This is a genomic window from Nocardiopsis dassonvillei (assembly GCF_964273065.1).
Taxonomy (GTDB): Bacteria; Actinomycetota; Actinomycetes; order Streptosporangiales; family Streptosporangiaceae; genus Nocardiopsis; species Nocardiopsis dassonvillei_B.
The window spans coordinates 4,950,357-5,870,920 of the sequence record NZ_OZ186815.1 but is presented as its reverse complement, the minus strand read 5'-3'; the positions used below and the strand labels follow the sequence as shown (position 1 = coordinate 5,870,920).

Sequence of the window (920,564 nt, the reverse complement as noted above, 5' to 3'; positions counted from 1 at the left end):
AGCCGGAGGATGGAGAGGACCAGCAGGGCGCACAGCGCGTAGGAGAGGGCGGTCCCGGCCACCGGCAGCAGGGCGGCGACCGCGAACAGCAGTCCGGCCACCGGTTTGGCCACGCAGTCCTGGGCCACCAGGTGCATCCCCTCCTGTCTGCCGTTGGCCCGGTCCAGGAGCCGGCCCGGTACCAGCCGGGCCACGCTGATCCTGGCCGCCGGGTCCGAGACGGTCTCGCAGGTGACCACCAGGAACAGGACCGCGTACAGGATCCACATCTCGGCGCGGCCCAGGGAGACGACCACGGCCAGGACGGCGACGGCCGCGGCGGCGACCGCGTTGGCCGACGCCATGGCGCGCAGCCGGTCGACCCGGTCCAGCAGCACCCCGGACAGGGGCGCGACCAGCAGCCAGGGCAGGAACCGGGCGGCCAGCAGCCCGGAGACGGCCAGCGGGTCGTGGGTGAGGGCGGCGGCGATCAGCGGCAGCGCGGTGGCGAGCATGCCGTCGCCGAGGTTGGTCAGCCCGGAGGCGGCCAGCAGGCGGTGGAACGCGCCGCCGAGGCGCTCGGCGCGGGCGGGGGTGTCGGGGGGTGCGGGGCTCATCGGGGCTCCTTTCGGCGGTACCCCCGACGCTATCCCAAAGATTCCTTTGCAAAGGGAATGATGCAAAGGAATCTCTGCACGGCTTTCCGAGGCCGCGCCGCCACCCCCGCCCGGGAACCTCCGGGAGGCATCCGCCGTCCCACAGGGCGATGGGCGACAATGGGACCGGGGCCCTGTGCACGGGGCCCCGGGTCGAGGGAAGGGATGGCGGCGGATGGATCCGTTCTCCATGGTGTTCGGTGCGGCGATAGCCCTGGGCGGTTTCGTGGTGGGCCGCTTCGTCACGAGGCGCCAGACCAGGGAGGCCCTCGCCCAGCAGCACAAACAGGAACAGGCCCGGGCCCTGAACCCGGGCGAGCGCACCCCCCAGCCCCTGTGCGGCTGCGGCCACCACCTCGTCTTCCACGACCAGCAGACCAAGAAGTGCCAGACCCAGGTCGTCATCCCGGGGCGCTGGACCGGCTCGCAGAGCTCCACCTACCGCCAGTGCATGTGCCAGGGCTACCGGGGACCGGTGCCCCTCGACGAGTACTACGCCCCCGACTACCTCGGCGGCGAGGGCTGACCGCCCGGATCCTGCGCCCCGGGGGCCCCGCGGCGGCCCCGGTCTTTGCATCCGGCCCCCGCCGCACGGCCCGGATCCGGCGCCCCGCACCCCCCGCGTGCCTCGTTCACCCGCCTTCGCCCCGCCTTGCCCGCACCCGGGCCCCGAACCCTCTCCACAGCGGGCGCGGCCGGGATGACAATGTCCGGCCGCGACAGCAGAATGGGCCCGCACCGAACATCCGACGAGTGGACACACACCAGTGACGACCCCTGCGACACCCACGATCGACCAGCGCATCGCCGAAGAACTCGGCGTCGGCGCACACCAGGTCAAGGCCGCCGTCGACCTCCTCGACGGGGGGTCGACCGTGCCCTTCATCGCCCGCTACCGCAAGGAGGCCACCGGAGCCCTGGACGACGCCCAGCTGCGCGCCCTGGAAGAGCGCCTGCGCTACCTGCGGGAGCTCGACGAACGCAAGGCCGCCGTCCTGGAGTCGATCCGCTCCCAGGGCAAGCTGAACGAGGACCTGGAGCGGAGCATCCTGGAGGCCGACTCCAAGGCCCGCGTCGAGGACATCTACCTCCCCTACAAGCCCAAGCGCCGCACCAAGGCCCAGATCGCCCGCGAGGCCGGGCTCGAACCGCTGGCCGAGGCGCTGATCGGCGACCCGGGCCTGGACCCGCAGGAGACCGCCGCCCCCTACGTCGACGCCGACCGGGGCGTCGCCGACACCAAGGCCGCCCTGGACGGGGCCCGCGCCATCCTCGTGGAGCGCTTCGCCGAGGACGCCGACCTCACCGGCCTGCTGCGCGAACGCCTGTGGGAGAAGGGCCGCCTGGTCTCCACCGTCCGCGAGGGCAGGGAGGAGTCCGGCGCCAAGTTCTCCGACTACTTCGACTTCTCCGAGCCCCTCACCGCACTCCCCTCCCACCGGGTCCTGGCCATGTACCGGGGCGAGAAGGAGGAGGTCCTCTCCCTCACCCTGGAGCCGGAGGAGGCCCCCGCCGAGAACCCCGACGGCACCGTCCCGCGCTCCTCCTACGAGAACGCCATCGCCCACCACTTCGGCATCGTGGACCGCGGGCGCCCCGCCGACCGCTGGCTCCAGGAGACCGTCCGCTGGGCCTGGCGCACCCGCATCCTGGTCCGGCTCGACATCGACGTCCGGATGCGCCTGTGGCAGCGGGCCGAGGACGACGGCGTGGCCGTGTTCGCCGCCAACCTGCGCGACCTGCTGCTGGCCGCCCCCGCCGGGACCCGCACCACCCTGGGCCTGGACCCGGGCCTGCGCACCGGCGTGAAGGTCGCCGTCTGCGATCCCACCGGCAAGGTCGTCGCCACCGACACCGTCTACCCGCACGCGCCCCGCAACGACTGGGACGGCTCCATCGACCGCCTGGCCCGGCTGTGCGGGGCCCACGGGGTCGAGCTGATCGCCATCGGCAACGGCACCGCCTCCCGGGAGACCGACCGCCTGGCCGCCGACCTGCTCAAGCGCCACCCCGAGCTGCCCCTGACCAAGGTGATGGTCTCGGAGGCGGGCGCATCGGTGTACTCGGCCTCCGCCTACGCCTCCGAGGAGCTGCCCGACCTGGACGTGTCCCTGCGCGGCGCCGCCTCCATCGCCCGCCGCCTGCAGGACCCGCTGGCCGAACTGGTCAAGATCGACCCCAAGTCGATCGGCGTCGGCCAGTACCAGCACGACCTGGCCGAGGCGAAGCTGTCGCGCTCCCTGGACGCCGTGGTCGAGGACTGTGTGAACGGCGTCGGCGTGGACGTCAACACCGCCTCCGTGCCGCTGCTGACCCGGGTGTCGGGCGTGACCTCCACCCTGGCCCGCAACATCGTCTCCCACCGCGACGCCAACGGCCCCTTCCGCAGCCGCGAGCAGCTGCGGTCGGTGCCGCGCCTGGGCCCCAAGGCGTTCGAGCAGTGCGCGGGCTTCCTGCGGGTGCCCGGCGGCGACGACCCGCTGGACGCCTCCGCCGTGCACCCCGAGGCCTACCCCGTGGTGCGCCGCATCCTGGACCGCACGGGGGTCGACCTGCCCTCGCTCATCGGCAACAAGGGCGTGCTCTCCAAGGTGCGCCCGCAGGAGTTCGTGGACGAGACCTTCGGCCTTCCCACGGTCACCGACATCCTCGCCGAGCTGGACAAGCCGGGCCGCGACCCCCGTCCGGCCTTCACCACCGCCACCTTCAAGGAGGGCGTGGAGACGCTGGGCGACCTGGCCCCGGGGATGATCCTGGAGGGCGTGGTCACCAACGTGGCGGCGTTCGGCGCGTTCGTCGACGTGGGCGTCCACCAGGACGGCCTGGTGCACGTGTCGGCCATGTCGGACAAGTTCGTGCAGGATCCGCGCGAGGTGGTCAAGCCCGGCGACATCGTCAAGGTCAGGGTGCAGGACGTCGACATCCCGCGCAAGCGGATCTCGCTGACCATGCGGCTCGACGACGACGCTCCGGCGGGCGGCGGCCGGGACCGCCGCGGGGACCGCGGGGAGCGGGGCGGCGGCCAGGGCGACCGGCGCCGCGGCAACGGCGACCGCAACCGCGGCGCCCGCGGCGGCGACCGGGGCGGCAACGGCGGCCGCCAGGCCGCCCCGCAGGGGGCGATGGCCGACGCGCTGCGCCGCGCTGGGCTCGGCGGCCGGTCCTGACACGTGCCGGGCGCCCGGCGGGAGACCGCCGGGCGCCCGGCACGGGCCGGTCCGGCTCCGGCCGTCGGAAGACGGGCGGGGCGGCCGGGAGACGGGACAGGAGGCGATGCCCCGCCTCGGGAGCCGGACCGGGCCCCCGGGCGGGGCGCCGCCGTGTCCGGCCGGGCCGCGGGGTCCTCCCCCACGGCCCGCCCCGCCCGCCGGCAGGGCGGCCGCGCACCGCGGGAGGGGTCTACCTGGGCGCCAGGGGCACGTCCGCCCACACCTGCCGCGCCGGGGCCACGAGCTCCGGGTGCAGGACGTCGGGGGTGTTCCACTCCTTGACCGGCGTCGCCCCGGCGGTGACCGCCGGCCAGCCCGGGTCCCCGGTGGCCGCGAAGTCGCGCCAGGCGGCGACCATCCGCGCCGACAGCTCGTGGTGGGCCTCGCCGGGGGAGCCGTCGAGCAGGAACATCCCGAAGTCCCCGTCGAGGTTGCCGAACGCGAACGGCAGGTCGAGCCCGTGGCAGGCGCCGAGGCGGCCCTCCATCACGGTGCTCTCGGCGGCGAACCGGAAGAGGAACGCGCGACCGCCGCCGCGGGCGTGCGACTCCGCGAACCGGGCGGTGTACTCGCAGAACAGCGCGTCGCCCTGGATCACGTTGAACAGCTCGCGCACCGGGGCCCCGGGATAGGCGGCCCGGTAGACGTCCAGGGCGTCCTCGCGCAGACCGAGCCGCTCCACCAGCCGGTGCAGGACCTCCTCCTCGTCGATCCGCACCTCCTGGCCCAGCTCGGTGAACAGCCGGAACTCGTGGGCGTTGTGCCCGACGAGCAGGTCGACCCCGGACGCCCCGCCGCGGGCCACCGCCTCCAGGGGCTCCTCCGGCAGCTCGGGGCCGCCGACCACGGGGGCGAAGCAGGTGAAGGGCTTGAATCCGGTGGAGGGCGTGTCGCTCAGGACCGCGTCGACCGCGTCCAGGAGCTTCTCGGGCGCCAGCGCGGCCAGGCTCTCGGCCTCGTAGGGGACACCCGCGGCCCGGGCGATGCGCTCACCGACGGCGCGCGCGGTGGCGGTGCCGAGCGTGTCCCCGGGCACGCTGTGGGCGATGGCGCGGCGGAACAGGCCCCGCGCGTGGGGGGAGGCCATGAGGCAGGCCACCGCGCCGGCGCCGGCCGACTCGCCGGCGACGGTGACGTTGCCGGGGTCACCGCCGAAACCCTCGATGTTGTCGCGCACCCAGCGCAGGGCGGCGGCCTGGTCCAGGATGCCGCGGTTGTCGGGGCGGCCGGGGACGTGCCCGAACCCCTCGAAGCCGACGCGGTAGTTGACGCCGACCACGACCAGCCCGCTCTCGGCCAGCCGGGTCCCGTCGTACGGCCCCTCGGAGGCGGCGCCGACGATGTAGGCGCCGCCGTGGATCCACACCAGGACGGGGGCGCGGTCGCCGGGGAGGGCCCCGCTCCAGACGGTGAGGGTGAGGCAGTCCCCGGACATGTCGGGCGACCAGGCTGCGGCGCCGACGAGGTAGGGGCGCTGCGGGGAGGGCGGCCCGTAGGCGGTGCAGTCGCGTACGCCCTCCCAGGGGGCGGCGGGCGCGGGGGCGGCGAACCGGTGCTCCCCAAAGGGGGCCGCCGCGTAGGGGATGCTCCGGTGGACGGTGACGCTCCCGTCCGCGGAGCGGGGCGAGGCCGTGCCGCGGACCCTGCCGCCGGTCGTCGTCACCACGTTCTCAGTCACTGCCGCACTCTCCTCGTCTCGTGACACACACCACACCTAACAACGTTAGGTAACCCGGCGCAAGCCCTCGGGGGCCGGGGGAGGACAACGGCGCAACTCGCAGGTAACATACCACCCGGTCGGTATGACACGGACGAACGGAGAGCCGCCATGCGCGCCATTCAGATCACGGAGTTCGGCGGACCCGAGGTCCTCACCCCCACCGAACTCCCCGACCCCGAGCCCGGGCCCGGCGGGCTCCTCGTCGAGGTGACCCGGGCCGGGATCAACTACGCCGACACCCACCAGGCCGAGAACAGCTACCTGGCCCCCGCCACCCTGCCCCTGGTGCCGGGCTCGGAGGTCGCCGGGCGCACCGCGGACGGCCGCCGGATCGTCGCCCTGACCGGCGGTGGCGGCTACGCGGAGAAGGCCGTGGTCGACCCGAACATGGCCTACGACATCCCGGAGGGCGTCTCCGACGAGGCCGCCCTGGCCCTCATCGTCCAGGGCGCCACCGCCTGGGTCCTGCTGCGCAAGAGCACCCGCATGGAACCCGGCGAGTCCGTGGTGGTGCACGCCGCCGCCGGCGGCGTGGGCACCCTGGCCGTCCAGCTGGCCAGGCTGTTCGGCGCGGGCCGGGTCATCGCGGTGGCGAGCAGCGCCGAGAAGCGCGACCTGGCCCTGGAGCTGGGCGCGGACGCCGTCGTGGACTCCGCGGCCCCCGACATGACCGGGGCACTGGTCGAGGCCAACGGCGGACGCCGGGTGGACGTCGTCCTGGACATGGTGGGGGGCCGGGTCACCGACGAGAGCGTCCGGGCCCTGGCGCCGTTCGGGCGGCTGGCCTTCTACGGCATGGCCTCGCGCACGCTCCCCTCCCCGGTCAAGCTCCCCAACCTCATGCGCTTCTCCACCACGGTGGCCGGGATGTGGCTGCCGCACGTGTGGATGCTGCCGGGGGACGTCATGGGCCGGGCGATGGCGGAGATGTTCGCCCTGGTGGCCGACGGCGACCTGAGGACGATCACGGGCGGCGTCCACCCGCTGGCCGGTGCCCGCGAGGCGCACGAGGCACTGCGCTCGAGGGGGACGATCGGCAAGCTCGTACTCGACCCCACGGCCTGATCCTCCCGTTCCGGGGGTTCACGACGGCCGGAATCCGCGCCTTGACGACGTAGATCATGAAATGTCCGACCTGCCGGAAGCATGAAGCCCGGGGCGAGGGGCGTCCGCGCACCGCCGCGCGGACGCCCCGGGCGGCCTCACCCCTTCCCGGCCCCGTAGACGAGGTCGGTGTAGTCGGGATGGCGCTGGATCCAGCCCTTGACGAACGGGCACAGCGGGAGCACGTCCAGACCGCGGCCGCGCACGTGGTCCAGGGCGCCGCGGACCAGGGTGCCGCCCAGCCCCCGGCCCTCGTGGGCGGGATCGATCTCGGTGTGGGTGAAGGTGATGAGACCCTCGGTGAGGATGTACTCGGCGAAGCCGGCCACCTCGCCGTCGACGCGGATCTCGTAGCGCTTGTTCTCGGGGACGTCGGCCACTTCGGTCGCCATGGCGGGAGCCTTTCGTGTTTCGCAGCGGCGGCCCTGCGCGGACCGCAGGGGCCATTGTGCCCTCCCCCGGCGCCGCGCACCCCTTGCGGCGCACCTCGGCCTGGGCATAGAGTCCACAGGAACATACCGACCAGTCGGTCTAAGGAGAATGAGATGACTTCCCGGTTCGGCGGCCGGACCGCCATCGTCACCGGTGCCAGTCGGGGCATCGGCCTGGCCATCGCGCAGCGCCTCGTCGACGAGGGCGCCCGCGTGTGCATCACCGCGCGCAGGCCGGAACCCCTCCAGGAGGCCGTCGAGTCCCTGGGCGGCCCCGAGCACGCCATCGGGGTCGCGGGCCGCGCCGACGACCCCGAGCACCAGGACGCGGCCGTCGCCGCCACCCTCGAAGCCTTCGGGAGCGTCGACCTCTTCGTCAACAACACCGGCATCAACCCGGTGTACGGCCGCATGGTCGACCTCGACCTCGACGCCGCCCGCAAGATCGTCGAGGTCAACGCCCTCTCCGCGATCTCCTGGGTGCAGAAGGCGTACAAGGCCTGGATGGCCGAGCACGGCGGCGCCATCGTCAACGTCTCCTCGGTCGCCGGGCTCAAGCCCGCCCCCGGCATCGGCTTCTACGGCGCCACCAAGGCGATGCTCATCCACATCACCGAGGAGCTCGCCGTGGAACTGGCCCCGAGCGTGCGGGTCAACGGCGTGGCACCGGCCGTGGTCAAGACCAGGTTCGCCGCCGCCCTCTACGAGGGGCGCGAGGAGAAGGTCGCCGCCCAGTACCCCCTGGGCCGCCTGGGCGCCCCCGAGGACGTCGCCGGCGCCGTCGCCTTCCTGCTGTCCGACGACGCCTCCTGGGTCACCGGGCGCACCCTGGTCCTGGACGGCGGCACCACCCTGACCGGAGGCGTGTGATGGATCTCAACGGTATCGGCGCCGTCGTCACCGGCGCCGGGAACGGCATCGGCGCGGCCCTGGCCCGCCGCCTGGCCTCCGCCGGCGCGCGGGTCGTCGTCAACGACCTCGACGCGAACGCCGCCTCCGCCGTGGCCGCCGAGATCGGCGGAGTGGCCGTTCCCGGCGACGCCGCGAGCGAGGCCGGGGTCACGTCCCTGATCGCCGAGGCCGCGGCCCACCTGGACGGCATCGACCTGTACGTCGCCAACGCCGGCGTCGGCGTCGGCGGCGGTCCCGAGGCCCCCGAGTCCGACTGGGACCTGGCCTGGCAGGTCAACGTGATGGCGCACGTGCGCGCCGCCCGGGAGCTGCTGCCCGGCTGGCTGGAGCGCGGCCGCGGGCACTTCGTCAGCACCGTGTCGGCGGCCGGGCTGCTCACCATGCTGGGCAGCGCCCCGTACTCGGTGACCAAGCACGCCGCCCTCTCCTTCGGCGAGTGGATGTCGGCCACCTACGGGGACCGCGGCGTCACCGTCCAGTGCGTGTGCCCGCTGGGCGTGCGCACCAACCTCCTGGAGGGCAGCGGGCCGCAGGGCAAGGCGATCCTGTCGGGGGACGCGATCACCCCCGAGGAGGTCGCCGACGCCGTCCTGGAGGGGATGGCCGACGGCCGCTTCCTGATCCTGCCCCACCCGCAGGTCGCCGACTACTACGCGGGCCGCGCCGCCGACCCCGACCGCTGGCTGGCGGGGATGAGGCGGCTGCAGGCCAAGGTGTTCGACAACGAGGGAACACATGACTGAGGAACTGCCCGGGCTGGACCTCGAACGGCTGCGCGCCCACCTGGACCGCGCGGCCCCCGGCATGGCCGCCGGGCCGTTGAGCGGCCGGGTGGTCACGGGCGGCAAGTCCAACCTCACCTATGTCGTCACCGACGGCACCGGCTCCTGGGTGGTGCGCCGGCCGCCCCTGGGCCACGTGCTCGCCACCGCCCACGACATGGCCCGCGAGTACCGGGTGATGACGGCGCTGCGCGACACCGCCGTCCCGGTGCCGCGCACGCACCTGCTGTGCGAGGACACCGAGGTGCTCGGCGCCCCGTTCTACGTCATGGAGTACGTGGAGGGGACCCCGATACGCACCCACGACCAGATCGCCCCGCTGGGCGCCGAGGGGACCCGCGCGGTCGCGGAGGGCCTCATCACCACGCTGGGCGACCTGCACGCGGTCGACCCCGCAGGAGTCGGCCTGGGCGACTTCGGCCGGCCCGAGGGGTTCCTGGAGCGGCAGGTGCGGCGCTGGCGCAAGCAGCTGGACGCCTCCCGCAGCCGCGACATCCCCGGCATCGACGAACTGCACGAGAAACTGGCCCGGACGCTGCCCGAGCAGTCGGCCCCCGCCATCGTGCACGGCGACTACCGGCTCGACAACGTGCTGGTCACCGACAAGGGCGGCATCTCCGCCGTCCTGGACTGGGAGATGGCCACCCTGGGCGACCCGCTGGTCGACCTGGGACTGATGCTCGTCTACCAGAGGCAGCCGGTCGAGAGCGGCGGGCGGGCGGCCACCACCGCCGAGGGCTACCCCTCCCCCGAGGAGATGGTGGCGATGTACGCCCGCTCCACCGGGCGGGACGTGTCCCGGCTGGGCTGGTACGTGGCCCTCGGCTGCTTCAAGCTCGCGGTGATCGCCGAGGGCATCCACTTCCGGCACGCCCAGGGCCTGACCGTGGGCGCCGGATTCGACCGGATCGGCGAGGTGGTCGCCCCCCTGGTGGCCTCCGCCCACTCCATGCTCAAGGAGGACTGACGATGGACTTCGCCTTCGACAAGGACACCGAGGAGCTGCGCGGACGCCTGCTCGCGTTCATGGACGAGTACGTGTACCCGGCCGAGCCCGTGTTCGAGGAGCAGCTGGCCGCGCGCGAGAACCCCTGGTCCACCGCGCCGGTGGTGCGCGAGCTCCAGGCCCGGGCGCGCGAGCGCGGCCTGTGGAACCTCTTCCTGGCCGGGCACCCCGAACACGGCGGGCTGTCCAACCTCGCCTACGCGCCGCTGGCGGAGATCACCGGCCGCAGCTCCCGGCTGGCCCCGATCGCGCTCAACTGCGCCGCCCCCGACACCGGGAACATGGAGGTGCTGACGATGTTCGGCACCCCCGAGCAGAAGAAGAAGTGGCTGGAGCCGCTGCTGAACGCCGAGATCCGCTCGGCGTTCGCGATGACCGAGCCCGCGGTGGCCTCCTCCGACGCCACCAACATCGGCACGAGGATCGTCCGCGACGGGGACGAGTACGTGATCAACGGGCGCAAGTGGTTCATCACCGGCGCGCTCAACCCCGAGTGCTCGGTCTTCATCGTCATGGGCAAGACCGACCCGGACGCCGACCGGCACCGCCAGCAGAGCATGGTCCTGGTCCCCCGCGACACCCCGGGGCTGACGGTCGTGCGCGGCATGACGGTGTACGGCTACCCCGACGGCGACCACGGCGGCCACGCCGAGGTGCTCTTCGAGGACGTGCGGGTGCCCGCGGAGAACCTCATCGGCGGAGAGGGCGAGGGCTTCGCGATCGCCCAGGCCCGCCTGGGGCCGGGCCGCATCCACCACTGCATGCGGCTGATCGGCATGGCCGAGCGGGCCCTGGAGCTGACCTGCCGCCGGGTGCTGGAGCGCACCGCCTTCGGACGGCCGCTGGCCGCCCAGGGCGTGGTCCGCGAGTGGATCGCCGAGTCGCGGGTGGAGATCGAGCAGCTGCGGCTGCTGGTGCTCAAGACCGCGTGGCTGATGGACACGGTGGGCAACAAGGGCGCGCACACCGAGATCCAGGCGATCAAGATCGCCACCCCGCGCACGGTGGAGAGGATCCTGGACCGGGCCATCCAGGCGCACGGCGCCGCCGGGGTCAGCCAGGACCTGCCGCTGGCGGGGTGGCTGGCCGGGGCGCGCTCGCTGCGGCTCGCGGACGGGCCCGACGAGGTGCACCTGCGCTCGCTGGGCCGCGCCGAGCTGCGCAAGTACGCCTGACCGCGGGAACGCGGAAGGGGCCGGGGGCTCTCCCCCGGCCCCTTCGCCGTGTGCGGGCCCCCGCGCCTATTCCTGCGGACGCAGCCCGGCGACGAGCAGGTCGGCGAAGTGGCGGCCGACGTCCTCGCCGGTGAGCGCGCCGCCCGGGTGGTACCAGGTGCTCAGGTGGTGGACCGAGCCGAAGAAGTAGTTGACCACCAGGTCCGCGGAGACGTCGCCGCGGAAGACGCCCTCGTCCTGGCCCTCCAGGACCATGTCGCGGAAGATCTCGTGGTAGCGGCGGCGCTCGCCGCGCACCTCTCGCTGCTTGTCCTCGCTGAGCTGGTGCATGGAGCGGAAGAAGATGACGGTGTCGTCGAGGTTGGCGATGCTGGTGACGATGACGTCGGCGGCGGCCGCGTGCACGCGCTCGGCGACGGGGGCCTCGCGCCGGGAGATGCGCACCAGGTGCTCGGTCTGCATGCGCAGGACCCGGGCGTAGACCTCGTAGAGGAGGTCGTCCTTGGATCCGAAGTAGTGGTACATGGCGCCCTTGGTGACCCCGGCGGCGGCCACGATCTCCTGGACGGAGGTGCTCTCGTAGCCGCGTTCGGCGAACAGGCGTGTCGCGGCGCCCAGCAGGCGTTCGGGCACCGCTCCGCGTCCGGTGCCCGCCTCGGCCGTGTGCCGTGCCATCGCCATGTCCCGCCTCACCTCGTCGCCCCCGCACCCGGAGGCGCCCCTGTACGTCCGACCCAGCATACCGACCGGATGGTATCGGTGCACGTGCACCAGGAGTCGCCCCGGTCACTCCACCAGGACGTCGACCGGCCTTCCGTCGGGGTCGGTGAACGTGTACCGGCCCGGGGCCAGGGCCGGGTCGGTGCGGCGCGCCGGGACCGCGAAGCCCAGCCGCAGCGCGCCGGTGGTCCGCTTCTCCGTGGCCGGGTACAGCTCCAGGACCAGGCCGCCGGCCAGGACGGCCGCGTGGTGCTCCGGCCCCGAGCCGTGCCGTTCACGGACGAACCGCAGGCCCAGCCCCTCGTAGAAGGCACGGCACGCGTCCGGGTCGGGGGTGAACACGACCACCAGCGAACCGCGGCTCTCGGCGCCCTCCAGCACGGCGCGGGCCCGCGCGTACTTGGCGCGCAGCCGCTCCGCCTGCGCGGCGGGCAGGGCCGCCAGCCTGGCCTCGTCGGAGTTGTGGGCGTTGTCGGCGAGTTTGACCAGGCGTCCGAGCGGGTCGGCGGCGGCGCGCGCGATGAGGTCGTCGTAGGCCTCGCCCGGGCGGCGGCTGACCGCCAGGACGGCGCGCACCGCCTCCTCCGGGCAGCCGCGGGCGCGCAGGTCGTCGGCGGTGATGCCGGTGTCCTCCAGCACGTCGTGCAGCACTCCCGCGATCTGCGCGTGCTCGCCCCGGCCTACGAGCAGGTCGCGGACCGCGAAGACGTGCTCCGTGTAGGGGCGGCCGGCCCGGTCGACCTGTCCGGCGTGGGCCCGGGCGGCCAGTTCCGATGCCTGGTCCAGGGTCAGTGCCACTGCGTCGCCTCCGCGGGGGTGTGGGGGCAGGGGGTCGACACCAGGGTAGGCGGGGCGGCGGGTCAGTGCTCCCGGAAGTTCGCGGCGTAGGCCTCGCCGGGCGGGATCTCGGTGATGACGTCGACGAGGATCCCGCCCGGGTCGGCCAGGATGAAGTGCCGCTGCCCGAACTCCTCGGTGCGGATCTCCCGTTCGGGGCGCAGGCCGCCGCGCACCACCAGGCGCTCCCACTCGGCGTCGACGTCCGCCACCTCGAAGTTGAGCAGGAGCCCCTGGGCGGGCCGGCGGAAGCCTTCGGGGACGGTGGGGTGGTCCGGGTCCAGCAGGGCCAGCTCGACGTCGGGCGGGCCGGGCCGGCGCAGGCTGATGTACCAGTCGGCGGCGAAGGTCTCCTCGAAGCCGAACCACGTGACGTAGAAGTCGCGTGACTCGCGCAGGCGGGTGGTGCCCAGGACCGGATAGAAGGAGTTCAGCCTCATAACGCTTCCTTTCACATACCTTCGGTATGCGAAGTAGAGTATTCGCGTACCGTCGGTATGTCAATGATCGGAGACCCCACCATGCCCGAGGCCACCGGGGCCCGCGCCCGGCAGCGCGAACAGACCCGCCGCACCCTGCTGCGCGAAGGCCGCCGCCTGTTCGCCGAACACGGCTACGCGGACGTGAGCCTCACCGGGATCACCACCGCCGCGAAGGTCACCAAGGGCGCGCTCTACCACCACTTCGACGGCAAGTCCGACCTGTTCGGAGCGGTCCTGGACCAGGTCCAGGAGGAGGTCGCCGCCGCGGTCGCGGCCACCGCCGACGCCGAGCCGGACCCCTGGGACCGGCTCACCGCGGGCTGCCGGGCCTTCCTGGCCGCGGCGACCGCTCCCGACGTGCGCCGGATCATGCTCGTCGACGGCCCGGCCGTACTGGGCTGGAGCGCCTGGCGGGAGATGGACGAGGCGAACTCCGCCCGCCACCTCACCGAGGCGCTCGCCGACCTGGCGGCGGCGGGCGTCCTGGCGCCCCGGCCGGTCGAGCCCGCGGCCCGCCTGCTGTCAGGGGCGATGAACGAGGCCGCGCTGTGGCTGGCCGACCCCGCCGGTCCCGGCGACCTGGACGCCGTGTGGGAGGCTCTGGAGCCCATGCTGGAGTCCCTGCGCGCGTCCCGCGGCCCGGACCGCGACCGGTAGGGTCGTGCCCATGCCGGAAGAGCGGGAGAACCAGGCGGGACAGGGGTTCCGGGACGACTTCATCCGACGCTTCGCGGAGCACTGGCAGGCCCAGGGCGGGCCCCGCTCCGAGGGGCGCGTCCTGGGCTACCTGCTGGTGGCCGACGACGAGGCGGTCAGCGCGGAGCAGATCGCGGAGGGGGCGGGGGTGAGCCGCGGTTCGGTGTCGCAGGCGGTGCGCCGCCTCCACAGGGCCGGGTTCGTGGACCTGGTCGAGACCCCCGGCGAGCGGACCCGCCGCGTCACCGTGGACGAGGACGTCTGGGGCGGCTTCCTGCGCAGCGAGCGCGCCTACCTGCAGCGGCAGCGGTCACTGGCGGCCGACGCGCTCGAGCGGCTCCCGGGGCTCAGGCCCCACGCCCGTGCCCGGCTGCGCAACATGTACGACTACATGACCTGGCTGGACGGCCACCACGACACGCTGCTCTCCCGGTGGGAGGAGTACAAGGCCGCCCGGAAGCGGTAGCCCCGGGCTCCCCCGCACCCGGACGGCTCCGGTGCGCCGGTCAGGCGCGCTCGTGCGGGATGACCAGCGGGGTGCGGGTGCGCGGGTCGGGCACCACGTCGCAGGGCAGGCCGAAGACCTCCTCCACCCGGTCGGCCGTGATGACCTCCTCCGGTGGCCCGTCGGCGACCACGCTCCCCCGGTTCATGAGCACCAGGCGGGTGGCGAACCGGGCGGCCTGGGCCAGGTCGTGCAGGACGGCGACGACCGTGCGGCCACGGCGGTGCAGGTCGGCGAACAGCTCCAGCAGGTCGTACTGGTGGGCGATGTCCAGGTAGGTGGTGGGCTCGTCGAGCAGCAGCAGCCCGGTGTCCTGGGCCAGGACCATCGCCACCCACGCCCGCTGGCGCTGGCCGCCCGACAGCGCCCCCACCCGGGCGTCGGCCAGGTCGGTGAGCCCGGTCAGCCCCAGGGCCCGGTCCACCGCCTCGTCGTCGGCCGGACTCCACTGGCGCAGCAGGGTGTGGTGCGGGAACCGGCCGCGGGCGGCCAGTCCGCGCACCGTGATGCCCTCGGGGGCGGTGGGGCTCTGCGGCAGCATCGCCATCCGGCGGGCCACCGCCTTGGCACGCTGGGCGCGGATGTCCGCGCCGTGCAGCAGGACCCGTCCTCCGACCGGCCTGTTGATCCGCCCCAGGGCCTTGAGCAGGGTCGACTTGCCGCAGCCGTTGGGGCCGACGATGACGGTGAACTCGCCCTCGGCGATGCTCAGGTCCAGGTCGCGCACGACCGGTTCGGCGCCGTACCCCAGGGTGAGGCCCTCGGCGGACAGTACCGGGTTCACAGGACTCCCTTTCGCCATTCGCGGATGAGCAGGTGGCCCAGGTAGACGCCGCCCAGGGCCATCGTGAACAGGCCGACGGGCAGCCCCTCGCCCACGGGCGACTGCTGCACGCCCAGGTCCGCGGCGGCCAGCAGGAAGGCGCCGGTGACCGCGGACAGGGCCAGGTGGGGGCCCGCCGCGCCGGTGAGGCGGCGGGCGATCTGCGGGGCGGTCAGCGCCACGAAGGCGATCGGCCCGGCCACGGCCACGGCCGCCGCCGACAGCACCACCGACAGGCCGATGGCCAGGGTGCGGGTGCGGGCCGCGGCGGCTCCCAGGGCGTCGGAGAGCTCGTCGCCCATCTCGTTGACGGCCACCGGGCCGGCCAGGTACAGCAGCAGCGGCAGCGCGAGCAGGACCGCGCCCCAGATGGTCGCGGCGTGGCCCCAGTCGCGGGCGCCCAGGCTGCCGTTGATGTAGGCCGACAGCACGCCGGCCTGGTCGCGGGCCATGACCGACACCACGAAGTGGGTGAACGCCTGGGCCATGGCGGCCACCCCGATACCGGCGACGATGAGCCGCCCGGGGTGGCGCAGCCCGGTTCCGGTGGCGGCCGCCACGAGGGCCATGGCCAGGACGGCGCCGGCCAGGGCGCCCGCGGGGACCGGGACGACGCCGGGCAGCAGCAGGGCGGCACAGGCCGCGCCCGCCCCGGCGCCTGCACCGAGTCCGATGACGTCGGGGCTGCCCAGCGGGTTGCGGGTGACGGACTGGAAGAGCGCTCCGGACAGGGCCAGTGCGGCGCCGGTGCCCAGTGCCACGGCCAGCCGGGGCCCGCGCAGGCGCTCGAACACGAACGCCTCGGTGCCCTCGCCACCGCCGGCGACGACGGCGGGGATCCGGGCCGGGGGGATGCCCAGGCGCCCCAGGGAGAGGGTGGCGACCGCGACGGCGAGCACCGCGAGCACCAGCAGCGCGCACCACAGGACGGAGCGGGGGTGGACGGGCAGGGCCACGGCCCGGCCCAGCCGCAGCACGGGCTCGCGGCGGGTGCGGGCGGGGGTGTCCGGGGTCCGCCCGGTGAGGGTCCGGTTCATGAGGTCGTCCGCATCTTCCGGACCGCGTACAGCAGCACTGGCGCGCCGACGAACGCGGTGACGACGCCGACCATGAGCTCGATGGGCCGTACCACCGTGCGCCCCGCCACGTCGGCGAGCAGCAGCAGGACCGGGCCGACCAGCAGCGCGAAGGGCACCTGGAGGCGGAAGTCGACGCCGACCAGGGCCCGCACGACGTGCGGGACGGCCAGGCCGACGAACGCGATGGGTCCGGCCGCGGCGGTCGCCCCGGCGGCGAGCAGCACGCCCGCGACCAGTCCGGCCGACCGGGTCCAGGCGGTGTTCGCCCCGGTGGCGGTGGCCGCCTCCTCGCCCAGGGCGAGGGCGTTGAGGCCGCTCATGGTGAGCAGGGCGAGCAGGGTCCCGGCGCCGATGACGGGCAGCACCGAGGCGATGACGTCGAAGCCGCGGCCGGCGAGGGACCCCACCACCCAGTAGCGGTAGCTGTCGAAGGTGTCGGGCATGCTGAGCGCGACCGCCTGGACGTAGGCCATGAGCACGGCGGAGACCACCGCCCCGGCCAGGACCAGGCGGACCAGGCCCGCGTCGCCGCCGCGGCTGCCGACGGCGTAGGCGGCCAGGCCGGCCAGCAGGGCGCCGGGCAGCGCCCACCACACGGTGGCGGTGACCGAGGTGGGGCCGAACAGGGCGGTGGCGGTGACCACGGCCGCGGCCGCACCGGCGTTGACCCCGAGCAGTCCGGGATCGGCCAGGGGGTTGCGGGTGACGCCCTGCATGAGGGTGCCCGCCAGGGCCAGGGCGGCCCCCACCAGGACGCCGAGGACGGTGCGGGGGACGCGGCTCTGCACCACGGTGGCGATGTAGGGGTCGGCCCCGCCGGTGAGCACCCGCCACACCTCCGGGACCGGGGTGGGCTTGCCCCCCGCGACGAGGCTGAGCAGGACCGCCCCGGCCAGCGCGGCAGCGCCCGCGCCGAGCATGAGCGCGGCGCGGGCGGAGCCGGACCGGGACGGCGTCGTGCGTGTCTTCACGGTCGCCTCACCGGTGCGGGTCAGTCGTCGATCTTCGCGGCGGCCTCTTCGATGAGGGGCACGTAGCGCTCCAGCGCCCACGGGACGGTGAGCGGGTTGATGATGGAGGAGCCGGTGACGAAGGGCTGGTCCTCGGGGGCGACGATGGAGCCGCGACCGACGGCGGGGATGGCCTGGTACAGCTCCTGGGCCTCGATCTCCTCGCGGTTCTCGGGGCTGCTGTAGAATGTGAAGACCAGGTCGCTGTCGGCGAGCTCGTCGGCGTTCTCCAGGCCGATGACGGCGGAGTCGGTGCCCTCGGTCTCGGGGAAGGTCTCGACGACCGGGTCGACGGTCAGGCCCAGGCCGCGGACCATCGCGACGCGCTGCTCGTCGGGGAGGAAGACGCCGAGGGTGCCGGGACCGGTGTTGTAGACGTAGGAGAAGGTCAGGTCCGCGAACTCGGGGTGGGCGGCGGCGGCCTCCTCGAACTGCGCCTCGATGCCGTCGATGAGGTCCCGGGCCTCGTCGGGCCGGCCGAGCGCCTCGCCGATGATCTCGATCTGCTGGTCCCAGTCGGTGCTCCAGGGCAGGTCGGGGTAGGCGACCGTGGGGGCGATGTCGGTGAGGATGTCGTACTGCTCCTGCGTGACACCGGACCAGGGGGCGAGGATGACGTCGGGCTCCAGCTCGATGATCGCCTCGAAGTCGATGTCCTCGGCACCGGCGAACTGGGTGGGGAGCTCGGCCCCGGCCTCGGTGACGGCCTCGTGGATCCAGGGGAGGTAGCCGGTCTCGTCGCTGCCCCACTCGTAGCTCTCGATACCGACGGGGACGGTGCCCAGGGCGATGGCGGTCTCGGCGGAGCCCTGGCCGAGCGTGACGATCCGCTCGGGCTCGGCGGGGATCTCGGCGGTGCCCAGGGCGCTCTCGATGCTGACGGGGAAGGCCCCGTCGGCCGTGCCGGCGGCGGGGGCCTCCTCCTCGGCGGGGTTCCCGCAGGCGGCGAGGCCCAGGGCCAGCAGGGCCGCGATTCCGATGCCGCCGGCGCGGCGCAGGGTGGAGTCCATGTGCACAGGTGCTTTCTCTGTGGGGATCGGCCGCACGGTGGGCAGGCGGCCGCTGCGCACGGGTCGGAAGACCCGGGGGTGGCGCAATGGGGCGGAGCGGGATGATCCCGGCAAACGAAGGTTAGTCTAACCTCACTTCCCCCGCATTTCAAAAAAGTTGAAATCACACCCCGGGCGGGCTCCCGCAGGTCATCGGCACGTCCGCCGGACTCACCGGGTCGACAGCACGCGCGACTCCCAGGGGCGCAGCGGGGCGAACAGCCCCTCCGGCTCCGGGTGGGTGCCCAGCAGGAGCTCCGGCCGGGGCCCGGCGACGGCCGGGTCCAGGTCCACGCCCACCGTGTCCCCGCTCCAGTTGGCGAGCACCGTCAGCACCGTCCCGCCCAGGGTGCGGGTGTAGGCGTACAGGGCCGGGTGGTCGGGCAGCAGCGGGGCGTAGGCCCCGTGCACGACCACCGGGCGCTCCTTGCGCAGCGCGATGAGACGCCGGTAGTGGTGGAACACCGAATCAGGGTCGGCCAGCGCCGCCTCGGCGTTGATCTCCGTGTGGTTCGGGTTGACCGCGATCCACGGGGTGCCGGTGGTGAACCCGGCGTGGGGCGAGGCGTCCCACTGCATCGGGGTGCGCGCGTTGTCCCTGCTCATCCGGGCGAACCCCGCCATCAGCCGCGCCTCGTCGGCTCCGGCCGCCAGCGCCCGGCGGTGGTGGTTGAGGGTCTCCACGTCGCGGTGGTCGGAGATGTCGGCGAAGGGGGCGTTGGTCATCCCCAGCTCCTCGCCCTGGTAGATGTACGGGGTCCCCTTCATCATGTGCAGCGTGGTGGCCAGGGTCTTGGCCGAGGCGACCCGGTGCTCCCCGTCGTCACCGAAACGGGAGACCGCCCGGGGCTGGTCGTGGTTGTTCCAGTACAGGCTGTTCCAGCCCCGGTCGGCCAGCCCGAGCTGCCAGCGGTCCATGGAGTCCTTGAGGCGGCGCAGGTCCAGCGGCACCGGGTCGAACTTGCCGCCGGGCCCGTGGTCGAGGTCCACGTGCTCGAACTGGAAGACCATGGACACCTCGCCGCCCACCGGGTCGGTGTGCTCCCGGGCCTGCTCCACCCCCACCCCCGGCATCTCCCCCACCGTCAGCACGTCCCGCCCGGCGAAGGCGGCGTCGCGCAGCTCACCGAGGAACTCGTGCAGCCGGGGCCCGTTGATGGAGTGCTCCGCGAACAGGCCGTACCCGCTCCCGGGCAGGACGGGGCCGTCGGGCAGTCCGGGGGCCTTGGACACGAAGTTGATCACGTCCATCCGGAACCCGTCGGCCCCCCGGTCCAGCCACCAGCGGGCGATGTCGTGCACCTGCTCGCGGACCTTCGGGTTCTCCCAGTTCAGGTCGGGCTGGCGGCGGCTGAACAGGTGCAGGTAGTACTCCCCGGTGGCGTCGTCACGGGTCCAGGCGGGACCGGAGAACACCGAGCCCCAGTTGTTGGGCGGGCCGCCGTCGCGGCCCGGGCGCCAGAAGTAGAAGTCGCGGTAGGGCGAGTCCGCCGACGCGCGGGCGTCGGCGAACCAGGGGTGCTCGTCGCTGGTGTGGTTGACGACCAGGTCCATGACGAGCCGCATGCCGCGCTCGTGCAGGCCGTCGCGCAGCCGGTCCCAGTCGGCCAGGGTCCCGAACCTGGGGTGGATGCCGCGGTGGTCGCTGATGTCGTACCCGTTGTCGTCCCAGGGCGAGGGGTACACCGGCGACAGCCACACCACGTCCACCCCGAGGGTGTGCAGGTGGTCGAGCCGGGCGATGATGCCCGGCAGGTCGCCCACGCCGTCACCGTCCCCGTCCTGGAAGCTGCTCGGGTAGATCTGGTAGACGACGGCGGACTTCCACCAGGGGTCGGCGGGGGGCTGGGGCATCGGGGTCTCCGGACGCTCGCAGGGGTGTTCGCCCCTGCTTCCTCCCCCGCCGCGTGCTCCGTCGAACCCCGGTTCCGCGGCCGGGGCGGGCCCGGACCCGCCCCGGTAGGGTGGCAGCGCCCGCGGATCGGGTGTACCGCGGCGGGACCGAGCACGAGGGGTGGCGCATGTGTCTGCACGGAACCGGTGAGACCGTCCGGGCCCGGACGGCCGGGCGGGCCGCGTCCGGGGGCGACCGGCCCCCGGTGGAGCGGACCGCGTGGCCGCGGAGCCACGGGAACGTCGCCGACCTCAGCCACGTGATCACACCGGCCCTGCCGGGGTGGGACGACGAGAAGCCGCGGCGGGAGACGGTCTGCGGACCCGCCCCCGACGGAGAGTTCGGGTTCTACGTGCAGCGGTGGACGCTGGGCGAGCACACCGGCACCCACCTGGACGCGCCCGGCCACGTGATCGGCGGGGGCCGCATGGTGCCCGACATCCGCCCGGAGGAACTGGTGGCCCCGGCCGCGGTCATCGACATCTCCGCCCGGGCCGCCGGGGATCCCGACACCGCCGTCACGGTGGACGACGTGCTGGCGTTCGAACGCGCGCACGGGGAGATCCCGCGCGGCGCGGCGGTGCTCATGCACTCAGGCTGGAGTGCCCGCTGGGAGCGGGGCGACGCGGCGGTGCGCGGCATGGACGCGGACGGGTCCTGGCACTTCCCGGGGTTCTCGGCGGAGGCGTGCGAGTTCCTCGTCTCCCGGCGGGGGATCGTCGGCACGGGGGTGGACACGCTCAGCACCGACCCGGCGGTCTCCACCGGGTTCGAGGCCCACGAGGTGCTGGGCCGCGCCGACCGGTGGGGCCTGGAGGCGCTGCGCGGCCTGGACCGGCTGCCGCCCGCCGGCGCCCTGCTCACGGTCGGCGTGCTGCCGGGCGCGGACGCCTCGGGCGGGCCCAGCCGGGTCCTCGCCCTGTGGTGAGCGGGCTCCTCACTCCCGCGGGGCCCGGTGGGCGGCGGGCCCGTCGGGGGTCCACTCCAGCAGCATGATGGTGGCGTCGTCGCTGAAGCTTCCGTGCTGGTGGTCGTGGATGGAGTGGATGAGGCGCCGCAGCGTCTCGGGAGCGGGCTCCTCGGCGGAGGTGGCGCGGATGATGAAGTCGGCGAACCCCTCCAGGCCGAACATGCGCCCCTCCCCGTCATGGGCCTCCGTCACCCCGTCGGTGTAGAGCAGGATCCGGTCGCCCGGCTCGAGCCGGGCCTCGTGCACGGTGCGCGCGCCGGTGTGCCCGTCGACCTCGGCCATGCCCAGCGGGAGCTCGGGAACGCGTTCCAGGGCGCCCGGGGACAGCCGTCCCCCGCGGATGAGGAGCGGGGCGGGATGGGCGCAGTTGACCCAGGAGAACAGGCCGCTGCCCAGGTTCAGGGTGGCGAAGACCCCGGTGCAGAAGTGCTCGGGCAGCCAGGAGCTCAGCGCCTCCTCCACCTCGGCGGTGAGGTCGCGCAGCCCCGCTCCGTTGCGGCGGGCGCTGCGGGCCCCCGCCATGGCCACCGACGCGGTCAGGCCGGAGGCGAGGTCGTGGCCCATCGCGTCGAGGATGGCCACGTGCAGGACGTCCTTGGTGATGGAGTGGTCGAAGGCGTCGCCGCCCAGCTCGTAGGCGGGCTCCAGGACGGCGGTGGAGACGCCGCGCGGGGTGCCCAGGGTGCGGGGCGGGAGGAAGGCGCGCAGCATCTCGGTGCGCAGGTGGACCGGGCGGGCCCGGGTGTGGCGGACGTAGGTGTCGCTGTAGGCGCGCTTGGACGTGATGACCAGGCCCAGCAGGGAGGCCAGGGTCTGGCAGCGGCGCAGCGTGGGCTCGTCGAGGTGGGCGGCCGACACGTACACGACGCCCATGCGGTCGGCGCCGTCGCGCAGCGGGAGCCACAGCTCGAGCAGGCCGTCGCCCTCGACCAGGCGCAGGGTCTCGGAGCGGTAGGCGCTGCCCGCGATGGTTCCGTCCACCTCGAGGGGCTGCCCCCCGGTGAGCGGGACGAGCATGCGCTGCTGGAGGTCGACCAGGTAGACGTTGACGCGGCCCAGGCCGATGACCGAGGCGTAGGCCTCGACCGCCTCCAGGACCTCCATCGGTCCGCGGTCGTGCACGGACCGGATCAATTCGCTGAAAAGGTACTCGCCCTGCGTGTCCGCCGGCACCATCGTGCGCCACCCCCTGACGCCATCTCACACCACGGACCCGGCGAAAGGGGTGGTGGCGGGACCGCGTGTCCCGGCGCGGCGCGCGGAGCGGCCCGAATTCTCTCCGCACCGCCAAGGCGAAAACCTTTCACGTACTGGCCGACACCGGACACCCCCGCCGGGCTTCGAAATCCCGTGAGAGCTGCGGGGAGCAGGGAATATCACCGCCGGGAAAACGTTCGGAGAAAAACCTCACACAAGGTTCTTTCTCCGGCCCGGGAGGCTCACAATGCTAAAGTCCCTCCGCGATACAACGTGGTTCGCGTTCCCCACAAAGAATCCCCCCTATCAAAAAGAGTGACCGAATGGACACGATCAGTATCGTCCTGGCCGACGACCACACGCTGCTCCGGGAGGCACTGCGCGAGATTCTGCACACGGAGGAGAAACTGTCGATCATCGCGGAGGCGTCCGACGGGGAATCGGCCATCGAATGCGTCACCCGGCTGACCCCCGACGTCCTGCTCCTGGACGTCGGCATGCCCGACCACGTACCGGTGGAGACCGCACGGCGCGTCCTGGCCGCCTCGCCCCGGACCTCCATCATCGTCCTGACCATGTACGACGACCCCTCCCTGGTCAAGGAGATGCTCAACGTGGGCGTCAGCGGCTACCTGCACAAGGACATCGGCCGCCGGGACCTGGTGGCGGCCATCCACCGGGCCGCCCACCTGCCCCGCCAGATCACCATGTCGGTGTCGCGCGAGAGCATCGTGTCGATGGACTCCCCCGGCGGCAACCCCCTGTCGGCGCGCGAACAGGAGGTGCTCGCACTGGTGGCGGAAGCGCTGAGCAACCGGCAGATCGCCTCCCGGATGTCCATCACCGAGGGGACCGTCAAACGGCACCTGCGCAACATCTTCGACAAGCTCGGCGCCGAGTCGCGCCTGGACGCCGTCAACAAGAGCCAGGCCCACGGGCACCACCGCTTCCCGCGCCCGCGCTGACGCCGCCCGCGCCGGGGCCCCGGCGCGGGCGGCCGGCGACCACCGCACCGTGCTAGACTATAGATAGCTTTGGTATCTATTGGGTGTGAGGCGACCGGCGCCCGGACACCGGAGAGGAACACGGTTCATGCGGGTCGGGGAGTTGAGCCGGACCACCGGGGTACCGGTGCCGACGATCAAGTACTACGTGCGCGAAGGACTCCTCCCCCCGGGCGAACGCACCAGCCCCAACCAGGCGCAGTACGGCGAGCACCATGTGCGGCGCATCCGCCTGGTCCGGGCCCTGGTCGAGGTGGGCGGCCTGTCCATCACCACCGCCCGCGACGTCCTCTCCAAGATCGACGCCCCCGAGCACGGCATGCTCGAGTCGGTGGGCAAGGCCCAGTTCGCGATGTCCAAGGCACCGCCGCGCCAGCCGGGGGACGAACAGGCATGGGAGGAGGCGGCCGGGCACGTCGACGGCCTCATCGCCCGGCGCGGCTGGCGGTCGGTGCCCACCAACCCCGCCCGACAGGTCCTCACCTCCGCCCTGGCCACCCTCATCAGGCTCGGCCAGGAGGACAAGCTCGCCCTGCTCGACGACTACGCCGCGGCCGCCGAGGACCTCGTCGAGGCCGAGATCGGGCTCCTGCTGAGCCGCCCCGACGTGGACAGCATGGCCGAGGGCCTGGTGGTGTGGACGGCCGTCGGCGACGCCGTCCTGAGCGCCCTGCGCCGTCTGGCACAGGAGAACGCCGCCACCCCCAGGCTGGAGGGCGTTCCGGCCGTCCACGCCGAGGAGGGCGGCGGCGCCTGAGTCGGCTCAGGCCGGCCGTTCCGCCAGCAGCCCCTCCAGACCGGCGACGGCCGCGGCCGTGTCGGTGAAGTGGAGGGCCCGCCACCCCGCCGCCTCCGCCCCCTCGCAGTTGGCCGCGAGGTCGTCCACCAGCAGGCACTCCCCCGGTTCGACGCCCGCCTCCGCGGCGGCCAGCTCGAAGATGCGCGGCTCGGGCTTGCGGGTGCCGACCTCGAAGGACATCACCACTCCGTCGAAGAAGGAGTACGGCACCATGCGTCGCCAGTGCCCGTCCCACGCGGGCGGCATGTTGGAGAGCATGCCCAGGTAGACGCCCCGCTCCCGGGCCCGGACCAGGGCCTGCTCCCACCCGGTGTTGGTCTCCCGCTCGTCGAACCACACGTCGGCCAGGCTGGTGATCCCGGCCCGCACCCCGTGCTCGCTCTCCATGACCTCGGCGACCTGGGCCAGCCACTCCTCCTCGGTCACCAGGGGCGTGTCCAGGGGCAGCATCATGTCGTCGGTGCCGTACCGGGCGGTCACCTTCAGCACGGCCTCCAGCAGCGGACCGGGCTCCAGGGCGTATTTCTCGCACAGTGCCGCGAAGGTGTCCTGCGGGGGCGGGGTGAGCACCCCGCCGAAATCGGTCCACACGGCCCGCACGCCATGTTCCTTCACCATCGTGATCCCCTCACTCGCCGTCCCGTCGAAATCCGACCCGATTCCAGGTCGGCGACACATTCTGGCGCCCCCGCGCGATCTCCCCGTCGAAGCCGCGTCAAAGCAATGTCCAGGGGGTGTGGAAAAGCCCTGGTCAGGAACTCAATTCCCTTGCCCCGGCCAATGGCGCGACCGGACCATGGAGCACGTCGGTACACGATCCCTCCGACGGCGGACAACGGACCTTCCGGTACCCGGTCCGCAGTTTCGGGGATTCCAGAAACCAGGGATGGAAAATGGCCGCTCTGCCGCTGACCGCAACTCTCCCCGAAGCGCTCGCCGAACAGGTCGGGGCGCGGGGCTCCAAGATCGCCTACCGGTACCTGCCCAACGGCAGGGACGAGGCGCACGCCCCGACCTTCGCCGAGCTGGAGCTGCGCGTACGCGCCGTCGCGGCGAGGATCCAGGAGGTCGCGCGCCCGGGCGACCGGGTGATCGTCATGGTCCCGGACGCGATCGAGTTCGTGCACTCGTTCCTGGCCTGCCAGTACGCGGGGGTGATCGCCGTCCCGGTGTACCCGCCCTTCCCCGTGAACTCCCAGCGCAAGATCGACACCCTGCGCGCGATCGCGGCCGACTGCTCTCCGGTCTGCATCCTGTCCACCCTCGCGGTCGACTACCGGCCGCACTTCGCCGGGTCGGCCCCCGAGCTGGCGGCCCTGGAGTGGGTGATGGTCGACGAGGTCGCCACCTACGACGCCACCCGGTACAGCCCCGTACGGGCCTCCCCCGACGACGTCTCCTTCCTCCAGTACACCTCCGGATCCACGGGGAACCCCAAGGGCGTGGTGGTCAGCCACCGGTCGCTGACCCACAACGAGGAGTACATCCGGCGGGCGGGCCGCTACACGCCCGACACCGTGATCGTCAGCTGGCTCCCGCTCTTCCACGACATGGGGCTGATCGGCACCCTGCTGCCCGCCGTGTTCGTGGGGCTGGAGGCGGTCCTGATGCCGCCGATGGCGTTCATCCAGGACCCCGGACGGTGGCTGCGCGCGATCCAGCACTACGGCGCCAGGGTCTCCGGTGCGCCGAACTCCGGTTACGAGCTGTGCCTGCGCCGCATCCCCGAGGCGGCTCGCGAGGGTCTGGACCTGAGCGGGTGGGAGATCGCCTTCAACGGAGCCGAGCCCGTCCGGGCGTCGACCCTCGCGGCCTTCACCGAGGCGTTCGCGCCGCACGGCTTCCGCCCCGAGTCCTTCTACCCCTGCTACGGCCTGGCGGAGAACACCCTGATGGTCACCGGGTCCCGTATCGGGGAACCGGTCAGGACGGTCTCGGTGGACCTTCCCGCCCTCCAGCGCGAGCGGCGCCTGGTGCCCGGCGGCGACCACGTGCTCGTCGGCTCCGGGGAGCCCCTGGAGGGGCGCAGGCTGGAGATCGTCGACCCCGACACCCGGCTGCGGGTGGAACCGGGCGCGGTGGGCGAGATCTGGTCGGCCGGCCCCGACGTCGCCGAGGGCTACTGGGAGGCGCCCGAGGCGACGGAGGAGACGTTCCGGGCCCGCCTCGCCGACACCGGCGAGGGCCCCTTTCTGCGCACCGGGGACCTGGGGGTGGTGCTCGACGGCGAGCTCTACGTGTGCGGCCGGCTGAAGGACGTCATCATCGTCGACGGCCGCAACCACTACCCGCAGGACATCGAGTCGACGGCCGAGGCCGCCCACCCGGCCGTCCGGCGCAACTGCCTGGCCGCCTTCGCCGTCGAGGGCCGGGGGCGGGAGGAACTCGTGGTGGTCGTCGAGTTCAACCCGGCCCACAAGGACACCCACCCGGACGACGTGGCCCGCGCCATCGGCGCCGCCGTCGCCACGGCCCACGGCGTACGCCCGGACACCGTGCTGGTGGTCGCCCCCGGGGCGGTGCCCAAGACCACCAGCGGCAAGATCCAGCGGCGCGCCTGCCGGGCCGCCTACGAGGCAGGGACCCTGCCCCCCGCGCGTTCGCGCGCCACCGCGATGGAGGCCGCCAAGTGAACCACTCCCCCGACACCGTGCTGGGCTGGATGACCGACGCCATAGCCCGCACCCTGGAGATCCCCGCCTCCGCCGTGGCACCCGACGCCCTGTTCACCGAGGTCGGCCTGTCCTCGGTGCAGGCGGTGGAGCTGAGCGAGGAGCTCTCCCGGCGAACCGGCCTGGCCCTGCCCCCGACCCTGGCCTACGATCACCCCACCCTGCGCGGAGCCGCCGCGTTCATCGCCGCGGGCGGCCGCGACCCCGAGCCGCGGGCGCCGTCCCGGACGGCGCCCGCCGACCCCGCCGAACCGATCGCCATCGTGGGCGTGGGCTGCCGGGTCCCCGGCGCACAGGGACCGCGGGACTACTGGAAGTCGCTGGTGGAGGGCCGCGACTCCGTCGGGGAGGTGCCCGCCGACCGGTGGGACGCCGAGGCGCTGTACGACCCGGATCCGACGGTTCCGGGCCGGATGAACACGCGCTGGGGCGGCTTCCTCGACGGTGCGACCGCGTTCGACTCCGACTTCTTCGGGCTGACCGCGAGCGAGGCCGAGCGGATGGACCCCCAGCAGCGGTTGACCCTGGAGGTGGCCTGGGAGGCCCTGGAGGACGCGGGGATCGGCGCGTCCTCGCTGTCCGGGTCCGCCGCCGGGGTGTTCATGGGCGTGTCCACCTACGACCACGGGGCCGCCCTGTTCACCTCCGGGGACGACCCCCGGCGCCACGACGGTACGGGCGGGGCGCTCAGCGTGGTCGCCAACCGGCTGTCCTACCTGTTGGACGTGCGCGGACCGAGCATGGTGGTGGACACCGCGTGCTCCTCCTCCCTCGTCGCGGTGCACCTGGCCTGCCGCTCCCTGTCCTCGGGCGAGTCCGAGCTGGCCCTGGCCGGCGGGGTCAACATCATCTCCGGTCCGCAGATCGGCATGGGGTTCAGCCGCGGCGGCCTCATGGCGGCCGACGGCCGCTGCAAGACCTTCGACCACCGTGCCGACGGGTACGTGCGCGGCGAGGGCGTGGGCGTGGTCGTGCTCAAGCCCCTGTCCCGGGCGCTGGCCGACGGCGACCGGGTGTACGCGGTGGTGCGCGGAGGGGCGGTCAACCAGGACGGCCGCACCAACGGCCTGGTCGCGCCCAACCGGTTGTCCCAGGAGCGGGTGCTGCGCGCCGCCTACGCCTCGGCGGGCGTCGACCCGGCCGAGGTGGAGTTCGTGGAGGCGCACGGGACCGGGACCGCCGTGGGCGACCCCGTGGAGGTGGGCGCCCTGGGCGCGGTCCTGGGCGCGGGCCGTTCCCCGGAGCGGCCGCTGCGGGTGGGGTCGGTCAAGTCGAACGTGGGCCACCTGGAGGCGGCCGCGGGCGTCACCGGCCTGATCAAGACGGCGCTGGCCCTGCACCACCGGCTGCTGCCGCCGACGATCCACTTCGAGCGGGCCAACCCCCTGCTGGGGCTGGAGCGGATTCCCGTGCACGTCCAGGACGAGGCGCACCCCCTCCCGGAGGAGGCCCCCGTCATCGCGGGCGTCAGCTCCTTCGGCTTCGGCGGCACCAACGCGCACCTGGTCGTGGCGACCGCTCCGGCCGCCCCGGCGGCGGAGCGGGACGAGCGGCCGGAGTCCGCCGTGCCGCGCGCCCACGTGGTCCCGGTCTCGGGGCGCACGGCCGCCGCTCTGGAGCGCCGCGCGCTCCGCTGGGCCGAGGAGGCCGAGCGGCACCTCGAAGACCCCGGCTGGCTGGCGCGCGCGGCGGCCGCCGCGGCGCTGCGTGCCGACCACCACCCGCACCGGGCCGCCGTGGTCGCCACGGACGCCCGTGCGCTGTCCAACGGGATGCGGGCCCTGGCCGCGGGGCGCTCCCACCCGGACGTGTGCGGTCCGGGTATCGCCGGCCGCACCCCCCGCCGGCCGGTGATGGTCTTCCCCGGCCAGGGGTCGCAGTGGGACGGCATGGGGCGCGGGGCGGCCGCCGTGATCCCGGAGTTCCGGGACGCCGTCCGCGAGTGCGACGTGGAGATCTCCCGGTGGCTGGGCCGTTCCCTGTGGAGCGACGAGGAGGGCCTGGTGGCCCGCGGGACCGCGGAGGTGCAGCCCGCCCTGTTCGCCATGGAGGTGGCGCTGGCCCGCACCTGGCGGGCCTGGGGTGTGGACCCGGTGGCGGTGGTCGGGCACAGCATGGGCGAGATCGCGGCGGCCCACGTGTCGGGGGCCCTGTCGCTCACGGACGCGGCCCGCATCGTGGTGCGGCGCAGCTCCCTGCTGACCGAGCTGTCCGGCGCCGGCGGGCTGGCCCTGGTCGAGGCGACCGCCGAGGAGGCCGAGGAGCTCATCCGCGGCCGGGAGGACGTCCTCTCCGTGGCGGCGCTCAACGGCCCCCGGTCGACGGTCCTGTCCGGCACACCCGAGGCCCTGGACGAGGTGGTCGCCGAGCTGGAGGGGCAGGGGGTCTTCTCCCGGCGGGTGCCCGTGGAGTTCGCCGCGCACAGCCCCCAGGTGGAGCCGGTCCGGGCCCGCCTGCGCGAGGCGCTGAACGGCATCTCCCCCGGCCCCGCCGACACCGTCCTCTACTCGACGGTGACCGGCGCCCCCGAGGACGGACGCGCCCTGGGCCCCGGGTACTGGGAGCGCAACGTGCGCGCCACGGTGCGCTTCGCCCCCGCGGTGGAGCGGCTGCTCGCCGACGGCCACGACACCTTCGTGGAGGTGTCCCCGCACCCGGTCCTGATCCGGGCGATCGACGACGTCGCGGCGGAGTCCGAGGGGACCGTCACCGTGTCCTCCGCGCACCGCGACGCCGAGGGCGCGGCCGGGATGCTGCGCGCCCTGGGGCAGCTGTACGCGATGGGGGTCGAGATCGACTGGGCGGCGCACCACGGGGTGCACCCCGGCCACGTGGACCTGCCCGCACACGGGTGGGACCACCGCGACTTCCCGCTGATCCGGCCGGGCCGGGGGGCCGGGGCTCCGGCCGCGCCGGCACCGCGGGGCCTGCTCGGCGAGCGGTTGCGCGTCGGTGCCGTCCCCGACCTGCTCCTGTGGCGGCTGCCCTGGGACGTGTCGACCCTGCCCGAGCTGGCCGACCACGTCGTGGACGGCGTCCCGCTCGTTCCGGGGGCGTACTGGCTGGCCGCCGCCGCGGCCGCGGCGGCGGCCGGGGCCGACCACGAGGGGGGCCCGGTGCTCCTGGACGAGGTGGAACTGGTCCGCCCCGCGCCCGCGGAGGGCCCGGTCGACCTCCAGCTGGCGCTGACACCGCTGGAGGAGGGGAGATCGCGGCTGACGATCACTTCCTCCGGCGCCCGGCACGCCGTCGTCCACGTCCGCGGCGAGGTGGCCGTGGGCGGGGCGGACCCCTCCGCCGTGTTCCCGCTGGAGCAGGCCGGACGGGACTGCGCCGACGAGGTGGACGTCGACGGGCTGTACGAGCGGCTGGCCGGGGCGGGGCTCCGCTACGGTCCGCGCTTCCGGGCGCTGACCGGCCTGTGGACCGGTGACGGCCGGGCCCTGGGGCGCGTGGAGCTCCCCGAGGGCCTGCCCTCGGACGTCGGGCCCGTGCACCCCGCGCTGCTCGACTCCTGCCTGCACGTGGTGGCCGCCGTCGCGGACCACCGGGGCGGGCTGCCGCTGCCCTCCGGCGCCCGGGGCGTGCGGGTGCGGCCCGGTGCCGGCGCGCTGCGCCGGGGCTGGTGCCACGTCCGCATGCTCGACCCGGTCGGGCGGGCCCTGTACGCCGAGGTCACCGTCATGGACGACGAGGGAACGGTGGTGTGGTCGGCCGAACGGTTCGAGGTCACACCGACCCCGGTCCGCCACGGTGTCGAGGAGGGGCGCCTCTACGGTCTGCGCTGGGAGGAGATCGAACCGGTCCCGGCCGCGGCCCCCGGGGCGAGCTGGCTGCTCCTGGCCGACGCGGGCGGTCTCGCGCAGCGGCTGGCCGAGCACCTCACCGACGCCGGGGACCGGGTGACCGTGCTCGCTCCCCCGCACACCGCGGGTGATGACCCCCGGGTCCTCGCGGCGATGGACACCGCGCCGACGGGCATCGTGGACCTGCGTGCCCTCGACGCCCCCACCGGGGACTCCGAACCCGCCCGTACGATCCTGGCCACGGCCGATCTGCTGCGCTCGGTGGCCGGCCGGGACTGGCCCGAGGGCCCGCCCCGCCTGTGCCTGGTGAGTTCGGGTTCGCAGTCCCCGACCGCCTCACCGGAGCACCCCGGACGGGGCGCCGGCCTGTGGGGGCTGGGCAGGGTGGCCGCCAACGAGCACCCCGACCTGGAGGTGGTCTTGGCGGATCTGACCGCCCCTGTGACGTCCGGAGCCCTGTCCGCCATGACCCGGGCCCTGCGCTCGCCCGGCCTGCCCCGCCAGGTGGCGGTGGCCGGGGGCGTGCGGACCCCGAAGCTGGCCCCGCTGCCCGTCACGACCGGCGCCGGGACGGCCCTGCGCGGTGACCGGACGTACCTGGTCACGGGCGGGCTGGGGGCTCTCGGCCTGCACACCGCCCGCCGGTTGGCGGAGCACGGCGCCCGGCACCTGCTCCTGCTGGGCCGGGGAGGACCCGGACCCGAGGCGGAGAAGGCACTGGCCGCGCTGGGGGACGGGGGTGTGTCCGTCCGGACCGGACGCGCCGACGTCTCCGACCGGGACGACCTGCGACGTGCGCTGGACGGTCTGGGCACGCGCTTCCCGGCCCTGGGCGGGGTGTTCCACCTGGCCGGTGTCCTGGAGGACGCCCTGGTGGCCGACCTGGACGGGGACCTCGTCTCCCGGGCGGCCGCGGGGAAGGCAGTCGGCGCCCACCACCTGCACGAACTCACCCTGGACGACCCGGTGGAGCACTTCGTGCTGTTCTCCTCCATGGCCGGCGTCCTGGGGTCGCCCGGCCAGGGCGCCTACGCCGCGGCCAACGCCGAGCTCGACGCGCTGGCCGAACACCGCGCGGCCGCGGGCCTGCCCGCGGTGAGCATCGCCTGGGGCCCCTGGGCCGACGCGGGTCTGGCGGTCTCCAGCGGGGGCGCGGACCGGCTGGCGGCGCTGGGCGTCCCGCCGCTGAGGCCGGAGATCGCCGGCGACCTGCTGGAGGAGGCCCTGCGCGCCGGCGTCCCCCACGTGGTCGCCGCGGCCTTCCGGTGGGAGGACATGGCGCTCTCCTCCGGGCTGCCGGTCGTCGGGGAGCTGACGTCCGGCCTGCGCTCCCGGGACGGCACCGCGACGCCGCGCGGCGGGGGCCGGGAGCGCGTGCTCTCGGCCGGGTCGGGCGAGGAGCGCGAGCGCGAGGCCCGGGCGTTCCTGCGGGAACAGGTCGCGGCGATCGTCGGCCTGGCACCCGAGGCCGTCGACGAGGACGTGCCCTTCCAGGAGATGGGCTTCGACTCGATGACCGCGGTGGAACTGCGCAACCGGCTGGAGTCCGCCCTGGAACTGCGGCTGTCGGCGGCGCTGGTCTTCGCCCACCCGACCGTGGCGGACCTGGCGGCCGGACTGGTCGCCCGGTTGGCGCCGGAGGACGGCCCGGAGCCCGCGGCGGAGGCGGCGGGCGGACCGGGCGACGACGTACCAGGGGACGACGGCTCGCTCGCGGATCTCGACGACGACGCGCTGGCGGCGCTCGTGGCCGAGGAACTGGACGGGCGACGATGACGGGAGGACCGGTGAAGGACACGATGGACCAGAGGGAACTGCTCGAACGGGCACTGCTCCAGCTCCGTGACACGCGCCGCCGCCTGGCGGAGGCCACCCGGGCCCGGCACGAGCCGATCGCGGTCCTGGGCGTGGGCCTGCGCATGCCGGGCGGTGTGGAGGACACCGCCGCGTTCTGGGACCTGCTGCGGTCGGGCACCGACGCGGTGGCACCGCTGAGCGACTCCGCCGACGGGCACCGCCCCCGAAGGACGCCTTCGGCGCAGCCTCCCCTGTCGGCGTCCGAACGCCCGGACGGTGGGCGGTGGGCCGGCCAGCTGGACCGGATCGACGCCTTCGACGCCGACTTCTTCGGGATCTCCGCCTCCGAGGCGGCCAGGATGGATCCGCAGCAGCGCCTGGTACTGGAGGCCGCGTGGGAGGCCCTGGAGGACGCGGGGCTGCCCCCCGAGCGGCTCCGGCAGCGCACCACCGGCGTTTTCATGGGCGTGTACGGCAGCGACTACCTGACGATGCAGCTCGGCTCGGGGGACCCGGTCAACGCCTACACCGCGCCGGGCGGGGCGCACAGCATCCTCGCCAACCGCCTCTCCTACCTGATGGACCTGCGGGGTCCGAGCATGGCGGTGGACACCGCCTGCTCCTCCTCCCTGATCGCCGTGCACCTGGCCGTGCGCGCCCTGCGCCAGGGCGACTGCGACCTGGCGCTGGTCGGCGGGGTCAACGTGCTGTTGTCCCCGGTCTCCAGCGAGATCACCGGGAAGGTCCTGCCGCTCGCCCCGGGCGGGCGGTGCCGGCCCTTCGACTCCGCGGCCGACGGCATCGTGCGCGGTGAGGGGTGCGGTGTGCTGGTGCTGGCCCGGGCCTCGGAGGTTCCCGAGGGCGGTGCGCGCGGGCTCATCCTGGGCACGGCGGCCAACCACGACGGCCGTACCAACGGGCTGACCGCGCCCAATCCCCGGGCGCAGGCCCGGCTGCTGCGCGACGCCCTGGCCGACGCGCGGGCCGACGCCGGTGACGTGGTGTACGTGGAGGCGCACGGCACCGGTACGCCCCTGGGCGACCCGATCGAGGTGGAGGGGATCCGGGAGGTCTACGGGGCCGGGGACCGGGCGTGCGCGCTCGGCTCGGTCAAGGCCAACCTGGGCCACCAGGAGGCCGCGGCCGGGATCAGCGGCCTGGTGAAGGCGCTCCTCGTCCTGGAGCACGGGGAGGCACCGCCGCTGGTGCACCTGCGCGAGGTCAACCCGGAGATCGACCTGTCGGGCACCCGCCTCACCCTGCCGACCTCCCCTGTCCCGCTGCCGGCCGGGGAGCGCCGCCTGGCCGGGGTCAGCTCCTTCGGGTTCGGCGGGGCGAACGCGCACGTGGTGCTGGCCGGTCCCGACGAGGTTCCGGACGGCGGGGCCGCCGGGGGCGGGCCGCTGCCCGGGCGCCTGCTCCTGCCCCTGTCGGCGCGGTCGCCCGAGGCCCTGGCCGAACTGGCTGGGCGCTACGCCGAGCGCCTGCGCGGGGCCGGGAGGGCCGAGGCGGAGCGGGTGTGCGCCGCGGCCGCACGGCGGCGCGAGCACCACCCCGTCCGGCTGGGCCTGAGCGCACAGGACCCGGAGGAGCTGGTGCAGCGGGCCCGGGAGGCGGCCGCCCGCCCCGCGGTCGCACGCCCCTCCTCCGGAGGGAGGACGGCGTTCGTCTTCAGCGGGCAGGGCGCCCAGTGGGCGGCCATGGGCGCGGAGCTGCTCGACCGGGAACCGGTCGCCCGCGCCGAGGTCGAGGCGTGGGACGCCCTGGTGCGCGAGGCCGCGGGCTGGTCGGTCCTGGAGCGGCTGCGCGCCCCCGCGGAGACCGCACGCATGAACGAGACCGAGACGGTGCAGATCACCACGGCCGCCCTGCAGCTGGGGCTGGCCGCGCTGTGGAGGTCGTGGGGCGTCGTCCCCCACGCGGTCACGGGGCACAGCATGGGCGAGATCGCGGCGGCGACCGACGCGGGCATGCTCACCCGTGAGCAGGCGGTGGAACTGCTGGTGGCCCGGGCCCGGGTGACGGAGGAGGGCGCCCGCGGGGGCGCCATGGCCGGGCTGGCCCTCCCCCTGGACCGGGTGGAGGCCCTGATCGAGGACGTGGTGGGGGTGGGGGTCGGCGCGGTCAACGGACCCCGTTCGACCGTGGTGTCCGGAACCGCCGAGGGTGTGGCGGCCGTGGTCGCGGCCGCCGCCGACCGGGGCGTCCCGACCCGGATGCTGCCGGTGGAGTACGGGTTCCACAGCCCCCTGCTGGAGGGGCGCGACGTCCTCCTCGCGGAACGCGTCGCCCATCTGACCGCGGTGGGGGGACGGGCGGAGCTGTACTCCACCGTCACCGGCACCCGGGTCACGGCCGGGAGCCTGGACGGCGGGCACTGGGGGCGCAACCTGCGCGACGCCGTCTTCTTCGCACCGGCCCTCACCGCCCTGGTCGAGAGCGGTGTCACCGCGATCGTCGAGGTGGGGCCGCACCCGGTCCTGCTCAGGGACATCGGGACGCTGGTGGAGGAGGCCGGGGCGCGGGCCGTCTCCGTGGGGAGCCTGCGCAGGGAGCAGCCCCTGGCCGTGTCCCTGGACGCGTCCCTGGGCCGGCTGTACGCCGAGGGCCACCGGATCGCGTGGGAGCACGTGCACCCCGACCCCGGGGAGCGCGTGGAGCTGCCGGGACACCCGTGGCGGCGGCGCCGCCACTGGCTCGCGGGCGGGGCCCCCGCCGCCCCGGCCGGCACCGCGGCGGCCGGTTCCGGGTCGGCGGTCGCCGACCCGGGACCGGCCGGGCCGGACACCGCCGTCCCCGCAGTGCAACCGCTGGACCTGTTCGTCCGCGAGCGCATCGCCCGGGCCCTGGAGCTGCCCGGGGCGGGCTCCGTGCCCGCTGACACCCGGCTCACCGACCTGGACCTGGACTCGCTGATGATCGTGGAACTGAAGAACCAGGTGGAGACGGAGCGGGGGGCGCGGGTGCGCCTCCAACTCCTCCTGGAGGTACTGGAGACCGGGACCGTCGGAGACCTGGCGGACGCCATCGCCTCCGACAACGCGGGGGCCGACGGGGCCGTCGCGGTGCGGGGTGGCCGGTGATGGCCCCTCCCGCCGCCTCTCCCGCCGTCCTCCCCCGCGGGCGCCGTTCCCCCGCGCCCATGCGGGCGCTGGTCCCCCAGCCCGCCGCGCTCACCCGGCTCGTGTGCTTCCCCCACTCGGGGGCAGGCCCCTCGGTGTTCCAGCGCTGGGGCACCGGCCTGGCACCCGACATCGAGGTGTGGCCGGTCACCCTCCCCGGCCGGGGGTCCCGGTCCCGGGAGCCCTTCGCCCGCGCCTGGGCGCCCCTGGTCGCGGAGATGGCCTCCGCGGTCCTGGACGGGGGCACCGGGCCGGTGGCCCTGTTCGGCCACAGCATGGGCGCGCTGCTGGCCTTCGAGGTGGCGCGCGCCCTGACCCGGGCGGGCAGCCCGCCCCTGCACCTGGTGGTGTCCGGGCGGGCGGCGCCGACGGGCGCCGCCCGGCGGCCGGACCTGCCCGCCGACGACCTCGCCCTGATCGACGCCGTCGACCGGATCTACCAGGGGGTCCCCGCGGCGGTGCGCGAGTCCCCCGAGCTGATCGCCCACTTCGCCCCCGTGCTCCGCGCCGACCTGGAACTGGTCGCCTCCCACTCCTACGTGCCCGGCCCTGCCCTGACCTGCCCGGTGACCGCGATGGGCGGGGTGGACGACCCGACCGTCACCGAGGAGGAGCTGCAGGGATGGGCGGAGCACACCCGGGGCGGGTTCGCCCGGACGATGTTCCCCGGCGGCCACTTCTACCTGGGCGAGGCGGAGCGCCCGGTACTCGACGTCCTCTGGTCGCGCCTGACGGCCCCGCCCCTCGTACAGACCCACCCATGAGCAGGAAGGCTGGAACCATGACCGGCTCCTCCCCCACCACCACGGCCCCCGTCCGGCCGCTGACCTTCGACGCGACCGTGCCCCGGCAGATCGCCCACCGCCGTGCGGTGGGCGAGGTGTTCGTGACCGACTCGGTGCGGCTGGACGGCGGCGACGTGCTCCTCGCCCTGCAACTGCCCCGCGGCCACAGCCTGTGGTTCGACCGGGACGTGCCCTGGCACGACACCTTCTCCATCGCCGAGGCGGCCCGCCAGGCCTCGTTCGTGGTGGTCCACCGCCACCTGGGGGTGCCCGTCGGCCTGCCGTTCACCCTGCAGAACTTCGCGTTCCGGGTGCCGGAGACGACCGCCTACGCCGACGACTCCACCACTCCCCTGGAGGGGGTGCTGCGCTACCGGGTGGTCGAGGAGCGCAGGCGGGGCGCGGACTTCGCGGAGCTGACCCTGCGCGGGGACGTGACCGTGAACGGCGTGCCGGCGATGTCCCTCACTGCGGACATGGTGTTCATGGACCCCGAGGACTACCGGGCGCTGCGGTCCTTCCAGCTGGCGCGCAGGCCGGCCGCCGCCGGGCCGGCCCCGGTGACTCCCCTGGCCCCGGAGCAGGTGGGGCGGCGGGACCCGCGCAACGTCGTGATCGGCGACCGGCCCGGCAACGGCATCGACGAGAGCGTGTTCCTCTACGCGATCGACCGGACCCACCCGTCCTTCTTCGACCACGACTACGACCACGTGCCCGGGCCGTTCCTCGTGGAGGGGTTCCGGCAGGCCGCCGTCGTGACCTGCCACCGGGCCGGCCTGCTGCCCTCGCCCCGGGCCGCCGTGGTGGGGTGTTCCACCCTGTTCACCGGTTTCGGTGAGTTCGGCGCCCCGCTGGAGTGCGCGGTGGGCCGCCCCCGCCGCGCCTCCGGCGGACGGGTCGTGGTGGAGGTGGCGCTGCGCCAGTACGGCTCCCGGGCCGCCACCGGACAGATCGAGCTGGTCGCCCTGTCCTCCTGATCCCCGTGCCGGCCGAAGGCGCCCGGCACGGTCACCGCCCCGTCCCGCCCCGTTCCCCGGGCGGGACGGGGGCTTCCGCGTGCGCGGCCCCGCGGCGCGGGTCCGCGGGAGCGGGGTACGAGGAGCGCGGGAACCGCACGCGGGCCCCCGCCCGGACCGTACCGGGCCGGTCCCTTCGCCGCCGCTCACCGCCGGGGTCGCACCGGACGACGGCGGCCCTTCCGCCGGCGGTCGCCACCAGGATCGCCTCGGGCCCGGGCGAGCCCTTCGTCCCCGGCCACAGCGGGCCATGGGCGGCCCTTCGGTCCGCCGTCACCAGCGGTGCCGCACCGGGCCTGCTGCCCGCAGCCACCACCGGGGCCGCGTCAGGCCGGGACGTCCCCTCCACCATCGGACACCGCCCGACCACAGCGGGTCTTCTGTCCGCAGCGCTGTTCGCAGGCCCCGGGAACACGCAGGGGTCCGCCGCCCGGGAACAGGTCCCGGGCGGCGGACCGCGGTGCGGCGGCGGGGCTCAGAGCCCGCTGGAGTGTCCCGCGAGGGAGCCGGGACGGTTCGGCTCCGGTGCGGGGTCGTCGTCGCCGCTCTCCTCGGGGAAGCCGTACCTGTCCCACCAGCGGGCCAGCGGGGCGGGGGACCACCAGGCCCACCGGCCCAGCAGGCGCATGGTCGCCGGCAGGAGGAGCCCCCGGACGATGGTGGCGTCCACGGCCAGGGCGATCACCAGGCCGACGCCGATCATCATCAGGACGCTGATCCGGGTGAACACGAAGGCCGCCACGACCACGCCCAGGAGCAGTGCGGCGGCCGTGATGATCCGGGCGGTGTGCTGGACCCCGTAGGCCACCGACTCGGTGGTGTCGCCGGTGCGCAGGTAGTGCTCGCGGATCCGGGCCAGGACGAACACCTCGTAGTCCATGGCCAGTCCGAACGCGATGGCGGCCACGAGCAGGGGCATGTTCGCGTCGATGTAGCCGGGCGAGTCGAACCCGAACACGTCCGACAGGAACCCGTACTGGAAGATCAGCACCATGGCCCCGTAGGCCGCCGACAACGACAGCACGTTGAGCAGTAGGGTCTTGATGGGCATGATCACCGAGCCGAAGGCCATGAAGAGGACCACGAAGGTCACCGCGGTGACGATGACGCCCATCCAGACCAGCCGCTCGCCGATCATGTCGAGCATGTCGACCACGCCGAAGGGCCGGTTGGTGAACATGACCTCGGCCGCCCCCTCGGGCTGCTCGACGGCGCGCAGCTCCTCGGTCATCGGCCGGGCCTCGGGGCCCATCGGGTCCATGATGTAGTTGAGCGTGATGCGGGCCAGGTCGCCCTGGGTCTCGGTGACCTCGCCGCGGGTGATCCCGTCGACCGCCCGGAGGCGTTCGGTGAAGGCCTCGAGCTGCGTGCCCGACTCCACGGTCTCGGCGGAGCCCTCCATGCGCACCACGACGGTGACGATCTTGGAGGGGTCGAAGCCGAAGTCGGTGACGAGCTCCTCGGTGACGACCCTGCTGTCCGTCCCCGCGGGCAGCGCCCAGTCGGCGGGGCGGGCGAAGTTGGCGCCCAGCAGCGGGAGCCCCAGGACCACGAGCGCCGTACCGATTCCCACGGTCCACAGGAGGGGCCTGCGCATGACGGCGTGGGCGGTGCGGTACCAGCGGTCCCTGGAGGGGTCGGCCGCCGCCTCGGCCGCGCGGCGCGCGCCCGGGAAGGGGATGCGCAGCGCGTTGACGCGGTGCCCGACCAGGTACAGCAGCGCCGGGAGCAGGGTGACGGCGGCGATGACCGCGAACAGGACGACGCTCACCCCGGACCAGGCCAGCGAGGTCAGGAATCGCGACGGGAAGACGAGCAGGCCGCCCAGGGTGGCGGCGATGGTGAGCCCGGAGATGACGACCGTGCGCCCGGCGGTGGACATGGTGAGCACGAGCGCGTCACCGACGTCCTGGCCCTTGGCCAGCTGTTCGCGGAACCGGGTGACGATGAGCAGCGCGTAGTCGGTGGCCAGGCCCAGGCCCAGCACGATGACCACGTTGATCGCGATGGTGGACAGGTCCACGAACCCGCCGACCAGGCGGAGCACCCCCAGGGAGCCGACCGCCACGAAGACGGCGATGGACAGGGGCAGCAGGGCCGCGATGACGCTGCGGAAGACGAACAGCAGCATGACCAGCAGCAGCGGCGTCGCGATCATCTCGATGGTGAGCAGGTCCTCGGAGCTCATCGAGTTGAACTGGTCGTTGACCGCGATGAGTCCGCCGAAGCGGACGTCCAGCTCCGGGACGTCGAGCAGCGCGGGGAAGTCGTACTCGTGGTAGGCGTCGACGCGCTCCTCCTCCGAGTACCCGTGGAGCTGGAAGGACACGTAGGTCTTGTTCCGGTCCTCGCTGACGAAGTCCTCCGAGCCGGTGGACCAGTAGTCCTCCTGCCACTCGTAGGCCTCGGCGGGGACCCGGGCGACGGCCTGCTCCACGAGTTCCCGGAACTCGGGGTCGTCGACGGTGAGCTCGTCGCTCTCGTAGACCACGATCACGTCGGCGACATAGCGGCCGAGGCTGTCCTCCAGGATGTGGTCGGCCCTGGTCGACTCGGAGTGGGGGTCGTCCAGGCCGCCGCCGCCTCCGAGGGTCCCGCCCGCTCCGGCCCCCCAGACGCCGCCCAGGATGATGAACAGGACGGCGCACAGGAGGACCCACCATCGGCGACGGATCGTGAATCTGGCCAGTGAGGAAAACATGGAGGTGGTCCTTGCCTCTTGTCTCAGGGGGGAGCATGGCAAATCAGTAGTGACACTACCCGCTACTGATACTGACAATATCTATATTTGCGCTTCGAGTGGTGCCTGTCGAGGGATCCGAGGTGAAATCTCGGTACCGCGCGGACCGGCTCAGAGGATCGCGATCGCCCGCACGGGTGCGCCGAACCCCCCGCGCAGCTTGGGCAGGCCCACGAGGAGCGTGGCCCCGGTGTCGGGGACCTCGTCCAGCGCGGCCAGGTTCTCCAGGCCGTAGCGACCCGTGGTCAGGAGAGTCCGGTGGGTGACCGGCTCCACCCGGGTGCCCACGTCCAGGCTGCTGGTGTCGGTCCCGAAGCCGACGATGTCGCGCTCGGCGACGAGGAACTCCGCCGCCTCGGGGCTCACGCCGGGAAAGCGCATGACCTCCGCCGCGCGGTCGAACTGGAGGAAGGCCTCGGCGTCGCCCACCCGGCGGTACCAGCCGCTGTCCATGGCCACGAAGGCCCCCGCGGGCAGCCGCCCGTGCTCCTTCTCCCAGTCCAGGACGTCCTCCACCGTCAGCTCCGTGGTGTTCTCCCGCTCGGCGCGCTCGGCGACGCGCACCACGGCCAGCGGGGCGATGAGGTCCTCCAGGGCGATCTCGTCGGCCGTGGCCAGGCCCTCGTCCGCGTGCGCCGGGACGTCCATGTGCGTCCCCGCGTGCTCGTTGAACGTCCACTCGGCGGAGTTGAAGCCGACCACGTCGGAGAACATGACCTGCCGCTGCTCGGGGCGGCGCACGTAGAACTCGAACACGGGGAAGTCCGCGTCGAGGGGGTGGGTGAGGTCGACGATCCTGCGCCGGTCCCGGCGCAGGATGTCGGCGAGGGAGTCGGCGGGGGGACCCGGGGCCGCCGCCGCGGCGGCGGGCAGCGCGACCGCGCCGGCCAGGCCGAGCGCGCCGACGACGGCCGCGCGCAGCGCGTCACGGCGGCCGGGGCCCGGGACCGCCGCCCCGCGGCCGCCGCGCCCGTCCGTTCCGGGGGCGGGGTGGTGGCCGTCCGGCCCGTGGCCGTGGCCGCAGGTGCACTGGGCGGGCGCGCCGATCGCTGCCAGGACGACGCTGGGTGAGCACATGGTGGACTCCTGGGAAGGGGAGGGTGCGTTGGGCGGGATACGGGGCGGCCGGGGCCGCCGGGATCAGATCCGGTCCGGCAGGGGCTCGCGGTCCCGTCCGGCGGGTTCCTGTTCCGGAGCGGCGTCCCGGGGCGTCCCGTCGGGGGGCGCGGCCGCGGCCGGGGGACCCTCGCGGAAGCCGAACCGCCGCTGGAACCGGCGCAGCGGACCGGGGGCCCACCAGGTGGCGCGGCCGCCCAGCAGGGCCATGACCGCCGGCAGGAGGAGCCCGCGGACCACGGTGGCGTCGAGGAGGATCGCCAGCGCCACGCCGATGCCGAGCATCTGCATGTTGGTGATCTGGGAGGAGCCGATCCCGAACAGCACCACCGCCAGGATCAGGGCCGCCGCCGTGACCAGGCCGCCGGTGCGCTGGAGGCCGACGGCGATCGACTCCCGGTGGTCGCCGAGGCGCTCGTACTCCTCCTTGATCCGGGACAGGACGATGATGTTGTAGTCCATGGACAGGCCGAAGGCCAGGCAGAACATGAGGATCGGCAGCGTGGTCTCGATCGACCCGATGGGGTCGAAGCCGAGCAGGGCGCCGCCGTTGCCGTCCTGCCAGATCCACACCACCGCCCCGAACATGACCGTGAGACTCAGGGTGTTGAGCAGCAGTGTCTGGAGGGAGACGGCCACGCTGCCGGTGAACAGGAACATCAGGACCAGCGAGGCGACGACGATGAGCGCCAGGGCGTACGGCAGCCGTTCGGCGAGCGCGTCCTGCGAGTCGAAGAAGACGGCGGGGCCCCCGCTGACCCGGACGTCGGGGATCTCCCTGATCTCGGCGAGCAGCGCCCGGCTCTCGGGGGAGACCGCCTCGACCGCCCTCTCCGGGACGACGGTGAACACCATGTGGCCGTCGCCGATGCGTTCGACGTCCACGGGGGTGGGCGCGTAGGCCAGGGCCCCGTCCTGGTACACGCCCAGGGGGGTGACCACCGACTCGACCCCGTCCAGCCCTCCGAGCTCGGCGGCCCGGCGCGGGATGAGCAGGGGGTCGTCGGCCGCGTCGCCCTCCACCGGGATCAGCACCTCGAGGGTGCCGTCGGTGCGTCCGGGCATGTTCTCCTCCGCGAACTCGGCGACCTGGCGGGCCTCGGAGTCGGCGGGCATCTGGCGGTGGTCGGGCGGGCCGAGCGACACGCGCAGGAACGGCGTCGCGAGCAGCACCAGCAGCACGGTGACGCCGACCGCGAAGAACGGCGCACCGCGCATCACCACCCGGGCCGTGCGGTACCAGCCCCTCCCCGGCTCGCGCCGCGGGGCGCCGCGGCGGCGCCACAGGCGGGTCGGGTCGAGGGCGTCGACGCGCTCTCCCAGCAGGACGAGCAGGGAGGGCACCAGGACCAGGACCGTCACCACGCAGAACAGGACCACGGGGATGCCGGCGTAGGCGAAGGAGCGCAGGAAGTACTGGGGGAACACGAGCATGGAGGAGAGCGCGACGGCGACGGTGAGGCCGGAGAAGAACACCGTGCGGCCGGCCGTGTCCAGGGTGCGGGCCAGGGCCGCCCGCACGCCGTCGCCGGCCTCGCGCTCCTCCCGGTAGCGGCGCAGGAAGAGCAGGGCGTAGTCGATGGACAGGCCCAGCCCCAGGCCCACCGCGAGGTTCTGGGCGAAGACGGACACGTCGGTGGAGACCGCGATGGTGCGCAGGACCCCGTTGGTGATGAGGATGGTGGCCACGCCGGCGACGAGCGGAACGAGGGCGGCCACGGCGCTGCGGAACACGAACACGAGGATGAGCAGGGTGATGGGCAGGGCGATCAGCTCCCCGCGCACCAGGTCCTCCTCGACGGTGGCCTGGGTCTCCACGCTCACTGCGGCCTCGCCGCCCAGGCGCACCGTGACGTCGCCCCACTCCCCCCGGTACCCGGGGGCGATCCGCTCGAAGGTCGCGGCCCTCTCGTCGTCGTCGCCCAGGAGGCGGGCGGTGACCAGGGCGTGGCCGCCGTCCTCCGAGCGCAGGGCCAGGGCCCCGTCGGTCCAGTAGGACGTCACCCCGGTGACGCCCTCCTCGTTCTCCAGGTGCGCGACCAGGTCCTCGGCCGAGTGCACCACGTCGGGGTGCTCCACCGGCATGTCGCCGTCCACCGGGGTGACCTGGAGGACCAGGTCGGCACGGCTGCCGGGGAAGTCCTCGTCGAGGGTCTCGGCGGTCTCCACCGATTCCGAGCCGGGATCCTCCGTACCGCCCAGGCGCAGGTGGGAGGCGACGTCGGAGCCCAGGACCGCCATCGACACGGTGAAGGCCAGGGACACGACCAGGACGAGGAGGGGGCGGGCGGTGAGCCCGTGCAGTCTGTCGAACATCGGGGAACGCTCCGGGTCGGAGTCGGCTACGGGCGGGTGGTCCGGGGGTCAGGGGCCGTGCGTGGCGGAGTGCTCCAGGGCCCTGCCGGGCGCTCCGCCCAGCGGGCGGAGCAGCGGGCCCGCGTCCAGGTCGGCGGCGGTGCCCGCCACGTATCCGTCGGGCCGGACGAGGATCAGCCGCTTCCCGGCCATCGGCCCCCGGGGGCCTCGGTGGCCGCGGGGCAGCAGGTAGGTGTCGGCCCGGGGCGCCCCCGGGGGGGCCTCCCGCCCGTCCGGGAGCAGGAACACCGTGCGCACGCGCCCGTCCAGGGGGGCCGCGGCGCGCAGAACGCCGGCCGTCCCCTCGGGGTCGTCGCCACCGGGCAGGACCACGAGCACGTGTCGCGGATCGGACAGGAGGTCGCGGAGGGTGGTGGCCGCGCCGCCGTCGGCGGCGGTCAGCGGGGTGTCGGGGAGGCCGTGGAGCAGGAGCCGGCGCCCGCCGCCCGGCCCCACCACGGGGCTGGCGGTGTAGTCGAGGTCGAGCTGGGCCATGGCGGGGACCATGCGGCGTTCGAGGAGTCCGCTGCCGGCGGCGACGCCCATGAGCGTGTCCCGCAGGAGCCGGCCCAGGGGGGAGCCGACCGTCCACAGGCGGGTCTGCTGGTGGGAGGACCGCATGACGTCGGCCGCGACCGGTTCGCGCTCGGCCTGGTAGCTGTCGAGGAACGCCTCGGCGCCGGGGACCCCGTCCAGGGCCAGTGCGAGTTTCCAGGCCAGGTTCGCCGCGTCCTGGATCCCGGTGTTGATGCCCTGCCCCCCGGCGGGGCTGTGCACGTGGGCGGCGTCCCCGGCGACCAGGCAGCGGCCGGAGCGGTACCGGGTGGCCTGGCGCAGGTGCACCTGGAAGCGGGTGCTCCACTGCAGGTCGCGCACGACCAGGGCGAAGGGGGAGCGTTCGTCGGCGATCCGCTGGACGTCGGCGATCCCGGGGGCCCGCCCCGCGTCGCCCACACCGGTGGCGTCGGCGAACACGCGCAGCTTCCCGTCCGGCAGGGGGACCATGACGAGGACCCCGTCCGGGTGCAGGACGTAGTGGGCCTCCCCCGGTGTGATGGGGTGGTCCATCTCGCCGTCGCCGAGCATGAAGTCGCGCCCGTAGGTACTGCCGCCGAAGGTGATGCCGGACGCCTCGCGTACCGTGCTGTGCACCCCGTCGCAGCCGACCACCCACCGGGCGGCCACCTCCTCGGCGCCGCCGGGCCCCTCCAGGACCGCCTCGACGCGGTCCCCGTGGTCGGTGAGCCCGGTGAGGCGGGTCCCCCACTCCACGCGGGCGCCGGCCTCCTCCAGGCGCGCCACCATGACCTCTTCCACGGCGGGCTGGGTGGTGATCAACGGGGAGGCGTCCCCGCGGGACTCCCCGCCGAAGCGGACGTTGGCGATGTTGCGCCCGCGCGACCAGTAGCGGGCCGCGGTCATGGGCAGCCCGCGGGCGACCACGGTGTCGGCGATACCGTGGCGGCGCAGGACGTCGAGGGCGCCGTCCCACATCGTGAGGGCGCGGGCCTGGTGGGCGGGGCGGTGGTCGGCCTTGTCGATGATCCGGCAGTCGACGCCCTGCCGCAGCAGTTCGCAGGCGAGTGCGAGCCCGGTGGGCCCGGCTCCGACCACCAGCACCGGTACGGAGGTCTTCACGGAATCGGCTCCATTCACGGCTGTGCGCACCCCCTGGTGACCGGATGCGACCTGCGCACCCAGCATCGGGCCCCGGTGGCCGCGGGCTCATCGCCCCGTGGTGACATTCCCGGTGCCTCCTCGGACACCCGGACTACTCCTTTCGACACATCCGGCTCCCACCTTGGGAGGGTTCGCACTGTTCACGGCGCCTCCCGGGTTGTTAAGTGGGGAAGGTCCGGGAGCCGTGCGCGGCGACGAGCGCTCCCCGTTCACGAGGACAGTGAGGGCAGGCCCCATGATCAACTTCAGCGTTCTCGGTTCCCTCGAACTGAGGACCGAGACCGAGGTGCGCGTCCCCGCGGGGACGAAGGTGCGCAAGTTGCTGGCGCTGCTCCTGCTGCGCTCCGGCCAGGTCGTCGGCACCGACACCGTGGCCGAGGAACTGTGGGAGGGCTCGCCTCCCGAAGGGGGCGCGGCCACCCTCCGGACCCACCTGTACCACCTGCGGCGGGTCCTGAACGGGACCGAGGGGATCCGCCGGAGCGGGGTCTCGGTGACCACCGAGCCCACCGGCTACCTCCTGTCCCTGCGGCCCGGCCGGCTGGACTCGGAGGTGTTCGCGCGCTCCGTGGAGGAGGGGCGCCGGCTGATGGAGGCCGGGGCGTTCGCCGAGGCCGCGCCCCTGCTGCGCGAGGCCCTGGGGATGTGGCGCGGGAGGGCGCTGGCCAACATCTCCGTGGGCACGGTACTCGGCCGCCACGTGACCTACCTGAACGAGGTCCGCCGCCACGCGCTGGAGCTGCGGGTGGAGGCGGACATGCACCTGGGCCGCCACCGCCAGCTCGTCCCCGAGCTGCGCTCCCTGATCGCCGCCGACCCGCTCAACGAGTGGTACCACGACCAGCTCATCACGGCGCTGCACCGCTCGGGGCGGCGCGGCGAGGCCCTCGCCGCCTACCACCACCTGCACCGGGTGCTGGACGAGGAGCTGGGGCTGCACCCCTCGGAGGGGACCAGGCGGCTCCAGCACGAGATCCTCATGTCCGACGACCCCCGCGGGAACCGCCGCTTCCGAGCGGTCTCCTGACCCGGCGGAGCCGTCCTCCTCCGGCGCGGGCGGGCCCGGGGTCCCTGCGGACCCCGGGCCCGCTCCCATGAGAACCGCCAAGAGAAAGTGCCGCACATCACAAGCGCGCGACCGACGCCGCGCCGGGCTCCGCGGGCCGCTCCCGCCCGCCCGCAGCCCACGGACCGCGAGGGGGCTTCCGAACTGTGCGAACACCGCCGGAGGCGGCGGGTGGGCGGGTTCACCGCACCATCCCCTGTCGCCCGATTAATACATATTCGCGATTTTTATAGGCATATGTCTGTTAAGCGGGCCCTGTCGTATCATGCAATCGCGCCATGACGGAGCGCCGCACGACCGAAATTCCGTTCGATGTCCCGACCCTCCGTGGCCGGGCGTGCTCCCCGCCCCGAGTCGTTCAGACGGACCTGGTGATCACTGCATAGTTCGGATGGGGGCTTTGTGAACACCGCATCGACCATCGGCAACCCTCACACCGCGGAACCGCACGCGGACGAGCAGAGCAGTACACCGGTGGTACGCCGGATCCTGCACGACTTCCTCTCCCGGGTGGGCGCCGCGGTGGGCGAGCCCGTCTCCGACGCCCGAACCGCCGAAGAACTGCTGCGCCAGGCCGAGGCCGCGCTGCACGACGGCTTCGCCAGCCTGCGGGCGCGCGAGGTGGTCGTCGACACCACCAGCCTCCCGCGCCGGACCATCGCCCACGACCGGGCCGACTGCGGCGAGATCGAACCCGCCGTGGTGCAGCGCGTGACCGGCCTGCTCTTCGAGGTCGGCGCGGAGGCGGTCGCCCGGCTCTACGCCCACCACCCGGAGGCCGCGGCGATGGTCGCCCTGTGGCTGCGGGCCCTGCACGAGAGCGTGGGGCAGCGGGTCACGGCGCTGATCGAGGGCCACGACGGGGGTGTGCACCAGCCGCTGCGCGATCTCCTGGAGACCGACCAGCGCAGGCTGGCCCGCGACGTCCACGACTGGATCGGCAGCGGGCTGAGCATGGTGGACCGCAACCTGGAGCTGTACGAGATGTACCGCGGCCGCGGGGTCTCCGAGGCCGAGGAGCGGCTCCAGATCGCCCGGAAGGGCCTGCGCCTCCTGATGGACGACACCCGCAAGCTCGTGTCCGCGCTGCGCCCCACGAGGTTCGAGGGCGACATCCGCGGCCGGCTGGAGCGGTTCGCGCACCACGCGATCCCCGGAGTCGAGGTGCAGGTGCACGTGCGGGGCGAGCAGGAGAGGGTCCCGGACCACCAGCGGGAGGAGCTGTTCGTCATCATCCGCGAATGCCTGCGCAACATCGACAAGCACGCACGGGCCCGGCTGGCCCGCGTGGACATCGCGGTGTCGGAGCGGGTGGCGCGGATCGGGATCGAGGACGACGGGATCGGGTTCGACGTGGAGGCGGCCAGAGCCGACCGCGACGGCGGCCACGGCCTGTCGTCGGTGGTGGAGCGGGCCCGGAACATGGGCGGCACCGCCCATGTGGACAGCACGCCCGGTCAGGGCACCAGGGTGCGGATCGCCATCCCGCTGCCCGGCATACCGCTCTGAGCGGACCCGGGCGCGGGGCGTCCGGTCAGGCGGACTTCTTACGGCGCTGCGGCTCCACCTGCGCCCGCGGCACGATCGTCGGATTCACGTTGTCGATCACCGTCTCCCGCGAAATGATCACCCGACCCACATCCTCACGAGAGGGCACCTCGTACATCACCGACAACAACACCTCCTCGATGATCGCCCGCAACCCACGCGCACCCGTCCCCCGAATGATCCCCTGCTCAGCGATCGCCTCCAACGCGTCCGGCGTGAACTCCAACCCCACACCGTCCAACTCGAACAACCGCTGATACTGCTTCACCAACGCATTACGCGGCTCCGTCAGAATCCGGATCAACGCCCCACGATCCAGATCGTGCACACTCGTGATCACCGGCAACCGACCGATGAACTCCGGGATCATCCCGAACTTCAACAGATCCTCCGGCATCACCTCACCGAACCCACCCCCGGCGAGCTCCTCCTTCGACCGCAACACCGCATTGAACCCCATCCCCTGCCGCCCCGTACGCGACTCGATGATCTTGTCCAACCCGGCGAAAGCCCCACCACAGATGAACAACACATTCGTCGTATCGATCTGGATGAACTCCTGGTGCGGATGCTTACGACCCCCCTGCGGAGGCACACTCGCCGTCGTCCCCTCCAAGATCTTCAACAACGCCTGCTGCACCCCCTCACCCGACACATCCCGCGTGATCGAGGGATTCTCACTCTTACGAGCGACCTTGTCCACCTCGTCGATGTAGATGATCCCCGTCTCGGCCTTCTTCACGTCGTAATCGGCCGCCTGGATCAACTTCAACAGGATGTTCTCCACATCCTCACCGACATACCCCGCCTCCGTCAGCGCCGTCGCATCGGCGATCGCGAACGGCACGTTCAGAATCCGCGCCAACGTCTGCGCCAGCAACGTCTTACCCGACCCCGTCGGACCCAGCAGCAGAATGTTCGACTTCGCGATCTCCACATCCTCACCACCCGGGCGCTCCCCCTCGGAACGCACCCGCTTGTAGTGGTTGTAGACCGCCACCGACAACGCCTTCTTCGCCTGGTCCTGCCCGATCACATACGAATCCAGGAACTCGTAGATCTCCCGCGGCTTGGGCAACGCATCCCAGGAGTCCTCGGCGGGGAGGACGCCGTCCTCCTCCTCCATGATCTCGTTGCAGAGCCCGACGCACTCATCGCAGATGCAGATGTGGCCGGGTCCGGCGATCAGCCTGCGGACCTCACTCTGGTCCTTGCCGCAGAACGAGCACTTGAGCAGGGGCCCGCCGGCACCGGTGCGTGTCACTGAACGTCTCCTCACGGGCTGGGGCGCCGGCCCCGTCGCAGGGGACGCCTCCGCCCTCCACGCTACCCCGGTTCGGAGACCGCGCAATCCAGCCGGCGCGACCGCGGACTGGGGACGCGCCCACTCCCGGAGAGTCAACCGGGGTTGACTTCGCCGGGGAGTCAACTTAGGTTGACTCATGTCGGCGCGGCCCTTCCCCGGGCCGGACCGGCGCACCCGCGACCCGACCCCGGGAGGACCCTGTGAAGGACACCGCGCCCATCCGCACCGCGCTCGCCCTGGCCGTGCGCGCGAACCTGCCGGTCCTGCTGTGGGGCGCGCCCGGCACCGGCAAGACCGCGTCCGTCCTGGCCCTGGGGCGCGAGCTGGACCTGCCCGTGGAGGTGGTCGTCGGCTCCGTCCGGGAACCCGGGGACTTCTCCGGCCTGCCCGTCGTGCACGAAGGCGGCACCCGGTTCGCCCCGCCCCGCTGGGCCGAGCGTCTGGCCGAGGCCGACGGGGGCCTGCTGTTCCTGGACGAGCTGACCACCGCCCCGCCCGCCGTGCAGGCGGCGATGCTGCGCGTCCTGCTGGAGCGCACCGTGGGAGACCTGGTGCTGCCCGGGGGTGTGCGGATCGTGGCGGCGGCCAACCCGCCGGGGCTGGCCGCCGACGGCTGGGAGCTGTCGGCCCCGCTGGCCAACCGGCTGGTCCACCTGGACCGGGAGGTCTCGGCCGCCGATGTCGCCGCGGGGTTCGCGCACGGGTTCCCCGCCTCCGGCGCCGGGAGCGCGGCCGCCCCCTCCACGGAGCAGGTCGCGGCGGCCCGCTCCGCCGTCGGGGCGTTCCTGCGGGTACGCCCCGAGCTGGTGCTCGCCGTGCCCGACGATCCGGCCCGGGCGGGCCGGGGGTGGCCCAGCCCGCGCAGCTGGGAGGCGGCCGCGGTGGCGCTGGCCGCCGGGCGGGCCAATCCCGGCGCACCGGAGTGCGAGGCGGCGGTGGCGGCCCTGGTGGTGGGCGCCGTGGGCGAGGCGGCCGGGTTCGAGGCGCTCTCCTGGCTGCGCACCCTGGACCTGCCCGCCCCCGAGGAGCTGCTCGCCGACCCCGGACTGCCGCTGCCGGACCGGGCCGACCGGCTGCACGCCCTGCTGGGCGCGCTGGTCGCCCATGTGGCGGCCGACGGCGGCGCCGCGTCCTGGGAACGGGCCTGGGAGGTGGTCGCCCGGGTCTCCCGGACCCTGCCGGACGTGGCGGCGGCCTCCGCACGCGACCTGGCGGCCCGCCGTCCGGCCGGGGCGACCCCGCCCCCGGCGCTGCTGGAGCTGGCACCGGTGCTGCGGGCGGCCGGGCTGATGCCCGGGGGGCCGGCGTGAGCCCCGGGGAGGAGGCACGGGTGGCGGCCGTGTTCTCGGCGGCCCGCCTGTGGGCGGTCTCCCGGGCGCCCTACCTGGCGCACGCCCTGTTCTCTCTCACCCCGGTCGTGCTGGAGCCGCGCCGCGACGAGGCGACCGGCGAACCCGTCCCCGACCCGGACCTCCGCGCCTTCCCGGCCGACCCCGGCTGGCGGGTGCACATCGACCCGGGGACCGCGCTGGCCGTGCCGACGGCGGAGTTCGGGTGGTGGCTGCTGCACGGCGTCGGCCACCTGGTACGCCGCCACGCCGACCGGGCCCCGGCGGGGGCCGCGGACCCCGGCGACCCGGTGGCCCGGCGGTGGAACCTGGCCGCAGACGCCGAGGTCAACGACGATCTGGAGGCGGCCGGTACGGACGCCCCCGCGGGCGTGGTCTCGCCCCGCCTCCTGGGCATGCCCCCGGGGCGGCTGGCCGAGGAGTACCTGTCGGAGATCGAGGTCCTGGAGGAGGCCGGGGGCGGCCGGCCGGTGGCCGACCCGGTGGACTGCGGCCGCTCCGCGGACGGTCTGGGCCGGTCCTACGAGCGGCCCGGAGCCGACGCCCTGTCCGCGGTGGAGCGGGCGGTGCTGGAGGCGGCGCTGGCCCGCGACGTCCTCGCCCGGGCCGCGGCGCGCTCGGACGTGCCCGGCGGCTGGGAGCGCTGGGCGCGGGAGCGGCTGATGCCCGCGGTGGACTGGCGGGCCCGGCTGGGAGCGGTGCTGCGGCGCGGGGTGCGCCCGGGCGCCGGGCGGACGGACTTCACCTACCGCAGGCCCTCGCGCCGCCAGGGCCCGCCGGGGCCGCACGGCCGGGTGCTGCTGCCCGCGACGGCCGCACCGGTCCCCGATGTGGCGGTGGTGGTGGACACCTCCGGCAGCGTCGCCGACGGGGTGCTGCGCCTGCTGCTCGCAGAGGTCGCGGGTGTGCTGGAGCGCGCCTGCGGTCCCCGGCGGCGGCTGCGGGTGGTCTGCTGCGACCGGACCGCCCACCCCGCGCAGACGGTGCGCCGGGCGGAGGAGGTGCACCTGGTCGGCGGGGGCGGTACCGACCTGCGCGAGGGGATCGCCGCGGCGGCGCGGCTGCGCCCCGACCTGGTGCTGGTGCTCACCGACGGACACACTCCGTGGCCGGACGCACCGCCCCGGACACCGGTGGTCATCGGCCTGGTGGCCGGGACCGCGGCGCCGGAGCCGCCCGCGTGGGCGCACGTGGTCCCGCTGCCCGCCGCTCCCCGGGCCCGGGGCCGGGCGGCCGGTGCTCCCGGGCCGCCCGGGGCGGCGCCCCCGTCGGCCGTCCCCGGCCTCCCCCGCCCGAAGCCCGGTCCCGAAGACCCCCGGCCCCGAGGAGCATGACATGGAGACGCTGTTCGACCCCGACGGCCCGGAGCGGCCGGAGGACCTGCACGAGTGGACCGCGCGCGGCTTCGAGGTCGGTGAGGCCCGGCGGTGGATCGGCGCCGGGTTCGCGCTGGCGGCCGCCGAGCGGTGGCGGGCCTCGGGCGTGTACCGGCCGGGACCCGCACTGGCCTGGCGGACCGCCGGGCTGACGCCCCACACCGTGCGACCGCTGCTGCGGGCGGGGATGACCCCGCAGGAGGCGGTGCGCTGGCACGAACTGGGATACACGCACGCGGAGGCCGCCGACCGGCACCTGGCGGGCGAGCGGCCGCGTCCGCGGGGCGTGCTGCACCGCCTGCTGCGCCGGCGCCGGTCCCCGGACGCCGTACCGGAGGACGGGCGCGGGGACGGGATGGGCGCGCTGCTGGCCGCCGGGGTCCCGGCGGCCGCGGCCCGCCCCTTCGCGGACACCGGCTGGTCGGGGCCGGAGGCGGTGCCGTGGGCCCGGGCCGGGATCGACCCGGCGCGGGCGCTGATCCTGTGCACGCTGGGGTTCACCGCCGCCGAGGCGCGGTCCCTGGACACCGACGCGGTGGACCTGCTGCGCGCCTGGTGGGACGCGGGCGTGCCGCGCGGAGAGGTCGCCGCCTGGGCGGTGGCGGGGTTCTCCCCGGCCGAGGCGGTGCGGCTGCGCGGACAGGGGGTGGACGCGGAGCGGGCCCGCGTGCTGCGCGCCCTGGGCGGGGGCGGCTGAGCACGCCTGCGGAGCGGCGCTCCCGGGGCCGGGCCGCGGGCGGCGACGGCGTGTGCCGCACACCGTCCGGTGCTGCGGGCGGTGGTCGCCGCCCGGGCGGGCCGGGGCCCCGAGGCGGGATCCGCCGCGCCGGGGCTTGACCTGGAGTGCGCTCCAGGTCGCAGACTCCTGTTCCAGGGCCCGCGCGGAGTGGGCCGCGAACGGGAGGAACCCATGCGCCAGCGCACCATCGGAAACGACCCCGCGACCCGGCGCGAGGTGAGCGCCCTCGCCCTGGGCACGATGAACATGGGCACGAAGACCGACGAGAAGACGTCCTTCGCGATCCTGGACCGCTACGTCGAGGCCGGCGGTGACTTCCTCGACACCTCCAACAACTACGCCTTCTGGGCGGACGGCGGCCAGGGCGGGCAGAGCGAGGAGCTGATCGGCCGCTGGCGGCGCAGCCGCGGCGTCGGAGACGAGATCTTCGTCGCCACCAAGCTCGGCGCCCGCCCGCTCGCCCCGGGGACGAGCTACACCGACAACGCCGAGGGCCTGTCGGCCCGGACCATCCGGGAGTCCTCCGAGGCCAGCCGCGAGCGCCTGGGCCTGGAGCGGATCGACCTGCTGTACGCGCACATCGAGGACCAGGGGGACGTTCCCCTGGAGGAGACGGTCGAGGGCTTCGCCGACCTGGTGAAGGAGGGTTCGGTGGGGCTGCTGGGGGTGAGCAACCACTCCGTCTGGCGGGTGGAGCGCTCCCGCGCCCTGGCCGCCGCCGCGGGCCTGCCCGGTTACGAGGTACTCCAGTACCAGCACAGCTATCTGCGGCCGCGCACCGACATCGGGGACCCGCTGTGCCGGGACGGCAACATCGGCGGGGCGGGTCCGGACCTGCTGACCTACCTGCGCGCCGAGCCGGGGCTGACCCTGGTGGCCTACACCCCGCTGCTGAGCGGCGCCTACACCCGCACCGACAAGCCGCTGCCCCGCGACTACGACCACCCCGGCAACACCGCCCGCACGGCCGCCCTGGAGAAGGTCGCCGCCGAGACCGGCGCCACCCCCAACCAGGTGGTCCTGGCCTGGCAGATGGGCCACGAACTGCCCATCATCCCGCTGGTGGGCGCCTCCACGGTGGAGCAGCTGGAGGAGAGCCTGGGCGCCCTCGACCTGGAACTCACCGAGGAGCAGCGCGCCCGTCTCGACGCCGCCTCCTGATCACCGCCGTCGGGAGCACCAGCCATATTGCTTGCGGGAAATATTTCCCACAAGTAATATCAGGTGCATGACCGGTGTGCTCGAAGTCGTCGCCGAACCCCACCGCCGCCGCATCCTCGACCTCCTCCTGGAGGGGGAGAAGTCGGCCGGGGAGATCGTCCGCGCCCTGCCGCTGTCCCAGCCCGGCGTCTCCAAGCACCTCAGGGTGCTCAAGGACGCCGGGCTGGTCACCGTCCGGCAGCACGCCCGACAGCGCGTGTACCGGCTGCGTCCGGATCCGCTGCGCGAGATCGACGTGTGGCTCGGCCCGTTCCGGGAGGCCTGGGACGAGCGGCTGGACGCACTCGAAGCGCATCTCGACACCATGGAGGAAGCATGAGCACCGACGAGCGGACCGCCGCCGTGCGCCGCACGGACGGCGGCTGGGAGCTGCGCTTCCGGCGCAGGCTCGCCCACGGCCGGGAGAAGGTCTGGCGGGCGCTCACCGAGTCCGCGCACCTCGCCCACTGGCTGCCCTGCGACATCGTGGGCGAGCGCCGCGCGGGGGCCGCGATCGAGCTGCCCTTCTGGCCGTCGGACACCGGGCCGGACGGGGACGGGGAACCCCCGCTGCACGGCCGGATCCGGGTCTGGGACCCGCCGTCGGTGTTCGAGTGGACGTGGGACGGCGACGTCCTGCGCTGGGAGCTGGAGGAGGCCGACGGCGGGACCCTGCTGACGTTCACCACCCTGACCGTCCCCGACCCGGAGGGGGCGGCGGGCACCGCCGCCGGGTTCCACGTGTGCCTGGAGTACCTGGAGGCGCTCCTGGACACCGGTACCGCCGACCACCTGGCCGAACCCGACCCCGCGCCGCTGCAGGAGCTCTACGGGAAGCTGATCGCCGCCTCCTGAACCCGGCCGGGGGCGGACGTGCGGCGCCCCCGGCGGGCCGCGGGGCGGTTCAGGAGGCGTGCGCGTCCAGGTGGGCGCGCAGGGCCCGGGCGATCTCCCCCGCGGCGGCGACCTGTTCCGGGGTGAGGGCGTCCACGAAGAGTTCGCGGACGGCGGTCAGGTGCGGAACGGTCGCGCCGTGGAAGGCCGCGGACCCCTCCCCCTCCAGGACGATCTCGGCGCCCCGGCTGTCGGCGGCGCAGTCCTCTCGGCGGATCAGCCCGCGCCGCTCCATGCGCTTGATGTGGTGGGAGAGACGGCTGCGCTCCCAGCCGACGGCGTCGGCGAGCTCGGAGGAGCGCAGCCGCTCCCCCTCCGCCTCGGACAGGGCGAGCAGAACCCTGTAGTCGGACGGGGAGAGCCCGGTCTCGTTCTGCAGGCGCGCGGCGAGCTCGGCGCGCAGCGCGTCCGAGGTCTCGGTGAACACCCGCCAGTCGCGCAGCTCCTCCCGGGTGGGCAGGCGCCTGCCCCGCCGGACCGGTGTGTCCTCGCTCATCCGCGGCCTCCTCATTGACATGTCAATCATATGATCGCATAATTGACGCGTCAACCACTATGCGGACGGGGCCGACGCCTCCCCGCCAAGGAGGATCCCCATGTCCGACCTGCTGTTCGGGCTCGACACCTTCGGCGACGTCCCCGAGGGCGAGGGCGGAGAGCTCCTCTCCTACGGCGCGGCCATCCGCCAGGTCGTCGACGAGGCCGTCCTGGCCGACGAGGTCGGCGTCGACGCCGTCGCCCTGGGCGAGCACCACCGCCCCGAGTACGCGATCTCCAGCCCCGAGACCGTGCTGGCCGGGATCGCCGGGCGCACCTCGCGCATCAGGCTCGGGTCGGGCGTGACCGTGCTCAGCTCCGACGACCCGGTACGGGTCTTCCAGCGCTTCGCCACCGTGGACGCGCTGTCCGGCGGACGGGCCGAGGTCATCCTGGGCCGCGGCTCGTTCACCGAGTCCTTTCCGCTGTTCGGCTACGACCTGGCCGACTACGAGGTGCTGTTCGAGGAGAAGATCGACCTCTTCGTCAAGCTGCTCGACGAGAAGCCGGTGACGTGGAGCGGCACGGTGCGCGCGCCGCTGGACAACGCCGACGTGTTCCCCAAGACCGACTCCGGGCGGCTGAACACGTGGGTCGGGGTCGGCGGGTCCCCCCAGTCGGTGATCCGCACCGCGCGCCACGGGCTGCCGCTGATGCTGGCCGTCATCGGCGGGTCCCCGGCCCGGTTCAAGCCGTACACCGAGCTGTACGAGCGGGCCGCCGCGCAGTTCGGCACGGTCGCGCATCCCGTGGGCATGCACTCGCCCGGATTCATCGCCGACACCGACGAACAGGCCAGGGAGATCTTCTACCCCCGGTACAAGGTCATCCGCGACCGGATCGGCGCCCAGCGCGGCTGGCCGCCGCTGCGCCCGGAGGAGTTCGCGTCCGAGATCGCCCACGGGTCGATGTACGTCGGCTCTCCCGAGACCGTGGCACGCAAGGTGGCCGCGTCCGTCCGGACCCTGGGATTGGGCAGGTTCGACCTGATCTACTCCTCCGGGTCGACCCCGGCGAAGGACCGCATGCGCGCGGTCGAACTGTACGGGACCCGGGTCATCCCGATGGTCCGTGACATCCTCGCAGGCCGAGAGGCGGGGAACCCGTGAATGAGGCGGAACGGGGGGACGCGCTCACCCTGGGCGTGCTGGGCGCGGGCAAGATCGGCACGGTGCTGGCCCGGCTGGCGCTGGCGGCCGGGTACCAGGTGCTGGTGGCCGGTTCCGGCGACCCCGCCGAGATCGAACTGACGGTGTCGGTGCTCGCCCCGGGTGCCGAGGCGGTGACCAAGGAGGAGGCCGCGGCCAAGGCCGACGTGGCGGTGCTGGCGCTGCCGCTCGGCAGGTATCGGACGATCCCGGCCGAGGCCCTGGCCGGCCGGACCGTCATCGACGCCATGAACCACTGGTGGGAGGTGGACGGGGTCCGCGAGGACCTGGTGGACCCGCGCACCTCCTCCAGCGAGATCGTCCAGGCCTTCCTGGCGGGGGCCCGGGTGGTCAAGGCCTTCAACCACATGGGCTACCACGACCTGGAGGACGGCGCCCGGCCCGCCGGGTCCCCGGACCGACGGGCGATCGCGGTCGCCGGCGACGATCCGGCCGACCTGGACCTGGTGGCGGGCATCGTGGACGCACTCGGGTTCGACCCGGTGGTGGCGGGCCCGCTGGCCGCGGGGGTGCGCCTGGAGCCGGGCACCCCGCCCTTCGGCGCGAACACGAACGCCGACGGGCTGCGCGCGATGATCGCGCGCTTCCCCGAATCCGAGCGGGGGCGCGCGGTGATCGCCGCGCGCGGGGGCGCCCCGGCCTGAAAGCCGCCGGGCACCGGGCGCGGCCGGGGATCCGGCGGCCCGGGAGCCCGGGCACCGTCAGGAGGCGGGGGCCTCGGGACCGCCCCCCGCCGCCAGGATGCCGCGCGCGAAGTGCTGGAAGCGCTCGTTGTCGACCAGGGCGATGCCCTGCTCGGTGTCCACCAGCACCAGCAGCGTGTCCCCCGGCGACAGCCCCAGCAGGTCACGCGCGTCCTTGGGGATCACGATCTGCCCCTTCTCGCCGACCTTGACCGTACCGACGATGTACCGGCCGTCGGGCCCCTGGATCATGCCCTGCATCCGCGCTCGCCCTCCACTCTTCCCACTGGTACTACTTGTTACACTAGTGCGAAAAGTGAGAATACTCCATAACCGCGGAGGGGCCATGGCACGGACCGGGGAACGGATACGGCGGGGACTCGGCGCCCTCGGCGTCACCGGGCGCGAGGCCGTCGTCGACGGAACACGCCTCTCCTACGGGGAGGGACCCGCCTCCGGCCCGCCCCTGCTGCTGGTCCACGGGCAGGGCAGCCGGTGGCAGGACCACCGCCGGGTACTGCCCGGGCTGGTCCGCGACCACCGCGTGTACGCCGTCGACGTCCCCGGCCACGGCCGCTCCGACCGGCTGCCCGCCGGCGCGTACACCAACGCTCACCTGGCCGACCTGCTCGCCGGGTTCGTCGAGCAGGTCGCCGACGGACCGGTCCTGGTCTCCGGGCACTCCTCCGGGGGGCTGCTCGCCCTCGGCCTGGCCGCCCGGCACCCCGGCCTCGTGCGCGGGCTCCTGCTGGAGGACCCGCCGCTGTTCTCGTCGGTCGCCCCCCGCATCGCCGACACCATCGGCGGCGTGCTGCCCCGGCTCGCCACCGCCTACCTGCGCGACCGGCCGGCCCACGACTTCCAGCGGTACTTCGTCGAGCACGGCGACTACTTCGCGTTCTTCGGCCCGTTGGCCCGGCCGCTCACCCGGTACGCGCTGCGGTGGATCGACCGGCACCCCGGGCGGGCCCTGCGCATCGGCTTCCTGCCCGAACTCGTCAACGTGTACTTCGAGGGCATGGCCGAGTACGACCCGGCCTTCGGAACGGCCTGGGACGACGGGGCCTGGTACCGGGGCTTCGACACCGAGGAGGCGCTGCGGTCCGTCTCCGCCCCCGCCGTGCTCGTCCACACCACCTGGTGGCACGACACCCACGGCACCTCCTACTCCGACGGGGGCGTCCTCATGGCCGCGATGGACACCGGCGACGCCGCCCGCGCCGCGCGGCTGCTCGGCGGCGCCGACACCGTCACCGTCGGATCCGGGCACCTGGTGCACTTCGAACGGCCGAAGGAGTACCTGGCGGCGCTGGCCCGGCTGACCGCGCGCCTGCCCTGAGCGGCCGGCCGCCCGCGAACACACACCCGGGTGGGATCGGTCACGTGAAGCGGGGTGACCGGAGTGCCTTTTGTGGAGTTCCCACAAGGTTCGGCTCCAGCTGTGGGCGATTCGGAATATCGCGTGCCCGTGAGCGATCCAGGAGAGTAGAGGCACAAGCAGGGAAAGGCGACCTCCACACCCCGGAGGTCGCCTTCTGTCGTCAAACAATCGGGGAGGTCGGCCGGTGTTCGGTCGTGTCGCCATCGTCAACCGTGGAGAGGCCGCGATGCGGCTCATCCACGCCGTCCGGGAACTTTCCGCCGAAACGGGGGCCCGGATCGAAACGGTCGCCCTGTACACCGATGCCGACCGCAACGCCACCTTCGTGCGCGAGGCCGACATCGCCTACTCCCTGGGCCCGGCCGCGGCCCGGCCCTACCTCGACCACGCCGTCCTGGAACGCGCCCTGGTCGAGACCCGCGCCGACGCCGCCTGGGTCGGCTGGGGCTTCGTCGCCGAGGACCCCGCCTTCGCCGAGCTGTGCGAGAAGATCGGCGTCACCTTCATCGGCCCCAGCGGGGAGGCGATGCGCCGCCTGGGCGACAAGATCGGCGCCAAGCTGATCGCCGAGGAGGTGGGCGTCCCGGTCGCCCCCTGGAGCCGCGGCGAGGTCGCCACCCTGGAGGACGCGCTGCGCGCGGGCGAGGAGATCGGCTACCCGCTGATGCTCAAGGCCACCGCGGGCGGCGGCGGGCGCGGCATCCGCAAGGTGTCCTCCCCCGAGGAGCTGGCCGAGGCCTACGAGCGCACCGGCCAGGAGGCGCTGCGCGCGTTCGGCTCCGGCGTCGTCTTCCTGGAGCGCCTGGTCACCGGCGCCCGCCACGTCGAGGTCCAGGTCATCGCCGACGGCCAGGGCACCGCCTGGGCCCTGGGCGTGCGCGACTGCTCCGTGCAGCGCCGCAACCAGAAGATCATCGAGGAGTCCTCCTCCCCCGTCCTGTCCCCCGGCCAGGTCGCCGAGCTCAAGGCCTCGGCCGAGCGGCTCGCCGTCGCCGTCGGCTACCGCGGCGCCTGCACCGTCGAGTTCCTCTACCACCCCGGCGAGAAGCTGTTCGCGTTCCTGGAGGTCAACACCCGCCTCCAGGTCGAGCACCCCATCACCGAGGTCACCACCGACACCGACCTGGTCCGGCTCCAGCTGCACGTGGCCTCCGGCGGCCGCCTCGAGGGCGCCCAGCCCCGCGAGGAGGGCCACGCCGTCGAGGCCCGCCTCAACGCCGAGGACCCCGACCGCGACTTCGCCCCCTCCCCCGGCCGCATCACCCACCTGCGCTTCCCCGTGGGCCCCGGCATCCGCGTGGACACCGGCGTGCGCGAGGGCGACGAGATCCCCGCCGACTTCGACTCGATGATCGCCAAGGTCATCGCCTACGGCAGCGACCGCGAGCAGGCGCTGGCCCGGCTGCGCCGCGCGATGGCCGAGACCACCGTCGTCATCGAGGGCGGGGCCACCAACAAGGGCTTCGTTCTCGAACTCCTCGAACAGCCCGAGGTCATCGACGCGACCGCCGACACCGGCTGGATCGACCGCGTGCGCGCCCAGGGCCGCCTGGTCGACCACCGGCACTCCGCGGTCGCCCTGGCCGCCGCGGCCATCGAGGCCTACCTGGACACCGAGGAGGTGAGCCGCCGCCGCCTGCTGTCCACCGCGCACGGCGGCCGCCCGCAGGTGCAGCACGACCCGGGCCGCCCGCTGGAGCTCAAGCTCCGCGGGGTCGGCTACCGGGTGCACGTCGCCCGGACCGGGCCGGACCGCTTCCGCGTCGGCGTCTCCGGCGGCGGCGACGTCCACCCCGCCGACGTCTCGGTGGAGCGCTTCGACCGGTACAGCGGCCGGATCACGGTCAACGGCCGCCGGTACCGGATGGTGTCGGCCGTGCACGGTCCGGTCCACCTGGTGGAGATCGACGGCGTCACCCACCGGATCAGCCTCGACGAGGGCGGCGTGGTCCGCTCCCCCGCCCCCGCGCTGGTGGTCGCCACCCCCCTGGCGGTCGGCGACGAGGTCGAGGCGGGCGCGCCGATCCTGGTGCTGGAGAGCATGAAGATGGAGACGGTGCTGCGCGCGCCGTTCCGCGCCCGCGTCCGCGAGTGCCCGGTGTCCGTGGGCGGCCAGGTGGAGACCGGCGCCCCGCTGATGCGTCTGGAGCCGCTGGCCGACGAGGACGCCGGCGCCGCGCGGGAGACCGCGGCCGCCGTCGAGATCGACCTGCCCGCACCGGCCGCCGCCCCCACCGCCGCCGAACGCGCCGAGCGCGGCCTGCGGGACCTGCGCGCCGCGCTGCTCGGCTACGACTTCGACCGCGCCGGGGTCGAGCGGGTGCTGACGGACTACCTGAAGGCGCGCGCCGAACTGGGCGACCGGCCCTCCGAGGGCGAGCTGGAGCTGGTCTCCCTGTTCGCCGACCTGTCCGAGCTGAGCCGCAACCGGCCCGCCGGGACGTCCGACGCCGAGCAGGACGGCCAGGTGCACAGCCCCCGCGAGCTCTTCCACGGCTACCTGCAGAGCCTGGACGTGGAGCGCGCCGGGGTCCCCGCCGCCTTCCGGACCAGGCTCACGGAGGTCCTGGCCCACTACGGCGTCACCGGCCTGGACCGCACCCCCGAGCTGGAGGACGCGGTCTTCCGGATCTTCCTCACCCAGCAGCGGATGGGCACCCACGTGGAGGCCGTGTCCCGACTGCTGCGCGCCTGGCTGTCCGGGGCCGTGCCCGCCCGGTCCCTCACCGAGCGCGCCGGGCTCACCCTGGAGCACCTGGTGGCCGCCACCCAGGTCCGCTTCCCCGCCGTGTCCGACCTGGCCCGCGGCACCGTGTTCCGCTGGTTCACCCAGCCCCTGCTGCGGCGCAACCGAGCCAGGGTGTACGCGGCGGTCCGCGACGACCTGCGCTACCTGGACCGCAACCCCGACGCCCCGGACCGCGCCGAGCGCATCCAGGCCATGGTGGCCGGGTCCGAGCCGCTGGTCCGGCTCATCGGGCAGCGGATCGGGCGGCCCGGCCGCGACCACGCGCCGCTGCTGGAGGTGCTGACCCGCCGCTACTACGGCAACCGCGGCCTGTCCGCGGTCTCCGTCGGGGAGAGCGCGGGCTGCCGGACGGTCACCGCCGACCACGCCGACCCCCGGGGCACCACCCGGCTGTTCACCACCGCGGTGGACATCTCCGCGCTGCCCGCCGCACTGGACGCCGTCGCCGCGGCCGCGGACGGGGCGCCCGAGCGGGGCCTGGCCGCCGACCTCTACATCGGCTGGGAGGACCAGCCCGACGTGGACGCGATGGCGGTGCGCCTGGGCGAGCTGCTCGCCGCCCAGGAGTTCCCGGCGTCCGTGCGCCGCATCACCACCACCGTGGCCGGCGCGGGCGGCAGCGTGATGCACCACCACTTCACGTTCCGCCCCTCCGGGGACGGCCTGGCCGAGGACCGGCTCATCCGCGGCCTGCACCCGCAGCTGGCCCGGCGGCTCCAGCTGCAGCGGCTCCAGGAGTTCGACCTCACCCGGCTGCCCTCCGCCGACGAGGAGATCTATCTGTTCAAGGCCGCGGCCCGCAGCAACCCGGCCGACGAGCGGCTCATCGCGATGAGCCAGGTCCGCGACCTCACCCCGCTGCGCGACTCCGAGGGCCGACTCATCGCGCTGCCCGCCGTGGAGGACACCCTCAGCGGCTGCCTGGAGGCGATCCGCAACGTCCAGGCGCAGCGGCCGCAGAACAAGCGGTTCGACACCAACCGCATCCTCATGTACGTCTGGCCGTCGACCGAGCTCGACCTGGAGGAGCTCGACACCCTCGTGCAGCGCATCCTGCCCACCACCGAGGGCGCCGGACTGGAGGAGGTCCAGTTCGTGGCCCGCCAGCGCAACGCCGAGGGCGAGCTGACCGAGGTCGCCGTGCGGATCACCCTCGACCCCGCCCGGGGTCCGCAGGTGCACATCGACCGCCCCTCGACGGAGCCGGTACCGGTCCTGGACGACTACCGCCAGAAGGTGCTGCGCGCGGCCCGCCGCGGGACCGTCTACCCCTACGAGCTGACCGGCATGCTCGCCGGGCCCGAGGGGTCCTTCGTCGAGCACGACCTCGACGGGAACGGGGCCCTGGTGCCGGTGGACCGCCCCAGGGGCGGCAACACCGCGGCGATCGTGGCGGGCGTCGTCACCACGCCCACCGCACTGCACCCGCAGGGCGTCACGCGGGTGGTGCTGTTCGGCGACCCGACCAAGGCCCTGGGCGCCCTGTCCGAGCCCGAGTGCTCGCGGGTGATCGCCGCCCTGGACCTGGCCGAGCGGATGGGGGTGCCGCTGGAGTGGTTCGCCCTGTCGGCGGGCGCCCGGATCTCGATGTCCTCCGGCACCGAGAACATGGACTGGGTGGCGGCCGCGCTCCGGCGCATCGTCGAGTTCACCCAGGCCGGGGGCGAGATCAACATCGTGGTCGCGGGTATCAACGTCGGCGCCCAGCCGTACTGGAACGCCGAGGCGACGATGCTCATGCACACCAAGGGCATCCTGGTGATGACGCCGGACTCGGCGATGGTGCTGACGGGCAAGCAGTCGCTGGACTTCTCCGGCGGCGTGTCCGCCGAGGACAACTTCGGCATCGGCGGCCACGACCGGGTCATGGGCCCCAACGGCCAGGCCCAGTACTGGGCGCCCGACCTGGCCGGCGCCCGCGACGTGCTGATGGCGCACTACGACCACACCTACGTCGCCGCGGGCGAGGACGCGCCGCGCCGGGCGCGGACGAACGACCCCGTCGACCGCGACGTGTCCTCCTACCCGCACCGGGTCGAGGGCAGCGACTTCGGCACCGTCGGGGAGATCTTCTCCACCGAGCACAACCCGGACCGCAAGAAGCCCTTCGACATCCGCACGGTGATGCGCGCCCTGTCCGACCTGGACCACCCGGCGCTGGAGCGCTGGGCGGGCATGGCCGACGCCGACACGGCGGTGGTCCAGGACGTGCACCTGGGCGGCCACCCGGTCTGCCTGGTGGGCATCGAGTCGCGGTCGGTGCCGCGGCGCGGCTTCCCGCCCGCGGACGGCCCGGACACCTACACCGCGGGCACGCTGTTCCCGAAGTCGTCCAAGAAGGTCGCCCGGGCGATCAACGCGGCGTCGGGGAACCGGCCTCTGGTGGTGCTGGCGAACCTCTCCGGGTTCGACGGCTCCCCGGAGTCGATGCGCGCCCTCCAGCTGGAGTACGGCGCGGAGATCGGCCGGGCGATCGTCAACTTCGACGGCCCCATCGTGTTCTGCGTGATCTCCCGCTACCACGGCGGCGCGTTCGTGGTGTTCTCCAAGGCCCTGAACCCGAACATGACGGTGCTGGCCCTGGAGGGGTCGTTCGCGTCGGTGCTCGGCGGCGCCCCGGCGGCGGCCGTGGTGTTCTCCGGCGAGGTGGACAACCGCACCGCGCGCGACCCGCGCGTGGTGGAGCTGCAGAACCGGGTGGCCGAGACCAGCGGTGCCGAGCGGGCCGAGCTCAACACCCGCCTGGCCGAGGTCCGGTCCTCGGTGCGGGCCGAGAAGCTCGGCGAGGTCGCCGCGGAGTTCGACCGGGTGCACAGCATCCAGCGCGCGGTCGAGGTGGGCTCGGTGGACGCGATCATCGGCGCCGCGGAGCTGCGGCCGCGGATCATCGAGGCCATCGAGCACGGCCTCGAGCGCTGACCGGCGCCCGAGAGGGACCCGGAGGGGCCCGGCGGATCTCCGCCGGGCCCCTTTCGCGCACCCGGAGGCCCAGACGGGGGCCGGGTCCGCGCGGCACCGGATCGGCGTCGCGCCGGGGTCCCCCGGAGGCGGGGTTCCCGGAGGGGCCACAATACGGTGCGGGTGCCGGGAACGGACCGCACCCGCACGCGGGAGGAGTCGTCGGGGTGTACGTGGGGAAGTTCGGGCCGGAGGGGGCCCCGACCGTGCTGCTGCTGCACGGCGGGGGTGTCGCCGGGTGGATGTGGGAACCGCTGCGGGTACGGCTCGGGGACGGGCTGCGGCTGGTCGTCCCCGACCTCCCCGGACACGACCGCAGTGCCGACGAACCGTACCGTTCGCACGAACGGACCGTGCGGGAGCTGGCCGGCGTCCTCGCGCAGGAGCGGTCGGACGGCCCCGCGGCGGTGGTCGGCTTCTCCCTCGGCGCCCAGCTCGCGGTGCTCCTGGCCGCGCACCGGCCCGACCTCGTCGACCGGGCCGTGGTGGTGAGCGCGCAGGCAGTGCCCACGCCGTTCCCCTCGTTCACGGTCGGCCTGGTCGGCGCGACCTCGGGGCTCGCGCGCCGCAGGTGGTTCGCCCGGCTCCAGGCCCGGGAGCTGTTCGTCCCCGAGGCCCTGATGGAGGACTACCTCCGCACCTCGGCGACGATCTCCCGGCCGACCCTGACGGCTGTCGTCGGCGAGAACATCCGCTTCACCGTGCCCGGAGGCTGGCCTCGCTTCCCCGGCCGGGCCCTCGTGCTCGCGGGCGCCCGGGAGCGAGGGCTCATGCGGGACTCCGCCCGCGCCCTCCACGAGGCGCTCCCCGGCAGCGGTCTCGCCGTCGTCGGGGAGTGCGGGCACGGCATCCCCCTGCAACGGCCGGAATGGCTCGCGGAGCGGCTGCGGGAGTGGCTGTAGCCGCGCACACCTCCGCCCCGGGCGGCACGGGTTCCGGGCGGCACGGAACGGGAGCGCGCGGTCGGCGCCGGTCACCGTGGACGTCCGGGCCGTGACCGCGCGGGCGGCCGCCGGTGGGCCCGCGGTCACTCCGCCACATTTTCCGCCTTACCGTCCTTGACGCGCCCCCGGCGCCACGAAAGCCTCTGAGCGACAGCCGATTCGGGTGAGCGACGGCGGCCGCGCCGTCCACCCGGGCGCCTCCCCCACGTCCCCCGTCCCCCACCCCCGTCGCCGAGCACGTCGACCTCCCCCGGTGTGAGTGCCGTCCCGTGGTCCCGCGGCCGATCCGATCGAACCCGTCCGCCCCCGCCCGAACGGCGGTGGCGCCACTTGCCGTGGACGCAGGGCCATCCGCCCGCTCCGCGCCGAGCGAGAAGGACGCGATGGGACACAGGACATGGAACGGGTCGCGGCGCGCACGCCGCACCGGGCTCGCCGTCGGGGCCGCCGCCGCGCTGCTGCTTCCGACGGCGGTGCCCGCGGCCGCCGGGTCCGGGGCGGCGACACTGGAACTCGACGAGCCGTCGGTGGTGGAGGTCTTCCTGGACGACCGGGACGAGCTCGACCGCCTCGTGGAACTGGGCGGCGACATCGCCCGGCTGGACGCGGCGGACGGGCACGGGTTCGTCGCCCAGGCCGTGGTCGGCCCCTTCGACCTGGAGGCGTACAACGAGGCCGGGTTCACCTTCGGCGAGGTGCTCTACACCGCGTCCGACGCCGAGGACCGCATCGAGGAGCGCGAGGAGACCATCGCCCGGCTCCAGGCCGAGAACGGACCCCACGACACGGCCAGGGCGCTGTCGGCCACCGACGGGCTCGAGGTCCTGCGGGCGGACTACTTCGAGGGCCGCAACGGCGCCTACCTGTCCGTGGAGGTCCGCTCCGACTTCGGACAGGCCGAGAACTTCCAGCTGACCGTGGAACGCGACGCCGGGCCCGGCACGGAGTTCGGCGACGGCGGCACCCAGACCCTGAACCGCTTCGTCGACGTCGGGGTGTACATGTACCACCGCGGCCAGGCCCCGGTGGAGGAGAGGCCCGAGCGCATCCGGGTGACCGGCCCGCACGGCGGCAGCGCCGTCGCGGAGGTCACCGAGTGGCTGCCGGACCCCGGCGGACCCGGGGACCCGCTTCCCTACACCGACTTCCTCAACGCCTACATGACCCCGGCCGAGCTCTACGACCGGATCCACCAGATCGCCGAGGAGTACCCGGACATCGCGGAGGTCATCGAGCTCCCCCACACCACCAACGGCTACCGACGCCACGCCCAGGCGATCCTCGGCGTGGGCGTCGACGGGCGGGACGCGGCCCGCGGCGTGGTCGTGGAGACGCTCGCCTACGGCCACGAGGGCGGCAACGACATCGTCGTGGACCTGGTCGACCCCGCGGCGCCCGACTCGGAGCTGTCGGCCGGGGTGGCGGGCGACGTGATCACCGTCAGCCTGGCCACCGACGGCGACGGTGCGATCACCACGACCGCGGCGCAGGTCGTGGCGGCGGTCAACGCCGAGGCCGGCCACCTGGTCCGCGCCTTCACCTTCCGGGGCAACGCCGGGGACGGGGTGGTGCGGGCCGAGAGGGTCGGGGCCGACGACTTCCTCAACGCGCCCGACGACGTGTCCCGCGAACCGGCTCCGGTCTACGCCCTGCGCATCGGCGCCACCCGGGACGGCTCCAAGACCGGTGTGCTGGGGTACGCCCAGGAGCACGCCCGCGAGTGGCAGACGCCGCTGGTGACCATCGAGACCGCCGAACGCCTGGTGCGCAACTACGGCATCCACGACACCACCACCGAGCTGGTGGACGAGCTGGACATCTTCCTGATGCCCTCGTTCAACCCCGACGGAGCGAACTACTCCTTCTACGACGTCCCGCTGCACCGCAAGAACATGACCAACTACTGCGGCACCGACGGCGCCCGCGACCAGTGGGCCGTGGCCCAGGGGGCGCAGTGGGGCGTGGACAACAACCGCAACTACGGCGCTTACACCCTCTGGGACGGCTACTCCGGGGCCTCCTTCAGCTGCACCGGCGGCACCTTCGCCGGACCCGAGGAGCTGGGCCCTCTCTCACAGCCGGAGAACCGGAACCTGGTGTGGCTGGTCGACACCCACGACAACATCGACTTCTCCATGAACATCCACTCCTCGGGCGACTACTTCATGTGGTCCCCGGGCGCCTACATCGCCGACGGGCGCGTCTCCACCCCCCGCCCGACGGCGATGCAGGAGGCCTACTTCTGGGAGTCGTCGGCGAGCATCCTGGGCGCGATCAAGGAGCACCGCGGCACCGTGGTGACCCCGGCCCGCACGGGTCCGATCATCGACGTGCTGTACTCCGCGGCGGGCAACTCCGGTGACCACCTCTGGTACGAGAACGGGATCTTCGCCTGGAACTTCGAGCTGGGCCAGGCGGGGTTCCAGCCGCCGTGGGAGGAGGCCCACGCCCAGGGCATGGAGTACGCCAACGGCCTGTACGACATGCTGGAGGTGGCCCTGGCCCACCAGAACGACCGGTACCGGCCGCGCTCGGGCGTCTCTCCGCGCCCCGGCGGGCACTCCGGCCCGGTGGAGGTCGCCTTCGAGACCAGCGAACCCGCGGAGATCTACTACACCCTCGACGGCAGCCGTCCGGACTTCGACTCCCCCAGGCTGGAGCTGACCGGGGTGCGCGGGGGCCTGGAGACCCTGCGGATCGAGGAGACGACCACCGTCCACTGGTTCGCGGTCGACGTCGCGGGCAACGTCGAGGGGGGCTACGACCCCGAAGGCAGGGCCCGGAACCACCGCAGGGGCACCTGGGTCATCAGGCCCTGACCCCCGGCGGGGCACCGGGCGGCCCGGCGGGACCCCCGTCCCGGCCGGGCCGCTCCGCACCGGGGCGCGGCGGCCCGGAGAAGTCGGCCTCCGTCATCCCGGCGGGGTGGCCGGGCGGCCACCGCACCAGCTCGACGCGGTGGCCGTCCGGGTCGGTGACCCAGGCCGTCCACATGCCCGGGCCGAGCTCCGCCGGGGGATCCGCCGCGATCCCCCGCGCGGCGAGGACGGCGACCAGCGCGTCGAGGTCGTCCACCTGGACGACGAGGTGGTCGACGGCGCCGGTGTCCCGGACCGGCCGAGCGGGGTCGTGGACGAGTTCGAGGCTGACGAACGGGTCGTCGGGCAGCCGGAGCATGGTCAGGCTCCCGAGCTCCGTCTCGGGGACGCGGCCGACCTCGAGGTAGCCGAGTGCCGTGTAGAAGGCGAGCGAGCGGTCCAGGTCGGTGACCCGCAGCCCCAGGTGCAGCATCCTCATACCCGGCACGGTAGGCGCCCCCGGGCCCGGACACCACCCCCGCGCCGGGGCGCGGGCGCACCGGCGAAGACCCGGGGGCGGCCCGCCCCTGGAATTCCGGCAGGGCCGGCACCCGGGCGGGAGTGCGGCGGCGCGGCCGAACGCAGAGCCTCTCCGGCGGCCTCGGCCCGCCGCCCGGCATGGCCGCCCCGGACCCGGGAGGACCGCGGACCACCGCGTGGCGACGGCCGCCGGGCCCCGGTCACGGTGCTCCGGGCGTCGGGACACGACCGGACGTCCGCTCGGCCGGGCTCCGCCGCCCGGCCCCGACGGGCCGCCGCCGGGCGGCCCGTCGAACGTGTGGCACGCGCCACCGCACGAAGACCCCAGGAGCCGAACAGGGTTCGGCGAAACCCCTGATCCTCCGCACGGAGAGCAGTACCTGTTGCGTCGGACCGTCGATGTGTCGACCATTGCCCACCAGCGGAAGCACGCTCCGACCACCGGTCGTGGAGCCATGTCGTGCCGGCGAGACGGATCCGGCATCCCCCGCGTGCCCGCACACGACAAGGAGCGAACATATGGATGCGCTGAACAGCGCCATCGTGGGCCTGAACGATGTCCTGTGGGCCTATCTGGTCATCCCCCTGCTGGCCATCGTCGGCGTCTACTTCACGGTGCGCTCCGGCGCGGTCCAGATCCGGCTGCTGCCCGAGATGCTGCGCTCCCTGCGCAGCGACCCGGAGACGGCCCCGGACGGGCGCAGGGCCATCTCGGCGTTCCAGGCGTTCTCGATCTCGGCGGCCTCCCGGATCGGGACGGGCAACATCGTCGGGGTGGCGGTCGCGATCGCCCTCGGCGGTCCCGGCGCGGTGCTCTGGATGTGGCTGATGGGCATCGTCATGGGTTCGGCCGCGTTCGTCGAGTCCACCCTCGCCCAGCTGTTCAAGGTCAGGGACAGGGCCGGGTTCCGCGGCGGCCCGGCGTACTACATGACGCTCGGGCTCAAGGCGAGGTGGATGGGAGTGCTGTTCGCCGTCGCCATCATCTTCACCTTCGGGTTCGCGTTCAACGCGGTTCAGGCCAACAGCATCGCCGGCGCCGTGAGCGGGTCGGTGTCGACCGCCACCGGCGCCCAGGCCCCCGGGTGGATCGCGCCCGCCGTGGGCGCCGCCCTGGCCGTCCTCGCCGCGCTCGTGATCTTCGGCGGTGTGCGCCGCATCGCCCACGTCGCGCAGACCCTGGTGCCGTTCATGGCGCTGACCTACCTCGTCATCGGCGTGGTCGTGGTCGCGATGAACATCGACCAGGTCCCCGCGGTGCTCTCCGACATCGTGGCCTCCGCGTTCGGCCTGCGCGAGTTCGGCGCCGCGGGCGTCGGCACGGCGATCATGATGGGCATCCGCCGCGGCCTGTTCTCCAACGAGGCGGGCATGGGCTCGGCCCCCAACGCGGGGGCGACCGCCTCGGTCAGCCACCCGGTCAAGCAGGGCCTGGTGCAGACGCTCGGCGTGTACTTCGACACCCTCGTCATCTGCTCGGTGACCGCCTTCATCATCCTGGTGTCCGACCCCGTGTACGGCGAGGAGGTCGGCGCCGAGCTCACCCAGCGGGCACTGGAGGCCAACCTCGGCTCCTGGGCCCTGCACCTGCTCACCGTGATCATCTTCCTGCTGGCGTTCACGTCGCTGGTCGGCAACTACTACTACGGCGAGTCCAACCTGCGGTTCCTGACCGGCCTCCCGGCGGCCCTGCCGGTGTACCGGGCGGCCGTGGTCGCCATGGTGTTCCTGGGCGCCGTCGCCTCGCTGGACCTGGTGTGGAGCTTCGCCGACGTCACCATGGGGCTCATGGCCGTGATCAACCTGGTCGCGATCGCCCCGCTCGGTGCGCTCGCCCTGCGCCTGCTCGCGGACTACCGGGAGCAGCGCAGGCGGGGCCTGGACCCGGTCTTCACCCGGGACCGGATGCCCGACGTGACCGGTATCGAGTGCTGGGAGGCCGCCCCGGCCGACGAGCGCTCCGTCCCGGACGCCCGCTGACCCCGGCGGACCACGCCGACCGCTCCACGGGTGCGGCCCGGCCCCGCCGCGGGACCGGGCCGCACCCCGACCCAGGACCCTCCGAGACGAGAAGGACACAATGCGCCAGGTCGTGCTGATCAGCACCGGCGGAACGATCGCCAGCCGCAGGATCGGGGACGGATACGCCGCCACGCTGACCGGACCGCAGATCCTCGAGGGCAGCGGTGTCTCCGACGGCCCGCGGGTGCGGGTCCGGGACCTGTTCACGGTGAACAGCTCGGCGCTCACCACGGCCCAGCAGCTGACCCTGCTGGGCGCCGTGCACGAGGCGCTGGCCGACGACGGGGTCGACGGGGTCGTGGTGACCCACGGCACCGACACGCTGGAGGAGTCGGCGTTCCTGGTCGACCTGCACCACGGCGACGACCGGCCGGTGGTGTTCACCGGTGCGCAGCGGCCGCCGGACCACGTCGACAGCGACGCCCCGGCCAACCTCCGCGACGCCCTGGCCGTCGCCGCCGACGGACGCGGCCTGGGCGCGCTGGTGGTGTTCGACGGCCTGGTGCACGCCGCACGCGGCACCATGAAAGGGCACACGCTCGCCGTCGACGGGTTCGGCGACCCGTCCGGCCCGCGGGTCGGCGAGGTCGCCGGGGGCCGGGTGCTCGTCCGGCACCGGCCTCCGCGGCCGGAGCCGCTCCCGCCGCCGGTCCCCAGCGCTCCCGCTCCCCGGGTCGACATCGTCATGCACCACGCGGGCGCCGATCCGCTGCTGCTGCGGGCCGCCGTCGCGGCCGGGGCCCAGGGCGTCGTGCTGGCCGGCGCGGGCGCAGGCAACGCCGCCCCGTCGTTCGTCGACGCCGTCGCCGAGGCGGTCTCCGCCGGAGTGCTGGTCGCGCTCACCACCCGGGTGCCCGCGGGGCCGGTCACCGGGATGTACTCCGGTGGCGGCGGGGTCGACCTGATCGCGGCCGGGGCGGTGCCGAGCGGAACCCTGCGCGCGCCGCAGACCCGGATGGCCGTGCTCTCCGCCCTGCTGCACCACACCGACCCGGCGGAGCGCACCGCGACGCTGCGTCGGCTGCTCGCCGCCGCCCCCTGAGCCGGATTCCTCCCCGTATGCGGTCCGTATCATGGGGAGCTATGGCCGCCGCAATCGAACTCGACGCGATCGACTGGGCCATCCTCGAACAGCTCCAGAAGGACGCCACGATCCCCAACAAGCAGCTGGCGGAGCAGTTGGGGATCGCCCCGTCGACCTGTCTGCTGCGCGTCCGCAGGCTGCGCGAGAGGGGCGTCATCACCGGGATCCACGCGCACGTGTCGTCGACGGCCATCGGGCTGGCGATGAACGCGATCCTGGCGGTGCAGGTGCGCCCGCACACCCGCGAGGTCTTCACCCGGTTCGTCGACTTCGCCATCGCCCTCCCGGAGACCCGCTCGCTCTACCACGTCAGCGGCGCCGAGGACTTCCTGGTCCACGTGGTGGTGGGCGACGCCGAACACCTCCAGCAGCTCGTGCTCGACGTGATGTCGCAGCGCTCCGAGGTGACCCGGGTGCAGAGCTCGGTCGTGTACGAGCAGACGGAGTTCCACGCCCTGCGCTCGCCCGACTCGCGCCAGCGCCGCCCGCCCCTGATCGCGCCCCGCCTGCGCGCCCGCACCGCCACCCGCCAGGACGCCCCGCCGAAGTAGCCCCGCCCGGGGCGGCCGAAGACCCCGGCGGGGACGCCCCGCGGGCGAAGCCCGCGCATGGGGCGGGACGACCCGCCTCCGGGGAGCCCGAGGCCGCGACACCGCCGCGTGGGGCGGCTCGGATCGTCCCCGGAGGAACCGGCCACGCCCCGCGAGGCGCGGCCCCGCGTTGCGGGAGAGGACCTCACCCACCCCGCCGGTCTGCACGGCCTCGGACACAGGGGGTGCCTCGGGGGACTCGGGGGTCTCCCCCGGGAAGCACGAAGGACGACCCTGCGAGGCGGCCGAAGGCCCCCGAGCAGGATCCTCCCGGAGTGGAGTGGACCCTGCGCAGGCCGACCACAACCCTGCCCACTTCGTCGCCAAGCTCGAAGCCCTCCTCCGCGAGCTGCCCGCACCGACAGCGCCCCTCCCCCAGCACAAGAAACCCACGAAGAAGCCGGGCACCGCGAAGCGCCTCAAGCCCCACGAGGCAGACGAGCTGATCACCGCCTACCGAGCAGGCATGAACGTCTGCACACTGGGGGAGCGCCTCGGCATCACCCGGCAGACGGTGAATGCCGTCCTCGAACGCCACCGCGTTCGGACGCGATGGAACTGCCGATCCACGAAGCGGATTCGATGATCGCCCACCGGACTTGTGGTCCATGCCTGGGCGTGAGACCCGATCCTTGTACACCAGCACCGCCAGGAGGTTACACTTATTACAGTTAATGAGGAGGGCGACATGGCCACAACACTGAACAGAGTGGTGGAGGACCTCGCTCCGCCGGCGTCGGAAGAGCAGCGGGAAGCCACCCGAGCAGCGATCAGCCAGATCCTCAGCGACACAGCACAGGTGGCACTGAGTCTGCCCGGCGGAGAAGAGTACCGACTCGACAGAGACGAACTGCGAGTTCTCCTGGCGATCGCCCTTGCCAGGGCGAACGGCCAACGCGTCTCCGTCATCAGCCACGACGTGATGCTCAGCCCACAGCAGGCGGCCGAACTGCTCGGTGTGTCCCGGCCTATGGTGTACCGCTTCATCGAGCGCGGCGATCTGGCCGCAACACGGGTGGGCACGCACTGGAGGCTTCTGACCGCGGACGTACTCACGCTTGCGGAGCGTCGAACGCGACTCGCCGACGGTGTTGACACCGGACTCGACCACGTTGCCCGGGCAATGGCTTCCTCGCGCCGAGGAACCGCAGCCAAGGATGGAGCGAAGGAGAGTTGGCGTGCAGCGACTCCCGAGCAGAAGGAAGCATCTTTGGAGCGGGTACGTCGCAGGACGAGGAGCCGGCGTCAGTGAACGAGGGAGGTTCCCTTCTGGGTGTCGTACTGGACGCAAACGTCTACATCGACGCTGTCAGTGGCGACAACCTGGAGGTTCTCGGTGACCCGCTGGAGTTCGACGGCATACCGTCACTTCCTCCCCGGCGGGTGCATCCAAGCCTGCACGTCCTCGGAGTTATCCGTGATGGCGGGATCCTGGGACGGGGATATGCCTTGGAGGTCAGCGAGCACATCCTCGCCATGGTCGATCACAGGCTGATCGACGCAGGATGGATGGAATCGGATGTGGACGCCTACATCGATCTCATCTGCGATCTGGCCGAGCTGTCCGGAGGCGGCTACTACAGGGACGTTCCGCAGACGCAACATGACTGCGAGGACCCCGAGGACAATCTCATTCTCGACCTGGCTGCCTTCACCGATGCATCTCTGATCGTCAGCAACGACAGTGACCTGCTCGTTCTCGGTCGTCCGAACGGGTGGAAAGGTCGGGGCATCGTTTCTCCCGCCGACTTCACCAAGCGAGCCGAAGCCGCGATGCGTTACAGGTGAGACGGTCACGCCGAAGGCACTGGCGGTCGCCCGCACCGGGGCGATCGGAAGTTCCCTGGAGGGAGAACGAGACGACCCTGCGAGGCGGCCGAAGGCCCCCGAGCAGGATCGTCCCGAGTCCGTGGGCGCGAAGGGACTCGAACCCCTGACCTATTGCTTGTAAGGCAATTGCTCTGACCAGCTGAGCTACGCGCCCTTGCGTCGCAGGCGATCATACCGCTTCGCGGAGGCGGCCCGCGCGCGGTCGTCCGCGCCCCGGTTCAGGCCAGGGCGCGCAGTTGTTCGAGGTAGTCCTCGGTGTCGCGGGGCTCGGAGATCGGCGCGAGCACGGTCCAGCGGACGACGCCCTCGGCGTCGATGAGGAAGGTGCCCCGGCGGGCGGTGCCCCGCCCGGGGTCGAGGACGCCGTAGGCGTCGGCGACGGCACCGTGCGGCCAGAAGTCGGAGAGCAGCGCGAACGGGAACGCCTCCCGGTCCGACCAGGTGCGCAGGGCGAAGACCGAGTCCACCGAGATGGCCAGGACCGTGCCCAGTTCGGCGAGCTCGGTGTGGCGTGCGGCGAGCTCGGCGAGCTCGGCGGAGCACACCCCGGAGAACGCCAGCGGGTAGAACACCGCCAGGACCGGCCGGCCGCGCAGCGCGGACAGGGTGGTGTCCCGTCCGTACTGGTCCTGGAGGGTGAAGTCGGGGGCGACGGCCCCCGGTGAGATGTCCGTCATGCTTCGTTCGTTCGGTCGTGTGCGGGCGTCCCTCAGCGCCGCGCGCCCGCAGGCGGGACGCGCGGCACCGGATTCCTCACCCCGTACGGGTGACGTCCGTCACCGCTTGGGCACGACCAGGCGCGTTCCCGACCAGTCCGCCCCGACGCTCACCGCACTGGTCTGGGACAGACCGGAGGTGCTGGCCGCCTCGGCGACGTCGTTGGGGGACACGTGCAGTTCACGGCCCGCTTTGGGAGTCAGGACCAGGATCGTGCCGCCGTCCGCGATGGTGGTCACCACGTCGACGAGGGCGTCGGTCAGGTCGTCCTCCTCATCGGATCGCCACCACAGCAGCGCCGCATCGACGTCACCGTCGTAATCCTCGTCGACCAGCTCCTCACCGGTGAGCTCGGCGATGGATGCGCGCAGGCCCTCGTCGACGTCGTCGTCGAACCCGAATTCCTGCACCACCTGACCCGGCTTGAATCCGAGTCGGTCAGCCAAGCCACGCTCGCTCTGTGCCTGGCCCGCGGTCGCGCTCACGAAAGTTCTCCTCCACAGATGGTTTTTCTCAATCTTGCCTGCACGAAGCAGTTGTCACAACGATGCCGGGCCTTTTCCGCCACCCGTCACATGCACCCGCGACCATCGCTGATGGCCTAGTTCACACGCTAGCGGGCCCCTCCGTCAACGTATCCCCCTCGCAGGGCCGCCCTCACGGCTCACCCGGAGGAGAGGAAGGACAGCCGTACCGTGCGGTCGGGGTTGTCCACGTTGAGGTCGACCACGGCGATGGACTGCCATGTTCCCAGTCCGAGACGGCCCGAGAACACCGGAACGGTGGTCTGCGGCGCGATGTAGGCGGGCATGACGTGCGACCTGCCGTGTCCCCGCGACCCGTGCCGGTGCCGCCACCGGTCGTCGGCGGGCAGCAGGTCGTCGAGGTTGGCCAGGAGGTCGTCGTCGGAGCCCGCGCCGAGTTCGATGATCGCCACACCCGCGGTGGAGTGCGGGACGAAGACGTTGAGCAGTCCGTCCCCTCCGCTCTGGGCGACGAATTCGTCGCACCGGCCGGTGATGTCGGTGATGCTCTCCGATCCGCCGGTGTGCAGCTCCAGGATCTGTGTCCGCATAGCGCCACCTTCGCGCAGGCCGGGCTCTCGTGCAACCATCCCGTTTTCGGCCTGTGGATGGCGATACGGTCCGGGAGGGGCCATACTCGTCCACTACGTGAGCCGACCCGGCCGAAACGAGGGAGAACGGTGACCGCCTCTTTACCGCTGGGGCCCGTGCTGCGGCATGTCGGCCCGACCAGCGCCACCGTGTGGGTGCAGGCGTCCGCGCCCGGCCGGGTCCGGGTGGTGGCGGACGGCGGTGTGACGGCGGTCGCGGACACGTTCACCGTGCACGGCCACCACTATGCGGTGTGCGAGGTCACAGGTCTGGAGCCGGGGTCGGTGCTGCCCTACGAGGTGTTCCTGGACGAGGAGCGGGTGTGGCCGGAACCGGGGTCGGCGCTGCCGCCGAGCACGCTGCGCACCCTCGCCCCGGACGCACCGACCCGGCTGCTGTACGGCTCGTGCCGCACCCCCACCGGCGACGCCCCCGAGGGGGTGGTCGGCTACGGGCCCGACCTGCTGCGCGCGACGGCCCGGCGGCTGGCCCGGGAGCCGGTGGAGGGGAACCTGGTGCTGCTCCTCATCGGCGACCAGGTGTACGCCGACGAGGTCCAGGAGCCGATGCGCGCGTTCCTGCGCGGGCACCGGGAGGGCACCGGCGCCGACGGCCCCGCGGACGAGGTCGTCCACTTCGACGAGTACGCCGAGCTGTACCGGCAGGCGTGGAGCGACCCGCAGGTGCGGTGGCTGCTGTCGACGGTGCCGACCCTGATGGTGTTCGACGACCACGACATCCGCGACGACTGGAACACCTCGGCGGCCTGGCGGCGCGACATGGACGCCCGCCCCTGGTGGCGTACCCGGATCACGGCCGGGCTGGGCGCCTACTGGGTGTACCAGCATGTGGGCAACCTCTCCCCCGAGGCCCGGGACAAGGACCCGTTGTGGGTGCGGGTACGGGCCGCCCGCGTCGACGCCGGGGACGAGGTGGACGCGTTCGCCCTGCGGGCCCACGAGGAGCCGGAGTCCTACCGGTGGAGCCACCGCCACGACATCGGCGGGGTGCGGGTGCTGATGCTGGACACCCGGTGCGGCCGCGCCCTGGGCGAGGGCGACCCCTCGGACGGCTCCCGGTCCATCCTGGGCCCGTCCGGGCACGCCTGGCTGGACGACCACCTGACCGGGGGCCCCGACCACGTGGTGGTGGCCTCGACGGTGCCGGTGCTGCTGCCGCCCGCGGTGCACCACCTGGAGGCGTGGAACGAGGCGGTGTGCGCGGGCGCATGGGGAGGATGGCTGCGCGGGCCCGCCGAACGGCTGCGCCAGGCCCTGGACCTGGAGCACTGGGGCGCCTTCCGGTACTCGTTCGGGCGGCTGGCGGACACGGTGGGCCGGGTGGCGCGCGGCGAGCGCGGTCCGGCCCCGGCGTCGGTGCTGCTGCTCAGCGGAGACGTCCACTTCTCCTACACCGCCCCGGTCCGGCACCGCGACGTCGGCGAGGGCGGTTCGGCGATCCTCCAGCTGGTGTCCTCCCCCCTGTGCAACCGGCTGCCGGCGAACTTCCGCCGGATGGCGCGGCTGTCGGCGAGCGCGCCGGTGCACCTGGCGGGGCGGATCATGACGTGGCTGGCACGGGTGCCGCCCTCCCCGCTGCGCTGGCGGCTGTCCTCGGGGCTCTACTTCGGCAACACCATCGGCGAGGTGTCCTTCACCGGCCGCACCGCGCAGGCCCGCTGGTACCACATGGCCGAGGGCGGGCCTGACGCCCTGCCCGAGGTGCACTCCACCGTCGACGTGTGAGCCCCGAGAGGGTCCGGGGCGCCCCACGGCCCCGCCCGTGCCACTCGGACCGCGGACCGCGGGCACACCCCCTGCCCGTGCCCGCGGAGCGGACCGACCGGCCCTCCCGTGCCCACAGGGCCGCTCGGGCGCGCTCCGCCTTCCACGGCCCGGCGCGGCCGCTGGGCGGGGCCCACGAGGTGTGGGCGCCCGGGGCCCGGAACGCGGCCCGGCCGTCCTGCGGGCAGGGTGGCGCCGGTGTCTCGCCCGGGCCGGTCGAAAAGCGCCGCCCCCGGGCCGAGCGGACCGGGGGCGGGGGGTGCGGCCCGGAGCCGGCCGCGGGGTCGGGGCGGCGGCTCCGGAACCGGTCAGGGCTTGTGCGGGTGGGGCCGGGTGGTGGAGTGGCCGCGGCGGTTCCTGCGCACGGCCAGGCCCAGGGCCCCGCTGCCGCGCTCGATGATCTGCCGGGCGGCCCGGTTGACGGTGGCGCGCGGCCCGGACTCCTCGCGCTTCTTCTGCGCCGCGTCCTCCGACGTTCCGTCGGACGCCCCGTCCCCGTCGGCGGCCTCGCCGCCCAGGTGCGGGAGCACCGCGGTGGGCTTCACCTCGGTCAGGTGCGGCAGGACCGCGGTGGGCTCCTCGCCGTCCTCGTTCCCCCCGGTGCCGCGCGGCGCGTCCCCCGCCGGGTCGGCGCCCAGGTGCGGGACGACCTCGGTGGGCTCGTCCGCCCCGGCGGCCGGCGGGGCCACCGGGCGGAGCAGGTCGGTGCGCTCGTTGGCGGACACCGCCTCCTCACCGCCGTGCTCGGCCTCCTCGCGGACGGCCCTGCGCCAGGCCCGCTCGGCGAGCTTCTGCCGCATGGACTCGCGGGAGCGCTCGATGCGGTGGGACCGCCAGGCCCTGACCGCCGGGGTGACGATCGGCCAGGTCACCTTGGCCGGGCGGGAGAGCGCGTGCCACAGGTACGCGGTGGTGCCCCACGCCTCCATGGCGCGGCGGGCCCGGGTGATGGTGAAGAAGGTCGGCATCGCCAGCAGCAGCTGCGGCACGGCCAGCGCCAGGGCCGCCAGCAGCGGGTACAGCCCGCCGCCCACCAGCGCCGCCGCGGCCCCGATCACCATCGTGGTCAGGGCCAGGGCGATGCGCAGCCCGGTGAACTGGCGGAACCGGTGCAGCGCCCGGCGGGCGGACACCGGCGGGGCCAGCCCCTCGGGCAGGGGGGTGGGCTGGACGATGAGCGACATCAGCAGCGTGCCCACACCCACACACGTCGCCAGCAGGATCGTCCACCCCGCCGCCGACAGGGAGCCGCCCACGAGCAGGGCGACCAGCCCGACCACGGGAAGCGGCGCGGGCAACCAGAACAGCACCCGTCTGCGCAGCTCGCCCTCCTGCGTCGGCTGGAGAACGAACTCGGCCACCGGATTGTCGGTCCAGGACCATTTCCTCGGTCGTTCGACCACTGCCTTGACCCCCAAGAACGTCGTGACCCGACGGTGCGCGAAAGCCCCCGCCCGGGAGTGTCCTCGAACCGGGCGGACCTCGCGCTTCACCGTTACAAAGCTATCCCTTTTCATGCGGTCCCCGGTCGCACACGGGCAGTGATACACATACCCGGCGCAGGTGAAACTCGGATAAGGGCGCACGCATGGTGGGCTAACGATCAGGTTACGGCCCGGGTTCCGGGTTAGACAGGGTCCGGGCCGCTCAGCGACGAACGACACATTCCGCGTCAGCCCTCCCCGGCCCCCGCGAGCCGTCCCAGCGCGACGGCGATCCGCAGCACGAACGATCCCCGCCCGTCGGAGGGCGTGTGCCCGGTCAGCTCGGCGATCCGGCTCAGCCGGTAGCGCACCGTGTTGGGGTGGACGAACAGCATGCGGGCCGTCGCCTCCAGCGACGACGCGTGCTCCAGGTACACCGACAGGGTGTCCAGCAGCGGTGACCCGGCGCCCGCCAGCGGCAGGTACACCTCCCGCACCAGCTGGGCGCGCGCCTCGGCCTCTCCCTGGAGCGCCCGCTCCGGCAGCAGGTCGGCGGCCGACACCGGACGCGGCGCGTCCGGCCAGGCCACCGCGGCCCGCAGCCCGCTGACGGCGGCCCGCGCCGACGCCCCGGCCGACCGCAGGTCGGGCACGACCGGTCCGACCACCACCGGCCCCGGGCCGAACAGCCCGGTCAGGGGCTCGGCGGCGGCGCCGGGCAGGTCCTGGGCGGGGTAGCGCTCGCCCACCCCCACCACGACGACCACGCGCCGCCCCTGGGTCCCGGCCAGGACGTCGTGGCCCAGGCGGCGCGCGGCGGCGCGCAGGTCGTCCAGGACCTTGGCCTCGTCGTCGCCCTCGGCGATCTCCCCGGCCAGCGTGATCACCGGGGTGAGCGACCAGCCCAGCGCCGACCCCCAGGTCTGGAGCCCGTCCTCCCGGTCGCCGTGCAGGAGGGCGTCGACGATGAGCGCCTCCAGCCGGGCGTCCCAGGCCCCGCGCGCCTCGGCGGCGCGCGCGTAGACCTTGGCGGAGCTGAACGCCACCTCGCGCGTGTAGCGCAGCACCGCCTCGCGCAGCTGCTGGGCGCCGCCGGGCGCGGCCAGCTCGTCGACCTGGCCCTCGACGACCTCGATGACGACGCGGATCATGTCGACGGTCTGCTGGAGGGAGACCGACCGGGTCAGCTCGCGCGGGGCGGTGCCGAAGACCTCGACGGTGATGGCGGGGCGGCCGCGCCTGGGATTGCGGAACCAGTCGACGAAGGCCGCCACGCCCGACTGCGCGACCAGGCCCACCCAGGAGCGGTCCTGGGCCGACATGCGGCGGAACCAGCCCAGGCGTTCCTCCATGCGGACGACGGCGGCGGTGCCCAGCGCGCCCATGGAGCGCTCCAGGCGGCGTACCGTTTCGGCGCGGACGCGCTCCTGCTCGTCGGTCCCGTCGTTCTCATCGGTGTTCACCCCTCTAGGTTCGCATCCCCCGGGCCCGGCGGCCGCGGCCCGCCCCGCCCCGCCGCTCCACGGGACGCCGCGCGGGCGCGGGCGGGCTCCCGGAGTGCGGGGATGTAACGTCGGAGGGTGACCCCTCTCACGGGCCCGCGGGCTTGCGGACACACGCCGAAGACGGGTTTGTGGGGTTCCCACAAGCACCACCGAGTGAAGTTCGTGTGCCTCCCCCTCCAACCGGTGATCTCCTACAGGGCAAGGTGGATGTCGTGCTTGTAATCGTTGCTCCCGGCCAAGGTGCCCAGGTTCCCGGATTCCTCTCCCCGTGGCTCGAACTGCCCGGCGTCGCCGCCCAGCTCGCCGCGTGGTCGGAGGTCGTCGGGCTCGACCTGGTGCGCTACGGCACCACCGCGGACGCCGACGAGATCCGCGACACGGCCGTCGCCCAGCCGCTGTTGGTCGGCGCGGGCCTGATCGCGGCCTCCGCGATCCTGGAGCCGCTCGCCTCGCCCTCCCCGGCCCTGCCGGCGGAGGCCGCCCTGGTGGACGCGGTCGCCGGACACAGCGTCGGCGAGTTCACCGCCGCCGCGGTGGCCGGTGTGCTGTCCCCCAAGGACGCGCTGGCCCTGGTCGCCGAGCGCGGCCGCGGCATGGCCGACGCCGCCGCCCGCACCGAGACCGGCATGACCGCCGTCCTGGGCGGCGACCGCGAGCAGGTCCTGGCGGCCATCGCCGCCGCGGGCCTCACCCCGGCCAACGACAACGGCTCGGGCCAGATCGTCGCCGCGGGCACCACCGCACAGCTGGCGGCGTTCGCCGGGAACCCGCCGGAGAAGGCCAGGCTGCGGCCGCTGTCGGTGGCGGGCGCCTTCCACACCGAGCACATGGCCCCGGCCGTGGAGCGGGTGCGGGCGGCGGCCGGCACGCTGTCGCCCTCCGACCCGGTGGTGCCGATCCTGTCCAACGCCGACGGCGCGGTGGTCGAGAGCGGCAGGGAGTACCTGGACCGGCTGGTCTCCCAGATCTCCTCCCCGGTGCGCTGGGACGCCTGCACGCAGACCCTGGCGGATCGGGGTGTCACCGCCCTCATCGAGCTGGCCCCGGCGGGCACGCTCACCGGTCTGGCCAAACGCGCCCTGCGCGGCATCGACCTCCTCGCGGTCAAGACCCCCGAGGACGTCGAGCGCGCCGGAGCCCTCATCAAGGAGCACGCGGGGACCTCCGCCGCGGGCACCGACCAGGAAGGCTGACCCCATGTTCCCCACCCCGAGCATCCCCGGCGGCGCGGCCATCCGCTCCTTCGGCGAGTACCAGCCGTCGCAGGTCGTCACCAACGCCGACCTGGAGGCGCGGGTCGACACCAGCGACGAGTGGATCCAGAGCCGCGTCGGCATCAAGGAGCGGCGCGTCGCCGGCCCCGAGGACACCGTGGCGAGCATGGCCGTGGCCGCGGGCGGCAAGGCCCTGGCCGCGGGCGGGCTGTCCCCGGAGGACATCGACCTGGTCATCGTGGCCACCTGCACCCCCCAGGACCAGATCCCCAACACGGCGGCCACCGTCGCTGCCCGGCTGGGCATCTTCGCCCCGGGCGCGTTCGACCTCAACGCCGCCTGTGCCGGGTTCTGCTACGCCCTGGGCGTGGCCGCCGACATGGTGCGCGCCGGGAGCTCCCGCAACGTCCTGGTCATCGGCTCGGAGAAGCTCACCGACTGGGTGGACTGGGACGACCGCTCCACCTGTGTGATCTTCGCCGACGGCGCCGGTGCCGCCGTGGTCTCCGCCTCGGAGGACAACGGTATCGGCCCGGTCGTGTGGGGTTCCTCCGGCGAGCGCGCCGACAAGATCTACCTGCGCGACCACAAGTACCTCTGGCAGGAGGGGCAGGCGGTCTTCCGCTGGACCACCACCGAGCTGTACAAGACCGCGCTGGAGGCCCTGGAGCGGGCGGGTGTGGCTCCCGAGGAGCTCACCGCCTTCGTCCCGCACCAGGCCAACCTGCGGATCATCGAGTCCATCGCCAAGAAGCTGGGCGCGCCCCGGGCACTCGTGGCCCGCGATATCGTCACCGCTGGCAACACCTCCTCCGCGTCCATCCCGCTCGCGCTCTCGCGCATGATCGGGCGCGGGGAGCTCCCGTCGGGGAGCACCGTCCTCACCCTGGGCTTCGGCGCGGGGCTGGTCTATGCCGCACAGGTGATCCGCATCCCCTGAACCGCGGCCGGTGATCCGGACCGCTTTCCCGTTCAACGAACACACGCAAGGAGAAGAACGACATGGCTCACAGCGAGCAGGAGATCCTGAAGGGCCTCGGCGAGATCATCGAGGAGATCGTCGGCACCGACCCCGCCGAGGTCACCCCGGAGAAGAGCTTCGTGGACGACCTCGACATCGACTCGCTGTCCATGGTGGAGATCGCCGTCGCCGCCCAGGACAAGTTCGGCGTGGAGATCCCCGACGAGCAGCTCAAGGACCTCAAGACGGTCCAGGACGTCATCACCTTCATCCAGAAGTGACGCGTCCGGGCCGCCGGGGACCGACACCCCCCACCCGGCGGCCCGTCCGGCCGACCCCGCCGGAACCCTCCCAGTCATTCGCCACGCCCGGCCCCGCAGCCGGGACCGACCCACGAGAAGGGCGATCGGATCATGGCAAAGACCGATGTCGTCGTCACCGGCCTCGGCGCCACCACCCCGCTCGGGGGGGACGTCGCGACCACATGGTCCGCGCTCCTCGACGGCCGTTCCGGCATCACCTCGCTGCCCGAGGAGTGGCACGAGAGCCTCCCGGTGCACTTCGCCGGGCGCATCGCGCAGGAACCCTCGGAGAAGCTCCCCAAGCCGCGGCTGCGCCGCCTGGACCGCACACAGCAGTTCGCGCTCATCGCCGCCCAGGAGGCCTGGGCCGACGCCGGGGCCCCGGAGGTGGACCCGCTGCGCCTGGGCGTGGTGGTCTCCAGCGGCATCGGCGGCATCCTGACCATCCTGGAGCAGTACGACACCTTCCGTGAGAAGGGCTGGCGACGGGTCTCGCCGTTCACCGTGCCCATGCTCATGCCCAACAGCCCGGCCGCCGCCATCAGCCTGGAGTTCACCGCCCGCGCCGGTTCGCACGTTCCGGTCAGCGCCTGCGCCTCCAGCGCCGAGGCGATCGCCAACGGCGTCGACATGATCCGCGCCGGCCGCGCCGACGTGGTCATCGCGGGCGGTACCGAGGCCGCGATCCACCCGCTCAACATCGCGTCGTTCGCGTCGATGCGCGCCCTGTCGACCCGCAACGACGACCCGCAGACGGCGTCGCGCCCCTGGGACAAGGACCGCGACGGCTTCGTCATGGGCGAGGGCGCCGGCATCGTCATCCTGGAGTCGGCCGAGCACGCCGCCGCGCGCGGCGCCCGGGTGTACGCGCACGCCTCCGGTGTCGGCTACACCAACGACGCCTACGACATCGTCCAGCCCGACCCGGAGGGCGCCGGCCAGGCCCGCGCCATCACCCAGGCGCTCAACGACGCCGACCTGACCCCGCAGGACATCGTGCACGTCAACGCGCACGCCACCTCCACCCCGGCGGGCGACGTCGGCGAGACCCGCGCCATCCGCACGGCGCTGGGCGACGCCGCCGCCGACCGGGTCGCGGTGACCTCCACCAAGTCCATGACCGGCCACCTGCTGGGCGGCGCGGGCGCGGTGGAGTCGATCGCCACGGTCCTGGCCCTGCACGACGGCCGCATCCCGCCGACCATCAACATCCAGGAGCTGGACCCGGACGTGGCGGTGGACATCGTCCGCGACAAGCCCCGGGACATGCCCTCGGGTGACGTCGCCGCGGTCAACGAGTCCTTCGGGTTCGGCGGCCACAACATCGCCCTGGTGTTCCGCCGCGCCTGACCCGGTCGGCGCAGCCGAAGTCCCCGAGGGGCCCCGCCGTGACGGCGGGGCCCCTCTCCGTTCCCGGGGAGGGCGGGCGGACGGGGGCACCAACGGCCCGTGAAGGTGAGCTGAACAGCGGCGAAAACACCTTCAGGTCAGAGGGGTGTGTCGTCACCATGGAGAAGTGACCACAGCGCACTCGCACCGGCCCCCCACGGTGCCCGTCCCCCGACCGGTCGGACCGGCGCCCCGTCCCGACCGGCCGCCCCTGGGCTTCCAGCCGATCGTGGACCTGGACTCGGGCGCCGTCGTGGCGGTCGAGATCATCTCCCCGGCCCCGGCCACCGAGCTGAGCGGGTCCATGGAGATGCCCCCGCAGGAGCTGGAGGCGATCGCGGAGTGGCTGCTGGCCCTGGTGCGCGAATCCGCCGGGACCGAGAGCCTGCTACCGCTGGTGCTGCCGCTGCCCGCGCGGACCCTGATGGCCCGCAACGGTTTCGTGGACCTGGTGGACGGCCTGCTGCGCCGGGCCGGGCGGCGGCCGCGCGACATCACGTTCATGCTCGGAGCCGAACTGGCCGACCTGCCCCGCAAGATCGTGGTGTCGGGGGTGGCCCGGCTGCGCAGCGCGGGTTTCCGGTGCGGTTTCGGCACCGCGATGGTGCGTCCCGACCTGGTGGTGGAGGCGTCGCCCTTCCTGATGCGCCTGGACCCGGGCGTCGTCGCCGGGGTGGCCACCGACCAGCGGCACGCCACCGTGGTCGAGGGCCTGGCCCGGATCGGCCGCGGCAGCGGCGTGTACGCCATGGCGTCCGGTGTGGACAGCGCCGACGACGTGGTGCGGCTGCGCCGCTGCGGGGTGAAGGTGGGCACCGGCCCGTTCTTCGCCGACGCCGCCTGGCGGCCCGGCGAGCGGGTGAACCCGGTGCCCGAGCCGACCGCCGGCCAGGACCAGGCGGGGGACGACGGCCCGCGGGTCACCGAGTTCATGGTCCCGCCGGTGGGCTTCGACGCCGACACCACCACCGAGCAGGTGCTGGAGGCGTTCACCGGCGACACCGCGCTCAACAGCGCGATCCTCATCGACCACCGGGAACGGCCTGTGGGCGTGATCGACCGGACCCGGTTCCTGCTGTCGGTGACCGGCCGCTACGGGCACGCCCTGCACGCCAAGCGCCCCGCGATCCGGCTGGCCGAGTCGCCGCGCACGGTCCCGGCGTGGATGTCGGCGATCGCCGCGCTGCGCGTCGCGGGCCAGGACACCGAGCGCGTCTACGACGACCTCGTGGTGGTCAACACCTACGGCCAGTGCCTGGGCATGGTGCACATCAGCGACCTCATCCAGTCCCTGTCCCGCAGCTGAGCCGTTCGGGCCCCCGCTCCGGCCCGCCCGCCGCCCTCCGCGGGCCCCCACGGACCGCCCGCGGCAGCGGCCCCCTCCCCGAGGACGCCTCCTGCGGACCTCCGGGACCCCGCCCGCCCTCCGGCACGCGGTCGGGCCGCCGGGGACGACGACGCCCCGCGGCCCGGGCAGGGCGGGGCGGGGCGTTGCGACCGGTGTCAGCGCCGGGGTTCGGGCCCCTTGACGCCGGACGGGCTGTTGGTGGGCTGCTCGGCGGCGTCCTCCACCGGGGGCAGCGGGGAGCGGCCCTCGGCGATCGCCCGGGCGATCCGGGCGCGGGTCTCGTCGTCGTTGAGGTAGTCCAGTTCGGGGCGCTTGGGCAGCAGGCCGTCGCCGGAGGATCGGCCCATGGCGCGGCGGCGCAGCCAGGGCACCAGGTACTGGCGGGCCCAGCGGCGGTTCTCCCGGCGGCGGAGGATGGCGGGCAGCTGCCGGGGAGGGGTGGTCCACGGGTCGGCCCAGGACTCGCGCGGCCCCATCGGGAAGCCCAGGAGGTCGGCGATGCGGGCCGCCACGATCTGGTGGCCGGTGCCGTTGAGGTGGAGCCGGTCCTCGCTCCAGGCACGGGGGTCGGTGAGCGCGTTGAGCGCCCACATGTCGACGATCTCGGTCCCGGTACGCTCGGCGATCGCGCGCATGTGCATGCTGAACACGGCGATGCGGCCGCGGTAGTAGCGCAGGACGGGGATCCAGCCGGTGTCGTGCCCGGAGAGGATGACGGTGCGGATGCCCGCGTCGCGCAGGCGGCGGATGCCCTGTTCGAACTCCTCGGCCAGCTCGTCCAGGCGGGTGCCGGGGCGCAGGACGTCGTTGCCGCCCGCCAGCACGGTGACCAGGTCGGGCTTCCACTCCAGGGTCCGGTCGAGCTGCTCGCCGAAGATGTGCTTCATCCGGCGGCCGCGCACGCCCAGGTTGGCGTAGCGGAAGTCTGCGGTCACCTGGCCGAGGTGTTCGGCGAGCCGGTCCGCGAAACCGCGGTACTGGCCGCCGGGGCCGCTGTCGTCTTCCATCCCCTCGGTGATGCTGTCACCGATCGCCACATAGGACCGGATGGGCTCCGGTCTGCGCGCGGGAGCGGTCACGGGGGGATTCATCTCAAGGTCTGTCACGTCAACCAATCATCCGGCTCGACCGTCCCACGCCGACTGGGCGCCGTAGGGTGCGCGGGTACGGAATCCTGGTACGGGTCGCGGTGGATCGCCCCCCGTCTCCGAAACACCGTCGACCCCTGCGGCCGCCGGGCGGCCACCCGGCTCGAAGGTCGTTCGGGCGAGGACAGTGCCCGTCCAGCATACCCGGGACGCCAACTTCCCGCCGGAGCCCGAACGCACCGCGCAGGCGCGCCTGCGTCCTCCGCCCTCCGTCGCTCCCCTCCGTTGCGGGGACGGGGAGCGGACGTGAAGACACCGTGAACGACAACGGCCGCGGAGCGGGGGAAGAGCCGAACGTCCCTTATGAGGTGGATCACATATTCTTGCAGCCCCGTGTGGTGAAAGTCCCCAGCGGGGGTGACGGGTGCCCCGCGGGCGGGACGTCCTCCGCGAGGACCGGGACGGCCTGGGGGTACCCATGTGGCGCCGGGGGACGTACGATCTCGGGAAGTGCTCACGGCACCCCTGTCCCCCGGCCCGCCGTGCCCGTCCTCGGCACCCCCGCCCGTTGCGCGAGCGGGCTCCCCGGCGGGCGAAGGGCGCGTACTGTGGTGCATCGAACCGAAGGCCCGTGCGGTTCCTCCCCAATTCACGTGCAGACACCAGGAGGTCGAGGTCCCCAGCGGATGAACGCCGTCTCTCCGATCTGCCTCGTCGACCTCGCACCCGCCCTGCGCTGGTCGAGGTCGCCGGACGTGGCTCCCCTGCTCCACCATGACCGGCTGATCGACGGCTGGTGGCACTCCCTCCCGATCGCCAGGGTCCTGGAGATCGCCGGTCCGCCCTGGCTGGCGCACGGGATCGCACGTCTGGCCGTGGAGCAGTGGGGACATGTGCCCCTCGCCGAGTTCCTGCCGAACCTGCGCACCCAGGAGGTGCGCTGCGAGGACCTGGCCGAGCCGGTGCGCAGCGCGGTGCTGGCGACGGCCGGCGACTGGGAGCACCTCGTCTCCAGCCCGCCGCAGGAGATCGCCGGCTGGGCGCTGGGCGACTGCCGGCTGCTGGACGTGGTGAGCACGGTGGCCTGGCGGGCCCTGCAGCCCTGCGGCGACCTGCCCGGCGGCCCCACGCCCTCCCCCGCGCTGATGCTGGAGGCGGTGCGCACCATCGCGCACTGGCTGCCCGACAGCGCCCCCGAGCACGTGCACAGCGCGCTGGAGTACCTGACCACCGCCACCGGCTCCGACCAGGCCGCGGCCTCCGGGGGCGCCGGAAGTGATCCGGCGCCGCCGCAGACCCCGGCCACCAGGGCCATCCGCACCCTGCGGGCACTGCGCGCCCAGCGCGACGAGGAGCAGGAGCCCGTGGAGGCCGTCGCCGCGGGCGGGCACGATCCGGTGCCCCTGGGCATGGTCAGCTCCGCCGCGATGATCCCCGGGTCGGCGCTGGAGACCGAGGCCCCGGCGGAGAACGGCGTGGGCGACCTGCGCTCGCAGTTCCGCAGCTCGCTGCTGGGCCCCGGCCGGACCCTGCGCAGACCCAGCTTCGGGCCGCCCAAGCACCGCACCGAGCAGGAGGAGCGTCCGCCCGCACCCGCACTGGGCGAGCACCCCCTGGTGGACATGGTCGAGGAGATGTTCCGCTCCTGGCCCGAACTGGAGCGCACGGTGGCCGCCGAGAGGCTGTTCGCCACGGACCCCATCAGCATCCGGGTGCTGTCCGAGCAGATCGCCGTGGACGTCACCGACATCCGGTCCGCCCAGCGCAGGGTCGAGGAGCGGCTGCTGCGCTGGCTGAACTCGCCCGAGGGCGCGCCCATCACCAAGCACCTGCGCGACCTGTCGGAGCAGTTGGGCACGGCCACCACGATCGACCGGCTGATCAACGCCCACCCCGACCACCCGGTGGAGGTGCCCACCCTGCACACGCCGCTGTGGCGGGTGGTCATCACCCTGTTCACCGACCGGCGCATGCACAACGGCTGGCTCATCGCCGACGACCCGGGCCGCCTCCGCTGGCAGACCCGCGAGATGCTGGCCGACGGTCCCGGCCTGACCGAGGCGGGTATCCGGCTGGGCCGGATCGGCATCCGACAGCAGGAGCTGCGCGCCTGGCTGCTCAGCACCCCCGGGGTGAGCCTGCAGGACGGGCGCGTGCTCGTGGACCCCTCGGTGCCGATGGAGGCGCCCGGCGGCCAGCCCGGGCACACCACCGCGGAGAGCTCGGGAGCGACCACCGAGAACGGGCTGCCCATCCGCCGACGGCTCGACGGCCCGGCCCCCGAGCCGGTGCGGCCCGCCGCCGTCCCGTTCCCGCCCGCCGCCGACCTGCGGATGACCGTCCCGCCGGCGCCGGTCGCCCCGGCCCCGATGGCGCCGCCGGCCGCCCAGGCGCGGCCGGTGCCGGGCGGCCCGGCCATGGCCGCCCGCTGCTTCCGGGCACCGGACGGGCGCTGGTGGCACCGCATCGACATCACGGCCGACCACCTCAACGGCGCCCCGGTGGCGGTGCCCCCCGGGTACGCCACCCACCTGGGCCTGCAACCCGGTCGGCTGCTGTGCCTGACGGCGCCCGGCGCGGACCTGCTGGTCCTGGTCTGGCGCGACCAGCCCGCGTTCGACTCGCTGCGGCCGCTGCTGCGCCGCCAGGCCGCCCAGCCCGGCGACCGCGTCTTCATCACCGTGTCGGGTGACCGGCTGGACGCGCGCAAGCTGCCCGCGACGGACCTGAGCAACTACTCGCCGACGGCGCGGGCGCTGCACCTGAGCGGGTACACGGCCCCGGCGTCCACCGAGGAGGCGCTGCAGATCCTGTCCCGCCGGATCACCGACAGCGACGACCGGGCGCCCTCCGATCCGCCGTCGCTGGTCGACCTGCTCACCCGCAGGGGCGACAACGACATCGCGGGCGAACTGCGCGCCGGCCTGTTCGCCGCGCACTAGCGCACCCCGCTCCCAGGCCCCCGGTCCCGCGACCGGGGGCCTGTTTTTTACCCGCGGGGACTTTTCCTCCACCTCACCATTCTTGTAGGTTAGCCTTACCTAAGCATAGTTGAGGTGGTTCCCCTGTACACTTCCCGGCACCTGGCCCCCTCCCCGGCCGAACGCGCCCGCGCGGTCCTGGCCCGCCCCAATCCGGCCACGGTCACGACCCAGAGCGGCACCCTCCACCTCGTCGCCCCTGCCTGCCACGTACACCCCGGCGGCACGGTGAGCCTGCTGCTGCCCGACCGCCACCACCTGCTGGACGAGATGTCGCGCGGACGCACCGCGGCCACCGTCGAGTTCACCGACACCAGCGCGGTGTCCCTGCGCGACCCCACGCGCTCCCTGCTGTGGATCAGCGGCACCCTCACCGCCCTGGACGAGGCGACGGCGCGCATGCGGGCCCTGCGGGTGGTCCGCGACGACCCGGACGAGCGCCTGCTCGACATCGGCCACGGCCACACCATGGTCGCCCTGGACCCCTACCTGGTGGTGCACTCCGACGCCGAGGGCTGCCACCTGCTCGGCAACGACGAGTTCCTCCGCGCCCGGCCGGACCCCCTGGGCCGCTGGGAGGGCCCCTGGCTGCGCCACCTGGAGGAGGACCACGGGGACCTGCTCGCCGCGCTGGCCCGGGCCTGCCCCGGGGATGTCCCCCCGGTCCGCCCCCGCCCCCTGGGGGTCGACCGCTACGGCATGGTCCTGCGCTTCGAGGGCCCCGACGGCGACCACGACGTCCGGCTGCCCTTCACCCGTACCGTCGAGGGCCCCGAGGAGGTCGCCGCCGAGGTGCACGCCCTGGCCGGAGTGGCCGACACCTGCGGCCCCCTCTAGAGCGGTCCGGGGGTGTCGGCCAGGGCCGCCGCGAGCCGGGCCACCCCCTCGGCGGCCTCCCGCGGGCCCGACGTGTTCGCGTAGGCCAGCCTCAGGTACGGCGCGGGCGGCTCCCCGGGGAAGAACGGCCGCCCGGCCGCCACCTTCACCCCCGCCCGCAGGGCCGCCGCCGCGACCCCCTCCTCATCGGTGCCGTCGGGCAGGCGCGCCCACACCTGGTACCCGCCCGGACCGGACACCGGGGCGACCAGCGGCGCCCGTTCCAGGAGGGCGGCCGCCACCGCGGTGCGCCGCCGGGTGAGCCCCTCGGCCAGCACCCGCAGGTGCCTCCCCCAGGCCGGGGAGCCCACCAGCTCCAGGACCGTCTCCTGCAGGACCCGGGGAACGAAGAGGGAGTCCACCACCTGCACGGCGCGCAGCCGCCGCAGCACCGGCCCGCGCGCCGCCAGGGCACCCACCCGGAGCCCCGGCGAGGCGGCCTTGGTCAGCGAGTGGACGTGCACCACCGTCCCGTGCCGGTCGTCGGCGATCAGCGGCGGCGGCGGGGCCGGAGCATCGGTGTGCGCCAGCCTCCGGGCGTAGTCGTCCTCCAAGACGAACGCGCCCGCCTCCCGGGCCGCACGCAGCACCCCGGCCCGGCGCTCCTGTGCCAGCACCGCTCCGGTCGGGTTGTGGAACAGGGGCTGGCACACCAGTACCCGGGCGCCGGTGGCGGCGAACGCCTCGACCAGCAGCTCCACCCGCAGCCCGTCACCGTCCACCGGCACCGGGACCGGACGCATGCCCAGGGCTCGGGCGATCGCCAGGAGCCCGGGATAGGTCGGCGACTCCACCAGGACCGGGGAGCCGGGCGGGGCCAGCGCCCGCAGCGCGGTGGCCAGGGCGCTCTGCCCGCCCGCCGTGACCAGCACGTGCGAGCCGTCCAGCGATGCCCCGTCGATCTCGCGGGCGAACCAGTCGCGCAGCTCGGGAACACCCTCCAGCGGCGGGCTCCCCCACACCCCCGGGCGGCGGGCGGCCCGGGCCGCGGCCGAGGCCAGCTCCCGGTCCGGACGCAGCGAGGCGTGGGGATAGCCACCGTGCAGGGAGAGCACCCCGGCCGGGGCGGGGGCGAGGGTGGCGATGAACCCGGAGTCGTCCACGCTGCGCGGGATCCCGCCCGTCTCGGGCACCGCGTCCAGGGCGAGCTCCTGCCAGGAGGTGTCGCGCGCGGGCCGACGCACCGGCTCCCCGGCCCGGAAGGAGCCGGCGCCGGGACGGGTGACCACGAGCCCCTCGGCGACCAGGCGGGCCATCGCGCGGGAGAGGGTCACCGGCCCCACCCCGTGCCGCTCCACCAGGGCCCGGCTGGAGGGCAGCCGCTCCCCCGGCGCGTAGCGCTCGAACTCCCGGCGCAGGGCATCGGCCAGATCACGGCCACTGCTACCCTTGTTCATGAGAGCACACGATAGCGCTACCGGTAGATCTTCGGTAGCGGTTCCGCACGGCGCCGCCCTCGCCCTCCTCGGAGTGGCCGCCTTCTCCTTCACCCTCCCCGCCACCGCGCTGGCCCTCGAGGGCTTCGGCCCCTGGACCACCGCCGTGCTGCGGGCCTCCCTGGCCGGCCTGGTCGCCGCCGGATGCCTGGCCGCCGTCCGCGCCCCGCTGCCCGCCCGGGCCCGGCTGCCCGCCCTGGCGGCGGTCGGCGCGGGCTGCGTGGTGGGCTTCCCGCTGCTGACCTCGCTGGCGCTGGGGAGCACCGGGGCGGGCGACGCCGCCGTCGTCGTGGGCCTGCTCCCGCTCACCACGGCCGTCGTGGCCACCGTCCGCGGCGGGGTCCGCCACTCCCCCGCGTTCTGGGCCGCCGCCGGGATCGGCGCCGCGGCCGTCGCCGCGTTCACCCTCGCCCGGACCGGCGGCTCCCCCGGGCCCGCGGACCTCCTCCTGCTGGGCGCCCTGCTCGCCTGCGCCTACGGGTACGCCGAGGGCGGCCGCCTGTCCGCCTCGATGCCCGGCTGGCGGGTGATCGCCTGGGGCCTGGTCCTGTCCCTGCCCCTCACCCTCCCCGTCAGCGTCCTCGCCCTGGTCCTGGAACCGGCCGCACCCACCCCCTCGGCGCTGGCCGGCCTGGCCTACCTCACCCTGGTGAGCCAGTTCGGCGGGTTCGTGCCGTGGTACCGCGGCATGGGCCTGATCGGTGTGGCCCGGGCCGGACAGATCCAGCTCGCCCAGCCCCTGCTCACCCTGCTGTGGGCGGTCCTGCTGCTGGGCGAACGCCCCGACGCGGCCGCCCTGCCCACCGCCCTGGTCGTCCTGGGCTGTGTCGCCGTCACCCAGAAGGTGCGCTGACACGGCGACGGGCCGGTCACCCCGTGCGGGGTGGCCGGCCCGTCGGCCGTCGGACGACTCAGACGTTGAAGCCCAGCATGCGCAGCTGGTCGCGCCCGTCGTCGGTGATCTTGTCCGGACCCCACGGCGGCATCCAGACCCAGTTGATCTTGACCTCGCGCTCGAACTCCTCCAGCGCGCTGGTGGCCTGGTCCTCGATCACGTCGGTGAGCGGGCAGGCGGCACTGGTCAGGGTCATGTCCAGGGTGATCACCGAGTCGTCGGCGTTCACCCCGTACAGCAGCCCGAGGTCGACGACGTTGACGCCGAGCTCGGGGTCGATGACGTCCTTGAGTGCCTCGCTGATCTCCTCGACGAGCGCCTCGGCCTCGGGGGACAGCGGGACCTCGGCCGGGGCGGCCTCGGTCGTCGGGGTCTCGTTCTCGCTCACTGTCAGACGCCTTCCTTCTCCAGGGACTGCGCTACCGCGTCCTTCCACGCCATCCACCCGAGGAGGGCGCACTTGATCCGGGCCGGGTACTTGGACACCCCGGCGAACGCCACAGCGTCCTCCAGGACCTCCTCGTCGGGTTCACCCTTGCCCTTGGAGTGCATCAGCTCGTTGAAGGCCTCCAGGGTCCGCAGCCCCTCGGCCACCGTGCGCCCGATCAGCAGGTCGGTCAGCACCGAGGTGCTGGCCTGGCTGATCGAGCAGCCCATGCCCTCGTAGGAGACGTCGCTGACGACCGCGTGGTCGTCCAGCGGCCCGCCCTCTCCCTGCGCCGGGGTCAGCGCCACCCGGAGCGTCACCTCGTCCCCGCAGGTGGGGTTGATGTGGTGCGCCTCGGCGTTGTGCGGATCCCGCAGCCCCTTGTGGTGCGGGTTCCGGTAGTGGTCCAGGATGATCTCCTGGTACATCGCGTCCAGCTGCATGTGCGGATTTTCCTCGTCATTCTTCTGGCCTGCGCTCCGCTCCGGCCGGGTCCGGGCCCCGGAGAACGGGAACCTCCGATCGCCTCGCGGACGTCCCCGTTCCTCGGACGTCCGCTCCGCCGGCGTCCCGGACCCCGCGGGCTCCCACACCCCGGGCCCGCCCGTGGTCGCGGGCCCTAGCCCCGGATTCCGAAGAACTCCTGAGCGGCCCTGACGGCCGCCACGAGCGCGTCCACGTCCTCCGTGGTGTTGTAGAGGTAGAACGACGCGCGCGTGGTCGCGACCACGCCCAGCCTGCGGTGCAGCGGCCAGGCGCAGTGGTGGCCCACCCGGACCTCCACTCCGCGGTCGTCGAGTACCTGCCCGAGGTCGTGCGGGTGGATGCCCTCCACCTCGAACGACACCGCGCCGCCGCGGTCCACGGCCTGCTCCGGGCCGATGATCCGCAGCCCCTCCACCCCGGAGAGCGCCTTGAGCGCGTACTCCACGAGCGCGTGCTCGTGGGCGGCGATCCGGTCCATGCCGACGGCGGAGAGGTAGTCGCAGGCCGCGGCCAGGGCCACCGCCTGCGGCGCCATCGGCACCCCCGCCTCGAACCGCTGCGGCGGCTCGGCCCAGGTGGAGTACTCCATGTGGACCACGCCGATCATGGACCCGCCGGTGATGAACGGCGGCATGGCCTCCAGCAGCTCCCGGCGCCCCCACAGGACTCCGATGCCGTTGGGTCCGAGCATCTTGTGCCCGGAGAAGGCCAGGAAGTCCACACCCAGCTCCGCCACGTCCACCGGCATGTGCGGCACCGACTGGCAGGCGTCCAGCACCGTCAGGGCGCCGACCTCGCGGGCCCGTGCGGCGATGTCGGCCACCGGGTTGACGGTGCCCAGCACGTTGGACTGGTGGGTGAAGGCGACCACCCGGGTGCGCTCGTTGACGAGCCCGTCGAGGTCCGAGAGGTCCAGCCGTCCCTGCTCCGTCACCGGGAACCACCGCAGGGTGGCCCCGGTGCGACGGCACAGTTCCTGCCAGGGCACCAGGTTGGCGTGGTGCTCCATCTCGGTCACGACGATCTCGTCGCCGGGCCCCACCTGGAAGCGGCGCAGCCCCTCGTCCGCCGTGGCGGCGTTGCCCATCGCGTACGCGACGAGGTTGATCGCCTCGGTGGCGTTCTTGGTGAACACCACCTCGCCGACGTCGCCGCCGACGAAGCGGGCGATGGTCTCCCGCGCCGCCTCGTAGGCGTCGGTCGCCTCCTCCGCGAGCTGGTGGGCACCGCGGTGCACCGCCGCGTTGTGGCGTTCGTAGAACTCACGCTCGGCGTCCAGCACCTGCCGGGGCTTCTGCGAGGTCGCCCCGGAGTCCAGGTACACCATCGGACGCCCGTCGCGGACGGTCCGGGACAGGATCGGGAAATCCTTCCGGATCGCGGCGACGTCGAGCGGGGCCGTGGCCCCACCGAACTCGCGGACCGTGGTCATGGGTTATGCGCCCGCCTTCACGAAACGCTCGTAGCCCTCGGCCTCCAGCGTGTCGGCCAGCTCGGGCCCGCCGGACTCCGCGATGCGCCCGTGCGCGAAGACGTGCACGTGGTCGGGCTTCACGTAGTTGAGGATCCGGGTGTAGTGCGTGATGAGCATGACGCCCAGGTCGTTGTTCTCCTTGGCGCGGTTGACGCCCTCGGAGACGACCTTGAGCGCGTCGACGTCCAGACCGGAGTCGGTCTCGTCCAGGATCGCGATCCTCGGCTTGAGCAGCTCCAGCTGGAGGATCTCGTGGCGCTTCTTCTCACCGCCGGAGAAGCCCTCGTTGACGCCGCGGGCGGCGAAACCGGAGTCGATGGAGAGGTCCTTCATCGCACCCTGGAGCTCCTTGGAGAACTGCCGGAGCTTGGGGGCCTCGCCGCGCACCGCGGTCACGGAGCTGCGCAGGAAGTTGGACATGGACACGCCCGGGACCTCGACCGGGTACTGCATGGCCAGGAAGACGCCGGCGCGGGCGCGCTCGTCCACGCTCATGTCGAGGATGTTCTCGCCGTCGAGCAGGACCTCGCCGTCGGTGATCTCGTAGCGGGGGTGCCCGGCGATGGCGTAGGCCAGGGTGGACTTGCCCGAGCCGTTGGGGCCCATGATGGCGTGGGTCTCACCGGAGTTGATGGTGAGGTCGACGCCCTTGAGGATCTCGCGGCGCTCGTCCTCACCGATGAGGACGTCGGCGCGCAGACCGCGGATTTCGAACTTCGTCATATCAGCCTCAGGAATTCTTCTCATCCAGCGACACGAGCACGTCGTCGCCGTCGATCTTCACGTCGTAGGTGGGGACCGGCCGGGTGGCGGGCGGGTTGACGGGCGCCCCCGAGCGCAGGTCGAAGCACGAACCGTGCAGCCAGCACTCGATGGTGCCGTCCTCGACCTCGCCCTCGGACAGGCGCACCTCCGCGTGCGAGCACACGTCCCGCAGCGCGAACACCTCGCCCTCGGTCCGGACCAGTGCGATGGGCGTCTCGTCGTCGGTCTCGATCCCGAGGACGCCGTCCTCGGGGATCTCGTCCAGCTCGGCGACCTTGACCCAGCGACCGGCGTCACTCATGTGCGGCCAGCTTCCGCTCGACCTTGGCCATGATCTCCTCGGCGAGCCCCTCGACCGGGATGCGGTTGATGAGCTCCAGGAAGTAGCCGCGGATGACCAGGCGGCGCGCCTCGTCCTCCGGGATACCGCGCGAACGCAGGTAGAACAGGTGGATGTCGTCGAGGCGACCGCTGGCGGCGGCGTGGCCGGCGCCCTCCACCTCACCGGTGAAGATCTCCAGGTTGGGCACCGAGTCCACGCGGGTGTCGTCGGTGAGCTGGAGGTTGCGGTTGTGCTCGTAGGAGTCCGTGCCGGTGGTGCCCTCGCCGATGATGACGTCGCCGATCCACACGCCGTGGGCGCCCTCGCCGCTCAGCGCCCCCTTGTACTCCACCCGGGAGCGGGTGTTGGAGACGTTGTGGTCGATGAGCGAGCGGTGCTCGTGGTGCTGGCCGTCGCCGGTGAAGTACAGGCCGTGCAGCTCGGCGTTGCCGCCGCGCCCCTTGTAGGCCACCTTCGGGGAGAGCCGGACCAGGTCGCCGCCGAGCGTGACGACGATCGACTTGAACGTGGCGTCCTTGTCGACCTGGGTGTTGTGCTGGGTGACGTCGACGGCGTCGCGGTCCCAGTCCTGGAGGCTGACCAGGGTCAGCCGGGCGCCCTCGCCGACGTGGACGTCCACGCTGCCGGCGCGCACGCCGCCGCCGGTCTGGTTGAGGACGATGATCGCCTCGGCCAGCGGCTGGACGTCGATGACGAACTGGTCGTAGCGGGTGCCCCCCTGCGCCTGCCGGTCGATCGTGACCGGGCGCTCCAGGGCGGCGCCGCGGGCGACGGTGATCACGGTGGCCTGCTCGAAGGACGAGTAGGCCTGGGCGATGACGCGGTCGGCGGGCGTGCCGGCGGTGCCCAGACGGGAGTCGTCACGGCCGACGGTCTCGACGGTGACGCCCTCGGGGGCGTCGATGTCGAGCTTGTCGGTGCCGTCGGCGACGGCGCTGCCGTCGTGCAGGCCCTTGAGGCGGCGCAGCGGGGTGAACCGCCACTCCTCCTCGCGGCCGTTGGGGACGGGGAAGTCGTTCACGTCGAAGGACCCGTGGGTCGCGAGCTTGGAGAACGGGATGTCCCCGAGGCCGTGGCTGTGGGCCTTGGGTTCGATGCTCGGGCCGGTCAACTTAACCAACCGCTCCTTCCATCTGAAGCTCGATCAGCCGGTTCAGTTCCAGCGCGTACTCCATGGGCAGCTCGCGCGCGATGGGCTCGACGAACCCGCGCACGATCATCGCCATGGCCTCGTCCTCGTCCAGCCCCCGGCTCATCAGGTAGAAGAGCTGGTCCTCGCTGACCTTGGAGACGGTCGCCTCGTGCGCGAGCTCGGCGTCGTCCTCGCGCAGGTCGTTGTAGGGGTAGGTGTCCGAGCGGCTGATGGTGTCGATCAGCAGCGCGTCGCACTTGACGGAGGACTTGGCGTTGTGGGCGCCCTCCTGCACCTGCACCAGGCCCCGGTAGGAGGCGCGGCCGCCGCCGCGGGCCACCGACTTGGAGATGATGGTGGAGGAGGTGTTGGGCGCGCAGTGCACCATCTTGGAACCGGTGTCCTGGTGCTGGCCCTCGCCCGCGAAGGCGATGGACAGGGTCTCGCCCTTGGCGTGCTCGCCCATCAGGTAGACGGCCGGGTACTTCATGGTCACCTGGGAGCCGATGTTGCCGTCGATCCACTCCATGGTGGCGCCCTCTTCGGCGACGGCGCGCTTGGTGACCAGGTTGAAGACGTTGTTCGACCAGTTCTGGATGGTCGTGTACCGGCAGCGGGCGTTCTTCTTGACGATGATCTCGACGACCGCGGAGTGCAGCGAGTCCGACTTGTAGATCGGCGCGGTGCAGCCCTCGACGTAGTGGACGTAGGCGCCCTCGTCGACGATGATCAGCGTCCGCTCGAACTGGCCCATGTTCTCGGTGTTGATCCGGAAGTAGGCCTGGAGCGGGATCTCCACGTGCACGTTCTTGGGAACGTAGATGAAGGAGCCGCCGCTCCACACGGCGGTGTTCAGCGCGGCGAACTTGTTGTCGCCGGCCGGGATGACCGAGCCGAAGTACTCCTGGAACAGCTCCGGGTGCTCCTTGAGCGCGGTGTCGGTGTCCAGGAAGATGACGCCCTGCTCCTCCAGGTCCTCGCGGATCTGGTGGTAGACGACCTCGGACTCGTACTGCGCGGCGACACCGGCGACCAGGCGCTGCTTCTCCGCCTCGGGGATGCCCAGCTTGTCGTAGGTGTTCTTGATGTCCTCGGGCAGTTCCTCCCAGGAGGTGGCCTGCTTCTCCGTGGACCGCACGAAGTACTTGATGTTGTCGAAGTCGATCTTGGACAGGTCCGCGCCCCAGTTGGGCATGGGCTTCTTGTCGAAGAGCCGCAGCGACTTGAGACGGAGCTTGGTCATCCACTCCGGCTCGTTCTTCTTGCCGGAGATGTCGCGGACGACCTCTTCGTTCAGGCCGCGGCGGGCCGAGGCACCGGCCTGGTCCGAGTCGGCCCAGCCGTACTCATAGTTGCCGATCCCTTCGAGTTCGGGATGCGCGATAGACGTCATGCGCGGACTCCTCCTGGACTCAGACGTCCTAGTGGTGTTGCGGTCCTCCGCCCGCCGTGCGGCGGGCGCTGGCGGTGGCGGGGGCGTGGTCGTCCCCGCCGGCCCCGTCGTCACCCCGGGGGGTGACGTGCGTGGTGCACACACCGTCGCCGTGGGCGATGGTGGCCAACCTGCGCACCGGGGTGCCCAGAAGCCTGGCGAAGGCCTCGATCTCGGCCTCGCAGAGTTGCGGGAACTCTGCCGCCACGTGGGCGACGGGGCAGTGGTGCTGGCACAGCTGGTCGCCGCCTCCGGGGGCCGGCGCCCGGCCCGCGGTGGCGGCGTAGCCGTCGTTGGACAGGGCCTCGGCCAGCAGCCGGACGCGCTGTTCGGGTGGAACGGCGTCGAGCAGCGGCTTGTAGCGCCTCTCCAGGTCGGCGACCTGACTGCGGGCGAACTCGCCGACCGCGGCGGGACCGGCGGTCTCCGCCAGGAAGCGGAGCGCGCTGGTGGCGAGGTCGTCGTAGGCGTGGACGAAGGCGTCGCGGCCGGCCTCGGTGATGGCGAAGACGCGGGCGGGACGGCCGCGGCCGCGCCGGCCGCCCGGGGGGCGGGCGTCGCGGGCCTCGACCATGCCCTCGTCGGTCAGGTTGTCGAGGTGGCGGCGGATCGCCGCCGGTGTCAGGCCGAGCCGCTCGCCCAGGGCGGAGGCGGTGATCGGCCCCTGCTCCAGGATGAGCCGGGCCACGCGCGCGCGTGTGCCGGTCTCGGCTCCGCGCTCGGGCCCGGACAGGGGTCGGGGTACGTTGGTGGCGTCGGGCATGACGGTCCCCTCCCCTTCCGACAACGGCTCCTGTTTTTGACAACATCAGTGTGGCGTAAATCAGTCCACCCTGGCAAACCCGGTTTCATGCCTTTCATCACGAAGGTCAGGCTTGCCTAACTGGGAGTTCATTCCGGGGCCACCCCGCCCGGATACGCGCAGGCCGCCTCCCCCCGATCGCTCGTCCCACATCGCGAGACAAGAGTCCCGGGATGCGGACGGCACACCGTCCTCGCCCCGCCGGGCCCGCCACCGCGCCCGGCCTCCCGTGCGCGCGGGGCGGTGAAGGGCCCCGCGCGGGCGCACGTAGACTCTGGGCCCATGGACACAGCCGCCGTCGAGGTCGTCGACCTGGTCAAGCGCTACGGCGCCACCACCGCCGTCTCCGGCCTCACCTTCCGGGCGCGCCGGGGCGCGGTGACCGCCCTGCTCGGACCCAACGGTGCGGGCAAGACCAGCACCATCGAGATCTGCGAGGGCTTCCGCCGCGCCGACGGCGGCAGCGTGCGGGTGCTGGGCCTGGACCCCGTCTCCGACGCTGGCGCCCTCAAACCCCGGGTGGGGGTCATGCCCCAGTCCGGAGGCGTGCCCACCGGGGCCCGCGCCGCCGAGTGGCTGCGGCTGATGGCCTCCTTCCACGCCTCCCCGGTACCGCCCGACCTGCTGCTGGAGCGCCTGGGCCTGGGCTCGGTGTCGCGCACCCCGTTCCGCCGCCTGTCCGGCGGGCAGCAGCAGCGCCTGTCGCTGGCCTGCGCCGTGGTCGGCCGCCCCGAGCTGGTCTTCCTCGACGAACCCACCGCCGGGCTGGACCCCCAGGCCCGGATGGCCACCTGGGACCTGGTCGCCGAACTGCGGGAGGCGGGCGTGGCCGTCATCCTCACGACGCACCACATGGAGGAGGCCGAGCGCCTCGCCGACCACGTGGTGATCATCGACCGCGGGACCGTCGTGGCCGAGGGGACCCCCGCCGAGCTGGCCGGGGGCCGCCGAGAGGTCTGCTTCTCCACCGACGCCGCCGTGGACACCGACGTCCTGCGCAACGCCCTGCCCGCCGGCAGCAGGATCGCCTCCGCGCGCGGCGCCGGGGGCCGCCGCGAGTACGTGATCGGCACCGACGACCCCGGCGCGCTGGGCCCGGAGTTCCTCGCCACGGTGACCGCCTGGTGCGCGTCCGCCGGCGTCCTGGCCGAGGACCTGCGCGTGCGACGGCGTACCCTCGAAGACGTCTTCCTCGAACTCACCGGCCGGGAACTGCGCGAATCATGAGCGAGCACATCTCCAGCACCACGGCGCCCGCCTCGTCCGCCGCGCGCCCGGCGGACGGCGGCGCCTCCCCGTTCTCGCCCGCCCCCGGCGCCGCGCCGATGCGGCGGATGGTCGCCGCGCAGGCCGCGATGGAGCTGCGGGTCATGCTGCGCCACGGCGAGCAGTTCCTGCTGACCATGGTCATCCCCGTCCTGCTGCTGGTCGGGTTCAGCCTCACCTCGGTCCTGGACGTCGGCGAGGGCCCCCGGGTGGACGCGCTCGCCCCGGGCGTGATCGCGCTGGCGATCATGTCGACGTCGTTCACCGGGCTGGCCATCGGCACCGGCTTCGAGCGCCGCTACGGGGTGCTCAAGCGGCTGGGCTCCACCCCGCTGTCCCGGTTCGGGCTGCTGGCCGCCAAGACCCTGGCGGTGCTGGGCGTGCAGGCGATCCAGGTCGCGGTGCTGTGCGCCGTGGCGCTGGCCCTGGGCTGGAGCCCGGAGCCCTCGCCCGGCGGTGCGGTGGCGGCGGCCGCCCTGGTGCTGCTGGCGACCGCCGCGTTCAGCTCGCTGGCGCTGCTGATGGCCGGGACACTGCGCGCCGAGGCCACGCTGGCCGCCGCCAACCTGGTCTACATCCTGCTGCTGGGCCTGGGCGGGGTTCTCTTCCCGGTCAGCGCGTTCCCCGGCCCGCTGGAGGCGGTGTCCTCGGTGCTGCCGATCACCGCGCTGGGCGAGGGTCTTCGGGCGGTGCTGGCGGACGGCTCCCTTCCTTCCCCGGGCGCGTTCGCGGTGCTGCTGGTGTGGGCGGTCGTCGGCGGAGCGCTGGCCGCCCGCCTCTTCCGCTGGGAGTGAGCGCCACCGCCCCGACGGCGAGCAGGGGCACCACCACCAGGGGCAGGGCGGCGATCAGGTAGCCCTGTGCGGGTGCGACCAGGGTGAGGAGCAGGCCCGCCGCCGCCCCTCCCGACGACGCTCCGGCGTTGAAGGCGGTGTTGGCCCAGGTGCCCGCCCGGACCGCCCACCCGGGGCCCGCCGCCCCGTCGGCCGCCAGGTAGGCGGTGGTGATCGCCGGGGTGGCCAGGACGCTCGCGGCGAAGAGCAGGGCGCACAGCGCGAGCGGCCCGGGCGCGGCCGAGGCGAGGGCCGTCGCCGCCCCGACGCCCAGGCCGAGCGCGACGAGGCGGGTGCGGGGGCTCCGCCGCCACACCACCGCGCCGTAGATCAGACCGCCGACGACCCCGCCCGCGGTCTGGGCCACCTCGAACCACACGAGCAGGGCGGCGCCGCCGTGCCGTTCGGCGAAGGCGACGTGGACCAGGCCGGCCGCGCCCAGGGTCAGGCCCAGCGCCGCCGACAGCGACATCACGGGCAGCAGGGCCCGCAGAGGCGCGGGGCCTGCCTCCGAGGAGGCGGACCGGTCCCCGGGCGGCCGGTGCCGGGCCAGGGGCGCGCCCGCCAGCAGCAGGGACCCGGCCACCAGCAGGACGGCGGCCCCGGCCAGGCCGGCCGCGGGCGGCGCGAACGGCAGCAGGGCGCCCAGCAGCAGCGGACCGGCGAGGAAGGCCGCCTCCTCCACGACCGCGTCCAGACTGTAGGCCCGTCGTCGCAGGTCGTCGCGGTCGTGGAAAAGACGGCTCCACAGGGTGCGGGTGACCGGGCCCAGCGGCGGGATCACCGCCCCGATGAGGGCGGGCGGCACGACGAGGGACCAGGCGGGGGCGCCCGGCCGCCAGGTCAGCCACGCCAGGGCGAGCAGCCCGGCGGCGGCCAGGACCGCCATCGGGACCAGGGTGCGGGGCATGCCGCGGCGGTCGATGAGGCGGGCGCGGGCCGGTGCCAGGGCGGTGGCGGTGGCGCCGTAGGCGGCGGTGGCCGCACCGACCACAGCGTAGGAGTCGGCGGCCGCGGTGACGGCCAGGACCAGGCCCAGGCCCAGCAGGCCGAAGGACAGGCGCCCGAGCATGGCGGGCGCGAAGAAGCGGACCGCTCCGGGCGTGCGCAGGACGGCACGGTAGGAGTCGGCCCCGCGGGGCGATGGCATGGGGTGTGTTCCCTCAGGGGGCGGCGGCGCGCGGGCGCCGCGGACGTGCACGGACACCGGAGGAGCCGTCGGCGCGGGAGGCGCGGCGGCGTCGGTGCCGGTCTACGCACGGGGGTGGAACACGGGGTCAGGGTATCAGGCGCGTCGGGGCCCGGTCCTAGGATGGCGTGCATGATCGACATGGACGCGGTGGCCGGAATCCTGCGCGACGTGGCCCGAGAGGTGATCCTGCCCCGGGCCCGTTCGCTGTCCGAGGGCGAGGTCATGGAGAAGACCCCGGGCGAGCTGGTCACCGTCGTCGATCAGGAGGCCGAGCGGGTCATCACGGCCCGGCTGCGGGAGCTCCTGGACGCCCCGGTGGTCGGCGAGGAGGCCGCGGCCTCCGATTCCGCACTGGTGGAGACGCTGCGCAGCGAGCCGGTGGCGTGGCTGGTGGACCCGCTGGACGGGACCCGCAACTTCGTCGAGGGCCGCCGGGAGTACGGGGTGATGGCGGCGCTGGTGCGCGGCGGGGAGACCGTCGCGGCGTGGATCGTGCAGCCCGAGCAGGACCGGGTGTACTCCGCCGAGCGCGGGTCGGGCGCCTGGCGCGACGGGGTGCGGCTGCGCCGGGAGCCGGCGCCGACCGACCCCGGCAGGCTGCGCGGCGCGGTGCTCTCCCGTTTCCTGGCCCCGGAGGCGCGGCGGCGCGTGGAGGCGGCCCTGCCGCGGTTCGCGGAGGTGGGGTCCGGGTCGCACTGCTCCGCCTTCGACTACCCGCTGCTGTGCGAGGGTGCGCAGGACTTCCTGCTGTTCCACCGGACCCTGCCCTGGGACCACGCCCCCGGCACCCTGCTGCTGGCCGAGGCGGGCGGCGTGTCGCGGCGGCCGGACGGGACGCCCTACCGGCCCGACCAGGCCCGGGACGCGCTGGGCCTGCTGAACGCCGCCGACGAGACCTGCTGGAAGACGGTGCGCGAACTGCTGTCCTGAGCGCGGCCGGGCGGAGCTCAGCCCAGGGGGACGAGCCGCCACTGCTGGAAGGCGTGCCCGCCGTCGGGGGCCTGGACCACGGCGGTCCCGTTGTCGGGGGCGCCGCCCTGCCCCTCCAGGGCCTGCCCGGTGGCCCGGTTGACCAGCCGAACGACGCCGCCGCCCACGTCCACGACGGTCCAGTGCTGGTTGCTCGCCCCGGTACTGGTGAGCAGGGTGGCCGCGGGAGGCGCGGCGGCGTCGGTGGGGACCTCCAGGACCTTGCCGCTGCCCACGTTCTCGACGGCGTAGAAGCCGCCCTCCACGGGGACGAACCGCCACTGCTGGTTGCCCTGGTCGTGGCGGTCCCACAGGTGGACCGCGGCGCCGTTGTGGGTGGCGGCCTGGACGACGTCCAGAACGCGGTCGCCCTGCACGTTCTGCAGGATGTAGACGGTCCCGGGGTCGATGCCGGCGGGGTGGGCGGGTTCCGGTGAGGGCTCCGGCGAGGGGTCGGGGGACTCCTCCGGCGCCGCGGGCTGGACCAGGACGCCCGAGACCGCGACCACGCTCTCGTCGGCCCGGGCGCCGCTGGTGGTGAACACGCCGCCCACGTAGCCGAGGATGGCGGCGACGAGCACGAGTGCGGCGGCGCCGGCGAGGACGGGCCACTGGGGTATGTACCGTTCCGTTGCGGCTGGGGGGGTGGCGCGGCGGCGGGATCGGGACATGGGAACAGGGCTCCAGGGGCTTACGGGGTACGGTCCACCCAGGAAGCATGCCATACCGTTTCGTACCTTTTGATCGCGTTCCCCCTGGAATTCAGGGGACACCGGACGCCCTCGATAGGGTCCCCGCATGGAAGCCATCGGAGTGCCCTGGTTCATGGCCGTGCGTCTGCTCGGCCCTCCCGTGTTCCTGCTCGTGGTCGGCGGGGCGCTGCTGCTGTGGCGGCGGCCGGGCCGCTCCGGGCTGGTCTGGGCCGCGCTGGCGGTGAACCTGCTGGCGGCGGCGCTCCCCTTCCTGTGGATCGGGGCGCAGGCCATCACCGACCAGGCGGAGCGGACGGTGTACGGGCTGGTGATGACACTGCTCCAGCCGTCGGTGTCCCTGGCCGCCTGGGGCCTGCTGCTGTGGGCGGCGCTCTTCCCCGCACCGGTTCGGGGCGGCGTCCGGCTCGCGGAGGGGGACGGGCGGCCCGAGCGCGAGCCGCAAAACGTAGGATGAATGGCCATGGGCATCCCGACCACACCGAAGGCACCGTTCTCCCTGCGCACCGCGGCGGACGCGGTACCGCCCGTGTGGCTGGTGCTCATCGGCATCGTCTCGGTGCAGACCGGTGCCGGGGTCGCCAAGAACCTCTTCGACGTGCTCCCGCCCGCGGCCGTGGTCTGGCTGCGGCTGCTGACCGCCGCCCTGCTGCTCGGCCTGGTGGTGCGCCCCGCCTGGAAGGCGTACACGCGCGGCGACTGGCTGGTGGTGGTCGGCTACGGCGTGGCCCTGGCGCTGATGAACTTCTTCATCTACCAGGCGTTCGCCCGCATCCCCCTGGGCATCGCCGTCACCATCGAGTACCTGGGCCCCCTGGCCATCGCCGTGCTGGGCTCGCGCCGCCGGGTGGACCTGCTGTGGGCCGGCCTGGCCGGGCTGGGCGTGGCGGCCCTGGGCCTGGAGTCGGGGTCCCTGGACCCGCTCGGCATCCTGTTCGCGGTGCTGGCCGCGGTGTCCTGGGCCGGGTACATCCTGCTGAGCGCCGCCACCGGACAGCGGTTCGAGGGCGCCTCGGGCCTGGCGATCGCCGGTGTGGTGGGCGCCCTGCTCATGGCCCCGGCGGGCATCGTCCAGGGCGGGGCCGCGCTGCTGGACTGGCGGGTGCTGCTGTTCGGCCTCGCGGTGGGCGTGCTGTCGTCGGTGGTCCCCTACACGCTGGAGCTGAACGCACTGCGCCGGATGCCGCCGCGGGTGTTCGGGGTGCTGATGAGCCTGCAGCCGGCCGCCGCGGCCCTGGTCGGCCTGGTCCTGCTCGGCGAACTGCTCACCGTCTGGCAGTGGCTGGCGGTGGGCTGCGTCATCCTGGCCAGCGCGGGGTCGACCCGCACCTCCTCCGGCGGCTCGGAGCGCTCCTCCTAGACGCGGACCGCCCCGGCAGGGCGCAACGGCGCCCGGCCGGGGGCGCGGCCTCGGGGGACCCGAGGGTGGACCGGGCGGGCGCGGTTCCGGCTCGCGGGAACAGGACACGGCGGAGCCGCACCCCCGTCCCGGACGTCCTCGAACGCCCCCCGTCGACGCAGGTCGCGGCGGTCGGCGGGGGCGCGTCACGACCACCGGACCCGTGTACTACGCTCTGTCGTATGTCTGATTCCCCGGCCTCCGCGGCGTCCGCCGCGATCACCCCTCCCCAGCTCGCGGCGGAGGACATCGTCCTGCTCGGCGTCCCGCTGTGGGGATGGCAGATCGCCGTCGCGGCCGCCGGTGTGCTGGCCCTGGTCCTGCTGTCCCGCACCATCTGGAACCCCACGCCCAGGTCGCTGCGCCTGTGGTCGCTGGGCAACATCGCCGTCAACGCGGGCATCGCCGTCACCGGCGCCACCGTGCGCGTGACCTCCTCGGGGCTGGGCTGCTCGGAGTGGCCCAAGTGCACGCCCGACAGCTTCGTGCCCATCGACACCGGGCACGCCGCCCTCAACGCCGCCATCGAGTTCGGCAACCGGACGCTGACCTTCGTCGTGCTGGCGGTGGCCGTCATCACGTTCGTGGCGTTCCTGCGGGCCCGGCCCCGCCGACGCGACCTGGTGCGCCTGGCCGCGATCATCCCCTTCGGCGTTCTGGGCCAGGGCGTGGTCGGCGGCATCACCGTGTGGACCGACCTGCACCCCGCCTCCGTGGCCGCCCACTTCCTGCTCTCCATGGTGATGGTGTTCATCACGGTGGCGCTGTACGTGCGCTCCCGCGAACCCCAGGGCACCCCGCGGGTCTGCGTGAACCCGATGCTGCACACCCTGAGCATCGCCCTGGTCGTCATCGGCTTCCTGCTGCTGGTCGCCGGGACCGTGGTCACCGGCACCGGTCCGCACGGCGGCGACGCCGCCGCGCCGCGCTGGGGCTTCGCCCTGGAGACCGTCACCAAGCTCCACTCGGCCCTGGCCTGGCTCACGCTGGCCTGCGCGGTCCTGGCCGCCGTGCTGGCGTTCCGCACCGGCGCGGGCCGCCCCGCCAGGACCGGCTCGCTGCTGCTGGTCGCCGTGGTGGTCGGCCAGGGCGTCGTGGGCTACGTGCAGTACGCGCTGGCCCTGCCCGAGGGCCTGGTCGTCCTGCACGTGCTGGGTTCGGCCCTGACCTGGATCGCGATCTCCCGGCTGTACTTCGCCACCACCCGCCTGGTCCCCGCCGGCGAGGACCCCGTCCTCACCGGCCGTGCCGCGGAGAGTACTCCTGCTGAGCCCGCGCCTGGGCGATGACGTGCGCGAAGTCCGCACGGCGCAGGAAGCCCGAGTCCGTGGGCCGCTCCGCCCAGCCCGGGGCCACCGGCTGGGGGACGCGGCCCAGGAACGCGTCCCTGGACACGTGCATCAGGGCCAGGAACGCGTCGCGGCGCACCTTCCAGTCCTCCCGGCGCAGCCCGTTGTCGAGCTTCTGGTGCAGTAGCGCCAGCTCGGTCGCCGCGAGCTGGTACTCGCGCATCGCCTCGCGGCCCTTGGCGCCCGCGTTGCGCGCCGCCCACTCGCGGGCCTGGCGGCGCCCCTTGAGGGTGCTGAGCATGGCGATGTCGGCCGGGGTGACCAGCCCGGTGGAGATGTAGGGCGGCAGGTGGTGGGCGATCGCGCGCACCTGGCCGCGGCGGTCGTGGGCGGCCAGCAGCAGGACGCCCACCAGCACGACGAACAGCACGAGGTAGGCCAGGCCCAGCCCGGTCCAGCCGAAGTAGGTGGAGGCGTTCCACATGCCGTGCAGCAGGACCGCGAACACCCAGCCCACGACCGGGGCGAACACGCGCAGGAACCCCGGCCGCATGGCCGCGTAGGCGACGCCGATGCCGATCATCGCCGTGTAGAGCGGGTGCCCGAACGGGGCGACGATCCCGCGGATCGCGAACGTGGCGACCAGGGTCCCGTCGAAGAAGGCGCTGAGGAAGTACAGGATGTTCTCGGTGAAGGCGAAACCGGTCGCCACCATGCCCGCGTAGACGACACCGTCGGTGAACGTGTCGATCTCGTTGCGGCGCCGCCACAGCAGGATGAGCAGCACCAGGCCCTTGGCGCTCTCCTCGACCAGGGGCGCCACCACCGAGGTGCCCAGGAAGTCGCCGACCTCCTGCCCGAACAGCGGGACGGTGATCGCCGCGAACCCCCAGCTGTTGAGCAGCAGCGCCGCCACCACGGCCACGCCTGCGCCCCACACGAACGCGAAGAAGAGCACCCAGCCGGGTTCGGGCTCCAGGCGGTCGAGCATGAGGATGAGCGGAACCAGGATTCCGGCCGGGATGACCGCGGCGACGAGCGCGACGACGAACCCGGTGGCGCCGTCGATCCCCGCGGCCGCACCGCCGGCCAGGGCCAGGAGCCACAGGTAGACGAGCATGCCCGCCATGCAGACGAGGCTGACGGTGATCCCCAGGATCAGGGTCATCGAATGGCGGGAGCGGCGGCCCTGGAGCACGGCCTTGCTGTCGAGACGGGACATGGGCAAAGATCGTAGCGGGATTCCCGGCCGGGCAAGGGCCCGGACGTGACCGCCGGTCCGCGGCGGCCCTCCCTCCCGCCGGTGCACAATGGCCGGGTCGGCTTTTCCGCGCAGGCGAACGTAGACGAAGAGGCCCGCCATGGACAGGACAACCCCGCCCCGCCCGGTGACGACCCCGCTGTGGGCGGTGCGCGTGGCCGTGCTCGCCCACCTGGCCGCGATCCTGTGGGAGGGGGCCACCGCGGGCCAGCTGGTGACGTTCAACACCGCGGCCCTGCCGCTGCACTACTTCGGGGCGTTCGGGGTGCACGCGATGGCGGCGCTCCAGCTGCTGGCGGCGCTCTGGTACTGGAAGTCGGCGGGCCGGGGAAGCGCCGCCCGGACGCTGCTGCTGGTCAGCGGGCTGGCGTTCCTGCTGGGCTTCCCGCAGGCGGCGCTGGGCACCTACGGCCCGCTCCAGGCGCACGTGCCGCTGGCCCTGGTCCTGACCGGCGCCGCGGTGTGGGCGGCGGCGCTCGCCTGGCGCCGCCCCTGACCCCGCGGCGGCCCGGCGCCCACCCGCCGGGCCGTCCGGTGCCGGTCACACGCCCCAGGCGAGGGTGTGCAGGCGGTGGCGGACCGCGGTGAGGTAGGTCGAGGCGGCCAGCCAGGCCAGGGCGAGCCGGTCCGGAGGCGGCGCCGCCGACTCCCCCGTCGCCGTGCGCACTCGTTCGCGTGCGGCCTCCGTCAGTGCGGCGAGCAGGTCGGCTCCGGTGGGCAGGTGGCGGTCGCGCATCCGGGCCCCGGGGCCGCCCGGGTCGGCGGGTGCCGCCTCCCGGCCCGCCTCGGCCAGTCGGCCCAGCACGCGGGCGAGCACCGCGGTCCCGGGGTCGGCGGCGGGCGGCGGCACGGGTTCCGGCCGGGGCGGCGGGGCCGCCGCGACGGGGTCCGCCCAGCGCAGGGTGTCCAGGGACAGGTCGGCGCGGCCGCGCCGGGCCGGGGGCAGGTCCGGCAGGCCGTCGGCGGTGATCGGCACCAGGCGCCCGGGGCGTTCCAGGACCGGACGGGCCATGACCCGCAGCACCGACCCCGGCTCCCGGGCGATCCGGGCCAGGTTGCGGGCGCGCAGCGGGTCCCGGGCGCCGTCGGCGGCCAGGACGAGGTGACGGCCGCCGGCCGTCGCCTCGGCGCCCTCCGGATGGGGCCCGGTCACGGTGCACTCGGCGAAGACCAGGTCGGCGCCGCTGCGGCGGGCGGGTGCGCCCTGGGCCACCAGGGCGTCGGCGATCTGCTCCGCGACCGGGCGCTCCCAGAGCACCGCCAGGGGTCCCTCGTCCCAGGCCGGGGCCTGGGCGGTGGCGGCCGTGGTGGCCGACATGCCGCTGAGCCGCCCGTCGGCGGCGGCCCCGACGCGCTGGGCGACCAGGGCCGCGCGCCCCAGGTCGCGGTGGCTCAGCGCGGTCCCCCCGAAGGAGACCCGGGCGCCGTGCGCGGCGGCCGCCCGCTCGGGCCCGCCCGGCGCGATATTGGCGACGCTCCACCGCCGGGGCACCCCGTCCGCGACCGACACCAGGTGGGTGACCACGCCCGCGTACCCGGAGGCGGTGACCACGCGTTCACAGCCCAGCCCGTACAGGCGCAGCGACCCGATCTCGGTGTAGGCGCGCCGCCCCACGCCGACGTCGGCCCGGGTGGGGGCCGGGCGGTCGCCCGCGGGACCGCCGCCCAGCCGCCAGGCCAGGTCGAGCAGGGCGCCGAGGTCGGCGGTGTAGGCGGACAGGTCGAAGTCGGCGGTGGGGTGGTCGCGCGGCCCGGCCGCCACCGCGACGCAGAGGGCGGACAGGCGGGGCAGGCGGGCGGCGCGGGCCAGGGCCGAGGCGCGCAGCAGTTCGGCGCGCCCGGAGGACCCCGCGGCGCGGACCCCGGAGGCCAGGGCGCGGGCGGCGGCGTTCCACGCGGCGCGGGCCGCGGCGCGGGCGGCGTCGTCCGGGCCGACGGGCTCGGACAGGGGGTCGGGCGTGCGGTCCTCCTGCGGGGCGTTCGCGGTGCCGGGGGTGTCGGGCGCGGCCGGGTCCTCCGCGGGGCCGTCGTCGGGCGTGGTGTCCAGCAGGGACACCGCCGACAGCAGGTGCAGGCAGCGCGGGGAGAGCAGGCAGGTGCACGCGGCCTGGCCGGGGTCGGTGAGCTCGGCGCCGGTGAGGGTGACGGTCTCGCCGCCCGCGGCGACGGTCCACGTTCCGCCGTCCGGGGTCCACGTCCACTCCCGGGCGGCACCGGGCGCGGCGTCGAGTTTGCGGCGCACCCGGGCGGGGGCCGCCTCCACCAGGGCGGCGAGCAGCTCGGGGGCGATGCGGGGCCGGTCGGTCATCGGGGGTCCTTCCAGGGTGGTCAACCGCGCACCTTCTCGCCGATCCACGCCGCCAGCTCCTCCGGTCCCAGCGCCGCCACCGGCATCCCGGCGTCGGCGAAGGAGGAGGCGATGGCGCGGTTGTACACGGGTGCGCCGCCGTGGTCGAGGGCGGCCAGGCCGAGGAGGTGGACGCCGCCGGAGGCCAGGGCCCGCACCTCGGCCAGGGTGCGGGCGAGGCTGCCGCCCTCCTCGAAGTCGGTGATGAGGGCGACGATGGTGCGGCCCGGCACGCGGACGGCGGAGCGGGTGTGCGCCAGGGCCGCGCCGATGTCGGTGCCGCCGCCCACCGAGACCTCCAGCAGCAGGGCCAGGGGGTCGTGGACCCGGTCGGTGAAGTCGACGACCTCGGTGGAGAAGGCGGTCAGGGAGACGCTCAGCGCGGGCAGGCCGTGCAGGATCGCGGCGACCAGGGCGGCGTGGATCGTGGAGCGCTCCATGGACCCGGAGACGTCCACGACGATGTGCACGTGCCAGTCGGCGCTGCGCCGGGCGCGGGTGGCGAACACCGGCCGCTCTGGGAGCAGCAGCGGCCCGTCCGGGCCGGGGCGGACGGTGTGCAGGTTGGCGCGGACGGTGCGGCCCAGGTCCAGGCGGCCTCCCCGGCGGCGGGTGGGGCGGGGCACGGACAGGCCGGTCAGGGCGGGGCGCAGGCGGCGGGCCAGTTCGGCGGTGAGCCGGTCGGTGATGCGCCTGACCAGGGGCCGCAGCCGGGCCAGTCGGGCCTCGGGCAGGGCGCCGGCCAGGGAGAGGACCTGTTCGAGGAGGTCGACCGAGGGGGTGACGGTCTCGGGGTCCAGGTGCTCGAGGACGTCGCCGCGGCCGCGTTCGGCGGCCCGGCCCAGGACCTCCTCGCGCACGGTGGCGCCGAAGAGCGCCTCGAGTTCGTCGGACCATTCCCGGGGCGCGGGTTCGGGGCGGCCCCGGCCCCCGGTGGGGTCCTGGGAGCCTTCACCGTGGCCGCGCCCGTAGAGCTCGTCCAGGGCGAGGGCCGCGCGCCGCGCGGGGGCGGACCCTCCCCGCGGTTCGCGGCCGAGCACGAGCCGCCAGCGGTCGGCGGCACCGATGGCGCGGTGCGCGGGGCCGGCTCCCCCCTCCGGCGGGGTGTCCGGGACCGCGCCGGGTCCTCCTCCCGCCGGGGCGGCGGTGCCTCGGCGCGGGTCCGTGCCGGGGCGCTCGGAGGTGGTGGCGGTGGCGAGGAAAGCGGGCAGGAGGGTGCTCACGGCGGTGCGGGCGGTGGTGTCGGCGTCGGCGAGGGCGGCGGCCAGGGCCGCGGGGACGTCGAGGTCCGCGTCCACCTCGCCGAGGCGTTCGGCGACCGCGTCCAGAAAACGGCCGCGGGCCGCGGCGGACAGCGCGTCGAACCCCTCGCGCAGCGCGGGCAGCCGGGCGAGGAACCCGGCGTCGTCCCAGCCCTCCACGCGCTCGGTGAGGGTGTCCAGCAGCGCCGGATCGGCCTCCAGCACCGGGGCGGCCACCACCAGGGCGCCGGTGAGGCGGCGGGCCGACGCGACGCCGTCGGAGGCGTCGTCCGCCCAGCCGGCCAGGCGGGCGGCGGCCTCCCCGGGCCGGGCGGCGTCGAGGAGGAGCAGTGCGGCCAGGGCCGCGCCCTGGGCGAGCGGCCCGCCGCCGGTGAGCAGGGAGCGCAGCTGCCACAGCAGCCGCTGGGGTCCGACCGCGCCGGGCAGGGAGGCCTGGTCCTGGACCATGCGCACCACACGCAGCAGCGACTCGGCGTCGGCGCGGCCGGTGGCGCCGGCCATGCCCGGTACGGACGCGACGGCGGCCTCGGCGAGCCGGGAGCGCAGCCGTACCAGGGACCCGGGCGCCTCGGGCAGACCGGGGACCCGCCCGGCGACGATCCGCTGGAGGCGGTCGTGGAGGGTGACGGCGTCGGTCAGACCGGCCCGGGGCAGCACCTCGTCGAGGATCCGGGCGCCCAGTTCGGCGGCCAGGTCCGGCAGTGCGCACTCGGCGGCCCGGGTGAGCAGGTCGCCGGCGGTTCCGGGGGCGAGGTCCCCCTCCTGGTCGCGCAGCCGGGCGGCGAGGCGGCCGCGTGCGGCCTGTTCCAGGGTGGTGCCGTAACAGGAGGCCAGTTCCAGCGTGGCCCCGGTGGAGGGGGTCCAGCGGACCCGCCAGGTGCGCCCCAGGGTCTCGCCGTCGGTGGTGGGGCCCGCGGACTCCACGGGTTCGGCGTAGGCGATGCCCGCGGCGGACGCGCGTTGCAGGGCGATGTGCCGTTCGCGGTCCAGCGGGGAGCGTTCGGGGTCCAGGCGCAGCTCGCGCGGGTCGTCGTCGGGGCCCGGCAGCCGCAGCCGGGCCGCCAGGGCGGCGACGTGCACGCCCAGGCCGGAGGCGGGGGCGTCCGGGGCGGGGCGTCCGCGGCGGGAGCCGATGAGTTCGCGCCGGGCGGCGCGGGCCAGGGCCCGGGCGCGCCCCAGCGGTTCGCCCTGGGCCAGCGCCGTGGTGAGCGCCTCGACGAGCTCGCGGCGGCCCGGTGCGGGCAGTCCGCGCAGGGCGGCCAGGTCTCGGGCCAGGCGGTAGGCGGCCGCGGTGTCGGGCACGCCGCACACGTGGCCGTCGGCGCGCAGCCCGGCGCCGATCCCCGCCAGTCGGCGGATCGCGGCCTCCTCCACCGCGTGGGGGACGCCGCCCGCCGTGTGCACGTCCTGCTGCCACTCGGGGTCGCGGATCCCCGCGGGGTAGCCCGACCGGGAGTCCAGGAGGGCGAAGGTGTAGGGGATGAGGGCGCTGACCACACCGTCGGTGTGCTCCCCGGGTGCGGGCACGGGTACCTCTGCGGCGGCGGGGAGGTCGATCGGGCTCTCCGGTACCGCGAGCCAGGCGGCCCCGGTGGGCGGGGCGGAGGGCGGCGCGGCCGGGCCGCGCGCCTGCGGGGCGCCGGCACCGGCGGGTCCGGCGGCGGTGTCGACGGGGTCGGCGGCGAGGAGGTGGCGCAGGGCCGCGCGGTCGGGGTCGGGCAGCAGGGCGGCGGCGTGGTAGGCACCCACCACGGCCGCCGGCCGGGCCGCCCCGACCTCGGCGATGCGGCGGCGCATCCACGCCTCGCGGGCGCGGTCGCGCGGGCCCGGCCCCCCGGCGTCGGCGGCGCGGTGGGCCCAGCCCAGGGCCAGGGCGGCGCGGCGGACGCGCTCGGGGTCGGCGCCGTAGGAGCGGGCCTCCACCAGGCGGTCCCACAGTTCCTCGCCGTCCTCCACCCCGGCGGCGCGCAGCAGCGCCCGCGACAGGCCCGGGTCCGCGTCCGGGGCCTCCCCCGGGACCGCGACCGCGACCGGCAGGTCGACGGCGTGCACCGGGACACCGCGGGCCCGGGCCCAGCGCAGCGCCGCCAGCTCCGGCGAGAAGTCCGCGAACGGGTAGAAGGCGTGGCCGCCCCCGTCGGGGTCGCCGAACACCAGGGCGACGGGGGCCTCGGTGGCCGGGTGGGCGAGCCAGTCCAGCCACGGTCCGGCCTCCCAGGGGAGCTCGACGAACAGGGCGTCCGGATCGGCGGCGTCCAGCAGCGCGGGCACCGCCGCGGCCAGCACCGGCGAGTGGTGGCGCACCCCCACCAGGTAGGGGGCGGCGCACCCGGCCAGCGCCTCGAGCACGGCCTCGGGGGCCTCGGGGGCGGTGGTCAACTCACTCCCCCAGCACGTGGCGCAGCTCGTACAGGCGGCGCCACATGCGCGCGCCGTTCTCGGCGCGGTGGCGGATGGTGGAGTCCCAGTAGGCGAGCAGCCGTCCCTGGTCCTCCGGGTCGTCCTTGCGGACCGCGCCCAGCAGGTACCCGGGCAGCAGCGACAGCGGGTCGGTCACCCCCAGGTAGGCGCTCTGCAGCCCGAGGGAGGTGGTGACGCCGACGGCCTCGGCGGTGCTCATCACCGTGGTGGGCCGCTCCACCGGCCAGCCCTCCGCCGATGTCCCCGAGCGCAGGTCCCGGAACGCGGTGACCAGGGCCTCCAGGACGGCGTCGTCCACGGGCAGCGCGTGCCCGTGGCGGGCCAGGGCGGCACCGGCCCGCTCCCGGACCAGCGCCACCTCGGCGGCCGGGTCCGCGATGGGCGGCACCACCTCGAAGTTGAAGCGGCGCTTGAGCGCGGCGCTCATCTCCGACACCCCGCGGTCGCGCAGGTTCGCGGTGGCGATGACGTTGAACCCGGGCCGGGCGTGGAAGGTGCCCTCGTCGCCGAGCTCGGGGACGGACATCCGCCGGTCGGACAGGATCGACACCAGGGCGTCCTGCACCTCCGGCAGGCACCGGGTGACCTCCTCGACCCGGGCGAGGCGGCCGGTGCGCATCGCGGTGAGCACCGGGGAGGGGGCCAGGGCCTCGGGGACGGGGCCCTTGGCGAGCAGCAGCGCGTAGTTCCAGCCGTAGCGCAGGTGCTCCTCGCTGGTGCCCGCGGTGCCCTGCACGGTGAGCGCGCCGGTGCCGCAGACCGCGGCGGCCAGCAGCTCGGACAGCATGGACTTGGCGGTGCCGGGTTCGCCGACCAGGAGCAGGCCGCGCTCCCCGGCCAGGGTGACGACGCAGCGCTCCACCAGGGAGCGGTCGCCGACGAACTTGGCGGGGATCTCCAGGGCGTCGGGCAGCCCGTCGACGGGGGCGGGCAGCCGCAGCCGCTCCCCGCCGCTCCCGGCGATGAAGGTCACGACGGCGCGGGGGGTGAGCGCCCAGCCGGGCGGGCGCGGTCCGGTGTCGTGGGCGGCCAGGAAGGCCAGTTCCCCGGCATGGTGCCGCTCGGCGGGTTCGATCTGCACGTCGGTGGCGGGTTCGGGCACCGCGGGCTCCTCGGAGGTGTCGGTTCGGGGCAGGGGGTCGGGGCCCGGCCCCGGCGGGTCGCACCGGGGCCGGGGCGGGGGCTCACATGCCGGGGGCGTCGCCTTCACGGGTACGCCGCCAGGCCTCGGTGAAGATCTCCGGGACCGGGCGTACGGGCAGGTGGCGGCCGGAGAGGGGCCCGGAGACACCGCCGCCGACCCGGGTGAGGCCGTACAGCGGCGCCTTCCATGTCTCGAAGGGCAGGTCGGGCCCCTGCTTGATGTCGGTCCACTCGCCGGGCAGGAAGACCGTGCGTCCGGCCCGCGCCCGCTTGGCGGTCATGACCAGGTCGCGTTCGAGCAGTTCGACCTGGGCCCTCCTGTGCCGGGCGAGGGTCCACCCGTTGAGGGCACGGACCTTCTTGTCGGTCGGCTCCAGGACCGCGAGCAGCTGGAGGTAGAGCCGGGCGGCGTCCTCGGACAGCCCGTGCACACCCGCGGCCTCGGTGAGCAGGTCCGGCACGGAGGCGGCCGGGTCGTACTCGCGGGAGCCCGCGGGCAGTCCCCCGGAGGCGATGCGCTCGGCGATCGCGGTGAACCCGGGGCTGCGCAGCAGGTCCACCACCTTGACCGCGGAGTGGCGGTAGGAGGGGTGCTCGCCCTCCTGGAGCAGGGCCCGCAGCGCGCGGGCCTCCACCTCGTCGCCGAAGCGGGCGGGGCGGAACCACAGGTGCAGCGAGTAGTCCGACACGACCGCGACCACGGTCCCGTTGTCGGTACCCTCGGCGGCGGCGCCGTCCCTGCCGGACACCGGATGGGGCTCCCCGCCGATCCGCTCGAGGAGGCCCCCGTGGTCCTCCCGCCAGAGGGTGGTGGCGTGCAGCAGCAGGTCGGGGGCGTCCAGGCGGGCGCGCACGGTCCTCAGCAGTCCGGGGACGGCCTCGCGGACCGGGTCTCCCGCGGGGAGTTCGGTGTACGCCCAGGGGATCAGCAGGGCGAACTCCTGGAGCAGTCCTGCCAGGTCCCGTCCCTGCTCGGGCTCGAACTCCAGCCCGATGACGGTCCGCCCGTGCCTCTCCTGGACCGTGAGGCGGCTGCGGACGTCCCCGGCCAGGGCGGGGTGGACGGAGGGGTCCGCCAGCAGGCGCACCGCGCCGGGTCCGGCGGGCCGCCAGGGGGCGTCGAGGGCGTCCAGCACGGTCTCCGGCAGCGGTGGGCGCGGACCCCGGAGTCGGTTCCAGGCGTCGGCGATCCGCTCGGCGGCGGCGCGCGTCCCGGCCGGGGACCACAGCTCGGCGAGCCCTTCCGGGCCGGGCAGGGCGTCGCGGTACAGCGCCGACCACAGTCCGCGGTCCGGACGGCCCGCGCCGAGCTCCTCGACGCCGATATCGACCCGGGCCTCGTTCAGGCCCAGCGACCTGCGGTCCTGAGTGGAGACCGCGTGCGCGTCGAAGCGCTGGTGCAGGAGCAGGACCGCGGCCTCGGAGGGCAGGCCGGTGCGCTCGGAGAGCACCCCGATCGCCTCGTCGTCCCAGGTCAGAGGCCCGTTCTCGGCCAGGGCGGACAGGAACGCAGTGATCGTCCCGGCGGTGCCCCAGCCGGGGGCGACCCGGGTGCGGTCCACCTCGCGCAGCCCCCCGGGCAGGGGGAGGGGGTCTGCGGACCTGACCTCGGCGAACCACTGGGAGCGCTTCTCGTCCTTGCTCCCAGGCCGGCCGGAGAGGTCCGGGACCAGGCCGAGCCCGGCCCTGCGGCCGCCGCCGGTACCCACCGCGGCCGGGTCGTGCTCCTCCGCGGAGACCACGGCCCCCAGGTCCAGCTCGACGTCGGGGTCGGCGAACACGGTGCCGGCCCAGCGGGTGAGGAAGTCGGTCAGTGCGGCGCGCTCCTCCTCACCGGTCAGCGGGGAGGCCGCCGACCAGGCCAGCTGTCCGACCGCCCCGGGGAGCCCGGACCAGTCGAGGGTGGCGCGCGGCCGCCCGGCCAGCAGTTCGGTGCCGCCCTCCCCGCGCAGGAAGCGCGACGTGGCCTCGATGTGGCCGCGCACGTCCCCGTTCCCGGTCGCCCGCAGGGGCAGGAAGCGGCCGAGTGCGGTGAGCAGCGCCTCGGCCTCGGGCCCGGAGTCGACGGTCTCCCCCGCCTTCCCCACGGCCTCGAGGTACTCGTCCAGCTCGCGGCGGAGCAGCACGGCGGAGCAGGCCAGGCCCACGACGCCGTCGGCCACTCCGGTGTCGCACGTCCCACCGCCGCCGGAGAGTGCGGCCTGCGCCGCCTCCCGGCTGCGGGGCATCTTCTCCTCCACGGTGAACGCGGTCACCGGACCCGCGGAGGGGTTCCCGGCCCCGGCGGTGCGCCGCCCCCGGACGGGGGCTCTGCGGACGGCCTCGTGCTCGGAGGCGACGGCGGCGAGCAGGTCCTTGAGGTCGGGGCCCCGCAGGGTGCGCAGACGCGCGGAGGCCTCGGTGTCGCGCGGGGCCATGAAGTACCAGAACTGCGTCGGCGGCAGGTAGGGCGTGCCCCACTTGGCGGTGCAGTCGCAGGAGCCGCCGGTGTGGCAGTTCCACATCCGGCGGCCCTGAGCGTCCAGGAGGGTCACGCCGTTGTCGACCGCCAGGGCGCGGGTGCGGCCGCCGGGCGGTGTGAACAGGCCGATCGGCGAGGGAAGGCGGTTCCTCGACTCCCCGGTGGGCCGGATCTCGAGTGCGCGGCCGTCGGTGGCGACGATCCGGCGGGCGTCGTCGCCGAACAGCACCGCGAACCCGGCGGGGCCCTCGGCGTCGCCCAGCGGACCGCCGGAGACGGGCCCGGGCAGCGGCACCAGGCTGGACAGTGTCTCCTTCAACTGCTCCCCCGGACCCGGCGACAGGTCCTCCAGGAAGGCCGGCAGGCTCTCCCGGCCCCGCTCGCCCGTGGCGGGGTCGACCTCGACCAGGCCGTTCCCGCCGTCCCGGACGGTCCAGTAGGTGTGCCCGTCGGAGAGCACGTGCCGGTCGCGGGGGCCGCCGGGGTCTCCGGCGCGCAGCGCGCGTTCGCCGTTCATCCGGGCGCCGTCGGCGGTGAGCAGGGCGCCACCGGGCAGGTCGTTGCGCCACCGGCTGCCGTAGACCACCGACGAGTAGTCGAAGGAGAGCCGCTCGCCGGGGGCGTCGGACCAGTAGCCGTACCAGTCGTGGTCGAGGGAGTAACCCACCAGGAACCGGTCCTGGACGTAGAGCGCGACGGGGTCGTCCGCCCCCCGGGGCAGGGAGAGCACGTGCTCGGCCACGCGGCCCTGCGGCCCCACCGCGATGGCCCGCTCCTCGGAGGTGAGGGTGTAGTACGGCCAGCTCGCGGTGCCCAGCAGGCGGGTCCCCCCGCCGCCGCGGGCGCCCAGGTCGCGGGCGGCCTCCTCCAGTGCGGGCCAGCTGAACTCGTCGATGATCCCGGCGCTGAGGGTGGCGGCCAGCAGGTCGGCGACGTCCAGGGCGGCCAGGCGCTCCAGGTGCTCGGGGAAGGTCCGGAACACCTCGCCCGTGACGGCGCCGCGCAGGGCCTCCAGGCCCTCGCGGACCTGGAGGAGCCCGCCGCCCAGGGCGCCGGTGAGCGCGTCCAGCCGCCGTTCGACGTAGGGGTGCAGGTACTCGTGGGGCAGCAGGTCCTCCAGTACCCGCTGCGCGCGGCGGCGCCCGCCGTACCCCCCGGCGTAGGAGGCGACGGCCTCCCCGACCAGGGGTTCCCAGGCGGGGTCGGAGCGCAGGAACCGCAGGTCGCGGCGGGGTCCGCCGCGCGGGTGGTCCACCCAGGCCTCCAGGTCGAGACGGCGGCGCCCGGCCTGGCAGACGACGGGGACGCCCAGTTCCAGGCACAGGTCGAGCAGGTCGGCGGGGATGTTCGCCGAGTAGGAGGCACGGGAGCCGGCGATGTCGACGGGGGCCCCGTCGGCGCGCAGCCGGTCGGCGATGCGGACGGTCAGGTCCAGGAATCCGGAGGGCAGAGCCCGGTGCCAGCCGCGGGTGTGCCCGATCATCCGGCTCAGCCATCCGGCCGCACCGCCGGGCACGGCCTGGGCGGGGTCGGCGAGCAGGTCGACGGACCCGGCGTCGGACAGCAGCTCCAGCCACCAGGAGTGGAAGCCGGTGTCCTCGTAGCCCCTGGCGTCGACGAACATGCCCAGCAGGGCGCGGGCCACCTCGGTGTCCTCCCGGCCCAGGGCGACCAGGGAGGCGCGGGCGGCCTTCCAGAACCCCTCGGGGGCGGAGGAGGTGGCGGGGACGGACAGCAGCTCGCGCAGCAGCTCCCGCTCCTGCCCGGCCTGGTCGATCCCGGCGGCCCTGGCCAGGGAGCGCATCTGCTTGAGCAGGCCGGTCCACGGCGGCAGCCCGCCCAGGGTGCGGCGCACGGCCAGCTCGCGGAACTCGGTGTAGGCGCGCTCGGCGGCGTAGCGGCCGGACAGTTCGGCGGCGTGGGCGGTCAGGGCCTTGACGGTGAGGGCCCCGGCGAACGCGAACTCCAGGAACGACTCGCGCCGGGTGGCCTCGTCCACGGGCAGGCTGTACACCTGCTCGGCCTCGCGCGCCCGGCCGAACATGACGGCGGCGGTGCGGGCGTTCCCGGCGGCCAGGAAGGACCGTCCGGCCTGCTCCCAGAAGGCGGGCAGGTGCGGGATGGGCACCTCGGCGGCGATGCGCGCGAACTCGTCCGCGGCGGGGCCGGGGCGGGTGGCGGCCAGCCGGGCGGCCTTCTCCATGGGGCGGACCAGGGCCAGCGCCCGGACGCGCCGGTCGGGGTCGTGGACGAGCGCCCACTCGGGGTAGCCCAGGCCGCGCGGACGCGTCAGGGCCAGGGGCTCGGAGGATTCCCCCTCGGCGAACCCGAGGAAGTCCATGGCGGAGTCCTCGGCGGGGGCCAGCGCGTCGGGGAGCAGTCGCACGACCGCGCGGCCGCCCAGGGCGGGATGGGTGTAGACGCGGGCGGACACGGTGTCGGTGTGCCCGTCGACGGAGGCGTCCAGGGGGGCCAGGCCGGCGTCGAGGAGGGCTTCGCTGGGGGTGGTCACTTCTTCTCCTCGGTGTTCTTGCGGCCCGCGTGGACGAGCTCGGCCATGCGCACGCCCTCGGACCAGGCGACGGGGCCAACGTCGGAGAGCCTCAGGACGTGTTCGTCGTCGTCCACCCACACCAGGGGGCCGGTCTCGGTCTCCCAGTCGGGGGCGTCGGAGCCGATCCAGTAGCGGGCCTGCACCGGCCGCCCTCCCTCGACGACGCGGCAGGTGGCGTAGCCGCCGCGGACGGGGAAGCCGTGGCGCTGGGCCAGGCCGGCGGCGTGGCGCAGCTCCTCGAAGCGCCCGCCCGCGTAGTCGTCCACCCGGGTGGCGTCGGCGTCGAGGCTGTCGGGGAGTCGGTGGATCTGGCGGGTGAGCTGGGGCAGCCGCTGGGTGATGCCCAGTTCGAGGGCGAACTCGCGCACGTCGTCCAGGTCCTCGACGAGGACGGGGTGCAGGGGGACGACCCGGTCCGCCTCCAGCCAGGTGGTCTCGGCGTCCAGGTCCAGGACGCCGGCGCGTCCCCGTTCGTCGACGCCGCGCAGGAAACCGCCCTCGCCGCCGCCCTCGGGCGCGACGTACAGGTCGGTGAGCAGGACCCGCCAGGCGGGGTCGGGCCACACGCGGGCCAGCACGGAGGCCGGGACGGGGAGGGACCCCAGCAGCCAGGACTCGACGCGGGCGGCGCAGTCGCGCTCGTGGCGCTCCAGCCACAGCAGCACGTCGGCCAGGTGCCGGGCCTGCTCGGACTCGCGCACCTTCCTGGGAACCGTCTTGAGCCGCTTGCCCTTGGCGTTGCGGCAGGCGAGGGTGTCGCCCTCGATGGCCAGGGAGTAGCCGTCGGGACCCTCGGTCCAGATCGGTTCCGTGACATGTGGGGAGGTCGTGGACATGTCTGAGGTTATAGCGGGCTCCTGTGACAGGAGTGCGGCCCGGCGGGAACACGGCGGGAATGAGATGTCCGATGACCGCCGGTACCGCGGTCCCGGTCGGGCGATGCTCTGGTCATGAGCACGATGAACCCGATGACACCGACCGTTCCGACGACCGCGGCACACGAGACCCGGGCGATCGCCCCGCACGTCCTGGAGCGGCTGCGCGCCGGCGACGACGCCGGACGCGTCCCGGAGGCCTTCACCGACCAGGAGGGCGGATCCCCGCTGCGCTGCTGCCTGCGGCACAGCCGGGCCGGGGAGCGCGTCATGCTCGTCTCCTACGCACCGCTGCGGGGCTGGGCCCGCGAGCGCGGCGTGGACCCCGGCCCCTACGACGAGGTCGGGCCGGTCTTCGTGCACGGGGAGCCGTGCGGCGGGCCGGAGGGCACCGCGTATCCGGTCGCGCTGCACGGGTCCCCGCGGGTGCTGCGCGCCTACGACGCCCGGGGGCGCATCCGGGGCGGCCGGCTGGTGGACCTGCCCGCCGAGCGGGCGGCTGAGGTCGACGGGCTGCTGGCGGAGCTGTTCGCCGACCCCGGGGTGGCGCTGGTGCACGTGCGCGCGGTGGTGTTCGGCTGCTTCCTCGCCGAGGTCCGCCCGCTCCGCTGAGGGCCCCGGTCGCAACGGTGCGGCGGCGCCCCCGGGGGGCGCCGCCGCACGGTGTCCGGGGGCCGGTCAGGCCAGCAGGTTCGCGATCAGCGGGTCGACCGTCACGGCCGCGAACAGCAGCGCCAGGTAGGCGTTGGAGAGGTGGAAGAAGCCCATCGTCTTGAGCTTGGCCCCGCTCACCCCGGCGCGGGAGCGCTGGAGCAGCCGGTGGGCCTGGACGACCAGCAGCAGGCCGAGCACGAGCGCCACGGCGCCGTAGAACCAGGTGGTCCCGGCGACGGGCCAGAAGACCAGCGACACGATCACGGTGGCCCAGCTGTACAGGACGCACTCCAGCAGCACGCGGCGGTCGCCGGCGACCACCGGCAGCATCGGCACCTTGGCCTGCGCGTAGTCCTCCCGGTAGCGCATGGCCAGCGTCCACGTGTGCGGCGGCGTCCAGAAGAACACCACCAGGAAGAGCACGAACGGCGCCCAGTCCAGGCTGTTGGTGACGGCCGACCAGCCGATGAGGACCGGCATGCACCCGGCGATGCCGCCCCACACCACGTTCTGGGCGGTGCGGCGCTTGAGCAGCAGGGTGTAGACGAAGATGTAGAACGCGATGGCGAAGACCGACAGGAGCGCCGACAGCAGGTTCACCAGCACGGCGAAGCCGACGGTGGAGCCGACCGCCAGGACCAGGCCGTAGACGAGGGCGCCCCGCGGCGTCACCAGGGCCATCGCCCCCGGCCGCTGGCGGGTGCGACGCATCTCACGGTCGATGTCGCGGTCGATGTAGCAGTTCATCGCGTTGGCGCTGGCCGCCGACATGGTGCCGAACAGCAGCGTGTACACGGCGGTCCACAGCGGGGGGACGCCGCCGGCGGCGACGAACATCACCGGGATGGTCGTGATGAGCAGAAGCTCGATGACGCGGGGCTTGGAGAGCGCGACATAGGCACGCACGTACCCGCCGAGGGAGGCCTTGCGGGGGGCCTCGGGGGCGGCGTCGGACGTGGTGCGGGGCGCGGGGTCAGCGAGGGCCATGGGTCACCGCGTCCTCACGGCCGGACGGCTCGCTCGCGTTGCCACGGGGGGCACCGGCTCGGTTTCAGACACGCGGATACCTCGACAAGTCTAGGGACTTCGACACTGCTCGCCACGCGGGGTCGGGCGGACCGACGAAAGCGTCAGGATCGGCGGAAACCCCGTCAACGACATACTGTAGTACTTGTTCGCGGGGGCCGATGACCAGCCCCCTCTGATGCGAAAGTCCCAGGTCCTCCGGTACCTCGCGGCGGTCGGCGGCGGCGCCGGGTGACAGCAGGGTCGCACACGCCCCCGCCCCCCGCCAGTCGCCACGCGCCCTCCCCGACCGCCCCACCGGCCCCGATGTGCGGTGTCGGGCAACGACATCCCCGGGTACGGGCGATAGGCTCGAAGTCGGCCGAACCGGTCAGCGGCACCGCACGGCCCGGCGCATCTCCGCCGGAGTCTCCGGCACCGCGGTCCGGCGGCCGCGCACAACCGCAGGTCACCCCGCCCTCCCCCTGACGCTCCCGCCCCGGTGGCGGTCGTCGGGGGTGCCCGGCGGCGGTGCCGACGACCGATGCGACACCGATCGCGCGCCCGAGCCCGAGGGACGCGCCCGAGAAGGAGAAACGAGAGTCCGTGAACGCCCACACCCCGCAGGCCCTGGAGTGGTCGGACCTCGACCGCCGCGCCGTCGACACGGTCCGCGCCCTGGCGATGGACGCCGTAGAGAAGTCGGGTAACGGACACCCCGGCACCGCGATGAGCCTGGCCCCCGCCGCCTACCTGCTGTTCCAGAAGGTCATGCGGCACGACCCGGCCGCCCCCGAGTGGGTGGGCCGCGACCGCTTCGTGCTCTCCGCCGGCCACTCCAGCCTGACCCTGTACATCCAGCTCTACCTGGCCGGGTACGGCCTGGGCCTGGACGACCTCAAGTCGCTGCGCCAGTGGGACAGCCGCACCCCGGGTCACCCCGAGTTCAGCCACACCCCGGGCGTGGAGACCACCACCGGACCCCTCGGACAGGGCGTCGGCAACGCCGTCGGCATGGCCATGGCGGCCCGTCGCGAGCGCGGCCTGTTCAACCCCGACGCCGGCCCCGGGACCAGCCCCTTCGACCACCACGTCTACGCCATCTGCTCCGACGGGGACGTGCAGGAGGGCGTGAGCCACGAGGCCAGCGCCCTGGCCGGGACCCAGAACCTGGGCAACCTCACCCTCATCTGGGACGACAACCGGATCTCCATCGAGGACGACACCCGCGTCGCCCACTCCGAGGACGTGGCCGAGCGCTACCGCGCCTACGGCTGGCACGTCGAGGAGGTCGACTGGAGCGCCACCGGCGAGTACGTCGAGGACGTCGAGGCCCTGTTCGAGGCGATCCGGCGCGGCAACGCGGACACCGAGCGCCCCACGTTCATCCGCCTGCGCACCGTCATCGGCTGGCCCGCGCCCAACAAGCAGAACACCGGCGCCATCCACGGCGCGGCCATCGGCGCCGACGAGATCAGCGCCACCAAGGCGATCCTGGGCCTGCCCGACGAGCCGTTCCACGTCGAGGAGGCGGTCCTCGAGCACACCCGCGCGGCGCTGGAGCGCGGCCGCACCGCCCGCGCCGAGTGGGAGGAGCACTTCCAGGCGTGGCGGCGCGGCGCCGGCGAGCGGGGCGAGCTGTTCGACCGGCTCCAGTCCGGCAAGCTGCCCGAGGGCTGGGAGAAGGCGCTGCCCACCTGGGAGCCCAGCGAGAAGGGCGTGGCCACCCGCAGCGCCAGCGGCGCGGTCCTCACCGCCGTCGCGCCCCTGCTGCCCGAGCTGTGGGGCGGCTCCGCCGACCTGGCCGGGTCCAACAACACCACGCCCAAGGGCGAGCCGTCGTTCCTGCCCTTCGACAGGGCCAGCTCGATGTTCCCGGGCAACCCGTACGGCCGGGTGCTGCACTTCGGCGTCCGCGAGCACGGCATGGGCTCGATCCTCAACGGCATCGCCCTGCACGGCCCCACCCGCCCCTACGGCGGCACCTTCCTGGTGTTCAGCGACTACATGCGCCCGTCGGTGCGCCTGGCCGCGATCATGAAGCTGCCGGTCACCTACGTGTGGACGCACGACTCCATCGGCCTGGGCGAGGACGGCCCCACCCACCAGCCGGTCGAGCACCTGTGGTCGCTGCGCGCCATCCCGGGGCTGGACGTGATCCGCCCGGCCGACGCCAACGAGACCGCCGTGGTCTGGCGCCGCGTCCTGGAGTCCTCCGAAGGCCCGGCCGCCCTGGCGCTGACCCGCCAGAACGTCCCGGTGCTGGACCGCTCCGAGTACGCCCCGGCCGAGGGCGCCGCCAGGGGCGGCTACATCCTCGCCGAGGCGACCGGCGGCACCCCCGCGGCGATCATCATCGCCACCGGCAGCGAGGTGCAGCTGGCCCTGGCCGCCCGCACCGAGCTGGAGGCGGACGGAACGCCCACCCGCGTGGTGTCCATGCCGTGCGTGGAGTGGTTCGAGGCCCAGGACGACGAGTACCGCGAGGAGGTCCTGCCGTCGTCGGTGCGCACCCGCGTGTCCGTCGAGGCCGGGATCGCCATGGGCTGGCGCTCCTACGTCGGCGACGCGGGCGAGTCGGTGTCCCTGGAGCACTTCGGGGCCTCCGCGCCCTACCAGACCCTGTACGAGAAGTTCGGCATCACCGCCGAGGCCGTCGTCGCCGCTGTCCGCACCAGCGCCGCCAAGGCCGGCCGCTGACGTCGCGGGTCCCGCCGGGCGCGTCCGGCGGGACCCGCACTCCCCGCGAGAGGAAAGGCGCACACACCATGAGCAAGCCGCTTGAGGCCCTGGCCGACGCGGGCGTTTCCGTATGGCTGGACGACATCAGCCGCGAACGCCTTCGCACCGGCAACCTGGCCGACCTGATGTCCACGCACAAGGTGACCGGGGTCACCTCCAACCCGACCATCTTCGACAAGGCCCTCGCCGAAGGCGACGCCTACGACGAGCAGGTCCGCGAACTGGCCCGCCGCGGCGTCTCCGTGGACGAGGCCGTCCGCCTGCTCACCGCCTACGACATCCGGTGGGCCGCCGACACCCTGCGCCCCGTCTACGACGCCACCGACCGCGTCGACGGCCGGGTCTCCCTGGAGGTCGACCCGCGCCTGGCCCGCGACACCGAGCGCACGGTCGCCGAGGCCAAGGCGCTGTGGTGGCTGGTGGACCGGCCCAACCTGATGATCAAGATCCCGGCGACCGCCGAGGGGCTGCCCGCCATCACCCGCGTGCTGGGGGCGGGCATCAGCGTCAACGTCACGCTGATCTTCTCCCTGGCCCGCTACCGCCAGGTGATGGACGCCTTCCTGGAGGGCATGGAGCTGGCCCGGGCCAACGGCCACGACCTGTCCCGCATCCAGTCGGTGGCCTCCTTCTTCGTCAGCCGGGTGGACAGCGAGGTCGACAAGCGCCTCAAGGCCATCGGCACCGACGAGGCGAAGGCCCTGCTGGGCAAGGCGGCGATCGCCAACGCCCGGCTCGCCTACCAGGCCTACGAGGAGGTGTTCTCCAGCGCCGAGTGGAAGGCCCTGGAGGCGCGGGGCGCCACCCCGCAGCGTCCGCTGTGGGCGTCCACCGGCGTCAAGGACCCCGCCTACCCGGACACCGCCTACGTCACCGAACTGGTGGCGCGCGGCACCGTGAACACGATGCCGCAGGCGACCCTCGACGCGACCGCCGACCACGCCGAGGTCACCGGCAACACCGTCCTGGGCACCTACGAGCGCGCCCACGCGGACTTCGCCGCCCTGGAGGACGCCGGGGTGAACCTCACCGAGGTGTTCGGCCTCCTGGAGCAGGAGGGCGTGACCAAGTTCATCGACTCCTGGGAGAGCCTTCTGGAGGGGCTTTCCGCCAAGCTGAAGTCGGCCGCCTGACCCGTACGGCCACCGGCATCCCGCCCGCGCCCCGGCTCGGGGCGCGGGCGGTACGCATCACGACCCACCGGCCACTCTCGACAGGAAGAGCGAGAACCGTGAAAGAACCGGTGATGCCGGGAGCGGTGCCCAACCCGCTCCGCAGCGTCCTCGACCGAAGACTGCCGCGCATCGCCGGGCCCAGCGTCCTGGTGCTGTTCGGCGTCACGGGCGACCTGGCCCGCAAGAAACTCCTCCCGGCCATCTACGACCTCGCCAACCGCGGGATGCTGCCGCCGGGCTTCGGCCTGGTCGGGTTCGCCCGCCGCGACTGGGAGGACCAGGACTTCGCCGCCCAGGCGCACGAGGCCGTCCGCGAGCACGCGCGCACCCCGTTCCGCGAGGACGTGTGGCGCCAGCTCAGCGAGGGCGTCCGGTTCGTGCAGGGCGAACTGGACGACGACGAGTCCTTCGACCGGCTCGCGGACACCGTCCGCGAGCTGGACGCCGCCCGCGGCACCGGCGGGAACTACGCGTTCTACCTGTCCCTGCCGCCCAAGCTGTTCCCGACCGTGGTCAAGCAGCTCAAGCGGTCCGGGCTGGCGGAGCCGCCCGAGGCGGGCCCGGAGGGGGTCCGGCCCTGGCGCCGGGTCGTCATCGAGAAGCCCTTCGGCCACGACCTGGCCAGCGCCCAGGAGCTCAACGCGGTGGTGGACGACGTGTTCCCGCCGTCGTCGGTGTTCCGCATCGACCACTACCTGGGCAAGGAGACCGTCCAGAACATCCTGGCGCTGCGGTTCGCCAACACCCTGTTCGAACCGCTGTGGAACCGCGGCTACGTCGACCACGTGCAGATCACCATGGCCGAGGACATCGGCGTGGGCGGCCGCGCGGGCTACTACGACGGCATCGGCGCGGCCCGCGACGTCATCCAGAACCACCTGCTCCAGCTGCTGGCGCTGGTGGCGATGGAGGAGCCCATCTCCTACGACGCCGACGCCATCCGCGCCGAGAAGGAGAAGGTGCTGGCGGCGGTGTCGCTGCCCGACGACCTGGAGACCGGGACCGCGCGCGGCCAGTACGCGACCGGCTGGCAGGGCGGCGCCGCCGTGCGCGGCTACCTCGAGGAGGAGGGCATCCCGGCCGACTCCGTCACCGAGACCTACGCCGCGCTGAAGCTGGCGGTCAACACCCGCCGCTGGGCGGGGGTACCGTTCTACCTGCGCACCGGCAAGCGGCTGGGGCGCCGGGTCACCGAGGTGGCCCTGGTGTTCCAGGGCGCGCCCCAGCAGCTGTTCCCGCGCACCGACGTCAGCGAACTGGGCCAGAACGCCCTGGTGCTGCGCATCCAGCCCGACGAGGGCGTGACGCTGCGGTTCGGCTCCAAGGTGCCCGGAGCCAGCATGGAGGTGCGCGACGTCAGCATGGACTTCGCGTACGGCCAGTCCTTCACCGAGGCCAGCCCGGAGGCGTACGAGCGGCTCATCCTGGACGTGCTCATCGGCGACCCGCCGCTGTTCCCGCGCCAGGAGGAGGTGGAGCTGTCCTGGCGGATCCTCGACCCGGTCGAGGAGTACTGGGCCAAGGCGGGCCGCCCGGAGCAGTACGGGTCGGGCACCTGGGGTCCGGAGTCGGCGGAGCGGCTCCTGGCCCGCGACGGCCGCCAGTGGCGGCGCCCGTGACCGGCAACGACCACGTCGGGAGGAACCGATGACGCTCTACCTGCCGCGCACCACCACCGCCCAGATCACCGAAGCGCTCATGGCCGAGCGGCTCAGCGTCGGCGGCGGTGCGATGAACATGGTGCTCACCCTGATCATCGTCACCGACGAGGCCGACCACTACGACGCGGTGCGCGCCGCCACCGAGGCCGGGCTCGAACACCCCTCGCGGGTGATCGCGCTGATCCGCCGCGACCCGGACGCCGAACCCGCCATCGACGCCGAGATCCGCCGCCCGGGCACCTCCGGGCCCGGGGAGGCGCTGCTGCTGCGGCTGTACGGCCCGCTGGGCGAGCACCCCGACTCGGTGGTCACCCCGCTCCTGGTGCCGGACGCGCCCGTGGTCGTGTGGTGGCCGGGCGCCGGTCCGCTCGACCCGGCGCAGGACCCGGTCGGCCGACTGGCCCAGAGAAGGATCACCGACGCTCTGCGCGCACCGGACCCGCTGGGGGACCTGGTCGAGCGGGTGTCCCACTACAGTCCGGGTGACACGGACCTGACCTGGACGCGGCTGACCCCGTGGCGCTCGCTGCTGGCCAGCGCGATGGACCAGCCCTGCGGCTGGGTCACCTCGGCCAGGGTGACGGCCGAGTCGCACTACCCGAGCGCCGAACTGCTGGCGGCGTGGCTCTCGGACCGGCTGGAGGTGCCCGTGGAGCGCGAGGTCTCACACGGGCCCGGGCTGACCGAGGTACGGCTGGTCACCGACCAGGGGGACATCGCGATCTCCCGGGCCGACGGCCGCACCGCCACCCTGTCGCGGTTCGGCCAGCCGGACCAGACGGTGGCTCTGGCCCGGCGCGGCGCGGCCCAGGCCCTGGCCGAGGAGCTGCGCCGCCTGGACGCCGACGAGATCTACGAGAGCGCGGCCCGCCACCTGGGGTCGCTGCCCACGGGGAGCACAGTATGAGCACACCGCGGATCGTCCGGCACGCCGACGCCACGTCGCTCGCCGAGGACGTGGCCCTGCGGCTGGTCGACGAGATCGTGCGCGCCGAGGCCGACAAGCGCACGTTCCACCTGGTCCTGACCGGGGGCGGGATCGGCATCGCCACCCTCGAGGCCGTCCGGGACCACTCCGCCGAGGCGGGCATCGGCTGGTCCCACGTCCACCTCTGGTGGGGGGACGAGCGGTTCCTGCCGGACAAGCACCCGGACCGCAACGAGACGCAGGCGTGCGCGGCGCTGATCGACGCGATCGGCATCCCGGCCAAGCAGGTGCATCCGATGCCCGCCTCCGACGGCATGGACGGCGACCACGCCGCCCACGCGGCGACCCGCTACTCGCGGGAGCTGGCCGTGGCGGCGCGCGGTGAGGGACCGGTCCCGGCCTTCGACGTGTGCCTCCTGGGCGTGGGCCCGGACGCGCACATCGCCTCGCTGTTCCCGGGGCTGCCGCAGGTCAACGAGGACGAGGCCGCGGTGGCGCCGGTGCACGGCTCGCCCAAGCCGCCGCCGACCCGCATCACGCTGACCCTGCCCTCGATCAACTCCTCACGCCAGGTCTGGATCCTGGCCTCGGGCGAGTCCAAGGCCGAGGCCGTGCGCCTGGGCCTTGACGGCACCGACCGGAACAAGGCCCCGGTCGCCGCCGCCCGCGGCACCGACTCGACCGTCTTCTGGCTCGACGAGGCGGCCGCCTCCAGGCTGTAGGGCGCATCCGGAGGGCCGGTGACCGCGGGGCCACCGGCCCTCCCGCATGTCGCGCGCCCCCGGATCCGCCCGGGGCGGGCCCGTGCTCAGGCGGTCGGCGAGGTCTTCCAGAAGACCGGGATGACGATCGCCGCGACCACCACGTGCGAGGCGACCAGGACGGCCTCCGTGGCGGCCGTCGCGTTCACCGACAGCGACGGCAGGAACGACACCAGGGTGAAGAGCACCGCGACGACGGTCCACGCGATCAGGCCCCGGCGGCCCAGCAAGCGCTCGGCCAGGGCCAGCGCGCCCCACCCGATGAGCGCGAAGACGACGCTGAACAGGATCAGCGGGACGGCGTTGAGCGTCATGGGTTCGGCCCCCTCCGGGGCCGTCACCATGTCCGCGCCCAGCAGGGGCGCGACCAGGCCCAGGAGGGCGTTGAGGAGCGCGGCGGCGCCGACCGCGATGAGGCGCGGACGCCAGGGGGAGCGCGGGCGGGCCTCGGCGGGTGCGGCGGGTGCGGCGGGTGCGGCGGGTGCGGCGGGTGCGGCGGTCATGGGAACTCCTTCGTCGTCGGGACTCGAACGCAACGCTAAGGGTTTCGGAAGAGACTTCCCATGCTCGAAAAGCTTGTTCCGATACTCCATCGTCCACCGGGAGAAGCCCCGAGGATACGATGGCGCCATGGACGTGCTCAGCGACGTGATCAGCACCGTGCGGACCGGCCGCCCCAACGCCTCCCGGGTCGAATGGCACTCGCCCTGGGGTATGCGCTTCCCCGCGGTGTCCGGTGTCGGCTTCCAGGTGGTCCTCCAGGGATCCTGCGTCCTCACCCTCGAAGGCGAGGAACCCCTGCACCTGGGCGTGGGCGACATCGCGTTCCTGCCCAACGGCCAGGGCCACGTGCTGTCGGAGGAGGCGGCCTCGCCCGTGCAGGACCTGTGCGACGTCCTCCCCCGCGCCCTCCGGGACGCGGAGGCCTCCGGTGGCCCGGTGACCGAGCTGGTGTGCGGGCCGCGGGGTTCCGGACCGCGCTTCGGGGCGGCCGCGGTCGGGAAGAGCGGGCACGGGGGACCCTCGTGCGTCACCCTGGGCGGGTCCTACTCCACCTGTACGGCGCGACCGCACCCGATGCTGGCCGAACTGCCCCGGCTGGTCCACCTGCCCGCCAGGGTGGGTGCCCGCACCGAACTGGGTGCGGCGGTGGAGCTCCTGGGCGCGGAACTGGACCGCACCCGCCCCGGAACGGACGCGATCGTCCCCTCCCTGCTGGAGATGCTGCTGGTCTACATCCTGCGCACCTACATCGAGGAGAACCGGCACGCGGCGTCCCGCGGCTGGCTGGGTGTGATGCGCGACCCGGCCGTGTACGCCGCGGTGCAGGCCGTGCACAACGATCCCGCCCACCCCTGGACGGTGGCGGAACTGGGCGAGCGGGCGGGCCTGTCCCGGGCCGCGTTCGCCAGGCGGTTCACCGCGATGGCGGGTATGCCTCCGCTGGGGTACGTGACCTGGTGGAGGCTGACCGCGGCGGGGCGGATGCTCCAGGAGGACGACGCCCCCATCTCCGCCGTCGCCGCCCGCGTCGGCTACTCCTCGCAGTTCGCGTTCGCCAACGCCTTCAAGCGCGAGTTCGGACTGTCCCCGGGGCGCTACCGCTCCGGCGCCCTGGGGCCGGAAGCGTCCGCCAACGGGGTGTCGGCGGGCTGAGCCCTCCGGGCCGGCGGTCGAACACGTCGGCTCGCGGCGCACTCTCGGCGGTGGGGCGGAGCATCGCCCCGTCGATCCCTCCGGCGGCGGCCTCCGGTGCCGACGCCGCCGGAAGCCCCGCACCCGGGAACACCGGGGTGAACGGTGCGGTCGCAGCCCGCGGCCGCCCTCGTCGAGGTGGTGGCGGGCCGTGCCGGTGACCCGGGCGCCGTCGGCGTCCGCCTCGGCACCGGCGACGACCAGGCCGAACACCCCCGCCCTGCTGGCGTACGGCGCCACCGGGCCGTCACCGTGCACCACCGGCGCGTCCGGTCCTTCCAGCGCCGGATCGGCCGGTTCCGCCACGGGCACCGCCGCCACCGGGCCCCGGAGGGCCCGGTGGCGGGCCGGTCCGGCGGGGCCGTCAGGCGGGACAGTCGGTGAGCGTGCTCTGTCCGGGCCGGCGGTCCGACAGCGCGAACCCCTCGTTGCCCTGGTTGACGTCGTCCCGCCAGGCGGTGGTGCCGTCCACGTCGTAGCAGTGGCCGCCGACGTCGTGCACCAGCATCCCGAACAGCGCCGAGGGCCGGTAGGCGATGCCGCCGCGCTCGGGCGCGCCGGGCAGGAGCACGGTGACCTCCCGGACCGGGTTCTCCGGGTCCAGGGTCGCCACCGGGGTGACCGGCCCGCTCCAGTCCTCGTTGACCCCGCCGTGCACGACGGCCTTGTCCCGCCCCTCGGGGTCGGTGGCCGGGTCCAGCGGAGCCAGGGACATGAAGTCCTCGGCGTGCACCGTGTAGGAGCCCAGGTCCGGGTGGTAGGTGAACCGCGCCGTGACCTCGATCCCCTCGGCGACGGCCTCGACCGAGGACCAGCACACGGTGGCCACCGGGAACCCGTCGACCGCCCCGCCCAGGCCGAAGTCGGCGGTGTCGTGGTCCAGGGGGACGACGAACGGCCGCACCCCGGCGCTCGCGTCGGAGGCGAACAGCGAGTCGGGGTCGTCGGCCGCCTCCAGCAGCGCCTCGTACTGCTCGGCCGGGACGGCGCCGGGGTCGAACGGCCGCCAGGTCGCCACCGCCTCCTGGGCCGCCGTCCGCTCCCCGTCCGGCTCGCACGGGACCGGCTCCGCCGCGCCCCCGGCCCCCTCTTCCCGCACCCCGGCGTCCGGCGGGGCCGTGGCGGCCGGAGCGCCCCAGGTGGCCTGGCGCAGCGGGGGGACGATCGCGGTGAGCAGCCCGGCGACGAGCACCAGGACCGCCAGCCCCGCACCCACCAGGGGCCAGGTGCGCCTTCTGCGCCGGGACGGCACCCAGGGAGCGGGATCGACGGGGGCGTCGATCCGCCAACCGGTGGCCAGCAGCCGCGCGAGGGTCTCCCGTTCGTGCCCCGCATCGCCGCCGGCCCCTCCCCCGCCGGCCGCCCCCGGTCCGCGCAGCAGGGCCGTCATCACCTGGGCGGCGGTGGGCCGGACCCCGGGGCTGCGGTCCAGGGCGCCGCGGACCAGCGGCAGCAGCCGCGGCGGCACCCCCTCCAGATCGGGGGCCTCCCGGCGGGTGCGGTGGACCAGGGTGTCGACCGGCCCGGTGCCGAACGGTTCGCGGCCGGTGGCGGCGTAGGCGATCAGGGCGCCCCAGGAGAACATGTCGGCGGCGGGCGCGGGCACCGCCCCGTCGTACTGCTCGGGGGCCAGCCAGCCGGGGGTGCCCACGACACCGCCGGTACGGGTGAGCGCCGTCTCGTCCGGGGCGCGGGCGATGCCGAAGTCCAGTACGCGCGGCCCGTCCGGGGACAGCACCACGTTGTCGGGTCCGAGGTCGCGGTGGACGATTCCGGCGGAGTGGATGGAGTGCAGCGCCTCCGCGGTCCCGGCGGCCAGGGCCGTCAGGGTGTCGCCGCAGAGGGGGCCGCGGACGGCCACGTGCTCGCGCAGGGTGGGGCCGGGGACGTACTCGGTGGCCAGCCAGGGGCGGGCCCCGGTGGTGTCGGCGGCCAGGACGCGGACGGCGCAGGCGGAGCGGACCCGGGTGAGCAGGTCCACCTCGCGGGTGAACCGGTCCCTGAATTCGGGGTCGGCGGTGTGGTGGCGGTGCAGCGCCTTGACCGCGATCCTCGCGCCGTCGGGGGTCAGGGCCGCGTAGACGGTGCCCGTGCCGCCCGCTCCGAGCCGGCCCGCCAGGCGGTAGGGGCCCAAGCGGTAGGGGTCCCCCTCCAGGAGGGGGAGGAGACCGGTGGAGGGCGTGGTCATCGGCGCTCCGGGATGCTGTGGGACGGAGATCTGGAAGGACGTTCGTCCTTCTCGGACATTAGCGTTCCCGCACTTGGGATTTCCTGCTTTCACCTCCCGGATTCCCACCGGACGGCCCCTGGATCGTCGGTGGCGGGTGTGAGACTGGGGTCACAGTCGATGGGGCCGGGGGCTCTCCCCGGCGACTCCCACAGCCTTCTCCCGACGGGGGGCGACACCGTCATGCGCGCGAACACGCGGAACCCGCGGCGGACCGCGGTCCGGCCGGAGCGCACCGGGGACCGGCCCGGGGCCGTCCTTTCCCCGCTGCTGTGCGGCGTGGCCGCGGACCCCCTGCAGCTGCTCTCCTCCCTGGCCCGGCTGCCCTGGGGCGGCCCGGACTCCGCGGCCCCGACCGCGGACCCGTCCGTCGCCTCCGTCGACGGCTGGGCGCAGGCCCTGCCGGTGTGCGGGGTCCCGGCGCCGCGCGGCCGGGCGCCGCGGCGGTCCGTCCCGCTGCCGGCCGCCGTCCACGGGGTCTGCGTGCTGCTGAGCGGGCTGTGGTCGGTGGACCCGGTCGCGGCACCGCTGCCGGACGCGGCCGAGGTGGCGGCCCTGGCACTGAACGCGCTGGTGCGCATCGCCCTGGGGTCGGCGGCGTCGGTCGCCGCGGCCCGCGCCGTCCCGGGCGCGGGCGCTCCGGGGCGGCCCTGCTCCAGCGGCCGGGGCGGCGCGCTCCCCTGTCCGTGGGGGTGCGTTCCGGCCGTCACGGCGGCGGCCCGGACCGCCGTCCGGGTGCCGCGGGCGCGGCCGCCGGTGCCGTTCGTCCCGGTCCCGGGGGAGCCGACCGCCCCCGACCGCAGGCCCGGTGGACGGCCCCGGCGCCGAGGCCTCCCCCGACCGCCCCTCTCCCCGGTCCGGGGGACCCCGTCGCGCGGAGCGGCCGCACGGCGGGGTCCCCTCCATCTCCGCCTCCCGCGCCGGCTCGGACCTCCGGGCAGCTCGACCCTTCCGGCGCCGCCGCCGACCGCGCACGCACCGACCGCACCATCGACAGGGCTCCGTTCAGGGCCCCGGGACCGGGGAGGACACGACCCGGTGCCCCGGTCTCAGAGCCTGCTGACGTCGGTGTCCCACACGGCGGGCGGCGCGCCGGGGTCGGCCACCACGAGCACCGGCCGCTGCGGTTCGCCGAAGCCCCATCCCGGGCCGTCCTCCCCGGCGCCCTCTCCGGCCGACCCGCCCGGCTCCTCCTGGATGATCCAGGCGACCAGCTCGGCCGCGCGCCCCACGTCCCCGCCCGGCCGGGTCAGCGCCATCACCTTCCCGGCCACGTCGCAGCGCAGGTTGAGGTGACCGGTGGCGGCGGAGACGCTCTGCGCCCAGGCCCCCCGGCTCACCCTGCGGACCGCGCCCGAGCGGACGGGCCTGGTCCAGGAGGGGGCGGCCAGGCCCAGGGCCCGGTCGTCGAAGGTGAGCACCAGCGCCGGGCGCTCCCGGGCGGTGCCGGCGGTCGCCGGGTCGGCCAGGGACCGGTCGACCCACATCCCCACCGGGCCGCTCGCCGCGCGGACCAGGTGCCCGGCGGCGGCCGCGACCAGGGGCACGTCCACCTGCGCGGCACCCTGCGGGCACACCGCGTCGGCCAGGGGCCCGGCCAGCGGGGCGTACCCGTCCAGGACCAGGGACCAGGCCACCACCGCCCGCTCCTGGGCGGCGGCACCGCCGTGGGTCATGCACACCACCTTCCGGTCGCGCACCACCTGGCAGGCGACGCACGCACCGGAGCGGCGGGCGGCCAGGGCCAGGCCCAGGCTCATCGCCTTGGTCCCGGTGGTGACGTCCACGACCACGGGCCGCCCGGGGTCCTCGACGCGCTCCCTCCCGATCCAGGCGTGCGCGGCCTCGGCGACCGCTCCGGCGTCGGAGCCGTCCACCGGGTCGGCGGCGAACCGGACGCGGTCGCGGTGCCCCGAGGCGCGCAGCCCCTCGGCGTCGGGAAGCGGGGCGCCGGGGTGCTCGGCGGCGTACAGGGCGCGGGCCGCCGCTTCGCGCACGCCCGCGCGCATCCCCTGGCGGGAGGAGAGCAGCAGCGCCCGTTCGGGCCGGTGTGCGTGCACGGCCGACAGCAGGCCCAGGCGGCTGCTGCCCAGTGCGGTGACCAGGATGGGGGCCGCCGGGGCGGCCGTCACCGCGCAGACAGGGGCGGGCGGCGGGACCGGTACCGCGGTCCGGGCCCGGGGCCGTGCCCCCGGTCCGGCGCCGGGCGGCGCCCCTGACCGTGCGCTGTCCGGTGCCGGCGCCTGCCCGGGGAAGAACGCCTTGCGCAGCGCCTCGCCGTCGGTCAGGCGGGCGCGCAGGTCGTCCAGGCTCCACACCTGCACCTGCGAGGAGTTCAGGGCCGGGTTGTGCGCGGCGACGCGCTCGCGCAGCCCGGGCGCGGCGGGGCCGGTGTGCACGAACAGGACCTTGGCCACGTTGCCGAACACCCGCCTGGCCTTGGCGACGGTCCACCCGGCGCGGGACACCACCTCCTCCGGGCCGCTCTTGACCTCCACGCACAGCACCCGGTGCCGGAAGCGGACCAGGGCGTCGAAGTCGGCGATGGAGTCGGCGGGGTGCCCCGGGTCGGAGACCCGGCGCGGCCCCAGCACCTCGGCCCCGTCCCGGCCCCGGGTGATGCGCCGCAGGTGGCGCAGGACGTCGGCCTCGCCGACGACCCCGCGCACCTCGGTGGGGTGCAGGCCCGGGAAGGCCTCGCGCAGGGCGCGGGCTCCGCCCCGCAGGGCGGCGCGCACGGTGTCCGGGTCCCGGTCGGAGAGCCAGCGGGCGCCGTGGATCCCGGCGAGCACGCCCAGGTCGATCCCGGCGTCGGCGACCGGCAGCGGCGGCTCGGCGGGGTCGACCGGGCGCAGCAGGTCGGTGGCGGGGTCGAGGTAGTGGCAGCGGGGCGCCGCGCCCTCCGGGTCGGGGGCGCGGCGGTCCCGGTACAGGGCGGCGGCCACGCTCATGACCTTGGTGCCACCGGTGTAGTCGAGGTGGCCGGGGGCGGCGCCGTGGTCGCGGTGGACGCGTTCCAGCGCGGCGGCGACCCCGGCCGGGTCGTGCGGGTCGGGCCCCACCCCCTCCACCCGCACGGTGCGGTCGGGGGCCAGCCCGGCCAGGGCTCCGGCCACGCGTTCGGCCGGGGAGCGGGTGCCGTCGCTGCACAGCAGGACGATCCGGTCGGCCGGCAGGGTGAGCGAGGACAGCAGGGCCGGGGTGGGGTTGCGGCCGACCAGCACGACGGCGACGCGGGGAGTGTCCACGGCGTCCTTTTCCACACGGGGGCGTTGTTCGTTTCGTGGGGGACAACGCTATCCCGCGGGCGAAGGTGGCGGTTCGGACCGGTCACGCCCGTTTCGTCGTTCCGTCGAGTCGGTCGACCCCTTTCCTCTTGGGCGACTTCTGCGGCCGCCGCCCGCTGACCACGAACGACCGGCAGGCGGTGACCACGCCCCTGTTGTCCCTGACCAGGTCGGAGGGGATGAGCAGGTCGTCGCGCTCGGGGTGGGCGAAGCCGACCACGGACGAGACGATGAGCCACACCCCCGGCTCGGGCTCGGGGAGGTTGGCCCTGGTGCGCCGTTCGGCGATCAGGGGCACCGGGCCCGGGCAGGTGGAGTCGTCCAGGTGTCCCATGGGCACCCGCTCGGCCTCGACCCTGGCGGGTTCGTCCGCGCCGGGCCAGGTGCCGATGACCTTCGCCTCGTCGTCCACGACTGTCACCACATGCGGCGTCAGGTTGACCACCGGCATCCGGCGACCTCCGTTCCTCTCTCGCGGCGCGCCCCCCGCGGCCGCACCCGCCCCCTTCCGGGGTCTCATCGCAGTCTCTCGGACAGCGGCGGCCCGGGACCGGAAGCGACATCCCGTCGATTTCCCTGTTACCGCAGTGACCATTGTTTTCAATGTCTGCTTGATAGTCGCCTCAAAGGATTTATATGGCTTCGGGACCATGGCCGAGAATTGACAGTTCAGTCGCGTCGGTCATAGTTTGTTATACGGTCTCCCGTTGACTCGGGAGTGCCGACCGAAGGCTCACGTACTCGCACACGCTTCTCCGGAGGGCTGGGGAAGCGACCCGGCCCCGGAACACCCGGGGAGAAGAGTTCGTGAGCACGCACCACTGCTCCGCCTGGGAGCTGTTCGGCTCCGCCGCCTTCCTGCGCGTCTTCACGCGCGTCCTGGGATGCGGACCCTGCTCCGCGGACGGAACCGCGCAGGGCTGCTCGGGCCACTCCGAGCAGTTCGGCGACTACGTCGACCTGTGCGCCGAGCACTGCCCGTGCCCGGAGCACGGCGGCGATCCCGACGGTGTCATCGCCGTGCGCATGGGCCGCGCCGCGCCCGTCGGGGGGGCGGTCGACCGGACCGCCGCGCACCGGCTCCGCGACGCCCTGGACGACGTGCGCCGGGACCGCTCCTACAAGAACCTGCGCCACGTCTACCCGCAGCCGACCGCCGACGGCGGGGTGCGCTGCGCGTTCTCCGAGCGCCCCCGCCGCTGGGCCCAGCGTCGCGACGTCGCCCGGGTGGCCACGGACGTCGTCGAGCAGGAGGCGCTGGCCATGCTCGTGCTCACCGCGGGCTGGGGCAACCCCGCGGCCGACCTGCCCGAGGACATCGCGCCCGGCGAGGCCGTCTCCTTCACCGAGGACGGCAGCGCGGTGCCCGTCGCCGACCTGTACGGCCGCGGCCTGGGCGGGAACAGGGAGGCCCCGATGGTCTCCACCGCCACCGGCGACTACCTCCTGCGCAAGCTCGCCGAGCTGGCCGCCGGCCGCGACGCCGACCCCGGCCGCACCCCCGACCAGCGGCGCCGCCTGCTGCTGCGCCGTCTGCTCCCCGCCCTGAACGGCGAGGACGTCGCCCGCCGGCTCACGGGGGTCCTGGGCCGAATGGCGGTGGACATGCCCACGCACTTCGCCCTGGTCCAACAGGCCCGGGGCCGGGCCCGCAGCGCCCCCTACGCCCCCGTGCCGGACGCCCCCGTGCTCGCGGCCGCGGACGATTCCGAGCGTCGCGAGGTGCTCAGCGAGGAGGAGAAGATGTGGCTGGAGCGGACCGCCCTGGAGCTGTCCGCCCGTGCACAGGAGCGGCGGGCCGCCCTGGAGGCCGACCCCCAGGGCACCCTGGACGCCCTGCTGTGCGCGATCCTGGAGGAGGGCCGGGGTGTACCCGTCCGCTGGGCGGCCGCCCAGGACGACCCGGACCGGCGGGCCGACCTCATCGACGCGCTGACCGAGGTCATCGCCGGGTGAGCAGCCCGGCCGCCGCGTAGCGGTCGACCAACGGCGGCAGGACCGGGTACTCGGCGAACGCGCGCAGCGGCATCACGGCGGTGTCCTCCCAGGGCAGCCGGTGGCGCCAGCGCGCGGCCAGCAGCACGTCCACCGCCTGGTCCGTCTCCCGCCACCGGGACGGGTCCGCGCTCCCGGGGAGCCGGCGTGCCGTCAGCGCCCCGTCGAAGGAATCCAGGAACTCCCGTACCCGCCCGGCGTCCGCGCGCTCCACCCCGGCCGCCGGGTCCGGCGACAGCGCCCGGGCCCGCCGGTCCACCAGGTACAGCCGCGGCCGCAGGTGGACGCTGCCCATGCCCAGCGACTTGCCCATACCGATCTTGTGCGCGTACTCCGGGCCGGCCGCGTCGCCGCCGTCCACGGGGTTGTCCAGCAGCAGGGCCCGCATCAGGGCGCCCAGTTCCCCCCGGGTGAGGTTCGTGAAGGTGATCCGCGACCGGAACACCAGGCCGTCGCGCAGCGGGACGATGTCCCGGCGCGTGTCGGGGGGCGGCCCGTGGTCGCCGCCCGCTTCCAGTACCTCCAGGTCCAGGTCCTCGCGGGCCCGGGCGTCGTAGCGCACCGGAGAGCCCAGCTCGTCGCGGTGGCGGTGCAGGTAGGCCTTGTAGCCGTTGAGCCGCACCTGCCCCTCGTGCGCCCAGGTGATGATGTCCGGACGGCCGCCCCGGGCCGCGTCCGGGCCCTGGAGCAGGTAGTTGGCGAAGCACCCGCGCTGGGGGGAGAGCAGCCGCACGCGAAGCGCCGCCCCGTCGGGGTAGTCGGGTTCGGGGTCGGTGCACACCGCACCGCCGAAGAACACCCGCCCCTTGGAGGCGGGCGCCTCGCCCGCGAAGGTGTCCACGTCCCCGAACAGGGCGCGGCACACGTCCACCGGGCGGCCCGCCCGTTCGGCCCGGTCGGCGTCCCCGTGCTGGGGGCTCAGCAGCGCCTCCGGAACCGCCCTGCGGACGGGGTCGTCGTCGCTGACCGCGATCCGGTAGCCGCCCGAGCGGCCGAAGGACACCACCGACCCCTTGGAGTCCACGTCGAACCAGACCGGTTCCAGGCCCCGGCGGGGCAGCCCGCCGCCCCCGGCGCCGGCGACCTGCTCGCGTTCGGGGTCGCCCTCCCCGGTGCCGAGTCCGTCGGGGAACGCGGCCCGCTGGTACCCGGTGATCTGCTCGGCCGACTCGAACATCTCCACCAGGGAGTCGGGGACGCGCAGCCGACCGGTGCGCAGGTCCGGCGGCCGGGGGAACAGGTAGGCGTTGCGGCGCTCGCCCCCGGCCGCGCCGGTGAGCACCACGAGCGCCTGGACCACCCCGCCCCGGCCCAGGTCGCGGGTGTCGAAGCGGTGCTCGGCCAGGTGGGCGCGGGCCTCCTCCTCGGTCGGTGCGACCGCGGAGACGCGCCGCTCCCCCGGCAGGCGCACCGCGAACACCCAGCGGTACTGCAACCGGCCGTGCTGCTCGTGGGCGGTGGGCACGTAGAGGGTGCCCCGGGGGGTGTCGGGGAAGTCGTCCACCCCGAAGTCCCACCGCTTCATGCTCTCCCGCAGCACCGCGAACGGCACCTTCAGCGCCTGGCCGCTCTCCCCTCCGGGGCGGGCGGCGGGAACCTCGGTGATGTACCAGCGGTTCCGGGAGCGCTCGTGGAACAGGAAGCCCTGCCGGGTGCGCGCCCCCGACCGCCGCCTGCGGTACTGGGAGTGGCGCAGCGCCATCACCGAGCGGACCCGGGGTGACAGGGCGCTGTCGGCCGAGGCGGGGTCGATGCGCACCGGTGCCCGGAAGAACAGCATCGGCGTGTTGACCGGGCCCGTCTCCCCGCTGGTGAGCATGCGCAGGGTGTTGCGCACCAGGCCGCGCAGCCCCGACCCCGGCAGCACCGGCAGCGGGACCTCCCCGTGCGGCAGCCGCAGGGACCGGTTCACCCCGCCCCGGTCCGGGGTCCGGCCCACGAAGGTCGGGGTGAGGGTGGTCAGCGTCAGGTCGATCCACCCCGAATAGGTGCCGCGCACCGTGCGGTCGTGGCTGCGCAGCAGGTCGCCGGTGTCGTGACCGCCGTGCAGGTCGGCGGCGGGCATCGGTTCCGCGGCCATGCGGACGGCACCGTAGGGGGCGGTGGCGCGCTCGGGCGCCTTCGGCCCGGCGGGGCGGGGGCGCGCGGCGCCGCCCAGCCGGGACGCCACGTCGCGGGGGTTCACCACGGCGGCCCCCCGGCGGGTTCGTCGCCGGTGCCCGGGTCGAACACCGGGCCGGTGGGCTTGGGTCCGGTGCACACCCCGGTCAGCCGGTGGAAGGCCACCCCCACGGTCCCGGTCCCGGGGTCCTGTGCCCAGTACTCGCGAACGGTGAGCCAGCTTCCCGTCCCCTCCACGACCGCGCCGCCGCCCCGGGTGCGGCGCACCCGCGCGGAGAAGTCGGCCCAGACCACCGGCAGGACCGCCCGCGCCCCGGAGGGTTCGGCGGTCACGGTCAGCGGCACCCCCTCGCCCGGGGAGCGCCCGTGCCCGGGCCCGGTCCAGCCCTGGAGCAGGAAGGAGCGGTCGCGCGGGCGCAGCCAGGGGGACACCTCGCCGGGGGCGTCGGCGCTGATCCACCCGGAGCGGGCGCCCTCGCCGATCCGGATCTGGGCGTGGGCGGCGAACACCAGGACCTCCAGGACGCGCACCCGGTCGGCGGCGGTGACCGGCGGCCGCGCCGACAGGTCGGCGGTGTCGGACCCGTCCGAGCGGTACCAGCGCTCCCGCGGACAGGCGCCGGTGACGCGGCCGTCGCCGAGCTCGGCCAGCAGCCACTGGGGGGCGCCCGCGGCACCGCCCGGATCGGGCGGGCCGGGCGGGCCGGTGTCGAGCAGGCGGCACCGGGTGCCGCGCACGAAGACGTCGTCGAAGACCGCGTCGATCTCCGCGGCGTCCAGACGGCGCACGGCCACCCCCGCCGGCTCGAAACCCTCGGTCACGGTCCTCCTCCTTCCCTCCGGGGCGTACCGCCCCCCGTCCCGGGGCCGCCGGAGAGCAGGGGGCGCAGGGCCGCCACCCACTCCCGGACGGCGGCCGCGTCCGGACCGCCGGGCGAGAACACCGCCGCGACCAGGTCGACCCGCCGCGGCGGGCCCCCGCCGTGGGCCACCAGTTCCGCGCCGACCGCGCTCACCCGGCCGTGGCCCACCCCAGACCCGGACCCCAGGGTGTCGAAGGGCACCGTCGCCAGGTCGCGGACCACGAGCGCGCACAGGCCGAGGACCGCGTCGTCGGGGTCCTCGATGTCGAACACCGCCTCGGCGGTCCCCCCGCACTGGAGGTCGTCGGTGAACAGGTGGCCGTCCACCGCGTCCCCGAACAGGGGGTCCACGGTCATCCGGGTGGCGGTCACCACCGCCCCGCCGGTGATCACCGGCACCTCGCGCAGCCGAACCCGGGAGGGGCGGGGCGGAGCGCCCCTCCCCGGGGTGTCGGCGCCCCACCAGTGGTCGAACCAGTCCCACGGCCCCGGACCGCCCGGCGCCGGGGCGGCGTCCCGCAGCGTCCGCGCCGCGATCCGCTTCACCAGTGCGAACAGGGCGGTGTCGCCGAGTACCGGCGCGACACGCACCTCGCCCTTGTCCGGTTCGTCGACCACGGGGCGCGACCGGTGGGCCCGGTCCACCTCGCCGAGCCGGTCGCCGGCCGGCGTGTCCCCGACCGAGAGCAGGCCGGGCCGCAGGTCCCCCGGCGGTGCCGACAGCGGGTCCTCGCGCTCGGCCACCGCCAGGGTCAGGCGCAGCTCGGCCCGCCGGCGGCGGTCGGGGACGGCGGCGCGCGCCGCCACGTGGGCGGCCGTCCCGGTGCGGCCCGCGGCGCGCAGTTCCCGGCCCAGCGCGTCCGCCAGGTCGGCGGGTGCGTCGGCCAGGGCGTCCTCGCCCGCCCGCCACCGCTCCCGCCAGGACACTCCGTGGTGGGCGAACCAGTCGTGCTCGTCCCCCAGGTCCAGGCGCCGGGCGGCCCAGTGCGTGGCGCGCACCGCCCCGTGCCCGCGGCCGGTGCGCCCGCCCAGCCGGGCGCCGGGCCCGCCGATCCCCTCGGCGGCCAGCGCCAGCAGGGTCAGCAGCCGGGCCTCGTCGGCCGGTGCGGGTACCCGCAGCCGCAGGTGGACGACGAACACCGTGCCCGCCGGGAGCACCTCCCACTGCCACAGCAGGCCCGGCCGGACCGTCCCGGCGGCGGGGTCCACCCGGGTCCCGGTGCGCACCGCCACCCCGAAGCCCTCGGGGAGGCGGGCGAACGCGTCGTCGGCCTCCAGCGCGCTGTCGCGCGGTGCCGCTCCCCCGTCCTCGGCGGCGCCGAACAGCTCGCCGACCCGCCCGGGGTCGCCCACCCGCCGGGCCAGGGCGTGCCGCAGCAGCCCGGCCAGGGTGGTGGCGCGCAGCCGGGGCGTGCCGGTGCGCGGGTCCCGGTCCAGGCGCAGGTCCACATCGCTCTGGGCGGCGTGCCGGGGCACCGCCTGGGCGGCGCCGACATGGGTGTCGGAAAGCAGGCACCAGCGTCCGGCGACCTCCCACAGCACCCCGGGTGCGACGGCGTTCACCGGCGTCCCCCCTGCGTGTGCGCCGCGTCGCGGGTGCGCAGCACCCGGGCGGTCTCGGCCAGCCACGAGGAGACCAGTGCCAGGCACAGCCGGGAGGCCGTCCGGCGCTCCCAGTCCCGGGCCCGTTCCGAGAGGCCGGCCGGGTCGTCCCGCGGCGGCAGCCCGTCGGCCAGGGAGAGGTCCACGGCGGCGATCGCCGCCGCGTAGGCGGGGCTGTGGGCGTGCCGGGGGCGGTTGGCCTCCCACCAGTCGACCGCGGCCGCTCCCCCGCCGACCCCGGACAGCCATCCGCGCACCGGGACCGGGGGGCCGCCGGGCGGTACCACCCGGGCCCGGGCCAGCGCCCGCACGGCCCGTTCGTGCAGGCTCTTGGGCGCGCCGCCGCCGGAGGGGCCGCCGGTGACGACCCCCGCCAGCACGTCCAGGGCGGTGTCCTCGTCGTGGTGCGGGTGGGTGACCGCCTCCCGCAGCCGCCCCACCAGGCTGGGGGTGAGGGGTTCCAGGCGGCGGGCGGACCGGCGGGCCAGCATCCGGGCGTGGTCGCGGACGGGACCCGCGGCGGCGTTCCACAGCAGTTCGTCGTACAGGGCGGCCAGGCCCGGGTCGTCCCAGTCCAGGGGCCCGCGTGCGGGGACGGTGCCCCCGCCGGGCAGGGCGACCGTCCCGGCGGACCCGCCCACCAGGGGCACCGTCTCGACGGCGGGCGGCAGCGGACCCGGCGGGGGCGGGTCCAGCAGCACGAACTGGCCGTGGCCGTCGACCGAGCGGTCGCCCAGCGGCTCGGCCTCGATCCTGCGGACCAGGTCGGCGGGCAGGTCGCGGTCCAGCCGCAGCCGTACCACCGCCCCCGGTGCGGCGGCCCGCCGCTGGGCCATCGGCCCGTGGTAGCCGCGGTGGTAGGCGCCGACCACGGTCGACTCCACGTGGGAGGCGACCACCCGGGCACCGGCCCCGGGCAGGTGCCGTCCCAGGAGCGCCAGGACCTCCCCGACCAGGGCGCCGGGGGCGTACTGGCCGTGGGCGCCCACCACCAGCGCGGGGGACAGCAGCAGCAGGTCGACGGGCTCACCCGCCGCCCAGGCGCGCCGCCCCGCCGGGTCGGCACGGTCCGGGGACACCGGGGTGTGCGGATCGACCGGGGCCACGCGCACCCCGCCGTGGGCCCGGGTGCCGCCCGACCCCAGGGTGAGGGTCCCCCGTGCGGCGTCCAGCACCTCGACGATCCGCCCGGCCAGCTCCGCGAGCCCGGCGGGGTCGTCGGCCAGCAGCTGCCAGCGCGCCTCGAAGACCTGGCCCGAGTCCAGGGCCGTGGTGAAGAACGGCACCCCCCGGTCGGGGTCCCCGCCGCGCGCCCGCCCCAGGTAGCGCTCGGTGGTGGTGCGCACCCGCGCCCGCAGCGACCGGTCCAGGGTGATGGGGTCGCGCACCGCCCGGTAGGGCACGGACGGGTCGGGGCCGGCGAAGACGTCCGCCATCGTGTCGCTGTTCTTGCCCAGGGTGTACAGGTGCGCGGGCGGGGGGTAGGCCGTCCGGGCCCGGTCCAGGTCCGGCAGGTCGGGGTCGGCCCCCGGCTCCAGCCTGGGGTGGGCGGCGGCGAACCGGACACGGCCGCCGTCGGCCACCCACTCCCGCTCCTCCCGGTCCAGTCCGGCCCGGCGCAGGGCCGCGGCGAGCATCCCGCGCTGGGCCCGGCCGCCGATGACGTGCTCGGAGTCGATGCGCAGCGGGTCGAAGGAGGTGCGCACCACCAGGGTGTCCGCCAGGACGTAGCGCAGCGGCAGGTAGCCGCTCACCCCGTTCACCGCGCCACCCGTGCGGGCGGGGCCGCCAGCCGCAGGGTCAGCGCGTCCGGGTCCCCGTCCGGCGTTCCGGCCAGGCGTACGTCGACCCGGCCCCGGCCCCGCGTGCCCTTGAGTCCGATCCCGGTGGTGGCCAGGCAGGCGCGGGCCAGCAGCCGCCAGTGCTCGGGCCCCGGTTCCTGCGCCCAGGTCAGCGCCGAGGTCAGGACCAGTCCGGGCAGCAGCGCCCTGTGGGTGCGCAGCCGCCCGGGTTCGGCGGCCCCGTGCGGGCCCACCTCGATCCCCGTCTCCAGCACGGTGTGGGCATCGGTGACCGCGCGCCGGAGCACCGCCCGCGCCGACTCCGACCGGCCCGCCAGCGCCCGGGCGACCGCCGTGCGCACCGCCTCCCCGGCGACGGCGTGCCCCACCCGCAGCATGCGGTCGGGGCCGTGCGAGCGGCCGCGGCCGAACACCTCGCCCACCGTGCCCTCCAGGCCCGGGGAGACCGCCAGGGCCCGCTGCGCGCCCGCGCGCAGCCGCGCCGCCAGCCGGTGGCGCGGCAGGTAGGGCAGCCCGTGGTCGTCGGTGACCACGTCGGTGTCGGCACCGGTCCCGTCGGCGCTGGCCCCCACGAACAGGGCGGGCGAGGCCAGCCGCACGACGATGCGGTCGGGTGCGCTCACCGGGGACCACCCCCGGGACCGCCGCGGGCCGCCGAGAGTCGGGGGTCCAGGGCGCGGGACAGCCCCGGGTCCAGGTACAGGTCCATCATCTCGACGGCGTCGAGCAGGCCCGCGGGCGTCCAGTCCCGGGGCAGGTCCACCGGGCCCCCGGTGACCCGGGCCCGCCGGGTGATCTCCGGGGCCGGGTCGGCACCCGACTCCAGCAGCGGCACCAGGGACGAGATCAGCCAGCCCCGCCGCCGTGCGTCGCCCTCGGCGGTCAGGCTCCCCGGCGCCTCCGGGTCCAGGTACCGGTCCAGGAAGCCGGTGAACCCGGTGCCGGTCAGCGGCAGGCCGGTGCGCGGCACCCGGCCGCGCCGGGCCGCCTCCCACCGCGCGAGCACCCGGTCCACCCCGTCCACCCGGGTCGTCCACGCCACCACGTGCTCGTCGGGGGAACCGCCCTCCACCGCCGCCACCCGGTGCCGCTTGGCGGTGCGGCACATCGCCTCGCACAGCTCGTGGCCCAGCGACAGGGGGGCGCCCACCGGCTGTACCGCGACGCCCACCCCCACGGTCGGCACGAACGTGGTGTACGCCTGCCCTCCCGGGCCCGCCACGGTGCGGCCGCCGCCGGGCCGGTCGCCGTGCGCGGCGGCCAGCGCGCCGTGCAGGGCCGCGCGGGGGTCGGCCGGATCGCCCACCCCCTCCGGGTCCGCGTCCAGCCACTCCAGGGCGTACCGGACCAGGGGCAGGGCCAGCCGCGCGTCGCACAGGACGGTGAGGTCGTCCCCGGCCACCACGATCGGCCGCACCGGGAGCCGGACCGTCCCCGGGGGCTCGTGGTCCAGGGTGATCGAGCGCGTCCCGCCCGGGATGACCGGCTCCCGGCCCGGGTCGGCGCGCACCGTCGCCGCCACCGCCCGCACCAGCACCCGCGCCAGGGCCCCGGTCAGGTCCTCGATGCGCTGCGACAGCCGTCGCTGCGCCAGGGCGCCGGAGCCGGGCACGCGCCGGTCGCCCGCCCGCTCCCGGTACTCGCCCAGGATCGCCCCGAGCCCGTTGACGTCCAGGTGCACCACCGCGATCCGGCTGACACCGCCCGGTTCCCGGCCCAGCCGGTCCACCTCCATCGGCAGCGCCAGCCGCGGCGAACCGGTGGCGGTGGCGGCGCCGGAACCCCAGGCGGCGCTGTGCGCCCGGTGCCAGCGGCGGCCGATCCCCCGGGCCCGCGCCACATCGGCGCTCACCCGTTCGGGGACACCGGGACGGTCGTCCTGGTCTCGGCTGGGGTCGAGCACCTCGGCCGGGCCTCCGCCCACGGCGCACACCGCGGTGATCCCGTACCCGTGGGCGGGGTCGTGCAGGGTGGACATGTGGCCGCGCGCCCTGCGCAGCCGGTCCGGCAGCAGCGCCAGCGCCTCGTCCACGTCGCGGGCCCGCGCCGGCTCCTCCGCGGGATCAGGCGGGCCGTAGGGGACGTGCGCCACCACCGGGGTGAGGTCTCCCGCGCGCTCGCGCAGCAGCCGGGTGTAGAGGGCGGTGAAGTGCCGGGCCGCCGCGGCGTCGGGCAGCACCACGGTGAGCGCCCCGCCCGCGTCGCGCAGCACCGTGCAGTCGTCCGGGACCAGGGCGGCGATCCCCCGCACCGGGTCGGAGGTGTCGGTGAGCTCCGCGACCAGCGCGGCCCGGCCCACCGCGTCCAGGATCCGCCGCCCGCTGTAGACGTACGCCTGGATACCGCGCAGGTCCACGCCGACCAGCACACCGCGCGCCGGCGGCGCGCCGGGCACGCCGACGGCGGACCGGTGCTGCTCGGAGGCGGAGGTCACCGTGTCGAGACTCCTCGTCGCGGGGCAGGGCGTGGACAGGGCGTGGGCCCGTGGGGGCGGGGCCCCGTCCACCACTCTCGGACGGTGGGCCCCACCGACGGCCACGGGCCACAACCCTTACCAGCCGGAAGGGATCGGAGCATACCCGGGGGGAGCGGGTCGGCCCGAACCGGCCACCCCTGGAACGGCACGGACTCGTCACTCTCCGTGCCTGTCCGAGAGGGTTCCATGCACGAACCGCCCACGGCACGGAGGTTCCCCGGTGTCCACGCACACACCCGAGACGGTCGCCCCGCACGAACCCGGACCGGGCGTCCCGCCCGTCACCCACCACCACCCCCAAAGGACACCTCCGGCGCAGACCGGCCCGCCCGTCACCCACCACCACCCCCAAAGGACACCTCCGGCGCAGACCGGCCCGCCCGTCACCCACCACCACCCCCAAAGGACGCCTCCGGCGCAGACCGGCCCGCCCGTCACCCACCACCACCCCCAAAGGACACCTCCGGCGCAGACCGGCCCGCCCGTCACCCACCACCACCCTCAAAGGACGCCTCCGGCGCAGACCGGTTTTTTTGCGTCGGCGGCGCTCACCCCGCAGGAGCTGGTACCGCACCTGCGCGACCTCGCCCGCTCCCTGCGCGAGCGGGCCGCCGAGCGCCGCTCCCGCTGAACCGGGCGCCGTCGCCGAACGCCCCGGAACGCTCCGACCCGAGCCGTTCCGCCCCGGCTCCCCGGCCCCACCCCGCCGGGATCCGTAAGGCGACGCATCCCGCCGCATCCCGGCGGTGACGACGGTCGGCCCCGCGCCCCCGACCCCGCGCGCGTGAACGGACGGCCGCCCCGCCTCCGGACCCGCCCGTCGCCGGCCCCCGACGGACCCCTCCGGCGCGGCAGCCCCCGTCAGTCGAAGAGCAGTCCGTCGAACTCCTCCGGCCCGGCCAGGGCCGCCGGTGTCTCGCGCGGGAGCGGCCCGGACCGCGCGGGCAGGCCCGGGGGAGCGCGGCGGATCCGCTGGGCCGCGGCCCCGGCGGCCGCGGCGTCCCTGGTCACCGTGTCCACCAGCACCGACCCGAAGCCCTGCGCGGTGTACTTGCCCACCCCGGTCAGCTCCACCAGTTCGAGCAGCGCGGTGAAGACCTCGGCGTGCCTGCGGTCCCCGCCGACCAGCTCCAGGCGCAGCGCACCCTGCCAGCCCAGGACCGTGCGCCCCTCGGCCTGGTGGTGCTCGGCCAGCCGCACCTCCTCGCCGGGCACCGGAAGGCGGCGCACCAGGTCCAGGCCCTCGAACGCCGACTCCAGCCAGGGGCCGGCCAGGGCGGGCGGCGCGAACCGGGCGACCGCGCCCATCGCCCCGCTGCCGCCGACGATCCCGCCGCCGGAGCGGTGCACGGCGCCGAAGATCCGGCGCGGGCCCGGCCACACGTGCGGGATCCGCTCACCCGCGGCGTCCCGGGTCGCGGTGACCACGGGGGTGCGGCTGCGCAGCTCGGCCGAACGCACCGGCACCGGCCCCTGCGGTCCGGCCAGGAGTTCGCCGTAACCGCGGTCGAAGGTCGGTGTCACCGAGAGGGGCTCGAGCAGGTGGTCGCCGATCCGCTGGGTCCGGCCCACCGCCTCCTCCGGGGGCAGGGGCGGCGGCACCGCGTCGTCCAGCCAGGTCAGCGTCCAGTGGTACAGCCGGTCGCCGAGCGGGGCGGGCCAGCCGTTCATCGCCCACCGCTTGGCCATCGCGTGTTCTTCGGGGGGGTGCGGCCACCACCGGTTGAGCAGCCCGTGGCAGTCCTCGGGGCGGATCGGGCGCGCCGTGTCGGCCTGGTCTCGCAGGATCACGGTCCATCGTCTCGGCACCGGCACCACCGTCCCTTCGAGGTTCGCGCCGTGGACTTCTCTCGGACGGATGTTCCCTCCCGGACGAGTGTTCCGGCCAGGGGTCAGACCCCGGCCATGTCCGCGAGCCTCAGCACCGTCCGCCAGTTGCGCCCGGTGACGAACCCGTCGGTGTGCCGGGCCACCACGTCGGGGAGCCGTGCGAAGCGCAGGCCCTCCTCGTGCGCGGTGTAGGCCTCGGTCGCGGTCACCGCGATGCGCTCGCGCGGGTACTCCGCCGGGTCCAGGCCGGACAGCGCAGCGGTGTCCAGCGTCCCGGAGCAGAACAGGACGAGGAAGCGGGAGGCGTCGCCGACCTCCAGCGGGTTGGCCGCCACCGCCGCCGCGAATTCCCCGGCTGTGCGCGCCAGCACCGGCACCTGCGCTCCGAACCGCTCGCGCAGCCCCGCCGACACCGCCGCCGCGAGCGCCTCCGGCCCCTCCTCGCCCGAGGTCACCACGGCGTTGCCGCTCTGCAGGTGGGTGGCGACGTCCCGGTACCCCAGGTCCGCGAGCAGGCTCCGGAGGTCGGCCATCGCGATCCGGTTGCTCCTGCCGACGTTGATCCCCCGCAGCAACACCACATAGACGCTCATACGGACCATTCTGCCGACCGGCGGTGACGGTCGAACCCGTACGCTGGTGGACGCCGCGCTGCCGCACCGACCCCGGAGACGCCGTGACCCGCCTGCGCCACACGTTCGACCTCGCCCCCGCCGACCGGGAGACCGTGGACCGGATCGTCGCGGGCCTGTACGAGGTGGCCGCGGCCTGCCGGTTCGACGGCCGCGGCTGGCTGCTGCCGCCCGACGAGGAGGCCCTGGCTCCGCTCGTCGCGCGCGCGGGCGAACTCGGACTGATCGACGTGCGGGAGCGGGCCGGACGGCTGGCCGAGCGGGAGGCGGCCGTCACCGAGCTGCGTGAGGGCTCGCCCGACCCCGAGCGGCGGGAGGTGCTCGAGATCCTCGCCTCCCGGCTGGGGCTCCAGCTCCAGACCGGCCGCCACCTCCAGGAGCGCGCCCACTACCTGGTCGCCGAGCTCTCCCCCGACGGGGTCCCCATCGAACCCGGCGACGACGAGTCCAAGGGGTGGAGCAGCACCGGCGTCACCGTCACCTCCTGGGATCCCTGGGGCCGGGCCGCCGTGGAGTACGCCATGCCCGACACGGTCGGAACCGGCGACGCACCGGTGACCTGGGGGTCGGTGTCCCACGACGGGGCGGCCGGAACCCTGGACTGGACCCTGGAGATGCGGCTGCCCGGCCGGGGCGCCCGGCTGCGTTCGGCCTCGGCCGTCCTGCACCTGGACCTGGACGCCTGGTACGCGGCGCTGCACAACGGACCGGTGCCGCCGGTGCACCTGACCGCCACCCACGCCATGGTCCGGGTGGAGGGGTGGGCGACGCCCGTGCTCACCCCGCAGGGCCGCTGGTCGGTGGAGGCCGTCCTGGACGTGCGCGGCCGGGGCCTGTACAAGCCGTTCGTGGCGGCGGCCCTGTGGGCCACCCGGACCTCCTTCCGCAGGCGGGACGCCCGCCTGCGGAAGGAGGGCGGCGGCGAGCCGACCGTGGCCGACCGGCTGGAGCAGGCCGCCCGGGCCTGGGACGCAGCGGTGCGCTCGGCCCCGGAGATCCCGGACCTGCTGGCCGAGCTGGCCCGGATCATGTCGCAGGCCCGGCGGGGCGGCTGATCCCGCCGCCCGGAGCGTCGGCTCTCAGTCCTGGTCGGCGCCCCAGCCGGTGAGGGAGCGCACCCGCAGCTCGGTGAACCGGGCGCTGTTGCGCTCGGGCGAGAGCAGGCTGCCCACCACCGCGCAGGCGAAGCCGACGGGCACCGCCAGCAGCGCCGGGTTCTCCATGGGGAAGAAGCCGATGTCGATCCAGGCCGGCAGCACCGACAGGTTCTCTCCGGTGACCGGGTCGGTCCTGCCCGACATCACCGGGGAGAACAGCATGAGCAGCAGCGTCGCCGACAGCCCGCCGTAGATGCCCCACTCGACGCCCCTGGTGTTGAACCGGCGCCAGAACATGGTGAGCACGATGACCGGCAGGTTGGCCGCGGCCGCGATGGCGAAGGCCAGGCCCACCAGGAACGCCACGTTCTGCCCCTGGGCCTGTACGGCCAGCACGATGGCCACCGCGCCGATCAGGCAGGCGGAGAACCGGGCCACCGCCACCTCCTGCGACTCGCGCGGGCGACCCCACATGAGGATGTGCCCGAACAGGTCGTGGGCGATGGAGGAGGACGAGGCGAGGGTGAGGCTGGCGATGACCGCCAGGATGGTGGCCAGCGCCACCGCCGAGATCAGCGCGAGCAGCACCGCGGCGCCGACCGGCCCGGCGGTGAGCCGGCCCAGCTCCTCGGCGAGCATCGGCACCGCGCTGTTGCCGGAGGGGTCCATCGCCAGGATGCGCTCGGAGCCCACCAGCGCGGCGGCTCCGAAACCCAGGGCGAGCGTCATCAGGTAGAAGGCCCCGACCATGACGATGGTGCGGTTGACCGAGGCGCGCGCCGAGCGCCCGTCGGGCACCGTGTAGAAGCGGATGAGGATGTGCGGCAGGGCGACCGTGCCCAGCACCAGGGCCAGACCCAGGCTGATCAGGTCGAGCTTGTTGAACAGCGTGGCCGCGGCGTCCCCCGGTACGTCCACCCCCAGGCGCAGTCCCGGCTCCAGGAACGCCGTCCCGTGGCCGCCGGCGTCCGCGGCCGCGCCGAGCAGGGCGCGCGGGTCGAACGAGAACATCGCCAGGACCAGCACGGTGAGCAGGCCGGTGGCGCCCAGCAGGACGACCGCCTTGATGATCTGCAGCCAGGTGGCGGCCTTCATCCCGCCGTACATGACGTAGACGATCATCAGCACGCCGACCAGCACGATCGCCACGGTGCGGGCCTGGGCGGCGTCCACGCCCAGGAAGGTGCCGCCGTCGTGCAGCCCGAGCAGGACCGACACCAGCGCTCCGGCGCCGACCATCTGGGCCACCAGGTAGAACACGCACACGGTGACGGTGGAGACCGTGCAGGCCAGCCGCACCCGCATCCGGCGCATCCGGAACGCGGGCAGGTCGGCCATGGTGAAGCGGCCGGTGTTGCGCATCAGCTGGGCCATCGGCAGCACCAGCAGCCACGCCACCAGGAAGCCGATGGAGTACAGGAACCCGTCGTAGCCCTGGAGGGCGATCATTCCGGCGATGCCCAGGAACGAGGCCGCGGACAGGTAGTCGCCGGTCAGCGCCAGCCCGTTCTGGGTGCTGGAGAAGCCGCGCCCGCCCGCGTAGAAGTCGACGGCGCCCCGGGTGGTGCGCCGGGCCCGGATGGTGATCGCCAGGGTGACCAGGACGAACAGGGCGCACAGGCCGATGGTCCAGGCGTGCGCGACGCCGAACCGGCCCTCCAGTGCGGTGGACGCGGCGAGGACGTGGGCGGCGCCGCCCCCCGTGGCGGCGCCGATCACGCCCGTCGCGGCGGCCACGGTCATCGGTCCACCGCCGTTCCGCCGGCTCCGGGCCGCGGGCCGGCGCCCTCGGCGGCCCGGGACCGGACCTGCTCGGCCAGGGGGTCGATCGACCGCGCGGAGGAACGGCCGAACGCCCAGGCGAGCACGAAGGTGACCAGGAACTGTCCTATTCCCATGAGCAGGGCGACATTGACGGAATCGACGATCTGCACACTCATGAAATCGCGTGCGAAAGCCGACAGCAGCAGATAGGACATGTAACTGCCGAAGAAGGCGGCGACCAGCAGGCCCGCCCGAACCGCGAATCTCCTTCGTAGTTTCACGAAGTCCGGATCGACGGACACGCGTTCGCAGGCGTGTGCGATATCGGCCTGGGCGCGCCGCCGCGCGGCCGCCGACCTGCCCGGGGACGGCCGGGGACCGGACTCCGGCTCCGGCACGCGCCTTCTGTAGGCGCCCTCCATGTAATCGACCACGGCCCTCCCCCTGAATTCACCTTCTTCCGGGCACCGCTCCCCCGCGGACCCCGTACCGCTCGGCGCGCCCGCCGCGGCGGGGGCGCGCGCCCCCGCACCGCACCGCGGGCCCTCCCCCCGTTTCCGGGCGGTACGGGGAACACCCTAGCCACGGCTCCCGGACCGTGTTCGCCAAATACACAAATCGGCTGGAGAAAAACGACGCCGCCCACTCCGGGAACGGACGAAGAAGAAGTGACGGCAACAGTCGGTGTGAAATCGGCGCGCACCGCGCGACCCGGATCACGGGGCCGTCGGGAGGCCGGGAAGGACCTGTTCGGCCGGTACGCCCGCGAGCCGTCGGGCCGCAACGGTCCCCGGTCTTCGCTAGGCTTCGGGGCGACCCCGAACCCTTGCACGGCGAACCCGGTGAACATCCGGTCGTTTCGTTCGTACAGGTGTATGATCAGGGGGTCCTGCACTGTTCACGCGATACCGAAGGGAAATCCCCGCCGTGGTCACCGAGGTCTTCACGCGCAAGTACTGCGATCCCCACGCCGTCCGCGAGGAGAAGGTCGAGGCGACTGAGGTCATCCAGTTCGCCTGGGAGGGCACCGTCCGCGAGGTCGACGCCTGCGCCGACTGCTTCAAGGAGCACGAGGCCCGCTTCGAGCCGCTCGCCGACTACTCGCGCCCCGTCAAGAAGCGCCGCGCCACCAAGAAGTCCGCCGGGTCCGCGGACACCGCGAGCGCCGCCGAGAGCGACGACTAGAACCCGCGCCCGGTCCGGCACCGCCCGCGACCGCCGCGCACCCGAGCACTCCTCCCCGAGGGACGAGGGCTCCCGTGCCCCAGGAGACGGCCTCGACGCGTCGAGCACGAACGGGGGCCGGCGACACCCCGGTGCCCGTCGGCCCCCGTTCCCCGTTCTCCCCGGGGATCAGCCGCGGCCCATGAGCCGGGCCAGGCGGCCCTCGCGCTCACCGGCGGAGCCGCCCTGGACCGCCTCGGCGACCGGGAGGCGGGCCTGCACGTACGATCCCCCCTGCACCCGCACCGCGGCGCCGAAGCGGCGCATGATCCGCAGCATCGGGGTGTTGGACAGCGTCGTCTCCGCGCGCACCTCGGCCAGCCCCCAGTCGGCGGCGACGACGGTCAGCGCCCGGGCCAGCGCGGTGCCCACGCCGCGCCCCTGCCAGGCGTCCTCCACCAGGAACGCGATCTCCCCGACCCCCGGGTCCAGGGTGTACATGAGGTGGCCCAGGGCCACCGGCGCCTCCCGGTCCTGGGGCCGGACCGCCAGGGTCAGCCCGCGGTCCGGATCGCAGAACACCCGGAGCATCTGCGGGGTCGGCTCCCTCATCCCCGCCATGTAGCGCCCCCGCACCGTCTCGGGCGCGCAGCGGTGGTGCAGGTCCACCACGGCGGGCGCGTCCGCCTCGCGCACCTGGCGCAGCGACAGCGGCACCCCCTCGCCGGTGCGCACGACCCGGTCGGTGGGCACCGGACCCGCGGAGGGCATCACCGAGCGCACCAGGGCGTCGGCGCGGCTGGACTCCGTCCAGGTGAAGGGGCGCGACGCGCGGCGCACCAGCACCCCGCGCAGCGGTCCGACCGGCACCAGCATCGACGTGCCCGGCCCCGGCTCGTCGGAGCCCTCGGCCCGGGTCAGGTTGGTCCAACGGGCCTCGTCGGCCGCCAGGAGCTCGGCGAGCGCGGCGGGCAGCCGGTTGGGGTGGGCGCGCAGCCGCGCGGTGAGCAGCAGCGCCCGCGTCACGTCGTCGCCGACCTCGCGCCGGTGGGCCGGGACCGCCGTCACCGTCCCGGTGGGGCAGTGCTCCTGGAGAGCGCGCAGCACGGGGCCCGGATCACCGGGGACGTCCACCACGAACTCGTCCACCACGCCCGAGACGTCGGTGTGGATCGACAGCCCCACGATGTTCCCGCCGCGGCCCGCGAGGGCGTCGACGAGTCCCGCCAGACCGCCGGGCCGGTCCTCGACCGCGGTCCTGATACGCCACAGGCCCACTGCGCCCCCTGGAGAGAAGATGCACCCGCCGCCGCGGGACGACGCTGTCGCCGCGGCGGCGGGACGCGCACCGACGTGATCCCAGAGTGGGGTGGGGAGGTTTCCGGCACGTTAGGCGCCCGTTGAGTTCTCCGTCCGCTGTGCCCGCCCCGGCCCGTGCGAGGGCGCACGGGGAACGGTGACCTTCGGCCGCCACGCCCGCCTCCCCGCCCCCGGACGTTCGCTCCGGACCTGCGGAACCCCGTGGGCGCCCCCGCCGACCGTGCCCTCAGGGGCGCCCGTGGGCGAGGACGCCGTCCTTCCACACCGCCGCGACCTGGGGGACGCCCGGCCGGTAGGCGAGGTAGAGGTGGTTGGGGGCGTCCAGCAGCACCAAGTCGGCGCGGGCCCCCGGGGACAGCCGGCCCACGTCGGTGCGGCGCAGCGCCAGCGCCCCGCCCGCGGTGGCCGCCCACACCGCCTCGTCCGGGGTCATCCCCATGTCGCGCACCGCGACCGCGATGCAGAACGCCAGGCTGGAGGTGAAGCACGACCCCGGGTTGCAGTCGCTGGCCAGGGCCACGACCGCGCCCGCGTCGATGAGCGCCCGGGCGTCCGGATAGCTCTGCCGGGTGGAGAAGTCCACCCCCGGCAGCAGGGTCGCCACCGTGGGCTCGGGACGCTTCGCCGCCTGCGCCAGGGCGTCGACGTCCTCGGCCGACAGGTAGGTGCAGTGGTCCACCGACGCCGCGCCGACCTCCACGGCCAGCCGCACCCCCGGCCCCCGGCCCAGCTGGTTGCCGTGCACCCGGGGCAGCAGCCCGCGCTCCCTCCCGGCGGCCAGCACCCGGCGCGACGCCTCCTCGTCGAACGCGCCGCGCTCGCAGAACACGTCGATCCACCGCGCGTACGGGGCGCACGCGTCCATCATGGGGCCGGTGACCAGGTCCACGTACCCCTGCGGGTCGTCGGCGTACTCGGGGGCCACCACGTGCGCCCCCAGGAAGGTGACCTCGTCGGTCACCCGGCCGGCCACCGCCAGGGAGCGCGCCTCGTCGGCGACGGTCAGCCCGTACCCGGACTTGACCTCCAGGGTGGTCGTGCCCTGGGCGCGCGCCTCGGCGGCGAACCCGCGCGCCCGGGCCAGCAGCTCGGCGTCCGAGGCCGCCCGGGTGGCCGCCACGGTGGTGCGGATGCCCCCCGCGGAGTAGGGGGTCCCGCTCATCCGGGCGGCGAACTCCCGGCTGCGGTCCCCCGCGAACACGATGTGGGAGTGGGAGTCGACGAACCCGGGGATGACGCACCGCCCCGCGGCGTCCACCCGCGCGTCGGCCGCCGGGGCCCGGCCCCGCGGCCCCGCCCAGGCCACCGCCCCGTCCTCGATGACCAGGGCGGCGTCCTCGACGGCGCCGACCCGGCCCTCCCCCAGCCCGGGGTCGTTGGTGACCAGGGTCGCGATGTCGTCGATGAGGATGCTCACGGGCACGTCGTTCACTCGAGGATCTCCTTGATCACCGTGTCGAGGTCGCGGGCGAGGTCGGGCATCCGGGTGTGGACGCCGTCGCGGACGGTCCAGCGGCCGTCGGCCATCACATGCCGCACGTCGCAGGCGTCGGCGGCGAACACCACCGCGTCCGTCCCGCGCGCCGGGTCGGCCCCGGCCAGCCGCACCCCCTCAAGGGGCACGTTGACCAGGTCGGCGCGGGCCCCGGGGGCCAGCGAGCCCGCGTCGGCCCAGCCCAGGGAGTCGTGGGCGGTGGCGGCGCGCAGCAGGTCGCCCGCGCCCAGGGTGCCCCGCCGGTGGGTGCGCAGCCGCTCGTGCAGCTCCACGGCGCGCGCCTCCTCGAACATGTCGATCCGGGCGTGCTGGTCGCTGCCCAGGCTCAGCCTGCGGACGTCCAGGTCGCCGGTGCGGGGCAGGCCGTCGGCCAGGTCGCGTTCGGTGGTGGGGCACAGGCACACCACCGAACGGGCGCCGCGGATCGCGGCGACGTCGCCGTCGGTGAGGTGGGTGGCGTGCACCAGGCTCGTGCCCTCCCCCAGCAGCCCGGCGTCGGCGAGCACCGCGGTGGGAGTGCGGCCGTGGGCGGCCAGGCACACCGTGTTCTCGGCCGGCTGCTCCGACAGGTGGGCGTGCAGCGGACCGCCCACGCCCGCGGCGGCGGCCGCCACCTCGGGCAGCTCCGCCACGGGGACGGCGCGCACCGAATGGGCGGCCGTGCCCAGCAGCACGTGGCCGGGCAGCGGCCCGAACGAGCGGACCCGCTCGGCCCACCCCGCCGCGTCGCCGTCACCGAAGCGCGCCTGCGGCCCGGCCAGCGGCCGGTACGACCCGTCCGGTTCCAGCCCGCCCGCCAGGTAGCACACGTCGAGCAGGGTCAGCCGCACCCCGGCGTCGGCGGCCGCCGCCACCAGCGCCCGCCCCATCTCGTTGGGGTCGGCGTAGCGGACCCCGCCCGGGGCGTGGTGCAGGTAGTGGAACTCGCCCACGCACGTCACCCCGGCCAGGGCCATCTCCGCGTAGACCGCCCGGGCCAGGCGCAGGTAGGAGTCCGGGTCGAGCCGGTCGGCCACCCGGTACATCACCTCGCGCCAGGTCCAGAACGAGCCGCCGCCCGCGTGGGTGCGCCCGCGCAGCGCCCGGTGGAAGGCGTGCGAGTGCGCGTCGGCCAGCCCCGGCAGGGTCACCCCGGGCAGCACCTCCGCGTCGGCGGGGGCCTCGGTCCCGGCCGTGACCGAGGTGAACCGGCCGTCGGCGGCCTCCAGCAGCACCCCCGGCTCGGGGGTCCCGTCGGCGGACCCGGTCCAGGCCCACTCGCACCACACCCGGGTCGGGGCGCTCATCGCACGGCCTCCCCGGTGAGCAGGTCGGCCAGCACGTCGGCCAGGGCGGCCACCCCGGCGTGGCAGTCCTGCGGGCGCGCCCACTCGTGCGGGGAGTGCGACACGCCCGTGGGGTTGCGCACGTACAGCATCGCGGTGGGCACGTGGGCGGCCAGCACCCCGGCGTCGTGCCCGGCTCCGGTGGGCAGCACCGGCACCGCCGGCCCGCCGCCGGCGAGCACCGCGCCGAGCCGGTCGCGCAGTGCTTCGGTGAAGGACACCAGCGGGGTGCGGGACTCGGCGGTCACCGCCACCCCGACCCCGTGCTCGCGGGCGGTGCGCTCGGCGGTCTCGCGCACGCCGGCCACGACGGCCTCCAGCACGGCCTCGTCGGCGGCCCGCGCGTCCAGCCAGGCGTTGACCAGCGAGGGGATCGCGTTGGTGCCGTTGGGGTCGACCCGGACCTTGGCGACGGTGGCGCGGGCACCGTGTCCGGCCGCCACCGCCCGCGCCGCCAGGACGGTGTGCGCGAACGGCAGCATGGGGTCGCCGCGGTCCTCCAGCCGGGTGGTCCCGGCGTGGTCGGCGCGACCGGTGAAGTCCAGCCGCCACCGCCCGTGCGGCCAGATGGAGGAGCCCACCCCCACCGCGTGCGGGGTGTCCTCCAGCGCACGGCCCTGCTCCACGTGCAGCTCGACGAACACGCCGAGCAGCCCCAGCGTCGCGGGGTCGGGGCCGATGCCCGCCGGGTCCAGCCCGGCCCGCTCCATCGCCGCCGCCCAGGTCGTCCCGTCGGCGTCGGTGAGGCCCAGGGCCCGCTCCGGGGAGATCTCGCCGGTGCTCAGCCGGCTGCCCAGGCAGGGGACGCCGAACCGGCCGCCCTCCTCCTCCACGAACACCACCACGGCCAGCGGCCGTGCCGGGCGCACCCCGCGCCGGCGCAGTTCGTCAACCGCGGCCAGCGCGCCGACCACCCCCAGCGGGCCGTCGAAGGCCCCGCCCGAGGGCACCGAGTCCAGGTGCGAGCCGGTTGCGACGGCCCCCGGCCCGGGGGTCCCCCACCAGGCCCACAGGTTGCCGTTGCGGTCGGTCCGCACGTCCAGCCCGCGGGCCTTCGCCTCCTGGACGAACCAGGCCCGGGCGTCGGTGTCGGCCCCCTCCCAGCTGAACCGGCGGTACCCGCCGTCGGCGCCCCGGCCCACCGGGGCCAGGTCCGCCCACATCCGATCGAACGCCCCCGCGTCGGGGACCGTGCCGTTGCCCGCCACCGGAACCTACTCCCCCTCGCGCATGGGAACGCGGATGCCGTGGGCCCCGGCGACCCGCTCGGCCTCCTCGTAGCCGGCGTCCACGTGGCGGATCACACCCATGGCCGGGTCGTTGGTGAGCACCCGCTCCAGCTTGGCCGCGGCCAGATCGGTGCCGTCGGCGACGCTGACCTGCCCGGCGTGGACGGACCGGCCCATGCCCACGCCGCCGCCGTGGTGGATGGACACCCAGGAGGCGCCCGAGGCGGTGTTGACCAGCGCGTTCAGCAGCGGCCAGTCGGCGATGGCGTCCGAGCCGTCCTTCATGCCCTCGGTCTCCCGGTAGGGGGAGGCCACCGAGCCGGTGTCCAGGTGGTCCCGGCCGATCGCCAGCGGAGCGGAGATCTCCCCGGCCGCCACCAGCTCGTTGAAGCGCTGCCCGGCCGCGGCGCGCTCGCCCTGGCCCAGCCAGCAGATGCGGGCGGGCAGGCCCTGGAACGCCACCCGCTCCCCGGCCATGCGGATCCAGCGGGCCAGGTGCTCGTTCTCGGGGAACAGGTCCAGGACCGCCCGGTCGGTGCGCGCGATGTCGGCGGGGTCGCCCGACAGCGCCGCCCACCGGAACGGACCCCTGCCCTCGCAGAACAGCGGCCGGATGTAGGCGGGCACGAACCCGGGGAAGTCGAACGCGCGGGTGAACCCGCCCGCGCGGGCCTCGTCGCGGATGGAGTTGCCGTAGTCGAACACCTCGGCGCCCGCGTCCAGGAAACCGACCATCGCCTCCACGTGCGCGGCCATCGACTCGCGGGCCCGCAGCGTGAACTCCTCGGGCTTGGCCGCGGCCAGGCCCTTCCAGTCCTCGAACGCCACTCCGGCGGGGAGGTAGGCCAGCGGGTCGTGGGCGGAGGTCTGGTCGGTGACGATGTCGACGGGCGCCCCGCGCGAGAGCAGCTCGGGGAACACCTCGGCGGCGTTGCCCAGCACGCCGACGGACAGCGGGCGGCGGGCGTCGCGGGCGGCCACGGCCAGCTCCAGGGCGTGGTCCAGGCTCTCGGCACGCACGTCCAGGTAGCGGTGCTCGATGCGGCGGTCGATGCGGCTGGAGTCGCACTCCACCACGATCGCCACACCGTCGTTCATGGTCACCGCGAGCGGTTGGGCGCCGCCCATGCCGCCCAGTCCGGCGGTCAGGGTGATGGTCCCGGCCAGCGTTCCGTCGAAGCGCTTGGCGGCCACCGCCGCGAACGTCTCGTAGGTGCCCTGGAGGATGCCCTGGGTTCCGATGTAGATCCACGAACCGGCGGTCATCTGCCCGTACATGGTCAGGCCCTGGGCCTCCAGGCGGCGGAACTCCGGCCAGTTCGCCCAGTCGCCCACCAGGTTGGAGTTGGCGATGAGGACCCGGGGCGCCCACTCGTGGGTGCGCATGATGCCGACCGGGCGGCCGGACTGCACCAGCAGGGTCTCGTCGCCCTCCAGGTCGCGCAGGGACGCGGTGATGCGGTCGAAGCTGCGCCAGTCGCGGGCGGCCTTGCCGGTGCCGCCGTAGACCACCAGCTCCTCGGGGTGCTCGGCGACCTCGGGGTCGAGGTTGTTGTGGAACATGCGCAGGGCGGCCTCCTGCTGCCAGCCCTTGGCCGACAGGGTGGTGCCGCGGGCGGCGCGGACGGTGCGCGGGGTGCTCATTGCGGTGTCCTCCAGGGGGTCTACTGCAGCGGGGCGACGGAAGCGGCGGCCTCGAGGACCGAGCCGTCGGTGATGAGGTCGGCGACCCGGGCGATCTCGGGTGCCAGGTGGCGGTCGGGGCCGGGGCCCGAGACGTGCTCGCGCAGGGTGCGTACGACGGCGCCGGTGGCCGGACCGGGCTCCAGCGGCGAGCGCAGGTCCAGGGCGCGGGCGGCGGTCAGCAGCTCCACCGCCAGCACGCCGGTCAGGCCGTCGACGGCGCGGCGCAGCTTGCGGGCGGCCGACCAGCCCATGGACACGTGGTCCTCCTGCATCGCCGAGCTCGGGATGGAGTCGACGCTGGCGGGCACCGCCAGGCGCTTGAGCTCGGAGACGATGGCGGCCTGGGTGTACTGGGCGATCATGTGGCCGGAGTCGACGCCGGGGTCGTCGGCCAGGAACGCGGGCAGCCCGTGGGAGCGCGACACGTCGAGCATGCGGTCGGTGCGCCGCTCCGCGATGGAGGCCACGTCGGCGACGGCGATGGCCAGGAAGTCGAGCACGTACGCCACCGGAGCGCCGTGGAAGTTGCCGTTGGACTCCACCCGGCCGTCGTCGAGCACCACCGGGTTGTCGATGATGCTGTCCAGTTCCCGGCCGGCGACGGTCAGCGCGTGGGCGAGGGTGTCGCGGGCGGCGCCGGCGACCTGGGGGGCGCAGCGCAGCGAGTAGGCGTCCTGGACCCGGTTGCAGTCGGGGCCCCGGTGGGAGGCGACGATCGGCGAGTCGGCGAGCAGGGCGCGCAGGTTGGCGGCGGAGGCGGCCTGCCCGGGGTGGGGGCGCAGCCGCTGGAGGTCCTGTGCGAACACCCGGTCGGTGCCCAGCAGGGCCTCCACGCTCATGGCTGCGGTGATGTCGGCGACCTTGAGCAGCCGCTCCAGGTCCATGCAGGCCAGGACCAGCATGCCGAGCATGCCGTCGGTGCCGTTGATGAGCGCCAGGCCCTCCTTGGCGCCCAGTTCGACCGGCGCGATCCCGGCCTCGTGCAGGGCGGTGTAGGCGGGCTTGAGCTCTCCGGCGGCGTCGCGCACCTCTCCCTCGCCCATCAGGGCCAGCGCGACGTGGGACAGCGGGGCCAGGTCGCCCGAGCAGCCCAGGCTGCCGTACTCGTGCACGACGGGGGTGATCCCGGCGTTGAGCAGGGCGGCCAGGGTCTCGACGGTGGCGACCTCCACCCCGGTGTTGCCCGAGGCCAGGGTGCGCAGGCGCAGCAGCATCAGCGCGCGCACCACCTCGCGCTCCACCTCGGGCCCGGCGCCCGCGGCGTGGGAGCGGATGAGCGAGCGCTGCAGCCGGGCCCGCAGGTCGGGGGCGATGTGGCGGGTGGCCAGGGCGCCGAACCCGGTGCTGACACCGTAGGCGGGGACCTCCCCGCGGGCCAGGGTCTCGACCCGCTCGCGGCCGTGCCGGACGGCCTTGCGGGTCTCCTCGGTGAGGGTGACGTGGGCGCCGTGGCGGGCGACGGCCAGGACTTGGGCCGGGGTGAGCGGGGCGCCGCCGACGGCGACGGGAGCAACTGCTGTGGACATGCCACCATTCGACACCCCGGGCCACCCCGGTCACAGGCCCGACACGGTCATTGTGTCTGACATATCGGACAACCGCCCCGAGGCCGTGGGAGACTGGGGGTATGAGCATCGTGCCGGCGGCGACCCGCGCCCTGCGGCTGCTGCGGTTCCTGGCGACGCGTTCGGGGCCGGTGTCGGCGGCGGCGGTCGCGGCCGAGCTGGGCATCCCGCGCTCCAGCGTCTACCAGCTCCTGGAGGCGATGGCCGAGGAGGGCTTCGTGACCCACCTGCCGGAGGAGCGGCGGTGGGGGCTGGGCGTGGCCGCCTTCGAGATCGGTTCGGCCTACCTGCGCCACGACGGCATGGAACGGCTGGCCCGGCCGCTGCTGGTCCGCCTCACCGAGAGCACCGGTGCCACCTCCCACCTGGGGGTGCTGCACGGCGCCGACACCCTCTACCTGCTCAAGGAGCAGCCGCCGCACGCGCCGTCCCTGATCACCGGGGTGGGGGTGCGCCTGCCCGCCCACCTGACCGCGTCCGGGCGGGCCATGCTGGCCCTGCTGCCGCGCGCCCAGGTGCGCGCCCTGTACCCCGGGCAGGCGGCGTTCACCGACCGCACCGGGCGCGGCCCGGCCGCCCCCGCCGAGCTGCGGCGGCTGCTGGCCGAGGAGGCGCGGCAGGGCTGGTCCATGGAGGACGGCCAGGTGACGGAGGGGTTCGTGTCGGTGGCCGCCGCGGCGCTGGACCACAACGGCCGCCCGGCCGCGGCGATCAGCCTGACCGTGCCCAGCGCCCGCCCGGTCACCCCGCAGGCGCTGGCCGGGCGCGTGCGCGACGCGGCCGCCGAGCTGACCCGCAGGCTCGGCGGCCGCACCGGCTAGGGTCTGTTTTTCAAGTGCCGTCCTGTTCCGCGGGGGTGTGTGAGGCGCCGGCGGGGTTCGGCAGGCCCGGAGGGGATGTCCGGGGAACGAGGACGTTCCCGTAGGGCCGAGGGTTCCCGCCTTCCGGGGGCGCCGAACGCGAACCGGAGCGGAGCGGAGGTTCGAAAAAACACGGCCTAGGCCGCCTTGGGGCGTACCCGCTGGACGATCTCGGGGAAGGGCGCCGTGCGCTCGATCATGGTCAGGATCTTCTCTTTGAGGTCCTTGGGGACCTGGACGTAGAACTGGGTGGCCGCGTCCGGGTCCTTCTCCAGGCCCAGGGCGCCGGCGTCCTCGGCCCAGGAGGGCAGTTCGGGGTCGGTGCGGTGGGTGTCCAGCGCGAACTCGATGAAGTAGGTGGTCCGGTGGGCCACCACGGTCTCCTCGCGGATGCGCCGGATCTCCGGCCAGGCGATGAAGGTGCCCTCTCCCGGGAACCACCACTTGCGCTCCTGGAGCACCGTGACGCCGTCGCTGTCGGCGCTGATCCCCTGGCGGGTGATCCGCTGGGGCAGTCCGCGCAGGACGAACACGTTGCTCACCGGGCCGATGAACATCATCGTCAGCGAGGCCGAGACCCACAGGGCCACCGATCCGACCGTCGTCTCGTCGTTGAGCACGTGCAGGAAGGTGGAGACCAGGACGACGAGGAAGCCGGCCGTCAGGGTGGCCGAGAAGTAGCCCACGGCGATCCACATCCGGGCGTTGGGCCCGCGCAGGCTGACGTACCTGCGCAGGTGGGAGACTCCGGCGGGCGGATGGGTCAGGTCCGAGGGGACGCCCCGTGTCACAGGGACGTCCGAGGGGTCGGGGGAAGCCATGGGTCCATTGTCCCCCTCGCCCACCGTACTCGGTGCGCCCGACATGCCCGCTTTTGCTGATATGTAGGCGGTTTGGTGCTGAACGGCCCGGAACGATGCGGCGAAATCCCGGGTGGGGAGAAGGACCGGCCGTTAGAGTCCGATCCATGAATCCCAACACGAGACCGGGCGTGAGCGAGTACGACACCGAACTGAGGGCCGGTGGCGAGGTCATCGTCCTGGACGGGATGGCCTACCAGGGGCGCACCGTCCTGGTGGAGGGCCCGGAGATGTTCGAGCCCCTGGAGCGCTGGGCCAAGGGGGTGGCCGAGGCGCTGGGCGAGCCGGTGACCTGGCGGGCCACGGACCGCAAGGGAGACCTCGCCGGACGCGGCACCGTCCAGCCGGGCCCGGCGGCTCAGAACCTGCGCGCGCTCTGAGCACCGCACTTGGCGCACTGGAACTTGCGGTCGTCGCCGAGAATCCAGTCGTGGTCCCCGCCGGTAGGGCATGCGGACATGGACACCAACTCCTTGGGAGGGGGCTGCGAGGGGTCTGCGCTGCTCACTGTACGTCCCACGCACCACACCAGTCCCGAGAATGAGGAAATTCCCCCTTCGCTCTCCTTTGCACCCCGAACGCCGACGGGGCCCGTCGCGCGAGCGACGGGCCCCGGGCAGGTTCGGATCGAGGGGGGCTCAGTTCCGGGCGGCACGCATGTGGGCCTCCACCGCGGCGCGGTCGGCGCGCAGCTTGGCCAGGGCCTCGTCCAGGATGAGCTTGCCCTCCTCGGCGCTGCGCCGCTCCTTCACGTACGCCAGGTGGGTCTTGTAGGGCTCGGTGCGCGGCGGCGACGGGGGGTTCGCCTTGTCCTTGCCCGCGGGGAACCCGCAGCGGGGGCAGTCCCACTCGTCGGGGACGAGCGCCTCACTGGCGAAACTCGGCACGACCTCGTGCAGGTTCGCGCAGTAGAACGGGACCCGGATACGGGGGGCGGCCTCGCCCCGCTCCGCCTCGCCCATAGGACCGGCTCCGACCCGGCTGCCACGGATGGCACTGCCACTACCCACGAAAAACTCCTTCGGCGAACACGCTCACCGGCGACTCTGGCGAGCTTGACTGTGGAGGGTGAGCACCCGCTGGACGGCGGGTCACATCCCCCGGTTGATCAGCAGGCCGAGGACGACGCCGGCGATGATCCAGACGACGGCGACGATGATGGTCATGCGGTCGAGGTTGCGCTCGACCACCGACGACCCACCGAGCGAGGATGTGACACCGCCGCCGAACATGTCGGAGAGGCCGCCGCCCTTGCCCTTGTGCAGCAGCACCAGGAGGACCAGCAGCACGCTGAGAAGCATCACGAAGATGGACAGACCGAGGATCACACGCTCACCCGTAGCTCGACCCCGCAGCGGGGGGATGGACACCTCGATCCCCTGGTTCCCTCCCGGCCCGCCGGTGCCGTCGAGGCGCCGGGCCGGTTCGGGGGGGAGGAGGAGATCGGGGACGATTTCGGATTTTACCGTGTCCTGAGTGACACGGGTGGGGAAACGGCGAGGGACGCAGGAACCCCACAGCGAAGTGTAGCCCGACCAGGGGACCCGTCGGGCGCCCCGCCCGTCACCGTTGCACAACGGAGTGCGACCGCCGTGCCCGCTCCGCGCCTCCGTTGCGCCCGCCCCTCCCCGCCCCGACGGACGTCCGCTGATCCCCCTCCCGGGCGGGGGCGCCTGGGAGGGGGACCTTCGACCCTCCGTGGACGCCCCCGTCCGCGGCCGCCCGCCGCGGACGGCCTGCGGCCGGGGGTCCTTCAGCGAGGACGTCCGCTCCGGGCCTCCGGAACCCGTGGGCGCCCTCGCCGCAGCTCGGGAGCGGGAGGGGTCCGGGAGGGGTCAGCCGTTCTCGGAGAACCGGATGATCTTGACGAACTCCTCGGCCTTCAGGCAGGCTCCGCCGACCAGGGCACCGTCCACGTCCTTCTCGGCCATGATGCCGGGGGCGTTGTCGCCCTTGACCGAACCGCCGTAGAGCACCCGCACCTTGTCGGCGACGTCGGCCGAGTACAGCTCGGCCAGCCGGCCGCGGATCGCCGAGCACACCTCCTGGGCGTCGGCCGGGGTGGCGACCTCGCCGGTGCCGATGGCCCACACCGGCTCGTAGGCGATCACGAGGCGCTCGGCCTGCTCGACCGGGATCTCCTTGAGGGCGCCGTCCACCTGGGACAGCACGTGCTCGACCTGGCCGCCGGCCTTGCGCACGTCCAGGCCCTCGCCCACGCACAGCAGCGGCACGATGTCGTTCTTGAAGGCGGCCTTGATCTTGGCGTTGACCAGCGCGTCGTCCTCGTTGTGGTACTCGCGGCGCTCGGAGTGGCCCACCAGGACGTAGGTGCAGTCCAGCTTGGCCAGCATGGAGCCGGAGATCTCACCGGTGTAGGCGCCCTTGTCGTGGGCGGAGATGTCCTGCGCCCCGTATCCGATGCGCAGCTTGTCGCCGTCCACCAGCGTCTGCACGCTGCGGATGTCGGTGAACGGGGGCAGGACGACGACCTCGGCGGCCTCGTAGTCCTTGTCCTCCAGCGAGAACGCCAGCTTCTGGACGAGCGCGATGGCCTCCAGGTGGTTGTTGTTCATCTTCCAGTTGCCCGCGATGAGCGGCAGCCGCTGGGTCATGTGGATCACTTCCTCGTGATGTCTCGGGGGTTCGCGTCAGCGCAGGGCGTCGATGCCGGGCAGGTCCTTGCCCTCCAGGTACTCCAGGCTGGCACCGCCGCCGGTGGAGATGTGGCCGAAGGCCGCCTCGTCGAAGCCGAGGGCGCGCACGGCCGCGGCCGAGTCGCCGCCGCCGACCACGGTGAAGGCGTCGGAGTCGATGAGGGCCTGGGCCAGGGCGCGGGTGCCCCCGGCGTAGGGCTCCATCTCGAACACGCCCATGGGGCCGTTCCAGAACACGGTCCGGGCGTCGGCGAGCTTCTCCGCGAACAGGGCGCGGCTGCGGGGGCCGATGTCCAGGCCCATGCGGTCGGCCGGGATCGCGTCCACGGCCACGTCGGCGTGCGGGGCGTCGGCGGCGAACTTCTCGGCCGCCACGACGTCCACCGGCAGGACGATCTCCACGCCCTCGCGCTCGGCCCGCTCCAGGTAGCCCCGGACGGTGTCGAGCTGGTCGGTCTCCAGCAGGCTGGCCCCGACCTCGTGGCCCTGGGCCTTGAGGAAGGTGAAGACCATGCCGCCGCCGATGAGGATGCGGTCGGCTGTGCCCAGGAGGTTGTCGATGACGCCGAGCTTGTCGGACACCTTGGAGCCGCCCAGGACCACGGCGTAGGGGCGCTGCGGGTCGGTGGTGAGCTTCTTGAGGACCTCGACCTCGGTCAGCACCAGGCCGCCCACGGCGTGCGGGAGCCGGCCGGGCAGGTCGTAGACGCTGGCGTGCCTGCGGTGCACAGCGCCGAACGCGTCGCCCACGTAGAGGTCCGCGAGCTGCGCGAACCGGTCGGCCAGCTCACCGCGCTCGGCGTCGTCCTTGCTGGTCTCGCCGGGCTCGAAGCGCACGTTCTCCAGCAGCGCCACCCCGCCGTCGGCCAGCCCGGCGCAGACGGCGCGGGCGGACTCGCCGGCGGTGTCGGCGGCGAACGCCACCTCGGTGCCGAGCAGCTCACCCAGGCGGGCGGCCACCGGGCGCAGGGAGTAGCGGGGGTCGGGGGCGCCCTTGGGGCGGCCCAGGTGGGCGGCGACGATGACGCGGGCGCCGCGCTCCCGGAGCGCGGTGATGGTCGGCAGGGCCGCACGGATGCGCCCGTCGTCGGTGATCCGGTCGCCGTCCAGGGGCACGTTCAGGTCGGCCCGGACGAACACGCGCTTGCCGGAGACGTCGAGGTCGTCGATCGTCCGCATGCTGGTCTCCTCGTGACGAATATCGGGTCTTGCCGCCCCTGCTCGCAGGGGTCGGAGGGGGGCGCTCACGACGGCACCCCTCCGCGCGCTGTGCGGGCGGAGGGGTGCCGTGTCACGCGCCGGGAGGCCGCGGGGGCCGGGCGCCCTACAGGCCGGAGCCGACCAGCTTGGCCAGGTCGACCAGGCGGTTGGAGTAGCCCCACTCGTTGTCGTACCAGCCGACGATCTTGACCTGCTTGCCGAAGGCCATGGTCAGGCTGGAGTCGAAGGTGCAGGAGGGCGAGGTGCCGACGATGTCGGAGGAGACGATGGCGTCCTCGGTGTAGACCAGCACGTCCTTGAGCGGGCCGTCGGCCGCGGCCTTGAACGCGGCGTTGACCTCTTCCTTGGTGACCTCGCGGCCCAGGGTGACGACGAGGTCGGTGACGGAGCCGTCCGGCACCGGGACACGCATGGCCATGCCGTCCAGCTTGCCCTTGAGCTCGGGGATGACCAGGGCGGTGGCCTTGGCGGCACCGGTGGTGGTCGGGATGATGTTCTGCGCGGCGGCGCGGGCGCGGCGCAGGTCCGAGTGCGGGAAGTCCAGGATGACCTGGTCGTTGGTGTACGCGTGCACGGTGGTCATCAGGCCCTGCTCGATGCCGAAGGCGTCCAGCAGCACCTTCGCCATCGGCGCCACGCAGTTGGTGGTGCAGGAGGCGTTGGAGATGACGTGGTGGGCGTCCGCGTCGTACTTGTCGTCGTTGACGCCCATGACGACGGTGATGTCCTCGCCCTTGGCCGGGGCGGAGATGATGACCTTCTTGGCGCCGGCGGCCAGGTGCTTCTTGGCGTCCTCGGCCTTGGTGAAGCGGCCGGTCGACTCGATGACGACGTCGACGTTCAGCTCGCCCCAGGGCAGCTCGGCCGGGTCGCGCTGGGCCAGGACCTTGATGTTCTTGTCGCCGACGCGGATGAAGTCCTCGCCCACCTCGACGTCGCCCTCGAGGGTGCCGAGCACGGTGTCGTACTTGAGCAGGTGCGCGAGCGTCTTGGTGTCGGTGAGGTCGTTGACCGCCACGATTTCGATGTCGCTGCCGCCGGCGGCGACCGCGCGCCAGAAATTGCGGCCGATCCGACCGAAGCCGTTGACGCCTACACGGATGGTCACGGAACCAATCCCCTCATATATCGCACTTCATTTACACCCGGCATTGCGACCGGTTCTCGCCAGGACCGCGGTGTACACCGCACGGGCGGCTGTGAACAGGTGTTACGCCGCATCGGGTGTTCACAAAGAGCCTAGCGGAGGACGTGCGGGGGTCGGTTGCCGACCCATGCCCACCGTGCTCCGAACGGCTCGTGGATTCGCGACCATCCTGACACCGCAAAGCGAAGAGGTCTATACCATTTGCCGAAGTTATCGGCGAGTTCTCGCAGTTAACAAAGCCGAACATCGGTGTTACGCGCGCGTCGCGGCCCCGGACGCGCAGCCCCAGGTCAGGGCACCAGCATGTCCGGAGTGAGGTTCGCCTCGGTCCCCTCGATTCCCAGATCGGCCGCCCGCTTGTCCGCCATGGCCAGCAGCCTGCGGATGCGCCCGGCGATGGCGTCCTTGGTCAGCGGGGGCACCGACAGCTGGCCCAGCTCCTCCAGCGACGCCTGCTTGTGGGCCAGCCGCAGCTTGCCCGCCGCCACCAGGTGCTCGGGGGCGTCCTCGCCCAGGATCTCCAGCGCCCGCTCCACCCGCGCACCGGCCGCCACCGCCGCCCGCGCACTGCGCCGCAGGTTCGCGTCGTCGAAGTTCGCCAGCCGGTTCGCGGTCGCCCGCACCTCCCGGCGCATCCGGCGCTCCTCCCACGCCAGCACGCTCTGGTGGGCGCCCAGCAGGGTCAGCAGCGCCCCGATGGAGTCGCCGTCGCGCACCACCACCCGGTCCACCCCGCGCACCTCGCGCGCCTTGGCGTGCACCTTCAGCCGCCGCGCCGCGCCCACCAGCGCCAGCGCCGCCTCCGGCCCCGGGCAGGTCACCTCCAGCGACATCGACCGGCCCGGCTCCGTCAGCGAACCGTGCGCGATGAACGCGCCCCGCCACGCCGACTCCGCGTCGCAGGCCCCGCCCGCCACCACGTGCCGCGGCAGTCCGCGCACCGGGCGGCCGTTGTTGTCGACCAGCCCCGTCTGCCGGGCCAGCGACTCGCCGTCCTTGATCACCCGCACCACGTACCGGTTGCCCTTGCGCAGGCCGCTCGGGGAGAGCACGACCACCTCGGACTCGTGCCCGAACACCTCGGAGATGTCCTTGCGCAGGCGGCGCGCGGCGGCACCCGTGTCCAGCTCGGCCTCGATCACGATCCGGCCGCCCACCAGGTGGAGTCCGCCGGTGAACCGCAGGATGGTGGACACCTCCGCTTTGCGGCAGCATGGCTTGAGAATGGCCAGACGGCTCAGTTCATCCTTCACCACGCCGGTCATCGCCATCGCTGCGATCCTCCCCTTGAAACGACCTTGACCGGTGCCGCGCACCCGGGCACCGGTGGCGCCGCCGCGGCCCCGCCACGAGCGACTTTCTTCGAGGCAGACTACGTTACGAGACGCTCGGTGCCGACCCTGGGACCGCGTGTTGCCGACGTCCCGAGACCTCCTCGGACGCGGGTCACGGCGTTCGTGCCGGTGTGCGGTCAATTGCCCCCGACCTGCGCCGACAGCAGCTCCAGCAGGTGGTCGCGCAACACCACCGCCTGGTTGTGCTCCTCGTCGCGGGCCGAGTACAGCAGCGTCACCGGACCGCGGCGCGCAGCCTCCAGGATCGGCTCCAGCGCCTGCCGGCGCCCGGCCAGCTCCGCCCGGTAGCGGCGGGCGAACTCCTCGAACCTCTGCGGGTCGTGGCCGAACCAGGAGCGCAGCTCCGTGCCGGGGGCCGCCTCCTTGATCCAGGGGACGCCCTCCAGCGCGCTCTTGCGGACCCCGCGCGGCCACAGCCGGTCCACCAGGAACAGCGCACCCGGCGGCGGATCCCCGCGCACCTCGTCGTAGACCCGCTCCACTCTGATGTCGTAGCCCATGGCGCCGGTCTTCCCCCGGTTCCGCCCGGGGGAACCCGTCAGTCGTTCAGGACCCTCTCCAGGGCCCGCGCCAGCAGCTCGGGGTCGTGCCGGGGGCTGCCGTCGCCCATCGCCAGGTCGGCCAGCTCCAGCCGGCCGCCCAGGTCCCGCGCGGCCGCCGCCAGGGGCTCGGGCTCCTCCACCATCCCCCGGTCGGCCAGCACCACGTCCACGCCCAGCTTGGGCGCGTGCTCGCGCAGCACCTCCAGGTACGTCTCGGGCCGGAAGTCGTCGGTCTCCCCCCTCTGGGGGGACAGGTTGAGCGCCACCAGCCTCCTGGCCCGCGTGGTCACCAGGGCGTGCGCCAGGTCCGGCACCAGCAGGTGCGGCAGCACGCTGGTGAACCACGACCCCGGGCCGAACACCACCCAGTCCGCCTCCCGGACCGCCTTGACCGCCTGCGGCCCCGCCGGGGGCTCCTCCGGGATCAGCGAGATCGACCGCACCCGGCCGCCCGTGCTCGCACAGGCCACCTGGCCCCGGATCGTGGTCACCTCGTCGGGGTGCGCGGGGTCGGCGCCCACCACCTCCGCGGAGATGTCCAGCGGCACCGACGACATCGGCAGGACCCGGCCGTGCGCGCCCAGCAGCTGCCCCACCCAGTCCAGTCCCGCCACCGAGTCGCCCAGCAGCTCCCACAGCGCCACGATGAGCAGGTTGCCCACGGCGTGGCCGTGCAGCTCCCCCTCCGAGCGGAACCGGTGCTGGAGCACCTGGCTCCAGGTGTGCCCCCACTCGTCGTCACCGCACAGGGCGGCCAGCGCCATCCGCAGGTCCCCCGGCGGCAGCACCCCGAGCTCGCGGCGCAGCCGACCGCTGGACCCGCCGTCGTCGGCGACCGTCACCACGGCGGTGACGTCGGTGGTCACCCGCCGCAGGGCCGACAGGGAGGCGTACAGGCCGTGCCCGCCCCCCAACGCGACCACCCGGGGCGGACGCGGTCCGTCCCCGTCCGGTGCGGTGCTCTTCGCCATGGTCGTGGCCTGCCCCTCGTACCCGTGTGCAGCGGCGGGCCGCACCGCCGAGCACGGCGGGTGCGCCCGACGCCCCCGAACCGCCGGAGCCCCCGCCCCACGGGGTATCGGCACCGACGGTGACCGAGTCAATGTAAGGGAAGACGGCCCGCTTGGCGATTCGGTTCACCCGACCCGGCGGGGCGGGCGCGGCCGGGCCGCGCCCGGGCCCGGGCACCTCACTCCCGGCCCACGTCCCGGTGCACCACGTGGACCTCCACCCCCTGGGCCCGCAGCCGCTCCGCGAACTGCTCGGCCATGGCCACGCTGCGGTGCTTGCCGCCCGTACAGCCCACCGCCAGCGTCATGTAGTGCTTGCCCTCGCGCTGGTAGCCCTCGATGGTGAGCTTGAGGACCTCGCTGTAGGCCTCCAGCATCTCCTTGGCCCCGTCCTGGGACAGCACGTAGTCGCGCACCGGCTCGTCGCGGCCGTTCATCGGCCGCAGCTCCGGGATCCAGTGGGGGTTGGGCAGGAAGCGGCAGTCCAGCACCAGGTCGGCGTCGACCGGCAGCCCGTGCTTGAAGCCGAAGGAGACCACGTTGGCGCGCGGGCGCGCCTCGTCGCTCTCCCCGAAGAACCCGATCACCCGCGCCTTGAGCTGGTGGACGTTGAGCTGGGAGGTGTCGATGACCAGGTCGGCCTCGCCGCGGATCGCGCGCAGGGTCTCGCGCTCGCGGGCGATGCCGTCGGTCAGCCTGCCGTCCCCCTGCAGCGGGTGGGGCCTGCGCACGCCCTCGAACCGGCGCACCAGCGCGTCGTCGCCCGCCTCCAGGTACAGCACCCGCGCCGTGATGTCGCGCTTGCGCAGCTCCTCCACCGTGGACAGCAGGTCCTCGGTGAACGCCAGCGACCGCACGTCCACGACCACCGCGACCCGCGGCACCGCGCCGTGGGTGCGCCCCGCCAGCTCGATCATCGTCGGCAGCAGGCCCGGCGGCAGGTTGTCCACCACGAACCAGTCCAGGTCCTCCAGGGCCCTGGCCGCCGTACTCCGGCCCGCACCGGACATCCCGGTGACGATGACCACCTCGGGCGGCAGCTCCCCGCCCAGTTCGACCGTCATGTGTCTCCTCCCCCGTCAATGCTGTTCGGTACCGGTGCCCCGTCGGTCTCCCGTGCCGAAGGGCCCCCGGACAGGTGCTCGTGCACGGACTCGGCCAGCTTGGGGCCGATGCCCGGCACCGCGGCGATCTCCTCGGCCGTGGCCGCCGCCAGCCGCTTGACCGACCCGAACGCCTTGATCAGGGCGGTGCGGCGGGCCGGGCCCAGGCCGGGCAGCTCGTCCAGGGCGCTCCCGGTGAGCGCCCTGGCCCGCTTCTGGCGGTGGTAGGCGATGGCGAAGCGGTGCGCCTCGTCGCGCACCCGCTGCAGCAGGTACAGGCCCTCGCTGGTGCGGGGCAGGATGACCGGGTCCTCGTCGTCGGGCAACCACACCTCCTCCAGGCGCTTGGCCAGGCCGCACACGGCGATGTCGTCGATGCCCAGCTCGTCCAGGGCACGGCGCGCGGCCTGGGCCTGGGGGCGCGCCCCGTCCACCACCACCAGGTTAGGGGGGTAGGCGAACTTCCCGGGTTTCGCCTCGTCGTCGATCGGGTGACCGTCCCGCGCCGCGGAGTCCCCGCCGGTCCCACCCATCCGGGCGACCTCGCCGCTGCGCGCGCTCTCCTCCAGGTAGCGGCGGAACCGGCGCCTGACCACCTCGTACATGGCCGCGACATCGTCCTGCCCGGCGCCGCCCTCACCGCTGCCGCGCACCGAGAAGCGCCGGTACTCCGACTTGCGGGCCAGCCCGTCCTCGAACACGACCATGGACGCCACCACGTGCTCGCCCTGGAGGTTGGAGATGTCGAAGCACTCGATGCGCAGCGGGGCCTCCCCCAGTTCCAGTGCCTCCTGGAGCTCGTTGAGGGCGCGGCTGCGCGTGCTCAGGTCCCCGGCCCGGTGGGTCTTGTGCCGGGCCAGCGCCTCCCGGGCGTTCTTCTCCACGGTCTCCATCAGCGCGCGCTTGTCCCCGCGCTGCGGGACCCTCAGGTCCACGTTGGCGCCCCGGTGCCCGGCCAGCCAGCCGGCCACCGCCCCCGGGTCGGCCGGCTCGTGGGAGACCAGCACCTCGCGCGGCACCGAGGTGCCGGTCCCCTCGTTCTCCCGGGCGCCCTCGGTGGAGCCGTAGAGCTGGCCCAGGAACGTCGCCATGAGCTCGGCGGGCCCGGCGTCGTCCACCCGGTCGACCACGTAGCCGCGCTGGCCGCGGATACGGCCGCCGCGCACGTAGAAGATCTGCACGGCCGCCTCCAGCTGGTCCTCGGCCAGGGCGATCACGTCGCAGTCGGTGGAGTCGGGCAGCACCACCGCCTGCTTCTCCAGTGCGGCGCGCAGGGCCTCGATGTCGTCGCGCAGCCGGGCCGCGCGCTCGTACTCCATCTCCTGGGCCGCCTCCTTCATCTCGCCCTCCAGCCGGCGGATGAACCGGCCGGTGTCCCCGGCCAGGAAGGAGCAGAAGTCGTCGGCCAGGGCGCGGTGGCCCTCCGGGGAGATCTTTCCGGTGCACGGCGCCGAGCACTTGCCGATGTAGCCCAGCAGGCAGGGGCGGCCGCTGGTGCGGGCCCCCCGGAACACCCCGGCGGAGCAGGTGCGCACGGGGAACACCCGCAGCAGCAGGTCGACGGTCTCGCGGATCGCCCAGGCGTGCGAGTACGGGCCGAAGTAGCGCACCCCCTTGCGCCTGGCGCCCCGCATCACCTGCACCCGCGGGAACTCCTCGTCGAGGGTCACCGCCAGGTAGGGGTAGCTCTTGTCGTCCCGGTACCTGACGTTGAACCGGGGGTCGTACTCCTTGATCCAGGAGTACTCCAGCTGGAGCGCCTCCACCTCGGTGCCCACGATCGTCCAGTCGACGTCGGCGGCGGTGGAGACCATCTGCTGGGTGCGCGGGTGCAGTCCGGCGAAGTCGCGGAAGTACGACGACAGCCGCGAGCGCAGGTTCTTGGCCTTGCCGACGTAGATGACCCGGCCCGACCCGTCCCGGAACCGGTAGACCCCCGGGGAGGTCGGGATGGAACCGGGCGCGGGACGCAGGTGAGGTGTCGCAGGCATACCCCCATTCTGGTGGGTGCCGGTGACATCCGGCCACTCGTGTCCCCGCCCACCCCGGACGGTGGTCGCAGGCACGCCCCGACCACCACGATCAGGTCGCCCGAACGTCACGAAAGGGTATCCGCATGCTCTAGGTTGGGCGGGTACACGACCCTTTCCGACATGAACGACAAGGGGGCCTTGCGCCGTGGACCTCGACGGATATTGGGCCTGGATCGTCCTCGGCATCGCCGTGGCCATCTCCGTGGCCCTGGTGTTCGCCGCGCGCTGGGTGCTCAAGCACAAGCTCGCCAAGGTGTGGAGCATCGCCAACCACCTCGTGCTCAGGACCCGGTACTCCGGGTACGCGGCCGGTGCCGTGGTGGGCGCCAACCTCGGGCTGCCCAGTGTCTCCGACGTGGGCTGGGACACCTACGGCACCCTGCGGCACGCGATGGTGATCCTGATGATCGGGTCGCTGACCGCCCTGGGCATCAGCCTCGCCTACGCCGTCACCGACACCATCCTGGCCCGCCTGTCCCACGCCAACGGAGACGCCGACCGCAAGGCCCGCCGCCTGCAGACCCAGATGCGGCTGCTGCGCCGGGTCATCACCTCCGTCATCGTGGTCCTGGCGATCTCCGCGATCCTGTTCACCTTCCCGCAGGTACAGGCGCTGGGGGCCGGGCTGCTGGCCTCGGCGGGCATCATCGGCATCGTCGCCGGTGTGGCCGCCCAGTCCACCCTGGGCAACCTGTTCGCCGGCCTGCAGCTGGCGTTCAGCGACGCCCTGCGCATCGGCGACGTCGTCGTGGTCGAGGGCGAGTGGGGCCGGGTCGAGGAGCTGACCCTGGTCAACGTCACCATCAAGATCTGGGACGAGCGCCGCCTCGTGGTCCCGGTCGCGAACTTCACCACGACCAGCTTCGAGAACTGGACCAAGCAGGGCACGGCGATCACCGCCAAGGTGATGATGCCGCTGGACTGGGAGGTGCCGATCGCCGAGCTGCGCGAGGAGGCGGGCCGCCTCATCACCTCCAGCGACAACTGGGACGGCCGCAGCTGGTCCTGCCAGGTGGTGGACATCACCGAGAACGGCGAGGTGATGGTGCGCGTCGTGGCCACCGCCGCCGACACCGGCGCCCAGTGGAACATCGCCTGCGAGATCCGCGAGCACCTCATCGGCTGGCTGGTCGAGCACTACCCGCAGTCGCTGCCGCGCAACCGCACCGAGGTGGTGGCCGCGGAGGAGGAGATGCTGACCCGGGCCGCCGTCGCCTCGGCAGCCCGGCGCGCCGAGCACAACGGCCGCCGCGAGGACGAGGCCGGGGAGTCCTGACCCCCGCCGCGCACGCGAGCGCCCCGGGACCGTCGCGGTCCCGGGGCGCTGTGCGTACGGGGGCTCCCGGGCGGAGGCCCGGCGGAGTCAGTCCAGGATGATGTCGGTGCCCTCGATGGTGAGCGAGAACTCCTCCAGCGCCTCCTGCGCCGGGCCCACCACGACCTCGCCCGTGGTGTAGTCGAACTCGCTGCCGTGGCACAGGCAGCGGATGACCCCGCCCTCCACCTCCTGGACGGTGCAGCCGCCGTGGGTGCAGGAGGCGGCGAAGGCCCGGTAGTCACCGCTCTCGGGCTGGGTGACGACCAGCTTGCTGTGGCTGAAGACGGTGCCGCCGCCCTCGGGGACGTCGGTGGTCTGCCCGATCACGTGGCCCCGCCGGACGTCCTGCGGCTTGGGGGGCTCCCCGCCGCAGGCGCTCACCGCGGTGACGGCACCGGCGGCGGCGACCGCCCCGGCCGTCCCGAGCAGGCGACGCCTGCTCACCCCGCACCCGCACGACTTCTCGACCGACACGACCGCTCCTCACCTGCACGTCCAAACCTACGACGCACTGTAGTAGGCGCTGCGGAGTGCTTCGTTCCGGGTCCCGGGAAAGCCCGGTCCGCTCCGCGCCCCCAAACCCGGGGCCCGGGGGCGGCGGTCCCGGCCTGCCGCCCGGCGGCCGTTCTCCCGCACCGGACCGGGCGGCCCCGGCCCGGTAGGCGGATCCGGGCACCGCCCTCCCCGTCCGGGCCAAGCCCGGCACGGCGGCGACCCGCCCCCGGAGAAGAGGTGCGGGGGCGGGCCGCCGCCCGTGCACCCGCGGCTCTAGAGCATCTTGGCCAGGAACCGCCCGGTGTAGGACTCGGCGACGGCCGCGACCTCCTCAGGTGTGCCCTGGGCGATCACCGTGCCGCCGCCGGAGCCGCCCTCGGGACCCATGTCGATGAGGTGGTCGGCGGTCTTGATGACGTCCAGGTTGTGCTCGATGACGATCACCGTGTTCCCGGTGTCGGCCAGCCGGTTGAGCACTCCCAGCAGCTTGCGGATGTCCTCGAAGTGCAGGCCCGTGGTGGGTTCGTCCAGCACGTACACGGTGCGTCCGGTGGAGCGGCGCTGCAGCTCGGCGGCGAGCTTGACACGCTGGGCCTCCCCGCCCGACAGCGTCGTGGCGGGCTGGCCCAGCCGCACGTACCCCAGCCCCACGTCGGTGAGGGTCTGCAGGTGGCGGCGGATCGCGTTGACCGGCTCGAAGAACTCCAGCGCCTCCGAGATCGGCATGTCCAGGACCTCGGAGATGTTCTTGCCCTTGTACTTGACCTGGAGCGTCTCCCGGTTGTACCGGGCGCCGTGGCACACCTCGCAGGGCACGTACACGTCCGGCAGGAACTGCATCTCGATCTTGAGCGTGCCGTCGCCGGAGCAGGCCTCGCAGCGCCCGCCCTTGACGTTGAACGAGAACCGGCCCGGCTGGTAGCCGCGCGTCTTGGCGTCGGTGGTCTGCGCGAACAGCTTGCGGATGTGGTCGAACACACCCGAGTAGGTCGCCGGGTTGGAACGCGGGGTGCGCCCGATCGGGCTCTGGTCGACGTGGACGACCTTGTCGACCTTGTTCAGCCCGTTGACCCGCAGGTGGCGGCCGGGGACGTCGCGCGCCCCGTTGAGCTCCTTGGCCAGCGCCTTGTACAGGATCTCGTTGACCAGGGTGGACTTGCCCGAGCCCGACACCCCGGTGACCGCGGTGAACACCCCCAGCGGGAAGGCGACGTCGACGTCGCGCAGGTTGTTCTCGCGCGCTCCCCTGACGACCAGCTCGTGCCCCTTGGTGAGCGGTCGGCGCACCTGGGGCACCTCGATGGCGCGGCGCCCGGCCAGGTAGTCGCCGGTGAGCGAGTCCTCGCTGGTGAGCAGCTCGTCCACGATGCCCGACACCACGACGTGGCCGCCGTGCTCACCCGCGCCGGGGCCGATGTCGACCACCCAGTCGGCGGCGCGGATCGTGTCCTCGTCGTGCTCCACGACGATGAGCGTGTTGCCGATGTCGCGCAGCCGCTGGAGGGTCTCCAGCAGGCGGGCGTTGTCGCGCTGGTGCAGGCCGATGGACGGCTCGTCCAGCACGTAGAGCACGCCCACCAGGCCCGAGCCGATCTGGGTGGCCAGCCGGATGCGCTGGGCCTCGCCGCCGGAGAGCGACCCGGAGGAGCGGGCCAGGGTGAGGTAGTCCAGGCCCACGTCCAGCAGGAAGCCCAGACGGGCGTTGATCTCCTTGAGGACCTGGGCGGCGATGACCATGTCGCGGTCCGAGAGCCGCAGGTCGGCCAGGAAGCGCGCGCTGTCGGCCAGCGACATCGACGCCACCTCGGCGATGGACCGCCCGCCCACGGTCACCGCGAGCACGACCGGGCGCAGCCGGGTCCCCTCGCAGGCGGGGCAGGGCACGGTGCGCATGTAGCCCTCGAGGCGCTCGCGGCCGTAGTCGCTCTCGGTCTCGGTGTAGCGGCGCTTGACCCAGGGGATGACGCCCTCGAAGTCGGTGTAGTAGGACCGCTCGCGGTTGTACCTGGTGCGGTAGCTGACATGGACCTGGGTCTCGTGCCCCTCCAGGATCGCCTTGCGGGCGCGCCTGGGCAGCTTCTCCCAGGGGGTGTCCAGGTCGAAGCCCACGGCCTCGCCCAGGGCGACGAGCAGCCGCTCCCAGTACCCGCCGTTCTGGCCGCCCGACCAGGGGGCCAGGGCTCCCTCGGCCAGTGTCCTGTCCGGGTCGGGGACGATCAGCTCGGGGTCGACCTCCATGCGGGTGCCCAGGCCGGAGCAGTCCGGGCAGGCGCCGTAGGGGGCGTTGAAGGAGAAGGAGCGCGGCTCCAGCTGCTCGAAGGACAGGTCGTCGTAGGGGCAGTACAGGTGCTCGGAGAACACCTTCTCGCGCTCGGGGTCGTCCTGGGGCAGGTCGACGAAGTCCAGCACGATGGTGCCGCCGGCCAGCTTGAGCGCGGTCTCCACCGAGTCGTTGAGCCGCCCGCGGGAGCTCTCCTTGACCGAGAGCCGGTCCACGATCACCGAGATGTCGTGCTTGTCGTAGCGCCCCAGCTTGGGCGCCTCGTCCAGGCGCACCGACTCGCCGTCCACGACGGCCCGCGTGTACCCCTTGGACTGCAGGTCCTTGAACAGCTCGAGGTACTCGCCCTTGCGGCCGCGCACGACCGGGGCCAGCACCTGGAAGCGGGTGCCCTCGGCCATCTCCAGGACCCGGTCGACGATCTGCTGCGGGCTCTGCCGGGAGATCTCCCGGCGGCACTCGGGACAGTGCGGGATGCCGACTCGGGCCCACAGCAGCCGCAGGTAGTCGTACACCTCGGTGATGGTGCCGACGGTGGAGCGGGGGTTGCGGCTGGTGGACTTCTGGTCGATGGACACCGCCGGGGACAGCCCCTCGATGAAGTCCACGTCGGGCTTGTCCATCTGACCCAGGAACTGGCGGGCGTACGCCGACAGCGACTCGACGTAGCGGCGCTGGCCCTCGGCGAAGATCGTGTCGAAGGCCAGCGAGGACTTGCCCGAACCGGACAGGCCGGTGAACACGATCATGGAGTCGCGGGGCAGGTCCAGCGACACGTCCTTGAGGTTGTGCTCCCGGGCGCCCCGGACTACCAGTTGTTCGACCATCGAGTGAGACATCCTTCGGCTGTGGCGCACAGGGCACCGGCCGGCTCCGGCCTGCCCGTGTGTGGTTCGTGGTGCGGCGATCGGGACCCCCCGGACGACCGCCCGGCCCCGGATCCGGGCCGCTGAAGGGGGCGGGAAGGGTACGGGCCCTCCCGTCCGACAAGCCTAACGACCGCCGCCGACGGTTTCTTCCGCAACGGAGGAGTGCCGCGCACTGACGCTGCGGCACCGCCGCGAAGCCCACTATAGACGAACGCGTGTTCGATATCAGGGTTTTCGCGCGACCCGCGGAAAAGAGAACCGGGGGCGGCCCCGGCGCGCGGGACCGCCCCCGGAGGAGCGTGCGGGAGGGGCTCAGGAGCGCTCGCCCGCGGAGTCCTTCTCGTCCCGCCCCTCGACGGCGGGGGGCGCCTTGCGGTCGTCGGACGCCGACTTGACCAGGCTGCCGAGGATGGTGACCACCATGACGCCGATGATCACGGTCAGGGAGAGGGAGGTGCTGATCTCCGGGACGTGCACGCCGTTCTCGTGCAGCGCGTGCAGGATCATCTTCACGCCGATGAACACCATGATCGCCGACAGGCCCCAGCTGATGTAGGCCAGGCGGTCCATCAGGCCGGCCAGCAGGAAGTACAGCTGGCGCAGGCCCAGCAGGGCGAACGCGTTGGCGGTGAAGACGATGTAGGCGTCCTGGGTGAGGCCGAAGATCGCCGGGATGGAGTCGACCGCGAAGACCAGGTCGATGACGCCGATGGCCAGGATGACCAGCAGCATCGGGGTGATGTGGCGCCTGCCGTCGAGCTTCACCGTCAGGTGCGCGCCGTGGTAGCCCTCGGTGACCGGCCAGAACCGCTTGACCAGGCGCACGACCGGCGTCTGGGTGAAGTCCTTCTCGTCCTCGTCGCCCTTCATGTGGTCCCGGACGATCTTGTACCCGGTGTAGATGAGGAAGGCGCCGAACAGGTAGAAGACCTCGCTCCAGGCGTTGATGACCTGGGCTCCGAGGACGATGAAGATGCCGCGCATGACCAGCGCGATGACGATGCCGACGAGCAGCACCTCGTGCTGGTACTTCTTGGGCACCGCGAAGGAGCCCATCAGCAGGTAGAACACGAAGAGGTTGTCGACGCTCAGGCTCTTCTCGGTGACGAACCCGGCGAAGTACTCGGCACCGGCGGTCGCGCCGCCGTAGTACCACACACCGAAGCCGAAGATGATGGCGATGCCGATGTAGAAGACGGCCCACCAGGCGGCCTGCTTGACCCCGAACTCCTGGGGGCCCTTCTTCTTGCTCCAGGGGTGGTCCACGATGGCCAGGTCGATGACCAGGATCGCGACCATGGCCCCGATCGTGGCGATCCAGACCCACAGGGGCACGTTCACTGTCGTTCACTCCTCCGGTCAGTGCGCGCGAGCTGTTTGCACGCACGTCGAACTGCCGGAGGTCTCTCCCGCTCGCACCCCGTGGGGTGCGAACCGACGGAACCGGGAACACGTCCTTGTGCTCCGTGATGACGGCACCGCCGCGACAGGGATACTCCCCTCACATGCCAGGCAAGGATACCGGCCGCACGAGGTGATCTCGCATGCCCGGCCGGTGACCACGATGCCATATCCGCCCTCTCCGCAGAAGTGGCGCGGAGGATGAAGTCGAACGGCCCCGGGGACACATCATCCGTCCCCGCGGGACACACCGCGGCCGGTTCGGATATCCGTGTATATAAGGCACAGACCCCCCGGGGCATTCCCCCGTCCCCGTCACCGGCCCAGCACCGACTTGTACACGGCGCACGCCGCCGCCACCGCGTCCTCCTCCCCGGGCAGCGACCGCGCCGCCGACACGGACCGCTCCCGCAGGTCCGCGGCGAGCCCCGGATCGTCCAGGACCCGCCCCACGGCCGCCGCGAACGCCTCCGGGTCGCCCGGCGGCACCATGAGCACCGTCCCCGCGTACAGGTCCGGGATGCCGCCCACCCGGGTGGACACCACCGGCAGCCCCGCCCGCAGCGCCTCCATGATCACCAGCGACGGCCCCTCCCACTGGCTGGTCAGGCAGAACACGTCGGCGGCCGCCAGCAGGTCGGCCACGTCCGTACGGTGACCCAGCATGCGCACGTCGGCCGTCAGCTCCGCGGCGGTGTCGTGCAGGGCGCCCCACAGCGGCCCGTCGCCCGCGATCGCGATGACCGGCTCCGGGCTCCGGTCGGCGATCCGCGGGGCCGCCGCCAGCAGCATGTCCAGCCCCTTCTGCTCCGCGAGCCGGGCGACGGTCAGCAGCAGCGGGCGCTCGGGCAGCACCGCCAGGTCCGAGCGGGTCGCCTCGCGCCCCTTGAGCGGCGGCCCCGTGTCGGGAGCCGCCACCACCGCGGGGCGGGCGTCGCGCGCCCCCGCCCGCTCCAGCCTGCGCACCAGGTCACCCGACACCCCCAGCACCACGTCGGCGCGCAGCGCCACGATCCTCTCCAGCACCGGGTAGGCCGCCGCCAGCGGGCCGTCCACCGGCGGCGGGGCGTTGTGCGCCGTCACCACCAGCGGGCGCACCCCCGCCAGCGCGCACAGCGCACCGGCCCGCATCCCGTGCGCGTGCACCATGTCGGCGCCCCCGAGCAGCGAACGCAGCCGCAGCACCGTCGCCGGGTCCGCGACCGACGGGACCGCCCCGATCCGCACCGGAGCGAACCGCATCCCGGCATCGGTGAAGGCGAACTCCCGCTCGGCGGCGGCCGGGCCCACCACCGCCACCCGGTACCCCCGCCGCACCAGCCCCTCCCCCAGGGACAGCACATGCCTGCCCGCCCCACCGGTACTGGTCCCCAACACCAACGCGATCCTGCCGTTCACCGGCTCCCCCTCCTGCGTTCGAACACGCTCCGGACCCGATCCAGGGCCGCCCTCGCCGCCGAGCGGTCCACCACGGCCGCCACCAGGGCGAACACCGCCACCGCCAGTGCGCCCGAGAGCAGGGCCGCCCCCACCGAGGGCCATACCCCGCCGCCCGACAGCGACCCGGCCACCGGACGGGCCGCCGCCCAGCCCAGCGCCCCGCCCGCCACCACCGCGGCGGCCGACCGGCCCGCCCCGGCCAGCGCCGCCGCCCCGTGCACCCGCCGCACCGCCGCCGCGCACGCCAGCGCCGCGCACGTCAGCCCCAGTGTCGTCGACCAGCCCAGCGCCGCGATCGTCCACCCGGCGGGCACCAGCGCCACCGACACCGCCGAACCCGCCATCACCAGCAGCCAGCCCAGGGTCTGGGCGGCCGCGGCCGGCCTGCCGTGGTGGGACGCGTACAGCGCACGGCTGTACAGCGCCACCAGCCCGAACCCCACCACACCCGGGGCGTAGGCCACCAGGGCCCGTTCCAGCGCCACCGGGTCGTGCCGGGCGAACACCTGCGCCACCGGGTCCGCCGCGGCGGCCAGAGCGGCGCCCACCGCGGCCGTCAGCACCGCGCACGCCCGGGCGGGCCGGGCCACCAGCTCCGCGTACACGCCTCTGTCCCGGTCGGCGTGGGCCACCGCCAGCGCCGTGAACGCACTGGTCGCGATCGGCACCGCGATCACCCCGTAGGGCAGGGTGAACAGCGCCCACGCGTAGGTGTACAGCACCGACGCACCCGCCCCGCCGCCCCGGTTGGCCAGCGCCACCGACAGCAGCAGGCACGCCTGCATCGCCACGAGCGGCACCAGGGACGCCGCCGCCAGCGAGCGCACCCGCCTGCCCACCCCGGGCGGGAAGGTCAGCCGGGGGCGCCAGCGCAGCCCCAGGCGCACCGCCGGCCCCAGCACCGTCAAAAACAGCGCGACCACCCCGGCCGTCGTCCCCAGCGACAGCAGCAGCTCGGCCGGCATCGGCAGCCCGGCCGGGTCGTCCCGGTAGGCCCCTCCCAGCGGAACGAACAGCAGGTAGGAGGAGACCAGCACCACGCTCGACACCAGCGGGGCGACCGCCGGGGACACGAACCTGCGGTGCGACTGCAGCACCCCGTACAGCACCGCCGCCAGACCGTAGAACACCACCTGCGGGGCGAACACCAGCAGCATCCGCACCGACAGCGCCGCCAGCGCCCGCGGGTCGCAGCCCGCACCCGCGCCCAGCATCAGCGCCATCGTGTACGGGGCGGACAGCGCGATGAGCCCCGCCAGCGGCACCGACAGCAGCAGCACCCAGGTGAGCAGCGCCGACGCCGTGCGCTCCACCCGCTCCCGCTCACCGCGCTCGGCGGCGGCCGCCAGCACCGGGACCACCACCGCTGTCAGCGCCCCGCCGATGACGATCTCGAACAGCACCGCGGGCAGCTGGTTGGCGGTGATGTAGGCGGTCCCCAGACAGGTGTCCCCCACCGTCTGGGAGAACACCACCGTGCGCCCGAACCCGGCCACCCGGGCGCCCACCGTGACCGCCGCGATGAGCAGCGCGGCCCGGCCGACCCCGTGCGTCACCCCGGCGGAGATACGGGACACCCCGGGCCCCTCACCCGCACCGCCCCCACCGGTCCAGGGCCCGCAGCGGCGCCACCCGGTCGATGACCCGGGAGAAGCTCGTGACCTCCCCGGCCAGGGTCAGGGCGACCACCGCGCCCAGCAGCGCCCACCGCACCGGCCGGGGTGCGCGGGCCGCCGCGGCCGCACCCAGGGCCGCACCCAGGGCGTTGGCCCCCGCGTCGCCGAGCATGGAACGCTCGGCCAGGTCGTCGGGGAGCAGGGCGGCGCAGGCGCCGACGGCGGGGGCCAGCGCCGGTGCCGCCGGGGAGGCCAGCCCGGGCAGGGCGGCCAGCAGCCCGAGCTTGACGGCGCGCCCCGGGCGCAGGTCGAACAGGTTCACCAGGTTGGCCCCGGCGGCGATGAGCGCCCCGTCCACCAGGGTGTCCAGGGGGCCGCGGCGCAGCAGGGCGGCGGCGGCCAGACCGGTGGCGCCGATACCCGCCATCTTGACCGCCCCGGTGGTCACCCGCCCCCGGGCCAGGGCGCCCAGGTGGCCGCGCAGCCCGCGGTCGTCGGCCGTCCCGGCCAGGTCGTCGTAGGCGCCGAACCCGGCCGCCCCGGCGGCGGCCAGCGCCGTCGCCGCCCGGACCCGGGGGTCCAGGCCGGGCGTGAGCAGGCTCGCCGCGCACACCCCCGAGGCCAGCGCGGGCCCCTCCTGGAGGGTGACCCTCCGCCCCCGGAAGTTGGTCCGCCACCACGCCCCCGCCCGCCGCGGGTCCGACACCGGCGCGGCGGCCGGGGCGGGCGGAACCGGAGCGGCCCCGGACGGGACCGCCGCGGACACGGCGGTGGCCGGCGCGGGTCCGGACCGCGGTCCACCGGGCGCGGCGGTGGCCGACACGGCTCCGGACCCCGGACCCCCGGGCACGGCGGTGGCCGGCGCGGGCACCGGCACCCGCGCCGCGGCGCCCCCCGGCCGCGGACGGGAGGGCGCGGGGACGGCCGCCGCCACCGGGCCGGACACCCGGGCACCGGGCTCGGAGCGCGGGACGGGGACGCGGGCGGGTTCGGCGTCGGGGGTGGCGCGGGTGAGCAGGGCGTAGGCGGCGCGTGCGGCCACCACCGCCACCGCGGCCCCCACCAGTCCCTGTACGGCGGGGGCGGCCGCACCGCGGCCGACGGAGGGGAACCGGCGCAAGGGGCCCATCACTCCCCCTCCCGGACGACCCGGCGCGCCTCGTCCCCGCCCGGGGACGGAGACGGGGACGGCGAGGCCGACGCCCGGGGCTCGGGCAGCGGATCCGGCATGAACGCGCGCGCCCCCTCGCCCACCCCGTAGGCACCGCCGTCGCCGTCGAGGTCCTCGGCCAGCGCCAGCACCGCCACGATGTCGCCCATCGGGCGCCCCGCCATGTCCACGGTCGCGAAACCGGACCCCTCCGCGCGGGCCCGGGCGAGCATCCCGTGCCCGCGCGAGGACGGCACGTCCCCCGCCAGCACCAGCCCCTCGACCCGGTCGTGCAGGGCCGAGGTGAACGCCGCCAGCACCGTGTTCACCGCCTCCCGGTCGTCCTGCCCGGCCTGCTCGGCCGAGGACGGCGCGACGACCACGACCGCGTCGGCCGCACCCGCCGGGTCCCCGTGCACCGACAGCAGCCCGCCCTCGACGAACGTCGCCAGCACCGAGGCCGGATCGTGCCCGTCCTCCTCCTCGCCGTCGTCGCGCTCGGCCCCCCGTGCCAGGGCCCGGCCGATCTCCGTGCCCGCCTTCTCATAGGTCCCCACCCCCTCCAGGTCCCCCGGATCGGCGGAGACCTGCAGGGCCAGCTCGTCGACGAACGCCGTGTTGCCCGGGTCGACGAACTCCGCCCGGACCTCGACCCGTCCGGCGACCGAGCCGCCCGCCTCCTCCACCCGCTCGCCCAGCGAGGCCGCCGTGTCGGCGTCGGCGCCCGGCGCCTGCACCAGCACCACGTCCAGGTCCCGGAGCCGGTCCTCCAGCAGATCGCCCGCCGCGGCGTCGGCGAGCTCGTCGGCCCCGGCGTTGACCCGGTCGGCGACGTCGCGCTCGGCGCGCAGGTTCTCGGTCTCCCCCCTCAGGTCGGCGGTCTCGTCCTGCAGCGTGTTGAGGAGCGGGTCCTGCAGCATGGTGGTGCCCAGGACGAGCCCCACCGTCAACGCCAGGAACACCGCGATGATGGACACCAGGTGGTAGCGGAAATCGATCACGTGAACAGCCCCGTCAGCCAGTAGGTGAAGGCGTCCCAGCGCGCCGCGAGGAACGTGAGGTAGACCTGCCCGGCCGGTGAACTGTAGGCGGCGACCACGATCGTGAGCAGGCAGGCCGCGACCAGCCCGAGCAGCGCCCACGGGGAGATCCGAGAACGGTACAGGCGGCTCACGCCCTTGGCGTCCACGAGTTTGCCGCCCACCCGGAGCCGGGTGAGGAAGGTACTGGCCATCCCCGAGCGCCCCTTGTCGAGGAACTCCTCCAGGGTGGCGTGCGTGCCCACCGCAACGATGAGGGAGGCGCCGGACCCGTCGGCGAGCATCATCGCCACGTCCTCGCTGGTGCCGGTCGCGGGGAACACCACGGCCGGGTACCCCAGGTCGGTCAGGCGCTGCAGGCCGGGGGCGCGCCCGTCCCGGTAGGCGTGCACGACCAGCTCGGCGCCGCTGGCCAGCGCCCCGTCCGACACCGAGTCGAAGTCCCCGACGATGATGTCGGGCCGGTACCCCGCCTCCATGACCGCGTCGGCACCGCCGTCCACGGCGATGATCACCGGCCGGAACTCGCGGATGTAGGGCCGCAGCGCGGCGATGTCCTCCCGGTAGTGGTAGCCGCGCACGACGATCAGGACGTGGCGGCCCTCCATCTCCGTGGCGATCTCGGGGATGCCGATGCCGTCCAGCAGCAGGTCCCGCTCGTGCTGCAGGTACGCCATGGTGTTGGCCGCGAACGCCTCCAGCTGGGTGGCCAGCCCGGCCCGGGCCTCGGCCATGGCGGCGGCGACCGTCTCCGGGGTCTGCTCCACGCCCCGGGCCACCGCTTCCCCGCCCCGGTACAGCACCCCGCCCTCCAGGCGCAGCCGCTCGCCGTCGCGGACGCGGGTGAACACCTCGGGGTCGACGTCGTCGACCAGCGGGATGCCCGCGCCCGTGATCAGCTCCGGGCCCTGGTTGGGGTAGCGGCCCGAGATGCTCCGGGCGACGTTGAGGACCGCCGAGACCCCGCACTCCACCAGCGCCTCGGCGCTGACGCGGTCCAGGTCGACATGGTCGATGACCGCGATGTCGCCCGGGCGCAGTCGCTTGGTCAGGTTCTTGGTGCGCCGGTCCGAGCGCACGGGGGCGACCAGCCCGAGGGGGGAGTCCGCCCGGGTCCGGCGGAACCGCATGACTGTCGCGCTGAGCGCGTCCGATACCTTCATCGCTGGCATACTGTCAGAAGTCGCCTACGCAGAGTTATAACAGCGTGGCGGTCGGCGTGTTCGGGTCACGGGCGCCCCACGGCGCTCCGTCCCGCCCCCTACCCGTCCCGGAGCGTCTCACCCCTCCCACGGCGCGGCCGGCCCGCCGGCGACCCCCTCACGCCGCCGGGTACGCGCGCTCCGGATCGGCGTTGACCAGCAGTTCCTCGGCGTGCGCCCGACCCAGCTCGGAATCCTCCAGACCCGCGAGCATCCGCGACAGCTCACGCACCCGGCCGGCCCGGTCCAGACGCACCACACCGCTCTCGGTGACCAGCCCGTCGGTGGACTTCTCCACCACCAGGTGCGCGTCGGCGAACGCCGCCACCTGCGGCAGGTGGGTGACCACGATGACCTGGGACCGCCGCGCCAACCGCGCCAACCTGCGGCCGATCTCCACCGCGGCCTTACCGCCCACACCCGCGTCGACCTCGTCGAACACGAACGTCGGCACCGGGTCGGCGCCCGCGAACACCACCTCGATCGCCAGCATCACCCGCGACAGCTCACCGCCCGAGGCGCCCTTGTGCAGCGGCAGCGGCCGGGCGCTGGGATGGGGCGCCAGCAGCAGTTCCACATCGTCGCGCCCGTGGGAGCCGAACTCCTCCCCCGTGGTGATCCGCACGCTCACCCGGGCGTGCGGCATCGCCAGCGCCGTCAGCTCCTCGGTCACCGCCGCACCGAACCGCTCGGCCGCCTCGGTGCGGATCCGGGTGAGCTCCCCCGCCCAGTGGTCCATCCGGGCGTACAGCTCCTCGGCCTCGGCCCGCAGCTCCTCGATGCGCTCGTCGTCGCCCTCCAGGGACGCCAGCCGCTTGGCCGCGTCCTCGGCCCACGCCAGGATGTCGTCGGCGGTCTCGCCGTACTTGCGCGACAGCGACGTCAGCAGCGCCCGCCGCTCCTGCACGTGCGCCAGCCGGGCCGGGTCGGCGTCCACCGACTCGGCGTAGGAGGCCAGCTCCGTGGCGGCGTCGGTCAGGATGTAGGACGCCTCGTCCAGCCGGTCCCCGATCGCCGCCAGCACCGGATCGTGCTCGCGCACCGACGCCACCGCCTGGCGGGCCGCCGACAGCAGCGCCGCCACGTCCACCTCCACGTCGGAGGCCGGGTCGCCGGCGAGCGCCTCGTGCGCGGTGGTCGCCGCCACCCGCAGCCCGTCGGCGTGCGCCAGCCGGGTCTCCTCCGCCAAGAGCTCGGCGTCCTCGCCCGACACCGGTGCGGCGGCGGCGATCTCCTCCACACCGAACCGGAGCATGTCGGCCTCCTGGGCGCGCTCACGCGCCCGCTCGGTCAGCTCCGCCAGCTCCTCCGACACCTCGCGGTACCGCCGGTGCGCCGCCGTGTACTGCTTCAGCGCCTTCGCCAGCTCCTCCCCCGCGAACCGGTCCAGCGACCCGCGCTGGCGGTCGGTGCGCAGCAGCCGCTGCTGGTCGGACTGCCCGTGCACGGCCACCAGGTCGTCGGCCAGGTACGCCAGCAGGCTCACCGGCGCCGACCGGCCGCCCAGGGTCGCCCGGGAGCGGCCCTCGGCCGACACCGTGCGCGCCACGATCAGCACGTCGTCGTCCAGCTCACCGCCGGCCTCGGCGACCCGCTCGGCCACCCGGCCCTCGCGGGGGACCGACATCCGGCCCTCCACCAGCGCACGGTCGGCCCCGGGGCGGACCCGCTGGGGGTCGGCGCGACCGCCGAAGAGCAGCCCCAGCCCGGTGACGACCATGGTCTTACCGGCGCCGGTCTCACCGGTGACGACGGTCAACCCCGGTGACAGTTCCAACACGGCGTCGTCGATGACCCCGAGTCCCTGGATGCGGACTTCTTCGAGCACCGAACCCTCTCCTGATCGTCGGCCCCACTTGTCTTGACGTTCTCCTGCGCGCCCCGTTGCGGGGCGGCGCACCCGCGGACACGGGTGCGGTCAGCGGCCCTGCTCCCGGCGTCCGCGCCAGCCCGCCACGGGGAGCCCGAACTTGGCCACCAGCCGGTCGGTGAAGGGCGCCCGGTGCAACCGGGCCAACCGGACCGGCGTATCGGCACGGGTGATCTCGATCCGTGCCCCGGCGGGCAATTCGACCATACGTCGTCCATCGCACCAGAGCACGCCCGGCGCCGTGTCCGGCAGCACCTCCAGCGCCACCGTCGCCTGCGGGCCCACCACCAGCGGCCGGGCGAACAGCGCGTGCGCGCTCAACGGCACCACCAGCAGGGCCTCCACCTCCGGCCACACCACCGGGCCGCCCGCGGAGAAGGCGTGCGCGGTCGACCCCGTCGGAGTGGCGCACACCACCCCGTCGCACGCCCACCGGGACAGCGGCCGGCCGTCGATCTCCAGGACCGCCTCCACGATCCGCCGCGACTCGCCCTTCTCCAGCGTGGCGTCGTTGAGCGCCCACGTGCGCACCGTGGGGACCCCGTCGGCGCGGCCGCCGTTGAACACGGCCACGTCCAGGGTCATCCGCTCCTCGACGTCGTAGTTGTGCTCCACGACGCTGCGCACGGTCGCGCCCAGGTCCTCGCGCTCGGCCTCGGCCAGGAAACCCACATGCCCCAGGTTCACCCCCAGCAGCGGGGCACCCGCCGGCCGGGCCAGCTCGGCCGCCCGCAACAGGGTGCCGTCACCGCCCAGCACCATGACCAGCTCCACGCCGTGGGCCGCCGTCTCCGGTTCGGCGACCTCGATCGGGGACAGGACGCAGCCCTCCTCGGCGAGCTCGTCCACCTCCCCCTTGAGCATGCGCACGGTCAGCCCGGCGCGGCTGAGGCTCTCGTGGACCAGGCGCGCGCTGCGCACCGCGGCGGGCCGACCGGTGTGGGCCAGCAGGAGAACACTGCGTCCGCTGGTCCTGGTCATCGTCGTCCCCTTACGTCCACCACCCCCGAAGGGGAGCTCGAATGCGGGCCGGGGAGCGGGTGCGCCCACCCGGCCGGGTCACGTTACCGGACTCCTGCGACAGGGTGCCACGCCCTAACGGGGCCCCTCCGCCACCGCCCGCTCCAGGCGTGCCGGGTCCAGGGCCGGGGCCCCCGCGCGCAGCCACAGGAAGTACTCGACGTTGCCCGAGGGACCGGGCAGGGGGCTGGCCGCCACGTCCACGGTGCCCAGCCCCAGGGTGAGGGCGTGGGCGGCCACGTCGGCCACCGCCCCGGCGCGCAGCTCGGGCTCGCGCACCACACCGCCCGCACCGACCCGGTCCTTGCCCACCTCGAACTGGGGCTTGACCATCATGACGAAGTCCGCCTCCGGCGCGACCACGCCCTGCAGCGGCCCCAGCACCAGCTTCAGGGAGATGAACGACAGGTCGCCCACCACCAGGTCCGGGCGCGGCTCCCCGATCATCTCCGGGGTGAGCTCCCGGACGTTGACCCGCTCCATGACCCGCACCCGGTCGTTGCTGCGCAGCGGCCACGCCAGCTGCCCGTAGCCCACGTCCACGGCGGTGACGTGGGCCGCGCCGCGGCGCAGCAGCACGTCGGTGAACCCGCCGGTGGAGGCGCCCGCGTCCAGCGCACGCCGGTCGGCGACGTCCAGGGCGAAGGCGTCCAGGGCCCCGATGAGCTTGTGCGCCCCGCGGGACACATAGGGCGGCTCGTCGGAGGGTGTGCGCACCACGATGGGCTGGTCCTGTCCGACCTGGGTGGCGGCCTTGGAGGCCACCATCCCCGCCACCTTCACGAGGCCGCCCTCGATGATCTCGGCCGCGTGGCCGCGTGAGCGTGCGTGCCCGCGACGGACCAGTTCCGCGTCGAGCCGAGTACGTTTCGCCATGATCACCTAGGATACCGGCGGCCGCTGCGCCGGGTCCTGGTCCAGGGCGCCCAGCACCGCCGACAGCTCGCGGTGCAGGGAGTCGAACACCTCGACGTGCTCGGCGGTCGGCAGGCCCCCCAGGCCCGCCAGCCTCTCCCGGGTGCCCTCCAGGGTCCGCGCGGCCAGCTCCTCGGCCTGCTCCTTGGGATTCATCGCCCCTCCCGATGTCGACTCTCCGCGACGACCCTACTTCTTGGTGGTGCCGCGGGACTTGGTGGTGCGCTTGGCCGTGCCCGCACGCGCCCGGGCGCCCTTGGCGGCGGGCTTGGCCGCCCCAGCCCTGGCCTCGGGCTTCCCCCGGGCCGCCCCGGACTGCTCCCCGACCTCCCCGGACTGCTCCCCGGCCGCCTCCGCGGCGGTGTCGCCCGCGGGCCCGGCCACAGGCTCCTTGGAAACCCCCGGTCCTTCCGCGCTGGCCCCGGCGGCAGGGGGCCCCTCGGAGACCGCGGCGGTATCCGCCGGGGCCGCGGCGACGGCCACGGCCGCCGGCACCTCCTCGACCTCCACGGCCCGCACCTCCACCGCCGGGACCGCGGCCGGCCACTCGCGGCCCAGCCGGGCCGCCAGCCGCCGCTCCAGCTCCGCCACCCGGCGCACCAGCCGCTCGTGCTCGGAGCGCGGCACCACGTCCATCCGCTCCAGGCGGCGCTCCACCTCCGACCGCACCAGCTCCGCCAGCGCCTCCCGGTTGGCCCGGCTGGTCTCCAGCAGCTCCCCGGCCAGCGCCTGGATGGACGGCCCCACCCTCGGCGGGGTGCCGCCCGGCTCGGGCTCCGCCGCCGGCGCGCCCGGGCCACCCGCCCGCAGCAGCACCTTGGCCGCGGCCACCGCCTCCTTGCGGGACAGCTCGGTGAGACCACTGGCGGCATCGAGATACGTGCGCACCGCGTCGACGACCATGATTCGCGTACTCCTTGACGGACCAGAACACCAGAAGGGAAAACGGCACCGGAAAGCGGGAGGGGCGCCGTGCGACGGGGGGTTGCGCGCACAACGCTACCCGGGACGCGCGGCCCCCGGCACGCGAAACCGGGAGGTCGTCCCCTTCGTCCCTTTGGCCGAACGGCACCGCCGCCGCATACGGCACCAGGTGGCCCCGGCCTCCTGTCGGCCGTGAACAGCCGGGATTCCGCAACCGCCCACCGGTGGTCCGGGGCCTGCGCCCCGCCGCGGGCCTCCCCGCGGCCTCCCCGCTCCGGCACCGACCGCCCCGCCCGGGAAGGCTCCCGTCGAGTCCCGGCGCCGGTACCACGCCTCGGTGCGGGCCGCCGAAGCCTTGATGTGGACGAGGCGGACGCACCCGAACGTGCGCGACAACCCCGCCGCCTGCGCACCGGTGGGGCGGAAGCGGTACCCGAACGCCCCCTCCACGGTCCTCCCCGCCGCGGTTCACGTCGTAGAGTCTTGTCCGTAAGCATGTGACGGGAAGGAGAGGGCGTCCCCCTCCCGCCTCAAGGCGGGGGATCCACGCCCGACAACCTGATGAACAGCATCGACGCATGCCTGGACGGCATCGCGAAGCTCAACGAGCGCATCCTCTCCGAACCCGAGGCCGAAAGGCGCAAGATCATCGTCGAGCGCTCCGTCAGCGTGCTCGTCCCCGACCTGGCCACCGTGTTCGACATGCGCCTGACCGTCGACGGCCTCAGCGACGTCGCCCACCGCCCCGAGGACGCCCCCGCACCCCCGGCCCAGGTGCGCATCACCGTGAACAGCGACGACCTCGTCGACCTCGCAGAGGAACGCCTGGACGCGACCCGCGCCCTGCTCACCCGCCGCGTCAGGGTGGACGCCAGCGTGGGGGACCTGCTGCGCATGCGCAAGCTCCTCTGACCGGGCGGTACCTTGCTGGGATGCCACGCCAACCTCTGGAACTGGAGCCCTTCCGCGGTCTGCGCTACACCCACGGAGACCTCGACCGGTTCATCGACGGGGGATTCGACCTCGCCCGTCTGCTGGCTCCGCCCTACGACGTCCCCGACGCCGAGGAGGCGCGGGCCCTGCAGCGGTCCGACCCGCACAACGCCGCCCGGGTCACCCTGCCCTTCGAACTCAGCCGCCACAGCACCGACCCCGCCGGAGGGGCCGTCCCCCGCCGCTACCGCGCCGCCTCCGCACTCCTGCACGACTGGGTCGCCGACGGTGTGCTCGCCCGCGACCCCCGACCCGCCCTGTACGTGTACGAGCAGGTCACCGCGGACGGCCGCCGCCAGCGCGGCCTGATCGGCAACCTGCGCCTGCCCGAGGACGGCCGCGAACCCGCCGTCCTGCCCCACGAGGACGTGGCCGACGCCCCGGTCCGCGACCGGTTCACCCTCATGGGGGTCGCCCGGGCCAACCTCGAACCCATCTTCCTGCTCTACCGCGGCGGAGGCGGCACCGCCTCCGCCGCCACCGAGGCCGCCGCCGGCCCGCCCCTGGTGGAGGCACGCACCCGCGACGGCGCCGAACACCGCCTCTGGGCGCTCACCGACCCCGCCGTCCACGCCCGCGTCGCCGCCGACCTGGCCGAACGGTCCGCCCTCATCGCCGACGGCCACCACCGCTACGCCGCCTACCGCCGCCTGCACGCCGCCCACGGCGACCCCGGCTGGCGGTACGGGCTGGCCCTGCTCGTGGACAGCGACACCCACCCGCCACGGCTGGGCGCCATCCACCGCGTCCTGCCGGGCCTGCGCACCGAGGACGCCGTCGCCGCCGCCCGCTCCGTCGCCGCGGTCCGGCCCCTGGACGGGGCGCCCGGACACGTCTTCGACACCGTGCGGGGCCCCGCCCTGCTGCTGGCCTCCCCCGACGGGGAGGCCCACCTGGTGCACGGCTTCGACGAGGACACCCTGGCCCGGGCCATGCCCGGCCGCTCCCCCCAGTGGCGGCACCTGCCCACCGCGGCCCTGCACGAGGTGCTGCTGCCGCTGTGGGGCGTCTCCGAGGAAGCGGTGCGCATGGTCCACGACGACCCCGCCGAGGCCGTGGCCGCCGCCCACCACGAGAAGGGCACCGCCGTCATCGTGCCCGCCCTGGACGTGCACCTGGTGTACGAGATCGCCGGGCAGGGCGAGCTGACCCCGCGCAAGTCCACCTCGTTCGGCCCCAAGCCGCGCACCGGGCTGGTCATGCGCCTGCTGGACCCGCCCCGGCACCGCTGACCGCCCGCGCCGGGCCCTGGCCGCGCACCGCCGCCAGGGCCCGCAGTCGCACCGCCCACACCACGGCGAGCGCCGCGGCCGCCACCACCAGCAGCACCGTCACCGACGGCAGCGTGTACAGGGTCTGCACCCAGGTGGCGTCACGGCCGCCCGCCAGCGGCGCGACCAACCGGTTCGGGAACAGCGCCGCGACCACCACCGCCGCGGACCCCGCGGCCCCGGCCGCGCGCCGCCACCGGCGCCCGCCCCGCGCCCACACCCCGGCGCGGCGCACCCCCCGCACCGCCCCGGCGGCCACCGCCGCCACCGCGGCGACACAGGCCAGGTCCAGCGCCAGCAGCCACGGCGCCGGGGAGCCCGCCGCCCCCTCCCCCTCGGCCAGGGCCACCAGGTCCCACAGCAGGGCGGAGGCGTCACCCGCGCCCAGGCCCGTGTTGGCCATCACCGCGATCCCCACCCCGCTCCGCGGCAGCAGCGCCTGGTGGGCGGTGAAGGTGAACTGGATACCGCCGTGCACCAGCAGGGGCGCGCCCCCACCGGTCTCCTGCACCCGCCACCCCAGACCGGAGCCGGCCGCCGGACCGTCGCCGCCCGAGGGGGCGTGCGTCAGCGCCACCGCGCCCCCCGACACCCCCGCGCCGCCGTCGGCGGTACGCCCCCCGGAGTTCTGGGCGACCAGCCACCGCGCCATGTCACCGGCCGTGGACACCATGCCGCCCGCACCGTTGTAGTACCCCTCCGGCTCCGGCAGCGACCACGCCCGGCCCAGCACCGCCACGTGCCCGGGCGCGACCCCGGCCGCGAACACGTCCGCCGCGGTGTCCACCGTGACCGTGTCCGCCATCCCCAGCGGATCGAGCACCCGCTCGCGCAGCACCTCCGCGAACGGCCGCCCCTCCACCACCTCCACCAGGCGGGCCGCGACCTGGTAGTTCGGGTTGTGGTAGTGCTCCTCGGCGCCGGGGTCGGCCACCATACGGGCGTCGGCCAGCCGCGCCACCGCCCCCTCCAGGTCCTCCGGGGTCGGCTCGCTCTTCTCCCTGAAACCCCGGTCGGACATGCCGGAGGTGTGCGTGAGCAGCTGCCGCACGGTGATCCGCGCACCGCGCGGATCGTCCACCACGAACTCCGGCAGGTGCCCGGCGACCGGGTCGTCCAGGCCCAGCCCGCCCTCCTCCACCAGGGACGCCACCACCAGGGCCGTGAACGCCTTGCTCACCGACGCCACCCCCATCGGGGTGTCGGCGCCCACCGGCTCCCCCCGGGAGTCGACCCCGTACCCGGCCGCCCGCACCACCTCGCTCCCCCGCGTCACGGCCACCGCCACCCCGGGCAGCGGAGCCCCCTCCAGATAGGCCTCCACCCGCGCGTCCACCGCCGCGGCCGTGAGACCGTCCGCGGACACGTCGGCAGCGGCCGGCCCGGCCAGGAGCGGCAGCGCCACCGCGAGGACCGCCGCCACCGACACCGTCTTCATCACCATGGCCCCATACTCGCGGCCCGACCCGCGGCGGACCACGGTGCCGACCGCACGGCCACCCTGCGGTCCACCCCACCCCGGGCCGGGAGACCCGCCGCAGGACCACCGCACCGGACGGCGCACGGCCCCGCGCCGCCACCGCCACGCATCGCCACCGCCGTGCGGGTCCCGTCCGTCCCGGTGGCGCGCCGGCGGACGCACCGGGCACCGCCCGCAACGGCACCCCCGGGAGGGGCCCGCGGTCGCCCCCGGGCACCTCGACCCGGCCACGGCGGCCGGGCCCTCCCGAAGGCCGGCCGGCCCCGGGTGCTGCGACGCACCGCACACCCGGCGGGGGCGGCCCGCGCCCCCGCCGGCCGCGGGGCCCGGCATACCCTGGGAGGCGTCCACCGCAGCCGCATGAAACGGGTCCGCCATGTCCCTGCTCGCCGCCGAGCGCCCCCTGAGCACGATCCACGACGCGATGCTCCTGGACCTGGACGGAGTCGTCTACATCGGCCCGGACGCCGTGCCCACCGCCCCGGAGGCCATCGACAAGGCACGGGCCGCGGGGGCACGGGTGGCGTTCGTGACCAACAACGCCGGCCGCACCCCGGCCCGCATCGCCGAGCACCTCACCGCCCTGGGCGTGGCCGCCGCCCCACAGGACGTGGTGACCTCCGCCGAGGCCGCCGCCCGCCTCGTCGCGCAGCACCACCCGGCCGGCTCGGAGGTCCTGGTGGTCGGCGACACCGGACTGCGCCAGGCCGTGCGCCGGATGGGGCTCACACCGGTCACCATCGCCACCGAATCCGTGGTCGCCGTGGTGCAGGGCTACTCCCGCGCGATGACCCGCGACCTCCTCGACCAGGGCACCCTGGCGGTGTCGCGCGGCGCCCTCTACGTCGCCAGCAACGCCGACGCCACCGCCCCCACCGAATGGGGCACCACCCCGGCCAACGGCGCCTTCGTCCGGGTGATCGCGCACGCCACCGGCGTGGAGCCCATCATCGCGGGCAAGCCCATGCGGCCCCTGCACGAGGAGGGCATGCGGCGCACCGGCGCGCGCGACCCGCTCATCGTCGGCGACCGGCTGGACACCGACATCGAGGGCGCCATCGTGCACGGCGCCGCCGGGCTGCTGGTGCTGTCGGGGGTGACCACCCCGCTGGACCTGCTCGCCGCACCCGAGCACCAGCGCCCCAACTACCTGTCGTGGGACCTGTCGGGCATGAACGACACCCACCCCGGGGTCGACCGGACCGACGGCGGCACCCGCTGCGGCGGCTGGTCGGTGACCCGCACCGCCCAGGGCCCGGTCATGGAGGGCTCCGGTGACCGCCTCGACGGCCTGCGCGCCCTGTGCACGGCCGTGTGGGAGGACCCGTCGGTGGACCCGGCCGGCCCGGCCGCACGCGCCGCCCTGGCCGCCCTGGGCTGGTGAACCGGGCCCGGGCACCGCCCACCCGGGCCTGAACGCCTCCCCGTGCGGCGACACCCGCCGCACCCTCGTACACCCGCGCCCGCCCACCGCGCCACGGCCCCCGGAACCGAACCCCGCCGACCGCCGACCCGCCGCGACACCCGCGGTCCGCACCGCGCCCGTGCCGCCCGCCGCCGGCGACCCGGCGCCGCCGACCGCACCCCGAACACCCGCGCCGACCGGTCCCCGCACGCCCAAGAGGCGGAGAAGCAGGCGCACCAGAACGGCCGCGGCCCGCACCGGACACCACCGCCCACCGCGCCACGGCCCCCGGAACACGGTCACCGCCCGGCCTCCGGCGGTGCCGGACGCGGGCAGGGCACCGCCGGAGCGTCACCGGTCCCCGGACGGGCACGGCGCACCAGGGCCACGGTCCGCGCCTCCACCTCGTACATGCTGCGCACGTCCGCCCGCCCGTGCCAGACCCGGCGCCCCGTCACCCGGACGGCACCGCCCGACCGCCACTCCCCGACCCGCGGATGCAGCCCCGGGTCGAAGCCGACGCAGTAGATCGCGTCGGACCGGCGCCCCGACACCCCCTGCCCCGCGGGCCTGCCCACGCACATCCGCCAACCGGCCGGCCGGTCCCCTCTCGCCGTCTTCCGGAACACCGGCTCGGCGGTGATCCGGCCCACCAGCAGCACCTCGTTGCGGTGCCCCTCCTCCCCCTCCCGACCGGACCGCCCGCCCCGGGCCCCCTCCCCGGCGACCCCGGGTATCTCCGGCCTCCCCCCGCCCCCCGTGTCCGCCGCCGCGCCCGGCACACCGTCCTCGCGCATGCCCCGCCCCTTCCGAAAACCCAGTGGTACCGGCCTGGACACCCGGGCTGCACGACGGCCGGCGCACGTGCCCCCGCCTCCAGGATCACCGGCCCCGACCGGCGGCGGAAGGGACCGGCCCGACCTGTGGAAAACCCTCCCGGCGAGGCACCGCCGGGTGTTGCCGCCCCCGACCCCGACCCGGACCGCCCCCGTGTCCTAGAGTCGGATTCGGATGCGGTTCCTCCCGGAACCCACGACGACCAGAGGGAACAGGGGTGCCTACCGTGCACGACGACGTGGACGTGAGCCGCCTGCCCGAGGGGATCACCCCCCTGGGCAACGACATCTTCGCCATCGACACGATGCTCGCCGGATATCCGGGCATCGTCTCCAGCTACCTCATCCGCACCGAACGCCCCTGCATCGTGGAGGTCGGCACCGCAGGTTCGGCGCGGGTCCTGCACGACGCGGTCGTCGCCCTGGGCCTGGCCCCCGCCGACCTGGCCACCATCGTCGTCACCCACATCCACCTCGACCACGCGGGCGGCACCGGCGACATGGCCGCCCTCTTCCCCAACGCCGAGATCGTCGTCCACGAGCGCGGCGCCCGCCACCTCGCCGACCCCAGCCGCCTCATGCGCAGCGCGGCCATGGTCTGGGGCGACCGCCTCGACACCCTCTTCGGACGGATGAACCCCACCGAGGCACAGCGCATCCGCTCCGTCGCCGAGAGCGGCGAGATCGACCTGGGCGGCGGCCGCCGGCTCGTCACCCACTACGCCCCCGGACACGCCAAGCACCACATGGGCCTGGTCGACTCCCTCACCGGCGACCTCTACGTCGGCGACGCCCTGGGCGTCTACAACCAGCTCACCGGGGACGTCCGCCCGGCCACCCCGCCGCCGGACTTCGACCTCCACGCATGCCTTCGCACCCTGCGGCTGTTCTCCGACATCGGCGCCCAGCGCCTGATGTTCTCCCATTTCGGGGCGGTCGAGACGGTCGACGAGACCATCGACCGCGCCGAGGCCGAACTGCACCTTTGGGTCGACACGGTCCGCGAGGCGCACGGCTCCGCCGGCGACCTCGACCACGCCATCGCCATGGTCCGCGACAAGGTCATCAGCCGCTACAAGCCGCTGCCCCCGGACGCCTCCCCCGAGGCCGCCGCCGTCCTGGACACCCTCAGCGGCGCCGAGGCCAACGTGTCGGGCATCGTCCACTGGCTCGACCGGCTCGAACAGGAGCGCGCCGAGGCCGCGCACAGGGAGCGCGAGGAGCGGGGCTGACGGACGCCCCGGGCGCCTGGGCCGCCCCGGCGCCCGACCCGAAGGCGGTGCCCGCGGCGCCGGAACCGCACAGGAGTACGACACCGGAAAAGCACGTGCGGAGGCGCCCCCGGCCACCTAGGCTCACCGCATGACGATCGAGATCCGGCCGCTGGAGAAGGCGGACGCCCCCGCGGTCCTCCCCTTCCTGCGCGCCCACCACCCGTACCGGGTCCTCACCGAGGAGGCCGTGCGCTGGCGGATGGACCACCCCACCCCGCACACGACGGACCGCCCGCTCATCGCGACGGACGCCGGGGGCGCGGTCGTGGGCTTCACCCGGTCCCTGCTCACCCGCCCCCGGGGCCGGGACCCGCACGGCCTGACCTTCCTCATGACCGTCGCGGAGCACCACCGCGGGGACGGCGGGCTGGCCGCCCGCCTCCTCACCGCCTCCGAGGAGGCCCTGACGGAGCAGGGCGCCCGGACCCTGCGCGCCGAAGCCGCCGACGAACCCGTCCAGGCGGGCGGCACGGCGCTCCGCCGGGTCGCCCTGTCCCACGGGTACGAGGTCGAGGACACCCACCACATCCTGGGTCTGGACCTGTCCCTGCTGCCCCCGGCCCCGGAACCGCCCCCCGGCGTCGAACTCCGGCCCTTCAGCGACTACGCCGACGACCCCCGCCCGGTCTACGAACTCGACCGGTCCGTCAGCGCCGACGAACCGGGAGCCGCCCCGGGCGTCGGCTTCATGTCGTTCGAGGACTGGGTGGGCGGGCCGTGGAGCCACACGCTCAGCGACCTCGACCTGAGCCTGGTCTTCCTGCACGAGGGCACCCCGGCGGGCATCACCTGCTACGGCTCCGACCGCGAGACCCGCATGGAGTCGTCGATGACGGGGACCCTGCGCGAATACCGCGGGCGCGGGCTGGCGGGCTACGCCAAGCACACGGCCCTGCTGCGGGCGCGCGAACGGGGGTTCGCCTACGCCACCACCGGCAACCACCAGGACAACGCGCCCATGCTGGCCATCAACACCCGCCTCGGCTACTCGCTCGTGGGCAAGGAGACCACCTACGTCAAGCAGGTCGGCTGACCGCACTCAGGGCCGGGCGCCGGGCAGGCCCAGGACCCGCAGCAGGTGGGCGTAGAGGCCGTCGGACCACGACAGGCTCTCCTCGGGGGGCAGGACGTCGAACTCCCGCACCTCCACCGTCTCGAACTCCCCGCTGAGAGGTACCGAATCCAGGACGGGGGCGTGCGTGACGACCGTGACGTGCCCGTCGGCGAGCACGTAGTACCCGGCGACCTCCACCTCGCCCAGGGTCGCCCCGGCCTCCTCGGCGGCCTCCCGCCGCGCGGTGTCCACCACGCCCTCCCCGGGCTCGGCGTGCCCGCCGGGGAACTCCCAGGCGCGCCGCCGGTTGCGCACCATCAGCGCCCGGCCGCCCCGGCGGGTCAGGCACACCACGGAGTCGTACACGGGGGGAAGGACCCCCAGACGCACAACGGCACCGCCGAGCGGTTCACGCCCGCCCGGCGGTGCCACGGAATCCGGGGTCAGTCGCGCTCCCGGTCCTCGGAGCCGCCGGTCCCCCCGGCCTTCCCGGGACCCTCCACGGCCTCGGGCTCGCCGCCCTCCGGCTCGCCGTCCCGGACCGGCTCCCGGGCCTCGTCGTCCCGGGGGCCGTCCTCTTCGTCCTCGACGACATCCCCGGTGTCGACGCCGCCCCCTTCGCGGACGGACCCGACCGGACCGGCCTCCGGCGCGTCCTCGGGCTCCGGGTGGTCCTGCTCCTCGGCGTCGGTCCAGACGATGCCGTCCTCCAGGTCGACATCGACCAGTTCCACACCCTCCAGGACGGCCAGGCGCTCGTCGGCGTCGGTCACCCCTTCGGTGTCCACGGCGGACGCGCGAGAGAAGTACTCGCGGGCGTCCTCCTCGCGGCCCAGCTCCTCCAGGACGTCGGCGTAGGCGTAGAAGAGGCGCGCGATCCACGGCCGGGCCCGGCGCTCCTTCAGCTCCGGGACCTGGAGCTCGGCCAGTGCGCCCTTGATGTCGCCCATGTCCCGGCGGGCACCGGCGGCCACGATGCGCAGCTCGATGCGCTCGGCCGCGTCCAGCTGCTCGGCGGCGGGGTCCCCGGTGATCTCCAGGGCCCGCTCGGGGCGGCCCAGGCCGCGCTCGCAGTCGGCCATGATCGCCAGGAAGTTGTCACGACCGCTCATCCGCCGCGCGGCGCGCAGGTCGGAGAGCGCCTCCTGCCACTTGCCGACCGTGTAGGCGGCGACACCGGAGGCCTCCCGCACGCCGGGGACCCGGGACGCCTTGCGCCGGGCGTAGGCGGCGTGGGTGTAGGCCCGCTCGGGGTCCTCGTCGACGAACAGGCCGGCGGCCACGATGTGCTTGCCGACCAGCTCCGCCAGGGACTTGGGCAGCGAGCTGAGGTCGCGCCTGGTGTCGGCGTCGAGCTGGTCGTAGGTCGCCTCCTCGGGAAGCTGGGGAGCGATGTCGGCGGGGTCGCGGTCCTCCCGGGGAGCCCGCCGGTCGTCGCGCCCGCGGTACCCGCCGCGGTCGTCACGGCCCCGGTACCCGCCCCGGTCGCGGTCGCCACCGCGGTAGCCGCCCTCGCGACGGTCGCCGCCACGGTCGTCACGGCCCCGGTACCCACCACGGTCATCACGACGGTCCCGATCCCCACCACGGAAACCACCACGGTCCCGATCCCCACCACGGAAACCACCACGGTCCCGGTCCCCACCGCGGTAGCCGCCCTCACGACGGTCACCACCACGGTCATCACGACGGTCCCGATCGCCACCACGGAAACCGCCACGGTCACGGTCACCACCGCGGTACCCACCACGGTCACGGTCACCACCGCGGTACCCACCACGGTCACGGTCACCACCGCGGTACCCACCACGGTCGTCCCGACCCTGGTATCCACCGCGGTCATTTCCGCCCCGGTCATCGCGCCGGTCGCGGTCGCCGCCGCGGAAACCGCCCTCGCGGCGGTCGCCGCCGCGGTCGTCACGGCCCCGGTACCCACCGCGGTAGCCGCCCTCACGACGGTCACCACCACGGTCATCACGACGGTCCCGATCGCCACCACGGAAACCGCCCTCACGACGGTCACCACCACGGTCGTCACGGCCCCGGTACCCACCGCGATCATCACGACGGTCCCGGTCCCCACCACGGAAACCACCACGGTCCCGATCGCCGCCGCGGTAGCCGCCCTCACGACGGTCACCACCACGGTCATCACGGTAACCGCCCTCACGACGGTCACCACCGCGGTACCCACCACGGTCGTCCCGACCCTGGTATCCACCGCGGTCATTTCCGCCCCGGTCATCGCGCCGGTCGCGGTCGCCTCTGAACCCGCCGCGGTCATCGCGGCCCCGGTAACCGCCACGGTCCTGGTCCCCACCGCGGAAACCACCGCGACGGTCGTCGCGGCCGCGGTCATCCCGGTAGCCGGAACGGGAGCGGGAGTCGTCACCGCGTCCCCGACCGTAAGACGCGCCTGAGCGGTCACCGCTGTGCTCGTTGGCTCCGGAGTCCTGGCGGTCTCCCGATCGGCTGTCCTCAGTCATCCAACCCGTCCGTCAACAGTCAAAAGCGCTGCCACTGAGCAGTAGCAGCGCGTCAAGTACTCGTGCCCTCCAGCTTACGTCATGGAGCAGATGGTGCCCGCCAAGGTCCAAGTGCTCAAAGTCCCAGCCCAGCAGGAAATAGCAGCTGCTACGGGCAGGCGTCGCGAGCGCTGAGGGCTTCGACTACACCGGGCAGATGAACCTCGGCTCGCGGGGGTGGGGAGGTGGTTCCTCTGCCGACCATCGTGTGTCTGTCTTTTCAGGGCTTTCAACGCTGTCCTGGGCGGGGGCTCGCTGTCCGGGGTTCAGGGCGCCTCCGGAGGGCGGATCGTCTCTTTCGACTCCAGGGGGTGAGGGTGGGCGTTCCCCAGGTCCCGGGCACAGGGGTGGTGAGGGCTGCGGATGGGTTTCCCGGCCCGCCCCAAGGGGTCGAGGGAAAGAACTGCGGTTGGTACTCCTGGGGGTTTCTCGCTGGACTGGAGGCCTTGGCCCCAGGCCCTGAACCCTTGTGGGCGCCTCCGCCGCGGGGGTGAAGGCCGCGGGTGGGTTTCCCGGCCCGGGCACAGGGGGGTTGAGGAAGAAGGAAACCGGGGTCTGTGCCGCAGGGGGTTGTTGTCTTTTCCTGGGGCCCTCGGCCACAGCCGGAGGGCATCGCTCGGACCTCCGCCACAGGGGGTGAAGGCCGCAGGAGGGTTTCCCGCCCCAGGCACAGGGGGGTTGAGGGAGGGAGAACCGGGGCCTCTGCTCCAGGGGGTGAGGGGGAGGGAGAACCTCGGCCCCGGCCCCAGGGGGGTAGGCGGACTTGGAGGTTTCCAGGAGGGTCACCATCTGGGGTGGGCGGTCTGTGGGGGCGCCCGGCAGCAAGCGTTGGTCTCCAAAAGCCCGGCCGCTTGGGAAGGTACAGACTGCGGAGCGTGGGCCCGTCCCGCCGCAGTCGGCGTGCGGCAGACCACCAGGCCTGGGCGTTCGACGGGCGTGCGGGGTGGTGGGGGTTTACGGGGCGGGTGCGCGCGAGGCCTGCCCCGCCCGGCCACACAGGTCCACGGAGGAAGGGTCCGCCTGCAAACCCGCCGGTCGCACCCGACCTCGCTTGTAACACCAGCCCCCGCTGGGGTGACCCTAGCTAGGTGTGTCCTCCGGCACCACAGGGGGGTGAACCCGAGCGAACACTCCCACCCCGACCCCAGGGGTGAAAGCCGCGGAGAACCTCCCACCTCAGCCCCAGGGGTGAAGGTCGCAGAAGACCTCTCCCCGATTGGGAACGGCCGGCACCGAACACCCGCCCTGGGCCTGACTGGGCAGTCCCGGACCGGTGGCGAGGGCCAGCGGTCCCTCCTCCCTCCACCCCCCTTGGGGTCGGGGCGGGAAGGTGCCTGCGGTTTCCACCCCCTGTGGTGCCCGGGGGGGGACTGTAAAGATAAGGGTGTAACTCCAAGGGGGTAGGAGTTCACCATGAGTGACAAGGCGCAGGTCAAGAAGGATACTGGCAGGTCGGACGAAGAGCTGGTCGCGGAACTGGTCGCCAAGGCCAAGGCCGAGGGCATCGACCTGGTCGGCGAGAACGGGCTGCTGTCCCGCCTGACCAAGACCACCCTGGAGAACGTCCTGCAAGCGGAGATGGACGCCCACCTGGGCTACGCCAAACACGAACGCTCCGCGCCCGGCAACGGCAGCGGCAGCGGCAACGCCCGTAACGGCACCCGCTCCAAGACCGTCACCACCGAGGCCGGCCCCGTCGAGCTCGACGTGCCCCGCGACCGCGACGGCTCCTTCGAGCCGCAGATCGTCAAGAAGCGCCAGCGCCGCCTGAACGGCGTCAACGGCATCGTGCTCTCACTCTCGGCCCGCGGCCTGACCCACGGCGAGATCTGCGCCCACCTGGCCGAGGTCTACGGGGCGAACGTGTCCAAGCAGACCATCTCCACGATCACCGACGGTGCGATGGACCGGATGGCCGAGTGGCAGAACCGGCCCCTGGACCCCGTCTACCCGGTGCTGTTCGTGGACGCCATCAACGTCAAGATCCGCGACGGCCAGGTCACCAACCGGCCCGTCTACGTCGTGCTCGGGGTGACGGCCGAGGGCGAGCGCGACATCCTGGGTCTGTGGGCGGGCGAGGGCGGTGAGGGTGCCAAGTACTGGGCGCACGTGTTCACCGAGCTGCGCAACCGCGGGGTGGCCGATGTGCTCATGCTGGTGGCCGACGGGGTCAAGGGCATGGGCGAGGCGGTCGAGGCCGTGTGGCCGCGCACGGTGCTGCAGACCTGCATCGTGCACCTGCTGCGCAACAGCTTCCGCTACGCCTCGGTCGCCGATCGGCAGAAGGTCGCCGGCGCGCTGCGGCCGGTCTACTCCGCGGCGACCGAGGAGGCCGCCCGGGAGCGGTTCGCCGAGTTCTGTTCGGTGTGGGGTGAGCGGTATCCGGCGATCGTGCGGTTGTGGGAGCAGGCGTGGGCGGAGATGGTGCCGTTCCTGGCCTTCGATGTGGAGATCCGGCGGGTCATCTGCACCACGAACGCGGTCGAGTCGATCAACGCCCGGATCCGGCGTGCGGTCAAGGCCCGGGGACACTTCCCCAACGAGCAGGCCGCGCTCAAGTGCGTGTATCTGGCGTTGATGGCGTTGGATCCGACCGGGGCGGGTGCGGTGAAGTGGGCCGGCCGGTGGAAGCGAGCGCTGAACGCGTTCGATCTGGCCTTCGACGGGCGGTTGACCGCGACACGCCAGTGACCAAGAAAAACAGTTACACCCTTAACTTGACACACCCGCCCGGGGCGGTTCGGGTGCGGGTCGCCCCGGCTGTGGTTGGTGTTACAAGCGAGGTCGGACAGGCCCGTCCCTTTCCAGGCGGACCCTTCCTCCGTGGACCTGTGTGGCCGGGCGGGGCAGGCCTCGCGCGCACCCGCCCCGTAAACCCCCACCACCCCGCACGCCCGTCGAACGCCCAGCCCTGGTGGTCTGCCGCACGCCGACTGCGGCGGGACGGGCCCACGCTCCGCAGTCTGTACCTTCCCAAGCGGCCAGCGTTTTGGAAACCAACGCTTGCTGTCGGGAGCGACCACAGACCGCCCTTTCCAACGGGTGACCCTTTTGGAAACCTCCAAGTCCGTCCACCCCCCTGGGGTGCGGGCCGAGGTTCTTCCCCGCTTTCACCCCCTGCGGTGCAGGTCCCGGTTCTCCCTCCCCCAACCCCCCCTGGGGCTGGGACCCGGGAAACACCCACCCCCACCACCCACCCACACCCAAAACAAAAAAAGAGGGGCCACCCCCAGGCGACCCCCACCAACACAAACAAAAAAGAGGGGCCGCCCCCAGGCAACCCCCCACAACACACCCCACAAACAGGGAAAGCCCCCTCAACCGAGGGGGCTCTCAACCCGACAAAAAACCGTGGCAGCAACCTACTCTCCCACCCCACCACAGGGCAGTACCATCAGCGCAAGGAGACTTAACGACCGGGTTCGGAATGTAACCGGGTGTGACCCTCCCACCATAACCACCACGGAAACCAACACCCACACCCCGAAACCCCAACAAAGAGCCCCGAAGCCGGGAAACATTTCCACCAGCTATGTGAAACGTATGCGCGAGCACCCAATTATCTGCAGCGGACAAGCCCTCGGCCTATTAGTACCGGTCAGCTCCACCCCTCACAAGGCTTCCACACCCGGCCTATCAACCCCATCGTCTATAGGGAGCCTTACCCTCTCAAAGGAGGCAGGAGACCTCATCTCGAAGCAAGCTTCCCGCTTAGATGCTTTCAGCGGTTATCCCTCCCGAACGTAGCCAACCAGCCATGCCCTTGGCAGGACAACTGGCACACCAGAGGTTCGTCCGTCCCGGTCCTCTCGTACTAGGGACAGCCCTTCTCAAGTCTCCAACGCGCACAGCGGATAGGGACCGAACTGTCTCACGACGTTCTAAACCCAGCTCGCGTGCCGCTTTAATGGGCGAACAGCCCAACCCTTGGGACCAACTCCAGCCCCAGGATGCGACGAGCCGACATCGAGGTGCCAAACCATCCCGTCGATATGGACTCTTGGGGAAGATCAGCCTGTTATCCCCGGGGTACCTTTTAGCCGTTGAGCGACACCGCTTCCACACGCCGGTGCCGGATCACTAGTCCCAGCTTTCGCTCCTGCTCGACACGTCCGTCTCACAGTCAAGCTCCCTTGTGCACTTACACTCAACACCTGATTACCAACCAGGCTGAGGGAACCTTTGGGCGCCTCCGTTACTCTTTGGGAGGCAACCGCCCCAGTTAAACTACCCACCAGACACTGTCCCCGAACCGGATCACGGCCCAAGGTTAGATGCCCGAAACAGTCAGAGTGGTATTTCACCAACGCCTCCACCACCACTAGCGTGATAGCTTCACCGGCTCCCACCTATCCTACACAAACCATCCCAAACACCAATGTCAAGCTATAGTGAAGGTCCCGGGGTCTTTCCGTCCTGCTGCGCGAAACGAGCATCTTTACTCGTAGTGCAATTTCACCGGGCCCATGGTTGAGACAGTGGGGAAGTCGTTACGCCATTCGTGCAGGTCGGAACTTACCCGACAAGGAATTTCGCTACCTTAGGATGGTTATAGTTACCACCGCCGTTTACTGGCGCTTAGATTCCCAGCTTCACAGGGGCGAACCCCCATTGACCGGTCCTCTTAACGTTCCAGCACCGGGCAGGCGTCAGTCCGTATACAGCGTCTTACGACTTCGCACGGACCTGTGTTTTTAATAAACAGTCGCTTCCCCCCGCTATCTGCGACCCCACCCAGCTCCAGCCGCGAAGGCCTTCACCAGACAGGGCTCCCCTTCTCCCAAAGTTACGGGGACAATTTGCCGAGTTCCTTAACCATGGTTCACCCGAACGCCTCGGTATTCTCTACCTGACCACCTGCGTCGGTTTAGGGTACTGGCCGCTCACGAACTCGCTAGAGGCTTTTCTCGACAGCATGGGATCACTCACTTCGCCTAAAACGGCTCCGCATCACGTCTCAGCCTTCACGGGAGGCGGATTTACCAACCCCCCAGCCTACACGCTTACCCCCGGACAACCACCGCCGGGTAGAGCTACCCTCCTGCGTCACCCCATCACTTACCTACTACAAGCTCGGATCCCAGACCGGTAAAGCAACCAGTCCCGAAGGACCGGAAACCCACCAGCGTGGTTAGCATCACCTGATTCGATACTGGGCGCTCGTGCACGGGTACGGGAATATCAACCCGTTATCCATCGACTACGCCTGTCGGCCTCGCCTTAGGTCCAGACTCACCCTGGGCGGATTAACCTGCCCCAGGAACCCTTAGTCAATCGGCGGCAACGTTTCTCACGTTGCTTTCGCTACTCATGCCTGCATTCTCACTCGCACGCCCTCCACCACACGATCACTCGGCGGCTTCACCGAACGCACGACGCTCCCCTACCAACCCGGCAAAAACCGGGCTCCACAGCTTCGGCGGTGTGCTTAAGCCCCGCTACATTATCGGCGCAGAACCACTTGACCAGTGAGCTATTACGCACTCTTTAAAGGATGGCTGCTTCTAAGCCAACCTCCTGGTTGTCTCAGCAACTCCACAACCTTTCCCACTTAGCACACGCTTAGGGGCCTTAGCTGATGATCTGGGCTGTTTCCCTCTCGACTACGAAGCTTATCCCCCGCAGTCTCACTGCCACGCTTCACTTAACCGGCATTCGGAGTTTGTCTGACGTCAGTAACCTTGTCGGGCCCATCAGCCAAACAGTAGCTCTACCTCCGGCAAGAAACACGCAACGCTGCACCTAAATGCATTTCGGGGAGAACCAGCTATCACGGAGTTTGATTGGCCTTTCACCCCTACCCACACCTCATCCCCCAGGTTTTCAACCCTGGTGGGTTCGGGCCTCCACGAGGTCTTACCCCCGCTTCACCCTGGACATGGGTAGATCACTCCGCTTCGGGTCCACAGCATGCGACTCAAACGCCCTATTCAGACTCGGTTTCCCTACGGCTACCCCACCCGGGTTAACCTCGCCACACACCATGACTCGCAGGCTCATTCTTCAAAAGGCACGCCATCACCAGACACAAGATCCAGCTCTGACGGCTTGACAGCACACGGTTTCAGGTACTATTTCACGACCCCTCACCGGGGCACTTTTCACCTTTCCCTCACGGTACTAGTGCACTATCGGTCACCAGGACGTATTTTGGCTTAGCAGGTGGTCCTGCCAGATTCACACGGAATTCCTCGGGCTCCGCGCTACTCGGGGACAGCGTCAACACCTGATCAGAACCTTCACCTACGGGACTCTCACCCACTCCGGTACCGCTTCCCAACGGATTCAGCTAGCTCTGACCACTAGTGCTCCGGGCCGGCAGACCCGAAAAGACACGCCCCACAACCCCGCACACGCAACGACTGCCGTCTATCACACGCGCACGGTTTAGCCTCTTCCCCGTTCGCTCACCACTACTAGGAGAATCACTGTTGTTTACTCTTCCTACGGGTACTGAGATGTTTCACTTCCCCGCGTCACCACCAACCGCCCTATACATTCAGGCGGCGGCAACCCGATACAACTCGGGCTAGGTTTCCCCATTCGGACACCCACGGATCAAAGCTCGGTTGACAGCTCCCCGTGGCCTATCGCGGCCTCCCACGTCCTTCATCGGCGCCTGGTGCCAAGGCATCCACCGTATGCCACTATCACTTGGCCACTACAGATAACAAGATGCTCGCGCACACTATTCACAAATCAAAACACCAACCGCATACCCTGCTACCACTCACCCACCCGGACAACCGAGAACCCCCACCCCCGCACACAGCGGAGACAAGGGAACCAGGCCCACAGGCTTCTGAGAGTTCTCAGAGGCGGTCCGCGGGAACCAACCACAAGGGTTGCTTCCTCAGACACCCAACAACGCGCCCTCCAAGGCTTCTAGGACCCTTGGAGGTGAAGTCCGACCAATCCATTACAACCAATCCCACCGGAACACCACAGATCAACCATGGGTTCAGCAGGTCCACTTTCGAGTCCGGCCAACCATAGGAAAAGTGTTGGCCTGAAAAGACTCCTTAGAAAGGAGGTGATCCAGCCGCACCTTCCGGTACGGCTACCTTGTTACGACTTCGTCCCAATCGCCAGCCCCACCTTCACTCACTCCCTCCCCGAAGGGTTAGGCCACAAGTTTCGGGTGTTGCCGACTTTCATGACGTGACGGGCGGTGTGTACAAGGCCCGGGAACGTATTCACCGCGGCGTTGCTGATCCGCGATTACTAGCGACTCCACCTTCATGGGGTCGAGTTGCAGACCCCAATCCGAACTGAGACCGGCTTTTAGGGATTCGCTCCACCTCACGGTATCGCACGCCCATTGTACCGGCCATTGTAGCATGTTTGCAGCCCAAGACATAAGGGGCATGATGACTTGACGTCGTCCCCACCTTCCTCCGAGTTGACCCCGGCAGTCTCCCATGAGTCCCCACCATTACGTGCTGGCAACATGGAACAAGGGTTGCGCTCGTTGCGGGACTTAACCCAACATCTCACGACACGAGCTGACGACAGCCATGCACCACCTGTCACCCGCCAACTAAATGACCCCACATCTCTGCAGGTCCACGGGTGATGTCAAACCTTGGTAAGGTTCTTCGCGTTGCGTCGAATTAAGCAACATGCTCCGCCGCTTGTGCGGGCCCCCGTCAATTCCTTTGAGTTTTAGCCTTGCGGCCGTACTCCCCAGGCGGGGCGCTTAATGCGTTAGCTACGGCGCGGAAACCGTGGAAAGTCCCCACACCTAGCGCCCAACGTTTACGGCATGGACTACCAGGGTATCTAATCCTGTTCGCTCCCCATGCTTTCGCTCCTCAGCGTCAGGTAAGGCCCAGAGACCCGCCTTCGCCACCGGTGTTCCTCCTGATATCTGCGCATTTCACCGCTACACCAGGAATTCCAGTCTCCCCTACCTACCTCTAGCATGCCCGTATCCACTGCAGAACCGGGGTTAAGCCCCGGTCTTTCACAGCAGACGCGACACGCCGCCTACGAGCTCTTTACGCCCAATAATTCCGGACAACGCTCGGACCCTACGTATTACCGCGGCTGCTGGCACGTAGTTAGCCGGTCCTTATTCCCCACCTACCGTCAACCCCGCGAGAACGCGGAGCCTGCGTGAGTGGTAAAAGAGGTTTACAACCCGAAGGCCGTCATCCCCCACGCGGCGTCGCTGCGTCAGGCTTTCGCCCATTGCGCAATATTCCCCACTGCTGCCTCCCGCAGGAGTCTGGGCCGTGTCTCAGTCCCAGTGTGGCCGGTCGCCCTCTCAGGCCGGCTACCCGTAATCGCCTTGGTAGGCCGTTACCCCACCAACAAGCTGATAGGCCGCGAGCCCATCCCCGACCGAAAAACTTTCCACCCTCGACCATGCGGAGGAGGGTCGTATCCGGTATTAGACGGCGTTTCCACCGCTTATCCCGGAGTCAGGGGCAGGTTGCTCACGTGTTACTCACCCGTTCGCCGCTCGTGTACCCCGAAGGGCCTTACCGCTCGACTTGCATGTGTTAAGCACGCCGCCAGCGTTCGTCCTGAGCCAGGATCAAACTCTCCATAAAGGTCTTGCACCGCCACCCCGAAAGGGGTGCGGAAACCTAGAAGAAAATCCTGACCGAACCGTCTGGCTCAATGTCCTTCTGGTCCAATCAAAGGAACCTCGCACACTCCGATCTCACTGATCGTCGTGTGACGGGGCCAAAACAAACTTGGCTGTAAAAATCGAACACGCGCTGTTGAGTTCTCAAGAAGCAACCGCTCTTCCCGTACAAGCCCCGGGTACGTGTTTCTGTTCCCGGCCGCTCTTCCGTGGAAGGCGTCTGCGTTTCCGCTTTGTTGTGTCTTCACTTTATCAGTGTTTCCGTGTCCCGCCAAACCGGCGTTTTCTCGGAATCAACCGACCAGGAGTGAAGAATTCCTGTTCTCTTCTTCGCCGTTCCCGTTTCCGGTGCGGCCCTCCGACCTTACCGCCTCCGGGCGCATGCCCGTGACGCTCTGGCTGGAGTCGAAGAAAGAAGGGTTGTCGCGAGTGCGCGGTCCGGGGCCGAACACGCCCTCAGGGCGCTCGCCGTCCCGCAGCGACTTTCCCGAGTATAGGGAGATGTGTAGGAGACGTCAAACCAGGGCCCGGGTCGTGTGTCGAACCGGGAACCTGGCGCCCTCGCGGGCCGCGTCTTCGGGTCCTGGGGGGCCTCGTGACCGGGCGCTCCCCATACCGGGAGTCGCGTGTGCACGTGGGCCTTTGTAGTTGGACAACGGTCATCCTGCCCCGGTGATTCCCCCTCGAAACCCTCAGAGTGGGACGAATTCTCCGTCCCGGCAGCACGAAGGGCCGGCGCCCGTGGGCGCCGGCCCCCGCGGGGACTCCCCCGTCAGCCGGTCAGGACGACTCCGCCGATGTTGCGCTTGCCCTTGCGCAGCACCACGAACCGCCCCTGGAGGACGTCGTCCTCGGTGAGGCGCGCCTCCACGTCGGTGACCTTCGTGTTGTTCACGTAGGCACCGCCCTCCTGGATGGCCCGGCGGGCCGCCGACTTGCTCGGGGTCAGGCCGCTCTGGGCGAACAGGTCCGCGACCGCGGGCAGCTCGGCCACCGGGCCGGAGACCTCGGCCTTGGGCACCTCGGCCAGGGCCGCCTCCAGGGTGCGTCCGTCGAGCTCGGAGAGCTCGGCGCGGCCGAAGAGGGCCAGGCTGGCGTCCATGACCTTGCGGCACTCGTCCGCACCGTGCACCAGCGTGGTCAGCTCCTCGGCCAGGGCGCGCTGGGCCACACGGGCCTGCGGGCGCTCCGCGGTCTGGCGCTCGAGCTCGGCGATCTCCTCCCGGGAACGGAAGCTGAACACCTTCAGGTAGCGGACGACATCGCGGTCGTCGGCGTTGAACCAGAACTGGTAGAACGCGTACGGCGAGGTCAGCTCCGGGTCCAGCCACACCGTGCCGGTCTCGGTCTTGCCGAACTTGGTCCCGTCGGCCTTGGTGAGCAGGTTGGTGGTCAGCGCGTGCGCCTGGCCGTGCGGCTCGTTGCCGTCGATACGGCGGATGAGGTCCAGGCCGGCGGTGATGTTGCCCCACTGGTCGGAGCCGCCGGTCTGGAGCGTGCACCCGTAGCGCCGGTACAGCTGCACGAAGTCGTAGGACTGCAGCAGCACGTAGCTGAACTCGGTGTAGCTCATGCCCTCACCGTCGAGGCGGCTCCTGACGGTCTCGCGGGCGAGCATCTGGTTGATGCTGAAGTGCTTGCCCACGTCGCGCAGGAACTCGATGGCGTTGATCCCCGACAGCCACTCGCCGTTGTTCGCCAGGATCGCGTCGGTCGGCTGCGGAGTCTCCCCGGGCGGGGTGAACCGCAGGAACGCCGACAGCTGGCCGCGCAGCGCCTCCACCCAGCCCAGCACGGTCTCCACCGAGTTGAGCTGGCGCTCGGCGCTCGGCTTGGGGTCCCCGATGAGGCCGGTCCCGCCGCCGACCAGGGCGATGGGCCGGTGCCCCGCCTGCTGGAAGCGGGCCAGAGTGAGGATCTGGGTGAGGTGGCCGACGTGCAGGCTCCCCGCCGTCGGGTCGAAGCCGCAATACAGGGTGATCGGACCATCGGCGATCGCCTTGCGCAGCGCGTCAAGGTCGGTCGTCTGCGCGATGAGATCGCGCCACTGGAGTTCGTCGATGATGTCGGTCACTGTGCTTGCTCTCTGGTTCGTAGGCGGGCCGGGGCCCGATCTGCCTTGCAGTGTAGGCCGCACGCGGCGGGGACTCACCCGCTTTTCCCTGTCGGCCGCTGACCTGCGGTCCACCGCCACGCTACCGGTTCGGCGGCGGGGCGCGTCGGCACGGCTCCGGAGATCCCCGGCCCACAGGGCCTTGACGCCCTCGGCTAATGCTCTTAGCTTTATGGCTATGGAGATGAGCTTGAGTGGTGGAGAACAGACCCTGCGATACCTCACGCGCCCCCGGGGGCGGATCGCCTACGACCTGTACGGAGCGGAGAACACCGACGGGACCCTGGTGGTGTGCGTGCCGGGCATGTTCGACCACCGGGCGTCCTTCAGGTTCGTGGGCCGGGCCCTGGCCCGGGCCGGACACCGGGTCGCCGCCATGGACCTGCGGGGCCACGGGGACAGCGACACCACGTTCGACGATCACACCAGCCGGGCCGCGGCCACCGACGCCATCGCCCTGGCCGAGGAGCTGGGCGGTGGGGGCGTCGTCATGGCCGGCACCTCGCTGGGCGGCGCCGCCGTGACCATCGCCGCACTGGAGCGACCCGACCTGGTGGCCGGCATCGCCCCCATGGCCGCCTTCCTGCGAAAGCCGGCGCCGGGCCCCGCCACACGGATCGCCCAGCGGCTGATGCTGCTGCGCCCCTGGGGCCCGCGCTTCCTGACCGGCTTCTACGACAGCCTGCACAGGGGCCGCACACCGCAGGGGCACGAGGAGCAGCTGGAGCGCATCCTGGCCATGCTGCGCCCCGCGGACCGCTACCGGGCGGTGCACGAGACCATCTACGCGCCGAGCGAGGAGGTCCTGAGCGCACCGGGCCTGCGGGCCCGCGCCGTGGTGGTCGGCGGCGAGCTGGACCCCGACTGGAAGGACCCGGCCGCGGAGGCCGCCTGGGTGGGCTCGGTCGTCGGCGGACGGGTGGTGATGCTGCCCGAGACCGGCCACTACCCCCAGAGCCAGCGCCCCGACCTGGTCGTGCCGGTGCTGGAGGAGCTGATCGCGCAGGTGCGCGCCGATGCCTAGGGTCGGCCTCACCCCGGAGCTGGTGGTGGCCGAGGCGGCCCGGGTCGTGGACGAGGAGGGCTGGGAGGCGCTGTCCCTGGCCGCGGTGGCCAAGCGGTTCGGTGTGGCCGTGCCCAGCCTGTACAAGCACGTCGACGGTCTGGCCGGGCTGCGTCGCGCCATCGCCGTGCTGGGCGCGAACGAGCTCGGCGCGGTGATCCGGAACGCGGCGGTCGGGCGTTCCGGGGCGGAGGCGCTGCGGTCCGTGGCCGACGCCTACCGGGCCTACGCCCATGCCCACCCCGGACGCTACGCGGCCCTGCAGCGGCTGCCCCGGCTGGCCTCCCCCGACGTGGGGCTGGACAACGACCCGGTGGCCGTACTGGCCGCGGTGCTGAACGGTTTCGGGATCGGCGAGGAGCGGTCGGTGCACGCGATCCGGGCGCTGCGCAGCGCGCTGCACGGTTTCGTGGACCTGGAGGTACGGGGAGGGTTCGGCCTGCCCCAGGACGTGGACGAGAGTTTCGGGCTGCTGGTGGAGGGGTTCGTGCGCGCCTACCGGGACTGGCCCGGAGGCGGCGGTGACGGCGGGGCGACCCGCGGAGGGGGGACCGACTGATGCTGGCCGGACATTTCGGAGTGGCGGGGATCGTCAAGGCGTGGCGGCCGGAGATACCGATGGCCGCACTCCTGGTGGCCTCGCAGGTGCCCGACCTCGTCTTCCTCCCGCTGTCCGCGGCGGGCGTGGAGTCCATGGCCCCCGCGGCCCCGGGGCTGAGCGGTTACGGGTCGCTGCTCATCACCGCCCCGTTCTCGCATGCCCTGGTGTCGAACCTGGTGCTGGCGGTGGCCGTCGGGCTGCTGACGCACGTGTTCCTGCGCGACCGCTGGGGCGTCCACGCCGGGTGGGTGCTGGGCGGGGTGGTGTTCTCGCACTGGCTGCTCGACCTGTTGGTGCACCGGCCCGACATGCCGCTGCTGCCCGGCGGCTCGGGCCCGCCGCTGCTGGGCCTGGGCCTGTGGGAGACGCCCGTGGCGGCGGCGGTCGTCGAGGGCGCGCTGGTGGCGGCCGGGGTGCTGCTGTACGGGTGGCGCACGCTGCGGGACGTGCCGGACCGGCGGCGGGCGTGGGCGTACAGCGTCGGTGTGGGGGCCCTGCCGGCCGGGTCGTTCCTGTTCGACCTCCTCGCCTCCTGATCCCCTCCCGCCCCCGTTCCGGTCGGTCCGCCGAGACGAACACGACCCCGCCCGGTGTTCCCCGACGGCCGTGGCATGCGCCAAGCTGGGGAACGGCGCCGTCCCCTGGCGGTGCGCCCCGTTCGCCAGCTCGTGGAGTTCCCTCATGGCCGATAAGAAGTCGTCGTCGAAGTCGGGCGGGATCATCTCCGCCATCGTCGGCGCGATCATCGTCGCAGCGTTCGTCCTCTACCAGCTCGGGATCATCGACCTGGGCACGGACGGGGACGCCGGCGGTCCGCAGGACGGCGGCACCTCGGCCCCTGACACGTCCGTCGAGCAGGCCCGGACCATGCTGGACGAGCTGCGCGTGGAGGCGGAGGAGGACCCGCCCGGGTACGACCGCGCGCTGTTCCCCCACTGGAGCCGCCAGGACGGGTGCGACACCCGGCAGACGGTGCTGTCCCGTGCCGGGGAGAACGTGGAGATGAACGAGGACTGCCGGGCCGTTTCCGGCTCCTGGTACAGCGCCTACGACGGCGAGACCTTCACCGACCCCCAGGACCTCGACATCGACCACATGGTGCCGCTGAAGGAGGGCTGGCGGTCCGGGGCCCACGCGTGGACGACCGAGGAGCGGGAGCGGTTCGCCAACGACCTGGAGTCCTCGCCGCAGCTGTGGGCGGTCAGCGCCTCGAGCAACCGGTCCAAGGGCGATGCCGACCCCTCCGACTGGATGCCTCCGCTGGAGTCGCTGCACTGCGAGTACGCCGCCGCGTGGATCGAGGTCAAGCACGTCTGGGACCTGAGCGTGGATCCCGACGAGGAGGCCGCGCTGCGCGGGGTGCTGGACGGCTGCTGAGCCGCCGGGCCCGGGGCCGACCCGGGGCCGACCCGGGGACGGCGCCGTCGCCGGGGCGGCCCGGCGCACCGGATCCGGTCCGGTGCGCCGTGCGGGCGCCCGGCGGCCGGCGCGGCAGTGCCGCGCCGGCACGCCGTCCCGTCGGCGGGTCGGCCCGTCGGCGGGTCGGCCTCCGACCGTCAGGGGCGCGGTCCGACCTCGGGACCCGGCGGTCCCGGCCGGCGGTGCCCAACGGCGACCGCCGGGCCGGCCCACGTCAGAGTGCGTCCGCGGGGACGATCCCCCGGGCGGTGGCCAGCAGTTCGTCCGGCCCCAGGATCCCGAAGGCGTCGCGCACCTCCACCGCGGCCCCCGGCGCGGGTGTCCAGAAGGCCTCCGTCTCGCCGTGCAGTGCCGGGACCCCTCCGTTGTCGAACGGCGTGAGGACCCACTCGTCCGGGGAGCGCTCGTGGTACTCGGCGAGGAAGGCGCGCAGGGCGTCCAGGTCGGTGAGCGTGTCGCCGCGCAGGACGAGGATCTGCAGCACCACCTCGACGCCGCCCCCCTCCCTGGGCCGCTCCCACACCCTGCTCGTGAAGCCGACGTCGCCCCACTCGTACTCGAAATCGGAGACCGAGGCCTCCTCGTCGATGGCTGCGGGCAGATGTCCGATGCTGAAGCCGTCCAACTCTCCCCCTCGTAGGTCGGTGACGGCGGCGGCCGTCGTGAGCGCGAGCGTGAGGACCACGGCGAGGAACGCCGCGACCGGGCGGGACAGGGACATGGGGGCCTCCGGCCGGTGCAGCGCGGGACCTTCCCGGGCCGGCCGGCTGCTTCCATGCTGGGCCGCGCCCGGGGCCCAGACCAGCGTGCTCCGGAACCTGTGGATAACTCCGCTCCGACACGCGTGACCCGTCCGGTCCGGTCACATTCCCGCTCACGCCCGGACCAATCCGGCGGGGCGGGGGACGGTGGAGGACATCCGCGTGACGTGCGGGGAACGGATCCGGGCCGGGGGCCGCAAGGGGGCCCGTCGCACGAAGCCCCGGCGGGGACCGCGGAGAGGGCGCGCACGGGCGGTGGCCCGGTGCGGGCGGCGGGGTGCTACAGGGAGCGGAGGCCGACGAGGACGGCGTGCAGGATGTCCTTGCGGGCCAGCGGGCGGGAGGGACCGCAGCGCTGGAGGGAGCCGTCCGCGATCATCCGGGCGGTGATCGCCCTGACCTGGCCGACGGGGAGGTTGACCTCGGCGGCCAGCTCGACGACGGTCCGGGCCCGCAGGGCATGGCGGAGGATGGCCTCGCGCTCCGGACGCAGCCATTCGGGCCGTCCGGGGGTGCGCGCGGCGACCACGAGGGTGAGCAGGTCGAGCGTCCCGGGCCCCGGTCCGGGGGCGGCTCCCTCCGGGTCGCCCGCGGCCACGGCGAACGGGCGCAGGAACCGCTCCTCGGCCCGGTCCGGTTCCGCCTCGTCGCGGGGGGCGCGGTCCGCGCCCCCCCTTTCGTGCCGGGCCGGGGCCCGGCGTCTTTCATGGCTCACTGTGTCCTCCCGGAGGTGTGGGGGCCGGTACTCGGAAGGCGTCCCGTTCATGGGACACGGGGCGCTTGGGCAGGGGCATCCGCTCCGGGTCCGGGAGGCCGCCCGCGGGGCTCCTGCCGGGGCGGGGTTCCCGGGAGGGCTCTTCCGGGGTGGCGTACGGGTACTCGTCGACGGGGTCGGGCGGCCCGTCCGGGCGCGGAGCGTCCGGGGCGGGGAAGGGCGAGGTGGGCGCATCATCGGCCCACGGCCCGGGGGGTGCCCCCGGCCGGCCCCGGTCGGGGGCGACCGGGCGGGGCCCGGTGAACCCCGGGGGGAGGTCTCGGCGGTGCGCCGGGCGGCCGCCCTCCCGGGCGGCGGGCGGGTGCTGCGGGCCGGGGTCGGGTCGGCGCCGGTCCGCCGCCAGGTGGGGCAGGGGCTCGGTGGGATCGCCCGGGCGCCCGTTCTCGAGCGGCCGGTCCCCGGGCGGCCGGCCGCCCGTCACCGGTCGGGGGCCGGTGCCGGGTCCGGCGGGGAGGGGCTCGCCGCGGCGCGGTTCGGTCGGGTGCCGCCCGGCGGCACCGAGCACCTCCTGCGGACCGGTGTGCCCCCAGCGCACGTCCCACGGCTGCTCGGCGGGCGGGCCGGAGCGCGGGCCGGCCTGGGCGTCAACGGGGTTCCGGGGCCGCCGCCCCTCGTCGGAGGGCCGCTCCTCGGGTGGGCGGTCGTCGAAGGCCGGCGGGTCCGCGAAGAGGTCGATCTCGCCGAGGGCGGTCTGCGGCCCGGTCCCGTGGGGCCGCCCCGGGCCGGGCGCCGCACCGGCGCGGGGGTCCAGCGCCACGAGGTCGCCGAAACCGGTCTGCGGGCCCGTGATCCGGTCGTGCCCGGGGCGGAGGTCCATCGCGTCGGTGTCGGGGGCGGGCCGCAGGCCGCCGTCCGGAGCGGGCTGCGGACCCGTGGTGCGGCCGGGGCGGGGATCCGCACGTCCGGTGTCGGGGAGGGGCCGCGGCACGGTGGCCGGGTCGGGTCCGGCGCCGTCGAAGGCCGGACCCGGGCCCCCGGCGGCGGTCACCGGGCGCAGGTCGGGGCCGGCCTGCGCGTCGGCACTCCTCTGCACCTGTTCGGTGCGCGCGCCCGCGGGGACGGACTCGGGCGGGGTCTCCGGCACTCCGAAGGCCTGGCGCACGTCCTCCTCGGGGGCGGTCTCCTCCCGGGGCGGTACCGCGGGCGGGACGACGCCGCGCGGTCCGGCCACCGCCGGTACGTCGGCCGGCTCCAGCAGGGCCCTGGGGATGAGCGTGATCGCCCGGGTGCCCCCGTAGGGCGAGGGCTCCAGCCATACCCGCACACCGTGGCGCTCGGCCAGGCGGGCCACCACGAACAGCCCCAGCCGCGGGTCGTCGGGCAGTGCCATCACGTCGAACTCCGGCGGCCGTGCCAGGGTGCGGCGGGCCTGCTCGTAGCCGTGCTCGGACATGCCCAGGCCGCGGTCCTCGACCTCCACCAGCAGTCCCTCCGGGCAGGGGCCGCAGCCCACGTCCACCGGCGTGCCCGCCGGGGAGAACTGGGTGGCGTTCTCGATCAGCTCCGCCAGCAGGTGCACGATGTCGGCGACGGCCTGGCCGTGCATGAGCAGGCGGGGCGCCGAGGTCAGCCGTACCCGCTCGAAGTCCTCGGTCTCGGCGATGGCGGCGCGCAGCACGTCCACCAGGGGGCGGGGCTGGCGCCAGCGGCGGGCGGACTGGCCGCCGCCCAGGATGATGAGGTTGTCGGCGTACCGGCGGGCCCGGGTGGTGAGGTGGTCGAGCCGGAACAGGCGCCCCAGCGCCTCGGGGTCCTGCTCGTCGTACTCGATCTCGTCGAGCAGCCGCAGCTGGCGCTGGACGAGGTTCTGGTTGCGGAAGGCGATGCCCAGGAACGCCTTGTTGGCGCCGCGGCGGATCTCCGCCTGGCGCACGGCCGCCTCGACCGCGGTGAGCTGGGCGCTGTCGAACGCCTCGGCCACCTGGCCGATCTCGTCGTCGCCGAACTCGTCCAGCGGGGGCAGCTCCTCCTGGGCGTCCACCCGGTCCCCGCGCTGGGCCCGGTCGACGAGGTCGGGCAGGTCGTCGTCGCGCTCCATCACGCGTTCGCGCAGGAGGGTGAGCCGGTCGGTGAGGCGCCGGGAGGAGCGGCCGACGGTGGCCAGGGCGATGGCGCCGCCGGCGAGGCAGACCAGGGCCGCGCCGACCGCGAGGGACACCTGGGTCAGGGCGGCGCCCCAGGCCAGGTCCACCGTCCGGTCGGCCTGGGCGCGGGCCAGTCCGTCGATCAGGGCTACGGAGGCGCCGGAGGAGTCGTCCCAGTCGGCGGCCCCGACGTCGAGGGGGGTGCTCCGTGCCGGCGGGGCCTGCTCGTCGGCGGTCGCCGGCGGGCGGGTGACGACCGCGCGGCTGAGGTCCTCGGCGCGGATCCAGGCCGGGTCGGCGACCATCTCCTGGTAGCGGGCGTTCACGGACGGGGACAGCAGGTCGGCGGCCTCGCCGAGGGTGTCCCGGTAGGAGGCGGTGAGGTACGTGAAGTGTGCGGTCTCCTCGTAGCCGATCCCGCCGCGGGCGGCGACCCCGGCCAGCAGGGCGTCGGCGGTGGAGTACTCGGCCGCGGCGCCGATGAGCTCGCTGGTGAGGACGGCGTCGGTGAGGTTCTCGCCGCCGTCGGTGGTGTGCACCAGGGCGGTGGTGACGGCGGCGGCGCCGTCGAGGACCTCTCCGTAGCCGACGAGGATCTGCTCCTGGACCGTGGAGCCGTCGTCCAGGGCGGTGCGCAGGGCGGGCAGTTCGCCGGTGGCCTCCACGAACTCCCCGGCGCTGCGCCGGACCTCGTCGTCGCGGGTGGCCCGCAGCTGCTCGGCGAGCCCGACCGCGTCGGCGACGGCGGTGTCGGTGCGGGCGCGCTGTTCGCGCAGGGCGTCGGTGTCGACGGTGTCCCCCGCTTCGAGGCGGCCCAGGTGGACCAGGCTCAGGCGGCGCTCGGAGCGCAGTTCGAGGACGGCCGCGGAGAAGGCCTCGGTGCCCTCGCGGGCCTGGACCACGGATCCCATGAGGCGGACGGCCTGCACCGTGCCCACGGCGGCGACGATGAGCCACAGGGCCAGGAAGCACAGGCTCGGTACGAGCACGATGCGGTTGAGCTGCCCACGGATCGTGGACGCTTTGACGCGGGTTCTGCGCATGGCCCCTCCAGCCGGTGCGGGTGCCGGGCCACATGGCCTCGGCGGCTTTCGGTCGTGCCGAGGCTATCGAAAAATCATGGCGGAACGCGGTCAAACAATTACTACGAGTTGCCTTAGGAGGCGCGCGGCACCCTTGCGAACCCTCGGGAGGGCCTCCGAAGTTCCAGGTCGAAGCGCCCGTGAACAGCGAAGGGGCCGCCCGCCGAAGCGGACGGCCCCGTGAACACGCCCCATCCCACGGCGTGTCGCCGCGTTCAGTCCTGCCGGCGGTGGCGCGAACCCACCGGGGCGGGCAGCTGGTCGGCGGTCGGCGGCTGCTCGACGCCCAGCGAGTTGAGGATCTCGGCGTAGCGCAGCGCGGCGATCTTGCCGAGCAGGCCGTCGGCGCCCAGCGGGGCGCCCAGTCGGGCGCCGAACCGCTCCGCGGTGGCCGACAGGTCGGTGTGCAGCTCCGGGCCCAGTGCGCTGGGCGCGATGACCGGGCGGTGGCAGCCGCCCTGGCGCAGCTGGGAGACGGCCAGCTCCAGGGCCGCCTCGTTCTCCAGGTCCGCGGGCAGCACGGTCAGCCCCAGGCGGGCGGCGAGCAGGACCGCGGTCACCCCGGCCGCGGCCACGGCGGACTCCCCTCCGACCGCGCCCACCACCACGCCGTCGGCCATGCCGGTGTCCCGGGCCACGACGCTGATCAGGCGCATGCGGTCGGCGCGCACGTAGCCGCTCTCGGCCAGCCGCAGGTGCAGCACCTCGGCGAGCATCGGGTGCGGGCCCAGGCCCTCGCTGACGCGCACGTCCGCACCGGAGGCGCGCACGGCGGCGTCGATGGCGGACGAGACACCCGCGTGCGGAGCGGTGACCAGGGGCACGACCACGCCGGTCAGCGGCCGCTCGCCGTCGCCCTCCAGGCCGGCGAGCGCCTCGGTGAGGGTCTGCTCTTCTCCGTCGATGTGCCCGTGGCGGATGGTGACCTCGGGCCGGTAGGCGCGCACCAGGTCGGCCATCCGGGCGCCGATGGACTCACCGTCGACACCCCTGGCCTGCTCGGCCGTGCCCGGGACCGCCATGATCAGGGTCGGGGTCCCGAACCAGTCGTCGAAGGACAGCGGGTTCCGATGGCGGCCGGACCTCCGCTTGGGCAGTTCGCGTGGGGGGAGTCGATCAGAGTTTCGCATACCAGGATTCAGGATGAGAGGCGGACGGGGTGCCCGGTCGGAGCGGTGTCACTGACGCGCCATTGTAGCGTTCCAGGGCATATCCACGGGCGTGTCTCCCGAACGTACACCGGATCGCTCCCCCACCGGTGGGGCGGGGTACCACCCCGGCGGGCTCACCCGCTCAGAGCCGGGCTGCGGCCGCGGATCACGTGGGTGACCAGGGCGACCAGCACGTCCCGGCAGGAGACGCGGTCCCGGGCGTCGGCGAGGAGGATGGGCACCGCGGCGTCCACGTCCAGGGCCCGGCGCACCTCCTCGGTGTCGTAGTCGTCGGCTCCCTCGAAGCGGTTGACCGCGACCACGAAGGGCACCCCGCGCCGCTCGAAGAAGTCCACCGCGTGGAAGCAGGTCTCCAGACGGCGGGTGTCGGCCAGGACCACCGCCCCCAGTGCGCCCTCGGCGAGCTCGTCCCACATGAACCAGAAGCGGTTCTGGCCCGGCGTGCCGAACAGGTAGAGGACCACGTCGGAGTTGACGGTGATACGGCCGAAGTCGAGGGCGACGGTGGTGGTGGTCTTGTCCTCCACTCCCCCGAGGTCGTCGATCCCGTAGCTGGCCTCGGTCATCACCTCCTCGGTGCTCAACGGGGTGATCTCGCTGACCGAGGCCACCATGGTGGTCTTCCCGGCGCCGAAGCCGCCGGCGATGATGATCTTGACCGCCTGGGGGATCGCCTCGGGCTCCCCCGGCCTGGTCTCAGAGTCTGCGGATGCCATCGAGTACCGCCTGAAGCACTTTCTTCTCGGGAAGCCGGGCGACGGGCGTCGCCGCCCGGGTGCGGATGTCCCCGTCGGCGAGCAGGTCGCCCAGGAGCACCCTGACCACGGTGAGGGGGATGTCGAGCCGGGCGGAGACCTCCGCCACCGAGATGGGCCTCCGACACAGGTCGAGGATGGCCCGGCACTCCGGCTCCAGTGGTCGCTCGCGCCGGTCGCGGGCGGCCACCACGATCGTGATGAGGTCCAGCCGGGGCCCCGTTCCGCTGGGCCGGACCCGGCCCCGGGTCAGCGTGTAGGGGCGGACCAGGGAGCCCTCGGGGGCGCCGCCGGGGGACAGTCCGGCGGCGGGCCCCTCCGAGGTGGGGTGGCCGCGCCCGGCGTGCCAGGGTGCGGCGGGGCGGCGGGAGACGCCGCCCTGTCGTTCCTCCTGGGCCGTCATGAGCCCACACCCCCGGTGGCGGTGAGCTCGCCGGGGCGGCGGGGCGCGGCGGTGAGGAACTGGCCCACCCGCTTGACCCGCAGGTTCATCTCGTAGGCGACCAGGCCCACGTCCGCGTCCTCGGTGGCCAGCACCGCCAGGCAGGCGCCGGCCCCCGCGGCGGTGACGAAGAGGTAGGAGTGCTCCATCTCCACCACGGTCTGTCGGACGTCGCCGCCGCCGAAGTGCCGCCCGGTGCCGCGGGCCAGGCTCTGGAAGGCGGAGGCCAGGGCCGACAGGTGTTCGGCGTCCTCGGGAGGCAGCTCGCGGGAGCGGCCCAGGAGGAGCCCGTCGGCCGATAGCACGATCGCGTGCACGGCTCCGACGACGCGATCGGCCAGGTCGTCCAGGAGCCAGTCGAGGTTGTCCGCGGCGTTGCTGTTGCCCACCATCTCAGTCGTTCTCTCCCGTGTGGTCGTCGGTGCTGCCACCGACCCGGTGGCTGTCGTACTGCCGCCCGCCCCCGTCCTGGTCGATGTCCGCGGCGCGGCCCTTGCGGGTCCCGGCGCTGAAGGCGTCCATCATCCGGCGGGCCTGTTCCGGGCTGCGGGAGGACGGCTGCTCGGCAGCCCCTTCCTCCCCTTCCGGCCCGGGCGGGCGTCTGAGCTGGGGGGCGAGGCTGGCCTGTCGCCTGCGCCGGGGCAGGCCGGGGCGCTCCCCGTCGGCCGCGGGGCGGGCGGGGACGCTGCGCAGCAGGGGGGCGCGGCGCTCCGGGGTGTCCCGGGGCTCCTCGGCCGGGGGCACCGGGCGCAGCAGGGGCCGGGAGAGGAGGGCGTCGCCCTCGGTGACCAGGACCCCGACCGCGCCCGCGGCGTCCGGGGCGTCCGGCGGCGGGGTGCGCGGAACACGGCGGGCGGCGGACCGGGGCCTCTCGGGCGCCTGGCCCGCACCGGCGGAGCTGAACAGCGTGCCGGGGACCAGCACCACCGCGCGTGTGCCGCCGTAGGGCGAGGGGCGCAGCTCGACCTGGATGTCGTGCTTGGCCGCCAGGCGGGCGACGACGAACAGGCCCAGGCGGGCGTCGGTGCCCGGTGCCATGACGTCGAACTCGGGTGCCTCGCTCAGGGTGGTGTTGGCCCGGGCCAGGGCGTCCTCGGTCATGCCCAGCCCGCGGTCCTCGACCTCGATCGCCACGCCCTTGGGCACGGGCTCGGCGGAGATGGAGACGTCGGTGTGCGGGGGCGAGTAGGCGGTGGCGTTCTCCACCAGCTCGGCCAGCAGGTGGATGACGTCGGCGACGGCGGAACCGGCCAGGGAGAGCTCGGGTACGGCGGTGACGTGGACCCGGGCGTACTCCTCGGTCTCCGAGACGGCCCCGCGCAGGATGTCGATGAGCGGGATCGGCCGGCGCCAGCGGCGCCCGGGCCGGGAGCCGCCGAGGATGATGAGGTTCTCGGCGTGGCGGCGGCCCCGGGTGGCCAGGTGGTCGAGCTGGAAGATGCTCTCCAGCAGGTCGGGGTCGTCCTCCTCCCACTCGATGCGGTCCAGCAGCTGGAGCTGGCGCTGCACCAGGGACTGGTTGCGGTGGGCGATGCCGAGGAAGACCCGGTTGACCCCCGAGCGCAGCTCGGCCTGCTTGACGGCGGCGGCGATCGCGGTGCGCTGGGCGATGTTGAAGGCGTCGGCGACCTGGCCGACCTCGTCGTCGCCGTGGTCGAGCTGCTTCACCTCGGTGTCGGGGTCGACGCTCTCCCCGGCCTCCAGGCGTCGCACGATGCGGGGCAGGTCGACGCGGGCGGTACCCAGGGTCTCGGCGCGCAGCCGGGCCAGCCGGTTGGTGAGGCGACCGGCGGAGCGGGCGGCGACCCCGTAGGCGACGGTGCCCGCGAACAAGGAGGTGATGCCGCCGCCGACGGAGAGGCTGAGCATCCAGGCGCTGGCGGCCTCGGTGGCGGTGACCACGTCCCCCGCCCGGCGGGCGGCGAGGTCGGCCAGTTCGGCGTTGACCGGGTCGGCGGCGGAGCGCCAGTCGGCCAGCCCCGCGGGCGGGGAGGCGTCCCGGACGATCTCGGCGGTGACCGGGTCCAGGGCGGCGGGGGCCTCGTGGGTGCCGACGGCGTCGCCGATCTCCATGAGGCGCCGCCACCCGCCGCTCTCGGCGAGGGTCGCGGCGGTGGCGCCCCGGGGGTCGTCGCCGGAGTGGACGGTGTCGAGCCGCAGGCGGGCGTCGTGGAGCAGCGCGGTGATCTCGGTCTGCTCGCCGCGGGTGAGATCGCCGCGGGCCGTGACCGCGGTGACCAGTGCGTCGGCGTGGCTGAAGGACTCCTGGGCCCAGAGCAGGTCGGTCGTGGCGGCGGCCTCGGCGGCGGCGTGCCCGTCGTCGAGGGAGCGGGTGGTGCCGGAGTAGAGGCGGATGCCCCGGTGGATCGCGTCGGTGTAGGCCTGCAGGGTGTCGGGGTCGGCGGCGGCGGGGTCGGTGAGGGCCGCGGTGCGGACCGCGGCGACGGTGTCGAAGGAGGTCAGGAGGTCGTCGGTGAGGGCGGGGGTGTCGGGGTCGCCCCGGTCCCCGAGGGATCCGTCCAGGTCGCGGACGGTGTCGACGGCGCCGTCGGTGAGGCGGGCGTGGTCGGCCAGGTCCTGGCGGGTCCCGGCCCCGGGGTCGGCCAGGTACCCGGCGGCCAGCCGGCGCTCCTCCTGCAGACGGGTGAGGGCGGTGACCAGGTGGATGCCCGCCCTGCCCTCGGCCATGGCCGAGCGCAGGGAGACGGCCTGGGCCAGGGTCGCCATGCTGAGCACGACGAACAGGGCCAGGAAGGTGATACTCGGGATCAGCACGATCCTGTTGAGCTGCGCCCGGATGCCGCGGCGTTGGGCTCCCGGTCTTCCCATTGCGCTCCTCCAGCGGACTGACCGCGGGCGCCGGCGGTGTGGCTCCGACGCGGACCATCACCGTGTGCACAGGGGAGAGCACTCAGCGGCACCCGCAGACTCAGGACGCTACCGCACCCGTGGGCGGGCCGCCGGGAGAACGGCGAAATACACCCGGGGCCGTGCACCCGCTGCGCGATCGGTGCGCGCGGGCGCCCGGGGCGCCCGTCCGGGGAGGGCCGGAGAGCACGGCAGGGCGCCCCCGGCGGTCGGGGGCGCCCTATCGGGACCGGTCCGGAACCGGCTAGGCGAAGGCCTTGCGGTTCTCCTCGACGGCGGCGCGCAGCCGGTCGAGCTGCTCGGCGACGCGTACGGGCGCGGTGCCGCCCCGGCCCGCGCGCGAGGCCAACGAGCCCTCCACCGTCAGCACCTCGCGCACGGCGGGGGTCAGGTGCGGGGAGATCGCCGCGAAGTCCTCGTCGGACAGGTCGGGCAGGTCGATCCCGCGCTCCTCGCACACCCGCACGCAGGTACCGGCGATCTCGTGCGCGTCGCGGAACGGGACCCGCTCGCGCACCAGCCACTCGGCGATGTCGGTGGCCAGCGAGAAGCCCTGGGGGGCCAGTTCGGCCATGCGGCCGGTGTGGAAGGTCAGGGTCGCGACCATGCCGGTCATCGCGGGCAGCAGCAGGTGGAGGGTGTCGACGGCGTCGAACACCGGCTCCTTGTCCTCCTGCAGGTCGCGGTTGTAGGCGAGGGGCAGTCCCTTGAGGGTGGTGAGCAGCCCGGCCAGGTCGCCGACCAGGCGCCCCGCCTTGCCGCGGGCCAGCTCGGCCACGTCGGGGTTCTTCTTCTGGGGCATGATCGAAGACCCGGTGGAGAAGGCGTCGTCGAGGGTGACGAAGGAGAACTCCTTGGTCGCCCAGAGGATGACCTCCTCCGAGAGGCGGGACAGGTCCACACCGATCATCGCGGTGACGAACGAGAACTCGGCGACGACGTCGCGGGCGGCGGTGCCGTCGATGGAGTTCTCCACCGAGGCGGGGAAGCCCAGTTCGGCGGCGACGGCCTCGGGGTCCAGGCCCAGGGAGGACCCGGCCAGCGCACCGGAGCCGTAGGCGGACACGGCGGCGCGGCGGTCCCAGTCCCGCAGGCGCTCGACGTCGCGGACCAGCGGCCAGGCGTGCGCCATGAGGTGGTGGGCCAGGAGCACCGGCTGGGCGTGCTGGAGGTGGGTGCGGCCGGGCATGGCGGCGCCGGGGTGGGCGGCGGCCTGGTCGGCCAGGGCGCCCACCAGGTCCAGCAGCCCGGCGGCGATCGCCCGGGCCTCCTCGCGCAGGTACATGCGGATGAGGGTGGCGATCTGGTCGTTGCGGGAGCGCCCGGCGCGCAGGCGCCCGCCCAGTTCGGCGCCGACCCGCTCGATGAAGCCGCGCTCCAGGGCGGTGTGCACGTCCTCGTCCTCCAGGACGGGGGTGAAGGCGCCCGAGGCGACGTCGGCCTCCAGCCGGTCGAGCCCCTCGATCATGCGGTCGAGCTCGTCGCCGGTGAGCAGCCCCGCGCGGTGCAGCGCCCGGGCGTGGGCGCGGGATCCGGCGATGTCGTGGCGGGCCAGCCGCCAGTCGAAGTGGGTGCTCAGCGACAGCCGGGCCAGGGCCTGGTCCGGTCCGCCCTCGAAGCGGCCTCCCCACAGGCGCAGCGCCTCGGGCTGGTCGGCCATGGTGTGGTTCTCCTCAAACGTGGATTCGGGTGCGGGCCTGCCCGCCCCGCTACGGCTTGCGGTCGGCGAGCCGCAGCAGTGCGGCGGCCAGTTCCTCTCCGCCCCGGGGGTCGCGGGAGATGACCAGGATGGTGTCGTCCCCGGCGATCGTACCCAGGATGGCGTGGAAGTCGGTGTGGTCGATGGCCGAGGCCAGGTACTGCGCGGCGCCCGGCGGGGTGCGGACGATGACCATGTTGGCGGACGCCTCCGCCGACACCAGCAGGTCCTCGGCCAGGCGGGTGAGCCTGGCACCGGAGGCCTCGGCGAGGTCGAGGGTGTCGGGACGGGTGCGCTGGAGGCGTTCGCCGCCCTCCCCCGGCAGGACGTAGGCCAGGTGCCCGGCGGCGGTGCGGAGCTTGACCGCGCCGAGTTCGTCCAGGTCGCGGGAGAGGGTGGCCTGGGTGACCTGGACGCCCGTCTCGGCGAGCCGTTTGGCCAGCTCTCCCTGGGAGCGGATGTCCTCGCGGGTGAGGACCTCGGTGATGCGGGCGTGCCGCGCCGCCTTGGTCATCGGTGCGGTGGCGCCCCCGTCGAGGGTCATCGTCGGCCGCCCTCCTCGCCGCCGGTGTGCTCCAGCAGGAAGGCCAGCAGGGCCTTCTGGGCGTGGCGGCGGTTCTCGGCCTCGTCCCAGACGACGCTCTGGGGGCCGTCGATGACGCCCGCGGAGATCTCCTTGCCCCGGTAGGCGGGCAGGCAGTGCAGGACGATCGCGCCGGGGTCGGCGGCGGCCATGAGGGCCTCGTCGACGATGTAGGCGCGGAAGGGCGCCTCGCGGTCGGCCGCCTCGGACTCCTGGCCCATGGACACCCAGGTGTCGGTGGCGACGACGTCGGCCCCGGCGGCGGCCTCGCGGGGGTCGGCGGTGACGGCCACCGATCCGCCGGTGGTGCGGGCGATCTCGGCGGCGCGCTCCAGGACCTCCGGGTCGGGCCGGTAGCCCTCGGGGGCGCCGACGCGGACGTGGAGTCCGGCGGTGGCGCCGCCCAGCAGGTAGGAGTGCGCCATGTTGTTGGCGCCGTCGCCCAGGTAGGCGAGGGTGAGCCCGGCCAGGGCGCCCTTGTGCTCGCGGATCGTCTGGAGGTCGGCGAGGATCTGGCAGGGGTGGAACCCGTCGGTGAGGGCGTTGACCACCGGGACGGTGATGTCGGCGGCCAGCGCCTCCAGGTCGGTCTGGGCGAAGGTGCGCCAGACGACGGCGGCGACCTGGCGCTCCAGGACGCGGGCGGTGTCGGCGAGGGGTTCACCGCGCCCCATCTGGGTGCTGCCCGAGTCCAGGACCAGCGGGGTGCCGCCGAGGTCGGCGACGCCGACGCAGAACGACAGACGGGTGCGGGTGGAGGGCTTGTCGAAGAGGAGGGCGACGGTGCGCGGCCCGGCCAGGGGCCGTTGGGCGAAGCGGTCCTTCTTCATGGCGTCGGCGAGGTCGAGGACGCGGGCCTGCTCGTCCGGAGTGAGGTCGTCGTCGCGCAGGAAGTGCCGGGTCATGACTGGTTCTCCTTGGTGGCGGCGGCCTCGGCCGCGTCGAGGATCGTGGGCAGGGCCTCGATGAACACCCCGATCTGCTCGGGGGTGATGACCAGGGGCGGGGCGAGCCGGATGGCGTCGGGTGCGACGGCGTTCACCAGGAAGCCGCGGACGGCCGCCTGCTCCTGGACGTGGGCGGAGTGCGGACCGGTCAGGGACAGCGCCCGCCACAGCCCCGAGCCGCGCTGACCGGCCAGCAGGGGGTGGTCGATCGCGTCGAGCTGTTCGGCGAGCAGGTCGCCCATGACGGCGGTGTGGGCGAGCAGGCCCTCCTGCTCGATGGTGTCCAGCACGGCGAGGGCCGCGGCGCAGGCGACGGGGTTGCCGCCGAAGGTGGAGCCGTGGTCGCCCTTGTGGAAGGCGTCGGCGTAGCGGCCGAACCCGACGCAGGCGCCGATGGGCAGGCCGCCGCCCAGGCCCTTGGCGAGGGTCAGGACGTCGGGCCGCACCCCGGCGTCCTGGTGCGCGAACCAGGAGCCGGTGCGGCCGATTCCGCTCTGGATCTCGTCCAGGACGAACGCGGCGCCGGTGGCGTCGCAGATCTCGCGGACCCCGGCGAGGTAGCCCTCGGGGGCGGGGACGACACCGGCCTCGCCCAGGGTGGGTTCGACGAACACGGCGGTGCAGCCGGTGTCGACCGCCTCGCGCAGGGCCTCGAGGTCGCCGTGGGGGACGAAGCGCACGTCCATGCCGAAGGGCCCGAAGGGCTCGCGGATGGAGTCCTTGCCGGTGAGGGCCAGGGAGCCGGAGGTGCGGCCGTGGAAGCCCTGCCCGGCGGCGACGAAGTAGTGGCGGCCGGGCCCGGCGGCGCGCTTGACCAGTTTGAGGGCGGCCTCGTTGGCCTCGGTGCCGGAGTTGGAGAAGAACACCTTGGCGTCGCCGCCGAGCAGGGAGACGAGCCGCTCGGCGAGCTCGATCTCGCGTTCGTTGAGGAAGAGGTTGCTGGTGTGGGCGATGGTCGCGGCCTGGTGGGCGACGGCCTTGACCAGGGCGGGGTGGCCGTGTCCGAGGGAGGAGACGGCGATGCCCGCGATGAGGTCGAGGTACTGGCGCCCGTCGGCGTCGTAGACCTCGCAGCCGCGCCCCAGGGTGAGGGCGATCTGCGGTACGCCGTAGTTGGGCATGAGTGAGGCCGCGAAGCGTTCGCGCAGTTCAGAGCCGGTCATGGCCTGCCTCCGTCGGTGTGTCGGTGCGGATGTCGTGGGGTCGCCGGGAGCGCGGGCGGTCTCCGGCGAGCAGGGCCGCCTCCAGTTCCTCGTCGGCGACCATGGTGCCGACGCCCTGGTCGGTGAAGACCTCCAGCAGGAGGGAGTGCGGCACCCGGCCGTCGATGATGTGGGCCTGGGGCACGCCGCCCCGGACGGCCGCGAGGCAGGCCTCCATCTTGGGGAGCATTCCGGCGGAGAGGCCGGGCAGCAGGGCGGCGAGCTCGTCGACGGTGAGGCGGCTGATCAGCTCGGTGTTGGCCGGGTAGTCGGCGTAGAGGCCTTCGACGTCGGTGAGCATGATGAGCTTGCTGGCGCCCAGGGCGACGGCGAGCGCGGAGGCCGCGGTGTCGGCGTTGACGTTGTAGACGCCGCCGTCGTCGGCGCGGGCGACGCTGGAGATGACGGGGATGCGGCCGTCGGCCAGCAGGGCGGCGACGGCACCGGGGTCGACCTCGGCGACCTCGCCGACGCGGCCGAGGTCGACGGACTCGCCGTCCACCTGGACGCTCTTGCGGGTGGCGACCAGCAGGTCGGCGTCCTCGCCGGACATGCCGACGGCGAAGGGGCCGTGCCGGTTGATCAGGCCGACGATCTCGCGGTTGACCTGGCCGGTGAGGACCATGCGGACGATGTCCATGGCCTCGTCGGTGGTGACGCGCAGCCCGGCGGTGAAGGTGGACTCCACTCCGGAGCGGTCGAGCATGGCGCTGATCTGGGGGCCGCCGCCGTGGACGACGACGGGGCGCAGTCCGGCGTAGTAGAGGAAGACGACCGATTCGGCGAAGCGGACGCGCAGTTCCTCGCTGATCATGGCGTTGCCGCCGTACTTGACCACGACGGTGCGGCCGTGGAAGCGGGACAGCCAGGGCAGCGCCTCGATGAGGTTGGCGGCCTTGTCGATGGCTTGGGCCCGGTCGTTGCCCGTGGCGGTGCTATCGGTGGATCGGGAGATCATGTCCGGTTCTCGTGCTCCGTGGTCGCGGGGTCGGCGTCGATCTGGGCGGCGAGGTCGGCGCACACGTCGGCGAGCAGGGCCGCGAAGGCCTCCTCGCCGGGGGTGGTGCCGGCGGCGCCGCTGGCCATGAGCAGGACGGTGTCGGCCGGCCCGGTGAGCGGCGGCAGGGTCTTGGCGGCGGCGTCGGCGATGAGTCCGCCGCACCGGTCGGCGTCCAGGTCGGCGTCGGTGGTGATGATGTACAGGCCGCCGGACAGGGAGGCGTCGGGGCCCTTGGCCATACCGCCGACGGTGTAGCCGTCGCCGCGCCGGAAGACGATCTTGACGACGGTGTCGGTGGTGCGGACGGCGTCGGCCGCGGTCAGCCCGCCGGAGCGGGAGAGCTCGGCGACGGCGGCGGTGACGCCGCCGGTGAGCCGGTCCAGGGGCGGGCGGACCCCGACGGGGCCGGCGGCGCACAGGGCGATCTCGGCCGCGGAGTCGTCGAGGGCGGCCGCGGTGTGCTCGGCCAGGGCGTGGACGTCCTGGAAGCCGGGGGGGACGGTGTCGGCGTTGGCGCAGCCGGAGTTGAGGACGACGGCGCGGACCCGGCCGCCGACCAGGACCTGGCGGGACCACAGGGCCGGCGCGGAGCGGTCGGCGCCGGTGCCGAACACGGCCCCGGCGGCCCGGGAGGGCCCGTCGTTGACGAGGACGGCGACGTCGCGTACGCCGGGGCCGGCGATGCCCGCGCTGACGCCCGCGGCCCGGAAGCCCAGGGGTGCGGTGACGCTCACGTTGTGCCTTTCCAGCCGGCCGGTGTCAGGGGGCCACGGCGGCGAGCGGGAGACCGGTGGTCTCGGGCAGGCCCAGGGCGAGGTTGGCGCTCTGGACCGCGCCGCCCGCGGTGCCCTTGGTGAGGTTGTCCAGGGCGGCGACGGCGACCATGCGCCCGGCGTCGGGGTCCACGGTGACCTGGACGAGGGTGGTGTTGGCGGCGAGCGTCATGGCGGTGCTGGGCCAGGTGCCCTCGGGCAGGAGGTGGACGAAGGGCTCGTCGGCGTAGGCGGTCGTGTAGGCGGCGCGCACCTGGTCGGCGGTGACGCCGGGCCTGAGGGGGGCGGTGCAGGTGGCGAGGATGCCGCGGGGCAGGGGGGCCAGGACCGGGGTGAAGGACAGCCTGACGGGTTCGCCGGTGACCGCGGTGAGGTTCTGGACGATCTCGGGGTTGTGGCGGTGGACGCCGCCGACGCCGTAGGGGGTGAGGGCCCCCATGACCTCGCTGCCGATGAGCTCGGGTTTGGCGGCCTTGCCCGCTCCGGAGGTGCCGGTGACGGCGACGACGGTGAGGTCCGGCTCGACGAGCTGCTCGGCCAGGCCGGGGAAGAGCGCGAGGGTGGCGACGGTGACGTGGCAGCCGGGGACGGCGACGCGCCTGGCGCCGGTGAGGCGCTCGCGCTGGCCGGGGAGCTCGGGCAGGCCGTAGGGCCAGGTGCCGGCGTGGGGGGTGCCGTAGAAGCGTTCCCAGGAGGAGGAGTCGACGAGGCGGAAGTCGGCGCCGCAGTCGATGACGAGGACGTCGTCGCCGAGCTGCCGGGCGATGTCGGCGGACTGGCCGTGCGGCAGGGCCAGGAACACGAGGTCGTGGCCGCGCAGGGAGTCGACGTCGGTGGGGGCGAGGACCCGGTCCGCCAGCGGCAGCAGGTGCGGCTGGTGGCGGATGAGGGGGGTCCCGGCGTTCTTGGCCGCGGTGACGGCGCCGATCTCGATGTCGGGGTGGCCGAGCAGCAGGCGGAGCACCTCGCCTCCGGCGTATCCACTGGCCCCGGCGACCGCCGCGTTGTAACCCATGGTGCTCCCCTCGCTCTCGATGACTGAACTATCATGCACACAGCTGCAAATTTATGCAAGCGAAATCAGGAGAAGGCCGGTGCGAGCGCGCTCACACCGGCCCGGTGCGGGTGTCGCTGTCGGGTCAGCGGCCGGCGATGCGGGTGGCGATGCCCGCGAGGCGGGAGGTGTGCGCCTTCTCCTCCGGGGTCCTGGACTCGCGGCGGTCGGCGCCGCGGTACAGGCCGTAGATGACCTGGGTGCCGACCCAGCGCAGCGGCTCGGGCTCCCAGCCGCGCACCTGGTGGCCCACCCAGGGCAGGCGGGTGAGCTCGGTGTCCCGGCCCAGGATGAGGTCGCGCAGGGTGCGGCCGGCCAGGTTGCTGGTGGCCACGCCGCTGCCCACGTACCCCCCGGCCCAGCCGACACCGGTCTCGGAGTCCATGTGGACGCTGGGGCACCAGTCGCGGGGCACGCCCAGGACGCCGGACCAGGCGTGCTCCACGGGGACCTCCGCCACGTCCGGGAACATGCGGGTGAGCGCGCGCCACAGCTCGGCGATGGCCTGGGGCTGGGTGGCGCCGTCCTTGTCCTGGGCCGAGCCGAAGCGGTAGGGCACGCCCCGGCCGCCGATGGCTATGCGGTCGTCGGCGGTGCGCTGGGCGTAGACGTAGGCGTGCGCGGTGTCGCCCAGGACCTCGCGCCCCTCCCAGCCGATCTTGTCCCACACCTGGGCGGGGACCGGCTCGGTGACGATCATCGAGGAGTTCATCGGCAGCCACTCGCGGCGCTGGCCGCGCAGGGTGGAGGTGAAGCCCTCGGTGGCGCGCACGACGTGGTCGGCGTAGACGGTGCCGTGGTCGGTGACCACGGCCGGGCGGGCCGCGCCCCGGCGGGGCCGGATCTCCTCGACGGCGGTGCCCTCGAAGATGGTCACCCCCAGCGCCTCGACCGCCGCGGCCAGGCCGGTGACCAGTTTGGCGGGCTGCACGCGGGCGGCGTGCGGGGAGTAGGCGCAGGCCACCGCGTCGGCGACGGCCAGGGAGGGGGTGTGGCCCTCGGGGAGCATGTGGATGTCGTCGGGCCAGTACCCCCATTCCTGGAGGTATTCGATGTCCTCGGCCAGCCGGTCGCGCTGGGCGGCGTTGGTGGCGACCAGGCGCATGCCGCCCTTGACGATGTCGGCGTCGATGCCCTCGTCCGCGGCGACGGAGATGACCTCGTCGACGGTGCTCATCATGGCGCGCTGCAGTGCGATGAACGCGCTCTTCCCGTGTGACTCCGCGTAGCGCTCGCGGGAGCCCGCGAACTCGGCCGACAGCCACCCTCCGTTACGGCCGGAGGCGCCGAACCCGGCGAACTCCCGCTCGACCACCGCGATGCGCAGGTCGGGCGCGGCCTTCCTGAGGTAGTAGGCGGTCCACAGTCCCGTGTAGCCGGCCCCGACGATGCAGACGTCGTAGTCGGCGGCGCCCGGAAGCGGGTCCCGGCGCTCGGGAAGGCCCAGGTCGCGGAACCAGAAGGAGACGGAACCGTTGGCGAAGCGGGTGGACCGGGGAATCGGCCTCAGCTGCGCGGCAGTGGTGAACAGTCCCATGAATCCCCCCGGGCCTTCCGTTGGGACCCCACCCCACGGGGTCCTCGAACATCCGCCAACCTACACGGGAACGACGGTCGACGGGACGTTTTCCGTACTTTCGTACGGGAGCAACGGCTCCCGGACGCGGAAATCGACTACGGAGCGTTTCGAGCGGATCGTGGCGCGTCAGCAGTTCGCGCTGTCGCGGAGCGTGCGCGCCACCGCGGACAGGGTCCGCACGCCCTCCTCGCCCAGCGGCCCCAGGACGTGTTCGCGCAGCCGCTCGACGTGCTTGACGCGGACCTTCCCGATGAACTCCAGGCCTTCGGGGGTGAGGGTCGCGTAGACCACGCGCCGGTCGGAGGCGCAGTTCTCGCGCTGGAGGTAGCCCTCGCGCTCGAGGCGGTCGGCGAGTTTGGTGAAGCCGCCGGTGCTGAGGCTGACCTCGCGGGCCAGGCGGCTCATGGGGAGCCGGTGGCCCGGGGTGCGCTGCAGTCGTATGAGCACCTCGAACCAGGGTCCGGCCATGTCGTTGCCGTCGGGGGTGATCCCGCGCAGCAACCGGGGGTGCACGCCGTTCATCGCCTCGTGCAGCAGTCCCCAGGCGGTGATGAGGTCGTCGTCGGTGAGTCCCGCGGTGTCCGGGCTCTGCTGTGCGGTCATGGTCCGCTCCCTCGAGAAGTATCTTCCCAAGAAACAATACCCGATGATGGTTACACGAGAAAGAGTTTTCCAAGGAAAATACTTCTCCCGGTCAACGACGCGGCGGCCGGGGGCGAGTCCCCGGCCGCCGCGCACAGCGCCGCTCAGTGGCGGGCGGACACCGCGTCCAGGGCCCCCGCCAGGGTCGAGACCAGGTGGTCGACCTGCTCCCAGGTAATGATCAGCGGCGGCGAGACGAGCAGCCCCGTCGGGACCGGCCGCACGATCACCCCGCGCGCCCTGGCCTGGGCGAACACCTCCGCCGTGGTGATCCCCCGTTCGGTCAGCGCCTCCTCGGTGAGCTCCACCGCGCCCATCACCCCTGTCCCGGCGCGGACCTGCGCCACCAGGGGGTGGTCGGCCAGGGTGCGCAGCGCCCCGTCGAGCTGCCGCTCCACCTCCAGGGAGACCGTGAACAGGTCCTCCCGCTCCAGGATGTCCAGGTTGGCCAGGGCCGCCGCGCAGGCGGTCGGGTGGCCCGCGTAGGTGGTCCCGTGCAGGAAGGGGTGGTCGTCCTGGTACCAGAACGGATCGGCCACCCGGCCGCTCACCACCACGCCGCCCAGCGGCAGGTAGCCGCTGGAGACACCCTTGGCGAAGACGATCATGTCGGGCCGCACGCCGAACCGCTCGATCCCGAACCAGTCGCCCAGCCGGGCGAACCCGCAGATGACGCTGTCCACGATGAACAGCACGCCGTACCGCTCACAGATGCGGGCCACCTCGGCGAAGTAGCCCGGCGGCGGCGCGTACACCCCGCCCGCCCCGATCACGGGCTCGGCGAAGAACGCGGCCACCCGCCCGGGGCCCACCCGGAGGATCTCCGCCTCCAGGGCGGCCGCGGAGTCGTGCGGGACCACCGACACGTCCTCGACCAGCGGCCCGTACCCGGTGCGGAACCGCTCCATGCCGATGGCGCTGGTGCCGAACCCGTGCAGGCCGTGGTAGCCGCCGGTGCGGCTGATCAGGTGGACCCTCTCCGGGGACCCGGTGACGGCGTGGTAGCGGCGGGCCAGCTTGGCCGCGGTCTCGATGGACTCCCCTCCCCCGCAGGTGAGGATCACCCGGGGGTCGGAGACCGGGGCGTGCGCCGCCAGCCGCTCGCTGAGCAGCGCCGCGGGGGCGTTGGAGAAGTCACCGTAGACGGTGTAGGCGTCCAGGGTGAGCATCTGCCGGTGGACGGCCTCGGCGATCTCGGGCCGGCCGTGGCCGACGTTGCAGTACCAGAGGCTGGCGGTGCCGTCGAGGTACCGATCACCCGCCTCGTCCCAGAGCCACACGCCCTCGGCGCGTGCCACCGTGAACGAGGGGCCCTTGCGGACCGTGTTCATGTCGCAGAAGGTGTGCCAGAGGCGACCGGGCTCCCGCGTCTGCGGAGTGGCGGGAGCGGACGGGACAACCGTTTCGGTCATAGGGCGACCTCCGAGCCGTGGACGTGCGCGAAGAACGACGCGCTGCCGGAAATGCTGCGGTCCCCGCCTCCGGGCGCCCTTGGAGGGGCGGGTGCTTGCAGGCTAAATGCGAGAGGCATCTCACAGCAAGAGACGAAACGAACTTTCATGCCCCGAAACACCGGGGTCATTCCGGCTACCCCGGAGCATGCTCCCGAAAACCCATGACACGCTGGGAGAACAGGGCTGAAAAAAGTTCTTCAGACCCCTTCCCGCGGGCGTCGTTCCGACCCGCGGCGGCCATCTGCGGGAAACACGGGAGGGGCCGCCCCGGCGGGGCGGCCCCTCCCTGCGGCGCGGGTGCGTCAGGCGCGCAGCACGGCGCCGGTGCGCTCTGCGGCGGCGGCCACGGCGGCGTCGCGGGCGGCGCCCGCCTCCTCCGCCGTCAGCGTGCGGTCGGCGGCGCGGAAGCGCAGGGTGAAGGCCACCGACTTGCGGCCCTCGCCCACCTGCTCGCCGGTGTAGACGTCGAACAGGCGCACGCTCTCCAGGAGCTCGCCCGCGCCCGCCACCAGGGCGTCGCGCAGGGTGCCCACCGCGACGGACTCGTCCACGACCAGGGCGACGTCCTGGACGGCCACCGGGTAGGTGGACACCTCCGGGGCGACGACCGGGGTGCGGGCCCGCTCGACGCGGTCCAGCTCCAGCTCCATCGCCGCGGTGCGCTCGGGCAGCCCGAACGCCTTGACGGTGCGCGGGTGCAGCTCGCCGGCGTGGCCGACGAGGAGCCGCTCGCCCGCCACCCGCACGTACAGGGCGGCGCAGCGGCCGGGGTGCCAGGGGGCGTGGACGTCGGCCTCGGCCTCCAGCTCCACACCGGCGACCCGGGCGACCTCGCGGGCGGCCTGGATCGCGTCGGCCCACGTGGCCGGGCGGCCCCGGCCCCACCATCCCGCGCGCTCGGCGTCACCGGTGATGACGACGCCGATCCGGCGCGGCTGAGCCGGCAGGGCGGCGTCGATGCGCGCCAGCTCCTCGGCGCTCGGCCCCCGGTCGACCGGCAGCAGCGGGGCACGGGTCGCGTCCGGGCCGGGCCGGTACACCAGGCCCGTCTCGAACAGGGCGACGTCGGTGAACCCGCGCCCGGTGTTGCGTGCCAGCGCCTTGAACAGGCCCGGCAGCAGCGTGGTCCGCAGCAGCGGTTCCTCTTCGTTGAGCGGGTTGGCCAGGCGCAGGGCGGTCCGGCGGGCGTCGTCGGCGGGCAGCTGGAGCCCGTCGAGGTCGCGCTGCCCGGTGAACGGGTACGACAGCACCTCGTTGTACCCGGCGTCGGCCAGGGCCCGGCCGACGGCGCGGCGCAGCCGCTGGCTCCCGGTGAGCCCGCGGCCCGAGCCGCGCGGCCGGATCGAGGGGATGTTCTCGTAGCCCTCGAACCGGATGACCTCTTCGGCCAGGTCGTTGGGGTCGGTGAGGTCGGGCCGCCAGGACGGCGGGGTGACCGTCAGCACGTCCCCGTCGGTGGAGACCTCGCAGCCGACGGCGGTCAGCCACTTCTCGGTGGTGCCCGCCGGGTAGTCGACCCCGGAGACCGAGGCGGCGTGCCCGGCCTTGACCGTGACGGGCGTGCGTGCGGCGACCCGGTCCAGGTGGGTGTAGGCGTCCTCCACGGTCGCCCCGCCCAGCTCCGCGAGCAGCCCGACGGCGCGGGTGGCGGCGGCGAGCTGGAGGTCGGAGTCCACACCGCGCTCGAAGCGGCGGGATGCCTCCGAGGAGAGCTGGTGGCGGCGCGAGGCCCGGGCGATGTGCATCGCGTCGAAGTGGGCGGCCTCGATGAGGACCGCGGTGGAGGACAGGCCGATCTCGGTGTCCACCCCGCCCATGACGCCCGCGATCGCCTGGGCGCCGGACCCGTCGGCGATGACGATGTCGTCGGCGTCCAGGGAGCGCTGGACGTGGTCCAGGGTCTCCAGCTTCTCCCCCGCCTCGGCGGCGCGCACGGTGACGGTGCCGGTGAGGCGGTCCCGGTCCCAGGCGTGCAGCGGCTGGCCGAGCTCGAGCATCACGTAGTTGGTGACGTCGACGGCCAGGGAGACGGGGCGCACCCCGCACTGGTGCAGGCGGCGCTTCATCCACAGCGGGCTGGGCGCGTCGGGGTCGAAGCCGGTGGCCCCGCGCAGCACGAGGCGGTCGCACAGGGACTCGTCGGCGATGGCGGCCGGGTGGCCCTCGCCGGCGGGCGCGGGAACGGCGATGTCGGCGGGGTCGCGGAAGGCGACGCCGTACAGGGAGGCGGCGTCGCGGGCCACGCCGCGGATCGACAGCGCGTAGCCGCGGTCGGGCGTCACGGCGATGTCGATGACGTCCTCGCGCAGCCCGAGCGGGCCGATGGCGTCCTCGCCGACCTCGCCGAAGCCCTCGGGGAGGACCACGATGCCGCTGTGGTCCTCCCACAGGCCCAGCTCGGTGGCCGAGCAGATCATGCCCTCGGACATACGGCCGTAGGTCTTGCGGGCGCCGATCCTGAAACCGCCGGGCAGTTCCGCGCCGGGCAGTGAGACGACGACGAGGTCGCCCTCCGAGAAGTTGCGGGCGCCGCAGATGATCTGCTGGGGCTCGCCGGTGCCGTTGGCCGGGCCGACGTCCACCCGGCAGTAGCGGATGGGCTTCTTGAACTCGGTGAGCTCTTCGATCTCCAGGACGCGCCCGTAGACGATGGGGCCGGTCAGGTCCGAGCCCAGGGCGTCGACGGTCTCGACCTCGAGCCCGGCCAGGGTGAGCCGGGAGGCCAGGTCGCGTGCGGTGACGTCGGCCGGAAGGTCGACGTACTCCCGCAGCCAGGAAAGGGGGACGCGCATCAGTTCTCACTCCCGAACGCCGAGGTGAAGCGGATGTCGCCCTCGACCATGTCGTGCATGTCGCGCACGCCGTGCGCGAACATCAGTGTCCGTTCGATTCCCAGGCCGAAGGCCCAGCCGCTGTACACCTCGGGGTCGACCCCGGCGGCGACGAGTACGCGCGGGTTGACCACGCCGCAGCCGCCGAGTTCGATCCAGCCCTCGCTGGAGCAGGTGCGGCACGGGTTGTCCGGGTCGCCCACCGAGGCGCCGCGGCACACGAAGCACTCCATGTCCACCTCGGCCGACGGCTCGGTGAAGGGGAAGTAGGAGGCGCGGAAGCGGGTGCGCAGGCCCTCGCCGAACATGGACCCGACGAAGGCGTCGATGGCGCCGCGCAGGTGGGCCATCGTGATGCCCCTGTCCACGACCAGGCCCTCCAGCTGGTGGAAGACCGGGCTGTGGGTGGCGTCCAGCTCGTCGGTGCGGAAGGTCTTGCCGGGCGCGACCACGTAGACGGGCAGCTCGCGGGAGAGCAGCGCGCGGACCTGCACCGGCGAGGTGTGGGTGCGCATGACCATGCCGGAGTCCCCGCCGTCGGGGCCCTCCACGAAGTAGGTGTCCTGCATGGTGCGGGCCGGGTGGTCGGGCTGGAAGTTGAGGGCGTCGAAGTTGAACCACTCCGCCTCGACCTCGGGGCCCTCCGCGATCTCGAAGCCCATGCCGACGAACACGTCGGCCATGCGCTCGGCGACGGTGGTCAGCGGGTGGCGGGCGCCGCGCGGGGCCCGGTCCCAGGGCAGGGTGACGTCGACCCGCTCCTCGACGAGGACGCGCTCGTCGCGTTCGGCCTCCAGGACGGCCTGGCGCTCCTTGACGGCCTGGCCCACGTCGCGGCGGGCACCGCCGACGCGCTTGCCCGCCTCGGCCTTGGCGGCAGGGGGCAGCGCCCCGATCTCCCGGTTGGCCAGGGCCAGCGGGGACCGGTCGCCGGCGTGGGCGAGGCGGACCTCCTTGAGTTCGGCGAGGTCCTTTGCCGCGGCGATGGCGGCCAGTGCCTCCTCGCGCATGCGGGCGACCTCGTCGGGGTGCAGGGGGGTCACCTCGACCGGGTCGAAGGAATTGTTCGGTGCAGACATGGTTGGTCACCTCACCGTCGCGTCCCCGTGCAGGGAGGGGCGCGCGGTGGTCACGGTCCGCCGTGGGGCGGACGAGGCCGACAGGGAAGGCACAGGGATGTCGGGCGCGCACGCGGAGCGGTCCACTCACCGATCCCGGGCACGCCGTGGAGCCCACCGGGGACGTGGAGGGTCTGAGGGGCTCAGACGAACTCGGGCGTCCCGGCGGGCATGGTAAATCGGAACTCGGCGCCGCCGCTGGGGGCGCGTCCGACGGTGATCGTGCCGCCGTGGGCCTCGACGAGGCCCTTGACGATGAACAGCCCGAGGCCGGTCCCGCTCCGGCGCTTGCTGCGCCAGAACTGGCGGAAGACGCGCGGAATGGTCTCGGGCGCTATGCCCTGGCCTTCGTCGCGCACCGACACCGCTGCTCCTCCTTCACACGGCTCGATCACGATACTGACAGTACCAGCGCCGTGCCGCACCCCGTTTTCGACGAGGTTGGAGAGGATCTGCTGGATCTTGTCGGGGTCCAGCCACATCTGCGGGAGCCCCTCGCGCGTCTCGACCCGGAAGCGCTCCTCGGACTCCCCCGCGGCGACGCGCCCGGCGACGACCCGGCGCACCACCTCGGTGACGTCGACGACCTGGCGGCGCACCTCGATGCGCCCGGACTCTATGCGGGAGACGTCGAGCAGGTCGTGGATGAGCCGGGTGACGCGGTCGGCGTCCGCGTTGACGGTCTCCAGCATGAACAGCTTCTGCTTGTCGGTGAGCCGTTCCCACTTGGTGAGCAGGGTGGAGGTGAAGCCTTTGACGCTGGTCAGCGGGGAGCGCAGCTCGTGGGCGACCTCCGAGACGAGGTCGGCGCGGCTGCGCTCGGCGCGGGTGGAGGCGTCGCGCAGGGTGACGACCAGGCGGACGAGGTCGCCGCCGGGGCGGGCGCGCACGTAGCGGGCGGCGACGAGGATCTCGCGGTCGTCGGGCAGGTACAGGGCGCGCTCGGTCTGGCGGGTGCGGCCGCGGTCGCCCCCGTAGGGGTCGCTGGCCTCCCACCAGTCGTTGCCGTCGGCGCCGACCAGGGGCAGGGCGGCGCGGAAGTCGCGGCCCAGGGCCGCGGCGGCGGGGATACCGGTGAGCTGGGCGGCCTGGGCGTTGCAGAGGACGACACGGCCGCGGGCGTCGGCGACGACGACGCCGTCGGGCAGGTCGTCCACGTGCAGGGAGCTGCTTCCGGGCACGGTGTCGCCCGCGTCCCACAGCGGTGCGGGGGTCCTGTCGCCTCCGGTGCCGTCGTCCGGGGGGGTGTCGGAACGGTGTGCGCTCCCTCCGCCCTCCACCGGGTGATCCACCTGTCGGCCGCTGCCCACGACTCTCCCCGCTCCCCTTGTAGGTCCGCGGACGCAGGGCCTCTGCACCCGCGCGCCGCCGACCGATGGCGCCGGCATCCGCGACCACCACCGCAGATCTACCCGGCACCTCTGTCCGGTACGCCTCTTGAACAGGGATCTCCGCCCACGTCGGGGGCGGGGGGCGCATCGGGGGGCGCCACCGTGATCCCGCTCAGACCCTATCGGCACCGGGGCCCCGTGCACGTGCATTTGCCAATGCGGACGGCGGGTCCGTGTCGGAAATCCCCGCGCGGGCCCCTCAGGCGCGCCGCTGCTGGCGCGCGGTGGTGTACAGGCACACCGCCGCGGCCGTCGCCAGGTTCAGGCTCTCGGCCCCGCCGTAGATGGGGACGCTGACCGCGCCGTCCGTCAGGCGGACGGTCTCCTCCGGCAGGCCCCAGGCCTCGTTGCCGAAGACCCAGCCGACCGGGCCGTCCAGGTCCCCGCCGTCGGCGACCCCGTGCAGGTCCCGCGGCCCGCCGCCGTCGGCGGCCCAGACCCGGGCGCCGCGCCCGCGCAGGAAGTCGATCGCGCCCGCCACCGGGACGCCCACCACGATCGGCAGGTGGAACAGGCTTCCGGCGGACGCCCGCACGCACTTGCCGTTGTAGGGGTCCACCGAGGCGTCGGTGAAGATGACCACGTCGGCTCCGGCGGCGTCGGCGGTGCGCAGTACCGTCCCTGCGTTGCCCGGATCGCGGACGTGGGACAGGACCGCCGCCAACCGGACGTCCCCGACCCTGTCCAGGGGGACGTCGACGAACTCGCAGACGGCGATGACGCCCTGCGGGGTGACGGTCTGGGCCAGCTCGGTCATGACGTCGAGGCTGACCCGGTGGACCGGGACGCCCGCCGTCTGGGCGGCGTCCATCAGGTCCAGGTGGCGCTGCATGGCCTCGGTCGTGGCGTACACCTCGACGACGCCGGGGGCGGTCCCGCCGTAGGGGGACCGCCCGGCACCGCCCGCGGCGGCCAGTGCTTCGCGCACGGCCTGCGGCCCCTCGGCGAGGAAGCGCCGCTCGCGTTGGCGGAAGGTGCGTTTGGCGAGCCGCCGAACCCCCTTGATCCTGGGTGACCGGACACTCGTGAACTCGTGGCTCGCCATCGCTCTACCCGTCAGACTCCGTGTGGAACCGGTCAGGCCGCGGCCTCGGCCGGCAGGGCCTTCTTGGCGGTCTCCACCAGGGCCGCGAAGGCGGCCTCGTCGTTGACGGCCAGCTCGGCCAGCATGCGGCGGTCGACCTCGATACCGGCCAGCTTCAGGCCCTGCATGAAGCGGTTGTAGGTGAGGCCGTTGGCGCGGGAGGCGGCGTTGATCCGCTGGATCCACAGACGACGGAACTGGCCCTTGCGGTCCTTGCGGTCGCGGTAGGCGTAGGTCATCGAGTGGAGCATCTGCTCCTTGGCCTTGCGGTACAGGCGCGAACGCTGACCGCGGTAGCCGCTCGCCCGGTCGAGAACGACCTTGCGCTTCTTCTTGGCGTTGAGAGCCCGCTTCACGCGTGCCACTGTGACTCCCTCTTGTGTGTTCCGGCGCGCGGGGCGCGCCGACCGGCCCGGCTCCCAGGAGCCCGGCGACCGGATTCGCTTCTGAATGGTCCCGCCCGGCGGCCGTCACCCCGCCCGTGGGCGCGGGGGCTCTTCCGGTGGGAGGGGAAGGTTCGCGGACTACTTGCCGAGAAGCTTCTTGATGAACTTCGCGTCCGCGGGGGCGAGCACGGCCTCGTTGCTCAGCTTGCGCTTGCGCTTGGAGGTCTTGTGCTCGAGGATGTGGTTCTTGTTGGCACGGCGGCGCATGATCTTGCCAGAGCCGGTGACCTTGAAGCGGTCCTTGGCCCCACTGTGGGTCTTGTTCTTCGGCATGTCGCCGTCGTCTCCTACTCCGTCGGCGTGTCGGTCCGCGCACGGGGCGAGGACGACACGGTTCTTCCGCCGCTACGGCGGGATCCCTGAGCGCCGGAACGCAACGCTTCCGGGGTGTTCGAGCACAGCCCACCCCACCACCCGGTCCCTTCCGGTGGCCGGGCGGTGGGGGACTTCCCCGAAGCCGCTAAGCCTGTTCGGCGGACTCCTGCGGGCGGCGGGCCTTGTCCCCCGCCGCGGCCGCGCGGGCCTCGGCCTTGTGCTCGGACCGCCGCTTGTGCGGGCCGATCACCATGACCATGTTGCGGCCGTCCTGCTTGGGCTGCGACTCCACGGTGCCAAGATCCTGGACGTCCTCGGCGAGCCGCGCCAGCAGGCGGCGGCCCAGCTCCGGACGGGACTGCTCGCGGCCACGGAACATGATCGTCACCTTGACCTTGTCCCCGCTCTTGAGGAACCGCACCACGTGACCCTTCTTGGTCTCGTAGTCGTGCGGGTCGATCTTCGGGCGGAGCTTGATCTCCTTGATGATCGTGTTCGACTGGTTCTTACGGGCTTCGCGGGCCTTGACCGCTGACTCGTACTTGAACTTGCCGTAGTCCATCAGCTTGGCGACCGGCGGGCGCGCGGTCGGCGCGACCTCGACGAGGTCGAGGTCCGACTCCTGGGCGAGGCGCAGGGCGTCCTGCACGGAGACGATTCCGACCTGCTCGCCGTTGGGTCCGACCAGGCGGACCTCTGGCACCCGGATGCGGTCATTGATGCGGGGCTCGGCGCTGATGAGACCCCTCCCTAGCTTTCTCGGATTACCTGGGACCGGCCGCCCCTGATTGGAACGGCCTGCTGGGTCGGCCCGCCCGTCTCCAGCGGTTGGACCGACCGCGTCGGGGTCCTCCTGGAAAAGCGAAAACCCCGCCAGCGTGTGCAAGCGGGGTAGATCCGGCGGACGGCACGACGATCCGGGTGCAGGTCAGGGCCGTGTACACGGCGTCCCGTCGCTGTCGCACCGGACCGGGCCGACTCGGTGAACCCGCCCGGGCGTGGCCCGACGGGTGGGAGGATCATCTCCGCTTGCGGTTCCAGTGTGACAGGCACACCGGACCAAGTCGATATCTCATGTTACCAGCCGGGCGGACCGGCCGGGTCCGCCCCGTTCAGGCGGCGGCGCGTCGGACCAGCTCGGCCTCGCCCGCGGCGCGCATCGCCTCCACCGGCACCCGCTCCCGCCCCGTCATCAGGCGGACCTGGGCCACGGCCTGGTGCAGCAGCATGGGGAAGCCGCCCACGACCCGGCCGCCGGCCTCGGCGACCCGCCGGGCGGCGGTGGTGGGCCAGGGGGCGTAGACCACGTCGAACAGGTCGGCGCCGCTCTCGGCCAGCGGTTCGGCCAGTCCGTCGGCCGCCCCCGGGGGCAGGGAGGAGACGACGAGGTCGACGCCGAGGTGGGGTTCCGCCTCGGCCAGCGGGGCCACCTCGATCCGGTGCCCCAGCCGCTCTGCGGCGGCGGCCACCGGACCGGCCCGGGAGGCGTCCCGGACCAGGACCGTGACCGGGTCGGTGAGCCCGAGTGCGCGCAGGGCGGCCAGGGCCGAGGCCGCGGTGGCGCCCGCGCCCAGGATGGCCGCGCTGCGGGGGGCGTCCACCCCCGCCTCGGCCAGGGCTGCGACGATGCCCTCGACGTCGGTGTTGTGGGCGGTCCAGCCCGCCTCCCCGCGCACCAGGGTGTTGGCACCGCCGACGCGGACGGCCAGGTCCTGGACGCGGTCGGCGAGCTCCAGCGCCCGCCGCTTGAGGGGCATGGTCAGGGACAGCCCGGCCCATTCCGGGCCGAGCCCGGCGAGGAAGGGCTCCAGCCCCTCCTCGCCGCACTCGTGCAGCCCGTAGGACCAGTCGTCCAGGCCCATCGCGGCGTAGGCGGCGGTGTGCAGGACCGGCGAGAGCGAGTGGGCGATCGGCGAGCCCAGCACCGCGGCACGCATCAGCCGCCGCTCCAGTTCTCCATGAACTCCTGCTTGAGCAACTCGAACTCGGCCTCGCTGTCGGTGAACTCGGTGACGCCGTTCTCCGGGTCGGTGGCCACGAAGTACAGCCAGGGGCCCTCCGCGGGCTCCAGCGCGGCCTCGATGGCGTCCTCCCCCGGTGCGACGAACGGTCCCGGCGGCAGACCCGGCTTGTGGTAGGTGTCGAACCCGCTGGTGTCGGCGGCGCAGGCGGCGAGCTGGTCGTTGTTGAGCGCGATGCCGTACTCGCCGATGGCGTAGAAGCAGGTGCTGTCCATGCCGAGGTTCATGTCGATGTCGAGGCGGTTGTAGATCACCCGGGAGACCTTGGGCATGTCCTCCTCGCCGCCGCTCTCGGCCTGGACGATGGAGGCGACGGCCATGATCTCGTCGGGGGTGAACCCCATCTCCTCGGCGCGCTCCTCCAGACGGAGTTCCTCGGCCGTCGTGTTGAACTGCCCGACCATGGTCCTGAGCATGGTCAGCGCGTCGGTGTCGGGGTCGAACATGTAGGTGGAGGGGAACAGGTACCCCGCGGCCTCGCCCTCGGCGTACTCGGGCAGGCCGAGTTCGTCGGGACGGGAGTGGGCCTCCTCCAGCTCCTCGTAGGGGACCCCGGTCTCCTCCGAGAGCTTCTCCAGGGCCTGCTCGTTGCGCAGCCCCTCGGCGATGGTGACGCGGCCTCCCAGACGGTTGGCGGGGTCCAGCAGGGCGCGCACGGCGTTGTCGGCGCTCATGCCCAGGGCCAGGGAGTAGCTGCCCGGGACCAGGCCCTGGCCCAGCTCGTCCTCCGGCAGGTCCTCCAGGGCGTTGGTGAACGCCCTGGGGCTGGCCACCACGCCCAGGTCGGTCAGGCCCTGGCCGACGCTGAGCCCGCTCTGGTTCTCCTGGATGACGTAGACGACCTCGCCGCTGCCCTCACCGTTGAAGTCGGGGGGGAAGACGTAGGTGCGCATCACGAAGAACCCGCCGCCGCCGACGGTGGCGATGAGTGCCAGGACGAGCAGGATCATCATGCCCTTGCCGCGCCGCTTGGCCCGGCGGCCCTCCGGCGTGCGCTGCTGCTGGGCCAGGCGGGCGCGTTTGAGCTCCTTGGCCTTCTTCCGACTGCTGCGGCCGCCGCCGTAGGCTTCGGCGATGTCGGACAGGGCCGGTTCTTCGTAGTCGTAGTCGTCGTCCGCGGGCTCCGCCTCGGCGGCCTCCCGGGGTTCCTCCTCGGGCTCCTCCTCGCGGCGTCCGCGCTTGCGGCCCCCGCGCCGGGTGCCGCCGGCACGGCGGCCGCGGCCCCGACCGCGGCGGCCGGCGGGCTCCTCGTCGTCGGCCCCGTCGGTGAACCCGGTGTCCTCGGCTTCGGGCACATCCTCGGGCTCCTCGTCCGCGGCGGCACCGCGGCGGCGCCGGGAACGGGGGGCCTCGTCCGGTTCGCCTCCTCTGCGGGAGCGCCGGGAGCGCGGGCGCGCCTCCTCCTCGGCCGGAGCGGCGAAGGTGTCGGCCGGCCCGTCGGCGAACGCATCGGTCTCGTAGGAGCCGGTGTCGTAGGAGCCCGCGTCGTGGGATCCGGTGTCGCGGGCGCTCCCCCCGAACGATCCCGTGTCGTAGGAGCCCGTGTCGTAGGAGCCGGTGTCGCGGGCGCTCCCCCCGAACGATCCCGTGTCGTAGGAGCCCGCGTCCTGGGGCGGGGCCTGGGCCCGGCGGGCGCGGCGGCCCCGGGGCGGGGCGTCCGCGATGAAGGCGCCGCCTTCCGCGGGGGGCTCCTCCACCGGGCCGCGTCGGCGGCGGCCGGAACGGCGGGGCTCCTCGACGGGCTCGGACGCCTCCTCGGCGGCGCCGCCGCGGTGGCGGCGGCCCCGGCGCGGGGTGGAGTCGAAGGCGCCGGTGTCGGAGTCGTCCCCGCCGCGGGCGCGGCGCGGCCGCGTGTCCTCGTCACTCAGGGCGGCGAACGCGCCGGTGTCGGCGGAGCTGTTCACGCCGGGGAAGGCGACGGCGTCGAACGCGCCGGTGTCCGCGGGCAGGTCGTCCAGGAAGCCGGGCTCCTCGTCGCGGCGTCCTCGCTTGCGGCCGCGCCCGCGGCGCTGGGGTTCCTCGGTGCCGCCACGGCGGGCGCGGCGGCCCGCACGCGGTTCGTCCTCGGCGGGAGCGGGCGGCTCGGGGTCGGGTTCGGGCCGCGTGCGCCCACGGCGGGCGCGGCGCGGCTCGTCCTCGGCGGAGGGGCCGGGAGCCGCGGGCGAGCCCAGCCCGGCCAGGGCCGCCAGCGCGTCCTGGGTGGGGTCGGCGGCGGGCGGCCGCTCGGGACCCCCGGGGCCGCCCGGGCCGGCGTCCCGCGAGCGCCCGGCGCCGGAGCGCGCCGCGCGGCCGCCGCGCAGCGCGTCGGCGGCACCGCCGCGGCGCGGCGGTCCGGCGGGGGGCTCCTGGCCGCGGGCCGAGGCGCCCGGGCTCAGCGGGTCGTACTCCTGGTCGGGGCGGGGGGCGTAGCGGGGGGTTCGGAACTCACCGGTCGGGGGGCCCGGGCGCCGGGGGCCGGCCTCTCCGGGCTCGGCCCACGGGGAGCCCTCCTGCCGGGCGCGTCGGCCGCGCGCGGGGGCGGGGCCGCCCAGCGGGTCGTAGTCGCGACCGCTGTCGCGGTCGGCACGTCCACGAGAGGGATCGTCGGGGTAGTCATCCCTGTCGTTCATGATTCTCCCTGGCTGGAGCGGACGATCTCGCCCGGGGGCCGGCCTGTCGACCGTTCCTGGTCCAAGGCGCTCTGGAGGAGGACCGTGGCCGCCGCCTGGTCGATGACCGTTCGACGGGCGCGACCGCCCTTGGCGCCCTTCTTACTGAAGGAGGCTCCGGAGAGCAGGTGTCCCTGCGCGGTCACCGTGGTGAGGCGTTCGTCGACCAAGCGGACGGGGACGGGGTGCAGGAGCCCGGCGAGCGCCGTCGCGAACTCCCGGGCCGACCGGGCCGCCGGCCCCTCCTCTCCTGACAGAGAGGCAGGGTAACCCACGACGACCTCCCGCGCCTCCCGCTCCAGGACCAGCAGGGCGATCCTGTTCTTGTCGCCCCTGCCGCGCGGGATCGTCTCCAGCGGGCTGGCGAGCGTGCCGGAGGGGTCGCTGACGGCCACGCCGATACGGGCGTTGCCCGGGTCGACGGCCAGGCGCACACCGTTCCTCACGAGGAGCGCCCCCCTGCTCGGGGGAGGCGGCACGGGCGGGCCGTCCCGGTACGGGTACGGCACCGCGATGGGAAAATCCTCGACACGGTGGTCCTGTTCGTCAGGTGGATCGCGGGAACTCCGCGCAGACAGCCGTGCGATCGGCTGTGACGCGCCACAGTATGCCCGATTCGATGACTGTACGCAGCCTGGGTCACCCGGAGCGGTCGTAGGGCCGCGGTCCGGACGGCCGGTCCGCCGCCGCACGGGGCGCGGGGCGGTCGTGGGGGCCGAATCCGAGTGTAAGTCACCCGAATCCCCCGTCACGGCGGTGAACGTCCGGGCACGGCCTGGGCCGGGTGCGCGGACGACCGCATCTGTCCGGATCGTCACAGGTCGTGATGTTACCCGGCAATGTACACCACGCTGAGTAACCACGCCCGTGTTGTGAAGGCCACGCCGGGGACGGCGGCCGGATGGGGGCGCCGCCCCGGCGGTGTCCTCGGCGGATCCCCGCGACGGCCGGCGGGGGCACGGCGGGTCCTCGGGCCCACGGCCTCGGACCCGCCGTCCCGCGCGAAGGTTCGGCGGGGACCCGGTGTCAGGCGTCAGGCACCCGCGACGCGGGCCTCCACCGCCCGCAGGGCCTCGTCGACCCTGGCGGCGTCGGTGCCGCCGCCCTGGGCGATGTCGGGCTTGCCGCCGCCACCGCCGCCGAGCGCGCGGGCCGCCACGCCCACCAGGTCGCCGGCCTTGATCCCGGCCTTCTGCGCCGCCTTGTTGACCGCGATGACCACGACCGGGCGGTCCTTGGGCACGGAGGTCAGCGCCACCACGGCGGGCTCGGCCTCGCCCAGGCGGCCGCGCACGTCGGCGGCCAGGGCGCGCAGCTCGTCGCCGCCGGTGCCCTCGGGGGCCTGCTCGGCCACGACCAGCGCGGGGCCGTGGCGGCGGGCCTTCTCCGCGATGGAGCCCGCGGCCTGCAGGACCTGCGCGGCGCGCATCTTCTCGATCTCCTTCTCGGCGGCGCGCAGCCGGGAGATGATCGAGTCGATGCGCTCGGGCAGTTCCTCGCGCGGGGCCTTGAGCTGGTCGGACAGGCGGCCGACCAGCGCCGACTCCTTGGACAGGCGCTTGAATGCGTCCACGCCGACCGCCGCCTCGACCCGGCGCACACCGGAGCCGATGGAGGACTCGCCCAGGAGCTTGACGATGCCCAGCCGCGCCGTGGAGGACACGTGGGTGCCGCCGCACAGCTCGACGGAGTAGTCGCTCATCTCCACGACGCGGACGCGGTCGCCGTACTTCTCGCCGAACATGGCCAGGGCGCCCATCTTGAGGGCCTCGTCGAGGCTCTTCTCCTCGGTGCGCACCGCGATGTCGCCGGACAGGACGGTGTTGACCTCCTCCTCGACCTCGGACAGCCGGGACTCGCCCAGGGCGTTGTCGGCGGTGAAGTCGAAGCGCAGGCGGCCCGGGCTGTTCTCCGAACCGGCCTGGCCCGCCGACGGGCCCAGCGAGTTTCGCAGCGCCGAGTGGATGAGGTGGGTCGCCGAGTGGGAGCGCTCGATGGCGTGGCGGCGGCCGGTGTCGATCGCGGCGTGCACGGTGTCGTCCACGGTGATCTCGCCCGCGCGGACGGTGCCCCGGTGGACGAACAGGCCCGGCAGGGGCTTCTGCACGTCCTCGACGTCGACGATCGCACGCCCGTCGACGGTGAGGGTGCCGGTGTCGGCCAGCTGGCCGCCGCTCTCGGCGTAGAACGGGGTGCGGTCCAGGACGATCTCGACCTTCTCGCCCTGGCGCGCGGCGGGCGAGGAGACCCCGCCGACCACGATGCCGCGGACCGCCGACTCGCTCTGGACGTCGGTGTATCCGAGGAAGTCGGTGGCGCCCGCGCCCTCCAGCAGCTGCGCGTACAGGGAGATGTCCGCGTTGCCGAGCTTCTTGGCCTTGGCGTCGGCCTTGGCGGTGTCCTTCTGCCGCTGCATCAGCTCGCGGAAGGCCGTCTCGTCCACGGTCAGGCCCTGCTCGGCCGCCATCTCCAGGGTGAGGTCGATGGGGAAGCCGTAGGTGTCGTGGAGCTGGAAGGCGTCGGAACCGGAGAAGACGGTGCCGCCCGCGTGGCGGGTGCGCTCGGCCGCGCGGGTGAACAGGGCGGTGCCCGAGCGCAGGGTGTCGGCGAAGTTCGCCTCCTCGGTGTCGATGACACCGTGGATGACGTCGGCCTTGTCGAGCAGGTCGGGGTAGATGTCCTTCATCGCGTCGATGCTGACCGCGGTGAGGTCGTGCATGTACGCGGTGTCGGTGCCCGAGAGCAGGCGCATGTTGCGGATGGAGCGGCGCAGGATGCGGCGCAGGACGTAGCCCGCCTTCTCGTTGCCCGGCTTGACGCCGTCGCCGACCAGCATGACGGCGCTGCGGACGTGGTCGGCGACCACGCGCAGCAGGACGTCCTGCTCGTGGCCGTCGCCGTAGCGGACCCCGGCCAGCTCGGCGGCGCGCTGCAGGACGCGGCCGATGATGTCGGTCTCGTAGATGTTGTCGACGCCCTGCAGGACGGCGGCCAGCCGCTCCAGGCCCATGCCGGTGTCGATGTTCTTCTTGGGCAGCTCGCCGAGGATCGGGAAGCCGGACTTGTCGCCGCCCTCGCCCCGCTCGTACTGCATGAAGACGAGGTTCCAGATCTCGATGTAGCGGTTCTCGTCCGCCTCGGGGCCGCCCTCGGCTCCGTACTCGGGGCCGCGGTCGTAGAAGATCTCGGAGCAGGGGCCGCAGGGTCCGGGGACGCCCATCGACCAGTAGTTCTCCTCCATCCCCATCCGCTGGATGCGCTCGGGGCGCACGCCCACCTTGTCGCGCCAGATCGCCGCGGCCTCGTCGTCGTCGAGGTAGACGGTGACCCAGAGCTTCTCCGGGTCGATGCCGAAGCCGCCCTGCTCGACGGGGGTGGTGACCAGCTCCCACGCCAGCGGGATCGCCTGCTCCTTGAAGTAGGCGCCGAAGGAGAAGTTGCCGAGCATCTGGAAGAAGGTGGCGTGCCGGGAGGTCTTGCCCACCTCCTCGATGTCCTTGGTGCGGATGCACTTCTGGACGCTGGTGGCGGTCTCGTACGGCGGAGTGCGCTGGCCCAGGAAGTAGGGCTTGAAGGGGACCATGCCTGCGGGCACCAGCAGCAGCGTGGGGTCTTCGGCGATGAGGCTTGCCGAGGGCACCACGGTGTGTCCGTTCTTCTCGAAGAAACTGAGGAAGCGGCGCGCGATCTCTGCCGTCTCCATTGATGCCCTCCTGTGCTCGGCTCCGCCGCCCTCGGCGGGCCCGTCCCTGCCCGGGACCTGGTTGCGGGTGGTCGTTCGGTGGCCCAATGGTAGGGGGACGACCACGCGGGTGCTTGCGGTTCTGTCCTCGGCACCGCCCCCGGCGGGGACGGCCGACCCGGTCCCGCCCTGTTCACGACAACGCCGGGACCTCTGTTGTTCCAAGGCTATCGCCGTCGGGCACCGGGAGGCGCCGCGGCGGCCGGACCCGGGCGGCGGCGGTGGGGACGGCGGCGGACGGCGGGCCGACCGCGGCACGGGTGAACATCGGCGCCCGGACGGTGGTGTCCGTGCCGGGCGTGCGCGGGACGCCGGAACCGGACGCGGGCGGGGAGCCGGAGCCGCTCCCCGGAGAGGGTTCCCGGGAGGTCGTGGGACGCCCGGGCGGAGACGGTCGCACCCGGTCCGCCGATCCGGCTCAGGCTTCGGGGAGGGCGTCCCGGCCGCCGGGCGGCAGGGAGCGGGAGCGGCGGGGCGCGTAGACGCGCAGCAGCTCCTCCTCCTGGTCGCGGACGGCCGCGGCCAGGTCCTCGTTCAGCTCGCGCAGCGCACCCTTGTACTCGCCGACCCGGCCCTCCACGCGCTCGGCGATGCCGCCCGGCGTGAGGGCCCGGCGGGCCTGGTGGACGCGGTGCACGGCGTAGCCGCCCAAGGCGGCGCCGGCGGCGAGGTAGAGCAGTCTCCTGATCACCGGTTCTCCTTCCGGCGGCGGCCGCGCACGACCGCCAGGGCCCGGCGCTGTCCCAGCACCCGGCGGACCCCGTAGGACAGCGAGGCGGCCTTCACGAGCGGGCCGGTGACCACCGAGCGGGTCAGCGCGGTCATGGTGGCCACGTCCTCGCTGGTGGCCTGGGCGTTGGCGGTGATCTCCTCCACCCGCTCCAGGGAGGTGTTGGCGCGTTCGACCGTGGCGGCGACGTCGTCCATCAGGGGCGGGGTGCGGTCGCCCAGCTCCGAGACGACCGCTGTCGCGGCGTTGATGAGCTTGATCAGTTTGACGAGCGCCACGCAGATGAACGTGGCCAGCACCGCCCAGACCACCGCGGCGACGAGCGCGGCGACCTCTCCTCCGGTAAGCATGCGGGCTCCGTAAAGCGGATAGGGGTTACTTCGAGGGCCTGTGTGCGACGCGGTCCCCCGCGCGTGCGCCGGAGTGCGCCGGGGGCCGCCCGCCGTCGGCCGCGCTCCGGGGTGGGGGCGTCCGAACCGACGGGTTCCGGCCGACCATATCGCGTCAGGCCGACGGACGTGCGCGGGCCTCGCCGTGCGCGGCTCCGCGGTCGGCGGCCCGCGGCCGATGGCCGATGGAGGACGCGGGCGTCGACTCCGCCCCCCGGATTCGGGAGAATGACCCTGCAGCGGGATCTTCACTACGATGTCGGGACACTCCACCGCCACGTCGGCCCAGAAGCATCGCGACAGGACAACCATGAGCCCTCGTTCTCCTCGAGAGATCTCCGTACTGGTACCGGAACACCTCCCCCCGCTGTATCCGGACGACCCGGCACGGATAGGCCCCTACCTCGTCCTGGGGCGGCTGGGGCAGGGGGCGTCCGGGACGGTCTACGCCGCGGTCGACCCGGCGTCGCCCACCGCGGGCGAGCGGCTGGTCGCCGTGAAGGTCCTCAGGAGCCCGGTCGGGGACCGCGAGGCGCTGGTGCGGCGGTTGACCGCACTGGCACAGGTGGACCCGGCGCGCGTGGTGGTCCCCTCCGCGTTCGACGCCCGGGCCGACCGGCCCTGGCTGGCCATGCCGTACATGGAGGGGGAACGGCTCTCCCACCTGGTGACCAAGCGCGGCGGCCTGGGTACCGGCAAGCTCCTGGCGCTGGCCGTGGGCCTGGCCGAGGGCCTGTCCGCACTGCACGCCCGGGGCGTGGCGCACGGGTCGCTGAACCACGAACGGGTGCTGCTGGAGTCGCACGGCCCGCACATCATGGACTGCGCCGTCACCGACGCCGACGGGACGGGCGCGACCTGGCTGAGCCCGGAGCGGTTCGCCGGCGGGGAGGCCTCCCCTGCCGGCGACGTGTTCTCCTGGGGCGCGGTCACCGCCTACGCGGGCACGGGGCGGCTGCCCTTCGGCCCCGGCGAGCCCGGGGAGATCGCCGCGCGCGCCGCGGCGGGCGAGCACAACCTGACCGGGCTGCCCAAGGGGCTGGTGCCGGTGGTGTCCCGGGCCCTGGACCCCGAGCCGGGGGCGCGGCCCAGCCTGCACGAGGTGATCGGGTCGGTGCTGGCCGTCTGGCAGCGGGAGAACGGCCGGGAGGGCGCGGGGCCGCCGGACCGGGAGGAGCTGGCCGCCCTGATGGAACGGGAGTGGCGGGCGGTCGAACCGGCCCAGCGCGTGCCCCGGGTGATCCGCCTGGAGGGCCGCCCGTCCCGGGAGCGGTCCCCGAGGGTGCCGGTCGTGGTGGGCGCGGGGGTGCTCGCCGTGGCCCTGGTGGGCGCGGGCGTGTGGGGGGTCTCCCGGCTGGCGGGGACCTCCGACGACGAGGCCCTGGTGGCCGACACCGGGCTGGAGGAGGCCTCCCCCAGTCCCTCTCCGCAGGAGGAGCCCCGGACGCTGGTGGTCCGGTTCGACCCCGCCGAGCAGGAGAACGTCGTGGAGGGGCCGTGGGTGTTCACCCCGGTGGACCGCGACGACGAGCCGGTCCGGGGCCAGGGCGTGCCCACCCACCAGGACTGGGCGGCTCAGTGGGAGGAGGCCGGGGAGCCCGGGACCGCGGTGATCGACCCCGAGGCCGAGGTCCTGTGCGCCAAGTTCTGCGCCGCCCCCGACCACGTCTTCCTGGACGAGGAGGGGCGCGGCACCTGGGAGCTGACCGGCCGCGACTTCATCGACTACCTGTCCTGGGGCCCGGTGGTGATCGTGGAGGTGACCTTCTCCGAGGAGGAGGCCGCCGAGGGCGAGCCCCGGGAGATCGTCCAGGTCACCGAGCTGTTCACCGACTAGGCCCTGTTTTTTGGACCTCCGCTCCGCTCCGGTCCGCGTTCGGCGCCCCGGGGGGCGGGGACCCTCGGCCCCACGGGGACATCCCCGTTCCCCGGACACCCCCTCGGGGCCGGCAGAACCCCGCCGGCGCCTCACACCCCCGCGGGGCGGGTGGGGCGCCGGAGCCGGATCAGGGGTCCTGCGGGGCGGTGCGGCCGCCGCGCAGGACCTCCTTGATACGGCGCAGCACCTCGGAGACGCGGCGTTCGGCGCCGTGCTCGGTGGGGCGGTAGTACTCGCGGCCCACCAGGCCCTCGGGGGCGTGCACCTGGGGTGCGACGCCGCCGGGGTGGTCGTGGGCGTAGAGGTAGCCCCTGCCGTGGCCCAGCTCCTTGGCGCCCCTGGAGTGTCCGTCGCGCAGGTGGCGCGGGACCGGCCCGGCGTGCCCGGCGCGGACGTCGGCGATGGCCTCGCCGATGGCGGTGATCACCGCGTTGGACTTGGGCGCCACGCTGATGTGGATGACGGCCTGGGCGAGGTTGATGCGCGCCTCGGGCATGCCGACGAGTTCGACCGCCTGGGCGGCGGCCACGGCCGTCTGGAGCGCGGTGGGGTCGGCCATGCCGACGTCCTCGCTGGCGTGGACGACGAGGCGGCGGGCGATGAACCGGGGGTCCTCCCCCGCCTCGATCATGCGGGCCAGGTAGTGCAGGGCTGCGTCGGGGTCGCTGCCGCGCATGCTCTTGATGAACGCGCTGACGACGTCGTAGTGCTGGTCGCCGGAGCGGTCGTAGCGCACGGCGTGGCGGTCGACGGCCCGCTCGAGGTGGGCGGCGGTGATCTCGACCGGTTCGGCGGCGGGCGGCCCGGCCACCAGGGCCGCGGCCTCGAGGTAGGTGAGGGAGCGGCGGCCGTCTCCCCCGGCCAGCCGGACCAGGTCGGCGGCGGCCTCTCCGCTGAGGGTGTAGCGCCCGTCCAGTCCGCGCTCGTCGGTCAGGGCGCGCTCCAGCAGCCCCTGCACGTCGGCGTCGTCCAGGGGTTCCAGGGTGAGCAGCAGGGAGCGCGACAGCAGCGGACCGACCACGGAGAAGAAGGGGTTCTCGGTGGTGGCGCCGATGAAGCTGACCCAGCGGTTCTCCACCGCGGGCAGCAGGGCGTCCTGCTGGGTCTTGTTGAAGCGGTGGACCTCGTCGACGAACAGCAGCGTCCGGGTGCCGTGCATGCCCATCCGGCGGCGGGCCTCCTCGATGACCGCGCGCACGTCCTTGACCCCGGCGCTGACCGCGGACAGCTCCACGAACCGGCGCTTGGTCGCCCTGCTGACCACGGTGGCCAGGGTGGTCTTGCCGGTACCGGGCGGGCCCCACAGGAACACGGACATGGGCGCGTCGTCCTCGACCAGGCGGCGCAGCGGGCTGCCCTCGCCCAGCAGGTGGCGCTGGCCCATCACCTCGTCGAGGGTACGCGGCCGCATGCGCACGGCCAGCGGCTCCTGGCCTCTGGCGGCCTCGGAACCGGCATCGTCGAACAGCGTTGCGGACACCCGTCCAGGGTAGGCGGTGGCGCCGACCGCCGGGGCCGGTACGCGGGAGCGGCGGCCCCTCAGGCGGCCGGGCGGCGCATCCGGGCGATGAGGAGGGCGATGTCGTCGCCGCGCCCGGCGGGGGCCATCTCGGCCAGTGCGTGCGCGGCCCCCTCGGGGTCCTCGCAGTGCTCGGCGAGGGCGGCGCCGACCTTGTCCAGGCCGTCCTCCATGAGCACCTCGGAGCTCTCCACCAGCCCGTCGGAGCAGAGCAGCAGGGTGGAGCGCGGCTCCAGGACGCGGTCGGTCACGGGGTACACGGTGTCGGGGAGCACGCCCAGCGGCGGTCCGGTCTCGGGCTCCCACACCTCGAAGCCGTCGGGGCCGGCCAGGACGACGGGCGGCTGCCCGGCCCAGGCGGCCTGCATGGCGCCGGTGGACCGCTCCAGGACCAGGTAGCCGCAGGTGGCGAACACGATCTCGCCGGTGTCGCTGAGCAGCCGGTTGGTCTCGCCCAGGACGACGCCCGGGTCGGACTGGTTGCTGGCGTAGGCGCGGAAAGCGGCGCGGATCTGCCCCATCGCGGCGGCCGCCTCGACACCGTGGCCCTGCACGTCGCCGACCAGCAGGCCGACCCGGCCCCCGGGCAGTTCGACGACGTCGTAGAAGTCGCCGCAGATGCGCCAGTCGGCCCGGGAGGGCAGGTACTTGGTGGCGATGTCCAGGTCGGGGAAGCTGGCCACCTGGCGGGGCAGCATGCGCCGCTGCACGGCGTCGGCCAGTTCCAGCTCCGCCTGCTGGGCCTTGATGCGCTGGAGGGCCTGGCCGGCCAGTCCGGCGAAGGTGAGCATGAGCGCGCGCTCGTCCCGGCTGGCGTGGTGGGGGCGGTCCCACACCATCTGCCACACGCCCAGGGCGACCTTGCTGTCGCCGAAGATGGGCACGGTCGCCCAGGCCTGGGCCTTGGAGTCGTTGTGGCGCATGAGGTCGACGGCGGCGGGGAAGCGGCTGACGACCTCGGCGCGGCTCTCGAAGAAGCGGGGCTGGCGGTCCTGGATGACCGCTCCCATGGGGTAGTTGGTGTCACTGGCGCTGCGGCCGTCGATGAGGTCGGTGTTGCCTCGCCCCCGGGCCCCGGGCGAGGCGCGCAGCAGGCCGTCCTCCACGTACATGGCCGCGGCCGTGTGGCCGCCGAAGATCGGCAGGAACTCCTCGCTGAGCAGGTCCATGACCTTGTCCACGGTGGTGGCCGAGACGAGCTTGGAGGACAGCTCGGTGACCAGGCGGCCGTGCTCGGCCTCGGTGCGGCGGCGGTCGGCCAGGCGGCGGACCAGCTGGACGTGCTCGGTGACGTCGTCGACGATGCCGACGAGGCGGTCGGGGTCGCCGGGCACGAACCGGGCGCGCACGTGCAGGGAGCGCTCGTCGCCGAGGCGGTCGAAGACCCGGAAGCGCTGCTCGTAGTCGCGTCCGGCGAAGGAGGCCGACATGGCGTCGCGGACCCGGGCGATGTCGTCGGGGTGGACGCGCTCCAGGATGCGGTCCAGTTCGCGGTCCTCCCCGGCCAGCAGCGAGCCGAGCGGGGTGGGGCCGAAGAGCTCGCGCAGTCGGCCGCTGCCCAGGTCCAGGCTCCACAGGACGGAGTCGGAGTTGTCGGTGCGCAGCTCGCCGATGACCCGCAGGTCGGCCTCTTCGGTGGACAGGACGTGCACGAGGACGACGGCGGTGTCCTCGTCCACCGGCCGTACCTCGGCCTCGGCCAGGCAGGAGGCCTTGGCGGTGACGCGGAGCCGCAGGCGGCGGCGCGGGCGGCCGTTCGGGGACTCCCGGCGGGCCAGGGCCTCGCGGTGGAAACGGGCGGCGCGGCCGTCGTCCCCGTCGAGCAGTTCGTGCCAGCGGCGGCCCGCCAGGTCGTCGGCCGCGCGGTCCACGAGTGCCCGGAAGGCGAGGTTGGCGTGGCGGATCGAGCCGTCGGCCGCGGTGAGCACCATGGGCTCGGGCGCGTGGAGGAACGCCCCGGCGAGCACGCCCTCCGAAGCACCGCCTACAGCACGTTCTTCGTTCACGGACTCAATCCTCATGTCGTCTCGGACGTCGCATCCGTGCCCGGGCACGGTCACCCCTGCGAACATTCCGATTCGGCTCATTCTAATGTCGGGGGCGGTGCGGTCTCCGGGGGGCGCCTTCGGGCGGCCGGTGCCACCGCCCGCCCGGATCACCCGTGCGACCTCGTGCGACACGGGTCGGCGGGGTCCACCGGTGTGGGGATGCTCGGCACACGGGGCCTACGGGCCGTCGGGGGCCGGGGTCCCGGGACACGAATCGTTACGTTCGCGTGACTCGATGGCACAGAAGGCACTCCACCACCATTTCCGCCCACCGGTCCGACGAGGCCCCCGTCGTGCCGCGCGACCACTCCCGAGGATGCGGGCACCTGGTGGGGAAGGGTGATTCGCCCCCAACGGTAGGGGATGCGGGGGCCGGGCGCATCCACAGGGGTCACACGAGGCCATGTTCGGCCAGGTTTTTCCGAAAAAGCCGAGAGATTCCCTCCCCCGGGTCCCCTATGACCGTTTCCTGATGAATTCGAAACCGAAAGAAGGAATCCACCGGACCGCGGGAGATCACCCGCTTCCGGCGCCGGGCTCCCGGGACGGGCGAATCCGCTGGTCCGCCCTGTGGGCCGACGCCTCCCTGGGCGCCGGCGGAGGCGATCCGCGCCGGAAGCCGTACCCGGCGCGGGGGCGGTTCCTCTCGGGGCCCTGGCGCCCGAGTCCCCCGGGCCCGGCGGGGGAGAGGCCGTGGCGGTCGTGTACCGGCCACGGCCTCCGGGTCCGGGGAGGCGGGCGGTGGCGGACCCGCGGCGGGCTCCTGGATCCGGTCCGCGGCCGCCCCGGAGGGTCGGCCGCCGCCCCCGCCGGCCGCCCGCGTTCCGCCGCTCCGGCACCTCCCCCGGGAGGGCGCGGGCCCCGGAGCGCCCCCGCGTGCCGCTCCGCCGGGGAGGGCGTCCCGGTGGGAGGCCGCGCGGATCCGGGGCGGGGCGGCGGGCCGGGGCCGCGCCTCCTACTTCTTCTGCTCCCCCGGGGGCACGACCGACCGGATGTGGACGTCGCGCAGCTGCTTGTCGGAGACCGCGGAGGGCGCGCCCATCATCAGGTCCTGGGCGTTCTGGTTGAGCGGGAACGCGATGGTCTCGCGGATGTTGGGCTCGTCCGCCAGGAGCATGACGATGCGGTCCACACCCGGGGCGATGCCGCCGTGCGGCGGGGCGCCGAACTTCAGGGCCTTGAGCATGCCGCCGAACTCGGCCTCGACGGCGTCCCTGTCGTACCCGGCGATGTCGAAGGCCTTGTACATGATCTCGGGCGAGTGGTTCCGGATCGCACCCGAGGACAGCTCCACACCGTTGCAGACGATGTCGTACTGCCAGGCGAGGATGTCCAGCGGGTCCTGGTTCTCCAGGGCCTCCAGGCCGCCCTGCGGCATCGAGAACGGGTTGTGGCTGAACTCGATCGTGCCCTCGTCCGAGCGCTCGAACATCGGGAAGTCCACGATCCAGCAGAACCGGTAGGCCTTCTCCTCGAAGTGCCCGGCGCGCTTGCCCGCCTCGACCCGGACCGGGGCCATGATGCGGTTGATCTCCGCCTCGTCCTCGCTCGCGCAGAAGAACAGGCCGTGGCCCGGTCCGGCGCCCAGAGCGGACAGCAGCTCGTCGGAGACCTCCGTGACGAACTTGGCGATGGGGCCGGTCAGCTCGCCGTTCTCCCCGACCTTCAGCCAGGCCAGGCCCTTGGCCCCCTGCTCGACCGCGAAGTCGCCGATGCCGTCGAAGAACTTGCGCGGCTGGCCGCCGACCCCGGGCACCGCCAGGGCGCGCACCTTCTTGCCGGCGAAGGCCCGGAAGTCGGTCTTGCCGAACAGCTCGGTGACGTCCTGCATCTTCATCGGCACCCGCAGGTCCGGCTTGTCGGTGCCGTACCACCGGAGGGCGTCCCGGTAGGCGATGCGCGGGTACGGGGAGGTGATCTCCCAGCCCTGGGAGAACTCGCGGAAGACGTCGGTCATGACCTTCTCGATGACCTCGAAGACGTCCTCCTGCTCGACGAAGCTCATCTCGACGTCGAGCTGGTAGAACTCGCCCGGGGAGCGGTCGGCGCGGCTGTCCTCGTCGCGGAAGCAGGGCGCGATCTGGAAGTAGCGGTCGAACCCGGCGATCATCAGCAGCTGCTTGAACTGCTGCGGCGCCTGCGGCAGGGCGAAGAACCTGCCCGGGTGCAGGCGGGAGGGCACCAGGAAGTCGCGGGCGCCCTCGGGGCTGGAGCTGGTGAGGATCGGGGTCTGGAACTCGTTGAATCCCAGCGCCGTCATCTTCTGGCGGATCGAGGCGATCACGCGCGAGCGCAGCATGATGTTCTCGTGCATCCGCTCCCGGCGCAGGTCCAGGAAGCGGTAGGTGAGGCGGCGCTCCTCGGAGGTGTTGTCCTCCGGGAAGACGGTGAGCGGGAGCTCCTCGGTGGTGCCGAGCACCTCCAGCTCGGCGGCGTCGATCTCGATCTCGCCCGTGGGCAGGTTCGGGTTGACGTTCTCGGCGCTGCGGGCCGTCACCTCGCCGGAGACGCGGATGACCGTCTCCTTGGAGACCCGGCTGAGCTGCTCGAAGACGGGGGACTCAGGGCGGGCCGTGAGCTGGGTGATGCCGTAGTGGTCACGCAGGTCGACGAAGAGCAGACCGCCCAGATCGCGGCGGTTGTGCACCCAACCGGAGAGGTTCACCTGCTCCCCGACATGCTCCTTGCGGAGCTGACCACACGTATGAGTCCTGTAACGATGCATGAGTTACCAAGTCCACTAGCTACACGGCTGGGTGAGGGTGCCGGGAGACCGCTTCAGGTCCCGGACGAGGGCACGGCATGGCCCTGAACATCTGGAATCCTACCGTCAACGCCGCCGCCCGACCTCCTGAATACGACCTCGGCGGACCGCCGCGGGGAGCGCCGGGAGACCGCGGCTCCGGTGTCCGCTCCCGGTCAGCCGGCGAGGTCGCGCAGGTAGGGGTTGGTGGCACGCTCGCGGCCCACGGTGGTGGCCGGGCCGTGGCCCGGCAGGACACGGGTGTCGTCGTGGGCGCCCAGGACCGCGGTGGCGAGGCTGCGCGCCATCGCGGCCGGGTCCCCTCCGGGGAAGTCGGTGCGGCCGATGGATCCGGCGAAGACCAGGTCGCCGGCGAACATCACCGGGACGCCGTCGTCGCTGCGGGTGGTGTAGACGACCGACCCGGGGGTGTGGCCCGGGGTGTGGGCGACCGTGTACTCCGCTCCGGCCAGGGACAGGACGTCGCCGTCGGCGACCTCCACGACGCGGGCGGGCTCGCGGTGGGGGCCCGGGCCCAGCAGGGCGGCCAGCTGCGCGGCGAAGGCCGCGTCCACTCCCCTGCCGGGGTCGGTGAACAGGGCCCGGTCGGCCGCGTGCACGTACACCGGGATGTCGTGGGTGTCGGCGATCTCGGCCGCCGACCACACGTGGTCGAAGTGCCCGTGGGTGAGCAGGACCGCGACGGGGGCCAGCCGGTGCTCGGCCAGGACCTTGGCGACCGGCTCGGCGGCGTCCTGCCCCGGGTCGACGATGACGCACTCACCGTTCGGGGCCGCCGCGGGCACGTAGCAGTTCGCGGCGAGGGGTCCGGTGGGAAGCGCGGCGATGAGCACGGCGGATGACGTCCTGTCCTCGGTCGGTGGCGGGGGCCGCGGACCGGCTCGCGGCCCGCGGGTGGGTACCGAGCCTACCGACGCGGCCGGGGCGGGGGCGACCGGAAGAACACACCCGTGCGCTCTTTTGATCACCATTCGATCACCGCACACGCCCGGACTCTTTGCCAAAGCGCGTGGTAATGCCATATTGGGCACCGTCCCATGTGCTCCGGGCCCCGACCTGCGCCTCTTCCAGAAAAGCGGGCCGTCGGTTCTCGGCCCCGGCCGGCACGACAGGGGACGCCCACGGCGGGCGACGGAAAAGCCCGCCCGCATGGATGAGACACGGCGCGCCGTCATCATCGAATCGGATGGATACCGTGTTCAGCACAGTGGTTTCCATCACGGATCGGCGAGGGACACCGCGACGACCAGAACCCGCTCTCGCGGGTTCATGACAGCAGGAGGACACGGTGACCACGGACCCTTGGGGCCGCGTAGACGACGAGGGCACGGTCTACGTGCGCACGAGCGAAGGCGAGCGGGTCGTCGGATCGTGGCAGGCCGGGGAGCCGGAGGAGGCCCTGGCCTTCTTCCGCCGCAAGTACGACTCCCTGGTCACCGAGGTTGAGCTGCTGGAGAAGCGGCTCAACACCACCGACCTGTCCGCCGCCGCCGCGATGTCGAACATCGACAAGCTGCGTTCGGCCGTGCAGGAGGCCCACGCCGTCGGTGACCTGGACGCCCTCACCCGCCGCCTGGACGCGCTGGCCGAGCGCGCCGAGACCCGCAAGGCCGAGCAGAAGCAGGCCCAGGAGCGGGCCCGCGGCGAGGCCCGCGAGGTCAAGGAGCGCATCGTCGCCGAGGCGGAGCGGGTCGCCGCCGAGACCACGCACTGGAAGTCCGGCGGCGAGCGGATGCTCCAGCTGATCGAGGAGTGGAAGAAGGCCCCCCGGACCGACCGCCCCACCGAGCAGGCGCTGTGGAAGCGCATGTCGGCGGCGCGCAACTCCTTCTCCAAGCGCCGCAAGGCCTACTTCGCCAACCTGGACCAGGAGCGGGAGTCGGTGCGGTCCGAGAAGGAGCGCATCGTCGCCGAGGCCGAGGCCCTGTCCTCCTCCACCGAGTGGGGTGAGACCGCCCGCGCCTACCGCGACCTGATGCAGCAGTGGAAGCGGACCGGCCGCGCCGACCGGGCCAGCGAGGACCGCCTGTGGGCCCGGTTCAAGGCCGCCCAGGACGCGTTCTTCGACGCCCGCAACGCGGTCTTCGCCGAGCGCGACGCCGAACTGCGGGTCAACGCCGACGCCAAGGAGAAGATCCTGGCCGAGGCGCAGGCGGAGATCCGCGGCCTGATCTCGGACCCGCGCCGGGCCCGCGCCCGGCTGCGCGACTTCCAGGAGGCCTGGGAGGAGGCGGGGGAGCTGCCGCGCGACACGCGCGACCGGCTCGAGGGCGCCTTCCGCCAGGTCGAGGACGAGGTGCGCCGCGCCGAGGAGACCGAGTGGGAGCGCAAGAACCCCGAGGCCCGGGCGCGCGCCGAGGCCACGGTGGCGCAGCTGTCCACGGCGATCGCCGACCTGGAGAAGAAGCTGGAGAAGGCGCGGGCGAACAACGACGCCCGTCGCGTCAAGGAGGCCGAGGAGTCGCTGGAGGCCCGCCGTGCGTGGCTGGCCGAGGCGGAGAGGGCGCTCGGCGACCTGAGCTGAGGCTCCTTCCCGGATCGTGCGGGGCGGGTCCGTGTCCGCGGGGACACGGGCCCGCCCCTCCGTGTCGGGGCGGGGGTTCGCCGGCGGGGGCCCGCGCCCGGCGCCGGAGGAGCGGAAGCCGCCGGTCCGGTCCCGGACGTCACCGGTGCGGTCGCGCTCTTCCGCGGGCTCCGCGACCGCCGCGGCCGTCCCCGCGGGGGTGCCCCGAAGCCGTGGAGGGGGACCGCCCGGTCCCCCTCCGGCTCAGGCCGCCCCGGTCAGCGGTGCGCGTCCAGGTGGTGGACGGTCGCTCCGGGGAAGGTGCGGATGTTGGGCACCGAACCGGGCGTGTGGTTGCTGGGCTCGGGCGGTGCGGGCCTGGTCCCGCGGGTGCGCAGGTACAGCGCGGTCCCCCCGCCCGCCAGGGCGAGCAGCACCGCCAGCGCGGCGGTCGCCGCAGCCCACAGCGGGACCGCCGGCCTGAGCACCGCGTGCTCCTGCGAGGCGCAGGAGGCGAGCACCCCGTCGGCGCCGGACCGCAGGCAGACCGTGGAGACGGGGCGCCCCGAACCCGCGGGGAGGGCGGTCAGCTCCCCGGTGACGTCGAACGTCGCCCGCTCCCCCGCCTCCAGCGGCCGGGTCCAGACGACGCGGCCGCCGTCCACCTCGGCACCCTCCGTCCCGGTGACGTAGCGCATCGTCGGCGGCAGGATGTGGACGACCTCGGCCGCGGGCACCGGCCCGGGGCCGGAGTTGCGGACGCCGATGGTGTACCGCACCCGGTCCCCCGGGGCCAGCCTCTCCGGTTCGGCCCTCCCGGTCAGGGTCACGTGCAGCGTCTCGGCCCCGGGAACCAGCTCACGGGTCTCCGGGGGGTCCGGGGCCTGGATTCCCGGCAGGGCGACGAGGGCCGCCAGGCCCAGGGTCGACATCACCGCGGCTACGCCCATGGTGCTTCCTCCGTGTACAGCACATAACCATATGTATTTACTTGATAACACGGAGTGTTCTCTTGGGGTGTCCGCCATGCGGTGAGGGGGCGGACGACCCGTCGGTCGTCCGCCCCCTCACCGTCGGTGCGTCGGGGCTCAGGCCCCCACGAACGAGCGCAGGGCCGCGGCGCGGTCGGTGCGCTCCCAGGTGAACTCCGGCAGCTCGCGGCCGAAGTGGCCGTAGGCGGCGGTCTTGGAGTAGATCGGGCGCAGCAGGTCGAGGTCGCGCACGATCGCGGCCGGACGCAGGTCGAAGACCTCCTTGACGGCCTTCTCGATCAGGTCCGGGGCGACCTTCTCGGTGCCGAAGGTCTCGATGAACACGCCGACCGGGTGCGCCTTGCCGATGGCGTAGGCGACCTGGACCTCGGCGCGCTCGGCCAGCTCGGCGGCGACGATGTTCTTGGCGACCCAGCGCATGGCGTAGGCGGCCGAGCGGTCGACCTTCGACGGGTCCTTGCCCGAGAAGGCTCCGCCGCCGTGGCGGGCGTAGCCGCCGTAGGTGTCGACGATGATCTTGCGGCCGGTGAGGCCGGCGTCGCCCATCGGGCCGCCGATCTCGAAGCGGCCGGTCGGGTTGACCAGCAGGCGGTAGTCGTCCGCCGCCAGGCCGAAGGCCTCCACCACCGGCTCGATGACGTGCTCGCGGATGTCCGGGGCGAGCAGCTCCTCGAGGCTGATGTCGGCGGAGTGCTGGCTGGAGACCACGACCGTGTCCAGGCGCACCGGGGTCTGGCCGTCGTACTCGACGGTGACCTGGGTCTTGCCGTCCGGGCGCAGGTAGGGCACGGTGCCGTTGCGGCGGACCTCGGACAGGCGCTCGGCGAGCGAGTGCGCCAGCTTGATCGGCAGCGGCATCAGCTCCGGGGTCTCCCGGTTGGCGTAGCCGAACATCAGGCCCTGGTCGCCCGCGCCCTGGCGGTTGAGGGCGTCGTCCTCGTGCTCGACGCGCGCCTCGTAGGCGGTGTCGACGCCCTGGGCGATGTCGGGGGACTGGGCGTCGATGGAGACGTTGACCCCGCAGGAGTCACCGTCGAACCCCTTGGCGGACGAGTCGTACCCGATCCGGAGGATGGTCTCGCGCACGATGGCGGGGATGTCGACGTAGGTCTGGGTGGTGACCTCACCCGCGATGTGGACCTGACCGGTGGTGATCAGCGTCTCGACGGCGACCCGGCTGGCGGGGTCGTGGGCGAGCATCGCGTCGAGGATCGCGTCACTGATCTGGTCGGCCATCTTGTCGGGATGGCCTTCGGTGACCGACTCGGAGGTGAAAAGGCGGCGGGACACGGTTGCGTGACTCCTTGCAGCGGCTGCTGGCTGACATGTGGCGGCGGGCACGACGCGGCCCGACTGCCTGCCGGGACGGTCAATACCGACCGATGCGGTTGGTTATCGGTCCACTGTAACGGGATCGGCGGGGACGGAGATCCCCGGCCGACCTCGTCGGTCGCGGACGCCCGAACGAAGTGTGGCGTACGCGGCGGTGGGAAATCCAGTCCTGTGATGCGCGGGTCACCGGGGCAGGCGTTCTCCGACCAGGTCCCACACCCGGTCGGCGAGGTCCTCCTTGGGCCCGTGCGGGATCTCCACGGCGCTGCCGTCGGCCCCCAGGACCACGGCCTGGTTGTCCTCCGTGCCGAAGGCGCGACCGCCGCCGACCTGGTTGACCACGAGCAGGTCGCAGCCCTTCCTGGCCAGTTTGGCACGGCCGTTGGCGATGACGTCGTCGGTCTCGGCGGCGAAGCCCACGATGACCTGGCCGGTGCCCTCCCGGGCGCGGGAGGCCACCAGGCCCGCCAGCACGTCGGGGTTCTCCACCAGCTCGATGGGGGCGGGCGCCGCACCGGACTTCTTGATCTTGGAGGCGACGCTGGTCGCGGGCCGGAAGTCGGCGACGGCGGCGCTCATCACGATGACGTCGGCGCGGGCGCGCTCGGCCTCCACCGCCCCGGCCAGCTCCACCGCCGAGGACACCGGCACCACGCGCACCCCGGCCGGGTCGGGCAGGGCGACGTTGGCGGCGACCAGGGTGACCTCGGCACCCCGCGCTGCGGCGGTGCGGGCCAGGGCGTAGCCCTGCTTGCCGGAGGAGTGGTTGCCGATGAACCGGACCGGGTCGATGGCCTCGCGGGTGCCCCCCGCGGAGATCACGACGCGCAGGCCCGAGAGGTCGGGCTCGGTCCGCCCGCGGCGCAGCACCCGCCGTGCGGCCTCGAAGAGCTCGGCCGGATCGGGCAGCCGCCCGCGGCCGGTGTCGGCACCGGTGAGGCGGCCCACCGCCGGGTCCAGGACGACGGCGCCGCGTGAGCGCAGGGTGGCCACGTTGGCCCGGGTCGCGGGGTGCTCCCACATCTCGGTGTGCATCGCGGGGGCGAAGACCACCGGACACCTGGCGGTCAGCAGGGTGTTCGTCAGCAGGTCGTCGGCCAGGCCGGCGGCCGCCTTCGCCAGGATGTTGGCGGTGGCCGGGGCGACGAGGACGAGGTCCGCGGACTGCCCGATGCGCACGTGCGGGACCTCGTGGACGGCGTCCCAGACACCGGTCGCCACGGGGTTGCCGGACAGGGCGGCCCAGGTGGGCTCACCGACGAAGCGCAGGGCCTCGTCCGTGGGCACGACCCGGACCCGGTGCCCGGACTCGGTCAGTCGGCGGAGCAGCTCGCACACCTTGTAGGCGGCGATGCCGCCGCCGACGCCGAGGACGACCTGGGGTTCACTTCCTGTGTCAGTCACAGACAGGATTTCTACCAGGTCGGGATCAGGTGCCCTCGTAGGGCTCCGCCGTGAGGAGCCCGGACTTGATCTCGCGCAGGGCGATGGACAGGGACTTCTCCTGCACCTGGGTCTCCACGAGGGGGCCCACGTACTCCAGCAGGCCCTCGCCCAGCTGGGCGTAGTACGCGTTGATCTGGCGGGCCCGCTTGGAGGCCATGGTGACCAGGCTGTACTTGCTGTCCACCAGATCGAGCAGATCGTCGATCGGCGGGTTGGTGATGCCTTCGGCGACGGGCTCGGTTCCAGCCACTTTCGATTACCCCCAGGGAACGGTCGGTTGTGCGGCGCGGTGCGCCACGGTGTACAGAGTACGCGGCACCGGCGGTCCCGGTGCCGTTCCGGCGTGCCCCTCCCCGCGAACGGGGAGGGCCGCGGCCGGGTCCGGCGGCACGGCGGCGCCGCGCGGCCGGTCCGCGGGTCAGAGCCTGCCGGGCTCGGCGGCGGTGATCAGCGCCAGCAGTTCGCCGCACACGTCCCGGACGGACGTGTTGACGAGTGTGGTGTCGAACTCCTTCTCGGCGGCGAGTTCGACCTTGGCGACCTCCAGCCTGCGCCGGATGACCTCGTCGGACTCGGTGCCGCGCCCGGTGAGGCGGCGCACCAGCTCCTCCCAGGAGGGCGGGGCCAGGAACACGTGCAGGGCCTCGGGCATGGTCTCACGGATCTGGCGGGCGCCCTGGAGCTCGATCTCCAGCAGGACCGGCAGTCCGGCGGCCAGGCGCTCCTCGACGGGGCGGCGCGGGGTGCCGTAGCGGTTGCCCGCGAACTGCGCCCACTCCAGGAGCTCGCCGTCGGCGACGAGGCGGTCGAACTCGGCGTCGTCGACGAAGCGGTACTGGACGCCGTCGACCTCGCCCGGGCGCGGCTTGCGCGTGGTGGCCGACACGGAGAGCCAGACGTCGGGGTGGGCCCGGCGCAGCTCGGCCACGACCGTGCTCTTGCCCACACCCGAGGGTCCGGACAGGACGATCAGCCGTTGTTCTCCTGGGTTGGGCATGGCTCTCGCGGGCTTCCCTTCGGGCCTCGGGCGACCGCCCGCGGCGCGCTCTGGGCGCTCGGGCGACGGGGGCCGTTCCGGGCCGGATCGCCCACCGCGCGGGCGGCGGGTGCGTGCGGGGTTCATCCTCGCGTTCGGGCGCGGGAAGCTTCATTTATACCACCGGGCCGTGACGCACGGTGCGGCCCCGGGAGGGGTCGACCGTGGTCACGGCCCGGTGCGGGTCCACCTGGGGGGTGGCTTCCGCGGGCGGTCCGAACCGCCGCGTCTGTGGGGGACGCGGCGGCCCGGGGGTCGCGGCCGCGGTGTTACTTGGTGAGGTCGCCGAACTCGGCCTCGAGGGCCGCGCGCTGGTTGGTGCCCAGGCCGCGGACGCGGCGGGACTCGGCGATGTTGAGCCGCTCCATGATCTGCTTGGCGCGGACCTTGCCGACGCCGGGGAGGGACTCGAGCAGGGCGGAGACCTTCATCTTGCCGATGACGTCGTCCTTGAGCCCGTCGGCGAGCACCTTGGACAGCGAGATACCGCCGTTCTTCAGCTTGTTCTTGACCTCAGCGCGCTCTTTTCTGGCCTTGGCGGCCTTCTCGAGAGCCGCGCTGCGCTGCTCGGGTGTGAGGGGAGGAAGGGCCACGCCGGGTCACCTCGGATTTCTACTCGTTTGTAGAGGGCGGACGCCTGCGCAAGTTAGTAGGTCTGACCCCTGTTAGGCAACGTAAAGTGCCCTTTCAGCGGCTATTTCATCGAACTAACTACTTAGCGTAGTCATTCAATTGCACTAAGAGATGAAAATCGGGACTTTAGTCCCGATTGGATGACCTGCAAAGCATGTCACCTGCGCAGGTCACAGAGGGGTGAGCCGGGTCACTCTCAGCTGCGGATCCCGCATTTAGGACATACCGAATCAGTGACCCTCAGTGACCGAATCCGCTCCCCTCCCCGCCTCGGACACGGGCCCCGGCACGCCGTACGGCCTCCGCGATGGCGGCCGCCGCCGCACCGGGATCCGGTGCCCGGGTGATGGGGCGGCCGATGACCAGAAGGTCCGCCCCCGCCGCGATGGCCTCCTCCGGGGTCGCCACCCGGGACTGGTCACCCCTGTCCGCCCCCGCCGGGCGCACGCCCGGCGTGATGAGGGTGATGTCCGGGCCCACTTCGGCGCGCACGAGGGCCACCTCCTGGGGCGAGCAGACCAGGGCACGGGCCCCGGCGCCCACCGCCAGCACCGCCAGCCGGCGCACCGCGTCGCGAGCCGGCCCGAGCAGCCCCACCTGCTCCAGGTCCTTCTCGTCCATCGAGGTGAGCACCGTCACGGCGGCGATCTCGGTGTCCGGAGCCGCCTCCACCGCGGCCCGGACCATGTCCGCCCCTCCCCCGGCGTGCACGGTGAGGATGGCGGGCCCGAGCCCGGCGACGCTGCGCGCCGCCCCCGCCACCGTCGCCGGGATGTCGTGGAGCTTGAGGTCGAGGAACACCCCGACCCGGTTGGCGCCGCGCACGGCGCTGACGACCTCGGGGCCGTAGCGCAGGTAGAGCTCCAGCCCCACCTTGACGGTGCTGACATGGGGGGCGACCGCAGAGGCCCAGGTCGCCGCGGTCTCGATCTCGTCGGCATCGATCGCGACTGCGATGGGCGCGGAAGGCGCGGTCATCGGTTACTCCCTTTCGTGTGCCATCGACCCGTTGGCCGATGCGTTCCATTCGCTCGCGTTCTTACGAACGTGATTACGAATGCACGTTCACTGTCCTGTGCACACCGCCAAGGTGTGCGGTTCCCAGAACCGGGCGCTTCATGCGCCCGATGAGGGTCACTTCGTCGTAACGACCGCCCACGCGGCCGCAGGCGGCCTTTGCCCGGCTTCGGGTCGATCCGTACCCGGACGGCCACGTTCGGTCGCACAGCGCCGCCTCAGCGCCGTTCAGGCCGGTCAGAGCACGCGCGGGCGGATCGGGGGCCGTCGCGGGCCGGCCGGGGCCCTCACACCCCGGTGCCGGGCCGGTGGGCGGCGCCCACGAGGTCCGCGGCCCGGGCGACGCCGCGGGCCTCCAGCGCCTCGGTGAACTCGCGCAGCACCCGCACGCACGCCGAGGGGTCGGAGAAGTTGATCGTGCCCAGCGCGACCGCGGTGGCCCCGGCCGCCATGAACTCCACCACGTCGGCCCCGGTGCGCACCCCGCCCATGCCGATGATCGGCACGTCCGGCAGCGCCTCGCGGACCCGGTACACGCAGCCCACCGCCAGCGGCCGGATCGCCGGGCCCGACAGCCCGCCCATGCCCCCGGCCACCGCGGGGCGCAGCGTCCGCGGGTCCACGGCCATGCCGCGCACGGTGTTGATCATCGACAGGCCGTCCGCACGGGCCTGAACGCACGCGGTCGCCAGCGCCACCACGTCGGGCACGTCCGCCGTCAGCTTGGCCAGCACCGGCAGGTCCGACCGGGCGTGCGAGCGCACGGTGCTCACCACGGCGGCCGCCCGCGCGGCGTCGTCGGCGAACCGGCGCCCGTCCGGGTCGGCCGGGTCCGGACACGACAGGTTGACCTCGATCGCGTCCACCCCCGGCTCGGCGGAGAGCCGACGGGCCAGCTCGCCGAACTCGGCGGTGCCCGAACCCGCGACGGACACGATGGCCCGCCCGCCCCGGGACAGCAGCCACGGCAGGTCCCGCTGGAGGAACACGTCCACCCCCGGTCCCTGCATGCCGGTGGTGCTGAGCATGCCGCTGGGCGTCTCGGCCATGCGCGGGGCGGGGCGCCCGGCGTGCGGCTCCAGCATCACGGACTTGGTGGTGACCGCGCCGATCTCGGCGATGTCGAAGAACTGGGCCAGCTCCCGGCCCGAACCGGCGCACCCGGCGGCGGTCACCACCGGGTTGGGCAGCTCCAGGGCTCCCAACCGGACTCTCAGGTCTGTGTTCACCGTGTCTTTCCCGGTCGGTGGTCGGATGCGGCGGGCGCACCCTCGCGGTCAGGCGATGTCGCGGGCCGACTCGGCGGGCCGGGAGGACCCGGCGCCCTTCCAGCCGGGCGCGCCCAGCGCGTCGAAGGGGATCGTGCCCACGTCGTCGAAGCGCACCTGCTCGCCCCGGAACACCGGGCCGTCGACGCAGGAGCGGACCATGCGGGTGATGCCGTCCTCCCCCACCACCGGGATCACGCAGGTCATGCAGATCCCGGTGCCGCAGGCCATGGTCTCCTCCACCGACACCTGCACGGGGATCCCGTGGCTGCCGGCCACGGCGGTGACCGCGCGCAGCATGGGCATGGGGCCGCAGGCGTAGACCACGTCGGAGCGGCACTCCTCGATGACCCGGCCCAGGACGTCGGTGACCCGGCCGCGGGTCCCGAAGGAGCCGTCGTCGGTGGTGAAGACGGCGGTCTCGGCGATCCGACGGGCCGTGATGGCGCTGAACACCCGGTCGGCGGAGGCCCCGCCCAGCACGAAGTCCACCCGGCAGCCCCGGCGGCGCAGCGACTGCGCCAGCGGGAAGAGCGGGGCGCTGCCCGAGCCGCCGCCGACCAGGACGCAGTTGACCGGGTCGCGGGGCAGCGGGAAGGGCCGCCCCAGCGGCCCGACCACGTCCAGCAGGTCGCGGGAGCGCCGCTCGGCCAGCCAGGCCGTGCCGGTGCCGCGCACCGCGAACAGGAACTCGACGGTGCCGCCGTAGTCGGGCTTGACGTCGTGGATGGCGAAGGGGCGCCGCAGCAGCGTGCTGGAGTGGTCGCCGCCCACCGCCACCGACACGAACTGGCCCGAGCGGAACCGCTCGGCGATCCCGGGGGCGACGACGGTGATGGCGTAGTAGGCGTCCACCCGGCGCACGTTCAGCACGGGGCACCTGACCTGCACCGGTCCGTAGTCGCTCATCGTCTGGGTGTGGCCTCTCTCGCGCCGTGTGCCTGGGGGCGCCGCGGTGGGTCCACCGCGGCGCCCGTGCCGTCCGGTTCCCTACAGCCTAGGGCGGTACCGGAGCGCGACCGTCGGCCCTTGGGCGAGGGGGCCGGGCGTCACTCCCGGCGGGCGACGAGCGCCTGCGCGTGCTCCTGGAGGGAGCGCACGCCGACGTCGCCGCGCACCCGGGCCTCGATCGCCTGGACCGCGGCGGCCAGCCCCTGCACCGTGGTGACGCTGGGGACGGCGCGCACCACGGCCGCGGTGCGGATCTCGTACCCGTCCAGGCGCGGCCCGGCCTGCCCCGCCCCGCCGAACGGGGTGTTGACGATGAGGTCGACCTCCCCGTCGTGGATGAGCTGGACGATGGTCTTCTCGCCGTCGGGACCGGGGCCCTCGCTGTGCTTGCGCACCACGGTGGCGCGCACGCCGTTGCGGCGCAGGACGACGGCGGTGCCCTCGGTGGCGAGGATCTCGAAGCCGAGGTCGGCCAGGCGCTTGACCGGGAAGATCATCGAGCGCTTGTCGCGGTTGGCCACCGACACGAACACCCGGCCGCTGACCGGCAGGTCGCCGGTGACGGCCAGCTGCGACTTGGCGTAGGCGGCGCCGAACTCCACGTCCAGGCCCATGACCTCGCCGGTGGAGCGCATCTCCGGGCCCAGGATCGTGTCGACGCCCTCGCCCTTCCTGTCGATGAACCGGTTGAAGGGCAGCACCGCCTCCTTGACCGACACCGGGGCGTCGGCGGGCAGGTCGCCGCCGTCGCCGGTGGCGGGCAGCATGCCCTCGGCGCGCAGCTCGGCGACGGTGGCCCCGGCCATGATGCGGGCGGCGGCCTTGGCCAGCGGCACCGCGGTGGCCTTGGACACGAACGGCACGGTCCGCGAGGCGCGCGGGTTGGCCTCCAGGACGTTGAGCACGCCGGAGGCGAGTGCGTACTGGACGTTGATCAGGCCGCGCACCCCGGTTCCGCGGGCGATGGCCTCGGTGGAGTGGCGGATCCGGTCGATGTCCTCCTTGCCCAGGGTGATCGAGGGCAGGGAGCAGGCCGAGTCGCCGGAGTGGATGCCGGCCTCCTCGATGTGCTCCATGACGCCGCCGAGGTACAGGTCGGTGCCGTCGTAGAGGGCGTCGACGTCGATCTCGATGGCGTCGTCGAGGAAGCGGTCCACCAGCACCGGGTGCTCGGGGCTGACCTCGGCGTTGCGCTCGATGTAGTCGGCGAGCATCGCCTCGCTGTAGACGATCTCCATGCCGCGGCCGCCCAGCACGTAGGAGGGGCGGACCATGACCGGGTAGCCGATCTCGTCGGCGACGGCCTTGGCCTCGGCGAAGGAGTAGGCGGTGCCGTACTTGGGCGCGGGCAGCCCGGCGTCGGCCAGGACCTTGCCGAACTCGCCGCGGTCCTCGGCCAGGTCGATGGCCTCGGGGCTGGTGCCGATGATGGGCACCCCGGCGTCCTTGAGGCGGCGGGCCAGGCCCAGCGGGGTCTGGCCGCCGAGCTGGACGATGACCCCGGCGACGGGGCCGGTGAGCTGCTCGGCCCGGACGACCTCCAGGACGTCCTCCAGGGTGAGCGGCTCGAAGTAGAGCCGGTCGCTGGTGTCGTAGTCGGTGGAGACGGTCTCGGGGTTGCAGTTGACCATGACGGTCTCGTAGCCGGCCTCGGCCAGCGCGAAGGACGCGTGGACGCAGGAGTAGTCGAACTCCACGCCCTGGCCGATGCGGTTGGGGCCCGAGCCCAGGATGATGATCTTGGGCTTGTCGCCGGCGGGTACCTCGGTCTCCTCGTCGTAGCTGGAGTACAGGTACGGCGTGGCGGCCTCGAACTCGGCGGCGCAGGTGTCCACGGTCAGGTAGACGGGGTGGATGCCCAGGGCGTGGCGCAGCTCGCGGACCACGTCCTCGCTCTTGCCGGTGATCTCGCCGATCTGGAGGTCGGAGAAGCCCAGCCCCTTGGCGGCGCGCAGCAGGTCGGCGTCGAGCTTGGGCGCGGCGGCCAGGGTGCGGGCGGTCTCCTCCAGGCGCAGCATCTGGTCCAGGAACCAGGGGTCGATGCGCGTGGACTCGTACAGCTCCTCGACGGTGGCGCCGGCGCGGAAGGCCTGCTGGACCTGGCGCAGCCGGAACTCGGTCGGGGTGGCGGCGGCGCGGACCAGTTCGTCCTTGTCCCCGGGCCGGCCCGCCCAGGTGAAGCCGACGTCGGCCTTCTCCAGGGAGCGCATGGCCTTCTGGAGGGCCTCGGGGAAGGAGCGGCCGATGGCCATGGCCTCGCCCACCGACTTCATGGTGGTGGTGAGCGTCGGGTCGGCGCCGGGGAACTTCTCGAACGCGAACCGGGGGGCCTTGACGACCACGTAGTCGAGCGTGGGCTCGAAGCTGGCCGGGGTCTCCTTGGTGATGTCGTTGGGGATCTCGTCGAGGGTGTAGCCCACGGCGAGCTTGGCGGCGATCTTGGCGATCGGGAAGCCGGTGGCCTTGGAGGCCAGCGCCGAGGAGCGCGAGACGCGGGGGTTCATCTCGATGACGATGACCCGGCCGGTGGCGGGGTGGACGGCGAACTGGATGTTGCAGCCGCCGGTGTCCACGCCGACCTCGCGGATGACCGCGATGCCGATGTCGCGGAGCTTCTGGTACTCGCGGTCGGTGAGGGTCATGGCGGGGGCGACGGTGATGGAGTCGCCGGTGTGCACGCCCATGGGGTCGAGGTTCTCGATGGAGCAGACGACCACGACGTTGTCGTTGGTGTCGCGCATCAGCTCGAGCTCGTACTCCTTCCAGCCGAGGATGGACTCCTCCAGGAGCACCTCGGTGGTCGGGGACAGCGCCAGCCCCTGGCCCGCGATGCGGCGCAGCTCGGTCTCGTCGTGGGCGAACCCGGAGCCGGCTCCGCCCATGGTGAAGGACGGGCGCACGACGACGGGGTAGCCCAGCTCGCCCGCGGCGTCGAGGCACTCGGCGAGGGTGTGGCAGATGCGGGAGCGGGCGGACTCGCCGCCGATGCGCTCGACGATGCGCTTGAAGCTCTCCCGGTCCTCGCCGGACTGGATGGCGTCGATGTTGGCGCCGATGAGCTCGACGCCGTACTTGTCGAGGATCCCGGCCTCGTGCAGGGCGACGGCGGCGTTGAGCGCGGTCTGCCCGCCCAGGGTGGGCAGCAGGGCGTCGGGGCGCTCCTTGGCGATGATCTTCTCGATCATCTCGGTGGTGATCGGCTCGACGTAGGTGGCGTCGGCGATCTCCGGGTCGGTCATGATCGTGGCCGGGTTGGAGTTGACCAGGATGACCCGCAGGCCCTCGGCCCGCAGGATCCGGCAGGCCTGGGTGCCCGAGTAGTCGAACTCGGCCGCCTGCCCGATGACGATGGGACCGGATCCGACCACGAGGACGGAGGAGAGGTCACTACGGCGCGGCATGCTCTTGGTTCCTTACTTCTCGGCAGCCGCGGTGGGCTGGGCGGCGGACATCAGGTCGACGAACTCGTCGAAGAGCCCGGCGGCGTCGTGGGGGCCCGCGGCGGCCTCCGGGTGGAACTGGACGCTGAACACGGGGCGGTCCAGCAGCCGCAGTCCCTCGACCACCTGGTCGTTGAGGCCGATGTGGCTGACCCGGGCGCGGCCGTAGGGGGTCTCGAAGGTGCCCTCTAGCGGTGCCTCGACGGCGAACCCGTGGTTCTGGCTGGTGATGGCGACCCTGCCGGTGGCGGTGTCGATGACCGGCTGGTTCACGCCGCGGTGGCCGAAGGGCAGCTTGTAGGTGCCCAGGCCCAGGGCGCGGCCGAGGATCTGGTTGCCGAAGCAGATCCCGAACAGGGGCCTGCCGGCGTCGAGGATCCCGCGCATGGCGGCGACGGGGCCGTCTGCGGTGGCGGGGTCGCCGGGGCCGTTGCTGAAGAACACGCCGTCCGGGTCCAGGGCGAGCAGGTCCTCGGCGGTGGCGGAGGAGGGCAGGACGGTGACCCTGCAGCCGCGCTCGGCGAGCCGCTGGGGCGTCATGGCCTTGATGCCCAGGTCGACGGCGGCCACGTGGAAGCGGGTCTCGACGCCCTCGGGCGGCAGGACCTCGTAGGGCGCCTCGGTGCTGACCTCGCCGGCCAGGTCGGCCCCGGACATGCGGGGCTGCTCCAGGACGCGGGCCAGCAGGGCCTTCGGGTCGGTCTCGACGCTGCTGACGGCGGCCCGCATGGCGCCCTTGTCGCGCAGGTGGCGGGTGAGGGCGCGGGTGCCGGTCATGGCGATGCCGACGACGTTCTGGCGGCGCAGCTCCTCGTCGAGGGTGCGCTGCGCGCGCCAGTTGGAGGGGATGCGCGCGGGTTCGCGGACGACGTACCCGGCGACCCAGATGCGGCCGGACTCGGGGTCGTCGTCGTTGACGCCGGTGTTGCCGATGTGCGGCGCGGTCATCGCGACGATCTGGCGGTGGTACGAGGGGTCGGTGAGGGTCTCCTGGTAGCCGGTCATGCCGGTGTTGAAGACGATCTCCCCGAAGGTCTCGCCGGTCGCACCGAAGGAGCGCCCGTGGAAGACCCGGCCGTCCTCCAGGACCAGGATCGCCGGTGCGGCGGTTGCCTCTGACACGTTTCCCCCCTCTGCGGGACCAGGTGCTGCCTGGGCGCCGCTCACTGCGTTCTTCACTTGATCTGCCCCTCCAGGACGGTGGGGGCGCCGCGCAGGAACGTGGCGCGCACCCGGCCGGGCAGGGTCATGCCCCGGAAGGGCGTGTTGCTGCTCTTGGTGACCATGGCCGCGCCGTCGGCCTCGTAGGGCGCGGCGGGGTCGTAGAGGACGACGTTGGCGGGTCCGCCGACCGCCAGGCCGCGGCCGTGGTCGGCGACCCGGCCGATGCGGGCGGGCGCCGCGGACATGCGGTCGGCGACGTCGGCCCAGGTGAGCAGGCCGGTGTCGACCATCGTCTTCTGCACGACCGCCAGGGCGGTCTCCAGGCCGACCATACCCATGGCGGCCGTGGACCACTCGGTCTCCTTGGCCTCCTTGGGATGGGGTGCGTGGTCGGTGGCGACGACGTCGATGGTGCCGTCGGCCAGGCCCTCCCGCAGTGCCTGCACGTCCTCGGCGGTGCGCAGCGGCGGGTTGACCTTGTAGATCGGGTCGTAGTTCTCCACCAGGTCCTCGGTGAGGAGCAGGTGGTGCGGGGTGACCTCGGCGGTGACGTCGCAGCCGCGGGCCTTGGCCCAGCGGATGATGTCGACCGAGCCCTTGGTGGAGACGTGGCACACGTGCAGGCGCGAGCCGACGTGCTGGGCGAGCAGGCAGTCGCGGGCGATGATCGCCTCCTCCGCGACGGCGGGCCAGCCGGGCAGGCCGAGGCGGTCGGAGACGCAGCCCTCGTTCATCTGGGCGCCCTCGGTCAGGCGCGGTTCCTGGGCGTGCTGGGCGACGACGCCGTCGAACGCCTTGACGTACTCCAGGGCTCGGCGCATGAGCAGGGCGTCGGAGACGCAGATGCCGTCGTCGGAGAAGACCCGGACGGCGGCGGCCGACTTGGCCATGGCGCCGATCTCGGAGAGTCGCTCCCCGGCCAGGCCGACGGTGACGGCGCCGACGGGGCGGACGTCGCAGTACCCGGCCTCGCGGCCCAGCCGCCAGACCTGCTCGACGACGCCGGCGGTGTCGGCGACGGGGTCGGTGTTGGCCATGGCGTGCACGGCGGTGTAGCCGCCCATGGCGGCGGAGCGGGAGCCGGTCTCGACGGTCTCGGCGTCCTCGCGTCCGGGCTCGCGCAGGTGGGTGTGCAGGTCCACCAGGCCGGGCAGGGCGACCAGGCCGGTGCCGTCCACGACCTCGGTGCCCTCGGGGGCGGCCGGGTCGGTTCCGATCTCGGCGATCCGGCCGTCGACGAGCAGGATGTCGACGGGGTCCCCGCCGAGCGGGCGGGCTCCGCGGATCAGGTGCGGTCCGTGGGTGTCGGGCATCGCGGTTTCGTTCCTCAGTGGTCGTTCGTGGAGAGGTGCGTCGGGGCGGGCGCCGGTGGTCGGCACGGCGTCGCGCCGGGCGCGCCGCGTGCGGGCGCGCCGGGTGGTTCAGGAGCCGCCGAGCAGCAGGTAGAGCACGGCCATGCGCAGGCTGACGCCGTTGGCGACCTGCTCGACGACGGTGCAGCGCGGGGAGTCGGCGACCTCGGCGGAGATCTCCATGCCGCGGACCATCGGGCCGGGGTGCATGACGATGGCGTCCTCGGGCATGCGGGCCAGGCGGGCGCCGTCGATGCCGTAGCCCCGGCTGTACTCGCGCACGGAGGGGAAGAAGGAGGCGTGCATGCGCTCGGCCTGCACCCGCAGCATCATGACGACGTCGGACTTGGGCAGCACCTCGTCGAGGTCGTAGGAGACCTCGCAGGGCCAGGTGTGCACCGAGACGGGCAGCAGGGTGGGCGGGGCGACGAGCGTGACGTGGGCGCCCAGGGTGGTGAGCAGCAGCACGTTGGAGCGGGCCACCCGGCTGTGCAGGATGTCGCCGACCACGGCGACGCGCAGGCCCTCCAGGCGGCCCATGCGGTCGCGCATGGTGTAGGCGTCGAGCAGTGCCTGGGTGGGGTGCTCGTGGGTGCCGTCGCCGGCGTTGAGGACGGAGCCGTCCACCCAGTTCGCCAGGCGGTGCGCGGCACCGGAGGCGCTGTGGCGGATGACGACGCCGTCGGCGCCCATGGCCTGGAGGGTGAGGGCGGTGTCCTTGAGGCTCTCGCCCTTGGAGACGCTGGAGCCCTTGGCGGAGAAGTTGACGACGTCGGCCGACAGGCGCTTGGCGGCGATCTCGAAGGAGGTGCGGGTGCGGGTGGAGTCCTCGTAGAAGAGGTTGACCACGGTGCGGCCGCGCAGGGTGGGGAGCTTCTTGACGGAGCGGTCGCCGACCCGGGCGAGCTCGGCGGCGGTGTCCAGGATGAGGACGGCCTCGTCCCGGGTGAGGTCCCCGGTGGAGAGCAGGTGGCGCATCAGGAGTCCTTCCCCTCGGTGCCGGAGGTCCTCTTCGGGCTGTCGGGGCCGGGCCGCAGTCCGCGGTCGAGGGTGGTGGAGGGCGACGGGCGGGACGGTCCGAGGAGGACGGCGTCGTGGCCGTCGGTCTCGGTGAGCCGGACGGTGACGCTCTCGCGCAGCGAGGTGGGCAGGTTCTTGCCCACGTAGTCGGCGCGGATCGGCAGCTCGCGGTGGCCGCGGTCGACGAGGACGGCGAGCTGGACGGCGCGGGGGCGGCCCAGGTCGTTGAGGGCGTCCAGGGCGGCGCGGACGGTGCGGCCGGAGAAGAGGACGTCGTCGACGAGGACGACGACGCGGTCGTCGAGCCCGCCGGCCGGGATCTCGGTGCGGCCCAGGGCCCGGGGCGGGGCGGTCCGCAGGTCGTCGCGGTACATGGTGATGTCGAGGGAGCCGTGGGGGACGGCGAGGTTCTCGACGCGTTCGATGCGTCCGGCCAGGCGGGCGGCCAGGGGCACGCCGCGCGAGGGGATTCCGAGGAGGGTGACCCCGTGTCCGCCCTTGGTGCGTTCCAGCACCTCGTGGGCGATGCGGGTCAGTGCGCGGTCGATCTCGCTGCCGTCGAGGACGGCCCGGGTGCCCTCGGGCGCCTCCGGCGGCTCCGCGCCGCCGCTCGTGTCACCTGTCGTGGGTTTTTGCGCACGCAAAGTAGTGACCCCCTTCCCTGCCTCACAGAACAGGTCGTTAAAGGATGTCGATCGGGCTCACGCTACCAGCGGGGGCGGCGGCGACCGGGGGCGGGTTCGGGGGCGGCGCACCCAAATGTGACTCTCGTCACACAGACAAACGGGATGGCGAGCTCGACGAGCGATGTGACGACTACCCTCCGCACACACCTGACATGCTCGACAAATGCGAAACTCCCTGAAAGATCGGGCTTTTCGCACTGCCGTGATGCACTTCTCATCACGATCAGTCCTGACATGAGAGGTCTCTCACTTACGCACGGTTTGGCCACCGATTAGTCGCGTTTCACACCAACGGCTTGACCTGGGGGGCAGACCCCCCTACCGTCACTGTCTGTAACCATTACCGGGTGGGGTTGCACCCCGTGACCTCCGGCGGCGCCGGACCGGCCCGCGGACGCCCCCCACCACGCCAGCCACTGTCACGGCCGGGAGCGACAAAAGATGCCATCCGAATACGCCAAGTCCCTCGGTGCGCGACTGCGTGCCATCCGTACCCAGCAGGGCCTGTCCCTCCACGGAGTGGAGGAGAAGTCCCACGGACGCTGGAAGGCCGTCGTGGTGGGCTCCTACGAGCGCGGCGACCGCGCCGTCACCGTGCAGAAGCTGGCCGAGCTGGCCGACTTCTACGGGGTGCCCATGTCGGAGCTGCTGCCCGGCGGCGCCGCACCCGCGCCCCTGGGCCCGACGCCCAAGCTGGTCATCGACCTGGAGCGCATGCAGCAGCTGCCCCAGGAGAAGGCCGGCCCGCTGTCCCGCTACGTGGCCACCATCCAGAGCCAGCGCGGCGACTACAACGGCCGCGTGCTGTCCATCCGCCACGAGGACCTGCGCTCGCTCGCCGTCATCTACGACAAGTCGCCCGGCGACCTGACCGAGGAGCTCATCAACTGGGGCATCCTCGACCCGGAGGCCCGCCGCGCCGTCGACTCCTTCTGACCGCTCCGGCCCGGATCGCATCCGCTCGCCACAGGACCGGCACGCCCCGAGGGGCGGGCCGGTCCTCGCCGTTTCCAGGAGGCCGCGCAACGGCGAACGGCGCGGCCGGACACGGGGCTTCCCCTCCCCGATCCGGCCGCGCCGCCGCCACCGGGTCGCCCCGGCGGCACTGGTCGAACTCCTGTTCGACGAAGTCCAGTCAACCCCAACCCCGAGGGCCCGTCAAGGACCCCCGCGGGGACACGCCGCACGCCGTCCGCGGGCGCCCCGGAGCGCCGGGATGCCGGTATCGGCCACACCGAAACCCGGCGCAGGAGGGCCCCGGGAGACTAGGGTGAAGCCGTGGTAGCCGATGTCGAGCTGCGCGAGCTGGCCCCCGCCGCCTTCGCGCACGCCGTTCCCGCCCTCCTCCAGGTGTACGAGGCGGCCATGGAACCCCCGCCCGAGCAGCTCCCGGGGCGGGCCTCGGTCATGAACGCCCACACCCACTACCCGGGCTTCCGGTCCGTGGTCGCGCTGTCGGAGGGCCGACCGGTCGGCTTCGCCTACGCCTTCCACGGTGTGCGCGGCCAGTGGTGGCACGACACCGTCGCCTCGGGGCTGCGCGCGGCCCGGGGCCGGGCCGGGGTGCGCCGGTGGCTGTCCGACCCCTTCGAGATCGCCGAGGTGCACGTCCGCCCCGAAGCGCAGAACCGCGGTATCGGCCGGGCCGTCCTGCACTCCCTGTGCGAAGGACGGCCCGAGCGCACCGCGGTGCTGTCCACCCGGAGCGGACCCACGGCGGCGCGCCACCTCTACCGCTCCTGCGGGTTCGCCGAGGTGCTGGAGGACTTCTCGTTCCCCGGCAGCCCCGACCGCCCCTTCTCGATCATGGCGGCCGACCTGCCGCTCACCGGCTCCGGCGCCCCGACACCTCCCGGTAGATCTCCCTGGTGGCGGTGGACTGGTTCGAGGTGATGAAGTGGATGCCGGGCGCGCCCTCGTCCAGCAGCCGCTCGCACATCTTCTGGGCGTGCTCGATCCCGAACGCGCGGACCGCCTCGGCGTCGTCGCCGAAGGAGTGGAACCTCTCGGCCAGGTCGGCCGGGAAGGGGGCGCCGGAGAGCTTCTCCGAGCGCGGGATGAACGAGGTGCGCACCACCGGGAACACCTCGGGGATGATCGGGACGTCGCAGCCGCGGGCCGCCACCCGGTCGCGCAGGCGCAGGTAGTCCTCGGGGTCGAAGAACATCTGCGTGATGGCGTAGTCGGCGCCCGCCTCGCACTTGCGCACGAAGTGGTCGGTGTCGGTCTCGACGTCGGCCGAGCGCGGGTGCTTGTAGGGGAACGCCGCCACACCCACGCAGAAGTCGCCGCTCTCCTTGATGAGCCGGACCAGCTGCTCGGAGTACGTCAGGCCCTCGGGGTGGTCGACCCAGGGGCCGGAGGGGTCGCCGGGCGGGTCGCCGCGCACCGCGAGCATGTTGGACACCCCGGCGTCGGCCAGGCGGCCGATGAGGTGGCGCAGCTCGGCGACGGAGTGGTCGACCAGGGTCATGTGGGCCACCGGGAGCAGGGTGGTGTCGGCGGCGATGCGCTCGGTGGTCTCCACCGTCATCCCGCGGGTGCTGCCCCCCGCGCCGTAGGTGACCGAGACGAAGTCGGGGCCCAGGGCCTCGAGCTGGCGGATGGCCAGCCAGAGCTTCTCCTGGGCCGCGGGGGTCCGGGGTGGGAAGAACTCGAAGGAGAACATCGGCTCGCCCGCGTGGAGCAGGTCACGGATGTGCCGCGCCCGGGGGGCGGGGGTTCGGGGCGCCACGGGGCGCGTCGGTGCTGCCAGCATGCCTTCCACCTTATGCAACCACCCTCCGCCGCACGGAAGACACGTCCCACGGAGTGAGACCCGGAGCGGGATCACGGCGGGGGCGGTTGCACGGGATCGGGGCGGCCGGGCCGGGGCGAGCCGCTAATGTGCTGTTCATGGCCGCTTTCTCATCTTCCTCCGCCTCTCCCGTGTCCGTGATCCGCGCCGACGCCGACCGGGAGCTGGCGGCGTTCTGCGCCGACCACCGCACCGCCCTGCTGGAGATCGGGGAGGAGCTGGCCCCGGCCGCGGACGCGCTGGAGGCGATGCTCGCCGGGGGCAAGCGCCTGCGCCCCACCTTCTGCTACTGGGGCTGGCGCGGCGCGGGCGGCGCGGCGGGCGACGGTCGGATCGTGCGGGCCGCGGCGTCGCTGGAGTTCCTCCAGGCGTGCGCGCTCATCCACGACGACGTCATCGACAACAGCGACACCCGGCGCGGCCTGCCCGCCACCCACAAGCGGCTGGCCAAGCTGCACGCCGACCACGGCTGGAGCGGCGACAGCGAGGGCTTCGGCCGGGGGGCCGCCATCCTCATCGGCGACCTGTGCCTGGCCTGGTCCGACGAGATGTACCAGGCCAGCGGGTTCGGCCAGGACACCCTGGCGCTGGGCCGCCGCCCCTTCGACGCGATGCGCACCGAGGTCATGGCCGGGCAGTACCTGGACACCCTGGAGCAGGTGCGCGGCACCGGCACCCGCGAGGCCGCCCTGCGGGTGATGCGCTACAAGTCCGCCAAGTACACCATCGAGCGTCCGCTGCACCTGGGTGCCGCACTGGCCGGGCGGCTGCCCGAGCTGGAGGTCGTCTACACCGCCTACGGCCTGCCGCTGGGCGTGGCCTTCCAGCTGCGCGACGACGTGCTGGGGGTGTTCGGCGACCCCTCCACCACCGGCAAGCCGGCCGGGGACGACCTGCGCGAGGGCAAGCGGACCCTGGTGGTCGCCGAGACGCTGGCCCGTGCCGGGGCCGCCGACGGCGCGCGGTTCACCGCCCTGCTGGGGGCGCCGGACCTGTCGGTGGAGTCCGTGGAGTGGATGTGCGGGCTCATCGAGTCGTCCGGGGCGCTCGCCGCCTGCGAGGAGCTCGTCGAGCGCTACGCCGGGGAGGCCCTCGCCGCCCTGGAGAGCCCGGAACTGGACGCCTCCGCGCGCGAGCCGCTGCGTGCGCTGGTGGCGGCCGCCACCCGCCGCACGCACTGACGCCGGGGCTCGGGTATCCCCCTAGGGGGGATTTCAGGGCTGTTCGTACAACGAAAGTGCATTGTGCCCGAGTTGCCCCTCCGGTTGAATCGACAGGAGATATATCTCGACCAGAGGGGCGTCCCCATGTCTCGGCACACCGCCGCGCGCGGTCCGGTCGGAGCGGGCGAGCGCGCGCTCGCCCCCGACCTGGCACGCGGGTTCATGCTTCTGTTCATCGCCCTGGCGAACACCGTCTGGTACCTCTGGGCGGTCCCCATGGGCGGTCTGAATGCGCACCCCGAGCCCCAGGGCGCGCTCGACGCGGTGGCGCAGTTCTTCACCATCGTGGTGGTGGACGGCCGCAGCTACCCGATGTTCGCCTTCCTCTTCGGGTACGGCATGGTGCAGCTGGCGATGCGCCAGGAGGCCGCCGGCGCCTCCCCCGCGGACGTGAACGCCCTGCTGCGGCGGCGCAACCTGTGGCTCCTGGTGTTCGGGTTCTTCCACGCGCTGCTGCTGTGGTTCGGCGACGTGCTGGGCGCCTACGGCCTGGCCGGACTGCTGCTGGGCTGGCTGTTCCTGCGCCGCAGGGACACCACCCTGCTGGTGTGGGCCGGCGTGTTCACCGGGCTGCTCGCCGCGCTGACCGCGGTCAGCGTCCTGGCGATGGCCTTCGCCCCGGCGGGGGATGTGGGAGCGGGCTCCCCGATGGACGGCATGGCCGACAGCATGGCCCAGACCTCGATCCTGGGCGCGGCCGTCGGCCGCGTGCTCGTCTGGCCCCTGCTCAGCGTGGTCCAGGGGCTCGTGGGCCTGGTCGTCCCGACCATGATCCTGCTGGCTTTCTGGGCCGCCCGCCGCCGGATCCTGGAGGAGCCGGGCCGCCACCTGGCGCTGCTGCGGTGGACCGCCGGACTCGGCCTCCCGGTCGCCTGGCTGGGTGCGCTTCCCGACGCGCTGGCGCAGGTCGGCGTGTGGGAACCGAACGCCGCCCAGGCCTCGATGCTGGCGGTGCCGCACATGTTCACCGGACTGTTCGGCGGGCTGGGCTACGTCGCGCTCATCGCCCTGGTCGCGCACGCGATCCAGCGGCGCGGCCGCGAGCCCGGCGTCGTGCTGACCGCGATCACGGCCACCGGCAAGCGGTCGCTGTCGTCCTATCTGGCCCAGTCGGTGCTGTGCGCCCCGGTGCTGACCGCCTGGGGCCTGGGCCTGGCCGCGCACCTGACCTCGTGGACGATGTTCCTGTACGCGGTCGGGGTGTGGCTGGTCACGGTGGTGGCCGCCTACCTGATGGAGCGGACGGGCGTGCGGGGCCCGGCCGAGGTGCTGCTGCGCAGGCTCGCCTACCGGCGCACCGCCCGGGAGGCCGTGCGGGCGTCCGGGGGCACGGGCCAAGAGCGCACCACTCCCTGATCCGGGGGTGCAAAAACGGGCGTGCCGCTGAGTGCCCGGCACGCCCTCGTGATTCAGGATGGGGTGTCATGGGCGACGATCACATGACAAACCACACCATAGGGGTGACCGGGGCGACGGGGGCGGTGGGCGGGCGGGTGGCCGCGCGTCTCGCGCGGCTGGGGAGGGCTCAGCGGCTCATCGTACGCGACATCAACCGCGCGCCCGAGTACCCCGGCAGCAGCGCGGCCATGGCGGCCTACGAGGACACCGGCGGCTTCGAGCGGGCCTGCCGGGGGGTGGACACGCTGTTCCTGGTCTCGGCGACGGAGACCCAGGACCGGATGGACGTCCACCTGAGCGCGGTGGACGCGGCGGTCGAGGCCGGGGTCTCGCGCATCGTCTACCTGTCGTTCCTGCGGGCCGGGCCCGCCTCGACGTTCACGTTCGCGCGGACGCACTTCTTCACCGAGGCGCACATCCGGGCGACGGGGGTGGCGTACACGTTCCTGAGACCCTCGCTGTACCTGGACCTGCTGCCGCACTGGGTGGACGACGGCGGGGTGGTGCGCGGCCCCGCCGGGGACGGGCGGGTGGCGTGGGTGGCCCGCGACGACATCGCCGACGTGGCGGCGGCGGTACTGACCGACCCGGCGGCCATCGAGGTGTGCGAGAACACGTCCTGCGACCTGACCGGCCCGGAGGCGCTGTCCCTGGGGGCCACCGTGGAGAGGTTGAGCATGCTGACCGGTCGGACCATCCGGTACGTGCCCGAGACCCGGGAGGAGGCGCTGCTGTCCCGCAAGGCCTCCGGCGCGCCCGACTGGGAGGTGGAGGGATGGGTGTCCTCCTACGAGGCGATCGCGGCCGGGGAGCTGGACGTGGTGTCGTCCGCGGTCCGGAACCTGACCGGGCACCCGGCCCGGTCGATCGAGGGCTTCCTGCGCCGCCATCCGAGCGCTCTGTCGCACGTGTCGGTGTGAGCCGGTCGGGACACCCTCCCCCGGATCCGTCCCTTCCCGTCCGCTCTCTCTTCAGGCGGACTTGACCTCAATATTGGTTGAGGTCAGAGAGTGGGCGGTGCCGCGGAGAACGCGGCGGACGACCACGGAGGGAAGAGATATGCGCGCGGTACGGGTGGACCGGTTCGGCGGCCCCGAGGTCCTGGTGGCCCGGGAGGTCCCCGAGCCGGAGGTCGGGCCCGGCACGGTCGAGATCGCGGTCGAGGCCGCCAACGTGATGTACCTGGAGGTGCTGGTCCGCTCGGGCTGGGGACGCGACTTCTTCCCCGTGATCCCCCCCTACGTCCCCGGCACCGGGGTCGCCGGGACGGTGGCCCGGGTCGGAGCGGGGGTGGACCCCTCCTGGACCGGGGCCCGGGTGGTGGCGGACACCGGTGAGGGGGACGACGGCGGACCGCAGCTCCCCGTCGGCGGGTACGCCGAGCGCGCGGTGGTCCCGGCGGCCGACCTGGTCCGGATCCCCGAGGGGGTCGACCCGCGGCACGCGCTGGCCCTGCTGCACGACGGGCCCACCGCGCTGGCACTCGCCCGGACCGCCGAGTACGGGCCCGGGCGGACGGTGCTGGTGGCCGCGGCGACCGGGGGTGCCGGGAGCCTGTCGGTGCAGCTGGCCCGCCGGGCGGGAGCGCGGGTGATCGCCGCCGCCCGGGGCGGGGCCAAGCTCGACCTGGCCCGGAGCCTGGGCGCGCACGAGACGGTCGACTACTCCCTGCCCGGATGGACCGACCGGGTCCTGGAGCTGACCGGCGGCACCGGCGTGGACACCGCGCTGGACGGGGCCGGCTCCTCGCTCGGCGAGGCGGCCTTCACCACCGTGGCCGAGGGCGGCCGGTTCATCGGCTACGGATCGGCCGGGGGCCGGTTCGCCGAGATCGAGCCCGCCCGCGCCCGCGAGCACAAGGTCCGGGCCTTCGGCCTGTTCGACATCAGCGAGGGGACCGAGGGGAGGGCCGCGGCCCTGAAGGAGGCCCTGGAGCTGCTCCGCTCAGGCGACCTGCGCCCGCACATCGGCCTCACCCTGCCCCTGGAGCAGGCGGAGGAGGCCCACCGGGCCCTGGAGGAGCGCCGGGTCCTGGGCAAGGTGCTGCTGGTCCCCTGAGCCCGGTCCACCCGCGGGAGCGGATGGCTTTTCCGGCGGGCCGCCGGGCGGCGCCGGACCCCGGACGCGGAACGGCCCCGGACACGGTACCGGGGCCGTCGCGGCCCTCAGCCCCGCCGGTCGGCCACCCGGGCGCGCAGCGCGGCGGCCGCCGCACGGGGGTCCTCGGCCTCGGTGATGGCGCGCACCACCACGATCCGGCGGGCCCCGGCGTCCAGGACGCGGTCCACGGAGTCGAGGTCGATGCCGCCGATCGCGAACCAGGGCCGGTCGGTGTCCAGCGCGGCCGCGCGCTCCACCAGCTCGGTCCCGGCGGCCGGACGACCCGGCTTGGTGGGCGTGGCATAGACCGGACCCACGCAGAAGTAGTCGCTGCCCGGCTCCTCGGCGGAGGCCAGTGCGGCGTCGATGTCGTTGTTGGAGCGCCCGATCAGCGGGTCGGACCCGATGATGTCGCGGGCCATGGGCACCGGAAGGTCGCGCTGACCCAGGTGGAGCACGTCGGCGCGCACGGCGCGGGCGATGTCGGCGCGGTCGTTGACCGCGAGCAGGGTTCCGTGGCGTTCGCACGCCTCCCGCAGCACCTCCAGGGCGGCGATCTCCTCGCGCGCCTCCAGGCCCTTGTCCCGGAGCTGGACGATGTCCACTCCCCCGGACAGGGCGGCGTCGGCGAACTCCGCGAGATCACCGCGCTCGCGGCGGGCGTCCGTGCACAGGTACAGAAGGGATGCGTCCAGGCGCTTGCGCAGGCTGGTTCCGTGGCTGGTCCTCACGCTCCCAGCCTAGGCGCTGGCCCCGGCGGACCCAAGGGGGCGGGCGACGCGGGCGCGCCCGCCCCCCGGGAAGGGCCCGTCGGAGACGGTCAGAAGGCCAGGCTCTGGGCGCGTCGGCGCACCTCGGTGCCCCGGTTCTCGCGCATCGCCTGGATCGGGGTGCCGGGCAGGGAGTCGTCCGGCGTGAAGAGCCAGCGCAGCGCCTCCTCCGTGGAGTAGCCCGCGTCGGTGAGCAGGACCAGCGTGCCGGGCAGCCCCTTGACGAGGTCGTCGCCGTCGATGAACGCGGCCGGGATCGAGAGCTCGCCGCCGCGGACCACGCCCATGAGGCGGTTCTCGCGGATGAGCGTCTTGATGCGGTTCGGGCTCACGCCCAGCGGCGCGGCCGCCTCCCGGAGGGTCAGCCACTCGCCGACCAGCGTGTCGAGGTTGGAATCACTAGATGTCACCCCACCAATCTGCCACAAGCGCGGTCTCCCCGGGCACCCCGCGCGCCGTGGGCTCCGGCTCGGACGCCCCGGCCCGGGGGCCGTAGTATGTGGGGCGAACACAGACGTCCCGCGGGAGCCGGGTGGACCCGGCTGAGAGGGGGGCTGCCGCCCCCGACCGCACGAACCTGATCCGGATCATGCCGGCGAAGGGAGCGGAGGCAGCACCGTGCGCACCGAGCACCACCCCGGAACGATTCGTCCTACCTCTGACGCACCGGGCGGGGACCACGGCGTGGTCGTGGTCGGCGGCGGCCTGGCCGGGCGGGTCACCGCCTGGCGGGCGGCGCAGGCCGGGCTGCGGGTCACCCTGGTCGAACCCGACCCCGTCACCGACCCGGCCGGGGCCCGGGCCGCCTCCGCCGTCGCGGCGGGCATGCTCACCCCCGCCACCGAGGCCGTGTTCGGCGAAGAGCCCCTCATGGAGTTCGGCATCCGCTCGGCCGCCCTGTACCCGGGCTTCGTCGCCGAGCTGGAGGAGGCGAGCGGTGTCGCCACCGGCTACCGCACCACCGGCACCCTGCTGGTCGCCTTCGACGCCGACGACATGGCGGTACTGGACCGCCTGCACGACCTACAGAAGCGCCTGGGCGTGGCCGCGGAGCGGCTGACCGGCCGCGAGTGCCGCCGCCTGGAGCCGATGCTGGCCCCCGCGGTGCGCGGCGGCGTGCTGGCCCCCGAGGACCACTCGGTGGACCCGCGCCTGCTGCTGCGCGCCCTGGCGGTGGCGGGGGGCCGCGCCGGGGTCGCCGAGGTCCGCTCCCGCGTCACCGCCGTGCGTTCGCCCGGCCCCGGGGGCGCCCGCCTGGAGGCGGTCCTGGCCGACGGCCGGGTGCTGCCCGCCGACCAGGCGGTGATCGCCGCCGGGTGCTGGAGCGACCGGATCGACCTGCCCGAGGCCGTGGTGCCGCCGCTGCGCCCGGTCAAGGGGCAGCTGCTGCGCGCCCGGGTGCCCGCCGGGGAGCCGCCCCTGGTGGAGCGGACGGTGCGCGGCCTGGTCCGGGGGTTCCCGGTCTACCTGGTGCCGCGCGCCGACGGCGAGGTCGTCATCGGCGCCACCCAGGAGGAGCTGGGCCACGACACCTCCCTGACCCTCGGCGGGCTGTGGCAGGTGCTCCGGGACGCCCGCGAGCTGGTCCCCGGGGTGACCGAGCTGGAGGTCACCGAGACGTGCGTGGGCCTGCGCCCGGGCTCCCCCGACAACGAACCCCTGCTGGGTCCCACCCGGGTCCCCGGCCTGCACCTGGCCGGCGGGCACTTCCGGCACGGGGTGCTGCTGACCCCGGTCACCGGCGAGGTCATGGTCCGCGCCCTGACCACCGGGACCCTGCCCGAGTACGCGGAGCGGTTCGCCGCCGACCGCACCGGCGAGACCACCTGGAAGTGAGAGTTGTGGAGCTGATCGTCAACGGCGACCGCCGTGAGGCCGCCGACACCGTCACGGTCGAGGAGATCGTGCGCGACCTGACCGCCGCCGGGGGCGGCGCGATCCCCGGCGGGATCGCCGTCGCAGTCAACGACGAGGTGGTGCGCCGCACCGCCTGGGCCGACACCCGGCTGGGCGCGGGCGACCGCGTCGACGTCCTCACCGCCGTGCAGGGAGGCTGACCGTGACCGAGCACATCGACGACCCCCTGGTCATCGCCGGGGTCCCCTTCGGGTCCCGGCTCATCACCGGCACCGGCGGGGCGCCCTCGCTGGAGGTCCTGGAGGAGGCGCTGGCCGCCTCCGGCACCGAGCTGACCACCGTGGCCATGCGCCGGGTCACCCCGGGCTCCCGCGGTTCGGTGTGGGACGTGTTGGAGCGCAACAAGATCCGCCCGCTGCCCAACACCGCCGGGTGCTTCACCGCCGCCGACGCGGTGCGCACGGCACGGCTGGGCCGGGAGGCGCTGGGCACCGACTGGGTGAAGCTGGAGGTCGTGGCGGACGAGCACACGCTGCTGCCCGACCCGGTGGAGCTGCTGGACGCCGCCGAGCGGCTGGTGGACGAGGGGTTCACCGTGCTGCCCTACACCAACGACGACCCGGTGCTCGCCCGCCGCCTGGAACAGGTCGGCTGCGCGGCGGTGATGCCGCTGGCCGCGCCGATCGGCTCGGGCCTGGGCATCCGCAACCCGCACAACCTCGAGTTGATCGTCGAGCAGGCCGCGGTCCCGGTGATCGTGGACGCCGGGATCGGCACCGCCAGCGACGCCGCCCTCGCGATGGAGCTGGGCTGCGACGCGGTGCTGCTGGCCAGCGCGGTGACCCGCGCCGAGGACCCGGTGCTCATGGCCGCGGCGATGCGCGACGCGGTGCGGGCCGGCCGGGCCGCCCGCCTGGCCGGACGCATCCCGGTGCGGCGCCACGCCCGCGCCTCCTCCCCCGCCGCCGACTGAGCGGGGCCCGCGCGCCGGCCCGCCCCGAGCCCCGGGGCGGGCCGGCCGGGAAAGAGACCTCGAACACGTGCGAACCGCGTCTCTTCCGTGATCACGCGAGCGATCCGGAACCGAAAGCGCTCAGCGTGCGACGAAGGTACTGGGGATGCGGCCGCCGGGCCGGTGGAGCGGCCCGCACCGGGCCGCACCGCGACACCCCGGGCGACCGCGGCGTTCTGGCTGTTCAGAGCGCCGGACGGGGGGCTCCGGGGCGGGCTTCGGTGCGGCGGCGCCGCGGCGTTGCCCCCATCCCCTACCGTGAAGAGGGGTGCGCACCGTCCGGAAGGGACGCCGCGCACCCGAGGACGACCCAGGACCGCGCGTCCCACCCCCCGTGGAGCAGGGGCTGCGCGGCCGTGAACCGCGGGGCAGACCCGGGGCGGGCTTCCGCTATCGTGTCGGTTCGACACCCGGTGTCGGGTACGCGCCAACGACCGCGACAGCCCGCGCTCCCCGCAGCAAGGACACTACTCCGCCGTGGACATGACGACTTCCGACCCGCTCGTGGGCGCCACCCTGGACCAACGCTACTTCGTGGAGTCCAGGATCGCCGGAGGCGGGATGGCGACCGTCTACGTCGCCCACGACCTGAGGCTGGACCGACGGCTGGCGCTGAAGGTGATGCACCCCTCGCTGGCCCAGGACCCGACCTTCGTCCAGCGCTTCATCAACGAGGCGCACTCCGTCGCCAAGCTCTCCCACCCCAACGTCGTCCAGGTCTTCGACCAGGGCGAGGACCGGGGGCACGTGTTCCTGGCGATGGAGTACGTGCCGGGGCGCACCCTGCGCGCCCTGCTCAAGGAGCGCGGTCGGCTGTCCGCCCGCGACGCCCTCCAGGTGATGGCCCCGGTGCTCGCCGCGCTGGGCGCCGCCCACCAGGCCGGCATGGTGCACCGCGACATCAAGCCGGAGAACGTGCTCATCACCGAGGACGGTCGGATCAAGGTCGCCGACTTCGGCCTGGCCCGCGCGGTCGAGCAGTCCACCCAGGGGCTGACCCGCACCGGCACCCTCATGGGCACCGCCGCCTACCTGGCGCCCGAGCAGATCGAGCGGGGCGCCGCGGACGCGCGCACCGACGTGTACGCGGCCGGGATCATGCTCTACGAGCTGCTCACGGGCAGCCAGCCGCACACCGGCGAGACGCCCATCGCGATCGCCTACCAGCACGTCAACGAGGACGTTCCGCGCCCCTCGCACTTCCTGCCGGGGCTGCCGCCGGAGGTGGACGCGCTGGTCACCAAGGCCACCGAGCGCGACCCCCGCTACCGGCCGGGCAACGCGGGGCAGTTCCTGGCCAAGGTGCTGGAGGTGCTGCACCGGCTGCCGGAGGCGCCGCCCGGGGGCGGCGCCCCGCTGCCCCCGGTCGCCCCGGCGGCCGCGGCGACGGCCTCCGTCACCGCCCCCCAGCTCATCGCCGGAGGGGCGGGGCCGGGCACCGAGAACGCGACCATGATCGTGGAGATGGGGCCGGCCGACCCCTACGACGATGACGACGGCTACCGGGACGACTACCCCGACGACGGCGCCCCGGCGCGGCGCGGCCGCGGCGTGCTGCTGGGGGCGGGTGCCGCGGTGCTGGCCCTGGCCGTGTTCGTCGCCGGGTGGTGGTTCCTCGTCGGCCGGTACGAGGAGGTGCCCGAGATCGTGGGCGCCGAGCAGGAGACCGCATGCGCCGCCGTGCGCGACGCGGGCCTGAAGTGCCTGGTCGCCGACGAGCGCATCTACAGCGAGGAGGCGGCGGGCACCGTCGGCGAGGTGGAGCCCGCGGCCGGTGAGCGGCTGCTCCCCGGCGAGGAGGTGACCCTCCACCTGTCCCAGGGCCCTCGCGAGGTCGAGATGCCCGACTTCGAGGGCGAGGACATCGCCAACGCGCTCAAGGAGATGGAGGACCTGGGCTTCTCCCCGGAGAACCTGGCGCAGAACGCCGTCGACGCCGAGGGCGTCCCCCCGGGCCAGGTCATCTCCACCGACCCGGCGGCCGGCGAGGCCGCCGACCGGGAGTCGACCGTCACCTTCGAGGTGAGCCGCGGCATCGACGTCCCGCCCCTGGCCGGGCAGAAGGCCGAGGACGCCACCCGGACCCTGGAGGAGCTGGGCCTGACGGTGAAGATCGTCGAGGCCGAGAGCGACAACGTGGAGAAGGGCCTGGTCATCAGCCAGAACCCCGACAGCGGCACCACCCTGAGCGCGGGCGGCGAGGTCGAGCTGACCGTTTCCACCGGCCCGCCGGGCGTGGAGATCCCCGACGTCGTGGGCATGAGGGTCCAGGACGCCCGCAAGGAGCTCGAGGAGGCCGGGTTCAAGGTGAAGGTGGAGCGCATCCTGGGCGGCCGGATCGTCTCGGACCAGTCGCTCACCGGCGAGGCGCCCGAGGGCACCGAGATCACGATCACCGCGACGCCCTTCGCCTTCGAGGAGGATGACGACGACGACTGATCCTCCGTGTGGACGAGGGGGCGTGCCGTGCGGCACGCCCCCTCGGCGTCGCGGCCGGGAGCGGACGGAGGAGGCGCCCCGCGGAGCGGATCGGTATAAGGTCCCGGCATGGAGAGCAGTGAGGGGATCCGGGTCCTGGTCGTGGACGACCACCCCATGTGGCGCGACGCGGTCGCGCGCGACCTCGACGAGGCCGGTGTGACCGTGGTCGGGACCGCCGGGGACGGGGCCAAGGCGCTGCGGATCGCCCCGGCGGTCCGGCCCACCCTGGCCATCGTCGACCTGCACCTGCCGGACATGACGGGGGTGGAGCTGACGGCGGGCCTGACGGCGCTGGCCGAGCCTCCCCGGGTGCTGGTGCTGTCGGCCAGCGGCGCCGGGGACGACGTGCTGGCCGCCGTGAAGGCCGGGGCCACCGGCTACCTGGTCAAGTCCGCGGGCCGCGACGAACTCCTGGACGCGGTGCGGCGGGTGAACCGCGGCGAGGCCGTGTACACGGCGGGCCTGGCCGGACTGGTGCTGGGCGAGTACCGCAGGCTCTCGTCCTCCCGAGGCAGCGGCGACGACGGCTCCCCCGCGCTGACCCCGCGCGAGACCGAGGTGCTGCGCCTGGTCGCCAAGGGCCTGGCCTACAAGCAGATCGCGGAGCGGCTGTCGATCGCCCACCGCACGGTGCAGAACCACGTGCAGAACACCCTCACCAAGCTGCACCTGCACAACAGGGTCGAGTTGGTGCGCTACGCCATCGACCGGGGCCTCGACGACTGACCGCGCCACGGCCCGGGGCGGGGGCCGCGCGGACGCCCCGCGGAGGGCCGGAACCGGTACAGAGAGCCCGTTCCGGGCGTACCGGAGGGTAGTTCGAGTGGTGTTCACCGGCCCGGGTTGGCCTGGGATCGCCCGGACCACTATGGTCTAGACCATATGGCGCCATGCGCCGTGGAACCCACAACGTCGAGGAGATTCGTATGCGCGTCGGGGTGCTGACCGGTGGCGGCGACTGCCCTGGTCTGAACGCGGTCATCCGGGCCGTGGTCCGCAAGGGCATCAAGGACTACGGCTACGAGTTCATCGGTTTCCGGGACGGCTGGCGCGGCCCCCTGGAGGGCGACACCATGCCCCTGGACGTCGAGGCGGTGCGCGGCATCCTCCCGCGCGGCGGCACCATCCTGGGCTCCTCCCGCACCAACCTCATGAAGATCGAGGGCGGCGTCGAGCGCGTCAAGGACAACATGGCCGGCCTGGGCGTCGACGCCCTGGTCGCCATCGGCGGTGAGGACACCCTGGGCGTGGCCCGCCAGCTCCACGACCGCGGCGTCAACGTGGTGGGCGTGCCCAAGACCATCGACAACGACCTCAACGCCACGGACTACACGTTCGGGTTCGACACGGCCGTGAACATCGCCATGGAGGCGATCGACCGCCTGCACACCACCGCGGAGTCGCACCACCGCGCCCTGGTCGTGGAGGTCATGGGCCGCCACGCCGGGTGGATCGCCCTGCACTCGGGCATGGCCGCGGGCGCCAACGTCATCCTCATCCCCGAGCGCCCCTTCGACATCGACGAGGTCGTCGCGCACGTCGAGAGCCGCTTCCGCACCCAGTACGCGCCGATCATCGTGGTCGCCGAGGGCGCGCACCCCAAGGAGGGGCAGATGGCGCTGGCCACCGGCGAGAAGGACTCCTTCGGCCACGTGCGCCTGGGCGGCATCGGCCAGACCCTGGCCGACGAGATCGAGCGGCGCACCGGTAAGGAGGCCCGCTCGGTGGTCCTGGGCCACGTGCAGCGCGGCGGCACCCCGACCGCGTTCGACCGGGTACTCGCCACCCGCCTGGGCGTCAACGCCATCGAGGCCGTGCACGACAAGGCGTTCGGCAAGATGGTCGGCCTCCAGGGCACCGCCATCGTCCGGGTGGACCTGGCCGAGGCGACCGACACCCTCAAGACGGTCCCGGCCGAGCGCTTCGCCGAGGCCGAGGTCTTCTTCGGCTGATCCCGAACCGGTCGGCCGTCGTCCATCGCCGATGGGCGGCGGGTGACGGGGCGGCGGAACACGCCCCATTCCCGGACCCCGCCGGGGTCCGCGGAGGGCCGCCTCCTCCCGAGCTCCCGGGGAGGGGGCGGCCGTGTTCCCGGATGCGCCCGCCGTCAGGAGAGGGCGGGTTCGCCGATCCGGGGCACGCAGGGGCGGTCGAAGGCCCCCTCCGGATGCCGGCCCGCGTCCGGGGCCACTCCGCGCACCCGGTGGATCTCACGCACCGTGACCGTACGGGGGATGAAGACCTCCCAGCCCCGCGGATCCGGCAGGGCCCGCACGATCCGCACCGCCTCCCCGGCGGTGACGCGCAGCGGCCGGTCCGCGTGGTGTCCGACGGTCACCGGCTGGGCGTCGTCCAGGCGGATGTGCACCGCGACGAACCGGCGGTGATCGTCCTCACGCGCCAGTTCCCGCAGCCACTGGTGGGTGGTCGTGTAGCAGGGCAGTACCGGGAAGCAGTACACGCCGCGTTCCCCGCTGCGGCCGCGGCCGGCCGCGCGGACCCCCGAGCGGCGCAGGCGCACGGTGTTCGCGGCGGGGGTGAGGTGGACGAACAAGGCCATGCCGCGATCCTAGGTTTTACCGCGGTGAATACGCACGGTGTCCATTCGGATGCGCCGTCTTCCGTCCGGACCGAAATGTGGATGGAGCGGTGGGCAGGATGTTCGATACTGGTAGAAGTACGGCGATGGGCGATCCCGGTTTCCCGCCACCGCCGGTCCCACTGCGAGCAACCGGGCACCCACGCATGTCTATCCGGAGGTAGCACCCATGTCCGCGTCGCTTGAGTCCGCACCGGTCCCCGTCGGCGGCACCGGAGACGGGCTGGGCGAGCTCTGCGTGCTCATGAAGCTCGGCGAGATCGTCCTCAAGGGCTCCAACCGCAAGCTGTTCGAGCGCCGCCTGCACAACAACATCCGCTCGTCCGTGCGCGACCTGGGCGAGGTCCGCATCTCCCAGCGCGGGTCCGGCGTGATCATCGTGCGCAGGCCCGGCGCCTCCGACCTGGAGGTCGCCGAGATCGCCGACCGCATGGCGAACGTCATGGGCGTGGTCTGGGTGCACCTGGTGCGCCGGGTGCCCAAGGACCTGGCCACCGTCACCGACGTCGCCGTGCGCTCCATGGAGGGGCGCGAGGGCGCCTTCGCGGTGCGCGCCCGCCGCCGCGACAAGCGCTTCGAGATGACCTCCTCCGAGCTGGCCGGGTACCTCGGCTCGGAGATCATCAAGGCGCACGGCTACCCGGTGAACCTCAAGCGCCCGGACAACACCCTGTTCGTCGAGGTGGACAAGGACGAGGCGTTCGTCTTCACCGACGGCATCCCCGGCCAGGGCGGGCTGCCCGCCGGGATGAGCGGCCGCGGACTGGTGCTGATGTCGGGCGGCATCGACTCGCCGGTGGCCGCGCACCGGATGATCCGGCGCGGGCTGAAGGTGGACTTCCTGCACTTCTCCGGTATGCCGTTCACCGGCCCGGAGTCGATCTACAAGGCGTACAGCCTGGTCCGCCAGCTGGACCGCTACCAGGTGGGGTCGCGCCTGTTCGTGATCCCCTTCGGCAAGGCGCAGCAGCAGCTGAAGAGCTCGGGCATCGAGCGGCTGCAGATCGTCGCCCAGCGGCGGCTCATGCTCAAGACCGCCGAGGTGCTGGCCGACGACCTGAAGGCCGAGTGCCTGATCACCGGTGACGCGCTGGGACAGGTCTCCAGCCAGACCATGACCAACCTGACGGCGCTGGACGACGCGGTGGACCTGCCGATCCTGCGCCCGCTCATCGGCATGGACAAGACCGAGATCATGGACCAGGCCCGCCGGATCGGGACCCTGGCCATCTCGGAGCTGCCCGACGAGGACTGCTGCACCATGCTGACCCCGCGCCAGGTGGAGACCGCGGCCAAGATCCCCGACCTGCGCCAGATCGAGAAGCGCCTGGACGCCGAGGAGCTCGCCGAGTACCTGGTGACCACCGCCCAGGTGCACAAGCCCAGCTTCCTGGGCGAGGCCGCCCCGGCCCGGCTGGACACCGCCCGGGCCGCCACCGCCCGCGCCTAGGCTGTGGGCTCCGTTCTCTGAACCTCCGCTCCGGCCCGCCCGCCGCCCGGCACCGCCCGTGGCGGGCGGCCCGGCGGCCGCGGCCCTCAGCGGGGCCGCGCGCCTCCGGAGGGCGGGAACGGGCTCTGGGAGGCACGGCGGCCCCGCGGGGCGGACCGGCGTTCGGGAACAGGCCCCGGCCCCCGGGAGGTCTCCGGAGCGGTGGGCCACGGCGGTTCCGCGACGACGGGGCCCGCGCGCAGATCCTGCGCGCGGGCCCCGTCGTCGCGGACGCGGAGGTCAGATGCCGGCGAGCTCGTGGCCGGGCGCCTGGGCGAGGGTGCGCCCGGAGAGCGCGGCCAGGGTCTCGGCGAGGTCGCGCAGTTCGGCCAGGTCCTCCTGCACCAGGGCCTGCGGGCCGTCGCACAGGGCGGTCTCCGGGTGCGGGTGGACGTCGACGATGACGCCGTCGGCGCCGACCGCGACGGCGGCCCGCGACAGCGGCAGCACCAGCGAGCGCTTGCCGCCGGAGTGCGACGGGTCCACGATCACCGGCAGGTGGGACAGGTTCTGGGCGACCGGGACGGCACTGATGTCCAGGGTGTTGCGGGTGGCCTTCTCGAAGGTGCGGATGCCGCGCTCGCACAGGACGATGTCCAGGTTGCCCTGCTGGGCGATGTACTCGGCGGCCATCAGCCACTCCTCGATGGTGGCGCTCATGCCGCGCTTGAGCAGCACCGGCTTGCCCGCGGCGCCCGCCGCCTGGAGCAGGGCGAAGTTCTGCATGTTGCGGGTGCCGATCTGGAGCATGTCGGCGTAGGAGGCGACGAGCTCGACGTCGGCGGCGTCCACGACCTCGGTGACGATCGGCATCCCGGTCTCCTCGCGGACGTCGGCGAGGATCCTCAGGCCGGCCTCGCCCAGCCCCTGGAAGGCGTACGGCGAGGTGCGGGGCTTGTAGGCGCCGCCGCGCAGCAGGGACGCACCGGCGGTCAGGGCCATCCGGGCCGCGGCCAGGGTCTGCTCGGGGGTCTCCACCGCGCAGGGGCCCGCGATGACGGTGACGTTGTCGCCGCCGATCGGCACCCCGCCGACCCGGACGACGCTGCGGCTGTCGTGGTTCTCCCGGCTCACCAGCTTGTAGGGGGCGGAGATGCGCAGGACGTCGGCGACACCGGGCTTGGCGGCCAGACCCAGGCCCTGGAAGTGCTCCACGTCGCCGACGAGGCCGATGATGGTGCGGCTGACGCCGCGGGTGACGTAGGCCTCGCCGCCGGAGGAGGCGACCAGTTCGACGATCGAGTCGATATCGTCCGAGGTGGCGTCCGGTGCCATCACGATGACCATGTGGGTTTCCCTGCCTGTCGTTGGGTGCGGTGCGGGAGAGCCGTGGCCCGGTGCGCGGTGGCCGGGACGCGAAGAGCCCCGGGCCGCTACCGGCCCGGGGCTCCTGTCGTCTGTGTCAGCGCAGCGCTTTACAGGCGACCGGGGTGTGGGGCCGGTAGCCATAAAAGCGCCAGAAGTTCCGCTGCATGGCTGTGACTATAGCGCACGGTCGCGGCGGCGCCGCACAGGAGGGGCGAGTGACCTACCTCTCGTTGACGCCTGGCAGGATGGCCGTTGGACGAGAGGAACGGGAGGCCGAGTGTCCGAGTCAGCGGAGGGCCCCGACGATCGCGGCGGCCGGCGGCTGCCGCCCGGGCAGGCCGTGCGCACCGCCCGGCACCGCGCCCTGCACTACGGTCCGGTGCCCGCCTTCCGCCCGGAGAAGTGGGACTTCCGGGTCATGGGGGCGACCGAGGACCTGGGGTCGTACCGGTGGACCTGGGAGGAGTTCGCCGGGCTGCCCCGCACCGACGCCGTGAGCGACTTCCACTGCGTGATGCGGTTCAGCGTTCCCGGTGTGCGCTGGTCGGGCGTGCGCGCCGCGGACCTGGTGGCGGTGGCGCCGCCCGCCCCCGAGGTGACGCACGTGATGGCGTGGGGCGAGTACGGGTACAGCGCGAACCTGCGCCTAGACGACTTCCTGGACGAGGGCGTGCTGCTGGCCACCCACCGGGACGGCGCGCCGCTGCCCGCGGAGAACGGCCACCCGCTGCGGCTGGTGGTACCGCACCTGTACGGGTGGAAGAGCGTGAAGTGGCTGCGGGCGGTGGAGTACATGACCGCCGACCGGCGCGGCTTCTGGGAGGAGCGCGGCTACCACAACCGGGCCGAGGCCTGGCGCGAGCAGCGGTTCTCCCACCAGGAGGAGCCGGGGCAGGGGCCCCCGCTCTAGCTTGGCGTTTAAGCTCAAGCCCGTGACCGGACAACGTCTCGGTCACGGGCTTCGCTGTTCTGCGGACAGCACAACGGCCTTCGCGTGATCATGTGCAGCGACCAAGCAAACACATCAACACCACGAAGGCCGTCACCTGTGAGTCTGCCCCACCAGAGGCCCCCCGTCGAGTCACTGTCGGAGTTGTCCCGGTTCCGCACCGACCTGCACGCCTGCCTCACCGGCCGCCGTGACGCCCTGTTCGAGGTGTGCGAGGCCCTGGTGTGCGCCCCCGGACCCGTCCACCACCTGGCCCAACTCTCCCTGGAACCCGAACACCACCGCGGCCACGGCTCGGCCTACGCCGCCCTCAACCACGGCCGCCTCGACACCGACCGGTTGCGCCAGAGCCTGACCGCACCGCCCCCACCCCGCTTCCACGGCCGCCTGGTCCTGGCCTGCGACGTCTCCCCGTGGCTGCGCCCGGACGCCTGGACCAGCCCCGATCGCTCCTGGTGCCACACCTACGGGCGCGGCACCGGCCAGGCCGAGATGGTCCCGGGCTGGCCCTACTCGATGATCGCCGCCCTGGAAGAGGGCTCCACCTCCTGGACCGCGCCGCTGGACCTGCTGCGTCTGCTCCCGGGCCAGGACCCGATCACCGCCACCGCCGACCAGGTCCGCGGCCTCCTCCAGCGGCTGATCGCCGCCGGGCACCACCGGCCCGCCGACCCGGACGTACTGGTGGTGGTCGACGCCGGTTACGACGCGGTCCGTCTGGCCTTCCTGCTGGCCGGCCTGCCCGTGCAGGTGCTGGGCCGGTTGCGCTCGGACCGGGTGCTCTACGGACCCGCCGAGCACCTGCCGCCTTCCGCGGCCGGGCGCCCGGCCAAGCACGGCGCCCCGCTGCGCATGGCCGCCCCGGCCACCTGGCCCGCACCGGAGCAGGAGACCTCGACGGCGACCCGCCGCTACGGAACCGCGACCGCCCGGGCCTGGAATCGGATGCACCCCCGGCTGACGCACCGGTCGGCGTGGGCCGACCACCCCGGGGAGCTGCCGGTGATCGAGGGCACCCTGGTCCGGTTGGAGGTGGAGGCGCTGCCTTCCCGCAGGTCTCCCGCGCCGTTGTGGTTGTGGTCCTCGGCCACCGGTCTGGGCGCGGAGGGGGTGGACGGGTTGTGGTGGGCCTACCTGCGCCGGTTCGATATCGAGCACACCTTCCGGTTCCTCAAGCAGCAGTTGGGGTGGGACGCACCGCGGTTGCGGGACCCGGAGGCGGCGGACCGGTGGTCCTGGATCGTGATCGCGGCCTACACCCAGCTGCGGTTGGCGCGGCGTTCGGTGGGTGATGTGCGTTTGCCCTGGCAGAGGCGGGTGGAGCAGCACCGGTTGAGTCCGGGCAGGGTGCGGCGGGGGTTTCGGTACCTGCGTGCGGGTCTGCCCGGGCTCGTGGGTGTTCCACGGCCCTCGCGGCCGGGTCCGGGGCGCCCGCCGGGGAGCCGGAACCGGTGTCCGGCTCCCCGTTACGGGGTCGCGAGGAAGAACAAGAAGAACAAAACGGGCACTGCGAGTCGTCCCGCAGACAAGCAACCAGCTTAAACGCCAAGCTAGGCTGTGTTTTTTTGAACCTCCGCTCCGCTGCGGCCCTCCCGGTGAGGGACGGAAGGCCCTCGGCGGCCGCGGCCCCCACCCGGTCCGGCGCCCCGGCCGGCGGTCAGCGGGGCAGGCGCATCTCCACCTCGGTGCCCTGGCCGGGGGCGGAGAAGACCTCGACCCCGCCGCCCAGGTCGCGGAGCCGTCCGCGGATGGACTGGGAGACGCCCAGGCGCCCCTGGGCTCCCGCCTCCTCCAGCCGGCCGGGAGGGATGCCGGGGCCCTCGTCGCGCACCGTGACGGTGACGGCGTCCCCCTCGTCCTCCACCAGGATCCAGGCGCGGGTCCCCGGGGGGCAGTGGAGACCGACGTTGGCCAGTGCCGCCTCGACCGCCGCGAGCAGTTCGGCGGCGGCGCGCCCGGGCAGCGGCACCGGGGTGGCCGGGGCCGACAGCGACACCAGCACCGACTCCAGGCGGCGCAGGGGGTCGCGCAGGTCGACCTCCGGGTCGGGCGCGGAAGGGTCGGCCGGGCCCCTCGCCGCGGCGGCCGGAGCCGCTCCGGCGCCGGCCGGCCCGTCGGCGGGCTCGGGGAGCCCACCGGTGATCAGGGACCGCAGCCGGATCTCCTGCTCCCCCGCCAGGCGCCCCAGCTCGGCGGCCTCTCCCCCGGCCTCGGCGCCGCGGCGGCTCACCAGCGACAGCACCTGCAGCACCGAGTCGTGGATGGAGCGGGCCAGCTGCTCGCGCTCGCGCAGGCGCGCCTCCAGCGCCACCGCCCGGGCGAACCGCTCCTCGGCCTGCCCGGCCACCCGCGCCATGTAGGCGACCGCCAGGCCGGCCAGCAGGAGCAGGACCACGCCCCGGGCCGTGGCCGGCGTGATGGCGGCGCCCATGACCACGCGCAGGGTGAGGTCGGCGACGCCGTAGAGCACGGCGACGGCGGCCGCGCCCCGGCGCCCCCAGGCCACCCCCGCCGCCAGGGCCGCACCGGCGAACCAGTAGCCGCTCAGCGGCGGCGCCTGGGTGAGGTAGAAGGGCGTGGCGGCCGCGGCGGTGGCGAACAGGCAGGCGAAGGCCACCGCCAGGTCGGCGCAGACCAGCCGCCGGGTGCGCAGTTCGGGACGGGCGTAGGCGGAGGTCGCCACCACCGTCCAGGCCGCCATCGCGACCAGGACCGTCCAGCCCAGCCAGGGGCGGGTGAGGTGCTCCTGGTGCTGGACGAGCAGCAGCAGGGAGTAGACGAGGGCCGCGGCGCGGAACAGGGAGATGCCGCGCCACAGGGGGATGTCGAAGCCCAGGGGTCAGACCACCGCTCCGTTGTCGGGACCGCTGTCGCCCGGAGGCCTGCCGTCGGTCATGCGCAGGATGAGGATGACGAACCCGGCCAGGAACGCCACCACCGCCATGAACATCAGCCAGTTGGGCAGGGTCAGCCCCAGGAAGGCGGCGCCGAACACCAGGACCGGCCCGCCCAGCAGGCCGAACCAGGCTGCGATGCCCAGGCGGTCGCCCTGGAGCAGCGGCGGCGGGGGCGGCGGCTCGTAGTGGCCCTCCAGCTCGTCCTCGGCGCGGCGCAGCGCCTCCTCGTCCTCGTCATCGTCGTCGGGGTCCCCGGCGAGGATGTCCCCGAGCGCGGGAGTCTCCGACCCGCCCCGGGGCGCGGAGGGGCCGACGTTCTCGGCGTCGGGCCACCGGGCGCCGCGGGGGGCGGGGGAGTCGTCGTCGTAGAAGCGGGCGACGAGGTCGTTCCAGACCTCGTCCTCGTCGGAGGACTGCGCCGGGGGCGCGTCCGGGTCGACGTTCTCCGGCGGGCCGTCCAGCAGGTCCCCGCCGACGGCGGCGTCCTGGCGGTCGGACTCCCCGTCCTCGCGCCGCTCCTCCGTCTCCGGGACCGAGCGCACGCCCAGTTCGGGCAGTTCCGTGCCCAGGACCCGCTCAGCCTCGACCCGCTCGTCGGCGTCCACGTACAGGTGGTCGGTGGGCGGGTCGTCCTCCCCTCCCCCGGGAGGCTCCAGCACGTCCTCCGCCAGCGGCACCGCGTAGGCCGCGATGCCGCTGCGCCGCAGCGCCTCCAGCATCAGGTCGGCGTGCGAGGGCGCCAGCAGGATCAAGGGCACGTAGGCGTCGGCGAGCAGGCCGTTACCCCGACGTTCCGTCATCGGTCGGCTCCTTCCCCGCTTCTGGCGTGGGCCCGCACGAAGGCGAGGCTTCCGTCGAAGATGTCGGCGGCGTCATGGTCGAGGGTCGCCACGTGGTAGCTGTCGTGGAGCAGGTGGATCGTCAGCCTGGTGTTGACCGCTCTCTTAGCGAGGATACGCAGACTGCGCGGTCCCACAACGTGGTCCTGGGGACTCCGGTAGGCCAGAATCGGCACACGCAAACCGGACATGCCCTCCTGAACTGCGCGCCACAGCTTCGGGAGTGTCGCGGCGGCCGCGGTGGGGACGCGGTCGTAGCCCCCCTCTCCCCGGTCGTCGACCTTCATGGCGATGTCGCTCTCCACCCCGGGCGTGTAGGGCAGGACGCGGGCCGCCAGGGCGCGGAAGGGGGCGATGAACGGCAGCCGCAGGTCCTCGACCGCCAGCGAGGGGTTGACCAGGACGAGGCCGCGCACCAGCTCCGGATGCTCCTGGGCCAGGCGCAGGGAGAGGGCGCCGCCCATGGACAGGCCCATGACGAAGACCTCGGAGCAGCGGGAGGAGAGTTCCAGCAGCGCCCGCTCGACCTCCGCGTACCAGTCGTCGCTGGTGGTGAGGGCCATGTCGGTCCAGCTGGTGCCGTGGCCCGGCAGCCGGGGCAGCTCCACGCTGAGGCCGGCCGCGGCCAGGTGGTCGGCCCAGGGGCGCATGGAGCGGGGGGAGCCGGTGAATCCGTGGCACAGCAGGACGCCCACGTCGGAGCCGCGGTGGCTGAAGGGCTCCGCCCCGGGGATCAGCGCGGTGTCGTCGGTCGGTCTCACGGGACTGCCCCCAGGAATGCGTACGGCGCCGCGGTGTTCGCGGCAGGACGGCGGTGCCGCGGTGGACACCCCGGCTTCACAGCCGTGAGGCTAACCGTTCCACGGACCGTTTGTCATGGGTGCGCACCCATGTTCCGGTCTCGTCCCCAAAGAGGGGTGTCGCGCATCACGTGGCACGAACTGAGTATCCTCGTCGCAGTGCTGGCCGAGCGGGACAGCGGATCGCGGCAGACCCTGCCCGGAGCTCCCCGCGTGTGCAGGGGTGATCCGAAGAGATGTTCTACTGGGTGGTCAAGGCGATTCTGGGGCCGATCCTGGCCGTGCTGTGGCAGCCCCGCGCCGAGGGCGTGGAAAACGTACCGCGCCGGGGACCGGCCCTGATGGTGGGCAACCACCTGTCGTTCTCCGACCACTTCTTCGGGCCGCTGCCGCTGCCGCGCAAGATCACGTTCCTGGCCAAGGCGGAGTACTTCACCGGCACCGGGGTCAAGGGGCTGGCCAGCCGCGCGTTCTTCTCCGGGGTGGGCCAGATCCCCATCGACCGCTCCGGCGGCAAGGCCAGCGAGGCGGCGCTGCGCACCGGGCTGAGGGTGCTCAAGCGCGGCGACCTGCTCGGCATCTACCCCGAGGGCACCCGCTCCCCCGACGGCCGCCTGTACCGCGGCCGCACCGGCGTGGCGCGCATCGCGCTGGAGGCGCGGGTCCCGGTGGTGCCGATGGCGATGATCAACGCCGAGAAGATCATGCCCCCGGGGCGGACCGTCCCCAAGCTGGGCATCCGCCCGGTCGTGAAGTTCGGCAAGCCGCTCGACTTCTCCCGGTACTACGGCATGGAGAAGGACCAGCGGGTCCTGCGCGCCGTCACCGACGAGATCATGTACGCGCTCATGGAGCTGTCCGGCCAGGAGTACGTGGACCGCTACGCGCAGGCGGTCAAGGCGGAGCTGGAGGAGGAGGCCCGCGAGGCCCGCAAGGAGCAGAACGCGGACAGCAAGGAGCGCCGCCGGGCCGAGAAGGCGCGCCGCAAGGAGGAGCGCCGGGCCCGCCGGGCGGCGAAGAAGAGCGACGGGGCGGACTCCCCCGCCGCCGAGTAGGCCACGGGAAAGGCCCCGGTGCGCGCACCGGGGCCTTCGCCGTCTCCGGGGGTCAGTGGCGGGCCAGGTCGCCCGCGCCGACGATGCCGGCCTCGCCGCCCAGCTCGGCCAGGCGCACCTCGGCCAGGCGGCGGCCGGGCCGCCCCGAGACGTGGCGGGCGTAGGAGTCGCGGATCGGCCCCAGGATGAACTCCCCGGCGTCGGAGACGCCCCCGCCCAGCACGAAGCACTCCGGGTCCAGGATGGCCGCCAGGTCGGCCAGGCCCACGCCCGCCCACTCGCCGATGGTGCGGAAGCAGGAGAGGGCGCCCTCGTCTCCCTCGGTGGCGGCCTCGGTGATGACGTGGCCCTCGATGTGCTCCACGACGCCGCCCGCGAGTTCGAGCATCCGCTTGGCGGTCGCCGGGTCGGTGCGGGCCAGGTCCTGCCCGGCGGCGACCAGTGCGCGGCCGCTGGCGTACTGCTCCCAGCAGCCGTGGTTGCCGCAGGCGCAGCGGCGCCCGTGCGGGACGACGCGGTAGTGGCCGACCTCGGCCGCCACGCCGAAGCGACCCCGGTGCAGCCGGCCGCCGATGACCAGGCCGCCGCCGATGCCGGTGCCCAGGGTGACGCAGACGATGTGGTCGCTGCCGCGGCCCGCGCCGAAGCGGGCCTCGGCCCAGGCCGCGGCGTTGGCGTCGTTCTCGATGACGACGGGCAGGCCCGCGCGCTCCTGGACGCGCTCCTTGAGGGGGTCGTCGCGCAGACCCAGGTTGACGGCGACCTGCACGGTGGCCCGGTCCTCGTCGACGAACCCGGCCACGCCCACGCCGACGGCCTGCACCTCTCCGTGGCGGCCGCGCAGCTCGTCGACGGCCTTGGCCACGACGTCGGCCAGGCCGCGGGGGTCGTTGGCGGGGGTGGGGTACTTGACGCGGTCCAGGATCCGCCCGTCGTGGTCGACCACCCCGGCGGCGACCTTGGTCCCGCCGATGTCCACTCCGATGGTCAGCATGAGGGGCGGCTCCTTCTCACTTACGCCCGAACTCTGACATAAGTAGCCAGGCCCATGGCATGGGTCTTTTCAAATGGTGTAAACCATTCGATTAAACCAGGCTCGGGCCGTGCTGGACACCCCGGGTGTGCTACGAGGTGACCTGGCGTTCCTCCGTCGCGGTGCGCCAGGGCGCGGAGGTGTCCGGGGTGTGCTCGGAGGCCCGCCTCTCCCGCTCCAGGGAACGCTCCAGGACGCCCAGCGTCCGCCCCAGGGCGCCCACCACTCCCAGGCCCGCACGCCCCAGGTGGCCGGCGATCTCCGGAGCCGTGTCCCGCACGATGCCCAGGACCTCCTCCAGGACGGGCCGCGGCTCGGGCCCGGTCTCCAGGCGGATGGCCTCCTCCCACACGTCGCCCTTGGGCGGCGGGGCGGTGACCGCGCCGACACCGCGCTTGACGCCCTCGATCAGCAGTTTGCGCTGGAGGCCGTCGACCAGCCTCAGGGCCTCATCGATGATGTCGCCGCTGTTCTCCGCCATCAGATCCTCCTTGGACAAGCCGGTTCTGGTTTCACGTTAACCGCCCCGCGGGCCCGACAGCAGGGCGCCGGGAGAGGATCAGGGAAGGATCAGGGGAGCCCGGATGTTGCACGCCGTGAAATGAAAAGGACACACGACGCGAACGGCGCCTGATGTGCACAAAGCACAGCCCGGGCGTATAGTTCGCGTGCGTAAACGGGTTCCTGACCTGCACGCTCATCGGACGTCACAGGCCGCACCCGCATACATACGACCCGGTGAACAGGGGTCACTGTTGGATACCGAACGGCAACTCGTTCTACTCACGAGTAGCATGAGGTTGTTACGGTCGTCACGTCCTTGAACATCCAGAACCCGTACACGTCCAGGAGCATCACGTGCGCGAATACAGCTCTCCCGCGAAAGCCGAGATCTCCGACGACGCGCGGCTGACCGACACGCTCTACGCACGCGCGGCCGACGAGCCGAACGCCGTCGCCGCCCGCCGCCAGGAGTCCGGACAGTGGCGCGACGTCACCGCCGCGGAGCTGCACGGCGACATCGCCGCCTACGCCAAGGCCCTGATCAACGCCGGAATCGAGCACGGTGACCGGGTCGCCCTGCTGTCGCGCACCCGCTACGAGTGGACCGTCGTCGACTACGCGATCTGGTCCGTGGGCGCGGTCACCGTCCCCGTCTACGAGACCTCCTCCGCCGAGCAGATCGAGTGGATCCTCTCCGACTCCGGGGCCAAGGCGGTCTTCGTCGAGACCGAGGCCCACGCCGAGCGCATCGAGTCCGTCCGCGCGAAGACCCCCGAGCTCAAGGAGATCTGGCGCTTCGACGGCCCGGAGTTCGCCGAGCTGCGCGAGTCCGGCGCCGCCGTCTCCGACGAGGACCTGGAGAAGCGCCGCACCGCGGCCAAGGCCGACGACATCGCCACCCTCATCTACACCTCCGGGACCACCGGGCGCCCCAAGGGCTGCCAGCTGACGCACCGGAACTTCCTCTTCATCGCGCACAGCGCCCTCGAGGGCCCCGCCAAGCAGGTCCTGCGCGGCCGGGAGAACCCCTCGACCCTGCTCTTCCTGCCGCTGGCGCACGTGTTCGCCCGCTTCGTGCAGGTCATGGTCATCGAGGCCAAGGCCACCCTGGGCCACTTCCCCTCCACCGGCCCCGACCTCATCGAGCAGTTCTCGGTGTTCAAGCCGACGTTCCTGCTCGCCGTGCCGCGCGTGTTCGAGAAGGTGTACACCAAGGCCGAGCAGAAGGCGACGGCCGAGGGCAAGGGCAAGATCTTCGCCGCGGCCGCCGACACGGCCATCGCCTACAGCCAGGCGCTGGCCACCGGCCGCATCCCCCTCACCCTCAAGCTCAAGCACGCCCTGTTCAGCAGGCTGGTGTACGGCAAGCTGCTGGCGGCGCTGGGCGGCAACGCCGAGTACGCGGTCTCCGGCGGCTCCGCGCTGGGCGCGCGCCTGGGCCACTTCTTCCGCGGCATCGGGTTCACCATCATCGAGGGCTACGGCCTGACCGAGACCACCGCCCCGACCTCCGTGAACAGCCCGGAGTTCAACAAGATCGGCACCGTTGGGCAGCCGATGCCGGGCACCTCCATCCGGATCGCCGAGGACGGGGAGATCCTCCTCAAGGGCGACCACATCATGGTGGGCTACTGGAACAACGACAAGGCCACCAAGGAGGCGTTCACCGAGGACGGCTTCTACCGCAGCGGCGACCTGGGCTCCCTGGACGACGACGGCTTCCTCAGCATCACCGGGCGCAAGAAGGAGATCATCGTCACCGCGGGCGGCAAGAACGTGGCCCCGGCGGTGCTGGAGGACCGCATCCGGGCGCACGCCCTGGTCAGCCAGTGCATGGTGGTCGGTGACAACCGCAAGTTCATCGCGGCGCTGGTGACAATCGACCCCGAGTCCTTCGAGCAGTGGAAGAACGCGAACAAGAAGACCGGCGAGCTCCCGGAGCTGACCGAGGACCCGGACCTGGTCGCGGCCATCCAGGAGGCGGTCGACCACGCCAACCAGGCGGTGTCCAAGGCCGAGGCGATCAAGAAGTTCAAGATCCTGCCCTCCGACTTCACCGAGGAGAGCGGGCAGATGACCGCCTCCCTGAAGGTGAAGCGCCACGTGGTGAACAAGGAGTGGAGCAAGGAGATCGAGGAGATCTACGCGGGCTGATAACGGGTGGAACCCGTACGCCTGAGCCGGTCCCCCTTTTTCAGGGGGACCGGCTTTTTCGGTCCCGCCGAAACCACCGACATACCGGACACCACTCACCAGGAGCACCACCCGCCCCAGCCCGAGGGGGCGAGGGGGGAAGAACCGGGGCCTCCGCTCCAGGGGGTTCTTCACCGAACCGGGCCCGACCACAGCCAGAGGAAGGACCTCGGCCTCTGTCGCAGGAGGGTTCTTCTCTTCCCTGGAGCCCTCGGCCACAGCCAGAGGACGTCCCTGGGGCCTCCGCCGCAGGGGGCAAGAGCCGCAGGAGGTCCTCCCACCCCAGTCCCAGGGGGCGGGGAGGGGGAACCGGGAGCTGCGCTGCAGGGGGTTGTTGTCTTTTCCTGGAGTCCCCGGCCACAGCCGTAGGGCTTCGCTCAGACCTCCGCTCCAGGGGGTGAAGGCCGCAGGAGGGTTTCCCGCCCCGGACACAGGGGGGCGGGGAGGGGGAACCGGGAGCTGCACCCCAGGGGGGTCGTTCTCTCCCCTGGAGCCCTCGGCCACAGCCGAAGGACATCGCTCGGACCTCCGCCACAGGGGGTGAAGGCCGCAGGAGGGTTTCCCGCCCCAGGCACAGGGGGGTTGAGGGAGGGGGAACCGAGACCTCCGCTCCAGGGGGTGAAAGCGGGGAAGAACCTCGGCCCCGGCCCCAGGGGGGTGGACGGACTTGGAGGTTTCCAGGAGGGTCACCCGTTGGGAAGGGCGGTCTGTGGGGGCTCCCGGCAGCAAGCGTTGGTTTCCAAAGGCTCAGCCGCTTGGAAGGTACAGACTGCGGAGCGTGGGCCCGTCCCGCCGCAGTCGGCGTGCGGCAGACCACCAGACCTGGGCGTTCGACGGACGTCCCGGGTGGTGGGGGCTTGCGGGGCGGGTGCGCGCGAGGCCTGCCCCGCCCGGCCACACAGGTCCACGGAGGAAGGGTCCGCCTGGAAAGGGACGGGCCTGTCCGACCTCGCTTGTAACACCAGCCCCCGCTGGGGTAACCCCAGCCATGAGCGCCCTCCGGCACCACAGGGGGGTGAACCCGAGCGAACACTCCCACCCCCGGCCCCAGGGGGTGAAAGCCGCGGAGAACCTCCCACCCCTGGACCCCGGGGTGAAGGCCGTGAAGGACCTCTCCCACTTGGGAACGGCCGGCACCGAACACCCGCACCGGGCCTGGCTGGGCAGTCCCGGGCCGGTGGCGAGGGCCAGCGCTCCCTCCTCCCTCCACCCCCCTTGGGGTCGGGGCGGGAAGATGCCTGCGGCTTTCACCCCCTGTGGTGCGGGAGGGCGCTCATGGCTGGGGTTACCCCGGCTGTGGTTGGTGTTACAAGCGAGGTCGGGTGCGACCGGCGGGTTCGCAGGCGGACCCTTCCTCCGTGGACCTGTGTGGCCGGGCGGGGCAGGCCTCGGGCGGGGCAGGCCTCGCGCGCACCCGCCCCGTAAACCCCCACCACAGTCGATGTGAGCCCAACGCCCCGGCCTGGTGGTCTGCCGCACGCCGACTGGGGACTGTAAAGATAAGGGTGTAACTCCAAGGGGGTAGGAGTTCACCATGAGTGACAAGGCGCAGGTCAAGAAGGATACTGGCAGGTCGGACGAAGAGCTGGTCGCGGAACTGGTCGCCAAGGCCAAGGCCGAGGGCATCGACCTGGTCGGCGAGAACGGGCTGCTGTCCCGCCTGACCAAGACCACCCTGGAGAACGTCCTGCAAGCGGAGATGGACGCCCACCTGGGCTACGCCAAACACGAACGCTCCGCGCCCGGCAACGGCAGCGGCAGCGGCAACGCCCGTAACGGCACCCGCTCCAAGACCGTCACCACCGAGGCCGGCCCCGTCGAGCTCGACGTGCCCCGCGACCGCGACGGCTCCTTCGAGCCGCAGATCGTCAAGAAGCGCCAGCGCCGCCTGAACGGCGTCAACGGCATCGTGCTCTCACTCTCGGCCCGCGGCCTGACCCACGGCGAGATCTGCGCCCACCTGGCCGAGGTCTACGGGGCGAACGTGTCCAAGCAGACCATCTCCACGATCACCGACGGTGCGATGGACCGGATGGCCGAGTGGCAGAACCGGCCCCTGGACCCCGTCTACCCGGTGCTGTTCGTGGACGCCATCAACGTCAAGATCCGCGACGGCCAGGTCACCAACCGGCCCGTCTACGTCGTGCTCGGGGTGACGGCCGAGGGCGAGCGCGACATCCTGGGTCTGTGGGCGGGCGAGGGCGGTGAGGGTGCCAAGTACTGGGCGCACGTGTTCACCGAGCTGCGCAACCGCGGGGTGGCCGATGTGCTCATGCTGGTGGCCGACGGGGTCAAGGGCATGGGCGAGGCGGTCGAGGCCGTGTGGCCGCGCACGGTGCTGCAGACCTGCATCGTGCACCTGCTGCGCAACAGCTTCCGCTACGCCTCGGTCGCCGATCGGCAGAAGGTCGCCGGCGCGCTGCGGCCGGTCTACTCCGCGGCGACCGAGGAGGCCGCCCGGGAGCGGTTCGCCGAGTTCTGTTCGGTGTGGGGTGAGCGGTATCCGGCGATCGTGCGGTTGTGGGAGCAGGCGTGGGCGGAGATGGTGCCGTTCCTGGCCTTCGATGTGGAGATCCGGCGGGTCATCTGCACCACGAACGCGGTCGAGTCGATCAACGCCCGGATCCGGCGTGCGGTCAAGGCCCGGGGACACTTCCCCAACGAGCAGGCCGCGCTCAAGTGCGTGTATCTGGCGTTGATGGCGTTGGATCCGACCGGGGCGGGTGCGGTGAAGTGGGCCGGCCGGTGGAAGCGAGCGCTGAACGCGTTCGATCTGGCCTTCGACGGGCGGTTGACCGCGACACGCCAGTGACCAAGAAAAACAGTTACACCCTTAACTTGACACACCCGCCGACTGCGACGGGACGGGCCCACGCTCCGCAGTCTGTACCTTCCCAAGCGGCCGGGCTTTTGGAAACCAACGCTTGCTGCCGGGCGCCCCCACAGACCGCCCTTCCCAACGGGTGACCCTCCTGGAAACCTCCAAGTCCGTCCACCCCCCTGAGGCCGGGGCCGAGGTTCTTCCCCGCTTTCACCCCCTGCGGTGCAGGTCCCGGTTCTCCTCCCCTCAACCCCCCTGTGCCTGGGGCGGGGAGCCCTCCCGCGGCTTTCACCCCCTGGACCGGAGCTCCCGGGTCTCCCCCCTTAACCCCCCTGTGCCTGGGGCGGCAAACCCGCCAGCGACCCTCACCCCCGCGGCGGAGGCACCCACAAGGGTTCACGCCTGTGGCCAAGGCCCCCGGTCCGACGAGCCCCCCCCGGGGCGCCAGCACAACCCCCTCCCCCACCCCCTGAGCCCGGGCCGGGAAACCCACCCGCGGCCCTCACCACCCCTGTGTCCGGGACCTGGGGAACGCCCGCCCTCACCCCCTGGAGTCGGAGACGACCCGCCCTCCGGAGGCGCCCTGAACCCCGGACAGCGAACCCCCGCCCAGGACAGCGTTGAAAGCCCTGAAAAGACAGACACACGATGGTCGGCAGAGGAACCACCTCCCCCCCTCAGACGGGGCGGGAATTCCGGGTCACCCCCCCCGAAAAACGCAGGGACCCGGCCCAAGGCCGGGTCCCTGCGGGGCTTCTCACCGTCAGTGGGAAGCGTGCTCCTTCATGACCTCGTCCGAGTGGTGGAGGTGGTGACCCGTGTGCGGGTCCACCCCGTCGAAGGACACGTTGTCCTTCGTGTACCACTCCGCGAGGGCCCGGCGGAAGCGGCCCATGGGCTTGCGCGACGCGGGGTTCCTGACGCCCTTGTCGTCCTCCTCCGGCTCGGTGAGGGCCGTGGAGGTGATCACCGGCTTGCTGGCCAGCACCTCCGTGGTCTCCTCCGAGTTGCGCTTGTGCACCTCGATGAACTCACCGCTGGGCAGCTGCTGGATGATGCCGCTCTCGTACCCGTGCTCCAGGGTCTCCCGGTCACGGCGCTGCAGGCCCAGGCAGATGCGCTTGGCGACGTAGAACGCGATGACCGGCCCGACGATGGCCAGTACACGGAAGATGTACGTGGTCAGGTACAGGTTGATCGAGAACGTCTCCGACAGGATGTCGTTCGACCCGGCGAGCCACAGGACCCCGTAGAACGTGATGCCCGCGGCGCCCACACCGGTGCGGACCGGGGCGTTGCGCGGCCGGTCGGCCACGTTGTGCGCCCGCTTGTCACCGGTGATCCACTGCTCCAGGAACGGCCACGCGGCCAGTCCGCCGAAGATGATGCCCGGAATGATCAGACCCGGCACCAGCACGGCGGTCGGCATCGCGTACCCGAAGATCTGGAAGTCGAACCAGTTCGGGAAGATGCGCAGCGAACCCTCCATGAAGCCCATGTACCAGTCGGGCTGGAGCCCGGAGGTGATGGACGTCGGGGTGAAGGGCCCGAACAGGTGGATCGGGTTGACCTGCACGAACGCACTCAGACCCGCGATCACGGCGAACGTGAAGAAGAAGAACCCGCCGGCCTTGACCGCGAAGCCGGGGAACATCGGGGTTCCCACCACGGTCTTGTCCGTCTTCCCCGGTCCGGGGTACTGGGTGTGCTTCTGGTGCCACAGGATCATGAAGTGCGCCACGATGAGGCCCAGCAGGATCGCCGGGATCAGCAGCACGTGCAGCATGTACAGGCGCGTGATGATGTCCTCGCCGGGGAACTCCCCGCCGAACAGGAACATCGAGACGTACGTGCCGACCAGCGGCAGCGCGAGCATCACGCCCTGGAGGATGCGGACGCCCATGCCGGAGGGCAGGTCGTCCGGCAGCGAGTAGCCGAAGAGGCCCTCGACCATGGCCAGGGCGAAGATCGCGACGCCGATGAGCCAGTTGATCTCACGCGGCTTGCGGAACGCCCCGGTGAAGAAGACGCGGAGCATGTGCACCACGAGCGCCGCGACGAAGATCAGCGCGGCCCAGTGGTGGATCTGGCGGACCAGGAATCCACCGCGCACCGCGAAGTCGATGTGCAGCGTCGAGGCGTACGCCTCCGACATGACGACGCCGTTGAGGCGCTCGTAGGGCCCGTCGTAGACGACCTCCATCATGCTCGGCTTGAACCAGAGCGTGAGGAAGACACCCGTGAGGAGCAGGATGATGAACGAGTACAGCGCGATCTCGCCCAGCATGAACGACCAGTGGTTCGGGAAGACCTTGCGCAGGTTCTTCTCGCCCATCTTGGCGGCGTGGAAGCGGTCGTCGATGAAATTGCCGACGCCGCGCAGCGCCTTGGGTGCTTGCGTGGTCTTGCTCATCGACTAGTCCTTCGCGTAATCCCAGAACGTCGGACCGGGCGGCTCCGTGAAGTCGCCCCTGGCGATGAGGTAGCCCTCATCGTCGACGCCGATGGGCAGCTGCGGCAGCGGCCGGTGGGCCGGGCCGAAGACGACCTTGGCGGCGTCCGACGCGTCGAACGTGGACTGGTGGCACGGGCACAGGATGCGGTGCGTCGTGCGCTCGTAGAGTGCCGCGGGGCAGCCCACGTGGGTGCAGATCTTGGAGTAGGCGATGATCCCGTTGTGCGTCCAGTTCAGACGCGACGCGGACTCACCGTCGACCTCGATCTCCTCCTCCATGCCCGACTTCCAGTCCTCGGCCGGCATCTTGATGAGCAGGATGACGGACTTGGCGGCGTCGTTGAGGCTGATCCCGTGCGGGTAGTGCTCGTCGTCGACGGCGGGGAGGGCGGAGATCATCCCGTACGGGTCGTTCTCCAGGTCCTCGGCGCGCACGTAGCGGTGCGTGCCCTCGACGTACATGCGGCGGCCGTTCTCCCACGGCGTGTTCTTCAGCTTGTCGCCGGGCAGGGGGCCCATGTCGCGCAGCAGCACGACCGGGGCCAGGCCCAGCGGCACCATCGCCAGGATGAGGGTGCGGCGCATGAGCGGGCGCTTGGTGAACCCGCTCTCGTCGGCGCCCTGCATGAAGAAGTCGCTGAAGGACCCCTTCTCCTTGTCGCTGGAGGGCAGCTCGTCGTAGGGCGAGGAGACCTCGTAGTGCGGCATGACCTTGCGGGCCCAGACCGTCATGCCCGCGCCGATACCGAACAGCGAGAGGGTGAGCGAACCACCCAGGAGCGCGTTCGAGTACTGGCCGAGCTGCGGGTCGGCGATGTCGCCCGGGGTGAAGACGAAGTAGGCGACCAGGAACCCGATCCCGCCCAGGAAGGCGAGGACGAACCAGAGGGAGGCGACCTTCTCGCCGCGCCGCTGGACCTCTTCGGACATGAAGTGGGTCTCGGAGGCCGGGTAGGGGCCGCCGTGGTCGCTCTCGGACCGGGCCGTGTCGGTCACGACGGGCTTCTCGTCCGTGGGGGTGCCGACGACGCGCTCGGGCGTCTCGTCACCGGTGCGGTTGGTGTTGTTCTCAGTCATGGGCACGCTGCTTCGCGGTGATCCAGATCGCGCAGGCGATGATCAGGGCGAGGCCGACGACCCACCCGATCAGGCCTTCGGCGACCTGGCCGACCCGCTGGAGGTCGAAGATGCCACCGGCGTTCGGCTCGGCCTGGAGGGTCTTGACGTAGGAGATGAGCTCCTGCTTCTCCTCCGGCTCGAGGACGCCGTCGCTGAACATCGGCATGGCGCCGGGGCCGCTGACCATGGCCTCGTAGATCTCACGCGGAGTCGAGTCGTGGATCTCGGGAGCCCACCGGCCGTCGGTGAGCGCGCCGCCGCCGCCGGACCAGCCGTGGCAGTGGGCGCAGTTGGTCAGGTAGAGGCGCATGCCCATCTCGGTGTCGTCGGCACCGGAGATGTAGGAGTCGTATTCGGCCTGGTACTCCTCGAGGGCGGCCTCGTACTCGGCCTCGGCCTCCTCGACGGCCTCGTGGTAGGCCTCTTCGCTGTCGAAGTCGCTGCGGAGAGGCTTGAAGTCGTCGAAGCTCGGCGCGGCGTCCGGAACGTCGTAGGGGACGTCGGCGCCGCTACCGTCGTTGCGGATCGACTCGTTGTAGTAGGCGATCAGGTTGGCCAGTTCCTGCTCGGTCATGACCATCGGCTTGCGCGGCATCTGCGCGTCCGGGTTCATGGACGGCATGCGGCCGGTGCTGACCTGGAAGTCGATCGCCGCGGGACCGACGTCGCGCAGGTCCGGGCCGGTCTGGCCGCCCGACCCGTCCAGACCGTGGCACGAGGCGCAGGTCTGGTCGAAGATGGTCTTGCCCTCGGCGACGTCCACGTCCTCCGGGGACGGGACGTCAGCGGCGAGGGTCTGCGCCTGCGCCTGGTCGGAGGTGGGCGCCACTGCGGCGTACCCCACCCCGAACAGGGCAAGCGCGAGGATGACGACGACATACCCCGCAAGGGGATGCCGTCGCCGCGCGGTAATCCATTTCACGGTTTCCCCGTTTCGGGTTACTGGATGAAGTAGATGGTTGCGAACAAAGCGATCCAGACCACGTCGACGAAGTGCCAGTAGTAGGACACGACGATCGCACTGGTCGCCTGCTGGTGAGTGAAGCGCTTCGCTGCGTACGTGCGTCCCAGCATGATGAGGAACGCGATCAGACCACCGATGACGTGGAGTCCGTGGAAGCCCGTGGTCAGGTAGAACATCGACCCGTAGGGGCTGGACTGGAGGGTCAGGCCCTCGTGCGCGATGAGTTCGTAGTACTCGTACGCCTGTCCCAGAACGAAGAACAGGCCCATGAAGAACGTGATGAAGAACCACATGCGCAGCTTCTTCACGTCACCGCGCTCGGCGGCCCAGACGCCTGCCTGAGCGGTGAAGCTGGAAGCCACGAGGACCACGGTGATCGTCGACGCCCACGGCACGTTGAGGTGCGTGTCGGGCCATGCCCCGAGGTCGGGGTTGCCGTTGATCACCGATCGGATGGTGAAGTACATCGCGAACAGCGCAGCGAAGAACATGAGCTCGTTGGCCAGCCAAACGATGGTGCCAACGCTCACCAGGTCAGGACGCTTTGCCGCACCATGTGCCGGTGTCGGTGCTGTTTTTGGGTTCGCGGTTGCTGTCGCCACGGGAGCATTATTACGGCATCTCACGGAGGTCCGTACTCGACCCCCCGTAAGGCGGCCGATCAGTGCCGGTACGGACCGTCCCGGGGCCCGGGGGCAGGGCTTTCTCCGTGACTCGGGCGTTACTGTACCGTCCCGGCCGACCGGAGGCCCGGTCCGACGCGCCGGTGGACGGCCCCGCGCGCGTTCTCCGCGCGGCTGAGGCGATCCGTACCCGCCTCGAAACCCCTTCAATCCCCTTCGGCCAACGGCGGGGCAACGAAACGGTCACCGTTGCACAACGCCCGTCCCGGGGCCGGTTAGCGCAGCCCGGGGCGGTACTGGCATCCTGTGGTGTCGAAGGTCTCAGCCCCGCACCGGCGGATCCGGAACTCCTGGGCACCGGGACCGCAAGGCAATAGAGTCAGAGGCATACAGCCAACGAACGCCTCGGCCGCACCCCCCACGGCGGCGGCCCTGGTCCGAAGCGATGGGACGGTTGCGCGATGGTGGACAGCGGTACGGACACGGGTGCCCGGATGCGCGTGCTGGTCTACAGCGACAAGGCCGACACCCGCGAGCAGGTGCGCCTGGCGATCGGCCGCCGCCCGGCCGCGGACGTGCCCAGGGTGGAGATCGTCGAGTGCGCCACGGCGCCGATGGTGCTGCGCAGGCTGGAGGAGACCGACCCCTCCCTGCGCATCGACGTGGCGATCTTCGACGGGGAGGCCGCCCCGGTCGGCGGCATGGGCCTGTGCCGCCAGGTCAAGGACGAGATCTACCAGTGCCCCCCGGTGCTGCTGCTGGTGGGCCGCCGCGACGACGGCTGGCTGGCGACCTGGTCGCAGGCCGAGCAGGTGGTCAGCCACCCGATCGACCCGGTGGCGCTGGCCGGTTCCCTGGCGGAGCTGATGCGCCGCCGGCTCACCGCGCTCAGCGGGTGACCCGGGTGGCGAGTGACAACGGCGAGAGGGACATGCGCCGTCGCCGCGTGGTGGGCGGGGCCCTGAACCACGGCGCCGACACCGGGCGATGGCGCGGGGGTCCCCCGTCCCGTCCCCGGTCGCGCTGAGTTCCCCGACGGCACAGCGCGGCCCCATGCCCTTGTCACCCATGGAGTCCGAATGAACGTCCCCGCCCCCGAGCCCCGAGAGAGTTCCGCCGTCGCCGAGCGGACCTGGGCCAACCTCATCACCGCCCTGCTGGGCGGGACCACCCTCAGCTCCGCCGACACGGCGTGGGCGATGAACGAGATCATGTCCGGTTCGGCGACCGACGCACAGATCGCGGGCTTCGCGATCGCGCTGCGCGCCAAGGGCGAGAGCGTGTCGGAGGTGACCGGCCTGGCCCGCGGCATGCTCGACAACGCGATCCGCATCGAGGTGCCCGGTCCCACCCTGGACATCGTCGGTACCGGCGGCGACCGGGCTCACACGGTCAACGTGTCGACGATGGCGGCGATCGTCGCCTCGGCGGCCGGGGCCCGCGTGGTCAAGCACGGCAACCGGGCGGCGTCCTCCTCCTGCGGCACGGCGGACGTGCTGGAGCGGCTGGGCGTGGTCCTGGACCTGCCGCCGGAGCTGACGGTGCGGGTGGCCCGGGAGGCGGGCATCGCCTTCTGCTTCGCGCCGGTCTTCCACCCCTCGTTCCGGTTCACCGCCAAGCCGCGCCGCGAGCTGGCGGTGCCGACGGTGTTCAACTTCCTGGGACCGCTCACCAACCCGGCGCAGACCACGGCGGCCGCCATCGGCGTGTTCGACGAGCGCATGTGCGAGGTGATGGCCGGGGTGTTCGCCGACCGGGGCGCGTCGGCGCTGGTGTTCCGCGGCGACGACGGCCTGGACGAGCTGACCACCACGACGACCTCGACGGTGTGGGTGGTGCGCGGCGGCGAGGCCCGGCGCGAGTCGCTGGACCCGGCCGACCTGGGGATCGGGCGGTCCGAGCCGGACGCGCTGCGCGGCGGCGACGTGGAGTTCAACGCCCGGGCGGTGCGGGACCTGCTGGCGGGCCGGACGGGTCCGGTGCGCGACGCGGTGCTGCTGAACGCGGGTGCGGCGCTGGCGGCCGTCGACGGGGTCGAGGGGTCGCTGGTGGACGCGGTGCGCGCCGGGTACGAGCGGGCGGTGGCCGCGGTCGACAGCGGTGCCGCCGAGCGGACCCTGGCGGCCTGGGTGGAGACCAGCCAGGAGCTGGCCAAGAGCGCCTAGACCGTTGGCGGGAAAGGCGGGGCGGGCACCGGCGCGGTGCCCGCCCCCTGGCGTGTGCGGCTACCAGCCGATGGCGAAGGCCGACTCCAGGTCGTGCTTGGAGTAGGCCTGGAAGGAGATGTGGGTGTCGGAGGAGATCACGCCGGGCACCTTGTTGACGCGTCCCGGGATGACCTCGGCCAGGTCCTCGTGGCGGCGCACCCGCACCATGGCGATGAGGTCGACCCCGCCGGTGACCGAGTAGACCTCGCTCACGCCGTCGATCTCGGCGATGGCCTCGGCGACCTCGGGGATGCGGTGGACGTCGGCCTTGATCATGACGATCGCGGTGATCACTGTGCCTCCTGGGCGGTGTCGGCGCGGGCGGAGGTCCTGCGGGCCGCGCGCGGCTAGTAGACGTCGGAGAGACGCGTCCCGGAGCGCCATCGCAGCCGGTAGACCACCCATCCCACGACCACCCCGGCGACGAATCCGTACACGTGCGCCGCGTAGGCGACGCCGGAGCCCGCACCGGGGGCGTTCGATGTGGTGACGTAGAGAAGATACTGAAGGACGAAGTAGCTGCCCACCAGGGCCCATCCGGGCAGGCGCATGGGGACCATGCCGAACACCAGGGTGGTGACCCGGCTGCGGAACTGCACGACCAGGTACGCGCCGAGCACCCCGGAGATCGCACCGGAGGCGCCGACCATGGGGATCTGGCCCTGCGGGTCGCCCAGGGCGAACCCGTAGGCGGCGGCCAGGCCGGTGAGCACGTACAGCGCGAGGAACCGCAGCCGCCCGATCCGGTCCTCCACCACCGGGCCGAACACGAACAGGTAGACCATGTTGCCCGCCAGGTGGGCGGCGCCGGAGTGGACGAACATGGAGGCGAACACCGACAGCCACACCTGCTTGCCCGTGATGCTCCCGCACTGGGGGACGACCGGCTCGGCCAGGGCGGTGTGCCCGAACATCTCGGCGGGGACGGCCCCCCAGCGCATGAAGTAGTCCTGGATGGCGCAGAACCGCTCCACCATGTCGGACGGGTACCAGACGGCGGTGGTGGCCTGCGGCGACATCAGGTAGGCCAGGACGTTGGCCGCGATCAGCAGGTAGGCGACGACGGGGGTGCGGCGGACCGGGTGGTCGTCATTGAGCGGTAGCGCGGCCATGCGCCCAGTGTGTCATCTCCGTGTGGGCCTCGGCGGCCCGCAGCGGGCATGTCCACTCGCCGTCGATCTCCACCAGGCGGGTGGCGGGGTGGTCCAGCCAGGCCAGGATCAGCTCGGTCTCCCCGGGCAGGGCGGCGGGCAGCGGGGGGACCGCCGGTTCGACGGTCTCCGCGGTGGCGGTCAGGGCGCCCAGGAACGCGGCGGGGTCGGTGCCGGGCTCCAGGACGGCGCTGGCGGCCAGTCTGCCGTGGCGGACCACGCAGGTGTCCCAGCCGGTGGGGCCGCGCCGGGTGGCGACCAGGTGGGGGACGGCGGCGAGGGCGCCCATGCGCTGGGCGCGGCGGGCGCCGCGCAGGAACGCGGCGAGGCGGTCGCGCAGGGCCGCGGCCTCCTCGTAGCGCAGGGCCGCGGAGAGTTCGGCGATGCGCCCGGTGTGGGCGGCCACGACGGCGTCGGGGTCGCCGGTCATGGCGGTCCGGGCCGCGTCGGCGTGTCCGAGGTAGGCGGCCAGGGGTTCGGTGCCGTCGCAGGGCGCGCCGCAGCGGCCCATCTGGGCGAGCACGCAGGGGGCGACGCCGGCGGTGCCGCCGGGGGTGAGCCGGTGCGTGCACTGCCGCAGCGGCAGGGCGTGCAGCAGCGCCTCCTTGGCCTGCTCGGCCTCGGCGGCCGAGGTGTAGGGGCCGATGTAGGGGGCTCCGTCGTCCTTGACCGTGGTGACCACGGACAGGCGCGGGTAGGCCTCGGCGGTGAGGGTGACCCAGCGGACCCGCTCGGGGTTGCGCGAGCGCCGGTTGTAGGGGGGTTTGCGTTCGGCGATGATGCGCAACTCGCGCACCGAGGCCTCCAGGTCGGTGGCGCACACGATGGGGGTGACGCCCGCGACCACGCCCGCCATCTCCCGGATGCGCTGCCGGTTCTCGGCGGCGGTGAAGTAGGAGGCGACCCGGCGGCGCAGGTTGTTGCTCTTGCCCACGTACAGGTCGGCGCCGCGCGCGTCGGTGAACACGTAGACGCCGGGGCGTTCGGGCAGCCCCTCGGCCAGGTGCCGCTTGGCGCGCTGCGCCTTGGTGGGCGGTTTGGTGACCGCGCGCAGCTCTTCGAGGCTGCCCACCCCCAGCCGGGTGAGGCGGTCGACGAGCCCGGTGAGGACGGTGACGGTGGCGCGCGCGTCGTCCAGGGCCCGGTGGTTGGGCGTGACCGGTGAGCCGAAGAAGGCGGCCAGGGTGCCCAGCCGGTGGTTGCGGGTCTGGCCCTGGGGCAGGACGGCGCGGGCCAGGCGCAGGGTGTCCACCACCGGCGGGTCCGGCCAGGCCAGTCCGTGGCGCTCACAGGCGGCCTTGAGGAACCCGACGTCGAAGGGGGCGTTGTGGGCGACCAGGGCGGTGTTCTCGCGGGCGGTGAGGAAGTCCAGCACCCGGGGCAGCACCTCCTCCACGGGCGGGGCGGTGGCCACCATGGACTGGGTGATGCCGGTCAGCAGGGTGATCTCGGCGGGGATGAGCACTCCGGGGTCCACGAGCGAGGTGAACTCCTCCTCGACCCGTCCGCCGCGCACGCGCACCGCTCCGACCTCGGTGATCCGGGAGTTGGTGGCGCTGGTGCCGGTGGTCTCCAGGTCGAGCACGACGAAGGACACGGCGCCCAGCGGGGTGCCGATGTCACCGATGTCGAGTTGCACGCCTTCGGGCGCCGCGGACCGTCGAACCACCCGGTCAGGGTATTCGGAGGTGACGACCGAACACGGCCGCCCTCCGGTCCCGGCCACCCGACGTGGAAAGATGTGGGTGGTGGGGCGCGTGCCCCGTGCCGTACACGACCAAGAGGAGGAACCGTGGGGATCGCGATGCCGGGTGACAATGAGCGGTGGCGGTGCACCGGATGCGGCAACCTCACGCGGTTCGACGTGACGCGCACGGTCCGGTCCCGGGACTTCGTGCACCTGGACCTGTCGGGTGAGGGCCGGGTCGAGGAGCGCAGCGTGCTGTCCGAGACGATCGAGCAGGTCACGTGCCGCTGGTGCGGGGCCGCGGACCGCATCGAGACCATCGCCCGCCCCGACGCCGACCGGTCGGTCTCCGACACTTCGGCTGAGAGCCCGACGGGTCGGGCATGAGCACCCGCCCGGAGGCCGGTGACTCCGGGAGCGGGGCGGTGCCCGCGCACGGCCGGGAGGAGGACGGGGAACGGCTGCTGCGCCCCCTGCCCGAGCCCGTGCGCTCCCGCGTCGTCGACTACGGGGCCGACGTGCTGGGCGGCATGCGCGCCTCCGAGCTGCCGGCCCCGCTGCGGCGGGTGGCCCGGTTCGAGCCGCGCCGCCGGGCCCGGCTCGCCGGGCCGCAGATCGCCGCCCAGCTGGAGAACGACCCGGCGTTCCGGTCCCTGGTGGCCGAGCGGGTCGAGCAGGTGTGGCCCGAGTTGGCCGAGGGGCTGCGTTCGGGCGTGGTCCCCCCGGCCGCCGACCCCGTGGCGGTGGGGGCCTGCGCCTACCTGCTGCGTCCGCGCGGGTGGGCCGACATCGTCGAGGGCGTCCACCGCGAGCTGGAGCGGGAGGCCGGGGCCAAGGAGGCCGACGAGGCCGCGGAGGCCCTGGAGGAGGCGAACCGCCGCCTGGCCCGGGTCCAGGAGGAGCACCGGGTCGAGATGGAGCGGCTGCGCACCCGGCTCAAGGAGCACAAGGCCGAGATCTCCGAGCTGCGCCAGAAGGTGCACACGGAGCGGCGCCGTGCCCGGGAGGCGGCGGCGCACGCCGAGGAGGTGGCGCTGCAGGCCGACGAGCGCGCTGCGGAGGCCACCGGCCGGGTCGGTTCGCTGGAGTCGGAGAACCGGCGGCTGAAGTCGCGGCTGGCGGCCGCCGAGGCCCAGGTGGAGAACGCCCGGCGGGCCGTGCGGGCGGGCCGCAACGCCGACGAGGCGCGGCTGCGCGTCCTGCTGGACGTGCTGGTCGACGCCTCCCACGGGCTGCGCCGCGAGCTGGCGCTGCCGGCGGCGGTGGACTCCCCCGCGGACCTGGTGGCGGCCGAGTCCGACGAGCGCCGCCGGGTGTCGCTGGGCGGGCTGCCCGACGACGACCCCGGCCTGCTGGAGCACCTGCTGACGGTGCCGCGCGTACACCTGCTGGTGGACGGCTACAACGTCACCAAGACCGGCTACGGGACCCTGCCGCTGGCCGACCAGCGCACCCGGCTGCTGTCCTCCCTGGAGGGGCTGGCCAGCCGGACCAAGGCGGAGATCACCTGTGTGTTCGACGGCGCCGACGTGGACGCCCCGCCTGCGGTGGCGCAGACGCGGCGGGTGCGGCTGCTGTTCAGCGCCCCCGGCGAGACCGCCGACGAGCTGATCGTGCGCCTGGTGCGTGCCGAGCCGCCCGGGCGACCGATCGCCGTGGTCACCTCCGACCGGGAGATCGTGGGCGCGGTGCGCCGGGCCGGGGCGCGGGCGATCTCCTCGCCCATCTTCCTGCGCAGGCTGGAGTCGCACGGGTGACCCGGGGGCGGTGTCCGGCACCGCACCCGGCCCCCCGCCCCGCTGAGATCCGTGCCATGTGACCGGCCGCGTGGTTGAGCCGTGCCGTACGGTCCGCTAGGTTCTAGCGGGAACGTGAGTGCTCTACCGGATAGAACACCACCCGTGTGCCTCCGGTTGAGTCCCGCCGCTCACCAGCGGTGCCCGTGTCCCGGACGCGGGTGCCTCCCCTGTACCCGTCTCCCCAGCACCCCCGTGCGGATTTTCACACCCCAAGGAGCGTGGCCCGCCATGAAGAACACCGGTGGTCGGCGTACGGCTCGCCGCCTCGCTGCCTCGACCGGAATCGGAGCGGTCGTCGCAAGCTCTCTCCTCGTCCCCGGCACCGCCCACGCGGAACCCACCCGCGAGGAGGTGGAGGAGGAGATCGAGCGCCTCAACGAGGAGGCCTCCGCCGCGGTCGAGGCCTACAACCAGGCCAAGGAGGACCACGAGGTCGCCGAGGCCCGGTACGAGGAGCTCGACGAGCAGGTCGGGGACGAGCAGGAGAACTACGAGGCCCTCAAGGAGAAGGTCCAGAAGCTCGCCAACGCGACCTACCAGTCCGGCGACATGGACTCGCTCACCAACATCCTCACCTCCGACGGCCCCGAGGGGCTGCTGGAGCAGAACGCCGACCTCACCTACCTGTCCGAGACGCAGCAGGCGCAGCTCGAGGAGTTCGGCGAGTCCGCCGAGCGGCTGTTCTCCCTCAAGGACGAGTCCGAGGAGGCCCTGAAGGAGGCCGAGGACGCGCTGGAGGAGGCCGAGGAGGCCAAGGACGAGGTCGAGGCGAAGATCGAGGCGCAGGAGGAGCTGCTCGCCGAGTTCCCCGACGCCGACGTCGCCAGCACCGGCGCCAACGACTCCGGCGGCCAGTCCTACACCGGCGGGGCCTCGGGCAGCGCCGGCGCGGCGCTGGACTTCGCCTACGCCCAGATCGGCAAGCCCTACATCTACGGCGGCACGGGCCCCAACGGCTACGACTGCTCCGGCCTGGTGCAGGCGTCCTGGCGGGCCGGCGGCGTGGACCTGCCCCGGACCACGTACTCGCAGGCCGAGGTGGGCAACCGCATCTACGACATCAACGCCCTCCAGCCGGGCGACATCATGTTCTTCACCGGGCTGAGCCACAACGGCCTGTACGCGGGCGGCGGGCAGATGGTCCACGCCCCCCGCACCGGCCGCAACATCGAGGTGGTCGGGCTGGCCGCCTACTGGGGCGGCGTGTTCGAGTTCGCCGTGCGCCCCTGACGCACCCCGGTTCCGCCGAGGCCGTCCCCTTCGGGGGCGGCCTCGCGGCGTTCGCGGGGGTCTCACCGCGATTCTTACACCCCCTTTTCGGCCATATCCGGCCATGGTTCTGAACATCACGAAAAGGTTGAGAGCGCCCGGGGGATGCACTAGTGTTCAACGCCGAACGTGTTTCGGCCCCTTCACCGCGCCGGTCCGGTCCCCCGCTCCACACCCCGGAAGCCCCTGTTCCGGTCGGCGCCTCCCTCGAGGAAGGTGTTTCCCACCGTGTCCGTATCGCGCCGTTTGACGGTCGTGTCCGCCCTGGCCTGCGGGGCGTTCCTGCTGCCCGCGGCGGTCGCGTACGCCGAGCCGACCGCCGACGAGGTCCGCGAGGAGATCGAACGCCTCGAAGAGGAGTTCACCGAGCTCAACGCGACCTACAACGAGGCCAAGGAGGCCCACGAGGTCGCCGAGGAGAAGCTCGAGGACATCCTGGAGGACCTCGAGAAGGCCGAGGAGCGGGTGGAGACGCTGAGCCGGGGCGTGCGCACCCTGGCCAACCTCGCCTACACCGGCACCGACTTCACCTCCCCCACCCAGCTCATCGGCGCGGGCGGCCCCGAGGAGGCGATGTTCCACCAGGCCGACCTGAGCTACCTCTCCGAGCAGCACAACACCAGCCTCGAGCAGTACATGGAGGAGCTGGAGGAGCTGGAGACCCTGGAGGCCGAGGCCGCCGAGACGGAGGAGGAGGCCGCCGAGGCGCTCAAGGAGGCCGAGGAGGCCACGGAGGCGGCCGAGGAGAAGATGGAGGAGCAGGAGGCCCTGCTCGCCGACCTGACCGAGGAGGAGCGGGCCGCGGCCACCACCAACACCGCCAACACCGGAGCCGGCAGCACCGGGGGCGGGGGCGGCGGCGGGGGCGGCGCCAGCTACACCGGCCCGGCCTCGGGCAACGCCCGGGTCGCCCTGGACTTCGCCTACGCCCAGATCGGCAAGCCCTACGTGTGGGGCGGCACCGGCCCCAACGGCTACGACTGCTCCGGCCTGACCCAGGCGGCCTGGGCCCAGGCGGGTGTGAGCCTGCCGCGCACCACCTACGACCAGGTCAACGCGGGCCAGCGGGTCTCCTGGGAGAACAAGCAGCCCGGCGACCTGCTGTTCTTCTACGGCTCCAGCCCCAGCCACGTGGGCCTGTACGCGGGCGACGGCATCATGGTCCACGCCTCGACCTCGGGCAAGCCGATCGGCACCGTGGCCCTGAGCGACTACTACCGCGCCAACTTCGTCGCGGCCGTGCGCCCCTAGATCGTTGACGGGGAAATGTGCCCTGGTCGGTGGTCGTAGGCGACCAGCGACCGCTTGACCGGGGCACCCACCAGCCGGTTGTGCCAGATCGCGGCGTCGAGCGCCGCGATGCGCCGGCGCACACGCGCCCACAGCCCCTCGGTGGTGCGAGCGGCGTGGCGCTCCAGACCGAGCCGGTTCCCCAACGTCCGGATCACCGCTTCGATCCGCTGGCGCAGCCGGCCCGGGAACCGGCCGTCGTCGGGCTCGCTCCTCAGCGCCGGGCGCACCAGGGAGAACCCGGACCGGCGGCCGCCGTCTCGATGCCGACCCCGGAGCACACGTTCGGACGTGCAACAGGTGCAGGGCCTGTCTGCGTTCGTCCAGCTCCTCGGGGTGGGCCGGGGAGAACGCGCACACCGACCCCTCCGGAGTGGTGATGAGCATGAGCCCGGCACCCCGGTAGAACGCGTGATGGGACACATCCCGCCCGTACCCGCACACCTCGCCCAGGCCGGAGCGATCCACCGTGACCTTGGAGGCCCCGACCGCACCGGGTGCCGTCCATCGACCTCAGGTGCTCCCACGCGGCGACGGCCGTCCGCCCTTCTCCGGCCGCGAGGACTACAAGGCCCGGTACCCGGTCGGATACGGGACCAGCCGTCTCAAGCGGCACCGGGCCGTGGCGACCCGGTCCGATGAACTTGCGATCCGGTTCGAGGCGACGGTTCAGGTCGCGGCGATTCGTCAGCGGTTGTGAACCCTCTGCCGCCGTGCGGATGTCCCGGCAGGAAAGGACAGGCCTGCGGTCGTTACGGAGGAGGGGCACGTTTCCTGGTGTCGGCGCGGGCGGCGTGTATCGAGTTGCACCTGCCGTAACGGCATGTGGTCTCGTGGACTTGCGTCCCGGTCCCTTGAGGAGAGGTCCCTGCTCTTGCATTCGTCTTTCATGCCACCCCGCCAGGTCAAGATCGGTGACGCGGCGGCCTTCGCCGGCACCACGCCGCGGGCGATTCGCCACTACCACGAGATCGGGCTGCTCCCCGAGCCTGAGCGGGGCGGTGATGACCGCCGCCGCTACGGGTACGAGGACATGATCCGTCTGCTGTGGATCCGCAAGATGGCTGACGCCGGGATCGCCCTGGACGACATCCGTGACGCCTTCACCACCGGCACGGCTTCCGCCGGTGCGGACGGCGGAGACGGTGTCGCGGGCACCCTGGAGCGGTTGGAGCAGACCCTCGCCGAGCAGGAGGCGGAGTTGGGGCGGCAACGGGTCGCCGTGCGGCGGATGCGCACCGAGGGCAGCCGGATGGGCCTGCTCTCCGACTTCGTCACCGACCGTCTCAAGGGCCTGCCCGAGGGTTCCCTGCGTCAGGCGGATCTGGACACTCTGCTGGTCACTGAGCGGATCTTGGGCCCGCTCGGCGCGGCCGTCCAGGCCACCCGCTTCATCGCCTTGGCCAGGCATCCCGATCTGCGGGAGCATTCCGACCGCATCGATGACGCCGAGGAGTCACTCGATGACAGTGTCGCCGCCGATGATCCACGGGTGGCCCGAGTGGCCGCCGAGCGGCACGCCTTCGAAAGCGCCCTGCAGGCCGTCATCGAGGAGTCCGGCCTGGACAAGGACGACGATGCCCTCTTCGATGCCTGGGACACTTTGCATCCCGCTCCCGCCGATGACGGCGAGGACGGGGCCGGCCCCGGCTCTGGCAGGCGGGAGGCTGACTCCATGAGCGCGTTCGAAGCCATCGGCAAGATGCCCTACGACGTCTCCCCGGCCCGATGGCGCTGTATGGAACTGGCCATAGAACTGTCCGCCCAAGACCCACCCGCTACCTGAAACACGGCCTAGGTCGTCGATGGGAAATCCCTGAAACGCCTGCGCTCAAGGCGAAGGGCGTCAAGAGTCGGTGTGTGGAGGCTGACCTTGACGCCCTTCTGACAGCGCTCTACGTCCATCTGGACGACGACGTGATCCCTTCGGCCGAACAGCGCACCGGCCCCGGGCGCCCGCCCCTGCTCACCGACGCCGAACTCCTCTGCGCCGCCGTCGCCCGGGTACTCCTGCGCTGCGGCGACGAACGCCGCTGGCCGCGCCCGGCCCCCGAGCCCATCGGTCATCTCTTCGGCCGCCTGCCCGGCCAGTCCGGGCACACCGGGCACCTGACCCGCCTGGCCCCGGGGACGAGGGCGGGGCCGGGCCGGTGGTGGCGGTCTGCGACAGGGGGTTCGCCGGGGCCGGCCATGTGCTGGTGCGCCCGGCCCGCAGGGACGAGCCGTCCCGCCCGTTCCCGGGACGGCTGCGCCAGCGGGTGGAGGCGATCATCCGGACGTTGAAGAACCAGCTCGGCCTGGAGCGCCGCGGTGCCCACCGCTGAGGGGCCGTGGGCCAGGGTGTGCCAGCGCATCCGGGCGCTCAACGCCGCGATCCGGCACAACTGGTTGATCGGTGCCCCGGTCAAGCGATCGCTGGTCGCGTACGACCACTGACCAGGACACATTTTCCCATCAACGATCTAGGCGTTCGGCCCGTGCACGCGGCCCCGCACCGGTTCCGGTGCGGGGCCGCGGCGCGTCCGGGCCCCTCCGGGCGGCCCCGGGGCCCCTCCCCCGGCACGCGCGCACCGCGGTGGCCCCGCCGGGCGGCCCCGCGCCGCTACGCTCGTGGCGTGCCGCGAACGCTGATCATCACCAACGATTTCCCGCCCCGGGCCGGGGGCATCGAGGCCTTCGTCCACGAGGTGGCGCTGCGTCTGCCCGACGTCGTCGTGTACACCTCCTCCCCCTCCGCCGCCGACGCCGCCGCCGATCCCCACTTCGACCTGCGGCTGCCGTTCCCCGTGGTGCGCGACTCCGCCAGGGTGCTGCTGCCCTCGCCCCGGGTGGCGCGCCGGGCGGCCGCCATCGCCCGCCTGGAGGGCTGCGACTCCGTGCTGTACGGGGCCGCCGCGCCGCTGGGCCTGGCCGCCGCGTCCCTGGCGGACACCGTGGGACGCCAGGTGGCGCTGACCCACGGGCACGAGACGGGGTGGGCGCTGCTGCCGGGTGCGCGCGAGGCGCTGCGCCGCATCGGGGACACCACCGACACCGTCACCTACCTGGGCGAGTACTCCCGGCGCCGCCTGGCCCGGGCGCTGTCCGCGTCGGCGGCGGCGCGGATGCGGCGGGTCGCGCCGGGGGTGGACACCGCCCGGTTCCGCCCCGGGGCCGGCGGCGGGGAGGTGCGTGGGAGGTACGGGCTGGGCGGTCGGCCGGTGGTGGTGTGCGTCTCCCGGCTGGTACCCCGCAAGGGCCAGGACACGCTGCTGCGCGCCTGGCCCCGGGTACTGGCCGACGTGCCCGGCGCGGCCCTGCTCATCGTCGGGGACGGCCCCGCCGCCGGGCGGCTGCGGGCGGCGGCCGCCGGCATGGACTCGGTGGTGTTCACCGGCCCGGTCGCGGCGGCCGAGCTGCCCGCCCACTACGACGCCGGGGACGTGTTCGCGATGCCCTGCCGCACCCGGCGGGGCGGCCTGGACGTGGAGGGACTGGGGATCGTCTACCTGGAGGCGTCGGCCGCGGGGCTGCCGGTGGTGGCGGGCGACTCCGGGGGCGCCCCGGACGCGGTCCTGCCCGGGGAGACGGGGCTCGTCGTCGACGGCTCCCTGCCCGGGCCGACGGCCCGGGCGGTCATCGGGCTCCTGAAGGACCCCGACCGCGCCGCCCGGATGGGCGGACGCGGCCGGGAGTGGGTCGAGCGGGAGTGGACCTGGGACCGGGCCTGCGAACGGCTCACCGGCCTGCTGACGCCCTAGGGGGCCTTCCGTGGGCGGTCGGCGCCCCCGGGCGGACGCTCACAGGCCGTCGCCGTGGACGCTGCCGGGCGTGGCGGCGGCGTCGGTGGCCTGGGGCTCACCGGTCTCGCTGTGCTCCAGCCACTCCTCCCATGAGCGCTGGTAGAACCCCCAGCCGTTGTCCCACTCCAGCTTCCGCGCCGTGCCGGTGGTCTTCAGCACGTCGCCCATCAGGGTGTTGTCGTGGAACCAGCGGGCGTCGGAGACCGACATGTTGGTGCAGCCGTTGGACCGGTTGGCGTGGCCGATACTCCCGTTCCAGGGCGCGGCGTGGGTGAACTCGCCGCTGTTGGACGTGCGCACCGCCCAGTCCACGTCGAGCCGGTAGTAGCCGGGCGACCCCGGCGGGATGCCGACGGTCGCCGAGTCCATCACGAGCCTGCTGTACTTCTCCATGAGGACGTGGATCCCGGACGTGGTGGTGTTGAAGTGCCGCTCCGCCCTGCCGTTGCTGACGGGGATGGAGCGTACGCGCTCGCCGTCCACCTCCACGTGCATCCGGTGGTCGGGGACGTGCATGGTGGCGACGAGCTCGCGGCCGACCTCGAACTCGATGCGCCGGTCGGAGGTGCCGAACACCCCGTCGGAGGCCTCGACACCGGTCAGCCGCAGGTCGACGGCGACCTTCTGGTGCGGTTCCCAGTACTTCTCCGGCCGGAACACGGCGGTGGTCCCGTTCACCCAGTTCCAGGCGCCCTCGGTGGCCTTCTCCGAGGTGACGTGCATGGAGTTCTCGACCTGTTCCCTGTGCTCCACCGGCTCCTCGAAGGTGACGACGACGGGCATGCCGACCCCGACGGTCTGCCCGTCCTGCGGTAGCACGAAGGGTTCGGCCAGGCGGGCGTCCTTCGCCACCCCGTGGGTGGTGAAGGCGGAGACCACCTCGGTGTGCCCGCCGCCGGCGCCCTCGGCGGTGGCGTAGACCGCCACCCGGCCGCCGGGGGCGAGGTTCCAGTCGCTGACCCAGGAGGAGCCGTCCTCGGCGAGGGTGCCGGTGACCGGCGCCCGCTCGGGGCCCTCCTCCGCCCCGGCCCACTGCTTCCGGCCGATCTGCTCGACGGTGACGTCCGTGAGGACGCCGTCCTCGACGGAGACCCGCACCGGCGTGTTGGGCGCGGTCCCGGTCTCCCCCGGTCCCGGGGTGATGGAGATCCGCGGCCGGGGCGCCTCCCGCGGCTCCTCCTCGGCGGCCGTGCAGGCCGTGGCCAGCAGGGCCGCCGCCACGGCGCCGGTGGCCAGACGCCCGGCGAGCCGGACTCGTCGGTTCATGACAGAACCCCCATATGTCACGTTAAGTGATCAATACACTACAACTGACATGGGGGAAATCCCGGCATTGGCGGCTCCCGTACCCTCGGCGCCCTCCGCACCCGGACGAGAGAAGGCCCCGGCGGCGACCGTGTGGTCGCCGCCGGGGCCCGTGCCCGGTGTTCCGGCTAGTGCTGGAACTCCTTGCGGTAGTACTCGAAGATCCAGCCGATGGCGGTGAGGATGATCGCGAACGCGCCGATGATCACCATCCACCAGCCGATGGCCACGCCCACCGCGGTGAACGCCACGGCCATGGCCACGAACAGCGGCCACCAGCTGTGCGGGCTGAAGAACCCGTACTCGCCGGCGTTCTCGGCGATCTCGCCGTCGAGCCGCTCCTCCGCGGGAAGCCCGTGGAAGTGCTCGCTGCGGCGGGCCGCCTGCCAGAGCCAGTAGCCGATCATCCAGCCGAAGCCGATGGAGACGACCAGCGCCGTGGTGCCGGTCCACTCGATGGTGCCGGTGTCCTGCCAGGACCAGTAGATGTACAGCAGGGCCGCAAGACCGAAGAAGGTCGAGACGCCCATGAACAGATAGGCCTGCGTCTTCATGCGCCCCTACTCCTTCGTGGCACCGACGGGGACCGCGCCGGGGGCGGCGGCGTGCGGGTGGTTGAGGTCGAACGCGGGACGCTCGGACCGGATCCGCGGCAGCGACGTGAAGTTGTGCCGCGGCGGCGGGCAGGACGTCGCCCACTCCAGGGAGCAGCCGTAGCCCCACGGGTCGTCCACCTCGACCTTGGGCGCCTTCTTCGCGGTGATGTACATGTTCCAGAAGAAGATCAGCGTCGAGGCGCCCAGCACGAACGACGACACCGACGAGATCTGGTTCAGCTCGGTGAAGCCGTCGCCGGGCAGGTAGTCGGCGTAGCGGCGCGGGAAGCCCATGGCGCCCAGCCAGTGCTGGACCAGGAACGTGCCGTGGAAGCCCAGGAACAGCAGCCAGAAGTGGAACTTGCCCAGGGGCTCGTTGAGCATCTTGCCGGTGAACTTGGGCCACCAGAAGTAGAAGCCCGCGAACATCGCGAACACCACGGTGCCGAACACCACGTAGTGGAAGTGCGCCACCACGAAGTAGGAGTCCGTGACGTGGAAGTCGATCGGCGGGGAGGCCAGCAGCACACCGGTGAGGCCGCCGAAGAGGAAGGTCACCAGGAAGCCGATGGTGAAGAGCATCGGCGTCTCGAAGGTGAGCTGGCCGCGCCACATCGTGCCGATCCAGTTGAAGAACTTCACACCGGTCGGGACCGCGATGAGGAACGTCATGAACGAGAAGAACGGCAGCAGCACCGCGCCCGTCGGGAACATGTGGTGGGCCCACACGGTCACGGACAGGCCGGCGATGGCGATCGTCGCGGCCACCAGGCTCTTGTAGCCGAAGATCGGCTTGCGGCTGAACACCGGGAGGATCTCCGTCGCGATGCCGAAGAACGGCAGCGCGATGATGTACACCTCGGGGTGGCCGAAGAACCAGAACAGGTGCTGCCACAGGATGGCGCCGCCGTGCTCGGCGTTGTAGACCTGCGTGCCGACCATGCGGTCGGCGCCCAGGGCGATCAGGGCCGCGGTCAGCACCGGGAACGCGATGAGCACCAGGACGCTGGTGAGCAGGGTGTTCCAGGTGAAGATCGGCATGCGGAACATCGTCATGCCGGGCGCGCGCATGCACAGGCCGGTGGTGATGAAGTTGACCGCGCTGAGGATGGTGCCCAGACCGGAGACGGCCAGGCCCAGGATCCACAGGTCGCCGCCCAGGCCCGGCGAGCGGACCGCGTCGGACAGCGGGGTGTAGGCGAACCAGCCGAAGCTGGCCGCGCCGCCCGGGGTGATGAACCCGCTGATGGCGATGAGGCTGCCGAACAGGAACAGGTAGTACCCGAACAGGTTCATCCGGGGGAACGCCACGTCGGGGGCGCCGATCTGCAGCGGCATGATGATGTTGGAGAACCCGACGAACAGCGGGGTCGCGAACATCAGCAGCATGATCGTGCCGTGCATGGTGAACAGCTGGTTGAACTGCTCGTTGGACATCACCTGCATGCCCGGGAAGAACAGCTCGGCGCGCATGAGGAGCGCCAGGAGGCCGCCGAACAGGAAGAACGCGAACGACGTGATCAGGTACATGTACCCGATGATCTTGTGGTCGGTCGACGTCATCCAGTTCACGATGACCGAGCCCTTGCGGCCCGGCACCCCCTGGGACGCCACGGTGTGCGTCGGGGTCGTGGTGGTGCTCATTACTCGTTGGTCTCCTCGGCCTCGTCGGCGCCGGAGCCGGTGCCCTCGGCGTCGGAGCCCTCGGCACCGGTCTCCTCGCCGGAGTCCGGGGTGTCGGGGGTGTCGGCGGCCTCGGTCTGCTCGGCGGCGGTCTCCTGCTCCCGCTCGGCGGCCCAGGCCTCGTACTCGTCCTCGGGCATGACCTCGACGTTGAAGAGCATGCGGGTGTGGTCCACACCGCACAGTTCGGCGCAGCGGCCGATGTACTCGCCGGCGGTGCCCTCGTTGAGGTTCACCTGGAACGCGTTGTCGCGCCCGGGGACGACGTCCATCTTGAAGCCGAACGCCGGGATCCAGAAGGAGTGGATGACGTCCGGGGAGTACAGGTCGAAGTGCACGACCGCGTTCTCCGGCAGCACCAGCGTGGACTGGGTCGACGGGTCTGCGGTGCCGTCCGGGTTGGGCATGCCCACCTCGGAGAACAGCACCTCGCCGCCCTCTTCCTTGGGGGCGTCCAGGTAGTTGAACTGCCAGGCCCACTGGAAGGCGACGACCTCGACGTGGACGTCGGCCTCCTGCTCGGTGTCCAGCAGGTAGTTCTGATCGCGCGCGGTGAAGTAGAAAAGCACCGCGATGACGACGATGGGCAGAACGGTGTAGAGCGCCTCGATGGGCATGTTGTAGCGCACCTGGGGCGGCAGCTGCTCAGAGCGCTTGCGGTGGAAGATGATCGACCAGATGATCAGTCCCCACACGAGAATGCCGACCGCGAAAGCCGCCACCCAGGAACCCTGCCAGAGCGAGAGAACACGCTCGGCCTGCTCGGTGATCGGCTCCGGCATGCCCAAACGAGTGAGCTCGTTCGACGCGCAGCCGGTCGCGGCCAGCCCCAGCACGGCGAGCGCGGCGCCGCGTGGTGCCCATCGGCGCGCAGTGGAGCGCCGATTTTCTTGGCGGGTCGGACTCACGGATTGCCTTCCCAGCGGTGTAGCCCGTGGACTTCCACGGGCGGCCTAAGTATCCAAAGCTTGTCAAGGGGAAACATTATCGCGAACCGCCCAGGGTCCCGTTCACGGGCTTGCCTGGTCAGCGTGTTGCCGAAGGCCCGTGATACGGGACGCTCGGTGGTCCGTGGGGCCGGACCCGTCGGCCCGCGGGGGGTGACCCTCCCGGCGGTCGGCGGGGCTCGGCCCGGCGTTCCCCCGGCCCCCTCCCGGTGGGGCGGCCGGGGCACCCGTCCGGGTGTCGGGCGGCGCCCGCGTCCACAGCGGGTGCGTCCGAGGTCCGGCGTCCCACAGGGAGAGAACAAGGTGAGAGTATCGCTGGGTTTACGACACCCTTAACCGGGTTCGCCTTACCGGGCGGGAGGGGTCAAGATTGGGACACGGAACGACAACGCACAGGGGGTTCCCGTGTCCGAGGGACGGCCGCCGGCCGGGGCGGCGGCACCGTGGGTGATCGTGGAGGCGGTGGGGCGCAAATGCCCCATCCCGATCATCTGGGTGGCCCAGCGGCTGCACGAAGTGCCCATCGGCGGGGTCATAGCGGTCACCGCGGACGACCCCGCGGCCAAGGCGGACATTCCCGCCTGGTGCCGGATGAAGATGCACGAATTCGTCGCGGAGGTGCCCCTGGAGCGGGGTAGCGCGTTTCACATCCGGCGCATGTACTGAGCCGCTCCCCGTTACGGCCTTCATCGCCGTAACGATTCGGGCACACCCGTACCCCGGGCGCCGGGGCACCCCGGACCGCACGCGAAAGGCCGCACGGACCCGGGGGTCCGTGCGGCCTGCGGCTCGCGTGCCGAGCGCCCTCGGGCGCGCGGAACTAGCGGGCGTAGAACTCGACGACGAGCTGCTCGTCGAAGGGCACCGGGATCTGCTCACGCTTGGGGCGGTCGACGACCGCGATGCGCAGGTCCTTGTGGCTGACCGCCAGGAACCCGGCGATCTTGTCGTCGGCGTGGACGCCCTCGGCGGCCTCGACGAACGGCACCATCGAGCGGGACTTCTCCCGAACCTCGATGATCTGGCCCGGCTTGACCTGGTACGACGGGATGTCGACCTTCTTGCCGTCCACGGTGATGTGGCCGTGGTTGATGAACTGGCGGGCGGCGTAGATCGACGCGGCGAAGCCGGCGCGCAGCACGACCGTGGCCAGGCGCAGCTCCAGCTCGGCGAGCATCTCCTCACCGGTGCGGCCGGAGCGCTTCTTGGCGTTCTCGTAGATCCTGACCAGCTGCTTCTCGGTCAGGTCGTAGTACCAGCGCACCTTCTGCTTCTCGGCCTGGCGGACGGCGAAGTCGCTGCTGTTGCGGCGAACGCGACGACCGTGCTCACCGGGCGGGTAGGGGCGCTTCTCGAAGTAGCTGACCGCCTTACGGGTCAGCGGCATTCCGGCGCGCCGCGACAACCGCACCTTGGGTCCGGTGTAGCGCATGCAATGTCCTTTCACATGGAATGCGGGGAATCCCAGGTAAGGCTGGCCTAGAACTGGGAGGCGTGCGGGCACGCCCGGGCCCCGTGCGCGCCCTGCGGACGCGGTCGGAGCGGGTTCCCCACCGTCGCGGTGACCCTGCGCGAACGGTTCGGGCTTCTACGCACCGGCACGCGTTTCAGCGCACCGGCGGGCACGGGCGACCCGCCGAAGAAGGACGGCGGGATCCGTGCGGGTCGCGTCCCGGGCGCACGGGGGCACGGGACGCGGGGTCACGACTGTCTACTCTACGGGGTCCGGGGACCCTGGACGAACGGGCGGACCTCGGCGGCGACCTCCGCGCCGTAGGAGCGCTCCAGGCGGTCCAGCAGCGAGGCGCCGGTGAGCGTGTACTCCTGGGGGCCGTCGACCTCCAGGCAGTGCACGGCGGTGGCGTTGCCCACCTGGGCGGCGCGCTCCAGGGACAGGCCCCAGGAGTGGGCGGCCAGGAAGCCGGCGCGGAAGGCGTCGCCCATGCCGGTGGGGTCGACCAGGTCGCCGACGGCGGCGGCGGGCACGTGGACGCTCGGCTCGCCGGCCCGGTCGATCCGGGCGCCCTTGGCTCCCAGGGTGGTGATGCGGGTGCCGACCCGGGACAGGATCTCGGTGTCGGACCAGCCGGTCTTCTGCTCGGCGAGGGCCTTCTCGTACTCGTTGGTGAACAGGAAGGCCGCACCCTCGATGAGGCTGCGCACCTGCGGGCCCTCCATGCGGGCGAGCTGCTGGGAGGGGTCGGCGGCGAAGGCGATGCCCCGGGTGCGGCACTCCTCGCTGTGGCGGACCATGGCGGCCGGGTCGTCGGCGCCGACCAGGACCAGGTCCAGCCCGCCCAGGCGGTCGGCGATCGGCTGGAGCTCGATGTTGCGGGCCTCGGCCATGGCCCCGGCGTAGAACGACGCGATCTGGTTCTGGTCGCGGTCGGTGGTGCAGATGAACCGGGCGGTGTGCCGCAGCTCGGAGATGTAGACGTGGGAGGTGTCCACACCGTGGCGGTCCAGCCAGGCGCGGTAGTCCTCGAAGTCGGCGCCGGCCGCGCCGACCAGGACGGGGGACAGGCCGAAGCCGCCCAGCCCGAAGCAGATGTTGGCGGCGACGCCGCCGCGCCGCACGTCCAGCTCGTCGATGAGGAAGGAGAGGGACAACTGCTGGATCTGTTCGGGGATGATCTGCTCCGCGAACCGCCCCTCGAAGGACATCAGGTGATCGGTGGCGATGGATCCGGCAACCGCGATACGCACGGGACGAGGTCTCCTTGGTCGGGGCGCGCCGGCCCGGGGCCGGACACTGCTCCGGGCGCGTTCACGGCGCGCCCGTTCGGACTGACCCAGGGTACAGACCCGCCGGTAGCCCTCGCCCGGCTCCCCGGAAACGGCGGAGGGAGGGCGGACAGGGTCCGCCCTCCCCCGAGGCGTGCCACGCCTGGTGGCCCTCGGCGTCCCCCGGGGCGCCCCGGGGCCGCGCGTCCTAGTTGAAGGAGTCGCCGCAGGCGCAGGAGCCGGTGGCGTTGGGGTTGTCGATGGTGAAGCCCTGCTTCTCGATGGTGTCGACGAAGTCGATCGTGGCACCGACGAGGTAGGGGGAGCTCATCCGGTCGGTGACGACCTCGACGCCGCCGAAGTCGGTGACGATGTCGCCGTCGAGCTCGCGCTCGTCGAAGTAGAGCTGGTAGCGAAGTCCGGAGCAGCCGCCCGGCTGGACCGCCACGCGAAGGCGCAGGTCGTCCCGGCCCTCCTGCTCGAGGAGCGCCCGGACCTTGCTGGACGCGTCCTCCGTGAGGATGATCCCCTCGGTGGTCTCGCTCTGAACCGTCATCGTGTAAAGCTCCTCATGGAAAGGGGTTGCGGCCCGCTTGCGCCCGCGGCCCCGGTCTGACGCCCGCCGCCGGGACGGATGTCCTCTTCAACGGGTGCCAACACCCGGACCCGGCGCCGCATTCCTCACGCACCGCCGCCGTGTCCGTCCGCCCTCCCGGCCCCTCCGACGGGGTCCGGTACGGGCCGACTTGCGCGTGTTCCACCAGGGTACCCACCCGGCCCGGCCGTCACACCGGGCCGCGGGTCAGCGGCTCCAGCGGCGGGCGACGGCGGCGGCAAGGCCGCGCAGTTCTTCGGCGGGGCGCTCCATCGCGGCGGCCACCGACCCGGCGGACTCCGCCAGGGAGTAGGTCTCGGTGACGCCCGCGGCGGCGGCCTCGGCACGGCCCACCGCGACCCGGCCCGCGGTGACCACGCAGGGGACGGCGTGCTCCCCCGCCAGCCGGGCGACGCCGTGGGGCAGCTTGCCTCGCAGGGACTGGGAGTCGAAGGACCCCTCCCCCGTGATGACGAGGTCGGCGCCGGACAGGCGTTCGGCCAGGCCGACGGCGTCCAGGACCAGGCCGATACCGGACTCGACGGTACCGCCGAGCAGCAGCAGGGCGAAGCCCAGGCCCCCGGCCGCTCCGGAGCCGGGGGCGGCCCGGACGGCGCCGCCGGGGTCGGTCCGGTCGGCGAAGGCGGTGAGGGCCAGGTCCAGGCGCTGGACCCCGGCGGGGTCGGCTCCCTTCTGGGGGCCGAAGACCGCACTGGCCCCGTGCAGGCCGAGCAGGGGGTTGTCGACGTCGGTGGCGGCGACCAGGCGCACACCCTCCACCGCCTTGCGGGCGGGGGCGAGGTCGATCCCGCCGGTGTCGGCGAGCGCACCTCCGCCGCGGGCCAGGGCGTCGGCGGGGGTCGCGCCCAGGGCGGCCAGCAGCCCGGCACCGGCGTCGTTGGTGGAGCTGCCGCCCAGGCCGACGACGACCGTGCGGGCGCCGTCGGCGACGGCGCGGGCGAGCAGCTCTCCGACCCCGAGGCTGGTGGTGCGGGAGGGGTCGCGCCGCCCGGCGGGGACCAGGTGCAGGCCGCAGGCCTGGGCGCTCTCCACGTAGGCGGTGTCGCCGGCGAGCAGGTAGCGGGCGGTGACCGGCTCGCCGAGGGGGCCGGTGACGGAGGCCTCGCGCAGGGTGCCGCCCAGGGCGGTGTGCAGGACCTCGACGAAGCCGGGGCCCCCGTCGGAGAGGGGGAGGAGGTCGATACGGGCCCGGGGGTCGACGGACCGCCAGCCGTCGGCGACGGCGCGGGCGGCGTCCAGGGCGCTGAGGGTTCCGGCGAACTTGTCCGGTGCGATCACGATGTGCACGTGTTCAGTGTGCTGGCTCACGCGGAGCGGCGCCAGGGTTCGGCGCCAAAAAGTTCATATAACGGATTTTATTTTCCGTACTGCGAAATTCATAGGCCGGGTGCGCCGTAGACCGGGAACCAGCGCGACTTGTCGGCCTCCATCGGCAGGTCCCCGCCGATGGCCGCCTCGGCCTGGAGCTCCAGGGCGTTGTCCCGGCGCTGCCCCGGCAGGGGCGCGAACGGGTAGAAGGTGCCGCGCTTGTAGAGGTACACCAGGCCCAGCGAGCGCTCACCGTCGGTGAAGCCCACCAGCGAGCACAGCAGGGAGGGCCCGTACCCGTTCTCCTCCAGGGTGGAGTTGACCGCGTGCAGCGAGGTGACCAGGCCCGTGATGTCGGGATCGGTGACGTCGTCCTGCCCGGCCGCCGGGTGGTCGGACCGCACCACCAGCCACGTGTAGCCGTACTCGTCGGCCACCTGGCCGACCGGGGGCCCGTCCCCGGCCTCCAGCAGTGCGGTGATGTCCCTCTCCAGGTCCGCGAAGGCCGCGCCCTCGGTGGGCCGGAAGGCCACCGACCCCGTCCCGGTGGGGCGGAACCCCGCCGCCGCCCGCAGGGTGACCGCCGCCGACGGCAGCCCGAACAGGGCGTCCAGGTCGGGACGGACGGGCTTGGAGCGGCCCAGCAGGGCCCGCCAGAAACTCACGCTGCCTCCTTGCGGCGAACGGTCGCGGTACTCAGGCCCCCCGGCCCAGCTGCCGGGAGATGTCGGAGAGCTGCGCCAGGCGCCGCTCGACCGGCGGGTGGGTGGCGATCAGGCTGTTCAGGCTGAAGCCCTTGGTGAAGGCCGGGGCGAAGAAGAAGGCGTTGAACGGCTCCACCTGGCGCAGGTCACGGCTGGGGATGCGGGACATGTCCCCGGTGATCTTGGTCAGGGCGCTGCCCAGAGCCGAGGGGCGGCCGGTGAGGTAGGCGGCGGCGCGGTCGGCCGCCAGTTCCCGGTAGCGCGACAGCGCCCGGGTCAGCAGGAAGCTCAGCGCCCACGCGATGGCGCTGACCAGCACCACCAGCAGGGCGACCACCGCCGGGGCCGGGCCGTTGTTGTTGCCTCCCCGGGTCGCCCCGGAGAAGGCCGCGAAGCGCAGTCCCGCCTGGGTGAGGAACCCGGCGACGATGCCCAGGAACCCGGCCACGGTCATGACCGTGACGTCGCGGTGGGCGACGTGGGACAGCTCGTGGGCCAGCACGGCCTCCAGTTCCGCCCCGTCCAGGCGGCGCAGCAGCCCGGTGGTGACGCAGACGACGGCGGCCTTCTGGCTGTGCCCGGTGGCGAAGGCGTTGGGCACGTCGGTGTCGGCGATCCCGACCCGGGGCTTGGGCATGTCGGCCAGGGCGCACAGCCGGTCGACGAGGGCGTGCAGCTCGGGCGCCTGCTGGGGGGAGACCTCCTTGGCGCCCATCGCGAACATGGCGATCCGGTCGGAGGAGAAGTAGCTGAACAGCGCGAACGCCAGCACGAGGACCAGTACCAGCCAGATGTTCAGCCCGACGGCGACCAGCCCGACGACGAAGGCCACGTACACCAGGACGAGCAGGAACATGGTGAGGGCCATCCGGCCGGTCAGACCTCGGTCGGGAGTGAACTTGGAACCCGCCATGCGTCGCACCCTTCCCGAATTCTCGGACATCTCGGAGTCTAGTTCGCGAGGGTGAGAAGAGGGTGAGAAGCGCACGTGAACACGCCGGGACCGCCGCGACCGGGAGGTCGCGGCGGCCCCGAAGAACATGCGTGCAGGCACCGAGCCGGTCCCGCCGAGGACGGTGGTGGCGGATCCGGTCGAGACGGCCCTCGCAGGGCCTGCCTCCTGATGCCCTCCCGTCTCCGCGGGGGATGTGCGAGGCGCCGGCGGGGTTCCGGAGGCCCCGTGGTGAAGCCCGAGGAACGGGGACTTCACCCGAGGGGCCGGAGGTCCACCCTCCAGGGGCGTCGGGCACGAACCGAAGCGGAGCGGATGACCAGGAGGCGCCCTAGCCCGGGATCAGGCCGTCGTCCTGCAGCATCTGGCGCACCTCGTCCATGCTGGCGTCGGCGTGCGGCAGGATGAACTGGGAGGGCTCCAGCGCGTCCGCCTCCAGCGGCGTGCCGTGCTCGCGCACCTTGTCGAGCAGGTCGTGCAGCGCCTGGCGGAATGCGGCCTCGTCACCCTTCTCGATCGCCGACTCCAGCGCGGAGTCGAACGAGTTGAGCAGGTCGAGGTCGGCGTCGGTGAGGTCGACCTGCCCCTCACCCATGATGCGGACGATCACGCGCCCTCCCCACGACCGGAGGTGCCGCCGCCTTCGATCTGCGGGGTGGAGGAGGAACCGCCGCCGCCCAGCTCGAGCTTCATCCGCTCCAGCTCGGCCTCGACACCGCTGGTGCTGGCCATGCGGTCCAGCTCGGCCTGGATGTCGTCGCGCGGACCGGAACCGGTGACGTCGTCGAGCGCGCCGGAGGCGAGCAGTTCGTCGACGGCCCCGGCACGGGCCTGCATCTGGGCGGTCTTGTCCTCGGCCCGCTGGATCGCCAGGCCGACGTCGCCCATCTCCTCGGAGATGCCGGTGAAGGCCTCGCTGATCTGCGTCTGGGCCTGGGCCGCGGTGTAGGTCGCCTTGATCGTCTCCTTGCGGGTCCGGAAGGCGTCCACCTTGGCCTGGAGACGCTGGGCCGCCAGGGTGAGCTTCTGCTCCTCGCCCTGGAGGTTGGCGTGCTGCTCGCGCAGGGAGTCGATCTGCTGCGTGAGACCGGAGCGACGGGTGAGGGCCTCGCGGGCGAGGTCCTCCCGGCCCTGGGTGAGGGCCGCGCGGCCCTGGGTCTCCAGCTTGGAGGACTGCTGTTCGAGCTGCTGGATCTGGAGCTCGACCCGCTTGCGGGAGGTCGCGACGTCGGCCACGCCGCGTCGGACCTTCTGCAGGAGTTCGAGCTGCTTCTGGTACGAGTAGTCGAGTGTCTCCCTGGGATCCTCGACCGAGTCCAGGGCCTTGTTGGCCTTGGACTTGAAGATCATGGAAAGTCGCTGAAACACGCTCATCAGCGTGGCCGTCCCCTTCTCGGTGCGTACATCGGCTGTTCCCAGCGGGCGCTTTGCCCAACCCTACGCGGTCTGACCCGCGGTCGCCATAAAGCTGTGACCGGCTACCCTGAGGGTGTGTTCCGACGTCGCTCCGCTTCCGCAGACACGGATTCGAAGACCACCGAATCCGCCAGCCCTGAGGCCACTGAGGCCACCCAACCTAAGGGATATACCCCTAAGAAGGGTGTCCCCACCCCCAAGCGCAAGGAATCCGAGCCGAACCCGCGCAAGCTGGTCAAGGCCCCGGAGACCCGCAAGGAGGCCTACGAGATCCACCGCGCCCGCCTCGAACGTCAACGAGGCGTCAGCAGGGTGAGTTCCGGCGGCCTCAAAGGCGTTCCCGCCGACGAGGCCCGGTACTACCGCCCGGCCGACATGGGCCCGGCCCGCCGCTACGCCCGTGACCTGGTGGACTCCCGCCGCACGCTCAGCGAGTTCTTCCTCCCGCTGTCGATCATCGTCATCCTGCTGATCATGGTGCCCAGCCCCCTGTTCCAGGTGGGCGTGGCGTACGTGGCCTGGCCGCTGATGATGGTGTCGCTGGTGATCGAGGGCGTCTTCACCTCGCGCCGGGTCAAGCGCGAGGCCGCCGAGCACTACCCCGACGACGACCTGCTGCGCGGGATCGGCTGGTACGCCGTCATGCGCCAGATCCAGTTCCGCCGGCTGCGGCTGCCCAAGCCGAAGGTCAAGGTCGGCGAGGTGCCCGTCCCGCACTAGGGCGGCGACCAGGCAGGGGAGCCCGCATCCCCCACGGACACCCGGGGCCGGTGCGCGAACGCGCACCGGCCCCCGATCTTTCCCGGACTTCGCCCCGGGGCCTTCCCCGATCTTTCCCGGGGACTCCGCGGCGGGCCGGTGGGAGCGTTCCCGGTTCCCCGGGGACCGCCCTCGCGGGGGGAGCGGGTCCCCCACTAAAGTTCCCGTCATGGAATTCCGCCATCTCGGCAAGAGCGGTCTCGTCGTCAGCGAGATCGCCTACGGCAACTGGATCACCCACGGCTCCCAGGTCGAGGAGGACGCGGCCGTCGCCTGCGTCCGCGCCGCCCTGGAGGCCGGCATCACCACGTTCGACACCGCGGACGTCTACGCCCGCGGCAAGGCCGAGGAGGTCCTCGGCCGGGCGCTCAAGGGCGAGCGCCGCGACGGCCTGGAGATCTTCTCGAAGGTCTACTGGCCGATGGGCTCGGGCAAGAACGACCGCGGCCTGTCCCGCAAGCACATCATCCGCGGCGTGGAGGACACCCTGCGCCGCCTGGGCACCGACTACCTGGACCTGTACCAGGCCCACCGGTTCGACCACGGGGCTCCGCTGGAGGAGACCCTGCGGGCCTTCGAGGACCTGGTCCGCCAGGGCAAGGTCCTGTACGTGGGCGTCTCCGAGTGGAACGCCGAGCAGATCGAGCGGGCCCTGAAGATCGCCGACGAGTCCGGTTTCGACCGCATCGTCTCCAACCAGCCGCAGTACAACATGCTGTGGCGGGTCATCGAGTCCGAGGTCGTCCCCGTGTCCCGCCGCGAGGGGCTGGGCCAGGTCGTGTGGTCGCCCATCGCGGGCGGCATCCTCACCGGCAAGTACAGGCCGGGCGCGCCGCTGCCCGAGAACACCCGGGCCACCGACCCCAACAGCAAGCACTTCATCGCCGACCGGGTCGGCGACCAGGAGCTGCTGGAGCGGGTGCAGAAGCTGGCGCCGCTGGCAGCCGAGGCGGGGCTGACCCTGCCGCAGCTGGCCGTGGCCTGGGTCCTGCAGAACGACAACGTCTCCACAGCCATCGTCGGCGCCAGCCGGCCCGAGCAGGTGAAGGACAACGTCCAGGCCGCCGGGGTGAAGCTGGACGCGGAGCTGCTGGCCCGGATCGACGAGATCCTGGGCGACAGCGTCGACCGCGACCCGGCGCTCACGCGCAGCCCGGAGGACATCCGCGCCTGACGGGGCCCCGGGGACGCCGCCCGCCACCGCCTTCCGAGCGCGTCGGCGGGCGACGCAGAGGAAGGACCGTCGGCCGCAGGCCGCCCGTCGAGGGCGGTGGCGGGTGAGGGCCCCGGTATCCCGAGGGGTACCGGGGCCCCTCGCCGTCCCCGGCTATTCGGCGGGTTCCAGGGACATCGTGTAGACCTCCTTGCCGTCCTCCAGCAGGACGACCCGGTCCACTCCGCCCTCGGTGAGCTCACCCCAGTTCTCGCCCAGCCAGCTCTCCGCGTCGCCGCGCGAGGTGAACGACTCCGCGGGCAGGTCCCCTTCCAGCGGGTCCGCCCCGTCGGCCTCGTGGTACCGCCAGGTCCACGCCATCGTCGACCGCCCTTTCCGTCGGAGAGGTCGCGGTTCACGGGTCACCGCGATCCGGTCCCGAGCTTAACCAACGCTTGGTGGAGCATGCGGTTTACTTCTTCAGGTGCGAATCCGATTCCCGGGGACGGCGGGCAACGCCGGCTGGCCCGCCCCGCAGTGCACCTGCGCCTCGTGCAACCAGGCCCAGGCCGACCGCCGCCTGCCCCTGCGAGTGACCGTCGACGACCGGTTCCGGCTCCGCGAGAGCGGGGCGGTGGGCCCGGTGCCCGCGGACTACTCGGTGACTCCCACACCCGACGGCACCAGGGTGGAGAGCCCCGGCGGCGGACGCCTGCTCTACGCCCGCTCCGGGCCCGCGCCGATGCCCGCCGGCCCCCCTGTGGAGGCGCTCGTCCCCGGTTCGGGGTTCGCCTCGGCCCCGCCCCAGCAGGTCGACATGGTCATCGTGGACGCCGCCCAGCGGCCGGAGACCATCGGTGAGCTGCGGCGCAGCGGGGTGATCGGGGTGACCACGGCGGTCGTCGCGGTCGGTGGCGACCACCGGGTCCGCTCCCCGCAGGAGTTCGCCCGCCGGGCCCGGCTGTGGGGCGCGTTCGCCCCCGGCGACGGCCATGTCATGTCGTGTCCGCCCGCGGTCTGGCCGGAGTCGCGGCCGCACGGCCCGCACCGGGTGCTCATCACCGGCGGGGCACGGTCGGGCAAGTCCACCGAGGCCGAACTGCGGCTGCTCGCCGAGCCGAAGGTGTCCTACGTGGCCACCGGGGAGCCCGCCGACCCCGCGCGCGACCCGGAGTGGGCCGAGCGGGTGGCCCTGCACACCGCCCGCCGCCCCTGGTGGTGGGAGACCGAGGAGACCCGCGAGCTGTCGTCGCTGCTCAAGCGGACGCGGGGGGCGGTGCTCATCGACTGCCTGGGCACCTGGCTGACGGCGGTCATGGACGAGCACGGCCTGTGGGACGAGGAGCCGCCGCCGGACGCCGACGAGCGCGTCGAGGCCGAGGTGCACGCCCTGCTCGAGGCGTGGCGGTCCACCCAGGCCTACGTGGTGGCGGTGACCAACGAGGTGGGCTCGGGGGTGGTGCCCGCGACCCGGTCGGGGAGGCTGTTCCGCGACCACCTGGGGCGGTTGAACCAGTGGGTGGCCGCCGAGTCGGAGCAGGTCGTCCTGGTGACGGCCGGACGCGTGCTGGAGCTGCCGTGAGCGGTGCCGCCGGCGCGGGGGCGCGCCTGGCGGTGGGGACGTTCACCGTGCTCCCGGTGCGGGTGGAGCGGGTGGACCGGGCCGCGGCCCGGTGGGCGATGCTGTGGGCTCCGGCGCTGGGCGCGCTGGCGGGGGCCCTGACCGGTGCGGTGGCCGCGGCGGGGACCGCGGCGGGCCTGCCCGCGGTGCTGGCGGCGCTGCTGGGGGTGGGTGCGGCGGCGCTGTTCACCCGGGGCCTGCACCTGGACGGGCTGGCGGACCTGGCCGACGGGCTGGGCAGCGCCCGCCCGGCCGCGGGGGCGCTGGAGGTGATGCGCCGCTCCGACATCGGGCCCTTCGGTGTGGTCACCCTCGTCCTCGTGCTGGGCGCGCAGGTGCTGGCGCTGGGCCGGCTGGCGGAGGTGTCGCCGTGGGCGGCGCTGGCCGGTGCGGTCGCGGCGGGCGCCGCGGGGCGGACGGCGATCACGTGGGCGTGCACTCCGGGGGTGCCCGCGGCCCGGCCGGAGGGACTGGGCGCGCTGGTGGCCGGGACCGTCCCGGTGGCGGGCGCGGTGGCGGCGACCGCGGGGGCACTGGCCCTGTGCGCCCCGGCCCTGGCCCACTCGCCGGGGTTCGCCGCGGCGGCCGCGGCGGCGCTGGTGGCGGGCCTGGCGGGGGCGGCCCTGCTGCGGCGGCGGGCGGTGCGCCGCCTGGGCGGTGTCACCGGGGACGTGCTGGGCGCGCTGTCGGAGACGGCGGCGACGGTGGCACTGGTGGTGCTCACCGCGGCGGTCGCGTGGCTGTGAACCCGGGAGCCGGTGCCCACCAGGCGTTTTCTACCGCCCGGTAATGTCGGGGTGCTCCCGATGTAGCCAGCATCACATTTTTTCACACGGTGTCGCGCCGGCGCACGCGCCGACCAGCGGCCCCTCCCCCCGGCGCTCCCCTGCGACGCACCCCGTCGGCGACCAGGGACCCCCTCCCCGTCCGGTCGGCCCGGAGGCGACCCCCGACCGGCCCGGCCGCCCGCACCGCCGCGCAGCGCCCCCTCAGGCGCTGGAGTGCCACGTCACCGACCGGAGCACGGGGCGACTAGCATCGTGGATGTGAGCACGACGTTGTCAGTACACACGGAGTCCCCCAGTTCGCTCGACGCCGGCGCCCTCGTCGTCGGTTACCACTCCGGGGGCGACGCCCCGGAGCCCGCGTCGGGCGCTCATGACGTCGACGCCGCCTTCTCCGGCGGCCTCGCCCAGACCCTGTCGCTCCTGGGAGCGAGCGGCGCCGCAGAGGAGGTGCACACCCTTCCCTCCCTCGGGGCCGTCGCCGCCCCGGTGATCGTCGCCGTCGGCCTCGGTGACAGGCCCGCCGACGGCCCGGTCGACACCGACGTCCTCGCCCGCGCCGCGGGCGCCGCGCTGCGCACCCTGGTCGGCCGCCCCGAGGGCGCCGGCCGCGTGGCGCTGGCCCTGCCGGCCGACACCGCCGAGGAGGCCGGGGCCGTCGCCCTGGGCGCCCGCCTGGGCGCGTACTCCTTCGACCGCTACCGCACCGGCGAGAAGGCCGAGAAGAAGTCCGAGGACCTGGCGCTGCTCCTGGTGAGCGGCGCACCGGAGGCGCAGGCCGCGGCCGAGCGCGCCGCCGTCCTGGCCGAGGCCGTCGAGCTGACCCGGGACCTGGTCAACACCGCGCCCTCGGACCTGGTCCCCGAGGACCTGGCCGCGGTCGCGCAGGAGATCGCCGAGCAGGCCGGCCTGGACATCGAGGTGCTGGACGAGCAGGCCCTGGCCGAGGGCGGCTACGGCGGCCTGACCGGCGTCGGCCAGGGCTCGGCCAACCCGCCGCGCCTGGTCCGCCTGGCGCACACCCACCCGGAGGCCACCCGCACGGTCGCCTTCATCGGCAAGGGCATCACCTTCGACTCCGGCGGCCTGTCCCTCAAGCCCGCCGGCGCCATGGACTGGATGAAGTCCGACATGGCCGGCGCCGCCTCCGTGCTCGCCGCCCTGCGGGCCGTCTCCGCCCTGGGGCTGAAGGTCAACGTCATCGGCTACCTGGCCGTGGCCGAGAACATGCCCAGCGGCACCGCCCAGCGCCCCTCCGACGTCCTGAGCATCTACGGCGGCAAGACCGTCGAGGTCCTCAACACCGACGCCGAGGGCCGCCTGGTCATGGCCGACGCCCTGGTCCGCGCCCAGGAGGACGAGCCCGACCTGGTCCTGGACATCGCCACGCTGACCGGCGCCCAGCTGGTCGCGCTCGGCACCCGCGTGTTCGCGGTCATGGCCAACGACGACGGGGTGCGCGAGCAGGTCGTCGCCGCGGCCGGGGCCGAGGGCGAGGCCGCCTGGCCGATGCCGCTGCCCGCCGAGCTGCGCGGGGGCCTCGACTCCGCGGTCGCCGACATCGCCAACGTGGCGGGCGAGCGCTGGGGCGGCATGCTCTCCGCCGGCGTCTTCCTCAAGGAGTTCATCGGCGAGGGCGTCAAGTGGGCCCACCTCGACATCGCGGGCCCCTCCTTCAACCAGGGCGGCCCGCACGGGTACACGCCCAAGGGCGGCACCGGCGCCGGCACCCGGACGCTGGTCCGCATCGCGGAGTCCTACGCCGGGTAGGCACGCCCCGGGGCGGCGGCGCTCCCTGAGCCCGCGCCGACCGCCCCGACCGCGGCCCCCTCCCCCCGAGCCGCGGACCCACCAGAATCACCAGCCACCACAACAAGGAGTTCGTTCCCGTGAGTGAGAGCGGCGGCACCTTCGACCTCGTCGTCCTTGGCGGCGGCAGCGGCGGATACGCGGCGGCACTGCGCGCCGCGGAGCTCGACATGAGCGTCGTGCTGATCGAGAAGGACAAGCTCGGTGGCACCTGCCTGCACCGCGGCTGCATCCCCACCAAGGCCCTCCTGCACTCGGCCGAGGTCGCCGACTCCGCCAAGGAGAGCGAGAACTTCGGTGTCAGGGCCACCTTCGAGGGCATCGACATCGAGGCCGTGCACAAGTACAAGGACAAGGTGGTCAACGGCCTGCACAAGGGCCTCACCGGTCTGGTCAAGTCCCGCAAGATCACCGTCGTCGAGGGCGAGGGCCGCCTCACCGGCAAGGACGAGGTCACCGTCGGCGACGCTGTCTACAAGGGCGCGAACATCCTCCTGGCCACCGGCTCCAAGCCCAAGACCCTGGGCCTGGAGATCGACGGCGAGAAGGTCATGACCAGCGACCAGGCCCTGGGCCTGGACCGCGTCCCCTCCTCGGTGATCGTCCTGGGCGGCGGCGTGATCGGCGTGGAGTTCGCCAGCGTGTGGCGCTCCTACGGCGCCGAGGTCACCATCGTCGAGGCCCTCCCGCACCTGGTGCCGGTCGAGGAGGAGTCCAGCTCCAAGCTGCTGGAGCGCGCCTTCCGCAAGCGCGGCATCAAGTACGAGCTGGGCACCCCCTTCGAGTCGGTCAAGACCACCGACTCCGGTGTCACCGTCACCCTCCAGGGCGGCAAGACCCTGGAGGCCGAGGTGCTGCTGGTCGCGATCGGCCGCGGCCCCGTCTCCGAGGGCCTGGGCTACGAGGAGCAGGGCGTCTCCCTGGACCGCGGCTTCGTCACCGTCGACGAGAACCTGCACACCGGCGTCGGGAACATCTACGCGGTCGGCGACCTGATCCCGACCCTGCAGCTGGCCCACGTCGGCTTCGCCGAGGGCATCTTCGTCGCCGAGCACATCGCGGGCCTCAACCCGGCCCCGATCGACTACGACGGCGTCCCCCGGGTCACCTACTGCGAGCCCGAGGTCGCCTCCGTCGGCCTGACCACCAAGGCCGCCCGGGAGCGCGGACTGGAGGTCGTCGAGGTGAACTACAACCTGGCCGGCAACGGCAAGAGCCAGATCCTCCAGACCCAGGGCGCCGTCAAGGTCATCGCCGAGAAGGACGGTCCCGTGCTGGGCGTCCACATGGTGGGCAGCCGCGTCGGCGAGCTGATCGCCGAGGGCCAGCTCATCTACAACTGGGAGGCGCTGCCCTCCGAGGTGGCCCAGCTGATCCACCCGCACCCGAGCCAGTCGGAGGCACTGGGCGAGGCGCACCTCGCGCTGGCGGGCAAGCCGCTCCACGTCCACGACTGACCGCACCGGCGGGGGCGGGCCCACGGCCCGCCCCCGCCGCCGTACATCCGCGCTGCCCATCACCGGGATCGGGCAGGACACCGCGCCCATATCCAACGAGGAACCCATGCCGACATCCGTTTCCATGCCCGCCCTGGGTGAGAGCGTCACCGAGGGAACCGTGACCCAGTGGCTGAAGAACGTGGGCGACACCGTCGAGGTCGACGAGCCGCTCCTTGAGGTCTCCACCGACAAGGTGGACACCGAGATCCCCTCCCCGGTCGCGGGCGTGCTCACCAAGATCCTCGTCCAGGAGGACGAGACCGTGGAGATCGGCGCGAAGATCGCCGTCATCGGCGGTGAGGGCGAGGACGCCGCCACCGCTCCGGCTCCCGCCGCCGAAGAGGAGCAGGAGGAGCCGCAGCGGAAGGAAGAAGAGCCGCAGGAGCCGGAGGAGCCGCAGACCGCGCCGGCACCGGAGCCCGGGGCCGGGCAAGCGGCCGGAGCGCCGGAAACACCGACCGCCGCGGGCCCCGAGACGTCGGTGACCATGCCGGCCCTGGGTGAGAGTGTCACGGAGGGCACTGTCACACAGTGGCTGAAGAACGTGGGCGACAGCGTCGAGGTCGACGAGCCGCTCCTTGAGGTCTCCACCGACAAGGTGGACACCGAGATCCCCTCCCCGGTCGCGGGCGTGCTCACCCAGGTCCTCGTCCAGGAGGACGAGACCGTGGAGATCGGCGCGCGGATCGCCGTCATCGGCGGTGAGGGCGGCGAGGGCGCAGCCCCCTCCGAGACCCCTGCCGCCACACCGGAACCGGCGGCCACGGCCAAGGCCGCCGAATCCGAGCCGAGGCAGGAGAGCAAGCCGGAACCCGAGCCCGAGAGCAGGCCGGAGCCGAAGTTCGAGCGCAAGGCCGAGCCCGTAGCGGAGAACGAGTCACCGTCGGTGGACATCGGCACCCTGAACGGCACCGGCCCGTCGGGCACCGACACCGGCACCGAGGGCTACGTGACCCCGCTGGTGCGCAAGCTCGCCGCCGAGCACCGCGTGGACCTGAGCCGCGTCCGGGGCACCGGCGTGGGCGGCCGTATCCGCAAGCAGGACGTGCTCAAGGCGGCCGAGGAGCAGAAGGCCGCCGCCGCGCGCGCCGCCTCCCCGACCGCGCCGTCCTCGGCCCCGCGCAAGCAGTCCGACGACTCGGCGCTGCGCGGCCGCACCGAGAAGCTCACCCGCCTGCGCAAGTACATCGCCGACAGCATGGTGGAGTCCCTGCACGTCTCGGCGACGACCACCCAGGTCCTGGAGGTGGACGTCACCAAGATCGCGCGGCTGCGCGAGCGGGCCGCCGAGCAGGGCGGGACGGCGCCGGACTTCTTCGCCTTCTTCGCCCTGGCCACCGTGGAGGCGCTGCGCGCCCACCCCAAGCTCAACGCGTTCATCGACGCGGAGAAGCAGGAGGTGACCTACCACGACGTCGAGAACCTGGGCGTGTCGGTGGACACCGAGCGCGGCCTGCTGGTCCCGGTCGTCAAGGACGCGGGCAAGCTCGGCCTGAGCGCTCTGGCCGGCACCATCGCGGACCTGAGCGAGCGGGCCCACACCGGTCGGCTGGGCCCGGACGAGCTGGGCGGCGGCACGTTCACCATCGCCGAGACCGGTGGCACCGGGGCGCTGTTCGGCACCCCGATCATCAACCAGCCGCAGGTTGCGATCCTGGGCACCGGCGCCGTCGTCAAGCGCCCCGTCGTGGTCGAGGACCCGGCCTCGGGCGGCGAGGTCATCGCGGTGCGCTCGATGGTGTACCTCTCGCTGGGCTTCGACCACCGCCTCATCGACGGTGCCGACGCCGGCCGCTTCCTGAAGGCGGTCGGGGACCGTCTGGAGGAGGGCCGCTTCGAGGGCGAGCTGGGCCTGGCCTAGCGGTCCGCCGCTCCACGCCGGGGGCCGGGTACCGCACGGTGCCCGGCCTCCGGCGTGAAAGCTCACATTCACTTGACCTCTACAGCTGTTGAGGTTTTAGCGTTGGTGCACCGACAGCACGGCACAAGGACCTCACACATGGACAACCTGCGGATCGCGGTGATCCTGGGCGCGAACCGGAACGGACGCACGGGGCCGGCGGTCTCCCGCTGGTTCGTGGACCTGGCCCGGAGCCGGGCGGACCTGGACATCGACGTCCTGGACGTGGCGGACCTGCCCGTCGACGAGCGCTACGGGCACGGGCACGGCACACCGGTGGCGGACTTCGGCCCCCGGGTGGCGGCCGCCGACGGGTTCGTGGTGGTCACCCCCGAGTACAACCACGGCTATCCGGGCCCGCTCAAGAGCGCCATCGACTCGGCACGCCGCGAGTGGTTCGGCAAGGCTGCGGGGTTCGTCTCCTACGGCGGGATGTCCGGCGGCCTGCGCGCGATCGAGCAGCTGCGCACGGTCTTCTCCGAGCTGCACGTGGCGACGATCCGCGACACGGTGAGCCTGCACAACGCGGGCTCGCTGTTCGAGGCGGACGGGCGGCCCTCCCCCGGGATGGCGGGCGCCGACGCCGCGGCCGGGCTCCTGCTGGACGAGCTCGCCTGGTGGGCGCTCGCCCTGCGCGAGGCCCGTGACCGCCGCCCCTACCCCGCCTGAGACCGGAGCGGGGCCGTGGAGTACCCGCCGGGGGCTGCCGGTTCCCGACCGGCGGCGGAGCGCGGACCCGGGACGGGAACAGTGGACGGGGCGGCGCCTTGCGGCGCCGCCCCGTCTTTCTACCCCACCAATCACCATCCCCTGATGATCCCCATCATCAAAGGTCTTCGGGGTGGACGCGACAGCCAGCCCGACGACGCGTCGCCCACGGTGACTCCGCATTGACGCGGAGTTCCATGTCCCACGTTCAAAGTAGAAGACCGCGGGGCCGCTCCGCAGGACTTTGGCGAAACTCCCCGAGAAAAAATCCAGCCGACCGGGCAAAGGCACCCCCGCCCGCCGGTACTCGCTCCCGTGCCGGGTAGACACCTGAGCATGAAAGTGGCGATCACGGGCACTTCTGGACTCGTCGGAGCGGTACTGGTCGAGGCGCTGCTCGCCGACGGACACCACGTGGTCCGCATGGTGCGGCGCGCTCCCCGGCCGGTCTACCGGTCGCGGCTGGAGGAGGCCGAGTGGCGCCCCGAACAGGGGCGGGTGGACACGGTGGCGCTGCACGGCGCCGACGCCGTGGTGCACCTGTCCGGGGCCCCGCTGCCGCACACGCCGTGGCAGCGGGGGAGGCAGGAGGCGATCCGGCGGGCCCGGGTGCGCGGGACCCGGACGCTGGTGCGGGCGATGGCGGGCATGGACGCCCCTCCCCCGCGGCTGCTGGCCGCCTCCGGCATGCAGTTCTACGGGGACACCGGGGGGCGGGTGGTCTCCGAGGCGGACCCGGCCGGCACCGGTTTCCTGGCGCGGGTCTGCGAGGACTGGGAGGAGGCCGCCGCCGAGGCCGCGGACCCGTCGGTGGGGATATCCACCGTCCACCTGCGGATGGCGGTGGTCCTGGACCGCTCCGGCGGTTACCTGCGGTCGGTGCTGCCGCTGTACCGGGCCGGCCTGGGCGGCCGGATCGGCTCGGGCGCCCAGTACATGACGTGGATCGCGACGCGCGACGCCGTCGACGCGATCCGCTTCCTGCTGGACCGCCCGGACATCACCGGGCCGGTCAACCTGTGCGCCCCCGAGCCGGTGAGCAACGCCGCGTTCACCGAGGCCCTGGCCCGCGCCCTGGACCGCCCGGCGGTCCTGCGGGTCCCCGCGACCGCGCTGCGGGCCACCCTGGGGGACTACGCGGAGGAGACCGCCCTGCTGGACCTCCGGGGGCGTCCCGAACGCCTGATCAAGGAAGGTTATTCCTTCACACTTCCCACCATCGACAGTGCGCTATCCGACATCCTGGCCAGACCGCTGCCCTCCGCCGGGGCGTAGAGTGAATGTGTGAGTGATCTCGTTTACGCATGGCTCGGCGACACCCCCGTCCCCTACCAGGAGGGCTGGGACCTGCAGAAGCGGCTCCACGAACGCCGCGTCGCCGGCGAGGTGCCCGACACCGTCCTCTTCCTGGAGCACGAACCCGTGTACACGGCGGGCAAGCGCACCGGGAGGTGGGATCGTCCCATCACCGACCCGGGCGCACCGGTCGTGGACATCGACCGTGGCGGCAAGATCACCTGGCACGGCCCCGGCCAGCTCACGGTGTACCCCATCGTGCGGCTGAAGGACCCCATCGACGTGATCGCCTACGTCCGCATGCTGGAGGAGGCCATCATCCGCACCATCGCGGAGTACGGCCTCACCGGCGAGCGGGTGGAGGGGCGCACGGGGGTGTGGCTGGACGCCGATCCCGGTCGCGGGCTCATCGAGCGCAAGATCGCGGCGATCGGCTGCCGCATCGCCCGCGGGGTCGGCATGCACGGGCTCGCCCTGAACTGCAACAATGACATGTCGTGGTTCGACCGGATCGTCCCCTGCGGCATCTCCGACGCCGGGGTCACCTCGCTCACCGCCGAACTGGGGCGCGACGTCCCGGTCGCCGAGGTGCGGCCGCTGATGGAACGCCACCTGGCGGACGTCCTGGGCGCACAGCAGTACAGCCACACCGACGGCGCCGGACTCCTGTCCGGCCCCGTCGCCGCCCGGGGATGACACACCACACCATGAGCCGGTCCCCGCACGACCCGGCCCCCACGAGGGTCAGCCGGTCCGCGGGGCACAGAAGGGAACGGGTTCACGTTGACCATCGCTCCTGAGGGCCGCCGCCTGCTGCGCGTGGAGGCGCGCAACAGCGAGACCCCCATCGAGAAGAAGCCGCCGTGGATCAAGATCAAGGCGCACATGGGGCCCGAGTACTCCGAGCTGCGCTCCCTGGTCAAGTCCGAGGGCCTGCACACGGTGTGCCAGGAGGCGGGCTGCCCCAACATCTACGAGTGCTGGGAGGACCGCGAGGCCACCTTCCTCATCGGCGGTGACCAGTGCACCCGCCGCTGCGACTTCTGCCAGATCGCCACCGGCAAGCCCACCGCGCTGGACCGCATGGAGCCGACCAAGGTCGCCGAGTCGGTCAGGACGATGGAGCTGCGCTACGCCACCATCACCGGTGTGGCCCGTGACGACCTGGAGGACGGCGGCGCCTGGCTCTACGCCGAGACGGTGCGCAAGATCCACGAGCTGAACCCGGGCACCGGCGTCGAGCTGCTCATCCCGGACTTCAACGCCGACCCCGACCAGCTGGCCGAGGTCTTCGGGTCCCGCCCCGAGGTGCTCGCGCACAACGTGGAGACGGTGCCGCGGATCTTCAAGCGCATCCGCCCGGGCTTCCGCTACGAGCGCTCGCTGGAGGTCATCACCAAGGCGCGCGAGGACGGCCTGGTCACCAAGTCGAACCTCATCCTGGGCATGGGCGAGACCCGGGAGGAGATCAGCGAGGCCATGCGCGACCTGCACGAGGCGGGCTGCGACCTGCTGACCATCACCCAGTACCTGCGCCCCTCCAAGCTGCACCACCCGATCGACCGGTGGGTGAAGCCCCAGGAGTTCGTGGAGCTGGGCGAGGAGGCCGAGGAGATCGGCTTCGCCGGTGTCATGTCGGGTCCGCTGGTGCGTTCGTCCTACCGGGCCGGGCGCCTGTACCAGCAGGCGCGCGAGAAGCGTGACGCCGAGGCCGCAGCACTGACGAAGTAGCACATAACGGGTGTTCAACCCGAGTCGTGACCAAGCTGGAACGGTGGCCCCAGGGCCACCGTTCCGCGCATCCGGGTCCGGCCGCATATCCTGGGGGTCCGACAGGGCGCCCCGCCAGGTGGCGCCGAAGGGCGCCGCACGAGTCGACCGCGTAGGTAGAAGGAGGCAAGGCAGCTTCGGGATCTCCCTCCCCGCCGACGGTCCGTCGGTGCGCGCTGCCTGAGAGCACGATGGCGAAAAAGGGTTCCGAGAGCACAGCACCCGCCCAGGGCAAGGACAAGAAGGAGCCCGGCCGGCTCAAGCAGATCGGCATGGTCGCCAAGGTCGTCCACCGCCAGAGCCCGCGGAGCATCCCGCTGGCCGTCGGCGTCGCGGTGCTCGTCCTCGCCGTGTTCGTCGTCATCGGCGTCGTGACCGGCTCGTGGATCCTGTGGCCGCTGACCGGTCTGCCGATCGCGCTGCTCACCGGCTTCATCATCTTCACCCGCTCGGCGCAGCGCGTGCAGTACCAGATCCTGGACGGCCAGATCGGCGCGGGCGCGGCGATCCTGGACAACATGCGCGGCAACTGGTCGACCGAGTTCGCGGTCAACGCCAACCGCCAGCAGGACGTGGTCCACCGCGTGGTGGGCCGCCCCGGGGTCGTACTGGTCGGCGAGGGCGACCCGAACCGCCTGAAGTCGCTCATCGCCGCGGAGAAGAAGCGCGTCTCCCGGGTGGCCCTGGACACCCCCATCTACGACTACAAGGTGGGCAACGGCGAGGACCAGGTCCCGCTGTCCAAGCTCCAGCGCACGCTGGTCAAGCTGCCGCGCACCCTCGACAAGAAGGACGTCGCCCAGCTCAACTACCGGCTGCGCGCGCTGCCCGCCAAGATGCAGATGCCCAAGGGCCCGCTGCCCCGCAACGCCAAGATGCCCAAGGGCATGCGGGGCCAGGGCGGCGGCTGACCCGCACCGGCACCTCCTGCGCCGCGGAAGGGGGCGCGCACCGGCGATGGTCCGGTGCGCGCCCCCTTCGCCGTGCGCGGGATGACCGCTCAGGCCCGGTCAGAGGCCGGGGCGTAGTCGATGATGTCCCCGGGACGGCAGTCCAGCTCCCGGCACAGCGCGGCCAGGGTGCTGAACCGGATGGCCCGGGCCCGGCCGTTCTTGAGCACCGACAGGTTGACCACGGTGATCCCGACCCGGGCGGCCAGCTCGGTGAGGGTGATCCCGCGCGCGGCGAGCACCTCGTCCAGCCGGACGACGATGTCCGCGCCCTCGTCCTCCTCGGGGGGCATCAGACCAGCCCCCGCACGTCGTCGCGCATCCGCGTGCCGCGCCGGAACACCTCGGCCAGACCCACCAGCAGGAATCCGGCGAGGAGCAGTGCCCCGGTGGCCCCTCCGAAGGTCACCTCGAAAGCGAACAGGACCGGCGCCTCCGACTCCACCACCCGGTCCTGGAGGAGCATTCCGGCGAACGCCTTCGCGAAGGGGACGGAGAGGGCACCGGTGATCACGGTCAGGGCGATCGCGTACAGCCGGCGGACGTTGGCCGGGACGAAGGGGTCGCCCGCGCTCAGGGTTCCGGCCATGCGCAGCAGGAGGAAGGCCACCAGGACCATCGCCGCCACTCCGAGCAGGTCGGGCACGGCGAGCAGGAGACGCTCGGCCGGCGTGGGGTCGTGGAACACCAGGACCAGGTCCTGCCCGGTGTGCGCGCTCGCCTCGCCCGTGACGGTGACCGGCGCCGGAAGCGGGTCGGTGTCGGCCGGGAGCCAGTGCCGCAGGGCGTTGAGCCCCAGCGTCCCGGCGGGCAGGGCCCCCGGGATCCAGAGCAGCAGGACGATCGCGCGGACCGCCTGGAACGCGAGGAAGCCGCCGAGCAGCACCCGCAGGACGAGCGAGTCGGCACGGCTCCAGCGGAAGGGGGACTTCGTCGTCACGTTCTCCTCCATCTTATCGTTTTTCGATACTAACGATAAACGATAAGCCTTCCTCTGCCAAAGGGGGGGTACGACGAGGGCCCCGGGCGCGCCGTGCGGCGCAGCCGGGGCCCTGCGGTGCCGGTACCGCTACCCGCAGTCGACGGCCTGGTCGGCGGAGGTGCCCGACAGCCCCGCCAGCGGGTCGTCCGCGGACTCCCCGTCACCGCCGTCACCGCGGTCGGCTCCGTCGGCGCCGTCCAGCCGTACGCCCTGCCAGTCGGTGCCCATGACCAGCTCCACCGGGCCGGACAGGTCCGCCGCCTCCTCGGTCTGCGCTCCGCCGACCAGGGCGTCGGCCACCGCCTGCGCCTGCGCCTCCTGGCCGGGGGCGTGGTAGACCGTGGTCTGCTGCGGGGCCCGGGTGGTGGGGTTGCCCGACCCGGTGACGGTGAAGCCCAGCCCGGCCAGCAGCGGCTCGACCTGCGCGGCCAGGCCCTGGGTGCCCTGGTTGTTGACGATGTACACCGAGACGTCGGCCGGGGAGACGGACTCCCCGGGGTCCTCCTCGGACTCCTCCGGGGCCTCGTCCTCCTTCTCCTCCGCCCTGGTGGCCTCGCCCGCGGCGACAGCCGCGAACAGCTCGGACGCCTGGGGCTCCTGGAGCTGGACCTTGGCGTCGTTGTAGTCCTCGACCGGGACCGTCACCATGTTCATCCGCCCCAGGTCCACCTCCCGCATGGAGATGGCGAGCTCGGCCATCTGGTCGACGCCGAACTCGCTGTCGGTGGTCATGCTGTCGGTGACCGAGCCGAAGAAGTCGTAGAGCGTGGCCGGGCTGGACATGACCTCGCCGGTGGTGACCTTGCGCAGGATCGCGCCGATCATCTGCTGCTGGCGCTTGATCCGGTCCAGGTCGCTGCCGTTCTCCGTGGTCTCCCGGGAGCGGGCCAGGGCCAGGGCCTGGGTGCCGTCCAGTGTCTGCTCCCCGGCGGGCAGGTCGAGCTTGGCCTTGGGGTCCACCAGCGGTTCGGGGATGCACATGTCGATCCCGTCGATGGAGTCCACGATGGCCTGGAACCCCGCGAAGTCGACGAGCACCATGTGGTCCAGGTGGACGCCGGTGATGTTCTCGATGGTCTTGCCCTGGCAGTCCATGCCCCCGTAGAACATGGCGTGGTTCAGCTGGTCCACCGTGCCCGCGGCGATACCGGGCTTGTCCTCGACCGGGTCGCAGCCGGGCATGGTGACCATGAGGTCGCGGGGCAGGTTGACCATGGTCACCCCGCCCTTGTCCACGTCGATGTTGACCAGGACCAGCACGTCCGGCCGGACACCGTTGGCGACGCTGTACTCGGCGTCCTCGCCCGCGCGCTCGTCGGTGGCCAGCAGGAGGATGTTGTGGATGCCCTCCACCTGCGCCGGGCGGTCGCCCCAGGCGTCGGTGTCGATGTCCTCCGTCTGCACCGCCAGGGCGTCGCGGTAGCCGGCGTAGCCGACGAGGCTGGCGGCGATGACGACGCCGGTCAGTCCGCAGGCCGCCCACTGGCCCGGGGACATCCACGCCTTCGCCGTGGACCTCGCGGTTCTGGACACGTGTCTGGGAGCCAACAGGGCACCTGCGATCCGTTCAGGGACAAGGGAGGGGGGAGCGGACCGGCCCCGGGTGCACGAGGGTCACGCGGGGATCACGGCCGAGCGCTACCGCACGGTACGCCGAAGCCCCGGTTTCGGTCAAGTAAGGGTAACGAACCCCCTGGACCGGAATGCCCCTCCCTTGTCAGCAGGCGCTCTCGGGCTCCTCCTCCGCGGTGATCCCGCCCAGGTCCTCGGTGACCGAGATCTCCGGCTCGTCGGCCTCGTCGCCCTTGAACCCGGTCCAGTCCGAGCCGATGACCAGTTCCAGGGTGCCGGTGAGCCCGGCGGCCTCCTCGGTCACCGCTGTCTCCAGCGACTTCACCAGCAGGTCGGCGGCGGCCTGCTGGCCGGGCGCGTAGTAGACCGTGGTGACCGAGGGGATGCGGGCCTGCGGGTTGCCGGTGCCGGTGACCACGTACCCGTCGGTGGTCAGCCGCTCGGCGACCTGACCGGCCAGGCCCTCGATCCCGGTGCCGTTGAGCACCTCCAGGGAGATCTCGGAGGGCGAGGGCGCCGCGGGCGCGTCATCGGCCCCCTCCTCCTTCTCCTCCTTCTCCTCGCCGTCGCCCCCGGACAGGTCGGCGCCGGAGTTGATGGCCGTGAAGAGCTCGGAGGCGGCGGGCTGGCTCAGCGCCAGCCGGTTGGGGTCGGCCGGGTGCTGGCCGTTGGGCACGGTGACGAACTGGATCTTCTTCAGGTCGACCTCGCGCATGGAGATCGCGATGTCGGTCATCGTGTCGACGGTGAACTCGTCGTCGGCGGTGACCGACTCGGTGACGGCGTTGAGGAAGTTGGTGATGGCCAGCGGGCTGGTCATCACCTCGCTGCTGAGGACCTGGCGCAGCATGGCGCCCATGAACTGCTGCTGGCGCTCGATGCGGGACAGGTCGCTGCCGTCGCCCTGGCCGTAGCGGGAGCGCACGTACCCGAGGGACTGCTCGCCGTCCAGGGTCTGCTCGCCGGCCGCCAGGGTCAGGTGGGCCTTGGGGTCGTCGATCGCCGCGGGAATGCACATCCGCACGCCGCCGACGGCGTCCACCATGTCCTTGAACCCGGTGAAGTCCATCATGACGAAGTGGTCCAGGTGGACCCCGGTGACCTGCTCGACGGTGTTCCACTGGCAGCCCACGCCGCCGAAGGTCATCGCCGAGTTGATCATGCCGCTCTGGGCGGCCATCCCGGGATAGCCCTCGACGGCCTCGCAGGCGGGCAGGTCCACGACCAGGTCGCGGGGCAGGTTGACCATGGTGACGGTGCCGCTGTCGACGTTGATGCTGGCGATGAGCATCATGTCGGGGCGCTCGCCCTCGGCCTCGCCGTAGTTCGCGTTCTCCCCCGAGCGCACGTCCGAGCCGATCACCAGCAGGTTCATGACGCCCTCGACGCTGGTGGGCCGGTCCCACGCGTCGGTGTCGACCTGCGCCGTCGTGATGTTGTTCGCGATGCCCTGGTACCAGAGGTAGCCGCCCAGGGTCCCCGCGATCGACAGCGCGGTGACCGCACAGGCGACCCACTGCCCCACGGACAGGCGCACGGCGTCCAGGACACCTGCGGGGCGTGGGGCGGAGCGTTTTCCAGCCATGCGAACCTTCGAGGGGTGCGGTGAGGCCCGGGAGGGAGGGGGACGCGCGGCGTCCGATGAGGGGATCACACCGTCCCGGGACGATGTGACCGAGAATCGGATGTTAACAGCACAGGGAACGGCGTGAATCCACCCGTGACCTGGCCGGGTGGCTCAGAGTCGGACGGCCACGGTCCCGGCGGCGCGATCGTGCAGGCCACGGGTGTCCCGGTCGTAGATGACGGCCGGGACGACCAGGCACAGCAGCAGGGTGCGCACGGCCATCGAGGCGAACCACGGCCAGGGGCGCTCCCCGGTGGCCTTGATCCCGACACCGACCAGGCGGCGGCCGACCGAGGTGCCGAACAGGGTGAGCAGCACGATGTTCATGGCGGCGAACACCACCAGCGCGGTGTTGCTCAGCAGGCTGGTCACCTGCTGCTCGTCGGTGACCCCGGCGCCGACCACGCCCGCCGAGTACAGTCCCCCGGCGATGAGGAGCGCCAGCAGCCAGTCCAGCAGGAGCCCCGCCAGGCGGCGGCCCACACCGGGCACCGACCCGGGGCCGTGCTCGGGCAGGCCGAGCCGGTTGCCGCGGTATCGGAAGTCGTCGGTCGCGGCCGCTCCGCGCCTGTCCTCGCTCATGCCCTCCACGGTATCCACCGCCGGGCGCGGTCCCGTACCGGGGACCGCCCGGCGGGGTGGCGCAGACCACACCGAACGCGCCGCATGCCCTGTTTTCGCCCGGTACACGCCGGAATCACCGGCTCGGACAGGGTGGTCTGCGGAAACACCGGGGTCCGTAACATGCAGGAAACAATGGAGACACGGCGTGGAAACCCCGCGCTCCTAGCTTCGTCAGCGAAGCCGGGAGACGCCGCGATGATCCGCCACGTCCGCGATGGAGCGGCCCGCAGATCCCGTCGTCTCAGCCACCTGCACGGAGGTTCGTTTTGTTCAGCAGCGTCGACGAGGTGCTCGCTTTCATCCGGGACGAGGACGTCAAGTTCCTCGACGTCCGTTTCACGGACCTGTTCGGGGGAGTGAACCACGTTACCCTCCCGACCGAGAACGTCGACGCCTCGACGTTCACCGACGGTCAGATGTTCGACGGCTCGTCGATCCGCGGCTTCCAGGCCATCCACGAGTCCGACATGCTGCTGCTCCCCGACCTGAGCACCGGCGTCCTGGACCCGTTCCGCAAGTACAAGACGCTGAACATGACGTTCTTCGTCCACGACCCCCTCACCCTGGAGTCGTACAGCCGCGACCCGCGCAACGTCGCCCGCAAGGCCGAGGCGTTCCTGCGCGGCTCCGGCGTCGCCGACACCGCCTTCTTCGGCCCCGAGGCCGAGTTCTACATCTTCGACGACGTCAAGTTCGAGACCCGGTCCAACACCGGCTTCTACGAGATCGACTCCATCGAGGGCGCCTGGAACACCGGTTCGGCCCTCGAGGGCGGCAACCGCGGCTACCGTCCCCGCTACAAGGGCGGCTACTTCCCCGTCGAGCCGGTCGACCACTACAGCGACCTGCGCTCGGACATGGTCCGCACCCTCATCGAGGCGGGCATCGAGGTCGAGCTCCAGCACCACGAGGTCGGCACCGCCGGCCAGGCCGAGATCGGCATCAAGTTCGGCACCCTGCTCCAGCAGGCCGACCGCGTGCAGCTGTACAAGTACATCGTCAAGAACGTCGCCAACAACGCGGGCAAGACGGCGACCTTCATGCCCAAGCCCCTGTTCGGCGACAACGGCTCCGGCATGCACTGCCACCAGAGCCTGTGGAAGGACGGCGAGCCGCTGTTCTTCGACGAGTCCGGCTACGGCCAGCTGTCCGACACCGCCCGCTACTACATCGGCGGCCTGCTCAAGCACGCCCCGGCGCTGCTCGCCTTCACCAACCCGACGGTGAACTCCTACCACCGCCTGGTGCCGGGCTACGAGGCCCCGATCAACCTGGTCTACAGCCAGCGCAACCGCTCCGCGTGCATCCGCCTGCCGCTGACCGGCTCCAACCCCAAGGCCAAGCGCATCGAGTTCCGCGTGCCGGACCCGTCGGCCAACCCGTACCTGGCCTTCTCCGCCATGCTCATGGCCGGCGTCGACGGCATCAAGAACAAGATCGAGCCGCCGGAGCCCGTGGACAAGGACCTCTACGAGCTGCCCCCGGCCGAAGCCAAGGCCATCAAGACCGTCCCGGCCTCGCTGGACGACGCGCTCAACGCGGTGGAGGAGGACCACGAGTTCCTCCTGGAGGGCGGTGTGTTCACCAAGGACCTCCTGGAGACCTACGTGGACTTCAAGCGCACCGAGGAGATCGACTCCCTGCGCCTGCGCCCCCACCCGCGCGAGTTCGAGCTCTACTACGACATCTAGGCCGTAGCAACAGCTCCTCGGAGCGGCGCGCCCGGTGGCGCGTCCTCCTCTCCGGGGCCGGTATCCGTTCGGATACCGGCCCCGACCCGGTTCCGGACCATTCCCGGGCGAACCCGGTGACGGGAGCGCGTGGAGGTGTTCCGGCCCCGCGCCGTGCGGCCCGTCGGCGGCCGTGCGGCTACCGTTGACGCGTGGCAAGGGACGGAAAGAACACCATGACGGCAGGCGCGCTCGCTCGGCGCGGCTTCAGCGACAGCCCGCGGGCCCTGCGGCTGGTGACGGAGGCGGGGCTGGGCTCCCCCTCCGACGCGGTCGTGATCGACTCCCTGGCGGCGGCCCCCGACCCCGACCAGGCGCTGCTGGGACTCCTCCGGGTCCTGGAGAGCGACCCCGACCCGGACACCCTGCGCGACGCCCTGCGCGAGGACCCCGCCCTGCGGGAGCGCCTGTGCCGGGTGCTGGGCACCGGCACCGCCCTCTCCGACCACCTGGTGCGCCACCCCGGCGACTGGCGGGAGCTGCGCGGCGCCGACGCCGCCCGCACCCCCGACCCGGAGGAGCTGCGCCGGGGCCTGCTGCACACCGTGGGCGCCGACCCCCACTCCCCCGCCCCGGCCGCCGACCTGTCCGGGACCCGCTCCGCCGCCGAACTGCGCCACGCCCTGCGCGTCGCCTACCGCCGCCGGGTGCTGCGGCTGGCGGGCCGCGACCTGACCGGCCTGGTCACCGTGGACGCGGTCGCCGCCGAGCTGGCCGACCTGGCCGCGGCGCTGCTGGACGGCGCGCTGGCGGTGGCCCGCGCCGAGCACCCCGAGGACGCGGCCCGCTGCCGCCTGGCCGTCATCGGCATGGGCAAGTGCGGGGGCCGCGAGCTCAACTACGTCAGCGACGTGGACGTCGTCTTCGTGGCCGAACCCGCCGCGGCCCCGGAGGGCGGGGAGCCGGTGGACGACCAGGCGGCGATGCGCTCGGCGACCCGGCTGGCCACCGCCATGATGCGGGTCCCCGTGGAGACCGACGCCGAGGGCAGCCTGTGGGAGGTGGACCCGGCGCTGCGCCCGGAGGGGAAGAACGGGCCGCTGGTGCGCCCGCTGTCGGGGCACCGCGCCTACTACGAGCGCTGGGCCAAGACCTGGGAGTTCCAGGCCCTGCTCAAGGCGCGGCCCATCGCCGGGGACATGGAGCTGGGCCGCGCCTACATGGACGTCATCACGCCCATGGTGTGGCAGGCGTCGTCGCGCAAGGACTTCGTCGAGGACGTGCAGGCGATGCGCCGCCGGGTGCTGGAGCACATCCCCGCCGGGCAGGCCGACCGGGAGCTCAAACTGGGCCCGGGCGGGCTGCGCGACATCGAGTTCTCCGTGCAGCTCCTCCAGCTGGTGCACGGGCGCGCCGACGACCGGCTGCGGTCGGGTACCACCCTGGTGGCCCTGGCCTCGCTGTCCGAGCACGGGTACGTGGGCCGCCAGGACGCGACCGGGCTCGCCGACGCCTACCGGTTCCTGCGCCGCCTGGAGCACCTGCTGCAGCTGGAGCGGCTGCGCCGCACCCACCTGATGCCCGACGGCGGGACCGCCGACGGGCAGGCGGAGCTGCGCCTGCTGGGCCGGGCCCTGGGCTTCACCGCAGACCCGGTGCGGGAGCTGACCGAGGCCCGCCGCAAGGTCGCCGCCGAGGTGCGCCGCCTGCACGAGAAGCTGTTCTACCGGCCGCTGCTGAACGCCGTCGCCAAACTGCCCGGTGAGGAGGTCCGCCTGTCCCCGGAGCAGGCCCGCGACCGCCTGGAGGCGCTGGGGTTCGCCGACCCCGCCGGGGCGCTGCGCCACCTGGAGTCGCTGACCTCGGGGGTGTCCCGGCGCGCGTCCATACAGCGCACCCTGCTGCCGGTGATGCTGGGCTGGTTCTCCGACGCCCCCGACCCCGACGCCGGACTGCTGGGGTTCAGGCAGGTCAGCGACTCCCTGGGCACCACCCCGTGGTACCTGCGGCTGCTGCGCGACGACGTGCGGGTCGCCGAGCGGATGGCGTGGCTGCTGGGCACCAGCCGCTACGTCACCGAGCTGCTGCTGCGCGCCCCCGAGGCGATCCGGGTGCTCGCCGACGACGCCGACCTGGTGCGCCGCGACGCCGGGGTGCTGGCCGCCGAGGCCGACGCGGCGCTGCGCCGCTACGACACCGCCGAGGAGTCGGTGTCGGCCGTGCGCGCCCTGCGCCGCCGCGAGCTGCTGCGCACCGCCGCCGCCGACCTGCTGGAGGTCTCGGACGTCCGGGAGGTCGGCGCGGCCCTCACCGACATCGCCGCGGTGACCATCGACGCCGCCCTGCGGGTGGCCACCGCCCGGGTCCTGGAGGCCGACGGCGAGGAGCTGACCCGCGTGTGCGTGATCGCGATGGGCCGGTTCGGCGGCGGCGAGCTGACCTACGCCAGCGACGCCGACGTGATGTACGTGCACGACCCGCTGCCGGGGGCGGACCCCACCGCGGCCACCCGGCAGGCGATGGCGGTCGTGCGGGAGCTGGCGCGGCTGCTGGAGATGCCCGCGGCCGAGCCGCCGCTGAAGGTCGACACCGACCTGCGGCCGGAGGGCCGCAGCGGCCCGGTGGTGCGCACCCTGGACTCCTACGCCGCGTACTACGGCCGCTGGGCGCAGGTGTGGGAGAGCCAGGCGCTGCTGCGGGCCCGGCCGGTGGCGGGGGACCCTCGGCTGCGGTCCGCCTTCACCGAGCTCATCGACCCGATCCGCTATCCGGCGGGCGGTATCGACTCGTCGGCGGTGTTGGAGATCCGCAAGCTCAAGGCGCGCATGGAGTCCGAGCGGCTGCCCCGGGGCGCCGACCCGACCCTGCACACCAAGCTGGGCCGGGGCGGCCTGTCGGACGTGGAGTGGGTGGCCCAGCTGGTACAGCTGCGCCACGCCCGTGAACACCCGGACCTGCGCACCACCGGCACCCTGGAGGCGCTGGAGGTGGCGGTCGCCCACGGATTCCTGACCGCCGACGACGGCGCGGTCCTCGAGCAGGCCTGGCGGCTGGCCTCGCGGGTGCGCGGCATGGTGATGCTGGTGCGCGGCCGGGGCGGGGACTCCCTGCCCACCGACCTGCGGGTGCGGGCGGCGCTGGCCACGGCGATGGGCTGCCGCAGCGCCCAGGACGAGGAGGGCCTGTGGGAGGGGCCCTCCGAGCAGCTGACGGAGACCTACCTGCGGACGACCCGCCGGGCGCGGGCCGTGATGGAGCGGGTGTTCTACGACGACTAGGGGCGGCCGGGGAGGACGGCGGTGACGGCCAGGCCTCCCCCGGGGCGCGGGACGAGGTCCAGGGTGCCGCCGTGGACGTCCACGACCCGGGAGACCAGGGCCAGGCCCAGTCCGTGGCCCCCTCCGCCGCGGCGGGTGCGGCCCTCGCCGCGCAGGAACGGCTCGGTGAGCCGGGCGACGGTCTCCGGGGCCAGGACGGGCCCGGTGTTCTCGGTGCGCAGCACGGCGGACCCGTCCGGGGCGCGGCCGACGGAGACGGCCGCGGTACCGCCCGCGGTGTTGTGGCGCAGGGTGTTGCGTACGAGGTTGTCGGCCAGCCGCAGCAGCAGCTCGGCGTCCCCCGTCACCGGCGCCGCCGAGGCGTCCAGGCGCAGGTCGACACCGCGCCGCCGGGCCTCCTCGCGGGCGTCGGCGACGGCGCGCCGGACGGGTTCGGCCAGGTCCAGGGGTTCGGCGGCGGCGGTGACGGCGTCGACGTCGGCGAGCCGAAGCAGCGCCTCGGTGAGGCCGACCGCGCGGGCGTTGACCTCGCTCAGCCGGTCGATCAGGGGGTCGTGGCCGGGTTCGCGGCGGGCCACGTCGAGCATGGTGGCCGTGACGGCCAGCGGGGTGCGCAGCTCGTGGGAGGCGTTGGCGGCGAACCTCTCCTGGACGGCGAAGGCGTCCTGGAGCCGGTCGAGCATGTGGTCGAAGGCGTCGGCCAGCCGCCGGAACTCGTCGTCGGGCCCGGTCAGGCGGATGCGGTGGTCCAGGCGGCCGGTGGCGACGGTGCGGACCGCCGCGTCGATGCGGTGCAGGGGTCTGAGCACCCACCCGGCCAGGAGCCAGCCGCCGGCCAGGCCGATGACGGCCAGCGCCAGCAGCACCCACAGGGTCACGTCCACCAGGGCGTCCAGGATCTGGCCCCGGGAGGTGATGTTGACGTGGGCCACGCTGGGGTCGGCGGTGGTCAGCGGGTAGTCGGGGATGTAGCGGACGACGACGTACACCCCGGCCAGGACCGCCATCCCTGAGACGACCAGGAAGGCGGCATATCCCAGGGTGAGGCGCAGGCGGGCGCTGACCGGCAGTCCCGGGCGCCGCTGCGGGGCCCGGTTCACCGTTCCCGCCCGGGGTCGACCAGCCGGTAGCCGACGCCGGGGACGGTGACGACGGGGTCGGGTCCGCCCAGGGCCTTGCGCAGGTGGGAGACGGCGACCCGGGGCGCGCTGGTGAAGGGGTCGGCGTGCTCGTCCCACACCTTCTCCAGCAGGGTCTCCGCGGTGACCACGGCCCCGTCGGCGCGCATGAGCAGTTCGAGGACGGCGAACTGCTTGCGGGGCAGCCGCAGCGGGCGGGCGCCCCGGTGGGCCTCCCGCCGGTAGGGGTCCAGGCGCAGGTCGCCGACCCGCAGCACCGGGCCGACGGCGGCGGTCGGGCGGCGGGCCAGGGCGCGCAGGCGCACCACCAGCTCTTCGAGGGCGAACGGCTTGGTGAGGTAGTCGTCGGCGCCCAGGGAGAACCCGTCGACCTTGTCGCGCAGCCGCCCGGCGGCGGTGAGCATGAGGACCCGGGTGCCGGGGTGGTCGCGGACCAGGACGGCGCACACCTCGTCGCCGTGCACGCCGGGGATGTCGCGGTCCAGGACGACGGCGTCGTAGTCGTTGACGGCGATGCGCTCCAGCGCCCGGTCGCCGTCCGGGGCGACGTCGGCGGCGATCGCCTCCTGGCGCAGGCCCGCCTGGAGTGCCTCGGCCATGTAGGGCTCGTCCTCGACGACCAGTACGCGCATGCTCTCCCCCTGTCGCGGCGGCCCCCGGGCCGTCCGGTTCCGAGTCTAGAAGCGCGCCCTGTTGCGGAAGTGTTGCGTGTTCACCCGACACGGGCGCAACACCCGCCCTGGTGGTGTGGCTCCCGAGCGCCGGGCGAGGGGTCCGGCCCGGGACGAGGGGGATCCGTGGGTGGACCGCAACGCTGGGCGGTGTCCGCGGCCGTGGCGGCCGTGCTGGTGTCGGGGGGCTGTGCGGTCCCGGAGACCGGCGGGGGCGCCCCGATGCGGCTGCCGGGGCCGCCCGGCTCCTCGGAGCCGCTGACCGAGGAGGACGGGTACGTTCCGGTGGGCGAGGGGCTGGCGGTCGACGCCGACGTCCCCGCGCTGGACAACCTCGACCCGGAGCTGCTGGCGGCGGTGCGCGAGGCCGCCGCGGCGGCGCTGGACGCCGGGATCGACGAGGTGGTCGTGACCGGCGGCTGGCGCAGCGAGCGCTACCAGGAGCACCTGTGGGAGGAGGCACTGCGCGAGCACGGCGACGAGGAGGAGGCGCGCCGGTGGGTGGCCCCGCCCACCGGGTCGGCCCATGTGAGCGGGGACGCGGTGGACATCGGGTACACGAACGCCGCGGACTGGTTCTCGCGGTTCGGGCACGAGTACGGGCTGTGCCAGACCTACGCCAACGAGCTGTGGCACTACGAGCTGGCCGTGGAGCCGGGCGAGCCGTGTCCGCACCCGGTCACCGACGCCTCCGAGAAGCGCTGAGGCGCCCCCGTGCCGGAGGAGTCGTGGCACGGGGGCGCCGGCCGGGCGGGGCCGTCCGTCAGCGCCGGTTCCAGGTGACGGTGGCGGCGGGGCCGGTCCGGTTGGACCCCGTCTCCCACTCGACGTTCCCGGAGCCGTCGATCTTGACGAGCTTCCATTCGGTGCCGGTGCCGATGGTCACGGCCCCGGTCCAGGTGGGGTAGGTGGCGGCGTCGGTGGACAGCTTCACGCCCCGGGCCGGGTCCCAGGAGCCGAGGGCCGGGGTGGAGCCGACCACGTACACCTCCTGGCCCCAGTTCGTGTGGACGACGGCGTTGAGCGTGCCGCCGGGGGTGCCCGGGTCGGCGCCGCCGCCGCAGTCGTCCTCGCACTCGCCGTCGACGTGCAGGGCCACGGCGCCGTCGGCGGGCACCTGGACGGTGACCCGGCCGCCGGAGACGGTGGCGGTGCCGCCGCCCGCGGCGTTGTCGTAGGTGCCGTCGGGCAGGGAGGTGTCGGTGGTGAGCTGCCAGGTGCCGCCGGTGGCGTTGAAGGCGGCGAAGCCGCGCGAGCCGCGGTCGAAGGCGAGGCGGCCGCTGCCGTCGGTGGCCCGCGGGGTCAGCCCGGCGCTCCCGGTGGAGGCCCGGAAGGCGGCCATGCCCGCGACGGTGGGGTGCCGGTGGGAGCAGACCCAGGCACCGGAGGAGCAGTCGGTGTCCTCGGTGATCCAGCCCGCCGGGTCACCGGAGACGTACCCGATGCTGGGCGGGCCCTCGGTGACGTTGTCGCCGAAGTCGTAGCCGGAGGTCACCACCGGGGTGCCGTAGGGGTGGGCGAGCATGAAGGCGGTCGCCAGGTGGTAGCGGTCGCCGTCCTTGTAGGTGAGGGTGGGGTGGTAGCGCTGGGTGTCGTGGTTGTCGATGAAGACGGTGGCCTGGTCGGAGGTCAGCCCGCCGTAGTCCGGCAGCTGCGCCAGCCCGGCGATGTTCCCGTCCTTGAACTTGCCCGCGACGTCGCGCTGGTAGTCGAAGTTGGTCACCTCGCCGTAGGGGGCGTAGGCGGTGTAGGGGACGGTGGCGTCGCCGTAGACCTCGTGGAAGACGCGGGGGGTGCCGCCGAAGCCGGGCACGGTGTTCAGGTTCCCGAAGATGTCGGCGATGTGCGCCTCGGGGACGTGCTTGGCGGCGTCCACGCGGAAGCCGCCCACGCCCAGGTCGATGAGGCCGTTGAGGTAGCGCTTGATGTGGCCGCGCACCTGCGGGTCGGCGGTGTCGAGGTCGGCCAGGCCCACCAGCTGGCAGTTCTGGACCTCCTCCTTGTCGTTCCAGTTCGCGATCTCCTCGTAGCAGGGCCCGAAGTCGTCGCGGTCGTAGGAGGCGGTGCCGTCCCCGAAGAGGTCGGGGTGGTCGTACTTGGCCCAGGCGGTGCCCGCGCTGCCGACGCCGTCGCCGTCGCCGGTCATGTGGTTGACGACGGCGTCGACGTAGATGCGAACCCCGTTGTCGCGGCAGGTGGCGACCATGGCGGCGAACTCCTCGGCGGTGCCCCGCCGGGTGTTGTCGAGCCGGTAGGAGACGGGCTGGTAGTCCTGCCACCAGGGGTGGTTCCCGCCTTCGGCGAAGGGGATGACCACGTGCTCCTGGGGCGGGGAGACCTGGACTCCGGAGAAGCCGCGGGGGCCGAGGAAGTTCTCGCACTCGGCCGCGACGGAGTCCCAGTTCCACTGGAAGAGCTGGACGAGGGTCTCGCCGTCGGGGGTGGTGGGGGCGCTCGCCGCGGCGGCGGGCAGGGGCGCCGCGGAGGCGGGGGGTGCGGTCAGGGGGATGAGGAGCAGGGCTGCGGCGGCGGCCGCTTTCAGGGGGGTGCGTCGGTGCATCGGCGCTCCAGGGTCGCTTGCGGGGGGTCACGAATTCTCTTGCGTTAACCGCAAGAATTTGCGTGATGCCGAGCACACTACCGGCCCGTTAAGGCTTTGTGAATAGACCCGAACCCGCGCGTCAAAAAGGGACCCAGTCCCCGAGCGCCTCGGACCGGCCCCGATCGCACCCCGTCGCGGCCGGTCACGGTGGGCATCCGCGCAAGAAATTGCGCCCCTGACGAAAAAGGGCCGGCGCCGGTGCGGACCACGGGCTCCGCTCCGGCGCCGGCCCGGGGCCGGCCGGGGTTCACCCCCAGAAGACGGCGACGCCGATGTTGACGATGGCGAGCACGCCGGCGGTGACCGCCAGGTTCCTGGCGGGCCTGCGCAGGTTCAGCACGCCCAGCACCACCACGGCCAGGGAGATGACCAGCTTGACGCCGATCTTGATGTGGTTCAGCTCGCCCAGGTCGGCCATCTCGGCCACGCCGACCAGGAGCAGGCCGGTGACGAGCTGGAGCAGGGAGCTGTGCAGCAGGACCTTGGTCGACTTGGGGTTGTCGGTCATGAGCTGCATGAGGAAGCCCGCGATGATGCCGGCGAGGCCGATCATGTGCAGGAAGACGAGCGCGGAGTAGAGGATGTCCATGACGCTAGGCTACTACGCGGCGTAGTACACAGTGGATTTTTCCTGACACTCTGACGTAACGATCGGGTGGACTTCACGCCACCCGGCGCCGCCATACCAGCCACCCCAGCCCCACCAGCAGGGCCGCCCCCGCCATCCGGCCCAGCAGCCCGCCGTCCACGGCCTCCGCCGCCCGTGACAGCACCGTCGGCGAGGCCACCACGACCGTGTCGCTGGCGCAGGACGCCGGGTCGGCCTCCCGCTCCAGCAGCAGGCAGGCCGTGCTCATCAACCGCTCCGTCCCCTCGGCGTCCTCCCGCACCCGGACACGGACCGTGTAGTCCCGCTCCTCCCCGGCGGGCACGTCCACCCGCCAGTTCACGATGCCGTCCTCCAGTTCACCCCCGCCGCCCACCTCCACGATCTCCAGGGCCTCGGGGACGTGCTGGGCCAGGTGCGCGCCGCTCACCCCCTCGCTCGCGTCGCCGTTGGCCACCGTCGTCCGCAGCACCGTCTCGTGCCCGGGCAGCGGCGCCGCCTCCTCCACCACCAGGGACAGCCCCACGAAGGCCTCCGGGGACGGCGGGGCCGAGGGGGCCGAGGGGGCCCGCCCGTCCGGGTCGACGGCCGCCGCCGCCGGGGTCGCGGCCATCAGGACCGCTCCCGTCGCGGCGGCCACCCCGGCCGCCCGCCACCGGCCGCGCCGGCCGTCCCCGCCCATACCCATGCCCATGATGCGTGCCTTCCGTCCGCTCGGTCACGACCCACCCAAGACAACTATGAGTACTCACGTGATTGCTATGTGTGACACGCCGGGAGGGGCGACCCTGTCGGGCGCATCCGGCACCGGACCCGGATAAGTCCCCACACCGCACCTAAGAGCCCCACGAACACCGCGAACAGGGATTTCTCCCGATGCACCGGGCCGTGCCTCAGAACGATCGTGGAACCGGCGGGGCGGACGGCCCCGCACCGAGGAGGAGACCGTGTACCACGACGCCCTGTTCCTGGCCCACAACCCGCCCCTGACCGAGGAGGACATCCGCCGCATGGGGCACCGCGCCGCGGCGCGGCGGCGGGCCCGCGCCCGCCGCCGCGCCCGCCTCCGGGCCTGGTGGCCCCGCCGCGACGACGGCCCCCGCGCCTACGGCCGTGCCGCCTGAGCCCGGCGCCGCGGACGCCGTACCGGCACGGATGGGCATAATGGCGCCCATGCCCCTACTCCCAGGTACCGCCCCGGCGCTCGTCGGCCGGGCCGCTCCCCTGGCGGCGCTCGCCGAGCACGCCCGCCTCTGCCGCACCGAGCGGTCCGGGGCGCTGCTGCTCGCCGGGGACGCCGGGATCGGCAAGACCCGGCTGGTGGCCGAGTTCGCCCGGACCCAGGGGTCCGTACTCGTCGGCGGCTGCCTGGAACTGGGCGTGGACGGCCTGGCCTACGCGCCCTTCACCGCGGCTCTGCGCCAGCTCCTGCGAGAAAGCGGACCGGAGCCCTTCGCCGTCGGGGAGCAGGCGGGCGAGCTCGCCCGCCTGCTCCCCGAGCTGGGCCCGGTCCCCGAGGGAGGGCACCGGGACCGGGGCGTGCTGTTCGGGCTGGTCCTGCACGTGCTGCGGACCGCCGCGGGCACGGACGGCCTGACCCTGGTCCTGGAGGACCTGCACTGGGCCGACGGCGCCACCCGCGACCTGCTCGTCTTCCTCATCCGCAACCTCGAACTCCCCGGCGTGCAGATCATCGCCACCTACCGCAGCGACGACCTGCACCGCGCCCACCCCCTGCGCCGCCTGCTGCCCGAGCTGGAGCGCCTGCCCTCGGTGACCCGCCTGGACCTGGAACCGCTCAGCCGCGCCGAGGTGGACGAGCACGTCCGCGCCCTGACCGGACGTGCCCGCACCCCCGCCGAACTCGACGACCTGTACCGGCGCAGCGACGGCATCCCGCTGTACGTGGAGGCACTGGCCGCCGCCGGCCCGCACCGGCCCGGCGGAGTGCCCGACGCCTTCCGCGACCTGCTGCTGGCCCCCGTGGACCGGCTGGACGACACCGCGCTGTCGGTGCTGCGCCTGTCCGCCGTCGGCGCGGTCTCCGGCACCGTCTCCCACGAAGCGCTGCGCCGCGTCTGCGACCTGGGCGACCGGGACCTGGAGATCGCCCTGCACACCCTGATCGACGGCCGGCTGCTGCACGTGGACGGCGAGGGCTACCGGTTCCGGCACGCCCTGCTGCGCGAGGCCGTCCACGAGTCCCTGCTGCCCGGTACCCGCACCCGCCTGCACCTGCGCTTCGCCGAGGCCGTCCGGGAGCACCCCGGCACCGTCCCCGGGGAGCGCCGCGCCGCCGAGCTGGCCCACCACTTCCAGGCCGCCCACGACCTGCCCCGGGCGGTGTCCGCCGCCTGGGACGCCGCCGAGCGTGCCGGGGAGTCCCTGGCCCACGGGGAGCGGCTGGCGATGCTCCGCCGCGTCCTGGAACTGTGGGACCGGGTACCCGGGGTGTCCGGGCTGCTGGGCGGTCGCGGGCGGCCCGAGGTGCTGGCCGAGGCGGCCCTGGCCGCGCTGGAGGGCGGACACCCCCGCACCGCCTGGGAACTGTGCGACGAGGCCCTGGCCGGGCTGCCCGCCGAGTCCGCCGACGACTCCGGCCGGGCCCTGCGGGCGAAGGTGCTGCGCTGCCGCGGGCAGGCCCGCACCCACTGCGTGGACGCGGGCGCCGAGCACGACCTCGCCGAGGCGCTGCGCCTGCACCCGCCGCACATGCCCGGGTACGCGCGCATGCTGTCGATCCTGGCCCGCGAGACCATGTTCCGCACCGAGGGGGCCGGCCCGCTGGACCGCTCCTCGGAGGAACTGGCCCGGGAGGCCATCGCCGCCGCCGAGCGCTCCGGTGACGACAGCGCCCTGGCCGCCGCCCTGGTCACCCTGGGCTCGGTGCTCATGGGCCGGGGGCTCCAGGACCTGGGCCGCCCCCACCTGGAGCGGTCCATCGAGCTGAGCCGCCGCATCGGCGACCCGATGATGGAGGCCCGCGGCGTCAACAACCTCTCCCACTACCTGCGCGAGCAGGGGCACCACGCCCGCGCCCTGGAACTCCTGGAGGCCTTCCTGGCGGCCCCCGGCAGAAGGGACTCCGGGTGGGTGCACGGCGGCTTCACCTCCCAGAACCTCGCCGAGCTCCACTACGAGACGGGGGACCTGGCCGGAGCACGCGCCATCGCCGCCCGGGCTCTGGGCCACAGCCCCTCCCCCATGCACCGGGTGTTCCTGCTGGTCCCGGCGGCCCGGGCGGCCATCGCCCAGGGAGACCTGGCCGCCGCGCGCTCCGGGACGGCCCGGGGAGAACTGAGGGAGGCGGGCATCGCCTCGCTCGACCGCGCCTCCGTACTGAGCCTGGAACGCCTGGACCAGGCACAGCAGGCGGCCTCCGCCTGGCTGGACCTGCTCCTGGCCGAGGGCGACGCCGAGACCGCCCGCACCTACGCGGTGCAGATCCTGGAACGCCCCGGGTTCACCGGGTCCGCCGGGTACGGGTGGGTGGTCGCCGAGCTGGCCGCCGAAGCGGTGCGCCGCACCGGCGCCGGACCCGGCGACCCCGCGCACGCCCTGGTGTCGGGCCTCCTGGACATGCCCGCGCGCGGCCCCGTCCAGGAGGCGTTCCGGGCCGCGACCGCCGCCAGGCTGGCCGAGGGGACCGCCGGCCCGCGGGAGGTCCTGGAGCGGTGGGCGGCGGCGGTGGCCGCCTGGGAGTCCACCCCCATGGTCCTGCACCTGGCCGCGGCCCGCCTGCGAGCCGCCCTGGCCGCCCTGGCCGTGCGCGACCAGGCGCGGGCCCGCGCCTGGTGGGAGCCGGTGGGGCCGGCCGCCGCGGCGAGCGGCGCGGTGCCCATGGAGCGGGAGGCCGCCGCGCTGGGCCGCCGCGCCGGGTTCACCGCCCCCGACCGGGCCGCGCCCGCCGGGCTGACCCCGCGTGAGGTCGAGGTGCTGCGGCTGCTGGCCGCCGGGAGCACCAACGCGCAGATCGCCGCGGAGCTGTTCATCTCGCCCAAGACGGCGAGCGTGCACGTCTCCAACATCCTCGCCAAGCTGGACGCCCCCAACCGGGCCTCCGCGGGGGCGCGCGCCCGGGACCTGGGGCTGGCCTGACACCGGTCCCAGGTGGTCCCGGCCGCAGGTGGGCCCGGTCCGGCGCCGCTCCCAGGTGACACCGGCCTCAGGTGGGCCCGGTCCGGCACGGTCCCAGGTGGACCCGGCCCGGCGCCGGTCTCGGACGGATCCGGTCCGGCGCCGCTCCCAGGTGACACCGGCCTCGGGCGGACCCGGTCCGGCGCCGGTCTCAGGCCGGGGCGGGGACGTCTCAGGCCGGGCCCGCCGGTTCCCCGATCCTGGACCCGATGTCTTAGCCCGGTCCCGCGGTGCCTCCCAGGAGGGGGTCCGGGACCGGGATTTCTCCCGATGCGGGGGCGGGGGTCTCAGCGGGATCGTGGAGTCGTCGGTGAGGGACACCGGCACCGCGACACCGCGGCACCGCTTCGAGGAGCACCCTGATGAACCCCGAACTGCTCAACGCCACCGCCCGCGCCATCGCCGAGGAACGCCTGCGCGCCGCGCAGCTGCGCCAGGAGGCCCTGCTGCGCCGGGCCGAGGCGCGCCGGCGCGAGCGGGGGGAACGCAAGGCCGGCCGCTTCGGTCGGGCCGCCTGATCAGGCGGCCCGACCGGGGCCCGGCCCCGGCCCGCGTCCGAAAATCACCCGCGTTCCGTCACCCGAGGTCGGCATAATGAGCGGTATGCCCCTTCTTGTCGACAATGGTCCCGTGTTCATCGGTCGCAGGGCCGAACTCGACGCCCTGTGCGACCACGCCCGACGCACCCGCACCACCGGCCCCGGCATGATCCTCCTGGGCGGCGACGCGGGAGTCGGCAAGAGCCGGCTCATCAGCGAGTTCGCCGCCACCCTCCCCCCGGGCGCGGTGTACGTCGGCGCCTGTCTGCAACTCGGCGGCGACGGCCTCTCCTACGCGCCCTTCACCGCGATCCTGCGCCAGCTCCTGCGCGAGCGCGGCCCCGAGCTGTTCGCGGCGGCCGCCCCGGGCGGCACCCGCGAGCTGGCCCGCCTGCTGCCCGAACTGCCGGAACCGGGCGGTCCGTCCACCGACCGCGTCGGGACCCGCGGGCTGCACTTCGAGCCCGAGAACCGCGGCATCCTCTTCGAGCAGGTGCTGCGCCTGCTCTACCAGAGCGCCGGGGACGAGGGGGTCACGTTCGTCCTGGAGGACCTGCACTGGGCCGACGGCGCCACCCGCGACCTGCTCGTCTTCCTCATCCGCAACCTCGAACTCCCCGGCGTGCAGATCATCGCCACCTACCGCAGCGACGACCTGCACCGCGCCCACCCCCTGCGCCGCCTGCTGCCCGAACTCGAACGCGTCCCGGGCGTGGAGTCGCTGCGCCTGGCCCCGCTCACCCTCACCGAGACCGGGGAGCACGCCGCCGCCCTGCGCGGGGGCGACGCGCTGGCCCCGCACGAGCTCGACGAGCTCTACCGCCGCACCGAGGGCGTCCCCCTGTTCGTGGAGACCCTGGCCGACTCCCCCACCGGCCACGGCGACGTTCCCGACCGGTTCCGCGACCTGCTCCTGGAACCCCTCCAGCGCTTCGACCACACCGCCTGGACCGTCCTGCGCACGGCCTCGGTGGGCGCCGTCTCCGGCGGTATCGACCACGAGGTGCTGCGCCAGGCCGCCGACCTGCCCGACCCCGACCTCGAGGCCGCCCTGCACGCCCTGGTCGACGCCAACGTCCTCAAGGTCCACGGCGAGGGCTACCGGTTCCGGCACGCCCTGCTGCGCGACGCGGTGCACGGCGAGCTCCTGCCCGGCCCGCACACCCGCCTGCACATGCGCTTCGCCCGCCTCATCGACGAGCGCCCCGACCTGTTCCCCTACGAGAGGCGCGCCTCCGAGGAGGCCCACCACTACATGGCCGCCCGCGAGCTGCCCGAGGCTCTGCAGGCCGCCTGGTGGGCCGCCGTCCGCGCCTCGGACACCCTCGCCTACAGCGAGGCGCTCGACATGCTGGAACGGGTCCTGTCCCTGTGGGACCGGGTGCCCGACGCCCGCGACCGCGTCCAGGGCCACAGCTGGGCCGAGGTCGTCTCCCGCGCCGCCGGCGCCGCCGTCGAGGCCGGACGCGGCGGCCGCGCCCTCGAACTCGCCGACGAGGCCCTGGCCACCCTGCCCGAGGACCCCGCCGACGACGAGACCCGCACCGTCAAGGCCACCCTCCTGCGCCGCCGCGGCCTGGCCCGCTCCCTGACCACCTGCGGCGGCGGCATCACCGACCTGGTCGCCGCCCTGGACCTGCACCCGCCCCACATGCCGGGTTACGCCTCCCTGCTGTCCATCCTGGCCCGCGAGAGCCTGCGCCACCGCGCCGACCGCGTCGTCCCGCCCGACCAGGAGCAGCTGCGCGACCTGCGCGAGGCCGGGCACTCGGCGCGCGCGCTCGCCGAGCGGGCCATCGCCCTGGCCGAGAGCTCCGACGCCGCAGACCGGTGCGCGGCCGCCGACGCCCGCATCACCCTGGGCAGCCTCCACATCGGCGAGGGCGACCTGGAGCGCGGCCGCCCGCTCATCGAGGAGGCGATGGGGATCGCCGCCGAGGTCTCCGAGCCCTCCCTGGAGGCGCGCGGCGCCGGGAACCTCGGGCACTTCCTCCGCGAACTGGGCCGCCACGAGGAGGGGCTGCGGGTCCTGGAGGAGTCCCTGGACCGCCACAAGGAGATGGGCTGGGCGTCGGTCCACGAGACGTTCAACCACCAGAACCGCGCCGAGATCCACTTCGAGCTGGGCCACCTGGCCGAGGCCCGCGCCATCTGCGAGAAGATCCTGCGCACCCGCGGCCCCCTCAAGGACCGCTCCTACGTGGACGCCGTCCTGGCCCGCAGCGCCGCCGCCATGGGCGACCTGGACACCGCTCTCACGGTCTCCGGCTGGTCCCGCAGCGGCCGGCTGACCGACGCCCAGCGCATGAACATCGTCCAGCTCGACCTGCTGGCCAAACTGGAGACCGGTCTGGCCGAGGGCTCCGTGGACGCCGTCCTGGCCCTGTCCGAACGGGCCCTGGAGCAGCTGGAGCTGGAGGCCTCGCGCGGCTACACCTGGCCCCTGGTCGACGTGATGGCCCAGGCCGCCGCACGCGGCGCCGAGGCCGGTCGGGGCGAGGGCGGCCGGAGCGGGGTCGCCGCGGCCCACCGCGTCATGGCCCTGGCAGTGAAGGTCGCCGAGGCCATGGCCGTCACCGGCACGCCCCAGCGCGCCCACCGCGCCCGGGTCCTGGCCTACGCCGCCGAACTCGACGGCACCGGCCCCGCGGACCGCCTCGACCTGTGGGAGCGCGCGGTGGCCGCATGGGAGGACACCCCCATGCCGCTGCACCTGGCCGCCGCCCGTCTGCGCGCCGCCCGCGCCGCCGTGGCCGCCGGGGAGCGCGACCGGGCCCGCGAGCTGGTGCGCGCCGCCCACGCGGCCGCCGACCGGCACGAGGCCGTCCCGCTGGCCGCATCCGCCGCCGACCTGGCCCGCCGCATCGGCGTCGGCCTCACCGACGAGGCGTCCGCCCCTGCCGCGCCCGCCGGGCTCACCGCCCGCGAGCTGGAGGTCGCCCGTCTGCTCGCCGTCGGGAGCACCAACGCCCGCATCGCCCAGGAGCTGTTCATCTCCGCCAAGACCGCCAGCGTCCACGTGTCCAACATCCTGGCCAAACTCGGCGTGCCCAACCGCGCCACCGCCGGGGCCCGCCTGCGTGAACTCGGCCTGGGCTGAGGAAGCCGCCCCGGCCGGGGGCCGACCGTCCGGGCTGTCTAGGGTTGAGGGGACCGCCCCCGGGTCGTTCCGGGTCGTTCCCGGGTCGCCCTCGGGTCGTTCCCGGACTGCCCCCGAACCGCCCCCCACGGACGAGGTACCCCCATGCCCCCATCGCCCGTATCCACCCGACGTACCCGCATCCGGATCGCCGTGGCGGCGTCCGCCGCCGTGGCCCTGGCCACAGGCGCCGCCCTCATCCTCGTCTCGGGCCCCGACCCGGCGCCCGGCACCCCGACCGGTGCCGACCGGGGCGGCCCCTCCTCCGGGCCGGTCGGATCCGCCGACCTCCTGGCCTACACGGGGCCGGAGGAGGACACCCGGATCGACCTCGGCCCGGGACCGTACACCCTTCCCGACGACCCGTGCGCGGTGCCGACCGCGGAGACCCTGGCCGGTCTCGGCCACACAGCGGACTCCGGCGTCCCCGGCGACCACGGCTGCTCGTGGAGCACCGAGAGCGCGGACGGGGGCCTGCACGGCCTCTCCCTGACATACACCTCCTGGGAGGACGCCGAACAGGCCCGGCTCCGCTTCGACGAGGAGTTCGACCGGGTCCGCGACGGAGGCGGCACCCCGCACTGGGACCAGGCCTCCAACGCCGGCGAGCAGAGCCGCCTGGCCCTGGCGTCGCGGGACGGCACCCACCTGGCGACCCTGCTGGCCCGCCACGGGGAGGTGCACGTGACCGTGGCGCGCACCTACACCCCCGGCACCGGGGGCGGCGCCGCCCCGGAGCGGAGCGCGGAGGTGCGGCTCATGCCGGAGCTGGGCCGCCAGGCCCTCAACGGCCTGGGGTGACGTTCGGAACGGTCCGGGGTCGCCCGGAACGGTCCGGGGCGAAGCGCCCTGCGGCCTGGGACGGCGCCCGGAACGGTCCGGGGCCGCCCTGAACAGCCTGGGGTGAAGCGCCCGGCGGCCTGGGACGGCCCCGCCGCGGGCCGGCGGTACGGGCGTCTCAGACCGTCCAGCGGTTGGAGATCGGCAGCCGCCGGTCCCGGCCCAGGTTGCGGGCGCTGATCTTGGTGCCCGGCGCCGACTGGCGGCGCTTGTACTCGGCCCGGTCCACCAGCCGGATCACCCGGCGCACCAGGTCGGGGTCGTATCCGGCGAAGACCAGCTCCGCCTCCCCCTTGTCGGTACCGATGTAGGCGTCCAGCACCGCGTCCAGCTCGGCGTAGTCGGGCAGCGAGTCGGTGTCGAGCTGGTCCGGGCTCAGCTCGGCGCTGGGCGGCTTCTCGATCGAGTTCTCCGGGATCGGGGGGATCGCCCCCTCCCGGGCGGCCTCGGCGTTGCGCCAGCGCGCCAGCTTCCACACCAGCGTCTTCCAGCAGTCCTTGATGGGGGCGAACCCGCCCACCGAGTCGCCGTACAGCGTCGAGTAGCCGGTGGCCGCCTCGCTCTTGTTGCCGGTGGCCAGCACCAGGTGGCCCTCCTGGTTGGACAGCGCCATCACCAGGGTGCCGCGCACCCGCGCCTGGAGGTTCTCCGCCGCCAGCCCGTCCAGCCGGGCGTCCGCTGCGGCCACGGCCGACTCGAAGGCCTCCACCACCGGGGCGATCGCGATCGTACGGGCCGCGAACCCCTGTCGCCGGGCCAGCTCCTCGGCGTCGGAGACCGAATGGCCGCTGGAGTGCCCGCTGGGCAGCAGCACCCCGTGCACCCGTCCGGCTCCCACGGCGTCCACGGCGATCGTCGCGGTGAGCGCCGAGTCGATCCCGCCGGAGATCGCCACCAGCACCGACTCGAACCCGTTCTTGGCCACGTAGTCGCGCAGCCCCGTGACCAGCGCCCGGTACACCTCGCCCACGTCCGACAGCGGGTCCGGCCGCGGGGTGACCGTGTTCTCCTGGGGCGTGTAGGGCTCCACCGGGTCCGCGGACACGGTGCGCCGGACCACCGTCAGGCCGTCCGCGAGCCCGCCGTCGGGCACGCCCGACGCCCCGCCCGCGGGCAGGTCCAGGTCGGCCACCAGCAGCGTCTCCGTGAACTGGGGGGCGCGGGCCACCAGCTCGCCCTCGGCGTCCACCACCAGCGAGTCGCCCTCGAAGACCAGCTCGTCCTGGCCGCCCACCATGTTCACGTACGCCAGCGCCGCCCCGATCTCCCGGGCCCGGCGCTGGCACAGCTCCAGGCGCACGTCGTCCTTGTGCCGCTCGTAGGGCGACCCGTTGAGCGACAGCAGCAGCCCCACCCTGGCCGCGCGGGCCGCCGTGACCGGCCCGCCCTCCTGCCACAGGTCCTCGCACACCGCGATCCCCACGTCCACCCCGCGTACCCGCACCACCGGCAGCGTGTCTCCCGGCACGAAGTTGCGGAACTCGTCGAACACGCCGTAGTTGGGGAGGTGGTGTTTGGCGGAGGTGACCGCCACCGTCCCCTCGTGCAGGACCGCCACCGCGTTCTGCGGGGCGCCCGCGGGCTGCCCGTACCGGGCGCCCGGCCCCTCCCTGCGCGACAGGAAGCCCACCACCACCGGCAGGTCCCCCAGCCCCTCGCGTGCCAGCTCACCGGCCAGGCGGCGGACCGCCTTCACCGAGGCGGAGACGAAGGAGTTGCGCAGGGCCAGGTCCTCCACCGGGTAGCCGGTGACCACCATCTCCGGCAGGGCGAGCAGGTGCGCCCCCCGCTCCCGGGCCTGCCGGGCGGAGTCCACGACGATCCTCAGATTGCCCTCCAGGTCACCGACCGTGGGGTTGACCTGGGCGAGTGCGATTCTCAGCTGTGCCACGGGCACGAGCCTAACCGGGTGGGTGGGGGCGGCGCGGACTCGGGGGCTTCCGGGTGCGGCGGAGGGAGGGATGGGGGGTGGGGGCGGGGGGAGGTGGAGGGAGGGGTGGGGATGGGGGGAGGTGGAGGGAGGGGTGGGGATGGGGGGAGGGATGGGGGAGGTGGGGGAGGTGGAGGGGGAGAGATGGCGGGTGGAGGGAGGGGAGGGAGGAAGGGTTGACGGGCGCGTCCGGGCGGGTAGGCCCCGGGGCGCACCGCCACCGGCCATAATGCGAGTACGAGGGGACGAACCGGACGGCCCGAGCGGCGGGCGCGGAAATACCCCGGAAATATGCGCACGGCAGACTGGGACCGGGACAGCGGCCCCGGGCCGACCGTCATCGAGGAAGGTTGATCGTGAATCGACAGCAGGAATTCGTGCTCCGCACGTTGGAGGAGCGCGACATCCGGTTCGTGCGGCTGTGGTTCACCGACGTGCTCGGGTACCTCAAGTCGGTGGCGGTGGCCCCCGCCGAACTCGAAGCGGCCTTCTCCGAGGGCATCGGGTTCGACGGCTCGGCCATCGAGGGCTTCGCCCGCGTGTACGAGGCCGACATGCTGGCCCAGCCCGACCCGTCCACGTTCCAGGTGCTGCCCTGGCGCAACGAGCCGCACGGCACCGCGCGCATGTACTGCGACATCCTCATGCCCGACGGCTCGCCGTCCTTCGCCGACCCCCGGCACGTCCTCAAGCGCCAGCTGGGCAAGGCCTCCGACCTCGGGTTCACGTTCTACACGCATCCCGAGATCGAGTTCTACCTGCTCAAGAAGATGCCCGAGCTGGGCGAGCTGCCCGAGCCCAACGACTCCGGCGGCTACTTCGACCACACCCCGCACAACAGCGCGCACGACTTCCGGCGCAACGCCATCAACATGCTGGAGGCCATGGGCATCTCCGTGGAGTTCAGCCACCACGAGGGCGGCCCGGGCCAGCAGGAGATCGACCTGCGGTACGCGGACGCGCTGACCACCGCCGACAACATCATGACCTTCCGGCTCGTGATGAAGGAGGTGGCGATGGAGCAGGGCGTGTACGCGACGTTCATGCCCAAGCCCTTCACCCAGTACCCCGGGTCGGGCATGCACACCCACCTGTCGCTGTTCGAGGGCGACCGCAACGCCTTCTACGAGCCCGGCGCCGAGTACCAGCTCTCCAAGATCGGGCGCGGGTTCATCGCGGGCCTGCTGCGCCACGCCGACGAGATCACCGCGGTCACCAACCAGTGGGTGAACTCCTACAAGCGGCTGTGGGACGACCCCGCCGCGTCCGCGGGCATGGGCGGTGAGGCCCCGGCGTACATCTGCTGGGGGCACAACAACCGGTCGGCGCTGGTGCGGGTGCCGATGTACAAGCCCGGCAAGTCCAACTCCAGCCGGATCGAGATCCGCTCCATGGACACCGCCTGCAACCCGTACCTGGCGTACGCGGTGATCCTGGCCGCGGGTCTGAAGGGCATCGAGGAGGGCTACGAGCTGCCGCCGGGCGCCGAGGACGACGTGTGGGCGCTCACGGACTCCGAGCGCCGGGCGCTGGGCATCCGCCCGCTGCCGCAGAGCCTGGACGAGGCACTGCGGTTGATGGAGAACAGCGAGCTGGTAGCCGAGACGCTCGGTGAGCACGTGTTCGACTTCTTCCTGCGCAACAAGAAGGCCGAGTGGGAGGACTACCGGCGCCAGGTGACGCCGTACGAGCTGCAGAGGTACCTGCCGACGCTCTGAGGTGGGGTGGAGGGCCCTGGGTCCCGGGGGGTGATGAGGCCGGGGGCTGTGGGTTCCGTGGGGCCTGGGGTCCTTGGGGTCCTTGGGGTTGTGGGTCCCGGCCGTATGGCCGGGGCCCGTTCTGCGTTGGGGGCGGGGGTGGGCGCGCTTGTTCGGGTTCGTCCCTCTGTGGTGCGGGGGGGCACGTACGGCTGGGGCCACCCCGGCGGGGGCTGGTGTTACAAGCGGGGTCGGACAGGCCCGTCCGTTTGCAGGCGGACCCTTCCTCCGTGGTCCTGTGGTCGGGCGGGGCAGGCCTCGCGCGCACCCGCCCCGTAAGCCCCCACCACCCCGCACGCCCGTCGAACGCCCAGGTCCGGTGGTCTGCCGGGCGCCGACTGCGACGGGGCGGGCCCGCGCTCCGCGGTCTGTGCCTTTCCAGGCGGCTGGGCTTTTGGAGACCAACGCCTGCTGTCGGGAGCGACCACAGACCGCCCTTTCCAGGTGGTGCACGTTTTGGAGACCTCCAAGTCCGCCTACCCCCCTGGGGTACGGGCCGAGGTTCTCCCCCGCTTTCACCCCCTGGGGCGGGGTTCCGGTTCTTCCTTGGTCAACCCCCTGGGGGTGGGGTGGGAAACCCGCCTGCGGCTTTCACCCCCGGGGCGGGGGTTCCGGTTCTTTCTTGGTCAACCCCGTGGGGTTGAGGCGGGAGCCCTCCCACGGTCTTCACCGTCGGGGGTGTGTCCGGTTGTGGTGGAGGGCTCCGGGTGCTTTCACCTCTTGGGGCGGTGGGAGAGGAGGGCGGTGAGGGCGGCGCCGAGGGCGCCCAGGAGGAAGACGAGGGCGAGCGGGCCTCCGACGATGACCACCAGGCCCAGGCCGATGTTGGCGCCGATGGTGGGAGCGGTGGCGACCGCCCACCACAGGCCGGCGAACAGGGCCGCCGGTACGGCGAGGAAGGCCGCCAGGCCCCAGGCGAAGGCCGCCCGCCTCGCCCGCAGTTCGCGGACCAGCAGCGCCGCGCCGGCCAGGGCGAGCAGCAGGCCGCCGATCCCGAGGACGGGCACGGCCCACTCCGGCACCGGCGGCGGCGCGATCGCGTAGTCCGCCTCCTCCGGGGTGATCCCCCAGGCGCGGGCCTCCTCCGGGGAGCTGCGGGCCGCCCACCACGCGGCCAGCGCCGCACCGGCCAGTAGCAGGGCGGTGTACAGCGCGAGAACCGGGCGGGGAGGACGGGTCACGGTCGTGTTCATACCTCAGATCCTGGCGCCTGCGGCGCCGCGGGCGCATGAGTGCGGGTACTCACGAACAGCGGCAGGGGGGTGAGGAGCAGCAGCACCCCCGCGGCGCCGATCGCGAACCGGGCGTCCGTCGCCGCCGCGAGCAAGCCCCACAGGGCCGTCAGGAGCGCGGTGGCCGCGGTCCCCGTCACGTTCCAGGCCACCAGGACCCGTCCCGTCCGGTCGCCGGGGACCAGCCGCAGGCGCTCGGCGGCGAACAGCGGGGTGAACACCCCCGTGCAGGTGACCAGGGCCAGCTCCACCGCGATGACCGGCACCGCGCCCGCCGTCCCCGGTCCCGCCAGGACCAGCCCGACGGGCCACAGCACCCGCAGCGCACCCGCTGCGAGCAGGACCCGCCGCCTCCCGAACCGCGCCTCCAGCACCGGGGCCAGCCGCGCCCCCAGCAGCCCGCCGACGCAGGGCGGTCCGAAGGCCAGCCCGTACAGCCAGGCCGGCCACCCCAGCTCGCCCAGCAGCAGCACGGCCAGTAGGGGCACGGTGGCGGTGATCAGCGCGTTCACCGCCACGGTGTTCAGGAACAGCGGCCGCAGCCCGCGGTCGGCCCAGATGAACCGCCACCCCCGGACCAGGTCGGCCCGCGCGGGAGCCGGGCGCGCGGGCGGCTCCTCCCGCTCCCTGACCGCCGTGATCGCCAGCCCCGACGCCAGGAACCCGAACGCGTTGGCGGCCACGGTGGCCACCGGTCCCAGCAGTGCGACGGCCGCCCCGCCCGCCGGCGGGCCGACCGCGGCCGCGGTCCAGAGCGTCGACTCGAACCGGCCGTGCGCGACCACCAGCAGATCGGGCGGCACGATCCGCTTGAGGTAGGCGCCGCCGGCCGCGCGGAACGCGATGTCGGCCGCGACCCCGACCACGGACACCGCCACCAGCTGCGGGTACGTCAGCAGTCCCGCGAAGTGGGCGGCCGGGACCGTCAGCAGCGCGGCGCAGCGCACGGCGTCGGCCCCGACCATGACCGGCCGCTTGCGCCGCCGGTCCACCCACGGCCCCAGCGGCACCGCCGCAAGCGCGCCCACCACCGGTCCGACGGCCGCGAGCGCCGACACCTGGGCCGGACCCGCCCCCAGCACGGTGACCGCGATCAGGGAGAACGCCCCGAACCCCAGCCAGGTCCCGGCCGCGGACGCGGCGTACCCCGCCCACAGCCACCCGAACGCACTGCCCAACCTGTGCCGCGACACCCTGCCTCCTACCGCCGCGGAGAATCAGAGCAGACGGACCCGCCCGTGATCCAACAACCGCGGGCCCGGGCCCCACAACCGCGGGTTGTGGCCGCCTACGATGCCGGTCATGGACATCGAGGCCGTGCGCACCTTCGTCGCCGTCGCCGAGGCCGGGCGCTTCCAGGACGCCGCCGCCGACCTGCGCGTCAGCCAGCAGGCCGTCTCCAAGCGCATCGCCGGCCTCGAACGATCCCTGGGGGCCGTCCTGTTCACCCGCACGGCGCGCGGGGCCCGGCTCACCCCCGAGGGCGGCGCCTTCCTCCCGCACGCCCGCGAGGTCCTGCGCGCCGTGGACCGGGCCGCGTCCTCCGTGCGCCCCGGGGCGCGGCCCCTGCGGGTGGACGTGCTGAGCCGGCGCATCGCCCCGGCCGCCGCCCTGCACCGGTTCCACCGCGCACACCCGGGCGCCGGCCTGGACGTGGTCGCGCTCCCGGACGCCGACGCCGGGACCGCGGCCGCGGAACTCCTGGCCGGGCGGATCGACGCGACGTTCCGCGCGGCCGCCGACCCGCCCGCGGGGGTCACCGCCGAACGCGTCCTGGACGACCCCCTCCAGTTGCTGGCGGGTCCGCGCCACCCGCTCGCCCGGGCGGCCTCACTGCGCCCGTCGGAACTGGCGGGGCACCGCATCTGGATCCCCGGCATCCGTCCGGGCACCGAGTGGTCCGACTTCTACGACGCCCTGGCGCGGGCGTTCGACCTGGGCATCGACGCGGCCGGACCGAACTTCGGCAGCGACGCCATGCTGGACACCATCGCGGAGTCGGCGACCGTGGCGACGCTGGTGTGCGCCGGGGACCGGTACGTGTGGCCCGAGTCCCCCGGCCTGCGCCGGATCCCGCTGACCGACCCGGTTCCGGTGTACCCCCACTCCCTGCTGTTCCGCACCGGGGACCCGCACCCGGTCCTGGCCCTGCTCCGCCGCCACCTCGCCGCCCACCGGCCGCCCGTTTCCGGCCCGGTCTGGGAACCCTGGGCCTGAGGGCTTGCGCCCCGGGTCCGGGTAGTCTTATCTTCCATGTGTAAGAACTTTCTTACATGTATAGGAAAGACATGACACAGCGCGAACCCACCGGTGACGAGCTCGTCGAGCTGTTCGCCGCGCTCGCCAACCCGGTGCGCCTGCGGATCATCGCGACGCTCCGGGACGGCCGCGACTACGTCAGCAACCTCGCGCGCGTCATCGGCGTCAGCCGCCCCCTGCTCCACATGCACCTCCAGCGCCTGGAGGCGGCCGGGCTGGTCGTCGGCAGCCTCGAACTGTCCGAGGACGGCAAGGCCATGAAGTACTTCGAGCTCGCCGCCCTCGACCTGCGCCTCACCCCGGAACTCATCGCCACCGCGGCCGCGAGCCTCACCGACAAGGAGAAGAAGTGATGGACTGGCCCACCGTGATCCTCATCCTCGGCCTGTGCGCGATCGCCACCTTCATCGGCATCGCGATCGAGTCCAGCCGCCAGGAATCCCGCAAGCTCACCATCGGCGCCGCCCGCGCCGACGAACTCCAGCGCCTCGTGGCCCGCTACGAGGAGCTGTCCGCCACCACCCTGGACGCCCAGCAGCGCACCGCCGCGGACGTCGCCGAGCTGCGCGCCCGCGCAGCCTCGATCGAGCAGATCCTGCGAACGGTGGAATGACCGTGGCCACGATGCGCGCGCTCCTGCAGAGCGCCTACGGCGAGGCCCGCGACGTCCTCGCGTTCGACGAGGTGCCCGTCCCCGAGCCGGGAGCGGGCGAGGTCCGGGTCCGGGTCCACGCCGCGACTCTGAACGCCGCCGACGTGTACATCATGCGCGGCGAGCCCACCGTGGGCCGCCTCGCCTTCGGCCTGCCCCGGCCCCGGCAGCGGATCCGCGGCCGGGACCTGGCGGGCGTCGTCGACGCCGTCGGCCCCGGCGTGACCGGCCTGGCCGCGGGCGACCGGGTCGCCGCCGAGGGCGAGGCCGCCCTGGCCGGGTACACCTGCCTGAAGGCGTCCCTGGCGGTGCGGATACCCGACGGGCTGCCGATGGACCGGGCCGCCGCCGTGCCGCTGGCCGGGGTGACGGCGCTCCAGGCGGTGCGCACCGGCGGGGTGGGGCCCGGACACCGGGTGCTCGTCAACGGCGCCTCCGGCGGCGTGGGCACCTTCGCCGTGCAGCTCGCCGCCGCGGCCGGGGCCGGGGTCACCGGCGTGTGCAGCGCCCGGAACGGTGAACTCGTGCAGTCGCTCAGCGCCCGCGCCCTCGACTACGCGGCCGAGGACTTCACCCGCACCGGACCCTACGACGTCGTCATCGACCTGGCCGGGAACCGGACCCTGCGCGAGCTGCGGTCCGCACTCGCCCCGACCGGGACCCTGGTCCTCTCCTCGGGCCACGGGAGCCGGGCCATGGGACCGCTGTGGCGCAACGCCGCCGCCTCGCTGGCCTCGCCGTTCTCCCGGCAGGACCTGCGCCCCTTCCTGGCCCGGACGGACCCGGACGACGTCGGCGAGCTGCTCTCCCGGGTCGCGGCCGGAACCCTGCACCCCGTCATCGGCCGGACCTACCCGTTCGAACGGGCCGTGGACGCGCTCGCCCACGTCTCGGAGGGCCACGCCCGCGGCAAGGTGGTGGTCACCCGGGAGTGATCCCCAGCTCCCGGGCCCGCACCGCCGCGGCGTGGCGGTTGGTCACCCCGAGCTTGCCCATGAGGTTGGACATGTGCACGCTCACCGTCTTGGCCGAGATGAACAGCTCCTCCCCGATCTCGGTGTTGGTACGCCCCGCGGCCGCGTGCGCCAGGACCTGCGCCTCGCGGGGCGTCAGCCCCGCCGGAAGCCCCGCCGTCCCGGCCACCGCACGCAGCGGCTCCACGTACCGCTCCCGCACCGGCGCACCGGTGTCGAGCAGGGAGACCGCCCTCTCCAGCTCCCCGAACAGCTCGCCCGCCCGGCCGTGCTCCCCCGCCCCCGCAGCGGCGCGGCAGGCCTCGTCCAGCATCAGGAGCTCCTCCGTGCGCAGCCCCCTGCCGCGCACCATCCCCAGCGCCCGCTCCCACCCCGCCAGGGCCGCCGCGGGTCCGGCCTCCCCCAGCGCCCGGGCCTGGAGGCGCCGCAGCTCCCCGAACGGGGTGGTCCACCACTGCGACGGGCGCAGGAACACCTCGGCCGCCCGTGCCGCCTCCTCGGCCCGGGCCGGGAGCCCGGCCCGCCGCAGGGCGCGCACCAGGCCGGCCACCGGGACCGGCCCGCCCAGCGACGACTGCGTCGGCGGCCTCCCGCGCTCGCGCGCGGCCATCCGGCGCACCGTCTCCAGGGCCTCCTCCAGCTCCCCCTCCGCGGTCAGCACCCGGACTCCCAGCTGGTCCACCGCCGCGCACACCTCCGCCTCGGCGTCCCGCCGCCGGACCTCCCGGGCGACCCGCTCCCAGTGCTCCCGGGCCCCCGCCGGGTCCCGTTCCGCCAGGCGGATCTCGGCGAGCACGATCCGGCGGCTCTCCCCGTGGGGCCCGTCCCCGTGGAGACCGGACAGGGCCTCCTCCGCCTCGCGCATCCGACCCAGGTCCAGGAGCACCCCCGCCATCTCCGTTACCAGGTGGGGTCCGCGGGTCCGGGTGAGCCCCAGCTCCGCGCACCGGTCCAGGGCGGCCCGCTCCGCCCGCAGGGCGTCGTGCCACTCCAACCGGTACATGTGGTGGACGACGATGTTGTTGCGCGCCCGCAGTTCCGCGTCGGCCATGCCCAGTTCCCGCGCCCGTTCCAGCCCCTCGGTGAGCAGGCTCGGGGGACCGTCCGCGCGCCCCACCTCCAGCGCGCTGCCCAGGGTGACGAGGGCGTCGGCCTCGCTGTGCCGGTCCCCGGCCGCGCGGGCCCGGTCCAGGACCTCCCCGGCCGCCCGGGCCGCCTCCTCCTCCCGGCCGATCGGGTAGAGGAGCGCAGCGCGGGCACCGTGGACCGCGATGAGGCCGGGGTGCCCCTCCGGCAGCAGCTCGGCCGCCCCGTCCAGCGCCTCCAGTCCCTCGGCGCGGCGGCCCAGCGCCCTGAGCGCCTGGGAGCGCAGCAGCAGGAACCGGGCCCGGGCGGGGGGATCCGTCTCCGCGGCCGCGCCCTCCTCCGCGTAGCGCAGCGCCTCGGAGGAGGAACCACCGGTCTGCACGGCCGCCCGGGCCGCGTCCGCGAGCAGCCGCCCGCGCGTGACGCCCAGCGGTGCGGCCACGGCCTCCGGGTCCGGCAGCAGCTCCCACAGTTCCAGCAGCCGCTCCAGCGCCGCCAGGTGCTCGGGGTGGGCGAACGCGCCCGCCGCGTGCCCGGCCGCCGCCCACCGGGCGGCGAAGGCGCGGGCGTGGTCGTGCACGGCGTCGGCGTGGTGGGCCAGGCGCAGCACCCGCTCCGCTTCGGCCAGGCCCGGCACCCCCGCCTCCAGGGCGGACACGTACCGGCGGTGGCCGCGCACCCGCTGTCCGGGGAGCAGGTCCTCGCGCACGGCCTCGGCCAGCAGCGCGTGCCGGAACCCGTAGTACTCCCCCTCCACACGCAGCACCCGGGCGTCGACGGCCCGGCGCAGCACCCCGTCCAGCTCGTCCTCGGAGAGGTCGGCGGCGACGGCCGCCAGCAGCGCGTGGGGCACGCGGACGCCCGCCAGGGCCGCCAGGCCCAGGACCGCGCGGTCGGTGTCGGGGAGGCGGTCGACTGCGCGCAGCAGCACGTCGCGGGAGGTGTCGGGGAGGGTGTCGTCCGGGGAGGACACCAGGGCCTCCACGAACAGGGGGTTGCCGCCGCTGCGCTCGCAGAGCAGGTCCAGCGCGCGGGGGCCGGGGCGCTCCCCGTCCCGCAGCGCCGCCGCCTGGGCGGCGACCTCCTCCCGGTCGAAGGGGGCCAGGTCCAGCCGGGTGGCCCGGGCCGGGCGCTCCAGGTCGGGGAGGAGGCGGCGCAGGGGGTGGGTGCGGTGCAGGTCGTCGGTGCGGACGGTCACGAGCAGGTGGACCGGGGCGGGGCCGAGGTTGCGCACCAGGAAGAGGAGGAGGTCGCGGGTGGAGGCGTCGGCCCAGTGCAGGTCCTCGACCGCCAGGGCCAGGCCGCCGTCGGCGGCGGTGTCCTCCAGGTAGGACAGGACGGCCTCGAACAGCCGGGCGCGGTCCTCGTCGGGTGCGGCGGCGGTCCCGAGTTCGGGCAGCAGCCGGGCGAGCGCTCCCGCCCGGGCCGGGGCGGGCGGGACCCGGCGGGTCAGGTGGCGCAGGGCGGCGGTGAAGGGGGCGAGGGCGACGGTCTCGCCGCTGGTCTCCAGGCAGGCGCCGACCGCCGTGCGGGCCAGCGGCGTGCGCCGCAGGTACTCCTCCAGCAGACGGGTCTTGCCGACCCCGGCGTCACCGAGGATCAGGGTGGTCCGCGCGTCCCCGCGGGCGCTGAGGTCCGTTTCGGCCAGCAGGTGGGCCAGGGCGGGTCCGCGTCCGATGAACGGCGTAGGGGTGGACATGCGGTCAGTATGCCTGGGCGGCGCGACAGGCCCACCTTTACGACATAGATCACAAATCGGACATAGGGTGATCAGTCCAGGCCCAGTTCACGGGCCCGGACGGCGGCCGCGTTGCGGTTGGTGACCCCCAGCTTGCCCATGAGGTTGGACATGTGCACGCTCACCGTCTTGGCCGAGATGAACAGCTCCTCCCCGACCTCCCGGTTGGTCATCCCCCGCGCCGCCAGCCGCAGCACCTCCGCCTCCCGCCGCGTCAGCCCCGCCGGGGCCTCCCCCGCCGCCGGCGTGCGCGGCCGGGACAGTCCGTGCCTGCGGCGGATCCGGTCGGACAGCTCGGCGAACAGGGTCAGGCCGCTCTCCCGGGCGGCCTCCTCCACCTCGGCCAGGTGTGCGGCGGCCCGCTCCGTCGATCCCGCCCTGGCGGCGGCACGGGCGGCGGCCAGCAGCAGGTACATGCGGTGGAAGCGGTGCTCGCGCACCTGCGGCAGCAGCCCCTCCAGGGTCCGCGAGGCCGCCTGGGCGTCCTCACCGGCCTGGGCCGCGGCCTGGTCGCGGACCAGCCGGTTCATCGGATGCGCGATGTCCCCGGGCAGCGCGGCGACGGCCTTGCGCAGCTCGTCGGCCAGCCCGGCCGCGGGGACCTCCCACCCCGGCTCGTCGCGCATCGTGTCCACGACCTCCGCCACGTAGGCGAGGTTGCCCATGTACAGGTTGTCGAGGTGGGGGTTCTCCGGGTCGCCGCCCTCCAGCAGCCGCCGGGCGGTGTCGGCCGCCGCGTCGAACCGCCCCTCGACGGCCGCGCGCATCATCGCGGTGAAGCGGACCGGCGTGTACTCCGACGGGGAGCTGCTCTGCTCGGGCAGCAGGCGGCGGAACTCCTCGAGCGCGGATTCCATGGCCGCGGCGTCCTGCCGGTAGAAGGCGAGCTGCTGGACCATCGTCCACGCCCGGGCCCGGACCAGCCGGTCGCCCGCGGCCGGGTCCAGCAGCCTCTCCCCCTCCTCCACCCGCAGCCGGTAGAAGAGGTCCACGGCCATGCTCAGGCGGAACACCGGGCCCTGGGTGCGCGCCAGCCCCAGCTCCCCGGCGCGCCCCAGCCCGCGCCGCGCGGTCTCGTGGGCCTCCTCCACGCGCCCCGCCCCCGAGAGGGCCCCGGAGAGGTTGGTCCACCCCCGCAGCTCCGCCTGCACGTACCCCCGCTCCCGGGCGAGGGCGATGCCCTCCCCCAGCAGCCGCAGGGCTTCGGCCGGATCCTCCGCGGCGGTCAGGCTGCCCAGGGTGATGAGGGCGTCGGCCTCGCTGTCGCGGTCGCCGAGTTCGCGGGCCGTCCGCAGCGCCTTCTCCGCGGCGCGCCGCGCCCGGCTGGGGTGGTTGCGCACCATGAACGTGGACGCCAGCAGCGCCCCGGCCGCCGCGGCGTGGGGGTCGCCCCTGTCCATCACCACGAACGCGTCCGCCAGGTCCTCCAGCCCGCCGTCGCTGCCCAGCTCCTTGTAGGCGTAGGCACGGACGTAGCGCAGGCCCGCGATGAGCCGGGCGTGCGGCGGGGGCTCCCCGCCCGCCGGGTCGTGGTAGCCGGTGACCCCCAGCTCCTCCAGGCCCTCGGTGGCGTAGTCCACCGCACGGCGCAGCGAACCGGCCAGCAGGCACACGGCCGCCGCCAGGCGCAGCACCTCGGCGCGGGGCTCGCCCACCCGCTCGGCGGCGTCGGGGACCAGCTCCCACAGCTCCAGTACCCGTTCGAGCAGGACCAGCCGCTCGGGGTGGGCGGCGGCCTCGGCGGCGCGCCGGGCGGCCTCCCAGGCGGCGGACAGGGCCAGCGGCCGGTCCCCCGCGGCGTGGGCGTGGTGGGCCAGTTGCAGGACGGTGTCGGCCTCCGACAGCCCCGGCACCCCGCGCCGGAGCGCCTCGGCGTAGCGCCGGTGCACGCGGATGCGCTCCCCGGGCAGCAGGTCGGTGTAGACGGCCTCGGCGAGCAGCGCGTGCCGGAACACGTACCCGTCCGCGGTGACCCGCAGCACCCGCGCGTCCACGGCCGAGCGCAGGGCGGTGTCCAGGGCCTCCTCGGTGATCCCCGCCCGGCGGGCCACCGCCGCCAGCAGGGTGTGGCCGATCCGGTCCCCGGCGGCGGCGACCAGCCCCACCGCCCTGCGGGCGTCGTCGGGCAGCCGGTCGACGGCGGCCGACAGCAGCTCGCGGGGCCCGTCGGGCAGCGGTCCGCCCGGCCCGTCCAGGAACGCCTCCACGAAGAGGGGGTTGCCGCCGCTGCGCTCGTGCAGCAGGTCGGGGTCGGCGTGGGGGCCGCCGCGCAGGGCGGCGGCCTGGGCGGCGACCTCGTCGCGGCTGAACGGTTCGACGTCCAGGCGGGAGACCCGGGGCAGCCGCTCGATCTCGGGCAGCAGGCGGCGCAGCGGGTGGGTGCGGTGCAGGTCGTCGGTGCGCACGCTCACCACCAGGTGGACGGGGGCCTCGCCCAGGTTGCGCAGCAGGAACACGAGCAGGTCGCGGGTGGAGGCGTCGGCCCAGTGCAGGTCCTCCACGACCGCGAGGAGCCCGGTGGGGCGGGCGCACTCCTCCAGGTGGGTGAGGACGGACTCGAACAGCCGGGCGCGGCCGGTGTCGTCGGTGCCGGTGGCCGGGACGGTCCCGGCGACCGGCCCGGCGCCGCCGTCGCGGGACAGGTCCCGCAGCAGCGCGGTGAAGGGGGCGAAGGGGATGCCGTCGCCGCCGAGTTCGAGGCAGCCGCCGACGGCGCTGCGGCCCAGCGGAGTGCGGGCCCGGTACTCGTCGATCAGCCGGGTCTTGCCGATCCCGGCGTCACCGCAGACCAGCACGGCCCGGGCGCCCCCGTCGAGGACGCGGCGGCCGTCCTCGACGAGCATGGCGAGGCGGCTCTCGCGGCCGATGAACACGGGGCGGGGGGAGTCGTCCTGCATGCCGTCACAGTACGGCGTCCCGCCCGCCCGGTGGTCGGCGGCGGTCAGTCGGTGCCCGCCCACAGGTCGGGGCCGAACACCTCGTAGCGGATCCGGCGGGCGGGGACCCCGGCGTCCAGCAGGTGCGTGCGCACCCCGCGCATGAACGGCAGGGGGCCGCACAGGAAGGCCTCGGTCCCCTCGGGGACGTCCACCCCGGTGAGGTCCATGCGGCCGGTGCGGTCGCCGCCGCCGGTCTCGTACCAGGTGAGGGCGCGGGCACCGGGCAGCCCGTCCACGAGGGCGGCGATCTCTCCGCGGTGGGCGTGGTCCCCGGGCGAGCGGTCGGCGTGCAGGACCAGGACGGTCCGGGTGTCGCCGCGTTCGGCCAGGCCGCGCAGCAGGGCGACCATGGGCGTGCAGCCGATCCCGGCGGAGGCGAGCAGCAGCGGGTGGTCGCCTCCGGGCAGGACCACGTCCCCGGCCGGGGCGGACACCATGAGGGTGCTGCCGGGGCGGGCGGTCCCGTGCAGGAGGGTGGAGACCTCCCCGGCGGGGGTCGCCCCGGCGCGCAGGCGCTTGACGGTGATGCGGCGGCGGGTGCCGTCCCAGCCGGTGAGGGAGTACTGCCGGGCCTGGCGGACGCCGTCGGGCATGCACACCCGGACGCTGACGTACTGGCCGGGGAGGGGGTCGGGCGCCGCTCCCCCGTCGGGTTCGAGGGTGAGGCTGACGGTGTCGGGGGTCTGCTCACTGCGTTCGACGACGGTCCAGGGGCGCCACACGTCGCGGCCGCCGGCGTGGCCGGTGGCGGCGTACAGGCGGGCCTCCATGGCGATGAGGGCGCCGGCCATCAGCCAGTAGACCTCGTCCCAGGCGGCCACGACCTCGGGGGTGGCGGCGTCGCCGAGCACGTGGGCGATGGCGCCGAAGAGGTACTTGTGGACGACGGTGTACTGGTCCTCGGTGACGCCGAGGGAGGCGTGCTTGTGCGCGATCCGGGCGAGCAGGGCGTCGGGGCGCTCGTCGGGGTGGGCCAGCAGGGCGGAGGCGAAGGCTGCGACGGCCCCGGCCAGGGCGCGGCGCTGCTCGCCGGAGGCCTGGTTGCCGCGGTTGAAGAGGCCGTCCAGGAGTTCGGGGTGTTCGCCCAGCATGGTGTCGTAGAAGCGGGCGGTGACGGCGTCGAGGTGCTCGGCGACGACCGGAAGGGTGGCCCGGACCGTGGCGGCGGACTCGGCGGAGAGCATGCGACCTCCTCGCACTCGATAATTTGCATCTGAGATGCACATTAAGAGCGGGCTCCGGACCCCCTTCCCCGGGCCCCGCCGAGGGGGGACCTCCCCGGGGCGCGGGTGCCGGACCGGGGGCGCGCCGGCCAGGGTCCTCCGGCCCCCGCACCCCGGGGCGCGGGACCCCGTTCGCGGCGGGGAAGGTCCGCCCGGGGGCCGCCGGGAGAACTCGGTCACATTCCGGCCGGGTGCCTACCGCGGCTTTTCCGGAAGCAGGGTGAGCGCCTCCCGGGCCGGGGAGGAGACCAGGGACTCCACCGTCACCTCGTCGAGGGAGGCGTAGAACGCCTCGCGGGCCCGCTGCAGGGCGCCGCGCAGGCGGCAGGCGGCGCGCAGCGGGCAGGGCGGGGCGTCCTCGCACCCGGCCAGGTCGCCGCCGCCCTCGAGTTCGCGGACGATCGACCCCACCGGGGTCCGCCGCCCCCGCCCGGTCAGCCGCAGGCCTCCGCCCCGGCCGCGGCGGGCCTCCACGACGCCCAGCTCGGACAGGCGCGCCACCGCCTTGGCCATGTGGGTGTAGGGCACCGCGGTCATCTCCGCGACGGCGCGCGTGGTGAGGAGTTCGTCCTCCCCGGCCACGGCGAGCCGCATGACCAGGCGCAGGGACACGTCGGTGAAGGCGGTCAGGCGCATGCCCGCGAGCGTAGCCGCCCCGGGTGGTCGCACCGCCCCGCACCCGGGACCGGGTGCGGGGCGGTGCGACGGTCAGAAGCGCAGGACCAGCTCGGCGGCGACCCAGAGGTCGACCACCCCGCACCACTCGGCGAAGGAGCGGGACACCACGCGGTCCTTCCACAGGTGGTAGAAGTCCCAGGCCCCATGCAGGAACCAGCCCGCCGCCACCAGGTACCGGGCGAGCTCGGGGTCGACGGCCAGGCCGAGCAGCCCGAGCCCGCCGAAGACCAGCATGCCCAGCGCCTGGAGGCGGAGCGTGCCCGAGCGGAACAGGTGCCCGTCCAGCACCGACCAGACCAGGACCAGCAGGGCGAGGCCGGTGAAGACCGTGGAGGGCGCGGCGAGGCCGGTCGCCCCCAAGCCCGTGACCGCGGCGAAGGAGGCCAGGACCAGCGGCCAGGTGAGGTACCGGTACCGCTCACCCACCTTGGCCATGACCAGGTAGACCAGGGGCAGCAGCGGGAGGATGTCGGCGAAGGTGTGGGCGGGGTCCTCCGAACCGCCGCCCCCGGCGGTGGCGGCCGCGGCGAGCAGCGCCAGCGCCGTGGGCCAGCGGGCGAGCAGGAAGCGGCCGGCCCGCCGCCACCCGCCCTCTCCCGCCCCGGCTCCCCCGTGGCCCGTTCCGGCGGCGGGTGCGCCGGTCGGCTCGGTCGCGGTCTCGTGTGCGTTCACGTGGGTCTCCTCGGTGTCGCCTCCGTACCCGGAGGGGGTATCCGCCGTCGTGTCTCCAGGCTCCTCCCGAGGGCCGGGGCCCGGTAGTGCCGGACCACCGGGATCGGCGTGCGCGTGTCACGTCCCCGCATGACATCCGTCATGCGGCTCCCCTGTCGCGGCCCGCCGCCCACTGCGACAATGGCCCGGTGAGCCCTGCCGACCCCGACGAGCCGACCGGCCCCGACGACGTTCCGCAGACGGGGGGCCTGCGCCGTTTCACCTGGTGGAGCCTGGCCGGGGTCACCGTGGCCTTCATGGTCCCGGTGCTGGCACCGCGCCTGTGGGCTCCGGCCGCGCACCCGTGGGCGGGTGCGGTCGGGCTGCTGGGGCTGGCCGCCGCCTCGGTCTGCCTGGTGGCGCTGTTCGGCCGCCGCCTGGCCCGCGGGACCGACGGCCCCTTCCCCACCGCGTGGGTCTGCGCGGGGTGCGCGGGCGCGGCGGCCACCGCGCTGGTGCTGTGGCCCCGCGGCGACGGGCTGTGGGCGGTGGCCCCGGCGACGATGGCGGCCCCCGTGGCGATGTTCCTGAGTCCGCGCCGGGGCTGGGCATTCGTCGTGGCGGCGGCGCTCGCCCTGGCCGTCCCCGGCCTGCTGCACGGGTCGGACGCGTTCGGGGTGCTGTTCCCTCCCGGACTCGCCCTGGTCGTGGCGTGGACGGTGCTGGGCCTGCTGTGGACCTGGGACGTCGCCGCGCGCCTGGACGAGTCCCGCCGCCTGGCCGCCCGGCTGGCGATCGCCCGGGAGCGGCTGCGGTTCACCGCCGAGCTGCACGACGTGCAGGGCCACCACCTCCAGGTGATCTCCCTCAAGGCCCAGCTGGCCGCCCGACTGGCCGAGGCCGACCCGGTCCGGGCCGCCGGGGAGATGCGCGAGGTCGCCGGGCTGGCCTCCGAGGCGCTGCGCGACACCCGGGCCGTGGTCCGGGGCTACCGGCGCACCTCGCCGGAGCGGGAGGCCGCCAACGCCGCCGGGGTCCTGGAGTCCGCCGGGATCCGGGTGCGCTCGGCGGTGGAGGCGGTCGACGGCGGCACCGGGCGGGCGCGGGAACTGCTGGGGCTGGCGGTGCGGGAGGCCACCACCAACGTACTCCGGCACAGCCGGGCGGGTGAGGTGGAGATCGACCTGCGCCCCGACGGCGGCGTCGTCCGGCTCCGGGTCGCCAACGACGGTGCCGCCCCCGCCACGGGGGGCGACGGCACCGGGCTGCGCTCCCTGGCAGAGCGGATAGGGGCCGCCGGGGGCACACTGGCGTGGGAGAACGAGGACGGCCGGTTCACCGTGACCGTCACCCTGCCCTGGGAAGGGGACCGATGAGCATCCGCCTGCTGGTCGCCGACGACGAGGACCTGCTGCGCGGCGCCCTGGCCGCCCTGCTCGGCCTGGAGCCGGACCTGGAGGTCGTGGCGCAGGCCGCCACCTCCACCGACGCGGTGCGCCTGGCCCGCGCGCACCGCCCCGACATCGCGGTCCTGGACCTGGAGATGCCCCCGGCGGACGGGCTGCGGGCGGCCGAGGAGATCCGTGAGGACCCCGGCTGCCGGGTCGTGCTGGTGACCCGGCACGCGCGGCCGGGTGTCCTGCGCCGGGCCCTGCGGGCCGGGGTGAGCGGGTTCGTGCCCAAGACCACCCCGGCGGAGAGGCTCGCCGAGATCCTGCGGGAGGTCGCGGCGGGCCGCCGGTACGTGGACCCCGACATCGCCGCCTCGGCGCTCACCGAGGACGACTGCCCGCTCGGGGAGCGGGAACTGGAGGTGCTGCGGCTCTCCCGGACCGGCGCGTCGGTCAACGAGATCGCCGCCCGGATCCACCTGGCGCCCGGGACGGTGCGCAACTACCTGTCGTCGGCGATGGGCAAGCTCGGTGCGGCGTCCCGGCACGCGGCCGCGCACCGGGCGTGGGAGGAGGGCTGGATCTGACCGGCCCGGCTCAGTCCCGGCCCTCCGGTTCCGGGGAGGGCGTGAGGGGGTCGGCCCCGGTGCGGTGGGCCCCCGCGTCGCGCGGCATCCACAGCAGCACGATGACCACTCCGGCGAGCCCGCAGCACACCGACACGAGCACCGCCGTGTGCAGCCCGGACAGGAACGCCTCCTTGGCCGGGGCCACCAGGGCCTGCCCCGCCCCGCCCAGGCGGCGGGCCACCGCCAGGGTGGCCTCGATCGACTCGCCCGCCGCGTGCAGCCCCGGGCCGCTCAGGTGCGCGGCGGCACCCTCCGCGGCGGCGGCCTCCTCCAGGGCCGGGGTGATGTCCGCCCGGTACCGGAAGGAGATGACCGCGCCCAGCACCGCGACGCCCATGGCGGTGGCCACCTGGCGGACGGTGTTCTGCATGGCGGAGGCCGCCCCGGCCTTGCCGGGCGGCACCGACGAGACGATGGCGTCGGTCGACGGGGTGAGGACCACCGCCATGGCGCTCGCCTGGGTGAAGAAGAAGACCAGGATGAGCCAGACCGGGGTGTCGACCCGCAGCAGTGTGAAGAACGCCAGGCTGGCGCACACGACGAGGATGCCGGTGGCGGCGACCGCCCGCGGTCCGAAGCGGCGCACCAGGTTGGGGCTGAGCGGGGCCAGGAGCATCTGCCCGACCGCCGCCGGGAGCACCAGCAGCCCTGCGACGAACGGGGTGAACTCGCGCACGCTCTGCCAGTAGAAGCTGAGGAAGAAGATCAGCCCGGACATGCTGAAGAACATCAGCATGATGGTGGCCATGGCGACGCTGAACCGCGGGTCCCTGAAGAAGCGCACGTCCAGCGACGGGTTCGGGGTGCGCGACTCGTGGACCAGGAACAGGGCGATGACCGCCAGGCCGCCGAGCAGCGCTCCCCACACGTCGGCGCCGCTCACGGACGAGCGCTCCCCCGCCGTGATGATCGCGTAGATGAGCAGCACCAGGCCCGGGACGGACAGCAGCACGCCGGGCACGTCGAGGCGGCCGGGGTCGGTGTCCCTGGACTCCGGGACGAGGAAGAACATCAGCGCCAGGCCCAGCAGCACGAAGGGCACGTTGACGAGGAAGATCGACCCCCACCAGAAGTTCTCCAGCAGCAGGCCGCCCGCCGAGGGCCCGATCGCCATGGCCAGGCCCACCGCCCCCGACCACAGGCCGATGGCACGGCCGCGCTCCTCGGGCGGGAAGACGGCGGTGATGATCGACAGGGTCTGCGGGGAGACCATGGCGGCGCCCAAGCCCATGACGGCGCGGGCGGCGATGAGCTGCTCGGGGGTCTGGGAGTAGGCGGACAGGGCCGAGGCCGTGCCGAACACCACGAGCCCCGCGGTGAGCATCCGCCGCCGCCCCCACCGGTCGCCCAGGACGCCGAAGGTGAACAGCAGCCCCGCGAAGACCAGGGTGTAGGAGTTGATCGCCCAGGCCAGCTGGGACTGGCTGGCGCCGACCCCGCGCTCGGGGTCGGACAGGGTGCGCAGCGCCACGTTGAGGATCGTGTTGTCGGCGACGATCACCAGCAGGCAGATGATGAGGACCGCGAGTCCGCCCCACCGCCGTCGATAAGCCGTCCCAGCGTCCACGTGAGCACCTTCGTTCTCCGTCGGCCGGCCCGCGCCCCGGGGCGGCCGACCCGCCCGACCGGAACCGCCATGGTAGCCGTCGGGGATCCCGCGCCCGTCGGCCGCTCCCGGTGATCGGACGTGCCGTGCCGGGACGGGTCGGGCGGCGTGACGCACGACCGTCCGAGAGAGGGGGTACGGGGGAAGTTCCCGGCGGGCGCCCCGGTTGTATCCCGAAGGGAGCGGGCGCCCGCGGCTGTGCGAAGATGCACACACGGCACGCGGGCCCGGCCCTCCCGCCGCCCGCGGCGGCGGCCGGATCCGACCGCCACGGCCCCGCGGGGCCGCACATCCGTCGCGTTCGCGCGGCGCACATCTATTTCGTCCACACGTCCGGGGACACCCACGCGGTGCTTCGAGACAACGGAGGAAGACATCATGAGCACCACTGACAAGACCCCCTCCGCCGGGTCCGCCCTCTACGGCGGGGTCACCAACCGGCGCGTCACCATCCGCGACCTGGCCGCCGCCAAGCGGCGCGGCGAGCGCTGGCCGATGCTGACCGCCTACGACGCGCTCACCGCGCGGGTGTTCGACGAGGCGGGCATCCCCGTCCTCCTCGTCGGCGACTCCGCCGCCAACGTCGTGTACGGCTACGACACCACCGTTCCGGTCACCGTGGACGAGCTGGTGCCGCTGACCGCCGCGGTGGCCCGCTCCACCAGGCGCTCCCTGGTGGTGGCCGACCTGCCGTTCGGCTCCTACCAGGCCTCCCCCGAGCAGGCCCTGGCGACCGCCTCCCGGTTCATGAAGGAGGGCGGCGCCCAGGCGGTGAAGCTGGAGGGCGGCCACGCCGTCGCCCGGCAGGTGGAGCTGCTGGTGTCGGCGGGCATCCCGGTCATGGCTCACCTGGGCCTGACCCCCCAGTCGGTGAACACGCTGGGCGGGTACCGGGTCCAGGGCCGCGGCGAGGCCGCCGCCGAGCTGCTCAAGGACGCCAAGGAGCTGGAGCGGGCGGGCGCGTTCTCGGTCGTGCTGGAGTGCGTGCCCAGCGACCTGGCCGCGCAGGTCACCGAACAGCTGGACATCCCGACGATCGGCATCGGGGCGGGCGGGGCCACCGACGCCCAGGTGCTGGTGTGGCAGGACATGGCCGGGCTGAGCCCGCGGGTGGCCAAGTTCGTCAAGACCTACGCCAACCTGAACGAGACGCTGCGCGACGCGGCGTCGGCGTTCGCGGACGAGGTGGTGGGCGGGGCCTTCCCCGACGCCGAGCACTCGTACGCGAGCTGATCCCTCCCGGATCACCCTGACGGACGCCGGCCGGGGCTCCCGCCCCGGTCGGCGTCCGCCTTTCCGGGCCGGAGCCGGACCGCCTCCGCGCACATCGCCCGGCAGGGGGTCCGGAAGGGGGCCCGGACTCCGCGGTACGGGCGGCGCGTGGGATCGCCCGGGGCGGCCCGCCGGCATCCGCCGGGGTGGCTCCGGGGCACGGCGCAAAAGGGCGCCGGGCGGACGCGCCCGGGGAGCCGGAGCGCACACGGCCCCGGTGGCGGGCCCGGCGGGGACTCATGTGAGGCGGGCCACGGACCGAATCGTACTCGGGAGTAGAGTCGCCTCATATCCCAGCACCTACGCGGGCCGGGGCACCCGGCCCTTGGGAGGACGCATGCGCATCTCGATGCCGCTCCAGTACGCGGGCGAGCCCAAGGCCGCGGTCGACCGGATCGTCGAACTGGAGAAGGCCGGGCTGGACACCGTCTGGGTCGCGGAGGCCTACGGCTTCGACGCCCCCACCCTCATGGGCTACATCGCCGCCCGTACCGAGACCGTGAACATCGGCTCGGCGATCCTGCCCCTGTACACCCGCACCCCCACCCTCATCGCGATGACCGCCGCCGGGCTCGACGACCTGTCCGGCGGCCGGGCGATCCTGGGCCTGGGCGCCAGCGGGCCGCAGGTCATCGAGGGCTTCCACGGCGTCCCCTACGCCAAGCCGCTGGCCCGCACCCGCGACACCATCGAGATCTGCCGCAAGGTGTGGAAGCGCGAGGAGCGCCTCACCCACGACGGCTCCGTGTTCCGGCTGCCGCTGCCGCCCGAACAGGGCACCGGCCTGGGCAAGCCGCTCAAGATCATCAACCACCCGGTGCGCTCGGAGATCCCGATCTACGTGGCCTCCCTGGGCGTCAAGAACGTGGAGATGACCGCCGAGATCGCCGACGGCTGGCTCCCCCACCTGTTCATCCCCGAGAAGGCGCAGAGCGTGTGGGGCGAGGCGCTGGCCGCGGGCCGGGCCGCGCGCGACGCGTCGCTGGGCGGGCTGGAGATCGCCGCCGGCGGCCTGCTCGCCATCGGCGAGGGCGAGGACACCAAGAAGCTGCTCGACTTCGTGCGGCCGATGATCGCCCTCTACGTGGGCGGCATGGGCGCCAGGGGCAAGAACTTCTACAACACCGTCGCCCGCCGCTACGGGTACGAGGAGGCGGCCGAGAAGATCCAGGACCTGTACCTGGCCGGGAAGAAGGACGAGGCGGCCGCCGCCGTCCCCGAGGAGTTCGTGGAGCTCACCAACATGGTCGGCCCCGAGTCCTACGTCCGCGAGCGCGTGGAGGCGTTCCGCGCCGCCGGGGTCACCAGCCTCAACGTCATCCCGATGGGCGACGACCCCGCCGCCCTCATCGAGAAGGTCAAGGGCTGGGTGTCCTGAGGGGCCGGTCGCCCCGGGACGGCGCGGGGCCGGGGGACGCCCCCGGCCCCGCCGCCGCGTTCACAGCCCGGTGATGCGGATGCCCGCGTGGGTCTTGTAGCGCCGGTTGACCGCGATGAGGTTCGCGGTGAGCGCCTCCACCTGGTGGGCGTTGCGCAGCCTTCCACCGAACACCCCGCGCACACCCGGGATGCGCTCGGCCAGGGCCCGCACCGTGTCGGTGGCGGCGCGGTCCTCGCCCAGCACCAGCACGTCCAGGTCGACGCTCTCCACCTCCGGGTCCAGCAGGACCACGGCGGACACGTGGTGGAAGGCGGCCGTGACGGTGCTGTCCGGCAGGACGGCGGCGGCCTGCTCCGCGGCGCTGCCCTCGGGCACGTCCAGCGCGAACGGGCCGCGCTCGTCGAAGCCGAGCGGGTTGACGCAGTCCACGACGATCTTGCCCGCCAGGGGTCCGGCCAGGGACTCCAGCAGCTCCCTGTGCCCCTCCCAGGGGACGGCGACGATGACGATGTCGCCCTCGGCGGCGGCGGAGGTGTTGTCCAGCCCGCGGACGTCGATCGGGGAGGACTCGGCCTCCACCAGTTCGCGGGCGGCCTTCTCGGCACGCTCGGCACTGCGCGACCCCAGGTACACGGTGTGCCCGGCCAGGGCGAACCGGCGGGCCAGCCCGCGCCCCTGGTCGCCCGTGCCGCCCAGCACGGAGACGGTCCGCCCGGTGATACCGGTGCTCTCGGGTGTGTTCGATTCGGTCATGCGCCGATCCTGCCAGAACGGGATTCGGAACCTGCGCCCCGGCCCTTCACCAACGGTCCCCGTCCTCCTCGTCCTCCCATTCGCTGTTGCGCTCGGCCGCGATGGTCAGTGCCCGGGACGCCGTCGCCTCGTCCGGGTAGGGCCCCAGCCGCTCCCGGTTGGGGCAGCCGGCCCCGTGCTCGACGGTGTCGTGCTTGAGGCAGTACCACCAGCGGTCACCCTGTACGTCGTCCACCGCGCCCGTCCTTTCGCTCCGTTCGCTCCCCGGTCGTCACCTACCCGGGCCGGGGTGTTCCTCACACCTCCGGGACCCCGGCGGGTCGCCGCCACGAACTACAATCCGTGTCCATGACTACTCCGCTGGTTCCCGGGCGCATATCGCCGCAACGTTCGGTCCCCTCCCACATCGTCCGCCCCGAGTACGTCGGGCGGAAGCACCCCGTGGAAGGCGTCCTGGGCGACGTGCAGACCCCGGAGACCATCGAGAAGATGCGCGTCGCCGGCCGGATCGCCGCGCAGGCGCTGGAGGAGGTCGGCAAGCACATCGTGCCGGGGGTGACCACCGACGAACTGGACCGGGTCGGCCACGAGTTCCTGCTGGACCACGGCGCCTACCCGAGCACCCTGGGTTACAAGGGTTACCCCAAGTCGCTGTGCTCCTCGCTCAACGAGGTCATCTGCCACGGCATCCCCGACGACACGGTGGTCTCCGACGGCGACATCGTCAACATCGACATCACCGCGTACAAGGACGGCGTGCACGGCGACACCAACGCCACGTTCCTGGCCGGGAACGTGTCCGAGGAGCACCGCCTGCTGGTGGAGCGCACCCGCGAGGCCACCATGCGCGCCATCAAGGCGTGCCGTCCGGGCCGACGGATCAACGTGATCGGCCGGGTCATCGAGTCGTACGCCAAGCGGTTCGGCTACGGGGTCGTCCGCGACTTCACCGGGCACGGCGTGGGGCCGGAGTTCCACTCCGGCCTGGTGGTGCCGCACTACGACGACCCGCGGGCGGACACCGTGATGGTGCCCGGGATGACGTTCACGATCGAGCCGATGATCACCCTCGGCGGGATCGACTACGACATGTGGGACGACGGGTGGACGGCCGTGACGGCCGACCGCAGGTGGACCGCCCAGTTCGAGCACACCCTGGTCATCACCGACACCGGCGCGGAGATCCTCACCCTCCCGTAGCCGCCGTCCCCGGCTCCCCTCCCCGCGCGCCCCCGGAGGTCCCATGGCGCGGTTCGTCCACCTGGCGCCCACCGCGGCCGCCCGGCGCGCGGTGCGGTCCGGGCTGCGCGCGAACCCCGGGCGCGACGGGGAGCGCGGGGTGTACTGCTTCCCGGTGCTGCCCTCCTACACGCTCACCCACCAGTGGCTGCGCGAGCTGGCCCGCTGGAAGGACGCCCGGGGCATGGCCGCCGTGCACCTGCTGCTGCCCGACGGCGAACCCGTCCTGGTCGGGCACTACGGCGGCCCCGGGCGCCGGACGACCGCGGCCGGGGCTGTGGGCGCCGTCGCCGCGCTGGAGGACCCGCGCGGCTGGGAGGTGTTCGTGCCCCGGGCGGTGACCGCCCGGGAGGTGCGCGCGGTCCGGGCCGTGCGCCGCGGGGTCGGCTGGCGCTACCTGCCCGGGGCCCACGGGCGGCCGCCGTGCACGTGCGCCGGCTGCCGGGTGCGCGGTGCGTACGGATCGCGGAGGCTGCTCGAACGCAGGCCCCATCCGGCGGACGGCCCCTGGCCGCCGCCCCGGGTGCTGCTGGAGCGCATCGACCGGGCGTCGGCCGACGGCGACGCGGCGGCGCTGTGCGCAGCGCTGGAGGGGTTCGGCCACCGGCGGCGCGGTCCCGTGGACCGGCTGCTCCCGCTGGCCGGCCACCCCGACCCGCGGGTGCGCTCCGCCCTGGTGTGGGCGGTGTGCGGGTGGTCCACCCCCGGCACCGGCGATCTGCTCGCCCGGCTGGCCGCCGACCCCGACCCCGGGGTGCGGGAGGCCGCCGGGGACGTCCGGGAGATCCGCGGGGACCGGTAGTCCGGTCCTGTTCCGGCCACGTCTGGCGCGGTCAGGGCGGTGGAAGCTAGGGTCGGGCGGGTGAAGATCCTCATCTCCGCGGACATGGAGGGCGCCACCGGCGTCACCTGGCCCGCCGACTGCGAGCCCGGGACCGAGCAGTGGCAGCGCTGCCGCGCGATGTTCACGAGCGACGTCAACGCCGCGATCGCGGGGCTGTTCGACGGCGGCGCGACCGAGGTCCTGGTCAACGAGGCCCACGCCACCATGCGCAACCTCCTGCTGGAGGAGCTGGACGAGCGCGCCACCATGATCACCGGCCGCCACAAGGAGCTGTCGATGGTGGAGGGCGTCCAGCACGGCGACTGCGACGGCGTCGTGTTCCTGGGCTACCACTGCGGGGCCGGCGAGGAGGGCGTGCTCGCCCACACCTACCTGCCCAACGCCGTCACCGGCGTGTGGCTGGACGGGGAGCCCGCGAGCGAGGGGCGGCTCAACGCCGCCGTGGCCGCCGCCTACGGAACCCCCGTCATCCTGGTCACCGGCGACGACCGGACCTGCGAGGACGCCGGGGCCTACGCGCCGTCCGCCCGCACCGTCGCGGTCAAGGAGTACGTGAGCCGGTACGCGGCCCGCTGCCGCCCGCCCGCGCGCACCGCCGAGGACATCCGGCTGGCCGCGGCCGAGGCGGCGCTGCTCGCCGGGCGCCTGGCCCCGGCCGAGCCCTCGCCCCTGGCCGTGGAGGTCGAGGTGGACGCCGCCCACCTGGCCCAGGACGCCGCCATCGTCCCGGGGGTGACCCGGATCGGGCCGCGCCGCGTCCGCTACACCTCGCCGGACGCCTACGAGATGATCCGCTGCTTCAAGGCCGTGACGACGATGATCGCCCGGGCGATGGAGAAGGACTACGGCTGACCGGCGGCCGCCGTCCGCCCCCGCACACCGACCCGCACCGCAGAACCGCAGAACCGCAGAAAGGCCGCGCCGTGGCCCCCACCTCCTTCGCGTCCGCCACCGACACCGCCCGGGCCGGTGAGGACGCCGTCGCCCTCACCCGGGAGCTGATCCGCCGGGACTCCACCAACCGGGGCGGGGGTGACGGGGACGAGCGGGCCGCCGCCGAGTACGCGGCCGAGGCCCTGACCGACGCCGGGCTCGCCCCGGTGGTGCTGGAGTCGGAGCCGCGCCGGGCCAACGTGGTGGCCCGGGTCCCCGGCACCGACCCGGCCGCGCCCGCCCTGCTCGTCCACGGCCACCTGGACGTGGTGCCCGCCGACGCCGCCGCCTGGACGGTGCCCCCGTTCTCCGGGGAGATCGCCGACTGCCCCGTCACCGGGCTGCCCGCCCTGTGGGGGCGCGGCGCGGTGGACATGAAGAACACCGTCGGCATGGTCGCCGCCGTCGTCCGGGAGTGGGCGCGCGCCGGGGTCCGGCCGCGCCGCGACATCGTGCTGGCGTTCGTCGCCGACGAGGAGGACAGCGCCGAGCACGGGGCCGAGTTCCTGGTCCGGCGGCACGCCGAGCTCTTCGAGGGCTGCACCGAGGCGATCGGCGAGGGCGGCGGCGAGACCGTGTACGCCCGCGGCGCCGACGGGCGGACCGTGCGGCTGTACCCCGTGGGGGCGGCCGAGCGGGGCAGCGCCTGGCTGACGCTGCGCGCCCGGGGCACCGCCGGGCACGGGTCGCGCTCGCCCGCGGACAACGCCGTGGCGGCCCTGGCCGGGGCGGTCTCGCGGATCTCCGGGCACCGCTGGCCCCTGTACCCGACCCCGGTGGTGCGGGCCGCCCTGGACGGGATCGCCGCCGCCCTCGGGGTGGCGCGCACCCCCGGGGACGCCGACACCGACGAGGCGCTGGAGGCGCTGCTGGCCCGCCTGGGCACGGCGGCCGGCCTGGTCGCCCCGACGGTGCGCAACAGCGCCGCGCCCACGATGCTGTCCGCCGGGTACAAGGTCAACGTCGTCCCGGGCGAGGCCACCGCGGGGGTGGACGGCCGGGTGCTGCCGGGGGCCGAGTCCGACTTCGAGCGCACCATGGACGCGCTCACCGGGGACCGTGTGGCGTGGGAGTACGCGCACTCCTCTCCGCCGGTGTCTGCGCCGGTGGACTCGCCGCTGTTCGCGGCGCTGCGCGCCGCGCTGCTGGCGCAGGACCCGGGGGCGCACGTGGTGCCGGTGTGCCTGTCCGGCGGGACGGACGCCAAGGTGTTCGCGCGCCTGGGGATCGACTGCTACGGCTTCTCGCCGACCTGGCAGCCGGAGGGGCTGGACTACACGGGGCTGCTGCACGGGGTGGACGAGCGGGTGCCGCTGGAGGGGCTGCGGTTCGGGGTGCGGGCCCTGGACGGGTTCCTGCGCGCCTGAGCGGCCGAGCGTAATGGGTGGGCGCACGCCGGACCGGCGGGCGCCGCGATACCGATGTCCGGAGGGGGACGTGTGACGGAACCGATGACAGCGACCGACCAGGGCGTGTCGGCGGGGGTCCGGCCGCCGCGGCTGCGCGCGGGCGACCGGGTGCGGCTGGTGGCGCCGTGCAGCCCGGTGCCGGGGCCGATGCTGGAGTCGGCCGCCGCGGAGCTGCGCCGCTGGGGGCTGGTCGTGGAGTTCGGGGCGCACGTGCGCGACCGGCACCCGGTACTGCCGTACCTGGCGGGCCGGGACGCCGACCGGGCCGCCGACCTCCAGCAGGCGTGGTGCGACCCGGGGGTCGCCGCGGTGTTCTGCGTGCGGGGCGGGGACGGGGCGCACCGGACCCTGGACCTGCTCGACTTCGCGGCGCTGCGGGCGGCCGCACCCAAGGCGCTGATCGGGTTCAGCGACGTCACGGCACTGCACGAGGCGTTCGCCGTGGAGCTGGGCGTGGCGACGGTGCACGGGCCGGTGATCGGCACCAAGTACTTCGTGGGCGACCCGGTGGCGCAGGAGGAGCTGCGCCTGACCCTGTTCGAGCCGGAGCGGCGGACGGTGCTGACCTCGCCGGGGGCGCACGCCCTGGTGCCCGGCCGGGCCGAGGGCGTGGTGTTCGGCGGGAACCTGAGCCTGCTCAACGACGGGCTGGGGACGCCGCACAGCCGGGCCTCGGCCGCCGGGGGGATCCTCATGCTGGAGGACGTCGGCGAGGACGTGGCGCGGATCGACCGGATGCTCACCCACCTGCTGCGGACCGGGTGGGCGGACGGCCTGGCGGGGGTGGTGTCGGGCACGTGGACGGACTGCCCTCCCGACCCGGGGGTGATCGCCGACCTGCTGCGCGACCGGCTCGCCCCGCTGGGGGTCCCGGTGCTGTGGGGGCTGGAGACGGGGCACTGCCCCGCCCAGCTGACCGTGCCGCTGGGCGTCCCGGCCCTCCTGGACGCCGGGAACGGCACCCTGGAACTCGCCGTCCCCGGCCTCGCCTGACCGGTCCCGCCGGGCCCCGGCGCCCGCTTCGGCGGAGCGGGCGCCGCCCGGCCGCGGCGCAGCGCCCGCGGGCCGGGGCGCACGGCGGCGGACCGGAGCGGGACGTCCGCGGACCCGAGCGGCCGGCGGCGGGAGTCTAGACTCGGGGCCATGGTGAGAGAGCCGCTGACCCAGACCCAGATCGAACGCGGGCGCCTGCTCGGCGGGCTGCTGCGCAGCGCCCGCGCCGACCGCACCATGGTGGACGTGGCCCGCCAGGCCGGGATCTCCGTGGAGACACTGCGCAAGATCGAGGGCGGGCGCATCCCCACCCCCGCCTTCTTCACCGTCGCCGCCATCGCCGCCGCCCTCGACCTGTCGCTGGACGACCTCCTGCGCCGTGTGGACGACGCCGCCGCGACCCCCGTGAGCGCCTGGGGTTAGGTTGGGACCGCACGCCCTCCGGGCGTGTTCCCACCCCCTCCGGCCGCACGGGTGGTAGGCACGAGGGGGCCGCGTCGACGAGGACCAGCAGGGGGAGAACATGAGCGAACAGGCGTTGCGGGTGGACGAGGCCGAACTCCGCGGGCTCCTGGACGGCCGGTGGGCGCACGTGCGCGAACGCGCGCGGGACCTCCTGCGGGGGGAGCTGTACGCCCCCGTGTACGGCCTGTCCGTGGAGGAGCACCGCGAACGCACCCTCCGGCAGCTGCTCGCGCTGGCCGAGACGGAGCTGCCCGCGTACGGGTTCCCCGCCTCGGTCGGCGGCGAGGACGACATCGGCGCCTCCGTGGTGGCCTTCGAGATGCTCGTCTCCGACCTGTCGCTCATGGTGAAGATGGGCGTGCAGTGGGGCCTGTTCGGCGGGGCGATCCGCGCCCTGGGCACCGAGCGCCACCACACCGAGTACCTGCCCCGGGTCATGTCGGTGGAGCTGCCCGGCTGCTTCGCGATGACCGAGACCGGCCACGGCTCGGACGTGCAGCGTCTGCGGACCACCGCCACCTACCACCCGGTCACCGAAGAGTTCGTGATCGACACCCCCGACGAGGCGGCGCGCAAGGACTACATCGGCAACGCCGCCCGGGACGGCCGGATGGCGGTCGTGTTCGCCCAGCTGCGCGCCGACGGCGAGGAGCACGGGGTGCACGCACTGCTCGTGCCGATCCGCGACGAGGCCGGCGACCCCCTGCCCGGGGTGCGGATCGAGGACTGCGGCACCAAGGCCGGGCTCAACGGGGTGGACAACGGCCGGCTGTCCTTCGACGGTGTGCGGGTGCCCCGTACCAACCTGCTCAACCGGTACGGCACCGTGGCGCCCGACGGCACCTATTCCAGCCCCATCCAGAACCCCGGCCGGCGGTTCTTCACCATGCTCGGCACGCTCGTCCGGGGCCGCATCAGCGTGGCCGGGGGCGCGGGCAGCGCCGCCAAGGCCGCGCTGACCATCGCGCTGCGCTACGCCGACACCCGGCGCCAGTTCACCCGGCCCGGCACCGACGGCGCGCCCGAGCAGGAGGTGCGCATCCTCGACTACCTGGCGCACCAGCGCAAGCTGCTGCCCGCACTGGCCCGCACCTACGCCCTGCACTTCGCGCAGGAGGAGCTGGTGACGCGGCTGCACGAGCTGTCGCGGGCGCCGCGCCGCGACGAGCACGCCCAGCGCGAGCTGGAGTCGCGGGCGGCCGGGCTGAAGGCCGTCGCCACCTGGCACGCGACCTCCGTCATCCAGACCTGCCGGGAGGCGTGCGGCGGCGCCGGGTACCTGGCGCAGAACCGCATCCCGCAGCTGAAGGCCGACTCGGACATCTTCACCACGTTCGAGGGCGACAACACGGTCCTGATGCAGCAGCTCACCAAGGGCCTGCTCACCAACTTCCAGGACACGTTCGGCGACCTGGACACGATGGGGCTGGTCCGGTTCATGGCGGGCAAGGTGTTCGAGACGGTGATCGAGCGGACCGCGGCGATCCCGCTGATCGACCGGCTCATCGCGGCCTCCCCCGGGCGCGGGGACGAGTCCGACCTGTACAACCGGGGCTGGCACCTGGAGCTGTTCGAGGACCGGGAGAAGCACATCATCGAGGGGCTCGCCGGCCGGCTGCGCCGCTCCGGGAGGGACGGCGACGCGTTCGAGGTGTTCAACCGCGCCCAGGACCACGTGCTGGCCGCCGGGCGGGCGCACATGGACCGGGTGGTGCTGGAGGCGTTCGTGGCCGGGATCGACCGGTGCGGCGACAAGTCCACGGCCAAGCTGCTGAACCGGGTGTGCGACCTGTACGTGATGTCGGTGATCGAGGAGGACCGGGCCTGGTTCCTGGAGCACGAGCGGCTGTCGACGGGGCGGACCAAGGCGGTCACGCGCGCGGTGGACGACCTGTGCCGGGGGCTGCGGCCGTACGCGGTGCAGCTGGTCAACGCGTTCGGGCTGCGCGACGAGTGGCTGGGGGCGCCGATCGCGCTGGGTGCGGAGCACGCGCGTCAGGGCGACCCGGTCCCGGCCCGCGGATGAGCCCCCGGGGGCGGTCCCGGACGCCGGGGCCGCTCCCGTCGTATAGTAGTCAAAGTTGATCAGCGATCCGGTGCGGAACGGGAAGGGTGTGGCATGTCGGCCATCCGGCTGCTGGTCCTGGGGGCGGTCCGCCTGCACGGGCGGGCGCACGGCTACCAGGTGCGCAACGACCTGGAGTTCTGGGGCGCGCACGAGTGGTCGAACGCCAAGCCGGGCTCGATCTACCACGCGCTGAAGCAGCTGGCCAAGCAGGGCCTGCTCCTCGCACACGAGACGGCCCCCTCGACGGCGGGCGGGCCGCCCCGCACCGAGTACGAGATCACGCCGGCGGGCACCGAGGAGTACTTCTCGCTGCTGCGGCGGGCGCTGTCGTCGCACGACGAGCGCCGGGACATGCTCTCGGCCGGGCTCGGGTTCATGGTGGACCTGCCCCGGCAGGAGGTGGTCGAGCTGCTGGGCGTCCGCGAGGAGGGGCTGAAGAACTGGCAGGACTCGGTCAGCACCCACTACATCCCCGAGGAGCACGCCGACAGCATGGGGCACATCGGCGAGATCATGGACATGTGGCTGGCCGTGGGCCGCGCGGAGTCGGCGTGGACGCGGCGGCTGGTGGAGCGCATCGAGGCGGGCGCGCACTCGTTCGCGGGCGAGGGCGGGAACCCGTACGAGGGCGTGTTCGCCGAGGACCACCCGGAGCTGATGGAGGCCTGGCGCATCGGCGGGTCCTGAGCCCGGCCTGGCGCACCCCGGTCCCCGAGCACGGCGGGGCCCGGCCGGTCCGGAACCGGCCGGGCCGCGCGGGTCCGCGGCGGCCGGGGTCAGCGGGACAGGGACCGGAAGCGCAGCGCGGCCATGGGACAGGCGACCAGGAGCAGCAGCACCGGCCACAGGACCGCCAGGAACAGGGAGTTCTCCGCCGCCCAGGAGGTGCCCGCCGCCCCGGGGTTGCCGAACAGGTCGCGGACCGCGGTGGCGGTCGCCGACATCGGGTTCCACTCGGCGACCGCGCCCAGCCAGCCCGGCATCGCCTCGGGCGAGGCGAAGGCGCTGGAGGTGAAGGCCACCGGCCACACCAGGATCTGCACCGCCATCACCAGTTCCGGCCGCCCCACGACCAGCCCCAGCCAGACGCCGCAGGCCAGCATCGCGGCGCGCAGCAGGAGCAGCAGCCCCACCGCGGCCAGCGCCGCGCCCAGGCTGCCGTGCCAGCGCCAGCCGAGGGCGAACCCGGCGACGAGCACGATGAGCAGGCCCGCGACGGACTCGACGAGGTCGGCGACGCCGCGGCCCACCAGGACGGCGGTGGAGGCCATGGGCAGGGACCGGAACCGGTCCAGCACGCCGCGCTCGAGGTCGCGGGTGACGGCGGTCATGGTGCCCTCCAGGCCGAACGCCATGGTGAGCACCAGCAGGCCCGGGACCAGGAACTCGGTGTAGTCGCCGCCCCCGGCGACGGTCATGCTCCCGCCGAGGAAGAGCGCGAACAGCACCAGCATCATCACCGGGAAGAGCAGTGAGATCACCGGCCCCAGCGGGTTGCGGGCCCAGCGGGCGAACTCCCGGCGGGTCATGGTCCAGGAGTCGGCCGCCCAGCGGGCGGCGTCGCCGAGGCCCTCCTCGCGCATGCGGGCCTCGTGCGGGTCGGTCGTCGTCATGTCCTTCTCCGATCCTCGTCTGCTCCCCGGGCGCGACCCGGGTGTCCGTCCTGCCCGCCGCTCCCCGCCCCGGCCCGCGCGGGCCGGGGCGGGACGGGGGCGGTCACGCGCCGCCCCCGGGTGCGCCGGAGGCGGCGGGAGCGCCCCCGGCCCCCGGAGCGCCGCCCGGGCTCCGGGGGACGGCGGGGTCCCCCGCGGGGGCGGCGGGGGAACCGGTCAGGTGGAGGAAGACCTCGTCCAGCGTGGGACGGCGGATCGCCAGGTCCTCCGCCTCGATCCCCGCGGCGTCCAGCGCCCGGACGGCGCGGGCCAGGGCCCCGCGCCGGTCGGCGACCGGGACGCTGACGCGGCGCGTCCCCTCCCCCGACCCGGCCGACTGGTCAAATTTGACCAGTTGGTCATGGCCGATCACCCCCGCACCCCCGAAGAGACCGCCCAGGACCGCGGCCGCCTCGGCCCGCCGCCCGGGCTCGGCGACCACCACGTCGAGCCGGTCGCCGCCGACCGTCTCCTTGAGCCGGTCGGCGGTCCCCTCGGCGATCACCCGGCCGCCGTCGATCACGCTGATGCGGTCGGCCAGCCGGTCCGCCTCCTCCAGGTACTGGGTGGTGAGCAGGACGGTGGTGCCGCCGCCCACCAGGGAGCGCACCGACTCCCACACCTCGGTGCGCCCGCGCGGGTCCAGGCCGGTGGTCGGCTCGTCCAGGAACAGCACCTCGGGATCGACGATGAGCGAAGCGGCGAGGTCCAGGCGGCGGCGCATACCGCCGCTGTAGGCGGACACCGGGCGCCGCCCGGTGTCCGCCAGGCCGAACCGCTCCAGCAGCGCGCCGGCGCGGGCGGCGGCCCGACGGCCGCCCAGGTGGTACAGGCGGCCGAACAGTTCGAGGTTCTGCCGTCCGGACAGCTCCTCGTCCAGTGCCGCGTGCTGGCCGAGCAGGCCGATCCGGCGGCGGACGTCGCGCGGCCGGGCGGAGACGTCGAGGCCGTCCACCTCCACCCGCCCCTCCTGCACGCGCAGCAGGGTGGCCAGGGTGCGCACCAGGGTGGTCTTGCCCGCCCCGTTGGGTCCGAGGATGGCGTGCACCGTCCCCCGCCCCACGGTCATGTCGAGGCCGTCCAGCGCACGGGTGCCGCCGTAGGTCTTGCGCAGCCCCGCCACCAGAACGGCGGGTTCGCGGTCCTCCATGGTCCCTCCCGGAACGACTGATCAAGTTTGACTACTCGGAGGAGGGTACTTCCCTGCGCACGTCTAGTCAAACTTGATTACAAGAATTCTCCCCCGACCCCCGGCCGGGACCCTCGCCGCCTCAGCCGGACAGCCAGCCCTGGAGGTCCTCCGCGTTGCGGAGCACCTCCCCGACACGGACCCGCTCCTGCTCCGTGAGCCCGATCCCCCGGAGCTCCTCGATCCACCCGCCCATCCGCTCCCGCTCACCGATCGCCACGGACAGCTCGACCAGCGAGGCCAGCGCCATCGCCCGCTCCACGGGCACGGCCTCGGCCCCGTGCCTGCGCAGTCCCGACTTGAGGAAGCGCCAGGCCGCCCGCTCGTCGAGCTTGAAGTCGCGCAGGATGCGGGCCCCGTCCAGCACCTTGGCCAGCCCCTGCAGCGACTCGGAGCCGCCGTACTCCAGCTCCTCGGGTTCGTCGCGCTGGATGAAGATGATCATGTTGCCCGAGGGGTCCATCACCGTGAACCGGCTCGCACCGGGCCGGTAGCGGGTGATCCTGGGCAGTCCGCGGACCGGCACCCTCCCCCTGGCCGCACGCGCGGACGCCACCAGCGCCGCGTGGTAGGCGGCGATGTCGTCGACCATGACCAGGCAGCCGCCGCTCTCCTCCCGGGCGGGGTCGAGCCCCCCGGGCGCCCGGCCGTAGTGCAGGTGGACGCCCGACCAGCGGAAGGCGAGGTAGAGATAGGGCCGGGTCTGCCGGTAGGTCACCTCGAATCCGAGGGAGAGGAAGAAGTCCAGCGTCTCCTCCGCCGAGGCGCACGGCAGCACCGGCACCACCGCCTCGTTGGCCCGCACCCCCGGCGGTGCGCCCGGCGGCCGCGCCGCGCCCCCGTCCGCGCCCCGCTCGCCCCCGCCGACCCCTGCACCCACGGCCCCTCCTTCGCCACACCGCCGACCGGGGGCCTGCAGCCCTCCGGCCCCGGACCCCGATGGAGTGGTCAAGTTTGACCAGTGGGACGACCCTAGCCCGCCCGCGGCCACTGATCAAGTTTGACCAGCGCGCCCCTGGACTCCGCCGCGCCCCACCCGCCCGGCCCGAACCCCGCTTCCGCACTTCCCCCGGCACCTGTGACCCACCTAACATGAAGAGCATTCATGTTAGGCAGGTGATCCGTGCGCACACCCCCCGCGCCTCCGCCCCCCGAACCCCCCGGGCCGCCTCCCGGCCCCACCGCCCCGGCCCCCACCCTCCCCGAAGCCCTCGCCGAGCCCACCGCCCCCGTCGGCGCGCTCTGGGTGGCCGGGATCAGCCTGGCCAACCTCGGCATGTGGATGGCGTTCTTCGGGCCCCTCCAGGTGCTCCTCCCCGAGCAGGTCGGCGCCATCGCCCCTGAGGGCAAGGAGAGCGCCCTGGCCTGGGTCACCGGTGTCGGCGCCCTCGTGGCCACCCTCGGCACCCCGCTGGCCGGGGCCCTGTCCGACCGCACCACCGGCCCTCTGGGCCGGCGCCGGCCCTGGGTGCTGCTCGGCGCCGTCCTGGGCGCCGCCGGCCTGATCGCCCTGGGCCGCCAGGAGACCGTCGTCGGCGTGCTCGTCGGCTGGTCCCTCGTCCAGGCCGCCCTGTCCCTGCTGAACGCGACCCTGCTGGCCGCCGTCCCGGACCGCGTCCCGGTCCGCCAGCGCGGCGCGGTCTCCGGCTGGGTCGGCATCCCCCAGTCGGCGGGCGTGGTGATCGCCGTGGTGCTGGTGACCGTGGTCGTCACCCGCGTCGCTCCGGGCTACACGCTCATCGGCGTGCTCCTCATCGCCTGCGCCCTGCCGTTCGCGCTGCTGTCCCCGGACCCGCCGCTGCCGCGAGGGGCCCGCCCGCCCTGGCGCGGTCTCCTCGGCGGCTTCCGGATCCCGCTGCGCCGCCACCCGGACTTCGGCTGGGCCTGGCTGACCCGGTTCCTCATGCAGACCGGCAACGCGATGTTCACCCTGTACCTGCTGTACTTCCTGCGCGACGGCATCGGCTACGAGCGGCTCTTCCCCGGCTCCTCGGCCACCGACGGCCTGCTCCTGCTCATCCTGGTCTACACGGCCGCGGTGGTGGCGACCACGGTGGTCGCGGGCGTGCTCTCCGACCGCTGGGGGCGGCGGCGAGGCCCGGTGTGCCTGTCGGGGGTGGTGTGCGCGATCCCGGCGTTCCTGGTGGCGCTGTTCCCGACCTGGCCGGTGACGGTCGCGGGCGCGGTGGTGCTGGGCGTCGGGTTCGGCATCTACCTGTCGGTGGACAACGCCCTGGTCACCGAGGTCCTCCCCGAGGCGCGGGGGCGCGCCAAGGACCTGGGGATCGTGAACATCGCCAGTGCCGGGCCGCAGGTGCTCGCCCCGGCGCTGGCCGGCCCGATCGTGGTCCACCTGGGCGGTTACCCGGTCCTGTACACGGTCTGCGGCCTCCTGACACTCCTGGGCGCCGTCCTGGTGTGGCGCATCAAGGGGGTGGCCTGAACCCGGCCCCGCCGCACCCCGTCCCGTACCCCGATCCCGTCCTCCCCGGCCGGACCCGCGGCCCGGAGGGCACTCACGCACGAAAGGCGGATCCTCATGTCGTCACCGTTCCTGTGGGGCGTGGCCTCGGCCGCGTTCCAGGTGGAGGGCGCCCTGGCCGAGGACGGGCGCGCCCCGTCCGTCTGGGACACCTTCGCCGCCCGCCCGGGCGCCGTCCGCGACGGGCACAGCCCCGCCGTGGCCTGCGACCACTACCACCGCTGGCCGCAGGACGTGGACCTGCTCGACCGGCTGGGCGTGAACGCCTACCGCTTCTCGATCGCCTGGCCGCGGGTGGTCCCGCAGGGCGCCGGACCGGTGAACAAGGCGGGCCTGGACTTCTACGACCGGCTGGTGGACGCCCTCCTGGAGCGGGGCATCACCCCGTTCCCCACGCTGTTCCACTGGGACCTGCCCCAGGCCCTGGAGGACGCGGGCGGCTGGACGTCCCGGGACACCGCGCGGGCCTTCGCCGACTACGCGGCGGTGGCCGCCGACCGCCTGGGCGACCGGGTGCCGCGGTGGATCACCCTGAACGAGCCGGTGGTCCACATGGCCTACGGGCACGCGTTCGGGATCCACGCCCCGGGCCGGACGCTGGAAGTACCCGAGGTGCTGCGGGTGGCGCACCACCTGCTGCTCGCCCACGGCCTGGCCGCGGCGGAGCTGCGCTCGCGGGGGCTGGAGGCCCTGCTGACCAACAACCTGACGCCGGTGCGCACCCCGGAGGAGCCCACCGGCGCCGACCTCGCGGCGGGGGCGGCCTACGACGCCCTGCACAACCGGCTGTTCACCGAACCGGTGCTGCTGGGCACCTACCCGGACCTGTCGGCGTTCGACGCCGCCGAGGTGCCGGGGGTGCGCGAGGGTGACCTGGCGGCCATCGCGGGCAGCGCCGACGGGATCGGCGTCAACTACTACAACCCGAGCCTGGTCCTGGCCCCCGAGGAGGGGAGCGGGCTGCCGTTCGCACTGGGCGAGATCACGGGGGTCCCGACGACGGCGTTCGGGTGGCCGGTGGTCCCGGAGGGGCTGACCGAGACCCTGGTGGGCCTCTCCGAACGGTACGGGGAGGCGCTGCCGCCGCTGTACGTCACCGAGAACGGGTGCTCGTGCGAGGACGCGGTGGCGGACGGCCGGGTGGCCGACCCCGAGCGCGTCGCCTACCTGGAGTCGCACATCGCCGCAGTGGACGCGGCCCGCGCGCGGGGCGCGGACGTTCGCGGCTACTTCGTGTGGACGCTCACCGACAACTTCGAGTGGGCACAGGGCTACCACCAGCGGTTCGGGCTGGTGCACGTGGACCACACCACCCAGGTCCGCACGCCCAAGGACTCCTTCGCCCGCTACCGCGACATCATCGCCGCGCGCACCGGGGGGCCCGGCCCCACCGCCTGACCGCCGGGCGCGCACCCCGCGTCTCCGGGCCCCGCCCCCTCCTCGCCGGGGTCCGCCGCCGACCGCGGAGCGGCACCGCGCTCCCCGCGCGTTGTGCAGCGCGTCCCCCGGAGCACGCCCGCGGCCGGGCGGGCCGCCGCTCCGGGCGTCCCGACCCCGGACGCCCGGGGCGGCACGGCCACCGCACGGCACGCCCGTCCGAAGGGGCGGTCGCGGTCCCGGACTACTCGGCGACGGCGTCCAGCGGGCCGCTGTCGAACCGCTCGGGAGCCTGCTCGCCGCGCTGCCGGGCGGGCTCCCACCACCACCAGTGCGTCTGCGGCACCCAGGCGGGCACCTCCTCGCCGGCGGCGGAGACCGCGGTCCCGGCCACCGCCTCCAGTGCCTCGTCGATGCGCACCACGGCCTCCAGGTCCTCCTGGCGCAGGAACTCGCGCCAGGGCACGAACTCCTCGGCGAGGATCTGGAGCATCGACCGGCGCCAGCAGGCGGGCCGGTACCCCTCGTAGCGGCCGTTCTCGGCGGCGGTCTGGCTGCGCACCACGTACAGGCCGAGCCGGTCGGGGTTGTTGCCGCCGACCAGCAGTTCGGAGAGGGTGGCGGTGAACTCGCGGCCCGCCGGGGACTGCCGCTCCGCACGGGTGGTCGCCCGGTAGAGGTCGAACAGCGCGGCGAACGCCTCGTCCATGAGCGCGTCCCGGTCCCTGCGGCGCGCGGCGCTCTCGGCGAAGGCGTCCAGCGCATTCCTGGCCAGGGTGGGGATGTCCCTGCCCGCGTCCGCACTCACCTGTCCACCGCCTTTTCCTGTTGTGGGAACGAAGCCTTCGGGGGATGTTCCGGCACGGTCGGTGACGACCGGGCTTTCGATCATAAACACCGCTTTCGGGGCTCCGCCATCGCGGGCGGCCACGGGACGAGGCCTCATCCGGCCAGCACCGCGTCGAGCATCCCCGCCCACTGGCGGACGATGCGTCTGCGACGTGCGGTGTCGTCGGTGAGGAGGTTGGCCAGGCCCAGGCCGCGGGCCAGGTCGAGGGTGGCCTGGACGGCCTCGCGCACACCGGGCCGCGACTCGTCCGCCCCCAGCAGTTCCACGGCCGCCCGGTGCAACTCGCGCCCCACGTGCTCCTCCATCGGGATGACGCTCTCGCGCAGGGCCGGGTCGCTGGCGGCGGCCGCCCACAGCTGCAGCGCGGCGCGGAAGTCGTCGCCGGTGAAGGCGTCCACGGCCAGCTGCACCACGGCCTCGGTGCGCCCGGGGCCCTCGGGGACCCCGGCGGTGCGGCGGCGCAGCTCCGCACCCCGGCTGTCGAGGATGTGCCGCATGACCGCGAGGAACAGGTCCTCGCGGGTCGGGAAGTGGTGCTGTGCGGCACCCCGGGACACCCCGGCCGCCTCGGCGACCGCTCCGACGGTGGCCCCGGCCACGCCGTGCCCGGCCAGCCGGCCCACGGCCGCCTCCAGCAGCCGGGCGCGGGTGGCCCGGCTGCGCTCCTGCCTGGGTTCGCGCTCCGCTGCGGTCCCCACCCTCGCCCCCTCGCTCCACCGCCGTGCGGGCGCCCGCACGCCGGGCGCCCGCACGGTCCGAATCAGTACGACCTGGGCAGGCCCAGGGACTGCTGTGCCACGTAGTTGAGGACCATCTCCCGGCTGACCGGCGCGATCCGCGCCAGCCGGGCGCTGGCGATCGCCGAGCCCAGACCGTACTCACTGGCCAGGCCGTTGCCGCCGAGGGTCTGCACGGCCTGGTCGATGGCCCGCACGCACGCCTCCGCCGCAGCGTACTTGGCCATGTTGGCCGCCTCGCCCGCCCCCGCGTCGTCGCCGGAATCGTAACGGAATGCGGCGTGCTGGGTCATCAGCCGGGCCTGTTCCAGTTCGATCTTCACCTGGGCCAGCGGGTGGGCCAGGCCCTGGTGGGCGCCGATGGGGGTGTCCCGCCACACGGTGCGCTCCTTGGCGTAGGCGACGGCCCTGTCCAGGGCGTGCCGGGCGCTGCCGGAGGCCAGGGAGGCGGCCATGATGCGCTCGGGGTTGAGCCCGGCGAACAGCTGCAGGAGCCCGGCCTCGGGGTCGCCGACCAGGGCGTCGGCGGGCAGCCGGACGTCGTCGAGGAAGAGCTGGTACTGGTGGTCGGGGCTGACCAGGTCCATCTCGATGCGGTGCTTCTCGAACCCGGGGGTGTCGGTGGGCACGACGAACAGGGCGGCGGAGAGCCTGCCGGTGTCCTCGTCCTGGACTCGGCCGACGACCAGGACGGCGTCGGCGACGTCCACCCCGGAGATGAAGGTCTTGCGGCCGTTGAGGACCCACCCGTCCCCTTCGCGGCGGCCGGTGGTGGTGATCCGGTGGGAGTTGGACCCGGCGTCGGGCTCGGTGATGGCGAAGGCCATGATGGTCTCGCCGGCGGCCAGCCCGGGGAGCCAGCGCGCGCGCTGGCCGGGGGTGCCGAAGCGGGACAGGACGGTGCCGCAGATGGCCGGGGAGACGACCATCATGAGGGTGGGGCACCCGGCGGCGGCGAGCTCCTCCAGGACCGCGGCCAGGTCGCCGATGCCTCCGCCCCCGCCGCCGTACTCCTCGGGGAGGTTGACGCCGAGGTAGCCGAGTTCACCCGCCGCGCGCCACAGTTCGGTGAGGTAGGCGTCCTCCCTGGCCCTGGCCCGGTAGTACGCGGACCCGTAGTCGGCGGCGAACGCGGAGACGGCGGCCCGCAGCTCCACGCGCTCTGGGGGTTCGTTGAAGATCATGGCCCCGCTCATCGGTCGTCCTGCCCTTCGTAGTCGAGTACGGCGAGGGGTGTCCCGGCGGCGACCCGCCGGCCCTCGGCGACGGGGATCTCCCGGACTGCGCCGGCGGCGGGCGCGGTGATGCGGTGCTCCATCTTCATGGCCTCCAGGCGCAGCAGGGTCTGCCCGGCGCGGACCCGCTCCCCCACGGCGACGTCGACGGAGGTGACGGTGCCCGGCATGGGCGCGGGCAGCGCCCCGGGGTCGACCGCGGCCTCGGGGGCGGGGAGGGGGTCGACGGGGGTGAGGGACACCGACCCGTGCGGGGTCTCGACGTGGACCCGGTCGCCCGCGGTGTGGACGGTGAAGGCGCGGGCCGCCCCGTCCGCCTCCAGGACGACCCGGTCGGCCGCGACCGAGCGGACGCGGGTGCCGGGACGCTCGGGGACGGGGGCCCCGCGAACGGTCCGGTGGGCCGCGGCGACCTCGCGCCCGCCCTCGGTGGTGTAGCGGCGCACGTGCGCCTGGGAGGGGAGGTTGCGCCAGTACGCGGGGATCCCGGAGGGCAGGGGGCCGCGGCCGCGGGCGGCCTCCGCGGAGGCCAGGGCGGCGGCGAGCGCGGCGAGCTCCTCGGTGTCAGGGGCCGCCAGGGGGGTGGCCAGCGCGGTGAGGCGGTCCCCGGTGAGGAATCCGGTGTGCAGTTCCCAGGGCCGGGCGTCGGCCCCGGCGAACACGGGGTGGCGCAGGGCCCGCACGAGCAGGTCGCGGTTGGTGCCGACCCCGTGGACGCGGGCCCCGGCCAGGGCGGCGGACAGGCGGCGCAGGGCGTCGCGGCGGTCGCGGCCGTGGGCGACGACCTTGGCGAGCATGGGGTCGAAGTCGGTACCGACCGTGTCACCGGCCTCCACGCCGGAGTCCAGGCGCACCCCGAACCCGGCGGGCGGCGCGAACCGGGCGGTGGCGGCGGGGACGTCGAAGGCGGTGAGCACGCCGGTGCGGGGCCGCCAGTCCCCGCGCGGGTCCTCGGCGTAGAGCCGGGCCTCCACGGCGTGGCCGGCGGGCGCGGGCGGGCCGCCGGCGGGCAGCGGCTCGCCCTCGGCGATGCGGATCTGCCATTCGACCAGGTCCAGGCCGGTGACGCACTCGGTGACGGGGTGCTCGACCTGGAGCCGGGTGTTCATCTCCAGGAAGACGGGGGCGCCGAACGCGTTCCCCTCCTCTCCGGCGGGCGGGCGGACGGGGACGAGGAACTCGGCGGTCCCGGCGCCGACGTAGCCGATGGCGCGGGCCATGCCGCGGGCCGCCTCGTGCAGGTCGCGCCGTACCTCCTCGGGCAGTCCCGGGGCGGGGGCCTCCTCGATCACCTTCTGGTGGCGGCGCTGCACGGAGCAGTCGCGCTCGCCGACCGCCCACACGGTGCCGTGGGAGTCGGCGAGGATCTGCACCTCGATATGGCGGCCGTGTTCCACGTAGGGCTCGCAGAACACGGCGGGGTCCCCGAACGCGGCGGCGGCCTCGGCGCGGGCGGCCGCCGCCCGGCCGGGCAGCTCGGCGAGGTCGCGGACCACGCGCATGCCCCGGCCGCCGCCCCCGGCCGACGCCTTGACCAGGACGGGCAGGTCCTCGGCGCGTACGTCCTCGGGGTCCAGCGCGGCGGAGACGGGGACTCCGGCGGCGCGGGCGGTCTCCTTGGCCCGGGTCTTGGAGCCCATGGCCTCGATGGCGTCGGCGCCGGGGCCCACCCAGGTGAGTCCGGCGGCGGTGACGGCACGGGCCAGGGCGGGGTTCTCGGAGAGGAAGCCGTAGCCGGGGTGCACGGCGTCGGCCCCGGCGGTGCGGGCCGCGGCCACGACGGCGTCGGCGTCGAGGTAGGCGTCGACGGGGCCGCCCCCGGTGGGGACGGGGAGGGCGACGGCGGTGTCGGCCTCGGCGACGTGGGCGGCCGCCTCCTCCCCGGGGGCGTGCACGGCGACGGTGCCGATGCCCAGGGTGCGGCAGGTGCGCATGACGCGGCGGGCGATCTCGCCGCGGTTGGCGACCAGCAGGACGGCGACGGGTCGGGGGTGCTCGGGTGGGGTGGTGGTCACGGGTGCCCTCACATTCGGAAGACGCCGAAGCGGTCGGTGCCGCGCACCGGGGCGTTGTGGGCGAAGGACAGGCACAGTCCCAGGACGGTGCGGGTGTCGCGGGGGTCGATGACGCCGTCGTCGTAGACCCGCCCGGACAGGAACAGCGGCAGGGACTCGGCCTCAATCTGCTCCTCGACCATCCGGCGGACGAGGGCGTCCTGTTCCTCGTCGTAGGGCGCCCCCCTGCGGGCGGCGGACTGCCGGGCGACGATGGACAGCACCTCGGCGAGCTGGCGGGGGCCCATGACGGCGGAGCGGGCGCTGGGCCAGGCGAACAGGAACCTTGGGTCGTAGGCGCGCCCGCACATGCCGTAGTGGCCGGCCCCGTAGGACGCGCCGACCAGGACCGAGAAGTGGGGGACGGTGCTGTTGGAGACGGCGTTGATCATCATCGAGCCGTGCTTGATGATGCCGCCCTGCTCGTACTCGCGGCCGACCATGTAGCCGGTGGTGTTGTGCAGGAACACCAGAGGGGTGTCGGAGCGGTTGGCGAGCTGGATGAACTGGGCGGCCTTGTGGGCCTCGGCGCTGAACAGCACGCCGTTGTCGTTGGCGAGGATGCCGACGGGGTACCCGTGCAGGTCGGCCCAGCCGGTGACGAGGCCGCTGCCGTAGGCGGGCTTGAACTCGTCGAACTCCGAGCCGTCGACGATGCGGGCGATGATCTCGCGGGGGTCGACGGGGACCTTGAGGTCGGGCGGCATGACGCCGAGGAGGTCCTCCGCGGGGTGGAGGGGCTCGCGGGCGCCGGGGGCGGGCGCGGGCCCCGCCTTGCGGTGGCCGAGCCGGGCGACGATGCGGCGGCCGATGCGCAGGGCGTCGTGCTCGTCCTCGGCGAGGTGGTCGGCCAGGCCGGACACCTCGGCGTGCATGCGGGCCCCGCCCAGCGACTCGTCGTCGCTCTCCTCACCGGTCGCGGCCTTGACCAGGGGCGGGCCGCCGAGGAACACCTTGGCCCGGTCGCGGACCATGACGACGTGGTCGCTCATGCCGGGGATGTAGGCGCCGCCCGCGGTGGAGTTGCCGAACACCAGGGCGACCGTGGGGACGCCGTCGGCGGACAGCCGGGTGAGGTCGCGGAAGGTGCGCCCGCCGGGGACGAAGATCTCCTTCTGGGAGGGCAGGTCGGCGCCGCCGGACTCCACGAGGCTGATCATCGGCATCCGGTTCTGCGCGGCGATCTCCCCGGCCCGGTGGGACTTCCTGAGGGTCCAGGGGTTGCTGGCGCCGCCCCTGACGGTGGGGTCGTTGGCGACGATGACGCACTCGACGCCCGAGACCACGCCGACACCGGTGATGAGGGAGGCGCCGACGGTGTACTCGCTGCCCCAGCCGGCCAGGGGCGACAGCTCGAGGAAGGGCGAGCCCTCGTCGAGGAGGAGTTCGACGCGCTCGCGGGCGGTGAGCTTGCCCCGGGAGCGGTGGCGTTCGACGTACTTGTCGCCGCCCCCGGCCAGGGCCTTGGCGTGTTCGGCGTCGATCTCGGCGAGTGCGCCGAGCATGGCGTCCCGGGCCAGGGCGAACTCAGGGGAGCCGGTGTCGATCCGGCTGCCGAGCACGGTCACGGTCGGTCCTCCCGGCGCATGTCCGCGTGGTCGGAACCGGCCGCTCCGCCTTCGCGCGTGTTCCGGCGGCCGCGTCCGGTCGGTGCGGCGTTCTCGGCGGGGGCGGTCACGGGCGGACCTCCGGGTCGGAAGGGGCCGGGGCGGGCAGCAGGGACACCGGCAGCGGCAGGCGCCGGGCCCGCAGCCACTCCCCCAGGCCCTTGGCCTGCGGGTCGAGTCCCTCGCGGCGGGCGGTGCCGGGGGCGAGCATGCCCTCGATCCAGAAGTTGGCGGCGCGCAGTCCGGGCAGCAGGTGGCGGGTGACCTCGAGACCGGCGGTCTCGGGGAGCAGTTCGCGGAGCAGGTCGACGGTGAGCCGGTGGGCGAGCCAGCGCCAGCCCCCGTCGTCGCGGGCCCACACCCCGAGGTTGGCGTCGGAGCCCTTGTCGCCGCTGCGGGCGCCCAGCACCAGGCCCAGCGGCGCCTCGCGCACCGGGCCCTCGGGCGGGGGCGGCGGCAGCGGGGGCTCGGGGACCTCCGCCAGCGCGCGGGTGGCCTCGGGCGGTGCGATGACCAGGCGGTCGCCGTCGGGCAGGATCACGGTGTGCTCCACCTCGGCGGCGGGCACGAAGGCGTGGCTCGCGATCACCCCGTCGGGGCGGGCGTCGCGCGGCGGGGCGGTGAGGTGGAACCCGGCGTAGCCCGACAGCGCGAGTTCCACGGCGGCGGCGCCGAAGGGGCGGCCGACGACCGAGGGGTCGTGGTCGCGGGCGGTGACGCGCAGGCGGGCGGTGGCCGCGTCCTGTGTGTCGCCGTGGGGGTCGGCGGCGGGGATGTACTCGAAGCGCAGCTCCTCGGGGCGGCGCCGGGCCAGGGCGGCGCGCAGCTGGCGTTCGGCCAGGGCGGCCTTGGCCTCGGCGTCCAGGCCGGTGATGAGCAGGTCGACCTCGTTGCGGAACCCGGTGAGGCCGGTGAGGCCGACCTTGAGGTCGGGCGGCGGGGCCTCCCCGCGGACCCCGGACAGGAGCACCCGGTCGGGGCCCTGCTGCTCGAGGCGGACGGTGTCCAGGCGGGCGGTGACGTCGGGGCCGGGGTAGCGGGCTCCGGCGATCTCGTACACCAGCTGGGCGGTGACGGTGCCGGTGGTGACGGCGCCGCCGGTACCGGGGTGTTTGGTGATGACCGCGGAGCCGTCGGCGCGGATCTCGGCGAGGGGGAAGCCGGGCCGGTCCAGGTCGTACCCCTCGCGCAGCAGCTCGTCGGCGAAGGCGTAGTTGCCGCCGGTGGCCTGGGCACCGCACTCGATGACGTGCCCGGCGACGGTGGCCCCGGCCAGGGCGTCGAGGTCGTCGCGGGTCCAGCCGAAGTGGGAGATGGCGGGACCGACGGCGAGGGAGGCGTCGGTGACCCGGCCGGTGACGACGATGTCGGCCCCGGCGTCCAGGCAGGCGGCGATGCCGAAGGCGCCCAGGTAGGCGTTGGCGGTGAGGGGTCCGTCCAGGCCGAGCTCCTCGGCGCGGTGCAGCAGGTCGTCGCCGGTGACGTAGGCGATGCGGGGGTCGAAGCCGAGGGATTCGGCGAGTTCGGTGAGCCGGTCCGCCAGGCCCTGGGGGTTGAGGCCGCCCGCGTTGGCGACGACCTTGATGCGGCGCTCCATGATGAGGCCGAGGCTGTCGCGCATCTGCCGGAGGAAGGTCCTGGCGTAGCCGCGCGAGGGGTCGGCGAGCTGGTCCCGTCCGAGGATGGCCATGGTGAGCTCGGCCAGGTAGTCACCGGTGAGGACGTCGACCGGTCCTTCGGTGAGCATCTCGTGGACGGCGCCGAAGCGGTCTCCGTAGAAGCCGGAGGCGTTGCCGACCCACAGCGGGGGCGTATCGGTCATGGTGACGAGAGTGACACCGGACACATGAAAAAACAAGCACTCGTGATTGTTTTTGTATGGAAAGCGCCTTTCATCACCATATGGCCGGAACCGGCCACGGAGCGTGGGTTACCGGCCTCGGGAAACCGGGGAACGGGCGGATATTTTGTCCGGATGAGCACCTCCGAGAACACCACCCCCACCGACGACACCACCCCCGACGGCACCGCCGCGGAGGAGGCCGGGGCCGCGAGCCCTCCGGCCGCCGAGACCGCGGACGCCTTCCTGGAGGGGGGCCGCGGGGCGGGAACGCCCGGCGTGCTGTCCGCCGAGACCTTCGCCCTGGCCTCCCTGCTCCTGCTCACACCGGTGGCGACCGGGCAGCGCCTGTTCGAGCTCTTCGGCCGGTTCGCCTTCACCGACGTCGCCCTGGACACCGAAGGGCACCTCGCCGCGGTCAACGCCGACCTGCTGGCCTACGGCGGGCTCAGCGTGCTGACCGTGCTGGCGGCGTCGCTGTCCCTGTTCCTGGGCCGGGCGGCCACCCGCGCCTGGGCGCGCTGGCTGGCCTCGGCGACGGTGCTGGCGGGCGGCGTGTTCGTCGTCCTGTCCATCGTCACCTACGCCGTCGCGGCGGGGAGGATATGAGCGGTTCTCCGGGGCATCGGGCTGCTAGAATCCGGCACTTCTTAACAAACAAGGCATAAGCCACGTAACGGCAGCGCCTCCCCCGCCCCGGAGAACACGCGTGACATCCCCCTTCCCCCCGCCCGAGCACCCCCTCCCGTCCGCCCGGCAGGCGCCGGACCGGCGCCCCCTGGTCATCGGCGCCGTCGCCCTGACCGTCGTCCTCATGGGCGCCGCGGCCGGTGCGGCGTACTGGCTGCGCACCCCGTCCGTCGGCGACCCCCTGGCGGTCTCCCCCGAGCCCCTGGCCCTGGGCCTCTTCTCCGCCGAGGGCAGCACGGCGTCCAAGCAGGAGGCGATCGCACTCGCCCTGGAGGAGATCAACGCGGTCGGCGGTGTGCTCGGCCACGAGGTCGCCGCCCCGGTCGCCGCGAGCGACGCCTCGTCCCTGCTGGCCGAGGACCTCCACGCGGTCCTGGGCTCCCAGCCGGTCGGCGCCGACGTCCTGCTTCCGGGGGTGATCGAGGCGGGCGACCTGTACTGCGGCAACGCCGAGCCCTACACCGCCACCCCGGAGTTCGGGGAGGGCCTGTACTTCTCCGCGATCCCGGGCCAGGACCAGATGGTGCGGGCCCTGACCCGGGTGATGGCCGAGGACGGACGCGAGAAGATCGCGGTGCCCTACACCCCGGACACCGAGCTCTGGCTGGACACCATCACCGCCGAGGCGGAGGTCCACGGCATGGAGGTCATCGGAATCGAGGCGCTGTACGCCCTGGTGGACCCGATGACGTTCCAGGGCTCCGAGACGGAGGCCGCGGAGCTGATCGAGGGCGGCGTGGACGCCGCCGTCAACCTGGACGGGGTGGTCTCCGAGAGCGTCACCGACGCACTGGTGAACCAGGGGCTCCCTGCCGAGGGCCTGTACATCGCCGAGATGCCCCTCCTGTCGGCCTCGCCCGGGTCCCCGGACACCCACGGCCCGGCGGGAGCGACGGTGGTCCGGCACCACGAGGGCGACGGGGGCTTTCCGGAGATCGGCTTCGACTCCACGGAATCGGGGGACCTCTCCGCCTCCGCGCAGTTCGGCGGGGTGACGGCCGCCCTCTACGACTGCGTCAACCTCATCGCCCTGGCCGCCGAGGCCGCGGGCTCGGTCGAGCCCGCCGAGATCGCCGCCCGCCTGCCCGCCGTCAGCGAGGGCGGCCGTGAGTGCGGCGAGTACGCGGACTGCCTGGCCCGGGTCCGCGCCGGGCAGGACATCGCCTACGTCGGCCCCCGCGGACCGCTCACCTGGGACGCCACCAACCGCCTGGTGGACGTGCCCTTCGAGGTCGTCCGCCTGCACGGCGAGGGCGAGCCCGTGGACACCGAGGTCCGCACCTTCTCCCTCGGCTCCTGACACCGCCCCGCGGATGCGACGGTGATCGGGGTCCTCCACCCGGGGACGCCCAGCGGTTCCGCCCGAGCCTGCGGGTCGGGCGGGTCCAGGGCGTCACGGACCCCGACGGGGCGGCCGTGTACGGGATGACCCGGGCTCCCGACGGCCGGGCCGCCTGGCGGTACGGGGAAGAGGTCGAACCGGGGACCGTTCACGTCATCCGGTACCGGGTCGGCCGGCACGGGATCTTCGAACCGGGCCCGCCATGAAGCGCGGGGCGGCCGCCGGGAGTCCGGCGGCCGCCCCGCGGCGTGTTCGGTGTACGGTGCGCCGGCGGTCAGGCGATGCGGTCGATGACGATCGGGCCCGGCTCGAAGACGCCGTCCGGGTCGATGTCGAACGCGCCCTCCAGGGCGGCAGCGCCGCGCTCGAACCGCTCGGGCTCGTCCGCGTGCAGGGTGAACAGCGGCTCGCCCGCCGCGACGGTCTCGCCCGGCTTGGCGTGCAGGGTCACGCCCGCCCCGAAGGACACCGCGTCCTCCTTGCGGGCCCGGCCCGCGCCCAGCCGCCAGGCGGCCAGGCCCACCTGGTAGGCGTCCAGGCGGGTGACCACGCCCGAGGCCGGGGCGAGTACCGTGCGGCGCTCGGCGGCCTGCGGCAGCGGCGCGTCCGGGTCGCCGCCCTGCGCGCGGATCAGCCGCTTCCAGGACTCCAGCGCGCTGCCGTCCTTGAGCGCCTCGGCCGGGTCCTTGACACCGCCCTCGCCCGGGGTGAGCCCCGCGGCGGCGAGCATCTCCCGGGCCAGGGCCACGGTCAGCTCCACCACGTCGGCCGGGCCGCCGCCGGAGAGCACCTCCACGGATTCGGCGACCTCCAGGGCGTTGCCCACCCGGCGGCCCAGCGGCACGGACATGTCCGTGATGAGCGCGACCGTGCGCACGCCGTGGTCGGTGCCGATGCCCACCATGGTGCGGGCCAGCTCGCGGGCGGACGCGACGTCCTTCATGAACGCCCCCGAGCCCGCCTTGACGTCCAGCACCAGGGCGCCGGTGCCCTCGGCGAGCTTCTTGCTCATGATGGAGGCCGAGATCAGCGGGATCGACTCCACTGTCCCGGTGACGTCGCGCAGCGCGTAAAGCTTGCGGTCGGCCGGGGCCAGGCCCTCTCCGGCCGCGCAGATCACCCCGCCGGTGTCGGCGAGCACCGCGCGCATCTCGCCGGTGCTCAGCGACGCCCGCCAGCCGGGGATGGACTCCAGCTTGTCCAGGGTGCCGCCGGTGTGCCCCAGGCCGCGGCCGGAGAGCTGGGGCACCGCCGCGCCGCAGGCGGCGACGGTGGGCGTGAGCGGCAGGGTGATCTTGTCGCCGACCCCGCCGGTGGAGTGCTTGTCGGTGGTGGGCCGGTCCAGGTCGGAGAAGTCGAGCCGCTCACCCGAGGCCAGCATCGCCTCGGTCCACCGGGCCACCTCCGCGCGGTTCATACCGCGCAGGAAGATCGCCATGGCCAGCGCCGACATCTGCTCCTCGGCGACCGCGCCGCGGGTGTAGGCGTCGATCACCCAGTCGATCTGCTCCGGGGTGAGCTCTCCCCCGTCGCGCTTGGCGCGGATGACCTCGATGACGTCCATGAAGTGCGTCCCTTCCGGGAGAAAAACGGGTCTCCCCGGCCGCCGCCGTGCGGGCGGCGACCGGGGAGAGGGATGTGACTGCTGTTCTCTTGTTCAGGCGAGGCTGTGCGGTCCGAACGCCTGCGGCAGGACCCGGTCCATGGTGAGGACCCCCTCGGGGGTGTCCACCAGCAGGTCCGGCCCGCCGTGCTCGTACAGCAGCTGGCGGCAGCGCCCGCACGGCATGAGGGTCTCCCCCCGCCCGTCCACGCAGGCGAACGCGACCAGGCGGCCGCCCCCGCTCGCGTGCAGCGCGCTGACCAGCCCGCACTCGGCGCACAGCCCCACCCCGTAGGAGGCGTTCTCCACGTTGCAGCCGCTGACGGTGCGGCCGTCGTCGACCAGCGCCGCGGCGCCCACCGGGTACCGCGAGTACGGCGCGTAGGCGTGGGCCATGGCCTCTCTGGCAGCGGTGCGCAGCGCCTCCCAGTCGACGCTCTCGGGATCGACGGCGCTCATGACCGGCTCGCCCTCCACTGCTTGCCGACCCCGGCGGGCGGCCTCAGCCGCTGGGAGGCCAGCGACAGCACCAGCAGGGTCGCGATGTGCGGGCTGTAGGTGGCCAGCTCGCGGGGCAGCGAATCGGTGGTGAAGTACCAGACCAGCAGCAGCACGGCCGCGATCACGCCGGCGATCGCCAGGCCCTTGCGGTCCTGGCGGACCTGCCACAGGGCCGTGAGCAGCAGCACCACGGCCAGCAGGAGCAGCAGGGCGTGGACGGCCGCGCCGCCGCCGCGGATCTGGAGTGCGTCGGTGTACCCGAACAGTCCGGCGCCCATGGCCAGGCCGCCCGGCCGCCAGTTGCCGAAGATCATCGCGGCCAGGCCGATGTAGCCGCGGCCGCCGGTCTGCCCCTCCTGGTAGATCTGCGAGGCGACGATGGCGAGGAAGACCCCGCCCATACCCGCCAGGCCGCCGGAGACGACGACCGCGATGTACTTGAAGGTGTAGACGGGCACGCCCAGGGACTCGGCCGCGTCGGGGTTCTCACCGACCGACCGCAGCCGCAGCCCGAACGCGGTCTTCCAGAGCACCAGGTAGGTCACCGGGATCATGAGGATCGCGATGATCGTCAGCGCCGACAGGCGCGTGGTGATCCCGATGACCAGCGACGCCAGGTCGCCGACCACGGGGATCCCGCTGGACGCGACGGGGCCCAGCAGGTCGGCCACACCGGGCAGGCTCAGCTCCGGGAACCGCGGTGTGGTGGGCGACTGCGAGGCGCCCGCCCCCGGCACGTCCGCGTACACCAGGATCGACAGGTAGCGCATCGCGCCGAGCATGAGGATGTTGATCGCCACGCCGGAGACGATGTGGTCGACGGCGAAGGTGACCGTGGCGACGGCGTGCAGCAGGCCGCCCGCCATGCCCGCCAGCACCCCGGCGGCCAGGCCGATCCACGGGCTGTCGGTCGACCACGCGAAGTACGCGCCGAACCAGGTCCCGAGGATCATCATGCCCTCGAGGCCGATGTTGATGATGCCCGCCCGCTCGGCCCACAGACCGCCCAGGGCCGCGAGGGCGATGGGCACCGCGAAGGTGATGGTGGTGCGGACGGTACCCGCGTCGGTGAGCATGTCCTGGCCGGTGATGACCCGCAGGCCCGCCAGGGCCACCAGGACGGCGCCGAACAGGCTGAGCAGGCGCCACACCGACCGGCCGCCGGAGCGGACCGGGGGCTTGGCCACCGGTTCCATCACGTTGAGTTCCTGGCTCACTTCGCCTCCCCGCCGCGGCCGTTCCCGGGGGTGTCGTCCCCGGTCGCGTCACCGCTGTCGGACGCCGTGCCGGTCGGCACGGTCTCCTCGGCGGGCTCGGCGACGGTGGTGCCGAGCTCCCTGCCGATCTGCTGCTGCTGGTAGCGACGGCCCCAGCGGTGGACGACCTCGTAGACCACGACGACCGTGAGGACGATGGTGGCCTGGGCGATGACGGCGATCTCCTGCGGGATGCCGTCGAAGGGCAGGATGCCCGCCGCCTGGTTGAGGAAGGCCCAGAACAGGGCGGCGAAGGCGATGCCCACCGGGTGGTTGCGGCCCAGCAGGGCGATGGCGATGCCGATGAAGCCGATGCCGGTCGGGAAGTCCAGCGCGTAGTAGTGGGAGCTGCCGAGCAGCTGCGGCATGCCCACCAGGCCCGCGACCATGCCCGAGAAGAGCATGGACAGGAACACCATCTTCTTGACGTTGACACCGCTGGCCTCGGCGGCGCTCTGCGACTGGCCCGTGGCCCGCAGCTCGAACCCGAAGCGGGTGCGGTTGAGCATCACCGCGTAGCCGATGCCCACGGCGATCGCCAGGAACACCAGGCCGAAGATCTGCCGCTCCGAGCCGAGGAAGAGGGCCGGGATGCCGGGCACCCAGGAGCCCTCCGGCAGCGGCGGGGTGCCGATGTTGTTGGTGCTGATCTCCACCGCCAGGCGGTCGGTGTTCAGCAGGTAGGCGGTGATGCCGGTGGCGATCGCGTTGAGCATGATCGTCGAGATGACCTCGGACACGCCGCGCGTGACCTTGAGGTAGCCGGCGATGCCGGCCCAGGCGCCGCCCACCGCGACGGCGACCAGGATGATGACGATCTGGCTCAGCACCGGCGGCAGCACCAGCCAGCCGCCGACGGCGGCGGCCAGCAGCGCGGCGAGCCGGTACTGGCCGTCCACGCCGATGTTGAACAGCTTCATCTTGAAGCCGATCGCCACGGCGACGGCGGCCAGGTAGTAGGTGGTGCCGTCGTTGATGATCTGCACCAGGCTGTTGGGCCGGGTGCCGTACTCGATCATCCGGGCGAAGGTGGCGCCCGGGGCGATCCCGCTGAGGAACAGCACCAGGGCGGTGACGGCGACCGCGATGATCCCGGCGGCGAACACCGCGGCGAAGGACAGCGCGAGCATCGCGGACAGGCGGCGGTACAGCAGGAAGGCCGCTCCCGACCCGACGAGCGCGCCGACGGCGGCCGCCACCGGCTCGATCAGGGACAGGTCCAGGAACCAGGCCAGCAGCAGGCCGGAGACCACCGACAGCACCAGGGCGGTGGGGACCACCAGGGTGCGGTGCAGGGTGGTGCCCTCCTCCTTGGCGCCGGCGGCGCCGGTCCGCTCGGCGTCGGGGATCCGGCGGTCGGCCACGACCACGGCGGCGAACGCCAGGACGACGCCGATGGTCAGCGCCGCCCACCACAGCAGCACCGTGTCGAGGGCGACGGTGACGGCCGTGCCCAGCAGGGCGATGAGGAGTCCCGTGGTCAGGGCCCGCGGAAATCCGGGGCGGGTGGTCGTGTCAGTCATGCCACGCCCCCGTTCCGGTCGGCGGTGTCGTCACCGCTGCCACCTTCTGTGCTGTCGGTGCCGCCGTCGCCGCCGAGTCCGGCGCCGGTCATGGCGGAGCCGAGCTGCTCGGGGGTGACGGTGGCCGGATCGGCCTGGGCGACCAGGCGGCCGCGCAGGATGACGTGCAGTGTGTCGGACATGCCGATGAGCTCGTCGAGGTCGGCGGAGATCAGCAGGACCGCGAGCCCTGCGGCACGGGCCTCGCGCAGCTGCTCCCAGATGGCGGACTGGGCGCCGACGTCCACACCCCGGGTGGGGTGGGCGGCGACGAGGAAGCGGGGGCCGCCGCTCATCTCCCGGCCGATGATGAACTTCTGCTGGTTGCCGCCGGAGAGGGCGTCGGCGATGACGTCGATGTTGGGCGTGCGCACGTCGTACTCGGCGACGATGCGCTCGGCGTCGGCGCGCGCCCCGGCCCGGTCGATCCAGGGGCCGCGCACGCTCGGCGGCTTGGTCTGGTGGCCCAGGATGCGGTTCTCCCACAGGGAGGACTCCAGCAGTACGCCGTGGCGGTGCCGGTCCTCCGGGATGTAGCCGACCCCGGCCTCGCGGATCTTCAGGGTGTGCCAGCCGGTGATGTCCTCCCCGCCCAGGAGGATGCGGCCCGAGGCGAGCGGGCGCATGCCCATGACGGCCTCGATGAGCTCGGACTGGCCGTTGCCCTCCACGCCGGCGATACCGACGATCTCGCCCTCGCGGATGTCGAGGGTGACGCCGTCGACGACGGCGCGGCCGTCGGCGGCCCGGACGGTGGCCCCGTCCAGGGACAGGACCACCCGGTCGGTGACGGTGGACTCGCGCAGCTCGGGCACGGGCAGTTCGCCGCCCACCATGAGCGTGGCCAGCTCCCGGGCGGTGGTGGTGCCCGGGTCCGCGGTGGCCACGGTGGTGCCGCGGCGGATCACGGTGATCTCGTCGGCGACGGACAGCACCTCGTCGAGCTTGTGCGAGATGAAGATGACCGTGAGGCCCTCGCTCTTGAGCTCGCGGAGGTTGTCGAAGAGCTCGTCGACCTCCTGCGGGACCAGGACGGCGGTGGGCTCGTCCAGGATGATGGTGCGCGCCCCGCGGTAGAGGACCTTGAGGATCTCCACCCGCTGCCGGTCGCCGACGCCCAGGTCCTCCATCAGGCGGTCCGGGTCCACCCCGAGCCCGTACTGCCCGGACAGGCGGAGGATCTCGGTGCGGGCCCTGGCGCCGATGCCGTGCAGGCGCTCGGCGCCCAGGACGACGTTCTCCAGGACGGTGAGGTTGTCGGCGAGCATGAAGTGCTGGTGCACCATGCCGATGCCGTTCCTGATGGCGTCGGACGGCGAGTTGAACCTCACCTGGCCGCCGTTGACGTGGATGGTGCCCTCGTCGGGGCGGTGCATCCCGTACAGGGTCTTCATCAGCGTGGACTTGCCCGCACCGTTCTCGCCGACGATGGCGTGCACGGTGCCGGGGGCCACGGAGATGTCGATGTCGTGGTTGGCCACGACGCCGGGAAAACGCTTGGTGATCCCGCGCAGCTCAACGGCGGGGGGCGCCTGGCCCCCTGCGCCCGATGGCGTGCTGCTCATCTGTCTCCTTGGAAAATGCGGAGGCGGCGCGGGGCCGGTCGCCACCGCCGGACGCCCTCGTCCGCGTAACGACGGCCGGGACGGCTGCCGGACGGGGGTTCCCCGGTCCGGCGGCCGTCCCAGGCCGTGGATCACCACGGGTCCTACCCGTGGCGGAGGATGTACGACCGCGCGTTCACGGCGCGGTCGGGACCTCGATCTCGCCGTCGATGATCTGCTGCTTGATCTCGTCCAGCTCGCCCTGGATCGGGCTGATCAGTTCCTCGTTGGAGGTGGTGTAGTCCACACCGCCGCCGGCCAGGTCGAAGCGCTGGATGCCCTCCTGGACGGCGCCGTCGGCCACGGAGTTGATGAACTCGAAGACCGCCACGTCGACCTGCTTGATGGCGGAGGTCAGCACGAACGGCTTCTGCGCGTCCTCGGCGTTCTCGTACTGGTCGCTGTCGACGCCGATGAACAGGAAGTCGTTGGCGACGGCGGCCTCCAGGACACCGTTGCCGGAGGCGCCTGCGGCGTGGTAGATCACGTCGGCGCCGCGGTCGTACTGGGCCTGGGCCAGCTCGCGGCCGCGGGCCGGGTCGCTGAAGCCGCTGAAGTCCGGCGGCTGGCTGAGGTAGTCGACCTCGACCGTGACGTCCTCGTTCACGTGCGCGACGCCGGCCTCGTAGCCCGCCTGGAACTTGTGGATCAGCGGGGTCTCGACACCGCCGATGAACCCGACGTGGTCCTCCTCGGTGGACAGCGCCGCGGCGGCACCGGCCAGGAAGGAGGCCTGCTCCTCGGCGAAGACCAGGCTGGTGACGTTGTCGATGTCCTCGACCTCGGAGTCCACGATGGCGAAGTGGACGTCCGGGTACTCCGGCGCGACCTCGACCACGGCCTCGTTGTAGGCGAACCCGACGGCGATGACGACGTCGTAGCCCTCCTCGGCCATGGTGGAGAGGCGCTCCACCTTGGCGGAGTCGGCCTCGCCGTCGGCGGGCTCGAACTCCCGGGCCTCGACGCCCAGCTCGTCGATCGCCTGCTCCAGGCCGCGGTAGGCCGAGTCGTTGAACGAGCGGTCGCCGCGACCGCCGACGTCGTAGGCCAGCCCGACGCGGAGCTCGGAAGCCTCCTCGCCGCCGTCGGTCCCCTCGCCCGCGCCCTCCTGGGCCGCGTTGTCACACGCGGTGAGGGCGAGCACACCGGCCGCCGCGATGGCGGCGAACCTGACAGTGTTGCTGCGCTTCACTTCTTAACTCCCCTTCGCCCTCTCAGCGGCCCGCTTTCAACCGGGGGCCGGGCTGAGTTCTGCGGTCGGACGATATCCGGTAGTGGAAAGTACACCCAACCGGCGCACAGACTTGTTATGAAGGCGAGAGCTGAATGACACGGGGGCTTACTCGGAAGTTACCGATCACACACCGGACACGGACACCGGGGGCTTTGCCCGGAGGTATTCTCCGGCCCGCTCGCGGCCCCCACAAGCCAGTACTACACAAGGGCCGTGTACGGACACACCGGGTCACAACGCCACGTGGGGCCGGTCCGGTCTAGACCGGTCTGGACTCCGGCGGGGGACCCGCCGGAGCCCGGACCGCTGCCCCGGGGCCCGGCGTTGGGAGCGGCGGACCGGACCGGGGCGCGACCCCACCCGTCAGGAGGTGAGGAAGTCGAGGACGGCCTGTTTGAAGGCCCGTGAGGAGACCGCGTTGAGGTGGTCGCGCCCGGGCACCTCCACGTGCGCCCCCTCGACCGTCGCCGCCAGCTCGGCGGCGCCCGTCGCGATCTCGTCCTTGGCACCCGTGACCAGCAGTGTCGGTACCGTGACGGGGGGCTGCGGGGAGAAGGGCCGGGCGGCCTGGCCGCGGGCGCAGGCGGCCAGGGCGGCCGGGTCGTTGCCGGGCAGCGCGGCGACCGTGCGGAACACGGCGTCGAAGGGGGTCGTGCCCTCCCCCGGGGCGGACAGGTCGGTGCCGTCGAAGGCGTTGACCGGTCCGAAGCCGCCCAGCACCAGGCGGCGCACCCGCTCGGGCCGGGTGAGCGCCAGCTCCCAGGCCAGCCGCGAGCCCATGGAGTAGCCGACGGCGTCGACCCGCTCCACGCCGAGTTCGTCGAGCAGGGCGACGAGGTCGACGACGAAGCGTTCGGGCAGGTAGGAGGCCTCCTCGGCGGGCTTCTCGCTGGCTCCGTGGCCGCGCAGGTCCGGGCCGATCACGCGCAGTCCCTCCGCCGCCAGCACCTGGGGCCACCCGGCGGCCTGCCAATTCATGCCGAAGTTCGTCCCGAAACCGTGGAGCAGAAGCACGGGCACGGCGTCCGCCGGGGACTGCGGGCGCAAATCCGCATAGCGCATTGTCACGTCGCCGACGAGATTCGCAGACATGAATCCTTCAATCCTTATGCGGCCGGATGTATTGGAAGATGGTGGGACGGGGGCCCTTTCAGAGGTTCCGATAAACACGGGTCCCGAGAAGTCGCCCGGATCCGTGTATTCCTCCGAAGGGGCCCCGTCCGGTGGGCCCGGTCAGTCCGTCGGGGGCTTGAGCCGGACGCGCCGGGCCGGCCGGGCCTCCTCGGCCGGGACCCTTCCGACGATGCCCGCCTGCGGGGCCTGCGCCTGGACCGCGAAGGTGACCAGCGGGTCGCCCACGGGGACGACCTGGTCCTCCTCGGCGTGCAGCTCGACGATCCGCCCGGCCTTGGGCGAGGGGATGACCACGGCCGACTTGGTGGTCTCCACCTCCACCAGCGGGGCGTTGCGCTCGACGACGTCGCCGACGGACACCTGCCATTCCAGGACGGTGGCCTCGACGAGGCCCTCCCCGAGGTCGGGAAGGGTGAAGGTGACGTTCTCTTCGGCCATGGGGTCTAGTACTCCAGGGTTCTCTGCACCGCGAACAGGACGCGGTCGACGGTCGGCAGGTACTGCGGCTCCAGGGGACCCGCGGGATAGGGCACGTCGAATCCGGTGACCCTCTGGACGGGGGCGGCCAGGTCGCGGAAGCACTGCTCGGTGACCAGGGCCGACACCTCGGCGCCGAGCCCGGCGGTGAGCGGGGCCTCGTGGACGACCACGGCGCGCCTGGTGCGCGAAACCGAGGCGGCCAGCCCGGCGGCGTCGATGGGCTTGAGCCAGCGCAGGTCCAGGACCTCCAGGTCGACGCCGTCCTCGGCGGCGAGCTCGGCCACCTGGAGGCACCGGTGGACCATGGCGCCCCAGGCGATGAGGGTGGCGTGCCGTCCGGGGCGGACGATGCGGCTGGTGCCGATGGGGGCGGTGGGCTCGGCGAGCCGGACCGGTCGGCGGTCCCAGTAGCGGGCCTTGGGCTCCATGTAGACGACCGGGTCGTCGGAGCGCACGGACTGGAGCAGCAGGCTGTAGGCCTCGGCCGGGTCGGAGGGGGCGGCGACCTTCAGTCCGGGCGTGTGGGCGAAGAGCGCCTCGAGGCTCTCCCCGTGGTGCTCGGGGGCCTGGATACCGCCGAAGGAGGGCAGGCGCAGGGTGATCGGCATGGGTGCGGCACCGCGGGTGCGGTAGTTCATGCGCGCCACCTGGTTGACGATCTGGTCGATGGCCGGATAGGCGAAGCCGTCGAACTGGAGCTCGGGGACCGGGCGCCAGCCGTTCATGGCCAGGCCGACCGCCATGCCCATGATCGCCGACTCCGCCAGCGGGGTGTCGAAGACCCGCTGGTCGCCGAACTCCTTCTGGAGGCCGTCGGTGACCCGGAAGACCCCGCCCAGGGCCCCCACGTCCTCGCCGAAGACCAGGACGTCGGGGTCCTCGGCCAGCAGGACGCGCAGGGCGCGGTTGATGGCCTGCTGCATGGACAGCTCTTCGAGCACGGGGCTCTCGGCGGCGGTGTCGGTGCGGTCGATGAGTTCCGTCACGGCTGGACCTCTTCCTCCCAGATGCGGCGCTGCCGGGTCAGCTCCTGGGTGGTCTCCCGGAAGACGTGCGTGAACAGCTCGGAGCCGTCGGGCTCGGGAGCGGCGGAGACGCCGTCGCGGATCTCCTCGGCGCGCCTCCTCGCCTCGGCGTCGATCGCGTCGAGCTCCTCGGCGGTGGCGTGGCCGGCCTCGAGCAGGGCGGCGCGCAGCAGCGCGACCGGGTCGCGGTGCGCCCGCCAGCGGTCGGCCTCGGCCTCGTCCCGGTAGCGGCCGGTGTCGTCGGAGGTGGAGTGGGGCTCCACCCGATAGGTGAGGGCCTCGATGAGGGTGGGGCCCCCGCCGCGGCGGGCGCGGGCGACGGCCTCGCTGACGGCGTCGTGGACGGCGGCGGCGTCGTTGCCGTCCACCGTGGCTCCGGGCATGCCGTAGCCCCGGGCGCGGGCGGCGACGGAGCCTCCGGCGACCTGGCGCTCGTTGGGCACCGACAGGGCCCAGCGGTTGTTCTGGCAGAAGAAGACGACGGGGGCGCCGTAGACCCCGGCGAAGTTCATGGCCTCGTGGACGTCGCCCTCGGAGCTGGCGCCGTCGCCGAAGTAGGCCAGGGCGACGCCGTCGCCGCCGCGCATGCGCTCGCCGACCGCCCAGCCGACGGCGTGGGGGACGGGGCCGCCGACCACGGCGTTGATGGCGCCGAAGCGGGATTCCATGACGTCGTAGAGCCCGCCGTGCCACAGGGCCCGGTGGGTGGCCATGTAGCCGACCATCTCGACGCCGTAGGCGAGGGCGGAGGCCATCTCGCGGTAGGTCGGGAAGACGAAGTCGCGGGCCGGGTCCAGTGCCGCCGCGCTGGCGACCTGTGCCGCCTCCTGGCCGCGGACGGACACGTAGGCGGGGAAGACGCCCTGGCGCTGCAGGGCGACGGCCTCGGCGTCCAGGTCGCGGGCGGTCCGCATGTGCGTGTACAGCGCGCGGGTGAGGTCGGGGGCCAGGTGGTCCACCGTGATGGCGTCCTGGCCCGGCGGCTCGTGGGTCGACATGTCCAGCGGCTCCCAACGTGGTCCGCCGCGAGGATGAGCGCCGGACTCCGGGTGGTCTGTTAACTGATGAGGCAGATTGTCCGGATCATTCGACACTTGCGCTAGATAATCTCGAAAACTTGATACACAAGAGAACCAAACCACATGATCGGTTCGCTATCGTCCAGTCGGTGAGCCGTGTCACCGGGGAAAACAACAGGTGGACCTATACACCTCGAACCGGCGCCCATCATCACAGAACGATCGCAGTTGGCCACGATAGGTGCCGCGTTCGACAGGGGAGCGCATACGTTCGGATGCACCCCGGCACTCCGACCAGGAAAAGGCGGCCCGGCACGACAGAGACGACCGAAAGCGGCCATCGCATGAGAACACCGGTCGCCGCCGCCGCGCGCCCCGCCCCGGCACCGGGAGACCCCCGGACCGGCCGCCGCGCCGGCCGTGGGCACAGTCGGACACCCCCCGGCGCCCCACCCGCCCGCGAGTGCGAGAACAAGATTCCGCATGGTGAGACCACCCCCGTACATCCCCTGGTGATCAGGCGGATACAGAGAAGGACATCGTCTCGATGGTTGAGACCGCGATGGAAGCAAACGATGTTTACCTGGTAGTCCGTTAGCCCCGGTCGACGACGATGGGAAGGGGCTTGCACTGGAACGAGAAGACACGAGGAGCACCCACATGGCCATGGGCGAGCAACGCCGCAACGGCCGGCGGCCGGACGCGACCGACCAGACGATCCTCAGCGCGCTCGCCAAGGACGCGCGGACCGGGATCACCGAGATCGCCGCGCTGGCCAACGTCTCCCGGGCCACCGCCTACAACCGGATCAAGCGCCTGACCGACGAGGGCGTGATCCGCGGCTACTCCGTGGTCACCGACCACTCGAAGATGGGACTGGGCGTCACAGCGCTCGTGCTCATCTCCGGAAGCCAGCCGGACTGGCGCGCCAACCGGGAGATCCTCTCCTCCTACCCCGAGATCGAGTACTGCTGGTACGTGGTCGGCTCCGCGGACATCGTCCTGCTGGTCCGCGTCGCCAACACCAACCAACTGCGGGACCTGATCCTGACCCGCCTGCAATCGCTCCCCGGCGTGACGTCCACCCAGACGCTCACCGTCATCGACGAGGTCGTGCACCGGCCTGTCGTGGAGCCCGGAGACCTCGACTGAAACGGATCCCCATCCCCCCAGACCCGCGACTACCCCTTCACCGCCACGGCGACCGAGGCCATCAGTTCGGCGAGCAGCGCCGAACCCTGCGCGCGGGTGGCCGCGACCTCGCCCTCCACTTCCATCACGATCTCGGCGTACGCCTTCAGCTTGGGCTCGGTGCCCGAAGGCCGTAGCGTCACACGCCCCCAGGCGCCGCCCTCCAGCCGGAAGCGCAGGGCGTCGGTCGGCGGCAGGCCGGCGTGCCCGGCGGCGAAGTCGTCGATCCCCGCTACCTTCAGGGGACCGAACGCGGTGGGCGGTTCGGCGCGCAACCGCCGCATCGCCGTGTCGATGAGCGACAGGTCCGACACCCGCACCGAGAGCTGGTCGCTCAGGTGCAGCCCGTACCTGCGGGCCTGGTCGTCGAGCAGGTCGAGCAGCGTCCGCCCCTGTGCCCGGGCCGCCGCCGTGAGCGCCGCCGCCGCCAGGGCCGCGCCGATACCGTCCTTGTCCGCGACGGGGCGCCCCTCGTCACCGCCGATGCAGTAGCCCAGCGCCTCCTCGTACGCGAAGACCCGCCGGGTGCCGGGCGCCCCGGCCCGGGCCAGCCACTTGAACCCGGTGAGGGTCTCCTCGTAGTGCACCCCGCGGTCGGCGGCGATCTTGCCGAGCAGGCTGGAGGAGACGATGGAGGCGGCCACCACCCGGTCGTCGCCAAAGGTGTGGTCGAGCACGTACTCGGCGAGCAGGCCGCCCACCTCGTTGCCGGTGAGCGGGCCGTGCCCGGGCACCGCCAGGGCCAGCCGGTCGGCGTCGGGATCGTTGGCGATCACCAGGTCCGCGCCGACCTCCTCGGCCGCGGCCAGCGCCAGGTCCAGCGCCCCTGGCTCCTCCGGGTTGGGGAAGGCCACGGTCGGGAAGTCGGGGTCGGGGTCGAACTGGGCGGCCACCGTCTCGGGCACGGGGAACCCGGCCCACTCCAGTGCCTCCACCAGCACCGCGCCGCCCACTCCGTGCATCGCGGTGTAGACCGCCGACAGCTCGCGCGGGCCCGGTGGGACCAGCGCGGTGACCGCCCGCAGGTAGCGGTTCACGGCGTCCCGGCCCAGGACCGTCCAGTCCGTGCCCCGGGGCAGGGCGGAGAGCGGGCCGACCGCGTCGATGGCCTCGGAGATCTCGGTGTCGACCGGGGCCACGATCTGGGCCCCGGCGTCGTCGCCGTCCCCGCCGACGTAGACCTTGTAGCCGTTGTCCTGGGGCGGGTTGTGGCTGGCGGTGACCATGATCCCGGCGTCGGCCCCCAGGTCCCGGACCGCGAAGGCCAGCACCGGGGTGGGCAGCGGGCCCGGCATCAGGGAGACCCGGTGCCCGGCCCCGGTGAGGATCGCCGCGCTGTCGCGGGCGAAGTCCGCCGACCGGTGCCGGGCGTCGTAGCCGATGACCACGTGGCCGGCCCCGCCGCGCGCGTGCAGCCAGGCGGCGATCCCGGCCGCGGCGCGCATGACCACGACCCGGTTCATCCGGTTGGGCCCGGCGCCCAGGGCGCCGCGCAGCCCGGCGGTGCCGAACTCCAGGCGACCGGAGAAGCGGTCGGCCAGCCCGGCGGCGGCCTCGGCGTCACCGGCGGCCACCCGCTCCAGCAGGGCGGCCAGCTCCTCGCGGGTCTCGGGGTCGGGGTCCGCGTCCAGCCAGGCGCGGGCGCGGGCGACGGTGTCGGTGGTCATGGAAGTCTCCTCGGCTCCGGCTCAGATACGGGCGACGATGTCGGCGAGCAGGCGGCCCACGGTGTCGGCGGCGTCGCGGCCCGCCGCCAGCACCTCCTCGTGGTCGAGGTTGGCGCCCTCCAGCCCGGCGGCGATGTTGGTGACCAGGGACAGGCCCAGCACCCGGGCACCGGCCTCGCGGGCGGCGATGGCCTCCAGCACGGTGGACATGCCGACCAGGTCGGCTCCCATGGCGCGGAGCATGCGGATCTCGGCCGGCGTCTCGAAGTGCGGTCCGGGCATGGCCGCGTAGACGCCCTCGGGCAGGCCCGGGTCCACCTCGCGCGCCAGGGCGCGCAGCTCGGCGGAGTAGGTCTCGCTGAGGTCGACGAAGGTCGCCCCGGTGAGCGGCGAGCGGGCGGTCATGTTGAGGTGGTCGGCGATGAGCACCGGCGAGCCCACCGAGTAGGTGGCGTTGATACCGCCCGCGGCGTTGGTGAGGACGATGGTCCCGGCCCCCGCGGCCACGGCGGTGCGCACGTTGTGCACGACGGCGTCGGTGCCGTGGCCCTCGTACAGGTGGGTGCGGCCCAGGAAGGCCAGGACGTTGCGGTCGCCTCCGACGATGCTCCGCACGGTGCCGCTGTGCCCCTCCACCCCGGGGGGCAGGAAGCCGGGCAGCTCGGCGGCGGGCAGTTCCTCCTTGCCCTCGCCCAGCAGGTCGGCGGCGGGCGCCCAGCCCGAGCCCATGACCAGGGCGATGTCGTAGGCGTCCACCCCGGTGCGCGAGCGCAGGGCGGTGGCGGCCTGTTCGGCGACGGCCTGGGGTCCGGTGGTCACAGCATGTTCTCCGTTCGTTCGGGCCGCGGGCGCGGCGCGGGGTGCGCCCCGGTGGCCAGGGGGCGCGACATCACCTGTTGCGGGCCCGCGTCACCGGGGATGACGCGCCCGGTCGCGGTGTACCCGGCGGCCTCGTAGACCCGCCGGGCGCCGGGGTTGGCGGTGTTGACGCACAGCACCGCCTCGGTGGCGTGCGGCGCGGTCTCGGCCGCCAGCCGGTCCAGCAGCGGTGCCGCGCAGGCGGTCCGGCCGATGCCCCGGCCCTGCCATTGTGGCGTGACGTAGTAGGCGCGCAGCAGCACGGCGCGCTGGGGTTCGTCGACCAGCCCGCGCAGGCCGGTCCCGACGTCCAGCACCCCGAATCCGGCCGCGGCCTCCCGCGCCTGCGCCGGGTCGGCGACCGGACCGAGCACGATGGCGAACGGCACCCGGGCCGGGTCGGCGTCGGCGGCGGGCAGGGTGGCCACCGGCAGACCCGTGAACCTGGCCTGCCCCGGGGCCAGACGGTGGCGCAGCACGGCCGCACGCAGCAGGGCCGTCTCCTCGGTGTCCCGGTCCAGCCGTACCAGCCGCGGCACCGGACCCTCCCGGGTCCGCGTCGCCGCCGCCTCCCCGAGCACATCTCCCACCGCGGTCTCCTCTCCCGTACGGGGCGGACGTGACCCGCCCCACCTCACACTGGCGTTCGAACGGGGCCCGGCGCAAGCCGCCGCCCGCCGCCTGTGGAAAACGGGGAGGAGCCCGGTCGCCTCAGACGCCGACGGGGTGCCAGACGGTCTTGGTCTCCAGGAACGGGGTCATCCGGGATGTGCCGGGGTCGGGGTCGAGCCAGGCCTCCTCGCCGGAGCCGGCGCCGGTTCCGGGGCGCACGACCCGGGTGAGGGTCTGCGCGGCGGCCTCCTCGAAGGCGACGGCGTCCTCCCCCGCACCGGCCAGGTCCAGGGCGTTGACGTCGGCGTGCGACGCCAGGTGGGGGCCCAGTTCGGGCACCCGGCCGGTGAGCAGGTTGACCACCCCGCCGGGCAGGTCGGAGGTGGCCAGTACCTCGGCCAGGTCCACGGCGGCCAGCGGCGCGGTCTCGGAGGCCACGACCACGGCGGTGTTGCCGGTGGCGATGACCGGGGCGACCACCGAGGTGAGGCCGAGCAGCGGGGCGTCCTGCGGGGCGAACACCGCGACCACGCCGGTCGGCTCGGGGGCCGAGTGGTTGTAGTAGGGGCCCGAGACGGGGTTGGCCCCGCCCACGACCTGGGCGACCTTGTCGGTCCACCCGGCGTAGTACACCCAGCGGTCGATGGCGGCGGAGACGACCTCCTCGGCCCGGGCCTTCGACAGCCCCTGGGCGGCGACGGCCTGGGCGGCGAACTGGTCGCGCCGCCCCTCCAGCACCTCGGCGACCCGGTAGAGGATCTGGCCCCGGTTGTAGGCGGTGCGGCCGGCCCAGGGGGCGAACGCCCTGCGCGCGGCGGCGACCGCGTCCCGGGCATCCTTGCGCGAGGCCAGCGAGGCGTTGGCCAGGTGCGTTCCGTCGTTCGAGGTCACGGGATAGCTCCTGCCCGACTCGGAGCGGGGGAAGGCCCCGCCCAGGTAGAGCTTGTAGGTCTTGCGGACCGCCAGGCGCGCGGGCGGGGCGGGCGCCCCGGCCGCCCTGTCCGCGCCCCTGTCGGCCTTCCTGCCGCCGCGTCGCTCAGCCAACGTAGGCCTCCAATCCGTGACGCCCGCCCTCGCGGCCGTAGCCCGACTCCTTGTAGCCGCCGAAGGGGCTGGTCGGGTCGAACTTGTTGAACGTGTTGGACCACACGACGCCGGCGCGCAGCCGCTCGGCGGTCCACAGCATGCGGGAGCCCTTCTCGGTCCACACCCCGGCCGACAGCCCGTAGGGGGTGTTGTTGGCCTTGGCCACCGCCTCCTCGGGGGTGCGGAAGGTCAGCACCGACAGGACGGGGCCGAAGATCTCCTCCCGGGCCACCCGGTGGGCCTGGGACACGCCGGTGAAGATGGTGGGCGCGAACCAGTAGCCGCTCTCGGGGAGCTCGCAGGCGGGCGACCAGCGCTCGGCGCCCTCGGCCTGGCCGCTGTCGGCCAGTTCGCGGATGCGCTCCAGCTGGGCGGCGGAGTTGATGGCGCCCAGGTCGGTGTTCTTGTCCAGCGGGTCGCCGAGCCGCAGCCTGGCGACGCGCTCCTTGAGCCGGGGCAGCACCTCGTCCAGGACCGACTCCTGCACCAGCAGCCGGGACCCGGCGCAGCACACGTGGCCCTGGTTGAAGAAGATGCCCGAGACGATGCCCTCGACGGCCTGGTCGATGGCGGCGTCCTCGTAGACGATGTTGGCGCCCTTGCCGCCCAGCTCCAGGGTGAGGCGCTTGCCGGTGCCCGCTACGGACCGGGCGATCTGCCGTCCGACCTCGGTGGACCCGGTGAAGGCGACCTTGTCCACGCCGGGGTGCTCGACCAGGGCGCGGCCGGTGTCCCCGGCGCCGGTGAGGATGTTGACCACGCCCGGGGGCAGGTCGGCCTCCTGGCAGATCTCCGCGAAGACCAGCGCGGTCAGCGGGGTGGTCTCGGCGGGCTTGAGGACGACGGTGTTGCCGGTGGCCAGCGCCGGGGCGATCTTCCACGCCAGCATGAGCAGCGGGAAGTTCCACGGGATGACCTGGGCGGCCACGCCCAGCGGCCGGGGGTCGGGGCCCAGCCCGGCGTGGGCGAGCTTGTCGGCCCAGCCCGCGTAGTAGAAGAAGTGGGCGGCGACCAGCGGCAGGTCGACGTCGCGGGTCTCCTTGATGGGCTTGCCGTTGTCCAGGGACTCCAGCACCGCCAGCTCGCGCGAGCGCTCCTGGACGATGCGGGCGATGCGGAACAGGTACTTGCCCCGCTCGGCCCCGGACATGCGGCCCCACACCGTCTCCTGGGCGCGGCGGGCGGCGGCGACCGCCCGGTCCACGTCCTCGGGGCCGGCGACGGCGACCCGGGCGAGCTCGGTCTCGTCGGCGGGGTTGAGGCTGGTCAGGTCCCCGCCGGCGGCGGCGGGGGCGAACTCCCCGTCGATGAAGAGCCCGTAGGACTCGCGCAGGGTGACGACGGAGCGGGACTCCGGTGCGGGCGCGTACTCGAAGATCACGGCTAGTCCAGCGTGTAGTAGTCGGGGCCCGGGTAGGTGCCGGTGGTCAGCCTGGTGCGCTGCATGAGCAGGTCGTTGAGCAGGCTGGAGGCGCCGATCCGGAACAGGTCCGGGGTGAGCCAGGCGGGTCCGGCGGTCTCGTTGACCAGGACCAGGTTGCGGATGGCGTCCTTGGTGGTGCGGATGCCGCCCGCCGGTTTGACGCCCACGTAGCGGCCGGTCTCGGCGCGGTGGTCGCGCACCGCCTCCAGCATGACCAGGACGACGGGCAGGGTGGCCGCCGGGGAGACCTTGCCGGTGGACGTCTTGATGAAGTCGGCGCCCGCGCGCATCGCCAGGTGCGAGGCGCGGCGCACGTTGTCGTAGGTGACCAGTTCGCCGGTCTCCAGGATGACCTTGAGGTGGGCGTCGCCGCAGGTCTCCTTGACGGCCCCGATCTCCTCGTACACCTTCAGGTAGTCGCCGGACAGGAAGGCGCCGCGGTCGATGACCATGTCGATCTCGCTCGCGCCGTCGGCCACCGCGCGGGCGGTGTCGGCGAGCTTGACCTCCAGGGGCGCGCGCCCGGCCGGGAAGGCGGTGGCGACGGAGGCGACGCCGATGCCGGTGCCGCGCAGCGCCCCGACCGCGGTGGAGACCATGTCGGGGTAGACGCAGACGGCGCCCACGTGCGGAACGGTGCGGTCGGCGGGGTCGGGCAGGGCGGCCTTGGCGCACAGGGAGCGCACCTTGCCGGGTGTGTCGGCCCCCTCCAGGGTGGTCAGGTCGACCATGGAGATGGCCAGGTCGATGGCCTGGGCCTTGGCGGTGGTCTTGATGGACCGGGTGGACAGGTCCTGGGCGCGGGCTCGGGCGCCGACCTCGTCGACGCCCGGGAGTCCGTGCAGGAACGCCCGGAGCGCGCGGTCGGTCATCGCCTCGGGCGCGGATGCGGTGTGGGACACGGGCACCTACAGCTCGGTCGAACGATGGGACGGGCTCCTCCGCCGTGGTCGGCGGGGGTGGCGCGGGCGGGGTCGGTGACCCCCTCCGGGCCGTCAGGTGGTCACCATAACCCCGGGGGGCCGGACCGCCGGTACCCCTCGGCGGCGCACCGCCCAAGGTTGGAGGAGAGTCCAACCGGAGCTCGAGCGGAGTATGGTCCTTTCCTCCAATTCCCCGGCGGAAACCCCCGGAAAAGGCGTTCCGGGGCATGCCCCGGGCCACAGGAGGGCCGATCGCGGTCTAGACCGGACTCGCCCTCTGCGTCCTTGTCCCGCGCGCCCGCGAGGGCGCCCGGGTGCCGCGGGTGCGTACCCTTCTCCCATGGCGGAGTTCCGGATCAGCAGTGATGACGAGCAGGTCGACCTGCGCAGGCTGGCGACGGCGTTGGCGGAGTCCCAGGGGTGGGCGCGCGAGGACGTGGGCATCTGGGACAACCGGCGCGGCGAGGTCATCGTCACCGTCGACGACGCCCTGCTGCGCCGCCCGGAGCCGGACCTGCGGACCCGTCCCCTGCACACCCCGCGCGACGTGCACCGGGCCTGCGAGATGATCCACGCCGAGGACCCGGCCCTGCGGGGGGTGGACTTCGCGCTGCTGCGCACGGAGGCGGCCCGGCTGTTCTCCGCCGGGTGGACCACCGAGGACGTCCTGCACGCCCTGGGGCACCGGCCCGACGGCGAGCCGTGGCCGCGCGGCCCCGAGCACCGGGGCGGCGACTGGCTGCTGGTCCGGCTGCGCGCCTGGCGCACCCCGGACGGGGACATCCGCCCCTCACGCTCCCAGGAGGGGGCCCAGCTGCGGGTGATCGGCAGGGCGGGGCTGCCCGTGGACATCGGCCTGCCCGAGGACGCCGGGCCCGCCCTGGGGCCGGTGGCCAGCCCGGCGGCGGCACGGTCGGCGGCCGACGACGCCCGCAGACTCATCCGGCAGAACGCGCGCACCGGCTCCGACACCCTGGCCCACCGGGACCGGACCTCGTCCACCATCCACCGCCCGAAGCGGTAGCCGCCCCCGTCCCGGGGCGCGCCGGAGGCGTACGGCGCGGCGGCGCGGGGTAGAAGACCGGCGGTACCGGCGCGGAGCCGCACACAGGGGCGCTCCGTCCCGGGCACCGCTCCCCTCCCGCCTCCTGTGACCCCGAGGAGACGCCCCCATGGCCGTACGGCCCCTCGCCGTCCTGCCCGCCCTCGTCCTGGCGCTGTCCCCGGCGGCGCTCCCGGCCCCCGCGGACGGGGCGGAGAACGCGGCGCCGCCCCCGTACTCCGCCGCCGCGGACCCGGCGGCCGCCCTGGCCGCCCTCGTCGGTGAAGAGCGCACCGCCCTGGGAGGCGGCGGCCTGCGCGGGGACGAGCGCCTCACCGCGGCCGCCGTGGAACACGCCCGCGACATGGCCGACCGCGGCTACTTCTCCCACGCCACCCCCGAGGGGGAGAGCGCCGCCGCGCGGACCCGGCGCCACGGGCACACCGCCTTCGGCGGCGAGAACCTGGCCGCGGGCCACGGCACTCCGGAACGGGTGGTGCGGGCGTGGATGGACAGCGAGGGGCACCGGCGCGACATGCTCGCCGGCGACCTCGCCTCGATCGGCGTCGGGTACGCCGTCGACGGTCGCGGCAGGCCGCTGTGGGTGGCGGTGTTCGGGCGCCCGGAGGAGGCTCCGTGACGGGGCGCCGGCGCGGGCCGGGGCCGCGCCCCTACCTCCGTTCGGCGCGCAGGGAGTCCACGACGCGGACGGCCCCGTCCGCGGCCTCGCCGAGGACGATCTCGGCGGGCCCGCGGCCCACGACCAGCCGCCACAGGGTGGCCAGGACCAGCGACCACAGGATGAACTTCTCCAGCAGCCACGGGGTCTGGAACTCGTACCCGGCGGCCGAGACGATCAGCGCGATCGCCAGCAGGTGTCCGGTGTAGACGGTCAGCGGCATGCGTCCCACCGAGGTCAGCGGGTACATGACCAGGCGCGCGCGGTCGCACAGCCACATGCACAGGACCAGCACCACCAGCCCCTGGCCGACCGCCTCCAGGATCTCGAAGGTGGTCCCGGTGTGCGGGGTGTTGACGGCCAGCCACCACCACGAGTCGGTGGGCACCTGGCCCGAGATCGACTCGGCCTCGTCGTTGACGAGGTAGCGCAGCTCCTCCAGGGTCCCCGGGTCGGTCGCGGAGGAGAGCGGTTCCCCGACCAGGACGGGGGCGCGTACCTCCATCAGCCGCTCCGTCCCGCCCAGCGGGCCCAGGGCGATCCACGATCCCAGGTGGCCGCAGGCCGCGGCCGCGGCCCCGCCGGCGAGCAGGCGCAGGCGCACGGCGTTCGCGGTGAGGTCCAGGCGGCCCACCGCCATCCCCGCGATCACGTAGACCATGAAGGTGACGGCCGGGTAGTAGCCGGTGAGGAAGAACTCGGAGAACGAGGTGACCGCCCCGGTGCGCGGCACCGGCGGGGAGTAGAAGGCCTCGCGGATGAGGAACGACAGCGGCGGGCCGACGACGGCCAGCGCCCCGGCGACCGCCCACAGCGTCCCCCGGCGGAGTCTGACCAGCGGCAGGGAGAGCAGGAAGAAGCCGCCGTAGTAGGTGAGGATGATGGCGACCGGGACGGCCATCATGTCCAGGATCAGGCCGAGCAGGGCGATGAGCACCGCCCGGGTGACGATCCGCACCACGGACCGGAACAGCGGCTCCCCCGAGAGCGGCCGGGTGCGGCCGGTCGTCATCGCCAGGGAGACCCCGGCGAGGAAGGCGAAGAGCGCCGACGAGTTGCCCCGTACGAGGCCGTGCAGGTCCCAGGCGTAGTTCTCCGGGGAGAGCACGCCCATGGAGTCCACCCCCAGGTGGACGATGAACATGCCGAACACGGCCAGGGCCCGTGCCGCGTCGACACCGTCGATCCGGGTCTTGGCGGGGGCCGGACCGGGGACCGGTGCGGTGGTGTCGTCTGGTCGCTTCTGTGCCACGCGGGTCAGGCTATGCCTGTCGGAGGCGGGGCCACAATCGCGGCCGTCCGCCCCCTGTGGCCGGGTCCGGCCACTTCACCGGCCCGGAGCGGATCCTCGGAGGGTTCCCCAAAGCTCCGGGGATTCGCCCCTTCCCCTCTCCGTTCCCCGGAGGACACGGAGAACAGGGCGAACGCGTTGCGCACCTCCGGGCTCTTCGGCTCTGCGCTCCGCCTGTGCCGCACCGGGCCCAGGGCCGGCCGGCGGGTCCCCGGGCGTTCCCGCCCGGGGACCCGCGCGGTCAGTCGACGAGGGTGCCGAAGTGGTCCAGCGCCTCGGGGTCGGCCAGGGAGTCGCGGCTGGCGACCTTGTCGGGGGCCTGGCCCATGAGGATGCGCTTGACCGGGACCTCCAGGATCTTGCCGGAGAGGGTGCGCGGCACCGCGGGGACGGCCCGTACCCGGTCGGGCACGTGGCGGGGCGAGCAGTCGGTGCGGATGCGCCGGGCGATCTCCTTGACGAGGGCGTCGTCGAGCTCGGTGCCCTCGCGCAGGACGGTGAACAGCTCGATGCGGGAGGAGCCGTCGCCGCGCGGCACGTCCACGACCAGGGCGTCGGTGATCCCGTCCAGGGCCAGGACCGCCCGGTAGATCTCGCTGGTGCCCATGCGGACGCCGCCGCGGTTGATGGTGGAGTCCGAGCGGCCGTAGATGATCGCGGTGCCGCGCTCGGTGATCTCGATCCAGTCGCCGTGCCGCCAGACGCCCGGGTACATGGAGAAGTAGCTGTCGCGCAGGCGCTCGCCGTCCTCGTCCCCCCAGAAGAAGACGGGCATGGACGGGGCCGGGCGGGTGACGACGAGTTCGCCGACCTCGCCGACCAGCTCCTTGCCGTCGGGGTCCCAGGAGGCGACGGCCATGCCCAGGGCCCGGGACTGGATCTCGCCCTCGTAGACCGGCAGGGTGGGGGTGCCGCCGACCAGGCAGCTGCACACGTCGGTGCCGCCGCTGGTGGAGAACAGCCACAGGTCGTCGCCGAACTCCTCGTAGACCCAGGAGAACGCCTCCGGGCTGAGCGGGGAGCCGGTGGAGCCGACGGCCTTGAGGCGGGAGAGGTCGCGGCCGCGCCGGGGGTGGACCCCGTCCTTCATGCAGGAGGAGAGGAACCCGGCGCTGGTGCCGAACACGGTGACCCCGGCCTCGGCGGCCAGGTCCCACAGGGAGCCCAGGTCCGGGGCCGGGGGGACCGCGGCCGGGGGCCGTCCGCCGGGGGCGGAGGGCGACGAGGGCGTCGGGTGGGCGGGGGATCCGTCGTAGAGGACGATGGACGCCGGGGTCAGCAGGACGCTGACCAGGAAGTTCCACATCATCCAGCCGGTGGTGGTGAACCAGAGGACCCGGTCGTCCTCCTGCGCGTCCAGGTGCAGGTGGAGGTTCTTGAGCTGTTCCAGGAGGATGCCGCCGTGGCCCTGGACGATCGCCTTGGGCAGGCCGGTGGTGCCGGAGGAGTAGAGGACCCACAGGGGGTGGTCGAAGGCGACGGGGGTGAACTCCGGTTCGGTGCCCGCCCCGGAGGCCTCCAGGTCCGACCAGGCCAGGGTGCCCTCGACCGGCTCGGCCCCGGGCTCCAGGTAGTCGAGCAGGACGGTGTGCTCGACGGTGGGCAGGGCGGCGCGCAGTTCCTCGACGACGGGGCGGCGGTCGAAGTCCCTGCCGCCGTAGCGGTAGCCGTCGACGGCCAGCAGGACCTTGGGCTCGATCTGGGCGAAGCGGTCGATGACGCTGCGCACCCCGAAGTCCGGCGAGCAGGAGGACCAGATCGCGCCCAGGGAGGCGACGGCGAGGAACGCGGCTACGGTCTCGGGCAGGTTGGGCAGGTAGGCGACGACGCGGTCGCCGGGGCCCACACCCCGCTCCCGCAGCCCGGCGGCGATCGCGGCGGTGCGGGCGCGCAGCTCCCCCCAGGTCCACTCGGCCAGGGGGCGCAGCTCGGTGGCGTGGCGGATCGCGACCCGGTCGGGGTCGCGGCCCTCGAACAGGTGCCGGGCGTAGTTGAGGGTGGCGCCGGGGAACCAGCGGGCACCGGGCATGACGTCCTCGGCCAGGACGCCCTCGGCGGGGGTGTCGAAGCGGACGCCGTAGTACTCGCGGATCGCGTCCCAGAAACCGTCGACGTCGGTGACCGACCAGCGCCACAGGGCGTCGTAGTCGAAGTCGCCGTCGGTCCCGAAGGGCCCGGCGCCCTTGTGCTCGGCCACCCACCGGGCGAACGCGACGATGTTGGAGGACGCCACCGTCTCCTCGTCGGGTCGCCAGAGCACACGGGGCACGCTGCTCTCCGTCATTGGCCCGCCTTCCATTCGCGTGGCTGTGTGTTGCTGTGAGGTACATCTAACAGCACACCATGACGGGGGCCACCCCCCGGGCTCCCCGGAGGGAAGGGCGGGTGGCGGTGGGAAGCGCGCAGGTCACACCGTGTTCACAGGGCCTGTGGAGGAACCACTGTCCGGCGCCCGCCGGGGGTGGGGGGACACCATTGACAGCTCCCGCCGGAGCCGCGCGGCCGACCGGGAGGACCGGTCATGGGTCCTTTCGGTCGGCCGCGGGCCGGGGCCCGGAACCGGGGCTCACCGACCGCACAGGGCGCGGACCGCGGCCGCCGGGGACTCGACCACCGGGCTGCCGGTGGCGGCCAGCCGCTCGGGCGCCATCAGGCCGGTGGACACCAGGATCGAGTGCGCCCCGGCCGCGCGGGCCGCACGGGCGTCGTCGTCGATGTCGCCGATGAGAACGACGCCGGCCGGGTCGACGCCCTGGGCCTCCAGGTGGTGGACCAGGTGCTCGGCCTTGGAGTCGACCTCGGTGTCGTACCTGCGCCCGTCGACCCGGGTGAAGTGCGCGGCCAGGCCGCGCTCGGCGATGAGCGGGACCACGTGGTCGTGCGAGGCCATCGACAGCAGCGACTGGGTGCGGCCGGTCCCCGCCCAGTCGAGCAGCAGGTCCGGGACGTCCTGCGCCAGCCGGCAGGAGGGCAGGTGGCGCAGGTAGTCCTCGTCGTAGATCTTCTCCAGGCGCGCCCACTCGCCCGTGGTGAGCGGGCGGCCCAGCAGCTCCTCGTAGAGGGGGATCAGGGGGCGCCGGAAGATGCTCCGCCAGTGGTCGATCTCGACCGGTTCGCGGCCGTACACCGCGCAGACGGCGTTGACCGCTGAGAGGTTGGCGTGGTTGTCGTCCAGGAGGGTGCCGTTCCAGTCCCAGACGATGTGGGTGATGTCGTTCGGATGGAATGTCAGTTCAGTCATCACCTGCACTTTACGCGGCCCTGACCGGCCGGCGCGGGCCCCGCCGGCGGCTCAGGCGGGCGCCCCCGGACCGTCGCCCGCGGCGTCCGCTGCGCGCGCGGCGTCCGCGGCGTCCGCGGCGCGCTCGGCGCGCAGGCGTCGGCTGCGGCGTACCATCAGCGCGCCCGCCGCGGCCAGCACCGGGACCACCAGCAGGATGAGGACCGGCAGCAGGATCGCGGTGATCGAGGTGAGGAAGCTGACGACGTCCTCGAGAAAGGAGACGAACGGGGCGGCACAGCCCGCGGTGACCGAGTTCGCCGCCAGCCTGCCCAGGGACTTGAGCAGGTGGAACACCAGCGCGATGGCCACGCCCGCCACGATCGGCCCCCACGGGGCCCCGTCCCCGGCCGCCGCCCCGGAGGCGGCGCCGGTGATCTCGGAGAGTTCCACCGCGGAGGCCCCGGCACCGAAGACGATGCCGCCCGAGGTGGGCCGCACGACGGTCTGGACCACGTCGTTGACGCTGTCGACCGCCGGGAACTTGTCGGCGAGGAACTCGACCACCAGCAGCACGGCCAGCAGGACGAGGGTGACCGGGTGCTCCAGCCAGGTCCAGGAGTCGCCCAGCACCAGCAGGTCGGTGAAGCGGGCGATGAGGCCCACCAGCAGCAGGGGGATGTAGGCGTTGAGTCCCGCCGCGGTCGACAGGCCGATGCCGGTGAGTGCAGTGAGCAAGAGGGGCCTTTCCGGATCCGGGGCGCGGGTCCGGTCCGGCGGCGTGGGGGCCGGTGACCGGACCGCGCCGGTTCACCCTGGTTGATGCCGCCCGGGCCCCCGTGGTTGCGGGCGGCGGCGGGTCACTGCCGGTAGTTCTCGACCTCGGAGACCGGTCGGGCCTGGGCGCCGTCGGGGTCCTGCCCGTGCTCCTCGCGGGCACGCCGCTGTCGCAGCAGGTCCCAGCACTGGTCGAGGGCCTGCTCGACCTGCTTCATACGGCCGCGCTCCTGGTCGGACAGCCCGCCCGGGGTGGCGCGCAGGGCGTGCTCCTCGTCCATCAGACCCTTGATGGTGGCCAGAATGTCGTTGTCCGCGCTTTGGTCCATAGGGACATGGTGGAGCGGGCCCGGGACGGGGGCAAGCCCCCCACTCCGGGCTTGCCCAGATCAGTACCGACGTTTACGGGCGGCCGGTGGCGCGACGGCCGCGCCGGCGGCGGGCGGCCCGGGGCCGGCACAGGACGCGGCACACCCTACGCCCCGTTCGTCTGGGAAACTCCTTCTAAGGGCCCCGGCGGCGGAATGCTCCGCGGAGCCGGACCGTTCAATACCTCGAGGGGGTATTGTTCATGGCATCTGAGCAGGAACGACACGGAAGCGGGACCATGGCTGCGACCCACGGTTACAGCAATGACAAGCAGAGCCACATCAACCGACTCCGCCGCATCGAGGGACAGATCCGCGGCCTGCAGCGCATGGTCGAGGACGACCAGTACTGCATCGACATCCTCACCCAGACCTCGGCCGTGAACAGCGCCCTGCGCTCCTTCGCCCTGGCCATGCTGGACGAGCACCTCAAGCACTGTGTGGCCGACGCCGTCGCCCACGGCGGCGAGGAGGCCGACGCCAAGGTCAAGGAGGCGTCCGAGGCCATCGCCCGGCTGGTCCGCTCCTGACCCCGCCGCCCCGAGTCGTTCCGGGGGCGGCCTCCGCCGCCCCCGTCCCTCCCCTCAGGCCTCGCCGTAGCGGGCCCTGAGGTTCTCCAGCAGCCGGGCCCCCTCGCGTCCCGCCGACTCCGCGTCGAGGTAGTCGACGGCCTCGTTGGCCACGAACGAGGACGGCCGCCCGTCGTCGGCGAAGCCCATCCGGGACACGTCCCCCCCGATGAGGGCGCGGATGCCCCAGTTGGCCAGGATCCGCGCCCGTGCGTTGGGCGAGGGCACCGCCATCAGGTGGTAGCCGCGGGTGGCGCCCAGCGCCGGGAGGCCGGTCAGTTCCAGGTCCATCACCCGGGCCAGCGCGTCCCTGCCGCTCAGGTCCACCACCAGTCCCAGGTCCCGGTGGCGGAACTCCCGGAGCGGCCTTCCCAGGATCGAGGCCACCACGTTGTCCGCGGCCGTCACCGCCTGGCGGGTCGCGTACTGGGCCGTGGGCGGGCAGTAGGGCGAGTCCCCGGACAGGTCGGGCACCGCCGCGGCGTCGCCCAGGGCGAACACCTCCGGCACGCCCGGCACCCGCAGGTCGGCCTCCACCTCCAGGCGGCCCCGCTGCGTGGGCCTGCCCAACGTCCCCATGAGCGGACTGGGGGTCACGCCCGCCGTCCAGATCAGGGTGCGGCAGGGCAGCGCCCGACCGTCGGTGAGCACCACCTTGTCGGCGGTGACCTCGCGCACCGACACCTTGAGCTTGACCTCGATGCCCAGGTGGCGAAGCAGGTCCAGGGCCTTGCGCCCCAGGCGGTCCCCGAGTTCGGGCAGCACCTTGGGCGCGATGTCCACCAGGTGCCAGCGGATCACCGAGCGCAGCTCGGGGTAGCGCTTGGCGGCCTCCTCGCACAGGCGCATCAGCGACGCCGCGGTCTCCACCCCCGTGTAGCCGCCGCCGACCACGACGAACCGGCAGCGCTCCTCCCGCTCGGCCGGGTCGTTGCTGTCGTTGGCCAGCTCCAGCTGGGCGAGCACGTGGTCGCGCAGCAGGACCGCCTCCGCCAGGGTCTTGGCGCCGTAGGCGTGCTCGGTCAGGCCGGGAATGTCGAAGGCCCGGGTGAGACCGCCGGGGGCCAGCACCAGGCGGTCGTAGCGGACCGGTATCAGCTCGCCGGTGGGGCGGCACACCACGACGACGCGGTCGTCGGTGTCGACCCCGACCGCGTGGCCGGGGATGAGGCGGGTCTCGCGGGTCAGCCGGTGCACGGACATCGCCACCGACTGCGGTGTGAGCAGCCCGGAGGCCACCTGGGGCAGCAGCGGACTGTAGAGCATGTAGTCGTGGGGCGCGATCAGCGCGATGTCCGCCGCCCCCGCCGGAATCCGGCGTTCCAGGCGGCGCAGGGCGTGGATACCGCCGAATCCCGCGCCGACCACCACGATCCGAGGCCGAGCCATATGTTGCTCCTTCTCCGTGTCGGTCGCCGTCAGAGGCGGCCCTACCCGATACGGCCGAATGTAGAGCCGCACCCGGGCGCCCCGAAGCCGCAGGGCCGGACCGTGCCCACCTCTTGGTGACCTTTTTGTCGGCCTTCGCCCCTGGAGGGGGCCGGGGCGGAGAGGGAGGGGGGAACGCGGTCAGCGGCCGCGGCCGGCCGGGGAGCCGTCGGCGGCAGGGCCGGGCGGAACGGCACCGGGGCCCGTCAGCGCGGCGGTGCCCATGCCCAGCAGGAGTTCGGCCATATGCGTGCGGGGCAGCTCACCACGGCTGTGCGGGGTGGAGTTGAGCAGGCCGAACACGGCGTGGACCGCCGCCCGCAGCACGGGCGCCGGGGTGTGCGGGCGCATCTGGGAGAGCACGCCCACCCACTCCTCGACGTAGCCGCGCTGGAGGCGGCGCACCCGGCGGCGGTCCTCCTCGGTGAGGTGGTGCAGCTCCCGGTCGTGCACGGTGATCAGGGCGGGCTCGTCCAGGGCGAACGCGATGTGCCCGCGCAGCAGGGCGGCCAGCGCCTCCTCGGGGCCGGGCGCGGCGGCGACCAGCTCCCGCCCGCGGCGGGACAGGCGCTCGCTGACGTCGACCAGGATCGCGCCGAGCAGCGCCTGCTTGCCGGAGAAGTGGCGGTACAGGGCGGGACCGGTGGTACCGACGGCCCGGCCGATGTCGTCGATGAGCACGCTCCGGTAGCCGCGCTCGGCGAACAGCTCCGCCGCCGCGCCCAGGAGCGCGGCGCGGCGCTCGCCCGTCGCTCTGGACCCCATGCCCGCTCCGTTCCCCTGCCCGCCCTGCGGTTCTTCCCGCCGAACTGTGGACACCCATGTTAATGGTCACTAACATCACGAATGTTAGTGACCATTAACACCTCCACGAGAGGACAGCATGAGCAGGGCATCCGTACTCGGCTCGGCGGTGGACACCGCCGGGCCCGCGTTCGCCGCCAACGACGCGGCGAACCGCGCCCTCGCCTCGGAGCTGCGCGAGCGGATCGCCACCGCGGCCCTGGGCGGCCCCGAGAAGTCCCGCGTCCGCCACGTCGAACGCGGCAAGCTGCTGCCGCGCGACCGCGTCGACCACCTGCTGGACCCCGGCTCCCCCTTCCTGGAGATCGCGCCCCTGGCCGCCTACGGGCTGTACGGGGCCGACGGGCAGGACGCCCCCGGAGCCGGGATGATCGCCGGGGTGGGCCGGGTGGCCGGGCGTCCGACCGTGGTCGTCGCCAACGACGCCACCGTCAAGGGCGGCAGCTACTACCCCATGACCGTCAAGAAGCACCTGCGCGCCCAGGAGGTCGCCCTCCAGAACCGGCTGCCGTGCGTGTACCTGGCCGACTCCGGCGGCGCCTTCCTGCCCATGCAGGACGAGGTGTTCCCCGACCGCGAGCACTTCGGGCGGATCTTCTACAACCAGGCCACCATGTCGCGGCTGGGCATCCCGCAGATCGCCGCGGTCCTGGGCTCCTGCACCGCCGGGGGCGCATACGTCCCGGCGATGAGCGACGAGGCCGTCATCGTCCGCGACCAGGGCACCATCTTCCTGGGCGGCCCGCCGCTGGTGAAGGCCGCCACCGGCGAGGTCGTCACCGCGGAGGAGCTGGGCGGCGGCGACCTGCACTCTCGGGTGTCGGGGGTGACCGACCACCTGGCCGACGACGACGCCCACGCGCTGTCCATCGTGCGGCGCATCGCCGACACCTTCGGCCCCCCGGGTGCGCCCGCCTGGGAGACCCGCGAGCCGCGCCCGCCGGCCCTGGACCCGCAGGAGCTGTACGGGGTGGTGCCCGCCGACACCCGCACCCCCTACGACGTGCGCGAGGTGATCGGCCGCGTCGTCGACGGCAGCGAGTTCACCGAGTTCAAGGCCGAGTACGGGACCACCCTCGTCACCGGGTTCGCGCACATCCACGGGCACCCGGTGGGCATCATCGCCAACAACGGCATCCTGTTCGCCGAGTCGGCGCTCAAGGGCGCCCACTTCATCGAGCTGTGCGACCGGCGCAGCATTCCGCTGGTGTTCCTGCAGAACATCTCCGGGTTCATGGTGGGCCGCGACTACGAGGCCGGGGGCATCGCCAAGCACGGCGCCAAGATGGTCACCGCGGTGGCCTGCGCCCGCGTCCCCAAGTTCACGGTCGTCATCGGCGGCTCGTTCGGTGCGGGCAACTACTCCATGTGCGGCCGGGCCTACTCCCCCCGGTTCCTGTGGATGTGGCCCAACGCCCGCATCTCCGTCATGGGCGGCGAGCAGGCCGCCTCGGTGCTGTCGACCGTCCGCCGCGACCAGATGAGCGCGCGCGGCCAGGAGTGGTCGGCCGAGGCCGAGGAGGAGTTCAAGGCCCCCATCCGGGAGACCTACGAGGAGCAGGGCAGCCCCTACTACTCCACCGCCCGGCTGTGGGACGACGGGGTCATCGACCCCGCCGACACCCGGGACGTGCTCGCCATGGCCCTGTCCGCCGCCCGCCACGCCCCGCTGGAGCCCGTGGGCTACGGCGTCTTCCGGATGTGAGGAACCCTTGACCACGACCGTACTCGTCGCCAACCGGGGTGAGATCGCCCTGCGGGTGATGCGCACCCTGCGCCGGATGGGCCTGGGGGCGGTGGCGGTGCACACCGACGCCGACGCCGGGTCCCCGCACGTGCGGGCCGCCGACCTGGCCGTGCGCGTGCCCTCCTACCTGGACTCCGACGCCATCGTCGCCGCGGCCGCGGAGGCCGGGGCGGGCCTGGTCCACCCCGGTTACGGCTTCCTGTCGGAGAACGCCGCGTTCGCCCGTGCCTGCGCCGACGCCGGACTGGTGTTCATCGGCCCGCCGCCCGCCGCCATCGACGCGATGGGCGACAAGATCCGCGCCAAGGAGACGGTGGCCGCCGCCGGGGTGCCCGTGCTGGGCGGCTTCACCGAGGAGCCCGGGGCCCCGCTGTCCGACGAGGCGCTGCTGGAGCGGGCCGCCGCCACCGGTTACCCGCTGCTCATCAAGCCCTCCGCCGGAGGCGGCGGCAAGGGCATGCGCGCCGTCCACTCCCCCGAGGAACTGCCCGCCGCCGCGGCGGCCGCCCGCCGCGAGGCCCTGGCGTCGTTCGGCGACTCCACCCTTCTGGTGGAGCGCCTGGTGCAGCGCCCCCGGCACATCGAGGTGCAGGTCCTGGCGGACTCCCACGGCAACGTGCTCCACCTGGGCGAACGAGAGTGCAGCCTCCAGCGCCGCCACCAGAAGGTGATCGAGGAGGCACCCTCGCCGCTGCTCACCGACGGCCAGCGGGCCGCCATGGGCGGGGCCGCGGTGGCCGCCGCCCGCTCCTGCGGGTACGTGGGGGCGGGCACCGTCGAGTTCATCGCCGAGGCGGACGGGGACGGCGGGCTGTCGTTCTCGTTCCTGGAGATGAACACCCGGCTCCAGGTGGAGCACCCGGTCACCGAGGAGGTCGTCGCGGTCCGCGGCGAGCGCGGCCTGGACCTGGTCGAACTCCAGGTACGGGTGGCGATGGGGGCGCCGCTGCCGTTCGGCCAGGACGACGTGTCCTGGGTCGGGCACTCGGTGGAGGCCCGGGTCTACGCCGAGGACGCCGACCGCGGGTTCCTGCCCAGCGGCGGCCCGGTGCTGGCCCTGGCCGAACCCTCCGGCGAGGGGGTGCGGGTGGACTCGGGCATCGCCGCCGGGAACGAGGTGACCTCGTCGTTCGACCCCATGCTCGCCAAGGTGATCGTGTGGGGGCCGGACCGGGCGTCGGCGCTGCGCCGCGCCGACGACGCGCTGGCCGGGTACCTGCTGCTGGGCTGCGTCACCAACACGGCGTTCCTGCGCCGCCTGCTGCGCCACCCCCGGGTGGCCGCGGGCGACCTGAGCACCGACCTCATCGAGTCCACCCCGCCCGAGGCCGCGCCCGGGGAAGTCCCGGACCGGGTGTACGCGGCCGCCGCCCTGGACCACATGCTGGACCTGGAGCCGCCGGCGCCCACCGCCGACCGCTTCGCCGTCCCCGACGGGTGGCGGGTCGGCGGGCCCGCGTGGACGCCGTGGCGGCTGCGCGCCCCCGGCGGCGACCCCGTCCTCGTGCGGGTGCGCCGCACCGGCACCGGGTTCTCGGTTGCCGTGGGCGGCGCCGACCCGGTGGACGCCCGCGCCCGCCGCGACGGCGACCGGCTCACCGTGTCCTACGCGGGCCGCACCCGCACCTACCTGCGGGCCGCCGACCCCGCCACCGCCCACCGGTGGCTGGGCGCCGACGGCACCGCCTGGACCCTGCACGAGGAGCCCGTCGACGCCGCGCTGCGCAGCGACGAGGCCGCTGCCGACGGCACCGTGCGCAGCCCGATGCCCGGCACGGTGCTCGCCGTGCCGGTGGCGGTCGGCGACGCGGTCACCGCCGGTCAGGCTCTGGCCGTCGTCGAGGCCATGAAGATGGAGCACTCCGTCACCTCACCCGTCGACGGCACCGTGGCCCGCGTCGCGGTCCGGCCCGGCGCGTCCGTCCCGATGGACGCCGTCCTGGTCGTCGTCGAGCCCACCGGGTCCCCGGACACCCCCGGGGACCCGTCCGACCCCGCCATCAGCGAGGAGAACCAGCGTTGAACCGCCACCAGCTGTCGACCGAGCACGCCGACCTGCGGGCCGCCGTGGAGGAGTTCGCCCGGACCGAGGTCGCCCCGGTCATCGGCGAGCACTACGAGAACGGGACCTTCCCCTACGAGGTCATCGCCAAGATGGGGCGGATGGGCCTGTTCGGCCTGCCCTTCCCCGAGGAGCACGGCGGCATGGGCGGCGACTACTTCGCCCTGTGCCTGGCCCTGGAGGAGCTGGCCCGGGTGGACTCCTCGGTGGCCATCACCCTGGAGGCGGGGGTGTCGCTGGGCGCGATGCCGCTGTACCGGTTCGGCACCGAGGAGCAGAAGAAGGCCTATCTGCCCCGGCTGACCTCGGGTGAGGCGCTGGGCGCGTTCGGGCTGACCGAGCCCGACGGCGGCTCCGACGCGGGTGCCACCCGCACCACCGCCCGGCTGGAGGACGGGCAGTGGGTGATCAACGGGACCAAGTCGTTCATCACCAACTCCGGGACCGACATCACCGCGCTGGTCACCGTCACGGCCGTCACCGGTCGGCGGGAGGACGGCCGGCCGGAGATCTCCTCCATCCTGGTGCCCGCGGGGACGCCCGGGTTCTCGGTCGGGCAGAAGTACTCCAAGGTGGGGTGGAACGCCTCCGACACCAACGAGCTGGTGTTCGAGGACTGCCGGGTGCCCGAGGGGAACCTGGTGGGCGAGCGCGGCCGCGGGTACGCCCAGTTCCTGCGCATCCTCGACGAGGGCCGCATCGCCATCGCGGCACTGTCGGTGGGCCTGGCCCAGGGCTGCGTGGACGAGAGCGTCCGCTACGCCCACGAGCGCAGGGCGTTCGGCAACGCCATCGGCCACTACCAGGCGATCCAGTTCAAGATCGCCGAGATGGAGGCCCGCGCGCACACCGCCCGGCTGGCGTACTACGACGCCGCCTCGCGGATGCTGGCGGGCGAGCCGTTCAAGAAGGAGGCGGCGATCGCCAAGCTGGTGGCCTCCAACGCGGCCATGGACAACGCCCGCGACGCCACGCAGGTGTTCGGCGGGTACGGGTTCATGAACGACTACGCGGTGGGCCGCTTCTACCGGGACGCCAAGATCCTGGAGATCGGCGAGGGCACCAGCGAGGTCCAGAAGATGCTCATCGCCCGCGAACTGGGCCTTCCGGCCTGAGGCGCGCGGAGGGGCCCGGGCGCGGGTCGGACGCGCCCGGGCCCCTCCGACCCGCCCGCCCGGAGGCCAGCGTTCCGGCCCTCCGGGCGCCCCGGGCCCCTCGCCGCACTCCGCACTCCGCACTCCCGCCCGGTCCCGGACGGATCCCGCCGCCGTCGGTGGCCGGGACCGGCCCCTGTCCCGGTTCGGTGAACGCCAGGGGTGACAAGTCCCCACAATCGGCACAGAATGGACTTCGTACGGCCAGTGCGGGTCCCCTGCGTTCGGGACCCCGCGACCCGGTCCGCCCACGCAGCGGCCCCGCCACGGGTCCACGGCCCCTCATATCCCCGGCCGGAGGAGTCACCGGATGGAAGGCGCCCTGCCCGTCCTCGCCCTGGTCGTCGTCGTGGTGGCGGCCGGCGCGGTCGCGGTCTCCGCGCACTTTCGCAAGGAACGCGTCGTCGAACTCCGCAGTTGGGCGCGCACACACGGATGGACCTACGCCGAACACCACCCCGCCCCGCTGGGCGACGCCGCGCTCCCGCGCCCGCTGGGCGGCCGCTCACCGCGCTTCCGGCACGTGCTCGCCGGACGGCACGGCGGCCACCGCGTCGTCTTCTTCGAGCACACCCCCCGTCCGGCCGCCCGCGGCGCGGACGAGGCCGTGCACACCTACCGGGTGGTGGCCGTGCGCACCCCCGGCACCGACACCGACCTGGAGATCCGCCGCCGCGACGACGCGGCGGCCACCGCTGCCGGGACCGACCTGGAGCGGGCCTTCCACGTGTCCGGGGGCGACGGGTTCGCCCGCGCGGCGCTGGGCCCGGAGACGGTGGAGTGGCTGCTGGCCGACCCCCGCTCGCGCTCCTTCCCGGTCCGCTTCACCGGTGAGCACGTGCTCACCTGGGCCGTCCTGCGGCTGGACCCGGACCGGGCGCTCACCGCGGCCGACTACCTCATCGACCTCATCGACCGCGTCCCCGCGCAGGCCTGGGGGACGCACACCGGCTCCTGACCCGGCCGTACACCGCTCGCGCCGCCGGGGGAGCGCTAGAATCCGGCTTGCCCCAACGCAGCAAGGAGTGACATCCGTCTTGAGCGACCCCAACTCGACGGCGCGCATCTCCCGCGCGGACCTGTTCCGCGACGAGGAGGCACCCGACCCCAACTCGACGGCCCGGATCTCCCGCGCCGACCTCTTCCGCGACGAGGAGGCACCCGACCCGAACTCCACCGCGCGCATCTCCCGCGCAGAGCTGTTCCGCGACGAGGAGAGCCCCGACCCGAACTCCACCGCGCGCATCTCCCGCGCGGACCTGTTCCGCGACGACGACTGACGCGGCCCGCGACCCGAAGAGCGCCCGCCCGGCGGACCGGACGGGCGCTCTTCGCGCGTTGCGGAGCGGACTCAGCGGCGCTCGCGGACGGCGGCGACGATCTCGGCCACCGCCTCGTCCACCGGCACCCCGTTGTTCTGGGAGCCGTCGCGGTAGCGGAAGGAGACCGCGCCCTTGCTGATGTCCTCGTCGCCGGCCAGCAGCATGAAGGGCACCTTCTGCTTCTGGGCGTTGCGGATCTTCTTCTGCATGCGGTCGTCCCCGGCGTCGACCTCCACCCGGATGCCCTCGGCCCGCAGCTTGGCCGCGATCTCCTGGAGGTAGGGCACGTGCTCGTCGGCGATCGGGATGCCGACCGCCTGAACCGGCGCCAGCCAGGCCGGGAAGGCGCCCGCGTAGTGCTCCAGCAGGACGGCGAAGAAGCGCTCGATGGAACCGAACAGGGCGCGGTGGATCATCACCGGGCGCTGACGGGAGCCGTCGGCGGCGGTGTACTCCAGGTCGAACCGCTCGGGCAGGTTGAAGTCCACCTGGATGGTGGACATCTGCCAGGTGCGGCCGATGGCGTCCTTGGCCTGGACGGAGATCTTGGGACCGTAGAAGGCGGCGCCGCCCGGGTCCATGACCAGCTCGAGCCCCTGCTTCTGGGCGGCCTGGCGCAGGGTCTCGGTGGCCTCCTCCCAGACCTCGTCGGAGCCGATGGACTTCTCCGGGTCCTTGGTGGACAGCTCCAGGTAGAAGTCGTTGAGCCCGTAGTCGCGCAGCAGGTCGAGCACGAAGGTCAGCAGCGAGTCGAGCTCGTCCGCCATCTGCTCCTTGGTGCAGTAGATGTGCGCGTCGTCCTGGGTGAAGCCGCGGGCGCGGGTGAGGCCGTGCACCACGCCGGACTTCTCGTACCGGTACACGGTGCCGAACTCGAACAGGCGCAGCGGCAGCTCGCGGTAGGAGCGCCCGCGCGCGTCGAAGACCAGGTTGTGCATCGGGCAGTTCATCGGCTTGAGGTAGTAGTCCTGGCCGCCGTCGAGCTGCATGGGGGGGTACATGCCGTCCGCGTACCAGTCCAGGTGCCCCGACTTCTCGAACAGGGCGCCCTTGGTGGCGTGCGGGGTGTAGACGAACTGGTAGCCGCTCTCCTCGTGGCGCCGGCGCGAGTAGTCCTCCATGACCCGGCGGATGACGCCGCCCCGGGGGTGGAAGACCGCCAGCCCCGAGCCGATCTCGTCCGGGATGGAGAACAGGTCCAGCTCGGCGCCGAGCTTGCGGTGGTCGCGCTTCTCGGCCTCCTCCAGGAAGGTCAGGTACGCCTTGAGGGCGTCCTTGCTCTCCCAGGCGGTGCCGTAGATCCGCTGCAGCTGCGGGTTGGTCTCCTTGCCGCGCCAGTAGGCGGCCGCGGTGCGCATGAGCTTGAACGCGGGGACGACCCGGGTGGTGGGCAGGTGCGGACCCCGGCACAGGTCCTTCCAGCACTGCTCGCCGCTGCGCGGGTCGATGTTGTCGTAGATGGTCAGCTCACCGGCGCCGACCTCGGCGGAGGCGCCCTCGGCGGCCTCGGCCGCGCCGCCCTTGAGGCCGATCAGCTCCAGCTTGTAGGGCTCGGTGGCCAGCTCGGCGCGGGCGTCCTCGTCGGTGACGACCCGGCGGTCGAAACGCTGCCCCTGCTTGATGATCTGCTGCATCTTCTTCTCGATGCTCTTGAGATCGGCCGGGGTGAAGGGTTCGGCGACGTCGAAGTCGTAGTAGAAGCCGTTCTCGACGGGCGGCCCGATGCCCAGCTTCGCCTCGGGGAACAGCTCCTGGACGGCCTGGGCGAGGATGTGCGCGGTGGAGTGGCGCAGGATCGCCCGCCCCTGCTCGGAGTCGACGGTGATCGGCTCGACGGCGTCACCGTCGTGCAGCTCGCGGAACAGGTCCCGCGGCTCGCCGTTGACCAGCGCGGCGATGACGGTCCGGCCGTCCGCCTCCAGCGCCTGCCCCGCCGTAGTGGTGGCCGCCACCACACGCGGTGTTCCGGCGATGGTGATGTGCAGCTCGGGCGCGGCGGACACGGTGACTCCTCGTAAGACGCGAACAGGTGGTGACGCCGGTCGCCGCGTCCGTCGGGGGCGGCGCCGAGTCTGCGAACGATGCTATCGGCTCCGGACCGCGGCCGCCCCGCGGCCGACGGTGCCGGAACACCGTTCCACGGGGGGGTATACGCCGTATGCGCGACGCCTCCCGAAAGGAACGCCGAAGGGACGGGAACCGGACCGCCGGCACGATCGTTGCCTCTCAGATCACGTGATTCGGACTCGGCTCCGGCGGCATCTGCGGCTTCCGCAACCGTGCCCCCACCGGTCCGACCGCCCAGGCCAGCCCGGGGAGGCGCACATGAACAAGACGAATCTGTCATGAATTGTCATGTTTTCGGCGAGCCGTCCACAGGTTCGCCAAGGGCCATTGATCCCCTCACCGGGATCGGTGACAATCAGCAGACATCCGACCACCGTCCCCAGTCGACCCGAATGCACCCACTCGCTTCGACCGAATACCGTGAGCGCATGTCACCGAGCCCGCCGAACGGCCCATCGACCCCGGAGACATCCCCCAGTCCGCTCCTCAGCAGCCGCCGCGCCCGCATGTGGCGGCGCACGAGGGCCCGCCTCCGCCTCTTCCGCAGGCGCATGCACACCCACCCGGTGCTGCACCTGCCCTGGCGCATCCTCGTGGGCACGGTGGGCACCCTGATCATCCTGGCCGGGCTGCTGATGATGGTGGCCCCCGGACCGGGGGTCGCGGCGGTCATCCTCGGCCTGGTGGTCCTCAGCACCGAGTTCGCGTGGGTACGACGGGTACTGCGCCCGGCGCGGATCTGGTTCCACCGGGCGGAGAGGCTGGGCATGCGGATGCGCGCCAGACTGCTGGAGCGCTTCCGCACCCGGCGGGCCCTGCGCCGCAAGCGCCTCTCCCCCGAGTGAGGGCGGGCCCGGGCGGGAACGGGAAGGTCCATGCCCCGGCCAGGGCCGGCCGCGCCCCGGGGTGAACGAACACGCGGGGACGGAGCACCGCACGCCCCGGCCCCTCCGGGGGCGCCGGCCCTGTCGGCGGGCCCCGCACGCGGGCGAGGCCCGCACACACGTGGCGGGACCCCCTCCGGGGCACCCTGTGCGCGCGACCGCGCCGCAGGGGGGTGCTCAGGGGCCCCGGGCGCCTCCCCCGGCGGGAACGACGAAGGCGGCCCCGCCCGGAGGGCGGAGGCTTCCGCACGGGGTCGTCTCGAAGTGGAGTGGGCTCCGGGCGGACCGACCACGACCCGTGGGGCGAAGCCCCGCACCGGGGCCCGGTGGTCGTCCCCGGAGGGAACGAAGAAACGACCCTGCTCGGGGGCCTTCGGCCGCCTCGCCGGGTCGTTCCGGAGTGGAGTGGGCGATACAGGACTCGAACCTGTGACCTCATCGGTGTGAACGATGCGCTCTAACCAACTGAGCTAATCGCCCGAGAACCGCGGTGACCCGCCGTTTCGGTGTCCTCCCTGTCGTTCGGACAAGGAAAACTCTAGCGCATCCCGGAGGGTGTTCGCTCCACCTCCGGCCGACCCCTGGAACCCATGTGTGACTGAGGTCACATTACGCTACCGTCGGGTTCATGGCAGAGTCACCCGTCGGGCATGCATCCCCACAGCTAGAAGGAGTTCCCGTCCACGCCGCCCCCCGGCGCGACCCCGCATAGCGCGGTTTTCGTGACGTGGGCCACCCGACATTGGGAAATCTTTGGTTTCTCCTGGTCATTACAGTGACGAAGGATCGCGGAGCCGCCCCGCGGCGCGCCGTGCCCGCAGGGCGGGCGGCGAGACCTCCGATCCGATCGAAGAAAGTCTCCGTACTCACGTCATAGTCCGCGAGCGACCCCGTTGGAGCGAGTGAGACGGCACCGACCCGCACCGCCGCAGGCGAGGGCCGGACGAGAAAAGGTTTGGCGAACATGAACAGTAGCGACACCACTGCCACCGCCGAGCTGGGCCTTCGGCTCGTGGTTCCCGAGCGCACCGCGGTTCCCCTGGTCGCTCGGCTCGACTACAGCGCGAACGACCCGTACGCGATCCGCGTGGCGTTCCACACCGGCGAGGACGACCCCGTCGAGTGGATCTTCGCCCGTGAGCTCCTGACCGTGGGCATCGTCCGCCCGGTCGGCGAGGGCGACGTGCGCGTGTGGCCCTCCAAGGACGAGAACGGCGACCGCAACGTCTGCATCGCGCTCTCCTCCCCCTTCGGCCAGGCCGAGTTCGACACCCAGGTGTCGCCGCTGGCCGAATTCCTCCACCGGACCTACGAGATCGTCCCGGCCGGGCAGGAGGCCCAGTTCGTCGACCTCGACGAGGAGATCCAGCAGCACCTGGCCTCCTGAGGCCGACGGCCCGCGGACACGGGGTCGCGCACGGGACCGCACGGTCGCAGCGGAAAGGGGACGGCGCTCGGCGCCGTCCCCTTTCCCATGCCCTACGGGACCGTCACGGGTCCAGGTCGTCCGCCGAGCGCTCGGCGAACACCTTCATCGCCTCCAGCGTGACCGGGCCGGGCGCCTCCGACACCCTCAGGTCGTCGATCTTGAGGATCGGCTGCACATCGCGTCCGGTGGAGGTCAGGAACGCCTCGTCGACCTCCGGCAGGCGCTCCATCGGCACGTCCTCCTCCTCGCCCCCGTACCACTCCAGGACGAGCTCGCGGGTGATGCCCGCCAGCGGGCCCGCGGACAGCGGAGGGGTGACCAGGCGGCCGTCCAGCACCACGAAGACGTTGCTGCCGGTGCCCTCGCACAGGTTCCCGGAGATGTTGCGGAACACGGCCTCGCTCGCCCCCCTCGCCTTGGCGTGGGCCAGGGCGCGCACGTTGTCGGCGTAGGAGGTGGTCTTGAGCCCGGCCAGCGCGCCGAACTCGTTCCGCGGCCAGGGCGCCACGGCGACGTCGGTGTGCGGGGCGATCGGCAGGAAGGGGCCCAGGGCCACGATCATGGTCTGCTCGCCGGCGGCACGCTCGGAGCCCAGCGGTCCGGCGCCGTCCGTGACGGTGATGCGCACCCGGGCGTCGGTGAGCTCGGGGTTGGCGGCCACCGCCAGCGCCACGCCCTCGGCGACCAGTTCGAGGTCGGGCGTCTCCATGCCCAGCCCCTCGGCGGAGCGGGCCAGGCGGCGCAGGTGACGGGTGAGCGCGAACGGGCGGCCGTTCCGCGCCCGGACCGTCTCGAAGACACCGTCGCCGACGGTGATGCCGTGGTCGACCACCGGGATCCGCGCCTCGGCCGCGTCGACGACGGTGCCGCGGCCGTACCCGGCCCCGGCGATCCACACCCTCATTGTCAACCCCCACGATTCTCGGCTGCCCGGCTCGGACCGGACCGCAGCACGATCCTCCCACTTCGCGGGCGGCCGTCGGGCCCCGGCGCCTACCCGCAGCCCGTCGGGCTTGGCAAGGGCCGTGACCGGCACCGGCCGTGGTCCGGTTCTCAAGGTCCGATCATCATCGCATCGTGACTGGTCAGGTGCATCCCCGGAAAGGGCGGCCCGGTCCCCGGCCGCCGGAAGGGCCGAAAGGATAAGTTACGAATGACTATCATCTGGGCAACGCTTATGCGGGACCCGGCGGTGACCGGTCGTGCTCTCCCCCTCTGACGACCGTCCCGCGGCGCACGGGCTCCGCAGGTCCCCCTGCCCGCCTCGACAGAGCAAAGAGAGACATGACAGCACCGAGTACCGCCCGCGGAGAGCTCAGCTGGCTGCTGGACGACCTCCTCACCCGGGCCTCCGGAACACAGCACGCCATCGTTCTGTCCACCGACGGGCTCCTCATGGCGACCTCCAGCGGCCTGGACCGGCCGGCCGCCGAGCACCTGTCGGCGATCGCCTCGGGCCTGCACAGCCTCGCCGGGGGGGCCAGCAAGCAGTTCTCCGCCGGGGGCATCCGGCAGAGCATCATCGAGATGGACCGGGCCTTCCTCTTCGTCGCCGCGGCGGGCGAGGGGGCGTGCATGGCACTGATGTCGGACTCCGACAGCGACGTGGGCCTGATCGCCTACGAGATGAACAAGGTGATCGAGAGGGTCGGCCAGTACCTCTCCGCACCGCCCCGGCCCGACATGCCCTCCACCCCGGCGCACGTCGAGAAGTGACCGTCCCCGCCGCCGCGGCGGGCCGGCCACCGGCCCTGCCCCGGCTGGGGGTCGGCCGCGCCCGGGACCGCCGATTTCGCGCTCGGCGCGGAATCCGCTAGAGTTCTTAACGCAGCGAGGGGGCGGCCCGGAGATGAACGGGAGGCCCGCGGAACTCGCCGCGCGGACGTGGCTCAGCTGGTAGAGCATCACCTTGCCAAGGTGAGGGTCGCGGGTTCGAATCCCGTCGTCCGCTCCAACGATTCGACTCGGCCTCCGCGAGGTGGCAGAGTGGGGTCGGCCCCGGGAGGATGTCCCGGAGCACACGCGGACGTGGCTCAGCTGGTAGAGCATCACCTTGCCAAGGTGAGGGTCGCGGGTTCGAATCCCGTCGTCCGCTCGGAGAGGCCCGCATGGGTGTCCACAAGGCGATTCCCCCATGTCGTTTCCAGGCGGAGTGGCCGAGTGGTTGAGGCAAGGGACTGCAAATCCCTGCACACGGGTTCGATTCCCGTCTCCGCCTCCATGCACCTCATATCCCATGAGGGCGGTTAGCTCAGTTGGTTAGAGCGCTACCTTGACACGGTAGAGGTCACAGGTTCGAATCCTGTATCGCCCACACGAACAGAAGGCGGCCCTGCCCGCGCGTCGAACGCGCCGGCGGGGCCGCCTTCGTCGTTCCCACCGTCGGCTCCGGCGGCGCCCCGGAGGGCACTCCGGAAGGCGGACCGCCCGAGGAGGGCCCACACCCGGGTCGGGCCGCATCCACGGCGGCCGCGCCCGACGGCCGGACCGCACCACGGTGTCCGGCGGGCGCGGCCCCGCCGTCCGCCGCCGCTGCGGGCCGGCCCCCGGAGCGGACATGACATTCGTCATCGCCCCGTGTGTGTGAATCGCAGGAGAAACCGGTGATGGCCGCCTCTGCCGGGTGCCTCCGCCCCCTCGTTAGATTCGAGGCATGAACCGCGACGACCATCCCCACCCCGCTCCGACCGCGCAGCCGACCGGAGCGCCGCTCCCCCAGGAACCCGGATCCGCCCCGGTCCCGCCGCCCGCCCCGCCCGCGCCGCGCCGCCGCGGACCGCGACCGGTCCCCGCGGGGGTCCCCTACCACCGCGTCCTGGCCGGGGAGAAGCGCCGCGTCTGGCGCGGCATCCTCGCGATCGTGCTGCTGGTGGTCGGGATGCTGCTGTTCAGCACCGTCCTCACCTTCCTGGCCGTCGCCGTCGACGCGCTGACGGGCAGGGCCGACCCCGCGTCGGGCGAGTTCGAGCTCACCCCGCTGCTCAACGCCTCGGGCCTGCTGGCGATGGCCCTGCTCACTCCCTGGAGCATGCTCATCCAGCGGTGGCTGTACGGGGTGAGGGGGGCGTCCCTGCACTCCGTCCTGGCGTGCTTCCGCTCCGAGCCCTTCACCCGCTCCCTGCTGGTCATCGGGCCGGTATGGGTCGTCTACATGACCCTCTTCTCGTTCGCCACGCCCTTCGAGGAGGGGGTGTGGTCGACCACCGACCTGTTCCTGAGCTTCGGCATCATCATGCTGCTGGTACCGCTGCAGGCGGCCGGTGAGGAGTACGGCTTCCGCGGGCTGATCTTCCGGGTCGCCGGAAGCTGGAGCCGCGGCCCGCGGGCCGCCCTGGTCATCGGCACCACCGTCTCCAGCCTGGTGTTCATGGCGGCGCACTTCGCGGCCGACCCGTGGCTCAACCTCTACTACTTCACGTTCGGCGCCACCCTGGCCCTCATCACCTGGCGCACGGGCGGCCTGGAGGTCGCGGTCGTCATCCACGCGGTGAACAACACGCTCGCTTTCCTGATCTCCGTCATCATCCACTCCGACCTCGCCGCCGGGTTCGACCGCTCCGCGGGTGTCGGATCGGCGATCATGCTCGTGCCCTGCGGCCTGCTCATCGCGGTCACGGCGGTGGTGTGGCTGCGCACGCGGCGGACCGGCCCGGCCCTGACCCCCGGCGGCGCCGAGGCCGCCGCGGAGCCGGTGGCGTAGCGGCCCCGCCCGGGGCGGTGCCGGGTCCGGCACCGCCCCGGGCCTCACCGGCCGAGGACCTCCCGGGCCGCGCCGGTTCCCCCGCAGACCGGTCGCGCCGCTCCTCCAGCGCCTCGCGCTACTCCTCGACCAGGGGCTCCTGGGCCCGGGCCTCGGCGGCGACGAAGGCGTCGAGGCACCCGGGGGAGGACGGGCACTCCGCGGACGGCACGGCGTCGTCGGTCACCTCGGAGGCGCCCGCGGGATCGGCGGAGTAGCCGCTCAGGCCCGTGCACTCCTTCCTCGTCGGCGGCCGCCACCGCCGGATCCTGCCGCGCGGCTGCGTACGCGGTCCCGGACAGGTCCTCGGCCAGATGGCGGGTCCCGGGGGTGTCGGGAACGAGCCCGTTCTCCTGCTCCTCCCACAGGCCCTCCCCGTTCGGCGGCGGGGAGTCGGGGTTCAGCCGCAGGTCGGCCTGATGGAGGCGGCCGCCCCCGGGCACGGTCCGCCGGAGGGGCGGCACCGGTGGCCGGGTGGCCGCCCAGCACCGCGTACACGGCGTTCTCGTCGCCGCAGAGGCAGGGGCCCCCGAGGTCCTCCTCGGGCACCGCGAACCCGTACTCGCGGGCCAGGTCCACCCGGGCCGTCCCGTACCTGCGGCACTCGTGGTGGGGCCCGAAGAGGGTCGGCACCTCCTCGCCCGTGGGCGCGTCGGGGCGGACCGCGACGTCGTGGCCCAGGCCGGCGGGGCACTCCACCGCCAGGGCGTCCCGGGCCGGCTCACGGTCCACTGCTCGTGCTCGTCGAGCACGTGGTCGTAGAGCGGCAGATGCAGCCGCTCGCCGGGCTCGGGGGCGGTGACGGCGTAGGGGTCAGCGGGCTCGGCGGGCCCCGCCGCCCCGGCGCTCGCTGGGGCCTCCTCGGGGGCCGGTCCGGCGGCGGTCCCGCCGTCCGATCCCGGGGAGCAGGCGGTGAGGGCGAGGGCCGGGACGAGGGTCGGGGGGATCGTGCGCTGCGGTGGCCGCACCGGCTGCTCCAGGGGCGGGGAGAGGGGTCGCGCCGGGTGGGCGGGCCCGGCCCTCCCGCCGTGGCCCGGGGGCCGCGGCGGTCTCCGGTCCCCGGGGGGACCGGAGCACCGGTCAGGGGACGCGGTGGCCCGCGGCGCGGAACAGCTCGTACCACTCCGGGCGGGTCAGGGGCAGGTCCGAGCCCTGGGCCGCCCCGGTCACCCGCTCGGGGGTGGTGGTGCCCAGCACGACCTGCATGCGGGCGGGGTGGCGGGTGATCCAGGCGGTGGCGACGGCGATCGGCGGCACACCGTACCTGCCGGCGATCCGGTCGATGACCGCGTTGAGCTCCGGGTACTCGGGCGAGCCGAGGAAGACCCCGTTGAAGAACCCGGCCTGGAACGGCGACCACGCCTGGACGGTGATGTCGTGCAGCCGGGCGTGGTCCAGGGCCCCGCCGCCGTCCAGGGTGGCCGACTGCGGTTCCCCGAGCATGTTGGCGGCCACCCCCTGGGCGATGATCGGGGCGTGGGTGAGCGACAGCTGGAGCTGGTTCACCGCGATGTGCTGGCGCACGTACCGGCGCAGCAGGTCGATCTGGCGGGGCGTGTGGTTGGAGACGCCGAAGGCGCGGACCTTCCCGGCGGACTCCAGGTCGTCGAACGCCCGGGCGACCTCCTCGGGCTCGACGAGGGCGTCGGGCCGGTGGAGCAGCAGGATGTCGACGCGGTCGGTGTCCAGGGCGCGCAGCGAGTCCTCGACGGACGCGACGATGTGCTCGTAGGAGTGGTCGAAGTAGGGCCCCGCCGGGACGATGCCCACCTTGGTCTGGATGGTGACGGCGTCGCGTTCGGCCGGGGTGAGGCGCATCGCCTCGGCGAAGCGGCGCTCGCACTCGTGCGGGGTGCGGCCGTAGATGTCGGCGTGGTCGACGAAGTCGACGCCCACATCCCGTGCGGTGTGCACGAGGGTGCGGATCTCGTCGTCGGTCTTCTCCGCGATCCGCATGAGGCCGAGCACGACGTTGGGAGCGGTGATGTCCGTCCCGGGCAGGGTGAGGGTCTTCACGGGTTTCCTTTCGATCCGGCGTTCACGCTAGGAGTCGGGGCCGGGGAAGTCCAACCGGAACCGCGCGGTCCGCGGGCCCGGCCCGAGATCCTCCGCAGAGCCCGGCCCCGATCCGATGTGATGCACGCCACATGAAATTATATGGACGGCCAGTTCATTTCGAGGTTATATGGACTCACCGTCCATATTTGCGGACCAAGGGGATGAAGGACATGAGCACCACGGGAACCGATCGCGTCGCCCTCGTCACCGGCGGCTCCGGCGGCATCGGCCGCGCCGTCGCCGAGCGCCTCGCCGCCGACGGGATCGCGGTCGCCGTCCACTACGCCGGGAACAAGGACCGGGCCGACGCCGTTGCCGACGCCGTCACCGAGGCGGGCGGACGCGCCATCACCGTCACGGGCGACGTCGCCGACGAGCGCGCCATGGCGGCCGCGTTCGACGAGACCGAGGCCGCCTTCGGCGGTATCGACGTGGTCGTCAACACCGCGGGGGTCATGGTCCTGGGTCCGATCGCCGACTTCGACCTCGACGCCCTGGACCGGATGCACCGCACCAACATCCGCGGCACCTTCGTCGTCTCCCAGCAGGCGGCCCGGCGGGTGCGCGGGGGCGGGGCGGTCATCAACGTCTCCACCAGCGTCTCGCGGTCGCAGTTCCCGAACTACGGCCCCTACGTCGCGAGCAAGCGAGCGGTGGAGGGCATCACCCTGATCCTCGCCCGCGAGCTGCGCGGCAGGGACATCACCGTCAACACCGTCGCCCCCGGTCCCACCGCCACCCCCCTGTTCCTGGAGGGCAAGTCGGAGGCCGAGATCGAGGCGCTCGCCGAGGCCGCACCCCTGGAGCGCCTGGGGCGGCCCGAGGACATCGCCGAGTCGGTGGCCTTCCTCGCCGGACCGGCCCGTTGGATCAACGGCCAGACCCTCTACACCAACGGCGGACTGGCCTGAGGCCGTCCGCATGCCAGAAAGAAGACCGGCCATGAAGAGCGTCATCGTCATCACAGGGGCCTCCAGCGGTTTCGGGGCCCTCACCGCCCGCGCACTCGCCGACGCGGGGAACACCGTGTACGCGGGCATGCGCGAGACCGCGGGCCGCAACGCGCCCCGTGTCCGGGAGGCGGAGGAGTACTCCCGGGAGCACGGGGTGGACCTGCGCGCCGTCGAGCTCGACGTCAACTCCCAGGTGTCCGTGGACACCGCCGTCGCCGGGATCGAGGAGGAGCACGGCCGGATCGACGTGCTGGTCCACAACGCCGGGCACATGGTCACCGGCCCCACCGAAGCGTTCACCCCCGAGCAGCTCGCCGAGCTGTACGACGTGAACGTGCTGTCCACCCAGCGGGTCAACCGGGCCGTCCTCCCGGGTATGCGCCGCCGCGGCGAGGGGCTCGTGCTCTGGGTGTCCAGCTCCAGTGTCAAGGGCGGTACCCCGCCCTACCTGGCCCCGTACTTCGCGGCCAAGGCGGGCATGGACTCCCTCGCGGTGTCCTACGCGGGCGAGCTCGCCCGTTGGGGCGTGGAGACGTCCATCGTCGTCCCGGGGTCGTTCACCTCGGGCACCGATCACTTCGCCCGCTCGGGCCGTCCGGCCGATACCGCTGTGGAGGCCGAGTACGAGACCCGCTATCCGGGCCTGGTCGGGCAGGTCGCCGGGAGGCTCGCCGCCCTGGCCCCGGAGGGCGCGGACGCCTCGTCGGTCTCCGACGAGATCGCCCGCATCGTGGCCCTGCCCCGCGGGGAGCGCCCCCACCGGGTGCACATCGACCCGGTGGACGACGGCTCGGAGGAGGTCTCCGGTGTCGCCGACCGCGTCCGCCGGGAGTTCCTGGGCCGGGTCGGGCTCGCCGACCTGCTCACCGTCCGCCCCTGAGGGGAGGACCGGCGGCCCTCCGCCTGCGCAACGGGCCCAACGCGGCTCTTCGGGTCGTAGAGTCGTGCGGTGGCCGCCCCTCCCCGGGGCGGGGCGGCCTCGGAGGAGCGAGGAGGAAGCGTGATGAACGAGCAGACCGCCCCGTCCCCCCGGCGCGGCGCCCGCGGAAGGGGGCGGCGGCCCGCGGACGAGGTCCGCGCGGACGTGCTGCGCGCCGTCGGGGAGCTGCTGATGGAGGAGGGCCTGGGCGGCCTGTCCTTCGAACGGGTGGCCCGGCTGTCGGGCGCCAGTAAGACCACCCTGCACAAGTGGTGGCCCTCCAGGGGGGCACTGGCGCTGGACGGCTACTTCCACGCCGTCGAGCCGGCGCTGGACTTTCCCGACACCGGGGACGTGCGTGCGGACCTCCTCGCGCAGCTGCGCTCCTTCGTCCGCGTCATGACGCGGACACCCGGCGGACGCATCCTGACCCAGCTGATCGGCGAGGCGCAGACCGACACCGAGTTGTCCGCCGCCTACCGCGGGCTGTACTCCTCCCAGCGCCGTGCCCTGGCCGCCGAGCGGCTGCTCCGGGCACAGGAAGTGGGTCAGATCCGCCCGGAGGTGGACGTCCGGGTCCTCATCGACCAGCTGTGGGGCGCGGTCTACCACCGGTTGCTCATCCCGGACGAGCCGGTCACCGAGGAGTTCGCCGCCGCACTGGTCGGCAACCTGCTGGACGGTGTCGGTCCGCGGTGACCGCGGGCCGGGCCCGGGGCCGCGGGGCCCGGTCGGACACACCGGCCCCATGCCGGAGAACGGGCTCCGCCTGGAGATCGGGTACCGCACGCGCTGCCGCCGGCCGCCGCGCGCGACGTGGATGGCGCAGGAGCCGATCACCGCGTTCGAGGCCGAGCCGGGGGAGGTCGCGCTGATCCCGGGGAGCGGCGGGGTGTTCGAGGTGCGGGTCGGCGGCGAGGCCGTGTGGTCGCGCGGCACCGACGCCGCCGACACCGAGCGGCCGGTCCGCGACCGGACCGCCCCGGACCGCCCGCTGGGCCGCTCCGAGCGGTCCGGCTGACACGGCCGTCCGGGTCCTCCCCGGACGGGCGCCCGGGGTCTACCGTTGGCCCATGAGCGATTCCCAGAGCGACATCGACCCGTCCGCGCCGCCCAGCGGCCCCGGCTGCCGGGAGTGCGAGGAGGGCGGCGGCTGGTGGTTCCACCTGCGCCGCTGCGCGGCCTGCGGCCACGTCGGCTGCTGCGACAGCTCCCCCGCCCAGCACGCCACCCGCCACTTCGAGGAGACCGGGCACCCCTACATCCAGAGCTACGAACCGGGCGAGGCCTGGTTCTACGACTTCCGCAGCGGCGAGAGCGGCAGCGGGCCGGAGCTGGCCGCGCCCACCTCCCGCCCCGCGGACCAGCCGGCGCCGGGCCCGGCCGACCGGGTGCCCGCCGACTGGACCCGCCACCTCCACCGCTGACCCTCAGCCGCGTCGGGCGCGGGCCTGCAGACGCGAGGTCACCAGGCTCACGGCGCCCGCGACGACCGCCACGTTGAAGACCATCTGGCCGATGAGCAGGCCCCGCGCCCACTGCCCCTGGGCGTGGATGTCGCCGTAGCCGACCGTTGCCAGGGTGGTGAGGGCGAAGTAGAGGGCGTCGGTCCGGGTCTCCAGCCCCTCGAACTCGCCGGGGCGGAACAGGGCCAGGCCGTGGTCGGCCAGGGCGAAGAGCGCGATCCCGCAGGCGGCCAGCAGGATCGGCGGGCGCAGGGGCAGCGCGGCCGGGTCGGCGCGCGCCTGGAGGACGGCCGCGCGGACAACGGACCGGCCGATGAGGGCGGCCCCCAGGACGAGGGCCGTCCAGCGCGCTCCCAGCTGCCAGGGGGCTCCGCCGCCCTCCAGGGGGACGAGGTAGTACAGCGCACCGATCAGGGCGACCTCGCCCGCGAGCACCGCATGGTCCCACCGGTGCCGGGCAGGCCCCTGTCCGCTCTCAACGCCCATGACACACAGTCATAGCACGGGCACGGTGGGCTTTCGCGGTGGTCAGCGTGCGACCGTGCGGCGCTCCAGGAGGTCGAGCACGCGCTCGTACCAGCGCAGGTTCTCCTCCTCCAGGGCGATGCCCCGCAGCAGGGTGAGGTAGGGGCCGATCCGTTCGGCGCGGACCAGGTGCTCCTCCTCGGTCCTCCCCTCCAGCAGGTGCCCGCGCAGGCGCAGGTAGTGGCCCAGCCGGGCACTGGACCAGGCGGTGCGCTCGGCGATGGCGGTGCGCACCGCGTCGGCGTCGCCCACGTCGACGGCCTGGACCTGCACCATCAGCTCGTCGCGGATGGCGGTGGGCCGCGGCGGGCGGGAGGTGAAGGAGCGCAGTTCCTCGCGCCCGCGACCGGTGAGGGTGAAGACGCGCTTGTCGGGCCTGCGCTCCTGGCGGACCACGGTGGCCTCGATGAGGCCTTCGCCCTCCATCCGCTCCAGCTCGCGGTAGATCTGCTGCGGGGTGGCCATCCAGAAGTTGGCCACCGAGGAGTCGAAGATCTTCGTCAGGTCGTATCCGGAGGCCGGACCCTCGAGCAGGGCGGCCATGACGGCGTTGCGCAGTGCCATCCGGCCACTGTAGCGTCCGCCCCGGAATACTCGCATCGTTGACTGATCAAGAAATTCACTGGTGCACCCGTGTACAGCCCGGCACAGGGCTGTTAGCCTCCTGCACATCCGCCCGACCGGTCGACCGAGGAGTGTGCGCCGTGGGGACCTTCCGCGAGGCCGTCGAGGCCCGGGACACCGACGCCGTCGCCGGCCTGCTCGCCGACGACGTCGTCTTCACCAGCCCGGTCGCGTTCAGGCCGCACCGCGGCAGGGCCGTCACCGCCGCCATCCTGCGCGGGGTACTGCGGGTCTTCGAGGACTTCCGCTACATCGGCGAGTACACCTCCGCCGACGGCCGGGAGCACGTGCTGCGGTTCCGGGCCTCGGTGTCGGGCCGCGAGGTGGAGGGCTGTGACCTGCTCCACTTCGACGACGACGGCCGGATCGACGCCCTCACCGTGATGGTCCGGCCGCTGTCGGGCCTGCAGGCCCTGGCCGACGCCATGGACGCGCAGTTCGACCGCATCCGCGCGGAGGCCGCGGACGCCGGGTGAGCGCGTGAAGGCGTCGCCCCCGGAAGGTGCGGCGCCTACCCTCGAAAGCGTGACGAACGCACTCGCGACGACCGATCCCGCGACCGCGGCCGCGCGGATCCGGGAGGTCCTGGGAGACGGTCCGGTCCTCGCCCTGACGGGGGCGGGCATCTCCACCGACTCCGGCATCCCCGACTACCGCGGGCCCGGCTCCCCGCCCCGCAGGCCCATGACGTACCAGCAGTTCGTCGGCGACGAGGCCTTTCGGCGCCACTACTGGGCGCGCAACCACGTCGGCTGGCGGCACGTGCACCGGACCCGGCCCAACGACGGCCACCGGGCGCTGGCCCGGCTGGAGGCCGCCGGGGTGGTCTCGGCGGTCATCACCCAGAACGTGGACACCCTGCACGAGGCGGCGGGCAGCCGCTCCGTGATCGACCTGCACGGCCGCTACGACCGGGTGGTGTGCCTGGAGTGCGCCTCCGTGGTCCCCCGCGACCGGCTGGCCGAGCGGCTGACCGCGCTCAACCCCGGTTTCACCGGCGGGGTGGACGACGTCGAGATCGCCCCCGACGCCGACGCCGCGCTGTCGGCCACCGAGGGCTTCGAGGTCGCGGACTGCGCCGACTGCGGCGGCATGCTCAAGCCCGACATCGTGTACTTCGGAGAGAACGTGCCGCCCGCGCGGGTCCGGCGCGGGTACCGGCTGGTGGAGGAGGCCTCGGCGCTCCTGGTCGCGGGATCGTCTCTCACCGTGCTGTCGGGGCGGCGGTTCGTCAAGGCCGCCGCCGACCGCCACCTGCCGATCGTCATCGTCAACCGGGGGGCCACCCGCGGCGACGCCCTGGCCGACCTCACCGTGGACGCCGGCTGCTCGGAGGTGCTCACCGCGCTGGCCGACGCCTACACCGGCTGACCGCGCGGCGGCCCGTCGCGAGGGCACACCCGGCCGGGCCCGCCCCCGGGGCGGGCCCGGCCGCACGAGCGCGGTGGCCCGGGCGGCCGGGACCGCCGGTGCGGCCCACCTCGACGGCGTTCTCCTCGCCGGGGGGCCGGACCCACGCTGCGGTGCCCCCGCTCGCGGCCTCCCCTCCGGAGCCGGGACCGAACTTCTTCGGACTCTGCGGCGAAAAACAGGAAGGGGATCCCGGCCGTCGGTAATCCCGCCCGCCTCCCCCGGGACTACTTCCCCGAGAGTCCCATGACGGCGAAGGAGACCGATGAGGACCGACAGGGCCGATGCCCCGCCCACCGACAGGTTGGCGGATCTCTACGACCGATATCACGCCAGGATCCTGGCGTTCTGTCTCCTGCGCGCGGACGAGACGGCGGCCGAGGAGGTGGCCAGTGAGACGTTCGTGATCGCCTGGCGCAAGCTGTCCGCCATCCCCGACCCGCCGCTGCCCTGGCTGCTGGGCGTGGCCCGCAACCTGCTGCGCAAGCAGTACGGGGCCCGGATGCGGCGGGAGACGCTCCTGCGGCGGCTCGCGGACCTCTCCGACCGGCGCGACGAGCAGGACTGGGACGTCGCCGAGCGGTTCGTGCTGCGCGAGAGCGCCGTCCGGGCCCTGAGCGAGCTGTCCGAGAAGCACGTGGAGGCGCTGACCCTCGTCGCCTGGCACGGCCTGTCCCCCGCCGAGGCGGGACAGGTGGTCGGCTGCTCGGCCGGGACCTTCTCGGTCCGCCTGCACCGGGCCCGCCGTGCCCTGGCCAGGCAGCTGGAGACCCTGGAGGGCTCCGAGGCGCGCCGCCGGGCCGCCGGGCGCTTCTCCGCCCCCGGCCCCCGCACCTCCGACGCCCCGATCACCCGCACCGCCCACCAGGAGGCACGATGATCCAGGACGACATCCTCGACACCGTGTCGGCGCTGGAGCCCGCGGCCCTGCGCGAACGCGCCGACGAACTCAGCCGGCTGCACCGCGACCGGGTCCTGGAGCGGGCCCGGGCGGCGGGCGGGCGGCGCGCGTTCCTGCGTGCGGCCGCCGACCGCAGGTGGCGGCTCCCGGTGACGGCGGGCGCGCTCGCCACCGCGGGGGCGGTCGCGGCCGCGCTCTTCGTGTACTCCCCCGGCCAGGTCGTCGTGCCCGGCGAGGGGGGCGCAGCCGACGTGCAGAACAACGACGTGCGGGCACCGGCCTACGCCGACGCGCAAGAGCTGTTCGCCGCCGCCGCCGAGGCGGCCGCGGCCGAGGAGGAGCCGACAGGGAGCATCTGGTACCTGCGCACCCGCAACCAGCGTCCCGCCGGCCCCTTCCCCTGGGGGGAGGGGGGTTACACGGTCCACCAGGCCTACACCAACGAGAGCTGGACGGAGCTGGGCGGCGGGTTCCGGTCCCTGAACAACCTCAACCTGGACGTCGAGAACGTCTTCCCCTCCGAGGAGGACCGCCGGGCATGGGAGGAGGCCGGATCACCCGAGCTGGAGCACACCACTCCGCGGAGCACCGCCTACCGGGGGGAGACGGTCGGCCCGTTCGGCGTGGGTTCCTCCGCCCTGCTCGACCTGCCCGGCGACGCCGAGGGGCTGGAGGACCTGCTGCGGGAGGCCTGGCGGGAGGAGGTGGAGCGGACGGCGCAGGAGCGGGCGGCCCTGGGAGAGACCGGGGGGAACTCGGAGGAGGACTTCGACGCGTACGTCAGGGAGCTGTTCTCCGGCGCGGTCACCGGGCCGCTGCGCGGCGACACCCGGGGGGCGTTCTTCACCCTGGCCTCGCAGATCGAGGGGATCCGGCTGATCGGACCGGACAAGGACCCGATCGGACGGGCGGGCTACAAGGTGGCGGTCCCCTATCCGCTCTTCCCCGAGGACGAGGGGCTGGTGTCCTACTGGGTCGTCGACCCCGGGACCGGGACCCTGCTGAGCGAGCAGGGGGCCGAGGACATCTGGGTGGCCTACGAGGAGGCGGGCTTCGTCGAGGAGATCGGCGAGCCCGCCGTGCCCGTCGACTACGAGGACCTGTACGGGAACTGATCCGGTGCCGGCCCGCGCCCTCTTCCCCGGGACACGGACCGGCGCCTCAGCGCGGGCGCGGTGCGAAGACCGCCGGGAGGCGGTCCGGACCGCCCGCCCACGGTGAGGGCCTGCGGGGCGGTGCGGGCCGCACCGCCCGCAGGTCCGGCAGGTGCTCCAGCACCACCTCCACCGCCGCGGCGGCGATGGTCGCCGCCGCCCGGGGGGCCGGGTGGGGGCAGCCGCGCTCCCCGTGGCCGAAGAAGATCCGGGGCCGCTCCCCCGCGGTCCGCGGGGAGTCGGTGCCCGCCGCCGCCAGTCCCAGCACCAGCAGGTCGCCGCGGCGGACCCGGCGGCCGCCCAGGTCGCAGTCCTGCACGGCCCAGCGGCCGACGGCGTTGCGGGCGGGGGTGTCCCGCCACAGCGCCTCCTCCAGGGCCTCGGGGACCGTGGTCCGCCCCGCGGCCAGGGCCGCGGCCGGGCCGTCTCCGGCCAGGGCCAGGGCCAGGGTGACGGCGATCCAGTCGGCGGTGGCGGCCTGGCCGAAGGCGAGCATCAGCAGCAGGTCCAGGGCGACCTCCTCCGGACCGGCTCCCGCCCGGAGTGCGGCGAGCCGGGAGGGCGTGTCGGCGCGCGGCAGGCGGCGGCGGTCGCGCACCAGCCCGGTGAGGCGGCCGTGCAGGCGGCGGCGGGCCGGGACGGCCCCGGGCCCGGTGCCCGCCGCGGCGAACAGGTCGGCGGGCGGTTCGTCCGCCGTACCGCACAGGAGGGAGAACACCCGGGCCGGGACGTGCCGGGCGTAGTCGGCGACCAGGTCGGCGCTCCCGGCCGCGGCGAAGGAGTCGACCCGTTCCCGGGCCGCCCGCAGTGCCAGACCGCGCAGGTCGATCGGGTCGACGGCGGCCAGGGCGTCGCCGATCGCGTCGGCCCGGGCGCCGCCGTCCTCCCCGAACAGCACCGGCGGCGCCCACATCACGTGCGCCAGCACGGGGTGGTCGGGGCCGATCCGGTTCCGGAGGTTCCAGCGGCGGTGGTCCCGGGAGAACCACTCGGGCCGCCCCATCACGTGCCGCAGCTCGCGCACACCGGAGACGAACCAGGCGGGGACACCGCCCTCCAGCAGGACGGGGGCGACCGGTCCGAGTGCGCGCAGCCGGGTGTGCAGGCCGGGAACGTCCCGGCAGGCCTCCGCCCCGTACAGGCGGGGGGCGTCGGCGTGGTCGGGCGAGGGCGGCGGGGGCCCGCTGTCGGCCGGCTCCGCGGCCGGGACGGGGGCGGCGGTCACCGGTCCGAGCGCCTCCCGCCACCAGAGCGGGTCGTCCTCCCGGACGCTCACGAGGCGATCCCGGTGTCCGCCGCCACCGGTCCGGACGCCGTGACCAGGGTCCGCGGGACCAGGACGCCCACCCCCAGGCCGCCCCGGGGCGAGGTCCCGAAGTCCACGACGAAGCGGTGGCGGGCGGCGATGAGGCCGACCACGGCCAGTCCGGTGCGTTCTCCGTCCAGGGTCTCCAGTCCCCCCGGGGAGTCGATGCGGGCCCGGGCCGCCTCCCGTTCGCGGCGGCGCATGCCGGGTCCGGCGTCCTCCACGTGCAGGACGACCCCCTCCTCGACCCGCTCGACCCGGACGGACACCTCGCTGTCGGGTCCGGAGAAGGCGGCGGCGTTGTCGAGCAGCTCGGCCAGGACGCGGGCCAGCGGCTCGGCCGCCCGGCCGAGCACCTCCACGCCCTCCGCGCCGCGGGCGCGCACCCGCCGGCGGGCGCCGATCCGACGGGTCGCCCGGCGCAGCACCTCGGGCAGGGGGACCGTCGGCGCGTCGCGGCGGCCGGTCCCGCCGCCCGCGAGGGTGACCAGGCTGTCGGCGATCCGGACGGTGCGGGCCAGGGCGCGGTCCGCCTCCAGCAGGTGCTCGCGGATCTCGGGCCGGTCCCCGTGCGTCTCCCCCAGGGTGCGCAGGTGTTCCGCGACGGTCTCCAGCCCCGCGCGCAGGCGGGCGCCGCAGGAGGCGGTGGCGGCCAGCGCGGTGTCGGTGCGGCGGGCGGCGGCCAGCAGCTCCCGGCGGACGTGGTCGCCCAGGGAGGCCAGGGCGTCGTCCACGGGCAGGTGGCCGGTGGGGACGTGCGGGGGGTCGGTGGACTCGGCGGCGGTGCAGCGGTCCGCGCGGATGCGGGCGGTGAGCAGGGGGAGCCAGGTGCGGTCCAGGTCCGTGATCCGCCGTTCGCAGCGGGCGATGAGGGCCCGGGCGTGCTCGGCCCGGCGGGCGGACAGGTCGAGTTCTCCCGCGGTCGTGCGCAGCAGCCGGTCCAGCGCGGCGTGCCGGACCGGGGGGTGTTCGGCGAGGATCCCCGGGGCGTCCCGTCCGGTGCGGACCCCCTCGGCGAGGGCGGGCAGGAGGCGGTCGGCGAGCAGGGCGGCCTCCTGCTCGAGGGTGTCGCCCGCGAGCCGGGCGCGGATGCGGCCGTCCCGGACGACGCGGACGGCGGCGGAGCGGTGGGCCGCCACGGCGACCGCCGCGACCAGGGCGGAGCCGAGCACCCCGGTGACCGCGGCGACCAGGGGCCGGTCGCGGTCGCCGACCGCCGCCACCGACCAGGACCACAGGGGTGCGACGAGGGCCGCGGTGACCAGGAGGGCGATCAGGGCCTGGTGCGCGGGGTGGGGGGAGATCCGGATCCGATCGGGGGAGACGGTCGACATGGGGTCCTCGGGTCGAACGGAACGGGTTCCCGCCGCGCGTTCGACCGGTCACGGCGCCCGCCGGGGAACGCGCGGTCGGACGATTTTCACGGTAGACCACATTCGGTCGGCGCGCGGGCTTTCCAGGAAAAGGAATCCCGCCCGAGGACCGGGGATGACCCCGGTTCACCTCGGCCTCCAGAGGATTAATTCGCCATTTATGCGGACAATGCATTCCGCACCGTGCGCTTTTCCCGATCCTTTTTCCGGGCTGTCAGGGGAGGTAAAGGACGAGCGCTCCGACCACCGTGGCCGCCAGCGCCGTGTTGCCGATCGCCGAGGCCCGGCGGGCGGGCGCCCCGGGGTCCGTGCCGCGCACCGGCAGGTCCGGCAGCCGCAGGACGACGGCGGCGGCCGCCACGGCGGTCAGGGCGACCAGCAGGTACCACAGGGCGACCGGAACGGTCGTCCAGGCGACGACGACCAGGCCCAGTGCGGCGACGAAGCCCAGCGAGGCCGTCCGGGCCAGCGCGTCCCAGCGGTCGGCGAGGCGCCGCCTCCCCGTGCCCGGGCGGGAGGCCAGGGCGAGGGACACGGCGGCGAACGCCCACCACAGGCACAGGGCCGCGCCGACGGCGACGGCGATCAGGCCGGTGCTCATGACCATTCCTTCCCGGTGAGCAGGCGCACGGCCTGCCCCTCGACGGCGGCGGTGGTGTTGGAGAGTACGATCACGGCCCGGCCGGCCTCCCGGTCCAGGGCCAACATGGAGACGAACCCGCCGGTGCCGCCGTTGTGCCAGGTCACCTCGGTGCCCCCGACGTCGGTGGTGACCCAGGCGTAGCCGATGCGGTCCTCGCCGTCGGGCCACCGGGGCTCCAGGGCCGCCGTGCCGGGGGCGGTGCCGTCGAGCAGGGCACGGGCGAAGCGCTCCATGTCGGCCGGGGTGGAACGGACGCCGCCGGTGGGCGCGTAGGCCATGGCGAGCCAGGGCGCGGCGGTGCGGCCCCGTTCGGTGTGCCCGAGGGTGGCGCCGGCGGGCAGGTCCGCCTCGGTGCGGGGCAGGTAGGTGTCGTCCATACCGAGCGGGTCCAGGAGGCGTCGGCGCAGCAGGTCCGCGTAGTCGGTCCCGGCCGCCTCGGCCAGGGCCAGCCCCAGCAGGGCGAAGCCGAGGTTGGAGTAGTGGGACTCGCCGCGGTCGGTGAGCTCGGCGGCGCGGGCCTGGTCCAGCAGGGCGTCCTCGTCGTAGCGGTAGGGGTCGCGGCCCAGGTATCCGGCCGCGACGAGGCCGTTGACGGTGTCCTGGGGGCGTGGGGGGAGCCGGGGCAGTCCCGACCGGTGCGAGGCCAGCTCGGCCAGGGTGGCGTCGGCGGCCGGGGCTCCGCCGAGGTCGAGCAGGTCGCCGAGCCGGGTGTCCTCGGCGACCTCGCCGCGTTCGACGGCGTCGGCCAGGAGCAGGGCGGTCATGGTCTTGGTGATGGAGCCGATCTCGAAGTCGGTGTCGGCTCCGCCGCCGAAGTGGGCGGCGGCGGTGTCACCGCCGTCGATCTCGACGACGCCGAGCAGGTCGCGGGGCCCGTCGGCGTACAGGGCGCGGGCGCGGTCGAGCAGGTCCGGGTCGCCGCTCTCCGCGGTGGACAGCGTCGGGACGCGCGGAGCGACCGCGACGCCCAGGGCGATGACCAGGAGCGCGGCCAGGCAGGCCGCCGCGGTGGTCCGGATGCGCACGGGTCTCCTTCTCGGGTCAGGGGGCCCCGCCCGCGGCGGTGAGGATCACCAGGAGCGGGACGAGGCGCTCGGGCGGGACGGCGTAGCGGCCGCGGCGGACGGTGGTGAGCCATCCGGCGGCGGCCAGCAGGTTCACGTGGTGGTAGATCTGGCCGGTCGTGCCGAAGTCGGAGCGCTCGGCCAGGGCGGCGACGGTGTCGGTGCCCTGCCAGACCGCCTGGAGGAGCTGGAGGCGGACCGGGTGCCCCAGGGCGTCCAGGGCGGCGGCGCGGCGGGACCAGTCCTCCGCGGCCAGCCGCTCGGAAGGCAGCCCCTGCTGCCACTCGACGGCCCCCTCCCCGGAGCCGACGACTCCGGCGAAGACGACGCCCCCGTTGCCGTCGACATGCCCTTTCAGGGCGTTGAGGGCGAAGAACGGGTCGCCCGCGGAGGCGGTGTCCGGCGCGGATCCGGCCGGGCCGCGGTCCTCCAGCGCGTCGACCCGGGCCTCCAGTTCGGCCAGGCGCTGCTCTGTCGTCTTCTCTGCCACCCTCGAAACCTACCAGAAAATCCGTAATTACGTAATTCCATAGAAATCGGGGGGGCACCCCGCTCTTTGCCGGATCCGGGAGGACCCCTGGCGTACCGCTGACCCGGAGCGGCAGATCATGAAGGGGGCGGAGCGCGGACCCGCGCTTTCCGCCACGTCCGAGGGGCCGGGGCACGGACCAGTGCGACTCCGGTCGGTGAGGAGACGAGATGCGCTCAGATACGGCCAACGGCTGGCAGTACTTCGTCGCGACCCTGTTGATCGTCATCGGGTCGGTCAACATCATCCAGGGCCTGGTCGCCCTGTTCACCCCTGAGTTCTACGTGGTCGGCGCCTCGGAGATGCTCCTGCTGGACTACGGCGCCTGGGGTCTGCTGCTCGGCCTGTGGGGCGTGGTCCTGGTGGCCGCGGGCCTGGCCGTGCTCTCCGGCAGCACGTGGGCACGGGTGTTCGGCATCGTCCTGGCCTGCCTCAACGCCCTGGCCCAGATGGTGTTCCTGCTGGCGATGCCGCTGTGGTCGATGGTGGCGATCGCCATCGACGTCCTGGTCATCTACGGGCTGACGGCGGGATGGCCGAGCAGGGCCGAGCGGGAGTCCTCCGGAACGTCCTCCGGGATGAGCCCCGCCGAGCAGAAGGCCTACCAGAGCGGCTACCAGGCGGCGCACGAGGCCCCGCCGTCGGCGCGGGCTCCGGAGCAGACCGCGGCCCGGCCCGCCGACCACGGCAGGCACACCGGCTGAGAAGGGGTGGGACGGACGAGGAGGGGCGCCCCCGGCGGGGCGCCCCTCCCGCCGTTCCAGGCCGGACCGCGCGGGCGGGGTCAGTCCTGGTAGAGATCGGCCAGTTCCGCCTCGTACCTGTCCCGGATGACGCGCCGCCGGAGCTTGAGGGAAGGGGTGAGCTCACCGGTCTCGGGCCCCCACTCCCCCGCCAGCACCCGGTGGCGCTTGACCTGCTCGGCCCGGCTCAGCCGGGTGTTGGCGGCGGCGACCGCGCGCTCCAGCTCGGCCCGCACCTCCGGGTGGGCGACCAGCGCGTCCCAGTCGCCGCCGGTGTCGATGCCCCGGGCCGCCGCCCACACCGGGGCGACCTCCCGGTCGGGCACCACCAGGGCCACCAGGTACGGTCGGCCGTCCCCGTGCGCATAGGCCTGGCCGACCAGCGGGTGCTCCTTGAGGGTGTTCTCCACCAGGGCGGGCGAGACGTTCTTGCCGCCGCTGGTGACGATGAGCTCCTTCTTGCGGTCGGTGATCCACAGGTGGCCGTCCTCGTCCAGGCGGCCGATGTCGCCGGTGGCGAACCAGCCGTCGGCGTCGGTGGCCGGTCGGACCGAGCCGTCGGCGTCCACGTATCCGTCGAACACCGTCTCCCCGCGCAGCAGGACCTCGCCGTCGTCCGCGGTCCGCACCTCCACCGTGGCGAGCGGACGCCCGACCGAGCCCAGCCGGAACCCGGCGGTCGGGGTGTTGACGGTGGCCACGCCCAGGGACTCGGTCAGGCCCCAGGCGTCCATGATCGGCACCCCCAGGCCCGCCCAGAAGCGCACCACCTCCTGCGGCATCGGAGCCGAGGCGCTGGAGGCCCACACCACCCGGTCCAGACCGACCTTCTCCAGGATCGGGGTCAGGGCGAGCGCGCGCACGGCCGCGAACCGCTCCGCCAGGTCCCCCGGGACCGGGCCGCCCCGCTCCAGGTGGGCGGTGTGCTCGGTGGCCACCGCCATGGCGGCCCCGATCGCCCCGCGCTGCTCCTCGGGCAGGCCCGCGATGCCCGCCCGCAGCGCCGAGGCGAGCTTCTCCCACACCCGGGGCACCCCGAAGAACTGGGGCGGGCGCACGTGCCGGAGCACCCCGACCAGCCCGGCCGGATCCTCGCACATCCACACGTGGGAGGCGCGCAGCAGCGGCAGGTACAGGCCCAGGACGCGCTCGGCGATGTGGGCCAGCGGCAGGTAGCAGATGTGCGCTGCGTGCTCGGGCAGGTCGATCAGGGAGTCCAGGGCGACCAGGTTGGCGAGCATCCTGCGGTGGGTGACCGCCACGCCCTTGGGGTCTCCGGTGGTCCCGGAGGTGTAGACGACGGTGAGCAGGTCGTCGGGCCCGAGGCCGTGCCGGCGCTCGAACGCGTCCCCGGTCCCGGTCGCGGCCACGTCGGCGTAGTCCAGGTGGCCGCGGCCGGGGTCGGCCCCGGAGACCACGACCAGGGACTCCAGTGCCGTGGCCGGATCGGCGGCCAGGGGCTCCCAGGAGGCGGCCGCGGCGGCGTCCCCCACGACGGCGACGCGCGCACGGCTGTGCCGGGCGATGTAGGCGACCTGCTCGGGGGCGGCGGTGCCGTAGACGGTGGTGGGGATCGCGCCGATGTGGACCAGGGCCAGGTCGGAGAGCCAGTGCTCGGGCCGGTTGCCCATCATCAGCAGGGCGCGGTCGCCCGGGGCCACGCCGAGTGCGGCGTAGCCCCGGGCGAGGCGTGCGACGGCCTCGTTCACCTCGGCCCAGGTGAGGGTCGCCCAGTCGTCGCCGGAGCGCCAGGACAGGGCGGGCAGGCCGGCGTGGACGGCGGCGTTGTGTTCGAGAAGGTGCGCGAGGGTGTGGTCCGGGGAGACGGCTGGGGGCACGGAGGGCTCCTGACGGTCGTCCTGCACTCAGGTGTGACCTGGGACACACGTGAGCGTAACACCGGGCCACCCGCCCGGACAGGCCCCCGTGCCCGGCTCAGCCCCTGCGGGGTCGCGGGTGCAGCTCGGAGGTGACCGCCAGCCGGTTGTAGAGGTTGATCATCGAGATCGCGACCTCCAGGGCTGCCAGCCGGGCGTCGTCGAAGTGCTCGGCGGCCTCCGCGTAGACCTCGTCGGGGACCCCGTGGTCGCCCAGGCGGGTCATCGCGTCGGTGAGGGCCAGCGCGGCGCGCTCGGCCGGGGTGAAGATCTCCCCCGCCTCGTACCAGGCCGACACCAGGAAGAGGCGCTGCTGGGACTCCCCCTCCTTCAGGGCCCGGCGGGTGTGCAGGTCGACGCAGAAGGAGCAGCCGTTGAGGACCGACGAGCGCAGCTTCACCAGCTCGAGCAGGCCGATGTCGAGGTGCTCGGCGACGAGGGCGTCGACCTCGTCCAGTTTGGAGTAGATCTCGGGAACCTGCTTGGACCACACGATGCGGTTCTGGGCCACGGGGCGATGCCTCCTCGATCCGGGAGCGGACCGGGCGGTCCGCACTATCCGAAACGTACGCCATCCGGCGGCTCCCCCGGCTCCGGGCCCGCTCCTGCGGGTCGACCGGAACTCCGGCCGGAAACGGACACATAATTGCCCTGCCATCGAATTCCCAGCATGATGGGAAAGGATTCCAGGGGCACCTTCCCCTTTCACCGAGAAAACGGCACGGCTTTTCGGGACCCCATCCGGGCCGGCCCGGGAGACCCGTGAGCACCAGACCCCCGCCCGCCGAACGGACCGCGCCCCCGGCGTCCCTCGGGGGGACCGCCCGGGCCCTGGGAGGCAAGGCGTTCCCCCTCTACTGCTCGCTGCTCGCCGGCACGGCCGGGAGCATGGTCACGGTCGGGGTCGTCGGCAACGTCGCCACCGCCGACCTGGCCGCCTACGCGCTGCTCATCACCGTGTTCAACCCGCTGCTCATGGTGGTGCAGGGGGCGCTGCGCGGGTCGATGCCGTTCATCGCCGAGAACGCGGAGGATCCGGCCGCGCTGGCGCCGGTGGTGCGGGACTCCACCTGGCTCGCCCTGCTCATGGGCGCGGCGGGCGGCACCGTCCTGGCGCTGGCGCCGCTCTGGGCGCGGGCGATCGGGGTGGCCGAGCCGACCCTCGCGGCGCTGGACGTACCGGCCGCGGTCCTGGCCGGAGCGGCCCTGCTGACCTCATCGGTCAGGACCTCGGTGTCGGTGCTGCTCATCGGACTGGGGCGGAACCGGTCCGTGATGGTGCTGAGCCTGGTCAACACGGCGCTCGCGGTGACCCTGACCCCCCTGCTCGTGCTGGGTGCGGGCCCGGTGCCCGGACTGGGGCTGACCGGGGCGGCCCTGGCGCTGTTCGCGGACGGCTGCGCCATGGCGGCGCTGTACCTGTACGTCTCGCGCCGCCGGACCGTGCTGCGCGGGCGGCCGGTGGGGCTGGGCGCGCCCGCCTGGGCGGGCGTCGCGAGGATCGCCCGGACGGGGCTGCCCACCGGGGCGACGCTGCTCATCAAGTTCGGGACGCTGAGCCTGCTGGGGCTGGCGGTGGCCCGGATCGGCGCGGAGCAGGCGGCCGCCCACCAGGTGATGGTGGTCCTCGCCAACCTGCTGTTCCTCCCGGCGGTCGCGGTGGGCCAGTCGAGCGTCCCGTTCACCGCCCGGGCCGCCGGGCGGGGATCGCCGGCCGGGGTGCGCCGCCCCGTCACCGCCGGGTACCTGGTCGCGGTGCCGGTGGTGGCGGGGAGTCTGGTGCTGCTGTGGGCACTGGCCGGGCCGGTGGTCGGGGCGTTCACACCCGACCCCGCGGTGCGGGGGACGGTGATCGCCCTGCTGCCGGTGCTGTCGGCGGCGGTGGTCGCCGACGCCGTGCAGGCGCTGCCCGGGATGGGGCTGCTGGCGATCAGGCAGGCGCGGTACTCGATGTACACGTTCGCGGTCTGCTACGGCCTGCTGTGCCTGGCCGCACCGTTCGCCGCCGCGGCGGGCGGGCTGGCGGGGGCCTGGACCGCCTACGCGCTGGCCAACACGGCGCTCATCGCCGGCCAGGCGGCGGCCTTCCGACGACGTTCCGCCCTCCTGTGAGAGGAGGCGGACCGGTCGGCTTCGGGGGCCCGGCCGCCGGGACCGCACCCGCCTCGGCGGCGGGGATGCCCTTCCGGGTGTTCCTGCGGTCGCGATGACCGGGGGTGCGACCGTCCGTTCAGCTCGGGTCGGGCTCGCGGGCGTCGTGGGCGAGCAGTGCCAGGGGCACCCGGCCGGCCAGGCCGAGCTTGGCCAGCGTGTTCGAGATGTGCGCCTTCACCGTGCCCAGCGACATGTGCAGGGCCCGGGCGATCTCGGCGTTGGAGAGTCCGGCGGCGACCGCGTCGGCGACCTCGCGTTCGCGGTCGGTGAGCAGTGCCATTCGCCCACGGGCGGTGCGGCGGCGCTCGGCCGCCGCCTCCCGCCCCTCGTTCCCCTCCGGCTCGGCGGCCCCACCGCGGTCGGCACCCGCCGCGACCCGGTCCATGAGGGCGCGCGCCACGGCGGGCGAGAGCACCGGCTCCCCGGCGGCGGCCCGGTGCACCGCCTCCACGATCCGCTCGGGCTCGGTGTGCTTGAGCAGGTAACCGGCGGCCCCGGCGCGCAGCGCCCGGGCGACGGTGTCGTCGGCGTCGAAGGTGGTCAGCACGATGACCTGGGGGTCGTCGGCCCCGCCGGTGCACAGCGCCTCGGTGGCGGCGATGCCGTCCAGGCCGGGCATGCGCACGTCCATGAGCACCACGTCGGGACGGTGCTCGGCCACAGCGGCCGCCGCCTCCTCCCCGTCGGCGGCCTCGCCGACCACCACGAGCCCGGGTGCCCCGGAGAGCATGATCCGCAACCCGGTCAGCACCAGCGGGTCGTCGTCGACGAGGAGAACTCGCACGGGTGTGTCCACGCCCCCCACTATCGCACCCGCGGTTCTTCGGGCACGGCGGCCTTTCCACCGCTCGGCCGGGGTGCGGGCGACCGTGTCCCCGCCGCCCCGGCCCGGGATGGCCGCCGCGCCCCCGCTCCCCGGCCCGGAGGTGCGGAGGCCTCGGGCCAGGGCAGCTCCGCGTCGAGGCGGAAGAGGCCCCGGTCGGGGCCGTGGGTCAGGCTGCCCCCGTCCAGGCGGACACGCTCGGCCAGACCGGTGAGCCCGGCGCCCGCCCCGGGGATCTCCGAGGCGGCCACCCCCAGTGGCAGCGGGTTGCGCACCGACACCGCCAGTCCGCGGCCCGGCCCGCCGTGGAGCTCCACCTCCACCCGCGCCCCGGGAGCGTGTTTGCGGGCGTTGGTCAGCCCCTCCTGCACCACCCGGTAGGCGCTGCGGCCCACCCGGTCGGCGGGGGCCGCCCCCTCGGGCAGCTCCAGGCGGGAGCTCACCCGCTGCCCGGAGTCGGTCGCCTCGCGCAGCAGCCGGTCCAGGGCGGCGAGGGTGGGCTGGGGCGGGGCGGTCCCGCTGTCCTCCTCCTGCCCCGTCCCCTCCCCGGGCCCGGTGTCGGCGGCGCGCAGCACGGCGAGGACACCGCCCAGTTCCTCCAGGGCCCGGTGGGCGTTGTCCCGGATGACGTCCACGGCCGCGCCCAGCTCCTCGGCGGTCGGCGGCGGCGCCTGTCCCTGCTCGCTCCGCCGGACCCGGTAGGCCAGCGCCCCGGCGTGCACCGACAGCAGGGACATCCGGTGGGCGAGGACGTCGTGCATCTCCCGGGCGATGCGGCGGCGCTCGTCGGCCCGTGCCTCGGTCAGCCTGCGGTCCCGGTCGGCACGGGCGCGCACCACGTCCTGGCGCAGCCGCTCGACCAGCCGGAGCCGGGACTTGAGCGCCAGTCCCCAGCCCAGGCAGCCCAGGAGCATGAGGACGACGACCGCGATCGCGAAGGACAGCTGGTGGCCGGGGAGGACCAGCAGGAACCATGGCAGGCCGACGAGCAGGGTGCCCGCCGCCACGGCGGTCGCCTGCCACCAGGGGCGGCGGGCGGCGAGCCCGATCAGTGCGATGACCAGCGCCGCCACGGAGGCGGAGGAGACGGCCGAGATCAGTCCGATGACCACGGCCGACGCCAGCGGGTACCGGGGCCGCGCGAGCAGGGTCAGGGCGGCCGCTCCGCCCAGGACCACGTCCACCACCGCCAGCCACCCGGGCACGTAGGAGTTGTATCCCACCCGGTACAGCAGGCCGTACAGCACGGCCCACCCCGTCCCGGCCGCGACCGCCGCCAGCGTCCCCCACGGGGTCCGCCGCCCGGTCCCGCCGTCCGGGTCCTCCCCGGCGCCGTCGGAGGCCCGCACCGCGCCCCCCGCCCGCCGCCCGGTCCGGCCGACGCGTCCACCGTGTTCTCCGGGGCCGCCGGAGCCCCCGGGGCCACCGCGTGCATCCCCGCCGTCGGCACCGGCCGGGCCGTCCGGGCCGGCGGAGGTGTCACGCCTTCCCGGCCCGCCGCCGTTCCCCGCCATCACGCCCCCTCGTCACCACCCGCCACCGGCTCCGACCGCGCCGCACACCCGCCCGGGCCGACCCGTGCGGCCCCTCCGGGCGCAGGCCTTCGCGGACGGGGTACCGATCACGACCGGCACACCGCGCGTCGATTTTCAGGTTAGGGCGGACCGGGCGGCGGCGCCTCGGCCGAAAGGCCGATCCTGTGCGGGGGTCGCCCCGTAGGGGCCACCGGCCGATCGGACGGCACCGCGGGGGTGGAACGTGATCGATCGGCCGATGCGGCACCGGGGTCCGCGGCGGGACGATCGGGACATGGTGAACGACGACGCGCCCGCCCTGGAAATGGTCGGGCTGACCAAGGCCTTCAACGGGACGAGGGCCGCCGATGGGGTCACCCTCTCCGTCCCCCGCGGATCCCTGCTGGGCCTGGTGGGCCCCAACGGGGCGGGAAAGACCACCTCGATCTCCATGGCGGTCGGCCTGCTGCGCCCCGACGCGGGCACCGCCCGGGTGCTGGGCGTGGACATGTGGACCGATCCGGTGGCCGCCAAGCGCCTGCTCGGAGTGCTCCCCGACGGCCTGTCCCTGCCCGAGCGGCTGACGGGCGGCGAACTGCTCACCTACTGGGGCGGGCTGCGCGGGCTCGACCGCGACCTGGTCCGGGATCGGGCCCGGGAGCTGCTGCGGGTGCTGGAGCTGGACGAGGCCGACCGCGGGGGTGTCCTGATCGCGGAGTACTCCACGGGTATGCGCAAGAAGATCGGACTGGCCACGGCCCTGCTGCACGCGCCCCGGGTCCTGGTGCTGGACGAGCCCTACGAGGCGGTCGACCCGGTGTCGGCGCGGGTGCTCACCGCGATCCTGCGCCGCTTCACCGACGGCGGCGGAACGGTGGTCGTCTCCAGCCACGTGATGGCCCTCGTGGAGCGGCTCGCCGACCGGGTGGCGATCATCGCCCGGGGCCGGGTGCTGGCCGACGGCCCGCTGGACCGCGTGCGCGGTTCGGACGCCACCCTGGAGGACACCTTCGTACGCCTGGTCGGCGCGCGCGAGATCGGGGAGGAGGAGCTGTCGTGGCTGTCGTCCTGATCCGCCTGAAGCTGGCGCTGATGCGCCACTCCTTCACCGGCATGCGCGTTCTCGGGTTGGTCCTCGCTGCCCTGGGGACCGCCTTGACCTGGTACTTCGCCCTGTTCGGCCAGGGGCCCGGGATCCGGTCGGACCTGTTCGCACTGGTCTTCGCCGTGTGGGCCGCGGGCTGGGCGCTGGGGCCCACGGTCGCCAACGGGACGGGGACGCTGCGTTCGCAGTACTTCGCGCTGCTGCCGCTGGACCGCCGCCGGACCGGGGCGCTGCTGCTGGTCACGGCGTTCGTGGACCTGGGCCCGGCGCTGACCCTGATCGCGTCGGCGGCGCTGGTGTGGCACGGCGCGACGCTGTCGGCGGGCGCGGCCCTGGTCGCGGTGCCCGCGGCCCTGCTGCTGTGGATCTCGCTGATCTCCCTGTCCCGGCTGGTGTTCCGGGCCCTGGGCGCGGCGATGCACTCTCGGCTCGGCGTCGAGATCGCCTCGGTGCAGTGGGGGCTGATCCTGGCCCTGCTCCTCTTCGGGTGGATGGCCGTGCAGCCGGCGCTCGCGGCGACTCTGGAGCTGCGCGAGAACGGCCTGGGCGAGGGGACGGCGGGCGCGGTCCTGGCCGCGCTGCCCACTTCCTGGCCGGTCCACGCCGTGGACGCGGCGGGGACCGGCTCCTGGGGCGCGGCGTTCGGCTGGCTGGCGGCCACGGCCCTGACGGCGCTGCTCCTGGCGTCGGTCACCGCACTGCTGCTGGCGCCCCGCGTGACGGCGCGCGGGGTGCGTCGGCGCGGTCGCCCCCTCGGCGCCCGGCCCCTGTCCCGCCCGGCCCGCGGACCGCTGCCGGACACCCCGCTGGGCGCGGTGGTCGGCAAGGAGCTGCGCCAGTGGTGGCGCGATCCCTGGCGGGGGCTGGAGGTGCGCTCCTCGCTGTGGGCGGGCCTGTTCATCGGGCTGCTGAGCTGGTGGAGCGGCGTGTTCTCGGTCGTCGCGCCGTTCGCCGGGGTGGTCTGCGCCTTCATCATGGTGCTGGCCACGGCGAACATGTACGGCCACGACGGGACTGCGCTGTGGCAGACGGTGGTGGGCCAGGGCCCGGGCACGGCGCGGGCCGACGTGCGCGGCCGCCAGATCGCGATCCTGCTGCTGTGCGCGCCGGCGGCGCTGGTGCTGAGCGCGCTGTTCATCGTGTCCACCGGTGAGCACTGGACGTGGCCGTACGTCCTCACCGGACTGGCGGCGGTGTTCGGGGTGGGATCGGGACTGTCGCTGCTGTTCTCGGTGGTGGCCCTGTCCCCGGGCGTGGACCCGCAGCTGCGGGTGGACGCCAACGACAGCGGCGACAACCAGGTGCAGGTGTGGCTGTCCCTGGCGGCGCTGCCGGTGCTGACGGCCCCGGCGGTGCTGGCGGCGGTGTTCCTGGGCCTGGCCGGGGCGCCGTGGGCGGCGCTGCCGGCGGGGGTGCTCAACGGGCTGCTGGGGGCCTGGTGGCTGGGCCGGATCGCGCACCGGCGGCTGGCGGGCCGCCTGCCGGAGACGTTCACCCGCATCCGCTACGGCAGGGAGGTCGCCCTCCAGGCGGTACCGGATCGCGGGTCGCTGCTGGACCGGCTGGAGCGGACGGCGATCTCCGGCAACGAGGAGACCCGGCCGCAGGGGTCGTGAGCGCCGCGCGGGGCCGGGGCGCGGACGGCGCCCCGGCTCAGGGGCCGGAGGCGGCCCGGACCTTCTCGTAGAGGGCGGTGAGGCCGTCCAGGAAGGATGTCAGGGCCAGGTCGAAGCTGTCCTCGTCGATCTCGGCGGCGTGCTCGGCCAGCCGGTGGGCCTGGGACAGGTTGGGGTAGCGGTCCCGGTAGACGCGCACGTCGTCGTCGAAGCCGCGGGCGAAGGAGCCGGTGGCCGAGCCCAGGACCAGGTAGCGGGTGGAGGCGCCGATCATGGTGGCGTAGCGGGGCGGCCAGCCCGCGCCCACCAGGCCGCCGTGGATGGCGTCGGCCCTGCGCAGCGCCTCCTCCCGGCGGCCGGGGCCCGCGGCGATGACCGGCAGCAGGTTGGGGTGGGCGACCAGGGCGTCGCGGTAGGAGCGCGCCCAGACGGTCAGGCCCCGGCGCCAGTCGCCGCTCTCGAACTCGGAGACCTCGATGTCCCGGGTGACCTCCTCGGCGATCGCGGTGAGCAGCTCCTCCTTGGTCCGGTAGTGGCTGTACAGGGAGGCGGCGCGCACGTCGAGCTCCTCGGCGAGCTTGCGCATGGACAGCCCGTCCAGCCCGTCCCGGTCGATGAGCGCGAGCGCGGCACGTCGGATGGCCTCACGGCTCAGGATCGGCGTCTTGGGTCGGGCCACGGACGTAGGTCCCCTCTGCGGTGTGCCGACACCGGCCCCTCCGGTGTCCGGGCCCGATCATCGCACGGCCCCGGGCCGCGCGGGTCCGTTACCCGGGGCCCCCTTGCACCGACGGCGGGGATCGTCGTACCCTCACATAACCGAACACTGTTAGGTTAACTGGGAGCAGGCCGTGATCGATTTCTCGTTGAGCGAAGAGCAGCGCGCCGTCCGTGACTGGGTGCGGACGTTCGTCGAGCGGGAGCTGGTGCCGCTGGAGAACGACGTGCTGCGGCGCGAACGCGAGGGGCACCCCCCGGGCCTGAACAGGGAGGAGCGCACCCGGCTGCGCGAACTCGCCCGCAAGTCCGACTTCTGGGGTGTGGAGACCCCGGTGGAGTACGGCGGCATGGGCCTGGACCCGGTCACCGCCGCGGTCATCGAGATCGAGCTGGGCCGGACCTTCCTGACCTTCAAGTTCGGCGGCGAGGCCGACAACATCCTCTACCACTGCAACGAGGAGCAGAAGGAGCGCTACCTGCTGCCCACCATCGCCGGTGAGAAGCGCTCCTGCTTCGCCATCACCGAGCCGGGGGCCGGGTCGGACGCCAAGGCCATCCGCGCCCGCGCCGTGCGCGAGGGCGACGAGTGGGTGATCAACGGCGAGAAGACCTTCATCACCGGCGGCAACGAGGCCGACTTCGCCATGGTCTTCGCGGTCACCGACCCCGAGCGGGGCGCCAACGGCGGTGTGACCTGCTTCCTCGTGGACCGCGAGATGGGCTGGACCTCCGAGCCCATCGACACCATGGGCGAGCGCCGCCCCGCCTCGCTGGTCTTCCAGGACGTGCGCGTGCCGCACGAGAACATCCTCGGCGAGGAGGGCAAGGGCTTCGCGCTGGCCATGCAGTGGATCGGCAAGGGCCGCTACCTGCTGCCCGCCCGCGCCGTCGGCAGCTGCGAGCGGCTGCTCACCATGGCCGTCGAGTACTCCAGGACCCGCGAGACCTTCGGCGCGCCGATCGCCGACCGCCAGGCCATCCAGTGGATGATCGCCGACTCCCAGGTGGAGATCGAGGCGCTGCGCCTGCTCGTGCTGCACGCCGCCTGGCAGGTGGGCGAGGGCCTGGACTCGCGCCACGCGCAGTCCATCGCCAAGCTCTTCGGCGGCGTCAAGGCCAACGAGATCGTCGACCGCGTGCTCCAGATCCACGGCGGCATGGGGTACACGCGCGAGCTGCCCATCGAGCGGTTCTACCGCGACCTGCGCCTGCTGCGCATCTTCGAGGGCACCGACGAGATCCAGCGCCGCACGATCGCCCGCGACCTGCTCAAGGGCCACGTCAAGGTGGGCGCAACCTTGGGCTGACCGCGGGAACGCGGAAGGGGCCCGTGCCGACGTGCGGCACGGGCCCCTTTCCCGCGTGCGGGCCGGGGCGGACCCCGGCGCGGGCGGGTCCTAGCGGACGGCGACCAGGTCGCAGACGAAGATCAGGGTCTCGTCGGGGCCGATCACGCCGCCGGCGCCGCGCTTGCCGTAGGCCAGGTGCGGCGGGATGACCAGCTTGCGGCGGCCGCCCACGCGCATGCCCAGGACGCCGTCGTCCCAGCCCTTGATGACCTGCCCCTTGCCCAGGGTGAAGCTCAGCGGGGCGCCGCGGTTCCAGCTGGCGTCGAACTCCTCGCCGTTGGAGAAGGCAACGCCCACGTAGTGCACGTCGACCGTGCTGCCGTGCCCGGCCTGCTCGCCCTCGCCGACCACGACGTCGGTGATCTGCAGGTCCGCCGGCGGCGGGCCATCGATGGGGTCGATCTCCGGACGCTCCAGAGCCATGGTGGTACCTCTTCTGTGACACAGGTGAACAGAGAGGGCCAGGGTACCGGTCCGCGCGTTCAGCCCGGCAGCGCGCCGACCGTGGCGGCGACGACGTGGCCCTGCCCCTCGATCTTGACCGGCCCGTTGTCGGCCTGGACGAACACCGACTCGCCCCGGCACAGCTCCATCCGGCGGCCGCTCTCGGGGATCAGCTCGACGCGCCCGTCCAGGGCCAGCACCACGGCGGGCCCCTCCCCCGGCAGGTGGGCCGCCACTCGGCCGGGGCCGATCTCGTGCAGGGCGAACTCCGGCGCGGCCGGGTGGAACTGCCGCCGCCCGTCCTGGAAGGTGGGCAGGGAGTACGGGATGGGCAGGACCGAGAAGTCGACCACGTCCAGCAGCTCGGCCGAGTCCACGTGCTTGCGGGTCAGCCCGGCCCGCAGCACGTTGTCGGAGCCCGCCATCACCTCCACCGCGGTCCCCTGGAGGTAGGCGTGCAGGTTGCCCGCGGGCAGGAAGAGGGCCTGGCCCGGCCACAGGGTGACCCGGTTGAGCAGCAGCGACGCCACCGCCCCGGGGTCGCCCGGGTAGCGGGCGGCCAGGTCCCCGATGATGTCGGCGTGCGCGCACCGGGGGCGGACCCGCACCCACTCCTCCACGAATTCGCCGATGAGCCGCCCGCGATCGGCTCCGTCCAGGGTGAGCAGGCGGGTGAGCGCCGCCCGCAGCGCGGCGCGGTCGTCCTCCCTGGCCAGGTCCTCGCGCAGCAGGACGGCCAGCTCGCAGGTCAGGTCCAGCAGGTCGCGGTGGGCCGCGGAGGGCTCGCGGAAGCCGCACAGGGCCTCGAAGGGCTCCAGGGCCAGCAGCAGTTCCGGCTTGTGGTGGGGGTCGCGGTAGTTGCGGTGGGGCGCGTCGACCGGGATGCCCCGCTCCTCCTCGGCCGCGAAACCGTCCCGGGCCCGGTCGGCGTTCGGGTGCACCTGGAGGGACAGGGGCTCGTCCGCGGCCAGGACCTTGAGCAGGAACGGCAGGCGCACGCCGAAGCGGTCGACCACCTGCGCGCCCAGGACGCGGTGGGGCGCGGCGGCGATGAGCTCGGGCAGCGGGAGCGGGCCCTCCTCGCACCGGGCGGTGCTGGGGGCTCCGTGGTGGGCGCCCAGCCACAGCTCCGCCTGCGGGGTGCCGTCCGGCTCCAGGCCCAGCAGCCGGGGGATGGCCGTGCGCGCCCCCCAGGCGTACGGCCGGACCTGGTTGGTGAGCCTGTGCATCCGCTCCCCGCTTTCCCGTCTGCGTTCTCTCACCCCGTGGACGCTCCGGCGAGGTGGGGCCAGTCTGGCGAACGGAGCGGGCTCCGTCGACCCGGCACGCCCCACTTCCGATGGTGGTGCACGCATCACCTCACGAGGAACGCCCGGCGGCCGCCGGGCCCGGCGGCCGCAACGAAGTTACCGGGAAGTAAATCACGGCCCCGGACACAGCGACAGCACCGCCGTGTCACCGTCCGGCGAACATCGGCGGGCGGCGGGAGGGGGCGGCGGTGCGCCGCGGCCCGGATGCCCGGACCGCGTGCTCAGCGCCGGCGTCGGACGCGGTCGGACTCGGCCACCAGGCGGTCGGTCATGGCCTGGCGCAGCTCGGGGTCGGCGGAGGGCAGGCCGAGGATGTCCGACAGGTACAGCCCGTCCCCGGCCCGCAGGATGATCTCCGCCAGGACCGGGTCCTCCAGCTCCTCGTGGAGCAGGACCCGCCAGCGGTCGAACATGTCCCGGACGTGCGCGAAGGCCTCCTGGGGCACGTCGTCCCGGCCGCGCAGCGCGGCGATGATCGCCCGGTAGAGCTCGCGCTCCTCCGGACTCTGCGGCAGCGAGGTGCGCAGGAAGACGCGGACCACGCCCTCCTCGCCCTCCACCGCCTCGCGCAGCTCCTGTTCGGCCAGGGCGGACAGGCGGTCGACGAGGCCGGTGAGCATGGCGGCCTTGGAGGGGAAGTGGTAGAGGAGGCCGCCCTTGGACACCGAGGCGGCGCGGGCCACCGCCTCCAGGGTCACCGCGGGGTAGCCCTCGCGGACGAGGATCCCCTGCAGGGCGTCGAGGATGCGGTCGCGGGTGTTGGAAGCGTTCACGATTGACACTGTACCGGCTGGACGGTACTGTACCGGCTGGACGGTTGAAGAATCCCCGACGTGCGCCCGGCGCACGGACGGTCGACAGCGCTTCCCGTCCCGATCGACCCGGCCCGGAGCCCGCCATCCCGCCGGATCGCGCCCGGCTCCTGCCGGGAACGCGAGAACCAGCGACACGTAACGAGGAGAGATGACTTCCGTCACGGCCGGAAACGGCCACGACCGCACCCGCGACGCCTCCCCGGCGACGGCCGGTCCCCGCGAATGGGCGGCCCTGGCCGTCCTGGTCCTGCCCGTGATCCTGATCTCGGTCGACTCGACCGTGCTCGGCTTCGCCGTACCCGCGCTGAGCGAGCAGCTGGCGCCCACCGCGGGCCAGCTGCTGTGGATCATCGATGTCTACGGCTTCATCCTGGCCGGCCTGCTGATCACCATGGGCTCGCTCGGCGACCGTATCGGCCGCCGCCGGCTGCTCATGGCCGGTTCGGCCGCGTTCGGCGCCGCGTCGCTGCTGGCCGCCTTCGCGCCGACCCCCGAGGTCCTCATCGCCGCCCGCGCCCTGCTGGGTGTGGCGGGAGCGTCCCTGATGCCCTCGACCCTGTCCCTGCTGCGCAACATCTTCCTGGACGCGCGCCAGCGGCTGCTGGCCATCGCCCTGTGGGCCTCCGGGTTCTCCGCGGGCGCCGCTCTGGGGCCGATCCTGGGCGGCTGGCTGCTGGAGCACTTCTTCTGGGGCTCGGTGTTCCTCATCAACCTGCCGGTGATGGCCCTGATCCTGGTCCTGGTGCCGCTGCTGGTGCGCGAGTCGAGCAACCCCGCCGCCGGGCGCCTCGACCCGCTCAGCGTGCTGCTGTCCCTGGCCGCGATGCTGCCCGCCGTGTACGGGGTCAAGAAGCTCGCGACCGAGGGCCTGTCCGCGCTGCCGATCGTCTCACTGGCGGTCGGCCTGGTCCTCGGGTACCTGTTCGTGCGCAGGCAGAGGAAGCTGGACGAACCGCTCATCGACGTGGACCTGTTCCGCGACCGCGTGTTCAGCGTGGCGGTGGTCACCAACCTGATGATCGTCTTCTCGCTGGTGTCGTCCCTGTTCTTCCTGACCCAGTACCTCCAGCTGGTGCTGGGCATCTCGCCGATGCGGGCCGGGATCGCGCTGGTCCCCGGGCTGGCCCTGTCGGTGCTGTCCAGCCTGGTGGCGGTCCGGCTGTCGCGGCGGCTGAGCCTGGCCACCGTGATCGGGGGGTCCCTGACCGTGACCGCCGCCGGGTTCGCGGTGCTGGTCGTCGCGCCGGTGAACGACGCCACCCTCGGCGTGGCCGTGGTGACCACCGGGTTCGCGCTGATCGCCACCGGCGCGGGGTTCGCCGAGACGCTCACCAACGGCGCCATCATGTCGGCCGCCCCGCCCGAGCGGGCCGGTGCGGCCTCGGCCATCTCCGAGACCGCCTACGAGCTGGGCGCCGCCCTGGGCGTGGCCGTGCTGGGCAGCGCACTGACGGTGTTCTACCGGTCGCACCTGACCGGGCCCGAGGGCGTGCCCGCCGGTGCGGTGGACGCCGCACGCGAGACGCTGGGCGGGGCCGCGCACGCCGCCGCCGGCCTGGACAGGGCTTCGGGGGAGGCGCTGATGGAGGCCGCGCGCACCGCGTTCACCAACGGTATGCACATGACCAGTGTGATCGCCGTGGCCATCGTGGTGGCCGCCGCCGCCCAGGCGTGGCTGCTGCTGCGCGGCCGGGGCAACCCGGCTGTGGAGCGGCCCGGACCCGCGTCCGCCGGAGAACGCGGGCGGAAGCGGGTCGACTGACCTGCGGCGAAGGCCCCGCGGGGATGCCCCCGCGGGGCCTTCTGCGCGTTCAGGGCAGCCGCAGCAGTTCGGCCTCCCCGCCCGGCCGGCCGGGCGGGACCACCGCGTAGGCGTCGGCCAGGGCGGCTCCGCGCAGGCTGGCCGGGCCGTCGTGGCCCACCGGAACGGCCCGGCCCCGCTCCAGCCGGACCGGGACCAGGCGGGTGTCGCGGGGGTGGGCGGCCACCTCCCCGGCCACCGGGACCCGGCCCGGGGACCGGGAGGGGTCGGGGCGCCCGGACATCGCGCACAGCAGCGGGACGACCAGGGTGAGGGACGCCACCAGGGCCGCCCCGGGGTTGCCGGGCAGGCCCGCCACCACGGTGCGGCCCCGGCGCGCCAGCAGCTGCGGGTGCCCGGGGCGACAGGCCACGCCGTCCACCAGGACCTCCGCGCCCAGCCCGGCCAGCACCGCGCGCAGGTGGTCCGCGGGACCCTTGGAGGAGGATCCGCACACCACGAGCAGGTCGGCGTCCGCTGCGGCGATCGCCTCCGCCAGCGCGTCGCGGTCGTCGCCCATGTGGTCCACCCGCTCCACCCGGCCGCCCGCCCAGGCCACCAGGCCGGGCAGCATCGGGCCGATGGCGTCGCGCACCAGCCCCTCGCCGGACAGGCCCGAGGTGGTGACCTCTGCGCCGGTGACGAGCACCGCGACCCGCGGGAGCAGCACCGGCAGGGTCTCGTGGCCCAGCGAGGCCGCCAGGCCCAGGACCGCCGGGCCCACCACCCGGCCCCGGGTGAGCACCGTCTCGCCTGGCGCGGTCTCCTCCCCCGCCCAGCGCACGTGCCTACCCGCCTCGGCCGGACCCGCGATCCGGTCGCCGGAACGCTCGGCCAGCTCGTAGGGCAGGACGGCCTCGGCCCCCTTGGGAACCCGCGCACCGGTGGCGATCTCCACCGCCTCGCCCGGGGCCAGGCCCCCGGCGGCCGACGCCGGGGCGCCGGCCAGGATCGCGCCCACCAGCCGCCAGGGGCCGGGGCCGGCCACCGCGAAGCCGTCCATGGCGGCGGCGTCGAACGCCGGGACCCCGGTCAGGGCCTGCACGTCCGCGCCCAGCACCGCGCCCGCGGCCCGCTCCAGCGGCACCGCCCGCACCGGCACGGCCGCCCGCTCCCCCGCACCGCGGGCGCACTCCCGGGCCGAGGGCCAGTCCAGCGCCCTCTCACGGTCCGATCCGCACCCGCCCATGGCGTCGCCTCCCCGTCGTCAGCGGTCCGACCACCATTCTCCACCCGGGCCCGCGGCGCCGGCGGCCCCGCCTCCTCCCAGCGTGCGGGCGCGGGCCCCGGAATCCCGATTTGCCGTCTGCCGACTTTCCGCTAAAGTTCTAACCAGCGACAGGGCAACGGCCGAGGGAACAAGGCCGGTCCGGTCGACAAGCGGACGTGGCTCAGCTGGTAGAGCATCACCTTGCCAAGGTGAGGGTCGCGGGTTCGAATCCCGTCGTCCGCTCGGAGGAGACGCGGAAGTGCTCAGGCGCTTGCGTGCAACTCGGTGGAGTGGCCGAGAGGCGAGGCAGCGGCCTGCAAAGCCGTCTACACGGGTTCGAATCCCGTCTCCACCTCACATCGCTTCACGCGGGCGGTTAGCTCAGTTGGTTAGAGCGCTACCTTGACACGGTAGAGGTCACAGGTTCGAATCCTGTATCGCCCACGCATGTCCGAAGGGGTCCGGTCCGCCGGGCCCCTTCGGCGTTCCCGGGGTGCCGCCGCCGTCAGGCGCCGCGGGCCAGGTCGGCGCGGAGCATCTCCACGAAGCGCAGCATCGCCGCGTCCGCGCCCGGCCGGTCCCCCGTCAGGGCCAGCTCGAACAGGAGCCCGTGGGCCTGGGCCAGGGAGAGGCGGGCCAGGGACTCGGCCCGCTCGGGTGCGGCCCCGGCCCGCAGGAACAGGCCGGTCAGTCCCCGGGTCCACCCGTTGGCCAGCCAGTCGCGCCAGGCGTGCGCGTACGGGCGGCCGAGCATGGCGTGGCCGCTCAGCTCGAAGTACAGGGGCGCGAAGATCCGCGCGGTGTCCGCGACGTGGCTCCAGAAGGCCGCGCCCGCCTCGAAGGGGTCGTCGGCGCCGGCGAGGAGTTCGGCGAGGGTGGCGCGCTCGGCGCGCTCGACCTCCTCCATCACCGCGCCGAGCAGGGCCTCCCGGGAGCCGAAGTGGTAGTTGAGCATGCGGTGGCTGGTGCCCACGCCCTCCGCGAGCGTTCGCATGCTGGTGTCGCCCACACCGTGCTCGGCGAACCAGGCGATGACCCGTTCGAGCAGTTCCTGCCGGGCGGTGCTCATCTCTCTGCCTCCTCGGGAACCAGGGATACCAGAGGTCCGCCCCTCCCGCGGCGGCCCGGCACCGGACGGGACGGCGACCGCCCGCGATGTACCACATGGTACATTTCCGGGACCGTTCGATCTCCGGTCCGGAGCCGCCCCCCGCCACGGCCCGCGCGCGCCGCCGGGAGACCCTGAGGAGGCCAAGGCATGGCACCATCACCGAACCGCCTGGAGCGCGGGTACTCCTGCCTCCCGGGGATCGGCCCGGAGCCGCCCTCCGGTCCCGGCACGGCCGCCCTGCTCCGCACGGGACCGCCGCCGCGGACGGTGGTCGGGGCGGCCGCGGCCGGGCGCCGACACGGCGGCCCCGAGGCGCCGGCGGCGGGGATCGTGCGGGCGGCGGGCGCGCCCGGGGGCATCGGGCGGGGGCTGTTCCACGACCTCGTCGAACGCCTGCGGGGTGACCGCCGGTGATCACCGAGACGAGGAGGATCGACGCAGACCGGGTCTCGGTCTGGCGGGTCCTGAGCGACCTCGACCGCTGGGCGGAGATGCTGCCGACCATCGACGGGATCTCCCGCGTCGGTGCGGACAGCGGTCCCATCACCGTGGGCACGCGGTTCCGCGTGCGGCAACCGGGTCCGGTGCCCACGGCCGTGTACCGGGTCACCGAGTGGCGTCCGGAGCACGGGTTCACGTGGGAGGCGCGGGGAACGGGGATCCGCGCCGTCGCCACGCACGTCCTCGGCGACGCCGGAACGGGCACGGAACTGCGCCTGGGGATCACGTGGACCGGACCCCTCGCCCGGCCCGTGCGCGCCCTCCTCTCCCGCACCGCCCGCGCCTACCTCGCCAGTGAGAGCGCGACCCTGGCCTCCATCGCCGAACGGCGCTGAGCGGCGCCCGGACCACGACGGCGCTTCCGGCGCCTCGTCGCGCACGCGGCCGTCGGTGAACAGGGCGCCCCCCGAACCGGCCCCGGCCCACGCGCGTCGCCCCTGCCCGCCCCACGGACGAGCGGGACGAGCGCGGCGACGCCCCGGGAACGGCGCCCACCGGCAGGAGGGCGTCCAGGAGTCCCACGACCACGGGCGCCCCTCCGTGGCGGACGCCCGGAACCGCGGACGGCCCGGGCGGAACGCCGCCGTCGGCGGGCCGGGCGGGCACGGCACGGCGCGGCCCGCTCCCCCCGGAGCGGTGCCCTTCGCCGGTGACGGCGTCGCCGGGGCGCTCCCGGGCGAGGCCCGCGGCCGGCCGGCGTTCGATGCGGCCGTCGGCCGAACGGTGGGCGGGGCGCGGGTCGGCGGGACGGGTCAGGGGGTCTCGCCGTACTCCGCGGCGACGGCCCGGAAGCCCGTGATCAGGCAGCTCAGGCCGAACTCGAACCGGCCCCGGTGGGCGGTGAGCGCGCCGTTCTCCGTCACCCGCCGGAGGGCGTGCGCGGAGGCGTAGGCCTCCCCGACCTCCTCGCGCAGCTCCGGGGCCGGTGCCCTCTCCTCCTCGCCCGTCCGGGAGTCTTCGGCGGCGGCTCCGCAGACGTAGGCGTCCAGGGCCTCGATGATGTCGAGCCTGACCCGGTCGGGGAGGTCGGTGTCGTCGAAGATCCGCAGCGCCGAGTCCAGCCAGGTGATCAGGGCCGGGCCGACGCCGCGGGCGGACCGGCGCAGGTCCAGGATCCACGGCCGTTCACGGAAGGTGGCCAGGTCCCGGCGGGCCCACTCCTCCAGCCGGCGCCACCAGGGTCCCGGGTACTCGTGCGGGAGCCCGTCCCGGGCCACCACGGCGTCCAGGACGAGAGTCTCCAGCGCCGCCCGGTCGGCGACGTAGGTGTACAGCGTTCCCGGGGCCACGCCGAGGCGCTCGGCGAGGCGGCGCATGGACAGCGCGGCCAGTCCGTCGGCCTCGATGACCGCGACCGCCTCGTCGACGATGCGCTCCCGGCTCAGGCTGCGGCGCGGGCCGCGGCGGGGTGGGGATGTCGACGGCACCGGCCCAATCTAGCGCGCCGCCCGCGTCCGGCGGTGCGCCGCGCGGGCGCCGGGACGGCGCAGCAGCACCTCGAAGGGGCCGCGCGCCCCCTTCTTCTCCATGAGCGCGGCGGCCAGGACGGTGAGCAGCCACAGGCAGAGCGCGAACAGGGCCGCGGTGGCCTCGGTGAGGTGGGCGGCCAGACCCAGCCCCCACAGGGAGAGCACCGGGGCCATGACGACCGAGTGGGCGAGGTACCCGCTCAGGGACCGCTTGCCCAGGGCCGCCACGGCGCTGACCGGCCGGGGCGTGCGGCCGCCGCGGGTGAGCCGTTCGGCGGCGAGCACGAACAGGGCGGCGTACCCCAGCCCGCCGGCGAGCCCCGAGGTCCAGGACAGCAGGAACAGCGCGGCCTCCGCCGCCCCCGGGGGCGGGCCGAAGACGCCGACGTGCGCCAGCGCGGAGGGGAGCGCCCCCGCCAGTCCGAGTCCCGTACCGGTGGCGGCCGTGGCGGTGATGAGGCGGCGGTGGCGGTGCGGCTCCTCCAGGATCCGCCGCCGGGCCGCCCACATGCCGATGAGGATCGCGGTGGGCATCACGACGCCGAACCCGTTGACGAACAGCAGGAAGGCCCAGCCCCACAGCCGCTGGACGACGGAGGCGGGGTAGTCGGTGGTGCCGGAGCCGTTGAGGCCCATCCCTTCGGGCCCGGGGCCGGCCGTGGGCGGTGCTCCCGTGGGGGGCAGGAGCGCCGAGGCGGCCAGGACGGCCGCCGACGCCAGGAGGACCAGTGCGAGCAGACCCGCGCCGGTGAGGATCGCGACCCTGAGGCGGCGTTCGCCGCGGTCGAGGAACAGGGCGCACAGGACCAGCCCGACGGCCCCGTAGGCGGCCAGGACCTCGCTCCCCATGAGCAGCGCCGCGTGCACGGCGCCGAGCACGAACAGCCACCGGTTCCGCGAGCGGACGACGGCCCGCGCCCGGTCCCGTCCCAGCTCGGCGGAGCGGGCGCGGTGGGCCCGGACGAGCCCGTAGCCGACGAGGAACGAGAACAGCGGGTACACGCGGACGTCGAGGAGGGCGATCATCGCGAACCGGACGGCCTGGTCCGCCACCGGGGTCGCCGAGGTCCCGCCGCTGACGGCGGCGGCCCCGTGGAAGAAGATCGCGGTGTTGGAAAGCACGATGAGCAGGAGCATCGCACCCCGGGCGAAGTCGGGGGCCAGCAGTCGTCCGCTCACCGGCACTCCTTCTCTGAACGGCGTTCAATGATTGAACAGCGTTCAGGATTCTAGGGCGCGCGCCGTCCCGGCACAAGGGGACCCCTGGCGGCATGATGGGAGCATGACGGACAACAAGGCCAAGGTGGCCGAGGCGGCGGACCGGTACACGATCAGCGTCGACGGTGAGATGGCTGGTTTCACTCAGTTCGTGGACGCCGGGGACCGGCGGCGCATCTTCTTCCACACCGAGATCGACGAGCGCTTCTCCGGGCGCGGGCTGGCGGGCACCCTGGTCTCCCAGGCGCTGGCGGAGACCCGCTCACTGGGGCTGGGCATCGTCCCGGTCTGCCCCTACGTCGCCGGATACGTCGAGAGGCACCACGACTTCGACGACGTCCTGCTCAAGGTGACCCCGCAGGACCTGGAGGTCGTGCGCTCCCTGCCGCACTAGCGGTCGGCGGGGCGGGTCCGCCGTACCCGCCGTTTCCGTGGCCCCTCCGCTCATCGCCGGCGCGGCCGGTGCCCGGTGGCGGCACGGCGTACGGCACGGGAGGTGTCCGCCCCCACGTGGTCCCGCGCGGTGTTGGCGGCGGCGGCTCCGGGGCGCGAGACTGGCTCCGGAACCGGACCCGGGACAGAGCCCGCCGGGTCCGTCCCCGCCCCCAGGGCCCGAGCGGAGAGCGCCCCCATGAGGATCAGCAACGAATTCGTCGTCCACGCACCCGTCGAGAAGGCCTGGGAGCTGCTCACCGACGTGGAGTCCCTCGTCCCCTGCGTGCCCGGGGTGCGCCTGGTCGGGACCGACGGCGACCGCCACCTGGCCGAGGCGCGCATCAAGGTCGGCCCCGCCGTGGTGGCCTGCTCCGGGACCGCCCGCCTGGTGGAGAAGCAGGAGCGGGCCCGCCGGATCGTCGTGGAGGCGGTCGGCCGGTCCCGGCGCGGCGAGGGGACCGGCACGGCCCTGCTCACCGCCGAGCTGCGCGGCCGCGACGGCGGCACCCTCGTGTCCGTGGTCACGGACCTGGAGCTGACCGGCGGGCTGACCCGGTGGAGCGAGGCCGTGGTCACCGAGGTCGCGGGCGGGCTCATGGAGCGCTGCGCCCGCCGCCTGGACGAGCGCGTCACCCCGGCGGAGGAGGACGGCGGGACCCCGACGGAGCGGGACGGGGCCGGGGTCCAGCGGCTGTGGTCTGCGGCGGCCCTGCTGGTGGTGGCCGGCGGCATGCTCCTGGGCTACTTCCTGTTCGGCTGACCCCGCCGTCCGGCGGCTCCCGGGGAGAGCACGGCGGGTCCGCCCGTCCGGCCGCGCGGACCCGCTTCGCCGGGGGGCGGTCTTGTCCCCGGGGCACGGCTCTGGTGGTATGGACGTGTCCCCCGTCACCCCGGCGGGACGCACCCCCCGATCTGGCGCACGGAGCACGCGCGGGCGTGCCACGGACGGCTCCGCCGTGCGTCCGCGCCGGAGGAACCCCGATGACCCACCCCCCGCGGGAGACCGACCGCACGGACCCATTCTCCGAGATCCCCCCGGACGTGGGCGGGCGCCTGCGCGCGCTCGCACCGCTGCTGGCGGAGGAGGCGCTCGCCGGCATCCAGCGCAGGCTGGGCGAGGCCCTGGTGGCTCCGGACGCGAGGAGGGGGGTGCGCCGCCTGCTCGACATCGGGGTGCAGGGGTTCCTGGAGCGCTTGGAGGCCGGGCGCGGCCCCGACGAGGAGCTGCTCGCACGGTTCCGGGCGTTCGGCGCCCACGAGGCCGGGCAGGGCCGCGGCCTGGAGCGCCTGCACGCCGGGATGCGCGTCACCGCCGCCGTCGCCTGGCGGCGCCTGTCCGACGACGACACCCTGTCCCGTGACCGTCTGGGGCCGCTGGGCGAGGCCGTCCTGCTCTTCCAGGAGGAGATCGGCACGGCCGCCGCACAGGGGCACGCCCGGGTGAGCTCGGCTGGGGCCGACGCCTCGGGGCACCGCCGCGTCCGACTGCTGGAGGCGCTGCTGGCCGGGGTCGGCCGGGACCCGGCGGCGGTCGCGGCGCTGGCCCGCGGCGCCCACTGGCGGCCGCCCGAGCGGGCCGCCGCGGTGCTCTTCCACCCCGGTACCGCGGAGGACGGGACGGGCGCTGCGGACCGGTCGGAGCGGCCCGGCGTCCTGTTCCCCGCCCTGCCGCCCGACGTACTGGCGGACCTGGAGGGGCCCGAGCCCCGCGCTCTGCTCCCCGACCCCGAGGGCCCCGGCAGGCTGCGGGCGCTGGAGCGGTCGCTGCGGGGCGCCTGCGCGGTGCTGGGCCCGGGTGTGCCGCTGGAACGCGTCCCCGAATCCCTGGAGCGCGCCCGGGAGCTGGCCGACCTGGTGCGCTCGGGAGCGGTCCCCGGCCGGGGCCTGGTGCGCTGGGACGACCACCTGCTGGTGCTGCTGCTGTCCCGCGACACCGCCCTGGTGTCGGCGATGACCCGGGCCCGGCTGGCGCCGCTGGCCGGGCTGCGCCCGCACCAGCGGGAGCGGATGGCCCAGACGCTGCTGGCCTGGCTGGAGTCCGGGTCCAACGCCAACGAGGCCGCCGAGCGGCTGCGCATCCACCCCCAGACCGTGCGCTACCGGATGCGGCGGCTGGAGGAGCTGTTCGGGGCGCGGCTGCGCGACCCCCGGGAGCGTTTCGAGCTCGAACTCGTCCTGCGGGCCCGCCGGCTGCCCGGGGGCGCCGGCGGGCCGTGAGCGCCCGGCCGGCCCGTGTCCGGGGCGCGGGCCGGCGGGACCCCGGGCGTCAGCCCCGCGGGGCCAGGGCCCGCACCACCTCGGCCGGGTCGGCCCCGGGCGGGCCGATGGGGGCCAGGACCGGTGTGGTCACCCCGTTCTCGACGTAGGCGCCGATGCGCTCACGGCAGTGTTCGGCCGGGCCGTGCACGATCAGCTCGTCCACCACGGAGTCGGGGACGGCGGCCAGCGCGGCCTTGCGGTCGCCCGCGTCCCAGGCCTTCCACATCGGGCCCAGCTCCTCGCGGCCCAGCCACTCGTGGAACGCCCGGTACACGGGGACGTTGAGGTAGGCGCAGATCGCCCGGCGGCCGATCCCCCGGGCGGTGTCCGGGTCCGCGCCGGGGATGACGAAGATCCGTGCGACGATCTCCTTGCCCTCCCCCTGCTCGTGCACCTGCGGGACCACGGTGCGCACGTCACCGGCGGACAGCCAGTTGATGATGGCGCCGTCGGCCTCTCGTCCGGCCAGCCGCAGCATGCCCGGGCGCAGCGCCGCCACCAGGATCGGCGGCGCCTGCGGCGGCACCGCGCCCAGGGTGAACCCCTGGACGGAGAAGGTGTCGTAGTCGGCCTTGACCCGGGTGCCGGACAGGGCCTCGCGCAGGAAGCGGACCGTGTCGCGGACCCTCTTGTAGGGCTCGGTGAAGGGGATGGCGTTCCAGCGTTCGACGATGACGTTGGAGGAGGTGCCGATCCCCAGGGAGAACCGTCCCGGCGCGGCCGCCGCCATCGCCGCAGCGCTCATCGCCAGGGTCGCCGGGCCGCGCGTGTAGACGGGCACGATGGCGGTGCCCAGGCGCAGGTCCGGAGCCCAGACCGAGGCCAGCGCCAACGGGGTGAACGCGTCGGTGGCCGCGGTCTCGGCCGACCACAGGTCGGTGTAGCCCTGGTCGGACATGCGCTCGATGATCGCCCGCTGCTCGAGGAGCGGGACCCCCTCGAGCGGAACGGTCATGCCCCAGCGACTGGTCATGGTGGCTCCCTGTCGGTGTCTTCCGTGCCGGTGGTCCCTGACCATACCGCCCGGTCGGTCTGTCGTCTTCGGGCACCCCCGCGACACGGCGGTGCGGAGCGCGGACGTACGGCGGCGCACCGGCGTATGTTCGTAGGGCCCGAGAAACCGCAACGCACGAAGGAGGCCCCTCGCCGTGGCCGTGCCACCCTCCCCCTACGACTTCCTGCCCCCGGTCCCGTCGTTCAGCCTGAACAGCACCGACGTCGTCGACGACAAGCCCCTGCCCCGAGCCCAGGTCAGCGGGATCATGGGCGCGGGAGGCGAGGACGTCTCGCCGCAGCTGTCCTGGAGCGGCTTCCCCGAGGGGACGCGGAGCTTCGCCGTCACCTGCTTCGACCCCGACGCCCCCACCGCCAGCGGGTTCTGGCACTGGGCGGTGGCCAACATCCCCGCCGACGTCACCGGGCTGCCCGCCGGGGCCGGTTCCGGGGAGGCGGGCGCCCTGCCCGCCGGAGCCGTCACCCTGCGCAACGACGCCGGCGGCCACCGCTACGTCGGTGCCGCCCCGCCCGCCGGGCACGGGCCGCACCGGTACTTCTTCGCGGTGCACGCCGTCAACGTCCCCGAACTGGCCGTCGACGCCTCCGCCAGCCCGGCCTTCCTCGGGTTCAACCTGTTCTCGCACGCCATCGGGCGCGCACTGCTCGTCCCCGTGTACGAGCAGAGGTAGGCCGCCCGGGACACGTCGGGGGCGGGTGCCCTCTCCCCGGAGACCACCCGCCCCCGGCCCTCCTTCCTCCCGGCGGGCCGATGGGTACACGCGCGAGGGGTCCGCGCGGTTCACCGCGGAACCGGAACCGGCCAATCCCGGGCGTTCGGGGCCTCCGGAGACTACTCTCGGTGCATCCCCCGGGATCCGCCCGACACGGCTGGAAGGGTTACGACCGGTGCCAGAGAAGTCTTCGAGGAAACCGACCATCGTGGTGACGACGGCGGGGTCGGCGCCCACTCCCGGCACCATCCTCCACCTGCGGTCGCTGGGCTACCGCGTGGTCGCCACCGACGTCGACCCGACCGCCCCGGGCCTGTACCTGGCGGACCGCGGCCACCTCGTGCCCCCGGGCGACAGCGAGGCGTTCCTGCCCCGCATGCGGGCGCTGTGCGCCGAGGAGGGCGCCGTCGCCGTCGTCCCCCTGGTGGACGAGGAGCTGCTGCACGTCGGCGGCCTCGCCGAGGAGGGCGTGGCCGTGCTGCTGCCGCTGCCCGAGTTCGTCGCCACCTGCCTGGACAAGTACCGGCTCATGCGTGAGCTCGAGGCCGCCGGGATCGGGGTGCCCCGCACCCGGCTCGCCTCCGAGTGGCCCACCGACGCCTTCGAGGCCGAGCGGGGCCTGGTGGTCAAACCCCGCAGCGGCCGGGGCAGCCGCGGGGTGCGGATCGTCGAGTCGGTCGACGGCCTCGCCCGGGTGGTGGCCGAGAGCGGCCACCACGCCGACGAGCTGATCGTCCAGGAGCGGATCACCGGCCCGGAGTACACCGTGTCCGTGGTGGTCTGGCGCGACGGCGGGGTGCAGGCCGTCGTGCCCAAGGAGGTCGTCCTCAAGCGGGGGGTGACCAAGTACGCGGTCACCCGCCGCAACGAGGCGGTGATCGAGACCTGCCGGGCGGTCCAGGAGTCACTGCGCGCCGACGGGCCCTTCAACGTCCAGCTGTGCCTGGACGGGACCGGGGCGCCCCGGGTGTTCGAGATCAACCCGCGCTTCTCCTCCACCTCGGCGCTCACCACCGCCGCGGGGGTGGACGAGATCGCCGGACTGGTGGGCCAGGCGATCGGGACGGGCCCCAGGCTCGCCGACGAGTGGCGCGAGGGCGTCGCCATGGTGCGGCACTGGACCGACGAGTTCGTCGACGAGGCTCACTTCACCTCGCACGGCATCAGTCCGGCGCCCGCCACCCTCGGCATTCCCGTCCGGGACCCCGGCCCGGCATCCCCCGCCGCGCCCCTGGCGGGCCTGTGAGCGGGCATCCGCTGGCGGAGTCGGCGGCCGCCGCCGTCAGCGAGGTCGGCGTGCTGCTGCGCACCTGGCGCCGGGACGCCGCCGCGGTGCGCGGCGTGTGGGAGGGCGACCAGTTCAAGGCCGAGGCCGACGCCCGGGCGCACCGTGAGCTGTCGGAGCGGCTGACCGCGATCGCCCCGGACATCCCCGTGGTCAGCGAGGAGGATCCCGGCTCCCTGGTCCGGGAGCGCCCGCCGCGGTACTGGCTGATCGACCCCATCGACGGGACCGCCAGCTACGCGCACGGCTTCCCCGGCTACGTGACCCAGGCGGCCCTGGTCATCGGCGGCCGGCCCGAGGTCGCCGCCGTGTACGCCCCCGAGACCCGGGCCCTGTACACCGCGGTGCGCGGCCGGGGCGCCCGCCGCGACGGCGTCCCCCTGCCCCGCCGCCCGGCCGCCCCGCCCGGGCACGGGGTGCTCACCGACAACACCCCCGAGCCGCGCGGCATCGCCGCCCGGGTCCGCGACCGCTTCGGGTACGAGGACTACCTGGAGAGCGGCAGCATCTCGCTGAAGCTGTGCCTCATCGCCGAGGGGGCCGCCCACCTGTTCGTCAAGGACGTGCCCGTGCGGGACTGGGACGTCGCCGCGCCGGGCCTGGTGCTGGCCGAGACCGGGGGGCTGCTCACCCGGCTGGACGGCACGCCCTTCCGGTACCGCGGGGGGTACGAGCACACCGGCCTGGTCGGCGGGGCCGACCCGGCGACCTGCCGCACCGTCGCCCGGTGGCTGACCGCCGGTTGACCCTTCCCCCGCCCCGGGGCGCGCGCGTATCGTGTGGGCACCGCAGCGCGCCCCGGGGGGTGGGAAGTGGAAGACAGGCACCGCACACGCGCCTCCGACGGTGAGCGCGAGCAGACCGTCGAGCGGCTCACCACGGCGTTCGTGGAGGGCCGGCTGGACCTGGGCGAGTACGAGCGCCGGGTGGAGTCGGCGCTGCGGGCGGTACTGCTCGGGGAACTCGACCGGCTCACCGCCGACCTGCCCGCGCCCGCCCCGCCGCCGCCCGTTCCGCCCGCCCGGGAGGAGCCCCGCTGGGAGCACGCCGACGAGTGGCGCTGGTGGCTGGGCATCGCCGTGGTCCTCACCGGGGTGTGGGGCGCGGCCGTCCTCATCGGCGGCGAGCTCGTGCCCTACTGGCCGCTCGTGCCCCTGGGCATCTGGGCGGCGGTCCTGCTGGCATCCCTCATCTGGCCCGACGGGGGCGAACCCCTCTGAGGCGTGTCCGGCAGCCGTTCCCGGCCGGCCCGGAGCCCGGGCCGGTGGGCGCGGGCGGCCGCGCCCCCGCTCCCGGGCGCGGCGGTGCCGCGGGCTAGCCCACGGCGTGGAGCCAGCGGACGGGGGCGCCGTCGCCCGCGTAGCGGAACGGCTCGAGCTCCTCGTCCCAGGCCCGGCCGGTGAGGCGGTCGATCGCCGTCGCCAGGTCGGTGCCGCCCGACGCGGCCTCCTCCACGGCAAGGCGCAGCCGGCCCTCCGGTACCAGGACCTCCCCGGCCGCACTGGTGAGCCCGGTGAACATGCCGAGGGACGGCGTGTAGCTGTAGCGCACGCCGTCGCAGCCGGGCGACCCCTCCTCGGTCACCTCGAACCGCAGGCGCTGCCACGTGTTCAGCGCCGACGCCACCGCTCCCGCGGTGCCCGGCCGCCCCTGCCAGTTCAGCTCGGCGCGGTGGCTGCCGGGGGCCGCCGGCTGGGCGACCCAATCGAGTTTCACGGGTACTCCTACAACACCCGCGACCGCCCACTCGACGTGTGGGCACAGCGCCGCGGGCGCGGAGTGGACGTACAAGACGCCACGTGCGGACACCGAACCTCCTGATACGAACGAGTGCGCTTCCCCGACGCCCTCGTACCACGAGAAGGTTGCATACCCGCCTGAATGCCTTTGCACCATTGTGCCCGAAGGGCACCCTGAGGACCAGCGATCTTCTGGGATCTCCCGGCACCCCCGACCCCTCCGGAGTAACGTGAGCCCCGAAGGTGCTATGGGGAGTCCGATCATAGTGGGGGCGCGTTTGCCAGACCAGTCGCACGAGGACCCTGAAACCGTACTTTCCAGCGGCCCTCGGCACGAACCGCCCCCGGCACTGGCCACAACCGGACTCGGCCTTGACGACGCCGAACTCGTACGGCAGGCCCTGCTGGGCAGCCACGACGCCTGGCGGGACATCGTCGACCGCCACCTGCCGATGGTCAACGCCATCGCCCGCTCCTACCGGCTCTCCGCACCGGACCGGGAGGACGCCGTGCAGACGGTGTGGCTGGCCCTCAACCAGCACCTGCCCCGGCTGCGCGAGCCGCACCACCTGCGCGCCTGGCTCAGGCGGGTCGCCCACGACAAGTGCCTGCGCCAGCGGGGGCGCGACGCCCGCCAGTACCCGACCGACCCGGAGGAGTTCGCCCGCGTCGACGGCCGAGCCCCGGACCCGGAGGCCGAGTACCTGCGCAAGGAGCGCGACGAGGCGCTGCGGCGGGCGGTCGGCCGACTGCGCGACCCGGGCGAGCGCGAGGCCGCGCTGCGCTACCTCGAACCCGATTCCACCCCGCCCCCGCAGGACCGCCGGGCCGCGTCGAACCAGCGCCGCCGCATGGCCCGCAGGCTCCGCAACACCCTGGAGGACGAGATATGAGCGAGGACCTGGCGGGCCGGGACGCCGCCCTGGCGGCCTTCGACCGGAGCGCGGACGCCATGGACCTCGCCGTCCTCGTGACCGAGCGGGGCCCCCGCCCCGGGGAGGTGCGGTCGGCCGACGACCCGGTCGTCGGGGAGCTGTCCTTCGGGTTCCGCGACGTGCGCATCGACCTGTACCTGCACGCCCGCGGGTCCTCCCGCACCCTGTCGGGGGCGGTCCGGGGCGATTTCGGGTACGCCCTCCTGGAGGCCCACCGGCCGGACGGCCGCCGCGAGGAGGTCGCCTCCGTCGAGGAGACCGGTGAGTTCACCCTCCAGGACCTGCACCGCGGCCCGATCCGCCTCACCCTCCGCCGCGACGCCGAGCCCCCGCTCACCACGGAGTGGTTCGTCCTCTGACCCCGCGCCCCGCCCCGCCCCGCGGCCGGGACGGAGGTCACAGATCGGGCGGTTCCGAATTGCCATTGCACCCCGGAAGGAATCCCCGGCCGATCGTCGGCCTTCGCCCCCTCTTGCCCGCTTTTGGCCACCCGCCTCCGAAGTGACTTCGGGTCCGCGTCTCCACACCGAGCGTCACCCGCTGCTACTCCTAGAGGTGTCCCTCCCCCGGAGAAAGGCGGTCGGGCCTTGACCTCGCCCCCTCCCACCCCCCGAGCCTCCAACCCCTCCGTCCGTTGGCGACCGGGACGGGACGGGAGGGTGGAAAGGTCCGGCCGTCTTCTCCTGCGACGCGTGATCCTCGGCGTCGACCTGGCCGAACGCGGCCTGTTCGACCAGACCGTGCAGATCCTCGACCGGACCCACTCCCGGCTGCGGCGGCACCCGCTGGCGGAGGAGTCCGCCCCCGTCCTGCCCGGGTTCCTCGCCAACCTGGGGCTGGCCCGGATCCTGTGCGGCGGCTTCGGGGCCGCGGAGGACCACCTGGAGGAGGCCCGCTCCCTGGCCCGGGAGCGGAACCTGGCCCTGCTGGAGCTGGTCACGCGGCAGAACCTGGGCTGTCTGGCGCTGCGCAGGGGCGACCCCGCCGCTGCGATCGCCACGTTCACGGACCTGGGGCACCGGCTGCCCACCGACCGCCGGGAGGCGCTGTGCACCGACCTGGCGGAGGCACTGCTCGCCGAAGGCCACCTGGAGGAGGCCGCGCGCACGCTGGCGGACGGCCCGTGGTCGCACGGCCGCTCCACCCAGCCGGTCACCCTGCTGGTGGAGGCCAAGCTGCGGCTGCTGCGCGGTGACCGGCACCGGGCACGGGAGCTGGCCCGGCGGGTGCTGGGCGCGCAGGGCCCCGGGTCGCTGTGGCACCGCCTGGCGGCGCGGGTGGAGGGGATGGCGGAGCGGGTGCCCGCCTCGCCGGCGGCGCGGGCGCACTCCGCGCTGGAGCTGCGCCGACCGCTGAGCGCCTCGCGGCCGATCCCCCGGCTGGTGGCGGCGCACCGGGCGGTGGACACGGAGCCCGGTCCCCGGATGGCCCGCGACCCCCAGGTGGCGCGGGCCGGGGTGGAGTCGGCGCTGGCGCGGGGAGACCTCCCCCAGGCCCTGGAGTGGGCCGAGTGCACCGTGCCCGAGGCGCCCCGGGCCCCGGGCGGGCCGGTGGTCGAACGCTACCGGGAGGCGCTGGCGGACGGCCGGGACCGGCACTGCCTGGTGTACGCCCGGCGGTGGGAGCGGTCGCGGTACGCGCAGGGCCTGCCCGGCCGGGAGTGCGGGCCGGTGGGCGCCCGGTTGTCCGGTCTACTGGGCGACCGGGCGTTCGTACGCCTGGTGGTCGCGGGCGAGGTGGTGGCGCTGGTCGTAGCCGGGGGGCGGGTGCACGCCCGGCCGCTGGGCCCGCCCGCCCGAGTGGCGCGGGGGCTCGCCGAGGCGCTGTCCCCGGTACTGGAGCTGGTGGGCGACCGTCCGCTGGTGATCGCCCCCGACCGGCGGCTGGGCCATCCGTCCTGGGGCGCCCTGCCCGGGCTGCGGGGCAGGCCGGTGTCGGTGGTGCCCTCGGCACGGAGCTGGACGGACCGGGCGGCACGGCCGCTCCCCCGCTGGCGGCGGGTGCTGCTGGTCTCGGGTCCGGAGCCGCGGGGCACCGCCCGGGAGGTCGCCGAACTGGCCCGGATCCACTCCGGAGCACGGTCCGCGACGCGGGTCCGCGAGGCGGCGGCGGGCGCCGCGGGCTGCGACCTGGTGCACCTGTCGGGGCACGGCCGGGTGCTGGAGCGCTCCCCGCTGCTGTCGTCGGTCGCCCTGGACGACGGCCCGCTGCTGGCTCTGGACCTGGTGTCGGCACCGCCGCCGGAGGTGGTGGTACTGACCTCGTGCGGGGCCGGGCGCTTCGCCGGGGAGCTGCTGGACGCGGGGGCGCGCGCGGTGGTCGCCAGCCCGGCCCCGGTACTCGACTCCGGGACCGGGCCGGCGGTGGCCGCTTTCCACCGGGCGCTGGCGGCGGGCGCCGCGCCGCCCGAGGCGGTGGCCGCCCACCTGGGGCGGCTCGGCTTCGTGTGCCTGGGGGCCTGAGGTCCGGGGACCCGGCTCACGGGTCCGCGGCCGGATCCCTCACCAGCCCCGCTCGCGCCACTCGTCCAGGTGGGGGCGCTCGACCCCCAGGGTCGTGTCGCGGCCGTGGCCGGGGTAGACCCAGGTGTCGTCGGGCAGGACCCCGAACACGCGCTCCTCGACATCGCCGAGAAGGGTCCGGAAGTCCTCGTCGGACCAGGTGCGGCCGACTCCGCCGGGGAAGAGGCTGTCTCCGGTGAACAGGTGGACGTGCCCCTCCGGGTCGTCGTAGCGGAGCGCGATCGACCCGGGTGTGTGGCCGCGCAGGTGGATCACCGTGAGGTGGCAGCCGCCGACGGCGACCCGCGAGCCGTGGACGACGGGCTCGTCCACGGACACGGGCAGCTCCTCGCCGTCGTCGGGGTGGGCCACGGTACGGGCGCCGGTCTCCCCCACGACCTCGGCCAGGGCCTGCCAGTGGTCCTGGTGGCGGTGCGTCGTGATCACCCGGTCGAGTCCGTCGGAGCCGATGAGCTCGAGGATGCGGTCGGGCTCGGCGGCGGCGTCGATGAGGACGGCTTCGCCGGTGGATCGGCAACGCAGCAGGTAGGCGTTGTTCTCCATGGGGCCGACGCTGATCTTGGTGATGGTCAGGTGCGGTAGTCGTCGCAGGTCGGCGGGACCGCCGACCCTGGTATCTCCGGAGTAGCTCACCCGACCATTGTGACCTCTGCGCGGGAGCGGACGCGCCGGGCGCCCCGAAAGTCCGGACGCCCGGCCGCGGTCACCTGGCCCAGCGCGGGGGACGCTTCTCGAAGAAGGACGCCCGGCCCTCGGCGGCGTCCTCCCCGGCGAAGAACTCGGCGGACAGCTCGCCCATGCGGGCGAACGCCTCGGCCCGCCGCTCCGGGGCGGCCAGGGCGCCGGCGCCGAGCTCGCCGAGCAGTTCCTTGGTGCGCGAGAGCGCCTTGGGGGCGGAGCCGCGGATGCCCTGGAGGACCGCGTCGAGGGCGTGCGGCATGTCGCGGTCGGGCACGGCCTGGGTGATGAGCCCGGCCTTGGCGGCCGCGGAGGCGTCGAACAGTTCGCCGGTGAGGAAGTAGCGGCTGAGCTGGCGCGAGTGCATCCGCGCGGACACGGGGACGGAGATGATCGCGGGCACCACACCGATGCGCACCTCGGTGAAAGCGAAGGTGGCGCTCTTGGGGGCCAGGGCGATGTCGGCGGCGGCGACCAGGCCGATGCCGCCGGCGCGGGCGGCGCCGTTGAGGACGGCGATGACGGGCTTGGGGGCGCCCATGATCTGCTCGAAGACCTCCGGCAGTTCGGGGGCGGGTTCGACGGGCTCGCCGGCCAGGGCGGCGGCGACCTCCTTGAGGTCGGCCCCGGCGCAGAACACGGGCCCGGTACCGGTGAGGACGACGGCGCGCACCTCGTCGTCCGCCATGGCGTCGGAGAGCGCCTTGGACAGTTCCGACCGCAGCCGGGCGGACAGCGCGTTGCGGTTGCGGGGGGAGTCGAGGGTGACCGTGGCGACCGCCCTGTCCACCTCGAGGCGTACCAGTGGCGTGTCGTCCTTGGTCGTCGGGGACGAGTGCTGCGCCATCGCAGACCGACCTTTCTCCGGGTCCGTCATCTCCGCGGGTGCGGGGAGGGTGTGGGAGTGCGCGCACCGGTGGGGTACGGCGTGCGCGGAGGCGTCCGGTTCGTGGCCGGACACATCTCTCTTGCAACGGAATACACGAATCCGGTTCCACCCTAGACGGACGGGTCGTCAGGGCACCACGCCCGGGTGGCCCGTGTTCGTTAAGTCCCTGTCACGGCCGGAGGGCGGTCGTGTGAACCGGGGCGGTGCCGGAGGCCGGGGCACGGCCGGTCCCCGGCGCCGGGCGGAACGCGGCGGGGCCGGGCCCGCCCCCGGAACCGGTGGGCGCGGTCCCCGGCCCCGAGGGCGCCGGTCGTCAGCGTGTGGCCGCGGACAGCGCGTTCGCGAAGTTCAGCATGGTGGCGACGGCCTCGGCCCCGTCGGCCGCCTCGCTCACCCGCAGGGTGAGCGGCTCGGCGGTGATGGCGCCGGTGTAGCCGTGGTCGAGCTCGCAGCTCTCGTCCGAGCAGGAGGCGGGCTCCAGGTCGATGTGGGCGACCGCGCCCCAGTTGACCGAGAGGTTGACGCTGAGGACCAGCTCGCTGGGCATGCTCCCGGGCGTGTACTGCGCGGGGTTGGGAACGACCCTGGTGAGGGCGACCGACTGGATGTTGCCGAGCTGGATGCTGTCGGTGGTGGTGGACGCGTGCGAGGTGCCGCCGGGGTCGGTGGGCGGGTGCTCGTCGGTGTGGCACACCACCAGCCGGGTGGCGGTCAGCAGCATGACGGTGATGTGCCGACGCATCTCCATCGCCGGGTCGAAGGTCGCCTCGTGGTGCACGACGAACGCATCGGCGTTCTCGTCTCCCAGGGCCGTGGCGACGGCGTCGATCACCAGCGCGGGGTAGTAGCCGCTGCGTTCGATCTCCAGTCGCCAGTCCGTGGACACGGCGCGTGTTTTCCTCATGTCCCTATCCTGCCTCCTCGCCGCGACACTTCGCGACCGCTGGGCGAAACGGGATGCCCAGTGCCTGATCAGGACTCCGCCCCTCGCCCGGGCCCGCGGGCCGGCCGACGCATCAGAAGGTCACCCCGCGCAGCCGCCGGGGCCCGGCGTCGGGCCGGACGTCGGGGGCCTCGCGCAGCCACATGCGGGCGCCCAGCACGTGCGCTCCGGTGGCGTTGACCAGCACCGGGTCCAGGTCGATGTAGCCGATCTCGGGGAACGCCTCCACCAGGCGGGAGACCCGGATGAGGAGCTCCTCCAGAGCCTCCACGTTGGGCTGCTCGGCCAGCGAGGTGGCCCCGGCGGGCAGCCCGAACAGCAGGGGCGCGGCCCGCACGGCGTGGATGAGGTCGGCGGCGTCCATGTCGGTGAGCGGGGCCAGCCGGAACGAGCGGTCGTCGAGGAGTTCGGCCGTGACGTCGGCCAGGCCGAAGGAGACCACCGAGCCGAACGACCGGTTGTCGCCGGCGCGCACCACGGTGGGCACCCCGGGGGCGACCATCCGCTGCACGACCAGGTCCGCGTCGCCGAACCGGTCGGCCAGCGACAGGAAGGCGCTGCGCACGTCGTCGGGGGTGCGCAGGTCGGCGCGGACGAAGGTGCCCCCGGCCCGCACCCTCAGGTCGGGCGAGTCGGCCTTGACCACGACGGGGTAGCCCAGCTCGCCGGCGGCCACCACGGCCTGGTCGGCGGAGGAGACGGGGATGTCGGGGTAGGCGGTGACGCCGTAGCAGGCCAGGAGTTCGCGGGTGTCCTCGGCGGAGACCGCGGTGTCCTCGTCGTAGCGGCGCTCGCCGCCGAACCAGACCTCCTCGTCCGGGGCGTTCTTGAGGGCTCGGGTGATGGTGGCGCGGGCCCGGGCGCCGTCGATGTCGGGCAGCTCCGGGTGGCGGCCGGGCTTGCGGTCGCGCCACTGGGTGTACCGGGTGGCGTAGGCCAGGGCGCGCACGGCGTCCTCGGGCGCGGGGTAGGACGGCACCGAGCCGCGCAGGGTCTCCCCGCGCTCGCCGACGTGGCGCAGCTCGTCGGGGATGCCCTGGCGGGCCAGGTAGGTGGTGACGATGGGCTTGTCCGAGCCCAGGGAGCGGGCCCGCAGCACCCGGGCGACGTCGTCGGAGATCGGGTGCAGGGCGGGGACGAACACGACCACGACGGAGTGGACGCCGTCGTCGGACAGGGCCGCCTCCAGGGCGCGGTCGAAGTCGTCGGCGGTGGCCTGCGGGCCCAGGTTGACGGGGTCGTGCGGCTTGAGGCCCTGGCGGATCGCGGCGTCCTTGACCAGCAGCTCCAGGGAGTCGGAGTTGCCGATGATGCCGACCCGGGGCCCCTTGGGCAGGGGCTGGTAGGCGAACACCTGGGCGGCGTCGAACATCTGGGTGATGTCGTCGACGCGGACCACGCCGGCCTGCTGGAACAGCGAGGTGACGGCGTAGTCGGGCAGGGCCAGCCCGCCCGCCGCGTGCCCGGTGGGGGTGGTCTGCGCGGACCCGCCGCTGCGCACCGCCACGACCGGCTTCTGCTTGGCCAGGCGCCGGGCCAGGCGGGTGAACTTGCGGGGGTTGCCCAGGGACTCCAGGTACTGGAGGACGACCTCGGTGGAGGGGTCCTCCTGCCAGTACTGCATGAGGTCGTTGCCGGAGACGTCGGCGCGGTTGCCCGCGGAGACGAACGTGGACAGGCCCATGCCCCGGTCGGCGACGCGCTGGAGGATGGCGCGGCCCAGCGCGCCGGACTGGGAGAAGAACCCGATGGGCCCGCTGCGCGGCAGGTCGGGCGACAGGGTGGCGTTGAGGGAGACCGAGGGGTCGGTGTTGGCGATGCCCAGGCAGTTGGGGCCGACCACGCGCATCCCGGCGGCGCGGGCGGTGCGCACCAGCTCGTCCTGGCGGGCGCGCCCCTCCGGGCCGATCTCACCGAAGCCGGAGCTGACCACGACCAGGCCGTGCACGCCCTTCTCGGCGCACTGCTCCACCACGTCGACGACCATGTCGGCGCGCACGGCGACGACGGCCAGGTCCACCTGGTCGGGGATGTCCAGCACGGAGGGGTAGGCGCGCACGCCCACGACGGCCTTGGCCTCGGGGTGGACCGGGTACACGGGGCCCTGGAACTCGCTGTCGAGGAGGTTGCGCAGGGCGGTCTGGCCGATGGTGTGGGCGGTGCGGCTGGCCCCGATGACCGCTACCGACTCCGGGAACAGCAGCCGGGCGATGGAGCGCGATTCTGCGCGCTGTTCGCGGGCCCGCATGACCTCGGTGGAGTCGTCGGTGGGCTGGATGTCCAGGGTGAGCCGGATGACGCCCTCGTCGAAGGTCTGCTGGGCGGTGTACCCGGCCTCGCGGAAGACGTTGATCATCCGCCGGTTCTCGGGGAGCACGTCGGCGATGAACCTGCGGATGCCGCGCTCGCGGGCGGCGGCGCCGATGTGCTCCAGCAGGACGGAGGCCAGGCCGCGCCCCTGGTGGGCGTCCTCCACGACGAAGGCGACCTCGGCCTCCTCCGGGGCGACCTTGTCGTAGCGCACCACGGCGACGAGGGCGTCGGAGATGGTGGCGACCAGGGCGACCCGGTCCTCGTAGTCGACCGTGGTGAAGCGTCTGACGTCGCGGTCGGAGAGGCGCGGGTAGGGCGCGAAGAACCGGTAGTAGATGGTCTCCGGGGAGAGCCTGGAGTGGAACTCGCGCAGCAGTTCGGCGTCGTCCGGGGTGATGGGGCGCAGGTGGGCGGTGCCTCCGTCGGTGAGGACGACGTCGGCTTCCCAGTGGTTCGGGTAGGACTGCACGACTGCGAGACTAGACGACAATCGGTCGATTCCGGGGAAAGTCGATGCGGTCGGCGCGAAAACACCCGTGGTCCGACCCGCTCGTCGAGGCCCAAGGTCCCGATTCGGAAGCGGGCGGCCCGCGGCCGGATACCCTTGCCTGGTGGGGCCCGCCCCCTGCGCGGATCCCGGGCGACGCGTGTCCGGGGTGCCGTCACTTCGTTACACGCCGCTGACGATTGACCTGTTAACGTCAGGCGGGCACGAATTCTCATGACTCGGTGGTGGCTGGCGATATGACACGAGTGGTCGTGATCGGTGACCTGATGACCGACGCCGTCGCGCGCGCGTTCCACCCGTTGGCCCGCGGCAGCGACACCCCTGCGTCGGTGGTGATGTACGGCGGCGGCTCGGGCGCCAACATCGCCTCCTGGTTGGCCGTGGAGGGCACCGAGACGACGTTCGTGGGCCGCCGCGGCTCCGACATCACCGGGCGCACCCGCGAGATGGAGCTCATGGGGTACGGGCTGGACTCGCGGATGGTGATGGACCCCGAGGCCCCCACCGGCACCTGCGTGGTGATGATCACCCACCGGGGCGACCGGACCATGCTGAGCGACCCGGGCGCCAACGCCCGCCTCCAGCCCGAAGACCTGCCCCGCGACGTGTTCGGCCCGGACGGGCACCTGCACGTGTCGGGCTACACCCTCATCAACGCGGACTCGCGCCGGGCCGCGCGGGTGGCGCTGCGGATGGCGCGCGAGAGCGGCATGTCCATCTCGGTGGACGGCGGCTCGCACGCTCCGCTGGAGCGGGCCGGCGCGGAGAACTTCCTGGACTGGACGCAGGGGTCGCGCCTGCTGTTCGCGAACATGGCCCAGGCCAAGGTGCTGACCGGCCGGGAGGACCCGGAGGCGGCGGCCAAGGTGCTCACCGCCTGGTTCCCCAACGTGGTGCTCAAACTGGGCGAGGACGGCGGCCTGTGGGCCTCCAAGACCCGCGACGACGTGGTGCGGGCCCCGGCCGACCAGGTGGAGCCCTCACCCGGCTCGGTGGGCGCGGGCGACGCGTTCATCGCGGGCTTCCTGCCCGCCTGGCTGGCGGGCCGCCACCCCAAGGAGGCGCTGGCCAGGGCCCACCGCCTGGCGGCACGCGCCCTGCACCAGCCCGGCGCCCGCCCGGACCTGGGCGACGGCCAGCCGGTACGGCGCGGCGCCCCGCGCGGCCAGCGCATCCGCTGACCCGCACCCCGACACCCGAGCGACGGGCCCGGCCCCTGGCCGGGCCCGTCCGCGTGTCCGCGCCCCGGCGGTGCGGCCGGCCCCTGGGGCGGACGCCCGCCGGGCGGGTACACCCGTGCGGTCAGCCGCCGGTGGTGGCGAGGGTGAGGGGCAGGACCGCGGGGGCGCCCAGTTCGCGCAGGATCGCGGTGCCGACGGTGAGGCTCCAGCCGGTGTCGGTGTGGTCGTCGATGAGCAGCACGGGGCCGGGGGTGGCGGCCTGGAGTCCGGCCATGGCCTCGGCCAGCCCGGGGCCCGGGACCAGGGCGCGGTGCACCTGGGCCAGGCGCATCGCGCTGTTGTGCCGCCGCTCGCCCGGCCCCTCCGGGGTGCGGTAGTCCAGGGAGCCCACCGGCGTGAGGCGGCCCAGGGAGCACAGGCGCCCGGCCAGGTCGTTGATCATCCGTGGTCGGGTGAGCGAGGGCATGGCCACCGCGCCGACCGGCCGCTGCTCCCAGTCCCAGGAGGCCAGCACGCGCACCAGCCCCTGGAGGACCCGGTCGCTCACCGGGGCCTCGGGGGCGCCCTCGGCGAGCAGGGCGCGCAGCTCGTTCCCCCAGCCGATGTCGGTGAACCGGCCCAGGGCGCGGCCCGGCGCGGCCTGGAGTTCGGGTTTGATCCGCCCGGACAGCGGCACCCCCAGCGTGTCCATCCCGGTGGGCCACTGGCGGCGCGGCTCGATGACCACGCCGGGCCGGTCCAGGTGGGCGGCGGCCGCGTCGCGGCGGCCGGGGTCCACCCCGGTCTCCCAGGTGCGGCCGGTGCAGTTGTCGCAGCGGCCGCAGGCGGTCGCCTCCGGGTCGTCGAGCTGGCGGCGCAGGAACTCCATCCGGCAGCCGTCCAGGGCGATGTAGTCCAGCATCGCCCGCTGCTCGCTCTCCCGGGCCTTGGTGACCGCCTCGTAGCGCTCGGCGTCGTAGGACCAGGCCTGGCCGGTGGCCTCCCAGCCGCCGCGCACCCGGCGCACCGCCCCGTCCACGTCGAGGACCTTGAGCATCTGCTCCAGGCGGCTGCGGCGCAGGTCCACCCGGGTCTCCAGGCGGGCGACGGAGAGCGGGCCGCCCTCGGCCAGGGCGTCCAGGGTGCGGCGCACCGTCTCCTCGGGCGGGAAGGACAGGCTCGCGAAGTACTCCCAGATGCGGGTGTCCTCCCGGCCCGGGAGCAGCACCACCTCGGCCCGCTCCACGCCTCGCCCGGCGCGGCCGACCTGCTGGTAGTAGGAGATGGGCGAGGAGGGCGCGCCCAGGTGGACGACGAAGCCCAGGTCGGGCTTGTCGAAGCCCATGCCCAGGGCGCTGGTGGCGACCAGGGCCTTGACCCGGTCCGCGAGCAGGTCGTCCTCGGCGGCACGGCGCTCGTCGGGGTCGGTCTGCCCGGTGTAGGAGCGCACCTCCATGCCCTGCCCGGCCAGGAACCGGGCGGTCTCCTCGGCGGCGGCGACGGTGAGGGTGTAGACGATCCCGGAGCCCGGGATCGCGGGCAGCCGGTCGGCGAGCCAGGCCAGGCGGTCGGTGGGCTCTGGCAGGTCCACCACCGACAGGTGCAGGCTCTCCCGGTCCAGCGGGCCGCGCAGCACGAGGGTCTCGTCCCGGTCGGCCCCGGCGCGCAGCTGCTCGGCGACGTCGCGGGTGACGCGCTCGTTGGCGGTGGCGGTGGTGGCCAGCACCGGGACGCCGTCGGGCAGGTCCAGCAGCAGGGAGCGGATGCGCCGGTAGTCGGGGCGGAAGTCGTGCCCCCAGTCGGAGACGCAGTGGGCCTCGTCGATGACGACCAGGCCGGCTCCGGCTGCCAGCTCGGGCAGCACCCGGTCGCGGAACTCGGGGTTGTTGAGGCGCTCGGGGCTGACCAGCAGGACGTCGACCAGGCCGGCCTCGACGTCGGCGTAGACGGCCTGCCAGTCGGTGGTGTTGGCGCTGTTGACGGTGCGGGCGCGGATGCCCGCGCGCTCGGCGGCGGAGATCTGGTTGCGCATGAGGGCCAGCAGCGGCGAGACGATGACGGTGGGGCCGGCGCCCCGGGCCCGCAGCAGCGCGGTGGCCACGAAGTACACCGCCGACTTGCCCCAGCCGGTGCGCTGGACGACCAGGGCCCGGCGCCGGTCGGCGACCAGGGCGCGGATCGCGGTCCACTGGTCCTCGCGCAACCGGGCGGAGTCCCCGGCCAGGGCGCGCAGGTGCGCCTCGGCGCGCTCGCGCAGCTCCCCTCCGGCGGGGTCGGTGGTGGGGGTGGGGTCAGGGGTGGTGGCCATGGTTCCTTGGTACCAGAGCGGGACGACGGGCGAGGCGTCGTCCACAACCGCACCGGCGGGTGTCGGGGCCCTCGACCGGCCCTCCGGCGCGGCCCGCCTCCGTCCCGGCGCGAACCACTGAACCCGTGAGTCGACAACGGTAACAAAACAGAAACTTTCGAAGTCTCCTCCGTTGCGCTCACAACCGACGTTGAACACACTCTGGATACGGTTCCTCACGCATGGGAGCGCTCCCATGCACGGACCCCCCGCTGAACCCAGAGAGGCGCACCGATGGACGACCACCGACGACCACCCTCCCCCGCCCCCCACCGCCGCCGCTCCCCCGGCCGCGGCACCCTCGCCGCCCTCGCGGCACTCGCGATCGGCGGTGCGACCGCCCTCACCGTCACCGGCCTCGCCGCCGGCCCGAACGCGGCACCCGCGGCCGCCGCCACGGCCCTGGTCCCGGTCGGCGCCGGAAGCTACGACGACGCGCTCCCCGCCGGCGCCACCGGCCCCTCCGACCTCAACGGAGCGCCGGTGGACCCCAAGGTCACCGACGACTTCACCGGCCCGGCCCCCACCAACGAGTGGTGGTCCTCGCTCATCTTCCAGCGCTACCCGGACAACCCCTACGGCGAGAACCTCTACGCCCACCCGGCCACCTACCGGCCCCACTCCGGGGGCCTGGAGATGGGCCACCCGCGCGAACCCCGGCTCGTCGCCGACGGGCTCAAGTACGAGTTCCCGCACACCGCCGACCTCACCCTGGGCGCCGTCGGCCTGGACTCCCCCGACACCCGCGTCGCCGACAGCGGCGACTGGACGGTGACCGCCCGCTGGACGGGCGGCCCCACCCTGGACGTCACCATCGGCCAGGGCCTGCCCTTCGCGCACGCCCGCACCGACGGCGGCGACGCCGAGGTGTCCTTCACCGGCGCCCCGGACGTCTGGCACGAGGACGGCTCCACGGTCGGCGCCACCGTCAACGGCAACCACTACGCCCTGTTCTCGCCGACCGGGTCCCCCTGGTCCCGGTCGGGGAACACCTTCACCGCGCCCACCGCCGGCGGCGGGCACTACTCCGTCGCCCTGCTGCCCTCCCCCGACGCCCTGGACGACTTCGCGCCCTACGCCCACTCCGCCGTCACCGGATCGGTCGTCGAGTACGACTACGACGAGGCGGCCGCGACCCTCACCAGCACCTACCGGGTGGAGACCGAGGCCCTGGAGGGCGACGCCGAGGGCACCGTCCTGGCGATGTACCCGCACCACTGGAACAACAGCGACGACGAGGTCCCCGGCCTCTCCTACGCCTCCCCCCGCGGGGAGATGCGGGCGGCCCTGGGCTCCTCCTTCACCACGGAGCTGGCCGCCCACGGCATCCTGCCGAGCCTGCCCACCGTCGACTCCGCCGACCACGACCGGCTGCGCCTGCTCATCGACGAGGTGCTGGCCGAGGACGAGCACTTCCCCTCGCCCGGTGACACCTACTGGGACGGCAAGGCCATGGGGCGCCTGGCACAGCTGGTGCCCATCGCCGACTCCATCGGTCACACCGAGGCCCGCGACGAGCTCCTGGGCCTGCTCAAGGGGCGCGTCGAGGACTGGCTGACCGCCGGCGGGAGCCGGGGCCTGCACTACGAGGCCGACTGGGGGACCCTCCTGGGCTACCCGGACAGCTTCGGCGCCACCACCGAACTGAACGACCACGACTTCCACTACGGCTACCTCGTCTCGGCCGCCGCCACCATCGCCCGCTACGACCGCGCCTGGGCGGCCGAGGACGCCTGGGGCGGCATGGTCCGCATGGTCATCGGCGACGTGGCCGCCACCGAGGACGGCCTGTTCCCGCGCCTGCGCTCCTTCTCGCCCTACGCCGGGCACGGCTGGGCCTCCGGCCACGCCGGGTTCGCCGCGGGCAACAACCAGGAGTCCTCCTCCGAGGGCATGCACTTCGCCTCCTCCACCGCGCTCTTCGGCGCGCTGACCGGCGACGACGAGCTGCGCGACCTGGGTGTCTTCCTGCACACCACCCAGGCCTCCACCGTCACCCGCTACTGGCAGGACCACGGCGGCGAGACCTTCCCCGACGCGTTCGACCACGACGTGGTCGGCATGGTCTGGGGCGACGGCGGCGACTACCGCATCTGGTGGGACGGCGGCGAGGAGGAGCACTACGGCATCAACTACCTGCCGATCACCGCGGGGTCCCTCTACCTGGGCCACGACCCCGCCCACGCCGGGGCGATGTACGAGTCCCTGGTGGACCGGCTGGGCGGCGAGCCCCGGATCTGGCGCGACATCCACTGGGCGCACCGGGCGCTGTCGGACGGCGACGAGGCCCTGGCCATGTTCGAGTCGCAGTGGCAGACCTACGAGCCGGAGGCGGGCGGCTCCAAGCCGCACACCTACCAGTGGGTCTCCACGCTGGCCGAGGTCGGCACCGTGGACACCTCCGTCACGGCCGACACCGCCCACTACGCGGTGTTCTCCGACGGCGACGGGCGCGCCTACACCGCCTTCAACCCGGGCACCTCGCCGATCACCGTCACCTTCTCCGACGGCACCGAACTGGAGGTGGCGCCGGGCACCCTGGCCTCCACCGTCGGCGAGGGCGGCGGGGGCGACCCGGGCGGCCCCGACCCCTCCCCCAGCCCCGACCCCGGCGGCGGGACCGTCCCGGCCGACGGTGTGCTGTACCCGAACGGCTCCGGCCTGTCCGTCGACCCGCCCGCGACCGAGGGGCTCATCACGGTGCCCGGTGCCGGCGGGACCAACCGGGACGGCGCCCCGCCCGCGGACGCGGTGGTGCTGGAGCTGACGGGGGTGAGCGGCGCCCACAACGGCGGCGCGACCGCCTTCACCCTGCCCGTGGACTCGGGGAACTCGGTCGCCAACGCGGTGCAGGCGCGCGTGGAGTACGACTTCGACGGCGACGGGACCGTCGACCGGACGGAGACCTTCCCCTACTTCGCCACGAACGACGTCAACGGCTGGGAGTCCTACACGCAGGGCTCGGGCCCCTCCTCGGCCACCGGCTCCTTCGCCGACCTCGACGGCGGGACCGTGCGCCTGCGGATCTGGAGCGCCCTGGGCTCGGCGGACACCACCGTGCGGACCGGCCCGGACGGGGGTGCCACCCTGACCGTCCCCTTCGGCGGCTGACACCCGCGGCGGCCCCGCTCCGGCTCGCTCCCGGCGCGGGGCCGCCCCCTTCTCCGGCCCTCGGTCCAGGGGGCATAAAGCCTCCCCCGCCCGGACGAAAACCCTCCGTCGCGCGACTCACACACGCCCGACCACGCTCCCGCGTACGTTTCAGTCTCTGGTACGGGCCAGAATTACGGACATGGCCCGTACAACTTCCCGTCCCCCCGAGGATCTCGCCGAGAAGATCATCGACATCGACGTCTCCGAGGAAATGCGCGGCAGCTTCCTCGAGTACGCCTACTCGGTGATCTACCAGCGTGCCCTGCCCGACGCGCGCGACGGCATGAAACCCGTCCAGCGCCGCATCCTGTACCAGATGAACGAGATGGGTCTGCGCCCGGACCGGGGGCACGTCAAGTGCGCCCGCGTGGTCGGTGAGGTGATGGGCCGCCTGCACCCCCACGGTGACAGCGCCATCTACGACGCGCTGGTGCGCCTGAGCCAGCCCTTCGCCATGCGCGTCCCCCTGGTCGACGGCCACGGCAACTTCGGCTCCCTGGGCGGCGACGACGCCCCCGCCGCAATGCGGTACACCGAGGCCCGCCTGGACCGGGCCGCCGAGCTGCTGGTGTCGGGCATCGACGAGGACGTCGTCGACTTCAAGCCCAACTACGACGGCCAGGAGACCGAACCCGAGGTCCTGCCCGCGGCCTTCCCGAACCTGCTGGTCAACGGCGCCTCCGGCATCGCCGTCGGTATGGCCACCAACATGGCCCCGCACAACCTGGGCGAGGTCATCGCGGCGGCCCGCCACCTCATCGCCCACCCCGAGGCCACCCTGGAGGAGCTCATCGAGTTCGTCCCGGGCCCGGACCTGCCCACCGGCGGCACCATCGTCGGCCTCGACGGCATCCGCGACGCCTACCGGACCGGACGGGGCACGTTCAAGACCCGCGCCACCGTCACCATCGAGAAGGTCAGTGCCCGGCGCACCGGCCTGATCATCACCGAGCTGCCCTACAACGTGGGCCCGGAGAAGGTCGTCGCCCGCATCAAGGAGCTGGTGCAGTCCAAGAAGCTCCAGGGCATCTCCGACCTCAAGGACCTGACCGACCGCACCCAGGGTCTGCGCCTGGTCATCGAGCTCAAGAACGGGTTCAACCCCGAGGCCGTCCTGGAGGAGCTCTACCGGCTGACGCCGATGGAGGAGTCCTTCGGCATCAACAACGTCGCCCTGGTCGACGGCCAGCCCCAGACCCTGGGCCTGCGCGAGCTCCTCCAGGTCTACGTCGGCCACCGCCTGGAGGTCGTGCGCCGCCGCAGCGAGTACCGCCGCCGCAAGCGCCGGGAGCGCCTGCACCTGGTGGACGGCCTGCTGGTGGCCCTGCTCGACATCGACCGCGTCATCGCGCTCATCCGCGAGGCCGACGACTCCACGGCCGCCCGCGAGTCGCTGATGGCGGCCTACGGCCTGTCGGACATCCAGGCCCGCTACATCCTGGACACCCCGCTGCGGCGCCTGACCAGGTTCGACCGCCTGGAGCTGGAGACCGAGCGCGACCAGCTGAACAACGAGATCGACGAGCTCACCTCGATCCTGGAGTCGGACAAGAAGCTGCGCCGGGTCGTCTCCAAGGAGCTGGGCGACGTCTCGAAGAAGTTCGCCACCCCGCGCCGCACCCGGCTGCGCGAGAGCGACGGCGCCTCCCGCGCCGCGGTGATCCCGCTGGAGATGGCCGACCAGCCCTGCCACGTCCTCATGGACGTCGACGGGAGGATCGGGCGCAGCAGGGGCGCCACCCCGCCGAGCATGTACGAGGGGCTGCGCGTCCGGCACGACGCGATCGCCGTTTCGGTCCCCACCACCTCCCGGTCGGACGTCGGCCTGGTCACCGACCTGGGCCGGATGATCCGGGTCCCGGTGGTGGAACTGCCGGAGCTGCCCGACGTGGGCGAGGAGGCCCCGCCGCTGGCGTCGGGCCTGCCGGTCACCGAGTTCGTCCAGCTGGGCGAGGACGAGCGCGTGGTGTCGGTGGTGTCCATGGACGCCTCCGGACCGGGCTTCGTGCTGGGCACCGTCGGCGGCGTGGTCAAGCGGGTCGCCCCGGACTACCCGCCCAACAAGGACGACTTCGAGGTCATCACCCTCAAGGACGACGACCGGATCATCGGCGTCTCCCAGCTGTCCACCGGCGAGGAGGACCTGGCGTTCGTCACCTCCGAGGCCCAGCTGCTGCGCTTCCCCGCCTCCGCGGTGCGCCCCCAGGGCCGCCCGGCCGGGGGTGTGGCGGGCGTCCGGCTTCCGGAGGAGGCCCGCGTGCTGTGGTTCGGCGCGGTGAGCAGCCCCGAGGACTCGGTGGTGGTCACCGTGTCCGGTGCGAGCAGCGCCCTGGAGGGCACCCAGGCCGGGGCGGCCAAGGTCACCCCGTTCTCCGCCTACCCCGCCAAGGGCCGCGCCACCGGCGGTGTGCGCTGCCACCGCTACCTCAAGGGCGAGGACACGCTGCTGATGGCGTGGATCGGCCGGTCCCCGGCGCGGGCCGCCCGCGCCGACGGCAAGCCGGTGCGCCTGCCCGACACGACCGAGCGCCGCGACGGGTCGGGCGAGGCCCTGCCGCGCGCGATCGTTACGGTGGGGAGTGGACGAACCGACTTCGGTATCACGGCGCCGGGATCCGGCGCCTGAGGAAGCGGCAACCTGCCGTGCACATCGGCCTGGTTCGATGTGCACGGCATCGTCATGGGTACGGACCGAGGAGGATTTCATGAGTGACGGCAGCGGGATCAGCCCGGCGGGCGGGGCGTTCGACGACGTCATCGCCGCCAACGAGGACTACGCCGCCCGGTATTCGCTGGCGGGGCTCAAGCCTCTCGCCGCCCGGGGGCTGGCCCTGGTGACCTGCATGGACTCCAGGATCGAACCGCTGGACATGCTGGGCCTCAAGCCCGGTGACGCCAAGATCCTGCGCAACGCCGGCGCCCGGGTCACCGACGACACCCTGCGCACCCTGGTGCTGGCCGTGTACCTGCTCGGGGTGGAGCGGGTGCTGGTCCTGCCGCACACCCGCTGCAAGATGGCGTCCGTGCCCAGCGACGACGCGGTGCACGACACCATCCTGGAGGAGTACGGGGTGGACACCCGCAGCCTGGAGTTCCACACCGACAACGACCAGCTGGGGGCGCTGCGGCACGACCTGGAGCGCATCCGCCACCACCCGCTGCTGCCCGCCGGGCTGCCGGTGGCGGGAGCGGTCTACGACGTGGACACCGGGCGGATCTCCCCCGTGGACTTCTGAGAGGCCGCGCGGGCGTGTGCGCCCACGGTGACCGGGGATCTATCAGGGGAATGCGGTCGTCTCCCCGGCCGTTGTGACCCGAGGACGGCCCCGTGCCGCCGGGAGGAGCACCCGTGGAAGAGAGCACGTACGACACCTTCAACCGCGCCCGCATGTTCATGGAGCTGGGCGACCCGATCTACGCGGCCAGGACCCTGGAACCGGCCGTGGCGGACGAGCCGGAGAGCCGTTCCCTGCTGGAGCTGCTCGGCCGCGCCTACTTCCACTCCGCGCAGCTCAACAAGGCGGAGCGGACGTTCCGCAGGATCATCGAGCTGGATCCGGTGGACCACTGGGCGCACATCGCGCTGGCCCGCACCCTGGAACGGCAGAGCAGGCACGAGGAGGCGGCGACCTACCGCCGCATGCACGCGGTGATGTCGGGCGGCTCGCTCGACTGAGTCCGCCCCGCGCGGCCGAGCCCCCGGGAGGTCCCGGGGGCTCGGCCGTGCGCGCCCACTACCCTGCTGCCCATGGCACCTTCGACAGACCCCGACGGCGGCACCCCCTGGGTGGACCGATGCAGCGATTCGCAGCGCTCCTGGGCCGATGAGGCGGTCCGCAAGGTGACCGCCGACGCGAACCGCTCGGCCGACACCCATCTGCACGTGTTCCCGCTGCCCCCGGAGTGGGGGATCGACCTCTACCTCAAGGACGAGTCGGTCCACCCGACCGGCAGCCTCAAGCACCGGCTGGCCCGCTCGCTGTTCCTGTACGGGCTGGCCAACGGGTGGATCGAGGAGGGCACCACCATCGTGGAGGCCAGCTCGGGCTCCACTGCGGTGTCGGAGGCGTACTTCGCGCGGCTGCTGGGCCTGGACTTCGTCACGGTGATCCCCCGTAGGACGAGCCCGGAGAAGATCGCCCTCATCGAGCGGTACGGGGGCCGCTGCCACTTCGTGGACTCCCCGCCGGACATGTACTCGGAGGCCGAGCGGCTGGCCGCGGAGAGCGGCGGCCACTACATGGACCAGTTCACCTACGCAGAGCGGGCGACGGACTGGCGGGGCAACAACAACATCGCCGAGTCGATCTTCGAGCAGCTGTCGATGGAGCGGCACCCGTGTCCGGACTGGATCGTGGTGGGCGCGGGCACCGGCGGCACCTCGGCGACGATCGGCCGCTACCTGCGCTACAGGCGGCTGCACACCCGGCTGGCGGTGGTGGACCCGGAGAACTCGGCGTTCTTCCCGGGGTGGGTGACCGGCGCGTCGGACTACGGGACGGGGATGCCCTCGCGCATCGAGGGGATCGGCCGCCCCCGGATGGAGCCGAGCTTCGTGCCGTCGGTGATCGACCTGATGATGCCGGTGCCCGACGCGGCGAGCATCGCCGCCATGCGCCACCTGTACGACCGCACCGGCCTGTCCGCCGGGGGCTCGACCGGGACCAACCTGTGGGGTGTGTGGCATCTGGTGGCCCGGATGCTCCAGGAGGGGCGCCGGGGCAGCGTGGTGACGCTGATCTGCGACGGCGGCGAGCGCTACCGGCACAGCTACTACAACGACGCGTGGGTGGCCGAGCGGGACCTGGACCCCGCCCCGTACCGGGACGCGATCGACCGCTTCCTCGACGGGGGCGTCTGGGCCCCGCCCGCCTGACCCCGTCCCGCGCGCGGCGGGGCCCGGGGGCCCGTACCGCCCCCGGGCCCCGGGGCACCGCGCCCGTGCGCCTACCGGGCTGTGTTCTTCGAACCCCGCTCCGCTTCGGCCCGCCCGCCACCGCTCTCGACGGACCGCCTGACGGCCGCGGCCCCACCCGGTTCGGCACCTCCCGGGGACGGGAGCCTTCGGTCCTGCGGAGCAGCGGCCGGCCCTCGTCCACCACGCAGCGGGCCGGGGCGAGGCGGCCCGCGGGTGTGAGACGGGCGTTGGCGTGGGTGGTGCGGGGCATCGAGGGCCTCCTGGTGGCCGGTGGGACGTCGCAATCCACACCGGTACCGGAGGCCCTCTTCGCTTGTGTCAGCCGGGGCGGGTGCCACCGGCCTCCATGGTCAGTACACCTAGGCGTCGATGCGGGCGACGTCGAGCTCCTGGGCGCCCTCCTGGATGAACCGGCGGCGCGGCGCGACCTCGTTGCCCATGAGCAGGCTGAACACGGCCGCGGCCTCCTCTGCCTGCTCCACCCGGATGCGGCGCAGGGTGCGGTGCCGCGGGTCCATGGTGGTCTCGGCCAGCTGGTCGGCGTCCATCTCGCCCAGGCCCTTGTAGCGCTGCACCGGGTCCTTCCAGGAGATACCGCGCTTCTCCAGGTCCAGCAGGGTGCGTCGGAGCTCGGCGTCGGAGTAGGTGTAGATGTACTTGTCCTCGGGCTTGGCCCCCCGCTTGCGGCGGGTGTTGGTCAGCTCGACGCGGTGCAGCGGCGGCACCGCGGCGAACACCCGGCCCGCCTCCAGCATCGGCCGCATGTAGCGGTAGATGAGGGTGAGCAGCAGGCAGCGGATGTGCGCGCCGTCCACGTCGGCGTCGGCCATGAGGATGACCCGGCCGTAGCGGGCGGCCTCGATGTCGAAGCTGCGGCCCGACCCGGCGCCGAGCACCTGGATGATGGCGGCGCACTCGGCGTTCTTGAGCATGTCGGCGACCGACGACTTCTGCACGTTGAGGATCTTGCCGCGGATGGGCAGCAGCGCCTGGAACTCGGAGTCGCGGGCCAGCTTGGCGGTGCCCAGCGCCGAGTCCCCCTCCACGATGAACAGCTCGCTGCGGTCCAGGCCCTCGCTGCGGCAGTCCACCAGCTTGGCGGGCAGCGCCGAGTTCTCCAGGGCGGTCTTGCGCCGCTGGGTCTCGCGCTGCTGGCGGGCGGCCAGGCGGGCCTTGGCGGCGTTGACCACCTTCTCCATGACGGTGCGGGCCTTGGCCTTGTCCGTCTTCCTGGTGGAGGTGAGGAACTCGCGCAGCTCCCGGCCGACCACCTGGGAGACGATGCGGGTGGCCGCGGAGGTGCCCAGGATCTCCTTGGTCTGGCCCTCGAACTGGGGCTCGGGCAGGCGGACGGTGACGACCGCGGTGAGCCCCTCCTGGGTGTCGTCCTTGGTGACGGGGTCGTCGCTGTTCCTGAGCAGCTTGACCGCGCGCAGCTGGTCGTTGATGACCCGGACCAGGGCCCGTTCGAACCCGGTGATGTGGGTGCCGCCCTTGGGGGTGGCGATGACGTTGACGAACGAGCGGATCGTGGTGTCGTAGCCGGTGCCCCAGCGCAGCGCCACGTCGACGTCGAGGCGGCGCTCCACGTCGGCGGGGACCATGTGCCCGGCGTCGTCGAGCACGGGGACGGTCTCGGTGAAGTTGCCGCTGCCCTGGATGCGCAGCACGTCGCTGACCGGTTCGTCGGGCGCCAGGAAGGTGCAGAACTCGCTGATGCCGCCGTCGAAGCGGAACTCCTCCTCGAAGGGCTTCTCATCGCCCTCCACGCGCTCGTCGCGCACGGAGATGGTGAGGCCGGGCACGAGGAACGCGGTCTGGCGCGCCCGCTCCAGCAGGGACTCCCGGGCGATCTCGGCGCCCTTGATGAAGATCTGCATGTCGGGCCAGAAGCGGATCCGGGTGCCCGTGAGCTTCCGGGCGATCTTGCGGACCTGCTCCAGGCCGGAGACGGCGGTGAACTCGGCGTCGGGTCCGGAGCCCGCGAAGCGGCCGGGGATCCCGCGGCGGAAGGAGAGGGCGTGGGTGTTGCCCTGGCGGTCGACCTCGACGTCGACGCGGGCGGACAGGGCGTTGACCACCGAGGCGCCGACGCCGTGCAGGCCGCCGGAGGCGGTGTAGGAGCCGCTGCCGAACTTGCCGCCGGCGTGGAGTTTGGTCATGACCAGTTCCACACCGGAGAGCCCGCTCTTGGGCTCGATGTCGACGGGGATGCCGCGGCCGTCGTCGGCCACCGACACCGATCCGTCGCCGTGCAGGACGACGTCGATGCGCGTGCAGTGGCCGCCCAGGGCCTCGTCCACGGAATTGTCGATGATCTCCCACATGCAGTGGGTGAGGCCGCGGCTGTCGGTGGACCCGATGTACATGCCCGGCCGTTTGCGCACCGCCTCAAGACCTTCGAGGACCGACAGGTGCCGGGCGGAATAGTCCTCGGGGTCGTGGACGGCTGCGGTCAAGGCGGTCACTCGGACATCTCCTGCGTCTTGAGGGCCATCGGGGGCTCGGATGCGGTGCGTGCCCTTTGTACCGCGCCGCACCGACGAAAAGGGCCAGGCCACGGCGTTCGGGTCGGTTCACCTCGAGCGCCGAGGGAGGTTCGGGCGGGTTCGTACGGGTCCGGCCGGCGGGCCGGGCGGTCGCCCGGGGCCGGTCCGCGGCGACCGGATGCGCCCCGGAACCGGGTGGCGGCGGTCGGAAGGGGCCTGCCCCGCGCGAGACTACCACCTCCGGTGGATGCGACCTGGATACTCCCCTTTTCCGGGGATGCGTCGGGCCTTCAGGGGGTACAACGAGGAGTAGAAACGACGTCCGGCCTCAAAGGCCCCAAAGGGAGATTTCCAGGCACCAATCAGGCGGATTCCGCTGTCGGCGTACACGGCCCCGGGTTGGGAACGTCTGGGTCGGGTTAGATGTTGTCTGAGGTGACCGACGCCGAGTATTGAGGATGGCGAAGTGACTGGAACCCTTGCCCCCACCCAGCCGCTGACGGCTGCTGACCGTTGCGACCGCTGTGGTGCACAGGCTTACGTCCGGGTGCTGCTGAACTCCGGCGGCGAGCTGCTGTTCTGCGCGCACCACATGCGCAAGCACGACGAGTCCCTCCGAAAGATCGCTTCCGACATCCAGGACGAGACCGACAAGCTCGCCGACAAGTAGCGTCGGCCACACGACAGGGCACGGGCGGCGGCCCCCACCGGGGGCCGCCGCCCGTCGCGTACCCGGGCCCGGAGCCCTCAGCCCAGGACGCGGTTGTGGTACCGGGAGGCCTCGGTGAACCCGAAGCCCTCGTAGAGGCGGCGCGCCGCCGTGTTCTCCGTCACCACGCAGAGGTAGGCGTCGACGGCCCCCTTGTCGTGGGCCGCGGCCAACAGGTCGGCCAGGATCGCCGAGGCGACGCCGCGGCGCCGGGCCCCGGGGGCGGTGACCATGGCGCAGACCGCCGCCGACCGCCCCGACAGCACCGCGCAGCCGCGGCCCGCGCCGCCGGGGGCGGTGGCGTACAGCGCCGTGGTCCCGGCCAGGATGCGGGCGATCACGTCCACCCCGGCCGGGCCGTGGGCCGACCAGTCGGGCCCGGGCGCGGCGGCCACCACCGTGGTGCCGGGGGCGTCGGGGCGCCCCCGCGGCTCCCGGGCCAGCACCAGGGTGGGCTCCACCACCGCGTACCCGTGCCGGGCCAGGCGCGCGTCCGCGTCCTCCTCCCCCGGCCACACCTGGGCGCAGGGGGTCGCCCCGCGCTCCCGGTAGAACGCCGTGACCTCCGCCGGATCCGCGCCGGGCTCCAGGAGCAGGGCGCTGTTGGCGCGCTTGGTCACCCCCTCGGCGGTACCGAACCGCCATCCGCCCCGCTCGACGACCTCGAACGCGGGCCAGTCCCGCGCCACCCGTGCCGCCCACCCGTGCATGCCCGCCGCCCTTCGCCGCCGCCGAGGACGGCGATCCTAGCCCGCGGCCCGCCAGGCCCCGACGGCGGGACCCCGCCGACGCCCTAGCATGTGGACCGACCTGCACGTCCGACCCTGGAGACCGTTCGATCATGCTCATCCTGCTGCCGCCGTCCGAGGGCAAGGCCACCTCCGGTACCGGGCCCGCGGTGGACCCGGAGTCCCTGGTGCTGCCCTCGCTGGCCCCCGCCCGCCGGGAGGTGCTGGCGGCGTTGGAGGACCTGTGCTCGGGACCGGAGGATGCGGCACTGGAGGTGCTGGGGCTCACCCCCGGGCAGGCGGACGCCGTCAAGCGCGACCTGGACGCGGCCACCGCGCCGACGCTGCCCGCAGCCGAGCTGTACACCGGCGTGCTCTACGACCGCCTGGGCCTTCCGGAGCTGCTCGGGGAGCACCCCGGGCGCGTCCGGGAGCGGGTGCTGATCTTCTCCGGCCTGTGGGGCGTGGTCGGCCCGGCCGACGCACTGCCGCCCTACCGGCTGTCCATGGGTGTGAAGCTGCCGCCGCTGGGCGGGCTGGGCGCCTACTGGCGCAGGGCGATGGCCGGACCGCTGGGCGGGCTGGCCGCGGACCGCCTGCTGGTGGACTGCCGGTCGGCGGCCTACGCCGCCGCGTTCAGGCCCCGGGGGGCCGCCGCGGAGCGGCTGGTGTCGGTACGTGTGCTGCGCGAGCGGACCGTCGGCGGGGAGGTGAAGCGCTCGGTGGTGAGCCACATGGCCAAGGCGACCCGGGGCGACATCGCCCGGTCGCTGCTGGCCGAGGGGGTCGAGGCGGCCGATGTGGAGGAGCTGGCCGCCGCGCTGCGGGACCTGGGGCACACGGTGGAGGTGCCGCCGGCCGGAGCCGGGGCTGCGCGGGTCCTCGACGTGGTCGTCCGAGAATGAAGCGGGGACACGCCGGATCGCTCTGCGTGAGGTAACGAACCGGCATCGCGACTTTATCCCGCACCTACAGGCGCTGCGCGAACATGGGCGGTGTCGGATGGACGACGGAACACACCTGGGATGGATTCACCGCGGCCGGGCGGTACCCGGTCCGGTCCGCGCGTGTGGGAACGCGAAGACCGACGGTGCGGAACGCGGGCGTCGCCACACCCGTCGACCGGCGAAGGCACCGACGAACCCGTGTGCCCCCCTGCTCCGTGGAGCGGGAGGGCACACGGGTTCGGGCCGTTTCAGGCCATGACGTACCCGGGACGGCCTAGTCCAGGTAGTCGCGGAGCACCTGGGAGCGCGACGGGTGACGGAGCTTGGACATCGTCTTGCTCTCGATCTGCCGGATGCGCTCGCGGGTGACCCCGTAGACCTTGCCGATCTCGTCTAAAGTCTTCGGCTGGCCGTCGGTCAGGCCGAAGCGCATGGAGACCACGCCGGCCTCGCGCTCGGACAGGGTGTCCAGGACCGAGTGCAGCTGCTCCTGGAGCAGGGTGAAGCTGACCGCCTCGCCCGGCTGGATGGCCTCGGAGTCCTCGATGAGGTCGCCGAACTCGCTGTCGCCGTCCTCGCCCAGCGGAGTGTGCAGGGAGATCGGCTCGCGGCCGTACTTCTGCACCTCGACGACCTTCTCCGGGGTCATGTCGAGTTCCTTGGCCAGCTCCTCCGGGGTGGGCTCGCGGCCCAGGTCCTGGAGCATCTGGCGCTGGACGCGGGCCAGCTTGTTGATGACCTCGACCATGTGCACCGGGATGCGGATGGTGCGGGCCTGGTCGGCCATCGCGCGGGTGATCGCCTGGCGGATCCACCACGTGGCGTACGTGGAGAACTTGAAGCCCTTGGTGTAGTCGAACTTCTCGACCGCGCGGATCAGACCGAGGTTGCCCTCCTGGATCAGGTCCAGGAAGAGCATGCCGCGGCCGGTGTAGCGCTTGGCGAGCGAGACGACCAGGCGGAGGTTGGCCTCGAGCAGGTGCTTCTTGGCGCGGCCGCCGTCCTCGGCGATCCACTCCAGCTCGTCGCGCAGCTCGAAGGAGAGGACGTCGCCCTCCTCGGCGAGCTTCTCCTCGGCGAACAGGCCGGCCTCGATCCGCTTGGCGAGCTCGACCTCCTGCTCGGCGTTGAGGAGGGGCACCTTGCCGATCTGCTTGAGGTAGTCCTTGACCGGGTCGGCGGTGGCGCCGGCGGCCACCACCTGGGCGGCGGGGGCGTCGTCGTCATCGTCGTACAGGACGAAGGACTCGTCCTCGTTGCCGGTCTTGACCGGAGCCCCGACGGCCTCGGGGCGGGCCGGCTTGGTGTCCTTCTCCGGCACCTCCTCGACGGTGTCCTCGACCAGTTCCAGCTCGGCGCCGGTGTGCTCGAGGTCGTCGTCGAGGTCCTCCTCGTCGAACTCCTCCGCCTCCGCGTCCGGAGCGAGCTCCAGGTCCTTCTTGCCCGCGGTCTTGCGGCCGGCGGTCTTCTTGGCCGCGGCGGGGTCCTTGGCGACGGCGGCCTTCTTGGCCGCCGGCTTCTTGGCGGCCGCGACGGGCTTCTTCGCGGGCGCCGGCTTCTTGGCGGCGGCCTTGCGGGCGGGCGCCTTCTTCTCGGAGTCCTCGGCGGAGTCGACGACGGCGGTGACCGTCTCCGGCTGCTCCTGGGCCGCCGCGGCGCGCACCGGCTTGGCGGCCCGGGCCGTGGTGGTGGAGGTCGTGGTGACCTTGGTGGACCTGGTCGAGGTGGACCGCGTGGCCGCCGTCTTGCGCCGCGTGGTCTTGCGACGGGAGGACGCCGACTCGGGGACGAGCACGGTCACACCCTCCTTCGCGAGGCTGCGGAGCACGGACTGCGCCTGCGACATCGGGATTTCGGCCTCTTCGAAGGCACGGCGCACGTCCTCGGGCTCAAGATAGCCCTGGGACCGCCCACGCTCGATCAGCTGCTGAATGACGGGCTCTTGCAGTGACTCGGACTGCTTCGAGCGAGTCGAACTGGCAGATGACACAAACACCTCTCGAACGGACGTGTGGCGAGATTGTCGGACCCGGTGGTCCGCCTGACCGGGACCGGGCACCGCGCCCTCTCCCGCCTGCGGCCTGGGATCGTCCCCGCCGGGGCGGGGAAGCCGTTTGTCTTTCAAGCGTATGCGCTCTCGGAGGTCGTCCCCCGCAGGAGGCGCACGGGGAGCGGTCGGCTCTCCGGGCGGCTGCGCGGGACCACCCCCGTGCGGGGCGGAACGGCTTCTTCACTGTAGGCAAGGCAATGGACTTGTTCGTACGGTCTACCGCTCCTTCTCACGGTGCACTCCCCCGTGCGGACCTCATCGGTCCGCGATGGATTCGATCACCGGGAGCTGGACGGCGAGCAGAGTGACGTCATCGTCCTGCTCATACCCTTCGAGCATGCTCTCAACAAGGTACTCCAGCATCTGCTGTGGATCGCCCACCACCTCCGGCGGAGCCGAGGACGCCACGTCGACGAGCTCGTCGAGTCCGGAGTCGACGGACCGTTTGCGGTTCTCGACCAGTCCATCGGAGTAGAGGGCGACGGTGTTACCGGGTTGGACGAAGAATTTGTGGTGCCCCCGTGCAGAGGTGATCCCCAGCGGCGTGTCGGGGTCGGTGTCCAGCAGTGAGGGCCGGGCTCCGCCCGCCACGACCAGCGGCGGCAGGTGCCCCGCGTTGCTGAGGTCGAGTTGGCCGGTGACCGGGTCCAGGACGAAGTACACCAGGGTGGTGACCTGGTCCATACCCTCGGTGGCGCTGAACATGCGGTCCAATCCGGTGAGGACGTCGGCGGGCTCCGGCATGGAGAACGCCAGTGCGCGCAACGCGTTCCGGATGCGGCTCATTCCCGCGGCCGCCGGGATGCCCTTGCCCATGACGTCGCCCAGGACGCCGGCGATGCGCCCGTCGGGCAGCGGGAAGGCGTCGTACCAGTCGCCGCCGACCTGCACGTGGCGCGAGCCGGAGCGGTAGTAGGCGGCCAGCCGCACACCGCGCACCTCGGGCAGCTCGTCCGGGAGCAGGCTGCGCTGGAGCTCCTCCGCGGTGTTGTGCTCCTGCTCGTAGAGCGCGGCCCGGCCGATGGCCAGCGCGCACTGCCCGGCCAGGGCCTCCAGGAACACGCGCTCCTCGTCGCCGATCTCGCGCGGCGAGGTGAACGCCAGGCGCAGCGCCCCGATGGGCCGCCCGGCCACCATCATGGGCAGCGCCACCCAGGCGCGCTCGGGGGTGAGGGCCACCAGTTCCCCGACCTCGGGGGCATCCTCCAGCAGGGCCGCCAGCTCGGCCGGGTCGGCCGCCGCACGGGGGGCGCGGTCGGCGATGGCGCGGGCGGCGATGTCGGGGTGGCCGAGCGGGAAGGACACGCGGGGCGGCGGATGGGAGCCGGCGGCCACGACGGTGTCCAGCCGGGCCCCGTTGCGGTCGAGCAGCACCACGCTCGTGTGGTCGGCGCCCACACCGGAGCGGCCGATCTCGGACATGGCGGCGACGACCTCGTCGACGGTGAGCGCCTCGGCCAGGTCGGAGGTGGCCTGCTGGAGCCGGGCGGTGCGCATGGCCGCCTCGGTGAGCTGCTGGTTGAGCCGTCTGCGCAGTTCGTCGGCCTCGCGCTCGGTGGTGACGTCGACGAGGCTGCCCACCCACTCGACGGGCGCGCCGCCCTCCGTGACGGGCTTGGCCCGGGCCCGGTAGTGGTCGTGGCCCCCGGAGCGGGTGCGCATCCGGAACAGCGCGTCGAAGGGGGTGCCGTCCAGCACGGCGTCGTCCCAGGCGCGCTCGACGGCGGCGCGGTCGTCGGGGTGCACGGTGTCGAGCCAGCCGCGGCCGAGGTAGTCCTGTGCGCTCTGGCCGGTGACGTTGCGCCACTGGGGGCTGTCCTCGTGGATCTCGCCCCGGGCGTCGGCGGTCCAGACGATCTGGTTGCCGATCTGCAGCAGGGCGCGCAGGCGCTGCTCGTCGCGGTGCTCATCGCCGCCGACGCGGACGGCGATGAGGACGAGGCGCGGGTCGCCGGTGACGGGGTCGGCGACGGGGAACCAGGTGAGGTCCCACAGCCGGCCGTCGTGGGTGCGGTGGCGGCCGCGGACGACCCGGTCCTCGGGGCGCCCGGCGGTCCCGGCCGCGGCGTCGGGAACGCCGCAGGCGCGCATCAGCTCGGCCGGCTCGTATCCCGGGCACAGCTCGGGGGCGCGCCCGAGCACCTCGGCCGCCAGCCGGTTGGCGGCGACGATCCGTCCGGTGGAATCCAGCAGGGCGAATCCGACGGGGGAATCGTCCAGAAGGGCGCGGACCGCGTCGCCCGGAACCGCGTCGCCGTCGGAACGCGGCGGAGGAATGGACGTCTCGGCGCTCACCTGCTCGACACCTCCGCTGAACCCTCGAATTCCCCGACCCGGGCGGCCGGGCGCGCGAGCCCGTCGATCCGGGGATCGGGCCGCGCGGGGGTGGTGAAGGTCTGCGGCGCGGCGCCGAAAAGCGATCGGGGGGCTTCACGGCCCTCGGGAGTCACTCCCACGACTCCTCTCGGCCGCTGTCACGGCTCAAGCATAGGACACGGGCGTCCGGGCGCAACGGTCCGCGGGGAACCGCACGGGCCCGGACGTGAAGGTAAATAGTAGGCCACCGGAGGTCATCGTCCGGGGAGACCATTGGCTTTCCACAGGAGCTTTCCCCCGAATTCCAGGGGATCAGGATACTTGTCCGGTTTGGGATCTTACCTTGGAAACAGACCCGTTATATGCCCGAAACGTCCTTTTCGCCTTGTTGACCTGGGGTGATAGTGGTGCTCGAGTAAACGATGTCCGCCCCAGGTTTTATCCACAGCGCGCCGGGACAGGGGTTGACAGCCCGCTCAGAACAAGTGGAATGGGTGGAGGTCACCGTCCAGGCCATCTTCAACCAGGAGTGTGAGCGAGAATGCTCCAGACCTTCCCGGTCCAGGATCTCCGGCGTATCTCGGCGCGTCTGCAAGACGAGTTCAGCGGGCTGTCCCACCGCTGCGTCGAGCGATGCGTCAGCGACACCTTGCACTGCGTCGAACACCTGGGCATCCCGGTCACACCGCACCTCGTCGAGCGGGTCGCACGCGAGCACCTGGAGGCGATGGTGAACTCCGTACCGCCCTCCCAGGTCCCGCGCAAAGCGGCCAAGGCGGCCGCCGCCCTGCACCAGGGGGCGACCATGTTCGCGGGCCACCGGATCATGTCCCGGCCGCAGTAGTCCGCCGGGAGCGGGAGCGGGGCGCGCCCGTCGCGGGCGCGCCCCGCTCTCCGGTCCGGGACACCGGGCGCACACGGATGAACCAGGCGAAAACACCGGAGCGTGAATCCCGGCCCCCCGGCTGTCATACGCTCGGACCGTGGCCTCCCCTACACCTCCCTCGTCCGCGAACCCCGAACCGGTTCCCGGTGCGGCCTTCGACGAGATGCTGCGCGCCGCCCGCGCGATGCTCGCCATGCGGCACCCGCTCGACGCCGAACTGGCCTTCAGCGAGCTGCTCGGAACCTGGTGGGGCGAGCGCGTGCCCGGACTCGACGTCGAGCGGGTGCTCGGCGAGGGCCTGATCACCCACGCCGCGGCCTCCGGCAAGCCCGCCGGACTGGGCGTCCTGGCCGCGATCGCCGCCCTGGGCACCTCGCCCGGCCAGCGCCTCCTCGCCGAGCAGGGGATGATCGCGCTGCGCGAGCAGGGCCTGCAGGTCCCCGAGTGGGCGTCCCAGCTGGGCCGGGTCGTGCCCCTGGGCGCCTACGTCAACAGCGACCTGTTCGGGGACACCGACGACGTGGTGTGCGTGTTCGGCCGCGGGGAGCCCGGTACCGAGGCCGTCCCCGAGCACGCCCTCATCCTGGTGGTGGACCACAACGCCGGCGGGGTGCTGCGCGACGCCTGGGTCACCACCAAGGTGGAACGGCTGCTGCAGGGGTGCCGGGAGCGGGCGGCCGCCGACGAGTTCACCCGGTTCGCCGAGCTGGATCCCGCCCAGGCCCGGAGCCGCCTGGTCCGCGCTCTGCGCGTCACCGAGCGCGTGATCGCCGGAGGGAGCGCCGAGGCCGCCCCGCTGCCGGTCGGGCCGACCGCCGCCGACCTGGCGGGCGGCTCCCTGGCCACCCACTTCGCCCTCGCCAACGCCCGGGTGCGGGCCCTGCCCGAGGACTGCGGCGCGGCGGCCGAGGACGGCGTCCCGGTGTGGCGGCGCGACCGCCGGGCGGTGCTGGCCGCCCGTTTCCTGGCCTCCGACGAGGCCGCCGAGCTGTCGGACTACTACACCGCGAGCCGCTGCGCCGACCACATCATCGCCTACGGCTGCGACGTGGACGCCGGGCGCCCGCTGCGGGTGAGCCCCCGCAAGGTGGAGTCCTTCCTGCTGCGCTGGCTGCCCGGCCGGGTGGTCCTGCTGCCCGAGGAGCAGGAGGCCATGCCGCACGTGCTGGCGGCCTGGGTGCGCTGGGCGGGGCCGCGCACCGGCCTGCCCGAGGTCGCAGTGGGGGCGACCCTGGACGCGGTGTGGGAGTACACCACCGAGTTCACCCGGGTCTACCGGGACCCGGCCCGCCCGCTGGGGCTGCGCCAGGAGGCGGTGCGCCGGCTGCTGCCGGACGGCGACTTCTCGGCACTGGCCCGGCGCATGTTCGCGTTCCCGCTGCTGGCCAGCGACCTGATCTCGTGGGCCCCCGAGGAGTTCGACCCCGCCACCCCGCGGGGGCGGCGGGCGCTGCTGCGGCTGGACCACTACGGCGAGTACGAGGCGGCCACCCCGCCCACCGGCCGCCACTCCACCGGCCGGGACCACTGGTACCGGCCGGTGACCGGGGACGACCCGGACCGGGAGCGGGAGCTGGACCGGCACGAGCGGCTGGCCGAGCGGCTGTGGTCCGGGCGTCCGGCCGAGCTGTGGGCGGCCGCCCGGCGGCTGCTCGACCGGGGCCGGGACCGGGCCACGGTGCTGGCCGCACTCGGCGACGTGCTGGACGCCGCCGCCGACGGGGCCGACCTGCGCCGCCGCCTCGACGCCCTGTAGTGCGCGCTTCGGCCCGCCGATCCGGGCCTTGCCCCGACGCCCGGAGAACGGGGACGGGTCCCGGGGGGCGCGGCGCCCCCGCGTGGACGTCCTCCCCCGCCCGCCACCGCCCCCGGCGGACGGCCTGCGGCGACGGGCTCGAGGACGCTCGCTCCGGACCTGCGGGGACGCCCCCGCCGCCCGTCCGGGAGGGCCCCGCCCCGGGTCAGGCGATCATGCGGTCGCGGAGGGCCTCCACCGTGTCCGGGGACAGGCCCAGGCCGTCGGAGACGTAGCCGTCGAAGGAGCCGTACACCTCGTCGATGTGGGAGAACGAGGTGTCGAGGTACTCGGCGCGCACCCGGGTCATCGGGACGACCTCCTCCCACTCCAGGCCGCTGTGCTCCGACAGCCTGCGCATCCACTTGTCGGTGTTCTCCTGGCGCTCGTTGCTGGCCAGGTAGTCCGCGACGACCGCGGCCCGGTCCACGCCCAGGAGGGTGAGCAGCAGGGCGGCGCCCCAGCCGGTGCGGTCCTTGCCCGCACTGCAGTGGAAGACCAGGGCCGTGGGGCCCTTGGCCGCGCGCTCGACCAGGTCGCGGTAGCCGGTGAGGGCGACGGCGTCGGTGACCAGTTCGCGGTAGACGTCGAACATGAAGCGCTCGGCGGCGCCGTCGGCGAACATGGCCCGGGCGCGCTCGCGGTCCAGCAGGGCCTGGGAGAAGTTGGCCCCGGCCGTGGTCGGGTCCTGCACCGACAGGGCGGTGTAGGCGGCGCCCTCGGGGGTGATGTCGGGCAGTCTCTCCCGCTCGTGGGCGGTGCGCAGGTCGATGAGTTGGCGGATGCCCAGGCCGTTGTAGACGGGCAGCTCCGGCTCGGAGATGGTGTGGAGGGCGTCGGACCGGTACAGCATGCCGTGGCGGACCGTGCCTCCTCCGGCGGTCCGGTGACCGCCGAGGTCGCGGAAGTTGGGGGCGCTGGAGAGGATGAAACCGTCGTTCGTCACGAAGCCGACGATACCGACCGCGCCTCCAGCGCCCCGAACCCGGTTCGGGGTCAGACCCCCTGCCGCATGGCGGTGATCTCCTCCCCCGCCTCCTTGACGTCCTTGGCGGTGTCCACCCCGCGCCAGAACCCGCTGATGCGGTAGGCGGTGAGCCGACCCTGTCCGGCGAGGTCGGGGAAGGTGGACGACTCGTGGTCGCCCCTGACCGGCAGCAGCGGGGTGATGCCGGGTTCGAACAGGTACACGCCGGCGTTGATCCACACCGGCAGCAGCGGACTCTGGGTGAAGCCCTCGATCCGGTCCTGGTCGTCGACGTCGACGATTCCCCAGGTGGTGCGGAACTGGGCCAGGGCCAGGGTGGCCAGGCCGCCCCTGGCCCGGTGGTGGGCGGTCATCTCGTCCAGCGGGAACCAGGTGAGGACGTCCCCGTTGAGGGCGAAGTAGGGTGCGTCCTGCGCGGGCAGCCCCTGGGAGGCGTACCGCAGGGCGCCGCCCCGGCCGAGGGGTTCGTCCTCGACCAGGAGGGTGGTCTCGGGGCCGCCGCCGCGGGATCCGAGGTACTCGCGCAACACCTCGGCCTTGTATCCGCAGGAGACCACGACGTGTTCGACGCCGTGGCCCGCCAGCCATTCGAGTTGGTAGTCGATGATGGGCCGTCCGGCCACCTCCACCATCGCCTTGGGGCGGGTGTCGGTGTAGGGCCGCAGCCGGGTGGCCTGCCCGCCGGCCAGGATCAGGGCCTGGGTGACGGGCGACGCGGGGGTTGAGGGTGAAGCGGTCATGACCGGACACTAGCAGCACGGGCCCGGCCCCGCCCGCTATCCCACCGGCCCTTTCCGGTCAGGTCTGCTGGGTGGCCTCGGCGTAGGCGGAGCGGACGTCCGCGCTGGTGAGGACGGTCAGTTCGGCGGCGGTCGCCGCGTCGCCGACCTCCTGGGACACCCGCAGGTCCCGCTGGGAGCACGCCTTCTCGAACAGGGAGCGGGCGAACCGGCCGTTGCCCAGCTCGTCGATCCACCCCTCGGCGCACACGTGGGAGAAGATGCTGCGCAGGTCGTCCACCGCGCTGTCCTCGAAGGCGTCGCCGGTACGGGCGGCCAGCGCCTCGGCGATCGCGGTGAGCTCGTCGGCGGTGTAGGAGGGGAAGCGCACCCGGACGTTGAACCGGGAGGCCAGCCCCGAGTTGGAGGCCAGGAACCTCTCCATCTCCGCCGGGTACCCCGCCAGCACCACCACGAGGCGGGAGCGGTCGTCCTCGGCTCGCTTGAGGAGGGTCTGCACCGCCTCGGCGCCGAACGCGTCCCCGCCCCCGTACCCCGGGTTGATCAGCGAGTACGCCTCGTCGACGAACAGCACCCCGCCCAGGGCCCGGTCCACCAGCCGGTCGGTCTTGATGGCGGTGGCCCCCAGGTGCTCGCCCACCAGGTCGGCCCGCTGGGCCTCCACCACCTCGGCGCGGGCCAGCATGCCCAGGGCGGCGAAGACCCGGCCCAGCACCCGGGCGACGGTGGTCTTGCCGGTGCCGGGCGGGCCGGTGAAGACGAAGTGGCGCATGGGCGCGTGGTTGAGCAGTCCCTGCTCCTCGCGCAGCCGGGCCACCCGCAGCTGGGCGACCAGGGACCGGACCTGGGCCTTGACCGGCTCCAGGCCGATCATGGCGTCGAGCTCGGCCAGGGCCTCCTCGATGCCGGGGGCCTCCCCGAATCCGGGCAGGCGCGCCGTCAGTTCGTCGTAGGCGGCGACCACGTCGGCGGAGCGCAGGGTGATGAGCTCCTCGGCCTCGGGCCGGGGCGCGGGGCGCCCCTCCGAGACCCCGGAGGTGACCACCCGCACGTCGCGGGCCTGGGCCGCCTTCTCCACCAGGGAGCGGGCGAACCGGCCGTTGCCCAGTTCGTCGACGGCCTCGCGCTGCACGGCCTGGTCGAATCTTCGCCGCAGGGTCCGGGCCGCCTCAGGGTCCAGGACGTCGCCGCGCTGGCCGACCAGCGACTCGGCGATGCGGAACAGCTCGTCGGCGGTGTAGCTGGGGAAGGTGATGCGGGTGGCGAAGCGGGAGGCCAGGCCGGGGTTGGACGACAGGAAGGCGTCCATCTCCTTCTCGTACCCGGCCAGCACGATGACCAGCCGGTCCCGGTCGTCCTCCGCGCGTTTGAGGAGGGTCTGCACCGCCTCGTTGCCGAACCGGTCGCTCTGTCCGTCGCCTTCGTTGACCAGCGAGTACGCCTCGTCGATGAACAGCACCCCGCCCAGGGCGCCGTCGATGAGCTCGTTGGTCTTGATCGCGGTGGCACCCAGGTACTCCCCCACCAGGTCGGCGCGCTGGGCCTCCACGACACGGGCGGTGGGCAGCAGTCCGAAGGAGTGAAAGATGGTGGCCAGGGTGCGGGCGACGCTCGTCTTGCCGGTGCCGGGCGGACCGGAGAAGACCAGGTGCCGCAGCGGGCGCTCGACCGGGAAGCCGGCGTCGGCGCGCAGGCGGGCCGCCTCGATGGAGGCGGCCAGGCCCCGGACCTGCTGCTTGACCGGGTCCAGGCCGATCATCGCCTCCAGTTCGGCCAGGGCCTCGTCGACGGGCACCGGCTCGGGGTCGTCCCCGGCGGCGGCGCGCCTGCGGGCCGGGGCGGCGGGGCGGGCGGTGTCGGCGCGGCCCTGGACTCGTTCGGCGCGGGCGGTGCGGGAGACCGGGCGGGTGTCGGCCTGGGCGCTCTCCCGGGCCGTGTCGGACTCCTTGCGGATCTGCCGGGAGGAGGACAGCCGCCACAGCAGGCAGGCGCCCGCGGCGGCGTAGAGCGCCCCGACGCCCCAGGAGGAGGGCGGGGCCGGGGCGACCATGCCGACCAGGGCCAGGGAGAAACCGGCGATGAGGCCCGCCGTGAGGGAGAGCGCCGCGGTGTGCCAGACCGGGAACTCGCGCACGGCGGCGGCCGCCGCCACGACCAGGAGCGGCAGCAGCGGAACGAACAGCGTGACCGGCTCACCGGCGAGCGGGAGCTGGAAGAGAGGGAAGGCGACGGCGGTCCAGGCCAGGCAGACCACCACGGTGACCAGGGCGTCGGCCGAGCGCATCAGCGCGGCGAAGAGCAGGATCAGGGCCAGGGCGACGGAGACCGCCGCGAACACGGGCACCGAGGCGACCAGAGCGCCGACCGCCACGACGGCGAGCACGACCACTCCGGCGACCAGCCTCCTGGGCAGGGGGACGGACCGGTAGCGGGCGCGCAGGCGCTCCAGACCGGAGGGCCCGGGTGCCGCGGTACCGGGGCGCGTGTCGCGCGTCATCGGTGCCCCTTCCTGCGTGGGGGTCCGGAGGCGGGCCTCCGGCCGGGGGTCGCTGGCCGGAGGGGCGGTCGAGGGGTCGACGGCCACGCCTTCAGCCTTGCCCCAACCGCACCCGGTTGTCCAGTGCGGGGCGGCGTGTCGCCGGCCGGGCGGGGGTCAGAGCAGGGGGATCTGGCCCCCGGGGCCGGGCCGGGGCCTGCGCAGATGGCTCCAGCGCGGCAGGTCGTCGAGGTAGGACCAGCTCATCCGGTGCTGCGGGGTGGGGCCGTGCTCGGCCAGGTGGGCGCGGTGGACGGGCGAGGGGTACCCGGCGGCCCGCTCGAAGGCGTAGCCGGGGTGGGCCTCGGCGAGTTCGGCCATGTGCGCGTCCCTGCGCACCTTGGCCAGGATCGCGGCGGCGGCGACGCTGATACAGGTGAGGTCGCCCTTGACCTGGGTGCGAACCCGCCAGGGGCGGCCGATGAAGTCGTGGGAGCCGTCGAGCAGGACGGCGTCGGGACGCGTCGTGAGCCCTTCCAGGGCGCGGCGGGCGGCGCGGCGCAGGGCCTCGGTCATGCCCACCTCGTCGATCTCGGCGGCCTCGGACCAGCCGAAGGCGTGGTCGGCGACCCAGGGCTCCAGCCGGGCCGCCAGGTCGCGGCGGCGGGCGGGGGTGAGGCGCTTGGAGTCGGTGAGGCCGGCGGGCGGCTCGCCCGGGCCGGGGACGGCCGCGCAGACCAGCAGGGGTCCGGCCCAGGCCCCGCGCCCCACCTCGTCCATGCCGGCGACGACGCGCGCCCCGGCGGCGCGGAGCCGGTCCTCCACCTCGTAGGTGGGCGCGGCGGGCGGTGCGGCGGGGACCTTGGCGGCGGGCTCGGAGATCGACACGTTCCAAGCCTAGGGCCTGTTCTCCGGATGTCGGTCTGCTCCCCGGGGCCGGGGCCCCGTCCCCGGGGGCGCCGGGCCGGGCGGCGGCCGCGGCCGTCAGGCCGCCCGTCGGGGGCGGTGGCGGGCGGGCCCTGCGCGCCCGGGCGGCCGGACCGCTCCCCCGCGTGTGCACCTGCGGCGCTGAGGACTGCGGGCCCCGTCCCGGACGCCTCGCACCGGGCGGACCGGCACCACCGCTCCCCCTGTTGCTCCACCCGGATGCGCGTGCGCCGCCACCGCGGGGCCTCGCCCGGGGCGGGTGCCGCGCCGGACCGATGCAGGGGAAGGCCGACGGAGGCGGGTCTTTGCACGACTCGCCGTTTATCACAGTGCGTCATGCCACATGACTTTCGGTAGTTTCCGCTTGTCAGGATCGCGCACAGGTGTGACCCGGAGGAATGGACATGCAGCGCCCCACCCCGCACTCCCGGCGCCGGAGGCCACGCCCCCGACCGCGCGTCCGCCTGCGCCGCCGCGGCCTCTACGACGTCGGGGCCGCGCTGACCCGGGTCGGCGTCGGCTGGGTGTTCGCCGACCACGGCCTGGCCCTGCGCGGCCAGGAGGCACGGCTGGCCGCCCACCTCACCGAGGCCGGGACACCCCTGCCGGCGCTGGGGGTCCACATCCTGCCCGCCCTCATGGTCGCCACCTCGCTGTCCTTCGCCGTGGGGCTGCTCACATGGCTCGCCGGCCCCCTGCTCGCCCTCTGCGCGGTGCTGGGCGCCCTCGCCCCCGCGGCCCCCGAGCTCTCCCCGTTCGACTCCTGGCCGGTGACGGCGCTGGTCACGGCGGTGTGCCTGCTCATGGCGGTCAACGGCGGCCGGTGGTCCTGGGATCACCTGGTCCTGGCGCCCGAACCCGCCGAGCGGTCCCGGCGCCCCGGATCCCCCCGCCTCCGCCCGGAGTACACGGAGGGGAAACCTCCCGCTATTTCCGCCCGCCGCCCCGAACACGCCCCGCCACTGCTCTATCCTGTGGGTCAGGCCGCTGTACGTCGGCCGTATCAAATGTGACGCGGCCCGCTCCGGCTCCTCCTTTCCACGCCTCCGCGGTACCGTGTCCGTCACCAGCATGGATTCGGTGGGGGGAACACCATGTCCGCGGTAGGTTCCGGCCCGACCCCTGACGGGTCCGTGGCCAAACTGATCGAGATCGCCGAGAAGCCCACCCTGGGCCAGCGGCTCATCAGCTGGGCCTCGCGACCTCCGGGAAGGCTCTACATCCCCGCCTGCGCGGTGGTCGGCCTCGTTCTCCTCTTCGAGGACAGCGTCCCCTCCGGCCACCTGCCCACCTTCGTCGTCGGTCTGGCCGGCGGCCTGCTGCTGGCCGGGATGGGCGCGCTGCGCCTGGGCATCGCCCTGGCCGTCGCCCGGCCGATGATCCGCCACTACTGGCTGCGCTGGATCTCCGCCCCGCTGATCGCCGCCCTCGCCATCGGCGTCTCCGCGGCCGACCTCCCGCTGAGCGCGCGGGTGCAGGCCTCCGCCGAGGATCTGGCGGACCTGGCCGAGCGGGCCGACGAGTCCTCCGCCATCCCCCTCAACGGGGAGCGGGCGGGGATGTACTCGCTGCGCAGCCTCAGCGTGTCCGACGGGGTCCTGCACTACGAGGTGGAGGGCGCCGGCCTGGTCGGCCGCGCCGGACTGGCGCACAGCGACGGGGAACTCCCCGAGGGCGTGTTCGTCAACGGCCAGGGCACGCGCATCTACGAGCACGTCACCGGCGACTGGTACGTGTGGGTGGAGCACTGACCGGGAGGGCCGGGAGCATCGGGCGGGGGCCGGGGCGCGTGGGCGTCCCGGCCCCCTCGCTCGCCGCAGGGGCCCTCTCCCGCACCGCCCCCGGCGCCGCCGGCGGCGGTCCCGTACCGTGCCTTTGCCGTCGCTTGTGCTCTTCCAATACGGCTCTCACCTTCGGCGTGTAGACCTGGAGGAGCCCGGGAGGGGTCCCCCTGACCCCGGACCCGCGGCGGACCCTGAGGAGAGGATTCATGCGCGAGTTCACGCTCACCCTTCACCTGCGGATCCACGACTCGATCACGGCGCTGCGCCGGGCCCACGCCCGGGGCGACGACGACCTGGCGACCAGCCAGGCCGGGGAGATCGAGGACCTGGTGGAACTGGCCGCCCGCAACGGTATCGACATCGGAGCGGGATACGCCGACCTCTCCCCCTGCGGCTGACCGGCATACGGAAGGGCTCCGCGGCCACGGCGGCCGCGGAGCCCTTCTGCCGTGCGGGGGTCAGCGGCGGCCGAACCCCTCACCGTTCTCGAACTGGCGCCGCATCGCGGCCTCCTGCTGCTCCTGGTACTCGTCCGCCAGCTGCTGCTGGCGGGCGGCAGCGGCGGCGACCGCGCCGCGCGCCGACTCCAGGCCCTCGACCGCGCGGTGCGCCGGGTCCGCGGACCGCGAACCGCCGCCCATCACCTGCGGCAGCAGCTGGGCGGTGATCAGCGTCGACAGCGCCGAGGAGTCCCCCGACCCGGCCTCGGTCTGCACCACGACCGGGCGCGGGGCGCGCTCGGCGAGCGTCGTGCCCACGTCGAGGCGGCGGCGGGCCAGCTCGTACTCCAGCACCGCCCGGTTGTCCCGGTAGGCGGTGGCCAGGCGCTGCTGGGCCTTGGCCTCGTTCTCCGCGGCGACCAGGTCGGCCCGGCCGCGCGTCTCGATCTCGTAGCGCACCCGCTGCGCCTCGGTCTCCTGCTCCTGGAGCATCTGCGCGACGTCCTTGCGGGCCTTGTTCAGGGCCGCGTTGACCTCGACGATCTTGGCGTCCCGGACCTTCTTGGAGCGTTCGATGTCCATCAACAGGGTGTCGATGCGGCGCTTGCGGGTCAGCTCCCACTCCTGCTCGTAGGCCACCAGTTCCTTGGACACCCGTTCCCGGGTGGCCAGGTGCTGCTGGTACTGGTTGGGCAGCTGCACGTCGGGGATGTTGCAGCCGGTGATGACCACGCCGTACTTCTCCAGCTGCTGGTTGAGCAGCCTGCGCATGTCCTCGACGTTGGAGCCGCGCAGGTCGTAGGCGGACTCGGTGCGCACCAGGCGGCTGCGCTGGCGGATGGCGTCCTGCACCGCGCTGGACAGCACTAGGTCGAAGTTGCTGGCGCCGATCGTCAGCACGAACCGCTGCGGGTCCTGGATACGGAACTTCAGGAAGAACTCGATCGACTTCAGCGGCACGTTCTCACGCGTCGGGCAGGCCACCACCGGCGCCGTGTACGGGATCTCCGTGCTGGTGTCCACCACGTAGTCCACGCGCTTCCACGGGTGCCACAGGTAGTGGCGGCCCGGGTCGATCACCTTCTGCACCTTGCCGTACTTGGTGAGGATGCCCTGGGTGCCGTGCTCGATCTCGATGATCGAGCCGCGCCACCACCACAGCACCGCCACCGCGATGGAGAGGACGCCGACGAACAGGGCGACCGGTGCCAGCGCGAAGTTGATCGGCGCGGACAGGGCGCCCTCGATCGCCACGTTGAGGGACATGACCAGGCCCGAGGTGAGGGCGAACAGCCCGATCCACACCAGGACCATCCACCGCAGGCCGCGGTTGTCCTTGGGGATGACCACGGGCACCACGGCGCCCTGGTCCCCGCCGCGCAGCAGCCCGGCGAGGTCGTTCCACGAGGAGAGGGACTCCTTGATGCTGGAGCCGCTCCTGACATTGACCGGCTGGCTCATCTAGCGGCCTCCCTCGAACGTGCCGGGCCCCTGGGACCACGGCGGAAGCGGCGGGTCCTGCGGCCCGGAGTACGGCTCGCCCGCGGGCGGCGGGGCGTCCAGGCCCGGCCCCTGCGGCTCCGGCTCCGTACCGTCGCGGGCCTCGGCCAGACGCTCGTCGATGGCCTCGTCGGACACGGACTGGCGGATCTCCTCCACCAGGTCCTCGCCGGCGGTCTCGGCCGGGCGCTGCTCCTGCGCGGCGCCGTCCTCGCGCAGCAGGGAGTCGATCTCCTCCTGGCGCTCGGCGATGCGGGCGTGGATCTCGCCCAGGCGGGAGCGGATCGCCTCCATGTCCTCCTGCGAGAACAGGGCGGCGTCGGACTGGCCGATGATCTCCTGCGCGATACGCAGGTAGTCGACGCTGACCGCGTCCCCCGAGCCGATCCGCAGCACCTGCGGCAGGCTGTCGGCGACCTCGGACAGCTTCTCCAGCAGGGTCTCGCGGAAGCGGTAGTTGAGGATCTCGGGGGCCTCGGCCGCGCTGACCGCGCGGATGTCCAGGGCCTGGGCCTGGAGCAGCGCCGCGTTGGCGTTGGCCTCGGACTCGGCCTCCACGAAGCGCTGGCGGGCCAGCGCGCGGGCGCGGTTGGTCTCGCGCTCCAGGGCGGTGTCCATCTGCGCCTGGTACTGGGCGATGTCGGCCTGGATCGCCGACAGCGTCTCGTTGAGGGTGGCCAGCTCCTTGTTCAGGTCGCCCTCGTTCTGCTCCTTGCGCAGCTGCAGCTCGTACTCGAAGGTGTAGGCGTCCTTGGCGACCCGCACCATCTCCGGCGCCGCCAGGTCCATCCGGTACTCCTGGCTGGAGGGCTCGGCGTGGGTGATGTTGGCGCTGGTCACCACGACGATGTCGCTGAACTGGCGGTTGAGCTGGTCCAGCAGCGCCTGGGTGCTCTCCCCGACCAGGTCGTAGATCGCCGAGGCCTCCTGCTCGTAGATGAGGCTGCGGGTGGTCTCGCTGATCGCGTTGTTGAGCTTCTCCTGGAAGCCGTGCACGCCGCCCAGCGTGTAGACGAACCCCTCAGGGTTCTTGATCTGGAACTGGACGAACAGGTCCACCGACGCCTGCACGCCGCTCTTGGTGGGGGCCGAGCGGATGGGCGCGTTGAACGGGTACTCGCGCACCACGTTCACGATGTAGGACACACGCTTCCACGGGTTGAACAGGGTCACCAGGCCCGGCGGGTAGATGCGCTCCATCCGCCCGAAGTGGGTGACGATGGCGACGCAGCCCTCCGGCACCATGACCATGCCCTGGCGCCACCACATGAAGGCCGTGACGGCGATGGTGATGATCCAGTAGTGGACGCCGAAGAACGGGTTGAGCAGCGCGTTGCCCCCGGCCAGCGAATAGGGCAGGAGGACCAGGAGTGCGCCGACCAGGCCGAGCGCGATGAGCGCGACCGCCGGGAGCATGGTGACGAAGGTGCGGCCGCGGGGGATGACCATGGGGCAGACCACGTGCACCGGGCCGTTGGGGCCGCGCTCGTAGCTGCTGCGGTTGATGGCCTCGCCGGCGTTGTTGAGGGAGACGGTCTTCTGCTCGATCCGAGTGCCCACGGAACCGCCCTGGTCGCGGGCGGCGACGAAGTCGCTCGGGTCGAGTCCACCCCCCTCGGTGACCTGCCGGGAGGTCTGTTGCAGGGCATCGGTCACGGCCTGCCGCGGATCGCCTCCCTGGGCGACCGCTGCGGCCGCGCCGCGCACCGTCTGCGCGAACGACATGGGCGGGAACTCCTCGGTTCGGAAGATGTGGGAACTAACCGCTTCGACGCCGCGTACCGGGGACCGGTTCCAGGCGGACGGCGGTCTCCCGCGGGCGGACCCGGTAGCGGATGGTTTCGACCTTCGCATATGTCCTGGCCGGAACCCAGGGGTGAGCCCGGAGCGTGGCCGTACGGTGATCCCATGGTGCCGGGCGCGTGCCGCGCGGTGCCCGCCCCGGCGGGGCGATAACGTCGTTCCCGCACGTACCGAACCCGAACAGAGGAGTTCCCATGGCCTCCGTACCCAGCGCCGTCCTGACCACCGCGGGCCTCGTCGGCGGCTACGCCGTGGCCCGGGCGACCGGGAACCGGCCCCTGGGAGGCGCCGTCCTGGCCGGGTTCGGCGCGGCCGCGTTCGAGACCTGGCGCCGGGGCTCCGGCGTGGGCACCGCGGTCGCCCTGACCGCCGTGTACGCGGGGGCGTTCGGTCTCGCGCACCCGCTGGCGAAGAAGATCGGCTCCTGGCCCGCCGTGCTCGGCGTGACCGCCGCGACCGCGGCCCTGGCGGTCGCCGCCGAGCGCGACTGACCGGGGCGGCCGTCAGCCGCCGTGGATGTAGGCCTCCAGCTGGGCCCGGTCGTACTCCAGTCCCCGCACGCGGCTCTTGACGACGTCGCCGATGCTGACGATGCCCGCCAGCCGGCCGTCCTCCACCACCGGGACGTGCCGGAACCGGCCCCGGGTCATGGTCTCGCCGATCTCCTCGACGGTGTCGCCGGGAGCGCAGGTGACCACGTCCGCGGTCATGATCGAGGAGACCGGCGCGGACAGCAGGTCCGCGCCGTGCCGCTCCAGGCCGCGCACCACGTCGCGCTCGGAGGCGATGCCGAGCAGCCGTTCGCCGTCCACGACGACGACGGCGCCGATGTTGTGCCGCGCGAGTTCGGTGATCAGCAGCGCGACGGTCGCGTCAGGGGGGACGCGCACCACGTCGGGTCCCTTCGTCCGGAGGATCGCTGCGATGAGCATGGGGGCCACCTTCCCGCGGGCGTGTCGCTGTTGAAGGGCTACCCGCCGTCCCGCACACCCAACCACCGGCGTCCGCCCCACGGGGCGGGTCCGGTGGGGCCGGCCCACTCCGCCAGTAGGGTGCGCGCCGGGCGGCGCTCCCTTCGCGGGTCCCGGCCCAGTCGCTCGGGGGTGTTCGCGTGGAGGTGGCGGGTGAGCTCCTGCACCGCGTGGAACCTCGCGGACGTGGGCCCCAGCCGGGACACGTGCTCGAAGAACGCCGTGACGGCGACCCGCGCGTGCGCGTAGCCGAGCAGGTCGGTGGACATCCCCCGGCAGTGGGTGAGCGTGAGCAGGAACAGTCCGGTGTTGTCCACCAGGGCGGGGTCGGCGTCGGGGCGGGCCACCTCCTCGTGCGCCCGGATCCCGACCAGGACCGCGTGCGCGAAGTACCCCTGAGTGATGTCGCCGTTCGCCGGATGGCGCGGCAGCCACTGCCGCGCCTCCTCCGTGCCCTGGCGCAGCAGCGCCTTGACCGCGTACACCAGGCCCCACCCCTGGGAGCGCTCGGTCGCCCAGATCAGGGAGGCCGTCGCGTCCGGCAGCCGCTCCAGGATCCGGTGGGCCAGCGGGCCGAAGGTCTCCGGGTACAGCGCGATCGTCTGTACCAGCGGGACGTCGGCGGGTTCGGCGCTCTCCAGCAGCAGAGCCAGACCGATGAGGACGGAGTCGACGTCGGTGGCGCGGCGGACCGGCCAGCGGCCCGTCCGGCGGGCGTGCGCCGGGTCCGCCTCGCGCACGGCCTCGGCGATCCGCTCGTCCCGGAAGATCGGCACGGCCACCTCGCGCACCGCCCAGCCCAGGTAGCAGGGGTGCAGGTCCGGCCAGGCCAGGTGGGCGCGCACGGCCTCGGCGGCGTCGATCCCGAGCCGGTCGCGCCGTGCGTGGCGCAGGTTCATCGCGCCCTCGGGGAAGGGGGCGTTCTGCGGTTCCAGGGGGCGGTCGGGATGCGGGCGTGCAGGCGCAGAGCGTGCTCGTAGAGGGGGATCCCGGCACCGGGCGCCGGACTCACCACGCGTTCGTGGACTCGCTTCCGTTGATCATGGCGGAGATGATCCCACGCCGCCCCGCCCCGCACAGGGCGCTCGGACGTGGTTCAGGTGCCCTCGGTCCAGTACCTCTGCATGCGCGCCACCGCCTCGTCCTTGCTCATTCCGGCGATCTCCCCCTCGGGGACGCCGGCCCGGGTGATGAGGAGGTGGACCAGCTCGGCGGGCAGCGGCTCCGCGGCCGGGGCGGGGAATCCGCGGTCGGGCGGCGTTCCGTCGCGGACACACGCCCAGAACACCGCCTCGGTCACCCCCAGCTGGTCCCGCAGGATGTGCGCCCACATGCTCCTGCCGTAGTCGGTGCGGTCCACGGGGCGGGAGATGCGGGTCCGCAGCACCCGCCCGTCGGGCAGCACCAGCTCACAGGTGACGTAGTGGGTACCGGTCCGGCCGCGGGAGTCCCTGACCGGCGCCCACCCTTCCGCCTTGCAGAACCGCTCGTGGTCGTCACGTGTGGGGGGCGGCCAGGTCACGGCGCCTCCCCGAGGATCCAGGCGCGCAGCTGGCGGTCGTCGCTGAACTCGACGAGCTGGACCAGGGCCCAGTTGTCCCGGTGGTTGGGGGCATCGAGGAGGCGGTCCTGCCAGTCCTCCGCGTACTCGCGCAGGGCGTCGACCATCTCCGCGGCCGCCTCTTCCAGTGTGGCTCCCTCAGCCGCGACCGGCACCCCGGGAATGAACACCGAGAATCCGCCGCCCTCGGCCACCACCTCGGCCCGCCACGGGGTGACCGCGGTCAGGTACCGGCGCAGCCGCTCGACATCGACGACGGCCGCTCTGGCCGAGTGTCTGCGCACGGTGGCGACCCGGCCGCGCTCCGCGGCGTCCAGCAGGAGCTTCAGGTGGTCCCGGGCCTCGGTGTAGCTGTCGTAGTGGACCGCGCCCATGAAGACCTCCGGTGATGTCGGCGAACCCTGGTCCATTATACGTACGTCGCGTACGCCGCGTACGTAGAAGGGTTCAGACGGACCAAAGGGCGCCGCGGCGGTGGCGGCCGGGGGGCCACACGACCTCCTCGGCGGCGTCGGGGACGAGGCGCCCGCCGGCGGTGGCCGCGTGCCGGGCCAGGCCGGCGGCCCGGCGGGCGCGGCGTCGCTCGCGGCGCTCGGCGACGGCCACCTCCACGGCCAGGGACCCGTCCCGGACGAGGACCCGGGCGAGTTCGTGGACCCGCACCCGGCGGACCACGCGTTCCGGGGGGCGGCCGCGGGCGTACCGCAGGGCGGCCAGCGGCCTGCCCTGCCGGTGGATCCGCGCGTGGTGGGCGGTACGTGCCACGGGCGCTCCCTCCGCTCACCGCGAGGGTGGCGGCGGGAGCGCCCCGGGCTCAGCTGCAGCCGCTGGTGGAACCGCACCCCTCGCAGGCGTAGCAGCTGCCCGCCGGGCGCATCTTGGTCCCGCAGGTGACGCACAGCGGGGCGTCGGCGACGAACCCCTGCGTACGCTCCACGAGCTCCGCGGTGGAGTGCGCCTCCGCGGGCCGCGCGGACGGCGCCACCCGCGGCTCCCGCTCACCGGTGGGCGCCGACTGGGCGTAGGACTCCACCTCCGCGGCCACCTGCGCCGGGTCCTCCCCCGCCAGCCGCGCCTCGCGCTCGGCCACCGAGAACACCCCCAGCGCCGCCCGCTCCTCGTAGGGCAGGTGGTCCAGCGCCAGGCGGCGGAAGATGTAGTCCATCACCGACTGCGCCATGCGGATGTCGGGGTCGTCGGTCATCCCGGCGGGGTCGAACCGCATGTTGGTGAACTTCTCCACGTACGTCTCCAGCGGCACCCCGTACTGCAGGGCGATGGAGATCGCGATGGAGAACGCGTCCATGACCCCGGCCAGGGTGGAGCCCTGCTTGCCGAGCTTCATGAACACCTCGCCCAGCCCGTCGTCGGGGTAGGAGCCCGCGGTGATGTACCCCTCGGCGCCGCCCACCGAGAACGAGGTGGTCTCGCTTGGGCGCTTCTTGGGCAGCCGCCGCCGCACCGGCCGGGGCGGCGCCTCCGCGGTCCGCGGCTCCGACTTCGCCGTGGACAGCGGCTGGCCGACCTTGCAGTTGTCCCGGTAGACGGCGAGCGCCTTCAGGCCGAGCTTCCAGCCCTGGAAGTAGATGTGCTCGAAGTCCTCGACGGAGGCCCCCTCCGGGACGTTCACCGTCTTGGAGATCGCCCCGGACAGGAACGGCTGCACGGCGGCCATCATCCGCACGTGGCCCATGGGCTCGATGAACCGGCGGCCCATGGCGCAGTCGAACACCTCGTAGTGCTCCTCGCGCAGACCGGGCGCGCCGACCACGTGCCCGTGCTCGGCGATGTACTCGACGACCGCCTCGACCTGCTCGGGCTGGTACCCGAGGTGCTCCAGGGCCCGCGACACCGAGCGGTTGACGATCTGCATGGACCCGCCGCCGACCAGCTTCTTGAACTTCACCAGCGAGAAGTCCGGCTCGATCCCCGTCGTGTCGCAGTCCATCATGAACCCTATGGTCCCCGTGGGCGCGAGCAGGCTCGCCTGGGCGTTGCGCCAGCCGTGGCGCTCGCCGGTCTCCAGGCAGTCGGCCCAGGCGCGGGTGGCGGCGGCGTGGATCGGCTCCTCCAGGGCGCCGACGGTGCGCAGGGCGTCGTTGGCCGCGGCGTGTTTGCGCATGACCCGCCTGTGGGAGGCCTCGTTGCGCCGGTAGCCGTCGTAGGGGCCCACCGCGCCCGCCAGTTCGGCGCTGCGGCGGTAGGCGACGCCGGTCATCAGCGAGGTGACCGCGGCGGCGACGGCGCGCCCGCCCTCGGAGTCGTAGGCGTGGCCGGTCGCCATGAGCAGGGCGCCGAGGTTGGCGTACCCGATGCCGAGCTGCCGATAGGCGCGGGTGATCTCGGCGATCTTCTCGGTGGGGAAGTCCGCGAACGTGACGGAGATGTCCATCGCGGTGATGACCAGCTCGGTCAGCCGGGTGAACCCCTCCACGTCGAACGTGCCGTCCTCGCGCAGGAACGCGAGCAGGTTGATCGACGCCAGGTTGCACGACGAATCGTCCAGATGGAGATACTCCGAACACGGGTTGCTTGCACTGATACGTCCGGATTCGGGGGTGGTGTGCCAGTCCTGGATGGTGCCGTCGTACTGGACGCCCGGGTCGGCGCACTCCCAGGCGGCCTCGGCCATACGCCGGAACAGGGCCTTGGCCTCGACCTCGTCGACGACCTCGCCGGTGGTGCGGGCGACCAGGCCGAAGCGCTCGCCGTCCTCGACGGCGCGCATGAACGCGTCGGAGACCCGCACGGAGTTGTTGGCGTTCTGGTACTGGACGCTGGCCATGTCGGCGCCGCCCAGGTCCATGTCGAACCCGGCGTCGCGCAGTGCCCGGATCTTGCGCTCCTCGTGGGCCTTGGTGTCGACGAACTCCCCGATGTCGGGGTGGTCGACGTCGAGCACCACCATCTTGGCGGCCCGCCGGGTGGCCCCGCCGGACTTGATGGTGCCCGCCGAGGCGTCCGCGCCGCGCATGAACGACACCGGCCCCGAGGCGCTCCCCCCGGAGGAGAGCAGTTCCCTGCTGGAGCGGATCCGGGAGAGGTTGACCCCCGCCCCCGAGCCGCCCTTGAAGATGATCCCCTCCTCCTTGTACCAGTCGAGGATCGACTCCATCGTGTCCTCGACCGACAGGATGAAGCACGCGGAGACCTGCTGCTGTGCCGAGGTTCCGACGTTGAACCAGACGGGGGAGTTGAAGCTGAAGAACTGGTGGGCGAGCGCGTACTTGAGTTCGTGGTCGAAGACCCCGGCGTCGGCCTCGGTGGCGAAGTACCCGTGTTCGCGGCCGGTGCGGGTGTAGACGCCGACGACGCGGTCGATGAGCTGTTTGAGGCTCCACTCGCGCTGCGGGGTGCCGAGAGCTCCCCTGAAGTATTTCCCGGTGACGATCTGTGTGGCGTTCATCGACCAGGTCACGGGGAACTCCACCCCGCGCTGTTCGAAGTTCACCGTTCCGTCGCGCCAGTTCGTCATGACGACGTCCCGGCGCTCCCATTCCAGGGTGTCGTAGGGATGGACGCCTTCGGTGGTGAAGATCCGCGGGATCTTCAGCCCCCTGCGCCTCCCTTTGCCCTTGCGTCCCGTCGATCCGCTGGTGGTTTCCGTCATGGCGGAGTCCCCCGTAGGTGTGGCGCGGGCGCGGCCCGCGCGCGGAGCCGTTGCGCGAGGGCGTCGGTGGGGCGCCCCCGGGAGCGGCGCGTCAGGCCGTGGTGTCGGCCTCTTCCTTGGCCCGGGCCTCGGCCTCGCGGTCGCGGCGCAGGCTGGCGATCTCGGCCTCGAAGTCGGAGAGGCTCTCGAAACCGCGGTAGACACTGGCGAAGTGCAGGTAGGCGACCTCGTCGAGCTCGCGCATGGGACCCAGGATGGCCAGGCCGATCTCGTGGGCCGGGACCTCGGCGACACCGCGGCCGCGGATCTCCTCCTCGACCTGCTGGCCGAGCTTGGCGAGCGCGTCCTCCGAGACGGGCCGCCCCTGGCAGGCGCGGCGGACGCCGGCGATGATCTTGGTCCGGCTGAAGGGCTCGGTGACGCCGGAGCGCTTGGCCACCATCAGCAGGACGGTCTCCTGGGTGGTGAACCTGCGCTCGCAGGCCGGGCAGGAGCGGCGGCGGCGGATGGCCGCGCCGTCGTCGGTGGACCTGCTGTCGATCACCCGGGTGTCCGGATGGCGACAGAACGGACAGTGCATCCCGGTTCACCTGCTTCCCTCGCCGAACTGACAACCCTGGGTCTACTAAACCACAACTCCTGGGCCGATGCTCGCGGAGTCGACACCAGATGTTGTGGTCGAACCTAGTCGGAGGGTCGGAGGAACCGCAACTTTCGCGGGCACAGCGTGTCGCGTCCGCGGGCGCCAGGATATCGCCGCGAATCCCCTTCCACGGCGCGACTCCGGGTTTTCGGCCGGCCCCTTGCCCGGGAGAGGTGAACACCGCATCCCCCGTTCTCCAACCCGGGAGCAGATCTTCCGCCATTCCGGGGGCGACGCCACGTGAACACGTGTACACACGTAAGTGAGACCGGAAAAGCGTCGTGGAGAAATCCCCCGACAATTATCCACAGGTCTCGAACGCTTGTTTGATATCACCGTGCGCAACGACTAACGTTGTCCTTGATTTCACGCCGGTTTCGCCATCACGTGGACACAGGGGCCGGAGCGGTCGCTGACCGGTGGTGGCCAGTCGTGCAAACAGGCCCTGACCGAACCGATGCCGAGGAGGCCGGCCGTGCCGGAGGAGAATCCCGGAGCCCTGGATTCCGGAACCACCACCGTTCTCTCGCCTGTGGGCGATGCGGGTGCGCCCGAGGAGGCGCCCAAGCTCACCGCCCGCCAGCAGAGCGTCCTGAACTGCATCCAGCGGTACCTGCGCGAGCGCGGCTACCCGCCGTCGATAAGGGAGATCGGCGAGGCGGTCGGCCTGTCCAGCCCCTCCAGCGTCGCGCACCAGCTCAAGGTCCTCCAGCGCAAGGGCTACCTGTACCGCGACCAGAACCGGCCGCGGGCCGTGGAGCTGCGCCAGCCGGGCCGTCCCGGGGTGCGCGCGCTGACCGCCGCCGAGGAGCCGGACCCGGCCCACGCCGCCCGGGTGCCCCTGGTGGGCCGGATCGCGGCGGGCGGTCCCATCCTGGCCGAGGAGTCGGTGGAGGACGTGCTGTCGCTGCCGCGCCGGCTGGTCGGCGAGGGCAGCCTGTTCATGCTCACGGTGGTCGGCGACTCGATGACCGACGCAGCCATCACCGACGGGGACATGGTGGTGGTCCGCCAGCAGCCGGACGCCGAGAACGGCGACATCGTCGCGGCCCTGCTGGACGAGGAGGCCACGGTCAAGGTGCTGCGCCGCACCGACGACGGGCACGTCTGGCTGATGCCGCGCAACGAGGCCTACGAGCCGATCAACGGCGACGCGGCCACGATCCTGGGCAGGGTCGTCGCGGTGATGCGCCGCGTCTGAGCCGGGCCGCCGCTCCCACGGCCCGCCCCCGCGCCTCGGGGCGGGCACCGCGCACCCGAGAGGAGACCCCGGGGAACCGGGGGAGGACGACGCCCCCCGACCCGCACCGGGGACCGTTCCGCTCTCCGGTTCCCGCCCGCCGGACCGCCGCCGCGCCGCCGCCCGGCCCACGGGAGCGCACCGGGCTCCGGTACGGCACCGCCGGACCCCCAGGGCGGGGTACGGCGGGGGCGCGGCCGCCCGCGCCCCGGCGCAAGCGCCGAACCGGCCGAAGGCGTCCGCGCGACAGGCCCTAGGCTGTTCGGGTGTTCTCTTCCCTCGCCTTCCCGCTCATCCGCGGGCGCGCCGCGGCTGCCGCGGCCGCGGTCCTGCTGCTGACCTGCGCCTGTACTCCGGAGGACGCCGCTCCCCCGCCCGAGCCGGCGGGGCCCGAGCGGGAGCTGAGCTTCACCGTGGACGGGACCGAGGTGTTCGCCACCCTCACCCTGCCCGAGAACGCGTCCGGCCCGGTGCCGGGGGCGCTCATCGTGTCGGGCAGCGGTCCCACCGACCGCGACGGCAACAGCCGGATGCGCCCGGACGCGGACACCAACCTCAACTTCGCGCGCGCCCTGGCCGAGGCCGGGGTGGCCTCGCTGCGCTACGACAAGCTCGGCAGCGGCGAGACCGGCCTGGGAGACCTCGACCCGGACGCCCCGGTCGACCCGGACGTGTTCGACGCCCAGCTGGCCGCCGCCTACGGGGAACTGGTGGAACAGCCCGAGGTGGACCCGGAGCGCACCGCGGTGGTGGGGCACAGCGAGGGGTCCCTGTACGCGCTGCGCGCCCACGAACTGGTGGACGCCTCCCCGGCGCTGGTGCTGGCCGCGCCGGTCGGCGACCGCTACCTGGACCTGCTGGACCGGCAGCTCACCGAACAGGTGCGCACGGCCGAGGCGGTGGGGCAGCTCGCCGAGACGGAGGCGGTGGCGATGCTCTCCGACGCCCGTGCCGGGCGGGCCGCCGTGCGCGGCGGCCGGTCGGTGCCGGACGACCTCGGCGAGATGGTCGGCCTCCTGTACTCGCCGCAGAACGCCGCCTTCCTGGCCCGGATGGACGCGCTGGACCCGGTGGAACTGGCCCGGGAACTGCCCGGGGGCACCCCGGTGCTGGTGCTGTGGGGTGAGTCCGACGCCCAGGTCACCCGGGAGGAGGTGGACCGGCTGATGACGGGTCTGCCCGCCGCCGAGCGGCTGGACGTCCCCGACGCCGACCACGTCTTCCGCCTCTACGAGGACGAGCCGGGGGCCGCGGTGCTGGACGCCGAGCGCCCCTTCGCCCCGGAGGTCGGCCCGGCGCTGGCGGAGTTCGTCGACACCGCCTGGTGACCTCCCGGTGCCGGCGGGAGGCCGCACTGCGCCTTCCGGATGGCGCCCTCGCCGCCGCGGCCCGCCCCCGGGAGCACCTCGGCCCGGACCACCGGAACGGTCCGGGCCGGCACCGCCTCCGGGCGGCACTCCCCCACTGCGTGCGGACCCCGTCTCGGCCCCCGTGTTCGGGGCGTCCGGAGGACGGTCAGTCGTCCTCGCGGGTGATCTCGTCGGGCAGGGCGTCCACGGTGGCGCGGGCGATCTCCTCCGCCCCCGAGGTGACGCGCTCCTCGGCGGCGGGGACGCGGCCGTCGTACCCGGCCGCGGCCGAGTGGCAGCTCTCCAGGTACAGGTTGGACACCCGTACGGCCACGCAGGCGGTGGTGTAGCCGCCGTCGTCCAGCCAGGCCACGGCCTGGTCCCCCAGCTCGTCGACCGGGAAGGCGTTGCGGGAGGCGGTGGTCGCCTCGAAGTTCTCCTGCGCCGTGACGACCCCGCCCGGATTGGGCGCGGCCACCATGACGAGGGTGGCGGTGGCCGGGACGGAGTCGCCGTCGCCGCCGGGGGTCGCCCAGCGGCACTGCCAGCCCTGCCCGAAGGGGTCCGCCGCGCCGCCGAGGGGCTCCTCCAGGGTGAGCTCGCGGTCGGGCACCCGGGCGTCCAGGGCCTCGGTCTCCCCGACCTCGCAGGTGGGAGCGGCGTCGTACACGCCGGTCTCGGGGTCCTCGCGGGTGAGCACGTACCAGGCGGCTCCTCCCGCGGCGGACAGCAGCAGGACGGTGGCGCCGATCACGCCCGCGGTGGCGCAGCCCCGGCTCTGCGGCTGGCTGGAGGGGATGGTCTCGGGCGGGTGCACCGGAGGCGTCACAGGGCGGCCCCGAGGTGTTCGGCGAAGGCGACGGCGGTGGCCCGGCCCTCGTCGGGGGAGACGGGTTCACCGCCGGTCACGGCCGTGTAGGAGACCCGCACCAGCAGGTTGTCGACGGGGAAGGCGAGCTCGGTGTCGCCGGACCCGCCGCGCCACACCAGTCCCTCGCCGGTGGTGAGGGCGACGGTCTCCGCGGCGGCGGGGGCCAGCGCGGCGGAGGCCGCCCGGGCCCGTTCCTCGCCGGGGACGGGCTCCTCGGCGGTGGGGTCGGTGAACAGCGCGGAGTACTCCACCCGCAGGACGCCCTGGCGGGAGGTGTCGGAGGTACCGGCGGAGGTCCACCGGCACACGGTGCTCTCACCGCCGGTGAGCGGTCCGCGTTCGGCGAGGTCCTGGACGGCGCCGGGCAGGTGCTCGTCGAGCAGCCCCCCGAGGTCGCCGCAGTCGGGTGCGGCGCTGTGGACGTCCCCGGGGTGGGGTCGGTCCGGATCGTCCTGTGCGGCCCACAGGCCGCCGCCGATCGCCGCCGCGGACACCGCCGCCGCGCCCACCGCGATCACACCCGCCCGTGCGAGGGGACCCAACGGTCACCGCCTCCCTGTCCGGTCGCCGACCGAGCGCGGTGCGACGGCGGCCGCGGGCCGCGGCCGCCGTCGCGGTGGTCAGCCGACGACGATGTTCACCAGTTTCGGCGCGCGCACGATCACCTTGCGGATCTGCTTGTCGCCGATGAAGCCCTGTGCCTTCTCTGACGCCAGCGCGAGCCGTTCCAGTTCCGCCGGGTCGATGTCGGGCGCAACCGACAGCTTGTCACGGACCTTGCTCTGCACCTGCACGACGCAGGTCACGGTCTCCTGGACCAGCAGGGAGGGGTCGGCGTCGGGCCAGTTCCCGACGGCGACGGTCCCGGTGCGGCCGAGGCGCTCCCAGCCCTCCTCGGCCACGTAGGGCGCGAACAGGGACAGGGCGACCGCGATGAACTCGGCGGCCTCGCGAACCGCCGGGTCGGCGGCGCCGGGGCCGGAGTCGATGGCCTTGCGGGCGGCGGAGACCAGTTCCATGACGCGGGCGATGGCCACGTTGAACCGCTTGGCCTCGACCAGGGAGGTGACCTGGTCGATGGCGCGGTGGGTGGCGCGGCGCAGCTCGGTGTCGCCGGCGGCCGGGTCGGTGCCCGGCTCGGAGGCGGCACCGGCCTCGTTCATCACCCGGTAGGCCCGGTTGAGGAACTTCTGGGCGGCGACGACGGACACGTCGGCCCAGTCGACGTCCTCCTCGGGCGGGCTGGCGAACAGCATGGTCAGCCGGACGGCGTCGACACCGTAGGCGTCGATCTCCCTGCCCAGGTCGACGCCGTTGCCCAGGGACTTGGACATGGCCCGGCCCTGGTTGATGACCTGGCCCTGGTTGGTCAGGCGGCGGAAGGGCTCGGTGAAGGACACCATGCCCATGTCGTACAGGACCTTGGTGAAGAAGCGCGCGTACATCAGGTGCAGGGTCGCGTGCTCCTTGCCGCCGATGTAGTGGTCGACGGGGCCCCACTCGTTGACGCGCTCGGTGTCGAAGGGCGCGGTGTCCAGGTGCGGCGAGATGTAGCGCAGGAAGTACCAGGACGAGTCCACGAAGGTGTCCATGGTGTCGGTGTCGCGCTGGGCGGGACCGCCGCAGGAGGGGCAGTCGACGTTGACCCAGTCGGTGGCGGAGGCGAGCGGGGACACGCCCTTGGGGGCCAGCTCGGCGCCCTTGAGCTCGGGCAGGGTGACGGGCAGCTGCTCGTCGGGGACGGGCACCTGGCCGCAGGCGGGGCAGTGGATGATCGGGATGGGCGTGCCCCAGTAGCGCTGGCGGGACAGCAGCCAGTCGCGCAGGCGGTAGTTGACGGTGCCCCTGCCGGTGCCGCGCTCCTCCAGGACGCCGATGATGCGCTCGATGGCGTCGGCCTTGGTGAGGCCGTCCAGGGGGCCGGAGTCGCGCAGGGTGCCCTCGCCGGCGGTGGCGACGCCGGTCTCGACGGGGTCGGGCTCGCCGGTCTCGACGACGACGCGCACCGGCAGGTCGAAGGCCAGGGCGAAGTCCAGGTCGCGCTGGTCGTGGGCGGGGACCGCCATGATGGCGCCGTGGCCGTAGTCGGCCAGGACGTAGTCGGCCGCCCAGACGGGCATGCGCTCGCCGTTGACCGGGTTGATCGCGTGGCGGCCCAGGAACACGCCGGTCTTGGGGCGCTCGGTGGTCTGGCGCTCGATGTCGGACAGCTTGGCGACGTCGGAGCGGTAGGCCTCGAAGGCCTCGCGCTGCTCGGGTGCGCACAGCTCGTCGGCCAGGTCGGCGTCGGCGGCCACCACGAAGAAGGTGGCGCCGTAGAGGGTGTCCGGCCGGGTGGTGAAGACGGTGACCGGCTCGTCGCGCCCCTCGATGGCGAAGTCGACGTCGGCGCCGGTGGAGCGGCCGATCCAGTTGCGCTGCATGGCCAGGATCTCGTCCGGCCAGTTGCCGCCCTCCAGCTGGTCCATGTCGTCCAGCAGGCGCTGCGCGTAGTCGGTGATCTTGAAGTACCACTGGTTCAGGCTGCGGCGCACGACCTCGGTTCCGCAGCGCTCACAGCGGCCCTGGACGACCTGCTCGTTGGCGAGCACGGTCTGGTCCTTGGGGCACCAGTTGACCTGGCCGTCCTTCCGGTAGGCGAGGCCGCGCTCGAAGAACCGGGTGAACAGCCACTGGTTCCACTTGTAGTACTCGGGGTCGCTGGTGTGGATGCGCCGGGACCAGTCGACGGCGATGCCGTAGCGGCGGAAGGAGGCCGCCTGGGTCTCGATGTTGGCGTAGGTCCAGTCGGCGGGGTGCGAGTCGTTCTTGATGGCCGCGTTCTCGGCGGGCAGGCCGAAGGAGTCCCAGCCGACGGGGTGCAGCACGTTGTCGCCGCGCTGGAAGCGGTAGCGGCCGATGACGTCGCCGATGGCGTAGGCCTCGGCGTGGCCCATGTGCAGGTCGCCGGAGGGGTAGGCGAACATGTCGACGACGTAGCTGCGGGGCCGGGTGTCACCGGGGTCCTCGTCGGCCTGGAACGGGAGTTCGGCGGCCCAGCGCGCCTGCCACTTCTCCTGGAGGGCGCGGGCGTCGTAGGTGTCGCCCGTCGTCTGGTCGCCGTCTACCGCTGTCATCGCTGCCTGTTCCCTCGGTCCGGTCGCTTGCTTCGGAGGTGCCGTACTGCACCGTCCTCAGGTTATCGGTTGGCCGACCGGGGCGCGGACGGGTTTCCCGGCCTGTGGACAGGGGTTCCGGGCGGCCCGCGCCACCCTCCGGCCGTCACACACCGTCACCGAACGTTGCGTGAGATTACGGGTGCCTCGCCCCTCCACACCGACCGTCCGGTTTGTTACTCTGCCGTAAAAGTGGCGCAGAACACGCGACCCGGATCACATCCGGATCCCACCCTTTTTGTCGTCTTAAGACACATCTGCCTGCGGGAGGCCCCATGCTCAACCTGTCCGTGGTCCTGGAGGACGGCGCCCGATCCGTCCCGGAGAAGGACTGCCTGGTCTTCGGCGACCTGCGCCTGAACTACGCGCTCACGAACATGATCGCCAACCAGGTCGCCAACCTCCTCGTCTCCCGCGGCATCCGGCCCGGCGACCGGGTCGCCCTGGCCAGCCCCAACCTGCCGTACTTCCCGTTCGTCTACTTCGGCGCGCTCAAGGCCGGCGCGGTGGTCGTCCCCCTCAACGTGCTGCTCACCCCGCGTGAGATCGCCTACCACCTGGAGGACTCCGGCGCCAAGGCGATCTTCGCGTTCACCGGCAGCCCGGAACTGCCGCTGGGCGAGCGCGCCTTCGAGGCGTTCAACCAGGTGGACACCTGCGAGACCTACATCGACCTGCCGGCCTCCCCGGGCGCGACCGAGTCCGCCATCGAGGGCGCCCGGACCCTCTGGAAGGCCCTGGAGGGCCAGCCCGGCGAGTTCGAGACGATCCAGGCGAACTCCGACGACACCGCCGTCATCATCTACACCAGCGGCACCACCGGCCGGCCCAAGGGCGCCGAGCTGAGCCACAACAACCTGATGATGAACGCGGTCGTCTCCTGCAGCCTGGTCAACCCGCACCCGGGCGGCCGCGACGTACCCCTGGTGGTCCTCCCGCTGTTCCACATCTTCGGCCAGACCGTCATGCTCAACGCGGCCCTGTACCGGCACGCGACCCTGGTGCTGATGCCGCGCTTCGACGGGGCCGAGGCGCTGCGCCTGATGGAGAAGGAGGGCGTCACCGGTTTCGCGGGCGTGCCCACCATGTACTGGGGCCTGCTCAACGCGGTGCGCTCCGCCGGTGAGGGCGAGTACGACGTCAAGGCGATCGCGGACAACCTCGTCGACGCGGTCTCCGGCGGCGCGGCGCTGCCCGCCCAGCTCGCCCAGGACTTCCAGGACGCCTTCGGCGTCGGCATCAAGGAGGGCTACGGCCTGTCCGAGACCTCCCCGGTGGCCTCGTTCAACAACCCCAACGTCAAGGCCAAGACCGGCTCGATCGGCAAGCCGGTGTGGGGCGTGGAGATGAAGCTGATCGACCCGGAGTGGAACGAGGTCGTCAAGACCGGCGACGAGGACCCGGTCGGCGAGATCGCCATCCGCGGGCACCTGGTGATGAAGGGCTACCACAACCGGCCCGAGGTCAACGCCGAGGTACTCAAGGACGGCTGGTTCCGCACCGGCGACGTCGCCCGCCGCGACGACGAGGGCTTCTACTTCATCATCGACCGCTCCAAGGACATGATCATCCGCGGCGGGTACAACGTGTACCCGCGCGAGGTGGAGGAGGTCCTGATGGGCCACGAGGCCGTCAGCCTCGCGGCGGTCGTCGGCGTCCCCCACGACACCCACGGCGAGGAGATCAAGGCGTTCGTGATCCTCAAGGAGGGCTCGGCGCTCACCGCCGAGGAGCTGACCGAGTGGACCAAGGAGCGCCTGGCGGCGTACAAGTACCCGCGTGAGATCGAGTTCCGGGAGAGCCTGCCGATGACCGCCACCGGCAAGATCCTCAAGCGCGAGCTGCGCGGCTGACGCCCGCCGGGCGGGGCGGGGGCGGGATCCTCCCGGGTCCCGCCCCCGCCCCTTCCCCGGGTCCCGCCGCCGGGCGCGGTCAGCCCTTGACCGCGCCCTGCACCAGCCCGGAGGCCAGCCAGCGCTGCACGAGGACGAAGAAGACCATCACCGGCAGCGTGATGAGGGTGGAGGCGGCCATGACGTGCCCCCACTCGTTGGCGTACTCGCCGAAGAACTGGCGCAGCCCCACCGCGACCGTGTACTTGTCGCTCTGCTGCATGAACGTCAGCGCCAGCACGAACTCGTTCCAGGCGATGATGAACGAGAAGATCGCGGTGGCCACCAGGCCGGGCGCGACCAGGGGGAACAGCACCCGCCAGAACATGACCGGCCAGGAGGCGCCGTCGATGTAGGCGGCCTCCTCCACCTCCTTGGGGACGGCGGCCACGAACCCGCGCATCATCCACACCGCCAGCGGCAGCGACAGCGCGATGTAGACGATCCCCAGGCCCAGCACGGTGTTGAGCAGCCTCAGGTCGCGGACCTGGAGGAACAGCGGGATGACCAGGGCCTCCAGGGGGACCATCTGCACGATGAGGATCAGCACCAGGACCGCGGTGCGGAACCTGAACCGGAAGCGCGCCACGGCCACGGCGGCCAGCAGGGACAGCACGCACGCCCCGGCGACGGTGATACAGGCGACCGCCAGCGAGTTGAGCATGTACGTCCCGAAGTCGCCCTCGGTCAGGACGTGGACGAAGTTGTCCAGGGTGGGGTCGCTCGGCAGCAGCGTCCCGACGGTGGAGGTCATCCGGGAGGAGAACGCGCTGGTGAGCATGAAGTAGACGGGGAACAGGGTGAACAGCAGGACCGCGGCCACCCCGGCGGCCCGGCCGGCCGACCGGGTCAGGCGCAGCGCTCCCCCGCGGCGGCGGGCCCGGCGGACCCGGAGCTCCCAGTCGGCGGCGGCGGTGTCGGCGGGGGCGCTCAACGCAGTTCGTCCTCTCGGAACAGGGCCCGCAGGTAGACCGCGGTGACCGCCAGCAACAGCAGGGTGAGGAGCACGGCGATCGCCGAGCCCGCCCCGTAGTCCCTCTGCCCGAAGGAGCTCACGTAGGTCCACACCCCCAGGTTGAGCATCTCCGAGCCGCCGACCCCGCCGCCGGGCATCAGGTAGACCTGCGCGAACACCTTGAAGTCCCAGATGGTGGACAGGATGGTGACCACGGCGAACACCGGGCGCAGGACCGGGAAGGTGACGTGCCAGAACCGCTTCCACGCCCCGGCGCCGTCGAGCAGCGCGGCCTCGTGCAGTTCGCGGGGCACGGTGAGCAGCCCGGCCAGGACGGTGACGGCCACGAACGGGAACCCGCCGTGGACCACGTTGAGGACGACGATCGCGTAGAAGAACAGCCGGTCGGCGAACCAGTTGTACCCCTCGGGGCCCAGGACGCCCAGTCCCTGGAGGGCCCGGGCGACGATGCCGTCGTCGACGTCGAAGATCCACAGCCACACGTAGGTGCCGCTTACGGCGGGCATGGCCCAGGCGACCATGATGCAGGAGACCACGACGACCCGGGTGAGCGGGCGCAGCCGGGACAGCAGCAGGGCCACGAGGGTGCCCAGTACCACGGTGGAGACCACCGCGACCACGGCGAACCCGACGGTGTTGGGCAGCGCGACCCGCCACAGGTAGGAGTCCGTGAACAGGGAGACGTAGTTGGCCGGACCGATGAAGTCCGACTCCCCCGACACCAGGTTGGCCAGCCGGTACTCGCGGAAGGACAGCCACACGATCCGGGCGAGGGGAAGGAGCAGCAGGGCGGCGATGACCGCCAGGGCGGGGGCGAGCAGCACCCAGGGCAGCAGTGCGCGGCGCCGCCGCAGGCCGAGGGCGGGACCGCGCCGCCCCCGGCCGGGCGGGCCGGCCGCAGTCCGCGGACCGGGGTCCGCGCGTCCGACGGCCTGCCCGACCGGTGTTCCCACGTGTGTCAACCCCCGTTGAGGATGCGCTCGATGTCGTCGGCCGCCCGGGTGGTGGCCTCCTCCACCGAGGTGCCGTTGAGAATGGCCTGCTGCATGCCGACCAGGACCTTCTCGGCCTCGACCTGGCTCCAGGCGGGCGAGGTGGGCACGCCCCGGCTCGCCTCGTTGAGCTGGACGGCGTAGGCCTCCAGGACAGGGTCGGCCGAGGCGGTGAACGTGTCCACGCTCGCGCTCAGGCCGGGGAAGAAGCCGGTCTGCTCGGCCCAGAGCATCATGTTGTCCTCACCGGTGAGGTGCTCCACGTAGCTCCAGGCCGCCTCCTCGTTGCCGGTGCCCTCGAACACCGACAGCAGCGAGCCGCCGGCGAACGACGGTGTGGGGGTGCCCTCCTCCGGGCCCGGGATGGGGAAGGAGCCGAGCGCGCCCTCCAGGTCCGGGTTGTTCTCCACGATGGCCTTGGGGTTGGCGCTGCCGAGCAGGGCCATGGCGGTGTCCCCCTCGGAGAACGACTCCATGATGTCGATCTCGTTCCAGTTGACGGCGCCGGTGGTGGAGGTGCCGTCCTCCAGGGCCAGGCCGGTGAAGAACCCGATGCCCTCGCGCGCCTCGGGGGAGTCCACCCCGGACACCCACGTGCCGTCGTCCTCCTGGACGGCGATCTCGCCCCCGCCGCCCCAGATCCACGGCATCACGGAGTACTGGGCGTCGCCCGGCACCGGCAGGGCGATCATGTCCGGCTCCGCCTCCTCGAGCTCCAGCGCGGTCTCGCGGAGCTCCTCCCAGGTCCCGGGGACCTCCAGGCCGTGCTCCTCGAACACGTCGGTGCGGTAGACCATGGAGCGGATGGAGGCGTACCAGGGGATCCCGTAGACGCCCTCGCCCACGGCGCCCATGTCCATGAGGCCGGACACGTAGAGGGAGGTGTCGACACCGTACCCGGACAGGTCGTGCAGGGCCCCGGAGTCGGCGAAGCCGGGGACGAAGGTGTTGCCGAGTTCGATGACGTCGGGCGTGGTGCCGCCGGCGATGGCGGTGGAGATCTTGTCCTGGGCGCCGTCCCAGGGGACGAACTCGACCTCCACCTCGATGCCGGTCTCCTCGGTGAAGGCCGTGTTGACCTCCTCGAAGAAACCGCTCTCGTCGGGGTTGGTGCCCTGCATGATCCACACGGTGAGGGTGTCGGCGCCTCCGCCGCCACCGCCGTCTCCCGTGCATGCGGTCGCGGCCAGGGTCAGGGCAAGCGCGGCTGCGGGGAGCGGAACGTACTTGCGGGTTCGTCTGCGGGCCATCGGCTCGCCTCCCGTTCCTTTCGTGGGTCCCCTCGGGGTTGGTAGGAAACCTACGTAAAGAACGTCGTGGAGTGAAGTAAACCACTGAAATTTGTGTCTGAGCTGTTAGGGGAGGGCCCGGAAGGGCCCCGGTCCCCGTGGCCGCCGGGGCCACGGGGGCTGTGCGCCCCGGTCGGGGCGCCCGCGCCGGGCCCGCGCTCGGCCCCTCGGGGAGCGGGCCGCCCCGGTCCCGGGCGCCCCTGCGGCCCCTCAGTCGGACAGTCCGGTCACCTGGCGCAGGGTGGAGATGAGCTCGGCGCGTTTGTACACCGCCAGGCCGATGGCGGCGGAGAACGCGGCGAGCATGTGGACGTAGACCATCGGGTCGCCGCGGGTGAAGCGCTCGGCGGCCTCCTCCTCTCCCACGGTGTGGGCCTCCCAGGCGGTGGCGACCGCGAACTCCAGCTCCGGCGGGAGCATCTCCGCGACGGTGCGGGCCACGGCCTCGCGGGAGTCGGCGGGCTTCCACACGACCCCGGTCCCCTGGACCCGGCGGCCCAGGAAGGCGGCGATGACCCGCAGCTCGGACTGCACCGCCCCGGCGTCGTCGGCCGCCCGCGGGACGACCCGCTCCAGCTCGTCCCGGTTGCGGTCGGCGTAGGCCGCGATCAGGTCGATCGCGGTGCGCTTGACGTGGTCGGGCTGGTCCGGGGCGAGGGGGCCTTCCCCCTCGGCGTTCTCGGTCACGGGCACTCCTCGTACGGTCTCGTGTCCATGATGCCGTGCCGCGGGCCCCGACGGGGCGCGGACAGGCCGGGATCGCCGCGGGCGAACGGCGTTCCCGGCCCCGGCCCTACTGGAAGCGCGGGCGCAGCGGCATGTGCGCGTCGGTGCCGTCGAGCTTGGCACCCAGGATCTGGTGGAGCTGCACCACGTTCCTCTCGAAGCCGAGTACGCACCCGGCCATGTACAGCCGCCAGACCCGGGCGGTGCCCTCGCCGACCTCGGCGACCGCCGCGTCCCAGTTCCGCTCCAGGTTGGCTCCCCAGTGGCGCAGGGTCAGCGCGTAGTGCTCGCGCAGGTTCTCCTGGTGGCGGATCTCGAACCCGGCGTCGTTCATGGCCGTCTGGATCTCCCCGGGGCCCTCCAGTTCTCCGTCGGGGAACACGTAGCGGTTGATGACGCCGTCGGTGTCCATCGGGCGCAGGTCGTTGCGGGGCCTGGTGATGCAGTGGTTGAGCAGCCGCCCGCCGGGCACCAGCTTGTCGTGGAGTGACGAGAAGTAGGCCGGGAGGTTGCGGGCCCCGATGTGCTCGGTCAGGCCGATGGAGCTGATCCGGTCGAAGCCGCCGTCGGGGACGTCCCGGTAGTCCATGTGGCGCACCTCGGCCAGGTCGGACAGGCCCTCCTGGGCGATGCGCTTGGCCGCCCACTCGGCCTGCTCCTTGGACAGGGTGACGCCCAGCGCCTTGACCTTGTGCTCGCGGGCGGCGTGCATGACCATGCCGCCCCAGCCGCAGCCCACGTCGAGCAGGCGCATGCCCGGCTCCAGGCCGAGCTTGTTCGCGACCAGCTCGTACTTGCGGAACTGGGCGCTCTCCAGCGCGCCGTCGTTCGCCTCCACCCGGTCCGGGGCGGCGTCGGCGTCGTCGAAGACCGCGCAGGTGTAGGTCATGGACGGGCCCAGGACCAGCTCGTAGAAGGCGTTGGAGACGTCGTAGTGGTGGTGGATGGCCTCGGCGTCGCGCTGCTTGGAGTGGCGCCAGCCCAGCCCCGCGAGTCGGCCGCGGGTGACCTCCTGGGGCGGCGGGGCCACCCGGTTGACGAACTTGACCCAGCCCACGGAGCGGACGATGGCGGCCAGGTCGCGGGCGGACACGTTGACCCCCTCCGCGAAGACGAAGTCGGCCATCCTCCGCAGGGCGGTGTACATGTCGCCCTCCAGCTCCAGGTGCCCGGAGACGTAGGCGCGGGTCAGCCCCAGGGCGTTGGGCGACTGGGCCAGGTAGTTGACCGCGACGGGGGTGCGCACGTGCAGGTGGACGTCGCTGGTCGGGTCTCCGGAGGCACTGCCGTCGTAGGCCGTGAAGCGGATGGGCGCGTCCGGTCCCACGACGCGCTCGAAGATCTCGGCGAGCCGCATGTTCTTCTTTCCCTTCCTCTCGCGGATGCGGCCCGCACCACGGGTCGCCTCCCGTTTCTGCCTGGTGTCATCCGTTGCGCACGCACTTGGCGTACAGGTCGAGCAGCCTTCCCCTCGGGTCGTAGGCCTCCTTGAGGTCGGCGTAGGCCGAGCCGTTGTAGAGCCGCCAGAACTCCTCCTCGGTGTAGAAGGAGTCGGAGTACAGCGACTTGTGGCCGTCCAGTTCGGCGACGCGCTCCTCCACCCGCCGGTTGTGGTGGGCGCGGCGCTGGCCGGGCTTCATGTCGACCAGGCCCCAGAAGCCGAAGTTGACGTAGAGGCGGTCGCTCTCCAGCGGGTAGAGCGGCCACACGTGGTCGCCGGGGGCCAGGTCGGCCCTGCGCGGTTCCTTCAGTCGCAGCGGGCACATCCAGACCGGGGTCATGCCGATCTCCTCGTGGAAGAAGTCGAGGAACTCGGCGCCGCGCTCCACCCCCACCTCGATGTCCTGGATGAGCGGCTCCTTGGGGCGGCGCCCCCGGTAGTGGTCGAGCAGCCGGGAGAAGGCGGTGCGCCGGTCCCAGGCCACGAGCCTGCGGTAGACGTCGGAGCGCTTGAGGGAGCGCGGCCACAGGGAGCGCACCACCGGGTTCTGGACGCCGAAGGCGCGCGAGCACCAGAACCAGTCGGTGTCCCAGCGCCACAGGTAGTCGTGGACGGTGAGGTAGTCGCCGGGGCCGCCGGCGTTGGCCTGGATGGAGCGGTAGTAGATGTCCCTGCCGGTGTAGTCGCCGACCCAGGGCGCCCGGTCGGTGAAGCGGGCGACCGTCAGGTACAGCTCGTCGCGGGAGAAGGCGACACCGTCGACGAAGTCGACCGGCCGCCCGTCGTGCGAGCGGTCGGCGCAGATGCGGGCCAGGGCGTCCATGGCCGAGGCCGCGTCGTGGAAGCGCAGGTGGCGGAGGTGCACGTACGGGGAGACCGGTTCCAGTTCGATGCGCAGTCGCAGGCTGTAGCCGAGGGTGCCGTAGGAGTTGGGGAAGCCGTGGAAGAGGTCGGCGTGGGCGTTGTCGCGGGTGGCGGTGACGATGTCGCCGGAGCCGGTGAGGATCTCCATCTCCTGGACGGCCTCGTGCGGCAGGCCGTTGCGGAACGAGGACGACTCGATGCCCATCCCGGTGACGGCGCCGCCCAGGGTGATGGTGCGCAGCTGGGGGACGACGGTGGGCATGAGCCCGTGCGGGAGGGTGGCGGCGACCAGGTCCTCGTAGGTGGTCATGCCGCCGACGTCGGCCAGGCGCTCGACCGGGTCGATGGAGATGACGCCGGTGAACTCGGAGACGTCGAGGGCGGGCGCCGAGGTGGGCTCGCGGAACCGGAAGAGGTTGGAGGTCGGTTTGGCCAGCCGGACGGGGGCGTCGGGCGGCAGGGACCGGTAGTCGCGGCGCAACCGGTTGACCGCCGCGATGTGCCGGGCCAGGCCCGTGTCGCCGCCCGGGGCGGTGCCGCTGTTCGTTCTCTGCCGTTGAGGACTCATCCCTGATTCCGTTCCCGGTCGTCCGCACGAGTGGGGCACAGCGTGGATCGGTCGAACCGGCCGCCGGGGGCCGGAGAGGGCCGATCCCCTCAGTTCTACCTATCGGTAACGAAGGAAACCACCCCATTTATGTCGTGTCCCGTTCGTGTCGCGGCCGGGGAGGCCCGGTCCGGGGCGGCGACGTGCGGGTCCGGGCGGCGCGTCGGAGGGCGGCGGGGACACGCGGATAGGATCAGGGGTCGTGCGCATCGCTCTCGTTGATTCCGGAATCGGCATGCTGTCCACCGCCGCGGCGCTGTTCGCGGCACGGCCGGACGCCGAGCTGTTCCTGTCCATGGACCCCGACCACATGCCGTGGGGCGCGCGTACCCCCGGCGAGATCATCGAACGCGCCCTGGCGGGTGCGGAGGCCGCGGTGCGGGCCGCCGGGGGGGACGTGGACGCGGTGGTGGTGCCGTGCAACACGGCGTCGGTGCACGGGCTGGCGGAACTGCGGACGCGGTTCGAGCCGGAGGTGCCCGTGGTGGGCACTGTCCCGGCGATCAAGCCCGCGGCGGCGTCGGGCACGCCGATCGCGGTGTGGTCGACCGCGGCGACCACCCGCAGCGAGTACCAGCGACGGCTGGTGGAGACCTTCGCCCGGGGGGTCGACGTGACCCCGGTGGCGTGCGTCGGGCTGGCGGAGGCGGTGGAGTCGGCCGACCCGGGGCGGATCGCCGACGCGGCGGCGTACGCCGCGGAGCGCACCCCGGGCCGGGTGCGCGGGATCGTGCTGGGATGCACGCACTACGACCTGGTCGCCGAGGCGATCACGCAGGCCCTGCGGCAGCGGCCGGACGCCTCCGGTGAGGTGGAGCTGTTCACCGCGGCGGGCGCCGTGGCCGCGCAGGCACTGCGCCGGATCGGCGGATCCGGAGGCGTCGCCGGGGAGGGCGGGGGCCGGGTGCGGGTGCTGGCCGGCGGCCGCCCGGCGCGCCTGCCCGCGGCCGCCCTGGCCTACCCGGCCGGGCGCGCCCTGGCCGCCGGGGAACGCTCGGCCGCCCGTTAGACCGGGTCCGGACGGGCTTTTCCGGACCACCGCGGGCGCCCCTGGCGTCGGCCCCGCCCTAGAGGCGCCGGAGCGCCGTATCGGGTGGGGCGGCACGGGGCGGACGGCGCACTGCGGGCGTTCACCCGGCCCGGCCCTCCCCGGCCCCGGGGTGTCAGCCGTGCCGGGCGAGTTCGGCCCCGCGGCCGGCGGCCGGGACGCCGCCGGGGGCGGGCAGGGCCCCGGCGGCGAGGGTGCGGACCAGGTCGCGCACCCCCGCGGTGTCGTTGTCGTGCAGCAGGGTCTCCAGCAGCGACAGGGCGGCGCGCTGGTCGCCGGGCCGCTCGCGGACGTGGCGCCACTGGGGCTCGGTGGCGGCGTCGGAGAGCATCAGGGTGCGGCCGACCTGGCCCAGCGCGGTGAGCAGCAGGGTGTCGTGCGGCCGGTGCTCCAGGGCGGCGTTGACCTGCTCGGCCTGGTTCTCCGGGTCCACCTCCTCGGCGGTCTGGGCGCGCAGGAAGTCCAGGATGCCGTCGGGCGGGGCCAGCGGCCGGACCGGCGGCATCGCGGCGATCATGGCGTGCACCTCGGCGAGGTCTCCGCGGATCTCGCCGGTGGCGGCCAGCTCGCCGATGAGGCGTTCGGCGCGGCGGGCGGAGCAGCCCGCCACCCACCGGGCTCCCCGCCCCGCCGCCAGGCGGGCCGCGGCGAGGGCGAGCTCGGCGCCGCGCCGGGGCGCGCCCACGCGTTCGAAGTAGCGGGACCAGGTGGTGACGCGCACGCCCAGCCGCCAGTCGTTGCGGACGATGCCCTGGCAGACCAGGTTCTCCACCGCCTCCACCCAGGCCGGGCGCAGGAACGGGTGGGCCTCGGCCTCCTCGACGGTGGGCAGCGGGCCCACCGCGTCGCGGGCCGGGCACTGGCCCAGGCGGGCCAGCCAGGACAGCAGGCGGGCGCGCTCGAACCGGATGCGGCGGCGCAGGGCGGGCCTGCGCGGGTTGTTCGGTTCGAGGGCGAGCTCGGCCTCCATCCGGTCCAGCACCTCCAGGGCCTGGGTGTGCGCGTCGCGGCGGCGCAGTGCGCGGACCAGGGTGAAGATGCCGTCGGCTCCGAGCAGGGCGGGACCGGTGGCGGTGTGCTCGTAGCGGCGCAGCTCGGTTTCGGCCCGCTCGGGGTCGTCCTCGTCGATGAGCAGGTGGATCCGGGCCAGGGTGAACGCGGGCCAGGCGGGGGTGCGCTCCCACCCGGCGAGGTTGCGCGAGGACAGCAGTTCGCGGCGCAGGCCGGTGGTGCCCGCCGCGTCCACGTTGGCGTGGCAGCGGACCAGGGTCTCCACGGCGGAGACGGGCAGCGGCCCGTGGTCGTGCGGGCCGGGTGCGTCCTCGGCGACGGCGACCGCCCGGGGCAGCGCCCGGCCGCCCTCGGCCAGGGCCCCCACCCGCACCGCCAGCGGCCAGTGGGCCAGGAAGAACAGGGTGGGGGGCCCGAACACCCCGGGGACCTCGGCGTTCTCCGCGCCCGCCTCGGCCACCAGGCGGCGGGCGGTGCGCAGGGCGGAGCGGGCGACCGCCTCCACCTGGACGGCGTCACCCGCCTCCGCCAGTTGGGGCAGGCCGGTCACAGCTTCGGCCAGTTCGATCTGTCCCGCGTTGGCGAGTCGGCGTGCCGCCTCCCCCGCCCACGTCCACATCGGCATCATTGTCTCCCCCTGTAGTGCCGTGGAGACAGAACGTAGCAGCCGGTGGTCGGGCCTGTCCGGAAAACGCGTGAAACCGGTGCAGGACCGGCGGTCGAGCACCCGGACGGCGACATCCCCCCCGATAGAATCGGCCTCGTTCAGCCGCGTTACCGCCGTTAGGGGACATGGACACCGATGGGATGGCGAGACCGCTTCGGCCTGCGCAAGGCCAATCGCTCCGGCAAGGCCCGGTTCGACCGCGCGACCGAGGACGGTGACATCAAGGCACTGATCGAGTTCGCCGAGAGCAGGGTGGGGGTGGAGTTCTTCGTCGAGCCGGAGACCTTCGCGACCCAGACGACGGCGGTGGCGGTGGCCACCGACGGCGAGTGGATCCGGCGCCGCTGCGGTTCCCCCGCGGTCATCCGCAAGGTGGCGGCCAAACGGGGCATCCCCGCGTACGACGTGCAGATCATGGGCTACCCGCAGCGGATGCGCGACTGGAGCGCCCGCAACAAGAACGGCCGGAGCCTGGACTGATCCCGGCGCGGCCCGATCCCCCCTTCCCCCGACCGGATCTATGAGACGTAGGTCACCTTGGTGTGCGCCAGGCCCTTCCCTCCCTCCTCCGCGGACGGGGACACGCCCGGATGAAGGAGGTGAGAACGGACACGTCGAGAACCGGTACCGGCCCACGCGAAACCCGTCACCGGGTCATTTTGGGCATTGATGACGAGTCCTTGCCGCGACTTCCTCACCGAACGGGTTCCCTAACGACCCGCATCCGTCGCATACTCACCTGGGAGGGGGGACTCTGATGAAGCAGGATCTCACGGCCCTGTGCTGCGACTGCGGCACGATTCGCGAGGTGAGCGACTACCAGAGTGTCGGCGAGGCCCAGTCCGCCTACGGACTGGCCCGGTGCGTCGTCTGGCGCAAGTGCCGCACCTGCAACCGCCGCACCTACCACGCCTATCTGCGCGCCGACGAGGACCGCGACGAGCTGGAGGACGCCCTGCGCCTGGACGGCGCGCTGGCCGCCGAAGCCCTCGACGAGGAGGTCGAGCAGCTGCGGCTGTGCGGGATCGAGGTGGGCCACGCCCCCGTCCCCGCCATCTGGGACGGCCAGTCCGTGGGCATGGTGACCCAGCGGCTGACCGACCGCGCGTACTCGATCGTGCTGGACCCCGAGGCCTCTGTGGTGTCCCGGCTCAAGCTGATCGACATGATGTGGAACGAGCTGCTGGTGGGCGAGCACGACGACCGCTGGTTCATCCAGGAGGCCGAGGACGACTCCCCCGGGTACGCGGTGCGGCTCTTCGGCTACCGCACCCGCGGCTGACACGGACACGGAGACGGCCGGACGCCCTCGGGGCGTCCGGCCGTCTCCGTGTCCGGGCTCAGACCGCCGCGGTCCGGCCCGACAGGCGGCGCAGCGCCGACCGGGCCACCTGCGGATCGGTGGTGCCCCAGTACGGCGGCAGGGAGGCGCGCAGGAAGCCGCCGTAGCGGGCGGTCGCCAGTCTCGGGTCCAGGACCGCGATCACGCCCCGGTCGCTGGTGGAACGCAGCAGGCGGCCCGTGCCCTGGGCGAGCAGCAGGGCCGCGTGGGTGGCCGCCACCGACAGGAAGCCGTTGCCGCCGTGGGCCGCCACGGCGCGCTGGCGGGCCGAGGCCAGCGGGTCGTCCGGGCGCGGGAACGGGATGCGGTCCACGATCACCAGCGAGAGCGACGGGCCCGGCACGTCCACCCCCTGCCACAGCGACAGGGTGCCGAACAGGCAGGCGTTCTCGTCCTCGGCGAACCGGCGGACCAGCTGGCCGGTGGAGTCCTCCCCCTGGCAGAGCAGGGGGTGGTCCAGGCGCTCGCGCAGCTCCTCGGCGGCCTGCTGGGCGGCGCGCATCGACGAGAACAGGCCCAGGGTGCGGCCGTCTGCGGCCTCGATGAGCTCGGCGATCTCGTCCAGGTAGGCCGGTGAGAGCCCGTCCCGGCCGGGCGGGGGCAGGTGGGCGGCGACGTAGAGGATGCCGCTGCGGGCGTGGTCGAACGGGGAGCCGACGTCCAGCGCCCGCCACCGGGGCTCGCCCGCGGCGCGGTGCGGACCGTCCTCTCCGTCCTCGCCGCCCTCCCCGGCGGGGGCGGCGGCGCGCTCGGCCGCCTCCTGCCCGACCTCCCGGCCCAGCCCCCACTGGCGGGCCAGCGATCCGAAGGAGCCGCCCAGGGTGAGGGTGGCGGAGGTGAGGACGACGGTGCGGTCGCCGAAGAGCTTCTCGCGCAGCAGCCCGCCCACGGCCAGCGGGGCGACGCTCAGAGTGGGACGGCGGCCCGGGACCTTGGTGAGCCACACGACGTCCGTGCGGTCGCGCAGCGCGGGCTCGAAGGACTCCAGGACCCGGACCGCGGTGTCGTGGACCTCGGTGAGGGCGGCCAGCGCCAGACGGCGCTCGCTGGCGGCCTCCGCCTCCTGTTCCCCCGGGGAGGGGCCGATGGCGGTGACGCAGGCCGACGCGGCGTCGCGGACGACCGCCACCGCACCGGCCAGTCCCTCGTCGATGTGGTCGATGCGTCCCTCGGGGGCGTCGGCGAACATCAGCGCCAGGCCTTCGCCCGCCTCGGTCAGCCTCTCGGCGACCATCGGCTCGATGAGGCGGGCGGCGCGCTTGGCGGCGACGGAGACGGTGCGCTCGGCCAGGGTGCCGGTGGCCACCGAGGTGGCCCGGTCGACCAGCTCGTGGGCCTCGTCGATCATGATCGTGTCGTGCTCGGGCAGGATGTGGTTGCCCTGGGTCATGTCGATGGACAGCATGGCGTGGTTGGTGACGACCACGTCCACGCCCTTGGCCTCCTCGCGCGCGAACTCGGCGAAGCACTCCTGGCCGAAGGGGCAGATGCGGGCGCCCATGCACTCGTTGGCCGCCACCGAGACCTGCCGCCAGGCCAGGTCGGTGACGCCCGGGACGAGTTCGTCGCGGTCGCCGGTGGTGGTCTCCTCCGCCCACTCGTGCAGGCGGGCCACCTGTTTGCCCAGGGAGGACAGCTGGCGGGGGTCGAACAGCTCGGCCTCGTCGGAGTCGTCGGCGGCGGTGTGCAGCCGGTTGCGGCACAGGTAGTTGCGGCGGCCCTTGAGGACCGCGAACGTGGGCTCCCGGCGCAGCAGCGGCTTGAGTGCCTCGGCCAGGCGCGGCAGGTCGCGGTCGATGAGCTGGTTCTGCAGGGCGATGGTGGCGGTGGAGACCACGACGGTGGTGTCCTTCTCCATCGCGCGCCGGATGGCCGGGACGAGGTAGGCCAGGGACTTGCCGGTGCCGGTGCCCGCCTGGACGACGAGGTGTTCGCGTCTGTCGACGGCGTCGGCGACGGCGGCCGCCATGGCCGACTGGCCTTCGCGCCGGGTGCCGCCCAGGGCGGTCACGGCGGTGTCGAGCAGGGTCGGGACGTCGGGGAGATCTGCCACGGATCGACAGTACCGGCCGCCGGGGACGGACCGGGCCCTGTCCACAGGCCCGGCCCGCCGCCTCGGCGGAGCTCGCGCAGGAGCCCGCCCGGCGCGTCCGGGGACCGGCACGGGCGCCGCCGCGCCTCCCCGCCCCCGATGGCGGGCCCGGCGCGTCCGAGGGCCTGCGGGGTCGGGGAGGCCGCCCGGGGGCCGACGGGGAACGGCTCCGCGGGTTCGTCGGCGGTCGCCCCGGGCCGACCGGGCGGAGCCCGCCGCGTGGACCGGCCGGCGCGGCGGAGACGAGGTGCGACGGGTCGTCCGCCGTCCGCCTGTTCGACTTTCCTGTTGGTCGGCCGGTGTGCTGAGGGTGGTCCCCGCCGCCGAGGGAGCGCAAGACCCGGTACGGTTCCCCCGGCGGGCGTTCGGGAGGGGCCAGGATGGATCGGATCGACGCGGCGGGCATGGCCGCCCTGACCGGGAGGCTCCTGGAGCGCGCGGCGTTCCACCGGGCGGAGCTGGTCCTGGGGGTGGACGGCGTCCTGGCCGTGGTGGACGCGGGGGACGGAACCGGGCGGAGCTGCGTCTGGAACGCGGAGGAGGTCCGCCTCCTCGGCGAGGTCCCCCTGGCCGGAGCGCTCGGCGAGTGGTACCCCCCGGAGGACGACCGGCCCCTGCACGTGGTGGTCCGGACGGCCGGGGGCCACCTCCACCTCGGCCGGGGGCGGCACGTCCGCTCCGGTTCGCACCTCGCCCCCGGCGACTCCGTGCGCCGGCTCACCGAGTTCGCGGTGGAGTTGTGCGCGCCCCTGGACCGCGACCTCCTCGAGCGGGTCCGCCCCGCCGAAGCCTCGGACCCGCCCGGCCTCTCCTGGCTGGAGGGGGTGCAGGACGACCCCCTCGGGGCCCTGGAGGGGTTCGCCACCGGGTGGTACCCGGCCGAGGGGCCCCCGGAGGCCGGGGGCCGTCCGGACCTGCCCCGGCCGCTGGCCCGGTTCCACCGGCTCGCCGCGGCCCGGCCGCTCCTCCTGGGCGGGCAGAACTTCCTCCGGCCCCCGCAGGAGCTCGATCCGGCATCCGACGGACCGTGCGTCCTGGGCACGGAGAACCAGGGAGGGTTCTCCTGGGAGCTGCGCCGGGGGCCCGGCGGCTTCGGGGACGACCCGGCCGTCTGGTTCGTCGACGGCATCGGCGAGCCGGTGACCGAGGAGGAACCCCTCAGCCGGTTCCTGCTCCAGTTCACCCTCTACGAGGCCGCCGTCCGCGCCGAGTACGGCGCCCTGGCCGTCAGCGCCTCCGCCGAGGAGGCCGGGGCCGTGGCCCGGGCGCTGCGCCCCGTGCCCCTGCGGCCGTTCCTGGCCCCCCGGATGCCCACCCGCCTCTACGCGGCTCCGGGCCTGGTCGCGGCGGTCTCCGCTTCGGACGACCGGTTCGACGTGTGGGCGGGCGCGTCGCACCGGAGCGCCCTGGCCCCGCTGCGGGGGCTCCCCGTGGACTGGGAGCGGCTCGACGACTGAACTCCGTCGGCGAGCAGGCGCAGGGCGTCGGCGGAGGCGGTGTTCTGCGGGGTGTAGATCTCCAGCCGGTGGTCGGGGCTGTCCGGCTGGAGCCAGACCTGGTAGTCCACCTCCAGGTCGCCCACCACCGGGTGCCGCAGGTGCATGGGGCCGGTCGTGCAGTCCGCGACCTCGCCCCGGGCCCACAGGGAGGCGAACTCGGGGCTGCGCATCACCAGTTCGCCGACCAGCTCGGCCAGCCGCCCGTCGGTGGGGTACCGGCCGCCGGCCAGTCGCAGGTAGGCGACGTGGGCGCGGGCCAGGTCCTCCCTGTTGCGGTACAGGTCCCTGGTGTGCGGGTCCAGGAAGAACAGCCGCGCGTTGGAGGGCCGCCGGGCCGGTTCGTCGGGGGCGTCGAAGTCGACGTGTCCGGCGAACAGGGCGTGTCCGGTGCGGTTCCACGCCAGCACGTCGCCGCGGCGCCCCCACACGATCGCCGGAACGCTCTCCCCCAGCGACCGGAGCAGGGTCAGCACCCGGGGGTGCGGGCGCTCCGGCCTCGGCCGGACCATCCGGGGCACGGCCGGGCGGCGGGCGAGGTTGTGCAGGTGGGCGGTCTCGTCGGGGTCGAGCAGCAGGACCCGGGCGAGGGCGTCCAGGACCTGGGCCGAGGCGGTGCCCGACTGCCCCTGTTCGAGGCGGGTGTAGTACCCGGCGCTCACCCCTGCCAGCTGGGCCAGCTCCTCGCGGCGCAGGCCCGGGACGCGCCGGGCCGTTCCGTAGGTGCGCAGGCCCACGTCCCCGGGGGTGACGCGGTCCCGCCTGGTCTTGAGGAAGGCGCCCAGGCTGTCAGGTTCCATGCCCCGATCGTAGGCGGCGGGCGGTCCGGCGTGCCTGCACCTGCCAGGTGTACCCACGGCAGGTGTCTGGTCCGCGGGGCGGGCGCGGCGGCACCGTTGCGGCCATGGACACGATGAACCGAGAGAGAACGTCCGCACGGACCTGGTTCGGCCTGCTGGTCGTCCTGGGGCCGGTGCTGCTGGTGGCGATGGACGCGTCGGTGCTGTACCTGGCGATGCCCCGGGTGATCGCCGACCTGGGGCCCTCGGCCGACCAGGCCCTGTGGATCCTGGACTCCTACAGTTTCGTGGTGGGCTCGCTGCTCATCGCGTTCGGCAACCTGGGAGACCGGTACGGGCGGCTGCGGCTGCTGGTGATCGGGGCCGCGGTGTTCGGCGCCGGGTCGGTGGGGGCGGCACTGTCCCCGACGGCGGAGGTGCTCATCGGGTTCCGGGTGCTGATGGGGCTGGGCGGGGCGACGCTGCTGCCGTCCTCGCTGGCGGTGATCGGCGAGCTGTTCACCGACCCGCGGCGGCGGGCTCAGGCGATCGGGGTGTTCGCGGCGACGTTCGCGGCCGGGTTCGCCATCGGGCCGCTCGTGGGCGGGATGCTGCTCAGCCTGTTCCCGTGGGGGTCGGTGTTCCTGATCAACGTCCCCGTGGTGGTGGCCTTCCTGGTCCTGGCCCCGCTGGTGCTGCGCGAGGTGAGGGGCGGCAGCCCCGGCCGGGTGGACGCGGCCAGTGTGGCGCTGTCGGCGGGCGGGCTGCTGCTGGCGGTGTACGCGGTGAAGGGGCTCGCCGCACACGGGGTCTCGACCGCCGTGGCCGTCACCGGTGTCGCGGGGACGGCACTGCTGGTGTGGTTCGTGCGGCGCCAGCGCACGCTCGAACACCCGCTGGTGGACCTGAGCCTGTTCCGCGACCGGGTGTTCGCCATCGCGATCGTCACCAGCGCGTCCACGCTGGTCCTTTGGGCCGCGTCGATCTACCTGACCGGGCTGTACCTCCAGTCGGTGCTGGGGCTGCCGGTGCTGACGGCGGCGCTGCTCGCCCTGCCGGGTGCGGCGGTGCTGACCCTGAGCTCCGTCACGACCCCCTTCCTGGTCCGGCGGATCGGGGAGCGGGCGGCCCTGGTCCTGGCGCACGCCTCCATGGGGGCGGGGCTGCTCCTGCTGCTGGCGCTGGCCGCGGACGGCGGGGTCGGTCCGTACGTCGCGGCGACGATGACCGCCGGCGTGGGCTACGGGATCTCGTTCAGCCTGGTGGCCGACATCGCGGTGTCGGCGGTGCCCAAGGAGCGGGCGGGTGCGGCAGGGGCCATGGCCGAGACGGGGAACGAGATCGGGCACGCGCTCGGGATCGCGCTGCTGGGGTCGCTGGCGGCGTTCGTGTTCCGGTTGCTGGAGCCGGGCACCGCGGGCTCCCTGGACGAGGCGCTGCGGACGCCGGGGGCGGCCGGCGCGGCCCGGGAGGCGTTCGTGACGGGCCTGCACGTCACCGTCGCGGCGGGCGGCCTGCTCGCCCTGGGCCTGGCAGCGCTGGCCCTGCGCTGGATCCCCGCCTCCGCGAAGGAGCCCGAAGCCGCGGCCGGGAGGTGACGCGGGGCGGACCCGCTCCTCCCGTGGGAGGAGGCCCGGGTCCGCCTTTCGGTCGATACCGCCCCGGAACCGCGCCGCCTACGCTGAAAGCCGACGCCACGAAGGGACCAGGCCATGTCAGAGCTCACCGAACGACCGGCGAAAGTCCCCCCGCGGTGGTTCGTACGGTCCGCCTGGGTCGTCCACCGCGCGCTCTACCGGATCACCGGTGGCCGGGTCGGCACCTGGCGCCCGGAGAGCACCCGCTGGGGCACGCTCCGCCTGACCACCACCGGCCGGCGCACGGGCCGCGAGCGCAGCGTGATCATCGCCTATATGGAGGACGGGCCGAACCTCACCGGGATCGCCATGAACGGCTGGGCCGAGGAGGAACCCGCGTGGTGGCTCAACCTCCGCGCCCACCCCGAGGCGACCGTCGAACCGCCGGGGGAGCCCCCGCGCCGGGTCCGCGCCCGCGAGGCCACGGGGAGCGAGCGCGCCCGCCTCTGGGACCGCTGGCGCGCCCTCCAGGAGAACCTGGACGGCTTCGCCGCCCTGCGCACCCGCCCCACCGCCGTCGTCGTCCTGGAGCCCCGCACCTGACGCTCACGTCGGCTTCGGCGTGCGTTCGTCCAAGACCGCGAGCGGTTTCCGCAGGATCGCGTCGAACTCCCCGCGATCCGGTTCGCGTGGCGGGTCGCCGAGGGCGGTCGCTCGGTGGCCGCCGTCGACGCGGACTCGTGCCGGGTGGACGTGGTCGAGCGGGTGACCCTGACCGGGGGCGACCGCTTCCTGAGCCCCCTGGTCTGCGTGGTGATCCGACGCACCGGGCGCGGCGACCTGCGACGGGCGAAGCGGATCCTCGAACAGGCCTGGAAGAACCGCCCTTGAACGACCGAGGACGGCCGCACACCCCCGCGCCCTCAGGATCCCCCGGCAGAGCCGCACCGCGATGCAGGAGAAGCGCCCGCACACCGGCCCGTTGAACGCCTCCCCCGCCACATGGGGTCACCTCGGGGGGTTCGGGAGGTCTCCCCCCGGCAGGCACAACGAAGACGACCCTGCGAGGCGGCCGAAGGCCCCCGAGCAGGGTCGTCTCAGAGTCGAGTGGAGCTATGGGGATTCGAACCCCAGACCTCCTCCATGCCATGGAGGCGCGCTACCAACTGCGCCATAGCCCCTTGTGGGAGTCGGGCGGGTCTCCCCGTCGACATGGTCGAGTCTATCGGATTTCGGGGGGTGCCGTGACCGGCGGCGGGTGTCGGGCGGCCCACACCGCCCGACACCCGGGTCAGCGGACCCGCACGGGCAGCGGATAGGCCTGTCCGAGCGCGAAGCAGCCCGCGACCAGCAGGAGGGTGACGGCGATGAGCAGCACGTCCCACCGGTCCGCCCTGAGGTGCGCCAGGCGGATGCGGCGCCCGGCGGGGTGTTCGGCGGCGTAGGTGAACCCCTTCGTCTCCAGGGCCTCCACGGTGGTGCGGGTGCGTTTGGCGGTGTTGAGCATGAGCGGGTAGAACGCGGCCACCACCGTGGTCGCCAGCCGCACGGCCGCCCGCCACCCGAGGAAGCCCGGCGGGGGCGGCGGTGCGGCGCGCAGCCGGTGGCCGTCGACGACCGTGTGGAACTCCTCCATGAGCACCGGCAGCATCCGGTATCCGTAGCTCACCCCGAACGCGACCATGGCGGGCGCGTGCAGTGCGAGCAGCGCGTCGGACAGCTTCTCGGGGTCCAGGGAGACGAAGGCGGCCATGCTGGCGAGGCTGACCGTGGCGAGTTTGAGCGTCAGTTCCGTGAGCGCCAGCACGGTGCCCAGGTCTCCGCCGAAGAACCAGGACGCGGCCAGCACGTACACGCTCTCCAGCACGAACCCGATGACGAACAGCCCGAGGATGAGCGGGCCGACCCGGCTGAGCACGACTGCGGCCGCGCACACCAGGAACAGCCCGGTGAGCACCGTCAGGTCGTGTGTGAGCCAGGGCGCCACGGCGAAGACCAGGTACCACCCGATGACGAACCGGGGGTCGCGGGAGGCGAGCAGCCCGCCGCGGGTGGCGTAAGCCGTGCGCAGGAGTTCGAGCTTGACCCATTCGACGGAGAGGGTGTCCCTCTCCCTGCGGTCGCGGCGGCGTTCAACGGTGGCCATCGGCCGTCCTCCGTCCGGTGGTGGCCGGGCTGCGGCCGAGGAGGTCGGCCACGGTCAGCGGCGGCGGTTCCAGGCCCAGTTCGAGGCCGAGCCGGACGACCTGGGGCGGGACGAGCCCGGCGGCCGCCATGAGGCCCGGGTCGGCGAACAGCGACGCCGGGTCGGTGTCGGCGGCCACCAGTCCGCCGTCCAGGACCACGACCCGCTGCGCCCAGGTGGCGACGAGGTGCATGTCATGGGTGGCGACGACGGTGCAGCGGATGGTGTCGGCGAGCGCGTCGAGCATGGCGATGACGGCGTCGCGGCTGGCGGTGTCGAGGCTGGAGGTGGGCTCGTCCAGCAGCAGGAGGGCGGGGCGCACGCCCAGTCCGATGCCGAGGGTGGCGCGGCGCTGCTGGCCGCCGGAGAGCAGCCGCCCGTCCCGGTCGGCGAGGCCGGTGAGCCGGATGCGCTCCAGGATCGCGTCGACGAGGGCGTCGGTGTCGGGGACGCCGCGCGCCCGGGGGAACATGGCGATGTCCTCGCGCACGTTGTCCTTGAGGAACATCTGCTCGGGCCGCTGGTAGAGGTGGCAGACCCGGTCGGCGAGGTCGGCGGGCCGCACGGTGCGGGTGTCGGTGCCCTCGACGCGGACGGTCCCGGTGCGGGGCACCTTGAGGCCGGTGAGCAGGCGCAGCAGGGTGGACTTCCCGGCCCCGTTGCCGCCGACGAGGGCGACGCGCTCGCCCGCGCGCAGGGTGAGGTCGACGCCGCGCAGCACCGGGGTGAGGCCTCCGCCGACCTCCCGGTACCCGTGGTGGACCCCGGCGAGCTCGGCCACCGCCTCCCCCGGCGGCGGTGCCGCCGGCGCCGGGGCGGACCCGCCCAGGGGCACCCCGCGCAACGCCTCGGCCGCTTCGGGGACGGTGAGCGGGAGGGGTGCGTCCGGGGCCAGGGCGCGCACCGCCCGGGCGATCTGCGGGGCGGGGATGCCGTGCCGGTCGAGTTCCTCGTGGCGTTCCAGGGCCTCGCGCACGGGCAGGTGCCACACCGGCGCCCCGTCGGCCATGAGGACCACCGAGCGCGCGTACCGGGCGACGAACTCGGCGTGGTGCTCGATGACGACCACGGTGGTGCCGAGCCGGGCGTTGAGGTCGGTGAGCGCCTCGTAGATCCGCTCGGCGCGGGCCGGGTCGAGCTCGGCGACGGGTTCGTCCACCACGACGACCTCCGGCCGCAGCGCCAGGACGGAGGCGAGCGCCACCAGGTGCTGCTGCCCGCCGGACAGCTGCCAGGTGAACCGGTCGGCGAGGTGGGAGACGCCGAGCAGCTCCATGGCCTCCTCGGTGCGCTCGGCGTGGTCGTCCAGTCCGAAGTTGACCGGGGCGAAGGACACCTCGTCCCGGACGGTGGGCCGCACCAGCTGGTTGCCGAAGTCCTGGTAGACGTATCCGACCAGGTGGGACAGGGCGGCCACGGAGGCGGTACGGGTGTCGGTGCCGCACACCCGCACGGTGCCGTCGAAGGAGCCCGACCAGTAGTGCGGGACGAGCCCGTTGAAGGTCTTGCACAGGGTGGTCTTGCCGGAGCCGTTGCCGCCGATGACGGCGGTGATGTCGCCGCGTTCGATGCTCAGGTCCACACCGGTGAGGGTGTCGGCGTCGGCTCCGGGGTAGCGGAAGCGCAGCCCCCGGATCTCGACGGCGGGTGCGCCGGGGTCGCCGCCGCTCACCGCTCCTCCCCCGTGCTCCCGGCGGAGCCGGTGCCCTGGGCGGCGCGCTCGCGGCGGGAGTGGACGACGAACCGGACCGACATGACCGCGGCAGCCAGCACGATGACCGCGGCCGACGCCCCGATCCACAGGAACCGCCGCCCGTACCGGTCGATGAAGTCGGGCTCCCACACCCCGAAGTTGTCGAAGATCTCGGAGGTGAACGCCGCGATCATCGACACGAACGCCAGCACCAGGGCGAGGAGCAGGAACGCGCCGGTGCCGCGCTCGGCCAGCGCGTGGGGGCGGGCGGGGTCGCGCGGCGCCAGGCCGAGCAGGGGTTCGATCTTGCCGTACAGGCGGGGCGCCAGGGCCATCGCGGGCAGGGCGCCGAACAGCACCCCGCTGATGAGCAGGTCGGTGGTGAACCCGACCCCCTCCAGCACGAGGATGGACTCCGGCAGGCCGGGCACGAACTCGGCGTCCTCGACGCCGACCATCACCTTGCCGATGTCGACGAGGGCCGACAGCAGTTTGTCGACCACCACGACGGTGACCCCGGCCAGGAACAGCTGACCGCGGCGGCGCGGGTCGCGGACCAGGCATCCGGCGATGTACACCCCCAGGAACATCTGGAGGTAGCCCTCCAGCTCCCCGATGCCGGAGAAGTCGCCCATGAGCAGGTCGACGAAGACGATCTCGCCGAGCGGGGCGCCCAGGGCGGCGTAGAGGGGGTGGAAGAGGGAGGCCATGACGACCGGGACGAACGCCAGGTAGGAGACGGACAGTTCGACCGGGCCGATCCGGACCTCGGGCAGGACCTCGGTGAGGATGTTGGCGAGCCCGAAGAGCGTCATGGACAACACGAAGACCATGAGCTTCTGTCCGGAGTTGAGCTCCGGGGGCCGGGACGGTTCCCGGAGGGCGGCGGGCCGGGGGGTGGCGGTCATGGTGCGTGGACCTTTCGGGGCGGGGGATGGGGAGGTGACTGCACGGGGGCGGTGGGCGGCCCGGCTCAGGTGGCGGCGAGGGGCGCGGGGGCGCCCGTCCACAGCCCGAGCAGGTCGCCCGTCTCGTCGATGACGTGGTCGGGGCGCAGCAGCGGGTCGTCGCCGTCGCGCGCGGCGTCGATGCGTTCGTCGGAGGCCGAGCCTCCGCGCACGATGACCGCGGTGCCCACGCCCGCCCGGCGGGCGGCGGCGGTGTCCCGCCAGGGCTTGTCGCCCACGAACCAGGCCCGCGCGGGGTCGGCGTCCAGGGCGGTGAGGGCGGAGCGGACGGTGGCGGGGTCGGGTTTGCGGTGGCCCAGCTCGTCGGAGTACACGTGGGCGCCGATGAGGTGGGAGATGCCGAACCGGTCGAGTTCGTCGCGGACGGCGCGCCCGCACACGGTGTTGGAGACGACGGCGACGGGGATGCCCCGATCGGCGCAGTGCTCCAGGACCTCGCGCACCCCGGGGCGCATCCTGGCCAGGCTCTTGGAGTCGGCGTACTCCAGTGTGAGCTGGGCGGATTCGGCGTACAGGAAGGCGCGGGCGCGTTCGGGCAGGTCGCGGCCGACCATGTCGTGCCAGAACGCGCGGGGGGTGATCTCGGGGATCGGCCCGTCCTCGTCGTGTTCGGCCTTCCAGGCGCGGTAGCGGTCGCGGCCGGTGCGCACCATCGCCAGGACGGCCTCGGTGGTGGTCGCGTAACCGACCCGGTCCAGGCGGCGGGCCAGGGAGGCGGCGAAGTCGCGCTGGACGTCGGGGGTGGCGTCGGAGACGGCGATGACCCCGCCCTGGTCGAGCAGGAGGGCGCCGGGGCCGTCGGGGCCGGGGGTGCGGAGCACGGCGGCGGGTCCGTGCGCCCGCGGCGGGGAGACCCGGACCGGGCCGTCGGCGGCGGTGTCCCGCCCGGCGGGGCGCGCCGGGGCGGGGACGAGGTCGGCGGCCTGCTCGGGCCGGCTGTGCCAGAGCGGGTCCACCAGGCCCTCGGGGGTGTCGAAGACCGCGTCGGCGCTCTCCCGCACCGGGTAGGGCGGGGAGTCGGTGTGGTGGTGTCGGGTGAGGACGACGGCGGCCGCGCCGGCCCGCCGCCCGGCGACGACGTCGCGGTCCTGGGTGTCGCCGACGTACCAGCAGTGTTCGGGGGCGGTGCCCAGGGCGCGGGCGGCCAGGGCGATCATCTCCGGGTGGGGTTTGCGGATGCCGACCTCGTCGGAGTACACCTGCACGCCGATCCGGTCCTCCAGCCCGGCCTCGCGCAGCAGCGACCGGTGGGCTCGGCCGGAGTGGGCGTTGGAGACGATGCCGACGCGCACGCCCAGGGTGCGGGCGGCGTCGAGCAGGTCGCGGACACCGGGGCGGAGCCGGTGCTCGGAGAGCAGGGTGGACATGTCGGCGAGGAGGGGGCCCGCACTGCCCGCGAGGGTCTCCCGGACCGGGTCCGGCAGGTCGGAGGCGAGGAAGTCGGTCCAGATCTCGCGGTGGGTCAGCTCGCGGGGGGTGCGGCGGCGCCCGGCCGCGTTCTTCCAGTCCTTGAGGGCGGCCAGGCCCGCGTCCAGGGAGGCGCGCAGGTCCGCGGCGGGGACGTCGTGTCCGGCGCGCAGCAGGGTCTCGCGCAGGTGCAGGGCGACGGCGTCGCGGCCCTCGGGGAGTTTGCGGGTCTGGAAGACGACCCCGCCGAAGTCCAGCAGCAGGGCGTCGGGGCGTCGGCGCAGGGCGGGGATCGGGTCCAAGGTGTCTCCAGCCGGTCGGGGCCCGCCGCGGCGGCCCGGGAAGGTGCGTTCACCGGTGACGGTAGGCACGGGCCGGAGCCGGGGGAAGGACATCCGGTGGCCGGTCGGGAAACGCGCCTGGAACGTTCCAGCCGACGGGGGATGGACGACTCCGATCCGGGACACAATGGTCGCTGTGACAGGAATCCGACCCGGACGCCGCCCCACCATCGTCGACGTGGCCGCCGCCGCCGGGGTGTCCAAATCCCTCGTGTCCCTGGCGCTGCGCGGCGATCCGGGGGTGAGCGAGGAGACGGGGGCTCGCATCCTGGCCGCCGCCGACCGGCTGGGCTACCGCTCCAACCGGTTGGCCCGCGGCCTGGTGCAGGGCCGCACCATGATCCTGGGCGTGCTGCTCACCGACCTGGCCAACCCGTACCACACCGAGGTCGTGGCGGGGGTGGAGGAGGCCGCCGAGAGCCGCGGCTTCACGGTGCTGCTGGCGCACGGCCGCCGCGACCGGCAGCGGCTGGAACACCAGCTGGACTCGCTGCTCCAGCTCAACGTGGACGGGGTCGTGGTGGTGAGCTCCTGGGTGGGGCCCGCGGCCCTGGCCGACGCGGCGCGCCGGGTGCCGGTGGTGATGGTGGGGCGGCCGCAGGAGTTCGCCCCGGGGGTGGACACGGTCGCCAACGACGACGAGGCCGGGGCCCGGGCCGCCGTCCGGCACCTCCTGGAGCTGGGCCACACCCGGATCGGGCACCTGTCCGGCAGCGGCAGCCCGTCGTCGCGCTCGCGCGAGTCCGGGTACCGGCGGACCATGGAGGAGGCCGGACTGGGCGGGGAGGTGCTGGTACATCCGGTGGGCGCGGACCGGGAGCGGGCGGCGGCCGAGCTGCTGGCGCGCGGGCCCGGCGCGGTGTTCGCCGTCAACGACCTGGCGGCGCTGGCGGTGCTGGACCACGCCCCGGCGGAGGTGTCGGTGGTGGGCTACGACAACACGTCGCTGGCCGAGGTGACCCGGCCCCGGCTGACCAGTGTGGACCAGCCGCGCGCGATCATGGGAAGGCTGGCCACCGAGCTGCTGTGGGAGCGCATGGGCGGCCGCGCCGGGGACCGGCACGAGGTCCTGGCCCCGGCACTGGTGGTGCGCGATTCCACCGCACCGCCCGGAGAACGGCGGGGAGGCGGTACGCCATGACGGATCCGGTCGAGGTCCTGCGGCGCTGGGAGGAGCACGGGGGCGTGTGGCGGGTGGTGGCGCGGACGGACACCGAGGTGACGGTGTCGCTGTGCCGGTGCGACGGCGGCGAGGAGATGGAGCGCCTGGTCTCGGACGACCCCGGCCTGCGGGCCTTCGTGGACGCGCACCCGTGAGGAACGCGGCCGCCCCCGCGGGCCCCGGCCTCCGCCGCTGCGCGCCCCGGAGCCGCGGACGCCGCGTCGGACACGCCCGCTACCGGGCGGCCGCCCGGTAGCGGTGCACCGCCAGCGGAACGAACACCGCCAGCAGTACCAGCGGCCACACCAGCGCCATGAGCAGCGCGTTCTGGGCCACCCAGGAGTCGGACACCACCCCGGGCGAGCCGAACAGGTCGCGGGCGGCGATCACCGTCGCCGACAGCGGGTTCCACTCCGCCAGGGGCGCCAGCCAGCCGGGCATGCTCGAGGTGGGCACGAAGGTGTCGGCGACCATCGCCAGCGGGAACACCAGGGAGAAGAACTTCATGGCCGCCTCCGGGCTGCGCACCACCAGGCCCAGGTAGATGCCGATCCAGGTGAAGGCCAGCCGCAGCCACAGCAGCAGCCCCAGGGCCGCCAGCGCCGAGAGCCACCCCTCGTTCCAGCGCCACCCGATGAGCAGGCCCATCCCGGCCAGCACGGCCAGGTCCACCACCCCGGCGACCACGTCGGAGACACTGCGTCCGGCGAGCAGCGCCGACGGCGCCATGGGCAGGGTTCGGAAGCGGTCGATGACGCCGCGCCCGGCGTCGGAGACCACGGCGATGGTGGTGTTGCCGATGCCGAACGCCATCGTCAGCGCGAACAGGCCCGGCATCAGGAAGTCGCGGTAGTCGTCCACCCCGGCGGCCGCACCCATGGTCTCGCCGAACACGAACCCGAACAGGAGCACCGCCAGCACCGGGATGAGCAGGGTGCCGATCAGCTCGTCGGGCTTGTGCACCAGGTGCGACAGGTAGCGGCGGGCCACCACCCCGGTGTCGGACAGCGCCCAGCCCAGGCGCCTCGCCATCGTGTTCATCACGCAGCCTCCCCGGCGGACCCGTCCTCGCCCGTGCGGCGGCCGGTCAGGCTGAGGAAGACCTCGTCCAGACTGGGCCTGCGCAGCGCGATGTCCTCCACATCCAGCCCGGCCTCGTCCAGGGCCCGCACCACCTTGGCGAGCTCGCTGCCGCGCCCGCCCACGGGGGCGCGGACCGTCTGGGTGTCCGGGTCGGCGTCCAGCGGTGTCCCGCACACACGGCCCAGCACCTCCACGGCCTTGTCGAGCTCGGAGGGGTCGGAGACCACCACCTCCACCCGGCTGCCCCCGACCCTGCGCTTGAGCTCCTCGGGCGGGCCCTCGGCGATCACCCGCCCGGCCTCCATCACCGACACCGTGTCGGCGAGCCGGTCGGCCTCCTCCAGGTACTGGGTGGTGAGCAGCACGGTGGTGCCCCGGTCGACGAGGTCGCGCACCGCCCGCCACACCTCGGCGCGGCTGCGCGGGTCCAGGCCGGTGGTGGGCTCGTCCAGGAACAGCACCTGCGGGTCCAGGATGAGGCTGGCCGCCAGGTCCAGCCGGCGGCGCATCCCGCCGGAGTAGTGGCGGACCGGGCGCTCGGCGGCGTCGGTGAGGCCGAACCGCCCCAGCAGTTCGGCGGCCCGGGCCCTGGCCGCCCCGGGCCGCAGGTGGTGCAGACGGGCGAACATCTCCAGGTTGCGCCGTCCGCTGAGCACCTCGTCCAGGGCCGCGTACTGGCCGGTGAGGCCGATGCGCTCGCGCACCCGCCGGCTCTGGGAGGCCACGTCGTGCCCGGCCACCCGGACCCGTCCCTCGTCGAAGCGGACCAGGGTGGACATCGCCCGCACGGCGGTGGTCTTGCCCGCCCCGTTGGGCCCGAGCAGGGCGTGCACCGTTCCGGGGTGCACGGCCAGGTCGAATCCGTCCAGGGAGGGCCGGCTCCTGGACGGGTAGGTCTTGCGGACCCCCTCGGCGAGGATCACGGGTGCGCCGGTACCGGTCACTGGGCGATCTCCTCCCGCTGCGCCGGGACGGGACGGGAGGGGACGACGGGGCGCGGCAGCGGGGTGCGGGACACCGGGTCGACCAGGGTGACCTCCTCGTAGCGGCCCAGCCCGATCCGGGCCATGTTGCGCACCGACTCGCTGCCCTCGGTGTAGTAGGCGCAGTGGCCGGGGATGTCGCCGGTCTCGATGCGCAGGGCCCCGAAGCCGGGCCGCAGCGGGGTGGGGCCGTGGCCGAGGTCGCCCGCGCGGCCGCGCGGGAAGAAGCGGATCCAGTCCTCGCGTCCCTGGGCGACCCACAGGTTCCCCGAGTAGCGCAGGTCCGCGGTGGAGGAGCCGCCCATGCCGGGGCTGCCCAGTGCGATGCAGTCGTCGACGCGGGCCTCGGCCAGCGCCAGTCCGCACACCACCGTCCCGTAGCTGTGCCCGACCAGGGTGATGTGGGCGTGTCCGGGAAGGTAGTGGGTGAGCCGGACGAGGTCGGGGGCGGCCTGCCGGGCGGGGCCGCGCATGGCGCCCTCGAAGAATCCGCGGGGGGTGTCGTAGCCCATCCACACCACGACGGCGAAACGTTCTCCACGGGCGATGGAGCCCATGGTCCTCAACAGCGTGTTGCCGTTCACCCGGGGGCGGGTGGGGCGGCTCGGATCGAAGTAATTACCCAGGTAATTGTCGTTCCCCGGAACGAGGACGACGATGTGGTCGGCGGTCGCCACATCGCCCAGGGCCTCGACGATCCGACCGTCACCGGTGTCGTCGTACGCCAGCAGTCGAAGGCCGTTCCACTCCTGCTCCTCGTAGTGCAGAGGCGCCGGGGGAGGCGCGGTCCGGGGGCCCGCCGTGATCATGATCCTCCGTCGGATCGAGGGATTCTTTTGAGGCTTACGACGTTAGATGCGCGGACCGTCGCATTCGAGGGTGCCGCCTCCCGATTCATCGTCCACCCACGCCCACCCCGGGAGTGGTGGTGGCACTACCGACGAAAGTGGTGGAGGCCTCGTGAACTGCGGTTTCTCATTTCCCTCCCGGGAATTGCCGGCTCACGCCATTCTTCCGTGACCGATTCCGGCCGCCACCCGTTCACCGCCCGCACACCGTTCGAACGTCCGGGGAAATTCCGGGGAATCGTCGCGCCGGCCGGTCTCTCCGAAAGCCGTGCGGCCGCCCGCGCCCCGGGGCGGCCTCATCGGAATCGTCGCACCGGCCGGTTATCCTCGCCCCCATGAGACCTGAACCGACCGGGCGCCTGGTGACCACCGACACGGGGCGGGACCTGGTGTTGACCCGCACCTTCCGTGCACCGGTCCGGGACGTGTGGGCGAGTGTCACCGAGTCGGAGCGGACCGCGCTCTGGTTCGCCTCCTGGACCGGCGAGCCCGGCCCGGGGCGGACGGTCCGCTACCGCCTCACCCTGGAGGAGGGGGCGCCGGAGGGGGACCTGCGCATCGACGCCTGCGAGCCGCCCCGGCTGCTGGCCGTGAGCAGCGAGGACGAGTACGGATCCTGGCGCCTGGAGGTGCGTCTGGCGTCCGAGGGGGACACGACGACGCTGACGTTCGTCCACCACCTGGAGCCGGACACCGACCTGGGATCGGTCGGGCCCGGCTGGGAGTACTACCTCGACGCGCTGGCGGCGTCCCGCTCGGGGGCCGCGCCGCCGGAGTTCGGTGCCTACTTCCCTTCCCAGCGGTCCTACTACGAGGGCCTGGCCCCCTCCTGAGGAGCCTCGCCCCGGACCGTGGGACGGTCCCGACGTGCGGCCGGCCCGTCCGAGAGAACGGACGGGCCGGCGACGGGTCGGCCTAGGCCGTGTTTTTTCGAACCTCCGCTCCGCTTCGGTTCGCGTTCGGCGCCTTTGGAAGGCGGGAACCCTCGGCCCCACGGGAACGTCCTCGTTCCCCGGACACCCCCTCCGGGCCTGCAGAACCCCGCCGGCGCCTCACACACCCCCGCGGAACAGGACGGCACTCAAAAAACAGAACCTAGCCGTTGGCGTAGGTCTCGAACTCCGCGACGCGCGGCGTTCCGCTCGCGCTGGTGATCTCGAAGTTGATCTTGCTCAGCGTCGTCGGGGAGAAGGTGATCACACCGGCCCCGCTTCCGGTGGCCAGGACGGCGCCGGTGTCGTTGTTGACGACCCGCCAGGAGCCGATGTTGCCCGTGGCCCCGGCCGCCTCGCGGATGTTGACCGCCGAGACCCTGGTGGCGGAGCCCCACTTGACCGAGATGCGGCCGGTCGAGCCGCTCGGGGACCAGTAGGTGCTCGCGTCGCCGTCGACGGCGTTGCCGTAGCTGGTGCCGCCGCCCTTGCTGGAGCCGTCGGCGCCGGCCCCGATGCTGAGGTTGGTCCCGCCGGGGGGGTCGGTCGGACCCGGGTCGGGGTCGGTCGGGTCGGGGTCGGTCGGACCCGGGTCGGTCGGGTTCTCCGCCCGGCAGTTCCCGTCGGAGACCCGGTTGCCCTTGCCCGCGCCCGCGATCTGCTGCACCATCCCCGGCACGCACCCGGCGTCGTCGAGCTTGTAGGGGTAGGGGATGCTCACCGAGGTGGTGGACTGCGGGTCGGGGCCGGCGGGGTAGTTCTCGCTGCCCTGGCTCGACCAGGTCACGTTGTCGAAGATGTTGCCCGCGACCTGCCAGGAGCCGCGCTCGTTGGTGTAGAAGGTGCCCAGGACGTCCTTGGAGTCCTCGAAGTAGTTGTTCTCCACCTTGGCGCGAGCCCCGGCCCGGGAGTTGATCCCGGACTGCGCGATGTCGACGTAGTGGTTGTTGTACATGTGCGCGATGCCGCCGCGCAGCAGGGGAGCCCGCGAGTCGAGGTTCTGGAACACGTTGTGGTGGTACGTGATGAAGCCGTTGGACAGGTCGCTCTCGCTCGACCCGACCAGGCCGCCGCGCCCGGAGTTGCGCAGGATGCTGTAGGAGAGGGTGACGTACTGGGTGTTGTTCTTCATGTCGAACAGGCCGTCGTAGCCCTGCGACTCCCCGCCCGATGCCTCCAGGGTCACGTGGTCGACCCAGACGTTGCGGACACCCGCCTCCATGCCGATGGCGTCGCCGCCGTTGGAGGTGGGCGAGCCGGACTTCTTGACGTTCTTGACGGTGACGTTCTGGATGATGATGTTGCTGGACTCGCGGATGTGGATGCCCAGCTGGTCGAACACGGCCCCGCTGCCGACTCCGACGATGGTGACGTTGCTGATCTTCTTGAGCTCGATGACGTCGGCGGCGGTGTCGCAGCCGGTGCCCGAGACCTTGGTGGTGTTGCCGTGGTTGATGGTGCCCTCGACCTGGATGATGATCGGGGTACTGGTGCTGGGGCGGTTGCACAGCGCCTGATGGATCTGGGTGCCGGTGGTGGCGCGGACGGTCTGTCCGCCCGCGCCGCCCGTGGTGCCGCCGTTCTGGGTCGCATAGCCCGTGGCGCTACCGGTCTGGGCGGCCGAGGGTGACACCGAGAGCGTCAGTCCTGCTGCGACCATGGTCGCGGCGGCCAGCGTCGACATGAAGCGACGCGCGATCAACCGTTTCACCGCTTCCCCTTTCCTCGTGGATGAGTGGTGATGTGTGTCACCGAGATTAAAGAAAGCGCTTTCCAAGTCAAGGGGGGTTACTGCAACCGTTTGCAGGCCCTCATAGCGCCGGACCGCCCTCCGGCGGCTCTGTCCTGCGTTTTCTCCTGTCGGCCCCCGCCGATATTGGAATCGGGTACCCGATCACTGCAATCGGTTGCATTACGGACGGTCGACGCCCGGCCGTACGCCGGGGCCCGCTCCGGAACGAGTCGGCCACCCCGGGGACACGGGGCCCTCCGGTGTCACGAGGACACCCGGCACCGTCATCCCGCGGGCGAAGCCCGTACGCGGTGAAAGAGGCCCCGCCGCCGAACGCCCCGACGCACGCGGCCCCCGCCCCGGGGGGTACTCGGCGGGCGGGGGTCTCCCCCGGCGGGCACGACGAAGACGACCCTGCGAGCGCGTCCAACGCGCGGGCAGGGTCGCCTCAGAACCGAGTGGAACACGGGTGACCCGACTGCAACCCCCGGGGCGAAGCCCCGCGATGCAAGAAACCGCTGCTGCCACCCCGCCGATCACCGCGGCCCGGCCGCAGGGGGGCGCCTCGGGGGGACCGGGGTCTCCCCCCGGTGAACACGAAGGACGACCCGGCGAGGCGGCCGAAGGCCCCCGAGCAGGGTCGTCCCGAGTTCGTGGAGCTATGGGGATTCGAACCCCAGACCTCCTCCATGCCATGGAGGCGCGCTACCAACTGCGCCATAGCCCCTGGTGCGCCGCTCGGTTGCCCCGGTCGGCGATGGAAATACTGTACCGGAGGTTAAGGGACGGTTGAGCCAGGGGGGCGGCCCCGTGCCCTGTGGTGGGGGCGGCGACTCCCCGCCGGAGGCGAATACCCTGGACGGGTGGCCGAATCAAAGCTAGAAATCCAGATGCTCCACGACCGCCTGTTGGTGAAGACGGTCCCTGACAAGAGCGAGCGGCGCAGCAGCGCGGGTCTGGTCATTCCGGACACGGTGAAGCTGGCCACCCGGCTCGCCTGGGGTGAGGTGGTCGGTGCCGGGACCGGTGCCCGGCACGTCAAGACCGGGGACCGGGTGCTGTTCGACCCGGAGGAGCAGGGCGAGGTCGAGTTGAACGGCGAGCGGTACATCATCCTGCGCGAGCGGGATGTGCACGCGATCGCCAAGGAGGCCCCCGAGCGGGGCACCGGCCTGTACCTGTAGTCACGTGTCCCGCCTCCGGGCCCGGCGGTTCCCGGAGGCCCCTCCCCCGCCCTGTCAGCCGTCCCGGCCGGGCCGCCGCTCCACCGCTTTGACGAGTGAGTGCAGGCACAGGGTGAGCGCCTCGTAGGCGGGGACCCTGGCCGTGGTGACGTAGCTCCATCCCGCGTACAGCCCGGCCCACAGCAGCTGCTCGGCCCACACCGGGCCGATCCTGGGGTCGATGGTGCCGTCCTCGTGCCCCCGCTCGATGAGCGCGCGCAGCGCCAGGTCCGCCTGGCCGCACTCGTCCTCCTGGCCGGCGGCCTCGGTCAGGTCGTCGGAGCCGAACGCCAGCATGACCACCTTGCGCAGGGTGAAGTACTCGGCGACGAGCCGGGTGAACGCCTCGATCCCGGTGCCCTCGGTGGTGCGGGCCCGCTCACAGGCCTCGTTGACGAGTTCGTCGGCGTAGTCGCGCAGGGCGTGGGTGAGGTCGGCCCGTTCGGCGAAGTAGCGCTGGAGGGTGCTGCGGGCGACCCCGGCGGTTCTGGCGACCTGGGACAGCGGGGCGGCGGGGTTGTCACCGAGGACCTGCACGGCCGCGTCCAGGATGGCGCGGCGGGTGCGGGCACGGGTCCTCGTCTCTTCGTCTGAGGCTGCGCTCTTCACCATGCACTCATCCTAGGGTTGCAGGTATTTGGTTGACAATAATCGGTCACCTATGACCTAATTTCAAACATGCCTGATCCTATTGAGATTCGTGATGACCCATCCCGGGCCGAGTCCCCGGCCGAACCGCGCTTCGCCCAGCTGAAGGTGCTGTGGTCGTTCGTGCGCCCGCACCGTCGCAAGCTGCTGCTGGGCCTGGTCCTGGCCCTGTTCGGTTCCGCCCTGGAGCTGGCCAACCCCATGGTGGTCAAGCTCGTCCTGGACACCCTGGGCGACGGGGGCGGGCTGCTGACGCCCATCGCCCTGCTGCTGGGCCTGTTCGCGGTCGGCGCGGTGCTGGGCATGTACCACTGGATCCTGCTGGGCACCGTCGCCGAGAAGGTCGTGCTGGACGCCCGCACGTCCCTGGTGCGCCGCTACTTCCGGGCGGCGCTCATCCCCCTGTCCCGGCGCTCCTCCGGCGAGCTGGTCACCCGGGCCACCTCCGACACGGTGCTGCTGCGCGAGGCCGCGTCCAGCAGCGTCATCAGCCTCATCAACGGAGCCGTCCTGCTGGTCGGCACCCTGGTGATGATGGCGGTCCTGGACCTGGTCCTGGTCTCCGTCACGGCGGGGGCGGTGCTCGTCGTCACCGTCCTGTTCCTCACCCTGATGCCCGCCCTGGCCAAGGCCCAGGAGAAGGCGCAGAACTCGCTGGGCCTGATGGGCGGCGTGCTGGACGGGGCTCTGCGGGCGATCCGCACCGTCAAGGTGAGCCGGGCCGAGGAGCGCCTGGGCGACACCATCCTCCTCCACGCGCGGGAGTCCGCCGAGCACGGCGTGCGGGCGGTCCGCCGGGAGGCGGTGGCCTGGACGATCGCGTTCAGCGGCATCCAACTGGCGATCATCGCGATCCTGGGTGTGGGCGCCCTGCGGGTGGCCTCCGGGGACATCGGGGTGTCCACCCTGATCGCGTTCCTGCTGTACGCGTTCACGCTGCTCACCCCGGTCATGGAGCTGTCCCAGAGTGTGAGCACGCTCCAGTCGGGTATCGCCGCGGCCAAGCGGATCCGCGAGGTGGAGGCGATCCCGCTGGAACCGTCCGCCGAGGGGCCCGCGGCCCCGGCGGACGCAGCGGCCTCCGGAGGGCGGGCCCCGGACGCCCTGCTGGAGCTGCGCGGGGTGACCGCCCGCTACGCCCCCGGCGCCGCCCCCGCGCTGAGGGGGGTCGACCTGGTGATCCCCCGGCGGGGGCACACCGCGATCGTGGGCCCGTCGGGGGCGGGCAAGACCACGGTGCTGTCGCTGCTGCTGCGCTTCCTGGAACCGGAGGGCGGGGAGGTCCGGGTGAACGGCACCCCCTACCGGGAGCTGAGCCCCGACCAGGTGCGCGCCCACTTCGCCTACGTGGAGCAGGACACCCCGGTGGTGCCGGGCACCCTGCGGGACAACCTGCTGTTCAGCAGACCGGACGCGACCGAGGAGGAGATCCGGCGGGTGGTCGGGGACGTCCGGTTGGCCGACAAGGTCGACGCCCTGGAGGAGGGGCTGGACACCCCGCTGGACGCCACCGCGTTCTCGGGCGGCCAGCGCCAGCGCGTGGCGCTGGCCCGGGCGCTGCTGCGCTCGCCGGACGTGCTGCTGCTGGACGAGGCGACCTCGCAGGTGGACGCCATCACCGAGGCCGCGATCACCGAGAGCGTACGGCGGCACGCCGACCGGGCGGCCGTGGTGACGGTGGCGCACCGGCTGTCGACGGTGATCCACGCCGACCGGATCATCCTGATGGAGGAGGGCGGGGTCCGCGCCCAGGGGACGCACGCCGAGCTGCTGGAGCGCGACGGGCTGTACCGGGACCTGGTCGCGGCGCTGCACATCGCCGAGGCCGGAGCCGGGGTACCGGAGCCGTCCGCGGCCGGCTGACCCGCGGGCGCGATCGGCAGCGCCGCCCCGGGCCGGGTCCGCCCGGTCCGGGGCGGTTGCGCGGTCAGGGCGTCCCGGGCGCCCCGGCCACGCCGAACGGGTTGTCGATGACGTACCGCCACAGCCCGTCGGCCCCGCGCCGGGCCACGTCGGTGGCGGTGCCGCGGATGTCGACCTCCCGCCCGTCGGGGCCGGTGCCGCGCACCTCCCAGTCGACGACGAGGAAGGCGAGGTCTCCCGCCTGGTGGATGTGCCGGGGCCGCACCGCGATCGGCACCCCCAGCGACATGAACCGGGCGTTGCCCTCGCGCCGGTCCGCGCCCGTCAGGGGGGCGTCGGGGTCCAGGACCAGGATCCCGTCCTCCTCGTAGACGCGTTCCACGAGGTCGGGGTCGCCGGAGTTGAAGGCGCTGGCGAACACGGCGGGGTGTTCGCGCACGTCGGTGGTCAGGGGCAGAACACTGTCGGATGATCCGTTCATGGCCCCAGCCAACCGGGGTGGCGGCCGCGGGTAAAGCGATTATCGGAACAGCGCCCCCGCGGTGCGCAGGGTCCCGTCGCGCAGTCCGGTGAGGCGGGTGGCGGTGGCGATCCGGCTCACCGCCCGGGAGGCGCGTACGAGCCGGCCCGCCGCACGGCGGCGGACCCGGTCGTAGTGGGCCAGCCCCGCGGCGGCGGTGGGGGCCTCGCCCAGCGCCCGGGCCAGGACGGCGGCGTCCACCAGGGACTCGCAGGCGCCCCGACCCAGGTTGGGGGCCATGGCGTGGGCGGAGTCGCCGATGAGGACGTGGCGTCCGTGCACGTAGGAGGCGGGCGCGGGCAGGTCGTAGAGGGTGCGCCGGTCGACGGCGGTGCCGGGCAGGGCGTCCAGCACCCGGGCGACCTCCGCGTGCCAGCCGCCGTACAGCCGGCGCAGCAGGTCGACCGGGGGCTCGCCGCGGTCGGGTACCAGGTCGGCGCGCAGGGCCGCGTACCAGTTGGTGCTGGTCCCGTCCATGGGGGTGACGCCGAAGATGCGGCCGCTCCCCCAGGTCTCGGTGAAGGCCTCGGTGTGGCCGGGCACGGCACCCCGGTAGGCGACGGTGCCCAGGCGCCGGGCCGCGGGCGCGCCGGGGAACGCGCCCCGGCGGACGGTGCCGTTGAGGCCGTCGGCCCCGACGAGCACGTCGAACCCGTCGGTCCCCGGGACCGCGGTGACCTCCTCGGCGGTGACGGGGGTGTTCCAGCGGACCGTCCCCTCCGGCAGGGCGCCGACCAGGATCTCCAGCAGCGCGGAGCGGGAGATCAGCCGCGCGGCGGGGGCGCGCGAGTCCAGGCGCGCGAGGGTCCGCCCGTCGGCGGCGGCCAGCCGCGCGGCGGTGGGGACGCTCCCGGTCGCGCGGACCGCCGCGCCCAGGCCGATCCGGTCCAGGGCCTCCAGTGCGGGCGGCCACATGCCCAGCGCCCCGCCGATGTCGGGCGGGCCGGGGTGGCGTTCGCGCACCTCGACCTCCCAGCCCCGTTCCAGCAGGCCGCGTGCGGCCGCGAGCCCGGCGATGCCGCCGCCGACGATGAGTGCTCTACCGTTCATGCCCTCACGTTACTACGATCGTAGTAACAAGTCACTATGTTTATAGTGACCTCATGTCGGAGACTCGCGAACGCGCCCTGGACGCCGCCATCACCCTGCTCGGTACGGGCGGCGTGCACGCTCTCACCCACGGCCGGGTGGACGCCTCGGCGGGCCTGCCCAGGGGCTCGGCCTCCAACCACTTCCGCACCCGCGACGCGCTCATCGCCGCGGTGGTGGAACGGCTGGAGGAACTGGACCGGCGTGACTGGGCCGCGATGGACCTGCCCGGGGAGCCGACACCCGACCGCTTCCTGGACGCCGTCATCCGGTTCGTCGAGAACTCGGTGACCACCGACCGGGTCCGCACCGTGGCCCGCTACGCGCTGTCGGTGGAGGCGACCCACGATCCCCGGATCGCCGCCGCCCTGGACCGGGGCGCCGCCCTCATCCAGGACTGGGGCGCGCGCATCCTCGCCGACCTGGGCGCGACCGACCCGCAGGCCGCGATGCGCACGCTCATGGCCTACGCCGACGGCCTCATCCTGCGGGGGGTCACCCGTCCCGGGATCGTCGAGCCCCGGGAGCGGATGGCCGCCGTGCTCCGCGCCTGCCTGGCCTGACCCGGGGGCGGGGAGGCCCGCCCCCGGCGTTGCTCACCCCTTGACGGCGCCGGAGGTCAGCCCGGCCACGATCCGGCGCTGCAGGACCAGCGCGAAGACGATCAGCGGGACCGACACCAGCACCGACGCCGCCATGACCTGTCCGATGGGGTTCTCGTACCCGACGCGCTCGAAGGTGCCGATGAACACCGGGACCGTCTGCACGTTGAGGTCGCGGGGCGCGAACGAGAACGCCAGCAGGAACTCGTTGGTGGCGTACACGAACGTCAGGATCGCCGCCGCGCCCACCCCCGGCGCCGCCAGCGGCGCCACCACCCGCCAGAACGCCTGGAAGGGCGTGGCCCCGTCCACCTTCGCCGACTCCTCGATCTCCCGCGGGATGCCCGCGAAGAACGTGGCCAGGATGAAGATGGCCAGCGGCAGGGTCAGCGCCACGTACGGGATCACCATGCCCGCGTAGCTGTTGAGCAGGTTGATCCCGGTCAGCGCCTGGAGCTCCAGGTACATCTGGTACAGCGGGTTGACCAGTGCCACCGGCGGGAACAGCGTCGCCACCAGGATCAGGGCCAGCAGCACGAACCGCCCGCGCAGCGGCAGGCGGGCCAGCGCGTAGCCGGCCAGCGCCGCCACGGGGATGCAGATGAGCGTGGTCGCGGCCGCCACGACCAGGGAGTTGCGCAGTGCGAACTGGAAACCCTGGCCGAAGACCTGGTCGTAGTTGTCCAGGCTGAACGGACCGCGCAGGATGTTGGGGTCGGTGAGCGCCGCCGACCCGGTGCGCAGACTGGTCATCCCCATCCACAGGAAGGGGAACAGGCACCACAGCAGCACCACGGCCAGGCCCAGCAGCTTGAGCGTGTGGACCAGGGCGGGCGGCATCCCCCGGCGCGGCCGGTGCGCCCCCCTCACCGCCTCGCGGGCCTGGACCGTCTCGGACGTCGTCATCGCCGCACCTCCCGTGCCGTGTCCCCGACCATGTGCCTGCCCATACGGGAGATGAACGCCAGACCGACGAGCATCACGACCACGAACGTGACCGTGGACAGCGCGCTGGCGTACCCGAGCCGGGGTTCGGCGACCAGGAAGCGCTGCGCGTACACCGACAGCGTCGCCAGCGAGTTGGAGTACCCGGCGAACACGTACGCGAAGTCGAACATGCGCAGCGCGTCCACCGTGCGGAACAGCAGCGCCACCACGATCGCCGGGCGCAGCAGCGGCAGGGTGATGGACCAGAAGCGCTGGAGCGCCCCGGCGCCGTCCACCTCGGCCGCCTCGTAGTAGTCCCGGGGGATCGTCTGGAGGCCGGCGAGCAGCAGCAGCGCCACGAAGGGCGCGGTCTTCCACACGTCGGCGGCGATGATCCCGGCCATGGACCAGAACGGGTCGCGCAGCCAGTTGATGTCCGTGCCCAGAACCGCGTTCGCGAACCCGGGGTTGTGGTCGAACATGTACCGCCACACCTGGGCGGCGACGGCGGTCGGGATCACCCAGGGCACCAGGATGACCGCGCGGGTCAGTCCGCGGCCGACGAACGCCTGGTGCATGATCAGCGCGAACCCCAGCCCGATGGCGAACTCCAGGGACACCGACGCCACCGTGAAGACCAGGGTGTTGAGCACGGCGTTGTAGAAGCCCGGGTCGGTGAGGGCCCGCAGGTAGTTGTCGAGCCCGGCGAAGTCCTGGTTGAACCCGCGGATGCTGTAGAGGCTCATCAGGACGGCGTAGAAGACCGGGAAGAGTGCGATGACGGCCATGAAGGCGAACGAGGGGGCCAGGAAGACCCGGCCCATGGCCCGTTCGCCCAGGCCGTGGCCCGGTCTGGGGCGGGGTCCGCGGCCGCCGCCCCGGGCGGTCCGGCCGCCTCCGCCGCTCCCGCCCCCGCCGCCGCGCTGCCGGGGCACGTGAGCCGTCCGGCCGTCCGCCGTCCGTTCGTTGCTCTGTCGAGTCGCCATGTCCTACTCCTGCCGGAGGGCGTCGTCCGCGGCGCGTTCCACGGCCGTCAGGGCCTGGTCCGTGTCGGCCTGGCCCAGGAAGGCGGGGTGGAGCTCGTCCTGGATCGCCAGGGAGAGCGAGTTGTACCCCGGGACCGGAGGCCGGGCGTGCGCCTCGGCCAGGATGTCGCCGAGCATCTGGAAGTTCGGGTCCTCCGATTCGTCGTAGACGGACTCCATGGTGGGCGGCAGGCTGTTGTCGGCCAGCAGGGCCTGGGCTTCGGGGTCGGTGGCCGCCCACAGCACGAACTCGCGGGCCAGCTCCTTCTCGTCGCTCAGGGTGCTCACGGCGTTGTTGAGCCCGCCCAGGGCGCTGGTGCCGCCCCGGCCGTCGAAGGTCGGCAGCGGGGCGACGGCGAAGTCGTCCGCGACCGCGCTCTCCTCCCCGGCCTCGCCCGACAGCAGCGGCACGGCGTAGGGCCAGTTGCGCATGTACACCGCCTCCCCTGCCTGGAACAGCGCCCGGGCGTCGTCCTCGACCATGGAGTCGTAGCCTTCGGCGTAGAAGCCGCTCGCCTGGGCCCGGGCCATGAAGTCCAGCGCGGTGGCGGCGGCGTCGCCCTCCATGAAGGTGCTGCGGGTCTGCCCGTCGTCGAACAGCTCGCCCCCCGCGGCCCAGAACAGCTCCAGGTAGCTGACGACGAAGCCCTCGTAGCGGTCGCCCTGGCCGACGAAGCCGGAGATCCCCGCCTCCTCGGCGGCCGCGGTCCCGGTCTCGTACAGCTCCTCCCAGGTGCGCGGCGGCTCGTCGATGAGGTCGGTGCGGTAGTAGAGGAACGCGCCGTTGGAGGAGTACGGGAGGGCGAAGAGCTCCTGGCGCCACTGGGCCGTGTCGATCGCCCCGGGCAGGCTCACGCCCTCGACCCGCGGGCGCAGGTCCTCCAGGCTCTCGATGTAGCCGAAGTCGGCGAACTCGCCCGTCCAGATCACGTCCAGCCCCAGGACGTCGAACCGCCCCGCCCGGCTCTGGAGGTCCTGGAACATGGCCTGGCGCTGCTCGTCGGCGGTGGGTGCGAGGAAGAAGACCTCCACCTGCCGGTCGGGGTGGGTCTCGTTCCACAGGGCGGCGACCTGCTCGTGGGCGGCCCGGTCCGCGCCGGTGACGGCCCAGACGAACCGGGGGTCGTCGGCCAGGCCCGCTCCCCCGCCCTCCTCGCCCGGCGGCGCACCGCACCCGGTGGACAGGGCCAGGACCAGGGCGGCGGCTCCGGCCGCGAGCGTGCGCGCGGCCCGTGTTCCGCGGCCCCGTGACCGCGGTCGGTGCCCCGGCGTGAAGAACATGGGCCTCTCCTTCCGCGCCCCCCGTTACAGTGCGCGAGCGGTCGGGTGTGCTCTGGGATCATCTCCTCGGAAACAGCACGGAAACATTGTCGCCCGGCCTGTGGAAAAGGAACGGAAAGCCAGGGGGAGGGGGCCGCAAGGACGTCGTCGGAGGGACCGGTGGCGGAACGGCCGCGGCGTCGGGGCCGCGGCCGGGTTCAGGCGGCGCGGAGCAGGCCGGTGTCGGCCGCGATGAGGGTCCGGGCCGCGCGGCGGGCGACGTCGGCCGCCTCGGGGGACCCGGAGATGGCGGCGGTGGTCTGGGCTCCCTCGGCGAGCAGCACCAGCTGGGCGGCCAGTTCCGGGGAGCCGCCGATCCGCCCGACCAGGTCCGCGACGTAGTCCTGGAAGGACGCCTTCTGCTCGCGGACGGCCAGTGACACCCGGCTGGAGCCGGAGCCGAGTTCGCCGTAGGCGTTGATGAAGGCGCATCCCCGGAAGTCGTCCTGGCGGAACCAGGAGGCGAGGAAGTCGAACACGGCCAGCAGCCGTTCGACGTGGTCGCCGGAGTCCCGCGCGGCCAGGGTGATGCCCTCGTTCCACATGCGCGACCGGTGGTCGAGCACGGCGATGACCAGGTCCTCCTTGGAGGGGAACAGCTTGTAGATGCGCTTGAGCGAGAACCCGGCCCGCTCCCGCACCGCGTCCATGCCCACCGAGTTGACCCCGCGGGAGTAGAAGAGCCCGTCGGCCGCCTCCACGATCGCGCGACGGGCCTGTTCATCGTCCGTTCCCGCTGACATCTTCCTGCCTCCTTGCATTGAGAACGATCGTTCTCTACTATAGCGAACGAAGGGGAGAACGGCCGTTCTCCTCGGGGGAAGGGGAATGTCATGGCGTTCATCAAGGTCGGTACCGAGAACAGCACCGACATCGAGCTGTACTACGAGGACCACGGCCAGGGGCAGCCCGTCGTCCTCATCCACGGCTACCCGCTCAACGGGGACAGCTGGGAGCTGCAGGCGCGCGAGCTGATCAAGGCCGGCAAGCGCGTGATCACCTACGACCGGCGCGGCTTCGGGCGCTCCTCCAAGGTCGGCACGGGCTACGACTACGACACCTTCGCGGCCGACCTGAACACCCTGCTGGAGACCCTGGACCTGCGGGACGTGGTCCTGGTCGGCTTCTCCATGGGGACCGGCGAGCTGGCCCGCTACGTGAAGAACCACGGCCACGAGCGCGTCGCCAAGCTGGCCTTCCTCGCCTCGCTGGAGCCGTTCCTGCTCAAGACCGATGACAACCCGACCGGTGTGCCGCAGGAGGTGTTCGACGGCATCGCCGAGGCCGCGTACACCGACCGCTACTCCTGGTACACGCAGTTCTACAAGGACTTCTACAACCTGGACGAGAACCTGGGGAACCGGATCTCCCAGGAGGTCGTGACCGCCAACTGGAACACCGCCGTGGGCAGCGCCCCGGTGGCCGCCTACGCCGTGGTGCCCGCCTGGATCGAGGACTTCCGCGAGGACGTGGCCGCGGTGCGGGAGGCGGGCAAGCCCGTCCTGATCCTGCACGGCACCGCCGACGGCATCCTGCCGATCGACTCCACCGGCCGGCCGTTCCACGAGGCCGTGCCCGAGGCCGAGTACGTGGAGGTCGAGGGCGCCCCCCACGGCCTGCTGTGGACCCACGCCGACGCGGTCAACGAGGCCCTGGTCCCCTTCGTCACCAAGTGACGCACCGGCCCTGAAGGCGGGCCCGGCCTCCCCCGGAGGCCGGGCCCGCCGGCGTTCGGGCCCGCCCGCGGTCAGGCCGCGGGGACGTCCAGGACCCAGGTCAGGCCGAAGCGGTCCTCGAGCATGCCGTACACCCGTGCCCAGCCGGAGGCCCCCAGGGGCTGCACCACGGTGGCACCCTCGGCCAGCGCCTCCCAGTACCCGGTGACCTCCTCCACCGAGTCGCCGCGCACGGACACGAAGAAGGGCTTCTCCCCCGGGTTCCACCCGGTGCGCCCGGGGACGTCGTAGGCCATGATGCGAAAGCCCGCGGCGGACTCCACCCGACCCCACATGACCTGGTCGGCCTCCGCCTCGTCGGTGACGCTGTGGGCGTCCCTGTAGGTGATCACGGCGATGTCGCCGCCGAACACACTCCGGTAGAACTCCAGCGCCGCGCGGGCGTCGCCCCGGAAGTTCACGTGGGCCGTGGTGGTGATGGCCATGGTCGTTCCCTCATCCTCGGTGGGTCTGCACGGGCCGGCGGCCCGTGGCACACACAAGGTCGCAGGAGAAGCGGCCAGGTGGTGGCCTCTTCTCCGGGAAGGGTGGGAACATGCAGAAAACCTCCGTGCGGCTGCTGAAGCTGCTCTCCCTCCTCCAGGCGCGCCGGGACTGGCCGGGGGCCCTGCTGGCCGAGCGGCTGGACGTCAGCCCGCGCACCGTGCGCCGGGACATCGACCGGCTGCGCGAGCTGGGCTACCCGGTGGCGACCGCCAAGGGCCCCGACGGCGGCTACCGGCTGGACGCGGGGGCCGACCTGCCGCCGCTGCTGTTCGACGACGGGCAGGCGGTCGCCCTGGCACTGGCCCTGCGCCTGGCCTCGGCGACGGGCTCGGGCGTCGCGGAGGACGCGGCGCGCGCCCTGCACACCGTCCGCCGCCTCCTGCCCGCGCGGCTGCGCCGCCGGGTCGACACCCTGGAAGTCGCTGTCGCGGAGGAGGCCGGGGTTCCGGTCGAAGGCGGCGTCCTCGCCGCGCTGGGCTCGGCCGTGCACGCCCGCGAGGTCCTGCGGTTCGACTACGCCGCCGCCGGGGACCGCGGCGACACCCTCGGCCCTCCCCCGCGCAGGGTGGAGCCGCACGGCCTGGTCGCCCGGGCGGGCCGCTGGTACCTGCTCGCCTGGGACCTGGACCGCGGCGACTGGCGCACCTTCCGCGCGGACCGCATCACCGTGCGCCCGCCGACCGGCCCGCGGTTCACCCCGCGCGAGCCGCCGGGCGGGGACGCAGGAGCGTTCGTCGCCGCCCGGTTCCGGGGCTCCGAGGGGCCGGGCGGCCCGCCCTGCCGCGGGGAGGTGCTCCTGGACCTGCCCGCCGCCGAGGTGGCCCCGTACGTCCGCGACGGGGTGGTGGAGGAACTGGGCACGGACCGGTGCCGGCTCGTGCTGGGGTCCTGGTCGTGGACGGCACTGGCCGCGGAGGTCGGCCGGTTCGGCGCCGGGATCGAGGTGGTCGGTCCGCCCGAACTCGCGGACGCCTTCGCCCGCCTGGCCGACCGCTGCGCCGCCGCGGCGGGGTCCGCCCGCCGCGCGGGCCCGACCGGGGAGTGACGTCCCGGCGCCTTGCACACCGCTTCGTAACTCTCTAAGGTGGTTACATGAGCAACGCACCGGCCACGGGGCAGTGGATGGACTCCCGCGACGGGCAGCGCTGGTGGTTCGACTCCGGCGCGATCTCCCTCGACTTCGCCTACACCGGCGGCTTCGACGGCCCGCCCGAGTGGGAGCGCTGGCACGGCCCCGCGGACCTGGAGGAGTGGTGGCGGGAGCGGTTCGGCGCCCGGGTCGCGGTCGACGAGGCCGGGTACCGGAAGGCGCGCGAACTGCGCGGGGCGATCGCCCGCGGCGCGATGGCGGTCTCCAAGGGGCTACCGGTCCCGCCGGACGCCGTCGCCGTGATCGACCGGTGCGCCGCCATGCCCGACCTGCCGCCACAGCTCGGCGCGCCCCTCGCCCCCACAGCCGACCGGCTGCTCGCCGCCGTCGGGCGGGACGCGGTGGCCGTGCTCGGCCGCCCCGAGCGCGTGCGGTCCTGCTCCGCCGACGACTGCGGACTCGTCTACCTGGACACCTCGCGCGCGGGCTCGCGCACCTGGTGCTCGATGCGCCGGTGCGGGAACCGGCACAAGGTCCGCAGGCTGCGCGAACGCCGCGCGGCCGAACACCGCCCCACAGAGGAGAACTGAGATGTCCGGCCTCACCCACCTGAACCCGGCCGCCCTGCACACCAACCCCGCGTTCTCCCAGGGGGTGCGCGTCGACCACGGGCCCCTGATCGTCGTCGGCGGACAGAACGGCACCGACGCCTCCGGCGCGGTCGTCTCCGACGACCTCGGCGAGCAGACCGTCCAGGCGTTCCGCAACGTGCTCGCGGTGCTGGCCGAGGCGGGGGCCGACCAGAGCCACGTCGCGAAGCTGACCATCCACCTGAAGGCGGGTGAGGACGTGACCGCCGGCTACCGGGCCGCGGGGCAGGTGTGGGGTCCGCACCCGACGGCGATCACCGTGCTCCAGGTGGCGGGGTTCGCCCGCCCCGACGTCCTCGTCGAGATCGACGCCCTCGCCGTGGCCCCCGGGGGTCGGGCGACGGGCCTCTGACTGCGGCGGGGGCCGGGACCACCGCGCTCCCGGAGGCGGGCGGTTCCGGCCGTTCGCGGTCTTCCCCCGTCGTCGAAGGCGGAGTCGTCGGCGTGGGCGGGGCCGGCGGCGCCCAGGACTCCCGGCGCGAGCAGGGCGGCCACGGGGCCCCGCATGCGGTCGCTCCGCCATCGGGTCGAACGGGTTCACCACGCGGTGGGACGGACCCCGGCCTCCCGTCGGTGCCGTCGGGAAGGATGGGCCGTGCGGGACCGGACTGGGAAGGAGGGGGCCGTGATGGCGATCGAGAGCGAGTACCGAGCGTCGGACTCACCCCACGTGGCACTCGTCTGGCGGGGGCGCGCGTCGGGGTCGGGCACCATGACCTCGGTCGCGACGTCCACCTGGGAGCTGGTGTTCTGGGAGGACGGGGGCGCGGTCCGCGCCGCCGTCCGCGGACCCGAGACCGCGGCGTCCACCGTCGAGCTCGCGGGCGACTCGGAGTCGCTGGGGATCATCTTCGCGCACGGGACCGTGCTGTCGCCCCTGCCCCGGCTGGTCGACTCCACGGCGGAGAGCCCCCGCGTCACCGAGCGCACGTTCGCGCTGGGCGGCCGGGAGTGGGAGATCCCGGACTTCGACAGTGCCGAGGACCTCGTCGGCCGGCTGGCCCGGGAGGGCGTGATCTCGCGCGACCCGCTGGTCGACGAGGTGGTGTGGGGCGGGATCGCCCGGGTGGGGACCCGGTCGGTGCAGCGGCGCGTCGCAGCCGCCACCGGGCTCACCCAGGGGGCGATCCGGCAGATCGAACGGGCCCGGGAGGCGGCGGTGCTGCTCGGCGAGGGGCTGGCCCCGCTGGACGTGGTGCACCGGCTGGACTACTACGACCAGCCGCACCTGTCCCGCTCGCTGCGCCGGTTCATCGGCCGCACGGCGACCGAGCTCCGCAGGGCCGACGGGTCGATGTCGCTTCTGTACAAGACCGAGCCCCCCGGCGGTTTCTAGTCTGGCGTCGACGCGGTGGACGAGTACCGCGGACGACACGGGAAGGGTCCGGACGACATGTCTGAAGGAACGGTCACCTCGGCCGACGGCACCGTCATCGCTTACACCGCCTGGGGCGGGGGCGATCCGATCATCATCATCGACGGGGCGACCGCGCACCGCGCGACCACCCGGGAGAACGCGGGGCTGGGCGGGCTGCTCGCCGACGGGTTCCGGGTGGTCGACTACGACCGGCGCGGCCGGGGCGAGAGCGGCGACACCCTGCCGTACGCGGTGGAGCGGGAGTTCGAGGACCTGGCCGCGGTGGTCGAGCAGGCGGGCGGCGGGCGGCCCGCGACGGTGTTCGCCTGGTCCTCGGGCGGGCACCTGGCGCTCAACGCGGCACAGGCGGGGGCGCCGGTCGCACGGCTGGTGCTGTTCGAGCCGCCCGTGGTGGTGGACGACTCGCGTCCGCCGCTGCCGGACGACTACGTGGAGCGGCTCGACGCGGCCGTGGCCGCCGGGCGGCCCGGGGACGCGGTGGAGCTGTTCATGACGGCGGCCGTGGGGATGCCGGGGGACTTCCTCGGCGGGATGCGCGAGAGCGAGATGTGGCCGGGGCTGGAGGCGGTCGCGCACACGATCGCCTACGACGGCAGGAACATCGGCGACACGATGTCCGGGAGGCCGCTGCGGGCGGACCTGTGGTCCGGGATCGACGTTCCGGTACTGGTCCTGCACGGGGACGCGACCTGGCCGTTCCTGGCCGCGGGGGCGCGGGCGGTCGCCGAGCACCTGCCGACGGCGACCCTGCAGGTGGTGCCGGGCGAGAACCACAGCGCGACGCCGGAGGTGCTCGCGCCGGTGCTGCGGGCGTTCGCCGGGAAGGAGGCCTGACATGGGGCGGATCGTGGTGACCGAGTTCGTGTCCCTGGACGGCGTCGCCGAGGCTCCGGGCGGCGAGGACTTCAAGTACCCGAACTGGAGCTTCGATGTGGACCGGGGGCCGGAAGGGGAGAAGTTCAAGGAGGACGAGGCGTTCGGGGCGGCGGCGCTGCTGCTGGGGCGCCGGACGTACGAGGGGTTCGCGTCGGCCTGGCCGAGGTACGAGGGGGCGCTCGCCGACAAGTACAACGGGATGCCCAAGTACGTCGTCTCGAACACGCTCACCGATCCGGAGTGGACCAACACGACGGTGGTCTCGGGGGACCTGGTCGAGGCCGTGACGCGTCTGAAGGCCGAGGTGGACGGGGAGGTCTCCGTCCCGGGCAGCCTCGGCCTGGTGCGGGGCCTCATCGAGCACGACCTGGTCGACGGGATCCGGCTGATGACGTTCCCGGTGCTGCTGGGACACGGCCGCAGGCTGTTCGGCGAGACCGCGGACAGGTCGGCGTGGAGGCTCACCGGGGCGACGACCTACGGCGACGGGGTGCTCGTCACCGAGTTCCACCGCGCCCGCTGACCGGGCGACGCCCCGGCCCCGGTCCCGGGGGTCCCTCCTCGGACCGGAGGCCCCCGGGTGCGGGGCCGAGGGCCTTCCTCCCCCTCACCCCCCGCGGCGAAGGTCCCGGCTCCCCCTCGCCCCCCGTGACCGGACCGGGAACCCACCCTCGGACCCCACCCCCTGAGCCACCGCCGGACGATGTCCTCCGGCGGTGGCTCAGGGCTTCTGGAAAGGGGGCGGTCCCCGGGGGCGCGGACGGCGGGGCCCTCCCCCGCCCGCTCGGGTCGGGGAGCGGGACCCCTGCGGCTCCGCCTCCGGGGCCTGGGCCGCGCTCCGGTCGCGGTGACGGGTCTCGGGTGGACGACAGCCCGGGCGCCGCGAGGCGCCCGGCCCCCGGCACCGTGGACCGCGTCGACCGCTCTCCGCACCCCGGTCCGCGCGGCGTCCGGCGCACCGTCGGTGGAGTGTCCGGGGCGCCCCACGGGCCCGGGCCGGGAACGGTCACAGCGGCCCTGCGGGCCGGGCGAACCCGCACGTCCGCCTCGGAGCCGAGCCGGAGCGGCATGCGCGCCCGGGGAGCCGGTACGGCGGACGGACCCCGGCGGGCGCGTCCCCGGCATGCCGGGCGGCACGGCCCCGCCTGCCGAGCGGTCGCCGCGTGCACGGCGAAGAGGGCGTCGCAGCCGTGCGACGCGTCGGGACCCTGCTCGCGGCCGGGCCGGACACAGCCCGGATCCGGGAGGTACCGACCTGCACCGTCGATGGCGACGGCCTGCTGGAACCCGGCGCCTCCGGCCCCGCCGGGGGCCGGTGCGAGCGGATCGACGAGGCGATCGCGGAGCCGGATGCCGCCCGCCCCGTCCTCGGAACGATCACCACCGGAGGTCGGCGGCCCGGCCGCCGGCCTCCCGACCGGACACCCCCCACCCGCCTTCCGCGGAGGGCTTGCGCCTCCACTATTCATTGCTACTATATACCAGTAGTCAGCGTTATTAAGTAGCCAAAGGAGGTGCTCCGTGGGCAGGCAGATGACGGAGATGCTCAAGGGCACGCTGGAGGGCATCGTCCTGGCGATCCTGGCCGTGCGGTCCGCGTACGGCTACGAGATCACGGCGTGGCTGCGGGAGCAGGGGTTCTCCGACATCGCGGAGGGCACGGTCTACGCCCTGCTCCTGCGGGTCGAGAAGCGCGGCCTGGTCGACGTGGAGAAGGTCCCGTCGGAGAAGGGGCCGCCGCGCAAGGTGTACTCCCTCAACGCGCAGGGCCGGGAGTACCTCGACGAGTTCTGGAACACGTGGGGCTTCCTCTCGCAGCGGCTGGAGCAGCTCCGCGAGGAAAGCGGCTGAGGAAAAGGAGAGGATCCGATGACATCGTTCATCGAGAAGATCGTCGGCGACTTCGGTGACAAGCGCCGTTGGCGGGAGCACAGGGCGCGCGTCAAGGCGCTCCCCGCGCCCTACCGCACGACGGTCGAGGCGCTGGAGCGCTACCTGACGTACTTCGGCTCGATCGTGAGGGGCGACGTCCTCATGTCGATGCTGGAGGAGCTCGGCGACCTGTTCGAGCAGGCCGCGGCGGACGGGACACCGGTCCGCGATGTCGTCGGGGAGGACCCGGTGGAGTTCGCGGAGGTGTTCCTCGCCAACTACTCGGACGGCCAGTGGATCAGGAAGGAGCGCGACCGACTGGTCGAGGCCGTCGCGCGCGCCGAGGAAGAGGAGGACCACTCATGACGGCGCGGACGACCGCCGCTCCGGCGATCCGCGTACGCGGCCTGGAGAAGTCCTACAAGGACCTGCACGTGCTGCGGGGCGTGGACTTCGACGTGGCCGGGGGCGGCGTCTTCGCCCTGCTCGGCTCCAACGGGGCAGGCAAGACCACGGTGGTGAGGATCCTGTCCACCCTGCTCAGGCCCGACGCCGGCACGGCCGGGGTCAACGGCTTCGACGTCACCGAACAGCCCGCGAAGGTGCGGGACTCCATCAGCCTCACCGGGCAGTTCGCGGCCGTGGACGAGATCCTCACCGGCCGGGAGAACCTGGTGCTCGTCGCCAGGCTGCGCCACCTCGAGGACCCGGGCGCGGTCGCCGACCGCCTGCTCGCCCGCTTCTCGCTCACCGACGCGGGCGGGCGGAGGGTGTCGACGTACTCCGGCGGCATGCGCCGCCGCCTGGACATCGCGATGAGCCTGATCGGCGACCCGCCGATCATCTTCCTCGACGAGCCCACCACCGGCCTGGACCCCCAGGCGCGCATCGAGGTGTGGCAGACCGTCAGGGAACTCGCGGACAACGGCACCACCGTGCTGCTCACCACCCAGTACCTCGACGAGGCCGAGCAGCTGGCCGACCGGATCGCGATCCTGCACCGGGGCCGCATCATCGTCGACGGCACCCTCGAAGAGCTCAGGGGGCTGCTGCCCCCGGCGACCGTCGAGTACGTGGAGAAGCAGCCCTCCCTCGAAGACGTCTTCCTCGCCCTGGTCGGCGACGGCGGCAAGGAAAGCCCATGAACGCGTACTTCCTCAGTGACACCACCACCCTGCTGGGACGGTCCCTGCGCCACATCTCGCGCAGCCCGGACACCATCGTCACGACGGCCGTGATGCCGATCGCCATGATGCTGATGTTCGTCTACGTCTTCGGCGGCGCGATCGACACCGGGTCGGACTCCTATGTGAACTACATGCTGCCCGGCATCCTGCTCATCACGGTGGCCTCGGGCATCGCCTACACCGCGTTCCGGCTCTTCCAGGACATGCAGGGCGGGATCTTCGAGCGGTTCCAGTCCATGCCCATCGCGCGGTCGGGTGTGCTGTGGGCGCACGTGCTGACCTCGCTGGTCGCCAACGCGATCTCGCTCGCGGTCGTGACGGGCGTCGCGCTCCTCATGGGTTTCCGGACCGGAGCGGGGGTGACGGCCTGGCTCTCGGTCATCGGCATCCTGTTCCTGTTCATCCTGGCGCTGACCTGGATCGCGGTGATCCCGGGGCTGTCCGCCAAGACCGTGGACGGCGCGAGCGCGTTCTCCTTCCCGCTCATCTTCCTGCCGTTCCTCAGCTCGGCGTTCGTGCCCACCGAGACGATGCCCGGCCCGGTCCGGTGGTTCGCCGAGAACCAGCCGGTGACCTCCATCGTGAACACGATCCGCGCCCTGTTCGCCGAGCAGCCGGTCGGCAACGACATCTGGGCGGCGCTGGCCTGGTGCATCGGCATCCTCGTCGTGGCCTACGCCTTCGCCATGAACACCTACCGCCGCAAGATCTCCTGAGAACCCCGGAGCCCCCGGCGGAGCCGCACCGCGGGTCCAGCCCGCACACGATGCGGGAGGACCCCGCGCAAGCATTCCGATACAGATGGCCCCGCCCCAGGGGGTCACCTCGGGGGGATCGGGGGGCCTCCCCCCGGCAGACACGACCAAGACGACCCCGCGAGCGCGTCCAACACGCGAGCAGAGCCCACCGCGGGTCCAGCCCGCACACGATGCGGGAGGACCCCGCGCAAGCATTCCGATACAGATGGCCCCGCCCCAGGGGGTCACCTCGGGGGGATCGGGGGGTCTCCCCCCGGCAGGCACAACGAAGACGACCCTGCGAGGCGGCCGAAGGCCCCCGAGCAGGGTCGTCTCAGAGTCGAGTGGAGCTATGGGGATTCGAACCCCAGACCTCCTCCATGCCATGGAGGCGCGCTACCAACTGCGCCATAGCCCCTTGTGGGAGTCGGACCTCGCACCCTTCGGTGCGCTGCCGACTCCCACACCATAGCGGAATCCCGTCCGAACGTCGAAACGGATTACGCGTCGTCGCTGAGCACCACCGGTTCGGGCAGGCTGGCGGCGTTGTGCTCCATGAGCCTCCAGTGGTCCCTGCGCGGCTGGAGCACCGACCAGCAGCAGTTGCTGAGCGGCCCGAGGATCTCGCGCTGCTCGTCGGGGATCCCCAGCATGCGGGAGATCCCCACGCGCAGTGCCGCGCCGTGGCTGACCACGACGAGGAGTCCGCCCTCGGGGGTCCGGGACAGCGCCCGCTGGACGGCGGCGTCCATGCGGTCGCCCACGTCCCCGATCGGCTCCCCGTCGGGGATGTCCATGCGCGGGTGCCGGTCGGGCCAGCGCTCCGCCAGCTCCTTGCCGGTGAACCCCTCCCAGGACCCGCCGAACCGCTCGCGCAGCCCCTTGTCGTACTCGACGGGCAGCTCCGCGGCCCGGCTGAGGTAGCCGGCCGTGTCGGCGGCCCGTTTGAGGTCGGAGGCCACGATCAGGTCGGGCTTCAGGGTGGCGAGCAGCCGCCCCGCCCGTTCGGCCTGGGCGTGTCCGACCCTGTCGAGCTCGATGTCGGTCTGCCCCTGGAAGCGGTTCTCCACGTTCCACGCGGTACGGCCGTGCCGCCAGAACAGCACGCGACGGGTGTCGGTCACCTTGGTGCGTCTCTCCACTCGGGGATGTGTCGGAGGACCGGCCCACCCCGTCGCCGGGGCGGCGGTCCGGTCACTGCTCGTCGAGCGGGGTGCGCTCGGCGCCGCGGGCGCTCTCGGGCAGTTCGATGGTCGGGCAGTCCTTCCACAGGCGCTCGAGCCCGTAGTAGCCGCGCTCCTCCTCGTGCTGGATGTGCACGACGATGTCGGCGTAGTCCAGCAGCACCCAGCGCCCGTCGCGCTCGCCCTCGCGGCGGACCGGCTTGACGCCGGACTTGAGGCGCAGCTGGTCCTCGATCTCGTCGACGATCGCGCGGACCTGGCGGTCGTTGGGCGCCGAGCAGAGCACGAAGGCCTCGGTGATGACGAGCTGCTCGCTGACGTCGTAGGCGATGATCTCCTGGGCGAGCTTGTCGGAGGCGGCCTCTGCGGCGACCTTGACCATTTCCAGCGCCCTGTCGGTGGCTGTCACGTTGTGCTTGCTGCCTTTCAGCGGTCTTGGTAGAGCCCGGTCTTGTTGATGTAGCGGACGATGCCGTCCGGGACCAGGTACCAGATGGGTTCGCCCTTGCGCACGCGTTCGCGGCACTCGGTCGAGGAGATGGCCAGCGCCGGGACCTCCACCAGGGAGACCTTCCCCGCGGGGAGCCCGGTGTCGCTGAGCCGGTGACCGGGACGGTTACAGCCTACGAAATGCGCGAGCTCGAAAAGTTCATCCGCGTTCTGCCATCCCAGGATGGCGCCCAGCGCGTCGGCCCCCGTGATGAAGAACAGTTCCACGTCGGGGCCGTAGGAGGCCCGCATCTGGCGCAGCGTGTCGATCGTGTAGGTCGGCCCGTCGCGGTCGATCTCTATGCGGTCCACCCGGAACTGCGGGTTCTCCGCGGTGGCGATGACCGTCATGAGGTAGCGGTCCTCCGGCGGGGTGACCTTCTGCGGGTCCTTCTGCCAGGGCCGCCCGGTGGGGACGAACACCACCTCGTCCAGCTCGAAGAGGTGGGCGACCTCACTGGCGGCGACGAGGTGGCCGTGGTGGATGGGGTCGAAGGTGCCGCCCATGATGCCGATGCGGGGAGGCCGGCCCGCTCCTGCGGGCCCCTGTCCCCTGTTGTCCTCGTGCACCACTCGACTGCTCCGTTCCTCGGTCCGGTGTGCCGGAATCGGCCAACCGAGATTAGCCGACACCGCTGGAGAACACCGCACCTTATATCCCTGTTCTCCCGATCCGCCGGTGCACACGGACAACGATCGCGGGCCCTGCTTCCTTCCCCGCCGGCGGGAGGCGTCCGGCCCTGAGACGCGCCCGGGTTCCCCCTGACCTTCCCCCGATTCCGGTTCCGCCCCCGTCCGGTCCCCGGCGGCCCCTTCCCCGCCGCCACCTCGGGTTCCGCCGCCACCCGGAGAAACGCGTCATATCTCGTTGCCCCGAAAGCGTGGCCAAGCGCGATCCCGACGCATAGCATGCCGGTATGTCCAACTCACCAGATCGCGTCCGTGTCCGGCTCTCCGACATCTCGCCCCGCGCCTACGAGCACCCAGCCGACCGCGGCGCCCTGGTCGCGTTGCGGTCCCTGCGCGGCTTCGACGAGGTCTTCAAGCGCCTCTCCGGCCTCTTCAACGAGCGCGCCCTGCGCCTGATGTTCCTGTCCAGCGCGGTCCGCGTCGGCCCCACCCAGTTCCCGCACGTGTACGACTACGTGCGCGACGCCGCCTACGTCCTGGACCTGGACGAGGTCCCGGAGCTGTACATCCAGATGAACCCCCGGCCCAACGCCATGGCGATCGGCAGCCAGAAGCCCTTCATCGTCATGACCACGGGCCTGTTCGACCTGCTGGAGGCCGACGAGCAGCGGTTCGTCATCGGCCACGAGGTGGGCCACATCCTCAGCGGCCACGCCGTGTACCGCACCATGCTGCTGGCCCTGATCCGGCTGGCCACCCGGGTGGCGTGGGTGCCGCTGGGCTACATCGGCCTCCAGGCCATCGTGGCCGCCCTGGAGGAGTGGTACCGCAAGTCCGAGCTGTCCTGCGACCGCGCGGGCATCCTCGCGGCCCAGGACCCCGAAGCCGGCAAGCGCGCGCTGATGAAGCTGGCGGGCGGCTCGCGCCTGGCGGAGATGAACCCCGACGCGTTCCTGGAGCAGGCCCGCGAGTACGAGCGGGGCGGCGACGCCCGCGACGGGCTCCTCAAGCTGCTCAGCCTGGTCGGCCAGACCCACCCGTTCGCGGTGGTGCGGCTGGCCGAGCTGGACCGCTGGGTGGAGGACGGCTCCTACCGGCGCATCCTCGACGGCGACTACCCGCGCCGCTCCACCGACAAGGACGCCCGGGTCGGCGAGGAGGCGCGCAACGCCGCCAAGTCGTACAAGGAGGCCTGGGAGCGCACCGGCGACCCGCTGCTGGGGACCCTGCGCGACGTCGCGGGCAGCGCGGCCAGCGCGGGCGGGAAGATCTTCGACACGGTGGCCGACCGCTGGCGCAACGGCTCCTCGCGCGGCGAGCAGGGCCAGAGCACGAACAACTAGGTCTGCGCGGACCGGGTGGCGGGGGCGGTCCGGCGGGCCGCCCCTCCCCCGTTCCTGCCGCCCCGGGCTCCGGGCGCTCACCGCTCCAGGTGGGCGCGCACCTCGCTCCATGCCTCGTGTCCCGGGTCGATGACCGCGAAGTGGTCGGCCCCGGCCGGCTCCTGGTACTCCACCCGGTCGCCCGCCGCACGGGCCGCCGCCACGTAGTCGCGGCTGTGCGCGACCGGGACACGCTGGTCGGCACCGCCGTGCACCACCAGCTGGGGCCGCCCGAGGGGGACCCGGTGCAGCGGAGAGGACTCCTCGTACACCTCCGCCCCGGGGTCCGGCCCCAGGAAGGGCTCGACCGCGCCCTCGCCGAGCCCGGCCCGGGCGCAGCGCTCCAGGTCGGTGATGGGCGCCAGGGCGACCACCTCGGTGACCGGGGTGTCCGGGTCCAGGGCGTTGAGCAGGGCCAGGTGTCCGCCCGCGGAGTGGCCGACGCCCACCACCCGGGAGGCGTCGTAGCGCTCCGGCGCGGCCCGCAGGGCGCGGCCGATCCACCGCAGGGCGGCGTTCACGTCGTCGGAGGTCCGCGGCCAGCCGCCGCCGTCGCGCCCCGTGCGCCGGTACTCGACGTTCCACACCGCCCACCCCGCCGCGCTGAGGTCGCGGGCGATCGGGTCCATGAGCGAGGCGTCGTGCAGGTCGCGCCACCAGCCGCCGTGCAGCAGCACGGCCACCGGCGCGGGACCGCCCGCTCCCCCGCCGCTCCCGCCCGCCGGATCCCAGCGGTGGACGATGCCGCTGGGGTGGTCGCCGTAGGGCTCGGTGGTGGGCATGGGCTCTCTCTTCCTGCGGCTGCGCGGTCGCCCCGCACCGTAGCAGCCCGCGGGTCCGTGCCGGTGCCGCCCCGCCGTTCGCCGCCTGCCGGCGGCGAACGGGAATCGGCGCCGTCGGCGGGGTGCCGGCGGCGCCGATGTGCGCGGTGCGGTGGTGCGGTCCGGTGCTCCTAGAAGGCCGGGCCGGCGGCCATGGCCTCGTCGACGGTCTCGGCGCGGGCGGCCTCGACCTCCTCGACCAGGTCGCCCTCGTGCGCCTCGAACTCCTCCACCACGGCGGTGCTGAAGGAGCGCAGCGCCACCTCCTGGGTGAGGATGTCGCCGCGGACGCGGTTGTTGTCGCCGATCTGGGCGGTCGGGGTGTTGCCCGACGCGACCAGGTCGCCACCGATGATGTTGTTGTCGATGTAGGCGCCGCCGGAGATGCCGGTGACGGTCAGCTTGCCGTCGATGTAGTTGACCGACGAGCAGAAGCCCGCCTGGGCGCCCGCGCCCACGGCGACCGGGCCCGCGCCGTCGGTGTAGGACGCCGCGCCGATGACCTCGCTGTCGCAGAGGATGCCGCCGGAGGCGGCCCCGGTGACGGTGAGCGCGCCGCGCACGACGGAGTCGTAGATGTCGACGTACTCGACGCCGGTGCCCTTGACGGCACCGCCGATCCGGGAGCCCTCGACGTAGACGGCGCCGGTCTCGGCGTTGATGTTCTTGACGGAGGAGTCGACGACGAACGCGAACCCGTCGTTGGCGGCCCCCTCGACCGGGACGGCGCGCAGGGCGTCGGCGGCGGTGCTCTCCTCCAGGTAGGTGCCGTAGGAGCCGCGGTTGACGACGCGGCCGCCGACGGAGGTGTCGGAGGCGTCGAAGTAGGCGTCCTGCTGCACGGTGACCGTGCCCTGGATCTCACCGCCCAGGATGTGCAGGTTGCCGCCCTTGCGGACGGTGACGTCGCCCTGGATGACGGTGCCGTCCAGGAAGCAGCTCTTGCCGGCGGGGACCGCCAGGTCGGTGGGCAGCGTGATGGCGCCGCCGTGGCCCGAGCAGAGCGTGACCAGGTCCGCCTGGGCGGGGGCGGCCATGAGCGTGATACCGCCGACGGCCAGGGCGGCCGTGGCGGCGGCTGCGACCGAGCTCCGGATCTTCATACGGGGGGTTCCTTTCAGCGTGGCCGGGGTGGGGGACGCTCCCGTGGCACGAGCGGGGAAGAGCGCCGGAAGAGACCCCAGCGAAAGTACCGAGCCCTGGGCGCTTTGGGAATACGTGCTGAGCGAAGATTCTCTTCTGTCCAGGTTTCCACCGGGAAAACGGACCAGGTGGCAAGGGGGCCCCTGCACCGCCTCCGAGGCGTACCGGCAGGTGGGAGAGACGGCGGGGGCCGCCGCGGACACCGGTCCGCGACGGCCCCCGGCCGAAGGTGTCTCACTTCACATGGCCGTCACCGGTCACGATGTACTTGGTGGAGGTCATCTCGGTCAGGCCCATGGGACCGCGGGCGTGCAGTTTCTGGGTGGAGATGCCGATCTCCGCACCGAATCCGAACTCGCCGCCGTCGGTGAAGCGGGTCGAGGCGTTGACCATCACCGCGGCCGCGTCCACCCGGGAGACGAAGTAGCGGGAGGTCCTGAGCGAGTCGGTGACGATGGCCTCGGTGTGCTTGGTCGAGTAGCGGCGGATGTGCGCCAGCGCGTCGTCGACGGTGGGCACGACCCGGACCGCCAGGTCCAGGGAGAGGTACTCGGTGGCCCAGTCCTCCTCGGTGGCCTCGACCACGGTGGCGGGCGAGGCGTGGGCGGCGGCGATCTCGCGCACCCGGGCGTCGCCGTGCACCGTCACGCCGGCGTCGGCCAGCTCGGCCAGCACGCGCGGCAGGAACGCCTCGGCGACGGCCTCGTGCACCAGCAGGGTCTCGGTGGAGTTGCACACCGAGCAGCGCTGGGCCTTGGCGTTGACGGTGATGGCCACCGCCTTGTCGAGGTCGGCCTCGGCGTCCACGTACACGTGGCACAGGCCCTCCCCGGTCTCGATGACCGGGACGGTGGAGTCGCGGACCACGGCCTGGATGAGGGAGCCGCCGCCGCGCGGGATGAGGACGTCGACCAGGCCGCGGGCGCGCATCAGCGCCAGCGAGGACTCGCGGGTGCGGCCGGGCACCAGCTGCACGGCGTCCACCGGGACGCCGGTGCCCGCCAGGGCGTCGCGGATGACGGCGACGATGGCGGTGTTGGAGTCGTAGGCGGAGGAGGAGCCGCGCAGCAGGGCGGCGTTGCCGCTCTTGAGGCACAGCGCGGCGGCGTCCACCGTGACGTTGGGGCGGCCCTCGTAGATGATGCCCACCACGCCCAGCGGCACCCGGATCTGGCGCAGGTCCAGGCCGTTGGGGAGCACCCCGCCGCGCACGGACTCGCCCACCGGGTCGGGGAGCTCGACGATCTCGCGGACGGCGTCGGCGATGGCCTCGATGCGCTGCGGGGTCAGCGTGAGGCGGTCGATCATGGCCTCGGAGGTGCCGTCCTCACGGGCCCGGGCCACGTCCTGGGCGTTGGCGGCCGTGATCTCGTCGGCCCGCTTGACCAGGGCCTCGGCGATCGCCTCCAGGGCGGCGTCCTTGACCGCCCGGCTGAGCGGGGCAAGGTCGGCCGCCGCGTCCCCCGCACGTTCGGCTACCGCGCGGACCTCGCGCTCGATGTCACTCATGGCGTTACTCTCTCGGATTCGGGAGGGCCACCCGCGCGCCCGGGGGCCTGCCGCGTCGCAGGGGCCGGACCGGGGTGGTCGCCCCAGCCTATCCGCCCGGCCCCTCCGCCGCCCGGCCCTCTCCCCGCCCGCCCGCGTCCACGGGTCGGGACGGTGCCCGGACCGGAGCGGGAGCCGCACCGGCCGGTCCCCGCCGCCGCGCCCGGGTCCGGGCGCGGCGGCCGGGCTCAGCGCCAGCCGTAGCGGCTGCGCAGGACGTCGGCGACCAGCCAGAAGGTCCTCTCGTCCATGACGGCGGCCTCGCGCCGGATGTCGTCCTCGTCGAACTCGAAGAGGCGGTCCATCCGCAGGTAGGAGTCGCGGCCCTCGCGGTCCCAGGGGCCGGAGCCGATGGGCAGCCAGTCCTGGCGCTCCCACTGCTCGGGGCGCTGCGAGGACAGCATCAGCCCGTGCAGGCGCCTGCCCTTGCGGCCCACGACCAGCAGCGGCCGGTCCTTGCCCTGGGAGGGGTCCTCCTCGAAGGGGACCCAGGTCCAGGCGATCTCGCCCGCGTCGGCCAGGCCGTCCCGCTCGGGGGCGTAAACGAGTTCGGTGGCGTTCTGGGAGGTGGGGATCTCCCGCACCTCGCCGCGCTGGGGATGGTCGCCGCCGGTCCGCATCATCCGTTCGCTCATTCCCGCATGATAGAGGCCCGGGCGGGCCCCCGCGGCCGTGCGCGGGACCGGCCCCGGAGACACCGAACGGTGTTCACTAGGATCGGTGCACGGCACGCCCCCGGCGGGGCGTCCACCGACGGGCCCGACCTGGCGCACCGGGCTCCCGTCGTCCGACAGCCGACCTATGGAACACGGAGCCGGACATGACCACCTCCTCCACCCCCCGCACCGTCCTGGTGACCGGCGGCGCCTCCGGGCTGGGCGCCGCGCTCGTCGCGGAGTTCAGCGCCCGGGGCGACCGCGTCCTGGCCACCGACCTGGCCGGGGAGGCGCCCGCGGGCCTGCCCGCCGGGGCCCGCTACCTGCGGCTGGACGTCACCTCCGACGAGGACTGGGCGAACGCCCTGGCCTGGGTCGAGGAGAACTGGGGCGGCCTGGACCTCCTCGTGAACAACGCCGGGGTCGCCGCGGGAGGCCGCATCGACGTCCTGGGCATGGACGACTGGCGCTGGATCACCGAGATCAACCTGTTCGGCGTGGTGCGGGGCTGCCGCACCTTCACCCCGCTGTTCAAGCGCCAGGGCTCGGGCCACATCGTCAACACCGCCTCCGCCGCCGGGCTCGTCCACCCGCCCGCGATGAGCTCCTACAACGCCACCAAGGCCGCCGTGGTCGCGCTCAGCGAGACCCTGCTCCACGAGCTCCACCCGTTCGGGGTGCGGGTGTCGGTGGTGTGCCCCTCGTTCTTCCGGACCAACCTGGCGTCGTCGCTGCGCGGCAGCGACCCCGAGGTGGAGAGGAGCGCCGTCAAGCTCATCAACGGGTCGCACCTGGGCGCCGGGGACATCGCCGTCCGCGTCGTGCGGGCCGTGGACCGGGGCACCCACCTGATCCTGCCCGACGCGCAGGCGAGGGGCGGGTTCTGGGCCAAGCGCCTGGCGCGCCCGCTGTACGACCGGACCATGCGGGCCGTTGCCGGGCAGATGCTCAAGCGCGTCGGCGGCTCCGCCGCGAAGGAGCGGGCGTGAGCAGGGGGACCGTCGTCATCACCGGGGCCAGCGCCGGACTGGGGGCCGAGATGGCCCGGCAGTTCGCGGCGCTCGGCTACGACCTGGGCCTGTGCGCCCGGCGTACCGACCGCCTGGAGGGGCTGCGCGAGGAGATCGCCTCCGCCCACCCCGGCCGGCGCGTGGTGCTCAGGGCCCTGGACGTCACCGACGACGAGGCCGTCTTCCGGGTCCTCGGCGAGTTCGCCGCGGAGCTGGGCTCCGTGGACCGGGTGGTGGTCAACGCCGGACTGGGCAAGGGCGCCGCACTGGGCACCGGCAGGTTCGACGCCAACCGGCAGACCGCCATGACCAACTTCGTGGGGGCGCTGGCCCAGGTGGAGGCGGCCCTGGAGATCTTCCGGGCGCAGGGCCGCGGGCACCTGGTGGTGATCTCCTCCATGTCGGCGCTGCGCGGTATGCGCCGGTCCATGACGGTCTACGCCGCCACCAAGGCGGGTGTCTCCGCGCTCGCCGAGGGGGTGCGCGCCGAGAACATCCCCGGCGTGGACGTGTCGGTGGTCCACCCCGGCTACATCAGGTCGGAGATGAACGAGAAGGTGGAGCAGAGGACGAGGTTCATGGTCGACACCGCGACCGGCGTGCGCGCCATGGTCGCGGCCATCGAGAAGCGCCGGGCCAAGGCGTACGTCCCGGCCTGGCCGTGGGTCCCGATCGGCTTCCTCATGAAGCGGCTGCCGCTGTCGGTGGTGCGGCGCCTCGCCTGAGGCCCCGCGGCGCCCGCCTCCGGGCGCCGCGGGGCGCGTTCACAGGTCCCGGACGGTCCGCAGGATCCGGGCGCGCGCCCGTCCCCCCTCGGGGACCGGGACCAGGGGGTAGATGTGGAAGGCCCCCTCCTCCTCGCTGAGGCGGACGGTGCCCCCGACCTCGGCCACCAGGTCCCGCAGGCGCCGGGTGTCCGGCAGCAGCACGTCGCGCGTGCCGATGTAGAGGTCCATGGGCGGCAGGGTCGCCAGTTCCCCGTACACCGGGCTCAGCCGGGGAAGGGCCAGGTCGTCCCCTCCCGACCAGGACTTCGCCGCCTCCAGCATCCCCACGGGGCTCAGCCAGGGGTCGCGCTCGTCCACCTCGGCGATCTCGGGGTTGGACATGGTCAGGTCGGCCCACGGGGACACCAGGATCAGCCGGGCCGGTTCCGGCAGCCCCGCGCCGGGCAGCGTCTGGGCCAGGGCCAGGGCGAGCCCGCCGCCGGCGGAGTCGCCCGCGAACGCGATACGCCCGGGGTCGACGTCGGCCGACAGCTCCCGGTAGACCTCCGTCAGGAACGGGAAGGCCTCCCGGTAGGTGTGCTCGGGTGCCAGCCCGTACAGCGGCACCTCCACCCGGCAGCCGGTGTCGGCCATCCGGGAGATGAGCACCCAGTGCCACGCCGAGATCTCGCTGACGTAGGTCCCGCCGTGCACGTACAGCACGGCCCTGTCCGGGGCCGCTTCCTCCGCGGGGAGCACGGTGTAGACGGGGAAACCCGCGACCGTCCTCAGGCTGATCCGGTGCCGCTGGGTGACCAGGTACGGCGGCGCGGGGTCGTCCTTGGGCTCGTACAGCCACTCCCGGGCGCTCTCCACCGACTCCATGGGGCGCTTGCGTGCCACACGCAGCCCCAGCGACAGCAGCCGCGCCATCAAGCTCGGCATGGGGCACTCCTTCTCCGGGGGGGCGGGAGACCCGCCCCTTCCATGTCCCTGTGACCGGATTCTCTCCCGGGCCGGGGACATCCGCGGGCACCCGGGCCGTGTCGCCGCGGCCCGCTCGCGGTGCGGGAGCCGCGTCCCCCCGCCCCGGCCGCCCGCGGGGTTCCCGCGGGCGGCGTTCACGCGGCGGGTGTCAGAGGACCACGAGGTCGTCGCGGTGGACCAGCTCGCGCTCGTAGGAGGGGCCCAGCTCCCGCGCCAGCCAGCGGGTGGAGCGACCCATGAGGTCGGGCACCTCGGCGGAGTCGTAGTTGACCAGGCCCCGGGCCACCACCGTGCCCTGCTCGTCGCGCAGGTCCACGGGGTCCCCGGCACTGAACTCGCCGAACACGTCCACCACCCCGGCGGGCAGCAGCGACGCCTTGTCCCCGACCACGGCGGACACCGCGCCCGGGTCCAGGACCAGGCTGCCGCGCCCCGAGGTGGCATGCGCCAGCCACAGCTGGCGGGCCGAGGGGCGCCGCCCGGAGGCGGCGGCGAAGAGCGTGCCCACCCCCTCCCCCGCCAGCGCGGCGCGGGCGTTGGCGGCGGAGGTGAGCAGGGTGTTCACACCCGCCTCGGTCGCGATGCGCGCCGAGTCGACCTTGGTGACCATGCCACCGGTGCCCACGCCCCGCCTGCCCGTGGAGCCGACGTCGATGCCCTCCAGGTCCTCGGGCCCGGAGACCAGGCCCACCACCCGGGAGGCGGGGTCGGCCGGGTCGCCGTCGTAGAGGGCGTCCACGTCCGACAGCAGGACCAGGGCGTCGGCCCTCATCAGGTGCGCGACAAGGGCCGCCAGCCGGTCGTTGTCGCCGAACCGCAGTTCGTGGGTGGCCACGGTGTCGTTCTCGTTGACGATGGGCAGGGCGCCGATGTCCAGAAGCCGGCGCAGGGTGCGCTGGGCGTTGCGGTGCTGCACCCGCCGCATCAGGTCCTCCACCGTGAGCAGGACCTGGGCGGCGTTGATGCCGTACCCCGCCAGCTCGGCGGTGTAGGCGGCCAGCAGCAGCCCCTGGCCGACGCTGGCGGCGGCCTGCTGGGAGGCCAGGTCGCGGGGGCGGGAGCGCATCCCCAGCGGGGTCATCCCCGCCGCCACCGCACCGGAGGAGACCAGGATGACCTCCTGGCCCAGGGCGCGGCGGGACGCCAGTACCTCGACCAGCTCCCGGATCCGGCCGGAGTCGATGCGGCCGTCGGGGGTCGTCAGCGACGAGGACCCCACCTTGACGACGACCCGGCGGGCGGCGGCGACGGCCGCCCGCCCGCGGGCCTCCCGGGAGGCGGTCTGTTCGAGTTGTTCTGCGCTGTGCACCGTGTGGGGGCTTTCCATCCGGGGGCGCGGTCCGCTCGGCGGAGCCGCGCCCCTCTTGCGTGTTCGGCCGGGCCCGTACGTCCCCGCGCGGTTCAGCCCAGCCGGGCGTCGGTCCCGCGCGGGCCGGACGGGACGGCCTCGGCGTCCAGGGACGGGTCCCAGTCGAAGACCACGGAGTCCTCATCGGTGCCGATGTGGACCTCGGCTCCCTCGGTGGCCCCGGCCTTGGCCAGCTGCTCCTCGATGCCCAGGCGGTTGAGCCGCTCGGCGAGGTAGCCGACGGCCTCGTCGTTGGAGAAGTCGGTCTGGCGCACCCAGCGGGCGGGCTTCTCGCCCCGGACCTGGAAGGCGTTGTTCCCCAGGGGGACGACCTCGAAGGGCACGTCGCCGATCATCCTGGGTCGGATGACGATGCGGGTGGGCTCGGCGGCCGGGGCGGCGTCGCGGGCCGCGGAGACCTGCTCCGCCAGGGCGAAGGACAGCTCGCGCAGTCCCTCGCGGGAGGCCGCGGAGACCTCCAGCACGCGGTGGCCGCGCTCGGTGAGCATGGGCGTGACGAGTTCGGCGAGCTCGCGTGCCTCGGGTACGTCGACCTTGTTGAGGACGACGATGCGCGGGCGGTCGGACAGGTCGACGCCGGTGGCCGTCCCGTAGGCGGTCAGCTCCGCCTCCAGGGCCTCCAGATCGCTGACGGGGTCGCGGCCCGGCTCGTAGGTGGCGCAGTCCAGGACGTGCAGCAGGGTGGAGCAGCGCTCGATGTGGCGAAGGAACTCCAGGCCCAGGCCCTTGCCGTCGCTGGCGCCGGGGATGAGACCGGGCACGTCGGCGATGACGTACTGGGTGGTGCCCGCCTCGACCACACCGAGGTTGGGGACCAGGGTGGTGAACGGGTAGTCGGCGATCTTGGGCCGGGCGGCCGACATGGCGGCGATGAGCGAGGACTTCCCGGCGCTGGGGAAGCCCACCAGGCCGACGTCGGCGATGGTCTTCATCTCCAGGCGGACGTCGAACGCCTCGCCCTCCTCGCCCTTGAGGGCGAAGCCGGGGGCCTTGCGCTTCTTGGAGGCCAGCGCGGCGTTGCCCAGGCCGCCGCTGCCGCCCTGGGCGAGTACCAGGCGGGTGCCGTGGCCGACCAGGTCGGCGATGACCTCGCCGTCCGAGCGGGTGACCACGGTGCCGTCGGGCACGTACAGGACCAGGTCGTCGCCGTTGGCGCCGTTGCGGTGGCCGCCCATGCCCGGGGTGCCGTTCTGGGCGGTGCGGTGCGGGCGGCGCTGGAAGTCCAGCAGGGTGGCGGTCTGGGCGTCGACCTCCAGGACGACGTCGCCGCCCCGGCCTCCGTTGCCGCCGTCGGGTCCGCCCAGGGGCTTGAACTTCTCGCGGTGGACGGAGGCGCAGCCGTGCCCGCCGTTCCCGGCCTTGACGTGCAAGACCGCCTCGTCGACGAAGTCGGGCATGGTTCTCCTCTGTTCACTGCTCCGGCCGCGGGGCGGCCGATGGGAAATGGGTGCGTCACCTGGTGACAACACCAGAGGCGGGCCAGTGTTCCCTGGCCCGCCTCTGCAAGAACAACGTCCGCGCGCGACCTACTCGGCGGCGGCGGGAACGATGTTCACGGCCTTGCGGCCGCGGAAGTTGGCGAACTTGACCTCGCCGGCGACCAGGGCGAACAGCGTGTCGTCGCCGCCGCGGCCCACGTTGGCGCCGGGGTGGAACTTGGTGCCGCGCTGGCGGATGAGGATCTCACCGGCCTGGACGGCCTGGCCGCCGAAGCGCTTGACACCCAGGCGCTTGGCGTTCGAGTCGCGGCCGTTGCGGCTGGACGATGCGCCCTTCTTGTGTGCCATCTCTCAGATCCTCCTACTTCGCCGAGATGCCGGTGACGCGGACCTGGGTGTGCTTCTGGCGGTGACCCTGGCGCTTCTTGTAACCGGTCTTGTTCTTGTACTTCAGGATGTTGATCTTGGGGCCCTTGGTCTCACCGAGAACCTCGGCGGTGACCGTGTAGCCGCTCAGCTTGTCCGTGTCGCTGACGACGTTGCCGTCCTCCACGACGAGGATGGGCTGCCACGTGATGGTGGCGCCGGTCTCGGCAGAGACCTTGTCGATGTTCAGGACGTCATCGACGGACACCTTCTCCTGACGGCCGCCCGCTCGCACGATCGCGTACACCGCGTAACTCTCTTCCTGCTCGCTCAACGAATAATGCTCGGGACCATCCCCGAGACATGTGTTCGGGGTCCGGGTCCGGCCGGATGCCCTCGCGGGCTGGCCGGGAGGACCGCCCCGTGTGGGAACAACGGGGAGTCCTCGTTCCACGATCCACTGTTGCCTGTAGCGGGGCGCGGGGATCTGAGGGAAACAAACCCTGCGTGGAGAGCACTTGGTGTCGGGGCGCGCGATCACTCGGAGCGCGCCGACGCACCGTCCATCAGGTTACCACCGACCCGCCACGGGCCTGCACACGTGCCGCGGTCCGGGCCGGGGTCGCCCCCCGGCCCGGACCGGGCCCACGTCCCGCTCCGGCTCAGCCGGCGTCCACGGCGGTGGTCGAGGCCGCCGCCTTGGTGCGCCGGGTGCGGCGGCGCTTGGGCCGCTCGGCGGCCTCCTCGTCGCCCTCCTCCGGTGCGGTGGTCTCGGTCACGGCCTCCGGCTCGCCGACGGCCTCGGCGGCCGCACGGGCGGTCCGGCGGGTCGCGGTGCGCCGGGTGCGGCGCGGGGCCGGTGCCTCCTCGGCCGGAGCCTCCGGGGCCTCGGCGGCCTCGGGCTCCCCGGCGGCCGGAGCGGCCTCCTGCGGCTCGGTCGCCGACTCCTCGGCCTCGGTCTCGACCGCCTCCTCGGCGGCCTTGCGCGAACGCGAGGTGCGCTTGCGGGTCCGCTTGGGCTCGGCCTTCTCCGCCTCGTCGGCGTCCTCGGCCTTCTTGCCCCTGGCCGCCTTCTTCTCCGGCTTCCCCTCGGCCTCGGCGGCGGGCTCGGCCGCCTCCTCGGCCACCGGGGCCTGCGGCTCGGCGGGCTCGGGCTCGGGCTCCTCGGCGGCGGTGTCCTGCACCTCGGCCTGCTCGGCCTCGCCCTTGCCCTTGTCGCCCTTGCCCTTCTTCTTGCGCCCGTTGCCGCCCGCGCCGCCGCCGGAGCCGCCCTTGCCCTCCACCGGGTCGGTGGACAGGATCAGGCCGCGTCCGCTGCAGTGCTCACAGGTGTGGGAGAAGGCCTCCAGCAGCCCCTGGCCGACCCGCTTGCGGGTCATCTGCACCAGGCCCAGCGAGGTGACCTCGGCCACCTGGTGCTTGGTGCGGTCCCGGGACAGGCACTCGAGCATCCGGCGCAGCACCAGGTCGCGGTTGGACTCCAGGACCATGTCGATGAAGTCGATGACGATGATGCCGCCGATGTCGCGCAGCCGGAGCTGGCGGACGATCTCCTCGGCCGCCTCCAGGTTGTTCTTGGTGACGGTCTCCTCGAGGTTGCCGCCCTGGCCGGTGAACTTTCCGGTGTTGACGTCGACGACCGTCATCGCCTCGGTGCGGTCGATGACGAGCGAGCCGCCGCTGGGCAGCCAGACCTTGCGCTCCAGCGCCTTGTTGATCTGCTCGTCGATCCGGTAGGCGGCGAAGACGTCGCGGTCCTCGGTCCAGTGGGAGGCCCGCTCGGCGAGGTTGGGCGCCACGTGCTCGACGTAGTCGTGCACGGTGTCCCAGGCCTCGTCGCCGGAGACCACCAGGCTGGAGAAGTCCTCGTTGAACACGTCCCGCACGACCCGGATGGTCAGGTCCGGCTCGCTGTTGAGCAGGGCGGGGGCGTTGGCCGACTTGGACTTGCGCTTGATGGACTCCCACTGGTTGGCCAGGCGGGAGATGTCGCGCTCCAGCTCCTCCTCGCTCGCGCCCTCGGCGGCGGTGCGGACGATGACGCCCGCGCCGGAGGGCATGACCTTCTTGAGGATCTGCTTGAGGCGGGCGCGCTCCTTGTCGGGGAGCTTGCGGCTGATGCCGGTCATCGAGCCGCCGGGCACGTACACGAGGTAGCGGCCGGGCAGGCTGATCTGGCTGGTCAGGCGGGCGCCCTTGTGGCCGACAGGGTCCTTGGTGACCTGCACCAGGACCGACTGGCCGGACTTGAGCACCGACTCGATGCGCTTGGGCTGACCGTCCAGGCCGAAGGAGTCCCAGTTGACCTCGCCCGCGTACAGGACGGCGTTGCGGCCCTTGCCGATGTCGACGAACGCGGCCTCCATCGACGGCAGCACGTTCTGCACCCGGCCCAGGTACACGTTGCCCACGTAGGAGCGGTGGGTGGCGCGGTCGACGTAGTGCTCGACGAGGATGTCGTCCTCGAGGACGGCGATCTGGGTGCGGTCGCCGGTGCGGCGGATGACCAGGTCGCGCTTGACCGCCTCGCGGCGGGCCAGGAACTCCGACTCGGTGACGATCGGGGCGCGGCGGCGGCCCTGCTCGCGGCCCTCTCGGCGGCGCTGCTTCTTGGCCTCCAGGCGGGTGGACCCGCGCACGGCCTGGACCTCGTCCGAGATGGGCCGGTCCGGGCGCGGCTCGCGGACGCGGACCACGGTGTTGGGCGGGTCGTCGGAGGTGGTGTCGCTCCCCCCGCCGCCGGAGCGGCGGCGACGGCGGCGACGCCGGCGGCTGCCCGCGCGGTCGTCCTCCTCGGCGCCCTCGGAGGCGTCCTCGGTGTCGGCCCTGTCCTCGGCCTCATCGGACTCGTCGGCGGACTCGGCGTCGTCGGCCTCGTCACCGGTGCGCGAACGGCCCCGGCCCCGGCCGCCGCGGCGGCGACGGCGTCGGCCGGGCCGCTCCTCGGCGGACTCCTCCGCGCCGGTCTCCTCGGCGGACTCCTCCTCGGCTTCGGCGGACTCGTCGTCCTCGTCCTCGACCGGCTCGATCTCGTCCTCGTCCTCGACGACCACGGCGGGGACGGCGGGCGGGGCGGCGACCACGGGGGGCTGGAAGAGCATGGAGGGCGCCTGGAAGACGGCACCGGCCTGGGCGCCGTCCTCCGGTTCCTCCTCGGTCCCGGAGGCGGCGGAGGCCTCGGCTGCGGCGGTGGGCTCGGCGGCGGCCCGCGTGCGCGAACGGCGCGTGCGGGTGCGGGGCTCCGGCTCGGCGGCGGGGGCCTCAGCGGCCACGGCCGGCTCGGAGGACTCCGCGGCGGCCGCGCGGGTGCGGCGCGTGCGGGTCTTCTTCTCGGGCGCGGCGGCCCGGGGCTCGTCGGTCTCCGGCGCGACCTCGGCGGCCCGGGGGGCCGGCTCCGGCGGCCGGTCCTCGACGCGCACCGTGCGTCGCCGCACGGGGGTGGCGGAGGTGACCTTGACCGTGCCGCCCTCACCGGAACCCGCGAGCGTGGTCACGGGCTTGGCCGGGGGGACGAAGACGTCGTCGGGCTCGGGGGGCGGTCCCGCCGCGCGGCGCACGCCCCTGGCCGGTGCGCGTGTGGTCACGCGCACCTCGCCTCCCCCCACGGGGGGCGTCGCCGCCCTCGTTTCGGTTGTTTCAGTTGTACCCACGGTGTCGTCTGCACCGTTGCTGGGCTCGTTGTCGAGCATCCGGGCGGTCTCCCGTCAAAGTCCCCGGGCGCGCCGCGACCCTTCGGTCGGCGGCGCGGCTCACGAGAACTGTCGTCGCTGTGTCAGCGCCGACGGCACCGGGGTGCCGTCGAGGCAAAGTCCTGTGGTGGCGCCCACGTTCCCCGCTTCGGGGCCGCTCATCAGCGCGGTCCCGTCATGGGCGCCGACGGCTGTGGTGCGCTGTCGCCCCGCTCCTGGGCGTCGTCCGCCGTTCCGGAGTCGTTTCGGTCCGCGGCGAGCGGGTCTGCGACCGCACCTGTCGTCTCGTCCAGCGGCCCCTGCGCCAGCCGGGTCATCGTCACCGATGACGGCGGCGCGAGGTCGGCCGCATGGCGGAGGCCGGTCAGCACGTCGTCCGGTCGCACAGCAGGTGTCGTGTGCCGTACGACCATCCGAAGTATGGCATATGTGGTGTCCTGCTCCCTCGGGGCACGCCCGGGTCCACGACACACGTCGATGCCGACCACCGCCGGTCGGGTGTCGAAGCGGCGGCGACCCTTCTTGGTCATCCGCTCCACCTCGACGGTCTCGGCCGCCAGGTAGGCCCCGACGGCGCGTTCCGCCTCGCCGGGTCCGACCCCGCCCAGTTCCACCTGCCACACGGAGGCCTGGAGCCGTTCGGCCAGGCCGGGAACACGGGCCCGGACGACCTCGACGACGTCGATACCGTCCGGCATGGCCGCGTCGATGTCGGCCCCGACCCGGGCGGGCTCCCGTTCCTCGGTGAGGGTGAGTTCGAGGTACTCCGCCTCACTGGCGACCCCGGTGGGGGCCGCTCCGGTGTAGGAGATCTTCGGGTGGGGCGAGAAACCGGCGGAGAAGGCGACCGGTACGTCGGCCCGGCGCAGGGCGCGCTCCAGTGCCCGGGCGATGTCCCGGTGGCTGGCGAACCTCATGCGACCGCGCTTGGCGTAGCGGACGCGGAGCCGTTGTCCGGGTGCGGCGGTGGAGGGTGAAGTGGTGCCCTCGGGTGCGGGGGGCAGCTCAACTCCTTTCCTCATGCCCCGGTGCGGTCGCGGGGCGACCGGTGAGGGGCTGTTCCTCGTCCTGTTCAGCGTACGGTGCGCGGCGGTGCACCTGGACCGGCGAACCGGGGGGCGCTCCGTTGCACGTGCGTCCGCCAGGACCACGCACCCGGTATCTGCCCCGCTGACCTGCGATCGAAAAGTCCCGATCGAACTCCGAGCGGGCCGCCTCGGGGACCGCGCGCACTCTGAACCTGTGTTCACCACCAGAACGCGGGGGTCCGGAAAAAAAATCCGAAGAAAATCCTGAACCCGTGGCAACCCCCCGGAGGGGCCGCGAGTCCTATTACACGTACGGCCCGGCGCGAGCGGGGCGCCGGGCCGTACACCTTCTCCCCCGGGCGCTCCCCTTCACAGGGTCGAGGACCACCGCACAGGCGGCGCCCGGAGCGGGCATCCTACTCCACCACCCTCACGGCCCCTTCGCGCGCCCTCCCCTCCGGCACCGTCCGCCCCTCTTCTTTTCGGCGTCCCCCGGGCCGTGCGCATGACCGGCGGCGCCGCGCTCGAGCCACCCCGTCCGGGACCGATCCGGCCGAACCCGACTCCCTCGCCGGCCGCGTGCACGGCTCCCGCCGTCCGGACCCGCCGGAGGAACCGCGGCGCCGCATGCCCGGCGAGCGCGCCGACCGGTGCCCGGCCCGCACCGCCGGCCCCGGCCCGCCCGCCGCGGGCCGGGGCGGGCCGTCAGACGACGGTGAGGGGGAGCATGGGCCGCCCCTCCGCCGGGGCGTTGATCTGGATCTCGGTGCCCATGCTGGGGCACACCCCGCAGTCGTAGCAGGGGTTCCAGCGGCAGTCGTCGATCTCCAGCGACTCCTCGCCGTGCAGGGAGTCCTGCCAGTCCTGCCACAGCCAGGAGCGGTCCAGTCCCGCGTCCAGGTGGTCCCAGGGCAGCACCTCGTCCTCGTCCCGCTCGCGGGTGGTGTACCAGTCGACGTCCACCGGGTACCCGGCCAGGCCGGTCTCGGCCGCCTTCATCCAGCGCTCGTAGGAGAAGTGCTCGCTCCAGCCGTCGAACCGCCCGCCCGAGCGCCACGCCTCCTCGATGACCCGGCCCACCCGGCGGTCGCCCCGGGAGAGCAGCCCCTCCACGATGGACGGGCGCCCCTCGTGGTAGCGCAGCCCGATGGACTTGCCGTAGGCGCGGTCCGAGCGCAGCCGGTCGCGGAGCTTGCGCAGCCGGGCGTCCACCACCTCGTGCGAGGTCTGGCCCGCCCACTGGAACGGGGTCTGCGGCTTGGGCACGAAACCGCCGATGGACACCGTGCAGCGGATGTCCCGGCGCCCGGTCACCTCCCGGCCGGTGCGGATGACCTCGGTGGCCAGGTCCGCGATGGCCAGCACGTCCTCGTCCTCCTCGGTGGGCAGGCCGCACATGAAGTACAGCTTGACCTGCCGCCACCCCGCCGCGTACGCCGCGGTGACGGTGCGGATGAGGTCCTCCTCCGTGACCATCTTGTTGATGACCCGGCGCATCCGCTCGCTGCCGCCCTCGGGGGCGAAGGTCAGCCCGGAGCGGCGGCCGTTGCGGGTGAGCTCCTCGGCCAGGTCGATGTTGAAGGCGTCCACCCGGGTGGAGGGCAGCGACAGCCCGGTGTTGGTGCCCTCGTAGCCGTCGGCCAGGTCCTTGGCGATGTCCTTGATCTGGCTGTGGTCGGCGCTGGACAGCGACAGCAGGCCCACCTCCTGGAAGCCGGAGTTCTTCACCCCCTCGCGGACCATGGAGGTGACCGTCTCCTTGTTGCGCTCGCGCACCGGCCGGGTGATCATCCCGGCCTGGCAGAACCGGCAGCCGCGGGTGCAGCCGCGGAAGATCTCCACGCTGTAGCGCTCGTGCACCGACTCCGCGGTGGGCACGATCGGCTTCTTCGGGTAGGGCCACCGGTCCAGGTCCATGACGGTGTGCTTGTGCACCGTCTCGGGCACTCCCGCCCGGTTGGGCGTGTACCCGGCGATGCGCCCGTCCCCGTGGTACTCCACGTCGTAGAAGCGCGGTACGTACACCCCGCCGGTGGCGGCCAGCCGGAGCAGCAGGCCGTCGCGGCCGCCCGGCTCCCCCTCGTCCTTGAACTCGCGGACGATCTCGGTGATCGCCAGGGTGATCTCCTCGCCGTCGCCGAGCACCACCGCGTCCAGGAAGTCGGCGACCGGCTCGGGGTTGAACGCCGAGTGCCCCCCGGCCAGCACCACCGGGTGCCCCTCGCGCCGGTCCGCCGCGTGCAGCGGGATGCCGGCCAGGTCCAGCGCGGTGAGCAGGTTGGTGTAGCCCATCTCGCTGGCGAAGCTGACGCCGATGAGGTCGAAGGCGCCCAGCGGCCGGTGGGCGTCCACGGTGAAGTGCGGCACCCCGTGCTCTCGCAGCAGGGCCTCCATGTCCGGCCAGACCGCGTACGCCCGCTCGGCCAGCACCCCCTCGCGCTCGTTGAGGATCTCGTACAGGATCTGCACGCCCTGGTTGGGCACTCCCACCTCGTAGGCGTCGGGGTACATCAGCGCCCAGCGCACCCGGGCGCCGTCCCAGTCCTTGACGACGGAGTTGAGCTCGCCGCCCACGTACTGGATGGGTTTGCCGACCCGGGCCAACAGTGGCTCCAGTCGCGGAAAGAGGCTTTCGACGGTCATGGGTCTGGAGACTTTCGATCGACGGACGGTGACGGACCTTCCCTCTCAGGCTACCGGCGCCGCCACCTCCGCCCCCGGTCTTCCACAGGCCCCTATTCGAATCCCCGGTCCCGGGAGTTCACCCCCAGGACCAGCCCCAGCGCCAGCAGGTTGGCCAGCAGCGCCGTGCCGCCGTAGGAGACGAACGGCAGCGGCAGGCCGGTCACCGGGACGATGCCCAGCCCCATGCCGATGTTGATGAAGGTCTGGAACCCGAACCAGGACGCCACCCCCACGCACAGCAGGCGCGGGTAGGGCTGGTCGCAGCGCAGGGCGACGCGCAGGACCCGCCACAGGATCACCGCGAACAGGCCGACGACCAGGCCGGCTCCGAGGAATCCCAGCTCCTCCCCGGCGACCGTGAAGATGAAGTCGGTGTGCTGCTCGGGCACGAACCGGCCGTGCGTCTGCTCCCCCTGGAACAGCCCGGTCCCGTCGAAGCCGCCCGAACCGACGGCGATGAGCGCCTGGTTGGAGTTGTACCCGGCGCCCTGCGGGTCCGCCGACGGGTCCACCAGGGTCGCGATGCGGTCGAGCTGGTAGGGCTCCAGCATGTCGAACCACCACACGCAGAACCCCGCCGCCACCCCGGCCAGCAGCATCCCGGCGACCCAGAAGACCGGCGCCCCGGACAGGGTCAGCATCCCCAGGAAGATGACCCCCAGCACCAGCGTGGTGCCCAGGTCGGGCTGGAGCATGACCAGGACGAGCGGGAGCGCGAGCGCCAGCAGGCAGAACAGCACGTCCCTGGACATCGGCCGGGTCTCGCCGTCGCGGGGCTCACCCAGCAGGGTGGCCAGGACCAGGATGAGGCCCACCTTGGCCAGCTCGCTGGGCTGGAACTGGAAGCCGCCCACCACGATCCACCCGCGCGAGCCGTTGATGACGGCGCCCAGCGGGGTCAGCACCAGGATCAGGGCGACGACGGTGGCGACGTAGACGATGGGCGCGTACGCGCGGACGGTCCGGTGGTCGACGGAGGCCACGAACAGGCACACCGCCCAGCCCACGGCCAGGTGGGCCAGGTGCTTGCGCAGGTGCTCGGTGGAGTCCAGCGGGTTCCCGCCGTCACCGGGCTGGGTGGCCGACCACACCAGCAGGCAGCCGATCGCGCACAGCGCGGCCACCGCGAGCACCAGGACCCAGTCCAGCCTGCGGGCGGTGCCGACGGCGGTCACCGCGGTCCGGCCCAGGGCGAGCCCGCGCGGGGCGTGTACGGTCATGGGTCACCGGTCCAGAGGGTCGATGGAGCCGTCGGGGCGCACCACGGGCAGGTCCGCGCGGGGCTTGCCCCCGGGCAGGGCGGGCTCGTCGAAGTCGCCGAACCCGTAGATGCCGTCGTAGATCTTCCGGGCGATGGGCGCGGAGGTGGTACCGCCGGTGCCGCCCTGGGAGACGAACACGACGACGGCGAACTGCGGGTCGTCGGCGGGCGCGTAGGAAACGAACCAGGACGACACCTGCCGGTTCTGGCCGTCGGCGCTACCGGTCTTGCCCGCGACGGACACCTTGTCCTGCGGGAAGTCCGCGAAGGCGCCGCGGCCGGTGCCGGACTTGGTGACCTCCTCCAGGGCGTCCTGGAGGTAGCGGATGGTCTCGTCCTTCACCGGGACGCGCCCGGCGACGACCGGCTCGATCTCCTGCACGGTGCTGCCGTCGGCGGAGACCAGCGCCCGGGCCACGCGCGGCTCGTACACGGTGCCGCCGTTGGCGATGGCGGCGTAGGCGCGGACCAGCTGGAGCGGGCTGACGAGCACGTCGCCCTGACCGATCGCGAAGTTGACGGCCTCTCCGGCCCGCCACTGGAACCCCTCGACGCACTGCTCGTAGGCCAGGAGCTTGAGGTAGGAGGCGTGGGACGGGTTGGTCTTGGCGATCTCGGGGTAGCCCTCCTCGCCGCGGCGGCAGTTGACCTCCCGGGTCTCCTCCCAGAAGGTGCGCTTCCACTCGCGGTCGGGGATGCGCCCGCTCGTCTCGTAGGGCAGGTCGATACCGGTCGGGGCCCCGAACCCGTAGCCGCGGGCCATCTCGGCCATGGCCTCCCGGGGTTCGCCCTCGGGTTCGAGGCCTCCGTCCTTGAGCCACAGCTGGTAGCCGAAGTTGTAGAAGATCGTGTTGCAGGAGACGACGATGGCCTTGTGCAGGCTGATGGTGCCGTGGCCGCCGCCGGCGTAGTTCTGGTAGTTCTGCCCGGCGATGTTGACCGAGCCGGGGCAGGCGTAGGTGCTGCGCAGCGAGTAGCCGTTCTCGACGGCGGCCGACAGCGACGACACCTTGAACGTGGAGCCGGGCGGGTACTGGCCCTGGACCGCGCGCGACAGCAGCGGCTCCCCGGCCTCGGCGCTGAGCAGTTCGTCGAACTTCTCCTGGTCGATACCGCCCTGCCAGATGGCGGGGTCGTAGGAGGGGAGGCTGGCCATGGCGACGATGCCGCCGGTGCGCACGTCCATGACGATGGCGGCCCCGGAGTCGGCCCTGTAGCGGGGCCGGGCGCCCTTCATACCCTCGGCCAGCGCGTCCTCGACGATCTTCTGGAGGCCCATGTCCAGGTGGGTGACGATGTGCATCCCGGCCTCGGGGGGCTGGTCGGAGATGACGTCCATGACCTCGCCGTGGTTGTTGACCCCCAGGGTGCGCACCCCCGCGGTGCCGCGCAGCTGGGCGTCGTAGACCGCCTCCAGGCCGTCGCGGCCGACCTGGTCGATACCCGTGAACTGGGTGCGCAGCTCCTCGCGGGCCTCCAGCTCCTCCTGGGTGACGGGCTGCAGGTAGCCGAGGATCTGCCCGGCCCGGGCGCCGTTGGGGTACTCGCGGACGGCCTGGGCCTGGGCGGTGATGCCCGGGAAGTCGTCGGAGCTCTCCATGATCTGGAGGGCGACGGACGGTTCGATGTCCTCGGCGAGGGTGACGGGCTGGTAGGGGGATCCGGGCCAGCAGGGCCGCTCCACCTCGGGCCCGCACAGGCGCATGCGCTGCTGGAGCTCCTCCAGGGGTACGTCGAGGACTCCGGAGAGGTCGGACAGGACCCGCTCGCCGCCGTCGTCCATGCCCACCAGCTCGTGGTAGTCGGCGGACACGACCAGCTCGGTGCGGTTGGCGACCATGGGGCGGCCGCTGGCGTCGAGGATCTGGCCGCGGGTGGCGGGCACGACGAGCCGCTGGTGGTGGTTGGAGACGGCCAGCTCCCGGTAGTGGTCGGCCATCGGGATCTGGAGGTACCACAGGCGCGCGCCGAGGGCGGCGAACAGGACGACGACGAGGATCTGTGAGATGACGATCCCCGTCCGCCCCAGGCGGGGGCCGGGCAGGCTCGGGTCCATCGGAGGTCGGCGCACGGTCACCACCCCTGCGGGGACATCGGCCCCTGGACGGTGGCGAACTCGTGGTCCGAGAGGGCCTCGCGCAGCCACAGCAGGGGCAGGGTCACCAGCGGCGCCGCCAGCAGGGTGAGCGCGGCGCCGGCTCCGACCGCGACGGCGATGTCGGACAGGCCGGTGCGCGGGTCGCCCATGAGCACGCCCAGGCCGGCGTAGGCGAGTCCGACGCCGACCGAGGTGAGCAGGACCGCGCCCAGGGCGAACCAGCGCGAGGTGCGGGTGCCGACCCCTCCGGGGGCTCCGGTGTTGCGGTGGATCAGCGACACCAGGTATCCGGCCAGGCACAGGATCAGGGCGTAGCGGCCGATCGCGTTGTCGGCCGGCGGCAGCACGTCCAGGGCCAGGCCGATGCCGAACCCCCAGGTCGCGGCGGACGCGGGGCCGGTGGTCAGCGCCAGGGCGACGACCGCGGCCAGCGCCAGGTCGGGGCCGGGGCCGCCGTCGGAGAGCGCGCCGAACGGGAGCCGGTTGACGACCACCGCCTGGACGAGCACGACCGCGGCCACCGAGAGCAGGGTCACGGCGGACCTCATGTCTACTTCTCCCTCTCGGGTGCGTCGGGCTTGGGCGGGAGCACGGAGTCCCTGGGGTCCTCGGCCGGACCGGCGACGACGACGCCGACCAGGTCCAGGGACGCGAAGTCGACCGCCGGGGACAGTGCGGCGATGCGGCTGAGCGCGCCCGGAGCGGCCTGCACCTCCTCGACGGTGCCGATGGGCACCCCCGGCACGAACGGCGCCCCCTCGTGCGAGCCGAGGGTGACCAGCCGGTCCCCGGCCTCCACGGGCGCCTCCATGTCGAACAGCTCCAGGGTGAGGTCGGCCTCGGGCCCGCCGGGCACGGTGCCGCCGGTGACGACGCCGATCTTGCGCGTGGACTCCAGGCGGGCGCCGACCGCCGAGGTGACGTCGGTGGCGAGCAGCACGGTGGCGGTGCGCGGGCCGGCGTCGATGACCCGGCCGACCAGCCCCTGGCCGTTGACCACGGTCATGTCGGTGCGGACCCCGGACTCGGTTCCGGCGTCGATGGTGGCGACGTCGGCGTAGCCGCGCGGGGTGGTGCGGGTGACCGCCTGGGCGGGGACGATCTCGTAGCCGCCCATCCCGGACAGGTGCAGGAGGCCGTCGAGCTCCTCGGCGCGGCCCTCGTCGAGGCGGGCGGCGCGCAGCTCCTCCTCCAGCTCGGCGTTGGCGGCCTCGAGCTCGGCGATGCGCTCGGAGGCCCCGGGTGCCCGCCGCACGGTGTCGTAGAGGCCGGTGACCGGCGCGGCGACGTACCCCACTCCCGCGGCGGCGGGCGCGAAGAGCAGTTCGCCGCCCGCTCGGGCCGCCGCGGTGACCGGGTTGTGGCCCGGACGGCCGTCCAGTACCAGCAGGACCACCGACAGGGCGACCAGCACGGCCAGGGTGAGCCGGGACCTCGGGCTGTCGCGCAGCATCAGCGCCGCCGTTCCGGGACGAGGACCTGGTGGAGGCGCTCGTAGTTCTCGACGCAGGTGCCGGAGCCGATGGCGACCGAGTCCAGGGCGTTGTCCGCGACGTGGATGGGCATCCCGGTCTCGTGCAGGAGCCGCTCGTCGAGGCCGCGCAGCAGGGCCCCGCCGCCGGTGACGGCGATGCCGCGGTCCATGATGTCGCCGGACAGCTCGGGCGGGCACTTGTCGAGGCTGGTGCGGACCGCGTCGATGATGGCGGTGACGGGTTCCTCGACGGCCTGGCGGACGTCGGACTCGGACATGACGATGGTCTTGGGCAGGCCGCTGACCAGGTCGCGGCCGCGCACCTCGGCGTGCAGCTCCTCGGCGCCGGTCGGGTAGGCCGAGCCGATGGCGAGCTTGAGCTCCTCGGCGGTGCGCTCCCCGATCATCAGGGAGTACTCCTTCTTGACGAAGGTCATGATGGCCTGGTCCAGCTCGTCGCCGCCGACCCGGATGGACTGGGAGGTGACGATGCCCCCCATGGAGATGACCGCGACCTCGGTGGTGCCGCCGCCGATGTCGACGACCATGTTGCCGGTGGGCTCGTGCACGGGCAGGCCCGCGCCGATGGCGGCGGCCATGGGCTCTTCGATGATGTAGACCCGTCGGGCGCCCGCCTGGTACCCGGCCTCCTTGACGGCGCGGTGCTCCACGGAGGTGATGCCGCTGGGAACCGCGACGATGATGCGGGGCTTGGCGAAGTGCCGGCGGCGGTGGATCTTCTGGATGAAGTAGCGCAGCATCCGCTCGGTGATCTCGAAGTCGGCGATGACGCCGTCCTTGAGCGGGCGGATGGCGGTGATGTTGGTCGGGGTGCGGCCGATCATCTGCTTGGCCTCGATGCCCACGGCGACGATCTTGCCCGTCGAGGTGTTGAGGGCGACGACCGAGGGTTCGTTCAGGACGATGCCGCGACCACGCACGTACACGAGCGTGTTGGCGGTCCCCAGGTCGACGGCCATGTCCCGGCCGAGAAATGCAAGGTTGTTCGGCATGTAACGTCCTCAGTGGCGCCGTGTCGGACGTGGTTGCACGGGGCGACCATACGTAGTCGTTCCGGCACGATAGGTATCCAGTCCCCCGTATCGTAACGGTCGGCACTTACCTGGTTACGCAAACACACCGAATCGTTGTCCTCCGTCCCCGAAGACACGGGAAAGACCTGCGGCGCCGCCGTGAACAGGTGCGGATCGCATCGGAGGGGGTCTCGCGGAGAGCACAGCGTAACCGCGGACCCGCCGCCGTGTACGGGGTTCGGCGCGATTCCCCCGGAACGGCGCGAAGGGCCGCCCCCCACGGGGGCGGCCCTTCGGCACGGGTCCTCGCGACCGGGCTCAGCCCAGGTCGGGGAAGAACAGCTTGATCTCGCGCTCGGCGGAGTAGGTGGAGTCCGAGCCGTGCACGATGTTCTGCTGCACCTCCAGGGCGAAGTCGCCGCGGATGGTGCCCGGGGCGGCGGTGACCGGGTCGGTCGCACCGGCCAGGGCCCGGAAGGCCTCGACGGCGCGCTCGCCCTCGACCACCATGGCCACCAGCGGGCCGCCGGTGATGAACTCCACCAGGGAGCCGAAGAACGGCCGCTCGGCGTGCTCCTCGTAGTGGGTCCTGGCGGTCTCGGCGTCGAGCGTGCGCAGCTCCATCGCGACGATCTTCAGGCCCTTGCGCTCGATGCGCGAGATGACCTCGCCGACGATGTTGCGGCGGACGCCGTCCGGCTTGATGAGAACGAGAGTGCGTTCCACGTGCGATTCAACTCCTCACTGGCACTCCGCGTGGCGCGCGGGGGCACGACGCCCACGGCGTCTGTGCACGCGGAAACGTGCGTCACACTATCGCGTTCAGGAGTCCGACGACGCACCGACGGCCGCTTCGCCCTCCCTGGCGGCCTCGGCCTCGGCCCGTGCCCGGTGGGCGGCCTTCATCTCGTCGGTCCGCCGGCCCAGGATCACACCGGCCACCCACAGGGACACGAAGACCACGGCGACCAGCATGCCCCCCGGGAGCATGAACGAGGTGAACAGGAACGCGGCCTGGAGCAGCCAGGCGGCGTAGTGGGCCCAGCGGTACTTCTGGAGGCCGGCCAGTACCAGGGCCGCGACGGCCATGGCGCCCCACAGGCTCCCGGCCAGGACGGGGTCCATACCCGCCAGGGCCACGGCCACGGGGATGAAGAGGCCGATGACGATGACCTCGAAGGCCAGCACGACGGCGCAGACGACACGCACGGTGGGATTTCCCTTCGTAGTGAGAGCGCCGGTCCGCTACTCCCCCGCGCCGCGCAGCAGGTGGACCGCGTCGCCCGCGGTGACCACCGAGCCGGTGACGAGCACCCCCGCGCCGCCGAACTCGCCGTCCTCCTCGGCCCGGCCCACGGCCAGGTCGATCGCGTCGTCGAGTCGGGGCGCCACGTGGACGCGGTCCTCGCCGAAGATCCGCGCGGCCAGGGCGGCCAGGGACTCCGGGTCGAGGGAGCGGGGAGAGGAGTTGCGGGTGACGACGATCTCGTCGAGCAACGGTTCCAGGGGATCCAGGATCCCTTCGACGTCCTTGTCGGCCATGATCGCGACCACGCCCACCAGCCGGGAGAAGGTGAAGGCCTCCTCCACGGCGGCGACGGTCGCGGCCATTCCGGCCGGGTTGTGCGCGGCGTCCGCGATGACGGTGGGGCTGGTGCGCACCACCTCCAGACGCCCGGGGGAATCGACCCCGGCGAGGGCCTCCGCGACGAGGGCGGGGTCCAGGCCGGCCTCGTCCTCGCCCGCGGCGGCGAACGCCTCGACCGCGGCGACGGCCACGGCGGCGTTCGACGCCTGGTGGGCGCCGAACAGCGGCAGGAAGACGGAGTCGTAGCTGCCGGCCAGGCCCTTGACGGTGACCTGTTGGCCGCCCACGGCGACCTCGCGTCCCAGCACCCCGAACTCCAGGCCCTCGCGGGCCACCCGGGCCCCGACCTCGGACGCGTTGCGCAGCAGGACCTCGGCCGCGGACACCGGCTGCTGGGCGATGACCGCGACGGAGTCGGGCTTGATGATGCCCGCCTTCTCCTCGGCGATGCCCTCGACGGTGTCGGGCAGGTAGTCGGTGTGGTCGATACCGATGGGCGTGACCACCGCGACGTCGCCGTCGACCACGTTGGTGGCGTCCCAGCGGCCGCCCATGCCCACCTCGACGACGGCCACGTCGACCGGGGTGTCGGCGAAGACCGCGTAGGCCATCACCGTGAGGATCTCGAAGAACGACAGCGGTGCGTCGTTCGTCGCGTCGGCCATCTCGATGTAGGGGCGGATGTCGTCGTAGGTCTCGACGAACCGCTCCTGGGAGATCGGCTCCCCGTCGACGACGATGCGCTCGCGGACGGTGCGCAGGTGCGGGCTGGTGTAGCGGCCCGTGCGCAGGCCCCTGGCGCGCATGAGCGCGTCGATCATGCGGGCGGTGGAGGTCTTGCCGTTGGTCCCCGTGACGTGGATGACCCGGAAGTTCCGGTGCGGATCGCCCAGCAGGTCCAGCAGTGTGCGGACGCGGTCCAGGCGCGGGTCGATGTCGGTCTCGGGTGCCCGGGCGAGGATCTGCGCCGTCACTTCGGCGTAGCGCGCGTCGGCGCGCTCCTCACTCACGGCTGCTGAGAGGTCGGGGTCGGGGTGTACACACCGCGCCAGTGTACGCGCCCCGGCGGGCGTGCGACCTCCGGGTACGGAGTCCGGACCGGGATATGACCGGGCCCATACTGGGGGCATGCCCGTCCTTGACCCTTTCTTCATCGAGTGGTCCGGCCGCTCCCCCGGCTCGACCCGCAGCCTGGGGCGCGCCCTGGAGCTGATGCGCGCCCTGGACCTGGCGGACGACCGGCCGCCCGTGCTGGGGGTGGTGGGCTCCAAGGGCAAGGGGACCACGGCCACCACGGCGGCGGCCGCGCTGTCCTCGGCGGGGCTGCGGACCGTGCTGGCCACCGGGCCGAGCTTCCGCTCCTACCGGGAGCGGGTGCGGCTGGACGGGGTCTCGGTCTCCGACGGCGTGCTGGACGGCCTGGGCGCGCGGATCGACCGGGCCAGGCGCGCGCTCCCCGACCCGGCCGGGGCGGGCGGGTACCTGGCGCCGAGCGGGCTGTTCCTCATCGCCGCCCTGCTGCACGCCCGTGACGCCGGGGCCGACGTGTGCGTACTGGAGGCCGGGATGGGCGGCCACCGCGACGAGCTGCGGCTGATCGGCCCGGAGGTGGTCGCCCTGGGCGCGGTGTTCGCCGAACACGTGGGGATCCTCGGGGACACCGTGGCCGAGATAGCCCGGGAGAAGACCCGGGTGGCCGGGGAGCGCACCCGGGCGCTGGTGCGGCTGCCGCAGACCCCGCAGGTCGCCGCGGCGGTGGACGCGGCCCTGGCCGAGGCGACGGGGGGCCGGGTGCGGGCCGAGGTCGCCGATCCGCAGGCCCCGGGGGCGCAGCCCCCCGCGGACCTGCGCCCGCCGGGACTGTCGGCGGCGTCGGGGGTGCTGGGCACGGCCGCGGCCGCCCGGATGCTGGAGCACCTGGGCCGGGGCCCGCTGGACCCGGGGCGGCTGCACGCGGTGCTGCGCACCCTGCGGCTGCCCGCCCGGCTGTCGCGGCACCCGGTGCCGGGCTCGGCCGGAGCCGAGGTGATCGTGGACTCGGCGATCGACCGGGTCGGGGTGGCGACGGCGCTGGAGCACGCGCGCGCGGCCTGGGGCGGGGTGGACCACGTGCTGCTGTGCCTGCCCGACCACAAGGACGTCGCGGGGGCGGTGACGGTGCTGGGCGACCTGCCGGTGACCATGGTGCGCCTGCCCGAGGCCCACCTGCGCTTCGAGTACGCGCCGCCCCCGCCCTGGGGCCGGGTGGACGCCGCCGACCTGTCGCCCGCCCGGGTGGCCGCCCTGGGCGACCGGGTGCTGGCGCTGGGGACGGTCTACTTCACCGGTCGGATGACCGAAGTCCTGGACGTGCCCACCGACCGCCTCTTCGGCTGACCGCCCGGCTCGGGGAAAAGGGGGCGGGGGCGGCGCCGGAGCGCCGCCCCCGCCGGGAGGGGACCGTCGGCCCGGGACCTGTTCCCGGATTCCGGTCCGCTCCGCGGTGCCGTGGGTTCCCGCCCGCTAGGGGCGCCGGACACGGACCGGGGCGGAGCGGAGGTTCGAAGAACACCGCCTAGCGGCGGCCGGGGTGGTAGCTCTCCTGGTTCTGCGGGTTGAGCTCGTCGAACGTGACGCGCTCGGCCGACCGCAGGCGCGGGTCGGTGACCTTCAGGACGTCGAGCCCGCGGTTGATGTCGTTGGAGTAGATGTAGCCGTTGTAGTAGTACGCCGACCAGGTGTCGTTGTCCAGGACACCCTCCTCGACCCGGGAGTCCATGTCGAAGAAGGCGATCTCCTTGGGCTTCCTCGGGTTGTTGAAGTCCATGATGGACACGCCGCCCTGGTACCAGGACTGGACGAAGAAGTCCTGGCCCGGGACCGGGATGAGGGAGCCGTTGTGCGCGACGCAGACCTGGTCGCCCTGGTGCCGGTCGATCTTGTAGTAGCTGGCGAAGTCCATCTCGGGGCCGGCGTTGGTGTTCTTGAGCCGGTAGATGGCGTTGGCGCCGCGCTCCGGGCCGATCTCCTCGGTGCAGGTCGGGGCGCCGCCGCCGCCGAGCTCGTCGGTGAACAGCACGTTCTTGGCGTCGTTGGTGAACGTCGCCGAGTGCCAGAACGCGAAGTTCGGGTCCTGGACGACCTCGGTGACGACCGGGTTCACGGGGTCGGAGATGTCCATCAGGATCCCGTCGCCCATGCAGGCGCCGGCCGCGATGTCGTACTCGGCGTAGACGGTGATGTCGTGGCAGCCCTGCGTGGGCAGCAGCAGGCCGGGCTGGGAGTGGTTGCCGCCGTCCGGGAACAGGACCGGCTCGTTGACGATCGCGGCGGAGGCCGGGTCGTCGTGGGGGACCTCGATGACGGCGATCTTGTCGTGCGGCGGCCGGCAGTTGGGGAAGTTCGCCGACGGGGAGTACGACGACACGTAGACCAGGTCGCTCTCGCCGTCCTTGCTCGGGACGACGGTGTTGGTGTGCGAGCCGCAGTCGGTGCGGACCGCGGCCACGTACTGCGGGTTGGCCTTGTCCGAGATGTCGAAGATCCGGATGCCCTCGAACCCGTCGGGGTTGCTCACGGGCGTGGCGGGGGCGCCGCACTCCTCTCCGGCGCGCGGGTAGTCGACGGAGAAGTACAGCAGGTCCCCGCTGACCGACACGTCGCCCTGGCCACCGGGGCACAGGACCTCGGTGAGGACCGTGGTGTTCTCCGGGTCGGAGATGTCGTAGATGACGAAGCCGTCGTAGTTGCCGCCGATGGCGTAGTCGCCGGTGAACGCCAGGTCGGAGTTGACGTTGCGGACGGTGGAGGGCTTGGGCACGTAGGCCACGTGCTCGATGTTGGAGCTGTGGATCGAGTCGGCCGGGGGCGCGTCCGCGTACGCGGTCGCCGGGCCGAGCAGACCCACGAGCAGGGAGGCCGCGGCGGTCGTGGCCAGTGCGACGGTGCGGCGCAGGCCCTTCCTGTTGCGCGGTGCGTGCATCGGGACTCCTGTGCACTAGGGGGTGGTCGGGGGACACGCGAAGGGGCCGCGGCTGTACGGCCGCGGCCCCTCTCACGTCATCCGCCCCGGCCCTGGGACCGGGGGCGGTCTGCGGGGGCGGTCAGCGGCCGTTGCCCCTTCCCGGGCGGTACTCCGGCTGCGACTGCGGGTTGAACTCGCTCATGTGGACCTGCTCCGCCACGCGGAAGCGCGGGTCCTCGAGCTTGATGACGTCCAGGCCCCGGGTGATGTCCGAGGAGTAGACGTAGCCGTTGTAGTAGTAGGCCGACCAGGAGCCGCCGAGCACGAGGCGGTCCTCGCTGATCGGGGCGCGGTCGAAGTAGCCGATCTCCTGCGGGTTCTTCGGGTCGTTGAAGTCGATGACGGAGACGCCGCCCTGGTACCAGGACTGGACGAAGAAGTCGCGGCCCGGGACCGGGATGAGGGAGCCGTTGTGCGCGACGCAGTTCTCGGTGCTGCTCTGCATGCGCGGGATCTTGTAGTAGCCCTCGAAGGACAGCTCCGGGTCGCCCTTCTTGAGGCCGCCGATCGTGTAGATGGCGTTGGCCCCGCGCTCGGAGCCGATGCTCTCCAGGCAGGTCGCGCCGCCGCCGCCGCCGAGCTCGTCGGTGAACATCACCGTCTTGCCGTCGTTGGTGAAGGTGGCCGAGTGCCAGAACGCGAAGTTGGTGTCGCGGACGACGTCGGTGACGACCGGGGCCGCCGGGTCGGAGATGTCCATCAGGATCCCGTCGCCCATGCAGGCGCCCGCGGCGATGTCGTGCTTGGGGTAGACGGTGATGTCGTGGCAGCCGCTGGTGTTGGTGTAGCCGCCGTCGGGGAAGAGCACGGGGGCGTCGATGACCTGCGCGGAGGCCGGGTCGTCGAGGGGGACCTCGATGATGGAGATCTTGTCGTGCGGCGGCTGGCAGTTGGGGAAGTTCGCCGAGGGCGAGTACGAGGAGACGTAGATGTACTCGTGCTCGCCGTCCTTGCCCGGGACGAGCGTGTTGGTGTGCGAGCCGCAGTCGGTGCGGACCGCGGCCACGTACTGCGGGTTGGCCTTGTCCGAGATGTCGAAGATCCGGATGCCCTCGAACCCGTTCGGGTCGCTGGTGGGCACGGACGGGGCGCCGCACTCCTCGCTGGCGCGGGCGTAGTCGACGGAGAAGTAGACCAGGTCCCCGCTGACCGACACGTCGCCCTGGCCGCCGGGGCACAGGACCTCGGAGACGATCTGCGGGTCCTCCGGGGTGGAGATGTCGTAGATGACGAACCCGTTGTAGTTGCCGCCGATGGCGTAGTCACCGGTGAACGCCAGGTCGGAGTTGAAGTCGCTCATCGTCTGGGTCTTGGGGACGTTGGCGACGTGGGTGACGTTGGCGCTGGTGTCGGCGTCACTGACGAAGGCCTGGTCGGCGGCCGCGGTGGAGGGGGCGAGGAGGGACGCCACGAGGGCGGTGGCCCCGGCGAGGGCGACCGTTCCCTTTCTCAGGGCGGATCTCCGCGGGTGCGGCGACAGGGATGGTGTGGGGGAGAACGCCATGGGGGCTCCTGTTCGGTCCGGCGCTGAACAGGGAAAAAGTACACACTTCAACATCTATCTGTATAGGGGGGAACAAAAGAAACACACTGCTTAACACGGTGTGCACACGGCCCGATCCCGTCACGCACGGTGCCTAGGTTCGCGCCGGGGGCGGCGGCGGCCCGGGTTCCGCAGCCCCCGCACGCACCCGTTTCCCGCGTGCCCCACTCGTGTTACGGATGTTCTTCCTGTCCGGAAAAGGACGGTTGGGACTGGGGGTTGAACTCGTCCATGACCACTTCCGCCGCGGGCTCCAGGCGCGGGTCGGTGAGCCGGAGCACGTCGATCCCGTGCCGGATGTCGGACGAGTAGACGTGCCCGTTGTAGTAGTACGCCGACCATGAACCGGCGGTGCGCAGGGCCTGCGGGTCCCACGGCCCCCGGTCGAAGTGGCCGACCTCCCGGGGGGCGCCGGGGTCGGTCAGGTCGATGACGGAGACTCCGCCCTGGTACCACGCCTGGACGAAGAAGTCCTGGCCGGGGACGGGGATGAGCGAGCCGTTGTGCGCCACACAGTTCTCGGTTCCGGTCTGATGGCGCGGCAGTTTGTAGTAGCTCCTGAAATCGAGTTCCGATCGGTCTCCGGAACCACTGAGCGCGTAGACCGCGTTCGCCCCGCGCTCGGGTCCGACCTTCTCCGTGCAGACGGCCCCGCTCCCCCCGCCCAGTTCGTCGGTGAACAGCACGTGCCGGGCGTCGTCGGTGAACGTCGCCGAATGCCAGAAGGCGAAGTTCGGGTCCTGGACCCGTTCCAGCACCCGCGGCGCGACCGGGTCGGAGATGTCGAGCAGCAGCCCGTCGCCCAGGCAGGCCGCGGCGGCGATGCCGCGCTCGGGGTAGGCCGTGATGTCGTGGCACCCGGTGGTGGACCCGGATCCGCCGTCGGGGAACAGCACCGGCTCGGCCGCCACCCGGGCGGAGGCCGGGTCGTCGAGGGGGACCTTGATGACGGAGATCTTGTCGTGCGGCGGCCGGCAGTTGGGGAAGTTCTCCGAGGGCGAGTACGAGGAGACGTAGATGTACTCGTGCCCGCCGTCCTTGCCCGGGACGAGCGTGTTGGTGTGCGAGCCGCAGTCGGTGCGGACCGCGGCCACGTACTGCGGGTCGGCCTTGTCCGAGATGTCGAAGATCCGGATGCCCTCGAACGCGTCGGGGTCGGTGGCCGGGGCCGCCGGGGCGCCGCACTCCTCTCCGGCGCGGGGGTAGTCGACGGAGAAGTACAGCAGGTCCCCGCTGACCGACACGTCGCCCTGGCCGCCGGGGCACAGGACGGTCGACACCACGGAGGGCCGGGCGGGGTCGGAGATGTCGTAGACGGCGAACCCGTCGTAGTTGCCGCCGATGGCGTGGTCGCCGGTGAACGCCAGGTCGGTGTTGAAGGCGCCCAGCGGTTCGGGCTTGGGCAGCCCGCCCACCCGGACCATCCCCTCGGCGGAGAGGTCCTCTCCGGGCTCCTCCCCCGGGGCCGCCCCGGCTCCGGGAGCGGCGACCACCACCGCCAGGGCCGCCGCCGCAGCGGCACCGCCCCCGCGCAGGAGTGCGCGGCGCGCCCTCCCCCGCCGTCCGGCCATCTCGCCCACGACCCACCCCCGGCACACAAAGCAACAGATCAGCTACTTTGTGTTGTACTCCTCTCTTAAGCCACTGACCAGGCGAAACACCGCAAGGGTCTCACTTGCCCCAGATCCGACAGAGGGGACGCACAGGACACGCGGAATGAACGAAACGGTGGAGACACGCTCCCAAGGCTGGACAAAACACCTGGGGAGTGAGTAGAAAGCCCAGCAGAGCGTTCTCCTCCGACCGGACCGGCCGGGGACGACGTACAGCCCCCGGGCCCGCCCCACACCCCCGTTTCTTGGAGGACACCCAGTGCGTCGCCTGGTACTCGCGGCAGGAACCGCCCTCGTACTCCTGGGAGCCTCGGCCTGCACCGGGGAGGAGGCACCGCAGGAGTCGGCGAACATCATCGCCCCCGGCGCGCCGGGTGAGTCGTCGTCCCCGGCCACCGCCGACCAGATCGCCGCCCTGGCCGAGGAACAGGGCCACAACGAGGCCGACGTCGTCTACCTGGTGCAGATGATCGAGCACCACGCCCAGGCCCTGGAGATGGCCGACCTGGCCCCCGGGCGCCATCAGCGGGAGGGCATCGGCGGTATCGCCGAGCGGATCGGCGCCGCCCAGGAGCCGGAGATCACCGCCATGGAGAGCTGGCTGGAGACGAACGTCTTCGGCCCGGCCCGGGAGAACCCCGCCCACCAGAACTTCTGCGGTCTGGAGGGGGACGGCACCCACCACGGCGAGGGCGAGGTCCCCGCCTGCGACCTCCAGGTGGACCACGCGGACATGCCGGGCATGGTCTCCGAGGAGGACATGGACCGGCTGGAGGCGGCCGAGGGCGACGAGTTCGACCGGCTCTTCGTGGAGCTGATGTCCGCCCACCACCGGGGCGCGGTGACCATGGCCGAGGAGGTCCTGGAGAACGGCAAGGACCAGACGGTGATGAAGATGGCCAACGACCTCATCGCCGAGCAGAACACGGAGATCGAGCGGATGGAGGCCGTCCTCGAGGACGAGGGGTAGGGCCGCCCGGCTCCGGACGCGAAAGGACGGCGCCCTCCCCGGGGAGGGCGCCGTCCTTTCGCGCACCATGTCCCGGCCGCGCCCGCCGGAGCGGTACGGCCGGAAGGATCAGGCGGACTTCTCGCGGCGCTGCGGCTCCACCTGCGCCCGCGGCACGATCGTCGGATTCACGTTGTCGATCACCGTCTCCCGCGAAATGATCACCCGACCCACATCCTCACGAGAGGGCACCTCGTACATCACCGACAACAACACCTCCTCGATGATCGCCCGCAACCCACGCGCACCCGTCCCCCGAATGATCCCCTGCTCAGCGATCGCCTCCAACGCGTCCGGCGTGAACTCCAACCCCACACCGTCCAACTCGAACAACCGCTGATACTGCTTCACCAACGCATTACGCGGCTCCGTCAGAATCCGGATCAACGCCTCACGATCCAGATCGTGCACACTCGTGATCACCGGCAACCGACCGATGAACTCCGGGATCATCCCGAACTTCAACAGATCCTCCGGCATCACCTCACCGAACCCACCCCCGGCGAGCTCCTCCTTCGACCGCAACACCGCATTGAACCCCATCCCCTGCCGCCCCGTACGCGACTCGATGATCTTGTCCAACCCGGCGAAAGCCCCACCACAGATGAACAACACATTCGTCGTATCGATCTGGATGAACTCCTGGTGCGGATGCTTACGACCCCCCTGCGGAGGCACACTCGCCGTCGTCCCCTCCAAGATCTTCAACAACGCCTGCTGCACCCCCTCACCCGACACATCCCGCGTGATCGAGGGATTCTCACTCTTACGAGCGACCTTGTCCACCTCGTCGATGTAGATGATCCCCGTCTCGGCCTTCTTCACGTCGTAATCGGCCGCCTGGATCAACTTCAACAGGATGTTCTCCACATCCTCACCGACATACCCCGCCTCCGTCAGCGCCGTCGCATCGGCGATCGCGAACGGCACGTTCAGAATCCGCGCCAACGTCTGCGCCAGCAACGTCTTACCCGACCCCGTCGGACCCAGCAGCAGAATGTTCGACTTCGCGATCTCCACATCCTCACCACCCGGGCGCTCCCCCTCGGAACGCACCCGCTTGTAGTGGTTGTAGACCGCCACCGACAACGCCTTCTTCGCCTGGTCCTGCCCGATCACATACGAATCCAGGAACTCGTAGATCTCCCGCGGCTTGGGCAACGCATCCCAGGAGAGCTCGGTGGAGTCGGCGAGCTCCTCCTCGATGATCTCGTTGCAGAGGTCGATGCACTCATCGCAGATGTAGACGCCGGGGCCGGCGATGAGCTTCTTCACCTGCTTCTGGCTCTTGCCGCAGAACGAGCACTTCAGCAGGTCCCCGCCGTCGCCGATGCGTGCCACCCAGCCACTCCTCGAAACTAAGGCCGCCTGTCGCGTGCCGGCGGTGCGCGGTCCCGTGGACCCGCACCCGGCCGCGCGCGGACGGGCGATCCGTGTGTCGCTCTTTCGCCAGACTAAGCGAAAAACCGGACCGGCTTCACCACCGGGCCCTTCCGGGCGGGTTGGCGGCCGGTCCGGTCGACGCTTCCTCGACCTGTGCCCGCAGGGTCTACTTGTTCAGGGACGCCTTGCGGTACGGGAGCACGAAGTCGATGATGCCGTAGTCCTTGGCCTCCTCGGCCGTGAGGATCTTGTCGCGCTCGATGTCCTTGGACACCTGCTCGGGCGTGCGGCCCGTGTGCCGCGCCAGGGTGGTCTCCAGCTGGGTGCGGATCCGGGTGATCTCGTTGGCCTGGATCTCGATGTCGCTGGCCTGGCCGTGCATGCCCTCGGTGGCGGGCTGGTGGATCAGGATGCGGGCGTTGGGCAGCGCGCCCCGCTTGCCCTTGGTCCCGCCCGCGAGCAGGATGGCCGCGGCGGAGGCCGCCTGGCCGATGCACACCGTCTGGATGTCCGGGCGGACGAACTGCATGGTGTCGTAGATCGCCATGAGCGACGTGAACGACCCGCCGGGCGAGTTGATGTACATCTGGATGTCGCGCTCGGAGTCGAGCTGCTCCAGCGTGATGAGCTGCGCCATCAGGTCGTTCGCCGACGTGTCGTCGATCTGCACGCCGACGAAGATGATCCGCTCCTCGAAGAGCTTGTTGTACGGATTCATCTCCTTGACGCCGTACGAGGTCCGCTCCACGTAGGACGGCAGGACGTAGCGGCCCTGGGGAGACATCGGGGCCGTGCCGCCGATAAAGGGGTTGAACTCGGTCATTTCACGCCTTCCACGCTTCCACGCACTACGCCGATCCCGGGCCCGCCGGGTCGGGCGGGGTCACTGTGCCGGACCCGGGTCCGTTCCGGGCCCCGGCGGTACCGGTCGGAGACCACTTACTGGCTGCGCTCCCGGGTCACATCGAGCGTGCCCTCCAGGACCTCGTCGATGAAGCCGTAGTCCTTGGCCTCCTGTGCGGTGAACCAGCGGTCGCGGTCGGCGTCCTTCTCGATCTGCTCGACCGTCTGCCCGGTGTGCTCGGAGATCTTCTCGATGAACATCTTCTTCACGTACAGCAGCTGGTCCGCGAGGATGCGGATGTCGGAGGCGGTGCCCCCGATGCCGCCGGACGGCTGGTGCATCATGACCCGGGTGTGCGGCAGCGCGTAGCGCTTGCCGGGGGACCCGGCGCACAGGAGCATCTGGCCCATCGAGGCGGCCATGCCGATGCCCACGGTGCGGACGTCGTTGGGGATGTACTGCATCACGTCGTAGATCGCCATGCCCGCGGTCACGGAACCACCGGGCGAGTTGATGTACATCGTGATGTCCCGCTGGCGGTCCTCGGCGGACAGCAGCAGGAGTTCGCCCACCAGTCGGTTGGCGATCTCGTCGTCGACCTGCTGGCCGAGGAAAACGATTCGCTGGCGCAACAGGCGCTGAGGCGTCTGCTCAAGAAAAGGGGAAAACTGCGTCTCCGACGTACGAGCGTCGAATCGCGAGGACTCATCAAAGATCGGCGGCACTCTCGTCACCTGCTCCGGAATCGAAACGGTTGCGATACAGCGACACTAACGCCGACCGGCACCGGGGTTGCACGGATACCGTGCCTGTTCGCTTTGAGCGCAGGGTGACGCAAGCCCGGCGGGCCCTGTTCCCCCGACGGCGAACAAGAAAGCGTCCGGGAGCGGGAATAACGCGTGTTCCGGCGCCGCACGGGGCGGCCCGTGCCCCGCGCTCCGGGCCGGTTCCGCGGGGCGGGCGGAGAAAGCGGCGGGCCCCGCCCGACCCCGAGGGGTCGTGCGGGGCCCGCGAACGCTCGGCGGGACCTACTTGGCCTCGTCGGCCTTGGTGTCCTCGTCCCCGGCCTTCTCCTGGGCCGGGGCCTCGGCGGCCTCCTCGGACGGGGCGGCCTCCTCCATCACCTCGAGGGTCTCGACGGCGGCCTCGGCGGCGGCCTTGGCCGCCTTCTCCTCGGCGGTCTCCTGCTCGATGACGTTGCCGTCCTCGTCGGTGACCTTGGCAGAGGACAGCACCAGGTCCATGGCCTTGCCGCGGACGACCTCGGTGAAGGCGACGCGGATCTGGTTGGACTGCACCAGGTGCTGGGCCAGCTGGTCCGGGCTGACGCCCATGCGCTGGGCCTGCTCGAACACGTACTGGCTGAGCTCGCCCTGGTCGGCGCTCAGGTCCTCCTGGATGGCCAGCTGGTCGAGGATGAACCCGGCCTTGACCGCGGAGCGGGCGCCGGTGGTCAGCTCCTCCTCGAACTCCTCCTCGGTCTTCTCCTGCGACTCGAGGTAGGCCTCCTTGGTGAGGCCGCTCTGCGCGAGCTGCTGCTCCAGGCTCTCGCGACGGCGCTGGATCTCCTCGTCGACGACCGCGTCGGGCAGCGGCAGGTCGATCGACTCGATCAGCTTCTCCAGGGCCTTGTCCCGGGCGGAGGACAGCTGCTGGATGCGGCGCACCTCGGTCATGCGCTTGCGCACGTCCTCGCGCAGCTCGTCGATGGTGTCGAACTCGCTGGCCAGCTGGGCGAACTCGTCGTCCAGCTCGGGCAGCTCCTTGACCTTGACGCTGTGCACGGTGACGGTGACGTCCGCCTCCTTGCCCTCGTGCTCGCCGCCCACCAGGGTGGTGGTGAAGGTGGCCTCACCCTCGGCCTCCATGCCGCGCAGGGTCTCGTCGAGGCCCTCCAGCATGGTGTTGGTGCCGACCTCGTAGGAGTAGCCGCTGACGGCGACGTCCTCGAGCTTCTCACCGTCGACGGCGGCGGACAGGTCGATGGAGACGTGGTCGCCGTCCTCGACCGGGCGCTCGGCGCCGACCAGGGTCGAGAAGCGCTCACGCAGGAGGCCGAGCTGCTCGTCGATCTGCTCCTCGGTGACCTCGGCGTTGTCGACGGTCACCTCGATCCCCTTGTAGTCCGAGACCTCGAACTTGGGGCGGATGTCGACCTCGGCCGTGAAGGCGAGCTCCTCGTTGTCCTCCAGCTTGGTGACCTCCACGTCGGGCTGGCCGAGCGCGAAGATCTCCTCCTTCTGGATGGCCTCGTTGTAGAGCTCGGGAACGGCGTGGTTGACCGCTTCGCTGATCACAGCGCCACGACCGACGTAGCGGTCGATCAGTCGCGCCGGCGCCTTGCCCGGGCGGAAGCCCTTGATCCGAACCTGCTTCGCGAGCGACTTGTAGGTCACGTCGAAAGCGTGATCGAGCTCCTCGAAGGGCACCTCGATGGTCAGCTTGACCCGGGTCGGGCTCAGCTCCTCGACAACGGTCTTCACGGGGCGGTACTCCTAGGTTTGCCGGCTGGTGTCCGCGTCGGCCCGCAGGCGCACCACACAACGGCGAATGCACGCGCGCACCCCCGCCCGATCTGACGATCTCCGGCGTCGGGGTGCCCTGCGACGGGCTGGGACTTACAGTTTCCTGCTGATCGCACCAAGTCTAGGGCAGATGCACAGGGGGCCACCGCGCACGGCCTGAAGCCGCCGCCGCGGTTGGTTTCGTCGGGGTGGCGGGATTCGAACCCGCGGCCTCATGCTCCCAAAGCATGCGCGCTAACCAAGCTGCGCCACACCCCGTGCACCGGTCCCCCGCTCGCCGCGTGCGGCTCGGGGTTCTCGGCACGGGCCGAACACGCCGTCCGCACGTTACGCGAAAGAAAGTGTGCGACCAACGCTGCGGAGACTGTACTCTTGTCCCCGTCGGCTCAACGAGTCTAGAGGAAACTCGAAGGCTCCGGCGCCACGCGGGCGTAGTTCAATGGTAGAACCCCAGCCTTCCAAGCTGGTCATGCGAGTTCGATTCTCGTCGCCCGCTCTTCCACGGCGGGGGCCGGTGCGCGAGCACCGGCCCCCGCCTTCTGCGCGTCCCGGGCCGGGCCCCCGAGCGACCCCTCCCCGGGGCCGAACGCCGCTCGGACCCGCCGCCGGAATACCCGGCCCGACCGGGTACGTTGACCTTTCGGGCGGGGTCGCCGACGAGACCGGACACGGGCACCCCTGTGAGGATCGGGTGACTGGATGACGGACACGGGCACGGGTACGGCGCTGAGCGCGCGCTGGTTCGAACGGCCGGAGGGGCTGGAGCGGCCCGCCGTCGTCACCGGCGTCTTCGACGTCCTGCACGTCGGGCACATCCGCTTCCTCCAGGCCATCGCCGACCGGGGGCTGCCCCTGGTCGTGGGCATCGAGTGCGACGAGCGCGTCCGCGCCTGGAAGGGTCCCGGACGCCCGGTCAACCCCGCCGAGGAGCGTGCCGAGACCATCGCCGCCCTGCGCTGTGTGACCGGCGCCTTCGTCATCGACGGGCCCCCCGGGGTCGCCGACTGGTCGGCCTACGCCGAGGTCCTGCGCCCCCTGGCCCCGGCCGCCCTGGCCTTCACCGCCGGGGACCGCTACACACAGGCGAAGATCCTGGGCGCCGAGGCGCTGGACGCCCTCGCCTGGGAACTGCCCTTCACCCCCGGCCGCTCCACCACCGCCGCCCTGGGCAGGCTGGCCCACGCCCTCTGAGCGCGCCCGGAGGGGCTCCCCGGGAAGCGGCACGCGTCGGCGGTTGTTGACCCACGCGTAACGCGAATCGAGGCCTGTATGACCATGATGTCCGGTCGGCTCTCCTACAGGGCCCTGGTCAACGACGGGAGCGCCCGCGGGCAGGAACTGCCCCGGGGCCTCACCCGTCGCATCATCTCCTACGCCCGCCCCCACTGGCGGGCGATACTGCTGTTCCTTCTCGTGACGTCCGTGGGCGCCGCCATCGTGGTGGCCAACCCGCTGCTGCTCAAATCCCTCATCGACCGGGGCATCATCCCCGGGAACACCTCGCTGGTGGTCACCCTCGCGGTCGCCGCAGGCGGCCTGGCCCTGCTGGAGGGCGTACTCTCGCTCACCGGCCGGTGGCTGTCGGCCCGGATCGGCGAGGGCGTCATCTACCTGCTGCGCACGCAGGTCTTCACCCACGTACAGAAGATGCCGCTGGCGTTCTTCACCCGCACGCAGACCGGATCGCTCATCAGCCGGCTGAACACCGACGTGGTCGGCGCCCAGCGGGCGATCACCTCCGTCCTGCAGTCGGTGGTGTCCAACCTCGTCAGCGCCACCGCGGTGATCATCACCATGCTGGCACTGTCGTGGCAGGTGACGCTGCTGGCACTGGCGCTGGTGCCGCTGTTCCTCGTCCCCGCCAAGCTGATCGGCCGCAGGCTGGCGCACATCTCCCGGGACGCGATGGACACCAACGCCGACATGAGCTCCCTGATGACGGAGCGGTTCAACGTCGGCGGGGCCATGCTGGTCAAGCTGTACGGCCGCCCGCGGGACGAGTCCGAGGGCTTCGCCCGGCGGGCCGGGAGAGTGCGCGACCTGGGTGTGCGCCAGGCGGTGTACGGCGGCCTGCTGTTCACCATGCTGGGCACCGTCACCGCGCTGGCCACCGCGATGGTCTACGGCGTCGGCGGCGTGCTGGCGGCGGGCGGCGCGTTCGAGGTCGGCACACTGGTGGCCCTGACCACCCTGATGGTCCGCCTGTACGGGCCGGTGACCAGCCTGTCCAACGTGCACGTGGAGATCATGACCGCCCTGGTGTCCTTCGACCGGGTCTTCGAGATCCTGGACCTGGAGCCCGCGATCAAGGAGTCCCCGGACGCCCGGCCGATCCCGCGGGGTCCCGTGGGGGTGGAGTTCGACAACGTGTCGTTCCGCTACCCGGGCGCCGAGGACACGTCGGTGGCCTCGCTGGAGCTGAACCCGCAGGGGCGCTCCTCCGACGACACCCAGGTGCTGAGCGGGGTGTCGCTGCGGGCCGAGCCCGGGACGATGGTGGCCCTGGTGGGCCCCTCCGGCGCGGGCAAGACGACGCTGACGCACCTGGTGTCGCGGCTGTACGACCCGACCGAGGGCGCGGTGCGGATCGGCGGGCTGGACCTGCGCGAGGCGACCTCGGACTCGCTGCGCGAGGCGGTGGGCGTCGTCACCCAGGACGCCCAGCTGTTCCACGACACGGTGGGAGCGAACCTGCGCTACGCCAAGCCCGACGCCACCGAGGAGGAGATGGCGCAGGCACTGCGGATGGCACGGCTGGGCCCGCTGCTGGACCAACTGCCCGACGGGCTGGACACGATGGTGGGCGACCGCGGCTACCGGCTGTCCGGAGGCGAGAAGCAGCGCCTGGCGATCGCCCGGCTGCTGCTGCGCTCGCCGTCGGTGGTGGTGCTGGACGAGGCGACCGCGCACCTGGACTCGGAGTCGGAGGCGGCGGTGCAGGAGGCGCTGGCCGAGGCGCTGACCGGGCGCACGTCGCTGGTGATCGCGCACCGGCTGGCCACCGTGCGCGAGGCCGACCAGATCCTGGTCCTGGAGGACGGGCGGATCCTGGAGCGGGGCACGCACGAGGAGCTGTTGGGCCGGGGCGGCCTGTACACGGCGCTGTACCGGACCCAGTTCGCGCCGCAGGGCCGGTAGGGAGCGGGCCCGGCGCTACTTCTTCTTGCGGCGCTCGCCCTTCCTGTCCTTGGCCTTGTCCTTGTCCTTCTTGCGGCGCTTCTTGTCGGCGTCCTTCTTCGCGGGGCGGGAGGCCTTCTCGGCCTTCCGCTCCTTCGCCTTCTTGCGCTCCTTCTTGGCCGCCTTGGCCTTCTTGGGCCGCTTGCGCTTCTTGGGCTTCTTGGCGTCCTTGGAGGTGACGTGGTCGGCCAGGACGGCGGGCAGCGGCGCCAGGCCGGGGCCGCCGTCGAAGATCCAGTCGTCGAGGGCGTCGAGCAGCTTCTCCTCGGTCATCTCCCCCAGCCACACGGGCCTGCCGCCGGCGGCGTGGCCCGCCTGGGAGGGCTGTACGACCACGACGTTGGCCTGGAAGCAGATGCCCAGGCACTTGCTCGTACGGACGGGGACGGTCCGCCCGGCGTGGTCGTCGATGGCGGAGAGGCGGGCCAGCTGGGCCTTGTGGTCGACGCCGGGGACCTTCTTCCTGGTCCCGCAGCAGCAGCCGCGGCAGACCGTGAGCCGACAGGGTCGTCCGTCGATCTCTCCCATACCGCCCCCTCACTGGAACGTTAGGTTCGCCTTACCTGTTCGGTCTCAGGGTAATCGCTCGGGGAATCGCCCTGACCAGCGGGGACGTCGAACGGACGCCAGGTCTCCGGAAGCCCGGGGGCGTCGGAGTCCCCGTTCCACCCGGCCTCCCAGAGGAAGGGCAGGCCCGCCGCCAGCAGCGGCCGCCGGTGGTCCATGAGCTGCATCCGCAGCTGCGGCTCCGTGCACGCTCCCGAGTTGCCGCAGCGGGCCACCCGCCGCCCGGCCTCGATCCTGTCCCCCGGGCGAACGGTGACCGACCCCCGCCGCAGGTGTCCCAGCAGGACGTACGCGCCGCCGACGTCGATGATCACGTGGTTGCCCAGCAGGCCGGCCGGTCCGCGCAGCTCGCGCAGGGTGTTCTCCAGGACCGAGCCCAGCAGCCACGGCCAGGAGTTGCGGCTGCGGTGGTCGCGGCGCCGGTCGTGGACGGCGACGACGACCCCTCCGGCGGGCGCGTACACCGGCTCCCCGAACGCCGGGAACTCCTCCGGCGGGCGGCTCAGCGGCCGCCAGCCGATGTCGGGCCGGGTCCCGTCCTCGGCGACCAGGCCCAGGGCGTACGTCTGCCCGTACGCGTGGCTCCCCTGGCTGGGAACCGCGTCCACCGGACTCGTCAGCGCCATCCACCTCCCCCGCACCGGGGGCCGCAGCACCCGGGGGGCGCACCGGACGGTGCCCAGGCGCAGGTACACGGCCAGCGCGACGGCGAACAGGGACCAGCCCGCCCACCAGGGCAGGCCGGCGTACCCGGCGAGCAGTGCGGCGCCCGCCGCCCACATGAGGGGCACGCGGATCCGGGCCAGGAGGACCCGGGAACGGGACGGGGCGGGATCGGACATCCCCCTATTGTGGACGCCCGGTCCCGCCCCCGCGGACCGGTCCTACCGCTCCTTGTTCTTCTGGGCCTTTTTGCGCAGGTAGTCGGTGGCGGCTCCGGCTCCCTTGTCGATCTTGTCGTCGTGGGCACCGCCGGTCGCCTTCTTGGCGGCGTCCGCGGCCTTGCCGACCAGTCCCTGGGCCTTGTCGGCGTTGTCGTCGACGACCTTCCGAAGTTTGTCGAACGCATCTCCGGCACCGGACATGGAATCCCCCCTTGATCCGTCCTGCACCCCAGGCGATACCCGTTGCGGCCGCTGGTTATTCCAGCAGGTCAGATGTGGAGGACGAGGCGGGCCACCGAGAAGTAGATGATGAGCCCGGTGGCGTCGACCAGGGTCGCCACCATGGGCGAGGACACCACCGCCGGGTCCACGCCCACCTTGCGGGCCAGCAGCGGCATCGACGAGCCGATGATCGCCGCCCAGGTGCAGATGGCGACGACCGAGCAGGCCACGACCACGGCGACCTGGAACCCCACCAGCAGGGCGCCGATGGCCAGGGCCAGGCCGGCGAGCATCACACCGAGCAGCAGGCCGACCCGCGCCTCCTTCCAGATGACCTTGGGCAGGTCGCGCACCCGCACCTCGCCGACGGCCAGGGCGCGCACGATCGCGGTGGCGGACTGGGCGCCGACGTTGCCGCCGGTGCCGATGAGCATCGGCACGAACACCGCCAGCGCCGTGACCTCCTCCAGGGTGGCCTCGAAGACCTGCATGACGTTGACGGTGAGGGTGGCCGCCACGATGAGGAGCATGAGCCACACCGAGCGGGCGCCGACCAGGCGCAGCACCCCGACGCTGACGTAGTGCTCGCCGAGGGGGCTGGCGCCGGACTGGCGGGCCATGTCCTCGGAGTCGGCGGCCTCGATGAGCTCCAGGGCGTCGTCGAAGGTCAGCAGGCCCACGAACCGGTCCTCGGAGTCGACCACCGGCAGGGAGACCAGGTTGGCCTCCTGCATGAGGCGGGCGGCGTCCTCGGCCTGGTGGGAGGCCTGCACCCGCGGGGCCAGCACGTCGACGACGTCCTTGATCAGCCGGGCGTCGTCGTTGACGACCAGGTCCCCCAGGGTGACGGTGCCGACCAGGCGGCGCCCGTCGGTGACCACCGGCAGGGTGTAGATGGTCTCGGCGTCGGCTCCTTTGGCGCGCACGATCTCCAGCGCCCGCCCCACGGTGAGGTCGCGGTGCAGGACGACCGTCTCGGGCGTCATGTAGCGGCCGACGGAGTCCTCGGGGTAGCCCAGCAGCGCCGCGGTCATCCTGCGCTCGGCGGGGCTCAGCCCGGCCAGGGCGCGGGTGGCGATCTTGGCCGGGGCCTCCCCGATGAGGCGGGCCCGGTCGTCGGGGTCCATCTCCTCGAGGATCTCGTGGAAGGCCGTGTCCCGCAGGCCCAGGAGGATGGCCTGCTGCTGGCCGGGGTCGAGTTCCTCGAAGACCTCCAGCTCGCGGTCCTTGTCCAGGAGCCGGAAGGGGATGATCGCCTGTCCGCCCGCCATGCGGGAGAGTTCGTCTGCGATCTCGTAGGGCCTATGTTCGGCCAACCAGAGCCGGATACCCGTCAGGTCGTTGTTCTCGACCAGTTCCGTGAGTTCTTCAGCGCGCTCGCCTTCTGACATGCGAAGCACCCCCTCGCGTTCTCCTCCGCCGGCGGGCACGGCCCGCGGGCGACACCGGTTTCCGATTGCGGCTCCGGGTCCCGTCGTCACTGGTGTGGTGGACCGCGCGGAGTCGGCGCCGGTGGAGGGAGGGCGCGCACGGATATCCGGGGACGTGTACGGAGACGGCCGCCGTACGCGGGACGGGGAGCACCCCGAACCTTACCCGTCCCGGGCCCGCGGCCGGGCTCCGCCGCCCCGTCCCGGGGTGTCAGTCGCGCCAGAGGACGACCAGCGCGCAGTCGTCGTTCTTGTCCTTGCTGAGGGCGTCGACCATCTTCGCGGCGCCGTTGGAGAAGCCGCGTGCGACCAGGGTCTCGGCGGCGCCGAGCAGACGGTCGATGCCCGCGTCGAGGTCCTCGCCGGGGGTCTCGATGAGGCCGTCGGTGCAGAGCATCAGGGCGTCGCCGGGCCGCAGGCGGCCGCGGACCGAGGTGTAGGTCATCTCCGGGATGACGCCCAGGACCACGCCCTTGGCCTCGGTGGTGGTCCACGACCCGGTGCCCGCGTCGTAGTGCACGGCGGGCGGGTGCCCGGCGGAGGCGACACTGTAGTCGCCGGTGGACAGGTCCACGCTCAGGTGGACGGCGGTGACGAATCCCTCACCGCCGCCGGTGCGCATGAGGTAGTCGTTGCAGTGGGCGAGGAAGTCCTTGGGGGGCACCGCGCCGATGAGGCCGCTGAAGGCGCCCGAGAGCAGAAGGGCGCGGGTCCCGGCGTCGACGCCCTTGCCGGAGACGTCGACCACGGCGATGTCCAGCCGGTCGCCGTCGCGGTCGGAGACGACGAAGTCGCCGCCGAAGGAGGAGCCCCCGGCCTGGCGCAGGACGGCGGTGCGGCCCCAGCCCGCGGGCAGCGCGGGCAGGCGGCCCTGCTGGCGCAGCCTGTCGCGCAGGTCCAGGAGCATCATCTCGCCGCTCAGGCCCTGCACGCCCAGGCGCTCGCGCACCCCCGACAGCAGGTAGGACAGCACCGCGGTGACGCCGATGGTGACCAGCAGCCCGGGGCCGACCTGCCCGAAGTCGAGCATGTAGGCCACGAAGACGAGGACGGCGGCGACCACGCCGAGCAGGAAGGCCAGGCTCTTGCGCTTGAGCAGCAGGCCGCCGGCCAGGACGGTGAGGATGGTGGAGCTGGGCGGGAACCACCCGGAGGGCCCCCAGACGGCGCCGACGCCGACACCGACGGCCAGGACGACGAGGGTGATGAGGACGAGCCGGTAGCGGAAGAGCACCTTGCGCCGCAGGACCGCGACGATCCGCTGCGCGGTCGTGCGCAGCAGTCGGGCGGCCTTGGCGTTCGGTGTGGGCTTCATGGATCCTCTGTGCGGACGCGCCCGCCCGCGGGGGTTCGGTGTCGGTCGGCTCGGCGGCCCGGACCGTTACCGTGGCGGTACGGCCAGCCCCGAGGATGTCCCCGGCTCGGGACGGGCGAAGGGCGGTGTGGGGATCCGCCCGCGGTCGTGGCGGCGGGCCGTGGGCACCGCCGGACGGCGGCCGGGACGGAACCGGACCGCTGTGCACGAACTGTAGCGCGGGGGGTGTCCGAGTTGCACGTGCATCCCTCGGTGTTCTCCCCCATAATCGAGGGTTTGGGCTCAGCCCAAACCCGTTCCCGGGGCCGCGTACGCGTGCGCCCCCGTCCGCGGACGGGGGCGCACGGGTCCCGGGTGCCCGGAGCCGTCCTACGGCAGGGGCGGGAGCTCGCCGGTCTCCTCGTAGGCGCTCAGCATCGCGATGCGGCGGGTGTGCCGCTCCTCGTCGCTGTAGGGCGTGGACAGGAAGACCTCGACGAAGCGGGTGGCCTCCTCCAGGGTGTGCATCCGGCCGCCGATGCCGAGCACGTTGGCGTCGTTGTGCTCGCGCGCCAGCCGGGCGGTGTCCTCGCTCCACGCCAGCGCCGCGCGGACGCCCGCGACCTTGTTCGCGGCGATCTGCTCGCCGTTGCCGGAGCCGCCGATGACGACGCCCAGCGCACCGGGGTCGGCCGCGACGCCCTCGGCGGCGCGCAGGACGAAGGGAGGGTAGTCGTCGACCGCGTCGTAGGCGAAGGGCCCGGCGTCGACGACCTCGTGGCCGCGCTCCTTCAGCCAGGAGACGAGGTGTTCTTTGAGCTCGTAGCCCGCATGATCTGATCCAAGGTAAACACGCACGGGACACAGTGTCGCAGGTCGCCGGGGCGGGGAGCACGACGCCCCGCCCGTCGAGGGGACGGGCGGGGCGTCGGACGCGTCTGTGACCGAGGGTCAGGCGGCGCCGGCGGCGGCCGCGACGCTCAGACCCAGCACGGCGAAGAGAGCCATGGAGGCGATCGCGACGATGTTGCTGATCACGATCATCTTGATGTCCTTGCCGAGGGGTCCTGCCTTGGAGACCGCGGGCTTGTTGCTCAACTCACACCTCGATTGGGTTCGACCAGGGGATCCAGTCGGAATTTTTCCACACCCCTCAACGTGATTCTCACTGGGGCCGATTCCTGGTATGAACGGTTTCGGGCCGTGAGAACGACCACACCCCAGGGTCACATCTGCACGGCCTTGACCTCGCAGAACTCCTCCAGGCCGGGCATCCCCCACTCGCGCCCGTTGCCGGAGCGCTTGTAGCCGCCGAAGGGCGCGCGCGGGTTGAGGGCGCCCCCGTTCAGCTCCACCTGTCCGGCCCGCAGGCGGCGGGCGACCGCCAGGCCGCGCTCGGGGTCGCCCGACCACACCGCCGCGCTGAGCCCGTAGACGGTGTCGTTGGCGATGGCGACGGCCTCCTCCTCGGTGTCGTAGGGGATGAGGACGAGGACCGGGCCGAAGATCTCCTCCTGGGCGATGCGCATGTCGTTGCGCACGTCCGCGAAGACCGTGGGCCGGATGTGGTAGCCGGGGCCCTCGACGGGCTCGGGCCCGCCGGCGACCAGGCGGGCGCCCTCCTCGACCCCGAGTTCGATGTAGGAGCGGACCTTGTCCAGCTGGGCCGCGGAGACCAGCGGGCCCAACCGGGTGGACTCGTCCTTGGGGTCCCCGGGGACGTACTTGGCGGCGGCCTGTGCGGCCAGGGCGACGGCCTCCTCGTAGGAGTCGCGGTGGACGAGCATGCGGGTGAGGGCGTTGCAGCTCTGGCCGGTGTTGCGCATGACGTCGGCGACACCGCGCTTGACGGCGGCGGTGATGTCGGCGTCGGGCAGGATCACGTTGGGCGACTTGCCGCCCAGCTCCAGGGCGACCCGCTTGACGGTCTCGGCGGCCACCTGGGAGACCCGGACACCCGCGCGGGTGGAGCCGGTGAAGGAGACCATGTCGACCGCCGGGTGGGCGGCGATGGCCTCGCCGACGACCGGCCCGGTGCCCGAGACCAGGTTGAACACGCCAGCGGGAAGGCCCGCGTCGTGGAACACCTCGGCCAGGGCGTAGGCGCTCAGCGGGGCGACCTCGCTGGGCTTGAGGACGACCGTGTTGCCGGCCAGCAGGGCGGGCACGACCTTGAGCACGATCTGGTGCAGGGGGTAGTTCCACGGGGTGATGGCGCCGACCACGCCGACGGGCTCGCGGACGATGAGCGAGTTGCCCACCTTCTCGCCGCCGAAGAAGTGCTCGCCGGTCTCCTCGACCAGGTCGATGTAGGTCCGGAACATGAGGGAGGGCAGGCCCGCCTGCACGCTGCGGGAGAACTTCACCGGCGCGCCCATGTCCCGGGTCAGTACGGCGGCGATGGAGTCGATGCGCTCGTTGAAGAGGTCCAGCGCCCGGGCCAGGTGGGTGACGCGGCGGCCGGGTGCCAGGGCCGACCAGGCCGGGAGGGCGGCCGCGGCGGCCGCCACCGCGGCGTCGACGTCCTTGGGGTCGCCGGCCGGAACGGTGTCGATGACCTGCTCGGTCGCCGGGTCGATCACGTCCAGGGCCTCGTCGGAGGCGGAGTCGCGCCAGGCGCCGTCGATGTAGAGGGATCGCATGCCCCCACTGTCGCAGAACCGGATTCGGTCGGCCAGTGCGGGATGCACGACCGGTGGTCCCGCCGATGGCGCTCCGCGGGCGCCGGGCGCGGGCGGCCCGGCTCCCGCGGGGCCGGGTCCGCCCTCAGTCCCAGTGCGGGGGGCGCTCGGCGATCAGCCGGGAGGTGGAGTCGTCGGAGACCTCGTCGCCCCAGCCCAGGGCGCCCTCGTCGGAGGTGGTGTCGGGCAGGACGTCGAGGTCGTCGAGGAACTCGACCCTGCGTTCGTCGTCGGGTCCGTACACGGCCGGTCCTTTCATCGTGGTCGGCCGCCCCCGCGGCCCCCTCCAGTGTGCACCCGGGCGTGCCCGGGCCCGCGCCGCACCCGCGTCCCGGGCGCGGCGCGGACGCCGTGTCCCCCGGTGCCGCCGGGGGCTCCGGAGCCCCCGGCGGTACCGGGGCACGTTCCCGGATGCCGGTCCGCTCCGCAGGGCCGGAGGCTCCCGCCTTCCGGAGGCGCCGGAGCAGGCGGGTGCCGCGGCCGCCAGGCCGTCCGTCGGGGGCGGCGGGGCCGGAGCAGGGCCCGAGGAACGCGGCCCAGTCCGTGTTTTTCGGGCCTCCGCTCCGCTTCGGTCCGCGTTCGGCGCCCTCAGAAGGCGGGAACCCTCGGCCCCACGGGAACATCCCCGTTCCCCGGACATCCCCGCCGGCGCCTCACACACCTCCCGCGGAACAGGACGGCACCAAAAGAACAGGCCCTAGTCGAAGACGGGGCCGCGGGTGCGGGTGCGCTTGAGCTCGAAGAAGCCCTCGGTCCCGGCGACCAGGCGGACGCCGTCCCAGAGCTTCCCCGCCTCCTCCCCGCGCGGGGCCGGGGTGACGACGGGGCCGAAGAACGCGACGTCCCCGACCTGGACCACGGGGGTGCCCACGTCCTCACCGACCAGCTTCATCGCCTCGGCGTGGGAGGCGCGCAGGGCCTCGTCGTACTCGGTGGACGCGCCGGCCGCGGCCAGGTCCTCGGGCAGGCCCGCCTCGGCCAGGGCGGCGCGCAGGGTCTCCTCGGTCTTCGGCTCCTTCTTGTTGTGGAAGCGGGTGCCCAGGGCGGTGTAGAGGGGGCCCAGGACCTCGGAACCGAAGCGCTGCTCGGCGGCGATGCACACGCGCACGGCGGCCCAGGACCTGTCGAGCATGTCGCGGTAGTCCTGGGGGATGTCGCGGCCCTCGTTGAGGACGCTCAGGCTCATCACGTGCCAGCGCACCCGCACCGGGCGGACCTTCTCGACCTCCAGCAGCCAGCGGGAGGTGATCCAGGCCCAGGGGCAGGCCGGATCGAACCACATGTCCGCGTAGGCGATGTCCTGCTCGTCCGTGTCCACGGCGGTCTGCGTCATGGATTACTCCTCGCAAGAGAGTCGGGTCGGCGCCCCGCAGGGGTCGCCGTAGCGCTACAACCTTCGATTTCGGTTGCGCATTCCACCCTGGCGCGTGGCAGGATCGGAGCCGAATCGACAACCGATCCACCGGCCCAGACGACGCTCCGTCCAGAGGTTTCCCCCGGCCCGAGCCGTCGCCCCGGTGCAGCGATCCGGCCGGCGACGACGGCGGCCGTGGAGGGAGCGTGGCGTGGCAGGGAACCTGACCCGGGACGAGGCTCGGGAGCGGGCGCGCATTCTGAGCGTCGACTCCTACGACGTGGAGCTCGACCTCACCACCGGTGACGAGACCTTCCGATCCACCACCGTGGTCCGCTTCTCCTCTTCGGAGCCGGGTGCGCGGACGTTCGTGGAGCTGGCGGCGCCGCGCGTGCTGTCGGCGACGCTGAACGGGGCGGAACTGGACCCGGCCGAGCTGTTCGACGGAGAGCGCCTGGCGCTGCCCGAGGTGGCCGCCGACAACGAGCTGACCGTGGTGGCCGAAGCCGCCTACATGCGCACCGGTGAGGGCCTGCACCGGTTCGTGGACCCGGTGGACGACTCGGTGTACCTGTACACCCAGTTCGAGACGGCCGACGCGCACCGCATGTTCGCGTGCTTCGACCAGCCCGACCTGAAGGCGACGTTCGAGCTGACGGTGTTCGCCCCCCCGTCGTGGACCGTGGTGTCCAACAGCGCCCCCGACGTGACGCGCGAGGAGGCGGGCGAGGAGCGGGTGCGCTGGCACTTCCCCGCCACCGAGCGCATGTCCACCTACATCACGGCGCTGGTCGCGGGCCCGTACCACGAGGTGCGCGCCGAGCACGACGGCATCGACCTGGGCCTGTTCTGCCGGGCGTCGCTGGCCGAGCACCTGGACTCCGAGGCCCTGTTCGAGGTCACCAGGCAGGGTTTCGACTTCTTCCACGACCTGTTCGGGGTGCGCTACGCCTTCGGCAAGTACGACCAGCTGTTCGTGCCGGAGTTCAACGCGGGCGCCATGGAGAACGCGGGCGCCGTCACGTTCCTGGAGGACTACGTCTTCCGCTCCCGGGTGACCGACGCCCGCTACGAGCGGCGCGCCGAGACGATCCTGCACGAGATGGCGCACATGTGGTTCGGCGACCTGGTCACCATGCGCTGGTGGGACGACCTGTGGCTGAACGAGTCCTTCGCCACCTACGCCAGCGTGTACTGCCAGGCCAACGCCACCAGGTGGACGGACGCCTGGACCACGTTCGCGAACGTGGAGAAGTCCTGGGCGCTGCGCCAGGACCAGCTGCCCTCCACCCACCCGATCGCCGCCGACATGGTCGACATCCAGGCGGTCGAGGTGAACTTCGACGGCATCACCTACGCCAAGGGCGCCTCGGTGCTCAAGCAGCTGGCGGCGTACGTGGGCGTGGACGCGTTCTTCGCGGGCGTGCGGGCCTACTTCCAGGAGTTCGCCTTCGGCAACACCGAGCTGAAGGACCTGCTCAAGCACCTGGAGGCGGCCTCGGGCCGGGACCTGTCGGGCTGGTCGCGCGAGTGGCTGGAGACCACCGGCGTCAACACGATGCGGCCGGACTTCGAGGTGGACGCGGACGGGAACTTCACGTCGTTCGCGGTGCTCCAGGAGGCCGCCCCCGAGCACCCGACGCTGCGCTCCCACCGGCTGGCGATCGGCCTGTACGACCGCACCCCCGAGGGCATCGTGCGCCGCGAGCGCGTGGAGCTGGACGTCAGCGGCGCCCGCACCGAGGTGGCCGAGCTGGTCGGCAGGGCCCGCCCGGACCTGGTGCTCATCAACGACGACGACCTGACCTTCACCAAGATCCGGCTGGACGAGCGGTCCCTGGCCACGGTCGTGGAGGGTATCTGCGGCATCCGGGAGTCGCTGCCGCGGGCGCTGGCCTTCGGGGCCGCCTGGGACATGACCCGCGACGGCGAGATGCCCGCCCGCGACTACGTGGACCTGGTCGTCTCCGGTATCGAGGGCGTGGACGACGTGATGGTCGCCCAGACGCTGCTGCGCCAGGCCGTCTCGGCGCTGCACAACTACGCCGACCCGGCCTGGCGCCCGTTCGGCTTCGAGCGGCTGTCGGAGAGGCTGCGCGAGCTGTTGACGGCCGCCGAGCCCGGCGGCGACCTCCAGCTGGCCTACGTCAACGCGCTGGCCTCCAGCGCGGTCGGCGACGCCCACCTGTCCCTGATCCAGGGGCTGCTGGACGGCGCGATCACCGTTGACGGCCTGGTGGTGGACACCGAGCTGCGGTGGACCCTGCTGCGCCGCCTGGTCGCCACCGGCAAGGCGGGCGAGGCGGAGATCGACGCCGAGCTCAAGAACGACCCGACGGCCGCCGGGCAGCGGCACGCCGCCGGTGCGCGGGCCGCGATCCCCACCGCCGGGGCCAAGGCCGCGGCCTGGGAGCGGATCGTGGGAGAGGAGCTCGCCAACGCCGAGTTCCGGTCGGTGCTGCTGGGCTTCGTCGAGCCGGGCCAGGCCGACCTGTACCGGCCCTACGTGGAGAAGTACTTCGCGCAGCTGGCCCCGGCCTGGGAGAAGTGGACCGGCGAGTTCGCGCAGACCTTCGCCGAGTTCATGTACCCGGGCGGCCTGGTGGAGGAGGCGACGCTGGAGCGCACCGACGCCTACATCGCCGAGAACTCCCCGGCTCCCGCGCTGCGCCGCCTGCTCGTCGAGGGGCGCGCCGGTGTGGAGCGGGCGCTGAAGGCCCGTGCCGTGGACATCGCCGCGGGTGACGCCCGCCAGTAGGGTCCGCGGATTCGCGGTCGGACGGCCCCGGGGAGGACGCGCCTCCCCGGGGCCGTCCGCGTCCTCGGACACCGCGGGACGGCGCTACAGGGTGCGGCCGCTGCCGTCTCCGAGCGGGCCCAGGGTGCGGCGGATGCGCGCCACCATGCGGGGGTCGGCGAGCAGCTCGTCCACCAGGACGGGCTCCCCCTCCCCGTTGGTGAGGGGGATCCGCCAGTTGGGGTACTCGGTGCTGGTGCCCGGCTGGTTCTGCATGCGCCGCTCCCCCACCACGTCGGTGAGGGCCACCCCGACCATCCGGGCCGGGGTCGCCATGAGGTAGGCGTGCATCGCGGCGACCACGGCGGCCGGGTCGGCGAGCGGCTCGGCCTCCTCCTCCAGCATCCCCAGTTCCACGAGCAGGGCCCGCCAGCGCTCCACCCGGGCCTCGGCGTCGGCCCGCTCCTCCTCCACCGGCCGGGACAGCAGGCCCAGGCGGTCGCGCAGCTCGACGTGCTCGGCGGACAGGAACGACGCCACCGGGGGCAGGTCGTGGGTGGCGACCGTGGCCAGGCAGTCGGAGCGCCAGTCCCCGGGGGCGCGCGGGCGGCCGCCGGGCTCCTGCTCGAACCACAGCACCGAGGTCCCCAGGATGCCCCGGTCCGCCAGGTGGTCGCGCACCCACGGCTCGACCGTGCCCAGGTCCTCGCCGATGACGACGGCGTCGGCCCGCCGGGCGGCCAGCAGCAGCGCGCCCACGGTGCCCTCGTGGTCGAAGGTGACGTAGGTTCCCTGGTCGGCGGAGGCCCCCTCGGGCACGCACCACAGGCGGAACAGGCCCATGATGTGGTCGATGCGCACCCCGCCGGAGTGGCGCAGGGCCTGGCCGAGGATCTGCCGCAGCGGCCCGTAGCCGCGTTCGGCCAGGCGGCGCGGGTGCCAGGGCGGCTGTCCCCAGTCCTGGCCCAGGCTGTTGAACTCGTCGGGCGGTGCGCCCACGTGCAGGCCCTGGACGAGGGCGTCGCCGAACATCCAGGCGTCGGCCCCGCCCGCCTGCACCCCGATGGCGAGGTCGTGCACGATCCCCACGTCCATGCCGCCGGCGCGGGCGGTGGCCTGGGCCTGGGCGAGCTGCTCGTCGAGGAGCCACTGGAGCCAGCGGTGGAACTCCACGGCGGGCCAGCGGGCCAGTGCGGCCCGGCCCACGGCCTCGTCGCCGACGTCGCGCAGGTGGGCGGGCCAGGTGCGGTGGTCGGAGCCGTACTCCTCGGCCAGCGCGGACCAGGTGGCGAACTCCACCAGGGGCTGCCCCTCGCGTTCGAGGTAGCCGCGCAGGGCGGCCTCGCGGCCCGGCGCCCGGGGCACCTGGAAGAGGATCTCCAGGGCGGTCCGCTTGGCCTCCCAGACGGCGTCGCGGTCGAGCAGGTCGGCGGTGCGTCCGCGCTCGCGCAGCGGTCGGGCCAGGCGCTGGATGCCCTCGCGCTGGGCTGGGTCCAGGCGGGCGTACTCGGGGACGTCCTCGATGCGGAGGTACAGCGGGCTGGCGTAGCGGCGGCTGACCGGCAGGTACGGGGAGGGTTCCACCGGGACGAGGGGCTCGGTGGCGTGGACCGGGTTGATGAGGACGAAGTCGGCGCCCAGGTCGCGGGCGCTCCAGTCGGAGACCTCGGAGAGGTCGCGCAGGTCGCCGATGCCCCAGGAGGCGCGGGAGCGGACGCTGTAGAGCTGGGTCATGACGCCCCACAGGCGCGGGTTCTCGCGCAGGGCGGTGGGCTCGATCCGGTCGGGGACGACCAGCAGCGGCGCGTCGTGCTCGGTGCCGCGGTGGGTGACGCGCAGTGTGTGGACGCCCAGGGGCAGGCCCTGGTCGAAGGGCAGCAGGGAGCCGTCGGCGGTCTCCACGGTGCTGTGCACCCCGTCGGGCAGCACCGGGTCGGGCGCCTTGCCCTCGCGCAGGACGACCGCGGGCGGGAGCAGGCCCGGTTCCCGGTCGGGCGGCCCCTGGTCCGGGTCCGCGCCCAGGGCGGCCAGGACATGGCGGATGACGTCGAGGTCGACCGGGACCCTGCGGCCCCGCCAGTCCTCGTAACTCGTCGCGACACCGTACTGCTCGGCCAGTCGGGCCAGCTGAACGTCCCTCACAGAAACCGATCATGCCCTACCCGGGGCTCCGTACACCGCAAGGACGGACCGGTACCGGCCGATCGGGTGCCCGTTCCGGCCGCCCCGGGGGGAAAGGCGGGATCGTTCCGGGGCCCGCCCGGCGCGTCGCGGACCCGGATCCGGCGATCCGCCGGACGGGGGCCATACCTCCGGTCATATCGATAATCGGATGACCCGTTACCTGCACACTCTGCATAATCTGGGGTGTGCTCGCGAACTACCGGCGGCTCTTCGCCGTCCCCCATGTCCTGTCCCTGCTGGCCTGGTCCCTGACGGCGCGGTTCTACACCCCCGGCCTGATGATCGCGGTCACCTTCCTGGTGGTCGACTGGACCGGTTCCTACTCGCTGGCCGGCCTGGTGGCGGGAGCGTTCACGCTGGGCATGGCGCTGGTGGGGCCGCTGCGCGGGAGGATGGCGGACAGGGGCGGCACCGACCGCCTGGTGCTGGTGTGCGGTGTGCTGTTCACGGTGGGGCTGCTGGCACTGACGTGGCTGCCGGGCTCGCTGTGGTGGGTGTCCATCCCCCTGGCGCTGGGCACAGGCCTGTTCGGCACCCCCGCCAACCAGATCGTTCGGGCCCTGTGGCCGCGGCTGACGAGGGGCCCGGAGCGGCAGGCGATCTACGCGGCCGAGGCCACGACGCAGGAGCTGCTGTTCGTCCTGTGCCCCATCCTGACCGCCGGTGTCGTGGCGTTCGCCGGAGCGCGCTGGGCGCTGGTGATGCTCGCGGTGATGGGCCTGCTGGGCGCGCTGGGATTCGCCCTGGCGCTGCGCCGGGCCGGGCTGACCGGGCCGGCGCCCCTGGAGGAGGGGGCGGCGCCGGTGGCCGCCGGTCCGCGCCGGAGCCTGCTGCGCGAGCCCGCCCTGGTGGTGCTGTTCGTGATGTGCCTGCTGATGGTCAGCGGGATCATGGGCGTGGACATGGTCATCGTCGCCTGGGCCAACGAGCTGAACGCCCCGCACCTGGTCATGGTGCTGGCGTCGGTGTGGGCGCTGGGCTCGCTGGTGGGCGGCGCGATCGCGGGCGGCCTGCGGGGCCGGCCGCGGCTGGTGCGGCGCTCGTTCGCCTCGGCGGCGGGCGTGGCGGTGCTGCTGCCGTTCACGCCGCCGCTGGTGGAGCTGTCCACCCCGCTGTGGGTCGCTCCGCTGCTGTTCCTGTCCGGGCTGGCGATCGCTCCGACGCTGGCCGCCACGATGGGGCGGCTGGGCGACCTGGCGCCGTCCGACCGGCGCGCCGAGGCGTTCGGGTGGATGGCCACGGCCCTGGGTACCGGCGGCGCGCTCGCCGGTCCGCTGTCCGGTGGCCTGATCGACCTCATGGGGATCTCGGGCGGTGCACTGGGGGCCGCCCTGCTGGTCACGATCGCGGCGCTGCTGAGCCCGCTCGTCCCCGGGGCCCCGGCCGATGCCGCGCGGACGGCCCCGGTGGAGGCCGCGGAGATCGCCGGGGCCGCGCCCCCCGCGGGTGCGGCGGGGATGGTCGCCCCGGTGGCGGAGACCGGCGGTCCCCGGCCCCCGGGGCCCGGGGACTGAGCCGGGGCGCCGGCCGGCCGGACGTGCTCAGTCGTTCCAGACCGGGGGCACCCGGTCGGCCCAGGGCCGGGCCCGCTCCAGCTGCGCCGCCAGGGACAGCAGCAGGGGCTCGCCGCCCATCCGGCCGGTGACCATGGAGCCCAGCGGGGCACCGTCGGGCGCGTGGTGCAGGGGCACGCTCATGGACGGCTGCCCGGTGACGTTGAAGACCGAGGTGAACGGGGTGAAGGCGGTCATCCGCCGGAACTCCTCCTCCGGCCCGTCCCCGGTGAAGTACCCGACGGGCACCGGGGGGAGGGCCAGGGCGGGGGTGACCACCGCGTCGTAGGGCTCGGTGGCGGCCAGCCACGACCGGACCCCGCGCTGGAGGCGGGCGCAGGCGGCGATGTACTCCGGGACCGGGAGTGCGCGGGCGCGTTCGCGCAGCCAGCGGTTGAGCTCGCCGAGTTCGGACTCGCGCCCGGCGGGGACCGGGGTGGCCGAGGCCATGGCCGCCCAGATGAGGGAGAAGTCTTCGGTGAAGGTGCCGCCGAAGTGGGCGTCGCCGGGCTCGGGGATCTCCTCGACCTCGTGTCCCAGGTCGGCGAGCAGGCGCAGGGTGGACTCGTGGGCGGCCAGGACGTCGGGGTGGACGTGCAGTCCGGCCGAGCCGGTGTCGGCGTAGTGGCCGATGCGCAGCCGGCCCGGTGCGCGGCGGGCGTGGTCGGCGAAGGTCTCCCCGGCCGGCAGTGGCGGGGCGGTGTAGTAGTCGCCGGGGCGGTTCCCGGACATGACGTCGAGCATCAGCGCGGCGTCGGCCACGTGGCGGGAGAGGGGACCGCTCGTGGACAGGCCGACGAGGTCGGGCTTGACCGGGGCGCCGGAGATGCGGCCCCGGGTGGGTTTGAGGCCGAACAGCCCGCAGGCCGAGGCCGGGATGCGGATGGACCCGCCGCCGTCGCTGGCGTGGGCGACGGGGGCCAGCCCGGCGGCGACGGCCACGGCCGCGCCTCCGCTGGAGCCGCCCGGGGACAGGGCGGGGTTCCAGGGGTTGCGGGCGGGCGGGGCGACGGCGTTCTCGGTGTAGCAGCTGGAGCCGAACTCGGGGGTGTTGGTCTTGCCCGTGAAGACCGCCCCGGCGGCGCGCAGGCGGGCGACGGTGTCGGAGTCGACGGGGGCGACGCCGTCGGCCAGGGCACGGGAGCCGTAGGTGACCCGGACACCGGCGAGGAGGTCGAGGTCCTTGATGGGGACGGGGACCCCCAGGAGCGGGGGCAGACTCTCCGGCGTGTCGCTCATCACCCGCTTCTCGGCATATCGGGCTTGTTCCAGAGCCTTTTCCGCTATGACCGTAATGTAGGCACCGTGGGCGGGGCCGTGCCGGTCGGTCCGGACCAGAACGTGCTCTGTGATCTCACGAGGGGACAGTTCACGACTGTGGACCATCGCGGCGAGCCGGTGGGCCGGAAGGTCATGGATCTGGGTCATACCGACCCAGGTTAGCGGGCACGCCAACGGGCACCACGAGAGGTGGAACCGAAGTTCTCTGGAGAGATCGGCGAAACATCTATCCTTCCCTGCCCCTGCGGCTCCGACACCACCCCGAGCCACAGAACAAGGGAAGAAAAGTGTGAGAAGTAATGCACTAGGACTCGGATATGAGTGGAACTAACCTGTCCGACGTGGAATCGGCAACCAGAGTGAACCCGTCGCCCCAGAGGCCGGAGCCGGAAAGGCCCGAGGGCCTCTTCTTCCCCAACCAGAAAAAGCAAAAGGACATTTCGGGCACAAGGGCACTTTATGGAGCCCTCCGCGAGAAGGGGTCCGTCCGCAAATGGGCCGTGCGCGGAGCCGTGGCCGTGGCCGTCGCGGTCGCCTGCGGCCTGGTCACCTCCGACTGGCGCATCGGCGCGACCCTGGGCATCGCCGCCATGGTCGGCATCTCGGTCCACCAGTCCCGGCGCGAGTCCGAGATCGCCCGCTGGCGCAAGCCATCGGCCGCCCAGCGCAAGACCGAGGTCCAGCTGAAGGTGATGAAGCAGCTCGGCTACAAGGTCCTGCACGCCCGCGCGGTACCCGGCGGCAACGGCCAGATCGACCACTTCATCGTGGGTCGGCGCGGCGCCTTCGCCATCGACTCCGAGTCGTGGGACAAGCGTCTGCCGCTGCGCAACAAGCTCGAGCAGCTCTACCACGGGCGCTTCAACAAGAACCAGCGCATCGACGAGGCGCTGGAGGAGGCCAAGCGGGCGGAGGAGCTCATCAGCAAGGAGCTCGGCCGCGAGATCAAGGTGCGCGCCTCCCTGGCCATCTACGGTCCCGGCATGCCCTGGGACAGCCACCGGCTGCGGGGTGTGGACATCATCTCCGGCACCAAGGTCCGCAAGTGGCTGCGCAGCGGCCGGGACCGCCTGACCGAGCAGGAGATCGAGGAGATCTACCGGGCCGCAGAGCGGGTCCTCCCACCGCGCCCCTGAACCACGGAGCGGCAGGCCCGGACGGACCACAGCGCAGTGGCCGCCGGGCCTCACGTGTGTCCGGGGCCGGACGGCACCCGGAGCCGAACAGGCAGAATCCCGACCCGTCTCGGTATTCGGACCGCCCGTCTTTCCCGCTGAGACCGCGAGCGCACCGGAAGGGGACTACCATCGAGGGGAAACACCCGCAACGATGGGAGTCCGCGCCATGCCACCCCTACGCTCACGCACCGTCACCCACGGCCGGAACATGGCGGGAGCGCGCGCCCTCATGCGCGCCACCGGCGTACAGAGCGAGGACTTCGGCAAGCCCATCGTGGCCGTGGCCAACAGCTTCACCCAGTTCGTCCCCGGCCACGTGCACCTGCGCGAGGTCGCCGACGTCGTCGCCGACTCCGTGCGCGCCGCGGGCGGAGTCCCCCGGGAGTTCAACACCATCGCCGTCGACGACGGCATCGCCATGGGCCACGGCGGCATGCTCTACTCGCTGCCCAGCCGCGAGCTGATCGCCGACGCCGTCGAGTACATGGTCAACGCGCACTGCGCCGACGCCCTGGTGTGCGTGTCCAACTGCGACAAGATCACCCCGGGCATGCTGCTGGCCGCGCTGCGCCTCAACATCCCCACCGTGTTCGTCTCCGGCGGGCCGATGGAGGCGGGCAAGGTGACCGTCGTCAACGGCACCGCCACCACCGTCAAGAAGCTCGACCTGATCAACCCGATGATCGCCGCGGCCGACGAGAGCGTGTCGCAGGCCGAGCTGGACGAGATGGAGGAGAACGCCTGCCCGACCTGCGGTTCGTGCTCGGGCATGTTCACCGCCAACTCGATGAACTGCCTCACCGAGGCCATCGGCCTGGCCCTGCCCGGCAACGGCACCGTCCTGGCCACCCACACCGCCCGACGGGCCCTGTACGAGGACGCCGGACGGCTGGTCGTGGAGGCGGCCCGGCGGTACTACGGGCAGGACGACGACTCGGTCCTGCCGCTGTCCATCGCCACCCCGGCCGCGTTCGGCAACGCCATGGCCCTGGACGTGGCCATGGGCGGGTCCACCAACACGATCCTGCACCTGCTGGCCGCCGCCACCGAGGCGGGCGTGGACTTCGGCCTCACCGACATCGACGCGGTCTCCCGCCGGGTGCCGTGCCTGGCCAAGGTCGCCCCGAACACGGAGAAGTACCACATCGAGGACGTCCACCGGGCGGGCGGCATCCCCGCCATCCTGGGCGAGCTGGCCCGCGGCGGGCTGCTGGACACCTCGCTGCCCACCGTGCACGGCAAGACCGTCGGCGAGTACCTCGCCGAGTGGGACATCGCCTCCGACACCGTCCTGCCCGAGGCCGTGGAGCTGTTCCACGCCGCCCCCGGCGGCGTGCGCACCACCCGGGCGTACTCGCAGAGCACCCGCTGGGACAGCCTGGACACCGACCGGGAGAAGGGCTGCATCCGCTCCGTCGAGCACGCCTACACCAAGGACGGCGGCCTGGCGGTGCTCTTCGGCAACCTCGCCCCGGACGGCGCGATCGTCAAGACGGCGGGCGTGGAGGAGGAGCTGTGGACCTTCTCCGGGCCGGCCAAGGTGTTCGAGTCGCAGGAGGACGCCGTGGACGGCATCCTCGGCAAGCGGATCGAGCCCGGCGACGTCGTGGTCATCCGCTACGAGGGCCCCAAGGGCGGCCCGGGCATGCAGGAGATGCTGTACCCGACGAGCTTCCTCAAGGGGCGCGGCCTGGGCAAGGCGTGCGCGCTCATCACCGACGGGCGCTTCTCGGGCGGTACCTCGGGCCTGTCCATCGGCCACGCCTCCCCGGAGGCGGCCGCGGGCGGCGACATCGCCCTGGTCGAGGACGGCGACATCATCGGCATCGACATCCCGAACCGGAGCATCGTGCTGGAGGTGCCCGAGGAGGAGCTGGACGCCCGCCGCGAGCGCCTGCTCAAGGAGCTGGGCCGGTTCCAGCCGCGCGACCGGCAGCGGCCGGTGACCGCCGCCCTGCGCGCCTACGCCGCGATGGCCACCTCGGCCTCCACCGGCGCGGCCCGCGACGTGTCCCAGATCGAGCGCTGACCTCTCGGCGGGGGGCCGGGCCCGGAGCGGGCCCGGCCCCCCGCCGCGCTCACGGCCGCGCGGCGCCGCGGGCCCGGCGGAGGAGGACGGTCCCCACCGCCACGAGCGCGACCGCGCCGGCGAGGACCATCACCGCCGGGGGCGAGGACCGGTCCACCACCGCTCCCCCGGCCAGCGCGCCCAGGGAGAGCGTGGCCTGGAACGAGGCGGTGAAGAGCACCGCGGAGACCTCGGGCGAGCCGGGCACCGCCCTGGAGAAGAGGGTCTGGGAACAGACCGGCACGGCACCGTAGGCCGCTCCCCACAGCACCAGCAGGGTCAGGGAGCCCACCGCTCCCCCGCCCAGGACCGGCAGCAGGAGGGTGGCGGCGGCGATCAGCGCGGCGGCCCCCGCGAAGGCGGCGCGGGGACGCCGTGCCGCGGCCGCACCGCCCAGGAAGTTCCCGGCGACCCCCGCCGCGCCGTAGGCGAGCAGGTGGACCGTGACGAGTCCGGGCCCCGCCCCGGTCACCCTCTCCAGGAACGGGGTGATGTAGGTGTAGGCGGCGAAGTGGGCGGACACGACGAGGAACGTCAGCACCAGGGCGAAGCGGGTGCCGCTCCCGCCGAGCGCTCCGGCGAGCGCCCCCGCACGGGTCGGCTCCCGGGCGGGCAGGGGCGGTACCACCGCGAGCAGCAGGGCGAGGACTCCGAGGCTGAGGACCGCCAGGGCCGCGAAAGCGGTCCGCCACCCCGCCACGTCCCCCACGAGCGTCCCCAGGGGGACGCCGAGCACCGAGCCCAGAGGGACCGCCGCGAAGACCACCGAGGTCGCCCGGGCCGTCCAGGCGGCGGGGACCAGGCGGCCGGCCAGCCCCGCACCGATGGACCAGAAACCGCCGATGGTCACGCCGACCATCACCCGGGCGAGCAGCACCGGCCAGTAGCTCGACGCGAGCGCGGTGACGAGGTTCGCCGCCGCCAGCAGCAGGACGAACACCGCCAGCATGGCGCGGCGGTCCACTCCCCCGGTGAGGACCGTGATCAGGGGTGCCGCGACCGCGGCCAGCAGACCGGGCATGGTCATCATCAGCCCGGCGGCCCCGTCCGAGACGGTGAAGTCGGCGCCGATGGAGGTCAGCAGTCCGATCGGCAGGATCTCGGTGGTGACGATCGCGAAGATCCCCAGCGCCACCGAGAGCACGGCGAGCCAGGAGAGCGGGGAGGGGCGCTCCGGTGCCGCGGAGGCTCCGGGGAAGGCCGGGGAGGGACTCGGTGAGGCAGGGGTCGTCATCGGTACGGGGTCCCGTCCGTCAGGGGTTCACAGGGATGCGGTCCCCATTGCAGCAGGGGTCGTACGCCCCGGACCGGCGGTTTCCGGCCGTCGACAGCGGCTCCGGGCACCGTCGGCGCGCGGGCCGACCGCCCCGGCCGGCGGAGAGCGGGCGGCGTGCGTGCCCCTGGTCTGCGGTCCGTCACAGGTGAAGGGGCGGCCCCGTCGGGGCCGCCCCTTCACCTGTGGACAACGCGCGGTCAGCCGCAGCAGCCGCCCCCGCAGCAGCCGCCGCCACCGGAGGCGGGCGCCGGGGCCAGTCCGCCGACGGCCACCGTGGACAGCAGTCGCACCGTGTCGTCGTGTCCCTGCGGGCAGGCGGCCGGGTCCCCGGACTCGGACATCGGACGGGAGAGCTCGAAGGTGTCACCGCACTCGCGGCACCGGAAGTCGTATCTGGGCATGCCTCCAGGATACGGCCGCCGCCCCGGCCCGGAAGGGTCCCCATGGAGAACCGCCCCCGGCCGCCCGTCGAAGGCGTACCGGAGGCGGCGGGGCGGATCGGGGCCGGGACGCGCTGTCCCCGCCGCCGGGCGCGTTCGGAGCCGTCAGGCGGCCAGGTGCGCCATGTAGGGCTCCCACTGCGGATCACCGTGCAGGTCCCCGTTGATCAGCCGCCAGTGCGGGCCCTTGGGCACCTTGGGGGTGACGTTCAGCTCCCAGCCGAGTTCGTCCAGGAACTTGTCGGCCTTGCGGTGGTTGCACGGCTTGCAGGCGGCCACGACGTTCTCCCACACGTGCGCGCCGCCGCGGCTGCGCGGGATGACGTGGTCGATCGTCTCCGCCTTCTTGCCGCAGTAACCGCAGGTGTTCCGGTCGCGGCGCATCAGCGCCACGCGGGTGAGGGGCACCCTGCGGCTGTAGGGAACAGTGATGTAGCGCCTGAGCCGGATCACCGACGGCACCTCGTAGGAGTGCGTCGCCGAGTGGAGCACCGCCCCCGCGTCGTCGCGGTGGACGACCTCCGCCTTCTCCCGCAGCACGAGCAGGATCGCCCTGCGCAGCGGCAGTGTCGTGAGTGGTTCGAAACTCGCGTTGAGAAGCAGCACGTGCCGGCGGGCGGTTGGACCGCCCTCCCTGCTGCGCGCGCCGCTCATCGCGCCACTCCGGCCGTCGGGTGCGACGACCGTGTCTCTTCCCCGGCCAGCCGTTCGGCCAGCCAGGAGACCTCCCTGTGCACCGATCCCGCGATCGGTGGCTCTGTACGCCTTGCCACACGGACCTCCCGGTGGTCCCGCCGAGTTGCGTCCCGCATTCAGTGTGCGCGGTGGGGAGGCTCCGGCGCCACCCCAATTTCCGGCGCCCGCCTCGTGAACCCGCTGTTATCGCTATTCCTGGTCATAATGCGCGCCGCCGAAACCACGTTCCATGTTCCCTTCCCATACCGATCGCACGTGAGATAGCGGTGGATAGAGTGCGAAGCATGCCTGAACTCCGCTATCCCTCGGCCGAGCGTCTCGATCTCGTCGAGACCCTGCACGGCCGCCCTGTCGCCGACCCCTACCGATGGTTGGAAGACCCCGAATCCGCCGCCACCAAGGAATGGTCGGCCGCCCAGGACACCCTGTTCTCCGAACTCGGCGCACACCTGCCCGGCCGGGACCGGTTCGCGGCGCACGTGCGCGAATTCCTGGGCGCCGGCAGCGTGGGCGCCCCCGTGTGGCGCGGGGAGCGCCGCTTCTCCGGGCGCCGGACCGCCGACCAGGAGCACCCCGTCCTGTACGTGCGCGACGGGGACGGCCCCGAGCGGGCCCTGCTCGACCCCGGGGCGATGGACCCCTCGGGGCTGACCACGCTGGACGCGTGGAAGGTCGACCCGTCCGGGCGGCTGCTCGCCTACCAGCTGTCCGAGGGCGGCAACGAGGAGTCCGTCCTGCGGGTCGTGGACGTGGACAGCGGGGAGGTCGTCGACGGGCCCATCGACCGGGCCCGGTACACCCCCGTCGCCTGGCTTCCGGACTCGTCGGCGTTCTACTACGTGCGCAAACTGCCCCCCGAGGAGGTCCCGGAGGGCGAACACGACTACCACCGGCGTGTGTACCTGCACCGGTTGGGCACCCCCGCCGACGAGGACGTGCTGATCTTCGGCGAGGGCCGCGACAAGACCGAGTACTTCGGGGTGTGGGTGAGCCGGGACGGCCGCTGGCTGGTGCTGGACGCCTCCAGGGGCACCTCCGCGGCCACCGACCTGTGGCTGGCCGACCTGGACCGCAGCTCGCCCGAGGCGCCCGCCTGGGTGGGCGTCCAGGAGGACGTCGACGCCGCCCTGTCCGCACACGTGGGCCGGGACGGGCGCCTGTACATGTTCACCGACCGGGACGCCCCGCGCGGCCGCCTGTGCGTCGCCGACCCCGAGGCGCCCGGGTACGAGAACTGGCGCACGCTCGTGGCCGAGGCCGACGACGCGGTGCTGGAGGACTACGCGGTCCTCGACGGCCCCGGGCTGGAGCGCCCCGAGCTGCTCGTCTCCTGGACCCGGCACGCCATCGGCGAGGTCACCCGGCACGACCTGGCCACCGGGGAGCTGCTGGGCACGCTGCCGCTGCCGGGGCTGGGCAGCGTCGGCGGCCTGCTGGAGCGCCCCGAGGGCGGCCACGAGGCCTGGTTCGGCTACACCGACAGCACCACCCCGTCATCGGTGTACCGCTACGACGCCCGCAGCGGCGCGGTGGACCTGTGGGAGAAGGCGCCCGGCACCGTCACCGTGCCCGACGTGCGGGTGGAGCAGGTCGCGTACACGTCCGGGGACGGCACCACCGTCCGGATGCTGGTGATGGCGCCCGCCGAGCCCGCCGACGGGCCGCGGCCGACCATCCTGTACGGGTACGGCGGTTTCCGGATCTCCCTCACCCCCGGCTACTCGGCCACCGCCCTGGCCTGGGTGCGGGCCGGCGGCGTGTACGCGGTCGCCGGGCTGCGCGGCGGCCTGGAGGAGGGCGAGGAGTGGCACCGCGGCGGCATGCTCGCGAACAAGGAGAACGTGTTCGACGACTGCGCCGCCGCAGCCGAGCACCTCATCGCCACCGGGGTCACCGACACCGACCGCCTGGCGGTCATGGGCGGCAGCAACGGCGGCCTGCTGGTCGGGGCGATGGTCACCCGGCGGCCGGACCTGTTCGCGGCCGCGGTCTGCTCGGCCCCGCTGCTGGACATGGTCCGCTACGAGCGGTTCGGGCTGGGCCGCCTGTGGAGCGTGGAGTACGGCAGTGCAGAGGACCCCGAACAGCTGGGCTGGCTGCTGGGCTACTCGCCGTACCACAACGTGCGGGAGGGCACCCGGTACCCGGCCGTGCTCTTCACGGTGTTCGACAACGACACCCGGGTCGACCCGCTGCACGCCCGGAAGCTGTGCGCGCAGCTGCAGTGGGCGACCTCGGCGCCGGTCGCGGAGCGTCCGGTGCTGCTGCGCAGGGAGGCCGAGGTGGGGCACAGCACCCGCTCGGTGAGCCGCAGCGTGGAGCTGAACGCCGACCAGCTGGGCTTCCTCGCCCACCACCTGGGGCTGCGCGTCGGCTGATCCCGGCCGGACGCGCCCCGCGGCCGGTCCGCGGGGCGCGTCCGCGGGGTGGGACCGCTCTCGTCCCCCGGAGAGCAAGGACACAGGCCCCGGGGGCGTCCGGCCGTGTGCCCGCGGGGCCGGCCCTGGGAGAATCGGATTCGGTCCCATCCCCGCAGAGCCACGAGAGGACACGGACGTGACACAGACCGAGGAGGCCGCGGACACCGGTACGGCGGCCGGTCCTCGCCGGCACGTACACCTGGCGCAGGTCCGCTACGCCGACCTCGACCCGCAGCACCACGTCAACAACGTCCGGATGCTGACCTACCTCGAGGACGCCCGCATCTCGTTCCTGCGCTTCGGCGGGGCGGTCGACGGCGAGGAGGTGTTCGGCGCCATGGTCGTGGCCCGCCAGGAGGCCGACTACACGGCGCCGCTGCTGCCGCGCTCGGAGCCGGTGCGGGTCGAGCTGTGGGTGACCGAGGTGCGCAACGCCAGCTTCTCGCTGGCCTACGAGATCCTCGACGACGAGCGGGTGTACCTGCGGGCCAGGACGGTGCTGGTGGGCTTCGACGTGCCCACCCAGAGCGCCCGGCGGCTCAACGACGTCGAGCGCGCCCACCTCGCGCAGTACCTCTGACCGGTCGCGCCCGGCCCCGCCCGGCGGCACCGCCACGGCCGTCCCCGGGCGGCCGCCGGGGGGCCGAAGGGCCCGCACGGCCCGCCGGGTCCCGGCGGAACGACACCGGCGGCCCGCGCCCGACGGCACCGCCCCCGGGCGCACACGAACGACCGGCCGCCCCTCGGACGGCCGGTTCGGGAGTCGTCGGGTGTTCCCGGCGCACGGGCCCGGGGGCGGACCCGCGTCCGGACGGGACTACTTGAGGGAGATGGTGACGGTCTCGCCGTCGTCGTCCCCGTCGTCGGCGGACTCGGAGGACACCGCGACCCGGGTGGGGTCGGCGACCGCCGGGCGGGGCGCCTCCTCCGGGACGTTCACCATGCTGTGCGCCGCCATGACCATGTACTCCCACAGCTGCCGCTCGAGCACCTCGGGCAGGTCCAGGGAGTCGACGGCGGCCCGCATGTGCCGCAGCCACAGGTCGCGTTCCGCCGTCCCGATGCGGAACGGGAAGTGGCGCATCCGCAGCCGGGGGTGGCCGCGCTGCTCGTTGTAGGTACGCGGGCCGCCCCAGTACTGGATGAGGAACAGCCGCAGCCGCTCCTCGGCGGGGCCCAGGTCCTCCTCGGGGTACATGGGCCGGAGCACGGGGTCGTCGGCCACGCCCTCGTAGAACCGGCGGACCAGGCGGGTGAAGGTCTCCTCACCGCCCACGGCCTCGTAGAACGTCATGTGCACGGGCTCCTCGCCCGGGCTCTGCTGGTCATCGCGCGCGGAAGTCATCGCCCCTAGGGTATGCGACTCCGCGGCCCCTCTCCGAGGGCCACAGGGCCCACGGAACGAAGCCGCAGGGCCCCGGGACCGGTCCGGTCCCGGGGCCCTGCGCACGACGGCCCCGGTCCGGTTCGCTTTCGGCGCCCCAGAGGGCGGGAACGGGTCCGAGGGGGCACGGCGGCCTCGCGGAGACGTCCTCACCCACCCGTCGAGGACCGGGAGGCCCCCACCGGACGGCCCACGGCCAGGGACCTCTCCTCGGAGACGCCTCCTCCGGGCCTCCGGAACCCCGCCGGCGCCTCACCGACCCCGCGGGTCGGACCGACATCCGGAGAACGGGCCCCGGACGTGTCCGGCGGATCATTCCGGCTCGCGGCCTCCGGGCCGCCTCCCGCGCTCGGACGGCCGACCTTCGCCGGCCGTCCTGCGAGAGATCGCCCGGAGGCCGCTCGCGTCACCCGGCGCAGGCGCCGGACCACACTAAGGCATCCACCGAACACGTCCTAGTCGCGGGTGAGCTTGCGGTGGGTGACCGCGTGCGGGCGCGCGGCCTCCGGGCCCAGGCGCTCGATCTTGTTCTTCTCGTAGGACTCGAAGTTGCCCTCGAACCAGAACCAGTTGGCGTCGCCCTCCCAGGCCAGGATGTGCGTGGCGACGCGGTCCAGGAACCAGCGGTCGTGGGAGGTGATCACGGCGCAGCCCGGGAAGTCCAGGAGCGCGTTCTCCAGCGAGCCGAGGGTCTCGACGTCGAGGTCGTTGGTGGGCTCGTCCAGCAGCAGCAGGTTGCCGCCCTGCTTGAGGGTGAGCGCCAGGTTGACGCGGTTGCGCTCACCACCGGACAGGACGCCGGACTTCTTCTGCTGGTCCGAACCCTTGAACCCGAACGCGGCCACGTAGGCGCGGCTGGGGATCTCGACCTTGCCGACCTGGATGAAGGTCTCGCCGTCGGAGATGGTCTCCCAGACGTTCTTGGAGTCGTCGATACGGCCCCGGTACTGGTCGACGTAGGAGATCTCGACGGTGTCGCCGACGTTGATGACGCCCTTGTCCGGGGTCTCCTCGCCGACGATCATCTTGAACAGGGTGGTCTTGCCGACACCGTTGGGGCCGATGACACCGACGATGCCGTTGGGCGGCAGCGAGAAGCTGAGGTCCTCGATGAGAACGCGGTCGCCGAAGCCCTTGGTGAGGTTCTTGACCTCGACCACGGTGGTGCCCAGGCGCGGACCCGGCGGGATCTGGATCTCCTCGAAGTCCAGCTTGCGGGTCTTGTCCGCCTCGGCGGCCATCTCCTCGTAGCGCTGGAGGCGGGCCTTGCTCTTGGTCTGGCGGGCCTTGGCGTTGGAGCGGACCCACTCCAGCTCGTCCTTGAGGCGCTTGGCGCGCTTGGCGTCCTTCTGCCCCTCCACCTTCAGGCGGCCCTGCTTGGTCTCCAGGTAGGTGGAGTAGTTGCCCTCGTAGGGGTAGAACTGGCCGCGGTCCAGCTCCAGGATCCAGGTGGCCACGTGGTCGAGGAAGTACCGGTCGTGGGTGATCGCGATGATCGTGCCCGGGTACTTGGCCAGGTGCTGCTCCAGCCAGTTCACGCTCTCGGCGTCGAGGTGGTTGGTGGGCTCGTCGAGCAGGAGCAGGTCGGGCTGCTCCAGCAGCAGCTTGCACAGGGCGACACGGCGCTTCTCACCACCGGAGAGCCTGGTGACGTCGGCGTCGCCGGGCGGGCAGCGCAGCGCGTCCATCGCCTGGGCGAGCTGGCTGTCCAGGTCCCAGGCGTTGCGGTGGTCGAGCTGCTCCTGCAGCTTGCCCATCTCCTCGAGCAGGTCGTCGGAGTAGTCCGTCGCCATCTGCTCGGCGATCTCGTTGAAGCGGGTCAGCATCGCCTTGGTCTCGGCGACGCCGTCCTCGACGTTCTCCAGGACGGTCTTGTTCTCGTCGAGGTGGGGTTCCTGGGCGAGCAGGCCGACCGTGAACCCGGGCATGAGGCGCGCCTCACCGTTGGACGGCTGCTCGATGCCGGCCATGATCTTCAGAAGCGTCGACTTACCCGCACCGTTGGGGCCCACGACACCGATCTTGGCTCCGGGCAGGAACGACCCCGAAACGTTGTCCAGGACGACCTTGTCGCCGTGCGCCTTGCGCACGTTGTTCATGGTGTAGATGTACTCCGGCATGCCTCCCAGCCTAGGGCGTCGCGGGATATGCCCCCGCCATCGCGGGGGCCTCTCCGGGTCATCCCTCCGGTGTGGAGTCGCGCCACCGCTCCACCGGGAGCCCCCAGGCCAGTGCCCGGCCCATGAGCACCGCCATGGAGTACCCGGGGTCGGCTGCCAGCGCGGTCTCCACGGCGGCCATGGCGAGGACCTCGTCGCCCTGCTGCCAGGCGGCGACCGCGGTGAGCGCGGCGGGCGCCGCCCGCCACCGGTCGGGCAGGTGGCGGACCAGGTGCGCCCACAGGTCGCGGTGGCGCGGGGCGGTGCGCGCGGTGATGGCGGACCAGGCCCGGTCGCGCACCCGGATGTGCCCGAGGTGGACGCCGAGCCGGGCGGTGTCCTCGCGCCCGGGGAGCCCGTCGCCCTCGACCCCCTCCCGGACCGCCTCCGTGCCGCGCGCGACCCGTACGTCCTCCGGCAGTACCAGGAGCCGGCTCTCGAACGCTTCGGCGGCCGCCCCGGCCGCGGCCCGTTCGGGCCCGCCCGCGGGGGTGAGCAGGGCGCGGACGCGGTCGAGGTCGGCGGGCGCGACCCGGGGCGGCCCGGCGGGGGTGATGCCGCGCAGGACCGCCCCGGCCGGCACGGGTGAGCCGTCGACGTTGACGACGGTGCCCTCGGGCGGGCAGCAGGAGGGGGAGACGCAGGTGTAGGACCAGTAGCGCCCGCCGGTGACCCGCAGCGCGTCGATGACGGCCGCCCCGCGGTCCCGCGCCGTGAGCATGAGGGCGTCCACGTAGGGGGTGACGCGTTCGGGCGGCCCGTAGGCGACGATGAGCAGCCCGTCGCACCCCTCGGCGACGGCCAGGTCGACCGGCGGCCGGGACCGCTGCACGGGCGTGAGGTGCCTGTGCTCGCCGTCCAGCGCCCCGCAGAAAGCGGCGTGCACGCCGGCCCCCCTGGCCGCCAGGACCACGATCCCGGGGTCGGGCGGCTCCCCCACCAGGTAGGGCATCCCGGCGATGATGTCCAGCGGGTTGCGCAGCGCCAACCGTCCGCCCACCGGCGCTCCGGCCGCGGGGAACGCACGGCCGCCCGGCCCCCGCGGCACGCCTCCCCCCGCGTCCGCGTCGGCCCGGTCCCCACCGCCCGGCGGCGGGCGGACCCCCGGGCGTTCCTGCGGGCGGCCACCCGGCCCGGGAACACCGGGCGGGGCGCCACCGCCCGGCGGTCGGACCACCGGCCGTGCCCCGACGCCTCGGCGTGAACCCTCCCCCCGCGGGGGCGCCTCGGCGTCCGGTGACCCCCCGCCCCCTTCCTCCGGGCCTCCGGCGGCCCCGCCTGCGTCGCCGGACGGCGGGGGCCCGCCCGATGCGGCGGTTCCCGGCGGCGCCCCGGGCGGGGTCTCCCCCGGCGTCCCGGCACCACCGCACGGTCCCGGCGCACCGGGCCGGTGCCCGCCGTCCTCCGGACGCTCCCCGGCGCGGTCTCCGCCCGGCGGTCGGGGGCGGGTCCCGCCGCTCGACGGGATGCGGCTTCCCGGCGGTGCTCCCCCGTTCCGGTGGACGGCGCCGGGCGGCCGCGGCCCGCCGGTGTCCGGGGGCTCCTGCGGCCGGTCGTCCCCCCTCGGGGCCCTCTCCGCCCCGGCGGTCGGGCCGGGGGCGGGCGGAGGCGGTTCCGTCGGGCCGGGGGTGCCGGCGGGACCGGGCGGGAGGCCCACCGGAAAGGTGTCGGCGGGAGGGCGGGGAGCGGGGGGCCGGCGGCGGCGCGGAAGCGGGGGCCGGGGGTCGTCGGGGGCGGAGGACTGCGCGGAACGATCCTGTTCGATGTGCATGTATTCACGGTGCGTGACGGACCGGCCTCGCGCAACGGCCTTCGGGGACCTGTGGACAACCCCGGGCGCGCGGGGGCCGGGCGCCCCGTCCCGACCGGTCAGGCGTCCGCGATGCCCTGCGGGCGTTCGGGGGCGGGGTTCGCCTCCCGCCTGTCCTGCGGTTCGGGGACCGCGCCCCCCTCCGGCCGCCCGCCCGGCAGGCACACCCGGTTGCGCCCGGTCTCCTTGGCCCGGTACAGCGCCAGGTCGGCGGCGGTGAGCAGCTCCACCAGGTCGTTGCCGTGCTCCCCGACCACCGCCAGGCCGATCGACACGGTGACGGTGACCTGCACCTTGTCCACCGCGATCTCCATGCAGCCCACCTCGACGCGCAGCCGTTCGGCGGCCTGCCAGGCCTCGGCGACGTCGGCGCCGGGCAGCAGCACCACGAACTCCTCGCCGCCGAACCGGCCGAGCAGGTCCGACTGGCGCAGGTGGTGGGAGATCGTCGTGGCCACCCCCATGAGCACCTGGTCCCCGAAGAGGTGTCCGTGGGTGTCGTTGACCCGCTTGAAGTGGTCGATGTCGACGATCAGGATCGCCGACCGGTTGCGCGCGGCACGGGAGCGGGCGATCTCGATCGAGGCCTCCTGCTCCCAGGTGGGCGCGTTGAGCAGCCCGGTCTTGGGATCGGTCCGCGCCGCGGTCTGCAACTGCTGGTACAGCAGGCTGCGCTGGAGCAGCAGGATCGGCGGGACCACGATCGGCAGCAGGAAGAGGGAGATGTGCGCCAGCGCCGCGACGATGACCCCGACGCACAGCTCGACGAGGTCGACCATGAGCGCCTCGCGGTCCCACAGCGGGAGGAAGCCGCTCTTGCCCCCGCTGCTGATCCGCGCGGCCAGGGCGACGATCAGGGTGTTGAGCGCGGTGAAGGCCGCGCAGCCGACGAGGGCGAACAGCACCCCCGGCACGGAGGTCAGCTGGTAGGTCGTTCCGGAGGCGCCGCGCAGGCCCCCCATGAAGTCCCCGGCGATCATCCAGTGCCAGGCGACGGACACCACGAACCCGGACAGACCCACCGACGCCGTGTTGAAGACCCTCCGGTACACCAGGGTCTGGCGCAGTCGCCGCTGGATGAGCAGGAAGACGGGGACGGGGATGAGGAACGAGTAGACGGGGGGCAGAAGCAGGACGACCGGGAACCACCAGGCGCCCAGCAGGTCCCTGTTGAGTCCGGCGTGCTGGGGGGTCTCCAGGCGCCGGCTCCCCTCGACGCTGATCGCCGCGCCGGCCACCAGCGCGCCGAACACCAGGAGGTCCACCGGGGAGAACGCGGTCACCGCGAAGGCCACACCGAACAGGAACAGGGCGGTGAGCACCAGCAGGGACATGAAAACGATCAGACTAGGGGGTTCCTGGAGGAACGGCCAACGAGCCCGCCCTCCGACGGGGCGATCCACCGATGTCACCGACTTCTCCGAGATGCTCACTCCTCCGCCCTCCCTCCACTCTCCACCGCGGCGGCCTTCTCCCGCCGTGCTCTCAGCGTGGCCCGCCGCCCTCCGCGCCACCTCCTCCGACGAAGCCTCCTCGCCCGACGTTCCCTTACAGTGCCACTCGGTCACGACATCTGGATAGACGTGTTTCCAAGAGGTGATCCTCTGATCGGCACAAGCCGACGCCCCCGTACTTTACATTACTTTGGGTAATAGGTTAATCACTGCTTGCATGTGTCCGGCCACCGGCGGGTCGGCCTTTGAGGGAACCCGGTACCGCGAAGGGTGGTTGTAACGCGGAAACTAGGGCATTCTGCTCTGGGATCCACAGGTTCCCGATCGGCTGCGAACGCGCCCGTCGGGGTCTCACGCCTTGGGGTACCACCGTTCTCCACAACCTGCGAAGGAGCATGCCCATGGTCGGCAACGGCGTTCACTGGACCTGATCCGTCCGTGAAACGAAATCCGGGTGAGGGCGGCTCGAAGCCGCCCTCACCCGGCACCGTAGGCGGCGGTCGCCCGGGGCGGCCGCCGCCGTTCTCAGTCCTCCGTGGGCGCGGCCACCTCGTAGGCCGTGCGGAACTCCCGGTAGCGCGCCAGTTCGGCCTCCATCGGCTCCACCACGCGCGCCACGGCGATCTCCCGCACCTTCGCCTGGGCCGCCCGCTCCACGTCCTCCCGGCGCTGCACCGCGGCCACCTCCACGAGGTTCCCGCAGCCGACACCGGTCAGCCACCCCACCACGAGGGCGGCGGCGACCAGGGCGGCGGCGTACGCCACGAACACCGCGTCGTCGAACATCGCGACTCCGGTGATCCCGCCGCCCAGCCGGCTCACCAGTGCCACGACCGCCCAGGCCAGGCCGATCCCGGCCACGGCCAGCAGGGAGAACTGCGCCGACCGCGCCAGGCGCCACCACGAGGGGCTCTGGTCCGGGTCGCCGACCGCGGACGCCACCGCACCGCCCAGCTCGGCGGGCAGTTCGGCCGCGGACGACCGGGCGGCGGCGCGCATCCGGCGCCGCCACGGCGCGGGCATGTCCTCGGAGACGGCGTCGGCCGCCTCCGAAAGGACCGTCTCCAGCTCGGCCTCGTGGGCGTCCACGGGACCGCCCAGCACCTGGTCGCCGTCCTTGCGCAGGAAGTCGAGCTGCACGGCGGCCAACGGGTCCTTGCGCAGGCGGGCCGCCCGGCGGGCGACCGGCCAGCCGACCCGGCGCCGCCCCCGGCGGACGTCGTTGGCCTCGACGGCGTCGGCGACGGCCGTGACGGCGGCGGCCCTGCCCAGCCCCTCCTGGACGCGCGAACGCACCTCGGCGGGCACGGTCTCGGGGACCTCCCCCTCGCCGATGTACTCGGCGTAGGGGGCGACGACCTGGTCCAGGTCGGCGACGAGCCGGTCGACGAGGGCGCGCCGCTCGCGCACGGTCTCGGCGAGGAACTCGCGCAGGTCGCGGATGCCCTGCCCGGTGAGGGTGGAGGTGGTCAGCACCCGCGGGTGCACACCGGACTCCGACTCCAGCAGGCGGCGCAGGTCGGTGAGGAGCTCCTTGAGCTCGTCCGGCTCGACCTTGTCCACCTGGTTGAGCACCGCGACGGTGACCGCGCCGTGCCCGGCCATCTTGGCCAGGTAGCGGTGGTGGACGGCGGCGTCGGCGTACTTCTGCGGGTCGAGCACCCACACGAGCAGGTCGACGGAGCCGATGAGCCGGTCGGCCTCGGCGGTGTGCATGCTGCGCACCGAGTCGTGGTCGGGCAGGTCGAGCAGGACCAGGCCGGTCAGCTCGGAACTGCCCGAGTCCAGGACGCTGGTGCGCGAGTGGCGGTAGCGGGTGGGCACCCCGAGCCAGCCCAGCAGGGCGTCCGCGCCCTCGTGGCCCCACACGCAGGCGTGCGCCTTGGATGTGGTGGGCCGCGTGATGCCGGTCTGCGACAGCTCCAGCCCGCACAGGGCGTTGAACAGGGACGACTTGCCGCTGCCGGTGCCGCCCGCGAGGGCGACGACGGTGTGCTCGGCGGACAGCCGCAGGCGGGCCCCGGCGTGGTCGAGCAGCTGGGCGGAGCGGGCGGTGAGGTCCTGCGGCAGGTCGCCCTGACCGAGTTCGGTGAGGGTGGACAGGGCGTCCAGCCGCTCGATGAGCTCGGCCCGGGTGGTGTTCCTGGTGTGCTGCCAGGAGTCGTGGGTGGTGGGCCGGTACTCCTCGTCGGTGTCGGCGGCCGGGCCCGCGGGCTCCGTCTCGGGGTCCACGGCCCGGAAGGCCCCGGAGACCGCGGAGGGTCCGGGGACACGGCGGGGCAGCGGCTCCGGTCCGTCGTCGCCGGCGTCCCGCGGCTCCGGTTCGGGCACCCAGGTGCCCTCGGCCGGTCCCGCGGTCCGCTCCCGCGACGGGGCCCGGGCCGTGTCCGGGGCGGCGCCCGCCGCCTCCGGGGGAACGGCTCCCGCGTCCGTGTCGTCGGTGCGGCCGTCGGCCCGCTCCTCCTCCGTGTCGGAGGCGTGGGCGGTGCGTTCGGTCCGGGCGCGGCGACCTGCTGCGGGGACGGCGGCGAAGGCACCGGTGGCGCTGCCGCGACCGGCGATGCGCGCGTCCTCGGCGGCCTCGGCGAGGCTGCCCACCCATCCGGCGAGGCCGTCGGGGTCCTCGTCGGCGCCCTCCGCCCGCGGCTCCTCCTCCGCCGCCTCCGGTTCGGCGGGCGCGGCGGGTGCCGTGGGCGGGGACGCCGTGTGGCGGGCGTGGCGGCCGCTGCGGCGCTGGGCGGAGGTCGTCCGACCGGAACCGTCCGCGGTGGCGTCACCGTCGCCCTGGGGGGCGCCGGCGGGCTCCTCCGCGGCCGCGGGCCCGGTCGGCTCTCCGGGGGCCGCGGACGCGTCCTCGGGGTAGGCGGAGATCCCGTCGTGTGCGGGCTCCCCCTCCCCTCCGGGGCGGGTGTGGTCCGGGTGCTCGGGGACCGGCACGGTGTAGCCGCGCCAGGGCCCGCTGTCCGAGGACGCCCGGGCGTCCCCTCCGCGGGTGGCGCCGTCGGTGTCCCCGGCCGCGTGCGCGGGGTTCCACTGAGTCGTCATCGTGCTATCTCAAGGTTGTACGTGGCCTGGTAGAGCTGGACGGCGGCGTCCTCGGAGGGGATCTCCGCCGACGCCAGTGCGGTGTCGAAGGGGACCCGTTCGCGGTCGAGCAGGCCGTTGATGCGGTCGATGAGGTTCTCCCGCGCCTTCGCGCCGATACTGCGCAGCGACTGCGCGCCGAACAACCCCTTGAGCAGGCGCTGCGGTGAGGGACCGGAGGGCTCCGCGGCGTGCGCGCCGCCCCCGGAGCGGGACCGCTCGTAGCCGAGCAGGTCGATGATGAGGATCAGGGTGACGATGTCGCGGTCGAAGGTGACCAGCCGGGCGACCGAGCGTTTGGTGGCCCCGGCCTCCCCGGTCATCTCGGCGATGTCGCGCTGCCACTCGCCGATCTCCTGGCGGATCTGCTGGACCAGCAGGCCGGTGCCGGGCTGGTTGAGCGCCCTGGCCGCCAGGTCGGCTCCGCCGGGGACCTCCCGCCAGACGCGTTCGACCTCCTCGGAGGCGCGTTCGCAGGAGGAGACCACGAGGGCCTCCACGGCGTCGCGGACGGCGCGCTCCAGGGCGGCCACCCGCTGTCCGCGCTCGGCCTGCTCGGCCCGGCCCGCCCGGCGGGAGCGGCGGCCGCGCGGGCGCAGGCTGCGGGCGAGCTCACCGCTGGCGGCGACCTCCTGCCAGCGGGCGATCAGGGATCCGCGCAGCAGGGAGCCGTCGCCCAGGCCGTCGCCGATGCGCGTCCGGGCGTCGGCGTAGCCGGTGTCCACCGCGGTGGCCATGACCCGTCCGGCCTCGATCTGGGTCTCCACCTGGCGGGCCAGCTCGGGCACCCGTGTGCGGAAGCTGTCGATGACCCCGATGAAGGTGCGCCGGGACACCCGGTCGCGCTGCTCGGCCTCGCCCGCCACGTCCGCGAGGAATCCGCGGATGTGGTCGGCGACGTTGGAGGTGAAGCGCTCGCCCCGGATCTGGTCGGTCTCGGGGATGGCGAACCGGGCGGCCGAGCCCAGGCCGTTGGCCTCCAGCATGGCGCCGAAGTGGTCCAGGAGCCTGCGGCGGCCCCGGCGCGGCACCCGGGACAGCACGACCGCCATCGAGGTGTCGCGGTCGCGGGCGACCTGGAGGAACTCCCACACGCGGGCGTCGGCGTAGCGGCTGCTGGTGGTGACGAACACCCACAGGTCGGCGGCGTCGAGGAACTTGGCCGCGAACTCGTGGTGGGCGGCCACCGCCGAGTCGACGTCGGGGGTGTCGAGCAGGGCCACGCCGGGGGGCATGGCCTCGGTGGCGGCCAGGACGAGCATGCCGTCCTTGCCGGGCATGGCCAGGCCCTGCTGGCGCACGCGCGGCAGGGACGGGATGAAGGAGGCCTCGCTGAACCAGTCCACGTCGGCGGGGTTGCACGCCAGGACGGGGCTGTTGGTGGTGGGCCTGCGCACGCCGGTGGTGGTGACCTGCTCACCGACCAGGCTGTTGACCAGGGTGGACTTGCCGGCTCCGGTGGATCCCGCGACCGCGATGAGCAGCGGGATGTCGGGGCGGCGCACCCTGGGCAGCACGTAGTCGGAGAGCTGGGCGAGCACGTCGGCCTGCAGGACGCGCCCCTCCTCGGCTCCGGGGAGGCCGTCGGCGAATCTCAGGTCCCGGATCTGCTTGCGCAGGGATTCCAGGACCTGCTCGAAACGGCCGTCCTCCGGAGCGGGGGCGCGGTGTTTGGCGGGTCCGGCCGCAACGGGGACGGTGGGCCCCCGCCGGGCCTCGTTGATGGCCCGGGGGTCCCCCTCGGGCAGCGGTCCGGGGCCCTGGGCGGGCTGGTCGGAGGTGGCGGCCGGTCCGGTACCGAACCGGTCCGCGGGACCGGAACCGGTGGTGTCCGGCGCGGCCGACGGCCGGGTCATGATCGGTGTGCCCTCCTCAACGGTGCTGACGTTCCCCTCCGGGCGGGCGACGCCATCAGGGGGTGTTATGAGAGATCGCGCCCGGTCGCCAGTCGATGGGTCTCGAACTGGGTTCCCGTGTGCAGTATGTCAAGTTCCCGCGCTGTTTGGACCACTTCTCCGATGATCGCCACCGCCGGGGGCCGCACTCCGGCCTGCTCGGCCGAGTCGGCGATGGTGGCCAGCGTACCCGTGACCGTCCGCTGCCCGGGCAGGGTCGCCTCCTGGACCACCGCGACGGGGGTGTCCGCGGGGCGCCCGTGGGAGACGAGCGCGTCGGCGATCGCGGACAGGCGTTCGACCCCCATGAGGACGACGACGGTGCCGCCGGCGCGGGCCAGGCCCGCCCAGTCCACGGTGGACCGGGGGTCGCCGGGAGGAACGTGGGCGGAGACGATGTGCACGTCCTGGGCGACACCGCGGTGGGTGGCGGGGATGCCGGCGGCGGCGGGGGCGGCCAGCGCGCTGGTGACACCGGGCACGGCCGTGACCGGGATCCCGGCCGCGGCGCAGGCCGCGGCCTCCTCTCCCCCGCGGCCGAACAGGAAGGAGTCGCCGCCCTTGAGGCGGACCACGAACTTCCCCTGCCGCGCGCGGTCGACGAGGACGCGGTTGATCTCCTCCTGCTGCATGGAACGGCCGTAGGGGATCTTGGCGGCGTCGACGATCTCCACGTCGGCGGGGAGCCGGTCCAGCAGGGAGGTGGGCGCGAGCCGGTCGACGACCACGACGTCGGCCTGGGACAGCAGCTGCCGCCCCCGAACCGTGATCAGACCGGGATCACCGGGTCCGCCGCCCACCAGGGCGACGCCGGCGAGGCGTTCGCGCCCGCGGCGGGCGTCCAGGGTGCCGTCGGCGAGGCCGTCGACGATGGCGTCGCGCAGCCCGGCGGAGCGGCGCGGGTCCCCGGAGGCGACGACGCCGACGGTGATGCCGCCCTCCTGGCCGCTGGCCGGGGTCCAGGCCGCGGAGGCGTGCCGGTCGTCGGCGCGCACGCACCAGATGCGGGCGGCCTCGGCCTCGGCGGCGACGGCGGCGTTGACACCGGGGTCGTCGGTGGCGGCGTGGACCAGCCAGTAGACGGGGGCGTCGGCCCCGGCGACGTCGCCGGGCTCGTACGCGCGGGCGGTCCAGGTGATGCGCCCGGCGGCGGCGAGGTCCTCCAGCGCGGCGGAGACGGACGGGGCCACCAGAGTGACCCGGGCGCCCGCCTGGAGCAGGACGGGGACGCGGCGTTGGGCCACGTGGCCGCCGCCGATGACGAGTACGTCACGGTCGTGCAGGCGCAGGCCGAGGAGATAGGTCACGGGGAGTACCCCTTCGGTCGTCGGTTCCGGACCCCGGCGACGGCGGCGGGGCACCGGCGGGCGCTGTGACCGGCCATGGAGCCGGAACGCCTGCCGGTGGTGGTCGGCGATTGCTCAAAAGTACCTTGTCAAAGCGGTATTACGGGGAGATGAAGCGGACCCCCGGACGAATGTGAGACCGCCCGCACCCCGGGAGGTGCGGGCGGTCGCGGCGTCCGGCCGGTCCGGTCAGTGCGCGGACGAGACCCCGGCGTCGTCGAAGGTGGCCACGTCGCGCAGCGCCCGGGCCGCGCCCTGGAGCAGCGGCAGGGCCAGCAGCGCCCCCGACCCCTCCCCCAGGCGCATCTCCAGGTCCACCAGCGGGCGCAGCCCCAGGTGCTCCAGCACCAGGGCGTGGCCGGGCTCGCTGGAGCGGTGTCCGGCGAAGTAGGCGCCGGTGGAGTCGCCGGAGATGGCCGCGGCGGCCAGTGCGGCCGACCCGGCGATGACCCCGTCGAGCAGTACCGGGACGCGCAGGGCGGCGCCGCCGAGGATGAACCCGGCCAGGGCGGCGTGCTCGAGCCCGCCCAGGGCCGCCAGGGTGCCGATGGGGTCGGCGGGGTCCACGGGGTTGGCGGCCAGGGCGCGGCGGACCACGTCGACCTTGTTCTCGAACATCGCGTCGTCCACACCGGTGCCGCGGCCGGTGGCCTCCTCCGCGGAGGCCCCGGTGAAGGCGCAGATGAGGGCGGCCGAGGGGGTGGTGTTGGCGATGCCCATATCGCCGGTGATCAGGCACCGGTTGCCCGCGGTGACCAGGTCGCGGGCCACCTCGATACCGTTCTCCAGGGCCTGCATGGCCTGGTCGCGGGTCATGGCGGGGCCCAGGGTGATGTCGGCGGTGCCCCGGGCGACCTTGCGCGACAGCAGCCCGGCGGCGTGGGGCAGGTCGCCGACCACACCGACGTCCACCACGGTGACCTCGGCGCCGACCTGGGCGGCGAACGCGTTGACGACGGCGCCGCCGTTGAGGAAGTTGTGCACCATCTGCTCGGTGACCTCCTGCGGCCAGGCGGTCACCCCCTGGGCGTGGACGCCGTGGTCCCCGGCGAACACGGCGACGGCCGCGGGTTCGGGGATGGGGGGAGGGCACTCCCCGGCGAGTCCGGCGAGGCGGACGGACACCTCTTCCAGGATCCCGAGGGAGCCCGGCGGCTTGGTCATCCTGTCCTGCCGGTCCCGGGCCTCCTCCACCGCGCGGGTGTTCAGGGCTCCGATGGCGGCGATGGTCTCCTCCAGCAGGGTCGTGGGCTCCTGGCCGGGCAGACCGCGGCGACCGTAGCGGTCGTGGTGCACCGCCCAGGACAGGGGGCGTCCCCTCGCCCAGCCGGAGAGGCCGGGCTCGGGCTCGGTGGGGAAATCCTCGACGTGGCCCAGGCACAGGTAGGCGACGACTTCGAGGTGGGAGGGGAGGTCGAGGGCGCGGGCGACGTCGCCTTCGTCGGCGAAGCCGACCCAGCCCACGCCGAGGCCTTCGGCGCGGGCGGCCAGCCACAGGTTCTCCACGGCCAGGGCCGCGGCGTAGGCGGCGCTCATGGGCTTGGCGTGGCGGCCGGGGGTGTGCCCCAGGCCCCGGGTGGAGTCGACGGTGACCGCGATGTTGAGCGGGGCCTCGGCCACGGCCTCGACCTTGAGCCCGGAGAGGACCCGGGCGCGGGTGCCGGGCAGGGCGTGGGAGTACTCGTCGCGTTCGCGGCGGGCCAGGTCCAGGACCCGGCCGCGCAGTTCGGGGTCCCCGATGACCACGAAGTCCCAGGGCTGGGAGTGGCCGATGCTGGGCGCCCGGTGGGCGGCGTCCAGGACGCGGGTGAGCACCTCGGGGGCGACGGGGTCGGGGAGGAAGCCGGTGCGCACGTCGCGCCGGTCGTTGATGGCCCGGTAGACGGCGGCGCGGGCGGCCTCGTCGTAGGCGTGGTCGGCGGTGCGGTCGCCCGCCCCGGCGGGGACGGGCGCCGGGGAGGCCGGCTCCGGGGCGGTGCGGACCGCGGCGGTGCGGGGCGGCTGTGCCGGGTGCGGCTCGGGATGGGGGACGGCCGCTTCGTGTGCGTGCATGCTCTGTTCTGCTTCGGTGGTCGCGGGGGTGTCCGCGGGTGTCCCGTCGGCGGTGGCCGCCGGGTGGTCGGTGCGCTCCGGGGGCGCGGGGTCCGCGGGGCGGTCCTCGGCCCGGGGCCCGGGTTCGGGAGCGTTGCGGAAGGGGATGACGTTGGGCCGGGCCGGCGGGGTCGGAACGGGCTCGGCGGGCGGTTCGGGGGCCGCGGGCCCGGGCGCGGGGGGCTCGGCCCGTTCGACCGGTTCGGGCCGGGGTGCGGCGGGGGCCGCGGGCGGTGCCTGGCCCTGGGCCGGCCGGATGCCGGGGGCGGGGTCGGGCCGCCGGAACGGGTTGGCGCCCGCAGGCCGCCGGGGCCTGGTGCCGCGGCCGCTCTCGGGCAGGCCGTCGAGCAGGCCTCCCAGCGGTCCGAGGCCGGACGCCCCCGGGGTCCGGCCGCGGGAGTCGTCCCCGCCGGAGCCGCTGGAGCGTGCGTCCTCGCGGTCGTCGTCGGTCATGATCGCTCCCCCGTGAAGGTGTGTCGACTGCCCGTTCCCACTGCTCGTTCCGGTGTTCGACCGGTAAGCGTAGCCTGCGGCGGTGTGCCGCTCGCACGGGTCCCCCGGGCCCGGGCGGATCGCCGGTCGACCCCCTGTGCCGAGCCCGCCACATCACCGTCAACTGTGCCAGAGCCACCCTGAAGGCATGTGGCCGGCGTCCGATATCTCCCCTGTCATCGCAGGTGGAAGCAGGTTTCGGAGGGTTCCGGCCGGGGCCCCGCCGGCACCGGTCCCGGCACCGGGCGGTGCCCGGCGGCCCACCGGGCACCGGCCCGGAGCGGCCGGATCCGGCCACTTTCCCCGACGAAGCGTCACCCTCCGTGGCGGTACATGTGCGAGAGTGGCCGGGCTCCCTGCCCCCGGGTACCCACCGAGCATCCGAAGGAGACGACCCGCATGCGACGACGCACGTTCCTCACCGGTGCCACCGCCGCGGCAGGACTGGCCGCCCTGGGCGGCGCCGCGGACCCGCGCACCGCCCTGGCCGCCGGGGACCGCACCGCCCCCCGGGTCCTGGCCGAGACCGCCCCCGCCGGCCCCCGCGTCCGCACCGGGCGGCCGTTCGACGTGGTCACCGTCACCGGACGCCCCGGGGCCCGGGGCGCCATCCGATTCGAGACGCCCTCCGGCCCCGGCGCCTGGGAACCCCTCCACCTGCACACCGAGGGCCGCGAGGGCGAGGGCCCCGTGGGCTCCGCCCTGGTCCGCGCCCCCGAGGGCGCCACCGGGTACGAGGCCGACATCGAGGGGGACACCGCCGCCGTGAACCTGTTCGACGGGGAGGCCCTGCGCGTCGGCGGTCCGGCGCGGACCACGCTGTCCGCCGAGGGCGCCCGCTCCCCGGGCCTGCCCGCCCTGCGCCTGCGCACCCGCGCCGGGTGGGGCGCCGACGAGTCCTGGCGGTTCGACGAGGAGGGCACCGACCTGTGGCCGGCGGTGTTCCACCCGGTGCAGGCCATCACCGTGCACCACACCGCCATGGCGACCACCGGCGACCACGCCGCCGACGTACGCGCCGTGTACTACCTGCACGCCGTGGAACAGGCCTGGGGCGACATCGGCTACCACCTGCTCATCGACCCCGGGGGCACGGTCTACGAGGGCCGCCACTCCGGCGGGGACGGGGTCCCCGTCTTCTCCGGGCCCCCGCTGCCGGGCCGGGCCCGCTCCGTCACCGCGGGGCACGCCTTCGGCGTCAACCACGGCAACATCGGGGTGTGCCTGCTCGGGGACTTCACCGAAGCGCTGCCGACCCGGGCCGCCCAGGACTCCCTGGTCCGCGTGCTGCGCCTGCTGTGCGCGCTGACCGGGGTGGACCCCCTGGCCGCGATCGACTACACCCACCCCGACACCGGGGCCGTCACCCCCGGCCCGGCGCTGGGGCGGCACCGCGACTGGCTGTCCACCGAGTGCCCCGGCAACGCCTTCGCCGAGGTGTTCGACACCGCGATCCGCGACCGCGTCGCCCGCGGACCCGCCTGACCCCGCGGTCGGCGCCCCGCCGCGGGGCGCCGACCCCGTCGGGGCCGGTGGGGACCGCGGCCGTGTCTAGGCTTGTGGAACCGCGTCCTGTGAACCCGGGAGATCCCATGGCCTCCGTGCGCCCGCGCCCCGTCCTGCCCTCCGTCGTCCTGGAGACCGAGCGCCTGCGCCTGCGCGCGTTCATAGAGGACGACATCGAGGACGTGTACACCGCGTGCAACGACCCCTGCCTCCAGCGGTGGCTGCCCCTCCCCCGCCCAGGCGTCCCCTACACGCGCGCCGACGCCGAGCAGTGGTGCCGGGAGATCGCGCCCGGACTGCGCACCGGCGGGGAGGGCCAGCAGTGGGCCGTCACGGCGAAGGACGGCGGCCGGCTGGTCGGCGCGGTGGGGCTGATCCGCGTTCTGTGGCCCGCGATGAACAGCGAGATCGGCTACTGGGCGGCCCCCTGGGCGCGGGGCCGGGGCCACACCACCGAGGCGGTGGTCGCCGTGTCCCGCTGGGCCCTGGACCGGGGGTTCCAGCGGCTGGAGATCAAGGCGGCCACCGGCAACACGGCCTCGCGGCGGGTCGCGGAGAAGGCCGGATTCACCCTGGAGGGGGTGGAGCGCAGCGCCATGCCGCTGCACGGGGGCCGCTCCGACCTGGCCGTGTACGGGCTGGTCCCCGCCGACCTCGGCCGGGGCTGAGCCGCCCGGGCCCGGGCGGCTCCGGCGGTCGCCCCGGCCGGTGTCCCGTCACCCCCAGACCCGGGACAGCGACCAGGTCCCGGCGAGGGTGTCGTGGCGCAGTTCGTACACCCCCTCGGAGCCTGCGGCGCCCGCCTCCAGGCGCCAGTGCTCGCTGCGCGGGGCCAGGGGGCCGTGCGAGGGCCGCCACCCCTCCTGCGGCGTCACCCAGTGGTCCATGATCCGGCGCACGCCGTAGACCCTGCCGTTCCAGGTGAACCGGGCCGGCCGACCCCCGTCCTGCACGACCGTCACCTCTGTCCCGTAGTACCTTCCCACGACACTTCCCCTCGGCATCGACCCCTCCGGCCCCGGTTGTGCCCGCCCGCGGGGAAGATACGGACAGATGTTCGAACAAGTGTTCCCACAGTAGCGAAATCGGCCGACCCGTGGAACTGTTTCCCGAAGCTCGGCATCACCTCATGTGACCGACGAGAGCCACCCCCTGCGACGGGCGGCCCCGGGGCGGGGCCCGCCCGTCCGGAGACCGCGCGGCGTGTCGCCTCGGTACCCTGGCACCACCCCATCCCCGAACCATGCGAGGACCCTCCACCGTGATGTCGAACGGCCATCAGAGCGGCAGACCCCTGCGCGCGGGCGACCCCCGGGAACTCGATGGCTACCGCATCACCGCGCGCCTGGGTCGCGGCGGGATGGGCACCGTCTACCTCGCGGAGGACGCCTCCGGGCGGCCCGTCGCCGTCAAACTCATCCACCCCGACCTCGCCGACGACGAGTCGTTCCGGCTGCGGTTCGCCCGCGAGGTGGAGTCGGCCCGGCGCGTCGCCCGGTTCTCCACCGCCGGGGTCATCGACGCCCGCCTGGAGGGCGACACACTGTTCATCGTCTCCGAGTACGTCCCCGGGCCGAACCTGGACGAGGCGATCCGCCGGGGCGGTCCGATGTCGGGGGGCACCCTGGAGGGCCTGGCCATGGGCGTGGCCGCCGCGCTCACCGCCATCCACGGATCGGGGGTGATCCACCGCGACCTCAAGCCCGCCAACGTGCTGCTGTCCCCGGTGGGCCCCAAGGTCATCGACTTCGGGATCGCCCGCGCCCTGGATGATTCCGGCGGCGGGGTCACCCGGTCCAGCCAGCTCATGGGCACCCCCTCCTACATGGCCCCGGAGCTGCTGCTGGGCGAGCCGCCCACGGCCGCGGCCGACATCTTCGCCTGGGGCTGCCTGGTGGCCTTCGCGGGACTGGGCGAGGCGCCGTTCGACGCCGCGACCGTGCCCGCGGTCCTGCACAACATCACGTCGGCGCCGCCCCGGCTGGAGGGGCTGGACCCGGGCCTGTACGACCTGGTGGCCGCGGCCCTGGACAAGGACCCGTCCCGGCGGCCCACCTCTCAGCAGCTCCTGGCCCGCCTGACCGGCCAGGACGCGCCGGCCGAGTCCGAGGTGCGGCGCAGCATCAGCGACTCCTGGGAGGTGCCGACCGGCGTCCCGGTCCCGGGCGCACCGCCCGCCCCGACCACGCCCCCGCACGGGCAGACCCCGCCCGAGGGGGCCACCGCCCCCTTCCCCCAGGGAGGGGGCGGGCACGGGGGCGACACCGGCGCGGCCCCGACCCTGCCCTACCACCAGGGCCGCGAACAGCCCCGCTCCCCCGCCCACCAGGGCCCCGGCGGCCAGGTGCCGCCCACCCTCCACGAGCGGGCGCACCACGGGCCCTCCGGGCCCCAGCCCCCCGCCACCCATCGGATGCCCGCCGGATACGCCCCGCCGCCGCACGGGCAGCCCGCCCACGGCTTCCCGTCGGGTCCGGGCGGCCCCGGCGCCCCGGTACCGCCGAACGCCGGTGTGAACGGCGGGGCCGACGGCGGCGGCGCGGGCGACGGCGCACGGCGCAGGCGCCGACTGCTGCTCGCCCTCGGGGCGGGTGCGGGCGCTCTCGTGCTGATCGCCGGGATCGGCCCGGTGGTCCTGTCCAACCTGGAGCCCCGGCCTCCCTCGGAGGAGGACAACGAGATCGTCTCGATCTACAACACCGACTTCGCCTTCAACCCCGCGTGGAACACCTATTTCTACGACGCCGAGGAGGTCGAGGACGGTGCCCTGTACTGGGAGGAGCGCCGCGGCATGCTCCTCCGGCACCCCGAGCCCTCGGGCGACGACCCGAGCCGGGGCCTGGTCGTGCCGTTGGACCGCGAGGACGACATGCCCGACCGGGTGCTGGTCACCGCCAGTGCCTACGTGATCGAGGGGCCCGAGCAGGCGACCTTCGGCGTCCGCTGCTGGGACACCTCCGGTGAGGAGTACCGCACCCAGTACGAGGCCGCGGTGCGCTACGACGGGCAGCAGGCCGAGATCCGGCGGATGAGCGAGGAGGAGGGCGACCAGGTCCTCGAACGCACCAACGAGGTCCAGGGGTTCGAGCCCTACCCGCTGTTCGAGGAGAGCGCCAGGACGGACGGGTACGACCCCGGTTCCCCGTACGAGTTCGACCGGGACGAGGTCGTGGTCAACACGCTCGCCTTCACCTGCGAGTACGTCGAGGACGAGGGCGGCGAGGCGCACATGGAGCTGGCCCTGTGGGTGAACGGCGAGCACGCGGTGAGCGCCGTCGACTCCGACCCGCTGCCTGCGGAGGCCGAGGAGGTCGAGGACCGCCGGCGGATCGGGATGATGACCCGGTCGGGCCCCGGCCACCAGCCGATGGCGGTGCTCTACACCGATTTCTCGGTGCACGAGATCCTCGCGCAGGAGTGAGCGCGCCCCGGGGCGGGTGCCGCCGTGGCGCCGCCCCGGACGGCCTGGCATGATGCCGGGCATTCGCATTCGGCAAGGAGTGGAAGCATGCGCGCCATCGTCCTGGAGGAGACCGGCGGACCCGAGGTCCTGCGCGTCTCCGAGGTCGTCGACCCCGTACCCGGCCCCGGTGAGGTCCTCATCGACGTAGAGGCCCGCGGGGTCAACTTCATCGACATCTACCAGCGCAGCGGCCTGTACGACGTCCCGCTGCCCTTCGTCCCGGGGATGGAGGCCGCCGGTACGGTGACCGCCGTGGGTGAGGGGGTCGAGGACCTGTCCGTCGGCCGACGGGTGGGGTGGGCTATGGCGCCGGGCGCCTACGCCGACCGCGCCGTGGTCAAGGCCGCCCTGGTGGTGCCGGTGCCCGACAAAGTGTCCTCGGAGCAGGCCGCGGCCCTGCTGCTCCAGGGCATGACCGCCCACTACCTGGTGAATTCGGTGCACCCGGTGTCCGAGGGCGAGACCGTGCTGGTGCACGCGGCGGCCGGAGGTACCGGGCTGCTCGTCACGCAGCTCGCCAAGGAGAGGGGCGCCCGGGTGATCGGCACCGTCTCCTCGGAGGAGAAGGAGCGCATCGCCCGCGAGGCCGGCGCGGACGAGGTCGTCCGCTACACCCGGACCCCGGTGACCGAGGCGGTGCGCGACCTCACCGGCGGGGCGGGAGTTGCGGCCGTCTACGACGGCGTGGGCCGCGACACCTTCGACGCGAGCCTGGCCTCGCTGCGCCCGCGCGGTGTGCTGGCGCTGTTCGGGCAGTCCTCGGGCCCGGTGGAGCCGGTGGACCCGCAGCGGCTCAACGCCGCCGGTTCGGTGTACCTGACCCGGCCGTCGCTGGCGCACTTCGTGGCCGACCGCCAGGAGCTGCTGTGGCGGGCCGACGACCTGTTCTCCCTGGTGGGCGAGGGGCGGCTGGACGTGCGGATCGGCGGCCGGTACCCGCTGGCCGAGGCGGGCGCCGCCCAGGAGGCGCTGGCCTCGCGCCGGACCACGGGCAAGCTCCTCCTGACCTGACCCCGGGCCGCACGGTCCCGCGGTGCGGTCTCCGCTCGGCGGGCGCGACGCCGTTCGGGCCGGGGACCCCGTGCGCCGGCACCCGACGCGACGTCACCCGGCGCGGCACGACGGCACGGCGCCCAAGGCTCGCGTCCGGCGGGCGCGACGCCGTTCACCGCCGGAGGCGCCCCGCCTCCACCCAGCCCGCGGAACGAGAGGTCGTGGGAGCCGGTGGTGCCGGTGTCCCGGGCCCCGGCCCGGGGCCGGGAGGCCCGGGACACCCGGCGACGGCTGCGCCGCGGCTACCCCTCCCGGCGCGGGGGCGGGGCGGCCTCGGCACCGCGCGTACCCGCCACCCCGGCCCGGCGCACGTCGTCGCGGGCGTCCTCAACCGCCTGTCGGGCCGCCTCCGCGGCGTCCATGGCGGCCTGCGCCGACGCCGACCGCTCGGCCGGGTCGGGCCCGGAGATCTGGGCCGGTCCGCCCGTCCCGGCGTCCTCGTCCTTCTCGGTGGAGGGCCGCGAGCTCACCGCCTCCCCGGCGAAGGCGTGGCTGACGTTCTTGACCGCCTCGGTGAACTCGCCCGGGATGACCCAGAACGTGTTGCCCTCCCCGTTGGCCAGCTGCGGCAGGGTCTCCAGGTACTTGTAGGCCAGCAGCTTGGCGTCGGCGTTGTTGGCGTGCACCGCCTGGAAGACCCGCTCCACCGCCTGGGCCTCGCCGTCGGCCCGCAGGATCGCCGCCTGCTGGTCGCCCTGCGCCTCCAGGATCGCCTGCTGGCGTGCGCCCTCCGCCTTGAGGATGCGGGCCTGGCGCTCGCCCTCGGCGTGCAGGATGGCCGCGCGCTTGTCGCGGTCGGCCCGCATCTGCTTCTCCATCGCCTCCTTGATGGTGGGCGGCGGGTCGATGGCCTTGATCTCGACCCGGTTGACGCGGATGCCCCACTTGCCGGTGGTCTCGTCCAGGACGCCGCGCAGGCGGGTGTTGATCTCCTCGCGCGAGGTGAGGGTGCGCTCCAGGTCCATCGAGCCGATCACGTTGCGCAGTGTGGTGACGGTGAGCTGGTCTATGGCCTGGATGTAGTTGGCGACCTCGTACGCCGCGTCCTTGGGGTGGGTGATCTGGTAGTAGAGGACGGTGTCGATGTTGACGACCAGGTTGTCCTCGGTGATCACCGGCTGGGGACGCGAGGTGAACACGTGCTCGCGCAGGTCGAACCTGGTGTTGACGCGGTCCACGCCCGGGATGATGAAGTTCAGCCCGGGCCCGAGCGTCTTGATGTACCGGCCGAAGCGTTCGATGTTGTACGCCCGGGCCTGTGGGACGATGCGGATCGACGCCAGGGCGAGGCCCACGACGAGGATCGCGAGAATGATGAAGGGTATGACTGTTTCCGGCATGTTCGGTACCTGACCTCGGATCGTGTCTGCGGCGGTGCGCGCGGCCCCGGCCCGCCCCGCCCTCCCCGGCGGCCGGGCGACCGGCTCAGGGAAGGGCCTCGCGCGGGTAGACCACTGCGGTGGCGCCGTCGATCTCCATGACGTCGACGTGCGTGCCCACGGGGATCACCAGGTCCTCGTCGATACTGCGCGCCGACCACTCCTCCCCGGAGAGCTTGATCAGCCCCTTGTCCCGGTCCACCGGCTGGAGCACCACGGCGCTGCGCCCCACCAGCCCCTCGGCCCCCGAGCGCACCACGGGCCCGCCGGAGAGCTGGCGGCGCATGATCGGCCGCACCAGGTAGACCCCCGCGGCCGAGGCCGCGACGAACCCGATGATCTGTACCGCCACCGGGAGCCCGACGGCGCCGAGGAGGGCGGCGACCAGCGCCGCCGCGGCGAGCAGCCCCAGGACGAAGGTGAGGGTGAAGACCTCGACGGCCCCCAGGACGACGGCAAGGAGCAGCCAGACCAGCCAGGCGTCCATCGACCATCCTCCCGTTCGTGTTCCGGGTACTCCTTTGCTACCCACCCGAGCCTGACAAACCACACGATCCGCTTGCGAGTACGGGGATTTCGTATCCCGGTTCCGGTCGGCTCCGGCGATCCCCGGAGGATCCGGAACCCCGCGCGGGGTTCCGGTGCCCGGATGTCCCGGCGTCCGGCCCGGCCCCGGACACGGCGCGGCCCCCGGAGGCACCCGCTCAGGGCCGCCGGGGACCGCGCCGCCCGTCGCTACCGTCCGCCGGAGAACTGGTAGACGAGCTGGTAGGTGGGCCGGTTCTGCCAGGCGATCGGCCACATGTTGATACCGCCCACCGACTGGTGGATCACCGTGTCGGCGCACAGCTGTGCCCCGACGGCGCAGTGGGCGTCACCCGGGTAGACGTCGCCCGCCGGGGTGGCCACGGCCTCGGCGAGGGTGTCGAGCAGGACCGTGCGGCACTCCGACAGGTCGCCGCCGCCGCAGTAGGCGCCGTCGCCGAGCGGTCCCTCGACGTCGTGGCCCAGGACGGTGCGCAGGTCCTTGTCCACGTACGACCACCAGCCGTACTGGAAGGCGGAGCCGCGGTGGGGCTGCCCCTGGTTCACGCTGCCGGGTGTGCCGCCGCCGATGTTGCCCGAGGGCGACTCGTCGATCTGGGCGGCCCGGGTCAGCTCGGTGTACAGGTCCCCGCCCAGCTCGGGTTCGAACTGGGCCCGGACCAGGAGCGGCCACCAGGCGTCCAGGATCCGGATGGAGTCGGCGTAGGAGTAGTACCCGGCGTCGCGGAAGGGCTCGCGGCGCTGGGACCCCGCCGCGTTCCACTGCCGCAGGCCCTCGACCGCCGACGCCAGCGCGGGGTCGGTGACCTCCTCGGAGTCGATGACCTCCAGCAGCAGCGGCAGTACCTCCTGGGCGCGCAGGTCGGTGGTACCGGCCTCCATCATCACCCGGGTCAGGCTCGCGGTGGTGAACCGGTGCCCGTCCGCGACGAGCGCCGACACCCGGGTGTCCAGCAGGTCGCCTCGGTGGACCGAGCCGGTGGACCAGCCCGAGGTGTACCCCTGCGCGGGCTTGTTGTTCCAGTTGACGATGTAGTCGGGGTTCACCGCCTGCGGGTGCTCGCTCTTGGGGATGTGGGGGACGTCGTTGCCCTGCGGGTCCCAGTCGGTCCAGCCGGCGTCCGAGTAGGGGTCGATCGGCAGGTTGGGGTTGGTGCCCGGGTTCCGCTGCGGGTTGGCGCCGGAGTTGATGAACGCGATGTCCTCGTCGTCCACGTAGTGCCAGTTGAACGCGTATCCGATGTCCCCGGCGGCGTCGATGAACGCCTCCGCCGAGGTGATCTCGTCGGGGTCGTTGAAGCGCTGGAACCCGATGATGGAGTCCACCTCGTGCATGTAGGTGGAGCGCAGCGAGGTGAACGCGACCGGGACCCCGTCCGCCGTCGCGAACGACTGCACCAGCCCGTACTCGGACCGCAGCGAGGTGAGCGTGTAGCCGCCCGCCGGGGTGCCGTCGGCGACGGTGGGCTTCCACTCGTTGGTGACGCTCAGCTCCTCGAAGGGGGTGCAGTCCCCGGAGGAGTCGACGTAGGCGCGCGAGGCGGTGGTGGGCTCGGACCCGTCGGTCTCGCACAGGTGCACGGCGAAGGTGTCGGTGAGGTCCTGGCCCGCCGAGGTGGCGCTCCAGGCGTAGTCGACGCCGCGTCCCATCTGGACGTAGAAGCTCACCCCGGCGAAGGAGGCGCCGCGGGCGCTGATGCCCGGCCCCTGGAGCTCCTGGAGCAGGAGCAGCTGGGGTGAGAAGTAGGCGGTCTGCGGTCCCATGACGGCCACCGGATTGCCGCTCTCGGTGTGCTCTCCGGAGACGAGCAGGGCGTTGGACATCCCGTGCGGGTCGAGCAGGCCCTCGGGCAGCACCCCTTCGTTGAACACGCCCTCGGCGGCGGAGAGGTCGCCCTCCTCCACCATGGTGTCGAGCTCCTCCTGCTGCTCCCGGGTGAGGTCCTCGACCGTGAGCTCCTCCGCCCCGTCGGGCCCGGCCGTGGTGGCGGCGGAGGGTCCGGTGGGTTCGGCCGCCTGTCCGGAGGCCGCCGAGCCGTGCTCGTCGTGGACGATGTCGTAGTACTCCACCGAGCCCGGGTCGGGGCGGACCTCGCCCACCGGGTCGTCGGGGGTGCCGCTGTAGGGGAACTCGCCGGGGACGCTGACCAGGGCCTCGGGGTCGTTCTCCATGCGCCAGTCCTGCCAGAGGGCCAGGCCCTCCTCGGCGCCGTAGCGGTCCTGGAAGTTGGCCAGGACGATGGCGGACTGGACCTCCCCGCCACCGCCTCCGCCGAAGATGCCGCCGACCATGGCGGCGATGCCGACGACGTCGGTGACGGTGAAGGGCTCGATCTCACCCGCGTTGGTGATGGCGTCCTTGTGCCCGGTCAGGACGTACTCGCCGGGGAAGTAGCGGCCGCGGTCGGCCCGGCCGATGTAGGAGTTGACGCCTTCGAGGTAGTCCTCGACGTCGGCCAGGGCCTGTTCCCCGCGCCCGCCGGCGGCGGCGACCCGGTCGACCTGCGCCTGCTTGTCCTCCTCGGTGTAGGGCGCGGTGCGCCACAGGTCCTGTTCCAGGCCCCGGTTGCCCTCGGCGCCCCCCGCGAAGGAGGTGAGCTCGCCGCGGCCGACCCGGCGCAGCACGTCCATGAGGAAGAGCCGGTCCTCGGCGGCCGCGTATCCGGCGCCGAACATGGTGCCCTCGCGGGTGGTCCCCTCGATGTGGGGGATGCCGTGGTGGCGGTCGCGGGTGATCGTGACGTCGGAGCGCGGCTTGTAGCGGCGGCCCACGTCGCCCTCGGCCACGCCGAAGGTCGCGTCGAGGAAGAAGTCGTCGAGTCCGTCCTCGGTGAGGCCGTCGTAGTGGTGGACGAGGTTGTCGTACATGTCCAGCTGGCTGGACGAGAAACGGGGGCGGGTCCCGAAGGCCTGGTGCCCGAGGATCTCGACGAGGGTCGCGCTGCCGTTCTGGCCCGGCGGGAGGATGTCGTGGCATCCCGCGGGCGCGCAGTAGTCGGGGACGGGTTCGGCGAGGGCGGGCGCCGCCGGGAGCGCCGCGACGGTGGCGGCCGCGACCGCCAGAGCGACACCGGAGGCACCGGCGCGCAACCGCCTTCCGAGAGTGGGGGGAGAAGGGGGCATGTGCTGTCACCACCTGGGGGTGCGGGCGATGGTTCAGCGGCATGTTACGTACGGGTAGGTAAATCGCGAAAGAGATTCACGTTTGAGCGCCGCCCCCGACGCCGCACCGGCCCGCCCCTCCCGCGAACGGCATGTTTAAAGTGACCCACACCACATCCAGGGCGAACGCGGGGCGACCCGCCGAACAGGCGCCGTCACGGACGGTCCGCACCCTCGCGGAAGTGGCCACATCCGGCCAGGCCGCGTACTCCCTCCCCGCCGAGGTCGGGGCCGGGATCGCGTTCCGCGGACCCCCGCGCTTTGACACAATCAGCGCATGAACCCTTACTCCTCCCCCGAGGGCGACCCCTGGCAGCAGCCGCACCAGCAGCCGCCGCACGACCCGTCCGCGTGGAACCCCTCCGACGGGCACGGGGCGCTGGAGCCCTACGGCGGCCCGACCGGTGGTTACGCCCCCGTCCCCGCCGGCCCCACACCCGGCTCCTCGGACGAGCCCGTGCTCAGCACCATCGGGGACATCGCCATCACCCAGAACACCGTCATCACCCCCGGAGGGCGCTTCCCGATCCGGGGAACGGTGTGGACCGTCACCGACATGACCCGCACCGAGCGCTCCACGCCGGTCTGGGCCATCATCGTGGCGCTCCTGGTGTTCTGGTGGACCTGCCTGCTCGGCCTGCTCTTCCTGCTGGTCAAGGAAGAGAAGACCAGCGGACACGTCCAGGTCACCGTGCAGGGCCACGGCCACTACCACGCGGCCTCCATCCCCGCCTCCTACGCCGGGCTGTCCGCGCAGGTCAACCAGCAGGTCAACTACGCCCGCAGCCTCGCCGCCTGAGCCGGTCGCGGCCCGGCCCCCGGGGCGCCGGGCCGCGACCGGACCGCCTCACAGGGCGGTCACCGCCAGCGCACCCGCGCCCACCGCCCGGGACAGCCGGACGGCCCGCCGGATGTCCGCGACCCGCGGCGGCGGCCCGTCGCCCATGACGGGACGTGACTCCACCCGCTCCCCGTAGACGTTGGCCCCGCCCAGGGACAGCCCGAGCGCCCCGGCGAACGCGGCCTCGCACTGCCCGGCGTTCGGACTGGGGTGCCGGTCCCCGTCCCGCCGCCACACCCGCCACGCCCGACCGGCGTCCCCGCCGACCAGGGGCGCCGCGGCGACCGCGAGCAGCGCGGTGAGGCGTGCGGGCGCCCAGCCGGCCAGGTCGTCCAGCCGGGCCGCGGGCGCACCGAACCTGCGGTACCGCGCGTTCCGGTGGCCGACCATGGCGTCCAGCGTGTTCACCGCCCGGAAGCCGGCGAGTCCGGCGGTCCCCGCCAGCGCACCCCACACCAGGGGGCCGACCACGGCGTCGGAGGTGTTCTCGGCGACCGACTCCACGACGGCCCGCGCGATCTCCCGCTCCCCCAGCCCCTCCGGGTTCCGCCCGCACAGCCGCGGCAGCAGTTCCCGGGCCAGCTCCAGGTCCCCGTCCTCCAGGGCCCGGGCCACCCCCTCCGCCTCCCGGCACAGCATGGAGCCGCCCAGCACCGCCCAGGTGACCGCGGCGGTCGCGGACTCCCCGCCCCGCCCGGCCAGGAGCCCCAGCCCGGCCGCCGGCAGGACGGCCCCGGCGGTGAACGCCGCGCCGGCGACCGCCGAGTCCCGGTACACACGCCGTTCCCACCAGCCCGCGGCACGCCCGAACACCGCCACGGGGTGCCCCCTCCGGGGGTCACGCACCAGCAGGTCCAGCAGGTAGCCCGCCGCCATTCCTCGAGATCGCACCGCACCACGGTAGCGACTCCGGGATCCGACACACTCCAGATGGCTACGCAGAGTGATATATAGGCACTTGTAGTTACGGAGAGTGAGGATTTCCGATGTACGTCCTGGCCTGGACAGCCGTTCTCATCGGACAATGGTGGCACTTCTGACCAGGGGGCACCGGGAGTTCGCGAAACACCAGCGGGGCTGCGGCACACCGGGGGTTAATCACCGGTAACGTGGTGCGCGAGGCCCATAGCGACCGGTTTGACAGAGCGCGCGTGGTAACGAGTGTCAACTACGAATCACCGTAGTTGGTGAGGCTTTGCCCACCTGTGGGCGAGATCTTCCAAATACCCTAGAATGTCTGCCCGGGAGACCGCGCCGCGAGCCGACCGCTCGACCGGAGCCCTCCCGCACCACCCCGGCCGCACCCCGGGTCACAACGTGGTCACGACCCGCCACCGCGGTCCACAATTGAACCGAGCACCCGTAGCTCAGTGGATAGAGCACCGGACTTCTAATCCGATGGCCGCAGGTTCGAATCCTGCCGGGTGCGCCACAAAACCCCAGTTCACAGGGGTTACACGAGGACCTCGCAAGAGGTCCTCACCGCGTTCCGGGCCCCTGCGTGCTCCCCAGTACAAGTCCCCGTACAAGGCGCCCCCACCTCCGGAGCACTCTGCCGTCCCCCGTACGGCTTGCCTGGGATGGTCCCGTGTCCGCTCACCGACGCCCCACAGCCGCCGCACCACCGGTCATCCCCGGTCCGTCCCCGCCGGTGGCAGCCCACCGGCCGAATGCGGACACTCAGTGGAGCCTCTTACCCCACGGGGCCCGACGCACCACAATCAGACGGAGCGAACACAGGGCCCGCGACCCCGGCACACGGTCGCCCGGCATGCCGACCGCCCATCGAGCCGGCTCCGCCGCTCCCTGGAGAGGCACTGCCCCGCCTCCCCGAACAGCACGACCCCCGAACCCCGTCATGAAAGCAACCCCGTGGAATCCCTCCGCCCCACCGACCCGCCCCGCATCGGCCCCTACCACCTCGTCTCGCGTCTGGGCGCCGGCGGCATGGGCCAGGTCTACCTCGCACGCACCCCCTCCGGGCGCCGCCTGGTCGTCAAGGTCATCCGCCCCGACCTCACCGGGCAAGAGGGCTTCCGTGCCCGGTTCGCGCGTGAGGCCGACGCCGCCCGCAGGGTCGGCGGCTTCCACACCGCCCAGGTCGTGGACGCCGACCCCGACGCCGACGCTCCGTGGATCGCCACCGCCCACATCCCCGGCCCCAGCCTGGGACAGGCGGTCCGCGAGTACGGCCCCATCACCCCGCCCGCCCTCTACGTCCTGGCCACGGGACTGGCCGAGGGCCTGCAGGCCATCCACGCCTGCGGCCTGGTCCACCGCGACCTCAAACCGGCCAACATCATCCTGGCCGATGACGGCCCCCGCATCATCGACTTCGGCATCGCCCGCCCCCTGGACGCCGACAGCATGACCACCCGCGGCGCGGTCTTCGGCACCCTGCCCTACATGTCCCCCGAACAGACCGAGGGCTCCCGCGTGGGCCCGGCCTCGGACATGTTCTCCCTCGGCACCGTGCTCGCCTACGCCGCCACCGGCACCAACCCCTTCCAGGGGGCCACCATGGCCGAGACCCTGCGCCGCCTCATCAGCCCGCCCCCGCATCCCGGGGAGTTCGACCCGGACCTGGGGGCCCTCGTCATCGAGTGCTGGAACCACGACCCCGACCGGCGGCCCACACCCGAACGAATACTGACGCGGTTCGAGAAAGTCGACCTCCACGACTCCTGGCCCTCATTCGACACCGATACGGAAATCCGCTCCGCACCGATGAGCGCCCCTCCATCACCTACGGAGACTCCGCTCCGAGCACAGGCCGGACCGGCACGGAGCCCCTACCCCGCCACCGAACCGGTCGGCCCCGTGCTCTCCAGCGAGATCCAGGAACCCACCCATATCCGCGACGGGAACGGCCTGCCCCAGTCCCGAATACCCGCCTCCCCCCAGGGACCGTCCCCCGACACCGAACCCCGGAAGTCGAACGCGAAGCTCTGGATGGTCGGGCTCCTGGCGACAACAGCCGTCTTCACCGTTCTCGCCGTGTTCCTGTGGAACACGTTCACACCCGGCAGGCTGACTCTCGCCAGGCATGGCGGTGTCGTGCATACAGTGGCGTTCAGTCCCGACGGGACCACCCTCGCCACCGGCGGCGGCGAAAGAAACGGCACTGCGCGCCTATGGGATGTGGACACCGGAGAACACCTCACCACCCTCACCCACAACGACTATGTGGAATCCGTGTCATTCAGTCCCGACGGAGCCGCTCTCGCCACCGGCGGCGGCAACGATAATGGTGCGGCACGCTTGTGGGACGTGGGCGCCGGAGAAATCTCCACCCTCACCGACCACCAGAGCTACGTGTATTCGGTGGCGTTCAGCCCTGACGGCGCCGCCCTCGCCACCGGCGGCACCGATGGCACCGCACGACTGTGGAACGCCGACACCGGAGAACACATCACCACACTCACCGGCCACAACGGAGCCGTCCAATCAGTGGCCTTCAGCCCCGACAGCACCACCCTCGCCACCGGCAGCACCGACCACACCGCACGACTGTGGAACGCCGACACCGGCGAGCACCTCGCCACACTCACCGGCCACATGGACAACGTGTGGGCCGTCGCGTTCAGCCCTGAGGGCGCCCTTCTCGCCACCGGCGGTGCCGACGGCACCGCACGACTGTGGAACGCCGACACCGGAGAACACATCACCACACTCACCGGCCACAACGGAGCCGTCCAATCAGTGGCCTTCAGCCCCAACGGCACCACCCTCGCCACCGGCGGTGCCGACCACACCGCACGACTGTGGAACGCCGACACCGGAGAACACATCACCACACTCACCGGCCACAACGGAGCCGTCCGATCAGTGGCCTTCAGCCCCAACGGCACCACCCTCGCCACCGGTGGTGCCGACGGCACCGCACGGCTGTGGAACGTGGGCTGAGCATCGGATGTACCGAGTCTCGAACCGGCCCCGAGGAAACGGGCCCTGCCCCAGGGAGCCTTTGATCCGGCGGCCGACCGGCTCCGCGCGCGAGGAGGCCCCAGGCCGGGCGGAGTGAACCCGCCCTACCGCTTCGGTGATGCGACGGAACCGGCCACCGACCTGCCCCGGATGCCGGCCCGCCCCGTCCTGGCGGGAGAACACCGGCCCGCTGTCCGTCCAGGAGGCCCGGCTCGGAGGCACTGCTCGTTCTGGAACCCCCTGCACCTCCAGGATCCTGATCGTGTCGGCTCCCACGGTGCTCGTCTCCCGAGCGGGCCGGACGACCTGGAGGCGGATGCCGGTCTGTCCGTCCACGAGCCGGGTGTCGGCCCAGGGCGGCCCCACCGCCTCACCACGGCGCAGCCCCTTGACGGCGATGGGGTGGAGCATCGGGGACAGCCGCGTGCACCTCCTCGCGTGGTGCAGGAAGGTACAGGTCTGCTCCACCGTCCACACCACCGGCCGGGAACCCCGGGCCGTCCTCCGAGCGCGACCCCTGCACGGGGCCGGGGCCGGCGGTCCCTCACGCACCGCGGTGTTCGACTCCGCCCGCAGGGTGGCGCGGATCCTGGGGTCGCCTGCGTTTTCCGGAGTCGTCGGTGCCCGGTAGCTTCATGACATGGGTGACGTGGCCGCCGCAGAGCCGCGTCTCACCGGCGGGGTCGGCTTTGAGGAGCTACCGAAGATGTTCCAGGGGCCGACACGGTATGTGCCCACCGTGAATGGCGCGACGGTGCGCGGCCTGGTCTATCCCCGGCGGTCCCTGGTCCTGGTCGCCGGGGTACCCGGGGCCGGGAAGAGCACCCTCCTGCGGCGGCTGTTCGGGCTCCGCGGGGACGAGCAGCGGACCGTGCTCACCGCGGAGGGCGTGCGGGTGGTCGACTCGCTGCAGTCGCGCTACCGGCTGGGACCGCTGCTCGGTCGGATCCCCTACCCGCTGTGGCGCTGGGTGGTGCACGTCCTGCACCTGGTCCGGATGGCCGCGGCGCTGCGCGGCGGCCCGGTGGTGCTGCACGAGTGCGGGACCCGGAGCCCGGTCCGCGTGCTGCTCGCCCTGCTCTGCCGGCTCCGCCGGTACGAGATGCACGTGCTGATGATCGACGCCACTCCGCAGGAGGCCCGGAACGGGCAGGACTCCCGGGGGAGGCGGGTGACCGAGCGCAGCCACCGGGCGCATTCGCGGCGCTGGCGACGTCTGCGCGCGGCCATCCGGCACGGTCCGGCGGCGTTCGCGCCGGGCGCGCGCACTCTGCTCGCACTCGACCGGCGCCGGGCACAGGAGCTGGCCTGGATCCGTTTCGGTCCCCCGGGTGCTCCATGTGTGCTCCCCGGCGCGAGTCCCCGGGTAAGGTGGTCCCCGCCTCCGGAGCACTCTGCCGCCCCGTGACCGGGTCGCGCTGCCTCGGGGCGGCCGCACCTATCCACCAGCGCTCTCATCAGCACGGATCGCGCCCTCTCCCGCAACCGGAGTCCGCGCAGAAGGGCCTGTGCGGCCGACCGCCTCCCGGCCGGGCGGGACGGGACCCTCTGCCGAACAGGGCTGTCACCGACCGGCGCTGGTCTTCCCGGACCGAGGCGACCTCCACGAGCAAGGCTCCCCCATGTCCCATGAGACCCCCGCCGCCAAGCGCGCCCGACTCCTCGACGCCTTCCCGGAGCTGCACCGGTACGGCGCCCCCGCCCTCCTGCTCCACCCCCATCTGGCGGACCCGAGGCCGCAGGACAGCTCCGTCGGCGGCCCGCTCCTGTGGCCCTCCGACGAGCCCTGGCCCACCTGCGACCTCATCCACCACACCTTCAGCCTCACCGACGGATCGGCCGAGGAGCGGCCCGAGGAGCCCGTCGCCCTGCACCCGGTGCTCCAGCTCTTCGCACGCGACCTCCCCGAAGGGCACTCCCTTCCCGGCAACGCAGAACTGCTGCACGTCCTGTGGTGCCCCAACGACCACCCCGAACCACCGGACGCGGACGGCCACGGCCACACCCCCTGGCTCACCCTGCGCCTCCGCCAGAGCCTCGAAGGGCTCTCCCCCCTGCGGGAACAGCCCCGCCCGCACACCTGGGACCGGCACTACGAGCTGCCTCCCTGCGCGCTCGCCATCGAGGAGATCACCGACTACCCCACCGACGAGGAACTCCCCGAAGAACTCGCCGAACGCATCCGGGAATGGGAGGACGACGTTCCCCAGACCGGGCATGTGATCCCCAAACCCAGCTACTTCTACGACGTCGCCCACCGGCGCGGCATGAAGCTCGGCGGGTTCCAGCGGTGGAGCCTGACCGATGCCTTCCCCGTCGAATGCGACTGCGGATCCCCCACGGAGTACCTGTTCCAGATCCAGAGCATGGAGGCGGGCGGCCTGGAGGGGCTCGTCATCGGCCGCGGGTACTCGCTCGGCGTCCACGTCTGTCAGAAGTCCCTGGCACACCCCCACCGCACGGTCATGCAATAGATGCGCCACAGCTCCCGGAACAGCCCACGGCCGTTTCCCGGCGGGCCGCTCGCGGCCGGGAGACCTTGAGCCGGAGAGCCCCGGTTCCGGTTCACCGGCCGGACCGCCGCCGGGTCGCAGTGGTCCGGGCAGGCCAACAGGTAGACCTCGTTGCCCGGGAACAGCACACAGGCGTCGTCGGCGATGCCGTCGGGCTGCTCCGGCGCTCCAGGGCGGGTGGCGAACTTCGTGTTCTCCGGTATCCGGCAGAGGTACACCGGCACGGCGCCACAGGCGCACCGGTAGGGCTCGGGCTCCTGTGCCCACGACGGTGCACCGCCGACCTTGAACGGCCCCGCCCCCTCGGATCGGGGGTGTCCGTGAAAGGCCGCAGTGTCGGTTCCCGGGCGAGCAGGGACGGCTCGGCCGACTCCGTCGTCTGTTCCCGGGCCTCGGTGGCGGTGGAGGCAGGGCGGCGGAACATGAGGGGCGCCCCGTCCGGGGCCTCTTGGCGGGCCGCGGACCACGGGCCGCCGGGACGCGGCAGGGCCCGGGGGCGAACGGGCCCGCCCCGACCGATGGGAGGGCTGTGGGGCCGCGGCCCCCGGGTGGAGGGACCTGTCTACTGCGGGGCCAGGGGGCTGGCGAGGAGCAGCCCGGCTCCCGTGGCCGTGCCCGCGCCGATGCCGTTCAGGCACAGGTCCTGGAGCGCGTCGCTGTCCCGGACCACGGCCTCCCCCGTGAAGTGGTACCGGGCGGGCCTGCCGCCCAGGCGCTTCCACTTCGCCGAGGTGACGTCCACCGCGCCCGCGAGCTTGGCGTCCAGCCAGTCCCCGAACCCCTCCTCCGGCACGGGGACCCGCTTGCCGCGCGGGCGCGGGCTCCCCTCCGCGTCGCCTGCCCCGCGCTGCGCGGTGGGCGCCGTGATGAGCTCCCAGCGGATGCTCTCGCCCTCGGTGTAACGCGGCATCGGGTGGATCGCGGCGGAGGTCGCGCCGGGGATCTTCCCCCAGGCGGGGGCGGTGTCGGAGCTGACCACCAGTGTGCTCGGCGAGGTGCGTGCCCACAGCACCCGGGCGTCGGAGGCGGGGTCGGGGTCGACCGCTCTGCGTACGGCCCGCCCCATGGCCTCCCACTGGTCCATGCCGGTGCTGCGCTGGGGGTCGAGGTTGATGCGGGCCAGGTACAAGGATCTCCTCCAGGGTGTCCCGCGGGAGCGGGGCTCGTGTTCGGCCACGGGCCGTCGGGGGTCTCCCCCGCCCGAGGTGGAGTTCTCACTGTACGAGGCGCCGCGACCCGTATCGGCCCGGTGTGCGAACGTGCCGTCCGCGGGGTGGTCCGGGGCCGCCGGGAAACGGGATCGGCCTGCCTGTGCCGCGCTCTCCCGCCGGGGTGCGCGCCGGGCGGGGGTCCCCGGTGGTGCCCGCCCGGCCTCCTGCCGGTGAGGCGGGTGGCCGGAACGGTGGACGGTCCTCCGCCCCGTCCGGGCCCCGGCCGGAGGGGGCGGCGCGGGAGGCGACCGCCGTCGGCCCGCGCCCGGCCCCATCCGCCGGGGCCCGGGGCGGGAGGGGCAGGGCGCCGAGGCGGACACCGGGCAACGGGCCTGCGGTGCCCGGGCCGTGGTGGGCCTGCCTGTGCCCGGGGCCGTGTTCGCGGCCATGGAGGTCCGGCGGGGGCAGGGGCGTCGTCCCCGCGTAGGCACCGTGCACGGGACCGGGTCCGGGCGGGTGACGGGGCGGCGGGCTCCACCGGGCCGGGCCGCGCGGCCCGGCCCGGCGGCCGGGGGTCAGGGTCGGACCGCGAGTGCCTCGACCTCGAACAGCACGTCGGGCGCGGCCAGGGCCGCGACACCGACGAGGGTCTGCGCGGGCGGTTCCGTGCCCCAGAGCTCCCGCACGGCCCCGGCGATCGGCCCGAGCCTGTCGACGTCGTGGTTCACCACGTACGTCCTGAGCTGGACGACGTGCTCGAACCCGAGCCCGTGGGCGGCGAGGGCGACACCGATGTTGTGGAAGGTCCGCTTCACCTGCTCGGCGAAATCGGCCGAGACGACCGCGCCGTCCGGGTCCGAGCCGTACTGGCCCGCGATGAGCACCAGTTCCGCGCCCGCGGGGATCGCGGCGGTGTGGCTGTAGCCGAACGGGACCGGGTCGTGCAGGCCGTCCGGATTGACGATGGCGTGCGTCATGGGGGTCCTTGGGGTCGTAGGTGTCTTGAACCGGGGTCCCCGGCGCCCGGAGGGGCCGGGTGCGGCCGATGAGGGTTCCGCCCCGGGTGACACGGGAGGACCGGAGGTCCGGTCGGTTCGACCGGGCCGTCGGACGACCTCCCGTGTGCGGTGGGGAGAGCCTCCCAACGAATCACGACACCCTGTGTCGTGTTTATCGGTAGATTCCTGCCATGCGCGCTGATCGGTTGGTCTCCCTGGTGCTGCTGCTGCGCCAGCGCGGCCGGCTGTCCGCGGCGACGCTGGCCCGTGAGCTGGAGGTGTCGACCCGCACCGTGCTCCGCGACGTCGAGGCGCTGTCCGCGGCCGGGGTGCCGGTCTACGCCGAACGCGGCAGGCACGGCGGTTTCGCGCTGCTGCCCGGTTTCAGGACCGAGCTCACCGGGCTGAACCACGACGAGGCGCTGGCCCTGCTGATCGCCGGGTCGCGGCGCGGCGCGCAGACGTTCGGCCTGGGCTCGGCACTCGCCTCGGCCATGCTCAAGGTGATCGACGCGCTGCCCGAAAGCCACCGGGGCGCCGCGGCCGGTGTGGCCGAGCGGTTGCTCATCGACCCCGAGACCGACCTGCTCGCGCGCCGGGTGGCCGCCGAGGAGGCACCGGACGCCGTCATGGCCGAGGTCCGCCGCGCGGTGCTCGCCGGGCACCGGCTGCGCATCCGCTACGCCGCCGCGGACCGGCCCCCGGCATGGCGCACCGTGGATCCGGTCGGCCTGGTCACCGTACGCGAGCGGGGCTACCTGTTGGCGGTGAGGTCGGGTGAGGACCGCACCTACCGGCTGTCCCGGATCTCGGCGGCGGAGGAGCTCGACGAGCCCGCCCGGCGGCCGGACCGGGTCGACCTGGGCCGGGTCTGGCAGGAGCGCGGCACTCGGTTCCGGACCGGCGGCGACCTGGTCACCGCGCTGGTGCTGGTGGATCCGGCGCGGCGGGAGGAGCTGGCGGGCACCGCGGTGGCCGTGTTCTCCGAAGAGGCCGGAGCGGACGGGCGGCTGCGGCTGGAGGCGGCCTTCCAGGACGCCCGGCACGCCGAGTGGGCGCTGTGGCAGCTCGGCACGGACGCGGAGGCGCTGGCCCCGCAGTGGCTGCGCACCTCCCTGCGCGACCGCGCCGCCGCGGTCGCCGCCCGCTACGGGGCCTCACCCTGAGGGGCTTCCGGGCGGGCGCTCACCCGGGAGGACCAGGTCGGTGCACAGCGCCATGATCGACCGTTCTGCACTCCTTGTGGCGGTACGCAACTACGCATAGCATCGCCCCGACCCCACCGGGTCACCGATCACATCAGCACCCCTACCCCCGGGAGCCCCCGCATGCTGAGACGTATCCTCACCCCCCTCCTGATCGCGCTGAGCGCACTGGCCCTGACGCTGGTGGGCGCGGCACCGGCCACCGCCGCGCCCGCGGAACCGGTGCAGCCGCTGCGCCAGACCGTCCTGTACTACGACACCGGGCAGGCGGCGGAGTACACCTCCGCCGTCCGCGCGGCCGTGAACGTGTGGAACTCCAGCGTCTCCAACGTCCGCCTGGAGCCGGTCCCCGCCGGGCGGCGCGCCGAGATCCGCGTCATCGCCGACGACGGCTGGCCCCGCGCCCACCTGGGGCCGGTGCGCCCGGGCGGGCAGGTCACCGTCTGGATGGGCCGTCAGGGCACCGCGGCGGGCTACAACGCGGTGCGCATCGCCGCGCACGAGCTCGGCCACAGCCTGGGCCTGCCCGACGCCAAGCCCGGACCGTGCTCGTCGCTCATGTCGGGCTCCACCGGCGGCGTGAGCTGCACCAACGCCTACCCCAACGCCTCCGAGCGCTCGCGGGTCGAGGCCAACTACGGCGGCGGCCTGGCCGGTCAGCGCGCCACCGACGGGCAGATCCTGGTCGACCGCGCCTGACCGGGCGCACCGGCTCCGCAGCCCACGGCCTTCGGCGCCGGCCCGCATCCACGGGTCGGCGCCGGGGCGGCCGGGCGGGCCCGGTCGATTCGGGCCTGCTCGGGGCGTGCGGGCCCGGCGGCCGGGGCGCGCCCGCGGTGAGGCGGCACGGCCGGGCCGCGGGCCGGCACCGTCCTGCAGGCCGGCCATGCGCACCGTGTTCGTGTTCCCCACCGCCCGACGGGCCGAGGTCCTCGCGGCGCCCGACCGGCACCGGCCCGCACCCGGCGGTCCCCGGGGCCTGTGGGAGGGGCTCGACGTGGACGTCGACGACGAGGAGACGGGCCGGCTCTTCCACGGCTGGGAGCCCGAGGAGGTGGCGGCCGTCGACACCGCTCTCGGGCTCCACCCCTCCTGGGCTCTCCAGGTGGTGGACGTCTCCGGTCGCATCGACGGCACCGCCGAGGTCCACCGCATGGTCGCGCCGCTGCTCGAGCGCGGGGCGTGGCGTGCGACGACCACTCCTCGCACGCGTGGACCCTGCCGGAGATCCAGGCCGGGGCCGTCGTCGGCGGCCTGCGGTTCTTCGGCTTCCGTGCGCGCGGACTCCGCCGCGGGCAGGCGCCTCCCCGAGTCAGCGCCCGCCCGCGCCCCAGGCCGGCACCCCGCCCGCGCGGTGCCCTGCCGGCCCCGCCCGGTCAGGCCGGAGCGGTCGCCTCGATCGCCCCCCAGGAGAGGTCGCCCAGGTGGGGTTCGACCACGGCGGCCTCGGCGAGCAGCGTGTCCGTCGCCCGATCGCCCATCTCGGCGCGCAGTTCCGGTTCGTGGCGGCGGATGGAGGCGTAGAGCCCGCCCCACGCCTCCCTCTCACCGGGAAGCTCGTGGCGCGGTCCCGGAAGAAGACCTGCCGAGAGCAGGGGACCGGACCACGTCGAGGCACCGTCGTCGCCCAGAGCCCCGGTCGGTTCGGCGGCGGTGAAGAGCAGCCGGCCGCCCGGGCGCAGGAGGCGCCGCACCTCCCGCAGGGCGGCGTCCGGGTCGGGGGCCAGGGCCAGCGCGTCGACGCTGATCACCGTGTCGGCGAGGCCCTCGGGCAGCCCGGTGTCGGCGAAGGTGCCCCGGTGGAACTCGGCGCGGCCGGGCGGCAGCCAGGCGGGCGCCCGGTTCCGGGCGATCTCCAGGGCCGCCGCCGACCAGTCGACGCCGACCAGGCGGGCACCGGTCGCCCAGCCCAGCCACAGGCCCGGGCCGCCCAGGCCGCAGCCGAGGTCGACCACCGTGGAACCGGGCGCGGGGCGCAGCACCGCGACCATGGTCCCGAGAAGCCGCCAGGGGCAGCCGCTGGAGGGCCCGACCTCGCTCGGGTACTGCTCTCCCCAGGCCCGCGCCCACAGAGCGGTGAGCAGCGGACTCCCGGCCTGGGCCGTGAACCGGGCGTCGAAGGCCTCCGGGGTCATCTGCGGCATCCCGCCCCCCTCGTCGTCGTCGACGTTCCGGTGTTCCTCGGACATGCGCTTCCTCTTTCGTCAGGGGGTCGGTTCCCGTCAGGGGCCGGTCCGGGTCCGAGTCCGGCACGGCGGGCGCACCCCGGGAGCGGGCCGCCGGATCCGCGCCCGGGCCGGCCGCCGCGGAGCGGGGACCGCGCCACCGGACCGGGCCGCCGGGGCCGTGGCGGCGGGGACGACAGGGGACCGCGCCGCCGCGTTCGCCCTGCTCCGGGACCGGCGGAACCGAAGGGCGGGGGCGACGGCGGTCCTCCGGAAGGCCGACCTACCGTGGGGGCATGACGAAATACGCGCGGATGTACCGACTCGGATTCACCCCGTGGGAACGTTACGGCGCCGCGGGCGGAGCGCAGCTGGGCGGTCTGCTCGACCGCGAGACCAAGCAGCGCCCGGACGGGCCCGGGCGGGCCCTGGACCTGGGATGCGGCCGCGGCCAGTTCACCCCCGAGCTGGCCCGGCGCGGCTGGGAGGCGGTGGGCGTCGACTTCGTGCCGGAGGCGGTCGAGGCCGCCCGGAAGAGGGGACCGGCGGAGATCACCTACGTCGTCGGGGACGTGACCGACCTGCCCGCGGCCGGGCTGGGCGCGTTCGACCTCTTCCTCGACATCGGCTGCTTCCAGGGTCTGGAACCGGAGCAGCGGGCCGCGGAGGGGCGGGGCGTGACTGAGCTGGCGGCACCCGGGGCCGTCCTGCTGATGCTCGCCTTCGGACCGTCCAGGTACCGGCGGCTCGTCGAGGGGGTGTCGCAGGCGGAGGTCGAGGCGGCGTTCCCGGGGTGGGACCTCCTCTCGGCGGAGGACGCCGACCCCGCCGGCCTGGGGTGGCCGATGAACCGGACCTCGCCGAAGTGGTACCGGTTCCGCCGCGCCGCCGCCTGACGGAGACCGGTCGGCGGAGCGGGTGAGGAGCGCACCGGCCGGGTACCGTCCCCCGCCGCCTCCCCTGATCCGCCCGGGCACTCCGGGCCGCGCCCCCGCCCGTGCCCTCAGCCCAGGGCCCCCTGCACCATCCTGATCAGCTCCTCCACGTCGGCCTCGACCATCGGCCGGCCGCTGATGCCCAGGCGGTGGAGCAGGGTCCCCGCGATCACGTCGACGATGAGCAGGATCCTCTGCTCCGGCTCGTTCAGCGCCTCCCGGAGTACGGCGAGGTAGGGCGCCTGGAAACGAGCGGTCAGGATCTCGCGCAGGCCCGGATCGTTGATGGCCTCGCTGAACACCCCTGCGAACGCGGCGCCCACCCCGGGCTCGCCGATCTTGGCGGCGGCCCAGCGGACGGCCGTCTCCAGCATCGCGTCCCGGGTGTCACCCTCCAGCGGCACCACGCCGATCGCGTCGAGCAGGCAGTCCACGATCAGCGCGCCCTTGGATGGCCACCGGCGGTAGAGCGTCGTCTTGGCGACCCCCGCCGCGGCCGCGATGCGGTCCATCGTGGCACCCGCGTAGCCCAGTTCCCGCACCGAGTCCAGGGTGGCCGCGAAGACGGTCGCGTTCAGGTCCGAGCGAGGACGTCCGGCCGGAGTGGATTTCTGCACGGGGTCAGGCTATCTTGCCAATTACGCTACTCGAAGTAGCGTAATTGACGAGAGGACATGCCATGAGCGGACGAGCCCCCCTGGGCACCCGCATCCTCGCCAGGAGCAGCACCGACTGGGAGGCGTTCACCGACGAGCAGGTGATCGCCGCGCGGCACCGGACCAACCGCCTGCGGGCCTCGCGCGCACTGCGCGTGGTCACCGGGTTCCCCGACCCCCGCGCCCGCGTCGGGGAGCGCACCCTCCACCTGCCGGGCCGCCGCCTGACCCTGCGCGTGCACCGGCCGAAGAACGCCGGGCCGCGGCTGCCGCTGATCCTGTCGTTCCACGGCGGGGGCTTCCTCGTCGGCACCGCCGCGCAGAACGACTGGATCAACAGCCGCCTGGCCGCCCGGTGCCCGGCGGTGGTCGTGGGGGTGGACTACCGCCTCGCCCCCGAACACCCTCTGCCCGCGCCGGTCGAGGACGGCTACGACGTCCTCGACCGGATCCTCGACGACCACGCCGCCTGGGGCGTCGACCCCGCGGCCGTCGCCGTCCTGGGCGAGAGCGCCGGGGGCACCATCGCCGCACTCCTGGCCCTGCGCTCACGCGCGGACGGCCCGTCGCTGCGCGCCCAGGTGCTGACCTACCCGGTCACCGACTGGACCGACACCAGGGAGTCCTACCCCTCCGTCGCCGCCAACACGGGACAGCCCGGGCTCTCCCTGTCCGAGTGGCGCACCGCGGCCCGGTTGAGCGTGCCGCCGGGCCTGGACCCGCGCAACGTGTCCCCGCTGCTGGCCGGAGACCTGTCGGACCTGCCGCCGGCCCTGGTCGTCACCGGGGCGCTGGACCCCCTCGGCGACCACGGCCGCCGCTACGCCGAACGGCTCCGCGCCGCAGGCACCGACGCCCGCCTGCTCAGCTGCCCGCGGGCCGTGCACGGCTTCGTCAGCATGCCCGGCCTGGTCCCGGCCGCCCGGCCCGCGGGCCGCGAGATCCTCGGCTTCCTGCGCGGCCTGCTGCACCCCGCAGCGCCACGGGCGGAGGTACGGGAGCGATGACCGCCACCGGCCTCAGCGGGGCGGGCGGGGGATCCGCTCCGCCGCCCGCCCCCTCCCCCGGTCCGGCCGCGGACGGCGGAGCGTCCACGGGTGGCGGACCGTCCGCGATCCGGGGCCCGGACGGGCTCCTGCGCCCCTACCTGGGCGGTTTCACCGCGGTGGTCGTCCTCCAGGTCGTCGGTGCACTCGCCGGACTGGCCCCCCTGCTGGCGGTGGTCGAGCTGGGCCGGGCCCTGCTGTCCCCGGGCCCGCCGGACCCCGAACACGTCCGGAACGCCGTGGTCTCGGGCGCGGCCGGGATGTTCGTCCGACTGCTGTGCACCGCCGCGTCGTCCGGGATCGGGCACCTGGTGGACGTCCGACTCCAGCTGGACCTGCGCCGGAGCCTGGCCGCCCGGCTGGGGCGGGCGCCGATCGGCTGGCTCTCCCGGCGCCGGACCGGCGAGCTGGCCAAGGTGGTCGGCGAGGACGTGGGCGCCGTGCACCCGTTCATCGCCCACACCCCCGGTGAGCTCGTCTCCGCGTTCGCGGTGCCGCTGGCGGCGCTGGCCTACCTGTTCACCGTCGACTGGCGGCTCACCCTGGTCACCCTGGTTCCGGTGGTGCTGGCGGTGGCGCTGGTACCGCTGATGATGACCCCCGCCCGGCTGCGCGAGCAGGAGGAGTTCGACGCCGCCCAGGGCAGGATCGCGAACTCCGCCGTGGAGTTCGTCCAGGGCATCGCGGTGGTCAAGGTGTTCGGCGGCGAGGAGCGCGCCCACCGCGGGTTCCTCCGCGCCGTGGACGACTTCACCGCCTCGTTCTTCCGCATGGTGCGCAACCTGTCCGTGGTCGCGGCGGGCATGCAGCTGGTGCTGTCACCGCCGTTCGTGCTGCTGGCCGTGCTCGCCGGCGGGACCGCGCTGATCACGGCGGGCGGCATGGCCCCCGCCGACCTGCCGCCCTTCCTGCTGCTCGGACCCGGCCTGGTCGCCCCCGTGGCGGCCCTGGGCCACGGCTTCGACGACGTGCAGACCGCCCGGCGCGCGCTCGGCCGGATCCGGGAGGTGCTGGCGGTGCCGCCGCTCCCCGAGCCCGCACGCCCGGTCGCGCCCCGGGGCCACCGGGTGGAGCTGCGAGGGGTCCGGTTCGACTACGGGGACGGCCGCGAGGTGCTGCGGGGCGTCGACCTGGTGCTCGAACCGGGGACGGTCACCGCGGTCGTCGGCCCCTCGGGCGGCGGCAAGTCCACGCTGGTCCGGCTGCTGCCCCGGTTCTTCGACCCGACCGGCGGATCTGTGTCCCTGGGCGGGGTCGACCTTCGGGAGATCGACGGCCGGGAGCTGTACCGCAAGGTCTCCTTCGTCTTCCAGGACACCCGCCTGCTGCGCGCCTCGGTCGCGGACAACATCGCCCTGGCGGTACCGCACGCCGACCGTGCGGCCGTGGTGCGCGCAGCCGAGGCGGCGGACGTGCACGAGCGCGTCCTCGCCCTGCCGCGCGGATACGACACGGTGCTGGGCGAGGAGGCCGAACCGTCGGGCGGAGAGGCCCAGCGGATCGCGGTCGCCCGCGCGCTGCTCGCCGACACCCCCGTCCTGGTGCTCGACGAGGCGACCTCGTTCGCCGACCCGCGGACCGAGCGGGCGGTGCGCCGGACCCTGATGGCGCCCGGGAGCGGGCGCACCGTCCTGGTCATCGCGCACCGCATGGAGACGGTCGCCGACGCCGACACCGTCGTGATGCTGGAGGGCGGGGAGGTCGTCGAGCGCGGCGCTCCCGCCGACCTCCTGCGGGCACCGGGCGGCAGGTTCGCCGAGTTCTGGAGATCCCACCGAACGACCGCCGGGGAGCCGGCCGCCCCGGGCGGGCGGGCACCGGGCGGCACCGGGGAAAGAGGCGAAGCGCGATGATCCGGATGCTGCTGCGCGTGCTGGGGCACGAGTACGCCCGACCGGTGCGGCGCACCGTCGTCCTGATGGCGGCCGCCGCCGTGGCCGAGGGCCTGTCCTGCGCCCTGCTGGTCCCGGTGCTGCGGGCGCTGTTCGGGGAGGATCCCGGCGGCGCCCTGCCCTGGCTGGCCGCGTTCGGCGCCGCGGTCGCCGGGTACGCGGTCCTGCGCTACCTGGCCGACCTGTCCGGGTTCCGGGCCGGGACCACACTGCTGCGCGGGGTGTACCGCCGGCTCGGCGACCACCTCGCCCGGTTGCCCGTCGGCTGGTACACACAGGACCGGGTCGGCGAGGTCTCCGGGCTGGCGGGGCGGGGCGTCCTGCAGGCGATGGGCGTGATCGCACACCTGCTGGCGCCGTTCGTCACCGCCTGCGCGACGCCGTTGGCGATCGTCGCCGTGATGCTCGCCTTCGACTGGCGGATGGGGCTCGCCGCGGCGGTCGCCGCCCCGGTCGTGGCGGCGGTCCAGGCCGGGACCGGGCGGGCGCTGGCCGCCGCCGACGCCGAACGCGCCGACCGGGACCGCGAGGCGACCGGGCGGGTCATCGAGTACCTCCGGGCCCAGCCGGTGCTGCGGGCCGGGGGCCGGGGCACCGAGCGGTTCCGGGCGCTGGACGAGGCACTGCGGGGGATCCGGCGCGCGTCCCACCGCTCACTGGTGTCGGCCCTGCCCGGTGTCGTGGGCCTGGCGCTCACCGTCCAGGCGGTGTTCACGGCGGTGCTGGCCCTGGGCGCCCACCTGGCGCTCGGCGGGGACCTCGGCGCGGCCGAGGTGCTGGCGCTCCTGGTACTGGCGGCCCGCTGCGCCGATCCGGTGCTGTCGCTGGCGGACATCGGCGGACGGATCCGGGCCGCGCGGGCCGAACTGGCCCGGCTCGACGCGGTGCTGCGCACCGGGCCGCTGCCCGAGCCCCGGGAGCCGGTCCGGCCCCGGGGGCACGGCCTGGAGTTCGACTCCGTGGTCTTCGGGCACGGCGGGCGGCCGGTGGTCGACGGCGTTTCACTGTCCGTGCCGGCGGGGCGGCGACTCGCCGTCGTCGGGCCGTCGGGAGCGGGCAAGAGCACGCTGCTGCACCTGGTGGCGCGGTTCCACGACGTGGACGGGGGTGCGGTGCGCCTGGGCGGTGCGGACGTGCGGTCCATCGCCACGGAGGTGCTGATGGAGCGGATCGCCGTCGTCTTCCAGGACGTCCACCTCTTCGCCGGGACGATCGAGGAGAACGTGCGGCTGGGCCGCCCCGACGCGGACACGGCACAGGTGCGGGCGGCCGCGGCGGCGGCCCGGCTGGACGAGGTGGTCGAGCGGCTGCCCGACGGCTGGGCGACCGAGGTCGGTGAGGGCGGCGCGCTGCTGTCGGGCGGTGAGCGCCAGCGGGTGTCGATCGCACGGGCGCTGCTCAAGGACGCGCCGGTCGTCCTGCTCGACGAGGTGACCTCCGCACTGGATCCGGTGAACGAGGCGGCGGTCCACGAGGGGATCGAGCGGCTGCTGGAGGGGCGGACGGTGGTGATGGTGGCGCACCGGCTGCGCACCGTCCGGAACGCGGACCGCATCGTCTTCCTGGACGGGGGGCGGATCGTGGAGGAGGGCGACCACGAGGAGCTGCTGCGGCGCGGCGGCCGCTACGCCGACTTCTGGCGGATCTCCGGAGCGGACGCGGTCGGCGGCGGGTGAACCGGAAGCGGGGCGGGGGCGGAGCGGGGGCGGGGCGCGCCGGGGTCCGGCCGTGTCCCGCCGCCCCGCGCCCTCCCCGGCGACCGGGGCCGGGGTACGACCGCCCCCGGCAGCCGTGACCGCCCGCCCCACCGCCGCACCGCTGAGCAGAGGGCCGGCGGCGGTCAGGCCGGAGCCGCGGTGCCCGTGAGGAGCACCAGCAGCGGCAGGGCGAGGTTGTTGACGGAGTGGACGGCCACCGCGGGCCAGATGGATCCGCTGCGACGCATCACCTCGGCGGCGATCAGGCCCACGACGAACGCCGCGGGCAGGATGATGTTGACACCGTGGAAGACCGCGAAGACCGCCGAACCGCCCAGTGCCCCGACGACGGGGCCGTAGCGCAGCAGGGCGGTGGTGACGACACCGCGGAAGAGGAACTCCTCGCCGATGGGCGTCAGCACCGCCAGGAACAGGACGGTCAGGAGGAACGCGGGCAGGCCGCCGCCCGCGGCGTCGTAGTACATGCCCTGCGGGTTCTCGTCGTAGCCGGTCAGTGCGGTGATGGCGAGGACCAGCACGCCCTTGAGGACCAGAGCGGCCAGGCCCCAGGCGGCGCCGAGGAGCATCCAGCGCCAGGTGGTGCGGCGGACGTTGAAGGCGGCGAGCGAGCGGACGCGCAGCGCCGCGGCCACGGCGAAGCCGAAGAGTCCGGCCAGGCCCGACCAGGCTGCGGCGACGAGGCCGTACACCACCGGGTCCAGGGGGTCGGCCGGGACGAACACGAACGCGACCACGGCGGCGGACAGGGCCGCCAGGCCTGCGATGACCTCGGGCCAGCCCGGGCGCGTCGGGGAGGCGGGGGCCGCCGGTGTCGGAGGCTGCGGGCGGTCGGAGCGGGCGGTCGACATGGCGTTGCTCTCCTCTGGTTCGGCGGTCCGGCGGGTGCGGTGCGCGGCCCGGGTCCGGCGGGCCGGGTGGCCGTGCGGTGCTCCATCCGCCCGCCCGGGGCGCCGCCGTACCGGACGCCCCGCCCGCGGGCCGCTGGACATGCCTCCATTCCAGCGGGAGCGGCGTCCGGGCGGCAGTGGCGCCGCGTCACCTCAGCGGGGTGACATTCCGGGGGGCGGAACCATGACGTGGTGTCATGGGCGGCCCCGTACGGCCGGTCTCCGCCGGGCCGTCGACGGCGGGCGGCGGGCGGCTGTGCCGGGGGGGCACGGACCGGCCCGCCCCGCCCGCGGTACGGGCGGGGCGTCGACGGGCATGCGGAGACCGGCACCCCGTTCCGCGACCTGCGGCGGTTCGAGGAGGGCGGCGCCGGGCGGGTGGCAGAGGAGGCCGCCGACGGGCCCCGCCCCTGGGCGGTGCCCCGGAAAAAGGGGGGAAGCCGGTCCGACCGTGGCGGTCGGACCGGCTCCGGGTCCGGTTCCGGGCAGGACCCGGATCGGGATCAGGCCAGGTCGAAGCGGTCCAGCTCCATGACCTTGGTCCACGCGGCGACGAAGTCCTCGACGAACTTGCCCTCGGCGTCGTCGGAGGCGTACACCTCGGCCAGGGCGCGCAGCTCCGAGTTGGAGCCGAACACCAGGTCGACGCGGCTGCCGGTCCACTTGACCGCGCCGGACTCGTCCTTGGCGACGAACGACTGCGAGGTCTCGGAGTTCTCACCGGTCGGGGACCAGACGGTCCCCAGGTCGAGCAGGTTGACGAAGAAGTCGTTCGTCAGGGTGCCCGGCCGGTCGGTGAGGACGCCCGTCTCGGAGTTGTCGTAGTTGGCGCCCAGCACGCGCAGGCCGCCGACCAGGACGGTGGTCTCCGGGGCGCTCAGGCCCAGCAGGTTCGCCTTGTCGAGCAGCAGGTACTCGGCGGGGAGGCGGTTGCCCTCGCCGTAGTAGTTGCGGAAGCCGTCCGCGACCGGCTGGAGGTAGGAGAAGGACTCGACGTCCGTGTGCTCCAGGGTCGCGTCCACACGGCCCGGGGTGAACGGGACGACGACCTCCCGGCCGGCGGCCCGCGCCGCCTGCTCCACGCCCACGCCGCCGGCGAGGACGATGAGGTCGGCCAGGGACACCTTCTTCGCGGAGGAGGCGTTGAACTTCTCGGCGATGTTCTCGAGGATGCCCAGGACCTCGCGCAGCTCGGCCGGGTTGTTGACCGCCCAGTCGATCTGCGGGGCCAGGCGGACGCGGGCGCCGTTGGCGCCGCCGCGCTTGTCGCTGTCCCGGTAGGTGGACGCCGAGGCCCAGGCGGTCTTCACCAGCTGGGAGACGGTCAGGCCGGACTCGGCGACGGCGGCCTTCAGGGAGGCGATCTCGGCCTCGCCGATGACCTCGCCCTCGCGGGCGGGCAGCGGGTCCTGCCAGAGCAGGGTCTCCTCCGGGACCTCCGGGCCGAGGTAGCGGGTCTTGGGGCCCATGTCGCGGTGGGTCAGCTTGTACCAGGCGCGGGCGAACGCGTCCGCGAACTCCTCGGGCTTCTCGTAGAAGCGGCGCGAGATCTGCTCGTAGACCGGGTCGAAGCGCAGCGACAGGTCGGTGGTGAGCATGGTCGGCTTGTGCTTCTTGTTCGGGTCGTGGGCGTCGGGGATGATCTCCTCGGCGTCCTTGGCGACCCACTGGTGCGCGCCGGCCGGGCTCTTGGTGAGCTCGTACTCGAACTCGAACAGGTTCTTGAAGAAGCCGTGGCTCCACTGCGCGGGAGTGGAGGTCCAGGTGACCTCCAGGCCCGACGTGATGGTGTCGGCGCCCTTGCCGGTGCCGTAATTGTTCTTCCAGCCCAGGCCCTGCAGCTCCAGCCCGGCGGCCTCGGGGTCGGCCTCGACGTTGTCGGCCGGGCCCGCGCCGTGGGTCTTGCCGAAGGTGTGGCCGCCGGCGATGAGGGCGACGGTCTCCTCGTCGTTCATGCCCATGCGCCCGAAGGTGTCGCGGATGTCGCGGGCCGCGGCGATCGGGTCGGGGTTGCCGTTGGGGCCCTCCGGGTTGACGTAGATGAGGCCCATCTGGACGGCGGCCAGCGGCTTCTCCAGCTCGCGGTCGCCGCTGTAGCGCTTGTCGTCGAGCCAGGTGGTCTCGGGGCCCCAGTAGACGTCCTCGTCGGCCTCCCACACGTCCTCGCGACCGCCGCCGAAACCGAAGGTCTTGAAGCCCATGGACTCCAGCGCGACGTTGCCCGCGAGGATGAGGAGGTCGGCCCAGGAGATGTTCTGGCCGTACTTCTTCTTGACCGGCCACAGCAGGCGGCGGGCCTTGTCCAGGTTGGCGTTGTCGGGCCAGCTGTTGAGCGGGGCGAACCGCTGCTGGCCGGCGCTGCCGCCGCCGCGGCCGTCGAACAGGCGGTAGGTGCCCGCGCTGTGCCAGGACATACGGATGATGAGCGGGCCGTAGTGGCCGAAGTCGGCGGGCCACCAGTCCTGGGAGGTCGTGAGGACCTCGGCGATGTCCGCCTTCACGGCGTCCAGGTCCAGGGCCTCGAACGCCGCGGCGTAGTCGAAGCCCTCACCGAGGGGGTTCGCCACGGCCGGGTTCTTGGCCAGGATCTTCAGGTTGAGCCGGTTGGGCCACCAGGTGCTGTTCGCGCCGCTCTGGGTGGGGTGGGGGGTGCGACCGTGCGCGACGGGGCAGCCGCCGGACGCCTCGGCCTCGGGGGTCGGGGTGACCACCTCGTTGTTTTCGGACATCGTCTTCCTTCCGGAACAGGGAAGAGGTGAACTCTTGGTTTCAGGACTCGCGTGTACGGGAGCAGTCGGGGCACAGGCCCCAGTAGACGACCTCGGCCTCGTCGATGCGGAAGCCGTGGTCGGAGGAGGCGGTCAGGCACGGTGCGTGCCCGACGGCGCAGTCGACGTCGGCTATGGCACCGCAGGACCGGCACACGACGTGGTGGTGGTTGTCCCCGACCCGTGTCTCATAGCGGGCCACGGAGCCCTGTGGCTGGATGCGCCGAACGAGGCCGGCGCCGGTCAACGCCTTGAGCACGTCGTAGACGGCCTGGCCGGACACCGTGCCGAGGTTCCCGCGCACGATGTCGATGACCGACTCCGTGTCGGCGTGCGGGTTGTCGTGCACGGCGGACAGCACTGCCATCCGAGGGCTCGTCACCCGCAGGCCGGACTCGCGCAGCATGCGCTCGAAATCCGAAGGGGTTGGCATGCCCCGAAGTCTGCCCAGTTTTCTGGAACTAGTCAAATCATGTGATGGATCAACCCTAATCGCGCGAACCGCCGGACCGGAACCTCCGGCACCCCCGGGAGCAGCGCCGCGGCGGACCCGGGCGGGAGGGGCCGCGGTAGGGCCGATGAGCCCGGGCGGCGGCGGTGGTCGGTACGGGTGACGGAACGCGGTGGGCGGCGCCCGCCGGGGGAAGGAAGCCGAGGAGAGGAAAGAGGGCGGACATGGAGACCACGGGATCAGGCAGGACCGAGGCGCTGGCGCGCCTGGACGTCTTCGTCGGCGAGTGGGAGCTGGAGGCCGGCTTCGCCGGCGGCGCCCCCGAGGGGGTCGCAGCGCACAGCCGGTTCACCTGGGATCTGGACGGGGCCTTCCTGGTGGAGCGCAGCGAGGTGTCGATCCCCGAGGCCCCCGACGGCCTGAAGGTCATCGCGCAGGGGTCCGGGGCCGGAACGTACACACTGCACCACTTCGACTCCCGGGGCGTCGTGCGCCTGTACGCGATGGGGTTCGCCGACGGGGTGTGGACCCTGCTGCGGGAGGAGGCGGACTTCTCACCGCTCGACTTCCGGCAGAGGTTCACCGGGACCTTCTCCGCGGACGGGAACACCGTCGAGGGCGTCTGGGAGATCGCGCACGGGGACGGCGGCTGGGAGAAGGACTTCGACCTGGTCTACCGCAGGATCCGCTGACCCGCCGGGAACGGGGCCGGGCTCCGCGCGGGTTCCGGGACGGGCGCCGCCGCTCCCACGGGGACGTCCTGCATCCCGGCCGTCACCGCCGCTCCGGCCGCACGGGGACGACCAGGGCGGTGGCGTCGTCGCGGCCCCCCGAGTCCAGGACGCGCCGGACCAGGGTGCGGGCGGCGTCCGCCGGGGCGGCCGTGCCCGCGACCGCGCGCAGGTCGTCGGGGCCGGGCAAGTGGCGCCACAGCCCGTCGGTGCACAGCAGCAGCCGCCCCGGGCCCGGGGGCCGGTGGCTGCGGATGCGCGGAACGGGATCGGCGGCGTCGGCGCCCAGCCAGGCGACGAGGGCGTCGTGCTCGCCGGTGTCGTCCTCGGTGAGGAGCATCCCGGTGCCGGAGTCGGGCAGCCGGTAGGCGCGGCTGTCGCCGACCCAGGACACCCACAGGCCGTGCTCCCCGCCGACGCAGGCGACCTGGGTGCAGGAGGGCGCGAGGGACCCGGGTCCGAGCGGGTCCGGGTGCGGGCCGCCGGGGGTGGCCAGGGCCGCGACGGCGCGACCGGCCCGGGCGGTGGCGTCGGTGAGTGCGTCCTCGGGGATGGCGCCCGCCGCCAGGGCGCGGGCCAAGGCCTGGACGGTGACCTCGGCGGCGATGCGGGCCGCCCGCTCCGCCCGGGGCGCCATGGAGACGCCGTCGCAGACTGCGCCCACGGTCCACGGGCCGGCCGCGCGCAGGGCCGGGGCGTCGGCGTTGAGCCGGCGGCCGGGTCCGCGTTCGCCGTATCCGGCCGCGCCGCCGGCGTCGGCCCGGGTGCGCCCGAGGAGGTCGGAGAGGTCGGCGCCGCACTCCCAGCAGCGCCCGTCGGGGGCGGGTGTGCCACCGCACCGGGGGCGGTCCGTGTGCTCGTTCATGTGCCCCGCAGTCTGGCAGAAGCGCCCCCGCCCCGACAGGGCGCGGAGATCAGGCCACGGCGGCCCGGAGGGGGTGGGAGCGCAGGGCGGACAGGGCGGGGACCACGCTTGCGAGCAGTCCCACGGCCGGGACCGCCAGGGCGACGACGGCGTAGCGGTCGAGCGGGACCGCCGGGGCGGCGAAACCGCCGGTGAGCGCGTGCGCGATGGCGGCCAGGCCGACCAGGGCGACCGCGGTCCCCGCCGCCAGGGCCAGCGCCGACACCGCCAGCGCCTCGCCCGCGACCACCGCCGCGACCCGGCCGCGGGTGGCACCGGCCAGGCGTAGCAGCGCGAACTCCCGGGTGCGGGCCGAGGCGGACACCGCCAGTGTGGCGATCGCACCCACTCCGGACAGGCCGGCCGCGACCGCGACCATCAGGTAGGTGATCCAGCCGTCCTCCTCGCCGAGCGCCGCCAGGGCGGCCAGGTGGTCGGCGCGGTCGGAGACCTCGGCCCCGGGCACGGCGGCCACGGCCTCGCGGAGCAGGCGGGCCGTCTCGGCCGGGTCTGCGCCGGGCTCCAGGCGCACGTGGACGGCGCTCTCCAGCGGGTCGACCATGCGCTCGGCCAGGGCGGCGCGGGGCAGCAGGACGTCCGGGAAGTCCAGGCCCGCCCGGTACACGACGGCGACCCGGGCGCGAATCGGTTCCCCGTCGGGGCCGTGGAGTTCGGCGGTGTCGCCGGCCTCCCACCCCTCGGCGGCGGCCAGGCCGGCGTTCAGGGCGATACCGCCGTCGTCGAAGCGGTCCCACGACCCCTGTTCGGTGTCGAGGCGGTAGAGGTCGCCGACGGTCTCCGGGGTGACGATGTGGGCGGGCGCCGACGTCCGGTCGCCGATCACGACCGTCTGGCGGAACCCGCCCGCCGCGGCGACCCCCGGGACGGCGGCGGCCGCCCCGACCGTGCCCGCGGGCAGGCCCACCCCGGTCGGCCCGGACACCACGAGGTCGGCGGCCAGGCGCTCCCCGTAGGAGTGGGTGCGGGCCTGGACCAGGGTGGGCGACTGGAGGAGGAGCAGCAGACCGACCAGGGTGGTCACCAGGAGGGGGGTCAGCACACCGGTGACCCGGTGCGGGGCCGCCGCGGCCTCGCGGACGACGAGGAAGGGCACCGCGGCGCGCGGCCGCAGGCGGCGCAGGAGCCGGGCCAGGCCGACGGGGACGAGGAGCGCGGCGGCCGGGACGAGGGCGATCGCGGCCGTGGACGCCGCCAGCACCGACCCCTGGGTTCCGGCGGTGGCGACGGTGAGTCCGAGCAGGGCGACGGCGGCCGTCAGGGACAGGCCGCCGCCGATGACGCGGCCGCGCACCCGGGCCGGGTCCTCCGCGGCGGCCGCCCGTACCGCCTCGACCGGGGCGGTGCACCCGGCGGCGCGGGCCGGGCGCACCGCCGCCGCCAGGGGTGCGGCCAGCGCGACCAGTGGTCCGGCCGCGACGGCCGCCGGGTCGACCACGGTTTCGAACCCGGCGGGCAGCGTTCCGGCGGCGGAGAACGCCCCGATCAGGGCCGCGGCGCCGAGCAGGCCCAGGGGCGGCGCGAGCACGGCAGCCACGGCGCCCAAGACCAGGGCCTCCCCCCACACGATGCGGCGGACCGCCCCCGGGGAGGCGCCCGCCAGGCGCAGCAGCGCGAACTCCCGGGTGCGGGCGCGCACCGCCGTGGTGAGCAGTCCGGTGGTGACGACCGCGGCGACGGCCAGGGTGAGCACGGCGGTGGTGCCGAAGAAACGGCCCATGCCGGTGGACAGCTCGCGGTCGACCCGGCCGACGGCGAACGCCGTGCTCCGCTCCGCCCCGGTGAGCACCCGCACCCCGGGCACCTGTTCGGTGACGGCGGCGGCGAGCGCGGCGGCGTCCACTCCGCCGTCCGGGTACAGGGCCACCGCGGTGGGGGCCCGGTGGCCGGCGGGGGCGCCGTCCGCGTCCGGGGCGAAGAACACGGCGCGGCCGCCGGGCGGACCCGCGACCACTCCGGTGACGGTGACCTCGAAGACCCCGTCGTCGGTGAGGACGCGCACGCGGTCGCCCGCGTCGAGTCCGGCGTCGGCGGCGGTCCGGGCGTCCACCGCGGCCTCCCCCGCGCGGGTGGGCCCGCGGCCCCTCTCGGGTTCCAGCCCCGGGTCCCAGGCGTACCCGTGGGAGCGGTCGGCCTGTCCGCCCAGGACGGGCCCGCCTGGGCCGTCCGGGCCGTCGGCGATGACGTAGGCGGCGAAGGGCGCCTGGACGACGGCCGTGCGCACCCCGGGCAGCCCGCCCAGGGCGGCCGCGGTGTCCTCGGGCAGGCGGGCGGGTTCGGCCGAGGGTGTGGCGGCCAGCCGGTCGTCCGCCGGGTCGGCGGCCACCACGACGGGGGCGGCGGTGGGCAGCCACACGCTACCCGCGGCGTGTTCGGCGGAGGTCTGTAGGACCAGGGCCGCGGTGGCGAGCGCGGCGCCCAGCGTCAGGGTGAGGACCGACAGGGCGAGGGTGCGCACCCGCTCCCGCAGTCCGCGCAGCACGAAGCGGATCACCGTGCCCCCATCCGGTCCAGCACCGCCGTCGGGGTGGGAGCGGTGAGGGAGTCGGCGATCCGGCCGTCGCGCAGGAAGAGCACCCGGTCGGCGCGGGCCGCCGCGGCCGGGTCGTGGGTGACCATGACGACGGTGCGCCCGTCCCGGTCGACCGCGTGCCGCAGGGCGTCCAGGACCCGGGCGCCGGAACGGGTGTCCAGGGCCCCGGTGGGCTCGTCGGCGAACAGCACGTCGGGCCGGTGCACCAGGGCGCGGAGCAGCGCGACCCGCTGGGACTGGCCGCCGGAGAGCTCCGCGGGCCGGTGGTCGAGGCGGTCGCGCACGTCCAGCAGGTCCGCGAGGGCGTCGCATCGGGAGGCGTCCGGAGGCCGCCCGGACAGGCGCGCGGTGAGCTCGACGTTCTCCCGGGCGGTGAGGGAGGGGAGCAGGTTGAAGTCCTGGAACACGAACCCGAACGCTCCCGCGCGCAGCCGGGTGAGCTCGCGTTCCGGCAGCCGGGCGAGGTCGCGGCCGCCGAACAGCACCTGTCCCCCGTCCGGGCGGTCCAGCCCGGCGGCGCAGTGCAGGAGCGTGCTCTTACCGGAGCCGGAGGGCCCCATGATCGCGGTGAACCCGCCGGGGTCGAAGTCCGCGTCGACCCCCCGCAGGGCGGGCACGGGGACGTTCCCGCGCCGGTGGGTCCTGGTCAGTCCGCGTACCCGCAACACGTCGTTCCGCCTCTCTCCGGCCGGATAGGTCCGTACGCCATGCAAGCGGATCCGGCGGGGGCGGTCACGGGGGCCGGGGCGAGGCCCCGGGGTGGGGCCCGCCCCACCCCGCGGCAGAGCGGAGGCGAAGAGGAGAAGAACGTACAAGACCGCCGCCCGGCAGGGGCGTGAGCATGGTGCCATGGAGAACAACGAACACCCCGGGGCGCCCGTGCGCTTCGACACCAGGATCGCCGTCCTGCTGCGCGACGACCTCGCCGTGTGGCAGCGGCTGAACGTGGCCTCGTTCCTGGTCAGCGGCCTGGGGACCCATGAACCCGACGTCGTCGGTGAGCCCTACGAGGACGGTGACGGCACCGTCTACCTGCCGATGTTCCGCCAGCCGGTGCTGGTGTTCGAGGGGGACAAGGAGGTCCTCACCCGGGCCCACGGGCGGGCGGTGTCGCGGGGTCTGGCCGTCGCCGTCTTCACCTCCGACCTGTTCGCCACCGGCAACGACCGGGACAACCGGGCGGCGGTGCGGGCGGTCGCCCGGGACTCGCTGGACCTGGTCGGGATCGCCGTGTACGGGCCGAAGAACGCTGTGGACAAGGTCGTCAAGGGCGCCCGGATGCACCGCTGACCGGGGCCGTGCGCAGGGCCCGCGCGAACCGGCCCGGGGACAGCCCCAGGATGCGTGTGAAGTGCCGGTGCAGGTGCGCCTGGTCGTGGAATCCGGCCGCCGCGGCCGCGGCGGCCGGGCTGCGCCCCTGGAGGATCAGGCGGCGGGCCAGGTCCACCCGGCGCCCCACCAGGTAGCGGTGCGGGGGCATGCCGAACCTGCGGCCGAAGGCCCGCACCAGGTGGGCGGGGTGGGCGTGCAGTCGGGCGGCGGCCTCGTCGAGCGAGACCCCCTCCACCACCCGGGCGTCCAGCAGGTCGCGCAGGCTCCCGGCCAGTACCGAGCGGTCGCCGGGCGGCGGGGGCTCGGGGTCGCCCAGCAGGTGGCCGCGCAGGCGTTCGGTGATGAGCGCCAGGCGGCTCTCGGCCTCCAGTTCCCCGCCGGGTTCGAGCAGGGCCCGGTGCAGCGCGTGGATGCGCCGCCGCAGCGCCGCGTCGTCCAGGGCGGGGCGGTCGACGGAGCGGCCCACCAGGTCGGCGCCGATCCGCGCGGGCTCCAGGTAGACGACGCGTTTGCGCAGGCCCTGCTCCGAGGTGGGGGTGCCGTTGTGCGGGACGTGCGGGGGCAGCAGGGTGACGGTGCGCTCCAGCGCGCCGTGCTCGTGCCGTCCCAGGTCGTAGCGGACCAGGCCGGAGTCGAGGACGAGCAGCGTCCAGGTGTCGTGGGTGTGCATCGGGTAGGCGTGCCCGAGCATGTGGGTGTGGAAGACCTCGACGACGCCCGGCACGTTCGGCCTGGCGACCAGGGTGTCGGCGTGCGCGTCCATGTCCGCAGGGTACGCCCGGCGCCGGAGGGAGGGAAATCCCTTGCGCCCAAGGGCTTCCCGAATAGAATGAACAACTGTTCATTGAAAAATCGGGGAAACGAGGGGCCGTTGCCGCGCAGTCCGGAGCAGAACGAGGCGATGCGGGCCGCCACCCGGGAACGGGTCCGGGCGGCGGCGATGCGACTTTTCGCCCACCAGGGGTACGCGGCGGTCAACATGCGGCGGATCGCGGCCGAGGCGGGCATGAGCACCGGGCTCGTCTACCGGCACTTCGCCACCAAGGAGGAGCTGTACGGCGACCTGGTCGGGGAGGCGGCGGCCGGACTGGCCCTCACCGTCGCGCGGTTCCGCGCCCCCGAGTCCTGCGACTCCCCCGCGGAGCTGCTGCGCGGCTTCTGTGAGGGGTTCCTGCGGGACGTGGTCGGCGATCAGGGGTTCGTGGACTTCTTCCTGCTCATGAACCAGGCGTTCGCCCACGGGGTCGCCGGAGGCGACGGGCCGGAGGAGGTGCTGCCCGCGGTCCGGGACCTGGTCGACGGGCACCGGGAGCTCATCCGCGCGGCGGTGGAGCTGATCGAGCGCGGCCAGGAGCTGGGCGGGTTCCGCCGCGGTCCGGCGGACGAGCTGGCGACCTGCCTCTTCGCCGCCCTCGGCGGGCTGGTGACGATGCGCTCCGTCCTGGGCGAGGGGTTCGCCGTGCCGAGCGCCACCGTGCTCCTGGCCCCGCTGATCGAGGAGGACACCGATGACAGGTGAGACGGGGAGGGCCGGGATGATCGAGGTCGTACGCGGCGACGTACTGGGCGAGGCGCGCCGGCGGGAGGTCGCGCGGGTGTTCGTGGATGGGTTCGGGCCGGACCTGGCCGCCTTCTCCAAGGACCCGGAGGTCCTGGCCGACGCCATCGCGCACATGCTGGTGCTGGAACGGTTCCACGTGGCACTGGTCGACGGCGAGCCGGCGGGGCTGGCCTCGCTCACCGTCGGCGACGAGGAGTGCATCCGGCCCGACGCGAAGACCCTGCGGCGGCACCTCGGCGCGGTCAGGGGGACCATCGCCGACCGGGTGTTCCGCAGCTGGTTCCAGGGGGCTGTGCGGGAACCGCGGGAGGGCAAGGCCGAGATCGGGTTCGTGGCCTCCTCCCTGAGGCACCGGGGCAGGGGGGCGGCCAAGGCGGTCCTGCTCCACCTGCTCGACCTGCCCGGGTACGACGAGTACGTGCTGGAGGACATCGCCACGAACAACGAGGCGGCGCTGGGGCTCTACCGGCGGCTCGGATTCCGGGAGCACCGGCGGCGCAGGGCCCCGTACTCCAGGTTCAGCGGGATCGACGAGTACGTGTCGATGCGGCTCGCCCAGGAGCGGCCCGCCCCCCGGGGCTGACCGATGTGGCGCGCGGCCCACGGCCGCGCGCCACAGGGACGCGGGGGACTCAGTCCGTGCCGGACTCCATGGCGGCCTGGTCGAGGAGCAGCTCGTCCTCGGGGGCCTGGCCACGGGAGGCGATCGTCTCGGCGCCGCCCTCGGGCATGGCACCGATGAGGCCGGTGGATGCGGCCTGGGCGGCGCCCACGGAGGCGGCCTCCCCGGTGCCGACCATGCCGAGCCGGGCGTACTCCTCCAGCTTGGCGCGGGAGTCGGCGATGTCGAGGTTGCGCATGGTGAGCTGGCCGATCCGGTCGGTCGGGCCGAAGGCGGAGTCCTCGGTGCGCTCCATGGACAGCTTGTCCGGGTGGTAGCTGAACGCGGGACCGGCGGTGTCCAGGAGCGAGTAGTCCTCGCCGCGGCGCAGGCGCAGGGTCACCTCGCCGGTGACGGCGGTGCCCACCCAGCGCTGGAGCGACTCGCGGAGCATGAGCGCCTGCGGCTCCAGCCAGCGGCCCTCGTACATGAGGCGGCCCAGGCGGCGGCCCTCGGTGTGGTAGGCGGCGAGGGTGTCCTCGTTGTGGATGGCGTTGACCAGTCGCTCGTAGGCGGCGTGCAGCAGGGCCATGCCGGGGGCCTCGTAGATGCCGCGGCTCTTGGCCTCGATGATGCGGTTCTCGATCTGGTCGGACATGCCCAGGCCGTGGCGGCCGCCGATGGCGTTGGCCTCCAGGACCAGGTCCACGGCGGAGGCGAAGGACTTGCCGTTGATGGTGACGGGGCGGCCCTGCTCGAAGCCGACCGTGACGTCCTCGGGGGCGATCTCCACCTCGGGGTCCCAGAAGCGGACGCCCATGATGGGCTCGACGATCTCGATGCCGGTGTCCAGGTGCTCCAGTGCCTTGGCCTCGTGGGTGGCGCCCCAGATGTTGGCGTCAGTGGAGTAGGCCTTCTCGGTGCTGTCCCGGTAGGGGAGGTCGCGCTGCTGGAGCCACTCGGACATCTCCTTGCGGCCGCCGAGCTCGTTGACGAAGTCGGCGTCCAGCCAGGGCTTGTAGATCCGCAGGGCGGGGTTGGCCAGCAGGCCGTAACGGTAGAACCGCTCGATGTCGTTGCCCTTGTAGGTGGAGCCGTCGCCCCAGATCTGCACCCCGTCCTCCAGCATGGCGCGCACCAGCAGGGTGCCGGTGACGGCGCGGCCCAGGGGGGTGGTGTTGAAGTAGGGGCGCCCGCCGGAGCGGATGTGGAAGGCGCCGCAGGCCAAGGCCGCCAGCCCCTCCTCCACCAGGGCGGCACGGCCGTCGACGAGCCTGGCGATCTCCGCGCCGTAGTCATGGGCGCGGCCGGGGACCGAGGCGATGTCGGGTTCGTCGTACTGGCCGATGTCGGCGGTGTAGGTGCACGGGACGGCGCCCTTCTCGCGCATCCACGCGACCGCCACCGAGGTGTCGAGACCCCCGGAGAAGGCGATGCCGACACGTTCACCGACGGGCAGAGAGGTGAGTACCTTGGACATGGCAATAAGTATGCATCATGATGAATGCACATGCAACGCGGGATGCGCATCCCACCTGTGAGCCTCGTCATCCCCGTCACCGCCCCGGGTCGGGCCGACCGCCCGGAAGGAGCGGGGGTAGGGTCCGGGATGACGGCTCCGGGGCGGCCCGGAGCGACGGAAAGGGGCGTCTCCGTGCGCATAGCGATCCTGGGCACCGGTGAGGTCGCCCGCACCCTGCTCCCCGCCTTCCTGGAGGCGGGGCACGATGTGGCGGTCGGCACCCGGGACCCCGCCGCCGCCCTCGCGCGGAACCCCTCGTTCGGCGCGCCGGTCACCACCTTCGCCGAGGCGGTGCGCGGTGCGGACCTGGCCGTGAACGCGATCTCCGGTCCCGCCTGCGTCGCGGCGCTCACCCCCCTGGCCGATGCCCTGGCAGGGAAGGTCCTCATGGACGTGTCGAGCCCGTTCGACTTCTCCCGGGAGGATGAGATCGTCCTTGACCCCGTCAACACCGACAGTCTCGGCGAACGACTCCAGCGGGCACTGCCCGGAACGCGGGTGGTGAAGACCTTCAACACCCTGGCGGCGGAGGTGATGACCGCGCCCGGAATCGCGGGAGGCGACCATTCCGTCTTCCTCAGCGGTGACGACGCCTCCGCCAAGGCGCAGGTCGGCGGCCTGCTGCGGGAGTCGGGCTGGTCCGACGTGATCGACCTGGGCGGGATCGGCACGGCCCGTGCCACGGAGATGATGCTGCCGATGTGGATGACCCTGTACAGGACCCTGGGCACCCACAGGTTCGGGTTCAAGATCGTGCGCTGAGGAGGAAGCCGCGCAGCAGGGCGATGCAGGTGTCGGGGTCCTCCAGGTGGGCCTCGTGGGAGGCGTCGAGGTCGACGCGGACGGTGGCCGGGCGGCGGTCGACCATCTCCTTCTTCTGCGTGTCGGTGAAGATGCCCTGGTCGGCGAAGACCGCGAGGGCCGGCGCCGCCACCGACTCCCACTCGGCCCAGCGGGGCTCCCGGAGGGTGGCGGCGACCTCCTCCATCACGTCGGCGTCGAACCGGGGGCGCAGCCCGTCCGGCCCCTGCTCCAGGTCCGCGGCCCAGGCCGCGGACAGCACGTCCGCGCCGAGGAAGGCGCGGGCCGCCTCCCGGTCGGGGAAGGGCAGCGGCCAGGAGGCGAAGAACGCGCCGATCCGCGCGGCCTCGTCCGGTCCGCCGCTCCCCGCCGGGTGCCCCTCCAGCAGCACCAGGCGTTCGACGAGGTCGGGGCGGGCGGCCGCGGTGAGCAGTGCGGTGTGCGCCCCCATCGACTGGCCGACCAGCCGCACCGGTCCCCCGGCGATCCCCTCGGCGACCGCGGCGGCGTCGGCGGCGAAGGCGGCACGCGAGGTGTCCTCCGGGCGGCGGGTGCTGCGGCCGTGGCCGCGCTGGTCCGGCAGCAGCACCCGGAAGTCGGGGGCCAGGGCGCGGGCGGTCGGCTCGAACTCGCGCGCGCTCCCCGCGAGCCCGTGCAGGATCACGACCGGCGGCCCGTCGCCGCCGGTGTCGAGGACGTGCAGCTCGACGGTGTCGCGCCGCAGGGTGTGGGAGCGGAGGGGCTCGGTCATGGTCGCCAGTGTGGTGGACGGGGCGGGGCGAAAGCCACAGAGGGCACATCGGTCACTCGGGCACCAAAAGCACGTAGATCTCTTGCGACACTCCGGAAAATCGTGAAGGTTTTCTTCTGGGTGGGCCGGTTCGCGTACCGTCATCGCGAGGACACGACCCGGAACCCGTCGGGCCCCACCCGCAGGACAGCCTCCGGAAGGAGCCACGTTGGCGCACCCGTCCCGATCCACCTCCCCCGTCCCCCGGCGCGGCGCGCTCCTGGGCGGGGCCCTCGCCGCGACCCTGGCCGCCGCCCTGATGCCCGTACCGCCCGCGGCGGCGCTGACCGTCCCCGGCACCACCGCCGGCACCGCCGAGTGCCGGGTCGACTCCGAGGCCCCGCCCAAGCGGCAGATGCGCGCCGAATGGATCGCGGGAGTGCACAACATCGACTGGCCCAGCCGCACCGGGCTCACCCCCGAGCAGCAGCAGGACGAGCTGACCGCCCTGTACGACCGCGCCGTCGCCAACGGCCTGAACGCGGTGTTCGTGCAGATCCGGCCCACCGCCGACGCCTTCTGGCCCTCCCCCCACGAACCCTGGTCGCAGTGGCTCACCGGGACCCAGGGCCGGGACCCCGGCTACGACCCCCTGGAGTTCGCCGTCGAGGAGGCCCACGCGCGGGGCCTGGAGTTCCACGGCTGGTTCAACCCCTACCGGGTGGCCATGCACGACGACCTCGGCCGCCTGACCGCCGACCACCCCGCCCGCCGCAACCCCGACTGGACCTTCACCTACGGCGGACGGCTCTACTACGACCCCGGCATCCCCGAGGTGCGGGAGTTCGTGATCGGCGCGATGATGCACGCCGTCGAGAACTACGACATGGACGGCGTGCACTTCGACGACTACTTCTACCCCTATCCGGTGAGCGGCCAGGAGATCCCCGACGCCGACACCTTCGCCGAGTACGGCGGCGACCACGACGACATCGGGGACTGGCGGCGCGACAACGTCAACGCCATGGTGCGGGAGATGGACGAGGCGGTGCACGCCGCCAAGCCGCACGTCAAGTTCGGCATCAGCCCCTTCGGCATCTGGCGCAACTCCGGCACCGACCGCCGGGGGTCCGCCACCAACGGGCTCCAGTCCTACGACTCCCAGTACGCCGACAGCCGCCGGTGGGTCCGCGAGGGGTGGGTGGACTACATCAACCCGCAGGTCTACTGGGAGATCGGCCTGCCGGTCGCCGACTACGCGGTGCTGGTGCCCTGGTGGGAGCAGGTCGTGGAGGGCACCGGCGTGCACCTGTACGTGGGCCAGGCCGCCTACAAGGTCGGGAACGCGGGCGCCTGGTCGGACCCGCGCGAGCTGTCCCGGCACCTGGACTTCAACCGGGACCACCCCGGGGTGCTGGGCGACGTCTACTTCAGCGCGACGTCGCTGCGCACCAACGCGGCGGAGGCGATGGCGATCGTGCGCGAGGAGCACTACCGGTACCCGGCACTGGTACCCCTGCACGAGGACCTGCCAGGCCGGGCGCCGGGGGCTCCGCGGGTGGTCGGCGGGGCGCGGGGGGACGGCGTGGAGCTGTCCATCCGCCCCGGCCGGGGCGAGCGGCCCGCCTACTACGCGGTGTACGCGGTGGAGGGGGAGCCCCGCCGCGATCCCGACTGCGCCGTGGCCGACGCGCGCACCCTGGTCGGAACGGTGCCCGCGGGCGAGGACGGCCGGGCGGTGTTCACCGCGGAGGAAAGCGGCCGCACCTACTACGCGACCGCTCTGGACCGGACCCACCGGGAGAGCGGCGTGAGCAACCCCAGGCACGTGCGCTAGACGGGGTTCTCCGCGGGGGGCGGGAGGGCGCGCGACCTCCCGCCCCCCGACACGGGCGGGGCCCGGTTCAGGGGCGTCCCGCCCGGGTCCCGGCGGCCAGGACGACGGTGATGCCGACCAGGGCCGCGAGCACCACCACCGTGTTCGGGGACAGGAACTCGGCGAGCGCCCCCGCCAGTGCGAACCCCACCCCCTGGAAGATCATCAGCCCCGCGGTCACCAGCGTCATGACCTGGCCGCGCTGCTGTTCGGGGATCGCCGCCACCAGCAGCCGGTCCACGCCCAGCGCGTACCCGTACCCCGCCCCGGACAGCACGAGCAGGGCGAGCAGCACCGCCGGCCCCGGGTGCAGGCCCAGGCCGAGCAGCGGCAGGAAGGCGAGCAGGCCGAGCGGGACGATGGCCCGCACCCGCTGGGCGTCGGTGAGCAGGGAGCCGGCGAGGAGGGTCCCCGTGATCATGCCGACCGGGGTGGCCGACAGCAGCATGGCGACCAGGGCGGGGCCGCCGCCCAGCCCGTCGGCCAGGGGTGCGGCCAGGGCCTCGGCGGACACGCCCAGCACCGGCGGGAACCAGGTCAGGGCGAGCAGCACGCGCAGGCGCGGGGAGCGCAGGGCCTCGCGGGCGCCGCGCAGGGACTCGGCGACCGGCGACGACGGGGCCGGCCCCGGGGCGCGGCGGGCCGGGGAGAGGGGGAGCCCGAACCTCAGCAGCAGGCAGGAGGCCAGCAGCAGCCCGGCCCCCGCGAGCAGCGCCGGGGTGGGAGAGAGGGCCGCGAACAGCACACCGCCGAACGCGAACCCGCAGATCTGGGCGAGCTGGGCCGCCATCCGCAGCAGGGAGCGGCCCAGCGCGAAGCCCTCCGGCGGCAGCACGTCGGCCACCGCAGCCGCCTTGGTGCCCTGGTAGAGGGGGGCGATCGCGCCCGTGGCGAACATCAGCAGCAGCATGACGGGGACGGGTGCCCCCGGCACCGCCATGCACACCACGAGCAGGGCGGTCGCCGCCTGGGTGAGGACCATGAGGCGGCGGGCGGGGACCCGGTCGCTCCAGGCCGACAGCAGGGTGGCGCCCAGCAGGTGGGGCAGGAACCCCACGGCGAAGGCGAGCGCCGACAGCAGCGGCGAGCCGGTGCGCGCGTACACGGTGAGGGACAGCGTGATCTGCGCGGCGACCTGGCCCAGGATCGCCAGCACCTCGGCCAGGAAGAGGACGCGGAACTCGGGAACGGAAAGGACCCGGAGGTAGCCGGTGCGCGCTGTGGCGCGCGGCGCGGTCGGGGACGTCATGTCCCCAGACTCGGCCCGCTGCCGGGGTAGCCTCAAACGATTCGGCGGTGGCCGAAGGGTGGCGTCCGCGCAGGGGCGGGCGGAACGGGGGAGCAGAACGGGGGCCGCGGTGCCGGGACGGCTGGTGTTCACCCACGACGACCTGCTGCGCTGCCGTTTCGCGGTCTCCCCGCTGTGGGAGGCCACGGCGGCGGTGCGGCTGCTCGGCGAACCCCACCGGGGCACGCTGCGCCGCCTGTGGCCCGCGGCGATCCGCGAGCGCAGCGGCACCGACCTGGGTCTGGACCCCCTGCCGCTGCTGTCGCCGCGCCCCGGCTACACGCCCGACTTCCTGGCCCCTCCCCCGCCGGGGCCGTCCGTGGACCTGGAGGACGAACTGGAGGTGCTGCTCGCCACCCCGCCCGACCGGGTGGCGGTGGAACTGGAGCGCTGCCTGCTGGACCCCCGCCGGGCCCTGCCCGGGACGGTGACCGGGCCGCTGCTGGCCGACCCGGCGGCGACGCTGGAGCGGATCGTCCGGGCCCTGCGCCGGGCGTGGGAGGGGCTGGTGGCCCCGCACTGGCCGCGGGCCCGCGCGCTGCTGGAGGCCGACGTGTCGTTGCGCGCCCGGACCGTCGCCCAGGGCGGGCTGCGGGAGGTGATCGCCGCCGTCGCGCCCGACACCCGCTGGCGGGGCCGGGTGCTGCACCTTCCCGACCCGGCCGAGGGCGAGCGCACGCTGGACGGCCGGGGGCTGGTGCTGATGCCCAGCGTGTTCATGTGGCCGGAGACCGTGGCCAAGACCGAGGCCCCCTGGCAGCCGACGCTGATCTACCCCGTGCACGGGGTGGGCAGGCTGTGGGAGGCGGACGGCCCCCCGGCGGCCGGGGACGCCCTGGCCCGCCTGCTGGGCGGCACCCGAGCGCGCCTGCTGGTGGAGCTGGCCGAACCGGCGACGACCACGGTGCTGGCCCGGACCCGGGGCTGGAGCCCGGCCACCGTGTCGGAGCACCTGTCGGTGCTGCGGGCGGCGGGGCTGGTGCGGTCGTGGCGGGTGGGGCGGCGGGTGTTCTACATCCGGACCCCCGCGGGCGACACCCTGGTCCTGGCCGCCGACCCCGCACGGAACGGACCCGGCGGGGAAGCCGTCGAAAGAGGCCGTTAGGCCGGGCGGGCCCCACGGCTTCCGAACGGGCCCCTGAGCCGGCCGGGCCCTCACCGCCCTCCGTCCGGCGGCAGCGCGTCCACCCGGCTCCGCACCACCGATACCAGGCCGTCCGGTGCGGGCGCGGCGACCCGCCCCAGCAGGTCGGCCAGGGCGCGCACCGCGGCCGCGAGGTCGGCCGCGGCCAGGGACACCGGATGGGTGCGCTCGATCCCGGGCGGGCCGGGGTCGCCGGCGTTCTGCACCGTGACGACGCCGAACGCCGGGAACACCAGCCCCCGGTGCGCCGCCCACAGGCGCCAGAGCAGGTCGCGGCCCTCGGTCAGGGAGTGCAGGGCCCGCCAGGAGGAGCCCCGCGCGGTGTGCCGGGCTGCGTCGCCCACCGCGATCCAGGCCAGGAAGGCCCACTCGCCGAGGGTGGCGGTGTCGGGGTCCCACCGCTGCGGGGGGAGGTTCCGCCCGAAGCGGCCCGAGCGGTCCAGCAGGGCGGTGGTCTGCGGGGGCAGTCCGGTGCGGCCGTCCGCGGGCGCCACGACCAGGGAGAGCTGGCGCCCGTCCGCGTAGGCGACGATGAGGTGTGAGGAGCCGGAGTCCCAGGCCTGGACGAGGTCGGCGGCCACGGGGGCGAACCCGCGCGCCCCGGCGAGCACCTCGTCCCGCCGCCGGTCGAAGGGCTCCCCTTCGGCCAGCCCGAGTCCCGCGTCCACGTCCGAGAGGGCGTCGCCCGCGCCGCGCCCGAGGGATCCGCCCAGGTTGACCCAGTCGATCCAGGGGCGCGGCCGGGCCCATGCGACCAGGGCGTCGACCAGGGCCGAGGGGTCGGCACCGGACATGCTCACTCCTCCGGGGGCGGGGCGCCGCCCGGTCGGCGGTGCCGTGGCGCCCACCCTACGGCCCGCCCCCGGTCCGGCGGGCGGCCGGGCGCCCGGCGGACGCGGCCGCCCCGTGGGACCCGCGCCGCCCCGGAGCGATCACCCGACGCATCCTCCCCTTACCCACGGTTTATACGGCCCGGGTAGGGCACACGGGTACGGGTCAGGGGACCAGAAGGAGTGCGCGACGATGTTCGACGGTGTTGTGGAGTGGTTCAGGGGCCTCTTCGGCGGGGCCGCCGAGGAGGCGGTCCAGGGTGCCGCCGGCCTGGGCGAGACCGCCCAGGGCTACGGGGAGTCCTTCGGCGGTGCGGCCGAAACGGCCCAGGGGTACGGGGAAGCCGCCTTCGGTGGGGTGACCGAGGCCGCCCAGGGCTACGGGGAAGCAGCCTTCGGCGGTGCGGCCGAAGCCGCCCAGGGGTACGGGGAAGCCGCCATGGGCGGGATGACCGAGGCCGCCCAGGGCTACGGAGAAGCGGCGTTCGGCGAGGCCTCCGAGACCGCCCAGGGCTTCCAGGAGCAGGCCGACGCCGTCGGCGGGTTCGCGGAGGACCCCGGCGGCGCCGTCACCGACGCCGCCCGCGACCGCCTCACCGGCGGGGAGGCCTGACCCCGCGCCCGCCGGGGCGGCGGTGCACCGCCGCCCCGGCGGCCAGGGGGAGCAGGGCCGCGGCGCACAGCCACGCGAACACGTCTCCCGTCCGTGCGTAGACCGTGGCGGTGCCCGCGCGGGGGACGTCGGCCACCAGGATCTGCCGGCCGGTGGAGTAGTAGTCCACCGTCGCCAGGGTCCGCCCGAGCGGGTCGACCGCGTTGGACCGGCCCCGGCTCGCCTGCCGGACCAGCGACACCCCGTTCTCCACGGCGCGGAACACCGCGTTGCGCGCGTGCATCTCCTTGATCCCCTCCCAGGTGTTGGCACCGATCAGCAGGATGTCCGCACCCGCGGTCCCCGCCTGCCGGACCGTGCCCGGGAAGTCCCCGTCGTAGCAGATGACCGTGGCCAGCCGCCCGGCGGGCGTGTCCACCACGGGCACGCGGCCGTCGCCGGGCTCGTACGGTTCCAGCACCGGGATGGGGTGGCTCTTGTCGTAGGTCCACAGCACGGACCCGTCGGGGCCGACGAGGACCATCTGATTGCGCAGGTGCGGCGCCTCCTCCGTGTAGACCGACATCCCGGCGTTCACGTGGATCCCGTGCCGCCGGGCGGCCCGGGCGATGTCCTCCACCAGCAGGTCGCGGTCGGCCTCCAGGGTGAAGGCGGCCGACTCCGCCCAGACCACCACCTCGGCGCCCGCCTCTGCCTCGCGCTCGGTGGAGGCGAGGAGGTCGTCGTTGACGGCCGCGAAGCGCGAACGCATCTCGGCGCGGTCGGCGGCCAGGATCGCCTCCAGCGAGTCGTACTCGCGGAAGGTCGGGCGGATCTGCTCCCAGGCCGCGCGGGAGGCGCTCACCCCCGCGACGCGCACCGTGTCCGCGGCCGGCGGGGTGAACACCAGACGCGCCCCGCCCAGCACGGTGACCGCGGCGACGGCCGCGACGGCGGCGACCACCGCGTTCCGGGCCGGGCGGTCCCCCGCGCCCCGCTCCCACACGAGCGCGGCGGCCGAAGCCGTCCAGGCGACCAGGAAGCTCACCCCGTACACCCCCGTCACCGACGCCAGCTGGATCAGCGCGGTGTTCTCCGCCTGGGTGGCACCCAGGACGCCCTGGATCGTGCCGAAGGGCGTGGCCGAGGCCACCCCGAACTCCACCGCGACCACGGCGGCGGGGAAGGCCGCGCTCGCCCACCGGCCGATCCGCTGGTACAGGAGCCGGTCCACCGCGTAGGGAACCGTGTGGAACAGGGCGAGGAGCAGTCCGAGGGGGAGGAGGGCCGGGGACAACAGGTCGGCAAGGGCCAGCCAGGCCGTCGTGGAGACGGTGGTGGAGGCCAGGGCGCCGCCGAACGCGGCCAGGGGCCGGACCGAGCGGGTGAAGCGGAGCAGCAGGACGGGGAAGAGCCAGGCGAGCAGGGCGATGTCCCAGGCCGCCTGCATGGCGAACACGGACAGGAGGGTCCCGGCGGCCCACAGGGTCGCGCGGCGCACGGTCGTGTCGTCCACGGACATCCCTTCGGAGTGGATGGATTCGGAGCCCGGCCGGGGCGAGAAGAACGCTACGCCGTGCGCTCCCCCGCTCCCATGGGGGATTCCGCCGGGTCCGTACGGGATCCCTCGGCGGGGACTGCGGTGTTCCGCAGTACCGGCTGCGGCCGGGGGCCGCTACCTTCCGTAGGAGCGGCAGCGAGGGGGATACATGGGGGGCGAGGACCGGTCGGCGCGCGTCTGGGCGCGGGCCGCGGCGGGCACCGCACTGGGCGGGCTGTCCGCGGCGGCGGAGGCCGCGGTGCTGGCACCGGTGCTGTTCCTGCTGCCGCTGGCCGCCACGGGCCGGGGGCGGCTGCTGCTGGGCCGGGTACTGCGGCCGCTGGAGAGGGTGGAGCGGTGGCGGCTGGCCGCCCTGTTCGGCATCGAGATCGTCGGGGAGCCCGGCCCGCTGCGCGTGCTGGCGTATCTGGCGGTGCGCTGCCCGGTCGGGCTGTTCGGCGGGCTGGTGCTGGGGTTCTTCCTCCCGGCCGGGTTCTACCTCGCCCTCTCCCCGTTGCCCGTGCTGGACGGCAATCCGCTCGGGATCGTCCCGTTCGGGCTGGCTCTGGTGTACCTGAGTGTGCAGGGGATCGTGGGGCTGGTGGGCACCGAGCGCTGGATCGCGCGCCGTCTGCTGGGCCCCAGTCGCCGGGACCTGCTGGAGGAGCGGGTCGCCGAGCTCACCGCGTCCCGGGCCGGGGTGGTCACCGCGGTGGACCGGGAGCGCCGCCGGATCGAACGCGACCTGCACGACGGTCTGCAGCAGCGGCTGGTCCTGGTGGGCATGGCCCTGGGCCGGGCCCGTCGCGACCCCGGCACGGCGCGCGGCCGGGAGCTGGTGGAGCAGGCCCACCGGGAGGTGGGCAACGCGATCCGCGACCTCAAGGAGGTCGCCTGGCGGGTGTACCCGGCGGTGCTGGCCGAGTCCGGTCTGGCGGCGGCCCTGGACGGGCTGGCCGCCCGGTCGGAGCTGCCGGTCCGGGTGTCCTGCGGTCCTGTGGCGGGGATCCCCCCGGCGGTGGAGACCGCGGCCTATTTCGTGGTGGCCGAGGCGGTCACCAACACGGTCAAGCACGCCGGGGCCACCCGGGTGGACGTGCGCGTCGAGAGGGAGGGGAACGCGGTGGCGGTCCGGGTGCGCGACGACGGGGCGGGCGGGGCCGACCCGTCGGGGACGGGGCTGTCCGGCCTGGCGGGCCGGGTGGGCGCGCTGGACGGCCGCCTGACCGTGGACAGCCCGGTCGGCGGGCCGACGACGGTGGCGGCGGTACTGCCGTGCGGGTGATCGTGGCCGAGGATTCGGCGCTGCTGCGCGAGGGCCTGGTGCGGCTGCTGGAGGACGAGGGCCATCGGGTCCTCGCCGCCGTCGGGGACGCCGAGGCGCTGCTCGCGGCGGTCGCCGAGGAGGAGCCCGACGTGGTCGTGGCGGACGTGCGCATGCCGCCCGCCCACACCGACGAGGGGCTGCGTGCGGCGGTGCGGCTGCGCCGGGAGCGCCCCGGGATCGGGGTGCTGGTGCTGTCCCAGTACGTGGAGCGGCGGTACGCGACCCGGCTGTTCACCGAGAACACCGGCGGGGTCGGCTACCTGCTCAAGGACCGGGTGATGGAGGTGGACGGCTTCCTCGACGCGCTGGAGCGGGTGGGGTCGGGCGGGGCGGCCTTCGACCCGGAGGTGGTGAGGCAGCTGCTGGCGGGGGGCGAGGGGGACGGGCTGACCGGCCGGGAGCGCGAGGTGCTGGAGCTGATGGCGCAGGGGCACACCAACCCGGCGATCGCCGGGCGGCTGTTCGTGTCGGTGAGCGCGGTGGAGAAGCACGCCAACGCGATCTTCGAGAAGTTCGGGCTGGCCGCGGCCCCCGGGTACAACCGCCGGGTATTGGCCATCCTTCGCCACCTGGGCGCCTGAGGGCGGCCCGCCGGGCGTTCCGGGACCCGGCGGGCCGCCTCCGGGACGGGGTTCACAGGCCCCCGGCCCGGGCGGAGGGGGTCACCCGAAGTCCACGTCGCTGCACAGGTAGTACACCTGGTCCTGGTGGGAGGCCTTCCAGATCGTGTACACGATGTGGTGGCCGGTGTAACCCGAGGTGCTGACGTCGATCAGGTAGTCGTTGCCGGGCGGGTACTGGCCGGTCTGCTCGACCAGTTCCAGGTCGTTCCAGCCGGGGGCCTGCGTGGTCGGGTCGAATCCCTCGCGGGTGACGTACACCTGGAAGTAGTCCGCCCCGTGCGACGCCTGGTCGTAGAGGTGGATGGTGAAGTCGTCGCCGACGGGGGTGGTGACCCAGTCGCCGGGGGTGTCGAGGGAGTCGTAGCGTCCGCCCTCGGTGTTGCCGCCGCTGCACAGGGTGCCGTCGGGCACCTGGCCCCGGTGGTCGCCTCCGACGTTGTCGCGGTACAGGCCGTTCCAGTTCCACATGGCGTTGGGGTTGTCCTGCCACGCCTGCCAGCACATGGGGTCTTCCTGCGCCATGCCCGGGTTGAGGTGGTCGTCGCCCCAGCGCTCGAAGCAGCCGTAGTTGCGGGAGGCGGGGTCGACCACGGAGCCGTGCGCGGAGGCGGGGGCGGCCGTGGCGGTCAGGGCGAGCAGGGGCAGTGCCGCCAGGGTGAGGGCCCGGGCCGCCGGGGTGAGGCGGGGGGCGGTCGGTGCGGTGTTCTCGTTCATTGCGTCTCCGTCGGTCTCGGCCGTGCGGCCGCGCGACGGGGAGCGCTCCCACGCCCATTGTTACCCACCGGATCCATCCGGAAACACAGCGCTCCGAAAAATCCGTCGACCCGCGGCGGCCGCCCGGTCTACGGTGCGGTGACGGCACACGGACCGAAGGGACACCATGCACGAGAGCTCCGGGCGACACGCCCCCCGCACCCCCGCGACCGGGAAGCCGGCCGAGCGCTGACGGCCCCGGGCCGCGACCGGCGCACCCCGGCCGGGGTGCGCCGGCGGTCCGTGGTGCCCGGTGTTCCCGGACACGGTCGGGCGGGAGGCGCGGACGTGCACTTCCCTCCTTCCTTCTCGTGCTTCCGGGAGTTCCCGTGTCCTCGTCCCCGTTCCGCCGCAGGCGCGGCGGGCGCCCTCCCCTGGGCCGCGACTTCACCCTCCTGTGGTGGGCGTCCGCCCTGACCAACCTCGGTGACGGCGCGCTGCTGGCCGCAGGCCCCCTGCTCGTCGCCTCCGTGGCACCCTCACCCCTGGCCGTGGCGGGCGCCGCGGCCGTGCAGACCGCGCCGCACCTGCTGTTCTCGCCGTTCGCCGGAACCCTGGTCGACCGGCTCCCCCGGCGTTCCGTGCTGGTCGCCGCCGACCTGGCCCGGGGCGCGGTGCTCGCCCTGCTGGCCCTGGCCCTGCTCGGCGGCGGCCTCCACCTCTGGTGGATCTACGCCGCGGTGTTCGCGCTCGGGGCGGGCGAGGCCCTGGCCGACTCCGCCTACGGCGCGCTGGTGCCCTCGGTGGTCCCCCGGGAGCTGCTGGGGCGGGCCAACGCCCGGTTGGCTCTGACGTTCTCGCTCAACAACCAGCTGCTGGGCCCGCCGCTGGGCGCGTTGATGTTCGCCGCGCTGTGGGCGCTGCCGTTCGGGTTCGACGCCCTCGCCTACGGGGTGGCCGGGCTGGTCGTGCTGCGCCTGGCGGTGCGGTCCCGGGCCCTGCCCCCGGAGCCGGGGCGCGCGGACGGCGGCGGCCTGTGGGCGGACACCGTCCGGGGCCTGGCGTTCGTCCGGGGCGTCCCGGTGCTGCGGACGCTGACCGCCTGCATCCTCGTCATGAACCTGACCGGGGTGGGGGTGTTCTCGGTCTGGGTGCTGTACGCCCGTGAGCACCTGGGGCTGTCCGAGGCCGGGTTCGGCCTGTTCATCGCGGCGGGCGCGGTCGGCGGTGTGGCGGGCTCCCGGCTGTACGGGTTCCTGGAGCCCCGGGTGGGGCGGGCGTTCCTGCTGCGCTGGGGTCTGGTGCTGGAGGCGGCGACGTACCTGGTGCTGGCCCTGGTCGAGAACCCCTGGGCCGCCGGCGCGGTCATGTCGGTGTTCGGTGTGCACGCCGTGGTGTGGGGGACCGCGGCGGTGACGGTGCGCCAGACGGCGACGCCCGACGGCCTGCTGGGCCGGGTGTCCGGGGTGTACCGGTGGGCCGACCTGGGCGGGGCGGCGCTGGGGGCGGTCCTCGGCGGGGTACTGGCCGGAGCCCTGGGGCTGCTGGCGCCCTTCCTGGTGGCGTCGGCCGCGGTGGGGGTGCTGGCGGTGGCGGCCTGGCGACCGCTCGGCAGGGCCGACGGGAGGTGAGGGCGGGGCGGAACAGGGGTTCCGTGTTTTCGGGACACCGTTCCCGAAACAAAACCGCCATATGGTATTTACATATCACCATTACCGGGTTACCTTTCTGGCACGCCGCTCGGGCTTGCCGGGCACCGGCGCGGAAAGCCCGGCGGCGTACCATCATCGGTTCCTTCAACCACCCGCTCACGACGCGACTGGGAGCGCTCCCACTCTGCCGGTCGCATTTTCCGCCGCGCCCTTTTCCGGGCGCGGCACCACTCCTTCCCCTTTTCTCCCGGACACCTCCTTCCCCGTCCGGGAGTGCGCCCGCCCCCTCGCCGGGGCGGGCGTTCGGCATGTCCGGACCTGGGACCATGGGACGGCAGGCCCCGGGACGGGGCACGCCCCGCAGGGAGGGAACGTGACGTATCCGATGGAGACCGACACCGTCGTCGTGGGCCTGGGCGCGATGGGCGCCCAGACGCTGTGGCGGCTGGCCCGGCAGGGAGTCGACGCCATCGGGATCGAAAGGTTCGCCCCCGGCCACACCCGCGGCTCCAGCCACGGCGAGTCGCGCATCATCCGCACCGCCTACCTGGAGGGTGAGGAGTACGTGCCCTTCGTCCGGGCCGCCTGGCGTGCCTGGGCCGAGCTGGAGGAGGCCTCCGGGGAGCGGCTCGTCCACCGCACCGGGGCGCTCATGCTGGGCGCCCCCGGCAGCGGGGCGGTGACCGGCTCCCTGGCCGCGGCCGCCCGCCACGGGCTCGCCGTGGAGCACCTGGCCGGCGCCGACCTGGCCGACCGCTTCCCCCAGCACGCGGTGCGCCCCGGGGAGGAGGGGGTCTTCGAGGAGGAGGGCGGCGCCGTCCTGCCCGAGGCCGCCATCCTGGCCGCGGTGCGGCTGGCCCGCGCCGCAGGAGCCCGCGTGGTCACCGGCGCGGCCGTCACCCGGATCGAACCCGACCCCGACCGCCCCCGCGTGTTCGTCGGCGGCACCGGGATCCGGGCCCGCCGGGTGGTGGTGACCGCCGGGGCGTGGCTGCCGGCCCTGCTGCCCTCCCTGGCCGGGCTCGGCGGCGGCATCCGGGTGGAGCGCCGGGTGCTGGGCTGGTTCCGGCTCACCGGGGACGCCCCGCCGCACGCCGCCGGGCCGGTGTTCGCCCGGGACGAGCCCGACGGCACCCTCTGGTACGGGTTCCCCAGCCTGGACGGGCGCACCGTGAAGATCGGCGTGCACGCCGAGGCACCCGGAGCCCCGCGCCGCCCCGGCTCCCAGTGGGGCGAACCCGTCGACCCCGACGCGGGCCCGCGCGCCCCCGACCGGGACGACGCCCACAGGCTCGGCGAGCTCGCCGCCGGACTGCGCGGCGTGGAACCGCTGCCCGAGCGCATGGCGGCGTGCATGTACACGATGACCTCCGACGAGCACTTCGTCATCGGCCGCCACCGCGACCTGCCCGGCCTGGTCGTCGCGGGCGGGTTCTCCGGACACGGGTACAAGTTCGCCTCCGCCGTGGGCGAGGCCCTGGCCGACCTGGCACGGGAGGGGGAGACGGCGCTGCCCGTCTCCATGTTCGACCCGCACCGGTGGGACTGACCGGGGCCGGGCGGCCGTGACCCGGGGAGCGGGGGCGTGCGATCATCTCCCCCAGCGCGGCGCGAGCGCATCCCGTCCCCTCCCCCGGAAGGACCCCCGAATGCAGAACACCACCCGGCGGACCGCGCTCGTCACCGGCGCCTCCTCCGGCATCGGCCGGGCCGTCGCCGCCGACCTGGTCCGGCGCGGATACCGCGTGTACGGCACGAGCCGCCGGCCCGAGGCCGTCACCGATCCCGCGGCCGGGGTGGAGTACCTCGCCCTGGACCTCACCGAGGAGGACTCCATCACGGCCTGCGCGGCGGCGGCCGGAAACGTGGACGTGCTGGTCAACAACGCGGGAGAGAGCCAGAGCGGACCGCTGGAGGAACTGCCCCCCGACGCCCTGGAGCGGCTGTTCCGCCTCAACGTGTTCGGAGCGGTGCGCCTGACCCAGCTGCTGCTGCCCGGTATGCGCGAGCGCCGGTACGGGCGGGTCGTCATGGTCGGGTCGATGCTGGCCAGCTTCCCGCTGGCGCACCGGTCCTCGTACGTGGCGTCCAAGGCCGCGATCAGGGGGTTCGCGGACGCGCTGCGCCGCGAGGTCTCCCCGTACGGGATCGGGGTGGCCACGGTGGAGCCCGGTTCGATCAACACCGGCATCAGCGAGCGGCGCACCCAGTACCTGCGCGAGGGCTCCCCCTACACCGCCGACTACCGCACCATGCTGGCCGCGCTCAACGCCAACGAGGCCGCGGGCATCCCCGCCGGGAGGGTGTCCCGCACGGTCCTGCGGGCGGTCGAGGACGCCCGGCCCCGGCCGCTGTACGCGGTGGGCAGCAACGCGCCGCTGGTGTTCGCGCTGCGGCGGCTGCTGCCGCGGTCGGTGGTGCTGGACATGGTCGCCCGCAGGCACGGCCTGAGGTGAACCCGGGGCCGGCCGTCCGCGCCGGACGCGTCCGGGGAGCGGTAAGCGAGTTGAAAGCGGGACACCGCAGAATCGGCCCCGACGCAGGGCGCGAAGCGGCAGGCGACCACGAGAACGCCACAGGGCGGAAGAACGACCCGTACGCTCCGCCGGAGGGCCGGACCCTCCGGCGGTGAACGGAGGCGTCAGAGTCCGAGCCGGTCGCGCCACCAGTCGGGAACGTGCTCGGGGGCGCGGGGGAAGCAGCGGAAGTCCAGGACGTGGTACCGCCGGTCGGTGCCGTGCCCGAAGTCGGGCTCGGAGTCGCGGTCGTAGGAGAAGGTGTGCGTCCCGTCCGGCTCCACGGTGACGTCCGCACGGAACCACGTGCCGGTTCCGGGTTCGTACATCCCCCGGCGCAGCCGCTCCAGCGGCGTGCGCACGGCCGCGGGCACGGTGAGCCGGCGGGTGCCGCCCGCGGCCTCCTCGGCGACCGCGTGCACTCCGGTGCGCCCGCCCAGCATCGCGGCGAACCCCCGGACACGGGCGCCGCCGGCCCCCTCGGCGAAGGCCGCCGCGACCCGGGACTCCAGGTCTTCGCGTTCCCCGGGCGCCAGTGGGACCCAGGGGGCGCCCGGGACGGTGTCCGGGCCGTCGGGCAGCTCGTACGTCCGGCGCCGGCCGTCGAGGGGGTGGCGCCACTCCGGGGCGCGCTCCCCCAGGTCCCGGAGGAAGGTGCTCCCCGCCGCCTGGACAGCGGTGGGCTCCCAGCCGTGGCCGTCGGCCGGGAACCAGGAGGGCCAGTGGTCGTACGCCCGGAGCGCGGTGGCGCCCGTGGGGGCGACCTCCAGCCGGAGGAAGCACCAGCCGCCGTGCTCCGGATGGGACTCGGTTCCGTGGAGGTCGTCCAGGAGGGACATGGGCTCGGTGTGCGGCGAGCGCCGGTACAGGGGTTCGGGTCCGCTCCCGGCGAAGCCCCAGGTCCGGCCGATCCTCTCGTGGAGGAGGACGGCGGTGCCGCCGGGGGCCTGCGCGCGCGTCCAGGCGGCCAGGGCGTCGAGGGCGGGCGAGGGGCCGGGGGCGGGGCGGCCGGGGATCTCCGCGCGGCGGCGCAGGTCGTCGCCCAGCCACAGGGACACCATCTCCTCGTAGTCCCCGAGCAGCCGGGTCCGGACCGGGGCGGCGGTCCCCGCGGGCAGGGCGGGAGGGGTGACGCCGGGGGTCAGTCCGAGCCGGGCGGCCGCGGCCAGGGCCGCCGGGGCGTCGGTGTTCCCGCGGTACCCGGGGCAGCGTGCGTAGAGGGCCAGGGCGCGGTCGACCTCCTCCCGGGTGAGCCGGGCGGAGCGGGCGCGGGCCAGCAGGTCCGTGACCAGGGAGTCCAGCTCCGGGGCGAGGTCCGCGGGGACGTCGAGCCCGGCCGCGATCCAGGTGCGGACGGAGGCGTCGTCGGCCAGGTGCCCGACCAGGCGGGACAGGCCGTCGTCCTCCACCCGGTCGTCGTAGTCGATCCGGTTCCAGGCGGAACCGTCCCACCAGTAGGCCAGACCCGGTGGCCGGTCGATTTCGTGATCGGCCAGCCGGGTCCAGGGCAGCCAGCCGGGGGCGCCGTCCAGCGGGTCCACCCCCGTGTGGATGTGCTCGTCGCAGTGGCGCTCCGTGCCGGTGAGGACGGCCCGGCCGCCCGCGACCGGGACCAGCTCGCACCTGCTGCCGGCGCCGTCGTCGAAGCGGATGACGCCCTCCCCGTCCGCGGTGTACGTGGGGCGCGGGGGCAGGGCGGCCAGCAGGGCGGCGCGCGCCCACAGGTCGGGCAGCGGGGGCAGGTCCCCGGCGCGGCCGGGGCGGTGGAACACCATGGCAGTCCTCGTTCGTCCGGAAGCGGTGGGACGTCGGCCAACGTACACCGGCGGGGGCGCCGCCGGGCCGGGTGAGGACTGTCCTAGGTTGGGCGTTACAGATCGCCGACAACCGTGGAGGTGGCGCGTGAGCGTCGTCAAGTTCAACGTCCTGACCGTCCCGGAGGGTGCCGGGGCCACCCTGGAGGAGCGGTTCGCCAACCGGGCGGGCCTGGTGGAGGGGCAGCCGGGGTTCGAGGAGTTCCAGCTGCTGCGCCCGGTGGAGGGAACCGACAAGTACCTGGTGTACACCCGGTGGCGGTCCCAGGAGGACTTCGACAACTGGTTGGCCAGCCGCGAGTTCCGCCGGGGCCACGCCCAGGCCGCCGCCGACGCGGGCCGCACCGGGCACGGCCACGGCCAGGGCCAGAGCCACGGCCAGGGCGGACCCGCCGCGACCGGCAGCGAGCTGTGGGGGTTCGAGGTCGTCCAGCGCGTCTCCGCCGAGGAGAAGTAAGGGGGCCCGGAACCGTGCCCTCCCCCGGCGGCCGCCCGGCCGCCGCACGCGGCTCCGGTGCACCGGCCGGGGCGCCCGGGGCTTCGGGTCCGGCCGGGGCGCGGGCTGCGCGGGAGGCTCGCGCTCAGGGGCGGTGCGGGGCCCGGGCCTCGATGAGGAAACGTGTGGTCGTGGCCGTGAACGAGCCCTCGCGCGCGATGTGGTCGTGCATGGCCCGCAGCCGGTCGAGGTACTTCTCGACGGTGAAGTCCGGGACCATCCACACGACCTTGCGCAGGAAGTAGACCACCGCGCCGACGTCGAAGAACTCGGTGTGCAGCTCCTCCGACCGCAGGTCCACCACCTCCAGACCCGCGGCCTCGGCGGCGCGCCGGGTGCGGTCGGGGTGGCGGCTCGTGCGGGCCTCCTCCGGCTGCGGCCCCAGGAAGAACTCCACCACCTCGAAGACGCTGGCCGGGCCGACCTCCTGGGACAGGTAGGTGCCGCCCGGGGCCAGGACCCGGGCGATCTCGGGCCAGTTCGCCGCCACCGGGTGGCGGGAGACGACGAGGTCGAAGGCGTCGTCCGCGAACGGCAGGGGGTCGGCGGCATCGGCGGCGACCACTGCCGTGCCCAGGGGGTGGAGCAGGCGGGTGGCCGCGGCGACGTTGGGCGGCCACCCCTCGGTGGCGGCCGTCAGCGGCGGTCTGCGGGGAACGCCCGCGAGGAGCTCCCCTCCCCCGGTCTGCACGTCCAGTGCGGCCTGTGCCCGCGCCATACGCTCGGCCACCAGGCGGTGGTAACCCCAGGAGGGGCGCTGCTCGGTGGCGCGCCCGTCCAGCCAGGAGAAGTCCCACCCGGCCACGGGTGCGGCGGCGGCCTCGGCCACCAGTTCGTCGAAGGTGCTCATGGGAGGCATCGTGGCATCCGGCGCCGGTCGCGGTCAGGTGGTTTTCCGGCAGGTCGCACCCGGTCATCCGGTCATGGGCTGAAAAGCCACCCCGCCGCGGGGACCCGGAACGGAACCGGCGAGGATGGATCCCCATGAGGACCCTGTTCCGGCTCGCCGGTTCCGTCGCCCCCCTGCCCGCCGTCACCGCGGGCCTGGTCGCGGTCCTGGTCGGCGTGACGAGTTCCGCGGCGATCGTGTTCACCGCGGCCGAGGCCGCCGGGGCGGACCCGGGCCAGATCGCGTCGTGGATGCTCGCGCTCGGCGTCGGCATGGCCGTCACCTGCGTCGGCCTGTCCCTGCGCCACCGGGCCCCCGTGGTCACCGCCTGGTCCACGCCCGGCGCCGCGCTGCTGGCGGTGGGCCTGGACGGCGTGACGCTGGCGCAGGCGGTGGGGGCGTTCGTGTTCTCGGCCGCGCTGATCACGCTGAGCGGGGTCACCGGCTGGTTCGAGAAGGTCATGGACCGCATCCCCGTGCCGCTGGCCGCCGGGCTCCTGGCCGGGGTGCTGCTCCAGTTCGGGATCGGCCTGTTCGCGAGCTTCCAGGGCGACCCGGCCCTGGTGGCCGCCATGTTCGCCGTTTACCTGGCTGCGCGGCGCTGGGCGCCGCGCTACGCCGTGCCCGCCGCGCTGGTCGCCGGCGGGGCGGTGGCGGCGTGGACCGGTTCGCTGGACCTGTCCGGGGTGACCCCGCGGCCGGCTGTGCCGGTCCTGGTGGTGCCCGAGTTCTCCTGGCAGGTGCTGGTGAGCGTCGGGGTGCCGCTGTTCGTGGTGACGATGGCGTCGCAGAACCTGCCCGGGGTGGCGGTGCTGCGCAACGACGGCTACCGGGTCCCCGTCTCCCCGCTGATCGGGTGGACCGGGGCGACCAACCTGGTGCTGGCGCCCTTCGGCTGCTTCGGCATGAACCTGGCCGCGATCACCGCCGCGATCTGCACCGGGCCCCAGGCCCACCCGGACCGGGACCGGCGCTTCCTGGCCGGGGTGTGGGCGGGGGTGTTCTACCTGGTCGTCGGGGTGTTCGGGGCGACCGTCGCGGCGCTGCTGGTGGCGCTGCCCCCGGCACTGATCGCGGCCATCGCCGGACTCGGCCTGCTCGGCACGATCGGGGGGTCGCTGTCGTCCGCGCTGTCGGACGAGCGGTCCCGGGAGGCGGCGCTGGTGACGTTCCTGGCGACGGCGTCCGGGATGACCTTCCTGGGCATCGGGTCGGCGTTCTGGGGCCTGGTGGCCGGTGCCCTGACCTGGGCGGTCACCGTGCGGCGGCGGGCGCGGACGCGGGCCGTGGAGGGGGACTCCACGGGGGAGGCCGCGTAAAAGGGTTGCACCCGCCGACACGCTCCCGGTAGAAACGTCGGGCCCCGGGACGAACGGTGAACCGGGGTCCGACGATGAGAGGAGGCCGGGCCATGTCCACCGTGCACATCGCGCTCGAGGCCTCCCGGGGGAACCACTAGGGCACAGGCCCGCCCCCGGGCGGTCGGGCGCACACACGAAGGTGTCGCCTTGACTGTTGCAGTATCCGACCTGACCATCCGTCCGATCACCGGACCCGAGGAGCTGGACCTGTTCAACCGGCTCCCGTACATGCTGAACACCGAGTTCGCCGACGACCTGTCCGCGGGGCGCCGCCGCCCCGAGTGGATGTGGCTGGCCCTGGACGGGGACCGGCTCGTGGCCCGGCTCTCCTTCTGGGCCCGCCAGAGCGGTGACGCGCCGCTGCTCCTCGACGTGTTCGACGTCGACGACGCCGACGAGGACCTGGACCGGGTCGCGGCCCTGGAGCACCTGCTGCGCACCGCGGTCGCGGCCGCACTGCCCGAGGGCGCCGTGCCTCCCGAGTACCTGCGGTACGTCTCGGCGGACCGCGGCTCCGACCCCGTCGAGAGCCGGGCGGTGGGCGAGCGGATGGCCGCCGTGGAGAAGACCGGCGGTTCCCTGCTGGTGGAACGGCTGCGGTTCGAATGGACCGCGCAGGAGACCCCGCCCGCGCCGGGCGACAGACTGCGTTTCCGGCCGATGCGGGACGAGCGGGAGATGCGGGACCTGATGGAGCGGGTGCTCCAGGGCAGCCTGGACGCCCACCACCGGCACGAGCTGGCTCTCAAGACCCCGGCGGAGATCGTCTCCGACGAGTTCGAGGAGGAGTTCTCCCGCTACCCCACGCCGACCTCGTGGTGGCGGATCGCCACCCTGCCGGACGGGGAGCCGGTGGGGTTCGTACTGCCCGCGCGCAACGCCTACCACCCGATCATCGGCTACATCGCGGTGCTGCCCGAGCACCGGGGGCACGGGTACATCGACGACATCCTCGCCGAGGGCACGCGGGTGCTGGTCGAGGAGGGCGTCTCGTACATCCGGGCGGCCACCGACCTGGGCAACACGCCCATGGCGGCGGCCTTCGCCCGGGCGGGGTACGCGACGCTGAGCGGAGTCGTCGACATGGTGTGGGACGCGCCGCTGTAGTGACGCCGGGGGCCGCGGGTGCGGCCCCCGTTCACGCGGTGGCGAGGACCCGTCCGGCCTCTGCCACGCCGGCCACCAGGTCCTTGGGGTCGGCGGTCAGCCCGGCGATGACCAGGTCGACCTCCTCCAGTCCGGCCCTGGCCAGCAGGGCCTTGTCGTTGGTCGCCCACTCCCCACGGGCGGCCAGCACGGCGTGGGCGGCCTGGACGGCCGCCTGTGCGATGAGGCCCGCGGTCTGGCTCACCCTCCCCCGGGGCGCGTGGGCGTGCTCGGCGTATCCGAGGGTGGCCGCGGCGATCCCGCGCCAGCGGGGCGGTGCGCTCCGGCGCAGCGCCGGCGGGTAGTCCGGCCGGGGCAGCTCCCCGAGCAGGGTGAGGCCCAGGGCGAGTTCGGCGACCACCAGGTACGTGGGGATGCCCGCCAGGTGGAACAGGAGGGGTTCCACATCGAACTCCCCGCCCTGCGCCCGGGCGGTCTCCCGTTCCACCACGTCCAGGTCGCGGTAGTGCACGTCCACCCGGCGGCCGTCGATGCGCAGCCACGCGCCGCCGTTGAACACACCTCCGCCCCAGCCGCCGATCTCCGACACCTCCCCGGGCCAGCCCAGGTCCCGCAGGTCCTGGGGGTCGAAGCCGCCGCGATAGTAGACCGCCAGGTCCCAGTCGCTGTCGACCCGGTGCGTTCCCTGGGCCCGGGAGCCGCCCAGTGCCACCGCCCGCACCCCGGGCAATCCACCCAGCCGGGCGGCGGTGTCCTGGAGGAAGTCATCATCGGAAACACTCATCCCGCCATGCTCCCACCGCCTCGTGCTCGACGGCGCAGGCCCCTCCCGGCGTCTCCGGCCACCCGCGAGCCCGGTCCCGCGGTACAGGTGCCGACCGGCCCCGCCCCCTCACCGCCGTACCCGGCGGCCGGGGTCCCGGGCCCCGCCGACCACCCGTGAGGGCTTCCCCCTGCGCCCCTAGGTGCAGGTGACCAGGGACCCTCTGCGGGCGGGAGAGGGAGGCGGTCCCGTTCCGGAAGACGCCGAACCGGAGACCGCCCCCATCGGGCGCGGAGCATCAGAAGGCCCTGTCCCGTAGCCCCCGGAGGCGGCCCCGCGGCCCTGGAGGCGACCCCGGTTCAGGAGGGCGACCGCTCCGCGGATGGTCGGCCTGGCCGGTCGCCGTCACCGCCGCCCTCGGCCCCGGCATCGGCTCCGTTTCCGCTTCCGGCTCCGGCTCGGTCGTGGCGGACCGGTGCGTAGGTGCGCCACCGCAGGAAGCTCTCGGCCGGGCCGCGGATCCCGGCCCGCCGCATCAGGTCGGCCAGGACCACGGTCACCGCCCACACCCCCGCGCCGACCAGCACCGACACCGTGTCGGACATACCGGTGCCCAGGTCCAGCGTGTACGGCATGAACAGCACCATCCAGGCCACCGACTGCAGCAGGTAGCAGGTCATGGAGCGCTGCCCGGTGGCGGCCAGCGCCCGGACCAGCGGCCCCTGCCGGCCACCGAGGCGTACCGCCACCAGTGCGATGAGCGCCGCGTAGCCGAACCCGCCCGCGTACCCCGTGAGCACGTGCAGCCACGCCCCGGCGGCCTCGACCGCGACCGAGTGCGGCCGCCACAGCCCGGTGGAGGCCAGCGCCTGGGGAACCCCGCCCAGCACAGCGAGAGGGATGCCGATCCCGGCGGTCCGGCGCAGCAGCGCCAGGTGCTCCCACGGCCGCTCCATGACGCTCCGCCGGGCCGCCCACACACCGATGACGAAGGGGAACACCGAGGTCACCAGCAGCAGCGGGGTCATGATCGGCCAGGTCAGCAGCCGCATCCCCAGATCCGCCCAGGGGCTCTCGCTGAGCGCGCTCGCGCTCTCGGCGGAGGCCGCCGCGGGCAGGGTGGTGCCCAGTGCGTAGACCAGGGAGCCGACCGCCATCCAGGTGAACCCGTGGGCGAGCAGCCGCCGGTCGGTGACGTTCAGCAGCCCCGCGAAGAGCAGGGCGACGAGCCCGTACACCGAGATGATGTCGCCGAAGAAGAGCAGCACCACGTGCGCCAGTCCGATGGCCACCATCCAGCGGCCGCGCCTGCGCACCAGGGCGCGGACCCAGGGCCACGGCCGGCCCTCGCCGATCCTCCGCAGGCAGATCCAGGCCAGTCCGTATCCGAACAGTGCGGCGAACATCGGGTAGCCCCGCGCCTCGGCGAACATCAGCACGGCCATCGTCGTCACGGTGTCGAGCACCCCGGCGGGCGTGCCCGTGGGGTCGCCGTTGACCATCAGCCGGAATATGTGGGCGTGCACCACCGCGATGACCAGCAGCATCACACCGCGGGCCAGGTCGGGGGCGAGGGCCCTGGCCGCCGGGTCCGTGCCGTGGACCGCTGCGGGCGGAGGTCGTAGGGAAGAGGACATACGGATCGCTCCACGGGGGTCGGTCGTCGTAGGGAGGCGGCATGGGCGCAGCCGGACCCACCGGCCGAGGTAAGATACGGGGACGTATCCAATGCCGCGTTTTTAAGATACGGCACCGTAGCCAAGCTGGGAAGCCCTGTGGACGAACGGAACGAGGAGTCCTCCGCGCGGCCGGCCGGGGAACCGGGGCCGTCCCCCCGGCGGACGCGCAGGCGCGGGAGCGAGCTCGTCGGCGCCATCCACCAGGCCGCGATCCTGGAGGCGGCCGAGCACGGCGTGGCCGGGCTGTCCATGGAGGGGATCGCCCGCCGGGCGGGCACCGCCAAGACCTCGCTGTACCGGCGCTGGTCCGTACCCGCCGACATCCTGCTGGACGCCATGTACAGCCACTTCCCGCAGGAGAGCCCCGCCCCGGCGGCCGACGACCTGCGCGGCGACCTCATCGACGCGCTGACCGTGCTGACCGAACTGAGCGAGGACCCCCTGGGCCGGGCGATGTTCGCGGTGATCGCCGAGTCCCTGCGCGACCCCGGCCTCCACGCGCGGCTCGACCGCGAGGTGTTCGACCCCCGCGGCGGGCGCTTCACCCGCACCGTCCTGCTGCACTACGCGGAGCGGGGGCGGATCGACCCCGCCCGGGTCACCGACGTGACCGTCGACATCGGCGAGGCCATGGTCCTGAAGTACACGGTCGACCACGGCCGGGCGCCCGACCGCGACCACCTCGCCCGGATCGTCGACGAGGTGATCCTGCCCTCCGTCGGCGCGGACGCGCGGGAACGGCAGGCCGGCCCCGGGAAGGCACCGGACGGGGCGTAGGCACCCGACCGGGTGCGGGTACCGGCCCCCGCCGGGCGGCGGGGAAAACCACTGGAGGGGGCGTCGGCCCCCGGCTAGGCTGCGGTCCATGCCGCTGCCACCGGGTGTCGCCGCCGACCGGGTCGAGGAGGTCGACGTGGGCCTGTCCGGGGCCCGGGTGGCCCTGCTGTACGTGGCGGGGAGACCGGCGGCGGTGTTCAAGTCGGCGGACGGGAGCCGCCCCGACCTGGTGTCCGAGCTGGCCGCCACCGAGCGGCGGCTGCGCCTGCTGGCCCGCACCCCGCTCCCGGTACCGCGGCTGCTGGACTCCGGGCGGTGGCGGGGGACGCACTGGCTGACCATGGAGCACCGGCCCGGCCGGGGCGCCCACGAGCCGGGGCACGACCGCCCGGCCCTGATCGCCCTGCTCGCCCGGGCGCTGCGCGAGCTGCACGCCGTGCCGGTGGCGGGCGTGCCGTTCCCGATGGGCCCCGGGGTCCTCCTGGAACAGGCGCGTGAGCGAGTGGCCGCCGGAACGGTGGACCGCGGCTGGCGGGAGCGGGGCCACCGGGCGGGGACCCCGGCCGGTGAGGTCCTCTCCGGGCTGGCCGAACGCCTCGGCCGCGCCCCGCTGTCCGGCCCGGTCCTGCTGCACGGCGACTACTGCCTGCCCAACGTCCTGGTGGACGGGAGGGGCGGGTGGTCCCTCATCGACCTGGGGAGGGTGGGCGTCGGCGACCGCCACCTGGACCTGGCGGACATGACGGGCAGCATGCTGAGCGACCTCAACCCGTCGTTCGGTCCCCGCGACGCCGAGGCGTTCCTGGACGCCTACGGCCGCGACCTGGTCGACCCCGGACTGCTGGAGCTGTACCGGGACCTGGACGACTTCTTCTGGCCGGGATGAGCCCGCCCCCGTGAGGGGGCCGGGCGCTCCCTATCCGCCGCCGCCCGTGTCGGCCGCGCCGCCCGTGTCGGCCCCCTCCCGGTCCTTCCGCCGTCGCCGGGGGCGCCGGCGGAAGGCGCTCTCCGGTTCCCCGCGCAGGCTGCGCACCAGGCCGGCCATCATGAAGAACGCGAGGACGAAGAACGGCAGCCCGAAGACGATGATCGTCTGCTGCAGCGCCTCCAGCCCTCCCAGCCCGCTCGCGGTGAGCACGGTGGCGGCGACCACACCTTCGGTGATGCCCCAGAACACCCGCTGACGGGTGGGGGACCCGGATCCGCCCGAGCACAGCATGTCGACCACGAGCGAGGCGGAGTCCGAGGAGGTGGTGAAGAAGATGATCACGATGAGGATGCTCACCGCGGAGACGAAGGTCGTCAGGGGGTAGTGGGCCAGGAAGGCGAACAGCGCGCCGGGGATGTCCCCCTCCACCACGACGTTGCGGACCAGCTCTCCGCCCTGGTTCATCTCGATGTCGAACGAGGACAGGCCGAAGACGCCGAACCAGACGATGCTGAACGCGGTGGGCACGGCGAGGACGCCCAGGACGAACTCCCGGATCGTGCGCCCCCTGGAGATGCGGGCGACGAAGATCCCCACGAACGGCGACCAGGTGATGGTCCACGCCCAGTAGAAGACCGTCCACGACCCCTGCCATCCGGTGTCGCCGAAGGTGTCGTTCCAGAAGGAGAGCGGGATGAGCCACTGCAGGTACACGCCGGTGGTCTCGACGACCCCCTTGACCAGGTAGAGGCTCGATCCGGCGAGGAAGACGAAGACGAGCAGCCCGACGGCCATCACGATGTTGACGGTGGACAGCCACTTGATGCCGATGTCCAGTCCGGTGGCCACGGAGATCACCGCGAGGGTCGTCACGGAGGTGATGAGGATGAGCTGGACGACCTTGTTCTCCGGAACGCCGAAGAGCGTGTGCAGTCCGCTGTTGATCTGCATGGTGCCCAGGCCGATGGTGACGGCCACGCCGAAGAGGGTGCCCAGGACCGCGAAGGCGTCGACGAAGCGCCCGACGGGCCCGAAGGCGCGTTGCCCGAGGAAGGGGTACAGGATCGAGCTCAGCCGGAACGGCAGCCCCTTGCGGTACGCGAAGTAGGCGAAGGCCAGCCCCGGGAGGCAGAAGATCGTCCACGTGTGCAGGCCGAAGTGGTACAGGGTGAACCCCATGGCCTCGCGCGCCGCCTGCACCGATCCCGGTTCCGCGTCGCGCAGCGGCGGCTCCGCGAAGTGGCTGATGGGCTCCGCCACGCCCCAGAACATGAGGATGCTGCCGATGCCCGCGGCGAAGAGCATGCAGAACCAGACGGGGTCGCTGTAGTCGGGGCGGCTGTCGTCGCTGCCGAGCCGGATGCGGCCGTACCTGCTCAGGGCGATCCAGATCAGGAAGGCCAGGAAGGTCGTGACCCCCAGGATGTAGAACCATCCCAGGTGGGTGAGGATCCAGTCGGACACGGCGCCGAAGACCGCGTCCACCGCGGCGGTGAAGGCGATGGCGCACACCACGAACAGCACCGTTACCGCGACCGCGCCGAAGAAGATGACCGGATCGGTCCTGAGACCGAGGGCTTTTGCCGCCCTGTCGAGCATATGCGCCTCCCCGTGATGATTCCGTCACGGAGAGTCTTGCCTTTCTCGACCCCGGATGTGGGCCGGGACACGGCTGTGCGCCGTTCCGAAATCGTCCGTGGGACCCGTCCGCGGCCCCTCCCGGAGCGTGCGGACGGGGCGCGGGCAGGGTCTCAGGCGGGGTCGAGCGAGCGCAGCAGCTCGCGGACCCGCTCGGGGCACTCGTACAGCGAGAGGTGGCCGGCGCCCTCGATCGTGTGGACCTCGGCGTCCAGGAACCGGCGGGCGGGCCCGTGCAGGCGCGCCGGTGAGAAGAACTGGTCGTGCGAGCCGGTGGCGACCGCGACCGGGGTGTCGGACCAGGCGCGGATCCGCTCGGCCTGCAGCGGGCTGGGCAGGGAACCGGTGCGGCAGCTGCGCGCCACCAGGGTGAGCCACTCGGTCTCCGCCCGGTGCTCCTCGCAGGGGGTCTGCGGCCCGCTGAGGAACTCGACGAGGCGGCCGCTGGTCTGCTCGGTGGGGCGCAGCATCCACGGCAGGGTGGCGCGCATCGACTCGGAGCTCACACCGGGCGCGGTCAGTCCGGCCGGGTTGAGCAGCAGCAGGCCCGCTACCAGCGGCGAAGGGGTGGAGGCCAGGGCGATGGCGGCGCCCCGGGAGTGGCCGAGCACGATGACCGGCCCGTCGGTGATCCGCGGGAGGAGCTCGTCGAACCAGGCACCGTACGCCTCGATCCCGGGCCTGCCGACCCGCTCGCCGCAGCTGAGGCCGGGCTGGCCGGGCAGGTCCACCAGGTACACGGGGCGGTCGCCGGCCAGTGCGCGGGCCGCGGGGACCGTCGTGGCGGCGTTGAAGTTGGTGCCGGACAGGACCAGGACCGGGGTGCCGGGGCCGCCCGCGGCGCGGAAGGCCTGGGTGCTCCCCATGCGGGTCTCCACGGGGGGCAGCGGTCCGAGGTCGGGCCAGCTGCCGAGGGCTTTGTGGCACCAGGCGTGCACCGAGCGCTCGGCGCTCTCGGAGCGGTAGACACGCGCGGTGCGCGAAGGAACAACGGTCATGGATCCGGGATTTCGCGTAGGGAGAATGCTGTCCGCCGGACTCCTGCCCGGCGCGCCAAGAGAGGACTGTACGCCTCCCGCGGGCCCCGTGCCACCTCGGGGGCGCGTCCGCTCCCGGGCGGGCCCCGCGCGGCCCGTCCCGTCCCCCGCACCGGACCCCCCTCCGGGCCCGCCGGACCCCTCTCGCGGGCCCGTCCCCCCTGGTCGGCGCCGGGGGCGGGGCCGCCCCGGGCGGTGCGCAGAGAGCGGCGGCCGGTGGCGGCCACCGGCGCGCGAAGCGCCGGAGGGCGTCCCCGCCGCGGGGACGCCCTCCTCCGCCGCCGTCAGGCGACGTTGAACCCGTCCGGGTCCGGCCCGATGCGGCCGTTGCGGTCCAGCGCCCCGATCCTGTCCAGCTCGTCGCCGTCCAGCACGAAGTCGAACACGTCGAAGTTCTCCGCGATGCGGGACGGGGTCACCGACTTGGGGATGACCACGTTGCCGATCTGGAGGTGCCAGCGCAGCACCACCTGGGCGGCGGACTTGCCGTGCTCGGCACCGATCTCGGTGAGCACGGGGTCCTCCAGCAGGCCCTTGCCCTGGCCGAGGGGGCTCCAGGCCTCGGTGAGGATGCCGTGCTCGGCGTTGAGCCCGCGCATGGCCTCCTGGGAGAAGTACGGGTGCAGTTCGATCTGGTTGACCGCGGGCACCAGGTCGGAGTTCTCCAGCAGGCGGGCCAGGGTCTTCTCGGTGAAGTTGGACACCCCGACCGCCTTGGCGCGGCCCTCGGCCGCGATGCGCTCCAGCACCTTCCAGGTCTCGACGTAGGCGTCCTGGGCCGGGACGGGCCAGTGGATCAGGTAGAGGTCGACGTAGTCCAGGCCGAGGCGTTCGAGGCTGGCGTCGAAGGCCCGCAGGGCCTTGTCGGCGCCCTGGTCGTCGTTCCACAGCTTGGTGGTGACGAACAGCTCCTCGCGGGGCAGGCCGGAGGCGGCCAGGGCCCGGCCGGTGCCCGCCTCGTTGTCGTAGATGCGGGCGGTGTCGATACTGCGGTAGCCGACCTCCAGGGCGGTCTCGACGGAGGCCTGGGCCTGGTCGTCGGGGACCTGCCAGACTCCGAATCCGAGCTGCGGCATACGGAGGCCGTTGTTGAGGGTGACGTGCTGCATGGGTCCCTTTCCGGGGTCGTGGAGACGGTGCTGCGGTGGGGGTCCGTCGAGGGGGCCGGACGCGGTGGCCCGGGCCCGCGGCGGTCAGTGGGGCAGGCGGACCAGCATCTTGCCGGTGTTGGCGCCGCGCATCATGTCGAGGAAGGCGGTGACCGCGTTGTCGATGCCGTCCACGACGGTCTCCCGGGCGCGCAGGTCGCCCTCGGCCAGCCAGCCGGCGGCGCGCCGGGCGTACTCGCCCATGAGGCGGCCGTGGTCGCCGACGATGAAGCCGCGCAGGGTGAGCCGCTTGCCCACGGCGAGGAACAGGTTGTCCGGTCCGGGGACCGGCTCGGTGGCGTTGTACTGCGAGATCGCCCCGCACAGCGCCATGCGGCCGTGGTCGCGCGCCGCGGCGATCGCCGCCCGCAGGTGGTCGCCGCCGACGTTGTCGAAGTAGACGTCGATGCCGTCGGGGGCGGCCTGGGCGAGCTGCTCCTCCAGGCGGCCCTCGCGGTAGTCGATGGCGGCGTCGTAGCCGAACTCCTCGACCAGGCGGCGCTTCTTCTCCGGTCCCCCGGCCGAGCCGACGACCCGGGAGGCGCCCAGGCGGCGGGCGATCTGGCCGGCGAGGGAGCCGACCGCCCCGGCCGCGCCGGAGACGAACACCACGTCGCCCTCGCGGACGGGGGCGATCTCGGTGAGGCCCACGTAGGCGGTGAAGCCGATCATGCCGAGCGCGTTGAGGTAGGCCTGCGCCGGCGCGGCCTCGGTGTCCACGATCCGGAGCGCGGTGGCGGGCAGCAGGGCGTGGTCGCGCCAGCCCAGGGAGTGCAGCACGGAGGCGCCTACCGGGACCGAGTCGTCCCCGGAGGCGATGACGGTGCCGACCGCGCCGCCCTCCATGGCCTCGCCGAGGCGGTAGGGGGCGACGTAGGACTTGGAGTCGTTCATCCGGCCGCGCATGTACGGGTCGACGGAGATCCAGTCGTTGCGGACCAGGACCTGGCCGGGACCGGGGTCGGGCAGTTCCGTCTCGACGAGTGCGAAGTCGGCGGGGACGGGCTCTCCGACCGGGCGGGCGACGAGGTGGACTTCCCTGCTGGTGACGGACACGGTGAACCTCTCGAACGGATGGGCCGCTGGAACGGTGTCGGGTCCTCTGGGCGGTGCGCGGTGGACCCGGGGGCCGACGGTAGTACCTCCACGTATTGATCGACCAATAAAATCGCCGAAGTGAGCCATAGGTATTCCAATGGATCGACGGCGGTCCTCGAGGACCTCCCCGTCGAGACCGGCCCCGCACCGCTGGATCTGCAGCAGCTGAGGACTTTCCTGGCCGTGCACCGGTCCGGGTCCTTCACCGCCGCGGCACAGGCGTTGCGCCTGTCACAGCCGACCGTGACCACACAGATACGCTCGCTGGAGCGCCGCCTGGGACACTCCCTGTTCGAGCGGCTGCCGCGCGGTGTCGCACCGACCGCGGAGGCCAACGAGCTGGCGGCCCGGATCGCCGAGCCCCTGGACGCGCTGGAGCTGGTGGCCGGGGCCGGTCCGGCGGCGCCGCACCGGCCGCTGCGGCTGGCGGGCCCGGCCGAGGCGCTGCACATGCTGGTGCTGCCCGCCCTGGCCCCGCTGGTGGAGTCGGAGGGACTGCGGCTGCGGGTGCGGCACGGGCTCTCCGAGGACCTGCTGGAGGAACTGCGCGCGGGACGGCACGACCTGGTGGTGTCCACGGTGCGGCCGCGCGGGCGCTCGCTGGTCGCCGAGCCGCTGGCGGACGAGGAGTTCGTGCTGGTGGGCGCACCGCTGTGGGTGGAGCGCATCGGCTCCGAGCGACTCGCCCGGCAGGGGGCCTCGGCCCTGTGCGAGGTGCCGCTGGTGGCCTACGACGAGAGCCTGCCGATCCTGCGCCGGTACTGGCGGCACGTTTTCGGGGTCCGGCTGACCTGCAAGGCCGCGGTGTCCGTGCCGGACCTGCGGGCGGTGATGGTCACGGTCGCGGGCGGCGCCGGGATCAGTGTGCTGCCCCGCTACCTGTGCCAGGGGGAGCTGGACGCGGGACGGCTGGTGACGCTGCTGGACCCGGAGGACCCGCCGATCAACACCGCGTTCCTGGTGCGGCGGCCCCAGATGCCGGAGAACTCCTGCATGGACCGGGTGCTGGCGGTGCTGTCCGCGGCGGGGCGCTCCTGGTGAACCCCTCGACCGCATCGGGCCGCAACCCGCCCCCCGTACCCGGGATCCCACCTTCCCGACGGACGACGGCGAGGGAGGCCCGATGACAGAGGACGTGGCGGCGGGGGTACGGCGGTCGGGGGCCGTGACCGCCCTGGTGGGCCTGGTCGCGGCGGGGTTCGCGGTGTTCGCGCTGCTGCGCTGGGCGGGCCTGGAGCGCGGGTTCCCGCTGGTGCCGCTGCTCGCCTACACCCCCTATGCGGCGGGGGCGGCCGTCCTGGCCGCCACCGTCGCCGGGGTGCTGCGCCGGTGGGTCTCCCTGGGCGTGCTGGCCGTGGCGGCCGCCGTCCTGGTGGCGGCGGTCGTGCCCCGGGCGGTGGTGTACGCGGTCACCGACATGGGCGGGCCCGCGCTGCGGGTGATGACCTTCAACGCCCTCGGCGGCGGGGCGCGGGTGGACGAGGTCGTCGGCCTGGTCCGCGACCAGGAGGTGGACGTGCTGGCGTTGCAGGAGGTCACCCCGGAGCTGCTGGCCGACCTGTCCGCCGCCGGGCTCGACGACCTGCTGCCGTACGTCGTCGACCGATCCGGGGCCGGCGTGGAGGGGAGCACCGTGCACGCGGTGCTGCCGCTGACCGACGCGGGCTCGCTGAACGGGCCGGACGGGTTCGCGATGCCCGTCGCGGCGATGGAGGTGCCGGGCGCGGAGTACGGCGGGGCGGTGGAGGTGGTGTCGGTGCACACGCCTCCCCCGCTGAACCCGCGGTACACCGCGGCCTGGGAGGCGGAGCTGGCCGCGCTGGCCGCTCCCCCGCCGCAGGAGGTGCGGCGCATCCTGGCCGGGGACTTCAACGCCACCCTGGACCACGCCGCCCTGCGTGACGTCCTGGACGCGGGCTACGTCGACGCCGCGGCCGCCCTGGGCGAGGGCACCAGCCCGACCTGGCCGGTCCTGGGGCGGGCGCTGCCCCCGGTGACCATCGACCACGTGCTGGTCCCCCCGGACACGGGGATGGACGACCTGGAGGTGCTGGAGGTGGCCGGGAGCGACCACCGGGCGGTGGTCGTCACGGTGACCCTCCCCGGCGGCCGCTGAACCCGGACCCGGGCTTGACCCTCACACCGGTGGCAGGGCCTACGTTCGGCGCATGAGCGAACAGCCCTCCGCCGCGGCACCCGCGGCCCGCTTCCAGGTGGTCCTGCCCGACGAGTCCCCGGAGATGCCTCCGCGGGTCCTGACCGAGCTCGCGCTGCGGGCCGAGGGCCTGGGGGCGGACACCCTGTGGCTGCCCGACCACCTGCTCCCGCCCGAGCCCTACGGGAGGACCTTCGGCGGCGTGTACGAGCCGCTGGTGACCCTGGCCCACCTGGCCGCACGCACCGAGCGGGTCGGGCTGGGCACGTCGGTGCTGGTCGCGCCGATGCGCGACCCGTTCACCCTCGCCAAGCAGGCGGCGACCCTGCACGCCCTGTCCGGCGGGCGCTTCGTACTGGGGGTGGGGGTCGGCTGGTCCCGGGAGGAGTTCGCCGCGGTGGGCGCGGACTTCGCCGGACGCGGCGCCCGCACCGACGAGGTGCTCCGGCTGCTGCGGCACCTCTTCGAGGGGGAGGGGGCCTTCCGGGGACGTTTCCACTCCTACGAGCGGGGCGTGTTCGAGCCCCGCCCCGCCTCACCCCTGCCGGTGACGGTGGGCGGCACCTCGGAACCCGCGCTGGCCCGGGCCGCCGCCCTGGCCGACGCCTGGCAGGCGGTGGGCCTGGACGCCGCCGGGTTCGCCCGCCGACGGGACCGGCTGCGGGAGCTGGCCGGGCGCCCCGTACGGGCACAGGCCCGCATCGCCTGGTCCGGCGCGGATGCGGACCTCGGGCCGGCCGTGGACCTGTACCGCGCCCTGGAGCAGGCGGGAGCGGACGCCGTGGCGGTGTGGTTCGGGGAGTGGGAGGGGTTCGGGGAGCGGATGGAGCGGTTCGCCGCGGCGGTGCGCCGGTCGGCCTGACCGCGCCCGCGGACCCCGGCGGGGCCGCCGGAGCCGGGGCCGGACCCCGGACGCGGGGCTCAGCCGAGGAGGCCGCCCCGGTACTTCTTGTGGACCGCCTGCTTGGACACGCCCAGCGCCTCGGCGATCCGTTCCCAGGTGGCCCCCTGGTTGCGGGCGCGGCGCACCAGGACCGCCTCCAGGCGCTCCATCTCCTTGCGCATGAGCACCGTGGCGTCCAGCCCCACCAGGGGGTCGGCGTTCTCGGTGGCGCGGGCCAGGTCGGTCAACCGCTCGACGTCCATGGACCGACTTTATTCGAGGCCCGCGGCGGCCGCACGGAGGGGAGGACCCTGCCCCGCCGGTCGAGCGGGGCGGGGGGCTGTGGCACCGTGGGGGCGATCCGATGGCCGGACGAAGGAGAGCGTGTGGGACACGGCGACGCGGTACCCGCGACGGAGGAGCTGGTGCCCGGGGTGGTCGTGGACCGCGCCCGGTTCGAGGACGTTCCGGCGATCGTGCGGCTTCTCGCCGACGACCGGCTGGGCGCCTCCCGGGAGTCTCCGGACGAGCCGGAGGTGTACCGGCGGGCGTTCCAGGAGATCGACGCCGACCCGAACCAGTTCCTGGCGGTGCTGCGCCGGGGCGACCGGGTCGTGGGCACCCTCCAGCTGACGTTCATCCCCGGGCTGTCCCGGCGGGGGTCGCTGCGGGTGCAGGTGGAGGCGGTGCGGGTGCACGGGAGCGAGCGCGGCACCGGCCTGGGGACGGCGTTCATGGAGTGGGTGGAGCGGGCGGCCCGGAACCGGGGCGCGGTGCTGGTCCAGCTCACCTCCGACCGGAAGCGCGAGGACGCCCACCGGTTCTACGAGCGCCTGGGCCACGAGGCCTCGCACCTGGGTTTCAAGAAGCGGCTCGGCTGACCGGATCGTTCCGGTGGCGGCCCCGATCGTGCCTGTCGGGGGCGGGGGCGGCACGGGAGGATCGGGACATGACGAGAGCACTCCTTGTGGTCGACACCCAGAAGTCCTTCCTCCGGAGGGAGACCTGGCAGGCCTCCTCCAACCCCGACGTCGCCGACGACGTCGCCGCGCTCGTGGAGCACGCCCGCGGGCGCGGCGACCGGGTGGTGTGGATCCTGCACACCGAACCGGGGACCGGCACCGTGTTCGACCCCGACCTCGGGTTCGTGGAGCCCCTGGACGGGCTCGAACCGCGGGAGGGCGAGCCGGTGCTGCGAAAGACCGTGCACAGCGCCTTCGGCGGCACCGACCTGCAGCGGATCCTCGACGGCTGGGGGGTGTCGGAGGTGGCGGTCTGCGGCATCCGCACCGAGCAGTGCTGCGAGACCACCGCCCGGGCCGCGTCGGACCTGGGATACGGGGTCACCTTCGTGGTGGACGCCACCGCCACCGAGCCGATCCAGGCTCCGGGCTCGCCGCGGGGACGGGCGCTGGCGGAGATCCTCGCCGACCCGCTCACCCTGGGCACGGAGGACGTCGTCACCCGCACCGTGTACGCGCTGTCGGGGCGGTTCGCGCGCATCGCCACGGTCGCCGAGGTGGTCGGCGTAGACTGACCGGATCGTGAGCACCGTCGGTTTCCTCCTCACCCCGGGCGTGCACCTGCTGGACCTGGCCGGTCCGGCACAGGTGTTCTCCACCGCCGCCGACCTGGGCCTGGGTTACGAGGTCCGCTACAGCGCGGCGCGGGAGGAGGTGGTCACCGCGCAGGGCCTGGCCCTGCGGGTGTCCACCGACGAACTGCCGTCCTCCCCCGGCGACCTGGTGGTCGTTCCGGGGTGGCGGGCGGGCGGGCGCGTGCCCTACCGGGTGCTGACCGAGGGGCAGGCCGCCGCGCTGTCCGCCCACCGGGCGGCGGGCGGGACGGTGGCGAGCGTGTGCTCGGGCGCCTTCGCCCTGGGCGAGGCCGGTTTGCTGGACGGTCGGCGCTGCACCACCCACCACGGGCTCCAGGACCTGCTGGCCCGCCGGTTCCCCGAGGCCCGGGTGGTGCCCGACGTGCTCTATGTGGCCGACGGCGGCGTGATCACCTCGGCGGGCATCGCCAGCGGCATCGACCTGGCCCTGCACCTGGTCACCGTACGGCACGGCCCCTCGGCGGCGGCCGCGGTCGCCCGGGAGATGGTGGTGTACGCCCGCCGCAACGGCGACGAGCCGCAGGCCGGGGTGATGCTGCGTCACCGGGGGCACCTGGTGGACGCGGTGCACCGGGTGCAGGACGTCATCGACGCCCGGTTCCGCGAACCGCTGCCGCTGGCGGAGCTCGCCGCGACGGCGCGGGTGAGCGAGCGGACGCTGACCCGGCTGTTCACGGCGGCGACCGGGCTCACGCCGCTGCGGTACCAGCAGGGGTTGCGCCTGGAGCACGCCGAGCACCTGATCGGGACGGGCGAGACGGCGGAGGCCGCCGCCCGGGCCGTGGGCTTCCGCGACGCCCGCATGCTGCGCCGCCTGCGCTCACGCCCGGCCTGACCGGAGCCCGGCCCGTACGGGGTCCGCCCGACGCGTCCCGGGCGGGACGCCGGGGCCGGACGCGGGAGGACCCGCCGCGGCGCGGCGGGTCCCGGAGCCGCGGTCAGGACCGCAGTGCCTCGATGAGCTGGTGCTCGTCGTCCTTGGACAGGTTGGTCTGGATGACGGTGGGCCGGAGCGGCTTGAAGGCGTCGATGACGCGGTCGGCGGTGTTGATGTCGGCGAGCAGGAAGACCGCGGCGCGGCCGTCCTCCAGGTGGGTGCCGATCTGCTTGATCACGTCGTCGTCGATACCGACGTCGGTGAGTTTGCCCGCCACGGCGCCGGTGGCCGCGCCGACGGCCATGCCCAGCAGGGGGTTGAGGAAGATCAGGCCGATGAGGGTGCCCCACAGGGCGCCGCCCGTCGCGCCCGCGGCGGTGGTGCTCACGGTCTGCTGGATGCGGGGGCGGCCCTTGTCGTCCTTGTAGGCGTAGGCGGCGTCCTCCAGCCGGAGCAGCTGCTGCTTGTTGAGGTCGGCGGCAAGGTCCAGGGCGCGTTCGGCGGTGTCCCGGTCGGCCACGCCGAGGACGATGAGCTGTGCCATGGGTGTGCGTTCTCCCCTCGTCACCGGGTCCGGGTGTCGGACCCGATCGGCGGAACCCTTCCCGGGGGCGGGGCGGGGCAATGCCAGGAGGGGGGCGGCGGTCGGCAAAGCCCGCCCGTCACCCACCACCCTCAACCGGCGGCCCACGGCCGCAGCACCCCCGCCCGTCACCCACCACCACCCTCAACCGACGGCCCACGGCCGCAGCACCCCCGCCCGTCACCCACCACCACCCTCAACCGACGGCCCACGGCCGCAGCACCCCCGCCCGTCACCCGCCACCGGTCGTCGCCGCTCCCGGCCCGGCTCAGGTGCGGCGGGCGAGGAAGAGGCGGGTGACGTAGGGGATGCGGACCGCCCCGTCCGGGAAGTGGTCGCGGGCCAGGGCCGTGATCGCCTCGCGGGCGGCGTCCTCACCGAGGGCGCGGACGACCGCGGCCACCTTGCTCGAGGACAGCGCGCCGCCGAGCAGCCCCTCCAGGTCCTGTTCGCGGGTCCAGGCCGTGGTGTGCTCCACCGCGTCGGCCAGCCCGTCCGTCGCGTTCATCTCCCCCACCGTGTCGAACACCCGGTAGTCGCGCCGGTAGTCGTCGCCGTACCTCTCCAGCAGGCCCTCGTAGGCGTCGACGAAGTCGCTGGACTCCCAGTCGCGGTCGTTGTGAAGGACCGCGACGGTGCCGCCGGGCGCCAGGACCCGCGCGGCCTCGGCGTAGAACGCGGGCCGGTCGAACCAGTGCACGGCCTGGGCGGCCAGGACCAGGGAGGCGGACCCGTCGGGGAAGGGCAGGGCCTCGGCCCGGCCGTCCACGTACTCCAGCCCGTCGGCCTCCTCGACGGCGGTCCCGCGCATGGCGCGGCCGGGTTCGACGCCGACCACCCGGGGCCCGGGGCCGAACAGGTGGCGCAGGGTGCGGGTGGAGATCCCGGTACCGGAGCCGACGTCGAGCAGGAGCCGGGGCTCACCGGTCCCGGCCAGGACGTGCTCGCGGAGGCGCTCGGTGACGTCCTCGGGGTAGCCGGGGCGGAAGCGCCGGTAGTCGTCGGTGAGCCGGTCGAAGGCCTGGGTCCTGTCGGTCAACGGCGGTGCCTCCCGGTGGGTCGTGCGACCCGCCCGGGCGGCGGGCCCGGACACCAACCTAACGGGACGGGGTCCGCATCCCGAAGAGGAGGCCGCCGTGCGCGCCGCCGGGACGACCGGCCCCCGGGGACGCGGGTCAGTGGGCGGGGACGGGGACGCGGTAGCGGGAGGGGCTGAGCCCGGTGTGCTGTTTGAAGGCGGCGCTGAAGGCGAAGGCGCTGCCGTAGCCGACCCGGGCGGCGACCGCCTCCAGCCCCAGGTCCGGGCGGGCCGTGAGCAGGTCGCCCGCGAGGGTGAGCCGCCAGTTGCGCAGGTAGGTCATGGGAGGGACGCCCACCGCCCGCTGGAAGCGGTCGGCGAGGGTGGAGCGGGACACCGCACAGGCGCGGGCCAGCCCCGCCAGGGTCCACGGCTCGGCCGGGCGTTCGTGGACGAGGTCCAGGGCGCGGGCCGCCACCGGGTCGCGGCGGGCGTTGAGCCAGCTCGGGGTGCGGTCGGACGCGTCCTCGATCCAGGCTCGGACCGCCATCACCAGCAGGCAGTCCAACAGCCGGTCGTTGAGGCCGGCCTGGGCGACGCGGGCGCTGGTGACCTCCCTGGCCAGCAGGGAGACCAGGCCCGGGTCGACGCGCTCGCCCGACAGCACCGCCAGGCGGGGCAGGGCTGACAGGGCCAGGCGGCCGACCTCGCTGTCGTCCTCGTAGGCGCCGACGACCAGGGTGTCGGGCCCCTCGGGGTCGTTGCCCCAGGTCCCCACACCGTGGCGCATGCTCACATGCACCTCCTGCCCGTCGGCCGCCACGCAGCGCTGCCCCGGGTGGACGGTGACCGTTGGGGAGCGTCCGCCGCGGTCGGAGAACGAATAGGGGTCCGGGCCGCGCACGAGGACCACGTCCCCGGCAACGGCCTCGGCGCCCGTGTCGCCGACGTCCACCCACACGCGCCCGGAGGTCACCACGGCGAGGGTGAGTGCGGAGCGGTCGAGCAGCCGGATGCCCCACGGGGGGCGCATGACCACGCGCAGGGTGAAGGCGCCCCGGGCCCGGGGCCCGTCGAGGAGGTGGGAGAGCGGGTCCATGGCCCCGAGCCTATGTCAGACGATTTCTTATGTCCTCCGGTATTCGGACCATGTTCCGTCCGGCTCCGGCCTGATGGACTCGGGTCATGAACGAGAACACGAACACCGACCACATCCTCGTCACCGGCGGCACCGGCATGACCGGGCGCCGGGTGAGCGCCCTCCTCACCGAGGCCGGGGTCCGGGTCCGGGTGGGCTCCCGGGCCGGGGAGCCGCGCTTCGACTGGCATGACGCCTCCACCTGGGACGCCGTCCTGGACGGGGTCACCGGCGTCTACCTCTGCTACCACCCCGACCTGGCCTTCCCCGGCGCCGCCGAGGCGGTGTCGGCGTTCGCCGAGCGCGCCGCCGCGGCGGGCGTGCGCCGGATGGCGCTGCTGTCCGGTCGGGGGGAGAAGGGGGCCCGGGAGGCCGAGGACAGGGTCCGGGAGGCCTTCCCCGGCACGACCGTGCTGCGCTGCTCGGTCTTCGCCCAGAACTTCTCCGAGAGCTTCTTCCTGCCTCCGGTCCTGGAGGGCACCCTGGTCCTGCCGGTGCCCGACGTCCCCGAGCCGTTCGTGGACCTGGACGACGTCGCCCGGGCGGCCCTGCTGTCCCTGACCGAGGACGGGCACGCCGGCGAGACCTATGAGCTCACCGGCCCGGAGGCGATCACGTTCACCGAGGCGGTGCGCGTGGTGGGCGAGGCGGCCGGCAGGCGGGTCCGCTTCCTGGAGGTGTCGCCGGAGGAGTTCGTCGCGGCGATGACGGCCGCGGGCGCTCCCGAGGAGCTGGCGCACGGCCTGGTGGGCCTGCTGGAGGAGATCCTGGACGGCCGCAACACCGAGCCCGTCGGCGGGGTGGAGCGCGCGCTGGGCCGTCCCGCCACCTCGTTCGCCGACTACGCCCGGGGCGCGGCGGACGCCTGGCGGTAGCCGGCCCGGACGGGCGTCCACCGCCGCGGCGGGCGTCGGCCGCCGACGGGGCGTTCGCCCGGCGGATGCCCGACGCGCGCCGGGCCGGGCGGGACCGTCTCGGCGAACGTCCGCCTCGGTGGGAGGGCGAACCGCCGCGAAGGGCGGGCGGTGGTGCCCCTCCGCCGCCTCCCGGCTCCGGCGTCCCGCCGCCGGGTCCGGGATCAGGTGGACCGGTGGTCAGGTGCCCGAGCCCGGAACCCGGCCACCGGCCCGGATCACCCGGGGCGGTAGTGGGCGCCGAAGCCCAGTGCGGCCCAGTGGCGCTCGTGGCCGGAGAGGCGGCGGGCGTGGGACTCCCAGGTGGTGGGGAGGCTCCAGGCCTTCTCGGCGACGCCTGCGAGCCGGGGCAGCAGCAGGAACGCCAGGTCGTCGAACCCGGTGAGGGTCTCCCCCCAGACCGCGGCCTCCACACCGGCGACGGCGGCGTCCGGCGCCGCCCGCCCGGGATCCCAGTCGAAGGCCGCCTCCCTGGTGATCGGCGGGTAGGCGGGCAGGCCGAGCCGGGCCCGCATCCCCTCCTGTTCGGCGGCGGCCGGCTCGGCGTAGGGGCGGTCGAGGTAGAGGACCGAGTTGGGCGAGACCAGCACCGGCACCCCTGCCGCGGCACCCGCGGGTACGTCCCCCGGGGAGATCCGGAACGTCTCGGCGGCCCGGTCGACCAGGGCGTGGAACTCCTCGGGCACCTGCCGCTTGATGCTCTCGGGGTCGAACTCGTCCGGGGCACCGATCCAGTACTGGAGGACGTCCTCTCCGTCCATCACCCCGGCCCGGGCGGCCTCCTGCCAGGCCACCACCCGCTTGCCCGCCGCCCGGGCGCAGGCGTGGGCGTGGCGGACGAAGCGGACGTAGTCGCCGTGCTCCATGCCGAAGGGCTCGTCCCCGCCGATGTGCAGGAACGGCCCCGGGCTCAGCGACGCGAACTCCTCGATGACGTCACGGGCGAAGTCCCGGGCGGCGGGCACGTCCGGGTGCAGGAACCGCACGCGGGGGTGGAGCACCGGGAGGTCGCCCTGGAGCTCGGGGTAGGCGTCGAACGCGGCGCCGGTGTGGCCCGGCAGGTCCACCTCGGGCACCACCGTGACGTACCGCCGGGCGGCGTACTCCACCAGCTCCGCGAACCCGGCGCGGGTGTAGTGCGGCCCGCCCGCGGTGAGCCGGGGCCACGCCGCCGACTCCACCCGCCACCCCTCGTTGTCGGTCAGGTGCAGGTGCAGCACACTGAACCGGTACAGGGCGAGCAGATCGATGATCCGGCGCACCTCCTCGGCGGTGAAGAAGTGCCGCGCCACGTCCAGGGACAGTCCCCGCCAGGCGTACCGGGGCCCGTCGGCGAGGGTCCCGCCGGGCGCGTGCACGGTCCCGTCCGCGTGCAGGACCTGGGCCAGGGCGGTGAGCGCCCGGAACGCGGCCTCGTCCGAGGCCGCGGTCACGCGCACCCCGCCGGGGGCGATGTCCACGCGGTGCCGCTCGTCGGCGGACACGGACCGGGGGTCGATCCCGGCGGCCGGGGGCACCTCGGTCACCCCGCCGCGGGCCACGTGGACGTCGCCGCCCTCGGCGACCTCCTCCACCCGCACGCCGTGCAGCCGCCCGGCGAGGTCGGCGAACCAGGCGGCGGCGTCGGCGGGCGCCCCGGACAGGGTGATCCGACGACCGCTCCCGACCAGCACCGGCGGGCCGGCGGGAGCGGTGACGGGCGGGGGGACGAGGCCGACGGCCTCAGGAAGCAGGGGCACGGAATCGCCTCTCGTATTCGGCACGGCGCTCGCGCTGGCGGTCCGGGTCGGCGACCGGGGCGGACAGCAGAAGCCGCTGTGTGTAGGGATGTTCGGGGTCGCGGGTGACCCGCTCGGCGGGGCCGGTCTCCACCAGCTCTCCGCGGTGGATCACCGTCACCCGGTGGCTGAGCGCGCGCACCACCGACAGGTCGTGCGACACGAACAGGTAGGAGACGCCGGTGCGTTCCTGGATGTCCAGCAGCAGGTCCGTGACGGTCCGCTGGGTGGTGAGGTCCAGCGCGGACACCGGCTCGTCGCAGACGATCAGCCGGGGTTCGACGGCCAGGGCGCGGGCGATGGCCACCCGCTGGCGCTGGCCTCCGGAGAACTCCCGGGGCAGGCGGTGCGCAGCGTCGGCGGGGAGCGCCACCCGGTCGAGCAGGTCGGCGACCCGCTCCCGGGCCCGCCGGGCGGGCGTTCCCTGGGCTACGAGGGGTTCGGCGAGGGTGTCGCCGATGAGCAGGGACGGGTTGAGCGAGGTGTAGGGGTCCTGGAAGACCACCTGGATCTCCCGGCTCAGGGCGCGTCGCCGCCGCCGTCCGGCGCGCTCGATCTGCTCCCCGGCGAACGTGATGGTGCCGTCCGCGACGGGGACCAGGCCCAGGATCGCCCGGCCGATGGTGGACTTGCCCGAGCCCGACTCCCCCACCAGGCCGAGGGTCTCCCCCGGCCGGATGTCCAGGGAGACCCCCTTCAGGACCTCGGTGCGCGGTGTCCGCCGGTTCCGGCCGGGGAAGGACACCCGAAGGTCGCGCACCTCCAGCAGGGCTCCGTTTCCGCTCATGCGTCCGTCTCCCGTCCGTCGTGGCCGATGTGGTCGGCGGGGCCGGTGCGCCGCCGTGCGGCGCCCGGGCCGGAGCCGTGTCCGGGCGCCCGGGGCCGGGGTATCCGCGGTTCGGGGGAGCCGCGGCCGCCGGGGCCGTCGGTGCGTGGAGGCGCGGGGGTGTGCGTGGTGCCGGTCATCGGGGGGCCTCCGGGGTCCTGGGGGCGCGGGCCGGGGCGTCGTCGGGGACCGCGTCGAGCAGCCGCCGCGTGTAGGGGTGCTCCGGCCGGGTGAGGAGGTCGGCGGCGGTACCGGTCTCCACGATGCGACCGCCGCTCATGACGGCGACCCGGTCGCACAGGTCGGCGACCACGCCGAGGTCGTGGGTGACCAGCAGGACGCCCATGCCGCGTTCGGCCTGCAGGCGCCGGAGCAGCGCCAGCACCTCGGCCTGGACGGTGACGTCCAGGGCGGTGGTGGGCTCGTCGGCGACGAGCAGGGCGGGGTCGAGCGAGATCGCCCCGGCGATGAGGACCCGCTGGGCCATGCCGCCGGAGATCTGGTGCGGGTAGGCGGCCATGACCCGTTCCGGGTCGGGGATCTCCACCTGGCGCAGCAGCTCCAGGGCCCTCTCCCGGGCCTGCGCCCGGTTCAGTCCGCCGCGGACCCGCAGGGGTTCGGTGAGGTGGTCGCCCACGGTGAACGCGGGGTCGAGGTTGCTCATCGGTTCCTGCGGGATGTAACCGACGGTGGCGCCGCGCAGGCCCCGCAGGGTGCGCTCGCCCGCACCGACGGCCTCGACCCCGTCGACGAGGATGCTGCCGCGGACCACGCGGCCGCCGACGGGCAGCAGGCCCAGCACCGAGAACGCGGTCTGGGACTTGCCCGAGCCGGACTCGCCCACCAGGCCGAGGACCTCGCCGCGTCGCACGTCGAGGTCGACTCCGTGGACGACCTCGGTGGCGGAGCCGTCGGTGCGCGCGTAGGCGACCGCGAGGTCGCGCACCGACAGCAGGTCGGCGCGCTCCCCGGCGGTCTCCAGGGTGGTGGGGGCGTCGGCGGCGGCCCGGTGCAGCCGGCGCCCCGTGACGGGTCCGACGCCGCGGTCCTCCAGAACGTCGCGCATCGCCCCGGCCAGCAGGACCAGCGCGGCGCTGGTGAGGCCGAGCGCCAGACCGGGCCACAGCATGAACAGCGGCGCCCGCTGGATGTTGGTGAACGCCTCGTTGAGCATCGCGCCCCAGGTGGGCAGCGAGCCGCTGCCGATGCCCAGGAACTCCAGGCCCGCCTGGAGGCCGATGGCCAGCCCGGCGACCAGCGAGGTCTGGATGATGACGGGCGCGCGTACGACCACCAGCACGTGGCGGGCGATGATGCGCAGGTCGCCCAGCCCGGACACCCTGGCGGCGTCCACGTACAGCTCGCCGCGCACCCCGGCGACGACGCCCCGCACCAGGCGGTAGAAGGAGGGCGAGACGAGCAGGCCGAGCACGATCATGAGCACCCAGACGGTGGGGCCCAGAACGGCGCGGGAGGCGAGCAGGACGACCATGGCGGGCAGCGCCATGACCAGGTTGACGACCCATCCGGAGGCGGTGTCGAACCAGCCGCCGTGGTATCCGGCGGCCAGGCCCGCGGGCACCCCGACGGCCAGGGCGACGGCGACGGCCAGCAGTGCCCCGCCCAGGGTGTTGCGCCCGCCGTACAGCAGGCGGGCCCACACGTCCCGGCCCGCGGAGTCGAAGCCGAGCAGGTGCCCGCCGCCGGGCGGGCCGAAGGCGTCGCGCAGGTTCGCGGCGTCGGGGTCGTGCGGGGTCGCCCAGGGGGCGAACAGCACCAGGCCCGCGATCACCAGCAGGACCAGGCAGGACAGGACGGCCTGGGGGTCGGTGAGGAACCGCCGCCCCACCCCGGTGCGCCGCGGGGGCGCGGGGACCGCGGTGTCCGCGGGCGACTCGGTGTCCGCGACGGTCGCCGCGGGGGTGTTCTGCTCGGTCACGCGAGCCTCGCCTTCGGGTCGAGCCAGCCGACGAGGACGTCCACGAGGAGGTTGATGACGACGACGCCGATCACCGTCATCATCACCAGGCCCATGATCACGGGGACGTCGCCGCGGGTCGTGTACTGGACGGTCATGGCACCGATGCCGGGCAGGCCGAAGATCTGCTCGACCAGGACGGCGCCGCCGAGCAGGCCGACGAACTGCAGGCCCAGCACGGTGAGCGCGGGGGTGGCGGCGCTGCGGAGCACGTGCCGGAACACCACCCGTCCGGAGGGCAGTCCGCGGGCGCGCAGGGTGCGCACGTGGTCGCGGCCCAGCACCTCGATCACCGAGCTGCGGACCTGCTGGGAGACCCCGGCCACGGAGGCGATGGACAGGGACAGGACCGGAAGGGTGATGGTGCTCAGCCAGCCGCTCACTGATCTGCTCGGCGGGATGTAGCCGATGGCGGGGAACCAGCGCAGCTGCACCGCGAACACCAGCACGATCACGAGGGTGACCAGGAATCCGGGCAGGGCGTAGCCGATGACGCCGACCACCTGCACGATCCTGTCGACGAAGCCGCGGCGCACGCCGGCCCACACTCCCAGGCCGAAGGAGGCGACGGCGGTCACCAGGGTCACGCCCACCATGAGGCTGAGGGTGACGGGGAGCCGGTTGCCGATGGCCCGGGAGACGTCCTCTCCGGTGAACCAGGAGGTCCCCAGGTCGCCGCGGGCGGCGGACAGGAGCCAGTCGAGGTAGCGGACGACGACCGGCCGGTCCAGTCCCAGGGCGGCGTTGCGGGCGTCGACCAGCTCCTGGGCGGCTCCGGGCCCCAGGAGCTGGCGTCCGACGTCCAGGTCGGGGACCGACAGCAGGGTGAAGGAGAGGGCGGAGACCACGAGCAGGAGCAGCAGCGCCGACCCCGCCCTCCTCAGGACGAAGAGCGCCATGGGTCAGTCGACGGGGGTGTAGTTGTACAGGGACGGCACGGCCATGCCCGACTGGGGTTCCACGGCAACGGTGCCGTCGGTGACGTGCAGGTACCGCATCCGGTAGAAGGGCACGAACCAGGCCTGTTCGACCAGGTGCCGGTTGAGTTCCCGGGCGGCCTCGTCGCCCTCTCCCGCGGGCGCGTTCTGGAGTTCGGCGGTCAGCTCCTGCACTGTCTCGTCGGTGTTGCCGCGGTGGTTGAAGGTGCCGGGCAGCACGAGTTCGGCGACGGTGATCCAGTCCTCGGCGGGCTGGGCGTTGTTCATGACCATGCCGGGGAAGGCCTGGTCGACGAAGATCCGCGACAGCGCGTTGCCCTGTTCGAGGTCCTCCCAGGCCAGGTCGATGCCGACGGCGTCCAGGTCGGTCCTGATGCTGGCGGCCATGGCGTCGGGGACGATGGCGGCGATCCGGGGCAGGGTGAGGGAGAAGCCTTCGGCGTACCCGGCCTCCTCCAGCAGTTCCCGAGCCCGGTCCGGGTCGTAGGGGTAGCGGGAGTCGAGTGCGGGGTCGTAGGCGGCCGTCTCGGTGCCGAAGACCTGGTCGGTGATCTCGCCCTGCCCGCCGCGCAGCTGTTCGAGCATGGTCTCGCGGTCCAGGGCGTGGGCGATGGCCTGGCGCACCTTCGGCTCGGCCAGCTCCGGGACCAGTGCGCCGTCCCGGTCGAAGAGGATGATCCCCTGGTAGTCGATGCTCTGCGGGACGGTCTCCAGGGCCGCGTCGCCGCTCACGACCTGCTGCTGGTCGGCGGTCTGGACGAGGGCTGCGTTGATCTGGCCGGTGCGCAGCCCGTTGACGATGGCGGTCTCGTTGTCGAAGTACCCGATCGAGATCTCGTCGTAGGGCGGTTCCTCGCCCCAGTAGCCGTCGGCACGGGTGAAGACCCACGTGGTGCCGACGGCGGTCCGGCCGGTGTCCAGCTCGTAGGGGCCGGTCCCGTCCGGGTCCGTGCCCAGGCCCTCCTCCTCGAACGCGGCCGGGTTGGCCATCAGGCCGGCGGCGTCGCTGAGGTAGAAGAGCATCGCCGGGTTGGGCTGGGACAGGTGCAGGACGACGTGGGTCGCGTCGACCACCTCGACCTCCTCCAGGGAGGCCATGGTCGCCGCCTGGCCGCCCCCGGCGTCGCGGAACCGCTCCAGGTTGGCCTTGACCGCCTCGCCGTCGAACGGGGTGCCGTCGTCGAAGGCGACGTCCTCGCGCAGGGTCAGGCTCAGCTCGGTGAGTGTGTCGTCGTAGGACCACCCGGTCGCCAGCATCGGCGTGTAGGAGCCGTCCGGCTCACGCTTGACCAGCGTGTCGTAGACCGCTTGGTAGTAGGGCAGCGCCGACCCCATCGCCTCGGCCGGGTCGAGGCTCTGCGGGAACGTCATCGTCGCGATGGACAGGGTCGGGGAGCCGGAGTCGCCCCCTTCCGCGGCGCAGCCGGTCAGCAGGAGCGTCGCCGCGCCGACGGCGGCGGCTGTGGTGAGGCCGGTCTTCCTCTGCATGTGTCTCTCCGTGGGGGAGGTCCGGGGCGGGGCACCCGAAGGTCGTATAGGAGACGTGAATCACAAATTAACCACGTGGTAGGTTTTGTGACGCACACCGTACACCACTCGGGAGCGGGCCAGGAAGGGCCTTCGAGCAGCGGGAACACGGGCGCCGGAGCCATAACCTCTTAGCCATCGCACATCCGCCCCGCACAAAGGGCCGGGAACACCGCATCGCAAGGAGAAGCCCGTTGACCGGACACGAGCCCGAACGACCGCGTATGACCAAGGGGGAGCGCACCCGGCGGCGGATCGTCGAAGCCGCCTTCGAGCTCTTCTCCCGCTCGGGCTACCGGGCGGTGTCGCTGCGCGACATCGCCGCCCACGCCGGACTCACCCACGCGGGGGTCCTGCACCACTTCCCCAGCAAGGAGGCCACCCTCATCGATGTCCTGACCAGGCGCGACCAGGCCGACGCACACCTGGTGCTCGACCCCGGCCTGTCCGCCGACGAGCTGGTCGACAACCTCGTCGACATCGTCGAGCGCAACACCCGGACCCCGGGCCTGGTCTCCCTCTACACCAAGCTCTCCGCCGAGGCGACCGACCCCGACCATCCGGCGAACCCCTACTTCACCCGCCGGTACGAGGTCCTGCGCGAGCACCTGACCGCGGCGTTCTCCGTCCTGCTCGCGGACCGTCCCGGCGTCTCCCCCGAGACCGCCGCCGCCCAGCTCCTCGCCCTCCAGGACGGGCTCCAGGTCCAGTGGCTGCTGGCCCCCGAGGTCGTCGACATGCGCGCCTCGGTCCTGGAGTACCTCCGGCTCCTGGACGTCGTCACGGAGAGCGGCGACACCTGACCCCACCCGAAAGGCCGCAATGAACACCTCCCCTCCCCCGAGCCTCTCCGCCAAGGCGTCGGCCACCTCCGGTTCCGGCACCTGGCACACCACCGCGATCGACGGCGTCCTGCGCTCCCTGCACCTGTCCGACGGCCCGCACGGCCTGCGCGTGCAGCCCGAGAAGGGCGACCACCTCGGCATCGGGCACAGCCTCCCGGCCACCTGCTTCCCGCCCGCCGTCGCCCTGGGCGCCACCTGGAACCCCTCCCTGGTGCACCGGGTCGGCGCGGCCCTGGGCACGGAGGCCTCCGCCGCGGGCGTGGACGTCGTCCTGGGCCCGGGCATGAACATCAAGCGGTCCCCGCTGTGCGGCCGCAACTTCGAGTACCTCTCGGAGGACCCGCACGTGACCGCCCGGATCGCCGCCGCGCTGGTGGAGGGGCTGCAGTCGCAGGGGGTCGGCGCGTGCGTCAAGCACTTCGCCGCCAACAACCAGGAGACCGACCGGATGCGGGTGAGCGCCGAGGTGGACGAGCGCACCCTGCGCGAGATCTACCTCCCCGCCTTCGAGGAGGTCATCCGGACCACCGAGCCCGCCATGGTGATGTGCTCCTACAACCGGGTCAACGGGGTGCACGCCAGCCGGGACCCGTGGCTGCTCACCGACCTGCTGCGCGGGGAGTGGGGGTACGAGGGCGCCGTGGTCTCCGACTGGGGCGCGGTCGTGGACCGGGTGGACTCGGTGCGCGCCGGCCTGGACCTGGAGATGCCGCCCAGCGGCACGGACGCCGAGATCGTCGCGGCCGTCGAACGCGGCGACCTGGACGAGTCCGTCCTGGACACGGTCGTGGAGCGGCTGCGCCGCCTCCAGGAGCGCGTGTCCGCCGACACCTCCCGCTCCCCCGGGCACGAGGCGCACGACGCCCTGGCCCGGGAGGCGGCGCGCGAGGCGCTGGTACTGCTCAAGAACGAGCGCGGTGCGCTGCCGCTGGACCGGGAGCGCCCGGTGGCGGTCATCGGCGAGTTCGCCCGCTCGCCGCGCTACCAGGGCGGCGGCTCCTCCCACGTGGTGCCCACCCGGGTGCACTCGGCACTGGACGCGCTGAACGCGGCCATGCCCGGCCGGGTGTCCTTCGCCCCCGGCTTCAGGCTGGACGGCTCCGCCGCCCCCGACCTCGTCGAGGAGGCGGTGGCGGCGGCCCGGGAGGCCGGGACGGCCGTGCTGTTCCTGGGCCTGCCCGACGCCGCCGAGTCCGAGGGCTACGACCGCGAGCACATCGACCTGCCCGCAGACCAGACCGCCCTGCTGGCGCGGGTCCGCGAGGCGGCCGAGCGCGTGGTGGTCGTACTGTCCAACGGCGGCGTGGTGGCGACCTCCCCCTGGGAGGACGACGCCGACGCGGTCCTGGAGGGGTGGCTGCTGGGCCAGGCCGGCGGCGCCGCCACGGCCGACGTCCTGACCGGTGCGGTCTCCCCCTCCGGGCGGCTCACCGAGACCATCCCGCTGAGGCTCTCCGACCACGGTTCGTACCTGCACTTCCCCGGCGGGCAGGGAACCTGCTCCTACGGCGAGGGCGTGTACGTCGGGTACCGGTACTTCGACACCCTGGACCGGCCCGTCGCCCACCCCTTCGGGCACGGCCTCACCTACACCGAGTTCGCCTACTCCGACCTGGAGGTCACCGCGACCGGTGAGAACTCCTGGACGGTGGCGTTCACCGTCGCAAACACCGGGGCCCGGGCCGCGGCCGAGGTCGCCCAGCTCTACACCGGGGCGGTCCAGGACCGCCCGGACCGGCCCCGCCGCGAGCTGCGCGGGTTCGCCAAGGTGTTCCTGGAGCCCGGGGAGGCCGAGCGGGTCGAGCTGGCGCTGTCCGGTCGCGACCTGAGCACCTGGGACGCCGAACACCACCGCTGGTCTCTGGCCGCCGGCACGTACACGGTCGAGGTCGGCGCGTCCTCGCGCGACATCCGCCTCACCGGAGAGGTCGAGAGCCCCGGCGACCGCTTCCTGCCGCCGCTGACCGGCCGCTCCACCATCGCCGAGTGGCGGGCGCACCCGATCGCCGGCCCGGTCGTCTCCGAACTCATGGGCGGTGTCCCCGAGCTCCAGGAGATCCCCGAGGAGCTGCTGCGGATGGCCGCCCAGGTCCCGCTCATCACCCTGCGCACCTTCGGGGTGGGGATCACCGCCGATGTCGTCGACCTGCTGGTCGCCGACATCGAGGGCAGGCGAAGGGCCGCGATCGAACGCGGCGAGTACACGGGCTGACGGGCCGGGAGGAGAGACCGATGACGACGACCCCCGAGGGTTTCCTGTGGGGTGCGGCGACCGCGCCGCACCAGGTCGAGGGCGGCAACGTCGCCAGCGACATCTGGGCGCTGGAGCACGCGCCCGGCTCGCCCCTGAAGGAGCTCAGCGGCGACGCCTGCGATTCCTACCACCGGTGGCGCGAGGACCTGGACATCGTGCGCGACCTGGGCCTGAACACCTACCGCTTCGGTGTGGAGTGGTCCCGGATCGAGCCCGCGCCCGGCGAGTTCTCCGCGGCCGCGCTCGCCCACTACCGGCGGATGGTCGAGGGCTGCCTGGAGCGGGGGCTGACCCCCGTGGTGACCCTGCACCACTTCACGTCGCCGCTGTGGTTCTCCGCCCGGGGCGGGTGGACCGGGCCGCAGGGCGTCGACCTGTTCCGGCGGTACGTGCGGCAGGTGCTGCCGATCCTGGACGGTGTGTCGTGGGTGTGCACGGTCAACGAGCCGAACATGGTCGCGATGGTCTCCGGGCTACGCCGCCCCTCCGAGGACCGGGAGGAACGCCGCGAGCTGGTGGCCGGGGCGATGCCCCCGCCGGACGTGGGGGTCTCCCGGGCCCTGGTCGCCGCCCACCGCGCCGCCCGAGAGGAGCTGTCGGCGCTGCCGGGGCTGCGCAGCGGGTGGACGGTGGCCAACCAGAACTTCCAGGCGGTCGACGGGGCAGAGGACCTGGCGCGGGAGTGGGCGTACTCGCGCGAGGACCTCTTCCTGGACGCGGCGCGCGAGGACGACTTCGTCGGCGTGCAGGCCTACACCCGGGTGGTCATCGGCCCCGAGGGCCCCGTGGAACCGGCACCGGACGTCCGCCGCACCCTCACCGGGTGGGAGTTCCACCCGGCGGCGCTGGAGGGTGCGATCCGGCACACCGCCGAGCGCACCGGCGGGATCCCGATCCTGGTCACGGAGAACGGCATCGCCACCTCCTCCGACGAGGAGCGGATCGAGTACACCCGGGGCGCGCTGGCCGGGCTGGGCAGGGCCCTGGCCGACGGCGTGGACGTGCGCGGCTACCTGCACTGGTCACTGCTGGACAACTACGAGTGGGGTTCCTGGAAGCCCACGTTCGGCCTGGTGGCAGTGGACCGGCAGACCTTCGCGCGCACGGTCAAGCCGAGCGCGCGGTGGTACGGGGAGCTGGCCCGCAGGGGTGAACTCCCGGCCTGAGAACCGGCCTGAGAACCGGTCCGGGGCCGGGTCCGGCGTCCGGGCCGGGCGGAGCGCCCCGCGGCGTCCCGCCCGGCCCGGCCCCTCCCCGGGCACGATGGCGGACTACCGTTGAGGTGCCCGTTCCCCACCGCCGGAAGGTCGCCGCGTGTCCGCGTCCGAGAAGTTCCAGAGCCTGTTCGTGGCCGCGGCCGCCCTGCTGGGGCTGGGCCTGGGGCTGCTGCTCCCGGTCGCGGAGGCGGCGGGACACCTGGTGCTGCCCGCGCTGATGCTCATGCTCGCCGCGGTGTTCGTCCAGGTGGACGCCGCCCAGGTGGCCGAGGTCCGGTCGGCCCGAAAGGTCGTCGCGGCGAGTCTGGTGCTGAACTTCGCGGTGACCCCGCTGCTGGCCTGGGGGCTGGGCGCGGGCCTGCTGGGAGGAGCCCCGGACCTGCGGATCGGCCTGTTGCTGCTGCTGGTGACCCCCTGCACCGACTGGTACCTGGTGTTCACCCGCCTGGGCCGCGGGCACATGGGGGCGGCCGCGGCGCTGCTGCCGGTGAACCTGGTGCTCCAGCTGCTGCTGTTGCCGGTGTACGTGGTGCTGCTGGGTGGCGAGGCCGCCATGGTGGACACCGGAACGCTGGTGGAGTCGGTGCTGCTGGTGCTGGTGGTACCGCTGGCGGTGGCGGTGCTCGCCCGGTGGGCGACGGCCCGTTTCCAGGGCGCGGACCGGCGGGACCGGGTGCTGGTGGGCCGGGCCGCGGCGGCGGTGCTGCCGCTGCTGTACCTGGCGGTGGCGGCCATGTTCGCCGGACAGGCCCGCACGGTGCTCGCGCACGCGGGCGGGCTGGCGGCGCTGGTGCCGCCGCTGGTGCTCTTCTTCGTCGCGGCTCCGCTGCTGGCGCTGGGCACGGCCCGGCTGCTGGGGCTGCCCGCCGACCAGCGGGTCACGCTCACCATGACCTCGGTGGCGCGCAACTCCCCGATCGCCCTGGCGATCGCCGTGGCGGCCTTCCCCGACCGGCCGCTCATCGCGGTCGCCCTGGTGGCCGGGCCGCTGCTGGAGCTGCCGGTGCTGGCCCTGCTCACCCGGCTGGTCCGGGTCCGCGAGAACGATCCGGCCCTCCGCTGACACACCGCCCGGGGGCGTTCAGGAGTGGTGGGAAGCACCGCCCCGCCGCGCCCACCGGCGGCCGACGCCGCCACGACCGCGGCCGGTATCACGGTCCGTGATGAACGGAGTCCCGATGTCACGCTGCGTGGACGAGGGCGGCGCAGGCGGGTACGGGTCGTGAGCGAATGTCAGGTGAACCTTGAGTTTCACCCGTGAGGTTCGCCTGCGATGCGCCTCTCAGCGAAGGTTCCTGTGACCCGCCGCACACGAACCTTCCGAGGAGGAGCCATGCCGAGTTTCGGACGCGCCGCCGTCGGCGAGGGCGCCGACCAGGCGCCGGCCCCGCGCAGGAAGCCCATCCACCGCCGGCTGTACTTCTGGGTGCTCGTCGGCATCACGCTCGGCATCGCCGTCGGCCTGGCCTTCCCGGCCTGGGCCGCCGAGATGCGGTGGCTCGCCGACCTGTTCATCAAGCTCGTCAAGGTCGTCATCGCCCCGACCATCTTCTGCACCGTCGTCGTCGGCATCGCCGGTCTGGGCGACCTCGCCAGGGCGGGCGGGCTGGCCCTGCGGACCCTGCTCTACTTCACGGCGACGACCGTCCTCGCCCTGGCCATCGGCCTGGTCACCGTCAACATCATGCGGCCCGGCGTGGGCCTGAACGTGTCGTTCGACGAGTCCGACGCGGCCGACACCATCGCCAAGGCGGAGGAGAGCGGCGAGGGATTCTCCGGCTTCGTCCTCCACACGATCCCCGATTCGTTCTTCTCGGCGTTCGTCGACGGCCAGCTCATCCAGGTGCTCGTCCTGGCCATCCTGGTGGCCTGCGCGCTGACGATGCTCGGCAGGCGGGGCGAGGCCGCGGTCCGCGCCCTGGACACGATGTCGCACATCATGTTCGGCGTCATCAGGATCGTCATGTACGCCGCTCCCGTCGGCGCCTTCGGCGGTATGGCCTTCACCATCGGCGAGTACGGCGGCCAGGTGCTGTCCAGCCTGGCCTACTTCATGCTCGGCTTCTACGTCACCTGCGTGCTGTTCATCGTGGTGGTCCTGGGCGTCATCAGCCGGCTGGCGGGGTTCAGCCTGTTCAGGCTGCTGCGCCTGATCCGCGACGAACTGCTGATCGTCCTGGGCACCTCCTCCAGCGAGTCCGTGCTCCCGCGCATGCTGACCAAGCTGGAGGCGGCGGGCGTCAGGAAGTCGGTGGTGGGCCTGACCATCCCGACCGGGTACTCGTTCAACCTGGACGGCACGGCGATCTACATGACCATGGGCGCGATCTTCATCGCGCAGGCCACCGGCTCGGACGTGTCGGTGTGGACCCAGATCGGCCTGCTGCTGTTCATGCTCCTGTCCAGCAAGGGCGCGGCGGGCGTCAGCGGCGCCGGACTGGTGACCCTGGCCGCCTCCCTGGCCGCGTTCGGCGACGTCATCCCGCTGGCCGGCATCGCACTCATCGTCGGCATCGACCGGTTCATGTCCGAGGCCCGCGCCCTGACCAACCTCACCGGAAACGCGGTGGGCACCCTGGTCATCGCCCGCTGGACCGGAGGCCTGGACCGCGACCGGCTGAAGTACGTGCTCGGTGACCCGAACGCCATCGACATGGACGCCCTCATGAGCCCGGACCGCGAGGACCCCGGGAAGAAGGACGAGGCCCCCGCCCCGGGCACCGAGGGCGCCGGAGCCGAGGTCACCGCCGCGGCGACCGCCTCCGAGGCCCCGGCGACCGACGGTGACGCGGACCCGGACGGGGACCGCTCCCCGGTGGGCTCCCCCTCCTGAGCCAAGCGCGGTCCGGCTCACTCCCGGCTCACGGACCGCGCCCGGTGCGCGCACGATTCCCTTGCACTCCCGCTGCCGCACCGGTTCCCCGACCGCCCCGTACCGGCCTCTCCAGGGCCGGTGCGGGGCGGTCCGCGTTCTTCGGCGGCCGGCCTCAGCAGCCGGCCAGCTGGGCGCTGAGGGCGCCCCGCCGTCCGGCCAGCTCCTCGATGCGGGAGTCCAGGGCGGCCACCTCCGCCCGGATGGTCGCCACCAGGTCGGGGCACAGTTCCAGCTCGACGGGGTCGGCCTCGGGGTCGCGGACGCACGGCAGCACCGAGGCGATGGTCTCCGTGGTCAGGCCCAGGGCGAGCAGGGCGCGGACGGCGCGCACCGTGCGGACCGCGTCGGGGGCGTAGGTGCGGTACCCGTTGGCGGCGCGGTCGGAATCCAGCAGGCCCTGCTCCTCGTAGTAGCGCAGCAGCCTGCGGCTCACCCCGGTCCGCTCCGACAGCTCCCCGATCAGCACGGGACGACTCCTTCCCCTTGACCTTCACACCGGTGTCACGGCCTACCGTCGCCGCATGATCGAACGTTACGCACGAACCGTCAAGGGTTCCGGTCCGGGGCTGCTGCTCGCGCACGGCGGCGGGGGCGGGATCGAACCGAACTTCGGCCCGCTGCTCGCGGACCTGGCCCGCACCCACACCGTGGTCGCCCCGGACCTGCCGGGGTCGGGGGCCACCCCGCGCGCCACCGGGCCGCTGGACCTGGACGCGGTGGCCGACGCCCTGGTGGCCGCCGCCGTGGAGGAGGGAGTCGAGCGCTTCACGGTCCTGGGCTACTCCCTGGGCACCGCCGTGGCGGTGCGCGCCGCCGCCCGCCACCCCGAGCGCGTGACGGGGCTGGTCCTCACCGCCGGGTTCGCCCGGATCGACAACCGGACGCGGTTGAACGTGGACGTGTGGCGCGCCCTGCTGGCCGGGGACGACCCGCGGACCCTGGCCCGCTTCATGGTCTCCGTCGCCTACGGCGCCCCGGCCCTGGAGGCGCTGTCCCCGGAGGAGCTGGAGGAGGTGGTGCGCGCCGTGGCCGGCTCCGTCCCCCCGGGCACCCCCGAGCACGTGGACCTGGTGGCGGCCGCGGACACCCGCGCCGACCTGCCGGAGATCAGGGTGCCCACGCTGGTGGTGGCCGCGGCACTGGACAGGCTGGTCTCCCCGGAACTGTCCCGCGAGCTGGCCGCGGGCATCCCCGGCGCGGAACCGGTGGAGCTCGCCTCCGGCCACCTGGTCGCCGCCGAGGCACCGCAGGAGTGGGCGAAGGAGATCCGCGGCTTCCTCGACCGGCACCCCGTCTAGAAGCGCCGTTCCGGACCGTCGGGGATGCGGTCGGGTCCGAACTCCAGGGCCGTGTCCCGGCCCGGGGCGTCGGAGAAGGCCGCGAGCGCCTCGGGACGGCTCCCGCCGTGCTCGGCGGACCGGCCATCGCCCGCACCATCGCCGGCTCGCCCCTTCTCCCCGCCCTCCGGACCCGCTCCGGGGGCGGGGGCTGCTGTGCGCCCCCGGACGTGCCCGGCGGTGGGGTCCACCGCGTCCGACCGCTCGGCGCCGGGCGGCGCCGCCCGGCGCCGTTCCGGTCGGCGGCACGAGGGCGGCCCCGGGCCGGTCGGGCCCGTTCCCGTCGGGGCCCGCCACCCGGACGCCGACTGCGGTGCGCGTGCTCCGGCCGCTGCGCGCGGCCCCGATGTGCTCCGCCGACGACTTCTCTCCCGTGCCGGGACCGCGCGAACACCCCGTCCCGCTCACCGCCGGCGGATGAGGCGGGTCGACACGGGAACCGGTGGAGTACCGGTGCGTCGGAGCGGGTAACGGATGACCGTCCGGACACGGCGTCCGGTCCCTCCTCGTCCCCCTGGGAGACCCCGTGAAGTTGTACGCCGACCGCCCGGTCCGCGCCCTGTTCCAGCTCGCGTCCGACACCCTGGCCGTGCTGTGGGTCTACCTCTGGGTCAGGGCCGCGCTCGAACTGCGCGACACCATCGGCGCCCTGGACCGGCCCGGCGAGCTCATGGCCGCCACCGGCCGGGGGTTCAGCGAGCACATGGACAGCGCCGCCGAACAGGCCGCCCGGGTGCCCCTGGCCGGGGAGGCCCTGGCCGTCCCCTTCACGAGCATGAGCGAGACCGGCACCTCCCTGACCTCGGCGGGCGACTCCTTCCGGGAAACGGTCGCCTCACTGGCCACCACCCTGCCCCTGATGCTGGCGGCGGTACCGGTACTGCTGGTCGCCGTCACCTGGCTGCCCGCCCGGGCGCGGTGGATCGCGCGGGCCACCTCGGTGCGCCGGGCCGGGAAGCTGTCGCCGCAGGCCCGGTCCCGCCTGCTGGCGCTGCGCGCCCTCACCGGCGTGGCCCCCGCCCGGCTGGCCGCGGTCCACCCCGACCCCGCCGAAGCCTGGCGCTCCGGGGACTCCGCGGCCCTGGACCGGCTGGCCGCCCTGGAGCTGCGCCGCATGGGCCTGAAGGCCCGGTGACGCGCGGCCCCGCCCGGACGGGCCGCGACCGAGAGCAGCGGTGACCGCAGCCGTGCGGTCGTCCACGCCGGGCTCGTCGAGGACGCGCGCCGTGCGGGTCTCGGAGTCCTGACGGCGGCCTCGCCGGTGAACGGGTCCCGGGGCCCGGGCACCGGCCCCGGATGGCCCGTTCCGGCCACGCGGAACGGGGCGGATGTCGGTACCGGTGCCTAGCCTGGGGGGAAGCCGACCCCCTGGGAGCCGCACATGCACCTTTCCGCCCTGCTCGACTTCGACGCCGTCCCCCTGGACACCGGGGACGCCGTGGCCGTGCTGATCGACATCACCGCGCCCGAGCGCGCGAAGGACACCCGACGTCCCAAGGCCACCCTCCAGATCGTCCTGGACACCAGCGGCTCCATGCACGGCGGCCGCCTGGACGGTGCGGTGAAGGCCCTGCAGGGACTGATCGACCGGCTCGACCCCTCCGACGACTTCGGGCTGGTCACGTTCGACACCCAGGCCCGGGTGGTGGTGCCCTGCGGACCTCTGGCCGACAAGGCGGCGGCCCGCAGGACCGTCGGGGCGCTGCGCGCGGGCGGCGGCACCGACCTGTCCAGCGGCCTGCTGCGCGGTATCCAGGAGGCGCGCCGGGCGGGCGGTGAGCGGGGGGCGACCCTGCTGCTCGTCTCCGACGGGCACGCCAACAACGGCGTCACCGACCACGACCTGCTGCGGCAGGTGGCCGCCGACGCCTACGGCCACAAGGTCACGGTGGCCACTCTCGGCTACGGTCTGGGCTACGACGAGGCCCTGCTGGGCGCGGTGTCCGAGGGCGGTACGGGCAGCGCCCTGTTCGCCGAGGACCCCGACACGGCCGGCGGGCTGATCGCCCGGGAGGCGGAGTACCTGCTGGCCAAGAGCGCGCAGGCGGTGTCGCTGCGGATCCCGGCGGGCGAGCACGTGCGCTCGGTGGACGTGGTCGGCGAGATGCCCTCGCACCGGCTGCCGGACGGTTCGGTGATGGTGGAACTGGGCGACTTCCACTCCGGCGAGGAGCGCAGGCTGCTGCTGCGGCTGGAGGTGCCGGGGGTTCCGTCGCTGGGGACGGTCACCCTGACCACGCTGGAGGCCACCTATGTGGACCCGGAGACCCTGACCACCTACACCGCGACGCTCCCGATCAGTGTGAACGTGGTGCCGGGAGACGAGGCCTCCGGCCGGGTGCCGCGCCCGGAGGTGCGCACCGAGGAGGCGCTGCAGCGGGCGCAGACCGCCAAGAAGCGGGCGAGCGAGGCGCTGCGGCGGGGCGACCGGGGCGAGGCGGCCCGGCTGCTGGACGAGGCCGGGCGGAGCCTGGAGGACCTGGGGGGACCGGACGCTCCGGACTTCCTCGACGGCCCGCAGGCCCCGGGCGGGCGGCCGGGCGCCGCGCCCGGAGCGCCGCCGCCCCCGGCGGCCGCCCAGGCCATGGAGCTGCGGGACATGGCGCGGATGGCCCGGGAGGACGACCTGTCGCGGGCCGCCAAGATGACCTACGCCAGCCAGTCCGGGTACACCCGCCAGCGCGGCCGCTACGAGCAGGGACAGGACCGGGTGCGGCGGACACCGCCGCCGCAGGACCCGCCCCCGCCGCCGGCCCCGCAGCCGCAGGCCCCGCCCCCGCCCCCGCCGCCGGCCCCGCAGCCGCAGGCCCCGCCCCCTCCGGGCGGGGACCCGCGGGCGCAGCGGCCGGGGCGGATCGGCGGCCAGGACCCCGACCGGCGGCTCTCCTCTCCCGACTCCCCCGGCGAACAGGACGGCCGGGACGGCACCGAGCAGTCCTGACCGGGGCCGTCACGGCACCTGGTAGAAGGAGTCCTTCACGTCGGTGACGGCCATGTGCCCCGGAGCGTGCCCGATGGCGAACTCCGGGGCCGAAGCCGTCACCGCCGCCTGCGGGGTCACCCCGCAGGCCCAGAACACCGGGATCTCCCCCTCCCGGACCTGCACCGGGTCCCCGTAGTCGGGCCGGGACAGGTCGGCGATGCCCAGCGCCGCCGGGTCGCCCACGTGCACCGGCGCCCCGTGGACGGCCGGGTAGCGGGAGGTGATGCGCACGGCGTCGGCCACCCGGTCCGCCGGGACCGGCCGCATGGACACCACCAGCGGTCCCCGGAACCTCCCGGCCGGGCGGCACTCCCGGTTCGTGCGGTACATCGCGACGTTGGTCCCGGCCTCGATGTGGCGCACGGGGATCCCCGCCTCCAGCAGCGGCGCCTCGAACGTGAAGCTGCACCCGATGAGGAACGCCACCAGGTCGTCCCGCCACAGGTCGGTGACGTCGGTGCGCTCCTCGACCGGTTCGCCGTGCCGGTACACGCGGTAGGCGGGCAGGTCGGTGCGCAGGTCCCCGGCGAACACCGACGCCGACACCCGTCCCGGCTCGGTCACGTCCAGTACCGGGCACGGCTTGGGGTTGCGCTGGGCGAACAGCAGGAAGTCGAAGGCCGCCTCGCGCGGCAGGGCGATGAGGTTGGCCTGCGCGTATCCCGGGCTGAACCCCGAGGTGGGCGTGCGCAGCCCGGAGCGGAACAGCGCGCGGGCCTGCCGAGGGGACAGCTCTGCCGGGTTCATCGGGCCTCTCCTTCTAGAGCGTGAAGCGGATCGCGGTCCCGGGCCGGGCCTGGGCCGCCCGGGGCAGGTCGGCGGTGCGGACCACCGCGATCACCGGGTAGCCGCCGGTCACCGGGTGGTCGGCCAGGAAGAGCACGGGTTCGCCGTCGGGCGGCACCTGCAGCGAACCGGGCACCATGCCCTCGCTGGGCAGCTCGCCGCCGCGGGACCGCTCCAGGGCCGGCCCGGCCAGCCGGGCCCCCACCCGGTCACTGCGCGGGGTGACCTCGAAGGCGGAGGTGAACAGGGTCTCGAGGGCGCCGTCGGCGAACCAGTCCTCGCGCGGGCCCGGTACGACGCGCAGGGTCGTCTCCGGGCCGCCGACCGGCGGGACCGGGGCCAGGTCGAGGTTCGGGAAGCCGGTGGGCGGCGGGCCGACCGGCAGCACGGCGCCGGGGGCGGGCAGGTCGGGGCCGAGCCCGGCCAGCACGTCGGTGCTGCGCGACCCCAGGACCGGGGGCACGTCCAGGCCCCCGCGCACGGCCAGGTAGGTGCGCAGGCCGCGGGCCGGGGCGCCCATGGCCAGTTCGGCGCCGTCGGACAGGTGCAGGACGGTGTTCACGGCGGCCCCGCGGCCGTCCACCCGGAGCGGGACCCCGGCCCCAGTGACGGCGACCGTGAGGGGTCCGCGGGCGCGTACCCGCAGACCGCCCAGGGTGGCCTCCAGGGCGGCCGCCCCGGCCGGGTTGGCGAGCATGCGGTTGGCCAGGGCGTAGGAGGCGGCGTCGGCGGCGCCGGAGCGGCCCACGCCCAGGGCGGCGTGGCCGGGCCGTCCGGCGTCCTGGACCGTGGCCATCGGCCCGGTCGCCAGGATCTCCAGGGCGCTCACGGCACCTCCTCGAAGCGGACGCGCACACCCGGGCGCAGCAGGCCGGGCGGGTCGCGGTCCAGGTCCCAGACCTTCTCCTCGGTGCGGCCGAGCAGCTGCCAGCCGCCGGGGGAGCTGCGCGGGTAGACGCCGGTGAACTCCCCGGCCAAGGCGACCGAACCGGCCGGGACCCGGGTGCGCGACTCGGCGCGCCGCGGCACGTGCAGGCGGTCGTCGCCGCAGACGAGGTAGCCGAACCCGGGGGCGAAACCGCAGAAGGCGACGGTCCAGGTGGCGGCGGTGTGCGCCGCGACCACCCCGCGCGGGGTGAGGCCGGTCAGCCGGGCGACGTCGGCGAGGTCCTCGCCGTCGTAGACCACCGGGACGACCACGGTCTCCCCCACGGCCCTCTCCCCCGCCGGGGCGAGGGGGACCGCACGGACCGCGGCGGCGACCGCGGCGGGGTCGGCCCCGGGAGCGAGCCGCAGGAGCACGGTCCGGGCGGCCGGGACGACGTCGGTGACGCCTTCGGGGCGAGCGGCCTCCAGGGCGGCGCCCAGGGCCATCACCTCGTCCAGGTCGGCGACCTCCACCAGCACGCCGCTGTCGGCGCAGGTCAGTACGCGCAAGGATCCTCCTTCGGGCCGGGGGGCGGCCCCGGGGCGGTCAGCGGGTGAACGGCGCCAGGGTGACGCCCTCGGTGCGCAGCCGCTCGGCGACGGCGCGGGCGATGGCGACCGCTCCGGGGCTGTCGCCGTGGACGCACAGGGAGTCGGCCTCGATGAGGATCTCACTCCCGTCGACCGCGGTGACCGGTTCGCGGCGGGCGATGCGCAGGCAGCGCTCGGCGATCTCGCCGGGGTCGTGCAGGACCGCGCCGGGCTCGCGGCGGGAGACCAGGGTGCCCCCGGGGGTGTAGGCGCGGTCGGCGAACGCCTCCCGGTGGACGGGCAGTCCGGCCTCCTCGGCCAGCCGCAGGAACCGCGAGCCGGGCAGCCCGAGCACGGGCATGCCGGGGTCGAAGGCGCGGACGGCCTCGACCACGGCGGCGGCCTGCTCCTCGTGGTGGACGATCGTGTTGTAGAGGGCTCCGTGCGGTTTGACGTAGCGGATGCGGTCGCCCGCCAGGCGGGTGAAGGACGACAGCGCGCCCATCTGGTACAGGACGTCGGCGGTCAGCTCGGCGGGCGGGACGTCGATGAAGCGGCGCCCGAAGCCGGCCAGGTCCCGGTAGCCGACGTGGGCGCCGACCGCCACGCTCCGGGCGGCGGCGTCCGCGGCGGTGCGGCGCATCACGGAGGGGTCGCCCGCGTGGAACCCGCAGGCGACGTTGGCGCTGGTGACGATCGACAGCAGGTCCCGGTCGTCGCCGAGCTCCCAGCGGCCGAAGCCCTCGCCGAGGTCGGAGTTGAGGTCGATGCGCGACATCGGTGCTCCTCGCTTCTCGTTTCTTGGAAGGGATACCCGCCCCGGTGCGCCGGGCGGCGCCGGGGCGGGGGCCGCTACTGCCAGAGCGCGGCGATGCCGCCGAGGGAGTTGACGGCCATGTAGGCGGTGAGCGCCCAGGCCAGGACCCCGATGACGATCAGTCCCACGGGGTACCTGTAGCCGCCGAGCAGGTCTCGGGAGCGGCGGGCCGCGACCCAGAGCATGATGCCCAGGCCGACCGGCAGGATGACGCCGTTGAGGGCGCCCGCCAGCACCAGGAGCGTGGTCGGGGCCTGGCCGGACGCCAGCAGGATGGCCAGGGAGACCCCGATGAAGGCGGTGACCAGCAGGCCCCGCCGCTTCTCCAGCACGGGGTGGAAGGTGGAGACGAAGGAGATGGAGGTGTAGGAGGCGCCGATCACGGAGCTGACGGCGGCCGCCCACATGATCACGCCGAACAGGCGCATGCCCGCCTCCCCGGCGGCCTGGAGGAACGCCTCGGCCGAGGGGTTGTCGGAGCCGAGGATCTCGGCGCCGCCGGAGACCACCCCGAGGATGGCGAGGAAGAGCAGCACGCGCATGACGCCGGTGACGATGATCCCGAGCACGGAGGTGCGGGAGATCGAGGCGATGTTCTCGGGGCCGCCCCGGCCGGCCTCGATGAGGCGGTGGACCCCGGCGTAGGTGATGTAGCCGCCGACGGTGCCGCCGATGATGGTGACCGTGGCGAGGAAGACGTCCGTGCCCAGCTGCTCGGGCAGGACGGCCTGGCGCAGGGCGTCGCCGACCGGGGGCCGCGAGATGACCGCGACGTAGAGGGTGAGGGCGATCATCGCGACGCCGAGGACGACCAGGACCCGGTCCAGGGCGGCACCCAGCCTCTTGGCTCCCAGGATGACCACCGCCAGGACCGCGGAGACGACGGCGCCGGTCCTCGGGTCGACTCCGGCCAGGGCGTTCAGGCCGAGTCCGGTGCCGGCGAGGTTGCCGACGTTGAAGACCAGGCCGCCGAAGACGATGAGTGCGGCGAGCAGGTAGCCCGCGCCGGGGACGACCTTGTTGGCCAGGTCCTGGGCGCGCATGTTCGCGACGCCGACGACCCGCCAGATGTTCAGCTGGACGGCGATGTCCACGAGGATCGAGACGAGGATCGCGAAGGCGAACGTGGCGCCGAGCTGCGCCGTGAACTGGGTGGTCTGGGTGATGAAGCCGGGGCCGATGGCGCTGGTGGCCATGAGGAACATCGCGCCGAGCAGGGTGCTGCCCATTGCGACCCGGCCGAGGCGGGGGCGCACCTTCGGGGGTGCGGGGGGTGTGTCGCCCATGGGGTCTCTCCTGGGTGAGGGGCGGAGGCGGGGCGTGACGCGGACCACTCCACGCCTCGTTGGATTGTTGAACAATACTTCAATCCAACGATGACGGTAAAGAGGGCTCCGGAAAAGAACCCAGGTCAGCGATGCGCCGCGGGATTCGCGCCGGACGAGCGTTCATAGGATCATCCAATGAACGGGTTCCTCCGGACGGGCCCCACCGGCCCCCCTCCCCATCGGCCACAATGGGAGGGCATCGACCCTTCTCCGGTGAGGAGCCCCTGTGACGGCCACGGACGACCGCGTCGGCAGGCCCGCCCGACGGCTGCTGCCGCTGCCCAGCCAGGCCGAGCGGGTCGCCAGGCTCCTGCGCGAGGCCGTCATCGACGGCGACCACCCGCCCGGCGGCCGCCTCTCCGAGGAGCGGCTGTGCGAGGAGCTCGGCGTCTCCCGCAACACCCTGCGCGAGGCGTTCCGGCTGCTCGTCCGCGAACGGCTGGTGGTCCACCAGATGCACCGCGGCGTGTTCGTCACGCTCCCCACGGCGGAGGACGTCCGCGACCTCTTCCAGGCCCGGCGCTCCCTGGAGCTGCCCGCCGTGCAGCGCGCCGCCGACCCCGCGCCCGAGGCGCTGGAGGCGGTGGGGCGGGCCGTCGAGGAGGGGGAGGCGGCCCGCGCCTCCGGCGACTGGTGGGGGGTGGGCACCGCCAACATGCACTTCCACCAGGCGCTGGCCGGGCTGGCGGGCAGTGCGCGCATCGACGAGTTCATGAGCCGGATCCTGGCCGAGACCCGGCTGGTCTTCCACGTGATGGACGCGCCGCGCGAGTTCCACGCCCCCTACCTGGACTGGAACCGGCGCATCCACACCCTGCTCGCGGCGGGGGACCGCACGGCCGCGGCCGCCGAGCTGGAGACGTACCTGGACACCTCGGAGGAGCAGCTGCTCACCGCCTTCCTCGCCCGCGAGACCGGCGACCCGGCCTGACCGACCGATCTGCGCGGCTCTGACCTTGGTGTTCTCCACCGCTCGGCGCGAGGCGGAGGAAAAGCCCCGTGACACAGGTCCCGAAATGCCATGATGGGCGCGCAATGGAACTGAACGGACGCCCCGCCACCACCGGGGAGCTCGCCTCCCTCGCCCTCCACGGCTACGGCCACTTCACCACGATGCTCGTCACCGGCCTGCGCGTGCGCGGCCTGGACCTGCACATGGAACGGCTGAGCCGGGACTGCCGGACGCTGTTCGGCACCGAACTGGACATCTCCCGAGTACGCGAGCTGGCGCGCCGCAGCGCCCGGGCCCACCCCTCCCCCGCGGTCATCCGGGTGACGGTCTTCGACCCCGGTCTGGACCTGGGCAGGCCCGCCGGGCGCAGTCTGCCGCAGATCCTCATCACCACGCGCCCGGCTCCAGCGCCCGACCGGCTGCCGCCCCCGCTGCGGCTGGGCGTGCGCCTGTACACCCGGGACACCCCCGGGGTGAAGGGCACCGGCCTGTTCGGGGCCGTCCACCAGCGGCGGGCCGCCCAGCTGGACGGTCACGACGACGCCCTGTTCAGCGGGGTGGACGGCCGGGTGTCGGAGGGACCCACCTGGAACATCTGCTTCCTGGACGGCGGCGGCCTGGTGTGGCCGCAGGCACCGGCGCTGCCCGGGGTGACCGCCCGGCTGGTGAGCGGCCTGGCCGAGGAGATGGGCGTACCGGTGTCCACCCGGCCGCTGTCCGCGGCGGCCGCCCTCCGGACCGCCGGGGCGTTCGTGACCAACGCGGTCACCGGGGTGCGCCCGGTGAGCGCCATCGACGGGACGCGGCTGCCGCTGGCCTCGCTCACCAACAAGCTGGCCGCCACCTACCGGGACCTGCCCGGCGACCCCCTGTGAACCGCCGTCAGCCCCCGGCGCGGCGGGCCCGGCCCGGCCACCAGGTGCGCGGGCCCGTGTCCAGCGCCAGCGCGGGGACCAGCACGGTGCGCACGAGCAGTGCGTCCACCAGCACTCCGAACGCCACCAGGAAGGCCAGCTGGAGCAGGAACAGCAGGGGGATCACGGCGAGCGCCGCGAAGGTGGCGGCCAGCACCACCCCGGCGGAGGTGATGACGCCGCCGGTGACGGTGAGCGCCCGCAGCACACCGTCGCGGTGCCCGTGGGCCAGGGTCTCCTCCCGGGCGCGCGACATGAGGAAGATGCTGTAGTCGATCCCCAGTGCCACCAGGAAGACGAACGCGAACAGCGGCACCACCGGATCGGCCCCGGGCAGGTCCAGGACGTGGTCGAAGACCAGGGTCCCCACGCCCAGCGCCGCGGCGAACGAGAGCACGTTGGCGGCCATGAGCATGAGCGGGGCGACCAGGGCCCGCAGCAGGACGACGAGCACCAGCAGGACCACGGCCAGGACCAGGGGCACCACGACGAGGAAGTCGCGCTGGGCCGTCTCCAGGGTGTCCAGGTCGGTGGCGGTGACGCCGCCGACCAGCGCGTCGGCCTGCGGCGCGTCCTCGGCCAGGCGTTCGCGCAGGCCCCGGACGGCGTCCACGGCCTCGGGCGACTCCGGGCCCACGGTGAGGACCGCCTCGACCAGGACGCGGCCGTCCTCGGTCAGCGGCGGGAGGTCCGCCCCCGGGGGCCCGGGCTCGGTGACGGGGGCGGCGCTGTCGACGGCCGGGGAGGACTCGGCCGCGGCGACGACGGCGTCGAGGTGGTCGGCGTCGGCGACCACCAGGGCGGGCGCGGCGGCCGCGTCGGTGCCGAAGCCCCGGTCCAGCACCTCCTGGGCGGTGACCGCCTCCACCTCGGTGCGGAACACCTCGGCCTGGCCGGTGCCCCGGGCGTCGAAGGCGGGGGCGAACACGGCCGCCGCGGCGAGCAGGGCGGTGGTGGCGATCCACAGGGCGCGCGGACGGCGGGCGACGGCCCGGGCGATCCGCCCCCACAGCGGGTGGGCGGCCATGACCCGGTCGGTGTCGCCGCCGGTCTCGGCGGTGGGCCGGTGCGGGGCGGTCGGCCAGAACGCGGCCCGGCCGGCGAGGGCGAGCGCGGCGGGCAGGAAGGTCATCGCCGAGAGCACGGCCGCGCCGACGCCGACGGCCACGACCGGACCGAGGCTGCGGGTGGAGGCCAGGTCCGCCGCGAGCAGGCAGAGCAGCCCCAGGACGACGGTCCCGGCGGAGGCGAGCACCGGCCCGGTGACACCGCGCAGGGCCGCCAGGACCGCGCGGGGGACCCGCTCGTGCAGGGCCAGCTCCTCGCGGTAGCGGGCGACGAGCAGCAGGGCGTAGTCGGTGCAGGCGCCGACGACCAGGATGAACAGGATGCCCTGGCTCTGGCCGTTGAGGTCGACCAGGCCGGTGTCGGCGGCCAGGTACACCAGGGCCCCGGACAGGCCCAGGGCCAGCAGGGAGGCCAGGATGACGAGGATCGGCAGCAGCGGGGAGCGGTAGACCGCCACGAGGATGACCAGCACGGCCGTGACCGCGACGAGGAGCAGGGTGGAGTCGATCCCGCCGAAGGCCGCGGCGAGGTCGGCGGCGTAGCCGGCCGGCCCGGTGACCTGGGGGGTCAGCTCGCCGACCGGTTCCTCGGCCAGGATCTCGCGCAGCTCCTCGACCGCGTCGGAGGTCTTCTCGTCGGAGTCGATCGGCACGACCAGCTGGGCGACGGAGGGGTCCTCGGTGCCGGGGACGGGTCCGATGACGTCGCCGGACACCCAGGGCCGGGTCGCGACCTCCTCGCCGACGGCGGCGATGTCCGCCAGCTCCCCCTCGGTGATCTCCTCCTCGCCGGACCACAGGGCGACGGCGGGCACCGCGTCCTCGCGGTCGAAGTCCTCGGCGATCCGGGCGACCTCCGTGGACTCCGCCCCCACCGGCAGGAACGCGGACCGGTCGTTGGTCTGCACCTCGCCGAGCTTTCCGAGGAAGGCTCCCAGCGGCCCTCCGCCCAGCGTCCAGACGAGGACGACGAGCAGCGCGGCTCCGACCCACCAGCGCGACCGGCGTTCCGGCCGCCTCTCCTCGTTCACCGGTGTTCCCCTCCACCGCGGACAAAAGCCACGGAAACCAAGCATCTCGCTTTTCGAGACTTCTTGGGCGCGACTCTACACCCTTCCGGGGATGCCCGCCCCGGTGCCCCGCGCACCGCGCCCCGCGCCGGGTACGGCGCGGGGCGCGGCGGGGCGGGTCTCTCACACGGCGGCGGGCTCGCGCGCCTCGCTCTCCGCGGTGCGGGCCATGTTCCGCGACATCGAGCCGAACACCACACCGTGGAAGGGCGTCACCGCGGCCCAGTACAGCTGCCCCAGCAGGCCCCGGGGGCGGAACAGCGCCCGCTGGCGCAGGCGTGTGCGGCCCGCTCCCCCCTCCCCGGGCTCCAGGGTGAACTCCAGCCAGGCCGGGCCCGGCAGCCGCATCTCGGCGCGCAGCCGGAGCAGGCTCCCCGGCACGACCTCCTCCACCCGCCAGAAGTCCAGGGAGTCTCCGACACGCAGGCGCCCCGGGTCGCGGCGTCCCCGGCGCAGGCCGACTCCTCCCACGGCCAGGTCGATCCATCCGCGCGCCGCCCAGGCCAGCGGCCACGAGTACCAGCCGCGGGCCCCGCCGATCCCCTCGACGACCCGCCAGACCGCCTCGGGCGGCGCGTCCACCTCCCGCGTCCGGTCGTCGGTGTACAGGCTGCCGCCCGCCCAGTCCGGATCGGTGGGCAGCGGGTCGGACGGGGCGCCCGCCCAGGCCGCCGACGTCCACCGGGTGTCCACCCTCGCCTCGGCCGTCCGGCACAGGGCCAGCCGCACCGCCCGGTCGAACCCGATGCGCCCGTGGTCGCCGAGCAGGTCCGAGAGGTCGTCCTCACCGCACACGGCGTCGTGGCGCAGCGACTCCACCAGCGGTCGTGCGATGGCGGGCGGCACCGGGGTGACCAGGCCGACCCACAGGCTCGACAGCCCCGGGGACAGCACCGGCAGCGGCAGGATCAGCCGCGGGCCCAGGTCCGCCGCGCGCGCGAACCGCCGGATCATGTCCGCGTAGGTGAGCACGTCGGGGCCGCCGACGTCGAAGGTGCGGTTCGACCCGGACGGCAGGTCCGCGGCCTCCACCAAGAGCCGCAGCACGTCGCGCACGGCGATCGGCTGCACCCGGCTGCGCACCCAGCGCGGCGTGGTCATCACCGGCAGGCGCTCGGTGAGGTAGCGCAGCATCTCGAAGGACGCCGAGCCGGAGCCGATGATCACGGCGGCCCGCAGCACGGCGGCGGGCACCGGCCCCTCCAGCAGGATGCGGCCCACCTCCGTGCGGGAGGCCATGTGCGCGGACAGGTCCTCGCCCTCGGGCGCCAGGCCCCCCAGGTAGACGATCCGTGCCGTCCCGGCCGCGGCGGCCGCGGCGGCGAAGTTGCGCGCCCCCCGGGCGTCGGTACCGGAGAAGTCCCGGCTTCCCGACATGGAGTGGACGAGGTAGTAGGCGACCTCGACGCCCTCCGCCGCCTCGTCCAGCCCCTCCCCCGAGACCACGTCGCCGCGGACCACCTCGACGCTCCCGCGCCAGGGGTGGTCTCGCAGCTTGCCGGGATCGCGGGCCAGGCATCGGACGTCGAAACCGGCGTCGAGGAGCTGCGGGACCAGTCGGCCCCCGATGTACCCGGTGGCCCCGGTGACCAGGGCCCGGCGCCCGCTCACCGGACCGCCCCGGCCGGCGTCCCGGCCCCCTGTCCGCGCCGCCGCTCCCGGTGGCGCCGGTACGGGTTGTCCTCGGGCAGGCCGCCGGTGAAGCGGCCGTACATGCCGACGGTGAGCATCAGGATGCCGACCACGAAGCTGAAGATGACGTTGGGCATCGAGAAGGCCAGGATGTTGAAGTCGGTGCTCATGAGGTAGAGGTTGACCAGTCCGCTCGCGACGAAACCGACGCCCACCAGGGTCGACACCGTCGAGGCGAAGGTTCCGCCCACCACGGCCGCGCCGACCAGCAGCGAGCCGACGGCCACCGAGACGAACCCCAGGGCCCCGTTTGTGGAGAGGCCCGCGACGACCTCGCCGCGGGTGTCGAACAGCGGCAGCCGCACGAACAGGCTCGTGGCGCCGAAGCCCACCAGGACGAGTCCGATGAACGCCGTTCCGAGGCGGTGGACGACCTCCAGGCGGCGGTCGGCGGAATGCGCGGTGTCCAGGTCCATGATGCCCTCCGTTTCGCGTCCTTGCAGCTAGAGTCGGTGGCCAGGACGAGCACGACAACTCGCACCGCTTTCGCAACGGTTGGAACGCCATGTCGGAAACCCTGACTCCCGGCGCGACCGCCCGCATGCTGGGGGTGTCCCCGTCGACCCTGCGCAGCTGGGACCACCGGTACGGGATAGGCCCGCGTGAGCGCAGCCCCGGCGGTCACCGCCGCTACACGCCCGAGGACGTGCGACGGCTGCGCGAGCTGTGCCGCCTGGTGGGCGAGGGGCTGGCCCCGGCCGTCGCGGCCGAACGGGTGCGGGGCGCGGGCGGACCCGCCGCCCCGGCCGTGCCCGCACCGCGGACCGGGCACGGCTCCGGGCCGCGGCCGGGCGGGGACACCCTCCCGGTCGGGCGGGCGCCCCGCCTCCAGGGGGTGGCCCGGGCGGCGATGCGGATGGACTCCGACCTCGTGGAGGCCCTGGTCGAACGCGCGCTGCGGGAGGAGGGCGTGGTCGCCGCCTGGGAGGGCCTGGCCATGCCGCTGCTGTACGGGATGGGCCGCAAGTGGGACGGCACCCGCCGCTACGTGGAGGTGGAGCACCTGCTGTCGTGGTGCGTCTCCTCCGCCCTGCGCCGGGTCCCCCCGCCGGAGGGGCCGCGCCGGCAGGACCAGCGGCCCGTGCTCCTGGCCTGCGGCCCCCAAGAGATGCACAGCCTGCCGGTGGAGGCGCTGGCCGCCGCACTGCGCGAGCGCGGCCTGTCGCACCGCGTGCTGGGCGCCTGCACGCCGGCGGACGCCGCGGAACGTGCGGTGCGCCGGACCGCCCCCCGGGCCGTGGTGCTCTGGTCCCACGTCGGCGGGCCCGGCGACCTGGCGGCGCTGCGCGGGGCGGTGCGCGCCGCCGCGGCCTCGCCGCAGGCCGTCCGGGTGTACACGGCCGGGGGCGGGTGGCGCTCGCTCACCGCACGGGCCGGGGGCGGCCACCTGGGGTCGCTGTCGGAGGCGGTGCGGAACCTCGACCCGGGGTGAGGGCGGTGCGGGCCGAATACCACAGGTGGTCCAGCGCGGTCAGGGACATGGGGCCGACCGGGGTGCGCAGCCCCAGCGCCAGCTCCCTGGGCAGCCGGGTCCCGCCGTCGAGGAAGGCCAGCACGTCGCCGAGCCGTCCGGGGGCGAGCAGGCGGGTGAAGAACTCCGCCCCCCTCACCCTGCCGGTGGCCAGCGCCCGCAGGAGGATCGCGTCCATGGCCAGGTGGCGGCGGCGGTGCGGGACCGGCGGCACCGGTTCCCTCCCCCGTTCCAGGGCGGCGGCCACGGCCGCGGTCTGGCGCAGCACCCCGCTGAACGTGTACCCCGTCGAGGGGCGGGTGGCCCCGCCCGCCGTGCCGATCCGGAAGACCCTCCGCCCGGCGCGGGTGGGCAGGGGCGCGTCGGTCATGGGGATGACCCCCTGCTCTGCGGCGGTGACCTCGAACCCCGCCAGGCCCAGGCGGGAGCAGTGGTCGGCCAGGCGGAGGTCGTACTCGGCGGTGGTGAGCGGCTCGGGGCCGAACTCGGTGTACTCCACCAGGGCCTCGCGCGCCGACAGCGGGAGCACGTACGCGAAGGCCACCGCGTTCTCCGGCTGGGGCGGCCGGAAGTCCATCAGCACCGCCGCCTCCGGGTCGAAGGCGTCGTCGGGGGTGCGCACGAACCAGCCCCGGAAGTGCTGGAGCAGCAGGGTGCGGCCGGCCGGGAGGGGCCGGGGCGGACGGGAGTCGAACACCCAGCGGGCGGTGAGGCGGGCGGGGGAGCCGTCGGGCAGCACCCCCGCCACGGTGGCGCGGTCGGCGCCGTCGCGGACCTCCTCCACCAGCAGCGGCACCGGCTCGACACGGTCCCCGAAGCCGGCCCTGACGTGCGAGTCCAGGTCGGAGGAGCGCAGCATCTTGTAGACGAAGGGGGCGGCGGGAGCGGTGTGCCCGGTGCCGTCGGGCCCCACGACGGTCAGCCGCCGCCAGCGGGCGGCCAGCAGGGGGTCCCACTCGCCGCCCTCCGGCTCCCAGAAGCACCAGGTGCGCGGGGGCGGGGTGTGCGGGCCCGGCGGGGGCTCCAGCAGGGCGACACGCAACGGGCTCCCGTCGGGGTGGTTGACCCGTCCGAGCCGGTGGGCCAGGGTGAGCCCTGCGGCTCCCCCGCCGACGATCACCGCGTCATGGTCGTTCATGTCCCCCACTCTGCCGGGGGAGGCCGCCGTACGCGAGCACCCACCGGGAGGATGCGTGGACACCACGAGGGCCAAGGCGGAGGGTGCGGTCACCGACGGGTTCGACCGCGCCGCGGCCGCCTACGACCGGCTGGTGGCGGGAAGCCCCGGCTACCACGCCCACCTGCGGATCTCCGCGCGGCGGCTGGACGCCGGAGCGCTGTCGCCCGAGCCGCGGATCCTGGACCTGGGCTGCGGCACGGGCGCCTCCACCGCGGCCCTGCTGCACGCCGTGCCCTCGTCCCGGATCGTCGGGGTGGACGCGTCGGAGGGGATGCTGGAGGCCGCCCGAGCCAAGCCCTGGCCGGACGCGGTGTCGTTCCACCGCGCGCGGGCGGAGGAGCTGACGCCGGAGTGGGCGGCCGAGCGGCTGGGCGGACCGGTGGACGCGGTGTTCGGGGCCTACCTGATCCGCAACTGCCCCGACCCGGATCTGGCGCTGCGCGTGATGCGGGACCTGCTGCGGCCGGGCGGGAGGCTGGTGCTGCACGAGTACTCGGTGGCCGACTCGGCGGCGGCACGGGCCGTGTGGACGGCGGTGTGCCACGGGGTGATCATCCCCGCCGGACGGGCGCTGTCGGGCAGCGGGGACCTGTTCCGGTACCTGTGGCGCAGCGTGCTGGAGTTCGACGGCCGCCGGGCGCTGCTGGAGCGGATGCGCCGCGCGGGCCTGGACCCGGTGGCCTCCGCGCCCATGCCGGGCTGGCAGTACGGGGTCACGCACACGTTCGCGGGCGCGCGGCCGGCGGAGGGCCGGTGAACCGCCCGGCGGACGTGCGCGACCGGCTCGCCGAGGAGGTCCCGCCCGCCCCGCCGGCCGGGCCCCGCGCCCCGGAGGCGCCCGTGGCCGCGGTGGTCGGCGGCGGGATCGCCGGACTGGCGGCGGCCTGCGGACTGGCCGAGCGCGGTGTGCGGGTGACGGTGTTCGAGCGGGAGGAGTCCCCGGGCGGGCGGCTGCGCGGGTGGGACACGGTCCTGGCCGACGGCTCGCGCGCGGCGATGGACCGCGGATTCCACGCGTTCTTCCGCCAGTACTACAACCTGCGGGGGCTGCTGCGCCGCGCCGATCCGGGGCTGGCGGCGCTGACGCCCCTGGCCGACTACCCGCTGGTGCACCGGGACGGTCCGCGCGACCGGTTCTCGGGCCTGCCCGCCGCCCCGCCGTGGAACGCGGCGGTGCTGGCCGCCACCAGCCCGAGCTTCCCGCTGCGCGACCTGGCCCGGGTGAACGTCCCGGCCGCGCTGCAGCTGCTCGACGTGGACGTGCCCGGGGTCTACGAGCGGCTCGACCACATGAGCGCGCGGGACCTGCTGGCGGCGATCCGGTTCCCGCCGACCGCGCGCCACCTGGCGTTCGAGGTGTTCACCCGGAGCTTCTTCGCGCCGACCGACCGCCTCTCCGCGGCGGAGCTGGCGGTGATGTTCCACCTGTACTTCCTGGGCTCGTCCGAGGGCCTGGTGTTCGACGTGCCGCGCGCGCCGTTCCCGGAGTCGCTGTGGGAGCCGCTGGTCCGGTACCTGGCAGGGCTGGACGTGAAGGTGCGCACGGCGGCGCCCGTGGAGCGGATCGACCCGGGGGCCGGGCGGCGCTTCTCGCTCGCGGGCCACGGGGAGTTCGACGCCGTGGTGCTGGCCGCCGACGTCCCGGGGGTGCGGGCCCTGGCCGCCGCCTCCCCCGGCCTGGGCGACGCCGGCTGGCGGGCCCGGGCGGCCCGGCTGGAGTCGGCGCCTCCGTTCCTGGTCTCGCGGTACTGGCTGGACCGGCCGGTGCGTCCGCACCGGCCCGCGTTCCTGGGCACCGCCGGGTACCCGACCCTGGACAACATCAGCGTCCTGGAGAGGTACGACGCACGGGCCCGCGGATGGGCCGGGGATACCGGCGGTTCGGTCGTGGAGCTGCACGCCTACGCGCTGGCGCAGGACTGCGATCCCGACCGCGAGCGCGAACGCCTGTGGGAGCAGGCGGTGGCGGTGTACCCGGAGCTGGCGGCGGCCGCGGTGGTGGACTCCCGGCACGAGCTGCGTGCGGACTGCCCGCTGTTCGCTCCGGGCTCCTACCGCGACCGCCTGTCCGCGGACACCCCGGACCCGTTCCTGGTCGTGGCGGGCGACCACGTGCGCACCGGCCTGCCGGTCGCGCTCATGGAGCGCGCCGCCGCCTCCGGCCTGCTGGCCGCCAACGCCCTGCTGTCCCGCTGGGGTCTGCCCGGCCACACCCTGTGGACCGTCCCCCGGCGCGGCCGCCTCGCCCCCGCCCGCGCCCTCGCCCGCCTCGCCCGCCGCCCCGGGAGCGGGGCGGGACCGGCCGGTCAGCCGGGGAAGCGGCCGGTGGAGCGGAGGAGGTAGCGGCGCTCGGCGTAGGCGAGGTCGTCGCGCCACAGGCGGCGGACGGCGGCCCGCACCGCGGGGCGGACGGCGGCGGCCAGGCGGCGGGCGACGGCGAACCCGGTGCGCTCGGAGGAGGCGACGGTCGCCTCGATGACGGCCGTGCGGGGGACTCCCCGCCCGTCGGTGCCCAGCGGGGTCGCGTGCGTCTCCACGACACTGCCCAGCCCCTCGCCCCCGATGATGCGCATGACGACGGTGCGCGGCTCGGGGCAGACGAACTCGGCCCGCACCGGCACCCCCCAGCGGCCCGCCACCCTGAACCCCACCTCGACGACCATGCGGTCCGGGTCGGGGTCGGGCCCCTCGGCCACCTCCGTGACCCGCAGCCCGACGAAGCTGTACGGGTGGAACCACGAGCCGTGCCAGGGGTCGAGGCGGTTGGCGATGACGTCCTCGGGCTCGCAGCGGCCGGCGAGGCTCTCCACCGCGGTGATCGCCCCCTCCAGGGGCGGGCGCTCGGGCACCACCGGGGCCTCCAGCGGATCCTCGCCGCCGACCCGGTCCAGGCGCACCCACACCAGGACTCCGTCGTCGTGGGCCGGGTACGGGCTCCAGCCGGGGAAGCCGTCGGCGCCCAGGGACAGCCCGTGCCAGCGGCACACGAGGCGCCCGTCGTCGACGGCCCCCCTGCACAGGGGGGCGCCCAGGTGCGGGCAGGCCCCCGGGGCGACGTGCGCGGTGCCGTCGGGGGTGCGCCAGGCGACGAGCTCGACACCCCCGACGACCCGCCCGAAGGGCCGGTCGGTGCGGACCTCGGAGGAGGCGGCCAGCACGTACCAGTTGCCCGAGGGCCGGGCCAGCGCCCGCTTGAGGGCGGCCGCGATGACGCCGGGCGACCCGTCGCGCCAGGTCGGTTCCTGGGCGGTCCAGGCGGTGGCGGGCATGCGCCGCAGCGGAAGGCGGCGGGGGGTCGGATCGGGGAGGGACACGCGGGCCTACCTTTCGGACACCGGGCGGGGGCGCGGGATGGACCGGGCCAGCAGGGAGCGGGCGAGGGCCGGCACCGCGGCGGCGAACTTGCGGGCCTCCGAGACCCGGTGCCGGGTGCTCCACACGTCGTGGTCGGCCGCCGCGATCTCGTCCAGGATGGCGCGGTAGAGCCGGAACGCGGTGGCGACACACGGGCGGGCCACCGGATCGAGCATGGCGATGCCGGGCTCGGCCTCCCGGTAGAAGCCCTGGTTGACCTCGACCAGGGCGGCGACCGCCCGGCGGGCCCGCGCGTCGGGGCGGCGGGTGCGGGCGCAGTGCGCCAGCAGCTCGCGGTCCACCCCGTGGGCGGCCAGCACGTCGGCGGGCAGGTACACCCGCCCCCGGGCCAGGTCCTCGGCGGTGTCGCGGAGGAAGTTGGTCAGCTGGAAGGCCTCGCCCAGGGCGGCCGCCGGGCGCTCGGCCTCCTGCCTGGGGACCACGGTGCCCAGCACCGGCAGGACCTGGAGGCCGATCACGGCCGCCGACCCGTACATGTACTCGCGCAGGTGTCCCAGGTCGCGGTAGTCGGTGACGGTCAGGTCCATGCGCATCGACCGCATGAACGCGGTGAAGTGGGCGGCGGGCAGCCCGTAGCGCTCGACGGTGTGCGCCAGCGCGCCCAGCACCGGCTCCGCCGGCTCCCCGCCGTGCAGCGCGCGGGCCAGGTCGGCGTCGACGGCGTCCAGCAGGGCCGCCCGGTCGGCGGTGGTGGTGCCGGGTCCGGGCTCGTCCACGATGTCGTCGACCCAGCGGGCGAACCCGTACAGGGCGTGCACCCCGGGCCTCCGGTCCGGGGGCAGGACCCGGGTGGCGGTGAAGTAGGTCCGCCCGTGGCGGGCGTGCAGCTCCCGGCAGCGCAGGTAGGCCAGGCGCAGCCCCCGCGGGTTGATCCCGGCGGCGTCGAGTTCGGTGTGGGCGGTGCTCATCGTCCCCCTGTCCGTTCCACCACGCGGGCGGCGGCGAGCTTCCCCGAGATCAGGACGGTCGGTAGGCCGACCCCGGGCGTGGTACCGCATCCGGCCAGTGCGACGTTGGCCAGGCCGGGGACGGTGTTGCGGGGCCGGAACGGCCCGGTCTGGGCGAAGGTGTGGGCGAGCGAGAACGGGGTGCCGCGCGCCAGGCCCCGGCGGGCCCAGTCCGCCGGGGTGACGAGGTGCTCGGTGCGGACGGCGGCGTCCAGCCCGGTGAGGCCCCGCTCCTCCAGGGTGGACACCAGGTGGTCGCGGTAGCGCGGTCCCTCGGCGTCCCAGTCGATGGGGCCCGCCTCCAGGTGGGGCGCGGGTGCCAGCACGTACAGCGACTCGTGCCCCTCCGGGGCCAGGGTCGGGTCGGTGCGGGTGGGCCGGGTGACCAGCAGCGACGGGTCGCTCATCACCCGGCCGCGCCGGATGATCTCGTCGAAGGTGCGGTCCCAGGCGGAACCGAAGGAGATCGTGTGGTGCTCCAGGCCCTCCCACGTTCGGTCCACCCCCAGGTGCAGGACCACCGCGGACGGCGAGTAGCGGAGCGGGACCCGCCGCCGGGGGGCGCCGCCCAGCAGCCGGTACGCCGCGGGCAGGTCGGCAGTGACCACCACCTGGTCGCAGGGGAAGCGCTCCCCGGAGGCCGTGACGGCGGCGGTGACCCGGTCGCCCCGGCGCTCCAGGGAGGTGACGGCGTCGCCGTAGCGGAACACGGCACCGGCCTTGGCCGCCGCGCCGGCCAGGGCGTCGCCCAGGGCGCGCATGCCGCCCCGGGGGAAGTACACGCCCGCGATGGTGTCCATGTAGGCGATGACGGCGTAGGCGGCCAGCGCCCGCCGCGGCGCCACCCCGGCGTAGAGGGCCTGGAAGGAGAAGATCCGCCGCAGGCGCTCGTCGCGCACGTGGCGGCCCACGGCGGCGGAGAGCCGCCCGAACCCGCCCAGGGCGGCCAGCCGCACGAGGTCGGGCCGGGCCAGGTCCAGCAGGGAGTCGAACTGAGCGTCGATGAAGGTGCCCATCTCGGCCCGGTACAGCCGGGTCAGCCAGTCGCGCAGCCGCAGGTAGCCGTCGGCCTCGCGTTCCCCGGCCGCCCGGGCCACCTCGGCGGCCATCGCGTCGGCGTCGGTGTGGACGTCGATGGTGGAGCCGTCGGCGAAGGCGGCCCGGTAGGCGGGGCGCAGGGGGACCAGGTCGAGCCGGTCGGCGACGGTCTCGCCGACGGCGGCCAGGGCCTCGTCCAGGAGCTCGGGCATGGTCAGGACGGTGGGCCCGGTGTCGAACCGGAAACCGTCCAGGTCCAGGCGGCCCGCCCGGCCGCCCGGGTGGTCGTCGCGCTCCAGCACCGTGACCTGGCGTCCGGCCCCCACCAGGTGCAGGGCGCAGGCCAGGCCGGAGAGTCCGGCACCGACGATGACGACCCGGCCCCGGCCGGGTGCGGTGCGGTCGCTCATGCGTCCTCTCCGATCCGCGCGGCCAGGCCGGTGAGGAAGGCGCGCACCGGGTCGGGCAGGTCGACCCCGTCCAGGTGGGCGCGCCCGCGTGCGGCCAGGCCCCGGCAGTGTTCGGCGATCATCTCCCCGGCCCCGAGGCGCTCCAGGACGGCGGCCGCCCGCTCCGGGTCGGCTCCCGCACCGACCCGTTCCAGGACGTCGAGGCCCTCCTCGTCGTCCTGCTCGCGCGCCAGCCGGGTGCCGAGCGCCAGCAGCAGGGTGGCCTTGCCCTCGCGCAGGTCGTCGCCGACGGGCTTTCCCGTGGTCCCGGTGTCGCCGTAGGCGCCGGCGAGGTCGTCGGCGAGCTGGAAGGCGACGCCCACGTCCCGGCCGTAGGCCCGCAGGGCCTCGACGGCGGACGGGGGTGCCCCGGCCATGGCCGCGCCCAGGTGCAGCGGGCGCTCCACGGTGTAGGAGGCGGTCTTGAGGAGGTCGATGCGCAGGGCCAGGGACTCCGAGCGCGACCTCGTCGCCTGGCCCCGCACGTCGAGGAACTGCCCGGCGATCATCTCGGTCCGCATCTCCCGCCAGACGTTCCGGCCCGCCTCCGGGCGGAGCACCCCGGGGAGGGCCCCGGCGAGCATGTCGTCCGCCCAGGCCAGGGCGAGGTCCCCGACCAGGACGGCGAGGGACTCGCCGTAGCGCCGGGCCTCACCGGACCAGCCGTTGGCGCGGTGCTCGTCCTCGTGGACCCGGTGGACGCAGGGCGCGCCCCGCCGGGTCGCGGAGCCGTCCATGACGTCGTCGTGCACCAGGGCGCAGGTCTGGAGCAGCTCCAGGGAGGCGCAGGCGGTCAGCGCGTGCTGGGCGACGGGCCCGGACACCGGGCCGCCGCCCGCCCTCCAGCCCCACCATGCCAGGGCGGACCGCAGCCTCTTTCCGCCCTGGAGGGTGAAGCGGACGGTCTCGGCGGCGGTCCCGGCGGCGAACTCCGGATCCGTCTCCTCCGCCCGGCGCAGGCGGCGCCGCAGGTGGTCGCGCAGCACCTGGTCGAGCGCGGGCCGCGGGTCGCCGTGGACGTCGTGGATGCGGAGCGGGCCCGGCACGCTCAGAACGGGTTCGATGTCTGCCTCCCTGGACGGGTGATGTCACCACAAATAATCTCGGAAAACATGAATCTCGGCAACAGAGCTAATTTTCCCGATGCCGGGCACCGGTCGGCGCAGGCGCGATGGGGAGTGCCCTCCGGGTCGTAGACTCGGAACGACCGAAGGCCGCAGGCCGGGGAGAGAGGACCAATGGAGACCGTGTCGACCGCCTCCCCCTCCGACCCCGACGGCACGGCGAGGTTCGGCTTCTACGAATCCCTGCAGAACGACGGCCAGATGCTCGCCGTCCGGCTCATCAAGCTCCTGCACCGGATGGCCGACCGCTCCGGGATGAACCCCACCGACTTCCAGTGCTACACGCTGTTGCGCGTCGCGGGCACGATGACACCCGGGGAGATCGCGTCGAGTCTGTGCCTGTCCACCGGATCGGTCACCGGTGTGATCGACCGGATGGAGGCCCACGGGCTGGTCGAGCGCACCCGCCACCCCGAGGACCGGCGCAAGGTCGCCGTGCGCCTCACCGAGGGAGCGGACCGCATGAACGCGGCACTCGCCCCCGGTATGCGCCGGGCGATGACCGAGCTGCACGACGGCTACACCCCCGAGGAACTGGCCGTCATCGTCGACTGGCTCGGCAGGGTCGGCCGCACCCTGGACCGGCTCTCCGAATCTCCCTGAGCGCACGGTAGATCCCTTTTCCGCGTTCCGTGCGGCGACACTCCGCGAGCGCGGGGTTCCCCGCCCGGCGGCCGCTCCGCCCCTACGATTCCCGGGACATGTCCGTGGCCGGTCACACCACTCGGCCGACACGCCACCCGGTAAGGAGCCCCCCGACCTTCCGGGGTTGGGAAGGAGTCGTCATCTCGACCCTGCGCACCTACATCCGCGAACACACCAACCCCGCGGTCTTCATCGTCTCCGGGGTGGTCATCCTCGCGTTCGTGGTCCTGGGGATCGTCCTCACCGAGCCGCTCCTGAACGCCGCGACGGCCACCCGGGACTGGATCGGGGTCAACCTGGGCTGGCTGTACGTGCTCGCCACGACGTTCTTCCTGGGCCTGGCCCTGTTCCTGATGCTCAGCCGGTTCGGGAGCATCCGGCTGGGCCCCGACGACTCCCGGCCGGAGTTCGGGACCGTCGCCTGGTTCGCGATGCTCTTCACCACCGGCATGGGCATCGGCCTGGTGTTCTGGGGCGTCTCCGAGCCCATCCACCACCTGCACTGGCCGCGGACGGCCGAGTACCTTCCCGGTGAGGACGGGAGCGCCACCGCCGACGCCGCCGGAGAGGCCATGGCGCTGAGCTTCTTCCACTGGAGCTTCCACCCCTGGGCCATCTACATCGCCCTGGGCATCTCGCTCGGCTACTTCACCTTCCGCAAGGGACTGCCGCTGCGCCCCGCCTCCGCGCTCTACCCCCTCCTGGGCGAGCGGGCGTTCGGCTGGCCCGGCAACCTCGTCGACATCCTCGCCGTGTTCGGCACGATCTTCGGCCTGGCCACCTCACTGGGCCTGGGCACCCTCCAGATCGGCGGCGGCATCCAGCACGTCTTCGGCATCGAGTCGGGCCCGCTCGTCCACTCGGTGCTCATCATCGTCATCACCGGGGTCGCCCTGCTCAGCGTCCTGGCCGGGATCGACAAGGGCATCCGCCGGCTGTCGGTCATCAACCTCTGGCTGGCGATCGCGCTGATGCTGGTCGTGTTCCTGTTCGGACCCAAGCTGTGGATCATCAGCATCACCACCACGGGCCTGGGCGACTACCTGGCCAACCTCGTCCCGTGGAGCCTGTCCTTCCCCAGCCCCCTGGTGGACGGGCAGGCCGCGAGCTGGACCACCACGTGGAGCATCTTCTACTGGGGCTGGTGGATCTCCTGGGCGCCCTTCGTCGGGATCTTCCTGGCCCGCGTCTCCTACGGTCGCACCATCCGGGAGTTCGTGATCGGCGCGCTGTTCGCTCCGGTCATCGTCTCGGTCCTGTGGTTCGGGGTGTTCGGCGGCTCCGGCCTGTACTACGACCTCTTCCGGAGCGGGGGGTTCAACGCCCTGGCCGAGGAGGACCGGGCGTTCCGGCTCATCGAGCTGCTGCCCCTGGGGCAGGTGGTGGGGCTGGTCGTCTCGGTCCTGCTGATCATCGTGGTGGCGGTCTTCTTCGTCACCTCCTCCGACTCCGGCTCGCTGGTGGTGGACACCCTCACCAACGGGGGCGACGCCAACCCGCTCAAGATCCAGCGTGCGTTCTGGGCGGTCAGCGAGGGCGCCGTCACCCTGGTGCTGCTGGTCCTGGGCGGAGCCGAGGCCCTCTCCGCGCTCCAGGCGGCGGCGGTGGTCACCGGCCTGCCCTTCGCGGTGATCCTGCTCCTCATGTGCTGGGGACTGATCAGGGCCCTCAAGGAGGAACCCCGCAGGCCCGGGCCCGGGACGGCTCGGGGCACCGAGGACCCGGCGCCGTCCCACCGCCCGCCCCACCGCCCGCGCGGCGACCGCTGAACACGAGCCGAGGAGTGAGCACGATGGCACCGAAGAAGTTCACCAACCCCTTCCACGGGGTCGTGGACATGATCACCGAGATGAACCGGGTCTCCGACGCGATGGCCTCGATCGAGACCGGGCAGGCCGGGCACCGCGAGCGCGGGTACGCCGACGCCTGGAGCCCGTCCACCGACATCCTCGCCCGCGGCGAGGACCTGGTGATCCGCTGCGAGGTGGCCGGCGTGTACGAGGAGGACGTGTCCGTCAGCCTGAACCACGGCGTCCTCACCATCAGCGGCGAGCGCAGGCGCGACGAGGAGGGGACCGTCGTCTACTACTCGTCGGAGCGCTTCATGGGCACCTTCCGCCGGGAGATCGCCCTGCCCGAGGGGGTCACCGAACGCGACCTGGAGGCCTCCTACGGGGAGGGCCTGCTGGAGGTGGTGGTCCGCGGCGCCGCCAACGCCGCCGCCCCCAAGGCGATCTCCGTGCGCAGGCGCAAACGGGGTTCCTGAGCCGCCGCCACGGTTCTCCGGACGGGCCGGGAACCGAACGGGTGCGGTGTCCGACTCCCAGGGTGAACGGCCGCAGTGAGCGGCCCCGCATCCGGAGGCACCGTGAACCCCATCCGCACCGCCCGCAGCCGAACCGCCCCCGCAGGCCTGGCGGCCGCCCTGCTCGGCCTGGCCCTGACCGCCTGCGGGGGCGGCGGCGCGACCGCCACCGGCGCCGCGGACGCGCCGTCCGCGTCCCCCTCCCCCGCCGGGGCCCAGGCCGACGCCTTCTCCATCACCGACCCGTGGGTGAAGGCCGCCACCGTCGAGGACGGCATGACCGGCGTGTTCGGCGAGGTCGCCAACGGCTCCGACGCCGAGGTCGTGATCGTGGCCGCCGAGCACCCCGCCGCCGGACTGGTCGAGCTCCACGAGGTCGTCACCGACGGCGCCGACTCCGTCATGCGCGAGATCGACGGCGGTTTCCCCGTGCCCGCCCAGGGGACCCGGAGCCTGGCCCCGGGCGGTGACCACATCATGCTCATGGACCTGGCCGAGGACCTGGAGCCGGGCGACGAGGTGACCGTCACCGTCGAGTTCGCCGACGGCTCCACCTCCGAGTTCACCGCGCCGGTCAAGGAGTACTCGGGAGCCAACGAGGAGTACGACGGCGAAGGGCACGGGGACCACTGATGGCGGGCATCAGCAGACGGGGGCTGCTCCTGAGCGGGGCCGCCGCCGGGGCCGGGGCCGTCGCCGGAGCCGCCGGGGGCGTCCTCGCCTCCCGGGGGGCGGGGGCCCCGGCCCCGCAGGCCGCGGCGCCCCTCAACGGGGAGCTGACCGTGCCCTTCCACGGCCCCCGCCAGGCAGGGGTCGAGACCCCACCGCAGGCCCACGCCTGCTTCACCGCCTTCGACCTGCGCGCGGAGGTGGACGCCGAGGGGGTGCGCAGGCTGATGCGGCTGCTCAGCGACGACGCCGCCCGGCTCACCCGGGGCGAGCCCGCCCTGGCCGACACCGAACCCGAGCTGGCCGCCGTCCCCGCCCGGCTCACCGTCACGTTCGGCTTCGGCCCCGGACTTGTGGAACGGGTGGACCCGGGGGCCGTCCCCGACTGGCTGCGCCCGCTGCCGGAGTTCGACCACGACGACCTGGACCCGCGCTGGGGCCAGGCCGACCTGCTCGTCCAGGTGTGCGCCGACGACCCGGTGACGGTTGCGCACACGGTGCGGATGCTCGGCAAGGACACCCGCGCGTTCGCCGGGCCCCGCTGGACCCAGAGCGGGTTCCGGCGCGCCCACGGCTCCGAGGCCGACGGCACCACCATGCGCAACCTCATGGGCCAGGTGGACGGGACGGTCAACCCGCGCCCGGGGACCGCCGACTTCGACCACCTGGTGTGGCGGCGGTCCGGACCGGCCTGGCTGGACGGGGGGACCGGGATGGTGCTGCGGCGCATCGAGACCCACCTGGACACCTGGGACGAACTCGACCGGCCCGCCAGGGAGGCCGTCATCGGCCGCCGGCTCGCCGACGGGGCCCCGCTCACCGGGGGCGGCGAGCACGCGGAGGTGGACCTGGCCGCCACCGACGCCTCCGGGCTGACGGTGGTCCCGGCGTTCTCCCACGTGCGCCGGGCCCGCACCGACGACCCCGACCAGCGGATCTTCCGGCGCGGCTACAACTACGACCTGCGCGACCACGGGACCCCCGAGGCCGGACTGCTGTTCGCCGCGTTCCAGGCCGACCCGGTGCGCCAGTTCGTGCCCCTCCAGCGGCGGCTGGACGAGCTGGACCTGCTCAACGAGTGGGTCACCGCCGTCGGCTCGGCCGTGTTCGCCGTCCCCCCGGGGTGCGCGGAGGGCGACTACGTCGGGCGGACGCTCCTGGAGCCCTGACCCGGCCGGCCCGGCCGTACGGCGCGGGCCCGCGCCCCGGGAACGGGGAGCGGGCCCGGCGGCCTGCGGCCGGTCAGAAGGTGCGGCCCTCGTCGTAGGGGCCGATGACCGCCAGCGCCTGCGGGCGCGACAGCAGCTCGGCGGCGACCTCGGCGACCTGCTCGCGGGTCACCGCGTCGAACCGGGCCAGGTCCTCGTCGATGGAGAAGTGGCGCGGGTGGTTCAGCTCGTGTCCCAGCAGCCGCCCCATGCGGGCGTTGGTGCCCTCGCTGCCCAGCACCAGGGAGCCCTGGATCTGCCCCTTGGCCCGTCGCAGCTCCTCGTCGGTGATCCCCGAGGCCGTCACCTTCGCCAGCTCCTCCCGGCACACGCCGACGACCTCGTCGGCCTTCTCCGGCAGGCAGCCCGCGTAGATCTGGAAGGCCCCCGTGTCGGCGTAGCCGGTGTGGTAGGCGTGCACCGAGTACGCCAGGCCGCGCTTCTCGCGCACCTCCTGGAACAGGCGCGAGGACATGCCCCCGCCCAGGGCGGCGCTGAGCAGCCGCAGCGCGTGCCAGCGCGGGTCGGTGCGCATGATGCCCTCCGACCCCAGGATGATGTGCGCCTGCTCGGTGTCGCGGGACTGCACCACCTGGCCGCCGGCGGTGGGGACCGGCCCGCCGCCGATGCGCGGCCCGGCCGGGCGGGCGTCGCCCGCGGCGGCCAGCCGCTCGGCGAACATCTGCCGGACCTGCTCCACCACCTGGTCGTGGTCCAGGCTGCCGGCCGCCGTGACGATCAACTCCGCGGGGACGTAGGCGTCCCGGTACTGCTCGGCGATCCGCTCCCGGGGCAGCGCCTTGATGGTGTCGATGGTGCCCAGGATCGGCCGCCCCAGCGGGGTGTCCCCGAAGAAGTGCGCCGCGAAGACGTCGTCCACCAGGTCGGCGGGCTCGTCCTCGTACATGGCGATCTCCTCCAGGATCACGCCGCGCTCGGTCTCCACCTCGCCCTCGTCCAGCACGGAGTTGGCGACCATGTCACCGACGACGTCGATGGCCAGCGGCAGGTCGCGGTCGAGCACCTTCGCGTAGTAGCAGGTGTGCTCCTTGGTGGTGTAGGCGTTGTGGTCCGCGCCCACCCCGTCCAGCAGCGCGGAGATCTCCAGCGCCGACCGGGTCCGGGTCCCCTTGAACAGCAGGTGCTCCAGGAAGTGCGCCGAGCCGGCGTGCGCGGCGTCCTCGTCGCGCGAGCCCGTGGTCGCCGAGATCCCGAACGCGGCGGAGCGCCCGCCCGGGATGTGCTCGGTGACCACGCGCAGGCCGCCGGGCAGCACGGTCCGGCGAACCAGGCCGGAACCGCCGTCCGGCTCCAGCAGCGTCACGGTCGTGCCCGGCTCCTGCTCGGCGGCGATGGGGACAGAGCTCATGAATCCTTCTTCTTCGCGTCGGATGCGTCGGTGTCCTACCCGCCAGAGGATACGCGGTGGGGGCGGCCGCACCCTCTCGGTGCGACCGCCCCCTCACGTGCTCAGAGCGGATCAGGTGTTCTCGGAGCGGCTGCTCGAGCGGCGGCGGCGCCGGCGCGGGGCGCCCTCGCCGTTGTCCTTGTCGCCGTCCTGCTCCTCGGGCTCGGCCGGGGCCTCGCCCTCGCCCTCGGCGGCGGCCGGGGCGGCCGCCGGGGCGGACTCCGCCTCGACGACCTCGACCGGGACCAGCGACAGCTTGCCGCGGTCGTCGATCTCGCGGATCTCGACCTGGATCTTCTCGCCGATGCTGATCACGTCGTCGAGGTTCTCGATCCGCTTGCCGCCGTGCAGCTTGCGGATCTGCGAGATGTGCAGCAGGCCGTCCTTGCCGGGCAGCAGCGACACGAACGCGCCGAACGTCGTGGTCTTGACCACGGTGCCCAGGTAGCGGTCGCCGACCTCGGGCATCGTCGGGTTGGCGATCTGGTTGATCGTGTCGCGGGCGGCCTCGGCCGAGGGGCCGTCGGTGGCACCGATGTAGATGGTGCCGTCGTCCTCGATGGTGATCTCGGCGCCGGTCTCGTCCTGGATCGAGTTGATCATCTTGCCCTTGGGGCCGATGACCTCGCCGATCTTGTCGACGGGGACCTTGACGGTCAGGATGCGCGGAGCGTTCGGGCTCATCTCGGCCGGACGCTCGATGGCCTCCTGCATGACGTCGAGGATCGCCAGGCGGGCACCGCGGGCCTGCTGGAGCGCGAGCGCCAGCTGCTCGGCGGGGATGCCGTCGAGCTTGGTGTCGAGCTGCAGGGCCGTGATGAGGTCACGGGTGCCGGCGACCTTGAAGTCCATGTCGCCGAACGCGTCCTCGGCACCGAGGATGTCGGTGAGGGTGACGAACTCGTCGCCCTCGCTGATCAGGCCCATGGCGATGCCGGACACCATCTCCTTGAGCGGCACACCGGCCGACAGCAGGGACATGGTGGAGGCGCAGACCGAGCCCATCGAGGTGGAGCCGTTGGAGCCCAGCGCCTCGGAGACCTGGCGGATCGCGTAGGGGAACTCCTCGCGCGAGGGCAGGACCGGGAGCAGGGCGCGCTCGGCGAGGGCGCCGTGCCCGATCTCGCGCCGCTTGGGCGAGCCCACCCGGCCGGTCTCACCGGTGGAGTAGGGCGGGAAGTTGTAGTTGTGCATGTAGCGCTTGGTCTTCTCGGGGTTGAGAGTGTCGACCATCTGCTCCATACGCAGCATGTTCAGGGTGGTGACGCCCAGGATCTGGGTCTCACCGCGCTCGAAGAGCGCCGAGCCGTGGACCCGGGGCAGCACGCCGACGTCGGCGGACAGCGGACGGATGTCCTTGGGGCCGCGGCCGTCGATGCGGATCTTGTCGCGCAGGACGCGCTCGCGCATCAGGTTCTTGGTGAGCGAGCGGAAGGCGGCCGAGACCTCCTTCTCGCGGCCCTCGAAGTCCTCGGCGAGCTTCTCGGCCGCCGCGGCCTTGACCCTGTCCAGCTCGGCCTCGCGGTCCTGCTTGTCCGCGATGGTCAGCGCCTTGGACAGGTCCTCGCGCACCGCGGCCTCGACGGCGGCGTACGCGTCCTCCTCGTAGTCGAGGAAGATCGGGAACTCGCCCTCCTCGCGGCTGGTCTGGTCCGCGACGGCCTGCTGGGCGCGGCACAGCACCTTGATGAAGGGCTTGGCGGCCTCCAGGCCCTCGGCCACCGTCTGCTCGTTGGGGCCGACGGCGCCCTCGGAGACCAGCTTGATGGTGTGGACCGTGGACTCGGCCTCGACCATCATGATCGCGACGTCGCCGTCCTCCAGGACGCGACCGGCGACCACCATGTCGAAGGTGGCGTTCTCCAGCTCGGAGTGGGTGGGGAAGCCGACCCACTGGCCGTCGATCAGGGCGACGCGGACGCCGCCGATCGGCCCGGAGAAGGGCAGCCCGGCGATCTGCGTGGACATCGAGGCGGCGTTGATGGCCACGACGTCGTACAGGTGGTCGGGGTGCAGGGCCAGGATCGTCTCGACGATCTGGATCTCGTTGCGCAGGCCCTTCCTGAACGACGGGCGCAGCGGCCGGTCGATCAGGCGGCAGGTGAGGATGGCGTCCTCGGACGGACGGCCCTCGCGCCGGAAGAAGGAGCCGGGGATGCGGCCGGCCGCGTACATGCGCTCCTCGACGTCCACCGTCAGCGGGAAGAAGTCGAGGTTGTCCTTGGGGCGCTTCGAGGCGGTGGTGGCCGACAGGACGACGGTCTCGTCGTCCAGGTACACCGTCGCCGAACCGGCGGCCTGGCGGGCCAGGCGGCCGGTCTCGAAGCGGATGGTACGGGTGCCGAACTTGCCGTTGTCGATGACGGCTTCGGCAGAGTAAACGCCCTCCATGGGCGACCTCCTACTACACGTGTTCGCGTTGGGATGCCCCGGACCCGCTGGTCCGGCGCGTGTGCTCGTTCCCCGCGCCCGTGCCCCGGAGTTGATGACGGCCGGTCATCGATCGAAGCCCACGGGGTCCCGTGACGGGACCTTCCGGGGGCCACTACCGAGGACCGGCCCCGACTCTGCGGCCGAGGGAGTGTGAACGCGGGTGGTCTCTGTTCTGTTGGGGGTGCCGGCGGCCGTGACCGCCGACACGTACACCCTACTAAGAAAGAGGGAGCGACCGAAGCCACTCCCTCCGGCGTCCTAGCGGCGCAGGCCCAGGCGCTCGATCAGCGAGCGGTAGCGGGTGATGTCCTGCTTGGCGATGTACTTGAGGAGACGGCGGCGGCGGCCGACCATCAGGAGCAGGCCACGACGGCTGTGGTGGTCGTGCTTGTGGTCCTTGAGGTGCTCGGTGAGCTCGGTGATGCGGTGCGTGAGCAGCGCGACCTGGACCTCGGGGGAGCCGGTGTCACCCTCGCCGGTGGCGTACTCGGCGATGATCTTCTCTTTGGTGGCGGCGTCGATCGACACGTCGTTCCTTTTCTGCTGAATCGGTACGCAGGACGGACCCGGGCCGTGCCGGGTCCGGACACGGTGACCACGCGTACGAACAGTCACCGTCTGGTGTGCAGCGCGGCTTCCGCCGACGGCGGAGGACATCGCGGCTCCCTCGGGTCACGTTACCGTGACCTCGTGCGGGGCACACGTGGACGTCCCCACCCTACCGCAGACGCGGAGGTCCCGGGTGCGTACGGAGCGTGGGGGTGGTCTCCCCCGCCTCAGCCCGTCCCCAGGACCTCGCGGCACCGGTCGACGTCGCGGCGCATCGCCGCGATCAGGTCGTCGATGCTGTCGAACCGCTCCTGGCCGCGGATGCGCGCGGTGAAGTCCACGGTCATCCGCACCCCGTACAGCTCCAGGTCGTCGCGGTCCAGGGCGTAGGACTCCACGGTGCGCTCGGCACCGTCGAAGGTGGGGTTGGTGCCCACCGAGATCGCCGCGGGCCAGCGCGACTCGCCCCCGGAGACCGGCTCGACCCGGCTCAGCCAGCCCGCGTACACGCCGTCTCCGGGGACGGCGGTGTGCGGGGCCAGGTCCATGTTGGCGGTGGGGAAGCCCAGCAGCTCGCGTCCGCGGGCCGCGCCGTGCACGATCTCGCCCTCGACCCGGTGCGGGCGGCCCAGCAGGTCGGCCGCCCCGGCCACGTCGCCGGCGGCCAGCAGGCCGCGCACCCGGGTGGAGGTGATGGTCTCGCCGTCGGCGACCAGGGCGACCCCGTCCACCGTGAAGCCCGCCTCCCCGCCCAGCCGGGCCAGCTCGGCCACGTCCCCGGCGGCCCGGTGCCCGAACCGGAAGTCCTCGCCGACCACCACGGCCGCGGCGTGCAGCCGGTCGACCAGGAGGGTGCGCACGAACTCCTCGGGGGTGCGCGCCGACAGGTCCTTGGTGAAGGGCATGACGCACACCGCGTCGGCACCGTACTCGCCGAGCAGGCCGATACGCCGCTCCACCGGTGTGAGCACCGCCGGAGCGGTGCCGCGCAGCACCGCCTCCGGGTGCGGGTCGAAGGTCACCACGACCACCGGCAGCCCCAGCTCCAGGCCCCGTTCGACCGCGGTCGCCAGGAGGGCCTGGTGTCCCCGGTGCACCCCGTCGAAGACACCGACGGCCACCACGGACCGCCCCCATCCGGAGGGCACGTTCTCGGGCCCGTCCCATCGCCGCACGTCCGACTCCCTCTCGCCGCTCGCCTTGGCGGAGGGCCTTTCGGCCCTCCCGCCCCAAGCCTGCCACGTCCCCCGCCCGCCCGCCGACACGAACCCCCCGGCGCCCGGCCCCACCGGACGTCAGGCGTGTCCCGAGGAACGGTAGGCATCAGTGCGCCCCTGGACAACGAGGATCACGACGGTGCGCGCCTCCTCATCGATCCGGTACCGGACACGGTAGGAGGAGCGACGGGCCACCCGCCGCCCGGCGAACGGCGGGTTCAACGGCTTGCCGGCTCTTCGTGGTTCCAGCTTCAGGCCTCCGTCGACGAGTTCCCACACGGCAGAAGCGACCTTGAACGGCAGCCCCTTCGTCAGGGCCCGCTTGGCGGGAGGGGGGAGGATGAGCCGCGGATCGTTCACCCGAGCCCTTCCCTCCGAGCCCGTTCACGCATCGGCACGGCCGTCTCCCCACCGGTGACGAAGTCGCCTTCGGCGACGGCCCCCTCCGCTTCACGCAGCCGCTGCTGCTCCTCCGGGCTTTCCAGGAGCGCGAAGGTCTCCATCATCGACTCGTAGTCATCCACGGAGATCACCACCGCAGAGGGCCTGCCGTTGCGGGTGATGGTCACGGCTCCGTGGGTTCTCCCGACCTCGTCGACGATCTTGGACAGGCTGTTCCCGGCCTCCGCCAGCGGAAGTGTGCTCATGTACAGAATTCCAGCCCACACATTGATCTTGTACATGATCCGCGCGTGGATTCGCGGTTCTGCGGTGGGGAGAAGGGGGTCGACAGCGGGGGGAGGGGGTCGTTAGCCTGCCCGGATGCCGATGATCGACACGGGTTCGACCCGACTCGCCTACGACGAGGCCGGTGACGGGCCGGCCGTGGTGCTGCTGCACGCCGGGATGGGCGACCGGCGCATGTGGGACCACCAGTTCGCCGCGCTGGCCGCCGACCACCGGGTGGTCCGCTACGACCGGCGCGGAGTGGGAGGGTCCGCCGACCACGCGGGTCCGGTGGAGCACCACCGGGACCTGCTCGACCTCATGGACGTGCTGGGCATCGACAGGGCGGCCCTGGTGGGCGCGTCGTTCGGCGGTGCGCACGCCGTGGACGCCGCACTGGCCGCACCCGACCGGGTCGGCGCGCTGGCGCTGGTCTGCCCCGGGATGTCCGGGCACCGCTGGCCGCAGTCGTTCACGGACGCGGCGGCCGCGGCCGTGGGGCCCGCCGTCCCGTCCGAGCGCATGGCCCGCTACCGGGCCGGGAACGCCGTCCCCGATCCCGCCGACGTGGCCGCGATGGCGCAGGCCCAGGCCCGGTTCATGGTGGCGGGCCCCGGCCGTACCCCCGAGGACCTGCCCCCGGAGGCCTGGGACCTGAGCCTGCTGATGCTGCGCGAGCTGTTCACCCGGATGTGGTCCTCCCCCGCCAACACGCCGCAGTGGATCGACCCTCCCGCCAACGGCCGGCTGGACGGGGTGGACGTCCCCGCCCTGGTCGTCAAGGGACTCTCCGACGTACGCGAGATCCAGGACGTCGCCGACCTGTACGTGATGGGGATCCCCGGCGCCCGGCTGCTGGAGCTGCCCGACACCGGGCACCTGCCCTCGGTGGAGCGCCCCGCGGAGCTCACCGCCGCCCTGGCGGACTTCCTCAAGGAATGGGAGGGCTAGGCCGTGCCCTTGGATGCCGTCCTGTTCCGCGGGGGTGTGTGAGGCGCCGGCGGGGTTCTGCAGGCCCGGAGGGAATGTCCGAGGAACGAGGACGTTCCCGTGGGGCCGAAGGTCCCCGCCCTCCAAAGGCGCCGAACGCGGACCGCAGCGGAGCGGAGGTTCGAAAGAACACGGACTAGGGTCTGTTTTTTGAGTGCCGTCTGTTCCGCGGGGGTGTGTGAGGCGCCGGCGGGGTTCTGGAGGCCCGGAGGGAATGTCCGAGGAACGAGGACGTTCCCGTGGGGCCGAGGGTCCCCGCCCTCCAAAGGCGCCGAACGCGAACCGAAGCGGAGCGGAGGTTCGAAAGAACACGGCCTAGGCGGGCTCGAAGACCACCAGCGGCTTCATGTGGTCGCGGCGGTTCTCCGCCAGCGCGATCACCCGTCCGTCGGGGGCGAACAGGCCGATGGGCCCCCGCCCCCGGTCGTCGGGGTCGATCCGGTTGCCGTGCCGCACCCGCCGGACCTCCTCCTCGGTGAGGGTGCGCGCCGGGAAGGCCGCCGCGACCGCCTCCGCCAGCGGGACCTGGGTGAACTCCTTCGCCAGCTGCTCCAGGGTGTGCGCCTGCGCCAGGTCGTAGGGGCCCACCCGGGTACGGCGCAGCGCCGTCAGGTGGCCGCCGACGCCCAGGGCCGCGCCCATGTCGCGGGCCAGGGAGCGGATGTAGGTGCCGCTGGAGCAGACGACGGAGGCGTCCACGTCCACGAACACGCCCGCCTCGTCGGCGGTCCGGCGCACGGCGGTGACCTCGAACGCGGCGATGGTGACCGGCCGGGCCTTCAGCTCGACCTCCTTGCCCTCCCGCGCCGACTTGTAGGCCCGCCTGCCGTCCACCTTGATCGCGCTGACCTGGGGCGGGACCTGCATGATCTCCCCGGTGAGCGCCCGCACCGCCGCGTGGACGTCCTCGTCCGCGACCCCCGCGGCGTCCACCCGCACGCCGGGTTCGCCCTCGGCGTCGTCGGTGTTGGTGGTGAGGCCCAACCGGATGGTGGCGTCGTACGCCTTCTCCGTGAGGGTGAGGTGCCCGAGGAGCTTGGTGCCCTTCTCGATCCCCAGCACCAGGACCCCGGTGGCCATCGGGTCCAGGGTGCCGGCGTGGCCGACCCGGCGCGTACGGGCGAGCCCGCGGGTCTTGGCGACCACGTCGTGCGAGGTCCAGTCGGCGGGTTTGTCGATCACCACGACGCCGCTCTCGGCCATCGGTCTCCTCGGGAAGGAACGGGAAAGGGAGCGGGCGGCGGCGCAGCGCCACCGCCCGCGGTGTTCTCGGCGGGAACGGGGAGGCCTACTCCTCGTCCTCGTCGTCCTCGACCTCGCGCGGGGCCTTGTAGGGGTCGGCCTCGCCCGCCGGGCTCGCGCCGGTGGCCCGCTCGGCCACCTCGGCGTCCGACCGGCGCGCCTTGACCAGCAGCTCCTCGATGTGCTGGGCGTTCTCCTGGACCTCGTCGATCACGAAGGTCAGGCTCGGCGTGTGGCGGATGCCGGTCTGCTTCCCCACCTCGCTGCGGATGAGGCCCTTGGCGCTCTCCAGCGCGGCGGCGGAGGCGGAGCGTTCCTCCGGGCTGCCGAACACCGTGTAGTACACCGTGGCGTCCCGCAGGTCCGCGGTGATGCGCGCGTCGGTCACGGTGACGAATCCCAGGCGCGGGTCCTTGATACGCCGGTCCAGCATCTCGGCGACGATGCGCTGGATGCGGTCGGCGATCTTGCGCGCGCGTGCTGCGTCGACCATCGTCAGTCTTCCTCTTCGTTGAAGAGCCGCTGCCTGGCGGACAGCAGCTCCAGTTCGGGACGGCCCGCGACGAAGCGCTCGCAGGTGTCCATCTGCTCCCGGGCGTGGGCCGCGGTCGGGGCGACCACCGCGACGCCGATCCTGGCGCGGCGGTACAGATCGTGCTCCCCCACCTCGGAGACCGACACCGAGAACTTGCGGCGCAGCTCGGAGATGACCGGCCGCACCAGCGAACGCTTCTGTTTGAGCGAGTGGACGTCACCGAGAAGGACGTCCAGGGTCAGCGCCCCAACGTACAAGTGATCACCTGTGGTGTTGTGAACCGTCAAAGGCGGGGCCCCGGACAGCTCGTGTCCGGGGCCCCGGTGGATCAGGCCTCGCGACGACTAGTCGCGGGGCTTCTCCTGCATCTCGTACGTCTCGATGACGTCCTCGATGCGGATGTCGTTGTACCCGACACCGATACCGCACTCGAAGCCCTCGCGGACCTCGGTCGCGTCGTCCTTGAACCGGCGGAGCGAGTCCACCGTGAGGTTCTCGGAGATGACGACCCCGTCGCGGATGAGCCGCGCCTTGGAGTTGCGGCGGATGATGCCGTCGCGGACGATCGCACCGGCGATGTTGCCGATCTTGGGCACCTTGAAGACCTCGCGGATCTCGGCCGAACCGAGCTTGACCTCCTCGTAGATGGGCTTGAGGAGACCCTTGACGGCGGCTTCGACCTCGTCGATGGCCTGGTAGATGACCGAGTAGTAGCGGATGTCGACGCCCATGCGGTCGGCGAGCTCGCTGTTCTTGCCCTCGGGCCGAACGTTGAAGCCGACGATGATGGCGTCGGCCGAGGCCGCCAGGTTGATGTCGTTCTGCGTGATCGCACCGACACCGCGCCCGATGACCCGGATGTTGACCTCTTCGCCACCGGCGTCGATCTTGAGCAGCGACTCCTCGAGCGCCTCGACCGAACCGGACATGTCACCCTTGATGAGGAGGAGCAGTTCGGAGCGCTCACCCTCCTTGAGGTGATCCTGCCAGGTCTCGAACGTGACCCGTCGGGCCGACCGCGCCTGCTGGGCGAAGCGCTCGCGCGCCTCACGCTGCTGCGCGATCTGGCGGGCCACCCGGTCGTCCTTGACGACCAGGAAGCTGTCGCCGGCGCTGGGCACGTTGGTCAGACCCAGCACCTGCACCGGACGGGACGGCTCGGCGCTCTGCACGTTCTGGCCGTGCTCGTCGAGCATGGCGCGAACGCGGCCGTAGGCGTCACCACAGACGATCGAGTCGCCGACATTGAGCGTGCCGCGCTGGACCAGCACCGTGGCCGTGGAACCGCGACCGCGGTCCAGGTAGGCCTCGATGGCCAGGCCCTGGGCGTCCATGTCCGGGTTGGCCTGGAGGTCCAGGGCCGCGTCGGACGTCAGCACGATCGACTCGAGCAGGGCGTCGATGTTGGTGCCGCGGAGCGCGGAGATGTCCACGAACTGGACGTCGCCGCCGTACTCCTCGGCCACCAGGCCGTACTCGGTGAGCTGCGCGCGGACCCGCTGCGGGTCGGCGCCCTCGACGTCGATCTTGTTGACCGCCACCACGATCGGCACCTCGGCCGCCTTGGCGTGGTCGATGGCCTCGGCCGTCTGCGGCTTGACGCCGTCGTCGGCCGCGACCACCAGGACCGCGATGTCGGTGACCTTCGCACCGCGGGCACGCATGGCGGTGAACGCCTCGTGACCGGGGGTGTCGATGAAGGTGATCTTGCGCTCTTCGCCGTCCACCTCGGTGGCGACCTGGTAGGCGCCGATGTGCTGGGTGATACCGCCGGCCTCGCCGCTCACGACGTTGGTCTTGCGGATGGTGTCCAGCAGTCGGGTCTTACCGTGGTCGACGTGACCCATGACGGTGACCACCGGCGGGCGGGGACGCAGGTCCTCTTCGGTCCCGTCGTCCTCACCGAAGTCGATGGAGAAGGACTCCAGCAGCTCGCGGTCCTCGTCCTCCGGGCTGACGACCTCGATGCGGTACTTGAGCTCCTCGCCCAGCAGCACCAGGGTCTCGTCCGGAAGGGACTGGGTCGCGGTCACCATCTCGCCCAGGTGCATGAGCACCTGGACCAGCGACGCCGGGTTGACGTCGATCTTGTCACCGAAGTCGGACAGCGAGGCGCCGCGGGACAGCCGGATGACCTGGTTGTTGCCACTCGGAATCTTGACGCCGCCGAACGACGGGGCCTGGAGGTCGTTGAACTCCTGGCGCCGCTGCTTCTTGGACTTGCGGGCACGCCCGGGACGACCGCCCGGACGGCCGAACGCACCGGCCGTGCCGCCACCGCGACCGCGGCCGCCGCCACCGGGACGACCGCCGAAGCCGCCGCCACCGGGACGACCGGCGCCGCCACCGCCGCCACCGCCCGGACGCGGACCGCCGGCGCCCGCGGGGGCACCGCCGCGACCGCGGCCACCGGGGCCGGGACGGCCGCCGCCGGCACCGCCGCGACCGGCGCCTGCGGCCGGAGCGGGACGGGACGAGGGCATGTTCATCGGGCTGGGGCGCGGACCGCCCGGACGCGGAGCACCGCCACCGGGACGGGGAGCCCCGGCCGCACCGCCGGGACGCGGCACGCCGGCGGCACCGCCCGGACGCGGGGCGCGGTCGCCCTGCGGGCCCGGACGCGGGCCGGGACGGGGACCGCCCGGAGCGCCGGGGGCACCCGGACGCGGAGCGCCGCCACCCGGACGGGGTGCGCGCTGGTCGCCCTGCGGGCCCGGACGCGGGCCGGGGCGGGGACCGCCCTGGCCGCCGGGACGCGGGGCACCGCCGCCCGGACGCGGGGCCGGCTTGGCACCCATGCCCGAGGCGTTGGTCTGGAACGGGTTGTTGCCGGGACGCGGACCGGTCGTGCGCGGACCCGGACGGGGGTTGCGGCCCTCGGGACGCGGACCGCGGTCGCCGCGCTGCGGGCGCTCGCCGCGGTCGGGACGCTCAGCGCGCTCGGAACGCTCGGGGCGCTCGCCGCGCGGGGCGCCGCCCTCGGGGCGACCCTGCTGGCCGGGGCGCGGAGCGCCGCCGGGACGCGGGCCGGACTCGCCGCGCGGGGCCTTGGGGCCCGGCTTGGGAGCCGCGGGACGCGCGGTCTCGGCCGCCGGAGCCTGCACCGGCGGGGTGGGCGCGGCCGGAGCCTGCGCCGCGGGCTTGGGAGCCGGACCCGGCTTGGGTCCCGGCTTGGGAGCGGGCCCCGGCTTGGGGGCCGCGGGGGACTCGGCGCGCGGACCGGGCTTGGGAGCCCCGCCCTTCTTGCCGCCGTCGTTCCCGTTGTTGAAAGCTTCCTGCAGGCGTCGCACGACGGGGGCCTCTATCGTCGAGGACGCCGAACGAACGAATTCGCCCATCTCGTTGAGCTTGGCCAGGACGGCCTTGCTCTCTACTCCGAACTCCTTGGCGAGTTCGTACACCCGGACCTTCGCCACTACTCTCCTTCAGCTTCGGTCCGGGACATGGGCTCGTGCCGGACCGTTGTTAGCTCGTACTCATCGCTGCGTACTCATCAGGCGCTCATCGCAATCTCGACCTGCTTCCTCATCGCTACACAACAATGGGCCGTATTCAGCTCGTGCAGCACGCAGCACTGCACACCGACCTCGGTCACTACAACCCGGAGGCCGGTCCGGACATTCCAACCCTATCGGGACGGGCCCGCCGGTGGGTCGTGCGGGGTGACGCCGAACAGCGCCTCCACACGTGAAACGTCCCACCCGCCGTCGCCCGGTCCCCTCCGAAAGGCGCGTGACCACACCCGTTTGCGCTCGGCCGCCTGGAGGCATCGCCGATCGTCGTGCAGGTAGGCACCGCGACCCGGACGTCGACCCCGAACGTCGGGGATGACGGCCTTGCCCTCGGCCACCATCCGAACGAGGTCGGATTGGACTGCCCGCGACCGACACCCCACGCACGTACGCGTGGGACGGTCGGGACCGTCTCCCGCAACCATATCGCGTCGAGGCATGGCCGCGACCCGTTAACCGTCCGTCGCGGCGCCGCGACCATCCGTGTCGACCTCGTCGTCGGCCGCCCCGGGGGCCTCCGCGTCGGAGCGGATGTCGATGCGCCAGCCGGTGAGACGGGCGGCCAGGCGGGCGTTCTGGCCCTCCTTGCCGATCGCCAGCGACTGCTGGTAGTCGGGAACGATCACCCGGGCCACCCGGGCGGCCATGTCGAGGATTTCCACGGAATTGACCCGCGCCGGGGACAGGGCGTTGGCGACGAACACCGCCGGGTCGTCGGAGTGGTCGACGATGTCGATCTTCTCCCCGTGCAGCTCCGCCATGACATTGCGCACGCGGCTGCCCAGCGGGCCGATGCAGGCGCCCTTGGCGTTGACGCCGCCCCGGTTGGAGCGGACCGCCATCTTGGTGCGGTGGCCGGCCTCGCGGGCGATCGCGGCGATCTCCACGGTGCCGTCGGCGATCTCGGGGACCTCCAGCTCGAAGAGCTTGCGCACCAGGTTGGGGTGGGTGCGCGACAGGGTCACCGAGGGGCCGCGGTGGCCCTTGCGGACCTGTACCACGTAGGCGCGCAGGCGCTCGCCGTGGGTGTAGGTCTCGGTGGGCACCTGCTCCTGCGGGGGCAGCACCGCCTCGAGCCGGCCCAGGTCGACCAGGACGTTGCGGGGGTCCTTGCCCTGCTGGATGATGCCGGAGACGATGTCGTGCTCGCGTCCGGCGAACTCGCCCAGGGTCAGCTCGTCCTCGGCGTCGCGCAGGCGCTGGAGGATGACCTGCTTGGCGGTGGAGGTCGCGATGCGGCCGAAGTTGGTGGGGGTGCCGTCGGACTCCCCGACGACCCCGCCCTCCTCGTCCAGCTCGGCCACCCACACGGTGACGTGCCCGGTGGAGCGGTCGAGTTCGACCCTGGCCCTCTTGTCGGGGCCCTCCTCGCGGTGGTACGCGATCAGCAGCGCGTCCTCGATGGCCCGGGCGACCAGTTCGACGGAGATGTCCTTCTCGCGTTCCAGGCTGCGCAGAACGCTCATGTCAATGTCCACGGGGCTCCCCCTCTAGTCCGCCGCGCCGGTGTCGGACGCACGGCGGAATTCCACCTGCACCCTGCCCTTGCCGATCTCGGCGTAGGTGTAGGTGCGGGATCGACCCTCGACGTCGAGTGTGACGCCGTCGTCGTCGGCCTCGGTGACCCGGCCGGTGACCTCGCCGCCGTCGGCGAGGGCCGCCTGCACCAGGCGCCCGCGCGAGCGGCGCCAGTGCCGCGGCCGGGTCAACGGGCGGTCCACCCCGGGAGAGGTGACCTCCAGGACGTAGGGCAGCTCGCCCATGACGTCGGAGGACTCCAGGAGCGCGTCGATCTCCGGGCTGACCTCGCCGACGGTGTCCAGGTCCACCCCGTTGTCGGAGTCCACGACCACGCGCAGGACCCGACGCTTGCCGGCCGGTGTCAGCTCGACGGCCTCCAGGTCCAGCCCGGCCGCGGCCAGGACGGGTTCCAGCAGCTCGGCGATGCGCTCCTGGCGCGCCTGCGCTCCCATGTGGTGTGCCCCTCCAAGGCGAGAATCCCGCCCGTGCGGCCGTGGGCCGGTGTACGGGGCGGTCCAGCTCTGTACGTGAGTCTTCGACTGTCGGGTCCGCGCCCCCGGCGGGGACGCGAACCGGCCGCGCGTCGCGTACGACGGCGGTCGTGGTGCAAGGGTATCCACACCCGGGGCCTTTCCAGGTCGCCGTCCGCGGCGGGGGCGCGTCGGCGGGCGCCCCGGCGGGCCCGCAGGCCCTGCCCGGCAGGGGGTGTGGACGGGAGCGGTTCCGGGCCCGGTCATGGAAAGATGGAGGCCGTCGGCGCCGAGGACGGCGCCGGGCACGGAAGGAGAGCGCGTGGGCGAGGTCAGCGTCAGTCGCCGCACGGTCCTGGGCGCGGTGGCGGCGGGCGTCGCGGTCGCGGGGGTGAGCGGATGCGGCGGGACCGAGTGGTACCCGGCCGACGTGACCCCCGACGAGCACGTGATCCGTTCCCTGCTGTGGGAGAAGGAGCTGCTGGCGGCCCGTTACGCCAGGGCGGTCGAGACCGGGTCCGGCCCGGCCGACCTGCTGGAGCGGCTGCGCGGCCACCACCTGGAGCACATGGACGCGCTGGCGGCCGCACTGCCGGAGGAGTCGGCCGCGGCACGGGAGCAGGACCCGTCGGAGCGCCCGACGGACCCGGCCCCGGACACCGCCCCCGACACCGGGGGGCTGCGGGTCCTGGAGGCCTCGGCCGCGGCGGCGCGCATCGACCAGGCCGCGGCGGTGTCGGATCCCGGCCTGGCCCAGCTGATCAGCGGTATCGGGGCCTGCGAGGCCGTGCACGCCCACCTGCTGGCGCGCGCGTGACCGGGGCACTGACGGTGGACACGGAGCGGTGGAAGGTGGCGGTGCCCGGTGAGTGATGCGGACCTGCCGGCGGTCGACGACGGCCCCCGGGCGCTGGCCGAGGCCCTGGCGGCGGAGCACGCGGCGGTGTACGGGTACGAGTTCGCGGGCGGCGCCGGGGGCGACCTCGACTACCGCTCCCGGGCCGAGGAGGAGGCCCTGGTGCACAAGGCGCTGCGTGACGAACTGCACGCGCTGTCGGTGGCCGCGGGTGTGGACCCCACTCCCGCGCTGGCCTCCTACCCCCTGCCCGCGGAGCGGGACGACGCCTCCCTGGACGCCTTCCTGCTGGGGCTGGAGGAGACGGCGGCCCGCGCCTACGCGTGGCTGTCGGCCGCCCGCGACACCGACCTGCGCACGGCCGGGGCCCGCAACCTCCAGGACGCGGCGGTGCGGGTACTGGAGCGGGGCGGGGACCCCGGCGCCCTCCCCGGGTTCGACGGGGCCTGAGCCCGGCACACGGGCGTTCCGTGAACGGCGCGGTGGCCGCGCCCCCGGGAGACCGGGGAGGCGGCCACCGTCGGAACCGGCGGACGGGTGCCCTGTGGTCAGGCTCGGCAGGCGGCCTCGGCGCGCTCGACGATCGCGTCCAGGGCGACCTCCTCGCGCTCCCCGGTGGCGCGGTCGCGCAGCTCCACCACGCCGTCGGCCAGTCCGCGGCCGACGATGACGGCGGTGGGAACGCCCAGCAGTTCGGCGTCGGTGAACTTCACGCCCGGCGAGACGCCCTTGCGGTCGTCCACCAGGACGCGCAGCCCGCGGGCCTGGAGCTCGCCGGCGATGCGCAGCGCCTCCTCGATCTGGTCGCCCTTGCCGGTGCCGACGACGTGCACGTCGGCCGGGGCGATCTCGCGCGGCCAGACGATGCCCTTGTCGTCGTGGGACTGCTCGACGACCGAGGCCAGCACCCGGGAGACGCCGATGCCGTAGGAGCCCATGGTGATGCGCTTGGGCTTGCCGTCCGGACCCAGTGCGTCGAGCTGGAAGGCGTCGGCGTACTTGCGGCCCAGCTGGAAGATGTGGCCGATCTCGATACCGCGCGCGGTGTACAGGGTGCCCCGCCCGTCCGGGGAGGGGTCGCCGTCGCGGACCTCGGCGACGTCGATGACGCCGTCCGGGACGAAGTCGCGCCCCGCCACCAGGTCGATGACGTGGTGGTCGGGCCGGTCGGCGCCGGTCACCCAGGCGGTGCCGGTGACCACGCGGGGGTCGACGAGGTAGCGGACCTTGTTGTCGAGCAGCGCCCGGGGACCGATGTAGCCCTTGGCCAGGAACGGGTTCGCGGCGAAGTCGGCGTCGTCCAGCAGAGCCACCTCGGCAGGCTCCAGCGCGGCCTCCAGGCGCTTGAAGTCCACCTCGCGGTCGCCGGGCAGGCCGACGGCCAGCAGCTCCCACTCCCGGGCGCCCGGGGCCCGGGTCTTGACCAGGACGTTCTTGAGGGTGTCCGCCTCGCTGAAGTCGCGGCCCAGCTCCAGGTCGTTGAGGAAGTCGACGAGGGTCCGGATGGTGGCGGTGTCCGGTGTGTGGTGGACCCTCGCCTCCGGCAGCCCCTCGATCGGCAGCGCGGGCGGGGCGGGGGTGGTGACCGCCTCGACGTTGGCCGCGTAGTCCGACTCCGTGCTGCGCACGAAGGTGTCCTCACCGGTGGGCGCGACCGCGAGGAACTCCTCGGAGGCCGAGCCGCCCATGGCGCCGGAGGTGGCCTTGACGATCACGTACTCCAGGCCCAGCCGGTCGAAGATCCGGATGTAGGCGGCGCGGTGCTTGTCGTAGGACTCCTGGAGCCCGGCGTCGTCGATGTCGAAGGAGTAGGAGTCCTTCATGTGGAACTCGCGGCCGCGCAGCACGCCCGCCCTGGGACGGGCCTCGTCGCGGAACTTCTCCTGGATCTGGTAGAGGATGACCGGGAAGTCCTTGTAGGAGGAGTACTCGCCCTTCACCAGGAGGGTGAAGACCTCCTCGTGGGTGGGGCCGAGCAGGTAGTCGGCGCCCTTGCGGTCCCGGAGGCGGAACAGGGTGTCGCCGTACTCCTCCCAGCGTCCGGTGGCCTCGTAGTACTCCTTGGGCAGCAGCGCGGGCAGCAGCAGCTCCTGGCCGCCGATCGCGTTCATCTCCTCGCGGACCACGCGGGCCACGTTCTCCAGGACGATCTTGCCCAGGGGCAGCCAGGAGTAGACGCCCGGGGCGGCGCGGCGCACGTAGCCGCCGCGGACGAGCAGCTTGTGGCTCGGCACCTCGGCGTCCGCCGGGTCCTCACGCAGGGTGCGCAGGAACAGGGTCGACATCCGCAGTAGCACGGCCACTCCTCGGTGAACGCGCCCCGGCGGGGGCGCGGGTGTGTAGGAAGAACAGGGGAACCCCAGGCTAGCGCCCTCCGGGGGGCGGTGCGCGCGCTCGATCCCCGCCCGTGGACGGCTACGCTGGGGGCCGCATCGGACGGACGGGACGGGGACATGGGCGGACGCGGCGCACGGGACGACGACGAGGCCATCGGGGCTCCGGGGATGGAGCTGCTGGCCGACGCCGACCGGGCCGACTCCTGGTTCCTGGTGGTGGGGGGCACGCCCCAGTCCCACGTGGACCTGTCCGATCCCACCCACCTGGACTTCTCGTACGTGCGGCGGATCGCGCACGCCGCCGACCTGGTCGCCCCCGGCCGGGAGCCGATCGACGCCCTGCACCTGGGCGCGGGGGCGCTGACCCTGGCCCGCTACATCGCGCACACCCGGCCGGGTTCGCGGCAGCGGGCGGTGGACGTGGACGCCCCGCTGGTGGAGCTGGTGCGGCGGCGGCTGCCCTGGGACCGGCGCGCGCAGCTGAGGGTGGGGATCGGCGACGCCCGGGAGTGGATCGCTGCCCGGCACGACGCCAGCGCCGACCTCATCGTGTCCGACGTGTTCGCGGGCGCCCGCACCCCGGCCCGGCTGACCTCGGTGGAGTTCTACACCGAGGCGGCCCGGGTGCTGCGCCCCGGCGGGCTGCTGGCGGTGAACGTGGGCGACGGCGGCGCGCTGGCGCACACCCGCGCCCAGGTGGCGACCGTCCGCGAGGTGCTGCCGCAGGTGGCGCTGTCGGCGGAGCCGGGCGTGCTGAGGGGCCGCCGGTTCGGCAACCTCGTGCTCACCGCCTCCCACGGGCCGCTGCCGGTGGACGGGCTGTACCGGCGCGCGCACCGCGACCCGGAGATGGCCCGCCTGCTGTCCGGGGAGGAGCTGGACAGGTTCGCCTCCGGTCGCGCCCCGGTGCGCGACTCCGACGCCGTCGACTCCCCCGCCCCTCCCGACGGCGTCTTCTGACCGTGCGGTGGGACATACTCCGTGAGGAGTAGGCCGGACCGGGGATCGCCTCCCGAGGGGGGACGGAAACCCCGGCGTGCAGGCCGTACCTTCGGGGGTGTGACGGCACCACTCCCGCGCCCGGCGCGGACCGACGTATGGATCGCCCTGGGCCTGTTCCTCCTGGCGGCGGGCAGCACCTTCGCCGTCCGGGCGGTGGACCCCGGGTCGGGAGCCGCCGAGCCGTGGCCGTGGGGGTACGCGCTGGTCGCCGTGGCCTCCCTGTCCCTGCTGTGGCGCACCGCCCTCCCCCGCACCGTCGGGCTGGTGTCGGTGGCGGCGGCGACCGCGTACTACCCCCTGGGGTTCCCCGACGGGCTGGTCATGGTCTGTACCGCCGTGGTGCTCTACAGCCTGGTCCGGTGGGGGTACCGGGCGTTCGGGTGGACGCTGGGGATCACGCAGTTCCTCGCGGTGAACGGTTACGAGCTGCTGGTCACGGGGGCGTTCCGCCCCGAGGCGCTCGGGATCATCGGCTGGGTGCTGGTCCTGCTGTGCACGGGCGAGGTGGTGCGCTGGCGGCAGGAGTACCTGCGGGCGGACCGGCGGCGCGAGGAGGAGGCGCGGCGCACCCGTGAGGAGGAGCTGCTGCGGCGGGCCTCCGAGGAGCGGCTGCGGCTGGCCCGCGACGTCCACGACACGGTCGCGCACAACATCTCGCTCATCAACGTGCAGGCCGGGACCGCCCTGTACCTGATGGAGAACGAGCCGGAGCGGGCCTCGGAGGCGCTGGCCACCATCAAGCGGACCAGCAAGGACACGCTGGTGGAGCTGCGCGCCATCCTGGGGGTGCTGCGGATGGTGGACGAGGGCGCGCCGCGCTCCCCGGTGGCGGGCGCCGACCGGATCGACGAGGTCGCCGAGGCGGCCCGCAGGGCCGGGGTCGCGGTGGAGGTGAAGGTCGTCGGCGCTCCGGTGAAACTGCCCGTGGGCACCGACTCGGCGGTCTACCGCATCGTGCAGGAGGCGCTGACCAACGTGGTGCGCCACGCCGGGGCCGGGAGCGCGACGGTGGTGGTGGACTACCGGCCCACGGAGGTGGTCGTGGAGGTGGGCGACGACGGGCGGGGCACGCTGGGTGCGCCGGCCGCGGGCAACGGCATCACCGGGATGCGCGAGCGTGCCGGCCTGGTGGGCGGCACGGTGGACGCGGGCCCCCTGGAGGGGGGAGGATTCCGGGTGCGGGCCCGGCTGCCGATCGAGGGTTCCGACGAACGAACGGGGTGAAGGTTGATCCGCGTACTGCTGGCCGACGACCAGGCGCTGGTGCGGGCCGGTTTCCGCGCCCTCCTGGACAGCGCGGACGACATCCAGGTGGTGGCCGAGGCCGCGGACGGCGAGGAGGCGGTGCGGCTGGCCCGCGCCGAGCGCCCCGACGTGGTCCTCATGGACATCCGCATGCCGGGGGTGGACGGCCTGGAGGCCGCCGCGCGCATCATCGCCGAGCCCGCCCTGGGCCGGACCAGGATCATCATCCTGACCACGTTCGACCTGGACGAGTACATCTTCGAGGCGCTGCGCTCGGGGGTGAGCGGGTTCCTGGTCAAGGACACCGAGCCGCGCGACCTGCTCCAGGCGGTGCGGGTGGTGCACGGAGGCGAGGCGCTGCTGTCGCCCGGGATCACCCGGCGGCTGATCGCCGACTACACGAGCCGCCCGCGCACGGCCCCCGCGCCGTCTCCGCGGCTGAACGGCCTCACCGACCGGGAGCGGGAGGTGGTGGCCCTGGTGGGCCGGGGGCTCTCCAACGAGGAGATCGCCAAGGAGCTGGTGCTCAGCCCCGCCACCGCCAAGACCCACGTGAGCCGGGCCATGGTGAAGCTCGGGGTGCGGGACCGGGCGCAGCTGGTGGTGCTGGCCTACGAGACGGCGCTGGTGTCCCCCGGCTGGAGCGGGGGCCGGGCGACCCCCTAGGGGTTCCCCGTAGCCCCCCGGGAGTAGGGCCCGGGGGCCGGCTACCCCCGGAGGAGGCGGGGAAAGCCTTCCGCCGGACGATGTCCCGTGGCGGACCCCCGTCGGATGCTTCTCGTGATTCCCTACGACGATCACGAGGCCCTGCGATGTTCGACGATCCCCTCCTCCTGGCGCGGCTCCAGTTCGCGTTCACGGCGGCGACGCACTTCATGTTCGTGGCCCTGACCCTGGGACTGGCGCCCTACATCCTCGTCGCCCAGCTGCGGGCGACCCTGTCCGGCGACCGGGAGCGGATGTCCGCGGTCCGCTTCTGGGGCGGGATCTACCTGGTCAACTACGGCATGGGCGTGCTCTCGGGGCTGGTCATGGAACTCCAGTTGGCGCTCAACTGGAGCGGCCTGCAGGAGATGTACGGCTACTCCTTCGGGGCGCCGCTGGCCCTGGAGACGATGACGGCGTTCTTCATCGAGTCCACGTTCCTGGGGCTGTGGATCTTCGGGTGGGACCGGATGGGCCGCTGGGCGCACCTGGCGTGCTTCGCCGTGGTGACCGCGACGGCGTACCTGTCGGCCTGGTGGGTGCTGGTCTCCAACGGGTTCCTGCGCAACCCGGTGGGCTTCGAGATGGTGGACGGGGTCGCCCACCTGACCGACCCGGTGGCGCTGATGACGAACCCGGCGGCGACGATGGCGTTCGGGCACATCGTGACCGGTTCCCTGCTGGTGGGTGCCGCGGTGGTCATCGCGACGAGCGCCTACCACCTGCGGCGGGGGAACGACCCGCAGCGGATGTTCTCGCGCGGTATCGGCTACGGGGTGCTGGTGATGTGCCTGCTGCCGATCCCGGTGGCGGCCTTCGGCGGGGTGCAGTTCGGCCTGCTCGGCCAGGACCCGCCCACCAGCGGCCGGACCTACACCTCCGCGGAGATCGAGGCGATCGAGGCGGCCGGGAGCGGGGTCCACCCGGCCGTCGGCACCACCGCCGAGGTCTTCATGGTGGGCCTGTGGTCCCTGATGTTCCTCCTGGGGCCGGTCCTGCTGCTGGGCTGGGTGATCGCCCGGCTCTCCAGGAACGCACGGCGGATGCGGTGGGCGCTGTACCCGCTGGCCGCGCTCCCCTTCCTGCCCTACCTGGCGAGTGTCGGCGGGTGGGTCTTCCGGGAGACGAACCGCCAGCCGTGGACGGTCGTGCACCACCTGACCACGGCGGACGCGGTGACGCCGATGTCCCCGGCGGCCGCGGCGGTGTCCTTCGGGCTGTTCACGGTCGCGTTCGCGGCACTGGCCGCCACGACCTGGTGGCTGCTGGTCGGGTTCGCCCGGCGCGGCCCCGAGGGCGGACCGCTGGCCGAGCGCCGCGACGACCGTCCCGCGGCCGCCTCCGCCTCCCCCGTCCCCACCTTCTGAACCGGAGCCGTGCCATGTCGGACGTCCTGTCCTCCCTGTCCTCTCTTCTGCTCGCCCTGTTCGTCGTGGGCTACCTGGTGCTGGCCGGGGCCGACGTGGGCCTGGGCATGCTGATGCCGCGGGTGGCGCGCGGCCCGGCGCAGCGGCGCCGGGTGGTGGCCGCGATCGCGCCCTACTTCCTGGCCACCGAGGTGTGGCTGGTGGCCCTGGTCGGGGTGCTGGCCGGGCTGTTCCCCGCGGTGGAGCACCACGTGGTGGCGCGGCTGTGGCCGGTGCTGGTGGCGCTGGCGGCCGGGCTGCTGGTGCGCGACGCGGGCCTGTGGCTGCGCTCTCGGGTGCCGGGGGCCGGGTGGGCGGCGCTGTGGGACGGCGCCGTCGTCGCGGGCAGCTGGGCGCTGGCCCTGTCCTGGGGCTGGGTGCTCGCGTCGCTGATCGCCGGTGAGCCGGGCGTCTCCCTGTTCACGGTGCCGTGTGCGCTGACCGTGACGCTGCTGTTCGCGCTGCGGGGGGCGGCCTTCGGGGCCGAGCGGCTGGTCGGCGAGGTCGACGCCGAGAGCGCGGACGTGGCCGCCCGCGACACCCGCCGGATCGCGGTGGCGGCCCTGGCCGGCGTCGTGGTGACGGCGGCGGCCGCCGTCCCGGCGACCGGGCCGGGCGCGGCGGCGCTGCTCCCGACCGCGGCGCTGGCGGCCGCCCTGGCGGCGACGGCGGGCCTGTCCGGTCCGATGCTGTCGCGGCACACGTCGGCGGTGGCGATCGCCGTGCCGGGCGTGCTGGTGGCGGTGGCGGGGGACCTGCCCCTGGCCTCCGTCCCGGACACGACCGCGGTGCTGGTCTGGTCGGTGCTGGCTCCGGCGGTTCCGGTCATGCTCATCGGCCAGGTTTGGCTCTACCGAATGACACGCAGGCCGAGCCGGGCTCCGGGGTTCTTCGCCTGAGTCCGCTTCCTCCCGGGCCGGTGGGGCGGCCCCCGGGGCGCGGGCGTGTCGGCCAGGATTCGTCAAGGATCCCGTCTCGGATTGGGAAAGCCCGGCCCCGGGCAGGTCATCTTTCGGGAACCGCGCCGCCCGGGCGCGGTGGACCGGACTTCGGACCGATCCGAGGAGGGAACATGACCCACCCCTTGACCACTCCCCCGAGCGCCTGCAACTGCGGTTCGGGCTGCGGCTGCGGCTGCCAGAACGGCGGCTCGTGCTCCTGCGGGGGCAACTGCCACTAGCCCGAACCCGATCCGCCCCTTCCCTGCGGGCCGCCTCTCCCCTTGGGGGCGGCCCGCTTTCCGCGCCGCCCCCGTGTCGCGACATTCCGCGATGATAGGTATACGCTGGGTCACCAGATGTAGCTGCGCATCCACCCGTTGGGGGGAGATCGGCGATGCCGTTCACCAGGCCGACGAAAGGGAGTGCCACCGAGCACGCGAGACTGCTCCGGTGCGTCGAGGGCATCCAGGAGCGCTCGGCCCGGGCGGTCCCCTGGGAACCCGACACGGTCGGGATACCGCGGGGCGGCTCGGAGAGCCCGCTGTCCCGGATCAACGACGTGGCCTTCTACGCGAACGCGCGCAACGAGGTGGCGGCACTGGCGGCGGTGTGCGCGGAGCTGTTGCGGCTGCACCGCCCCGGCGAGGGCGAGGGGGCACTGTGCGCGGGGTGCGGGCGGACCTGGCCCTGTCCGACCTTCGAGGAGATCTCCCGGCTTCCGGCCTGAGGAAGCGGCCGCCGCCCGCCGGTGCCGGGGCGCGATCCGGCTGCCTGCGGGCGGCGGTCCTCACCGGCCGTCCTCGGCATCCGGTGACCGAACCACCGGATGCCCTCACCGGGCCGGGCATGGCCTGAGCGTAATACTGAAACTTGTTCTAATGCAAGCCCTCGGATCCGAGCTTCTCCCAGCAGACCCAAGGTTTCTCCGAAGAGCCTGGGACTGGAACCGGTTATGAGCGCTGAACCCGGAGCGGACCCGGGTGTCCCCGGAGGCGGAGCGGATGCGCAGAGAGGGCTCCCCACCGACGGGGGGAGGAGGCCAGGCCCAGGGGCGGGGGACAGCCCCTGGGACCGGCCACGGGGCGGCGGGCGCGGCGTCCCGGAGCCGGGGCGCGCCCTGCACCGACGACGTTAACGACGCGGCGGTAACACGGACACCCCCCATCGGATAACCGGAGCGTCTCGATTCGCCGGGGGCGGCCGAAAGGACCTCCCGTGACCTGCGACGACATCGGGGCACAACGTCACCGGGCGCTCACCGGGAGAAAAGGCCCCCGCGCGAAAAACCGGGAACCGTCACCCGGTGCGACCTTTCGGCGAAAGGTTGCAGCGGGTTGCGATTCCCGGCGCAAGCAAACATGGGGGATCCCGCCGGACTCCGCGGGCGGGGGACTTCTCAACTAATGCGCGTGGCCAGCAGATAAGCGGAGGGCGCCTCGGCGTCGACGATATCGGTGACCTTCCACACCTGGCCGCCGACGCTGAACACGTCGCCCACCCGGACGTCGATCATCGGTGTGGGCCGCCACTCCTTGGGACCGCCGATCTTGGCGACCGCCCGGCCCTCCTCGTCGATCCAGAACTGGCCGCCGCCCACCGGACCGCCGAGGAAGCGGTCGTTGCGTCCGTAACTGATCTTTTCCTGCGCGCCGATTTCGTGGACCACAGCAGTTTCTGTCCCAACCGTCTCGGATTTCCTGGAAAACGCAGCCATGTTAACCCGCTCAGGTCAATTGCGCATGGCGATTCCACCGTCGCAGAGGCTTTTCAGAAGAGTAGCCGACAAAAGTAAGTGCGGGCCGGGACCAAAGTCCCGACCCGCACGGGGGAAAACAAGGGGGGCGAACCCCGGGGAACTACCTGTTGCCCATGAGCCCCTTGATGCGTCCCGCGACGGCCTCCAGGGCCGAGCTGAACGGGTGGTCGTGGACCATGTACGTCCAGGTCATCGACGGGCGCTTGACCCCCACCTCGGAGACGTCCAGCGCGCCGTCCTCCACCTCGAGCTCCTCGAAGCTCTCCGCGGCCCGCGACCGGGCCTCGTCCAGGAAGCCCTTGAACACCGGCACGGCGTCGCGGTTGAACTCGTCCAGCGGGTCCCGGCGGCCCAGGAAGCGCAGGTGGATGCCCTCGCGCAGCTCGGACAGGAACGCGTTGTGGTCGGTCCAGCCGCGGTCCAGGTGGTAAAGGGTGATGAGCCGGGCCGCGTCGGCGACCGCCTCCTCGCCCACCTCCTCGACCAGCTCCTTGTGCTTCTCGGGCCGGTCCTTCCTGATGTGCCGGTCGCCCTCGTCGCCGCTGAGGACCAGTTCCCGGTGCTCCAGGACCACGTCCCGCTGCACGTCGATGAGCTGGTTGTAGCGCCAGGTGTTGCGGTGCACCTCCAGCAGCTGCCCCTCGGCGACCCGCTGGGCGTGGTCGACCATGGCCAGCCAGGCCGGGTCGGTGATCTCGCCGCGGTCGTCGGTGGTGTAGCCGGAGGTCTCGGTGGCGTTGTTGGCCACCAGGTCGTCGTCCATGCTGACGAAGAACACCGAGTCGCCCGGGTCGCCCTGGCGCCCGGCGCGGCCGCGCAGCTGGCCGTCCAGGCGGCTGCTGGGGTAGCGGCCGTAACCCATGACGTACAGGCCCCCGGCCTCGACCACCCGGTCGCGGTCGGCCATGTCACTGCCGCCCAGGCGGATGTCGGTGCCGCGCCCGGCCATCTGGGTGGAGACCGTGATGGCGGCGTGGGTACCCGCCTCCGCGATGATGGCGGCCTCGTCGGCGTCGTTCTTGGCGTTGAGGACCACGCACTCCAGGCCGGCCTTGCGCAGCCGCTCGGCCAGCCGCTCGGACTCGGCGACGTCCTGGGTGCCGATGAGGATGGGCCGTCCGGTGGCGTGCACCGTCTCGACCTCCTCCAGGAGGGCGTCCTCCTTCTCCTCCCGGGTGGCGAAGAGGTGGGTGCCGTGGTCCTCGCGGATGTTGGGCTTGTTGGAGGGGATGACCGCGACCTCGAGCTCGTAGAACTCGCGCAGCTGCTCGGCCACGGACATGGCGGTACCGGTCATCCCGGCCCGGGTCGGGTAGCGCAGGATCAGCGACTGGACGGTGATGGAGTCCAGCACCTCGCCGGTCTCGCTGAGCGCGACCTTCTCCTTGGCCTCGACCGCCGCCTGGAGGCCGTCGGGCCAGCGCTGGAGCAGGGCGATGCGGCCGCGGGACTCGTTGATGAGCCGGACCTCGCCGTCGCGCACCACGTAGTGGACGTCGCGCTGGAGCAGCACCTGGGCGTGCAGCGCCAGGTTGACCTGCGGCAGCAGGGAGGTCTCCTCCTCCGAGTACAGGTCCACGCCGCCCAGCGCCTTCTCCACGGCGTCGATCCCGGCGTCGGTGAGCTGGACGTTGCGGCCCTCGCCGTCGATCTCGTAGTGCATGCGCGGCTTGAGGGCGCGAACGACGTCGGCCAGCTCCACGTCCGCGTCGACCCGCTCGGCCGCGCCGGCCAGGACCAGCGGCACCCGGGCCTCGTCCACGAGCACGGAGTCGGCCTCGTCGATGATGGCCACGTGCGGCTCGGGGACCACCCGGTCGGCGATGTCGGTGACCATGCGGTCGCGCAGCACGTCGAAGCCCAGTTCGCTGACCGGGGCGTAGGTCACGTCGCAGGAGTACGCCTCGCGCCGCTGCTCCGGCGTGGACTCCTCGGTGATCCACCCGACGGTGACGCCGAGCATGTCGTAGAGCGGCTTCATCCACTCCGCGTCGCGGCGGGCCAGGTAGTCGTTGACGCTCATGACGTGGACGCGCCGGCCGCGCAGGGCGAAGCCCGCGGCGGCCAGTGCACCGGTCAGGGTCTTGCCCTCACCGGTGGCCATCTCGGCCACGTGCCCGTCGAGGAGCGCCATGACGCCCAGCAGCTGCACGTCGAAGGGGCGCTCGTCGAGAGCGCGCCGGGCCGCCTCGCGGCCCACCGCGCACAGCGACACGAGGTCGTCGCGCCCGTAGGGGAGGTCTCCGGTGCCGAGTTCGATGGCCTTGTCCGTCAGCTCGGTGTCACCGAGCTCGCGCAGGCCATCCTCCTCGGCCTCGATAGCCGACAGGAGCTTGGTATAAGGCCGCAGATCCACCGCGCCGGGCTTCCCCAGCAGACGGCGCACGCTTTCCGCCATTCGTCCGAACACCACCACAGGGTAACGCCGGACACACACCCCACAAGCCCCCCTGACGGACACGCTCCGGTCACCGGTCGCGCGGGGGGCGGCCGACCGGTGCCCCGGGTCAGTAGACGAGCTGGCGGTCGCCGCGCTGGCGCGCCTCCACCGCCATGGCGTGCTTGACGAGGGTGACCAGCACCCGGACGACGGATCTGCGGTCGCGGGCGTCGCAGCGCACGACCGGGACGTCGGGGGTGAGGTCGAGGGCGTCGCGCAGGTCGTCGGCGCTGTACATGGAAGCGTCGGGGTCGAACTCGTTGACGGCCACGACGAACGGCAGCCGGTACTGGCGCTCGAAGTAGTCCAGGGCCTGGAAGGTGTCCTCCAGGCGGCGGGTGTCGGCCAGGATCACCGCCCCCAGCGCCCCGCGCACCAGGTCGTCCCACATGAACCAGAAGCGCTGCTGGCCGGGGGTGCCGAACAGGAACAGGGTCAGGTCGGTGTCCAGCGAGATGCGGCCGAAGTCCATGGCCACCGTCGTGCTGGTCTTGTCCGGGGTGTGCGAGAGGTCGTCGACCCCGGCGCTGGCGGCGGTCACCGCGGCCTCGGTCCGCACCGGGGGGATCTCCGAGACGGCGCCGACGAACGTGGTCTTACCCACGCCGAATCCCCCGGCGATGATGATCTTCGTGGACAGTGCACCGGGTGCTTGAACGTCGTTCGTGGTGTTGGCTGGATCTATCACAGTCACAGTCCTAGCGAGAGTGCCGGGTCCGCACGGACGAGTACGACTCGCGCGGCCCGGTCTTCCGAGGGGCACGGCGGTCCCGGGTCCGAACCCCCACAGGGTCGCCGCCCCTGGAACCTAACACCGGACGGCCGTTTTGGACGGCGTTTTGGCGCAGTGGCCGCACGGGTCCGCTTTCTCACACTCTCCGGGGGCGGGCCCCGGGCAGCACGAAGGGCCACAGTGCCCCCTGAGGCGCCGGTGGCGATCCGTCCCCCGCCGGGAACCGAGAGTGATCAGGTAAGCACAGAACTCTACCCCGGGAGAAGGACTTTACGACATTGTGAGCGGCCGTTTTCGGCCGCTTCCGGCCGCGCCGATCCCTGTCCGCCACCGTCCCCGGCGTCTACGGTGGAGAGCAGGGCACCCGCACGATGCACGCGGTCGCGGAACCGACTCCTGGCACGAGCACCCGACCGCACCGCGGGAGCCGTCGGCGGCGTTCCCGGACGCGCGACCGGCGAACCGACGTCCCGCTCTTCGACGTCGGGGCCGCAGCGCCCGACCTCCGCCGGAGCCCCCACCGGCCCACAACCGTCCACGTGGGCCGGTGGCGGCCGTGCCACCGGTGCTCCTGGCCGTAGGATGGGCAGGCCCGCGCAGTGCGGGCCACCCCCGAAAGCGGCCCGTGCCCGTCGCGGAGCCGCGCATCCGCACGACTTCCAGGGAGCCGAGAACTCCGCATGTCCGATCAGCGCGTCGTCCGCCCAGCCCCGATCAGCGGTTTCCCCGAGTGGACCCCCCAGGTCCGGTCCGTGGAGCAGCGCTGGCTGGACCATATCCGCGCCGGATTCGAGTCCTTCGGCTTCGCGTCCGTGGAGACCCCGTCCGTGGAGAACCTGGACGTGCTGACGGCCAAGGGCGAGACCTCCCAGGAGGTCTACACCCTGCACCGCCTCCAGGCCGACCCCAAGGACGACTCCGACGCCAGGCTGGGGCTGCACTTCGACCTGACGGTGCCGTTCGCCCGGTACGTCGCCCAGCACTTCAACGAGCTGACGTTCCCGTTCAAGCGCTACCAGATGCAGCGCGTGTGGCGGGGCGAGCGGCCGCAGGAGGGGCGCTTCCGCGAGTTCACCCAGTGCGACATCGACGTCATCAACGTCGACTCCGTGCCGCTGCACTTCGACGCCGAACTGCCGCGCATCGTGCACCGGGTGCTCAGCGGGCTGGACATCCCGGCCTGGACGCTCAACGTCAACAACCGCAAGGTCCTCCAGGGCTTCTACGAGGGCCTGGGCGTCAAGGACCCGATCATGGTCATCCGGGCCGTGGACAAGCTCCACAAGATCGGCGACGGGGGCGTCCGGGAGATCCTCACCGGGGGCGGGCTGACCTCCGAGCAGGCCGACGCCTGCCTGGCGCTGGCGCGCGTGCGCGGCACCGGGGCCGAGGTGCCCGCACGGGTGCGGGCGCTGGGCGTGTCCTCCCCGCTGCTGGAGGAGGGCCTGGAGGAGCTGTCGTTCGTGCTGGACGACCTGGCCGACCTGCCCGAGGGCGCGGTGGTCGCCGACCTGTCGATCGCCCGCGGGCTGGACTACTACACCGGCACGGTCTACGAGGCGTCCTTCGACGACGACCCCGGCTACGGCAGCATCTGCGCGGGCGGCCGCTACGAGGACCTGGCCGGGCAGTTCATCCGCCGTCGGCTGCCGGGCGTGGGCATCTCCATCGGCCTGACCAGGATCTTCGCCAAGCTCGTCGCCGAGGGGCGGATCGGGGGCGGCCGGATCTGCCCGACCGACGTGATGGTCGTGGTGCCCGACGCCGAGCGGCGCCGCGACGCCCTGGCGGTGGGCGAGCTGCTGCGCTCGCGCGGGTTCAACACCGAGGTGTTCCACTCCACCGCCAAGGTCGGCAAGCAGATCCAGTACGCCTCCAAGAAGGGCATCCCCTTCGTGTGGTTCCCGCCCTTCGGCGAGGACGGCGGCCACGAGGTGAAGGACATGGGCAGCGGCGAGCAGAGCGCGGCCGACCCGGCGTCCTGGTCTCCCGGCGACCGCACAGCGTAGCCGCTCCGCGACGCGGATGCGACCGGCATGGGCGGTTTCCGACCGCTCGTGCCGGAACCGGCCATTCCCGGGACAGGCCGCGGGGAGAGGTGCGACACTGGTCGCGGCTGTTCTCCGCGGCCCCGGGTCCGGACGGACCCGTGGCGCGGGCCGTCCGGTGTCCTAGTAATCGAGGCCATGTCTCCTCCTCGCCACAACCTGCCCCTGTCCGCCGGCGAGTTCATCCGCTTCGTCGGCCGTGAACGCGACATCGTCGACCTGGGCCGCCTGCTGGGCACCGCCCGGATGGTCACGCTGACCGGAACCGGCGGGATCGGCAAGACCAGGCTGGCCCTGCACCTGGCCGAGCGCGTGATGCGCCGGTTCCCCGACGGGGTGCGCTTCGTGGACCTGAGCGAGGCCACCACCGAGGACCAGGTGCTGCGTGCGGTGGCCGGCGTCCTCCAGGCGGTGGAGGACGACAGCCGCACCATGACGGAGGCCGTCATCACCGCGCTGCGCACCCAGAGCCTCCTGCTGTTCCTGGACACCTGCGAGCACGCGGTGGAGCCGGTCGGGCGGCTGTGCCGGGCGGTGCTGCGCGACTGCCCCCGGGTGCGCGTCCTGGCGACCAGCCGCCAGCCGCTGCACATACCGGAGGAGAGCATCTGGCGGGTGCCGCCGCTGTCGCTGCCGGCCCGGCCCACCCCCACCGACCCCTACTCCGCCGACCCGGCGCCGCTGCCCCGGCGCGACGCCCAGCGCTACGAGTCGGTGCGCCTGTTCGTGACCCGGGCGCACGCGGCCCGCTCCGGGTTCGAGATGACCCGGGACAACTCCGGCCACATCGCCGAGATCTGCCGCCTGCTCGACGGCATGCCCCTGGCCATCGAGCTGGCCGCGGCCCGGGTGCGGGTGCTGTCGGTGCAGCAGATCCTGCGCCGCCTGGACGACCGGTTCCAGCTGCTCACCAGTGACGGATCGGGCGACCTGCCGCCGCGCCAGCGCACGCTGCGGGCGGTCCTGGAGTGGAGCCACGACCTGCTGAGCGAGCCCGAGCGGGCGCTGCTGCACCGCCTGTCGGTGTTCGGCACCTGGTACCTGGAGGCCGCCGAGGACGTGTGCGCCGGCGACGGGGTGGACCCGGCCGACATCCTGCCGCTGCACTTCTCCCTGCTGGACAAGTCCCTCATCATGGTGGACGCCGAGATCGAGGGCACCGCCCACTACCGGCTCACCGAGACCGTGCGCGCCTACGCCGCCGAGCACCTGGCCGCGGAAGGCGGCGAGGACGAGCGCTGGTCCCGCTACCTGGACTTCTGCGTCACCCGCCTGGAGGCGGCCGCAGAGAGCGCCCGCTCCCCGCTGGGCTGGTCGGAGCGGCTGGCCCACTTCCGCCTGCTCGACCACCACCGGGAGAACCACGCCCGGGTGGTGCGGTGGGCGCTGTCGCGGGGCCGGGTGGACGAGGCGCTGCGGGTGTGCGTGGCGCTGCGCCCGTACTGGCTGGTGCGCGACCTGGCCGCGGAGGGCGGCCGGATCCTGGAGACGGTGCTGGCCGCCGACCCCGACGGCCAGTCGCCGCAGCTGCGGGCCCGCGCGCTGGCGCTCCAGGCCGAGCTGCGCCTGGACCTGGACGTGGCACCGCGGGTGTCCACACTGGCCATGTGCGCCCTGGAGGCCGCGCGGGCCTGCCGGGAGGCGGGGGCCGCGGCCTCCGCGCTGGCCACCATGGCGGCGCTGGCACTGCGCACCAACGCCCTGGACGAGGGGCGCGGGCACGCCGAGCGCGCCCTGGCCTGGGCCGAGCAGGACGGCGACCCGCTCACCGAGACCACCGCCCTGGGGGTGCTGGCCCAGCTGGCCCGGCGGCGCGGGGAGCCGGAGCGGGCGGTGGAGCTGCTGCGGCACTGCATCGAGCTGGGCGAGAAGCTGAACGACCGGTGGAGCGTGGCGCGCTGCCTGCACGTGCTGGGGTCGATCGACGCCGAGCGGGGCGAGTTCGAGCGGGCCCGCGAGCTGTTCGCCGAGTCGCTGGCGGTCTTCGAGGAGCTGGGCGCGGCCCCGGCCACCGCGCACTGCTCGCGCGAGCTGGGCCGGCTCTACCTGGCCCAGGGCCACATCCTCCGGGCGCGCGAGCCGCTGGCCTCCTGCCTGCGGGTGAGCTTCACCTCCGGGCAGCGCATCGCGGTGGCCCGGGCGCTGGAGGCGCTGGGCGAGCTGGCGCTGGCCGAGGAGGAGTCCGAGCGGGCCGCCGCGCTGGCGGGGGTGGCCGCCGACCTGCGGACGGCACTGGACCGGCCCTCGGCGGAGACGGTGCGGCTGCGGGCGGCCGTGGAGCGGCGGGTGGGCCCGGCCCGGACCGCCGACGCCTGGAACGCCTGGCGGTCGCTGCCGCTGGAGCAGGTGCGCGACCGTGCCCTGGCCTTCCCCCGCGCCTCGGACAGGCCCGCGGAGCCGGTCACCCTCACCCCGCGGGAGCGGGAGATCGCCGAACTGGTCGAGCAGGGGCTGTCCAACCGGGAGATCGCGGAGCGTTTGACGATCAGCCAGGCCACGGCGGCCCGGCATATCGCGAACATCTTCAGAAAACTCTCTATTTCCTCCCGGACCCAGCTGACCGGCTGGGCTTCCGCCCGGGACCGGGCATGAACGGCCCGGCACGCTCCGAGCGCACTTGCACACCGCGCGCGCAGACGCTAAGACAGAGATTCCGACCTCCCCCCTACGACGCCGTCCCCTTGCCAGCAACCCCACCACGGTGAGGACCTCCCCCCGACCGCCCCGACATGTGAAGGCCATGGCACCTCTGACCGCGCCCGCGCGGCACAACCTCCCTCGGCCGGGCACCGGCTTCGTGGGCCGTGAGCGGGATCTGAGCAGCCTGCTGCGGCTGCTCGAGTCGAGTCGCTCGGTGACGCTGTGCGGTACCGAGGGGATCGGCAAGACCCGGCTGGCCCTGCGCGTGGCCGAGCAGTCCACGGCCTCCTTCCCCGACGGGGTGTGGGCGGCGGATCTGGCCGACGCGCACACCGGGCTGGAGGTCCACACCCGGGTGGCGCACGCGGTGGGCGTGGTGGAGGAGCCTGGGCAGCCGCTGGCGACGACCGTGGTCGAAGCGCTGCGCGACCGGAAGCTGCTGCTGGTGCTGGACTCCTGCGACCACGTCGCGGAGGTGGTCACCGAGATCGGCGAGACCCTGCTGGCCGCCTGCCCGGAGGTGTCGATCCTGGTCACCGCGCTGGAGCCGGTGAGGCTGCCGGGCGGAACGGTGTGGCGGATGACCCCCATGGCGCTGCCGGTGGCCTCGCGCAACGGCCCGCCCCCCGACCCCGCGGACTCCGAGGCGGTGCGGCTGTTCCTGGACCGGGCGCGCATCCGCGACCCCCGCTTCGCGCCGTCCCGGCAGGAGCTGGAGACCGCAGCGGTGCTGTGCGACCTGGCCGGCGGGGTGCCGCTGGGCATCGAGGTCCTCGGCGGGAGTGCGCCGGGAACCGGCGTGGGCGCGCTGGCCGAGGGGCTGCGCGCGCACCTGGCCTCACCCGAGTTCCAGCCGGGCCCGGGGCAGGCGGTGTCGCGCAGCGAGGCGCTGCCGATCGTCCTCGACTTCGTGTACCGGGCCCTGCCCGAGCCGGAGCGGATCCTGCTGCGGCGGCTGTCGGTGTTCCGCGGCTGGGACCTGGAGTCGGCCGAGCAGGTGTGCGCCGACGGGGAGTTGGCCCGGGAACGGGTGCTGGACCTGCTGGCGTCGCTGCTGGACCGGTCGCTCATCACCGTCACCGGCGAGTTCGAGGGGCGGCTTCGGTACCGGCTGCCCGAGGCGGTGCGCGTGTTCGCCGCCGCGCGGCTGGCCGAGGCGGGCGAGGACGGGGTGTTCCGGGAGCGGTTGCTGGAGCGGATGACCCGGCTGGCCGAGGACCTCGGGCTCCGGCTGGAGTCGAGCCGGGCCATGCCGTGGAGCGAGCGCGACGCCGGACGGCGCCGGGTGCTCGCCGAGTACGCCACGCTGCGCTCGCTGCTGCGCTGGGCGCACCGGGAGGGGCGGGCCGAGCCGGGGCTGCGGCTGGCGTCGAGCCTGGTGGCGCACTGGGTGAGCCACCAGGACGTCTCCGAGGGCGCCCACCTGATGGACCTGCTGCTGGGCTTGGAGGACGCGGAGAAGGCCCCCTCACGGGCGCGCGCCCTGGTGGGCCGCGCCCAGCTGGCGCGGGTGCGCCGCGACCACGCCCTGGCGCTGTCGCTGGGCGAGGAGGGGCTGCGGCTGTGCCGGGAGTCCGGCGACGAGATGTTCGTGCGCACCGCCCTGAACCTGCTGGCGCTGGTGGAGGTGCGCGAGCGGGTGCCCGACCGGGCGGCGGTGCGGGTGGAGGAGGCCCTGCGGCTGTGCCGCGAGTCCGGCGACCTGTGGGGCGAGGCGATCGCCCTGGGCACCCGGGGTGCGCTGGCCGCCCAGCAGGGCGACCACCAGACCGCCGACCAGCACTACAACGCGGCGCTGACCCTGCTGCGCGGGATCGACCACCGGTGGGGGGTGGGGGTCACCCTCATCGGCCAGGCCCGCGCGGCCGAGTCGGGCGGGGACCTGGTGACGGCCGACCGGTGCTACCGGGAGGCGTTGGACACCCAGCGGCTGATCGGTGCCCCGGCGGAGGAGGCCCGCTGCCTGGCCGGGATCGGCCGGGTGGCGTACGCCCAGGGCCGGGTGGAGCAGGCCTGCGACTACCTCGGCGAGGGCCTGCTGCTGAGCCACGCCACCGGGCAGCGGGGCGAGGTGGGGCGGGCGCTGGTCGCGATCGCCCGGGTCGCCTTCGCGGTGGGGATGCGCGACGCGGCCTGCGGGATCGCCGGAGCGGCCGTGCAGGTGCGCGAGCAGTTGGGCCTGTCCTCGCCCGCCGCGCCCTGGCCGTTCGGCGACGAGGAGAAGACGCGGCGCCGGAAACGGCGCCTGGTGGCGCTGTGGGAGAAGGGGAGGGAGCTGGGCACCGCCGAAGCCGTCCGGGAGGCCGAGCGCCTGGCCGAGGAGGTGCGCAGGCCGCCGTCCCGGCGCAGCGCGCCCACGAAGAGCCCGGCCCGGAAGACGGCCGCCCGGGCACCCCGCACGGCCCGGACCCCCGCGGCACCGCTGCCGCCCCCGCCGCGGACGCCGCCGCAGGAGCGGCTGACCCGCCGCGAGCTGGAGGTCGCCCGATTGGTGAGCGGTGGGCGCAGCAACCCGGAGATCGCGCGGGCGCTGTTCATCAGTCCGGCGACCGCGGCCCGGCACATCGCCAACATCAACCGCAAGATGGGGTTCCATTCGCGCACCCAGATCGCGGCGTGGATACAGAGCCACGGGGGCCGGGGCTGACGGTTCTCCCGCCCCCCGAATAGGGCTCCCATCACTTCTGCGCACCGAATCTACATATGCATCTGCATAGCAATATGCATGTGCATCCGACCGTGAACGCGCTAGGCTTCAGGCCATGGAACGCACGCGATCGCGGCATTTCGGTGACGCGGGCGCGCGCGGCCCACAGCGGCCGCCGGCCCCGAACCGAACCCCGGGATCCCGGCGGACCGTCAGCCCCGGGAGGACGCCCGGGGCCGGTGGGAACCCGCACCGGCGCGAGGTGGAACCTGGGGAGGGACCTCGCTCGGACCGGCCGGTGCGGCGCCGCCGGGCTCGCCACGTGGAGGGGGCGTGACGAGCCCGGATGGCGGTATCACCGCGGCCAGGGTGAACTGGGGGAACACATGGGGGTAGGGCTGTCTTCTGGAACCGGACGACCGGGGCGCAACCTGCCGCGCCGGGACGACCCCATCGGCTCGCTGACCGGTGGCCTGTGCGAACGACTGCGCCTGCGCCAGGGGCGCGGGGGCACCATCCGCGGCAAGCGGTCCCGTGTGGACGCGCTGGCCTTCGCCGCCACCGTGGAGCGGGCCGCCGCCGGGCTGAGCCAGCGGGGCCTGTGCCTGGGCGACGTGGTCGGTGTGCTGGCCCCGGTCTCGCCCGAGCGGTTCCTGGCCACCTACACGGTGATGGCGGTGGGCGGCCGAGCCCTGCCCCTGTCCCCCGCCTCCGACCCGGACGTGCAGTGCGCGGCCCTGGCCGAGACCGACGCCCGGCTGCTGATGGTGAGCGCCGACCTGGTGCCCGTCGCGCTGGAGCTGGCCGACCGCTCGCGGGTGCGGCAGGTCATCGCGTTCGGCGACGCCCTGGGGACCACGCCCTTCGACGACCTGCTGCGGCCCAGCCCGGACGGTACGGGCTACAGCCCGTCGCGGGGGCTGTTCGACAACGGCATCCTGGGCTACGAGGAGACCGGGGCCGGGCTGCTGACGACGCTGTACCCGCACAGCGACCTCATGGCGCGGTTCGCCGCGCTGCGCGAGCGGCTGGAGCTGACCGCCGAGGACGTGGTCTCCGTGGGCGAGCACGGTGAGGAGGCCACCCGGGCTGCGCTGGTGGCGCTGGCGCTGTGGACGGGGGCCTGTGTGGTGGCGGGAGCGGACTGCCCGGTTCCGGAGGGGCGCCGGGTGACGGTGCGCTGCGATCCCGAGCCCGAACGGGTCGCCGCTCCGGGACTGCCCGCCTGACCCGCGCCGCGGGCGCACGGCGCCGGCGGGGTTCCGGGGGCGGGAGCGGGAGGTACCCGCGCGCGGAGGACGTCCGCCGGGGGCGGGGGCGACGGGCGGGTGAGGGATCGGAGAGGGGGTCGGGCGGCCTGCGCTCCGCTAGACCGTGTCCTGGTCCAGGGCCAGGCCCGGCTGCGGGTCCTCGATCTCGAACCAGGCCACGTGGGTGGCCTCGCTCCAGTACTCGCCGCTGCGTGTGGCGCAGCTGTCGACGATGAGCTTGCCGCGGCCGAAGTCGTCTCCGTCCTCGCGGCTGTGCCCGCCCTCGCCCGCGCGCTCGCCCTGGTCGGCGATGGCCACGCGCAGCCGGGTGCCGTCGGAGCGGATGAACAGCGTCATGACCCCGCCGCTCTGTCCCGAGCGGGAGTGCAGCAGGGCGTTGGTGGCCAGTTCGCTGACGGCGAGCTCGGCGTCGTCCAGGATGCTCTCGGAGTGGCCCATGCGTGCGAGGAAGTCGCGCACGCGGGCGCGGACGGAGCGGACCGCGGTCAGGTTGCCCGCGCAGCTCCACACGGTGTGGTCGGTGGCACCACCGCTCAGGTCGCCGCCCTCGATCGGGGCGGGTGCCGTGCTCCCGGGTACCTCCGCGGGCACGTATTCCCGGAGTTGCCTCGCCTCAGCCATCCGGTCACTCCAATCACCCGCACGGGCGCGCGGGTTGCGCCGCCTGCACTCACCTTAGACAAGGGTGTGCCGACTCAAGAACAGCACACCCGCCTTCACGACGTCCGGGATCGGCCACAAAACCCCGTCACGTGTCCTCCCCGATACAGACAAAGGAAACAGTCCACATCCCAGGCACGACCATGTGACATGCAACACGTTGGCAATACCCGGAACGGGGTTCCGACCGGGGGAGGCAGGTCTCCATGGAATCCCGTGAACCGATCATTCAATCAACAAAGCGCATAAAACGGAAAGCAATCCATTCGAACACCACGTTTTCGCTTCCCTCCGACATCGATCGGGATACGGTCCCCCGCCCGCGGGCCTCCCCGGGAGCGGCTCTCCGGGCCCGCACCCGGCGGCGCGCCCCCGGCCCTCGGTCAGCCCTCGGCGACGGGGACGCGGGTGCGGCGCGAGGTCATCGCGAACAGGACGAGCAGCCCGGCGGCGGAGGTGCCGAACAGCAGCGCCCCCATCGGCACCGCCGTGGTCTCGTCCAGCCCCACCAGGGGGGCCACCACCGCGCCGAACAGCGGGGACAGCGCGCCCAGCAGCGCGCTGGCGCTGCCGGCCCGGCGCTCCTGCCCCTCCATGGCCAGGGCGAACGAGCCGGTGAGGATCATGCCCATGCAGGTCATGTAGACGAAGATCGGCACGACCAGGGAGACCAGCGGCCCCTGGAGCAGGGTGGCGGCCAGCAGCACCCCGGTGGCCAGCACCGCGACCGCGACCGCGGTGACCAGCAGGCGCCGCTCCCCCAGACGCGGGGAGAACCGGCCCACCGCCCAGCTGCCCACGATGATCGCGATCCCGTTGATCCCGAACAGCACCCCGAACACCTGCGGTGACACCCCGTGCAGCTCCTGGTAGACGAAGGGCGTCCCGGCGACGTAGGCGAAGCTGCCGCCGTGCAGCAGGCCTGTGACCAGCGCGTACCCCAGGAAGACCCGGTCGCGCAGCAGCCCCCCGACACTGCGCAGGGTGCCGCCGACCGTGCCCGGTGCGCGCCGCTCACGGGGCAGGGTCTCGGGCAGGCGCAGGGCGGTGACCGCGACGATGGCGACGCCCAGCAGCGCCAGGGCCCAGAACACGGTCTCCCACCCGGTGAAGGAGGGCCACAGCAGCGCCCCGCCGACCACCGGAGCCACCAGCGGCGCCACCGCGTTGATGACCATCAGCAGGGCGAAGAACCGGGTGAGCTCGTGTCCGTCGAACACGTCGCGGACGACCGCGCGGGAGAGCACCACCCCGGCAGAGGCGGTCAGCCCCTGGAGGAAGCGGCCCGCCACCAGCACGGCGATGTTCGGGGCCAGGGCGCACACCGCGGACGCCAGCACGAACAGGACCAGGGAGACCAGCAGCGGCCCGCGGCGGCCGTACGCGTCGCTGAGGGGGCCGACGACGAACTGGCCGAGCGCCAGCCCGACGAGGCAGGTGGTGAGGCTGAGCTGGACCTGCGAGGCCCCGGCGCCCAGGTCGGCGGAGATCTCCGGGAACGCGGGCAGGTACATGTCGATGTTGAGCGGTCCCAGCACGGCCAGGGCGGCCAGGAGGAAGGCCAGGGACAGGCGGGCTCGGCCGGTCGGGTTCCGCAGGGTCATCGCGCTCTCTCGGGACAGGGGACGAAAGGGCGCCGTCGGCGCCGCGGGCCGACCTCAGACTAGACGGGGCGGAGTGCCGCGGACCGGTCCCGAGCCCCCATCTGACACCGATGTGTGCGAAACCTCCCGGTGCCCGTCCCCGGCCCGGGCCTGGACCGCGGTGATGGCGACGGTGCTGACGATGTCCCGCACGGTCGCGCCCCGGGACAGGTCGTTGACCGGGCGGCGCAGCCCCTGGAGCACCGGGCCCACGGCCACCGCCCCGGCGCTGCGCTGGACGCCCTTGTACAGGGTGTTGCCGGTGTTGAGGTCGGGGACGACGAACACCGTGGCGCGCCCGGCCACCCGGCTGTCGGGGAGCTTGGTGCGGGCCACCCCCGGGTCCACGGCCGCGTCGTACTGGATGGGGCCCTCCACCGGCAGGTCGGGGCGGAGCTCGCGGACCAGGTCGGTGGCGGCGCGCACCTTGTCCACGTCGGCTCCGCTGCCGGAGGCGCCGGTGGAGTAGGACAGCAGGGCGACCCGGGGGTCCACGCCGAAGCGGGCGGCGGTGTCGGCGGAGGCCGAGGCGATCTCGGCGAGCTGCTCGGCGGTGGGGTCGGGCACCACGGCGCAGTCGCCGTAGACGAGGACCCGGTCGGCCAGGCACATGAAGAAGACGCTGGACACCAGCGAGGTGCGCAGGATCTCGAAGGACGGCCGGATCGTCTGCGCGGTGGTGTGGACCGCACCGGACACCATGCCGTCGGCGTACCCCAGGTGGACCATGAGGGTGCCGAAGTAGGAGACCTCCCCCACGGTGTCGCGGGCGAGCTGCTCGGTGACGCCCTTGTGGGAGCGCAGCCCGGCGTACTCCGCGGCGAACTCGTCCCGCAGCGGGGACGACTCGGGGTCGACCAGGTCGGCGGCGGCCACGTCCAGGCCCAGGTCGGCGGCGCGGGCCCGGATCTCGCGGGGGTCGCCGAGCAGGGTGAGGTCGGCGACGTCGCGGCGCAGCACCAGGTCGGCGGCGCGCAGCACCCGCTCCTCGGTGCCCTCGGCCAGGACGATGCGGCGCCGGTCGGCGCGGGCCCGGCTCAGCAGGGCGGACTCGAACATGAGCGGGGTGACGGTGTCGGTGCGGGCCACCTGGAGGCGTTCGAGCAGGGTGTGCCCGTCCACTCCGGAGTCGAAGGCGGCCACCGCGGACTCGACCTTGTGGTCGGGCAGGGGTGCGCCGCCGCCCCGGACCTCGGCGAGCAGGGTGGCCGCGGTGAAGGTGTCCAGGCCGGTGGCGATGACCGGGACCCGCACGTGCATCCCGGCGAGCAGCCGCCAGACGGGTTCGGGCATGTCGGCGTCGATGTCGCCGGTGAGGAAGACCCCCGCGATCGCGGGGAAGTCCGGGGACAGGTGGGCGGCGATGAGGGCCGGCAGGACCGCGCCCGCCCGGTCGGCGGGGAGGATGACGGCGCTCTCGTCGCGCATCCGGTCCAGGATGTGCGGCAGGGACATGGCGGCGACGAGGATGCCCGACACCTCGCGGCCGGTGCGCTTGTCCTCGCCGAACAGCAGCCGCCCGCCGCAGGCCCGCTGCATGTCGCGGACGGTGGGCACGGTGAGGCCGGCCACCTCGGGCACCACCGACCATGGCCCGGCGGCGCGCATCCCGTCGGCCCGTTCGGGCTCGACCCGCCCCACGACGGTGCCCAGCAGGGCGGCGTGCTCGCGTTCCAGTTCGGCCGCGGCGACCGCGGCGGCGCCGCGGACCCGCTCCTCGGAACGGCCGCGGCCGGAGAGCACCAGCAGCACGGGGGTGCCCAGGTTGGTCGCGACCCGGGCGTTGAACGCGAACTCGGTGGGGGTGGCCACGTCGGTGTAGTCGGTGCCGATGACGATGACGGCGGAGCAGTCGGCGGCCAGCGCGCCGTAGGCGGCGACGATCTCGGACATGGCCTGCTCGGGGTCGTCGTGGACCCGGTCGTAGGCCACACCGACGCACTCCTCGTAGGGGGCCGCGACCCCGAACCTGCGGCGGACCGTCTCCACCAGCGGGTCGCGCTCGCCCCCGTCGACCACGGGCCGGAAGACCCCGAGGGACTCGACGGTCCCCGCCAGCAGTTCCGCCAGGCCGAGCGCGACCGGCCTCTTGTCGCCCTCGGCGTCGCTGGACGCTATGTAGACACCGTGCACCGTCGTGGCCCCCTCCGGGTACGGGAAAGGTCAGAAGAGCACCGACATGACCTCTCCGACCTGGTGGAACCCGACCCGTTGGTACGCCGCCCGGGCCGGGGTGTTGTAGTCGTTGACGTACAGGGTGACCCGCGGGGCGATCTCGGCCAGGGCGTGGCGCACGACGGCGGCCATGCCCGGCACCGAGTGGCCCCGCCCGCGCAGGTCGGGGTGCACCCACACGCCCTGGATCTGGCAGGCCTGCGGGGTGGCCGCGCCGACCTCGGCCTTGAACACGACCCGGCCGTCCTCGATGCGGGCGAAGGCGCGGCCGGTGCGCACCAGCTCCTCGATACGGGCGCGGTAGAGGGCGCCGCCGTCGCCGGAGTCCGGCGGCACGCCGACCTCCTCGGTGAACATGGCCACGCAGGCGGGCACGAGGGTGTCGAGCTCGGACATCCGGACCCGGCGCACCAGCGGGTCGGCGGGCACGGCGGGCTCGGTCGAGATCTCCAGCACGGGCTGGCGGGCGCGGATGGCACGGGCCGGGCCCCAGGACGGGGTGACCTGCTGCCAGAAGTCGCTGACCGCCTCGACCGGGCCGACGATGGACGAGCAGCGCCTGCCCCGCCAGCGGGCGTGGTCGGCGAAGCTGCGGATCGCCGCGGGGCCGGCGTTGACGGGGACCAGGTTGGCCCCGGAGTAGCAGAGGGCGGTGAGGCGGCCGTGTTCGACGTGGCCCCACACCTCGGTCCCGTTGCCCGCGGAGATCCCCGCGGTCATCAGCCGGGAGGCGACGAAGACGTTCCCCACCGGATCCGCGTCCAGGAGGGCGTACACGGCCTCCCTGTCGCGCTCGCCGAGAATCCTCACCGGTGAGGTCCGCAGCATCGCATCTCCCCCATCCGCCCGCCGTCGCCTCCGACGGCGGGATCAGGTCCGTTCGCGCCGCTTCCAGCCTATTCCACCCTCACCCGGACGTCCCGGGGCGATCCACCAGAGGCATGCCCTGTGCGGTGCGCGGGGACGGCTCGGGCCTGCCCTGGCAGACGGCGTCGGGGCCCTCGCCCGGGACGCGCTCGGGGAGCGTGCCCTCGAGCAGGTAGTCGCGGGTGATCTCGTCGACGCAGACGTTGCCGGTGAGGGCCACCCCGTGGGTGAGCCCGCCCTCCTCGATGACCAGCGCCGACCCGGGCAGCCGGTCTCGCAGCGAGTAGGAGCCCTCGACGGGGGTGGCCCCGTCCCCGGTGGCGTGCACGATGAGGGCGTCGCCCTTGTAGGCGGGGTGCTGGTAGGGGCCCTCCCCGACCTGGAACCACTCCTTGGCCTCGGCTTCCCAGGTGGAGCACGGGGCGTTGTACCAGGTGTTGTGCCAGCTCACGAAGGGCGCGGAGGCGTGCGCCCGCTCGGTGTCCCGGTGCCAGGTGTCCCAGTCCCCCGGCCAGGGGGCGTCCGTGCACTGGACCGCCAGGTAGCCGCCGTAGGAGGTGTCGGTGTCGGCGTCGGGCTTCTCCCCGTAGGCCTCGTGGAGCCGTTTCAGGGCGGCGGGGTCGTCCCCGGTGATGCGGTCCGACAGGGCGGCGGCCACGCTCGGCCAGGTGGCCCCGCTGTAGGCGACGACGATGACGGCGCTCTCCAGTTCGGTCGGTCCGACCACGCCGTCGACGGGGTCGGCGGCCAGTTCCGAGCGCAGTGCGTAGTAGGCCTTCTCGACCGTGTCGGCGTCGGCGCCCAGGCCGTAGACGTCGTCGTGGCGGGCGACCCAGGCGAAGAAGCCGCGGGCCGACCGGTCCAGGGCCAGGTTCTGGCGCATGTTGCTCTCGTACCAGGGGTTGTCGGGATCGACCACGCTGTCGAGGACGAGCGAGCGCACCCGGTCCGGGTAGAGGGCGGAGTAGACGGTGCCCAGGTAGCTGCCGTAGGAGTAGCCCAGGTAGTCGATCTCCTCCAGGTCCAGGGCGATCCGGATGGCGTCCATGTCGTGGGCGAGGTCCTCGGTGCGCATGTGGTCCAGCAGCGGGCCGGTGTTCTCGGCGCAGGAGCGCGCGTACTCCTCGGCGTCGGCCCGCAGCGCCTGCTCGGCCGCGTCGTCCTCGGGGACGCCGTCGGGCCGCGGGGCGGTGAAGTAGGCGGGGTCGCAGGTGATCCTGGGGGTGGAGGCCCCCACCCCGCGCGGGTCGAAGGCGACCACGTCGTAGACCTCGCGCAGCTCCGGCGCCATCCGCCGGTGCGTGTGGGAGGCCCACCGGCGCCCGGCGCTGCCCGGGCCGCCGGGGTTGACCAGCAGGGTGTGCTCGGCGGTCCCGGTGGCGCGCACCCGGGACAGGGCGATCCGCACGGTGTCGCCGCCGCCGGGCCCGCCGTGGGCCAGGGGGACGGTGAGCGTGGCGCACTCCAGGGTCTCGTCACCCAGCGGTTCCAGGTCCTCGCAGGGCTCCCAGCGCAGTGCCTTCTGGTCGATGCGGGTGCTCCCGGGCCGCTCCGGGGCCAGGCCGAAGGCCTGTGCGGCGGCGGGGGCCGGGGCCGCCACCAGGGAGGCCATGAGGGCCCCCGACATCATGGTCAGAGCCGGTGCTCGCACGTGTCCACTCCCTCGTCCAGGTGTCGCGGCCTCATGAATTGTCTCCGTTACCTTCAGTGACGACAGGAAGCGACACGGCCGCTCACCTGGGGAGGTGCCGGTAACATTTGACCGCCTACATCAGAAGTGGACAAAGGGGCACAATGCGTCTTGATCGTGTCGATGAGCGGATCATCTCGATCCTCGGCGCGGACGCGCGCATGAGCTTCGCGGAGATCGGCGGCCAGGTCGGCCTCAGCCCGTCCGCCGTCAAGCGCCGGGTGGACCGGCTGGTGGAGTCCGGAGCGGTGCGCGGGTTCACCGTCGTGGTGGAGCCCCAGGCGATCGGCTGGACCACGGAGGCGTTCATCGAGCTGTACTGCCGGGCCCGCACCTCCCCCGGGGAGATCCGCACCGGCCTGTCCGGCTACCCCGAGATCACCTCGGCCTGCACGGTCACCGGAGAGGCCGACGCCATCGTCCAGGTACGGGCGCGCGACACCAGCCACCTGGAGGAGGTCATCGAGCGCATCGGCGCGGAGCCCTTCGTCGTCCGCACCAAGAGCACCCTGGTCCTGTCCCGGCTGGTCGACCAGCCCATCCTGGCCGGGAGCGGCGAGAACCCGGGCTGAGCCCGGGGACCCGGAGGGGTGCGGCCCGCCCTCCGGACCCTCCCCCGCCGAGCCCGGACGGCACCCGGTGGGTCCTGTACGACCGCAACGGCCGGAGCCCGTGTCCGGACACGCCCGGAACGGGGGCGGGCCGCCCTGTGCCGGGCCGTCGCCGTCCGGTCCGGCCGGCGGCCGGCGCTCAGGCGCGCAGCGGGCCGGCGGAGAGGTCCAGGCGCAGGAGGTTGCCCCAGTCGTTGACCGCCACGGCGGTCTCCCCCTCGTAGCGCACCCCCGTGAAGGGGTTGGAGTGGAACAGGGGCAGGACCCACCGCAGGGATCGGTCGGGGCCCAGGCGGGCGAGGAACCCGATGTTGCCCATCCCGCCGCCCCCGCCGGTCAGCCACCCCCGGCCGTCCGGCAGCGGGGACTCGAACCAGGGGTCGGCGCCGTTGGCCCCGTCCTCCTCCAGGGCCCGGGCCACGTCCATCGGCCCGCCCAGGCGGAAGGGGATCGGCCGCCCGGCGTCCGGGTGGTAGGCGCCGGGCCCGGGGGCGTCGGCCTCCAGCGCGGTGTCGTCCGGCCGGTACAGGCCGTCGCGGAAGGGCATCTCCCCCGCGGCCCACAGTTCCTCGATCATGCGCCCGACCCTAGGCCGTATTTTTTTGAACCTCCGCTCCGCTTCGGTTCGCGTTCGGCACCCCCGGAAGGCGGGAACCTTCGGCCCTACGGGAACGCCCTCGTTCCCCGGACATCCCCTCCGGGCCTGCCGAACCCCGCCGGCGCCTCACACACCCCCCGCGGAACAGGACGGCACTCAAAAAACAGACCCTAGCCCCGCGGCGGGCGGGGGTGGGCCGGGGCGGGAGGCGGGGCTGGGGGCGGGGCGGGGCTCCGCTCACCCGCCGTGGACGATCCGGCCGCCCAGGACGGTCAGCCGGTTGCGGGTGAGGTGGACGTCCTCCGGCGGCCCTGCGAAGGGGTCGCGGTCCGCGACGCACAGGTCCGCCCTCCTCCCCGCCTCCAGCAGCCCGGCGTCGCCGAACCCGAGCAGCCGGTGCGACCCGGCGGTGTAGGCCTCCAGCGCCCGCGCCAGGGGCAGCGCCTCCCCCGCCTCCAGCGGCGGGGAGCCGGCGTCCCCCGGGGCGCGGCGGGTCGCCGCGACGTGCAGTGCCTGCCAGGGGTCGGGGGTGGACACCGGCCAGTCCGAGCCCATGGCCAGCTCCGCGCCGTCGGCGGCCAGCGACCCGAAGGGGTACTGCCACCGGGCGCGTTCGGGGCCCAGGAGCGGCAGTGTCAGCTCGGTCATCTGCTCCTCGTTGCACGCCCACAGGGCCTGCATGTTGACCGTCACCCCCAGCTCGCGGAACCGGGGGACGTCGCGGGGGTCCACGACCTGCAGGTGGGCGAGGTGGTTGCGCACCGCCGCCCGGTGCCCGGGCTCCACCCGTGCGACGGAGTCGAGCGCCGTGGTCACGGCACGGTCTCCGATCGCGTGGAAGTGCGCGGCGATCCCGGCGGCGTTGAGCGCGGGGACGAGCGCGTCGAGCAGGTCCGGGCCGAAGTAGGCGAGGCCGCGTTCGGGGCCGCCACAGCCGCAGGGGGCGAGGTAGGGGTCGTGCAGGGCGGCGGTGCGGTTCTCGGCGACCCCGTCGACCATGATCTTGGCGGTGTCCAGGCGCAGGCCGGGTCCGCCCTCCTCCCTGCGGACGCGCAGGTCGGCGACGAAGGCGTCCACGCCGTCGGGGGTGAGGTCCCGCGGCACCCACACCGCACCGGTCACCCGGGCGTGCAGCCGCCCCGCGGCGGCCAGGGCGCGGTAGGCGGGCGCGATGTCGGGGTATCCGGCGTAGTCGCCGACGATCGCCTCGTGCCAGGCGGTCACCCCCAGCGAGAGCAGGTACTCCTGCGCGGTGAGGATCCCCGCCCCGCACTCCTCCGCCGTCGTGGCCGGGACCAGTCGCCCGACCAGGTCCATCGCCCCCTCGTGCAGAGTGCCCGAGGGGGTGCCGTCGGCGTCGCGCTCGATGCGGCCGTCCGCCGGGTCGGGGGTGCGGGCGTCGACGCCGGCCAGGGCGAGGGCCCGGCTGTTGGCCCAGGCGCCGTGGTGGTCGGCGTTGATGAGGAACACGGGGCGGTCGGGGACCACCGCGTCCAGCAGGTCCTTGGCGGGGGTCCCGCCGCTGAACCACGACATGGCCCAGCCGCCGCCCAGCACCCAGCCGCCGGGGGTGTCGGGGTGGGAGTCGGCGTAGGCGCGGACCGCGTCCAGGCACTCCTGCGCCGAGTCGGCGCCGGTGAGGTCGCAGCGGGCAGCCTCCACACCGCCGAAGCAGGCGTGGACGTGGGCGTCGGCGAATCCGGGCGTCACCAGGCCGCCCGCCGCGTCGACGGTCCGGGCGCCGGGGCCGGCCGCGGCGCGGGCCTCCTCCTCGGTGCCGACGGCGGCGATCCGGCCGTCCCGGACCGCCAGGGCGGTGGCGTCCAGGAGGCGGCCGCCGGAGAACAGGACGCCGTCGCGGATCAGGATGTTCGTCAAGGTGCGATCTCCTCGGGGGTCTGCGGAGCGGTGGAAGCGGTGGAAGCGGTGTGCGCGCCGGCCTTCTCGGCGCGTACGGCGGCGACGGCCGGCCGGTTGACGATGATGGCCGCGGTGGTCGCGCGGTCGGGGTCCTCGTGCGCGGTCGCGGCGGCGACGACCGGACCGGAGCCGAGCCCGCCGACCACGATCGCGGCCATGGCGACCGCCGGTCCGGGGAACGGCGCGCCCACGGCGGACGCGCCGGCCAGGACCGCCACTCCGGCGCGGGCGGTCGCGGTGCGGTGGCCGCGTTCGGCCAGGCGGCGGGACCCGAGGACGGCGGCGCCGTCGGCGATCGTCATGGCGGTGGCGGTCGCCCCGGCGGGTTCGAGGCCCACCCCGAGTCCGCCGACGAGGCGGGCGATGATCGCGGGGACGAGGCCGGCGGGCAGCAGGGCGTAGACCCAAGCGGACATGAGGCCCAGCAGGGGGCGCGGGCCCGGGGAGGGGTTCAAGGGGGTTCCTCACTGCCGGCGGGGACCGGCGACGGGGGGTGCCCGAGCGGGAGGCGCGGACGGGGCGCGGGACGGTTCAGCGGGAGCCCGCGGCCAGGCCGCGGAGCACGATCGCGAGGCCGGTCTCGAAGGAGCGGAGCCTGAGCGGGTCGGCGGCGTCCCGGTGGGCGAGGGCGCCGCGCAGGTGCGGCGCCCCGTCCATGTCCCTGGGGTCGAAGGGCTCCGACCCCAGGTCCATGGCGGCGCCGAGCACATAGCCCTCCAGCAGGCCGAGGGCGGGCATGACCTCTTCCTCGGGCACGCCCATGCGGGTGATCGACCGGGCGATGAGGTCGTAGTAGGCGAGCATCTCCGCCTGCCGGACGGGCTCGGAGATGAGCAGCGGGATGAGCTGGGGGACCCCGCTGAGGAACTCGTAGTAGTCGCGGACGAGGAGTTCGAGCAGGCGCCGGGGGTCGGGTTCGTCCCGGAGCCGCTCCAGTACGGGGAGGATGCGGTCGCGGCGGATGGCCTGGATGATCTCGGACTTGGAGCGGACGTGGTTGTAGAGGGAGGAGACCCGCACGCCCAGGTGCGCGGCGAGCGCGGCGACGGTGAAGTCGCCCTGCTCGCGGACCATCTCCAGGGCCGCGCGCGCGATGCGCTCCCGGCTCAGCAGGGGGGTGCGGGGGCGTCCCACGTCGGCCTCCTCGGGGGTCGGTCGGGCCACATTAAACGAGCGCCGCTCGTTTTCACAAGGCCCGGATCGACTGCGGGCTCCGGTCAGAGCAGGCTTCTCAGGTGCTGTCGGACGAACGGCTCCAGGTGGGCGTGGGGGTCGTCGTGGGCGGCGGCCTGGACGACCTCGGCGGCGACGGCCAACTGCGCCAGGCGGCCGGACGGGGTGTCCAGCAGGTCCGCGAACTCCGCACGCACGCGGCGGGCGGCGTCCGGCACCGGCAGCGCGTACGTGTACAGCAGGGCGGCGTCGAAGCCCGCCGGGGCGGTGCCCCAGCCCTCCCAGTCGATGATGCGCAGCGGCTCCCCGGTGAGGTTGGCCCAGTGCAGGTCGCCGTGGGCGGTCTCCCAGCGCTCGACGGTGAGGTCCTCGCCCGCGAGTTCGGGCAGCACGTCCGGGATGCGGTGGACGTACCCCTGGTCGACGACCGTGCGCTCCGGGTGCGGGGGAACCCCGCGGATCGAGGTGAGGGCCTCGGCCAGGTCCCCCCACCACTGTCCGGACAGCTCCGGTGCCCGGTGCAGCACCGGCCCCGGTGACAGGGGCGGCGAGGGCAGCCGCTCGTACAGGTGCGCCTGCACCGCCCAGCGGTCGCCGTCCTCCCCGTCCCAGGCGGCCTCGGCCAGGAGCGCCGGGCGCGGGACGTGCCCGTCGAAGAGGTGGGCGGCCAGGACCGGCCCCTCCCACACGGCGCCCTCCGCCTCGGGCGCACACCAGATCCGCAGCCAGCCGGGCTCCCCTTCGGCGGTGGTGACCGGGCCGCTGCGGGTGTGACCACCCGAACCCGGGTGCGGGACGGCGGTGTCCGGGCGCGCGCCGAGGTGGTGGGCGGCGCGCAGCCAGCAGGAGTCCAGGTCGGGCAGGGACGGGGCCGGGAGGAACACTGTTCTCCTTCGGTGGACGACGGTGACGCGGGGTGACCACTCCCCCGCCGCGCCATCCTGCCCGTTCCGGCCCCGTCCCGGGGCCGATTCCCCCGGACACACCCGAACGGTTCGGCTCCCCCGCCAGAAGAAATCTGGATTCCAGGTTTTCAACTCCCGGATCCCCTGTTGCAAACGGGAAGGCCGTCCCTGCTCAGAGCGCGGGGAGGGGGCGGGCCCCGCCCGTCGCACGCAGCGGGGAGCGTGCCGCCTCCGCCTCCGCCTGTTGCGCGGACCCGGCGACGGCCTCCCGCCCCGCGCGCACCGCGGCCCGGGAGGCCGCCCCCCTGGTCGACGCGCTTCCTGAGCTCCGGGGCGGCGCGGTCGCCCGCCGCCGCGACCGCGGAATGCCACTGCTCGGCTCCGTGGCGGTCGTGCAGTCCTCGGGCGCGGCGCTGTTCTGTTCGGGCATCGCGTCCCTCCCGCTTCGGCCTGCGGAGCTCACGGTGACGATGCCGGGAGGCGTCCCGGGTCGGCCCCTGTCCTGGACGCCGCAGGAACAGGGCAGCGGCCCGCCGGCTTCGGCGTGTGCCCCCGGCAAGCGTCCGGAGCCGGGGTGAGAAGGTGTCCGACAACGGAGAGTCCCGCAGAGCAAGGAGTGACATGTCCGTTCTCGATGTGGAGATCGACGCCCTCACCGGCGGTTCCGCCGACCTCCCGCAGTACCGGGGAAAGGCGGTGCTGGTCGTCAACGTCGCGTCCCGGTGCGGGCTGACCCCGCAGTACGCGGGCCTGGAGAGCCTCCAGAAGCGGTACGAGGAGCGCGGCTTCACCGTGCTGGGCGTTCCGTGCAACCAGTTCATGGGACAGGAGCCGGGCTCCCCCGAGGAGATCTCCGCCTTCTGCTCGACCACCTACGGCGTCACCTTCCCGATGACGGAGAAGGTCGACGTGAACGGCGAGGGGCGGCACCCGCTGTACTCGTCGCTGGTCTCCGTCGCCGACGCCGGGGGGCACAGCGGGGACGTCCGCTGGAACTTCGAGAAGTTCCTCATCGCCCCGGACGGCACCGTCGCCGCGCGCTTCTCCCCGCAGGCCGAGCCGGAGTCCGAGGAGGTCGTCGAGGCGATCGAGGCCGTACTGCCCGGCTGATCCGCGGAACGGTCCCCGCGCTGTTCATCGTGCCGGTCCGCGTGGACCGGGGACGGTTCCGGGGCCCCGCCGCCGCGGGGTCCCGGCCGTTCCTCCGCCAGGGCCGTCACGGGGCCGGCGGGATTCCCGACCGGCACGGGGTTCCCCGACCGGCACGGGGTTTCCCGTCCGGCCACGGAACCGACACCGGCGGGGGGTGGAGGCGCGGGGACCGCACAGGTAGCGTCGTGGCATGAGAGCCGCGGTGCACGATCGGTACGGTCCCCCGGATGTGGTGCGGATCGAGGACGTCCCCCTCCCCGAAGCCGGTGACGGCGACCTGCTGGTCCGCGTGCACGCGACCACGGTGAACCGGACGGACTGCGCCTACCGGGCCGCCCATCCCTTCTTCGTGCGCAGTTTCACCGGCCTGACGCGGCCGCGCCGACGGGTGCTGGGCACCGAGTACGCGGGGGTGGTCGAGAAGGTCGGGGCTTCGGTCGACGGCTTCTCCCCCGGCGACCGCGTCTTCGGGTACAACGAGGGTGCCTTCGGCGCCCACGCGGAGTACCTGGCGGTCCCCGCCTCGGGGATGGTCGCGCAGATCCCGGACGGGGTGTCCTTCGCCGCGGCGGCCTGTGCGACCGAGGGCTCCCACTACGCGCTGTCGGCGGCACGGTGGCTCCGCGTCGTGGAGGGCGACCGGGTGTTCGTCCACGGGGCGACGGGGGCGATCGGATCGGCCGCGGTGCAGTTGCTGAAGGCCTTGGGGGCCGAGGTGACCGCGACGGCGCCGACCGCCCACGTGGACACCGTTCGGGACCTGGGGGCCGACCGGGTCGTCGACTTCGAGGCCGGGGACTTCACGGCGGGCGGGGAGACCTACGACGTCGTCCTCGACGCGGTCGGCAAGAGCACGTACGGGGAGTGCAGGAGGCTGCTCACGCCCAAGGGCCGGTTCGCGTCCTCGGACGTGGGGCCGTACTGGCAGAACGCGGCGCTGGCGCTGACGACCCCGTGGCTGCCGGGGCGGACGGTGCGTTTCCCTGTCCCCTCGGAAGACCAGGAGATGGTCCGCTGGTTCGCCGACCTGCTGGCGACCGGGGGGTTCCGGCCGCTGATCGACCGGCACTACCCGCTGGAGCGGATCGTGGAGGCGTACGAGTTCGTGGAGACGGGGCGCAAGCTCGGGAACGTGGTGATCGACGTCGTGGAGCCGTGACGGGAGGCGTCCGCCGCCTCCGGCCGCGTTCGGCGGCGGATGTCGCCGGTGTGTTCTTCGGACGGCCTGGGCGCGGCCGGACGGATCGGGTCGGTACCGGCCCGGAACGCGGCCGGCTCTGAGCCCGGTCCCCGGGCCGGGGCGTCATCCGGAGCGGGGACGGGTGGCCGGGGCGTCCGGCCCGGTCGAGGACCCGGCGCGGAAGGACTCCAGGGTCGCGACGAGAGCATGGGCCGTGTCGCGCAGGCTCGGTCGCCGGGCGGCCCCGTCGAGCCGGTGGGCCGCCTCGGCGAGCATCCGTTCGACGCGCACCGAGGACACCTCCCCCAGGCGCGGGAGCACCTCGCGGACCAGCACCTCCTCGGCTTCGCCCCAGGCGCCCGCCCGTGCCAGCGCCCACAGCAGGCTCGCGTGGGCGACGAACACGGCGCGCGCGTACCCCGGGCGGTCGGTGGCGGCGGCGAACCGCTCGACGGCACCGGCCCGGTCCCCGGTGTCGGCGTGGATCATGGCGTGGTGCCAGGCGATCTCCGCCTCGTTCACCCACCAGGCCCAGGCGGGGTCCCCCTCACGCGGACCGTCCAGGTGGCGGCTGTGCGTCAGGCGGATCAGGTCCAGTGCGCGCATCCGCTCGCCCAGTTGTGCCGCGGCCCGTGCCGCCCGCAGCGTGAACAGGGTGCGCACACTGCCGCGGGTCTGCACCGACACCGTGTCGCAGATGCGGGCGGCCTCGTCCGGTCGGGGGACGTGCACGTCCTGCATGGCGAGCTGGGCGAGCACGAAGTGCTCCATCGAGCGGTCCCCGGCGGCGCGCGCCAGCCGCAGCGCCTCCAGGCTCATCCGCCGGGACAGGCGCTGGTGCTCGGCGTCGTAGGCGATCCACCCGGCGACCTGGTGGGCTTCCGCAGCGGCGGAGAGCAGGTCCCGGTCGGCCCCGCTTGCGGCCGCGGAGACGGCCCCGGTCCTGAGGCGCACCGCACGGCGGGCGGCCGAAGCCGCCGAGGCGGCGTCCGCGACCAGGTGTCGGGCGCCGATACGGGTGTCCAGGGCGATGAGACGGGCGGTGACGGCGCGCGTCGTCGCCGTCGGGTCCCGGTCGTCCCCGGCCCGAGGGGACGACCGGTGTCCTTCGCTGGGGTGCGGGATGGATGAGGGGGTCATGCCCCCATTGTCGCCGGGCCTCCGCCGTCCTCCCCTTGTAGGTCAGGTGGCGGGGATGGCGGTCCGGGTGAGCTGCTCGGAGACCTGCCAGACCTGCTCGGCCTCCTGCGGGCTGCGCAGGGGCGGGTAGAGCCTCTGTTCGGCGGGCCGTCCGCCGAGGTTCCCGGGGCCGCTGGGACCGTAGAGCACGCCGGGCTCGGCGGTGGGGTCGGTCGCGGCCATGAGGGCGGGGAGCTTCGCGGTCTCGACGGTGCCGACGAGGATGCCGCGGGCGGACAGGAACCGGATCAGGCGCACTCCCGGTGTGTCCCGGTCGCGGCCGACCTCGGGGCGGGCGGCGAGCAGGCTGGTCGGGGCCACGCCGGGGTGGGACAGGTTGCTGGTGATGCCCCATCCGTGGGCTCGGCTGCGCCGCTGGAGTTCGAGGCCGAAGAGCCCGAACGCGATCTTCGACTGGCGGTAGGCGCGCATGCCGTCGTAGGAGCGTTCCCAGTTCGGGTCGTCCCAGTTGATGGTGCCGCGACTCGCGGCGATGCTGATCTGTGAGGTGATGCGGGCGCGGCCTGCGCGCAGGAGCGGGAGGAGGTGGCCGACGAGCGCGAAGTGGCCGAGGTGGTTGGTGCCGAACTGGAGCTCGAAACCGTCCGCCGTGGTCTGCCGGTCGGGCGGGGTCATCACGCCCGCGTTGTTGATGAGGATGTGGATCGGGCGGCCCTCGCCGCGGAGCGTGTCCCCGAGGGCAGCGACGGAGTCGAGCGAGGAGAGGTCGAGGGCGCGCAGGGAGACCCGGGCGCCCGGGTTGTCGCGGCGGATCCTCGCGACGGCGGCCTCGCCCTTGCGGGGGTTGCGGACGGGCAGGAGGACCTCCGCGCCGGCCGCGGCCAGGCGTTCGGCCATGCCCAGGCCCATACCGTCGCTCGCGCCGGTGACGAGGGCGAGCCTCCCGGTCAGGTCGGGCACGGTGATGTCGATGGTTCGGCGAGGCATGGTTCTGCTCCCTGGGTCGTGTTGGTCTCACGATCGGCGAAGTCGGCGGAGTCATCCAGGGACTCCCGATCCGGGGCCGGCGCGGCCGCTGCCCGAGCTCAAGGGGGGATCGGCGATCCGTTGTCGGGGGCTCGCGCGGGCGGTAGACACGGAGGAAGGCCCTGGTGGCGCCCTACCGAGGTTCTGGTGGCGGGGCCCGGGTCCCCTGAGTCCCTTTGAGGGCCTCGGAGTCCTGAGAACCCGGATCCCCGAACCGCGGATCCCGGAGGCCCGGGCTCCGGAGCCTCGTGTCCCTGGCAGGAAGAAGGCGTGCCGTGATCGATCGCACCGGACTGGCGGAGTTCCTCCGGAGCCGGCGGGAGGCGCTGCAACCCGAGGATGTCGGCATGCTGCGGGGGCGGAGGCGCAGGACCAAGGGGTTGCGGCGCGAGGAGGTCGCGGTGCTGTGCCACATGTCGACGGACTACTACTCGCGGCTCGAACAGGAGCGCGGGCCGCAGCCGTCGCACCAGATGCTGGCCTCGATCGCCCAGGGGTTGCACCTGTCGCTCGACGAGCGGGACCACCTGTTCCGTCTTGCCGGGCACAACCCGCCCGCGCGCGGCGCGGTGAGCGAACATGTCAGCCCCGGCCTGCTACGGATCCTGGACCGGTTGGACGACACCCCGGCGGAGATCGTCACAGAACTCGGGGAGACGCTGCGGCAGAGCCCGATGGGGGTGGCGCTGACCGGGGACACGACCCGGTTCACGGGGCCCGAGCGCAGCATCGGGTACCGGTGGTTCACGGATCCGGGGTCGCGGCTGCTGTACGCGCCGGAGGAGCATGCGTTCCTCTCCCGCATGTACGCCTCGGGGCTGCGCCAGGTCCTCACCCTCCGGGGGCCGGACTCACCGGCGGCCCACCTCGCGGAGCTGCTGCTGGAGCGGAGCGGGGAGTTCCGGCGGGTGTGGGAGGAGCACGAGGTGGGGGTGCGGCCGCACGAGGTCAAGCACTTCGTCCACCCGGAGGTCGGCGCCCTGGAGCTGCACTGCCAGAGGCTGGTCGACCCGGACCAGTCGCACTCGCTGCTGGTCTACACGGCCGTCCCGGGCAGTGAGAGCCACGAGAGGCTCCGGCTGCTGTCGGTCATCGGGGCGCAGGCTCTGGGCTGAGGGGCGGTGGGCGGTCGCGGCCGCACTGGGGCGGTGGCGCGCAAGCCGCGTCCGGGCCGGTTCTCGCTACGCTTGCCGGGCCTCGAACGGTCGGGGCGGGTTCGAGAGGGTCGGACGGTATGAGCGGTATCGGAAAGTGGGGCCTCGGTCTCGGGGCCGGACTTTTGGCCCTGGCGGTGCTCTTCAGGATGCTGGACCTGATCCCGGCCACGGTGATCACCGGCCTCCTGGGGCTGATGGGGATCGGAATCGCCGGGTACGACGCGGTCTACGAATGGACGGCACGGATCGATCTGCGTCGGCGGGGCGCCAGGGCCGCGGCCCGCAGGAACGGGACCGAAGGCCGCTGAGGCGGACCGGCGCGGGCTCCTCGCCGCCGCACCGGCCCGTCACGGAAAGCCCCGGGAGGGGAGCGGGCGGTAGGACGCTTCGTGGTTCCCGCCACCCGCCCCCGGGCCAGGTCCTGGTCCCGGCCGGGACCAGGGGCGCCCGCTCAGGCCCGGGTCACCGGTGCCTGCAGTTCCGTCACCCAGTCGTCGCGCTCCTCGGGGCACTCCAGGTTGATCTCCCGGGGGTGCCCGGTCGACCGGTAGCCGTTGGCGTCGATCCAGCGGGCCAGGGTCTGGGCGGTGGGGAGCACGGTGTCCATCGAACCGCGGTGCACGATGGTCGCCGCCTGGTCGAGGGACGGCAGGTCGAGGACACGGAGGTCGCCGTCCCGAAGGGGGGCGGAGACCTGGACGGCGGCGTGGACGGTGATCCTGCCGCCGCCCTCCGGGGCGTCCTCGTAGTAGGCGACACCGGGGCCCGTGGGGGTGATGCCCTCCGCCTCCAGGCGCCGGAACAGCTCGTCGTAGAGCGGCCTGATGACGGGGCTGATGTGCTCGGGCTCGAAGCTCGCGGCGGTCGCGGTCAGCTCCGCCACCCGGACGGCGGGGACGTTCTTGATGACGACGTCGTTGGTGGGCATGTGCCCCTCACTCTCGATCGCTCGGAGTCTCGCCTCGACCTGGACCAGTCGGGCTTCCGCGGAAGCCTTCGCGGTCTCCAGTTCGACCCGCCGCAGCCGCAGCATGCCGCGCAGTTCCTCGACACCGACCTGATCGTCCACGATCTCCCGGACCTGCTGGAGGGTGAAGCCGAGGTCCTTGAGCGCGATGATCCGGTTGAGGCGGGCGAGCTGGGCCGCGGTGTAGTAGCGGTAGCCGCTGGCGGGATCGACGTGGGCCGGGTGCAGCAGTCCTGTCGCGTCGTAGTGACGCAGCATGCGGATCGAGACGCGGCCGTGCCGGGCGAAATCTCCGATGGTGAACATGATGTCTCCGAGTTGACCGCCTGACACGGTGTGAGGGTCAAGAAGCTACTCGGCGGCCGGGAAAAAGCAAGGAGGCGGAGGCGTCGCCGGCGCGGACCACGCCGCTGGGACCAGGAACAGCTTCTTCCCTGCTTGCGCGGAGCTCCGCACGCGAGAACTGGACCCTGACCGACCTCACTTGCGAGTGACACCCTCCTGGCCACTGGGCTTTTTCTGGGCATCATGACTGGGCATTTTCTGGGCATGGTGCTTCACTCGAAGTATGCCCAAGCCAGATCCGCCCTCTGACACACCCGTCACCGAAGCCCTGACCACCCTGCTCCGCAAGGGCCTGCCAGCCGTCCCAGGCAGGGCCACCGAGCCTCTATTGACCCTGCGCAGTGTCCTCGTGCGCGCAACGGACCCTACCGACGAGGCCGCGCGCGTCACCGCGCTGAACAGCGTCCTGCGCACCCTCCTGGGACGATTCGATGACGCCCGATACGCCGACAGCGCCCGAGCCCTGTTCGGACTCCCGCCCGGAGCACCCGGCACCACCCTGACCCATCGCCGGGAAGCCGCTGCAAAGGCGGCCGGACAGGATGTCGACCACTTCCGCAAACGGGTGGAACCGAAGCTCATCGACCGACTCGCATGGATGCTCCGGCAGGACTCCGAGCAGTTCCGCGTACTGCCGGCCGCGGCTCCCCGCCTCGTTCCGGTGCGCGACCGGATACCGCTCCCCGCAGACGTGTTCGCGTGGGAGCTGACCGAGCACGAGGAGCAGCTCTCCCGTGTCTGGGCAGCTATCTACGCGCTGCGCGCCGAACTGCTGGCCCTGGACCGGATGACCGCCATGGCGCAAGACCGCGCGGACATCTCCCGCCAGGCTGCCTCTGCTGCATGGCGGTACGGACTGTTGCTCGCCGAGGCCGCGCGATACCGCGACGCCTACCCTCCGGGCTCGTTCGGAGCACTCGCCGACACCTCCCCGGAAGACCTGTCCGCCCTCGCGGGCTGGGTTCCCCCACTGGGCTCTGAGACCGTCGACGCGCTCACCCGGGCAGGAGCCGACCATCCCGACCGCACCACCTTCCTGGAGGCGGTCGATTCCACCGATCTCACCACCTGGTTCCGCCTGTGGCAGGACCAGGCCACCACTACCGAGGAAGACCGATGAGAACACCCGACACCGACCGACTCGCCGCCACCATCGCCACAGCGGCCACCGAACCCCCGCGCCGGTACGTCATCACCGGCGGCCCGTCCGCAGGCAAGGACGACGTGATCGCCGAACTCGTTGCGACCGGCATCCCGTGCATGGAGGCCGAGCCCGGCCGCGCCATCTACCGCAAGCACCGCGAACGGCTGGGCCGCCACCTCCAGCGCGAGGACCGCCGCGAGTACGCCGCCGAGGTGCTGCAGGCGTTCATCACCGAGTTCGAGTCCCAGTCCTCCGGCCTCCGCTTCTACAACCGGGGCATTCCCGACTCCTACGGCTGGGAGAGGTTCTTCGGGCTCCAGCCCACCCCGGAGCTGGAGGAGGCCAACCGCCTCTACCGCTACGACACCGTGTTCGTGCTCGACCCGCTGGACACCTTCGAAGATCCCGACGACATCGTCTGGGCCAAGGACAGGGAGATCCGCCGCGTCCACGAGCTGATCGTCCAGGGCTATTACGACGCCGGGTACGACCCCGTGTTCGTCCCCGCCAACTCTCCTACCAACCGGCTCGACTTCATCTTGACCAACCTGCGCATACCCAAGGCCCAGAGGTGATCTCATGACGGCATCCGCCCCCCCTGCTGATCTCGCCCAACAGCGTCCTGGCCAACGCCCTGCTGCGTTCGGTCGACCTTCTGCGCCCCCGAGTCCAGGCCACCCGGCCCCAGCGGATCGAATTCGTCGTCGGCACCCAGATCAACGGCGCCCCGCACCTGGGCATCAATCTGGTGCAGAGCACGGCATTCCTGCTCGCCCAGGTCGCCCGCCGTGAGTTCTCGGTAGAGACCTCGGTGCGGTTCGGCGCCCTAGATAACGCCCCGCACGACGTGATCCTGGATCCTGAGACCCACCACGCCTACCAGCAGACGTACTTCCACGCGCTCGGCAAGGCCGGGGTCGGCGACCTGATCGACACCTACTACCGGGCGTTCTTCGAGTCCCTGTCGGAGGCCACCGCCACCGACTACCGCCTGGAGACGTACACCGACCAGCAGGCCGCCCCGGGGTTCCGAGCCGAATTCCTGCGTGCTCTGGAGCGGTTGGAAGACATCCGCTGGTGGATGGCCCCCTCCCACGGTGTGGTCCACACCCGGCTCCCCTGCCCTGGCTGCGGTTGGGCGGAGAAGCGCGCCGACCGCACCAAGCTCGTGGGTCTGGGCGAGGATGGTGCCCGCTTCGCAGCCGTGTGCTTCGACCACGGGCCCTATGAGGTGGATGTGGACCCGGAGAACGCCACGTACCTGGACCTGGCCACTCTGTACCGCAACCTGGTCAAGGAGCGGCTGCTGTGCCGTGACACCGACACGCTGCACGTGATGCTCAAGGGCGGGGACTGGGCGTTCGGGAGCCAGCTCGTCGACGGCGCGCTCGGAGCCATCGGCACCCCCGGTCATCAGATGCCGTTGAGAATCTTCACCCCGCAGGTGCTCGCGCACACCGGGGCGAAGCTGTCCAAGTCGCTACTGCGCGAGCGCGGCAAGGGCGCGCTGCCCGCCGACGTGGCACCGTGGATGCTCGACACCACCCAGTGGCCGGGGACCACCGACCACTACGTCGACGCGCTGCTGTGGCTCGTCGGCGAACTGCTCACCGACCCGAAGCATTTCTTCCGAAGCTTCACCGTCAAGGAACTCGGACGACTGATGAACTCTCGACCTGCCGACCTCGACCAGCGGCCCCGCGCCCACGAAATGGGGATCTACAAGCGGTACTTCGATCTGATCAAAACCGGAAGCAAGACCACTGAGATCCGGGTCAACGACAGCAGCCGCAAGCGGCTCAAGGTCGGCGACCTACTACGGTTCCGCTGCCGTGACGAGGAGGTCCTGACCCGCATCACCCGCCTCGCCCGGTACGCGACCTTCGATGAGATGTTCGACCACGAACCGATCTCCTCGGTCAACCCGACCGCGACTCGTGAGGACCAGCTCCGCAACATCCGGGAGATCTATCCGCCCGAGCGCGAGGCCCTGGGGGTGGTCGCCATCGGCATCGAGTTGGTCGCTCAGAACACGCTGCCGAACTGAGGTGCGGTCCGCCCCGCCCCAAGGCACATCCGGCTCTGGGGTGGCTGTGATAGCTATGACAGCCAGGCGATAGCGGGTCCGCGGGTTGCTTTCAAGCAAAGCACGAACACACTCCCGGTACGTGCTGATGGCACATCTCGTTGCCGGCTCTGCCGTCGGGTGACATCGGTCGGAAACGCCCGCCACTCGACCGCGGGAATCATGTGCATTGCATGTCCGGATTCTGTGACTCGCGGACGGCGGCGCCGACCCATCCCCGCGTGCGCGGGGCTCACGTCCGACCCAGAATGATCGCCGTCGTGGACCCCGGTCCATCCCCGCGTGCGCGGGGCTCACGGCAAGTTGTTCGCGGCCCTGCTGGGCGCGGACGGTCCATCCCCGCGTGCGCGGGGCTCACCCCGGCGGCATCGTCTGCGAGCTGTTCGAGGACGGTCCATCCCCGCGTGCGCGGGGCTCACCTCGACACCCGGCCCCTCGGGGACGTCGGGGCCGGTCCATCCCCGCGTGCGCGGGGCTCACCTCGCCATGTGGCAGGCCACACGGGCGGGCGACGGTCCATCCCCGCGTGCGCGGGGCTCACTCGATGTGCAGGACGATCGGGTGCAGGTCGTACGGTCCATCCCCGCGTGCGCGGGGCTCACAGTTCGCGACCTGGGAAAACACGGGCCGTTATCTCCGCGTTATGTAGCCCCAGGATGGCTCAGGGCTGGGTCCACTGTGGCACGTGGACACCGGTCGCTCAACCAGCACAGCACACCGGGCGGGGGCGGGGCCGTAGGCGTGTGCGGCCCCGCCTTCAGTATGGGCGCCGGTGCCACGGGCGGGTTTGCAGCCCGGCAGGCGGAGGCTTCATGTGTTGGTTCAGGCGTTCTTCGAGCTGGTCGGGGGTGGGTTCCACGTGGGTGCGCCAGGGGGCGGCGGGGTCGCGGTGGACCGCGACCCACAGCGAGCCCGTCCACGCGATCCGGTGGGTACCGCCCCAGGCGGTACGCAGCCGCTCCAGGACCCGGGTGGGGGGTTCCCACCGCCATCCTGTGAGGTCCTCGTGGTCTCCGGGGTGGCCGGTGTCCAGGACACAGGTGCGGCGGGAACCACCGCGGTTGAGCGCCACCTGGGCGCACAACGACACCATCACCGCTCACCCCCCGACCGAGGAAGCGGCAGCGGCGGGGTGGGGGTGTAGGCGGCCGGGTGGGCCTCCACCGCCCTATCGAGAAGGTCGATGGCCTCGATCGTGTCCCCGGTGGCCCGGAGGTGGTCGATGGCCGCCCGCACCCCGGCGATGCGGTGGCCCAACACCGCCTGGCGGTCGGCCTCCTCTGCCGGGGTGGCGCCCGGTGGGAGGGCGAGGGCGTCGCCGATGGCCTCGAACAGATCCGCTACACGGATGTCACCGACGAGCATGTCAGCGCACCCCCCGCCCCAGGTAGGCGCGCACCGCCAGCGCGAGCGGCGCCAGGTCCCCGCCCGGGTGGGCGACGTAGGCCCGCACCCGAAAGGCACACCGGCGCACACCCCGCCTGATCCGCGGTGCCTGTTCCCGGGCGGGCTCAGGGGACCTGCGCCCGCCCCTGGTCTGGGCGGAGCCCTTGGTCGGGGCCTTGACCGGGGCGGGGTGGGCATAGCCCTCCAGGGACAGCTGGGTGGGGGCCGGTGGGCGGTGGTGGCGCCCGCGCCCCGGGACCAGGCGCACAGGCGCACCGCCGGTCAGGGGCCGGGTCCAGCCGGCCAGGTCGGGCCGCAGCGGAACCACCCGCCCCGGGCCGACGCCGTTGGTCCGAGGCGGTCGGGTCGGGAAGTACCGGGTGGGCTGGGCGGAGAACTCCGGCGACAACAGGTCCCCGCCGTGTCCGCCCGTGTGGTCGAGCGCGAACCCCGCCGCCCCCGCCGCGATGCGGCGCACGGTGGCCAGCTCGACCGGGCGCAGGTGCCGCACCCCCGCCCGCCCCCGCACCAGCGCCGACGTGCTCCGATCCACCCCCGGAGGAGCGTTCTTCTCAGCGATACACTGCATTCCGTCTCACCTCGATAGGTACATGCCTGGTAGGGACACGCGCCCTGGGGTCGCAGCGAGCGACCGCCAGGGCTTTTTGCCGATGGGCATTTGCGCATATTGCACGATTTAGGGCATATGACATTCTCTTGTCACGCCCACCTCAACTCATCCCCATGGTCCCGACCGACCTGGCGCAACTCAACGCCTTTCTCTATGTCGACCGCATTTCGAGGGATCCTGTACACAAAGGTAGAAGCAGTCTGTAAAGATTGACGCATGACTGAAAAGATCATGACCGCATGGGTCAACTTCGGCCGCGAGCTGCGCAAGTTGCGTGAGCAGCGCGGGCTCACACTGGACGGCATGGCGACCGCCACCGGGTACGGGGCGTCCACTATCAGTAAATACGAGCGCGCTTACCGTGCCCCAAAACGACCGTTTCTGGTCGAAGCCGAAAGGGTTCTCGGGGCTAACGGAGATCTCCATCGACGATGGGAAGACGCGAAGAGGACCAAGGACGACCCGGACTGGCACCGCAAGGTCGTCAAGGCTGAAGAAGACGCGTCCGACATCAAGACATGGAGCCCTTTGATCATCCCTGGCCTTCTCCAAACGGAGGGGTACGCGCGATGCATCTTCCGGGACGGCCGACCTCACGATACGGACGAGGAGGTGGAGAAGCTGGTGGAACTGCGCACACGTCGGCTGGAAATGCTGCGGACGATGCACAACCCACGACTGCTCGCCATCATCGCCGAGCCCGTAATCCGATCCCGGCTCGGGACGGCTCATGTGATGCGAGAGCAGTTACAGCACCTGCTCGAGCTCTCCGCGTCCAGGGATATGCGAGTCTTGGTCCTACCGGCGGATGCTCCGTATCATGGCGGACACTCCGGGCCGTTCCGCGTACTGACCTCCCTCCAGAACACACCCGTGGTCGAGGTGGAACACGCCTCAGGCAGTGAACTGCTCAGTGATGACCGAGCTGCAGCACGGCTGCAATCCGTGTTCGGAGATCTACAGATCTGGGCGCTCCCCCCGGCAGCGTCCCATGCCCTGATATCAGAAGCCCTAGGAGAACTGCGGTGAACGAGAGCACCTGGCACACATCCAGCTACAGCGGAGCCCAGGGCGACTGCGTAGAGGTGCGGGAGGGGGAATCGACTCTCATCCGGGACACGCGGAACCGAGAACTCGGATACCTGGAGTTCGCCCCTGAGGAGTGGAGCGCTCTCCTCAGTACCCTCACTGCAAGGTAGCTCCTGAGTGCGAACCGGCCCCGCCAAGGACTAGTTGGCGGGGCCGGTTCATGTCTTCTGGGGGAGGCTACCCCGAGGCGCTGGCCCGGCGAAGGACCGTTGTCCGAGTTCGGCCGTGGACGGAGTGAGCAGACTCGTTCGCTGCGGGTGGTCAACTGAGAGGTGCACGCAGGCTGAGGAGAGGGCGCATGCAGGCGGAACAGGGACTCGTCTTCCGGAAGAGCAGCTATAGCGGTGGGAACGGAGGAGACTGCGTCGAGGTCGCCGAGGGGGCCGAGACACTGGTCCGGGACACCCGGAACCGGGAGCTCGGACACCTCGGATTCAGTGCTGAGGAGTGGACCGCGCTTCTGCGCGCTCTCCCCGCGCGGTAGGGCCGGAACACGGATCGGTCCCGTCGGGGGCACCCGGCGGGACCGGTCTCCGTCTTCCACGATGGGGGCACAGGCGCCTTCTTCCGGAGCGGGCGGGCGAGAACGACGGGCGGGGCTTCTCCGGGGCGGAACCGCCTCGGCCCGAAGCGTTCCGGCTGTGGCGGCGACCACGCCCGGCACGCTGTCACACCCATCCCACCAGCGGTGTCTCCAGGGCGAATCCCCCTACCAAGGAGCCCCGCCCATGAACACCGCCCTCTGGATCGCCGCCGGCCTGCTCGCCTTCGTCGCGTTCACCGGAGGCGTGAGCAAGACCTTCATGCCCATCGAAAAACTCTCCGCCGCCCCCGGCGGCAGCTGGACCGGCCACGCGCACCCCGCCCTCGTCCGCACCCTCGGCGTCCTCCAGCTCCTCGCCGCCTTCGGCTTCCTCCTCCCCCCGCTGGTCGGCGTCCTCCCCGTCATGGTCCCCGTCACCGCTGTGTGCTGGATCCTCCTCATGTTCGGCGCCATGGCCACCCACCTGCGCTTCGACGGCGTCAGCGTCTACATCCTCCTCAACACCGTCTACCTCTCCCTCGCCGTGTTCCTCCTCTGGGGCCGCCTCGTCGCCGCGCCCTTCGGTGGATGAGGTCCCTTCCGGCGGACGTGTCACAGAACGCGGACCACCGGTGTCCCTTGATCGAACCGCTCGAACTTCGAGGAGACAGTATGGCCACGCACACCCGCGTCGTCGTCATCGGCGGCGGCTACTCCGGGGTCCTCGCCGCCAACCGCCTCACCCAGCGCACGGACCTCTCCATCACCCTGGTCAACCCGCGCCCCGCCTTCGTCGACCGCATCCGCCTGCACCAGCTCGCGGCAGGCACCCACGAGGCCGTCGTCGACTACGCCGACGTCCTCTCCCCCGCCGTGCACCTGGTCATCGACACGGCCACGCTGATCGACCCCGAGGCGCGCACCGTCTCCCTCGCGTCCGGCGACACCCTCGGCTACGACCACCTCGTCTACGCGGTGGGCAGCACCAGCGCCCTCCCCGACGGCGTCACCGGGGCCGCCGAGTTCGCGCACCCCCTCGCCGGGCTGGAGGAGGCCCGCGCGCTGAAGGAGGCCCTGGCCTCCGTCGCGCCGACCGCCCCCGTGACGGTGGTCGGCGCGGGCCCCACCGGCATCGAGGCCGCCGCCGAGCTGGCCGAGGCCACCGGGCACCCCGTCACGCTGGTCTGCGGCGGCCTCCTCAACCCCTACCTGCACCCCCGCGGCCGCCGCGCGGTCGCCCGCCGCCTCGAAGCCCTGGGCGTCACCGTCGTCGACGGCCCCGGCTCCCGGGTCACCGCCGTGGCCGCGGACTCCGTCCGCCTCGACGACGGCCGGGAGCTCCCCGGCGCGGTCACCGTGTGGGCCGCCGGGTTCTCCGTTCCGCAGCTCGCCCGCCACAGCGGTCTGAGCACCGACGAGGAGGGCCGCCTGCTCACCGACGAGACCCTCACCAGCGTCGACGGCCCGTACATCGTCGCCACCGGCGACGCCGCCGCCCCTTCGGGCCTGCCCGTCCGGATGAGCTGCCAGGCCGCCGTCCAGTCCGGCCCGCAGGCCGCCGACACCGTGCTCGCCCGCATCGCGGGGCACGACCCCCGGCCGCTGAGCGTCCTGTTCGCCGCCCAGTGCATCAGCCTCGGCCGCCGCACCGGCATCCTCCAGCTCGCCCACCGCAACGACATCGCCCGCGGCGCCCACCTCTCCGGCGTCGTCGGTGGAAAGATCAAGGAGTACATCTGCCGGGGCATCATCGGGCAGCTGTCCGACGAGGCGCGCAGGCCCGGCAGGCGCCGGGTGCGGTTCACGGACGGCGGCCACCGGGAACGGCTCCTCCGGGAGCGCACCGCCGCAGACGCACCCCTGAAGGGCTAGGACCATGCACGACACCGACGGTGGGCAGCGGGCCGATCTCGCGACGGAGGCCTTCGTCGCCCACCGCAACCTGCTGTTCACCGTCGCCTACGAGATGCTCGGCTCCGCCGCCGACGCCGAGGACGTCCTCCAGGAGACCTGGCTGCGGTGGGCCGAGGTCGACCAGGCCCAGGTGCGCGAACCGCGCGCCTACCTGGTCCGGATCACCACCCGCCAGTCCCTGAACCGCCTGCGCACCCTCAAACGCCGCCGCGAGTCCTACGTCGGCAACTGGCTGCCCGAACCGCTCCTCACCACGCCGGACGTGGCCGAGGACGTCGAGCTCGCCGAGAGCGTGTCGATGGCGCTCATGCTGGTCCTGGAGACGCTCTCCCCCACCGAACGCGCCGTGTTCGTGCTGCGGGAGGCCTTCGGTTTCGGCTACGACGAGATCGCCGCCGCCGTCGACAAGACCCCGGCGGCGGTCCGGCAGATCGCTCACCGGGCGCGGCGCCACGTGGGCGCCCGCCGTCCCCGTGAAACGGTGACGGCCGCCCAGACCAGGGAGGCCCTGGAGTCGTTCCGACTCGCCTTCGAGACCGGGGACGTCCAGAACCTGTTGAACGTCCTCTCCCCCGACGTCGTCGCGATCGGCGACGGCGGCGGCATCAAGCAGGCGGTCCCGAACGCGGTCACCGGCGCGGAGAAGGTGCTCCGCCTCATGGTCGGCGGTCTGCGCAAGGCGGGCGTCGCGGTCACCGTCGAGGACACCGTGGTCAACGGCCGTCCCGCGCTCTCGGTCTTCCTGGACGGAGAGTTCGACGGGGTCCTGGCCATCCATATCGAGAACGGCCTGGTCACCGGCCTCTACTACGTCCGCAATCCGGAGAAGCTCACCCGCCTGGCCTCCGAGACCCCGCTCACCCTGCGGTGAGCCGCGCGCCCGACCCCGGGCATGAGAACACCCCGGGGTCATCCCCACAACCCCGGGGTGCATGCTCCCATCGGCTCGCGGCGGCCGGTGCGCGGGCGCGCGGGGTTCGCGGTTCCGCGCGCCCACCGGTCCCACCGCCGAGGTCCCCCCGGACCTCAGCCTTCGGGCAGGGCCACCGGCGCGAGTTCGTCGAACTCGTCGCCCGGCCCCGGGTTCGTCGGGTCGGTGGCACCACCCAGGTGGTGCATCACCCCCCACACCGCGTTGAGCGCCGTCTGCACCGCGCCCTCGGCCCAGCCGGCCGTCCAGGACACGTCGTCGCCCGCCAGGAACAGGCCGCGGTACTCCTCTGGCAGCGAGTCCTGGGCGAAGTGCGTGAACAGGCGGCGCTGGTACCGGTAGTGCCCCGGCAGGTTGGCCTTGAAGGCGCCCATGAAGTACGGCTCGTCCTCCCACGACACCGTGACCGGGTCGCCGGTGATGTGCGAGCGGATGTCCACGCCCGGGTACACCTTGGCCAGCGACGCCAGCATCACTTCGAGGCGCTCGTTCGGGGACAGCGGCAGCCACTTCAGCGAGTCGTCGCACCAGGTGTACGACAGGCAGATGGCGGCGGGCCCGTCCGGGTCCGGCCCCTCCAGCAGGTAGGTGCCGCGGGTCATGCGGTCGGTGAGCGTCATGCTCATGACGTCGCGCCCGGTCTCGGGGTCCTTGTCCTTCCAGAACGCCCGGTCCACCGGCACGAACAGCTTGGAGGACTCCATGTAGTGGGTGCGCTCGATGGCGGTCCAGTGGTCGATCGGCAGCAGCGACTCGTCGCAGTCGATCTTGGACAGCATCATCCAGCTCTGCGCGGTGAACACCGCCGCGGGGTAGGTGCGGGTGGAGCCCGACGCGTCCGTCACGGTGATGTTGCCCGTCGCCGAGCCCCTCGCCGCGGTGCGGCGCAGGGCGGTGACGGCCGGCCGCGGCCCCTCCCCGTGCAGCTTCGCCAGGGTCGTGCCCTGCGCCCAGTGGACGATCTTGTCCGGGGCGTCCTCCCAGAGCCGCTGCGGGAGCTGCTGTACACCGCCGACGATGCCCATGTGGTCGTCGTCGGCGCCCGTGTAGGTGACCCGCAGGATCTCCAGGATCGAGTTGGGGAAGTCGGTGTCCCAGCCGCCGGTGCCGAACCCCACCTGTCCGAAGATCTCGCGGTGGCGGAAGGAGGCGAAGGCCGGGGACTCGCACAGGAACCCGTAGAAGGTCTGGTTGTCGAGCTTCTCGACGAGCTCGTTCCAGATCTCCTTCTGGGTCGCCACGTCGCGCTCCCGGATGGCGCGCTGCATGCGGGTGTGCTGGGCGCCGTCCTCCAGGGTCCGCTCCCAGGCGCGGGCGACCTCGCGGTACACCTCGGGCAGGTCGTCGAGGGTGGTCGCGTAGTGCGACTCGCCCTTGAGGTCGACGACGGTGCTGGGGGTGGTCGGGGCGAGCGGGTTGGGGAACGGCTCGGTGCGCAGCCCCACCCGGTTCACGTAGTGCCAGAACGCCGTGGACGAGGGCGGGAAGCGCATGGCCCCCATCTCGGCGATGACCTCTTCCTCGTCGACTCCGGGGAAGCGCTCGGTGCGCAGCCGCCCGCCGATCCGGTCGGCCTCGTAGACCACCGGCTTGAGCCCCATCTTCATGAGCTCGTAGGCGGTGACGATGCCCGACAGGCCGCCGCCGATGACCGCGACCTCGGTGCCGAGCCGCTCCGCCGGGATCTGTCCGATCCCGGCCGGGTGCTCCAGGTACCGGTCGTAGGCGAACGGGAAGTCCGGTCCGCACATGTTCAGCGGCGGGTCCTGCACCGGGCCGGTGCCGGCGGCCGTGGGCACGGCAGACGTCATGAATCCCCTCCAGGGTCGGTGTGGCGGTGCGCTGTGGGCGCGGGGTCGGGTGGGGCCCGGCGGTCGGGGCCGGACTCAGTCGCGGCTCAGGGAGCCGTAGAGGGCCGGTCTGCGGTCGTCCAGGTAGGACTGTTCCTCGCGGGCGCGGGCGACGGCCCCGAGGTCGACGTCGCCCACGAGGAGTTCCTCGCCGGGCCCGGCGCGCAGGGTCTCGGAGCCGTCGGGCGCGATGAGGGCGCTGCGGCCCGCGTAGCGCAGGTCGCCCTCGGTGTCGCAGCGGTTCACGTACGCCAGGTGGATCTGGTTCTCCAGCGCCCGTACCGGGACGATCCGGTCGGGGACCTGGGTGAAGGGCAGCATGAGGGCGGTGGGGACGACGAGCAGCTCGGTGCCGGCGAGCGCGTGGGCGCGCACCGGTTCGGGGAACTCGACGTCGTAGCAGACCAGCAGTCCCAGGCGCACCCCGCCCAGGTCGGCCTGGACCACCGGGGTGTTCCCGGGGGTGAAGGCCCGGCGGTCGAGGTCGCCGAACAGGTGGGTCTTGCGGTAGGCGGCCAGCCGCGAGCCGTCCGGGCCGGTGAGGAGGACGGTGTTGTACACCGCGTCGCCGTCGCGCTCCGGGAAACCGTGGACGATGGCCACGCCGCTGTCTGCGGCGATCCGTGCGACGTGCGCTGCCAGGCGGCCGTCAACGGGTTCGGCCAGGCGTGCGGCGTCCGGTCCGATGTTGTAGCCGGTCAGCGACATCTCCGGGCCGACGAGGAGGTCGGCGCCCGCGTCGGCGGCGGCACGCGCCCGGTCGGAGAGGCGGGCCAGGGCGTCGGCGGGGTCGCCGCTGCGTCCGGTGCCCTGGTCCAGGGCCACGCGCAGGGTCCGCCGTGCCATCCGCTCCTCCGTTCCGTTCATGCCTTGCGGCGCCGTCGCCGCGTTCCGTTCCGGGTCCCGTCGCCGCTGGTGGGGCGGCTGCGAGGCCGGATCCACTCTAGGCGGCGGCCCCCGTGCGAAGTGTGCGTCGCACATCGGATGCTTTGCGCATTTTCGCCGCATGGACGTGGTTCTTTGCGCGTGTGCGGGCATTCGCTGCGCAGGCGTGCGCCGGGCGCCGTCGCACCGCCTCCGGGAGTCCCACCCTGGAACACACCGGAGGGGGCCGGGAAGTCCCGGCCCCCTCCGTGGGCTCCGTCTCAGGTCAGGAACGGGCCTCGACGGCGTCCCCGGTCTCCAGTGCGGAGCGCTTCATGCTGTAGCCGAAGTAGATCGCCAGGCCGACGACCAGCCACGCGACGAACGCCACCCACACGCTGACGCCCATGCTGGCCATCATGTAGGCGCAGGCCAGCACGCCCAGGACGGGGGTGACCGGCGCACCCGGCACCCGGAAGGCGCGGGGCAGGTCCGGCCGGGTCCGGCGCAGCACCAGCACCGCCACGTTCACCAGAGCGAACGCGAACAGGGTGCCGATGGCGGTGGCGTCGGCGAGCGGGCCCAGCGGGATGAACGCGGCCAGGACCGCGATCAGCACGGAGGTGATGACCGTGTTCAGGCGCGGGGTGCCGTTGGCGTCGACCTTGGAGAACGCCTTGGGGATCAGGCCGTCGCGCGACATCACGAAGAGGATGCGGGTCTGGCTGTAGAGGACCACCAGGACGACGCTGGCCAGGGCCAGCACGGCGCCCGCGGCGAAGATGACCGCCCAGACGGGGGTGCCGGTGACGGCGGTGAGGATGCCCGCCAGGGAGGTCTCGCCGTCGGCGAAGTCGGTCCAGTTCAGCGCGCCGACCGCGGCGAAGGCCACCAGGCAGTAGATGGCGGTCACCAGGATCATCGAGAACATGATCGCGCGCGGCAGGTCGCGCTGCGGGTTCTTGGCCTCCTCGCTGGCGGTGGAGACCGAGTCGAACCCGATGTAGGAGAAGAACAGGGTGGCGCCCGCGGCGCTGACGCCCGCCATGCCCATGGGCATGAAGGGGGCGAAGTTGCCGTCCTGGACGGCGGTGACGGCGATGGCCACGAACATCACCAGGATGGCGATCTTGATGGCGACCATGACCGCGTTGACGCGGCTGCTCTCACGCACCCCGGCGAGCAGGGCGAACATCGACAGCAGGACGACCACGGCGGCCGGGAGGTTGACCAGCCCGCCCTCCATCGGCCCGGCCAGGACCGCGGACGGCAGGGAGAGGCCGGTGGTCAGGTGCAGCAGTTCGTTGATGTACTGCCCCCAGCCCACGCCCACGGCCGCCACGGAGACACCGTAGGTGAGCATGAGGCACCAGCCGCAGACCCACGCCATGAACTCGCCGATGGTGGCGTAGCTGTAGGAGTAGGCCGAGCCGGAGGCCGGGATCATGCCCGCCATCTCGGCGTAGGCCAGGGCGGAGAACAGGGCGGTGATGCCCGCGAGCACGAAGGAGAGCATGACGGCCGGTCCGGCGACGGGCACGGCCTCGCCCAGGACCACGAAGATGCCGGTTCCCAGGGTCGCGCCGATGCCGATCATGGACAGCTGCCAGAAGCCCATGTGCCGTTGGAGCCCGGCGCCGGCGGCGCCCTCGGTCTCGGCGACGAGCTTCTCCACCGGCTTGCGCCGGGTGAGGCGCTCCCGAAGCGCGGGCGCACCGCCCGGGCGCACGGGTACCCCGGGGGTACCCGCGGGGGTCTTCTGGTCGACCACGTGTCACTCCTTGTTTCATACGCGGACACACCGGCCCCGGACGCGGGCACGCTTCAGTGCCCCGGATGGGGTGCGGTGTGGGGGGACGGGCGTTCCCTTCGTCCCGTTAACAGTGGGAAAACGCCCTCAGCAACGGTAACCGCGTTACCTGGGTAACATGACCCACATTCGTTGCGTCTATCCGGAATTCACGCGCGAGGCATGCGTTCCAGCGCAAGAAAACGCACATCAACGTGATCGATGCCACATCAAATCACCCTGTGTGATGTCGCACGGGTGACCTGCGCGTATACAGGAAACAACCCTGTCCGAACGGTCCCGCCGGCCCTGTAACACCCTCACCCCCGGCATCCTTCCCGGGCACCTGCCGGGCAGCCGCCTCGGACACGCGAGCGGCCGCGCCCCGGTCGGGGACGCGGCCTTTCTCGGACTCAGACTCCGGATCCGTCGGGCCTCACGGGTGCTTCGCCCGGACGTGCCCGTTCCAGGGCCGAGGCCATCGCGTTCCACTGCCCGCGGTCGGCCCCGCGGCGGTGGACCGGGAGCGGTGTGCGGTCGCCGTTCGCCGACACGTGCACGAGGCGCCCCTCCTCGATGGCGAAATGCTCGCCGGTCTCCGCGACCACGGGTTCCCCCGGATCCGGGGAGACCGCGGCACCGGACACGGTGACCCGGTCCTCCAGGATCTCCATCACGAGATAGGTGCCGCGCCACCTCCAGATCCCGAGGCCGATCACAATGGACACGACCAGTACGGCCGGGTACAGCGTCTCCAGTCCTGCGGCCCAGAGAGCGGGGAGGGAGACGAGTACCGCCGCCGTGGTGAGGAGGACCGGTCCGATCGGTGACCTGCGGACGACGAATCGCGCGGGAGCCATGTCATCTCCTCTTTGCCAGGGGCCGGGAATCACTTGACCTCTGCTTGCCCGGATCCGCGCACGTCACACTCCCGAACAGCGCGGTGACGCAGCGGCGGCAGGGGTCTCGGACAACGCGAACGGCCGCGCCCCCGGTCGGGGGCGCGGCCGTTGGAGGCGCGGAGGGCGGGTGTCAGCCGGCGACGGCGACGGTGGGCTCGCCCGGCCCGACACCGGCCTCGCCCATCTCCTCGGCGATGCGCATGGCCTCCTCGATCAGCGTCTCCACGATCTTGGACTCGGGCACGGTCTTGACGACCTCGCCCTTGACGAAGATCTGGCCCTTGCCGTTGCCCGAGGCCACACCCAGATCGGCCTCACGGGCCTCACCCGGACCGTTGACGACGCAGCCCATGACAGCCACCCGCAACGGCACCTCCAGACCCTCCAGCCCGGCGGTGACCTCCTCGGCCAGCGTGTACACATCCACCTGCGCCCGCCCGCAACTGGGGCAGGACACGATCTCCAGACCCCGCTCGCGCAGACCCAGGGACTCCAGGATCTGCGTACCGACCTTGACCTCCTCCGCCGGAGGCGCCGACAACGACACCCGGATGGTGTCACCGATACCCTCCGACAACAGCGCACCGAACGCCACCGCCGACTTGATGGTGCCCTGGAAGGCCGGACCGGCCTCGGTCACCCCCAGGTGCAGCGGATAGTCACAGGCCGAGGCCAGCTGGCGGTAGGCGTTGACCATCACCACCGGGTCGTTGTGCTTGACCGAGATCTTGATGTCGCGGAACCCGTGCTCCTCGAACAGCGAGCACTCCCACAGCGCCGACTCCACCAAAGCCTCGGGGGTGGCCCTGCCGTACTTGGCCAGCAGGCGCTTGTCCAAAGACCCGGCGTTGACACCGATACGGATCGGGGTGCCCGCCGCGGAGGCGGCCCTGGCGATCTCGGCGACCTTGTCGTCGAACTTCTTGATGTTGCCCGGATTGACGCGCACCGCCGCACACCCGGCGTCGATGGCCTGGAACACGTACTTGGGCTGGAAGTGGATGTCGGCGATCACCGGGATCTGCGACTTCCTGGCGATGACCGCCAGCGCGTCGGCGTCGTCGTTGGTGGGCACCGCCACCCGCACGATCTGGCAGCCCGAAGCGGTCAGCTCCGCGATCTGCTGCAACGTGGCGTTGATATCGGAGGTACGGGTGGTGGTCATGGACTGCACGGACACCGGCGCGTCCCCGCCCACGGGGACGTTGCCGACCATGATCTGCCGGGTCTTGCGCCGGGTCGCCAGCGGGCGCGGCGGGGTGGCGGGGATACCGAGATCGACGGTCGTCACGCTTGATTCACCTCGTCTGCCGCCGGAGGGAGGGGCGGCACTTGGAATTTCGTCCGGTTCACAGAGAAGGCATCCGGCGCGCTGCGCGGAGCCACGACCGGAAATCGACGCCTGTGCGGGGCGGCCGTGCGGGACGTTCCGCCGTTCCCGGCTCGCGCCCCCAGATTACCCGTACCTCGGAGGGTGCCCCGCACCACACGGGAAGGTTCTCCGGACCGGGTGGCCCGGGCGCCCACCGGCCGGAACAGCCGTTCGACGGAATGGGCGGACACCGGGTGGACGGGGGGCGGCCCCGGGGTGGACGCGGCGTGGACCCGACGCGGAGCCGGCGTGGACGGCGGTCCGCCGGGACGGGCGGTCCCGGGGCGGGGGCCACCGGGGAGCGGTGTCCGCGGGCGCCGAAGGCCCCGGGCCCGGTACGTACTCCGGGTCCGGGGCCTTCGGACGGACGGTCAGCCGAACAGCCGGACCGGGTTGAACAGGTCGGCGATGAGCAGGACCACGCTGAACGCCAGGAAGCAGGCCACCACGATGTAGGCCACCGGGGTCAGCATGGCCACGTCCACCGGGGCCGGCTCGGGTCTGCGGGTGAGCTTGGCCCAGCCGCGCTTGATCCACTCCCAGATGGCCCCCGCCATGTGCCCGCCGTCCAGCGGCAGGATCGGCAGCATGTTGAAGGCGAACAGGAAGAGGTTCACGCCCGCCAGGATCTGGAGCATGATCGAGGCGGTGTCGGCGATGGGCAGGCCCTGGGCCATGATCTCGCCGCCGATGCGGGAGATCCCGACGATGCCGACCGGCGAGTCCGCGGTGCGCTCCTCGCCCAGGAAGGCGGCGCCGAACACCCCGGGGATCTTGGACGGCAGGGCGATGAGCGCCTCGCCGACACCGAGCATCATCGTGCCCATCTCACCCGCCGACTCGGCGAGGGTGAGCGGGGCGCGCTCGGTGGCGAACATGATGCCCAGGAAGCCGACCGTCTCCATCTTGTAGACGGGGAAGCCCTGCTCGTCGACCAGCGGGTCGCCGCCGGCGTCGGTCTCGTAGATGAAGTCGCCCTCGGCGTCGCGGGCCGGGAGCTCGTTCTCGATGATCCTGGCGGTGACCGGGATCCTCTCGCCGTCGCGCTCCACCACGATCTCGGTGGGCCCCAGCGAGGAGCGGATGAGCTGGTTGGCGTCGTTCCACTCCGGGGTCGGCCGCCCGTCGACCTCGACGATGACGTCGCCCGCGCGCAGCCCCGCCTCGATGGCCGGGGTGGGCGGCTGCCCCTCGCAGGAGTCGACCTCGTTCTGGACCTCGGCGGAGACCACGCACTCGTTGACCACCCCGATCTGGGTGGTCTGCTGCGGGACGCCGATGCCCATGAAGAGCACACCGAGCAGGACGGCCGCGAGGACCACGTTCATGCCGGGCCCGGCGAACATGACGATGAGGCGCTTCCAGGGGGCGCGCTGGTAGAACTGCCGGTCCTGGTCCTCGGGCCCGAGCTCCACGTAGGAGGCCTCGCGGGCGTCCTCGGCCATGGCGCGCCAGCGGGAGAGCTTGCGTCCGCCGTCGTCGGCGGGCCGCCGCGCGGGCGGCATCATCCCGACCATGCGGACGTAGCCGCCCAGGGGTACGGCCTTGACGCCGTACTCGGTCTCACCCCTGCGGAACGACCAGAGGGTCTTGCCGAACCCCACCATGTACTCGGTGCACTTGATGCCGAACAGCTTGGCGGTGCCGAGGTGTCCGAGTTCGTGCCAGGCGATCGAGAAGAGCAGCCCCAGGACGAAAAGGACGATCCCGACCACGGTCAGCAGCAGGACCATGCATCTCTCCCTACACCGGTGTCAGGCCCGGCGTGCGACCAGTTCGCGCGCTCGGGTACGGGCCCATCCGTCAGCGGCGTACACGTCGTCGAGGGTGAGGTCCCCTGGTCCGTGGGACGCTGCACCGGGGCGTTCCGTTCGCTGATGCTCAGAGACTACCCGCGCGACGGTGTCCAGGATGGCCGGGAACGCGAGGTTTCCGCTGAGGAAGGCGTCGACGGCCTCCTCGTTGGCCGCGTTGTACACGGCCGGGGCGGTGCCGCCCGCCTCGCCGACCTCGCAGGCCAGCCGGACGGCGGGGAACGCCTCGTGGTCCAGCGGCTCGAAGGTCCAGGACTGGGCCCTGGTCCAGTCCATGCCCGGGGCGGCGTCGGGCACCCGGTCGGGGGCGCTCATGCCGTAGGCGATGGGGATCATCATGCTGGGCGGGCTGGCCTTGGCGATGGTGGAGCCGTCCACGTACTCGACCATCGAGTGGACGATCGACTGCGGGTGCACGACCACGTCGATGCGGTCGAAGGGGATGTCGAACAGCAGGTTGGCCTCGATCACCTCCAGGCCCTTGTTGACCAGGGTCGCGGAGTTGACGGTGATGACCGGGCCCATGCTCCAGGTGGGGTGGTTCAGGGCGTCGGCGGGGGTGACGCGCTCCAGCTCCTCCCGGCGGCGTCCGCGGAAGGGGCCGCCGCTGGCGGTGACGACCAGTCGGCGCACCTCGTCGCGGCGGGCGGTCACGTGGCCCTGGGCGAGGCTGCGCAGCTCCGCCTCCGGCAGGTGGGGGAAGCACTGGGCGATGGCGAAGTGCTCGGAGTCGACGGGGATGATCTGGCCCGGCCGGGCCAGCGCGCGGACCAGCGGCCCGCCGATGATGAGCGACTCCTTGTTGGCCAGCGCCAGGGTGCTCCCGGCGCGCAGCGCGGCGAGCGTGGACTCCAGGCCCAGGGCCCCGGTGATGCCGTTGAGGACGACGTCGCAGGGCTCGGCGGCGATCTCGGCCACCCCCTCGGGACCTGCGAGCACGGTGGCGCCGGAGCCGTGTCCGGCGAGGGCGCGCCGCAGCTCGTCGGCTCTGGCCGGGTCGGCCACGGCCACCCGTGGGACGTCGAACTCGGCGGCCTGCTTGGCGAGCAGGTCCACCCGGCCGCCCCCGGCGGCCAGCGCGGAGACGCGGAAGCGGTCGGGGTTGCGGTGGACGAGGTCCAGGGCCTGGGTGCCGATCGAGCCGGTGGAGCCGAGGAGGACTACGGTTCGCTGCTGTTCTTGTCGCACACCCCCATTGTCGCGCAACCGGCGAGCCGTCGCCGGGGCCTGTGGAGGACCCTCCCCCGCGCCCCTCCGCTTCCGGACGGGTGCGCGGCACGGGACCGGCCGCCCCCTGCGGCCCGGCACCCGCGGGGCGGGGAGGGAGCACGGGCGGAAGGCCGCCGGGACGGTCCGGCCCGGGCCCGCCCCGCACCCGGGCCGGCGGACGAGCGCGGCGCGAGCAGGCACGGGAGGGGCGGGCCGCGGGGCGGCACGGTCCGGCGGAGGCCACCGCTGCGGGCGGGCGGCCCGGGTGGCGGCCGGAGCGGACCGGGACGGCCGGGGCCGGCACGGCGGCCCGTGGCCTGCACGGCGGACGGGGCGGGCGGGACGGAGGAGCCGGGTGGGACGGAGGGCGGGCGGGACCGCGGGTCGACGGGTCTTTACAAGCGGTCCCCGCTGTCTTAACTTAACCGATGAGTAAGTTACCTCACAGTCACTTGCCCCCCTCACCCCCTGATCCCCCGTACTCCGGCCGGTCCGACCACCGGCCCTCCCCCGATGGCCACCGGCGGCGCGACGACCCATCGGAAACCTCCCGTCCCTGCTCCCCGAGGTTCCCGACACATGCGTTCCCAGATCCCCCGTTCCGCTCCCCCGCCCCGCCGCACCGCCCCCGTCCGGCTGCTGTCCGGCCTGGTGGCGGCAGTACTCGCCGCGGTCCTGCTGTCCCCGGCCCCGGCCGCCGCGGCGGTCGGCTCCGAGATCCGCTACGTGACCATCACCAGCCACGACGGAACCCGGCTCGCGGCCAAGGTCATCACCCCCACCGGCGTCGAGGGCCCGCACCCCCTGCTGGTCATGCCGTCCGCCTGGGCCACCCCGCACCTGCTCTACGTCGGCGCCGGCGCCCGGCTCGCCCAGGAGTCCGGCTACCAGGTCGTCACCTACTCCTCGCGCGGATTCTGGGACTCCGGCGGCGCCATCGAGGTCGCCGGGCCGCAGGACCGGGCCGACGCCGGCGCGGTGATCGACTGGGCCCTGGAGAACACCGACGCCGACCCCGAGCGCATCGGCATGGCCGGGATCTCCTACGGCGGCGGAATCAGCCTGCTCACCGCGGCCGAGGACGACCGGATCAAGGCGGTGGCCTCGCTCAGCGGCTGGGCCGACCTCCAGGTGTCCCTGTACCCCAACGAGACGGTCGACGTGCAGTCCGCCGAACTGCTGCTGGGCGCGGCCGCGCTGACCGGCCGCAAGGGCGAGACCCTCCGGAACGTGGAGCGCGCCTACCGGCGCGGCGACATCCAGCCCGCCCTGGACATGGCCCCCGACCGGTCGGCCGCCACCAAGGTCGACCGGCTCAACGCCAACGGCACCGCCGTGATGATGGCCCACGGCTGGAACGACGGCATGTTCCCGATCGGACACATCACCGACTTCTACGGCGAACTGACCGGCCCCAAGCGGCTGATGGTCGCCCCCGGCGACCACGCCACCCAGGAGATCTTCGGCGCGGCCGGGCTGCCCGACGAGATCTGGGCGGGCGTCGGAGACTGGTTCGACCACCACCTCAAGGGCGAGGACAACGGCGTGGACACCGCCGACCCGGTCATGGTCAAGCCCAACAACGGGCGCGGGGCCTGGACCTCGTACCCGGACTGGGAGTCGGTGACCGGAAGCGAGCAGACCTTCCACCTGGACAGGCCCGGCACGGACTGGGCCCGCTGGCAGAACAGCGGCGCGATGGGCGCCGACCCGGCCACCGGCTGGAGCTACGGCGTGCGGACCGGGATCGGCACCACCGCCGAGAGCGGGACCGTGATGCTCTCCGGCGCCCTCCAGCAGTTCTTCGACGTGCCCACCGGGGTGCTGCTGCCCACCGTGGACCGCTACCGGGCGGGGGTGTGGACGAGCCCCGCCTACCCGGACGGCGCCCGGGTGGCGGGTACGCCGGAGGCCACGTTCACGTTCACCCCCACCGCGCGGAAGCAGTCCGTGTTCGTGTACCTGTACACGATCGACGCCCAGGGCCGGGGGTCCCTGCTCTCCCACGCCCCCTACACGCTGCGCGACGCGGTGCCGGGAGCACCGGTGACCGTGACGACCGAGCTGTCCCCGGTGGTGTGGGACGTGCCCGCCGGGCACCGGCTCGCCGTCGTGGTGGACACCCGCGACCTGCGCTACGGCAGCGAGAGCGTGATCGGGAACCGGGTGACGGTGACCTCCCCCGAGGCCGAGCCCACCCGGGTGACCATCCCCTTCGCCTGATCCCGGACCGCCCCGGCGGGCTCCGCGGCGCCGAAACGGCACCGCCGTGATCCCGCCGCGGGCGGACCGGAAACCGGCCCCCGCTACCGGCGGCGCGCCGTGCCACTCCCGCGGCGCGGCGCGACCGCCCAGGCCGCCCCCGATACGGGACCCGTGTCGGGGGCGGCTGTTCGCGCCTTCCCGAAAAACCGCGGACACAAACTCAAAGTAGTCATGTGATTACTTCAGGTGTGCAAAAATGCGGTCCATGACCTCGTCCACCGCGCACAAACTCCTGGCCGCGCTCGCAGCGGCGGCCCTCGCCGTCGGCGGCCTCGTCCACGCCGACCGGTCCCTCGCACCCGCACAGGCCGGGACCGTCCCCGAACGCCTCCACGAGGCGCACTCCGCCCTCGACGAGGCCGACGGAGTGGTACGGCAGAGCGCGGCGGTCACCCGGGAACAGCACCGTGCCGTGCTGTCCTACTGGACTCCCGAGCGCATGGCCGCCGCCCGGCCCATCACCGACCTGCTCGCCCGGAACCTCCCCGAGGCGCCCGCGGTGCTCTCCCGCCCCGAGGCCGAGCACCAGACCTCCCCGCGCGCCGACAGCACCGGGGAGGCGTGGACCGCCGGGGGCCGGGTCGTGCGCACCACCGGCAAGGTGTTCCTCACGATGGACGGACGCGACTTCACCTGCTCGGCGTCGGTGGTGGACTCCCCCAACCGGAGCACCGTCATCACCGCCGGGCACTGCGCCAAGGACGGCACCGGCTCCTGGGCGCGGAACTGGACGTTCGTGCCCGGGTTCAGCGACGGGTCCTCGCCCTACGGCCGCTACACCGCCCGCGACCTGCTGGTGTCCCCGGAGTGGTCCAGGAGGGCCGACGACAGCTTCGACCTGGCGGTCGCGGTGGTCAACACCGACGACGGCCGGGCCGTGCAGGACAGGGTGGGCGCCCAGCGGATCGCCTTCGACACCTGGACGGAGACCCGGGTGCGCGACGGGGTGCAGGTGTACTCGTTCGGGTACCCGGCGGCGTCCCCGTACAACGGGCGCGAGCTGCACTACTGCTCGGGCCGCACCCGCCCCGACACCGGCGGGACCACCGCCAACGGCATGCGCTGCGGGATGACCCAGGGCTCCAGCGGGGGCCCGTGGCTGACCGGGTTCGACACCGAGACGGGCGCGGGCACGGTGTCCTCGGTGGTGAGCTTCAAGTACGCCGACGACCGGCGGACCCAGTACGGGCCGCGGTTCGGCACGCAGGCCCGCAAGCTGTACGACCACGCCGCCGGGCTGTAGACGCCTCCCCCGCGGCGGGAGCGCGGTGCCGCGCTCCCGCCGCACCGCGCTCCCGCCGCACCGCGCTCCCGCCGCACCGCGCTCCCGTCGCCGCCCCCGCCCGGCCTCGCTCCGGGCGGGAGCCGTCAGCGGCGGTTCACAGGCTGATGCCGGTGAGCACCATGACCCGCTCGTAGGTCAGGTCCGTCATGGCCGCGCGCACGCCCTCGCGGCCCACGCCCGAACCCTTCACCCCGCCGTAGGGCATCTGGTCGGCGCGGAAGGTCGGCACGTCGCCGATGATCACGCCGCCGACCTCCAGCTCCCGGTGGGCCCGGAACGCGGTCGGCAGGTCGCGGGTGAACACGCCCGCCTGGAGTCCGAAGTCGCTGTCGTTGACCGCGGCGAAGGCCGCGTCGGTGTCGGCGACCCGCTGGAGCACCAGCACCGGGCCGAACACCTCCTGGCGCATCACCCGGCTGTCGGCGGGGGCGTCGGCGATCACCGTCGGGGCCACGGTCACGCCGTCACGGGTGCCGCCGGTGAGCAGCTTCGCTCCGCCCTCCACGGCCTCGTCCACCCACTCCTGGACACGGACCGCGGCGGCCTCGTCCACCAGCGGTCCCACGTCGGTGCCCTCGTCGGCGGGGTCGCCGGTGCCCAGCTCCTCCACCTTCCCGACCAGGCGCGCCGTGAACTCCTCGTACACGGCGTCGGTGACGACGACCCTCTGCACGCCGATGCAGACCTGCCCGGCCTGGTTGTTGCCGAAGAGGGCGACGCGCGACGCCGCCCAGTCCAGGTCGGCGTCGTCGAGCACCACGGCCGCGGCGTTGCCGCCGAGCTCCAGGGTGACGTGCTTGTGCGGGGCCCGCTTCTGGATCTCCCAGCCGAAGGCGCCCCCGGTGAACGAGATGACCGGCAGGCGGGCGTCGTCGATGAGGCGCCCGGCCAGGTCATTGGGCATGGGCAGCACCGACACCGTGCCCGCGGGCAGGTCGGTCTCCGCGATGATCTCGCCCAGCAGCAGCGCCGTCATCGGGGTGGCCGGGGCCGGCTTGAGGATGATGGGGGCGCCGACCGCGATCGCCGGGGCGATCTTGTGGGCGACCAGGTTCAGTGGGAAGTTGAACGGCGAGATCCCGAGCACGGGGCCGTGCGGGACCCGGCGGACCAGGGCCATCCGACCGGTGCCGCCGGGGTCGGTGTCCAGGCGCTGGAGCTCGCCGCTGTCGCGGCGCGCCTCCTCGGCGGCCCAGCGGAACACGGACACGGCGCGGGCGGCCTCGACCCGGGCCCACTTGATCGGCTTGCCGCTCTCGGCGGTGATGGTCTGCGCGATCTCCTCGGCCCGCTCGCCGATGCGGCGGGAGATGTGGTCGAGGGCCGCGGCCTTGGCGTGCGCGGGCAGGGCGGCGGCCTCGGCGGCCGCGGCCTGCGCGGCGGCGACGGCCTGCTCGACCTGGTCGGCGGTGGGCACGGAGACCCGGCCCGCGACCTCGCCGGTGTAGGGGTTGACGACGGTGAGTTCGCTGTCGCCGGTCACGGCGGTGCCGGCCAGCCAGAACGGGTGCGTGGACATGGAAGGGACGCTAGTGCCCGGGATCGGCCGGCGCCTTGTCCAGACTTGCCAGGACGCTGCGGCCGATTGGCCGCAATGGAGCATGTCGGAGGCGTCTTCCAGGGTCGTCCCGCAGGACCCGACGCACACCCGTACCCGAAGGAAGGTCCGCCATGGGAGTCTCCCTCTACTACAGCGCCGAACGCGACAGCCCGCTGAGCGCGGACGAGCGCGCGACCGTCGGGCTCCTGGCCGCGGAGGGGGAGGAAGCCCTGCGGGAGGAGGCCCTGGAGCTGTTCTCGGCCTGGCACGCCTCGGGAGAGGTGCCCGTCGAGTACCTCTCGCCGGCGGAGATCTTCGAGGGGCTGTTCCTCTACCCGGAGGAGCACCTCCACGGGAGCCAGGTCCTGGCCGGGTCCAGCAAGATGCCGCCGGCCTGCGGGAGCGAGCCCCTCCTCGCCCAGCTGCGCCACTACCTGGACGCCCTCACCCGGATGCGCCGGGCCCTGCCCGGCGCCCGGTGGCACGTGCACATCGAAGACATCGAGATTCCCTGGGCGGAGGACGGGTACACCCTGGGCGAAGCGACCACGTGAAGACCGCCTTCGGTCGCTCGGCTGGCGCCGAAGTGTTCTTTCGTACACAGTGGTGGTGAGGGCTCTACCGGTGCGTACGGGTCGGGTCCTCGGGTCCGCCGCCGACGACGGAAGCCCGGGAGTGCCCATTGCCGCTTGTCTACCGCACGCTCATCGCGGTCCCGGAGGACCAGGACCCCATCGCCACCGCGTCGGCCGTGCTGTCCCGGTGGCTGAGCAAGCGGGGGAACTCGGGAGCGCGCGTGGACTTCGCCTCCTCCGGCCGCCATGAGCTGAGCAACCGCT

At 73.5% G+C, this 920,564-nt stretch carries 776 protein-coding genes, 15 tRNA genes, 3 rRNA genes, 3 pseudogenes, 1 CRISPR repeat array and 1 riboswitch (2 of these 799 cut by a window edge); of the genes and pseudogenes, 339 read left to right on the top strand and 458 right to left on the bottom strand.

Annotated elements, in window-relative coordinates:
• A protein-coding gene (locus ACSUPR_RS26150) for an MFS transporter (RefSeq protein ID WP_436887366.1) crosses the window boundary here: on the bottom strand, positions 1-596 show its 5' end (the start). It extends 703 nt beyond the left edge of the window; 596 of the gene's 1,299 nt are visible here — the first part of the coding sequence; its start codon is at positions 594-596; its stop codon lies off the left edge, out of view.
• A 214-nt stretch (positions 597-810) separates the two neighbouring features.
• Between ACSUPR_RS26150 and ACSUPR_RS26145 the strand changes: the two genes are divergently transcribed.
• Together ACSUPR_RS26145 and ACSUPR_RS26140 are read left to right on the top strand one after the other, a co-directional pair.
• Positions 811-1,161: a hypothetical protein gene (locus tag ACSUPR_RS26145; RefSeq protein ID WP_436887365.1), complete on the top strand. Its 351-nt coding sequence runs from the start codon at positions 811-813 to the stop codon at positions 1,159-1,161.
• Positions 1,162-1,402: 241 nt separating this feature from the next.
• Complete coding sequence (locus ACSUPR_RS26140) at positions 1,403-3,802, top strand: Tex family protein (RefSeq protein ID WP_436887364.1); 2,400 nt, start codon at positions 1,403-1,405, stop codon at positions 3,800-3,802.
• A 232-nt stretch (positions 3,803-4,034) separates the two neighbouring features.
• Here the strand turns inward: ACSUPR_RS26140 and ACSUPR_RS26135 are convergent, their stop codons facing one another.
• Complete coding sequence (locus ACSUPR_RS26135; protein WP_436887363.1) at positions 4,035-5,522, bottom strand: carboxylesterase/lipase family protein; 1,488 nt, start codon at positions 5,520-5,522, stop codon at positions 4,035-4,037.
• Positions 5,523-5,672: 150 nt separating this feature from the next.
• On the opposite strand from ACSUPR_RS26135, the gene ACSUPR_RS26130 reads away from it, so the two are divergent.
• The gene (locus tag ACSUPR_RS26130) at positions 5,673-6,629 is read left to right on the top strand and encodes a quinone oxidoreductase family protein (RefSeq protein ID WP_436887362.1); all 957 of its coding nucleotides are present in this window, start codon (positions 5,673-5,675) and stop codon (positions 6,627-6,629) included.
• A 137-nt stretch (positions 6,630-6,766) separates the two neighbouring features.
• Here the strand turns inward: ACSUPR_RS26130 and ACSUPR_RS26125 are convergent, their stop codons facing one another.
• On the bottom strand, positions 6,767-7,060 hold the full coding sequence (locus ACSUPR_RS26125; RefSeq protein WP_436887361.1) for a GNAT family N-acetyltransferase: 294 nt from the start codon (positions 7,058-7,060) through the stop codon (positions 6,767-6,769).
• Positions 7,061-7,213: 153 nt separating this feature from the next.
• Here ACSUPR_RS26125 and ACSUPR_RS26120 point away from each other — a divergent pair, with 153 nt between their 5' ends.
• From ACSUPR_RS26120 to ACSUPR_RS26105, 4 genes are read left to right on the top strand one after another with little or no spacing between them, the layout of a single operon-like run.
• Entirely contained in the window at positions 7,214-7,969 is a 756-nt protein-coding gene (locus ACSUPR_RS26120; RefSeq protein WP_436887360.1) for an SDR family oxidoreductase, read from the top strand.
• Positions 7,969-8,754 (top strand): SDR family oxidoreductase, encoded by a 786-nt coding sequence (locus ACSUPR_RS26115; RefSeq protein WP_436887358.1) that lies wholly within the window; start codon positions 7,969-7,971, stop codon positions 8,752-8,754. Before ACSUPR_RS26120 ends, ACSUPR_RS26115 begins: the two co-directional genes overlap by 1 nt.
• Positions 8,747-9,760 (top strand): phosphotransferase family protein, encoded by a 1,014-nt coding sequence (locus tag ACSUPR_RS26110; RefSeq protein ID WP_436887357.1) that lies wholly within the window; start codon positions 8,747-8,749, stop codon positions 9,758-9,760. The genes ACSUPR_RS26115 and ACSUPR_RS26110 overlap by 8 nt, the downstream gene beginning before the upstream one ends.
• A gap of 2 nt (positions 9,761-9,762) precedes the next feature.
• Complete coding sequence (locus tag ACSUPR_RS26105) at positions 9,763-10,974, top strand: acyl-CoA dehydrogenase family protein (protein WP_436887356.1); 1,212 nt, start codon at positions 9,763-9,765, stop codon at positions 10,972-10,974.
• Between the two features lie 66 nt (positions 10,975-11,040).
• Here the strand turns inward: ACSUPR_RS26105 and ACSUPR_RS26100 are convergent, their stop codons facing one another.
• From ACSUPR_RS26100 to ACSUPR_RS26090, 3 genes are all read right to left on the bottom strand, one after another.
• The gene (locus tag ACSUPR_RS26100; RefSeq protein WP_436887354.1) at positions 11,041-11,655 is read right to left on the bottom strand and encodes a TetR/AcrR family transcriptional regulator; all 615 of its coding nucleotides are present in this window, start codon (positions 11,653-11,655) and stop codon (positions 11,041-11,043) included.
• A gap of 105 nt (positions 11,656-11,760) precedes the next feature.
• The gene (locus tag ACSUPR_RS26095; protein WP_436887353.1) at positions 11,761-12,492 is read right to left on the bottom strand and encodes an HD domain-containing protein; all 732 of its coding nucleotides are present in this window, start codon (positions 12,490-12,492) and stop codon (positions 11,761-11,763) included.
• 62 nt (positions 12,493-12,554) lie between these two features.
• Positions 12,555-12,971 (bottom strand): VOC family protein, encoded by a 417-nt coding sequence (locus ACSUPR_RS26090; RefSeq protein WP_436887352.1) that lies wholly within the window; start codon positions 12,969-12,971, stop codon positions 12,555-12,557.
• A gap of 81 nt (positions 12,972-13,052) precedes the next feature.
• On the opposite strand from ACSUPR_RS26090, the gene ACSUPR_RS26085 reads away from it, so the two are divergent.
• Complete coding sequence (locus ACSUPR_RS26085) at positions 13,053-13,670, top strand: TetR/AcrR family transcriptional regulator (protein ID WP_436892154.1); 618 nt, start codon at positions 13,053-13,055, stop codon at positions 13,668-13,670.
• A 10-nt stretch (positions 13,671-13,680) separates the two neighbouring features.
• Positions 13,681-14,175, top strand: a complete 495-nt coding sequence (locus tag ACSUPR_RS26080) for a GbsR/MarR family transcriptional regulator (RefSeq protein ID WP_436887351.1) — start codon at positions 13,681-13,683, stop codon at positions 14,173-14,175.
• A gap of 40 nt (positions 14,176-14,215) precedes the next feature.
• Here the strand turns inward: ACSUPR_RS26080 and ACSUPR_RS26075 are convergent, their stop codons facing one another.
• The 5 genes from ACSUPR_RS26075 to ACSUPR_RS26055 all read right to left on the bottom strand — a co-directional run bounded on the left by ACSUPR_RS26075 (position 14,216) and on the right by ACSUPR_RS26055 (position 20,029).
• A complete protein-coding gene (locus ACSUPR_RS26075; RefSeq protein ID WP_436887350.1) occupies positions 14,216-14,998 on the bottom strand; it encodes an ABC transporter ATP-binding protein in 783 nt (260 codons plus the stop codon).
• The gene (locus ACSUPR_RS26070; RefSeq protein WP_436887349.1) at positions 14,995-16,074 is read right to left on the bottom strand and encodes a FecCD family ABC transporter permease; all 1,080 of its coding nucleotides are present in this window, start codon (positions 16,072-16,074) and stop codon (positions 14,995-14,997) included. The genes ACSUPR_RS26075 and ACSUPR_RS26070 overlap by 4 nt, the downstream gene beginning before the upstream one ends.
• Positions 16,071-17,036 (bottom strand): FecCD family ABC transporter permease, encoded by a 966-nt coding sequence (locus ACSUPR_RS26065; RefSeq protein WP_436892153.1) that lies wholly within the window; start codon positions 17,034-17,036, stop codon positions 16,071-16,073. Before ACSUPR_RS26065 ends, ACSUPR_RS26070 begins: the two co-directional genes overlap by 4 nt.
• A gap of 71 nt (positions 17,037-17,107) precedes the next feature.
• Positions 17,108-18,136, bottom strand: a complete 1,029-nt coding sequence (locus ACSUPR_RS26060) for an iron-siderophore ABC transporter substrate-binding protein (RefSeq protein WP_436887348.1) — start codon at positions 18,134-18,136, stop codon at positions 17,108-17,110.
• 210 nt (positions 18,137-18,346) lie between these two features.
• Entirely contained in the window at positions 18,347-20,029 is a 1,683-nt protein-coding gene (locus ACSUPR_RS26055) for a glycoside hydrolase family 13 protein (protein WP_436887347.1), read from the bottom strand.
• Positions 20,030-20,196: 167 nt separating this feature from the next.
• On the opposite strand from ACSUPR_RS26055, the gene ACSUPR_RS26050 reads away from it, so the two are divergent.
• Complete coding sequence (locus tag ACSUPR_RS26050; protein WP_436887346.1) at positions 20,197-20,997, top strand: cyclase family protein; 801 nt, start codon at positions 20,197-20,199, stop codon at positions 20,995-20,997.
• Between the two features lie 9 nt (positions 20,998-21,006).
• Here ACSUPR_RS26050 and ACSUPR_RS26045 read toward each other — a convergent pair whose 3' ends face one another.
• On the bottom strand, positions 21,007-22,215 hold the full coding sequence (locus ACSUPR_RS26045; RefSeq protein WP_436887345.1) for a PP2C family protein-serine/threonine phosphatase: 1,209 nt from the start codon (positions 22,213-22,215) through the stop codon (positions 21,007-21,009).
• A gap of 344 nt (positions 22,216-22,559) precedes the next feature.
• Between ACSUPR_RS26045 and ACSUPR_RS26040 the strand changes: the two genes are divergently transcribed.
• Positions 22,560-23,201 (top strand): response regulator, encoded by a 642-nt coding sequence (locus ACSUPR_RS26040; RefSeq protein WP_436887344.1) that lies wholly within the window; start codon positions 22,560-22,562, stop codon positions 23,199-23,201.
• A 127-nt stretch (positions 23,202-23,328) separates the two neighbouring features.
• Positions 23,329-23,997: a MerR family transcriptional regulator gene (locus ACSUPR_RS26035; RefSeq protein WP_436887343.1), complete on the top strand. Its 669-nt coding sequence runs from the start codon at positions 23,329-23,331 to the stop codon at positions 23,995-23,997.
• 6 nt (positions 23,998-24,003) lie between these two features.
• Here the strand turns inward: ACSUPR_RS26035 and ACSUPR_RS26030 are convergent, their stop codons facing one another.
• A complete protein-coding gene (locus ACSUPR_RS26030; protein ID WP_436887342.1) occupies positions 24,004-24,657 on the bottom strand; it encodes an HAD family hydrolase in 654 nt (217 codons plus the stop codon).
• A gap of 275 nt (positions 24,658-24,932) precedes the next feature.
• On the opposite strand from ACSUPR_RS26030, the gene ACSUPR_RS26025 reads away from it, so the two are divergent.
• The 5 genes from ACSUPR_RS26025 to ACSUPR_RS26005 are packed head-to-tail and all read left to right on the top strand — an operon-like array spanning position 24,933 to position 37,198.
• Entirely contained in the window at positions 24,933-26,672 is a 1,740-nt protein-coding gene (locus tag ACSUPR_RS26025; protein ID WP_436887341.1) for a fatty acyl-AMP ligase, read from the top strand.
• Positions 26,669-32,293, top strand: a complete 5,625-nt coding sequence (locus tag ACSUPR_RS26020) for a type I polyketide synthase (protein WP_436887340.1) — start codon at positions 26,669-26,671, stop codon at positions 32,291-32,293. Before ACSUPR_RS26025 ends, ACSUPR_RS26020 begins: the two co-directional genes overlap by 4 nt.
• Before the next feature lie 23 nt (positions 32,294-32,316).
• Positions 32,317-35,397, top strand: a complete 3,081-nt coding sequence (locus ACSUPR_RS26015) for a type I polyketide synthase (RefSeq protein ID WP_436887339.1) — start codon at positions 32,317-32,319, stop codon at positions 35,395-35,397.
• Positions 35,397-36,200, top strand: coding sequence for a thioesterase II family protein (locus ACSUPR_RS26010; protein WP_436887338.1), 804 nt, complete (start codon positions 35,397-35,399; stop codon positions 36,198-36,200). The genes ACSUPR_RS26015 and ACSUPR_RS26010 overlap by 1 nt, the downstream gene beginning before the upstream one ends.
• Entirely contained in the window at positions 36,197-37,198 is a 1,002-nt protein-coding gene (locus tag ACSUPR_RS26005; RefSeq protein ID WP_436887337.1) for an AfsA-related hotdog domain-containing protein, read from the top strand. The genes ACSUPR_RS26010 and ACSUPR_RS26005 overlap by 4 nt, the downstream gene beginning before the upstream one ends.
• 514 nt (positions 37,199-37,712) lie before the next feature.
• Here ACSUPR_RS26005 and ACSUPR_RS26000 read toward each other — a convergent pair.
• The 4 genes from ACSUPR_RS26000 to ACSUPR_RS25985 all read right to left on the bottom strand — a co-directional run bounded on the left by ACSUPR_RS26000 (position 37,713) and on the right by ACSUPR_RS25985 (position 45,086).
• Positions 37,713-39,938 (bottom strand): MMPL family transporter, encoded by a 2,226-nt coding sequence (locus ACSUPR_RS26000; protein WP_436887336.1) that lies wholly within the window; start codon positions 39,936-39,938, stop codon positions 37,713-37,715.
• A 150-nt stretch (positions 39,939-40,088) separates the two neighbouring features.
• Complete coding sequence (locus tag ACSUPR_RS25995) at positions 40,089-41,054, bottom strand: cyclase family protein (RefSeq protein ID WP_436887335.1); 966 nt, start codon at positions 41,052-41,054, stop codon at positions 40,089-40,091.
• Positions 41,055-41,117: 63 nt separating this feature from the next.
• Positions 41,118-43,409 carry an MMPL family transporter gene (locus ACSUPR_RS25990; protein ID WP_436887334.1) on the bottom strand — a complete coding sequence of 764 codons (2,292 nt, stop codon included), beginning with the start codon at positions 43,407-43,409 and terminating at the stop codon, positions 41,118-41,120.
• Positions 43,410-43,457: 48 nt separating this feature from the next.
• Positions 43,458-45,086: an FAD-dependent monooxygenase gene (locus tag ACSUPR_RS25985; protein ID WP_436887333.1), complete on the bottom strand. Its 1,629-nt coding sequence runs from the start codon at positions 45,084-45,086 to the stop codon at positions 43,458-43,460.
• A 277-nt stretch (positions 45,087-45,363) separates the two neighbouring features.
• Here ACSUPR_RS25985 and ACSUPR_RS25980 point away from each other — a divergent pair, with 277 nt between their 5' ends.
• Both ACSUPR_RS25980 and ACSUPR_RS25975 read left to right on the top strand, forming a co-directional pair.
• Positions 45,364-46,155 carry an AfsR/SARP family transcriptional regulator gene (locus ACSUPR_RS25980; RefSeq protein ID WP_436887332.1) on the top strand — a complete coding sequence of 264 codons (792 nt, stop codon included), beginning with the start codon at positions 45,364-45,366 and terminating at the stop codon, positions 46,153-46,155.
• A gap of 441 nt (positions 46,156-46,596) precedes the next feature.
• Entirely contained in the window at positions 46,597-47,703 is a 1,107-nt protein-coding gene (locus ACSUPR_RS25975) for a sensor histidine kinase (RefSeq protein ID WP_436887331.1), read from the top strand.
• 25 nt (positions 47,704-47,728) lie between these two features.
• Here ACSUPR_RS25975 and clpX (ACSUPR_RS25970) read toward each other — a convergent pair whose 3' ends face one another.
• Positions 47,729-49,006, bottom strand: coding sequence for an ATP-dependent Clp protease ATP-binding subunit ClpX (gene clpX, locus ACSUPR_RS25970; protein WP_436887330.1), 1,278 nt, complete (start codon positions 49,004-49,006; stop codon positions 47,729-47,731).
• A gap of 242 nt (positions 49,007-49,248) precedes the next feature.
• Here clpX (ACSUPR_RS25970) and ACSUPR_RS25965 point away from each other — a divergent pair, with 242 nt between their 5' ends.
• The 6 genes from ACSUPR_RS25965 (at position 49,249) to ACSUPR_RS25940 (ending at position 54,567) form a co-directional block, all read left to right on the top strand.
• The gene (locus ACSUPR_RS25965; protein ID WP_436887329.1) at positions 49,249-50,358 is read left to right on the top strand and encodes an ATP-binding protein; all 1,110 of its coding nucleotides are present in this window, start codon (positions 49,249-49,251) and stop codon (positions 50,356-50,358) included.
• Entirely contained in the window at positions 50,355-51,731 is a 1,377-nt protein-coding gene (locus ACSUPR_RS25960; RefSeq protein WP_436887328.1) for a vWA domain-containing protein, read from the top strand. Before ACSUPR_RS25965 ends, ACSUPR_RS25960 begins: the two co-directional genes overlap by 4 nt.
• A gap of 1 nt (position 51,732) precedes the next feature.
• On the top strand, positions 51,733-52,470 hold the full coding sequence (locus ACSUPR_RS25955) for a hypothetical protein (RefSeq protein WP_436887327.1): 738 nt from the start codon (positions 51,733-51,735) through the stop codon (positions 52,468-52,470).
• Positions 52,471-52,683: 213 nt separating this feature from the next.
• Complete coding sequence (locus tag ACSUPR_RS25950; RefSeq protein WP_436887326.1) at positions 52,684-53,673, top strand: aldo/keto reductase; 990 nt, start codon at positions 52,684-52,686, stop codon at positions 53,671-53,673.
• Between the two features lie 67 nt (positions 53,674-53,740).
• The gene (locus ACSUPR_RS25945; RefSeq protein WP_436887325.1) at positions 53,741-54,052 is read left to right on the top strand and encodes an ArsR/SmtB family transcription factor; all 312 of its coding nucleotides are present in this window, start codon (positions 53,741-53,743) and stop codon (positions 54,050-54,052) included.
• On the top strand, positions 54,049-54,567 hold the full coding sequence (locus tag ACSUPR_RS25940) for an SRPBCC domain-containing protein (RefSeq protein ID WP_436887324.1): 519 nt from the start codon (positions 54,049-54,051) through the stop codon (positions 54,565-54,567). Before ACSUPR_RS25945 ends, ACSUPR_RS25940 begins: the two co-directional genes overlap by 4 nt.
• Before the next feature lie 49 nt (positions 54,568-54,616).
• Here the strand turns inward: ACSUPR_RS25940 and ACSUPR_RS25935 are convergent, their stop codons facing one another.
• Entirely contained in the window at positions 54,617-55,102 is a 486-nt protein-coding gene (locus ACSUPR_RS25935; protein ID WP_436887323.1) for a MarR family winged helix-turn-helix transcriptional regulator, read from the bottom strand.
• A gap of 100 nt (positions 55,103-55,202) precedes the next feature.
• On the opposite strand from ACSUPR_RS25935, the gene ACSUPR_RS25930 reads away from it, so the two are divergent.
• The gene (locus ACSUPR_RS25930; RefSeq protein ID WP_436887322.1) at positions 55,203-56,252 is read left to right on the top strand and encodes an LLM class flavin-dependent oxidoreductase; all 1,050 of its coding nucleotides are present in this window, start codon (positions 55,203-55,205) and stop codon (positions 56,250-56,252) included.
• Positions 56,249-56,956, top strand: a complete 708-nt coding sequence (locus ACSUPR_RS25925) for an NADPH-dependent F420 reductase (RefSeq protein WP_436887321.1) — start codon at positions 56,249-56,251, stop codon at positions 56,954-56,956. The genes ACSUPR_RS25930 and ACSUPR_RS25925 overlap by 4 nt, the downstream gene beginning before the upstream one ends.
• A 57-nt stretch (positions 56,957-57,013) precedes the next feature.
• Here ACSUPR_RS25925 and ACSUPR_RS25920 read toward each other — a convergent pair whose 3' ends face one another.
• Positions 57,014-57,256, bottom strand: coding sequence for an AbrB/MazE/SpoVT family DNA-binding domain-containing protein (locus tag ACSUPR_RS25920; RefSeq protein WP_436887320.1), 243 nt, complete (start codon positions 57,254-57,256; stop codon positions 57,014-57,016).
• 85 nt (positions 57,257-57,341) lie between these two features.
• Between ACSUPR_RS25920 and ACSUPR_RS25915 the strand changes: the two genes are divergently transcribed.
• From ACSUPR_RS25915 to ACSUPR_RS25900, 4 genes are all read left to right on the top strand, one after another.
• Positions 57,342-58,334, top strand: coding sequence for an alpha/beta fold hydrolase (locus ACSUPR_RS25915; protein WP_436887319.1), 993 nt, complete (start codon positions 57,342-57,344; stop codon positions 58,332-58,334).
• A gap of 226 nt (positions 58,335-58,560) precedes the next feature.
• The gene (locus tag ACSUPR_RS25910) at positions 58,561-64,044 is read left to right on the top strand and encodes a carboxyl transferase domain-containing protein (RefSeq protein WP_436887318.1); all 5,484 of its coding nucleotides are present in this window, start codon (positions 58,561-58,563) and stop codon (positions 64,042-64,044) included.
• 206 nt (positions 64,045-64,250) lie between these two features.
• Positions 64,251-64,985, top strand: coding sequence for an alpha/beta fold hydrolase (locus ACSUPR_RS25905; RefSeq protein ID WP_436887317.1), 735 nt, complete (start codon positions 64,251-64,253; stop codon positions 64,983-64,985).
• 425 nt (positions 64,986-65,410) lie between these two features.
• Positions 65,411-67,846, top strand: a complete 2,436-nt coding sequence (locus tag ACSUPR_RS25900) for a M14 family metallopeptidase (protein ID WP_436887316.1) — start codon at positions 65,411-65,413, stop codon at positions 67,844-67,846.
• Here ACSUPR_RS25900 and ACSUPR_RS25895 read toward each other — a convergent pair.
• The gene (locus ACSUPR_RS25895; protein WP_436887315.1) at positions 67,836-68,324 is read right to left on the bottom strand and encodes a VOC family protein; all 489 of its coding nucleotides are present in this window, start codon (positions 68,322-68,324) and stop codon (positions 67,836-67,838) included. The two genes, ACSUPR_RS25900 and ACSUPR_RS25895, sit on opposite strands and share 11 nt — an antisense overlap.
• 560 nt (positions 68,325-68,884) lie before the next feature.
• Between ACSUPR_RS25895 and ACSUPR_RS25890 the strand changes: the two genes are divergently transcribed.
• From ACSUPR_RS25890 to ACSUPR_RS25865, 6 genes are all read left to right on the top strand, one after another.
• Entirely contained in the window at positions 68,885-70,345 is a 1,461-nt protein-coding gene (locus ACSUPR_RS25890) for an alanine/glycine:cation symporter family protein (protein WP_436887314.1), read from the top strand.
• A 100-nt stretch (positions 70,346-70,445) separates the two neighbouring features.
• Positions 70,446-71,429 (top strand): asparaginase, encoded by a 984-nt coding sequence (locus tag ACSUPR_RS25885; RefSeq protein ID WP_436887313.1) that lies wholly within the window; start codon positions 70,446-70,448, stop codon positions 71,427-71,429.
• A 41-nt stretch (positions 71,430-71,470) separates the two neighbouring features.
• Positions 71,471-72,022 carry an Lrp/AsnC family transcriptional regulator gene (locus ACSUPR_RS25880; protein WP_436887312.1) on the top strand — a complete coding sequence of 184 codons (552 nt, stop codon included), beginning with the start codon at positions 71,471-71,473 and terminating at the stop codon, positions 72,020-72,022.
• Between the two features lie 319 nt (positions 72,023-72,341).
• The gene (locus tag ACSUPR_RS25875) at positions 72,342-72,647 is read left to right on the top strand and encodes a hypothetical protein (protein WP_436887311.1); all 306 of its coding nucleotides are present in this window, start codon (positions 72,342-72,344) and stop codon (positions 72,645-72,647) included.
• 102 nt (positions 72,648-72,749) lie between these two features.
• Positions 72,750-73,313 (top strand): helix-turn-helix domain-containing protein, encoded by a 564-nt coding sequence (locus ACSUPR_RS25870; RefSeq protein WP_436887310.1) that lies wholly within the window; start codon positions 72,750-72,752, stop codon positions 73,311-73,313.
• Positions 73,310-73,849, top strand: a complete 540-nt coding sequence (locus ACSUPR_RS25865; RefSeq protein WP_436887309.1) for a hypothetical protein — start codon at positions 73,310-73,312, stop codon at positions 73,847-73,849. Before ACSUPR_RS25870 ends, ACSUPR_RS25865 begins: the two co-directional genes overlap by 4 nt.
• A 122-nt stretch (positions 73,850-73,971) precedes the next feature.
• On the opposite strand, the gene ACSUPR_RS25860 is transcribed toward ACSUPR_RS25865, so the two are convergent.
• From ACSUPR_RS25860 to ACSUPR_RS25845, 4 genes are all read right to left on the bottom strand, one after another.
• A tRNA-Val gene (locus ACSUPR_RS25860) sits at positions 73,972-74,045 on the bottom strand.
• A 64-nt stretch (positions 74,046-74,109) separates the two neighbouring features.
• A complete protein-coding gene (locus ACSUPR_RS25855) occupies positions 74,110-74,568 on the bottom strand; it encodes a peroxiredoxin (RefSeq protein ID WP_436887308.1) in 459 nt (152 codons plus the stop codon).
• A 99-nt stretch (positions 74,569-74,667) separates the two neighbouring features.
• Entirely contained in the window at positions 74,668-75,093 is a 426-nt protein-coding gene (locus ACSUPR_RS25850) for a DUF3052 domain-containing protein (RefSeq protein ID WP_436887307.1), read from the bottom strand.
• 179 nt (positions 75,094-75,272) lie between these two features.
• Positions 75,273-75,683 carry a YjbQ family protein gene (locus ACSUPR_RS25845; protein WP_436887306.1) on the bottom strand — a complete coding sequence of 137 codons (411 nt, stop codon included), beginning with the start codon at positions 75,681-75,683 and terminating at the stop codon, positions 75,273-75,275.
• A 129-nt stretch (positions 75,684-75,812) separates the two neighbouring features.
• Between ACSUPR_RS25845 and ACSUPR_RS25840 the strand changes: the two genes are divergently transcribed.
• On the top strand, positions 75,813-77,468 hold the full coding sequence (locus ACSUPR_RS25840; protein WP_436887305.1) for an alkaline phosphatase D family protein: 1,656 nt from the start codon (positions 75,813-75,815) through the stop codon (positions 77,466-77,468).
• A gap of 347 nt (positions 77,469-77,815) precedes the next feature.
• Here the strand turns inward: ACSUPR_RS25840 and ACSUPR_RS25835 are convergent, their stop codons facing one another.
• Both ACSUPR_RS25835 and ACSUPR_RS25830 read right to left on the bottom strand, forming a co-directional pair.
• Positions 77,816-78,868 carry a hypothetical protein gene (locus ACSUPR_RS25835; protein WP_436887304.1) on the bottom strand — a complete coding sequence of 351 codons (1,053 nt, stop codon included), beginning with the start codon at positions 78,866-78,868 and terminating at the stop codon, positions 77,816-77,818.
• Between the two features lie 311 nt (positions 78,869-79,179).
• A complete protein-coding gene (locus tag ACSUPR_RS25830) occupies positions 79,180-80,394 on the bottom strand; it encodes a PucR family transcriptional regulator (RefSeq protein WP_436887303.1) in 1,215 nt (404 codons plus the stop codon).
• 254 nt (positions 80,395-80,648) lie between these two features.
• Between ACSUPR_RS25830 and ACSUPR_RS25825 the strand changes: the two genes are divergently transcribed.
• The 5 genes from ACSUPR_RS25825 to ACSUPR_RS25805 all read left to right on the top strand — a co-directional run bounded on the left by ACSUPR_RS25825 (position 80,649) and on the right by ACSUPR_RS25805 (position 85,608).
• Positions 80,649-81,629, top strand: a complete 981-nt coding sequence (locus ACSUPR_RS25825) for an ACP S-malonyltransferase (protein ID WP_436887302.1) — start codon at positions 80,649-80,651, stop codon at positions 81,627-81,629.
• A 4-nt stretch (positions 81,630-81,633) separates the two neighbouring features.
• Positions 81,634-82,590: a beta-ketoacyl-ACP synthase III gene (locus ACSUPR_RS25820; RefSeq protein ID WP_436887301.1), complete on the top strand. Its 957-nt coding sequence runs from the start codon at positions 81,634-81,636 to the stop codon at positions 82,588-82,590.
• A 62-nt stretch (positions 82,591-82,652) separates the two neighbouring features.
• On the top strand, positions 82,653-82,892 hold the full coding sequence (locus ACSUPR_RS25815; protein WP_436887300.1) for an acyl carrier protein: 240 nt from the start codon (positions 82,653-82,655) through the stop codon (positions 82,890-82,892).
• 132 nt (positions 82,893-83,024) lie between these two features.
• Entirely contained in the window at positions 83,025-84,263 is a 1,239-nt protein-coding gene (gene fabF / locus ACSUPR_RS25810) for a beta-ketoacyl-ACP synthase II (RefSeq protein WP_436887299.1), read from the top strand.
• A gap of 166 nt (positions 84,264-84,429) precedes the next feature.
• Positions 84,430-85,608, top strand: coding sequence for an EAL domain-containing protein (locus ACSUPR_RS25805; RefSeq protein WP_436887298.1), 1,179 nt, complete (start codon positions 84,430-84,432; stop codon positions 85,606-85,608).
• Between the two features lie 197 nt (positions 85,609-85,805).
• Here ACSUPR_RS25805 and ACSUPR_RS25800 read toward each other — a convergent pair whose 3' ends face one another.
• A complete protein-coding gene (locus ACSUPR_RS25800) occupies positions 85,806-86,741 on the bottom strand; it encodes an SGNH/GDSL hydrolase family protein (RefSeq protein ID WP_436887297.1) in 936 nt (311 codons plus the stop codon).
• 683 nt (positions 86,742-87,424) lie between these two features.
• Between ACSUPR_RS25800 and ACSUPR_RS25795 the strand changes: the two genes are divergently transcribed.
• Positions 87,425-89,680, top strand: coding sequence for a hypothetical protein (locus ACSUPR_RS25795; protein ID WP_436887296.1), 2,256 nt, complete (start codon positions 87,425-87,427; stop codon positions 89,678-89,680).
• Positions 89,681-89,794: 114 nt separating this feature from the next.
• Positions 89,795-90,556, top strand: coding sequence for a DUF2470 domain-containing protein (locus ACSUPR_RS25790; RefSeq protein ID WP_436887295.1), 762 nt, complete (start codon positions 89,795-89,797; stop codon positions 90,554-90,556).
• On the opposite strand, the gene ACSUPR_RS25785 is transcribed toward ACSUPR_RS25790, so the two are convergent.
• Positions 90,553-91,992, bottom strand: coding sequence for a PLP-dependent aminotransferase family protein (locus ACSUPR_RS25785; protein WP_436887293.1), 1,440 nt, complete (start codon positions 91,990-91,992; stop codon positions 90,553-90,555). The genes ACSUPR_RS25790 and ACSUPR_RS25785 overlap by 4 nt on opposite strands.
• Between ACSUPR_RS25785 and ACSUPR_RS25780 the strand changes: the two genes are divergently transcribed.
• Positions 91,991-92,884: a DMT family transporter gene (locus ACSUPR_RS25780; protein ID WP_436887292.1), complete on the top strand. Its 894-nt coding sequence runs from the start codon at positions 91,991-91,993 to the stop codon at positions 92,882-92,884. The genes ACSUPR_RS25785 and ACSUPR_RS25780 overlap by 2 nt on opposite strands.
• Before the next feature lie 58 nt (positions 92,885-92,942).
• On the opposite strand, the gene ACSUPR_RS25775 is transcribed toward ACSUPR_RS25780, so the two are convergent.
• The 8 genes from ACSUPR_RS25775 to ACSUPR_RS25740 form a co-directional block, all read right to left on the bottom strand.
• Positions 92,943-93,314: a metal-sulfur cluster assembly factor gene (locus tag ACSUPR_RS25775; RefSeq protein ID WP_436887291.1), complete on the bottom strand. Its 372-nt coding sequence runs from the start codon at positions 93,312-93,314 to the stop codon at positions 92,943-92,945.
• A gap of 2 nt (positions 93,315-93,316) precedes the next feature.
• Entirely contained in the window at positions 93,317-93,796 is a 480-nt protein-coding gene (sufU, locus tag ACSUPR_RS25770) for a Fe-S cluster assembly sulfur transfer protein SufU (RefSeq protein ID WP_436887290.1), read from the bottom strand.
• Positions 93,797-93,972: 176 nt separating this feature from the next.
• Positions 93,973-95,271 (bottom strand): cysteine desulfurase, encoded by a 1,299-nt coding sequence (locus tag ACSUPR_RS25765; RefSeq protein WP_436887289.1) that lies wholly within the window; start codon positions 95,269-95,271, stop codon positions 93,973-93,975.
• A 3-nt stretch (positions 95,272-95,274) separates the two neighbouring features.
• The gene (gene sufC / locus ACSUPR_RS25760; RefSeq protein ID WP_436887288.1) at positions 95,275-96,036 is read right to left on the bottom strand and encodes a Fe-S cluster assembly ATPase SufC; all 762 of its coding nucleotides are present in this window, start codon (positions 96,034-96,036) and stop codon (positions 95,275-95,277) included.
• 7 nt (positions 96,037-96,043) lie between these two features.
• On the bottom strand, positions 96,044-96,379 hold the full coding sequence (locus ACSUPR_RS25755; RefSeq protein ID WP_436887287.1) for a non-heme iron oxygenase ferredoxin subunit: 336 nt from the start codon (positions 96,377-96,379) through the stop codon (positions 96,044-96,046).
• Positions 96,372-97,532, bottom strand: a complete 1,161-nt coding sequence (gene sufD / locus ACSUPR_RS25750; RefSeq protein WP_436887286.1) for a Fe-S cluster assembly protein SufD — start codon at positions 97,530-97,532, stop codon at positions 96,372-96,374. The genes ACSUPR_RS25755 and sufD overlap by 8 nt, the downstream gene beginning before the upstream one ends.
• Position 97,533: 1 nt before the next feature.
• On the bottom strand, positions 97,534-98,946 hold the full coding sequence (gene sufB, locus ACSUPR_RS25745; protein ID WP_436887285.1) for a Fe-S cluster assembly protein SufB: 1,413 nt from the start codon (positions 98,944-98,946) through the stop codon (positions 97,534-97,536).
• Positions 98,947-98,974: 28 nt separating this feature from the next.
• The gene (locus ACSUPR_RS25740; RefSeq protein WP_436887284.1) at positions 98,975-99,748 is read right to left on the bottom strand and encodes a helix-turn-helix transcriptional regulator; all 774 of its coding nucleotides are present in this window, start codon (positions 99,746-99,748) and stop codon (positions 98,975-98,977) included.
• A gap of 321 nt (positions 99,749-100,069) precedes the next feature.
• On the opposite strand from ACSUPR_RS25740, the gene ACSUPR_RS25735 reads away from it, so the two are divergent.
• Both ACSUPR_RS25735 and ACSUPR_RS25730 read left to right on the top strand, forming a co-directional pair.
• Positions 100,070-101,014 (top strand): ABC transporter ATP-binding protein, encoded by a 945-nt coding sequence (locus ACSUPR_RS25735; protein WP_436887283.1) that lies wholly within the window; start codon positions 100,070-100,072, stop codon positions 101,012-101,014.
• Positions 101,011-101,847 carry an ABC transporter permease gene (locus tag ACSUPR_RS25730; protein WP_436887282.1) on the top strand — a complete coding sequence of 279 codons (837 nt, stop codon included), beginning with the start codon at positions 101,011-101,013 and terminating at the stop codon, positions 101,845-101,847. The genes ACSUPR_RS25735 and ACSUPR_RS25730 overlap by 4 nt, the downstream gene beginning before the upstream one ends.
• Positions 101,848-102,016: 169 nt before the next feature.
• Here ACSUPR_RS25730 and ACSUPR_RS25725 read toward each other — a convergent pair.
• Positions 102,017-102,958 (bottom strand): annotated as a pseudogene (locus ACSUPR_RS25725) (MFS transporter); the annotation flags it as partial.
• A gap of 249 nt (positions 102,959-103,207) precedes the next feature.
• Between ACSUPR_RS25725 and ACSUPR_RS25720 the strand changes: the two are divergent.
• Positions 103,208-104,008, top strand: coding sequence for an inositol monophosphatase family protein (locus ACSUPR_RS25720; RefSeq protein ID WP_436887281.1), 801 nt, complete (start codon positions 103,208-103,210; stop codon positions 104,006-104,008).
• 17 nt (positions 104,009-104,025) lie between these two features.
• On the opposite strand, the gene ACSUPR_RS25715 is transcribed toward ACSUPR_RS25720, so the two are convergent.
• Complete coding sequence (locus ACSUPR_RS25715) at positions 104,026-104,718, bottom strand: RICIN domain-containing protein (protein ID WP_436887280.1); 693 nt, start codon at positions 104,716-104,718, stop codon at positions 104,026-104,028.
• Positions 104,719-104,845: 127 nt separating this feature from the next.
• On the opposite strand from ACSUPR_RS25715, the gene ACSUPR_RS25710 reads away from it, so the two are divergent.
• The 3 genes from ACSUPR_RS25710 (at position 104,846) to ACSUPR_RS25700 (ending at position 107,445) form a co-directional block, all read left to right on the top strand.
• Positions 104,846-105,214, top strand: coding sequence for a hypothetical protein (locus tag ACSUPR_RS25710; RefSeq protein ID WP_436887279.1), 369 nt, complete (start codon positions 104,846-104,848; stop codon positions 105,212-105,214).
• Between the two features lie 6 nt (positions 105,215-105,220).
• The gene (locus ACSUPR_RS25705) at positions 105,221-106,117 is read left to right on the top strand and encodes an EamA family transporter (RefSeq protein WP_436887278.1); all 897 of its coding nucleotides are present in this window, start codon (positions 105,221-105,223) and stop codon (positions 106,115-106,117) included.
• A gap of 221 nt (positions 106,118-106,338) precedes the next feature.
• Positions 106,339-107,445: a COX15/CtaA family protein gene (locus ACSUPR_RS25700; protein WP_436887277.1), complete on the top strand. Its 1,107-nt coding sequence runs from the start codon at positions 106,339-106,341 to the stop codon at positions 107,443-107,445.
• On the opposite strand, the gene ACSUPR_RS25695 is transcribed toward ACSUPR_RS25700, so the two are convergent.
• Positions 107,393-108,667, bottom strand: a complete 1,275-nt coding sequence (locus tag ACSUPR_RS25695; protein WP_436887276.1) for a PrsW family intramembrane metalloprotease — start codon at positions 108,665-108,667, stop codon at positions 107,393-107,395. The two genes, ACSUPR_RS25700 and ACSUPR_RS25695, sit on opposite strands and share 53 nt — an antisense overlap.
• 139 nt (positions 108,668-108,806) lie before the next feature.
• Between ACSUPR_RS25695 and ACSUPR_RS25690 the strand changes: the two genes are divergently transcribed.
• Complete coding sequence (locus ACSUPR_RS25690) at positions 108,807-109,202, top strand: hypothetical protein (RefSeq protein WP_436887275.1); 396 nt, start codon at positions 108,807-108,809, stop codon at positions 109,200-109,202.
• A gap of 45 nt (positions 109,203-109,247) precedes the next feature.
• Here the strand turns inward: ACSUPR_RS25690 and ACSUPR_RS25685 are convergent, their stop codons facing one another.
• From ACSUPR_RS25685 to ACSUPR_RS25665, 5 genes are all read right to left on the bottom strand, one after another.
• Positions 109,248-111,014, bottom strand: coding sequence for a hypothetical protein (locus tag ACSUPR_RS25685; RefSeq protein WP_436887274.1), 1,767 nt, complete (start codon positions 111,012-111,014; stop codon positions 109,248-109,250).
• A 20-nt stretch (positions 111,015-111,034) separates the two neighbouring features.
• Positions 111,035-114,694: a DUF5682 family protein gene (locus ACSUPR_RS25680; RefSeq protein ID WP_436887273.1), complete on the bottom strand. Its 3,660-nt coding sequence runs from the start codon at positions 114,692-114,694 to the stop codon at positions 111,035-111,037.
• A 1-nt stretch (position 114,695) separates the two neighbouring features.
• Entirely contained in the window at positions 114,696-115,838 is a 1,143-nt protein-coding gene (locus tag ACSUPR_RS25675; protein ID WP_436887272.1) for an ATP-binding protein, read from the bottom strand.
• An 82-nt stretch (positions 115,839-115,920) separates the two neighbouring features.
• Positions 115,921-120,852, bottom strand: a complete 4,932-nt coding sequence (locus tag ACSUPR_RS25670) for a hypothetical protein (protein WP_436887271.1) — start codon at positions 120,850-120,852, stop codon at positions 115,921-115,923.
• Positions 120,849-121,730 carry a DUF4132 domain-containing protein gene (locus ACSUPR_RS25665; protein ID WP_436887270.1) on the bottom strand — a complete coding sequence of 294 codons (882 nt, stop codon included), beginning with the start codon at positions 121,728-121,730 and terminating at the stop codon, positions 120,849-120,851. The genes ACSUPR_RS25670 and ACSUPR_RS25665 overlap by 4 nt, the downstream gene beginning before the upstream one ends.
• Before the next feature lie 114 nt (positions 121,731-121,844).
• On the opposite strand from ACSUPR_RS25665, the gene ACSUPR_RS25660 reads away from it, so the two are divergent.
• Positions 121,845-122,381 (top strand): DUF1203 domain-containing protein, encoded by a 537-nt coding sequence (locus ACSUPR_RS25660; RefSeq protein WP_436887269.1) that lies wholly within the window; start codon positions 121,845-121,847, stop codon positions 122,379-122,381.
• Positions 122,382-122,447: 66 nt separating this feature from the next.
• Here ACSUPR_RS25660 and ACSUPR_RS25655 read toward each other — a convergent pair whose 3' ends face one another.
• Positions 122,448-123,410, bottom strand: a complete 963-nt coding sequence (locus ACSUPR_RS25655) for a heme o synthase (protein WP_436887268.1) — start codon at positions 123,408-123,410, stop codon at positions 122,448-122,450.
• Positions 123,411-124,034: 624 nt separating this feature from the next.
• On the opposite strand from ACSUPR_RS25655, the gene tkt reads away from it, so the two are divergent.
• From tkt to pgl, 5 genes are all read left to right on the top strand, one after another.
• Positions 124,035-126,128 carry a transketolase gene (tkt, locus tag ACSUPR_RS25650; RefSeq protein ID WP_436887267.1) on the top strand — a complete coding sequence of 698 codons (2,094 nt, stop codon included), beginning with the start codon at positions 124,035-124,037 and terminating at the stop codon, positions 126,126-126,128.
• A gap of 68 nt (positions 126,129-126,196) precedes the next feature.
• Positions 126,197-127,303, top strand: coding sequence for a transaldolase (gene tal / locus ACSUPR_RS25645; protein WP_436887266.1), 1,107 nt, complete (start codon positions 126,197-126,199; stop codon positions 127,301-127,303).
• 113 nt (positions 127,304-127,416) lie between these two features.
• The gene (gene zwf / locus ACSUPR_RS25640; RefSeq protein ID WP_436892152.1) at positions 127,417-128,964 is read left to right on the top strand and encodes a glucose-6-phosphate dehydrogenase; all 1,548 of its coding nucleotides are present in this window, start codon (positions 127,417-127,419) and stop codon (positions 128,962-128,964) included.
• Between the two features lie 28 nt (positions 128,965-128,992).
• Positions 128,993-129,913, top strand: a complete 921-nt coding sequence (locus tag ACSUPR_RS25635) for a glucose-6-phosphate dehydrogenase assembly protein OpcA (protein WP_436887265.1) — start codon at positions 128,993-128,995, stop codon at positions 129,911-129,913.
• On the top strand, positions 129,910-130,656 hold the full coding sequence (pgl, locus tag ACSUPR_RS25630) for a 6-phosphogluconolactonase (protein WP_436887264.1): 747 nt from the start codon (positions 129,910-129,912) through the stop codon (positions 130,654-130,656). Before ACSUPR_RS25635 ends, pgl begins: the two co-directional genes overlap by 4 nt.
• 86 nt (positions 130,657-130,742) lie before the next feature.
• Here the strand turns inward: pgl and ACSUPR_RS25625 are convergent, their stop codons facing one another.
• The gene (locus tag ACSUPR_RS25625) at positions 130,743-131,198 is read right to left on the bottom strand and encodes a DUF6069 family protein (protein WP_436887263.1); all 456 of its coding nucleotides are present in this window, start codon (positions 131,196-131,198) and stop codon (positions 130,743-130,745) included.
• A gap of 127 nt (positions 131,199-131,325) precedes the next feature.
• Between ACSUPR_RS25625 and ACSUPR_RS25620 the strand changes: the two genes are divergently transcribed.
• On the top strand, positions 131,326-132,351 hold the full coding sequence (locus ACSUPR_RS25620; protein ID WP_436887262.1) for an AraC family transcriptional regulator: 1,026 nt from the start codon (positions 131,326-131,328) through the stop codon (positions 132,349-132,351).
• Positions 132,352-132,495: 144 nt separating this feature from the next.
• Positions 132,496-132,774, top strand: a complete 279-nt coding sequence (locus ACSUPR_RS25615) for a hypothetical protein (protein ID WP_436887261.1) — start codon at positions 132,496-132,498, stop codon at positions 132,772-132,774.
• Here ACSUPR_RS25615 and ACSUPR_RS25610 read toward each other — a convergent pair.
• The 3 genes from ACSUPR_RS25610 to ACSUPR_RS25600 all read right to left on the bottom strand — a co-directional run bounded on the left by ACSUPR_RS25610 (position 132,755) and on the right by ACSUPR_RS25600 (position 138,355).
• Positions 132,755-134,578: a serine/threonine-protein kinase gene (locus tag ACSUPR_RS25610; RefSeq protein ID WP_436887260.1), complete on the bottom strand. Its 1,824-nt coding sequence runs from the start codon at positions 134,576-134,578 to the stop codon at positions 132,755-132,757. The genes ACSUPR_RS25615 and ACSUPR_RS25610 overlap by 20 nt on opposite strands.
• A gap of 1,088 nt (positions 134,579-135,666) precedes the next feature.
• Positions 135,667-137,865: a CRISPR-associated protein gene (locus tag ACSUPR_RS25605; RefSeq protein WP_436887259.1), complete on the bottom strand. Its 2,199-nt coding sequence runs from the start codon at positions 137,863-137,865 to the stop codon at positions 135,667-135,669.
• 82 nt (positions 137,866-137,947) lie between these two features.
• Entirely contained in the window at positions 137,948-138,355 is a 408-nt protein-coding gene (locus ACSUPR_RS25600) for a hypothetical protein (protein WP_436887258.1), read from the bottom strand.
• 356 nt (positions 138,356-138,711) lie between these two features.
• Between ACSUPR_RS25600 and ACSUPR_RS25595 the strand changes: the two genes are divergently transcribed.
• Positions 138,712-139,860, top strand: coding sequence for a hypothetical protein (locus ACSUPR_RS25595; RefSeq protein ID WP_436887257.1), 1,149 nt, complete (start codon positions 138,712-138,714; stop codon positions 139,858-139,860).
• Here the strand turns inward: ACSUPR_RS25595 and ACSUPR_RS25590 are convergent.
• The 8 genes from ACSUPR_RS25590 to ACSUPR_RS25555 all read right to left on the bottom strand — a co-directional run bounded on the left by ACSUPR_RS25590 (position 139,847) and on the right by ACSUPR_RS25555 (position 151,186).
• On the bottom strand, positions 139,847-142,084 hold the full coding sequence (locus ACSUPR_RS25590) for a TIGR03986 family type III CRISPR-associated RAMP protein (protein ID WP_436892150.1): 2,238 nt from the start codon (positions 142,082-142,084) through the stop codon (positions 139,847-139,849). The genes ACSUPR_RS25595 and ACSUPR_RS25590 overlap by 14 nt on opposite strands.
• Positions 142,081-142,842 carry a hypothetical protein gene (locus tag ACSUPR_RS25585; RefSeq protein WP_436887256.1) on the bottom strand — a complete coding sequence of 254 codons (762 nt, stop codon included), beginning with the start codon at positions 142,840-142,842 and terminating at the stop codon, positions 142,081-142,083. The genes ACSUPR_RS25590 and ACSUPR_RS25585 overlap by 4 nt, the downstream gene beginning before the upstream one ends.
• A complete protein-coding gene (locus ACSUPR_RS25580) occupies positions 142,839-144,446 on the bottom strand; it encodes an RAMP superfamily CRISPR-associated protein (RefSeq protein ID WP_436887255.1) in 1,608 nt (535 codons plus the stop codon). The genes ACSUPR_RS25585 and ACSUPR_RS25580 overlap by 4 nt, the downstream gene beginning before the upstream one ends.
• A complete protein-coding gene (locus ACSUPR_RS25575) occupies positions 144,443-146,248 on the bottom strand; it encodes a hypothetical protein (RefSeq protein WP_436887254.1) in 1,806 nt (601 codons plus the stop codon). Before ACSUPR_RS25575 ends, ACSUPR_RS25580 begins: the two co-directional genes overlap by 4 nt.
• A complete protein-coding gene (locus ACSUPR_RS25570; protein WP_436887253.1) occupies positions 146,245-146,910 on the bottom strand; it encodes a hypothetical protein in 666 nt (221 codons plus the stop codon). The genes ACSUPR_RS25575 and ACSUPR_RS25570 overlap by 4 nt, the downstream gene beginning before the upstream one ends.
• Complete coding sequence (locus ACSUPR_RS25565; RefSeq protein ID WP_436887252.1) at positions 146,907-148,721, bottom strand: hypothetical protein; 1,815 nt, start codon at positions 148,719-148,721, stop codon at positions 146,907-146,909. Before ACSUPR_RS25565 ends, ACSUPR_RS25570 begins: the two co-directional genes overlap by 4 nt.
• Positions 148,722-149,624: 903 nt before the next feature.
• On the bottom strand, positions 149,625-150,581 hold the full coding sequence (gene cas6 / locus ACSUPR_RS25560) for a CRISPR system precrRNA processing endoribonuclease RAMP protein Cas6 (protein ID WP_436887251.1): 957 nt from the start codon (positions 150,579-150,581) through the stop codon (positions 149,625-149,627).
• A 74-nt stretch (positions 150,582-150,655) separates the two neighbouring features.
• The gene (locus tag ACSUPR_RS25555; RefSeq protein WP_436887250.1) at positions 150,656-151,186 is read right to left on the bottom strand and encodes a DUF1697 domain-containing protein; all 531 of its coding nucleotides are present in this window, start codon (positions 151,184-151,186) and stop codon (positions 150,656-150,658) included.
• A 23-nt stretch (positions 151,187-151,209) separates the two neighbouring features.
• On the opposite strand from ACSUPR_RS25555, the gene ACSUPR_RS25550 reads away from it, so the two are divergent.
• The gene (locus ACSUPR_RS25550; protein WP_436887249.1) at positions 151,210-152,280 is read left to right on the top strand and encodes a hypothetical protein; all 1,071 of its coding nucleotides are present in this window, start codon (positions 151,210-151,212) and stop codon (positions 152,278-152,280) included.
• A gap of 24 nt (positions 152,281-152,304) precedes the next feature.
• Here the strand turns inward: ACSUPR_RS25550 and ACSUPR_RS25545 are convergent, their stop codons facing one another.
• Complete coding sequence (locus tag ACSUPR_RS25545) at positions 152,305-154,065, bottom strand: solute symporter family protein (protein ID WP_436887248.1); 1,761 nt, start codon at positions 154,063-154,065, stop codon at positions 152,305-152,307.
• Positions 154,062-154,520: a DUF485 domain-containing protein gene (locus ACSUPR_RS25540; RefSeq protein WP_436887247.1), complete on the bottom strand. Its 459-nt coding sequence runs from the start codon at positions 154,518-154,520 to the stop codon at positions 154,062-154,064. Before ACSUPR_RS25540 ends, ACSUPR_RS25545 begins: the two co-directional genes overlap by 4 nt.
• Positions 154,521-155,013: 493 nt before the next feature.
• Here ACSUPR_RS25540 and ACSUPR_RS25535 point away from each other — a divergent pair, with 493 nt between their 5' ends.
• Positions 155,014-155,271 (top strand): hypothetical protein, encoded by a 258-nt coding sequence (locus ACSUPR_RS25535; RefSeq protein ID WP_436887246.1) that lies wholly within the window; start codon positions 155,014-155,016, stop codon positions 155,269-155,271.
• 168 nt (positions 155,272-155,439) lie between these two features.
• On the opposite strand, the gene ACSUPR_RS25530 is transcribed toward ACSUPR_RS25535, so the two are convergent.
• The 6 genes from ACSUPR_RS25530 to hutH all read right to left on the bottom strand — a co-directional run bounded on the left by ACSUPR_RS25530 (position 155,440) and on the right by hutH (position 163,831).
• Positions 155,440-156,528 (bottom strand): GNAT family N-acetyltransferase, encoded by a 1,089-nt coding sequence (locus ACSUPR_RS25530; RefSeq protein WP_436887245.1) that lies wholly within the window; start codon positions 156,526-156,528, stop codon positions 155,440-155,442.
• A 268-nt stretch (positions 156,529-156,796) separates the two neighbouring features.
• Positions 156,797-158,002 carry an imidazolonepropionase gene (gene hutI / locus ACSUPR_RS25525; protein WP_436887244.1) on the bottom strand — a complete coding sequence of 402 codons (1,206 nt, stop codon included), beginning with the start codon at positions 158,000-158,002 and terminating at the stop codon, positions 156,797-156,799.
• Positions 157,999-159,351: a formimidoylglutamate deiminase gene (locus ACSUPR_RS25520; protein WP_436887243.1), complete on the bottom strand. Its 1,353-nt coding sequence runs from the start codon at positions 159,349-159,351 to the stop codon at positions 157,999-158,001. The genes hutI and ACSUPR_RS25520 overlap by 4 nt, the downstream gene beginning before the upstream one ends.
• The gene (locus ACSUPR_RS25515; protein ID WP_436892149.1) at positions 159,348-160,553 is read right to left on the bottom strand and encodes an allantoate amidohydrolase; all 1,206 of its coding nucleotides are present in this window, start codon (positions 160,551-160,553) and stop codon (positions 159,348-159,350) included. The genes ACSUPR_RS25520 and ACSUPR_RS25515 overlap by 4 nt, the downstream gene beginning before the upstream one ends.
• 51 nt (positions 160,554-160,604) lie before the next feature.
• Positions 160,605-162,263, bottom strand: a complete 1,659-nt coding sequence (hutU, locus tag ACSUPR_RS25510; protein WP_436887242.1) for a urocanate hydratase — start codon at positions 162,261-162,263, stop codon at positions 160,605-160,607.
• Positions 162,264-162,283: 20 nt separating this feature from the next.
• On the bottom strand, positions 162,284-163,831 hold the full coding sequence (gene hutH, locus ACSUPR_RS25505; protein WP_436887241.1) for a histidine ammonia-lyase: 1,548 nt from the start codon (positions 163,829-163,831) through the stop codon (positions 162,284-162,286).
• A 101-nt stretch (positions 163,832-163,932) separates the two neighbouring features.
• Here hutH and ACSUPR_RS25500 point away from each other — a divergent pair, with 101 nt between their 5' ends.
• On the top strand, positions 163,933-164,691 hold the full coding sequence (locus ACSUPR_RS25500; RefSeq protein WP_436887240.1) for an IclR family transcriptional regulator: 759 nt from the start codon (positions 163,933-163,935) through the stop codon (positions 164,689-164,691).
• Between the two features lie 176 nt (positions 164,692-164,867).
• Here ACSUPR_RS25500 and ACSUPR_RS25495 read toward each other — a convergent pair whose 3' ends face one another.
• Positions 164,868-165,551: a hypothetical protein gene (locus ACSUPR_RS25495; protein ID WP_436887239.1), complete on the bottom strand. Its 684-nt coding sequence runs from the start codon at positions 165,549-165,551 to the stop codon at positions 164,868-164,870.
• Positions 165,552-165,697: 146 nt separating this feature from the next.
• On the opposite strand from ACSUPR_RS25495, the gene ACSUPR_RS25490 reads away from it, so the two are divergent.
• Positions 165,698-165,970, top strand: a complete 273-nt coding sequence (locus tag ACSUPR_RS25490; RefSeq protein ID WP_436887238.1) for a hypothetical protein — start codon at positions 165,698-165,700, stop codon at positions 165,968-165,970.
• Positions 165,971-166,228: 258 nt separating this feature from the next.
• Here the strand turns inward: ACSUPR_RS25490 and ACSUPR_RS25485 are convergent, their stop codons facing one another.
• The 10 genes from ACSUPR_RS25485 to uvrC form a co-directional block, all read right to left on the bottom strand.
• Positions 166,229-166,552: an RNA polymerase-binding protein RbpA gene (locus ACSUPR_RS25485; protein WP_245833406.1), complete on the bottom strand. Its 324-nt coding sequence runs from the start codon at positions 166,550-166,552 to the stop codon at positions 166,229-166,231.
• 129 nt (positions 166,553-166,681) lie between these two features.
• Entirely contained in the window at positions 166,682-166,918 is a 237-nt protein-coding gene (gene secG / locus ACSUPR_RS25480) for a preprotein translocase subunit SecG (protein ID WP_436887237.1), read from the bottom strand.
• A gap of 507 nt (positions 166,919-167,425) precedes the next feature.
• Positions 167,426-168,205, bottom strand: coding sequence for a triose-phosphate isomerase (gene tpiA / locus ACSUPR_RS25475; RefSeq protein ID WP_436887236.1), 780 nt, complete (start codon positions 168,203-168,205; stop codon positions 167,426-167,428).
• Between the two features lie 36 nt (positions 168,206-168,241).
• Positions 168,242-169,426: a phosphoglycerate kinase gene (locus ACSUPR_RS25470; RefSeq protein ID WP_436887235.1), complete on the bottom strand. Its 1,185-nt coding sequence runs from the start codon at positions 169,424-169,426 to the stop codon at positions 168,242-168,244.
• A gap of 145 nt (positions 169,427-169,571) precedes the next feature.
• Complete coding sequence (gene gap / locus ACSUPR_RS25465; protein WP_436887234.1) at positions 169,572-170,576, bottom strand: type I glyceraldehyde-3-phosphate dehydrogenase; 1,005 nt, start codon at positions 170,574-170,576, stop codon at positions 169,572-169,574.
• A 329-nt stretch (positions 170,577-170,905) separates the two neighbouring features.
• Positions 170,906-171,886, bottom strand: a complete 981-nt coding sequence (gene whiA / locus ACSUPR_RS25460) for a DNA-binding protein WhiA (RefSeq protein ID WP_075924862.1) — start codon at positions 171,884-171,886, stop codon at positions 170,906-170,908.
• A 200-nt stretch (positions 171,887-172,086) separates the two neighbouring features.
• Positions 172,087-172,470 carry a DUF488 domain-containing protein gene (locus tag ACSUPR_RS25455; protein ID WP_436887233.1) on the bottom strand — a complete coding sequence of 128 codons (384 nt, stop codon included), beginning with the start codon at positions 172,468-172,470 and terminating at the stop codon, positions 172,087-172,089.
• Between the two features lie 38 nt (positions 172,471-172,508).
• Complete coding sequence (locus tag ACSUPR_RS25450) at positions 172,509-173,483, bottom strand: gluconeogenesis factor YvcK family protein (protein ID WP_436887232.1); 975 nt, start codon at positions 173,481-173,483, stop codon at positions 172,509-172,511.
• Positions 173,484-173,701: 218 nt separating this feature from the next.
• Complete coding sequence (gene rapZ, locus ACSUPR_RS25445) at positions 173,702-174,586, bottom strand: RNase adapter RapZ (RefSeq protein WP_436887231.1); 885 nt, start codon at positions 174,584-174,586, stop codon at positions 173,702-173,704.
• The gene (gene uvrC, locus ACSUPR_RS25440) at positions 174,583-176,616 is read right to left on the bottom strand and encodes an excinuclease ABC subunit UvrC (RefSeq protein WP_436887230.1); all 2,034 of its coding nucleotides are present in this window, start codon (positions 176,614-176,616) and stop codon (positions 174,583-174,585) included. Before uvrC ends, rapZ begins: the two co-directional genes overlap by 4 nt.
• Before the next feature lie 187 nt (positions 176,617-176,803).
• Between uvrC and ACSUPR_RS25435 the strand changes: the two genes are divergently transcribed.
• Positions 176,804-177,934 carry a mechanosensitive ion channel family protein gene (locus ACSUPR_RS25435; RefSeq protein WP_436887229.1) on the top strand — a complete coding sequence of 377 codons (1,131 nt, stop codon included), beginning with the start codon at positions 176,804-176,806 and terminating at the stop codon, positions 177,932-177,934.
• 87 nt (positions 177,935-178,021) lie between these two features.
• On the opposite strand, the gene ACSUPR_RS25430 is transcribed toward ACSUPR_RS25435, so the two are convergent.
• From ACSUPR_RS25430 to ACSUPR_RS25365, 14 genes are all read right to left on the bottom strand, one after another.
• Positions 178,022-178,420: a Rieske (2Fe-2S) protein gene (locus ACSUPR_RS25430; RefSeq protein ID WP_436892148.1), complete on the bottom strand. Its 399-nt coding sequence runs from the start codon at positions 178,418-178,420 to the stop codon at positions 178,022-178,024.
• A 324-nt stretch (positions 178,421-178,744) separates the two neighbouring features.
• Positions 178,745-181,579, bottom strand: a complete 2,835-nt coding sequence (gene uvrA, locus ACSUPR_RS25425; RefSeq protein ID WP_436887228.1) for an excinuclease ABC subunit UvrA — start codon at positions 181,577-181,579, stop codon at positions 178,745-178,747.
• A 354-nt stretch (positions 181,580-181,933) separates the two neighbouring features.
• Positions 181,934-182,962 (bottom strand): TerC family protein, encoded by a 1,029-nt coding sequence (locus tag ACSUPR_RS25420; protein WP_436887227.1) that lies wholly within the window; start codon positions 182,960-182,962, stop codon positions 181,934-181,936.
• A 375-nt stretch (positions 182,963-183,337) separates the two neighbouring features.
• Entirely contained in the window at positions 183,338-184,420 is a 1,083-nt protein-coding gene (locus ACSUPR_RS25415; protein ID WP_436887226.1) for a glycosyltransferase family 4 protein, read from the bottom strand.
• Positions 184,417-186,039 (bottom strand): murein biosynthesis integral membrane protein MurJ, encoded by a 1,623-nt coding sequence (gene murJ / locus ACSUPR_RS25410; RefSeq protein WP_436887225.1) that lies wholly within the window; start codon positions 186,037-186,039, stop codon positions 184,417-184,419. The genes ACSUPR_RS25415 and murJ overlap by 4 nt, the downstream gene beginning before the upstream one ends.
• A gap of 10 nt (positions 186,040-186,049) precedes the next feature.
• On the bottom strand, positions 186,050-186,784 hold the full coding sequence (locus ACSUPR_RS25405; protein WP_436892147.1) for a hypothetical protein: 735 nt from the start codon (positions 186,782-186,784) through the stop codon (positions 186,050-186,052).
• A gap of 422 nt (positions 186,785-187,206) precedes the next feature.
• Positions 187,207-188,229, bottom strand: a complete 1,023-nt coding sequence (locus ACSUPR_RS25400; RefSeq protein WP_436887224.1) for a copper transporter — start codon at positions 188,227-188,229, stop codon at positions 187,207-187,209.
• Positions 188,226-189,398: a putative cytokinetic ring protein SteA gene (steA, locus tag ACSUPR_RS25395; protein WP_436892146.1), complete on the bottom strand. Its 1,173-nt coding sequence runs from the start codon at positions 189,396-189,398 to the stop codon at positions 188,226-188,228. The genes ACSUPR_RS25400 and steA overlap by 4 nt, the downstream gene beginning before the upstream one ends.
• Positions 189,399-189,588: 190 nt before the next feature.
• Positions 189,589-191,298, bottom strand: coding sequence for a DNA repair protein RecN (recN, locus tag ACSUPR_RS25390; protein ID WP_436887223.1), 1,710 nt, complete (start codon positions 191,296-191,298; stop codon positions 189,589-189,591).
• A gap of 90 nt (positions 191,299-191,388) precedes the next feature.
• On the bottom strand, positions 191,389-192,321 hold the full coding sequence (locus ACSUPR_RS25385) for an NAD kinase (protein WP_436887222.1): 933 nt from the start codon (positions 192,319-192,321) through the stop codon (positions 191,389-191,391).
• Positions 192,322-192,435: 114 nt separating this feature from the next.
• On the bottom strand, positions 192,436-193,236 hold the full coding sequence (locus tag ACSUPR_RS25380) for a TlyA family RNA methyltransferase (RefSeq protein WP_436887221.1): 801 nt from the start codon (positions 193,234-193,236) through the stop codon (positions 192,436-192,438).
• Positions 193,237-193,242: 6 nt separating this feature from the next.
• Positions 193,243-193,431, bottom strand: a complete 189-nt coding sequence (locus ACSUPR_RS25375) for a hypothetical protein (RefSeq protein WP_436887220.1) — start codon at positions 193,429-193,431, stop codon at positions 193,243-193,245.
• A gap of 33 nt (positions 193,432-193,464) precedes the next feature.
• A complete protein-coding gene (locus tag ACSUPR_RS25370; protein WP_436887219.1) occupies positions 193,465-194,178 on the bottom strand; it encodes a membrane fusogenic activity family protein in 714 nt (237 codons plus the stop codon).
• Between the two features lie 96 nt (positions 194,179-194,274).
• The gene (locus ACSUPR_RS25365; protein WP_436887218.1) at positions 194,275-194,649 is read right to left on the bottom strand and encodes a helix-turn-helix domain-containing protein; all 375 of its coding nucleotides are present in this window, start codon (positions 194,647-194,649) and stop codon (positions 194,275-194,277) included.
• Between the two features lie 111 nt (positions 194,650-194,760).
• Between ACSUPR_RS25365 and ACSUPR_RS25360 the strand changes: the two genes are divergently transcribed.
• Entirely contained in the window at positions 194,761-195,111 is a 351-nt protein-coding gene (locus ACSUPR_RS25360; RefSeq protein WP_436887217.1) for an SCP2 sterol-binding domain-containing protein, read from the top strand.
• 20 nt (positions 195,112-195,131) lie between these two features.
• Positions 195,132-196,424 carry a DUF1015 domain-containing protein gene (locus ACSUPR_RS25355; RefSeq protein ID WP_436887216.1) on the top strand — a complete coding sequence of 431 codons (1,293 nt, stop codon included), beginning with the start codon at positions 195,132-195,134 and terminating at the stop codon, positions 196,422-196,424.
• Here the strand turns inward: ACSUPR_RS25355 and ACSUPR_RS25350 are convergent.
• Positions 196,390-197,907, bottom strand: coding sequence for a serine hydrolase domain-containing protein (locus ACSUPR_RS25350; protein WP_436887215.1), 1,518 nt, complete (start codon positions 197,905-197,907; stop codon positions 196,390-196,392). The genes ACSUPR_RS25355 and ACSUPR_RS25350 overlap by 35 nt on opposite strands.
• 412 nt (positions 197,908-198,319) lie before the next feature.
• On the opposite strand from ACSUPR_RS25350, the gene ACSUPR_RS25345 reads away from it, so the two are divergent.
• Positions 198,320-199,327, top strand: a complete 1,008-nt coding sequence (locus ACSUPR_RS25345; protein ID WP_436887214.1) for an HAD-IIA family hydrolase — start codon at positions 198,320-198,322, stop codon at positions 199,325-199,327.
• A gap of 320 nt (positions 199,328-199,647) precedes the next feature.
• Here ACSUPR_RS25345 and ACSUPR_RS25340 read toward each other — a convergent pair whose 3' ends face one another.
• Positions 199,648-200,145, bottom strand: coding sequence for a single-stranded DNA-binding protein (locus ACSUPR_RS25340; RefSeq protein WP_436887213.1), 498 nt, complete (start codon positions 200,143-200,145; stop codon positions 199,648-199,650).
• 266 nt (positions 200,146-200,411) lie between these two features.
• On the opposite strand from ACSUPR_RS25340, the gene ACSUPR_RS25335 reads away from it, so the two are divergent.
• Both ACSUPR_RS25335 and ACSUPR_RS25330 read left to right on the top strand, forming a co-directional pair.
• A complete protein-coding gene (locus tag ACSUPR_RS25335) occupies positions 200,412-201,416 on the top strand; it encodes an MBL fold metallo-hydrolase (protein ID WP_436892145.1) in 1,005 nt (334 codons plus the stop codon).
• Positions 201,417-201,546: 130 nt separating this feature from the next.
• Entirely contained in the window at positions 201,547-202,491 is a 945-nt protein-coding gene (locus ACSUPR_RS25330; RefSeq protein WP_436887212.1) for a GNAT family N-acetyltransferase, read from the top strand.
• Positions 202,492-202,497: 6 nt separating this feature from the next.
• Here ACSUPR_RS25330 and ACSUPR_RS25325 read toward each other — a convergent pair whose 3' ends face one another.
• Together ACSUPR_RS25325 and ACSUPR_RS25320 are read right to left on the bottom strand one after the other, a co-directional pair.
• Positions 202,498-202,902, bottom strand: a complete 405-nt coding sequence (locus ACSUPR_RS25325) for an NUDIX domain-containing protein (RefSeq protein ID WP_436887211.1) — start codon at positions 202,900-202,902, stop codon at positions 202,498-202,500.
• 53 nt (positions 202,903-202,955) lie between these two features.
• On the bottom strand, positions 202,956-203,795 hold the full coding sequence (locus ACSUPR_RS25320; protein WP_436887210.1) for a tetratricopeptide repeat protein: 840 nt from the start codon (positions 203,793-203,795) through the stop codon (positions 202,956-202,958).
• Here ACSUPR_RS25320 and ACSUPR_RS25315 point away from each other — a divergent pair.
• Together ACSUPR_RS25315 and ACSUPR_RS25310 are read left to right on the top strand one after the other, a co-directional pair.
• A complete protein-coding gene (locus ACSUPR_RS25315; RefSeq protein WP_436887209.1) occupies positions 203,745-204,932 on the top strand; it encodes a hypothetical protein in 1,188 nt (395 codons plus the stop codon). The two genes, ACSUPR_RS25320 and ACSUPR_RS25315, sit on opposite strands and share 51 nt — an antisense overlap.
• A 1,518-nt stretch (positions 204,933-206,450) precedes the next feature.
• Complete coding sequence (locus ACSUPR_RS25310; RefSeq protein WP_436885469.1) at positions 206,451-207,728, top strand: IS256 family transposase; 1,278 nt, start codon at positions 206,451-206,453, stop codon at positions 207,726-207,728.
• Between the two features lie 658 nt (positions 207,729-208,386).
• Here the strand turns inward: ACSUPR_RS25310 and rrf are convergent.
• The 4 genes from rrf to tyrS form a co-directional block, all read right to left on the bottom strand.
• A 5S ribosomal RNA gene (rrf, locus tag ACSUPR_RS25305) occupies positions 208,387-208,502 on the bottom strand.
• Positions 208,503-208,604: 102 nt separating this feature from the next.
• Positions 208,605-211,698, bottom strand: a 23S ribosomal RNA gene (locus ACSUPR_RS25300).
• A gap of 365 nt (positions 211,699-212,063) precedes the next feature.
• Positions 212,064-213,595 (bottom strand): 16S ribosomal RNA (locus ACSUPR_RS25295).
• Together the 16S, 23S and 5S rRNA genes form the textbook arrangement of a ribosomal RNA operon.
• Positions 213,596-214,405: 810 nt before the next feature.
• Positions 214,406-215,707 carry a tyrosine--tRNA ligase gene (gene tyrS / locus ACSUPR_RS25290; protein ID WP_436887208.1) on the bottom strand — a complete coding sequence of 434 codons (1,302 nt, stop codon included), beginning with the start codon at positions 215,705-215,707 and terminating at the stop codon, positions 214,406-214,408.
• A 250-nt stretch (positions 215,708-215,957) separates the two neighbouring features.
• Here tyrS and ACSUPR_RS25285 point away from each other — a divergent pair, with 250 nt between their 5' ends.
• From ACSUPR_RS25285 to ACSUPR_RS25270, 4 genes are all read left to right on the top strand, one after another.
• On the top strand, positions 215,958-216,770 hold the full coding sequence (locus ACSUPR_RS25285; protein WP_436892144.1) for an alpha/beta fold hydrolase: 813 nt from the start codon (positions 215,958-215,960) through the stop codon (positions 216,768-216,770).
• Positions 216,763-217,368, top strand: a complete 606-nt coding sequence (locus ACSUPR_RS25280; RefSeq protein ID WP_436887207.1) for a TetR/AcrR family transcriptional regulator — start codon at positions 216,763-216,765, stop codon at positions 217,366-217,368. The genes ACSUPR_RS25285 and ACSUPR_RS25280 overlap by 8 nt, the downstream gene beginning before the upstream one ends.
• The gene (locus ACSUPR_RS25275) at positions 217,368-217,946 is read left to right on the top strand and encodes a permease (protein WP_436887206.1); all 579 of its coding nucleotides are present in this window, start codon (positions 217,368-217,370) and stop codon (positions 217,944-217,946) included. Before ACSUPR_RS25280 ends, ACSUPR_RS25275 begins: the two co-directional genes overlap by 1 nt.
• A 145-nt stretch (positions 217,947-218,091) precedes the next feature.
• Entirely contained in the window at positions 218,092-218,787 is a 696-nt protein-coding gene (locus ACSUPR_RS25270) for an HNH endonuclease family protein (protein WP_436887205.1), read from the top strand.
• A 256-nt stretch (positions 218,788-219,043) separates the two neighbouring features.
• On the opposite strand, the gene ACSUPR_RS25265 is transcribed toward ACSUPR_RS25270, so the two are convergent.
• The 31 genes from ACSUPR_RS25265 to ACSUPR_RS25115 form a co-directional block, all read right to left on the bottom strand.
• Positions 219,044-219,550, bottom strand: coding sequence for a hypothetical protein (locus ACSUPR_RS25265; protein WP_436887204.1), 507 nt, complete (start codon positions 219,548-219,550; stop codon positions 219,044-219,046).
• Positions 219,551-219,870: 320 nt separating this feature from the next.
• Positions 219,871-220,305 carry a DUF742 domain-containing protein gene (locus tag ACSUPR_RS25260; RefSeq protein ID WP_436887203.1) on the bottom strand — a complete coding sequence of 145 codons (435 nt, stop codon included), beginning with the start codon at positions 220,303-220,305 and terminating at the stop codon, positions 219,871-219,873.
• Positions 220,295-223,492: a nitrate- and nitrite sensing domain-containing protein gene (locus ACSUPR_RS25255; protein ID WP_436887202.1), complete on the bottom strand. Its 3,198-nt coding sequence runs from the start codon at positions 223,490-223,492 to the stop codon at positions 220,295-220,297. Before ACSUPR_RS25255 ends, ACSUPR_RS25260 begins: the two co-directional genes overlap by 11 nt.
• 254 nt (positions 223,493-223,746) lie before the next feature.
• A complete protein-coding gene (locus ACSUPR_RS25250; RefSeq protein ID WP_436887201.1) occupies positions 223,747-224,661 on the bottom strand; it encodes a sirohydrochlorin chelatase in 915 nt (304 codons plus the stop codon).
• Between the two features lie 155 nt (positions 224,662-224,816).
• Entirely contained in the window at positions 224,817-225,419 is a 603-nt protein-coding gene (locus ACSUPR_RS25245; RefSeq protein ID WP_436887200.1) for a GTP-binding protein, read from the bottom strand.
• On the bottom strand, positions 225,400-225,861 hold the full coding sequence (locus ACSUPR_RS25240; RefSeq protein ID WP_436887199.1) for a DUF742 domain-containing protein: 462 nt from the start codon (positions 225,859-225,861) through the stop codon (positions 225,400-225,402). The genes ACSUPR_RS25245 and ACSUPR_RS25240 overlap by 20 nt, the downstream gene beginning before the upstream one ends.
• On the bottom strand, positions 225,858-226,292 hold the full coding sequence (locus ACSUPR_RS25235; protein ID WP_436887198.1) for a roadblock/LC7 domain-containing protein: 435 nt from the start codon (positions 226,290-226,292) through the stop codon (positions 225,858-225,860). Before ACSUPR_RS25235 ends, ACSUPR_RS25240 begins: the two co-directional genes overlap by 4 nt.
• A 1-nt stretch (position 226,293) precedes the next feature.
• A complete protein-coding gene (locus tag ACSUPR_RS25230) occupies positions 226,294-228,729 on the bottom strand; it encodes a nitrate- and nitrite sensing domain-containing protein (RefSeq protein WP_436887197.1) in 2,436 nt (811 codons plus the stop codon).
• 283 nt (positions 228,730-229,012) lie between these two features.
• Positions 229,013-230,428 carry an argininosuccinate lyase gene (gene argH / locus ACSUPR_RS25225; protein WP_436887196.1) on the bottom strand — a complete coding sequence of 472 codons (1,416 nt, stop codon included), beginning with the start codon at positions 230,426-230,428 and terminating at the stop codon, positions 229,013-229,015.
• A 49-nt stretch (positions 230,429-230,477) separates the two neighbouring features.
• The gene (locus ACSUPR_RS25220; protein ID WP_436887195.1) at positions 230,478-231,011 is read right to left on the bottom strand and encodes an arginine repressor; all 534 of its coding nucleotides are present in this window, start codon (positions 231,009-231,011) and stop codon (positions 230,478-230,480) included.
• Positions 231,008-231,955, bottom strand: coding sequence for an ornithine carbamoyltransferase (argF, locus tag ACSUPR_RS25215; RefSeq protein WP_436887194.1), 948 nt, complete (start codon positions 231,953-231,955; stop codon positions 231,008-231,010). Before argF ends, ACSUPR_RS25220 begins: the two co-directional genes overlap by 4 nt.
• Positions 231,952-233,160, bottom strand: coding sequence for an acetylornithine transaminase (locus ACSUPR_RS25210; protein WP_436887193.1), 1,209 nt, complete (start codon positions 233,158-233,160; stop codon positions 231,952-231,954). The genes argF and ACSUPR_RS25210 overlap by 4 nt, the downstream gene beginning before the upstream one ends.
• Positions 233,147-234,157, bottom strand: coding sequence for an acetylglutamate kinase (gene argB / locus ACSUPR_RS25205; protein WP_436887192.1), 1,011 nt, complete (start codon positions 234,155-234,157; stop codon positions 233,147-233,149). The genes ACSUPR_RS25210 and argB overlap by 14 nt, the downstream gene beginning before the upstream one ends.
• Positions 234,154-234,933: a bifunctional ornithine acetyltransferase/N-acetylglutamate synthase gene (locus ACSUPR_RS25200; RefSeq protein WP_436887191.1), complete on the bottom strand. Its 780-nt coding sequence runs from the start codon at positions 234,931-234,933 to the stop codon at positions 234,154-234,156. Before ACSUPR_RS25200 ends, argB begins: the two co-directional genes overlap by 4 nt.
• A 25-nt stretch (positions 234,934-234,958) precedes the next feature.
• Complete coding sequence (argC, locus tag ACSUPR_RS25195) at positions 234,959-235,987, bottom strand: N-acetyl-gamma-glutamyl-phosphate reductase (RefSeq protein ID WP_436892142.1); 1,029 nt, start codon at positions 235,985-235,987, stop codon at positions 234,959-234,961.
• 124 nt (positions 235,988-236,111) lie between these two features.
• A complete protein-coding gene (locus tag ACSUPR_RS25190; RefSeq protein WP_436887190.1) occupies positions 236,112-237,563 on the bottom strand; it encodes an NAD(P)/FAD-dependent oxidoreductase in 1,452 nt (483 codons plus the stop codon).
• Between the two features lie 168 nt (positions 237,564-237,731).
• The gene (locus tag ACSUPR_RS25185; protein WP_436887189.1) at positions 237,732-238,208 is read right to left on the bottom strand and encodes a MarR family winged helix-turn-helix transcriptional regulator; all 477 of its coding nucleotides are present in this window, start codon (positions 238,206-238,208) and stop codon (positions 237,732-237,734) included.
• Between the two features lie 143 nt (positions 238,209-238,351).
• Complete coding sequence (locus tag ACSUPR_RS25180; protein ID WP_436892141.1) at positions 238,352-239,578, bottom strand: aminotransferase family protein; 1,227 nt, start codon at positions 239,576-239,578, stop codon at positions 238,352-238,354.
• A 425-nt stretch (positions 239,579-240,003) separates the two neighbouring features.
• The gene (gene pheT, locus ACSUPR_RS25175) at positions 240,004-242,493 is read right to left on the bottom strand and encodes a phenylalanine--tRNA ligase subunit beta (RefSeq protein ID WP_436887188.1); all 2,490 of its coding nucleotides are present in this window, start codon (positions 242,491-242,493) and stop codon (positions 240,004-240,006) included.
• On the bottom strand, positions 242,493-243,611 hold the full coding sequence (gene pheS, locus ACSUPR_RS25170; protein ID WP_436887187.1) for a phenylalanine--tRNA ligase subunit alpha: 1,119 nt from the start codon (positions 243,609-243,611) through the stop codon (positions 242,493-242,495). Before pheS ends, pheT begins: the two co-directional genes overlap by 1 nt.
• 182 nt (positions 243,612-243,793) lie before the next feature.
• Positions 243,794-244,960, bottom strand: coding sequence for an ATP-binding protein (locus ACSUPR_RS25165; protein WP_436887186.1), 1,167 nt, complete (start codon positions 244,958-244,960; stop codon positions 243,794-243,796).
• Between the two features lie 280 nt (positions 244,961-245,240).
• A complete protein-coding gene (locus ACSUPR_RS25160) occupies positions 245,241-246,086 on the bottom strand; it encodes a TrmH family RNA methyltransferase (RefSeq protein ID WP_436887185.1) in 846 nt (281 codons plus the stop codon).
• Between the two features lie 32 nt (positions 246,087-246,118).
• The gene (gene rplT, locus ACSUPR_RS25155) at positions 246,119-246,490 is read right to left on the bottom strand and encodes a 50S ribosomal protein L20 (RefSeq protein WP_436887184.1); all 372 of its coding nucleotides are present in this window, start codon (positions 246,488-246,490) and stop codon (positions 246,119-246,121) included.
• A gap of 159 nt (positions 246,491-246,649) precedes the next feature.
• Positions 246,650-246,844: a 50S ribosomal protein L35 gene (rpmI, locus tag ACSUPR_RS25150; RefSeq protein WP_073384074.1), complete on the bottom strand. Its 195-nt coding sequence runs from the start codon at positions 246,842-246,844 to the stop codon at positions 246,650-246,652.
• A gap of 187 nt (positions 246,845-247,031) precedes the next feature.
• Positions 247,032-247,589 (bottom strand): translation initiation factor IF-3, encoded by a 558-nt coding sequence (gene infC / locus ACSUPR_RS25145; RefSeq protein ID WP_245833529.1) that lies wholly within the window; start codon positions 247,587-247,589, stop codon positions 247,032-247,034.
• Positions 247,590-247,998: 409 nt separating this feature from the next.
• The gene (locus ACSUPR_RS25140; protein ID WP_436887183.1) at positions 247,999-248,823 is read right to left on the bottom strand and encodes a shikimate dehydrogenase; all 825 of its coding nucleotides are present in this window, start codon (positions 248,821-248,823) and stop codon (positions 247,999-248,001) included.
• Complete coding sequence (gene mltG / locus ACSUPR_RS25135) at positions 248,823-251,516, bottom strand: endolytic transglycosylase MltG (RefSeq protein ID WP_436887182.1); 2,694 nt, start codon at positions 251,514-251,516, stop codon at positions 248,823-248,825. The genes ACSUPR_RS25140 and mltG overlap by 1 nt, the downstream gene beginning before the upstream one ends.
• Positions 251,513-252,001 carry a Holliday junction resolvase RuvX gene (gene ruvX / locus ACSUPR_RS25130; protein ID WP_436887181.1) on the bottom strand — a complete coding sequence of 163 codons (489 nt, stop codon included), beginning with the start codon at positions 251,999-252,001 and terminating at the stop codon, positions 251,513-251,515. The genes mltG and ruvX overlap by 4 nt, the downstream gene beginning before the upstream one ends.
• Positions 252,002-252,588: 587 nt before the next feature.
• A complete protein-coding gene (gene alaS, locus ACSUPR_RS25125; RefSeq protein WP_436887180.1) occupies positions 252,589-255,258 on the bottom strand; it encodes an alanine--tRNA ligase in 2,670 nt (889 codons plus the stop codon).
• Positions 255,259-255,715: 457 nt separating this feature from the next.
• Positions 255,716-255,988, bottom strand: a complete 273-nt coding sequence (locus ACSUPR_RS25120; protein ID WP_436887179.1) for a hypothetical protein — start codon at positions 255,986-255,988, stop codon at positions 255,716-255,718.
• A complete protein-coding gene (locus tag ACSUPR_RS25115) occupies positions 255,985-256,377 on the bottom strand; it encodes a DUF948 domain-containing protein (protein ID WP_436887178.1) in 393 nt (130 codons plus the stop codon). Before ACSUPR_RS25115 ends, ACSUPR_RS25120 begins: the two co-directional genes overlap by 4 nt.
• 349 nt (positions 256,378-256,726) lie before the next feature.
• On the opposite strand from ACSUPR_RS25115, the gene ACSUPR_RS25110 reads away from it, so the two are divergent.
• A complete protein-coding gene (locus tag ACSUPR_RS25110) occupies positions 256,727-258,253 on the top strand; it encodes a serine/threonine protein kinase (RefSeq protein WP_436887177.1) in 1,527 nt (508 codons plus the stop codon).
• A gap of 169 nt (positions 258,254-258,422) precedes the next feature.
• On the opposite strand, the gene ACSUPR_RS25105 is transcribed toward ACSUPR_RS25110, so the two are convergent.
• The 4 genes from ACSUPR_RS25105 to ACSUPR_RS25090 all read right to left on the bottom strand — a co-directional run bounded on the left by ACSUPR_RS25105 (position 258,423) and on the right by ACSUPR_RS25090 (position 265,459).
• Complete coding sequence (locus ACSUPR_RS25105) at positions 258,423-259,775, bottom strand: replication-associated recombination protein A (RefSeq protein ID WP_436887176.1); 1,353 nt, start codon at positions 259,773-259,775, stop codon at positions 258,423-258,425.
• A 59-nt stretch (positions 259,776-259,834) separates the two neighbouring features.
• On the bottom strand, positions 259,835-261,745 hold the full coding sequence (locus ACSUPR_RS25100; protein WP_436892140.1) for a SpoIIE family protein phosphatase: 1,911 nt from the start codon (positions 261,743-261,745) through the stop codon (positions 259,835-259,837).
• Positions 261,746-262,817: 1,072 nt separating this feature from the next.
• Positions 262,818-264,527 carry an aspartate--tRNA ligase gene (gene aspS / locus ACSUPR_RS25095; protein WP_436887175.1) on the bottom strand — a complete coding sequence of 570 codons (1,710 nt, stop codon included), beginning with the start codon at positions 264,525-264,527 and terminating at the stop codon, positions 262,818-262,820.
• A gap of 254 nt (positions 264,528-264,781) precedes the next feature.
• Positions 264,782-265,459 carry an MBL fold metallo-hydrolase gene (locus ACSUPR_RS25090; RefSeq protein ID WP_436887174.1) on the bottom strand — a complete coding sequence of 226 codons (678 nt, stop codon included), beginning with the start codon at positions 265,457-265,459 and terminating at the stop codon, positions 264,782-264,784.
• 455 nt (positions 265,460-265,914) lie between these two features.
• On the opposite strand from ACSUPR_RS25090, the gene ACSUPR_RS25085 reads away from it, so the two are divergent.
• Entirely contained in the window at positions 265,915-267,150 is a 1,236-nt protein-coding gene (locus ACSUPR_RS25085; protein WP_436887173.1) for a DUF349 domain-containing protein, read from the top strand.
• A 257-nt stretch (positions 267,151-267,407) separates the two neighbouring features.
• Here the strand turns inward: ACSUPR_RS25085 and ACSUPR_RS25080 are convergent, their stop codons facing one another.
• From ACSUPR_RS25080 to pyrR, 14 genes are all read right to left on the bottom strand, one after another.
• The gene (locus tag ACSUPR_RS25080) at positions 267,408-268,079 is read right to left on the bottom strand and encodes a hypothetical protein (protein WP_436887172.1); all 672 of its coding nucleotides are present in this window, start codon (positions 268,077-268,079) and stop codon (positions 267,408-267,410) included.
• Positions 268,080-268,217: 138 nt separating this feature from the next.
• A complete protein-coding gene (gene metK, locus ACSUPR_RS25075; RefSeq protein WP_436887171.1) occupies positions 268,218-269,411 on the bottom strand; it encodes a methionine adenosyltransferase in 1,194 nt (397 codons plus the stop codon).
• A gap of 225 nt (positions 269,412-269,636) precedes the next feature.
• The gene (coaBC, locus tag ACSUPR_RS25070; RefSeq protein ID WP_436887170.1) at positions 269,637-270,857 is read right to left on the bottom strand and encodes a bifunctional phosphopantothenoylcysteine decarboxylase/phosphopantothenate--cysteine ligase CoaBC; all 1,221 of its coding nucleotides are present in this window, start codon (positions 270,855-270,857) and stop codon (positions 269,637-269,639) included.
• A 25-nt stretch (positions 270,858-270,882) separates the two neighbouring features.
• Positions 270,883-271,149 carry a DNA-directed RNA polymerase subunit omega gene (gene rpoZ / locus ACSUPR_RS25065; RefSeq protein WP_073384132.1) on the bottom strand — a complete coding sequence of 89 codons (267 nt, stop codon included), beginning with the start codon at positions 271,147-271,149 and terminating at the stop codon, positions 270,883-270,885.
• A gap of 168 nt (positions 271,150-271,317) precedes the next feature.
• On the bottom strand, positions 271,318-271,896 hold the full coding sequence (gene gmk / locus ACSUPR_RS25060; RefSeq protein WP_436887169.1) for a guanylate kinase: 579 nt from the start codon (positions 271,894-271,896) through the stop codon (positions 271,318-271,320).
• Between the two features lie 308 nt (positions 271,897-272,204).
• A complete protein-coding gene (gene mihF / locus ACSUPR_RS25055; RefSeq protein ID WP_073384130.1) occupies positions 272,205-272,528 on the bottom strand; it encodes an integration host factor, actinobacterial type in 324 nt (107 codons plus the stop codon).
• A gap of 280 nt (positions 272,529-272,808) precedes the next feature.
• Positions 272,809-273,546, bottom strand: coding sequence for an orotidine-5'-phosphate decarboxylase (gene pyrF, locus ACSUPR_RS25050; protein ID WP_436887168.1), 738 nt, complete (start codon positions 273,544-273,546; stop codon positions 272,809-272,811).
• Positions 273,547-273,872: 326 nt separating this feature from the next.
• Positions 273,873-274,814, bottom strand: a complete 942-nt coding sequence (locus ACSUPR_RS25045) for a dihydroorotate dehydrogenase (RefSeq protein ID WP_436887167.1) — start codon at positions 274,812-274,814, stop codon at positions 273,873-273,875.
• A gap of 48 nt (positions 274,815-274,862) precedes the next feature.
• Positions 274,863-275,762: a dihydroorotate dehydrogenase electron transfer subunit gene (locus ACSUPR_RS25040; RefSeq protein WP_436887166.1), complete on the bottom strand. Its 900-nt coding sequence runs from the start codon at positions 275,760-275,762 to the stop codon at positions 274,863-274,865.
• 140 nt (positions 275,763-275,902) lie between these two features.
• Positions 275,903-279,205 carry a carbamoyl-phosphate synthase large subunit gene (gene carB / locus ACSUPR_RS25035; RefSeq protein WP_436887165.1) on the bottom strand — a complete coding sequence of 1,101 codons (3,303 nt, stop codon included), beginning with the start codon at positions 279,203-279,205 and terminating at the stop codon, positions 275,903-275,905.
• Between the two features lie 12 nt (positions 279,206-279,217).
• On the bottom strand, positions 279,218-280,366 hold the full coding sequence (gene carA, locus ACSUPR_RS25030) for a glutamine-hydrolyzing carbamoyl-phosphate synthase small subunit (RefSeq protein ID WP_436887164.1): 1,149 nt from the start codon (positions 280,364-280,366) through the stop codon (positions 279,218-279,220).
• 53 nt (positions 280,367-280,419) lie between these two features.
• Positions 280,420-281,721 carry a dihydroorotase gene (locus ACSUPR_RS25025; RefSeq protein ID WP_436887163.1) on the bottom strand — a complete coding sequence of 434 codons (1,302 nt, stop codon included), beginning with the start codon at positions 281,719-281,721 and terminating at the stop codon, positions 280,420-280,422.
• A 108-nt stretch (positions 281,722-281,829) separates the two neighbouring features.
• Positions 281,830-282,738, bottom strand: a complete 909-nt coding sequence (locus tag ACSUPR_RS25020; RefSeq protein WP_436887162.1) for an aspartate carbamoyltransferase catalytic subunit — start codon at positions 282,736-282,738, stop codon at positions 281,830-281,832.
• Complete coding sequence (gene pyrR / locus ACSUPR_RS25015) at positions 282,738-283,424, bottom strand: bifunctional pyr operon transcriptional regulator/uracil phosphoribosyltransferase PyrR (protein ID WP_436887161.1); 687 nt, start codon at positions 283,422-283,424, stop codon at positions 282,738-282,740. The genes ACSUPR_RS25020 and pyrR overlap by 1 nt, the downstream gene beginning before the upstream one ends.
• A gap of 483 nt (positions 283,425-283,907) precedes the next feature.
• On the opposite strand from pyrR, the gene bldD reads away from it, so the two are divergent.
• Both bldD and ACSUPR_RS25005 read left to right on the top strand, forming a co-directional pair.
• Positions 283,908-284,402: a transcriptional regulator BldD gene (gene bldD / locus ACSUPR_RS25010; RefSeq protein ID WP_220559933.1), complete on the top strand. Its 495-nt coding sequence runs from the start codon at positions 283,908-283,910 to the stop codon at positions 284,400-284,402.
• Between the two features lie 342 nt (positions 284,403-284,744).
• Complete coding sequence (locus tag ACSUPR_RS25005; protein ID WP_436887160.1) at positions 284,745-285,359, top strand: N-acetyltransferase family protein; 615 nt, start codon at positions 284,745-284,747, stop codon at positions 285,357-285,359.
• Here the strand turns inward: ACSUPR_RS25005 and metF are convergent.
• Complete coding sequence (gene metF, locus ACSUPR_RS25000) at positions 285,292-286,134, bottom strand: methylenetetrahydrofolate reductase [NAD(P)H] (protein WP_436892139.1); 843 nt, start codon at positions 286,132-286,134, stop codon at positions 285,292-285,294. The genes ACSUPR_RS25005 and metF overlap by 68 nt on opposite strands.
• A 227-nt stretch (positions 286,135-286,361) precedes the next feature.
• Here metF and ACSUPR_RS24995 point away from each other — a divergent pair, with 227 nt between their 5' ends.
• From ACSUPR_RS24995 to ACSUPR_RS24980, 4 genes are all read left to right on the top strand, one after another.
• The gene (locus ACSUPR_RS24995) at positions 286,362-287,444 is read left to right on the top strand and encodes a polyprenyl synthetase family protein (protein WP_436887159.1); all 1,083 of its coding nucleotides are present in this window, start codon (positions 286,362-286,364) and stop codon (positions 287,442-287,444) included.
• 126 nt (positions 287,445-287,570) lie between these two features.
• Positions 287,571-288,842: a DUF418 domain-containing protein gene (locus ACSUPR_RS24990; protein ID WP_436887158.1), complete on the top strand. Its 1,272-nt coding sequence runs from the start codon at positions 287,571-287,573 to the stop codon at positions 288,840-288,842.
• A 68-nt stretch (positions 288,843-288,910) separates the two neighbouring features.
• The gene (locus ACSUPR_RS24985; protein ID WP_436887157.1) at positions 288,911-289,804 is read left to right on the top strand and encodes an SDR family oxidoreductase; all 894 of its coding nucleotides are present in this window, start codon (positions 288,911-288,913) and stop codon (positions 289,802-289,804) included.
• Positions 289,805-289,943: 139 nt separating this feature from the next.
• Positions 289,944-290,942 carry a zinc-binding dehydrogenase gene (locus ACSUPR_RS24980; RefSeq protein ID WP_436887156.1) on the top strand — a complete coding sequence of 333 codons (999 nt, stop codon included), beginning with the start codon at positions 289,944-289,946 and terminating at the stop codon, positions 290,940-290,942.
• Positions 290,943-291,049: 107 nt separating this feature from the next.
• On the opposite strand, the gene thiE is transcribed toward ACSUPR_RS24980, so the two are convergent.
• Together thiE and ACSUPR_RS24970 are read right to left on the bottom strand one after the other, a co-directional pair.
• Entirely contained in the window at positions 291,050-291,715 is a 666-nt protein-coding gene (gene thiE / locus ACSUPR_RS24975) for a thiamine phosphate synthase (RefSeq protein WP_436887155.1), read from the bottom strand.
• Between the two features lie 89 nt (positions 291,716-291,804).
• Positions 291,805-292,164 (bottom strand): Rv2175c family DNA-binding protein, encoded by a 360-nt coding sequence (locus tag ACSUPR_RS24970; RefSeq protein ID WP_436887154.1) that lies wholly within the window; start codon positions 292,162-292,164, stop codon positions 291,805-291,807.
• Between the two features lie 101 nt (positions 292,165-292,265).
• Positions 292,266-292,375: riboswitch (TPP riboswitch) on the top strand.
• Between the two features lie 63 nt (positions 292,376-292,438).
• On the opposite strand from ACSUPR_RS24970, the gene thiO reads away from it, so the two are divergent.
• From thiO to ACSUPR_RS24940, 6 genes are all read left to right on the top strand, one after another.
• Entirely contained in the window at positions 292,439-293,590 is a 1,152-nt protein-coding gene (gene thiO / locus ACSUPR_RS24965; RefSeq protein ID WP_436887153.1) for a glycine oxidase ThiO, read from the top strand.
• Positions 293,591-293,595: 5 nt separating this feature from the next.
• Complete coding sequence (thiS, locus tag ACSUPR_RS24960; RefSeq protein WP_436892138.1) at positions 293,596-293,811, top strand: sulfur carrier protein ThiS; 216 nt, start codon at positions 293,596-293,598, stop codon at positions 293,809-293,811.
• 14 nt (positions 293,812-293,825) lie between these two features.
• A complete protein-coding gene (locus tag ACSUPR_RS24955) occupies positions 293,826-294,584 on the top strand; it encodes a thiazole synthase (RefSeq protein WP_436892137.1) in 759 nt (252 codons plus the stop codon).
• A gap of 516 nt (positions 294,585-295,100) precedes the next feature.
• A complete protein-coding gene (pknB, locus tag ACSUPR_RS24950; protein ID WP_436887152.1) occupies positions 295,101-297,062 on the top strand; it encodes a Stk1 family PASTA domain-containing Ser/Thr kinase in 1,962 nt (653 codons plus the stop codon).
• A 108-nt stretch (positions 297,063-297,170) separates the two neighbouring features.
• On the top strand, positions 297,171-297,830 hold the full coding sequence (locus ACSUPR_RS24945) for a response regulator (protein ID WP_436887151.1): 660 nt from the start codon (positions 297,171-297,173) through the stop codon (positions 297,828-297,830).
• Between the two features lie 200 nt (positions 297,831-298,030).
• Entirely contained in the window at positions 298,031-299,056 is a 1,026-nt protein-coding gene (locus ACSUPR_RS24940; RefSeq protein WP_436892136.1) for a 6-phosphofructokinase, read from the top strand.
• 155 nt (positions 299,057-299,211) lie between these two features.
• On the opposite strand, the gene ACSUPR_RS24935 is transcribed toward ACSUPR_RS24940, so the two are convergent.
• Positions 299,212-299,664 (bottom strand): hypothetical protein, encoded by a 453-nt coding sequence (locus ACSUPR_RS24935; RefSeq protein WP_436887150.1) that lies wholly within the window; start codon positions 299,662-299,664, stop codon positions 299,212-299,214.
• Between the two features lie 208 nt (positions 299,665-299,872).
• Here ACSUPR_RS24935 and thiI point away from each other — a divergent pair, with 208 nt between their 5' ends.
• Complete coding sequence (gene thiI, locus ACSUPR_RS24930; protein ID WP_436887149.1) at positions 299,873-301,153, top strand: tRNA uracil 4-sulfurtransferase ThiI; 1,281 nt, start codon at positions 299,873-299,875, stop codon at positions 301,151-301,153.
• Between the two features lie 279 nt (positions 301,154-301,432).
• Here the strand turns inward: thiI and aroF are convergent, their stop codons facing one another.
• Positions 301,433-302,479: a 3-deoxy-7-phosphoheptulonate synthase gene (gene aroF / locus ACSUPR_RS24925; RefSeq protein WP_436887148.1), complete on the bottom strand. Its 1,047-nt coding sequence runs from the start codon at positions 302,477-302,479 to the stop codon at positions 301,433-301,435.
• 385 nt (positions 302,480-302,864) lie between these two features.
• Between aroF and ACSUPR_RS24920 the strand changes: the two genes are divergently transcribed.
• Together ACSUPR_RS24920 and ACSUPR_RS24915 are read left to right on the top strand one after the other, a co-directional pair.
• Positions 302,865-303,410 (top strand): molybdopterin-dependent oxidoreductase, encoded by a 546-nt coding sequence (locus ACSUPR_RS24920; RefSeq protein ID WP_436892134.1) that lies wholly within the window; start codon positions 302,865-302,867, stop codon positions 303,408-303,410.
• A 138-nt stretch (positions 303,411-303,548) separates the two neighbouring features.
• The gene (locus ACSUPR_RS24915; RefSeq protein WP_436887147.1) at positions 303,549-304,991 is read left to right on the top strand and encodes an NF041680 family putative transposase; all 1,443 of its coding nucleotides are present in this window, start codon (positions 303,549-303,551) and stop codon (positions 304,989-304,991) included.
• A gap of 115 nt (positions 304,992-305,106) precedes the next feature.
• On the opposite strand, the gene macS is transcribed toward ACSUPR_RS24915, so the two are convergent.
• Genes macS through ACSUPR_RS24900 form a run of 3 tightly spaced genes read right to left on the bottom strand, consistent with a single transcriptional unit; the run spans position 305,107 to position 307,946 of the window.
• Positions 305,107-306,249 (bottom strand): MacS family sensor histidine kinase, encoded by a 1,143-nt coding sequence (gene macS, locus ACSUPR_RS24910; protein ID WP_436892133.1) that lies wholly within the window; start codon positions 306,247-306,249, stop codon positions 305,107-305,109.
• A 39-nt stretch (positions 306,250-306,288) separates the two neighbouring features.
• Entirely contained in the window at positions 306,289-307,146 is an 858-nt protein-coding gene (locus ACSUPR_RS24905) for a hypothetical protein (RefSeq protein ID WP_436887146.1), read from the bottom strand.
• On the bottom strand, positions 307,143-307,946 hold the full coding sequence (locus ACSUPR_RS24900) for an alpha/beta hydrolase (RefSeq protein ID WP_436887145.1): 804 nt from the start codon (positions 307,944-307,946) through the stop codon (positions 307,143-307,145). The genes ACSUPR_RS24905 and ACSUPR_RS24900 overlap by 4 nt, the downstream gene beginning before the upstream one ends.
• Before the next feature lie 275 nt (positions 307,947-308,221).
• Here ACSUPR_RS24900 and ACSUPR_RS24895 point away from each other — a divergent pair, with 275 nt between their 5' ends.
• Positions 308,222-309,040 (top strand): lysophospholipid acyltransferase family protein, encoded by an 819-nt coding sequence (locus ACSUPR_RS24895; RefSeq protein WP_436887144.1) that lies wholly within the window; start codon positions 308,222-308,224, stop codon positions 309,038-309,040.
• A gap of 52 nt (positions 309,041-309,092) precedes the next feature.
• On the opposite strand, the gene ACSUPR_RS24890 is transcribed toward ACSUPR_RS24895, so the two are convergent.
• Together ACSUPR_RS24890 and ACSUPR_RS24885 are read right to left on the bottom strand one after the other, a co-directional pair.
• Complete coding sequence (locus tag ACSUPR_RS24890; protein ID WP_436887143.1) at positions 309,093-310,034, bottom strand: ROK family glucokinase; 942 nt, start codon at positions 310,032-310,034, stop codon at positions 309,093-309,095.
• Between the two features lie 130 nt (positions 310,035-310,164).
• Positions 310,165-310,554 (bottom strand): hypothetical protein, encoded by a 390-nt coding sequence (locus ACSUPR_RS24885; RefSeq protein ID WP_436887142.1) that lies wholly within the window; start codon positions 310,552-310,554, stop codon positions 310,165-310,167.
• 377 nt (positions 310,555-310,931) lie between these two features.
• On the opposite strand from ACSUPR_RS24885, the gene ACSUPR_RS24880 reads away from it, so the two are divergent.
• Positions 310,932-312,731: an AMP-dependent synthetase/ligase gene (locus ACSUPR_RS24880; RefSeq protein ID WP_436887141.1), complete on the top strand. Its 1,800-nt coding sequence runs from the start codon at positions 310,932-310,934 to the stop codon at positions 312,729-312,731.
• Between the two features lie 1,573 nt (positions 312,732-314,304).
• Entirely contained in the window at positions 314,305-315,582 is a 1,278-nt protein-coding gene (locus tag ACSUPR_RS24875; RefSeq protein ID WP_436885469.1) for an IS256 family transposase, read from the top strand.
• 772 nt (positions 315,583-316,354) lie between these two features.
• Here the strand turns inward: ACSUPR_RS24875 and qcrB are convergent.
• Genes qcrB through ctaE form a run of 4 tightly spaced genes read right to left on the bottom strand, consistent with a single transcriptional unit; the run spans position 316,355 to position 320,731 of the window.
• Complete coding sequence (gene qcrB, locus ACSUPR_RS24870; RefSeq protein ID WP_436887140.1) at positions 316,355-318,004, bottom strand: cytochrome bc1 complex cytochrome b subunit; 1,650 nt, start codon at positions 318,002-318,004, stop codon at positions 316,355-316,357.
• Positions 318,005-318,007: 3 nt separating this feature from the next.
• A complete protein-coding gene (gene qcrA / locus ACSUPR_RS24865; protein ID WP_436887139.1) occupies positions 318,008-319,123 on the bottom strand; it encodes a cytochrome bc1 complex Rieske iron-sulfur subunit in 1,116 nt (371 codons plus the stop codon).
• Positions 319,116-320,087 (bottom strand): cytochrome c, encoded by a 972-nt coding sequence (locus ACSUPR_RS24860; protein ID WP_436887138.1) that lies wholly within the window; start codon positions 320,085-320,087, stop codon positions 319,116-319,118. The genes qcrA and ACSUPR_RS24860 overlap by 8 nt, the downstream gene beginning before the upstream one ends.
• A 17-nt stretch (positions 320,088-320,104) precedes the next feature.
• Entirely contained in the window at positions 320,105-320,731 is a 627-nt protein-coding gene (gene ctaE / locus ACSUPR_RS24855; RefSeq protein ID WP_436887137.1) for an aa3-type cytochrome oxidase subunit III, read from the bottom strand.
• A gap of 482 nt (positions 320,732-321,213) precedes the next feature.
• On the opposite strand from ctaE, the gene ACSUPR_RS24850 reads away from it, so the two are divergent.
• Entirely contained in the window at positions 321,214-321,651 is a 438-nt protein-coding gene (locus ACSUPR_RS24850; protein WP_436887136.1) for a hypothetical protein, read from the top strand.
• A gap of 180 nt (positions 321,652-321,831) precedes the next feature.
• Positions 321,832-322,917, top strand: a complete 1,086-nt coding sequence (gene trpD, locus ACSUPR_RS24845) for an anthranilate phosphoribosyltransferase (RefSeq protein ID WP_436887135.1) — start codon at positions 321,832-321,834, stop codon at positions 322,915-322,917.
• Between the two features lie 60 nt (positions 322,918-322,977).
• On the opposite strand, the gene ACSUPR_RS24840 is transcribed toward trpD, so the two are convergent.
• The 3 genes from ACSUPR_RS24840 to ACSUPR_RS24830 are packed head-to-tail and all read right to left on the bottom strand — an operon-like array spanning position 322,978 to position 325,779.
• A complete protein-coding gene (locus ACSUPR_RS24840; RefSeq protein WP_436887134.1) occupies positions 322,978-323,253 on the bottom strand; it encodes an Lrp/AsnC family transcriptional regulator in 276 nt (91 codons plus the stop codon).
• 53 nt (positions 323,254-323,306) lie between these two features.
• Positions 323,307-324,071: a rhomboid family intramembrane serine protease gene (locus tag ACSUPR_RS24835; protein ID WP_436887133.1), complete on the bottom strand. Its 765-nt coding sequence runs from the start codon at positions 324,069-324,071 to the stop codon at positions 323,307-323,309.
• Positions 324,049-325,779 (bottom strand): DEDD exonuclease domain-containing protein, encoded by a 1,731-nt coding sequence (locus ACSUPR_RS24830; protein WP_436887132.1) that lies wholly within the window; start codon positions 325,777-325,779, stop codon positions 324,049-324,051. Before ACSUPR_RS24830 ends, ACSUPR_RS24835 begins: the two co-directional genes overlap by 23 nt.
• Before the next feature lie 123 nt (positions 325,780-325,902).
• Here ACSUPR_RS24830 and ACSUPR_RS24825 point away from each other — a divergent pair, with 123 nt between their 5' ends.
• From ACSUPR_RS24825 to ACSUPR_RS24810, 4 genes are all read left to right on the top strand, one after another.
• The gene (locus tag ACSUPR_RS24825) at positions 325,903-326,184 is read left to right on the top strand and encodes a hypothetical protein (RefSeq protein ID WP_436887131.1); all 282 of its coding nucleotides are present in this window, start codon (positions 325,903-325,905) and stop codon (positions 326,182-326,184) included.
• Positions 326,181-327,554: an NYN domain-containing protein gene (locus ACSUPR_RS24820; protein ID WP_436887130.1), complete on the top strand. Its 1,374-nt coding sequence runs from the start codon at positions 326,181-326,183 to the stop codon at positions 327,552-327,554. Before ACSUPR_RS24825 ends, ACSUPR_RS24820 begins: the two co-directional genes overlap by 4 nt.
• A 270-nt stretch (positions 327,555-327,824) precedes the next feature.
• Complete coding sequence (locus tag ACSUPR_RS24815) at positions 327,825-328,826, top strand: NlpC/P60 family protein (protein ID WP_436887129.1); 1,002 nt, start codon at positions 327,825-327,827, stop codon at positions 328,824-328,826.
• Between the two features lie 267 nt (positions 328,827-329,093).
• Positions 329,094-330,116, top strand: coding sequence for a C40 family peptidase (locus ACSUPR_RS24810; protein ID WP_436887128.1), 1,023 nt, complete (start codon positions 329,094-329,096; stop codon positions 330,114-330,116).
• Here ACSUPR_RS24810 and ACSUPR_RS24805 read toward each other — a convergent pair.
• Positions 330,113-330,723: pseudogene (locus tag ACSUPR_RS24805) on the bottom strand (hypothetical protein); the annotation flags it as partial. The gene ACSUPR_RS24810 and the pseudogene ACSUPR_RS24805 overlap by 4 nt on opposite strands.
• A gap of 306 nt (positions 330,724-331,029) precedes the next feature.
• Here ACSUPR_RS24805 and ACSUPR_RS24800 point away from each other — a divergent pair.
• The 3 genes and pseudogenes from ACSUPR_RS24800 to ACSUPR_RS24790 all read left to right on the top strand — a co-directional run bounded on the left by ACSUPR_RS24800 (position 331,030) and on the right by ACSUPR_RS24790 (position 333,895).
• Positions 331,030-331,941: a MerR family transcriptional regulator gene (locus tag ACSUPR_RS24800; protein WP_436887127.1), complete on the top strand. Its 912-nt coding sequence runs from the start codon at positions 331,030-331,032 to the stop codon at positions 331,939-331,941.
• A gap of 74 nt (positions 331,942-332,015) precedes the next feature.
• Positions 332,016-332,591 (top strand): annotated as a pseudogene (locus tag ACSUPR_RS24795) (hypothetical protein).
• Between the two features lie 179 nt (positions 332,592-332,770).
• Positions 332,771-333,895, top strand: coding sequence for a glycosyltransferase family 4 protein (locus ACSUPR_RS24790; protein WP_436887126.1), 1,125 nt, complete (start codon positions 332,771-332,773; stop codon positions 333,893-333,895).
• Positions 333,896-333,934: 39 nt separating this feature from the next.
• Here the strand turns inward: ACSUPR_RS24790 and ACSUPR_RS24785 are convergent, their stop codons facing one another.
• The 4 genes from ACSUPR_RS24785 to ctaC form a co-directional block, all read right to left on the bottom strand.
• The gene (locus ACSUPR_RS24785) at positions 333,935-335,203 is read right to left on the bottom strand and encodes an Ig-like domain-containing protein (RefSeq protein ID WP_436887125.1); all 1,269 of its coding nucleotides are present in this window, start codon (positions 335,201-335,203) and stop codon (positions 333,935-333,937) included.
• Positions 335,204-335,370: 167 nt separating this feature from the next.
• Positions 335,371-335,796, bottom strand: a complete 426-nt coding sequence (locus tag ACSUPR_RS24780) for a cytochrome c oxidase subunit 4 (protein ID WP_436887124.1) — start codon at positions 335,794-335,796, stop codon at positions 335,371-335,373.
• A 6-nt stretch (positions 335,797-335,802) separates the two neighbouring features.
• Positions 335,803-337,482: an aa3-type cytochrome oxidase subunit I gene (ctaD, locus tag ACSUPR_RS24775; RefSeq protein ID WP_436887123.1), complete on the bottom strand. Its 1,680-nt coding sequence runs from the start codon at positions 337,480-337,482 to the stop codon at positions 335,803-335,805.
• On the bottom strand, positions 337,482-338,429 hold the full coding sequence (ctaC, locus tag ACSUPR_RS24770; RefSeq protein ID WP_436887122.1) for an aa3-type cytochrome oxidase subunit II: 948 nt from the start codon (positions 338,427-338,429) through the stop codon (positions 337,482-337,484). The genes ctaD and ctaC overlap by 1 nt, the downstream gene beginning before the upstream one ends.
• 444 nt (positions 338,430-338,873) lie before the next feature.
• Between ctaC and ACSUPR_RS24765 the strand changes: the two genes are divergently transcribed.
• Positions 338,874-339,134 (top strand): sulfurtransferase TusA family protein, encoded by a 261-nt coding sequence (locus tag ACSUPR_RS24765; protein WP_436887121.1) that lies wholly within the window; start codon positions 338,874-338,876, stop codon positions 339,132-339,134.
• A 154-nt stretch (positions 339,135-339,288) separates the two neighbouring features.
• Here ACSUPR_RS24765 and rpsD read toward each other — a convergent pair whose 3' ends face one another.
• From rpsD to ACSUPR_RS24725, 8 genes are all read right to left on the bottom strand, one after another.
• Complete coding sequence (gene rpsD / locus ACSUPR_RS24760) at positions 339,289-339,900, bottom strand: 30S ribosomal protein S4 (RefSeq protein ID WP_436887120.1); 612 nt, start codon at positions 339,898-339,900, stop codon at positions 339,289-339,291.
• Positions 339,901-340,184: 284 nt separating this feature from the next.
• Entirely contained in the window at positions 340,185-341,174 is a 990-nt protein-coding gene (locus ACSUPR_RS24755; protein WP_436887119.1) for a carbohydrate kinase family protein, read from the bottom strand.
• Positions 341,175-341,400: 226 nt separating this feature from the next.
• Complete coding sequence (locus ACSUPR_RS24750) at positions 341,401-341,748, bottom strand: HesB/IscA family protein (RefSeq protein WP_306367561.1); 348 nt, start codon at positions 341,746-341,748, stop codon at positions 341,401-341,403.
• 246 nt (positions 341,749-341,994) lie between these two features.
• On the bottom strand, positions 341,995-343,095 hold the full coding sequence (locus ACSUPR_RS24745) for a glycerate kinase family protein (RefSeq protein WP_436887118.1): 1,101 nt from the start codon (positions 343,093-343,095) through the stop codon (positions 341,995-341,997).
• 89 nt (positions 343,096-343,184) lie between these two features.
• Complete coding sequence (pspAB, locus tag ACSUPR_RS24740) at positions 343,185-343,781, bottom strand: PspA-associated protein PspAB (protein ID WP_436887117.1); 597 nt, start codon at positions 343,779-343,781, stop codon at positions 343,185-343,187.
• A gap of 31 nt (positions 343,782-343,812) precedes the next feature.
• A complete protein-coding gene (gene htpX / locus ACSUPR_RS24735) occupies positions 343,813-344,733 on the bottom strand; it encodes a zinc metalloprotease HtpX (RefSeq protein WP_436887116.1) in 921 nt (306 codons plus the stop codon).
• Between the two features lie 370 nt (positions 344,734-345,103).
• Positions 345,104-345,382, bottom strand: a complete 279-nt coding sequence (gene pspAA, locus ACSUPR_RS24730) for a PspA-associated protein PspAA (RefSeq protein ID WP_436887115.1) — start codon at positions 345,380-345,382, stop codon at positions 345,104-345,106.
• A complete protein-coding gene (locus tag ACSUPR_RS24725; RefSeq protein ID WP_436892132.1) occupies positions 345,379-346,122 on the bottom strand; it encodes a PspA/IM30 family protein in 744 nt (247 codons plus the stop codon). The genes pspAA and ACSUPR_RS24725 overlap by 4 nt, the downstream gene beginning before the upstream one ends.
• 141 nt (positions 346,123-346,263) lie before the next feature.
• Here ACSUPR_RS24725 and ACSUPR_RS24720 point away from each other — a divergent pair, with 141 nt between their 5' ends.
• Both ACSUPR_RS24720 and ACSUPR_RS24715 read left to right on the top strand, forming a co-directional pair.
• Positions 346,264-346,908, top strand: coding sequence for a DUF3043 domain-containing protein (locus ACSUPR_RS24720; protein WP_436887114.1), 645 nt, complete (start codon positions 346,264-346,266; stop codon positions 346,906-346,908).
• 208 nt (positions 346,909-347,116) lie between these two features.
• On the top strand, positions 347,117-348,121 hold the full coding sequence (locus ACSUPR_RS24715; protein ID WP_436887113.1) for an aldo/keto reductase family protein: 1,005 nt from the start codon (positions 347,117-347,119) through the stop codon (positions 348,119-348,121).
• Between the two features lie 153 nt (positions 348,122-348,274).
• On the opposite strand, the gene ACSUPR_RS24710 is transcribed toward ACSUPR_RS24715, so the two are convergent.
• On the bottom strand, positions 348,275-348,481 hold the full coding sequence (locus ACSUPR_RS24710) for a hypothetical protein (RefSeq protein ID WP_436887112.1): 207 nt from the start codon (positions 348,479-348,481) through the stop codon (positions 348,275-348,277).
• 211 nt (positions 348,482-348,692) lie between these two features.
• On the opposite strand from ACSUPR_RS24710, the gene cobU reads away from it, so the two are divergent.
• From cobU to ACSUPR_RS24660, 10 genes are all read left to right on the top strand, one after another.
• Positions 348,693-349,682 (top strand): bifunctional adenosylcobinamide kinase/adenosylcobinamide-phosphate guanylyltransferase, encoded by a 990-nt coding sequence (gene cobU, locus ACSUPR_RS24705; protein ID WP_436892130.1) that lies wholly within the window; start codon positions 348,693-348,695, stop codon positions 349,680-349,682.
• On the top strand, positions 349,679-350,467 hold the full coding sequence (locus tag ACSUPR_RS24700) for an adenosylcobinamide-GDP ribazoletransferase (RefSeq protein ID WP_436887111.1): 789 nt from the start codon (positions 349,679-349,681) through the stop codon (positions 350,465-350,467). Before cobU ends, ACSUPR_RS24700 begins: the two co-directional genes overlap by 4 nt.
• Positions 350,468-350,767: 300 nt before the next feature.
• Positions 350,768-352,276 (top strand): leucyl aminopeptidase, encoded by a 1,509-nt coding sequence (locus ACSUPR_RS24695; protein ID WP_436887110.1) that lies wholly within the window; start codon positions 350,768-350,770, stop codon positions 352,274-352,276.
• 119 nt (positions 352,277-352,395) lie between these two features.
• Positions 352,396-353,772 carry a dihydrolipoyl dehydrogenase gene (lpdA, locus tag ACSUPR_RS24690; RefSeq protein ID WP_436887109.1) on the top strand — a complete coding sequence of 459 codons (1,377 nt, stop codon included), beginning with the start codon at positions 352,396-352,398 and terminating at the stop codon, positions 353,770-353,772.
• Between the two features lie 124 nt (positions 353,773-353,896).
• A complete protein-coding gene (sucB, locus tag ACSUPR_RS24685; protein ID WP_436892129.1) occupies positions 353,897-355,675 on the top strand; it encodes a 2-oxoglutarate dehydrogenase, E2 component, dihydrolipoamide succinyltransferase in 1,779 nt (592 codons plus the stop codon).
• A gap of 138 nt (positions 355,676-355,813) precedes the next feature.
• A complete protein-coding gene (locus tag ACSUPR_RS24680; RefSeq protein ID WP_436887108.1) occupies positions 355,814-356,383 on the top strand; it encodes an NADPH-dependent FMN reductase in 570 nt (189 codons plus the stop codon).
• Between the two features lie 375 nt (positions 356,384-356,758).
• On the top strand, positions 356,759-357,697 hold the full coding sequence (locus ACSUPR_RS24675) for a TIGR01777 family oxidoreductase (RefSeq protein ID WP_436887107.1): 939 nt from the start codon (positions 356,759-356,761) through the stop codon (positions 357,695-357,697).
• 9 nt (positions 357,698-357,706) lie between these two features.
• Positions 357,707-358,414 carry a lipoyl(octanoyl) transferase LipB gene (gene lipB / locus ACSUPR_RS24670; RefSeq protein WP_436887106.1) on the top strand — a complete coding sequence of 236 codons (708 nt, stop codon included), beginning with the start codon at positions 357,707-357,709 and terminating at the stop codon, positions 358,412-358,414.
• Between the two features lie 87 nt (positions 358,415-358,501).
• Entirely contained in the window at positions 358,502-359,449 is a 948-nt protein-coding gene (gene lipA / locus ACSUPR_RS24665) for a lipoyl synthase (protein WP_436887105.1), read from the top strand.
• Between the two features lie 230 nt (positions 359,450-359,679).
• Entirely contained in the window at positions 359,680-360,399 is a 720-nt protein-coding gene (locus ACSUPR_RS24660) for a DUF4191 domain-containing protein (RefSeq protein ID WP_436887104.1), read from the top strand.
• A gap of 89 nt (positions 360,400-360,488) precedes the next feature.
• On the opposite strand, the gene ACSUPR_RS24655 is transcribed toward ACSUPR_RS24660, so the two are convergent.
• From ACSUPR_RS24655 to ACSUPR_RS24635, 5 genes are all read right to left on the bottom strand, one after another.
• Positions 360,489-360,731: a helix-turn-helix domain-containing protein gene (locus ACSUPR_RS24655; protein ID WP_436887103.1), complete on the bottom strand. Its 243-nt coding sequence runs from the start codon at positions 360,729-360,731 to the stop codon at positions 360,489-360,491.
• Positions 360,731-361,378 (bottom strand): DUF2975 domain-containing protein, encoded by a 648-nt coding sequence (locus tag ACSUPR_RS24650; protein WP_436887102.1) that lies wholly within the window; start codon positions 361,376-361,378, stop codon positions 360,731-360,733. The genes ACSUPR_RS24655 and ACSUPR_RS24650 overlap by 1 nt, the downstream gene beginning before the upstream one ends.
• A gap of 129 nt (positions 361,379-361,507) precedes the next feature.
• Positions 361,508-362,917, bottom strand: a complete 1,410-nt coding sequence (locus tag ACSUPR_RS24645) for an LCP family protein (protein ID WP_436887101.1) — start codon at positions 362,915-362,917, stop codon at positions 361,508-361,510.
• 220 nt (positions 362,918-363,137) lie between these two features.
• Positions 363,138-364,577, bottom strand: coding sequence for an LCP family protein (locus ACSUPR_RS24640; RefSeq protein WP_436887100.1), 1,440 nt, complete (start codon positions 364,575-364,577; stop codon positions 363,138-363,140).
• 153 nt (positions 364,578-364,730) lie between these two features.
• On the bottom strand, positions 364,731-365,201 hold the full coding sequence (locus ACSUPR_RS24635) for an RDD family protein (RefSeq protein WP_436887099.1): 471 nt from the start codon (positions 365,199-365,201) through the stop codon (positions 364,731-364,733).
• A 308-nt stretch (positions 365,202-365,509) separates the two neighbouring features.
• Here ACSUPR_RS24635 and glnA point away from each other — a divergent pair, with 308 nt between their 5' ends.
• Entirely contained in the window at positions 365,510-366,934 is a 1,425-nt protein-coding gene (gene glnA, locus ACSUPR_RS24630; RefSeq protein ID WP_436887098.1) for a type I glutamate--ammonia ligase, read from the top strand.
• 215 nt (positions 366,935-367,149) lie between these two features.
• Positions 367,150-370,191 carry a bifunctional [glutamine synthetase] adenylyltransferase/[glutamine synthetase]-adenylyl-L-tyrosine phosphorylase gene (locus tag ACSUPR_RS24625; protein ID WP_436892128.1) on the top strand — a complete coding sequence of 1,014 codons (3,042 nt, stop codon included), beginning with the start codon at positions 367,150-367,152 and terminating at the stop codon, positions 370,189-370,191.
• Here the strand turns inward: ACSUPR_RS24625 and ACSUPR_RS24620 are convergent.
• Positions 370,188-371,291 carry a sensor histidine kinase gene (locus tag ACSUPR_RS24620; protein WP_436887097.1) on the bottom strand — a complete coding sequence of 368 codons (1,104 nt, stop codon included), beginning with the start codon at positions 371,289-371,291 and terminating at the stop codon, positions 370,188-370,190. The genes ACSUPR_RS24625 and ACSUPR_RS24620 overlap by 4 nt on opposite strands.
• Entirely contained in the window at positions 371,288-371,962 is a 675-nt protein-coding gene (locus tag ACSUPR_RS24615; protein WP_436887096.1) for a response regulator transcription factor, read from the bottom strand. The genes ACSUPR_RS24620 and ACSUPR_RS24615 overlap by 4 nt, the downstream gene beginning before the upstream one ends.
• 165 nt (positions 371,963-372,127) lie before the next feature.
• Between ACSUPR_RS24615 and ACSUPR_RS24610 the strand changes: the two genes are divergently transcribed.
• A complete protein-coding gene (locus tag ACSUPR_RS24610) occupies positions 372,128-372,706 on the top strand; it encodes a D-alanyl-D-alanine carboxypeptidase family protein (protein ID WP_436887095.1) in 579 nt (192 codons plus the stop codon).
• 58 nt (positions 372,707-372,764) lie between these two features.
• On the opposite strand, the gene ACSUPR_RS24605 is transcribed toward ACSUPR_RS24610, so the two are convergent.
• From ACSUPR_RS24605 to ACSUPR_RS24595, 3 genes are all read right to left on the bottom strand, one after another.
• Positions 372,765-374,561 (bottom strand): carbohydrate-binding module family 20 domain-containing protein, encoded by a 1,797-nt coding sequence (locus tag ACSUPR_RS24605; protein WP_436887094.1) that lies wholly within the window; start codon positions 374,559-374,561, stop codon positions 372,765-372,767.
• Between the two features lie 289 nt (positions 374,562-374,850).
• Positions 374,851-375,192 (bottom strand): hypothetical protein, encoded by a 342-nt coding sequence (locus ACSUPR_RS24600; protein ID WP_436887093.1) that lies wholly within the window; start codon positions 375,190-375,192, stop codon positions 374,851-374,853.
• Between the two features lie 73 nt (positions 375,193-375,265).
• Positions 375,266-375,904 carry a hypothetical protein gene (locus ACSUPR_RS24595; protein ID WP_436887092.1) on the bottom strand — a complete coding sequence of 213 codons (639 nt, stop codon included), beginning with the start codon at positions 375,902-375,904 and terminating at the stop codon, positions 375,266-375,268.
• Between the two features lie 253 nt (positions 375,905-376,157).
• Here ACSUPR_RS24595 and ACSUPR_RS24590 point away from each other — a divergent pair, with 253 nt between their 5' ends.
• From ACSUPR_RS24590 to ACSUPR_RS24570, 5 genes are all read left to right on the top strand, one after another.
• Complete coding sequence (locus ACSUPR_RS24590) at positions 376,158-376,334, top strand: hypothetical protein (protein WP_436887091.1); 177 nt, start codon at positions 376,158-376,160, stop codon at positions 376,332-376,334.
• A 49-nt stretch (positions 376,335-376,383) separates the two neighbouring features.
• Positions 376,384-379,308, top strand: coding sequence for an ATP-binding protein (locus ACSUPR_RS24585; protein ID WP_436887090.1), 2,925 nt, complete (start codon positions 376,384-376,386; stop codon positions 379,306-379,308).
• Positions 379,309-379,709: 401 nt separating this feature from the next.
• The gene (locus ACSUPR_RS24580) at positions 379,710-379,865 is read left to right on the top strand and encodes a hypothetical protein (protein WP_436887089.1); all 156 of its coding nucleotides are present in this window, start codon (positions 379,710-379,712) and stop codon (positions 379,863-379,865) included.
• A 112-nt stretch (positions 379,866-379,977) separates the two neighbouring features.
• On the top strand, positions 379,978-382,986 hold the full coding sequence (locus ACSUPR_RS24575) for a helix-turn-helix transcriptional regulator (RefSeq protein WP_436887088.1): 3,009 nt from the start codon (positions 379,978-379,980) through the stop codon (positions 382,984-382,986).
• Positions 382,987-383,130: 144 nt separating this feature from the next.
• Positions 383,131-383,826: a hypothetical protein gene (locus ACSUPR_RS24570; protein ID WP_436887087.1), complete on the top strand. Its 696-nt coding sequence runs from the start codon at positions 383,131-383,133 to the stop codon at positions 383,824-383,826.
• Between the two features lie 157 nt (positions 383,827-383,983).
• On the opposite strand, the gene ACSUPR_RS24565 is transcribed toward ACSUPR_RS24570, so the two are convergent.
• Positions 383,984-385,756, bottom strand: coding sequence for an NAD+ synthase (locus tag ACSUPR_RS24565; protein WP_436887086.1), 1,773 nt, complete (start codon positions 385,754-385,756; stop codon positions 383,984-383,986).
• Positions 385,757-386,151: 395 nt separating this feature from the next.
• Between ACSUPR_RS24565 and ACSUPR_RS24560 the strand changes: the two genes are divergently transcribed.
• Positions 386,152-387,513, top strand: coding sequence for a glutamine synthetase family protein (locus ACSUPR_RS24560; RefSeq protein WP_436887085.1), 1,362 nt, complete (start codon positions 386,152-386,154; stop codon positions 387,511-387,513).
• Between the two features lie 752 nt (positions 387,514-388,265).
• Here ACSUPR_RS24560 and ACSUPR_RS24555 read toward each other — a convergent pair.
• Positions 388,266-388,745, bottom strand: a complete 480-nt coding sequence (locus ACSUPR_RS24555) for a hypothetical protein (RefSeq protein ID WP_436887084.1) — start codon at positions 388,743-388,745, stop codon at positions 388,266-388,268.
• The gene (locus ACSUPR_RS24550; protein WP_436887083.1) at positions 388,742-389,977 is read right to left on the bottom strand and encodes an MFS transporter; all 1,236 of its coding nucleotides are present in this window, start codon (positions 389,975-389,977) and stop codon (positions 388,742-388,744) included. The genes ACSUPR_RS24555 and ACSUPR_RS24550 overlap by 4 nt, the downstream gene beginning before the upstream one ends.
• Before the next feature lie 109 nt (positions 389,978-390,086).
• Between ACSUPR_RS24550 and ACSUPR_RS24545 the strand changes: the two genes are divergently transcribed.
• The 4 genes from ACSUPR_RS24545 to ACSUPR_RS24530 all read left to right on the top strand — a co-directional run bounded on the left by ACSUPR_RS24545 (position 390,087) and on the right by ACSUPR_RS24530 (position 392,630).
• Positions 390,087-391,001, top strand: coding sequence for a LysR family transcriptional regulator (locus ACSUPR_RS24545; protein WP_436887082.1), 915 nt, complete (start codon positions 390,087-390,089; stop codon positions 390,999-391,001).
• Positions 391,002-391,072: 71 nt separating this feature from the next.
• Positions 391,073-391,396 (top strand): ArsR/SmtB family transcription factor, encoded by a 324-nt coding sequence (locus tag ACSUPR_RS24540; RefSeq protein ID WP_436887081.1) that lies wholly within the window; start codon positions 391,073-391,075, stop codon positions 391,394-391,396.
• Positions 391,396-391,656 (top strand): hypothetical protein, encoded by a 261-nt coding sequence (locus ACSUPR_RS24535; protein ID WP_436887080.1) that lies wholly within the window; start codon positions 391,396-391,398, stop codon positions 391,654-391,656. The genes ACSUPR_RS24540 and ACSUPR_RS24535 overlap by 1 nt, the downstream gene beginning before the upstream one ends.
• An 11-nt stretch (positions 391,657-391,667) precedes the next feature.
• The gene (locus tag ACSUPR_RS24530; RefSeq protein ID WP_436892127.1) at positions 391,668-392,630 is read left to right on the top strand and encodes an NAD(P)-dependent alcohol dehydrogenase; all 963 of its coding nucleotides are present in this window, start codon (positions 391,668-391,670) and stop codon (positions 392,628-392,630) included.
• On the opposite strand, the gene ACSUPR_RS24525 is transcribed toward ACSUPR_RS24530, so the two are convergent.
• From ACSUPR_RS24525 to ACSUPR_RS24505, 5 genes are all read right to left on the bottom strand, one after another.
• On the bottom strand, positions 392,617-395,454 hold the full coding sequence (locus ACSUPR_RS24525; RefSeq protein WP_436887079.1) for a helix-turn-helix transcriptional regulator: 2,838 nt from the start codon (positions 395,452-395,454) through the stop codon (positions 392,617-392,619). The two genes, ACSUPR_RS24530 and ACSUPR_RS24525, sit on opposite strands and share 14 nt — an antisense overlap.
• 71 nt (positions 395,455-395,525) lie before the next feature.
• A complete protein-coding gene (locus ACSUPR_RS24520) occupies positions 395,526-398,390 on the bottom strand; it encodes a helix-turn-helix transcriptional regulator (RefSeq protein WP_436887078.1) in 2,865 nt (954 codons plus the stop codon).
• Positions 398,391-398,434: 44 nt separating this feature from the next.
• Positions 398,435-399,616 (bottom strand): globin domain-containing protein, encoded by a 1,182-nt coding sequence (locus ACSUPR_RS24515; protein ID WP_436887077.1) that lies wholly within the window; start codon positions 399,614-399,616, stop codon positions 398,435-398,437.
• A 234-nt stretch (positions 399,617-399,850) separates the two neighbouring features.
• Positions 399,851-400,291 carry an RrF2 family transcriptional regulator gene (locus tag ACSUPR_RS24510; protein WP_436887076.1) on the bottom strand — a complete coding sequence of 147 codons (441 nt, stop codon included), beginning with the start codon at positions 400,289-400,291 and terminating at the stop codon, positions 399,851-399,853.
• Between the two features lie 72 nt (positions 400,292-400,363).
• Positions 400,364-401,005, bottom strand: a complete 642-nt coding sequence (locus ACSUPR_RS24505) for a hypothetical protein (protein ID WP_436887075.1) — start codon at positions 401,003-401,005, stop codon at positions 400,364-400,366.
• 188 nt (positions 401,006-401,193) lie between these two features.
• Between ACSUPR_RS24505 and ACSUPR_RS24500 the strand changes: the two genes are divergently transcribed.
• Both ACSUPR_RS24500 and ACSUPR_RS24495 read left to right on the top strand, forming a co-directional pair.
• On the top strand, positions 401,194-402,360 hold the full coding sequence (locus tag ACSUPR_RS24500; RefSeq protein ID WP_436887074.1) for a sensor histidine kinase: 1,167 nt from the start codon (positions 401,194-401,196) through the stop codon (positions 402,358-402,360).
• Positions 402,357-402,962, top strand: a complete 606-nt coding sequence (locus tag ACSUPR_RS24495) for a response regulator transcription factor (protein ID WP_436887073.1) — start codon at positions 402,357-402,359, stop codon at positions 402,960-402,962. Before ACSUPR_RS24500 ends, ACSUPR_RS24495 begins: the two co-directional genes overlap by 4 nt.
• A gap of 10 nt (positions 402,963-402,972) precedes the next feature.
• Here ACSUPR_RS24495 and ACSUPR_RS24490 read toward each other — a convergent pair whose 3' ends face one another.
• Positions 402,973-404,571, bottom strand: coding sequence for an MFS transporter (locus ACSUPR_RS24490; protein WP_436887072.1), 1,599 nt, complete (start codon positions 404,569-404,571; stop codon positions 402,973-402,975).
• Positions 404,572-404,988: 417 nt separating this feature from the next.
• Between ACSUPR_RS24490 and panB the strand changes: the two genes are divergently transcribed.
• Both panB and ACSUPR_RS24480 read left to right on the top strand, forming a co-directional pair.
• The gene (gene panB / locus ACSUPR_RS24485) at positions 404,989-405,843 is read left to right on the top strand and encodes a 3-methyl-2-oxobutanoate hydroxymethyltransferase (RefSeq protein ID WP_436887071.1); all 855 of its coding nucleotides are present in this window, start codon (positions 404,989-404,991) and stop codon (positions 405,841-405,843) included.
• Between the two features lie 376 nt (positions 405,844-406,219).
• The gene (locus ACSUPR_RS24480; protein ID WP_436887070.1) at positions 406,220-407,260 is read left to right on the top strand and encodes an LLM class F420-dependent oxidoreductase; all 1,041 of its coding nucleotides are present in this window, start codon (positions 406,220-406,222) and stop codon (positions 407,258-407,260) included.
• A gap of 60 nt (positions 407,261-407,320) precedes the next feature.
• On the opposite strand, the gene npdG is transcribed toward ACSUPR_RS24480, so the two are convergent.
• Both npdG and ACSUPR_RS24470 read right to left on the bottom strand, forming a co-directional pair.
• Entirely contained in the window at positions 407,321-408,016 is a 696-nt protein-coding gene (gene npdG / locus ACSUPR_RS24475) for an NADPH-dependent F420 reductase (protein ID WP_436887069.1), read from the bottom strand.
• Between the two features lie 46 nt (positions 408,017-408,062).
• Positions 408,063-408,251: a hypothetical protein gene (locus ACSUPR_RS24470; RefSeq protein WP_436887068.1), complete on the bottom strand. Its 189-nt coding sequence runs from the start codon at positions 408,249-408,251 to the stop codon at positions 408,063-408,065.
• 113 nt (positions 408,252-408,364) lie between these two features.
• Here ACSUPR_RS24470 and map point away from each other — a divergent pair, with 113 nt between their 5' ends.
• From map to ACSUPR_RS24430, 8 genes are all read left to right on the top strand, one after another.
• On the top strand, positions 408,365-409,216 hold the full coding sequence (gene map, locus ACSUPR_RS24465) for a type I methionyl aminopeptidase (protein ID WP_436887067.1): 852 nt from the start codon (positions 408,365-408,367) through the stop codon (positions 409,214-409,216).
• A 43-nt stretch (positions 409,217-409,259) separates the two neighbouring features.
• Positions 409,260-410,057, top strand: a complete 798-nt coding sequence (locus ACSUPR_RS24460) for a HEAT repeat domain-containing protein (protein WP_436887066.1) — start codon at positions 409,260-409,262, stop codon at positions 410,055-410,057.
• A 60-nt stretch (positions 410,058-410,117) separates the two neighbouring features.
• The gene (locus tag ACSUPR_RS24455; protein ID WP_436887065.1) at positions 410,118-410,951 is read left to right on the top strand and encodes a M55 family metallopeptidase; all 834 of its coding nucleotides are present in this window, start codon (positions 410,118-410,120) and stop codon (positions 410,949-410,951) included.
• Between the two features lie 71 nt (positions 410,952-411,022).
• Entirely contained in the window at positions 411,023-412,399 is a 1,377-nt protein-coding gene (locus ACSUPR_RS24450) for a M20/M25/M40 family metallo-hydrolase (RefSeq protein WP_436887064.1), read from the top strand.
• 84 nt (positions 412,400-412,483) lie between these two features.
• Entirely contained in the window at positions 412,484-413,434 is a 951-nt protein-coding gene (locus ACSUPR_RS24445; RefSeq protein ID WP_436887063.1) for a S66 peptidase family protein, read from the top strand.
• A 150-nt stretch (positions 413,435-413,584) separates the two neighbouring features.
• Positions 413,585-413,857, top strand: coding sequence for a helix-turn-helix domain-containing protein (locus tag ACSUPR_RS24440; protein WP_436887062.1), 273 nt, complete (start codon positions 413,585-413,587; stop codon positions 413,855-413,857).
• Between the two features lie 100 nt (positions 413,858-413,957).
• Positions 413,958-415,925, top strand: coding sequence for an acyl-CoA dehydrogenase family protein (locus ACSUPR_RS24435; protein WP_436887061.1), 1,968 nt, complete (start codon positions 413,958-413,960; stop codon positions 415,923-415,925).
• Between the two features lie 93 nt (positions 415,926-416,018).
• Positions 416,019-416,654 carry a PadR family transcriptional regulator gene (locus tag ACSUPR_RS24430; protein ID WP_436887060.1) on the top strand — a complete coding sequence of 212 codons (636 nt, stop codon included), beginning with the start codon at positions 416,019-416,021 and terminating at the stop codon, positions 416,652-416,654.
• Between the two features lie 89 nt (positions 416,655-416,743).
• Here the strand turns inward: ACSUPR_RS24430 and ACSUPR_RS24425 are convergent, their stop codons facing one another.
• The 3 genes from ACSUPR_RS24425 to ACSUPR_RS24415 all read right to left on the bottom strand — a co-directional run bounded on the left by ACSUPR_RS24425 (position 416,744) and on the right by ACSUPR_RS24415 (position 419,688).
• Entirely contained in the window at positions 416,744-417,580 is an 837-nt protein-coding gene (locus ACSUPR_RS24425; RefSeq protein ID WP_436887059.1) for an ABC transporter permease, read from the bottom strand.
• A 103-nt stretch (positions 417,581-417,683) separates the two neighbouring features.
• Complete coding sequence (locus ACSUPR_RS24420; RefSeq protein WP_436887058.1) at positions 417,684-418,769, bottom strand: ATP-binding cassette domain-containing protein; 1,086 nt, start codon at positions 418,767-418,769, stop codon at positions 417,684-417,686.
• 121 nt (positions 418,770-418,890) lie between these two features.
• The gene (locus ACSUPR_RS24415) at positions 418,891-419,688 is read right to left on the bottom strand and encodes a glyoxalase (RefSeq protein ID WP_436887057.1); all 798 of its coding nucleotides are present in this window, start codon (positions 419,686-419,688) and stop codon (positions 418,891-418,893) included.
• Between the two features lie 243 nt (positions 419,689-419,931).
• Here ACSUPR_RS24415 and ACSUPR_RS24410 point away from each other — a divergent pair, with 243 nt between their 5' ends.
• Both ACSUPR_RS24410 and ACSUPR_RS24405 read left to right on the top strand, forming a co-directional pair.
• Entirely contained in the window at positions 419,932-421,251 is a 1,320-nt protein-coding gene (locus tag ACSUPR_RS24410; RefSeq protein WP_436887056.1) for an MFS transporter, read from the top strand.
• Between the two features lie 96 nt (positions 421,252-421,347).
• A complete protein-coding gene (locus tag ACSUPR_RS24405; protein WP_436887055.1) occupies positions 421,348-422,688 on the top strand; it encodes a GH1 family beta-glucosidase in 1,341 nt (446 codons plus the stop codon).
• Positions 422,689-422,911: 223 nt separating this feature from the next.
• Here the strand turns inward: ACSUPR_RS24405 and ACSUPR_RS24400 are convergent, their stop codons facing one another.
• From ACSUPR_RS24400 to ACSUPR_RS24375, 6 genes are all read right to left on the bottom strand, one after another.
• Complete coding sequence (locus ACSUPR_RS24400; RefSeq protein WP_436887054.1) at positions 422,912-423,475, bottom strand: hypothetical protein; 564 nt, start codon at positions 423,473-423,475, stop codon at positions 422,912-422,914.
• Between the two features lie 134 nt (positions 423,476-423,609).
• Complete coding sequence (locus ACSUPR_RS24395; RefSeq protein WP_436887053.1) at positions 423,610-424,215, bottom strand: TetR/AcrR family transcriptional regulator; 606 nt, start codon at positions 424,213-424,215, stop codon at positions 423,610-423,612.
• Between the two features lie 62 nt (positions 424,216-424,277).
• On the bottom strand, positions 424,278-425,450 hold the full coding sequence (locus ACSUPR_RS24390; RefSeq protein WP_436887052.1) for an acyl-CoA dehydrogenase family protein: 1,173 nt from the start codon (positions 425,448-425,450) through the stop codon (positions 424,278-424,280).
• Positions 425,447-427,504, bottom strand: a complete 2,058-nt coding sequence (locus ACSUPR_RS24385; protein ID WP_436887051.1) for a biotin carboxylase N-terminal domain-containing protein — start codon at positions 427,502-427,504, stop codon at positions 425,447-425,449. The genes ACSUPR_RS24390 and ACSUPR_RS24385 overlap by 4 nt, the downstream gene beginning before the upstream one ends.
• An 8-nt stretch (positions 427,505-427,512) precedes the next feature.
• Complete coding sequence (locus ACSUPR_RS24380; RefSeq protein ID WP_436887050.1) at positions 427,513-429,111, bottom strand: acyl-CoA carboxylase subunit beta; 1,599 nt, start codon at positions 429,109-429,111, stop codon at positions 427,513-427,515.
• Between the two features lie 106 nt (positions 429,112-429,217).
• Positions 429,218-430,996, bottom strand: coding sequence for an acyclic terpene utilization AtuA family protein (locus ACSUPR_RS24375; RefSeq protein ID WP_436887049.1), 1,779 nt, complete (start codon positions 430,994-430,996; stop codon positions 429,218-429,220).
• A 129-nt stretch (positions 430,997-431,125) separates the two neighbouring features.
• Here ACSUPR_RS24375 and ACSUPR_RS24370 point away from each other — a divergent pair, with 129 nt between their 5' ends.
• Both ACSUPR_RS24370 and ACSUPR_RS24365 read left to right on the top strand, forming a co-directional pair.
• A complete protein-coding gene (locus tag ACSUPR_RS24370) occupies positions 431,126-431,599 on the top strand; it encodes a hypothetical protein (RefSeq protein WP_436887048.1) in 474 nt (157 codons plus the stop codon).
• 100 nt (positions 431,600-431,699) lie between these two features.
• On the top strand, positions 431,700-432,980 hold the full coding sequence (locus ACSUPR_RS24365) for an ABC transporter substrate-binding protein (RefSeq protein ID WP_436887047.1): 1,281 nt from the start codon (positions 431,700-431,702) through the stop codon (positions 432,978-432,980).
• Between the two features lie 316 nt (positions 432,981-433,296).
• On the opposite strand, the gene ACSUPR_RS24360 is transcribed toward ACSUPR_RS24365, so the two are convergent.
• From ACSUPR_RS24360 to ACSUPR_RS24315, 10 genes are all read right to left on the bottom strand, one after another.
• Positions 433,297-434,586 carry a thymidine phosphorylase gene (locus ACSUPR_RS24360; protein ID WP_436887046.1) on the bottom strand — a complete coding sequence of 430 codons (1,290 nt, stop codon included), beginning with the start codon at positions 434,584-434,586 and terminating at the stop codon, positions 433,297-433,299.
• A 93-nt stretch (positions 434,587-434,679) separates the two neighbouring features.
• Positions 434,680-435,102 carry a cytidine deaminase gene (locus ACSUPR_RS24355; RefSeq protein WP_436887044.1) on the bottom strand — a complete coding sequence of 141 codons (423 nt, stop codon included), beginning with the start codon at positions 435,100-435,102 and terminating at the stop codon, positions 434,680-434,682.
• Positions 435,081-436,343, bottom strand: coding sequence for an ABC transporter permease (locus ACSUPR_RS24350; protein WP_436887043.1), 1,263 nt, complete (start codon positions 436,341-436,343; stop codon positions 435,081-435,083). Before ACSUPR_RS24350 ends, ACSUPR_RS24355 begins: the two co-directional genes overlap by 22 nt.
• Positions 436,340-437,905, bottom strand: coding sequence for an ABC transporter permease (locus ACSUPR_RS24345; RefSeq protein WP_436887042.1), 1,566 nt, complete (start codon positions 437,903-437,905; stop codon positions 436,340-436,342). Before ACSUPR_RS24345 ends, ACSUPR_RS24350 begins: the two co-directional genes overlap by 4 nt.
• A complete protein-coding gene (locus ACSUPR_RS24340) occupies positions 437,902-439,509 on the bottom strand; it encodes an ABC transporter ATP-binding protein (protein WP_436887041.1) in 1,608 nt (535 codons plus the stop codon). Before ACSUPR_RS24340 ends, ACSUPR_RS24345 begins: the two co-directional genes overlap by 4 nt.
• A 175-nt stretch (positions 439,510-439,684) precedes the next feature.
• Positions 439,685-440,740, bottom strand: a complete 1,056-nt coding sequence (locus tag ACSUPR_RS24335) for a BMP family lipoprotein (protein ID WP_436887040.1) — start codon at positions 440,738-440,740, stop codon at positions 439,685-439,687.
• 405 nt (positions 440,741-441,145) lie between these two features.
• Positions 441,146-441,874, bottom strand: coding sequence for an alpha/beta fold hydrolase (locus ACSUPR_RS24330; protein ID WP_436887039.1), 729 nt, complete (start codon positions 441,872-441,874; stop codon positions 441,146-441,148).
• A gap of 141 nt (positions 441,875-442,015) precedes the next feature.
• Positions 442,016-442,354 (bottom strand): biotin/lipoyl-containing protein, encoded by a 339-nt coding sequence (locus tag ACSUPR_RS24325; protein WP_436887038.1) that lies wholly within the window; start codon positions 442,352-442,354, stop codon positions 442,016-442,018.
• A gap of 5 nt (positions 442,355-442,359) precedes the next feature.
• A complete protein-coding gene (locus ACSUPR_RS24320) occupies positions 442,360-443,382 on the bottom strand; it encodes an alpha-ketoacid dehydrogenase subunit beta (RefSeq protein ID WP_436887037.1) in 1,023 nt (340 codons plus the stop codon).
• Complete coding sequence (locus ACSUPR_RS24315; protein WP_436887036.1) at positions 443,379-444,419, bottom strand: thiamine pyrophosphate-dependent dehydrogenase E1 component subunit alpha; 1,041 nt, start codon at positions 444,417-444,419, stop codon at positions 443,379-443,381. Before ACSUPR_RS24315 ends, ACSUPR_RS24320 begins: the two co-directional genes overlap by 4 nt.
• Positions 444,420-445,100: 681 nt before the next feature.
• Between ACSUPR_RS24315 and ACSUPR_RS24310 the strand changes: the two genes are divergently transcribed.
• Positions 445,101-445,592 carry an Lrp/AsnC family transcriptional regulator gene (locus tag ACSUPR_RS24310; protein ID WP_274811863.1) on the top strand — a complete coding sequence of 164 codons (492 nt, stop codon included), beginning with the start codon at positions 445,101-445,103 and terminating at the stop codon, positions 445,590-445,592.
• A 29-nt stretch (positions 445,593-445,621) separates the two neighbouring features.
• Here ACSUPR_RS24310 and ACSUPR_RS24305 read toward each other — a convergent pair whose 3' ends face one another.
• From ACSUPR_RS24305 to deoC, 6 genes are all read right to left on the bottom strand, one after another.
• On the bottom strand, positions 445,622-447,298 hold the full coding sequence (locus ACSUPR_RS24305; RefSeq protein ID WP_436887035.1) for a phospho-sugar mutase: 1,677 nt from the start codon (positions 447,296-447,298) through the stop codon (positions 445,622-445,624).
• 21 nt (positions 447,299-447,319) lie between these two features.
• Positions 447,320-448,117: a purine-nucleoside phosphorylase gene (locus ACSUPR_RS24300; protein ID WP_436887034.1), complete on the bottom strand. Its 798-nt coding sequence runs from the start codon at positions 448,115-448,117 to the stop codon at positions 447,320-447,322.
• Positions 448,114-448,746, bottom strand: a complete 633-nt coding sequence (locus ACSUPR_RS24295) for a GNAT family N-acetyltransferase (RefSeq protein ID WP_436887033.1) — start codon at positions 448,744-448,746, stop codon at positions 448,114-448,116. The genes ACSUPR_RS24300 and ACSUPR_RS24295 overlap by 4 nt, the downstream gene beginning before the upstream one ends.
• A 121-nt stretch (positions 448,747-448,867) precedes the next feature.
• Positions 448,868-449,812: an aldehyde dehydrogenase family protein gene (locus ACSUPR_RS24290; RefSeq protein WP_436887032.1), complete on the bottom strand. Its 945-nt coding sequence runs from the start codon at positions 449,810-449,812 to the stop codon at positions 448,868-448,870.
• A complete protein-coding gene (locus tag ACSUPR_RS24285; protein WP_436887031.1) occupies positions 449,805-451,235 on the bottom strand; it encodes an aldehyde dehydrogenase family protein in 1,431 nt (476 codons plus the stop codon). Before ACSUPR_RS24285 ends, ACSUPR_RS24290 begins: the two co-directional genes overlap by 8 nt.
• 2 nt (positions 451,236-451,237) lie before the next feature.
• Positions 451,238-452,185, bottom strand: coding sequence for a deoxyribose-phosphate aldolase (gene deoC, locus ACSUPR_RS24280; RefSeq protein ID WP_436887030.1), 948 nt, complete (start codon positions 452,183-452,185; stop codon positions 451,238-451,240).
• 355 nt (positions 452,186-452,540) lie between these two features.
• On the opposite strand from deoC, the gene ACSUPR_RS24275 reads away from it, so the two are divergent.
• Positions 452,541-453,224 (top strand): hypothetical protein, encoded by a 684-nt coding sequence (locus ACSUPR_RS24275; protein ID WP_436887029.1) that lies wholly within the window; start codon positions 452,541-452,543, stop codon positions 453,222-453,224.
• A gap of 148 nt (positions 453,225-453,372) precedes the next feature.
• Positions 453,373-453,882 carry a CAP domain-containing protein gene (locus ACSUPR_RS24270; RefSeq protein ID WP_436887028.1) on the top strand — a complete coding sequence of 170 codons (510 nt, stop codon included), beginning with the start codon at positions 453,373-453,375 and terminating at the stop codon, positions 453,880-453,882.
• A gap of 31 nt (positions 453,883-453,913) precedes the next feature.
• Here the strand turns inward: ACSUPR_RS24270 and ACSUPR_RS24265 are convergent, their stop codons facing one another.
• From ACSUPR_RS24265 to ACSUPR_RS24245, 5 genes are all read right to left on the bottom strand, one after another.
• Positions 453,914-455,173 carry a heparan-alpha-glucosaminide N-acetyltransferase domain-containing protein gene (locus ACSUPR_RS24265; protein ID WP_436887026.1) on the bottom strand — a complete coding sequence of 420 codons (1,260 nt, stop codon included), beginning with the start codon at positions 455,171-455,173 and terminating at the stop codon, positions 453,914-453,916.
• A gap of 280 nt (positions 455,174-455,453) precedes the next feature.
• Positions 455,454-457,496, bottom strand: a complete 2,043-nt coding sequence (locus tag ACSUPR_RS24260) for an acetoacetate--CoA ligase (protein ID WP_436887025.1) — start codon at positions 457,494-457,496, stop codon at positions 455,454-455,456.
• A 282-nt stretch (positions 457,497-457,778) separates the two neighbouring features.
• A complete protein-coding gene (locus ACSUPR_RS24255) occupies positions 457,779-458,453 on the bottom strand; it encodes an HAD family hydrolase (protein ID WP_436887024.1) in 675 nt (224 codons plus the stop codon).
• 51 nt (positions 458,454-458,504) lie between these two features.
• Positions 458,505-459,170: a DUF4126 domain-containing protein gene (locus ACSUPR_RS24250; protein WP_436887023.1), complete on the bottom strand. Its 666-nt coding sequence runs from the start codon at positions 459,168-459,170 to the stop codon at positions 458,505-458,507.
• 122 nt (positions 459,171-459,292) lie between these two features.
• The gene (locus ACSUPR_RS24245; protein WP_436887022.1) at positions 459,293-459,538 is read right to left on the bottom strand and encodes a DUF2630 family protein; all 246 of its coding nucleotides are present in this window, start codon (positions 459,536-459,538) and stop codon (positions 459,293-459,295) included.
• Between the two features lie 278 nt (positions 459,539-459,816).
• Here ACSUPR_RS24245 and ACSUPR_RS24240 point away from each other — a divergent pair, with 278 nt between their 5' ends.
• Positions 459,817-460,107, top strand: a complete 291-nt coding sequence (locus ACSUPR_RS24240; protein WP_436887021.1) for a metal-sensitive transcriptional regulator — start codon at positions 459,817-459,819, stop codon at positions 460,105-460,107.
• A gap of 54 nt (positions 460,108-460,161) precedes the next feature.
• On the opposite strand, the gene ACSUPR_RS24235 is transcribed toward ACSUPR_RS24240, so the two are convergent.
• Both ACSUPR_RS24235 and ACSUPR_RS24230 read right to left on the bottom strand, forming a co-directional pair.
• A complete protein-coding gene (locus ACSUPR_RS24235; RefSeq protein WP_436887020.1) occupies positions 460,162-461,535 on the bottom strand; it encodes an NAD(P)/FAD-dependent oxidoreductase in 1,374 nt (457 codons plus the stop codon).
• Positions 461,536-461,715: 180 nt separating this feature from the next.
• Positions 461,716-462,339: an SACE_7040 family transcriptional regulator gene (locus tag ACSUPR_RS24230; RefSeq protein WP_436887019.1), complete on the bottom strand. Its 624-nt coding sequence runs from the start codon at positions 462,337-462,339 to the stop codon at positions 461,716-461,718.
• 118 nt (positions 462,340-462,457) lie between these two features.
• Between ACSUPR_RS24230 and ACSUPR_RS24225 the strand changes: the two genes are divergently transcribed.
• From ACSUPR_RS24225 to ACSUPR_RS24205, 5 genes are all read left to right on the top strand, one after another.
• A complete protein-coding gene (locus ACSUPR_RS24225; protein ID WP_436887018.1) occupies positions 462,458-464,083 on the top strand; it encodes a carboxyl transferase domain-containing protein in 1,626 nt (541 codons plus the stop codon).
• A 58-nt stretch (positions 464,084-464,141) separates the two neighbouring features.
• Positions 464,142-466,148: an acetyl/propionyl/methylcrotonyl-CoA carboxylase subunit alpha gene (locus ACSUPR_RS24220; protein ID WP_436892126.1), complete on the top strand. Its 2,007-nt coding sequence runs from the start codon at positions 464,142-464,144 to the stop codon at positions 466,146-466,148.
• Positions 466,145-467,302 carry an acyl-CoA dehydrogenase family protein gene (locus tag ACSUPR_RS24215; RefSeq protein ID WP_436887017.1) on the top strand — a complete coding sequence of 386 codons (1,158 nt, stop codon included), beginning with the start codon at positions 466,145-466,147 and terminating at the stop codon, positions 467,300-467,302. The genes ACSUPR_RS24220 and ACSUPR_RS24215 overlap by 4 nt, the downstream gene beginning before the upstream one ends.
• Before the next feature lie 349 nt (positions 467,303-467,651).
• Positions 467,652-468,299, top strand: a complete 648-nt coding sequence (locus ACSUPR_RS24210) for a hypothetical protein (protein WP_436887016.1) — start codon at positions 467,652-467,654, stop codon at positions 468,297-468,299.
• 79 nt (positions 468,300-468,378) lie between these two features.
• On the top strand, positions 468,379-468,621 hold the full coding sequence (locus tag ACSUPR_RS24205; RefSeq protein WP_436892227.1) for a hypothetical protein: 243 nt from the start codon (positions 468,379-468,381) through the stop codon (positions 468,619-468,621).
• A 71-nt stretch (positions 468,622-468,692) separates the two neighbouring features.
• On the opposite strand, the gene thrS is transcribed toward ACSUPR_RS24205, so the two are convergent.
• Positions 468,693-470,666, bottom strand: a complete 1,974-nt coding sequence (gene thrS / locus ACSUPR_RS24200) for a threonine--tRNA ligase (RefSeq protein WP_436887015.1) — start codon at positions 470,664-470,666, stop codon at positions 468,693-468,695.
• A 615-nt stretch (positions 470,667-471,281) separates the two neighbouring features.
• On the opposite strand from thrS, the gene ACSUPR_RS24195 reads away from it, so the two are divergent.
• Entirely contained in the window at positions 471,282-471,575 is a 294-nt protein-coding gene (locus ACSUPR_RS24195; RefSeq protein WP_436887014.1) for a PGPGW domain-containing protein, read from the top strand.
• A 445-nt stretch (positions 471,576-472,020) separates the two neighbouring features.
• Here the strand turns inward: ACSUPR_RS24195 and ACSUPR_RS24190 are convergent.
• A tRNA-Val gene (locus ACSUPR_RS24190) sits at positions 472,021-472,094 on the bottom strand.
• Between the two features lie 484 nt (positions 472,095-472,578).
• On the opposite strand from ACSUPR_RS24190, the gene ACSUPR_RS24185 reads away from it, so the two are divergent.
• Positions 472,579-473,001 (top strand): SsgA family sporulation/cell division regulator, encoded by a 423-nt coding sequence (locus tag ACSUPR_RS24185; RefSeq protein WP_436887013.1) that lies wholly within the window; start codon positions 472,579-472,581, stop codon positions 472,999-473,001.
• Positions 473,002-473,104: 103 nt separating this feature from the next.
• On the opposite strand, the gene ACSUPR_RS24180 is transcribed toward ACSUPR_RS24185, so the two are convergent.
• Complete coding sequence (locus tag ACSUPR_RS24180; RefSeq protein ID WP_436892125.1) at positions 473,105-473,947, bottom strand: aminotransferase class IV; 843 nt, start codon at positions 473,945-473,947, stop codon at positions 473,105-473,107.
• Between the two features lie 380 nt (positions 473,948-474,327).
• On the opposite strand from ACSUPR_RS24180, the gene ACSUPR_RS24175 reads away from it, so the two are divergent.
• The 6 genes from ACSUPR_RS24175 (at position 474,328) to ACSUPR_RS24150 (ending at position 476,743) form a co-directional block, all read left to right on the top strand.
• Positions 474,328-474,759 carry a roadblock/LC7 domain-containing protein gene (locus tag ACSUPR_RS24175; protein ID WP_436887012.1) on the top strand — a complete coding sequence of 144 codons (432 nt, stop codon included), beginning with the start codon at positions 474,328-474,330 and terminating at the stop codon, positions 474,757-474,759.
• A gap of 162 nt (positions 474,760-474,921) precedes the next feature.
• A tRNA-Gly gene (locus tag ACSUPR_RS24170) sits at positions 474,922-474,997 on the top strand.
• Between the two features lie 68 nt (positions 474,998-475,065).
• A tRNA-Gly gene (locus tag ACSUPR_RS24165) sits at positions 475,066-475,138 on the top strand.
• Positions 475,139-475,189: 51 nt separating this feature from the next.
• Positions 475,190-475,264 (top strand) — tRNA-Cys (locus tag ACSUPR_RS24160).
• Positions 475,265-475,283: 19 nt separating this feature from the next.
• Positions 475,284-475,357 (top strand) — tRNA-Val (locus ACSUPR_RS24155).
• A 339-nt stretch (positions 475,358-475,696) separates the two neighbouring features.
• Entirely contained in the window at positions 475,697-476,743 is a 1,047-nt protein-coding gene (locus ACSUPR_RS24150) for a CPBP family intramembrane glutamic endopeptidase (RefSeq protein WP_436887011.1), read from the top strand.
• A 1,119-nt stretch (positions 476,744-477,862) separates the two neighbouring features.
• Here ACSUPR_RS24150 and ACSUPR_RS24145 read toward each other — a convergent pair.
• A complete protein-coding gene (locus ACSUPR_RS24145) occupies positions 477,863-478,798 on the bottom strand; it encodes an aldo/keto reductase (RefSeq protein WP_436887010.1) in 936 nt (311 codons plus the stop codon).
• A gap of 212 nt (positions 478,799-479,010) precedes the next feature.
• Between ACSUPR_RS24145 and ACSUPR_RS24140 the strand changes: the two genes are divergently transcribed.
• The 5 genes from ACSUPR_RS24140 (at position 479,011) to ACSUPR_RS24120 (ending at position 482,139) form a co-directional block, all read left to right on the top strand.
• Positions 479,011-479,751, top strand: coding sequence for an SDR family oxidoreductase (locus ACSUPR_RS24140; protein WP_436887009.1), 741 nt, complete (start codon positions 479,011-479,013; stop codon positions 479,749-479,751).
• A 31-nt stretch (positions 479,752-479,782) separates the two neighbouring features.
• Positions 479,783-480,673 (top strand): SDR family oxidoreductase, encoded by an 891-nt coding sequence (locus tag ACSUPR_RS24135; protein WP_436887008.1) that lies wholly within the window; start codon positions 479,783-479,785, stop codon positions 480,671-480,673.
• 123 nt (positions 480,674-480,796) lie between these two features.
• Entirely contained in the window at positions 480,797-481,411 is a 615-nt protein-coding gene (locus ACSUPR_RS24130) for a TetR-like C-terminal domain-containing protein (protein WP_436887006.1), read from the top strand.
• 49 nt (positions 481,412-481,460) lie between these two features.
• On the top strand, positions 481,461-481,733 hold the full coding sequence (locus ACSUPR_RS24125) for a SelT/SelW/SelH family protein (RefSeq protein ID WP_436887005.1): 273 nt from the start codon (positions 481,461-481,463) through the stop codon (positions 481,731-481,733).
• A gap of 52 nt (positions 481,734-481,785) precedes the next feature.
• Positions 481,786-482,139 (top strand): UBP-type zinc finger domain-containing protein, encoded by a 354-nt coding sequence (locus ACSUPR_RS24120; protein ID WP_436887004.1) that lies wholly within the window; start codon positions 481,786-481,788, stop codon positions 482,137-482,139.
• A 3-nt stretch (positions 482,140-482,142) separates the two neighbouring features.
• On the opposite strand, the gene ACSUPR_RS24115 is transcribed toward ACSUPR_RS24120, so the two are convergent.
• Together ACSUPR_RS24115 and ACSUPR_RS24110 are read right to left on the bottom strand one after the other, a co-directional pair.
• Entirely contained in the window at positions 482,143-482,664 is a 522-nt protein-coding gene (locus tag ACSUPR_RS24115; protein ID WP_436887003.1) for a potassium channel family protein, read from the bottom strand.
• Between the two features lie 42 nt (positions 482,665-482,706).
• A complete protein-coding gene (locus ACSUPR_RS24110) occupies positions 482,707-483,267 on the bottom strand; it encodes a PadR family transcriptional regulator (RefSeq protein WP_436887002.1) in 561 nt (186 codons plus the stop codon).
• Positions 483,268-483,407: 140 nt separating this feature from the next.
• Here ACSUPR_RS24110 and ACSUPR_RS24105 point away from each other — a divergent pair, with 140 nt between their 5' ends.
• The 4 genes from ACSUPR_RS24105 (at position 483,408) to ACSUPR_RS24090 (ending at position 486,753) form a co-directional block, all read left to right on the top strand.
• The gene (locus tag ACSUPR_RS24105; RefSeq protein WP_436887001.1) at positions 483,408-483,803 is read left to right on the top strand and encodes a nuclear transport factor 2 family protein; all 396 of its coding nucleotides are present in this window, start codon (positions 483,408-483,410) and stop codon (positions 483,801-483,803) included.
• A 49-nt stretch (positions 483,804-483,852) separates the two neighbouring features.
• Positions 483,853-484,698, top strand: a complete 846-nt coding sequence (locus ACSUPR_RS24100) for an NAD-dependent protein deacetylase (RefSeq protein WP_436887000.1) — start codon at positions 483,853-483,855, stop codon at positions 484,696-484,698.
• A gap of 304 nt (positions 484,699-485,002) precedes the next feature.
• Positions 485,003-485,617 carry an RNA polymerase sigma factor gene (locus ACSUPR_RS24095; RefSeq protein WP_436886999.1) on the top strand — a complete coding sequence of 205 codons (615 nt, stop codon included), beginning with the start codon at positions 485,003-485,005 and terminating at the stop codon, positions 485,615-485,617.
• Positions 485,614-486,753 carry a hypothetical protein gene (locus ACSUPR_RS24090; RefSeq protein ID WP_436886998.1) on the top strand — a complete coding sequence of 380 codons (1,140 nt, stop codon included), beginning with the start codon at positions 485,614-485,616 and terminating at the stop codon, positions 486,751-486,753. The genes ACSUPR_RS24095 and ACSUPR_RS24090 overlap by 4 nt, the downstream gene beginning before the upstream one ends.
• 46 nt (positions 486,754-486,799) lie before the next feature.
• Here ACSUPR_RS24090 and ACSUPR_RS24085 read toward each other — a convergent pair whose 3' ends face one another.
• The 5 genes from ACSUPR_RS24085 to ACSUPR_RS24065 all read right to left on the bottom strand — a co-directional run bounded on the left by ACSUPR_RS24085 (position 486,800) and on the right by ACSUPR_RS24065 (position 491,668).
• Positions 486,800-488,068, bottom strand: coding sequence for a cytochrome P450 (locus ACSUPR_RS24085; RefSeq protein WP_436886997.1), 1,269 nt, complete (start codon positions 488,066-488,068; stop codon positions 486,800-486,802).
• A complete protein-coding gene (locus tag ACSUPR_RS24080) occupies positions 488,065-489,432 on the bottom strand; it encodes an ATP-binding protein (RefSeq protein WP_436886996.1) in 1,368 nt (455 codons plus the stop codon). Before ACSUPR_RS24080 ends, ACSUPR_RS24085 begins: the two co-directional genes overlap by 4 nt.
• Before the next feature lie 253 nt (positions 489,433-489,685).
• A complete protein-coding gene (locus ACSUPR_RS24075) occupies positions 489,686-490,072 on the bottom strand; it encodes a hypothetical protein (protein WP_436886995.1) in 387 nt (128 codons plus the stop codon).
• Positions 490,069-491,139 carry a serine hydrolase domain-containing protein gene (locus ACSUPR_RS24070; RefSeq protein WP_436886994.1) on the bottom strand — a complete coding sequence of 357 codons (1,071 nt, stop codon included), beginning with the start codon at positions 491,137-491,139 and terminating at the stop codon, positions 490,069-490,071. Before ACSUPR_RS24070 ends, ACSUPR_RS24075 begins: the two co-directional genes overlap by 4 nt.
• A 16-nt stretch (positions 491,140-491,155) precedes the next feature.
• Positions 491,156-491,668 carry an ArsR/SmtB family transcription factor gene (locus tag ACSUPR_RS24065; protein ID WP_436886993.1) on the bottom strand — a complete coding sequence of 171 codons (513 nt, stop codon included), beginning with the start codon at positions 491,666-491,668 and terminating at the stop codon, positions 491,156-491,158.
• A gap of 209 nt (positions 491,669-491,877) precedes the next feature.
• Here ACSUPR_RS24065 and ACSUPR_RS24060 point away from each other — a divergent pair, with 209 nt between their 5' ends.
• Positions 491,878-492,411 carry a DUF7144 family membrane protein gene (locus tag ACSUPR_RS24060; protein ID WP_436886992.1) on the top strand — a complete coding sequence of 178 codons (534 nt, stop codon included), beginning with the start codon at positions 491,878-491,880 and terminating at the stop codon, positions 492,409-492,411.
• 80 nt (positions 492,412-492,491) lie between these two features.
• Here ACSUPR_RS24060 and ACSUPR_RS24055 read toward each other — a convergent pair whose 3' ends face one another.
• Positions 492,492-494,288, bottom strand: a complete 1,797-nt coding sequence (locus ACSUPR_RS24055; protein ID WP_436886991.1) for an AMP-dependent synthetase/ligase — start codon at positions 494,286-494,288, stop codon at positions 492,492-492,494.
• A 97-nt stretch (positions 494,289-494,385) separates the two neighbouring features.
• Positions 494,386-494,838, bottom strand: a complete 453-nt coding sequence (locus ACSUPR_RS24050) for a carboxymuconolactone decarboxylase family protein (protein WP_436886990.1) — start codon at positions 494,836-494,838, stop codon at positions 494,386-494,388.
• 251 nt (positions 494,839-495,089) lie between these two features.
• Here ACSUPR_RS24050 and ACSUPR_RS24045 point away from each other — a divergent pair, with 251 nt between their 5' ends.
• The gene (locus tag ACSUPR_RS24045; RefSeq protein ID WP_436886989.1) at positions 495,090-496,439 is read left to right on the top strand and encodes an MATE family efflux transporter; all 1,350 of its coding nucleotides are present in this window, start codon (positions 495,090-495,092) and stop codon (positions 496,437-496,439) included.
• 118 nt (positions 496,440-496,557) lie between these two features.
• Here ACSUPR_RS24045 and ACSUPR_RS24040 read toward each other — a convergent pair whose 3' ends face one another.
• Entirely contained in the window at positions 496,558-497,286 is a 729-nt protein-coding gene (locus ACSUPR_RS24040) for a response regulator (protein WP_436886988.1), read from the bottom strand.
• Entirely contained in the window at positions 497,286-498,653 is a 1,368-nt protein-coding gene (locus tag ACSUPR_RS24035) for a sensor histidine kinase (RefSeq protein ID WP_436886987.1), read from the bottom strand. The genes ACSUPR_RS24040 and ACSUPR_RS24035 overlap by 1 nt, the downstream gene beginning before the upstream one ends.
• A 460-nt stretch (positions 498,654-499,113) precedes the next feature.
• Here ACSUPR_RS24035 and ACSUPR_RS24030 point away from each other — a divergent pair, with 460 nt between their 5' ends.
• Both ACSUPR_RS24030 and ACSUPR_RS24025 read left to right on the top strand, forming a co-directional pair.
• On the top strand, positions 499,114-499,890 hold the full coding sequence (locus ACSUPR_RS24030; RefSeq protein WP_436886986.1) for an ABC transporter ATP-binding protein: 777 nt from the start codon (positions 499,114-499,116) through the stop codon (positions 499,888-499,890).
• Positions 499,875-501,539: a hypothetical protein gene (locus tag ACSUPR_RS24025; RefSeq protein ID WP_436886985.1), complete on the top strand. Its 1,665-nt coding sequence runs from the start codon at positions 499,875-499,877 to the stop codon at positions 501,537-501,539. The genes ACSUPR_RS24030 and ACSUPR_RS24025 overlap by 16 nt, the downstream gene beginning before the upstream one ends.
• 37 nt (positions 501,540-501,576) lie before the next feature.
• On the opposite strand, the gene ACSUPR_RS24020 is transcribed toward ACSUPR_RS24025, so the two are convergent.
• Positions 501,577-502,218 carry a TetR/AcrR family transcriptional regulator gene (locus tag ACSUPR_RS24020; protein ID WP_436886983.1) on the bottom strand — a complete coding sequence of 214 codons (642 nt, stop codon included), beginning with the start codon at positions 502,216-502,218 and terminating at the stop codon, positions 501,577-501,579.
• A gap of 172 nt (positions 502,219-502,390) precedes the next feature.
• Between ACSUPR_RS24020 and ACSUPR_RS24015 the strand changes: the two genes are divergently transcribed.
• A complete protein-coding gene (locus ACSUPR_RS24015; RefSeq protein ID WP_436886982.1) occupies positions 502,391-503,566 on the top strand; it encodes an acyl-CoA dehydrogenase family protein in 1,176 nt (391 codons plus the stop codon).
• A gap of 90 nt (positions 503,567-503,656) precedes the next feature.
• Here the strand turns inward: ACSUPR_RS24015 and ACSUPR_RS24010 are convergent, their stop codons facing one another.
• From ACSUPR_RS24010 to ACSUPR_RS24000, 3 genes are all read right to left on the bottom strand, one after another.
• A complete protein-coding gene (locus ACSUPR_RS24010) occupies positions 503,657-504,031 on the bottom strand; it encodes an FKBP-type peptidyl-prolyl cis-trans isomerase (protein WP_436886981.1) in 375 nt (124 codons plus the stop codon).
• Positions 504,032-504,090: 59 nt separating this feature from the next.
• Positions 504,091-505,281: a mannose-6-phosphate isomerase, class I gene (manA, locus tag ACSUPR_RS24005; RefSeq protein ID WP_436892123.1), complete on the bottom strand. Its 1,191-nt coding sequence runs from the start codon at positions 505,279-505,281 to the stop codon at positions 504,091-504,093.
• Between the two features lie 302 nt (positions 505,282-505,583).
• Complete coding sequence (locus ACSUPR_RS24000) at positions 505,584-506,135, bottom strand: TetR/AcrR family transcriptional regulator (protein ID WP_436886980.1); 552 nt, start codon at positions 506,133-506,135, stop codon at positions 505,584-505,586.
• A gap of 190 nt (positions 506,136-506,325) precedes the next feature.
• Here ACSUPR_RS24000 and ACSUPR_RS23995 point away from each other — a divergent pair, with 190 nt between their 5' ends.
• The gene (locus ACSUPR_RS23995) at positions 506,326-507,939 is read left to right on the top strand and encodes an MFS transporter (RefSeq protein WP_436886979.1); all 1,614 of its coding nucleotides are present in this window, start codon (positions 506,326-506,328) and stop codon (positions 507,937-507,939) included.
• Positions 507,940-507,988: 49 nt separating this feature from the next.
• Here ACSUPR_RS23995 and ACSUPR_RS23990 read toward each other — a convergent pair whose 3' ends face one another.
• A complete protein-coding gene (locus ACSUPR_RS23990; protein ID WP_436886978.1) occupies positions 507,989-509,167 on the bottom strand; it encodes a molybdopterin molybdotransferase MoeA in 1,179 nt (392 codons plus the stop codon).
• A 191-nt stretch (positions 509,168-509,358) separates the two neighbouring features.
• On the opposite strand from ACSUPR_RS23990, the gene ACSUPR_RS23985 reads away from it, so the two are divergent.
• From ACSUPR_RS23985 to ACSUPR_RS23975, 3 genes are all read left to right on the top strand, one after another.
• Positions 509,359-509,431: transfer RNA gene (locus ACSUPR_RS23985), tRNA-Gly, on the top strand.
• A 41-nt stretch (positions 509,432-509,472) separates the two neighbouring features.
• Positions 509,473-509,543 (top strand) — tRNA-Cys (locus ACSUPR_RS23980).
• Positions 509,544-509,558: 15 nt separating this feature from the next.
• A tRNA-Val gene (locus ACSUPR_RS23975) sits at positions 509,559-509,632 on the top strand.
• Positions 509,633-509,693: 61 nt separating this feature from the next.
• Here ACSUPR_RS23975 and ACSUPR_RS23970 read toward each other — a convergent pair.
• Positions 509,694-510,257, bottom strand: a complete 564-nt coding sequence (locus ACSUPR_RS23970; protein WP_436886977.1) for a TetR/AcrR family transcriptional regulator — start codon at positions 510,255-510,257, stop codon at positions 509,694-509,696.
• Positions 510,258-510,446: 189 nt separating this feature from the next.
• On the opposite strand from ACSUPR_RS23970, the gene ACSUPR_RS23965 reads away from it, so the two are divergent.
• Complete coding sequence (locus tag ACSUPR_RS23965) at positions 510,447-510,713, top strand: hypothetical protein (protein ID WP_436886976.1); 267 nt, start codon at positions 510,447-510,449, stop codon at positions 510,711-510,713.
• Positions 510,710-511,135, top strand: a complete 426-nt coding sequence (locus ACSUPR_RS23960) for an SRPBCC family protein (RefSeq protein ID WP_436886975.1) — start codon at positions 510,710-510,712, stop codon at positions 511,133-511,135. Before ACSUPR_RS23965 ends, ACSUPR_RS23960 begins: the two co-directional genes overlap by 4 nt.
• Positions 511,136-511,552: 417 nt before the next feature.
• Here the strand turns inward: ACSUPR_RS23960 and ACSUPR_RS23955 are convergent, their stop codons facing one another.
• Positions 511,553-512,227, bottom strand: a complete 675-nt coding sequence (locus ACSUPR_RS23955) for a TetR/AcrR family transcriptional regulator (protein ID WP_436886974.1) — start codon at positions 512,225-512,227, stop codon at positions 511,553-511,555.
• Positions 512,228-512,236: 9 nt separating this feature from the next.
• Positions 512,237-513,448 carry a DUF418 domain-containing protein gene (locus tag ACSUPR_RS23950; RefSeq protein WP_436886973.1) on the bottom strand — a complete coding sequence of 404 codons (1,212 nt, stop codon included), beginning with the start codon at positions 513,446-513,448 and terminating at the stop codon, positions 512,237-512,239.
• A 103-nt stretch (positions 513,449-513,551) separates the two neighbouring features.
• On the opposite strand from ACSUPR_RS23950, the gene ACSUPR_RS23945 reads away from it, so the two are divergent.
• The 3 genes from ACSUPR_RS23945 to ACSUPR_RS23935 all read left to right on the top strand — a co-directional run bounded on the left by ACSUPR_RS23945 (position 513,552) and on the right by ACSUPR_RS23935 (position 516,139).
• A complete protein-coding gene (locus tag ACSUPR_RS23945; RefSeq protein WP_436886972.1) occupies positions 513,552-513,881 on the top strand; it encodes a GNAT family N-acetyltransferase in 330 nt (109 codons plus the stop codon).
• Positions 513,882-514,118: 237 nt separating this feature from the next.
• Positions 514,119-514,682: an SRPBCC domain-containing protein gene (locus tag ACSUPR_RS23940; protein ID WP_436886971.1), complete on the top strand. Its 564-nt coding sequence runs from the start codon at positions 514,119-514,121 to the stop codon at positions 514,680-514,682.
• A 221-nt stretch (positions 514,683-514,903) separates the two neighbouring features.
• Positions 514,904-516,139, top strand: coding sequence for a PucR family transcriptional regulator (locus ACSUPR_RS23935; RefSeq protein WP_436886970.1), 1,236 nt, complete (start codon positions 514,904-514,906; stop codon positions 516,137-516,139).
• A 49-nt stretch (positions 516,140-516,188) separates the two neighbouring features.
• Here ACSUPR_RS23935 and ACSUPR_RS23930 read toward each other — a convergent pair whose 3' ends face one another.
• Positions 516,189-517,154, bottom strand: a complete 966-nt coding sequence (locus tag ACSUPR_RS23930; RefSeq protein ID WP_436886969.1) for an LLM class F420-dependent oxidoreductase — start codon at positions 517,152-517,154, stop codon at positions 516,189-516,191.
• Positions 517,155-517,329: 175 nt separating this feature from the next.
• On the opposite strand from ACSUPR_RS23930, the gene ACSUPR_RS23925 reads away from it, so the two are divergent.
• The 4 genes from ACSUPR_RS23925 to ACSUPR_RS23910 all read left to right on the top strand — a co-directional run bounded on the left by ACSUPR_RS23925 (position 517,330) and on the right by ACSUPR_RS23910 (position 520,413).
• The gene (locus tag ACSUPR_RS23925) at positions 517,330-517,866 is read left to right on the top strand and encodes a YbhB/YbcL family Raf kinase inhibitor-like protein (RefSeq protein ID WP_436886968.1); all 537 of its coding nucleotides are present in this window, start codon (positions 517,330-517,332) and stop codon (positions 517,864-517,866) included.
• Positions 517,867-518,116: 250 nt separating this feature from the next.
• Complete coding sequence (locus tag ACSUPR_RS23920) at positions 518,117-519,154, top strand: ATP-grasp domain-containing protein (protein WP_436886967.1); 1,038 nt, start codon at positions 518,117-518,119, stop codon at positions 519,152-519,154.
• The gene (locus ACSUPR_RS23915; protein WP_436886966.1) at positions 519,151-519,939 is read left to right on the top strand and encodes a 3'(2'),5'-bisphosphate nucleotidase CysQ family protein; all 789 of its coding nucleotides are present in this window, start codon (positions 519,151-519,153) and stop codon (positions 519,937-519,939) included. Before ACSUPR_RS23920 ends, ACSUPR_RS23915 begins: the two co-directional genes overlap by 4 nt.
• 66 nt (positions 519,940-520,005) lie before the next feature.
• Positions 520,006-520,413 (top strand): DUF1707 SHOCT-like domain-containing protein, encoded by a 408-nt coding sequence (locus ACSUPR_RS23910; RefSeq protein ID WP_436886965.1) that lies wholly within the window; start codon positions 520,006-520,008, stop codon positions 520,411-520,413.
• A 94-nt stretch (positions 520,414-520,507) separates the two neighbouring features.
• Here the strand turns inward: ACSUPR_RS23910 and ACSUPR_RS23905 are convergent, their stop codons facing one another.
• Positions 520,508-521,002, bottom strand: a complete 495-nt coding sequence (locus tag ACSUPR_RS23905; RefSeq protein WP_436886964.1) for a DUF3145 domain-containing protein — start codon at positions 521,000-521,002, stop codon at positions 520,508-520,510.
• A gap of 208 nt (positions 521,003-521,210) precedes the next feature.
• On the opposite strand from ACSUPR_RS23905, the gene ACSUPR_RS23900 reads away from it, so the two are divergent.
• The 3 genes from ACSUPR_RS23900 to ACSUPR_RS23890 all read left to right on the top strand — a co-directional run bounded on the left by ACSUPR_RS23900 (position 521,211) and on the right by ACSUPR_RS23890 (position 524,329).
• Entirely contained in the window at positions 521,211-521,825 is a 615-nt protein-coding gene (locus ACSUPR_RS23900) for an RNA polymerase sigma factor (RefSeq protein WP_436886963.1), read from the top strand.
• Positions 521,822-522,226, top strand: a complete 405-nt coding sequence (locus ACSUPR_RS23895; protein WP_436886962.1) for a hypothetical protein — start codon at positions 521,822-521,824, stop codon at positions 522,224-522,226. Before ACSUPR_RS23900 ends, ACSUPR_RS23895 begins: the two co-directional genes overlap by 4 nt.
• 333 nt (positions 522,227-522,559) lie before the next feature.
• Complete coding sequence (locus tag ACSUPR_RS23890; RefSeq protein WP_436886961.1) at positions 522,560-524,329, top strand: CHAT domain-containing protein; 1,770 nt, start codon at positions 522,560-522,562, stop codon at positions 524,327-524,329.
• Positions 524,330-524,368: 39 nt separating this feature from the next.
• Here ACSUPR_RS23890 and ACSUPR_RS23885 read toward each other — a convergent pair whose 3' ends face one another.
• From ACSUPR_RS23885 to ACSUPR_RS23870, 4 genes are all read right to left on the bottom strand, one after another.
• Positions 524,369-525,022 carry an MBL fold metallo-hydrolase gene (locus ACSUPR_RS23885; protein WP_436886960.1) on the bottom strand — a complete coding sequence of 218 codons (654 nt, stop codon included), beginning with the start codon at positions 525,020-525,022 and terminating at the stop codon, positions 524,369-524,371.
• Positions 525,023-525,092: 70 nt separating this feature from the next.
• Positions 525,093-525,914, bottom strand: coding sequence for an enoyl-CoA hydratase-related protein (locus ACSUPR_RS23880; RefSeq protein WP_436886959.1), 822 nt, complete (start codon positions 525,912-525,914; stop codon positions 525,093-525,095).
• A 355-nt stretch (positions 525,915-526,269) separates the two neighbouring features.
• Positions 526,270-526,842, bottom strand: a complete 573-nt coding sequence (locus ACSUPR_RS23875; protein WP_436892122.1) for a DUF5998 family protein — start codon at positions 526,840-526,842, stop codon at positions 526,270-526,272.
• Positions 526,843-526,972: 130 nt separating this feature from the next.
• Positions 526,973-529,681 (bottom strand): bifunctional acetate--CoA ligase family protein/GNAT family N-acetyltransferase, encoded by a 2,709-nt coding sequence (locus tag ACSUPR_RS23870; protein WP_436886958.1) that lies wholly within the window; start codon positions 529,679-529,681, stop codon positions 526,973-526,975.
• Between the two features lie 284 nt (positions 529,682-529,965).
• On the opposite strand from ACSUPR_RS23870, the gene ACSUPR_RS23865 reads away from it, so the two are divergent.
• Complete coding sequence (locus ACSUPR_RS23865; RefSeq protein WP_436892121.1) at positions 529,966-530,901, top strand: carbohydrate kinase family protein; 936 nt, start codon at positions 529,966-529,968, stop codon at positions 530,899-530,901.
• Positions 530,902-531,022: 121 nt separating this feature from the next.
• Here ACSUPR_RS23865 and ACSUPR_RS23860 read toward each other — a convergent pair whose 3' ends face one another.
• Positions 531,023-533,188: a RecQ family ATP-dependent DNA helicase gene (locus ACSUPR_RS23860; protein ID WP_436886957.1), complete on the bottom strand. Its 2,166-nt coding sequence runs from the start codon at positions 533,186-533,188 to the stop codon at positions 531,023-531,025.
• Between the two features lie 273 nt (positions 533,189-533,461).
• Here ACSUPR_RS23860 and ACSUPR_RS23855 point away from each other — a divergent pair, with 273 nt between their 5' ends.
• The 5 genes from ACSUPR_RS23855 (at position 533,462) to ACSUPR_RS23835 (ending at position 541,256) form a co-directional block, all read left to right on the top strand.
• Positions 533,462-536,338, top strand: a complete 2,877-nt coding sequence (locus ACSUPR_RS23855; RefSeq protein WP_436886956.1) for a glycosyl hydrolase — start codon at positions 533,462-533,464, stop codon at positions 536,336-536,338.
• 181 nt (positions 536,339-536,519) lie between these two features.
• Positions 536,520-539,006, top strand: coding sequence for a DNA gyrase/topoisomerase IV subunit A (locus ACSUPR_RS23850; protein WP_436886955.1), 2,487 nt, complete (start codon positions 536,520-536,522; stop codon positions 539,004-539,006).
• Positions 539,007-539,085: 79 nt separating this feature from the next.
• Positions 539,086-539,616, top strand: a complete 531-nt coding sequence (locus ACSUPR_RS23845; protein ID WP_436886954.1) for a beta-class carbonic anhydrase — start codon at positions 539,086-539,088, stop codon at positions 539,614-539,616.
• A 113-nt stretch (positions 539,617-539,729) separates the two neighbouring features.
• On the top strand, positions 539,730-540,056 hold the full coding sequence (locus tag ACSUPR_RS23840; RefSeq protein ID WP_436886953.1) for a tetratricopeptide repeat protein: 327 nt from the start codon (positions 539,730-539,732) through the stop codon (positions 540,054-540,056).
• Between the two features lie 72 nt (positions 540,057-540,128).
• On the top strand, positions 540,129-541,256 hold the full coding sequence (locus ACSUPR_RS23835; protein WP_436886952.1) for a PLP-dependent cysteine synthase family protein: 1,128 nt from the start codon (positions 540,129-540,131) through the stop codon (positions 541,254-541,256).
• Positions 541,257-541,657: 401 nt separating this feature from the next.
• On the opposite strand, the gene ACSUPR_RS23830 is transcribed toward ACSUPR_RS23835, so the two are convergent.
• Positions 541,658-543,766, bottom strand: a complete 2,109-nt coding sequence (locus ACSUPR_RS23830) for a DNA gyrase/topoisomerase IV subunit B (protein ID WP_436886951.1) — start codon at positions 543,764-543,766, stop codon at positions 541,658-541,660.
• 487 nt (positions 543,767-544,253) lie between these two features.
• Here ACSUPR_RS23830 and ACSUPR_RS23825 point away from each other — a divergent pair, with 487 nt between their 5' ends.
• Positions 544,254-544,457 (top strand): DUF7455 domain-containing protein, encoded by a 204-nt coding sequence (locus tag ACSUPR_RS23825; protein WP_436886950.1) that lies wholly within the window; start codon positions 544,254-544,256, stop codon positions 544,455-544,457.
• Positions 544,458-544,534: 77 nt separating this feature from the next.
• Here the strand turns inward: ACSUPR_RS23825 and ACSUPR_RS23820 are convergent, their stop codons facing one another.
• Positions 544,535-545,206 (bottom strand): GNAT family N-acetyltransferase, encoded by a 672-nt coding sequence (locus tag ACSUPR_RS23820; protein ID WP_436886949.1) that lies wholly within the window; start codon positions 545,204-545,206, stop codon positions 544,535-544,537.
• A gap of 131 nt (positions 545,207-545,337) precedes the next feature.
• Here ACSUPR_RS23820 and yaaA point away from each other — a divergent pair, with 131 nt between their 5' ends.
• Positions 545,338-546,129, top strand: a complete 792-nt coding sequence (gene yaaA, locus ACSUPR_RS23815) for a peroxide stress protein YaaA (RefSeq protein WP_436886948.1) — start codon at positions 545,338-545,340, stop codon at positions 546,127-546,129.
• A 316-nt stretch (positions 546,130-546,445) separates the two neighbouring features.
• Here the strand turns inward: yaaA and ACSUPR_RS23810 are convergent, their stop codons facing one another.
• Together ACSUPR_RS23810 and ACSUPR_RS23805 are read right to left on the bottom strand one after the other, a co-directional pair.
• Positions 546,446-548,104, bottom strand: a complete 1,659-nt coding sequence (locus ACSUPR_RS23810; RefSeq protein WP_436892120.1) for an RNA polymerase sigma factor — start codon at positions 548,102-548,104, stop codon at positions 546,446-546,448.
• Positions 548,105-548,476: 372 nt separating this feature from the next.
• The gene (locus ACSUPR_RS23805) at positions 548,477-550,516 is read right to left on the bottom strand and encodes a SpoIIE family protein phosphatase (protein ID WP_436886947.1); all 2,040 of its coding nucleotides are present in this window, start codon (positions 550,514-550,516) and stop codon (positions 548,477-548,479) included.
• Positions 550,517-551,078: 562 nt separating this feature from the next.
• On the opposite strand from ACSUPR_RS23805, the gene ACSUPR_RS23800 reads away from it, so the two are divergent.
• Complete coding sequence (locus tag ACSUPR_RS23800) at positions 551,079-551,381, top strand: hypothetical protein (RefSeq protein ID WP_436886946.1); 303 nt, start codon at positions 551,079-551,081, stop codon at positions 551,379-551,381.
• Between the two features lie 205 nt (positions 551,382-551,586).
• On the top strand, positions 551,587-553,179 hold the full coding sequence (locus ACSUPR_RS23795) for a hypothetical protein (RefSeq protein ID WP_436892119.1): 1,593 nt from the start codon (positions 551,587-551,589) through the stop codon (positions 553,177-553,179).
• Between the two features lie 205 nt (positions 553,180-553,384).
• Here ACSUPR_RS23795 and ACSUPR_RS23790 read toward each other — a convergent pair whose 3' ends face one another.
• The 4 genes from ACSUPR_RS23790 to ACSUPR_RS23775 all read right to left on the bottom strand — a co-directional run bounded on the left by ACSUPR_RS23790 (position 553,385) and on the right by ACSUPR_RS23775 (position 558,310).
• Complete coding sequence (locus tag ACSUPR_RS23790) at positions 553,385-554,164, bottom strand: tyrosine-protein phosphatase (RefSeq protein WP_436886945.1); 780 nt, start codon at positions 554,162-554,164, stop codon at positions 553,385-553,387.
• A 50-nt stretch (positions 554,165-554,214) separates the two neighbouring features.
• Positions 554,215-554,946: a nucleotidyltransferase family protein gene (locus tag ACSUPR_RS23785; RefSeq protein WP_436886944.1), complete on the bottom strand. Its 732-nt coding sequence runs from the start codon at positions 554,944-554,946 to the stop codon at positions 554,215-554,217.
• Positions 554,947-555,004: 58 nt separating this feature from the next.
• Positions 555,005-557,443, bottom strand: coding sequence for an AAA family ATPase (locus ACSUPR_RS23780; protein ID WP_436886943.1), 2,439 nt, complete (start codon positions 557,441-557,443; stop codon positions 555,005-555,007).
• Positions 557,444-557,599: 156 nt separating this feature from the next.
• The gene (locus ACSUPR_RS23775; protein WP_436886942.1) at positions 557,600-558,310 is read right to left on the bottom strand and encodes a ribonuclease HII; all 711 of its coding nucleotides are present in this window, start codon (positions 558,308-558,310) and stop codon (positions 557,600-557,602) included.
• Positions 558,311-558,747: 437 nt separating this feature from the next.
• Here ACSUPR_RS23775 and ACSUPR_RS23770 point away from each other — a divergent pair, with 437 nt between their 5' ends.
• The 3 genes from ACSUPR_RS23770 (at position 558,748) to ACSUPR_RS23760 (ending at position 560,531) form a co-directional block, all read left to right on the top strand.
• The gene (locus tag ACSUPR_RS23770) at positions 558,748-559,362 is read left to right on the top strand and encodes a DoxX family protein (protein ID WP_436886941.1); all 615 of its coding nucleotides are present in this window, start codon (positions 558,748-558,750) and stop codon (positions 559,360-559,362) included.
• Positions 559,363-559,443: 81 nt separating this feature from the next.
• On the top strand, positions 559,444-560,100 hold the full coding sequence (locus ACSUPR_RS23765; RefSeq protein ID WP_436886940.1) for a hypothetical protein: 657 nt from the start codon (positions 559,444-559,446) through the stop codon (positions 560,098-560,100).
• A 239-nt stretch (positions 560,101-560,339) separates the two neighbouring features.
• Positions 560,340-560,531, top strand: coding sequence for a hypothetical protein (locus ACSUPR_RS23760; protein ID WP_436886939.1), 192 nt, complete (start codon positions 560,340-560,342; stop codon positions 560,529-560,531).
• Positions 560,532-560,591: 60 nt separating this feature from the next.
• On the opposite strand, the gene ACSUPR_RS23755 is transcribed toward ACSUPR_RS23760, so the two are convergent.
• Both ACSUPR_RS23755 and ACSUPR_RS23750 read right to left on the bottom strand, forming a co-directional pair.
• On the bottom strand, positions 560,592-562,034 hold the full coding sequence (locus ACSUPR_RS23755; RefSeq protein ID WP_436886938.1) for an SPFH domain-containing protein: 1,443 nt from the start codon (positions 562,032-562,034) through the stop codon (positions 560,592-560,594).
• Positions 562,035-563,798, bottom strand: a complete 1,764-nt coding sequence (locus ACSUPR_RS23750; protein WP_436886937.1) for an SPFH domain-containing protein — start codon at positions 563,796-563,798, stop codon at positions 562,035-562,037.
• Positions 563,799-564,070: 272 nt separating this feature from the next.
• On the opposite strand from ACSUPR_RS23750, the gene ACSUPR_RS23745 reads away from it, so the two are divergent.
• Entirely contained in the window at positions 564,071-564,367 is a 297-nt protein-coding gene (locus tag ACSUPR_RS23745) for a hypothetical protein (RefSeq protein WP_436886936.1), read from the top strand.
• A 12-nt stretch (positions 564,368-564,379) separates the two neighbouring features.
• Here ACSUPR_RS23745 and ACSUPR_RS23740 read toward each other — a convergent pair whose 3' ends face one another.
• From ACSUPR_RS23740 to nrdR, 7 genes are all read right to left on the bottom strand, one after another.
• Positions 564,380-564,808: a CBS domain-containing protein gene (locus tag ACSUPR_RS23740; RefSeq protein ID WP_436886935.1), complete on the bottom strand. Its 429-nt coding sequence runs from the start codon at positions 564,806-564,808 to the stop codon at positions 564,380-564,382.
• A 38-nt stretch (positions 564,809-564,846) separates the two neighbouring features.
• Positions 564,847-565,746, bottom strand: coding sequence for a hypothetical protein (locus tag ACSUPR_RS23735; RefSeq protein ID WP_436886934.1), 900 nt, complete (start codon positions 565,744-565,746; stop codon positions 564,847-564,849).
• A gap of 197 nt (positions 565,747-565,943) precedes the next feature.
• Complete coding sequence (locus tag ACSUPR_RS23730) at positions 565,944-566,369, bottom strand: cytotoxic translational repressor of toxin-antitoxin stability system (protein ID WP_436886933.1); 426 nt, start codon at positions 566,367-566,369, stop codon at positions 565,944-565,946.
• Positions 566,366-566,818, bottom strand: coding sequence for a prevent-host-death protein (locus ACSUPR_RS23725; protein WP_436886932.1), 453 nt, complete (start codon positions 566,816-566,818; stop codon positions 566,366-566,368). Before ACSUPR_RS23725 ends, ACSUPR_RS23730 begins: the two co-directional genes overlap by 4 nt.
• Before the next feature lie 37 nt (positions 566,819-566,855).
• On the bottom strand, positions 566,856-567,173 hold the full coding sequence (locus ACSUPR_RS23720; RefSeq protein ID WP_436886931.1) for a hypothetical protein: 318 nt from the start codon (positions 567,171-567,173) through the stop codon (positions 566,856-566,858).
• A gap of 49 nt (positions 567,174-567,222) precedes the next feature.
• Positions 567,223-570,018 (bottom strand): vitamin B12-dependent ribonucleotide reductase, encoded by a 2,796-nt coding sequence (locus ACSUPR_RS23715; RefSeq protein ID WP_436886930.1) that lies wholly within the window; start codon positions 570,016-570,018, stop codon positions 567,223-567,225.
• Between the two features lie 91 nt (positions 570,019-570,109).
• Positions 570,110-570,598: a transcriptional regulator NrdR gene (gene nrdR, locus ACSUPR_RS23710; RefSeq protein WP_436886929.1), complete on the bottom strand. Its 489-nt coding sequence runs from the start codon at positions 570,596-570,598 to the stop codon at positions 570,110-570,112.
• A 538-nt stretch (positions 570,599-571,136) separates the two neighbouring features.
• Between nrdR and lexA the strand changes: the two genes are divergently transcribed.
• A complete protein-coding gene (lexA, locus tag ACSUPR_RS23705; RefSeq protein WP_436886928.1) occupies positions 571,137-571,862 on the top strand; it encodes a transcriptional repressor LexA in 726 nt (241 codons plus the stop codon).
• Between the two features lie 305 nt (positions 571,863-572,167).
• Complete coding sequence (locus ACSUPR_RS23700; protein ID WP_436886927.1) at positions 572,168-573,229, top strand: alpha/beta hydrolase family protein; 1,062 nt, start codon at positions 572,168-572,170, stop codon at positions 573,227-573,229.
• Positions 573,230-573,416: 187 nt separating this feature from the next.
• Here ACSUPR_RS23700 and ACSUPR_RS23695 read toward each other — a convergent pair whose 3' ends face one another.
• The 3 genes from ACSUPR_RS23695 to leuS all read right to left on the bottom strand — a co-directional run bounded on the left by ACSUPR_RS23695 (position 573,417) and on the right by leuS (position 577,237).
• The gene (locus ACSUPR_RS23695) at positions 573,417-574,079 is read right to left on the bottom strand and encodes a hypothetical protein (protein ID WP_436886926.1); all 663 of its coding nucleotides are present in this window, start codon (positions 574,077-574,079) and stop codon (positions 573,417-573,419) included.
• Complete coding sequence (locus ACSUPR_RS23690; protein ID WP_436886925.1) at positions 574,076-574,663, bottom strand: hypothetical protein; 588 nt, start codon at positions 574,661-574,663, stop codon at positions 574,076-574,078. Before ACSUPR_RS23690 ends, ACSUPR_RS23695 begins: the two co-directional genes overlap by 4 nt.
• A 78-nt stretch (positions 574,664-574,741) precedes the next feature.
• Entirely contained in the window at positions 574,742-577,237 is a 2,496-nt protein-coding gene (gene leuS / locus ACSUPR_RS23685) for a leucine--tRNA ligase (protein ID WP_436886923.1), read from the bottom strand.
• A gap of 314 nt (positions 577,238-577,551) precedes the next feature.
• Between leuS and ACSUPR_RS23680 the strand changes: the two genes are divergently transcribed.
• Positions 577,552-579,129 carry a long-chain-fatty-acid--CoA ligase gene (locus tag ACSUPR_RS23680; RefSeq protein WP_436886922.1) on the top strand — a complete coding sequence of 526 codons (1,578 nt, stop codon included), beginning with the start codon at positions 577,552-577,554 and terminating at the stop codon, positions 579,127-579,129.
• 79 nt (positions 579,130-579,208) lie between these two features.
• Here ACSUPR_RS23680 and ACSUPR_RS23675 read toward each other — a convergent pair whose 3' ends face one another.
• The 6 genes from ACSUPR_RS23675 to ACSUPR_RS23650 all read right to left on the bottom strand — a co-directional run bounded on the left by ACSUPR_RS23675 (position 579,209) and on the right by ACSUPR_RS23650 (position 586,024).
• On the bottom strand, positions 579,209-579,949 hold the full coding sequence (locus ACSUPR_RS23675) for a carbohydrate ABC transporter permease (RefSeq protein ID WP_436892117.1): 741 nt from the start codon (positions 579,947-579,949) through the stop codon (positions 579,209-579,211).
• Positions 579,950-580,098: 149 nt separating this feature from the next.
• Positions 580,099-580,998, bottom strand: a complete 900-nt coding sequence (locus tag ACSUPR_RS23670; protein WP_436892115.1) for a carbohydrate ABC transporter permease — start codon at positions 580,996-580,998, stop codon at positions 580,099-580,101.
• A gap of 104 nt (positions 580,999-581,102) precedes the next feature.
• Positions 581,103-582,386 carry a sugar ABC transporter substrate-binding protein gene (locus ACSUPR_RS23665; protein WP_436886921.1) on the bottom strand — a complete coding sequence of 428 codons (1,284 nt, stop codon included), beginning with the start codon at positions 582,384-582,386 and terminating at the stop codon, positions 581,103-581,105.
• Between the two features lie 249 nt (positions 582,387-582,635).
• Positions 582,636-583,118, bottom strand: a complete 483-nt coding sequence (locus tag ACSUPR_RS23660; RefSeq protein ID WP_436886920.1) for a hypothetical protein — start codon at positions 583,116-583,118, stop codon at positions 582,636-582,638.
• Between the two features lie 100 nt (positions 583,119-583,218).
• Positions 583,219-584,508: a class I SAM-dependent methyltransferase gene (locus ACSUPR_RS23655; protein WP_436886919.1), complete on the bottom strand. Its 1,290-nt coding sequence runs from the start codon at positions 584,506-584,508 to the stop codon at positions 583,219-583,221.
• Positions 584,509-584,575: 67 nt separating this feature from the next.
• On the bottom strand, positions 584,576-586,024 hold the full coding sequence (locus tag ACSUPR_RS23650) for an FAD-binding oxidoreductase (RefSeq protein ID WP_436886918.1): 1,449 nt from the start codon (positions 586,022-586,024) through the stop codon (positions 584,576-584,578).
• A 241-nt stretch (positions 586,025-586,265) separates the two neighbouring features.
• On the opposite strand from ACSUPR_RS23650, the gene ACSUPR_RS23645 reads away from it, so the two are divergent.
• Positions 586,266-587,072: a glutamate racemase gene (locus ACSUPR_RS23645; protein WP_436886917.1), complete on the top strand. Its 807-nt coding sequence runs from the start codon at positions 586,266-586,268 to the stop codon at positions 587,070-587,072.
• Positions 587,073-587,226: 154 nt separating this feature from the next.
• On the opposite strand, the gene ACSUPR_RS23640 is transcribed toward ACSUPR_RS23645, so the two are convergent.
• Positions 587,227-588,747 carry a hypothetical protein gene (locus ACSUPR_RS23640; RefSeq protein WP_436886916.1) on the bottom strand — a complete coding sequence of 507 codons (1,521 nt, stop codon included), beginning with the start codon at positions 588,745-588,747 and terminating at the stop codon, positions 587,227-587,229.
• A 177-nt stretch (positions 588,748-588,924) separates the two neighbouring features.
• Between ACSUPR_RS23640 and ACSUPR_RS23635 the strand changes: the two genes are divergently transcribed.
• Together ACSUPR_RS23635 and ACSUPR_RS23630 are read left to right on the top strand one after the other, a co-directional pair.
• The gene (locus tag ACSUPR_RS23635; RefSeq protein WP_436886915.1) at positions 588,925-589,269 is read left to right on the top strand and encodes a hypothetical protein; all 345 of its coding nucleotides are present in this window, start codon (positions 588,925-588,927) and stop codon (positions 589,267-589,269) included.
• 277 nt (positions 589,270-589,546) lie between these two features.
• On the top strand, positions 589,547-590,071 hold the full coding sequence (locus ACSUPR_RS23630) for a DUF6315 family protein (protein ID WP_436886914.1): 525 nt from the start codon (positions 589,547-589,549) through the stop codon (positions 590,069-590,071).
• Positions 590,072-590,129: 58 nt separating this feature from the next.
• Here the strand turns inward: ACSUPR_RS23630 and ACSUPR_RS23625 are convergent, their stop codons facing one another.
• Together ACSUPR_RS23625 and ACSUPR_RS23620 are read right to left on the bottom strand one after the other, a co-directional pair.
• Positions 590,130-592,184, bottom strand: a complete 2,055-nt coding sequence (locus tag ACSUPR_RS23625) for an ATP-dependent DNA helicase (protein WP_436886913.1) — start codon at positions 592,182-592,184, stop codon at positions 590,130-590,132.
• Between the two features lie 1,360 nt (positions 592,185-593,544).
• A complete protein-coding gene (locus ACSUPR_RS23620; RefSeq protein ID WP_436886912.1) occupies positions 593,545-594,519 on the bottom strand; it encodes a helix-turn-helix domain-containing protein in 975 nt (324 codons plus the stop codon).
• A 104-nt stretch (positions 594,520-594,623) separates the two neighbouring features.
• Between ACSUPR_RS23620 and ACSUPR_RS23615 the strand changes: the two genes are divergently transcribed.
• From ACSUPR_RS23615 to ACSUPR_RS23605, 3 genes are all read left to right on the top strand, one after another.
• Complete coding sequence (locus tag ACSUPR_RS23615) at positions 594,624-596,096, top strand: MFS transporter (RefSeq protein ID WP_436886911.1); 1,473 nt, start codon at positions 594,624-594,626, stop codon at positions 596,094-596,096.
• Between the two features lie 114 nt (positions 596,097-596,210).
• Positions 596,211-596,678: a nitroreductase/quinone reductase family protein gene (locus ACSUPR_RS23610; protein WP_436886910.1), complete on the top strand. Its 468-nt coding sequence runs from the start codon at positions 596,211-596,213 to the stop codon at positions 596,676-596,678.
• 114 nt (positions 596,679-596,792) lie between these two features.
• Positions 596,793-596,966 (top strand): hypothetical protein, encoded by a 174-nt coding sequence (locus ACSUPR_RS23605; protein ID WP_436886909.1) that lies wholly within the window; start codon positions 596,793-596,795, stop codon positions 596,964-596,966.
• A 217-nt stretch (positions 596,967-597,183) separates the two neighbouring features.
• Here ACSUPR_RS23605 and ACSUPR_RS23600 read toward each other — a convergent pair.
• The 5 genes from ACSUPR_RS23600 to ACSUPR_RS23580 form a co-directional block, all read right to left on the bottom strand.
• Positions 597,184-597,256, bottom strand: a tRNA-Ala gene (locus ACSUPR_RS23600).
• Positions 597,257-597,366: 110 nt separating this feature from the next.
• The gene (locus ACSUPR_RS23595) at positions 597,367-598,221 is read right to left on the bottom strand and encodes an energy-coupling factor transporter transmembrane component T family protein (RefSeq protein WP_436886908.1); all 855 of its coding nucleotides are present in this window, start codon (positions 598,219-598,221) and stop codon (positions 597,367-597,369) included.
• A complete protein-coding gene (locus ACSUPR_RS23590) occupies positions 598,208-599,932 on the bottom strand; it encodes an ABC transporter ATP-binding protein (RefSeq protein ID WP_436886907.1) in 1,725 nt (574 codons plus the stop codon). Before ACSUPR_RS23590 ends, ACSUPR_RS23595 begins: the two co-directional genes overlap by 14 nt.
• Positions 599,929-600,861: a cell division protein FtsQ gene (locus ACSUPR_RS23585; protein ID WP_436886906.1), complete on the bottom strand. Its 933-nt coding sequence runs from the start codon at positions 600,859-600,861 to the stop codon at positions 599,929-599,931. Before ACSUPR_RS23585 ends, ACSUPR_RS23590 begins: the two co-directional genes overlap by 4 nt.
• Positions 600,862-600,926: 65 nt before the next feature.
• Positions 600,927-602,630: an HAD family hydrolase gene (locus ACSUPR_RS23580; protein ID WP_436886905.1), complete on the bottom strand. Its 1,704-nt coding sequence runs from the start codon at positions 602,628-602,630 to the stop codon at positions 600,927-600,929.
• 175 nt (positions 602,631-602,805) lie between these two features.
• On the opposite strand from ACSUPR_RS23580, the gene ACSUPR_RS23575 reads away from it, so the two are divergent.
• Complete coding sequence (locus ACSUPR_RS23575) at positions 602,806-603,810, top strand: LacI family DNA-binding transcriptional regulator (RefSeq protein ID WP_436886904.1); 1,005 nt, start codon at positions 602,806-602,808, stop codon at positions 603,808-603,810.
• Positions 603,807-603,986: a hypothetical protein gene (locus ACSUPR_RS23570; protein ID WP_436886903.1), complete on the top strand. Its 180-nt coding sequence runs from the start codon at positions 603,807-603,809 to the stop codon at positions 603,984-603,986. Before ACSUPR_RS23575 ends, ACSUPR_RS23570 begins: the two co-directional genes overlap by 4 nt.
• Before the next feature lie 79 nt (positions 603,987-604,065).
• Here the strand turns inward: ACSUPR_RS23570 and ACSUPR_RS23565 are convergent, their stop codons facing one another.
• The 3 genes from ACSUPR_RS23565 to ACSUPR_RS23555 are packed head-to-tail and all read right to left on the bottom strand — an operon-like array spanning position 604,066 to position 606,706.
• Complete coding sequence (locus tag ACSUPR_RS23565) at positions 604,066-604,872, bottom strand: ABC transporter permease (RefSeq protein WP_436886902.1); 807 nt, start codon at positions 604,870-604,872, stop codon at positions 604,066-604,068.
• Positions 604,872-605,858 (bottom strand): ATP-binding cassette domain-containing protein, encoded by a 987-nt coding sequence (locus tag ACSUPR_RS23560; protein WP_436886901.1) that lies wholly within the window; start codon positions 605,856-605,858, stop codon positions 604,872-604,874. Before ACSUPR_RS23560 ends, ACSUPR_RS23565 begins: the two co-directional genes overlap by 1 nt.
• Positions 605,855-606,706, bottom strand: coding sequence for an alpha/beta hydrolase (locus tag ACSUPR_RS23555; protein WP_436886900.1), 852 nt, complete (start codon positions 606,704-606,706; stop codon positions 605,855-605,857). The genes ACSUPR_RS23560 and ACSUPR_RS23555 overlap by 4 nt, the downstream gene beginning before the upstream one ends.
• A gap of 374 nt (positions 606,707-607,080) precedes the next feature.
• On the opposite strand from ACSUPR_RS23555, the gene ACSUPR_RS23550 reads away from it, so the two are divergent.
• Positions 607,081-607,578, top strand: coding sequence for an SRPBCC family protein (locus ACSUPR_RS23550; RefSeq protein WP_436886899.1), 498 nt, complete (start codon positions 607,081-607,083; stop codon positions 607,576-607,578).
• A gap of 262 nt (positions 607,579-607,840) precedes the next feature.
• Here the strand turns inward: ACSUPR_RS23550 and ACSUPR_RS23545 are convergent, their stop codons facing one another.
• Positions 607,841-609,388, bottom strand: a complete 1,548-nt coding sequence (locus ACSUPR_RS23545) for a pectate lyase family protein (RefSeq protein WP_436886898.1) — start codon at positions 609,386-609,388, stop codon at positions 607,841-607,843.
• A 675-nt stretch (positions 609,389-610,063) separates the two neighbouring features.
• Positions 610,064-610,136, bottom strand: a tRNA-Ala gene (locus tag ACSUPR_RS23540).
• 163 nt (positions 610,137-610,299) lie between these two features.
• Here ACSUPR_RS23540 and ACSUPR_RS23535 point away from each other — a divergent pair.
• Entirely contained in the window at positions 610,300-610,593 is a 294-nt protein-coding gene (locus ACSUPR_RS23535; protein WP_220565614.1) for a GroES family chaperonin, read from the top strand.
• A gap of 54 nt (positions 610,594-610,647) precedes the next feature.
• On the opposite strand, the gene ACSUPR_RS23530 is transcribed toward ACSUPR_RS23535, so the two are convergent.
• The gene (locus tag ACSUPR_RS23530; protein WP_436886897.1) at positions 610,648-611,244 is read right to left on the bottom strand and encodes a TetR/AcrR family transcriptional regulator; all 597 of its coding nucleotides are present in this window, start codon (positions 611,242-611,244) and stop codon (positions 610,648-610,650) included.
• 144 nt (positions 611,245-611,388) lie between these two features.
• Here ACSUPR_RS23530 and ACSUPR_RS23525 point away from each other — a divergent pair, with 144 nt between their 5' ends.
• Positions 611,389-613,143: an ABC transporter ATP-binding protein gene (locus ACSUPR_RS23525; RefSeq protein ID WP_436892114.1), complete on the top strand. Its 1,755-nt coding sequence runs from the start codon at positions 611,389-611,391 to the stop codon at positions 613,141-613,143.
• A 64-nt stretch (positions 613,144-613,207) separates the two neighbouring features.
• On the opposite strand, the gene ACSUPR_RS23520 is transcribed toward ACSUPR_RS23525, so the two are convergent.
• Complete coding sequence (locus tag ACSUPR_RS23520) at positions 613,208-613,624, bottom strand: YybH family protein (RefSeq protein WP_436886896.1); 417 nt, start codon at positions 613,622-613,624, stop codon at positions 613,208-613,210.
• A 39-nt stretch (positions 613,625-613,663) separates the two neighbouring features.
• Positions 613,664-614,713 (bottom strand): FAD-dependent monooxygenase, encoded by a 1,050-nt coding sequence (locus ACSUPR_RS23515; RefSeq protein WP_436886895.1) that lies wholly within the window; start codon positions 614,711-614,713, stop codon positions 613,664-613,666.
• 53 nt (positions 614,714-614,766) lie between these two features.
• Between ACSUPR_RS23515 and ACSUPR_RS23510 the strand changes: the two genes are divergently transcribed.
• A complete protein-coding gene (locus tag ACSUPR_RS23510; RefSeq protein ID WP_436886894.1) occupies positions 614,767-615,315 on the top strand; it encodes a TetR/AcrR family transcriptional regulator in 549 nt (182 codons plus the stop codon).
• A 33-nt stretch (positions 615,316-615,348) separates the two neighbouring features.
• Here ACSUPR_RS23510 and ACSUPR_RS23505 read toward each other — a convergent pair whose 3' ends face one another.
• From ACSUPR_RS23505 to ACSUPR_RS23490, 4 genes are all read right to left on the bottom strand, one after another.
• The gene (locus ACSUPR_RS23505; RefSeq protein ID WP_436886893.1) at positions 615,349-616,260 is read right to left on the bottom strand and encodes a carbohydrate ABC transporter permease; all 912 of its coding nucleotides are present in this window, start codon (positions 616,258-616,260) and stop codon (positions 615,349-615,351) included.
• Entirely contained in the window at positions 616,257-617,105 is an 849-nt protein-coding gene (locus ACSUPR_RS23500) for a carbohydrate ABC transporter permease (protein WP_436892113.1), read from the bottom strand. Before ACSUPR_RS23500 ends, ACSUPR_RS23505 begins: the two co-directional genes overlap by 4 nt.
• Before the next feature lie 165 nt (positions 617,106-617,270).
• The gene (locus tag ACSUPR_RS23495; protein WP_436886892.1) at positions 617,271-618,587 is read right to left on the bottom strand and encodes an ABC transporter substrate-binding protein; all 1,317 of its coding nucleotides are present in this window, start codon (positions 618,585-618,587) and stop codon (positions 617,271-617,273) included.
• Between the two features lie 197 nt (positions 618,588-618,784).
• Positions 618,785-619,369 (bottom strand): TetR/AcrR family transcriptional regulator, encoded by a 585-nt coding sequence (locus ACSUPR_RS23490; protein WP_436886891.1) that lies wholly within the window; start codon positions 619,367-619,369, stop codon positions 618,785-618,787.
• A 90-nt stretch (positions 619,370-619,459) separates the two neighbouring features.
• On the opposite strand from ACSUPR_RS23490, the gene ACSUPR_RS23485 reads away from it, so the two are divergent.
• On the top strand, positions 619,460-620,302 hold the full coding sequence (locus tag ACSUPR_RS23485; RefSeq protein ID WP_436886890.1) for an alpha/beta fold hydrolase: 843 nt from the start codon (positions 619,460-619,462) through the stop codon (positions 620,300-620,302).
• A gap of 71 nt (positions 620,303-620,373) precedes the next feature.
• Here the strand turns inward: ACSUPR_RS23485 and ACSUPR_RS23480 are convergent, their stop codons facing one another.
• A complete protein-coding gene (locus tag ACSUPR_RS23480) occupies positions 620,374-620,787 on the bottom strand; it encodes a VOC family protein (protein ID WP_436886889.1) in 414 nt (137 codons plus the stop codon).
• Between the two features lie 110 nt (positions 620,788-620,897).
• On the opposite strand from ACSUPR_RS23480, the gene ACSUPR_RS23475 reads away from it, so the two are divergent.
• The 10 genes from ACSUPR_RS23475 to ACSUPR_RS23430 all read left to right on the top strand — a co-directional run bounded on the left by ACSUPR_RS23475 (position 620,898) and on the right by ACSUPR_RS23430 (position 628,617).
• Complete coding sequence (locus tag ACSUPR_RS23475) at positions 620,898-621,893, top strand: helix-turn-helix transcriptional regulator (protein WP_436886888.1); 996 nt, start codon at positions 620,898-620,900, stop codon at positions 621,891-621,893.
• Positions 621,894-621,940: 47 nt separating this feature from the next.
• Positions 621,941-622,528 carry a CGNR zinc finger domain-containing protein gene (locus ACSUPR_RS23470; RefSeq protein WP_436886887.1) on the top strand — a complete coding sequence of 196 codons (588 nt, stop codon included), beginning with the start codon at positions 621,941-621,943 and terminating at the stop codon, positions 622,526-622,528.
• Position 622,529: 1 nt separating this feature from the next.
• Positions 622,530-622,940 carry a RidA family protein gene (locus tag ACSUPR_RS23465; protein WP_436886886.1) on the top strand — a complete coding sequence of 137 codons (411 nt, stop codon included), beginning with the start codon at positions 622,530-622,532 and terminating at the stop codon, positions 622,938-622,940.
• A 276-nt stretch (positions 622,941-623,216) separates the two neighbouring features.
• Complete coding sequence (locus tag ACSUPR_RS23460; protein WP_436886885.1) at positions 623,217-623,924, top strand: helix-turn-helix domain-containing protein; 708 nt, start codon at positions 623,217-623,219, stop codon at positions 623,922-623,924.
• 57 nt (positions 623,925-623,981) lie between these two features.
• A complete protein-coding gene (locus ACSUPR_RS23455) occupies positions 623,982-624,800 on the top strand; it encodes an alpha/beta fold hydrolase (RefSeq protein ID WP_436886884.1) in 819 nt (272 codons plus the stop codon).
• A gap of 1 nt (position 624,801) precedes the next feature.
• The gene (locus tag ACSUPR_RS23450) at positions 624,802-625,365 is read left to right on the top strand and encodes a dihydrofolate reductase family protein (RefSeq protein ID WP_436886883.1); all 564 of its coding nucleotides are present in this window, start codon (positions 624,802-624,804) and stop codon (positions 625,363-625,365) included.
• Positions 625,366-626,363: 998 nt separating this feature from the next.
• Positions 626,364-626,693, top strand: a complete 330-nt coding sequence (locus tag ACSUPR_RS23445; protein ID WP_436886882.1) for a PadR family transcriptional regulator — start codon at positions 626,364-626,366, stop codon at positions 626,691-626,693.
• An 18-nt stretch (positions 626,694-626,711) separates the two neighbouring features.
• Entirely contained in the window at positions 626,712-627,080 is a 369-nt protein-coding gene (locus tag ACSUPR_RS23440; RefSeq protein ID WP_436886880.1) for a DUF1048 domain-containing protein, read from the top strand.
• Positions 627,077-627,859, top strand: coding sequence for an ABC transporter ATP-binding protein (locus ACSUPR_RS23435; protein WP_436886879.1), 783 nt, complete (start codon positions 627,077-627,079; stop codon positions 627,857-627,859). Before ACSUPR_RS23440 ends, ACSUPR_RS23435 begins: the two co-directional genes overlap by 4 nt.
• Entirely contained in the window at positions 627,856-628,617 is a 762-nt protein-coding gene (locus tag ACSUPR_RS23430) for an ABC transporter permease (RefSeq protein ID WP_436886878.1), read from the top strand. Before ACSUPR_RS23435 ends, ACSUPR_RS23430 begins: the two co-directional genes overlap by 4 nt.
• A 366-nt stretch (positions 628,618-628,983) precedes the next feature.
• On the opposite strand, the gene ACSUPR_RS23425 is transcribed toward ACSUPR_RS23430, so the two are convergent.
• The 4 genes from ACSUPR_RS23425 to nadD form a co-directional block, all read right to left on the bottom strand.
• Positions 628,984-629,056 (bottom strand) — tRNA-Ala (locus tag ACSUPR_RS23425).
• An 82-nt stretch (positions 629,057-629,138) separates the two neighbouring features.
• Complete coding sequence (locus tag ACSUPR_RS23420; protein WP_436892112.1) at positions 629,139-629,762, bottom strand: histidine phosphatase family protein; 624 nt, start codon at positions 629,760-629,762, stop codon at positions 629,139-629,141.
• A gap of 70 nt (positions 629,763-629,832) precedes the next feature.
• Positions 629,833-630,231 (bottom strand): ribosome silencing factor, encoded by a 399-nt coding sequence (rsfS, locus tag ACSUPR_RS23415; RefSeq protein ID WP_436886877.1) that lies wholly within the window; start codon positions 630,229-630,231, stop codon positions 629,833-629,835.
• 17 nt (positions 630,232-630,248) lie between these two features.
• A complete protein-coding gene (nadD, locus tag ACSUPR_RS23410) occupies positions 630,249-630,818 on the bottom strand; it encodes a nicotinate-nucleotide adenylyltransferase (protein WP_436892111.1) in 570 nt (189 codons plus the stop codon).
• A 410-nt stretch (positions 630,819-631,228) separates the two neighbouring features.
• On the opposite strand from nadD, the gene ACSUPR_RS23405 reads away from it, so the two are divergent.
• Complete coding sequence (locus tag ACSUPR_RS23405) at positions 631,229-632,284, top strand: M48 family metallopeptidase (protein ID WP_436886876.1); 1,056 nt, start codon at positions 631,229-631,231, stop codon at positions 632,282-632,284.
• Positions 632,285-632,361: 77 nt separating this feature from the next.
• Here ACSUPR_RS23405 and ACSUPR_RS23400 read toward each other — a convergent pair whose 3' ends face one another.
• The 4 genes from ACSUPR_RS23400 to ACSUPR_RS23385 all read right to left on the bottom strand — a co-directional run bounded on the left by ACSUPR_RS23400 (position 632,362) and on the right by ACSUPR_RS23385 (position 636,470).
• The gene (locus ACSUPR_RS23400; protein ID WP_436886875.1) at positions 632,362-633,105 is read right to left on the bottom strand and encodes an alpha/beta hydrolase family protein; all 744 of its coding nucleotides are present in this window, start codon (positions 633,103-633,105) and stop codon (positions 632,362-632,364) included.
• 170 nt (positions 633,106-633,275) lie between these two features.
• Entirely contained in the window at positions 633,276-634,247 is a 972-nt protein-coding gene (locus ACSUPR_RS23395) for a hypothetical protein (RefSeq protein WP_436886874.1), read from the bottom strand.
• A 274-nt stretch (positions 634,248-634,521) separates the two neighbouring features.
• Positions 634,522-635,796 (bottom strand): glutamate-5-semialdehyde dehydrogenase, encoded by a 1,275-nt coding sequence (locus ACSUPR_RS23390; protein ID WP_436886873.1) that lies wholly within the window; start codon positions 635,794-635,796, stop codon positions 634,522-634,524.
• Between the two features lie 227 nt (positions 635,797-636,023).
• A complete protein-coding gene (locus tag ACSUPR_RS23385; protein WP_436886872.1) occupies positions 636,024-636,470 on the bottom strand; it encodes a type II toxin-antitoxin system PemK/MazF family toxin in 447 nt (148 codons plus the stop codon).
• A gap of 185 nt (positions 636,471-636,655) precedes the next feature.
• On the opposite strand from ACSUPR_RS23385, the gene ACSUPR_RS23380 reads away from it, so the two are divergent.
• Both ACSUPR_RS23380 and ACSUPR_RS23375 read left to right on the top strand, forming a co-directional pair.
• Positions 636,656-637,480, top strand: coding sequence for an SDR family NAD(P)-dependent oxidoreductase (locus ACSUPR_RS23380; RefSeq protein ID WP_436886871.1), 825 nt, complete (start codon positions 636,656-636,658; stop codon positions 637,478-637,480).
• Positions 637,477-638,226 carry an SDR family oxidoreductase gene (locus ACSUPR_RS23375; RefSeq protein WP_436886870.1) on the top strand — a complete coding sequence of 250 codons (750 nt, stop codon included), beginning with the start codon at positions 637,477-637,479 and terminating at the stop codon, positions 638,224-638,226. The genes ACSUPR_RS23380 and ACSUPR_RS23375 overlap by 4 nt, the downstream gene beginning before the upstream one ends.
• A gap of 39 nt (positions 638,227-638,265) precedes the next feature.
• On the opposite strand, the gene ACSUPR_RS23370 is transcribed toward ACSUPR_RS23375, so the two are convergent.
• From ACSUPR_RS23370 to ACSUPR_RS23295, 16 genes are all read right to left on the bottom strand, one after another.
• Entirely contained in the window at positions 638,266-639,153 is an 888-nt protein-coding gene (locus ACSUPR_RS23370) for an alpha/beta hydrolase fold domain-containing protein (RefSeq protein WP_436886869.1), read from the bottom strand.
• 190 nt (positions 639,154-639,343) lie between these two features.
• Positions 639,344-640,522: a glutamate 5-kinase gene (proB, locus tag ACSUPR_RS23365; protein WP_436886868.1), complete on the bottom strand. Its 1,179-nt coding sequence runs from the start codon at positions 640,520-640,522 to the stop codon at positions 639,344-639,346.
• Positions 640,523-640,596: 74 nt separating this feature from the next.
• Entirely contained in the window at positions 640,597-641,961 is a 1,365-nt protein-coding gene (gene obgE / locus ACSUPR_RS23360) for a GTPase ObgE (protein WP_436886867.1), read from the bottom strand.
• Between the two features lie 129 nt (positions 641,962-642,090).
• Entirely contained in the window at positions 642,091-642,351 is a 261-nt protein-coding gene (rpmA, locus tag ACSUPR_RS23355) for a 50S ribosomal protein L27 (RefSeq protein ID WP_073380480.1), read from the bottom strand.
• 13 nt (positions 642,352-642,364) lie between these two features.
• Positions 642,365-642,676 carry a 50S ribosomal protein L21 gene (rplU, locus tag ACSUPR_RS23350; RefSeq protein WP_436892110.1) on the bottom strand — a complete coding sequence of 104 codons (312 nt, stop codon included), beginning with the start codon at positions 642,674-642,676 and terminating at the stop codon, positions 642,365-642,367.
• A 355-nt stretch (positions 642,677-643,031) separates the two neighbouring features.
• Positions 643,032-646,058: an Rne/Rng family ribonuclease gene (locus ACSUPR_RS23345; protein WP_436886866.1), complete on the bottom strand. Its 3,027-nt coding sequence runs from the start codon at positions 646,056-646,058 to the stop codon at positions 643,032-643,034.
• A gap of 161 nt (positions 646,059-646,219) precedes the next feature.
• On the bottom strand, positions 646,220-646,975 hold the full coding sequence (locus ACSUPR_RS23340) for a TIGR03936 family radical SAM-associated protein (protein WP_436886865.1): 756 nt from the start codon (positions 646,973-646,975) through the stop codon (positions 646,220-646,222).
• A gap of 816 nt (positions 646,976-647,791) precedes the next feature.
• On the bottom strand, positions 647,792-649,729 hold the full coding sequence (locus ACSUPR_RS23335; protein ID WP_436886864.1) for a TIGR03960 family B12-binding radical SAM protein: 1,938 nt from the start codon (positions 649,727-649,729) through the stop codon (positions 647,792-647,794).
• Positions 649,730-649,821: 92 nt separating this feature from the next.
• The gene (gene rodA / locus ACSUPR_RS23330; RefSeq protein WP_436886863.1) at positions 649,822-650,991 is read right to left on the bottom strand and encodes a rod shape-determining protein RodA; all 1,170 of its coding nucleotides are present in this window, start codon (positions 650,989-650,991) and stop codon (positions 649,822-649,824) included.
• Positions 650,992-650,994: 3 nt separating this feature from the next.
• Positions 650,995-653,088, bottom strand: coding sequence for a penicillin-binding protein 2 (gene mrdA / locus ACSUPR_RS23325; protein ID WP_436892109.1), 2,094 nt, complete (start codon positions 653,086-653,088; stop codon positions 650,995-650,997).
• A 17-nt stretch (positions 653,089-653,105) separates the two neighbouring features.
• Positions 653,106-653,678 (bottom strand): rod shape-determining protein MreD, encoded by a 573-nt coding sequence (gene mreD / locus ACSUPR_RS23320; protein ID WP_436886862.1) that lies wholly within the window; start codon positions 653,676-653,678, stop codon positions 653,106-653,108.
• Between the two features lie 2 nt (positions 653,679-653,680).
• A complete protein-coding gene (mreC, locus tag ACSUPR_RS23315) occupies positions 653,681-654,583 on the bottom strand; it encodes a rod shape-determining protein MreC (RefSeq protein ID WP_436886861.1) in 903 nt (300 codons plus the stop codon).
• Positions 654,583-655,617 (bottom strand): rod shape-determining protein, encoded by a 1,035-nt coding sequence (locus ACSUPR_RS23310; RefSeq protein WP_436886860.1) that lies wholly within the window; start codon positions 655,615-655,617, stop codon positions 654,583-654,585. Before ACSUPR_RS23310 ends, mreC begins: the two co-directional genes overlap by 1 nt.
• Positions 655,618-655,956: 339 nt before the next feature.
• On the bottom strand, positions 655,957-656,364 hold the full coding sequence (gene ndk / locus ACSUPR_RS23305; protein WP_436886859.1) for a nucleoside-diphosphate kinase: 408 nt from the start codon (positions 656,362-656,364) through the stop codon (positions 655,957-655,959).
• 96 nt (positions 656,365-656,460) lie between these two features.
• Positions 656,461-656,847, bottom strand: a complete 387-nt coding sequence (locus ACSUPR_RS23300) for a DUF4233 domain-containing protein (protein WP_436886858.1) — start codon at positions 656,845-656,847, stop codon at positions 656,461-656,463.
• A gap of 36 nt (positions 656,848-656,883) precedes the next feature.
• On the bottom strand, positions 656,884-658,236 hold the full coding sequence (locus tag ACSUPR_RS23295) for a bifunctional folylpolyglutamate synthase/dihydrofolate synthase (RefSeq protein WP_436886857.1): 1,353 nt from the start codon (positions 658,234-658,236) through the stop codon (positions 656,884-656,886).
• Positions 658,237-658,354: 118 nt separating this feature from the next.
• Here ACSUPR_RS23295 and ACSUPR_RS23290 point away from each other — a divergent pair, with 118 nt between their 5' ends.
• Positions 658,355-659,602, top strand: a complete 1,248-nt coding sequence (locus ACSUPR_RS23290) for a hypothetical protein (protein WP_436886856.1) — start codon at positions 658,355-658,357, stop codon at positions 659,600-659,602.
• A gap of 178 nt (positions 659,603-659,780) precedes the next feature.
• On the opposite strand, the gene ACSUPR_RS23285 is transcribed toward ACSUPR_RS23290, so the two are convergent.
• The 3 genes from ACSUPR_RS23285 to ACSUPR_RS23275 form a co-directional block, all read right to left on the bottom strand.
• On the bottom strand, positions 659,781-661,187 hold the full coding sequence (locus ACSUPR_RS23285; RefSeq protein ID WP_436886855.1) for an LVIVD repeat-containing protein: 1,407 nt from the start codon (positions 661,185-661,187) through the stop codon (positions 659,781-659,783).
• A 121-nt stretch (positions 661,188-661,308) separates the two neighbouring features.
• Positions 661,309-662,733, bottom strand: coding sequence for an LVIVD repeat-containing protein (locus tag ACSUPR_RS23280; RefSeq protein ID WP_436886854.1), 1,425 nt, complete (start codon positions 662,731-662,733; stop codon positions 661,309-661,311).
• A gap of 212 nt (positions 662,734-662,945) precedes the next feature.
• Positions 662,946-664,343, bottom strand: a complete 1,398-nt coding sequence (locus tag ACSUPR_RS23275; protein ID WP_436892108.1) for an LVIVD repeat-containing protein — start codon at positions 664,341-664,343, stop codon at positions 662,946-662,948.
• A gap of 301 nt (positions 664,344-664,644) precedes the next feature.
• On the opposite strand from ACSUPR_RS23275, the gene ACSUPR_RS23270 reads away from it, so the two are divergent.
• Positions 664,645-665,355, top strand: coding sequence for a DUF305 domain-containing protein (locus ACSUPR_RS23270; protein WP_436886853.1), 711 nt, complete (start codon positions 664,645-664,647; stop codon positions 665,353-665,355).
• Positions 665,356-665,463: 108 nt separating this feature from the next.
• Here ACSUPR_RS23270 and clpX (ACSUPR_RS23265) read toward each other — a convergent pair whose 3' ends face one another.
• From clpX (ACSUPR_RS23265) to ACSUPR_RS23245, 5 genes are all read right to left on the bottom strand, one after another.
• On the bottom strand, positions 665,464-666,735 hold the full coding sequence (clpX, locus tag ACSUPR_RS23265; RefSeq protein WP_436886852.1) for an ATP-dependent Clp protease ATP-binding subunit ClpX: 1,272 nt from the start codon (positions 666,733-666,735) through the stop codon (positions 665,464-665,466).
• 208 nt (positions 666,736-666,943) lie between these two features.
• Positions 666,944-667,600, bottom strand: coding sequence for an ATP-dependent Clp protease proteolytic subunit (locus tag ACSUPR_RS23260; RefSeq protein ID WP_220559618.1), 657 nt, complete (start codon positions 667,598-667,600; stop codon positions 666,944-666,946).
• A gap of 116 nt (positions 667,601-667,716) precedes the next feature.
• Positions 667,717-668,253 carry a ClpP family protease gene (locus ACSUPR_RS23255; protein ID WP_436886851.1) on the bottom strand — a complete coding sequence of 179 codons (537 nt, stop codon included), beginning with the start codon at positions 668,251-668,253 and terminating at the stop codon, positions 667,717-667,719.
• A 396-nt stretch (positions 668,254-668,649) separates the two neighbouring features.
• Positions 668,650-670,104 (bottom strand): trigger factor, encoded by a 1,455-nt coding sequence (gene tig, locus ACSUPR_RS23250; RefSeq protein WP_436886850.1) that lies wholly within the window; start codon positions 670,102-670,104, stop codon positions 668,650-668,652.
• A 225-nt stretch (positions 670,105-670,329) separates the two neighbouring features.
• A tRNA-Pro gene (locus tag ACSUPR_RS23245) sits at positions 670,330-670,404 on the bottom strand.
• Between the two features lie 167 nt (positions 670,405-670,571).
• On the opposite strand from ACSUPR_RS23245, the gene ACSUPR_RS23240 reads away from it, so the two are divergent.
• The 3 genes from ACSUPR_RS23240 (at position 670,572) to ACSUPR_RS23230 (ending at position 673,284) form a co-directional block, all read left to right on the top strand.
• A tRNA-Gly gene (locus ACSUPR_RS23240) sits at positions 670,572-670,642 on the top strand.
• 203 nt (positions 670,643-670,845) lie between these two features.
• Positions 670,846-671,337 carry an adenylyltransferase/cytidyltransferase family protein gene (locus ACSUPR_RS23235; protein ID WP_436886849.1) on the top strand — a complete coding sequence of 164 codons (492 nt, stop codon included), beginning with the start codon at positions 670,846-670,848 and terminating at the stop codon, positions 671,335-671,337.
• Positions 671,338-671,421: 84 nt separating this feature from the next.
• Entirely contained in the window at positions 671,422-673,284 is a 1,863-nt protein-coding gene (locus ACSUPR_RS23230; RefSeq protein ID WP_436892107.1) for an ABC transporter ATP-binding protein, read from the top strand.
• Positions 673,285-673,299: 15 nt separating this feature from the next.
• Here ACSUPR_RS23230 and ACSUPR_RS23225 read toward each other — a convergent pair whose 3' ends face one another.
• The 10 genes from ACSUPR_RS23225 to ACSUPR_RS23180 form a co-directional block, all read right to left on the bottom strand.
• Positions 673,300-673,851, bottom strand: coding sequence for a (2Fe-2S) ferredoxin domain-containing protein (locus tag ACSUPR_RS23225; protein ID WP_436886848.1), 552 nt, complete (start codon positions 673,849-673,851; stop codon positions 673,300-673,302).
• Positions 673,852-673,871: 20 nt separating this feature from the next.
• Positions 673,872-674,732: a M23 family metallopeptidase gene (locus tag ACSUPR_RS23220; protein WP_436886847.1), complete on the bottom strand. Its 861-nt coding sequence runs from the start codon at positions 674,730-674,732 to the stop codon at positions 673,872-673,874.
• 42 nt (positions 674,733-674,774) lie between these two features.
• Positions 674,775-674,975, bottom strand: coding sequence for an Rv0909 family putative TA system antitoxin (locus ACSUPR_RS23215; RefSeq protein WP_436886846.1), 201 nt, complete (start codon positions 674,973-674,975; stop codon positions 674,775-674,777).
• A 68-nt stretch (positions 674,976-675,043) separates the two neighbouring features.
• The gene (gene mgtE, locus ACSUPR_RS23210; protein ID WP_436886845.1) at positions 675,044-676,387 is read right to left on the bottom strand and encodes a magnesium transporter; all 1,344 of its coding nucleotides are present in this window, start codon (positions 676,385-676,387) and stop codon (positions 675,044-675,046) included.
• A 250-nt stretch (positions 676,388-676,637) separates the two neighbouring features.
• Positions 676,638-677,741, bottom strand: coding sequence for a PP2C family protein-serine/threonine phosphatase (locus tag ACSUPR_RS23205; protein WP_436886844.1), 1,104 nt, complete (start codon positions 677,739-677,741; stop codon positions 676,638-676,640).
• Between the two features lie 369 nt (positions 677,742-678,110).
• Positions 678,111-678,578 (bottom strand): ribose-5-phosphate isomerase, encoded by a 468-nt coding sequence (locus ACSUPR_RS23200; RefSeq protein ID WP_436886843.1) that lies wholly within the window; start codon positions 678,576-678,578, stop codon positions 678,111-678,113.
• Between the two features lie 93 nt (positions 678,579-678,671).
• Positions 678,672-678,818: a hypothetical protein gene (locus tag ACSUPR_RS23195; protein ID WP_178378512.1), complete on the bottom strand. Its 147-nt coding sequence runs from the start codon at positions 678,816-678,818 to the stop codon at positions 678,672-678,674.
• Positions 678,819-678,946: 128 nt separating this feature from the next.
• A complete protein-coding gene (locus ACSUPR_RS23190) occupies positions 678,947-680,362 on the bottom strand; it encodes an aldehyde dehydrogenase family protein (protein ID WP_436886842.1) in 1,416 nt (471 codons plus the stop codon).
• A 124-nt stretch (positions 680,363-680,486) separates the two neighbouring features.
• Positions 680,487-680,645, bottom strand: a complete 159-nt coding sequence (locus ACSUPR_RS23185) for a hypothetical protein (protein WP_436886841.1) — start codon at positions 680,643-680,645, stop codon at positions 680,487-680,489.
• Positions 680,646-681,098: 453 nt separating this feature from the next.
• Complete coding sequence (locus ACSUPR_RS23180) at positions 681,099-681,734, bottom strand: mycothiol-dependent nitroreductase Rv2466c family protein (protein WP_436886840.1); 636 nt, start codon at positions 681,732-681,734, stop codon at positions 681,099-681,101.
• A gap of 232 nt (positions 681,735-681,966) precedes the next feature.
• On the opposite strand from ACSUPR_RS23180, the gene pepN reads away from it, so the two are divergent.
• A complete protein-coding gene (gene pepN, locus ACSUPR_RS23175; RefSeq protein ID WP_436886839.1) occupies positions 681,967-684,513 on the top strand; it encodes an aminopeptidase N in 2,547 nt (848 codons plus the stop codon).
• A gap of 84 nt (positions 684,514-684,597) precedes the next feature.
• Here the strand turns inward: pepN and malQ are convergent, their stop codons facing one another.
• Positions 684,598-686,634 (bottom strand): 4-alpha-glucanotransferase, encoded by a 2,037-nt coding sequence (malQ, locus tag ACSUPR_RS23170; RefSeq protein WP_436886838.1) that lies wholly within the window; start codon positions 686,632-686,634, stop codon positions 684,598-684,600.
• 227 nt (positions 686,635-686,861) lie between these two features.
• Between malQ and ACSUPR_RS23165 the strand changes: the two genes are divergently transcribed.
• Entirely contained in the window at positions 686,862-688,190 is a 1,329-nt protein-coding gene (locus ACSUPR_RS23165; RefSeq protein ID WP_436886837.1) for an MFS transporter, read from the top strand.
• A 27-nt stretch (positions 688,191-688,217) separates the two neighbouring features.
• On the opposite strand, the gene ACSUPR_RS23160 is transcribed toward ACSUPR_RS23165, so the two are convergent.
• The gene (locus ACSUPR_RS23160; protein WP_436886836.1) at positions 688,218-689,657 is read right to left on the bottom strand and encodes an amidase; all 1,440 of its coding nucleotides are present in this window, start codon (positions 689,655-689,657) and stop codon (positions 688,218-688,220) included.
• Positions 689,658-689,851: 194 nt separating this feature from the next.
• Between ACSUPR_RS23160 and ACSUPR_RS23155 the strand changes: the two genes are divergently transcribed.
• A complete protein-coding gene (locus ACSUPR_RS23155) occupies positions 689,852-690,646 on the top strand; it encodes a nuclease-related domain-containing protein (protein ID WP_436886835.1) in 795 nt (264 codons plus the stop codon).
• 208 nt (positions 690,647-690,854) lie between these two features.
• Positions 690,855-692,717: a dihydroxy-acid dehydratase gene (gene ilvD, locus ACSUPR_RS23150; protein WP_436886834.1), complete on the top strand. Its 1,863-nt coding sequence runs from the start codon at positions 690,855-690,857 to the stop codon at positions 692,715-692,717.
• 49 nt (positions 692,718-692,766) lie between these two features.
• Here the strand turns inward: ilvD and ACSUPR_RS23145 are convergent, their stop codons facing one another.
• The 3 genes from ACSUPR_RS23145 to ACSUPR_RS23135 all read right to left on the bottom strand — a co-directional run bounded on the left by ACSUPR_RS23145 (position 692,767) and on the right by ACSUPR_RS23135 (position 695,078).
• Complete coding sequence (locus ACSUPR_RS23145) at positions 692,767-693,990, bottom strand: MFS transporter (RefSeq protein ID WP_436886833.1); 1,224 nt, start codon at positions 693,988-693,990, stop codon at positions 692,767-692,769.
• A 239-nt stretch (positions 693,991-694,229) separates the two neighbouring features.
• Positions 694,230-694,433, bottom strand: coding sequence for an FmdB family zinc ribbon protein (locus tag ACSUPR_RS23140; RefSeq protein ID WP_436886832.1), 204 nt, complete (start codon positions 694,431-694,433; stop codon positions 694,230-694,232).
• A 144-nt stretch (positions 694,434-694,577) separates the two neighbouring features.
• Positions 694,578-695,078 (bottom strand): HNH endonuclease, encoded by a 501-nt coding sequence (locus ACSUPR_RS23135; RefSeq protein ID WP_436886831.1) that lies wholly within the window; start codon positions 695,076-695,078, stop codon positions 694,578-694,580.
• A 374-nt stretch (positions 695,079-695,452) separates the two neighbouring features.
• On the opposite strand from ACSUPR_RS23135, the gene ACSUPR_RS23130 reads away from it, so the two are divergent.
• The gene (locus tag ACSUPR_RS23130) at positions 695,453-697,546 is read left to right on the top strand and encodes a prolyl oligopeptidase family serine peptidase (RefSeq protein WP_436886830.1); all 2,094 of its coding nucleotides are present in this window, start codon (positions 695,453-695,455) and stop codon (positions 697,544-697,546) included.
• Between the two features lie 178 nt (positions 697,547-697,724).
• Entirely contained in the window at positions 697,725-698,168 is a 444-nt protein-coding gene (locus tag ACSUPR_RS23125; RefSeq protein ID WP_436886829.1) for an acyl-CoA thioesterase, read from the top strand.
• A 237-nt stretch (positions 698,169-698,405) separates the two neighbouring features.
• Here ACSUPR_RS23125 and ACSUPR_RS23120 read toward each other — a convergent pair whose 3' ends face one another.
• From ACSUPR_RS23120 to cobT, 8 genes are all read right to left on the bottom strand, one after another.
• The gene (locus tag ACSUPR_RS23120; protein WP_436886828.1) at positions 698,406-698,933 is read right to left on the bottom strand and encodes a globin; all 528 of its coding nucleotides are present in this window, start codon (positions 698,931-698,933) and stop codon (positions 698,406-698,408) included.
• A gap of 494 nt (positions 698,934-699,427) precedes the next feature.
• A complete protein-coding gene (gene ettA / locus ACSUPR_RS23115; RefSeq protein WP_436886827.1) occupies positions 699,428-701,092 on the bottom strand; it encodes an energy-dependent translational throttle protein EttA in 1,665 nt (554 codons plus the stop codon).
• 58 nt (positions 701,093-701,150) lie between these two features.
• A complete protein-coding gene (locus ACSUPR_RS23110; RefSeq protein ID WP_436886826.1) occupies positions 701,151-702,131 on the bottom strand; it encodes a DUF4192 domain-containing protein in 981 nt (326 codons plus the stop codon).
• Positions 702,132-703,000: 869 nt separating this feature from the next.
• The gene (locus tag ACSUPR_RS23105; RefSeq protein ID WP_436886825.1) at positions 703,001-704,374 is read right to left on the bottom strand and encodes a GGDEF domain-containing protein; all 1,374 of its coding nucleotides are present in this window, start codon (positions 704,372-704,374) and stop codon (positions 703,001-703,003) included.
• 546 nt (positions 704,375-704,920) lie between these two features.
• On the bottom strand, positions 704,921-707,440 hold the full coding sequence (locus ACSUPR_RS23100) for a GTPase (protein WP_436886824.1): 2,520 nt from the start codon (positions 707,438-707,440) through the stop codon (positions 704,921-704,923).
• Positions 707,437-709,335 (bottom strand): dynamin family protein, encoded by a 1,899-nt coding sequence (locus ACSUPR_RS23095; protein ID WP_436886822.1) that lies wholly within the window; start codon positions 709,333-709,335, stop codon positions 707,437-707,439. The genes ACSUPR_RS23100 and ACSUPR_RS23095 overlap by 4 nt, the downstream gene beginning before the upstream one ends.
• Before the next feature lie 65 nt (positions 709,336-709,400).
• The gene (gene cobA, locus ACSUPR_RS23090) at positions 709,401-710,681 is read right to left on the bottom strand and encodes a uroporphyrinogen-III C-methyltransferase (protein ID WP_436886821.1); all 1,281 of its coding nucleotides are present in this window, start codon (positions 710,679-710,681) and stop codon (positions 709,401-709,403) included.
• Between the two features lie 228 nt (positions 710,682-710,909).
• Complete coding sequence (cobT, locus tag ACSUPR_RS23085) at positions 710,910-713,264, bottom strand: nicotinate-nucleotide--dimethylbenzimidazole phosphoribosyltransferase (RefSeq protein WP_436886819.1); 2,355 nt, start codon at positions 713,262-713,264, stop codon at positions 710,910-710,912.
• 438 nt (positions 713,265-713,702) lie between these two features.
• Here cobT and ACSUPR_RS23080 point away from each other — a divergent pair, with 438 nt between their 5' ends.
• Complete coding sequence (locus ACSUPR_RS23080) at positions 713,703-714,788, top strand: peptidoglycan recognition protein family protein (RefSeq protein WP_436886818.1); 1,086 nt, start codon at positions 713,703-713,705, stop codon at positions 714,786-714,788.
• A gap of 107 nt (positions 714,789-714,895) precedes the next feature.
• Positions 714,896-715,477, top strand: a complete 582-nt coding sequence (locus ACSUPR_RS23075) for a GNAT family N-acetyltransferase (protein WP_436886817.1) — start codon at positions 714,896-714,898, stop codon at positions 715,475-715,477.
• A 48-nt stretch (positions 715,478-715,525) separates the two neighbouring features.
• Here the strand turns inward: ACSUPR_RS23075 and ACSUPR_RS23070 are convergent, their stop codons facing one another.
• Complete coding sequence (locus ACSUPR_RS23070; protein WP_436886816.1) at positions 715,526-715,813, bottom strand: DUF6504 family protein; 288 nt, start codon at positions 715,811-715,813, stop codon at positions 715,526-715,528.
• Positions 715,814-716,073: 260 nt separating this feature from the next.
• Between ACSUPR_RS23070 and ACSUPR_RS23065 the strand changes: the two genes are divergently transcribed.
• The gene (locus tag ACSUPR_RS23065; protein ID WP_436886815.1) at positions 716,074-718,230 is read left to right on the top strand and encodes a serine/threonine-protein kinase; all 2,157 of its coding nucleotides are present in this window, start codon (positions 716,074-716,076) and stop codon (positions 718,228-718,230) included.
• Between the two features lie 87 nt (positions 718,231-718,317).
• A complete protein-coding gene (locus tag ACSUPR_RS23060) occupies positions 718,318-719,283 on the top strand; it encodes a quinone oxidoreductase family protein (RefSeq protein WP_436886814.1) in 966 nt (321 codons plus the stop codon).
• Between the two features lie 284 nt (positions 719,284-719,567).
• Here the strand turns inward: ACSUPR_RS23060 and ACSUPR_RS23055 are convergent, their stop codons facing one another.
• The 3 genes from ACSUPR_RS23055 to ACSUPR_RS23045 all read right to left on the bottom strand — a co-directional run bounded on the left by ACSUPR_RS23055 (position 719,568) and on the right by ACSUPR_RS23045 (position 724,373).
• A complete protein-coding gene (locus ACSUPR_RS23055; RefSeq protein ID WP_436886813.1) occupies positions 719,568-720,665 on the bottom strand; it encodes an SPFH domain-containing protein in 1,098 nt (365 codons plus the stop codon).
• An 85-nt stretch (positions 720,666-720,750) separates the two neighbouring features.
• A complete protein-coding gene (locus ACSUPR_RS23050; protein ID WP_436886812.1) occupies positions 720,751-721,191 on the bottom strand; it encodes an NfeD family protein in 441 nt (146 codons plus the stop codon).
• A gap of 248 nt (positions 721,192-721,439) precedes the next feature.
• Complete coding sequence (locus tag ACSUPR_RS23045; RefSeq protein WP_436886811.1) at positions 721,440-724,373, bottom strand: penicillin acylase family protein; 2,934 nt, start codon at positions 724,371-724,373, stop codon at positions 721,440-721,442.
• Positions 724,374-724,689: 316 nt separating this feature from the next.
• On the opposite strand from ACSUPR_RS23045, the gene ACSUPR_RS23040 reads away from it, so the two are divergent.
• Positions 724,690-725,211: a hypothetical protein gene (locus ACSUPR_RS23040; RefSeq protein WP_436886810.1), complete on the top strand. Its 522-nt coding sequence runs from the start codon at positions 724,690-724,692 to the stop codon at positions 725,209-725,211.
• 48 nt (positions 725,212-725,259) lie between these two features.
• On the opposite strand, the gene ACSUPR_RS23035 is transcribed toward ACSUPR_RS23040, so the two are convergent.
• Positions 725,260-726,129, bottom strand: a complete 870-nt coding sequence (locus ACSUPR_RS23035; RefSeq protein ID WP_436892106.1) for a cobalamin biosynthesis protein — start codon at positions 726,127-726,129, stop codon at positions 725,260-725,262.
• A 480-nt stretch (positions 726,130-726,609) separates the two neighbouring features.
• Here ACSUPR_RS23035 and ACSUPR_RS23030 point away from each other — a divergent pair.
• The 4 genes from ACSUPR_RS23030 to ACSUPR_RS23015 all read left to right on the top strand — a co-directional run bounded on the left by ACSUPR_RS23030 (position 726,610) and on the right by ACSUPR_RS23015 (position 731,654).
• Positions 726,610-726,685, top strand: a tRNA-Arg gene (locus tag ACSUPR_RS23030).
• A 440-nt stretch (positions 726,686-727,125) separates the two neighbouring features.
• A complete protein-coding gene (locus ACSUPR_RS23025) occupies positions 727,126-729,159 on the top strand; it encodes a WD40 repeat domain-containing serine/threonine protein kinase (RefSeq protein ID WP_436886809.1) in 2,034 nt (677 codons plus the stop codon).
• 727 nt (positions 729,160-729,886) lie between these two features.
• On the top strand, positions 729,887-730,588 hold the full coding sequence (locus ACSUPR_RS23020; protein WP_436892105.1) for an AAA family ATPase: 702 nt from the start codon (positions 729,887-729,889) through the stop codon (positions 730,586-730,588).
• A 214-nt stretch (positions 730,589-730,802) separates the two neighbouring features.
• A complete protein-coding gene (locus ACSUPR_RS23015) occupies positions 730,803-731,654 on the top strand; it encodes a hypothetical protein (RefSeq protein ID WP_436886808.1) in 852 nt (283 codons plus the stop codon).
• 601 nt (positions 731,655-732,255) lie between these two features.
• On the opposite strand, the gene ACSUPR_RS23010 is transcribed toward ACSUPR_RS23015, so the two are convergent.
• The gene (locus tag ACSUPR_RS23010; protein WP_436886807.1) at positions 732,256-732,822 is read right to left on the bottom strand and encodes a type I-E CRISPR-associated protein Cas6/Cse3/CasE; all 567 of its coding nucleotides are present in this window, start codon (positions 732,820-732,822) and stop codon (positions 732,256-732,258) included.
• Between the two features lie 597 nt (positions 732,823-733,419).
• A complete protein-coding gene (locus ACSUPR_RS23005) occupies positions 733,420-733,821 on the bottom strand; it encodes a RidA family protein (RefSeq protein WP_436886806.1) in 402 nt (133 codons plus the stop codon).
• 212 nt (positions 733,822-734,033) lie between these two features.
• Between ACSUPR_RS23005 and ACSUPR_RS23000 the strand changes: the two genes are divergently transcribed.
• Together ACSUPR_RS23000 and ACSUPR_RS22995 are read left to right on the top strand one after the other, a co-directional pair.
• Positions 734,034-735,008 (top strand): helix-turn-helix transcriptional regulator, encoded by a 975-nt coding sequence (locus ACSUPR_RS23000; protein WP_436886804.1) that lies wholly within the window; start codon positions 734,034-734,036, stop codon positions 735,006-735,008.
• A 162-nt stretch (positions 735,009-735,170) separates the two neighbouring features.
• Positions 735,171-735,746: a snapalysin family zinc-dependent metalloprotease gene (locus tag ACSUPR_RS22995; RefSeq protein ID WP_436886802.1), complete on the top strand. Its 576-nt coding sequence runs from the start codon at positions 735,171-735,173 to the stop codon at positions 735,744-735,746.
• A gap of 677 nt (positions 735,747-736,423) precedes the next feature.
• Here the strand turns inward: ACSUPR_RS22995 and ACSUPR_RS22990 are convergent.
• Complete coding sequence (locus tag ACSUPR_RS22990) at positions 736,424-737,236, bottom strand: class I SAM-dependent methyltransferase (protein ID WP_436886800.1); 813 nt, start codon at positions 737,234-737,236, stop codon at positions 736,424-736,426.
• A gap of 272 nt (positions 737,237-737,508) precedes the next feature.
• Between ACSUPR_RS22990 and ACSUPR_RS22985 the strand changes: the two genes are divergently transcribed.
• Positions 737,509-738,108 (top strand): class I SAM-dependent methyltransferase, encoded by a 600-nt coding sequence (locus ACSUPR_RS22985; RefSeq protein ID WP_436886799.1) that lies wholly within the window; start codon positions 737,509-737,511, stop codon positions 738,106-738,108.
• Positions 738,109-738,215: 107 nt separating this feature from the next.
• Here ACSUPR_RS22985 and ACSUPR_RS22980 read toward each other — a convergent pair whose 3' ends face one another.
• On the bottom strand, positions 738,216-738,764 hold the full coding sequence (locus ACSUPR_RS22980) for a TetR/AcrR family transcriptional regulator (protein WP_436886797.1): 549 nt from the start codon (positions 738,762-738,764) through the stop codon (positions 738,216-738,218).
• 62 nt (positions 738,765-738,826) lie between these two features.
• Between ACSUPR_RS22980 and ACSUPR_RS22975 the strand changes: the two genes are divergently transcribed.
• The 3 genes from ACSUPR_RS22975 to ACSUPR_RS22965 are packed head-to-tail and all read left to right on the top strand — an operon-like array spanning position 738,827 to position 743,417.
• Entirely contained in the window at positions 738,827-739,810 is a 984-nt protein-coding gene (locus tag ACSUPR_RS22975) for an alpha/beta hydrolase (RefSeq protein WP_436886796.1), read from the top strand.
• On the top strand, positions 739,807-741,702 hold the full coding sequence (locus tag ACSUPR_RS22970) for an ABC transporter ATP-binding protein (protein WP_436886795.1): 1,896 nt from the start codon (positions 739,807-739,809) through the stop codon (positions 741,700-741,702). Before ACSUPR_RS22975 ends, ACSUPR_RS22970 begins: the two co-directional genes overlap by 4 nt.
• Positions 741,699-743,417 (top strand): ABC transporter ATP-binding protein, encoded by a 1,719-nt coding sequence (locus tag ACSUPR_RS22965; RefSeq protein ID WP_436886794.1) that lies wholly within the window; start codon positions 741,699-741,701, stop codon positions 743,415-743,417. The genes ACSUPR_RS22970 and ACSUPR_RS22965 overlap by 4 nt, the downstream gene beginning before the upstream one ends.
• Positions 743,418-743,581: 164 nt before the next feature.
• Here ACSUPR_RS22965 and ACSUPR_RS22960 read toward each other — a convergent pair whose 3' ends face one another.
• The 3 genes from ACSUPR_RS22960 to ACSUPR_RS22950 form a co-directional block, all read right to left on the bottom strand.
• Complete coding sequence (locus tag ACSUPR_RS22960; RefSeq protein WP_436886793.1) at positions 743,582-744,307, bottom strand: CPBP family intramembrane glutamic endopeptidase; 726 nt, start codon at positions 744,305-744,307, stop codon at positions 743,582-743,584.
• 542 nt (positions 744,308-744,849) lie between these two features.
• Complete coding sequence (gene katG / locus ACSUPR_RS22955) at positions 744,850-747,075, bottom strand: catalase/peroxidase HPI (RefSeq protein ID WP_436886792.1); 2,226 nt, start codon at positions 747,073-747,075, stop codon at positions 744,850-744,852.
• A gap of 40 nt (positions 747,076-747,115) precedes the next feature.
• Positions 747,116-747,547 (bottom strand): Fur family transcriptional regulator, encoded by a 432-nt coding sequence (locus tag ACSUPR_RS22950; RefSeq protein WP_436886791.1) that lies wholly within the window; start codon positions 747,545-747,547, stop codon positions 747,116-747,118.
• Positions 747,548-747,789: 242 nt separating this feature from the next.
• On the opposite strand from ACSUPR_RS22950, the gene ACSUPR_RS22945 reads away from it, so the two are divergent.
• Positions 747,790-748,257: a hypothetical protein gene (locus ACSUPR_RS22945; protein WP_436886790.1), complete on the top strand. Its 468-nt coding sequence runs from the start codon at positions 747,790-747,792 to the stop codon at positions 748,255-748,257.
• Between the two features lie 82 nt (positions 748,258-748,339).
• On the opposite strand, the gene ACSUPR_RS22940 is transcribed toward ACSUPR_RS22945, so the two are convergent.
• Genes ACSUPR_RS22940 through ACSUPR_RS22930 form a run of 3 tightly spaced genes read right to left on the bottom strand, consistent with a single transcriptional unit; the run spans position 748,340 to position 752,419 of the window.
• Positions 748,340-749,161: a PP2C family protein-serine/threonine phosphatase gene (locus tag ACSUPR_RS22940; protein WP_436886789.1), complete on the bottom strand. Its 822-nt coding sequence runs from the start codon at positions 749,159-749,161 to the stop codon at positions 748,340-748,342.
• Positions 749,162-749,210: 49 nt separating this feature from the next.
• Positions 749,211-751,712 carry an ABC transporter permease gene (locus tag ACSUPR_RS22935; RefSeq protein ID WP_436886788.1) on the bottom strand — a complete coding sequence of 834 codons (2,502 nt, stop codon included), beginning with the start codon at positions 751,710-751,712 and terminating at the stop codon, positions 749,211-749,213.
• Positions 751,709-752,419, bottom strand: coding sequence for an ABC transporter ATP-binding protein (locus ACSUPR_RS22930; RefSeq protein ID WP_436886787.1), 711 nt, complete (start codon positions 752,417-752,419; stop codon positions 751,709-751,711). The genes ACSUPR_RS22935 and ACSUPR_RS22930 overlap by 4 nt, the downstream gene beginning before the upstream one ends.
• Positions 752,420-752,600: 181 nt before the next feature.
• Between ACSUPR_RS22930 and ACSUPR_RS22925 the strand changes: the two genes are divergently transcribed.
• On the top strand, positions 752,601-753,041 hold the full coding sequence (locus ACSUPR_RS22925) for a DUF2000 family protein (RefSeq protein WP_436886785.1): 441 nt from the start codon (positions 752,601-752,603) through the stop codon (positions 753,039-753,041).
• Here ACSUPR_RS22925 and ACSUPR_RS22920 read toward each other — a convergent pair.
• Positions 753,016-753,846 (bottom strand): AraC family transcriptional regulator, encoded by an 831-nt coding sequence (locus ACSUPR_RS22920; RefSeq protein WP_436886784.1) that lies wholly within the window; start codon positions 753,844-753,846, stop codon positions 753,016-753,018. The genes ACSUPR_RS22925 and ACSUPR_RS22920 overlap by 26 nt on opposite strands.
• A gap of 108 nt (positions 753,847-753,954) precedes the next feature.
• Here ACSUPR_RS22920 and ACSUPR_RS22915 point away from each other — a divergent pair, with 108 nt between their 5' ends.
• The gene (locus ACSUPR_RS22915; protein ID WP_436886783.1) at positions 753,955-754,602 is read left to right on the top strand and encodes a TetR/AcrR family transcriptional regulator; all 648 of its coding nucleotides are present in this window, start codon (positions 753,955-753,957) and stop codon (positions 754,600-754,602) included.
• Positions 754,592-755,227, top strand: a complete 636-nt coding sequence (locus tag ACSUPR_RS22910) for a GNAT family N-acetyltransferase (RefSeq protein ID WP_436886782.1) — start codon at positions 754,592-754,594, stop codon at positions 755,225-755,227. Before ACSUPR_RS22915 ends, ACSUPR_RS22910 begins: the two co-directional genes overlap by 11 nt.
• 49 nt (positions 755,228-755,276) lie before the next feature.
• Here ACSUPR_RS22910 and argG read toward each other — a convergent pair whose 3' ends face one another.
• Positions 755,277-756,725, bottom strand: a complete 1,449-nt coding sequence (gene argG, locus ACSUPR_RS22905) for an argininosuccinate synthase (RefSeq protein WP_436886781.1) — start codon at positions 756,723-756,725, stop codon at positions 755,277-755,279.
• A 174-nt stretch (positions 756,726-756,899) separates the two neighbouring features.
• Between argG and ACSUPR_RS22900 the strand changes: the two genes are divergently transcribed.
• Complete coding sequence (locus tag ACSUPR_RS22900) at positions 756,900-757,529, top strand: NADPH-dependent F420 reductase (RefSeq protein ID WP_436886780.1); 630 nt, start codon at positions 756,900-756,902, stop codon at positions 757,527-757,529.
• On the opposite strand, the gene ACSUPR_RS22895 is transcribed toward ACSUPR_RS22900, so the two are convergent.
• On the bottom strand, positions 757,513-758,319 hold the full coding sequence (locus ACSUPR_RS22895; protein ID WP_436886779.1) for an alpha/beta fold hydrolase: 807 nt from the start codon (positions 758,317-758,319) through the stop codon (positions 757,513-757,515). The two genes, ACSUPR_RS22900 and ACSUPR_RS22895, sit on opposite strands and share 17 nt — an antisense overlap.
• A gap of 208 nt (positions 758,320-758,527) precedes the next feature.
• On the opposite strand from ACSUPR_RS22895, the gene ACSUPR_RS22890 reads away from it, so the two are divergent.
• Positions 758,528-760,135: a glycoside hydrolase family 10 protein gene (locus ACSUPR_RS22890; RefSeq protein WP_436886778.1), complete on the top strand. Its 1,608-nt coding sequence runs from the start codon at positions 758,528-758,530 to the stop codon at positions 760,133-760,135.
• Between the two features lie 67 nt (positions 760,136-760,202).
• On the opposite strand, the gene ACSUPR_RS22885 is transcribed toward ACSUPR_RS22890, so the two are convergent.
• Positions 760,203-761,423, bottom strand: coding sequence for an MFS transporter (locus tag ACSUPR_RS22885; protein WP_436886777.1), 1,221 nt, complete (start codon positions 761,421-761,423; stop codon positions 760,203-760,205).
• A gap of 109 nt (positions 761,424-761,532) precedes the next feature.
• On the opposite strand from ACSUPR_RS22885, the gene ACSUPR_RS22880 reads away from it, so the two are divergent.
• Complete coding sequence (locus ACSUPR_RS22880; protein ID WP_436886776.1) at positions 761,533-762,567, top strand: DUF5937 family protein; 1,035 nt, start codon at positions 761,533-761,535, stop codon at positions 762,565-762,567.
• Positions 762,568-762,617: 50 nt separating this feature from the next.
• Here the strand turns inward: ACSUPR_RS22880 and ACSUPR_RS22875 are convergent, their stop codons facing one another.
• Positions 762,618-763,400, bottom strand: coding sequence for a hypothetical protein (locus tag ACSUPR_RS22875; RefSeq protein ID WP_436886775.1), 783 nt, complete (start codon positions 763,398-763,400; stop codon positions 762,618-762,620).
• Positions 763,401-763,629: 229 nt separating this feature from the next.
• On the opposite strand from ACSUPR_RS22875, the gene ACSUPR_RS22870 reads away from it, so the two are divergent.
• Entirely contained in the window at positions 763,630-764,049 is a 420-nt protein-coding gene (locus ACSUPR_RS22870; RefSeq protein ID WP_436886774.1) for a hypothetical protein, read from the top strand.
• Here the strand turns inward: ACSUPR_RS22870 and ACSUPR_RS22865 are convergent.
• Complete coding sequence (locus ACSUPR_RS22865) at positions 764,030-765,550, bottom strand: nitrilase-related carbon-nitrogen hydrolase (protein WP_436886773.1); 1,521 nt, start codon at positions 765,548-765,550, stop codon at positions 764,030-764,032. The genes ACSUPR_RS22870 and ACSUPR_RS22865 overlap by 20 nt on opposite strands.
• Positions 765,551-765,737: 187 nt before the next feature.
• Here ACSUPR_RS22865 and ACSUPR_RS22860 point away from each other — a divergent pair, with 187 nt between their 5' ends.
• Positions 765,738-766,853 (top strand): sensor histidine kinase, encoded by a 1,116-nt coding sequence (locus tag ACSUPR_RS22860; protein WP_436886771.1) that lies wholly within the window; start codon positions 765,738-765,740, stop codon positions 766,851-766,853.
• Positions 766,844-767,476: a response regulator transcription factor gene (locus ACSUPR_RS22855; RefSeq protein WP_436886770.1), complete on the top strand. Its 633-nt coding sequence runs from the start codon at positions 766,844-766,846 to the stop codon at positions 767,474-767,476. Before ACSUPR_RS22860 ends, ACSUPR_RS22855 begins: the two co-directional genes overlap by 10 nt.
• An 81-nt stretch (positions 767,477-767,557) precedes the next feature.
• Here the strand turns inward: ACSUPR_RS22855 and ACSUPR_RS22850 are convergent, their stop codons facing one another.
• Positions 767,558-768,232, bottom strand: coding sequence for a lytic polysaccharide monooxygenase auxiliary activity family 9 protein (locus ACSUPR_RS22850; RefSeq protein ID WP_436886769.1), 675 nt, complete (start codon positions 768,230-768,232; stop codon positions 767,558-767,560).
• Positions 768,233-768,600: 368 nt separating this feature from the next.
• Between ACSUPR_RS22850 and ACSUPR_RS22845 the strand changes: the two genes are divergently transcribed.
• The 3 genes from ACSUPR_RS22845 (at position 768,601) to ACSUPR_RS22835 (ending at position 772,319) form a co-directional block, all read left to right on the top strand.
• Positions 768,601-769,842, top strand: a complete 1,242-nt coding sequence (locus ACSUPR_RS22845) for an MFS transporter (RefSeq protein WP_436886768.1) — start codon at positions 768,601-768,603, stop codon at positions 769,840-769,842.
• Between the two features lie 406 nt (positions 769,843-770,248).
• Positions 770,249-771,412, top strand: coding sequence for an N-methyl-L-tryptophan oxidase (solA, locus tag ACSUPR_RS22840; protein ID WP_436892104.1), 1,164 nt, complete (start codon positions 770,249-770,251; stop codon positions 771,410-771,412).
• 100 nt (positions 771,413-771,512) lie between these two features.
• Complete coding sequence (locus ACSUPR_RS22835) at positions 771,513-772,319, top strand: SDR family oxidoreductase (RefSeq protein ID WP_436886767.1); 807 nt, start codon at positions 771,513-771,515, stop codon at positions 772,317-772,319.
• Positions 772,320-772,504: 185 nt separating this feature from the next.
• Here the strand turns inward: ACSUPR_RS22835 and ACSUPR_RS22830 are convergent, their stop codons facing one another.
• Positions 772,505-774,154: a hypothetical protein gene (locus ACSUPR_RS22830; RefSeq protein ID WP_436886766.1), complete on the bottom strand. Its 1,650-nt coding sequence runs from the start codon at positions 774,152-774,154 to the stop codon at positions 772,505-772,507.
• A 127-nt stretch (positions 774,155-774,281) separates the two neighbouring features.
• On the opposite strand from ACSUPR_RS22830, the gene ACSUPR_RS22825 reads away from it, so the two are divergent.
• Positions 774,282-774,650, top strand: a complete 369-nt coding sequence (locus ACSUPR_RS22825) for an antibiotic biosynthesis monooxygenase family protein (RefSeq protein WP_436886765.1) — start codon at positions 774,282-774,284, stop codon at positions 774,648-774,650.
• 124 nt (positions 774,651-774,774) lie between these two features.
• On the opposite strand, the gene ACSUPR_RS22820 is transcribed toward ACSUPR_RS22825, so the two are convergent.
• On the bottom strand, positions 774,775-775,539 hold the full coding sequence (locus ACSUPR_RS22820; RefSeq protein ID WP_436886763.1) for a methyltransferase domain-containing protein: 765 nt from the start codon (positions 775,537-775,539) through the stop codon (positions 774,775-774,777).
• 134 nt (positions 775,540-775,673) lie between these two features.
• Between ACSUPR_RS22820 and ACSUPR_RS22815 the strand changes: the two genes are divergently transcribed.
• Together ACSUPR_RS22815 and ACSUPR_RS22810 are read left to right on the top strand one after the other, a co-directional pair.
• The gene (locus ACSUPR_RS22815) at positions 775,674-776,897 is read left to right on the top strand and encodes a benzoate/H(+) symporter BenE family transporter (RefSeq protein ID WP_436886762.1); all 1,224 of its coding nucleotides are present in this window, start codon (positions 775,674-775,676) and stop codon (positions 776,895-776,897) included.
• A 189-nt stretch (positions 776,898-777,086) separates the two neighbouring features.
• The gene (locus ACSUPR_RS22810; protein ID WP_436886761.1) at positions 777,087-778,046 is read left to right on the top strand and encodes a GNAT family N-acetyltransferase; all 960 of its coding nucleotides are present in this window, start codon (positions 777,087-777,089) and stop codon (positions 778,044-778,046) included.
• A gap of 31 nt (positions 778,047-778,077) precedes the next feature.
• On the opposite strand, the gene ACSUPR_RS22805 is transcribed toward ACSUPR_RS22810, so the two are convergent.
• Both ACSUPR_RS22805 and ACSUPR_RS22800 read right to left on the bottom strand, forming a co-directional pair.
• Positions 778,078-778,830, bottom strand: a complete 753-nt coding sequence (locus tag ACSUPR_RS22805) for a nucleotidyltransferase domain-containing protein (RefSeq protein WP_436886759.1) — start codon at positions 778,828-778,830, stop codon at positions 778,078-778,080.
• A gap of 338 nt (positions 778,831-779,168) precedes the next feature.
• Positions 779,169-780,446 carry a DUF418 domain-containing protein gene (locus tag ACSUPR_RS22800; RefSeq protein WP_436886758.1) on the bottom strand — a complete coding sequence of 426 codons (1,278 nt, stop codon included), beginning with the start codon at positions 780,444-780,446 and terminating at the stop codon, positions 779,169-779,171.
• Between the two features lie 138 nt (positions 780,447-780,584).
• Between ACSUPR_RS22800 and ACSUPR_RS22795 the strand changes: the two genes are divergently transcribed.
• Both ACSUPR_RS22795 and ACSUPR_RS22790 read left to right on the top strand, forming a co-directional pair.
• Complete coding sequence (locus tag ACSUPR_RS22795) at positions 780,585-781,265, top strand: TetR/AcrR family transcriptional regulator (protein WP_436886757.1); 681 nt, start codon at positions 780,585-780,587, stop codon at positions 781,263-781,265.
• Positions 781,266-781,353: 88 nt separating this feature from the next.
• Positions 781,354-782,151, top strand: coding sequence for an aminoglycoside 3'-phosphotransferase (locus ACSUPR_RS22790; protein WP_436886756.1), 798 nt, complete (start codon positions 781,354-781,356; stop codon positions 782,149-782,151).
• 30 nt (positions 782,152-782,181) lie between these two features.
• On the opposite strand, the gene ACSUPR_RS22785 is transcribed toward ACSUPR_RS22790, so the two are convergent.
• The 4 genes from ACSUPR_RS22785 to ACSUPR_RS22770 all read right to left on the bottom strand — a co-directional run bounded on the left by ACSUPR_RS22785 (position 782,182) and on the right by ACSUPR_RS22770 (position 787,072).
• Positions 782,182-783,792: a BCCT family transporter gene (locus tag ACSUPR_RS22785; protein WP_436886755.1), complete on the bottom strand. Its 1,611-nt coding sequence runs from the start codon at positions 783,790-783,792 to the stop codon at positions 782,182-782,184.
• A 152-nt stretch (positions 783,793-783,944) separates the two neighbouring features.
• Complete coding sequence (locus ACSUPR_RS22780) at positions 783,945-784,829, bottom strand: alpha/beta fold hydrolase (protein ID WP_436886754.1); 885 nt, start codon at positions 784,827-784,829, stop codon at positions 783,945-783,947.
• Positions 784,830-785,152: 323 nt separating this feature from the next.
• Entirely contained in the window at positions 785,153-785,977 is an 825-nt protein-coding gene (locus tag ACSUPR_RS22775; RefSeq protein ID WP_436886753.1) for an aldo/keto reductase, read from the bottom strand.
• Between the two features lie 84 nt (positions 785,978-786,061).
• Positions 786,062-787,072 (bottom strand): NADP-dependent oxidoreductase, encoded by a 1,011-nt coding sequence (locus tag ACSUPR_RS22770; RefSeq protein WP_436886752.1) that lies wholly within the window; start codon positions 787,070-787,072, stop codon positions 786,062-786,064.
• Between the two features lie 192 nt (positions 787,073-787,264).
• On the opposite strand from ACSUPR_RS22770, the gene ACSUPR_RS22765 reads away from it, so the two are divergent.
• The 3 genes from ACSUPR_RS22765 to ACSUPR_RS22755 all read left to right on the top strand — a co-directional run bounded on the left by ACSUPR_RS22765 (position 787,265) and on the right by ACSUPR_RS22755 (position 790,131).
• Complete coding sequence (locus ACSUPR_RS22765) at positions 787,265-788,155, top strand: LysR family transcriptional regulator (protein WP_436892103.1); 891 nt, start codon at positions 787,265-787,267, stop codon at positions 788,153-788,155.
• Positions 788,156-788,237: 82 nt separating this feature from the next.
• Positions 788,238-789,230 carry an endonuclease/exonuclease/phosphatase family protein gene (locus tag ACSUPR_RS22760; protein WP_436886751.1) on the top strand — a complete coding sequence of 331 codons (993 nt, stop codon included), beginning with the start codon at positions 788,238-788,240 and terminating at the stop codon, positions 789,228-789,230.
• A 52-nt stretch (positions 789,231-789,282) separates the two neighbouring features.
• Positions 789,283-790,131 (top strand): TIGR03619 family F420-dependent LLM class oxidoreductase, encoded by an 849-nt coding sequence (locus ACSUPR_RS22755; RefSeq protein ID WP_436886750.1) that lies wholly within the window; start codon positions 789,283-789,285, stop codon positions 790,129-790,131.
• Between the two features lie 59 nt (positions 790,132-790,190).
• On the opposite strand, the gene ACSUPR_RS22750 is transcribed toward ACSUPR_RS22755, so the two are convergent.
• On the bottom strand, positions 790,191-790,415 hold the full coding sequence (locus ACSUPR_RS22750; RefSeq protein WP_436886749.1) for a helix-turn-helix domain-containing protein: 225 nt from the start codon (positions 790,413-790,415) through the stop codon (positions 790,191-790,193).
• A 123-nt stretch (positions 790,416-790,538) separates the two neighbouring features.
• Between ACSUPR_RS22750 and ACSUPR_RS22745 the strand changes: the two genes are divergently transcribed.
• From ACSUPR_RS22745 to ACSUPR_RS22735, 3 genes are all read left to right on the top strand, one after another.
• Positions 790,539-791,033 (top strand): N-acetyltransferase family protein, encoded by a 495-nt coding sequence (locus tag ACSUPR_RS22745; protein ID WP_436886748.1) that lies wholly within the window; start codon positions 790,539-790,541, stop codon positions 791,031-791,033.
• Positions 791,034-791,101: 68 nt separating this feature from the next.
• Positions 791,102-791,689 carry an isochorismatase family protein gene (locus ACSUPR_RS22740; RefSeq protein WP_436886747.1) on the top strand — a complete coding sequence of 196 codons (588 nt, stop codon included), beginning with the start codon at positions 791,102-791,104 and terminating at the stop codon, positions 791,687-791,689.
• A 7-nt stretch (positions 791,690-791,696) separates the two neighbouring features.
• The gene (locus ACSUPR_RS22735) at positions 791,697-792,605 is read left to right on the top strand and encodes a GlxA family transcriptional regulator (protein WP_436886746.1); all 909 of its coding nucleotides are present in this window, start codon (positions 791,697-791,699) and stop codon (positions 792,603-792,605) included.
• 103 nt (positions 792,606-792,708) lie between these two features.
• Here the strand turns inward: ACSUPR_RS22735 and ACSUPR_RS22730 are convergent, their stop codons facing one another.
• From ACSUPR_RS22730 to ACSUPR_RS22720, 3 genes are all read right to left on the bottom strand, one after another.
• Complete coding sequence (locus tag ACSUPR_RS22730) at positions 792,709-793,191, bottom strand: DUF1269 domain-containing protein (protein WP_436886745.1); 483 nt, start codon at positions 793,189-793,191, stop codon at positions 792,709-792,711.
• Positions 793,192-793,498: 307 nt separating this feature from the next.
• Positions 793,499-794,269: a class I SAM-dependent methyltransferase gene (locus ACSUPR_RS22725; protein WP_436886744.1), complete on the bottom strand. Its 771-nt coding sequence runs from the start codon at positions 794,267-794,269 to the stop codon at positions 793,499-793,501.
• Between the two features lie 136 nt (positions 794,270-794,405).
• Complete coding sequence (locus tag ACSUPR_RS22720; RefSeq protein WP_436886743.1) at positions 794,406-795,347, bottom strand: AraC family transcriptional regulator; 942 nt, start codon at positions 795,345-795,347, stop codon at positions 794,406-794,408.
• Positions 795,348-795,433: 86 nt separating this feature from the next.
• On the opposite strand from ACSUPR_RS22720, the gene ACSUPR_RS22715 reads away from it, so the two are divergent.
• Complete coding sequence (locus ACSUPR_RS22715) at positions 795,434-796,261, top strand: NAD-dependent epimerase/dehydratase family protein (RefSeq protein ID WP_436886742.1); 828 nt, start codon at positions 795,434-795,436, stop codon at positions 796,259-796,261.
• A 257-nt stretch (positions 796,262-796,518) separates the two neighbouring features.
• On the opposite strand, the gene ACSUPR_RS22710 is transcribed toward ACSUPR_RS22715, so the two are convergent.
• From ACSUPR_RS22710 to ACSUPR_RS22690, 5 genes are all read right to left on the bottom strand, one after another.
• Positions 796,519-798,039 carry a family 20 glycosylhydrolase gene (locus ACSUPR_RS22710; protein ID WP_436886741.1) on the bottom strand — a complete coding sequence of 507 codons (1,521 nt, stop codon included), beginning with the start codon at positions 798,037-798,039 and terminating at the stop codon, positions 796,519-796,521.
• Positions 798,023-798,865 carry an ABC transporter ATP-binding protein gene (locus tag ACSUPR_RS22705; protein ID WP_436886740.1) on the bottom strand — a complete coding sequence of 281 codons (843 nt, stop codon included), beginning with the start codon at positions 798,863-798,865 and terminating at the stop codon, positions 798,023-798,025. The genes ACSUPR_RS22710 and ACSUPR_RS22705 overlap by 17 nt, the downstream gene beginning before the upstream one ends.
• 175 nt (positions 798,866-799,040) lie before the next feature.
• On the bottom strand, positions 799,041-800,843 hold the full coding sequence (locus ACSUPR_RS22700; protein ID WP_436886739.1) for a dipeptide/oligopeptide/nickel ABC transporter permease/ATP-binding protein: 1,803 nt from the start codon (positions 800,841-800,843) through the stop codon (positions 799,041-799,043).
• Complete coding sequence (locus ACSUPR_RS22695) at positions 800,840-801,781, bottom strand: ABC transporter permease (RefSeq protein WP_436886738.1); 942 nt, start codon at positions 801,779-801,781, stop codon at positions 800,840-800,842. The genes ACSUPR_RS22700 and ACSUPR_RS22695 overlap by 4 nt, the downstream gene beginning before the upstream one ends.
• Positions 801,782-801,784: 3 nt before the next feature.
• Complete coding sequence (locus ACSUPR_RS22690; protein ID WP_436886737.1) at positions 801,785-803,308, bottom strand: ABC transporter substrate-binding protein; 1,524 nt, start codon at positions 803,306-803,308, stop codon at positions 801,785-801,787.
• A gap of 233 nt (positions 803,309-803,541) precedes the next feature.
• Between ACSUPR_RS22690 and ACSUPR_RS22685 the strand changes: the two genes are divergently transcribed.
• The 5 genes from ACSUPR_RS22685 (at position 803,542) to dctA (ending at position 810,496) form a co-directional block, all read left to right on the top strand.
• Positions 803,542-804,150: a TetR/AcrR family transcriptional regulator gene (locus ACSUPR_RS22685; RefSeq protein WP_436886736.1), complete on the top strand. Its 609-nt coding sequence runs from the start codon at positions 803,542-803,544 to the stop codon at positions 804,148-804,150.
• A 19-nt stretch (positions 804,151-804,169) separates the two neighbouring features.
• Positions 804,170-806,404 carry a glycoside hydrolase family 3 C-terminal domain-containing protein gene (locus ACSUPR_RS22680; RefSeq protein ID WP_436886735.1) on the top strand — a complete coding sequence of 745 codons (2,235 nt, stop codon included), beginning with the start codon at positions 804,170-804,172 and terminating at the stop codon, positions 806,402-806,404.
• Between the two features lie 20 nt (positions 806,405-806,424).
• A complete protein-coding gene (locus tag ACSUPR_RS22675) occupies positions 806,425-807,612 on the top strand; it encodes a glycoside hydrolase family 1 protein (RefSeq protein ID WP_436886734.1) in 1,188 nt (395 codons plus the stop codon).
• A gap of 148 nt (positions 807,613-807,760) precedes the next feature.
• Positions 807,761-808,726: an arsenic resistance protein gene (locus ACSUPR_RS22670; protein ID WP_436886733.1), complete on the top strand. Its 966-nt coding sequence runs from the start codon at positions 807,761-807,763 to the stop codon at positions 808,724-808,726.
• 270 nt (positions 808,727-808,996) lie between these two features.
• Positions 808,997-810,496: a C4-dicarboxylate transporter DctA gene (dctA, locus tag ACSUPR_RS22665; RefSeq protein WP_436886732.1), complete on the top strand. Its 1,500-nt coding sequence runs from the start codon at positions 808,997-808,999 to the stop codon at positions 810,494-810,496.
• A gap of 154 nt (positions 810,497-810,650) precedes the next feature.
• On the opposite strand, the gene ACSUPR_RS22660 is transcribed toward dctA, so the two are convergent.
• The gene (locus ACSUPR_RS22660; protein WP_436886731.1) at positions 810,651-811,004 is read right to left on the bottom strand and encodes a MerR family transcriptional regulator; all 354 of its coding nucleotides are present in this window, start codon (positions 811,002-811,004) and stop codon (positions 810,651-810,653) included.
• Positions 811,005-811,059: 55 nt separating this feature from the next.
• Between ACSUPR_RS22660 and ACSUPR_RS22655 the strand changes: the two genes are divergently transcribed.
• The 3 genes from ACSUPR_RS22655 (at position 811,060) to ACSUPR_RS22645 (ending at position 814,816) form a co-directional block, all read left to right on the top strand.
• Positions 811,060-811,836, top strand: coding sequence for an alpha/beta fold hydrolase (locus tag ACSUPR_RS22655; protein WP_436886730.1), 777 nt, complete (start codon positions 811,060-811,062; stop codon positions 811,834-811,836).
• A gap of 565 nt (positions 811,837-812,401) precedes the next feature.
• On the top strand, positions 812,402-813,010 hold the full coding sequence (locus tag ACSUPR_RS22650) for a hypothetical protein (RefSeq protein WP_436886729.1): 609 nt from the start codon (positions 812,402-812,404) through the stop codon (positions 813,008-813,010).
• 246 nt (positions 813,011-813,256) lie between these two features.
• Complete coding sequence (locus ACSUPR_RS22645) at positions 813,257-814,816, top strand: vWA domain-containing protein (protein WP_436886727.1); 1,560 nt, start codon at positions 813,257-813,259, stop codon at positions 814,814-814,816.
• Positions 814,817-814,825: 9 nt separating this feature from the next.
• Here the strand turns inward: ACSUPR_RS22645 and ACSUPR_RS22640 are convergent, their stop codons facing one another.
• From ACSUPR_RS22640 to ACSUPR_RS22620, 5 genes are all read right to left on the bottom strand, one after another.
• Positions 814,826-815,605, bottom strand: a complete 780-nt coding sequence (locus ACSUPR_RS22640; protein WP_436886726.1) for a putative hydro-lyase — start codon at positions 815,603-815,605, stop codon at positions 814,826-814,828.
• Between the two features lie 13 nt (positions 815,606-815,618).
• Complete coding sequence (locus ACSUPR_RS22635; protein WP_436886725.1) at positions 815,619-816,473, bottom strand: biotin-dependent carboxyltransferase family protein; 855 nt, start codon at positions 816,471-816,473, stop codon at positions 815,619-815,621.
• Positions 816,470-817,081, bottom strand: coding sequence for a 5-oxoprolinase subunit B family protein (locus ACSUPR_RS22630; protein ID WP_436886723.1), 612 nt, complete (start codon positions 817,079-817,081; stop codon positions 816,470-816,472). The genes ACSUPR_RS22635 and ACSUPR_RS22630 overlap by 4 nt, the downstream gene beginning before the upstream one ends.
• A 37-nt stretch (positions 817,082-817,118) precedes the next feature.
• Positions 817,119-817,880 carry a LamB/YcsF family protein gene (locus ACSUPR_RS22625; RefSeq protein ID WP_436886722.1) on the bottom strand — a complete coding sequence of 254 codons (762 nt, stop codon included), beginning with the start codon at positions 817,878-817,880 and terminating at the stop codon, positions 817,119-817,121.
• A gap of 74 nt (positions 817,881-817,954) precedes the next feature.
• A complete protein-coding gene (locus tag ACSUPR_RS22620) occupies positions 817,955-819,205 on the bottom strand; it encodes an NRAMP family divalent metal transporter (protein WP_436886721.1) in 1,251 nt (416 codons plus the stop codon).
• Between the two features lie 268 nt (positions 819,206-819,473).
• Between ACSUPR_RS22620 and ACSUPR_RS22615 the strand changes: the two genes are divergently transcribed.
• Both ACSUPR_RS22615 and ACSUPR_RS22610 read left to right on the top strand, forming a co-directional pair.
• Positions 819,474-820,178, top strand: coding sequence for a GntR family transcriptional regulator (locus ACSUPR_RS22615; protein ID WP_436886720.1), 705 nt, complete (start codon positions 819,474-819,476; stop codon positions 820,176-820,178).
• A gap of 104 nt (positions 820,179-820,282) precedes the next feature.
• Positions 820,283-821,074: an aminotransferase class IV family protein gene (locus ACSUPR_RS22610; RefSeq protein WP_436886719.1), complete on the top strand. Its 792-nt coding sequence runs from the start codon at positions 820,283-820,285 to the stop codon at positions 821,072-821,074.
• A 7-nt stretch (positions 821,075-821,081) separates the two neighbouring features.
• Here the strand turns inward: ACSUPR_RS22610 and ACSUPR_RS22605 are convergent, their stop codons facing one another.
• The 3 genes from ACSUPR_RS22605 to ACSUPR_RS22595 all read right to left on the bottom strand — a co-directional run bounded on the left by ACSUPR_RS22605 (position 821,082) and on the right by ACSUPR_RS22595 (position 825,358).
• On the bottom strand, positions 821,082-823,256 hold the full coding sequence (locus ACSUPR_RS22605; protein ID WP_436886718.1) for an MMPL family transporter: 2,175 nt from the start codon (positions 823,254-823,256) through the stop codon (positions 821,082-821,084).
• A 117-nt stretch (positions 823,257-823,373) separates the two neighbouring features.
• Positions 823,374-824,861 (bottom strand): SDR family oxidoreductase, encoded by a 1,488-nt coding sequence (locus ACSUPR_RS22600; RefSeq protein ID WP_436886717.1) that lies wholly within the window; start codon positions 824,859-824,861, stop codon positions 823,374-823,376.
• Positions 824,858-825,358 carry a DUF4383 domain-containing protein gene (locus tag ACSUPR_RS22595; RefSeq protein ID WP_436886716.1) on the bottom strand — a complete coding sequence of 167 codons (501 nt, stop codon included), beginning with the start codon at positions 825,356-825,358 and terminating at the stop codon, positions 824,858-824,860. The genes ACSUPR_RS22600 and ACSUPR_RS22595 overlap by 4 nt, the downstream gene beginning before the upstream one ends.
• 89 nt (positions 825,359-825,447) lie before the next feature.
• On the opposite strand from ACSUPR_RS22595, the gene ACSUPR_RS22590 reads away from it, so the two are divergent.
• Entirely contained in the window at positions 825,448-826,374 is a 927-nt protein-coding gene (locus ACSUPR_RS22590) for a MerR family transcriptional regulator (RefSeq protein ID WP_436886715.1), read from the top strand.
• On the opposite strand, the gene ACSUPR_RS22585 is transcribed toward ACSUPR_RS22590, so the two are convergent.
• Positions 826,304-827,551, bottom strand: coding sequence for a lycopene cyclase family protein (locus ACSUPR_RS22585; RefSeq protein ID WP_436886714.1), 1,248 nt, complete (start codon positions 827,549-827,551; stop codon positions 826,304-826,306). The genes ACSUPR_RS22590 and ACSUPR_RS22585 overlap by 71 nt on opposite strands.
• 55 nt (positions 827,552-827,606) lie before the next feature.
• On the opposite strand from ACSUPR_RS22585, the gene ACSUPR_RS22580 reads away from it, so the two are divergent.
• Both ACSUPR_RS22580 and ACSUPR_RS22575 read left to right on the top strand, forming a co-directional pair.
• Entirely contained in the window at positions 827,607-828,350 is a 744-nt protein-coding gene (locus ACSUPR_RS22580) for a class I SAM-dependent methyltransferase (protein WP_436886712.1), read from the top strand.
• Positions 828,347-829,936, top strand: a complete 1,590-nt coding sequence (locus tag ACSUPR_RS22575; protein ID WP_436886710.1) for an FAD-dependent oxidoreductase — start codon at positions 828,347-828,349, stop codon at positions 829,934-829,936. Before ACSUPR_RS22580 ends, ACSUPR_RS22575 begins: the two co-directional genes overlap by 4 nt.
• On the opposite strand, the gene ACSUPR_RS22570 is transcribed toward ACSUPR_RS22575, so the two are convergent.
• Genes ACSUPR_RS22570 through ACSUPR_RS22555 form a run of 4 tightly spaced genes read right to left on the bottom strand, consistent with a single transcriptional unit; the run spans position 829,900 to position 834,448 of the window.
• Positions 829,900-830,907 carry a DUF5914 domain-containing protein gene (locus ACSUPR_RS22570; RefSeq protein ID WP_436886709.1) on the bottom strand — a complete coding sequence of 336 codons (1,008 nt, stop codon included), beginning with the start codon at positions 830,905-830,907 and terminating at the stop codon, positions 829,900-829,902. The two genes, ACSUPR_RS22575 and ACSUPR_RS22570, sit on opposite strands and share 37 nt — an antisense overlap.
• Positions 830,908-830,913: 6 nt before the next feature.
• On the bottom strand, positions 830,914-831,876 hold the full coding sequence (locus tag ACSUPR_RS22565) for a phytoene/squalene synthase family protein (protein WP_436886707.1): 963 nt from the start codon (positions 831,874-831,876) through the stop codon (positions 830,914-830,916).
• On the bottom strand, positions 831,873-833,363 hold the full coding sequence (crtI, locus tag ACSUPR_RS22560) for a phytoene desaturase family protein (RefSeq protein ID WP_436886706.1): 1,491 nt from the start codon (positions 833,361-833,363) through the stop codon (positions 831,873-831,875). The genes ACSUPR_RS22565 and crtI overlap by 4 nt, the downstream gene beginning before the upstream one ends.
• Entirely contained in the window at positions 833,360-834,448 is a 1,089-nt protein-coding gene (locus tag ACSUPR_RS22555) for a polyprenyl synthetase family protein (RefSeq protein WP_436886705.1), read from the bottom strand. The genes crtI and ACSUPR_RS22555 overlap by 4 nt, the downstream gene beginning before the upstream one ends.
• A 192-nt stretch (positions 834,449-834,640) precedes the next feature.
• On the opposite strand from ACSUPR_RS22555, the gene ACSUPR_RS22550 reads away from it, so the two are divergent.
• The 5 genes from ACSUPR_RS22550 (at position 834,641) to ACSUPR_RS22530 (ending at position 839,314) form a co-directional block, all read left to right on the top strand.
• Entirely contained in the window at positions 834,641-835,129 is a 489-nt protein-coding gene (locus tag ACSUPR_RS22550; protein ID WP_436886704.1) for a MarR family winged helix-turn-helix transcriptional regulator, read from the top strand.
• 98 nt (positions 835,130-835,227) lie between these two features.
• Positions 835,228-836,940, top strand: a complete 1,713-nt coding sequence (locus ACSUPR_RS22545; RefSeq protein ID WP_436886703.1) for a BCCT family transporter — start codon at positions 835,228-835,230, stop codon at positions 836,938-836,940.
• Positions 836,941-836,963: 23 nt separating this feature from the next.
• Positions 836,964-837,437 carry an Hsp20/alpha crystallin family protein gene (locus ACSUPR_RS22540; protein WP_436886702.1) on the top strand — a complete coding sequence of 158 codons (474 nt, stop codon included), beginning with the start codon at positions 836,964-836,966 and terminating at the stop codon, positions 837,435-837,437.
• Positions 837,438-837,539: 102 nt separating this feature from the next.
• Positions 837,540-838,109: a copper chaperone PCu(A)C gene (locus ACSUPR_RS22535; protein WP_436886701.1), complete on the top strand. Its 570-nt coding sequence runs from the start codon at positions 837,540-837,542 to the stop codon at positions 838,107-838,109.
• A complete protein-coding gene (locus ACSUPR_RS22530; RefSeq protein ID WP_436886700.1) occupies positions 838,109-839,314 on the top strand; it encodes a Dyp-type peroxidase in 1,206 nt (401 codons plus the stop codon). Before ACSUPR_RS22535 ends, ACSUPR_RS22530 begins: the two co-directional genes overlap by 1 nt.
• 73 nt (positions 839,315-839,387) lie before the next feature.
• Here ACSUPR_RS22530 and ACSUPR_RS22525 read toward each other — a convergent pair whose 3' ends face one another.
• The 6 genes from ACSUPR_RS22525 to ACSUPR_RS22500 all read right to left on the bottom strand — a co-directional run bounded on the left by ACSUPR_RS22525 (position 839,388) and on the right by ACSUPR_RS22500 (position 845,607).
• Positions 839,388-840,722, bottom strand: coding sequence for a M16 family metallopeptidase (locus ACSUPR_RS22525; RefSeq protein WP_436886699.1), 1,335 nt, complete (start codon positions 840,720-840,722; stop codon positions 839,388-839,390).
• Between the two features lie 111 nt (positions 840,723-840,833).
• A complete protein-coding gene (locus ACSUPR_RS22520; RefSeq protein ID WP_436886697.1) occupies positions 840,834-843,152 on the bottom strand; it encodes a polyribonucleotide nucleotidyltransferase in 2,319 nt (772 codons plus the stop codon).
• 300 nt (positions 843,153-843,452) lie between these two features.
• A complete protein-coding gene (rpsO, locus tag ACSUPR_RS22515; RefSeq protein ID WP_220559404.1) occupies positions 843,453-843,722 on the bottom strand; it encodes a 30S ribosomal protein S15 in 270 nt (89 codons plus the stop codon).
• A gap of 248 nt (positions 843,723-843,970) precedes the next feature.
• Positions 843,971-844,918 carry a bifunctional riboflavin kinase/FAD synthetase gene (locus tag ACSUPR_RS22510; RefSeq protein ID WP_436886696.1) on the bottom strand — a complete coding sequence of 316 codons (948 nt, stop codon included), beginning with the start codon at positions 844,916-844,918 and terminating at the stop codon, positions 843,971-843,973.
• A gap of 120 nt (positions 844,919-845,038) precedes the next feature.
• Complete coding sequence (locus tag ACSUPR_RS22505; protein ID WP_436886695.1) at positions 845,039-845,320, bottom strand: type II toxin-antitoxin system RelE family toxin; 282 nt, start codon at positions 845,318-845,320, stop codon at positions 845,039-845,041.
• A complete protein-coding gene (locus ACSUPR_RS22500; protein ID WP_436886694.1) occupies positions 845,317-845,607 on the bottom strand; it encodes a type II toxin-antitoxin system Phd/YefM family antitoxin in 291 nt (96 codons plus the stop codon). The genes ACSUPR_RS22505 and ACSUPR_RS22500 overlap by 4 nt, the downstream gene beginning before the upstream one ends.
• A 115-nt stretch (positions 845,608-845,722) precedes the next feature.
• On the opposite strand from ACSUPR_RS22500, the gene ACSUPR_RS22495 reads away from it, so the two are divergent.
• The gene (locus ACSUPR_RS22495) at positions 845,723-846,577 is read left to right on the top strand and encodes an alpha/beta fold hydrolase (RefSeq protein ID WP_436886693.1); all 855 of its coding nucleotides are present in this window, start codon (positions 845,723-845,725) and stop codon (positions 846,575-846,577) included.
• Positions 846,578-846,931: 354 nt separating this feature from the next.
• Here the strand turns inward: ACSUPR_RS22495 and truB are convergent, their stop codons facing one another.
• The 7 genes from truB to rimP form a co-directional block, all read right to left on the bottom strand.
• Positions 846,932-847,819, bottom strand: a complete 888-nt coding sequence (gene truB / locus ACSUPR_RS22490) for a tRNA pseudouridine(55) synthase TruB (RefSeq protein WP_436886692.1) — start codon at positions 847,817-847,819, stop codon at positions 846,932-846,934.
• Positions 847,820-847,904: 85 nt separating this feature from the next.
• On the bottom strand, positions 847,905-848,351 hold the full coding sequence (gene rbfA / locus ACSUPR_RS22485) for a 30S ribosome-binding factor RbfA (protein ID WP_436886691.1): 447 nt from the start codon (positions 848,349-848,351) through the stop codon (positions 847,905-847,907).
• A 2-nt stretch (positions 848,352-848,353) separates the two neighbouring features.
• The gene (locus tag ACSUPR_RS22480; RefSeq protein WP_436886690.1) at positions 848,354-848,650 is read right to left on the bottom strand and encodes a DUF503 domain-containing protein; all 297 of its coding nucleotides are present in this window, start codon (positions 848,648-848,650) and stop codon (positions 848,354-848,356) included.
• An 87-nt stretch (positions 848,651-848,737) separates the two neighbouring features.
• A complete protein-coding gene (gene infB, locus ACSUPR_RS22475; protein WP_436886689.1) occupies positions 848,738-851,809 on the bottom strand; it encodes a translation initiation factor IF-2 in 3,072 nt (1,023 codons plus the stop codon).
• Positions 851,810-852,021: 212 nt separating this feature from the next.
• Positions 852,022-852,246 (bottom strand): YlxR family protein, encoded by a 225-nt coding sequence (locus ACSUPR_RS22470; protein WP_436886688.1) that lies wholly within the window; start codon positions 852,244-852,246, stop codon positions 852,022-852,024.
• Positions 852,247-852,357: 111 nt separating this feature from the next.
• Complete coding sequence (nusA, locus tag ACSUPR_RS22465) at positions 852,358-853,371, bottom strand: transcription termination factor NusA (protein ID WP_436886687.1); 1,014 nt, start codon at positions 853,369-853,371, stop codon at positions 852,358-852,360.
• A gap of 24 nt (positions 853,372-853,395) precedes the next feature.
• Complete coding sequence (gene rimP, locus ACSUPR_RS22460; RefSeq protein WP_436886686.1) at positions 853,396-853,878, bottom strand: ribosome maturation factor RimP; 483 nt, start codon at positions 853,876-853,878, stop codon at positions 853,396-853,398.
• Between the two features lie 340 nt (positions 853,879-854,218).
• Between rimP and ACSUPR_RS22455 the strand changes: the two genes are divergently transcribed.
• Both ACSUPR_RS22455 and ACSUPR_RS22450 read left to right on the top strand, forming a co-directional pair.
• Positions 854,219-854,713 carry a ferritin-like domain-containing protein gene (locus ACSUPR_RS22455; RefSeq protein ID WP_436886685.1) on the top strand — a complete coding sequence of 165 codons (495 nt, stop codon included), beginning with the start codon at positions 854,219-854,221 and terminating at the stop codon, positions 854,711-854,713.
• Positions 854,714-854,761: 48 nt separating this feature from the next.
• Positions 854,762-855,202, top strand: coding sequence for a DUF4439 domain-containing protein (locus ACSUPR_RS22450; RefSeq protein WP_436886684.1), 441 nt, complete (start codon positions 854,762-854,764; stop codon positions 855,200-855,202).
• Positions 855,203-855,300: 98 nt separating this feature from the next.
• On the opposite strand, the gene ACSUPR_RS22445 is transcribed toward ACSUPR_RS22450, so the two are convergent.
• The gene (locus tag ACSUPR_RS22445) at positions 855,301-857,037 is read right to left on the bottom strand and encodes a proline--tRNA ligase (RefSeq protein WP_436892102.1); all 1,737 of its coding nucleotides are present in this window, start codon (positions 857,035-857,037) and stop codon (positions 855,301-855,303) included.
• A 168-nt stretch (positions 857,038-857,205) separates the two neighbouring features.
• Between ACSUPR_RS22445 and ACSUPR_RS22440 the strand changes: the two genes are divergently transcribed.
• The 6 genes from ACSUPR_RS22440 to ACSUPR_RS22415 all read left to right on the top strand — a co-directional run bounded on the left by ACSUPR_RS22440 (position 857,206) and on the right by ACSUPR_RS22415 (position 863,114).
• Positions 857,206-858,048: a spermidine synthase gene (locus ACSUPR_RS22440; protein WP_436886683.1), complete on the top strand. Its 843-nt coding sequence runs from the start codon at positions 857,206-857,208 to the stop codon at positions 858,046-858,048.
• 99 nt (positions 858,049-858,147) lie between these two features.
• Positions 858,148-859,314, top strand: coding sequence for a sensor histidine kinase (locus ACSUPR_RS22435; protein WP_436886682.1), 1,167 nt, complete (start codon positions 858,148-858,150; stop codon positions 859,312-859,314).
• 3 nt (positions 859,315-859,317) lie between these two features.
• Positions 859,318-860,001 carry a response regulator gene (locus tag ACSUPR_RS22430; protein ID WP_436886681.1) on the top strand — a complete coding sequence of 228 codons (684 nt, stop codon included), beginning with the start codon at positions 859,318-859,320 and terminating at the stop codon, positions 859,999-860,001.
• A gap of 146 nt (positions 860,002-860,147) precedes the next feature.
• Positions 860,148-861,407: a cytochrome ubiquinol oxidase subunit I gene (locus ACSUPR_RS22425; protein ID WP_436886680.1), complete on the top strand. Its 1,260-nt coding sequence runs from the start codon at positions 860,148-860,150 to the stop codon at positions 861,405-861,407.
• A 14-nt stretch (positions 861,408-861,421) separates the two neighbouring features.
• A complete protein-coding gene (locus ACSUPR_RS22420) occupies positions 861,422-862,345 on the top strand; it encodes a cytochrome d ubiquinol oxidase subunit II (RefSeq protein WP_436886679.1) in 924 nt (307 codons plus the stop codon).
• A 436-nt stretch (positions 862,346-862,781) separates the two neighbouring features.
• On the top strand, positions 862,782-863,114 hold the full coding sequence (locus ACSUPR_RS22415; RefSeq protein ID WP_436886678.1) for a hypothetical protein: 333 nt from the start codon (positions 862,782-862,784) through the stop codon (positions 863,112-863,114).
• A gap of 669 nt (positions 863,115-863,783) precedes the next feature.
• Here the strand turns inward: ACSUPR_RS22415 and ACSUPR_RS22410 are convergent.
• From ACSUPR_RS22410 to ACSUPR_RS22400, 3 genes are all read right to left on the bottom strand, one after another.
• The gene (locus ACSUPR_RS22410; protein ID WP_436886677.1) at positions 863,784-864,053 is read right to left on the bottom strand and encodes a DUF6406 domain-containing protein; all 270 of its coding nucleotides are present in this window, start codon (positions 864,051-864,053) and stop codon (positions 863,784-863,786) included.
• Between the two features lie 190 nt (positions 864,054-864,243).
• Entirely contained in the window at positions 864,244-866,541 is a 2,298-nt protein-coding gene (gene secA2 / locus ACSUPR_RS22405; protein ID WP_436892101.1) for an accessory Sec system translocase SecA2, read from the bottom strand.
• Positions 866,542-866,650: 109 nt separating this feature from the next.
• On the bottom strand, positions 866,651-867,271 hold the full coding sequence (locus ACSUPR_RS22400; RefSeq protein WP_436886676.1) for a GTP-binding protein: 621 nt from the start codon (positions 867,269-867,271) through the stop codon (positions 866,651-866,653).
• Between the two features lie 725 nt (positions 867,272-867,996).
• Here ACSUPR_RS22400 and hisS point away from each other — a divergent pair.
• The 4 genes from hisS (at position 867,997) to ACSUPR_RS22380 (ending at position 875,880) form a co-directional block, all read left to right on the top strand.
• Positions 867,997-869,325, top strand: coding sequence for a histidine--tRNA ligase (gene hisS, locus ACSUPR_RS22395; RefSeq protein WP_436886675.1), 1,329 nt, complete (start codon positions 867,997-867,999; stop codon positions 869,323-869,325).
• Between the two features lie 177 nt (positions 869,326-869,502).
• Positions 869,503-871,956, top strand: a complete 2,454-nt coding sequence (locus ACSUPR_RS22390; RefSeq protein WP_436886674.1) for an ATP-binding protein — start codon at positions 869,503-869,505, stop codon at positions 871,954-871,956.
• A 148-nt stretch (positions 871,957-872,104) separates the two neighbouring features.
• On the top strand, positions 872,105-874,651 hold the full coding sequence (locus tag ACSUPR_RS22385; protein ID WP_436886673.1) for a LuxR C-terminal-related transcriptional regulator: 2,547 nt from the start codon (positions 872,105-872,107) through the stop codon (positions 874,649-874,651).
• A gap of 386 nt (positions 874,652-875,037) precedes the next feature.
• Positions 875,038-875,880, top strand: a complete 843-nt coding sequence (locus ACSUPR_RS22380) for an AMP-binding protein (protein WP_436886672.1) — start codon at positions 875,038-875,040, stop codon at positions 875,878-875,880.
• Positions 875,881-876,018: 138 nt separating this feature from the next.
• On the opposite strand, the gene ACSUPR_RS22375 is transcribed toward ACSUPR_RS22380, so the two are convergent.
• The 5 genes from ACSUPR_RS22375 to ACSUPR_RS22355 all read right to left on the bottom strand — a co-directional run bounded on the left by ACSUPR_RS22375 (position 876,019) and on the right by ACSUPR_RS22355 (position 882,897).
• Positions 876,019-876,543, bottom strand: a complete 525-nt coding sequence (locus tag ACSUPR_RS22375; RefSeq protein ID WP_436886671.1) for an ATP-binding protein — start codon at positions 876,541-876,543, stop codon at positions 876,019-876,021.
• Positions 876,544-876,965: 422 nt separating this feature from the next.
• Complete coding sequence (locus ACSUPR_RS22370) at positions 876,966-878,186, bottom strand: multidrug effflux MFS transporter (protein WP_436886670.1); 1,221 nt, start codon at positions 878,184-878,186, stop codon at positions 876,966-876,968.
• Between the two features lie 54 nt (positions 878,187-878,240).
• Positions 878,241-880,358: a phosphate acetyltransferase gene (pta, locus tag ACSUPR_RS22365; RefSeq protein WP_436886669.1), complete on the bottom strand. Its 2,118-nt coding sequence runs from the start codon at positions 880,356-880,358 to the stop codon at positions 878,241-878,243.
• 30 nt (positions 880,359-880,388) lie between these two features.
• Positions 880,389-881,228 (bottom strand): GNAT family N-acetyltransferase, encoded by an 840-nt coding sequence (locus ACSUPR_RS22360; protein WP_436886668.1) that lies wholly within the window; start codon positions 881,226-881,228, stop codon positions 880,389-880,391.
• A gap of 79 nt (positions 881,229-881,307) precedes the next feature.
• Entirely contained in the window at positions 881,308-882,897 is a 1,590-nt protein-coding gene (locus tag ACSUPR_RS22355) for an alpha/beta fold hydrolase (RefSeq protein ID WP_436892100.1), read from the bottom strand.
• A gap of 164 nt (positions 882,898-883,061) precedes the next feature.
• Here ACSUPR_RS22355 and ACSUPR_RS22350 point away from each other — a divergent pair, with 164 nt between their 5' ends.
• Complete coding sequence (locus tag ACSUPR_RS22350; protein WP_436886666.1) at positions 883,062-883,529, top strand: Lrp/AsnC family transcriptional regulator; 468 nt, start codon at positions 883,062-883,064, stop codon at positions 883,527-883,529.
• A gap of 178 nt (positions 883,530-883,707) precedes the next feature.
• Here the strand turns inward: ACSUPR_RS22350 and ACSUPR_RS22345 are convergent, their stop codons facing one another.
• The 5 genes from ACSUPR_RS22345 to ACSUPR_RS22325 form a co-directional block, all read right to left on the bottom strand.
• Positions 883,708-884,145: a hypothetical protein gene (locus ACSUPR_RS22345; protein WP_436886665.1), complete on the bottom strand. Its 438-nt coding sequence runs from the start codon at positions 884,143-884,145 to the stop codon at positions 883,708-883,710.
• A 258-nt stretch (positions 884,146-884,403) separates the two neighbouring features.
• Positions 884,404-886,044, bottom strand: a complete 1,641-nt coding sequence (locus tag ACSUPR_RS22340; protein ID WP_436886664.1) for an amidohydrolase — start codon at positions 886,042-886,044, stop codon at positions 884,404-884,406.
• Positions 886,041-886,541 carry a hypothetical protein gene (locus ACSUPR_RS22335; protein WP_436886663.1) on the bottom strand — a complete coding sequence of 167 codons (501 nt, stop codon included), beginning with the start codon at positions 886,539-886,541 and terminating at the stop codon, positions 886,041-886,043. The genes ACSUPR_RS22340 and ACSUPR_RS22335 overlap by 4 nt, the downstream gene beginning before the upstream one ends.
• A gap of 76 nt (positions 886,542-886,617) precedes the next feature.
• Positions 886,618-887,220, bottom strand: a complete 603-nt coding sequence (locus ACSUPR_RS22330) for a TetR/AcrR family transcriptional regulator (protein WP_436886662.1) — start codon at positions 887,218-887,220, stop codon at positions 886,618-886,620.
• A gap of 83 nt (positions 887,221-887,303) precedes the next feature.
• A complete protein-coding gene (locus tag ACSUPR_RS22325) occupies positions 887,304-888,143 on the bottom strand; it encodes a phosphotransferase (RefSeq protein WP_436886661.1) in 840 nt (279 codons plus the stop codon).
• 642 nt (positions 888,144-888,785) lie between these two features.
• Between ACSUPR_RS22325 and ACSUPR_RS22320 the strand changes: the two genes are divergently transcribed.
• Together ACSUPR_RS22320 and ACSUPR_RS22315 are read left to right on the top strand one after the other, a co-directional pair.
• Positions 888,786-889,274 (top strand): glutathione peroxidase, encoded by a 489-nt coding sequence (locus tag ACSUPR_RS22320; RefSeq protein WP_436886660.1) that lies wholly within the window; start codon positions 888,786-888,788, stop codon positions 889,272-889,274.
• 232 nt (positions 889,275-889,506) lie between these two features.
• A complete protein-coding gene (locus ACSUPR_RS22315) occupies positions 889,507-890,475 on the top strand; it encodes an NAD(P)-dependent alcohol dehydrogenase (RefSeq protein ID WP_436886659.1) in 969 nt (322 codons plus the stop codon).
• A 144-nt stretch (positions 890,476-890,619) separates the two neighbouring features.
• Here ACSUPR_RS22315 and ACSUPR_RS22310 read toward each other — a convergent pair whose 3' ends face one another.
• On the bottom strand, positions 890,620-891,636 hold the full coding sequence (locus ACSUPR_RS22310) for a DNA-binding protein (RefSeq protein WP_436886658.1): 1,017 nt from the start codon (positions 891,634-891,636) through the stop codon (positions 890,620-890,622).
• A gap of 42 nt (positions 891,637-891,678) precedes the next feature.
• On the bottom strand, positions 891,679-892,623 hold the full coding sequence (locus tag ACSUPR_RS22305; protein ID WP_436886657.1) for an SDR family oxidoreductase: 945 nt from the start codon (positions 892,621-892,623) through the stop codon (positions 891,679-891,681).
• 314 nt (positions 892,624-892,937) lie between these two features.
• Here ACSUPR_RS22305 and ACSUPR_RS22300 point away from each other — a divergent pair, with 314 nt between their 5' ends.
• Both ACSUPR_RS22300 and ACSUPR_RS22295 read left to right on the top strand, forming a co-directional pair.
• Entirely contained in the window at positions 892,938-893,777 is an 840-nt protein-coding gene (locus tag ACSUPR_RS22300) for a helix-turn-helix transcriptional regulator (protein WP_436886656.1), read from the top strand.
• A 119-nt stretch (positions 893,778-893,896) separates the two neighbouring features.
• Complete coding sequence (locus ACSUPR_RS22295) at positions 893,897-894,127, top strand: hypothetical protein (protein WP_436886655.1); 231 nt, start codon at positions 893,897-893,899, stop codon at positions 894,125-894,127.
• Positions 894,128-894,270: 143 nt separating this feature from the next.
• Here ACSUPR_RS22295 and ACSUPR_RS22290 read toward each other — a convergent pair whose 3' ends face one another.
• Positions 894,271-895,092, bottom strand: coding sequence for a MerR family transcriptional regulator (locus tag ACSUPR_RS22290; protein ID WP_436886654.1), 822 nt, complete (start codon positions 895,090-895,092; stop codon positions 894,271-894,273).
• A gap of 262 nt (positions 895,093-895,354) precedes the next feature.
• On the opposite strand from ACSUPR_RS22290, the gene ACSUPR_RS22285 reads away from it, so the two are divergent.
• From ACSUPR_RS22285 to ACSUPR_RS22275, 3 genes are all read left to right on the top strand, one after another.
• Positions 895,355-896,251 (top strand): hypothetical protein, encoded by an 897-nt coding sequence (locus ACSUPR_RS22285; RefSeq protein WP_436886653.1) that lies wholly within the window; start codon positions 895,355-895,357, stop codon positions 896,249-896,251.
• The gene (locus tag ACSUPR_RS22280) at positions 896,248-896,850 is read left to right on the top strand and encodes an AAA family ATPase (protein WP_436886652.1); all 603 of its coding nucleotides are present in this window, start codon (positions 896,248-896,250) and stop codon (positions 896,848-896,850) included. Before ACSUPR_RS22285 ends, ACSUPR_RS22280 begins: the two co-directional genes overlap by 4 nt.
• A 173-nt stretch (positions 896,851-897,023) precedes the next feature.
• Positions 897,024-898,322, top strand: coding sequence for an ASCH domain-containing protein (locus tag ACSUPR_RS22275; protein WP_436886651.1), 1,299 nt, complete (start codon positions 897,024-897,026; stop codon positions 898,320-898,322).
• A 246-nt stretch (positions 898,323-898,568) separates the two neighbouring features.
• A CRISPR array of direct repeats spans positions 898,569-898,963; the repeat unit is 29 nt; unit sequence CGGTCCATCCCCGCGTGCGCGGGGCTCAC.
• A gap of 155 nt (positions 898,964-899,118) precedes the next feature.
• On the opposite strand, the gene ACSUPR_RS22270 is transcribed toward ACSUPR_RS22275, so the two are convergent.
• From ACSUPR_RS22270 to ACSUPR_RS22260, 3 genes are read right to left on the bottom strand one after another with little or no spacing between them, the layout of a single operon-like run.
• Complete coding sequence (locus ACSUPR_RS22270) at positions 899,119-899,454, bottom strand: hypothetical protein (RefSeq protein ID WP_436886650.1); 336 nt, start codon at positions 899,452-899,454, stop codon at positions 899,119-899,121.
• Entirely contained in the window at positions 899,454-899,726 is a 273-nt protein-coding gene (locus ACSUPR_RS22265; RefSeq protein ID WP_436886649.1) for a hypothetical protein, read from the bottom strand. The genes ACSUPR_RS22270 and ACSUPR_RS22265 overlap by 1 nt, the downstream gene beginning before the upstream one ends.
• Position 899,727: 1 nt before the next feature.
• Positions 899,728-900,300: a hypothetical protein gene (locus tag ACSUPR_RS22260; RefSeq protein ID WP_436886648.1), complete on the bottom strand. Its 573-nt coding sequence runs from the start codon at positions 900,298-900,300 to the stop codon at positions 899,728-899,730.
• 294 nt (positions 900,301-900,594) lie between these two features.
• Here ACSUPR_RS22260 and ACSUPR_RS22255 point away from each other — a divergent pair, with 294 nt between their 5' ends.
• From ACSUPR_RS22255 to ACSUPR_RS22230, 6 genes are all read left to right on the top strand, one after another.
• Positions 900,595-901,407, top strand: a complete 813-nt coding sequence (locus ACSUPR_RS22255) for a helix-turn-helix domain-containing protein (protein ID WP_436886647.1) — start codon at positions 900,595-900,597, stop codon at positions 901,405-901,407.
• A complete protein-coding gene (locus ACSUPR_RS22250; protein WP_436886646.1) occupies positions 901,404-901,577 on the top strand; it encodes a DUF397 domain-containing protein in 174 nt (57 codons plus the stop codon). The genes ACSUPR_RS22255 and ACSUPR_RS22250 overlap by 4 nt, the downstream gene beginning before the upstream one ends.
• A 188-nt stretch (positions 901,578-901,765) precedes the next feature.
• The gene (locus ACSUPR_RS22245; RefSeq protein ID WP_436886645.1) at positions 901,766-901,951 is read left to right on the top strand and encodes a DUF397 domain-containing protein; all 186 of its coding nucleotides are present in this window, start codon (positions 901,766-901,768) and stop codon (positions 901,949-901,951) included.
• A gap of 244 nt (positions 901,952-902,195) precedes the next feature.
• Complete coding sequence (locus ACSUPR_RS22240) at positions 902,196-902,582, top strand: DoxX family protein (RefSeq protein ID WP_436886644.1); 387 nt, start codon at positions 902,196-902,198, stop codon at positions 902,580-902,582.
• 80 nt (positions 902,583-902,662) lie between these two features.
• Positions 902,663-903,862, top strand: coding sequence for an NAD(P)/FAD-dependent oxidoreductase (locus ACSUPR_RS22235; RefSeq protein WP_436886643.1), 1,200 nt, complete (start codon positions 902,663-902,665; stop codon positions 903,860-903,862).
• 4 nt (positions 903,863-903,866) lie between these two features.
• A complete protein-coding gene (locus ACSUPR_RS22230; RefSeq protein ID WP_436886642.1) occupies positions 903,867-904,775 on the top strand; it encodes an RNA polymerase sigma-70 factor in 909 nt (302 codons plus the stop codon).
• 155 nt (positions 904,776-904,930) lie between these two features.
• Here ACSUPR_RS22230 and ACSUPR_RS22225 read toward each other — a convergent pair whose 3' ends face one another.
• The 7 genes from ACSUPR_RS22225 to dxr all read right to left on the bottom strand — a co-directional run bounded on the left by ACSUPR_RS22225 (position 904,931) and on the right by dxr (position 914,614).
• A complete protein-coding gene (locus ACSUPR_RS22225) occupies positions 904,931-906,646 on the bottom strand; it encodes a flavin monoamine oxidase family protein (protein ID WP_436886641.1) in 1,716 nt (571 codons plus the stop codon).
• 75 nt (positions 906,647-906,721) lie between these two features.
• Complete coding sequence (locus ACSUPR_RS22220) at positions 906,722-907,531, bottom strand: carbon-nitrogen hydrolase family protein (protein ID WP_436886640.1); 810 nt, start codon at positions 907,529-907,531, stop codon at positions 906,722-906,724.
• Positions 907,532-907,835: 304 nt separating this feature from the next.
• Complete coding sequence (locus ACSUPR_RS22215; RefSeq protein WP_436886639.1) at positions 907,836-909,320, bottom strand: amino acid permease; 1,485 nt, start codon at positions 909,318-909,320, stop codon at positions 907,836-907,838.
• A gap of 431 nt (positions 909,321-909,751) precedes the next feature.
• Positions 909,752-910,198, bottom strand: coding sequence for a hypothetical protein (locus ACSUPR_RS22210; protein ID WP_436886638.1), 447 nt, complete (start codon positions 910,196-910,198; stop codon positions 909,752-909,754).
• A 172-nt stretch (positions 910,199-910,370) separates the two neighbouring features.
• The gene (gene ispG / locus ACSUPR_RS22205; RefSeq protein ID WP_436886637.1) at positions 910,371-911,531 is read right to left on the bottom strand and encodes a flavodoxin-dependent (E)-4-hydroxy-3-methylbut-2-enyl-diphosphate synthase; all 1,161 of its coding nucleotides are present in this window, start codon (positions 911,529-911,531) and stop codon (positions 910,371-910,373) included.
• Positions 911,532-911,983: 452 nt separating this feature from the next.
• The gene (locus ACSUPR_RS22200) at positions 911,984-913,345 is read right to left on the bottom strand and encodes a M50 family metallopeptidase (protein ID WP_436886636.1); all 1,362 of its coding nucleotides are present in this window, start codon (positions 913,343-913,345) and stop codon (positions 911,984-911,986) included.
• 21 nt (positions 913,346-913,366) lie between these two features.
• Positions 913,367-914,614, bottom strand: coding sequence for a 1-deoxy-D-xylulose-5-phosphate reductoisomerase (dxr, locus tag ACSUPR_RS22195; protein ID WP_436886635.1), 1,248 nt, complete (start codon positions 914,612-914,614; stop codon positions 913,367-913,369).
• 600 nt (positions 914,615-915,214) lie between these two features.
• On the opposite strand from dxr, the gene ACSUPR_RS22190 reads away from it, so the two are divergent.
• Together ACSUPR_RS22190 and ACSUPR_RS22185 are read left to right on the top strand one after the other, a co-directional pair.
• Complete coding sequence (locus ACSUPR_RS22190) at positions 915,215-916,858, top strand: alpha/beta fold hydrolase (protein WP_436886634.1); 1,644 nt, start codon at positions 915,215-915,217, stop codon at positions 916,856-916,858.
• 247 nt (positions 916,859-917,105) lie between these two features.
• Entirely contained in the window at positions 917,106-918,143 is a 1,038-nt protein-coding gene (locus ACSUPR_RS22185) for a trypsin-like serine peptidase (protein ID WP_436886633.1), read from the top strand.
• Between the two features lie 136 nt (positions 918,144-918,279).
• On the opposite strand, the gene ACSUPR_RS22180 is transcribed toward ACSUPR_RS22185, so the two are convergent.
• Positions 918,280-919,704: an aldehyde dehydrogenase family protein gene (locus tag ACSUPR_RS22180; protein ID WP_436886632.1), complete on the bottom strand. Its 1,425-nt coding sequence runs from the start codon at positions 919,702-919,704 to the stop codon at positions 918,280-918,282.
• A 152-nt stretch (positions 919,705-919,856) separates the two neighbouring features.
• Between ACSUPR_RS22180 and ACSUPR_RS22175 the strand changes: the two genes are divergently transcribed.
• Both ACSUPR_RS22175 and ACSUPR_RS22170 read left to right on the top strand, forming a co-directional pair.
• Positions 919,857-920,279: a hypothetical protein gene (locus tag ACSUPR_RS22175; protein WP_436886631.1), complete on the top strand. Its 423-nt coding sequence runs from the start codon at positions 919,857-919,859 to the stop codon at positions 920,277-920,279.
• A 128-nt stretch (positions 920,280-920,407) separates the two neighbouring features.
• Positions 920,408-920,564, top strand: partial view of a hypothetical protein gene (locus ACSUPR_RS22170; protein WP_436886630.1) — the beginning only. The gene runs 1,610 nt beyond the window's last position; 157 of the gene's 1,767 nt are visible here — the first part of the coding sequence; it begins with the start codon at positions 920,408-920,410; its stop codon lies beyond the right edge, outside the window.

Bases quoted from the DNA above. Each gene is read 5' to 3' on its own strand.
- ACSUPR_RS26145 (WP_436887365.1), top strand. From the start codon at position 811: ATGGATCCGTTCTCCATGGTGTTCGGTGCGGCGATAGCCCTGGGCGGT.
- ACSUPR_RS26130 (WP_436887362.1), top strand. From the start codon at position 5,673: ATGCGCGCCATTCAGATCACGGAGTTCGGCGGACCCGAGGTCCTCACC.
- ACSUPR_RS26125 (WP_436887361.1), bottom strand. From the start codon at position 7,060: ATGGCGACCGAAGTGGCCGACGTCCCCGAGAACAAGCGCTACGAGATC.
- ACSUPR_RS26120 (WP_436887360.1), top strand. From the start codon at position 7,214: ATGACTTCCCGGTTCGGCGGCCGGACCGCCATCGTCACCGGTGCCAGT.
- ACSUPR_RS26115 (WP_436887358.1), top strand. From the start codon at position 7,969: ATGGATCTCAACGGTATCGGCGCCGTCGTCACCGGCGCCGGGAACGGC.
- ACSUPR_RS26110 (WP_436887357.1), top strand. From the start codon at position 8,747: ATGACTGAGGAACTGCCCGGGCTGGACCTCGAACGGCTGCGCGCCCAC.
- ACSUPR_RS26105 (WP_436887356.1), top strand. From the start codon at position 9,763: ATGGACTTCGCCTTCGACAAGGACACCGAGGAGCTGCGCGGACGCCTG.
- ACSUPR_RS26100 (WP_436887354.1), bottom strand. From the start codon at position 11,655: ATGGCGATGGCACGGCACACGGCCGAGGCGGGCACCGGACGCGGAGCG.
- ACSUPR_RS26090 (WP_436887352.1), bottom strand. From the start codon at position 12,971: ATGAGGCTGAACTCCTTCTATCCGGTCCTGGGCACCACCCGCCTGCGC.
- ACSUPR_RS26085 (WP_436892154.1), top strand. From the start codon at position 13,053: ATGCCCGAGGCCACCGGGGCCCGCGCCCGGCAGCGCGAACAGACCCGC.
- ACSUPR_RS26080 (WP_436887351.1), top strand. From the start codon at position 13,681: ATGCCGGAAGAGCGGGAGAACCAGGCGGGACAGGGGTTCCGGGACGAC.
- ACSUPR_RS26070 (WP_436887349.1), bottom strand. From the start codon at position 16,074: ATGAACCGGACCCTCACCGGGCGGACCCCGGACACCCCCGCCCGCACC.
- ACSUPR_RS26065 (WP_436892153.1), bottom strand. From the start codon at position 17,036: ATGCTCGGCGCGGGCGCTGCCGCGCTGGCCGGGGCGGTCCTGCTCAGC.
- ACSUPR_RS26060 (WP_436887348.1), bottom strand. From the start codon at position 18,136: ATGGACTCCACCCTGCGCCGCGCCGGCGGCATCGGAATCGCGGCCCTG.
- ACSUPR_RS26055 (WP_436887347.1), bottom strand. From the start codon at position 20,029: ATGCCCCAGCCCCCCGCCGACCCCTGGTGGAAGTCCGCCGTCGTCTAC.
- ACSUPR_RS26050 (WP_436887346.1), top strand. From the start codon at position 20,197: ATGTGTCTGCACGGAACCGGTGAGACCGTCCGGGCCCGGACGGCCGGG.
- ACSUPR_RS26045 (WP_436887345.1), bottom strand. From the start codon at position 22,215: ATGGTGCCGGCGGACACGCAGGGCGAGTACCTTTTCAGCGAATTGATC.
- ACSUPR_RS26040 (WP_436887344.1), top strand. From the start codon at position 22,560: ATGGACACGATCAGTATCGTCCTGGCCGACGACCACACGCTGCTCCGG.
- ACSUPR_RS26035 (WP_436887343.1), top strand. From the start codon at position 23,329: ATGCGGGTCGGGGAGTTGAGCCGGACCACCGGGGTACCGGTGCCGACG.
- ACSUPR_RS26030 (WP_436887342.1), bottom strand. From the start codon at position 24,657: ATGGTGAAGGAACATGGCGTGCGGGCCGTGTGGACCGATTTCGGCGGG.
- ACSUPR_RS26025 (WP_436887341.1), top strand. From the start codon at position 24,933: ATGGCCGCTCTGCCGCTGACCGCAACTCTCCCCGAAGCGCTCGCCGAA.
- ACSUPR_RS26015 (WP_436887339.1), top strand. From the start codon at position 32,317: ATGGACCAGAGGGAACTGCTCGAACGGGCACTGCTCCAGCTCCGTGAC.
- ACSUPR_RS26010 (WP_436887338.1), top strand. From the start codon at position 35,397: ATGGCCCCTCCCGCCGCCTCTCCCGCCGTCCTCCCCCGCGGGCGCCGT.
- ACSUPR_RS26005 (WP_436887337.1), top strand. From the start codon at position 36,197: ATGAGCAGGAAGGCTGGAACCATGACCGGCTCCTCCCCCACCACCACG.
- ACSUPR_RS26000 (WP_436887336.1), bottom strand. From the start codon at position 39,938: ATGTTTTCCTCACTGGCCAGATTCACGATCCGTCGCCGATGGTGGGTC.
- ACSUPR_RS25995 (WP_436887335.1), bottom strand. From the start codon at position 41,054: ATGTGCTCACCCAGCGTCGTCCTGGCAGCGATCGGCGCGCCCGCCCAG.
- ACSUPR_RS25990 (WP_436887334.1), bottom strand. From the start codon at position 43,409: ATGTTCGACAGACTGCACGGGCTCACCGCCCGCCCCCTCCTCGTCCTG.
- ACSUPR_RS25980 (WP_436887332.1), top strand. From the start codon at position 45,364: ATGATCAACTTCAGCGTTCTCGGTTCCCTCGAACTGAGGACCGAGACC.
- ACSUPR_RS25955 (WP_436887327.1), top strand. From the start codon at position 51,733: ATGGAGACGCTGTTCGACCCCGACGGCCCGGAGCGGCCGGAGGACCTG.
- ACSUPR_RS25950 (WP_436887326.1), top strand. From the start codon at position 52,684: ATGCGCCAGCGCACCATCGGAAACGACCCCGCGACCCGGCGCGAGGTG.
- ACSUPR_RS25945 (WP_436887325.1), top strand. From the start codon at position 53,741: ATGACCGGTGTGCTCGAAGTCGTCGCCGAACCCCACCGCCGCCGCATC.
- ACSUPR_RS25940 (WP_436887324.1), top strand. From the start codon at position 54,049: ATGAGCACCGACGAGCGGACCGCCGCCGTGCGCCGCACGGACGGCGGC.
- ACSUPR_RS25935 (WP_436887323.1), bottom strand. From the start codon at position 55,102: ATGAGCGAGGACACACCGGTCCGGCGGGGCAGGCGCCTGCCCACCCGG.
- ACSUPR_RS25930 (WP_436887322.1), top strand. From the start codon at position 55,203: ATGTCCGACCTGCTGTTCGGGCTCGACACCTTCGGCGACGTCCCCGAG.
- ACSUPR_RS25920 (WP_436887320.1), bottom strand. From the start codon at position 57,256: ATGCAGGGCATGATCCAGGGGCCCGACGGCCGGTACATCGTCGGTACG.
- ACSUPR_RS25915 (WP_436887319.1), top strand. From the start codon at position 57,342: ATGGCACGGACCGGGGAACGGATACGGCGGGGACTCGGCGCCCTCGGC.
- ACSUPR_RS25900 (WP_436887316.1), top strand. From the start codon at position 65,411: ATGGGACACAGGACATGGAACGGGTCGCGGCGCGCACGCCGCACCGGG.
- ACSUPR_RS25895 (WP_436887315.1), bottom strand. From the start codon at position 68,324: ATGAGGATGCTGCACCTGGGGCTGCGGGTCACCGACCTGGACCGCTCG.
- ACSUPR_RS25890 (WP_436887314.1), top strand. From the start codon at position 68,885: ATGGATGCGCTGAACAGCGCCATCGTGGGCCTGAACGATGTCCTGTGG.
- ACSUPR_RS25885 (WP_436887313.1), top strand. From the start codon at position 70,446: ATGCGCCAGGTCGTGCTGATCAGCACCGGCGGAACGATCGCCAGCCGC.
- ACSUPR_RS25880 (WP_436887312.1), top strand. From the start codon at position 71,471: ATGGCCGCCGCAATCGAACTCGACGCGATCGACTGGGCCATCCTCGAA.
- ACSUPR_RS25870 (WP_436887310.1), top strand. From the start codon at position 72,750: ATGGCCACAACACTGAACAGAGTGGTGGAGGACCTCGCTCCGCCGGCG.
- ACSUPR_RS25855 (WP_436887308.1), bottom strand. From the start codon at position 74,568: ATGACGGACATCTCACCGGGGGCCGTCGCCCCCGACTTCACCCTCCAG.
- ACSUPR_RS25845 (WP_436887306.1), bottom strand. From the start codon at position 75,683: ATGCGGACACAGATCCTGGAGCTGCACACCGGCGGATCGGAGAGCATC.
- ACSUPR_RS25820 (WP_436887301.1), top strand. From the start codon at position 81,634: ATGTTCCCCACCCCGAGCATCCCCGGCGGCGCGGCCATCCGCTCCTTC.
- ACSUPR_RS25815 (WP_436887300.1), top strand. From the start codon at position 82,653: ATGGCTCACAGCGAGCAGGAGATCCTGAAGGGCCTCGGCGAGATCATC.
- fabF (WP_436887299.1), top strand. From the start codon at position 83,025: ATGGCAAAGACCGATGTCGTCGTCACCGGCCTCGGCGCCACCACCCCG.
- ACSUPR_RS25800 (WP_436887297.1), bottom strand. From the start codon at position 86,741: ATGAATCCCCCCGTGACCGCTCCCGCGCGCAGACCGGAGCCCATCCGG.
- ACSUPR_RS25795 (WP_436887296.1), top strand. From the start codon at position 87,425: ATGAACGCCGTCTCTCCGATCTGCCTCGTCGACCTCGCACCCGCCCTG.
- ACSUPR_RS25780 (WP_436887292.1), top strand. From the start codon at position 91,991: ATGAGAGCACACGATAGCGCTACCGGTAGATCTTCGGTAGCGGTTCCG.
- ACSUPR_RS25785 (WP_436887293.1), bottom strand. From the start codon at position 91,992: ATGAACAAGGGTAGCAGTGGCCGTGATCTGGCCGATGCCCTGCGCCGG.
- sufU (WP_436887290.1), bottom strand. From the start codon at position 93,796: ATGCAGCTGGACGCGATGTACCAGGAGATCATCCTGGACCACTACCGG.
- ACSUPR_RS25765 (WP_436887289.1), bottom strand. From the start codon at position 95,271: ATGACCACGGTCCGCGAGTTCGGTGGGGCCACGGCCCCGCTCGACGTC.
- sufC (WP_436887288.1), bottom strand. From the start codon at position 96,036: ATGACGAAGTTCGAAATCCGCGGTCTGCGCGCCGACGTCCTCATCGGT.
- ACSUPR_RS25755 (WP_436887287.1), bottom strand. From the start codon at position 96,379: ATGAGTGACGCCGGTCGCTGGGTCAAGGTCGCCGAGCTGGACGAGATC.
- sufB (WP_436887285.1), bottom strand. From the start codon at position 98,946: ATGACGTCTATCGCGCATCCCGAACTCGAAGGGATCGGCAACTATGAG.
- ACSUPR_RS25740 (WP_436887284.1), bottom strand. From the start codon at position 99,748: ATGCCCGACGCCACCAACGTACCCCGACCCCTGTCCGGGCCCGAGCGC.
- ACSUPR_RS25735 (WP_436887283.1), top strand. From the start codon at position 100,070: ATGGACACAGCCGCCGTCGAGGTCGTCGACCTGGTCAAGCGCTACGGC.
- ACSUPR_RS25730 (WP_436887282.1), top strand. From the start codon at position 101,011: ATGAGCGAGCACATCTCCAGCACCACGGCGCCCGCCTCGTCCGCCGCG.
- ACSUPR_RS25720 (WP_436887281.1), top strand. From the start codon at position 103,208: ATGATCGACATGGACGCGGTGGCCGGAATCCTGCGCGACGTGGCCCGA.
- ACSUPR_RS25715 (WP_436887280.1), bottom strand. From the start codon at position 104,718: ATGTCCCGATCCCGCCGCCGCGCCACCCCCCCAGCCGCAACGGAACGG.
- ACSUPR_RS25710 (WP_436887279.1), top strand. From the start codon at position 104,846: ATGGAAGCCATCGGAGTGCCCTGGTTCATGGCCGTGCGTCTGCTCGGC.
- ACSUPR_RS25705 (WP_436887278.1), top strand. From the start codon at position 105,221: ATGGGCATCCCGACCACACCGAAGGCACCGTTCTCCCTGCGCACCGCG.
- ACSUPR_RS25700 (WP_436887277.1), top strand. From the start codon at position 106,339: ATGTCTGATTCCCCGGCCTCCGCGGCGTCCGCCGCGATCACCCCTCCC.
- ACSUPR_RS25695 (WP_436887276.1), bottom strand. From the start codon at position 108,667: ATGTCCCGTCTCGACAGCAAGGCCGTGCTCCAGGGCCGCCGCTCCCGC.
- ACSUPR_RS25690 (WP_436887275.1), top strand. From the start codon at position 108,807: ATGGACAGGACAACCCCGCCCCGCCCGGTGACGACCCCGCTGTGGGCG.
- ACSUPR_RS25685 (WP_436887274.1), bottom strand. From the start codon at position 111,014: ATGACCGACCGGCCCCGCATCGCCCCCGAGCTGCTCGCCGCCCTGGTG.
- ACSUPR_RS25665 (WP_436887270.1), bottom strand. From the start codon at position 121,730: ATGTCCACGACCTCCCCACATGTCACGGAACCGATCTGGACCGAGGGT.
- ACSUPR_RS25660 (WP_436887269.1), top strand. From the start codon at position 121,845: ATGAGCACGATGAACCCGATGACACCGACCGTTCCGACGACCGCGGCA.
- ACSUPR_RS25655 (WP_436887268.1), bottom strand. From the start codon at position 123,410: ATGGCCCTCGCTGACCCCGCGCCCCGCACCACGTCCGACGCCGCCCCC.
- tal (WP_436887266.1), top strand. From the start codon at position 126,197: ATGAGCAAGCCGCTTGAGGCCCTGGCCGACGCGGGCGTTTCCGTATGG.
- zwf (WP_436892152.1), top strand. From the start codon at position 127,417: ATGCCGGGAGCGGTGCCCAACCCGCTCCGCAGCGTCCTCGACCGAAGA.
- ACSUPR_RS25635 (WP_436887265.1), top strand. From the start codon at position 128,993: ATGACGCTCTACCTGCCGCGCACCACCACCGCCCAGATCACCGAAGCG.
- pgl (WP_436887264.1), top strand. From the start codon at position 129,910: ATGAGCACACCGCGGATCGTCCGGCACGCCGACGCCACGTCGCTCGCC.
- ACSUPR_RS25625 (WP_436887263.1), bottom strand. From the start codon at position 131,198: ATGACCGCCGCACCCGCCGCACCCGCCGCACCCGCCGCACCCGCCGCA.
- ACSUPR_RS25620 (WP_436887262.1), top strand. From the start codon at position 131,326: ATGGACGTGCTCAGCGACGTGATCAGCACCGTGCGGACCGGCCGCCCC.
- ACSUPR_RS25610 (WP_436887260.1), bottom strand. From the start codon at position 134,578: ATGACCACGCCCTCCACCGGTCTCCTCCCCCTCCTGGAGGGGGACCCC.
- ACSUPR_RS25600 (WP_436887258.1), bottom strand. From the start codon at position 138,355: ATGCCGGTGGTCAACCTGACGCCGCATGTGGTGACAGTCGTGGACGAC.
- ACSUPR_RS25555 (WP_436887250.1), bottom strand. From the start codon at position 151,186: ATGAGCGTCTATGTGGTGTTGCTGCGGGGGATCAACGTCGGCAGGAGC.
- ACSUPR_RS25545 (WP_436887248.1), bottom strand. From the start codon at position 154,065: ATGACCGTGGCCGCCGCGACGGGCGTGATCGGCGCCGCCACGGGGGGC.
- ACSUPR_RS25520 (WP_436887243.1), bottom strand. From the start codon at position 159,351: ATGAGCGCCCCGACCCGGGTGTGGTGCGAGTGGGCCTGGACCGGGTCC.
- ACSUPR_RS25515 (WP_436892149.1), bottom strand. From the start codon at position 160,553: ATGTGGGCGGACCTGGCCCCGGTGGGCCGGGGCGCCGACGGCGGGTAC.
- hutU (WP_436887242.1), bottom strand. From the start codon at position 162,263: ATGAGCACCCCGCGCACCGTCCGCGCCGCCCGCGGCACCACCCTGTCG.
- hutH (WP_436887241.1), bottom strand. From the start codon at position 163,831: ATGTCCACAGCAGTTGCTCCCGTCGCCGTCGGCGGCGCCCCGCTCACC.
- ACSUPR_RS25500 (WP_436887240.1), top strand. From the start codon at position 163,933: ATGAGCATCGTGCCGGCGGCGACCCGCGCCCTGCGGCTGCTGCGGTTC.
- ACSUPR_RS25495 (WP_436887239.1), bottom strand. From the start codon at position 165,551: ATGGCTTCCCCCGACCCCTCGGACGTCCCTGTGACACGGGGCGTCCCC.
- ACSUPR_RS25490 (WP_436887238.1), top strand. From the start codon at position 165,698: ATGAATCCCAACACGAGACCGGGCGTGAGCGAGTACGACACCGAACTG.
- ACSUPR_RS25485 (WP_245833406.1), bottom strand. From the start codon at position 166,552: ATGGGCGAGGCGGAGCGGGGCGAGGCCGCCCCCCGTATCCGGGTCCCG.
- tpiA (WP_436887236.1), bottom strand. From the start codon at position 168,205: ATGACCCAGCGGCTGCCGCTCATCGCGGGCAACTGGAAGATGAACAAC.
- ACSUPR_RS25470 (WP_436887235.1), bottom strand. From the start codon at position 169,426: ATGCGGACGATCGACGACCTCGACGTCTCCGGCAAGCGCGTGTTCGTC.
- whiA (WP_075924862.1), bottom strand. From the start codon at position 171,886: ATGGCGATGACCGGCGTGGTGAAGGATGAACTGAGCCGTCTGGCCATT.
- ACSUPR_RS25455 (WP_436887233.1), bottom strand. From the start codon at position 172,470: ATGGGCTACGACATCAGAGTGGAGCGGGTCTACGACGAGGTGCGCGGG.
- ACSUPR_RS25450 (WP_436887232.1), bottom strand. From the start codon at position 173,483: ATGGCGAAGAGCACCGCACCGGACGGGGACGGACCGCGTCCGCCCCGG.
- rapZ (WP_436887231.1), bottom strand. From the start codon at position 174,586: ATGACGGTCGAACTGGGCGGGGAGCTGCCGCCCGAGGTGGTCATCGTC.
- uvrC (WP_436887230.1), bottom strand. From the start codon at position 176,616: ATGCCTGCGACACCTCACCTGCGTCCCGCGCCCGGTTCCATCCCGACC.
- uvrA (WP_436887228.1), bottom strand. From the start codon at position 181,579: ATGGTCGAACAACTGGTAGTCCGGGGCGCCCGGGAGCACAACCTCAAG.
- steA (WP_436892146.1), bottom strand. From the start codon at position 189,398: ATGCGGTTCCGCCGGACCCGGGCGGACTCCCCCCTCGGGCTGGTCGCC.
- ACSUPR_RS25385 (WP_436887222.1), bottom strand. From the start codon at position 192,321: ATGACCAGGACCAGCGGACGCAGTGTTCTCCTGCTGGCCCACACCGGT.
- ACSUPR_RS25380 (WP_436887221.1), bottom strand. From the start codon at position 193,236: ATGGCGAAACGTACTCGGCTCGACGCGGAACTGGTCCGTCGCGGGCAC.
- ACSUPR_RS25375 (WP_436887220.1), bottom strand. From the start codon at position 193,431: ATGAATCCCAAGGAGCAGGCCGAGGAGCTGGCCGCGCGGACCCTGGAG.
- ACSUPR_RS25370 (WP_436887219.1), bottom strand. From the start codon at position 194,178: ATGGTCGTCGACGCGGTGCGCACGTATCTCGATGCCGCCAGTGGTCTC.
- ACSUPR_RS25360 (WP_436887217.1), top strand. From the start codon at position 194,761: ATGAACAGCATCGACGCATGCCTGGACGGCATCGCGAAGCTCAACGAG.
- ACSUPR_RS25355 (WP_436887216.1), top strand. From the start codon at position 195,132: ATGCCACGCCAACCTCTGGAACTGGAGCCCTTCCGCGGTCTGCGCTAC.
- ACSUPR_RS25350 (WP_436887215.1), bottom strand. From the start codon at position 197,907: ATGGTGATGAAGACGGTGTCGGTGGCGGCGGTCCTCGCGGTGGCGCTG.
- ACSUPR_RS25345 (WP_436887214.1), top strand. From the start codon at position 198,320: ATGTCCCTGCTCGCCGCCGAGCGCCCCCTGAGCACGATCCACGACGCG.
- ACSUPR_RS25340 (WP_436887213.1), bottom strand. From the start codon at position 200,145: ATGCGCGAGGACGGTGTGCCGGGCGCGGCGGCGGACACGGGGGGCGGG.
- ACSUPR_RS25330 (WP_436887212.1), top strand. From the start codon at position 201,547: ATGACGATCGAGATCCGGCCGCTGGAGAAGGCGGACGCCCCCGCGGTC.
- ACSUPR_RS25310 (WP_436885469.1), top strand. From the start codon at position 206,451: ATGAGTGACAAGGCGCAGGTCAAGAAGGATACTGGCAGGTCGGACGAA.
- ACSUPR_RS25280 (WP_436887207.1), top strand. From the start codon at position 216,763: ATGCCTAGGGTCGGCCTCACCCCGGAGCTGGTGGTGGCCGAGGCGGCC.
- ACSUPR_RS25275 (WP_436887206.1), top strand. From the start codon at position 217,368: ATGCTGGCCGGACATTTCGGAGTGGCGGGGATCGTCAAGGCGTGGCGG.
- ACSUPR_RS25270 (WP_436887205.1), top strand. From the start codon at position 218,092: ATGGCCGATAAGAAGTCGTCGTCGAAGTCGGGCGGGATCATCTCCGCC.
- ACSUPR_RS25265 (WP_436887204.1), bottom strand. From the start codon at position 219,550: ATGTCCCTGTCCCGCCCGGTCGCGGCGTTCCTCGCCGTGGTCCTCACG.
- ACSUPR_RS25255 (WP_436887202.1), bottom strand. From the start codon at position 223,492: ATGCGCAGAACCCGCGTCAAAGCGTCCACGATCCGTGGGCAGCTCAAC.
- ACSUPR_RS25250 (WP_436887201.1), bottom strand. From the start codon at position 224,661: ATGCGAAACTCTGATCGACTCCCCCCACGCGAACTGCCCAAGCGGAGG.
- ACSUPR_RS25245 (WP_436887200.1), bottom strand. From the start codon at position 225,419: ATGGCATCCGCAGACTCTGAGACCAGGCCGGGGGAGCCCGAGGCGATC.
- ACSUPR_RS25240 (WP_436887199.1), bottom strand. From the start codon at position 225,861: ATGACGGCCCAGGAGGAACGACAGGGCGGCGTCTCCCGCCGCCCCGCC.
- ACSUPR_RS25235 (WP_436887198.1), bottom strand. From the start codon at position 226,292: ATGGTGGGCAACAGCAACGCCGCGGACAACCTCGACTGGCTCCTGGAC.
- ACSUPR_RS25230 (WP_436887197.1), bottom strand. From the start codon at position 228,729: ATGGGAAGACCGGGAGCCCAACGCCGCGGCATCCGGGCGCAGCTCAAC.
- argH (WP_436887196.1), bottom strand. From the start codon at position 230,428: ATGGCCGACCAGCCCGAGGCGCTGCGCCTGTGGGGAGGCCGCTTCGAG.
- ACSUPR_RS25220 (WP_436887195.1), bottom strand. From the start codon at position 231,011: ATGACCCTCGACGGGGGCGCCACCGCACCGATGACCAAGGCGGCGCGG.
- argF (WP_436887194.1), bottom strand. From the start codon at position 231,955: ATGACCCGGCACTTCCTGCGCGACGACGACCTCACTCCGGACGAGCAG.
- ACSUPR_RS25210 (WP_436887193.1), bottom strand. From the start codon at position 233,160: ATGACCGGCTCTGAACTGCGCGAACGCTTCGCGGCCTCACTCATGCCC.
- argB (WP_436887192.1), bottom strand. From the start codon at position 234,157: ATGATCTCCCGATCCACCGATAGCACCGCCACGGGCAACGACCGGGCC.
- argC (WP_436892142.1), bottom strand. From the start codon at position 235,987: ATGGGTTACAACGCGGCGGTCGCCGGGGCCAGTGGATACGCCGGAGGC.
- ACSUPR_RS25190 (WP_436887190.1), bottom strand. From the start codon at position 237,563: ATGGGACTGTTCACCACTGCCGCGCAGCTGAGGCCGATTCCCCGGTCC.
- ACSUPR_RS25185 (WP_436887189.1), bottom strand. From the start codon at position 238,208: ATGACCGCACAGCAGAGCCCGGACACCGCGGGACTCACCGACGACGAC.
- ACSUPR_RS25180 (WP_436892141.1), bottom strand. From the start codon at position 239,578: ATGAACACGGTCCGCAAGGGCCCCTCGTTCACGGTGGCACGCGCCGAG.
- pheT (WP_436887188.1), bottom strand. From the start codon at position 242,493: ATGCGCGTCCCCCTTTCCTGGCTGCGGGAGTACGTCGACCTTCCGGCC.
- pheS (WP_436887187.1), bottom strand. From the start codon at position 243,611: ATGTCTGCACCGAACAATTCCTTCGACCCGGTCGAGGTGACCCCCCTG.
- ACSUPR_RS25160 (WP_436887185.1), bottom strand. From the start codon at position 246,086: ATGGCGAGCCACGAGTTCACGAGTGTCCGGTCACCCAGGATCAAGGGG.
- rpmI (WP_073384074.1), bottom strand. From the start codon at position 246,844: ATGCCGAAGAACAAGACCCACAGTGGGGCCAAGGACCGCTTCAAGGTC.
- ACSUPR_RS25140 (WP_436887183.1), bottom strand. From the start codon at position 248,823: ATGCGTGCCGCGGTGCTGGGCTCGCCGATCGCCCACTCGCTCTCGCCG.
- mltG (WP_436887182.1), bottom strand. From the start codon at position 251,516: ATGAACGACAGGGATGACTACCCCGACGATCCCTCTCGTGGACGTGCC.
- alaS (WP_436887180.1), bottom strand. From the start codon at position 255,258: ATGGAGACGGCAGAGATCGCGCGCCGCTTCCTCAGTTTCTTCGAGAAG.
- ACSUPR_RS25115 (WP_436887178.1), bottom strand. From the start codon at position 256,377: ATGCTTACCGGAGGAGAGGTCGCCGCGCTCGTCGCCGCGGTGGTCTGG.
- ACSUPR_RS25110 (WP_436887177.1), top strand. From the start codon at position 256,727: ATGAGCCCTCGTTCTCCTCGAGAGATCTCCGTACTGGTACCGGAACAC.
- ACSUPR_RS25100 (WP_436892140.1), bottom strand. From the start codon at position 261,745: ATGGTGCTCACCGCGGCCGACGGCTCGATCCGCCACGCCAACCTCGCC.
- ACSUPR_RS25080 (WP_436887172.1), bottom strand. From the start codon at position 268,079: ATGGGCGTAGCCGCGGTGATGTCGACCCTGGGCCTGGCGGCCCTCGTC.
- gmk (WP_436887169.1), bottom strand. From the start codon at position 271,896: ATGCCCAACCCAGGAGAACAACGGCTGATCGTCCTGTCCGGACCCTCG.
- pyrF (WP_436887168.1), bottom strand. From the start codon at position 273,546: ATGACCGCGCCTTCCGCGCCCATCGCAGTCGCGATCGATGCCGACGAG.
- ACSUPR_RS25040 (WP_436887166.1), bottom strand. From the start codon at position 275,762: ATGAGCGACTACGGACCGGTGCAGGTCAGGTGCCCCGTGCTGAACGTG.
- carB (WP_436887165.1), bottom strand. From the start codon at position 279,205: ATGCCGCGCCGTAGTGACCTCTCCTCCGTCCTCGTGGTCGGATCCGGT.
- ACSUPR_RS25025 (WP_436887163.1), bottom strand. From the start codon at position 281,721: ATGCCCGACACCCACGGACCGCACCTGATCCGCGGAGCCCGCCCGCTC.
- ACSUPR_RS25020 (WP_436887162.1), bottom strand. From the start codon at position 282,738: ATGCGCCACCTGCTCTCCACCGGGGACCTCACCCGGGACGAGGCCGTC.
- bldD (WP_220559933.1), top strand. From the start codon at position 283,908: ATGCCATCCGAATACGCCAAGTCCCTCGGTGCGCGACTGCGTGCCATC.
- metF (WP_436892139.1), bottom strand. From the start codon at position 286,134: ATGTTCTCCTTCGAGTTCTTCCCACCCCGGACCCCCGCGGCCCAGGAG.
- ACSUPR_RS24995 (WP_436887159.1), top strand. From the start codon at position 286,362: ATGGCCGCTTTCTCATCTTCCTCCGCCTCTCCCGTGTCCGTGATCCGC.
- ACSUPR_RS24990 (WP_436887158.1), top strand. From the start codon at position 287,571: ATGTCTCGGCACACCGCCGCGCGCGGTCCGGTCGGAGCGGGCGAGCGC.
- ACSUPR_RS24985 (WP_436887157.1), top strand. From the start codon at position 288,911: ATGGGCGACGATCACATGACAAACCACACCATAGGGGTGACCGGGGCG.
- ACSUPR_RS24980 (WP_436887156.1), top strand. From the start codon at position 289,944: ATGCGCGCGGTACGGGTGGACCGGTTCGGCGGCCCCGAGGTCCTGGTG.
- ACSUPR_RS24945 (WP_436887151.1), top strand. From the start codon at position 297,171: ATGGAGAGCAGTGAGGGGATCCGGGTCCTGGTCGTGGACGACCACCCC.
- ACSUPR_RS24940 (WP_436892136.1), top strand. From the start codon at position 298,031: ATGCGCGTCGGGGTGCTGACCGGTGGCGGCGACTGCCCTGGTCTGAAC.
- ACSUPR_RS24935 (WP_436887150.1), bottom strand. From the start codon at position 299,664: ATGGCCTTGTTCGTCCACCTCACCCCCGCCGCGAACACCGTGCGCCTG.
- thiI (WP_436887149.1), top strand. From the start codon at position 299,873: ATGTCCGCGTCGCTTGAGTCCGCACCGGTCCCCGTCGGCGGCACCGGA.
- aroF (WP_436887148.1), bottom strand. From the start codon at position 302,479: ATGGTCATCGTGATGGCACCGGACGCCACCTCGGACGATATCGACTCG.
- ACSUPR_RS24905 (WP_436887146.1), bottom strand. From the start codon at position 307,146: ATGACGGAACGTCGGGGTAACGGCCTGCTCGCCGACGCCTACGTGCCC.
- ACSUPR_RS24895 (WP_436887144.1), top strand. From the start codon at position 308,222: ATGTTCTACTGGGTGGTCAAGGCGATTCTGGGGCCGATCCTGGCCGTG.
- ACSUPR_RS24890 (WP_436887143.1), bottom strand. From the start codon at position 310,034: ATGCTGACCATCGGAGTGGACATCGGCGGGACCAAGGTCGCCGCCGGG.
- ACSUPR_RS24885 (WP_436887142.1), bottom strand. From the start codon at position 310,554: ATGGCGGAGAACAGCGGCGACATCATCGATGAGGCCCTGAGGCTGGTC.
- ACSUPR_RS24875 (WP_436885469.1), top strand. From the start codon at position 314,305: ATGAGTGACAAGGCGCAGGTCAAGAAGGATACTGGCAGGTCGGACGAA.
- qcrB (WP_436887140.1), bottom strand. From the start codon at position 318,004: ATGAGCAAGACCACGCAAGCACCCAAGGCGCTGCGCGGCGTCGGCAAT.
- qcrA (WP_436887139.1), bottom strand. From the start codon at position 319,123: ATGACTGAGAACAACACCAACCGCACCGGTGACGAGACGCCCGAGCGC.
- ACSUPR_RS24850 (WP_436887136.1), top strand. From the start codon at position 321,214: ATGGTGGACAGCGGTACGGACACGGGTGCCCGGATGCGCGTGCTGGTC.
- trpD (WP_436887135.1), top strand. From the start codon at position 321,832: ATGAACGTCCCCGCCCCCGAGCCCCGAGAGAGTTCCGCCGTCGCCGAG.
- ACSUPR_RS24835 (WP_436887133.1), bottom strand. From the start codon at position 324,071: ATGGCCGCGCTACCGCTCAATGACGACCACCCGGTCCGCCGCACCCCC.
- ACSUPR_RS24820 (WP_436887130.1), top strand. From the start codon at position 326,181: ATGAGCACCCGCCCGGAGGCCGGTGACTCCGGGAGCGGGGCGGTGCCC.
- ACSUPR_RS24815 (WP_436887129.1), top strand. From the start codon at position 327,825: ATGAAGAACACCGGTGGTCGGCGTACGGCTCGCCGCCTCGCTGCCTCG.
- ACSUPR_RS24785 (WP_436887125.1), bottom strand. From the start codon at position 335,203: ATGAACCGACGAGTCCGGCTCGCCGGGCGTCTGGCCACCGGCGCCGTG.
- ACSUPR_RS24780 (WP_436887124.1), bottom strand. From the start codon at position 335,796: ATGAAGACGCAGGCCTATCTGTTCATGGGCGTCTCGACCTTCTTCGGT.
- ctaD (WP_436887123.1), bottom strand. From the start codon at position 337,482: ATGAGCACCACCACGACCCCGACGCACACCGTGGCGTCCCAGGGGGTG.
- rpsD (WP_436887120.1), bottom strand. From the start codon at position 339,900: ATGCGCTACACCGGACCCAAGGTGCGGTTGTCGCGGCGCGCCGGAATG.
- ACSUPR_RS24750 (WP_306367561.1), bottom strand. From the start codon at position 341,748: ATGACGGTTCAGAGCGAGACCACCGAGGGGATCATCCTCACGGAGGAC.
- htpX (WP_436887116.1), bottom strand. From the start codon at position 344,733: ATGGCGGGTTCCAAGTTCACTCCCGACCGAGGTCTGACCGGCCGGATG.
- ACSUPR_RS24725 (WP_436892132.1), bottom strand. From the start codon at position 346,122: ATGATCTTCAAGTCCAAGGCCAACAAGGCCCTGGACTCGGTCGAGGAT.
- ACSUPR_RS24715 (WP_436887113.1), top strand. From the start codon at position 347,117: ATGGAATTCCGCCATCTCGGCAAGAGCGGTCTCGTCGTCAGCGAGATC.
- ACSUPR_RS24710 (WP_436887112.1), bottom strand. From the start codon at position 348,481: ATGGCGTGGACCTGGCGGTACCACGAGGCCGACGGGGCGGACCCGCTG.
- sucB (WP_436892129.1), top strand. From the start codon at position 353,897: ATGCCCGCCCTGGGTGAGAGCGTCACCGAGGGAACCGTGACCCAGTGG.
- ACSUPR_RS24680 (WP_436887108.1), top strand. From the start codon at position 355,814: ATGGACAACCTGCGGATCGCGGTGATCCTGGGCGCGAACCGGAACGGA.
- ACSUPR_RS24675 (WP_436887107.1), top strand. From the start codon at position 356,759: ATGAAAGTGGCGATCACGGGCACTTCTGGACTCGTCGGAGCGGTACTG.
- ACSUPR_RS24660 (WP_436887104.1), top strand. From the start codon at position 359,680: ATGGCGAAAAAGGGTTCCGAGAGCACAGCACCCGCCCAGGGCAAGGAC.
- ACSUPR_RS24655 (WP_436887103.1), bottom strand. From the start codon at position 360,731: ATGCCCCCCGAGGAGGACGAGGGCGCGGACATCGTCGTCCGGCTGGAC.
- ACSUPR_RS24645 (WP_436887101.1), bottom strand. From the start codon at position 362,917: ATGTCCCCGGGCCAGTGGGCGGCCTGCGGACTGACCGGCGTCGTCATC.
- ACSUPR_RS24640 (WP_436887100.1), bottom strand. From the start codon at position 364,577: ATGGCTGGAAAACGCTCCGCCCCACGCCCCGCAGGTGTCCTGGACGCC.
- ACSUPR_RS24635 (WP_436887099.1), bottom strand. From the start codon at position 365,201: ATGAGCGAGGACAGGCGCGGAGCGGCCGCGACCGACGACTTCCGATAC.
- ACSUPR_RS24625 (WP_436892128.1), top strand. From the start codon at position 367,150: ATGACGGCAGGCGCGCTCGCTCGGCGCGGCTTCAGCGACAGCCCGCGG.
- ACSUPR_RS24615 (WP_436887096.1), bottom strand. From the start codon at position 371,962: ATGCGCGTACTGGTCGTCGAGGACGAGCCCTACATGGCCGAGGCACTC.
- ACSUPR_RS24605 (WP_436887094.1), bottom strand. From the start codon at position 374,561: ATGCACCGACGCACCCCCCTGAAAGCGGCCGCCGCCGCAGCCCTGCTC.
- ACSUPR_RS24600 (WP_436887093.1), bottom strand. From the start codon at position 375,192: ATGGACATCCTCTACTCCGCGCTCGTCTTCCTGCACATGATCGGCCTC.
- ACSUPR_RS24595 (WP_436887092.1), bottom strand. From the start codon at position 375,904: ATGGGCATGGGTATGGGCGGGGACGGCCGGCGCGGCCGGTGGCGGGCG.
- ACSUPR_RS24585 (WP_436887090.1), top strand. From the start codon at position 376,384: ATGCCCCTACTCCCAGGTACCGCCCCGGCGCTCGTCGGCCGGGCCGCT.
- ACSUPR_RS24580 (WP_436887089.1), top strand. From the start codon at position 379,710: ATGAACCCCGAACTGCTCAACGCCACCGCCCGCGCCATCGCCGAGGAA.
- ACSUPR_RS24570 (WP_436887087.1), top strand. From the start codon at position 383,131: ATGCCCCCATCGCCCGTATCCACCCGACGTACCCGCATCCGGATCGCC.
- ACSUPR_RS24555 (WP_436887084.1), bottom strand. From the start codon at position 388,745: ATGAACACGACCGTGACCCGTCCTCCCCGCCCGGTTCTCGCGCTGTAC.
- ACSUPR_RS24545 (WP_436887082.1), top strand. From the start codon at position 390,087: ATGGACATCGAGGCCGTGCGCACCTTCGTCGCCGTCGCCGAGGCCGGG.
- ACSUPR_RS24540 (WP_436887081.1), top strand. From the start codon at position 391,073: ATGACACAGCGCGAACCCACCGGTGACGAGCTCGTCGAGCTGTTCGCC.
- ACSUPR_RS24535 (WP_436887080.1), top strand. From the start codon at position 391,396: ATGGACTGGCCCACCGTGATCCTCATCCTCGGCCTGTGCGCGATCGCC.
- ACSUPR_RS24530 (WP_436892127.1), top strand. From the start codon at position 391,668: ATGCGCGCGCTCCTGCAGAGCGCCTACGGCGAGGCCCGCGACGTCCTC.
- ACSUPR_RS24525 (WP_436887079.1), bottom strand. From the start codon at position 395,454: ATGTCCACCCCTACGCCGTTCATCGGACGCGGACCCGCCCTGGCCCAC.
- ACSUPR_RS24520 (WP_436887078.1), bottom strand. From the start codon at position 398,390: ATGCAGGACGACTCCCCCCGCCCCGTGTTCATCGGCCGCGAGAGCCGC.
- ACSUPR_RS24515 (WP_436887077.1), bottom strand. From the start codon at position 399,616: ATGCTCTCCGCCGAGTCCGCCGCCACGGTCCGGGCCACCCTTCCGGTC.
- ACSUPR_RS24510 (WP_436887076.1), bottom strand. From the start codon at position 400,291: ATGCGCCTGACCGCCTTCACCGACGTGTCCCTGCGCCTGGTCATGCGG.
- ACSUPR_RS24495 (WP_436887073.1), top strand. From the start codon at position 402,357: ATGAGCATCCGCCTGCTGGTCGCCGACGACGAGGACCTGCTGCGCGGC.
- panB (WP_436887071.1), top strand. From the start codon at position 404,989: ATGAGCACCACTGACAAGACCCCCTCCGCCGGGTCCGCCCTCTACGGC.
- ACSUPR_RS24480 (WP_436887070.1), top strand. From the start codon at position 406,220: ATGCGCATCTCGATGCCGCTCCAGTACGCGGGCGAGCCCAAGGCCGCG.
- npdG (WP_436887069.1), bottom strand. From the start codon at position 408,016: ATGACCGAATCGAACACACCCGAGAGCACCGGTATCACCGGGCGGACC.
- map (WP_436887067.1), top strand. From the start codon at position 408,365: ATGACTACTCCGCTGGTTCCCGGGCGCATATCGCCGCAACGTTCGGTC.
- ACSUPR_RS24460 (WP_436887066.1), top strand. From the start codon at position 409,260: ATGGCGCGGTTCGTCCACCTGGCGCCCACCGCGGCCGCCCGGCGCGCG.
- ACSUPR_RS24445 (WP_436887063.1), top strand. From the start codon at position 412,484: ATGACAGCGACCGACCAGGGCGTGTCGGCGGGGGTCCGGCCGCCGCGG.
- ACSUPR_RS24440 (WP_436887062.1), top strand. From the start codon at position 413,585: ATGGTGAGAGAGCCGCTGACCCAGACCCAGATCGAACGCGGGCGCCTG.
- ACSUPR_RS24435 (WP_436887061.1), top strand. From the start codon at position 413,958: ATGAGCGAACAGGCGTTGCGGGTGGACGAGGCCGAACTCCGCGGGCTC.
- ACSUPR_RS24430 (WP_436887060.1), top strand. From the start codon at position 416,019: ATGTCGGCCATCCGGCTGCTGGTCCTGGGGGCGGTCCGCCTGCACGGG.
- ACSUPR_RS24425 (WP_436887059.1), bottom strand. From the start codon at position 417,580: ATGACGACGACCGACCCGCACGAGGCCCGCATGCGCGAGGAGGGCCTC.
- ACSUPR_RS24420 (WP_436887058.1), bottom strand. From the start codon at position 418,769: ATGGAGGACCGCGAACCCGCCGTTCTGGTGGCGGGGCTGCGCAAGACC.
- ACSUPR_RS24405 (WP_436887055.1), top strand. From the start codon at position 421,348: ATGTCGTCACCGTTCCTGTGGGGCGTGGCCTCGGCCGCGTTCCAGGTG.
- ACSUPR_RS24390 (WP_436887052.1), bottom strand. From the start codon at position 425,450: ATGAGCGGGGCCATGATCTTCAACGAACCCCCAGAGCGCGTGGAGCTG.
- ACSUPR_RS24370 (WP_436887048.1), top strand. From the start codon at position 431,126: ATGAGCACCTCCGAGAACACCACCCCCACCGACGACACCACCCCCGAC.
- ACSUPR_RS24360 (WP_436887046.1), bottom strand. From the start codon at position 434,586: ATGGACGTCATCGAGGTCATCCGCGCCAAGCGCGACGGGGGAGAGCTC.
- ACSUPR_RS24345 (WP_436887042.1), bottom strand. From the start codon at position 437,905: ATGACTGACACGACCACCCGCCCCGGATTTCCGCGGGCCCTGACCACG.
- ACSUPR_RS24340 (WP_436887041.1), bottom strand. From the start codon at position 439,509: ATGAGCAGCACGCCATCGGGCGCAGGGGGCCAGGCGCCCCCCGCCGTT.
- ACSUPR_RS24330 (WP_436887039.1), bottom strand. From the start codon at position 441,874: ATGTCTGCGAATCTCGTCGGCGACGTGACAATGCGCTATGCGGATTTG.
- ACSUPR_RS24325 (WP_436887038.1), bottom strand. From the start codon at position 442,354: ATGGCCGAAGAGAACGTCACCTTCACCCTTCCCGACCTCGGGGAGGGC.
- ACSUPR_RS24315 (WP_436887036.1), bottom strand. From the start codon at position 444,419: ATGTCGACCCACGAGCCGCCGGGCCAGGACGCCATCACGGTGGACCAC.
- ACSUPR_RS24310 (WP_274811863.1), top strand. From the start codon at position 445,101: ATGGCCATGGGCGAGCAACGCCGCAACGGCCGGCGGCCGGACGCGACC.
- ACSUPR_RS24305 (WP_436887035.1), bottom strand. From the start codon at position 447,298: ATGACCACCGACACCGTCGCCCGCGCCCGCGCCTGGCTGGACGCGGAC.
- ACSUPR_RS24275 (WP_436887029.1), top strand. From the start codon at position 452,541: ATGGCGGAGTTCCGGATCAGCAGTGATGACGAGCAGGTCGACCTGCGC.
- ACSUPR_RS24270 (WP_436887028.1), top strand. From the start codon at position 453,373: ATGGCCGTACGGCCCCTCGCCGTCCTGCCCGCCCTCGTCCTGGCGCTG.
- ACSUPR_RS24260 (WP_436887025.1), bottom strand. From the start codon at position 457,496: ATGACGGAGAGCAGCGTGCCCCGTGTGCTCTGGCGACCCGACGAGGAG.
- ACSUPR_RS24255 (WP_436887024.1), bottom strand. From the start codon at position 458,453: ATGACTGAACTGACATTCCATCCGAACGACATCACCCACATCGTCTGG.
- ACSUPR_RS24245 (WP_436887022.1), bottom strand. From the start codon at position 459,538: ATGGACCAAAGCGCGGACAACGACATTCTGGCCACCATCAAGGGTCTG.
- ACSUPR_RS24240 (WP_436887021.1), top strand. From the start codon at position 459,817: ATGGCTGCGACCCACGGTTACAGCAATGACAAGCAGAGCCACATCAAC.
- ACSUPR_RS24235 (WP_436887020.1), bottom strand. From the start codon at position 461,535: ATGGCTCGGCCTCGGATCGTGGTGGTCGGCGCGGGATTCGGCGGTATC.
- ACSUPR_RS24230 (WP_436887019.1), bottom strand. From the start codon at position 462,339: ATGGGGTCCAGAGCGACGGGCGAGCGCCGCGCCGCGCTCCTGGGCGCG.
- ACSUPR_RS24225 (WP_436887018.1), top strand. From the start codon at position 462,458: ATGAGCAGGGCATCCGTACTCGGCTCGGCGGTGGACACCGCCGGGCCC.
- ACSUPR_RS24220 (WP_436892126.1), top strand. From the start codon at position 464,142: ATGCGCACCCTGCGCCGGATGGGCCTGGGGGCGGTGGCGGTGCACACC.
- ACSUPR_RS24210 (WP_436887016.1), top strand. From the start codon at position 467,652: ATGGAAGGCGCCCTGCCCGTCCTCGCCCTGGTCGTCGTCGTGGTGGCG.
- ACSUPR_RS24195 (WP_436887014.1), top strand. From the start codon at position 471,282: ATGCACACCCACCCGGTGCTGCACCTGCCCTGGCGCATCCTCGTGGGC.
- ACSUPR_RS24185 (WP_436887013.1), top strand. From the start codon at position 472,579: ATGAACAGTAGCGACACCACTGCCACCGCCGAGCTGGGCCTTCGGCTC.
- ACSUPR_RS24180 (WP_436892125.1), bottom strand. From the start codon at position 473,947: ATGAGGGTGTGGATCGCCGGGGCCGGGTACGGCCGCGGCACCGTCGTC.
- ACSUPR_RS24175 (WP_436887012.1), top strand. From the start codon at position 474,328: ATGACAGCACCGAGTACCGCCCGCGGAGAGCTCAGCTGGCTGCTGGAC.
- ACSUPR_RS24150 (WP_436887011.1), top strand. From the start codon at position 475,697: ATGAACCGCGACGACCATCCCCACCCCGCTCCGACCGCGCAGCCGACC.
- ACSUPR_RS24140 (WP_436887009.1), top strand. From the start codon at position 479,011: ATGAGCACCACGGGAACCGATCGCGTCGCCCTCGTCACCGGCGGCTCC.
- ACSUPR_RS24135 (WP_436887008.1), top strand. From the start codon at position 479,783: ATGAAGAGCGTCATCGTCATCACAGGGGCCTCCAGCGGTTTCGGGGCC.
- ACSUPR_RS24130 (WP_436887006.1), top strand. From the start codon at position 480,797: ATGAACGAGCAGACCGCCCCGTCCCCCCGGCGCGGCGCCCGCGGAAGG.
- ACSUPR_RS24125 (WP_436887005.1), top strand. From the start codon at position 481,461: ATGCCGGAGAACGGGCTCCGCCTGGAGATCGGGTACCGCACGCGCTGC.
- ACSUPR_RS24120 (WP_436887004.1), top strand. From the start codon at position 481,786: ATGAGCGATTCCCAGAGCGACATCGACCCGTCCGCGCCGCCCAGCGGC.
- ACSUPR_RS24115 (WP_436887003.1), bottom strand. From the start codon at position 482,664: ATGGGCGTTGAGAGCGGACAGGGGCCTGCCCGGCACCGGTGGGACCAT.
- ACSUPR_RS24110 (WP_436887002.1), bottom strand. From the start codon at position 483,267: ATGGCACTGCGCAACGCCGTCATGGCCGCCCTGCTCGAGGGTCCGGCC.
- ACSUPR_RS24095 (WP_436886999.1), top strand. From the start codon at position 485,003: ATGAGGACCGACAGGGCCGATGCCCCGCCCACCGACAGGTTGGCGGAT.
- ACSUPR_RS24090 (WP_436886998.1), top strand. From the start codon at position 485,614: ATGATCCAGGACGACATCCTCGACACCGTGTCGGCGCTGGAGCCCGCG.
- ACSUPR_RS24080 (WP_436886996.1), bottom strand. From the start codon at position 489,432: ATGTCGACCGTCTCCCCCGATCGGATCCGGATCTCCCCCCACCCCGCG.
- ACSUPR_RS24075 (WP_436886995.1), bottom strand. From the start codon at position 490,072: ATGAGCACCGGCCTGATCGCCGTCGCCGTCGGCGCGGCCCTGTGCCTG.
- ACSUPR_RS24060 (WP_436886992.1), top strand. From the start codon at position 491,878: ATGCGCTCAGATACGGCCAACGGCTGGCAGTACTTCGTCGCGACCCTG.
- ACSUPR_RS24030 (WP_436886986.1), top strand. From the start codon at position 499,114: ATGGTGAACGACGACGCGCCCGCCCTGGAAATGGTCGGGCTGACCAAG.
- ACSUPR_RS24010 (WP_436886981.1), bottom strand. From the start codon at position 504,031: ATGGCTCTGGAGCGTCCGGAGATCGACCCCATCGATGGCCCGCCGCCG.
- manA (WP_436892123.1), bottom strand. From the start codon at position 505,281: ATGCACAGGCTCACCAACCAGGTCCGGCCGTACGCCTGGGGGGCGCGC.
- ACSUPR_RS23995 (WP_436886979.1), top strand. From the start codon at position 506,326: ATGACTTCCGTCACGGCCGGAAACGGCCACGACCGCACCCGCGACGCC.
- ACSUPR_RS23990 (WP_436886978.1), bottom strand. From the start codon at position 509,167: ATGGGCGGGTGCGGATCGGACCGTGAGAGGGCGCTGGACTGGCCCTCG.
- ACSUPR_RS23970 (WP_436886977.1), bottom strand. From the start codon at position 510,257: ATGAGCACCGCCCGGCAGGAACTGCTCGAACGGGTCATCGCCTGGTTC.
- ACSUPR_RS23965 (WP_436886976.1), top strand. From the start codon at position 510,447: ATGGCACCATCACCGAACCGCCTGGAGCGCGGGTACTCCTGCCTCCCG.
- ACSUPR_RS23945 (WP_436886972.1), top strand. From the start codon at position 513,552: ATGACGGACAACAAGGCCAAGGTGGCCGAGGCGGCGGACCGGTACACG.
- ACSUPR_RS23940 (WP_436886971.1), top strand. From the start codon at position 514,119: ATGAGGATCAGCAACGAATTCGTCGTCCACGCACCCGTCGAGAAGGCC.
- ACSUPR_RS23935 (WP_436886970.1), top strand. From the start codon at position 514,904: ATGACCCACCCCCCGCGGGAGACCGACCGCACGGACCCATTCTCCGAG.
- ACSUPR_RS23930 (WP_436886969.1), bottom strand. From the start codon at position 517,154: ATGACCAGTCGCTGGGGCATGACCGTTCCGCTCGAGGGGGTCCCGCTC.
- ACSUPR_RS23895 (WP_436886962.1), top strand. From the start codon at position 521,822: ATGAGCGAGGACCTGGCGGGCCGGGACGCCGCCCTGGCGGCCTTCGAC.
- ACSUPR_RS23880 (WP_436886959.1), bottom strand. From the start codon at position 525,914: ATGGCGCAGCACTCGTCCCCGACGACCAAGGACGACACGCCACTGGTA.
- ACSUPR_RS23860 (WP_436886957.1), bottom strand. From the start codon at position 533,188: ATGGCCACCACCCCTGACCCCACCCCCACCACCGACCCCGCCGGAGGG.
- ACSUPR_RS23855 (WP_436886956.1), top strand. From the start codon at position 533,462: ATGGACGACCACCGACGACCACCCTCCCCCGCCCCCCACCGCCGCCGC.
- ACSUPR_RS23850 (WP_436886955.1), top strand. From the start codon at position 536,520: ATGGCCCGTACAACTTCCCGTCCCCCCGAGGATCTCGCCGAGAAGATC.
- ACSUPR_RS23845 (WP_436886954.1), top strand. From the start codon at position 539,086: ATGAGTGACGGCAGCGGGATCAGCCCGGCGGGCGGGGCGTTCGACGAC.
- ACSUPR_RS23835 (WP_436886952.1), top strand. From the start codon at position 540,129: ATGGCACCTTCGACAGACCCCGACGGCGGCACCCCCTGGGTGGACCGA.
- ACSUPR_RS23820 (WP_436886949.1), bottom strand. From the start codon at position 545,206: ATGCACGGGTGGGCGGCACGGGTGGCGCGGGACTGGCCCGCGTTCGAG.
- yaaA (WP_436886948.1), top strand. From the start codon at position 545,338: ATGCTCATCCTGCTGCCGCCGTCCGAGGGCAAGGCCACCTCCGGTACC.
- ACSUPR_RS23800 (WP_436886946.1), top strand. From the start codon at position 551,079: ATGCTCCAGACCTTCCCGGTCCAGGATCTCCGGCGTATCTCGGCGCGT.
- ACSUPR_RS23795 (WP_436892119.1), top strand. From the start codon at position 551,587: ATGCTGCGCGCCGCCCGCGCGATGCTCGCCATGCGGCACCCGCTCGAC.
- ACSUPR_RS23785 (WP_436886944.1), bottom strand. From the start codon at position 554,946: ATGACCGCTTCACCCTCAACCCCCGCGTCGCCCGTCACCCAGGCCCTG.
- ACSUPR_RS23780 (WP_436886943.1), bottom strand. From the start codon at position 557,443: ATGACGCGCGACACGCGCCCCGGTACCGCGGCACCCGGGCCCTCCGGT.
- ACSUPR_RS23770 (WP_436886941.1), top strand. From the start codon at position 558,748: ATGGACATGCAGCGCCCCACCCCGCACTCCCGGCGCCGGAGGCCACGC.
- ACSUPR_RS23765 (WP_436886940.1), top strand. From the start codon at position 559,444: ATGTCCGCGGTAGGTTCCGGCCCGACCCCTGACGGGTCCGTGGCCAAA.
- ACSUPR_RS23760 (WP_436886939.1), top strand. From the start codon at position 560,340: ATGCGCGAGTTCACGCTCACCCTTCACCTGCGGATCCACGACTCGATC.
- ACSUPR_RS23755 (WP_436886938.1), bottom strand. From the start codon at position 562,034: ATGAGCCAGCCGGTCAATGTCAGGAGCGGCTCCAGCATCAAGGAGTCC.
- ACSUPR_RS23750 (WP_436886937.1), bottom strand. From the start codon at position 563,798: ATGTCGTTCGCGCAGACGGTGCGCGGCGCGGCCGCAGCGGTCGCCCAG.
- ACSUPR_RS23745 (WP_436886936.1), top strand. From the start codon at position 564,071: ATGGCCTCCGTACCCAGCGCCGTCCTGACCACCGCGGGCCTCGTCGGC.
- ACSUPR_RS23740 (WP_436886935.1), bottom strand. From the start codon at position 564,808: ATGCTCATCGCAGCGATCCTCCGGACGAAGGGACCCGACGTGGTGCGC.
- ACSUPR_RS23735 (WP_436886934.1), bottom strand. From the start codon at position 565,746: ATGAACCTGCGCCACGCACGGCGCGACCGGCTCGGGATCGACGCCGCC.
- ACSUPR_RS23725 (WP_436886932.1), bottom strand. From the start codon at position 566,818: ATGGACCAGGGTTCGCCGACATCACCGGAGGTCTTCATGGGCGCGGTC.
- ACSUPR_RS23715 (WP_436886930.1), bottom strand. From the start codon at position 570,018: ATGACGGAAACCACCAGCGGATCGACGGGACGCAAGGGCAAAGGGAGG.
- nrdR (WP_436886929.1), bottom strand. From the start codon at position 570,598: ATGCACTGTCCGTTCTGTCGCCATCCGGACACCCGGGTGATCGACAGC.
- leuS (WP_436886923.1), bottom strand. From the start codon at position 577,237: ATGACAGCGGTAGACGGCGACCAGACGACGGGCGACACCTACGACGCC.
- ACSUPR_RS23680 (WP_436886922.1), top strand. From the start codon at position 577,552: ATGCTCAACCTGTCCGTGGTCCTGGAGGACGGCGCCCGATCCGTCCCG.
- ACSUPR_RS23675 (WP_436892117.1), bottom strand. From the start codon at position 579,949: ATGCTCACCAGCGCGTTCTCCTCCCGGATGACCTCCACCGTCGGGACG.
- ACSUPR_RS23665 (WP_436886921.1), bottom strand. From the start codon at position 582,386: ATGGCCCGCAGACGAACCCGCAAGTACGTTCCGCTCCCCGCAGCCGCG.
- ACSUPR_RS23655 (WP_436886919.1), bottom strand. From the start codon at position 584,508: ATGCGGCTCGCCGAGATCTTCGAGCGCGTCGTGGGACCGGACGCGCCC.
- ACSUPR_RS23650 (WP_436886918.1), bottom strand. From the start codon at position 586,024: ATGAGTCCTCAACGGCAGAGAACGAACAGCGGCACCGCCCCGGGCGGC.
- ACSUPR_RS23640 (WP_436886916.1), bottom strand. From the start codon at position 588,747: ATGCCGATGTGGACGTGGGCGGGGGAGGCGGCACGCCGACTCGCCAAC.
- ACSUPR_RS23635 (WP_436886915.1), top strand. From the start codon at position 588,925: ATGGGATGGCGAGACCGCTTCGGCCTGCGCAAGGCCAATCGCTCCGGC.
- ACSUPR_RS23630 (WP_436886914.1), top strand. From the start codon at position 589,547: ATGAAGCAGGATCTCACGGCCCTGTGCTGCGACTGCGGCACGATTCGC.
- ACSUPR_RS23620 (WP_436886912.1), bottom strand. From the start codon at position 594,519: ATGGAACCTGACAGCCTGGGCGCCTTCCTCAAGACCAGGCGGGACCGC.
- ACSUPR_RS23615 (WP_436886911.1), top strand. From the start codon at position 594,624: ATGGACACGATGAACCGAGAGAGAACGTCCGCACGGACCTGGTTCGGC.
- ACSUPR_RS23610 (WP_436886910.1), top strand. From the start codon at position 596,211: ATGTCAGAGCTCACCGAACGACCGGCGAAAGTCCCCCCGCGGTGGTTC.
- ACSUPR_RS23595 (WP_436886908.1), bottom strand. From the start codon at position 598,221: ATGGCCACCGTTGAACGCCGCCGCGACCGCAGGGAGAGGGACACCCTC.
- ACSUPR_RS23585 (WP_436886906.1), bottom strand. From the start codon at position 600,861: ATGACCGCCACCCCCCGGCCCGCCGCCCTCCGGGAACCGTCCCGGCCC.
- ACSUPR_RS23570 (WP_436886903.1), top strand. From the start codon at position 603,807: ATGACGGATCCGGTCGAGGTCCTGCGGCGCTGGGAGGAGCACGGGGGC.
- ACSUPR_RS23565 (WP_436886902.1), bottom strand. From the start codon at position 604,872: ATGAACACGATGGCGAGGCGCCTGGGCTGGGCGCTGTCCGACACCGGG.
- ACSUPR_RS23555 (WP_436886900.1), bottom strand. From the start codon at position 606,706: ATGATCACGGCGGGCCCCCGGACCGCGCCTCCCCCGGCGCCTCTGCAC.
- ACSUPR_RS23550 (WP_436886899.1), top strand. From the start codon at position 607,081: ATGAGACCTGAACCGACCGGGCGCCTGGTGACCACCGACACGGGGCGG.
- ACSUPR_RS23535 (WP_220565614.1), top strand. From the start codon at position 610,300: ATGCTCCACGACCGCCTGTTGGTGAAGACGGTCCCTGACAAGAGCGAG.
- ACSUPR_RS23530 (WP_436886897.1), bottom strand. From the start codon at position 611,244: ATGGTGAAGAGCGCAGCCTCAGACGAAGAGACGAGGACCCGTGCCCGC.
- ACSUPR_RS23520 (WP_436886896.1), bottom strand. From the start codon at position 613,624: ATGAACGGATCATCCGACAGTGTTCTGCCCCTGACCACCGACGTGCGC.
- ACSUPR_RS23515 (WP_436886895.1), bottom strand. From the start codon at position 614,713: ATGAACGGTAGAGCACTCATCGTCGGCGGCGGCATCGCCGGGCTCGCG.
- ACSUPR_RS23510 (WP_436886894.1), top strand. From the start codon at position 614,767: ATGTCGGAGACTCGCGAACGCGCCCTGGACGCCGCCATCACCCTGCTC.
- ACSUPR_RS23505 (WP_436886893.1), bottom strand. From the start codon at position 616,260: ATGACGACGTCCGAGACGGTCCAGGCCCGCGAGGCGGTGAGGGGGGCG.
- ACSUPR_RS23500 (WP_436892113.1), bottom strand. From the start codon at position 617,105: ATGGGCCGGGTCTTCCTGGCCCCCTCGTTCGCCTTCATGGCCGTCATC.
- ACSUPR_RS23495 (WP_436886892.1), bottom strand. From the start codon at position 618,587: ATGTTCTTCACGCCGGGGCACCGACCGCGGTCACGGGGCCGCGGAACA.
- ACSUPR_RS23490 (WP_436886891.1), bottom strand. From the start codon at position 619,369: ATGTCAGCGGGAACGGACGATGAACAGGCCCGTCGCGCGATCGTGGAG.
- ACSUPR_RS23485 (WP_436886890.1), top strand. From the start codon at position 619,460: ATGGCGTTCATCAAGGTCGGTACCGAGAACAGCACCGACATCGAGCTG.
- ACSUPR_RS23480 (WP_436886889.1), bottom strand. From the start codon at position 620,787: ATGGCCATCACCACCACGGCCCACGTGAACTTCCGGGGCGACGCCCGC.
- ACSUPR_RS23475 (WP_436886888.1), top strand. From the start codon at position 620,898: ATGCAGAAAACCTCCGTGCGGCTGCTGAAGCTGCTCTCCCTCCTCCAG.
- ACSUPR_RS23470 (WP_436886887.1), top strand. From the start codon at position 621,941: ATGAGCAACGCACCGGCCACGGGGCAGTGGATGGACTCCCGCGACGGG.
- ACSUPR_RS23465 (WP_436886886.1), top strand. From the start codon at position 622,530: ATGTCCGGCCTCACCCACCTGAACCCGGCCGCCCTGCACACCAACCCC.
- ACSUPR_RS23460 (WP_436886885.1), top strand. From the start codon at position 623,217: ATGGCGATCGAGAGCGAGTACCGAGCGTCGGACTCACCCCACGTGGCA.
- ACSUPR_RS23455 (WP_436886884.1), top strand. From the start codon at position 623,982: ATGTCTGAAGGAACGGTCACCTCGGCCGACGGCACCGTCATCGCTTAC.
- ACSUPR_RS23450 (WP_436886883.1), top strand. From the start codon at position 624,802: ATGGGGCGGATCGTGGTGACCGAGTTCGTGTCCCTGGACGGCGTCGCC.
- ACSUPR_RS23440 (WP_436886880.1), top strand. From the start codon at position 626,712: ATGACATCGTTCATCGAGAAGATCGTCGGCGACTTCGGTGACAAGCGC.
- ACSUPR_RS23435 (WP_436886879.1), top strand. From the start codon at position 627,077: ATGACGGCGCGGACGACCGCCGCTCCGGCGATCCGCGTACGCGGCCTG.
- ACSUPR_RS23430 (WP_436886878.1), top strand. From the start codon at position 627,856: ATGAACGCGTACTTCCTCAGTGACACCACCACCCTGCTGGGACGGTCC.
- nadD (WP_436892111.1), bottom strand. From the start codon at position 630,818: ATGGGCGGCACCTTCGACCCCATCCACCACGGCCACCTCGTCGCCGCC.
- ACSUPR_RS23405 (WP_436886876.1), top strand. From the start codon at position 631,229: ATGTCCAACTCACCAGATCGCGTCCGTGTCCGGCTCTCCGACATCTCG.
- ACSUPR_RS23400 (WP_436886875.1), bottom strand. From the start codon at position 633,105: ATGCCCACCACCGAGCCCTACGGCGACCACCCCAGCGGCATCGTCCAC.
- ACSUPR_RS23395 (WP_436886874.1), bottom strand. From the start codon at position 634,247: ATGAAGATCCGGAGCTCGGTCGCAGCCGCCGCCACGGCCGCCCTGGCC.
- ACSUPR_RS23390 (WP_436886873.1), bottom strand. From the start codon at position 635,796: ATGAGTGACATCGAGCGCGAGGTCCGCGCGGTAGCCGAACGTGCGGGG.
- ACSUPR_RS23385 (WP_436886872.1), bottom strand. From the start codon at position 636,470: ATGAGCGAACGGATGATGCGGACCGGCGGCGACCATCCCCAGCGCGGC.
- ACSUPR_RS23380 (WP_436886871.1), top strand. From the start codon at position 636,656: ATGACCACCTCCTCCACCCCCCGCACCGTCCTGGTGACCGGCGGCGCC.
- ACSUPR_RS23370 (WP_436886869.1), bottom strand. From the start codon at position 639,153: ATGCCGAGCTTGATGGCGCGGCTGCTGTCGCTGGGGCTGCGTGTGGCA.
- proB (WP_436886868.1), bottom strand. From the start codon at position 640,522: ATGGAAAGCCCCCACACGGTGCACAGCGCAGAACAACTCGAACAGACC.
- obgE (WP_436886867.1), bottom strand. From the start codon at position 641,961: ATGCCCGACTTCGTCGACGAGGCGGTCTTGCACGTCAAGGCCGGGAAC.
- rpmA (WP_073380480.1), bottom strand. From the start codon at position 642,351: ATGGCACACAAGAAGGGCGCATCGTCCAGCCGCAACGGCCGCGACTCG.
- ACSUPR_RS23345 (WP_436886866.1), bottom strand. From the start codon at position 646,058: ATGCTCGACAACGAGCCCAGCAACGGTGCAGACGACACCGTGGGTACA.
- ACSUPR_RS23340 (WP_436886865.1), bottom strand. From the start codon at position 646,975: ATGAGGTTCGCCAGCCACCGGGACATCGCCCGGGCACTGGAGCGCGCC.
- ACSUPR_RS23335 (WP_436886864.1), bottom strand. From the start codon at position 649,729: ATGACCGTCGAAAGCCTCTTTCCGCGACTGGAGCCACTGTTGGCCCGG.
- rodA (WP_436886863.1), bottom strand. From the start codon at position 650,991: ATGACCGTACACGCCCCGCGCGGGCTCGCCCTGGGCCGGACCGCGGTG.
- mrdA (WP_436892109.1), bottom strand. From the start codon at position 653,088: ATGGACCCGAGCCTGCCCGGCCCCCGCCTGGGGCGGACGGGGATCGTC.
- mreD (WP_436886862.1), bottom strand. From the start codon at position 653,678: ATGAGGTCCGCCGTGACCCTGCTCTCGGTGGCCGCGGTCGTGCTCGTC.
- mreC (WP_436886861.1), bottom strand. From the start codon at position 654,583: ATGCTGCGCGACAGCCCGAGGTCCCGGCTCACCCTGGCCGTGCTGGTC.
- ACSUPR_RS23310 (WP_436886860.1), bottom strand. From the start codon at position 655,617: ATGCCGAACAACCTTGCATTTCTCGGCCGGGACATGGCCGTCGACCTG.
- ACSUPR_RS23290 (WP_436886856.1), top strand. From the start codon at position 658,355: ATGCCCGTCCTTGACCCTTTCTTCATCGAGTGGTCCGGCCGCTCCCCC.
- ACSUPR_RS23285 (WP_436886855.1), bottom strand. From the start codon at position 661,187: ATGCACGCACCGCGCAACAGGAAGGGCCTGCGCCGCACCGTCGCACTG.
- ACSUPR_RS23280 (WP_436886854.1), bottom strand. From the start codon at position 662,733: ATGGCGTTCTCCCCCACACCATCCCTGTCGCCGCACCCGCGGAGATCC.
- ACSUPR_RS23275 (WP_436892108.1), bottom strand. From the start codon at position 664,343: ATGGCCGGACGGCGGGGGAGGGCGCGCCGCGCACTCCTGCGCGGGGGC.
- ACSUPR_RS23260 (WP_220559618.1), bottom strand. From the start codon at position 667,600: ATGACCGAGTTCAACCCCTTTATCGGCGGCACGGCCCCGATGTCTCCC.
- ACSUPR_RS23235 (WP_436886849.1), top strand. From the start codon at position 670,846: ATGACGGACACGGGCACGGGTACGGCGCTGAGCGCGCGCTGGTTCGAA.
- ACSUPR_RS23230 (WP_436892107.1), top strand. From the start codon at position 671,422: ATGATGTCCGGTCGGCTCTCCTACAGGGCCCTGGTCAACGACGGGAGC.
- ACSUPR_RS23225 (WP_436886848.1), bottom strand. From the start codon at position 673,851: ATGGGAGAGATCGACGGACGACCCTGTCGGCTCACGGTCTGCCGCGGC.
- ACSUPR_RS23220 (WP_436886847.1), bottom strand. From the start codon at position 674,732: ATGTCCGATCCCGCCCCGTCCCGTTCCCGGGTCCTCCTGGCCCGGATC.
- ACSUPR_RS23215 (WP_436886846.1), bottom strand. From the start codon at position 674,975: ATGTCCGGTGCCGGAGATGCGTTCGACAAACTTCGGAAGGTCGTCGAC.
- mgtE (WP_436886845.1), bottom strand. From the start codon at position 676,387: ATGTCAGAAGGCGAGCGCGCTGAAGAACTCACGGAACTGGTCGAGAAC.
- ACSUPR_RS23205 (WP_436886844.1), bottom strand. From the start codon at position 677,741: ATGAAGCCCACACCGAACGCCAAGGCCGCCCGACTGCTGCGCACGACC.
- ACSUPR_RS23190 (WP_436886842.1), bottom strand. From the start codon at position 680,362: ATGCGATCCCTCTACATCGACGGCGCCTGGCGCGACTCCGCCTCCGAC.
- ACSUPR_RS23180 (WP_436886840.1), bottom strand. From the start codon at position 681,734: ATGACGCAGACCGCCGTGGACACGGACGAGCAGGACATCGCCTACGCG.
- ACSUPR_RS23160 (WP_436886836.1), bottom strand. From the start codon at position 689,657: ATGACCCAGATCCATGACCTTCCGGCCCACCGGCTCGCCGCGATGGTC.
- ilvD (WP_436886834.1), top strand. From the start codon at position 690,855: ATGCCACCCCTACGCTCACGCACCGTCACCCACGGCCGGAACATGGCG.
- ACSUPR_RS23145 (WP_436886833.1), bottom strand. From the start codon at position 693,990: ATGACGACCCCTGCCTCACCGAGTCCCTCCCCGGCCTTCCCCGGAGCC.
- ACSUPR_RS23140 (WP_436886832.1), bottom strand. From the start codon at position 694,433: ATGCCCAGATACGACTTCCGGTGCCGCGAGTGCGGTGACACCTTCGAG.
- ACSUPR_RS23130 (WP_436886830.1), top strand. From the start codon at position 695,453: ATGCCTGAACTCCGCTATCCCTCGGCCGAGCGTCTCGATCTCGTCGAG.
- ACSUPR_RS23120 (WP_436886828.1), bottom strand. From the start codon at position 698,933: ATGACTTCCGCGCGCGATGACCAGCAGAGCCCGGGCGAGGAGCCCGTG.
- ettA (WP_436886827.1), bottom strand. From the start codon at position 701,092: ATGCCGGAGTACATCTACACCATGAACAACGTGCGCAAGGCGCACGGC.
- ACSUPR_RS23100 (WP_436886824.1), bottom strand. From the start codon at position 707,440: ATGACGACTCAGTGGAACCCCGCGCACGCGGCCGGGGACACCGACGGC.
- ACSUPR_RS23095 (WP_436886822.1), bottom strand. From the start codon at position 709,335: ATGACCCGGCCGTCGGCCGCGCCGGACACCACCGGTTCCGGTCCCGCG.
- cobT (WP_436886819.1), bottom strand. From the start codon at position 713,264: ATGACCGACGACGACCGCGAGGACGCACGCTCCAGCGGCTCCGGCGGG.
- ACSUPR_RS23080 (WP_436886818.1), top strand. From the start codon at position 713,703: ATGCGACGACGCACGTTCCTCACCGGTGCCACCGCCGCGGCAGGACTG.
- ACSUPR_RS23075 (WP_436886817.1), top strand. From the start codon at position 714,896: ATGGCCTCCGTGCGCCCGCGCCCCGTCCTGCCCTCCGTCGTCCTGGAG.
- ACSUPR_RS23070 (WP_436886816.1), bottom strand. From the start codon at position 715,813: ATGCCGAGGGGAAGTGTCGTGGGAAGGTACTACGGGACAGAGGTGACG.
- ACSUPR_RS23065 (WP_436886815.1), top strand. From the start codon at position 716,074: ATGTCGAACGGCCATCAGAGCGGCAGACCCCTGCGCGCGGGCGACCCC.
- ACSUPR_RS23060 (WP_436886814.1), top strand. From the start codon at position 718,318: ATGCGCGCCATCGTCCTGGAGGAGACCGGCGGACCCGAGGTCCTGCGC.
- ACSUPR_RS23055 (WP_436886813.1), bottom strand. From the start codon at position 720,665: ATGCCGGAAACAGTCATACCCTTCATCATTCTCGCGATCCTCGTCGTG.
- ACSUPR_RS23050 (WP_436886812.1), bottom strand. From the start codon at position 721,191: ATGGACGCCTGGCTGGTCTGGCTGCTCCTTGCCGTCGTCCTGGGGGCC.
- ACSUPR_RS23045 (WP_436886811.1), bottom strand. From the start codon at position 724,373: ATGCCCCCTTCTCCCCCCACTCTCGGAAGGCGGTTGCGCGCCGGTGCC.
- ACSUPR_RS23040 (WP_436886810.1), top strand. From the start codon at position 724,690: ATGAACCCTTACTCCTCCCCCGAGGGCGACCCCTGGCAGCAGCCGCAC.
- ACSUPR_RS23035 (WP_436892106.1), bottom strand. From the start codon at position 726,129: ATGGCGGCGGGCTACCTGCTGGACCTGCTGGTGCGTGACCCCCGGAGG.
- ACSUPR_RS23020 (WP_436892105.1), top strand. From the start codon at position 729,887: ATGTTCCAGGGGCCGACACGGTATGTGCCCACCGTGAATGGCGCGACG.
- ACSUPR_RS23015 (WP_436886808.1), top strand. From the start codon at position 730,803: ATGTCCCATGAGACCCCCGCCGCCAAGCGCGCCCGACTCCTCGACGCC.
- ACSUPR_RS23005 (WP_436886806.1), bottom strand. From the start codon at position 733,821: ATGACGCACGCCATCGTCAATCCGGACGGCCTGCACGACCCGGTCCCG.
- ACSUPR_RS23000 (WP_436886804.1), top strand. From the start codon at position 734,034: ATGCGCGCTGATCGGTTGGTCTCCCTGGTGCTGCTGCTGCGCCAGCGC.
- ACSUPR_RS22995 (WP_436886802.1), top strand. From the start codon at position 735,171: ATGCTGAGACGTATCCTCACCCCCCTCCTGATCGCGCTGAGCGCACTG.
- ACSUPR_RS22990 (WP_436886800.1), bottom strand. From the start codon at position 737,236: ATGTCCGAGGAACACCGGAACGTCGACGACGACGAGGGGGGCGGGATG.
- ACSUPR_RS22985 (WP_436886799.1), top strand. From the start codon at position 737,509: ATGACGAAATACGCGCGGATGTACCGACTCGGATTCACCCCGTGGGAA.
- ACSUPR_RS22975 (WP_436886796.1), top strand. From the start codon at position 738,827: ATGAGCGGACGAGCCCCCCTGGGCACCCGCATCCTCGCCAGGAGCAGC.
- ACSUPR_RS22970 (WP_436886795.1), top strand. From the start codon at position 739,807: ATGACCGCCACCGGCCTCAGCGGGGCGGGCGGGGGATCCGCTCCGCCG.
- ACSUPR_RS22965 (WP_436886794.1), top strand. From the start codon at position 741,699: ATGATCCGGATGCTGCTGCGCGTGCTGGGGCACGAGTACGCCCGACCG.
- ACSUPR_RS22960 (WP_436886793.1), bottom strand. From the start codon at position 744,307: ATGTCGACCGCCCGCTCCGACCGCCCGCAGCCTCCGACACCGGCGGCC.
- katG (WP_436886792.1), bottom strand. From the start codon at position 747,075: ATGTCCGAAAACAACGAGGTGGTCACCCCGACCCCCGAGGCCGAGGCG.
- ACSUPR_RS22950 (WP_436886791.1), bottom strand. From the start codon at position 747,547: ATGCCAACCCCTTCGGATTTCGAGCGCATGCTGCGCGAGTCCGGCCTG.
- ACSUPR_RS22945 (WP_436886790.1), top strand. From the start codon at position 747,790: ATGGAGACCACGGGATCAGGCAGGACCGAGGCGCTGGCGCGCCTGGAC.
- ACSUPR_RS22940 (WP_436886789.1), bottom strand. From the start codon at position 749,161: ATGAACGAGCACACGGACCGCCCCCGGTGCGGTGGCACACCCGCCCCC.
- ACSUPR_RS22925 (WP_436886785.1), top strand. From the start codon at position 752,601: ATGGAGAACAACGAACACCCCGGGGCGCCCGTGCGCTTCGACACCAGG.
- ACSUPR_RS22920 (WP_436886784.1), bottom strand. From the start codon at position 753,846: ATGGACGCGCACGCCGACACCCTGGTCGCCAGGCCGAACGTGCCGGGC.
- ACSUPR_RS22910 (WP_436886782.1), top strand. From the start codon at position 754,592: ATGACAGGTGAGACGGGGAGGGCCGGGATGATCGAGGTCGTACGCGGC.
- argG (WP_436886781.1), bottom strand. From the start codon at position 756,725: ATGTCCAAGGTACTCACCTCTCTGCCCGTCGGTGAACGTGTCGGCATC.
- ACSUPR_RS22895 (WP_436886779.1), bottom strand. From the start codon at position 758,319: ATGACCGAGCCCCTCCGCTCCCACACCCTGCGGCGCGACACCGTCGAG.
- ACSUPR_RS22885 (WP_436886777.1), bottom strand. From the start codon at position 761,423: ATGACGTCCCCGACCGCGCCGCGCGCCACAGCGCGCACCGGCTACCTC.
- ACSUPR_RS22875 (WP_436886775.1), bottom strand. From the start codon at position 763,400: ATGTCCGGTGCCGACCCCTCGGCCCTGGTCGACGCCCTGGTCGCATGG.
- ACSUPR_RS22870 (WP_436886774.1), top strand. From the start codon at position 763,630: ATGTTCGACGGTGTTGTGGAGTGGTTCAGGGGCCTCTTCGGCGGGGCC.
- ACSUPR_RS22865 (WP_436886773.1), bottom strand. From the start codon at position 765,550: ATGTCCGTGGACGACACGACCGTGCGCCGCGCGACCCTGTGGGCCGCC.
- ACSUPR_RS22860 (WP_436886771.1), top strand. From the start codon at position 765,738: ATGGGGGGCGAGGACCGGTCGGCGCGCGTCTGGGCGCGGGCCGCGGCG.
- ACSUPR_RS22850 (WP_436886769.1), bottom strand. From the start codon at position 768,232: ATGAACGAGAACACCGCACCGACCGCCCCCCGCCTCACCCCGGCGGCC.
- solA (WP_436892104.1), top strand. From the start codon at position 770,249: ATGGAGACCGACACCGTCGTCGTGGGCCTGGGCGCGATGGGCGCCCAG.
- ACSUPR_RS22835 (WP_436886767.1), top strand. From the start codon at position 771,513: ATGCAGAACACCACCCGGCGGACCGCGCTCGTCACCGGCGCCTCCTCC.
- ACSUPR_RS22830 (WP_436886766.1), bottom strand. From the start codon at position 774,154: ATGGTGTTCCACCGCCCCGGCCGCGCCGGGGACCTGCCCCCGCTGCCC.
- ACSUPR_RS22820 (WP_436886763.1), bottom strand. From the start codon at position 775,539: ATGAGCACCTTCGACGAACTGGTGGCCGAGGCCGCCGCCGCACCCGTG.
- ACSUPR_RS22815 (WP_436886762.1), top strand. From the start codon at position 775,674: ATGAGGACCCTGTTCCGGCTCGCCGGTTCCGTCGCCCCCCTGCCCGCC.
- ACSUPR_RS22805 (WP_436886759.1), bottom strand. From the start codon at position 778,830: ATGAGTGTTTCCGATGATGACTTCCTCCAGGACACCGCCGCCCGGCTG.
- ACSUPR_RS22800 (WP_436886758.1), bottom strand. From the start codon at position 780,446: ATGTCCTCTTCCCTACGACCTCCGCCCGCAGCGGTCCACGGCACGGAC.
- ACSUPR_RS22790 (WP_436886756.1), top strand. From the start codon at position 781,354: ATGCCGCTGCCACCGGGTGTCGCCGCCGACCGGGTCGAGGAGGTCGAC.
- ACSUPR_RS22785 (WP_436886755.1), bottom strand. From the start codon at position 783,792: ATGCTCGACAGGGCGGCAAAAGCCCTCGGTCTCAGGACCGATCCGGTC.
- ACSUPR_RS22780 (WP_436886754.1), bottom strand. From the start codon at position 784,829: ATGACCGTTGTTCCTTCGCGCACCGCGCGTGTCTACCGCTCCGAGAGC.
- ACSUPR_RS22775 (WP_436886753.1), bottom strand. From the start codon at position 785,977: ATGCAGCACGTCACCCTCAACAACGGCCTCCGTATGCCGCAGCTCGGA.
- ACSUPR_RS22760 (WP_436886751.1), top strand. From the start codon at position 788,238: ATGACAGAGGACGTGGCGGCGGGGGTACGGCGGTCGGGGGCCGTGACC.
- ACSUPR_RS22755 (WP_436886750.1), top strand. From the start codon at position 789,283: ATGAGCGAACAGCCCTCCGCCGCGGCACCCGCGGCCCGCTTCCAGGTG.
- ACSUPR_RS22750 (WP_436886749.1), bottom strand. From the start codon at position 790,415: ATGGACGTCGAGCGGTTGACCGACCTGGCCCGCGCCACCGAGAACGCC.
- ACSUPR_RS22740 (WP_436886747.1), top strand. From the start codon at position 791,102: ATGACGAGAGCACTCCTTGTGGTCGACACCCAGAAGTCCTTCCTCCGG.
- ACSUPR_RS22730 (WP_436886745.1), bottom strand. From the start codon at position 793,191: ATGGCACAGCTCATCGTCCTCGGCGTGGCCGACCGGGACACCGCCGAA.
- ACSUPR_RS22720 (WP_436886743.1), bottom strand. From the start codon at position 795,347: ATGGACCCGCTCTCCCACCTCCTCGACGGGCCCCGGGCCCGGGGCGCC.
- ACSUPR_RS22715 (WP_436886742.1), top strand. From the start codon at position 795,434: ATGAACGAGAACACGAACACCGACCACATCCTCGTCACCGGCGGCACC.
- ACSUPR_RS22705 (WP_436886740.1), bottom strand. From the start codon at position 798,865: ATGAGCGGAAACGGAGCCCTGCTGGAGGTGCGCGACCTTCGGGTGTCC.
- ACSUPR_RS22695 (WP_436886738.1), bottom strand. From the start codon at position 801,781: ATGGCGCTCTTCGTCCTGAGGAGGGCGGGGTCGGCGCTGCTGCTCCTG.
- ACSUPR_RS22690 (WP_436886737.1), bottom strand. From the start codon at position 803,308: ATGCAGAGGAAGACCGGCCTCACCACAGCCGCCGCCGTCGGCGCGGCG.
- ACSUPR_RS22680 (WP_436886735.1), top strand. From the start codon at position 804,170: ATGAACACCTCCCCTCCCCCGAGCCTCTCCGCCAAGGCGTCGGCCACC.
- ACSUPR_RS22675 (WP_436886734.1), top strand. From the start codon at position 806,425: ATGACGACGACCCCCGAGGGTTTCCTGTGGGGTGCGGCGACCGCGCCG.
- dctA (WP_436886732.1), top strand. From the start codon at position 808,997: ATGCCGAGTTTCGGACGCGCCGCCGTCGGCGAGGGCGCCGACCAGGCG.
- ACSUPR_RS22655 (WP_436886730.1), top strand. From the start codon at position 811,060: ATGATCGAACGTTACGCACGAACCGTCAAGGGTTCCGGTCCGGGGCTG.
- ACSUPR_RS22645 (WP_436886727.1), top strand. From the start codon at position 813,257: ATGCACCTTTCCGCCCTGCTCGACTTCGACGCCGTCCCCCTGGACACC.
- ACSUPR_RS22640 (WP_436886726.1), bottom strand. From the start codon at position 815,605: ATGAACCCGGCAGAGCTGTCCCCTCGGCAGGCCCGCGCGCTGTTCCGC.
- ACSUPR_RS22625 (WP_436886722.1), bottom strand. From the start codon at position 817,880: ATGTCGCGCATCGACCTCAACTCCGACCTCGGCGAGGGCTTCGGCCGC.
- ACSUPR_RS22620 (WP_436886721.1), bottom strand. From the start codon at position 819,205: ATGGGCGACACACCCCCCGCACCCCCGAAGGTGCGCCCCCGCCTCGGC.
- ACSUPR_RS22610 (WP_436886719.1), top strand. From the start codon at position 820,283: ATGGAACTGAACGGACGCCCCGCCACCACCGGGGAGCTCGCCTCCCTC.
- ACSUPR_RS22605 (WP_436886718.1), bottom strand. From the start codon at position 823,256: ATGCTTGGTTTCCGTGGCTTTTGTCCGCGGTGGAGGGGAACACCGGTG.
- ACSUPR_RS22595 (WP_436886716.1), bottom strand. From the start codon at position 825,358: ATGGACCTGGACACCGCGCATTCCGCCGACCGCCGCCTGGAGGTCGTC.
- ACSUPR_RS22590 (WP_436886715.1), top strand. From the start codon at position 825,448: ATGTCGGAAACCCTGACTCCCGGCGCGACCGCCCGCATGCTGGGGGTG.
- ACSUPR_RS22585 (WP_436886714.1), bottom strand. From the start codon at position 827,551: ATGAACGACCATGACGCGGTGATCGTCGGCGGGGGAGCCGCAGGGCTC.
- ACSUPR_RS22565 (WP_436886707.1), bottom strand. From the start codon at position 831,876: ATGAGCACCGCCCACACCGAACTCGACGCCGCCGGGATCAACCCGCGG.
- crtI (WP_436886706.1), bottom strand. From the start codon at position 833,363: ATGAGCGACCGCACCGCACCCGGCCGGGGCCGGGTCGTCATCGTCGGT.
- ACSUPR_RS22550 (WP_436886704.1), top strand. From the start codon at position 834,641: ATGGAGACCGTGTCGACCGCCTCCCCCTCCGACCCCGACGGCACGGCG.
- ACSUPR_RS22545 (WP_436886703.1), top strand. From the start codon at position 835,228: ATGTCCGTGGCCGGTCACACCACTCGGCCGACACGCCACCCGGTAAGG.
- ACSUPR_RS22540 (WP_436886702.1), top strand. From the start codon at position 836,964: ATGGCACCGAAGAAGTTCACCAACCCCTTCCACGGGGTCGTGGACATG.
- ACSUPR_RS22530 (WP_436886700.1), top strand. From the start codon at position 838,109: ATGGCGGGCATCAGCAGACGGGGGCTGCTCCTGAGCGGGGCCGCCGCC.
- ACSUPR_RS22525 (WP_436886699.1), bottom strand. From the start codon at position 840,722: ATGAGCTCTGTCCCCATCGCCGCCGAGCAGGAGCCGGGCACGACCGTG.
- ACSUPR_RS22520 (WP_436886697.1), bottom strand. From the start codon at position 843,152: ATGGAGGGCGTTTACTCTGCCGAAGCCGTCATCGACAACGGCAAGTTC.
- ACSUPR_RS22500 (WP_436886694.1), bottom strand. From the start codon at position 845,607: ATGAGCACACTTCCGCTGGCGGAGGCCGGGAACAGCCTGTCCAAGATC.
- ACSUPR_RS22495 (WP_436886693.1), top strand. From the start codon at position 845,723: ATGCCGATGATCGACACGGGTTCGACCCGACTCGCCTACGACGAGGCC.
- truB (WP_436886692.1), bottom strand. From the start codon at position 847,819: ATGGCCGAGAGCGGCGTCGTGGTGATCGACAAACCCGCCGACTGGACC.
- rbfA (WP_436886691.1), bottom strand. From the start codon at position 848,351: ATGGTCGACGCAGCACGCGCGCGCAAGATCGCCGACCGCATCCAGCGC.
- ACSUPR_RS22470 (WP_436886688.1), bottom strand. From the start codon at position 852,246: ATGGTGGCCGAGGGCAAGGCCGTCATCCCCGACGTTCGGGGTCGACGT.
- nusA (WP_436886687.1), bottom strand. From the start codon at position 853,371: ATGAGCGTTCTGCGCAGCCTGGAACGCGAGAAGGACATCTCCGTCGAA.
- rimP (WP_436886686.1), bottom strand. From the start codon at position 853,878: ATGGGAGCGCAGGCGCGCCAGGAGCGCATCGCCGAGCTGCTGGAACCC.
- ACSUPR_RS22445 (WP_436892102.1), bottom strand. From the start codon at position 857,037: ATGTCGACCCTGTTCCTGCGCACCCTGCGTGAGGACCCGGCGGACGCC.
- ACSUPR_RS22440 (WP_436886683.1), top strand. From the start codon at position 857,206: ATGGGCGGACGCGGCGCACGGGACGACGACGAGGCCATCGGGGCTCCG.
- ACSUPR_RS22425 (WP_436886680.1), top strand. From the start codon at position 860,148: ATGTTCGACGATCCCCTCCTCCTGGCGCGGCTCCAGTTCGCGTTCACG.
- ACSUPR_RS22420 (WP_436886679.1), top strand. From the start codon at position 861,422: ATGTCGGACGTCCTGTCCTCCCTGTCCTCTCTTCTGCTCGCCCTGTTC.
- ACSUPR_RS22415 (WP_436886678.1), top strand. From the start codon at position 862,782: ATGCCGTTCACCAGGCCGACGAAAGGGAGTGCCACCGAGCACGCGAGA.
- secA2 (WP_436892101.1), bottom strand. From the start codon at position 866,541: ATGGCGGAAAGCGTGCGCCGTCTGCTGGGGAAGCCCGGCGCGGTGGAT.
- hisS (WP_436886675.1), top strand. From the start codon at position 867,997: ATGTCCGATCAGCGCGTCGTCCGCCCAGCCCCGATCAGCGGTTTCCCC.
- ACSUPR_RS22390 (WP_436886674.1), top strand. From the start codon at position 869,503: ATGTCTCCTCCTCGCCACAACCTGCCCCTGTCCGCCGGCGAGTTCATC.
- ACSUPR_RS22385 (WP_436886673.1), top strand. From the start codon at position 872,105: ATGGCACCTCTGACCGCGCCCGCGCGGCACAACCTCCCTCGGCCGGGC.
- ACSUPR_RS22380 (WP_436886672.1), top strand. From the start codon at position 875,038: ATGGGGGTAGGGCTGTCTTCTGGAACCGGACGACCGGGGCGCAACCTG.
- ACSUPR_RS22375 (WP_436886671.1), bottom strand. From the start codon at position 876,543: ATGGCTGAGGCGAGGCAACTCCGGGAATACGTGCCCGCGGAGGTACCC.
- ACSUPR_RS22370 (WP_436886670.1), bottom strand. From the start codon at position 878,186: ATGACCCTGCGGAACCCGACCGGCCGAGCCCGCCTGTCCCTGGCCTTC.
- ACSUPR_RS22360 (WP_436886668.1), bottom strand. From the start codon at position 881,228: ATGCTGCGGACCTCACCGGTGAGGATTCTCGGCGAGCGCGACAGGGAG.
- ACSUPR_RS22355 (WP_436892100.1), bottom strand. From the start codon at position 882,897: ATGATGTCGGGGGCCCTCATGGCCTCCCTGGTGGCGGCCCCGGCCCCC.
- ACSUPR_RS22350 (WP_436886666.1), top strand. From the start codon at position 883,062: ATGCGTCTTGATCGTGTCGATGAGCGGATCATCTCGATCCTCGGCGCG.
- ACSUPR_RS22345 (WP_436886665.1), bottom strand. From the start codon at position 884,145: ATGATCGAGGAACTGTGGGCCGCGGGGGAGATGCCCTTCCGCGACGGC.
- ACSUPR_RS22320 (WP_436886660.1), top strand. From the start codon at position 888,786: ATGTCCGTTCTCGATGTGGAGATCGACGCCCTCACCGGCGGTTCCGCC.
- ACSUPR_RS22315 (WP_436886659.1), top strand. From the start codon at position 889,507: ATGAGAGCCGCGGTGCACGATCGGTACGGTCCCCCGGATGTGGTGCGG.
- ACSUPR_RS22310 (WP_436886658.1), bottom strand. From the start codon at position 891,636: ATGACCCCCTCATCCATCCCGCACCCCAGCGAAGGACACCGGTCGTCC.
- ACSUPR_RS22305 (WP_436886657.1), bottom strand. From the start codon at position 892,623: ATGCCTCGCCGAACCATCGACATCACCGTGCCCGACCTGACCGGGAGG.
- ACSUPR_RS22295 (WP_436886655.1), top strand. From the start codon at position 893,897: ATGAGCGGTATCGGAAAGTGGGGCCTCGGTCTCGGGGCCGGACTTTTG.
- ACSUPR_RS22290 (WP_436886654.1), bottom strand. From the start codon at position 895,092: ATGTTCACCATCGGAGATTTCGCCCGGCACGGCCGCGTCTCGATCCGC.
- ACSUPR_RS22285 (WP_436886653.1), top strand. From the start codon at position 895,355: ATGCCCAAGCCAGATCCGCCCTCTGACACACCCGTCACCGAAGCCCTG.
- ACSUPR_RS22280 (WP_436886652.1), top strand. From the start codon at position 896,248: ATGAGAACACCCGACACCGACCGACTCGCCGCCACCATCGCCACAGCG.
- ACSUPR_RS22270 (WP_436886650.1), bottom strand. From the start codon at position 899,454: ATGGTGTCGTTGTGCGCCCAGGTGGCGCTCAACCGCGGTGGTTCCCGC.
- ACSUPR_RS22265 (WP_436886649.1), bottom strand. From the start codon at position 899,726: ATGCTCGTCGGTGACATCCGTGTAGCGGATCTGTTCGAGGCCATCGGC.
- ACSUPR_RS22255 (WP_436886647.1), top strand. From the start codon at position 900,595: ATGACTGAAAAGATCATGACCGCATGGGTCAACTTCGGCCGCGAGCTG.
- ACSUPR_RS22245 (WP_436886645.1), top strand. From the start codon at position 901,766: ATGCAGGCGGAACAGGGACTCGTCTTCCGGAAGAGCAGCTATAGCGGT.
- ACSUPR_RS22240 (WP_436886644.1), top strand. From the start codon at position 902,196: ATGAACACCGCCCTCTGGATCGCCGCCGGCCTGCTCGCCTTCGTCGCG.
- ACSUPR_RS22235 (WP_436886643.1), top strand. From the start codon at position 902,663: ATGGCCACGCACACCCGCGTCGTCGTCATCGGCGGCGGCTACTCCGGG.
- ACSUPR_RS22230 (WP_436886642.1), top strand. From the start codon at position 903,867: ATGCACGACACCGACGGTGGGCAGCGGGCCGATCTCGCGACGGAGGCC.
- ACSUPR_RS22225 (WP_436886641.1), bottom strand. From the start codon at position 906,646: ATGACGTCTGCCGTGCCCACGGCCGCCGGCACCGGCCCGGTGCAGGAC.
- ACSUPR_RS22220 (WP_436886640.1), bottom strand. From the start codon at position 907,531: ATGGCACGGCGGACCCTGCGCGTGGCCCTGGACCAGGGCACCGGACGC.
- ACSUPR_RS22210 (WP_436886638.1), bottom strand. From the start codon at position 910,198: ATGGCTCCCGCGCGATTCGTCGTCCGCAGGTCACCGATCGGACCGGTC.
- ACSUPR_RS22200 (WP_436886636.1), bottom strand. From the start codon at position 913,345: ATGGTCCTGCTGCTGACCGTGGTCGGGATCGTCCTTTTCGTCCTGGGG.
- ACSUPR_RS22190 (WP_436886634.1), top strand. From the start codon at position 915,215: ATGCGTTCCCAGATCCCCCGTTCCGCTCCCCCGCCCCGCCGCACCGCC.
- ACSUPR_RS22185 (WP_436886633.1), top strand. From the start codon at position 917,106: ATGACCTCGTCCACCGCGCACAAACTCCTGGCCGCGCTCGCAGCGGCG.
- ACSUPR_RS22180 (WP_436886632.1), bottom strand. From the start codon at position 919,704: ATGTCCACGCACCCGTTCTGGCTGGCCGGCACCGCCGTGACCGGCGAC.
- ACSUPR_RS22175 (WP_436886631.1), top strand. From the start codon at position 919,857: ATGGGAGTCTCCCTCTACTACAGCGCCGAACGCGACAGCCCGCTGAGC.